Genomic DNA, 828,459 nt, shown 5'->3' on the forward strand with positions numbered 1-828,459 from the left:
TATTTACAGCGTAAACGTGGGAAAGGAACCTTTGTTGCTTTTAAGAAGTTCGAACAAAATTTGGACTACTTAACAAGTTTCTCAGAGGATATGCGTTTACGAGGAATGATGCCAGGAACAAAGGTATTAGAATTTAACATTATAAAAGCAAGTGGATGGTTAGCCAAGAAGTTAGGACTGGAGGAAGGCTCATCAGTCTATGAGATAAAAAGGTTGCGTTTAGGGGATCAGCGGCCAATCGCATTTCAAATCTTTTATACGTCAGTAGATCGTATTCCAGGCCTTACAAAGAAAATTGCAGAACAATCCATTTATCAGCATATTGAAAATGAGACTGAACTTCGGATTTTGTCCGTTGAACAGGAAGTGGAAGCAACAATCGCTCGTAAGCACATGGCTGACGCGCTTGATATTAAAATTGGTGATCCGATTCTCTATATTTCCCGAGTTAGTCTCACTGAAAATGATATACCTTTAGAGTATGTACAATCATACTATCGTGCTGACCGCTATAAATACAAAGTTAAAATTAATCGATAACATAGAAGTATGAAGAAAGGGGAAATTTTTAGTGAAAAGATTATTAGATTGTACGGCTTCTGATTTTCAAAAAATGAATGGCCAAGACTTAAAGCAGTCCATTCAAGCCTGTGAAGGAAGAGTAATGCTATCAGAGACAATGACTTCTGTAGCGCCATTATACCCGAGCGTCACCAATGCTGAACTTGCATCTGCGTTCGGTGCTGATTTACTCTTATTAAATTTATTTGATGTGTTTAACCCTGCTGTTGAAGGGGTTGAATGTGATCAGAATGAATCAGTCATACAAAAAGTGAAGGAACTAACGGGACGTCCTGTTGGCCTGAATTTAGAACCAGTCGACCTTCATGCCGAACAAATAGAAAAATTAGATACAGTTTCAAAAGGAAGATTGGCTACCGAAGAATCCTTAAGGGAAGCGAGAAAATTAGGTTTTGATTTCATATGTTTAACAGGTAATCCTAAAACAGGTGTGACAAATAATGAAACGGTTGTTGCTATTCAGAAGGCTCGTGATGTTTTTGGTGAAGAAGGATTAATTATTGCTGGAAAAATGCATGGTGCTGGAGTTACAAATGAAACAGGCAGCAGTATTATTTCAGAAGATGCACTATCCAGTTTTATTGAAGCGGGAGCGGATGTTATTTTAATGCCTGCTCCTGGAACAGTCCCTGGGATTACATTGGATACTGTCCAAAACTATGTTCAATTTGTTCATTCAAAAGGTGCGCTGGTAATGCTTACAATTGGGACGAGCCAAGAGGGAGCGGATGAGGCAACGATCCGCCAAATCGCGTTAAATAGTAAAATGGCTGGTGCAGATATTTATCATATAGGGGATACAGGCTTTTACGGAATTGCTGTCCCGGAAAACATTATGACCTATTCCATCGCTATCAGAGGAAGACGCCATACGTATGTAAGAATGGCTGCATCTGTAAAGCGTTAGAAGTTTGCAAAAAGGTTGGTGAAAGATATGAATTTGGAACTGATTGTACAAAATAAGCAAGAAGCTATTCAGGCAGAAAAACTAGGGTCTCACCGTCTAGAACTCGTATCCGCAATGAAAGAGGGAGGGCTAACCCCAAGCTATGGAGCGATCAAACAGGTCCTGCAAAGCGTAAAGATTCCTGTTCAGATCATGGTTCGCCCCCATAGCTATCATTTTTACTATACAGAAGATGATTTTCAGGTGATTTGTGAAGATATCGAAATGATTACAAAGCTTGGGGGCAATCGAATTGTCTTCGGTGCACTAAATCAGAATGGTACCATAAATGAAGAAATGCTTCGTGAGATTATTCGGCGGTTCCCAGATATAGATATAACCTTTCACCGCGCGTTTGATGAGGTTCATTCACAAGAAGCCGCCTACCGTACTTTACTCCAATTCAAACAGAATGTAAGGCGGATTTTGACATCCGGCGGAGAAGTAAATTGTGAGAAAGGCAAAGACCAGTTAGCAAAATTGGTAAAACTATCTTTCGGGCTAAACGGACCGAGTATCATGCCTGGTTCAGGACTATCACCAGAAAACATTGCGGGTATTCATCAAATGGTAAGTGCAGAAGATTATCATTTTGGTAGTGCTGTAAGGGTGGATGGCTCATTCGCAAACGAACTTTCACAATCCGCAATTCAACGAATACAAAAGGAATTGATGTAAGGTTTATTTGTGCTTAAGTACTATTTGGTGGCTCAACAACTTAAAAATCCAGTATTAGTGTCCAATAACCTAATGCTGGATTTTTTATGTATCGATTACTTTCTACCAAAGATTCCGTGATACATTAGAATAGGATCTTTGCGATCTGCATAAAACCATGCATAACATGTATGCAACCATCCGTTGACAAAGTGCATTTGCTCCGTGATAGAAAGAAAAGCATTGTTATCCTAAACTAGAACTAACAAAATGAAAGGGGTTTCGTGCATGACCTTTGGTGAAAAACTTTTTAAACTAAGGAAACTAAATACAACAAGACAGGCGATTAGTAAATGGGAAAAATAATAAATTATTGATTCAGAAACTCGATGAACAACAGAATTTTATACATAAAAATTTAGAAAAACGTTTTTTTTTCGATTTTCGTTTTTAAGTGAAAAAATTAAATTTATAGTTTCAAAAAAAAATTGAGATATTTATATTCTTTTAGCCACGTACTCAACTGAATTTTTGAATTTAAGGTCGTGCATAATTTTATATATATATTTAAATACCGCACGGTTTTTAATTTGCAGGAAATTTTATGTATATATTGGGAGGTTTTTAGGAGGTTAGCGTCGAATATTGATTTATATTGTATTTTTGAAAAAATTAAATTGGAGGTACTTGTTTAATGAAAAAGTTTATGACAGTTAGTATTTTATCCCTCATTTTTATGTTGGTTTTAGGTACTAATGTAGGAGCAACAAGCGCAGGAACAAACGTTGGAGTTTCTGAAAATCCACCAGCTGATGCAGAAACTGAAAATACTGAGGGTATGTCAACTCTAGGTTTGGGTAAACCGACTAAATCACATAATTTAAAAAGTAGTGGAGAGATGAAATTTTCAGGAAGTGCAGCAAACTCTAACCTATATACAAATAAATACTTTACTGGAGCCAGCAGTGTTTCAATAGAAGTGCGCAATTTTAGAGATGGAAAACTAAAATATAAACTTTATAAAAAAGGAACAATTGGTGCGGTAGGGACATTTACTCTGAACGCAAAACAGAGCCAAATATCTGTTCGTAATTTGGATTCAAAAGGACAATATTATATAAAATTTTATGGACCAAGTAATTTTAGTGGATCAGTAAAAGCTAATTGAATTAATAATTTTACAAGTGAAACGTCGTGATCTTTTTTCTCATGGTGTTTCACTCTGTTATATTTGAGTTTATTTTAGGAGAATGTTGATGACGACCACTAAACTTAAGATAATTGCATTGATATCGATGTTTATTGACCATGTTGGTCAATTTATATCTAATACTCCAGAATGGTTTCATTGGGTAGGTAGAATTGCAGCCCCAGTGTTTATTTATGCTCTAATTATAGGTTATCAATATACTTTAGATAGAAAAAAGTACATCATTCGTTTGTACCTATGTACTTTGGGTATGGCTATATTAAACCTTATTATTAATATTGTTTTTAATGAAACCCAAATGTATATAACGAATAATTTTTTTGCTCCTCTTTTTTTGATAATAATATTCATTTATTTTTTTGAGAAAAAGCAAATAAAATATGTTTTGTTTCTTGTTGTATGGCAAATGCTAGTTTTTTTGATTAGTATGCTGTTTTCAGAGATAGATTGGCGCTTTATTAGTGATGCTAGTGTTGTTTATCAATTTTTCGGTTCTATATTTGGTAGTGTTTTTTTTGTAGAAGGTGGACCGTTTTTTGTACTTTTAGGCTTGCTTCTTTATGTAACTAGAAAGACTAAGATTGGTATTAGCGTTGTTTATATCTTATTTTCTATATTTTGTTATGTTGTATACTCTAAATGGGGGTATAGACCAGATTTCTTTGCGGAATACCTAATTCAATATGCTGGGTATCAATGGATCATGATAATAGCATTACCGTTAATATTACTTTACAACGGTAAAAAAGGGATTGGTTTGAAGTACTTTTTTTATGTTTTTTATCCTGTACACATTTTAATTTTATATTTAATTGGTGTTTATTTATCTCAATTAGGTTAAGTATTAAAATAAAGAATGGCTTGAATTATGGAAGGAATCTACGAATAATCCAGACATCACGCAAGTGGATGTTCGTAAGGGCAACTTGGGGAATTTGGTTTCCCCCAATCCCCTTGATTAAAAATGTTTATTGATTTATGCTATTCAGAAAGTGATGTCGCCAGTCCTGGAGCGACGAATAAAACAGGGATCGTTCTTCTCAATGACGATTTATAAAAGGGAGTCGCAAACCCATTATGCGACTCATTAAAATGTGGGTAGGAAAGTAATAAGACAGTGAAAGGTCATAGGAAACTATGGCCTTTTTTGTTTTGCTTTAAATTCCTTGATAAGAAATGTACCGGATTTTGTGAGATGAGCGCTTATATTTATGAAGAGGGTCTGTTTATGAAATAGATATTGTTTAAGGCTCAAACATAGTAAGACAGATCAAAAGTTTTTAAAAAAGAAAGGTATTTAATAAAACAAAGTAAGTAATAAAAAATAAAGGAGTGATAAGAATGGGAATGATCGAAATTAAAATAAAGATACCAGTAGAATTGATTGCATTGTTGTTTTTGCTTTCGTACAGGCAAGGATTTCCAGAGACAGAAAAGCTCTTGATGATCGGAAATATTTTTGAGGTTTCCATATTTGCTTAAAGAGACTGCGCAATCAAAAGAGGAAAATGATGATGGATATTATGTTAGCAAAGAAATGGCAGAAGGGTTCTTGCTGAACCAGAGATATCATTCAATAAGACTCTATTCAATTGAGTATTAAGGTACTTTGAAAAAAATAAGTTAATAACACACTTTAAATAGATTGTATTTTACAAACTTTATAAAATTTTATATGATCAATATAGATTTTGGGATAAGCTGTAATGGTTGCTTCTCCTATGCCTAAAGTAATTGGAGGTATCAGCAATCTGAAACAGTAACATTCAATAAAAAATACGAGAGCGGTAATAACGTGGAGAATATCTTGCCGATAAAAAATCAAATGAATGGTGTGTTTGTACATGTGTCGGATTTGAAAGCTTCTGCAAAATGGTATTGTGACCTATTAGGAATGGATGTTGATTTAGAACAAGTTGTGTCACCGGTTTTAACGTCCCGGTAGTAGGGACATCATCGCTCACTTTAGATGATCACACCTTTGATCCGTTTTTCAAACATCATGTGAGCCCTAGTCCGATTTTCAATTTTTATGCACCCAATATTGATGTTGCTTATAAATACGTGAAAGAAAAAGGGATCGTAATTGTGAGAGAAATGGAGTGGGTGGAAGACACAGCCTAGTTTAATATAAAGGATCCAGATGGAAATGTCGTCATGATTTGTAATTGCTAAGGACTCCATGATCGGTTAGTTAGTGGGCACCTTTTTACTTTGATTTATACAACAGCATATATAAGAAGGATAGTGTTCATCTACCTCAAAATTTGAATTGAATCTATAATAAGGGGTGATTTTAATTACCTTTGAAAAGGAGTACCTGACAACTATAATTGAACAGTTTAAACATTTTAAAGAACGTGCAGAAAAGGGAATCGAACAATTATCTGAAATGGATTTACACTGGAAGTCAAATGAAGAGTCGAATAGCATTGCAATTATTATCAAACATTTGAGTGGGAATATGCACTCTCGATGGGTAGATTTTTTAACGGCGGATGGAGAAAAAGCTTATAGAAATAGAGACTTAGAATTTGTTGATCGTAATGAGTCAAAGAAACATCTGATGCAGATTTGGGAAGATGGATGGAAGCTGCTTTTTCATACAATCGGGAACCTTAACGGAGAAGATCTAAATCGGAAGGTTACACTAAGGGGGAAATCGATTAGTGTGCTTCAAGCAATTCAAACAGAAGTCGTTCACATTAGCTATCACGTAGGGCAAATTCTTTATATCGGGAAACAAATCAAGGGAAAAGAATGGATCATTTTAAGCATTCCGAAGAACAAATAATTAGGATAGCTATAATCTGCAGTGATGTTAGAAGAAATTGTATAACAATAACTAAACCAGTCGAAAATCAAAAAGGGCTTCCCTATCCCTATATGATTCATTGTTTGGCTGAGCTTAAAGAGGAGATTGATTAGATGACTGATAAGATACGAACAACTGAGAAAGTTGATCAAATGATTGATCAATTGTCACCTGACATTCAAGAGATTACAAATGCATTGCGGAAAGTTATTTTTGATGCTTCGCCCAAACTTATTGAAGAGTTCAAATGGTCAATGCCTAGCTATTCATATAAGGGGCTCGTATGCTATCTGCAACCTGCTAAGAAACATGTTAATTTAGGGTTTTATAAAGGAAATGAAATTGAAAGTGACTTATTGAAGGGTACAGGAAAAGCGATGCGCCATATAAGAATTACAAAGCTTGAGGATATTCAAGAGGACATCTTCACTTCGCTTGTTGAAAAAGCAATCACATTGAATGAATCTAAAGAGTGAAGACTATAAATACTAGAACGCTACAATTATCAATTTTACTTGTGATACTTTCTGTAAAAATGATAAGTAGCTTTTATACGGTTATGTTTAGGTGTGATGAGCCAAATGAAATGATTAACCGGATCAATTGGATGAGAGAGCAGAGCCTAATTGAAATCGGTTAGGTTGGGGGCGATTAAATGGAGAAGTTTGTGGAGCTTGAGCATATTAGTAAAGCGTACAATAATCAACAGGTTTTACGTGATGTTTCGCTTACCATTGATCAAAAACAAGTTATTGCAATACTGGGCGGGAATGGTACTGGAAAAAGCACCATTTTACGATTGATAGCGGGACTTGAGAAGCCAACTTCTGGTAAGATTATTTATCCTAATAAAAAGATTAGAATAGGATATGTACCAGAGAGGTTTCCAAAAGATATACGTTTCACTCCAAGTGAGTATTTGTGTTACATAGGTACAATTACTGGAATTTCAAAAGCGCGTCTTGGGAAAAATATTCCAGCATTTTTACGTCGATTTCAGTTAGAAAAGCTGGATAATCACCGGATAAACGAACTTTCAAAAGGAAACATCCAGAAAGTTGGGATCATCCAAGCTATCATGCAAAGGCCAGAGCTTTTAATCCTGGACGAACCTATATCCGGACTTGACGCTCAAGCCCAACAGGAATTACTACTTGTAATCAAAGAATTGAAAGAACGAGGGTCGACAATACTATTAACCTATCATGAATCAAACATCTTTGAGGATATAGTGGAAACGACTTACTATATATATAATGGCCTTCTTTCAAAGACAAAGATGAAAAACGAAAAGGATTCATTGAAGTTAATAGAAGTAAAGCGGTTGGATGATTCTCAGGTGAAACAATGGGAGGAAGTATTGCACATGAAGGAAATGGATAATGGGTTGTTACTATATGTTCATGCGAATTATAGTGATAAAGTTTTATCGAGAATCCTAGCATTACAAGGAAGCATTAATCAAGTAACAACTGTAGATAACGATGGAGAGTGGGAAAGGGAATAAGATGTCCCGCTATTTCCAATTATAAGGAGGGATCTATTTGAAAGAACTGATTAAATTTAGTTTGCACGATTATTTGCGGTCCCATAAATACTTTCCTCCCATCTCTACTTTCTTCGTCTTAGTATTTGTCCAATATACATATACTCCAAATCCAATCATTGATAGTTATGCTGTGACTGCGTTGATTATATATGTTATCTCGTCCTGGTTGTGTATCAGTGTTTTATCACTGGATCCACCAGTACAAAGACAAATTATGATACTTCATGCTAAAGGGAGAAATCGTTACTATATTTCAAAATTATTATCTGTATGGCTAATAGCCGTGCTGCTAACTGTATATTCTTTTGTATATCCGATTATTTTTGGTATGTTCGCTGAACCTGTGACATTAACAATTGGTTTTGTTTCTTTTGCAAACCATATTTTATTAGCAACTCTTGGTATTACGGTTGCTAGTTTATTTAGTGAAGCACTGATGGAAAGCCCTGTAAATTCCTATGGTGGGCTAGCACTTACTATTGTTCTTTCCATCGCAGCTCTTGGAATCCATGGTGCCCTGCCTACTGCTTTGAAAAATATAACCTGGGTTATTCCCCCTGCAGTAAACACACAGCAATCACTAATGAATTGGAGCGGGGAAAATCTTGGAGACCTATCCATATTTCCTTTTATCTGGATAATCATTTACTCGATTCTTCTTTTAATTTTGTTTTTGAAATTGGCTAAAAGCTAGACTGAATAAAAATTAAGGAGTTGTTATTATATTGGAGCGACAGGACTCCGTAGAAAGTATAAAGGATGGAAAGAACATTTCCTTTCTCCCATCCAATATAAAAGGCTATTTTCTGTCCCAAAACCGCTGCTGCGCTATGGCAGAAACAAAATCCTCACCAAAATCTGGATTATTTGCAGCAAAAACTACACCAGCCAAATTATTGTTTTCTGATGCATGAATAAAAGACTCTCCAGTTGAGGAAACACCAATTGGTTTATAGTGCTTATAAGCTACATGTACAAATTCCGTGATGTCTGAGTTGAATTTTGCCTGGTTTCTAGAACTTCCGCCAACAACGTAAAGTGAGTCTACAAGATAAGGGCTCGATGTAAGGAACGTTTTATCAACTTGGAGTGTTGTTCCATCATTTCCGGTAACCGTACCAAGCCTTTCACTTATGATGTCAACAAAAACACCATATTGCTGTAAGGTGTTAAGTGCATTGGTTACCTCATTACCGTTATAACCATCGCCAATAAGTACGCCTGCTTTTTGTGTATATGCATATTTAGGTGTACTGGCCTGACTAAGAGAAGAATAGCTTGTAGAAACAGGAACATTGGATCCGCTTGGTCGATCCACCCCGATGTTATCCGCAACAATACTTGCCATATCTTTATCAACATTGACAAGTATATTAACAACCTGCTGACGAACCGACTCACTTTTTACACTGCCTACTTGATAGCTTAGCGCCTCAATCGTATGCTGCTTTTCTATTGGAGTTAAACTATTCCAGAATATCCTCGGTTGTGAAAAATAATCCTTGAACGATTCGCTTCTAGCTCTGATTTTGTAGCCATCTACTTTTCCGGGATAATCCTTATAGCCGCCTTCTTCTGGAGGTACTGTGTATGGTGTATTATCTGCAAGTGAGTTTTGGTGATAGTTTATTTTATCAACATCGATTCGTTGTCTCATAGCACCTCGTCGCTGATTATTATGAAACGGGCATATTGGCTTATTTATTGGTAATTCAACGTAATTGGCACTGCCAAGTCGATGTTGTTGGGTATCCCGATAAGCCATTAATCTTCCTTGCAAAACGGGATCATTGGAAAAATCAATTCCCGGAACGACATTTGCAGGGTTAAATGCGACTTGTTCAGACTCCGTAAAGTAGTTATCAATATTTCTATTTAATGTCAGCTTACCAATCATTTGAACAGGGACAAGCTCTTCTGGCCAAAACTTTGAAGGGTCGAGGACATCGAAGTCATATTTGAATTCATCCTCCATCGAAATCAATTGGACACCTAGCTCGTATTCTGGATAAGCGCCATTATCAATGGCTTCCCTCAGATCCCTTCTGTGAAAGTCAGGGTCGAGTCCGCCGATTTTCAGTGACTCATCCTGAAGCAGGGAATGGACTCCGAGGACAGGTTTCCAGACATACCTCACAAAGGTTGCCACATCTTGATCGTTAACAAATAGGTACGTATTAATGGACCATGATTCCATCATTCGATAGCTTCTTAAAATACCCCGGTCAGACATAATCCAAAGTACCATGTGAAGTGCTTCATCGTTATTGGCCACATAATCCCAAAAACGGTCGTGCGCTCCGCTTGCGGTTGGTATGTCATCTGCTTGTTTAGCTTGGTATGCGTGCATTGCGTCCGGAAACTTCATTGCGTCTTGATTAATTAATACAGGCATTGCAATCGTGGTAAGATCGACATTTCCTTCTTCCGTATAAAGTTTAACTCCCTTACAACGTAAGTCCCTTGCTGTATCATAGGATCCTTTGGCTCCTTGAACAGTAGAAAAACGGACAGTTATTGGCGTTTTTTTGCCAGCTTCCTGTAGGAATCCAGCCTTCGTCACATGTTTCATCGACTGATAACATTCAAATTCGCCATAAGCGCTGTAACCTCTTGCATGAACCACTCTTTCAGGTATTTCTTCATGAACAAAGTGTGACATCTTCTCTAAGAATTCATAATCCTGACGTAAGGAAGGTCCACGGATACCTGCTTTTAATTGATCCTGATCCTGTGATCTTTTTTTTCCTTCCTGTGTTGTCATTGGCTGGCCGTAGTCGCTCATTCGGTATTGTTCTAGTTGTTCTTGTTTAAAGTCTTGATTTACCCGTTTTTGGTTTTTTGATGATTTCTCATCATCCATTTAATCACCCTTTCAAACGGTTGAGATATAAGTACCATTTCTATACTTACGTTTTTTTTCTAATATTAGAACACAGATTTATTAGCGTAAGGGGTTCTGAGCATGACCCGCCTCTTACCTCTTGCAATGCCCTCATTATAGTTAGTGAAGTATCGATTGCTGTGCCTAAACCTTTATATTAATTGATACAAAGTATGGTGCTTTAATAGGACTTTTAAAAATGTACATACTTTTTGCCGTTAGCCCAAATAATATAGATGTTTTTAACAAGACTTTAATTAATATATAAAAACTTAAATGAACAACAAATCAATGTGAACAAAACTAAAACAAAGAAAAGTGGAGAATTTTTATGGAAAAAGACATACAAAATGGAATGCATGATTCAATGGAGGATCAGTTTCTGCCGATGTATTCGATGACGAGTGGAGTTGGGAAGGAGGTTCTTCCCGATCTTTACTGCTATACAAATCAAATTGTGAATTTGTGCTGTGTGGGTAATCCGGATAATTCAGGTGAGTGGGTTTTAGTGGACACTGGTATGCCTGAATCATCCAATCGGATTGTGGAAATGGTAGAGGAACGGTTTGGAGAAGACAGTAAACCACAAGCAATTATACTAACACATGGACACTTTGATCATGTTGGCGCAGTTGTAGATTTAGTGGAGAAGTGGGGAATTAAAGTATATGCCCATGAGGCTGAGTTGCCTTTTTTAACTGGAAAACAAGACTATCCAGAACCGGATGGATCCGTTGAAGGGGGACTTGTGGCAAAAATGTCACCAATGTTCCCAAATGAAGCTGTTAACTTAGGAAGCAATATAGAAGCACTGCCTGATGATGGAAGTGTTCCACATATGCCTGGTTGGAAATGGATTCATACACCAGGACATGCTCCTGGTCATGTATCTTTATTTAGGGAAAAAGATCGTGCTCTTATTGCTGGCGATGCTTTTGTTACTGTGAAACAAGAATCACTTTACAAGGTAATGACTCAAAAAGTGGAAATAAACGGCCCGCCAAGGTACTTAACGACTGATTGGACTGCTGCTTGGGAATCTGTTAAAAAGCTGGAAGACTTAAACCCTGCTATTGTGGTAACTGGTCATGGAATGCCAGTGTCTGGGCAAGAACTTTCAGAAGGATTAGCAAGACTAGTTAAAGAATTTGACCGACTAGCAATACCAGATTATGGTCGGTTTGTAGACCCCAAACACTGATGCGAGAAATCGTAAGAACGAAGAAGGTGACTCAAAAGAATGAGATTTTGAGTCACTATTTTTAATCAATATGAAATTGTCCCTTTCGCTTACTATCCACTTCTCTTATTAGTGTATACACGCAACTGTTACATCATTTCAGGAGCTACTTCAATTTGCGGTTTCACAATTTGGACACAGCTATTTCTTTTTTACTATGATAGCATACAATATATAGTGCTAATTCGTTTTGTTAACACCAAATGTAGTATTGAGGCTTGGGGGAATAAAACAAAATAAGAGAACTAGAAACATTAAAAAAGGGAGAGCGGAAAAATGAGTACAAGTATGTCAACGGAAGTGAAAGACTACTTCCCGCTAAACAAATTGGATGAGATTGTTTATACAAGTAATCATGATCTGATTCAAGAAAATGCCAATGTTGATGGGAACTCACCAATGGGACAAATGTCAAAGGTTTCTGCGGAAGTAACGAAGTCGTATGCGAAAGAATTGATACTTAGCGAAGATGTCAGACAAGCAATCGATGAAAATTATATCCACCCCCATGATCTTGATTTTCTAATTACGGGTACAACCACTTGTTGTCAGATTCCACTAGGAAAAGTTCTGAAAGATGGTTTTAATACTGGACATGGACATATGCGTGAACCGAAAGATATTGTAAGTGCGATGGCTTTAGCATCCATTATTTTTCAATCGAATCAAAACATGCAGCATGGTGGGCAAAGCTATCCCATGTTTGAATATGATCTTGCACCTTATGTTAATAAAACTTTCGAGAAAAATAAGAAACGTTTACAAAGCTATGCTACTTCATATACAGCGGAAGAAATAGATGAGATAGCATGGCAGGAAACGAATCGAGATGTATACCAGGCCTGCGAAGCTTTTATACATAATTGTAATTCGATGCATTCGCGCGGAGGTGGACAAGTTCCGTTTGTTTCCATCAATTACGGTACAGATACATCTAAGGCAGGTCGTCTACTTATCAAGAACCTTTTGTTGGCCACGAAAGCAGGCCTGGGTAATGGTGAGACACCAATCTTCCCTATTCAGATTTTTAAAATGAAAAAGGGAATTAATTTTGAACCTGGAGAACTGAATTATGACTTATACCAATTAGCACTTGGAACAACAGCGAAGCGATTATTTCCAAACTTTAGCTTTATCGATTCGACGTTTAATAAAGTGCATTATGATGGTACTCCAGAATCGGAAGTGGCCTATATGGGTTGCAGGACTCGTGTGATGGCAAATCGTCATGGTGAGGAAAATGGAGTGCAGCGGGGAAATCTGTCTTTTACTTCTATCAATCTCGTAAAGCTTGCACTTGCCGCAAAGAATGAGTTCGATTACTTTAAACTATTAGATTACTATACTGGACTTACAATAAAACAATTAATGGAGCGATTTGATTTTCAAACTAAAAAGAAGGCAGGAAACTTTCCATTTTTATATGGGCAGCATATTTGGCGAGGGAGCGAAAACCTTCAACAAGAAGATAAACTTGGTGATGTGTTAAAACAAGGCACATTAAGTATTGGCTTTATTGGATTGGCGGAGGCTTTAGTCGCTTTAACTGGTAAGCATCATGGTGAATCAGAGGAATCTTATCAATTAGGATATCGAATCATTCAGTATTTACGAGACAGAGTTAATCAAGCGAGTGAAGATTACGATTTGAATTTCTCGTTGATTGCAACACCCGCAGAAGGATTATCTGGAAAGTTTACTCGAAAAGACCAAGCGGTTTTCGGAAAAATACCTGGTATAACAGATAGAGATTACTATACGAATTCCTTCCATGTCCCGGTTTACTATTCTATCAAGAGTATTGATAAAGCTAAAATTGAAGGCTCTTTCCATCGTTTATGTAATGGTGGTCATATTACATATATCGAATGTGACGGAGATGTTTCTAAAAATATAAAGGCATTAGATGTTTTAGTAAGAGCAATGGCCGCCGCTGATATTGGTTATGGTGCAATCAATCATCCTGTTGATCAATGTGGTGTATGTGGATATTCCGGAATTATAGAGAATGCGTGCCCAAACTGTCAGAATGCAGATGAGAGTAGAATTGGAAGAATCAGAAGAATTACTGGATATTTGGTTGGAGATATGAAACGATGGAATTCCGCCAAATGTGCGGAAGAAAAGGAACGGGTTAAACATCAATGAAAGTGATGAATATTATTCATGATTCTGTTGTTGATGGAGAAGGATTGCGAACGGTTATTTTCTTCGCGGGGTGTCCACATTTCTGCAAGGGATGTCATAATCCAAAAAGCTGGAATATCCGTAATGGTACAGAAATGACAGTTGAAGAGGTGGTTGAAGAGGTAGCGAGTAATCCGTTAACAGATGTTACTTTATCTGGCGGTGACCCGTTTTTCCAAGCAAGAGACGTATCTCAAGTAGCAAAACGACTAAAAGAGCTAAAGAAAAACATTTGGGCCTATACCGGTTACACATTGGAACAATTGCTTGAATCGCCTGATCCATATCAACAGAAATTACTCCATTATTGTGATGTGCTCGTTGATGGCCCGTTTATTTTGGAGGAGCGAGATTTAACCTTAAATTTCTATGGAAGTCGAAATCAACGTATTATCGATTTATCACAGGTATAAGGGCTATATCGTGGTTTTGTTATTGAACATGGATATGCTTTAAAAAAATAGAAAGAGTGATGAAGGGCGAGAACCATGAATTATTTATTATGGGTTCTGTCCTTTATTTATGGGAACTTTTATCACGCATTAACTGGCTGTAAGACCCCCACTTCAAGAATTCGAGGAGTACCAGGAATTGTAAGTGGGGGATCAACAGCCAGTAAATTCCTGATTCTGTTCAACTAACATTCAGTGGGGGAGGAAGGGAAACCCCCACTGAATGAAGTTTCACTTTATCGGTATTGTCCTCCTTTGTCATAAAGTAACCAAAAATGACTTATACATGTATTATTGTTAGAATAATAGATATAGATACTAATACATAAGTACCGGTTCTTTCTTTTTAATCTGAATAGATAAGAAAATAGCTAGGGATTTATTCGTAAGGAACCGAAAAAGGAGGATGTATGGACTTTAACGTTAATATAAACCAGAAACAAATGAAAAAGATCCAAAAGTTCGGTGGTTGGACTGGAGCGATTATTGGAATTCTGTTTCTTCTTTTCATTTTGGGTACGATCGCTTTCCAATGGATTACAGAATATATTTGGATGGATTCCATTGATTTTGGTAACGTGTTTACGACAATTTTAGGTAGTAAACTTACACTTGCAGCAGCTGGTTTTGTCATTTTTGGCTTTGTAACTTGGTTAACCGTATTTTGGATACGCAGAACCTATTTAAGCCATTTTGACCACCATCAGCTTCCTGCATTTTTCTCACAAAAGAAAGTAATTGTGAATGGAATAATTATCGCAATTGCCGTATTTGCAGGACTTATTGGTAGTATTATTGTACAGGGTGTGGGCTGGGAGCCGCTTTTAAAAGTCTTAAACTATGAAACGTTTGGAGAAAGTGATCCAATCTTCAACCGAGATATTTCCTTCTACATGTTTGTACTGCCATTTTTAGAAATTATCATCAATATTTTACTAGGATTAAGTTTCTTCATGCTTGTCGTTGTGATTGCAGCATACTCCGTTTTTCATATGTACCGCATGAATCGTTCTGCGCAAATTCATCTTGGTCTAACCATTGCTATTATTGGCGTATTGTTAGCGGTCACACACTTACTATCACCTTTTCAAACTTTACTGACGAATCAAGTGAATGTGTTTCAAACTAGTGTGGTACATGGCCTAAGCTATACCGATCGCATTATTAATATTCCTGTATCCTATATTCTAGCTGCGGTTGCAGTCATTGGGGCAATTTGGGTTATTCTTACACTGCGAAAAGGTAATATTAATTCAATATTAATTCCAATTGTTTTATATATTGCTGTCATTATTCTTGGACAAGGGGTTTCCGCAATTGTTCAGAACTATATGGTAGAACCAAATGAGTTTCAGCGCGAACAGCCTTATTTAGAACATAACCTAAATTATACAAGGCAAGCTTATGATCTTGAGAATATTAATATCTCAGAACATCCGGGTAACCAAGATTCATTAGATGAAGAGATGATTGAGAATAATGAGCTAACCATTAATAACGTGCGAATTAATGATTCGCGTCCGTTGCTTGATATTTACAATCAATTGCAGACATTCCGTACGTACTACCAATTTAATGATATTGATGTTGATCGTTATGAAATTGACGGCGATTACCAGCAAGTATTTATAGGTGCAAGAGAATTGAGTACGGATGACTTGCCAGAGCAAGCCCAAACATGGGTAAACCAGACATTGCGCTACACACATGGCTATGGGATTGCGATGAGCCAAGTCAATGAGGTTACTTCTCAAGGACAACCACAATATATTGTAAGGAATCTCCCGCCTGAAGGAGAGGTTGATGTTGAGCGTCCGCAAATTTATTTTGGAGAGTTGGATTATCCAAACGTGATCGTCAATTCAGCAGTCGATGAATTTGACTATCCATCTGGTGATGAGAATATGACCAACCGTTATGAAGCAGATAAGGGGATTCAGCTTAGTGGCTGGAACCGATTACTATTTGCTATGAACGAAGGTTCTTTCCGTATGCTCGTGTCGGATCAGCTCTCGAATGAAAGTCAGTTGCTTGATACACGAAATATTGTGGACCGTGTGAACCGGATTGCGCCGTTTTTTGAATATGATGAAGATCCATATATCATTGTTCGAGATGATGGGTCACTAGCTTGGATTATTGATGCTTATCTTGTCGGACAAGGCTATCCATATGCAGAAAACTATCAAGACAACAAAAATTACATTAAAAACGCAGCGAAAGTGATGGTCGATGCCTATACTGGAGAAGTTAATTTCTTTGTAACCGAACCAGATGATCCATTACTCAAAACGTATCAAAATATATTCCCGGACTTGTTTACAACGGAAATTCCAGAAGATGTACAAAGTCATTTTCGTTATCCAGAAAGATTGTTTACCATCCAAGCAAACAAATATGGCACGTATCATATGACAAATCTGGAGATTTTTTATAACCGTGAAGATCGTTGGGAATTTCCGACGGAGCATTATTTTAATGAGGATATTGAGATGGAACCTTATTATGTAACGATGAAGCTTCCGGAATATGAGGAAGAGGAATTCATTCTAATGATGCCCTATACACCTAGAAACCGGCAGAACATGATTGGCTGGATTGGTGTACGAAACGACGGCGAGCATTATGGTGAAAAGTTTGTCTATCGTTTTCCAAAACAGGAGAATGTCTATGGTCCTCAGCAAATTGAAAACCGAATTAACCAGGACAGTGTTATTTCTCAAGAGTTAAACCTGTGGTCGCAGGGTGGTTCTCAAGTTATCCGTGGAAACTTGTTATCCATTCCGCTTGAAGATACGATGCTCTATGTGGAACCAATCTACATTGAGTCTTCTAATGAAACATCATTGCCAGAAGTAAAACAAGTTGTCGTCGCATATCAGGATCATATCGTGATGGAGGCAACTTTTGATGAAGCATTAGAGCGTATCCTTGAACTTGCCAGTGGTGATATTGACGCAAGTGATCTACAGCCTGAAGGGCCATCCCAAGAGGATATTGAAGGGGAACCTGAACAATCAACGGAAACGGAAGAGGAGGAGCCGTCAGCTCCGGAAACGTCAGTCGATTCAGATCAATTATTACAGGAATTCTCCGAGCTGTTTAGTAATTATCAAGATGCCCTTTCTAATGGGAATTGGGAAGAAGCAGGCGAAATTATGGCAGAAATTGAGTCGCGGTTAGAACAAGCAAATCAATAATAAGTTTATAAGAGATGAGCACTTTTATCTTTGGTGCTCATCTTTTTTCATGAAGAAATTACCATAAGACCTTAGTGGTTCATTCTGAGAAATGCGGTAGAATGTATAACCATTTATACGACGAACTAAAAGTGAAACATTTATTTAAAGTTGATTGTATGTTACTAAAACAAATAAAGGAGGAAGGTAAGTGAACGTTACGATGAATCAAGGAGATCTGGTGAACGTCGTATTTGTTTTTCAAAAAAATGAAGAAACAGAAGAAGTGACACTTAATACTGCTCAATTAATGGCATTATTGAATGCAAAGCAGGTTTGGATTGAAAGATTTAGTACTAACCTAAAAGTAGAAAACACAGTTTGGTCCTATGCCAATAAGAAGGTTTCATTGCAAATTTATTTGAAGTAATCATCGTTTAAAGGAAAAGGCTGATCAATGACATTCTTGTTGAATCAGCCTTTTCTTTATTAATCATTTAGTCGAGAATACTCGCGATTTCAGTTGTGTAGAATCGCCTTCGGTTAGGCTGCCTTTTAAATCAACCGGCATCTATTAAAATTAAATAATGGTTAATTCCTTTTGTATCTATATTTTTATCAACACATGTGTGCTAAACCTTAACAAGTGGGGTAACTTTAGATTACTTTTGGCGGTTTTGGAAGAAATAAGACTTTTTTAAGTCTGATAAAAGACGTTATAAATGTGGAATAAAAATGGGGTTTTGTAGACAAGCTAATCGCAAAAACAAAGGAGAATAGAAAATATGTCAAATGTTAAATTAGCAGTTATTTTTTATAGTATGGGTGGTACAAACTATCAGTTAGCGAAATGGGCAGAGGAAGGAGCACAAACAGCAGGTGCTGAAGTAAGGGTATTAAAAGTAGAAGAATTAGCCCCTGAATCAGTGATTGAAGGAAATGAAGGATGGAAAGCAACGGTTGAAGCAACAAAAGATGTTCCAGTAGCAACCTCAGAGGATATTGAATGGGCAGATGCTATCATTTTCAGTGTTCCGACGCGATTTGGGAATATGCCATCTCAAATGAAGCAATTCCTGGATATTCAAGGCGGAATATGGGCAAAGGGAAAAACAATGAATAAAGTAGTAAGTGCAATGACTTCTGCGCAAAATCCGCATGGTGGGCAAGAAGCGACTATTTTATCATTGTATACTTCTATGATGCACTGGGGTGCTATTATTGCAACTCCTGGATACACGGATCCTATTATTTATGGAGCGGGTGGAAATCCTTATGGGACAAGTGTAACAGTCGATCAAGAAGGTAAAATGATTGAAGACGTTCAAGGTGCTGTGAAACATCAAGCAAAACGTACGGCGACAGTTGCGGAGTGGGTTAAAAGGGGAATTCAATAAAGTTATTTTAAAGAGGCATGAGCTCGATATATACATTGGGCTCGTGCCTTTTAATTTCCCCTGCATTGTAAGTTTCAGCAGGTCGGTGTTTAAGAATATTTTTACTTAGAAGGGGAAAAAGGTATATTAGAACTCATTATAGAGAGGTGTGTACGAGTGGAAAACTTTATAGAGAATAATAATAGAAATTATATTGATGGAAAGTGGGTAGAAGGAGCTGCAGGGATTACAGAAAATATTGTTAATCCTTATGATAATTCCGTAATAACCTCTGTTAATTTGGCATCGTTAAAACAATTAAAGCATTCGTTTGAGGTTGCTGAGGTTAGGCAAATAGAATGGGCACATTCTTCTGTGAGCGACAAAAAGGAAGTATTTCGAAAAGCTGCGGAGTTTCTGCAAAATAATTCAGAGCAGATTATAACTATAATCAGTAAAGAAACAGGTGGTACACTGCTCAAAGCAGAATTAGAATTAAATCTTACAATCGAGGTGTTAAAAGAAACATATAATTATATGGACACCATAGATAACGTAATAGAAATTCCTTCGACAATTGAAGGGAAAATAAATAAAGTTTATCGTCAGCCACTCGGAGTGATTTCATCTATTTCGCCGTTTAACTTTCCTATGAATTTATCAATTCGATCAATTGCACCTGCAATTGCACTGGGAAATACGGTTGTTCATAAAGCCGATTTACAGGTTGGATTGACAGGTGGATCTATTATTGCAAGAGCTTTTGATTATGCAGGATTGCCTAATGGAGTATTCCAATCAATCCTTACAACTCCAGATGAGATCGGCGATGAAATGCTGGAAAACCCAGTTATACAACTAGTAGCTTTCACTGGTTCGACTGGATTTGGAAAGCATATAGGCAGGGTTGCTGGGGGAAATCTCAAGCGTGTCGCATTAGAACTGGGTGGAAATAACCCATTTATTGTTCTGCAGGATGCGGACGTTGATAAGGCAGTGGAGGCAGCTATCTTCGGAAAGTTTATGCACCAGGGGCAAATTTGCATGTCCATTAACAGGATTATTGTTCACGATGATTTATATGAAGCATTTACAAATAAATTCATAGAGCAAGCTGCGAAATTATCGTACGGGGATCAAACAAATCCAGACACGGTTATTGGTCCGCTAATTAATGAAAATCAAATAAAAAAAGTGCTTGAAACTGTTGAAAAAGCAAAAAAGGATGGTGTCAAGCTTGGTTTAGAAGGAAAGCGTGAAGGAAACGTACTAACACCATATGTATTTGTTGATGTCGATAATTCGGACGAAATTGCTCAAACTGAATTGTTCTCACCAGTAGTTTCAATCATTAAAGCTAAAACGGACGATCATGCGATCGATATAGCAAATGATACAATTTACGGTCTGACTTCTTCCATATTTACATCGGATATCAAAAAAGGTGAGGCATATGGATTGAAGATTGACAGTGGGATGACACATGTTAATGACCAAACTGTTAATGATGCATCCAATATTCCATTCGGCGGAAATAAACAAAGTGGTTTAGGAAGATTTGGAAATCCATGGGTAGTTGATGAATTTACAAAACTAAAATGGATTTCTGTACAAAATGAATATCGAAAGTTTCCATTTTAATTTAAGAAAGAATCTGGGACATAACAAACGTGTTTAATGTTAAAGACGAACGATGCATAAGCTTAGCGTAGGAAATATACGTAGACTCCAGCGGAAGGTAAGGCAAAGGTGAGACACCTTAGTGCGATAGTACAAGGGGGCTCACCAGCCGCCACTGGATGCGCGAAGTATATTTGCGGAGCGAGTTATTTGCACCAATCGTGTTCGGTTTTTATTTTTATAAAAATATTTTTGTCTCGGCCTCGCAATTATTTTGCAGTAGTTTTTATAATGCACTAACCAGAACCATCCATTTTTCTACCGACCCATCAAATAGAGTTGATTAGTATTTTGATTGACTCTGTCAGACCAAAGCTGATGACCATGGTCACTTTTGTAAATTTCCACACTATATTTACTATCCCAATCGCCACTTTGATTTTCGTGAAAAACAAATATAAAAAACCTATTATATTTAATTAAAAACAAATCGTTGACATAGTGGGATCATCATGCGATAATATATTTAATTAAAGATAAATCAATTAAAATTAAATTAATTAAAGCAATAAAATTAAGAGTTAAAATGAAACGTGAATTTTAAACAATAATATATAGTTTAAAGACCAAAGAAATATTAAAGTGAAGGAGAGGATTTAATGAAGAAGACAGCAGGTATTCACCATATTACAGCAATTGTAGGACACCCGCAGGAAAACACCGACTTTTATGCAGGTGTTTTAGGATTAAGACTAGTTAAAAAAACAATTAACTTCGATGATCCGGGCACATATCATCTTTATTTTGGTGATGACGGAGGGAAACCAGGTACGATCATTACCTTCTTCCCTTGGGCTAACGCCTATCAAGGAAAGATTGGCAGTGGACAAGTTGGCGTAACCACGTATATTATTCCGATCGGTTCTATGAACTTCTGGGAAAATAGATTAGCGAAATTCAATATCGAGTACCAAATAACGCAACGATTCGGGGAAACATATTTAGAATTAGCCGATCCACATGGTTTGCAGCTAGAACTCGTAGAACGAGAAGGCGGCGTATCTAATAATTGGACACATGGTGATGTTACATCAGATGTAGCTATTAAAGGGTTTGGCGGGGCAATCCTGTTATCTACTAATCCAGAAAAGACTGGGGAAACATTGCAAAATGTGATGGGCCTTGAAAAAGTCGGTGAGGAAGAGGATTTAGTCCGCTTCAAATCTTACGGTGATATCGGCAATGTAATTGATGTAAAACAAACTCTAATTGGAAGAGGAAAAATTGGGGTTGGAACAGTTCACCATATAGCATGGCGGGCAAAAGACGATGAAGATCATTTGGACTGGCAGCAGCATGTAGCTAACAATGGTTATGGCGTTACAGCTGTAAGAGATAGGAACTATTTTAATGCCATTTACTTTAAAGAACATGGCGAAATTCTGTTTGAAATTGCAACAGACACGCCAGGATTTGCTCATGATGAGTCATACGAAACAATGGGAACAGAGCTGAAGCTACCTGCCCAATATGAACAGTACCGTGATCAATTAAATAAAGCTTTAATACCGATTGAGGTAAGAAGCTTGGATAAATAGGGATAATGGATCCGTTCTTCGACTGGTCTCAAATATCAATTGCATAGAGTGCTGTAACTATTATTAGAAAAGTAATTTAGACGTCCATGTGTAATGCGTGGACGTCTTTTTGTAATGTTTGTGATTTTGAGTGTAGCCATTCAATGGATCTGTTTTTTAATCTCCCAACCACCGTAAATTATATTTATTTTACCGATATCCATTAAAATTGACGAAATCTCCTACTGGTCTACGATAGCCCCGTGGACGCACCTTATCAACACTTTTACCAATCGTGATCATCATCATTGGTTGGAGATAATTTGGAATATTGAACGCTTCTCTTAATTGGTCTACATGATGGACATGCATTGGACAAGTATCAAATCCATAATGCTTGGCATTTAGCATGAATAACATTGCATTAATACCAACATTTCGCGCCAATTCTATATCTAGAGCATTTGAATTTCCCTTTAATCCATCACTATATTTCTTTATTGCGTCCATTGTCATATCATAATCAATTTCATTCATCATCTTTAGCATTTTCATCGGCTTATAGATCTCTTCAACCTCGGACATTTCAATGCTCTTTTTATTTCCCATTACAATAATAACGGCACTAGCTGTATGTATTTTATATTGGTTATAACTTAACTCTTTTACTCTTTCCTTTTTGTTTTCATCCGTTATTACTAAGTAATCCGTAAACTGTAAATTATAAGCACTTGGTGCGAGTTTTGTTAATTCAAATATTTTATGAAAATCATCTTCAGTCATTTTTTCATTTTCCATAAAATTAACTGCTGAATGTCGAGTGGTTACTAACTCTTCGTAATTCATTCTGATTCCCTCCTGAAATATAAAAATAGTTCTTTTTACCTAACTATAACTTGGATGATAAATATTTCAACTTAAATGCTTGGAAAACGAAATAGATAATCTCCAGATTTTCGTGAGGTTAGAGGAACAAATTTGAAACAGATGAGGAATTAAGACGTTTTAGAAAAAAATTAACTTTTTAATTGATGGAAAATCTAATTCAGTAATTAAACAAACATTTGATCAACTGAAAATATATTGTCGGCTCTAATCCAATAAGAATGTTTTTGAATAGGTTAAGAATTTAACGATTTCTTAACCATTTTTCATCCCTATATTTTTTAGGTGTTCGGTGAAATGACTTCTTGAACTTATCAATAAAGTAACTAACACTAGAAAACCCACATTCTATCGCAATTTCAGTAATAGTGCTCCTGGTCCCGATTAGAAGATCAATGCTGCGCTCTAATCGGTAATCAAGGATATACGTAAAGGGAGTTCGCCCAACATGTTTCTTAAATAATCTGTTCGTTTCAGACTTACTTAAATAGGCTATTTCAGCAAGTGTTTCTAATTTAATTTGTGTTCGGTAATGGGTATGAATGTATTCTAGAATATTTTTTACCCGTTGGTCGTAAATCGGATAACGATTGGATGAATCAAGTACAATCTCATGAAGTAATTCCTTGATGCATGTTAGATATTGAATGGTTATGATTAATTCAAATGATTTTTCTTTTTTAACGTAACAATCATAGCTAGTTAAAATGGCCTGTATGATAAGGTTATGTCTGTCTTTTAAAGGGTTTAGTATTACATATGGTGTGCTCCCTTCCTGAATTATAGGAAGGATGTATTTCGTCTGAATGTGTTTATCGAATAATGTAATCCCGATATTCCAGCAAATAAATGCAGTATTCCATGTTTTTGCATGGATTTCATGAATAACCCCAGAATTGATAAAAAATCCGGATCCTTCTGGTAAGTTTATTTTTCTTCCTAAAATATGAAGTTCTATCGTACCTTTTACCACGGCCACAAATTGTAACTCTTCATGCCAATGTAAGGGGATATATCCTAAGAGTCTCTCTGAAATAGTTGTGTATTCTAGGGAGTGTTGCCAACCTGGTTCTGTATAAGGAATGAGTTCTTCGTTCAGTGAATTTAAGATAATCTCTCTCTTCATTGCATCACCTCAATATTTATATATTTTTTGACTCTATTTATATATAATTATACGGTTTACTTAGATATAGTAATCATATCTTAATATTATAGGTGATGTAATGAAAAATACAAACAAACGTATAGTGGGCATTATTTTTGTTCTCATGGGTGCAAGTTTTTGGGGAATTGGTGGAACGGCAGCAAACTATTTATTTGAAACTGCCGATATCAGTGTAAATTGGTTTGTTTCAACAAGACTCGTTATTAGTGGGATATTATTATTAGGAATACAATTACTTCTAACAGGTAGAAAAACAGTTTTTACAATATGGAAAAATCCCCAAAAAAGATTGTCTCTAATTATCTTTAGCTTGTTGGGGATGTTATTAGTTCAGTATTCTTACATGGCCTCCATTGCAGAAGGTAACGCTGCAGTAGCTACTTTATTACAGTATCTAGCTCCCATTTATATTATTATCTGGGTTATTTTTAGAGGGCATCAAAGGTTACATGTTTCAGATGTGATTGCGATTCTGTTAACGATTATCGGAACACTGCTTTTATTAACGAATGGTTCCTTTAAAGGATTATCAGTCCCAGGTATTGCTATCGTTTGGGGTATTATTTCTGGTTTATCATTAGCATTTTATACACTTTATGCCCGTAATCTGCTACGTTTTTATTCATCTGTAACGGTTGTTGGGTGGGCTATGATTATTGCTGGGGTGTGTATGAATATCATTCATCCAATTTGGAGAGTTGAAACACAGGATTGGTCTGCAGCAACTCTCGGAGTATTAGGCTTCTCTATTATATTTGGTACAACACTTGCCTTCTGGATGTTTATCAAAAGTCTAGAGTATCTAGAAGCGAAAGAAACAACATTACTGGGCACTGTTGAGCCGTTAACAGCAGTTGTTAGCAGCATCATTTGGTTAAGTATTCCGTTCGGACTTTGGCAAGTAATCGGAATGGCCTTGATATTAATTTTAGTTGTTTATCTATCGTTAGTGAAAAAGTAATAAAAGTGTCACAACAGATAAAAAAGGCTATCCCAATACTTACCTGGAATAGCCTTTCCACGATCTCAAGAAATTTTAAAGGTACGATAAGAACAATCCACCGATTGCACCAGATAGCACAACTACCCATGGTGGAAGCTTCCAATAAACAAGCATACTGAATAATATTGCAGCCAGAGCAAAGTCAATTGGAGCATGAATAGCACTTGTCCAAATTGGGTTGTAAAGTGCAGCAATTAAAATACCTACAACAGAAGCATTTACCCCGATTAATGCAGCTTTAATTTTCGGGTTGCGACGTAGTGCATCCCAAAATGGCAATGTACCTAATATAAGAAGGAATGCTGGTAAAAATATTGCAAATGTAGCAAACAAACCACCTTGCCATCCATTTATTACTGCCCCAATGTATGCGGCGAACGTAAATAATGGACCGGGAACTGCCTGTGCTGCTCCATAACCTGCAAGGAACTCCTGTTCATTTAGCCATCCAGCAGGAACAAATTCCTGTTCTAATAACGGTAATACAACATGTCCTCCACCAAAAACGAGAGAGCCCGAGCGGTAAAAACTATCAAACAAAGCAATCCATTGTATCGATGTAAGGTTGCGTAATATCGGAAGCAGGATGAGCAAGCCAAAAAATAGAGATAAACAAATATATCCGAATCGACGGGAAATATGGAAATTACTAACCGCTTTTTCTTCCATGTTGGTTTGCTGCTTAAAAAGGAGAAAACCAACAACTGCTGCTAGAAGAATTGCGCCAATCTGTGTGTAAGCTGTTTGCCATAGTAGTGTAACAACAAGCGTAAATAAAGCAATTGTTTTCCTTTTTAAGTCTGGTGTTAAGTTTTTAGCCATTCCTAAGACTGCATGAGCGACAACGACAACAGCAACAATCTTAAGTCCATTGATCCATCCAGCATCTTCAATTCCAAATGTATGAAGAAGGGAAGCAAAAATAATAAGTGCAATCACAGATGGTAATGTGAAGCCAAGAAACGATATAATGCCACCTATTACTCCTCCGCGCATGACTCCAATCCCAATTCCAACCTGACTGCTAGCAGGTCCAGGAAGAAATTGGCAAAGCGCAACTAAATCTCCATAACTTTTCTCGTCCATCCATTTTCGCCTTCGAATATATTCTTCGTGAAAGTAACCTAAATGTGCAATAGGTCCACCGAATGAAGTTAAGCCAAGTCTAGTAGAGACGATTAAAATCTCAAACCATGTTTTAAGTTTATAATTCATATTTGAACTAGCCTCCTATTATTTAATCTCTTTAAACAGCTCATAAGCCTTAGCCCGGGCTTGATCAAGAATTTCTTCTCCCTTGCTAGTAGCTGTATAATATTTTCTTATTTTTCCTTCTACATTTCGATTTTCTTTCGTCAAAAGCCCATCTGATTCCATACTGTGAAGAATTGGATATAATGTACCCGCACTAATCTCATAGCCATGTGACTGTAGCTCTTCGTGCATCCAAGCTCCATAAATCGGATGTTCCTTTGCGTGATGCAAGATATGTATTTGAATAAATCCTAAAAAGAGCTTTCGCAGTATCTTATCTTCCAATTTTACTTACTCCTTCCTAATATTCTTTCAATATCGATTTCCGATATTGATTTTCGATATGTAAAAGATAACATGTGTCAATATCCAATTCAATGTACATCATTGAAACTTAACAAACTTTACATTATCTATAAAATGGAGTTCATTAAACTTGATTTAAATTAGAAAATAAAATAGAGCTTATAGAAGAAATTTTGTTATAGTAAATATATAAATATGAAAGAAAGCGCATTCCAGAATGCATAACAAATTTACGTACATAGGAAGTAGTAGACAATATTCATCGTCACTTAGGAAAAGCTAACATTATCAGTGTTCATGCATTTTCATAAAATAAAAGTAGAGTGAGAATTGTATTTCTGATTTTGGGTTTGAAATGGATGGCTTATATTGATTTAATTTGCATTTCAAAGATATTTTTCCTTTATAAGGAGGGAATCAGATGGATAACATTAATAATATATTAAGAACACACTATAATCTTGAAGTTCTTAATGTATCAAATCAACAAGGTGGTTGGGCATCCCTTGCTTATAAGGTGGATGATGGAAAGAGTAGTTACTTTTTAAAAGTATACGAAAAGAAAAGAGCGTCTACACCAAAATTAACAGCACTTATTGACCAATATATACCTATACTGATGTGGTTAAAGGAATATAGTAATTTAAAACATCATATCATTGTACCGATTTTAACAAAGCAGAGTGCGTATACATGCGAAGATGAAAACAACATTTATATGCTGTACGACTATATCGAAGGGGATACAATTGGTAATCAAGATTTAACAGATACCCAGATAAAGCAATTTTCACAGATTGTCTCAGAGCTTCACTTATATGCAGAGGATATTCCTATTAAAACAGATGCAATCAAAGAGGATTTTGATGTAACGTTTTTAGAACAGTTACAAGGTACGGTGAACAATGGCAATAATTTTCCTATCGACATATGGCAATTAATTCGTTCCTACATGAAGCCATTACAAGAGATGATTATACGTGTTGAAGGACTTGCAAGGAAACTAAAATCAGCTAATCTGAAAATGAGTCTGTGCCATACCGATTTACATTATTGGAATTTAATGCAATCTGATCATTTAATATTAATCGATTGGGAGGGGCTAAAATTAGCCCCGGTCGAAGCGGATTTAATGTTTGTTGTGAATAAGGACTATTTCAATAAATTTATTACGATTTATCGAAAAAATCATCCAAACTTCTCAATTGACTCGAACGTATTACAATTTTATCAAGAAAAAAGAAAGCTAGAGGATATTTGGGAGTTTATCGAACAACTTTTATACGATAAGCAAGAAGAGCAAGAACGAGTTACGACAATAAATTACTTAGTAGATGAGTTGAAACGTATTAGTGAATGATTAAGCCAGAACTTATTTTTCCTGTCACGAAAGTGTCATCACAGTCGTTGTAAAAGGATAATAACTATTATTATAAAAAGGAATTACGATGATTGAAGAGAACTAATATAAAGATGAGGTAATAATTCATCTTTATAATGTGAGGATGAGAAAAAGTGAGGTTAGATAATCCATTTGCTACCGGTAATACAGCAAAAATTTATATCAGTAATAATCGAGTAGTGAAATTGTTTAACGATGACTTGCCACAAAATGAAGCTATTTATGAAGCGAAAAAGCAAAAATATGCTTATTCGTGTGGAATTTTTGTCCCTAAAATTTTAGATGTTACGAAAATTGATGGGAAACAAGCAATTATAATGGAGTATATAAAGGGAAAGACGTTAGGTGACCTTTTAATGGCAAACCTAGAACGAGCAGAGCACTACATTAAGATCTCTGTTGAGGTACAACAGAAAATACATGCCCATGCTGCAAATACACGACTTGAACAAATGTCTGATAAACTATATCGTCAAATTAACGCAACGAGCTACCTAGATGGAAAGCAAAAGACGAGGTTAATACAGAAGTTAGATGCCATGACATTTGAAAAACGATTATGTCATGGAGACTTTCATCCATTTAATTTGATTCTGAGCAATGAAGATGTGGCAATAATTGATTGGGTTGATTCTAGCGCAGGTGATGTTCGAGCGGATGTCTACCGTACGTATCTCTTGTTTTCACAGATTGCAACGGAATTAGCTGATCGATATATCCATTTATATTGTGAGAAAAGCGGTTTTTCAAGAGGAGAAATACTTCAATGGGCTCCTATCATTGCGGGGGCACGTTTGTCTGAAAATGTATCTTCAGAAAGTGTTGAACGTCTAATAAAGATTGTAGACGAGTCAACTCTTATGTAATTACTACCTTAGAATCAAGGTGTTTTTCTGTAAACAGTTTATCATGTGTTGAATTGCTAAGCAGGCTTTGTTTTGTTATGTTTTTCCTAACGTATAATTTCTGAAGAGACAGTCTAGTTTAAAGATAATTTTATAGGAAAATGATGATAAAAGGATGATAAAAATGAAAAGAATACGTTTAAAAATGGAAAGAAAAAATCTATTAAATATTCCGGAATTTCCCCTTCCAGATGGGTATCAAATTCGGATGTTTAAAAAAGGTGATGAGCATAACTGGGCTAGAATTGAAGCGAGTGTGGATGAATTTAAAGATGAAAAGGCTGCCCTTGAACACTTTGCGAAAGAATTTGGTCCATACATAGATGAAATGGAAGAACGCTGTCTATTCGTTGAGAATAGTAATGGAGAAGCAATTGCAACAACAACAGCATGGTATGGAGATTTAAAAGGTGGTGGTGAGATTTTGGGCAGAATCCATTGGGTTGGTGTTGTTCCTGAATATCAAGGGAAGAAACTTTCGAAGCCTTTGCTTAGTGAAGCTTTGAAAGTTTTAGCGCAGCATCATGAAAGAGCATATCTTACATCGCAAACAACGAGTTATCAGGCTGTTAATATGTATTTAAACTTCGGATTTGAGCCTTTCCTTACAGAACCTAGCTGCCACGAGGCTTGGGATTTGATGGAAAGCGTATTAGCACGGCAGATCGTAACTAAATAAACGGTTTTATAAAAGACAATGATTTAAAAAAGTACCTAATGGAGGCGGAATATGATTAAAGCAGTAATCTTTGATTTCGACGGATTAATATTAGATACAGAGACAGCTTGGTTTCATTCATATAAGGAAGTTTTGCATGACCAATTTAAATTTGATTTACCGCTTGAAGTCTTTGTGAAATGTGTTGGTTCAAATGATACAGCATTATTTACATATTTGGAAAAAGAGATTGGTGATCAACTGGATCCAAATGCTATTCGTGAACACGCAGGGGTGTTACATGCACAACTGGTTAAGGAAGCAAAGGCACGAGAAGGCGTGGAAGCCTATCTTGCGGATGCACACGAGGCAGGCCTGACAATTGCTTTAGCAACGAGTTCAACTAAGAAGTGGGTGACTACCCATTTGACCAAGTTAGATTTGATTTCCTATTTTGATTATCTCATTACACAGGATATGGTGGAACATGTTAAGCCTGCGCCGGATTTGTTTTTGAAAACGTTAGAAGTACTTGATATTGAGCCGGATGAGGCAATCATTTTTGAAGATTCCTTAAACGGTTTAATAGCTGCATTGGAAGCGAAAGTACCAACGGTTATTATTCCGAATCCAGTTACAGAATCGTTACCATTTGAAAACTTTCATTTAAAGTTGAACTCAATGGCGGATATGACCTTACAGGAAATTATAGGGTCTTTAAATAAATAGGTGCGGTAATTCGAGATAACAACCCTCCTTTGAAGCATGTGAAGGAATAGTGAGCGCTTCACAAAAAACCTATCTGTAAGTAATTTATGTTAAAGTTTGGGTTATTGAACGTGATAAAAGGATCTGAAAAAGTGGGAGAGGAAGGTCTGTATTTAAGATGAACAAAAAAATTCTTGTGGCTATTGGATTTGCATTGGTAGTATTAGTAGGATATTTGTTTACAGTAAACGACAGTAACATGACACAGAAAGATAATGGATCGAAAGACATTAAGGATTTGGTGCATGATTACAGCATTGGCAGTGTAGAAGATCAGTCTGCTTCCATTACATCACATGAACTGATTGTGACGGATCAAGATGGAAGTCAGCAAAGCTATGCTTTACCGGAAGATGAGTTTTTTGTTTCCATCGCTCCTTATATGGAGCAAACCCATCCTTGTGCTATTCATAGCTTAACAGGCTGCCAAGGAGAACTAGTAAATGAAGAATTTGATGTATACATTGAAGATCTAGAAGGTAATGTGATAGTAGATGAAAAAATCAAGTCCCATTCCAATGGATTTATTGACTTATGGCTTCCTCGAGATAAAACGTATCGTATTACAATTGCAAATGATGGGAAAGAAGTGAAGTCAGAGATTTCTTCATTTGAAAATGATAATACGTGCATTACAACGTTACAATTGGTTTGAAGTATGTGTGATTTGTCGATTAAATAAATGAACCTTTTCCTACAATTCGACGTCCCTGATTTCTCATGAATGCAATGAAAGCTTGAAAAAAGATTAAAGGCAGAAGTTCGGTCATTTATAAAGGAACTAAGTCTTACTAGACAAAGATAGAGGGAATTCATATCCAGGTGATTAGTATTTTCCAACCACTGTCACGAGTATGACTCTGTATTGGATTACTAGAAATTACTCAGTAAAAAAATAACAGCTTACCTATAAGGAAGCTGTTATTTTATGTGCTTATTTCAGCAACTTTAAAACATTTTTAAAATCCTTGCTCTCAGCTGTCTCCATTAATTCATATAATGCCATTTCCACACTTGATGTCAGGACTCCGGATGCTTGCATTTTGTGAAGCCCAATTTCTTTATTTAACTTCGTTCGTGATGATACTGCGTCTGCTACAACCTGCACCTCATATCCTAGGGATTTTATTCCTAATGCTGTTTGATACACACAGATATGCGTTTCAATGCCAGCTATTAGAACCTGTTTTCGTTTCGTAGCAGTTAGTGCCTCCACAAATGCTTGGTTTTTGCATGCATCAAAAGTAATTTTATGAATCGGTTTAACGTGTGTTAAGTATTTTGCTAATGCTTCATTTGTTTGTCCAAGACCTTGCGGATATTGCTCTAGCCATACGATTGGAATTTGAAGAATGTTGAGCCCTTGAATGAGGACTTTTAAATTATCGATTAAGCTTTTGCTATCCTGTACAATGTTAGCCAGCTTCCCCTGTACATCCACTAATACAAAAACAGTACTTTCTTTATTGAGCATCCTATCCCTCTTCTCAAAACGAGCATTTAATTTTCTGCTTACTAATTAAGTTCGTTATTTCTTCATTTAAACCTTCTTTTCACTCTATTATTGTGAAAAGATTAGGCGAACCATTAAAGCGCAAGTCTTCATCCTCCTGTCAAAAAACAGACATAAATAATTTGGAAAAAGGTGTTGTCAAAATGATAAAAGCATTGTATTATTAAATTGTGAAATGATTCACAAACAATAGGGCCCAAAAGAAGCTAGTATGTAATGAAGAAATGGCTTCACTGTATACTAGATTATTAATTTAAATCCAATTTACCAGTTTAAGTGAAACAAGTTAACAGCATTTATTTTTTTGGTATTTAATGTGAAATTATTCACAAACTTTGAGATATCTTAATAGATTTTAGGGAGGAAACGACTATGAATTTTGCAGAGGTTTTTGCTAGTACAATTACAAATCCAAAGGTAATTAGTGCGGTAAGTTCTGCAGTGTTGATTATATTACTCGGTTTTTATTTACGGAAAAAGGATATCATCAGCAAACAGACATCTAAGATGCTGAGCGTGCTTCTATTGAGTGTTTCGATTCCAGCGCTTGCATATACAGCTTTTATGCAGGACATCGATACGGAAAGTTTAACACAAGGTATTAACTTATTAATTTGGGGATTTATTATCTATATTGTGCTCATTATTATGGGTAAATTCTTCTTTATGAATTTTACAGGAGATAAAAACAAAGTATTACATGTACTAACGATTTTCGGTTCTACAACGTTTTTCGGTATTCCGATTGTTGGTGTGATGTATGGTGCAGAAGGTGTTATGTACGCATCTATTTTTAACATTTCATATCGCGTGTTCTTGTACTCATACGGATATATTAAAATGTCAGGTCTGAAGTTTACGAAAGATAATATTAAAACCATGTTAATGAACCCAATTATCATTGCAACCTTTCTAGGCCTTGCTGTATGGATGTTCCAAGGCTATCTTCCTCAGGTACAAGCAACAAATGCTGAAGGTCTCGCTGTCTCTGCTGCATTCTTGCGTATTGATGTTACAGCGCCATGGTTATTTGAAACATTGAACTATCTTGCTAAGCTTTGCTCTCCGCTTGCATGGATTGCGATCGGAGCACAGCTTGCAGAAATTCCATTAAAAGATGCATTCCGTGATAAACCGTCCTTGCAATATAGTGCTGTAAAAGTAATCTTCGTTCCAGCTTTCATCTTAGCGTTAATTACAGCTGGAAGTATGTTGGGTATTTTCCCAGTTAATCATGTTGCAATGGCAACCGCAGTAATTATGATGGCGACTCCTACTGCAACAGTTGCTGCAGCATTTGCGATTAGCTTTGATAAAGAAGCTTTATTAACGTCAAATTGTTCCTTGCTATCAACGATTTTGGGAGTTGTAGCAATGCCGCTATGGGTAGTAGTTGTTGAATTGATGAAGGGATTTAGTATCTTTTCTTAATAGAGGTTGTTCAAAAAGATTTGGATGAACAATAATATAACTAAAAAGGCAGGTAATGAAAATGACAATTCAATTAGTATGTTTCGGTGTAAGAGACGTAGAGGTAGAATTTTTCAATTCCTTAAATAAATATAACTTTGATTTAACACTTATTGAAGAGCTAATGAATGATGAGAATGTGGAGCAATGTAAGGGCGCGGATGCAGTAATGATTCGGGGAAACTGTAAAGCGGATCGGTCAAACCTGACGAAATTAGCGGGTTATGGTATTCGCTATATTCTAACAAGAACAGTTGGATATAATCATATTGATCTTGAAGCAGCGGCTGAATTGGAATTAAAAGTAGCGCGTGTTCCAGCGTATTCACCAAATGCAATTTCAGAGCTTGCGTTAAACCTTGGAATTAACCTTTTACGAAATATCCCATATACAACTGCTAAAACGCATCAAAAAGATTTTACCGTGGACGCCATGATGTTTAGTAAAGAAATTAGAAAGTCAACGATTGGAATTTTAGGAACAGGAAAAATCGGTTTGACAACTGCCAAGCTATTTAAAGGGTTAGGAGCCCGTGTTGTAGCTTATGACATCTATGAGTCAGAAGCAGCAAGGGGAATTGTAGAGTACCTTCCATTGGAAGAAGTGTTAGCTATATCGGATGTTGTGTCTGCCCATGTTCCACACTTTAAAGGTGTTAATGATCACTTTATTAACGAAGCTTTCATCAATAAAATGAAGGATGGTGCAGTATTAATTAATACGTCTAGGGGAGAAATTCAAGACCATTCAGCTATTCTGCATGCACTTAAAGAAAATAAGCTTAGTGGATATGGTACAGATGTATTTGAAGGGGAGAAGGATTTCTTCTTCCGCAAATTAACAGGTGAGAAGCTGGATGATCCTGTGATTGAAGAATTAATTAGTCTTTATCCAAGGGTACTTGTTACACCACATATCGGTTCTTATACAGATGAGGCATTAACAAATATGGTTGAAATTTCTTATGATAACCTTCATGCGTATTTAATGTATGGCCGCTGTGAGAATGAGGTTCCACTACCTGAAATAGCGCTTGTTTAATCAACCAAGCCGACCAGTTCGATTGGTCGGCTTTCCTATTGCATAAGTAAAACGAAGGCATTCGTCTTGCTTAATAGTGAATACCTGGTTTTCTACTATCCACCTTATATTCCATCTATACAATTGATACACTTTTTGGTAAGGTGAAGGTGTAGAAAATGAAAAATGAGGTGTATGAGATGCTGTCTTTAATTAACAAACTACCGAATTACTTTCGCTGGATGTTGTTTATACCTCTTTTCTTTGTATCGTACCTTTTATTTAATAAATTCCTTTCCTTTAGTTTGACGCCAGTCTTTGGGTTATATGATGAAAATGATCCGTTTACGTTTATTGCTTATAACCTTTATCTTAATACGATTAGCACAGCTTTAGCTATTATTTGCAGCGCCTTTTTTGCACCAAAGCTCCGAAGAATTGTTGCTCTTTCTCTTGTTCTATTCATCGCTCTCTACTTTTTAGCACATATCCCTTTTATCTTGAGTGGTTTACTGCACATGGCTATATGGAAACTATTATTTAGCATGCTCACCATGCTCCTTGGCGGGTTTTGGGGTGTGCGTGTTGTTTATCGAAAAACTGTTCAACTTCAATGTTAGTTGTTAACGTCTACAATAGTTATAACCACACAACGATCTTCCGCCATTGGGATCGTTGTGTGGTTATGCTTGCTTCTGGATAGAAGGCAAAAGTCGCTTACTGCCAGCTATAAAAAATAACGCGCTAGCAATCCAGCCGCTATTCCAATTATAAGGGAAGGTAGAAACGTATGGATAACTTTTAAGGTAATTGCTGTAGCAAGACAGCCAATTAGTACTGGTAACGAAAGAGCGATTCCCCCGTCTGTTGGTACTAACATTTGATTTGCAATTAGTGCGGCTATAATTGCAATCGGTACATAATTAAAATATAAACGTAAGGTTGCGTTCATTTCTCTTCCAGCCATGATCTCGACGCCAATGACTCGTGATAGGTACGTAGAAATAGTTAATAATGCAATGAGCATCCAGTTATTCATTATCTCTTGTCCTCCTGCTTACATATAACCCTATGAGTGGTGATAAACCACCTGCTAAAATAATCGTAAATTCATTCCCTGGTGTTACATATTGAAGGATAACCGTTATCGTGACAGCAACCAGTGCTGTTGCAATGACTGGCTTTCCTCTTAAAGAAGGAATAAGGATAGCTGTAAAAGTAACTGGGAAGGCCAAGTCCAAACCCCATTTAAGCGGATCAACCTGGCTGCCGATAACCGCTCCTATATAGGAAGAAGTAATCCAAGCAAGATAAAAGGTAGCTGCAACAATACCAAAATAGAGTGGGTCTGGACCGTGCTTTTGAAATCTTGCGCTGCCTAGAACAAATGCTTCGTCGGACACGCCGAAGGATAATAAACCTCTCCACTTTCTTGGAGCGGGAGAAAGTCCTTCAGCAAGTGCGGCTCCATATAATAAATTACGCAGGTTTAACAAAGCAGTAGCAATTAGAACACTTGTAGCTGTTGCTCCTGCTGCTAACATTGCGACAGCTACCATTTGAACGGAACCGGAGAACACAAATAATGACATTGCTAGTGCACTTGCTAGGCTTAAGCTTGTTTGAGTTGTGAGCACACCATAAGATAAACCATATGCTGCAATAGCTATTGCTAGTGGTAAAGCTTCAGTGACCCCCTTTTTAATTGTTTGTTTTTTGTTATTCATCTACTTAACAGCTCCTTCCCTGTGTAAAAGATTGTCTATTTTGGTATAATTAAAATATAAGTTATAGTTAACTATACTATACTATATTATAATTAAACAAAAAGTTTATTAAAGTATACTGTTTTAGGGGGAGCTACATGACTATTGAAAAGCCTTGGAGTGAAGAAGATGTAGGAAAGCGCATAGGGGCTAATCTACGTAAATATCGCACGAGTAAAGGACTAAGTATGGAGGCATTTGCTAAACAGATTGGTGTTAGTAAATTAACATTAATCAAGGTCGAGCATGGGGAAGCTAACCCAACATTATCTGTAATTTGGAAAATTGCAGATGGACTAAAAATATCGATTACGGAACTACTGGAAATGGAATCTGATGTGTCTATTATTCGTAAAGGAAATGGGGTGAAGCTATCAAGCTCAGATAAGTTGTTTGTTGCTGAGCCATTATTTCGTTCCCGTAGCTTCGAATTATATCGAGGATATCTTCAGGGGAGAAGCGAATATGTTTCAGAAGCACATCAACCAGGGGTAATAGAATTTGTTACCGTTATGTCAGGAGAACTAACCATGGAGCTTGATGGTGAAGTGCATCATTTGAATGCATTCGATTCTATTCGCTTTAAAGGGGATCGGCTCCATAAATACGTTAACCCATCTTCATCTGTATCAATTTTACATTTTGCTATTACCTATAATAATCACTAAAAACGCTGTATTTATTTAATGACATAAAAAAAGATTCCTTTTAATCAGATTTTGATTAAAAGGAATCTACTAGTTTATATTATCTTTGGTAGAAGAAAGTATAAAATTTTCTATCTGTATAAGTACAACCAGAGATTTATCTAAAGATTTGACGGAAACCAAGTTTTTTAAGATCACATATTACTCTTTAAGCGTTTTAAAATACGGTGGTAGTCATCACGATCAATCCCTGGTGCAAATTGCTCCGGAAGCTCTGGTAAATCGGGGACTGCTGCACCCTCAGGCATTCCATCGATTACGTGCAGTGGATCACCAGTTTCAGGGTTTGCCCCTTTCCATATTTGGTTGATGTCCCGATACTCTGGTTCTCCCCATGTATACAACACATTAAACAATCCTCGATCCATGAACTTCCTTGCGTAGTCAAACTGATTATTATCCAAACTTGGAACAGGCAGCATCTTACCTACTTCTACGCCTGTAGCTACTTCGATTGCTTTTGCATAAGCAATGACGTGCGTCCCTCCGCGAACGAGTAGGTAGCCAATCATTTCTAAAGCGGTTGGATGAGTTGTCATTTCGTAAACACGCATTTTATGATTTCTTGCTCCGATTTCCAATAAATAATTGGCGAGAAGATCTTCAACGAGAGTACCACTGTTATTTACATAAGATCCATTCCACGGCCTGCCCATCCCATCACCTGGATAAGCTGTTTGAGCTGTGGTGGTAAAGTGCGTTGAATAACGTGCATCCTTTCCATTTTGCAGTGGAGCGGTGTCAGGGTCACCAGGTACAGTATTGCCAATAGAAAGTAGATTAATAGCATTAGCTACTAGTTCAACATGACCAAATTCTTCCGCTGTAATACTTGCGATTAAATCATAAAAGGGCTTTAGCTTTTTTTTACCACGGAAATTAAAGGATTGGAACATGTAATTGTTTAAGGTGGACATTTCACCGAATTTGCCTCCCATTAATTCCTGAACAGCTGCTGCAGCATTCATATCGCCATGTTCTGGAATAGGTAGTTCAATGGCGATTTTATTCACACGTTTCATCATGAGTTTTTGCGCCTCCATCCATAGATAATAACCATTGTCATCATATGATGGAGGGTGCTTGGCTTATTCTCCCTTTAATTGCTGAAACCAAATTATTTGAGCTGTACGGACATAAAAAGGTGATCCTCCCATATGGATTACAATATGATCTGGCATCACCTTTTTCAATATACCTCGTACAGAGCCGTGTGTCGTTTGAACGGCAAGTGATTTATTTTGAAACCCTGTTAAAGCTTGATAAACATACGGATCACTAAGATTCCATTTTTCATTCATTGTTCAACACTCCTTTTTTCTCGAAGCCCATAGCAGTATATGCAGGGCAGCGAAAATGTGTATCGGTCTAGTTGATATTTTGGTTTTCTAACGTATTATTCACTCACGCTCATCCGTTTTTAAACCGAATGGAGAGCAAGTTTAAAAAGCTTAGCTGATAAATGCGAAAGGTCTTTAGTAGGTATGGATAAAAATGTATATGATTAAAGTATGGTTTTTTTATCCCTTTTCTTTAAAAAATGGATATATAGACCGATATAAAAGATAGGCACTGTTATTCCTCTTGGTTAATGTATATCTATAGGTTCGAAGTATAACGATGAAGCAATAGCATTGGATATATAAATGGATTGAAAAAAATGGGTATTCCTGTATAGTGAATAGCCATTTTTAATTGTTGTGTTATCAACGAACGTAGGCTCTTGCTGAAGAATAGAGTCATAAAGGAGATTGTTTGAAGGAGGGTACTATTCTAATAAAAATTCAATCTTCAGCATGAGAAGTATTGTAATTTTAGTCTGAAGGGCTTTTAGGTTGTGTGACTTTCTGAATCTAATCAAGTTAAAGGCCCCTTTGCATAAACAATATAGGTATTAATAGCGGTGGTACAGATTGAGGAAAGTAGCTATGTTATCAATTTATTAAATGGTAAAGGAGAAAAAGATGAAAAAGTTATTAAACTTCAAGAGTATTAAACATAAAATCATATTTGCATTTTCGTTTGTTATTTTATTTGTCATTGTATTGGGTGTATATAATTACATAGCAGTTAAGGAGATAAATAAAAATACGACAAATATTATTGAAAATGAGCTTCAAGGATTAATTGCAAATTTGGGAATGGAAACAACAATGGCTAATCGGATTTCTACTGCTCGTGGCTTTGTGCTAAGCGGTGAGAGTGATTTTAAAGATCGCTTTGCGGCATATACGGAGCAGGGCATCGAGTTTGAGAGTCAAGCTAGAAGTGTGGGAGTTACGGAAGAATTTGATGATTTAATTGATAAAACTGTTGCGTGGCGGACAGCAATTGATGAGGACGTATTTGATGTATATGATAGCGGAGATGTGGAGCTAGCTACAGAGAATCTAAATGAGTTAACCCCTGTCGTACGTGAAATCATGGCTGGATATGAGGAGATAGCACAAAGTTCCGAAGATGACATTAACCGACTTGGTGAAGAAATCATATCCAGCGGTGAACAAACGCAAAGAATTGTCGTTATTGTATCACTTTTAATTGTTATGCTTAGTATAGGAGCGGCGCTTATTACTGCCGGAATGATTTCGAGACCAATCAGAACGGTAATGGAGAGAATGAAGCTTATTGCAAATGGAGATTTAAGCCAAGAAGTACTGCGAACAAATGCTAGAGATGAAGTTGGGCAGTTAGTTAAAGCTACCAATGAGATGGCTATCAATACACGCGATCTCCTCACGCAAATAAATGTTGTATCTGAGACGGTTACAAGTCAAAGTGAAGAATTAACACAGGCAGCGAACGAAGTAAAGTCCGGTTCTGAGCAGATAGCAGTCACGATGCAAGAGCTGGCGACAGGATCAGAGACACAGGCAAACAGCGCTAGTGATTTAGCATCGATTATGGGTACATTTGCGGTTAAGGTAGATGAAGCACATGATAATGGTGGGCGTGTGCAGCGGTATTCAAATGAAGTGCTTGGAATGACATCTAAAGGAAGCGAATTAATGACCTCTTCCACCGAGCAAATGGCTAAAATTGATCACATTGTACAAGGTGCGGTTACGAAGGTAGAGGGATTAGATGAACAATCTCAAGAAATATCACAGCTTGTTTCAGTAATCCGAGATATCGCGGACCAAACAAATCTACTTGCATTAAATGCAGCGATTGAAGCAGCGAGAGCGGGCGAACATGGTAAAGGATTTGCTGTTGTAGCCGATGAAGTAAGGAAGCTTGCAGAACAAGTTTCTGTTTCTGTTACGGATATTACTGGCATTGTTTCCAACATTCAAAATGAAACAAGTTTTGTCGTAGAATCATTAAAGGATGGATATACGGAAGTTGAACAGGGGACAAGTCAAATCAAAGTTACCGGGCAAACATTCCATGAGATTAGTGATTCCGTATCTAAGATGGTGGACAGTATTAACTTAGTGTCCGATAACCTAGCTGATATTGCAGTCAATAGCCAGAAGATGAACGGATCGGTTGAAGAAATAGCTTCAATTTCCGAAGAAGCAGCAGCTGGTGTTGAGCAAACTTCTGCTTCAACACAACAAACCAGCAGCTCTATGGAAGAGGTGGCAGGAAGCTCTGAGCAATTAGCGCAGCTTGCTGAAGAGTTAAATGGGTTAGTAAGGAGATTTAAGCTTTAAGTGCAACTGTGACGCTTAAGACTGTAATTTTCATTGAGTTTAGAACTTATAAGGTTTGATAATAGGAATTGTGGCATTTTGATTGATGCCCACAATTCCTTTTTATCTAAGGGAAATTTTTAGTCTGTAAAGAAACACTGGTTAGATTATTAGATATGATCTTATCATATCCGTAATAGGTTAGCTTTGAATAATTTGGTGCGTTGGTCGGAAAAATTTGTGTTAAAATTTATTGTTAAGAGCGATAATAAGTCTGATTCGGGGGTGCCAAAAGTGAAAATCAATATTATAACTTTAGCTGTTCATCATCTTGAAAAAACAGCGGCTTTTTATAGGGAGGTCCTTCAGTTGCCAGAGGATCAGGTATCTAAAGGAGAGGACCATATAGCTTTCTTTTTTGATGAAAATTTTTCGCTAGTTCTCTATCCACGTGAGGAGGTTGCGTCTACAACTGGTCAACTTAATCTAAACCCCAGTTCTAATGAGTTAATACTAAGTTCTTTTGTAGAAAGTCGTCAAGATGTAGACGATATTTTAAGGCGAGCAACGTTAGCTAATGGTAACGTTATAAAGCAAGGAATAGCAAATGAATGGGGTTATTCAGGATACTTTGCTGATCCCGACGGTCACGTCTGGGAAATTAGTACAACCTAGAATAAATCCATTGGATCTATAATTATATCTCTATAATAAATTTTGAATTTGGAGGAGAAAGCTATGCATTCATATGGAACTCTATATAAAGTAGATGAACGATATAAAATAAGATTTGAACGTGATTATGCTTATTCGGTTGAGAAAGTTTGGGATATGGTAACGCAGCCCCAATATTTTACACAGTGGTACCCATTTGCAACAGGGGAGATGGACTTGCGAACAGATGGAAAGATTTACTTCGATGATGGTGAAGGAACGACTTACGAAGCAATAATAACCAAATTTAATCCACCTCATTTCTTTGCTTTCCGTGAGATCGATGACTTACTTTCTATCGAATTAAATACTGAAGGTGATGGTTGTCGCTTGCTGTTTGAACACACATTTGACGATGCTTCTATGAGCGCTTCTGTTGCTGCTGGATGGCATCGTTGTCTGGATGTTTTAGGAATGATTATAGAAGGAAAGCCGGTTGAATGGCTGGATAATGCCGCATCGTTGCGGGAGACTTACAGGGAAACATTCAGTTTATAAGTATCGAAAAAGGGGTGGGGAATAGGCTATGAAGCAAAATAAATATGATGATCCTCACTTTTTTTCAGCATATGAAAAGATGCCGCGCTCCCTAAAAGGACTGGAAGGCGCAGGAGAATGGCCATTATTAAAAAAACTGCTACCAGAATTGAAGGATAAACGTGTACTTGATTTAGGGTGTGGCTTTGGCTGGCATTGTCGCTACGCAATAATGAAACAGGCTCATTTTGTAGTTGGTATTGATATATCCGAAAAAATGCTGCAAAGAGCTCGTGAATTAACGGATGACCCACATATCGCTTACCGACAAATTCCAATGGAAGATATTCACTTTGCTGCAGACTCATTTGATGTTGTGTTTAGTTCTCTTGCGTTTCATTATGTGAGAGCATTTAAAGCAATTTGTATAAAGGTTCATGATTGTTTAACATCGGGCGGAAAGTTTGTTTTTTCAGTAGAACATCCTGTTTTTACTGCTAGAGCGGAACAAGATTGGTGGTATGATGAGCAGGGAAATCGTCTGCATTGGCCGATTGATCATTATCAACACGAGGGAATTCGCCATACACCTTTTCTGACTGAAGATGTTATAAAGTATCATCGTACACTAGCAACCTATATAAATACACTAGTTGATTCGGGATTTACGATTAAAACAGTGAAAGAGACTTTCGCAACAGAGGAAATGATACAAAATAATCCAGCGATGTTTGATGAAAATCGCAGGCCGATGTTTTTGCTAATTCGTGCTGGAAAAATGATGTGAAGCTTTTAGTCGAATCTTCGGATTACTTGAATGTTATAAAATAGAGAGCTTTGAATATGTTATCATGATGGGAGGAGGGATCCTGATGATATACATAGGTGTGACAGGGTGGGGAGATCATCACTCCCTGTACCCGCCTCAAATGAAGTCAAAGGATAAATTAGCTGAATATAGTAGTCATTTTCTGACAGTTGAAGTGGATGCGTCCTTTTATGCCGTGCAGCCTGTAAGTAATGCTTCCAAATGGGTAAGTGAAACACCGGAAAACTTTCGCTTTGTGGTGAAGGCATATCAGGGAATGACTGGTCATCAAAGAACGGATATTCCGTTTGAAACGAGAGCGGAAATGTTTCAAGCGTTTATCGATTCATTAAAACCTTATCGGAAAGCCAATAAGCTAGCAATGGTCTTATTTCAATTTCCCCCTTGGTTTGATTGCAAGAAAGAGAATGTGAATTACTTACGATATTGCAAAAAAATGATGGGAGACATCCCTGTTGCGCTTGAATTTAGAAATCAGTCTTGGTTTCGAGAAACATTTCGTTCCGGTACGCTTGCCTTTATGAAAGAGAATGGCTGGATTCACACTATTGCGGATGAACCGCAAGCTGGAGATGGATCCATTCCAATTGTTCCAGCAGCTACTGATCCAAATATGACATTGATCCGAATGCACGGCAGGAACATTCATGGCTGGACAAAGCCGAAAAATGCGGATACAAACTGGCGCGATGTTCGTTATTTATATAAATACAACGAGAAAGAGTTGTTAGAGTGGAAAGAAAGAGTATCAGAGCTTGCCAAAGGCTCAACAGATATCATTTTCTTATTTAATAATAATTCGGGTGGGGATGCAGCAGGCAATGCAAAAGAGTTTCAAGCCATGCTAGGTATTGAATACGAAGGACTTGCACCAAGGCAGCTCGGTTTGTTTTAATCAGGTATAGAAAAAGAAAGCAATCCTTTTTAAAAGGATTGCTTTCTTTGGTTTCACTGCCCTAGTCGTTTTTTAATACTTGCTAATTTCACGCAGAGACAAAATACGTCCATTGCAGCTTCTAATTCTGTTAGGCCTGGGAAGGTAGGTGCGATTCGAATATTTCGATCCCTTGGGTCTTTTCCATATGGATAGGTTGCCCCAGCACCTGTTAGTGTAACCCCGACAGCAGATGCGAGTTTAACTACCTCTGCAGCACAGCCATCAAGCGTATTTAAGCTAATAAAATAGCCGCCTTCAGGCTTGCTCCATGAAGCAATTCCTTCTTTACCCAGCTCTGATTCCAGCTTATTTAACACCAGGTCGAATTTTGGCTTTACAATTTCAGCGTGTTTTTTCATATGATGCTTTACGTGCGCTGCATCTTTTAAGAAACGTACATGGCGTAATTGATTTATTTTATCCGCACCAATCGTCTGTACACCAAGCAGTTTTTTGGTAAAGCCAATATTTTCTTCACTTGCTGCAATTACAGCAACACCTGATCCAGGAAAAGTTACTTTAGATGTCGAAGCAAAGATAAAGACACGGTTTGGATTTCCGGCGTCTTTACAGGCTTTCAAGATGTTTTTTAATGCAGGTGGGTTATCTGTCAGATGATGAACAGTGTATGCATCGTCCCAGAAAATCCGGAAATCTTTGGCTTTCGTCTCCATATTAGCAAGACGATCAACAACCTCATCACTGTATGTTGTTCCTTCAGGATTACTGTATTTTGGTACACACCAAATACCTTTTATCGTATCATCATTGCGAACAAGCTCTTCCACCTGATTCATATCTGGACCATCATCTAACATATCAATTGTAATCATTTCAATGTCATACATTTCACAGATGGCAAAATGTCTATCATACCCAGGACTTGGACATAAAAACTTAACTTTAGGTGCTTTGACCCAAGGAGCATCACTGTCGACAACGCCTTTAAGCAATGCTCTGGAAATTGTATCATGCATTAAGCTAAGACTGGAGTTGCCACCCACAATCACTTCATTCGTGTCAACCTGAAGGAGCTGAGCGAATAACTCTTTCATTTCTGTTAATCCATCGAGCCCACCGTAATTTCGGATATCAATAGAATCTTTAACATTAAGTGATTCGATTTTGTTAAGAAGGTCCATGGATAAATCCAACTGTTCTGGACTTGGTTTACCCCTTGCCATATTTAAGGATAAATTTTTCGCTTTAAAAGCATCATACTCTTCCATGAGGCTGGAATACATTGTACGTAATGCTTCTTGATCTAATGCGTTTATAGTAGTCAATGAAATATGCCCCTTTATCTTCGTGTTATTAGAAACATTATAACAGATGGGTTTTAAACTCGGGAGTGAAATTGTAAAGTTTATCAAAAAAATGCAGAAAATAATAGCTTATAAATAGTAGGGGAACCGAGCTGGTTTTTATATAATAAAAGTAATATTTCAGATGAATATGGAGGGTATGTCACATGCGGTCTAAACAAGAAATGATGGAGCTTATATTAAATGTTGCAAAAGAAGATAGCAGAATTAGAGCGGCAGCAATGAATGGTTCAAGAGTAAATCGTAATGTTCCTAGCGATCCTTTTCAGGATTACGATATTGTTTATCTTGTTTCAGATATTGGTTCTTTTATAAACGATCCGAATTGGATTGATGTATTTGGGGACCGCATTATGATGCAGACACCGGAAAATATGACCATGTTTCCACCAACGCTTGGGGGCAGGTTTTCTTATTTGATGCTATTTAAAGATGGTAATCGGATTGATCTAATACTTGCCCCGATAGAAGAGAAAGAAGCGTATTGTCGTGAGGACGGATTAACGGTTGTTTTATTAGATAAGGATGATAGCTTGCCGATACTGTCTCCTCCGAGTGATAAAGGGTATTGGGTGAAAAAGCCATCTGCTTTCTTTTTTGCTGATTGCTGTAAGGAATTTTGGTGGGTATCTACGTACATTGTAAAAGGATTGTGGCGCGAGGAAATTTTGTATGCGTTTGATCATATGACTATCTGTCGGTCGATGCTTATGAAAATGCTTGAATGGAAGGCAGGTATGGAGACTGATTTTTCTTTAAGCATTGGAAAAAATGGGAAGTATTTAAAGCGTTATGTTGATGACGAGACATGGACGCGCCTTTTAAAAACTTTTCCCAGCGGTTCGTATGAACATGCATGGCGCACTTTATTCACAATGACAGCGTTATTTGAGGAAGTTGCCATTGAGGTTGCAAAGCATTTTGGTTTTACGTACTCCTTTGAGGAAGCAGAAAACGTGAAAGCATACTTGAAGCATGTTCAACAGTTAGGACCAGATGCTTAGGATATTTATTGGTCGCAGTTTTAAAATAAATGATCTTTAACAAGGGGGATAATGTACAATGCATGATCGGCGTATTTATTATCATACTTTCAGAGGTACGAAAACGAGTAGATGGTGGTATCAACGGCAGATCGATTGGGATTACAATACTCCTAATGGTGATTACTGGAGGACTTTCAAGCCTGATTCGCTTGTAATTGTATGGAACATATTTATTTTTAAACTAACCCTTGACCTTTACGTAGCGTAAAGGTTTAAGATGGTAACTGTCAGGAGGGTTACAGATGGAATATACCGTAAAAAAATTAGCTCTGATTTCTGGTGTGAGCGGCCGCACACTCAGATATTATGATCAAATCGGACTGTTAAAACCAGCACGAATTAATTCATCCGGCTACCGAATTTACGGACAGAAGGAAGTTGATTTGCTTCAACAAATTTTGTTTTACCGTGAATTGGAAGTAAGTCTGGAAGACATCAAGAAAATAGTAAGCGATCCAACATTTGATCAGACAGAAGCATTAAAATCGCATTATCAGTTGCTAGCACAAAAGCGTGCCCGTCTTGACAAACTAATGGCAACCGTTAAAGGAACGATTGCAAGTATTGAAGGAGGTATTCCGATGCAGGATAAAGATAAATTCGCAGCGTTCAAGGAAAAATTAATTGAAGAAAATGAGAAAAAGTACGGGGAAGAAATCCGTAGTAAATATGGTGATAAAACGATTGATTCAAGTAATGCTAAGCTAAGAGGGATGTCTGAGGAAGACTTCAAAGCAATGAATGATTTAGGAGAAGAAATCATGGTGCTCCTTAAGAAAGCTTATGAAAAAGGAGACCCTGCTTCTGTGTCAGCACAGGAAATAGCTGCAAAGCATAAGCAATGGTTAATGTACTCCTGGGGCAGTTATTCAAAAGAAGCACATGCAGGTCTTGCAGAAATGTACGTTGCCGATGAGCGATTCACAGCCTTTTATGATAAGGCTGCAGAGGGGGCAACTGAATTTTTAAGAGATGCTATTCTCATTTACCTTGGTATGGAAAAATAGGATATATATGAAGAGAAGTCCCATGTTTGATTTCAAAATGGGACTTCTTTATTTGATGAAATGCCTATCGAACTTTATGCATTTACTACAATAAGATAAGCTGTCAGTTCCTTGATTTTCCCATCTTTAAATTTATTTAACTTATATATGTCGCAAAAAGCATAGGTTTTATCAATTCCCTCTTCATCGGGTATTGTCATGGATCCTTCAATTACTGCAGAATCTCCATGGGTAATAATTTGCTTTGTTACATAGTTTTGTGGTGTATACCCACGCATTTTTTCCATCTCTGCAGCAAATGCAGCTTTACCTTCGAACACTGCTTGTCCAACGTGATTCCACACGACGTCCTCGGCTGTGTGTTCAAGAATAAAGTCAACATCTCCAGTAGCAAATGCCTCGTTAATCTTTTGAAAAAACTCCTGATTCTTTGTCATTTTTCAATCAACTCCTTTTTGATTTGTATTACATAAATAATTCGTTTCATATTAGAAATATCCTGCATTTTTTGTGTAATACTTGAAATAGAAGCAACAATCAAATAAAATAAAAGAAACAAACGAACGGAGGTGGAAAGGGATGTTTAATCAAGCTGTGTTTGTGTACGGTTACTGGACGAATTATTTATATTTTAGCCGTGCAAAATTTGCTGTTTTAGTTGATAACGGGATACGTATGCCCTTTTTTAGCAACTTTATAGCAAATGTAAAACGGTGAAAACATCTCTAAATCCACATAATTGTAGGGGTTTTAAAGGGAGGGCTTTTCATGCTCTCCCTTTTGTGTGCCCTTATTTAGTTGAAAGCCATGGGATTATTATGTTTCCTATGGCTTTTTTGTGTTGTATCACGTGCCCATCATTAAAGAAGTGCACTTAGGAACTGTATTAAAGGAGGAACTTTACTATGATTGTATGCAGTGTGAATCAAATAACGAAAATGTATGGGGGAAGCTCCATCTTTGAAAATATATCATTTGAAATTATGGGTAATGATCGGATTGGTCTTGTGGGTCGAAATGGAAGCGGGAAAAGTACGCTATTTCGATTATTGTCTGGTGAAGAAGCACCTGATTCAGGAAAAATCCATTGGAGAAAAGGAACAAAAATAGGTTATCTCGCCCAAATTCCAGAAGCATATTCTAAGTTGACAACAAAGGAGGTATTAAAGACTGCCTTTTCAGAGCTAGTCCAAATGGAAGAAAGGATGATGCAGCTCGGGGAGGCGATGAGCAAGGAAACCAATGTGGAGCGGTTAGATAAATTAATGCGGGATTACGGCAATTTTCAAGACCATTTTGCGCGAAAAGGTGGCTATGAGATCGAAGCGAATATCGAAAGAATCGTTAATGGATTAAATATCGATGACTTGCTTGAACAGCAATTTTCTAGCTTGAGCGGTGGAGAGAAAACAAAGGTAGGTCTGGGTCTCTTGCTTTTAAAAAAGCCTGATTTATTATTACTAGATGAACCGACGAATCATTTAGACTTAATGTCAGTCGAATGGCTAGCTGATTTTTTACAGAGTTATCAAGGAACTGTCGTCATTGTTTCGCATGATCGGTATTTTCTTGATGAGGTTGTAGGTAAGGTGTTGGATTTAGAAGATGGAGAAATCACGAGCTATCCCACGAATTTTTCTGGTTATATAAAGGAAAAAGAGGCACGTTTATTAAGAGAATTCCAGGCGTATGAAGAACAGCAAAAGAAAATAAGGAAAATGAAAGAAGCTATTAAGCGATTGCGCGACTGGGCAAATCGGGCTAACCCACCAAATGAAGGGTTGCACAAACGTGCACGAAACATGGAGCGAGCGTTAGAAAGGATGGAAAAAATAAATCGTCCTGTATTGAATCGCAAAAAAATGAACCTTGAAATGGAGACAACGGACCGAAGCGGAAAGGATGTCATTATTTTAAAGGATGTTGCAAAGTGGTTCGGTGACAGGGAGCTTTTTTCCAAAGTAAATATGCATATTAGATACAAGCAACGTGTTGCCATTGTTGGAGGAAATGGAACAGGTAAATCTACATTAATTAAATTAATTTTAAATCAACTGCCTGCAGACGAAGGAGAAGTAAGAATCGGAAGTAATGTCAAAGTAGGATATCTATCTCAACAAGTCTTTACGCAATTCCAAGATGAAACTGTTCTTGAAGCATTTCGAGATGAGGTACATGTTACGGAAGGTGAAGCGAGACGTATTTTAGCTAGGTTTTTATTTTATGGGCATATGGTATTTCAACAAGTTTCACAGCTTAGTGGAGGAGAAAGGATGCGTCTTCGCTTAGCGCAAATGATGTATCAAGATATAAATGTTCTCATTCTAGATGAACCAACAAACCATTTGGATATCGAGGCACGTGAAGTATTGGAAGAAGCACTGGAGGATTATAAAGGAACCATTGTAGCAGTTTCTCATGATCGTTATTTTTTAAATAAGCTGTTTGAAGAGATCTATTGGATTGAAGCCAAAGCTGTTTATCATTTTGAGGGGGATTATACTTGGGCACGGGAAAAGCTGACTGCACTGAAGCTTGATGGGAAAGAAAAATTAAAAACAGTAGTGCGAGAGAAAAAACAAGAACCGAAAAAGAGGAAAAGTCAGGATTTAGATGGTGAGAGACTGAAAAAGGATTTAGAGGAAGTAGAACGTAAAATTACCTTATTAGAGGAAAAGTTAGTAGAAATCCAAGACTTGGAACAAATGCAAGAAGTGTATATGGAAAAAGAAGGGCTGGAGAAGGTTTGGGAAGAGTTGTATATGCGTTTGAATGTTTAGGAGGGTACAGTTTAGATTAGATTAGATGAAAGATGGGGACAAATAAGAAGGAGCTCTTTGATATGTCATGTGCATGTTAGAAAAGAGCTTCTTTTTATATAGATGAACAGGCTTTAGCAAAATGGAGGATGCTGAGCTTATTAGACGAAATTAGTGGGGTTAAAACTTTTTTTTCGTTTTTTTTACAAAAGTTTAATTTAGGCATTGACTTTATTACAATTATGTAATAAGATAAATCTCGCTGTTATATTATTCCACAGTAGCTCAGTGGTAGAGCAATCGGCTGTTAACCGATCGGTCGTAGGTTCGAATCCTACCTGTGGAGCCATTTAATTTTTATGAAGTAAATGTCGATTAATACATTTGTTGTCGAATTTGTTCATAAATAATATTGGCCCGTTGGTCAAGCGGTTAAGACACCGCCCTTTCACGGCGGTAACACGGGTTCGAATCCCGTACGGGTCACCAATACGGAGGATTAGCTCAGCTGGGAGAGCACCTGCCTTACAAGCAGGGGGTCGCAGGTTCGAGCCCTGCATCCTCCACCATCTTTTCTTTTAGATGAAATATATTTGTTATATCGCGGGGTGGAGCAGTCCGGTAGCTCGTTGGGCTCATAACCCAAAGGTCGTAGGTTCAAATCCTGCCCCCGCAACCAAATCTTTTGGTTTAATTAGATATGTTATTTGCAATATGGTCCGGTAGTTCAGTTGGTTAGAATGCCTGCCTGTCACGCAGGAGGTCGCGGGTTCGAGTCCCGTCCGGACCGCCATTTAAATATTCGGAGGTATACCCAAGTCTGGCTGAAGGGATCGGTCTTGAAAACCGACAGGCGGGTCAAACCGCGCGGGGGTTCGAATCCCTCTACCTCCTCCATTTATAATTTGAGTTTTGTAGTTAAATAACACTTGGCTCGGTAGCTCAGTCGGTAGAGCAACGGACTGAAAATCCGTGTGTCGGCGGTTCGATTCCGTCCCGAGCCACCATTTATCTTTCGGAAGTTGATTCTTTCTATATAAATCTAATAGTTTACAGGAAGCCAACAAGCCGGCCTAGCTCAACTGCTAGAGCAAGCCGTTTACTTCATCGAGTAACTACCATGTGCAGGCTTGCGAGGAGTGGAACTTCTCCGAGTGTTCTTGCAACACGACGAGCCTACTTGATGGACTTGCTGTTAATCATTTGGTAACTAGATAATCATTTGCCGGCCTAGCTCAACTGGTAGAGCAACTGACTTGTAATCAGTAGGTTGGGGGTTCAAGTCCTCTGGCCGGCACCACTTTTTACAAGTAAATAATAATTATCATTAATACCTAATATATATTTTTGAGCCATTAGCTCAGTCGGTAGAGCATTTGACTTTTAATCAAAGGGTCGAAGGTTCGAATCCTTCATGGCTCACCATTCGCGGGTGTGGCGGAATTGGCAGACGCGCTAGACTTAGGATCTAGTGTCTTCGGACGTGGGGGTTCAAGTCCCTTCACCCGCATTACTTTTTACTTAAGAGGAATTTTTGTTGCAAATTCAGTATCCTTTTCTTTGCCCTTGCCGGGGTGGCGGAACTGGCAGACGCACAGGACTTAAAATCCTGCGGTAGGTGACTACCGTACCGGTTCGATTCCGGTCCTCGGCACCATATGCGCCCGTAGCTCAATTGGATAGAGCGTTTGACTACGGATCAAGAGGTTAGGGGTTCGACTCCTCTCGGGCGCGCCATAACGGGAAGTAGCTCAGCTTGGTAGAGCACTTGGTTTGGGACCAAGGGGTCGCAGGTTCGAATCCTGTCTTCCCGACCATTTTATTTATATCATACGGGGCCTTAGCTCAGCTGGGAGAGCGCCTGCCTTGCACGCAGGAGGTCAGCGGTTCGATCCCGCTAGGCTCCACTTCTTAAAAAAACGATATAATTTATGCGGGTGTAGTTTAGTGGTAAAACCTCAGCCTTCCAAGCTGATGATGAGGGTTCGATTCCCTTCACCCGCTCCAACTTACCAATATGGGCCTGTAGCTCAGCTGGTTAGAGCGCACGCCTGATAAGCGTGAGGTCGGTGGTTCGAGTCCACTCAGGCCCATTCATCTTTTTTGAAAAAAGATGTTGACATCTTTTTGCGAAGATGATATGATATAAAAGTTGTCGAAAGCGAAGAAATATTTCGAAAGTAAAATATTTTAAAAAGTTATTGACAACAAATTGGAAGACATGATATATTAATAAAGTCGCTTCAAAAGAACGACAAACAAATTTGCTCTTTGAAAACTGAACAAAACAACCAGTATGTCAAGAAAAAGGAAACTCGTTTTTCTTTTTAAAACAAGTAGAAGTCAGCTTCTACAAAAGCTAAGTATTACAAACTTTTATGGAGAGTTTGATCTTGGCTCAGGACGAACGCTGGCGGCGTGCCTAATACATGCAAGTCGAGCGCAGGAAATAAACAGAACCCTTCGGGGTGATGTTTATGGAATGAGCGGCGGACGGGTGAGTAACACGTGGGCAACCTGCCTGTAAGATCGGGATAACTCGCGGAAACGTGAGCTAATACCGGATAACACTTTTCATCTCATGGTGAGAAGATAAAAGACGGTTTCGGCTGTCACTTACAGATGGGCCCGCGGCGCATTAGCTAGTTGGTGAGGTAACGGCTCACCAAGGCGACGATGCGTAGCCGACCTGAGAGGGTGATCGGCCACACTGGGACTGAGACACGGCCCAGACTCCTACGGGAGGCAGCAGTAGGGAATCTTCCGCAATGGACGAAAGTCTGACGGAGCAACGCCGCGTGAGTGATGAAGGTTTTCGGATCGTAAAACTCTGTTGTTAGGGAAGAACAAGTTGGGTAGTAACTGACCCAACCTTGACGGTACCTAACCAGAAAGCCACGGCTAACTACGTGCCAGCAGCCGCGGTAATACGTAGGTGGCAAGCGTTGTCCGGAATTATTGGGCGTAAAGCGCTCGCAGGCGGTCTTTTAAGTCTGATGTGAAAGCCCACGGCTTAACCGTGGAGGGTCATTGGAAACTGGAGGACTTGAGTACAGAAGAGGAGAGTGGAATTCCACGTGTAGCGGTGAAATGCGTAGAGATGTGGAGGAACACCAGTGGCGAAGGCGACTCTCTGGTCTGTAACTGACGCTGAGGAGCGAAAGCGTGGGTAGCGAACAGGATTAGATACCCTGGTAGTCCACGCCGTAAACGATGAGTGCTAGGTGTTAGGGGGTTTCCGCCCCTTAGTGCTGAAGTTAACGCATTAAGCACTCCGCCTGGGGAGTACGGCCGCAAGGCTGAAACTCAAAAGAATTGACGGGGGCCCGCACAAGCGGTGGAGCATGTGGTTTAATTCGAAGCAACGCGAAGAACCTTACCAGGTCTTGACATCCTCTGATACCTCTAGAGATAGAGTTTTCCCTTCGGGGACAGAGTGACAGGTGGTGCATGGTTGTCGTCAGCTCGTGTCGTGAGATGTTGGGTTAAGTCCCGCAACGAGCGCAACCCTTGATCTTAGTTGCCAGCATTCAGTTGGGCACTCTAAGGTGACTGCCGGTGACAAACCGGAGGAAGGTGGGGATGACGTCAAATCATCATGCCCCTTATGACCTGGGCTACACACGTGCTACAATGGATGGAACAAAGGGAAGCGAACCCGTGAGGTCAAGCCAATCCCATAAAACCATTCTCAGTTCGGATTGTAGGCTGCAACTCGCCTACATGAAGCCGGAATCGCTAGTAATCGCGGATCAGCATGCCGCGGTGAATACGTTCCCGGGCCTTGTACACACCGCCCGTCACACCACGAGAGTTGGTAACACCCGAAGTCGGTGAGGTAACCTTTTGGAGCCAGCCGCCGAAGGTGGGACTAATGATTGGGGTGAAGTCGTAACAAGGTAGCCGTATCGGAAGGTGCGGCTGGATCACCTCCTTTCTAAGGATTATTACGGAACCCTACCTTCGGGTAGGAAGGACATACTGTGTTGTTTGGTTCAGTTTTGAGAGAGTAAAAAAAGATCTCTCAAAGGATTGAAGGATCTTCTGTTAAAAACCGTCACGTCCTGTGACGAACACAGAAGTCACCACATCCTGTGGAAGCTTGTACCTTGAAAACTAAATAAGAGTAACAACGACATCAATATTTTTAAATAAAAGCAAGGCTAATAAATTAGTACGCTTATTTACTGTAACTTAGTTAAGTGAATAAGGGCGCACGGTGGATGCCTTGGCACTAGAAGCCGATGAAGGACGGGACTAACACCGATATGCCTCGGGGAGTTGTAAGTAAACTTTGATCCGGGGATTTCCGAATGGGGGAACCCACTGTTCGTAATGGAACAGTACATGCATCTGAATACATAGGGTGCATGAGGTAGACCCGGGGAACTGAAACATCTCAGTACCCGGAGGAAGAGAAAGAAAAATCGATTTCCTGAGTAGCGGCGAGCGAAACGGAAAGAGCCCAAACCAGAAAGCTTGCTTTCTGGGGTTGTAGGACACTCCACTCGGAGTTACCAAGGAATTCTTTAAATGAATCGACCTGGAAAGGTCAGCCACAGAAGGTAACAGCCCTGTAGTTGAAAAAGAATTCCCTCCGGAGTGTATCCTGAGTACGGCGGAACACGTGGAATTCCGTCGGAATCCGGGAGGACCATCTCCCAAGGCTAAATACTCTCTAGTGACCGATAGTGAACCAGTACCGTGAGGGAAAGGTGAAAAGCACCCCGGAAGGGGAGTGAAATAGAACCTGAAACCGTGTGCCTACAAGTAGTCGAAGCCCGTTAATGGGTAACGGCGTACCTTTTGTAGAATGGACCGGCGAGTTACGATCGTATGCAAGGTTAAGTGGAAGACACGGAGCCGCAGCGAAAGCGAGTCTGAATAGGGCGAATGAGTATGCGGTCGTAGACCCGAAACCGTGTGATCTACCCATGTCCAGGGTGAAGGTCAGGTAACACTGACTGGAGGCCCGAACCCACGTATGTTGAAAAATGCGGGGATGAGGTGTGGGTAGGGGTGAAATGCCAATCGAACACGGAGATAGCTGGTTCTCTCCGAAATAGCTTTAGGGCTAGCCTCAAGAAATAGAGTACTGGAGGTAGAGCACTGATTGGACTAGGGGCCCTCACCGGGTTACCGAATTCAGTCAAACTCCGAATGCCAGTTACTTTTACTTGGGAGTCAGACTATGGGTGATAAGGTTCATAGTCGAAAGGGAAACAGCCCAGACCGCCAGCTAAGGTCCCAAAGTATACGTTAAGTGGAAAAGGATGTGGAGTTGCCCAGACAACCAGGATGTTGGCTTAGAAGCAGCCATCATTTAAAGAGTGCGTAATAGCTCACTGGTCGAGTGACTCTGCGCCGAAAATGTACCGGGGCTAAACGTATCACCGAAGCTGCGGATTGTTCTTACGAACAATGGTAGGAGAGCGTTCTAAGTGCTGTGAAGTCAGACCGTGAGGACTGGTGGAGCGCTTAGAAGTGAGAATGCCGGTATGAGTAGCGAAAAAAGAGTGAGAATCTCTTTCACCGAATGCCTAAGGTTTCCTGAGGAAGGCTCGTCCTCTCAGGGTTAGTCGGGACCTAAGCCGAGGCCGAAAGGCGTAGGCGATGGACAACAGGTAGATATTCCTGTACCACCTCATGATTGTTTGAGCGATGGGGGGACGCAGTAGGATAAGGAATGCGCACTGATGGATATGTGCGCCCAAGCAGTGAGAAAGTCAGATAGGCAAATCCGTCTGGCAATTTCAAGCTGTGATGGGGAGGGAAATTTAGTACCGAAGTTCCGGATTTCACACTGCCAAGAAAAGCCTCTAGTTAGATCATAGGTGCCCGTACCGCAAACCGACACAGGTAGGCGAGGAGAGAATCCTAAGGTGAGCGGGAGAACTCTCGTTAAGGAACTCGGCAAAATGACCCCGTAACTTCGGGAGAAGGGGTGCTTCATTTACATGGAGCCGCAGTGAATAGGCCCAAGCGACTGTTTAGCAAAAACACAGGTCTCTGCGAAGCCGAAAGGCGAAGTATAGGGGCTGACACCTGCCCGGTGCTGGAAGGTTAAGGGGAAATGTTAGCCGCAAGGCGAAGCTTTGAACCGAAGCCCCAGTAAACGGCGGCCGTAACTATAACGGTCCTAAGGTAGCGAAATTCCTTGTCGGGTAAGTTCCGACCCGCACGAAAGGTGCAACGACTTGGGCACTGTCTCAACGAGAGACCCGGTGAAATTATACTATGCGTGAAGATGCGCATTACCCGCGACAGGACGGAAAGACCCCGTGGAGCTTTACTGTAGCCTGATATTGAATGTCTGTGCAGCTTGTACAGGATAGGTGGGAGCCTTGGAAACCGGAGCGCTAGCTTCGGTGGAGGCATCCGTGGGATACCACCCTGGCTGTATGGACATTCTAACCCAGGACCGTGATCCGGTTCGGAGACAGTGTCAGGCGGGCAGTTTGACTGGGGCGGTCGCCTCCCAAAAGGTAACGGAGGCGCCCAAAGGTTCCCTCAGAATGGTTGGAAATCATTCGTAGAGTGTAAAGGCACAAGGGAGCTTGACTGCGAGACCTACAAGTCGAGCAGGGACGAAAGTCGGGCTTAGTGATCCGGTGGTTCCGCATGGAAGGGCCATCGCTCAACGGATAAAAGCTACCCCGGGGATAACAGGCTTATCTCCCCCAAGAGTTCACATCGACGGGGAGGTTTGGCACCTCGATGTCGGCTCATCGCATCCTGGGGCTGTAGTCGGTCCCAAGGGTTGGGCTGTTCGCCCATTAAAGCGGTACGCGAGCTGGGTTCAGAACGTCGTGAGACAGTTCGGTCCCTATCCGTCGTGGGCGTTGGAAGTTTGAGAGGAGCTGTCCTTAGTACGAGAGGACCGGGATGGACACACCGCTGGTGTACCAGTTGTTCCGCCAGGAGCATCGCTGGGTAGCTACGTGTGGAAAGGATAAGTGCTGAAAGCATCTAAGCATGAAGCCCCCCTCAAGATGAGACTTCCCATCACTTCGAGTGAGTAAGATCCCTCAGAGACGATGAGGTTGATAGGTTCGGTGTGGAAGCGTGGTGACACGTGGAGCTTACGGATACTAATCGATCGAGGACTTAACTAAATTCTTTATTTGATGTCTTGTTTACTCTTATTTAGTTTTTAAGGTATAAATCAATATTTTACCTTATAAAGTTGTCTGGTAGCAATAGCGAAGAGGCTACACCTGTTCCCATGCCGAACACAGAAGTTAAGCTCTTCAGCGCCGATGGTAGTTGGGGCTTTGCCCCTGCAAGAGTAGGACGCCGCCAGGCCAATGAAAACCCCAGTATATAATTGCATATACTGGGGTTTTTGCGTATTGGTGTATAAAAGCTGTGGATGACTTAGTTACCTCGATCATGACCACAAAGTGCTAAATCCGTAGCGAGACTCCTCCGTAGTAAATCAAGGGGGCATCGCTATTGTTCTTTATTCTACTTTCTTCCATCATTTAGTCTTCTAGCTTCTTCAGGACTAGACATTTTTGTTGCTCCTTTATAGCGAAGTCCCACATCTCGATCAGATTCTACGCGTCCGCTTTCTCTCAATTTCTTTTCTTGGCGGTCTCTTCCCATAATTAGCACCTCCCAACATTAACATTAGCGATTTTGAGACTTTTATTCATGACTTCATTATCTACCGACATACTTAAATATCATTCAAATTGGATAAGTATGAAAATATTTTCTTTGTTAGGAGATTTTGTACGAAAATAGAATGGGTGATACAATTAATTTGGTAAATAAATTTTTCAAATGTGTTTACATAACCATAATGATATGAAAATAAATATCGACTAAAGAACATTTTGGAGGGAATATATGGTGAAGAAAAAGTTAGGTTTATTATTTGGGGGAAAGTCTGCGGAGCATGAAGTTTCTTTACAATCAGCTAAAAACGTGATGGAAGCAATTGATCCTTCGAAATACGATGTTGTGTTAATTGGAATTGATAAATCAGGGAAATGGCATTTAAATGATGCTTCCCATTTTCTTTTGAATGCTGAGGATCCAAAATTAATAGCATTAAATAAAACAAATAAAGGAATTGCTGTGGTACCCGGTGAAACTGAAAATCAACTTGTAAATAGAGAGGGAATGGAAGCATTAGGTCAATTAGATGTAATTTTTCCTATTCTCCATGGAACTTTAGGAGAGGATGGAAGTATTCAAGGGATGCTGCGAATGGCCAATATTCCTTTTGTTGGTTCAAATGTGTTAGGCTCAGCAATAAGTATGGATAAAGATATTGCCAAACGATTACTTCGAGAAGCGGGTCTAACGGTTGCCAATTCATATACGTATACATGGGCGTCAAAAAATAGTATTTCATTTGATGAAATTACACAGCAATTAAATCTCCCTTTGTTCATTAAACCAGCTAATCAGGGGTCATCTGTTGGTGTGAGTAAAGTACAGACACAGGAAGAATTTGAAAAAGGCGTCGCAAGTGCCTTTAACTATGACCACAAAATATTGATTGAGGAAGCAATTCAAGGTAGGGAAATTGAGTGTTCTATTTTGGGAAATGAAAATCCAATTGCATCAATACCTGGAGAGATTGTCGCAACAGCTGACTTTTATTCTTATGAAGCTAAATACATTGATGAAAGCGGAGCAGCACTTGAGATTCCGGCCCAGCTAAGTGAAGATGTAACAAAGCAAATACAAGAAGTGGCGATAAAAGCATTTAAAGCATTAAATTGTGATGGAATGGCAAGGGTCGATGTTTTCTTAACAAAAGACAATGAAATTGTAATTAATGAGATTAATACAATACCTGGATTCACCAAAATAAGTATGTATCCAAAACTATGGGAGCTAAGTGGTATACCATATAGTCAGCTAATTGATAAACTAATTAATTTGGCTTTAGAGCGACACCAACGTGATTCGTTTTTAAATAGCTCTTTTGAGGATAAATAAACCCATTAGCAAATTAAAAAACCCCTTTAAGAGTTTCCGCTCTTTAAGGGGTTTTTTAATTCTATTTCTTCTGTAAGGCCTTCTTCTTGGTCATTAACCTGACTTCTGCATTAAGCGCTTTGTATAACGCAATTCCCATTAGAATCATGACAAAGGAAAATGGTAATGCAGCAATAATGATTGTGTTTTGTAATGCTGTTAGACCACCAACATAGAGCAAAATTAATGCTACTGTTGACTGGGATACGCCCCAAATAATTTTTACATTGTTTGGTGGAGTTAAGGAACCGCGAGTTGATTGCATTCCTAAAACAAAGGTTGCTGAATCGGCTGATGTAATAAAGAATGATGCAATTAATAATATTGCAAGGATCGATAAAAGGAATGAGAGTGGTAACTGATCAAACATGTTAAACAATACCAACTCTGTATCAAATTGTGCAATGTTTGTTCCATTATCTTGAACGTTACCAGCTGTTGTTCCAAATGCTGCAAACCAAACAGAAACAACTAACGTAGGGATGACCATAACGCCCATAAGAAATTGACGGATAGTACGTCCCCGGGATACTCGTGCGATAAACATTCCTACAAACGGCGCCCATGAGATCCACCATGCCCAGTAGAAGATGGTCCACGAATCTAACCATCCACGATTATCACCTTCAAGTGGGGCTGTTTTAAAGCTCATTTGCACAATTTTTTGTATATAAAGGCCGAATGTTTCTGTAAACATATTTAGAATGAGTAATGTCGGCCCGAGAATAACCACAACAATAAAGACTAGTATAGCAAGAATCATATTTAAGTTGGATAAATATTTGATTCCTTTACTTAAACCAGACCAAGCTGACATCATGAATAATACGGTTACGATTAAAATAATAACTAGCTGTGGAATAAATCCAATTTCAACTCCGAATAAATGTGATAATCCAGCGTTAATTTGAACTGCACCAAATCCAAGTGAGGTCGCTACACCGAATACGGTAGCAAAAACAGCTAGTACATCGATTAATGTACCTAATGGACCATTCATACGGTCTCCAAATAAAGGCCTTAGTGTAGAAGAAATTAATCCAGGCATACCTTTTCGAAATTGAAAGAAGGCAAGTGCAAGCGCGACAATACCATACATTGCCCATACATGAAGACCCCAATGAAAGTAAGAATACGCTAAACCTTCTTTAAAGGCCTCTGCAGTGCCAAGCTCTGCTTCTGGAGCATTTGAAACATAGTGGAAAAGAGGTTCTGCAGATCCGTAAAAGACAAGACCAATTCCCATACCAGCTGAGAATAGCATGGCAATCCAAGAGCCTGTAGAAAAATCCGGTTTTTCATGATCTTTTCCAAGACGAATTCTCCCATAAGGGCTAAATGCAATAATGATTGCAAAGATAACTAATGCTGACATGAGCAGCATATAATACCAACCAAAAGTTGTAGAAACAAAATTTTTAACATTATTTGTTATTTGTTCAAACTGGGTAGGAAATGATGCTCCCAGAATAACAGAAATAATAACTAACGCTACAGCTATGTAAAAAACCTTTGAAATACGCTTCATGATTCCCCCCTAAGAATAAATTTGACATATGTGTAATAAGCATACGGATTATTATACCCGTTTTGAAAAATAATGAAACCCTAAATAAGGAAAGTTCACAATTTAAGATTTCGTTATCTACTGATAGGATTGGCAATGATTAACGGTTATATGTATGATAGAAGGGGAAGTTTGAGTTTTTTAAAATTTAATTTTTTCATTTAATTGCAAAGCAAGATTACTGCTGCTAATTAAATTCGGATAATAACCTAATTTTTAGAAAAGAGAAGGGCTTATGATAGATTATAAATTTGATAAATTATTTCATGTACGGACGGGTCCAGAGAAGAAATTGTCTTTCCCGGACTCGATTCAGTATAATCCGTATGAACCAACACCGTACCATGCACTTGAAATACTGTTTCAGCAATATGAGGTGAGTGAACAAGATTATTTTGTGGATTATGGGTGTGGGAAAGGGAGGTTGAACTTCTATATCCATCATTTTTATCGTGCATCTGTGAAGGGGATTGAAATGGATGAAAATTTCTATCAGGAATCGATTGTCAATCTAAGAAAGTATTTGCAGCATACGAATAATAGGAAGGATACAATTGAGTTTATTTGCTGCTTGGCAGAAGAATATATTATCGATCCCATGGATAATCGATTTTACTTTTTTAATCCATTTTCCGTTCAAATATTTCAGAAGGTGATTAATCGGATTTTACGTTCAATTGAAGAATCGAATCGAGAGGTAGAGTTAATTCTATACTATGCGCATGAAGATTATGTGTATTTTCTAGAGGATAAGACAATATTTGAATTGAAACAAGAAATCCAGTTGCCTGGACTATATGAAGCGAATCCATATGAACGTTTTCTCATTTATCGAGCTGGCAATTAAGTTGGAAAAAGAGCTAAGAATCTTCTTAGCTCTTTTTGGTGAGCAGCGTTTTCGAATAGTTAACGTTAAAGCTCGGTTAATTTCAGCTGCTGATCCTCTAGGACATAGACTGTATCAGCAACGCGCTCTGTAAACGTACGGTCATGTGAGACGAGGATAACCGTTCCTTCATATGCCTTTAAAAATCGCTCTAGTGCTTCGATACAAAAAATATCAAGAAAATTAGTTGGCTCATCTAAAATGAGTATATTGTATCTTCCTAAGAAAAGCTGGCATAATACCAGTCGAATGGCTTCACCACCACTTAACGCAGAAGTTTTCTTTTTCAGATCATTGCCTGTAAAATTCATGGCATGAAGCACTGCACGAATCTTGCTTTCATTGTAGTCACTTTTATCCTTCATATAGGCGAGGACTGTTTCAGCCTTTTCGAATTGGTAGCTCATTTGGTGATAAGCCCCAATCACAGCTTTAGGAGAAAGGCTTATTCCTTCGCCATGCTGTATAATATGTTGGAGTAAAGTTGTTTTTCCTGAGCCGTTCTTTCCAGTAATTGCGATTGTACTGCCTAATGGGAATTGAAAGCTCGCCTCTTTAAGAATCCTGTTATTTCCAACTTCCAATGTTAATCGATCTGCCATAATCGGAAACTTGTTATGAAGCTTGAGTGCGGCTGTTTGATGGAAATGTAGGGAGCGTTCCTTTTCTGGAGCGTCCACCGCTTCAAGCTGTTCCACACGTTGTTCGATACCTTTCGCTGCCCGTTGAACCGCTTTTTGACTGGTTCCTTTTGATTTTGTTTCGAACATTCGATTTGCCATTGCCTTTGTATCCTTTTTTGCCATCCGCTTATTAGCATCTGTTATTTTTTCTGCCTTCTTCATCTTTTCTTCAGCAGCTTTTAAGAGACGATTTTTCTCTTTCACATATTTTTCGTGCTGTTCTTGCTGCTGTTTATGCTGGAGCTCCTTTTGCGCTACATAATCTGAAAAATTTCCTGTATACTCGGTTACTTTTCCGTCTTCAATTTCCCAGATTTTTGTTACAAGCTTATCTAATACAAAGCGGTCATGGCTTACAAGTACAAGTGCTCCGTAATAATACGTTAACTCATCGATAAAGAAAGTTGTTCCAGTTGTGTCAAGATGCGTAGTCGGCTCGTCAATTAATAGTCCTTCATGATACGTGGAGAACAGCTGGGCAAGTTTCATACGAGTCTGTTCTCCACCGCTTAGATAACGAATATCAGTTGAAGGGACGGCTAGTTTCCCTAATAGTTCATAGTCCGTCTCCTTTTCAACTGGTTCCGCCAACTGGTCGAAATAGCCAAAATCGGAAAAGCGATGCACATCTCCTCTGTCCGGTTGAATTTGTCCGTGAAGGAGCTTTAATAATGTACTTTTTCCAGCTCCGTTTTTACCAACGATGCCAATTCGATCAAATTGGTGTACTGCTAGTCTTGGTATATCCAAGATGACTTTATCAAAAAAGGTGAGTTCTATATTTTCTAGTTCCAAACATACTTTTTCCATTATGCTTTACCCCCTATATAATTTCTGGTTGATGCATTTGTGCCGATTAATATTTCTAAGTCAATTGTGATTGCAGCTGCATCCTGCCTATAAAATTGCTTGATTTGTGCTTGATTGGAAGTCCAAGTTAGTGGCGTCATACGGACCAAATCTTCAAGCGCTGTTTGATGAAGCTCTCCTGTATCCTGTACACGGATGACTTCTAATAAGTCAAAATGCCTTTTAAATAAATCTACTGTTTCTGTATTGTGATGCTTTGTTTTTTGGGAAAGCATCTCTCGTAATTCACGGAGATAGTTAGGTCCGGGAACTACTTTGATAACGAGTCCGCCAGGCGTTAAAATCCGTTTGAATTCCCGATAATTAGCTGGCGACAGGATATTTAAAATAAAGGAACATGCTTTGTCGGCAAGTGGCGATTTGGCCAAATCCGCGACAAGCCATGTAGGTGTATCATGATTTTTTGCTGCCATAATAATTCCTTCTTTTGATATATCAATACCAACACCAGTAATTTTAGGCTGCATACACTTATCTAAAATTGCTTGTAAATGAGATCCTTCTCCACAACCTAGATCTGCTACCATCAGAGAAGCAGCTGATGTGCGTGGTTGTTGATTAATTACATGTGCGATAGTGTCATGCAGCATAGTGTATAAGCTGCTATTTGTAATAATTCTTTGTCTTGCTTCAAACAATTCCTTGCTATACGGACTAGTAACTTGATGTGTCAGCATATTGATATAACCTTGTTTGGCAAAATCAAATGTGTGGTTTTGGGAACATACGAAGCTCTTCGGGTCGATAACTTCCATAGCGCTTTGACAAATTGGACACTGGAATGCAGTGTTATATTGATGGAAGCGTTTTGCGGTTTTCATTTTTTTAGTCATGTTTTACCTCATCCTTCCCAATAAAAAAATCACAGGCAGTCTGCCTGTGATTTAGAGTAAAGGGAAGAAGCCCCGTCCTTATTCAGTTAGGAGTTAAGCTAAGATAGCTGTCCACGAAATGACTCTTTCTATTATGGAAAGAAATTACCAGAAGGAAACTTGCTTGCCACATAGGTGCCAAATAGGCATTAACAAATGTGAATGACAAATTTACAGATGCGTATCTGATACCAAATTTTCCATTGAAAGAGTACAAAAATAAAGAAAGGCAGAATAAACCCACCTTTCTACATCCTATCTATATATTATACAAAATGAAGATGATTAAAAAAGGACAGACTAATCCCTTTACCCTGTCTATACAAACAGAGTCTTTGAACGTATTAAATTACTTAGTTCAAAGTTAGGGAACGTAATCTGATTGAATGCATTTTTTAACCATCCTCCTTAAATTAGTTGTTATCGTATCATATTAATTATAGAACTTCTAGGAGTAAATGTCAAAAAGAGGGGGAGCGACTTTTCCTTAGAAGTGCGAGTTCAAAAAGCAAGTCAACGAGCTTCATAGGATGTGGTGACTTCAACGTGTGCAACAGGACGTGTTGGAAGAGTTAGTCAATGGTCCTCTGTTCTCGATGTGTCATTTTCACCGACTTTTTGAACATCCTCTATAAGGTGATTTCCCAGAATTCCCGATCCTCTATAATAAGGTCATCGGGCTTCTTGATATCTTTCCAGTGTTTCTTACGCTTTACAGAAATCGGCAGATGCTCTTCTCCATTTATACAGGTGAAATATTCAACGACATATGCAGTTCCAACAGCTTTCTCCAAATACGAGTAGAGCAATGCTAAGCATTTCCTTTCAAACTCTTTTCTATTCCATTGTTTGGTCGAGATCCACTCGTGCTTTAATGGTAGCGAGTTATTCGTAGTTGTTACTTGGTGTTTGAAAGAAAAGTGAGGGCTGTAGGAAAAACGTTCCTTGCTTTCACTGTCATAATTATTTTCAAAATGTAAATGTGTAAAATCCAACTCACTTGCGAATACGTTTGGTTGTTCTGGTGAGATTGGGTTTAAACCGAACGTACCAACAGGTAATCTCATGGGTGAAGCAATATAAATATACTGTGTCATGCTTGGATGCTCCTTTTCCAAATCGAATGGGTAAAAAGGCAGTAGCAACTAATCAAACGTTTGATTAGTTGCTATTACTACAATTATCAGTAGTTATTTTATGCTTGCCATATCCTCAATGATTGGGATCAACTGATAAAGCTGGTCGTTAATTGGCGTTGGAATGCCATACTTTCTACCAAGCTCACACACTTTTCCAGCGAAATACTCCACTTCGGTTTTACGTTCTTCTACAATATCCTGAAGCATAGAGGTTTGCCCATCTGGTGATAGCTTCATTAAAATTGGTCGATAGCTATGGACATCTGCTTCTGTCAGATTCACACCAACCTTTTGTGAGATGGCAACAACCTCGTACATCGCCTGTTCCATCCACTCGTGGAGTGAAGGTACCTCCTGAAAATATTTATAAGGTGCACGTAATACGGCAGAAACTTGGTTAATACCAACGTTAAACATGAATTTTGCCCAAATTGTATGCCAGATGTCTTCTGGTATCTCATAAGGAATACCGGCGCGTTCAAACAAATCTTTTGCGGCAAGAACATCCTTCGAGAGGCCTCGATCCTTATCTCCGAAGCAGATTTTTCCGATACTAGAAAAGCGAATACGATTATCTCTTCTTACTGCATCGATACCAACACACATGCTGTATAAGATATGGTTATTTTGTTTACGATTATAGATTTCCTCTTCACTAGATATTCCGTTTAAGAGTGATAGAATAATTGTATCTGGGCCAATATAGTATTTCATATCAGTAAGAGCCTGTTCGAGCTGATCATTTTTCACAGCAAAAATAACGAGGTCTACAGGATCAGCATTTGTCTCGGGCGTTTTATAATTAAAATGAAACATCGTGTTATTTACATCTAGTCCGTTAGCTGTGTAGCGGTTAATTCTATCCTTGCTTGCGACAACTGTAAAATCGCTGCCTAATAATGTATGTAATTTGCTACCGTAAGCAGCGCCGATTGCACCTAAACCTATTAAAGCAACAGACTGGATTTTTTTCATCTTATTCCCCGCTTTTCAATGTTTTCAATTATAATTAGTATAGCATAAATATTCATAATTCAAAAAAAGAGGGTGAAACCGTGATTTTTGAAAAAGGGAATATAATGGTTCGTCCATTACAAACAAATGATAATCATTTGTTGGTTAGATGGCTTTCAAACGTTACTGTTCTTGAATTTTATGAAGGAAGGGACAATCCTTTTGATCTAAAGAAAGTCAATAATGATTTTTATAATCTGGATGACGGTGTTGTTAAATGCATTGTTGTATATAAAGCAAAAGCTATCGGCTACATACAATTTTATCAAGTAAATAATAAAACAAGTACAATACATGATTATAGTCAGGAAGAAATTACTTATGGAATGGATCAGTTCATTGGTGAACCCGAATATTGGAATAAAGGAATTGGAACATTACTTGTTCGTTCAATGGTAGACTATTTACTTGAGAAAAAGCGAGCTGATAGAGTTATAATGGACCCTCAACGAACAAATTCACGAGCTATAAGATGTTATGAAAAATGCGGATTTAAAAAAGTTAGAATCTTACCTAAGCATGAATTTCATGAAGGTGAGCTACGAGATTGCTGGTTAATAGAATTTAACCGGTCCATTTAGCTTATTATACGGTCGAGAATTAGTAATAACTTTAAGGTAGCTTTGTCTTCAAGCTACCTAAGAAAATATTTAAAACTATTTTAGCTTAAGGACTCATCTAAAAATGCTAGTATTTTAGGCCAAGAGTCTTTAGCAGCTTGAGCATTAGCATTTGCACTCCCGCCAAATGTTAGGGTAAACGGTCCATTTGAAAGCAAAACCTCTGGTGGCATAGAAGGAAAAGTAAACGGAAAGCATAGAAAATGGCCTGCGTCTTTATAGTGCAGATGGACATTTGGGTACGGGTGATTTTTCTCTGTGAGGCGTTCCATAATCATGTTGGAAAATAGAGAGGAAGGCCATAATTGATCATCTCCCCCCGATATTAGCATGATAGGTGCTTGGATTCTTTCAACTGGAATGCGTGCTGCATCAATCTGTCCTTTATTTTTTAAGGTGTTATGAAATACAGAGAGGTTGGATATTGGTTTACGAGTCAACAACTTGGAAAAATAGCTAAAAAAAGAAGAAACACTATTCTTCGGCTGTAAATAGATTAATGGCTTATTTTCATAGGTCCAAGCAGGGTCAGGTACTCCCATAAAGTTTCGTAAACCAGCATAGCGAACTCCGCTTGGTGAACCAGCAACAACTGCTTTAATTTCAGGAAACATTGTCCCCAATTGTAGTGCAAGCTCTCCACCTCGTGAGAAGCCGACCACAGCAATTTGATTTGCATGGACATGAGGCTGCTGTTGTAACCAGTGTATAGCTGTTTCGAAGTATTCAAGCGGAATGTTAACCAAGTCTTCCGGAACATCCTCTATACCAAAATACGCTAATGAAAAAGCAGCATAACCATGGGAAGCAAGTAGGGCCGCAGCGCTTTCCCGCATACCGCCATCCGACCCACCTAGTATAAGTACTCCCGGATGAGAATCAGGACCAGTTGGTTGATAAAGTGATCCAATCATTCCTTGCTCGTCAACCTGGGTTTTCGATACGTGAGGTGCTGCAAACGCCCGAATAACATCCACACTTGCAATGATATCCCCATTTAATTCAGCGGTGATTGTCACCGTGAAAGGGGTAGATTTAGACTTTGTGAATAATGCATGTTTTTTTGGATCATCCAATTTCATGGACCACAATAGTCCCATGGAATCGATTGCCTCGTATGTACCGCTTATAGGCTTTTGTTTACTTAGGTCAATAACACCTTGTTCATCTGTTTGAAAAAATCCATAGGATTCAAATGGATTACGATTCCCGTCTGTACTTCTTGCCTGTATCTTGACAGTTTGTTTTGGGTTACAGCCTGATAATCGGATTTGTAAGGGTTCATCTACAAGAGCAATCTGTGGAGTGATAATAAATTGAGGTGCTTTGGTGGCTAATTTAGTCATTTATATTTTCCTTTCACATCTAAATTTTAAATTATCATTCAATTCAGTAATTATTCTATCCTAAACGCTTTCTTATCTCAAGCATATTCAAGAAGAGATTATTAAAGTTCATTGCTTTATAAACATATGTAAAAAGTATTTGACATATGTTTGAAAAGTTTTATAATTATAAATGTCAAATACTTTTTACATTCAATGAATCAAGGTGGGGATTATAATGGATTGGTTTATTTTAATTATCTTCTTTGGCTTTTTGTTATTGATGGTTTTGCTTATTGGTATGCTACTCTATTCGTTAGCGAAGCAAGGGGACGAACGGAAAAATTTTATCAAAGCAAAAGCTATGTCGTATACATTCGCGATTATAGTAGGAGTTTTACTAATAGAAATTGGTATGTCTATATACATGGTTAGTGTAAAAGGGCAGACCGTAGAAGGAATGAGTCCTTTTATATTTCTTGTAATCATTTCTATCGTATACCTTGTAACACTACTATATAACAAAAGGAAATATGGGAATTAATATGGAAAATAACATTCGGCAACTAAGAAAAGCAAAAAAGCTATCTCAAGAGGAAATAGCTAAACTATGTAAGGTTTCTAGACAAACGATTAATGCGATTGAAAACAATAAATATGATCCCAGTTTACAATTAGCATTTGATATTGCAAAACAGTTAGAGGTTACCGTAGATGAATTATTTATACCTATTAAATGAGGTGAAGGGATATGGATAGAACAAAGAAGTTTATGCTTATTGTTAGTATCTCCGTTTTTTGTATATTCGCAGGATTTATTGTATATAACTGGGTGCGTTTTGAAGCCCTTGATGCAGGCCAGATATTTTTTACGTTCATTGCATTATCATTCATTTTTAACATTCTAACGTGGGGAAATCATGAAGGAGCCGGAGAAAAAGATGAAATGGATTTTCATATAATGGCACAAAGTGCAAGAATAGGATATTTTGTATTAATGGTTCTTGCAAGTCTCATTTTATTCATTTCAGAGGGGACTGGCAATTTCAATCAGATTACGAATTATCCACTTCTCATTTTAGTCGGTCTCACATTTGTTATATTGCCAATAACTGAATTTATCTATGCGAAAAAATTCAAGTGATGTATTTAAAGGAGGAAATAATATGTTATCACCAAAAGTACGAGAAACTTATGAGAAATTAGTGGCAGATGAAAGAGTAAACCGAATATATAAATTCATAGAGTCGGATCATGAAAATACGGTTTCTGAGCAAATTCAGCTTACAGAAATCCCAGCACCGCCATTTCAAGAAGAGATTCGGGCTCAAGATTTCAAGAAACGCCTACAAAGGCTTGGTCTGAAAAATGTCAAAATGGATAAAGAAGGGAATGTATTTGGGGTCCGGCCTGGAATTGGAAATGGACCGAAGTTGTTTGTTTCGGCCCATTTAGATACTGTCTTTCCAGAAGGTACAGATACAACGGTAACAGATAAAGGTGGGAAATTATATGCACCAGGAATTGGAGACGATACGAGGGGATTGGCAGAGGTATTGGCAATCATTCGTGCACTTAATGCGTCATCGATTTCTACAATTGGAGATATTATCATAGGTGGAACGGTTGGAGAGGAAGGCGCTGGCGATCTCCGCGGTGTAAAAGCATTTTTTCAAGAAAACATGGTAGACGGATATATATCCATTGATGGACCGAATATGAATGTTATTACGTATTTGGGTACTGGAAGCTACCGTTATCAAATTACATACAAAGGTTCTGGCGGTCATAGTTTTGCAGATTTTGGCTCTCCCAGTGCAACACATGGATTGGGCAGAGCTATTGCAGCGATAGCTCAATTGGAAACGAAAGCAAACCCCAAAACAACCTTTACAGTTGGCGAGGTTCGTGGAGGGACATCGGTGAATGCAATTGCTCAGGAAGCTAGTATGCTTGTTGATTTGCGCTCAAATGATCAGCAGGAACTCGACAAATTAGATAAAGCGTTTTTAGAGATTGTAAGAAATGCTTGTGACGAAGAGAATAAGCGATGGAAAAGTGAAGATCTTACAGTAGAAATGGAGCGGTTCGGTAACCGGCCGCCTGCAAGTCAACCATCTGATGCTGTTATTGTGCAAGCGGCTTGGGCTGCAATCGAATCAGTAGATGGTGACCCACGACTTGGACAGCCAAGTAGTACGGATGCGAATTATCCGATGAGCCTGGAGATCCCCGCTATTACCACTGGGACTGGTGGAAATGCTGGAGGAGCACATACACTGGAAGAGTGGTATGATCCAACAGATGGTCACCGCGCAATTCAAAAAAGCTTTACATTGATTTTAGGTTTGGTAGGCGTAAAGGATGTTTGTGAGCCTTTACTTCCTGTTATAGCGAAAAACGATTAAGAGTCTTTGTTATAGAGTGAAAATAGCTTTTAGGGATATGAATCACTATGGATTTCATATCCCTATTTTATATGTATTCCCTCATTTGTTTTCTAATTCGCAATTTGATACGATAACCTCAGAAATAGGAAAGGAACACGTATATGAAAGTATATTGGATATGGCTATTGTTTAATATTAGTCCATGGATATTTGCTTTAGCATTCTTCTCTGTAAGTATGGTTGAATTACTATGGCGCTTACTCGGTGTTGCAATCTATTTTGTCATTTTTTTTGTTATGCCATTGGTAACAAACAAACCGGTACTTACAATGATTCTGCTCAGTCTGAATACATGTATTGCGGTAATTACTTTATTCCCGTCACAGGGGGACGGATTTAATCCTTTTCTTATCCTGATTCTTTCTCTGCTTATTGGTGAAGCCTGTTACTACTTGAATTTCCGACAAGTTAGCGTTGTTGTAATGGTCGGTATGGCAGGGATTATTGCTTTGCTTTTATCTGCAGAACTCTCTATCTTTACAACAGGTTTTATCGTGATATACTTTATATTTTTATTAATTGCAAGCTTTAAGTATAAGCAAACAAAGTATCAAAATGATGACCTACGTGCTCGATATGACGCTTTGCTCAGTGAATATCGAAGTGTAAAGAGACGTCTTTCATCGGATGAAGAATTAGCAAGGCAGGAAGAGCGTGTTCTAATTGGTCATGAAATCCATGATTCTGTCGGTCACAAGCTTACAGCCCTTCTTATGCAGCTTGAAGTATTTCGATTACAAGCAGCAGAAGATGATAAATCGCAAATTGAATCGTTGAAGGAGCTTGCGAATCAAAGTCTGGAAGAAACACGAAATGCAGTAAAAATGTTAAAAAGTAAAGATGTTGGTGGGCTTGCCGGAGTTTTACGTTTGATTCGTAAATTGGAAACAGAAAGCTTTATTCGCATTCATTTTTCAGTTAAGCATGGTGCATTTGCGGCACGACTTACGGGAGAACAGTCATTTGTCATCTACCGTTCGGTACAGGAAGCATTGACGAATATCATGAAGCATAGTAATGCAAGAGAGGCAGAAGTTATGTTTGAAGCCCCTGGCGGGAGTATTTTCCGTTTTGAAATTAACAACCCTGTAAAAAATGATAATCGATTTCAGGAAGGGTTTGGTCTAGCTTCCATGCGGGAGCGGATTGAAAAAACTGGTGGCGAGCTACATGTGCAGAAAACAGATGGACAATTTATTGTCCGTGGTTTATTAAAAATAGCTGACCTGGGGGAAGTGTATGATTCGAATACTACTGGCTGAAGACCAAGTGATGGTAAGGCAAGGATTAAAAATGATGATAGAGACAGATGAGGAAATAAGAGTAACAGGGGAAGCAAGCAATGGAAAGGAAGCGATTCAGCTTTGTGAGCAGCAGTCATTTGATGTGGTTATTTTAGACATTCGTATGCCTGTTATGGATGGTATCGAAGCTGCAAGGATAATCCAGAGCCGCTGGCCAAAGTCCAGGATTTTAATATTAACGACATTTGATAATAATCAGTATGTCATGGACGCACTAAAGATTGGGGTTAGTGGTTATATTCTGAAAAATGCCGATACAAATTCGTTGATTCGATCAATTCGCAGTGCCCTGCAAGGTGGATTAGCTGTAGAGGACCAGGTTGCAGCGAAAGTTATGCCGCTATTACTTAACAAGCAAGTGGAGAAAACGGTCGATCCCTCCTTAACACCCCGAGAACGTGCCATTTTAACGTGCATTGGTGAGGGGCTTAATAATAGTGAAATTGCGGAACGATTGGGATTATCGGTAGGAACAGTGAAAAATAATACAAGCCAAATTTTGAATAAATTAGAGTTAAGGGATCGTACGCAGTTAGCTATTTATGCCATACGACATAACCTTGTATGAATAACAACGTGTCATTAGCAAAATAAAATGACTAAAGTAATTCCTGATTAACTTGGTAATGACTAAAGACAGTAGTGATGCTGTCTTTATTTTTGTATGCTTTAAATACAACCAATTGAGGGAGTGTGTCCATATGATCGAAACGATAAAGTTAAGTAAAACATATAAGGGCAAGAAAGCCGTAGATGAAATTAACATTTATTTAGATGAAGGAGAATCAGTCGGGTTGCTTGGTCCAAATGGAGCTGGAAAGTCAACTACAATTTCTATGATATCCTCCTTGCTGAAACCAACATCAGGTGATGTGAAGCTAGATGGTAAAAGTACAATAAAAAATCCAGCTGAAATTAGAAAGGTGCTTGGTGTGGTACCGCAGGAAATTGCATTATATGAGGAACTTTCGGCTTATGAGAACTTGAAGTTTTTCGGAGAAATTTACAAGGTTAAAAAGAATGTACTTGAACAGCGGATTCAGGATGTACTGGATATGGTTGGATTAAAGGAGCGGCAAAAAGAGCTTGTGAAAACATTCTCTGGCGGGATGAAAAGGAGAGTGAATATTGCAGCTGCATTGTTACACAATCCGAAAATCCTTGTATTGGATGAGCCAACTGTTGGGATTGATCCACAATCGAGAAACCATATTCTTGAAACGGTTCGCAAATTGAATGAAGAAAATGGTACAACGGTACTTTATACGAGTCATTACATGGAAGAGGTAGAGCAGCTATGTAAACGGGTCTATATTATGGACCATGGCAAAGTCGTGGCGTCTGGAAGTAAAGCAGAATTATTAAGTATTTTATCGAGTGAAGACACAATCCGCGTCAATTTAAGTGAAACAAGTGATGAGCTAATTAAGAAGATCAAGTCTTTAGAATATATTCGTCTTGTTGATGAAACAAGTGAGGGAATCCGAATTATTTGCAAAAAAGGTGCTAATATTCTTGGTGACCTGGTGCGTGCAGCGGAAAGTGAAAGGATTCAATTAACGAATTATCAAATGGAGACACCGAGCCTTGAAGATGTCTTCTTGCATTTAACCGGTAGAACATTAAGAGATTAGGAGGAGGTAACGGAGGATGCGTTCATTTTTAAGAAAAGATTTACTTGTCTTTTGGAGAGATCGTAAAGAAGTGCTCATTTCTTTGCTAGCACCAATTTTATTGATTGTTGTTTTGAATTTTGCCTTCTCTGATTTGTTTGGTGAGGATGCAGAAGGGTTGGATATTGACTTAGGAATCGTTTTAGAGGACGATGAGTCTCTTGGATTTGAGCAGTTTACGGAAACAGTTTTAGGAATGGATTTATCGGAAGAAGAAAAGGAATCGATGATAGCACAGGCATCATCGATTTCACCCGGCGGTTTAATGACTTCCTTTTTTAGTGATCCAGAATTAAGTGGATGGATTACGACAAGGGAATTAAGTGAGGTAGATGCAAAGGAAAAAGTAGCGAATGGGGACTTAGATGCGTTCGTTAAGATTCCAGATGGTTTTACGTATGATGTTCTTAGCCAGCTTATGCTTGATCAGCCTGCAGAAAACGCTCTAACCATCCAAATCGAAGAGCAATCTACCGAGTCGGATACAATTCACAACATCATCTCGAATTATCTCGATACGCTTAACTTTCAATTTGCCCTTCAAGGTGTAACGGATGGGGAATTACAGGATCCGATATTACCCCAAGGAGGAAGGGAAGTTATTGAAGGAGTCGAGTCGTTTGGTATTTCGCAGTATTTTACAGTTGCAATGAGTTTTTTGTTTGCGCTATTTATAGCCTCAACCGTTGCAATGAAGACTACCACGGAAAAAAGAGAACGTGTATTTAATCGGATTATTTTAACGAACAGTAACCCGATTTCCTTTTTAATGGGAAAGACAATTTCTACCTATTGCTTCGTGTGGCTACAGTTAATGATTGTGTTTACAGTTAGTCATTTGCTGCTTGATGTGTTTGAAGGAAAAGCAATGGCATTTTGGTTTGGGGCAATCATCATTATTACGTGCTTCTCTTTAGCAGTAGCTGGACTATCCGCAGTGTTTACAACAATTACATTAATTATAAACAATACAGATGCGGCCAATGGAGCATTTAATTTAGTCATCATGCTGTTTGCAGCAGTTGGAGGGAACTTTTTTCCAACTCAAGGGTTACCAGAATGGCTGCAAAAAATAGGTGAATGGACACCGAATGGGCTAAGCTTGTCTGTCTTTATGCAGTGGACACAGTTTGGCGATTTTCAGACTTTAATTATTCCAATGGTTAAGTTATTTGTATTTTTTGTTGGCTGTCTTCTCATTGGAATAGTTCTATTTCCTAGAAGGGGGAGAGCATAATGTTCCCAGTATTTAAGTCGCAATGGAGGAAGGATAAACGCAAGCCATTGATGGTTATTCTTTTTCTGGTAGGAAGCATTGCATTAACACTTATTTTTACGAGTAGTAATATGGTGCCGCAAACGACCGTAGCGATATTTAGTAGTGAAACGAATTCTAGTGAAATCATGGATAAATGGGAGCCGTTACTAAATCGTAATGAGTCATTTAACTTTGTGATAGCAGATGAAGAAACTGCACGTACAGATGTAGCAGAAGGAAGAAGGGACATAGCAATTAACTTAAAGGAACATGATTATCGATTCATTACAGCCTATGATATCCCGACCTTACCACTGATTGATCAATACGTTCAAAAGGTGTTTGTAGAGGAAGCACAAATTGAAGCAGCAGCAGGTTCACAGGGTATAGACCAGATTCGAAATGATGTGGAGAGTTATTTGGAAAATCCGCCATTCCAAATTCAAACCGAATCACTGAATGGTGGAGAAGTATCCAATTATGATATGGGAATTCAGTTACTATTTGGATTTACGCTTTTTATGGCTATGTTCACAATTGGGTTTAAAGTGAACGGTGTCTTGTCAGATAAGGTGAGTGGAGTTTGGAATCGAATGATTTTATCACCTGTGAGCAAGACAGGAATGTATACGGGACACCTGCTCTATAGTTTCGTAATCGGTTTTGTTCAAATCGCTGTTGTGCTTGTTATTTTTCAGTATGTGATGAATTATGATTTAGGTAATAATTTCTTTATACTCCTTGTAATAGCTGCGATTTATGCACTGAGTATTGTTAGTATGGCGATGTTAATAACTGGGTTTGTGAAGACACCAGAGCAGTTCTATATGATCTATCCTTCTGTTGTACCGATTATTCCAGTTATCAGTGGGGTTTATATGCCACCAGGAACAATAAGTAATGCGGTTCTTTTGTTTATCGCTGATTTATTCCCGTTAACACATGCGATGGAAGCGATGATAAATGTTGCATTTTATCATGAAGGCTGGAATGAGATTGCTTTACCATTAGTTCTAATGCTTTTAATTGGAGTCATTTGTATGGGGGTAGGGATTAATTTAGTTGAACGAAGAAAAGGTTAAAAACTTAGTGCTAGGAAGCCATAGGGAAAGCTCATGATTGTCGATCTTTTACTATGGCTACTTTTTTACGCTCCTATGTAAATCCTTACTTATTCTACAAAATTAACACATTTTTAATATTTACATGCTTCATCATTAAGATATAATTATAGTTACTGCAGATTTGGAGTTAAGCAAAAAATGCTGGATTCGCGTTAAGTACGCAGTCTTATAGCAAGTATATTTGCAGATTATCAAATTACAATTACGCTCAGCTAATCTATTAACTAGCTGGCAAGGAGCATATTGATGTATAGGAGAATAAAGTAATGGAAAACTGGATTACAAGTATAATGGAGCAATTTGGCTACATTGGAATTTTTTTATTAATTATGATAGAGAATCTTTTTCCTCCAATTCCATCTGAGGTAATTTTAACATTTGGCGGATTTATGACGACCCATTCGAATTTAACTATTCTAGGAGTAGTAATTGCAGCTACTATTGGTTCCGTTGTAGGAGCGATTGTTCTTTATGGAGTAGGATTTGTCATTAACGTGGATCGAATTGAAAAAATAGTGGACAGGTGGGGACATATTCTCAGACTTACCCGAGAGGATATTCATAAAGCAAACGCTTGGTTTGAGAAGTATGGTGTATGGACGGTATTCTTCTGCCGCTTTATCCCTTTAATTAGAAGTTTAATTTCTCTGCCTGCAGGGATGGCGCGCATGAACTTTTGGGTATTTCTAGCATTAACAACGGTAGGAACATTTATTTGGAATGTTGTTCTCGTTAATATTGGTGCTGCAGTTGGCGATTCATGGGAAACAATTGTTGGTTATATGGATATCTATTCTAATATTGTTTATGCAGTACTCGCAGTTCTATTCATTGTATTGATGTGGTTTTTTATTAAGAAGCGATTTAAAAAATAATTGATTAAAATGTATTTGAAGGTGGGCGATTAGGGGAGAAATCGCCCACCTTCTGTTTGCAAGCAGCTAATTAAAGCCCAAATGCCTTTGCTAATAATTGAATTGCCTTCTTTCGATTTGCAGCTCCTGGAAGGTTTGGAACAATTGTGACCTCGTCTGCTTGATAAAATTCCGCTAATTTCAAAATTTCTTCTTTGACATGATGGGCATTTCCGACAATCGCTCCTTTCCGTATCTGAGTGATCTTTTGTTTTTCAAAAGAGCTATAACGTCGCTTTTGTGCTGTTTGAACCGAGGGGAAGTAGGGTGGGTTCTTTGCAGTTTCAAGCGATGCCATCCAAAGTTCAAAAGCTCCTGCAAAGCTTTGAGCTTCCTCTTTTGTTTCACCAATAATGGTAAAAACAGCAATAGAAACAGTTGGCTTTTCATGAAAGGGAGAAGGTTTAAAGTTCTTACGATAGGTAGAAATAATCTCCTTACCGACCTCTGAGGGCTTGAAAAAATGGGCATAGGTATAAGCTGTACCTTGTTCTGTGGCGATTTTCGTACTTTTGCCGCCAGATCCGAGCATCCAAATTTCAGGTAAGGTATCGGTAACTGGAGTTGCAACTAATTGGTGAAAACGATGTTCAGGATCAGAATCATCGGTTAAGTATTTTTGTATATCTATTACTTGTTGCTCATAGGTTAGACGTTCATCTTTCTCCTCATTCAAGGCATGGTTTACAAGTCTGCCACCAGAGCTATTGCCAATCCCTAGATCAATTCTCCCTGGATGAACTGCTTCGAGTGTTCGAAATGTTTCTGCGATTTTGTACGGACTATAATGTGGAAGCATCACTCCAGCTGCACCAATTCGAATGTTAGTAGTAGAGGTTGCTAAGTGCATCATAAGCATTTCTGGTACACTGCTAGCGATGGAGAGTGCCTGATGCTGCTCTGGCACTAAGTAACGCTTATAGCCGAGGTTATCTGCAAGTTGTGCGAGCTCTGTTGTATGTTTTAATGCTTCATTTGCATTTGTACCTTCATCAATAAGTGCATAATCGAGTATGTTTAACGGAATCATAGATTGGCCTTCCTTTCTAATTCAAATTTAGAAAGAAGCTGGGACATAACAAAAGTGTTTAATGTTAAAGACGAACGATGCATAAGCTTGGTGTAGGAAATATACGTAGACTCCAGCCGCCTCTGGATGCGCGAAGTATATTTCCAGAGCGAGTTATTTCCACCAAACATGTTCGGTTTTTATTTCATAAAAACACTTTTGTCTCAGCCTCAATGTCTTGGAAAAATAAGCTTGAAAACATTAATTGCCAGGTAATACAACTGCTACTTCATTTGTTGCTCTATTTCGTGTCTTTTGAAAAACAATAATTTCATAAGCATGGATACCTGTAAATTCGCCAATGATGTCTTCCTTTTCAGAAACGCTATTGGATACCGCTCTTTTCCATTTTCCAGAAGAGGGAAGATGGAGGTCGAATTCTTCCTTCGTTGGATTAATATAAATAGAGAAGTCATCCGTATCTCCTAATAAGGTGAAGCCAAAAACAGGGTATGGCGTTTCAAGCACATGGAATCGTTGCTGAATTTCTTTTTGTGAAGTCATTCGAAAAACAGTATATTTTTTTCTTAAAGCTATCAAAGCCTTCACAAATGCAATGTTTTCCTTTTCCTGCTCTCTTTTCTTCCAATCCAGCATATTAATCGAATCACCAGAAAGGTAACTATTTTCGTCCCCTTGTTTACTGCGAAACCATTCTTGACCTGCATGTAGAAATGGAACGCCTTGACTTAATAGTGTAATGCCTGTAGCCAATTGATGTATTTTTTTACGATCATGATCATGAAGGTCTGGATGTGTTAAACATAAGCGGTCCCATAGTGTATGGTTATCATGGCATTCTACATAGTTAATAGTTTGGTTAACATTTATAGAAGCATGATTGTTTGGATCTAATGCAGCACCGGAGAGCAAATGAGGCATTCTTTCTAAGAAACGCCCAGCACCATTGATATAGCCAGTATCTTGCTGTTCGAATAAGTTTCCTTTCATTGAATCTCGGAAATAATCATTGAAAAAACGAATCTCGCTTAATTGGCTTGCATTATAACTTGTTGCTTTTAAGCTGCTATCAAGTGCGGTTGGCAAATCCCATCCTTCACCGAGTAGCATAATTGGAGCTTCTTCTTTCTGACATCGTTTTTCAATTTGTTGCATTGTCTCTATATCCATTGCTCCCATTAGATCAAAGCGAAAGCCGTCCACGTGATATTCTGAAAGCATGAAATCAATTGTATCCAAGATAAACTTACGTACCATTCTTCTTTCCGAGGCGATATCATTTCCCACTCCAGTTCCATTACTTAAGGTTCCGTCTGGATGATAGCGGAAGTAGTAGCCAGGAACAAGCTGTTCAAATGGCGACTCTTCCATGACAAAAACATGGTTAAATACGACATCTAGAATAACAGCGATTCCTTCGTTGTGGAATGCTTGAATCATTGCTTTTAGTTCATTAATTCGTGCGATTGGTCTGTCAGGCAATACGGAATAACTTCCCTCAGGCGTTTGGAAAAACAGGGGGTCATATCCCCAATTATATGCATCATTTGGATGAAACTCATCAACACGTGCGAAATCATTAATGGGTAATAGCTGTACATGCGTACAACCTAACTCTTTTAGATAGGATAGCCCCGTAGAAAATCCATTTTTCGTAGTTGTTCCTGTTTCGGCTAAGCCTAAAAATTTTCCTCGATTTTGAACACCACTTTCTTGATCGATGGTTGCATCTCTAACATGTAGCTCATAAATAATCGCATCTTGTAACTGTTGGATAAATGGGCGCTTTTGATTTATACTGAATTGTTCTGTTCTTGTAAAGTCGACGACAACTGCTTTTTGACTATTGGCAAGCAATGCTTTGGCATATGGATCATTGACTCGCTTATTACTCCCATTTACAGTTACTTCATATTCGTATGATTGACCATGCCAGTTACCTTTTAGTTCCAGCTTCCAAACCCCTTTTTCAAGCTTGTTTAATAGATAGCTGTTTTCATTTAAAATGACTTTGACGGAAGTAGCGGTAGGAGCCCAGACAGAAAATATAGTGGCGTTTGGACTGCAAATTGCTCCTAATGATTGATCAATGGCAGCATAACGCTTGTCAAACCAGTCTGTTCGTACAATCCCTCGGGGATAGACAGGTATCTCTGTGTCACCACAATGAAGAAATAGGTCCTCACCAAGGGGAATTTCCTCAGCAACCTCTAATTCTACAGTAGTATCATTAATATTTTTGATTTGCTTTATTGGTAAAACTTTATTTTCCGCCTTCCAAAACAAGTAAGGCAACTTGTTGTCGGTATTAATTAATGATTGTATATGATGATCGCTGTAAGTCAGCGTTCGAATGTTATCAATCCAAGCAACTTGTTTTTCCACAAAAAGCATCTCCTCTTCCAATGCATTTCACTTCTTTTAGTATATGTTATATCCACTTTTTCGGGAATTTCTCGCTTGTCAATAAAATAATATAAATATTTAATATGAATAAACCGATTGCTCCAGCTTTTGCACTGTAATTCTAAAGAATTCTTTACTAACTTTACCACAATTATACATAAACATACGTAGGCAGACATATTCAAGATACTTCGACAGGATGTGACATTTTTATTAGGAAAGTGTCGAAGGAATTTTCTGATAACTATCTTGAAATATCATAGGATTGTATCTATAATGATGATTATTGTTAGAAAAAACTGGTTTATCATGAGACATGTGAATACCAAGTTGCCTAAGAAGGAGGCCCTTTTTTGAACTACAATATTTCAGAACAGGATATCTATTTATTCCACCAAGGAACCAACTATGAAAGTTACAAAATGATGGGCTGCCATTTCATCGAATGGGAAGGAGTAAAGGGATACCGTTTTGCCGTATGGGCACCAAATGCGAAACAAATTAATATCGTTGGTGACTTTAATCAATGGGATGGAAAAAGCCATCCATTGGAGCGACTGACGGAGCAAGGGGTTTGGGCGGGCTTTTTTACGGACGTTACAGGCAGCTTACCTTATAAATATGAAATTATTACTCCAGAAAATCAAATCTTGTTAAAATCAGATCCTTATGCATTTCAATCAGAGCTTCGACCAAATACAGCTTCATTAACTCCAAAAAAAGATTCTACGTATACATGGAATGATCATGCTTGGAAGCAAAGTAAGAAATCCTTTGATGCTTATTCATCACCTATTTCGATATATGAAGTTCATCTTGGTTCGTGGAAAAAGCAAGATTCTGGTGAGTTTTATACGTACATAGAGCTAGCGGAGGAATTGATTCCCTACGTGAAGTCGATGGGCTATACCCATATTGAATTATTACCACTTGCAGAGCATCCATTCGATTTGTCTTGGGGCTATCAAATTACAGGCTATTATGCGGTTACTTCACGTTATGGACCCCGTCATGAATTTAAACACTTCGTGGATCAATGTCATCAAAATCAGATTGGCGTAATTATGGATTGGGTTCCGGGGCATTTCTGTAAGGATGATTTTGCTTTACGGCGGTTTGATGGAGAACCGTTATACGAGTACGCGGATCCATTGAAGGCTGATAAAAGAACCTGGGGAACATTAGCATTCGACTTTGGAAGGCCGGAGGTTCAAAGTTTTCTCGTTTCCAATGCATTATTTTGGTTACAGGAATATCATATTGATGGTATTCGTGTTGATGCTGTTGCAAGTATGCTGTATTTAAATTTTGACCGACAGGATGGAGAGGAAAGAATAAAAAATTCGTATGGAGGAGAAGAGAACTTAGAAGCTTATGCCTTTATTCGTAAACTGAATGAAGTTATTTTTTCCTATGAGCCACAAACACTCATGATGGCTGAAGACAGTTCGGACTTGCCACTCGTTACATCCCCAACCTATTCAGGTGGGCTCGGTTTTAACTTTAAGTGGAATATGGGTTGGATGAATGACATGCTGACTTTTATGAAAAAGGTTCCGATTCATCGGAAATGGCATCATAACTTGCTTACCTTTTCTTTTATGTACACACATTCGGAGAACTTCCTATTACCTCTTTCACACGATGAGGTTGTGCATGGGAAGAAATCATTATTGGATAAAATGCCAGGAGATATGTGGCAGCAATTTGCAAACTTGAGGCTGTTATATGGTTATATGATGACCCATCCAGGAAAGAAACTTCTCTTTATGGGAGGAGAGTTAGCCCAATATGCGGAATGGAAGGACAAAGAAGAACTAGACTGGCATTTATTAGATTATCCATTCCATCAAGGGATTTTCCAATATGTAAAAGCATTAAACCTGTTTTATACAAGCAACCCTGAGCTTTATGATCTGGATCATGATCCAGCTGGATTTGAATGGATTGATCCACATAACATAGATCAAAGCATTATTGCTTTTAGACGCAGGGGGAAGAAACAAGATCAAGAACTAATTATCGTTTGCAATTTTACGCCTGAAATTCGCTATGACTATAAAATTGGTGTTCCAATTCCAGGAACCTATCAGGAAGTGTTTAATTCTGATCAAGAGAAGTTTGGCGGTTCTAATCAGCTAAATAGTAATAATCATTTTAGTTTCCAAGAAAAGTGGCATGGATTACCACAGCATATTAAGATAAAAATTCCGCCATTAGCTATCGCAATATTCAAATATAAAAAAGATGTCGAGGAGGCGTTGTAATGAAGGAATGTGTTGGTATGTTATTAGCTGGAGGGGAAGGAAAACGTTTAGGGGAATTAACGCATCATCTTGCTAAACCTGCTGTCCCTTTTGGTGGGAAATATCGAATCATTGATTTCACCTTAAGTAATTGTACCAATTCAGGCATTTCAACCTTAGGCGTGCTAACACAGTATTCGCCACTCGAGCTGAATAAGCATATTGGGAATGGGAAACCGTGGGATATGGATAAACAAAGTGGCGTAACCGTACTTTCTCCATATACAGCAAAAACAGGTGGTGACTGGTATTCAGGAACTGCGGATGCAATCTATCAAAATATGCATTTTATTAATCAATTTAATCCGGAGTATGTACTTGTTATATCCGGTGATCATATTTATCAAATGGATTACCAGAAAATGCTTGAACAGCATAAGGAAACAAATGCAGATGCGACCATTTCTGTTATTGAGGTTCCATGGGACGATGCATCACGTTTTGGGATTTTAAATGCATCCGATAATCTAAGGATTTTTGAATTTGAAGAAAAGCCAAAGAATCCACAGAGTAATCTAGCGTCGATGGGGATTTATATATTTACTTGGAATAAATTGAAGGCCTACTTACTTGAGGATGCACAAAATAAAGCATCCAGCCATGACTTTGGCAAGGATATTATTCCTGCTATGCTTGATGATACGCAGCGCCTATTTGCATATCGATTCCATGGCTACTGGAAGGATGTAGGAACAATACAAAGCTATTGGGAAGCAAATATGGACCTGCTTGATGAAAATCTTGGCCTTATTTCCAATCATAAATCGTGGAGAATTTACACACATGATTCGAATCTGCCTCCACAATATATAAGCCAAACGGCAACTGTAAACAATTCGCTAATTAATTCTGGTTGCTTTATACATGGGACTATTGAAAACTCCATTTTGTTTGAAAATGTACGAGTGGAGCAAGCGAGCACTGTCCGTCAATCGATTATCCATCCGGGAGTGAGAATTGGTGAAAATTGCAGGTTGAATCGTGTCATTATTATGGAAAATACGGTAATTCCAGCAGGAACAACAATTGAAATAGATGAATTTCAAGAACCATTTGTTATTAACCAGGAAACTTTAGGTGGCATGCTGACACCAGCCGGGGGAGAAAGTAAATGAAAAAAATGATGGGACTAATCAATTTAGATCATGAATACCATGTGTTTAATGAGCTGACATATTTTCGCAATAGTGCATCGATTCCTTTCGGTGGGCGCTATCGAATGATTGATTTTACATTATCCAATATGGTGAATTCGAATATTAATGAGGTTGCAATTTTTGCTCGCAACAAATACCGCTCTTTATTAGACCATTTAGGAACTGGGGAAAATTGGGATTTAGATCGAAGGAACGGAGGATTGTTTATTCTTCCGCCAGATTGGAATGATCCTTCCGACAGATCACAAGGCGATTTGCGTTTTTTTCATAATAACCGTGATTATTTCCATCGAAGCCAATCTGAATATGTATTAATCAGCGGCAGTCAATTTGTATCAAATTCCGACTATAAAGATGCATTTACGTATCATTTGGAACAAGAGGCAGATATAACATTAATTTCGACAAATGTCAAAGAACTATTTCCTGAGCACTACCCTTATTTCCGCATTGAAGCAGATGAAAATGGGTGGGTAACCGAGATTACAAACGATCAAACAAATGCAGAGTTATTTACAGGCGTCTATATTATAAACAAGAATCTATTAATGAGATTAGTAGATGAATGTATTGCTTATCATAAAGATAACTTTTTTATATGCGGTGTTAAGGATAAGCTTGCTGACTTAAAGGTACAACGATTTGAACACACAGGGTACAGTGCATTTATTAATTCAATTGAAAGTTATTTCAGGCAAAATATGAACTTACTAGATGCGGATAGTTATCATGATTTATTTTTAAGCAACCATTTCATTCGAACAAAAATATCCAGCAATCCACCAGTAAAATATCGTAAAGGCTCGGAGGTAAAACATTCCTTGTTAGCCAACGGATGTGTAGTTGATGGAAGAGTGGAGGAGAGTATTCTATTTCGTGACGTTTCCATTCAGACAGGAGCTACTGTGAAAAACTCCATTATTATGCAACGCTGCACCATTGAAGAAGGTGTCCATCTGGAGAATGTCATTCTTGATAAGGATGTCCATGTAACCAAAGGCCAGAAAATAATCGGCTCAAAAGAAAAGCCATATGTAGTTGCCAAAAGACAGGTTATTTAATAGACAAAAGCGGAAGATCCGCTAGTGACGATATCTGCTGGGCATATGAATTGTCTTGTAGCTATCGGATTTATTGTTGTAGGAGAGAGAGCAATTTTTTCGTAATGAATTTTTTAAAAATAAAAGGAAGGTGAGAAGACATGAGCAATATATTATTTGTTGCATCTGAATGCACCCCATTTATTAAAACAGGTGGGTTAGCGGATGTAGTAGGATCACTTCCACAAGCACTGCAGAAAGAGGAAAAGCTGGAAGTCCGCGTAATATTACCATTGTACGATGAAATCGATGATGTATGGAAAAATCAAATGGAATATCTCACGTCCTTTGACGTGCAATTAGGCTGGCGGAAACAAGAAGCACAATTATTTATGCTCGTACATGATCAAATTACGTACTATTTTATTGCTAATGACTATTATTTTACGAGGAAAGGGATTTACGGCTATTACGATGATGGGGAACGTTTTGTGTTCTTCAGTCATGCTGTTATGGAATCATTAAGGCATCTTGATTATCGTCCCCAAGTGCTTCATGCGCATGATTGGCAAGCTGGAATAACGGTGGCACTTGCGAACATTATGAAGCCGATTGAAGAGATGAAGACAATCTTTACGATTCACAATCTCAAATATCAAGGTGTTATGCCACTACATATATTTGATGATTTCTTCAATCTTGGGAAAGAACATATTGCTGGGATGGAATGGGATGGAATGTTCAATTGTCTTAAAAGTGCCCTATTCCATGCGGATAAAATTACGACTGTGAGTCCAACCTATGCAGAGGAAATTAAGAACCCTTATTATGGTGAAGGGATACACGGTATGCTGCGAGAGAGGTCAGATGACCTTCTTGGTGTGCTCAATGGAATTGATACAAAGGAATACAATCCATCATCCGATCCAAATCTATTTGTAAATTATCGAACAGCACGATTGAAGAAAAGACAAAATCGAATCAAACTCCATGAAGAAATCAACCTTCCTTATAAAGAAGGAACCCCATTGTATATTATTATAACGAGACTAGTAGAACAGAAGGGTCTTTATCTTGTCCAGCATATTTTAGATGAATTTCTTGAGGGAGATGTTCAGTTTATCATACTAGGAACTGGAGACCCTGAATTTGAAAACTACTTTGCGGATCTAGCGAGTCGTTACCCGGATAAAGCACAAGCGATTCTATCGTTTGATGAAGGGCTTGCTCGAAGGCTTTATGCAAGCGCGGATTTCTTTTTGATGCCATCCAAATTTGAACCGTGTGGGTTATCTCAGTTGATTGCTTTGCAGTATAAGACGGTTCCGGTTGTTCGAGAGACTGGCGGATTAAAAGACACAGTCATATCTTATAATGAGTTGACAGGCGAGGGAAACGGTTTTAGCTTTGCGAATTATAATGCACACGACCTATTAAATGTTTTACGTTACACAATAAAAATATATGCAAATACAACTGAATGGCAGAACCTATTGAAAAACGTAAATAAAAGTCAATTCAGCTGGAAGGATTCAGCACAGCAATATGCTGAAATTTACACAAAACTTATACCGGAATCAATTATCGGATAGGGGGAACTTTTCCTTGGCACACGTAACGGTAGATACATTGAAACAGGAAATTTTAAGAAGGCTTATTTCCGATAAAGGAAGAGAAGTGAAGGAAGCGACATCCAAGGACATCTATTATGTGCTTGCATCGATTGCCAATGAAGAGATAAAACAGCAGTGGTTTCAAACTCGCAAAAGCTATCGGGATGGCAAGCATAAAGAAGTCTATTATTTATCGATGGAATTTTTAATCGGCAGAATGCTTGCAAGTAATCTCTTAAATTGTGGCATGCTCGATACAGCGAAGAAAGCTTTGCAAGAGCTTGGTCTTGATCCAGAAGATGTTTTTGCTGAAGAGCATGATGCTGCGTTAGGAAATGGTGGTTTAGGACGTCTTGCAGCATGCTTCTTAGATTCATTGGCATCGTTAAAATTTCCTGGTCATGGATACGGGATTCGCTATCGTTATGGGTTATTTGAGCAGCGTATTATCCACGGCAACCAGGTTGAATTGCCGGATTACTGGCTGAAAAATCCATATCCGTGGGAAACGAGGAATGAGGAAGAAGCAGTCGTTATTCAATTCCATGGTGACGTACATATGTTTAAGAAAAATGATGGCTCACTTGAATTTGAATACCGGAATACAGATAAGGTAATGGCAGTTCCGTATGATATTCCGATTGTCGGTTATAAGAACGATACAGTAAATACGTTACGTTTGTGGAGTGCTGAAGTAATTCATCAAAATAATGGGGATGGCTTGCTGGAAGAAAATAAGGAATATTATCATGACCTTGATCATCAGCATTCCATTGAACAAATATCAGGATTTTTATATCCTGATGATTCTAGTTATGAGGGAAAAGAGCTGCGTTTAAAGCAACAATATTTTTTAGTGTCTTCAAGTATTCAGAATATCTTAAAGCATTTTAAACGAAATCATCACTTACCACTTAGTCGTTTGGCAGAAAAAGTAGTTATTCAAATTAATGATACACATCCAAGTTTGGCCATTCCAGAATTGATGCGGATTCTAATGGATGATGAAGGCTTTAGTTGGGATAATGCTTGGGCAGTAACGACGAAAGTAATTGCTTATACGAATCATACTACATTGAGTGAGGCTTTAGAGACGTGGACGGAGGAGATGATACAAAATCTTTTACCGAGAATTTATATGATTATTGATGAAATCAACGAAAGGTTTTGTAAAGGCATCTGGTTTGATCATGAGGAGTTAAGGGATTCCATACCCGATTTAGCGATAATTGCACATGGTCGCGTCCATATGGCAAGACTGGCAATTGTTGGAAGCTTTAGTGTCAATGGAGTAGCACGAATTCATACAGAAATCCTGAAGAAAAAAGAAATGAAAAACTTTTACACCTTGTATCCAGAGAAATTTAATAATAAGACAAATGGAATTACCCATCGTCGTTGGTTATTGCAGGCGAACCCAAAGCTTGCTAGTTTGATAACAGACATAATTGGACCGCAGTGGGTGAAGCGGCCAAAGCAGCTGATTAGTTTGTTAAAGTACTCGAATGATAATGCTTTGTTGGAGAAATTCGACCATGTAAAGCACGAGAATAAAAAAGTGTTAGCGAATTATATTCATCAGCATTTAGGAATCACGGTGGATGAGCGATCGATCTTCGATGTGCAAATCAAACGGCTGCATGAATATAAGCGTCAGCTGTTAAATATTTTTCATGTGATTTATTTATATAACGAGCTGAAGGATAATCCGAACCAGAATATTACACCACGAACATTTATTTTTGGGGCTAAAGCAGCTCCAAGCTATCATTTAGCGAAGGAAGTTATTAAATTAATTAATACGGTAGCTTCTATTGTAAATTATGATCCGGATGTAAGGGATCGATTAAAGGTCATTTTCCTGGAGAACTATAATGTGAGCCTTGCAGAAAAGATTATTCCGGCTGCTGACATTAGTGAACAGATTTCAACCGCGAGTAAAGAAGCATCTGGAACGGGCAACATGAAGATGATGATGAATGGGGCTCTGACATTAGGTACAATGGACGGAGCGAACATTGAAATTCATGATTTAGTCGGTGATCAGAATATGTTTATTTTTGGACTGACAGCGGATGAAGTGTTGGATTATTATCAGCACGGTGGCTATCATGCTCGAGATCTATATAATACAGATGATCGAATCAAGCGAATTTTAGATCAGTTGAATCAAGGGGAGTTCGGTGTGCATAATATCGAATTTAAGGATATTTATTACAATATTCTATACCACAATGATCCGTATTTTGTACTTAAGGATTTTGAACCGTACTTGGAGGCACATGAGCTTATTGAACGGGCTTACCGGAATCGAAATACGTGGTTGAATATGAGTGTTACAAATATAGCTTACTCGGGAAAATTCTCAAGTGATCAGACGATTCAGGAGTATGCAACGGAGATATGGAAAATTAAAAAGGTATAGTAAAACCGGGCTGAGTTGCCCGGTTTCTCTATTGACGTGACTTTACATTGCTCACTTACGAACTTGTATCCGATTTAAGTTGAAATCTGGAAGTCCAATCTAGAGAGAATACGATCCGATTTGGGAAAAATACGGTCCAATTCAGGAAGAATACAAGCTAAAATACGATCTAATTATTGAAATTTACGATCTAAGCCTCTACTTTGCTTGGTCTGTTATTCAGAACAGCATCATCAGTCAATTGCTCAACAGCTTCAGGTGTATATCCAAGCTCTGTTAAAACTTCTTTATTATGCTGTCCAAGGAGTGGGGCAGGCTTCACAAGTTGTCCAGGTGTTTCGGAAAATTTAGCTGGGAATCCAAGCGTTTTCATGGAACCGACAATCGGATGTTCATAATCCAAAATCATGTCACGTGACTTAATCTGTTCGTTATTTAATGTTTGATCATAGGATAAGATTGGGCCAGATGGAATTCCATGCGTATCTAATAGATCGAGCCAGTAGTCACTGGATTCAGTTGTTAGAACTTGTTCCATTACCGCTTCAAGTTCTGCTGCATTTTCTGCCCGTATACTGTTTGTTAAAAAACGTTGTTCTTCTATCCATTCCGGTTTTTTCAAAACATGACGACATAAATTTTCCCATAACTTTTGGTTTCCTGCTCCGATTAGAATAAAGCCATCTTTCGTCTTAAAGCCTTGATAAGGTGCAGATACACGGTGTGCAGTGCCGTTCCGGCGTGCAACCTCACCTTTACCAAAGTAAGCAGCAGCTTCCCAAACCGTCCAGGCTAGTCCAGAGTCGACGAGTGAAATGTCGATATACTGGCCTTTTCCCCCTTTTAGTCGGTGGATATAGGCAGTAAGTATCGATTGAATAGCTGTTTCTGCTGCAGCAATATCATGAATGGCGATCCCAACTTTAGCAGGGTTTCCTGACCTTTCGCCGGTCATATCGATTAAACCAGAAAGGCCTTGCGCCATAATATCAAATCCGCCCTTATTGCTGTATGGTCCGGTTTGTCCATAACCAGAGATGGAGCAATAGATAAGATTTGGGTTAATTTCTTTTAACGTGTCATAATCAATGCCTAGCTTCTTTGTTACACCTGGACGATAGTTTTCTACAAAGACATCCGCGTCTTTGATAAGATCATATAAAACTTGTAAACCTGCTTCATTTTTCAAGTTGACACACATGCCTCTTTTATTCCGGTTGACCATCATATACATATAGCTTTCTTCATTGATATATGGTCCCATTGTGCGTGTATCATCGCCAATTGGATATTTCTCTACTTTAATGACATCGGCACCCATGTCACCTAATACCATCGTACAGTAGGGTCCTGCTAAAACCTGAGATAGATCAACCACTTTCATGCCTTTTAATGCTTGTTCCATTGGATGCCCACTCCTTAAGATTGTTATGCTATCGTTGCTAGTTTTTTACAACATGTATATGACGAGCTTGCTTCACATTAGCTGCTCCAGAAAGTGCGAGTGAAACTTTTGTCTCTTGAATGAAGTTTTCGAGTACTTTTTCGACACCGGTTTGTCCAGCGATTGCTAGCCCATATACGTAAGGTCTTCCATATAATACCGCATCAGCACCTAGTGCGAGAGCTTTGACAACATCTGCTCCGCGACGAATTCCACTATCAAGTAAAACAGGGAGTTCTCCACTTACTTCTTTTGCAACCGCTGGAAGTGCATCAATACTAGAAATAACTCCATCCAGCTGACGGCCACCATGATTGGAAACAATAATGCCGTCGACACCACTTTCGATTGCAAGTCTTGCATCAGATGGGTGTAAGATACCCTTCAATAAAATTGGTAGGGATGTACGCTTTTTCAGCTCAGCTACATGTTTCCAATTGAGTGTAGGATGATAAATATTTTGCAATATCTCTTGAATCACAGAGTCGTGATCATCATGTGCCAGAGTAGATAAGAAGACATTATCCGTAATGTAATTTGCCTTTCCATAACCTTCTCTTAGAGGAGAGAAGCGATTTCGCATATCTTCTTCCCGCCAGCCAAACATAAATGTATCAATCGTCAAAACAATTGCTTCATAACCAGCTTCTTCCGCTCGTTTTACCATACTGTACGAAATATTTTCGTTATTGGACCAATAGAGCTGGAACCATTTTGGACTTTTGGCAGATGCAGCAGCTATTTCCTCAATGGAGTAGCTGGACACCGTACTTTGAATATATGGCACATGGTATTTTGCAGCTGCCTTTGCTACTGCGATCTCTGCATCCTCATGTGTTATTTTTAACATTCCGACAGGTGCAAGCAGAAATGGATGTGCGTAAGTACGGCCAAATAGTTCAATGCTCGTATCAGCGACAGACACATCGTTTAAATATTTAGGAACAATTGAATACTTTTCAAAGCTAGCGATGTTTTTTCTTAATGTTTCTTCACCACCAGCACCAGATCGGGTGTAACCAAATGCAGCTGTATCGATTTTACCTTTAGCCGCTGCTTCTAATTCCTCTGCGCTAAAAGGGAATACTTCGGATGAAACGATGCTTTCGATAAATGAGTCATTTTTCTGTACAGTTGTCATTCGTGTCACACCTTTATAAGAAGTTTGGTTTTCGTTTCTCTAAGAAAGCTTGTATGCCTTCCACATAATCATCCGAGCTGTAGGATTCCAGAATGAGATTTGAAATAGCATCGGTTTCTGTATTATCTCCATCTATAATAGCTTGAATGACTTGTTTAATACCTGCGTTTGCTACTGGGGATTTCTTAAGGATTTGTTTAGCGAAATTAGAAACGTCTTCCTCAATTTCCTCAGGAGCACATACATAGTCAATTAAGCCAATGTCCTTACCTTCTTCTGCGGTAATCAGCTTTGCTGTATAAAGCAATTCTTTTGTTTTAGAAGGACCAATTAAATTAAATAGTCGTTTTGTACTTGTCAGATTATACACAATACCGATGTTTGCAGAAGTAATTCCGAGCTTACTCCCTGACGTTGCAAATCGGAAATCACATGCATTAGCAAGCTCCAGACCTCCGCCGATAGCCAGCGTTTGAATCATGGCAATTGTTGGTCTTGGAAATCGATATAGCTTTTCAATTGCCCCTAGTGCAAAGTCATTATACGCTTTTGCCTTTTCTGCATGTAAACGAACTTCTAGAAATTCTGTAATATCTGCGCCTGCGGAGAAAGCTGTTTCATCAACACCACGGACAATGAGGAGCTTTATGGCGTTATCTTGTTTGAGTTCATCTAGTAATACTTCTAATTTTTGGAACATAGCGAGTGAAAAACAGTTCTTCTTTTCAGGGCGATTAATAGTAATCGTTGCAATCGTACCATGTTTTTCAATATAAAGATCATTTGACATGCAAAAAACCTCCAAGTAGTGTGTGTTCAAAAAGAAGGATGAGAAGGTCCGAAATCGGCTAAGGTCGCAATGTACTGGGGCTGTGATTACTAGCCCATCGAAAAGCTTTGCTGCGACACCGACATTAGGACGTCCTGTGCGTCGAAGTTCCTTGTTCTCGATGCATCAATCTCACCGGACTTTTGAACCTGCTATACTAATCTTTTTTCAAACGTGCTGCGAGTCTATTACCAAGCGATTGAATTCCTTGAACGAGAATAATAAGAATAAAGACAGTCGCATACATAACATCAACTTCATATCGTAAATGGCCGAATCGATATGCCAGATCCCCAAGTCCACCTGCACCAACAAGACCAGCCATTGCAGTAGCCCCGATTAGGCTGACGGTTGCAATTGTTAATCCTAAAATAATGGAAGGGCGTGCTTCACGGAGCATCACATTCCAAATAATTTGCCTTGTTTTAATACCCATCGCTTTGTATGCTTCGATTATACCGTTATCTACTTCCAACAAGGATGTTTCTAATAACCTTGCTATATATGGTGCTGTGTAGATAACAAGCGGAACAATTACCCCTTGTACACCAATCGTTGTTCCTACTAGGAATTTTGTGAATGGTAAAATAAAGAACAATAGAATAATAAATGGGATCGAACGAACAACATTTATGAATAAGTTGAGCAGCTGATAGATAAATCTATTTGCTAATGCTTGACCAGGGCGTGTAAGGACTACGAGAATTCCTAATGGAACTCCAATTAATATTGCAAAAAACAATGAAATAATGACCATCTGGAAAGTCTCAATGACAGACTGCCCGATAATTGGCAGCCATTCTTGGATGAATGCTTCCATGTTATTCTCCCTCCACTTCTTCTGTTGCGACACCTTGTTCGTTTAGGAATTGCAAGGATGCATTGATTTGTTCTGGTTCACCAACAAGGTGAATGACTAAGTTTCCAACGATGCCATTCTTTAGTTCCATAATGTTTGCCGTTAGAATATTTGGTTCCACATTAAATTTTTGACTTACCTGTGAAAGTAGAGGCTGTCCTGTGTTTTCACCGATAAATGTAAGTCTTGTAACAGTGCCATTCAGCTTCAATTGAGAAATAAGTGATGCTGATAATTTACGTTGGGAAATGGTATCTAAGAATTTCTTCGTCGTATGCTTACGTGGGTTGGTGAACAGTTCTATGCTTGAGCTCTGTTCGATGACTTCACCTTTTTCAAGCACGTACACATAATCGCATATTTTTTGGATTACATTCATTTCATGGGTAATAAGTAAAATCGTTATTCCGAGATCTTCATTAATTTTTAGAAGCAAGTCGAGAATCGAGTTTGTTGTTTCTGGGTCAAGAGCGCTTGTTGCTTCATCACTGAGAAGTATTTCTGGTTCTTGTGATAATGCTCTAGCAATAGCGACCCGTTGCTTTTGCCCACCAGATAGTTGAGAAGGATAGCTGTTTTGCTTTTCTGCTAAATCAACAATCTTCAAGTATTTTTCAACACGCTTCTTCACTTCCTGTTTATCATAGCCAAGAAGTTTTAATGGAGTTGCGATATTGTCATAAACTGTTGCAGTTTTTAATAGATTGAAGTGCTGAAAAATCATTCCAACCTTCTGCCGCGTCTTTCGCAGTTTTTCTGGTGGCAGGGAGGTCAATTCGGTTCCGTTGATTGAGACACTTCCGTTCGTAGGCTTTTCAAGTAAATTGACAAGCCTAATTAATGTACTTTTCCCCGCACCACTATAACCAATTACGCCGTGGATTTCTCCTTTTTTAACATGAAGGTTAACATTATTTACAGCTGTTACGTCCCCATTTTTAGATGGGAAAACTTTCGTGATGTTTTCTAATTTGATCATCTAACCTACATTCCTTTCGAAAAAGAATGCTGCTCCAGTAGTCGCAACATTCTTTTGTTAAAATACTGAAGTATAAAATTTGGCTGAATTATTTCTACGCCTAACATCGGCATACGCCTAAAGGGGCATGTTTCCTTTTAGATGAACTTGACTTCCGCCCATAGAAGAGAAAGTCATAGATCATCTTATACTTTGGAGTGAATCTCCTCCGTAAGAATGTTCGACAGGCAGAACCATCCCAAAGTTCGGGGCACAGTCGGTATGTCGATAACCGGGCGCTTCCGCTTTTATTTACTTATTCATCCCAGCTTGGAATTACAGAGCCTTGAAATTCTTCTTCAATAAATGCTTTCACTTCATCAGATTGATATGCTTCAACGAATTTTTTAACGACTGGGTCATTTTCATTTTCAGCACGTACAACGATATAGTTTATATATGGAGAATTGGTGGATTCTAATAGAATTGAATCTTCTTTTGGACTAATACCTGCTCCTAAAGCGAAATTCGTATTAATTGCAGCTGCATCGACTTCGCTAAGTTGATTTGGAATTTGTGCTGCATCTAATTCAATGAATTCCAGGTTTTTCGGATTATCTACAACATCATGAATGGAAGCTGTCTCTTTCTTGTCTTCTTCCAACGTAATAATCCCGGCTTCTTCCAAAATAAATAGTGCGCGACCACCGTTTGTTGGGTCATTTGGAAGGCCAAATGTTGCACCATTCGGAATATCATCGATGCTCTCATATGTTTCAGAGTAAACACCCATTGGGTTTAAAATAGTTTTACCAACCGGCACTAAACTTGTCCCATGATCCTCATTAAATTGATCTAAGAATGGCTCATGCTGATAACTGTTCACATCTAAGTCGCCTTCAGATAATGCGGTATTCGGTAGGACATAGTCAGAGAATACTTTTAGTTCCACCTCAAGTCCGTTTTCAGCAGCAACATCAGCAGCAGCTTCTACAATTTGTTCATGCGGACCAGCAGTAACACCAACCACTATTTTATCCTCATTTAGTGCGTCGGTGCTGCCAGAGGCGTCATTACCACAAGCAGCTAGTACTCCAGCTAATAAAATAATTGATAACACAATTCCAAATTTTTTCATTTTGTTACCCCCTGTAATATAGTAAACTTGCTGATAATTAAATAGCCTCTCTTTAAAAGAAAGAGAGGCTTGTATATATACAGAGGTCCTCTCTCATCTTTCAAAACGTTATGTTTTGCAGGATTTAGCACCTTTCTATGCTGTAACATAAAAGGTTGCCGAGCTTCATCGGGCCAGTCCCTCAGCTACTCTTGATAAGAGATGTAGTCTATTCAATTCTATTTATTTAAATTAACGTATAATTCTAATTCAGTCAATACTTATTTTATTTATTCTTGCATTTCTTTTGGGACTCCCCTTATTATTGAGATAATTAGAATTTTCAGTTTCGTGAGTGGGAGAGATGAATTGTGTCATTGTGTCGTGCACATTTTGCAAAAGGGAAAGCAGGAACAGTTCTTGCGGCTAGGTTATTAGCAGAAACGGATCTTCTAACCGGAATTGAGCGGCTATGTCAAGAAAATGATATTGAATCGGCTGTAATCAGCAGCTGTTTTGGCAGCTTTAAGAAAGCCGGTTATTTATATTTAATAGCAAATAGTGAATCAAAAGTTGGTGCTGGCTATGGAGATTTGCAGGTAAGACAAGGACCAATTGAGTTTTTACAAGGGACTGGGGTTGTATGTCAGCGTGATGGTGACTATGATATTCACTTTCACGGTACGATGTGTGATCAAGAAGGAAATGTTTTCGGCGGTCATCTTGTAAAAGGGGAAAACCCCGTTATTACAGTAGACCTTGTACTTACGGCTATTGAAGGGATGAGCTTCAATCGAAAGTACGATGAAGAGACAGGCGGGAATCAGTTTTATCCTGTAGAGCATGGAAAGAACGTGACGTATAACCTATCGAAAAATTGAAGCTGGGACATACAAAAGTGTTTAATGTTAAAGACGAACGATGCATAAGCTTAGCGCAGGAATTATACGTAGACTCCAGCGGGAGGTAAGGCATAGGTGAGACACCGTAGTGCGATAGCGCAAGGGGGGATCACCAGCCACCACTGGATGCGCGAATTATATTTCCAGAGCGAGTTATTTGCACCAATCATGTTCGGTTTTTATTTCATAAAAATACTTTTGTCCCAGCCTCAGTGGCCGAACAAGAATGAACCATAAAAGGGGATCTTAATCGAGCTATAACTTTACGATCACCTTTTATGAGTTGGTTATTTAGGGAAAATATTAAGTTTTTCAATACGCTGAATAGCTTCCTTGATACGCTGCTCTTCAACGAGCAAGCCAATTCGGATATACCCCTCACCAAATGATCCGAAACCATTTCCGGCAGCTACTGCCACATCTGCTTTTTCTAGCAGAAAATCAGCGAATGTTTCACTTGTAAAACCATCCGGAACTGGCAGCCAGGCAAAGAAGGATCCTTTTGGAGCCTCGACTTCCCAGCCGATTCGTTGACATTCAGCTATTAATGTATTTCTGCGACCTTCGTAAAGTGCAACTAACGCTTCAACACATGCTTGGTCATCTGATAACGCGACAGCTGCAGCATGCTGGACAGCTGGGAAAATACTAACAAATAAATGATCCTGTAATAGATTAATTGCCTCTATCATTTCCTTGTTGCCTACTGCAAATCCGACACGCCAGCCGGCCATATTATACGTTTTCGAAAGCGTATAAAGTTCAATTCCAACATCCTTTGCACCTTCTGCCTCCAAAAAGCTAATTGGTTTATTCCCGTCAAAACCAATTGCTCCATAAGCAAAATCATGTACGACTCCAATGGAGTGCTCTTCGCCCAGCTTCACCGTTTTTTCAAAAAAGGCTTTCGAAGCAGTTGCACCTGTAGGGTTATTTGGATAATTTAAATAAAGAAGTTTTGCTTTATCTAAATGGCTAGAACTAAGACTATCATAATCTGGTAAAAAATTATTCTCTCGTAGTAATGGCATTGTTTCATGACGCACATTTGCCAATCCGACGCCTGATAGATAATCTGGATAGCCAGGGTCAGGCAGCAAAAGCAATTCACCGTCATTCATTAAAGCAAGCGGTAATTCTACTAATCCAATTTTTGTTCCAAATAAAATAGCAACCTCTGTTTCCGGATCCAAGTCAACGTTGTATTCTTTTTTATAGAAATCAGCTGCTGCCTGTTTTAATTCGGTTGTTCCGCGGAATGGGGAATATTTATGTGTAATCGGCTCTTGGGCAGATTGTTGCAATGCTTTAACGATGTGAGCAGGGGTTGGTTGATCGGGATTTCCCTGCCCTAGATTAATAACATCGCGACCTTCTGCATATGCTGCTGTAACTTTTTGAACGAGTGTTGCAAAAAATTGCGCAGGCAACCCTTTTAAACGATTCGAAAATTCCATTTGATATGACCTTCTTTACTAATAAGATGAATTGTTGAGTAAATTCTATAATCTTTTAATGGTTCTGTCTAGCAATGAAAAATTGTCGTATAAAAAACTATAGTGGCTAATCTGTTTGGATATTTTGAAAAATATCAAAAAATATTCTGTAATATATTGCATTTTTGTTAGGAAAATAGTATGATTATCAACATCAATCAATAGAACATGGCTCGAGTAAAATGTCGGAAAATTTTAATTAAATAGACGAGCTTAATTAGCGACGAGGGGGAACATTCGATGAATAATAAAATAACCTTTTCATCATATCTAGCAATCGGTTTTATGCTGTTTGCATTATTTTTTGGGGCTGGTAATTTAATTTTCCCAGCACAGTTAGGACAATATGCAGGGTCAAACATTTGGCCAGCAATTATTGGATTCTTAGTAACAGGTGTTGGATTGCCGTTACTTGGGATTCTGGCAATGGGCTTTTCAGGTAGTAGGAACCTTCAAGAATTATCTAGCAGAGTTCACCCTGTGTATGGTATTTTCTTCACGGCATTGCTCTATTTAACGATTGGCCCATTCTTTGCAGCTCCAAGAACAGGGACGGTGGCATATGAGGTTGGAATCGCGCCATTTATTAGCGAAGGTGCACAACAGACAGGTTTACTTGTTTTCACGATTCTATTCTTCGCGGTAGCACTTTTATTCTCATTATATCCAGGGAAAATAGTCAACAATGTAGGGAAAATATTGGCTCCAGCATTAGTTGTATTGCTTGTTATTCTGTTGTTGGTTGCTATATTCAATCCAATGGGTGCGATGCAGAACCCGCAAGAAGCCTATCAAGGTGGTGCATTTGTGACAGGTTTCCTGGAAGGCTATAATACAATGGATGCTTTAGCGTCACTTGTGTTCGGGATAATCGTAATTAACGCAATTCGTGCATTGGGTATTACCTCAAAAAGTGGAATTCTTTCTGCGACAGCAAGAACAGGGGTTATTGCAATTACGCTACTTGGGATTATTTATGTAGGAATTGCAATACTAGGAGCTACGAGTACAGAAACACTAGGTTTATTTGATACTGGTGGTCCAGTATTGAGTGGTGCTGCATCACATTATTTTGGAACGTTTGGATCTATTATGCTTGCAATCATGATCATCCTTGCTTGTTTAACAACAGCAATCGGGTTGATAACAGCCAATGCAGAGTATTTTAATACATTATTTCCAAAGCTTAGCTATAAGGTATTGGTTGTTTTCTTTAGTGTGTTAACATTTGTTGTTGCAAACTTTGGGCTCGCGAATATTATTACCTTCTCGATTCCGGTTTTAATGTTCCTATATCCATTGGCAATTGTATTAATGCTTTTGACATTTGTATCTCCACTATTTAACCATGCTCGTATGGTTTATGTAGCAGCGATTGCAGTTACATTCTTAATTAGTATATTTGATGGTTTAGTGGCACTTTGTGATTCGCTAGGAATAGATAATTTCAGCTGGATGAACCCGGTATTAAACTTTTATGAATCAGTTCTGCCATTCTATAATCAAGGGCTGGGCTGGTTGCTCCCCGCAGCGATTGTTATTATTATTACAGGTATTATTGCTAAAGTAGTTAATGTAGGATCAACACAGGAAGTCTAATAATGAAATGAAAACCCGAATCCCCTAAAATGGGATTCGGGTTTTTGTATGTAGAGCTGGTTTTGGACAGATGGCCAGAGCAGGCAGTAGAAAGAAGTGCACACCTGAAGTAAATGAATGCTCCGAATCAAGTGCGAATTTGTATTACAATTGAGTCTGATTATTAAACCAAAAGCGAATCACCATAGCTGTGAGTATCGATGAAGCCAGATTGAAATCGTTTGGTATAATTAAAAAGCATCCAGTGTACGAAGCCAATTTTCATTCATGACAGCAGAGAGAGTTTCGGTATCCCTCTTTTCCATTAACTCAATAATTTTCCAGTGGTCATCAATCGAATTGTTAGTCAGTACAATGGAATTGTGGAAAAAGAGCCTTCGTACATGAGCTTGTAAGGAATCAAGTATTGCTTGTATATATGTATTGCCTGCTGTATCAACAATAATTTTGTGAAATTGCTCGTCAACCTTCAAGGCAGAATAGTAATTTTCTGACTGAATCGCGTCGGAAAATTGCTGATTTGTCTTTTTAAGTAATTCCAACGTTTCCTGAGTCAAATTTGTAACAGCTAACTCTGCAGATAATGCCTGTAATGCAGCTAGAGGTGGAAGAATGTCATTAATGGACTCCTTTTCTATCTCTGTAACCTGTGTTGCCTTACCAGGATACATTTTTACAAAGCCTTGGAATTCCAGCAATTGCAAGGATTCGCGAATTGGCGTCCTGCTGACACCTAACGCTTTAGCAAGCTCCGTGTCATTTAATTTTTCACCTGGAAGTAAGGTTCCGTCAATAATCCACTGTTGAAGCTGGTTGAATGCGTTTTTCTTTGCAGATAAGCGAACAGGTTTTAAGTGATTCGTTGGTATTGGCAATGCAGTTCACACCCTCCAGAAGAAATTTAAAAGCTTTAATCAATAGTATACATGAAAATTCCTCATTTTGGAATATGCAATATATCGCAGGTGAAAAAAATCTGAATCTACCGCCATAACTATAAATAAGTGAGCAGACAATTTAATGCAGCCTGCTCACTTATTTTTATTCAGTATGCTCTTTATGAAAGTTGTCCAAGCAACTACCCTTGGAATATCTTGCAAGTGGCGGTTATAGCTTTGGTCTTTTACATAGACCTTGGTAGTGCTGTTTCGCAATGTTTCAAGTACGACTGGTTTATCATCTATATAATAATCTAGTTCAAGCTGGTTGATGATATCCAGCTTTTCTTCATCTTGCATACCATAGAAAAATCGACTATCATCAACAGGGAAGCCTTGCTGTTGCATCCAGGCTTTCGTTCGTTCGCCATGTTCCTTTGGTCTAGCGGTAATATAGTAAACCTCGTGACCAGCCCGGGTAAGTGTATGTAATGCTTCTACAGCACCCGGGAAAATCGGGCATGATGTATAATAGATTTCTTCCAAGGAGCTGTTCCACATTTTTTTTCCTTCGTCGTCCGATAGTCCAAATGCTTCATGGATTTCTACACTTGAAATGTTTTGAAAGACATCGATGCCGACCGTTTGCTTCAATTTTTTATTATAGAGATGGAAGGCATGCTCCCGTAAATTAATGAGTGTATCATCAATATCAAAACCAAATTTCACCTTATCATTCCTTAGTTATTCATTATCGTAGTTCGGGTAACCGATAAATTTAAAATCCTGACCAATCCGCTGAATGTCGGTATTAATTAAATTCACGGCATCGGTCATTTGATCGATACCCGTTCCTTCTAAAAAGGTTGGTGCATTTTTGCCACCAATTAGCTTCGGTGCAAAATAGAGGATAACTTTGTCGACAAGCTTATTCTCCAGAAACGTGGCATTTATATTGCCGCCACCCTCAATAAATAGAGAAGAGATCCCTTGTTCACCAAGCGTCGTTACAACTTCAAGTGGATTTACATGTTCGATGCCACTTGTTTCTGCAACAATTACATTTAAATCCTCTAACATTTTCCGTTTCTCTTTGTCATAGCGCTGACTAGTAAAAATAACTGTTTTTGCTTGTTTGTCCGTAATAACCTGAGCTTCCAGGGGAATTTTTAGGCTGGAATCCATAATGACACGAATGGGGTTTCTGCCATTTTGAATTCGTGCAGTTAGTGCAGGATCATCCTTGAGCACGGTATTAATGCCAACAAGGATAGCCATATTTTCGCTTCGCAGCTGATGAACATCCTGCCTTGATTCCTCAGCAGTTATCCATTTGCTGCTAAACGTATGGGAAGCTACTTTTCCGTCTAAGGTGATTCCGGCCTTTAAAGTGACAAATGGTTTGCTCGTCACAATGTATTTATTGAAAACCTCATTCATCTTACGTGCTTCGTCTTCCATCACACCGGTAATTACTTCGATCCCTGCATCTTCTAAAATTTTTACACCATTCCCGGCAACAATCGGATTTGGGTCGAGTGTTGCAATGACAACCTTTTTAATTCCAGCTTCAGCGATTGCGACTGCACATGGACCAGTTCTCCCATGATGGGAACAAGGTTCAAGTGTTACATAAATAGTACCGCCCTTTGCCTTATCGCCAGCCATTCGCAAAGCGTTTATTTCAGCATGGGCTTCGCCTGCCTTAAGATGTGCTCCAACACCAACGATACGATTATCATTAACGATGACAGAACCAACAAGGGGATTGGGGTCTGTTTGTCCTTTCATGGCTTGGGCATTTTTTAAAGCGAGATCCATATAAAATGCATCGTTAGTCATTCAAGCAAGTCCTTTCTTCTTTGAGATGACCGGATTTTGTAATCTTCGTTTGCAAGTATTTTTCGTTGTACTCCGAAACATCTCCCCAAAGCGGTGTGCGCCCAGATACATGCATGCCAGCATTCTCCAATGCTTCCAGCTTTAATGGATTATTTGTAATTAACGTTACTGGTTTTGTGCGTAAAGTTTTTAGAACACGAATAGCATCATCATAGTTTCTTGAGTCATTCACGAATCCAAGCTGTTCATTAGCTTCTACTGTATCATAGCCGTTTTCCTGCAGCACATAAGCCATTGCTTTGCTAAATAGACCAATACCTCTTCCTTCATGATTCGCTAAATAGAATAATGCACCAGTCCCGTGCTCTTTAATTTTTTTCAAGGATTCCTTTAATTGGAAGCCGCAGTCGCAACGCTTACTGCCAAAAATATCCCCAGTGTGGCAAATGGAGTGCATACGGATTAGCGCATCGTCTGCATTCTTAAAGTCTCCATAAACGAGGACGCTGGATTGCTGAAATTCTGCCAGGTTTGCGGTAGATAGTTTATCTATTATCTTTTGGTAATCCTCCGTAATTTCCTCGCAATTCAACCAACAGTACCACTGAAAGACAACAGTCTCTCCATATAAATTCACCGGAAGCTGGATTGGTCCTACTAAATATATAGCTCGATCCTCAGATCGTATTAATTCAATTTTATCTTTTAAAATAGAAAAAGCTTTTGATTCTAGGTTTATTTGTCCCATTGTAAAATCTCCCTTCACTCTCATTTAGTATAATTAAAAAAGGCTCTAGCTTCAATTTTATTTCCTTGGATTATATTTATTTAATACTTTTCACTTCCTTGTGAAATTGGATTGTATCGATTAGTATATGCAAACTCTGTAATAGATGTCATTTACTTTGCCTTTTTTCTTTAACTGAATTCATACGATGCTTATACAGTATTTTTAAATAAATGGACAAGTATAAAGTTTTCGTAAGTAGTTGGTCATGATGTTTCATATGTCGAAAAATGGGGATATTATAGGAATAGTAAGACAAATATTTAGGAGGAGATAAAATGGTAGAATTACGAGATTCTAAGTATGGAAAAGAAGTATTTATTGAAGAAAATCCATTATCTAGGTGGTTATTTTCCAATACAAAGTCCGCTTGGATTTGGCTAATATTACGTGTTTATATTGGCTATACATGGGTTACTTCTGGATTTGGTAAAGTAACGGACGATGCTTGGACTGGATCTAATGCCGGAGTTGCCCTTGAAGGCTACATGACGGGTGTAATGTCACTTGCTGAAGAAGGTGGAGTAGCGGGGTGGTATGCTTGGTTCTTGGATTCGGTTATCATTCCGAATGCAAGCATATTTTCTTACATCGTTGCTTGGGGAGAATTGTTAGTTGGAATTGGATTAATTGTCGGTTTCTTAACTGGAATTGCTGCTTTTTTTGGTGCACTTATGAATATTTCATTTTTACTTGCAGGTACAGTTAGCTCAAATCCAGTAATGCTCCTAATTGCAATGCTATTGGTGTTAGCATGGAAGGTTGCTGGCTGGTATGGTGTTGATCGCTGGGCATTGCCAAAGCTTGGAACTCCATGGAGTATAAGGCGCAAATAACGAATAGCTTTTTAAACAATCAAACGGTTAGGTCAAATTGGCTTAGCCGTTTTTTTTCTATCAATAGAGTTATTTGGATTTAGAAAAGTGTTTTTCAGCTTAATAAGAATGATTATGATAAATGGAACTATTTCCTTCTGCATAACGTATAACTACATATAATAATGCAAGAGGATGATTTAATAATGAAAGATTATGAAATGAAAGCATATGAAGAGGTCCAGGCTTGGCGATTAAAGATTATGAAGCGGTCTGGGATGTTCAATAAGTTATCTAAACAGGCACAAAATAAAATAAATAGTTGGATTCCAGAGAAAGTACATGGGATTGTTACAGATAGTATTAAACATATGGTTAAGGCAACGTTGGTCGGCTCAAATTGGACGACGAAAAAACAGCTCGCAATAACTGGCGGTCTTGCTGAACGGGACGAGCTGCTAAGAGAAAAACATACCTCGTATCGCAAAACAGCAGTAATAGAAGGTGCGGGAACCGGAGCTGGCGGCATTTTGCTTGGAGCTGCGGATTTTCCATTGCTGTTGACCATTAAAATGAAATTCCTTTTTGAAGCAGCAGCAGTTTATGGGTTTGACACGAGCAAGTATGAAGAACGTTTATTTCTTCTTCATATTTTTCAGCTTGCGTTCTCTAGTGAAGACAAGCGAAGAGAGACATTGTTTATTGTGGAGAACTGGGAGAATCAAAAGGATAAGCTTGTCGACATGGACTGGCGCGTATTCCAACAAGAATACCGGGATCATATTGACTTAATCAAGATGTTCCAATTAATTCCCGGCTTTGGGGCAATTGTCGGTGCCTATGCCAACTATAATTTAATGGATCAGCTTGCAGAAACGGCGATGAATGCGTATCGAATGCGGGTTTTAGAGTCGGGTGGCCCGTTGGATTATTAGATAAGTGGAGTTCATGTTATATAAAATAGTAATAATGGAAGATGGGGGAAGGGTTATGGAGCAGACACAGTATCCGATTTATACACCACCAAAGCATATTGTTTCAGCAGCAACAATAGTAATAAACGATCAACGTGAAATTTTATTAATTAAAGGACCTAGAAGAGGCTGGGAAATGCCTGGTGGACAAGTTGAGGAAGGGGAGCCTGTAAGAGAGGCTGCAATTCGAGAAACAAAGGAAGAATCCGGAATTGAAATAGAAATAATAAAGTTCTGTGGGATTTTTCAAAATGTAACAAAGTCAATTTGCAATACACTTTTTTTAGCTAAGCCAATCGGAGGCAAGTTAACGACCTCTCCAGAAAGCCTGGAAGTAGGATTCTTCCCAATAGAACAAGCTCTAGATAAGGTGACTTGGGATAACTTCAGACAACGGATTGAATATTGTTTGGATGAAAACATCCAACCATTTCTTATTGAATTTTAAAAGCTCAAGGTGCATGCCTTGAGCTTTTGTTCTTGCATAGGAAACTATAAAATTTGAATGCTATGGATAACTTAGTTACCTAAACGGCTACGTCCAGCTCCAGCGCCCAGCGACTAGCGAGACTTCCCTCACCTCCGTACGATAAGTCAACATCGACTCCCTGCGGTCGCCGTGTTTCCTTTATCTCCTACGGCTCAGTCCAGTCCGTACGTCGCTAACCGGGCGCTTGAGCTTTTGTTCTGTGTCTTTTACGATTGTTTTTCCTTCTTGCCAACAATCCCATAAAAGAATAGCTTTGTAAGATCCTCTGATAAAGGAAGTAATGTATGAACAACATCATCACGCTGCATATATTCCTGAAACATTTGTAAATAAAATAATATGGCTTCATTTGATAACGATGGATCAATAAATCCTTGATTCTTTCCATCGTTTACAAACTCAATGAGTAATGGCAAGCCTTCCTTTAGATAAACCTCCTCCACATAGCTTTGCCCTGTTGCATAATCCTTTAGGAGATCTTGAAAAAATTTATTATTCATCGAATGGTTGGCCATGTTTTTTTCAAAGGAAATCATCTGTTTTATTTTATCTTCATAGGGAAGATTACTTGCAAGCAATACTTTCATTTCATCCCAGATCTGATCAACATAAAATTTAAAAACGAGATGGATTAAATTATTTTTGCTGTCAAAATAATTATATATTGTAACCTGTGACACGTTTGCCTCTTTCGCAATCTCTGCTATCGAAACCTTCTGAACACCATATTTCATAAATAATTCAAGTGCGGCTTCTAAAATGTCCTTTTTCTTTAATTCCCTGCGACGTTCAAATCCGTCCATATTGTTCACCTCATATGTAGTTTAATAAAAAATATGTAATAAAACAATAAACATCTTTCATAAATTGGTTGCATAAAGCATTTGTTTTGTATATTATGAACTATATAAGTTAAAATATTTCATAACTAAAAGAGGAGAATGAAATATGCCAATTTTAAAAGCGACAGGCTTAACGAAGCGATTTGGGAAATTTACTGCTTTGGATGGAGTAGATTTGGAATTAAATAAAGGTGAGGTATATGGGTTTATAGGACCAAATGGTGCAGGGAAATCAACGACAATCCGGATTTTACTCGGAATGTTAAAGGCAACTGCAGGGGAAGCACATATTTTTGGAAAAGACGTATGGAAAGATGCTGTTGAACTGCATAAAAAAATTGCATACGTTCCTGGAGATGTGAATCTATGGCCCAATTTAACAGGTGGTGAAGTAATTGATCTGTTTATGAAAATGCGAGGTGCTAAAAATCAAGGTAAAAAAGAGGCATTGATGGAACGGTTTAAATTTGATCCAACGAAAAAAAGTCGAACTTATTCGAAAGGGAACAGGCAGAAAGTTGCATTAATTGCTGCTTTTGCATCGAATGCGGATTTGTATATTTTAGATGAGCCAACATCAGGGCTCGATCCATTAATGGAGCGGATATTTCAAGAATGTGTGCAGGAAGCGAAAGATGCGGGGAAAAGTGTGCTGCTTTCAAGTCATATTTTATCAGAGGTAGAAAGGTTATGTGATCGAGTTGGGATTATTCGAGAAGGCAAAATTATAGAACGAGGGACATTAGATGAATTGCGACATCTCACTCGGACAAATTTAACAATTCAAACGAAAGAACTGATTACAAATCTGGAGGAATTCACAGGTATTCATAACTTGGAAAAAGAGGGGCACAATCTATCCTTCCAAGTTGATACAGAAGAGATGGATGCCATAATCCGCCATATTAGTCAATTTGGAATCGTTAAATTGGAAAGTGCACCTCCAACGTTAGAGGATTTATTTATGCGTCATTATCAAGGAGGGGAACGTGTTTCTTCTGAAATGGGAGGGCTCAGGTAATGTCGCAAAAGCTTTTTACCGGAACAGGTTATTTGACGAAATTAATGGTGCGGCAAAATCGCTTCAAGCTACTCCTATGGCTAGTTGGATTAATTGCAGTAACACTCGCAACAGCTGTGGCGTATCCCGATATCTACCCAGACGAACAATCGCGTGCTGCTTTTGTTTTAACGATGGAAAATCCGGCGATGATCGCAATGCTTGGAGTTGGTTATGAAGATTATGCAACCATTGGATCTTTATTTGCGCATGAAATGTTGCTTTTTACGACGATTGCAGTTGCAATAATGAATATTTTACTCGTCGGACGGAGTACACGAGCAGACGAAGAAGATGGTCGTGTAGAACTGATTCGTTCCTTGCCAGTTGGTCGTTTAGCGTACTTGAACGGAGCGGCGATTGTTGCAGTAGTAACGAATGTGCTAGTAGCCGTTTTGATTGGAACGGGCATCCTTTTGTTGGATATCGACGGCATGGCTGTACAAGGGGCCTACTTGTATGGAGCGACTCTAGGAGCGACAGGACTTGTTTTTGCAGGCTTTACCGCATTATTCGCCCAGCTTGCGGAAACATCAAGAGGTTCCACGATGCTTTCATTTGGAACTTTAATAGCGGCATATCTCGTCCGGGCAAGTGGAGATGTCAGCAGTGAGGCACTTTCACTCGTATCACCACTCGGCTGGACAGTAAGGACGGAAGTATTTGTAGAAAACCATTGGTGGCCAGTTTATGTCATGCTAGCTGTTGCGGTAGTGTTAGGGCTTGTAGCCTTTTATTTGAATGCGATTCGTGATTTGGAATCAGGATTTATTCCAGAACGAGCAGGTAAGAGGAGTGCATCCGTCTTTTTACAAACAACAATGGGGCTTGCTTTTAGACTGCAGCGAACAAACCTGATTGCTTGGGCAATTGGTATATTTTTGCTTAGTGCCTCATTCGGAGCAATTTTAGGGGATTTAGAAGTATATTTTTCCGATAATGAGTTTGTTCAAGCCTTTTTAGCTGAGGGAGATAATTCCATGATGGAACAGTTTATTGTCCTGCTTATGGCAATTATGGCATTGATTAGTACGGTTCCAGTTGTGATGACGGTGTTGAAGTTGAAAAGTGAGGAAAATAAGCATCTGACAGAAAATTATTATAGTCGTGCTGTTTCACGTTCGCGTGTACTGGGAAGCTATGTATGCCTTAGTATGATTGCAAGCTTTGTCATGCAGGCGCTTGTTGCGACAGGGCTCTGGTCTGTTGGCGTGATGGTTGTTGATGATGCGTTAGCATTTGATACAACGTTTGCTTCAGCACTTGTCTATTTGCCAGCAATGTGGATTTTAATAGGTCTGGCAGTCTTCTTTATCGGTATTGCACCAAAGGCAGCGAGTTTCACATGGCTTTATGTTATTTTTGGTTTTGTGGTGATTTATCTTGGCGATATTCTCGATTTTCCAGAATGGCTAAATAATCTTTCAGCCTTTCATCATACACCACAAATCCCAACAGAAGATATGGATTTTATGCGGGTTTTGATTTTAGTTGGTATTGCGATAGTGTTAACTGTGATTGGGTTTGTTGGTTATAATCGCAGGGATATTCAAGGGTAGTCTAAATTTAGTGATCGATTTAGAGCATTGCTGCAGTTAAGACAGGAAATGTTGAAGTTCTAAGTTAAATTCCTGAAGTTCACAATAAAATTGCTGAACGTTCAAAGTAGATCGGAAGCAAGACGCTGAATTTGGCATAAGTTTGTTCTTAGAACTTTAGGTATAGTAATTTATTCATGAAAATATCATCAGGTACTTTCCCGAAATGGAGAACACTTTTAAAGGGTTAAAAGTAAAGTACCAACAGTGAAGAGACCAGAGATACTTTTAATTTTGAATGCATAATAAGATAAGGCTTCTAGTTTAAGAGCTGGAAGTCTTTTTTCTGTAATGTAAATTTATAAAACAGTACCTTGCAATGTACAGTACCGTGTGGTATATTTTTCTGTAGAGGTACTTGTTATAAGTCAGTACTATATAATGAATAGTACTAGTTAGAGAGATGAGGTGTCATGTAATCAATGAACGTCCAATTTAAAAAAGGTGTATTAGAGCTGTGTGTTTTAGTTTTGCTTGATAAAAAAGATCGTTATGGGTATGAGCTTGTGCAAAAAATTTCGGATCAGATTGATATCTCTGAAGGGACTGTGTATCCCCTTCTAAGAAGATTAACGAAGGAAGGCTATTTTACAACATATCTAAAGGAATCAACAGAGGGGCCACCGCGTAAATATTATAAGCTAACGGATAATGGAAGAATATATTACCAAGAGTTACTCCAGGAATGGAGAGAGTTTACGAACGGAGTAAATCAATTAATTAAAGAAGGTGATTTGGATGAATAAAGAACAATTTTTTGCGAAATTAAATGCCCCTTTAAAAAAGCTTCCTGCTCAAGAGAGAGAGGATATTTTGCAAGACTTTGAGGAACATTTTGCAATGGGATTTGAGGAAGGAAAAACGGAAGAACAAATTGCAGATTCGCTAGGTTCGCCACAGCAAATTGCGAAAGATTTAGTAGCGACCTACCATGTGGAAAAGGTAGAAGAAACTGCGACGACAGCGAATATATTTCGTGCAGTTTGGGCTTTGATCGGGTTAGGATTTTTCAATTTGGTCATTGTGCTGGGGCCATTTATTGCATTGGCAGCACTGATAGTCTCCGGTTGGGCGGTCACCGTTGCTTTTATTGGTTCTCCATTACTTGTCATGATAAATACGGTAATGTATCCAGAGGCATTCCAGTTTTTTGATTTATTTTTCTCCGTTGGATTGACAGGTCTTGGATTGTTCATTGGTGTTGGAATGTATTTTGCAACTCGTGCAGTGACAAACGGATTTGTTCGGTACTTGAAATTTAATATGCGCATTGTTAAAGGAGGAATGAAAGATGCTTAATGTTAAAAAAATAGCTGTAACTGCACTAGTCTTGCTGTTAGTTGGTATCATCGGAACAATCTTCACAGTTGGATCCATTGCTGAAACGACTGTCCCAGAAACAACTGAATTACATGAAGAGAATTATGATGACATTGTTATTCAGACAAATAATGCTGTAGTAGAAGTTTTACCGACAAGTGACGAATTTACAACGGTTGAATTTATTGGAAACAGTGAAAACAATCAGAAGTATGAAGTTAAAGCAGATGTAAAAGAGGATACGCTTGCTGTTAATGTGAAAGAAAGATGGTATAAATTTTTTAACTTTGATTTTTCAATTCAATCTCCGAAATTGACAGTTTATGTTCCGGAAAAAACATATAATTCTATTCAAGTCGAAACAGATAATGGACGTGTCGATGCTAATGGTTTGGAAGCCAATGACATCCGTATATCATCGAACAATGGGCGCGCGAATGCGAGTGAATTAGATGTAAAGGAATTGCACGTAACAACGAACAATGGTCGGATTGAACTGCAAGATATTCAAAGTACACATGTTACGAGTGAAGCAGATAACGGACAAATACATTTAGAAAATGTAGATGGAGAGCTTACAGGAAGAACAAGCAACGGGAAAATTACTCTAATTACGGAACACTTAGATCGTCCGATTGATTTTAGCACCAATAATGGGCAAATAAATATCCAAGCAGAAAATGAACCGACAAATGCCATTTTTGATGTGAAGGTAGATAATGGAAGTGTAAAAATCTTTGGTAATTCTAATTGGGATACAGTTGTAGGGAATGGAGATAATCTTATTAAGCTAACAACCGATAACGGTAGTATTACAGTAGAAAAATAGAGATTGTGTAATCGCGTTTAAATTAGATTTTCAGCTAATTTAAACGCGATTTTTTGACAGGTAAGAAAGTATAAAACTTTTTCTATCTGCATAAGTGCCTAAGGCTTGCATTTAAGAGTATAAGAGGTTATGAGAAAGCAAAGTGCATTTTCTAAGAATCACTTTCACGAATGCCAGGTTTACTAAAAAGGTGTTTCAAGAGCGTTTGATATTAATGCGTAATCTTTACGTAATCATTCTGTAAAAATACATCCAATTTTTTTATAATGATTTTTTCTATGAAACTATATATCCTATTAACATAGAAATAAGGAGGATATAAATATGTTCAAAAAGATTAGCACATTCATTTTTGCGTTAGTTATTTCAATATCATTACTAGTACCAACTGCTGCGTTTGCAGCTAGTTCTTATACCGTAGTTCCTGGTGATACAATGTGGAAAATCGCTCTGAAAACTCAAACAGGAGTGAGTGAGATTATCAAAGCGAATGCACAATTAAAAAATCCAAATCTTATATATCCAGGACAAAGCTTGCGGATCCCAACAAATAGTGACGATCTAGTGGAACAAGAAGTGATCAAGCTCGTAAATGCGGAAAGAGCAAAGGCTGGACTACCTGCATTGAAATATGATTGGGAGCTTGCTAGAGTTGCAAAGCATAAGTCGCAAGATATGAAAGACAAAGGATATTTCAGTCATACAAGCCCTACATACGGATCACCGTTTACGATGATGAAAAACTATGGAATCAACTACAAATCAGCTGGTGAAAACATTGCAAAAGGTCAAAGCACTGCACAGCAAGTTGTTAATGCTTGGATGAACAGTTCAGGTCACAGAGCGAACATCTTAAGTAAAGATTATACGCATATTGGTGTCGGTTATGTGAAGTCCGGTCACTACTGGACACAAATGTTTATGAAAAAATAAATAGATGTTGATTTTTAGTTGGAAATCATATATACTAACGAAAATTATATTGAATTCGATGATGAAGAGAGTAGTTATGATGGTAACGCAAGCGAGTTGGGGGATGGTGTGAGCCCAATCGTTCTATCCTAATGAAGCGGACTTCTGAGAAACAGCCCGAAATGCAACAGAGTAGGGTGTAGTCGGGTAATGGCCGTTATCCATTTATGAGTTGGTTTTGATGAACAATAAGAGTGGTACCGCGGGTAATCTCGTCTCTATATAGAGGCGGGATTTTTTTGTGTTTACTGATGAAAAGGAGGCTGAAAATAATGGATGCCGTAAAAGCATATGCAGTGGAAATGACCGTACATTTAAACGGTCTGCTAAAGCTGGGAGAAGTTATGAATCTAATCGAAAAGCCGAAGTTTGAGGAGCAAGGTGATTTAGCATTTCCGTGTTTTACACTTGCTAAGGAATTGAGAAAGGCTCCAAACATAATTGCGCAAGAGTTAGCAGAAAAAATAGACCATCCAATCTTGGAGAAGGTTGTCGCGGATGGTCCGTATGTCAATGCCTTTTTAAATAAAAGAATGGTTAGTAAACATGCCTTAACATCCATCCTTAAGGATGGTTCGGCATATGGTTCGATAAATTATGCTGAAAAGAAAAATATTACAATTGATTTTTCATCTCCAAACATTGCAAAGCCCTTTTCAATGGGGCACTTACGTTCAACCGTAATTGGTAATTCACTTGCAAATATTGTTGAGAAATGTGGCTATCAAGCGATTCGAATTAATCATCTTGGTGATTGGGGCACACAATTCGGAAAGCTCATCGTGGCATATAAATTATGGGGCAATGAGGCGCGTGTAAAAGAGGAGCCAATTCAAGAACTGCTAAAGCTGTACGTACAGTTTCATGCTGAAGCGGAAAACGACTCAAGGTTAGAAGACGATGCAAGAGCTTGGTTCAAAAAGTTGGAGGATGGTAATGAAGAGGCTCTTTCCCTTTGGACGTGGTTCCGAGATGAATCTCTTCAAGAGTTCGGGAAAATTTATAATTTATTAGGAGTTCATTTCGATTCCTACCATGGGGAAGCGTTTTATAATGATAAAATGGAGCGAATCGTCAGCCGTCTGGAGGAAAGTGACCTGCTGCAATTATCCGATGGAGCGGAAGTGGTAGACTTAGCTGAACATGACTTAGCGCCTTGTTTAATCAAGAAGTCAGATGGTGCAACCCTCTATGCGACGAGAGATTTAACCGCTGCTGTTTATAGACAGGAAACCTATAAATTTGAAAGATCATATTATGTTGTTGGTCACGAGCAAAGCTTGCATTTTGAGCAAATTTTCTTAGTGCTCCAAAAGCTTGGATACGATTGGGCAAAGCAATTAACACATATTCCATTTGGTTTTATACTGAAAGATGGAAAAAAGATGTCTACGCGAAAAGGGAAGGTCGTTTTATTAGAAGAAGTTATTCAAGAGGCGATTCGACTCGCAGAACAGATTATTGCTGAGAAAAACCCAAGCTTACAAAATAAAGCAGATATAGCAGAAGTGGTGGGAGTTGGGGCGATTATTTTCCATGATTTAAAGAATGACAGACAAAATAATATTGAGTTCTCATTGGAAGATATGCTGAAATTTGAAGGAGCAACTGGACCTTATGTACAATACACACATGCAAGAGCCTGTTCCATCTTGAGAAAAGCCGAATATGAGGATACAGCAACGAAAGGCTTAAATGATAGCTATAGCTGGTCTGTTGTGAAATTGTTAATGGAGTTTCCGGCAGCCATTGAGCGAAGCTTTAATTACCAGGCGCCTTCCCAAATTGCCAAATACCTTATTGATCTATCGCAGGAATTTAATAAATACTATGGGAATATTAAAATTTTATCTGAGGATGAGGAACTAGAAAGTCGACTTGGATTGGTAAAAGCGACAACCATTGTTTTAAAAGAAGGATTGCGATTGCTTGGAGTGAAAGCTCCGGATGAGATGTAATTTGCTTGGGTTAACTTCCCCTCGAAGTCAACAGAGGGGAGAATAATCCTTACCCAATCGGCGTACCATTTTCCACGACTTCATCTGGCGCAAGCAGGATAACGTCATTTTCACCTGCAACACCTCCAAGTACCAATACTTCTGATTTATACCCAGCAATACGCATTGGTGGAAAGTTCACGACTGCAACGACTTGTCGGCCGATTAATTGTTCGGGAGTATACCGTTCTGTGATTTGAGCGGATGAATTTTTTTTGCCGACTTCTGCTCCAAAATCAATTTCTAGCTTTATTGCAGGTTTCCGGGCTTCTTTAAAAAGCTCAGCATGGATGATGGTACCAATTCGAATATTTAATTTTTGAAAGTCCTCAATTGTTGCCATGTGAAATACGCTCCAATCCTTGAATATTTTTCTATTACTATACTACAAGTGTTTCATAATTGAAAAAATATAATACTTAGTTATTTTATATAGCTAGTCAAAAACAGTACCGTAGTGATAAAAATGAAGGCAATATTAAAAAGCCAACTATCACTCAAGAAAAAATACAATAATTATTCTGTAAAGAAGTGTGACATTTTCCAAGTGTTACACTTCTTTTACTTTTTCCTGGTATAACTGTCCGTATGATTCTATCTTATTCAATAAGTCTTAAGTCCACACAACAGGAGCTCCTAACCGATATGATTCTTATCTTTGTTATCTCTATTTTCCTCGTATACCTAGTAATGGCCGTGCAATTTAACCATTTAGCACATCCAATTATTGTAATGTCGGTTATTCCAATGGCCTTTGTGGGTGTTGTTTTAGGTTTATTCGCCACGCAACGAGAGCTAAGTATCATGTCAGGTATGGGAATTATTATGCTTATTGGGATTGTATTAAATAATGCGATTCTACTTATTGATCGAACAAACCAATTGCGAAGAGAAGGTATTCCTGTGAATGATGCAGTGGTCAAGGCGGGTAAAGATCGTATTCGACCAATTTTTATGACGACTTTTACAACGGTTGGTGGTATGCTGCCACTTGCATTAGCAACCGGAACAACTGGGAATTATCAAGCAACAATGGCGACAGCAGTTATTTCTGGACTGATGTTTGCAACATTGATTACATTGTTTTTAGTTCCAGCAGTTTACCGTACATTCAATGCAATAGGAAATGGTTTCGGTCGATTGTTTAAACCAAGGAGTAAAGAACAAAAGACAGTAGAGGATCAAGCGGTATAAAAGATAAGAGTTCCTTCCAAAATAGAATTGGGAGGAATTTTTTATGGATTGCTATTTTCAAGCTATAATGTAAAATAACAATCAGCATTCACATAAAAATTAGTACCAGTTACTAATACTATATGCTAAAATAGATATATACTATTATTATAGAAAAGAGGAATAAGCCATGTATTATTTTGCAGCTTATTTATTAAAGTTCATTTTAAGTTTATTTGGCAGAATCAAGGTATATCAAAAAGAAAACTTACCTCAATCCGGAGGATATATTATAGCATGCACCCATACAGGATGGGTTGATATATTGTGGTTAGGCGTATCGGTATTACCCACCAAGATATATTATATGGCAAAGAAGGAGTTATTCCAAACAGGTTTTACAAAATGGCTAATGGAAAACTTACACGCCTTTCCGGTTGATCGTGAAAACCCTGGCCCAAGTTCGATAAAAACACCGCGAAAATTACTAAAGGATAACAAAGTAGTTGGGATTTTCCCTAGTGGAACCAGAACAAGTGAAGAAGCGCCGTTAAAAAGAGGGGCAGTAACGATAGCGACACATTCGAAAGCTCCGATTGTTCCTGTTGCTTATACAGGACCAAATAATTTCACGGAACTATTTAAAAGAAAAAAAGCAAAAATTATTTACGGCGAACCCATTTACTTGTCTGAAGATCACCCGAAAAAAGAAGCGATGGAAATGATGATGGATGAATTGAACGCGGAATTAAATCGCCTGCAGAAAGAAATCGAATTATAATATAAAGTACCTGTTCACAGCTTAAAAGTGATAGGTACTCTACCTATTAGGATATTCTTGTAAAGCAGGCGACTTCCAAGTGAAAGGTACTTATAGTAACTTGTACTCCTTGAATTTAAGATTGCGTGATGTTTATTGATGGTTCGGAACAAGAGTTCTATAATGAAATTAGGTATCAAACATGGAGGCGATATTGTTGAGGCCTAATTTAACAACAGACATGAGTATCCAAAGTTTTAAAGATTTCTATTGGTTAAAAGAAGAACTCCAAATATTTTGCAGAGGAAACGGAATAAGTGCTTCAGGTTCCAAAATAGAGATTTCTAACAGAATTGAGACTTTCCTTCGTACAGGAGAGATAAAAAAACCAATTCGAAAAGCAAAAGGGAACAGAGCAGCGCTACAGATTGAATTGAGTCTTGATACAGTTATTTCAGAAAATCATCGTTGCAGTCAACAAGTAAGAGCTTTTTTCAAAACCGTTATCTCTGACTTTCATTTTTCTACTTATATCCAAAACTATTTCAAAAACAATATCGGAAAAACGTATCGAGATGCTGTAGAAGCTTGGTATAAAGAGGAAGAACGAAAGAAAGATCCATCGTACAAGAAACAAATTGCACCTCAATTTGAATACAATCAATTTATTCACGACTTTTTTGGCGACCCTAGTAATCAAGGGAAAAGTCGCAAGGAAGCAATTGAAGCTTGGAATACGATTAAAAAACTCCCGGGAAGCAATAAATACATCTCTAAGCATTCATCTTTGTAGCAAGCCTTATAACAAGTGTAGAAAAACCAGCATACTGCCCGTTCGTATGCTGGTTTTTTCTACTTCCCCCTAAGACACTGAATAAAGCTCAATTCGCCAAATAGATGAATCAGTTTCAAAGGTTTGCTCATGCTGGAGTCCAAGTTCTTCCGCATTCTCAATAGGAACAGCTGAAAGAATATAGTCTCCACCTAGGTTTTTCAATGCTTCTGTATCGATATCCAGCTGCTCGATAGCTCCATCCCTATTTTTTGTAAACATATAATCTTTACCATGCTCAGCGACATACATATATAATCTACCACCCCATGTATCAAAGTAGTTTTCTAATGTTGCGCTTTTATCTAGTTCTCCAGCAATAACTTCTCTGAATGCATGCTTATACTCGAGTGGAAAGGAGTTGTTGTACGTATCAAGTGTATAGAATCCGTTATATTGTGCGATGGTTGGGTGCATGCCAATGCTCACAACCCGGTAATCCGATTGATCCCTTGCAATATATTCCTCAATTTCATCAAAGAGTTCCTCAGCATAAAATTCTTTAAACGTTGGTGTGTTAATGGCACCGTATCTTAGTTCCTCTGTAGATCCGAATGCTAGGAAACACTGGAGTAAAATTAGAATGCAGGCAATAGCTTTCCCAAATTTTAAATGCTTCCACAAAATTACAAGTGCTAGTGCGAAGCAAATATACCAAATTGGCGGATCGAGAAAATGCACACGAGCAAAGTTGAAGGTATTTGCTAGTGAGAAATTGTCTTTCACCATTCGCCAGCCTTCCCAATACCAAAATGCATACCAAACAGAAACAGCGAAGTTAAATACGAAAAAGCTCATCAACAGCCTCGGCTTTACATTGCTAAATGCTGCAATGAGTAAGGCTAATAAAATCGTTGGGATGATCAGATACGTTTGTAATGCCATGTCATGGGTATGACCGTAGAGAAAGTTTTCCCACGATAGTTCTACACTGCGTTCGAACGTATTATAACCAAGGTCTAATTCATCACGATGGGAAGTAAAGCCCTCATCAAAAAACATGGATACGATAAGCAAATAATCTTTGATTAAATAGATGCCTGTCATGGCAATAATTGCAGTGAAAAATGGCCAATTTATTTGTTTTGACCTTATCCAGTCAATCAACCAAAGAATGCCTAGTAATCCAAGGAAAAAGACAAAGCTAAGTACAAAATTCGAAAAGAATGGGATGATGAATAAAAGAATCCAAAGATATTTCGGTACATCCCAACCATTTTTTCGAATTGTTAAAAACAAATACAACGCTAGTGGGATACCAGCAATTGATAAAACCCCTGATGGCCAATAGGGAAGCATTGCAAACCCTAGAGAAGCTCCAACTGTAATGATGTGTATGTATGTATTAGAGCCTGCTCGGAAAATATGCTTCGACAGTAGAAAATACATGCCAAAAAGCGCAGCAAACCGCATAATCGTTTGACTGATACTATAAGCTGTCATTGGTTCAAAAAGCACATAAAGCCATACGACAGCATCGAATCCGGAAGGAAGGGCGCTTCTTGGTAAACCATTGATTACGTTTGGCAATGTGGTATCTGTCAATGTGAAAATCTGTCCACTCTCGGCAAGAATTTTATACCATACGATATTTGAATCTAAATTATCATGCAAACGAATATGCGTGTCCTCACCTAAAAGGTAATAGGGGAGGAGATATCCTATGAGGATAATACACGCAATCAACATGTATTTATTTTTGATAAAAAAGTTTAATCGTTTCGATAACATGGCTGACATCCTTCGTATTTATTCCATAATAAAGTGGCAGTCGAACGATTCTTTCACTACCCGACGTTGTGTACTGGTCCTTCCCGATAAATTTCCCGAACTCTTGTCCAGCTTTTGCTGAATGTAATGGGACATAATGGGAGACAGCCATCATATTATTTTCCTTTAAATAAGAAATGAGCTCGGAGCGCTCTTGTTCATCTTTCGTTTTAATATAAAACATATGGGCGTTATGCTCACAGTCCGCAGGTATATGCGGTCCCTCTATAATCCTTTCTTCGATTAAGGTTCCAAGTCCGGTCGCATACTGTTCCCACGTACGTAAACGGTTGTTATTTATCGTTTCTGCATGTTCAAGCTGAACAGCCAAATAAGCTGCATTCAACTCACTTAATAGATAAGAGGAACCAATATCTCGCCAGGTATACTTATCGACCATTCCTTTCATGAACTTGGAACGGTCTGTTCCTTTTTCTTGTAATATTTCTGCCCGTTCAATAAGGGATGAGTCATTAATTATAAGAGCTCCACCTTCTCCAGATGTATAGTTTTTTGTTTCATGAAAGCTATACGTTCCAAGGTGTCCAATCGTTCCGAGTGCCTTCCCTTTATAGGTACTCATGACACCTTGTGCAGCATCTTCAATTACCCAAAGCCTGTGCTCGTTCGCAATTTCCATAATGGCGTCCATATCACAGGCAACTCCTGCATAGTGCACAACGACGATTGCCTTAGTTTTGTCTGTCACTGCAGCAGCAATCCGATCTGGCGCAATGTTCATCGTGGATGGATCTACATCGACAAAACGCAGTGAGGCTCCTCGAAGTGCAAAAGCATTTGCTGTAGAAACGAACGTATAGGAAGGGAGGATTACTTCATCGCCTTCCCCGACCGCTGTTAGTAATGCAGTCATCTCCAAGGCCGCAGTACAGGAAGGCGTTAGAATTGCACGTTTACATGGAAGCTCGCGTTCAAACCAGTCTGTACACTTTTTCCCGAAAGGACCATTTCCGGAAAACTTGTTCTCTGCTAAAACATGTTGGATAGCTTCTATTTCTGTTCCGATTTTGCATGGTTGGTTAAAAGGAATCAATTTTTATCACCTCATTACGATAATTCCAAGTACAACAAATGCCATACCTATTGCTTTTTGCATGGTGATTGGTTCTTGAAAAAGGAAAGCTGACAAGATAAACACCAATACAAATGATATGCTCATAAACGGGTAAGCGTAGCTAATATCAAATTTTGTCATTGCCGCCATCCAGCATAGGGCAGCACAGAACGCTGCAAGAAACCCGGAAATAATCCATGGATTTAAGAGTAGCTGCAGCAAAAAGATAATCTTATCCATGAATGGCTCTGGCAAGTTTCCTTGTTGGTCAATCTTCCATTTTAAAATGAGCTGTCCATAGACGGTAAATGCGATGGTTCCAAAAATATACAAATAACCCATTTGTCAGCCTCCATACGGAATGGAACCATTTAATTTATGGTACACATCGGTTGATTTGCGTAGCCGGAATCCTAAACTAATAAATACGTTTAAAGATGCGACGTTAGACGGTGAGATGGATGTTTTTAATTCTGAGTGGCCCATGGCGAATTGCTCTTGAACACAATAGCTTGTAAAGGCCTTGGCAAGCCCTTTTCCGCGATAGTTTTTAGACATAGCCAGAAGCAGTATTTTATCATTTTCATAAGCATAAAACCCGGCAGTTTTCCCTTCATAGATAAGTGCTATAATAAGGTCCTTTTCGATCAGATCATGCACCCAATTCATGTAGCGTTTATCTGCCATATGGTTCGGAATGTTAAAGTCACGATGGAAACGTCCGCCTTTAAACGCTTCTTCCGCGATTTCTAAAATTTCATCTCGTTCATACTGACGTGACATTTCAATTCCTTGCTGTTCATACGGTTCAAAGTTCTCTGCCTTGCACATTGGTTCTGTAAGTGTATCCGCATAATAAAATCCATATTTCTTTAGATTTTCCGTGTTCTCCAACGGATCGACTTTTAATGTGAAATGACCTTCTATGTTATTCGTTTGTTTTAATGCCTCCTCTGAACTGGAGGTTACTTCGTACGTATCAATAATAAAACTCCGTTTGTCCCAGGGAGTAGATTGTAAGTAATTTTCCATTGTTCTAATCAGCTCCGATTTCCCATGTTCTAGCAAATAATAAAATTGAATGTTGTATATAATTCAGTTGCCGAAATAGCCACGTCCAGCTCCAGCGCCCAGCGACTAGCGAGACTTCCCTCACCTCCGTACGATAAGTCAACATCGATTCGCTTTCGCTCATCGTGTTTCCTTTATCTCCTGCGGCTCAGTCCAGTCCGTACGTCGCAACCCGGGCGCTTGCGCTTTTGTGCTGTTATCATCAGTCGTTTCTCGAATTAAGTATAATGGCCGTCCTTTTACTTCATTAAAAATTTTCCCGATATAAAGTCCAAGGATGCCAAAGTTGAAGAAGATTAGTCCCCCAATAAAGAATAGGGATACCATAACACTTGTCCATCCTGGAACAGGTACATCAAGAAAGAAGTAGCGTATAAATAAGTACAAACCATAAAGAAAAGATGCAACAGCAAGTATAAACCCAAATTGAATCGACAAGCGCAGCGGCTTATTTGACTGCGATATGATCGCATCGGTTGCTAAGTTGATAAGCTTCTTCAAATTATAAGACGACTTTCCTTCTTTTCTTGCATCATGTTCGATGGGAATATGAATGGTTTTATATCCCATCCATTGAATAAATAAGGGGAAGAAGCGATTTTGCTCACGCATCTGCCGGAATCCCATAACAACTTTTTTCGCATTAATGCTGAAATTAGCCGCCATATAGTCGGAATTGCTATTTGTGAAATAGTCATAGACCCGGTAAAAGGCTTGTGATGACTTTTTCTTCCACCAGTTGTCTTGGCGTTCCATTCGCTTGCCGAAAACAACTTCATAGCCATCCAGTGCTTTCGCATATAATTTAGCAATTTCTTCTGGTCGATCCTGAAGATCACAATCCATCACGACAACCCAGTCGCCATTCGCGTAATCAAGACCAGCAGTAATGGCATGATGTTGTCCAAAGTTTCGTGCAAAATCAATTCCTTTAATCTGTTTATCCTGTTCACTTAACTGTTTAATTCTCTCCCAAGCATTGTCGGGGCTTGCATCGTTTACAAGAATAATTTCGTATTGGGCTGGAATAGCTGTAACGGTATTTTTTATTCGATTGCAAAGCTCAATTAAACAGGTCTCACAACCATAAACAGGAATGACAACAGAAATTAATGGATCAGGCTTGTTTGCTTCCATTTTTGTACATAGCCTTCCACTGTTTTCCGAAGTCCTTCTGTAAAGTCCTCGGTTGGTTTCCAGCCCAGTTCATTTGTAAGTTTAGAAGCATCGACAGCATATCGTCGGTCATGGCCTCTACGGTCTTCAGTAAACGTAATTAAGTCTTTAAAGCTATCGATAGAAAGTGCTGATCTTTTATTGTATGCTAGTTCATCAAGTATTTCGCACACCTGTGCTGCTATCTCGATATTCGTTTTTTCATTGCTTCCACCAACATTATATGTGGCTTGAGTTTGTCCATAGTGGAAGATTAAATCTATAGCTTTGCAGTGATCCATTACATAGAGCCAATCGCGAATATTTTTTCCATCACCATAGATTGGAATTGACTTTCCCGCTAAAGCGTTTGAAATAATCGTTGGGATTAGCTTTTCCTCATGCTGTTTTGGTCCATAGTTATTGGAACTAGAGGAGATAACAACATTCATGCCATACGTATACCCGAAGCTTCTTGCAAGTAAGTTTGCACTTGCTTTGGAAGCACTATAAGGATTACGTGGATCATAAGGAGTCTCCTCTGAAAAGACACCTTCACTATCTAAGGAGCCATATACTTCATCCGTAGAAATTTGATGGAAGCGTCGATTGCTTAGTTCTCCTTTTTTCTCCCAGTCTAATTGTGCTGCTTGCAGAAGTGTCAGTGTTCCAAGAATATTAGAATGGCCAAATGCTTTGGCATCATTAATTGATCGGTCAACATGCGACTCTGATGCGAAATTGATAATTCCGGTAATATCATGTTCCTGAAATAACTGGTTAACAAGATTATCATCCGTAATGTCGCCATGAATAAAATGATAGTTTTCAAGGTTTTCCACTTCAGTTAAATTGTCTGTCTTGCCTGCATAGGTAAGTTTGTCTATATTTAGAATCTTTCTGTTAGGATACTTTTTCATAAAATAAGTTATGAAATTAGAGCCAATAAACCCAGCTCCGCCTGTAATGAGTATCGTTTGCTTTAGCTTATTCATTTTGCACCAGTCCTAACATTGGATGATGTTCAATCGAATCCCAATATTGCTGTGTATATTTGCGGTCAGCAATTTCGAGTAAATACTGGCCATAATCGTTTTTTTCCATGGCTTTACCTTTTTCATAGAGTGCTTGTTTTGAAATATAGCCAAGGTAATAGGCAATCTCCTCAATACAAGCTAGTTTGAATCCTTGACGCTTTTGGGTGATTCGGATAAATTCAGTAGCTTCAAATAGAGATTCGTGGGTTCCAGCGTCCATCCATGTAAAACCTCTTCCAAGTAATTCTACATCTAACTGGTTTCGCATTAAATACTGTTTGTTTAAGTCTGTGATTTCTAACTCGCCACGTTTGGAGGGTTTCAGCTTTTTTGCTAATTTAATAGCCTGCTGATCGTAAATATATAGTCCGGTAACAGCGAAATCCGATTTTGGATGCTCCGGCTTTTCTTCTATTGAAATGACTCTTTGATGATGGTCAAAGTCAACGACACCAAAACGCTCAGGGTCCTTTACACGATACCCGAAAACAGTTGCGTGTCGGTGATTTTTAATTGCTTTTCGGAACAATGTCGTAAACCCATGCCCAAAGAAAATATTATCGGCAAGAATGAGTGTTACCTTATCGTCTGCAATAAACTCCTCTGCGATTGTCAATGCTTGTGGAATACCCTTTGGCTCGCGTTGTACTTCATATTCAATCTGAATACCAAACGCAGATCCATCACCAAGCATCTCTTCGAACCTACCAATATCTTCTGGTGTACTGATAATCATAATTTCTCTAATACCGCCGAGCATAAGAACCGATAATGGATAATAAATCATCGGCTTATCGTAAATAGCTAATAGATGCTTGTTTACTGAATTCGTACTCGGGTATAGCCTAGTACCACTACCTCCAGCTAAAATAATCCCTTTCATTCCAAATCACTCCCTTAAAAGCAGTGCATCCTATGAAACGAACTAATAAGAGTTCCCTGTTCATTAAAATAGTTGCTTCTAATCTATGCCCTCCCCACAAAAAAATAATCTTACACTGTGATTACAATTTGATGTCATGCTTTGACATATAGCACTATCTACAGAAATAAGACACTATCTCTATAAAATAAAGCACTAACCACAGAAATAAGACACCATCTTTATAAAATAAAGCACCATTCGCAAAAATAAGACACCATCTCTATAAAATAAAGCACCATTCGCAAAAATAAGGCACTATCTCTAAGAAATAAAGCACCATCCCTATGTCGTAAAGCACTACCCAGACATACAGCCCATTGATTACATCCTAACCAAACAGACAACCCTACCACTCCTCAAAAGCATAAAAAAAAGAGATCACCTTCAACAGGGTGAGTCTCTTTTAATTGGAGAGGGCTTTACTTTCTCATATAATTTATACAGATAATATCCACCACGAAGCCGTTCCATAATTAAATAATCCATATAAACAAGAGAGTCCTTTGCTAGTTTTCTAGCATGTGCAAGATTATCATGATCGATTTCATTCACAACATCGCGAACAATATCTAAATAAAAAACAGCCGAACGTATCGTGCGAATAATTAATAGCTTTCGTATGTCAGAGCGGCTATAGATTCGATAACCATTCTCAGGATCTCGTTTAGGAGTAATTAATTTTTCCTTTTCCCAATGCCTGAGTGTAGAGGTAGGCACATCAATTTTATCTGCAACCTCACGTATAGAATAAAATTCCTTCGTTAGCCGAGTAGAGAAATGCTCAAGCTCTTCCAACTCTAAAGCTTGCAGTGCCTGCTCTGCTTTGAGCTTTTCCTGATGTTGCTTTGCTTGAGCTTCATTTACAATCCATAGCGCTTCCGTTAGTTTATTTTCTTGAATAAGTGGCATAATTTGACGTATTAGATGCATACCAAAACCTGAATTCATCGCCCGTATACATTCAAAGTAAGCGACGTGTTCCTCTGTATATATGCGATAGCCATTAGCTGAACGTTCTGGAGGTGGGACAATACCCCACGATTCGTAATGACGCAATGCACTTGTACTAATACCTAATTTCTTTGCAATCTCAATTGGTTTAATCATAAAAAAATCACCCTTATCCCATCCTAATTTAAAGACCAATTCCGACGTTCCAGAAAAGTATAAATCCATGTAAAAGAACCTTCAAGTACCATGACGGATTAATTTAAAAATAACGTGATGTATCAGTTGTTATTTACTATAACCTTATCAATTGCATTAATGTTATACAATAGTACTGTAAGAGGTTGTTCAAAAAGTCCGGTAAAAATGACACATCAAGAACAGTAGACCTTCGATTAAATACCGACACGTCCTGTGTCGAACATCGAAGTCACCACATCCTGCGGAAGCTCGTTGGCTTGCTTTTCCGTTCCTTGGAAAAGAAAAAACGCTTTTCCTGCGTGCAAGAACGTCTGCTCACGTATTAAACCCATACGTTCCGCTACTCAAAGCTACGCCGCCTCGAACTTCTTGGTCCTTTTTATCCTCCTTTTGAACACATACTGTAACGCAAATGAATAGGAGGAATGAATTTGAACGAATCGATACGTATAAAAGGTGCGCGTGAGCACAACCTGAAAAATATTTCATTGGATATTCCAAAGCACAAGTTTGTTGTTTTAACTGGTCCTTCCGGGTCAGGAAAATCTACACTGGCATTGGACACGCTCCAACGGGAATGCCAACGACAATACATGGAATCAATGGGAATGGTTACAGACGGAATAAGTAAACCGAAAGTCGACTCTATGATTGGGCTTTCCCCATCAATCAGTGTTGGACAGCATGTCACGAATCGAAACCCTCGCTCAACCGTTGGAACCGTAACAGATATGTATACCTACCTGCGCCTGATTTACGAAAAGTTAGGAGAGCGCCCTTGCCAGAATTGCCAATATATGATTTTACCAACTATCGATAAAGAAGAATATAACGAAGAAACAGGGTTTAAGCAATTTATTCATTGTCCGCATTGTGATCATCGCTTGGAGAAATTAACACGGTCTCATTTCTCTTATAATAAGCCGGAGGGTGCTTGTGAGACATGTGATGGTCTTGGTAAAGTTTCTGAAATTCATCTCGACTCGGTATTTGATCAGGAGCTTAGCTTAAAAGAGGGTGGAGTTAAAATTTGGACAGGGGCATATGGAGATTATCTAAGAGATATCGTAAAAAATGCTGCTGCTTATTATGGAATCACTTTAGATGAAAACTCAGCCTTAAAAGAATTGGATGATGTCGCTCGTGATTTACTCTATTACGGAGTAGAAGATGAGAAGTTCACTACTCACTTTCCGGATGTAAAGCCACCAAAAACCGTTGCTAAAGGGAAATTCGAGGGTGTTCTAACTGGAATGTGGAGAAGGTACATTGAAAAGGGTGGAAATTCAGGAGAAGCCGAGTTGTTCTTTTCGAATCAATGTCCAGACTGTAAGGGGAAAAGGCTAAAGAAAGAGATGAGAGAAGTGCTTGTAGCAAATACATCGATCACGAATGTATCAAGTTTTCCTTTAGAAGATATGCAAACATGGTTAACGGATCTTCATGCATCGCTATCCCACGAAGCAGAAGAGGTTGTAGAAACATTTTTACTAGACTTGATCGAGAAGGTTACCCGAATTATTAATGTTGGTTTAGGCTATTTATCATTAGATCGCCAAACGATATCGCTATCAGGTGGGGAAGCGCAGCGACTTCGATTGGCCTCGATTATTGGTTCTGGATTAACTGGTGTACTTTACATTCTAGATGAACCGACAGCTGGGCTGCATCCAAAGGATACAAAAGGTCTCGTACGTGTAATGAAACAGTTACGTGATTTAGGAAATACCGTTCTTGTAATCGAGCATGATGCAGATGTGATGCGTGAAGCTGACCATATTATTGATATGGGACCTGGTGCTGGCAACCGTGGTGGAACCGTAGTTGGTGAAGGCAGCTTAGAGGAGCTAATGAGTCAAGAGAAGTCAATTACTGGGGCTTACCTAAAAGAAGGTCGTCAAGAAGCAAGGCAACGTCGTGAAGGAACAGGACAGTATTTAACAGTTCATCATGCGACAAAACATAATTTAAAAGATATTACTGTATCCTTTCCCTTAGGTAAATTTGTCTCTGTAACAGGTGTATCGGGATCTGGGAAATCAACGTTAGTCTTTGACTTGCTTGCTTCATTTGAAACGGGTGTATATAACGGCTGTCAGAAAGTTTCTGGTCATGAGAATATTGAACGAGTCATCACGGTGAATCAATCACCGCTTAGTCGAATGCAGCGTTCCAATATTGCTACGTATACAGACGTCTTTACACCATTACGCAACCTTTTTGCAAGCTTACCGGAAGCCAAGGAAAGAAAGCTTAAGCCAAAAGATTTTTCATTCAATACAGTTGGAGGAAGATGTGAACATTGCCAAGGACTTGGATTTGTAACAACCAATATGCATTTCCTTCCAGACCTTGAGGTGCAATGTCCAGTATGCCGTGGCAACAGATTTAAAGAAACCATATTAGAAGTAACATATAAAGGCTATTCAATTACGCAGCTGCTTGATATGTCGATTGAAGAGAGTTTGCCACTTTTTGAAGGGCAAAAGAAGATATTCCAAGTAACACAGCTTTTATGTGAAATTGGACTCGGCTATTTAAATTGGGGCCAATCCGTTAAAACACTATCTGGTGGGGAAGGACAACGACTCAAACTGGCAAAGGAATTAAATAAACCGTCGAATAAATCGACACTCTACCTATTGGACGAGCCATCGACAGGCTTGCACCCCAGTGATGTTAAAAGACTGCTGCTTTTATTAAACCGGCTTGTAGACGCCGGGAACACGGTCATTATTGTGGAGCATAATAGTGATGTTATTCGTGAATCAGACTGGGTGATTGATCTTGGTCCGGAAGGTGGTAATGCTGGTGGACTACTTGTAGCTGAGGGAACACCTGAATCGATTTCAAAAGTAGAAAAATCTCATACAGCAGCATTTTTGTAAAGATGCTAACGACAAAATTGAAAGTAGTTTCTCCATTGTAAACTTATATAGATTTTTTCCGATTCGCTCTTGAACCTCCAGTTACGTGAGGTCTTATAATAAGAATATGTTTATATGAGGGAGGAATTGTTATGGGGGAAATTAACAGGTATTCCATTGGAGAGTTTTCAGAAAAGACAGGGGTATCGATTCGTACGTTACATTACTATGATGAAATCGGTCTTTTACAACCTGAAAAACATCCATCATCGGGTCACCGTATATACAAACATCAAGATATTCTTACCCTGCAAAAAATTGTCAGTCTAAAGTTTCTAGGTTACAGCTTAGAAAAAATCACGAATTTATTACATCAATCGATTATTACTGTTGACTTAAATGAGACATTAGCCCTTCAGTTAGAAGTATTAAAAAAAGATAAAGAGCGAATCGAGCAGTCCATGACAACTATTCAGAGGGTCATTAAGGTACTTGAAGAAGAAGGAGGAGTGGATAGTGCCATTTTATTCAGCCTTATTCATAGTATGCAAACGGAAAGTATACAGAATGAATGGCTGGAAAGGCACAATCTTACGGTAGTGGTTGAGAAGTTGTCCAAGAAAACGGAAAAGGAGAAAATCACCTTAGATAAAACCTTTATACAGATGGCTAAAGAGGTTAAAAAATTATATGGAAAACCTATACAGGATCAAGAAGTGCAAAAAATGATTAAAGCCTTTATAGAAGCTTCATTTGAATTTCTTGGTGATGATTTAGTGCAGCAGCTAGCCGATGCTGAAGTAGAAGAACTGGATATTCAAGAGTTAGAAAATCTAGCCCCTTCTCCTTTCACAGAAGATGAACAGAAATGGCTTAATCAAGCGATGGAATATTATATGAAAGAAGCAGGGATGGAATAGAAATGCTGTTTCGATTTGTCGCGCATTAACGGTCTGTAATACCCCCATCCCTAAACCGAAGGCAACCAAAACGTGTGAAGATGGGGGAAAACAGTCCGTAAATTCCTGATTCTGCCCAGCTAACACTCCGTGGGGGCAAAAGGGCCCCACTGAATGGAGTTTCACTTTATTAAAAGGGATAAAAAACAGTATAAAATCAGATTGCTATATTTCTATTTTAGAAAAAAAAGAAAGTAATTCGTTATAAAAGCAGGATTGCAGAGTCTGTGCTATAGTATTGAATGGTACAATAGTAGGAGGACTAAGGGGGCTTTTCCCCGTTTATAATTAAAATGCAATGACAGGAGTTTTCAAATGGAAAAATCACAAAAAAATGGAATTAAACCGTTTATATCTTTAATTGTTTCTGCAAAAATCCCAAAAGCAGCATTAACATTCGGTCTAATTGGGAGTCTGATTACAACACTTGTCGGATTGACTATTCCGATATTAACGAGAGAGCTAGTAGATGGCTTCTCTGTCGCTTCGCTAAGCGCAACACTCGTTATTGCTATTCTTGCGGTGTTTATTATTCAAGCAGTAATCGATGGGCTATCCACCTATTTACTCGCTGCAGTTGGACAAAAAATCGTTGCAAGACTGCGTCAGATGATGTGGCTCAAGCTGATCCGTTTGCCAGTTAGCTATTTTGATAAACAAGCAAGTGGGGAATCTGTTAGTCGCGTCATTAATGATACAGGGATTGTGAAACATTTAATATCACAGCATTTCCCGCAATTTATTACTGGTCTTATTTCGATTATTGGTGCAGTAGTAATTTTATTTATTATGGACTGGAAAATGACATTAATGATGCTTATCGCTGTTCCAGTTACCGTAGCAATCATGATTCCTTTAGGTACTAGGATGGCAAAGATCTCAAAGAACTTGCAGGATGAGACTGCAACCTTTAATGGTAAAATTCAACAAACAATCAGTGAAATCCGTTTAATGAAGGCATCTACAGCGGAACAAGCTGAAGCAACAAAAGGAATTACTGGAATTGGAAAACTATTAAGCTATGGACTGAAAGAGGCTCGTATCTTTGCTTTAATCGGACCATTCATGTATACCATTGTCATGTTCGTTATTGTTGTCATTATTGGTTATGGTGGAATCCGTGTTGCAGAAGGAACGATGTCCACAGGTTCACTTGTTGCGTTTTTACTGTATTTATTCCAAATCATTTTTCCAATTACGACTTTTGCAATGTTTTTCACAGAATTGCAAAAGGCAAAAGGTGCTACGGAGCGGATTATTGAGATTTTGGAAATTCCAGAGGAAGCCGGTCAAGAAGGTAAAGATAAAGATATTGCGAACCAACCGATCGCTGTTTCGAACGTGTCATTTGCATATAGTGATGACGAACCGGTTATTAAAAATGTTACTTTCGAGGCACTTCCTGGTGAAATGATCGCTTTTGCAGGACCGAGTGGTGGTGGAAAGACAACCTTATTCGGATTGATTGAACGATATTATGAGCCAACAACAGGAGAGGTACGAATTGGCGATACGCCAATCCAAGAATTGTCACTTGCATCATGGCGCAGCCAAATTGGTTATGTTTCACAGGAAAGTGCCATGATGGCTGGAACAATCCGGGAGAATTTAACTTATGGACTAAGTGATGCAACGGATATTTCCGAGGAGCGTTTATGGGAAGTTGCCAAAATGGCTTATGCCGATCAATTTATTGAAACATTTGCAAAAGGCTTGGACACAGAAGTAGGGGAGCGCGGTGTGAAATTATCTGGTGGACAGCGGCAGCGAATTAATATCGCCAGAGCTTTCTTGCGTGATCCTAAGATTTTAATGCTAGATGAAGCAACGGCGAGCTTAGATAGCCAATCAGAGCATGCTGTCCAAGAAGCGTTAACACGATTAATGGAAGGCCGTACAACATTCGTCATTGCCCACAGGTTATCAACAATTGTTGATGCAGATAAGATTATTTTTATTGAAAAAGGGCAAGTAACAGGAATGGGTACACATCAGGAATTAACAGCATCGCATTCGCTTTATCGTGAATTTGCGGAGCAGCAGCTGACGTAGAAAGTAAGAAAACCACTGGTTCAAGTAGGACCAGTGGTTTTTTGATTACATTTATTTACGTGTTATAAGTTGAAACTTAATCAAAAACATTAGATGGTGAGTAATTCCGTACAATATTAATAATTTGTTTTCCATCACTGGCGTGCTTTTCAGAGTATTGCACAGGGAAAAGTGAAAAGAACATATAGTATATAGTAAAGTAACCAAACTGATAGAAAAATTGTGCCTCAGGCAACCAGCCTATTATAATAAACAGATTGACTAAGAGAATAGAAATTAGGTTTAATAATACTCCTCCAGCATGAACGAGAATATGTGTTAAACGCGTATTTTTTTTTAAGGATTCATAATGACAATAAGAATCTAAAAAATAATATCGATTCACTTGAATGGTGCCTAGTTTGAATAACAATTTTCCTCTACCTAGAATTATTTCGGATCTCCCTCCAAATAAAAGTGCCATTAAATAATGACCTAATTGGTGAATCAATGATACTAAAGGAAGCAATACAAAGAAAGCCCAAAATGCAGTTATTAAATCATTCCATTCGAACATCATCTCAGCTCCATTTCTACACTAGACTAATATCCGATTTTTTCGTTTTTAAACCGTGCTTTTATTTTAAATTAGTTTATATTAAGATTAGGTGATTTATATAGACTTGTACGGTAATGGGGGGATGTATAAAATGAACCATGAAGAATTAAAGGCCTTCATGACATTAAGTGCTTTGTCAGCTACTTGTGGCATTGTCATCATTTTATTTAGTGGATCAATTGGGACGGTTATAGCGGATAGTTGGCTAGCAGCTCAAGGTAGTGCTGACACCTTTATTTACGAATTTAAGATGAAATCTAATACGACGAACTTTTTGGTTATCGGAAGCATCTTTCTAGGAGTTGGTCTTGCTTCAGTCTTCTTTACGTATTATCAGGTGCTTCGGATGAAAGGTTGATCATTTAACAGAATGAGAGGTGAGTAGTCAAGCTCCCATTCTGTTCCAACAAACTATTCTTTTTTCCTTCGTTTAAAAATAGCTACAGAAAGGATGAAGCTTATTATCAATAGAGATCCAAACCAAAGAATTGTGAACCAAGCATTGTTACCAATTGGTGTTCCGATAAGAAGTCCTCGTAGCGTTTCAATCAGTGGAGTCATCGGCTGGTTGTCTGCGAAAGTGTGGAGCCAAGTAGGCATTGTCTCTGTTGGTACAAAAGCACTACTAACATATGGCAGGAATAGCATCGGAAATGTAGCTGCATTTGCTGTTTCTACGCTTTTTGTGATTAAACCAATGGCTACAAATAGCCAGTTGAGAGAGAACATAAATAGAGACAACAGGCCAATAATACCAAGCCATTCTGTAAATCCAGCATTCGGTCGAAATCCTATGAGCATTGCAACAAGAAAGATGACAGTTGTAGCAATCGCATTACGAACGAACCCTCCAGTAACGTGACCGACCATCAAGGAAGAAGGGAGAAGAGCCATGCTGCGAAGACGCTCAAATAAACCACCGACCATGTCCTGTGTAACACTTATTGCTATAAGCGAACTTCCAAATCCTGCACATGTGATAATTACTCCTGGAACAACATAATTAACATATTCTGTTCCAGTCTCAATAGCTCCCCCAAAAATGTAGACAAACATGACCATGATCGCGACTGGTAGCCCGATAGCCATTAATAGGGACTCTGGTTCACGGAAAATATGCTTTAAGCTTCGCTGTGACATTGTCCAGCCATCTGATAGTGCCCAATAAAGTTTTGATTTACGCATGGACGGATCGCCCCCTTCTTTTTCGACTTGTTATATCTATAAAAACATCATCAAGTGTTGGTTTGCGGAAGTTGATGGAGCTAGGTTCGATTCCATGCTCATGTAATGTGTTGAGTAGATTGCGCAAATTTTCTGGTGAACCGTTTTGAATGGAAATACTACGCTCTTTTTCATTTGCTTGCGCTTGTAAAAGTTTTGAAGCGAGTTGAAATACCTCCAAATCATCAAAGGTTAATTCTAGCTTTTCATCACCAATCATTCGCTTTAGTTCTTCAGCAGTTCCTTCTTCTACGATCTTTCCATTATCAATAACAGCAATTTTATCCGCAAGCTGATCAGCTTCCTCCAAGTATTGGGTTGTTAAAAAGATAGTTACGCCGTCCTCGGAAAGCTGTTGAATCAGGTTCCACATATTCCTCCGGCTGCGTGGGTCTAGTCCTGTTGTAGGCTCATCTAGGAAAATAACTTGTGGAGAGACAAGCAGGCTAATTGCAATATCAAGCCTTCTACGCATCCCGCCGGAATAGGTTTTTACACTTTTTTTTGCGGCATTTACTAACTCGAATTGTTTTAGCAGTTCGGATGTACGCTTCTTCACCGCATCACGATTCAAGTGATTTAAACGCCCCATCATCATTAGGTTTTCTTCACCTGTCAGCAATTCATCTACTGAAGCATACTGACCTGTCAAACTAATCTGCTGTCTCACAGATTCAGGTTCACGATGGGTATTGTATCCAGCGATTGTAGCAATACCACTATCGGCTTGGATTAATGTTGCTAAAATACGTACAGTTGTGGTCTTACCAGCGCCATTTTCCCCAAGCAATGCAAATATTGATCCCCGCTCTACTTTAAAATTTAGGCCATCTAAAACAATGTGTTTTCCATAGGATTTCTTTAAGTTTTGAACAGAAATAATGTCACCCTTCATTTTATCACCCCTTATTGATTGACTTAATCAGTCAATTTAAAGTCAAAAATATTGACTGGTTCTTTGATTGATTAAACCAGTCAATATAAAGGTATAATGAATCCCCTCGTTTGTCAACAATAAATTTTGATGTCAAATGGAGGGGAGATGAATAAGGGGTTAACGTGTCGTAATCATCCGCAAGAAAATAGCGATTTTACGGTCCATATTTTCCTGCCAATAATCGGGGTCATCTGCTATTACCCCAGAAATAATGGTTAGAAATAATCCAACCAGCTCTTCCGGATCTTCTTGAATGATTTCGCCAGCTGCTTGTCCTTCAATAAAAATGGGAATGAAAAATTCAATATACATCATCCCAACTTTTTTTGTGAAATCTAGTATATGAGTAGGAACACCTTCTGTATGCTCTAGGTGTTGAATAATACGAAATATATCACTGCTTTCATACTTGCTTGATGAGAGGGCGAATTTTGTAAAGTCACGTATTTTTTCTGTCGGAGTAATCGCCATCTCAGATAGCTTGTTAAGATATTTCTTCGTTTCATTTAACTCCATTGCCCATTCCAGACTTTCGTATAACACTTCTTCCTTGGATTTAAAATAGTGATAAACTAAGCCATGACTAATTCCAGCTTCCTTTGCAATTAAACTGATTTTTGTTAGTTTAAAGCCATTTGCTGCAAAGACTCTAAGCGCAGCTCGCATAATTTGTATTTTACGTTCATTTCGGATATTTTCTAATTGGTCTTCGTTTAAAGGCGCCATACCTATCAGCTCCCTAAAGTATTGGTATCATGATTTTACCACATCGCAGTAAAAAGACTAAGCAGAACTGTTTTTGCTTAGCCTACCTCAGCGATTTGTTTTGCGATCCTTGACGGCTTGCTGACCAACAAGACCGATAATTAAAATGATAACCGAAATAATGCTATAGTCTTGAAAGAAGCTCGTAAACGGAATATCTAAAAAGAGGAAGATTGCTGTTAGAATTCGACCAAGTAACAGTATTAATCCGATAACGGTCATCCAATCAAATAATCGCTTTAACATATATGAACTAGCCCCCCTTACTATCTGTTAATGGAAAAGAAGGTTCAACGAATGAACATCTTCAGATATACTTTCAATATGCTATACTACGTCTAAGTGCATAAAGATTTTTCATGGTTAACCATACTTTTTAAGAACGGATTCTATGCTTAATATAACATGAATCAGCTGATGGGGTTGCCTCAATTCGTCAAATTCGGAATAGTAAAGTTAGGATGAAGGAGTGAAATTATGGAGACGTGGGATGTTTACGACAAGGACAGAAAGCTGACAGATAAGCAAATGAATCGTGGGGATACATTCGGACAAGATGCGTACCATTTAGTGATTCATGTCTGTCTATTTAATCAACTTGGAGAAATGCTGATTCAACAGCGACACCCCAATAAGGAAGATTGGAAGAACATGTGGGATATTACCGTAGGAGGCAGTGCGAAAACAGGTGAAACGAGTCAACAAGCTGCGGAAAGAGAAGTAAAAGAAGAAATTGGTTATACCCTTGACCTTCAAAATATGCGTCCTTCTCTAACTGTAAACTTTGAATATGGATTTGATGATTATTACCTTATTGAAACCGATTTAAACATCAAAAACCTTACACTGCCGACTGAAGAAGTGAAACAGGTAAGGTGGGCGTCGAAAAATGAGATCATCAATATGATTTCAGAAGGCTTATTTATTCCTTATCATGAACCGCTAATTGCATTATTGTTTGATATGAGATTCAACTTGGGAGCGCACAATCAAAGATTAGGCTCCTAGTAGAAAGAGTAAAAATGCGTAATGCATGTACTAAAGCTGAAAAGGGGTTGGTATTCATGTCTCATACATTATCCATAAAGCATCTAACAATCGGAGAAGGTGCTCCGAAAATTTGTGTTCCATTAGTTGGTAAAACGCATGCAGAATTAATTGAAGAGACAAAGCTCTTAATGTCTTTGGATGTGGATTTAGTGGAATGGCGTGTTGATTTTTTGGAGATGGTAGAAGACATTGAGCAAGTTAAATCGGTACTAATCGATATTCGAGAAAGATTAAAAGATATTCCTTTAATCTTTACGTTTCGTAGTGCAAAAGAGGGCGGAGAAAAGGAACTATCATCTGGCGCTTACATAGCATTAAATAAAACAATAATTGAAACGGGACTAATCGATATTGTTGATGTTGAGTTGTATAATGATGAACAAACTGTGAAAACGCTTATACATAGTGCACATGAAAATCAAGTTTATGTTATTCTTTCCAACCATGATTTTGAAAAAACGCCACCAAAAGAAGAAATTGTAAATCGCCTAAAAAGAGCGCAGGAGCTCGGAGGAGATCTTCCTAAAATTGCAGTAATGCCGAAAAACGCTAGAGATGTCTTAATTTTATTAGAAGCGACTAACGAAATGAAGGAATGTTACGCGAATCGGCCAATTATTACGATGTCGATGGCAGGAAATGGAGTAATTAGCCGCTTGGCAGGAGAATTATTCGGTTCTGCAATCACATTTGGAGCAGCAGAAAAGGCATCTGCACCCGGGCAGATTGCAATTCATGAATTACGATTGATATTAAATGTCATTCATAAAAATTTATAGTTTGTAATAAAAACTCTTTTCGATTTAAGGAAAGAGTTTTTTTATGAACAAAATTACTATCGCACCGTGGCAGATCTTCGTTCCAGGTTCCCTAAGGCGACAGCGAAGTCACCAATTGGGCGATTGGATCATATAAACATATTACCTATAAAAGTTTCCTTAAGGAAAAATAATATACTATCACAAAAACACTTGACAATAGCTAATAATAAGATTAAATTTATAAATAACAAATAAAGTTTACCTAGGTAAAAATAAAGGGGAGGATACAAAATGGGAGGATTTACTCAAAAGATATGGGGTCTTGCACTATTTGCGATGATTATTCTGCTTGCTGCATGTAATTCGGATGGTGGAGCGTCAGGTGAAACAAATGGATCAGGAGAGGAAAAGATAAAGGTTCTAACAACGATTGCTCAGATAGGAGAACCATTATCCGAAATAGGGGGGGATCGTGTAGAAGTTGAAAGTCTAATGGGACCATCAGTGGATCCGCATCTATATAACCCAACACAAAGCGATATTGCAAAGGTGGATGAAGCAGAGGTTATTTTTTATAATGGCTTGAATTTAGAAGTGAACATGGTAAAAGTATTTGACTCGATCGGTGATTCTAAACCAGTTCTGGCAATTGGAGATAGTCTTTCAGAAGATGCTTTATTACATGATGAGGACGGTGCGATTGATCCACATATCTGGTTTGATCTAGATTTATGGGAAGCGGCGCTGGATGCTGCGGTAGAAGAGCTGAAGGCATACTCACCAGAGGATGCGGATTACTTTGAGGAAAATAAAACGCAATATTTTGCTGAATTGGAAGAATTAAAGCAAGAAGCGGAGAAGCTAGCGGATATTCCGGAAAGTGGACGCGTTCTTGTGACAGCACATGATGCATTCGGGTATTTTGGTAGAATGCATGACATGGAGGTAATAGGTCTTCAAGGTTTGAGTACGGAAGATGAAATTGGGATTTCTGATATTAACGATACAATTGCAACTATTAAAGAATATCAGGTTCCTGCTATATTCGTAGAGAGCAGTATTAATTCAAGTTCTATTGAGGCTGTAATCGAAGGTGCTAAAAGTGAAGGGGTAGACGTTGAGTTAGGTGGAGAACTATTCTCTGATGCAATGGGTTCACCTGGAAGTGAAGAGGGCACATATATTGGAATGTACCGTCATAATATGAATACAATTTATGATGCATTAACTGGAGGAGCTGAGTAACGTGGCAACACCAATTTTACAGGTAGAAAATTTATCCGCTTCATACCGGAAAAACACGGTCCTTCACGATATTAATTTTGAAGTGAACGGCGGTTCCTTAACAGGAATTGTTGGACCGAATGGAGCGGGGAAATCAACACTATTAAAAACGATATTAAATCTTCATCCCTCATTGACAGGATCTGTAAAATTTTTCGGTCTTCCATTTATAAAAGCCAAAAAACGGATTGGGTATGTGCCGCAACGAGGTTCTGTCGACTGGGATTTTCCAACGGATGCACTTGATGTCGTGACAATGGGACTGTATGGTAAAATTGGATGGTTGAGGAGACCATCCCGTTTGCATAAAGAAAGAGCATATGAGGCATTGGACAAAATGGGGATGGCAGATTATGCGAATCGGCAAATTAGCCAGCTTTCTGGTGGTCAGCAACAACGCGTCTTTTTAGCCCGAGCTTTAGTACAGGATGCTGACTTTTATTTCATGGACGAACCGCTTGCTGGTGTAGATGCTGCTACAGAGCGAGCAATCATGACAATTTTAAAAGAGCTGAAAGCAATTGGTAAGACCGTTATGGTTGTACATCATGATTTGCAAACGGTAGAAGATTACTTTGATCATGTTTTATTACTAAATCGTACCGTCATTAAACATGGAAAAACAGAGCAGATTTTTACAAGAGAAAATATCGCCAATACCTATGGAGGAAATATGCGCTGGATGGGAGAGGAACAACGTCATGCTGTCCATTCTATTGAATAGTAATACAGGGTGGGTTCTATTGAGTACGATGACCCTAGGTATTGCTGCTGGGACAATTGGTTGTATGGCTTATTGGAAAAGACAAAATCTGATGAGTGATGCATTATCACATGCTGCATTGCCAGGAGTCGTTATTGCCTTTCTCCTTATTGGTGAGAAAAATCTGCTTATACTTATTATTGGAGCTGCAATCAGCGCTTTAATTGGTGCATTTTTAATCCAATGGATTACGACAGCGAGTCGGATTTCGGAGGATTCCGCAATGGGAATGGTTTTAGCTATCTTCTACGGCTTTGGTATCATGCTTTTAACAATAGCTAACCGGTCTGCTGGGGGAAACCAGAGTGGGCTAGACGGCTTTATTTATGGGCAGGCTGCAGCGATGGTTCGAACAGATGTTATAACGATGCTGGTATTAGCGCTCATTGTTGTTTTTATTGTATTTATTGGATTTAAAGAATGGAAGCTTTATCTCTTTGACGGGCAGTTCGCTAAAGGAATTGGACTATCACTTAAAGGCATGAATACATTGTATACGGCAGTGCTGGTTACAACCATTGTAATTGGGATTCAAGCTGTTGGTGTTATTTTAATGGCGGCGATGTTAATTATTCCAGCAGTAAGTGCTCGCTATTGGACACAGTCCTTTAAGATAATGATTCTGTTGTCTGCTATATTTGGTGGACTAGCGGGAGCAGCAGGTACATTAATCAGTGCTTTAGGAAGCGGACTGCCTACTGGTCCGTTTATTGTAGTGGTAGGTGCTGGATTTTTTGTTGTATCGCTCATCTTTGGGAAAGAAAAAGGTATACTAATCCATTATTTGCAATTTAAGTTGCACCAAAGGAATCAGCAATCAAATACTCAAACACTGAAGCAGGAGGGGTGAGGAAATGACATATACAGCATGGATTATTTTAACTGCTGCTCTGGTAGGACTTTCCTGTGGTGTGATTGGTGTTTTTCTTATATTAAGGAAGACAGCGATGATGGCAGATGCAATTAGTCACACAGTTTTATTAGGGATTGTAATTGCCTATATTGTTACACGTGAAGTTAGTGGGACAGCGATGCTAATTGGAGGGATATTGGCAGGGGTTTTTACAGCTTTTCTAGTACAATGGCTGCATTCATTGCGGGTACAGCATGATGCAGCAATGGGAATTGTTTTTACAACTTTATTTGCAATTGGTGTAATATTAATTGCTACTTCAGTTGGAAATGCACACCTAGATGTACAGCATGCGTTAATGGGTGAAATTACATTTATTCCGTTTCATATGATTACATTACCATTTATTGGCGCAATTCCCGAAGCGACAGCGTTGTTATTGCTAGTGCTATCAGTTATTCTCTTTTTTATCATCGCTTTTTATAAAGAATGGAAAATCACATCCTTTGATCCAGCCTTAGCGGCAAGCCTTGGGATACCAGTAATACTCATGCATTATCTTTTTATGGGCCTTGTATCCGTCACAACGGTTGCTTCATTTGATGCTGTGGGGGCGATTATGGTTGTTGCGATGCTCATTACACCTGCTGCCTCTGCATATTTATGGACAGATAAGCTTTCGTTCATGCTTGTGCTCAGTGGCTCATTTGGGGTAGTTTCCGCAGTGACCGGTTACTATATTGCAGCCTGGATTGATACATCGATTTCAGGCTCTATGGCATTCGCAACTGGGTTGGTATTTATGATAAGCTTTATTTTTTCACCGAAACACGGCTTGATCGCAAAACGCGTGCGGCCAGCTGAAACAATGTAAAAGAGGTGCACCTTTTAGGGCACCTCTTTTCGTTTGAAAAGCTAATCGTTCGTTACTGTCAAAAGGACGACAATATGATCTGCCTGTATTGGTTAGTACTCGAAAAAACGATATTGCTGCTCAGTATTAGACAGTTTATGTGCAGGATTTAACCAATTGTTGCTAACCTATTTAGCCCGCTCCGGCCGGCTATCCGAATTGGTTTAGCTCCCCGTCTCTAATAAGGCTCTGCGTCATGTCCCTTATCAATTGCTTCTTTTACTGCTTTTCCAGCATCTTTCGCACCAAGTGGATGTATTTCTTCAGCAGATTCCATCATCGTTGAACTTGTTTGTTTACTGGCTTCAGCTATTCCTTCACGTAACCGGCGCCCATATTCTTCATCTGCTTGCTCCGCTAATGCAATCATCCTGTCTTGAATTTCCTTTTGACAGGTTGAAAGATCACCAACAAGATTGGAAATTAATTCGTCTTTTTCCCATTGTTCAAATCTGCGATAGGTTTCGCCTGCTTGTTTTGTATTATCGTTTCGGTCAATTGATTCGCGAACGAGGTTACCCTCAATCTTTGGAGTATATTCTTTTCCTGCTTGCTTTGCTTCTTTCAAACCGCCTAGGCTGGATGGCTCATAATTCACATGTGGATTCTGGCCAGGCGCTTTATCATTGTGATAGCGAAGTTGTCCACCCTCTTGGTTCGTCGCAACTCGTTTTTGGGGAGCATTAATTGGAAGCTGTAAATGGTTTGCTCCTACGCGATAGCGCTGTGTATCAGAGTAAGAAAATGTACGCCCTTGCAACATTTTATCGTCCGAAAAGTCAAGTCCATCAACGAGGACCCCAGTTCCGAAAGAGACTTGTTCAACTTCATTAAAGTAGTTTTCTGGGTTTTTATTTAGCACCATTTTTCCAACCGGCAGCCATGGGAACTGATCCTCAGGCCACAGTTTCGTATCATCAAGCGGGTCAAAGTCTAATTCAGGATGTGGTCCATCTTCCATAATCTGTACAAACATTTCCCACTCTGGGTAATCGCCCTTTTCAATGGATTCATATAAATCCTGTGTGGCGTGGTTGAAGTTCTTGCCTTGTATTTCTTGCGCTTCTTTTGCCGTTAAATTTTTGATTCCTTGCTTTGGCTCCCAATGGTATTTTACAAGAACGGCTTTACCTTCTGCATTTACCCATTTATAGGTGTTTACACCAGAGCCTTGCATCATTCGATAGTTTGCTGGAATTCCCCATGGAGAATATATAAAGGTCACCATATGAAAGGATTCTGGTGAATTGGAGCAAAAATCAAAGAAACGCTCACTATCCTGGATATTTGTTACAGGGTCTGGTCGAAAGGCATGGATCATGTCTGGGAATTTCATGGCATCGCGGATAAAGAAAATCTTGATATTGTTCCCAACTAAATCCCAGTTCCCGTCTTCTGTGTAAAACTTCACTGCAAACCCACGGGGGTCGCGAACTGTTTCTGGAGAGTGCAGACCATGTACTACTGTTGAAAAACGAACGAAGACAGGAGTTTGCTTTCCTTTTTCTTGGAAAACTTTCGCACGTGTATAGTTGGAAACAGGGTCATCTCCAACATTTCCATACGTTTCAAAGTAGCCATGTGCACCAGCTCCGCGAGCATGAACAATTCGTTCAGGAACCTTTTCACGGTCAAAGTGACTGATTTTTTCAATAAAGTCATAGTTTTCAAGTGTGGCTGGTCCACGATTACCAACAGTTCGGATGTTTTGGTTATTTGTGACAGGATGGCCTTGGCGAGTTGTTAACGTATCATCATGTTCAATATTTGTCTGTAAATTTTCATTTGATGGATCTTTATCCATTGATTATCTCCCTTTCTTTATGTTTTTCCAAATAAAGCTTAACCATCTATAGCGTGCCCGGTTATTCTAAAAATAATCGGACATTTATAGGATTTAAGATGTTAAAGAAACAACACACTTCTGAGTAGACCTAGTTGCCCCATAAGTCAAATAGTAATGAATATCCGTATTAAAAGTGAATGCTAGAGCGATAACGTTAAATTTATAGTCATATGGTTTTATTCCCATGCATATACCATGAAAAGTGGTAGAATAAAGTATGGATTGCTTCATATAGAAAGGAAGATTCATACATGACAACAAAGGTGACGCAACCTTTAATAACACCTTTAAATGATCCGTGGGAAGCTTATATGGATGTAGAAGAATATGGTGAAATGACTTTATCGAATATCGAATTTACAACAACTAACATGTGTAATATGCGCTGTGCTCACTGTGCGGTAGGATATACATTGCAAAGCAGTGATCCAGATGCGTTGCCAATTGAGTTGATTCTGAAGCGTTTGGATGAGATTCCGAAGCTCCGCACACTAAGTATTACGGGTGGAGAACCGATGATGAATAAAAAGTTGGTTCGTAACTATGTTATTCCTTTACTTGAATATGCGCATCGTCGTGGTGTTAAAACACAGATGAACTCTAATTTAACACTGCCATTCGAGCGCTATGAGGAAATTATTCCGTTTCTTGATGTGCTACATATTTCGCATAACTGGGGAACTGCTGAGGAGTTTGCTCAAACTGGATTTGCGATGATGGAACGTAAACCCTCGCTGGAAAATCGAATAAAATATTTTGACCGTTTAGTAGAAAATTCGCAACGCCTCTCAGCTAATGGTGTCATGGTTTCAGCAGAAACAATGCTGAACAAGCGGACATATCCTTATTTGGAACAAATTCATGATCATATTAATGAAATGGGTTGTGCAAGACATGAAGTGCATCCAATGTATCCGGTCGACTTTGCGAGCACAATGGAAACGTTAAGTCTAGACGAAATGCGGACAGCAATTGAGCGTCTATTAGAGCACCGAAATCCCGATATGTGGATGCTATTTGGAACATTGCCGTTCTATGCTTGTAGTGCAAATGAAGCGGACTTAGCATTGTTGAATCGCCTCTACAAAGAAAAAAATGTGACAGTTAGAAATGATCCAGACGGAAGGTCACGCTTAAATGTAAATATTTTTACAGGTGAAGTCATTGTAACAGATTTCGGTGACGAGCCATCTTTAGGGAACATACAAACGACTTCTTTGCTGGAATCATATAAGCGTTGGATGGATACGAGAACTGCTAAAAGCTTAAACTGTCATTGTCCTGCAGTAAAATGTCTTGGCCCGAATGTTTTAGTGAAAAATGCTTATTATTCAGATGTTGATTTTCAAAAACGAAAAGCAACAATTAGTCTTTAATTTTTGTTTTGAGAAGAAGCTGGGACATAACAAAAGTGTTTAATGTTAAAGACGAACGATGCATAAGCTTAGCGTAGGAAATATAGCCGCCTCTGGATGTGCGAAGTATATTTCCGGAGCGAGTTATTTGCACCGGTCATGTTCGGTTTTTATTTCATAAAGATACTTTTGTCTCAGCTTCATTCCAAATCGGGCCATCAATCCACGGTGAAATGCGATATCCCCTTACAAGCGCGCTCCACTCAATAAGGGAAAAGCTTTTTCCTCACCTAGTAAACGAAATTATCGAAATATAGCTAAACTTTTAACTTGAATTTTTTATTATAGGCTTTACAATGAATAATAACTTAACAGTATTTTTCCTGAGGGGGATAGAATAAAAATGCCAATTAGAATACCGGCACAATTGCCGGCGAAGGAGATTCTTGAGCAGGAGAATATATTTGTAATGGAAGAAGAGCGCGCGGTTACGCAGGATATTCGGCCACTTAATATATTAATTGTCAATTTGATGCCTGAAAAGCAAAAAACAGAAGCACATCTCCTTCGTTATCTTGGGAATACGCCAATCCAGGTAAACGTCTCATTTTTGAAGATGACGACACATGATTCAAAAAATACGAGTAAATATCATTTGGACACCTTTTATAAACCGTTTTCTGACATTAAAGAGAAGCGGTTCGATGGAATGATTATTACAGGATCGCCTGTTGAGCATCTTTCATTTGAAGAAGTGGATTACTGGGAAGAATTACAAGAGATTATGAATTGGTCAAAAGAAAATGTTACATCGACATTGCATATTTGCTGGGGTGCGCAGGCGGCTTTGTATCACCATTATGGGATTAATAAGCATGAATTACCGGAAAAATGCTTTGGTATTTTTGAACATGAGGTATTACACCGAAATGAGAATCTCGTGCGTGGATTTGATGATTATTTCCTTGCGCCACACTCTAGATATACCGATATTTCGTATGAGGAGATCGCAAACCATTCAAAACTGCAAATCCTGGCCCATTCCGATAAGGCAGGTATTTTCTTAATGTCCTCTAAAGACGGTAAGAATATAATGGCAACAGGTCATCTTGAATATAGTGCAAGTACATTGGCAGAAGAATATCATCGGGACCATCAGAGAGGTATTCTAACACAATTGCCAGAGAACTACTTCCCGAACGATGATCCAAATGAAAAGCCATTACATCGATGGAAAAGTCATTGTAGTTTATTGTTCTCGAATTGGCTGAATTATTATGTCTACCAAACAACACCATATGAATGGGATTAACCAAAGAAATTCGAGCTGAACATCCTCTGGAAGAGGCTAGCTGTTCAGCTCTTTTTGTTGGTTACAAAGTGGTGATCGTTACGTTCCATTCTTCAAAGGTTGCTTCCTCGTAGCTAGCGATTAATCCTTTAGCTGAAAGATCGGCTTTTGGTATTGCTTTTTGTTTAATAACGACGTCAAACGGCTGTTCAAATGGGAAGTCATCTAATACGACTGTGTTCTCATTTTTCCAGTGTAACTGTAAGTGTTCGTCGCAAAATTCGTGCAATGCTTGATTCATGGGAATCCCATCTTTAAAAAAGGAATGTCCGGCATTCATTGCATTACCCGGTTCATTCAAACAAAGATACAAAGAAAGGTTATCACTAAACTGAATAAGCCCATAATGAAAATTAAACAAACGTTTGTTGAATTCGTTTAAAGTGGCAATAATTGATTGCTGCCGTGTGTTTTCTGCTGTAACAAATTCCTGGGCTTCTAGAGAAGTATGATTTAAAAGGAAGCGTTTATAGTGTTCACTGCATAGAAGTGCAGCGTATGAATCTACTTGTTGGACCACATCAATCCCATGCTTATAAAGAACGATTTTCGGTAAGATCGGAAAATCGAAAAAAGAGTAGGGTATTGCTTCTTTGTCGTTCAGAAATGGCTGTTTGTCAAACTCCTTCCAGCCACAGTCATGCTGATATGCTGCGAATTCAACCGAGCTTCGTAAACCGTCTCCTAAAAAGTAATCTTTCTTCCATTGTTTCACAATATCACCGGAAATAGCTGCATGGTGATCCTGCTGAATCAATATTAATTCTTGATTGCGTTCTCGAACAATCATGCTATCCATCCTTTCCGATTTTACGTAACCTAAGTATAAGCAAAATCTGTGGATGATGGAAATAAAATAACCTCCTCATTCGTGAACGAACGAGGAGGTTATTTACATTAGACGATTAAATTTTAATCGCTTATTCAGGGCATATATAATTGGGATACCGATAGCTAATACAACGAACTCACCGACGGCTGTTGTATACCAGGTCAACAGGAACGGAAATTGTAAAGCAAGCTTCAATTCAAATGCAATAATGAACATATTGAATGTAAAGACAATGGTATTCGCAGCAAGCAGCACCCATATATTTTTTATATATTTTGCTAGTAGAATGATAATAGCTAATGAAATTGCAGAGTGTGCTACACCAAAGACTAAATCAAACCAACCTAAAGGTGAAAATAATAGGTTATATAAAAATACCCCTATTACAATTCCAAAGAAGTAGCGCTTATCAAATACAATAAGATGGTTAAATACTTCAGAAATGCGGAATTGGATATTTGTAAATCCGAATGGAACAATGAGTGCGGATACAGCAATATATAAAGCAGCTATTAACGCATTCACCACAAGAGTTCTTACTTTCATGTTAATCTCTCTCCTTAGTTTTTTATCGTGGGATGGTTTCGAACCACGTGAAACATATGCTATCATACCAGTGTTTATAAGCCTTTGTAAATACTAATGTATAAAAATTATTTATGGGAAATAATTAAATAACTTTAAAACGGATGTTTTTATTCATATAGGCACGTTACTTAAACATGCCTCATACAATAAATTTGGAATAGAATGAAGGGAATGAGTAAAGTGTACTATTTTTATCCGTATCCTCTGCCTTACTTTACGAACATACCGCATTATCCTTACGAAAGGCCGTTTTATTATGGAAGTCTAATGAATGAACAATTACAAAAAAAAGAAGATTTCCGAGTGAAGGATTATGGACCACAACCGTTTGTTATAAATATTAATAAGGCTACACGAAATAATAATACGTATCGTACTGCTATATGGACAGGAGAGCACATGCAAGTCACATTAATGAGTATTCATGTTGGTGATGATATTGGTTTAGAAATACATCCGGATACCGATCAATTCCTGCGAATAGAGCAAGGACAGGGGATTGTAAGAATGGGGAAAAGCAGTAATAACTTGAATTTTGAAAGAAGAGTATACGACGATACAGCAATTATGGTGCCTGCTGGAACATGGCATAATGTAATCAATACAGGCAATATTCCATTAAAGCTTTATACAATATATGCCCCCCCACATCATCCACATGGCACTGTTGAGACAACTAAAGCGGAGGCAATGCTGGAAGAATAGCACGCTGTTATGCCGCAGTATATTTCGTATTATTTTATTTGCCACTAGATGTTGGTTGTTGTTTAGAACGAAGTTTATTTAGCGGGATGGATAGTTTCAATCTTTAAAGAACTGTTTACGCCTATGGGGACTTAGACTTTCTCTTTCTATATTTAAAAGCTAATCAAGTAGTTTTCAATGAAGAATAGGTACCTACTGCCGCAGCACCATAAAAAGCCCCCATAAATATACCAGCCCATAAATCTCCTCTATGACTAATAAAGATGGAAATAATAAACCCAATAATGCTTGCTATGGTAGGAAAGTATTGACGTGGAACAGGAAATACTTTAAAACATTGGGTTAATAACACGACAGCTGGTACAGCAATAACTCCGTCCCAGAAATTTGTGTGAATGGTTGGGTAGTCCATGAGAATCGATTCCTTTCATGTTAAATACTAGAATCATTAATTGAACGATTTATTTTCTAAAACAACAATTTTACTATTTCTAGAAATACTTGCTTTCTTGGTCTGTTCAACTAATCGATTAATCTGATTACAGCACTGTTTAGCACCTGCTATAAGTAATGGAACGCCGATAAAGTCAATGTGTAGACCTCTAGAGAAAAATCCTCCAATTGATATAGCTATAGGTACGGTCGGTGAAGTGTTGGATATTACTATTTTTTCATTAAAATTATATTTTTCCTGTAATAGCTCAATAAGATTTTGTATTGCTGGCACAACATATTTATTATCTTTTCTGCCTATGGTATAAACAGCATTTCCATCTTCATCTAATCCATGAAATATTAATTTTCCAAGATCGTGTTTTGTTAATTTGTTAAAATAATCTACACTCATAATCTCCTCTTTTGTAAGAACTTTGTCAGTCGGGATTTTTTTTAGATGATATGCTGCTGCAAGAGAAGTTGTATGTGTTCCACCATAGTCATTGTATATAAATATCACGATAATCATCCTCCACTACTATTGTGACCAAGTTCGTCTTTTTTAGCAGATAAGAATGTAAACTTTCATATGCTGCATAAGTGCAACTAGGCATTCGTCTAAAGCCTTGTTTTACTTCAAAGCATAAGAGAATGCATCATACACTTTCTAAGAATCCCATTAACGAATGCCAAGTTTTGTAATAAAAGAGTAGAGATGTAGGTTTTTAACAAATTTACATTAATTGCATAAAGTTAATAAAATGATTGATTATTATCACATGTCACCTCCTTTAATCTACTTAAAGGAGGGTTATTTATATTTAGAGAATAGACCAAATGGAAGGCAACTGATTAAAAAGAAAAGCTAAGCCTAATCGAAAAAAATGAGTGGCATAGTAACACTTTTTTATGTAAACATAACACCATTAAAATGGAAAATACATTACGTAATCATAATGTATTTATTGACTACATCATTCCAAAATGATAAATTAGAATAGCTATTAAGTCGCGTGAAAAGTGCGATTTTTTTCGTTGTATCAGTGTTACGAATTTTCAAATTCGTGTTACTGACATGTAGGAATACAATTAGAGTAAAAGTAATTTTTTAATTGATGTAATCAAGGTGAGCAGTTAAGGAGGAAATCATGGACGACTCTTCATTAAAAAGGTTTAGTGTGTCAATGGAAGGGCATTTGCTTGGGAAATTTGATGATTTAGTGAAACAAAGAGGGTATGAAAACCGATCGGAAGCAGTTCGTGACCTGGTTCGGGATGCATTAACACAGCACTCATGGGAGCAGGATGAACAAATTGTTGCTGGGAGTGTTCTTTTATTTTATAATCACCATCAGCGAAATTTAGTAGATGAGCTTACAAAGATTCAGCACCGTATGCATGATAATATCTTAGCAACGACACATTTTCATCTGAATCAAGCGAGCTGTTTAGAGTTGATTATCGTAAAAGGAAAAGCGAAAGACATCCAACAGCTAAGCAATCAGCTGACAAGTATAAAGGGTGTCGACTACGGTAAGTTTACATTAGCTCCTGTGGAGCGAATCTAATTTTGGATATTAAATGAAAATCGGAGTGAAATAAATGAATAAAAAAATAATCGGAATTAGCTTGTTGACTATGTTTATTTTTACTATCTTATTGGCGGGCTGTACACAGTCGGAATCTGATCAAGCAGATGATGCAACAAATGAGAAGGAAGAAAATAAAGATGAGCTTGTATTAGCATTTGGTTCGGAGCCGGAAACTGGATTTGATCCAACAACAGGGTGGGGGCGCTACGGCTCTCCGTTATTTCAAAGCACGCTCTTAAAAAGAGATGATGATCTTGAAATTGTAAATGATTTAGCTACAGGTTATGAAGTTGATGGAGAAGTTTGGACGGTGTCATTACGTGATAATGTGAAATTTTCTGATGGAGAACCTTTAACCGCTGAAGATGTTGTGTTTACATTTGAAACGGCAATGGATAACGCATCTGTTGTGGATCTTAATGTAATCGATAAAGTGGAAGCGATAGATGAATATACGGTGGAATTTACGCTAAAACAACCTCAGTCCACATTTGTTAATTCGCTCGTAGCAACAGGGATTGTACCAAAGCATGCCTATACAGAGGATTATGCTGAGAATCCGATTGGATCGGGACCGTTTCAGCTTGTGCAGTGGGATAAAGGACAGCAATTAATTGTTGAGGCTAATCCTGAATATTATGATACAGAACCTTATTTTAAACAGATTACCTTTTTATTCTTAAGTGAGGACGCTTCCTTTGCTGCTGCTCAAGCAGGTGAGGTAGATATGGCATATATACCAGCTGCATTTAGTAACCAAGAGGTTCCTGGCATGAAATTAGAAGCAGTAGAAACAGTGGATAACCGTGGTATTGTCTTTCCTTTTGTAGAGTCAGGAGAAGTTACAGAGGACGGTTTACCAATTGGTAATGACGTAACAGCAGATGTAGCAATTCGTCAGGCGATAAACATAGCTGTTGATCGTCAAGCGTTAGTAGATGGTGTGCTAGAAGGATATGGCACCCCTGCTTATACATCTGTAGATGGGCTGCCGTGGTGGAATCCAGAAACGGTTATTGAGGATGCTGATATGGACCGCGCGCGTACACTATTAGAAGAAGCTGGATGGGAAGATACTGATGGCGACGGAATTTTAGAAAAGGACGGCTTAAAGGCTGAGTTCTCCCTTTATTACTTAGCAAGCGATGCGATACGACAATCACTTGCAATAGCTGTTGCAGATATGATGGAACCACTTGGAATTAAAATTAATGTCGAGGGCGGAAGCTGGGATGTTATCGGTCAGCATATGTATTCCAGTGCTGTATTGATGGGTTGGGGGAGTCACGACCCACATGAGATGTATAACATTTACGGCAGCGATAATGCTGGAATCGACTATTATAATACTGGCTATTATGAGAACGAAACTGTGGATGCATATTTTGAACAGGCACTTGCAGCTTCTAGTGAAGAAGAGGCAATCGATTTTTGGAAAAAGGCTCAATGGGATGGTGAAACTGGTGTAAGTGTACAAGGTGATGCTGCGTGGGCTTGGCTAGTAAATATTGATCACCTGTACCTTGTTAAAGATAATTTGGATATTGGTGATCAACGCATCCACGTACATGGTCATGGATGGCCGGCAACGGATAATATTGCTGATTGGAAATGGAGTAATTAAAGTGTGTACAACCTCTAAAAGGTGTGTTCGAAATGGTTAAAAAGCTGAGCTTTTTTCTTTTTATGAAAGGGATACGAATGGCTACATTACTAGTAGCCATTTGTTTTATTTCCTTTTTATTAGTTAAAAATTCTCCAATTGATCCGGTTCAAGCTTATATTGGAGCGGACATGTTAAATGTAGGTCCTGAACAACGTGCTAAAATAGCTGCATATTGGGGACTGGATCAACCAGTTGGTGTTCAATTTATGAATTGGGGGTCTGCAATTCTTTCTGGGGATTTAGGTACGTCGATGATATATCGCCGCCCTGTTGCTGATATTATTGGGGAGCGTTTTATCAACTCCTTGGTGCTTATGCTGACTGCGTGGGTATTATCAGGAGTTATTGGATTTATCCTTGGTGTTGTTGCCGCAATGAAAAAAGGTACTTGGCTTGATCGATTGATAAAAGGGTACTGTTATACACTGGCTTCCACACCGACATTCTGGATGGGTTTACTTGTATTGATTGTTTTTGCGGTGTGGTTGAAATGGTTTCCGGTTGGGATGGGAGTTCCTGCCGGTGTGCTTGCAGAGGATGTTACGTTACTTGACAGAATTAAACACCTTATATTACCTGCGATAACATTAAGTATACTTGGTGTGGCTAATGTAGCGCTTCATACACGTCAAAAGATGATTGATGTGCTTCAAAGTGACTATATACTATTTGCCCGCGCGCGAGGTGAGCGTGGCATTGTGCTTTTTTGGAGACACGGGCTGCGTAATGTAGCTTTACCAGCAATTACTTTACAATTCGCTGCGTTTAGTGAACTGTTCGGTGGCGCTGTATTAGCTGAACAGGTTTTTTCTTATCCAGGTTTAGGTCAGGCAACGGTTGAAGCTGGCGTAAGAGGGGATGTCCCACTATTATTAGGACTTGTTATTTTTAGTACGTTATTTGTTTTTATTGGCAATCTAATAGCTGATCTGATTTATTTGGTGCTCGATCCTAGGATGAGAGGGGGAGATCGTTATGCTTTCTACTCCAGAAGAAAAAAATAAACAGCCTCTCCTAAATCAGAGAAGGCGGATGCTTCTTACAATTGTTATCGCAGCTTTATTTTTATTAAGTATCATATTAGGTGGGTTATTGTTGGATGAAGGAAGGATAACGACCAATCTAACTGAACGAAACGCTCCTCCATCGTTCGACCATTTATTTGGTACGGATTGGCTGGGCAGAGACATGTTTGCGAGAACAATTATGGGTCTTTCACTCAGTATCGGGGTTGGTTTACTTGGGGCGACAGGAAGTGCGCTGATTGCTCTTGTTCTGGGAATGGCTGCTGCGTCGATGGGGAAAATAGCGGATCGCTTGATTTCCTGGATTATTGATCTTTTCTTGAGTGTACCACATTTGGTGACACTTATTTTAATTGCTTTTACATTAGGTGGAGGGTTTAAAGGAATTGTAGTTGGGTTGATGCTCACGCATTGGCCAAGCCTTGCTCGGGTTGTTCGAGCGGAGGTGCTGCAAGTTCGTTCCGCTGAGTATGTTCAGATGTCGAAACAAATGGGAAAACCGCGTTGGTGGATTGCACTGCATCACATCTTACCACATATAAGTCCGCAAATCTTAATTGGATTTATGCTACTATTTCCACACGTTATATTACATGAAGCGGCTGTTACATTTTTGGGGTTAGGTCTTTCACCGCACGAGCCGGCAATCGGAATTATTTTGTCCGAGTCAATGAAGTATTTATCTTCTGGAATGTGGTGGCTTGCCTTTTTCCCGGGGCTTTGTTTGTTAATTGTTGTAAGGACATTTGATCAAATTGGAGAATATCTGCGGGTGATGCTTGACCCAACAAGAGCACATGAGTAAAAAGTTTTCCAAAGGAAGAGGAGTTAATGAATGTCTATTCTTGAAGTGAAAAATCTATCTGTCTCGTTTAAACAATATACGACTGGTATGAAACAAAAGGAACTCCAGGTTATTTCCGATTTGAACGTTAATCTGGAAGCGGGAAAAATCCTTGCCGTTGTCGGTGCCAGTGGCTCTGGGAAAAGCTTGCTCGCACATGCAATATTAGGTGTGCTTCCAAGCAATGCAAAGATCAGCGGGTCAATGACATATGCGGGAGAAGAGCTAACATATTCTAGGAAAATCGCGTTAAGGGGAAAAGAAATTGCCCTCGTTCCACAATCGGTTAACTATTTGGATCCTTTAATGAAGGTTGGCAAACAGGTACGTACATCGGTAAGGTCTGGTGATCCAGCGAGGAAGCAAAAGGAAGCTTTCGAACGTTATCACCTAACGCAAAAGGTGGAGGAGTTGTATCCATTCCAGCTCTCAGGAGGGATGGCAAGGCGAACGCTATTATCAACTGCTGTTGTCAGTGGAGCAAAGGTAATTATAGCGGATGAACCAACCCCAGGCCTTGATCCTGCTGTGATGAAAGAAGCACTTCGTCATTTCCGGGAATTGGCAGACAGTGGGTGTGCAGTCATGCTGATAACGCATGATATTGATTCTGCTTTATCTATTGCAGATGAGATTGCAGTTTTTTATGCTGGGACGACAGTGGAGATTGCACCAGTTGCAGACTTTACTGGAAAAGGAGAAGCATTACGGCATCCGTATAGCAAAGCTTTATGGCGAGCTTTACCTCAAAATGAATTCATTCCGCTTCCAGGAACACAACCACATGCAAGCTCCCTCCCACCTGGCTGTTTATTCGAACCGCGATGTCCATGGGCAACAGCTGCATGTCGAAAGGGAAGCCCCGATATGAGAGAATTGAGAGACGGTACGGTGAGGTGTATCCATGCAACTTGATGCAAAAGATGTTGGGTTTCGATATGGAAATGGCGAGTGGTTATTTCGCGGAGTGAATTTCACGATAAATCCCGGCGAAATCGTAGGTATTGTCGGGCCAAGTGGGCAGGGGAAAACCACCTTTGCTCGCATATTAGCAGGATTTGAGGATCCGGTTGAGGGAACCGTTACCCTTGGTGGCTTGCCAGTAGAGAAAAAGGGTTACCAGCCGATACAGCTCGTGTTCCAGCATCCAGAAAAAGCAATTAACCCACGCTGGAAAATGCAAAAAAGCTTACGCGAAGGCTGGGAACCGGATCGGACGTTACTAGAAGCGTTTGGTATTGAACAGGAATGGTTAACCCGCTGGCCAAATGAGTTGTCTGGCGGTGAGCTGCAGCGCTTTTGTGTGGTACGAGCATTAGGGCCGGAAACGCGTTTCCTAATAGCAGATGAAATGACAACCATGCTTGATGCAATTACCCAAGCACAAATCTGGCATGCAGTTTTGGAGATAGCAAAAAAACGTGAAATGGGTGTCATTGTGATTAGTCATGAAGCAAATTTGATTGAAAGGCTTTGTAGTCGGGTAGTTACCTTGAATAAAAACGAATAATCAGAGGAAAATAAATGGGATCGAGTATACGCTCGGTCCTTTTGTATTTGCTGGAAGTGAATGTTTAGGATGGACTGCATTATTAAAATTTGATTTTATCATCCTGCTACTAGATTAAAAGGACTCAACTAGGATGTTATATTCCCTGTTCCAGCTTGACAGAGTAACTGATAAAACGTATAATACTTACATAAAGTAACAAAGTAATAATAAGTTATATTTATAAACCGAATTCTACAGAAGGTGGTTAATCGAATGGAGAAGAAATTTTTTGAAGCGCCGACGATTCATGTTGAAGAAGTTAATATAAATGTACGTGATTTATCAAATTCACTTTTATTTTATGAAGGTATTATGGGGTTCCAAGTGTTAGAACAAAGTGAACAGAAAGCAGTATTAACGGCTGATGGTAAGCGTCCGATACTTACATTAGAACAGCCGAAAGATGTAACTCCGAAACAGCAACGAACAACTGGCTTATACCATTTTGCAATTCTGCTGCCAAGCCGTGCTGATTTGGCTGCATTTCTCAAGCATTTTATCCAAACTGGTTTAGCGGACAGACTAGGGTTTGGTGCTTCTGATCATGTTGTTAGTGAGGCTTTATATTTCTCTGATCCTGATGGGAATGGTATTGAAATTGCGCATGATCGGCCCTCTTCAGCATGGGATTGGACAAATAGTCAGGTTACAATGCGGACAGATCCACTGGATGCAGAAGGAATTTTAGCTGAGCAAAAAGAGGAATGGCAGGGAATGCCTGCAAATACGCTTATGGGGCATATTCATTTACATGTTGCCGATTTAGATGCGGCAGAGAAATTCTATATTGATGGATTAGGATTTGATATTGTTACGAAATATCCTGGTGCGTTATTCACATCGCATAACGGCTATCATCATCACGTTGCTGTCAATGTGTGGAGTGGAATTGGCGCCCCTAGACCAGTAGCGAACAGTATCGGACTAAATTGGTATTCACTTGTTTTTCCGGATGAAGCGACGCGTAAGAAAACAATCGACCAATTAGAGCAAATCGGCGCTGATGTGACAAATGAAAGCGACGCTTATATGACGGAAGATCCAGCCGGTAACAAAATAAAATTAATTGTACGTTCCTAATCGGATTGCATAAATCATAAAAACACCGTTCACGGGCTAGGCTTAAATCAGCATCGAACGGTGTTTTTATTTTTAATTATTATACCAGGCAGCTGCCGCTTTCACTTCGGTCATTGTTAACTGATGTCCGTGACCTTCCCAATGTAATGTTACATTGGCACCCGCAGATTCCAGTAGAGAATGGAGGTCTTCTGATTCTTGTGCAGGGCAAATTGGGTCATTTGTTCCTGCGGCGATAAATACCTGTTTACCAGAAAGATCCGGTAAGTCGATGCCTCTTCTTGGAACCATTGGATGATGTAAAATCGCTGCTTTTAACGCAGCTTGATAATGGAACATTAAGCTTGCTGCAATGTTTGCCCCATTTGAATAGCCGATCGCGACAATGTTATGACGATCAAATTCATATTTTTCTGCTGCTTCATCCAGAAAGTCATTTAGTTCGGCTGTGCGGAAAATAAGATCTTCTTCATCAAAAACCCCTTCAGCAAGTCTTCTGAAAAAACGTGGCATCCCATTTTCGAGAACATTCCCACGTACGCTTAATACATTTGCATCTATGTCAATAATTTCTGCAAGTGGAAGGAGATCTTGTTCGGTGCCTCCAGTTCCATGCAGTAACAACAATGTTGGTTTGGAAGGATTGCTTCCTTTTTTGAAAATATGTTTCATTTGTTACACTCCTCCTAGTTTGGCCGTTCTAGTGAAAATAACGCTCCAGTTTTTGCGTAATTACTTCCTGCTAAACGACTTACAGCTTTTAATTTATCTTGGTTAATTCTTCCCGACTCTTCATAAATGTGTTCATCAACATGAAAGCGAACGACCTTTCCAATTAAGAGATCAGTATTAATTGATTCGCCATCACCTAATTCAATCGCTCGTTCTAATTTACATTCAAATCGAACCTTAGCTTCCTTAATTCCCGGTACGGAAATCGCTTCACTTTCTGCAAATGTGAAATTTGTCAGGTTTAGTTCGCTTTCTGTAGCAGGAAGCGATGCAGCGGTTTTATTGACCTCCTCGACATTATACTCATCAACTATATGCACGACAAAGTCTTTGCTTTCTAGTATATTTCGGGCCGTATCCTTTAATTGTCCAGCTTTGCGTTGAATCGAAATGGAAAGCATTGGTGGATTAGAAGAAACAACGTTAAAATAACTAAATGGAGCTCCATTGATTGTTCCGTCATTTGCTTTACTGTTAACAAATGCAATTGGTCTAGGAATAATGCTTCCAGTTAATAATTTGTAATTCTCGCGTTCTGTATTGTTTTCAGGATCAAAGGAAAGCAATGTCATCCCTCCTTAGAATGGAATAGATCGTTACTACTTTTCATGTTCTCACTGTTCTTCACTTTTTTTGCCGACCGTTTTAAGCACGTGAATGATTGTCTTTTTCTCTTCATCAGAAATACCATCAAATAAGTCCTCGATTACTTTTTGATGCTTTGGAAAAATGCCGTCCATCAGTTGGCGTCCCTGGTCTGTCAGTTGTATATAAACAACACGACGATCATCCTTGCAATTACTTCGTTCGAGCAGCTCTTTGTTTTCGAGTTTATCGATTACATAAGTAATGGACCCCGTATTAATAAGAACAGCCTCGGAAATTTGGCGTATCGTTTGTCTGCCTTTGTGGTATAATGCTTCTAAAATAGCAAAATCGGAAGTGCGCATGCCATGACTGCTAATATCTTTTTTAATTCTCTCTTCAATTGACTTGTAAGCCTTCATTAATACGACATAAGCTTTTAATGACAGATTTTCACTCATTCTTTTCCCTCCTAAAGCGTATCTAATATATGTTATTCAGATATAATTAATTAAAATATCTTTAATTAATTATAATTATATAAAACTAAATGATTAAAGTCAACCATTATCATAACGTGTTTCAATCATCTACTATAACTTGATTCTCTTTTCCCGGTACATGTAAACTAAAAGATATTGCAGTAGTCATTGTTATTGAATGGAGGAAGGGGAAATGGATAATCAGCTAACGGACTTCAGTATTAACTTACAGCAGATTGAATTTTTAGCTCCAAAAATGAATCAAGGAATTGGAGTTATTTTTGTGATTCAAGGAGATTTAACCGTTGAAACAAATAGTCGATTTTATCAATTGAAAGAAAAAGATGTGCTTGTTATAAATCGGAATCAAGTATACCAAGCGAAAGGAAATAAGGGAAATCACATTCTGTTGTTACAAATTTCCGATCGATTTATGAAGCAGTCCTATGAAGCGTATCCGAATAGTCGATTTGAGTGTTTCTCAGGCGACGTAGATATGGAAAAAGATGCGGTCATTAATCGAATCCGTAAACTTTTAGCCGAACTAATGATTGCCTATTTTCGAAGATCAGAGAGTTATCGGATTGAAATCCAATCTTATGTTAGCGAAATCCTGCTTATTCTTATTCGGCGTTTTAAGCAAATGGGAAGAATCCAGGAGCGCATTGATACAGGAGATCAACGAATCAGAGAAATCATTTATTATATGGAAGAAAATTATCATCAAAAAATTACATTAGATGATGTTTCGGAGAAGTTTTACTTATCGTCTAGTTATTTATCACGTTATTTTAAAGAGAAGGTTGGAACTGGGTTTAATCATTATTTGATGAATATTCGTCTTGAGCATGCAGTAAAGGAATTGCTGTATACTTCTGATTCAATCTCTCATATTGCAATGAATAATGGCTTTCCCAATGTAAAGTCATTTGTACATTATTTCAAAGAAGCATATAAAAAGACCCCGAAATTATACCGAGAAGAAAATCAGGAAACCGGTATGGACACGATGAAAACGTATGACATAAAGGATGCAGTTGAAATTATTCAATCATCATCTATTATTGGAGAATTAGGAATGTTACTGACGGATAGTGATGTTGTATTCACTAGTATCGAAACGGAAGCTGAAGAATTAAAGCTTGATATACGACAGGTTAGTCCATCTAAAATTAATCGGCCAATACATAATCTTGCTATCGGCGAGTTAAGTGAGCTATTAAAGGAAGGAGTCAGACTGCAAGTTCTAATGGCAAAGGAGGAAATAGGCTTAGAAAATATTGCAGTACGTAGATTAATTGGTGGTACTACATTTATTCCACCGGTAGAGACGGACGAAATTATCGCGACTACTTCGCCATATTACAATGCGGATTTCGTGTTGAATTTTTTAAGGAAGCATGATTTAGGACTGTTCATTCGGATTGATTACGTTGAAATTTCCCGTGATGAAGAGAATTATATAAGTGAAATGCAAGATTTCATAAAGCATTGCTTGAATGTGTATGGGACTTCCTATATTGAAAAATGGTACTTTATGTTTTATGAACCGTCTGCAACAGCTGTCCTTGTTAGTGAGCTTGAGCGTGTTTATTTGAAATTATATCGTTCGGTTAAGGCGCTTATTCCAAAAGTCAAAGTAGGAGCTTTTCTGCCATTTTCCTATAAAGATGAAAAAACGTCCAAGAATCATACTTGGTTAGTGGAGAAAAAAGTACCAATTGATTTCTATGGCTATGAAGCAAACCAAAATGAAATTATCGATTTTGAAGAGTTGGGAGATGATAGATTTTCGCTGGCGAAAGGGTACATAAAGGAAAAAACAGTTAAGCTAAAGACATATTTAAGAAAGCATGGGAAGAATCAGCCGATTAGTTTAATTAGCTGGAACACGCTATCTGGGAATACACGATTTACGAATGGAACGTTTTTCCGTGGAGCATTAGTATTGCAAAATGCTCTGGACTTGGCTGATGAGGTCGAATCAATAGGTTTTTGGATTAATACAGAACAGCATGAGAAGTCAGGGCGTGATAGGAAAATTCGGATGGAGGGACTTGAGCTTTTTCACTTTTTTAGTGGCAAACGCCCTGCTTATTTTGCGATGCAGTTTTTAGACAGATTAAATGGGGATATTATTGCACGTGGTTCAGAATATATCATGACTAAAAACGACCGTGGCTATCAGCTCGTATTAATGAATATTAATAATGTGAATCCTCATTTTACGATTGAAGAGACATTCTTAAAGAAATTAAATAAAGAAGTTCGCGTAACGATTTCTGGTTTGGAGCCAGGAGAGTATCAAATACGCAAACGGGTTTTTGATAAAGATTTTGGCGCACTTTATACAAAGTGGTGGGACTTAAATAGTAAATACGGAATGGATGAAGAGGTTATTAATTATATTAACGAAACGAGTAAACCATCACTTGAATTATTCGATCAGGTGATTGATGGTGATTGGAGCATGTATGCTTATATGTCATTAAATGCGATTCACTTCTTTGATATACGTAGAGCTTTTTATTAAAAACCGATTAGTATAATCCAAATTATATCTAAAACCAGAAAATAACGATAAAAAAATAACGGTTAATTTTTTACCGTTATTTTTATATGTGAATTTATGAACATGATTTAACGCTTATTATAATGAAAAATGACTTATTTAAAATGGTGGATTTTTTTATACTAAGGATGTGGTAAAAATGAGCTCAAGAAAGACCGCAGGCATTATTATCCAGTTATGACTTGTTGGAGATAGGTAAGAATAAGATTTACTACATTATTGGGCTGTATAATGCCCATGCCCAAAAATCGTGAAGTTCTCAAAACGTGAAGCTTTGGGGTGAACAGACATGATTCTGTTGGACTGACATTCAATGAGAGGGAAGAATACCTCGCAGAATGGGTTTCACTTTATTAATTTTAAAAGGAGAGGTTGTACAATGGATACAGCTTACAAAGGCACCAATAAGATGATTACAGGAATTGTATTTGGAGTTATTACATTTTGGTTATTTGCTCAATCAATGGTTAATATTGTACCAGCAATTCAATCCGATTTAGGTGTTTCATTAAGTACGATTAACGTAGCAATTAGCTTGACTGCTTTATTTTCCGGAATGTTTATTGTAGTGGCTGGAGGTTTAGCAGACCGGATTGGTCGTAAAAAAATTACCTATGTTGGTTTGATTCTAAGTATAATTGGATCCTTATTACTTGTTTTAGCAAACGGATCTATACTTTTAATTGTAGGTCGTATTTTACAAGGTTTATCGGCAGCGGCAATTATGCCTGCTACGATAGCGTTAGTGAAGGAATACTTTGATGGTGAAGATCGTCAGCGAGCACTTAGCTATTGGTCAATTGGCTCTTGGGGTGGTTCAGGATTTTGTTCCTTCTTCGGTGGTGCAATCGCCACATCAATGGGATGGAAATGGATCTTCGTCTTTTCTATTGTTTTTTCACTTTTAGCAATGTGGTTAATTAAAGACACACCTGAAAGCAAAGCAGAAACAACAGGGACATTTAAATTTGATTTCGGTGGTCTAGGAATCTTTATTGTTACAATGCTTGCTTTAAATGTCTTTATTACACAAGGCGCGAGCTTAGGCTGGACTAGCCCATTAACAATAGGACTTGCAGTAATAACGATTGTTGGAGTAATTGGCTTTATTAAGTATGAAGCAAAACGAGATAATGCACTTATCGATTTTAAAATGTTTAAAAGCAAAGCCTATACAGGTGCAACTATTTCTAATTTCTTATTAAATGCAGTAGCTGGTACATTAGTTGTTGCGAACACCTATGTACAGGTGGGGAGAGGCTTCTCGGCGTTTCAATCAGGAATGCTTTCAATTGGTTATCTTGTAGCGGTGCTCGGGATGATTCGCGTAGGTGAAAAGATTATGCAAAAAACTGGCGCAAGAAAACCAATGGTATGGGGAACGGTTTTAACGTTAATCGGTGTAGGTGTGATGGGACTTACTTTCTTGCCAGACCTAATGTATACAATTGTTGTATTCGTTGGATTTATACTCTTTGGTTTAGGTTTAGGAATGTATGCAACACCTTCAACTGATACGGCTGTAACCTTTGCTCCAGCAAATAAAGTTGGAGAAGCTTCCGGAGTGTATAAAATGGCAAGTTCACTTGGAAATGCGTTTGGAGTTGCGATTTCAGCGACAGTATACAGCGCAATCACAGCAATAAGTAGTGTAGAGGTAGCGGCATCCTCAGGAATTATCGTTAATGTAATCTTTGCGATATTATCCTTGATTTCAATTATCGTGTTAGTTCCTAGGGAATCAGGGGAAAATGAAGATGACCCTATCAACGCATCCAATGTACGTCCTGTTGGGGCAAAACATTAAGAATTGAGTCAAAATAGAGGAGGCAGTTGGAATGAGAAGTAAATTGATGGAGATGTTAGAAGCACGCAAAGATGAAATGATTGAAATTCGTCGTTATTTGCATGAAAATCCAGAGCTTTCTTTTAAAGAAGAAAAAACTGCTCAATATATTGCCGACTTTTACAATGGTAAAGATGTAAAAGTAGAGACAAATGTTGGTAATGGTTATGGAATCATTGTAACGATTGTAGGAGGAAAACCGGGAAAAACAATCGGATTAAGAGCGGATTTTGATGCCCTTCCAATTACGGAAGAGGCAGATGTCCCATTTAAATCAAAAAATGAAGGGGTCATGCACGCATGTGGCCATGACGCTCATACAGCATACTTGCTTGTTCTTGCTGATTGCTTGATTCAACTTAAAGAAGAGTTAAATGGTACAATAAAAATTATCCATCAGCATGCAGAAGAGGTTCCGCCAGGTGGTGCAAAAAGCATCCTTGATTCGGGTAAGCTAGATGATTTAGATGCAATTTTTGGTATCCATGTACTTCCGATGGATCCTGCTGGAGTGGTTGGTTATCGCAGTGGCTATGCATTTAATGGCAGATCTTACTTTAAATTGAAAATTCAAGGAACTGGTGGACACGGTTCATCTCCACACACTGCAAATGACTCTATCGTCGCAGGTGCTCATTTTGTAACGGTTGTGCAAACCATTATTAGTCGTCGTTTAAATCCGATGGATCCAGGTGTTGTAACGATTGGATCGTTTGATGGGAAAGGGACATTTAATGTCATCAAAGACAGTGTGGAGCTTGAAGGTGATATTCGCTATATGAGCGCTGAAAGTCAGAAGATTATTGAGGAAGAATTTAAGCGAATTGTTAAAGGGATTGAAGCAGAATTCGGAGTAGAATGTATCCTGGAATATAAATCCGATTATCCACCATTGTACAATACTCCAGAGTATACAGAATTGGTAGCTGAAAGTCTGAAAAACGCTAATGATAAGGATATTAAAGAGGTAAAACAATATCCACCTTTAGCGCCGTCTGAGGACTTCGCTTACTATTTGGAAAAAATACCTGGCAGTTACTTCTTTATCGGATGTACACCAAAAGGAGTAGAAAAGCCTTACTTTAATCACCATCCGAAATTCGATATTGACGAGGACGCCATCCTTGTAGCTGCTAAAGCGGTTGGACATGTTGTTTGCAGTTACTTTGAAAAAAATGAATGATGAGGTTCTATTAAAATTGAAAATACCGCATGAAAATCAAATGAAAATTTTGATTTCATGCGGTTTTGTTTTTCTGATTGAGATTTTATTACATCTTATCGCAGAGGATTTTTGACAGAATATATATGTGGGTGTATAATATACGCTTGTATCGAACAATCTAATTAAATTTTGAGGTGAATATTGTGAAGAAGTTAATATCTACAAAGATGGGATTCTTCGCTATCGCTGTATTCCTATTTTGGATAAAAACGTATTTGATATATAAAATTGAATTTAGTCTTGGTGTAAGTGGGCCGATGCAAGAGTTTTTACTATTCTTAAATCCGTTAAGTACAGGATTAATATTCTTAGGATTAGCACTCTTTGCTTCTGGTAGAAAAGCTGGCCGATGGATTATTATTCTATCGTTTATTCTAAGCTTTATCCTGTATGCTAATGTTGTATTCTATCGTTTTAATAGTGATTTTATCACGATAGCGACCATGATGCAGACAAGTAACTTTGGTAGTTTAGGTGGAAGTATTGCAAGTTTAGTAGAGTGGCGTGATCTTCTCTATGCATTTGATTTAGTTTTATTAATCGTATTGTATTGGAAGAATCGTACGAACTGGTCAATGGAACGACTAAAGATTCGGAAACCATTCATTGTGCTGGCCGCTGGTGTAATGGCCTTTGTTATCAATCTAGGCTTAGCTGAGGCAGATCGCCCACAGTTGTTAGAGCGTACATTTGACCGTAATTATTTAGTGAAATACTTGGGTGCATATAATTTTATGATTTATGATGCAATCCAAAGCTTTGAGTCATCGACACAACGCGTGCTTGCAGATAGTAGTGATATTACAGAAGTTGAAAACTATACGAAGAGTAAATATGCAGAACCAAATGAAGCTTACTTTGGAAAAGGTGAAGGAAAGAACATTATTAAAATTCATCTAGAATCATTCCAATCCTTTTTGATAGATTTTGAGTTACACGGGGAAGAGGTTACACCGTTCTTAAATTCCTTAGTGAACGATCAAAGTCAAGGATTCACGTATTTTGATAACTTTTTCCACCAAACAGAGCAGGGAAAAACAGCTGATGCTGAGCTGATCATGGATACTTCACTCTATGGCTTGCCACAGGGATCTGCTTTTGTAACACGAGGAAAAAATACGTATCAAGCATTACCTGCAATTCTTGATCAGGAACAAGACTATACAAGTGGAGTATTCCACGGAGATGGTAAATCGTTCTGGAACCGTGATGAAGTGTATAAGCATCTTGGGGTAACAGATTTCTATTATGATATCTTTTATGATATGAGCCCAGATCAGGTTATTAATTATGGATTAAAGGATAAACCATTCTTTGAAGAGTCCATGCCATTATTAGAAGAAATGGAACAGCCATTTTATGCCCATATGATGACATTAACGCACCATCATCCATATTTGATTGATGAAGATGAAGCGACGATTGCCCCTGCTGAAACGGGTGATGGTTCGGTGGACCGTTACTTCCAAACAGCACGTTATCTTGATGAATCATTGGAACAATTCTTTAATGATTTGAAGGAATCTGGACTTTACGAGGATTCAATAATTATGATTTATGGAGACCACTATGGTATCTCAGATAATCATAACCGTGCAATGTCCGAAATTCTTGGTGAAGAAATTACACCATTGAAAAATGCGGAGCTTCAGCGTGTGCCATTTATGATCAAAGTTCCTGGTGTTGAGGGACAAGGTACGAATCATACGTATTCAGGTCAAATTGATGTTATGCCAACGCTTCTGCATATTTTAGGAATTGATGCACGCGATTATATTCTTTTCGGTACAGACATGTTTTCTGAGAACCATAAAGACTATGTGCCATTCAGAAATGGTGGATATATGACGGAAGAATACAGCTTGGTAAATGGCGTTTATTATGACAATGAAACGAAAGAAATTATTGAAGAACCAACAGAAGAGATGAAGGAATTAAGTGAAACAGTTCTTCATGAGCTGGAACTTTCAGACCGGGTATTGAACGGGGACCTACTTCGTTATTACACACCAAATGATGAGTGGGAACCAATTGATCCTGCTGATTATGACTATAATTATGATTTGGAAGATAGCGAAGAAGCCAGTGAAGAAGAATAAGAGGAACAGCACTGACGGAGATGTCAGTGCTGTTTTTGTGTAAAGTGAATCTACATGAAGTAAACAAAACCTATTCCTCGCAATTTTGCCATGTTCAAGATTAGAGATATTACATAATGCGGTAAAATCTAAAACAATGGATTGAAAATATGAAAAAGAAGGTGAACTTCATTTGAAACAAATGATTCGGAGGTTCTTAGTTTGGTTCTCGGCATTGTTTCTATTAAATATCATCGTTAATGTAATCTTCAAATCATCTTTACACCTTACAACTGCTTTTTCTACAGCTTTAGGTGTATCAGCAGGCATCGTAATTGTAGGGAAATGGGTAGAAAGTAGATTGAGCTGATAAGAGCATGCAGGTTTGCGGGACAAGCATGCTCTTATCAATTTATTCTGCTTTTTCCAGCTCTCGTTTCCTTTTTAAAAGTGCTTGAAATTCTAGTTCCAATGCTTCTGACGGTTCTAGACTGAGCTTGCTCAGTACTTCCGTTAATTTTGTTTCAATTACAAGTAATTCTTGCTCTATTGAATCAGCGGCCTGCTTTGGAACGTAATTTTTATACGCCTCAAAGCTTCCATCAAAAAACGTAATTTTTTGTTTTTCGATTGCTAAAATGTGATCAGTGATATTCTCGACAAAACGTCGATCATGAGACACAAGAAGTATTGTACCTTCGTAATCAGTTAGAAGATCTTCTAATGCTTCGACTGCTTCAATATCAAGGTAATTCGTTGGTTCATCTAAGACGAGTGTATTTATATTGCTGACAAATAGTTTTGCAAAAGCTACTTTAACACGTTCTCCACCGCTTAATACTCCTACCTTTTTATATACATCTTCCCGATAAAAATGTAACCTTGCAAGCACAGTGCGAATAAAGGTTTCATCTTGGACAGCTGTTGAGCGAACGTTTTCCAGTATGGAGTCTGTTGTATCAAGGACGTCAAGATTCTGGCTGAAATAACCAATTTTGGCAGCGGGTGATACCGTGATGCCATCCGCTTCGTTCATTATTTTCTTTAACAGCGTTGTTTTACCAGCACCGTTTTTGCCAATAACCGCTACTTTTTGTCCACCACGAATATAGAAACCTGCTGGGTTCCAAAGGATGCGATTGGCTACTTTTCCAGTTAGCTCCTCTGCTCGGATAATAATCTGTCCTGTAAAAGCTTCCTGATTCGGTAAATTCATTTTAATGGCAGGTATTTCTTTTACCTTTTCTACTTTTTGAAGCTTTTCTAATCGCGTTTCTATTGATTTTGCTGTTTTTTGAAGCTTCTTTTGTTTTTTAGCGAAGTATGGCTTCGCTCCAGTAATTTTTGCTTCAGAAGCGCTGACTTGATTCGGTTTTTTCGTTGCGCGTTGTGCTTTTTGGTCCTTCAACTCGCGTGCATGTTCCAATTGTCTTTTCTTTCGTTGGTATTGTTCATATGCGCTTTCTTGTTGTCTGATTGCAAGTTCCTTTTGAGCAATATAATCCGAATAGTTCCCTTTATACACATTGATTTTTTTTTCGTCGATTTCCCAAATCTTCGTACATAGAGCGTCTAAAAAGCTTCGATCATGGGACACAATAACAATAGCTCCTTGCCATCTTTGTAATTGCTTTTCTAAGCTTTCGATATGCTCCGTATCCAAGTTGGTTGTGGGTTCATCCGCAAATAAAAGGCCAGCTTGTGTTGCTAAAGACTGGTTAATATATTCCTGTGTAACTTCACCACCACTTTTTGTTGTATCCGTGTTTTTTAATTGGGGGAGCAATTCACAGGTTGCTCGGAGGTTAATCGTACCTTCTTCTGGCTGCCGCTTTCCTGCAAGTATTTCGAGCAGACTTGTCTTACCACTGCCATTTCTTCCAACAAGTCCAATTCGATCTTTATTCTGGATAGCTAAATGATCCGCAGCAAAAAGTAAACGATCCTTGACTTCATACTTGAGTCCGCTTATTTCCATAATAACCATATCTATCATCTCCGTTCTTATTTGAGAGACCAAAAAAAGCCTCCAATTCTTTTCAGAATAGGAGGCAGAGGTGTACAGAAAAAAGAGAGACTACTCCCTTTGGCTGGAACACAAAAATCTACAATCCTATTCTGAAAAATTCCATGATTGTATGACAAAAACAGCAGAAAAATCCGCTAATGTTGACATACTGTTCACCTGAATGTTTTCGAAAAAATAGGATTAGTACTTCATGTCCCCTTTGTTCACCCTTCCGTCTTGTAGTTGATATTATTATAAACGAATGGAATGCTCTGATGCAACCCCTTGTTTTTGGCTATTTGTAGAAACTCCGTCACAAAAAACAACTGTTATATTTGATAAAATAAACATATTGAGGACAGGAGGAGCCTATAATGGAAAGAGTAATCCGAAAGCAAGAGGCAGATACATTCATTGAAAATTTATATAGAGAGCTTGGCAAAACATCAAAAGAAATTGCTGAGAGACTGAGTCAAATTCACGAAGAGCTGGATGAAAAAGGGTACTATGAGCATACATATGAAGAGCTGTCTTATGGTGCCAAGCTTGCTTGGCGTAACTCGAATCGTTGTATTGGTAGACTGTTTTGGGAAAGGCTGGAGGTAATAGATGCAAGACATGCTGCACGTAGTGAGGAAGTATTTACTTATTTGCTTCACCATATAAGGAATGCAACCAATCATGGGAAAATCAAACCGATGATAACGATATTCCAGGCCGAAATCCATGGGGATAGACAGGTGAAGATTTGGAACCACCAATTACTTCGCTATGCTGGATATGAAACGGAAAATGGGATAGTAGGAGATCCAGCTTCTGTAGCTTTTACGAAGGAATGCTTGAAGCTTGGCTGGGTTGGTGAAGGAACTTCATTTGATTTGCTTCCACTCGTTGTTCAAATCGGTGGTCATGACCCGGAGTTTATGGAAATACCAAAGGAGTACGTAATGGAGATACCAATTGAGCATCCTGACTTTTCACTGTTTGGGGATTTAGCGGTGAAGTGGTATACAGTACCAATTATTTCGGATATGCGCCTCGAAATCGGGGGGATTGACTATGTAACAGCTCCGTTTAATGGCTGGTATATGGGTACGGAAATAGGAGCGAGAAACTTAGCTGATGAAGGGCGATATAATTTGCTTCCTTTAGTAGCGAAACAGATGGGATTAGAAACAAAACATGAAAGCACTTTATGGAAGGATCGTGCACTTGTAGAGCTAAATGCCGCTGTATTAGATTCCTTTAAAAAATATGGGGTATCCATTGTCGATCATCATACAGCTGCAAAGCAATTTAAGGTTTTTGAAAATCGGGAACAGAAAACAGGGCGTAAGGTTACTGGGAATTGGACATGGTTGATTCCACCATTGTCTCCAGCGGTGACTCATATTTTTCACAAGCCTTATGATAACCATGTGCAAAAGCCAAATTATTTCTATCAAAAGAATTATTATGTATAATCAAAAAGAAAGGCAGTTCCAAACGGAACATGCCTTTCTTTTCCCCTAAAAGGGGTGCACGCGGAAAATTAAATTCATCTTCTCCAAACTGTTCTTTCTGACGATATTTTACAACTCGTCATTACAGGATGGTCTTACTGACTGTATTTGTTGCTTTAGAGATCGTTGAAAGAGCCTTTCAATCTGCTTCTCCAGAATTCAGTCAGATTACCAGTTGCACTTTCACAAAAAACCACTTACTGTTTTGAAAAACTAACCGTGAAATGGAACTTAAATCTTAAAGCTCCTGACGAGTCTAGCATTCGCCAGTAAAGTAAATTTTCCGCCAAGGCTGTGCATTTCCTCATTGGAATTCATTTGTAAACAAGTTGGAAAATGAAGTGGTTACATTTTCGCAAGTTGTCTGCAACAATCCTTCCAATGCAGTTCGCCTTGTACTATTTGTATTCCCGTATGAATATGAACTAAACCTCCTTTTTAAAAATTATTTTTGTAGTTTACGCTGGGGAAGACCTGTTGTGTTTCATAACATACCAGGCGTAACACAAAGTTATGAAGTTATTTTTTGTGAAAAAGCTGAATGAAGCTCTTTACAAAGAGGATAAATTTTTATATAGTAAAGATACCTAATAATTCTAGGTAGGTGAGAAAATGTTTAATCGCGAACTTGTAAAAGGCAGTACCTCCTTGCTGGTGTTACAGCTTTTAAATGAACGTGATATGTATGGCTACGAGCTCGTAAAGGAAATGGATCGACGTAGTGAAAACCATTTGCAAATGAAGGAAGGTACGCTCTACCCAGCACTTCATAAGATGGAAAAACAAGCGTACATTGAATGTTATTGGCAAAACCAAGAAAAGGGACCAGCTCGTAAATATTATCGTATTACAGAGCAAGGGAAAGAAATCCTTGCAGAAAGAACGTCGGAATGGCATCGATATGTTCAAGTGATGAACAACCTGATTGGGAGAAACGAGTCATGACCGAAGGGGAACAACATTTTTTAAATGAATTAGAGCAAGAGATTGGGCGTCATCCTGATAAGGAAGAGATTATAGCAGAATATCGCCTGCACGTATTTGACCTGCTCCAGGAGCAAGCGACCGATGAAGCAAAAGTATATGATGAATTGGTACATAGACTCGGTTCGCCAAAGGAGATTGCAGCACTATGGAAGCAGGAATCAGCCGTAACGCCTAAGAAAACGCAGCAATTATTTGTGTTTTGCAATATTGCCATTTTCACTTTTGGGGTGCTGCTTACAATTGGCTATAACGCATTTGATTGGTACTGGCTGGAAAGCTTATGGGCAGGCCTAACAAATGCTGCATCTATTATTATACTTATTTATGGTTTCTTTTGGGCGTTGCTCGGCTATGAAATTGGCAGAGAGTTTGGGTCCCGTGGTCATAAATTGTTGAAGAAGACATTTTTGTTTTCTATCATACCTAATTTGATCTTAATGTATTTAATTGTATTTAAGCTTATTCCACTTCAGTGGTTTCAACCGTTATTGAGTACGCCGTTTATTATTGTTTGCATTCTTTGTACGGCCGTATTGTACCCAATAAGCTGGCTGGGGTATCGGTGGGGAAAGAAAGCTTCAATATGAAATGGGCTGAAGCCGAGTAATGCATTCAGTCCTGATTCGTTATTATTTTTTTGTCTATATACATAGTAATTCTATGTATATAGACTTACAATGTATTGGAGGGATATAGATGGATGTTCAAGTGACGAAAAGAGATTGGCCATTTTTGCTTGTATGTGTAGGACTTGGAATACTTGCAGAACTTAGTTTTTTCCATGAAGAAATTGGCTTGTCATACCTCGTTTTCATCGCGGTGTTTTATGCAGTGTTTTTCTTAAGGATTAGCATACCGTTTCAGCGTCGCAGAATTGGTTTACTGCTTATGGCTGCTGTTTGGCTGCTGGCAGGGAGTTATCTTTTTTACAATAGTACCTTATTTTATCCTTTGAATTTAGTTGTGATACCTGCTCTCGTTTTCTTTCATCTGATTATGATCACGAGTCAGAACAAGATTGTCTGGAGTAAACCTGCGTTTTTAATCCTATTAATAATGAAATTAAAAGAAGCAATTCAATATAGCACGAGATTTTGTATAGGAACAGTTAAACCAATGGACGAAGGAGCAGGTAAAACAATAAAACGTATTGTAATTGGTTTGATAACAGGTATTCCATTATTGTTAGTTATGATTGGGTTGTTAATGTCAGCGGATAAAGTATTTCAGGATATGATTCTAAAATTGCCGTCGTTTATTATACGATTTAATTTTACGGAAGAGCTGCTCCGTCTGATCGTTGTTATTGTTCTTTCTCTTTTATTCTTCGGTATTTTTCAGGTACTGCCTAGAAGAACTGAAATAGAAACGAATAATGTTATGAATCCAGAAAAAAAGCATATATATTGGGATAGTGTTATTGTTGTAACAATCTTAGCGATGCTAAATCTGGTCTACGCCATATTTGTAGCTATACAGTTTGCGTATTTTTTCGGTGGAGGATTACAGGCCGAACTTACTTATGCAGAGTATGCGAGAAAAGGATTCTTTGAATTGCTGCTCGTAACGCTAATTAATTGGACATTGCTGATTTTCGTTTTGAAGCGCGTAAATACTCCGAATAAAGCTATGAAGCTCACATTAAAGATACTCAATACCTTGCTTATTATAGTGAGTGGTGTAATGCTGGTTTCTGCATTTGGACGTTTAAGTATGTATGAAGCTGCTTATGGGTTTACTGTGGACCGAATTTTAGCGCATGCATTTATGATCTTTCTTATGGTAATTTTTGCATATACCTTTATTCGGGTATGGGTCGAGCGGTTAGCGATATTACATTTCTATCTCATCACGAGTTTATTATTTTATGTCGTGTTAAATGTTATCCATATCGAACAACTTATTGTTACAAATAATTTAGAGCGCTATGAACAAACGGAAAAAATTGATATTTATTATCTGAGCACCTTATCATATACCGGAATAGAGGGACTAATCGAACTGTATAAAATAGAGCCTGATTATCCAGAACTGCAACGTTTGCTGAGAATAGAGCAACGAAAACTAGAAATGAAACAGCCGGATTCCTGGCAAACATTTAATTTTAAGAAGCAAGAAGTAATTGAAAAAATCCAACGTTTGGATTTGGAAGTATAGGGAGGTCTAGCACAGTGCAAAACGTAATACCGAAGCATGTTGCTATTATCATGGATGGAAACGGAAGGTGGGGGAAGAAGAGAGGTCTGACAAGGAGTCAAGGCCATTATGCAGGGGCTCAGGCAATGGAGCGAATGATCGATGCCAGTATTGAGTTAGGCATCCAGATACTGACGCTGTATGCATTTTCATCAGAGAACTGGAGACGGCCAAAAGACGAAGTTAATTACCTCATGCGCTTACCAGTGAAATTTCTCAAACAAAAGCTGCCAGAGTTTATGAAGAGAGATATTAAAATACTAGTATCAGGTAACATAGAAGCTCTTCCGAAAGCTACAAGAAGAGCGCTGGATGATTCTGTTGAAGCAACAAAAAATAATGCTGGCTTGATTGTGAACTTCGCTTTCAATTATGGAGGGAGAGATGATATCCTCCAAGCTGTTCATAAAGTAATTTATGAGGTTCAGCATAATCATGTGGAATTAGAAAAGTTAGACGAATCGCTGTTCCGGCGGTTTTTATATACGAAGGAACTGCCAGATCCAGAATTAGTCATACGTACAGGCGGAGAGAAGCGGATGAGTAATTTCCTGTTATGGCAATGCTCGGCATCAGAGCTATACTTTAGTGACATGTTATTCCCAGATGTAAATAAGCAGTTATTAGAAGATGCGATTGGTATGTTGCAGAAAAGGTATTCTTTCGTATGAAAAACACCCAAAACAGTGTGAGATAAGCTGTTTTGGGTGTTTTTTTGTGTTAGATTGTAAGGCCGCCAATCAACTTTGTAAAGTGAAGGGAAGCTTAAATTATATTTTTAGTGGGACCATATTAAACGAAGGTTCCATGATATCTATATGATTTCCATCTGCATAAAAATCTGCAAGCTTTCCTTTGTATACGAGCTGAAAATTGCCTACTTCCTGAATATCGTGAGGAGTTATTAAAGATACTGGCTTCGAGAAATCCAGAATATCACATTCCTTTAAAACAGATGCAACAAATTGCGAACAAAAAAATGCCTTTTCTCTGTTAATAGGCTTGTTTAAAATAACCCCAAATAAACCTAAGAAATTATAGCGATATTGCTCTTTTTCAGCTTCTATCTTTTGTAGATATGCATTAATTTTTTGAAGCTGATCTTCATTAACTGTACAGCTATAAATAGCTGCACTTGCATGCTTGAATAGACCTGATCGCATATTTTCCTGAACAAATCCGCCAATGAGAGGGTTTCGAGGTTTTTTCCTGCCGAAACTATATGCATTTACTAACTGGGGATCAAAGGAAATGGATGCGTGGTTATATGGTTTTTTGGTATATGATTTTATTAATCTAGTAAAAACAGTTCCTGTATCGGTTAAAAGTATATATAAATTCTTTTCGTTCATTATTAATCGCCCCTAAATTCATCATGAAACATTCAACTGCTGCCACCTTATAGACGAAATAAGATATACATAAGTTTCACTTTTTATTGTTAATCTTTCTTAATAGTAATGCAGAATACATAATCCCATAAGCAGCTTGAGTAATATTTCACCCTAGGTCTGGAGGCGTAGTCTAAGTTTTGCTGACAGCACACTTACGAAAACGGGACAAAAGTATGTATTTATAAGGAATAATCCTTGTTCAATTGACATATGTATGTTAGAGTTGGAGATACTATAAACAGAAACGGAGGTTTTCCTTGTGGCAACTATCAGACTTCGAATCCAAGGATTGAACAATTAATTGAATATGTTCAGCTCTGCCTGTGCGCAGAGTAAATGGGATTGGTCTGTCTTTTCATAAGGAAAACTTTTATATGAGGTTGTTCAAAAGGTCTGGTAAAAATGACGCTTCGAGAGCAAATGATTTCGACTAACTACCGACACGTCCTGTGTCGAATGTCGAAGTCACCACTTCCTGTGGAAGCCCGGTACGGGGAGCTATGCCGCCTCGAACTTCTTGGTCCTTTTTATCCTCCTTTTGACCACATATTATATACGGTTTTTTATGCAGAAAAGAAGGGGAGTAGTCTACCTTCTTTTTTGCTGTCTGAAAGTGTAGCTGCTTTCGCGATGAAGGCAATTAAATATCCCTTTACAAAGCGCAGGCAGAAGTCTGTGCTTTATTAAAATTGGAGGAAATTAAATGAATAAAAAAGCGATATTAGTTGGTGTTAATATTTCTAAGCAGGAAGAAGAGTTTGCTTATTCCATGGAAGAATTGGGGAATTTGGCGGAAGCTTGTCATATTGATACAGTCGGGGAACTGAGGCAGAATTTGAATCGAATCAACCAAGGCTACTATCTTGGTACAGGTAAAATGGATGAATTGAAAGAAATGGCTGAAGCAGAAGATGCCGATATGCTTATCTTTGATGATGAATTATCCCCTTCGCAAATCCGAAATATTGAGGAAGCAACGGAATGTCAGGTTGTTGACCGCACGATGCTGATTTTGGAAATTTTTGCGAACCGAGCTAAAACGAGGGAATCAAAGCTTCAAGTAGAAGTAGCTCGCCTCAAATATATGCTGCCGCGATTAATTGGCAGCCGTGAATCACTTGGTCGTCAAGGCGGTGGATCTGGTTTGATTAACCGAGGGTCTGGTGAAACAAAGCTTGAGACGGACCGTCGTAAAATTGAAGAACAGATTGCTAAATTAAATCGCGAGCTGGAAAACCTCGTCAATCAACGGAAAACACAGCGGAAACAGCGTGAAAAAAATGATGTACCTGTCGTCTCGCTTGTTGGCTATACAAATGCAGGAAAATCAACAACAATGAATGCTGTATTAGATATTCATCAGACGGGAATAGATAAACAAGTATTTGAAAAGGATATGCTTTTTGCAACGTTAGAAACCTCGGTGCGAAAGGTTGAGCTGGAAACAAATCAAACCTTCCTGCTAACGGATACGGTAGGATTTATTAATAAACTTCCACATCATCTTGTAAAAGCATTTCGCTCTACATTGGAAGAAGTCATCGAAGCAGACCTTCTGATTCATGTATTGGATGTATCGAATCCGAATTATGAAGAGCATTGCAGGCTAACACATGAAATTTTAGCTGCGATTGGAGTTACAGATATACCGATGATCTATGCCTATAATAAAGCAGATCAAACGGAAATGAATTATCCAGTAGTTGAGAACAATCGCATTTATTTGTCTGCCAAAAAGCGTACCGGTATTCGTGAATTACTCGATTTGATTAAAGTGAATATTTTTAAAGACAATGTGATTTGTGAGTTGTTAATACCTTATTCTGAAGGACAGATTGTATCCTATCTAAATGACCAAGCAAATATTCTTGAGGAAGCGTTTGAAGAAAAGGGAACTAGGTTAAGAGTAGAATGTAAGCCTTCAGATGCAGAAAGATTTAAGCAGTATCTAATCGATGCGGATAGATAAGTAGGAATTAAAACATGAGAAAGTGGTGAATCACATGACATTATCAAACACACAAGTAGTTGATAAAGCAAGAGAGCATGGACTCTATATCACACCAGGATCTTTGAAGTACAATGAATCGGGCCTTGACTTTCAAGTGGTATTCGCAACAGATGAAAAGGGGGACCATTGGGTATTGCGCTTTCCGAGACGTAGTGATGTCATCCCATCTGCCAAACAAGAAAAGAGAATACTTGATTTAGTCGTACCTGAAATTGCCTTTCAAGCGCCGAAATGGGAGATTTTTTCCGATGAATTAATTGCTTATAAACTTTTAATTGGAATACCAGCAGGAACGATTGATCCAGAAAAGAAAGCATATGTATGGGAGATTGATGAAAAAAATCTGCCCGAGGCTTACGTAGAAACATTAGGGAAGGCTATGGCTGAATTGCATCAAATAAATCACGAAAAGGTTAAAGAAGCAGGTTTAACGGTACAAACGGCGGAAGAAATTAGAGATGTAATGCGTCAGAGGATGGGAAAAGTAAAGGCAACATTTGGAGTAAGTCAACCGCTTTGGGACCGTTGGCAAAAATGGCTTTCGAATGACTCGATCTGGCCGCAGCAAACTACCTTCATCCATGGTGATTTGCACCCTGGGCATATTTTAATTGATGAAAACGCTCGTGTAACTGGGTTTATTGACTGGACCGAGGCAAAAGTGGATGATCCAGCAACCGATTTTGTATCCCACTTAATGGCGTTTGGTGAGGATTCGCTTAAACAATTAATTGATGCATATGAACGCGCTGGAGGAAATGTTTGGCCAAATTTGTTTGACCATGTGGTCGAGCTTCAAGCAGCATATCCAGTTGGAATTGCTGAGTTTGCAGAGAAATCAGGTCTAGACGATATGATGGAAATGGCGAAGCAGTCGCTCGGTGTAGGCAATGAATAAAGGAAACAAGGAAATATGTCCCCCGCTAGTTTATACTGGCGGGGACTTTTTCGCATTCAGACAGAAGCTAATGTAATTATCTGTCATGAAATTCCGCCAGCTTCTGTTTGAAAATCTCCCTAAACTTTTCTCTATCCTCATGGGTAAAAGCTTTCGGCCCTTTTGTGCGTTGCCCACTTTTTCTAGCCATGGCACTCAAGTATCTTGTTTGCAGGAGCTGATCAATATTGTCATTCGTATAGATAAATCCTTTATGGTGCAACACATTACATCCTTTTGCAAGGCCAAGTGATGCTAAACCGTAATCCTGTGTGACGATGAAATCGTCTTTTTCTGCAAGCTTCATAATGCGGTAGTCAGCTGCATCTGCACCGGAATCAACATAAATGGTTTCAACACCAGCGGGGTTTTCAGTACGGGAAAAATGCGACAGGCTTGTGACTAAAATAACTGGAATTTTAACAATACCAGCCTCTTTCATAATGACATCCTTTACTGGGCATGCATCTGCATCAACATATATTTTCATTTTTTTCGCTCCTTAATTGATTGTGATAATAAGCGGATATCCTGTATTTGTCAACTAAAATATAATTTACTATTTATATTAATATGCACTTTACAATAGTGTGCGACATACACTATAATGAATTTAGGAGTTGATAACATGAGCGATGAAAAAGAACACTTAGATAAATTAATGCAGGAATTGCGCCGGGGAACGATTGCGATTGGGGTATTAAGTCAGCTTTCAAATCCTCAATATGGATACTCTCTCGTCACAATGCTCGCAGAGAAGGGAATTCAAGTTGAACCAGGGACATTATATCCATTGCTAAGAAGGCTGGAAAAACAAGGGTTGCTTGATAGTAAATGGGATACGAATGAAGCTAGACCACGTAAGTATTATCTGTTAAGTGAAACTGGGAAAAATGTGTATGATTTGCTTGTCGTTGAATGGAAAGGCATTGTTGAAAGCCTTAATCATGTAATTGAAAATAAAGGAGATGATGAAAATGGAGATGGTTGATCGGTATATCTATGCGGTTACGCAAAAGTTACGACAGGATCAAAGGGAAGATATTGCGAAAGAACTGCGTAGTTTAATTGAAGATATGCTGGAGGAACGTGTTGGAAGTAGAGACATTAGCGATAAAGATGTTGAAGAGGTTCTACTGGAATTAGGAACCCCAAGAAAATTGGCAGATAAATACCGTGGCGCAAAAAAGTATCTAATTGGACCAGAGCTTTTTGATTCGTATTTGATTGTCTTGAAAGTTGTACTTGTAACAGTTGCCTCCATATTAGGCGTGATATTTGTTGTGCAAACCATACTCGATCCTGTTTCGATACTCGATCATTTTGTTGATTTAATTGTATCGAGCGTAACTGGAATTCCGATGGCTTTTGCCTGGACGACATTTGGATTTGCACTTCCGGAGTATCTCGGTGCCTATCAAGCGAAGGATATCCAAATTGATATGGAATGGAAACCATCTGACTTGCCGCCTATACCAGATGAAAAACGACAAATTAAACGTGGAGAATCAATTGCTGGGATTATATTTTATGCTATATTTATCGTCATTTTAGCATTTTCAAGTGATTATTTCGGTGTATGGGTATTTCATGATGGCTTTTCAGGAGTTGTTCCATTTCTAAATGAAAGAACATATGGTATGTATTTATTGTTTATCCTGCTTATATTTGGCTTTGGCATTATCAAAGAGTGTCTGAAGCTTGTCTCTGGAAAATGGACATATAAGCTAGCTGGGTATACGTTGATATTGAATGCAATCTCTATGGCAGTCATTTTGCTTATGGTTAATGGACCAACCTTCTGGAACCCTGATTTTATGAATGAGTTAGCTCAGGCTGGTGTTGTCACAGCTGGCAGTGAGGAATATGAAGTCGGACAGAAAATCTGGGACCAATCTACATTTTGGATTTTCGTATTGCTTGTCATTGGATTAATCTGGGATGCGATAGATGGATTTATTCGAGCCCGGAAAAAATAAAGAAAATGTATATTTTAAGACACAGAATGGTTTATAGCCATTCTGTGTCTTTTACAATTTCCCTTTTATAGACGTAGCAAAGTCTTGTCCCAACAAGGAATACATATACATATCATCAAATTTACCACAGGTATATTCATAATTTCTCAGTAATCCTTCTCTCACAAATCCCTGTTTCTCTGCTAGCTTTATTGAAGCTATATTAGGTGGTTCTATTAAGGCTTGGATCCGCTGGAGTTTCAATTGTTCAAATCCATATGCTATGACAGCCCCAAGCGCTTCACTTGCAATACCCTTTCCCCAATAATTTCTATGTAATTCGTAACCAATTTCACTTCGATAATGCTGTGAAGCAATATTAAGAAAGCCGCAGCTGCCAATAACCACATCTTCTTCTTCTTTTAATGTAATCCCCCATCTGATCCCTGTTTTTTCTATTAAGGTCGATTGATACCATGAGATTTCATCAAAAGCTTCTTCTATTGTTTGAAAAGGTTCAAGCCCGTAGTGTTTCATTACTTCTTTATCAGAAAGGTATTCCAACATGCTCGCTGCATCTGTTTCTTTAATTTCTCGTAATCTTAATCGGGTTGTTTCAAGTATTGGGAAGGAATTCATAGCAATATTCATGAAAATTACTCCTATTTTTATTTAGATTTAATAACTCTAATTTTACCATAATACTGAAAAATGTTACTGACTATATTGCAATTATCTAATTTAAGTAATATACTAAGTTACACAAGTAATGCACTAGTTTAGAGAGGGGGTTGCAGGATTGATTCTTAATGCGAATGGCTCCAAGCCAATCTATATTCAAATTTCTGAATGGATTGAAACGGAAATACTGAATGGCAACCTTACAAAAGATGATAAAGTTTATTCGCAATATAAGCTTGCGGAGTTATTTACCATTAATCCAGCAACAGCAGCCAAAGGATTAAACCTTCTGGCTGATGAAGGAATTCTGTATACGAAGCGAGGTTTGGGGAAGTTTGTGACAGCTGATGCACGCACAATCATTATGAATAAACGAAAAAACCAGACATTAAAAGGATTGCTTCAGGAGGTTGCTTTGGAAGCAGAGCGATTACATGTTACGGAAAATGAATTAGTGGAAATGCTTGGGCAAATTATGAAAGAGCGCAAGGGGGATTCGCGGTGAATGTAGTGGAGTGTAAAGATTTAACCAAAAAACAGGGACAGCTAAACGCTTTAAATGACCTATCAATTACAATTAAAGAGAATACGATAACTGGATTGATTGGACGTAACGGGGCAGGGAAGACAACGCTTTTAAAAATTCTTGCAGGGTATTGGTATGAAACAGCAGGAGAAGTCCGCGTATTTAATGAACAGCCTTTTCAAAGTCTCTTCGTATCTGCGAATGTGATTTATGTGGATGATCAAATGAGTTTCTCAGGAAGATTAACCTTAGCAGATATTTTAAAGGAAGCTAATAGGTTTTATCCGAAATGGGATGCTAAACTTGCGGAGCGCCTATTTGACTATTTTTCTTTTCAACCAAATCAAATACACATTCATTTGTCAAAAGGAAAGAAAAGTACCTTTAATATGATTATTGGCTTGGCATCGAGATGCGCGTTGACCATGTTTGATGAGCCAACAACTGGAATGGATGCCTCCGTTAGAAAGGATTTCTATCGTGCGCTGTTAAAAGACTATTTAGCTCATCCGAGAACAATTATTATTTCCAGTCATCATTTAGAGGAAATTGAGGATTTACTAGAGGATGTTTTATTGATTGAACAAGGGAAAAAATATTTCCATCTTTCCATGGATGAACTGAAGGAATACGCTGTTGGCCTAACGGGAAGAACTGAGATTATTGAACAGTGGACTGCAAATAAGGAAGTCATTTATAGCAGGCAGATAGGAAAGGATACAACGTATTGTGTTGCAAAGCGGGATTACATTCCGTTAGAGCAGGCGAAACAGCTTGGGATAGAGGTATCCTCTATAGCTGCTAGTGATCTATGTGTCTACTTAACTCGTAAACAGAAGGGCGGTATTGATGATGTCTTTAAATAAAATGAGTTTAGGAGTGATTGTGAAAAAGCAATTTCAATATAAACTGAAGGCATATGCTAGTGTGTTTAGCTCATTGGTTGTCCTGCAAATCATTGCGATTCTTTTTTCACTTGGAGGCAATGGATCAAGTGGTTCGTATAATAATAACTTATCTATTAATACGACACTCTATACCAATACAAGCGTACTTATATTAACAATGCTCTGGATTGTCATTCATGCGATTATGATAACAACTAAAGCTGAACGGGAGAATGGATTTACGTTTGTGTCCAATCAATTAAGTAATAATCTGTCTAATGCTTTGTTTTTATTGTTGGCAAGTGTTCTGGGTGGAATCACTACTATTTTAGCAAGTTTTTTACTGCGTGTTATTGTTTATTTTTTCATTGATACGAATCCAATTATAGGAACTGGATTTACGTATCAGTTAAGTGATGTGCTTATCGGAATCGTTGCTATGATATTCTATTTAATACTTTTAGGCTCATTTGGTTATCTATTAGGAATGATTACACAGCTGCACCGGATGCTTCCGGTAATTGTACCAGTTTTAGTAATAGGGATGATCATTACCATTGCACAAACCGAGTCAGATGTAATTATTAGGCTAAGTGAATTTTATTATCAAGAAACGAATGCGTTATTTTTTATCTTAAAAATTCTCGTAACGTCAATACTCTGTTTTATTGGTGCAATCCTAGTTTCGCATCGATTGGAGGCGAGACGATGAGTATCATTTCAATGCTTCTTCCATTAATTATTTTTGTTTTCATTATCTTGGTAATTGCCGTAGCGGCTGGGAAGTTAAGTAAATTGTTTACTGCTAAAAGGGGCTATTGGATGCTTTTCGGGTACTCCCTGCTGTTAATTATTTCTGTTGGAGTTTATTATTTTTCAGCGGTTTCAGAGGAAGAGGGTGTCCAATCTAAGGATTTCGATATGAATCGTGATGATCTATACAATGTGCTCTATGATGGAGCACCTATAGAATCCTACCAAAAGTATCTAGAAAAAGAATGGGAATTTCCATATGAGGGAGATACGCTTTATTTTGATTATTTAGGTGACGATATGAATACGATAAATGTTGCTGTTGAAAGATACGATGGAAATTCAATCGAAGCCTCTTTTTATCAAACACCCATTTATGTTAATGGTGAAAATGTACGAGAATACATGAACCCGATTGATCTTCAGCTGTACTCAGATCAGTTGGTCATTGAATTGGCGGAATCAAGGGAATTAAGATTTTCCTCCTTTGCAAAGGAATTTCCGATGCAGCAATTTAGGGAGGTAAATGATGATATGTGGAGTGGCTATGAAATAGAATGGGGAACCCAACTGCTTTATTTACGTATTCCTAATGGGATTAAGACTAGTAGTAACTATGATATTTATATTGAATATCACTAGCGTTGCATTAATTAAAAGTAAATATTATGAATACCCAAAATGTTCACTAATTTACTGTTGTGCAAAGAAAAAGTCCTTTATAATGGATATAGTCAGGTGGTAACCCGTCCAAATCCAAAAATAAAGGACCAACTCATGGACAAGATTACACCAAAAACATCATTTGGACAATGGTTTTCATCCATAAATCTCAAAAAATTTGAAGATAATGTGAAAACCATGAAATTAGATTACTATACGAAAAAGTTAATGACAGAATCATTCTTAAAGTTATTACTTTACGCACAGCTGGAAGAAGTGGAGAGCCTACATGAATTAAATGCTCGCCTTTTCAATAACGACCTTCAAAAGAAAGTCGGTCTTGACTCGATTAGCGTCTCCCAGTTATCTCGTCGACTAAGCGGGTTGAATCCGGATATATTCCAGGGATTATTCCTTGATTTAGTATCTCAAATTCATGCAAAAACACACTATTCACAGCTGCACATGCCTTTAAAAATAATTGACTCGACCACCTTACCCTTGAATTTAACCAATCATCGTTGGGCTGAATTTCGGAAAACAAAAGCTGGTGTAAAAGTACATCTCAAGCTTGTGTTTATGGAAAAAGGGACATCCTATCCAGAGCAAACTGTGTTGACCAACGCGAAAGAACATGATCGTAGTCAGCTTGAGGTCTTGGTAGACGATAAAGAGTGCATGTACGTGTTTGACCGTGGATACCTGGATTATGAACGTTTAGACCGCATGACAGATGATGGCTACTTTTTCCTGACAAGACTTCGAAAAAATGCGTTTGTACGAGTAGTTTACAACTTTAAACTTCCTGAAGACTCAACTGTTTTATCAGATCAAATGGTTTTGATCGGGACATCGCAAAACCGTGCAGAAAACTATTTTCGGTTACTCAAAGTAGAAGATACAAAAGGAAATATCCTTCAACTTATTACCAATCGCTTTGATTTAAGCCCCGAAGAGGTTTCAGAAATGTACAAATCACGCTGGGCGATTGAATTGTTTTTCAAATGGATGAAACAGCATGTGAACATTAAAAAGTTCTATGGCCATAGCGAATCAGCCGTTTACAATCAGGTGTTTATTGCACTTATCGTATTTTGTTTGAATGTACTCATTCAACTCAAGACGAACAGCAAGCGAAGTTTATTACAAATCAGTCGTTATTTAAGAGCAGCCTTATGGAAGCCAGGTTATCTTTGGCTTCGTAAAATAGAAGGAAAAGGTGCATCTTAATAATAGAATGTCGCTGTCGCTATCGTTTAATTGTAAATATATTCCAAATGGATGGAGCCACCTTAAGTTGGGTATTTACTTTTTTGGCTTTCTTGGGAAAAATATTAAAACTGAAAATTCAGTTACTATTTATGCAACGCTAGTGATTGAATATGTAAGTGAATGAAGATAGAAACGTGATACGTATTTTAGTATCGCGTTTTTATCTTGCTGGATAACTATAAGTCTTGGATGATATAGATAACTTTGGAAGCAATGCAAAGTAACCGTTTATCCTTAAATCAAAAATGAAAGATGCCTCTGCATTTTTGATTGCAACTCTATACTCAAATGAATTTTTATCTTTTGTTCAATCAAAAGTGATAGAAACGAAAGTAATGAAATTAGGTTTACGTTGATGAACATGATAGAGAATGTATTTACAAATACTTTATATTAATACCCACTCTGCTCATTATAGGAACGGAGGCTTCTTTTGTTACTTTGGATTAATTGGATATACAACGCACTACACTATATTGAGCTAATTGTTGAGGAACTAGTAACTAGTAGTTAAGATAAATCATTTGGGCAATTTACTTTACCTTAAAAGTAAATAATATATTTATAGTGAAAACAATCAACAACACACTCTGTTTTGATTGTTTTCTTAAACATTATTTTTAATATTTTAAGTTATTTATATGTTTTCGGTTGCTTAAATACCTTGATATGACTCATTTTTTTGAGTTTAACTATAACAATTTCTAAGTAAAGGATAACGAAAACTATGTAAAGGATAACAAAAACTATGTAAAGGATAACAAAAACTAAGTATCTATCTATAACAATTTCTGAGCGAACTATAACAAAAACTGAGTAAAAGGGTTAACTATAACAATTTCTAAGTGAAGTATAACAAAAGCTAAGTGGAAGCGTTAACTATAACAAAAACTGAGTAAAAGAGAAGAAAAGCCGAGCAAACTATAACTACTTATGAGTGAATTAACTATAACGAAAAGTAAAAGTAATCTAATCTAATTTTATAAAATTAAAACAATTTATTTTGGTTATCTGTCTCATAACTTTTTAATGGATGATAGCTTAATGGTTTTGTTATTTATCTATATTTAATAAAAGGAGAATATATATGGCTTCAAGGGGAATTAGTGAAACAAATATCATAACTAAATCCAATAAATTAGTTGAGGCTTCATATAATTTAACGGAAGTCGAACAAAAAATTATCTTGACTTTAATTAGTTTGGTACAACCAACAGATAAAGAATTTCAACCGTATATGTTCTCTATTAAAGACTTTATAAAGATGATCGGTGGAAATAGTAATACGAGATATAAAGAATTGGAGGAAATTACTAGAAATCTATTATCAAAAACATATGAAGTCCGATTTGAGGACACACTGTCCCAGGTGCAATGGCTATCACAAGCTGATTATAATTATAAAAAGGGGACTATTCAACTTACACTACATCGTTTTTTTAGACCTTACTTATTACAATTGAAAAGGGAATTTACATCCTATCAATTTAAAAATGTTAGTAAAATGAAAGGACGGTATTCGATAAGGATATATGAACTATTAAAACAATACGAAAGGTTAAAAGAAAGAACATTTGATTTAAATGAATTACAACATAGAGTTGGTGCATCAGATGTATATCCGGCTTATGGTAATTTTAAGCAGAGAGTATTAGTTCCTGCTCAAAAACAGATTAATATGAAGTCTGATATATCGATTGATATTAAAGAAATTAAACATGGTCGAGCAGTTAAAAAAATTAAATTTTTCATTGAATCGAAAGAGGCTTATATTGGTATCCTACCAAAAGTAGTATCTGGTAATACAGAGGATTACAAAAAACAAAAAATGAAAGTAATACAAACTAATCCCGTCGAGGAACTAGACCTGTTTAATGTTTTAGAAGAGGATAATATCTTAGAAGTACATAATTTAGCAATTGAAATAGGATTTAGTGTAAAAAGAACGGTTATCAAAGAATGGTTGAAATTTGGGAAGAAAAAAGTAATAAATGTCATGGAGTCCATTCGGTACAACAAAAAAATTCAAAATCCAATTGGTTTTATCTTCAGTCAGTTGAAAAAAGAAGAGGAAGAAATCGAGGATGTAATAGAGATTAACCTATCGCAACGGGTAATACGAGAACTAATAGCAGAGTTTACACCTAATTCAAAAGCAGTAAAAATGGATTTATTACCAGATTGGATGATTGAAAGGAAGGCCATTCCCTTATTTACTAAAGTGATGTCGGAAGAAGAAGCAAAACAATTATGGAATGATAAAAAAGATGAAATATATAAAGTGATAAATAAAAAAAGGGAAATGATGGTTTATTAACCCGCCAGCAGAAAACCCCCAAGGGAATAAGGAATAATTGGTGGTTTCCTTCGGATAGCTTTTTATATCATGAAGCAAAGATACCTATGCAATTTAACAAATTTAAGTTACAGTCATACCTCCTCTGTATTAACCAATTAAAGCGAATAATAAGGAGGATCCCTATAAGAAAAGTACAGGGGTGATCATAGTGTTTATTCTCCAATGCTATTACAGAAAACGATTAAACCATTTGTTTATATATCCCCTCGCAATGAACTTATTACCAAATTTCCTAACCACTATATACTCCGGCTAATGAGTTGAGAAGAATAGGAAAATGTCCTTATAACCCAATGGTAGAAACTGTTTTACATTTATAGTAAACGCTTTGAGCCTCTTGTCATAGCTTTTGTTAATCTGTATGGAGAATCTGCATTTAAAAACGAAACTGAATTTAAATAAAGGCCGAGTAAAAAATCATCTTTGTAAAATTATTACTATTTCATTTTTAACTACTACCCCCCTGCCCAATAAAAATGTCCAATCTTTATTGGGCATTTTTATTGGGAAAGAAAAGCAGAGTCTCTTTCTTGTTTTATTCCTATACTACAAATAGATATACATAAATTAGAAATTATATCCCTTTGTAGTAATTGAATATAAAAATATTAAAATGGAGCGAAATAGTAAGTAAGGGCACTAAAGGACTTTTAAATGAAAGGGGAAGATTGGATGGACCTCTCAAATACGAAATTAGTTTTATCGCTCATTAACGAAAGGCTTCAGAACAAATATCAACAATATATATACTCTTTATGGCTAATGCTTACCACGAATGATCAAAGATGGGTTGAACAGTTAGAACAAGATGAAAAGTCTTATAATGATGAAATATCTTCACCTAATCTGATTCATTTAATTCGATTATTACAAAAAGACCGTAACATGGACCTATTATCTAAAAGGCAAATATCATGTCTATACAATGAAATGCTTGAGTTATCGTTAAATCCATCTCTTCAACATCGGTACACCAAACTCTGGAACGAAGCTCACTATGTAATTGCAACGAATAAAACTGAATTTAAGGGGAAAAAATTAACAGAACAACAAGTTTTAAGAATTCTAGAAACGGAACAAAATAATAGTCAGAGAGAAGAGTTATGGTACCAATATATGAAGGTTGGAGATGAGTTGAAAAGTAGTCTAATAGAATTAGTAAATATCAGAAATAAGATCGCAAAAGAAAAAGGGTTTGAAAACTTTTATGATTTAAAATTAAGCAGCCAAGGTTTAGACAAAATAGAACTAAACTCCATTATTACTGGGATTAGAACCAATCTAGATGGAGAATATAGTTACATTAAAAAGAATATAGATAAACAATTACAGGACAAATTTAATATAAAACAATTGTATCCTTGGCACTATCCACATCCATTTTTTCAGGAAGTAAATCTTAGCTATCTAGAAGACCCAGCTATAACAGTAAAAACTGTAACGAGTAAATTAACTAATTGGTTTCAAGAAATTGGGTTAGATATAAAAGACATTTTAAAGAATAGCGATATTTCAGCCAATGAAGATAAAAGCGCTGCTAATTTTTGTCTGAATATTGATCGAGATAAAGATGTTCGAATATCCGCTCATTATCACCAAAACCAAAAATCACTTTCACTTCTTTTGCATGAACTTGGCCATGCTGTTTATGAGTATAACGTTAACATGGATTTACCATTCATCTTAAAAAAATCCTCTGAGATTTTCATGAGTGAAGCAAGCGCTATATATTTTGAAAGGTTAGTTTTTAAAAAGAGTTGGTATCGGAATGTTATTTCAAATGAAGGAACACAATCAGATAAATTTATTGGTCAACAAGATTTTGTCAGTCATCTTCTTGTTAAAGTTTATTGGACAATGACAATGACAATATTTGAACAGGAGTTATATCGTAATCCGAATCAAGATCTTAATCGTTTATGGTGGGATATTGTTGGTGATGTACAAAGAATAGAAAAGCCAATTAAATGGGATATACCAGTATGGGCTGTTAAGCCACATCTTACAACTTTACCCGCCTATTATCATAACTATTTACTAGGTGAGATCATTGCTTCCCAAATTGGCAATAACATGGCAAGAAAGTATAGATCATCTCATTCAAAAGAAGGAATACAATACTTGAAGGAAAACATCTTTTGGTTTGGCCACTCAAAAAGTTGGAGAAATATATTAAAGTCCTCCTTCCAGGATCAGTTAAATCCGGGTTACTTAATCTATGATATTAAACAGTTACTGGAGAATGAGATGTAATGAAATTAAACTCAAGATACTTTAATGATGTTCGGTATAATTCAAAGCAAAACACTATAAAAAAAACAAGTATAGATTCTACTAAACTAATCAATGAAATTTACTGGTATTTAAAACTGCCCAAATCACTACAAAGATATCTCCCTAAGATTGTCAACTATTCTGACAGGTTGGAAAATGCCTTTATAGAGATGGAGTATATACATTGGCCAACTGTATCTGAATTGTTTTTGAATGAAGAACTACCAATTCAGGATTGGAAAAGTACTATTCTTCCTAAAATAGATCATATTTTAGAAGTATTTTCTCAATACCAAGCGACTGTTAAGTATGAGGATTTATCCTCCATGTACATTACTAAATCAATTTCCCGATTAAAGCGTTTCATTGAACAGAATAGCACAGCTTATGGTATATACAAAAGGGGTTATCTAAATGTCAACGGAAAATTGATGCAATGCCCGATGCGTTATCTTGAAGAAAATAGTGAATTATTATCCTTTATTATAAATCAGGCCCAGCCAAGTATCATACATGGAGATTTATGTTTCTCAAATATTTTCTTTAATACTTCAACAAAGGAAGTAAAATTGATAGATCCAAGAGGGAGTTTTGGAAGGGCTGGTATACACGGGGATCAAAATTACGATATAGCTAAAATTAAACATAGTTTATCAGGATATGATCACATTATATCGGATAAGTTTCAGTTAATAATTAGAGGGATAGGGCTTGATTTTCAGATTAACCAGTCACCTTATCACCAAAAAATAAATGAAATATGGACAAGTTATTATCATAATCACCAAAGTATTAATGTAATAGAGGCATTATTATTCTTATCTATGATTCCTTTACATAAGGGAAATTACAAAAAGCAACTTACGATGTATGCACTTGGAGTATCATTGCTCGACAAATCAGATGCTGAAAGGAGAAGTATATGAGGATTGTAATAGACTTGGATGGAACAATTTGTGAATTGAAAAAACCAAATCAACGATATGAGGATGTATTACCAAAAGATGGAGCGATACAAATAATTAATCAGTTAAAAAAGGAAGGCCATGAGATTATTATTTATACTGCTCGTAATATGAAAACCTTTAAGGGAAACTTAGGAAAGGTAAATGCCAATATTGGCAAAATAACAATTGATTGGTTAAACCATTACGATATTAAGTATGATGAAATATTATTTGGAAAACCATATGGCGATATATACATTGATGATTTAGCAATGAAATTCACTTCTTGGAATGACGTTGAAACAAACTTGATGAAAGGTAATTATATATGAATATAGTCATCCCTTTAGCGGGTAAAGGGACTCGCTTTAAACAGGCAGGGTATACTGAACCAAAAGTATTAATTGATGTTTTAGGTAAGCCAATGTTTTATTGGGCGCTTGAAGGAATTAAGGATTTATTAGATGAATATCGAGTTACATTTATTTGTCTTGATCATCATCTCAATAGCACTGAGTTAAAGAAGAAAATTTACGATATTTGCCCCGATGCAATTATAGTATCGTTACACGAGTATACACATGGTCAAACTGAAACAGTCTTAAAAGCGGAAGCCTTTTTTAAAAAAGATGAACCACTCTTAATATTTAATGGAGATACGTATCAACAATGTTCGAATATCCGTACTAAGCTTTATAACTCGATCAAAGGTATGGTTTTTGTATTTGAATCTAAAGATGATTCTTTTAGCTATGTCGACGTAGATAATAACAATAATATTTTGACTATAAAGGAAAAAAAGGTTATTTCAAAGTATGCAACAACAGGTCTATACTACTTTCCAAACACAGAGCAATTTTTAACTATAGCTAAGGAAAACAGTGATCTTTTTAAGGGTATAAAGCAAGAATACTATATATCTATGGTAATTGAAAAAATGCTAAATCTGGGTACCCAATTTGAGTCAGTAAAAGTGGAAAAATGTTATACGTTCGGAAATCCATCAGAAATTGAAAAGTTCATAAAAAAATATGAATGAAGGTGAAAATGTGATTAATTATAAAATATTTATAGGACTAAGCGGAGGCCTTGGCCCTTTATCAAGGACTTTTCCCATAGCTGAGGAGTGTTCTAAATCAGGTATGGAAGTATGTTTTAGTATATATGACGAAAGTGCTATTAAGATTATTGAAAGCGCTGGTTATAAAGTATTGATGGATGATGATCCAACAATGCCAAGAAAGGAATTTTTATTAAATCCTACCAGTACATTTTATAATCTCGATCAATACTATGCACAAATGGGGTTGTTAGATCCTAAATTCACAGATAGTTGGATAGCACATCGAATAAATATGTTAAACCGATATAAACCAGACCTTGTAATTACAGATTTAAGCCCAAACACAATGATAGCAGCTAAATTTTTAGGTATTCCTACATTATCTATTGTTCAGAGTTGTCTTCACCCTGATGGAATGCCGTTTCATGATGAGGTCCCACGTAATTTACCCAAAGTGACTACGATTATTAATAATATTTTAAAAAAGCTAGATATGAATCCCATAAATAGAATAGAAGAATTATCCATTGGTACAAAAACAATTGTTCCAAGCTTTCCTGAAATCGATCCTATCTTTTCTAAAGATATTGAATATGTTGGACCTATAAGTATGAACTTTATTCATTATGGGAATACCGTCCCTGATAAAGAGCGATACGTCTTAGTATACCCAGGGAGACTTCAGGATACTACGGGTGAAACAGGACTAAAAATAGTAGAACAAGTAACACAAGTGAGCAAAAAATTACCAGAGTTGCACTTTGTTATAGCTTCAACTGAAAAAGACCATCAAATGTTTACATGGGAATTGCCGAAGAATGTATCTTTGATTCCGTATTTTAATGAATATTTGTTAAGAAAAGCAAGTTTGTTTATTCACCATGGTGGTCATGGCAGTTGTTTATCTTCCATTGTAACTTCCACGCCATCACTTGTCCTTCCAACCCACAGCGAGCGTTTTTTTAATGCGAAACAAATTGCAAATTATAAATTTGGTGATTATATCATTCCTGACACAACCACAATCAACCAATTATCAAATATGATCGAATTTATGGTTAATGATCCTTCCTATCAAAATAACATAAGACTCTTTCAAAAAGAGATTAAAAGTAGAGATTATAAGGGGGAAATAAAGGTATTTGATATTGTATGTTCATTATTAAAAAGCGAGCAGAGTAAATTATGATTTATGGAATTGGAATAGATATCCAGGATATATCAAAATTTGAGGAAACGTTAAACAGAAGCAATCCACATTTTATTCAAAGAGTTTTCACAAAGAGAGAGAGAGAGTATGCAAAAGAATTAGATATAAATCAAACTTTAGCAGGGAAATGGGCTGTGAAGGAAGCTTTTTTAAAAGCAATTGGAAAAGGCATAACCAATCTAAGATCATTAAAAAATATAGAGGTAGATAATCTTCCAAATGGCAAACCACATATTAATTTATACAGTGACCTAAGGGACAAATTGAGTGACTTAGAATACAAGATTGACGTAAGTATTTCACATTCTGGTAACTATGCAGTTGGACTTGTTGTTATTAGTCGAAAACTATAAGCCAATGTTTTACTCCTAATGGGAAAAAACGGAGCATAGAAAAAATTATTATATTGTTCGGGACCACCTATTACAGATATTGATGGATAGGGTTAATATATATTAACAGATAGGAGGATGAATATATTTTTGAAAATACTTGTAGTTTTTGATTCCAGCTCCCCTCCCAGTGATTTTAAAAGTAATAGTAATGTAATAGAAGTAGCTTATATTAAAACGGCCAATCAGTACAACAATTTAGTTAAAAAGAAAGAAATTAAAGGTAAATATAAGTTAATTGTATTTCTAACCTCAAAACATAGTCTGCCTTTTGATTGGAGGTTAAGCAAACTAGGAGATAGGGCTTTTGTAACGTTTATTGGGATAAAACAATGTGACATCCCTCTAATCTGTGATTACCTCGAAACTATTGGAATACTTTCAATTAAAAATTCCACAAATAAAAATAAATCAACTTTAATTAATAATATAATCCAACATATCAATAATAATACCCATGATAATACTCTAAGTTTATTAAAAGTCTCCAAAGAATTTAATATTAGCACTTCATATCTTTCAAAGATATTTAAAATGTATTGCGGTATTGGATTTAAAGAGTATCTTATTAGACTTCGGATAAATAAAGCAAAGGCTTTACTTAGAAGAGGAGCATCAGTAACTGAAACTTGTTTAAATGTTGGTTACGGTAATTTAACCCACTTTTCTAAAATCTTTAGAAGATATGTTGGTTTAAATCCTTCCGCTTTTCGAAATCAAACAAGTTCATTAGTAGTCTATAAGGAGGATAATAATTACGAAGTTTAGATGTAATCAACTTTCATGTCACATTTTCCCTTGGGGTAACAATTATGTCAAGGCATTTCAAGAATTAAATAAAATGCAAATTAAAAAATGTGAAATTGGTAGTAATATTCTATTGTCTAACGACCCAGGTTGGATTAGGGATAAGGTATATGAAAATCAATTAGTAATATCAGGAGTATATGAATTTGGACATTTTGGGGTTTGGAGTCAGAGGAGAAGTATTTACTTACATCATGATAAACTTAGCAAACTACTTCGATATCTAGATATTAATTTCGTTATTCTGTGCTCTGGATTTCTTTTTAAAAACCATACTGATTCAAAAGAAAAAATGCTAGAGATGATGAGAGAAATTGTTAAAAGGTATACCAACATTGGAATCCATGTGGGAATCCATCCTCATAAGGCAACCTCTATATTTACTAGTGAGGATATCGATTTAGTGTTGGAATATGAAAAAGAAAATATTTCTTTAGTTCCAGACCTTAGTCATTTAAAAGCCGCAAATTTAAACCTGTATAAATTTTATGAAAAATACTATGATGTTATAACTGAATTTCATATTAAAGGAATGAAGAAAATCCATGATCAGCACTATCAAATTAACCAAGAGGAGGTAGATTTTTTGTCTTTTTTAATAAAGAGTAATTATCGCAAATTATTAACGTTGGAGATAGATCGAATTGAACCTAAAGCCATAGAAGTAGTCGAGGGCTCTTTAAAGATGTTCTATCAATAGCATAAAAAAAGAAGATTATTAAACATTTAAAAACAGAGCACTTGGAAGTTAAAAATGAGATTATATTATTGTCTCTAGAGACGCTAAAATAGAGGAGGGATAATTTGAATAAACTTAACACTGCTTTAAAGAAATCATTAAAATTAGAAACATCAACAAGTAGAACAATTCTAGAACTTGTTGACGGGCGTCGTGAAGAATTAGAATTTAAGCAAGAACGTCCAACTGAATTTACTGTAAGTGATTCAGAATTTAGCATCAAATCCGGAATTGATGTTGAAGTAGAAATTCAAAATGTAGATTTAGTGGCAACTTCTAAAGTGCTGTGGCCAGGAAAAGAGATTCGTGTTCGTGGTGGTATTGATGGACAAGGGGAGACAATTAAAGCGAGAGCGAAAATTCCAGTAAATAGTACCATTAATAATGGTGTTGATGCAGAATCATTCTTATACTGGGTTATTGAAACTCCGGAGGGTGCGCTCCATAATAAAAAGCCTATTTACATGAAGGGTTTAATTAAAGGACTTCCACCAAAAGATGCAGTTTTCCATTCACAAGATGTTGTTCCGATTTACGATAATAATGGAAATGAGGCAGGATCCTTATATAACTGCCTACAATCTAATTAATTATAATTGCAAAAGGGTCTTAATTGACCCTTTTGTTTATAGGAGGAAGTACTATTTTTGACGTTATAATAGTCGGTGCAAGATGTGCCGGAGCTTCTCTAGCTATATTTTTAGGAAGATTAGGTTATAAAGTTTTATTGCTAGACAAATCCTCAAAATTGGGACCAACACTCTCCACACATATTATTGGTGAAGTAGATATTTACAAGTCATTAAACATCAATTACAAAATAGAAAATTGTGGTTCCCCGATTTTAGAGAGGTTTAGAGTTGATGTGGAGGGACACATTTTTGAATCAGATACAGTAGTTTCTAATCGTGTAATAAGTATTAGAAGAGAGTTACTTGATTCATATTTATTGCAGGAAGTAAGTAAATTACCTAATATCAAAGTGAATTTGGGGTTTAATGTTAATGACATTATAGAAAATAGTAAAGGTGAAATTATAGGAGTTACAGGTAAGAAAAAAGGTTGTACTTCTAATCAGTCCTTTTATGGAAACATCATAGTTGGAGCTGATGGAAGAAATTCACTGATTTCCCGTAAGGTTAGCGCCAAAACTACTTTAGTAAATAAGAATGAAGAACTTGGAGTGGTTTATGCATATATTAAGGGAATTAATCCAATGCCAGTAGGTACAGTAGAATGGTATTGGACCCCTAATGGAGTCGTTATTGGAAATCCAATCGATCAAAACATGCATTGCTTTGCAATTATGGTTCCTCCTTCCAAGTTTAAGGAAATATGTAACCCGAATGGCTTTATCCAACAATTATATCAGCTAAGAATGCTTGTACCGAGAATAGATAATTTAAAAATAGCAGGAAAAATAAAAGGCATTAAGAAAGTTAATAGTAACTTCAAGAAACCTTATGGTAAAAGATGGGTTCTTGTGGGTGACTCGAGCGCTTTTCTGCATCCGATAGCAGGGGTGGGTATTGATAATGCAGTTTGTACTGCAGAACAATTAGCGCTTCAACTTGATTTATATCTCAAAGAGAAGCAAAGTTGGGAGGAATCCATGTCTATTTATCAAAATTTGCGTGATAATAGAATACTTCCTCAATTTTATTCATCCGTAAGTACACAAAATTTCCAAAAAACGAATATTAACAGTGTTCAGCATGAACTGACTAGTATGTTATGCACGTTTCCGAGCCTAGCTAAAAAAATAGCACTTCATTCAAACCAAATTATGACAATGTTGCAGGAGGGTGGTTAATGTGTACTTCCTATTTGTTAAGATTAAGAGTGCTCATTCAATGGTTTGCACAAAGAAAATTCTATTGACGCTTTTTCAGTCTATGTTTAAAATCAACAAAGCAAACCAAGCCAGTCAAAAAACTGCCTATGTAAAAGGAAAAAAGAAATTGCAGGAGGTTTATGATGATGAAGAACGCTTCTGAATCTTTTCATATTGAAACCTATTTTGAAGCCCCAATTGACAAAGTATGGTATTCCATCGCAACCGCAGAGGGGATGAATACGTACTTAACATATAAAGCAGAATTAAGGGGGAAAAATGAGCAGCCGAAGCCAGGAGATCATTTTTTATTAAATTATGGGGACATCGAAAATGATCAGTATATATTACAGTTTGATAAAAATGATACATTTCGTGTAAAGGATACGTATGAATCAATTTCCCCTGATGGATCCGTTCAAACCTTTCAGGTTCAAACTTCAACAATGCTTATAAAGGAGAGGGATAATTTAACCAAACTTACGCTAATGGTTGAAGGATTCGAATCAGATACTTATGGACAATGGTTCCGAGAATGCATGAGGCTAGGTTGGACAAGATCGTTGCTCAATCTAAAATCAGTATTGGAATTAGGGATGGACTTGAGGACTCCGCTATTTAGTTATCCTAGACTCGGGGTATTAAATTGCACGGTCAATGAAGAACAGAAGTTAGAACATAATTATGCAGATACAGGTAATTATTTATTAGAAGTATTCCCTAACAGTCCTGCTAGTAAAGCAGGATTAGAAAAGGGTGATATTATCATCGCTTTGAACAACAAAGAAACAGCAAACTACGATGAATTTGTACGTGTAATATCATCGTTTAATATAGAGAAAGATGCAATTAATATTAAATATCTAAGAAATGGTTCCAGTCATTACACACAAGCATATTTATCATTAGAGGGAAATTTTACTGGACTAGTAGATACGGATGAAGATACATTTGATGATATTCGACAGAAAAGAGAGAACCTCGCAAAACAACGTTCGTCCTCTGGATCGCTTTGGAAAAAAGATAAAGGTGGAAAAAGATGAAGATAAAAGACAGAGTCATTGAACTATTAAGTGATAAATATTGTGGTTTATTACCGATAAAGTCTATTCATGAAGAAGATACAATAATAGATATTGGATTCGATTCTCTACGATTTATGGAATTTGTGGTGCTGATCGAAGAAGAGTATCATATTGAATTCCCGGATGATTTATTGGATATACAGAGTACAACAACAGTTAGAGAGGTAATTGAAAGGTTAGAAAAGGAGGTTTAATGTAATTGGACCTTCTAAAACTTATGAAAAAGAAGGCTGAACGTATTTGTATAAGAAACAATAATAGAAGTATTTGTTATCAAGAAATATATGAAACTACTAAAAATAATCAAGAACTTATTCGAGCATATACAGAATCTAATAAGAAACAAGGTCAACCAGTAATGTTTACAGACATAACTTTAGGTTGGAAGCTAATCCCTTTGTACCTGGCGTGTTTGGCAGAGAAAGTTACTATTATTCCAATAGACTTAATAAATAGTCCAAATCAAACCAAAAAAATACTTAACTCAACATTTGGGATAATAGTGAAGAATGCTCACGTTGATGATGATGGAAAATTAACTAAGATTGATATTAATCACAAGGTAACGGGATACAAAGAGTTAAGAGGTGTGGCATTTGTGCTTTATACATCAGGAACGACTGGGAGTCCAAAAGGCATCATGCTAACGTATGATAATATCATAAACAATGCTTTACAAATAAAACAGCAATTACAAATAGAACAAGAAGACAGACTTTTAATTATCCGTCCACTCCTCTATGCTTCTTCTATAACCGGAGAGTTAATGGCTGGGTTAATCGCAGGTGCCTCGTTTGTAGTGAAGAAACATACTGAATCCCCATTCCATAGTATAAAGCTTATAAAAATGCATCAGGTTACGATGATGTTTTTGACCCCCTCCCTAATGTTTAAAATCCTTCAACTAAAAAATTACAAACTATATCGATCACTTACAAAGGTAGTTCTTAGTGGTGAGAGGCTGTACAAGTACCAGTATTTAGATATCTCTAACAAGCTCCTGGAAACTATCCAAGTTTTTAATGGATATGGACTTACAGAGGCTTCACCAAGAATCAGTATGGAGAAGATGCAAGGAACCTTTCAAGAAGCGTCCGTCGGAAATCCACTAAGCAACCTCAAAATTAAAATTACCGATAAGAGTGGGAAACAAGTTAGTAAAGGGGTTAAGGGTTATTTAAACGTGAAGGGACCAAGTGTGATGAAAGGGTATTTTAGACAAAAGAAGTTAACTGAACAAGCATTGGTAGATGGTTGGCTAAATACGCATGATATAGCGAAAATGATTGGAGAGAATCTGTATATTTATGGTAGGGCAGATAATTTATTTATACGGAATGGTATCAATATACAACTGGAGGACGTAGAGGAGTTATTAAGGGCTACGCCATATGTTGAGGACACGATAGTAGAGATAGTTAAAAGAGAAAATCATGCATTTGAACTGGTAGCACATATTGTCCCTACCAAAAGCTACGATCCTGTTTTATTAAGAAAAGAGATTAGAAAATGGGATACTAAGTTTTGGCCCGACAAGATTAAAATACAACAAGAAATACCGAACGGAAGTACAGGAAAGCTGAGTCGTATTCTATTAAAACAAACAAAATAAAAGGAAAGAAGATGAAGTTTTTTATGGAAAAATGGCAGAGTTTCTTTTCGAGTGATTACTTAAAATTCTCGGAAGAGATATTAACCAAAGATCGAACGAACGATGAACTTCAATTTCTGATTAACAATCTCGAACTAACTGGTGATGCTAAGATTCTTGATTTAGGATGTGGTCAAGGAAGGATTTCAATACCTTTAGCTAAATACGGATATAATGTTACGGGATTAGATGCTTCGCGTGATTTGTTAGAAGAAGCTAAAAATAGAGCAAAAAGGGAATCAGTGTCTATTAATTTCATCTATTCTGATATGAGAAATATGAATTATCTTAATGAATATGATGCTGTAATAAATATGGGAACAGCATTTGGCTATGTTGAAAGGCAACAGGATGATGAGATTACATTAAAAAATGTTTATCGAGCCTTAAGACCAAATGGAGTATTTATACAAGATTTGGATAATCGGGAAGCAAAGGTAAATAATTACAATAAGCAGTCTTGGTACTACATGAATAATAAATTCGTATGGAATCAAAGAGAGTTCAACTATCTAACTGGTCGATGGAATGAAATAATTAAATGGGAAGAACATGGTGAAGAGAAAGAGTTTTTACTAAATTTAAGACTCTACACGGCTTCTGAGATTATCCATATGAATCAAATAAGTGGTCTACAATTAAGGGATTCTTTTGGGTATTTCAATAACCAGCCATATTCCGCGACTTCCCCTAGAATGATTATGAAGTATCAAAAGAGTAAAGGTGTTTGACATGAACTATATGGATCTTTTACCACATCAATTACCCTTTCGCCTTGTAGAGAAGGTTGATACCTATCAACCTTCTAAACTTCTAAGGACAACACTAAATACCCAAAAGTTATATTGGCTGGACAATAAAGAAGATGTTCCTTATTCAATCATGCTTGAAGGAGTTGCACAAACAGCTGTCATTTTTATTCAGCTTGAAACCAAACCACTTCAAAAAAATGAGTTTCCAGTTCTTGGATCTGTAAAAAGTGATTATATTCAAAAGGCACCTTTATATGGTGGCATGCTTTCGTTTGAAGTTAAACCGCTTCGTATTCATGACAAACAAGCTATTCTTGAAGGAAAAGTTACATCTAATAATAAAATAATAATGGGTTGTATTTTAACAGTAGGAGTACAAAAATGATGTTAGAATTTCAAAAGCCATGGTGCTTAATTGACCAAATAGAAGTAAGTCAAGATGAAATTAAGAGTCAAAAATATGTTAGCTATAGCGACTTTTTTCTACAAGGGCATTTTAAAGAATATAGTATCTTTCCAGGAATGCTAGTAGTGGAAGGTATGCTTCAATCAATCAAAGCAGCAAACAAGTTTAAGGAACTATCTATCTATAATTTATCTCCTAGTAAAATACAGTCTAGGTTTCTTCACAGCATATATCCAGGTGACATCATAAGTTATTCCATCACAGTAGAATATATTGATTATGAGCAAGTCATTTTTAAATCATTCGGTAAAGTAAATCAAATTACGGTTGCGAAGGCTAAATTTATTTTTCGAAGAGGGGTCTGTCATGACAATTGAGAGATTGATAGAACTTGAAGATCAGGGACGTCTAGCAGGAGTATTACATATACCAGAGAACTTAAAAGGGACCTGTCCCGCTGTCATTTACTGTCCGGGTAAGAACGGGGAAAGATACGAAGTGCATCGACTAGCGGTAAAATATGCCCGTGTGTTAGCTGAAAGAGGGATTGCTACTCTTAGATTTGATTATTATGGGATGGGTCTTAGTGATGGGTTTTATTATGATATGACAACTTCCACAAAAGTATCAAACATACAAGCTGCTTATCGTTACACAACAAATCTTGATTTTGTAGATAATAGCAAGATTGCTTATTTAGGATTTAGTGACGGTGCGAGAATTGCAATAATGGCAGCAAATCGAACAAAAGTTGATAAAGTGGTTATTTGGAGTCCTCTTTTCAATGAATACGGGGGAAATTATCCAAATAATAAAAGACCTAGATTCTCTCGTCATGAGGTGCAGAAAGATAAAATAGTAATGCCATGGGCAGGATTATGGATTAGTATGGATTTTTACCGTGATCTACAAAGGGTAAATATTATGAATGAGATTAAATCCTATAATGATAAATCCCTACTTATATTTGGAGGAGATGACCCTTTGGTACAAGAGGAAATGGTACACATGGAAATAAATGAATTACCAATATATAATGAGAGCGCTCAAAATCAAACCCTTACTATACCGAAAGCAGGCCACTTATTTACTTCGGAGAAATTTGAAAACTTATTAATGACAAAGACGTTGAATTGGCTTTTATCACAATTCGGGTAGAATGGAGGATATTACATGTGGAAACAGCGCTGGTTGGGTAAAAATAAAGAGATATGTGGACTAATAGAATATGGTTCCAACGAGTGTGATAGCTTAGTTGTTACATTTCCTGGCTTAGGTCAAGCAATGAGTGAAAAGAATTATCTTTTTTCTAATTTAAGAAAACATCTTGAAAAAAGAGGGCAAAAGTTCATTCAATTTGACTATAAGGGATGTGGAGATAGCAAAGGATCAATGGAAGAGGTTAATCTTCAGACAATGTACGAGGATAGTCTTAGAGTAGTGAAAATTGGTATTAAGTTGTTTAAACCTCCGGTATTATATCTTGTTGGAAACGCGCTAGGTGGGATAATTGCTTGTAGAGTTTGCCAGCAAATAGAAAAACTTTATAACATTGATTGCAAAGTAATAGCTATTTCTCCCATAATTGCGCCTATTCCGAAGTCAAGAGATATATTTGCCAAAGAAGTTCTTCAAAAACTAAACAGGATAGGATCGCTAGACTCCCAAGAATTAGTAACCGGATATGATTATTATACGTTAAGTGATTTTGATATTCATCAATATAATTATTTTACTAAGTTTGGATCGCATTTGTTATATCTTCATGGACAAAGAATTTCCTCTTCCCTTATCGAGCAGATAGACAAGCTAATCCCAATGAAAGAATTAATGTTAGTACAAAATCTAACGCTGATTATAGGTGAAAAAGATTGGAAATTCGAATTGATAGACCAGTTTAATAAGGTATATAAATTAGAGCAAGTAGAATATTATCATCAACATCCTTCTGCAATGGATAAGTTGATTGAAATAATAGAATTGTTAGTAAAAGGAAGGGAATGTACAGATTTCTGTCCCTTATTAAGGTAATACCAAAAAGGAGACAAAAAGTATGGGAATCGATTTAGAAGGAAAATACCTGTTTGATCTAAATTATTTGGATTGCAGTAAAAGTCAGTATGTTAGTTATTTAAAACAAATGGGATATCGAGTAGAAGCACTGTATTATAATTGCTTAGATTCAACAAATGAGATAATGATTCAGATTATTAAACAAAAAAAATCCAGATACCACTTTGATGAGCTGGGTTTTCAACATTCTGATTGGCAATTGATTGGACTGGAAAAGAGAGATATACATTCAGAATCTTTATATAATATACAAGAGGGAATTAAAGAGATTATAGATAGTGGGAATATTGTGTTTGTGTCAGTAGACACATTTTATCTCCCACACCGAAAGCAGAGTTACCAAAAAGAAAAATCACCTCATTCCATAATGATTAAGGGATTCCATGATAATTTAATAGATATTATCGACGAAACTGCACCAATCTTTTCAAAATTTCAGTATCCGATAAGTGAATTAGAGATTGCCTACAAAAATGGCTGTGGATTTAGATATATTAGTTATTTTGAGCCTATAACTTTCAACAATATGGATGATTTAAAAGAAAAAACTAAGAAATTATTTCAAGACTTCATAGACAACCGGAATGAAACATATGAATTATTTGATTCTGTGGATGACCTCTTGAAACTAAAATCTCCCTATTTCAATAACTTAGTTGAAACCCTACAGCATCTTAGTGCGTCGTTTACACTATTAGCTGGTTCAAGAGAAATGTTTGTTCATTTTGCTAATTTTGTTGATTTTGATGATGAGGTGCTAAACTTGGCTAAGAAATCATCCCGAATAGCAGATTCGCTACGGAATATGTTGAACAAAGGTATTTTACGTAACCGTGTGAAAGAAAACTTAGTTCTAGAAAAAGTCAATACTTTATGGGAAATAGAAATAAAATTAAATCAATTATTATTAAGATAGGGTGATGGTATGCTTTCAACCGTTCAACAAAAAGAAATAATACAACGATTAATAACCTCAAATCACATTCAAAAAGGAAATAAGGTAATGATAGATGTTCAAGGAGAAGTTAATAATTTTGTTAACGAAATTATTAAGGAAATATACAATCGAGGGGCACTCCCTTACTTACGAACGTACAAGACGAAACACATAAAAGAATTAATAATGGGTTCTTCGGAAGAAAGTTTAAAATTATGGCTTGATCAGGAATTGTATCGTTTAAAGAATATGGATGTTTATATTGGTATTAAGTCCCATGAGAACCTTTATGAGTTTGAAGATATCCCTAAAGATAAGCTGTCTCTATACAACAGACGATTCTTAAATCCTTATCAGCATGCATATTTGATGAAAGAAAATTGGACATTGCTTCAATACCCAACCTATGGAATGGCACAATTGGCCAAAATTGGTTCAACAGAGTTAGCAGATACGTATTATAAAGCGTCTACTTTTAATTATGAGAAACTTAAGAGAAATGTCATACCTCTACAACGTTTAATGAACAAAACCAACACGGTTGAAATTAAATCCCCGAATACAAATCTGACTTTTTCAATGAAACGAATTGGGAACTATCTATGTGATTGTAAATACAACATTCCGGATGGAGAAATATTTTCTGCACCGATAAAAGAAACAGTGGAAGGGTATATCCATTTTAATTGTATTACTTCACTAAACGGAGAACTATTGGAAGATGTGTTTCTTGAATTTAAAAATGGTAAGGTTATTAGCTTTAAATCAAGGAATCAAGATACTTTACACCGAATTATATCTACAGATGAAGGATCTCAATACATTGGAGAGTTTGGGATTGGGTTGAATCCATATATTAAAAAGCCTCTAAATAATCTCCTGTTTGATGAAAAAATGTTTGGAAGTTTACATCTTGCATTAGGACAAGCATTCCCAATGGCATATAACGGGAATGAATCATCTATTCATGTAGATTTTATTTTAAATCAACAAAAAGAATACGGAGGCGGTGAGCTGTTCTTTGATGGAGAGCTCATTAGAAAAGATGGGTTATTTATTCCAGAAGAGTTGCAGCAACTAAACTATTTAATGGAGGGAGAAAATTGAAAATAACGCATAATATCACAACACCATTAATTAGTGCTAGTAGTAATCATGCATTTCCCCTGTCCATATTGAGTGACCGTGAAGCAATATGGTACTTTGCACAAAGTATTCAATTGTACGGACATAAAGAAAAACAAACCTTAGATATTTTTGAATACCATAACGTAGCAAAAGAACCTACTCCATTTGTATCCATTAGTTCCCTTTCCTTAAAAGATAGATTAGTAGATGAATTTTTAATAGAATCACTACGTGCGGGATTCTACATTCGTTTATATCTTGATCAGTATTACCTCCAATATCAAACCTCTTTTTCCAGATCATCTAAAACCAACGATATATTGATATATGGGTATGACAGTAGTAAAGAAACTTTCATGTTTGTAGCTGTTAACAAAAATGGGATGCTCGAAAGAAAAGTACTTCATAAAAAACATATTTGCAATGCTTACGTTTACGCAAATCCTCAAGAATCTTCAAAAAGAAACGTATATCTTTATAAAGCTATCCATCATTCTCAACCGGAAATAAAAAATATGTTAAATGAAATATCGTCCCAGTTAAAAGATTATTTAAATTCGAAGGACTGCATCGAAATACATTCTAATATAAAAAAGCTATATCCTAGCAATGATTATGCATACGGTCTTGATAATTACAAGTTATTAATCCAACATTTGAAAGCAATAGGTAGTCAAGAAAGGGAGTTGAATATTAAAAATTTTCAAATTCTCGTTGAGCATAAATATATTATACAGTTTATAGTACGTGAAATACACAAACTAGGTTTAATAGATAAAAGTTATATTTATGAAATAAATAATATTGTAATAATGGTAGAAAATCTAAAGAAATCTGTTTTGCGTTATATGTTAAGGAAAAATGAACGTGTAATATTAGGACTCGTAGAAAAAATAAAGGATATACAGGAAAAAGAAATACAGTTATTACAGCGTGTTTTAAAGCGAATAGGTGACTCTACATGTATCTAGTTGATATATTTAAAAGATACTTAAGCAAACGCACTATACTTTATCTCATTGCTTTTACTTTTTTAATCTTTTCTGAAATATTACAAGTAATCCCCCCAAAATTAATTGGGGATATAATCGATTCATTGACGTCCGGGAATCTAACTCAGTCTAAGTTAATATCAGAAGTCATATTACTGGTCGCAATTGCTTTATTTCACTTTGTTGTGATTTATATCTGGTCATCCTCTCTATTTGGAGGAGAATTTTTTATTCAAAAGGAACTAAGGAAAGACATGTTTTATCGGACCTTGTACAACAAAAAAGCACCTAATGATCAGGGGAATGCTTTGACTATAATGAATAACGATATCAATACTATTGGATCTAGCTTCGGATTTGGAATCCTAAGTTTTATGAGTACTGTAATTGGACTTCTGGTTATTTTTACAATGAGTATAATGATCAGCTGGAAACTAACAATCTTTTCCCTGCCGCCCATGCTATTAATTATTTTTGTAGTAAAAAGGTTAGGAAAGCAAGTGCACCAAAATAGTATGGATGTACAAGATAAAAAAGGCTACCTTAACAATCACAGTCTAGAATTTTTTAATGGATTACGCTTGATTCGGATATTTATGTTAGAAAAAAAGTACGTGGAGAGTTTTTTTCGGTTGAATCAAGGTGTTACAAATTCTGAGATTGTTTTAGCGCGAACAGTTAGTATGTTTCATCCTATCATTGTTACGTTGATTCGTATTAATTACGTTATTACATTGGGGTATGGTTCATATTTAATTGCTGTGGGTGACATAACAATTGGCGCATTGATCACTTTTTTGTTTTATATAAACTTACTGCATTGGCCTATAAGAGCGTTAGGAGATTTTGTAAATTTTTTCCAACAGGGAAATGCATCAGCAAGTCGGTTTATAGATTATGTGGATAACACGAAAAACAATTCAAGTTTTACTCGTAATATTAAATCACTAACAGATATACGTTTTGAGCATTTTAGTCTTAGAAGAGGAAATTCAAATGCCCTGAGTGATGTGAATCTGATAGTTAGAAGGGGAGAAAATATTGCAATAGTTGGGAAGACAGGTAGCGGGAAAAGTTCTTTAATTTCATTCTTTGCAGGAGAGTATGATACCTATGAGGGCAGCGCTAGTATTTCAAATGTTCCTTACAGAGAGCTTTCCCAAAAGAACCTATCAAACCTTGTTGCATATGTGCCTCAAGAACCATCAAATTTATCGAAAACCATTTACGAAAATTTAATCTTGGGTAGTTCATCTGCAAAGGAGAAGATAGAGGAAGTTTTGCAAATTACCAGCCTTCATAAAGAAGTGAAAAATTCAAATTTAACTTTAAATTCGAGTATCGGGGGAAGTGGAAAGAATCTATCGGGGGGGCAACTTCAAAAATTAGCACTATCTAGAGCACTTTTAAAAAATTCCGAATTACTATTATTAGATGATATTTTTTCCTTCATAGATTCAAAGAATGCGGTTGCGATTTTTGAGAAACTACTGAGGTTTCGACGAGAAAAAACAAATATAATTGTTACAAATAACTTTGAACTTACACAGAGGGTAGACAAAATTATCGTATTAATAGATGGAAAGGTAGTTGAAATGGGTAGCCATGAAACTCTCATTCAATCCAATAATTGGTATTCTAATCAATATCGTAAATTTAAAGAGTTAAGTGAATTGGAGGAAGAAGAGAGGAGGTTACAGTGTGAATAGAAAGACGATTAAAAGGTTGTTTGATTACTTATTGAATTATAAGTATCAATTTGTCGTCACCACTTTTATATTATTAATTGCGATTACAATCGATTTATACATTCCATATTTAATCAAGATTATATTGGACAACTATATAGAGCACAGCATAACGAATATACTCTCCAGTGCACTAATTGGATTAGTTATTTTGATTATATTGTCTGGTTTACTTAACTTTGGACATGAGTATATTTTCTCAAAATATACTCTTAGACTGGTACAGATAATTAGAAATGACTTAGTACAGTATCTAAATCAGCAACCAAAAATTTTTTTTGATAAGATACCACCTGGTGATATTATCAATAAACTAACAAATGAGTCGATGCAAATAAAAGATGTATTTGATAATTTTTTAGGGGGATTTATTGTTAGTCTACTTCAATTAATTGGCTTATATATAGCACTCTTTTTGATTAATCCCCTTTTTGGATTACTTTCACTCGGGATTCCAATTGTATTTATGACAGTGAATTACATCATAAATAAACCTGTTCATAAGTATATAACTAATATTCAAGAGTATTTAAACAAGATAAACATTTTATTTGTTGATATAATTAAAAATTTCTCTTTAGTAAAATTAAATAATGCAGAATCTCAGATTAATAGTGAATACGTAGAAACGAATCATAAGATATACCGAAATATGTTGAAAAGGATGCACACGCTTCATTTGACGGATGTAAACTTAAATGGTCTATTGCAAGGATTAGTAATCGCAGGTATGATTTGGTATTTTGGAGGTTCGATTATAGAAGGTTCTTATAGTATAGGTTTGTTATATTTATTGATTGATTACATTAGAAGAATCTTCGCATTATTTAAAGGTATAAATGGGCAATGGGTAGTATCGTTAACTGCCCTTGAAGCAGCAAATCGAGTATTTAGTGTTTATGATAACAATCAAGTCGAATCAAAGAATACTATTGTGAAAAAGATAGATAAAGGTAATATTGTTTTCTCGGATGTTTATTTTAATTATCAAGAAAACCAAGATATTCTAAAGAAGATAAGTTTTTCGGTAAGTCACGGAGAAAAGGTTGCTATTGTTGGTCCGTCGGGTTCTGGAAAAAGTTCTATCTTAAGTTTACTATTGAAATTTTATGCTCCCGGTAAAGGAAAAATACTAATCGATAATAATGATATAACTCTGCTCAATACAAAAACAGTTAGGAATCAAATTTCCTATGTTGATCAGCATAGTTATGAGTTCGAACTATCCTATTTGAAAGAGCTTAGTGAAAATCAATGGAATAAATGTATTACGATTTTGGAAAAGCTTGGTTCGGCAAAATTAACTGAAAAAATAAGAAAGCAAGGTTTTGCCTCATCTAACAATAATAGTATATCAACCGGGGAAAAACAGATTCTTGCGATTGCAGTAGCCCTGCTTAAGGATACAAAAATAATTATTCTGGATGAAGCAACATCCAGTCAAGACTATGAAACTGAACGAAAAATCTTTAAAAAACTTGTAGAAGAAACAAGGGATAAAACGCTTATTATGGTAACGCACCGTTTAACTACAGTAAAAGATGCTGATAAAATATTTGTCCTAAACAAAGGAATAATTGAAGAAGGTGGAACCTATAGAGAACTAATAAAGAAAAAAGGCTTTTTTTATAAATTAACCGCACTACAAACAAAGCGACATAAAGTATTGGTTGAATAAAAAAGAGGGGTGATCGTTTGAACGTTTTAGGTATAGGGGGATCTATTCATGACTTTTCTTCATGCTTGTCTCAACACGGAAAAATATTAACGTATATTGAAGAAGAACGATTGTTGAGGATGAAACATTCGTTAAATATCCATAAGAAGATTGTATTAAATAAAGCGGCCGAATATTGTTTGTCGGTGAATAACATGAATGAAGAAGATTTAGATTGCATCGTGACATCGGATATTGTTGAGCCAGCATACTATTCTAGATTTAATCATCATCACGTACATCAAATTAACCACCACTTATCACATGCTGCTACGACATTTTATCCTTCACCATTCAACGAATCAGCAATCCTAATTGTAGATGGTAGAGGGAGCTTTTTATCAAATGGAGAAAGAGAGACTATCTCTTATTACTACGGTAAGGGGAGAGATATTATTGAATTAAAAAAAGTTAGCGGACTTGAAGAAAACGATTTGATAGAAAATTCAGTAGGGAAATTTTATGAGGAAATGACGGATTTAATTGGATTTGGATTTTTACAGGATGGTAAAACAATGGGATTAGCACCATTCGGAACAGAAAAGTATATTAAAGATTTTACTGAATTCTTTTGGTTCGATCATAAAGGTCAATTTAAACAATCTCTTTTACAGATTCAGAAAATGCGTGAGTTTGTAAGGCATCAGATGAAAAACAGTCAAGATAAACAACAAACAAAAGCAGATATGGCATATGCAGTACAGCACCATCTAGAAGAGGTTCTAATTGCTGCCTGTATAAATTTATACAGTATTACTAAATCAGAAAACCTATGCCTATCAGGAGGGGTTGCTTTAAATGGTGTGGCGAACGAAAAAATTCTAAGAAGAACGCCATTTAAGAACCTATATATTTTCCCAGCTGCTGGTGATGCTGGAACCGCCGTAGGTTGTTCATTATATGGGTATTATCAAATCGGAGGGTATGAAAGAATACCAAATACTGGGGACTGTAGCCCGTATCTGGGTAAAGAATATAGTGATTCTGACATAAAATCTGCATTTCATAAACATGCTTCTAACCTTACTATTGTTCAACATACAGAAGATGACCTATATGATGAAGTTTCAACGTTATTATCGGAAGGAAAAATTATTGGTTGGTTTCAAGGGAAATCAGAAGCAGGGCCTCGTGCACTCGGAAATAGAAGTATCCTCGCAGACCCAAGAAATCCTAATATGAAGGATATAATTAATAAACGAATCAAGCATAGAGAACCTTTTAGGCCATTTGCTCCAGCAGTATTGGAAGAATATGCCTGTGATTTTTTTGATTTTTCAAAGTCCTCTCCTTATATGCTATTTGTTCCAAAGATAAAAGTGAATGCTCAAGATAAAATTTCGGCAGTGACTCACGTAGATGGAACCGGCAGATTGCAAACTGTTTCAATAGCCCTGAATCCGCAATTTTATGAGCTTATTCGTTATTTTTATAATAAAACTAACATACCCATACTGCTTAATACATCGTTTAATGATAATGGACAACCAATTGTTGAATCCCCTCAAGATGCTTTAGATTCCTTTCTTCGTATGGATTTAGACTACCTTGTGATTGGAAATTATTTATTACAGAAAATAGAAAGTGTGGGTAATGGCTATGAATGATGGATATTATTTAGCAACGTACCTACACATTGATCCCATTGATCATTTGTTAGACACAATCGTTAGACATGATCAAAATATGGCATTATTTTATAAGATTGGAAACTCAATTGAACTCATTCATTATTGGGAGTTAGAAAGGTTCTCTGGTAAAAAGGAACACCATAAATCCTTTCATAGTGTGGAACAAGCCAAAAAAACAATCAATAAATTGTTGCGTCCGCTTAATCTTACATTAGATAATATGCAGGCAGTATGGGGGACTCCGGGTTTGAATACAACAGATGATTATCATTCACTTAGGCAATATGACGATTTATCATATCATAGTATTTGTCATTTGTTTTCTTCAATTCTTTTGGACCCAGATAAGTTTTATAACGATAAAATAATTGGTTTTGCAGTGGATGGTGGACCTGATGGGGTTGTCGATGAAACAGAACGAATCCATAAACCTTATTATGCGGGTTGTTATGTTAACAAAGGTAAAATCGAACTGTTTCCCGTTGAATCACCGGGACTGCTTTGGGGATGGGCTATGTTTTATTTTGGAATCAAAGAGGGGACGTTAATGGCATTGGCCAGTGCGAGCAAAAGTAAGGCTTATTATCAATACAGCCATGAAATTCCCCTGCTTGATGGTTCCGGTTATTTTGGTAAGGAAAATCCATTTGAAAAACTATATGATAAAATAAATTCACTTACGAAAGCGGATGAAGGAAAATTATTTAACTATTTTGATCCTCTTTTTACAGAAAAAGAGAATAAAATAAGTATGTTAATGAAAATTATACAAGAAGCATCATTTAAGGTAATGGATATTAATATTGAGAAAGTACTTGCTCATTATAATGTTAACCCAGAGGAAACACATTTATCGATGTCAGGTGGATTTACATTAAATTGTCCAACGAATAGTTATCTTATGAATAAGTATCACTTTAAAAGTTTTATTGCTCCTCCTTGTGTTGGAGATAGCGGTTTATCCTTAGGAACTGGTCTTTATGCATTCTATAAAGAGATCGGACGTATTTCATTTACCTTTAGAAATGCATATTATGGAGAAGGCAACGAATTCTGTGAGATATCGACTCGAGAAAAATACGGTAAATTCATTAAATCTATTAGTATTCCAGATAAAGAAATAGTAGTAGATGATATAATAAACTATCCAGTTGTTTGGTTTAATGGAAGAACAGAGATTGGCCCAAGAGCTTTAGGAAATCGCTCTATTATAAGTGACCCAAGATCAGTCAAAATGAAGGATGAATTAAATAGAATTAAACAAAGAGAATGGTGGAGACCGGTTGCCCCAATTGTATTAGAGGAGTATTTAGAACAGTGGTTTGAAGGTGCCTATCCTTCCGAATATATGCTTCATACATTTAAAATTAAAGAGTCCATGGTTAACTATATTCCAGCCGTTTCTCATTTGGATGAGTCTGCAAGGGTGCAAACGGTTAACCGGGAAATGAATTCTCTAATCTATGATGTAATACGGCGATTTTATCAAAAAACAGGAATTCCAATTATTTGTAACACATCTTTAAATGATAAAGGAGAGCCAATAATAAATCGTATAGATGAAGCAATTAACTTTTGTTTACGTAAAGGAATCAAGGTGGGTTATTTTAATGGAAATCGAATTGAATTCCAGAACCATCATAAATTCCTCCATAGTGAACCTAGTCAACGCCCACTCACTATCGATGATTTAAATAGCGATCAAAAGATAGCGCTATGGAAAAAAGCAAATCCCTTCAATGTACCAAAAGAACTTTTAACCTTCTATAAGGACCCTTTAGAAAAAGTTCGATTTCTTTATAAATACGATCTCAAAGACCCAGATGATGCTTCAAGATTAGTAAATGAAATTGGTCCGTTAAAGAAATATCGTATGTTTGTTAGGAAGGACGAATAATCATGAAAATATTAGGGTTAGGTGGATCCATTCATGACTTTTCAGCTTGTATAGTTGTTGATGGGGAAGTTGCTGTTGCTATAGAGGAAGAACGATTGAGTAAAGTAAAAGGCTCCTATCATGATAGATCAACTTTTCGATGTAAAGCTGTTGACTACTGCTTAAAATACTTAGGTATTAACATAGATGATATCGATATTGTAATAGGAAATGACATTATTGAGTCAGATTATTATGTCAAGTTTGCTGATAAAATTAAGTTGATGAATCATCATTTATCACATGCATCTGCCAGTTATTATTTATCGAATTTTGAGAGGAGTGCAATTTTAGTTGTGGACGGAAGAGGTAGTTATACAGATGAGAAAAATCGCATCCGTGAAACGATAAGTTTCTATACGTCTAAAAACTGCCAAATAACTCTAAATAAAAAGGTAGAGGGAATCGAAAGTGATGATTTTGAAATAGTAACTAATTCATTGGGAATGTTTCTTCAATATGTCACCATAGGTATTGGATTTCATGAGATGGATGATAAAAAAACCATGAAGCTAGCTGCCAAAGGAAATGATCGATTTGTTCAGGATTTTTATCAATTTTATTCAATTAGCGAGGGCGAATTTATCCAAGCAAATGAGCAACTGGAAAGCTTAAAAAGGTATATCAAACAGAAGTTAGAAGATGCACATGCAACTAAAATAAGAGATCAAATTAAGGCTGATTTATCGTATGCGATTCAATACCATTTGGAGATCATTGTGCTTGAAATGTGCAATTATCTCTATGAGCGAACAGGGGAAGAAAATCTCTGTCTATCTGGTTCAATATTTGAGAATGCTACTCTTCTATCAAAAATAAAAGAGTTATCTCCGTTTAAACGATATTTCGTATCAACATTTATGGGGGATGCTGGAACTTGTTTGGGTAGTGCATTATATATGTATTATCAAGATAATTCAAAAAAACTATTAACTAACAGGAGTTACTCGCCGTTTCTAGGCCGAAAATATACGCAACAAGACATTAATACTGCACTAGGCGTGTATGATGCAAAGTATGAACATCTCGATAGTTACCCTGAGAAACGCTTAGCTGAATTGCTTGAACAAGGAAATCTAATTGGAATCTTTAATGGGCGAAGTGAATTTGGACGAGCTTCCTTAGGTAGTAGATGTATTTTGGGTAATCCAAGTTTTTTATTAAATAAAGTCAGATTAAATAAAATAAAGAATAGAAAACTGGAAAGTTCGTTTATGGCTTTCATTCTAGATAAAAATTGGTTAGGGATAGATAATAATAATCTATCCTCCCCTTATTTTGTTAACACTTGTTATTTAAACAGCTCAGAAATACCACCACCGTTAAATAACGGTAATTGGTCAACTTATTTTATTACAACAGATCAAAAGGTCAATTCCCTAATTCATAATTTAGTTAATGAATTTTATAACCTCACTGCGTTACCGATGGTTATCAATACTCCATTAAAAATTTCTGGAGCAACTTTAATTGAAACCCCGTTAGATGCTTTAGAATTTTTTTATCAATCTTACTTGGATTATCTTTATATTGATAATTATTTAATTACGAAAAATATGTAAGGATGTTGATATTCAATTTAAATAAAGAAAAACGAGCTCTTTAGCTCGTTTTTCTTTATTTATCGTTTAAAAACTATGGGGTTCAAATACGTATTTGCATAATCTCCTGAATTACGATTCGGGAAGTACGTTTTTATGTGATTAATCCTTTCATCGGTATCAGGATATGCGATTTTAGCTGGGTCTGCAAAGAAAGTGATAGTCATTACTTCCCTATCAAAGCTTTCGTTATTTTGACTGGCTGCGTGAAGAATCCATCCATCATGGAAAGTGGCATCTCCGGCTTTCATTTCACCGTAACTGACGGTTTCCAGATTCTCTCTTACAACTTGTTTAGTAGTCATACTTTTGTATCGGTGAGATTTAGATACAAAGCATAAAGAACCAATAGAACTTGGAATATCAATAAGGGGCATCCACATGGTTATTTTCTTTTCTGGGATTAGTTCGGCCATATAGTTATTATCCTGATGCCACGGGGTAGGTCCACCTCCCGTTTCTTTAATAAAAGATTGGTCTAAATAGAGTCGAACACAATCTACCCCCAATAAATCTGCAGCTATTTTTCCAAACCTACGAGCAGTTACAAACTTTTTGATTCGTTCATCCTTCCTCCACAGGTTAATAGTTTGTAAGAAAGCTTTACCAAAAGTATCACGATCTTCTAGTAATCTAGTTTCCTCATTGTAGTTTATAGCTACTTCATGAATTATTGGTCGATAGAAGGATAGTTCTTCTTTAGTAGCAACACCTTTTAGTAAAGAATGACCAAGAGTAGTGAAATTCAGTATTTGCTGTTTTGTTAATTCGTATTTGCTGTCTAATGAAGGTAATTTGTTGGTATTCAAATTATTACACCTTTCTTTTTACCATTCCCGCGAATATAGAATAGGAGTATAATGACTTGAAGCTTTGTCTCCAGGTTTTTTCGAGGGGAATAGTCTTTTTAAATGATAATTTCTAGCATCTTTAACCTTATTATCTTCTGGATCTATGATAGTTAAATCATCAGCTATATAGATGATGGTTAGTACTTCTCTATAATAGGGAGTTGGGTTTCCCGCAGCATAATGTAGAGTCAAGCCAGAATGAAATGTTGCATCTCCAGGATTCATTGCTCCATATTCAACTAAAGGATATCCTTTTCTGGCAGCTAATAAAACATTTTCAGTAGCTAATTCATGTGAACGCGACACAAATCCCATTGATCCAATTTCTTCTGGAAGGTAATTGAGCGCCATCCACATGGTAATCGTTTTATCTGGATAAGTAGGTAGCATGTAACTACTATCAGTATGCCAGGGAATGGCTTTACCACCTGGTGGTAAAAAAATGGAGGAATCGTGATACAGACGTATACGATCTTCGCCAAGGAGATCAGCAGCAATTTTTGCGAACCTTCTAGCAAAGGTAATTCTTTTTATCACTGGATTTGTTTCCCACATATTCATAACAGATGGAAACGCCTTCTCCACACCATAATGATGGCGATCTTCTTTGGGAACATGATAGAGGTTATTCGATTTAACATGTTGGGCTACGAAGGTTCTATAGACGTTCACTTCTTCCTTTTTCATTACGGAAGGTAAGAAAATGTGTCCATCTCTCTGATAATTTTCAATTTGTTCTTCAGTTAAATTATATAAAGAGTCTAAATTTGGTAGTATCATATGCTTCACCTCAATATTTTAAAGTGTTTTTAAGTTCAGTTGAAGAAAACCGTTTTCTCTTACCTAAACATAAAACCTTCGTTCCAACTATGTGGGCTGTACGATGTTCAGGAATTAGTTTCCCTTTATAATCAATTCCTTTAACAAAATAATTAGGTTTTATCTTTTCAATCATATCTGCTAAATTAAATTCATCAATTTTTACAACGTAATCGACATATTCTAATGCGGAAAGAATGCTTACACGGTCCATAAAGGTAAAAAGGGGAGGCTTTCCTTTAACTTTTGTAAATGATTGATCAGAATTCACTCCAACAATAACAACTCCATTTAATAGTTTTGCTTCTCTTAAATAATCAAGATGGCCAGGGTGGAAGAAATCAAAACATCCCCCAGCTAGGATAATGTTGTGTTGCTTTTTTTTTTGTTCTTTTACGATGTCAACCAATGAATTAACGGTTACAAGTTTACTATTCATTTTAATACCTCAGCTTTTATATTAAATTTACTTGCTAAATAAAGGGATAAATCATGTATAGTATTTCGATGGGGATTATAAATAAAACAAAGAGGTGAAAATTGAAGATTGGTAAATCGGTATGAAAAATTTTTAAACTGCTCTGGAATAATAATTGCGCTAATGTTAAAAGGAGTATTGAAATAGTTATTTGCAGATTGATAGGATAAATTATCGGCTAGAATCTGATGAGAAGATATAACTAACATGGTAGTATCCTTCGGGTCTGTTTCTTCAATATTTGTAACCACACGGATAGTATTAACACCGAGCGCTTTAAGCTCCTTGGTGATAAGATTCTTATAATATCCTTCTAAATTAGCTGTCTCAGACAAGTTTTTTATCCAAATAGTTGACATTAGTATCACAGCCTTAAATTTCTTCTATGTTATATCCAGAGATAGTTTGATCAATAGTAATTCTTTCGGGACTTGAAAATTCAGATTCTAGTAACCTTATTAAATGTTTGAAAACCAATTCACTTGGTATATCGTTTATTTCGTTAGAGGTCGGACAAAGACTATAGTTTTGGCTGAGTACCCTAAAACTAACAAAGGGATTCTGTGGACTTGCAAGGGGTTTGTCCTTCCCCCATATTGTTATAGAAGGAGTTCCGACAACGCCTGCAATATGTCCACAGACACTATCAATACTTACTACAGCATCTAATTTACTTATTACAGTGAATAACTTAGAAATAGGAAGTAAACTTACATCTAAATCGACAAACTCATTTGATATGTGGGGGGATGGAGTTAGGTTGATTAAGGTTATGTGATTCTCTTTACAAAACCTCACCAATTTATTTATATGTTCCTCGTCCCAAGAACGTTGTCCGTCTCCGTTGTCTAATTGAATACCAACTATACTACTTCCTTTACATTTTAGGTACATTAATTGCTCTTCTATTTCAGTAGGTAGTAATGGATATAGTTCTTTAGAAATAAACGGAGAGACGGGCTCTGAAAAACCTAAAGATTTTGTTGCAACATCTAATAGGTGTAAATGGGGAGGATGATCTAGCCTTGTGTTAATAAAGTGCACATCACTATAGAAGTTGGATTTAGTAAGAAATTCATAGATGTAATAGCTATCAAAGTGGGTGTATATTCGACATTCAGGAAATAGGTCTTGTAGTAACTTCAAAGGCTTTCCTCTAGTTATAATATCAACCCTACAGTTTTTTTCTTCTAATTGAATAAACTTTTTTAATTGTTTATAGATGATTGCTACATCTCCATTCCCAAAAAACCAATCTAATAATACTGCCTTTATTTTTACTGGTTGCTTTTCTTTTGTATACTGATAATCGTTTCTAGTGGGGAGAAATACGGGATAAATCGTATGTTTTGATGGGAAAATGGTGTAAGAATAGAAAAAGTCACTATTATATAATGTGTTTATCAATCGGTCATTTAATAGGAAAGAGTCCACCTTTGGATTGATTTCAATTAAAATAGAACATGGATTCTCCAGAAGGTTTTTGTTGCATCCTGAATCGGTATTGTTTTCTCTAAGAAGGTGTTCTATTTTAGTAGGCATGTCAGATTTATCTAGCAAAATGATTTCTAAGTCGTGAAAAATTTTGGACAGTTGAATCGTACAATTCCCCTCAAATATTATGATACTTTTACTGTATATTTCTAACATAGAAATAGCATCAGATATATATTCTTTCTCGATTAAAAAAACATATTTATTACCTCTGCTTTTTAATAAGCTTCTGTTTTGTTTTACCTTTTCTCTAAAAAGATCCATATTATTATCTATCCACCTTTATTGAACGATAAGCGGTTTCTAATTCTTCTTTTTCAACAACAGCAGTAAAATCTTTTGAAATAGATATTGCTGCACTTAAATTGGCAAAGATGAATGATTTTAATACAAATCGGTGAGTGATTAATGAATAAACAAACCCTGCTATATAAGAATCACCAGCCCCCACTTGACAAATAACATTTTTAGCACTTGCTGGAATATGAAGAATGTTATTATGATTGACAAAGAAACTTCCGAATTTGTCTGCCTTTAAGAGAATGTAATTAATTTGATAAGACCTGTTTATGTCCCGTGCAATAGTAATTGCCTCGTTTACATGATTAAACTTCTGATTTTGGAGTTTCTCTAGTTCATCAATGTTAGGAAATAAGAAATCAGCATTAGAATAACAAGAATTAGGACGACTACCGGAAGGATCAATAAGAACAAGGATATTTGCTTTCCTTGCTTTATTAATTAATTTTTCTATTATAGCATCGCTGAATGTTCCTTTATTAAGATCAGATATAATAAGATACCCAATTCTGTCTTGTAATTTATCAAATAAAGATATGAGAAATTGATACTCAGATGTTGTTAAATCAGCATATTCCTCGTCGTCGACTCGTAACAGTGCTTGTTTTCGCTCGTCTAGATAACGCATTTTAAGCGGTGTCCTGTTATTGCTTTTGGAAATATAACTTTTGATGCTCGGATCTAATAACGTTTCTAGTTTATTTCCTAACACGTCATTTCCTGCCAAACCATACAAATGGACAGTTATATCTAATCTCGCCAAATTATTAGCAACATTTGCAGCATTTCCTGCTATATATGTTTTTTTTCTAACCATTAACTTATTTATTTTCTCATTTGATGCATAAGACCGTTTGCTTTCAATATAACAATCTAAAACAATATCACCTATAATCAATACTTCTTTTTTTTCGTTGTGTAGTTTATATCCTGGCAAGCGGATTCACCTTCTAAAATGGAATTACATCTATCTTAATATATTTTGTTGAATATATATCTGCTTAAATTGTTTAAATTTCTTTTAGGAGAAGCCGAGTCATATACTTTTTTAGAATGCAAAATTACAAGTACGCAAGCACACCTTTTAATATTTAACATATTTCTTTAGAGACTAACATTGGGACATATAGGAGGAAGTGCGTTGTTTGGTTATCCAATCTAACTAGAGTATTCTATGGGGGGAAGTAACTATGAAAGAATATGACGGCATTAATAAATTAATAGAACGATTGCCAGAAGTAAAGCAATGTAAATCTCAAATAAATCAGGCATATGAATATCTGAAAAATGCATTTATTTCTAAAAATAAGTATTTGATATGTGGCAACGGAGGAAGTAGTGCTGATGCAGACCATATGGTTGCTGAATTAGTCAAATCCTTTTATAGAAAAAGAATTTTATCACAAGAATTGAAACAAAAATTAGAACAACTTGGGGAAAGAGGTATTTACCTGGCTAATCACCTCGAGTCTTCAATACCTGCTTACTCTCTCTCTTCTCAAAGTGCAGCGATGACAGCTATTGCAAATGACCAAGGATACGATTTATCTTTTTCCCAACAAATAATCGGCTATGGAGAGAAGGATGATATCTTAGTTGCATTTACAACTTCCGGAAGGTCTGAAAATGTTATCAATGCAATCCATACAGCTCATGCTCTTGATATGCATATTATTTGTTTTACAGGTAACCATGAGAGTTTTATTGGGGCTAATTTATGTGATGTTATTATAAAAGCCCCGTCAAACGACACATACCGCATACAAGAATATCATCTATCGATATACCATACTTTATGTTTAATTCTGGAAAAAGAACTATTCCAGCAAAAATAAGCCGAGAATTTTGATACAAGCAATATTAAACTCAAAGCTAGATACTATTACAAAGGGCGTGTGATCGATTGGACATTGGCAAACATAAGAAAGAGTTCCATTATAATGGTTATACCATTATAAAGGAAGCTTACTCTAACCAGGAAGTGGAAGAGTTAAAGCGAGAATATGAAAAAGTTTGGCTGGAAAAGGTGGCTAGTGGTGAGATTAAACAAGACCCAACTAAACCCTTGAATAGTCTTTATCCTCGACAAAGGGATACTCATCTAGAGAATAAGGAAATATTAAAATTTGCCTTTAAAGAAAGTGTATTAAATGTTTTAGAGATGTTTATTGATGAGGAAGTTGAACTAATTTCTACTAACTTTTATTACAAGCCGCCGACTATGGAGGGCATCCCATTTCACCAAGATAATTATGGAATTGGCGTTTCACCAGGTACTTGTCATGCAATATGGACCTGCCTGGAAAAAACAGATGAAAATAATGGCGGAATGAGGTTTGTTCCGGAATCTCATAAGCTGGAACTATTAACACCTAAGAAAGTTTACAATGATGAAGCTGACACTTTTGGAGGGTATATTCAAACATTAGAAGTACCTGATGGTTACGACATAATCAGTGTAAATACAGAACCAGGTGACGTTGTAATCTACCATGGACACGCTATTCATGATTCCACAAAGAACAAATCTGCCTCGGATTTTAGAAATTCCATCATTTGTCATTACTGTGGTACAAGTAGCAAAAAATTAACACTCAACTATAACAAAATAATAAATAAAAAAGGAGAAAGAATTCGAAAACGAGTAAATATGTCAAGTTTTAAATAAAAGGAGGAACAGATGAAAAATCTAATATCAAAAGAACAGATTGAGGAGTTTCATAAAAAAGGTTTTATTAATGTTAAAGGAGTTTATAGTGACCAAGAGGTGAATTCGATAAATAAGCAGTTCCGAAACCATTGGATACAGCTAGTCCAAAACGGTGAAATACATGCCAAAGAAGATAGACCACTTGAGAGTCTTTTTCCAAGAATGAGAGATTATCACCGGAAGAATCCTGTCATTATGAAGCACACGCTCAAATCAGAAGTCTTTGATTTGATGAAAGCTGTTATTGGAGAAGAGCCTCTAGTTATATCAACTAGTTATTACTTTAAGAGCCCAACAACGCGGGAACTCCCATTACATCAAGATAATTACGCTTTCGGAGTATTCCCCGGAACAACATATGCTGCTTGGGTATCGCTCGATTACACTGATGAACAAAATGGGGGGTTACAATTTGTGCGAGGAACTCAGGAAAAAGAATTGGAAGATCCTGAAAAAGACCCAACAAATGTAAGGGAGTATTTTTCGGATAAGGGACAGGAAATTAATGTACCCAAAGGTTCATATGTAGAAAATATCACAACAAATCCAGGAGACGTCGTGATATTCAACGGAAATATCATCCATGGGTCTACTGCAAATGTGACAAAGGATCGATATAGAAGATGCTTATTAACGCATTTTACAGGCGTCAGTGTTGAAAGGTTGGCATTAAACTTTAACAAGCTAGTTAATAGGGAGGGCGAGAAAGTTAGAAGGAGATTCAATAATAATACAAAAATCGCAGAGAAACAGGGCACCATTTTTTCCATTAAAGATGCAGGTTATTTTGATTCTTGGAGATAGGAGATGGTACTTGAGTGTTTTCAACAAAAGGAAGCCTTAGCCATGAATTTAATGAGAATGGTCATATCTTTATCAAAGGTCTAGTTGACAAACAAGAAATTAAACATCTGGAAAAGGAAATAGAACTGGTTCTCCAAGACCTATCCCAAAAAGAATTGTCTGATTCTGAACGCGATGATTTTAGTAAAGGATTTTTGGAGGTAACCAATCTATGGACAAGATCAGAAACCATCCGTAATTTTGTGCACTCACCTTTATTGGCTGAAGTTGCAGCTAAACTATTGGGTGTAGATGGAGTTCGGCTACACTATGATTGTATTCTGTTTAAAAAACCAAAAAGTAATTCTACACCATGGCATCAAGATCAAGTTGCATGGCCTTTGGATACGGATAATACAATCACTTTATGGTTGCCGTTAAATAAAATATCGGAGAAACTTGGTTCCCTAAAATTTATTAATGGCTCCCAAAAATTTGGTGAAATAAGCTTAAGAAAAGCCATTAGAGAGGGACTAAAAGAAATTAATTATGGCTGTCTTGAGATTGGTGATGTTACATTCCACAAGGGATGGACGCTTCATAGTGCTGATTCAAATACCTTTCATGAAACTAGAAAGGCTTTTGCTATAGTCTACTATGCAGATGGGGCGAGGCTTACAAAGCCTAAGCAAAATATTAAGCAGGATTTTTATAAATTTTTCCCTGGGATTGAAATCGGAGGCTATGCAAATAGTAATCTAAACCCACTTCTATACAAAGAGTAATCTCCAATTTATCCATAATATTAGCTATTTGTTAGTGGTATCTTTTTAGGATTTAATAATAAACAATCCCCCATATAAAGGAGCTTGAAAATTAAAGAAGCTTAGTTAGAGATTGTTAACTAGTTACTTTCTTAAATTAATTCAAGTTTTAGAAAATCCAAACCATTAATAGTTAATATTGCACTCTGCTTGGGATTATAAAGAACTAGCTTGTGATTTGAATTTTTAGTGTACCTCCGAATGGCCCTTTCTATATCTTCTACTCTTATAATTTGATAGTTAAATTGTTCTAACTGCAACATACGATAACCTCCAATATCTTTTTATTCATTATGGAGGACTAATAAATCCATCGGCTCGGCTTTAATCGTTCTTTTTTACAGGATTCCAATAATCTCAGTATTTTTTAGGCGAGTTTTTTATAACCATTTCATTTAAAATGGTAAAAACTAGAGAAAGGGTGATAGAAATGGAATATTGTTATTCTACTTCGAGTATCAAAACAAAAGACATCCCAGAGCTAATTAATCGCATTTATCTTTTATCAATAGATGTAACAAATGTGACGCAAACGGATAGACAATTAATCGTGACATATGAAGGCGACCAAGAAAAGAGTTTTCATGAGAACTTAAATAGATTAATTATGGAAAAAGACCGGCAGATCCGTAAAAAAGTGATTGATGAAAATAACAAAAACTTAAAGGTTTATGGGGACTTTATCCACCCTGTAAAAGAAGAGGAAGGTATTAGTTATAAAGGAGATATAGCGCTTCTATTTGAGGGAATAAGAAAACAGTTCGACCTATTGGCTCAAAAATATAATGCGACGTATACCAAATACCCAAGTATTATGTCTGAAAAACTCATGAAAAAAACCAATTATGCATTCCATTTTCCGCAAAACACATATAGAGTATTTGAGATAAAGCATCAAAAGGAAAATTTAGAGAAATACCGCCTTTACTCAGAATATAATCTAGATACTGGTGATCTATTTCAATCATCTGACTATTATCTAAGACCCTGCCTATGTTACTTCGCTTATAACGATAGAGAGGACCAATCACTTTCAGATGAACTTGAAGTAGTTTCCAGTTTTGGTCAATGTTTTCGGCATGAGAACAACCATCAAATATCTCCTTATCGATCAAGAGATTTTAATATGTATGAAATTATTTACTTAGGCTGTAAAGAGAAAGTGACTGAAACTAGAGACCATTTGCTAGAGGAAGTAATAAAACTATTTGATCAATTGGGCCTTAAAGGAAAAGTTGAAACAGCGAATGATCCCTTTTTTATGAAAGAAGATAGAAATAAAATAGCTTACCAAAGAGCCGGCGAGAGAAAATATGAGTTGATTTTTTCTCCAAACAAAGAAATAAGTTATTCGGTGGCTTCATTTAATTTATGCGACCATGTAATAACGGAATCTTTTAACATTAGTACTAACAAAGGAGATCTGGCTTACTCAGGATGTACTGCGTTTGGTGTTGAACGATGGGTACAGGCAATTGTGTATACGTATGGAACAAATCGGCAGCAGTGGCCAGAGTGTCTGCAAGAGTTGATCAAAAATGGTTAAAAAGCTTCCAATTATTAATAATCCAGGTTTATCAACTGAATGTTATCACAATTGTAGATTAAGTATCTTATTTGCACATACGCAATTTCATTCATGGATACGTAGCCATTTTATTAATTTAAAGGTTCAAAACGAGAATCCTGATCAATTCCCTATGGTACGGATGGAAGAACATCTAGACATTTATTCCGAAATATTATCTGAGGAGTTAATACAAAAGAAAAAATCTTGGATAGAATCTTTTATATCTAACTTAGAGGAAGAGAAATATATATTAGTTTTTTTAAACTGGAGATTAGTTCCTAGCTCTAAATATTTTATGAAAGAAGATATCATTCATGAAGCAATTATTTATGGCTACGATGATAAGAAAAAAATCTTCAGTGGAATGGGATTTGATGTAAATGGCAAAACATTTGGAGAGTTTGAAATCCCATTCTCGGAATTAGATACTTTAGTAGAGAATACGATTGAACATCATTTATATAAAGAGAAATGGTTCACTTTTTATGGATTTCCTGCTGTTTCCCTCCATATCAATTATTACCCAGACAAAGTAGTAGATAGAACTAAGCTATTCTTTGCTTTAGACCGTTCTACACAATTTGATGACAACGTTTTAAAAAAGGGTTCTTTTGCAAATGGGCATTACGTTTATCTTTACCTTTTCAATTATTTTAGAGAAATAATGACGTCTCAGTATCGTTTATCTCCGAAAGAGTATGGATTATGGAATATTATTCAATACAAACTCTTACAACACAAAAAGCTTAATATAGCGACTGCTCAACAGCTATTACACGAAAACAGAAGCGATTGTGGAGATATTATAAAAATATTAAATTTATATGATGATTCAAAAAGAGAATTAACTAACCTCCGGAGGTTATCACTTAAGTATCAACAACAAAGTCAAAAACAAATTATTGATGCACTTTGCCAAGGGTATTACAAAGTATATGAAATAGAAAAAAGAATTCATGCGTTATTTAAAAATTGGCTGGTACAAAGCAAGATAAATGAGGTTCTATTAGCGAAAAAATAGATTTTATTTATTTAATAAACCAATTCTTTATGGAAGGATAGATATTATAATGACTCACAATGAAGAGATAGTTATGAAGTGTTTAAAAAACGTTCTTCACAATGTTGCCTTTACAAAAGAAGATAATTTACATGAATTAGGGATAGACTCCATGACTTTTATTCGACTTGTAGTTGAAATAGAAGATGAATTTGATATAGAGATTGATGATGAAGAGATCATTTTAGATAACTTTAAATCGTTCTCAACGATTGTCGAGCTAGTGGAGAGAAATCTAAATGATAAATAATAAAAAAAGTTTTTACGATTTTATTTCAGTACCTAGAGTTGTAGATTGGAGGTTTCCCGATAAAGACGGTTTTTGTAATCGCACCTTAGATTGTAAACAGCTATGTATAAAAGAGGTTTTAAACTGGAAAGGGGAAACAGAACTAATAAAGGTTTTTTTAAATCCTTTCGACTGTTCTCACCATGATCTTCAATTACGGCGGTCTGATCCTACATTAAACATGGGATATGTTATTCAAACAATTAATGCTATTTCACCTGAACAAGTAAAAAAGTTGGTAATACAGCATATTAATTACCATGGATATTGTCTGCTATTCTATAAATCATATAACACAGAATATTCAGGTTACTACCAAAGGTATGATATTGTACACTGGTCTCTAATCGTTGATGCGGATGAAAAGGGGATAACTATTATAGATGAGGCAGGTGATCCTAAGTATTTCGAAGGGCAACGAGGTAGAATTCCCTGGACAGACTTTTTAAATAATTGGAAGAAAGACCAATACCATGGTCTAGGTGAGATTCATTTAAGTCAGAACGAGAACCTGGAATGGGAGGATGAATTTTTTTACATTGTAAAAGAATCAGTCACTAATATGATCAATTTAAATGGATTGAATCAGTTAAAAGATTATATTTGTAGAATTAAAGACACACCATCTTCTCAGTTGGTTTCTATATTAGAAACCTTAGAGTTTGATGTACATTATTATAGGCGATTAAGAGAATTATGGTTACTTGCAGTAAATAAAAAAGTGATCCCCCAAAGGTTTTTGGATCCATCATGGGTAGAGGAGCTATTCTATTTGTGTAAATGTTGGTCGCTAATTATGGGTGTTCTTATGAAATGGAAAAGACAACCAGATAAAGATTACAAGCAAAAATTAGTAGATTTCTTAGAGCAGACTTTGGAAAATGAAAGAAAATTTTTCACAGCTCTTAAAGACGTAGTTGGAGCATAAAGATGGATGATGTTGCACAAGTCGTTCTATACAATTCCTTAAATATAAATAAAAGAGAAAAAATATATATATTATCCACTGGGGAGTCTCCATTAGTAGATAGTTTGATAAAGCGGTTAACTATAATTGGGGCCTATGCTTATGTGAAGCAAATAAAAATTAGTGAGTTAAAATCACTCATCAACTATGGAAACTCCTCATTCTTTAGAAATCTACTTAAACATGAATTGAAAATGCTTCATGAAATGGATGCTTTTATTGGTGTTACCCATGATATAAATACTTTTGAGATGAATGAAATCGATAATAAAAACCATCAATCGTATTATAAGTATTTTTACGAACCGATTATGAAATATGCACAACAAACAAATAGATGGATACTTATACATGCGCCATCTATTGCTTTATCACAACTAAGTAAACAGTCAAGCAAAGAGATAAATCGTGTATTTGAAGATTCGATTATCAAGTTTGATTATAAAAGATTTTATAAAAGAGCGGTTGACATAATGAAACTTTTAGAAAACACGAACGAAGTAAAAATTATTGCACCAAACACCAACTTGAAATTTTCAATACAGGGTATTGATTCTGATTATTGTGATGGCAAACATAATTTGCCTGGTGGCGAGGTCTTTACAGCTCCCAATTTATCGACCGTACATGGCTATATTAATTTTAATGTTCCTTTTAACTCCTTTGGAGTAAATTTTGACTTTGTAACATTAGAGTATACAAATGGTGAACTGACTTACTTTAATACTAGTAATAATAAACGATTCAAGGAAATATTAGATTCTGATCATGGAGCAAACTACTTCGGTGAATTTGGCATAGGGTTAAATCCTTATATCATAAAGCCTTTTACTACTTCTGCATACGATGAAAAGATGTTAGGAAGTATCCACCTTGCATTAGGGCAGTCTTATAAAAGTGCTTATAACTACAATGATTCTACAGTTCATATGGATTTAGTACTTTCATTATTAGAGAGGGATGGAGGTGGAGAAATCTATTTTGATAATTCGTTAATTATGAAAGATGGAGTATTTATAAAGTAACGAGATGAAAATGTAAAATTAGGTGGGACTTTAAATGGTTAAGGTGTTAATAAGTAGTCAACGGTTATTAGGTCACTTTTTACCAGCATTAAATATAGGGCTTGCCTTACAAGAGCAAGGATATAATGTTACTCTTTTGGGTCACGAACAAAATGAGAATTATGTAAGAGGAACAGGGATAAAATTTGTGAAAGTCGGTTGGGATAAAATTCCTAATCTATTTTTAGACGAATTTTATAATGAGATATTAGCAAAAATTAATCCGCATTATTATGATTTATTCTTTTGCGATTCCACTCAGCCACCACCAGCATACATTGCTGAAAGGTACAAAATACCATGGATAAGTTTTCAAACTACCGTTCCTTTTCCGTTTGATTTGATTCCAGGTAATCCTATAGTGAATAAACGATTTCAAGTTAACTACGAAAAAAATTTAAATCATCTGCGTTCAATTATTCATCTTCCGAATCTGTCAAAAGGGTCTGTTCGTTCAAGAGGAGATCTAGCAGGGATTTCCCCTTATAAACATCTAGTGTTTGTATACCCAGAACTACTAAATAATAAAATACAGTTACCTAAAAACACGTTACTCGTTGGAAATCTGAACAATCAAGTGGAGCAAAATAATAAAGGTAAGTATCAATTTGGTTTGAGTCCTTCCAAAACTAAAATACTAGTTTGTACATCTTCGATCCCAAGAATTGAATATCGAGAAGTAATGAACCGTTATATAGAATTAGTTATTGATGCATATGGAAATGACAATTCATATGAGGTTATCATTTCCGACAAAAGAAGTTGGTGGGGGAAAGAACTACCTTCAAACATTTATTGGATAAAAGATGTACCAATACATGATTACTTGTTGCCACAAGTTAATTATGTTGTAACCCATGGTGGATGTGGTACGCTGCAAAATGTAATCAAATACGGGAAACCTATGATTATTATACCACTAGGTGATGATCATGAAATTTGGGCAGATTTATGTAATCAACTTGGAATATCGGAAACGATCTTACCAAGTCAACTAAATAAAAAAAATTTGCTCAATAAAATGTATTGTATAGCTAAATCTATGAACAAATCTAGAAATCTACAAAAAACAGTACTTTCTTACAATCCTACAAAGCATACCGTAGAAATCATTCGAAATTTTTTAGGAGGAGACACATGAATAAAGAGGAATTTATAGAAGTTGCGAAAGAAATAGTAGAAAGTGATAAGTTAGAACTTGAAAGCTCGTTTAAAGAACTTGGAATGGATTCAACGCATGTAATTGAGCTTCTGATTGAATATGAAATAGAGTACAACATCGATATACTTGATGATAATTTAAATCTGGACGATATAAAAACGCTTGGTGATGCTTATGATTATATTTCAAAATTAGTATCAACCAAATAAGGAGGGAGTCCCTTGGTTGCATTCTTATCAAAAGAAGATTTGGATTTTTTTAAAAACGAAGGTTACTTCATTATTAGAAATGTATACAAATCTGAGGAAATGACCAAAATCAAACAGGTATTTAAGAAATTATGGTTAGAAAAATTCTTAAATGATGAAATCATAGTTGATGCAAAGCTGCCAATGGAGAGCTTATTTCCAACCATGCATGAAGTGCAGAATCAAAATGACATGATGAAAAAGTTCATGATAGATAATAGAAACTTCGAAATAGCAAAAGAGCTGTTAGGAGAAGAACCCTTAGTTATCGGAACTACATGTTTTTTTAAAGGGCCACAAACCAAGGCATTGCCATTCCATCAAGATAACATAGATAACGGGTGTATACCTTCGAACAATGTGGCTTTATGGATCAGTCTTGAGGAAACAAATAAAGATAACGGTAGTCTATGTTTTATTCCAAAATCGCATAAATTTGGGCTTTTTTCTATTAATCTATCTTCCGCACACCCTTATGGTGTTTTAACAACTGCCATCAATGAGGATAATCCTAATCTACCTGAAGATATGCAAATTGTCCATATAGAAACACAGCCAGGTGATGTGGTCGTATTTGATGGCAATACAATTCATGGTTCTAATGGGAATAATACTTTAAACAAATTTCGAAGGTCGTTTGCTATTCATTTCACAACCAGTGATGTAGAGAAAGTATTTTCGAACTTTAATAATTTATATGATAGAAAGGGAAACATCGTTAAGAAAAAAGTTAATAAAGATCACGGACTTATCCGAGATTTACTATTACCCGCTGGTGAAGTCAATAAAGGAGAAAAGATATATTAAATGGGGTCCTTAAATGGAATTTTTTCATGATATTGAACAGCAATTAAACAAATATAGTAAAAATGATATAAAGGGAAAGTTAGATTATTTAATCAATGAAAATTATCATCTATTAACTTTGAAAAATGATCTAACTCCAAAAGATTACTTTTTTTTCATTAGTAAGCTTTCAACTATATGCCACAATACAGCATTGTGCTTTGCAATGCACTTATACACGTTATGGGGTTTAAATTTAATTAAGAATAAATACAAGCTAGCAGTAAAGTATATTAATGCTGTAAAAGAAGAGGGCTACTTATTAGCCTCCTTAAATGAACCAGGGATTTATTTTGTATCACCTTATACCTTTAAGGAGAATGATTTTAATATTATAGCCAAGGCAGTGGATGGAGGATATATCTTAACAGGCGTAAAACCCTTTGTATCGATGGAGCCCTCTGTCAATTATCTGCCTGTTTATTGTAGAATTGAAAAATACAATGGGAAAGACCTTGGGATATTTGTTGCTATTGTGTCCAAAAATGACTTAGGAATCCAAGTTATCAATAATTGGGATTCTATTGCAATGGAGTATACACAAAGCAATAGTATCGTACTTGATAATGTTTTTGTTTCAAACAACGATATAGTTATACTGCCTAAAAATTCGGCTGAGGAAACAGATCTGTTTGGTTATTTATTTCGATTAAGTATTTGCGGAGTGTATTATGGAATGGCTGAGGGGGCTTTAGCGTATGTAAGGGAGCAAGCAACGAACCAAAAAATTCCCCACATGAATAAGCCACTGTCTTTCTTACCTGGAGCGCAATATAGTGTCGCTCAAATGATTATCTTCCTAGAAACTAGCTACTCCCAAATAATTCATTACTGTGATGTCCTTAAGAAATTTTTTGAATCCCCAACTGACTATAATACAAAAAAGGAAATAAAGAAAATCAGTTTAGTCACTAAGGAGTATACGACCAAGTCAGCGAAAGAGATTGTCGACATTGGTTTAAAAGTAGTAGGGATAAAATCTCTTTCAAAGAGCAATTATTTATCCGAACTCTATAAGGATGTTGTGGCTGGACTTTATCATCCTCCACAACACGATGTTCTGTATGAACTTGTTGCAAAAGACTTTTTTGGTATCATAACATTGAAAAACCGTTGGTAGGTGAATTAAGTGAAAATTTTAGGACTAGGAGGTTCAGGGCATAGCTTTTCTGCATGTATCATTGAGAATGGAAAAGTTATTTCAGCTATTGAAGAGGAGCGGCTGAATAGAATAAAACACTCATTATTTACACGGGATACATCAAATATTAAACGTGCCAGGAACAAAGCAGCTAACTATTGTCTTCAATCGTCTGGTTATCACATAAATGAGATTGATATTATTACGTCAAACGATATTATAGACCCGCGTTATACTGCAAAATTTCACGACAAAACAATATTCTTCAATCATCATCTAACGCACGCAAGTAGCGCTTATTTTACTTCTCCCTTTAAGGATGCCGCTATACTTGTCGTAGATGGGAATGGAAGTTACTTTGGAGAAAATAATAATAAATATGAAACGATAACATTATACACTGGAAAAGAAAATAAAATTCATAAATTATCTTCAACTTACGGAACAACAGACACCAATGAGAGTTTTGAATTCCATCCTCATAACTCGATAGGTGGTTTTTACCGAGCTGTTACGGAAGGGATTGGTTTTCATTTCCTTCAAGATGGAAAAACAATGGGGCTATCATCCTATGGCTGTGAAAAATACGTAAAATTATTTTACAAATTCTATCATCTTGATAAAGGATATTTTTTGCAGTCCAGAAGTGATTTAAATCGATTAAAGAACTTTATTAAAGAGGAATTGGCCACTACTGATCAACCTTTACAGACGAAAGCCGACTTTGCTTTTGCTGTACAGTATCATACAGAAGAAATATTAATTAAGCTAGCTTGTCGGTTATATGAGCAAACTAGATCTCCAAATCTATGCTTTTCAGGCGGTGTAGCATTAAATAGTGTGGCGAACACAAGACTTTTGAATGAAACCCCATTTGAGAATATATATATTTTCCCTGTTTCAAGCGATTCAGGTTGTTCAATTGGCAGTGCACTTTACTTATATTATTCAAAGTTAGGGAATATATGGGAACCTGCTAAAACCCCTTTTTCTCCCTTTCTTGGAAAAGAGTATTCGAAAGATGACATTCAACATGCCATAAAATTATTTCAGGATCAAATCAGTGTTAATTATACGGAAGATATCGATCAAATAACTTCAAGGAAACTATCAGAAGGAAATATCGTAGGCTGGTTTCAAGGGAGATCAGAAATTGGACCACGAGCTCTTGGTAATCGAAGCATTTTGGCCGACCCGAGGCAAATAAAGAATAGATACAAACTTAATCTGCTGATTAAAAAAAGAGAGGTATTTAGACCCTTTGCCCCCGCTGTAATGGCTGAATATCAAGATCAATACTTTGATAGCAACGTGCATTCTCCTTATATGTTAAATGTATTTCCAATTAAAAAAGAAAAGGTAAATCAATTACCTGCGGTCTCCCATGTTGATAAGACCGCACGAGTACAAACAGTAATAAAGTCAATACATCCAAAGTTTTACAATCTTTTAAATAGCTTCTACTCCATTACCCAAATACCAGTCTTACTAAATACATCTTTTAACACTAACGGTCAGCCTATTATTGAAACTCCAGCAGAGGCGATTAAAAGTTTTTTAGAGCTAAATTTAGATTACTTAGTAATTGACAAATTTGTTATTAAAAAAAGAGAGAGAAGGGACTGAGCATATGGGATTATTATTTGAAAATAACATATGTTGTACATTTATACATTTCGATAATCTTGAAAAGGCAAGTAATTGGTACGAAAAAACTTTGGGATTCTCTGTTAGAAAGAAAGATTTACCAAAAGGATTTGTGGAACTCCATATGGAGGGTGTAAACCTTACACTCTTAACTTGGAGATCAACTGAAAAAGTGCGCCCAAAACACCCGGTATTTACCTTTTATAGTTTAGATATTGAAGCGTCTCATCGGAAATTAAAAGATAAGGGAGTAAAGGTATACGATTTTAGCAATGCTGGTTCTGTTTCTGGGTTCTTGTTTGAAGATTTAGAAGGAAATATACTGATGGTTTGCAGCTAAAAATGTTTAAAGTTGGCAAACTTTAAAATTTAATAGGGGAGCATTTTATTGTGTATAAAATAATAAACCTGAACTATTGGTTTAACAACAAAGGTTTTACAAACGAAGATGAGTTGGAGAAGGGAGAGCTTAGTTTAAGCTTTTCATCTTTGCCTCAAAAATTAATTAATTTTGATAAAAATATTATCTATAAAGGTATTCCATTTAAATTCTCTCAGAATAATTCAGGTGACAATATGGAAATGACTGGCCAGAGGATATATTTCGGGGAAACATGGAACATCCAAAATATCCATGTTTTGGGTACTTCAAACAATGGTTCGTTTTGTGAAGAGGTACATATTTATAACGATTTCAAACCTCTTGCCAGTAAGTCTATTTGTTTCTCTGATTTTATTCAACCATTTCCACAATTTGATGAAGAAATTGTGATTAAGTTTCCTTATACCCATACACAAAATGGAATAAATGATAATTTTTCTCCAATTATTTGGTATACATCTATCGATTTTGATAAGCCAATACAGGCAAATAATTTGTTATTTGAGGATAACCCTTCTATGCATATTTTTTGTATGACAATTGAGGTGAAGATAAATGAGTAGTAGTTTGATAAAAGATCATTCATTGAATTGTTTTCAAACAGTTATAACATCATTAGCAATACAACAAGGAATCCCTAAGGAAGAAATATGGTATCAATGCGGGCTATACTTTGATATTAAGGATGGTATTAATTTTTTGCTGGATCCCAAATATAAAACAATACACTCTCAGTTTAAAAATGATATTAATTTTTATTCCCAAGACTATGCTTTATTAGACAAATGCATAGAAAGCGTAGATAAACTTCTTGTATCGCATGGTCCAGTTGCACTAACAGTAGATGCGTTTGAATTAGACTATACTGTTTCCTATAAAAATCTTAACTTAGATCATTTTATAGAAGTGTATGAAAAAGAAGGAGAAGCATATAAGATTTTTGACCATTATTATCATTTTGAAGGGAAGATAACAAGAGAAAACTTAGTTAAAGCGATGGAATCTTATCAAGCTAATTTTAATAATGCCATTCTTCAACTATATTTTATTAAAGCTAAAGCGAATTTTAAAGGGTTGACACAAAAAGAAATTCTTTTAATCGTTGCTGAAAATTATAACGCGATGCTTGGGATTCGGACAATAAAAAATAAAGATTTAAAAGGATACTTTGGAATACAGGGCTTACCGCCGTTAAAAGATAGACTACTATTAACAATTAGAGATGGTGATAATAAAGAGTACGAGCAATTTGAAGATGAAATAGGTCACTGGTTTAACAGTCTTAAAGACTTTTCTAATTCACGCCTAAATTTTTATAGATTACTTGAGAAACACATTCCAAGTCATGACACCTCTTTTTTGATAACTGCCTCTCATAGTTGGTCTTCATTAAGCAATATGTTATTAAAAGGTCTGCACACAAACAAATTAACCCAAATGTATGAAAGAATTGAAAAGAAATTTAATAAAATAATTCAATGTGAACATGATAATCTAGTTAGATTAAGCACCTTAATAGTAGATTTAGAACGGAATTTAAATGAATAATAGGGATTTAAAAGTGCATGAAATGGAAGGTTTTTATACGAACCCCTATTATGTGCAATTTTCCAAGAGTAAATTGGTGAATATCCTTTTATAATGATGACAATCGTAAGGGAGGTGTCATTATGCCAGCAGCTAAAATGAGAGTATAAGCGTTTGATGCATGGAAGCACCCGAGTACCTAATTTAGGTATTTGGTTGCTTCTTTATATCCTGACTTATTCAAGATACGAGAAAATGCAATCATGGACAAAATGTTTTTCTCTTATGATAAAGGAAATAACTTTAGAAGTGTATATGAGATATATTTCTTTTATCTTGTTTATAAATAAATGCTCATTATGAGCAATCTACCACGCGTAAAATGGTGAATATCCTTCTATAATGATGATAATTGTAAGGGAGGTGTCATTATGCCAGCAGCTAAAACGCCTGTTTAAGTGTAACAGAAGCATTGGAATACCTAATTTAGGTATTTCGATGCTTCGCTTCCTATTATCCAGACTTAATAAACTAAGAAATGTCTGCGTGCTTTATATGATGAAGAAAGCAAGTATAGACGAGTATATGAATTCTATTTATTTTATTATTAATACATAATTATTAGATTATACAAAGCTGTAAAGGACTTTTTCTTGAAATATTAAATTGTGAGAGAAGAGTAATTTCGCTTCATTACAGTTTAGAGAAGAATGTAAAGGAGTTGAATCAAATGAAAGAAATTGATAAGGTTAAGGTTTTTAAAGAGGTAATGAGGAATTATCCTACAGGAGTAACAATTGTTACTGCTTTAGATAAGGATGATCAACCGATCGGTCTCACAGCTAATTCCTTTGCCTCGGTATCATTAGATCCATTGTTGGTATTATGGTCAATTGACCATAAAGTGTCTACTTTTAATGAATTTGCAAAGGCAGATAAGTTTGCAATTCATATACTAACTGGCGAGCAGACGGATTTATGTAAATTATTCTCCAGTAAAAACAAGGATCGATTTGCTAATTGTAATTGGTCTTTATCTGAAAATTCATTGCCAATAATCGCTAATACATGCAGCGTATTACAATGCAGAACGTTTAATAAAATAGAGGCAGGAGATCATCTTATTTTAATTGGTGAAGTATTTGCGGTTGATCATTCAAATCAAGAACCAATGTTGTACATTAAAAGAAATTTCGGACAAATACCAAACGAATTTTATTTATAAAACATTACTTAAAAACCTAATATTCATTTATCTATTGATAACGAGGTGGGGAATTTATGAAGGAACTGTTTAAATATTTAGCCTGGACCTGTTATATTAACAATTTAAAGTTTGAATATACTCCCTCATCAGGTGGACTTGAAATTTACTCCACCGATAGAACGTATGAATTGATTACTATTGGATACCTTAAAAATTGGCATAAAGATCCGTACGATGTGTTAGTCCAAATGGAGTATGAAGTAGATAACTTTATTAGATTAAATGGTATTGAGGATGAAACGCGTTATGTTAAGCGTCAGAGAGGGATTACATGGGAAGAGCAAGCAATGAAGGAAGCTGGACATAAATTAAGTGATTTTGAATAGAAATAATATGACTAAATAAGGCCTTTCTGCAACCACTATGGTTAATGCAGAAAGGCCTTATTTAGTATGCCCTTTGTCTGACTTAAGTTAGATAACGAATTATTAAAAGGTGGTGATAAGACAAATAATTTTCAAAAAAATTAATTCTTTTGAAAGGTTTCTGAAAGAAATATCGTTATAGTAAGAGAGGGGAATTATTAAAAACTGAAGGAGTGGTTTTGGAATGAACACAATTAATCGTTTAGGAGATGTATTGATTCATGTAAAGGATTTAAATAAGTCTGCGAAATGGTATGCAAAAATCTTAGAACTACCTCTTGCTGAAGAGGATATTCAAGGACCTGTACATTGGTTTAATATAGATGGAGGACGAGGAGTTCTTTTAGATGATAATCGCAATAACTCCTCACATGTCCGTCCTTCTTTCATGCTGCATACCGACGATATCGATAAAGCATATCAATTAGTTGTTAAAAATGGTGGGGAAATTATTCGAGAAATTGAAAGAGATGAGATGGTATCGTTTTTTAACTTTAAAGATATGGATGAAAATATGGTTATGATATGCCAACAGCATTATAAACATGAGTAATATTCACAGGGGGTACTAATTATATGTACTCCCTATAAGTTTACTTTTTAATTTGGCTTTTTTCTATACGGATTTTTTCAACTAATTCTAATGGGGTCTCTTTTGGGTTAATCATTCCAGTAAACTGATCATCGTATGTTAATTGAATTTCTGTATTAATAACCTGTCCTGATCTAACAAATGTAAGAGTGACATTATTACTCTGATTAAAGTAACTCGACAATGTTTTAACAAATGTGTAATAAGTTTCAACAGGTTCATCGTTGATATGTGTGACAATATCTCCCTTAAGTAAACCGGCTTCATCGGCTGGACTATTAGGATATACCTTTAAAAGGTAATTCCCATTAAATTTAGAACATGATTTTTCTAATTGTTCTTTTGTTGCAGTGTAATTTATTACTCCTATTCTCGGATAATTAAATATATCATTTCGTAGATCTAATCCAAGTTCGATAATGCACTTTAAATTAAATAGAGTTTGTCTCCAACCCATTTCTCCGCATTCTCTAATCCATTGCATGATCTCACTACTATCATAACCATCAACCGTTACGATTATTTTCACTAGCCTGTCATTTACTTGGGTTAAGGAGAAGGCAGTGTGGAGTTCATATATTTTTGTTGTTCCATCTGGGAGAAGTCCCTTATATCTATCCCAAAATACTATTTCATCGAGCTCTCTTCGAACAATACATATCGTTTTGTTGCTTAACTCTCCTATAATAAAGTCAAGTTCATCCCCAAGTTCAATAACTGGCTTATTTTCACTGTGTGTTGCAACATCGGTCAAGAAACTATTCCAACCTTCGAGAGTAGAAAAGTACCACCAGATATCCTCTATTTCCCCCTCAATATAAATTGTATTTACTGTGGAAAATTTATCTTTGTCCATGGTAAAACCTCCTTTATCCCATTTAATCGTTTACAAGGATAAAATACTCGGTATTTATTGATTTATTTAGCAAAAAAGTACGAGTCAATTCTCCCGGAAGTTTCTATAATGAAGACTATTAGATTCCTTTTAAAACATGATCCAATTTAAAATGGTTTAAGATGAAAATGAGGAGCTGAATATGAAAAATATTGGTGTAGTAATACCTGTCTATAATCAAGCATTACCATTACTGTGTACCTTACACGGCTTTATGAACCAGAATATTTCTTTAGAGCACTTTAAGATAGTTGTGGTCGATGATGGATCAACTGAAGATATAGAGACCATATGCAACTTGTTTCGTACTAAGCTTGATATAACATATATTCGAATTATAAAAAGCGGAAGGTCTATTTCTAGGAATGAAGGGGTAAGAAAACTTAAAGATAGTGACATTATTACATTTTGTGATGCCGATAGGATACCTGTTCCGGGATTTTTACAGAATCACTTATTTTCTCATGAGAAGAGCGAGGAAGATTCCATAGTTATAGGTAATATAAAAGATCTTTATCTTTCTGATCCTTGGAATAATATGACAAAAATTTTTAATAGCTATTTCACATTAAAGGGTTTGCGAACCCCTCAGTATAGCAAACTAGTATATAAGCTATTTGACGAAAAAGGGGAATCTATTTCAAATGTCCCTTGGCTAGCTACGTTTAGTGGAAATATGTCAATTCGATTAGATTTATTTAAAAAATTAAAAGGATTTGACCCGGACTTTCGTCATTGGGGATTTGAACATTTTGAATTAGGTTACCGTGCATATAAACTTAGAACACCTTTTGCTTATAATGCTAAGGCTACTAACATTCATATTTCACATTCTCGATACAGTTATAAGAATGATATGGGTGAAAGCCATAGGATTTTTTATAAAAAACATCCATTCTCTGAAATAAAAAATATAAAAAAGTTTATGAATGGAGAAATGAGTTTAAACGAGTTTAACCAGTTATCTGAAGGTAATGAGAATAAACGAAATTTACCTGACGAGTATGTAAAGATTACTAATTTTTGAGGAGTGTAATAAGTGAGTGAATCGTATAGTGTGCTTCATCCTTTTAGTTTTATGCCAAATCTGAAGCATAAAACGGAAGAAGATATTAGTAAAGAGTTTACCTATATAAAAGAAGGTATGGGAAGTTGGGTTTTTGATAAGGAAGGAAAAAACTATTTCTATGCAACAACTGCTGTACCGTCAGTGGGGCTGGGTAATCCTCGAATTATTAATGCGATGACCAATCAGTTTCATAAATTGAGTTTTAGTTCCACTTGTGGTCAGATGCACGAGTTGCTTCAACCATTGACAAAAAAGTTAATTGAATTAACAGATAATCAATTTTCTCTTGCTTTTTATACGAATGACGGAAGTGGAGCCGTAGAGACTGCCATAAAGCTTACAAGGCAATATTTCAATGAATTGAACCAAAAGGAAAAGAGCTGTTTTATTAGCTTAGATGGAAACTACCATGGAACAACAATTGCATCAGGTTCTGTTACGAACATGGGCATTAAAGAAGCGTTTGGTGTGCAGATTCCAGGTTGTTTTAGTGCACCGTTTCCTAATATGCTTAGACCACCAATTGACGGTACGGAAGATGAAATTGTGGACTTTTGTTTACAGCAATTAATAAATACAATTGAAAAATTTGGACCGGAAAAGACTGCAGCAATCTTAGTGGAACCTGTTCAAGGTGTGAATGGTATCATTCCAGCAAATAAACGATATTTAAAAGAAGTAGAGAAAATAGCCAAGGCTAATAATATTTTACTTATTGCTGACGAGGTAACAACTGGACTTGGCAGGACCGGATATTGGACAGCTTCACAGTATTATGGTATAGAACCAGATTTACTGACTATATCAAAAGGACTTACTGGTGGTTATTTCCCAATGGGTGTGACATTTATGACAGAGAAGATAGAGAATGTCCTTTTAAAAGAAGGAGGAATATTTCTCCACGGTGCAACTCAATGTGGCCATCCAGTCGGTTGTGCAGCAGCACTTGAGCTAATTTCAATAATTGAGGAAGATAACCTTTTAAAAAATGCAAGAGATATAGGGCAGTATATTAAAACAAGGTTAAAAATAAGTCTGCAGGATATACCTAATGTAGCTGAAATAAGAGGATTAGGGATGATGATTTCTATTGAATTAGCAGATAAACAGACCAGAGAACCTATTAATTTTAAAGATGGTGAAATCTTATCTAAGAAGTTAAAGACTCAAGGTATTTTAGGTAACTATTTTAACAGCATTTTGCTCTTGTATCCACCATTAAACACAAGTTTATTAGATGCTGATTTTGTTATCGATAACGTTACAAAAGCATTTAAAAATGTTTTTAAATAAAGGGAGGATGACAGTGATGAATTTATTAAACCATACAATTATTCATAAAGAAGATATGGTCTGGGAAGAAGGTATGTATGAAAATACTGAGATGGCCTATCTTTGGGAAGATGAAGAAACAGGAAGGTATGCTTTTCTTGTGCGACTTTATCCGGGGGCAAGTATTCCATTTCATGACCATCCAAGAAGAGAAGTAGCATTTCTTGTGGAGGGTGAAGTTCAATTAAATGATGACATTATGAGAAAAGGTGACTTTCTAACTGCTATTGGTGATGAAGCACACGATGTATACAGTGATAAGGGCTGTGTATTCTTTATTTACATTGACTATAACATGAGCAAATTTAAAGTGACCAAAATAGCTGAAAAATAAAAAAGTGGAGTATCTCCAATTAGCTTGTAGAGAATGTACCCTAATTTCTCTACAAGCTTTTTTATATTTTATTGAAAACAGGCTCCTGCATACTTAGTTGATCCTTGCTAAGTGTGTCGCAGTCCTTTTTTATGTTTTGACAGGCGGCTTGACATGAACCCGCTTTCCGGATCAGTTGTACTGACTCAAATCTTTTTTGTTTCTTTCACTGCACCAATTTCTTTTATAGGCTTTTTCCACATTTCTCATAATCATCGGCAATAGCTTGATCCAGTTCTTCAATATAATCCCACATTTCTATTTCTACGCTTTCGAGTGAATTTATGCTTACTTGATTCGCTTTTAAATGGGTGGAATCCGTAAAAAGCACCCTGCCGCCAACCATTCGATGGTTGACAGATTGAAGAACCATTTCATCAAAGATTTCCTGGAATATCTCCGATTCTTAAAACGATTCCACCGGTTCCAGTTGATGGTGGAATGGTGTGGAACAGGATTAGAAATCCTTAATCCACGAAATCAGCGATAAGCCAAGTTTATCTGGATTTCCCGTTCCAGTGCAGTTTGGAACGAATAGAATTAACCGATGAACATTCAGTTTGAATAAGATGAGGGGATCAAGCAGACCGTTGTTTTATGGTTTAAGCATAAATTCACACAGCTTAAGTGGCTTATCTCCACTTTTTTATTTCTCTATTCTATTCCAAAACACCTCACTTTTATTAATAATCTGTTTAATAGTTTCCTCATTTCGATCTACATAAAAATAGTGAAAGTGAACGCCGCCTACTAATAATCCTACCCACCATCTATTAGCGCCTGTAACCGCCATATAATGCTGGCACCTTAGCTTAAGAGGTTCGAGTAGTTTCTTATTGGATATGAAGTCTTTATTTGAAGTAGCTTTACAAAGTAATCCAGCATCATAATCCACAATTAAACGATCAACATTCGCAATTAGAAAAGGATATTCTTTATGTTGTAGTATGGCATTTTTTCGCCGAACCTCCATGCCAGTTTTTATTTTAAATTCCTCAGCAATAAAGTCTTTTACTCTCATATGAAATCGAAATATTCCATTTGACTTTCTTATCTTTTCCCCACTTTTCTCTTTATGAAGTGTTTGAATACTTTTATCTGTTCCAAAAAGAGCGTTAATGTCTGATCCACCAATACCTTTATTTCTCCATTTAAAAACTTCATCTTCACTTAAATTATGCTTCCAAACTAATATTTTATAGTCCATCTTATCCTCCTTAAACTCTACTATCTTTAAGATAGATAACAATTAGAGTAGGAACTAAGGTTTTATTTCTAGATTTTCAGCTTTTTTCGATTAGACGACATTATTCTGCGTTAATTGTATTTTTATAATACATACTAATAGAAAAAATTATAATTTTGTCAATATAAGCAGAAATGGTAGCAATTAATCAAGAACAAACACACAAACATGTTGATAACATTATATTAAATTAGCCTAGGGGGAAGATTACGTATGAAACCAGCTATCTTGTTTTACTCAGATACCACTCAAAATGCAAAGATTGAATATTTTATTGAGGGACTGTCAAAAGAGGTTACTTTAATTATAGTAAGTAGCTTTAATGAGGTGAAACGATTAATCAGGAAGGAGGATTATTCTGTCTACATACTTCTAACCAACCTTGATTCATTTCCTTCCCATTGGCAGATGTCTGAATTGAAGGCAGAAAGAACAATAATGATACTAAACGGTTTAAGTCAATTAAATACCATGTTACTTAATTCGTTTTTAGAATCTCTTCGAACGTGTGTAAAACGATCGAGTGAAAATCCTCACTTTCTACAATCGTTGCATTACTTAGATGAAAATTACTGTGATAATGAATTGTCCCTTGAAAAAGTGGCATCAAAGGCATATGTGAGTAAATGCTATTATTCCAGAATATTTCAAAAATACGTCGGGAAAGGATTTAAAGAATATGTAATAGACAAAAGAATCCAAAAAGCTAAGTTATTACTTCAAAAAGGAAATAGTGTTACGGACGTTTGTTTTTCTATTGGATATAGCGATTTAACTCATTTTGCACGTATTTTTAAGAGAATAGTTGGAGTAAATCCTTCAATCTATAAATCAGAATATATGAATTCGGAGGCTCGATTACATGGATAAGAAGATTTTGTTTGGTTTTTTATTTTTAGTTTTTTTCATTGCATTTGGAGCTGGAATGAAATTATACGATTTTTATAAGAGTTATGATATTCCGAAGTTAGATCAGAACGTTTCTCTAAATAATCTGAATTTAAATTTTGAAAAAGAAACAGGACTGGTACAGAATTTAACAGAACCTCAACAAATTATATCATTAGAAAATATAAATATAGATAACCTTGAAGAAGCTTATTCGTTATCTCGAAATTTAGCAAAGGAAGGAAATAAACAGGACGCTATTTCATACCTGAAAGAGATTGTGAAGCTTGATCCGACAAATTTAGTTTATATAAATGAATTAAGAATACTCTATCTGGAAATGAAAAAAACTGATTTATTTCTAGAATTCACACAGACTCTTACAGAAACATATGAAGTGAAACTTAATAATGCACTAGCTTATGTGGATTATTTACAATCTCCCGATTTGGGAACAGCCAATCTGGGACAGAAGTCTGTTCAATCAATCACTATATTAGATGAAATGCTAGAGGAAAATCCCTATGATTTACTCGCTAGGTATGCAAGAGGTTTAAATAATTTATATTGGCCGTCTGGATTGCAGAGGACCTCAAAAGCGATAGATGACCTAACTTTTTGTGTGTCCGCAGAGGAGAAATTTGGAGATCAATATTTTGAGTTTTGGCCAGATTGTTTTATTACCTTGGGAGATGCCTATGTAAAAGATGGGGATATTGAAAAAGGAAAACAAGTTTGGGAAAAAGGAGAACACAAGTATCCTAATAATGAAGGATTAAAAGATCGGTCAAATCTATCAGATAAGGAAGCTGTTAAATTGGTTACAGAGGTAAGAGGTATTGATATATTCCAAAGACCTGATGCCTCCATTACAAATTTAAATGTAATTTGGGAATAGAAAGGAGGGGGCATTATGAGTCCTATTGTAGTATCCGGTATAGCTGTAATGACATCCATAGGGGCAAATATTAATGATACCTGGAATGGATTATTAAATCAAAAAAATGGTGCGAAGCCGGTGTCTAGTTTTCCAATAAATGAGCATAAGCATCGAAATGCATGTGAAGTAACGGATATATCACTATTTTGTGATAGAAATGTTGTAAAGCTAGGAAGGGCCTCAAGTATGTTAATTACAACTATTGACGATGCCTTATCTGATGCAAAGGTCGAAATCAATCAAATAGAAAAATGCGGAGTATGTATCGGTACGACGATGGGAGAATTAAGTGGCATAACTAATAATAGTGGCGCAATAAATAAATATGGACCGCATATTTTATCCGAAAATATAAAAAAGCATTATAACATATCAGGTCCCTCGTGGACATTGACGAATGCATGTGCAGCGGGAAATTTTTCTATAGCAAGAGCTGTAGATGAGCTTGAGAAAGGTAATGCAGATGTAATGATTGCTGCTGGCGTAGATGCAATGTCGTGGGTAGCATTTACGGGATTTAGTAGTTTAAGAGCAATGTCACCTGATATTTGTAGACCATTTGATAAAAATAGAAAAGGTCTAATCCTGGGAGAGGGGGCCGGTGTGCTTATACTAGAGAAACTTGAGCATCTATTGAAAAGGAAAGGTTTGGCAAAAGGAACAATCCTAGGATATGGATTTAACTGTGATGCGCACCATATAACTCAACCGGACCCAAATGCGATAGGAGCAATATTAGCAATGGAAAGTGCTTTAAAAAATGCAAATCTAACTATATCTGACATAGGATATGTAAATGCACACGGTACAGGTACACCTGCTAACGACTTAATGGAAGGAAAAGCACTATATGATTTCTTTGGTGAGTATATTAAGACAAGTTCAATTAAAGGGAACATTGGGCATACGCTTGGAGCGGCAAGTGTCATAGAAGCTGCTATCTGTATTAAAGTGTTGGAGGAGAAGCTAGTACCTCCAACAGCTAACATCGAAAACCTTGATCCCAATATTAAAGTTGAAGTAATAAAGGACATTCCCCAACACTTCGATTATAAATTTATTATGTCCAATGCATATGCATTTGGCGGCATAAATTCATCTATTATTATTGGAAGACTCAATTAAGGAGGAAATTATGTTTAATTTAAATGACCACAAATTTAAAGTGATAACCGGATGGCAGGACTATAAAATAGATCCCCGTTATTTTGTATTACTTTTTTTAGCTTCTTTTGTAATGGCAGGGCAATTTTATTTAGGCTTTTATCAAAAATGGGATGCAGTATTTGTTTCATTATTAACTGCTATAACTACGGAAGTACTTTTAACCAGACTGTTATATAAAAAGTGGAAATTCTCTATTAGTCCAATTATTACAGGCATGGGTGTATCGTTACTGGTTAGCTCTTACCTTCTGTGGGTTTATGTTTTGACATCTTTTCTATCAATATTGCTAAAGTTTATAGTTAAATTTGAAAAAGGACATATTTTCAATCCAAACAATATCGCCGTAGTTCTAGTATTATTTTTTCTGTATGAATATGCCGTAAGTACACCAAAACAATGGTCAAATGGCTATCTAGTTATGGCCATAATAATATTATTAGGTTTCTTTGCAACGTACATGGCAAATAGACTTGACGTAGTTTTAGCCTTTTTAGGTGGTTTTACTGTTTTTGCTTTTGTCCGACATTATCTATTTGGTGCACCTCTTTATGCAGCACTAGGTCCACTTCTAGGTGCAGGTCTACAACTTTTTGCTTTCTTTATGATAACTGATCCGAAGTCAACTCCAACTACAAGGAAGTCTAGAATTTACTTTGCATTGATCGTAGCCTTAATAGATGCGATTTTACGTATCAGTCGTATTCCTCACGCCCAATTCTATGCCTTATTTATTACAAGCCTTTTATTCACTGTTCCGTATCGTATATGGGCAAAACGTAAAATTAGCTCAGTAGTTTTCAAGGAAAAAAATAAAGTGGAGGGATAGAGTTTGATCCAAATAAAAGGTATCTCATCGATTACCCCACTGGGATTAGGGGTTGAAGAACTAAGTGCAAGATCTCTATTAAATGATAAGGCTAATCTATTAGCACCACCAGAGTTCTACAATTACAAGTATTTATCAGGATTAAATCTACTACCTAAGATAAGTCAATATGGTTGTATTTCTGTATATGAAGCTATTAGATTTGCGGGATATGCTGTAAATAGTGAAAAAGATAGTAAAACAGCGGTTATCGTCTCAAATAATTATGGGAGTATCCATGCAATAAAGGATATGTTTATTGATGCAGATAAGTATGGTGCCAAAGGGGTTAATCCACGCTTTTTTCCAGGTACAGTTTTGAATGTTGTAGCGGGTCATATATCAATCAAATTTAGATTTAGTGGGCCGAATATAACCATTTCAGAGGGTGTTGAATCAGGTTGTAAAAGTTTACTGTATGCGTATGAACTATTAAACAGGGAAGATTTAAAAAGAGTTTTAGTATGTGATTTGAACATTTTCCCGCCAACTGGATATAAAAAACCAGTAGAAAATTATCTAACAGAGTTTGAACATGTGAGCACGATTTTAATGGAGAAAGTAGATGAAGGTGTAGATAGAAAAGAAGGTGTTTCAATTGCTATTAATAATATATCTGAATCAAAGAATGAGTATTTCAACAATAAAATAATGGCATCTGAATTTACTCCAAAATTATTAACTAATGTATATAAAATATTAAAGTATGAGTATAATTCTCAAACTGAAATTCAAGTATCTACTGATGATAGTCTATTTAATATAATACTTAATTAGGAGAGAATCTGATGGAGGATGTTTTTATTACTGGAACAAGTATTATATCGAGCTTTGGAAATGAGAAGCAGACATGGGAAGGAATACTCAGTGGTGATAACTACCCGCAACAAAGGGAGTACACTTTGAGCAACCAAGAAAAACTTCAATATCCTGTTTATCAAATAGAAGACGATTTGATAGAAAGAATTAATAAACAATATAGTCATATAACGATTAGGGAAGAATTTCTTAGAGATGATAAAGATTTTAAATTACTATTTTTAGCGACACTGGAAGCTTTAAGAAATGCTAATCTTCATTTGCCTAATGAGAAACGAATTGGTTTAATAATCGCTCATGAGAATTTGGGGGTAAACCCTCTGATTGATAGTCTTTTACAAGAAGACAACAAAATGGATATAAAGAATCCAATTAATTCATTCAATCATTATAAGGATAAATTTTTTAGGTTACAAACATACACATATCTATATTATCTAGCAAAATTAATTAATATTAATGGCCCAACTTATGCTATTAACAATGCTTGTGCATCTGGCCAATATGCACTTGAATTGGCAAATAGCTTATTAAAGATGAATCATGCTGACATAGTCATTGTTGTAGCTGGTGACTATGCTCACTTCACAGAACATTTATGGCTAAGTGAAAAAGGCTTTAGCTCTAATAACGGTAAATTAGCACCGTTTACTGACACCTCTTCTGGTTCTGTTTTGGGTGATGGTGCAGGAGCTATCATACTTGAATCCGAGACAAACATAAGTAGAAGGAATGCAATATCCAAGGCAAAGTATATCAACTCTTCATTCTCACAGGATACATGGAGAATTAATTTACCGGATGTAACAACAAACTCCTACGAGAAAGTGATTAAAACTTCGTTAAGTAAATATAAAGGTACACCTGAATTAGTAATACCTCATGGAACAGGTATTCCTCTTTGGGATAAATACGAGTCAAATGGAATAAAGAAAGCCTTTGAATCTTTCCAGTACTCGGTTCCAGATGTAACAGCATTTAAGGGTTATATTGGACATACGCTGGGAGCGAATAGCTTAATAGAATTAATATTAGGAATCAATATTTTGAAAAATAGTGTTATTCCTCCCATTGCTCATCGTACAATTAATAATTCAAGTGAATATGACTTACCGTTTGTAAGCACAATTATAGAAAAAGAAGTTAAGAGTTTTATAAAGACTGTAGCGGCCTATGGAGGATTTAATGCGGCTACAATAATAGAAAAAATCTAAAAAAAGGAGAACATAAGTGAAAGTAAATACAGATGAATATCAGAAAAAAACTGCACTCGTAACTGGAGGATCCAAAGGTATCGGTAGGGAAGTAGTAAAGCTATTAGCAAAGAATAATATAAATGTGATTTTTACTTATAACAAAAATTATAAAGCTGCCTATGCATTAATGGAGGAGCTAAAGGATTGCAATGTATTTATAACGGGTATCCCTTGTGATTTAAATAATCAATCTGAAATTGATCATCTCGTGACAACGATCTTATACACTTACCCCAACTTACACTTTTTAGTAAATAATGCTGGCACAAATATAGACAAACCCTTTTCACAAATAAAAGATGATGATTGGCATAATGTCATTCAAGTAAATTTAAATGCCACTGCATACTTAACACAAAAATTATTAAGAAGAATATTGATTCAACAAGGTAGTGTGGTTAATGTTACTTCTATTTCTGGAATAACAGGAGCTATTGGCCAAACTAACTATTCTGCAGCCAAAGCTGGAATTATTGGTTTTACTAGATCTTTGGCAAAGGAAGTAGGAACGTTTAATGTAAGGGTAAACTGTGTCGCTCCAGGTTATATCGAGACAGAGATGTTAGATAGTGTTCCATCTACAAATATAAAAAGAATAAAGAAGCAAACTGCACTTAAAAGACTAGGAAATAAGAAGGAAATAGCTGAAACAATATTATTTCTACTTTCAGATAAAGCATCTTATATTACAGGTCAAACGCTTATCGTAGATGGTGGATTAATTTAGAAAGGTGGATATTATGATTAACCAAGAGAAGAAGGACCATATTTTATCACTTATTGCTGAAATAGCTGATATTCAAAAGGATGATATTAAAGATGAGAGCACCTTTGAGGAAATCGGTATGGATTCACTTATGGCTTTAGAATTAGCTGTTCGGATTGAGAGAGAATTTGAGGTATTTATACAAGAAGAAGAACTGATGAATTTAAGAAAGGTGGAGGACGTTTTTTTATTTGTTGAACAAGGAGGTTTCATCGATTGAAATATAACCTTCTCCCCAAGAGGATGTTGTTTTTTTACTCCCATTATTTTAAACAACACAATGACTCCTTCTTTATAAATAGATTTAAAAATATTCTAAGGAGTTTTTTCATAGGAGCCTTTGCACCATTAGTAATACCTTCGCCAATACTCCTAAATAAACTCCTAGAAAAAACAAACTCACAGTTTTATAGAGGTTTTTCTTATGAAGGTACCGGAATTGGATTTGCTATCAAGTCTTTTTTTAGAAAGAATAAAGCATCGTCTTTTGAATCAAAAGTAAATCAACTCTCTCCTAATTCTATATATCAATATTATGTAGGGTTAGGTTGGTTATTACACTTTATTTATCGTTATAAATCTAAAAAGTATGCTGATTTTGGACAAAGTTTAAATCATAAATATTCCCTTATTATGTTCGATGGTGTTGGTTTTAAGATCGGACTATTCCAATACTTCTATTCCAAAGAAAGTATTAATTTAATAGAAAAATTTACCGAGAATCAAAAAAGAGTTTGTTATCAAGGTTTTGGCAGGTCTTTATGGTTTATAAGTAGATTTAATTGGGACACTACGCTAAAAAAACTAGAAGAATTAGGAGAAACATTCCCATACCGGAATGATATCTTGAGTGGAGTTGGATTAGCAGTAGCGTACAGTAAATTTGATGATTTATTACTAGGTTTTAAGATAATTGATTATCTAAAACATAAAAATCAAGAGGATTTTATTTCATTCTTACAAGGCTTTGCTTATGGTCTAGAAGCTAGAAGGCTCCAAGACCCATACTTATGGAGGTCTAATATAGACAATATTCCTGAGAGTTTAAAACATAAAGTTAACCAGTTAATTGACTATGTTTATAGTGTGAAAAATAATTTGGATAAAACTTGTAACAACCATAATTTTTACATGCATTGGGTAGATGGGGTAAGACAAAAAATAAAGGAGAATGTATATGTTTAAAAGGAAAGAAACCTTATTAATTATCCTTATTAGTATAGTCTTAGTTATTCTAACAGCTTGTAACGAGGAAGTTACAGAAGAAGTAAAAGACTATGGTTTTGAATATAAGGACGTTACGGAAAAAACAGGTATTGAATTTACGCATAAAAAGCCACAGTTTGATAATAAAGTTGATAATGTAATGCCCTGGTTATCATCCACTGGGGCGGGTGTGTTTTTAAATGATTATAATAATGATGGCTATGTTGATGTCTATTTAGTCAACTCCAAAAAAGGAACAAGTAATTATCTTTATAAAAATAATGGGGACGGTACTTTTACTGATGTAACTAAAGATTCAGGTATTGGGCTTGTGAATGAAGAGGGTATCTCGGAAACAGCATTATGGTTTGACTACAACAATGATGGATATCAAGATTTATTTGTTGGGGCATGGGGAAAAAGCCAGTTATTTAAAAATAACGGGGACGGTACTTTCGAAAATGTATCAGCAGAAGCTGGTGTAAATCCCGAAGGATACGCGGTAAAGGCAATTGCACTGGATTATAATCGAGACGGGTTTCTTGATTTATATATAGGAAATTATTTTCGAGATGAAACAAACCTATGGGACCTTAAATCAACCAAAATATTTCATAATGATTTTGAAAAAGCAAGAAATGGTGGAGAAAATATCTTATATAAAAATAATGGTGACGGTACATTCTCCGATGTTACAAAGGAAATGGGGGTAGAAGATCCAGGTTGGACATTAGCAGCAGGATCAGCTGATTTAAACAAGGATGGTTGGCCAGATATCTATAACGCAAATGATTTCGGCCCCGATTCCCTATATTTAAACCAAGAAGGGAAAGGGTTTCAAAAAATAGTTCAAAAGAGAGGGATTGGAGACGATACCTTTAAAGGGATGAATGTCGATTTTGGAGATGTATTCCACGATGGGAATCTAGCAAATTATGTAAGTAATATAAGTAAGGAGAAGTACCTACTAGAAGGAAACCAACTCTGGCATATGGATGAAAGTGGTAAATTTGTTGAAAAGGCAGAAGATCTAGGCGTTAAACAAGCAGGATGGTCTTGGGGAGCAAGGTTCTTTGATGTTAATAATTCAGGAAACATGAGCTTAGTTGTTACAAATGGATTTATATCTGGTAAGAAAGATGAGGATTATTGGTTTGAGATGGGGACATTAGCTACTACTCCTGGTGATGTCGTTCAAGATGCGAAAAATTGGCCTGCAATTGGAGAGAAGAGCATGTCCGGTTATGAACCAAAGGCTTTATTTTTATATCAGAATGGAAAGTTTACCAATGTAGCACAAGATGTCGGTATTGACTTTGTTTATGATGGTCGTGGGGTAGCGGTAGCTGATTTAGATAACAATGGTACTCTTGATCTGATATTTGCCAATCAAGGTGCTCCTTTAAAAGTTTATAGCAATAAACAAACTAATCAAAATAACTGGATTAAAATTGATCTAAATGGTGTCTTTCCCAGTAATAGGGAAGCTGTTGGTACCAGACTTACGTTTACTAATAATGGTGTGGAGACCGTAATCGAAAAAGACGGGGGAAATAGTTTTGGTGCACAAAGTGACCCTCGAGTCCATTTAGGTTTAGAAAAAAGTACGGTACTAGATAAATTAGAAATACAATGGCCGAGTGGAGAGGAACAAGTCTTTGAAGATATTAATGCAAATCAAATTATTTCTATTACCGAAGGAAATAACAACTATGAAATATTGCAAAAGGGAACTGCTTTTAAAGGTAGCGAAGTAGATAATGAATAAATTAAAAGCAGGAATTATTGGCTCAGGAAAGATTGCACAAGTAAGACATATTCCTGAATACCTTCAAAGAAATGATGTAGAACTAGTTGCAATTTGTGACGTTAATCTCCAAAGGGTAAAGAAAATTGCTCAAACCCATAACATTTCGTTTGCTACCAATAAACAAAGTGAGATATTGCAGTCGTCCGATATAGAGTTAATATCGATTTGTACTCCTAATGCACTTCATTCAAAGTATGCATTAGAAGCACTTAACCATAACAAACATGTACTTGTAGAAAAGCCTATGGCAACCAATCTCAAAGATCTTAAGAAACTATATAAGACTGCAAGAAAGCATAACCTTGTTTTGATGCCTGGTCATAACCAACGATTCGATCCGGTACACAGACAGGTAAAAGAATTAATAGATAACAAAGCTATAGGAAACATTATTCAATTCACTTCAAACTATCAACATCCAGGTCCACAATTTTGGAGTGTCGATAAAGAGAATAGTTGGTTTTTTAATAAAAAACTTTCCTCATTTGGAGCACTTGGGGATTTAGCAATCCATAAGCTAGACCTAATACAGTGGTTAATAAATCAAACTTTTAGTGAATGGTTTGTGGCAAAAAACAAGGCACATGATAGCCGAGCATCTATTTCTTTACGTACAAGGTCAGGAATTGTTGGATCAATTAATGTTAGCTGGAATAATCCACTTCAAGATCATAGAACCGTCTTGTATGGTACAAAAGGAACTATTGTTTTTGGAGAGGAACTTCATGAGGTTAGTATTCATAGGTTTAATGGCGAAACTAAGATTGAACGAATTCAACCAATTCTAAGGAAAGACGGAAAGCCAAATTCAGGGATTATTGACCATTTTGTCGAATGTGTAAAGGGTACAGAGAGTTTATCCATTGATTCTAAACATGTAAAAAATTCGTTAAAAGTTATTTTAAGTTAATCGATAGTATTTACCTCGCTAATTAATATACTTATTAAACAATAAAGATAATGTTACAAAAAAGGATGCCGCTTTGGCATCCTTTTTAAATGTGTGCCAGGCATGGGACTAGGATCTGAAGGTTATTTAATTTTCCCTTCTACTCGATTTCATACCAGTCCAAAGGAGGTTTATCTAATTGTATAGGAATATTTAACACCTTGCTTGCTTCTGTTAGCAATTCTCTGCAAAAGAAATAACTCTTGTGCACTACAATTTTATCCTCATATATTTCCTGGTAGTTAATATCATGGAGCTCGTATCCTTTATCTTTACGTGCCAAAACAATATTAACTTCTTTTCCCCATAACCAAATTCTCTTTCCGTAGTGACCTGGGAGACCAAAACGCAATGACCCATTCTTCACTTCGTCTTTATTATATTCTTGGAAACCAGGGGAAGCATCATTGAAAATTTGACTACTCATTAGATTTAATATACCTTCCACATTCCCATCATTAAATGCATTTAAGTATTTATCTATGATGGGATCTATGTTTTCAACATTGCGTGGCTGAGACTCCCCCTTGTCTTCTAACTTTTTTATTTCTTTTAATTTTTTCCTTGATCTATGGATGGATGAATAGATGCCATTCTCAGAAATATTTATCATGCCTGCTACTTCAGTAGCTTTAAAGTTAAATACGTCCATCAATAGAAAAATAGCTACTTGATTTGGTGGGAGGTGTTGTATTAATATTTCCAAAGCTTCTCTAATAAGGAATTTGGATTCTTCTTTTTCATCAGAAACTATTCCTTGGTAATCAAAAAGGTCTTCAAGGAATACTTTGCTTTTTCTGGTATTATCAATCCAGGTGTTGGTTGCAATTCTAAATAAAAAGGCTTTTGGATTGATAGTACTCCAACGTTGACTTAATGAGGCAAATGCTTTTATCAATGTATCTTGAAAGAGATCTTCACCGTCCCAAGCAGACCTGGTAAGATATTTGCAGTACCTCCATAAATCTATTCGATAAGGTTTAAGTATCTCATTAAAATCATTATGTAAAGTTCTTGTATGTTCTACTATAGTTTGCACTTTATCTTGTTCCTTCATATAGATCCCTCCTAATTTTAATTATATTAAGTATAAAAGGAACAGGGTGCAAAATACTAGTAATTTTCAAAATAAAATTATTCTTCGCTGTATAATTAAATCGAATACCAAAAGTATCTAATAATAATCCTTAGAGAAAGAGATATGAAAAATAAAAGCTATTATTTTATCTGTACGTATGCTGAATCCTCTAGTATATGTGAACAAATAATTATTCCTATAATCTACTTAGAATTAACCTTATACGTAATTGTTATTTCAAATCTAATCCAGAGGTTGGCTAGTCCAAAATCATTATTTTCGGCTCATTTATTTAAGCATTGCAGAAACCTATCCTTCTTAGCGTTCCGCCAAAAAGATGTTTTACTTTCCTGGTTTTGTTAGAGAATAGGTTTAACTTGGTTAATAACTCTATAATAATTTTTTCTGTTTCTTTTTAGAAGCCTCGTACAATTCCAGTAGTATTTTCTCCGAATTCTTATTTTAACTTCTCGAAAGTATATTTTGGCTAAAAATGCATCAAAAAGTTGCTTTATTTTTGAATTATTTCCTTGCTTCCTTTATATTCCATGGCTCAGTACATACGTCGCTAACAAGAAGCTTTCACTTTGCGTTGCATAACAATTCATTTTGTTGTGTAAAAATACATTTAGCGCTATAATAATTCCATTCAAATATTAAATGAAGAATGGAGCAGCGTATGATTACAGCATTTCTAACTTATTTTCTATTAGGACTAGCACTTTCTTTAACACCTGGAGCGATGACAGTTCAAATGGTTCAACAAGCATTGAGGAATGGATTTTTAAGCGGTTGGTTTGTAGGTTTAGGTGGGATGACCATCGATTTAACATTAATCACTCTTATTTATTTTGGTTTTTCCCAATTTTTAACGTATCCAATCGTGGAGTCTGTAATGTGGTTTATGGGCTTTGTGTTTTTATTAGCCATCGGGATTGAGAGTTTAAAAGACTCAAAAAAACCAGTAGATTTCAGTGGGGCAGCTCCGAAAAAATCCATTGCAAAGGCATATACATCTGGATTTTTCATGGCGATTTCACCAGCTAATATTGTTTTTTGGATTGGAATATTTGGACCGTTGCTTGTATCTTCTTTAAGTGATGGAGCAGGAACGCATTTTGTAGTTGTCGCAGCAGGAATCCTGCTTGGTATACTCGTCCATGATATTGGATTAATGAGTATTATTCATTATTCGAGAAGATTTCTGAATCAAACGATTCTAAAGGGTGTTTCCATTATTGCTGCATGTATACTATTTGGCTTCAGTTTATATTTTGGTTACGAATTTATTCATCAATTTTTATAGGGAATTTAAAAAATCTTGCTTCAAAAATAAATGAGGCAAGATTTTTTTATTGCGACTTTAAAACCCTAACCGCCCTGCATATTCTTCGGTTTCCCAGTCTTGTCTTATCGTTCTTCGCTGATTCTCTTGTAAGTCTTTGACAATTTTCTCGATATCTACCTGATGTTCATAATGCCATTGGAGAGCAACTGACATATAGAGCTCATTAAGCTGGGCAATGGACAGTCCTTTTGTTTGCTTCGCTAATTGAGCAAGTGCAGCTGCATCTAAAAATTGTATTAGCCCTTTTTTATGCAGATACTCATTTCGTAATGCTTCATCAGGCTGTTTGATCTCATAAGCACGATCAAAGCGGCCAGCTCGATTAATCAAGGCAGGGTCAATTTTTTCAGGGTAATTAGTTGTCCCGATTAAGAAGATACCTTCCTTAGATGTTGCACCGTCTAATGTGTTCAAGAATACAGAACGAACTTCTTCAGGCATGGAATCGATATCTTCAATGATAAGAATCATGGGTGCCATTTTTGTAACAGTAGAGAAAACTTCCTTAATCGAGTAGCTGGATGTATATTCTGTGATTTGCCAATAAACAACTGGAGCGGCAACACTGCCTGCAATGGATTTGACGAGCGTTGTTTTTCCATTTCCAGGAGAACCATATAATAGAATTCCACGTTTGTAAGGAATATTATATGCTTTAAAAAATGCTCCACTCTTCAAGAAAAATTCATCGATGGAACGGTAAATATCTGTTTTTACATCTTCCTCTAAAAGTATATCTTCTCGTTTAATTTGATAAGTAATTTGTTCTCGTGATCGTTCTAAGCCATCCTCTGTATCGGTGAGTACATTAATACCGTCTAGCATAAATTCCCTTTGTTTTTCAGTAATGAAGTTAAGGAAGCTTAGTAAAGCTTCGTCGTTCCTTGCAAAGGTAAATTCCCTTTCATATTCCATATGACTTTGATAGATTGGTATCTTTACGATAGCAACCTCATAGTTTGGAAAGTAAAAAATATTATTTGTTAGAGAGGCTTTAATCACATATTTTTCCGTATCGTTATATGTAATGGCTGATGTACCAACAGCATCGTAGACACTTGCTAAAATTTCAATATCAGCTTCATTTCGAGAAAGAATTTGCTCCATTGTGTCGTCGATTTCAAGTCCTTCTTCGGATTCATAAAGCTTTAAGTCAAATCCAAGTTTTTCAATAAATAGCTCTTTTACTTTATCGATTGCTACTGCATAGTCATAGTAATGGGGAATTGTCACACTATCTGTATCACTGAATTTAATTAATGATGGATTCTTTTTCAATATAGATTTCCACTCGCCTTCTGCCTAAGTTTATATATATTTCAATGAAAATAATTCCGAGAGTTATCACAATTATCATACCATATAGCCGTGATGCTGTAATGAAATTATTGCCATCTAGTTAGAAATAAATGTGAATTTAAAATAAAGTCATGCAGATTATGAATTAGGAATCGACTGCTTTTCTGCTGCGAAATCAATCTGTTTAATTGAGAATAGTTATCAATTGTTGTATAGTAGATAGTAATGAACCATATAATCTAAGTAAGGAGAATAGATAATGCAAATATACTGGACTAAAATAAATAAGATTATTGAAGAAACGCCTGAGGTTAAAACGTACCTGCTCGACTGTCCGGAAGACTTTACATGGGAAGAAGGTTCCCATACCCACTTTGCACTGGAAGGATTTAATGCGGGAGATAAACCAAACCGCAGTCTGATTCGTCACATGTCAATCTCCACTTTACCGCACGAAGATTCAATCGGTATTACAACACGCATCAGAGAGAAATGTTCTGAGTTTAAAACGATTTTAAGCAATCTTGAGGTCGGAAATGAAGTTGCAATATTTAAAACACATTCCAATGTACCACTTAAAAGAGAAGACAAAAATGTTTATCTACTGTCATCGGGTGTTGGTCTGGCAACTTTCAGACCGCTTGTGCTTGATTATTTCGAACGTGCTGACAACGTCAATCAAATTCATTCGCTGAACATCGATTCTTCAAAAAAATTCTTATTCACTATTATTTTTGAAACCGCTCCTGATAAGAAGTTCACATCACAGTTTGTCGATAATCGTAAAGACTACTATGAAGAAGTGAAAAATCTTGCTGCAGACAAAGATGGACTTTTCTATGTTGTCGGAAGCGACGAGTTCCTCATACAGAACATTGAAGTATTGCGTGAGCAGGGTATCAATCCAGAGCAGATTATGCTCGACAAGCATGAACGACAGCTGCCTGATTTTTTATCATTTGATTTGTAATTTAATCGAGACAAACTATCTTCTAGGCAAATACTGAATAAATGTTCCATTAAAGGGGCACGACTGTGGAACAGCAGAGATAGAAAATGAGCAAATTTTTTATGGAATTGTGGATCCGTTTTGGTCAATCCTTTCAAAACGGATTCTTTAAATTTAACAATGTGGTTTGCAAGATGTTTTTAATTTTAGTGCTACAATAAAAAATCGTATATTTTGCTAGAAATCTTTGCTGCCTTTTCAAAAACTCCTTCCCATATCTTTATTTTTTGCAAAATAAAAAGGGCTCTAAAAGCCCTCCTATTTACAATTAATCAAAACTCGAAAATAGGTTATTCAATGCCTCACTCATGGATGGATGTGTGAAAATATTATCTTTTAATCGTGTATATGGTAATTTAGCTTCCATTGCAATTCGCACGGTATTGATTAATTCATGTGAACCTGCGCAAAATAACGTACATCCTAAAATATCATCTGTGTCCGGGTCAATAAGAGCTTTCAAAAGTCCGTCTGTTTGCTTGATAATACGAGCATAAGGAACCCCTGCTGCTGGAATCGATGCTACTTTATAGTCAATACCTTCTTCTTTAGCTGTCTTTTCATTGAGACCAACATGGGATAGGACAGGTTCGATAAAAACGGAATATGGTATATTTTTTCGTTCCTTTTTCGAGTAATTGCCATCACCAAATAATTGATCACGAACGATACGGAAATCATCTAATGAAATATAAGTAAACTGTGGGCCACCATTGACATCCCCTAATGCCCAAATGTGATCGGCATCTGTCTTCAAGTAATCATCTACAACAATTGCTCCCTTATCATCTTGCTGAATGGAAGTGTTTGCCAGTCCTAAACCTTCCGTGTTTGGCTTTCTGCCTGTTGCAACTAATAGGGCAGAGCTAGTCAATTTCTCAGTCTTATCCTCTTTCTGGTAGGTAACCGCAACACCACCATCTATATTCTTAACGGATTGTACCCTGCTTGCTAATTGTAGCTTAATTCCTTTTCCTTCAAATATCTTTTGTACTTCACTTGCAATGTCACGATCATCGTTTGGCAAGAATTCCTCAGAGCTGTCAATTACTGTAACCTCTGAGCCAAAGTTTGCATACATCGAAGCGAATTCCAAACCAATATACCCACCGCCAATGATAGTTAGCTTTTCGGGCAGCTCATCGCGATCTTGGAGCGTTGTAGAAGTATAAACATACTCCGTTTCATCGATTCCATCAATCGGCGGAATGATTGGAGATGAACCGGTATTTATGAAGAACTTATCTGCACTTAGCTCAAGGGATTCAGTTTCCGAGCTAAGTTGGATCTTTTTATCGTCAATAAACGTAGCTTTTGCAGTATAAACCGTAACGGTTTCCTGATCATTAAGCATCTTAAAATTATTCTCTCTTAAAGCAGTAGTTAACTGATCTTTTTCTTGAATCGATTCCTTGTAATAGGCTTCCTTGGACTCGCTGGAATTAGCTTGCTGTTCGGATTGGAAAGCAAGCGATTTTGTTGGGATACAGGCAATGTTAATACATGTGCCACCATATTGTTTAGCTGATTGCTCTATCATAGCAACTCGCTTTCCGACCTTAGCAAGTGAACCTGCCAACGTTTTACCACCTTTTCCAAAGCCGATAATAATTGCATCAAAATGTTCCATTTAAATCATCCTTTCATTAAACTATTACCTTAAAGGTCAGAAATTAAACGAATAAGTTACTTTAGTAAACAATCGGAGATAAAATTGGTAAACTTTTTATAAAAGGGAGTGATGTGATTGAAACGAAAAGTGATTATAAATGGATATGAAATTGATGGATTGGAATTTCAAATGGAAACATTACCAAAAGGAAATCGAAAAGTGAGCTTTGCTTTTAAAGTGTCGAGTGAGGAATATCATGATATAACAACATTGCTTTATAAGAATGACTTTACCTTGCAGATTCCTGAGGAAAATCTTGAATTACAAGCTACTATCCATAATTACGCTACTTCCATTACAAATTTGTATGAAGCGAATGCCGTTGGAGACTTTCATCTTGAATTAGTGGAGAAACAATAACTTTTATTACGACAGCTTGCGCTAATCACAGGTCACATGCGATAATGAGCAAAAATGGAATAGGATGAAAATATGGCTACTATTGTTGAATTAAGAGTGAAACCGGATTTTACTAAATACTATAAAAATAAATTTCCTTTAATTTCGAAAGAAGCAATTATAAATCCAGGAGCTTTGTCTGAGGAAGGTACAATAGTTCATTTAGTGGACCAGCATGGACAATTTCTTGCAAAGGGTTACTATGGCAAGCAAAATAAAGGACTGGGATGGGTGCTATCTTTTAATGAAAATGAAAAGGTGGACACTGTCTTCTTTAAGAATAAAATGCTAGCTGCAATCAATAAAAGACAGTCATACTATAACGACGAAAATACAAACGCATTTCGTGTTTTCAATGGTGAAGGTGACGGTATTGGTGGATTAACGATTGACTATTTTGATGGGTATTATGTAATCAGCTGGTATAGTAAAGGAATTTACACCTTTAAAGACAAAGTTATTCGCGTGCTTGATGAACTTGGAGGATATAAAGCGATATATGAAAAAAAGCGCTTTGACAGAAAAGGACAATATCTTGATGACGATGACTTTGTAAAGGGAGAACAGGGAGAGTTTCCAATTATCGTTAAAGAGAATGGCATAAGTTATGCGGTTCATTTGAATGATGGTGCAATGGTAGGGATTTTTCTTGACCAACGTGATGTTCGAAAAGCAATTCGTGATCATTATGCGAAAGGAAAAAATGTTTTAAATACATTTTCTTATACAGGCGCTTTTTCCGTAGCAGCTGCACTTGGAGGTGCTGCAAAGACGACCAGTGTAGACCTTGCAGGGCGTAGTAAAAGTAAAACAATTGAGCAATTTGCTGTAAATGGGATTGATTATGAACAGCAGGATATTATCGTGATGGATGTGTTCGATTATTTCAAATACGCGAAACGAAAAGAATTGAAATTTGATTTCGTTGTCCTTGATCCGCCGAGCTTTGCCCGGTCAAAAAAGCATACGTTTAGCACAGCGAAGGATTATCCGGGCTTGATTCAGGATACATTAGCGATTACCGAAAAGAATGGCATTATTGTAGCATCTACAAATAATGCATCATTTGGAATGAAGAAGTTCAAAGCGTTTATTGATAAAGGATTCAATGGAATGAAATATAAAATTCTTGAAGAATTCTCCTTGCCGGCTGATTTTCAAGTAAACCGTAATTTTAATCAGGGGGATTACTTGAAGGTTATCATCGTACAGAAGTTAGGTTAGCAAAACACCCGCTTTGATTTGATGCAAAGCGGGTGTTTGATGTTTCGGATGGGTGTTGCTTGGTAAAGGGTGGGCAATGCTCGAAATTAGTTGGTTCCTGCTCGTCCTGACGATAGTAAGCTGGAATAATAATCTGTAAGTAAAAATATAAAAAGTTATCAAAACACTTGTATATTTATTCTAAATAATGCATAATAATTCATATACAAATTACAAGAGGATGTGAGTTTTATCATGACAATGGTTAAAGAAGCGGATTTGATAAAACAGGAGCTAAAGGGACGGGATTTTTTAACACTTGCTCATTATACAACGGATGAGATTAATTATTTATTAGAACTAGCGGATTATATTAAAAAGCAGAAGCAGGAAGGCATTTCATTTGAACCACTAAAAGGAAAAACATTAGGGATGATTTTTGAAAAGTCGTCTACAAGAACGCGTGTATCCTTCGAAGCGGGTATTTACCAATTAGGTGGTATGGGAATTTTCTTAAATTCAAAAGATATACAAATTGGCAGAGGTGAGACAATTGCTGACACGGCACAAGTACTGTCTGGCTATTTGGATGGAATTATGATTCGGACATTCTCTCAAGCGGTGGTAGAGGAGCTTGCCGCATTTGCTAGTATCCCTGTTATTAATGGATTGACAGATTTGTATCATCCTTGCCAAGTGCTTGCAGACTTGCAAACGATTAAAGAAGTAAAGGGAACGCTGGAGGGGAAAAAGGTAGTTTATATTGGAGACGGAAATAATATGGCGCATTCCCTTATGCATGGAGCTGCCAAAATGGGGATGGAGCTAGTGATTGCTGCTCCTGCTGATTATTTGCCTGATCCAGATGTAACCGCAAAAGCACAGGAAATAGCAGCTGAACACAATGCAAAAATTAGCATTGAGGTGGACCCTGCTTTAGCTGTTCAACATGCAGATGTTATTTATACAGACGTATGGGCAAGTATGGGGCAGGAGGCAGAACAAGCGAAAAGAGAAAAGGATTTTGACGCATACCGTGTAGATGCTGCTTTGTTAGCCAAGGCAAAAGCAGATGTTACATTTATGCATTGTTTGCCTGCACACCGAGGTGAAGAGGTAACTGCAGAAGTAATTGATGGAGCACATTCTGTTGTTTTTCAACAGGCCGAAAATCGACTTCATGCACAAAAAGCATTGATGACAGCATTGATGAGCTAATTATTAAAGAGGGCTATCGCCAAGAAGGCGATGGTCCTTTTTGGTTTTGGATTTTGGACCGTATTTACCTTAAATTCGATAGTGAGCAAAGAACAACCATAATTAAGGAAAAGATTGAAAACCATCGTTTCCGCACATTAAACCCTCATGAAACACGATAAATATACAATTTTCTCCATTGATTTCTGAAAATAAATACTATATACTCTTTTGTTATAATCAGTATTTGTAAGAAATGTCCGAAAAATAAAAGAGGAGGAATTTGAAAATGGAGGCAACATCTGAGAAAACATTACTTTCTTATTTAAAGTCATACCGGGCTTATGAGCCATCTGTCATTCCAGGTCAGCAAGCAATTACATTTCTAACTAATAAAACTGGATTACCACAGGTTTGGAAATGGGACGATCAAGCATCCGAGGTTCAACAATTTATCGAGCTGCCAGACAGAGCGCTTAGTGTAAATCATTCTCCATCTGGGATGAAAACGATAATCGGTTCAGATATAAATGGGAATGAGAAACAGCAACTTTACTTAATCTGCGAAGGAACAACAGTTGAAGACCTTGTCGTTTCAAAGGAACATTTTCATCACTTTGGTGGCTGGTCGCCTGACGAAACAAAAATTGCCTTCTCTAGTAATCGCAGACATCCAGGTTATTTTGATGTGTATATTTTGGACATTGCAACAAAGAAGGAAGAAGTAGTGTATCTATATAATGGAAACTGCAATCCGATTTGTTGGACGAATGATGGGAAAGGATTAATTTTAAACATAGCGGATACCAACATAGATAACTCCCTATATATATTTGATTTAGAAAAAAAAGAACTGACGAAGATTGGTAAGGAAAATATAAGTGCAAGATATCATTCGATACAGCTAACAAAGGATGGAAAAAAAGGCTATCTTGTAACAGATGCAGGTCGTGATACATTAGCTATTCATTCCTTTACATTCGATAATCCTACTGAATTAGAACAACTGTCACAAATTGAAAAATGGGATATTGAAGAAATAAAACTATCTCCTGATGAAAAATTACTTGCTTATACGGTAAATGAAGGAGGAACATCAAGACTTCGATTTTATCATATTAAACATAAATCGATGTTTGAAGCGTCAGGACTGCCGTCTGGCGTTTATAGCTCTTTATCATGGCTGGACACTGAAGAGCTTGTCATCGAAATAAAGAGTGCGATTCTTCCGGGTGATTTATGGTCCGCAGACTTGAAGGAGCAAAAAACGAAGAGGCTTACTTTTGTTGGAGAAAATAAAGATATTCATCACCTATGGACAGAGCCGGAGCTATGTCATTATTCCTCTTTTGATGGACTTGAAGTGCCTTATTTTCTTTATGGTAAGAAAGACTACGCACAGCCTGTCATGATATATGTACATGGGGGTCCAGAGAGCCAGATTAGAAACGAATATAATCCTGTTATACAATTTTTAGCAGCACAAGGCTATGCAGTAGTTGCACCGAATGTACGTGGCAGCATGGGCTATGGACGGAAATACGTACAATTGGACGATGTCCGTAAACGCATGGATGCTGTAGCTGATTTAAAGTGGCTTGTAGAAGACCTCGTCAGGCGTGGTGCTGATCCTAAAAAAATTGGCATTATGGGACGTAGCTATGGAGGTTTTATGGTACTAGCTGCAATTACACACTACCCTGAATTGTGGGCAGCGGCCGTAGATATTGTTGGTATCTCACATTTTAAGACGTTTCTTGAAAATACAGGACCATGGCGCAGGCGATTAAGGGAGAAAGAGTATGGTTCATTAAAAGAAGATGTGGATTTTTTTGAAGAGATTGCTCCATTAAATCATACAGATAAAATTATAGCTCCATTACTTATCTTCCATGGCAGAAATGACACGAGAGTACCTGTTAGTGAAGCAGAGCAATTGAATCGGGATTTAGAGAACCAAGGAAAAGAAGTGGAACTTATTGTTTTTGAAGATGAAGGACATCAAACAGAAAATATAAAAAACCAAATTGAAATGAATACGAAAATCGTTGCGTTTATGAAAAAGCATTTGCAATAGACGTCAATTATACTGGGGGAACAATTATGAAAAGAATATCGAGAAATTGGCTGTACACATTCATTGCTATAGCATTTATTAGTATCGTTCTTGCTGGTTGTGCTAGTGAACCAGATGAAGCAGGGGGGACAGAAAATGATGGGAAACAACATGGTGGAGAGTTAGTAATTGCCACTGTTTCGGATGCAATCTCGTTAGATCCAGCTGGAGCAAATGATGTTCCATCGTTCGATATCCAATTTAATATTTTTGAGAAGTTAATTAAGCACGATGAGAATATGGGACTACAGCCAAGCCTTGCAACAAGCTGGGAAGCAGTGGATGATACAACTTGGGAATTTAAGCTTCAAGAGGGAGTAACATTTCATGATGGAACCACGTTTAATGCAGAGGTAGTAAAGGCAAATGTTGAGCGTATTATTGATGAAGATGTGGCAGCTCCTACAGCCTATTTGCTCGATATGATCGATGAGGTAGTTGTTATTGATGATTATACGATACAAATAAAGACAGCATATCCGTTTTCAGGTCTGCCAGCACATTTAGCACATTCAGCTGGAGCGATGATCTCTTTGGAACAAATTGAGGCAGATTATGCTGCAATGGAAGAAGGAGCAGATCCAGGAAGTGTTATTAATGAAAAACCAATTGGTACAGGCTATTTTAAATTTGATGAGTGGAGTCCTGGTCAATATATCCGCTTAGTTAAAAATGAAGATTATTGGGATGGAGCAGCATTGCTAGACTCGGTCACATTTAAGGTTGTTCCAGAAGACCTTACTCGTATTGCAGAACTAAATACAGGAGATTCACATGTCACTAATCAATTAAGTTCTTCTGATGTAGCACAAATTGAATCAACAGAAGGGTTAGCGATGCTGCAACAAGGAAGTGTTTCCTTAGATTATCTTGGTTTTAATACACAAAAAGAGCCATTTGATGATGAGCGTGTTCGACAAGCAATTACGATGGCTATAAATAAAGAACAGATAGTAGATGGTATTGCGAATGGCTATGCAATACCTGCTGCAGGGCCACTTGCGCCAAATGTATTTGGTTATGATGAAAATTTAGAAGGAATTGCTTATAATCAAGAAGAAGCAAAGAAGCTATTGGCTGAAGCTGGTTACGAGGATGGTTTCTCCACTTCCATCTGGACCAATGAGACACGAGAGCGTCTGGATATTGCAACCAACATCCAGTCTCAGCTTTCGGAAATTGGGATTGAGGTAGAGATTGAAATCTTCGAATGGGGTGCATATTTAGAGAAAATTGGTGAAGGTGAGCATGATATGTTCATTTTAGGATGGTCAAATGGAACAGCCGATGCGGATAACGGATTATATCCATTATTCCATTCTGAGAATATGGGACCACCAGGAAATAGAACCTTCCTTGATCATGGAGAGTTAGATTCTATTTTAGAAGAAGCACGCCAAACGGCGGATGAAGCTGAGCGTATAGAATTATATAAACAAGCACAAGAGTTGCTCGTGGAGTTGGCTCCCATGAATTATTTGATGCATAAGGATTATTTATCAGGGTTGCGTGAAGAAGTGAAAGGATTATCGATGCTACCTACAAAATTCCTGCTTCTTAAAGATGTATATATTGAAGAATAGAATTTTAGGGGCTGATGGAGAATTCCATCAGCTCTCTTTTTTTATTGTTTCAATTTAGAATTTATAAGTTGAAGCCTGTTTTGCCGCCACAATTAATAGGTTATAATGAACAATACAACTAGCTAGAAGGAGTACGAATACATGCAAACATTACAGAAGCTTTCCAATCGTCTTTTTTATCTTCCATCATATCAGAAGACAGACCGGCCAATTTTAGCAGCTGTCGTGGGGGATAATCGGACGTTGTTGATTGATGCTGGGAATTCATCCAGTCACGCACAGCTATTTAAGGAGCAATTGGCTTCCCATAATATCACTGGAGATATTGTAGCCCTGACACATTGGCATTGGGATCATGTTTTTGGCTTAAATGAAATGAACCTGCCTTCCATTGCCAATTTTATGACCTTTGAAAAAGTAAAAGAATTACAGGAGTTTTCATGGAGAGATAAGGAGCTGGATGAGCGTGTCGAAGCAGGGATCGAAATCGCGTTTTGTGCGGATGCAATTAAGTTAGAGCTTGGAGATGCGCGTGACGTTATCATCCCGGATCCTACGCTTATTTTTGAAACTCGAATGCAAGTGAATCTTGGTGGGGTCATCTGTACCATCGAATACATCGGTGGGGATCATTCACCAGACTCCAATCTTATTTATATACAGGAGGAAAAGGCACTATTTCTTGGAGATTGTCTTTATGCAAATATGTATGCAGAAAAATGGCATTACACAATTGAAAAAATGGGCGCACTTTTAGAGAAGATAGAAAGCTATGATGCAGAATTATTTTTCCTGTCCCATCATCCGGCACCATTGTCAAAAGACGAATTCGCAAGCTTTTCTGCATTATTGAAAACAAGTGCAGCATTAACCAAAAAGCATGAAGGGAAGCAGGAGGCGATTGTAGAAGCGATGACCTCACATTTTCAACGTGAATTAACAGAAACGGACTTGGAAATTATCGGTTATTTTGTAAATGGATATGCTAAATAAGAAAAAGGAGAACCTAGGGTAGTGACCCCTAAAAGTTAGAGTTTTCATTATGCAGCTGTTTGGCTGGTTTGAGTTCGGTATTGCACTGGACTTAAACCAGCCAATTTCGTTTTAATTCGTTCGTTATTGTAGTAATAAATATATTTCTCTATCTTTCGTTTCAGTTCATGATAAGACATTAATGCTTCACCGTGATACATTTCTTGTTTCATAATCCCAAAGAAATTCTCCATCGCAGCGTTATCTGCACATGTGGCTTTTCTAGACATGCTTTGAAAGATTCTGCTTTTATTCAACGTTTTGACCCACTTTATATGTTGGTAATGCCAGCCTTGATCAGAATGAATGGTTGTACGATATTTGGCCTTACTCTTGATTATTTCTATTGCTTGGTTAAGTGGCTTGACCGCAAAATCTAATGTTGGTTTATTTGAGATACCATAAGAGATTACCTCACCATTATATAAATCTAGTATTGGACTTAAATAAAGTTTCTCATTTCCAGTACACTTGAATTCCGTGATGTCGGTGACTAACTTTTGTAGACGAATAGGCGTATTAAACCGTCGGTTTAAACGATTTTCCGCTACCTTCCCAACCGTTCCTTTATAAGACTTGTATCGAGACTTTCGTGTAAACTTAATACATTTCAAGCCCAATTCTCTCATAATCCGTTGTACTTTTTTATGATTGATTTTATAGCCCTTGCCTCTTAATTCTAAATGGATCCGACGGTATCCATATTTACCTTCATGCTTCTTAAACAATTCATGAATGAGTTCTTTCCACTCTTTATTCGTATCTTCTTTCTTCAATTGTTTAACTTGATAATGATAAGTTGCCTCTGGTATACCTACAACTCGGAGTACATCTTTTAATCTGAATCCTTCTTTCTTGAGTTCGAGTGCCAACGCTGCTTGTGCTTTTCGAGGTAGGCCTCTGGATTTTCCTGAAAAGCTTTTAACTTTTTTAAATAGGTATTTTCCAACCGAAGAAGTTCAATCTCACGCTCTAATTGTTCCTCGCGATTCATTGCTTTCTCTTGTTTTACTGACTTTGCTTTTCTTTTCCCAGACATAGGGGGCCGTCCTTTCGGTTTTTCTTTGAGGCCTTCTATCCCTTCAGTAAGGAAAATCTTGTTCCAGTTCGCAATAAGAGTAGAATTATTCATCTGAAATTCTATTGCGGTATCTTGGTAAGAAGCGCCCGTTTGTTTCATAAAGTTTAGTACATTTAACTTAAATTGAACAGAATAAACCTTTTTACAACGCTTTTTACGTAATCCCTCTTCACCCAATGCTTTATATGACTTTACCCATCTTTCAATAGGAGCCTTACTTGGAATATCATATTTCCTAGCTAATAAAGTGTAACCAAGAGGACCTTCCATATATTCCTTAACAATCATTAATTTAAATTGCTTACTATATTTTGCCATGCAAAAACACCCCAAAACTTAGATTTCTTACTCTAACTTTTGGGGTGCAGCACCTAGGCTTCTCCTTTTTAATGCGTAAATAATACAAGTATTCTCCTAAAGCAGTATTGGCGAACACCTTAGTTCTCTAATTAATTATTCAACTGTTAATCCTTGCATATCAATTTTCATTACGCTCACATGATAATCCGGAAGTATTGCTTGCAGTGGTTCAGTTATAGATTGTCCTTCACCTTTTGGTGCAAAAGAAATCATCGTTGGACCAGCACCGCTAATAACAGTTCCATAGGCACCATGAAACTTTGCCTCTTTACGAATTTGATCATAGTTGGGGATTAGAGCTGAACGATAGGATTCATGGAACATATCCTTTTCCATCATTTTTCCGGCAAGTTCGTAATCACCTGCTAAAAGTGAGGCAACAACGAGGTTACTAATTCCGCTGGCTGCTGCTGCATGGTCTCTTGTGTATGAATCTGGAAGAACCTGTCTTGCAGCTTCTGTTTTCAATTCAGTATTGGGAATATAGATAACCAGATCAACATCTAATGCAGGTGCTTGAAGCCAATTGATTTCATTGCCAGTTAAGGTTGAAATAATAAGCCCGCCAAAGAGTGCCGGTGCGATATTATCTGGATGACCTTCAATTTCTGTTCCATACTGGAGTTTATCTTCACTGCTTAAATGAAGATCGCAAGCTTGGTTTGCGAGTTCAATACCAGCTAGAATTGCAGATGCACTACTGCCTAATCCACGAGCGAGTGGAATCTCACTTGTTTCGACAACTTTACATACTGGTAATGTTGTTTGATGCCGTTCTGCAATTTTTGCAGCAATTTGAAAAATGAAATGATCCTGAAAATTATCATTAGAAGAAAGAGAAGGGGAGGTGAACTCCCACTTCTCCGATTCTGTTACTTCCAATGTTAGATACAGATTTACTGCTAGACCCATGGAGTCGAATCCCGGTCCGATATTTGCTGAGCTTGCCGGTACTGAAATACGAAACGGCCTCATTGATTAACCAGCTCTTCAATATATTTCATAACGGCAGCTTCATCATTTTCTAAGGAAACAGGATTAATTTCCAACTGGTCAATAGCTGTTTGTGGATCCTTCAATCCATTTCCTGTTAACACAGCGACAACCTTGCTTCCTTTTGGAATTGTTCCTTCCTTACACTGTTGAATAACACCTGCGATCGATGCACAAGAACCAGGCTCCGCAAAAATCCCTTCTTTACTTGGTAGTAATTTAAACGCCTGTAAGATTTCTTCATCGGTTACAGATTGGATTGTTCCACCAGATTCCTCTTTTGCATTTACTGCAAGCTCCCAGCTAGCAGGATTACCAATCCGAATCGCTGTGGCTACAGTTTCTGGATTTGGAATGACTTTATTTTGCACGATTGCTGCAGCGCCTTCTGCTTCAAATCCAAACATTTGTGGTAGACCAGTTTGTTTTTTCTCGTGATATTCTTTAAATCCTTTCCAATATGCACTGATGTTACCAGCGTTACCGACAGGAATTGCCAGAATGTCAGGAGCAGTTCCAAGCTGATCACATACTTCAAATGCTGCCGTTTTTTGTCCTTCCAGACGATATGGATTGACCGAATTCACTAATGTAACAGGTGCTTTTTCGCTAACTTTACGCACCATTTGCAATGCTTCATCAAAGTTTCCATCAATTTCTACAATTTCTGCACCGTACATGACAGCTTGGGCTAGCTTGCCTAGTGCAACTTTTCCCTTTGGAATAACGATGATCGCGCGAATTCCTGCTCGTGCGGCATAGGCTGCAGCAGCGGCAGAAGTGTTCCCGGTAGATGCGCAAATAATGGATTTGCTTCCTTCTTCAATTGCTTTTGCTACTGCTACAACCATTCCTCTATCTTTAAATGATCCAGTCGGATTAGCACCTTCGACCTTTCCGTACAATTCAATTCCTAATTCCTCAGAAAGTGTCGGGAAATGAATTAATGGTGTATTTCCTTCCTGCAGTGTGAGCGCAGGTGTTTGATCAGTAACTGGTAAATATGCTTTGTAATGACTTAGAAGTCCTTGCCAGCTCATGAAATAGCATCTCCTTCAACTTTGTAATAGCTTTTTACTTCCAAAACAGCATCAAGACCTTTAAGCTTTTCTAAGGCATGCTGGAAGTTTTGGAGTGATGTTTGGTGTGTAATGAAAATAATTTCAGCTACTTCATCCTTGTTAACAGGTGTTTGTAAAATACGTTTAAAACTAATATCCTGATCATGGAATAAAGCAGAAATGTTTGAAAAAACTCCAGCTTCATCTTTCGCATAAAGTCGTACATAATACTGTGCATAGCGTTTATCAGGTGCCTTCAATTCTTTTTTGAAATGTGGTTCAACAAACTGATTTCCAGATACACCTAGACGCATATTCTTAATGACAGAGACAACATCAGAAACTATAGCGGTTGCTGTCGGTAAGCTACCTGCTCCAGGACCATAGAACATGGTCTCGCCAACTGCTTCTCCATAAACATAAACAGCATTAAATTCATTTTTTACCGATGCAAGGGGGTGCGTTTTTGCAAGTAATGTAGGCTGTACATTGATCTCAAGCTCATGATTATCAAAGTTTGCATAGCCAATCAATTTCATTGTATAGCCTAGCTTGTCACCATATTGTAAATCCTCTAATTCGATTCCTTTGATACCAGATACTTCGACATCATCCAGATCTACCGGTGTTGAAAATGCAAGTCTGCCAAGAATCGCCATTTTCCTTGCTGCATCAAGACCTTCTACATCTGAAGTAGGATCTGCTTCAGCAAAGCCAAGCTTCTGCGCTTCATTTAATGCATTTTCATAGCTGACACCTTCACTATCCATTTGCGTTAATATGTAATTGGTTGTACCATTAACAATCCCCATTACTTGTCCGATACGATCGGATGCAAGTCCATCGACGATTCCGCGTAAAATTGGAATTCCGCCAGCAACACTGGCTTCATAGAAGAAGTCACATTTATTGCGTGTAGCAGCATCCTGAAGTTCTGGGCCATGCAATGCTACAAGATCTTTATTAGCGGAAACGACATGTTTATTCGAAGCAAATGCTTTTAAAATATAATCCTTTGCTTCGTCAATGCCACCCATTACTTCCACAACAACATCAATCTCTGGATCATTTAATACATCATCCGGATTCGTTGTCAGAAGGTCTTCCTCTATGTCAACATCACGCGATTTCTCCAAATTACGAACTAATACGCGCTTCACTCGTACATTACAATTTAATTGATGTGCAAGCTTTTGTTGGTGATTTTCAATTAGCTTAATTACACCTGAACCAACAACTCCTAAACCTAAAAGACCAACAGTAACTTTCTCACTCACATAATCACCTCGTATTTAGTCCTTCACTAAAGAACTAATTTGTATATTTAATTCATTTAAACACGAATGCTAAAGTATAGCAATAGTGAATTTTGAAACAATTCAATAAAGCGTTTTCAAGTGATGATCAATGAACAGAGCCAGATGTTCATGATAAAAAATTCGTATAACTATTATAACATTCTTGAAGGTATGAACAAAAATGGGGACTGAACAATAAACTAATACAAATAAGCCGATGATGAGGAGGGGTAACATGAGTGAAGCGATTGCAGGGGCAATTTTTCTCATTTGTTTAGTAATTGGAATTACTGTCGGGTATTTCATAGGGTATGTCGAAGTTGGCAGCTCCATCGGACTTGGACTTGGTTTAATCAGTTTACTTTTTTGGCGGAAGAAAAATCGATATAGATGAAACTATTTATGCCTCTATCCGTATTGAAAATATATGAGATAGAAGGAGACATAAAGCATGGAAACATTGAAATATACGTGTAAGGATGTTCTTTTCTTTTCCAAAAATCATAAAATGATTGTTTACGACAAAGATGGACAGGAAATCGGTGCAGTTATTCGAACACATCGCAATGAAGCAAGAAATGAAACGGTTCGAAAAGGGTCCTTCTATGCATTTGAGGATGAAAATGGCACGTTGCTGACTTCTATTAGTGTGAAAAAGCAAGGCTGGAAAAGTCTTGAAGGATATAGCTACCATTTATCCGATTATCAGGAGGATAAAATATATGATATTCATGATGTGAAATGGGCATCCTTCATTTATTTTCATATAAAAGGATTTATTCAAACGAATAAGTTTGAAGCTTATCAAGATTGGGATGGATCCCTCATATTGAAAGGAGATAAGAAGAAATACGCTTCTATCAGTTTTAATGAGATTACGTTCAACGTAACATTTAAGATTATAGAACATCCTAGTGATTTTTTAATTTCGCCAGCTTTCTTGACGCAGATTTATTGTATGTATCGGTTGTATGATATGGAGAGTAAGGTGATTGAGGAGTTGTTGTTTTAAGAAAAAATGGCTTTGTTGAAAATTGTTTCAGATGGTAAATGAAAATTATTACGAATCAATTTTCTATAAAGATGTTTGGCCCCCTTTTCTTTATCGATCTAAAGGAATGGGGGCGTTTTAGTTCAAACAAGCGCCTAGCGAATCTCGTGACAAGCAAAATGATAGAACTGTAAAGCTTCCTCACTCGAATCAAACCCCGCTTGAGCAGATTGGGCGCTTCCGCCACCCTTTCCATTAAAAGCTTTAAGATGTTCTTTGAGAAAATCTCCACATGAAAATGCAGCAGTACCGTTATGAGCTAGAATAACTTTGTTATCTGTGGTCGTAGCAAATACAACGGACAACTGGTGCTTTGTTGCTATTTGGGCTGCTAGTTTCTGGATTTCCTTGAATGGTTTATTCGAGAAAACATGGGTGATAACAGCTCCATCAATATTAGAAAGAAGCTCTTTTGTCAGATACATATCATTCTGTTCCTTTAACTTTGTAAGCTGTGATTGCAGCTGTTTATGCTCTTGATCCCATTTCTCAAAGCGATCAAGGATATCCTTCCTACCAGTATTAAATTTTTTCGATAGAACATCCGTAATATGAAGTGTTGCTTCGAAGTCCGCTAATGCGCGGTAGCCGCAATTGAAATGGATTCTTGTTGCTCCTTTTATATTTTCAGCATGAAATAATTTGATCATACCAATTTCACCAGTTCGAGACACATGTGTACCGCCACATGCATTGTATTCAATTCCTTCAATCTCAACGATGCGGATATTTTCCGTTACTTTTGGCAATTTCACTAAAGAAATTTCCTTTAATTGTTCATTGGTAACAAAGTAGGTCTGTATTGGACGGTTTTGATAGATCTGCTTATTTACTTTGGTTTCAACTGCTTGCAGTTGTTCTTTAGTTAATGCTGTCTGATCAATATCAATTGTGACATCTTCTGCTCCAAGATGAAAGCTTATCGTATTAGCCTGAAGAAGCACTCTGAATATTGCTGATAATAAATGCTGTCCGCTATGCTGCTGCATATGATCAAATCTTCGTTGCCAGTCGATAGTGCAAGTTATTTCCTGTGTTCTATCTGGCAGCTGTGCTACTTTATGCAGGACTACATTTTCTTCTGTAAAAACGTCAAGAACTGGAATTCCATTGATATTCCCTAAATCACATGGCTGACCGCCGCCATGAGGGTAAAAAGCCGTTTCTTCTAAAATGATAAATAAATCTTCATCACGCTCAATTGTTTTAGCTATGTTTGTATTCCATGTTGTTATATAGGGTGAGTTGTAATAAAGTTTTGCTGTCATAATTTATTCCTCTCATTTACTATGTTTTATATGGATGATATGTAATTGATCTTATGATACCATTAATCATCCCATATCCTGTAACACTTTCCTTGAAAAATCGACTAAGGAAAGAAGGGAGATGATCAACATGTTACGTATATTTGTGATTTTATCTTTGTTATTAACTGGAGTTGCAGGGTGTGCAACAAGTTATTCAAAAGAACAGGCAGAAAATGGAGAAGGAGCAAATCATTTTACTTCCCCGCCACAGTTAACCTTAATAGTTGATGGTGATTCATATGCTGTTGCCCAGGGAGGTTATAGCTGGTCATATGAGAACACAGACGGTACAACTGTCAATGTGGCGGCAGATTCTATGTCTCCAAGTGAAATGGTAAATGGTAGAAATTCAATTGAAGTGGATGAAGATACAGAAATAACGCTGCAATTTGAAATGGACCCTGCAGATTATAAAGTTAAAATCTGGGATAAAGATAATACTGTGAAGGCAGTGTATGATAAAATAGATCTATCAGAATACAGAGGGAATATCATTTATGAAGTTTATGCAAACTGGGAGCAAGGATCATCTAGCTATGCGTTCTTGCTTTATATAAGATAATGAATCGTAAAACTTCGTAGAGGCAGATACTTAATAGAGTGGTGATAATATGCAAAGGCTACAATATGAAGCTTCATGGGATAAGGCTTTGCCAGCTAAAGATCGTGAAATAATTGAGGATGTATTTCAGGAAACGAAATTATCTGGTAATCAAGCAGTAGCGTTTACGCCATTATGGCAGGCTATGAATTATAAAGGTGAATTATTGGTAACGGTAATCGTTCATAATTTTACGGATAATCCGTTTTCTTTTCAAATGGAACCAATTCGCTATGTCGAAAATAGTGAGCTTGTTGCTGCGAACGAGTTTACAATTCCAGCACTGACAATAGAGGCAGAAACAAGTATGCCGTGGGCGTTCATTTTTCCAGTAGAAAGCTTGAAAACTCAGCCTGCATTAGAGGATGGAAGATTAGAATGGATTAATGCTTATTAATCCATTAGCCAGGAATCTAATCTTGCATTTCTATAAAAAGCCCAGAAAACAGCTTGCTGCGTGTTTCTGGGCTTACTTTTTTTATTGGGAAGTGGCCGTGCCACGTCTTGTTGCGAGCAATGCAGTAACAAGACCAAATACAATGATAATACCGCCGACAATCGCATTATACTCAATACTGACTCGGTCGACGACAATACTACCGGCAAAAGAACCGACAGCTATACCAAGATGCAGGGATGAATTATTTAAGCTGATTAGAATATCCGAATTTTTTGGTGACAGCTCCATTAAATAGCTCTGCATTGGCGGGGTAATAGCCCAGCTCATGCTTCCCCATACAACCATAACAAAAAAGAAAAATGGTACGAAGAACGTCGAGAATGGTACTGCGAAGATCGCAATGATAAAGATAATAATGACAGAAAGAATTGTTCGCTTCGTCCCAAAGTAATCGGCAAAAGAACCCCCGATTGCTCCACCGCTAACGGCTGCAACACCGAACACTAAGTAAACAATACTTATCCATAGACCTTCGAGTCCCATTGTTACTTGTGCAAAAGGTGTAAGGTAAGTATATAGTGTTGTATGTCCTGCCAACACAAGAAATGTAGTGGCGTTAGCAAGTAGTATCTTGCTGTTTTTTAATGTGCGTAGCTGTTGCCCAATGGAAACAGCACCTTGTCCAGGAGTTATTTGTTTCATAAAAAAGTAAACACCTGCCATGGAACATAATGTTAGGATTGCAATCATAATAAATGGGGCACGCCATCCAAAAGTATTTCCAAGCATTAATCCAAATGGGATTCCAAGAACAAGTGACCCACTAACGCCCATGTTCACTATCCCAATTGCGCGTCCACGGTATTGTGGCTCGACAATTGTAGAAGCCATTGTTACACATAGTACAATCAGTAAAGATGCACTGGCTGCTGAAATAATTCTACTGATAAACAGAACACTATAAACGGGACTTAAAACGGCAAGAACATTACTTAAGAAGAAAATAAACAGTGTAATCAACGTTAGTTTCTTTCGTTCAATTCTTGCTGTTAGAAATAATAGTATTGGTGAAGCTATTGCAAAAACAAGTGAAAATACCGTTATTAATAGTCCAGCCTGTCCAACGCTAACTTCTAAGCTAGCTGCAACTAAATCCAATATGCCACCTATAATTAATTCGACCATTCCGACGACAAAGGAAACGATCGTTAACAAATATACTCGTTTATCCATACGTTTACGCCTCTCTTATAAAGTGAAACTGATTCCGTGGTGACTCCACTGCACCTTGCAAAATGTTAGCAACCACAAGGGTAAGACACCAGCCCTCCCCACGTTTCATGTTTTCGTTTTTTCTCACGCTTTAAGGTGTGCGAATTACAGCGGTTAATGCGAGGAAAACACAATATTACAATAGTAGCTTCTATTCGACATCACTGCAAGCGGAAATAATAGTATCTCTATTTTTGTTCAGAAAACTTCCTTTATATTAACGAAAAGTGACAGTCCCAATCGGGTTTGTTATACTTATGGTACCTCGTATTGGTTAAAGGAGGAGAAGTTTTGTTGAGTGGTCAAGCAAGGTTGGACAAAGAGGCAATGCGCGTACTGAAACTTACTAGCAGAACGTTTTATATACCGATTAAATTATTAAATCCAACTCTAAGAAAAACAGTTGGATCTGCTTACCTATGTATGCGTGCAATTGATGAAATAGAAGATCATGAGCAATTGGATGCTGAAGTAAAGCAACGATTACTGTTAGAAACAAGCAGTTTGCTACAAAAAGAGTTCGATTTACAGGCATATGAAACATTAGTAGAGCCTTATAAATCGGAATTACCAGAAGTGACCTTAAGACTTGGTGACTGGCTCGAATTTTGTCCTGATAAGATTGTTGATAAAGTAAAAGAATCAACGAGTGAAATGGCCGAAGGAATGGCAAAATGGGTTGTGAAGGACTGGGAAGTAAGAACGAAAGAAGATTTAGATGATTATACATATTATGTAGCTGGTTTGGTAGGCGTTATGCTCTCTGATATTTGGAAATGGTATGATGGTACTGAAACAGATCGTGAATTGGCAATTGGATATGGGCGTGGTCTTCAGGCTGTCAATATATTGCGTAATAAAGATGAAGATGCTGAACGTGGTGTCCGATTTTTCCCGGATGGATGGAGTCGTGATGATATGTTTCGTTATGCAGAGGGTAACCTCGCAAAAGCGGATGATTATATGAAACAGATCGAAACGAAAAATATTACATTATTTTGTAAGATTCCATTATCCTTAGCAAAGCGAACGCTTAAAGCACTGAAAAGCGGTAAGGAGAAAATGACTCGTGCGGAAGTCGAGTCAACAGTAGACGAGATTATAAATGAATAATGATGTTTGGAAAGAATGACAGCAAGCAGCAATATGCATGCAGGAGTCATTCTTTTTTTGTGATAGAAAGAATACAATTTGCTAATTAGTCAACGGTGAAGATGAATTCGTTTTAAAGTGATGAAAATAAATTAGATTGATATTATTTGCGTAATTAATGAATGAAACCTATAATAGTAAACTGTGTTAAAAATTTGAGCAAGTTGGTGGAATATTAGTCATTGGTTGTTCTTCTGTAGATAGATATTAGGTGTTGTAATCAAATTCCATCCAACGGTCTTTAATGACAAAATGGATTACTATATTATAGACGCTTGTTCCTAACAACATTAGGAGGAAAACGTGGATACAAAAAAGAAGAACCTAGATTGGCCAGTTTTTATTGTGAGTGGAGGATTCCTGATTCTATTTATTTTATTATCGTTATTTGATAATGAAATGGTTGATGGTGCGGTGAATACATTATTTGCTTATTCTTCAGACCTTTTCGGTGCGTACTGGCAGGTATTATTGCTTGGAAACTTTTTCATTGGACTCGGGTTAGCAATTTCAAGGTATGGGAAAGTTAAATTAGGTAAACAGGATAAACCAAAATATAGCTATTTTGGCTGGGTTTCTATGATTTTAGTTACTTTATTGGCAAGTGGGGGCGTATTCTGGGCTGCTGCTGAACCAATGTATCATTACATGACTACTCCCCCATTAGCCGGCGGTGGAGAATTTAATAATATGGATGCTGCATTTGCTCAATCCTTTCTGCACTGGGGGTTTACCGCATGGGCAATTCTAGGTACACTCTCGGTTATTGTGATGATGTATGTACACTATAATAGAGGGCTGCCACTGAAGCCTAGAGGATTGCTCTATCCGATTTTTGGTGAAAAAATATATCATAAAAGCGTGCTAGGTACATCGGCAGATATCTTTTCCATAATTGCAACGGTTGCTGGTACGTTGGGACCGCTTGGATTCTTAGGTTTGCAAATATCTTACGGACTTAATCATTTATTCGATGTACCAAACACGTTAACTGTTAGTATTATTGTTGTGCTGGTACTAGTACTGATTGCTGCGATTTCAGCAGCTACAGGCGTAGATCGAGGGATTTACCATCTAAGTAATTGGAATGTGAAATTTACAATATTCTTAGCAGCTGTAGTACTCGTTATTGGTCCTACAATGTTTATTATTGATGCATTTGTAGGTGGCACTGGATTTCATCTGCAAAACTTCTTCACGATGAGCATGTATCGTGGGGATGAGGGCTGGCTTTCAATATGGACGATATTCTTCTGGGGTTGGTTTATCGGATATGCTCCTATGCTGATTGTATTTATTAGCAGAATATCTCGTGGAAGAACAATTAGAGAATTAATCATAGCTGTATCAATTGTTGCTCCAGTAGTGAATAACTTCTGGTTCTCAATTGTAGGTGGGACAGGAGTATTCTTTGAAAACGAAAATGCTGGCTCTGTCTCGACTGCGTTAAACGAGGGTGGAATGCCTGCTGCAGTAATGGCCATTACCGATCAGCTCCCAATGGCAACTCTAATGGGGTTAGGCTTTTTGCTTGTATCGATTATATTTGTTGCAACAACAACCGATACAATGGCTTATACCGTAGCAGCTACGCTAGAGGGAAATGATAATCCAACACGCTGGTTACGTGTATTCTGGGCATTAATCTTCGGTGCTACTACCGTAGTAATTCTATCGATTGGTGAGGATAGTATTGCATCGATTCAGAATTCAATTGTTATAACTGCGGTTCCGGTTTCGCTTCTATTACTGCCACCATTGTGGAACGCTCCAAGAATAGCGAAGAAAATGGCATTAGAGCAAGGATTGATCTGGCAGCGTGAAATGAGAAAAAAAGTAGATAAAAAAGACGAATAATGAAATGGGCCATCTAGCTTTCCAATAAGGGAGCTGGAGGGCCCTTATTCTTAATCTTGATTTTACATATACGTTAAGGAAACCTTTAGATTCGCATTCTTCTCTCGAATCCTGTCAAGCAAGTCTTTGTCATTCACTTCATTTTTACTACGGATGGCATAGGTGTACATAATCATCGTTCCAAGATTAGTTGTCTCAACCTGGCGTAAAGCATGATTAATCGTAAATTGTCTAAAAACATCATCAAGCAGATTTTCATGGTTTAGATTTTCTGGCACCGTTATTTTTAAAATCTGTGTATCTTTTCCTTTTCCGTATTCGAATTTATAAAGAAAGTAAAATAAGATACTAGCAAAAAACGTTAAAATAATCGCCAAATCAAATTGGTAGAGACCGCTGGTCATACCGACTGATAATCCGAAAAAGATATAGGCAATATCCTTCGCATCTGTAACCGCACTTCTAAAACGAATTAAAGAAAATACTGCGAATAAACCAAAAGCAACTCCAGCATTTCCGCTCACAACATTCATAACAACTGATACAACAACACTCATCATAATTATCGTATGGACAAAGTTCTGTGAGTAGCGATCCCCCGTAAATGTTAGTTGATATACCTTTGTAATAACAATACTAAGGATTGTTGTGATTGCCATCGCTAATAGACTCATAAAAATTGCCGATTCATTACCGTTTATTTGAAATAATGTTTCCATTTTATACTCCTCCTACTGTTACATTTTCTTTTCCATTTGGAAGTGGTGGATTCTTTAACAATTCAAGACTGGTACAAAATTTTGATGCACTTCTTTGTTCGCAATTTAGTTGTTGTAAAATGCGAGTAAGCCAGAGGGGAACACTGTCATTCACTTTTACTTCGAGTACAACAAGATTAGAATCAACAAAATTTTTTCCGTACGCACCGTTTTCTAATAAAAGATCTTCATTTCTGCATCGCAGATTAGAATCAAAGGTAATCCGCAACTCTGGGTCTGTTATACAATGAAGTGCATGGCGGTCATAACTTACAATCATTTCGGGCTCTAAGCGGTATAAGTTGCGAAAATAATCAATCTCACGCAGTACTTGTATATTCGAACCCTCGTAATTATTAATACAGGACTCCAGGCGGTTAATATAGCGGTAGGCCTCGGATAATGAGATAAGCATGCGTCTTTTATTGACGACTTTTTTATGCTTTTGTTTCACTTCAAAAAAAGCAGTTCCGTGGATGTCGGTATCATCGTAGATCCGTAAACGAAGCTTTTGCCGATACTTCAGTTTGTTTTTAGTTTCAAAGTAAATTTTGTGATCATCACTTTCGAAGTATAGGCTGGTTACGGTGTACTTCCCATCCTCACCGAACTTGTCAGGTCGCATAAACGGTGAGATTTGCTGAATTAATTGTTCATATTGCACAGTGGTGATTAAATACTTCTGTTCTTTCCTTCTAAAAATTTCAATAGCCATATGATATCCTCCTTACCTTGAAAACTATTCTATAATTCTCGTATAAGATACCTATGTGAAAGGGATTAGAATTGGATGAGAATGTGATGTGAATCTAAATTTTGGGTGAAATCCTGTAATTTATCATTGGTTATTAAATGTTAGGAAGGGGATTTATGATAGTCTTTAAAATTCATTTATCTGGAGTATAACGTTTTTAAGTATAAAGCTAAAAAGGCCGCTCCATTCTTTGGAGCGGCCTTTAAAGTTATAGTGATGTATTTTCTTCAATTGCGTTTTTGTCATTAAATGTTTTTACGTTTAAATTCTTTAAAATTCGTGATGTTAAGGTACCGGAAACCATACTTCCGTTAACATTTAAAGCTGTGCGTCCCATATCGATAAACGCCTCGATTGAAATTAATAGTCCAGCTAATGCTACTGGCATTCCCATTGATGAGAGAACAATGATTGCGGCAAATGTTGCTCCGCCACCAACACCGGCTACACCAAATGAGCTAATACCGATAATGAGAACCAATTGGATAATAAACCCTGGTGAAAGAGGATTAATCCCGATAGTTGGTGCTATCATGACAGCTAGCATGGCAGGGTAGATTCCTGCACAGCCATTTTGGCCCATTGTTGCTCCAAATGAAGCAGACATATTGGCAACACCTTGCTCAACACCAAGTGAATTTTTTTGTGCCTGAATATTCAATGGAATTGTTCCTGCACTAGAGCGCGATGTAAATGCAAAGCCTAATACCGGAAAAGCTTTTCTTAAATACGTAAACGGATTTAAACCAAATATGCCGACTAAAACTAAGTGAAGAATGAACATAACCAGCAATGCAACGTAGGAAGCAATAACAAACTTACCGAGTTCCAGGATACCTGCAAAATTTGTGCTGGCCACTGTATTCGCCATTAATGCTAAAACCCCAAATGGAGTTAAGCGTAATACTAATGTTACGATACGCATGACAACGGCATAGACAGCGTTAACCATCTTCGTGAACATCTCTGCTTGTTCCGGATTTTTTCTGCGCACACCCAGTACCGCAATCCCAACAATAATAGAGAAAATAACGATAGCAATAACGGATGTTGGTCTTTCTCCAGTCATATCCAAGAAAATATTAGACGGAATGAAGTTAAGGATTCGTTGTGGGGTCGATTGCTCTTCCACTTCCCCCAAACTTGTTTCTAACGATGTAGCACGCTCTGACTCTGCTTGCCCCATTTCAATTTGCTCCGCATTTAGATCAAACACAATTGCAGTTCCAATTCCGATTAGGGCGGCAACCATTGTAGTAGAGATCAGGATTCCAATAATCCACGCAGACATCTTACCGAGTTCTGCGGTCCTTTCCAAGTTAATAATGGATTGGATAATGGAAACCATCACAATTGGTACAACAATCATCATAAGGAAGCTAATGTAGCCTCGCCCAACAATGTTGTACCATTCAGTGGTCTCAGTTAAAACTTCAGAGCCAGTTCCGTAAATTAATTGTAATAAGGCTCCAAGGACAATCCCTGCTCCTAAACCAGTGAATACACGCTTTGTAAAAGAAAAATGCTTTTTCTGCATCCATATTAGTAAACCGATAAGTGCTAGTAGCACTACTATATTTAATAGAATATAAATAGAGTCCATCTTGATAAACCTCCTTGTTAATGTTTTCTTGCAGTTGGAGAATACTATGCAGCAATACTAATATTATACTAGTTTATTATTCCGATAATATTAGTATGACTTAAATTAAGATACACTGGTTTAAAAGAAGTGTCAAGAAATTAATTTTAGTGAGGTTCACGCATTAACGGCTGTGATATCTGCACATCTAATGTGAAGGAACCAAAACGAATGGTTGTGAGGTAAAAAAACAAGAAGGAAGGAATCCGTTCACTAAAAAAAGTATCACGACATGAATCTGGAATCGTTGGTGAAGATTATTGTGTTTAGCACAGAAAGCATATCGTTTAACGACGTAGTGGGGAAGCTATCAAGCTTCCCCACTATGCTGTGCTACATCCAATTTTTTTGGAATAAAGCTTTAATAGCAATATAGAGAACTGAAAAGGCAAATACGATGACAGCAATTGTTCCTACAGCAATTAAGAAATTGACGATTGTTGTAGACGTAATAAATGAAGATGCTAACGACGTTACAACAATTAATCCAAAACCAGCCAGGATTGCTGTAAGAAAGAGTAAAGCAAGTTGATTCATCATCATCCCCCCTTTATTTAGGATATGAATAAAGGGGGGATATCGTTTATGTAGATTTAAAAAATGGAGAGAAGTAAAAAGACCGCATAATGGAAGGCGGTCTTTTTGTGTAACTAATAGCATTGAAACGATTGAATTTGGTTTAAGTCGATACCGAAATACACCCATCTGAATCCGGTCCATCTGAATCCTGCAATTGAATTTCTGCCAACAAACGTTGGGAAAAACCAAAAAGCGTCTCTTCTTAACCAAATATAGGTGAATCGGAATAAACAGCCTCGAATTCCACCTGGATCAACCGCGAATGTTTGGAACTGTGATTGTTCGGGTGTGAAATTCGGTGGTGGAGAGGTAGGTGGTCCAGCTTGTTGTCCACCGCCACCGCCGCCAGGGAAACCTCCAGGACCTCCGGGGCCACCTGGACCACCAGGGAAGCCGCCGGGTCCGCCGCCAGGGAAACCTCCAGGACCTCCGGGGCCGCTTGGACCGCCAGGGAAACCTCCAGGACCGCCTGGACCACCGCCAGATCCAGGGCCGAAAATCTGACCAAGTATGTTCCCTGGAAGATTAAACTGCCTTTCATCATCATGTTGCGGTGGATGATATGGATTATTATGATAATTCATCTATTCTTTCCTCCCTTTTCTGCTCATAAAAAATCGCTCCCTTTACTATATGGGGAATTCGTCTAATGTGGGATTGAATTTAAAAGATTGGGCGGCTGGTATGTGTATAAGGAAGAACAAATAATTGCCAATATAAAGATTCTATTTGTTTTTTCCTTTTTATCCTTTAAGTTATACTTAAAAAAACGCTTGTCATGATGAATCAATTATGGTAATGTTAAAAGGTTGTCAAGAGATAATGAGTAGAGCAAATAACAGACCAGGCTCGTTGGGAATTTGCATGTGAATATTCTAGCTGGATTCTGTGAATATAAACAGGTATGAGCAAAAAAATAGTAAGGGGGTTTTTCTATGACAGATCACAACAATCAGCAAGAAAAATATGAATATCTTGCTGATAATCCTAATGTGAAAGTAATGCCAATTATGCTTTCTTTAATTATTGGTGCTTTCTTTGCAATATTAAATGAAACTTTATTAAATATAGCATTAACGACACTTATGGCTGAGTTTGGTGTAACACTAACAACTGTGCAGTGGATGGCAACAGGATTTATGTTAATTATGGGAATTATTATCCCTGCATCAGCTGTATTAATGCAGTGGTTTACAACACGTCAGCTATTTATAAGTACAATGATCGTCTTTACAATCGGTACAACAATAAGTGCGCTTGCGCCGAACTTTCCAATATTGCTTGTCGGCCGACTTATTCAAGCGGTTGGTACAGGTTTGTTGATGCCGATTATATTTAATGTGTTCTTGTTAATTTTCCCGCCGCATCGAAGAGGGAAGGTTATGGGGCTAGTTGGGTTAGTAATTATGTTTGCTCCGGCAATCGGGCCAACCTTATCTGGCGTAATTGTTGAATATTTAGGATGGCGCTATTTATTTATTTCCGTTATTCCGTTTGCATTATTTTCGATTGCATTCGCATCTAAATATTTAGTGAATGTATCAGAAGTGACGAAGCCGAAAATAGATATCATTTCCCTTGTTTTTTCAACAATCGGATTCGGTGCGATCGTTTATGGCTTTAGTTCGGCTGGGGAAACTGGGTTTTTAGAGCCTAAAGTATATACTATAATTATCATAGGCTTCATTGCAGTGGCATTGTTTACATGGAGACAATTAAGACTGGAAGAGCCTCTGATTGATTTACGTGTTTTTCGTTATCCGATGTACACGCATGGGGTACTTATGTTCTTAATCATCATTATGGCGATGTTTGCTTCAGAAATTATTTTACCAATTTACATGCAAGGTCCCCTAGCTTTAACAGCTGCTACAGCAGGGCTAGTTCTACTGCCTGGTAGCATTCTAAATGGTGCAATGTCACCGGTAATGGGTGGACTCTTTGATAAGTTTGGTCCGCGAGTCTTGATGATTCCAGCAACGCTTGTTTTATGTGGAACCATGTTTATGATGAGTAGATTGGATTTAGATACACCAGTCTGGGTAATTGTTGTTGGATACATTTTACTCATGTTATCCGTTTCTGCGATTATGATGCCAGCCGAAACAAATGGGTTGAATCAGCTTCCAAAGCATTTGTATCCACATGGAACTGCTGTAATGACAACATTACAGCCTGTTGCAGGAGCAATTGGGGTATCTGTATTTATTAGTATTATGAATGCGAGACAAAATGGTTTGTTGCAAAATGCAAACAATCCTACAGATCCTACTGCTATCAAAGAAGCAATGGTGGCGGGTGTGGAACTTGTATATTTTATTGCTTTTGCTATATCCATTGTTGCTGTCATTATGGCATTTTTTGTTTATCGCGCTGTACCGAAAGAAACAGAAGAGCAGCCGGTTGAGGAAAATTAATAGATTAAAGAAAAATAAGTTTTCATTCTGTGGAATGCAGAGTGGAAGCTTATTTTTTTTAAAAAGTTAATTCTCACGTGCTTTACATGAATGGAATATTGCTGTATGTTATAAGTGAGTAATCACTCACTTATAACATGGCGAGGTGAAACGGATGCGAAATCAAAACTCATGTATCTCGATTCAACATGTGTTTAAGCAGTTTGGCAAGCACGAAGTACTAAAGGATATCAATCTCGAAATTGAGGAAGGGGAGATATTCGGACTTCTCGGTCCGTCTGGTGCTGGGAAATCCACCTTAATAAAAGAATTAGCAGGGCTAGATGTTCCTACATCAGGCGAAAATTATATGTTTGGAGAAAGAATGCCAACGTTCAAATTGATGGAGCGAATAGGTTATATGGCCCAAGCAGATGCACTTTACGAAGAATTATCAGCAAACGAAAATTTACAGTTCTTTGCAAGCTTATATGGATTGAAAGGCAAAAAGAAAAAGGAAAGAATTAACGAAGTGATGCAGCTTGTTGACTTATCCGATCATTTAAATAAACCTGTATCCAATTATTCTGGTGGTATGAAAAGAAGATTATCACTAGCGATTGCACTACTTCATGAACCTGAAATGCTAATTCTGGATGAGCCAACTGTTGGGATTGATCCCGTTTTAAGGAAAAGTATTTGGGATGCATTTTATGATTTAAATCGGAAAGGGACAACGATAATTGTTACAACTCATGTAATGGATGAGGCTGAAAAATGTGATCGGCTGGGACTTATGCGAGACGGAGAATTGATTGCTGTCGGAACGGCGGAAGCGTTACGTAATGAGACAAATTCAGATACGATTGAACAAGCGTTTCTTGTTTATGGAGGTGCGACATCGTGAGAGTTATTGCATTAACAAAAAGGATTTTGCAACAGCTTATACGGGATAAACGGACATTAGGTTTGCTTATCTTTGCGCCGATTTTAGTCCTAACTATGCTTCACTTGGTTTTTAATGGAGATGATTATGTACCGAAAGTGGGATTAGTAGAGATTCCTGAAGCTATTGTTGACCAAATTGATACGACAGATGCTGAAGTAACCATATACACGAATGAAAATGATGCACAGCAAGCTGTCCACTCTGAGGAGATTGATGGTTATATTTTACTTGATGATGCCACCACTTCAGCTGTCTTTCTTGAAGGTAGTGACCCAAGTGTGAATAGCGCTACATTGAGATGGATCCAATCAGCTTTTGGCTCACTGCAGCAGGGTGAAAGTGCTGCACAGTTTGAAATTGATTATTTATACGGCTCAAGTGATATGGGATCATTTGATTACTTTGGGCCAGTATTGCTCGGGTTCTTTGTCTTTTTCTTTGTCTTTATTATTGCTGGCGTTTCCTTTATTCGTGAGCGGACAACAGGAACATTGGAACGGCTGCTCTCTACACCATTGCGTAAATGGGAGATTGTGACGGGATATGTTCTTGGATTTGGAATCTTCACGATCATTCAATCAACGATTATTGCATGGTATGCTATTTATGTACTGAATATGATGATGGTAGGAGCATTTATTTATGTGCTTTTAATTACATTGTCACTTGCGCTCACAGCACTAACATTAGGCATACTCATTTCTTCATTTGCGAACAATGAATTGCAAATGATTCAATTCATACCGATTGTTGTTATTCCGCAAATATTCTTTTCGGGATTATTTAATTTAGAAACGATTTCCGACTGGTTAAGCTGGGTTGGTCCGTTTACTCCGCTTTATTATGCTGCAGATGCACTACGAGATGTTATGGTAAGGGGACATGGCTTTGGCGAAATTTTTGTTAATCTTATTATTCTATTTGGCTTTTCATTACTATTTATGCTTTTAAATGGTTTGGCACTTCGTAAGTATCGGAAAATATAACGTAGGCTTTTCGTTGCGCCATGTGACACTTATTCGATATGATGTTAGATAAGGAATGTTTAACTTGATAAGAGGCGAAATTTGATGACAAATAGTGAGTCGAAATTAACTAAAAAACAAATAGCGATATTAGAGGCAGCGACAGAGCTATTCGCAGAAAAAGGCTATGCAGGTACTTCTACAAGTGAGATCGCGAATAAAGCGGAAGTTGCAGAAGGAACGATTTTCAAGCATTTTAAATCCAAAAAGGGGCTGTTGTTATCGATTGTCTCACCGATGATGGTGAAGTTAATCGCTCCAATGGTGAAAAATGATATGAACAAGGTGCTTGATCAGGATTTTGAACATTTTCAAGATTTTATTCGAGCTATGATTGAGAATAGAAAAGCATTTATTAAAAAAAACCTTCCCCTTTTACGAATATTAATTCAGGAAATTCCTTTTCATCCAGAGTTAAAGGAGCAGTTTATTGAGCATATCGGGAAAGATATTTTTGCTAGACTTAGAAACATTGTTGAACATTATCAAGCTAAGGGCCAGCTCATTCAAACCCATTCGGATACAATCATTCGAATTGTTGCCTCGTCTATTTTTTCTTATATTATTGCACGATATGTTATTGTTCCTGATGGTGATTGGAACGATGAGGAAGAGGTTGAACGGATTATTCAAGTTCTGGAAAATGGGATTGTGCCAAGGGAATAGGTGTTTTTAGCTTTTGATCCTTTTCTATGGGAAACGTAGAAAAGGTTTTTTTATGTTCGGACGTAAGCGGTTTAGATTAATTTTAGATTTCCTTAGCTACCCACTAATTATTAACTAAAAATAAACTTTTGCGTTGTCGTTACTAAAGTGACTTATACTTGAGTTAGAGAAGAGGGGGACCTATGGTAGAACAAAGTAAAATTCTTATCGTAGAAGATGATTATGAAATTGCCCGGATTATGAGGGATCACTTAAATAGAGAAGGTTTTCAAGTGACCTGGGCATCGACAGGATTGGAGGGCTTGGAAGATTTTAGAGCCGATGACTATTCTTTAGTGCTCGTGGATCTCATGATGCCAGAGATGGATGGTTTTACATTATGTGAAACCATTCGGTTAGAAAGTGACGTACCGTTATTAATTGTTAGTGCTAAAAATGAGGATGAAAGCAAAATACGTGGATTGGGTCTTGGTGCAGATGATTATTTAACCAAGCCATTTAGCCTGAAAGAATTGACTGCTCGAGTACATTCTCACCTAAGAAGATACGAGCGCTATACAAAGAAGCATTATAATGAGCAGATTTTTCATTATAAACATGGGTTAGCCATTGACTTTTTGAATGAAGCTGTATTTTTAGATGGGAAAATTCTCTTTCTAACCACTAAAGAGCGGGAGATTTTGTTTTTACTTGCTAAAAATCCATTTATTACGTTTGAAAAAGTGAAAATATATGAGCATGTATGGCAATTGATGAATGTAGATGGCAATAATACCGTAACCGTTCATATTAAAAGTCTTCGCACGAAGCTAAAAGATACAGGAAAGCAAGCGAGATTTGTCCAGACCGTTTGGGGTGTTGGGTATCGTTTTATAGGAGAACAAGTTGGATGAAGATTAAAAACTGGCTTATGATAAGTTATTTGCTCGTTATGGTTTTACCGATTGCCGCTATTTATTTACTCTATATTAATTTAAGCGCTTATGATCAAGATCAGGATTTAATGGAATATCTAACTTTTCAAAATGTCGTTACAAATCTGGAAAGCGAATTAAAGGAAGAAGCCTTATATAAAATTCAGTCTGACGAAAACTACCAGCATTTGCGTAGTCTGGCAGATGATAATCTCAAAATCGATTTATTTCGTTATGATGGCGTTCAGTTGTTTTCTACGATGAATACACCAGGAAACCCGCAGCTTTTTCAAGTGAATCAAGAAAAATTATTTCAGAATTTAAATGAATATCAGAAAAAAACGCGAACCTATTCGGTGAAAAAGCCAGTATTTGATGATGCGAATCGGGTAGTTGGTTTATATGAAATTACATTAGGTAGAAAAGCGTGGGTAGAGACCTCCAATCAACGTACGACGATGATGTTTATATTATTGGGTATCTTTTTCATTGCACTCTATTCAGTGGTTATGCTCTCTATCAACCGTAAGCTGAATCGACCTTTGTATCAGTTACAAGAACATATGAAAGCATTTGCGGCAGGTAAGAAATTGAATCAGGAGCTGGTTCAATCGAAGGATGAAATTGGAGTAGTTATTACACATTTCGAGCAAATGAAAGCTCAAATAGCAGAAACGAGAGATGCTCTTGCCAAACAGCAGCATGAAAAAGAATATATGGTTGCCTCCTTATCTCATGACTTAAAAACACCATTAACCGTTATTCGAACATACACCGAAGCTTTGGAAAATCACCATTTATCAAAAGAAGAAAAAGAAGACTATCAAATGATACTCTATGAAAAATTAGAACATATGAAGCAAATGATCGATGATTTATCAATATTCACCTCGCTTCAATCAACTGATAATATGCTCCATATCGTACAAGTAAATGGGGAAGAGTTTTTTGAAATGCTGTTTTCTGGTTATGAAGAGCCATGCTTCAAAAAAGATATAGAACTAAACACCGAACTGCATGTTAGGAATTCCTACATGCTTGATCCGAAACAAATGATTCGCCTTGTTGATAATTTAATGGATAATAGCATTCGCTATACTCCGAAACATCGTCGTATTTGGTTAGCTGCCATTTCATCGAGGAAGCCACTACCAAATTGGGTATTCCCAGAGTTTAAAGATGATGTGAATTTATTCAGGCAGGGTGGGACTGTGATGCTTATTCAGAACGAAGGAAAAGGCATAAAGCATAGTCAACTAGAAAAGATCTTCCAACCCTTTTATCAAGATGATGCTTCACGAGGAAAAGGGGCAACTTCAGGTCTCGGATTAAGTATTGCAAAAATAATTATGGAAAAGCATGATGGGGAGATAAAAATTTGGTCAACTGAAAATAAGGGCACATTAATTGCCTGCTGGTTAAAGGAGAAGGGTTAATCATGAAGTTTACGTGGAGAAAAGGTTTGATTTTACTAAGTCTTATTACATTAATATTAGGAGGCTGTTCACAAAATATGGAAGTTTCTGCAGAGGAAATTATCCAAAATGCTATTGAATCGGAGAAGGATGTAAATGCCTATCAAGGTGTAGCGGAAATGAAAATGTTTGAAGGAGAAGAAATGACACAGCATATCATCCTGGAGGAGTATGTTGAAGGCGAGAAAAGAAAGGTTGTTACGAACGATCAAGTACTAAAACAAGAAGTAGAAGTATTAAATGATGGCACTACAATGCTTATCTATGATAAAGCAAATAACCAGGCGCAAGAAATGGATACGACAGAGTTTGTAGACTTTGCAGGTATAAGTCCTAAAGAGCAATTCAAAACGATGATGGGGATGATGGGGGAATCTCATACCTATGAAATGGTTGGGGAGGAACAAATGCTTGATGCTGATACATTCCACATTCGGGTAAAAGCGAATGAAGCGGATAATTTACTAGGAGACATGGAATTATGGGTGGATCAAAAAACGTGGTTTGTTGTGAAGCTTGTTTCAGAAACAGGAGATATTCGAACAGAATTCGAGTATACAGAGTTGGATTTCTCACCAGACTTTGCAGATGACACGTTTACGCTTGATATTCCGGAAGATATTGAAATTACAAACTTGGAAGAGGATCTAGAGGAATTGGGGCCAGAAACAGTTACAGTAGAAGAAGCGGAGGAAGCGCTGGGCCAAGCGTTCCTTGTATTTCAAGAGGAAGCATATCATCTTGCAAGCATGCAAATGTATGATTTCTCTGCTGGATTGAATCGGCATGAGCTGGAGTTAATGTATAGTTCCAAGGAGAATATCCCATTGTTTTCGTTGTCTGTGTTTCCAACTCCCGATGACATGCCAGTTGAAGAAGCGGATTTAGAGATTCGAGGAAATGCTGCAGAGTATGAAGAGGTAATTAAGAGCATTGTTTGGGATGAAGATGGTTTACGTTATTCGATCGTAATAACGCATCCAGATATAGATGAAGAAGAAATTGTGAAATCGACAGAAAGAATGATTTTGAGTTCGGAAAAGTAATCAAAAGATGAGCGAGAAAGTTTACGAAAAGATTTGCTGCAGCTAAGCAAGTATTACAAGCTTTTCTAGCTGCATAAGTGGAAAAAGGGCTAATACAGGAAGCATAGTACGGAGGTTAAAGGATGAGGGAGATAGGGAGACGAGTTATTAAACAGGTGAAAAAAGGAGATCATTGTGCATTTAAGAAGCTTGTTCAGCATTACCATCAATCAGTCTATAAAATTTGCTACATGATTATCGGTGACAATAAAGCTGCTGAGAATATGGCTGAAGATATTTTCTTGCATGTTTATAATCATATTGGCGATTATCAGGAAACTACTAAAAAATTTTCGCTGTGGCTGTTTCAAAAAACGGTGAACCTAGCTCGTACCCAATTCAATGAAAAAAATCAGACCGGCGTGCATGCTAGTCCCGTATTAAATAAAGATAATAATATAAAACTTATATTGATGAACATTTCTTTAAAAGAGAGATTAGCTTTAACCCTAAAATCTAGCAATCATTTATCCATTCAGGAGATTAGTGAAGTTTTAGAAATCCCCAATTCCACTACCCTAACCTATATTTGGCGAGGGAGAGAATCGCTGCGCACGATGATTAGTCAGTAATTTGTTCTATTGCGTTTAATAAATGTACCAGTTCCATTATTTAAGGGGACTGGTACATTTTTTCTCGTGGATTCTGCTGACGGGTACATTTTCGTTTGCTTTTTATTGCTTTTACCCTTGTGATACGAGGTGCATCGTAACACACTGGTATTAACAGGAAAAAAGGGTTGAATATGCGTAATGGATAGGGAAATGATGAAGGGAAGCATTGATTTATTGATATTGTCTTTAATTTCCCAGCGCGATTTGTATGGTTACGAAATTACCAAAATTTTAAAACGGTTAAGCGGCGATGCGTATGATATGAGTGAGGGAACGCTGTATTCGGCTTTGAAAAGATTAGAAAGAAAACAGTGGATTAAGTCTTATTGGAGTGATACAGAAAACGGAAGGCGGAAATATTATCATCTAACCGAAACAGGAAGAAAACAACTGCAACAAAAACAGAGAAATTGGAAAATGATTGAATTCCTTGTAAATAAGAGTTCGGAGGGATTAACATGACGCAAGATCTCAGAAGATTTGTTGAAAAGACAGTTCAACAAATTGAGGGGAATCAACAAGAGAAAGATGACTTATACGAAGAATTGCTGATTCATTTGGAGTTGTCCAAGTAAGAATTTATCAATGCGGGGTTATCCGATAAAGAAGCGGAAAAGAAGGCAATGGAGCACTTCGGCAATGAAACAAAGGTCGGTGGACAGATCCAACAAGCAATGTTTCCTTTTCGAAAAGAAATGATGCGGGCACTTGCCATTGGATCCTTACTTTTTCATAGTTAAGGATATCTCGAAAGTTAGACTTTTGAGATATCCTATCTTGCTAGATTCAAAAGCGGTTCCTACAAGCTAAATCGCTTTAACGGCTTTAGCAATATCTTCTGCCTGTGTAATCACGGAGATAAACGAGACACCATCAGCCCCAGCTTCAAGCACAGATTTAGCATTCTTTGTATCAATCCCGCCAATTCCGACAATAGGAAGCATTGGGAATTGTGCGCGTAATGTCTGAATCCACTCCAACCCAACAGCCGCTTTCGCATCCGTTTTTGTTGTTGTGGAAAAAATTGGACCCGCACCAATGTAATCAACAAGATCTATCGGGCTTCTATCAACTTCATCCGTAGTTGATACAGAGAGTCCAATAATTTTATTTGGAAAAGCTTGACGTAATTCTTCTGCTGATCGGTCATCCTGACCAACATGTATACCGTCTGCATCAAGTAATTCCGCAAGCTCGACATCATCATTCACAATAAATGGAATGTGATAGCTTCGGCAAATTGCTCGTAACTCTTTACCTAATTCCAATTTCGCATTACCGTTAAGTGATGAAGGACCTTTTTCTCGAAACTGAAATGCTGTTATTCCAGCCTTAGCTGCAGCTTCCAGTATATCTCCAGGATTACGGTCGCAATTTTGACTGCCCATAATAAAATACTTTCGTAAGGATGGCTTCATTGGAAATGACATGTTTTATTTTCCCTCCAGTTGTTCTGGTTCTAATGAAAGTGCGTCGATAAATGGAGCTATAAATGTTCCTGACCCGTTCACTGACGGACTTGCGGCTGCATGGGAGGCGGCTAATCCGTAAAAATGAACAGCTGTGAGTACCTGTTCTTCAATTGGGTCATCCGTTGTTAAGCAGGCGGTTAGTATGGAACCTAGCAAGCAACCAGCACCTGTTACTTTAGATAGAATTGGATGCCCAGTATGATTCTCCATGCAGGATTTTCCGGTGCAAATAATGTCTATTTTACCTGTAACAACAGCGGTCGTTTTGTATTCCAGTGCGACGCTGCGAGCGATATCTTCAACATTACCCTCACCAAGCGATTCCACGCCCTTTGTTTGCCAAGGGATATCGACCAGATGTGCTAATTCACCAGCATTTCCTTTAATAGCAGTAGGCTTTACCTCTTTTAAAATTTGTTTAACAGCAGTTGTACGAAATGTCGTTGCAGCAACACCTACTGGGTCAAGTACAACGGGAATTCCTTTTTCATTTGCCTTTTTACCAGCAAGAATCATTGCATCTAGATCCTTTGCTGTTAAGGTACCGATATTTATTAAAAGACCATCCGCAATAGAAGCCATATCCTTTGCTTCCTCTTCGGCTTTTGCCATTACAGGGGCGCCACCAAAGGCTAACAGTCCATTTGCAGTAAAATTCATGACAACCTGGTTCGTTAAATGATGAATGAGCGGTGTTTTTTCCCGTACACTTTTAATAATTGTTGGATTCATGTTTAGCACTTATCCTTTCGTATTGCCCAATGGTTTGTTGGACCACTCCCAGCTCCAAGGTCGAATGAATACTTAATTGCCGCCGTGACAAAATCCTTTCCATTCTTAACAGCGTCATACAAAGACAAACCTTTACTTAAATAGGCAGTAATTGCTGCTGCATACGTACAGCCAGTCCCATGTGTGTTCTTAGTATCAATTCGCTCTGCTGAGAAGCTGTGTATATTTGAACCATCATGAAGGAAATCAATTGCTTCCCCTTCTCTGTGTCCGCCTTTGATTAAAGCAGCACCAACACCGAATTCCTTCACAAGCAGTTCTGCAGCTTGTTTCATATCATCTGTTGTTTTAATCGTTTCTCCAATAAGAAATTCAGCTTCTGGAATATTCGGTGTTACAAGTGTTGTCAGGGGTAAAAGCTGTTTGCGTAAATAATCACGTGCCTCTTCTTCGATTAAAGCATCTCCGCTCGTTGCAACCATAACAGGGTCCATGACATATGGAACTTGAAGTGCTGCTATTTTTTTCTGGATAACTTTCATCATCTCCTGATTGGCGATCATTCCAGTTTTCAGTGCGTGAATAGGCATATCGGAAATCACGGAGTCTAATTGCTGTTCAATTATTTCAATTGGTACATGGTGAACGGCTTGAACACCTGTTGTATTTTGAGCCACAACCGAAGTAATTACGGACATCCCATAGCTTTGCAGCTCTTGAAATGTTTTTAAATCAGCGTGGATACCTGCACCGCCACTTGGATCTGTACCGGCAATTGTAAGTGCACATGCTACTTGTTTCATTGGTTATACACCATCCTTTCAGAAGATACCTCACATATAAGTGTTGTTCTTTCAAATCCTTTTATAAATCATGCAATTTAATTACGAATTAAACGTTTACTTGAAACCCTGGATACGATAAATAAGCCGATAATAGAACCAGTAATACTACTAACGAGAAATGGTGGGATAAAGGCGAATGCTCCGGCAGAACTTCCCATAAAAATGTAAGCAAATGGGACAGCGAAAAGTGCACCGAAAATCCCGCTTCCAACGCCTTCACCGATAGCGGCTAATGATTTCTTGCTGGATTTTTTATAAAGATAACCTGCTAAAAAGGCGCCAACCATCGCACCGGGAAATGCTAATAATGTCCCTAGTCCGAGCATATTGCGAAGTAAGCTAATCATAAAAGCGATAACGACAGCTGGACCTGGTCCAAGCGTAACAGCTGCCATGACATTAATTGCATGCTGGACAGGATAGGCTCTAGCAATTCCAGCGGGAAACCATATTAGTTGAGCGGTGATTGTCCCAATTGCAATAAATACTGCCATCGTAGTTAATAAACGTGTTCGATTCATCAAGTCCTCCATTTCTGGGGTATCACAAAAAGCAGTGATGTAAACCAGTACGCTTCTTTATAGCAATTGCTGCTTCCTGAATTTTGGAGTTCAGCTACGGACACGGAGCTAGAACTGGACGTAAAAAAAGCTAGATCCATTAGGACCTAGCTTGATACGTGTGAAAAATAGTTTAGACATATGTCAGACTACTTCCCTCCGCTGGTATTAACCAGATCAGGTCCATAAGAGTCGGGAAATGATACACGCTTCCCTCTCAGCCCACGCTTTTTGGGCACCCCTAGTAGTTTAAATGCGATAGAATTGTAAATTCATCTCTAAGCTTAACAAATTTTTTAACTTTTGTCATTATTAACATGGAAAACATGGTATAACTAATGTAGTCTGCTAATTATATAGTAGAAGCGTTACGAAAAAAATGGTACATACTCTTGATTTAGCGGAACGTGATTGCACTTTTTATTGTGTAATGGGAGATAACAATGAATAAAAGGATACATATAAAAAAGTATTAAAGAAAGGCTGATAGAATGACAATTTTAACTATGAAAAACATAGAAAAACATGAAAAGGATACACAGCTATTTCCTGCTTTTAATTTAGAAATTGCTGAAGGGGAGATTACTGCCATTTATTCAACGCTAAATGTTCGAAGCACGCTTTTAAATATGATTCTCGGAAAAATCCCCATTGTAAATGGGGAAATCCGTGTAAAGGAAGTAACTATTGCAGAAAACAAGCGAGGATTTTTACATCAAGTTGGTATTTGCTTTTTTGAAGATGGGATGTATGAGAGATTAACGGTTTCTGAGTATTTTCGATTTTTTTATGACTTATATGAAGTTAAACAAACGTTTGAACGAGTTATCCATCTAACACAGCTGGAAGGAAAGAAAAACAAGAGAATTAGAGATTTAACATTTTCGGAAATGAAACGTGTACAATATGGACGTTTATTGATTCAGGATCCTTCTTTATTTGTTTTTGAGGAGCCTGATTTGAATGTAGACATGGAGACAAAACGTGTATTTATTAATATTACAAGAAAGATACAAGAAGAAGATAAAAGTATACTTGTTCTAACTGGGAATATGGAAAGTGCCGTCACGGTTGCTGATCGTGTTTATCGATTGGATGAAGATGGTTTACGAATTATTGAGACGGAAACAGAGGAAGATACAGAGGAAAGAGATACAGAATTAATTCCAGCAGAAGAAACAGATAATGAAAAAGACACAAAGCCAATTCAATTGAATAAAATTCCAACGAAAGTTAACGATAAAATTGTTTTATTTGACCCCCCTGAGATTGATTATATTGAAAGCAATGATGGTCAAGCAAATATTTACATAAAAGGGGAAGCATTTCCAAGCTCACTCACCTTAACGAATTTAGAAGAGCGCCTGCAGCATTTTGGATTTTTCAGATGTCACCGCTCGTATATTGTAAATTTACAAAAGGTTCGTGAAGTGATCACATGGACTCGAAATAGTTATAGTTTGATTTTGGATGACAAGGAAAAGTCGCAGGTTCCGCTGTCTAAAACAAAAATGGCGGAATTAAAAGATCTACTCGGCCTTAAATAAGCTCCGTTCATCGAAAAAGTAGAAATATCAAGACTTGCAACTCGGATAATTGAGCGTTAAAAATGCGCCATTCACCTTGAAAAATACTCTTTTCATAGGAAATATGCTGATTTCCCTTCGCTTTCCATTTATTCTAGAGTCACAAACAAACGAGATCTACGGGGAGGAAGAATTTTGGAAAACATTATTGAAGTGAAATCATTAGCAAAGATTTTTGGTAATAAAGCTGCATTGGAAGATGTAAGCTTTCAAGTAAAAAAAGGAGAGACATTTGGATTTTTAGGACCGAGTGGTTCTGGAAAAACGACAACTATAAAAATATTAACTGGACAATTGATGCAAACATCTGGAGATGCGACCGTATTTAATTTGCCTGTTGCTTCATTAAATAAGCCATCCTATCGAAAACGAATTGGTGTTATTACAGATAATAGTGGATTGTATCAGCGGTTATCAATTTATGACAATCTGAAATTGTATTGTGAGCTTTATAATGTGCCATCGAAACGAATTAGTGAAGTGTTAGAGATGGTTAATTTGACGGAGGATACGAAAAAGGTAGTTTCAAAGCTTTCAAAAGGAATGCTGCAGCGTGTCACGTTAGCAAGGGCCTTCCTGCATGAGCCGGAATTGTTGTTTTTAGATGAACCAACATCTGCTTTAGATCCAGTGAACTCAAAGCATATTCATGATGGACTCCGCAAATTGAATGAAAAAGGAACAACCATTTTCTTGACCACACATGATATGAGTGAAGCGGAAACACTGTGTAAACGCGTTGCATTTTTGCATAAAGGAAAAATACAGTTGCTCGATGAGCCGAAAGTTCTTCGCAGACAATTTTCGGATTCCTCTGTAACAGTTGAATTAAAAGATGGACGCGAATTAAGTTTACCAGGTGGTTCGAAAGGCGCGGATGAAATATATAAGTACCTATCAACCGATCAGATCGTTTCCATCCATTCAAATGAACCAACATTAGGAGATATTTTTGTAGAAGTAACAGGGAGGGAATTAGTATGACTTTTTCAATGAAACGTGTCATGGCAATTTTTCAAAAGGATATGAAGGATTTATATAAAAATATGTATGTATCGACAACAATTTTAATGCCGCTCATTTTTGCATTTTTTTATGGTCGAATGGATAATCTTACAGTAGAAGTTCACTATGTAGTAATTAACTTGACCTTAGCCATCGTTACAGCATTCCTGCAATGTTCCATTATAGCAGAAGAAAAAGAGAAAAACACATTACGCGGTTTGATGCTTTCGCCAGCAACTATACCAGAAATTCTTGGCGGTAAAAGTTTAGTAACCTTTATATTAACTGTTATAACGATTATTCTATGTGCGATGCTGACAGGCTATGAGCCAGCAAATATGGGGATTGTAGCAATCGCAATTGTTGTATCTAGCTTGTTTTATATTGCTTTAGGAACATTGATGGGATTGATCTCTAGAACCTTAATGGAAGCTTCTGTACTCATTTTACCAGTTATGTTTATTTTTGGATTTGGATCTATGTTTCGTCCTTTCGCTGAAGAGTATCCTATCCTGTCTGTCATCGACTATTTACCAAATATCCAATTGATCGAGCTAGCAACAGCTGTTGAGGCCGGTTCAGGATTTGGAGATGTCCTAGGTAATTTAGGTATCATTGCAGCTTGGGTAGTTGTGGGAATGATTGCCACTGTCATCGTATTTAAAAAGCGAGAGTTGGATGAGTAAGGTTAAATAGAACTGGGGAATTCATTTCCCCAGTTCTATTTTTATGAAAAGCAACGGATTATATTGCTTGTATAGAGATCGATATTAACCACTGATTCCTGCGTTTTCCCAATTAGTATATTTAAATTTACTTTAACTACTAAAAATTTACTATTTACAAAAGTAACGTTTTAGTAGTATGATAGTAAAGCATTTTATATGCTTCGCTTAATCTTATTGTAAGAGCGGGGGACCCAATCATTACGGCGGAATTTCCGCGTGGGGTGAATCCTATTACGGAGGGGCTTACTTTACTGTTTCCTTAGTCCTAACCCGAAAGCTAACCTCGTCAGCGTTTAACGGAAACAAAAGAGTATAGGATAACGTGCGAATTGACACAACCCGTGTCTTTTTTTTGTTCGTCAATTCACGTTTCTAGTCAAATCATCTTTGTTTCCCTTGCCTAGGCAGACACATTTAACTAACAAGAAGGTAGGGTAATCAATGAAGAAATTTAGATTAAGTTTGGCCAATCAAATTTTTATTGGTCTAATTTTAGGTGTTATTGTTGGTGGTATTTTCTACGGAAGTGAAACAGCGCAAAGTATCTTACAGCCATTTGGCGATCTGTTCCTTCGTTTAATTAAAATGATTGTTGTTCCAATTGTACTATCTAGTATTATCGTTGCAATTGCTGGTGTTGGAGATTTGAAATCTGTTGGGAAGCTAGGCGGTAAATCATTAACTTACTTTATTGGTATGACATTAGTTGCAATTGCGGTTGGTCTAATCTCAGCTAACATATTCCAGCCTGGTACTGGATTAAACATGGAAAGCCTGCAGCAAAGTGATATTTCAGGTTATGTCGAAACTTCAGAAGATCAAGAAGGCAAGTCGATTGCGGATACGCTTTTGCATATAGTACCTACAAATCCAGTACAAGCGATGGTTGAAGGGGACATGCTGGCGATCATCTTCTTTGCAGTTGTATTTGGTCTTGGAATTGCAGCAATTGGAGATAAAGGTAAGCCGGTACTTCGATTCTTCGAAGGTACAGCGAATGCTATGTTCTATGTTACAAACCTATTTATGAAGTATGCACCAATTGGTGTATTTGCTTTAATTGGTGTAACGATCTCTAAATATGGTTTTACCTCATTGATTCCATTAGGCAAGTTAGCCCTTACTGTTTACGGAACCATGATATTCTTTGTCATTGTTGTGTTAGGTTTAATGGCTAAAATTGTTGGAATAAATATCTTTAAATTATTAAAGCTGATTAAAGAAGAATTAATTTTAGCATTTTCAACGTCAAGTTCAGAAACCGTGCTGCCGAGAATTATGGACAAGATGGAGCAAGCCGGAAGTCCAAAACACATTGCCACGTTTGTTATCCCAACGGGTTACTCTTTTAACTTAGATGGGTCTGTTTTATATCAAGCGATCGCGTCGCTATTTATTGCACAGATGTTTGGTATAGAATTAAGTATTTGGCAGCAAATTACATTGATGTTAGTCTTGATGGTTACTTCTAAAGGAATGGCTGGTGTACCAGGCGTATCCTTTGTCGTGTTACTCGCTACATTCAGCACGATTGGATTACCTGCTGAAGGGTTAGCATTTATTGCTGGAATCGACCGTATTCTTGATATGGGGCGTACTGCAGTTAATGTGGTAGGGAACTCATTAGCAGCACTCGTTATTGCTAAATGGGAAGGTCAATTTAACCCACCAGTTGAAGAACAGAAAGAAGTAGTGGATCAAGCGATATAATATAGTTGAAAAAACACTCACAATGCTAGTTATGCTGTGAGTGTTTTTTTTGAATTAAATTAGTAACAGGATATAAAAAAACACTTGATAGCAAGCATATGCATCAAGTGTTTTATATATATGGAGCATAGGGGGCTCGAACCCCTGACCTCTTGCATGCCATGCAAGCACTCTCCCAGCTGAGCTAATGCCCCGCGAATATTTATTATATATGCTTTCATTTGTTAAATCAACTCTATGTAATAGTAGATGGTGCTAAATTACTGTTTTAATAGTTTAATAGTCCTTATGTACTGAATTCACAATATATTTACATTTTTTTAATAGTATCACTGCGCCTCTTATGTCATATTTAAAGGGAAGCTGGAGAGGATTTTGTCATATGTCCTCGTATCTAGCAAAAAATATCCTAAGAGATGGAGGATCGTGATGAAAAGTGTTGCTTTCAGAAAAGTTTTCAGTATGTTTCTTATTTTAGTAATGCTGTCAGTAAACATTACACCTAGCTTTGTAACAACTGTTTCGGCACAAAGCGATGAAGCGACAGCAGAGGACTTATTTATCTCGGAGTATATTGAAGGTAGTTCCTTTAATAAGGCAATTGAAATTTACAATGGTACAGGAAGTGCGGTAGATTTATCGAGTTATCAAGTGGAGTTGTACAGTAATGGTGCTTCTTCAGCAAGCCAGACATTATCACTTTCTGGGACACTTGAAAACGATGATGTACTTGTTCTTGCACATACTAGTGCAGAACAGGCAATTCTGGATCATGCAGATGTGGTAAATGGATCGATTATCAATTTCAATGGAGACGACGCATTTGCATTGAAAAAAGATGAAGCGATCATCGATATGCTTGGTGAAATTGGCGTTCGTGATAATTTTGCTGCTGACGTTACGTTAGTGAGAGATGCATCGATTACTGCGCCTGCTGAAACATATGAACAAAGTCAGTGGAATGATTATGCAAGCAATACATTTGCATATCTTGGCAGCCATACGATGGATGGAGCTGGGGAAATTGATCCTCCGGAAGAAGAGCCGGAAGAACCTGCTGATCCTGACGAAGTATCTTCAATCGGTGATGCACGTGAATTAAGTGATGGTACGAATGTAATGGTAGAAGGAATTGTAACAGTGGATAATGCTGCAATCAGTAACGGAGCACAGTTTACGACATACATACAAGATGAGACTGGCGGCATTAATTTATTTTCTTATGAACAAGGCGATTTACCCGATCTTGTAAAAGGTGATCGAGTACAAATTGTTGGAGAATTGGCTAGCTATAACGGTTTAAAAGAGATTGTGCCAGCTTCAATCGAAATATTAGAGTCAGATCAGGCTTTGCCGGAAGCGCAAACAATAACCTTGGAAGATCTTCAAGATCCTACGATTGCGGAATCGTATGAAGGACAGTTAGTACAAGTAAATGGTTATATTAATACTATTCCAGATAGCCCCGCTGGTGGAGGGTACAATGTTGCACTGGTTGATGCTGAATTCAATGGAACAACATTGCGTGTGATGGAAAACGCGCTTGATATTTCTCAAGTGGAGTCTGGTTTATGGTATGACATTACGGCGATTGTAAGTCAGTATAATACGTATCAGCTGATTCCTACTGGACAGGAAGACTTGCAGGTAGCTCCTGATCAGCCAGAAGCCCCGACTTCTGCAGGCTACTATGAAACTACTGTAGAAAGCGTAACAGATGGGGATACAATTCGTGTTGCAAACCCTGTATTTGGAGAAACGAGAGTACGCTTTTTGAATATGGACACTGCGGAGACGTATGCAGCGAAAAATAAAGATCCAGAACGAGCGGAAATCAATGAAAATCAAAAATATTATGGGGATCGAGCGACAGATTATATTCGTGAATTGATTCAGCCTGGTGATGAAATTTATTTAAAGGTTGGAGATGAACCAACAGATGACTACGGAAGAATTTTGGCAGAAGTAATTCGCAAGGAAGATCAATTAAACATTAATTTAGAAATGGTCGAGGCGGGTTATGCATCTACTTATTTCCTTGCACCAGTTGATGAAGAAGCATACCCAATGTATCAGCAAGCCGTAAAAGAAGCGAAGGATGCAGGGTTAGGAATTTGGAATCCAGAAGATCCTTTATTGGAGCTTCCATTTGCATTCCGTGCGAACGATGATCAGAAAGGTTTTTTAAGGTATGTTGGAAACTCAGAAACAATGGAGTATGTAGAACCGAATAGTTGGGAAGACGTCCCAGTTGATAAGCGTATTTTCTTTACAAGTGCAGAGGAAGCAGAATCCTATGGCTATACACCGATTACTGAGGAAGAAGTTCCGAATGAGGATGAGGACCTACTAGAACTTCAACTGCTAAGCTTAAATGATTTACACGGAAAAATTGATCAGGAATATTCGCTCGATCCAGATGGGGATAGCGTATATGATATGTATGGGCGTATGGATTATACGGCAACAGCAATGAAAGAACGCGAGCAAGAAAATGAACATACATTAATCGTTCATGCTGGAGATATGATTGGTGGAAGCTCTCCGGTTTCTGGATTACTCCAGGATGAACCAACTGTCGAAATTATGGAAGCAATCGGCTTTGATGTTGGAACCGTTGGGAACCATGAATTTGATGAAGGATTAGATGAATTGCTTCGAATGGTAAATGGTGGAGACCATTCGGAAGGAAAAGGTACAGAAGGGTATGCTGGAATGAGCTTTCCGGTACTTTGTGCAAACTGTGTTTATGATGATACAGGTGAACCCTTTTTAGACGCATACCATATTGAGGAAGTAGATGGTGTGAAAGTTGGATTTATTGGTGTTAACACAGTTGAAACGGTAAACATGGTTATGCCTGCGTCATTGGAAAATGTAGCATTTACAGATGAAACAGAAGCGGTGAATGCCGCAGCTGCTGAACTCACAGATCAAGGTGTGGAAGCAATTGTAGTCCTTGCCCATCTACCGGCCTATCAAACTGGTGATGTTGTGACAGGGGCGGCGGCAGACCTGGCGAATAATATTGATGATGCAGTTGATGTTATTTTTTCAGGACATAACCACGTTGTTAATAACGCGGTTGTCGATGATAAATTAATTGTCCAAGCATCTGAGTATGGAAAAGCCTTTGCAGATGTTGATCTCGTTATTGATCGTGAGACAGGGGACATTGTAGAAAAGGAAGCAGAAGTTGTCTTTGTAAAGCAAAGCGACTATACAGCCGATGAAAAAGTAGCTGGCATTCTAGATACGTATGCAGAGCGGATTGCGCCGATTATTAATGAAGTGATTGGCTATAATGCGCAAGATTTAACTGGCAGTTATACGAATGACGGTGATCATGGACTGGGAAATCTCCTTGCAGATGCGATGAACTGGTCGATGGAAAGTGATTTTGCCATGATGAATGGTGGTGGAATTAGGGACAGCCTGCTTGCAGGTGAAATAACGTGGGGCAACCTGTACAATATTCAACCGTTTGGAAACACATTGATGACGTTGGAGGTAACAGGAGCAGACCTCTATCCGATTATTAATGAACAGTTATCTCCAATTTATGGACCGGATTATAGTATTGCCGGATTGCATTATACATGGAATAAGGAATTGAATGAAGTTGTAGCTATCACTTTTCCAGATGGAACGCCGATTGATGAGGATGCAGTGTATACATTGACGGTAAATAATTATATGGGAACCTCAGACGGTCCGATAAATGATTTAGGGCAAAATCCAATCATGGGACCTGAAGACATTGAGGCAACAGTTGATTATGTTAAGCATTTAAACAGCTCAGAGTCGAATCCGATTGTATATGGAGCAGAGGGCAGGATTGCAGAAACGGACGAAATCCCGGGAGAACCAAACCCAGAAGTACCGGAGGATCCTGACCCAGAAGAGCCTGAAAAGCCAGATACAGAGGTTCCTGATGATGGTGATAAGGACGGAGAAAAGGAACAACCAGGAGATTCTGATAAAACGAATAAAACAATAACAGTTCAACCAATTGTTCAAGACAATCAAGCGATTCTTGAAGAAGATGCGTTAGAGACAATTACAGAAAATGGAACGGTCATAATTGATTTAAATGAATCAGCAGACCTAACCTTAATTGAGATTGTATTGAGCAGCGAGCAAGTAAAAGAATTGAAAGCTAAAAATGCGGTTCTACGTATTGAAAAAGGTGATGTCTCTTTAGAAATTCCAGCCTCAGTATTTACAAATGGCGATGAAGCAGTAACGATCGTAATTGATAGACTTGATGCGGTTCCAAATGCACTAAGTAATGTATATGATTTCTCCATTACACAGGGAAATCAACGGATAAGTGAATTCGAAGACGCGATCACATTAATCTTCGAGGCAGATGCAACAAAGATAGAAAGCGAAGAAAATGTGAAGCTGTTTTACCTGAATGAAACCGATAATCTCTGGGAGGCTGTTGGTGGTAATTATGAAAATGGTAAAATAAGTGCAAAAACAAATCATTTCAGTACATTCGCGGTTTTTGAATTAGAAACTTCTGCAGAAGATGAGAATGAGAAGGGTGTTCTTGATAATCAAAATACGATTGATGGAGCAAATGGCTCGAACGGCTCAGCTAATACTGGAACTGGAAATATATTACCGAATACGGCAACAAACACGTTTAACTATTTGATTGCAGGGGTTCTTTTTATCCTAATCGGTGGTGCCATCTACCTTAGTAAGCGAAAAAAGATTGTACAGTAGAATAATAGATAAAGGATAATATTGAGAACTTCATAATCAGAAGGGGTTTAATCATGTTGGCATGGTTAAACCCCTTCTATTTTTCAAAAAAATTCTATGTGAATAACGTGTTCAGCATATAATAGCCCCACAATGTTTACAGATCCCTTCTAGTTAATATAATATGGTTAGTATGAAAAAGGGGGACCTTCAATATGAAAAAAATGAACATGAATCAGGATGATTATCGATATAAAATTGCGAATAGAGAAGCATTAATAGGGATTGGAATTGTCATTATTAACTTTATTTGGTGGTATGGATTTGCATATGGATTAGGAAGTAAAAATCCGGCAGAATATACTTATATTCTAGGGTTGCCTGCCTGGTTTTTTTATAGCTGTGTCCTTGGCTTTGTTGTCATGGTGCTACTGATTTGGCTTGTGATAAAGTTGTTTTTTATAGATATTCCATTAGATGAATTAGATGATAAGGAGAATAAGCAGCTATGAATTGGCAAGCAATATTACCATTAGTATTATTTTTAATTATTGTATTCGCAGTTGGTATGTGGGCAGGAAAATATGTAAAACGATCGGATTCCTTCCTGCAGGAATATTTTCTTGGGGGAAGAAGCTTAGGTGGCTTTGTGCTAGCAATGACATTGGTTACAACGTATGGAAGTGCTAGTAGCTTCTTAAGCGGGCCAGGAGCAGCATATAACCAGGGGCTTGGTTGGGTATTGCTGTCTACTTCCCAGATTGCTACAGGTTATTTTGTGTTAATGATACTAGGGAAAAAATTTGCCATTGTAACACGCAAATATAAAGCAGTGACAATTGTAGACTTTTTAAAAAGTCGTTACGAATCCAAATGGGTCGTGTTATTGTCTTCATTAAGTATTTTAATTTTCCTGTTTTCTGCGATGTCTGCTCAATGGATTGGTGGCGGTCGTTTGATTCAATCATTAACAGGCCTATCCTATATTGCATCATTATTTATATTCTCGGTATCTGTTCTCGTTTATGTTATTATTGGTGGGTTTCGTGCTATTGCAATAACAGATGCAATTCAAGGAATTGTGATGTTCGCAGGAACGTTAATCCTGCTCATTGCAGTTATCATCGCGGGTGGAGGAGTCCCTGCAATCATTGCTGATCTTGCAGCAGAAAATCCAAATCTAATTACACCATTTGGTGCAAATGCTGATTTAACACCTGCATATGTTTCCTCGTTCTGGGTCCTTGTTGGTGTTGGTGTTGTCGCGCTGCCGCAAATTGCTGTGCGTGCGATGTCCTATAAAAATTCAAGGTCGATGCATCGTGGAATTATTATAAGTACGATTGTTGTTGGTTTTATTATGCTTAACATGCATTTGATTGGTGTGTTTGCAAGACCTGTTATACCCGGTATAGAAGTTGGTGATACGGTAATGCCGCTTCTCGCGCAAACTGTATTGCCAAACTGGCTGTCCGGAATTGTCCTTGCGGCTCCAATGGCAGCGATTATGACAACTGTGAATTCATTATTATTACTAGTTAGTTCTACGATTGTGAAAGATGTCTATTTAAATTACATAGAACCTACTGCAAAGGAAAGAAAAGTAAAGTATTTAAGTATGTGGGTAACTGCATTGCTTGGAATCGTTGTGATTGTGATGTCTTTAAACCCACCTGACTTAATTATTTGGCTCAATCTATTCTCGATGGGTGGTCTCGAAGCTGCGTTTATTTGGCCAATTGTCATGGGTCTCTATTGGAAGAAGGGGAATAAATATGGTGCGATTGCATCGATGATCTTTGGTGTTGGAAGCTACATCCTATTTGAATCCTTTTATCCGCAGCCATTTGGAATGCATTCTGTTGTAACATCTATTGTAATTGCGTTTATTGCATATGTTACTGCAAGCCTAATGATGCAGAAAAAACACTTAGTTATAGAAGAATGAATATAGTTTTGTATTTAAAAATATCAGCCTTGAGGGGCTGGTATTTTTTCAAATCTTGTATTTTCTAATTCTCTAAGCATAGAAATACATCTCTCGACTATTAAAGCACCATTCTTGTAAATAAAACACATCAGTCGGCCATTAAAGCACCATTCTAGAATATAAAGCACCTCACCCGGCCATTAAAGCACCATCTAGAATATAAAGCACCTCACCCGGCAATTAAAGCACCATTCTAGAATATAAAGCACCTTTCCCAGCAATTAAGCCCCATACCAAAATATATAACCCACCTCACATCCCGGCTTCTACCTCTCCGGCCATAGAAAAAATAACGCACCCAAACAAATTCTCCTGCTAAAATAAGCAGGAGAGACTTTCTTAAACCTTCATTTCGTCTTTTGCAAACTGGACAAAATAATCAAGTGCTCTTCTATTACTCAGTGATCCTATGTTGACGACTTGTTCAACCGGTTTGCCCATGAGTATTTTTTTAATCGGTACTTCAAGTTTTTTACCGTTAAGTGTTTTCGGTATGTCGGTAACTTGATAGATTCCAGTCGGTACATGACGTGGCGAGCATTGGGTACGAATTTGTGTTTTAATGCGCCCGGAGATTTCATCAGTTAATTCAGCGCCATCCTTCATTACGACGAAAAGTGGTGTGGCTGAACCCCCGTCCTGGTTTGGAATATCAACTATTAAGCTATCAGAAACCTCTTTGACTTGATCGACTGCTCGATAAATTTCGCTCGTACCGATGCGGATTCCGCCACGGTTAATTGTTGCATCTGAGCGACCGTAAATAATCCCAGTATGACGATTTGTAATTTTTAAGTAGTCACCATGACACCAAATTCCTGGAAATACATCAAAGTAGCTTTCGTGTAATCGAGTACCATCAGGGTCATTCCAGAAATAAATTGGCATAGAAGGGAAGGGCGCTGTTAGTACGAGCTCTCCAATTGCATCTATTTCCGGTTTTCCTTGGTCATTAAAGCTCTCTATTTTAGCGCCGAGTCCCATACATTGTAGTTCACCAGCATACACTGGAAGAATCGGTGCACCTAAAATAAATGCTGTACACACATCCGTTCCACCACTGACAGAAGCAATCCACAGGTCACTTTTTACGTGGTCATAGCACCACCCAAACGCTTCAGGTGGCAAAGGAGAACCGGTCGAGCTGATATTGGATAGATGGCTTAAATCAAATTCCTTCCCTGGCTCAAGACTATCTTTCATACTTGCTGTTAGGAAGCTTGCACTTGTACCGAAAGCTGTCATTTTTGTCTGTTCAGCAAACCTCCAAAGCCACTTATTGTCCGGATAGGCTGGGCTTCCATCATAGAGGATAATTGTACTTCCACTAAGCAAACCGCCGATAAGAAAATTCCACATCATCCAACCTGTCGTAGTAAACCAGAAGAAACGTGTGTCCTCACCTAGGTCCATATGGAAAGTTGCAGCTTTTAAATGTTCTAGTAAAATACCGCCTTGACTTTGTACAATAGGTTTCGGCTTTCCTGTCGTTCCAGATGAATAAAGCACCCATAGAGGGTCATTAAATGGAACATGTTCGTATGTTAAGCTTTTGTCACCGTTATTTGTAGTTGCATCCGACCATTGAATTGGATTTTTTAGCTTATTAAAATTTGTTTGTTCATTCAAATAAGGGATCGTGATAGTAGCTTCAATTGTTGGTAATGCTGCTTGAATGTTCGCTACAACCTCCGTGCGGTCGAAATTTTTTCCATTGTAGCTATATCCATCAACTGTTATCATCACTTTTGGTTCGATTTGCTTAAAACGATCAATCACACTTTGTGTACCAAAGTCTGGAGAAGCACTTGACCAAACCGCTCCGAGACTCGCTGTTGCTAGAAAAGCAACAACTGTCTCATAAATGTTTGGTACGTAGGCAACAACACGATCCCCCTTTTGGACGCCTAATTTTTTTAGTGTCTGTTGGAAAGCAACTGTATCTATATATAATTGCCCCCATGTCACCTCTTGTGTAGCTCGATGTTCTGATGCATGTATAATAGCTGGCTTGTTCAAATCTCTATCTCTGAAAATATGCTCCGTGTAGTTAATCATAGCCCCAGGAAACCATGTCGTTCCTGGCATCTCACGAGAGGTAAGGATCGCATCATAGGATTGTTTCGACCTGATGTTAAAATATTCCCATTGGGACTCCCAAAATGCTTCTAAATTATGGACAGACCATTCCCATAAGGCGTGATAGTCATCAAAATAAAGTCCTTTTTCTTTCTTTAGCCAATCGATATATTTATATAAGTTTGATTGCTTCTTTCTTTGTTTATCTGGTTTCCATAATAGCGTACCTTCCTTAACGCTCTCCACTTAATCGCCTCCTGAAAATTAAGATGATTACTACTATTATATGAAATCGCTTTCCAAGTGTAAAGGAGCCTGAAACTTTATGCTTACGTACGCTTTAGCGTGAATTTGATATGCATGAGTAAAGCTGATTGGCGCATATGGCTCAATCAGCTTTTTGTGTAGCTTGTGTCATTTGATGCCAAACAGATCCTTTGGCTTCTGCGCCACCTTGAATGCGCTCCAATGCTAGTTTGATTTGCATTCGAACTTCAAATTCAGGATCATCTGCAGCTGTTTCCAGAGCTGGAATGGCAGTTTCATCACCTAATTCATATAAGAACATTGCCGCTCGCCAGCGTACAATTCGACTAGGGTCCGAAAGCGTCGTAATCATTTCTGACGTTGCTTCTTTAAACCCAAGATCAGATATACAATCACCAGCAGTTCGTCTAACTGTGACAGACTTATCTTTTAAGGCTTTATACAAATAAGGTAGCACCTCTGGTTCCTCAATCATTCCGAGATATGCTGTTGCTAGCCTTCGAATGGATGACTTTTCATCATTTAACGCTTTATCAAGTAATGGCAAGTCGCTTGGTGTTGGATCAAAACGATCAAGTGCCGCATAACGTACCTTCCAGTTTGGATCATCAAGGACTTCAAGTGTCAATTGCTTTTTGGGTCTTGACTCTTGAGAATGAGAACTTGACGACGCTTGATTCTCGAATGCTAGTTTGACTAGCTCATCTAATCGGTCCTTATCGTAGCTTGCTGCAAGCTCTTCAACAATCTCTTCTCCTACTTCTTCCATCGTTCCATATCTTGGATGCTGTTCAACCCATTTACGATCCATAATTACATTGGGAGAGGAGGGAGAGGCTTCCATAATTGCTTGACTAAAACGTTCAGGAAGACCAAAACGTTTTTCCTCCGAACCATCCTCTAATTTTACTTGCATCGGTATGCTGCGGAACATTTGAATAAAGACTTTAATCTCTCCAAAAGCTTCTTCATTGTTCTGCTGCATATTTGGAGTTAAATCATCATTCGTTTCTTCTGTCCCTAATACTGCACGAACTTTCGGTAACAGCTCTTCCCAAGCGGTTTTAGGGTTGCGTGCAAGCGCAATAAAATCAACCACACGATAAATATTTTGGACTCCTTCAATAGCAAAGAGTTGTTTAACATAGCTTGGTGCATCCTCGAGATTATCTTTTTCGTTATAATTATAATTTTCACCTGCAGGCAAGGATTCATTGACATTTATTTTCATCGAGTGTGGACTTGGTGTTGGTTCAATCGATAAAATTTTCATTCAAAACACCTCAATCAGAGCGGTTTGCTTCTGCCAGGTTATCAGCAAAAGCTTTCATGTAGGCTGGTAAATCTGGTGGACGGCGACTGGAAATGATATGGCCATCAACGACAACCGCTTCATCACTCCAAGTAGCGCCTGCGTTTGTCATATCGTCTTTTATCCCTGGAGTACTTGTAACATGCTTGCCTTGTAAAATATTTGCAGAAATAAGCACCCAGCCAGCATGGCAAATTTGCCCGATTGGTTTCTTGGCTTTATCCATGACACGGATAAAATCCAGCACTTCTGGATAGCGTCTCAATTTATCCGGTGCCCAGCCGCCAGGTACAAGAATAGCATCGTAATCTTCTGCTTCAATATCGGTAAATGCATAAGCGGATTCTGCGGGAACACCATATTTACCAATATATTTATGGTTGGCTTCCTTACCAACTAAATCAACTTGTGCACCTTCTTCTTGAAGGCGTAAAATTGGGTACCAAAGTTCAAGATCCTCGAAATCTTCTTCAACAAGTGCAATTACTTTTTTGTCCTTTAATCGCATGTAATCCCTCCGTTTCTTATTATCATTAGTGTAACAGAGGTTGGGTATCATTTCGATTATCAAGCATTTAGATAAAGGTTATGTATGGGGGGAGCGAGTCTAAAATAAACTCGCTTCGATTTGGTGAGTATTTAATCCTCAAGGCTCACGTGAATTCTCATTTCTTTTTTTTAACTGCTCATTTAAAGAAACTTCAAGCTTTTTATAGTATAGATAATATCCCGTTCCAAAAAGGGAATAGGTAACAATGAATGCTAGCAAACTTCCTATAATGGGCCAAAATCCAAATGGTACCCAGCCAACGGAAAAGGCGATAACATAGTAAAATAAGATGGAGACGCTAAAATGCACGATAGTCCTTTTCATGTAACTCCATTCATTTCCCATATATATAAATGAAGACAGTCCAAAATAAACACCGATCGTCATACTTGCCAGCATATGCATCCAAATCTCTGAAGCGGAGGTGGGATGATCGTTAATAACAACAATAGTTATTGCGATAAATGTAAAAACACATGCAAACCCTAGTCCAATCATCGTTCTTTTTAGTATTTCAACCACCATTCGATTCCCCTCCATTCATCAGATTTTCTTTAATAGGTGCTACATATTTTCTCGTGATATATGCTTTATTTCCCGAACGAAAATAGACACAAAGATTCCCATTGAAGGATAATTCAAAGCGTTCTATTTGATTCAGGTTACCAATAACAGATTTTGAAAACCGCATATAATCGTATGGAGCTAAGATTTCTTCTGCTTCATACAATTTCATTTTTAGTTCCAATTGTCGATTTGCCAGGCTTGCGAAGACCTTTCTTTGCTCGGCATAAATAAAATCAATCTCTTTCGGATCAAGCAGGATTGTTTGCTCAGAGTCACTGGCAAATAACCGGGGTGTTCTACGCTTCTTAATTATTTTTACAATTTCTTCTAGCTCTTCCGTCCATTCCTTTGCTTGAATCGTTATTTGTGTTTCCGCGTGTTTATCATCAATATCGATATTAAATTTCAATTGCCATTCCCCCTTTGGCATATAGCAAGCAGATAGTTTTATTATATCGCAAAAGCGAGAATGGCGAATCACAAATCCTGCTAATTGGCTTCCTCATTCCTTCGTACAAGAGCTGAAATTACCATAAATCCAATCAAATAGCCGCCTAAGATAAGAACACTTTTTATACTTGGAGCATTCCCACGAATAATCTCCCATGCACCATTACCAAAGTGATAGGATGGTAGCCATTCTGCCATGTCTTGCAGGAAAGTAGGGAAAATGTATATTGGAAACCACATCCCGCCAAGAATTGCTAATGCTAAATAGAGGATATTGCTAACCCCACTAGCAGTTTCCACTTTCTTCATGGAACCTACGAGTGTTCCGATGGCAAGAAATGGCAGGGAGGCAACCAGAATCCATAAACCTGAGAAGAACCACTGCGTGAATGTTAACGAAACACCGTTGATCAAATATCCTGCAATAAAGATAAGGATCACGGAAAATAAATGCATGACCGTTTGTCCGAACATCTTAGCGGTAAAATAAGCCCAAGCAGGTAATGGTGTTATCTTCATAAAGGAGGACCAGCCCTGTGTCCGTTCTTGTACCATGCGAATGCCAAACGTCATGATAGCCGATCCCATCACACTAAAGGCAGTCATTGACATTAAATAATACGCTTGCCATAGTTCTACATCGGGAACATCTGCATTTACGATATTGGTAAAAATAAAATAAAACACAATTGGCATAAGCAGGCTCCAAAATACAAAATATGGATTACGGAAAATGCGAAGTACCTCTATCTTACATTGCATCGTTATGCTGTTCATTTATCTCTGCCTCCCCATTCGGTTTTGTTAAATGTTCAAACACTTCTTCTAATCGTCCTTGTTCAATTGCGATATCTTTAGCGTGTAAATCGAACTTGAATAATGATGCAAGAACTGTATCTGTCTCTTCCGTTACTGCGTAAATGCGATCGTCTTTTTGATAGCATTTGCTAACTATCGGAAGGGTTTGTAATTGCTGTATTGCTCTTTTGGCATCATTTGTTTGGAAGGACACATTTCGTATGGCGAGCTGCTGTTTAATAGCATTTGGGTGTCCGTCCGCGATAATTTCACCACGGTTAAATAAAATAATCCGTTCAGCCACATCATCTGCTTCTTGTAAATAATGTGTGGTAAAAATGATTGTTTTTCCCTTTTCCTTTAATGCATTTACTTTTTCCCAGAATAATCTCCTTGCCGTAATATCGAGTCCGACTGTTGGTTCATCAAAGAAAACAAGATCTGGATTTCCTGTCAGAGCAAGGGCGAAGCCAACCCGACGTTTTTGTCCACCAGATAATTTGTCAGCCCATTTGTTCAAGTCGTTCTTCTCTAATCCAGTTAAAGCAATTAATTCTTCCATGGAGAGCGGGGAAGGGTAGTAGCTACGAAAGAGGGCAATAACTTCATGAACTTTTAATTTGTCAACAACACTTACATCTTGAAGCATAGCTCCTATTTTTTCACGAACAGAAATGTGCTTTGGATGATGACGAAATAATTGAATATGCCCGGCACTAGGCTCGATTAACCCAAGCATCATAGAAACCATCGTCGTTTTCCCTGCACCATTTGGCCCGAGGATTGCTACAGTAGATCCCTTTTCAATGGAAAAGGAAACATTGTTTACTGCGGTTGTTTTACCGAAATTTCTTGTTACGTGTTGCACTTCAACAACAGGATTAGTCATGATATCTCCTCCAAATTTTCGATTTATTATCAGAAGTATAACAAGAATATTCTTTTATGAATTCTGAATTGAACTAACATGATCTGTATAATGTATGAGTGAACAGATTATATGTATGAAAGTTTGTTGAGTGTGGGGGTAGAGGGTTGTTTAATAAAATGGATATATGTTCGGAGTTTTGCGCGTGAAAAAAGACCTAGCGGGCGGCTAGGTCTTGGTAATTCAGTCTGTGAAAAGCGGTAGTTTCTCTATAAATAAAATATCATCACGATTTGCCGCTTCACCTTCAGCTAGAATGGCTGCCTTCGCGACAACATTTCCACCAGCTTTTTCCACCAATTCTTCTAAAGCTTTTAAGGATTCACCGGTGCTTATCACATCATCAATTAGAGCTACGCGCTGTCCTTTTATTCGCTCTACATCCTCTGTGTCCAAGCATAAGGTCTGTGTCTTTTGTGTTGTAATCGATTCAACTTCATGGACGATGGGACTGCTCATATAGGCTTTTATGCTTTTTCTAGCGACAACATATTTTTCCATGTTTAATTGTTTCGCAATTTCATAAACAAAAGGAATTCCCTTTGCCTCTGCTGTAACGAGAAGATCAACCTCAGGCAATTTTTCTGCTATTAGTGGTGCAGTCGTAGCAACCATTTCAGTATCACCTAGAATAACAAAGCTTGCGATTTTTAGATTTTCGTTTAATTGGATAATTGGCAAGTTACGTTTCAAACCTGCAATTTTGAGCTCATATGTGTTCATTCGAATACACTCTCCCACAATAATATTATATTCCAAAAATACCTAACAGCCATTCCATAATTACACCTGCTAGCAGGCCGAAAAATGGGTCGGAAATAGCAGTTACAATCATCGTAATACCACCGACAATATTAGAGCCAGCAGCATCCGCTGAAAGTGCTGCCTCGGCGTTGCCAGGTAGTGTAACGATTGCTCCAAGCACAAATAGAAATCCTGCAATTGAAGAACTCGGTACATACTTTCCGATTTTGGGAAGTAGTTTAAAAATAAGGATGAAAGCCATTAGTGCCATCATCAAAACACCAGCCCATACTGCATGTGGTGCACTGGCTGTTGCGGAGATAATTACTTCAACGGGTCCGCCCCCGAATAAAGCAGAAGCCATATCCGCTAAGCTGCTAATAATGGTTAATGTATCTATATTTACATCTTGTGAAGCAATTTCTCCATTTATTTTTCCGAAGGCAATGTTAGCGCCGATATTTAAGCAAACTAAAGCTAAAGCACCACGGATTACCATTGGATTTAACGTTAATTTTTGCAATTTAAAACGATCATCAATTTTCTGCTTTAAATGATCGGGTGTATCTTTTTTTATAAAATAATAAACCACACTCGAGAGAATAACGGAAATTGTAATTGTGTATACAAGATCCTTCGTTACAATATACACGAATAGTGCACTAACAAAGGAGAAGCTACCAATTAAACGGTCTTTTCTTGCCATATCCCATGCCACTTTTGCAAGCATAAAGCCGACTCCAGCCATCATCCCATTTGTAATAACTGGACCAATCCATGTAACAATTTGTTCCATAAGACCAAATAAGCTAATAATTATTAAAATGAATGCACCGTAGAAGATCATTGATAACCGTTCACGCATATTATTACCCATTGTTCCAGCAACGGTTATTGTCTCTGCTTGGAATGATACAACAGCAACATTGCTTGTCATGGCATTTCCGAATGCGCCAATAATAAATGCTAACGCAGTAGGTACAGATGCAAATCCGAATGTTAATGCCAGTAATCCTTGTGGGAGTCCATTAAGCACACCACTAATTGCTGCTAGAATATCTTTAAGTATAAGTTCCATCTTGCTGCTCCTTTTCTTGCCTCAAGTTCATGAATGGTGGCTGTTTCCATAAAAAAAGCCGTTTAAATAAACGGTCATTTCATAGAAGCACCGTTCATAGTAGAGTAATTTACGGTTACTCCGTAGAGACTCTCAGACCATATTACTGAGATTATATGAGGTATTGTTTGTATTTGCGTATGATAGATTAATTATATTACAAAACATATGATTTTTGAATGAAAAAGCAAAAAAAAACAAATATAAATGTTTTTAAGTTAGTAAATTACAAACTAAAAAAAGGGTGGTAAAAATAAAATAGGCCGCAGCACAACTTATTGTGCGGCGACCTATTTTATTTTTTTTAGGAACCAAACCATTTCTTTATTTTACCGATAAAGCTCTTTGGCTGTTCTTTTGGTTCAGTCACTTCTTCATCGGGTTGCGCATCTTCAATAAAGATATTTTCTTTATCAATGGCGTAGTCATAAGTTAATACTGCACCGATATCTGTATCACTTTCGTTGTTTGTAATGGTTGTATAAGGAATATTATATTTATTAGCAAGTTCTTTTTCTTCTTTTAAAAAGCGAAAGGGAACATGCCCATTAATTAGTAATGTTGCTTTAGGGTTCTCTTTGATAGCTGCTTCCAATTTATGAAGGCCAGAATCAGACATAACCTGTCCGATTGTTAGAGCCAAAACAATTCGTTCTCTAAGTGTGCCTAGAAACTGAATTCGTTCGTGCTCTTTTGGTCGCCGTGTTCCGTACATTCCTTCTGTTAAATAATCATCGACGCTTTTGTTAGTCATTAGTTGTTCATCCTTTTTAAAAAATAATCTTACTTATAATTTATAATATTTTCACCGGAACTTCCAATGATAATCGATAAAACAACTAAGTTGTAACATATATAAGGCATAATTGTTAACGTAACGAAGCGACTCAATGATTAAATTGAATCGCTTCGTTGTTCTAATTATTTCTCATGTGCACGTTTGTCGGCAGCACGACTTCTTGCTTGTGCTTCCCTATCTTCCGCATCAGCAAACTCATTTGAAAATTCGACATCAATACCATCAGTCTTCTGATTTTTGGGAGTTTGTGATAAAAAATTATTTTTTCTCTTCTTATGCTCATCTCTGCCCATTTTGTTCACCCTTTATAATCGTATTCTGTAGCTAAGTGTATAGTTGGTTAATTCACCGTTATTAAAATTTAATGCTGCATTGGATTTTGAACAGGAGCAAAGCTGCTCATGTAAATTTGCATCTCTTCTGGCTTTAATTGTGGTACTTGATAATATTGGCGTTTATTTTGGTAAAGAAATATTTCGTAAGCCATTTCAATTAGGTTTGGAACACTATCTGCAAACACTCTTCTTAATACTGGATTGGTTGTTTCAAGAGCTGTCATTGTAAATCCAGAAGCAGTAGCCTTTAAATTCCCCATCATAAAACTGGATATACATTGGTCATTTAATTCGGTCACCGCCTGTGCGGGTGTTTTAGGTTGAGTAGGCTTCATCCCATAAAGCACATTATTGCTATCTGACATCATATACGTCTGGGTTTTTTGAGAAGGCTCTTGTCCTGTGTTTAGAGTTTCTACAATTGTATTATACATTTGAGTAAGGAATGTCTTATGCTTTTGCAGCATTGTTTTTAGTTCAGGATCCTGAATATGCTGCTCATAAAGTAACCCTTGCTCTAAGCCACCGATAAGACTAGATATTGCTTCATGTGCATCGAACATTTCATGGCCACCATGACTTTGGTGATCAGGCATTTGTGATGAACCTTGGAAATTTTGATTCTGTTGTTGATTAAACAATTTAAAAAACCTCCTTTTATTTAGGTGCAAATGTGCCATGCAGTGTTTATCTATATTGAAGAAAGAATAGTGCACATTATACATCTGTATTTTTAACAGGATTACTATACTTATTCGCTTTCCTGTCGTTCTTTTTATATATAATCGAGGATTACTCGGATATATTGCTTGTGAGGTGCTGCTCTAGTAAAAAATGATGTGAAAGAGGGAATTTTGTGATAATATGAACGTAAAAGTATGTGCTTGCATTCTCGGGAGGGGAAAGTTTTATGAAGGAAAAGAATCCAATTAAGCTTGATGATCGTATTTATTTAATTGATGGATTTGACTTAGATGTAGCTAATCGGACTGGAACTTATGTTATCCAAGAAGAAGCATTAACACTCATTGAAACTGGACCAAGTCCATCGGTGAAGTATATAAAGGCAGGATTAGCAGCGCTTGGACATGCATTAGATGAGATAAAGTATATTATTGTTACTCATATTCACCTGGATCATGCAGGAGGAGCGGGTTTATTGCTAAGGGAATGCCCGAATGCCACCATCATTGTCCACCCGCGGGGGGAAAGACATTTAATTAATCCTAAAAAGCTTGCTGCAGGAGCAAGAGCGGTTTATGGTGACAGCTTCTCTGAATTGTTTGATCCAATAGTTCCTGTACCAGAAGATCGATTGCTTGTAAAAGGTGAGGGGGACATATTGGAAATTGGCCCAAATTGTACACTTGAATTCTGGGATACACCTGGACATGCAAAGCATCACATTAGTATTTATGATCCTATAAGCAATGGAATGTTTACAGGAGATACAGTAGGTGTGCGTTACGAACAGCTCGTTCCAAATGGAGTTGATCTGTTTTTACCTTCTACATCTCCCAATCATTTTAATCCAAACGACATGGAAGCTTCCATTAAACGAATTCGCGACAAGAACCTTGACCGTATCTACTTTGGTCATTTTGGGATGACGCAAAACATAGAAGAGGCATTAAATCAGGTTCAAAGTTGGCTTGAGGTATTTATGGAGGTTGGTGAGCAGACAGTAATTGAAGGAAAAGGCTATGATGTAATTTCGCAGCGATTGCTTACTAAAATCCAGGAACACTTAAGAGAAAAAGGAATTCCTGATGAGCATGAGGTTTATATTTTAATAAACCTCGACTTACAGGTAGGATCTCTTGGAATCATTGATTATTTTAAAAAAATAATACAATAATGTGAATAAACGGCATGGCATCAATCTGAATTTCTGATGTCATGCCGTTATAATTTTTGGATGGAAGTGACATGCTTATGTTTCAGGCGGCTGCCTTATCATCGTTTAGCAGCGCTATTATTCACTTCCTCTGTTTTCATAAATGTTAAAATAAAAAAGAATACAAAGCTAATTAATAATACCGTTCCTCCGACAATAAAAAAAGCGGTTGTGAATGTATCTCCGATATTAAAAGGACGAACAAAGTAAAGCCACATACCAATTGTTAAGCCAAAGGTACCGATGATTGTAGTCCAAACATGGATTGCTGCCACCGTTCGATTTGCTGGTGTAAATAGTTTATAAAAAACTGCAAAAGCAAACAAAGACAACCAGCCGACAACGAGGATATGCGCATGAACCGTTTTAAACTCATATCCTCCTGCGCCTGCCATATGAGAGCCGATAGCTGCTCCAAGCAGTGCAAAAAAAGCCGAGAAACGTAATAATATTGTACTGTAATGCTTCACACTAATCTCTCCTTTACGTTGTATATAGTGTACAACGTAAATATGAACAGCGTATGAACAAACGATTACAGTAGTTAATTGGCAGGAAGGAGATTGTTATCCTTTCCTAAGTCACTTTCTTTTTCAGGAGACTTGACGAATACCAGATTTTTTACAGACTGTCTACTTCGAGTATGATTGGACAGTGGTCACTTCCCATGATTGACATATCAGCTTTTGAATCCTTAAGAGCTGGGACAAGTCTCTTTGAGACGATAAAGTAATCTATCCGCCAGCCAATATTTCTTTCGCGAATCGTTTTCATGTAAGACCACCAAGTATAAATATCTTCTGTTTCAGGGTGAAAGTATCGTAGCGTATCGACAAAACCTGAGTCAAGTAAGCGTGTCATTTTGCCACGTTCTTCAGTGGTAAAACCGGAATTTCCGTGATTGGTTTTATAATTTTTTAGATCGATCTCTTGATGGGCAACATTGAGGTCACCACAATAGATAACTGGTTTAATGGCATCTAATTGCTCTAAATAGCTATATAATTCATCTTCCCACTCTAGACGATAATCCAGTCTGCTCAAGTCTCTTTTAGAGTTTGGAGTATAGACGTTTACTAAAAAGAACGTTTCAAATTCCAATGTGATAATTCTTCCCTCTTCTTGGACCTCTTCACTATTTAATCCATATGTAACCCGAATCGGCTTTTTCTTTGTGAATACTGCTGTTCCTGAATAGCCTTTTCTAACAGCGTAATTCCAATATTGTTCATATCCTTCCAAGTCAAGTTCGATTTGTCCTTCCTGCAATTTTGATTCTTGAATACAGAAAATATCGGCATCTACTTCGCGGAAATAATCTAGAAACCCTTTCCTTACACATGCACGAATACCATTAACATTCCAAGAGACAACTTTCATCGTTACCAATCATCCTTCTGTTTATTAATCTAATTTTATCTATTTTATCTTATCATGCATTAACCGTATGGTAATAGCCCCAATTTTTAAATGTGAAAGAATCAAAAAACGTGAAGGTAAGGACTAAACTTCTTGGGAATTCCTGATTCTGTTCAAGGGCCTTTAGGTCATACCTTGTGGTACTAACATGAGACTGGGACATAATGAAAGTGTTTAATGTTAAAGACGAACGACCACAAACTTAGCGTAGGAAATATACGTAGCCCCCGTGGAAAGCGAAGTATATTTCTGAAGCGGTTATTTGCACATAAAAATACTTTTGTCTCAGTCTCAATGTATTTTCGCTTTATCATAGAGCAGAGGGTTTTCGACAAAAAACAAATAGAAAATCATACATTGTTGAAATATATTTCCCAGGAAATAATCTAAGAAAGATTGTCGAAAAAAACTTATTGACAGTTCGTGTGTATGAAGCATATAATACACGATAGAATGTATTAATCGTTTAATACGCTTTTTTTGTAAGGGGTGTATTAAATGATTGATACAGGTTAATACGCATTTTTTTGTAAATGGTGTATTAATCATGCAATACAGGTTGTGAACTTAGGAGAAGTATAGGAGCGTGTGCTGATGAGTGTAAGCTTTAATAAACGGGATCCAGTTTATATACAGGTTGTCCGTCAATTTAAAGAAAAAATAGCAACAGGAACATTTGAACCCGGGCAGGAGATTCCATCAAGGCGTGAGTTAGCCAATCAGTTAAAAATAAATCCAAATACTGCACAACGAGCATATAAGGAAATGGAGGAAGAAGGATTGATATATACGGAAGGCAACAACCCAAGTAGGATTACGAAGGATGAACATGTACTTGCTGCGGTTAGAGGAGAGTTGCTTGAGGAAGCGGTCGATTCTTTTATTACATCGATAAGACGCATCCAAGTTCCTTTTGATGAGCTTGTAGAAGTAATGAAAGAAAAATATCAAAGACAGAGTGAGGAAGAAGGGGGGAAATAAGGTGATTGAAGTTAAAGATATTACGAAAAAGTTTGGACGAAAACAAGTGCTGAGGGGTGTAACATTTACTGCCGCCAAGGGAGAAATTACATGTCTAATTGGCATTAATGGCGTTGGGAAAACAACGATTTTAAACGCAATTATGGCATTAACACCGATTAACAGTGGTCAAATCCTTATTGACGGGGCAAAAATCAATAAGAAAAGCTATGAAAAAATTACGTTTATCCCAGATGCAATTACGATGCTTCCGCAAATGACAATTGGACAATCAATGCAATTCATGCAGGATTTTTACGAAAGCTGGAACCAGGAGCGAGCAACGGAACTGCTTGGATTTTTTAAATTAAAACCAGAAGAAAAAATTTCGAGTCTTTCAAAAGGGAACACTGCCAAAGTAAATCTCCTTTTAGGTTTAGCATTAGATGTTGATTACCTTCTAATGGATGAGCCTTTCTCTGGAATTGATATTTTCAGCCGTGAGCAAATCGCTGAGGTATTTACAAGTCATTTAGTAGAAGATCGCGGGGTTATCATTACAACACATGAGATTAATGATATTGAGCATTTAATTGATCAGGTAATCTTAATGGATGATGGTATTGTGGTAAAAGCATTTAATTCCGAAGAGATTCGCGAAAATGAAGGGAAATCGGTTGTTGATGTGATGAGAGAGGTGTACCAGCAATGAATAGATATGTAAAGCTTGTAAATTTTGAGCTTGGACGCTTTATGAAAGTATATATTGCTTTAATTGGCATAACGATTATTTCACAGCTTGCTGCAGTAATTGTTGTCTCTAAAAGCTATTTAAATAATGCCAATCAAGCGATGAATGTAGACCATATGGCAATCGAGACGTTTATTGAGCAGTATGGGAGAATGTCTTTCAATGATGTCACCAATTCAATCTTGTTTGTCGGCCCAATCGCACTTTGTATTGTAACGCTATTGATTTATTCACTTTTTATTTGGTATCGTGATTGGTTTGGCAAGAATACGTTTATTTATCGGCTGCTTATGCTGCCAACTGCACGTTTAAATGTATATATGGCTAAGGCTTCAGCAATATTTCTTTTCGTTCTAGGATTGGTTGGATTACAGATTCTGTTATTGCCGTTGGAACGCATGATTTTACAATGGATGGTACCAATTGATTTGCGCTGGGATTTATCGATTAATGAGATGATTCGTAACTTTGATCGACTGGGAATTATGCTTCCGTACTCAATTGCAGAATTTGCTATCCATTATGGTATCGGTTTTATGGCCGTGATTGTACTTTTCACGATCATTATGTTTGAGCGCTGCTATCGTTTAAAAGGAATTTTATTAGGTATTGGATATGGAGCACTAGCTCTGATTGTATTTTTCTTACCGGTATTCGTGCAGGAATTTATGCTTTATAACTATTTCTATCCAGAAGAGCTATTTATGCTTATGTTAGTGACTGGATTACTTGTTACGGCTGGATCCATATGGATGAGTAATCATTTATTAACAAGAAAGATACGTGTTTAAGGAGGGAGGATTAGGATGAAACGTTATTGGAAGTTAATTTTACTTGTTAGTTTCACTGTGCTTGTGATTGGAGCGTTTTATATACAAACAAGTACAGCTACAAGCAGATTGCCTGAATTTGCTTTTGAAACAGTAAACGGGGACGAAAAGGAGATAGAGAAGCTTACTCTAGAGGCTAGTTTTATCCAAGAGGGCATAGGTGATTCATTTCAGCTGAATGTTGATGGTACAACATATTGGGGTGAATATTCGTATTTTGAACGTATTTTAGGAGTAAATCAAAGCCCTAAAATGGAGCGACTCCAGAAAGACTATAGGAATTTCATGCGTGGAAAAAGTATGACTCCGTATCATTTCTATGAGGATGAAAACTTTCTCGTATATGTCAATTTAACATGGGATACAATGAATGGCTATCAACCAAATGATTTTGAACTCGATATAGGCATATTAGACAAAGTGTCGAAAGAGGAGACTTCTTTTCAGGCACCTATTCCAGTGAATAAAAATAGCATGATTTATTCAATGGACGTAGAGGGAATTCATATCATTGATGGACAATTAAAAATTATATCGCGTAACTATAGCTATGATAAGCAATCGGAGAAAGATATTACAGCTTACCAAGTTTATTTAGTCGATATTGCAGCAGAAACAATTCAAAACGAAGCTATCATTACAACGAAAGAAGATGAGGATTCATCCAACCAATACAGGGAAGTTCGAATAGTCAACAATAAATGGGAGGATATCCAGCAGCCAATGGAACAGGTTGTATTTGAAGAAGGACTTATAGAGGAAAGTGTTATTGATGAGTGGGAATCAACCTATGAAACCATCGATCGTGAACTCTTTCAATACGACTTGGCGACAGGGGAAAAAGAAGAAATAAAATTACCAAAAGAGATTTCAAATAATGCATTTCCATATGCAGTGAATGATGAAATAATTTATTTTACAGAGGATGTCGAAGGAAAACTTGAGTTAACTTCTTATAATATTGAAAGTGGAGAATTAGAAGCGAAGCAAACAATTGCTATCCCGGATGTTACCGATGAACAAGGTTACATGTATAAAATACATGGTGATAAGGTGTATGTTGTTCCTGCAACTAAAAATGCAGAACAGGATCTCACGCTTCACATTGTTCACTTAAAAACAGGAGATACATTATATGAAGGTAATATAACAATGAATAATCCAAGAAAACAGGATATCGATTATAATCTGGATATCCATTCAATCGAATTGGATGAATAATGGGGGATTTATTTTGATTACAGTAAATCAATTAAGCCATCACTTTATACTGGGCAAGAAAAAGCAGGAAACAACGTTATCAGTCCTTCAGGATATTTCCTTTCAAGTAAATAAAGGCGAGATTGTAACAATTGTTGGAAAAAGTGGTTCAGGAAAGTCTACTTTACTTAATTTGATTAGTGGTTTTATTCGTCCAACTGAGGGCGAAATCTGGATAAATAATCAGCAAGTAAGTGATTTAACGGAGGCTGAGTTTGCAGATTTTCGTTTAGAGCATATGGGATTTATTTTTCAAAGCTTCCAGCTGATTCCGAGTATGACAGCCTTTCAAAATATTGAATTGCCATTAATTTTAAAGGGTGAAGGCGAATCATCACGCAAGAAAATAACGCTTGCTATTTTGGAGAAGGTCGGCTTAACAGAATTTGCCGACCATTATCCAAGTGAATTATCTGGTGGTCAGCAGCAACGTGTCAGTATTGCAAGAGCATTAGTATTAAACCCGCCTTTAATCCTCGCTGATGAACCAACGGGGAGTTTAGATAGTGAAACAGAGACAGAGCTGCTGCAATTTATTAAACAGCTGAATCAGGAAATGGAAATCACGTTTCTTATCATTACCCATGATGACGAAGTAGCGGCAATTGGTGATCGTACGATTACGATAAGTGACGGACGAATTGTAGAGGGGGCAAGATCCCAATGAAAATAAAAGATCAATTTCGCTTCGTTCTGCAAAATATTAAAAAGAATAAAGTAAGAACAGGGATGACTATTCTAGCAACGGCAATGGGATGTGCCTTTCTTATTGTTTTAGCATCTGTCGGATATGGGTTACAAGAGAGTATTGTTAAGGATACATTGGAACAACAAATTGTTACAGAAATTGATATTTATGGGCACATAGAAGAAGATGATAATTATCGCTCCTTAACGATGGAAGATATTGATTACTTAGAGTCTATTGATAATGTTAATGCCGTAACGCGGAGAAATCAGCTACGTCAATTTCCAACCTTTTCATTGGATGACTATCAATCGGAAACAACTGCTGTAGCAGCACATTTTCCGTCTGAGGTAGATGCTGGGTTGGAACTTGATGAAGGAAGGCTGCCGGAAAAGCCGAATGAAGTTGTTGTAGGATATCATTTTCTGGATTATTTTGTACAGGATGTGGAAGATGAGGATATTTATGATGAAGCATCTGGAGAAATTAAAGAGGAATATCTGTACCAAGCCGATTTAATTGGACAAACGTTAAATATGACAGTGAAGAAGGATTTAGACGTCGATGGGGAGGAACAGACAACTCCGCTTACTGTTGTTGGAATTTTAAAAAAGCCAACGAAAGAGTGGGTACAAGATCAGAATGTATATATTTCGGGTGAGGTTTTTGCTGGCGTGGAAGCTTATACTGGTACACCTGGAGGAGAATTAGGTGTTGATGGAGACGAGCTTGATTCAACAACTGTCAATGCATTTGATGAAGTAAAAGTATATGCAACGAACCTAGAAGCAGTGCAGACTATAGTGGATGAACTCGACGATTCAAATTATGCTTCATATTCCGTTGTTAGTGAGATGAAGCAGATCAACATGTTATTTACGATTATGAAAGCAGGCTTAATTCTAGTCGGTACGATTGCGATTCTTATTGCTTCAATTGGTATTTATAATACAATGACAATGGCGGTAACTGAACGTGCGCCAGATATTGGAATTATGAAGGCGATTGGTGCAAACCCGAAAACAATTAAACAAATTTTTCTGCTGGAAAGCAGTTATATCGGGATTGTTGGGGCATTAATTGGTACCATAGTAGCTTATCTAGTCAGCTTTTTAGTTAATCTCGGTTTGCCATTAATTATTGAATTTGCGTTTCAGGAAGAGCTGCCAGAGCAGCTGCAGTTTTCAATGATACCTGTCAGTCTTGTTTTAATATCCGTCGGGATTTGTTTGCTTGTGACCATTTTATCTGGTTTACGTCCAGCAAAACGAGCTACACAAATTGATGTTTTAAAAGCAATGCGAAGAGAAATATAATAAGTGAAAATGTGCTTGAATCATTAGGATTCAAGCACATTTTCATAAATTCTCCGTATCTTTTCTTCTAATAAATCCAAATGTACAATCCGTGCTTCCCGTATATATTCTTTTCCATCTACGAAAAGCAATAGAACCGGGATGGTGAAGATTGAAAAACGTCCAGCTACCTCTTGCACTTCCTCTACATTAATGTGAGCTATGTTTATTTGTGGGTAGGAATTCATCAATTGTTGAACCTGTGGTAATAATCCGTGACAGACGCTGCAATTCGGTCGGGAAAAATAAAGGAATGCGAGTCGGTTTTCTGTTATAAATGTTTCTATATGTTCGATTGACTTGATACTTTCAAATTCTTTCATCGTAACGTAACCTCCGTCCTTTTTCAATCCATAAAGTATACCAAGAAAAATTAGTTTTTACATGATAGAGGTTTATAAATATGGAAAGTAAGGAAGAGGAAAGAAAAAGAAGCGTAGAGGTGAGATGAAAATGAGCAGTGAAAATAAGCATTCTTCTACAAATGAAAGACCAAAGTGGAATGAGGAGAGAAGAACGAAGCTGGATGAACAGAAAGAGCAGAAGTTTGTCGATGATATTCCGATGGAAGATTTAAAAATAGAAAGTCAGGACGAGAAGAAAAAGAAAAAAACGAAGGACGACTCACAAAGTGAGCGAAAGTATCAACGAAAAAACAATTCGGAAGAACAGAAGTGAAAGACCCTAAATAAAGTGCTTTAGGGTCTTTCTATTTGTTTTGGTAAAATAACTAGGAAATTATAAAATTTGAATGCAGTGGGCAACTTAGTTACTCCAACTCCCCACAGTTCGGAGCGCAGTCCGTACGTCGCTAACCAGGCGCTTGCGCTTCTGTTCCTAACAGTTTGAAGAATGAGAGCGCCGCGGCAAGAGTTTGATTGGCGATAAGCAAGTGATCGCACAAAAACATTCTAAATCTAGCGTGATACATATACCGGTTTTTTTGAAGTTTACTGTTTGTCGATGACATTTATCTTTAAAGAAATCAACTAGATTTTTACCTCCATGCGTCAGTGGAATACCGTGTTCATTTACCGGCTGTAATAATTCAACTTCGACACAGCATGTATGTGGAATAAATCGTATTGCCCGTAAGACTGGTGTTTCGAGAGCAGCGAAAAACGCATCCTCGCAACATCCCTTTTTTTTCTTCTTGTACACACCGCTTGCAATAAATGGTTTAAGACTGCCTTTGTTAAATAGAATAAAGGGGATAGTTGTATTCCTATTTATACTATGATTTTGGGAATATAATTCTCTTATAGAGTCGTTGCAGCTACTGCTACAGTGCTTATTCCTATCAGCTACTTGATTCTGTGCGGCAACTATTTTCCTTACTACTTCACAAACACAGTCATTGTGACCGCATGAACAGTTAGGATAGCTCATAAACTACTGCTCCTTTCTTTGGTGATGTATTTACTATTAAGATATGCAGATATATTCACAATGCTTGTATAATAGTCTAATAAATTTATTTAAATGAAAATGCTGCACATGAAGTAGGTGTAGCTATAGTAAGAAAAGATAGTTTTAAAGTGGAGATAAAAGTTGCGATAGTATTTATTATTTCACTTTCCAAGAGAGGGGAGAGGATATTTGTTGGATGGAAGATCATGCTGTCGATAAATCCCCCTTAACCATTTTATAAGTGACCAGGGGGATTTATAAGTAGTCTGTTATTTAAAATTGAAAATCAACTTTTTTATTCTCTTGTGTTTCATAGCCTTTCATATACTTAATTCGTTTTTGTGCGGAAGATTGGCTTACTTGTTCATCCGCATGGTAAGAAGAGCGTACCAATGGTCCAGATTCACAATGCGAGAAGCCTTTTTCAAGTGCGATTTTTTTTAATTCTTCAAATTCATCTGGATGATAATATTTTTCAACATTTAAATGTTTTTTAGTTGGTTGTAAATACTGCCCAATTGTAACAATGTCCACATCATGTGCACGCAAGTCGTCCATTGCTTCAATGAGTTCTTCCTTTGTTTCTCCTAAACCAACCATAATACTGGATTTCGTAGGAATAGTTGGCGCAATTTCTTTCACACGTTGAAGCAGCTGTAGGGATCGGTCGTATCTTGCGATGGCTCGAACGCGTTTAGTTAATCGTCTAACGGTTTCAATATTATGATTGAATATATCTGGTTCACTATCCATAAGTGTATGTAAGCTTTCATAATCCCCTTTCATATCGGATGGCAGGACTTCAATTGTGCAGCCTGGATTCTGATGGCGGATTGCCCGTACAGTATTGGCAAAAACTGCTGCTCCTCCATCTTCTAGGTCATCACGCGCGACCGCTGTCACAACAACGTGTTTTAACCCCATAATGGAAACGGAATCAGCAACTCGCTTTGGTTCGCCTAAATCAAGCCCACTTGGAAGACCTGTTTTAACCGCGCAAAATCGGCATCCTCGTGTACACGTATCACCTAGAATCATAAATGTTGCTGTCTTACGCTCACTCCAGCATTCATAAATATTTGGGCATTTTGCTTCTTCACATACTGTGTTTAATCGCTTATCGCGCATTAAATGCTTCAATTTTTTATAGGATTCATTTGTATTGATTTTTGTTTTTAGCCATTCTGGTTTACGAATATATTCTGCCTGTTTAGCCAATGCTAGCACGCTCCTTATTTGAGTTAATATTCCATGCTCTCGTTTCATATTTTGAATGTGCTAATTGCTGCACTTCTTCCCATTGGGTTTCTGTTAATTGCAAAGGGTGGAGTTCTAGATCTAATCCTTTTTTGAATCCTTCTTTGAATGCCTGTGTTAACATGTCATAATGATGTTCTCGATTCGTTAATTGATTAATTGTAACCGCTTTTTTGGAAAATGCGGCTCGACTTCGTTCCCGTATCCGTCCGGAAGAAAACAGGAATAAATCAAAAAGCATCTCCGTATCCATACTCATTGGAATCGAACCGTGTTGCATGAGGACACCCTTTTTCCTTGTTTGCGCATTTCCGGAAAGCTTTTTGCCGTCTACAACCATTTCGTAGAAGGCTGGTTTCTCAAAACATATTGCTGTTCTCCCTCTGGCGCTATCTCTGTCTAAAATGGCATATTCAGCTGGAATACCTAAGTTAAGATACCCTTCAAACACCCCTTTAGATAGTACGTGGTATGCTTCTTGAACGGATACAGGAATATCTGGATCATTCTCAGAAATAACAAGGCTATACGTTAGCTCATCGTCATGAAGGACTGCACTGCCACCAGTTAAACGACGAACAAATTGGCACCTGTGTCGTTCTATTGCATCGAAATCAATTTTGTTGTCAACCTTTTGAAAGTAGCCGACAGATAAACTTGGTGCTTTCCAGCCATAAAATCGTAATGTCGGCGGGATTTTACCTTCATGATGCCAGTTGATTAAGCACTCATCAAACGCCATATTCCACGAAGCATCTTGGAAGCCGGTATCGATAAAAGCCCAATGTTTCTTCAATGTAGACACCTCCGATGAAAAATTACTTTTTTGAGAGCTGCTAGCTACTGCGCCGATGATGTTAAAGACCTAGTGGTATTTCCCTGACCTCATGACGCAAACACCGTATTTCCTTTTACTAAGTTCATGCAGCGCTAACAGGACTACGCTTTTGCTAAAAAAAGACTGCATCAAATAGAATGCAGTCTTTGATAAATTTATCCAGCGATAACATATCCGATCCATTGTCGACTGCACATTCCCCACGCTAGTATTATCTAATTCGGGTTCAAAGGGTCAGGCGCGAAACGTCTTTCTCAGCAAAGCAGCTCCCCTAGTGCGTATTTATTTATTTGTTTATTCGAATTACATGCTAAGCTTACTGCTAATTGTGATAATTGTAAAGATAAATGCAACAATTAGCGTTAAGAATTTTTAAATTAGTACGCGTTCACATAGAAGCTATCTGGACATGTGTGTTTTACCGAACTTTTTGCCCGTTTGATTGAATACTTCCATTTATTAATTGCTGGATGTCCTTTAATTTTCCTTCGTGTAAAAGCTGGACAATTTTACTCCCAACAATGACACCATCACATGCTTTGGAAAGCTGTTGTGCCTGCTCAGCATTTGATACACCGAACCCTGCTAGGACAGGGATAGAGCTGTTTTTCTTGAGCAATTTCAAATAATCATGCACTTTCGTATCGTGTGTTTCACGTTCCCCAGTTGTTCCTTTCACAGCAACAGCATACAGAAATCCTTCTGAACGTTTTGCTAATTCTATTAAGCGTTCCTCTGAACTTGTCATTGCTGCAAGGCGAATAAAAGCAATGTTTTGTTCTTGCAGAGAACTAGCAATGATTCCTTCCTCTTCCATCGGGATGTCAGGTATAATGACGCCATCAACTCCCGCTTGTAAGCAATCTTTGGCGAATCGATCAATTCCGTAGGCTAGAATTGGGTTTAAATAAGTCATGATAACTATTGGAATTGAACGTCTATCTTTAAAGGTTGCTAGTTTATCGATAACCGTTGCTAAGGTTGTGCCATGTTTTAATGCACGTATACCGGCCTCTTGAATTATTGGTCCATCTGCTACTGGGTCGGAGAATGGGATACCAACTTCAATTGCTGCAGCCCCACAATTTTGTAAGAAATAAATCGTTTCTTCTAAGCGATCGAGCCCGCCGTCGCCTGCCAGCATATAAGGAACGAAGAGTTTCTCATTCACCCTCGCCTTATCTTGAATTGCTTTTTCTAATTTTGCTTTACCCATTATATGTTCCCTCCAATCCGATCTTTCACCTGTTCGACATCTTTATCCCCACGCCCTGATAAGCAAACGACGATGGTCTCGTCTTGCGGCATTTCTTTTGCAAGCTTCATTGCATATGCAATTGCATGTGCGCTTTCCAATGCAGGAATAATTCCTTCAGTTTTGGATAGAAATTGGAAAGCTTCAAGTGCTTCATCATCTGTAATGGATGTGTACTTTACCCGATTTATTTCATGCAAATGGCTATGCTCAGGACCTACTCCAGGATAGTCAAGACCAGCAGAGATGGAGAATGCTTCCTCGATTAACCCTTCCTTATCTTGTAGTAAGTAAGTTAATGTTCCATGTAATACACCGACATCGCCACCGGTTAAAGTTGCAGCATGCTGATTTGTATCAAGACCAGCACCACCAGCTTCTACACCGAATAGCTTTACATCTTTATCCTCGATAAATGGGTGGAACATTCCCATTGCATTACTACCACCACCGACGCAAGCAATGATTGCATCTGCTAGTTTACCAGTTTGATCGAGGATTTGTTTTTTTGTCTCTTTCCCGATAATAGATTGAAGATCACGTACGATTTTAGGAAATGGATGCGGACCAACAACGGAGCCGATAATATAGTGGGTATCATCAACATGATTAACCCAATAACGCAATGCTTCATTAACCGCATCCTTCAGCGTTCCGCTACCTTGTGAGACTCCACGTACTTCAGCTCCTAACAGCTCCATTCGAAATACATTCAGCTTTTGTCGACGAATATCTTCTTCACCCATAAAGACAACACATTCTAATCCGAGTAATGCACAAACAGTTGCCGTTGCGACACCATGCTGGCCTGCACCTGTTTCAGCAACTACTTTTTTCTTTCCCATTCTTAATGTTAGTAATGCTTGCCCAATCGTATTATTAATTTTATGTGCACCTGTGTGATTTAAGTCTTCTCGTTTTAGATAGATGTTAGCACCACCAAGTGATTTGGTAAGTTGCTCGGCGTAATATAATGGTGTTTCCCGCCCAACATATTGCTTCAAATAGTAGTTTAACTCCTGGATAAATTCTGGATCATTCATTGCTTTCTCATAGGCTTCTTCTAATTCAATGACGGCTGGCATTAATAACTCGGGGACAAATTTCCCTCCAAATTGTCCATACTTACCTGCTTCGTTTGGCATTGTATAAATTGACATATATTACACCTCGTTTATCATTTATAAAAGTTTAGTTAACTATAAATCACTGTACAAAAACCGCTCTCTAATATTATGACATCATCTCAACGCGCTAAAGCACCATCCTCAAGTATTAAGACCCATACCGCGCGCTAAAGCACCATCCTCAAGTATTAAGACACCATACCGCGCGCTAAAGCACCATCCTCAAGTATTAAGACACCATGCCGCGTGCTAAAGCACCATCCTCAAGTATTAAGACACCATGCCGCGTGCTAAAGCACCATCCTCAAGTATTAAGACACCATACCGCGCGCTAAAGCACCATCCTCAAGTATTAAGACACCATGCCGCGTGCTAAAGCACCATCCTTAAGTATTAAGACACCACCTCCGCCCGGAAAGAACCAACCTCTTATTTTATAGCACCATACCGGCTTGCAAAGGAACTAACGCTCCACCCACTCATTCAATTTAGCATTTCTTATAAATTGCTCTATTTTATTAAGGTCTTTTTCTTTATTTGTTTCCACACCACTGGATACATCAACGGCAGCTGGCCTGACAGTGTTTATTGCTCTTGTAACATTCTCCGGAGTAAGTCCGCCAGCTAGCATGATTTTTGCCCGGTTGATGGATAGCTGATCAGCTAAACTCCAATCGAAGGCAATGCCGCTTCCGCCTCTCCATGAATCTAGTAAATAATAGTCGCATGGATAAGAGCGAATGGCAGGTAGTGTTTCTTTATTAACCGGAAATGCTTTAATAATTTCATACGGCAGCTGCTCCGCTACCTCTGGAGGTTCGTCTCCATGTAATTGAATGGTATCTAAGCCAACTGTTTGAGCGGTCTCCTTCATTGTCTCCACCGTTTCATTGACAAAAACACCAACCTTTTTAACAGAAGCAGGGAGGGAGCTTGCAATCATCGCAGCTTCCTCAGGGGAGATTTTTCTCGAACTCTCGGCAAATACAAATCCGATATAATCTGCCCCGGCCTTTACTGCCGCATCGGCTGCATCGATTGTTTTAATGCCGCAAATTTTGACGACCATTTAATTCGCCCCTTTCACTGGTAGTGGAATTTTCAGCTGTTTGAAGGTTTCATCTACGTTGTCTGATCGCATCAGTGTTTCACCGACGAGAACAACATTAGCCCCTGCATCAGCAGCTCGTATTACATCCTCCTTTGTTTTCATTCCACTCTCACTAATTAGAATTGCATTTTGCTTTGTTAGCAGAGAAGCGAGCTTCTCTGTTGTCCCAAGGTCGACTTCAAATGTTTTTAAATTACGATTATTGATTCCGATAATCTCCGGATCTACTTCTAATGCGGATTTCAATTCTTCTTCATTATGAACTTCACAGAGTACCTCTAGGTCAAGACTTGTTGCATAGTTGTATAATTCAGTAAATTGTTCCTTGGATAAGGCGGCAACGATGAGCAAAATAATGTTTGCCCCAGCGGCTTTTGCATGATCAATTTGAACCGGATCAATGATAAAGTCCTTACATAAAATCGGAACGTCTACAGCTTCTCGAACAGCTCGTAAATCGTCCATCGATCCATTGAAAAAAGGTTCATCTGTCAGTACAGAAATAGCAGCGGCCCCAGCTTGTTCATATTGTGTTGCTTGTTTAACGGGGTCTACATTCATATGAATGGCTCCTTTTGATGGGGAGGAACGTTTGATTTCAGCAATAATATTCATATGTGCTGCACCCTTGACTCTGCTTTTGAAAGTAGGTATTGGAGAGTGGTTTTTCTGCTCAATCGTTTTCGTTTTTAATTTGGCAACTTCTTTTGCCTTTTCGGTTAAAATTTTCTCTAAGAAAGTCATTTAATACACCCCACTTGGAATTTTTTTGCTGTATGCTACTAAATGCTGTAATCGTTCTAAAGCTGCGCCTGATTGGATGCTTTCGCGTGCTAATTCAATCCCCTCCTGAGGACTCTTTGCTTTACCATTTGTAAATAGTCCAAGTCCTGCATTTAATAAAACCGTATCCAAGTATGGTCCAGGGATCCCGTTTAAAACAGATTTGAGAATTTCCGCATTTTCCTTTGCGTCCCCACCGCGGATACTTTCATTTGGATAAATGGATAAGCCAACCGTTTCTGGATGGATTGTTGTTTCAGTGAGTTTCCCATCCTCGAGGATAATCAAGTGATTGTCTCCAGCTAGAGAAGCTTCATCCATTGACCCAGCTCCGTTTACAATAACTGCTCGGCGTCTGCCCAATTTCTTTGCTGCTTCTGCGATAATTGGCAGTAAATCTTTACGATATACACCAATCAGTTGGGTATCAAGCTCAATCGGATTTGTCAGTGGGCCAATCGCATTGAAAATTGTTGGCAGTCCCAAATGTTTTCGAACGACTGAAAAAGGGCGAAGTGCTTCGTGAACATGTGGAGCAAATAAGAATGCAATTTTATTTTCTGCAAGCATTTCACTAACATGCTCGTTGGAGAATGAGAGGGAGACGCCTAAATGTTCCAGTACGTCAGCACTTCCAGTTTTGCTGGAGATGCTCCGATTTCCATGCTTTGCTACTGTAACGCCAGCCCCGGCGATAACAAATGCCGAGGTGGTACTAATATTAAAACTATTGGACCCGTCACCACCGGTACCACAGTTGTCCATTGCATCTTGGATTGGACTCGTTTGATAGGAGGACTTGGCACGGATTACTTCAACAAGTCCAGTGATTTCGTCAGCAGTTTCTCCTTTAATCTGTAACGCCGTTAGAAATCCAGCTATTTCGGTTTCAGTCACATCCGTTGTAAAGCAGTAATTTGCAGCTTCCTTCATTTCTGTTACTGTTAAATGCTCACGATTCATCAATTTTTTAAGATACGGTTTCATTGGTTAAGAACTCCTTTCTAATTTCGTCCATAAAGTTTTGAATCATTGTTTTGCCGGATAATGTGCCAATTGATTCTGGGTGGAACTGAAGTCCGTACAGTGGAAAGTCTCGGTGCTTGATCCCCATGATTTCTCCATCTTCTATCGCATATGCAACAACCTCTAACTCCTCGGGTAATGTGTCCCGATCAACCACATAAGAATGATAGCGCATAACCTCAATCGGGTTTTGCAATTCCTTAAAAGCCCCAGTATTCTGATGGGCAACAAGTGAGGTTTTGCCATGCATAATTTGCTTTGCAGGAACAACCTTGCCTCCCAGCGCTTCTCCAATTACTTGATGACCTAGACATACGCCCAATATAGGGATGGTTGTGTGAAAGTGTTTCACCAATTCGATACAAATGCCTGCTTTGTCTGGTAAACCTGGTCCAGGAGAAATGATAATCGCTTTTGGTTCGAGCTCTTCAATTTCAGCGATTGAAATTTTATCGTTTCGGATAACTTGAATTTCAAGGTCTAACTCTGAAAAAAATTGATATAGGTTATACGTGAATGAATCATAGTTATCAATTAAAAGAATCAATTTTCTGCACCTCCATTAGTGATCTTGCTTTATTTAATGTTTCTTGATATTCATTTTCTGGTATCGAATCGTACACTATTCCTGCGCCTGCCTGTAAATATGCTTTCTTATTCTTAAGAATGAGAGACCGAATCGTAAGGGCTATATTCAAATCATGGTTAAAGTTAATGTAACCAATCCCACCACCATATGCCCCGCGTTTTTTATCTTCGAGTTCGTTAATAATTTGCATCGCCCTTATTTTAGGAGCTCCAGAGACTGTGCCGGCAGGGAGGCAGGAGATAAGAGCATCAATTCCAGTTAAATGCTTCTTTAATTTTCCTTTTACTTCAGAGACGATATGCATTACGTGCTGATATTTCTCGATTTTCATGTAGGTCGGAATGGTGATGCTGCCAGTTTCACAAACACGGCCAAGATCATTTCTGCTAAGGTCGACAAGCATTCGATGCTCAGCAATTTCCTTTTTATCGGCAAGCAGTTCCCCCATCAATGCTTCATCCTCTTCCGGTGTGGTTCCGCGTGCTCTGGTACCGGCAATTGGGTTTGTAATTATTTCATTACCAGTGGTTTGAATTAAACTTTCAGGAGAAGCTCCTAAAATTACATAGTCTTCAAAGTCGATATAAAACATATATGGTGAAGGATTTGCTGTTCTAAGCTTTTCGTAAAAATAAAATGGAAATTCTGGATGCTCATCAATCGTCGCTGTCATACGTTGTGATAAAACTACTTGAAAAATATCACCTTGTTTAATATGCCTTTTTGCTACTTTTACTTTTTCCTGAAAGCTTTCGGAAGTCATTTCGGCTTCGAATTCAATTGGACTAAAATTTCGTTCGCTGTGACTTTCAGTTTTAGTTAATGCTTTTTCTAATACCTCGATACGTTCATCTAGTACTCTTTCCGGCTGATTATCCAGGTTCAAAGCAATTAAGTATATCTGGTTTTCAGTATGGTCAAAAACAATAACATTTTGATAAAGCATGAAATGAATGTCAGGCATATTCAAGTCATCCGGCAGGGGACTGCCAATGTCTTCAAAGTGCCGAATTGAATCGTAGCCGATATAACCAATTGCGCCTCCAAAAAAGGGCAATAGCAAGTCTGTTTCAAATTTTGGCATGTGCTTTTTGATATGGTTTAGCGCATGTTCTGGATGAAATTCAATCGTGTTTTTTTCACGGTGACGGATTGTTGTTTTATTTTCCGTTCCAATAATCTCTTGATATGGATCTACTCCAAGAAAGGAATACTTTCCTTTTTGTTCATGTTGGAACGTGCTTTCTAGCAGGAATCTTTTTTTTCCTGATAATTGTTTGAATATGTGTATTGGTGTTAAGTAGGCAGCATCCATTTTCTTGAACATATAAGTTTTATTGGTTACCTGCATCCTGTTCATTCCCTTCTGTTTTTTAAAATAAAAAAGTCCTCTATAAACACAATATGGATGTGTTTATAGAGGACGATGTGACCGCGGTGCCACCTCATTTGAAAGAAAAACCTTTCATCTTTTTTCAGATACGGGATGCCAATTGTCTAGCTCCAACGCCCAGGACGTGCAAGTACAGGCGTTTTCGCTTTTCGATATCCGATATCCTATCCGTATAACGGCGGAATTCCGTGTTTCCATACTCAAATGTTCAGGAAACCTCTCGTAAGTCCATTCAACAACAATCCACGTACTGGAATCCCACCTGCACCAGCTCTCTGCAACGCTTTAATTGTTGTCTACTCCTCTTACTCGAAGATTTAGGTATGTAGTTTATTAGAAACGCAAAAAGGTCCCTTATCCAAAAAAAGGACGAGGGACCGTGGTACCACCTTTATTAGCTGAAAACAGCTCACTTTAGCAATATCAAGCAACCATGCTTGATATTTGTCTCTTGTAACGATGAGACCATTTCGCCAAAGCCTACTGAAATTAGTTCGGTTTGGAAGCTCGGAAGCCCATTCATCTAAACGATCACACTGGTTTACACCAACCACCAGCTCTCTAGAGTGTCAAAATAGATTACTATTCTTCGTCATTGCTTAAGTTCATTTAAGTTATTGGAATTAATACTAGAATAGTTTGAAATAAAAGTCAAGGGGTTTTATGTAATTTTTTTTAGTAGTGATCTTACTCTGCTTTTCGGTCATTATTTAAAGTAATAAGTGCCCGAATGTCTGTGCTCAAGCTTTGTTTGGTAACCCATCGGCATAATGAGTTATCGACTGGCCATGCTCCCGCTTCATTCGGGAACCGATCACCACAATGACGATAATCAATAAATTTTTATAATTTTAGGTCATTTTCTAGTATAATAACATGTATACATATTTATTTTAAAGGAGTCTATTATGAAAAAAGCAATCATACTTTTATTGGGCTGTATATTTGTTTTTTCTGCTTGTAGCAAATCTGAAGAAACTGCTGAACCGGATGATACGAGTCATGTGGAAGAATCAGAGGCAGAAGAAAAAGCGAAAACTGAATGGTGGCAAACAGAATTGGAATCTTATTCATTAGATGGTTTGCCACGTGATTTAGACGAGCTGGAGCAGGAGCTGATTGTGGAAGCTGGATTATACAGTGGGGATAAATATGATCTAGCTTCTGCAAAGGATATGCTCGATCAACTGCCAGAAAATCTGTCAGAGGAAGAGCTGGAAGCAGCAATTTTACGATTAATTCGGGAAGATTATCATGCGGAAGTGGAGACATTTGTAACGTTCGATCCAACGGTTGAGGTTAATGTAGATAAACCGGATGAAGAACTGGAGGAACCATCTGAGGAAATGGCTACCTCTACTTCTCACTTTGCAATTTTATTAGATGCAAGTGGTAGTATGAATAATCAAAGTGACGGCACAAGTCGCATGGAATTAGCAAAAGAAGCAATTGGAAATTTTATTGATATTCTACCAGCAAACAGTACCGTTTCATTACGCGTATATGGTCATGAAGGAACAGGATCAGATGATGATAAAAAGCTATCGTGTCGTGCGACGGAGTCGTTATACAATGGAGAAATGAACGAAAAGGAATTTATGAGCGCACTTAAAGGAGTAGAACCAGCTGGATGGACACCAATTGCAAATGCATTAGAGGCAGCAGAAAAGGATATTCCAGATCATGCATCCACTGCTATTGTTTATGTTGTAAGTGATGGAATTGAAACCTGTGATGGAGATCCTATTAAGGTTGCTGAACAATTGAATCAGAAAGATGTCCAGCCAATTATTAATATTATAGGGTTCCAGGTTGATGATGAGGCTCAAGAATTATTAGAGCAAGTTGCAGAAGCTGGAAAAGGTGAATTCACATATGCTGGTAATAAGCAGGACTTAGAAGATTATTGGGAAGAAGAATATAATCGTCTGCAAGAGGCATGGGAAACATGGCAGCAAGAAGGTATGAAGCGAGCTGATGAGCTTTCACAGCAATTGATGGAACAAGCGGATGAAACAGGCTACGCTATTATGGGAAAATCCGAACTGGAATTTGACCGGGCAGAAGATCTGATAAACTATTTAACAACTGAACGCCAAATGGAGAATGCTAATAATCTGTGGAGTATATTCTACGAACGTTCGACGACAATTTGGAGCTATGGCTACGATAATCAAACAGAAAATTGGGGAGCGGCCTATGAAAATGGAAATGCCGCATGGCGCTATTTTTATGAGACAGGAACAGAGAAATGGACAGAATACTATAATAAAGTGAATTAGCGCTATAAAAGGGCTATGCCCCTCACTAGTTTAGATTAAAGAATTTAGAAAAAGGGAATGCTGCATAGTGAGGTGAGGATAATGCCTATGGAATTAATTGTGAGATTCGTTTTAACCATTATTATTTTCATCATTATTATCGTTATTTTGAGTAAATTTAGAGCGGAAAAGTCTCAGCCAGAAACAGATGATTCATTAGAAATAATGAAGAAAAGGTTGGAAAGTGGAGAAATTACCCAGGAGGATCTTAAAGAAGCTAAAAGAAGACGTGGTAAATAAGAAGAGCGGCAAAGTTCATACCTGATCTTAGCCGCTCATTATTATTATAATTAACCTTCAAACAGACTGAATTTAGCTTTTGCTGAAATTCTTTCATTTGTTTCAGGTAGTTCATCAAAATACCCCATATGGAGAAAACCAACAATTTTTTCGTTGCCATTTACAGCAAGAATTTCTTTTACTTTTGGATCGTAAATATGTGGGTTTGTTTTCCAGACGACTCCAAGCTTTTGCTCCCATGCAAGTAGCCAAAAGTTCTGAATCATGGCAGATATTGCACCATAGTTTTCATCCCATTGTTTCGGGATATCCGGTTCATCCATAATGACAACTAAAATAGCGCTTGGCTCATTCAAATAATCTTCTCTGTTTTGCTGTCTTTCCTCAGGATAGGTAGAAGCAATTTTCTTCGCAAAGCTGGCTTTTTGATCGGCATTAACAAAAATAAATCTCCAAGGTTGTCTCATCCCGTGATTTGGTGCCCAAATGGCATCGTCTAACAATTCCAACACGACTTCTTCCGTAACTATTTTATCATTATATCCTTTTTTAACTGCCCGTCTTCCTCTAATGATTTTTGTTAATTCTGATTTTTGCATAAAAACGACCCCTATATTGTTTTTAATTGATAATTGTTATCATTTAAATTGTATCTGATAAACTTTTAAAAAGCAACGTGTTGATTCAAGCTGCTTTTCAGGAGTTATAAAAAGCCAAGTACATCGTTCTTGTACAAAATCGTTATTATCGTAGTGCCAGGGAAGTACGAAATTTCACAACGTATTCATACTGTGCTTTTTTTGTGACAGATATCACAGCCTTCACTGAATAAATGGGTGTATGATAACGAGTGAGGAGGTTGAGTTGATGTCATTCTATGGATTATTAGTATTTATTCATATATTTTCTGCCATATTGGGAATGGGTCCAGGCCTTGTGATGACTGTAATCGTGAAAAAGGCGAGTAATATGACGGAGCTTCGTCATGCTTTTGTAATCCGTAATCAATTACATATTTATACGATGATTGGTGGCACGTTGTTACTTGTTACTGGTGTTTGGATGGGTTTCCTTAATACCTATTTATTTACGCAGGGCTGGTATTGGCTAAGTCTCAGTCTGTTTTTAACTGCATTAGCATTTGGACCATTTGTATTATCTCCAAAATCAAAGCCGATAAAGGACATTTTAAAAACCCATAAGGGAGAAACAATACCAGAGAGCTATTATAGATTAGCTGGTAAGCTATTCTTTTTCGAGCATATAACCAATATCATTTTCTTAATCATTATTGCATTGATGATTTTGAAGCCATTTTAAAGAAAAACGCTGTTCACCTTAGGTGGACAGTGTTTTTTGGCAGATAATAAAGTATAAAACTTATAAGTGCAATTAGGAGTTCGCTATAAGACTTTGCGCATGCCGGGTTTTCTAACCTGTACGCATGTACTTGTTTTACTAGAACAGCCATCCGCGAAGTAATCATCTTCGTAGAGAACTTCCGCTTTTAGACGATGTTTTAAATTAATATAATCGGTTATTATTGCAAGTAAGTAGAATTTATGATATAGTCGTTGAAATTTTACCTAGCAATAATTACATCGAAAGGAGAGAATTCGAATGAGAAACGTTACGCTGGAGCAGATTTTTGTTCATCCAATCACACAGAAATATTTGAGTCGATCTGGGATTGCCCATGCGATTGCTGTTGCTGAATATGCATATATGTTTTCAAAAGAGTTTGATGTGAATCCAGATCTAGCAGCAAAGGCAGCATTGTTACATGACATTGGACATTACACATGGTATCGAGATGGTGAATGGGATTATGATCTCTATAAAGAAAATGATATCCATGCGATTAAAGGTGCCAGTCGTGCACATAAGCTGCTTATCCGGATAGGGGAAGATCGACAATCAGCAAAAGAGATTGCTGTTGCTGTCCTCCTTCACACCGATTCGTATTTGCCAAAGGGAGAACTAGAACTAAAGCCACTTCAACAAGTAGTAGCGATGGCAGATGAAGCAGATGAAGAGAACGGTGGCAAGCATCATTATAAAACCATTGAAGGATCTGATGCATTGAAACGAATTCGCGCATTAGATGCACAAATTGACTTGGATTTGCACAAAGAAATGTCATGGATTAGGGAGGTGAGATAATGTTTCCCTTATAATAAGGGGTTGAAAAAAGAAGAAATCCTGTTCCAAGGAAACAGGATTGCAAGATGTGTTCTATTTATCTGCTTCTAAATATTCTTCTAATGTAATAGCTTGTGACATAATTTCTTTTGCTGCTTTTACACCTACATAACGGAGATGCCATGGTTCAAATTGGTAGATTGTTATGTCTTCTTTTCCTTCTGGATACCGGATAATGAATCCGTAATCTGCAGCATTTTCTTTAATCCACTTACCTTCTTCTGTTTCACCAAATTCAATTACTAAATCAAAATCTACTGCTGGACTTGTAACATCCATTGTTAGACCTGATTGATGTTCACTTTCTCCAGGACGAGCACTAAAGTTATTTGCGGCTTCTTCACCATGTGCTTGTACATTTGCTGCAAATATCGAGTCTTGCCTTTCGTAAGAACGATAGCCGGATTGAGCAAAGAGTTCAAGCTCTGCCTCTTCTGCGGCTTGAAATAGCTCTTCCAAGGCTGCAGCTGCAGCTTGACGCATTTGTTTTTTAGGTAGATCCTCTGCAAATGGGAATGGTACATCCGGAATCACAAGATCTTCTGGTATATAATCTTCTGGTAAAGCATGTTCTTTGTTAATCAACCCGAGTTGATCATATGGATTCGCAATAATTTCTGTTCCTGAATTGGTGAAAGCTGGCTCTGCTTTTAGAGGCAACCCTTCACCAGATTTAATGACATCTTTATTTTCAATAAGCTGTTCTAATTGTTGTTTTGTTGGTTCATCATAGATGCCTGATGCGAGTAAGGTATCATGTTGTAACTGAAAATCCGTTATTGCCCATGTTGTCGTTTCGTCATAGTCACCACTTGGATTAAGCTCGTACCCAACTTCATTTAAAGCAAGTTGGAGTTGCTTTACTTTCTCACCTGTATCCTTTTTTTGGAGTGATTCATTAGGGATTTCGGTGAATTCCTCTCTATCTGTTGGATCAGATTCTGAATGTGCAGGTGTTTCTTCAGGATTTTTCGAATCATTACTTGGTTGTTCGGGAGCATTACAAGCTGCCGTAAAGGTTGGTAGCATTAAAATTAGACACATATTTATGATAGGTTTTTTAAACATTAGCATTCTCTCCTTGTGTTTCTGCTGCTAGAGGTTGTTCAAAAAGGCTTTTTGAACACACTACTATTAATCTATGTTTCTACGATGACGAGCAGAAGTAAAAAGCTTCATTCATTTTCTCATACATAATACTTCAAGAGCAATATACGAGAAAAATGCAAATCATTCAGAAAAATCATAGACAGAGAGAGATTTAAAGTTACGTTTCTCTATAAACTTGTGCTTTTAGAGAAAAAAATCAGACCCATCAAGTGGGCCTGACTCTTGCGGACCTAGCCGAGCCTCCGCTTTTGTACTTACTTAGCAGCAAACAATTTACTAATTTCGATAATTACATGCGAAGCCTTTTCCATGTTATCTACGGAAATATATTCAAATTTCCCATGGAAGTTCTCCCCGCCTGTAAAGATGTTTGGTGTAGGGAGTCCCATATAAGAGAGCTGTGAACCGTCCGTTCCACCTCGAACTGGCTCGATGATTGGTTCAATGTTTAAATTTTTCATCGCTTGCTCTGCGATTTCAACAATTTCCTTCACAGGCTCAATTTTTTCTCGCATATTATAATATTGGTCTTTCATTTCTAATCGGATAGCTGTTTCTCTATACTGTGACTTCATCTCATTTACAAATTGCTCTACGGTTGCTTTTCTTGCTTCAAACTTTTCACGATCATGATCACGAATAATGTAGTAAACCTTTGTCTGTTCTACATCGCCATTAACAGAAATAAGATGGTAGAAGCCCTCATAGCCTTCTGTATGTTCTGGTGATTCTTGATCTGGAAATTTGTTAATGAACGCTGCAGCTAATTTACCGGAGTTAACCATTTTATTTTTAGCTGTACCAGGATGAACACTATTACCACGGAAAGTTACTTTAGCTGCCGCTGCATTAAAGCTTTCGTATTGTAATTCACCTAGTGGACCGCCATCTACCGTATAGGCATATGATGCATCAAAACGGGATACATCGAATTTATGAGGTCCTCGACCAATTTCTTCATCTGGTGTGAATGCAATACGGATTCGTCCATGCTCAATTTCAGGATGCTGAATTAAATAGTTCATCGCAGTCATAATCTCTGCAATTCCTGCTTTATTATCTGCTCCAAGTAAGGTTGTACCATCCGTAGTGATTAACGTATGTCCTTTATAGCTTGGTAACTCCGGGAATTCATTTGCAGATAGTACAACATTTAATTCCTGATTTAATACGATATCGTTTCCATCAAATTTCTCTACAATTTGTGGATTGACATTTTTACCAGTGAAGTCTGTAGCAGTATCCACATGTGCCAAAAAGCCGATTGTTGGGACATCTTTATCAGTATTGGATGGAAGGGTAGCCATTAGATAACCGTTTTCATCAACTTCCACATCTTCCATTCCTATTTCCCTTAGTTCATCTGCTAACAGGTTAACAAGCTCAAGCTGGCCTTCTGTAGTCGGTGTTGTTGTAGAATCTTCATTTGATTGTGTATCTATTTTTACATATGTAGTAAAGCGTTTAATAATTTCTTTTTTCATTTTTGTTTGCTCCTTTAGTTTCAATTATGTATATTTTAACATATTAAATAACGGAACTCGAAATAAATAGAAAGAGGAATAAGTGAATTTTTGTCGAAATAAATTTAAAATAGGGTAATAATCATACAAGTGGCTAAATCCTTATTCTCAATATTTTTCATATTACAGTGTATAGTGGATAGGAATATTTGGTAGTAGGGAATCTGTGAGGAGGATAATAATGAAAAATATAATCAGTGTCAGTCGTTTAAAAAAACGGCTAGAAAATGGACAAGATAATACAGTGATTGTTGACGTGCGCTTCCAATTGGAAGATCCAGATGCAGGGAGAAAAATGTATTTAAAAGATCATCTGCCTGGAGCGGTGTATATGGATTTAAATAAGGATTTATCGGATCGTGCAGAAAAGCATGGTGGAAATCATCCGCTTCCCAATTTAGAAATGTTTGCTGCAAAAGTGGGGAACATTGGTATTGATAATGATACGACAGTAGTTATTTATGATCAGGGAAATGAGATGTTTGCTGCAAGACTATGGTGGTTATTGGAAGTGATTGGCCATGATAAGGTATATATTTTAGAGGGTGGTTATCATCGTTGGATAGAGGAAGGCAATAAAGCAACAGACGAAATACCATCCTTAAATGAAAAAGAATTTCATACTGTAATTCGCAATGAAAACACAGTAGATATGGAAGAAGTGAGGAAGAAAACAGAAGACAATGCAGCTGTACTTATTGATTCCAGAGCACCCGAACGCTATCAAGGGAAAACAGAGCCATTGTACCGTAGGGCAGGACATATTCCTGGAGCTGTAAATTATTTTTGGAAGGATTTAGTAGCTGCTGATGGCACATGGAAAAAGGGGGAGGATCTCGAGCGGCATTTCTCTGACCTTTCCAAGGAGGATGAAATTATTGTATCCTGTGGTTCTGGTGTATCAGCATGTCCGAATATTTTGGCGTTGAAATCTGCTGGTTTTAAAAATGTAAAGCTGTATCCAGGGAGTTTCAGTGATTGGATTTCCTATGATGAAAATGAAGTTGAAGTAGATGGATAAAAAGCGGTGTGCATGGGTGACAACAGACCAACTTTATATAGACTATCATGATCATGAATGGGGAAGACCTGTTCATGATGACAGGAAATTATTTGAAATGCTCACGCTGGAAGGTGCGCAAGCAGGATTGAGCTGGATTACAATATTAAAGCGCAGGGAGCATTACCGAGAAGCGTTTGATTATTTTGATGTAAAAAAAATCAGCGTGTACAACGATGCTAAGATTGCGGAGCTTGAGCAAAACGAAGGGATCATTCGTAACAAGCGAAAAATAAGATCCGTAATTACAAATGCACATGCGTTTATCAAGGTTCAAGAAGAATTTGGTTCGTTTGATAACTATATTTGGCGATTTGTTGGAGAAACTCCCATCTTAAATGAATGGTTATCGATTGAGGAGGTGCCGGCAATAACGCCTGAATCTGAGGAAATGAGTAAGGATTTGAAAAAGCGTGGTTTTACATTTGTTGGACCAACGATTTGCTATGCATTTATGCAAGCAACTGGTATGGTAAATGATCATACGAAGGATTGCTTTTTGGCAGATGCCAAAGCATAAAAGCATTCTTATTGGCATAAGCGCAACTAAGGCATTCATCTGAAGACTTGGTAAATGTCAAGTTTTCTAGTATAAAGGCAACTAATATTGAAGCAATACCAATATTTTATATTATGGGAAATAGCTTTTCGTTATAGATAGCAGATTCCTAAAGTAGCAAAGGCAGACTCAATATTAAGTTGCAGTCTGCCTTTATTACACGTATTAAGGGGCTGTAATCCCCCACTAATAAAACGAGTGAAGGTGGAGGATGAACAGTGTTCAAGAGTCTGCAGTTCTCCCTTGCGCTGCTAACATTCAGCGGGAGAGGATAGGTACCCTCCATTGAATGTAGTATCACTTTATATAATACTAGAGTTTAAAGCTAGTTAGCTGTTCATTTAATTGTTCTGCAAGACCGGCAAGCTCATCAGCACTATGGGAAACCTCTTCCATGGAACTAGCTGTCTGTTGTGCAGAAGCTGCTGCTTGCTCAACTCCTGCAGCAGATTCTTCTGATACAGAGGCAATTTCTTCAATAAGATTGTTCATTGCATTACTATTCCCAGCTATGTCTTTTAAATTAGCTGAAATAGAAGTGATTTTTGTTGTCATCGCAGTAACGGCCTCTTTAATGGTGTCGAAGCTTTGTCTCGTTTCTTCTATATGGTCAGATCCTGTCTGAACCTCGTTATATCCTGAAGACAGGGACTCGACAACGTGCTTCGTATCGGACTGGATGGCATTCACGATAGAAGTAATCTCTACTACGGATGTAGCTACTTGTTCCGATAACTTCCTAACCTCATCTGCAACAACAGCGAATCCTTTACCATGCTCGCCAGCTCTAGCAGCTTCAATAGCTGCATTCAATGAAAGCAGGTTGGTCTGGTCTGCAATTTCCTTAATAACAGAAACAAGATTCGAAATTTCCTTTGATTGCTTATCGAGATTTTTCACTCGATCAACAGATTCGGAAACAATTGTGTCAATCCGTTGCATTTGTTGGACAGATTCATTCATTAGTGTTGTTCCATCTGTTGTAAGTGCAAGCACACCCTGTGATGCAGTAGCAATCTCCTGCCCGCTTTTCTCAGATTGAATAACGGTTTTCACAAATTCATTCATGTTTTCCGCGAGGTCAGAGGCACCATTTGCCTGTGTTTCTGCACCAGAAGAAAGTTCCTCCATTGTTAGCGCAATTTGTGTGTTTCCTTCTTTTACTTCGTTAGCTGCTTGTGTCAGTTCTTCACTTCGGCTAGAAACAGCACTACTAGCTGCTGTTACATTTTGTAGTACATGCTGCATATTTTCTTTCATCTGGTTAATGGATGAAGCTAACTGCCCTATTTCATCTTTTCCGCTGTAATTCAGTTTAGCTACGGTTAAGTTGCCGTTAGCTACTTCTGATGTGATTTTAACAATATGCTTTAAGTTGGACGTTACATTTCTGCTTATGAATGTAAAAATAATAATTCCAGCGATGATAGTAGTTATATTTGCAATTAGCAAAATTGTAGTTACACTTTCCATGCTTCCGATTGCATTTTCCGTCGCTTCGATTTGCTCCGCTTTCATCGTCTCGATAAGACCATCTACAATTTCTACATTACTCGTTCGAAATCTGTACGTTGTCTCGCGTAATGTATTAGCAAGTGTGGCCTGGTCGTTCTCTATATATGTAACAATTTTATCTGTGAACGTAGAATTAATCGCAGCATCAGATAGAATGAGTTCTTGATACATGGCTCGTTGTTCATCCGTTACCATAAGTGGTTCCATTTGCTCGACAATTGCATTGAACTGGCTTTGATAATTGTCAAAGCCATCAATGTAAACTGCATTTCTCGTTAGTAAATAATCAGCAATTTGAACATCTTTCGCCTGGATGACAGATGATAGCTCTGTTAGTGTATTAACACGGTCAATATATTCATTAGCTGCCTCTACATCTTGCTGACCCTGTTCCAATTGGAAATAAACCAATAGACTTGAACATGCAACTAATAGGATTGTTGCTATAAATGCATATAAATATTTCTTGCCGATTTTGATATTATGCAAAAGAAATCTTCGCTTTCTTCCAATTTTTTGAGCTGATTTCTGTTTCTTTGTTTGTTTAGTTTTTTTCATTTGCATCTCCATCTCCCCCCTAAGTTCCATTTAGTATATCGGTATATAGGTCAAAAGTATGAAGGTAATTATTAAAAAATTTTTACAAGGAAAAAAATTCTAATACACGTAAGGCTTTGGTTCGGAATAATGGTTAATTTAGCATTGGTTAGGTAAAATAGTGATTGTAGACTGATGGAAGGGAAGATGAGAGATGCAGCATATAACGTTGAATAATGGTATACACATGCCACAGTTAGGTTATGGTGTTTGGAAAGTTCCAAACGAAGAAGTGACAACCCCGGTTGAACAGGCGCTGCAAGCTGGGTACCGTTCGATTGATACAGCTAAAATATATGGGAACGAATCCGGTGTTGGGGAAGCAATTGCAAAGAGTGGTATTGCACGTGAAGAGCTTTTTATCACGACAAAAGTATGGAATAGTGATCACGGTTATGAGAACACGTTAAAGGCATTTGATGCAAGCTTAGGAAGGTTAGGAATTGAATACGTTGATCTGTATCTCATACATTGGCCAGCTCCGAAATTTGACCAATATGTTGAAACATATCAAGCACTAGAAAAGCTCTACAAAGAAGGTCGTGTAAGAGCTATTGGTGTTTGTAATTTCGATATCGAGCATTTGGAACGAATTTTAGAAGTGTGTGAGGTTGTACCAGCAATCAATCAAGTGGAGTGTCATCCATACTTACAGCAAAAGGAATTGCGAGCATTTTGTGAAAAGCATGGGATTAAAGTCGAAGCATACAGTCCACTGATGAATGGTAAAGATGTTTTGGAAAACGATGTTATTAAGGAAATAGCGAAACATCAGGGGAAAACACCTGCACAGACAATTCTTCGCTGGCATCTGCAATCGGATATGGTTGTGATTCCTAAAACAGTAACACCGTCTAGAATGAAGGAGAATCTGGATGTATTTGATTTTGAATTAAATAAAGAAGAAATGGATAAAATTGATCAGCTAGATAAAGGCATTCGTAGTAATGCTGTTCCAAATGAGATGAATAGACGATAATAGAGCAAATCGGCGCATTCGTTATAGCGTCGATTTTTCTTTATAAAAAGTAATGTTCCGATACGCCAGACATGAGAGAGCTCCAATTATGGGATGGCGAAACAAGATCAAAAGGCTAAGCAAGATGAGAAAAGCAGATGGAAGCATATCTCAATACTGTAAGCATCATAAAAAGCGATAAAAGTAGCACCTTTCTTATTTCTAAGGAGGGTGCTTATGTATTGGGATTATTGCAAAGCTGCCTGCAATTCCAAACTATTAGCTATCCAAATACCCGATCTACAGCTTTCTCAAATTCTTGAAAATAATCAGGAGCATTTTCTTTGTTTAATCCAACATACATTTTGGAAGCAATCGATTTGTTATACCATCTTTGCTTTTCTCTGCCAGCGTTAAACTTTTCCCAGACAGCTTCTCCTTGTTCTCTCAAATCCTTTTCTAAACCAAGCAGGTTATCGAGTTTATCTGCGACAACTAAATATTTCACCTCTGGATCAGCATTTTTTATCATATCAATTGTGTGCTGTTTACGCTCTTGCCATGATTTCGATTTATCTTCCGTGTGTGCTGCGACGAGGCGAGATACCTCCGGTCCAAATTCGAGTTCAATATCCTCTAGCTCTACCAGTGTATCCTCCACAACATCATGCAGGTATCCGGCACAAACTAGCTCCTCCCGAAATCCAGCCGCCTCTAGACGTTCAGCTACACGAACAGGATGGGTTATATAGGGGGCATCGGAATTCTTTCGCTTTTGTCCTTCATGTGCTTTTGCTGCGAATTGTTTGGCCTTCTTCTTCAATGTGACTGCCTCCCTGTCAGGATACGGTTTGTTTCTTTTAATATAACATATAATAAAAATAGAATGCGGATATCTAAAAACATGTTGCGTTCTGTCAATTATACCTATTGAAATGATAAGCGTCACTTCGCTTTCTTTTCACCAAGGAAACAAGTAAACTAGAAGGTAACGTCAATTTAAATTTTGCGGGGGTACTTCACATGGAACAAGGAATCAATCAACGTAAGACCGAACATATTCGTCTTTGTCTAACTGGAAATGTTGAAGGAGTTAATAAGTCAACTGGTTTGGAAGGAATCAGTTTTATACATAATGCGTTGCCAGAAATAAACTTTGCTGATATTGCACTGGATACGAGCTTTCTTGGAAAGGATCTAAAAGCACCATTCTTAGTTAGCTCCATGACGGGTGGCTCAGAGCTTGCAACAACGATTAATCAAAACCTGGCATTAGCTGCAGAAGAGAAACGTTGGGTATTTGCAATCGGTTCAACACGAGCCTTCCTAGAGAGTGATACACATAAGGAATCCTTTTTAATTCGCGAACAGGCCCCAACAATACCAATTATTGCTAATATTGGTGCCGTGCAATTTAATTATGGTTATGGTGCTGAGGAATGCCAACGAATTATTGATAAAACAGGTGCAGATTCAATTGTGCTTCATTTAAACAGCCTACAGGAAGCAGTGCAAGATGGTGGAGATTTAAACTTTGAATCACTTCTACCTAAAATTGAACAGGTTTGCAAAACATTAGATAGGCCTGTTGGTGTAAAAGAAGTTGGGTTTGGCATTGATGGTACAGTTGCTGAACAATTATATAATGTTGGAATTTCGTATATTGATGTTGCTGGTGCGGGAGGGACATCCTGGAGTCAGGTGGAAAAATTACGCTCGCGTGATCCACTTCGTAAAGCGGCTGCTGAGGCATTTAATAATTGGGGAATTCCAACAAAGGATTGTATAGTCTCAGTTCGCGGCAAGCTCCCTGAAGTCCCGTTAGTTGCTAGTGGCGGAATGAAAACAGGGGTCGATGCAGCAAAAGCAATTACGATTGGAGCAGATGTGATTGGCTTTGCACGTCATTTGCTGCAGGCCGCAACAGAATCTCCAGAAGCAGTGATTGAAACAATGGAGCAAATTGAACTCGAATTAAAAATGACGATGTTTGGCATTGGCGTGAAAAACTTGACAGAATTAAAAAATACAAAACGCGTCAGTATTATGGGTCAATCTTTATTAGAGGAAAACAGCTGAGACAAAGCTGTTTTCTTTTTTCGATGTCTAGGAAATTAAAAATTTGAATGCTGTGAATAACATAGTTACCTGGACAGCCATGTCCACGAAGCGCTAAAGCCTCAGCAAGACTCCCTCACCTCATAACACGATAAAGAAGACTTGTCGATTGTCAAGACATGAGGCGTAGTCGCGCTTATCCCCTTGTGGTGAAAGCGGGCACCTGACTCCAAGTATAAGGATGGCCGATTAAAACCAGGCTATGCCTAACATCGGCATACCCCTAAAGGGGCATGTTTCCTTTTAGATGAACTTGACTTTCGCCCGTAGAGGAGAAAGTCATCGATCATCTTATACTTTGGAGTGGATCTCCTACGTAAGAATGTTCGACTAGCCGCAGTCTTGAGCGCAGTCCGTACGTCGCTAACCGGATGCTTGTGCTTTTCTTCTTTGTTTAAGAGGAAGAGAACTTGAAGGATTTGTTTTTCATGTTTCATTGCTCGCCACAGGGGAATAGTGATGAAAAATGAGGGAGTGATGAATAGTGCCTTGGACATTAAATGATTACCCTTCTTCCATGAAAAACTTGAATGAGCTTACGAGAAAAAAAGCAATTGATATTGCCAATTCTATGGTGGATGAAGGCTATGAAGATGATCGAGCAATCCCAATAGCTATTACGCAAGCAAAGGAATGGCGTGAGAATGCTGAGAAGGATGAGATTGAAGATTATAAGAAGCATGGTAAGCCAACAGAGAGGTCAAAGGAAGGTAAAAAATATGACAGTAATCCAGAGCGTTTGGAAGAAGGCGAGCAAGTGATTGCGCATGAGGATGGCTGGGCAGTGCAATCAAGCGGTGCAAAACGTGCTAGTGAGGTTTTCGATAAGAAGGACGAAGCAGTTAAGCGAGCAAAGGAAATTGCCAAAAATAAAGGCACGTCTTTAACGATTTATAAACAGGATGGTACTGTTCAAGATAAACAAACGTTTCATGAATAAGACATTTAAGTAGATAGGCTAATAATAAAAGGGCTGCCAGAACGGGCAAGCCCTTTATTATAATGTTTGGAAACGTCCTTACCACAGTGCACGAATAACTTCATTCCATGCTTCAATCCCAACCAGAATGAAGCACATTGTTTTTAGATCGTGTGCCGGTATGGTACACTATTTTACAGAAAAGTGAGGTGCTTATAATGAAAATCGAAGTATGGTCCGATTTCGTTTGCCCGTTTTGCTATATCGGAAAACGCAGGCTGGAAAACGCAATGGAAAAATTCCCTCATAAAGAGCAGGTTACACTAGAGTATAAAAGCTATCAGCTTGACCCAACAGCTGAGCATATACCGGGAAAAAACTTCTATGAAACATTTTCTGAATTAAAAGGAATTCCACTTGAGCAAGTTAAAACAATGAATCAACAGGTTGGCCAACAAGCTGCCACTGTAGGATTAAATTATAATTTTGATGATATGAAATATGCAAACACGTTTGACGCCCATCGAGTAGCTAAGTATGCTGAGGAAAAAGGTAAAGGGAAAGAAGTTACCGAACGCTTTCTTCACGCGTATTTTACCGAATCTGAGTTGCTAAGTGATTATGACACACTGATTAAACTTGCAGCTGAGGTAGATTTGGATAAAGAAGAAGTGGAACATGTATTGCAATCGGATAAATATCGAAATAAAGTAAACGAAGATATTGATGTTGCGCGTCAAATTGGTGTCCAGGGAGTACCATTCTTTGTATTCAATGAGAAGTATGCTGTCTCTGGAGCTCAGCCAGCTGAAGTATTTGAAGAAGTGCTAAACAAGGTTTGGGAAGAGGAGAAAGAGAAGCCAATTCTCCAATCGTTAAATCCAAAGAAATCTAAGACATCCTTTTGTACAGATGAGGGATGTAATTAATAAGGTTCAAAAAGTCCGGTAATAATGAAACATCGAGAGCAGTAGACCTTCGGCTAAGTTCCGACATGTCCTGTGTCGAACGTCGAAGTCAGCATATCGAGTTTAAGCCCGGTACGGGGAACTTACGCGGCCTCGAACTCCGACGCACAGGACGTGCTAGTGTCGGCTTTGTAAAAGGACGTTGCAAATTTAGCTGATCTCGGTTCTTTTTATCCCCCTTTTTGAACGCGCACTAATTAGAGCCTAAATAATTAAAAACATGCTGTGATGAACTGCACTTCATTGTTAGAGTGTCTCTAACAATGAAGTGCAGTCTTTTTATTTTGTATTTGTAATGCCGATGAATTCAAAAACCTTTAAGTTCGTATGATTTTATTACTATTCGAGGATGGACTAGTGAAGAAACATTGATTTTAAAATGCGTGTCATCTATAATATAATTAATAATGATAATCATTATTAGTTATACAATGAGCGTAACACGAACGTTGTTCAATAATGAAATATCTTTACAAAAACATGTGAAGGCTACAGATAACGTCTTTCCAAAAAGAAGGAGCAGAGGTTAGATGAAACTTCACAGATGAACAGAATCACCTTCCATTGGAAGCGGATTTATAGAAAGATACGAAAACAATGTTGGTGAGAGAGTTCTTGTGTTGCATGTCTAAATTTTAAATATAACATACCATACCATCAGTATATTATTATTGCTGATAATTATTTCACTTATTTAATACTTAAAGAAAGCAGGGCTACGACATGATCGAAATAAAAGGATTGACAAAGAAGTACGGAAATAAATCTATCGTAAAAGATGTATCGGTTCAAATTAAGCCTAACAAAATTACGTCGTTTATAGGGCCAAACGGTGCAGGAAAATCAACGCTACTTTCCATGGTAAGCCGACTGCTAGATTCAGACACTGGAGATGTATTACTAGATAAAAATAATATAAAAAACATGAAATCAAATGAATTCGCTAAGCGTATTGCCATTTTAAGACAAGCAAATTTTTTAAATGTGAAACTAACAATTCGACAATTGGTATCGTTTGGTCGGTATCCATACTCGAAAGGTCGTTTAAATGCTGAGGATAATCGAATCGTCGACCAGGCAATTGAGTATCTGAACTTAACAGATATTCAACATAAATTCTTAGATGAACTGTCTGGCGGTCAAAAGCAACGTGCATTTATTTCCATGGTTATTGCCCAGGACACAGAATATATTTTACTGGATGAGCCATTGAATAATTTGGATATGAAGCATTCTGTACAAATCATGAAAATATTACGCAAGCTTGTCGATGAGCTAGGTAAAACAGTTGTGATTGTATTGCATGATATTAATTTTGCTTCTGTTTATTCAGACCACATCGTAGCTTTAAGAGATGGACGTCTCGTAAAAGATGGGCCAACACACGAAATTATTAATTCAGAGGCATTAAATGAAGTCTATGATATGCATATTCCAGTTCATATGCAAAACGGTTGTCGTTTTTGCGTATACTTTGACTCCCATTAAGATAATTTTAAAAGTAGTTAACAGTTCCGTGCTTCCAGCTGCTAAGTTTAGTCCATAATTGTTTTCTTGTAAATGTCTAAACCGCATACCTTTTAAATGTATAATCTAGGAAAAACATCTTCTCTACGGCAATTTAGCTTGAGGCTGGTGCAGCTAACTGAGAACGATTAACCTAACCATGCGTGCTTCCTTCATAGGTAGCACGCATGTCTATGGTGCGGAACTTAGTTTTTAATCAATTGGGTTGTATCTTTTCAGAAAGCTTGTGTTTAAGCGGTTTCTTCCATTGTTTAAGTGACTATTCTCACACGAATCCTTCTATCATCGCATCTGCAATTGAGAATGTGATGGGAATAATGGAATTTTTGAGTTGAGGATTCATACACAAGGTATAAGTTTAAAGAATTTAAGCTTTCAAAATACAGTTGACAACGCTTATTGATTTGATATACTTTAAATAGATTTATTGAGATTGATTATCAATATCAATGTGACGTGTTGCAGCTATGCACTATAGTAAAATGAAATAATTATTATTTAACTCACGCACTAAAATATGACATAGATATTAATTTCATCAATTCAATAGTCTACTCGTCTATAAAACTTACATAAGGGAAGAGGTAGAAGAAATGAGAAAGTCTAATTTTAAATCAGCATTTATTATAGCTATTTTTGCAATTTTTGCTTTGGTGTTGGCAGCTTGCTCAGATTCAGGTAATGATGAAACGGATGAGGGAGCGAATGATTCTGCTGAAACAGAAGAGCAAGCAGATGATTCTGCTGAAGCTGCAACGGTCGAAATCACGGATGCTCATGGAACTGTTACAGTCCCAGTAAATCCAAAGAATGTCGTTGCTTTAGATAATAGAACTTTTGAAACATTATCTGATTGGGGTATTGAATTATCTGCTGCACCAAAGGATGTAATGCCTGCAGATTTACCATATGTAGCTGATGAATCAGTTCAAAACATTGGAAATCACCGTGAACCAAACCTTGAAGTTATAGCAGCTGTAGACCCTGAAGTTGTAATTGTCGGTCAAAGATTTGCTAGCTATTATGAAGATATAAAAGAATTAGTGCCAAATGCAGCTGTTATTGATCTTAATATTGATGTTTCCGAGGAAGCTGCTACCCCTGGAGAAAACTTAGTAAATGGATTCAAGGATTCTACGTTCGCTTTGGGGCAAATTTTTGATAAAAATGAAGAGGCTGAACAATTGGTAGCTGATTTTGATCAAGCTATCGAAGAAGCTCAGTCTGCATATAACGGGACAGATACAGTCATGAGTGTTATAGTATCTGGTGGAGACATTGCTTTTTCAGCTCCACATTCTGGACGTGTTTGGGGACCGTTGTATGATATTTTTGAATGGACTCCGGCTTTAGAAATTGACCAAGCTTCTGCAGACCACGAAGGTGATGATATTTCTGTTGAAGCTATTGCACAAACCGATCCTGATTGGATTTTCGTACTAGACCGTGATGCTGCGGTATCATCTTCAACTGATGCAGTTCCTGCTCAGGATGTTATCGATAATTCACCTGCTCTTCAAAACACAACTGCCGTTTCTGAAGAACAGTTAGTTTATGCACCAGCAGACACGTATACAAATGAATCAATACAAACTTTTATAAAGTTATTTGAAGATCTTGCAAATACTTTAGCTGAGTAGTATAGAGGAGTATAACTATAGTGCCTAAAAATATAATAAGAATGTTTGGGGCTGAGAACTCTCAGCCCCAACGTTCTAATCATCATAAAGTATGGACGAAACCTTTTATATTAGCAATCATAGTTGTTATTATTCTCGGTATTATTTCAATGTTTACTGGGGTTTATGATATACGGGGACAAGAGGATGGAATGGAAATGTTTTTCATCACTCGTATTCCAAGAACAGCTGCATTAATGCTAACTGGAGCTGCAATGGCAATGGCAGGACTCGTAATGCAACTTATTACACAGAACCGCTTAGTTGAACCAACTACAACTGGAACAATTGAATGGGCAGGCTTGGGATTGATTTTTGCTTATTTATTATTCCCGGCGCCAACTTTAGTCCAAAGAATGACTGCGGCAATCATTTTTTCCTTTATTGGAACGATGGTTTTCTTTTTGTTTTTAAGAAGAGTTAAACTTCGTTCGTCTTTAATTGTCCCGATTATTGGGATAATGCTAGGAGCGGTCATTTCTGCAATTTCCACTTTTGTTGGGCTCGCTTTTCAAATGTCACAAAATGTTGAAACCTGGTTTGTAGGTTCTTTTGCATCGATTCAAGTTGGAAGATATGAATATTTATGGCTAATTGTTGTCATTACTATTTTTATTTTTATCTATGCTGATAGATTGACTTTAGCTGGATTAGGAGAAGATGTTACAACAAGTCTAGGAGTAAGCTATAATAAGATTGTTCTTATTGGTACGGGTCTTATTGCTGTGGCAGTTGGAATTGTCGCAGCTGTTATTGGAAATTTACCTTTTTTAGGTTTAATAGTACCAAATATTGTTTCCATGTTTAGAGGCGATGATCTTAGGAGTAATTTGCCTTGGGTATGTGTGTCCGGGATGGGTGCTCTAACCATTTCTGATATAATATCCAGGACAATTATAATGCCATTTGAAGTACCTGTCTCTTTGATACTTGGAACAGTGGGCGCAGTCGTATTTATTGTAATTTTATTAAGAAGAAGGAGGCTAGGATAACAAATTGGAATATACGAATAAAAAAAATGTCAAAATTGTTTCTAGCCTTCCTAATAAGAATAGAGCAGCTAAAGCTTTTCGTTCTAAGAAGGAGGAAAAGCGTTATTGGATATTGTTGATAACGTTGATTGGATTAGGTGTTCTTTCTTCATACGGACTTTTAGTTTATAACAATCCAGTTCCAGTAGATTCCCCTTCCTTTATCCCAGTCGTTGAAAGAAGAATGGTAGCTATTGTTGCAATGATTATTGCTGCGATTTGTCAAAGCCTGGCGACGGTTGCTTTCCAATCGGTAACAAATAATCGGGTAATCACTCCTTCACTTTTAGGATTTGAAGCACTTTACTCCACCATACATACGGGTACAATGTTTTTCTTTGGTGCCAGCGTATTTATAGGTTATAGTGGCACTGGACCATTTTTATTGCAAGTGGTTGTTATGGTCTTAATGTGTTTGATACTTTATGGATGGTTGCTATCCGGAAAGTATGGAAATTTACAGCTTATGCTATTGGTTGGAATCATTATTGGTACTGGTTTAAGGTCTTTGTCAACTTTCATGAGAAAACTGCTTGCACCGGCTGAATTTGATATTTTGCAGGCAAAATTGTTTGGTTCTGTCAATAATGCGGACCCAGAGTATTTTTCTATTGCGATTCCAATCGTAATAATTGTTGCATTACTTCTTCTTGCTTATTCAAAAAATTTAAATGTATTATCACTTGGAAAGAATATTTCTACATCTTTGGGAGTAAATCATCAATTTAGTATCATTTATGTTCTTGTATTAGTTTCCATTTTGATGTCAGTCTCAACGGCTTTGGTTGGACCACTTACTTTCTTTGGGTTTTTGGTTGCAACGTTGAGTTATCAGCTGGCGCCAACTTATGATCATAGATATATTTTCCCAATGGCTCTTGCAACCGGATTTTTGATACTAACTGGTTCATATTTTATCATGAATCATGTATTTAACGCGCAAGGTGTAGTTTCAATTATTATCGAAATCGTTGGTGGATTAACATTCTTAATTATAATTTTAAAGAGAAAGACTTTATAATAATTTGAGTTTACGATGTACTTTTATATCCTCATCTGTTAAAGGCCGTGTGTGATTGCCTTCAACAGATCGGAGGGTATTTTTTTGCTATCTGTCTTAGGAAAAGAGATCGTCGAGAGCCTTTCTCTACCTTTCAAAGCAAAAGTAAGTAATTTTTGTTATGGAAATGTAAATAAACGCTTTAAACCCTGCTACAATAGCAATTACTGAATTAACAGCTATTTTGTTTCCACTTGAAATCATATATAGATGTGTGGTTGAATGGAAGAAGACTTAATAGAAGCGAGGGAGTCCATTATGAAAAAGTTAAGTGTGCTATCACTGGCGTTCTTAGTAATCATCATGCTAGCTGCATGTGGGAATGATGAGACGAAAGAAAATGAAAATACAGAAGGCGACACTTCAGAACAACCTGCTGCACAACAGGAATTAGAATTTACGGATGAAGAAAAACTGGATGAAAAAACTCCGGTTGCTGTTGTTAATGGAGAAGAAATTTCAGGATCGGATTATAACCCGATATATACACAAGTAAAATCAACAATGTATCAATATGGACAAGATGTAAGTAATCTTGATATGATCAAAGATCAGACTGTATCCATCCTTGTTGAACAGACTCTTATTAAACAGGATGCCGAAAATGAAGGTATCAAAGTGACAGATGAAGAAGTACAAGAAGAACTAGTTAGTATTAAGGAAACAAGTGGTGAAGACCAATTTACCACTCTCTTGGAACAGTTACAATTGTCAGAGGATGAGTTCAAAGAGCAGCTCACGGGTGAGTTAGTAACAAGAAAGTATATGGATTCGGAATTTGAAGTAGAAGTGACAGACAAGGAAGTACAAGAGTACTATGATCAGCTAAAAGAGCAAAATGGAGAAATTGGTAAGCTAGAAGAAGTTGAAGGACAAATTAAAGATGTGCTTACAAATGAAAAGCAAAGTGAGCAACTGCGGACAAGAATTGATGAATTGAAAGAAAACGCAGAAGTTGAGAATGTATTGTAAAAGAAAAGCATCGCATCTTTTAGTAAATGGTTTCGTTTTGAGGTGCATATTAGTTAAATGACAAGCTAAATGGCATACGAATTGACGTATGCCATTTTATTGTTATATCAAGGTATAGATTATATATTATGTTGTTTTGACACTCAAATATTCAATGTTTTTCAACCAGAGATATTGTACGGAAAATACGAATATTGGAATGGCAACACTTCTCAATCTGTGCATAAAATAGAAAATAAAAGTGTTACAATTGAGTAAGACGAATTGAAAGAGCATACGGATTTAAATTATAGTATCGTATCGAGCATTTTGAAAAATTGTGCCATCTGTTCATCTGTGCCAATCGTAACCCGAACATGGTTATCAATCATAGGTACCTTAAAGTATCGAATAAGTATATCTTTTTCTTTTAAAGCTGTATATAACTCCCCTGCGTCTTTGTTAGGATGTGTTGCAAAAATAAAATTTGTTTGGGAGGGCAGGACAGTAAATCCGCGTTTTTCCATTTCAACAATGGTCCATTCCCTTGTTCGAATTATTTTCTCTGTCGTCTCGTTAAAATAAGACACATCAGCCATAGCAGCTTCTGCTCCAGCAATAGCCAATCGATCGACTGTATAGGAATTCACTGAGTCTTTAATGCGGGTCAATCCTTCAATTAGATTCGGGTGACCTAACGCAAATCCGACCCGCAGTCCGGCCAAGGATCTCGATTTGGACATGGTTTGAATAACAAGCAGATTTTCATAGGAATTGATTAAGGAAACAGCAGATTCTGCTGCAAAGTCGATATATGCTTCATCCACAATGACAACTTGTTCAGGGTTGTTATCCAAGATTTTCTTTACCGTATCAATTTCCATATAAATACTGGTTGGCGCATTTGGATTTGGAAAAATAACGCCTCCATCTGATTGGTAGAAATCCTCTATCGGTATCGTAAAATCATCCTGAAGGGCAATTTCCTCGGCTGGAATACCGAATAGCTTCGCATATACGGGATAAAAGCTATATGAAATAGCTGGATAGCGAATGGCTTTGTTACTATCAAAAAAAGCCATAAACGAAAAGGCAAGAACTTCATCTGATCCATTTCCAACGAAAACATTTTCCTTGGATAAGGAATTGAGTGCTGCGATAACCTCCCTTAATTTGTCTGTTGTTGGTGAAGGATAGAGATTTAATGTTTGTTCACTTTCTTTTTGGATTGCCTGTATAACTTTTGGTGATGGACCATACGGATTCTCATTCGTATTTAATTTAATTACATTAGCACGATTGATTTGCTCCCCAGGGATATAGGGGGTACATCGCTTTGCCATGTCGCTCCAAAATTTACTCACGATTTTGACCTTCCTTTTGAATATGTCTTTTCATTAATTCGTTTTTTATATCGGAAAGGGATACATCCATAAGTTCCATCAATACGAGTGTATGATACGTAAGATCAGCTATTTCGCTAGTAAGCTCTTGTTTATCGTTATTCTTTGCCCCGATAATGACTTCTGACGTTTCTTCTCCGACCTTTTTAAGCACTTTATCGATCCCTTTTTCAAAAAGATATGATGTGTACGTACCGTCAACAGGATTATCGCGGCGATCCTTAATTTTCGCAATTACGCTATGGACGATATCGTGTGCCGGGATATTATTTGTATAAAGTTCATTGTAGAAACAGGATTCATTACCGGTATGGCATGCTGGTCCGAGCGGATTAACCTGAACCAATAATGCATCCGCGTCACAATCATAAGAAATTCTTATGATTTGCTGTTTATTTCCGGATGTTTCTCCTTTATTCCATAGCTTCTGTCGCTTTCTTGAGAAAAACCATGTTTCATTGGTTTGGATTGTTTTGTTTAATGCATCCTGGTTCATATATGCTAATGTTAAGACGTTTCCTGTCCCTGCGTCTTGTACAATGGCAGGGATTAAGCCATTATCATCAAAGACAAGCTGTTCGATATTTACTCTCATTTTCTTTCCCTCCTGACGATAATATTATTTTCCTGAAGATAGATCTTGAGGTCAGGTATTTGAATCTCATCATAGTGAAATACAGATGCAGCAAGTGCCGCATCCGCACCTTGCTCTAATACAGCAAGAAAATGCTCTTTTATACCAGCTCCACCGCTTGCAACAATTGGAATATTAACGGTATCGGCAATAGTTTTGGTTAATGAAATATTATAGCCATCTTTCTCCCCGTCTGAATCCATTGCATTAATGACAAGTTCTCCAGCACCAAGCTCTTCTCCTTGCTTGGCCCATTGAATGGCATCTATTCCCGTATCGTAACGACCACCTTTTGTAAAAACGTTCCACTGATTTGGTGCTACTTCCTTTGCATCAATCGATAAGACAATGCACTGGCTGCCAAATTTCAAAGCGGCATCCTTGATAAGTTGCGGATTTGTTACAGCTGCACTATTGATAGATACTTTATCTGCTCCGGAGCGGAGAACTTGATGGATATCCTCAACCGTTCGTATGCCACCACCAACTGTAAATGGAATTGCGATCTCTTTAGCAACTTGCTCAACGACATCGAGAAATATATCGCGTTCTTCATTGGATGCTGTAATATCATAAAAAACAAGTTCATCAGCGCCGGCTTCGTTATATCTTTTGGCTAATGCCACTGGGTCATCAACATCCTGGATATTTTGAAATTTTTTTCCCTTTACCACCCGTCCTTTATCAACATCGAGACAAGGGATAATTCGTTTAGCGAGCATAGAAATCTTCCTCCGTTAACGATTCAAAATTCAATGTGCCGTCGTATAATGCTTTGCCTATAATCGCACCATACATGTTCAGTGATTTTAGCTTGCGTATATCTTCCTCTGTTGAAACACCACCAGATGCAATGACATCCATGCTTGTTGCTTCATTCACAGCTTGCAGCTCTTCAAAATTCGGTCCTTGCATCATGCCATCCTTCATGATGTCCGTGTAGACAATTGTTTTAACGCCAATCTGTTCAAGTTCAGCGATAAGATCGATGGCTTTGACGGTACTTGTTTCTGTCCAACCATCTGTAGCGACATAGCCATTCCGCGCATCAATGGAAACGGCGATTCGAGATCCGAACTTTTCCACGGCCTCTTTTAAAAAGGCTTTGTCGTTAATAGCTGCTGTACCAATAATCACGCGAGCGATGCCTGCAGCAAGGTAACCTTCTATCGTATCAAGTGAACGAATGCCTCCACCGACCTGAACAGGGATTTCCGTTTGTTTGGCGATTGCTTTAATGGCGTCTTGATTTAAGGAGTCACCAGTTTTAGCACCGTCTAGGTCAACCGTATGCAGGTATGCTGCTCGCTTTTTCTCCCATTGTAAAGCCATATCCGTTGGGGAATTGCCATAGATTTTTTCTTTGTTATAATCCCCTTGGATAAGGCGGACACAATTTCCGCCGCGAATATCAATTGCAGGGAATAAAATCATGAAATCATCTCCTCGTAGTTTGCAAGTAATTGAATGCCGATATCACCGCTTTTTTCCGGATGGAATTGCATACCTGTAATATTCCCTTGCTGGACAATAGCAGGAATGCGGCCACCATATTCGGTGCTGCCAACAAGTGTAGCTTCCTCCAATTCCTCGACGGCATAGGAATGAACAAAATAAACGTAAAAATCATCTGGTAGATGTAGAGTTAACAAACTTTTATTATGCTTTGTAATGGTATTCCACCCCATATGCGGGACTTTGACCGTTTCCTTAATCCGACTGACATTCCCTTTTAGTAGCCCGAGACCATCCCAATCGCCATCCTCATAGCTTTTGTCATAAAATAACTGCATGCCGAGACAGATGCCGAGTATTGGTTTTCCAGCTTGAACCTCTTGTTTAATTACATCTGATAATCCTATTTTCTTGATTGCATCCATTGCATCCTTAAAGGCACCTACACCAGGAAGAATGATTGAAGAAGCATTCCTGATTACTTGTGGATCGGTTGTTAATACTGATTCCTTATTTAGTTTTGCAAGCGCAAATTGTAGGCTTTTAATATTTCCAGCACCATAGTCAATGATTGCGATCATCTTGTTTCTTCCTTTCCGTTAAAAATCTCCTGTCTGTTAGTCTCTCTTTATTTATAAGCTGCCCTTTGTGGAAGGGATTCCTTTTACTCGTGGATTTAATATCGTCGCTTGATCTAATGCACGACCGAAGCCTTTGAAAATGGACTCAATCATATGGTGAGTGTTATTTCCATAAGCCAGGTTAATATGAAGTGTTACCTTGGCATTGCTAACAAATGCTTGGAAAAATTCCTCGACAAGCTCGGTATCGAAATCACCGACTTTATCTTTTAGTCCTTCTACGTTGTATACGAAGTAGGGGCGTCCGCTAATGTCTAAGGAAATAGTTGACAGAGCCTCATCCATAGGCGTTGTTACCGTTGCATATCTTGTAATTCCTTCTTTATTCCCTAAAGCCTGCTGAAATGCTTGACCCAATGCAATACCAATATCCTCAACAGAGTGATGCTGATCGACTTCTAAATCCCCATTACATGTGACTGCTAAATCAAATAAACCGTGCTTTGTCAGTAACAAAAGCATATGGTCTAAAAAACCGACACCTGATCGGATAGTGGCATTCCCAGTTCCATCAATGGTTAAGTCTAACTCGATGGATGTTTCGGCTGTTGATCTTTCAATTTTTGCTTTACGCATTCGGGTCATCCTTTCTAATCTGAATGGAATTGGCATGGGCAGTGAGCCCCTCCACTGTAGCGATTTTGATAATTGAATCAGTAGCTTGCAGCAGTGCCTCTTCGGAATAACTAATAATGCTCGATTTTTTCATGAAATCATATACACCAAGTGGGGAGGCGAATTTTGCCGTCCCATTCGTTGGCAGGGTATGATTTGGACCTGCAAAATAATCTCCTAATGGTTCTGGTGAATAATTTCCGAGAAAGATCGCGCCAGCGTTTTTAATATTAGAAAGACTATCATATGGTTTTTCAATCATTAGCTGTAAATGCTCTGGTGCAATTTCATTTACAACAGAAAAAGCTTCTTTTAGATTCGCTGTGACGATTATTTTTCCATTTTGCTTTAGTGATTGTGTAATTATTTCGCTTCGTTCAAGTACGTTTGTTTGCTTTTTAACCTCTGCTAGAATTTGTTCGGCCAATGCTTCACTCGTTGTAATGCAAATGGAGCTTGCCAATTCATCGTGCTCTGCTTGTGAAAGTAAATCGGCTGCAACAAAGCTCGGTGGGGCAGTCTGATCTGCAACAATGCAGATTTCACTAGGTCCTGCAATCATATCAATCGCTACATCCCCATAAACCCATTTTTTTGCTCTTGCCACAAAGGCATTTCCGGGACCAACAATTTTGGCGACCTTTTCAATTGTTTCTGTCCCATAGGCCAATGCAGCAATAGCTTGTGCCCCACCAACCTTATAAATCGTGTCAACCCCCACAAGCTGTGCAGCAACAAGTACGTGAGGATTAATCTTTCCATTCGCTTGTGGAGGTGTTGTAAGTACGATTTTCTCTACACCAGCAATTTTGGCGGGGATGACATCCATTAACACCGTGGAAGGATAGGCTGCTTTTCCCCCTGGAACATACACACCAACTTTTTCAATCGGGGTTACCTTTTGGCCGAGTAAGATACCAGGTGCTTTATTCACAAACCAGGATTGTTCCTTTTGTTCTTTATGAAATGCTTCAATATTTTCCTTGGCTTGCTTTAAAGCATCAAGAAATCCAGCATCTACTTGTTTTTTTGCCTCCAGTAATTCCTCCTCAGATACGATGAGGGAATCTAATACTACATGGTCAAATTTATTCGTGTATCGATATAATGCTTCATCTCCATCTTTTCGAACCCCGCTAATAATTTCTAGCACATCTTGGTCAAGCTCTTGTTCCTTCAGCTGATCTGAAGTACTAGCTTTATAAACCTGTAAAAATTCCTCTTTTGTTTGTATGTTCATTGCTACCCCTCCAATGCTGACTTTAACTGGGAGATAAATTGCTGTACTTCGGTTGATTTTGTTGCAAAGCTCGCTTTATTAACAATTAATCTCGTACTAATAGGTTCAATATTCTCAAGAACGGTTAGTCCGTTTTCTTTTAATGTGTTTCCAGTTTCTACAATATCAACAATCAAATCGGCAAGCCCGATTAGTGGAGCCAATTCAACAGATCCGTTTAGCTTAACAATTTCAATTGCTTCGCCCTTTTTATCGAAATGTTTCTGTGCAATGGCTGGATATTTTGTTGCAATTGTCAGCAGTTGTCCTTTTTCAGGGGTATAATTCTTTTTTCCTGCGACTGCAAATTTACATTTCCCAATTTTTAAATCCAGTAGTTCATAAACATCTGCTTTGGATTCAAGGATATTATCTTTGCCGACAATTCCAATATCAGCAGCCCCTTTTTCGACGTAGGTCGGGACGTCAATTGCTTTAACGAAAAGAAGTTTAATCGATCTGTCATTGTTATAAAAAACAAGCTTTCTACTATCCTCGTGAAAATCATTAAATTGTACGTCCGTCTTTTCCAATAGGGCAATCGTGCTTTTAGCTGGACGTCCTTTAGCAAGTGCCAATGTTATAGGTTGCAATTAGAAGCCCTCCTTGTGAGCCTGAAGCAGCGTAACGAGTTCATCTGCTTTTGAAAATGTCTGTTTGATTTGTTCGTTGGAAAAAAGGTTTTGTTCTTTTTCGAAGCGGATTATCGAATTAGAAGAAATGGGATTTCTATTACTTGGATCATTCCGAAAACTTAAAACCTGATATCCCTTATTTCTTAGTTCAAATGCAGCTGTTAAAGCTTCTCGCTGTTTTTCTTTTGTATAATAAATGACTGTATCTACTAGAGCTTTAGGAGCTTTTGCTAATCTTTGCTCTAAAATTGCTTGAATAAGTAAATCTACTTCAAATGCGAAACCGATCGCAGGCATTACGCTGTCTAGTTGTTTTCCTAAATGATCATATCTCCCACCCATTAATACAGGCTGACCAATTCGGTCGACAAATCCTTGAAAGATGATGCCGGTATAGTAATTCATATTATTAATTAATCCGAGATTAATAGCGACATAATCCTCAACACCGTAGTCCTTAATTAATGCAAATACGTCAATTAAATTTTGCAAAACATGCTGCATATGGGCGCTGCGAATAATCTTTTCTGCTTGCTGAATAACTTGAAGCGGATCCCCGTATAGAAGAGGAATCGATTGGATTGCTTTCTTTAATTCTTCTTCAATCGCCATTCCTTCAAGGAATAATTCCATATCCGCTATATTTTTTGATTGAATTAGGGCCTGTAGTTGCCCTAAGTCTTGTTCGGAGAGTTCGGCTTGTTGGATAAGCTCCTTAAAGAATCCCGCATGCCCAATTTCAATTTTGAAATTTTTAAAGCCTAAATCTTTTAATGTATGGATGGCTAGCATGATAATTTCTGCGTCTTCCTCAGGTGTATTCTCCCCGAAAAATTCAACGCCTGCTTGTGTGCTTTCTTTTTGATTTGGCATCTCCTGTGATTGACGAAATACATCCATTACATAGAAAAGCCGTTGCCAGAAGGTATTATTTGCTTGGTTTACTGCTGCCATCATCCGGGTAATTGGAATGGTAACATCTGGACGTAAGACGAGGATTTTCCCTGTCGTATCAATGACTTTAATCATGTCATCTTTTTTTACCGTACCAGTAATGTTCGAATACATCTCATAGTTTTCAAAGGCTTTCGTCCGTACTTGTTTATAGCCATAGGTAGTAAAGCGATTTTTCAATGTTGCAATAAGATTATCTCTTACTTGAAAATCTTCTACATGCTTATTTCGGCCGTTCAGCGTGTATCGTTGCATCTATAAAACTCCTTTTTAACTTTAATACTTTATCGCTTTAACTAAGTAAAGTTATATAGTATTATAATTAGTATATTCATAAAAGTCAACACCAAATAAAAGCAGAAGCATCTGGTTAGCAAATGGGGAGTCCGCTAAAGCTTCAGCACTGGAACTGACGAAAAAACAGGAGATGATAAAATGTTTGATTACCACATTCATAGTGATTTTTCAGCAGATTGTAAGACGCCGATGGAAACTACGATTGAAAAAGCGATCAGTATCGGCCTTGAAGAAATTTGTTTTACCGAACATATTGATTATGATTATCCAGATAAGGATTGGATATTTGAGTTTGACTTGAAACAGTACGATAAGAGAATAAAACATTTGCAGCAAAAATACAGCAAGCAGATTCGCATTAAAAAAGGTGTAGAAATTGGTGTGCAACCGCACTTGTTAGCGCGATATGAAAGATTAATGCAAGATGAAGTGTTTGATTTTGTTATTTGCTCCATGCATGCAACTGCTGGCATGGACCTTCATTCCGGAGAATTCTTTAAGAGAAAAACAGTTGATGAAGCATTTCAAATGTATTATGAAGAATTACTTGCATGCATTAGCAAATTTAAAAGCTTTAGTATTCTTGGTCATATTGATCTTGTTAAACGATATACGGAAGAAAAGAGTACGAATCATTTCCACGAGATTTTAGAAGTCATTTTTAAAGAAATTATTCCAGCTGGGAAAGGAATTGAATTAAATACGTCAGGCTATCGCTATGGTTTAGAAAGTGGGATGCCAAGCACTGATATTTTAAAATTATATAAGGAATGTGGGGGAGAAATCATTACGGTTGGATCGGACTCTCATGTGGAAACAACATTAGCATATCAATTTAAGGACGCGTTTGAGTTGCTAGACACTATCGGCTTTAAACACATTGCGACATTTGAAGATGGAAAGCCAGTATTTCATCCGGTTGCAAGCCTCATTAAATAGATAAGAAATTTCTATGAATTTTTACGTGTTGAGGCGATTGTAGGGGTGTGAGATGGTATAATAATGGTGTTCAATTAACATATGTAGCTGGTGGTTGTTTATGAAATCTATTAAAAAAATGTTTTTAATAATTGCAGGCACTATTTCATTAGTGCTTGGTGTGTTGGGGATAATGCTGCCATTATTGCCGACAACACCATTTCTTTTGCTTTCAGCTGCTTGTTATGTTCGGAGCTCTGATAAATTATATCAATGGTTAATCACGAATAAATATGTCGGCTCTTATATATTGAATTATCGTGAGGGAAAAGGGATACCATTAAAAGCTAAGATTGTTAGCGTTAGTCTATTATGGGTTTCGATGCTGTATACGATTGCGTTTGTGATTCCTTTAGTAATGGTAAAAATTCTGTTATTCCTAATTGGTTCTTATTTTACATGGTTTATTCTGAAACAGAAAACACTAAGGAAAAGTATGCAGGTGAGGTAATGTATTTTATTAAAAAACATAAGGTAAAAATAACAATGGTATTGGTATTAATTGTCGGGTATATCACGTATATTTCGATGCCTAATAAGGCGAAGTCTGAGCATTATACTGGTGATCCAACCGTGTTTATTCATGGTTATAAAGGGACGAAGAATTCCTTCGGCTATATGCTTGATCGTTTCGAGCATGAATACGGGTGGGGGAATAAAGGGTTTATCTATTACGTTACTAAAGAAGGACGAATCCGTGATTACAATTTAAACAAAGGAAGGTATGCTCCTACGTTTATTCAAATTATTTTAGAAGATAATCGGGCAAGTTTCGCTGATAGTGCTGAGTGGATATCAGCAGTTCTATTGCAAATGAAGGAAAAATACAAAGTTGATTCTGTAAATATTGTAGGACACTCAATGGGTGGAATACTTGCGCTTAAATATACAATGGAATATGCAGGTAATGGTTATCCAGAAGTGAATAAGCTTGTTTCCATTGGGAGTCCGTTTGACGGCATTTATAGTGAAGCATATTTCCAAATTCATAAAGATGCTGCAGCTGAGGATCTAAAGCCGGATTCGCTGGCATTTCAACTGCTACGAGAAAGTTCATTTCCTGAAAGTGTTCAGGCACTGAATATTGGGAGTACTGGTGATGCTGTTGCACTCCCAGAAAGTGTGCAGGCTTTACGAATGACTGTACCAAGTGACCAATTACAGGAAATTATAATTGAAGATCATACACTAGGCCATAGTGCATTACACGAGAGTATAGAAGTAGATAAAATGATTTATTCATTTTTGTGGCAAGATGAAGGACAATAACTTACAATGGATAAAGATTGTTTGTGAAAAGTCACCATGTATTTAATTGGTGATTTTTTAAGCAGATAGTGAACAATAATAACTTTCTATCTGCGTCCACGTAATAGCATTCACTATGGGAGGCTTGGTGAATGTAATTTTTTCTAAATAGCCTTCCCGAAAAAATGATAACTTGTTAAAGGAATGATAGGAGTGGCAATGAATCATCATCTGTACGAAAAACTAATAGCATTAACATCTGAGCGTAATGTGATGGTGAACGAACACTTGAAAAATCATACGTATACCCGTTTAGGTGGGCAGGCAGATTTTTATGTAACGCCGGAAACATATGAACAAGTACAGCAGATTATTAAGTTAGCAAATCAAGAAAATATAGCTTTTACGATGCTTGGAAATGGCTCCAATCTAATTGTGAAAGATGGTGGGATTCGTGGCATCGTCATGAATCTGCAAAAACTTTCTGCGATAAAAACAGATAGCAATAGGATGATCGCTCAAAGCGGTGCGCGAATTATTGATGTTTCACGAGAGGCATTAAAAGAAGAGCTAACTGGCTTGGAATTTGCGTGTGGTATACCTGGATCTGTTGGTGGTGCATTATATATGAATGCCGGAGCGTATGGCGGTGAAATCAAGGATGTACTAACAAGTACGTTGGTCGTTAACCGAGAAGGAGAGCTTCTCACATTAACTGCAGAACAATTGGATTTAGATTACCGTACAAGTAATATACCGGAACATGGGTACATCGTTTTGGAAGCAACCTTTACTTTAAAAGCCGGTGATCCAAAAGCGATTAAGGAAGTAATGGATGATTTAACATACAAACGTGAGTCAAAGCAACCATTAGAATACCCATCCTGTGGAAGTGTATTTAAACGTCCGCCAGGCCATTTTGCAGGAAAATTAATCCAAGACAGTGACCTTCAAGGAAAGCAAATTGGCGGTGCGCAAGTCTCGCTCAAGCATGCGGGCTTCATTGTTAATAAAGAGAATGCAACAGCAAAAGAATATATTGAACTGATCCATTATGTACAGAAAACCGTAAAAGAGAAATTTAAAGTCAATCTAGAACGGGAAGTAAGAATAATTGGTGAGGATCCAGTAGAATAAAGCTAAGCTGTAATCATCGGGTGGTTGCAGCTTCTCTTATGTCTTGAACAATCTCTCTGCCCGAACAGCTATGACACCAAAACCCGAAATAAAACACCTACCTGCACAGCTATGACACTAAAACCCAAATTAAAGCACCTACCTGCACAGCTATGACACCAAAACCCAAATTAAAACACCTACCCGTACTGCTATGACACCAACCTCAAAAAAACAGCCTCTCCACGCACTCACAATATCCAAATCAAATTTAAAAGGTATTACCCCAACCGAACGGAGTAATACCTTTAATCTATCCTCTAAACCGGCGCAAGAATCCTTGCAATCTTTCATTCTCAGAATGCTCGATAACCTCGCTTGCCGTTCCTTGCTCTGCAATAACACCTTCATCAAGAAACAGCACTTTATCTGCGATATCAAGAGCAAAGTCCATTTCGTGTGTAACAAGCACCATTGCCATATCCTCATGTTTCGCAAGATCACGTATAACCTCAAGCACTTCGCCGACCAGCTCTGGGTCAAGTGCTGATGTTACTTCATCAAATAACATAATCTTCGGCCGCATGACAAGTGCACGGGCCATAGCGACACGCTGTTTTTGCCCGCCGGAAAGCTGATTTGGATAGCTATCCAATTTGTCCCCAAGCCCCACACGTTCAAGCATTTTAACAGAGCGATCGCGAACCTCTTCTTTATTTTCCTTTTTCACATGAATCGGAGCTGTCATGCAGTTCTCTAAGATTGTCATATGCGGGAAAAGGTTGAAATGCTGGAATACCATTCCGATATCTCCACGAACTTCTCTTAAATGCTTTTCATTCGCTTTTACCATCTTCTCTTTCTTTTCCATCTTCCACAGATTTTTACCATCCACAATAATATCACCAGAGGATGGCTCCTCCAATGTCATCAGCATGCGTATGATTGTTGTTTTTCCAGACCCACTTGGCCCGATAACAGCTACTTTTTCAGCTGGTTTTATATCTAAATTAATCCCTTTTAAAACGTCAAAATCACCAAAGGATTTATGCACATCTTGGAATCTCACGATAGGTTCAGTCATAAAGTCATTACTCCTCTTCTGTACATACTATTTAATCGCTGCATTTTTATCAAAACGTGCATTCATTTTAACTTCTAATTTCTTAATCAGTACCGCAGATGGATAGCTCAGTACTAAAAATATAATTCCAACAATAGTTAGTGGTTCTAGATACGACCAGTTTTGAGCGCCATAACTATTTGCCATTAACATTATACCAGCAACTGTTATTGTGGAAGCAAGTGGAACCTCTTTAAACATAATAATGAAATAGTTACCGAGCATTGGAATTGTTGGTGGTATCGCTTGCGGTAAAATGATTTTCCTCCACTTATCAATGGTAGAAAAGTTCAACGCTTTGGATGCCTCCCATTGCCCCTTATCGATACTTTCAATACCGGAACGATAGATTTCTCCGATGTATGTACTGAAATGTATGCCAAGACCAAGTACAGCACTTGTAAAAGGACTTAATGTGACGCCAATCCCTGGAATCATCGGCCATGCATAGAAAAGGAAGAATAGCTGAACAAGTGGGGGAGTAGAACGAATAAATTCCATGACCCAAGTAACCACCCAATTGAAAAATTTATTCGGCACTTTTCTGAGAAATGTCCATACAAAACCGAGTAGGAGTGCGAATAAATAACACGTAATCGTTAAGCTGACTGTAATCCATAGCCCTTGCAATACAAAGGGGAGGGCGTCCATAAATGTTTCCCAGCTCCAGTTATTATTCATCCGTTAGCAACTCCTTTCTTAGAGATATGTTCACCTTTTCTTGTCAGCCAAATAAGTGGAAGCGCAAGAATAAAGTAGAATACAAGAACTAATAAGTAAACAATTGGTGCTTGCGACAAGTTCGAGCTTCGGAGAATGTCGCCGTAATATAAAATGTCCGTCATCCCAATTAAGGAAACTAATGAAGTTCCTTTTAGCATTTGAATGGTATAGTTACCGAATTCAGGAAGCATCATCCGGACTGCTTGCGGGAAAATAACAAGCCGCATGCGTTGAAAGCGTGACATGTTTAGAGCTGTTGCTGCTTCAGATTGACCTTGTGCAACAGAAAGAATCGATCCACGAACAACCTCCGAAAGATACGCACCGTAATTTAATCCAATTGCAATTACACCCGTCCACCAGTTGGAACCTAGCTGAATGCCAAATAGCATTGGGATGGCGTAGTAAAGCCAGAATAACTGAACAATTAAGGAAGTACCTCGAAAAACTTCCACATAAAATCCTGTGAATTTGCGGATGATGATGTTCCCGGAAAGACGGCATAACCCAGCAATAAAAGCCATTAAATATGCTAGAATAGCTGAAGCAAGAAGGACGGTGATTGTTACATGAAGTCCTCTTGCAAGCTGTGGGAAAATCTCTATGATCGCATTCATTATAATCACTCCTTCAAGTTTCGGTTTTGGTTCCGAATAGAATTCTAGATTAAACATTTTTTGCAACCTGCTTAGGAAATACAAAGGGCCTGCTTCCCCGGGACCAGGGAATCAGACCCTATGGAGTCATCCTTTATCACGCATGAACGGCTGTAAGACTCGATCATTAAATTAAACATGAGAAAGGCAAAAGCATAAAGCTGAGGGATAAAACATCCCATAAATTCCTGATTCTGTTCCATTAGCACCTAGTGGGGAAGAAAGGAACTTTCCACTGAATGAAATATCACATTATAATATAATATATGTTTATACTTCCCCGTTACAAACTTCCTCTGTTGTCACTTCATCTACTGGCACAAAATTACTTTCGCTGCTAAAGCCATTTTCATCTAACAGATCCGCAATTGTACCATCTTCCTTTAATTCTGCTAATTTTTCATTGTATGCATCACGTAAATCCGCATCATTTAGGTTAAATGCTTCTGCACCATAGCTTGGTACGCCCTTAATATCTGGCTGCTCAAAGGATTCAACAAATTCAAGTGCATCTGTATTTGCCGATTCAAGCGCCATTTTAACTGTCATCTCAGTTCCGGTTGTAGCATCTGCCCGGCCAGACTGTACGGCTGAGAAGGTTGCAGGAATATCAGGTGCGGTAACAATTTGACTAGGATCTACACCTTCTTCTTGTAAAAATCCAATTTCTGTAGCACCTTCCATTACAACAACGGTTGCATCTGGATTATCAGCAATATCTTTATAGCTTTCTAAGCCCAGTGGATTACCAGCTTCTACAATTAACCCTTCTCCATATTGCATTGTCGGTTCACTAAAAGCTGCATTTTCACATCGATCTGGCTGAATCGCCATTCCTGCTGTAATAACGTCAAATTGTCCGGCTTGAAGTCCTGGAATTAATTGACTCCAATCAGATAGCTGGGATTCAACTGTATCAATTCCAAGCTCTGCAAAAACAGTTTCTGCAATAGCAACAGCTGCGCCTTTTAGTTCTCCGTTTTCTTCATACGCATATGGAGCTTCGTTGGCAAAGCCAATCGTAACTGTTCCTGATTCTTGTAATTGTTCTAGCTTGCTTCCATTTCCGTTAGCTGTATCATCTGATCCACATGCAGCTAAGAGTATAAGCATGAAAGCAAAAAATAATATAAAGCCTGTTTTTTTCAAAATGAAAAGACCTCCCTGTTTAATATAAAACCCAATTATTGTTTTTTTGCTTGGTGATATAGGACTAGATGTATATCACCGTATACATGAAAAAGGGGTTTTTTTCCGCATTCATATTTATAATGTTATAGATTTATTAATTTTCATTCAAATGCTGTATATTTAGATTATTTATAATTAACCGTTATATTTCGTGCTTATATTATGTAGGCTCTCTAATACAGAAAGATGCTTGGAAATAAGCCCAAATACTCTTCAATGCCCAAGATTTCATAAATGTAGTAAAGCGGAAAGGATTATTAAAAAAACCTATACTATGGCTTTATACCCTATTTGCACGAAACTATTGAACTAGTTAGGTTAGTGGGTTAATCTAGAAGTAATTTAAAGGAATATTAAAGCATAATGAATAGAAATAAGGAATAAAGAGAGGTTTTATAAGGTGGGAACGTACGTAGTTGTTGGTGTAGTGTCTGTAGTAGTTGTTGTGCTTGTCTTATGGCTTTCACTTGTAACGCTGTCTAAAGGCTATGGATATAAGCATTCGGTGGATCCAAAACCTGAAGATACAGAAAATGATCAGATAAAACAGGATGAATAGTCAACGAAAAAGGGTCACACAAATGTGCGACCTTTTTTCGTTACTGGAAACTAAACGACTATATGAAGCCTTTAGGCTATAAATTTCGGCAGGGAGTTTTCACTTAACTCTTTTCTCACTCTCGTAATATGCTCTTCCATCAGTGATTTGGCTAATATATCATCACCTGATGCAATTGCAAGATAGATTTCTTTATGTTCATTAAATGTTTCTTCGTATCGATCAGCATCTTTAAAGCGATTTTGTCTTGTCGTACGAATGGTTTCTTCCATTTGTTTAATTAGAGTTTGTGCGAGGTGGATTAAAATAGAATTATGCGATGCAGCCACGATATACATATGAAAATGCAAATCTGCCTGCACCCCAATTTCTGTTTCATCAATGGTAACAGCCATCTGTTCCAAAGCCTTACGGATGTTGTTAAGATCCTCTCCCGTGGCTCGCTTTGCTGCGAGTGAGACTGCCTCAATTTCTAATGCCCGGCGAACTTCCAGCATCTCAAATATCAAGTGATTTTCAGCTGTCACTACTTTCTCGAAAAGCTCATCAAGGATTAATTGTGCGTCTGATTGCTTAACATAACTTCCGCCGCCTCGCTTGATTTCAATAATATCTTTTAACGCTAAAATTTGTAATGCTTCTCGAACTGAGTTTCTGCTGACACCAAAAAGTCTTGCTAATTCACGTTCAGATGGTAGCTTATCACCTGTTTCCAAATGATTCTTTAGAAAATTTCCTACTATTTTCTCTAAAACAATCTCTGCTGTTTTTCGCTTATCCGAGACCACAATCCTCCCGCCTTCCAATAATCACTTAAAGTTTAAAAAATATAAAGTTATTTTCTGAAATATCATTGAATTAATGTTGGAAATCATTATAATAGACTTAATAAACTGGTTGTTCCAATATTAACACAAATTAGATAAAAAATAAATTGGTACTACCAATTAAAAGCTGGAAGGAGCAGGGGAATGGAAAAAGTTATCCAGGCATTAAAAGCAAAATTAGCAGAAGAACAAATTTCAACGAATGAAACTGTTAGAGAGTTGCACAGCAAGGACGAAACATATCATCAAACAAGTCTTCCTGATGTTGTGGTTTTTCCAAAAACAACAGAGGATGTGAGTTATATTATGAAGGTGTCGCAGGAATTTAAGACACCAATAACCCCCTTTGGAGTTGGGTCAAGCTTAGAAGGACATGTGATTCCTTATCAGAAAGGCATCGTTGTTGATTTTTCCTTCATGAATAAGATTATCGAAATCAAACAAGAGGACTTGCTTGTAACGGTTCAGCCTGGTGTCACAAGAGAACAGTTGAATAAAGAACTTAAAAAATATGGTTTATTTTTCACTGTGGACCCTGGTGCAAATGCAACACTAGGTGGTATGGCAGCAACTAATGCCAGTGGAACAACTACTGTGAAATATGGAGTTATGCGTGACCAGGTGCGGAACTTAGAAGTTGTTCTCGCTGATGGGAGTGTCATACAAACTGGCAGCTTAGCAGCAAAATCTGCATCTGGTTATCATTTAAACGGGCTGTTTGTTGGTTCAGAGGGAACACTTGGATGTTTTACAGAATTAACATTGCAAGTATATGGTATTCCAGAGCATGTTGTTGCAGCTCGCGCAACCTTCCCTAGCCTTACACAAGCAATTCAAGCCGTTACATCAATTTTGCAAGCAGGTATTCCAATTGCAAGGGTCGAATTTGTGGATGAAGCTTCGATTATACAAATCAATACGTTCAGTGAAACAGATTATCCAGTAAAACCAACCCTCTTTTTAGAATTCCATGGTAATGAAGCTGGGCTAAATGCAGATGTTGCATTTACAAAAGAAATTATGCAGGACCACGCTTGTGATAATTTTACTTCTGAAACCGATAATGCAGCGCGTAATCATCTATGGGATGCACGACATAACTTAGCGTATGCCTATATTCATGGTCATGCTGGCAAAAAAATGATGCTTACCGATGTAGCAGTGCCGATTTCTGAATTAGCAAATTCCGTCATCTACGCTCGAAAAGAGCTGGATAAGCTAGGAGTTCCAGGTGGTATCCTAGGACATGTAGGTGATGGTAACTTTCATTGTCTCATCATGATTGATATGGCAAATGCTGAAGAAATTAAAAGAGCAAATGAATTTAATAAAAACGTGGTTCTGTATGCCTTAGAGCGTGGGGGAACTTGTACGGGTGAACATGGTGTAGGAGTTGGGAAGATGCCATATCAGCGTCAAGAGCATGGAGCTGCCCTCGATATAATGAAGCAAATCAAAAAGGCATTAGATCCAAATAACCTATTAAATCCCAATAAAATCGTAGAAATAGAAGAGGAGACCTTGAATGAAATTTATTGAAAAAATAAGTGCGTTAGCAGGAAAATACTTTGCTGTTTTAGTTATTCTTGCTGCTGTCGTTGCATTCTTATATCCTCCAGCTTTTCTTATCTTCGGCGGTTATATAACGATTTTGCTTGGGGTTGTTATGTTCGGGATGGGATTAACATTAAAGCCTGTAGATTTTAAATTAGTATTTACAAAACCGATACCAGTAATCATTGGGATATGTGCGCAGTATACGATCATGCCGCTTGTTGCTTTTGCACTTGCTTATTTACTAAGGCTTCCTCCAGAGCTTGCAGCTGGGCTAGTGTTATTGGGCTCTGTTCCAGGTGGGACGGCATCCAATGTAATGGTGTATTTAGCAAGAGGAAATGTTGCGTTATCAGTTGCAATGACTTCTCTTTCAACAATGATGGCACCTATCATGACGCCATTGCTTATCTATTTATTAGCTGGACAATGGTTACCAGTTGATCCAGTTGCAATGTTTATGTCGATCATTCAGGTTATCATTATTCCTATCATTCTAGGATTCTTGATACAGAAATTTTTCCCTGTTGCTGTTGAAAAAGGTGTAACGGTTGTTCCTCTTATTTCAGTAGCTGCAATTTTGATTATTGTGGCAGCGGTTACAGCAGCTAATGCTGGAAATGTTGTGGCAGCAGGGTTCCTAGTGTTTATCGCTGTTTTCCTCCATAATGGCTTTGGTTTATTGCTAGGCTATTTAGTTGCTTTAATGATGGGATTGGGAGAAAACGAACGAAGAGCTATTTCCATTGAAATAGGTATGCAGAACTCAGGCTTGGGTGTTGCCCTTGCAACAGCACACTTCAGTCCTCTTGCGGCACTTCCGAGTGTATGGGGCGCAATCTGGCATAATATTTCTGGACCAATCCTAGCAACTTACTGGGCAAATAAATCGATTCCAGAAAATGATGAGAAGATTAAAAAGGTGATGTAATAAGCTTTTAATCTTCTGTTACTATATTCTTCTATGAACAAATGATAGGATTAGGGTAACTAGCAGGGTATCATAAATGGAAAAATGGACGCCTTTGTCCATTTTTCTTAATTCACCGTTTTCCCGTGTGGCTAAGCCAAAAAATTATCACAACCATATCAAATAATAATAGTAATTCAGACGGGTTACGGGTTACTCATCAGATAAATTGTCTTCTGGAGGTCGGTAGCCTCTCTGTAATTCGCTAAGACTTAACCCGAACGTCATTTGCAGGTGTGGGTAATCTTTAAAATTACTCCAATCACCACCCCAATCAAACCCCAGCTCTTTTGCAATATCAGCAACCTCAAACCAATCGGAATGACCATTGTTATTCCCATCATAGTGAATGTCCCAGATAATTTCACCATTTTGATTCCGTAGTGCATAATCAATTGCAAGCCCATAATTGTGATAGGATTGCCCGCCTTGTGCATTTGTTATAATATCGCCAGGCTTTGTTCTGCCTTGTTCATAAAGAGAATCCTGTTGCTCAAATGAACGGAATCCTTGGGTAATGATGACATCAATTCCAACGGATGCAGCGATTTCAATAAGTTCATTCTGATTTTCCTCAACGATTGGATGTAATCCGTCTGGAAGGGGCGCATCTTCATCAATATATAAACGATGCTCACCACTCCACTCGTTATAAACATAAAATAGAAGAACTAGAAAAAGTATGATTATAATCCATGATACAATTGTTGCGTTCCATCGTTTCATTTTTATAAAACTTCCTTTCGAGTATCGGCATTTTTAACACAATGCCAGTACTCACTGTAAGGCAGAATGAATAGTTTATTTTAACACGTATTAACGGGACTGTAATACTTCCACTTTTATATGTGAGGGAATCAAAAAGCCTAAACAATCCATAAATTCCTGATTCTGTTCAAGGTTCTGCAGGTCTCCCTTGTGATGCTGGCATTCCGTGAAGAGGGGGAAGAAAACATCTACTGCATGAAACTTCACTTTATCATAACTCAACCCTCAAACCAATAACATGAATTCTAATAACAAAAGGATTTAAACAAAACTGCGATTATAAAGATTATTTTGATATAATAAAAGTGCTTTTATAACATTTTTAGTGAAATTAAGTGACATCCTTCAGCTAGAATGAAAGGGGAATGCATATGTATTTTTTGATTGCCGGAATTATTGGCTACTTGTTTGGGTGCCTTCACGGGTCTCAGTTAGTTGGGAAAATTAAAAACGTTGATATCAAAAACAGTGGTGTAAAAAATGCTGGTGCTTCAAATACGACCATAATATTAGGGTGGAAATATGGTATTCTGGTAGCACTTATTGACATATTTAAAGCTACATTAGCTATTTTACTCGTACTATTTATCATAACGGAGAATGGAATTACAGGGGATTGGAAATATCTATTAATCTATACGACCGTATTTTTTGTGATTATTGGGCATAATTATCCAATTACGATGAAATTCAGTGGTGGGAAAGGGACTGCTTCACTGGTAGGTGCACTTATCGCAATTGATTGGAAAATAGCACTTATCGGGATAGCAATATTACTTATCTTTACATTTACAACCGACTACCTCGTAATTGGTGTTCTTTGTATGTATCTATCATTTCTGATCACGACCTTTCTGTTTTTTGGAATCGAACCAACATGGATTGTTATCTTACTTTCTGTCTTGAGTATTATGAAACATATGGAGAATTATAAACGTATTATGAGAAAAGAAGAGACAAAGCTATCGAGTATGATTCGTAAAAAAGTCTCTTAAATGAGTTAATAAATGGAGGAAATCATGTTAGACATTCTAATTTGGATTGTTATTGCAGGTTTATTTATCCTAAGCTTTGCAGGAATTATTTTTCCGATTGTACCATCTGTACTTGTACTATGGGGTGGTTTTTTACTGTATCACTTTGTGTTGAATAGTGAAGAGCTGAATTTGATTTTTTGGATTGTTATGATTGTCTTTACCGTGCTGCTAATTGCAGCGGATATCATTGCAAATAGTTATTTTGTAAAAAAATTCGGTGGCAGTAAATCTGGAGAACGCGGTGCCGCAATCGCAGTAATTGTTGGGTCATTTATTACACCGCCATTCGGGATTATTTACGTTCCTTTTATTACAGTATTTCTTATTGAAATGGTGCAAAGGCGAACAGTAAAAGAAGCGTTCCGCGCATCCATTGGTTCACTTCTCGGATTTTTAGGGGGATCAGTTGCGAAAGTTGTCATTCAAATCGTTATGATTATTTGGTTTTTTATTTTAGTGTTGTTTTAAGCAGAAAATATAGTAAAACTTTTTGTGCCGGATTTTTTATTACCGTAGTTAGGAGCAATGAAGAATTATGAACTATCCAGTAAGAGTAATAACAATTGCCGGTTCTGCAGCTGGAGGTAGTGCTGGGATTCAGGCCGATTTAAAAACATTTGAAGAATTAGACGTATATGGAATGAGTATTATAACAGCGATAGTTGGGCGTCACCCGGAAACGAATAAAAATGTCCATCTCCAATCCGTTGAAGCGATTGAAGCGCAGTTTTCGACAGCGATAAACCAGGTTGGTGCAGATGGCGTTAAAACTGGAATGTTATTTTCCAAAGAGGTAATCGAGGTTGTTGCACGGCTCATTCGAAAAAAAGAAATTCAGACAGTCGTTGTGGACCCGGTTATGATTGGGAAAATGAACTCCAAATTATTAAAAGACGACGCGATTGAGGAATTGGTTCATCAATTAATACCGATGGCAACGATTATCACACCGAATGTTCCCGAGGCTTCCATTCTTTTAGGTGGAAGAGAATTAAATACAGTTGATGATTTAAAGCAAGCTGCAATTGACTTACACAAGCTTGGGGCAAAAAGTGTCCTCGTAAAGGGTGGAAGGCTGGAAGGACCAGCAGTTGATGTGCTGTTTGATGGAACTGCATTAACGACCTTTACAGCACCACGAATTGATACGATAAATACAAGCGGAGCAGGGTGCACGTATTCCGCAGCGATTACAGCGAATTTAACAAAAGGACAAGCCGTAGCAGAAGCAGTTGGTTTGGCAAAAAGCTTTGTTACAACAGCGATAGAGCATGGTTTTTCCTATACAGATATTGTAGGGCCAACTTTTCATGCTGCATCGCGTAAATTTGGAGAAGCACACCCAATTAAAATCGAAACATTAACATGAAAAGGGGAATAAAACATGGTAAAACGTGCATTGATTAATGTCGATTATACAAATGATTTTGTTGCAGCAGATGGCGCACTTACAGCAGGTGAACCCGGACAAGCTATTGAAGAGAAGATAGTGGCATTGACAGAGGAGTTTATCCAAGCAGATGATTATGTTGTTTTTGCAATTGATATCCATCATGAAGGGGACAGGTTGCATCCGGAAACTACTCTTTTCCCAGCCCATAATATTGCTGATACTCCAGGACGCAATCTATACGGAAGGCTTGCAGATGTATATGAAAAAAGCAAAAATAACGTAAATGTTTATTATATGGATAAGACGCGTTATAGTGCATTTGCTGGAACTGATCTGGAAATAAAGCTTCGTGAGCGCGGCATTGGAGAAATCCATATTGTTGGTGTATGCACGGATATTTGTGTCTTGCATACAGCGGTTGATGCATATAACAAAGGGTTTAACATTGTTATTCATCAGGATGCGGTGGCAAGCTTTAATCAGGAAGGACATGATTGGGCTTTAGGGCATTTTATCAATACATTAGGTGCAAAAGTGGTATAGTTCGTTGGATAGGAGAGGGAAGCAGATGCAGGAGCTATTTCGAGAAAACACATTTGGAGAGTATAAAGTAAGGAAAGCAACGAATGAAGATGCAGAGGCGGTTATTCAACTATTGCAAGATGCCGCTCGTTGGTTAGAAGGGAAAGGTATATCCCAATGGGAATATTTGCGGAATGGCGGAGAAACGAGTGAGATTAAACAAGGAATTTTAGTTGGTACAACCTATGTCGTTGAGCATAATGAGGAATTGGTTGCAACCCTAAATTTATCCGATGTACAAAATGAATGGGATATGGAGCTGTGGGGAAAATGTCAGGAGCATAGTTTTTACATTCATCGACTAGCAGTGGCACAAGCATATCGCAAGCAGCAAATTGGCAGGAAGTTACTCGATTGGATCGATCAAAATATCCGATTGGAAAAAGGTGGGATTCGTTTAGACTGTGTGGCTGATAATCCAGCTTTGAACAAATTTTATCAACAAGCAGGCTATACGTTAATGGACGTTGTAGCAAATGGAGAGGACATGTTTTCTCTCTATGAGAAGTCGATTACCAGTAAACCTTGACTTTATAATTTCATACCTATATATTAAATATGAAATACATGAAACGTTGATGAGGATTAGTACAATTGGCTTGTCTTTCCAAGAGAGGAAATGGATGGTGTGAATTTCCGTAAGACGCAATTGGAACCTGCCTCAGAGTTCGCCATCAGAAAGGCAAAGACTAGAAGATGTGCGCGGTTTATAACCGTTATCAAGTGAAGTGTGCAAAGGGGGAGTCCCCGTGCAAACAAGGGTGGTACCACCAAGCCTCGGTCCCTTTTTCGGATGGAGGATTTTTTGTATTTAAAAGGCTGTTCAAAAAGTCTGCTGAAAATGACGCATCGAGAATAGAAGACCTTCGACTAAAAACTGACATGTCCTGTGTCGAACGTCGAAGTCACCACTTCCAGCCTGTGGAAGCACAATACGGGGAACTATGCCGCCGCGATTTTCGACGCACAGGACGTGCTAGTGTCGGCGTTGCAAAAGGACGTTGCGATCTTAGCCGACCTCAGTCTTTTTCATCCACCTTTTTGAAGCCTATTTAGTAAAGTAAATATTTATCATAATGAGGTGTTACGTATGGGTAAAAAAAATAAGCAGTTTGTTGAGAAAGTAACTGCAATGGAAGACGACTTCGCGCAATGGTATACCGATGTCGTAAAACAAGCAGAATTAGTTGATTATGGGCAAGTACGTGGAACGATGATTATTAAGCCATATGGCTATGCAATCTGGGAAAATATTAAGGATGAATTGGATCGTATGTTTAAGGAAACAGGACATTCGAATGTTGCTTTTCCCTTATTCATTCCTGAAAGCCTATTGCAAAAGGAAAAAGATCATGTCGAAGGATTTGCACCAGAAGTTGCTTGGGTAACACATGGTGGAGACGATGAATTAGCAGAACGAATTGCTGTCCGTCCGACATCAGAAGTGCTTTTCTGTGACTATTATTCAAAAAATATTCATTCCTATCGCGACCTGCCAAAGCTTTATAATCAATGGGGAAATGTTGTGCGCTGGGAAAAGACAACTCGTCCGTTCTTGCGTTCTTCTGAATTCCATTGGCAGGAAGGTCATACTGCACATGCGACAGATGAAGAGGCATCTCAAGAGACAAACCAAATGCTTGAGGTTTATGCATCTCTTGTTGAAGAATATTTAGCAATTCCGGTTCTTAAAGGACGTAAAACAGATAAAGAAAAATTTGCAGGTGCAAAATATACATTGACGATTGAAAGTTTAATGCATGATGGTAAGGCGCTACAATCTGGAACTTCTCATCATTTCGGTTCTGGGTTTGCAGAAGCATTTGATATTACGTACCTGGACGAAAATGGAGAAAGCCAATTTGTTCACCAAACATCTTGGGGACTTTCAACACGAATCATGGGTGCTTTAATTATGGTGCATGGGGATAATCGTGGTTTAGTAGTACCACCACGTATTGCACCAACACAAGCAATGATTGTTCCAATCGCACAGCATAAGGAAGGTGTATTGGATAAAGCATATGCATTACGTGATCAGTTAAAAGACATTGTTCGTGTCGATATTGATGGTAGCGATAAAATGCCAGGATGGAAGTTCAATGAATACGAAATGAAAGGTATCCCAGTTCGTATTGAAATGGGACCAAAAGATATTGAAAAAGATCAAGTTGTTCTTGCGCGCCGTGATACTGGGGAGAAAGAATTTGTTCCATTAAGTGACTTGGAAGAACGTTTGCCAGCATTATTGGAAGAAGTGCAACAAAATCTGTATAACAAAGCATTAGCGCATCGTAATGAAATGACTACCATTGCAACAGATATGAATAGCTTCAAGCAAACATTAGATGAAAAAGGCGGATTCATCAAAGCAATGTGGTGTGGCGACATGAAGTGTGAAGAAAAAATCAAAGAAGATACAACAGCAACATCGCGCTGTATCCCATTCGAACAGGAAAAGGTTGCAGATACATGTGTGTGCTGTGGCAGAGAAGCGAAAGAATTAGTCATTTGGGCAAAAGCATATTAATAAATAATTTGAAGCGAGCATTGCGTAAAGCGATGCTCGTTTTTATTTTATCTGCTGCAGACCAGAGAGGTGAAAGCGATCTGCTTAGGAGCGTAGAATTTAATAGTAAAAGATTTAAAGCCGCGGTATTTAAATTAATGGATTAATCCGAAAACATTGACTGTATTATTTTTTGCGATTACCTATTGGCAATCTAGTAGATTTGTGCTATAAATATACATACAAACTAATAAATATACATCTTATGGAGGAAATAATGAAGCAGCAGTTGATAGAAGAAATAGGAAAAATTAAACAACAACTATTGAATATTAGTGATTCTTTATATGAAAATCCAGAGCTTGGAGATCAGGAATATCAGTCGATGCAAAAGCTAGTTGCATTTTTGAAAGAACATCAATTTGAAATTGAAACAAATATCGTAGGAAGAGCGACAGCATTTAAAGCAGAATTTAATAGTGGCAAACCAGGTCCTAAAATTGCATATTTAGCAGAATATGATGCATTACCAGGCGTCGGTCACGGCTGTGGTCATAATTTAATAGGAACAATGAGTACCGGTGCAGCAGTAGCACTTAGTAAACTTTTACATGTGGTTGGTGGTAGTGTTATTGTACTAGGCACTCCAGCAGAAGAAACAAACGGGGCTAAAGTACCGATGAGTGAACAAGGAATATTTGATGACATCGATGTAGCAATGATTGTTCATCCTGGTGGGACATCTCATGAGAGTGGAGAATCGCTGGCGATGGATGCCATTCAATTTAGTTATTTTGGAAAACCGTCCCATGCAGCAGCTTCTCCTGAGCAAGGGATTAATGCACTAGATAGTGTGATTCAGTTATTTAATGGTATTAATGCACTTCGACAGCATGTCACTTCAGATGTTCGCATCCATGGAATTATCTCTGATGGTGGCCAGGCGGCAAATGTTGTTCCGGATAAAGCAACAGCACAGTTTTATGTCCGAGCAAAAAGTCGTGACTATTTGAATGAAGTTGTTGAAAAGGTAAAACATATTGCAGAGGGCGCAGCGAGTATGACTGGTGCATTACTCGAAATAACGAACTATGAATTAAGCTATGATAACATGATTACGAATCAAGTTTTATCCGATGTATATACGAAAAATCTGAAGGAAACGAGTAATCAAGCTGTTCTTCCGCCGAAGGCAACGTACGGTTCAATTGATATGGGGAATGTAAGCCAAGTTGTACCAGCGATCCACCCTTATATCGGTATGAATGAAGCAACGCTCGTTCCGCATACAAAGGAATTTGCTGATACTACCATTACAGAAGAGGGACATCAAGCACTTCATGATGGCGCGTTATCATTAGCAAAGACTGGCTATGATGTATTAACAGATAGTAAATTATTTAAAGCAATACAAGATGAATTTAAAAAAACGAAATAATAAAAAACATAATTGGACAAAGGGGCTAATCACATGAAATTTTCATTGGTTAAATTATTGATGGCAGCTGCAATCATTGCATTGCTTGCGGCATGTGGAACAAGTGAAACTGGGACTGGTAATGAAAATAATGCGGAGTCAGATGAAGCAGGAAATAAGGAAGTACTTACCATGGCAACATCAGCTGACTTCCCACCGTTTGAGTCCTATGATACAGAAGGTAATTTTATTGGATTCGATATTGAATTGGCACAATTAATTGCGGATGAATTAGGGTATGAACTAAAGATTGAAGATATGAATTTTGATGGCTTGGTTGGAGCGCTGCAAGCTGGACGTGTGGATATGGTTATGGCAGGAATGAGTGCGACAGAGGATCGCAGGAAAAATGTGGATTTTTCAATCGAATATAATCGCTCAGGAGAAATGTTTGTTACGAAAGAAGATGCACCAGTAGAAAGCTTAGAAGATTTAGAAGGGAAAATCGTTGGAGTTCAGCTTGGAACCATTCAAGAAGAAGGTGCTGACGAGTTAAGTAAAGAGTATGGATTTGAAGTGAAAAAAGTAGATAATGCAGGTATTTTAGTACAAGAAATGAATTCCAATCGTCTTGATGTAATGTATATGGATAAAGAAGTAGCTACAGGTTACATTGAATCTCAAGGTTTTGTTGGTTTTGATGATCCAACAACCGTCTCTCCAGGAATGGCAATTGCATTCCCGAAAGAAAGCGAATTGGTGGAAGATGTCAACGGTGTGTTGGAAGAGCTTCAGTCCAACGGTAAAATTGAAGCATTACAAGAAAAATGGTTAACAGAATCAGAATAGTAGGGAATTGAGGTGATAGGCATGAATTTGGACTTCAACCAAATCGTGCCTTATATTCCTTTTATATTGGAAGGAATAGTGGCAACATTAAAGTTTGTAAGTATATCGATTATTGTAGGATTCATTCTAGGTACATTATTAGCAATATGTAAAATTACAAAGGTACCATTATTAAAATGGATAGCAGATGCATATACGTCTATTTTTAGAGGGACGCCGCTTATTTTGCAATTAATGATTATTTATTTCGCGGTACCGCAGCTAACTGGATTAGATATTACGGCATTTGTGTCAGCAGTGCTTGCATTTGGATTGAATTCGGCGGCATATGTATCTGAAATTATTCGTGCCGGAATTATGGCAGTTGATAAAGGACAAACTGAAGCAGCAGAAGCACTTGGAGTACCTTATAAATCCATGATGCTGAATATCATCCTACCGCAGGCTTTTAAAAATATCCTTCCTGCATTAATGAATGAGTTTATTACATTAACAAAGGAATCAGCTATCGTATCTACTATTGGTTATTTAGATTTAATGCGCCGGGCACAAATTGTCGGTGCAGATATTTATCGTAATTTTGAGCCGCTTTTATTTGCTGGGCTAATTTATTGGGTAATGGTATTCATTCTCACGAAAATTGGTGGACTTGTAGAACGGAGGATGAGACAGAGTGATTAATACATCGAATTTATCTAAAACATTTGGAAAGAATGAAGTGCTTAAAGGTATTTCAACAACGATTAAGCATGGCGAAGTTGTTGCGGTTATTGGACCATCTGGTTCGGGTAAATCTACGTTTCTGCGATGTCTGAATCTTTTAGAACAACCGACATCAGGTGAGATTCATATAAACGACATAAATATTACAGCAGGAAAAGTGGATAAATTAAAAATCCGTAAAAATATCGGAATGGTATTTCAGCATTTTCATTTGTTTCCGCATATGACGGTTTTGGAAAATGTGACGTATGCACCGCAAAAGGTAAAAAAACTCTCAAAGCAAGAAGCAAATAGATTAGGCAAAGAGTTACTTGCAAAAGTTGGTTTAACGGATAAGGAAGATGCTTATCCAAATCGTTTGTCAGGTGGGCAAAAGCAGCGTGTTGCAATTGCTAGAGCACTTGCGATGGAACCAGAAATTATGCTGTTTGATGAACCGACATCTGCACTAGACCCGGAAATGGTAAAAGAAGTGCTTGATGTTATGAAGGATTTGGCTACAACTGGGATGACAATGGTTATTGTTACACATGAGATGAATTTTGCAAAAGAAGTAGCAGATAAAGTTTTGTTTCTGGATGGCGGTGTTTTGATGGAAGAAGGGGACCCGAAGGAATTCTTCACAGAACCGAAGACGAGCCGTGCGAAAGACTTTTTAGATAAAGTACTATAGAAGATGAAAAACTCCTTCCAACATAATTGTGGGGGGAGTTTTCCTATCGCTATAGGGTTTTTGAAGTACTCAAATTCTCAAATTCTCAAAGCAATGCTTCAATCTGTTTTTCAAGCGTTGCTGGTTTTTTCTGTGGAGCAAACCGTTCAACGACCTGTCCGTTTTTATCGATGAGGAATTTGGTGAAGTTCCATTTGATTTGTTCCGTTAAGAGCCCTTTCTTTTCTGAAGTAAGATAAGAGAATAGCGGATGAGCGTTTTCCCCTTTTACATCGACCTTGCTAAACATCGGGAATGTAACACCATAGTTCTTCTTACAAAATTGGGCAATTTGTGTATCTGCTCCCGGATCCTGTTCACCAAATTGATTGCAAGGGAAGCCAAGAATTTCCAACCCTTTTGTATTGTATTTTTTATATAGCTCTTGTAGCTCTTGGAATTGAGGTGTGAAGCCACATTCGCTTGCGGTGTTCACGATTAGTAATACCTTACCATTATAATCAGCAAGCGATTTCTCATCACCTTGGATTGTTTTTGCTTTATAATTGTAAACAGACATATGAAACCCCTCCCTTTATTAAGAAGGATAGCAAGTGGATGATGACTAGTCAATTAACTCATAAAATGGAAAGGAAGTATACAATGAAAATCACGGAAATTGAAATATTTGCAATTCAGCTTCCGCTTATTCAGCCATTTATTATTAGCTATGAAAGATATGATTCCATGCCCTCTATTATTGTGAAGCTGACAACAGATACTGGAATCATTGGCTACGGAGAAAGCGTGTTTGATGAGCATATCACTGGAGAAACATGGGATAGCACATATGCGCTTCTGCGGACGAAATTAGCTCCAGCCATGATTGGAGAGAATCCATTACATATAGAACGACTCCACGATAAGATGGACAGACTGGTTAAGGGGGTACCGACAGCAAAGGCTGCGATTGATATTGCTTGTTACGATGCTGCTGGCAAATCACTCGGTGTCCCTGTTTATACGCTGCTAGGCGGAAGATATCATAAGAAATTCCCAATCACACATGTTCTTAGTATCGGCGCGCCAGAGGAGATGGCAGAAGAAGCTGCTGAACGAGTTGAACAAGGATACCGTTCCTTTAAAATCAAAGTTGGAACAAATATTGTAGACGATGTTAAGCGGATTCGCAGCATTCGTGAACGTGTAGGAGAAGATATCGCACTTCGGGTTGATGTGAATCAAGGATGGCAAACAAGTGCTCAAACATTACAAGCATTGGAAAAACTAAAGGATTTGTCCATCGATTGGCTGGAGCAGCCAGTGCTTGGTGATGATCTTGATGCAATGGTTGAAGCAAAAGCGAAATCAACCATTCCAATGATGATTGATGAAGGCTTGCAAGGTATGAAAGATATGCGAGATATTATCACAAAGCGTGCCGCAGATAAAGTGAACATTAAACTCATGAAATGTGGCGGTATCTACCCGGCAAATAAGCTGGCACATATAGCTGAAATGGCAGGAATAACATGTCAGGTTGGTTCAATGGTCGAGTCCTCCGTTGGATCAGCAGCTGGATTTCATGTAGCTTTCTCGAAAAAAATAATAACAAGTGTTGAATTAACAGGTCCTTTAAAATTTGCAAAAGATGTCGGTAATTTGAAGTACGATGTACCGTTTATCCAATTAAATGAAAAACCAGGACTTGGAATTGATATAGACGAAGCAATATTAAACGATTTAACCATACATTCAGAAAGGGTTAGTCGATGAGTGAACGAATAGAAACAGGAGCACTTCGTAATGGACAAATTTTTTATGCCAGATATTTACGGATTGGAGATTTGGCGAGAATCCTGGAATTACAAAAGAAAGTCGTAAACGGTCTCCCGCACCCCGATGTGCTAGAACCACTTACCACGGAGGAATTTACGAATATTCTAGAGGATAAGCAAATGATGATCGGTATTTTTGTAGAGAATAACCTAATAGCATTTCGTGCGATGCTTGCCCCTGAAAATGATGATGAGGGATTAGGTGCGGATATCGGGTTAAAACAAACAGAATTCCATCGCATTTTATATTCCGAAATCTCAAACGTCGATCCTAGGTTTCGAGGAAATGGGCTGCAGACATATATGGGCAAGCTGTTACTGCGTAATGTTGACCGAAATCGCTATCGCTATCTATTATCAACGGTTGCTCCTTTTAATTTTCCCAGTTTAAAGGATAAATTTTCTTTAGGTATGAAAATTGCTGTTCTTAAAGACAAATACAATGGCAAGCTTCGCTATGTATTTAGGAAGGATTTAGCATCAAGTGAGACCGAACTGCAATTGGAAGAGTGGATTGAGGTCCGTATGGATGATATTGCAAAACAGCAGGATGTGTTAGCGTTAGGCTATTATGGTGTATCGATGAGGATGGACGGAGAAGAAGTCTATGTAAGGTTTGAAAAATAGTCCATGTTTGAAATGGAAGCGGACTTTAAAAAAGGCTGCTGCACGAATGTGTTTCGTGCAGCAGCCTTTTATATTATATTGATTACGCTTCTTGCTTAAAGCTTTCACCAAGAAGTGCTAAGCGTTCTTCCACTTCTTCTTGAGATAGGTTATGCTCTTTCACGTACAAGTTACGTGGTGTTACACGGCAAGTATGTGTGCATCCGCGTAAATATTTATGCTCATTTTCTTCAGAACTAAGGATTTGTTTGTTACATTCAGGGTTCGCACAGTTTACATAGCGTTCACACGGCTCACCATCGAAATAATCAACGCCGACTACAACGTGTTCTTTTCGATTTACAGGTACAGCGATACGTTCGTCGAATACGTACAATTGTCCATCCCATAGATCTCCTTGTACCTCTGGATCTTTCCCGTAGGTAACAATTCCGCCGTGTAATTGACCAACATCTTCAAAGCCTTCTTCTACAAGCCACCCGGAGAATTTCTCACAGCGAATACCACCTGTGCAGTACGTTAAAACTTTTTTGCCATCTAATAGCTCTTTATTTTCACGTACCCATTCTGGAAGATCGCGGAATGTTTTGATGTCTGGACGGATCGCGCCACGAAAATGGCCAAGATCGAATTCATAGTCATTACGCGCATCCAACACAACAGTATCTTCATCCAATAAAGCTTCTTTAAACTCTTTTGGACTTAAATATTTTCCTGTTGTTTCAAGTGGATTAATATCATCTTCTAAACGAAGTGTAACTAATTCTTTACGTGGACGTACATGCATCTTTTTAAACGCATGTCCATCGTGTGCATCAACTTTAAATACCATGTTTGCAAAACGTGAATCATGATGCATTGCTTCCATGTATTTATTCGTTTGTTCAACTGTTCCAGAAACGGTACCATTGATGCCTTCCTCTGCTACTAAGATACGGCCTTTTAACTCAAGGTCTTTACAAAACTTGAGGTGTTCAGCAGCGAAGCTTTCTGGATCTTCAATGTGAACATAGTTATAGTACAATAAAACCTGATAATTTTGATTGCTTTCCATTTCATTACCACCTGTTCATTCATATTTGCAAGATATAAATGGTTGGTAGTCGGTATTCTCTTTTTATCTTGCAAGAAGTTATTTTATCACTTTTTTTGTCTCTTTGCCACCCTCTTCTAAAATCCAAAGATAAAACGTATTTGTAGTTTCCACAGATACATCTAATAGTCTACAATCACTAAGGTTATTACTTAGTAACAATGACTTGTCAGAAGGTGAAATAGAGGTATTATTATCAATGCAGTCGGTATTTCGCTATACTGAGGACTTCTTATTTCGTTCATTTCATCTCCTGAATAGTAAGGAAGGGAAATCGTTTAGAAAAAACTCTTGTCCAGGAAAGAGATTAATCCAATCAGGGGATGATGTAATAAATGAATTAAATAGATTGAAAGTGCTTATTGATTCAGTAGAAGAGAGACCTGAGAGTATGACACCTAGTGTTTTCAACAGAATAATGGACGAATGGGATTTGGAATTAGCAGACGAATTAAATTGTGAACTATTGTAAGTTATTTTATTTGATAAGAGGGTTAAAACTCATTTAATATACTTCAAACTTTAACCCTCACTTTTATCAATCTTAAGTGTCAAGTTAAAGAAATGGAAGAGGTTTTAAATTACTAACATAGTGTTTTATTTTCGGGAATTAGAGAGCTCAATACCTAAGGTTTTTTGTCTATTAAATCTCTCGTTTGCTATTTTCTCTTGGCTTCTTCCGGTATTTACAGGTCATTGTAAATATTTATGTAATTTTAATATCAGTTTGAATGTAAACGGGTTCGTATCTTTTTTTTTCAGGTTTATATTCCAGAACATTTAGCTTATGATATCGTTTATCCAAGTGATTTCATCTGGTTCAGAGCTTTTCTCCCATTTTCCTCAATACATGAAATACCTTCATCACAATTTTGATGCAGCCTTGAAGAAAAAAAGATATTTTCACTTATATTGCTTACATTGATAAAATATGCCTTTACATGCGTAAAAACTGTTGGCAAGTATGCAGTAGAATGCTTAATAAATATATCTTTTAGTCTCACCACAAATCGGTAAATAGCTTTCCGTTCACAATTTCATACTGCCTAAATATAACTTTCCTGATGTAGTACGCTCACTCATCATAGACAACAGCATAGTCAATTTCTAGTTAACTTCCATAGTATAAAATATATTAAATGGAAGAGGGTGAAGTGAATGAGTGATGCACCGAAGCAGCAAATACCGGAAAAAGTAGTTGATCTTATGGTCGATAGTATATTCAGAAAAAATGGCATTAAGCCAGATGAATTAAAGAAGAATTTGACTGATGAGCAGAAGCATATGCTAAAAGAAATGGTAGAAGATTTAAAAGACCAAGTTGATCAATTCAAAAAGAGAAATGCAAATCAAAATGAAGAATAAATAGTATGAAAACACCTACACGTAGGTGTTTTCTTTATTTATAAGATTACTAGTACAACTATACAATCTTCTAGTTTTAAAAACCATAAATTATCTTATAACCAGAAGAAAGGAGTGTCAAGATGGGAGTTTACAGACGGTCAAGAGATTATAGTGATAACAGCAAGCAACAGTTTTATGTAGATTCCAAAGAACGTCGCAGAAGCAGTGGTAATAATTGTGGCGAGTGGTGTAGGAATGGGTCAAGAAACGAATCAAGATTTGAAAACAACTTTTTTTATAACAATGATGCAACAGATTCACAAAACGGTGATGAATTTGCATTTATGGAACAAGAGTCAGCGGAGCTAATTTGGGTAAAAGAGTCCTGTAATATCGAGATTAATACTACGGATACGCAAGCAGGAATTTCTCTGCAAGCAGGATTACAACTTGCGATTGCACTAGTATTACGAATTACAATCGGAGATTCTGATCAAAGTGAAGCAGTATCACAAGAGTTAATACAGCAATTTGATTTGACTCAATCAAACCGACAAAAAATCTATATTTACAATACAAAAGATGCAAGGGTCACTACAACAGATTTAGACTTAGCAGTCAATATTCAGGCTTTGCTGCAGTTATTATTAGCACTGGTCATAATCGTCGACATTTTATAAAATGAAAAATTTTACTGAAAAGAGGTGTATAGAATATGTCGAAGTATAAAGAATGGAGAGCTTTAGATCACTGTGATGATCATAGGGAGGACAATAATGCTGACGTGGAACAAGAAGCTGTACAGCGTGATTCTGTTAAGCAGGTATCAGATGAATGGATAATCATTAAGAACTCTGAAGATGTTCATGTATCTACAACAGATGCGCAAGCTGCAGTCTCCTTGCAACTTGGTATTCAAGCAGCAATCGCAGTAGTTCTTAGTATATCAATTGGTGATTCTGAACGGGCAAAGGCTGTCTTGCAAGACTTTAAACAGATTTCTAGAACAAGACAGAGCAATCGTCAAAAAACAATTGTTGATTGTTCAAAACATGTCAGAATCATTACACTGGACGCAGATGTAGCGATTAATATTCAATTGTTGATACAAATTCTTATAGCTATCGTAGCAACTTTGGATGTATTCTAGAAGAATATCTTAAGACACAAAAAAATAGATGTTAAGAAGAAATAGATTTTATATGGATCGAATTTTCCCCCGCTTTCTATGCAGATTATTCGGAAAGATTTAATACCTTATACTCCGGTTTTGTACCGGAGTATATTTGCTGAGACTTGATTTAGGCTTTATTATCTTTGTATATATCCAATTTAAAAGAAATAATTCTTCATTTTAACCTTTTTTGTTATTATTAAAAAAATCAATTAGTTTTAACCGTAAATTAATTTATAAACGCTTGCATTTTTACTAAAAAGAGGTTAAAGTTAAGATAGCAAAAGGAAATTGGAGTTTGAATAATACTTTACGATCTCTTTTTCAAGATGGTGTAAAAGTATTTATGATTCAATTACTTTGCACGATATTGTATAGGGAGGTCAATCAAATGACTGGTAAAGTAAAATGGTTTAATGCAGAAAAAGGTTTTGGTTTTATCGAGCGTGAAGATGGAGACGATGTATTCGTACATTTCTCAGCAATCCAAGCTGAAGGCTTTAAAACGCTTGAAGAAGGTCAAGAAGTTGAATTTGAAATCGTAGAAGGTAACCGCGGGCCTCAGGCTGCTAACGTTACGCGCTTATAATCAATATAATTATAATAAAGACTTGTCCCTTTTTACGGGATAAGTCTTTTTTTGATTATGGATGACATTCATACGAGGGGGATTGAGATGGCTTCATTTAACTGGAAATATGAGGCAGAAACCGAGTGGGATAAGCGTGCAGTATTTTGGAACAAACGAAGTAGAGATATGTGGGACAATGGAAGCAGAAAAGATGTTCTTCCATTTATGAATAATTTTGTTAGTCAGGGCAGTAAGCTACTTGATATCGGCTGCGGAGATGGATATGGAACACACAAACTGTACAAGAGTGGTTATAATGTAACGGGTGTTGATTTGTCACCGGAAATGATTCAGATAGCGAAGTCTAGTGAAATGGATAATATTCATTTTTTTCAAGGTGATGTAAATAAGCTACCATTTGCAGCGCGAGAATTTGACGGGATCATGGCAATCAATATACTCGAATGGGTAGAAGATCCACTCTTTGCTTTGCAGGAAATGAAGCGGGTTGTAAACATAAATGGAATACTCTGTGTTGGTGTTCTTGGACCGACAGCTGGACCAAGAACAAATAGCTATCCACGTTTACATGGACAAAAGGCGATTTGCAATACTATGATGCCGTGGGAATTCAGTCAACTTGCTTCAGAGCTTTCATTAGAATGTATTGACAGCTACGGTGTTTATAAAGCAGGGGTGGAAAAAAGACATTATCATGATCTTCCGTTAAAATTAAAGCAATCACTCTCTTTTATGTGGGTATTTATGTTGAGGAATGTAGGTGAATACAGTGAACGAAAAAGACAAACAAGTTATTGAGAGCTATCAAAACGATGAAAAAATGATGATATTGATTTATTCGCAGTGGTGTATTAATAACGAGCTGGATCCAGTTGAACTTTATGAAAAGGCATATCCAGGTCAGCTGAAAAACAATGCTCTAATAGAGATCATAGAGGAGACGGTACCCGCCAAAGAATCAGCTGAGATTACTGATCAAACCGTATTAAATGTACTGCAATTATTTGGTAATGATGATTTAGCCTTTATCGTTCAAGAACATATAGAAAAGCGGGATAACTGATCTGGTGTATTCCCGCTTTCTTTATCTCCTGCGTATGAATGTTCGATCAGCTGAACCACCCCAATGTACGGGGGGCAGTCCATACTTCCGCTAAACGGGCGTATGCGCTTTGCTGCTATTCAAACCATTTCATTAGTGCCTGCGTTCCGCTGTCTTCCTCACCATTCTCAGCAAGTTCCTTATATAGCTTTAATGACAGGGATAGCCCAGGAGTCTCAAGTCCCAATTCTTCTGCAGATTCCAGTGCAATCGTCATATCTTTAATGAAATGCTTAATGTAAAAACCAGGAGCAAAATCGCCTGCAAGCATACGGGGACCGAGCACTGAAAGTGAAAAGCTTCCAGCTGCACCAGATGAAATGTTTTCGAGAACACGCTCCGGGTCAAGGCCAGCCTTTTTTGCATAAACAATGGCTTCGCAAACACCAATCATTGTAGTAGCAATCGTTATTTGATTTACCATTTTCGTATACTGGCCGGAACCTGCTTCACCTTGTAGCATAATATTCTCACCAATTACTTCAAATAGTGGAAGAAGTGTTGAAAAGGCTTCTTTGTTACCACCAACCATTATCGATAGCTTTCCGTTTTTTGCGCCAACATCTCCGCCGGAAACAGGTGCGTCTAAAGCATGTATATCTCTTTCTTTTGCTTTTTGATAAATTGTTTTCGCCAACGATGGCTTAGAGGTGGTCATATCGATAACAAAGCTATCCGCTTTTGCATTTTCCAAAATACCGTTTTCGCCGAAATATACCTCTTCTACATCAACTGGATACCCAACCATCGTAATAATGACGTCCGAAGATGAAGCAAGCTCAGCTACAGAGCTTTTCCAGGCAGCTCCAAGCTCCAATAATTCTTTCGCTTTTTCTTTTGTGCGCGTATAGATGTTTATCGTATATCCAGCCTGGTGCAGATTTCTTGCCATACTTTTCCCCATAACTCCAGTTCCGACAAAACCTATTGATGTATCTTTAGTAAGCATAACTAGTCTCTCCTTATAATCCATTCTATATGAGGTTGTTCAAAAAGTCCGGTGAAAATGACACATCGTAGGGGACCTTCTGCTAAAACCGCCCACGTCCTGTGGGCAACGCAAAAGTCACCACATCCTGTGGAAGCTCGTTGGCTTGCTTTTGCGTTCCTCACGTATTAATTGCATACGTTCCGGTACTCAAAGCTATGCCGCCTCGAACTTCTCGGTCCTTTTCATCCTCCTTTTGAAATGCACTATATATAAGTATTCGACAATTCTTGCTTGAATCCTTTTTCACAGGCTGGAAAATATAAAACAGATAGAATAAGTTGTAGTTTATAACAATAGAGAAGGGGAAGATTCCCCGCATTGACATGATTTGGGAGCGGTATTATAGAATCAATACGCTCCATCTACACATAGTATAGTTAGCAGTAATCATATTGATGGAAGGGGATAGCAATGATCCGTAAAGAGCAACTATCCAAATGCAAAGAAGCTTTAACTACCCGGCAATCGGAATTAATTAAACACGTTCAGGATCACTTTGGAATGAAATATGAATTTGCTCAGGAAACGTCTGGTGAATTGTCAAATTATGACAATCACCCTGGCGACACAGGGAGCGAACTTTTTGAAAGAGAAAAGGATTTAGCACTTAATGAACATGCTGAAAAGGAATTGGAAGAAATCAATAAAGCCCTTCATGCGCTAGAAGAAGGAACGTATGGTATATGCAAAATATGCGGTGCAGACATTCCTTACGAGCGTTTAGTTGCAGTTCCGACAACAGATACATGTATAGAGCATGCAAAGTCCGAAGCGTTTAACCGAGGGCGTCCAATTGAAGAAGAAGTATTCAGTCCAAACATAAATCCAGACGAAGTCACAGATGAGGAGCAAGTTGGGTATGATGCAGAAGATGCATGGCAGGAAGTTAGTCGCTATGGAACTTCAGAGACCCCATCTGATTTCTATGGTGATAAAGAGCATTATAATGATATGTTTCCAAACAGTGACGAAAATGTAGGATCTGTTGAAGATTTAGAAAATATACTTGCTGCAGATATTCATGGAAAATTTACTGGTGTCGCACCAAATCATGATAAACATGAGGAATAAAGAAAAGGCTCCTGTAACCAGCCAGGAGCCTTCTCATAAAGAGGTTTTTTTGCACTTAATGAATCGTTATTTAAAATAAGTCCGTTATACCACCTAAAAATGCGAAAATCATTTGTTGGATAAGATAACCAGCGATAAGCATACTGACAATATAAATTCCAATCAATACATAAATAGAATCAAATCCGTTAACTGGTTGTTCAAGCATAATAAATGTTGGAATAAGCAAAATTGGAGCAACTAGGCTAATTAAAATCAACGTTCCAGCAAATGGGAGCCCTACAAATGCAAGTAGTACACCTAAAATTGCAATGGTAAGGAAAGGAACAAGATAAGCTCCTACTTTAGCGGTAGTACCCGTAATCGTTGCTTTGTGAGCAGCTACCTTTAAACCACCAAAAATCAAGGTGATAACAACTGCGAATAAAATTAACAATCGTAAAAATGGCGCTAGGAAGCCTTCAACAAACGTCGTACCGAAATAACTGCTATTCAATGTGATAAAAGTACTAAGGGAGAATAATAAAATAAAAATGGCGATCGTTATAGTTCCGGAGATCCATTCCTTACCATCAATTTTCTTTGCATGGCTTGGATTCTTTATCAATGTTAAGAAGAAGTTTCCAAAGTTACCAGCTACTTGTTTTCCTTTTTCCAATGCTTCGTTGGTCGATTGATTTTCCGCAGTAGCAGGTTGTTTCGGTTCAGCAGCTATTACTTCTGATGTAAGATTTGGATTAGGATCTGAAGTTGCTGCCGCCTCCTCGTGTGTCAGTGATGCTCCACAATTCGTACAAAATTTTCCTGATTCTGTTTCTTCTTTACAAGATGGACAGATCATTTTTACACTTCCTTTCTAATTTGATGAGCAGATGACTTATACCATCTACTTTCGACAAAGTTCTACTAAATACCTTGTTCAAAATGAGTTTACGGAAGAATGTAGCCAAAAGCAACTATATCATTCTTATTCAAGGGCTTATGCTATATGTACGAAAAGTGGACGATTTTGGTTTCGTCATCATTCATTTAAAAAACGGGCCTGCCTTAAAAAATGTATTTTAAGGCAGACCCGTGCTCATACTTATTCATTCTCTTCAGTTTGCTCAGTTTGTTCAACAAGCTTTATATTCGTTGTTTGACGTTCACCGTCACGAATATATTCTATTTCAATTTCATCGCCGATATTTGTTTCGGAATATAAGTACTTCCGCAATTCAAGGATGGATGTTACTTCCTGACCATTAATTTTTGTAATGACATCAAATTGCTGTAAACCTGCCGCATCTGCAGGAGAGCCTGATTGTACATCTGCGACAACCATACCACCTTTAATATCTTCTGGGAGATTGATTTCATATCGGTATTGCGGTGGCACTTGATTTAGTGATGCGGTGCTTATCCCGATTAATGGACGTGATATTTCACCATTTGTTTCGAGCTGTTCCATAATCGGAAGTGCAGCATCTGCTGGAATGGCAAAACCAATCCCTTCTACAGCACCTTGAGCGATTTTCATGGAGTTGATACCAATAACTTCTCCATTCGAGTTCACTAATGCTCCACCACTATTACCAGGGTTAATTGCTGCATCTGTTTGCAGCACTTCCGTTATCCAATCCGCTTGGCCATCTTTGTTTGTATCAACCTCTACAGTTCGATTTAGCCCGCTAATTATTCCTTTTGTAACAGTGTTTGCAAAGTCTAGACCTAATGGATTTCCGATTGCAAGTACTGTTTCACCAACTGCTAATTCATCGGCAGTTCCAAAGTTTGCAACCGTGTCAATTGATGCACCGTCAACTTCTAGCACTGCTAAATCGGTAAGCGTATCCCCGCCAAGTACAGTTGCTGGTATACGTTCATCATCATTTAATACAATTTCAACCTCTTTGGCATTGGCAACAACGTGCTGATTCGTTACGATGTATGCTTTTCCATTTTCTTTTTTATAAATAATTCCAGATCCAGTACCAGCCTCCTGACTACCTTCCCAAACATTTCCCTGCTGCATGTTAACGACACCTACTACTGCTTCAGAGACCTCACTTATATTGGTCGAAACATCCGCCTCCTCTGTGGCTAGTGTTTCGACAATGTTTGGTGTTGAAGTCTCTTCTGTTGTTTCATTGTTATTCGTTTCAACTGTGTCTCCTGGAATCAAATTATTTGTGAACAAAAGCGCAACAATAACAGCCGAAATTATACCACCAACGAGTCCGCTGCCGAGTCCGCTAAAAGTCCGCTTCTTATTGGAGGTCGGTTCATTCTTTTCTGACTTGTATGTGTGTTTATCTGTATTATATTCTTCCGATTTACTTGCTTCTGCTTGTTCCTCTTGTACGTCTGGATGATCAAGGAAATTGGAATCACGATCGTCTTTATTATGAAATTCATTGTTATTATCCATTAAAGTGTCCTCCCTTGTTTGTTATAGAAACTATTGTATAGTTTTATTATAGAGAACCATGTTGGGAACTATTTGGGATAAATGTGGAAAAAATGTGTAATGGTACATATTGGTGTGAAGAATGGTCGGTTTATGTAAAAATAGAACTAGAATAAGTTTCTGAACCTATTTACCGGATTTTTTAAACAACCTCTATTATTATTTGAAAAAGGTGACATAACATGAATTATCATATTGGACTTGTTGAAGATGACGCGAACATCCAAAATATTGTTTCTGCTTATTTAAAGAAAGAAGGCTATGACGTAACGATTATGGATTCTGCAGAAAAAGGCTGGGAGCTCTGGGAAAATGACCCGCCTGATATGTGGATTCTTGATATCATGCTGCCAGGAATGGATGGTTATGAATTTTGTAAAAAAATACGTACGAGAAGTGATGTACCGATTATCATTATCTCTGCGAAAGATGAAGAAATCGATAAAATTCTAGGACTTGAATTAGGCGGTGATGACTATTTAACAAAGCCTTTTAGTCCTAGAGAGCTTATTGCAAGAGTGAAGCGACTTTTCCGGCGAACGCAGCCAAAACAAAATCACGCTGAGGAAGAGACAGACAGGCTGAAGGTGGACCATCTTTTAATCTACAGGGATGACCGTCGAATTTTCTTCCAAGGAAAGGAATATGAAATAACATCTAAAGAATACGAGATGTTGTTGCTATTTGCCGAAAATCCGAACCGGGCTTTTTCGAGGGAAGAGCTATTACTAAAAATCTGGGGGAATGATTATTTCGGAAGTGATCGAGCTGTAGATGATTTAGTAAAAAGGATTCGTAAAAAAATGGACCATATCCCGCTGGAAACGGTGTGGGGCTATGGATATAGACTGCGTAAAGAAGAGGAGTAATGATGAAACTTCAATCACAGCTAAATGCGGCCTTTACAACGCTGCTACTAGTCATTATGGCAGCAGCTAGCTATGTTATTTACTCGTTGATTCTTGATTTGCTAATCCAAGACGAACAGCGGCAATTGAAGGAAACGGGAGAGCTTTTAGTTAGTTTTCTTAACGAACAGTTTGAAACGGTTGGTGATTACAGACAGTTTTATGAATTTCTGGAGGATCAGGACTTGCAGCTTTTTCTATATGATCGAAATCGTGACGCTGTATTAATGTCTACAATGTCCGCTCCAGTTGCCAGTGATTTCTTTGAATCGAATAATTTCTCGGCAACTGATCAAACACTTTGGGAGTATGGAAATGAGCGATTTGTCACGTCCAGAATTTTGTTCTATCCGGAGATATCTGGATTAGAATTGATCTTGCTTACACCGATGCATGATTTAACAGTTGTACAGCAAAGCTTTTTTGTCCGCTTACTTCTCGTTTTCTTAATAGGAGCTGCTGCCGCTGTTTTACTAAGTTATTTTATGACAAATAAGCTCGTTACACCACTTTCCCAATTAAAGGGAGAGCTAAAGAAAATTGAAAAGCGACAGTTTAACGAGATGAATCGAGTAAAGGCAACTGGAGAAATTAAAGAAGTAGAGCAAAGTGTGTATGAAATGGCCAAGGAACTGGAAAGATATATGAATTCACAGCAAACCTTCTTCCAAAATGCCAGCCATGAATTGAAGACACCATTGATGACTATCCAAGGCTATGCGGAAGGGATTAAAGATGGAATATTTGAGGATAAAGAGCAGGAAAAAGGGTTAGAAGTCATGGTCTCCGAGGTGAAGCGCTTAAAAGAAATCATAAATGAAATGATCCTACTGGCGAAACTCGACAGTGAACCATCCTCCTATACCCCAACAGCGATAGAAGGAGAGTTATTGATTGCCCAAGTTGTTGATCGTGTTATTCCATTAATCAATGAAAGAGGAATTCATTTGCATCATCATGTGGATGAAAACATTGAATTTGTTGCCGACGAGGAAAAATTTTTAAGAGCTCTATTAAATATTGTTTTTAATGGTATTCGTCATGCGAAATCAGAGGTTTCTATTCGAGTCATTCAAGAAAAGCGATATGTAGCGATTATCATTGAAGATGATGGAGAAGGTATTGAAGAGGAGCAAGCAGAACAAATCTTTCATCGGTTTGTTAAAGGAAAAGACGGGGAAACTGGTTTAGGACTAGCAATTGCACGCGCAATTGTGGAACAGTCAAACGGGAAAATAGTAGTTGGAAAATCGGAGCTTGGTGGTGCAAAGTTTGAGGTTCATTTATTTCAAGAAAGAAAAGGCATGGATAAAGGCTAATGCTTGCAATAATTGTCACCAATGGAGAACAGTTTTTTTAAGAAATTGTAAAAAAAGCTGTTCAAATGAAAATAATATGATATAATTTTCTAGTTGAACATCCTGTGAATAATAGAGGGGCGTACTTTTTATGCAATTAAGAGAAGATATTCGTAATATCGCAATTATTGCCCACGTTGACCATGGTAAAACGACATTAGTAGATCAGCTTTTAAAATATTCCGGAACCTTCCGTGAAAATGAACAAGTTGACGAACGTGCGATGGACTCAGGTGATATTGAGCGTGAACGTGGAATTACGATTTTGGCAAAGAACACTGCAGTAAAGTATCAAGAGAATACGACGATAAACATTTTAGATACACCAGGACACGCTGATTTCGGTGGCGAAGTAGAGCGTATCATGAAAATGGTTGATGGTGTAGCACTAGTTGTAGATGCTTACGAGGGTACGATGCCACAAACACGTTTTGTATTGAAGAAAGCACTAGAACAGAAATTAACACCAATTGTTGTTTTAAATAAAATAGATCGACCAAATGCAAGACCAAATGACGTTATTGATGAAGTGCTTGATCTTTTCATCGAGCTTGGAGCAGATGATGAACAGCTTGAATTCCCTGTCGTTTATGCTTCAGCATTAAACGGTACTTCTGGTCTTGAACCAGAAGATCAGCAGGAAACAATGGACCCGATTTTCACTACCATTATGGAGCATATTCCGGCACCCGCTGATAATAGTGAAGACCCATTACAGTTCCAAGTAACATTGCTTGATTATAATGATTATGTTGGACGAATTGGTGTTGGGCGTATTGTTCGCGGAACAATCAAAGTTGGCCAGCAAGTTGTTGTATTGAAAGAGGATGGAACGAATAAATCCTTCCGTGTTACGAAACTATTTGGCTTTATTGGATTAAAACGAATTGAAATTGAGGAAGCAAAAGCAGGGGATATTGTCGCTGTTTCTGGTATGGAGGATCTGAATGTAGGAGATACAATTTGTCCAGCAGACCATCCAGACGAGCTTCCGCGCTTACGCATTGATGAACCAACATTACAAATGACTTTCCTTGTTAATAACAGTCCATTTGCTGGTCGCGAAGGAAAATATATTACTTCTCGTAAAATCGAAGAACGGTTACTGAAGCAATTAGAAACAGATGTGAGTCTGCGGGTTGACCCGACAGAATCACCGGATGCATGGATTGTTTCTGGGCGTGGTGAGCTTCATTTGTCCATTCTAATTGAAAACATGCGTCGTGAAGGCTACGAGCTGCAGCTTTCTAAGCCGCAGGTAATCATTAAGGAAATTGATGGTGTGAAATCCGAGCCTGTAGAACGTGTACAAGTCGATGTGCCAGAAGAATATACTGGAGCAGTTATGGAGTCACTTGGGGCACGTAAGGGCGAAATGCTTGATATGGTAAACCATGGAAATGGTCAAGTTCGTCTTGAATTTAAAGTTCCATCTCGTGGATTGCTTGGCTATTCTACAGAATTTATGTCACAAACTCGTGGTTATGGTATTTTAAACCATACGTTTGATGCATACGAGCCAGTAATCAAAGGGCAAGTTGGCGGCAGACGTGAAGGTGTACTTGTTGCATTGGAAAATGGAAAAGCTTCAACTTATGGAATTATGGGATTAGAAGACCGCGGAGTCATCTTCGTTAACCCAGGTACAGAAGTTTACGCCGGTATGATTGTAGGCGAGCATAACCGTGAAAATGATCTAACCGTTAATATTACGAAAGAAAAACATTTAACGAATGTTCGCTCTGCTACAAAAGATCAAACATCCACAATCCGCAAAACGCGTGATATGTCTCTAGAAGAGGCGTTAGAGTATCTAAACGATGATGAGTATTGTGAAGTAACACCAGAATCAATTCGCTTGCGTAAAAAGATTTTAAATAAAAACGAACGTGAAAAAGCAGCGAAGAAAAGTAAATAAGTCACAGAAACAGCAATGGTGAGTAAATTACCATTGCTGTTTCTGTTTTTGCCGATCAATACACACATTTCTATTCATTGTTGTCCGATATTTCATAATAATCACTTCTAAATGGTTTTATAACGGCGATTAATTCGTTAAAATGAAAGTAGCTACAATATTAGATAGGGAGTTGGCTTAATGGATAGGGATAAAAAAGATCCTAGAGATACATTTGACAGAACGTTTATTGGAAGTCCTGGTTTTATGATAATAGTTGTTTTAGTCATCATAATAGGTAGCTTGTTTATTAATTATTTCAAGTAAAAGTAAGACGTAGGTGCAGGGGGGGAAATCTAGTTCCTCGTTTATATAAAAACAAGGGATAGACTTATACTGACTGATTTATCGAAAGGAGATGATTCCATATCCGTTACAGAGTATTTGTTATGGTCTTTATCTGTTTAAGTCTTGCAGGTTGCACAATAGAAAATGGTACACCAGGTGAAAAAAAAACCGAGGAGGAACAAAACGATACGGAACAAGCTGTACCCGAAGGAGAAAGAGAAGTGCTTGCTGAGAATTTAGAGTCCCCATGGTCAATCGCAAAGCTTGGTGATACTTTTTATATTAGTGAGCGAACTGGCTCAATTGTCACAATTGATGGGGAAGAGCAGACAAGAAAAGACGTTCAATTGGAAATGGAACTATCTGATGAAGCAGAAGCTGGACTCTTAGGTACTGTAATTCCAGAAGATTTTCCTGATACGAATGAAGCATATGCCTATTATTCCTATCAGGAAAAAGGGGAAACCTATCAACGTGTTGTAACGATTGAAGAACAAAATGATAATTGGGTAGAGACAGACGTTCTGTTAGATGAAATTCCTGGCGGAGCCTTTCATCATGGTGGAAGAATGGAGATTGGCCCAGATGATAAATTATATGTGACGACTGGGGATGCATCAATTCCGGAATTAGCACAGGAAAGAGATAGTTTAGCAGGAAAAATACTGCGGCTTAATTTGGATGGCTCAATCCCGGAGGACAACCCAATTGCTAATTCATATGTGTTTTCCTATGGCCATCGTAATCCTCAAGGGCTTGCATGGAGCCCAGAAGGTGTATTGTTTGCTACGGAGCACGGAAATCAGGCACATGATGAAATCAATCAAATTAACCCAGGTGCTAACTATGGTTGGCCAATAATTGAGGGAGATGAAATGGAGGATGGGATGGAAACCCCAGTTATTCATTCAGGAGATGAAACATGGGCACCATCTGGTTTAGATTACTATGAAGGTAATGTTTACTTTGCTTCGTTACGCGGGGAAGGACTCAGGAAAATGGATCCGGTGAATGAAACGGAAGAATTGATTGTATCCGATGTGGGAAGAGTGCGAGATGTGTTAGCAGCAGAGAATGGTCTATACATTATTACAAATAATACCGATGGTAGAGGTAACCCAGCAGAAAACGATGATCGCCTGTTGTATATACCTATTCCGGAAAATCAATTACATTAGTTTGAAAGCCTTTTGTTCGGTTAACGGACGAAAGGCTTTTTACTTGCAGGAAACTATAAAAATTGAATGCTGTGGGTAACTTTCTACCCGGGTGCTTGCGCTTTTGTTCTTGCATAGGAAAATGATTGGTTTTAGGTGTCTGTTATATAGGGAAAGGTAAACGTGACACACCTTTTCTAAAACAACTCCTATGTAAGCACTTGCAAATCTTGTATATACAAGTTATACTAAGTAACGTAACATGTATATACAAGTTTAGGAGTATAATATAAACAAGCATTATAGGAGGTTTAGGATGGTGAACGAGGAGAAAACGCGAGCAGTAGAGTCAATATATGCACCACTTACTGGTAAGCGCATACCATTAATAGATGTTCCAGACCCAACCTTTTCAGAAAAGATGATGGGTGATGGACTTGCAATTGATCCGACGGAGGGAAAAGTAGTTGCGCCAATTGATGGTGAAGTAACACTTACGTTTCCGACAAAGCATGCTATTGGATTAAAAAGTAAATCAGGAATTGAGATCCTTATCCATATTGGATTAGAAACAGTTAATCTTGATGGAGAGGGCTTTGAGGTTCATGTGAATGAAGGCGATCAAGTAAGTATAGGAGATCCGCTTGTAACCTTTGATTTTGAATTAATTAAGCGTAAAGCCGCTAGTGTCATTACACCAATTATAATTACAAACGGAGATATAATTGAGAACCTGGAGAAAACGGGTGAAGAAAATGTTATAGCCGGAGAGAGTCAGTTTCTAAAGGCTAACATAAAAGTAGAAAAGAAAGAAGAACGTTCAACAATCACAAAAAAGGGAACACAGTATAGTGAGGAAGCCGAAGCCATTGTTACAGCTGTAGGTGGATTAGGAAACGTGGAAGCAGCAACACATTGTGTTACCAGACTTCGATTTGCTTTAACAGATGAGGATCAGGTTGATAAAGCAGCATTAGAACAGATGGATATTGTAAAAGGAACTTTCTCTACTAACGGTCAGTTTCAGATTATTATTGGACAAGGGACCGTAGATAAAGTTTACCGAGCGATGGTCAATGAAACCGGCATCCAAGAGGCATCGAAAGAGGATGTGAAAGCTGCTGGCGTCAAGAAGCAAAATGCATTACAGCGAGGAATTAAAGTACTGGCAGATATCTTCATTCCAATTCTTCCTGCAATTATTACAGCAGGACTATTAATGGGGATTAATAATATCTTAGCTAACCCTGGAATCTTTGGCAGAGAAGCACCGTCAGTGATTGAAATGTATCCACAGTGGGCTGGCCTGGCAAGTATGATTAATATAATCGCGAATACTGCCTTTACCTTCTTACCTGCTTTAATTGGTTGGTCTGCAGTGAAACGATTTGGTGGAAGTGAACTGTTAGGTGTTGTACTTGGTTTAATCATGGTTCATCCAGACTTATTAAACGCTTGGGCTTATGGGGCAGCACTAGAGGCTGGAGAAGTACCAACATGGAATTTATTCGGGTTCGAAATTGAGGCGATTGGTTATCAAGGCCAAGTATTGCCAGTATTATTTGCATCTTGGGTATTAGCAAAGATTGAACTATTTATGAGAAAACGTGTTATTGATTCGTTGCAATTATTAATCGTTGCTCCGGTTGCATTACTCGTTACAGGCTTTTTAACCTTCATTATTATTGGACCAGTCACGTTTACAGTGGGAAACTGGATTACAGACGGTTTGATCGCTATCTTTGAAGCAGCACCAATCATTGGTGGTCTCGTATATGGAGCAATCTATGGACCATTAGTTATCACGGGAATGCATCACACCTTCTTAGCAGTAGACTTACAGCTGATTGGCAGTACAGAAACGACATTCTTATGGCCAATTCTTGCACTATCTAACATTGCGCAAGGTGCTGCAGCATTTGCGATAATGGCAGTTGCAAAAGAGGAGAAATTAAAGGGACTTGCAGGTACGTCTGGGATTTCGGCTTGGTTAGGAATTACAGAGCCAGCCATGTTTGGAGTTAACTTGCAATATAAGTATCCATTCTATGCAGCAATTACAGGGGCTGCTATTGCTGGTGCCTTTATTACGATGCAAAATGTACTTGCAACCTCCATTGGTGTTGGCGGAGTACCCGGAATTCTTTCCATTGTTCCATCTGGATGGGTTTCGTTTGGTATCGGAATGGCAATTGTAATCATTTTACCTTTTGTCATTACGTACGTTATTGCAAAACGAAAATTAAATACACATTAATTCAACTAGATTAGGAGTGAAAATATGAGCGAAGCATGGTGGAAAAAGTCAGTCGTTTATCAAATTTATCCAAAAAGTTTTCACGACACAACAGGGAATGGAACGGGAGATATTCAAGGTATTATCTCGAAATTAGACTATCTGAAAAAACTGGGTGTCGATGTTATTTGGTTAACACCGGTTTATAAATCACCGCAAAATGACAATGGATATGATATCAGTGATTACTATTCTATTGAACCAGGATATGGAACCATGGAAGATTTTGAGGAGCTATTAGAAGAAACACATCGACTTGATATGAAGCTGATTATGGATCTTGTTATTAATCACACATCAACAGAGCATGAATGGTTTCAAGAGGCAAAGAAATCCAAGGATAATCCATATCGTGACTTCTATATTTGGAAAGATCCGGTTGATGGGGAAGAGCCAAACAATTGGCAATCCAAATTCGGTGGCTCTGCTTGGCAATATGATGAGCAAACGGAACAATATTTCTTGCATTTATTTGATCGAACACAAGCTGATTTGAATTGGGAAAACGAAAAGCTGCGTGAAAAGCTTTTTGATATGATGCGTTTTTGGGCGGAAAAAGGAATTGATGGATTCCGGCTTGATGTTATTAATTTAATTTCAAAAGATCAAACTTTTCCAAATGACGTCATTGGGGATGGTCGCAGATTTTATACAGACGGACCCCGCATCCATGAATATTTAAATGAAATGAATCAGGAAGTATTCTCAAAATACGATATGCTGACGGTCGGTGAAATGTCGTCAACCTCACTTGAAGCTTGTGTGCTTTATACACAACCTGAGCGACAAGAGCTTTCGATGACATTTCAATTTCATCATTTGAAAGTGGATTATCCACATGGAGAAAAGTGGACAAAAGCTCCATTTGATTTCTTGAAGCTGAAGAAAATTCTTTCGGATTGGCAGGTTGGGATGCACGAAGAAAACGGATGGAATGCTTTATTCTGGTGTAACCATGATCAGCCGCGTGCTGTATCGCGATTTGGTGATGATACGAAGCTGCACCGTGAATCAGCAAAAATGCTTGCCACCACACTTCATATGATGAAAGGTACGCCATATATTTATCAAGGTGAAGAGATTGGGATGACAAATCCTAATTTCACTTCTATTGATGAGTACCGTGATGTAGAGTCGTTAAATGCGTACAAATCATTACGAGACAGTGGAAAATCAGAACAGGAAACAATAGCGATTTTACAGCAAAAATCACGTGACAATGGGCGCACACCAATGCAATGGTCTAATGAAAAGCATGCAGGATTTACATCTGGAACGCCATGGATCAATGTTGCAGCTAATTATCCTGAGATCAATGTTAATCGAGCTTTAGAGGATAAAAATTCTATCTTTTATCACCATCAGCAGTTGATTCAATTACGGAAGAAATATGATATTATTACGTATGGGGACTACCAGCTACTATTTGAGGATGATCCTAAAATATTTGCATATACAAGAAACTGGAATGGCGAAAAGCTGATTGTTATAAGTAATTTTTCTGGAGATAATGCAACGGTAGATTTACAGCTGGACAAGAAAATAGCAAACCCAGAAATTTTGTTATCCAATTACGCTGATTCACCACAGTCGCTGGAGCAGTTAAGTTTAAGACCTTATGAATCGATTGTTTACCACGCATCACCGAGGATGTAATATCCCTTCTCCAAGCGTGATAAAATCGCTGGGATTTTATTTTAGGTCATATTCTTGTTGAAACAGAGCCCTTGCTGAGTGAAGCAAGTTCCTCTTGATTATGCAACGTAATGAGGTTTAAGACATGCAAAAGAAATATCTAGCAATTTACGATGATTTAGTAAACAAAATACAAGCAAATACATGGCCGGTATCTACGCTGTTACCTTCTGAAAATGAATTATCGATTCAGTATGACACCTCACGAGAAACAATACGAAAGGCGTTAAATCTGTTATCGCACAATGGCTATATTCAAAAGGTGAGGGGAAAAGGATCGGTGGTGATTGATATTCATAAGTTTTCTTTTCCTGTTTCCGGTATTGAAAGCTATGCAGAGCTGGCAGAGAAGCTTCAATTGGAGAGTAGCACAGCAGTGCATCAGTTGGGGTACCTGGACGCTAATCATGAGATAACTAAAATGTTAGCAATGACGCAAGGTGAGCGCATTTGGAATGTTGTGCGAGTGCGAGAGATTTCAGGAGAGAAAATTATTTTGGATAAAGATTACTTCACGGAGCGTTATGTTCCCTTGCTTTCCCTGGATATATGTGAGAAATCAATCTATCATCATATCGAGAATAATCTAGGACTGGAGATTGGTTTTGCACAAAAAGAAATTGTCGTGGAAGATCCAACAGAAGAGGACCGGAAATTATTGGACTTAGAAGGTTTCTCAAATATTGTCGTTATCCGAAGTCAGGTTTATTTACAGGATGCTAATTTATTTCAGTGCACAGAGTCCAGGCATCGACCGGACAAATTTCGATTTGTTGACTTTGCGAGAAGAGTAAAGAATTAAGTAGCAGGTCTTATTCAAATGAAACTATAATACTAAAATACCAGCCATCACTAGAAGGCTGGTATTTGTTTTAGCATACATTAGCGAGCTGTAATATCCCCAATGAATGAAATTTCACTTTATCAGGACGTTCGAATTAATGGTAACGTACAGCAGCGAAAGGATCCCCCAGACTTAATAATTTCAGAAAACGGTACTTCGGTGATTCGAAAGCCCATTTCGGTTAATTTTTGGTTCATGCGTTTATTTTCAGGCAGGCTAATAACGTGTTTATTTCCAAGTGAAAGTACATTGGGACCTAAGTGGAATTGTTCTTCCTCTGTTACTTCAATGAGTGTATATTCTTCTTTTAACATAAGATAAGCATCAGAATCCATAGCTGGTGGATAGATTAATGCAGTTTGAGCATCGATAATATTGAAAATACAGTCTAAATGAAGAATATCTTTTCGTAATTTAATGGGAGATACTTCATGATTCGGAAGCTGGCTTTGTAGAACAGCTACTGCCTCTTTAGAAGTACGGTCACTGATTCCGACCCAAACCTTTGAATGATCAATAATGACATCTCCACCTTCAATTGATGCCGTCTCGAATGGAAAATAAGCAACTTTGTTTCGCTGTAGCCAATCTAATAATATGTTCTGCTCTTTTTTACGAATGTCTTCTTTCATTGCAGATACAAAAAACGTATTTCCAATCGTAAAACCGATATCACGCGTGAACACCTGCTCATTCAAGTGCTCTAATTCGTTCAGTTTGATAACCTCAATCCCAATGGATTCCATGTGATGGATAAGGTTGGCATGTTGCTCTACTGCTTTTGTTTGATTAATATTATCGTTTACATAATACGCTTGGGTTTGATTGATCACTTCATTAATTTGCATATAGCGTGGAGAAACCGTAATTACCTTTTTCAATGGATCATATTCATTATGACAGTAAGCTATATCTCTGTTTTTTTCTGTGTTCACTTCATCTCCCCCAATCACTAGTCGATCGTTTACCTCATAATATGTATGCTTCGGATAATTGGATTGCTGTAGTAACCGGTTAGTAAGTACTATTGCTTAAATATTATTATTTGGATTTCTTACGTTTTTTTTCATTGGGGATATATTTGGTATAATACGCTGCGGTTAGTAAGCAAATAATAGCTAACCCCCAAGCTGCAACACCACCCCAGTATATGTCAGACATAACCCCAATGAGAATAATAATCCCACTTAAAGCAATGAAAATGGATGTAAGATATCGTTTCACACGCAACACCTCAGTAATTATATGTATGAATTGGGATTGGTAATATAGGAATTTTTTCTTATTACTAATATTATAGCAAAAGCTGAAATGAATTACACACGACTTACTTTCTGCTAACAAAAGAAATTTATGCTTATGTCCGACATCCCTTCCATAAAACTATTTTAAAAAGAGCCCCATATTGCTATCTGCAATGTTATATGAAAGAAAAATGAATTATAAAAAATCCTATTATCGAATTTTAGATTTTCTAATCACAATTTGTCATAACGATGGTAGAATGGAGACAAATACAGGTTAGGAGATTATTATATGAAAAAGCGGATAACTATTTTGCTTGCATTATTATGTGTAGCTGCTTTTATTTTAGTTGGATGTGCAGATAAAATAGTTGTAACGAATGGTAAAGGCAATGCAGTTAGAGGTTCAGTCGTTGCTTCTAAAGAATTCCCGAGCTTTAGTAAAGAAATTACAATCTCAGCGATTGGTGATATTCTTATCCATAGTCCAGTCTATATGGATGCAAAGACAGAGGGAGGATATGATTTTCTTCCTATGCTTGAAAGGGTCAAAGATACATTAGAGGCTTCAACGATAACAGTAGCAAACCAAGAGACGATGATTGGTGGAGAAGAGCTTGGATTATCCTCATATCCTTCCTTTAATAGTCCTTTTGAAGTTGGTGATGCATTGAAAGCGGTAGGTGTCAATGTTGTTACATTGGCTAATAACCATACGTTAGATCGTGGTGAGGCTGCGATTCAAAATGCAATTAGTCAATGGGAAACAATTGATATGATGTATACAGGTGCATATAAAGATCAGCTGGATCGTGAAAATCTACGAATCTATGAAACAGAAGAAGATATATCTATTGCGTTTCTCTCTTATACGTATGGAACAAATGGAATTCCTGTGCCAGAGGGCAAAGACTATTTAGTGAATATGATTGATAAAGATCGTATTGCCGAGGAAGTAGCGCTAGCAAAGGAAAAAGCGGATGTTGTTACATTAAGCCTCCATTTTGGGAATGAAAATGAGCGAATGCCAAATGAAGAACAAAAGGAGCTTGTACAGTTTGCAGCTGATCAAGGAGTCGATATTTTAATTGGCCATCACCCACATGTCCTGCAGCCAATGGAGTGGGTGACAGGTAAAGATGGACATGAAACCTTTGTAATGTATTCATTAGGAAATTTCCTTTCGAATCAACAGGATCTGTACCAGCGAATTGGTGGAATATTAACACTTTCCATTAAAAAAACAGTCAAAGGTGATGCAGAAGAATTGGAAGTTCATTCACCGAAGTTCATGCCAACCTATGTGACATTTAGTGAGGATTTTACAAATTATGAAGTGACACCAATGTACACTCTAACAAAGGATGAGCTTAAAGGAGCGCATCAACACTATAAGGAAATAAAAGCGCATCTGTCACAATGGATGCCAGAGCTTGAGTTTATGGAATAATAATGGCCCCCCATCTTTTCTCCAGAAGATGGGGATTTCGTATACAGGTTTTTCTATAATTTGTTGGTGTTTTTTGGTATGATAAACATTGCAGTTATTATAGTTCGTGTACATAAAGGAGATCGTTAATAGATGGAATGGAGAAATATATATCGTGGCCTATTAATGGGAGCTACAGATTTAGTTCCTGGTATAAGTGGTGGAACGATAGCTGTTTTACTAGGAATATATGATAGGTTGATTGCTGCGATCAGCGGCATCTTTAGTAAGGAATGGAAAAAACATATCGGATTTTTAATTCCCTTAGGACTTGGGATGGTAATAGCCATCTTTTTACTTGCGAGTTTGATTGAATGGCTGTTTGAGCATTATCCGGGACCAACGCAGTTCTTTTTTCTCGGATTAATCCTTGGGGTCCTGCCATATTTATTTTATAAAGCAGAAGCTAAACAGAAATTTAAATCGAAGCATTATGTGATGTTGGGGATTGGGGCAATTGTTGTTGCAATGTTGGCTTTTCTAAATCCAAATGAAGGAACAGTAATTGAAAATGTTACAACTTCTACTTACATCTTGCTTTTCTTTTCAGGGTTTATTGGAAGCAGTGCAATGATTATTCCGGGTATTAGTGGGTCGTTTATGCTATTGCTTATTGGTGTATACTCCACAATCATCTCAGCTATAAGTAATCTTTATTTCGATATTATTATTGTTACTGGGTTAGGAATTGCGATAGGATTTATTGTGATGAGCAAGGTTGTCGCATTTTTCCTGAATCATTATTATACCGGTACATTTGCTGTAATCATTGGATTGGTTATAGGCTCGAGCTTTGCTGTCTTCCCTGGATGGCCAGAGAGCGTGCCGATGCTGCTCGTTAGTGTGGCAACCTTTATCGCTGGTCTTCTTGCTGCCATTACGCTTGGAAGAATTGAATACAAGTAACGTGAAAAAGAAATGAAAGAAGCGTATAATCATTGTTAAAAGGAAAAAGGAGTGAACAGTTATGGAAGCTATTCAAACGGCAGAGCAGTTTAATGAAATCATTCAAAGTGACGAACCAGTAATTGTTAAATTTTACGCAGACTGGTGTCCAGATTGTAAAGTGCTGGACATGTTTATTGGTGATGTTATAAAAGAATTTAATAATTATAAATGGTATGAAGTGAACAGCGATGAAGTGGCAGGTGTTGCAGAAAACCATCAGGTAATGGGAATTCCAAGTATTTTGATTTTCCAAAATGGTGAGAAGCTTGCCCATCAGCATAGCGCATATACGAAGTCACCTGAGTCTGTATCAGAATTTTTACAGCAGCAATTAGGTTAATGAAACGCCCGATCATGTTTGGAAATGATCGGGTGTTGTTTTTTTATATCGTTATTGTTAATGAACCATTTAAGCAAACGTAAACGTTAAATTTTTACCTTGCTTTATAAATAAAGAAGCATTTTCTAAATTCACAGCACCGTTTTCTACACGTAACGAATATGCCTGAACATCATGAGGAGTCATAACAGTATGAAGCTTTTGTTCATTGATTAAATCGTTATCTTCGGGGACATTTTTCTCAGTACCCCATTCAATTAAAAAGGGAAGTGCGGTGCTTTCTGAGAGTGGGAACAGCATGCGCCAATTTAATGTCGAACCATTAGTTCTTTTCCTGCTGCCAGGAATTGGGCCATTATAGCTTATATCCTCTGCATTAAAATGCGCTATATATGCATCGATTTGATTGGTGCGAAGGGCATATTGAATCGGCGCTTCCACATGATTATCTAAAGCTTTGACAAGCTGGTGAATCAATGGGTTACCAGATTTTCTTGCGAGGGCTTCATCGAAAATACCAAGCCATTCGAGATAACAATCATTTTTAAAATAAGAAAGATAATTATACGTTCCCCAATTATGGTGCTCTCCTCCTTGGATGACTTTAACCCCATATTTTTGTGCGAATTGCTGTGCTGCCTTTTCAGGATCGTTTGCAGCGATAATTAGGTGGTCTAATGCTAACATAGTGAACACCCTTCCTTTAAAATGTGTAATAGGGACTATCGTTCCAGCGATGGTTTCTATAGTATAATAATAGCAAATAAAATTATAAAATTAAAAAAGTAATAATACCTAGAATGAAAGTTGGTGGGGATTTTGAGTGAAATTAAAATATTGATTGTGGAGGACGAGCAGAAGATTAGCCGTGTTCTGCAACTTGAACTAGAATATGAAAACTATCAAACTGAAATTGCTGCAAATGGGAAAGAGGCACTTCGATTAATGGAAGAAAAATCCTGGGATCTTGTATTATTAGATATCATGATTCCGGAATTAAGTGGATTAGAAGTACTGCGAAGAGTGAGAAGAAACGACGAAACAACGCCGGTTATCTTATTGACAGCAAGGGATGAGATCCACGATAAGGTGAGTGGACTAGATCTTGGTGCAAATGATTATATTACGAAGCCATTCCAAATTGAGGAATTGCTTGCACGCATCCGGGTGCATTTAAGAAAGCCAGTTCAAAAAGACGCTACCGGTGAGCTGTTATCGGTTGGAGATCTAGCTGTAAACTTAAACGGTCACGAAGTTAAACGAGCAGGTAAATTAATTGAACTAACACCTCGTGAATTCGATTTACTTGTCTGCTTATTAAAAAATAAAAATATCGTATTAACGAGAGAGCAATTAATCGAGCAAGTATGGGGATTTGACTATTATGGCGATACGAATGTAGTAGATGTATACGTTCGTTATTTGAGACAGAAGATTGATAAAGACTATGACATAGCATATATTCTAACTGTTCGAGGTGTCGGATATACGATAAAGGATAATGAGACATGAAATTACGGACGAAAATACAGCTTTTTACTAGTTTATTTATGCTTGTACTCGTCTTATTAGTTAATACATCGATTTACTTTTTGTTTTATAAAATAGCTGCAGATAGTGATCTTGAACAAATGGCCGTTCAAATGGATGCACTTACCGAAACGCTAGCAGATAATCCAGATATATCGAATGATGAAGCCAAAATGTTGATCAAAGCTTACCTCCCTACAAACGGGATGATTCGTGTAATTGATGAAAATGACAGACCGTTCATTCTACAAACGAAATCTGGAGCATATGAAACCTTGCCATGGGAGTATGTGACAACAGAGAGTAAAACAATTGAAACTCAGGCAAATGGACCGGATGTAGCTATTATTACAAGACCAGTTATATGGAATAACGGTGAGATTGTGACCGTGCAGCTTTCCAACCATCTCAATCATTTAGAAGAAACGATGAAGACGCTATTCTATGTACTCATCGTAGCAGGTGCGATTATGCTGATACCTTCTATCATTGCCGGTACACTATTAGGGCGATTTTTATTAAATCCGATTCAGAAATTAATCCAAACGATGAAGGATAATACGAAGCATGCCAAGTGGCAAAAAATCAATCTAGAAAACCGCTCTAAGGATGAGCTATACGAAATGGAAATGACGTTCAATGAGATGATCGATTACTTGAGAGATAACTTTGAAAAACAAGAAATTTTTGTTTCGAATGCTTCACATGAACTGAAAACACCAATACAGATTGTCAAAAGCTATGCACAGCTGTTAGAACGTCGAGGAATGGAAAATCCCGAGCTGCTGCAAGAGTCAATTGAAGCGATTGATTCAGAGGCAGATCGAATGAAAAAGCTCGTGGAACAGCTTTTATCGCTCGCGAAAAATCGCCAAGCACAAGAAATGAATCGTGTTGATCTCGGAGAGCTTACCGAGGAGACGGTAGAAACATTTGAGAAGGCTTATGCACGTAAGATTAATTTCCAGCAAAATGCAGACGACTTAATGGTTTATGGTAATCGTGATCAACTTGAACAAGTTATTTATATACTCATCGAAAATGCAATAAAATACAGTAATGATAAAATAAATGTCAGTGCTTCAAAATTGAATGATGATGTGATTATTCAAGTAAAGGATCATGGACAAGGAATACATGAAGATGAGCAAAAGCGGATATTCGACCGTTTCTACCGCGTGGATAAAGCGAGAAGTAGAGAAACTGGTGGAACAGGACTCGGTTTAGCAATTGCAAAGGTAATTACAGAGGAGCATCATGGAGAAGTTTCTGTATCCAGTAAAGTTGGAGAAGGCTCGACCTTTACGCTTTGTTTGCCGTATAGGGAGTAGCACAGGTTTTATTTTTATAATAGTAAAATGGATTCTATAACGAGAGGAGTGAATCTATGAGAAAAAAGCTAATTATTGCTGGAGTCTGTCTCGTTGGAGTCCTTGCTTTAGGGTTTGGTATCTATCAATCGGGTGCTTCATCCTCCGAGCCAGAGTTGTCGCAGGAAGAAGTTGAAAATCTTGTTCAAGAGCAATATCCAGGAACAATTACAACAACGGATCTAGAAAAGAATGAAGATGGGGCAATTTATAAAGTTAGAATTGAAAGCAAAGGAAATAACTATGCTGTTACATTAGATGGAAATACTGGTGAAGTGACTGACTTAGAAATATTAGGTGAAGCAACAACTGAAAGCAGCGAACAAAATGATAATAATCAAGCAGAAGAGAACGATTCTAATAAAGAACCAAGCACAAATGAACCTGGACAAACGGAAGAGAAAAAGGAAAACGGTGCATCCAATGCAATGCTAAGTCAAGATGCAGCTAAAGAAATTGCGCTTAAAGAATTTGCTGGAACTGTCGTAGATTTAGAGCTAGATGAGGATGACGGAAGAAAAATTTATGAAATAGAAATCGAGAACGGAGAAGATGAGGCAACGGTCGAAATCGATGCCTACACAGGGGAGATTTTGGTCTTAGACATTGATATCGATGATTAAGATGCAGACTGGCAGCGATTGAACGCTGTCAGTTTTTTTAGTGGAAAAGTCTTCTGATAAAAACTTTATTTTTTTCTCATCAAATTCTAATCTTATTCACAGTGCACTTTCATTCCACCTGTTTAAGATAAAGGTAACAAGAAAACAAGGAGGAATTACAAATGAAAAAGAAACTAGGTATTGCAATTGGTACTGTAACAGCGGCAGCAGTTATTGGGATGGGGGTCTATCATTCAGATGCAGCACAAGCAAACCCAACTTTATCTTCGGAAGAAATTAGTGATCTGATTCAAAATCAATATCCAGGAACGGTTACAGAGTTGGAAGTTGATAAGAAAGGTAATAAAACTGTATATGAGGTAGAAATTCAAGGTGATGGTGTAGAATATGAATTGAAATTAGATGGCGATACAGGTGAAGTTCTAAATGAAAAGCACAAAGAAACAAATTTCAACAAAAAGAATGAAAGTGAAACTACAGCTGCACAGAATAAATCCGTTGAGAATTTAATCGGAGATCAAAAAGCAAGAGAAATTGCATTGAAGGAATTCGATGGAACAATCAAAGAGTTTGAGCTGGATGAGGATGACGGACGTTACGTGTATGAGATGGAAGTAAGAAATGGCGATAAAGAGGCTGAATTTGAAATTGATGCATTAACCGGAGAAATTTTAGAAATGGAAATTGATACAGAAGACGACGACTGATAAAGTCGTTCTGAAAAAGGGGGGGGCCGAAATGAGAAAGAAGCTTATTATATTGCTAGGTGCGATCATCACGGTTACAATCCTGGGGCTTGGCATTTCACACTCGCTTATTGTAAAAGCCGAGCCTAACCTTACCAGAAAAGATGTTATGACACAGGTTAAAGATCAATATCCAGGGAAAATTACGGAAGTAGGGTTGGATGATGAGTCAAAAAATCCCGTTTATAAAGTCAATCTAGAAATTGATAGTCAAAAATATAATCTGTTAATTGATGGAAATACTGGTGAGGTATTGGATTTAACGGAAAAGTCGAAAGCAAATAAACAAGAGACTGATCAAGAAGTTAAACCAACCGCAAATAAGCAGGAAAAACAAGATGAAAATGAAATCACTATAAAAGAAAAACAATCTTTAAACCAACTGAACAGTGGCAAGAGTGAAGATTCAAAATCTGAAGCTGAAAAAGCAGCTGTAAAGTCAACTAATGATGAAACGAATAATTCTGAGCCTAAATCGAAGCAACAGCAGGCAAAAAAAGCAGTAATTGGAACGAATAAAGCGCGAAGTATTGCATTAGCTGAATTTTCAGGAACGATAGAAGGAATTGAACTCGACGATGATGATGATCGGCTTATCTATGAAGTAGAAATAGCAGATGGAGACAATGAGGCAGAGATAGAGATCGATGCATATACAGGAGAAATTCTGTTCATGGATTTAGAAATTGATGATTGATGCAAGGAGCGCCTGCCTTTAGGTCAGGCGCTCCTTGCATTTTATTCAATTCGATTTTAGATCCTGAAATAAAGCACCAAAAGCAGAAATAAAGCACCATCCCACCTCGCTAAAGCACCAAATGCAGAAATATAAGCAACAATCCTCTCGAGGGAGTTATACAATCACTCGAAAGTTATCTTTTACGGTTGCTTGCACGGTTTTATGCTTTTCAAAGTATGCTCGTATCAACTCAACGGTATCCTTTTGAATTTCTTGAATAACGGGCTTATTTTTAAACATGTCGTAATTTCCTCCACCAGAAGCACGATAATTATTTAATACAACCTGATACGTCTTACTGTGATCAAGCGGTTTATCATGATAGGTGACAGCAGTTACACGTGAACCGACTGGATTAGAGGCATGAATGGTGTAATTTATTCCCTCCCACATATCATAATTGTAATGCTGCGGCTTCGGGTCAATATAACTTGGATTAACGGCTAGTTTATTGTCTAAAACAGTGAAGTATTCGGCGCTTTTTTCCAAGGCAGCTTTAATTGCTTCACCAGTCAATTCAAGAACGACAAGTGTGTTTGGATACATGTAGTTTGATACGATATCTCGCATGGTGACAACAGGTTTAAAGCCAGTTGATGCATTATTAAGAAGTGACGTAACTGAAATATCAACACCACTTTCCGCCATTTGTACATCCTGAATAAATTGGATAAATGGATGTTTTTTAACTCGTGCGTCAAATGGAGAGGTGATTGTCATATCCCCTTCAATGGATCCGATCGGCTGATCCAGCCACTGCTGTGTCGATGCCTCCATTTCCTGCATATAATCGATTATATCTGTGTTTGATTCCGTGTTTTCGAATGTATGAAGAGTGCCTCTCTTTTCGATAATCTTCCATTTTCCATTCTTTTTTTCTAGATCGATGTGAACTTCTCCATATACTTGTCCATTATTACCAGGCTGTAGAATTAGTATGTCATGAAGCATATCGTTTAATTGACGATGCTGATGCCCTGTTAAAAGAACATCAATCCCTTTAATTTGTTCGCACATTTGATATGCTTGGTTCTCCCCTGTGAAAGGCTCCGTTGGTTCACCAGTTTCTAAATCTCGCTCAAATCCGCCATGGTAAGAAGCAATGAGCACATCTGGATCTTCAACATCTCGAATCTTCTTAACCCAACCTTCTAAAGTGGTAAATGCATCTTGGAATTGAATCCCTCTAATATGTGCCGGTGCTTCCCAATTAGGGATAAAATGGGTTGTGACACCAACAATGGCAACTTTAATCCCGTTTTTCATCGTTTTTATAATATACGGAGGACCAAACTTCGGTTCCTTTGTTTCTTTATCCAAAATGTTTGCCGATACCCATGGAAAGCTAGATTGGTTGACTGCATCTGTTAGTATTTTTTCTCCAAAATTAAATTCATGGTTACCAACCACAGCAGCATCAATACCAATTCGATTCATAATTCCAATCATCGGATTCTCATGATGTTGATGTTTCTTTACATAATGTGTCATTAACGGTGTGCCTTGAATAAGATCTCCATTATCAACTACGATTAAGTTTTCTTCTTGTTGCCGAATTTGTTTCACAATGGTGGCATATTTGGCTAAACCAATTGGAGCTTCCTCATTTGTTCCATACAAAATAGGCATTGCGTTGCCGTGAATATCACTTGTGTAGAGCAGTGTGATTGATGATTGCGTATGCAAAATAAAACATCCTTCCTACAGTAAAGATGTCCCAAAGGAAACCTTAGGGACATCGTAATTGTTATAACGTCTTAAACAATTTTACGTCTGATTCTTGCCGAAGCAAAGTCGATGATTGTGACGACAATGATAATCGCAAGTAAAATCGTACCCATTTCATTCCAGTTTCGGTTGCTGGATGCAAAGATAATCATGGTACCTATACCGCCCGCTCCTACGATGCCGAGAATGGAAGAGGCTCGAATATCTACCTCAAATCGATAGATAGCATAGGACAAGAATTCCGGTGTAATCTGCGGAAGCACTCCGTAAAATAGAATTTGCAGTTTGTTCGCACCACTTGCTTCCATTGCTTCAACAACATTCATATCTATGGATTCAATAATCTCCGAGAACATCTTTCCTAGCATCCCAGTCGAGCCAATTGCAATGGCTAGAACCCCAGCGAATGCATTTGGTCCTACAGCTACAACGAATAGGATCGCTAAAATGATGTCTGGAAATGCACGAACAGCAGAGAGTATCCATTTCCCGATTGTTGAAGCAATGACGCCGCCCATCATATTACGGGCAGCAAGGAATGCCAATGGAACAGCAATAACGGCTGCCATTAAAGACCCTGCAAATGCAATAAATACGGTTTCGAGCATGCTCATTGCTACATCACTAGTCGCCGCCCAATCCGGGCTGAACAATCTTGGTATCACGCGAGAGAAGTTATTTGCTGCACGTTCGATGGCACGTCCCCAATCAATATTAATACTGAGAAATGTCCATACATACATCGCGACGACTAGTATTGTGATACCGATATTTCTAATCTTTTTAAAAGCTGAATTTTTTGGTTTTGGAGGTAAAGAATAATGTTTCATTACAGCAATGCCTCCCTTATTTTCGTACTAATATATTCAATAACAATGACAACTACAAAGATAAGAATAATAATCATCATGGCATTTGGGTAATTATAAAAGCCCAGTTGCTGGTTTAATATTAAACCAATCCCACCTGCACCAACTAATCCCAGTACAACAGAAGCACGAATATTAATTTCAAAAACGTAAAGCACTAATGAAGTAAACTGTGGCAGCACTTGCGGAATTAATGCATACCAAATAACCTGTAATACGTTCCCGCCAGATGCTCGCATTGCTTCCAATGGATTCATGTCCACCGATTCAATTGTCTCACTTATTAACTTTGCTAATATCCCTAATGAGAAAATGATAAGGGCTAAAATTCCAGGAAATAACCCAATTCCAAATAGACCAACAAAGATAACAGCCAATACTAAATCAGGTATCGTCCGCAATAAATTTAAAAATGTTCGAGTAATGTAATATAATGGCTTAAATGTCGTAACATTTTGTGCCGCTAAAAGAGCGAGTGGAACCGTAAGAATTGCGGCAACGGTTGTAGCAATAATTGCCATTTGAATGGTTTCTACCATTGGTCCCCAAATAGCTGATATGACGGCTGTATTTGGCGGGAAAAACTTTTCAATAACTTGAAATACATTTTGAAATGCACCGCTAAAACCACCGACCATTTGCTGCTGGGTCCAAGTCATGCTAAATAAATAGATACCAAGCACAACAAAAAATATAACGGTTACTTGTATTTTTGTTTTAGCTGGATAGATGGATGGTACTTTTTTGGTAGTCACAGAATTGTTTTCGTTTGTCACGATTCGTCTGCCCCCCCACGCAAGTCATCCTCACGTATCGAACGTCCATAAATTTCCTCGAATGTGCTTTCTGAAACTTCAGAAACAGGCCCGTCAAATACAACCTCTCCTGCCCGCATTCCAATAATTCGATCAGCATATTCCATTGCCATATCAATAAAGTGCAGGTTAACAATTGTTGTAATATTATCTTCTTTATTGATTTTCTTTAAATAGGTCATGACTTGATGGGATGTTGGTGGATCGAGTGATGCAACAGGCTCATCTGCTAAAATGTACTTTGGTTGTTGAGTAAGTACTCTGGCAATGCTGACACGCTGTTGCTGACCACCACTTAACTCATCGGCTCGATTGTAAATTTTCTCTGCAATATTTACACGCTGAAGGCTTTCGTATGCTAAGCCAACATCTTCTTTTTTATGCAAATTGAAAATAGATCGTAATGTACTTGTATGACCAAGGCGGCCAGCTAGCACATTTTTAAGTACATTCGAACGCTTAACTAAATTGTAGTTTTGGAAAATCATCCCTGTTTTTGTACGGAGTTTTCTCATATCAGAACCGCGGTACTTCAGGATGTCCTCGTTATCAACGAGAAGGGAACCAGATGTTGGTGTAACCAAACGGTTAATGCTGCGGATAAACGTGGACTTACCGGCTCCAGATAAACCTACAATAACAACAAACTCACCATCGTTAATTGTAACGTTAATCTTTTTTAATCCCTCTGTACCGTTTGGGTACACAAGGCCAACGTCTTTAAATTCGATCATCGTATGTATTTCCTCCAATATAAATAAAGTGAAGCTTGTACAAGCTTATTGCTAGTATACTAGATTTTAAAATAAAAGTATTATGAAAATGTGAAAAAAGGAGGAGCTGCAACTCCCCCCTTCCTCTAGCTTAAAGTTCAATATTATCTTTGAATTTTTGGTACGTATCTTTTACAACCTGATATTCTTCGTCCGTTGCTTCGTCAATTTCATCCCAGTTGTATACTTCGTTCATAATTTCAATCATTTCTGGATCATCGTTAAATGATAAGAATGTGTCTTTAATTTTTTGCACAAATTCTGCGTCCAAATCTTTTGTCACGGAAATTGTGTCATTTGGTATTTCATCTGTATAATCAATAATAGTTAAATCTTCCATTACAGTTGGATATTCTTCCTCAAGCTCAGTACGTACATCGTCAAATGTAGTTGCAACGTCTGCATCACCTTCTAACACTGCAATTGCAGCATTATCATGGCCACCACTTTGGACTGTAGCACTGAAGAAATCACTTTCTAATTCAGTTGCAGTATCATAACCGAATTCTTCCATTAATTGATTGGCAGGGAATAGGTATCCAGATGTAGACCCTTGATCAGCGTATGCCCAAATTTTTCCTTCTAAATCTTCAAGACTCTCAATTCCAGAATCTGTATGAACTACATATTGTGCTTTATACGTACCTGATCCGTAGCGAATGGATTTTAGAATAACTTCAACATCATATTGCTCGTTAGCTAGAACATAACCGAACGCAGGAATAAAGCCAATGTGTACTTGGTTCGCTCCCATTGCTTCAACTAAAGCGTTATAGTTCGTCATAACTTCGCCTTGAACTTCAATCCCTAATTCTTCACCTAAACGCTCTGCTAATGGTTCAACTGTATTAGCAATGGTATCTGAGTCCTGTGATGGTACAAATCCCATAACCAATGTATCTGGAATCATACCTTCACTGCTTGCTGAATCATCACCGTTGCTGTTCGAAGATTCTTCACCTGAATCTGAATCGTCTGACCCGCCGCAGGCTGCTAATACTAGTGCTAATGCGAGAACAAGCAACAAGCTATAAAGTTTTTTCATGTAGACCCTCCTATGTATTGTAAAAATTGTGTTACATTTCTATTAAATAGTATTCTTATATAAAAAGCTAGTCATATTTTGGAATTTTACACATTATTTACAAAGCTTTAGTCCTATATTTTCGAAATATTTATTCATTAAAATGTAAGCAATTAAGTGTGGTGAAAGTTCAGACTTTTAATTATTGTTTTGAAACATTAATGGGCTAAAGTTCGTATAGATAGAGCCGATAAGAAATAGAGGACATCAACTGAATGAAAAAGTTGTATGTAATATAGATACTGTGTGAGTAGATAATTAAGATAACGAGAGAAGGGGACTGTCTTGACAGAGGAAACATTAATAGTGAAGAAACAAGATTCTTCACTGAAGCTTTTTGTTGTATTAGCAAAGGCATATCGAGCTATTATAGAACAAGCTGAAATGGATATTAAATCAAAAGGTTTGAACTTAACGGATTTTGCTGTATTAGAGCTGCTTTTTCATCGAGGAAAACAACCAATGCAAAAAATTGGGGATAAGATTCTAATGACGAGTGGCAGTATAACATATATCGTTAATAAGCTTGAGAAAAAGGGGTATCTCGTTCGAGAGGCCAGTCCTAATGATAGACGTGTAACATATGCAAGTATAAGTGATCAAGGCAGAGAATTATTAAACAGTATTTTTCCGGCACATTGGGAGAAACTTAAAACGATTATGAATGGTTTAAATGATGAGGAAAAAGACACTGCAATAGAGTTGTTAAAGAAGCTGGGAACCACAGTTAAGAAAATTTGATACTGTACTTGAACAATGAATCTCAATTAGTCATCTGATTAAGAGATTCTTTTTATATTTGAAATAACCTTTTTCCTTACTAAAATGCAATTACAAGCATGTTGTGAAGCAACGTTTTCTAGTAATATGATTGTTAAATTTCGCAAATGTTTTGGTTTATTGGAAGCCGTCACTGGGTATAAAAGTAGTATGGTAAATACTTGTTTTAGGCAAATTTTCAGGAGGAATCATTAATGCGTTATTCACATGTTACGGTATATATTAGTGACAATAATTTGAAGTGCGATAAGGTGCTATCATTGCTGGATAAATATAATATCTCCTATGAAAAGAAAAGTATAACAGCTGATCACGCGAATATGGAGGAACTTCAGGGGATGGGGGTCTATGGAACTCCAGCTACATTTATTGATGAGAACGACCCTATCCTTGGATATCAAGAAAGTAAAATCAAAAATGAATTAGGTATAAGTGATGATAATTCCGAATTTGGATCAAAAATCAAACGGTTTTAGAGAATAGCTGGCCATGTCATCTACACACTTTTTCACAATCGAGCATAAATTATTGTAAATAGGAAAACGAAAAAGAGGTGTGTACGAATGCACTATCGACCTTACAATCAACCACATTATTCCCCTCCAGTTAATCATAATCTGTACCCATATCACACATCCTATTCGAATCAGAACTGGAGCGGAGCGGAACAGCATCAAACTCCATATGACTTTTTTGCAAAGCCTGAGCTACCAAGTCAGTGGACTAATCAGGTCCAAACGAATGCGGAATTTGCGGATTCTGGAAGTAATCCTAATATGAATCCAAATGCCAATCATGATCCTAATTTTATGCAAAACATAAATGGTAATCCAGGACAGTCTGCAGCAAATCCGATGTCCTATTTCCAAAATGGAAATGGGCAGCTTGATTTTGACAAAATTATATCCACTGTAGGACAGATTGCAAGCACGTACCATCAAGTTTCTCCAATTGTACAGCAATTCAGTTCTCTAATTAAGAATATAAGGTAAGAGGTTGCGCGATAAGTGGATAATTATGGAGTAAAAGGGAATGAAAATGTGAGCAAAAAGGAAGCAAAAACAAATAGAATATGAAAAAATTGAATAAGATATAGATAAGGGTGGGAGAGTGACCAAAGGAGAGCAGCATATGATTGGATGTTTAATAATACATGGATATACTGGCGGTCCTTACGAGGTTAATCCATTGGCTGATTTTCTAAAGGAAAATACAGACTGGCATATTGAGGTTCCAACATTACCAGGACATGGAAAAGAACTAAACTTAGAAGATGTTTCTTATAAAAAATGGATAATGGCTGCAGAAACAGAGCTGGAAAAACTGCAAAGTAAGTATGAAGAAATTTATGTAATTGGTTTTTCCATGGGTGGAATGATTGCTGCTTATTTGGCGGCTAAATATAAAATTGATAAGCTCGTCCTATTAGCGACATCTGGGAAATATTTAAATTTTAGACAGATCGGATTAGACATAGCGGAAGTTATTGTTGATGGGGTAAGAGGAAGTTTAGGGGAAAATAAACTTTACCAGCATTATAAAGAAAAAATAGGAACTGTTCCTTTTAAAGCCAATCTTGAATTCATGAAGCTTGTTCGGTTTACGCGCCGTTATCTAGATAAGGTTGATTCACCGGTACTTATTGCACATGGACAACAGGATGGAATGGTGCCTTATAAAACAGGCTATTATTTAGATAAAGAAATCCACTCGGAAGAAAAGGAAGTTGTTTTTTTTGAACGATCCAGACATTTGATATGCCTTGGAGATGATAAGGACACGTTAAATGGTATGGTTTATGACTTTCTAGTAGAGAAAACAGAACAAAAAGAGGAAGCGCCCGGTTAGCGACGTACGGAGATGAGGGCAGTCTCGCTAGTCGTTGGGCGCTGGAGCTAGACGTGGCTGATTGGCAACTAAGTTATCCACTGCAATCAAATTTTATAGTTTTCTATGCGAGAACAAAAGCCTACTCCCTAAAGACGTTAGGGGTAGGCTTTTATTAATCTCTAAAAAAGGCAATTACAAGTGCTCCTTCTCCACCATATGTGGAAATAAGAGGTCCAGTTTCTGTTAAATAAGCATCCTTGAAATTATACTTATTACGTATATTTGCTAACACATCCGTAGCTCGTTCGATGTCATTACAATGTGTCATAGAAATAAGTTTGTCTTCTACATGCTTTGTATATTCTCCGATTTGATCAACAAATCGCCGGATCGATTTTTTATCACCACGGATTTTCTCTGTCACTTCAATTGAGCCCTCACTGCTTGCACGCATTAACAATTTAATGTTTAATGTTTTAGCAATTTTACCTTTCACTTTATCGAGTCGTCCCCCTAGTACGAGGTTTTCTAACGTTTTTAAAATAAATAGAGTTGTCGTTTGCTCGACACGTTTCTGAAGGTGCTTCGCTAGTTGTTCATAGGAGTATCCTTCGCTTAGTTTAACCTTTGCTTCATGAAGCAATAGTGCGATACCACAAGAAGCAGTTTTTGTATTGATTACTTCAATTTTTCTTTCCGGTTCTTCTTCAAGAAGCATTTCTTTTCCAAGCAGTGCATGATCATACGTACTGCTAAGCTCCTTGGAAAGACTCAACATAATAATTGGCTTCGCCGGATCCACTGCTTTATATGCTTCATAAAAGTCATTTGGACTTGGAGCGGCAGAGCGGGGAAGTTCCTTTAAATCTTTAACCTTTTGATAATAACCTGCTATATCTAATGTTATCCCGCTTTTATAGTGACCATCACTAAAGTGTAAGTACAATGGTACAATTTTAATATTTAAAGAATCATGTAAGCGCCCAGGAATATCAGCGCCACCGTCTGTCATTAGTTGAATCGTCATAAATTCACCCGCTTTATTATTAATAAGTTTTAGTATATCAGCATTTTGCGGAATAGGTATGGTTGAATTCCGAACGATATCCGACAATGCAATACTTTCCTAGTTACTGGTTGTTTTTCGTTGCTATCGTAACCTTTGTTTTTCTGGACGTGCTTACGATGAATAAAAACAGTCCAACTATAACAATGGTACCACCGAGAAATTGTGACCATGTAATTGTCTCGTTTAAGACAAGATATGCAAGAATAGTCGCCCCGATAGGCTCAAGCACAATCCCCATCGAAATGGTAGAGGTACTTACCCACTTTAATGCCCAATTGAATAAGCTATGCCCAAAGAATGTAGGGATAATCGCCAAAGCAATGAATGCCCACCAATGGTCCTGTGGATACCCAAAAAAGGAATTCCCTAGCACGATATTATAAAGAATTAACACGATGGAGCTAATGGCATAAACAATAAAGGTATAGGTGATAAGGGATAGGTGTTGTCTTGCGCTTTGACCAAATAGGAAATAAACAGTTACTGCGATTGCACCTAAGAGTGCAAGTATATCTCCGAACAATGCCATTCCGCCTAGTTGAAAATCTCCCCATCCAATAATGAAACTTCCAAAGAGAGCGATTATCAAACTTATAACCGCACCGTAGGAAAATCTTTCTTGAAAAAGTAAATATGTCCCGAGAAATGCGAAAATCGGCTGCATCGTTACAAGAACGACTGAGCTTGCTACTGAGGTATAATTCAACGATTCAAACCAAAGAATAAAGTGAAGTGCTAAAAAGATTCCCGCCAAAATAGAAAATAACCAATTTTTCTTAGAGATAAGCCGAAATTCATATCTATATTTCGATAAAACAATTGGTAACATGATAAGTACAGCAAACAGCAATCTATAATTTGCGATAATACCAGCAGGGGCGCTATTTGCAAGCTTTACTAGTACAGCTGAGGTAGAAACAGCCAGGACACCAATAGCAACTGCTGCATATGGGTTGAATGGAGGAAGTCGCATAAAAAAACATCCTTTGCAAGTTCATTTGGCCAATCAATTTAAAGTTAGCCATGTATTTAAAAAAAAGGAGGAAATGTGGTTTATAGGGTAAGCAAGGGTAAAACAGAATATTACACTGTTCCATTCTAATTCCCAAATTATCCATTTTTATAAACTATAGTTTTTTATTAGAATACGAAGTGAAGCCGTACTTTCAATTTTAACATGGGAAATGAAAAAAATCATTTGGTGTGAAGTAGATATAAATGCATCATATGTGGTATGATAGTTGAAGCATTAGTTTCGAGGCCTCTTACCACGTTAGGTGAAGCCTTTTTTGTACTTTAATATGAATAAAATATAATGATACGAGTTTAGGTCTTATATTCCCTATAAATAGCTGGTATTGTTTTTTACTTACGATTCAGCATATTATCCACGTTTCATTCTGCAGGCGGAGTGGTGGAATGAAAATGTGAGATTGTTACGTCAAAGACGGTTTATCTGCATGTCAGGCGGGAAGATTATTTAAAGAATAAAGTATGAGAAAAAATTCAGGGCCTCTTTTGCGAATAAATTTTCACAAAAAAAGGAGTCGACTATTAGGTGACAAAATTTAATGAACTAGGTGTATCAGCCTCAATTATGAAAGCTTTAGAAAAAATGGGGTTTGAGGAAGCTACACCAATTCAAGCAGAGACAATTCCATTTGCATTGGAAGGTAACGATGTAATCGGACAAGCACAAACAGGTACAGGTAAAACAGCTGCATTCGGTATTCCAATGATTGATAAAATTGATTCGAAATTAAGAAAGGTTCAAGGTTTGGTCGTTGCGCCAACACGTGAGCTTGCAATTCAAGTTGCAGAAGAATTAAACCGTTTAGCGAAGTTCACAGGTATTCGTGCACTTGCAATTTTCGGTGGGCAGCATATGGATCGACAAATCCGCGCTTTAAAAGATGGTCCACAGATTGTTGTAGCAACTCCAGGAAGATTAATGGATCATATGCGCAGAAGAACAATTCGTACGGATGCTGTACAAACGGCTGTATTGGATGAAGCAGATGAAATGCTGAACATGGGATTCATTGATGATATTCGTGAAATTCTAAAAAGTATTCCTGAAGATCGTCAAACATTGTTATTCTCAGCAACAATGCCAAAAGAGATTCGCAATATCGCTACAACGTTAATGAAATCACCAAAAGAAGTTAAAGTAAAAGCGAAAGAAATGACTGTTGAAAACATTGAGCAGTATTTCATTGAAATTCCTGAGAAATTTAAATTTGATACACTGAATAACCATTTGGATATCCACTCTCCAGAACTTGCGATTGTATTCGGCAGAACGAAAAAACGTGTGGATGAAATTACAGAAGGATTACAAGCAAGAGGCTACCGTGCTGAGGGAATCCATGGTGATTTAACCCAAGGTAAACGTATGTCTGTATTAAATAAATTTAAAGGCGGCCGTGTTGATGTACTTGTTGCTACAGATGTAGCGGCGCGCGGACTTGATATTTCTGGAGTTACACATGTATACAACTTTGATATTCCACAGGACCCAGAAAGCTATGTACACCGAATTGGACGTACTGGTAGAGCTGGACGTACTGGAGAAGCAATATCCTTCATTACACCACGGGAAATGGCGCATTTACAATTAATTGAAAAAACGACGAAAAGTAAAATGAAACGTCTTGTGCCGCCAACAAACCAAGATGCATTGCGAGGACAACAGCAAGTAACAATCGATAAGATCGTGAAAACAATTGAGAAAAAAGATCTAAAATCTTATCATGCAGCAGCGAATGATTTACTAGAAGATAATGATTCAGTATCTGTTATTGCAGCAGCACTAAGCTTATTAACAAAAGAGCGCAGAGATGCTCCTGTTAAAATCTCGTCTGTTGCACCAATCAGCGTGAAAAAAGCACAACGTTCTAAAGACAACAACCGTCGTTCCAACAATAAACGTTTCTATGGTCAACGTAGAGATGGCGGCGGAGGACGTGGCCAAGGTGGGGGAAGAGGTCGTAAAGGCAATTTCCAGCGCAGAAACCGCGATAAATAGTTAAACGAAAAAGCCCCTATTGGGGCTTTTTTTGTTGTGCTCAATCTGTTGAATATAATATATTTGAGTACGAATGCAGCAATATTGAAACTTTAATTTGCCTAAAACGTAAGTACCATAAGAAAGAAAAGAGAGGAGAATGAGGTTGTATGAGAGAGCCACCAATGAATACAATTGCCCCCGATGCGATAAAAGCTTGGAAATTAACAGGCGTTTTCTATGAAGGCTTGTTATGGTTAATTACGATTGCAGTTGCTATTATAATCTATCTATTTGACTGGCCATATTGGATTGGAATTGTACTTGTGATGATTAGTATTTTATCCACTATTTTTACTGTTTTTATCCTTCCTAAATTACGATTTAGAAAGTGGCGCTATGAATTATTTGAGCAAGAAATATACATACAGCATGGTATTTTAATAATGTCACGTACGTTAGTGCCGATGATTCGTGTACAGCATGTTGATACAAAGCAAGGACCATTTCTAAAAAAATATCAGCTTGCTAGTGTAACAATATCAACAGCAGCTACAACACATGAAATTCCTGCTTTGCGTGAAGAAGATGCGTCAGCACTTCGTGATCGTATCTCAGCATTAGCAAGGGTGGACGAAGATGATGTCTAATGGCCCGTCATATCGGCTGCATCCAGTATCCATCCTATTTAATTGTATCAAGACGGCTCGGGAAGGGATATTTTTAATTGTATTTGGTTTTATTACGTTTGATCGGTTCTACTTTATCCTTTTACTAGCTATTTTTTCATTGTTAGGAATACTTTTAAGTGTTTTATCCTGGTATCGATTTACGTATCGACTGGAAGCTGGGGAGTTAAGAATTGAATATGGCGTTCTAATACGAAAAAAGCGCTATATCTCAATAAACCGAATCCAGTCCATTGACTTAACAGCAGGTATTATTCACCGTATGTTTAAACTGGTTAAGCTGCAAATAGAAACAGCTGGAAGCGGAAAGAGTGCAGAAGCATCGCTGAATGCTATAAAGCTCTCTGATGGTGAAAAGCTTCGAAATGCACTTAAGGGTAGAAAGGAATCGCATCCAGATATTGAAATAGAAGGGCAAGAGGAGTCGGTCAATCCTTTACGTGAAATCACTCCGAAGCGCCTTTTGCTAGCTGGCGTAACATCAGGTAGTGTTGGTATCATTATGGCATTTGCAGCCATTGCTTTTTCTGAGCTAGAGCAATTTATTCCAGAGCATTTCTATGATCGGACATTTGATTGGATAAGTGAGTTAGCAATTGCATTCATAATTGGACTAGCGATCGTCGTATTATTGGTATTTTGGCTGTTAGGCATTGCTGGGACAATGATAAAATATGGGAAATTTGCAATTACCAAGGTAGGTGATGAGTTATTCATAACAAGAGGTCTGTTAGAGAAAAAGCAAATAACAATTCCGCTTAAACGAATTCAAGCAGTTGGGATAGCTGAAAGTGTTATCAGGCAGCCTTTTGGATTTGTCACTGTATTTGTCGAAGTTGCAGGGGGGGCGTTAGATAGCGGTGAAGACTTTTCTACGGTTTTATTTCCAATTATGAAAAAGACGGAGATTGAGTCGTTTTTACAGGAATTTTTGCCGGGTTACTCGATGGAATCAGTGCATTTTACTCCCTTGCCTAAGCGAGCAATGAAATTCTATTTGATTCGTGCATGTGTACCTATATTAGTACTTGGGATAGTGGCAACCTACTTTTATCCGCAATTTAGTTGGCTTGCAGTAATTGTCTTGTTAGTAACTTTCCTGCTTGGGTTTATGCGTTATCAGGATGGAGGATTCTCTGTAGAACCAGAACGGGTTATTATTCGATTTCGTGGATTTAGCAGGAAAACAATGTTGCTTTATCACAAGCGTATTCAAGCATTTGAGAAAAAACAGCATCCGTTCCAAAAAAGAGAAGGACTGGCAACGATGAAACTATCGATTCTTGGAAAAAACGGAACAGGCAAGCATTATAGACTCAAGGAGCTGGAAGAGGAGCATGTTGATAAGTTAGGAGACTGGTACTCGTATCGAGAATAGCAAATACAAGTCAGTACGTTATCTAAGAAGTCGGCCTTAAAGGTAAGTTTTCCTTAAGGCCGACTTCTTAACTTTTTCTTTTAGAATCTGCTTAATAATCCTAGTAACACCAGAATTCCTAAAACAATCCAAATGATATTTTTCTTTAATTGCGACGGAATCCTTCTTTTCTTATTCCAACGATTTGGATCAAACTGGATAGAATCATCGTCATCATAGCGGTATCTCCTTCGCCTCCACGGTGAATAGCTTTGGACATTTATTAAGACAAGAGGAGCGATTGCGAAGCCGCCAATAAATCCAAAGATATGTGCATAAATGTTAATATTGCTTCGTAGGAAGGTCATCGCCAACCCGATAATTAAAATCGTCATTACGATTTGAGAACTTCCTTGATCAATAAGATGTTTTCGAAATGAAACCATAAAGGCGTATATCCCGAATAAACCAAATACAGCTCCAGAAGCACCAAGATGAAAATAATTTAGGTCTTCGAACATATAAGTAGCAATGTTACCGATAATACCTGCTCCGAGGTATGCAAGAAGAAATTTAACTTTACCGAGCATTTGCTCTAAGGCAGGGCCAAATAATGCAAGTGAAAATGAATTGAATAAAGCATGCATTAAATCCCCATGCAAAAATATTGGTGTAACAAATCTCCAATAATCACCAAGGTAGATCATGAAATTACTTCCGACGCCCCATTGATAAATCTCTCTGCCGATTGGCAGCTGAAGTAAATTAATTATGATCCATAGGATGAGATGAATAGTAATTAGTGTAGAAACAACTGGATAAGATTGAAAAAACTCTTTTAAACTTCTTTCGTTACGGATAAACAATGTAGGTCCCCCTGCATATTGGATTATTTTTTTGCATATTAACATCGCTTTTGAAGTAAAATCAATGTCACGTAAATTATTTTCTGTTAGAAAAGTTTGAGTAGCGCCGACCGTCCGGGCTCGCTTCGGGCGGATGCTTTCCGCGGGCACGGCTTCAGCCTCTCCGGAAGAAAACCACTCCCTACGAGTCTTCAGACACGTGCTGTTCCCGCAGGAGTCATCGCCCTACGCTCACCCGGACTGGTGACAGCAACGACATTTTTCTCGTGGATTCCACTATTAGAAGTTCGTGAAGCAATACTAGCGGAGGAAATACACGTAGACTCCTGCGGGATACGTGACCAGAGTGAGACTCTGAAGAACGGAGTTCAAGGAGGCTCACGGGTCACCCGCGGAAAGCGAAGTGTAATTCCGTAGCGGGTATACGTACAATCCATCATTGTAAATCACGCCGCCGCATTTTATACCTTTTGTGTAAATAACAATCTTTATCTTTACCAAGTCTGTTAAGAAAGAAACATTCTAAGTGTAAATCAATGAACTTTATTTTTTAGTCGTGCGAAAGTGGAGTAGATAAGTTACTATTACTATAATAATACGTAATTTCATTTAATATGACCAATCTAACATGCGTTGAAATACTATTGAATTTATAGAAGAAAGGGTAAGGATTAATAATGATTAAAGGAATCGGAATGGATTTAATTGAATTAGATAGGATCCAAGCTAGTATGGAACGAAATAATAGGTTTGTCGATCGGATCTTAACTGAAAGTGAAAAAAAAATATATCAACAACTTACATCACCAAAACGTCGCGTGGAGTATATTGCGGGCAGGTTTGCGGCAAAGGAGGCTTTTGCTAAAGCGGTTGGTACTGGAATTGGGCGTTTGAGCTTTCAGGACATGGTTGTAATGAACGATGAATTTGGTGCTCCATCTATTGCTGTGAAGGGGTACGAGGAGGATATAACTATATTCCTTTCTATCACGCATAGTAGGGATTACGCAGCGGCTCAAGTAGTAATAGAAGAGAAATGAACTTCGGATACATTGCATAATTAGCAGGTTTGTCTCATATATTTTACTGCGGGTAGGAGGGAACGAATTGTATATTGTCACCGCAAAGGAAATGTACGATATTGACGATTACACGATAAGTAAAATTGGACTTGAAGGAAAATTACTGATGGAGAATGCAGGACGAGCAGTAAGTGAAAGGGTCATAAAGCTGATAAGAGAAACAGAGCCTGTCTGCATTTTTATTGGCGCGGGTAATAATGGCGGAGATGGTTTTGTTATTGCAAGGGTATTGCTTGATAAAGGTTATTTAGTCCAAGTTGTACAGGTCGTTCCGGATGAGAAAATTACAGGTGATGCTCTCTTTCATAAACGTGTATTTATTCAATGCGGAGGAGAGGTTAGCTACCTCACGGATCTTGATTTAATACGTGAAAAGGTGGAACGTGTAGACGTTGTAATTGATGCAATAATTGGTATTGGCGTAAAAGGAGTATTGAGGGAGCCTATCCAAGAGATGGTTCGCATGATTAATCATTCAAAAGCTTGTGTTATATCCGTTGATATTCCATCTGGCTTACCAGCTGATGAAGGAATAGGAGAATTTACTTCTATCCAGGCGGATTATACGTTTGTCATCGCTGCAGCAAAAGAAAGTTCCTTCATGGTTGATACAGCAGATTTTTATGGGCAGTGGGAAATCGTACCAATTGGTATACCGAATTTCGTATTCCAGAACAATACTGCAAAGAGACAATGGGCAGAGGAGGATTTCGGAAAAACAATCCCTTCCCGTAATGTACATGCCCATAAAGGAAGTCATGGTAAAGGGCTTATTATTGGAGGTTGTTCAGAAATGCCAGGTTCGCTTGCGATGGCTACGAAGGCCGCTTTAAAAGCAGGTGCTGGCTTGGTAGCGTCTGGAACAACCGAAAAAGTCATTTCTATGATTGCTGCGATGTGTCCGGAAGCAACGTATATGATATTGCCTGAAAAAGATGGCTATATTACAGGTTGTACTGCATCACCTATAAGTAATTATGATGCAATTGCAGTTGGGATTGGATTAGGGAGAAGAGAGGAAACCAGGCATGTAGTTGCAGAACTCCTTAACAATGCACCCTGCCCACTACTTATTGATGCAGATGGACTTTATCACCTAAAATACCAGCTTGAAATGTTGAAACAACGAAGCGAGCCAACGATTATAACACCACATCCAGGTGAAATGGCTATGCTTTTGGGTATTTCAATTTCTGATCTTTTATCAGCACCTTTTCATTACACGCGTGATTTTGCAAAAGCTAATAGAGTTTATATTATTTTGAAAGGAAAGCATACCATCATTACATCGCCAGAAGGTAGACAGGCTGTGGAATCTAGTGGAAATCCAGGTCTTGCAAAAGGAGGAACCGGTGATGTGTTAACCGGAATTTCACTTGCCATGATGATGCAGCAGCAAGAATTATTTGATGCATTGTGCAATGCCTGTTTTATTCATGGAAAGTCTGCAGACATACAGATCGAAGAGAAGCAAACGTATTATGATTTGATGGCCACAGATGTTATCGATGGTATTTCGAAAGTATATCGTGCATTTCCTTGTAAACGTGTGTGACGTTGTTCCCTTTGTTAATTGAGACAAGGGAGATATGTCGATGAAAAAGTTATTTTCGTATCGGATGGCTTGTATTTTAGCCTTATTAATAATTGTATTAGCTGCTTGTGGGGAGAAATCGCAAGAAGATGTTGTTGCACAATTACAAAAAAATGTAGAAGATATGTCGGGATATAAAGCAGTTGCAGAAATGTCAATGAACACCGGACAAGAAGAGCAGAAGTTTAATATAGATGTATGGTATAAAGAGGGAGATTATTATCGAGTAGCTTTGGAAAATGGCTCAGAACAAAATGAGAGTCAAATTATTCTTAAAAACGATGATGGCGTATTTGTTTTAACACCGGCACTTGATAAAAGCTTTAAATTCCAAACAGAGTGGCCCGATAATAGTAGCCAACCGTATCTTTATCAGTCTCTTATAAATGATGTGATGAAAGATTCCGAAGCACAATTTGAGACAACTGACACGCATTATATTTTCCGGACAAAAACAAATTATCAAAGCAATAGTAATTTGCCTTTCCAAGAAATCCATTTTGATAAAAAATCCTATGTCCCAACGATGGTGAGAGTTTTAGACAAAGATAACAACGCATTGGTTGAGGTGAGCTTTTCTAACTTTGATATGGACCCTGCGTTTGAAGATGATGATTTTTCAATGGAAAAAAACATGGGTAGCAGGGATGCGGATACTACTACCTCCGCTGAAGCAGAAGCAGACGATGCTGAAACGGAAGAATTAGCAGTGTACTATCCTTTATATACTGCAGGTTCAGAAGTTTTGGAGAAAAGGGAAGTTACCATGGATAATGGTAAAAGGGTTATTTTGACTTATGATGGAGAAAAGAATTTTACCTTAGTGGAGGAGCGAAATCAAACGGCTCCGGTTTCAGTAACTCCACAGGAAGTGCAAGGAGAAATTGTGAATTTAGGTCATGCGATAGCAGCGCTTTCTTCAAATGCAATAGAGTGGAGCTATAATGGTGTTGACTTTAAACTGGCAAGCGATGAATTAACACAGGAAGAAATGATTCAAGTAGCTCAATCCGTTCAAGGGCAAGCAGCAAAATAACAACAAGACAGTCATTTGGCAGGCTCATAAAAGAGGAGGGTCTGCTTTTTTGTTTTTTTACTCGTGGTTCAAAGCAAAAAGTCAAAATTTAAAAAGCGGGCATGTTATACGTTCAGTCGCATATATATTACAGGAGTGCTATTGAGAAATTAAGTCAAACCACTTTTATATTCCCGACTAAACAGATATTAAACGACAAATATACGGATTTTTTTTATAAAAACTCCAGAACCCTTTGCAATCGGCCGAATTCAATGCTATTATTAAATAGAATTTTATCGATCGTTTAACAGTTGTCGGAGGTGTATGGTTTTGTCGGAAAGCTTGCAGGAGATATTAGTTAAGTTACCAAAGAACCTATTGAATGAGGTGGATGGATTAATGAAATATGAAAATAGCGATTTAAGCGATTTTATATGTAAAGCAACACAAAATTATCTAAACCACAAGAAAGAGGAGCATATTCAGCGATTTCACGAAAACATGCAACGTGGATATGAAGAAATGGGTCGAATTAATTTAACGATAGCTTCAGAAGCCTTTCAAGCCGAAGAGGAGGCTGAAAACACCCTTGAGCGCTCTGTGATCGGGGTGTAATAATTTGATCGTTCAAAGAGGCGAGGTATATTTCGCTGACTTATCCCCTGTAGTAGGATCAGAGCAGGGAGGCGTACGCCCTGTATTGATCCTTCAAAATGATATTGGAAACCGTTTTAGTCCCACGGTGATTGTTGCAGCAATTACTGCACAAATTCAAAAGGCGAAGTTGCCTACGCATGTAGAAATCGATGCAAAGCGGTACGGATTTGACCGCAACTCGGTAATACTACTAGAACAGATCAGAACGTTGGATAAGCAGCGCTTAACGGATAAAATAACAAAATTAGATAATGAAATGATGACAAAAATAAACCAAGCTTTAGAAATTAGTCTTGGACTGAAAGACATTTATAGCAATAACTAATGATGCCCTTATCGAACTGAGAAAGGGTATTTTTTGTGTCGTTAGCCAATTATAACCAGGGATTTATTACCAAGAAAATATAGGTATTTCGAATCAAATGCTAAGAAAGCGTGTCAGACGAAGGGAAATGGCGTTATGTAAAACTTTTTGAAGGATTATTTGTATGTTAAAATAGATGATAGTTTATAGATGTATCCGTACTATTTTGATTTGCACTTTTAATATGAACGTGTAACAATATTCGTGACATTACCAGTTGATTACGGAGGGAAGATGATGGAATTCAAAAGGTTACTGATTGAGAATAGTGATTCAATTGTACAAAAATGGATGGAGGAAATCGAATCACTTAAGGATAGCAACTATACTGCGACAATATCAGACGAACTATATGAAAGCACAAACCGTGAGTTTGTTAATGTTATTTTTACCAGCATTCGAAATGAAGGCTCCACGAAAGCAGTGGAGGATTTCTCTGAAAAAATTATTAACCTCGGATGGCCATTAAGTTATATTACAGACGGTTTGCAAATATTTAGGAGAGTATCTACTGAATATTTAATAACGCAATCGGAAGTAGTAGATTCTAACTTTTTCACTGAACTATCATCGAGTGTTAATGAGTGGGTAGAACCATTGATACGTGAATTAGTGAATGAATACTCTGGAAGCTGGGAACACATTGTTTCCTTGCAACGAGTAGCGTTACAAGAGTTATCTGCACCACTAATTCCAGTTATGGAAGGTATTACAATTATGCCGTTAATTGGAACGATTGATACTGAGCGTGCAAAATTAATAATGGAAAACCTGCTAGAAGGAGCTATAAAGCATAATTCAGAGGTTGTTTTAATTGATATTACTGGTGTTCCAGTTGTTGATACAATGGTAGCTCATCATATCATACAAGCTGCTGAAGCTGTAAGGTTGATTGGCTCAACATGCATCCTTGTGGGGATTCGTCCAGAAATAGCGCAAACTATTGTGAACTTAGGAATCGATTTAAGTAATTTCCCGACGAAAAGCTCCTTAAAGAAGGGATTCTCAACGGCCCTAGCGATTACTGGTAGACATGTAACAGACCTGAATGTAAAAGAAAATAACATTGAGAAAATGATGGATTCTTTACGAGGAGAGTGAGATGAATGCGAATTCCGATTCTGAAACTACACAATTATTTATTGATTTCGATTCAGACGGAAATAGATGATCAGACAGCAATACAATTTCAAGAGGATTTATTAGATAAAATTCATAAAAGTGGTGCGTCAGGTGTTGTTATTGATTTAACATCTGTTGAAATCATTGATTCATTTATTGCAAAAGTATTAGGTGACGTAGTTTCAATGTCAGATTTAATGGGGGCAAAAGTAGTTTTAACTGGAATTCAACCTGCTGTAGCGATGACACTAATTGACTTAGGTATTCATTTAAAAAATGTACCTACAGCATTGGATCTTGAACAGGGGCTCATTAAGCTGCAACAGGAACTGGGGGTATAATAATGGAACCACAGTCCTGTGTTAACATTCATAAAGAGTGGGATATCGTTGGTGCGAGACAGCTTGGTCGTGAAATGGCTAAAAACCTTGGATTTGGTACAGTCGATCAGGCAAGAATTGCAACTGCGGTATCAGAATTAGCTCGAAATATATACTTATATGCCGAACAAGGGCAAGTTTGCTTTGAAATAATCGACTCAATCGAGCGACGAGGGTTATGCATGATGGCAATTGATTCAGGACCTGGAATCGCCGATATTGGTCAGGTTATGCAAGATGGCTTTACAACTTCCGGTGGGCTTGGCGCAGGACTTCCAGGTGTTAAGCGGCTAATGGATGAATTCGATATTCGTTCAGAAGTAGGAGAGGGAACAAAAATAATAGCGACAAAATGGATTCGTTAATTAAGGGGGCGGTGTTTGTTAGCTAGGCTAATAAACACCTTTCTTATAAGTGCGTGTTTAAAAAGGAGGATGAAAAGGACCGAGAAGTTCGAGGCGGTGACACTTTGAGTACCGGAACGTATGCAATTAATACGTGAGGAACGGGCTTGCACAGGATGTGCTGACTTCTACGTTGCCCACAGGACGTGGGCGGTTTTAGCAGAAGGTCCCCTACGATGTGTCATTTTCACCGGACTTTTTGGACAACCTCTGTAAATAAAAAAATACTTCCTGTTATTTGGCTTTTAGGGGGAATCGAGATGGAAGAGCTTATTAAACTACACGCTGCAACGTACAAAGAGTTATTAAAGAACTATGTAGATACACAAGATGAGCGAGCTTTGTATGGTGTTGAGAAGGTCACGAAAGCTTTTATTAAAGAGAATATATTACCAGAAGAAATTGTCAACCTTCATATTGATGCGATGGAGGAAGTGTCGACAAAGCTTAATAAGGATTACAAACATTCAATGAATTTTTTACTAGAAGCGATGATTTCTTATGGACTTGCAATGCAAGAAATTCAAATGCTTCGGGAAGAAAAGCATGTACTTGAATCCGAAATTTCTGTTGCAGCAAGCATGCAAGAAACACTTTTAGGAACAACGAAGCCGTCTATTGAGGGATTAGATATTGGGATAGTCAGTGTTCCCGCTCATCAAATGAATGGAGATTATCACCATTTTATAAAAGGTAAAGACGGTTCATTAGGAATCGCAATTGCAGATGTCATCGGAAAAGGTATCCCGGCAGCCTTATGTATGTCGATGATAAAATACGCGATGGATAGTTATCCAGAGGAATCAATGAGTCCAAAATCGATATTAAAAAATTTGAACCGGGTTGTAGAAAGAAATGTTGACCCCAGCATGTTTATTACGATGTGCTATGCTCAATACTTGCCTTCAGAACAAAAGCTTCGTTATTCCTCAGCCGGGCATGAACCGGGCTATTATTATAATGCAAAAAATGATACGTTTAAAGAAATAGATGCAAAAGGGCTTGTTTTAGGCGTATCCCCGGATTCGGAATACAGTGAGTACGAATTAGTGATTGAAAAAAATGATATGATTATTCTATTGACTGATGGTGTAACAGAGTGCCGAGATGGAGAAAGGTTTATTGAAAGTCAGGAGGTACTCAGCATCATTAGAAAATATGCCTATTTACCAGCTCAAGAAATGGTAGATAATGTGTACAAGCATTTTGAGCGGTTACAGGATTTCCAGTTGAGGGATGACTTTACATTACTTATTCTGCGAAAAAAGGTTTAGCTTTTTAAAATAACGGGTAATACAAGAGTTATGAAGAAAAAATGGCAGTTCTATCAACTGATCAATGTCGAATAGAGACATGAATGTACTACATAGTGATAGACGTATGGGAGGTAAATCATGAATTTAACAGTTAATGTAGTTGAGGAAAATGAAAAGTCTGTTTTGAATGTATCGGGTGAAATAGATGCTTATACCGCTCCAAAATTAAAGGAATCTTTACTTCCCTTAACGAAAAAGGAAAAGAATAAAGTAGAAGTTAATTTGGAGAATGTTACGTATATGGATAGTACGGGACTAGGAGTTTTTGTTAGTGCCTTAAAGTCTACGAAAGAAAATAATAGCACGTTAACATTATTAAATTTACAAGACCGTGTACTTCGTATTTTTAAGATTACAGGATTGGATGAAGTGATTACGATTAGAGCGGCGATTCGAGGTGGAAATGAGTGATGGAAAGATTTGATTTTGTCGAGTTAAAGATCCCTGCGGAAGCGGAGTATGTGGGTGTTGTTCGTTTGACAATGTCTGGGATTGCAAATAGAATGGGTTTTTCTTATGAGGATATTGAAGATTTAAAAGTTGCGGTTTCAGAAGCGATAACGAATGCAGTTACACATGCTTATGACGATACAGGTCAAGGTGAGATAACGATTGGTTTTGGAATCTATGATGACCATTTGGAAATTATGATTGCGGATCGTGGCAATAGCTTCAATATGCAGAAGGTAAGAGACGAAATAGGACCATATGAACGGGACGAACCCATTGAGAACCTTAGAGAAGGTGGGTTTGGATTATTTTTAATTGAGGCTTTAATGGATGAAGTGCAGATCAATAATAATTACGGTGTCATTGTACTAATGAAAAAGTACCTTAGCGAAAAAGAGGTGGATTTTGATGGCGACCAAGTCTCAACCACACAATAGAGGAAGAGACGAGGTATACCAATGGATTGAACATCTCCAAAAAGAGCCAAAAGATGAGGAAATTCAAGAGAAAATTGTGCTAACTTATAAGGATTTGGTAAGCTCCATTGCTAGGAAATATTCCAAGAATAGTGCAATTCATGAAGATTTGGTGCAAGTAGGGATGATTGGGTTGTTGGCTGCTGTCAGAAGATATGATCCAACGTTTGGCAAGTCATTTGAATCCTTTGCAATCCCAACAATCATTGGTGAAATCAAACGATTTATTCGTGATAAGACATGGAGCGTTCATGTACCTCGTCGTATAAAAGAATTGGGACCGAAAATAAAAAAAGCAGTAGATGAATTAACAACAATGAATCAGAAGTCTCCAACTGTACATGAAATCGCGGAATATTTGGATGCGTCTGAAGAGGAAATACTGGAAACGATGGAAATGAGTAAAAGTTATAAAGCATTATCTGTTGACCGTAAGATTGAAGCAGATTCAGATGGTAGCTCTGTAGCTATATTAGATTTAGTAGGAAATGACGAAGCAGGATACAACAATATTGATCAAAAAATGTTGATTGAGAAAATTTTCCCTATCTTGTCAGAACGCGAACAACAGATACTAGAATGTACGTATTTTAAAAATATGAGCCAGAAAGAAACAGGTGAATTATTGGGAATTTCCCAAATGCATGTTTCCAGACTTCAAAGGCGTTCTTTGAGAAAGCTTCGCGAAGCAATACAGTCCGATAAAACGGAGGTTTTCGATTGAACGGGAACAGTAAAGTAGAAGTATCTGTTTTTCAGAAAGCTAAAAAAGGTAATTATCTTTGTGGCGATAGTTATTTTTATACAGAAACGGAAAATGAATTTGTTTGTGCGTTAGCAGATGGTTTAGGTAGTGGTGAATTTGCAAAGGAATCTTCACAAATTGTTATCAATATTATCCGAGACAATATTGGAGCGACAGTGGAGGAATTAGTTAAAATATGTAATGCTAGGTTAATGGGAAAACGTGGGGTTGTACTTGGAATTTTAAGGATGGACTATCGTACGAAGATATCTGCGTTTTCCTCCATAGGTAATATAGGTATTATGTCGATTACAACGGATAGAAAAAAAAAGCGAAATATCCCAAATGCGGGTTATTTGGCTGGGTACCATCGGCCGTTTAAAGTCATGACACAAAAGCTTGAACCTGGGATGACTTTTGTCATTTTTTCTGATGGCGTATTGGATAAAGAATTATCGCAGCACTTTTTTATGAATAAAGATGTTCGATGTATTACAAAAGCATACGAACAGACAAGTGATAAAATTAGAATGGACGATACCACGCTAATTGCAGTGAGATATATAGCAGAGAAACAACTTTTGGCTGACTAAAACATAAAGTCAGCTTTTTTTGTTACTTAGAGAATAAATTTGAATACTGTGGATAATTTAGTTATCTAAACGGCCACGTGGACGAAGCATCAAACGACTAGCGATACTTCCCTCAACTCAATGACGCGATAAAAGAAGTCAATTAGGAATTCGCCTATTTTTTTGATAAAATAATATTGGTATATAAAGGAGGAACAACTTTGACAGATCAGTTAGATAGCAATCTTATAAAATGGGTTTCCAAGGAAACAGAAGTGAATACAACGACAATAAAAAAAGTAATTGAACTATTAGATGAAGGTAACACCGTTCCTTTTATTGCGAGATATCGTAAAGAAGTTACTGGTGGTCTTGATGAGGTACAAATTAAAGCTGTGCAGGATAAATGGCATTATGCTGTTAATCTCTCAGATAGAAAACAAGAAGTGCTTCGCATTATTGAGGAACAGGGCAAATTAACAGAAGAACTAGAAAAAGAAATTAAGCAAGCTACACAATTACAGCGTGTCGAAGATTTATATCGACCATATAAACAAAAGCGTAGAACGAAAGCTACCATTGCTAAGGAGAAAGGATTAGAGCCTTTAGCAGAGTTGATTTGGAATCAAGAGCCTTTCAACATCGAGCAAGAGGCTGCGAAATATCTTTCAGAGGAGTATGAATTACATACACAAGAAGATGTGATAGCTGGAGTGAATGATATTATAGCGGAATGGATTTCAGATGATGCTGCATACCGCGACTACATTCGCGAGGAAACATTTAAACGCGGTACTATCCAGGCAGAAGTAAAAAATGCCGAGAAGGATGAAAAAGGCGTTTATGAAATGTATTATGCTTACAGTGAAGCAGTTCGTTCGCTTGTATCACACCGTATTCTGGCATTAAATCGTGGCGAAAAAGAGGACGTTCTAAGAGTGGCAATTGAGGCACCGGCAGAGCGGATCGTCCAGTTTCTGCAAAATAAAGTAATTAAACGAAGTGCGGACACTGCATTAGCAGCGATTTTAGAAGTTGCTATTGAGGATAGTTATAAGCGATTAATTCAGCCATCGGTGGAGCGAGAAATTCGGAACAGCTTAACAGAAAAGGCCGAAGATCAAGCAATTGAGGTTTTTTCCGTAAACTTGAAAAATCTATTGCTTCAGCCACCATTAAAAGGCAGAACGGTGCTTGGTGTTGACCCGGCTTTTCGAACGGGCTGTAAGTTAGCTGTTGTTGACGAGACTGGAAAGGTTCATGAAGTAGGTGTTATGTACCCAACTGCACCAAGGAATGATGTTGTTGGGGCAGAAAAAATAGTGATGAGCATTATTCGTAAATATGGAGTGGAGCTTATCGCTATTGGTAATGGAACCGCATCACGTGAAACAGAGCAATTTATTTCTGATGTAATCACAAACAATAGCTTGAGCATTCCTTATATTATTGTGAATGAAGCGGGGGCTAGTGTTTACTCTGCATCTGCATTAGCCCGTGAGGAGTTTCCTGATTTTCAAGTAGAAGAAAGAAGTGCTGTATCCATTGCGCGCCGTGTTCAGGATCCTCTAGCAGAGTTAGTAAAAATAGATCCGAAATCAATTGGTGTGGGGCAATACCAGCACGATGTTACGCAGAAGTCTCTTAATGAATCACTGAGCTTTGTTGTAGAAACAGCAGTTAACCAAGTTGGAGTTAACGTAAATACAGCATCTGCATCTTTACTGCAATATGTTGCGGGATTGAGTAAAACAGTAGCTCTTAATATCGTGAAGCAGCGAAATGAAGAAGGTAAATTTACGGATCGAAAACAATTGAAGAAAATTCCTCGACTAGGTGCAAAAACGTATGAGCAGGGAATTGGTTTCTTACGAATTATTGATGGAGATAATCCATTAGATCGAACGCCTATTCATCCAGAAGTATATGCACACACAAAGAAACTTTTAAAGATGATTGGCTGTGAGCTAACGGATATTGGCACAGAAAAACTCCGGACAAAAATGAATGAATTAGATAAAAAAGAAACTGCGGAGAACTTAGAAATCGGAGTGCCAACATTGATTGACATGATGGACGCCTTGAGTAGACCTGAACGTGATCCGCGTGACGATTTTCCACAACCGTTACTGAAGCAAAATGTCGTTGCCCTTGAAGATCTTCAAGCAGGTATGGAAATGCAAGGAACGGTTAGGAATGTAGTCGATTTTGGAGTATTTGTAGATATCGGTGTGAAACAAGATGGTCTTGTTCATATTTCAAAAATGGCAAACAAGTTTGTGAAGCACCCAATGGATATTGCTTCTGTTGGAGATGTCGTAACAGTATGGGTAGAGCAAGTTGATGTCAATAAAGGAAGAATCGCTTTAACGATGGTAAAAAGTGATAAATAATAAAAAAACGTTCCTAAAGTTGTTTTAGGAACGTTTTTATTTTATTCTAGTTCACTTGCTGCTTCTACTTCACTTAAGGAGATGCCAAGTGCATTTGCTACACCTTCACCATACGCTGGGTCAGCTTTGTAGCAGTTGTTGATATGACGTAACTGAACTTCTTTACTAGTACCTTGCATGTTTCTTGCGGTATTTTCAAAAAGTCTTTGTTGTGCTTCAGGTGATTGAAGACGGAATAACTTACCTGGTTGTTCATAGTATAGGCTATCATCTTCATCGAAATCCCAGTAGTTTGCATCTCCACCTAATTCTAGTGCAGGCTCTTGGTGTTCTTTGCTATCTTCCCACTGACCATAGCTATTAGGGCTGTATGATACATGTCCACCTTGGTATGGATGGATGCGCATTGCTCCATCGCGGTGATATGGATGGAAGTTCTCCGCATTTTTCGGGAAGTTAACAGGGATTTGCCAGTGGTTTACACCTAAGCGATACCGCTGTGCATCACCATAAGAGAATAATCTTCCTTGCAGCATTTTATCTGGTGAGAAGCCAATACCAGGTACAATATTTGTTGGAGCAAATGCTGCTTGTTCTACTTCTTCAAAGTAGTTTTGCGGGTTACGGTTAAGCTCTAACTCACCAACTTCAATAAGTGGGAAGTCACCTTTATACCAAACTTTTGTTAAGTCAAATGGGTTGTAAGGCATGTTTTTAGCTTGCTCGTCTGTCATAACTTGAATGTACATTTTCCATTTTGGATTTTCGCCACGCTCGATTGCTTCGCGTAAATCTCTAGTATGACTGTCAAGGTCACCACTATGGATTTCTCCAGCTTCCTGGTCAGTCAAGTTTTCAATACCTTGCTCTGTATAGAAATGGAATTTAACCCAATGACGTTCGTTGTCAGCGTTAAACATACTGTACGTATGGCTTCCAAACAGGTTCATATGTCTAAATGTTTTTGGAATTCCACGATCAGACATGATAATTGAAACTTGGTGCAAAGCTTCTGGGAGACTAGTCCAGAAATCCCAGTTAGCTTGTGGATTATGCATATTTGTAACCGGATCTTTTTTAACTACGTGGTTCAAGTCAGGGAAACGCTTAGGATCTCTAAAGAAGAATACTGGTGTGTTGTTGCCTACAAGATCCCAGTTACCTTCTTCTGTATAGAATTTCATAGCTGTACCACGAATATCACGATCAGCATCCCCTGCGCCACGCTCGCCAGCTACTGTTGAGAAGCGTAAGAACATATCCGTCTTTTTACCAACTTCAGAGAAAACCTTAGCTTTCGTGTACTTCGTAATATCATTTGTAATAGTTAACGTTCCATAAGCACCTGCTCCTTTAGCGTGCATACGACGTTCAGGAATTACTTCTCTATCAAAGTGTGCTAGTTTTTCAAGAAACCAAAAGTCTTCCATTAATAGTGGACCTCTAGGACCAGCTGTTTTTGAATCATCATCATTAGGTACTGGAGCACCAAAAGCCGTAGTCATTTTCTTTTTAATTTCTTCACTCATGTTATCCCTCCTGAATAGTTAAATACAATAATTATAATATCACAATCATTACCAGATTACTATAAATATAGTTTGTTAGATAAACACGGTTTATACATGTTAAATAAGGATTAATTCTCTTTCAAATTAGGATTTTATAAAATCAATAAATACTTAGTTACGGGTTATCATATGCTGTTTTTAATAAGGCTAATCAAGATTCTTTATTCGTAAATATTATCATTTATAATCATTAATTGAGAAAAATAGAAGCGATGGTAGATAGGGGAAGGTATTTTAAACAAAACATAGTAATATAGTAGAAGGAGAGTTACAAAGAGAACATTCATACGTAAAAAGCATAAGTAATATTTTTATGCTAAAATTAGAAGAAGGTTAAAGTGACTTATTCATATAGAGAAGGTAGTTATGCAAATGGAATTATTAAATGAAAAGGAATTATATGAAATCGTTAATAAACTCTCGATTACTTATTTTCATAAACCTTTCATAGATGAAGTAAGGTTCAATCATCGACTAAGAACAACAGGTGGCAGATATATCCCTGCGAAAAGGGTGATTGAATTAAATCCGAAGTATGCGGTAGAGATGGATAAAGCTGAATTTATAGGCATCATTAAACATGAACTTTGTCATTACCATCTTCATATAGAAGGGAAGGGTTATCGTCACAGGGATGAAGATTTCAGGAAATTACTAAAACAAACAGGATCTCCAAGGTTCTGTAGTCCACTACCTTCACAAGAACAAAGGTACAAATATGAGTATAGATGTAAAAAATGTAATCAAGTATACGAAAGAAAAAGACGTATCAATATAAAAAAATATAGGTGTGGTAAGTGCCGAGGAGTCTTAACATATACTTCTATAAAATAAAAATGTGACGTTTAGTATCCTTCTTGCAAATGTCATTATTCTACGTATTAAGTTGTAAGTTTAATACGTTTATATACTAAATAAAGATTTTGTTTGCTTTTGTAAAATATTAAAATAAACCATTGACGAAATATGTCATCCATGTTAAATTAAATAAGCTAATAAGTCAGTTTTCGATTGTGAAAAACTTTCCAGAAAGTCCTTGACAACTAAAAGAAGTTGTTGTATGATATTCAACGTCGCTGTAATTATTCCTTGGTTTTGCTTTGAGAGAAAATGAGCCTTATCAAAGGTGAAGGATACTTAATTCAGTGAAGTACATAAGTGCATCAATATTATTCCACAGTAGCTCAGTGGTAGAGCAATCGGCTGTTAACCGATCGGTCGTAGGTTCGAATCCTACCTGTGGAGCCATCCGGAGAAGTACTCAAGTGGCTGAAGAGGCGCCCCTGCTAAGGGTGTAGGTCGTGTAAGCGGCGCGAGGGTTCAAATCCCTCCTTCTCCGCCATTTCAAAATGGCCCGTTGGTCAAGCGGTTAAGACACCGCCCTTTCACGGCGGTAACACGGGTTCGAATCCCGTACGGGTCATCATTTCTTTAAAAAATAAAATCATTTGGTCCGGTAGTTCAGTTGGTTAGAATGCCTGCCTGTCACGCAGGAGGTCGCGGGTTCGAGTCCCGTCCGGACCGCCACAAGTTGGGCCATAGCCAAGCGGTAAGGCATCGGGTTTTGATCCCGTGTACCCTAGGTTCGAATCCTAGTGGCCCAGCCAATTTTATTTATAAAAGAAGAAGTTAATACTATTTCATTAAATAGTATTTTTTTATTCCTTTCTATAAAATAAGTATATTGCTACTTCAAAACAGGATAGTGATATTTCAATCATGAGCCATTAGCTCAGTCGGTAGAGCATTTGACTTTTAATCAAAGGGTCGAAGGTTCGAATCCTTCATGGCTCACCATTTCATTAATCTATTGTTTTTGCGGTCGTGGCGGAATGGCAGACGCGCTAGGTTGAGGGCCTAGTGGGTGAATAACCCGTGGAGGTTCAAGTCCTCTCGACCGCATCATTTATCTGATAGATTTTTTCTGCGCCCGTAGCTCAATTGGATAGAGCGTTTGACTACGGATCAAGAGGTTAGGGGTTCGACTCCTCTCGGGCGCGCCATAACGGGAAGTAGCTCAGCTTGGTAGAGCACTTGGTTTGGGACCAAGGGGTCGCAGGTTCGAATCCTGTCTTCCCGACCAGTAATGTATGTATGAAAAATTATTTTATTATGCGGGTGTAGTTTAGTGGTAAAACCTCAGCCTTCCAAGCTGATGATGAGGGTTCGATTCCCTTCACCCGCTCCAACTTACCAATATGGGCCTGTAGCTCAGCTGGTTAGAGCGCACGCCTGATAAGCGTGAGGTCGGTGGTTCGAGTCCACTCAGGCCCATTCAACTTTTTTAAAAAAAGATGTTGACATCTTTTCACAAAGATGATAAGATATAAAAGTTGTCGAAAACGAAGGAATATTTCGAAAGTAAAATATTTTAAAAAAAGTTATTGACAACAAATTGGAAGACATGATATATTAATAAAGTCGCTTCAAAAGAACGACAAACAAATTTGCTCTTTGAAAACTGAACAAAACAACCAGTATGTCAAGAAAAAGGAAACTCGTTTTTCTTTTTAAAACAAGTAGAAGTCAGCTTCTACAAAAGCTAAGTATTACAAACTTTTATGGAGAGTTTGATCTTGGCTCAGGACGAACGCTGGCGGCGTGCCTAATACATGCAAGTCGAGCGCAGGAAATAAACAGAACCCTTCGGGGTGATGTTTATGGAATGAGCGGCGGACGGGTGAGTAACACGTGGGCAACCTGCCTGTAAGATCGGGATAACTCGCGGAAACGTGAGCTAATACCGGATAACACTTTTCATCTCATGGTGAGAAGATAAAAGACGGTTTCGGCTGTCACTTACAGATGGGCCCGCGGCGCATTAGCTAGTTGGTGAGGTAACGGCTCACCAAGGCGACGATGCGTAGCCGACCTGAGAGGGTGATCGGCCACACTGGGACTGAGACACGGCCCAGACTCCTACGGGAGGCAGCAGTAGGGAATCTTCCGCAATGGACGAAAGTCTGACGGAGCAACGCCGCGTGAGTGATGAAGGTTTTCGGATCGTAAAACTCTGTTGTTAGGGAAGAACAAGTTGGGTAGTAACTGACCCAACCTTGACGGTACCTAACCAGAAAGCCACGGCTAACTACGTGCCAGCAGCCGCGGTAATACGTAGGTGGCAAGCGTTGTCCGGAATTATTGGGCGTAAAGCGCTCGCAGGCGGTCTTTTAAGTCTGATGTGAAAGCCCACGGCTTAACCGTGGAGGGTCATTGGAAACTGGAGGACTTGAGTACAGAAGAGGAGAGTGGAATTCCACGTGTAGCGGTGAAATGCGTAGAGATGTGGAGGAACACCAGTGGCGAAGGCGACTCTCTGGTCTGTAACTGACGCTGAGGAGCGAAAGCGTGGGTAGCGAACAGGATTAGATACCCTGGTAGTCCACGCCGTAAACGATGAGTGCTAGGTGTTAGGGGGTTTCCGCCCCTTAGTGCTGAAGTTAACGCATTAAGCACTCCGCCTGGGGAGTACGGCCGCAAGGCTGAAACTCAAAAGAATTGACGGGGGCCCGCACAAGCGGTGGAGCATGTGGTTTAATTCGAAGCAACGCGAAGAACCTTACCAGGTCTTGACATCCTCTGATACCTCTAGAGATAGAGTTTTCCCTTCGGGGACAGAGTGACAGGTGGTGCATGGTTGTCGTCAGCTCGTGTCGTGAGATGTTGGGTTAAGTCCCGCAACGAGCGCAACCCTTGATCTTAGTTGCCAGCATTCAGTTGGGCACTCTAAGGTGACTGCCGGTGACAAACCGGAGGAAGGTGGGGATGACGTCAAATCATCATGCCCCTTATGACCTGGGCTACACACGTGCTACAATGGATGGAACAAAGGGAAGCGAACCCGTGAGGTCAAGCCAATCCCATAAAACCATTCTCAGTTCGGATTGTAGGCTGCAACTCGCCTACATGAAGCCGGAATCGCTAGTAATCGCGGATCAGCATGCCGCGGTGAATACGTTCCCGGGCCTTGTACACACCGCCCGTCACACCACGAGAGTTGGTAACACCCGAAGTCGGTGAGGTAACCTTTTGGAGCCAGCCGCCGAAGGTGGGACTAATGATTGGGGTGAAGTCGTAACAAGGTAGCCGTATCGGAAGGTGCGGCTGGATCACCTCCTTTCTAAGGATTATTACGGAACCCTACGGAATAAGGAAGGCCGATTAAGATCGCCACGTCCTGTGGCAACATCGGCATGACCTACATCCTGTAGGCCCGACATACTTGGTTGTTTGGTTCAGTTTTGAGAGAGTAAAAAAGATCTCTCAAAGGATTGAAGGATCTTCTGTTAAAACCCGTCACGTCCTGTGACGAACACAGAAGTCACCACATCCTGTGGAAGCTTGTACCTTGAAAACTAAATAAGAGTAACAACGACATCAATATTTTTAAATAAAAGCAAGGCTAATAAATTAGTACGCTTATTTACTGTAACTTAGTTAAGTGAATAAGGGCGCACGGTGGATGCCTTGGCACTAGAAGCCGATGAAGGACGGGACTAACACCGATATGCCTCGGGGAGTTGTAAGTAAACTTTGATCCGGGGATTTCCGAATGGGGGAACCCACTGTTCGTAATGGAACAGTACATGCATCTGAATACATAGGGTGCATGAGGTAGACCCGGGGAACTGAAACATCTCAGTACCCGGAGGAAGAGAAAGAAAAATCGATTTCCTGAGTAGCGGCGAGCGAAACGGAAAGAGCCCAAACCAGAAAGCTTGCTTTCTGGGGTTGTAGGACACTCCACTCGGAGTTACCAAGGAATTCTTTAAATGAATCGACCTGGAAAGGTCAGCCACAGAAGGTAACAGCCCTGTAGTTGAAAAAGAATTCCCTCCGGAGTGTATCCTGAGTACGGCGGAACACGTGGAATTCCGTCGGAATCCGGGAGGACCATCTCCCAAGGCTAAATACTCTCTAGTGACCGATAGTGAACCAGTACCGTGAGGGAAAGGTGAAAAGCACCCCGGAAGGGGAGTGAAATAGAACCTGAAACCGTGTGCCTACAAGTAGTCGAAGCCCGTTAATGGGTAACGGCGTACCTTTTGTAGAATGGACCGGCGAGTTACGATCGTATGCAAGGTTAAGTGGAAGACACGGAGCCGCAGCGAAAGCGAGTCTGAATAGGGCGAATGAGTATGCGGTCGTAGACCCGAAACCGTGTGATCTACCCATGTCCAGGGTGAAGGTCAGGTAACACTGACTGGAGGCCCGAACCCACGTATGTTGAAAAATGCGGGGATGAGGTGTGGGTAGGGGTGAAATGCCAATCGAACACGGAGATAGCTGGTTCTCTCCGAAATAGCTTTAGGGCTAGCCTCAAGAAATAGAGTACTGGAGGTAGAGCACTGATTGGACTAGGGGCCCTCACCGGGTTACCGAATTCAGTCAAACTCCGAATGCCAGTTACTTTTACTTGGGAGTCAGACTATGGGTGATAAGGTTCATAGTCGAAAGGGAAACAGCCCAGACCGCCAGCTAAGGTCCCAAAGTATACGTTAAGTGGAAAAGGATGTGGAGTTGCCCAGACAACCAGGATGTTGGCTTAGAAGCAGCCATCATTTAAAGAGTGCGTAATAGCTCACTGGTCGAGTGACTCTGCGCCGAAAATGTACCGGGGCTAAACGTATCACCGAAGCTGCGGATTGTTCTTACGAACAATGGTAGGAGAGCGTTCTAAGTGCTGTGAAGTCAGACCGTGAGGACTGGTGGAGCGCTTAGAAGTGAGAATGCCGGTATGAGTAGCGAAAAAAGAGTGAGAATCTCTTTCACCGAATGCCTAAGGTTTCCTGAGGAAGGCTCGTCCTCTCAGGGTTAGTCGGGACCTAAGCCGAGGCCGAAAGGCGTAGGCGATGGACAACAGGTAGATATTCCTGTACCACCTCATGATTGTTTGAGCGATGGGGGGACGCAGTAGGATAAGGAATGCGCACTGATGGATATGTGCGCCCAAGCAGTGAGAAAGTCAGATAGGCAAATCCGTCTGGCAATTTCAAGCTGTGATGGGGAGGGAAATTTAGTACCGAAGTTCCGGATTTCACACTGCCAAGAAAAGCCTCTAGTTAGATCATAGGTGCCCGTACCGCAAACCGACACAGGTAGGCGAGGAGAGAATCCTAAGGTGAGCGGGAGAACTCTCGTTAAGGAACTCGGCAAAATGACCCCGTAACTTCGGGAGAAGGGGTGCTTCATTTACATGGAGCCGCAGTGAATAGGCCCAAGCGACTGTTTAGCAAAAACACAGGTCTCTGCGAAGCCGAAAGGCGAAGTATAGGGGCTGACACCTGCCCGGTGCTGGAAGGTTAAGGGGAAATGTTAGCCGCAAGGCGAAGCTTTGAACCGAAGCCCCAGTAAACGGCGGCCGTAACTATAACGGTCCTAAGGTAGCGAAATTCCTTGTCGGGTAAGTTCCGACCCGCACGAAAGGTGCAACGACTTGGGCACTGTCTCAACGAGAGACCCGGTGAAATTATACTATGCGTGAAGATGCGCATTACCCGCGACAGGACGGAAAGACCCCGTGGAGCTTTACTGTAGCCTGATATTGAATGTCTGTGCAGCTTGTACAGGATAGGTGGGAGCCTTGGAAACCGGAGCGCTAGCTTCGGTGGAGGCATCCGTGGGATACCACCCTGGCTGTATGGACATTCTAACCCAGGACCGTGATCCGGTTCGGAGACAGTGTCAGGCGGGCAGTTTGACTGGGGCGGTCGCCTCCCAAAAGGTAACGGAGGCGCCCAAAGGTTCCCTCAGAATGGTTGGAAATCATTCGTAGAGTGTAAAGGCACAAGGGAGCTTGACTGCGAGACCTACAAGTCGAGCAGGGACGAAAGTCGGGCTTAGTGATCCGGTGGTTCCGCATGGAAGGGCCATCGCTCAACGGATAAAAGCTACCCCGGGGATAACAGGCTTATCTCCCCCAAGAGTTCACATCGACGGGGAGGTTTGGCACCTCGATGTCGGCTCATCGCATCCTGGGGCTGTAGTCGGTCCCAAGGGTTGGGCTGTTCGCCCATTAAAGCGGTACGCGAGCTGGGTTCAGAACGTCGTGAGACAGTTCGGTCCCTATCCGTCGTGGGCGTTGGAAGTTTGAGAGGAGCTGTCCTTAGTACGAGAGGACCGGGATGGACACACCGCTGGTGTACCAGTTGTTCCGCCAGGAGCATCGCTGGGTAGCTACGTGTGGAAAGGATAAGTGCTGAAAGCATCTAAGCATGAAGCCCCCCTCAAGATGAGACTTCCCATCACTTCGAGTGAGTAAGATCCCTCAGAGACGATGAGGTTGATAGGTTCGGTGTGGAAGCGTGGTGACACGTGGAGCTTACGGATACTAATCGATCGAGGACTTAACTAAATTCTTTATTTGATGTCTTGTTTACTCTTATTTAGTTTTTAAGGTATAAATTCAAAAAAACCTTGCATTTTTATTCGGAAATGCATATAATAAAACTTGTCCTTGTTTTTGAGGATTGTCTGGTAGCAATAGCGAAGAGGCCACACCTGTTCCCATGCCGAACACAGAAGTTAAGCTCTTCAGCGCCGATGGTAGTTGGGGCTTTGCCCCTGCAAGAGTAGGACGCCGCCAGGCAAGTTTTTATATGATTTTCCAATTGAATTAGGAAGATCAACATATCGCGGGGTGGAGCAGTCTGGTAGCTCGTTGGGCTCATAACCCAAAGGTCGTAGGTTCAAATCCTGCCCCCGCAACCAAAAAAAATAACTTGAAATAAGTTGAAGCTAGAAGTACTGGATTAATGTACCTGTTAGGTTTTCAACATATATTATTATTGGTCCGGTAGTTCAGTTGGTTAGAATGCCTGCCTGTCACGCAGGAGGTCGCGGGTTCGAGTCCCGTCCGGACCGCCATTTACATATTATATTAGCTATTAGACACATGATTCCAGAAAATGAATCATGTTTTTTTGATTTATAGCATTCATTTAGCAATACTATAAATTATCTTTCAGAAAGCTTATTACATAGATAAACCTTCGCTACTGCCCTCAAAAAAGTTTTCCCATTTTGACTTAATTAGGAGAGAAGATTCCTCCTCAGGCGAAATAGGGTTATGGTGGAGATGAATCGTACTCAATAAGGGAAGTAGCTTTAGCGTTCATACTCATCTTACAAAATAGTATTTTCACCTTCAGTATAATCTCCAATATAGTATCACAGGAACGAATTAGTGTTAGGAAAGTTAAATAAATGTGCGTGAGAAAAGCATATATGTTATAGAAATCATTAGGTTGCTTTACTCAAGAATCTCCATCAAAAATTTTTGTAAGGAATTAAGGTGGAGTAGTTCAAATCTTTTTGCTATCATAGTTGTAGTCGATAAAAAGAATGGTGATTAATGTGGACGAATTCTCTTTTATAGAATCAATAAAGCAACATACGTACAACCAATCATCTTTGATCAAAGGAATTGGGGATGATGCAGCTGTTTTTAGTTCGTTATCACAAAATATTGTTTCTGCAGTAGATACATTTGTCGAAGGAGTGCATTTTTCAAAGGAGACGATGTCACTTTTTCATGTAGGCTACCGGGCGCTTGCTGCAAACATCAGTGACTTAGCGGCAATGGGAGCAACCCCTGCATTTTACCTTGTTTCGATTGTAATTCCAAAAGGTTGGTCACAGGAAGAACTGTTACAAATATTCAATGGAATGCGTCACTTAGCCCGAGCATATAAAATGGATTTAATCGGTGGAGATACAGTATCGGGAAAGGAAATGTGCATTTCAGTTACTGTAATAGGCTTTACGATGAAAGATAAGGCTCGCTATCGAAGTACAGCCGAGTCAGGCGATATAGTCTTTGTAACTGGAACATTAGGTGACTCAGGGGCAGGGTTACATATTTTAACCCATTCAAATAACTATAAGGAAGCTTCTTATTATATAAATAGACATAGAATGCCAAGTCCTCGAATTTCTTTTGCAATCGGTTTAGGTCACTTAGCTCGCGTAACATTAAACGATATTAGTGATGGAATAGCGAGTGAGGCGAATGAAATAGCCGAAGCTTCGAACGTTACTCTTCTATTAAATGAATCTGAAATTCCAACAAACAGCTCTTATAATCAATTTCCTGTGGAATTACAAGAAAAATGGAAGTTGTTTGGTGGAGAGGACTTTGAATTGTTAGGTACAATCCCTCCAAAGGATTGGGATAAGGTTCAGCAAATTGGAGAGTTAACGAATACAAATGTTACGAAAATAGGTGAGGTTGTGGAAGCAGGCAAAAATGGCAAAGTCATTTTAAAGCAAAAACATAAATCTATCCTATTAGAAAAAAAAGGTTATACACATTTAAAGTAGGTGAGTATATGGTACAAATACAGACAAATACAGTAGCAGAGACACAGGTAATTGCAGAAAAGCTTGCAACTTTGCTCAAGCCTGGAGATGTTATAACATTGGAAGGTGAGTTGGGTGCTGGAAAAACAACTTTCACAAAAGGCTTGGCGAAAGGACTTGGTGTCAAACGTAATATCAGCAGCCCCACATTTACGATTATAAAAGAATATGAAGGAACTCTCCCTTTATATCATATGGATGTATACCGACTTGAACACTCTGATGAAGATATTGGATTTGAAGAATATTTTCATGGAAATGGAATTACAGTTGTTGAGTGGGCACAATTCATTGAAGAGTTTTTGCCAAACGAGCGTTTAGCGATTAGAATTGGCTATATAGATGAGGATAAAAGAATACTTGAATTTACAGCTTCAAGTTCTCATTTTGAAGAGGTTATGAATGAATTGATTAGTTAGGAGTTACGAGAATGAATATACTTGCAATAGATACCTCCAATCAAGTCCTAGGTGTGTCAGTACTAAAAGGCGATCAGATTATTGGAGAAGTGATGACGAATCTTACAAAAAATCATTCGGTTCGTTTAATGCCAGCTATTGAGAAGTTAATGAAGGAAGTATCGATGAGGCCGGAGGAACTGGATAAAATTATAGTTGCCAAAGGTCCCGGTTCCTATACTGGTGTCCGAATTGGAGTCTCAACAGCAAAAACAATGGCTTGGGCTTTAGATATACCTGTGGTAGGTGTTTCTAGCTTAGAAGTTTTGTCCTATCAAGGAAGGTTCTTTAATGGCGTAATTTGTCCGTTTTTTGATGCTAGACGGGGATTAGTGTTTACAGGGTTATATCAATGGAGGAATAATCATTTAGAAGCCGTTTTTGAAGAAAAAAATCTATTAATGGAAGATGTGCTTCAGACATTAAAGGAGCAAGAGACAAACGTTCTTTTTTTAAGTCCTGATATTGCAATCTATAAAGAAGCGATTGAAAAGGGGTTAGGTGAAAGAGCGATTATTCCGGAAGGACCATACCATATTCCACAGGCAGGGCATTTGGGTCTTGCTGGACTAACAAAGCAACCAGATACTACACATGCATTAACACCAAATTACTTACGTTTAGCAGAAGCAGAGGCGAATTGGTTAAAAGCGCAAAAGGAAAATGAAAACCATGGCTAAATGTGTAATACGGAAAATGGAAGTTTCTGATGTAGATCATGTAATGGAAGTTGAGCGTGCGTCTTTTACAACGCCGTGGACAACAGATATTTTCTACCAGGAGCTTCTTGATAATAAACACGCGCATTATTTTGTCTTACAATTAGATGAGCAGATTATAGGTTATATTGGAACATGGATTGTTATTGATGATGCACAAATAACGAATATTGCTATTATGCCTGGGTTTAGAGGTCATAAACTTGGAGAGAAACTTTTTGGATATACCGTTCAATATGCATTGCAATTAGGTGTAAAACGATTATCATTAGAAGTAAGACAATCCAATATTCCAGCCCAACGTCTATATCAGAAGTTCGGACTTGTGCCAGGTGGGATTCGCAAAAATTACTATACAGATAATCAAGAAGATGCTATCGTTATGTGGGTGAATTTAAAATGAAAAAAGATACAATTATACTTGGAATTGAAACGAGCTGTGATGAAACAGCAGTATCGATTGTAAGAAATGGTACAGAGATAATAACAAATGTCGTCGCTTCCCAAATTGAGAGTCATAAGCGATTTGGTGGTGTCGTGCCTGAAATAGCTTCCAGGCATCATGTAGAACAAATGACGGTCGTTCTGGAAGAAGCATTTGAAAATACAGATATAACGTGGGACGAAGTGGATGCGATTGCTGTTACAGAAGGACCAGGGCTTGTAGGAGCATTGCTAGTTGGAGTGAATTCAGCGAAAGCATTGTCCTTTGCAAAACAAAAGCCGTTAGTTGGTGTGCATCATATCGCTGGTCACATCTATGCAAATCGATTAGAAAAGGATTTTGAGTTTCCATTACTAGCATTAATCGTTTCTGGTGGTCATACAGAGCTTGTCTTAATGAGAGAGCATGGCTCCTATGAACTAATCGGGGAGACCCGAGATGATGCAGCAGGTGAAGCCTATGATAAAGTAGCGCGAATGCTTAACCTGCCATACCCAGGTGGACCACATATCGACCAGTTAGCTGCAATTGGTAAAGAAACGATTGATTTTCCAAGAGCATGGTTAGAAGAAGGAAGCTACGATTTTAGCTTTAGTGGATTGAAATCTGCAGTTATTAATAAAATTCATAATGCCAAGCAACGTGGCGAGATATTAAAAAATGAAGATATTGCTGCTAGCTTTCAGGCTAGTGTTGTTGAGGTGCTGACAACAAAAACATTAGAGGCTGCTAAAGAATATAATGTTAGCCAAATAATTGTTGCTGGTGGAGTCGCTGCAAATAAAGGATTGAGAAAAGAACTGGAAGCTGTTTTTTCCGAAACGGATATTCCTTTACTCATTCCAAATATCAAGCTATGTACAGACAATGCTGCCATGATAGCTGCAGCAGGAACGATTGCATTTGAGCAAGGGAGACGGTCTGGGCTTGATTTAAATGCAAATGCATCGTTAATGTTAAAATAGAAGTAGATTATTCACAGGGGTGTGGATAATTTAGTGAAATAGCTTAAAAACACTTATCTTGATTGTGGATGAAAACTGTTGATAAGAGATAGGTGTCTATGTGGATAATGTGTATAACTTTGTTAATAACCTTGTATTCAGCTTTTTTTCTTTTGTTTTTATGTGGATAACTAAAATCTATCTATTATGATTACTGGGATGAAGTATTGAAATGAGCAGGGAAGAAATTTGGTGAGGCTATTATGAATAAAAAGCAATCGTACTATATGCAAACGGATTTGATTTTTTTATTTACTTTGTTCGTTTGTGTAAGTTTACTTTCGATATATAATGCCCAACAGTTAGAGCAATATGAAGGTGAAAATTTTGTTTTGAAGCAGATTGTTTGGTTTACGATTGGTGCATGTATCGTTGCCGCAATTCAATTTCTTGATTTAGAACAGTTGCAAAAGGCGAGTATCTATATATATGGAATAAGCATATTCGTACTAATTGTATTGTTGATAAGCCCTGATTCAATTGCTCGTACAATAAACGGGGCAAAGAGCTGGTTTACATTACCAGGATTATCGCTTCAACCGGCAGAATTTACGAAAGTAACGACCATCCTCTTTTTGTCTGCTGTAATTAGTAAGCATAAAACAAAATACGAAGTGAGCAGCATAAAAAGTGATACCTTCTTGTTAGCGAAAATCTTACTGTTTACAGGGATTCCGGTAGGTCTAATTATGTTACAGCCAGACTTTGGAACCGCGATGGTATACTTATTTATATCAGGTATGTTAATTATACTGTCAGGTATCAATTGGAGAATTATACTGAGTTTAATTGTCATTATTTCTTCTGCAGGTGCAGCTATTATTGGGTTTATTATTAAATTTCCAGTGCTTGCTCAAGAGTTAATCGGGATTAAACAATATCAAGTGAACCGTATTCTAACTTGGTTTGATCCAACTCAGCAGTCGAGTGATGCGACCTTTCATTTTGATCGTGCATATATGGCTTTAGGATCTGGCCAATTATTTGGAAAAGGCATGGGAAGCCTTGAGGTGAATTATCCAGAAGCCCATACCGATTTTATCTTTTCGGTAATCGGGGAAAGCTTCGGTTTTATTGGAAGCGCAATTGTTATATTTTTGTACTTTATGCTACTATATAAACTAGTTACACTAGGATTGAGTATTTATAAGCATTCTCCTTTTGGTACGTTTTTCTGTTATGGCTTTTTAAGCTTGTTGCTAGTTCACGTTTTCCAAAATATCGGAATGACACTTGGGATTATGCCGATAACTGGTATTCCGCTCTTGCTTGTTAGTTATGGAGGGAGCTCGGTTATGTCGACGATGCTTGGTTTAGGTGTCATCTATCGCGTTGCGGTGGAATACAGTATACAAAATGATTATTTATTTAAATAACTTGTACAATCGGTCAGATTAAAAAATAAAAAAATGCAGTATCGCTACGGCGATACTGCATTTTTTATTGTGTGTCCTGATCTTCTATTATTTTTTCTATATCTTCTTCATGAATTGTTGCAATTACTTTTTTAATACGATTATCAGCAACCTCTGTAACTTCAAAGATGATATTTTTATATGGAATAATCGGTCTTTCTTCTATCGATGGAATAAAGCCAATCTCTCCAATTAAAAAACCGTTTAGTGTATCGAATTCCTCGGTAGGCAGATCTAGTTGAAGGAATTTCTCTAATAAATATAAATGGGTGATTCCATCGATAATGAACTTATTTGGTTCAATTTGTTTAATTTCCTGCTCAGGTGCGGTTGCATCACTTTCACTAAGAATCTCTCCAACAAGTTCTTCAATAATATCTTCTATTGTAATTAGTCCTTCTGTTCCGCCGTATTCATCCAATACGATAGCAATATGGGAGTTACTTTTTTGCATCTCTGCAAATAGCGTGTCTACCCGTTGCGTTTCTAGGACGAAATGTGGTTTTCGAATAATCTCGCTTAAATGAAAGGTCTTATCCACTTCCATATAATGAAGCAAATCTTTAACATGGAGGATACCAACAATTCGGTCAATATCTTCTTCATAAACCGGAAATCGAGTGTATCTTTTTTCATTTACGAGTTCAATGGTTTCTTTCAAGCTTGCATCTATTGGAAGTGCAGACATATCTGTTCGGTGCGTAATAATGTCTGAAACCTGGCGATCATTAAACTCAAAGACATTATGGATCATAACTTTCTCTGCCTTTTGAATTGTCCCGGTATCGCCGCCAATATCAACCATCATTCGAATTTCTTCTTCTGTTGCTTCATCACTCGTTGCATTTGGATCAACTCCAAAAATACGTATGACAGTATTCGTTGAGAATGTGAGCAATTTTACGACAGGATAGCTAAGCCTTAACAGCCATGTGATTGGTGTCGCTGCGAAATTTGAAATAGCTTCAGCCTTTTGCAGTGCAAGCTGTTTTGGAACTAATTCACCGAATACCAGCGTAAAATAGGAGAGGATAATGGTTATGACAATCACAGATATTGTTTGCAGAACAGGAAGAGCTATTGGAAATCCCAATTCATATAAAGTTTGAGCTAATGGACCAGCAAAGAAGTCCGCAGCGAATGCACTGGCTAAAAACCCTGCAAGTGTAATGCCAATTTGAATCGTACTTAAAAAACGACTAGGCTCTTCAATTAGCTTATAGAGCATACCAGCTTTTTTGTCACCTTCATCCGCTTTCCGTTTTACTTTATTACTATTTAATCCAATTAATGCGATCTCAGTCGCAGCAAAAAATGCATTTAGAAAAATAAGCACAATGAGTGTAACGATAGCAATCGTCAATTTGTGTAACCTCCAACTGATTTTAAATTTAATAAGAAGCCATCATTAAATATTTGATTCCCAACAATGTTTGATTTTACACTCGAAACACTCCATTATTATAAAATGATACAAAATAGGCAGCTGTTTAGCTGCCTACTGTTTATTATAATGGACTATATGAAATCGTTCAACTATTCTCCTCTTGAAGGGCAGTCCATTCTTCTATAAGTTGTTCAATTTCGTATTTCAACTTATTCACTGTTTCTGTAAGCTCCAATGACTTTTCATGATCTTGATAAACTTCCGGTTTTGTCATTTCTTCTTCAATCTGTGCAATATCTAGTTCCTGATGTTCAATCATTTCTTCAAGTTCTGAGATACGACGCTGGACTTTCCTTTTTTCACTTTGCAGCTGCTTGCCTTCCTTATAGCTTAGCTTTTTTGTTTCAGAGTTGGATGTTGTTTCCTTTTCCTGTTTTAGCCTTTCGATTTCTGCCTCTTCTTCTTTCTTCTCCAAATAATAATCATAGTCCCCAAGATAGATTGTAATTCCATCTCGTTCCATTTCAGCAACCTGATCAGCTATTTTATTAATAAAATAGCGGTCATGTGATACGAAAAGGATGGTTCCAGGAAAATCAATCAAAGCCGCTTCCAGCACTTCTTTACTATCAATGTCCAAATGGTTTGTAGGCTCATCCATAATAAGGAAATTTGCTTGCTGCATTTTAAGCTTAGCAAGGGCTAGTCTTGCTTTTTCTCCACCACTTAATGTATGGACCTGCTTTAATACATCATCTCCAGAAAAAAGAAAGTTTCCTAAAACCGTGCGGATATCTTTTTCATTTATGGTGGGGTAATCATCCCATAATTCTTGAAGAATCGTCTTAGTAGAATTAAGATCAGCCTGTTCTTGATCATAGTAGCCAATTTGTACATTTGTACCAAGCTGGATGTTTCCTTTTTCTGTCTGCAGTCTACCTAAGATGGCCTTAAGTAATGTAGTTTTCCCTACACCATTCGGACCAACAAGTGCGATACGGTCACCGCGATTTATATCCAGTCGTATGTTGGAAAAAATAGGGTCCACTTCTTTTTCATAACATAAGCTAAGCTCTTCAACTTTTAATACATCATTTCCACTTCTGCGATTAATTTGAAAGGAGAAGGAAGCGGATGACTCATCACCTAGTGGCCGATCAAGACGCTCCATTTTTTCAAGCTGCTTCCGCCTGCTTTGTGCTCGTTTTGTAGTCGAAGCACGTACAATATTCCGCTGGATAAAGTCTTCCATTTTTTTAATTTCAGTTTGCTGCTTTTCAAATTCCTTTAATTCCTGTTCATAATTTAGTGCTTTTTGCTCCAAATACTTGCTGTACGAACCATGGTATTTTCGCGTTTTATGCCGTGAAATTTCATATACAATGGAAACTGTTTTATCAAGAAAGTACCGATCGTGTGAAACGATGACAATGGCGCCTGGATAACTAACGAGATAGTTTTCCAACCATGACAATGTATCAATATCAAGATGGTTGGTCGGTTCATCAAGAATAAGCAACTGTGGTTTTTGAAGCAGCAATTTACCCAGGGCAAGTCGTGTTTTTTGTCCACCACTAAGTTCTGCGATTGGAGTATCATAATCAAAGGACTCAAAATTTAACCCACTAAGTACAGCTCTAATATCAGATTCATACGTATAGCCCCCATCAGTCTGATATGCTAGTTGAAGTTTGTCATATTCTTTAAGGACTTTGTCATATTCTTCTCCAGATAATTCGCTGGCTTTCTCCATCTCTTTCTCTAATGCTCGAAGTTGCTTTTCCAATGATTTTAAATGGGAAAATACCTCTAGCATTTCATCCCAAATGGTTTTCCCTGATTCTAACGTCATATGCTGGGATAAATAACCGAATGTAAGATCCTTCGGTTGAAAAAATTCCCCTTCATCATACGATAATTCTTGTGCCATAATTTTAAGTAATGTTGACTTACCTGCACCGTTTCTGCCGACAATAGCTATACGGTCTTTATCTTTAATTTCAATTTTAATATTTGATAAAATCTCTTCAGCACCGAAGGATTTGGAAATTCCGTTTAGTTGCATTAATATCATCTTTTTCACCCCATCATGTACAGTGTATCTTATAGTTATTTAACGAGGCAACTGAATTGTGAAAAATATCACGACTTATTTGACGTTTTCTGTTAAAATAGAAGGAAAGAACTTATCATATACAACTATTGGATTGAAAAGAGGAAGATTGATGGAACAGAATAAAATTCCACAAGCTACTGCCAAGCGGCTGCCTTTATATTATCGTTTTCTTAACAATTTAAATCAGCAAGGGAAGAAGCGAGTTTCCTCAAAGGAGCTGAGTGATGCAGTAAAAGTGGATTCTGCAACAATTCGAAGAGACTTTTCTTATTTTGGCGCATTGGGAAAAAAGGGATACGGCTATAATGTAGAGTATTTATTAGGATTTTTCCGAAGTACGTTGGATCAGCATGAGGTTACAGAGGTTGCATTAATCGGAGTTGGGAACTTAGGTACAGCCTTCCTTCATTATAACTTTATGAAGAACAATAATATCCGGATTACTACGGCATTTGATGCAGATACAGAAAAGGTTGGCACGGATATTGGCGGGGTACCCGTTTATGATATTCGTGATTTAGAGGAAAAGTTAGAAGACATTAAAGTCGCTATCCTAACTGTTCCAGCTGTTGAAGCACAAGTGATCGCCGATAAGCTTGTAGAAAAAGGGATTTCAGGGATTCTTAACTTTACTCCTGCAAGGATTAGTGTACCGAAGCATATTCGGGTCCACCATATTGATCTTGCTGTTGAATTGCAGGCCCTTGTCTATTTCCTAAAGCATTATTCGTTAGATAATCCAGAGTAGATATTACTCATTGTAAATTTTTGTTTATTTACAAGGCTATTGATATTAGGTCAAAAGCCTTGTTTTTTTATGGTTGGATTTGGATGTCCTTATATTGGTAAATACCATAATTTATTTGCATCAATTCCATAAAATCTCCGTTTTAAACAACCACTGGAAACAAGCTGATAAATATTAACTAGATAAATGGAACTAATATTTTTCTGAAAATTATTGGTTCTTAAGACATCTATCCATTTACTGATTATTACGTTAATCTGTATTGGGAATATATTGAGAAAGAGGAGGAATTTATTCGTGAACGTGAAAAAGGTTTTAGGTATTATGTTTGTTTTATTTATTAGTTTGTTCATTGTTGCATGTTCAAATGAAAGTGACAATGAGAGTGAAGGGACTAACGATGCTGAAGCAACTGAAGAAACAAATGATGCGGAAGCAAACGAGAAAAACGGGTCTGAAGAAGCAGAAGAAAATGTAGTTCCAGAAGATGAGGCATTATTTGCAGTACTTGAAGCAAACTTAGAAGCATTAACAGAAAATGACTTGGATGCTTACATGGAAACCATACATAGTGAATCTCCTTTATATGACTCAACACGTACGACAATCGATCAATTATCTGTGTATACATTAGATATGGAATTATTTGATTTAGTTGTAGAAGAAAAATCAGAAGAAGAAGCAACAATCTCTTATAAACAGACGACAATGAAAGTCGATGGTCCTGATTTTATGAATAATGAAACACACGGGGTTCATGTCTTGCGACCAGATGATGGTGCATGGAAAATTTATAGTTCCGAAGAACCAAGCGAAATAATTCCTCTTGATGAGAATGGGGAAGTTATCGAAGAGACTGCTGCTGATGCAGCGGCAGAAGGTGTTTACATTGACACAATTACGAGCTTAGAAATTCCGTTTGATGAAGGAAAGTGGGAGCTTGAGAACTATGAGGAAGGAGACGGTGAAGCAACCGCTGAATTTCTTTTAGTTGATGAGGATCAAACGAATTTCACAGAGCTGTTTACGATTCATTATTATCCAGATGGTGATGAATTGTTAGGTGCTGAAGGCTTTATCGAAATGATGGAAATGAATTTAACAGAAATGACTACAGGTGAGCTTGAATTTAATTCTGCGGAAGAAGGATTTTTTGATTTTTCATTAACAGAAGATGATATTCAGCTCGATCAGGAAGAAGTAGCAAGGGTATTTGCGAAAGACAATGATTTGTATGTTGTTCGCTACACAACGTTTGAAAAATCAATCGAAGATAAAGATGAATGGATAGATAAGTTGAAGTCTATCCAATAAAAATAAAAGAAGGCTGTTTCAGTATTAATCTAGAAACAGCCTTCTTTTTTATTAAGAAGATCTATATAGTATCTATTTAATGCTTCTTCTTTTTCAATCGAAAATACTTATTAAGCAATCGAACTGCAACTCCAAAGGCAAGCGTTGCTACAGCAGCAAAAATGAGCGTGGTGGGATTCCAGATTGTTTGCCCTTTGCTTTGGACGGCAACGTAAATAAAAATCATTGCCATTATGAAGTAAATGAACGCTTTAACTAACAAAGAATGAATCATTCATTAACCTCCAATAAGGATCATTTGCAATTGCTCAACCTGACGTTGCATTTGCTCAAGTTGTCGCTGCATTTCTTCTGGATCCATCGATAATTGCCCGACAACAACTAATGTGTTCATTGCTGCATGAACGATAATCGGAACGAGAATTCGTTTTGTCTTTACATAAAGAAACGCAAATACAAACCCCATCGAAGCATAAATTAGGATATGTTCCATCCCTTCATGAATAAAACCGAAGATAAGGGCGGAGACCAAACCTGCGAAGAAGAAATTCATGCGCTTATAGAGACTGCCGAAGATAATTTTTCGGAAAATGATTTCTTCCAATATTGGGGCAATCACTGCAGGAATAATAATAAATAATGGGGCTGCACGAGCTATATCCATGATACCTTGAGTGTTTTCTGATCCAGGTGAAATCCCTAGTATATTCATTTCAATTGCTACTGCAATTCCTTGTGCAAAGAAAGCCATGAATACACCGAGGATTGACCAGAGTATCATTGAGCTCATCGGTGCTGCATTGCGTGTATCTCTCATCTGCATATCGGGCTTCATAATCCACAAAATAATAAGAAGTCCGAGAATAAAGCTAAAAATGGACCAGTAAATCACACCTTGTACTGGGATATAATGATGCTTTGCAAGCAGAGCAACGGGAAATGCAGAAAGCTGCATCAGTATATAAGTTAAAATGACATACCAATATCTACGTGCCAAATAAAACGACTCCTTTTGCTTTGTATAGTTTAGTATATGTATTACATATTCCATCTATTGATCATCAATCATCATAAAAGATATTTTATCATATTATACAGGCTGTTAATATTATGAGCCCCTTTACATAAAATTTTACTAGAAATTAAATAAAATTATAGACACATTACTTGCATTTTTTTATGGGATTAATTATTATGAATATAGAAATTAGCACTCAATCATTGAGAGTGCTAATAAATCTAATACGTTAAAGAATTGAGGAGGCATTCTACATGATTAAACCACTAGGAGATCGTGTTGTTATCGAACTTGTTGAGCAAGAAGAAACAACTGCAAGCGGTATCGTACTACCAGACTCTGCAAAGGAAAAACCACAGGAAGGTCGCGTAGTAGCAGTAGGATCTGGCCGTGTAACTGAAAATGGGGAAAAAGTGGCACTTGAAGTTGCAGAAGGGGACCGCATTATATTCTCTAAATTTGCTGGTACTGAAGTGAAATATGAAGGTACAGAATACTTAATTCTTCGTGAAAATGACATTTTAGCTGTAGTAAGCTAATCGTAACACAAAACCAACACATACATGAACGACGACAAATAAATTTTTCGAATGATTATTTTAAAGGAGGAATTTTAAGTGGCTAAAGATATTAAGTTCAATGAAGAAGCACGTGGAGCAATGCTGCGCGGTGTAGATGTATTAGCAAACGCTGTAAAAGTAACGTTGGGACCAAAAGGACGTAACGTTGTTTTAGATAAAAAATTCGGCTCACCTCTAATTACAAATGATGGGGTAACCATTGCGAAAGAAATCGAATTGGAAGATGCTTTTGAAAACATGGGAGCACAGCTTGTATCTGAAGTTGCATCGAAAACAAATGATGTAGCTGGTGACGGTACAACTACTGCAACAGTTCTTGCACAAGCAATGATTCACGAAGGTTTGAAAAACGTTACAGCTGGTGCAAACCCTGTAGGTATCCGCCGCGGTATTGAGAAAGCTGTAGCAACTGCTGTTGAAGAATTAAAAGCAATTTCTCAACCGGTTGAAAGCAAAGACTCTATCGCACAAATCGCAGCTATCTCAGCATCTGATGATGAAGTTGGTAACTTAATTGCTGAAGCGATGGAACGCGTTGGCAATGATGGCGTTATTACAATTGAAGAATCAAAAGGCTTCAACACAGAATTAGAGGTTGTTGAAGGGATGCAATTTGATCGTGGATATTCTTCACCATACATGGTTACTGACCAAGATAAAATGGAAGCAGTATTAGAAGATCCATACATTCTTATTACAGATAAGAAAATTGGTAATATCCAAGAAGTATTACCAGTATTAGAGCAAGTTGTTCAACAAGGAAAGCCATTATTATTAATCGCTGAAGATGTTGAAGGGGAAGCTCTTGCAACATTAGTTGTAAACAAACTTCGCGGAACGTTCAACGCTGTAGCTGTTAAAGCTCCAGGATTCGGTGACCGTCGTAAAGCAATGCTAGAAGATATCGCTATCCTAACTGGTGGAGAAGTGATTACTGAAGATCTTGGATTGGATCTTAAGTCTGCTACTATCGAACAATTAGGACGTGCTTCGAAAGTTGTTGTAACAAAAGAAAACACTACAGTTGTTGAGGGTGCTGGCAACCCAGAAGCAATCTCTGGCCGTGTTGCACAAATCCGTGCACAAGCAGAAGAAACAACTTCTGAATTTGATAAAGAAAAATTACAAGAGCGTCTTGCTAAATTATCTGGTGGTGTGGCAGTAGTTAAAGTTGGTGCTGCAACAGAAACAGAATTAAAAGAGCGCAAACTGCGTATCGAGGATGCATTGAACTCTACACGTGCTGCAGTTGAAGAAGGCTTCGTATCCGGTGGTGGTACTGCCCTAATCAACGTTTACAACAAAGTAAGTGAACTAAACCTAGAAGGCGATGAAGCAACTGGTGTGAAAATCGTACTTCGCGCAATCGAAGAGCCAGTTCGTCAAATTGCACAAAACGCTGGTTTAGAAGGTTCTATCATCGTAGAACGCTTGAAAAACGAAAAAGTTGGCGTAGGATATAACGCAGCAACAAACGAATGGGTAAACATGGTTGAAGCTGGAATCGTTGACCCAACAAAAGTAACACGTTCTGCACTGCAAAACGCAGCATCTGTAGCAGCAATGCTATTAACTACAGAAGCTGTTGTAGCTGATAAGCCTGAAGAAGGCGGTGCACCTGCAATGCCTGATATGGCCGGCATGGGTGGAATGGGCGGTATGATGTAACAAACCACCCTTAAATGTTGATTTATAAACGTTTGGGATGCTGTTGCGAACCCCGTCAAACTAAAAAGTAACATAAAGGTAACATTTATTATAAATTTAAGTTTAAAAGGGCGTTTTCGTATAAAGTTCTCACTTATGCGGAAGCGTCCTTTTTCATTTTTTCCATTTTTATGTGAAGATCGTTCTTCTTTTTAATCCATTCAATATTGATGTTTCGCTACCCATATTATATTTTTGGTCAATGATTTATATCCTAGGTTGCCTTATAAATACTCTGTAACAAGCTTTATCTTAAATTCCTCACCATATTTAGCCAAAAAAATCCCCCCGAAAATTAGAGGTGAAAATCTAATTTTCGGGGGGAGGCACCATTTCTTACTGCACCGTTTTATATTACACGCTCTTAGTCTTCTCATTTTTTCTGATCGGTCTTTGTTTCATTTGCTTCATTCTTTGCATCACCAAAGGTGTCCTGAACCTCACCTTTCACTTTATCCTTTTTGCCGCTTGCCTGGACTTTCTTATTATCTGTTAGGTTACCAACTTGATCTTTCATTTCACCTTTAGCTTTATTTGCTTTACCTTTTATTTTGTCAGCATTTCCGTTACTCATTTTGTTTTCACCTCTCTTTTATCATTTATTTCCTGTTATAAACCCACATTAAACATTCTTGTTCTGTTTAGTACTATTTTTTCTGTTTCCGTGGCTTGTTTTTCCTTACATTATTGACCCATGCTCGATCCTCATCCATCATTTTCTTAGCGGCATATATGGTCAGAAACTGGACGAAAATAATCGGTATCCCCATTATTCCTGAAACTACCTCCAGCGGAGCAAGACCGCCTATGCGCATTAATAATAAGGAGAATACGGTAATGATTGCCGCGACAATCAGACGCAAATTCTTAGAAGGTTCTGATTTACTCATGTTCCTTGTTCCTGCATAGGAAGCAATCGTATATGTTGTTGAATCCAGTGTCGTAATCATAAAAAGCATGGCGATGACGACAAAGGCTGCAATTGCAAAGATAGCGAAAGGCAATGAACTTATAATTGCTGGTATGGCAGCCATCGCGTCTTCCTGGATAATATCTAATACAGGTAATTCTCCACTTAGATACCTTTCGACACCAAGACCTCCAAGGACGGCTGTTGCACCCCAGGATATGAGCATTGGAGCCAATAGATAAGTCAAAATCATTTCCCTGATCGTTCTGCCTTTTGATATTGTTGCAGCGAAAACACTATGCAGCATGGCCCATGTTGCATTATAGGCAAACCAGAACACAGTATTGCTTTGTATATGTGTACTTTCTCCCGGGTATACGGCGTTTGTATTTAAAGACATATCAATATAATGTGTAAATAGAAACCCGATGGAGTCCGTAAAATAATTAAGAATGAATACACCAGGTCCAGCTACCATGATAAACACAGCAAATATTCCAGCAAGATACATATTAAGGGTGCTTAATTTCTTAATACCCCTTTCGATCCCTAAATAGGCACTAATGGAGAAAAACAATACCCACACGATGGTCACGATCAATGTTAAACCAAATGTGATTTCGATATTAAATATTTCTGCTAAACTATAGGTAACAATCGGTGTACCCAGTCCTAAAGTAACAGCAGCACCTGAAAGGATACTAACTAGAAAAATAACATCCAATATTTTTCCACCAATCCCATCTGTAAACGTATCGCCAAAAATACTGCGGCATGCTTCGGAAATCCGCATATGGGGTTTCTTGCGGACATGCACAAGATATCCCAGGGCAGGTGCAGCCATAACAAAAATAGCAAAGGTTTGGAAACTCCACAGGAACATACTATAGGCGTTACCCCACATCAACGCTTCCGCTGATTGTGCTTCCACACCAAAAGGGGGATCAACTGCGACATTTCCCCATTCAGTCATACCGGTTCGCATAATAGTGGACCCAAGCCCCATGGCAATTAGAATGGAGGAATATTCAAACAGATTGAATCTCGGCTTTTCCATCGGATCTCCTAACACGACATTCCCGTATTTGGAAAATGAAAAATAAAGACCTGCGGCAACCATTAAAATGGCATACCATAAATAGCCCCAATTTAAAATATCGACAATCTGATTAAATATGCTATTTAATAGTTTCAATGATTCATTTTCATATAACGCAAATGGAACACAAATTGCAATCATAATTAATATGGATGGTGCAAAAATGCGATGATCAATTAATCTTCTCTTCTCTTTGGATCTGTTTTCTTTATCCATGAAGTTACCTCCTATACTTCTACAAACGATTCAACTATTAAATTTTGTTTTTCTAGGTACGCTCTCCACTTCAATTTTACTGAATGGGAGCCTGTTTAAAAGTCTATTCAAGCTTTAATTTCTGCTCCATAATCCGAGGTGAAATGAACTTAATTTCAGAATGCGCTGAATAATGTCTACCACACCTACTACTATTAACAATGTGACCAACGAGTGAATAATCCAGGCTAAGAGCAGATAGGCAATATAAACGAGGACATCAAAAATTAACCATGAAAGCAACGAAAGATATGTTCCCCACTTCTGGAAAACTTAAACGATTGATGGATAGTTTTTTTATTAATTCTATAGTGAATATAGGAACCGCCTGTTATCAAACGTAGAAAATGGTTAACCTTGTATTTAAGGAAACACATTGCTATACTATTTCTCAGGGTGGGAAAAATAATGTTTCTGCCTATAAAAAGGAATGACTATTAATGGAAAAAAACTCTGTACAAGCTGAAATAGCAAGTTATATAGGGAAGCTTTTAAGGGATAACTTTGGGAAAGGACCATCTTCCGTTTATGTTTCCTTAAAAAAACCATTTATCACCATACACCTGAGAGATTTTCTAGCTCCGATGGAACGGGTGTTATTGTCTCAGGGAGAAAAAATGAAAGTGGAAGAAACAAGAGATCTCCTCATGCAGGAGCTTATCCCTGGGATCAAGGTTACCTTAAAGGTTATTGCAAGTTTAGAAGTAAAGGAATTGTACTATGATTGGTCTCTTCATAATCGTTCGGGCATTTTAGTCGGGGTTTTGGAGAATGAAGAGGATGAAGACAATGCGTTAGAGAATTACACTGAAAAAGAAGCAGTCCATAAAGATATAATGCGTATAAGTAGACAGGCAGAGAAATTACCGGAATTCGTAGATTCTTGTTTTCTTAATGAAAGAACGCTTTTAGTGATAAGAACAGGTATCTTGGTCAGAATTGAAAAAGAATTAATTAAAACCGGGTTTGAAGAACATCTTAAGCTTACGAAAAGGCAATTAGAAAAAGGACTATTACACGCCGGCGATTTTGAAAATATTCTTCAAAAAAGCGTGGTTGATATCTTTGTTGATTGGGATTTCAAGCTGGATAAAAGCTATATTATATTTATTTTACAGCCAAATAACAATTAAGGTAGAAGTGAGCCGGACAATAGAGCTGGACATAAGCCGAAAGGGATCGTTATAAGATCCTTTTCGGCTTTTTTATATTAATAAGAAGCTTTTTCTATGAAGCAGATTTCTTAAATTGCAGCAAAAAATACAATCTTGGAGTTATGCATTGTTTATTATCATGCAACTTATATCGCCTTTTCTATTGTCGGGAAACCGTAATTTTCACAAGAACCACCGACAAACAGAACGGGTAACTATTTCCGCAATAAAAAGGATGTAAGTTAATTAGTTAAGGAGAAGAGGTTTGTCATGTTTGGTTTATTTGATTTATTACGATTGTTAATGTCGGTACTAATTATCCTGCCACTCTCGTCCGTGCTTCGTGAATCAGGGTATTATTTGGCAGCCACTATTTTAGGTGCGAAGGAAAAAAAGCTTATTATTGGGAGTGGGCCAGTTCTCTTTCGACTGCCCACAATCGAGGTTCGAAAATATTTCTTTATGTACAGCTGGATGGAGTATGAATAATTAAATCCCAGTAATCGTTTCTGGCATGGGGTGATTTATGCGGCCCCTATTATTAACCCTTTAATTGCTGGTTTGCTTATTAATTCACTCTTAGCGGAGGGTGTACTCTCGAGCGGAGTGTTTTGGGATACGTTTTTATTTTACATCTTTTATTATATCCTCTTTGATCTTCTTCCGGTCTATTTACCTGATGGACAGCCTACAAATGGCCGAGCAATTTTTGATTTGATTTGGCATGGTGAACGGTCTGACTACATGAAAAAAGCAGAAGAAAACACAGATATAGAGGAAAAGACTCATGAAAATCATGAGGAGGGCCAAGGTTACACGCAGGCCCAAGAAGAGACGATGGAAAACCGGGACAGAGACCAACGTGAGCGTGGCGACCATACAAATCCGGATGATTCGGACGAGACTGAAGGAAATCGGAACAGCGAACAAGGTAGGACGAAGCCGCAAGAAAAGACGGCAGAAAATCAAAAAAGAGATTAACAAAATCGTGGTGATCTCAGTGAACCTGCTAAGTTATGAAAGGAGATAGTAAATGGAAATCTACAATCAAGGGTGTAAAAAATATACAAGCTCAAACATGATGAAGTCGAATGACTCTAATATGTGGAAAAAAGTGCAGGGTTCCAATCAAATCATATACCCATATAGAGTTCACAATAAACTGAAAGTACAATCCTATATGGAAAAGGAGGTGAATTTATCCCATGCAGTATAAGCTAATATCAGAAGGGACAAAGCCTCCCAAAGTACTTTGTCATTCCGGCACAAATACCGTGAAACTATTTGATACGCTTGAAGATGCTAATAAGATGAAAAATAAGTTAAATGACATTAGTTTCGATGAGGTATATTGGGAGGTTATTCCTGCCTCTCATGAATAAAAGCTAGAAAGGATACGCTAGCTTTTATATCCATAAGCACATTACTTACTATTGCAATATTTGGTACAACCATATTTTTTTCGCTTGTTACATGTAAATATGCTTGCCTCAACTTACGAAAAACAGCTACCTAAAGGTTTTAACAGTTATTTTTACACATCATATACACAATTCATGTCAAACATCATATTCTACGAAAAAGGATGTTTGACATGAATAAATTTAATAAATATTGCTTTGCACTTTTCCTCTCCAGCTCATTCTTATTACCACTCAGCTTTTTAACTACTGTAAGTGCAGCAGGATATTATGATTCCTATGAAGATTTAATGGAGCATGAAGTACTGAATGAAGATTACGAAATTAACTATAAACAACGTGGCAGTGATATTACCGTCATCGCTATCCACGGCGGAGGAATTGAACCAGGGACCTCGGAGGTAGCAAAAGGTCTGGCAAATCAGATGAACATTTCGTATTACCTTTTTGCAGGTATAAAGTCAACGAACAACGAGATTTTACATCTAACCTCTAAGCGTTTTGACGAACCGACTGGACGAAGGATGGTGCAAAATTCTGTAAGCGCTTTATCTATTCATGGGTATCAAGGAGAGGAACCTATTATATACCTAGGTGGAAGAAACGAAGAATATAAGGAATTGGTACGCGATTATCTTCAGAATCGAGGATTTCAAGTTGAAGATGCTCCTGACCATATATCAGGAATGAGTGAAGAAAATATTGTCAATGATAATCAGCTTCGAGCGGGTGTACAGTTAGAACTAACAGCAGAATTGCGTAAATCTTTCTTTAAAAACCACGATTGGTCACGAGAAAATCGGCATAATACAACGAATATATACGATAAGTTGATTGATGGCCTAAAGGAAGCAAGTGATATTTACAAAGAACAGCTTTAAATCTGATCAGTAGTAACCCGGTTTAAGCTGGCTGCGGATAAGAGGGGAAAATAATGTGAACACCTATGAATTACTTAGTTAATTAGGGGTATTCATTATCTAAAAATATTTTAAAAAGGGCGTCATAAACCCTGTTTTTCTGTCAAAATATGTTAGATGCTTTTCAACGTATCCTTTAAAAGGTTAAACGATTGAAGGAAGAAAGCAAAATGTAGTAGTAAATACAAAGAAAAACTGCTATAATAGCAATCTTAGTAACCACTCGAGGGGTTACTAATTCAAGTTTAGCAGCAAAAAACAGACATTAAAGCCTAACTAGATTGCAAGTTAAACCAAAACGGACTTACTCAAAAAGGCAGTTTGTGTCTAGTGAGGTTTTTTAAAAAAAATGTGCGAAAATTTACATTGGTTGAGTCAAAGCATATGTGCATTTTTGTACTAGCGCAATTCTCACTGTGAATCCGTTTTCGCCTTTGCAATCACGGAACCATGGTTTAGACTGTTTCTTCGGCGAAGCTTGATTTAATAAATAGATCTATTAATAATATTATCTAAAAGGAGAATACATCATGAGCAACTATAACACAGTACTAGCAAGAAATACGGAAAATGCTCCAAACGGTAACGGTCTATATTCACAAACTGTAGCTTTCTCTCATTACAATAATCTATCAGCTCAATTACCGATCGAACCCCAAACTGGGAAATTGGTAGCTGGTGGAATAAAAGAGCAGGCTGAACAGTGCTTTAAAAATATCAAGTCAATTGTTGAAAGCATCGATCATGTTATGAGCGATGTTGTTAGAATCACTGTATTCGTTAAGGACATCAAAGATGTTGACGCTGTAGACGAAGTTTATAAAACATTCTTCCCAACCTATGTACCTTCACGGACAACGGTTGCAGTTGCAGCTTTGCCTATGGATGCCTTGGTTCAAATTGAAGCACTTGTTTCACACGGTGAAGGTACAATTCCAAACGCACCACAAGCAGGTGACCTCATCAAACTTACAAATAACACGGCAAATGCACCAACAAGTTCTCTATCTGCACAAACTGTAGCTTTCTCTCATTACAATAATCTTTCAGCTCAATTACCTATCGATCCAAAAACTGGAAGATTGGTAACTGGCGGAGTAAAAGAGCAGACAGGACAGGCCTTAAAAAATATCAAGGCAATTTTAGAAAGTATCGACGTTCCTTTTGACGATATTGTTAAAATTAATATCTTCCTTAAAGACCTATCGGATATTGATGCAGTAAATGAAGTTTATACAACATTTTTCCCAGACTCAGCTATCGCTAGGACTGTAGGCTATTTCCCTGCACGCACAACAGTTGCAGTTGCAGCTTTACCGATGGATGCTTTGGTACAAATTGAAGCAGTGGTATCACACGGAGATGGTACACCTCCACAGGCTATTGAAGACAGACATGGAATCGTTATCTGGGCAAACGACACTGAAAATGCACCAAAGAGTTCTCTATCTACACAAACTGTAGCGTTTTCTCATTACAATCACCTTTCAGCTCAATTACCTATCGATCCAAAAACTGGTGAATTGGTAGCTGGTGGTGTAAAAGAGCAGGCTGAACAATGCTTGACAAATATCAAGGCAATTGTAGAAAGTATCGACCACGTTATGGATGATGTAGTTAAAGTAAATATCTTCGTTAAAAATATTGCAGATATGGATGCTGTGGACGAAGCTTACAAAACATTCTTCCAAGAAGGTGTTCCTGCGCGAAGAACAGTTGGAGTATCAGCTTTACCTAAAGATGCTTTAGTCCAAATCGATGTCATTGTATCAAATGCTGAAGGAACACCTCGAAAAGCATAACAGGCATTTGTTTGTAAATACAGGAACTATTATAGTTACTTGTTAATACCAACGGTGAATGCGAAACCGCATAATCTATTCATAAAAAGGAGCTGTCTCAAATGTAAATTGAGACAGCTCCTTTTTTTAACAGCGTAGATGAAAAAGCATCGAGATTATTAGCCGATTTGTAGCTTTGGAATAAAGTCGATCAAAAACACCAAGCAAACCCATATTTTACGTTAAGTGAAAAACGTTTTGATAATAGATTGATTGAAACGGGTTAATTCCTTGTGAAATCCTTTGCGATTTTTATAATAAAGTTTGTCATTTTCTACTTTTAATCTGCAACAAACGCGCTCCTTTTGCGGAAGATAATTTCACGATTTAATTTGTTAAATTAAAGCTTTGCTCAATTAAGTTATAAACTTCTTCTTCTGAATCTATACGTTCTAAAACAAGTGATATCCAATTTTCCTTATCCATATGATATCCAGGTAAAATACTCTTTCCATTCCTTAAACTGTCACTTATTTCAGGGGGGCATTTTAAATTCAGAATATCTATTTCGTCATCTCCATCTAAACCTAATTTTTCGGGTAGAACATTCATTACAAGACCATACCATTTTTCGTTAGATTCATGTCTTAAAGCGGCATAGTTTGGGAATTTTTGAAATGGGTAATCAGGGGATGTACCGAAGTTTTCTTTGACGTGCTTAAAAATATCTTCTCTTGTTAACATACTGAATAATTCCTCCAATAATATTTAAATAGATTTTCGGCATTTGCCGATCCAGATGGAACAATGGAGAATTTTTTGAAGTCATCTTCATAATCGATGTGAAGGTGGACACGTTTTAGTAACTGTCAATATTAAGGCTTTTATTTTGAAATTTGTTGTTATTTCCATTGGATAAAATTTACTTCTTTTTTCTTTACCACAATTTCTTTTATATTAAACAATCTGGCCCGTTTCGGAATACTGACTTTTATAAAAACCCATTAGTGCGAGTATAATCGGTTGCAAGAAGTGGAGTTAGTCCCATAATACCATGCTGTATTCCAATACAAAATAGTAATGTTGTTCCACCCACCTGACTCTGGCATATAAGTCCAGAAGTTATCTTCATATACAGAGGTGGTTGTAAAATTCATAATAATGGCAGCGATTAGAAACAGAAAAAATATCGGTAATGACCATTTCTGAAGTTTATCTAATTGCTTAATTCCAAACCGATTAAGTGGAATGACGATCAATCCAAAGAAAACAATTAGCACCCATTGTAGAATACTAGGTAAAAAATGATGTACAGATGCTACGAGAATCATTCCTTCTAGTGCACAATACATAATAAAATTAGTGGCATAAGCCTTATCATGTTATTTCATTAGCCATCAAAAAAGCTAATATTTTATTTAACACAATCCACCGGATATACTGCAATAAATGCCGATATTAGAATGTACATTTTTTATTTTATTAAAAATGGGGTTTATGACCTTGACATACTCTTAAAACACCCTGGGGTAACAAAAAGGTAACATTTTCTTAGATTAGAGGTTTTCCATGAGTTCTTTGAACTTTTGAGAGGCCTCCTTTTTTTCATCTCTTTGGTCACAAATAAATATACATTTCTTTGTTGTATCTCCATCCTTTTGTCCTAATTATCTAACAAGAAAGGTTAAAGTTTAAAATGACGGGTAAATACTAGTATCTTGAATCCAACAACTGAATTAAACACCAAGGAGTGGAATAAGTTGAACATCTTATTGACATCAACAGCAAGAAGAATAGACTTTGTGAAATTTTTCCAGTTCGCTTTAAAAAATGCTAGTATCGACGGGAAAGTAATTACTGCTGACCCTGAATACAATGCTCCATCGCTCCAAGCAGGGGACGAAAACTATGAAATTCCACAACAAATAGATACAAATTATATGGAAGCAATAATTGAGATTTGTAAGAAACAACATGTGAATTGTCTTGTCCCATTAAATGATTGGGAAGTGCCCGCAATATCAGCACATAAAAAAGAACTGGATAAATTAGGTGTATCCGTATTTGCACCGGATTCCAATATTGTCGAAAAGGTACGAGACAAAGGAAAATACCGTGAACTGCTGGATCTGTTAGATGTTAAAACTCCGCTTTCTTACTTCAATGTTGAGTCTGCGAAGAAGGCGTTGGAAAGAAGAGAGGTATCTTTTCCGTTAATCGTGAAACCACGTAACGGTTCCGCCTCAATAGGTATTGAAATTATCGATAATGTAGAGGATATGGAATTTGCCTATCAGCATGCTGTTCGACAGATTAAAGAAAGTCCATTGGATGGTGCTACATCCAAAGCACCTGAGGATAATATTATTATTCAGGAAGTGATTGAGGGTGGGAAATTTAGTGTGGATATGTTTAACGATTTAAATGGCCGCTTTCTAACTTCATTCGCTCGGAAGCAATTAGATATGAGAGGCGGAGATATCGATCGGTGCATTACGGTAAATGTTCCGGAATTAACAGACATCGCAAAGCAATTAGGTAAAAGCTTTGGCCATGCAGGTTATATGAACACGGATATCTATTTCAATGGTACCGATTATTATGTTATTGATATCAATCCCCGCTTTGGTGGCGGGTATGCATTTACCCATTTAGCGGGAGCAGATATTCCAGCTGCAATCATTGCACTAACCGCTGGTAAAGAGGTGCAAGAGGATTGGCTGTGTCAAAAACCTGATATCGAATTAGCGCGCCATGACACTGTTGTTTCGATAAATAAACAAAAGGTGATGCAAGCACTTGATGCATAACATTGAAAAGTTGATCAAATTTCAAAAAATGCAGGAGGGATTAGATGGGGGATCCAACCCACTTATTAGAAGAACTGATAAAAATAGACAGTTCTACAAAATCAGGGGCGAACGAAGCGATTGCTTATTGTGAACAATGGTTAATAGACCAAGGTCTCCCTGTAGAAAAATTAGAGAATAATGGGTTTCATATGCTTGTTTGTGAAATAGGTCAGGGTGATCATACGATTGTATTAAACGGACATATCGATGTCATTGAAGCAGAGGAAAGACAGTTTCAGCCCTCCATCAGAGATGGAAAAATGTATGGTCGCGGCGCAGTCGATATGAAAGCGGGAGTGGCTGCTTCTATGGTGACAGCAGCACAATTGAAAGACAGGGAATTAACATCCAGGGTCATGCTTCAAATCGTTCCAGACGAGGAGACTGGCGGCATCAACGGAACCAAATATTTAACAGAAAAAGGCTATTTGGGAGATTTCATTATTTGTGGTGAACCAACCAATATGGGAATCGCTATCCAATCCAAAGGTGTGCTTCAGCTCGATTTTACCGTCCGGGGGAAATCAGCCCATGGAAGTCGTCCGTGGGAAGGTACGAACGCAATAACCAAAGCAATTAGTCTCTACGAAGAAATTTTAGAGCTTCCTTTTGCTCAAGAAAGCTCTCCTATGTTTACTCAGCCTTCTATCAATCTCGCGAAAATACAAGGAGGAACCGTCTATAATAAAGTACCCGATTTATGTCAACTGTCGCTCGATATCAGATATCTGCCAGACCAATCTCCCAAGGATATCGTTTATCAGATTCAGACAATAATAGAAGGTCCCATAACAATCCATAATAGCAATAATCCGGTCAAAACAAGAGCAGACAATCCTTATGTAGAAGCATTGGGAGAATCCATTAAACGAATCACTGAGCTTGAAAAAGTATCCATATTCGGTCAGCATGGTTCCAACGATGGGCAGTTTTTTACCAAGTACGGAGGTTCAGCCATAGAATTTGGCCCGGTGGGAAGGGACTGGCACGGAGAGAACGAAATGGTTTATATCGATTCGGTGAGAGAATATCAAAATGTGCTGGTAGATTTTATTTTGTCTTTGGATGATACTCAGCTAAAAATTAACTGATGATATTCTTGAAGGGGAATGAAAAAGGAACCGGTTCTATAACAATGATTACATGAACTATTTGCGGTTCTATTAAAATTATTTACATTCTATTTCGTTTGCCCCCCTTGTTTCCACATCAATACGAATACTGTCTTTGATAGAATACCTATAGATAGGACACTTGGAAAAGAGTGTTTCATCTATAGGTGCCTTTGGTAGGTAGTCATTGAATAACCTTTCAAAATTAAGGATGGAGGAGATACGTATGCAGCGTTCTGTTTTGCTAGTTTTCTTTAATTTTTTGTTGTTTTTTGTATTGGTTCCTGGCTTTGCTGCAGCTGAAGAAAGGAATGACCCGGCTGCAGAACTTGCATTGGATATGGTTGGCAGTAATGATCAAGGTTTTTTAACGTCTGAATTTGTACAGCATGTATATCAGGAATCAAAGTCAATTTCCTTGCCGAGTTATGCTAAGGATCAGCAACAGATAGGTGAGGAAATAGAGCGAAATGAGCTGCAACCAGGTGATGTTGTTTTTTTTCAGGGAAGCAGCTTGATGTCGGGGATCTATATTGACGATGGCCGTTTCGTCATCGTGACGAGTGATGGAATTTCTGAACGCAATATGGAAACAAGTGAATATTGGTCGAATGCCTACGCAGGAGCTGCCCAATTTACAGAAGAGAATATTGATGATTCAGCAGCTGCAATGGCCCTGGAGGAATTAGGAGAAAATCAAGAAGGGTGGACAACTGCAGAATTTGTGCAATATGTCTACGAGGAGGCTAAAGGAATTTCCTTATCCCCATCAGCCGCCGATCAATGGATCCAGGGAGAGGATGCCAGTGAGCTTCAGTCAGGAGATGTTGTCTTTTTCCAGGGAACTCATTTGATGTCAGGGATTTATATAAATAACGGGCGCTTTATTATTGTTACGAGCGAAGGAATCACCGAGCGGAATATGGAGACCAGTGACTATTGGTCAGGTATTTATCAGGGTGCTAAACGTTACAGCAAAGAAAATTCACCACCTCCTTCAGAGAATGAAATTGTCGCACAAGCTCAAGACTTAATTGGGTCTCCGTATAACCAATCGGGAAGCAGCCCGGAAGAAGGATTTAACACAGGCTCTTTCGTTTACTATGTATATAAAGAGGTGACAGGCAGCTGGCTCTCCAAACAGGCATCCCCACAGCTGGAAGTTGGTAAGAGCATCGAAAGAGATGAATTGCAGCCTGGGGATCTTGTCTTTTTTGAAAATGACGAACAGGAATTGATTTCAGGTATTTATTCTGGAGATGACCAATTTGTGATTGCTACTTCCTCTGGGGTACAAGAAAGGCATTTAGATTATCATACCTACTATGCAGAACGCTTTGTAGGAGGAGCCCGTTATACAGAGGAAATATTGGAAAAATCAAATCCGGAAACATATAGGAACCATAATAGCCCTATTGTAAGGGAGGCAATGAATTATATTGGAACGCCTTATTTAATGACTGGCAGTACGTTGGACGCTTTTGATTGTTCATTTTTCGTTCAAACCGTCTTTCGTGAGGCGGAGGATGTATATTTGCCCCGAATTAGTTACCGACAGTGGGAAGTTGGTGAGACGCTGCTTCCAGAGGGAACAGATATAAATGCAATTGATCTGGATGAAGAACTTCAGCCAGGAGATGTCCTGTACTTCTCAGGAACCTGGCAGGAAGGTATTTCCCACACTGCGATTTATTTAGGGGATGATTATATTGTTCATGCAACAGGAGAAGAAGGGCAGACGACGATTTCGTATATGAGTGAATATTGGCGGGATCATTTTACTGGTGCGAAGCGTTTTGATGATCTTACTATTCAATATGATAATGATGCAGTTTTTGAAGCTCATCAACTAGTGGGAACCGAGTATACGCTTGGGGGAACGACACCTGATGAGGGATTTGATACAGGCGGTTTTGTCCAATACGTTTACAATCAAGCATGGCAGTATGACCTGCCGCGATATGGAAAACAGCAATGGAAAGAGGGAACAGAAATCCCAATGGAAGAGGCTGAGCCAGGAGATATTTTATTTTTCCAAGGTTCAAGTATCATTCCAGCCATTTATATTGGAAATAAACAAATGATTGTAACGACAGCTTCAAAAGGTGTTACAGTCATTAACTTAACAACAAGTGATTATTGGCCTTCTCGTTATATGGGCGCAAGAACGTATGACACCGAAGTTGAGGAAAGTGAAGTAGCACAGCTGGCTGAGCAATATGTCGGCGAATCGTTTGATGAGACCTCAACGATGTTTATGAAGCAGATCTATGCAGAAGCAGCTGGCATTGATCTCCCATCCAATCTGGAAGAATTGCGCGAATATGGGGATAAACGTCATATTGAGGAGCTTCAGTCTGGAGATCTCATGTTTTTCTCTGACACAGAACATGGAACAGATCCAGTCATGACCGGTATTTTCGTAGGAGAGGGTACATTTATTACAGTGATTGATGGTGAAATCGTGTCCCGAAAAATCAATAATGAAGTGTATTGGATAAACCGATTGATTGAAGGACGAACCATTTCAACTGCTGAGACTGGAAATGATCGATGAAAGAACGGCAAGGTGCTTAATCTGATCTATTAAATCTATCTATTTAACGCAGCTATGTATTCAGAGGGTGTACCGATAAAATATAAAAATGTATATCAATTTCTACCTTGATTATCGACACTTCCAGTATATCCATCTAAATAATGTATACTAAATCCCCACCTGAAAACAGGTGGGGATTACTTATCTGATACAAAGGTTTTAAAAATAGTACAGAAATAACCCAAATTCACCAAATTTTTACAAGATTGTTATTTGATTGATATACGACTGATATAGTTTTTGATTATTACGTATTATATGATGTAGACAATGGAGTTATGCTTTTCATCGCTTATAAAAATGATAGAAATAAGGCATTCTCATAAGCGTAGATCAGTCGATAACTTCTATATGGGATTTACTAGTTAAAGGAGGTGACTGCTCTTGAGAAGCTTGGGGCCTGAACCCCGCTGCTAGAAATCTACATTAGTACTAGGATAGCAAAAAAGTGCTGTGTGGGTTGAACAACTGCCATTAAAATGATTTTCTTGATTAAGAATGGCAGAAAAATGAAGCGTTCTATTGAACTTAACTGGACATGCTCTGCTTCGATAGGCAGATGACAAAAAGGTAGAAGAACAAAAGAGATGAAGAAATTGAGTTAGTAAAATGGTAAGTCCCAGGTAACTCCTGCATTCCATAGTGGTGTACCGGGGTTATTCCAATTTAGTGTGAAATGGAGATAAGATTTTGAAAGTCGTATTAGCAAAAAATTAATGATGTATTAATTTGAGGAGGAGTAACCATGAAAAAATCTTACAAGATATTGCCTGTCTCTGCATTATCAGCACTCATTGCGGTAACGGCATTTGTAACACCTACGTTCGCACAAGAAGCAACATCTCAAGAAGTTAATTCTGAAGAGGAAAGCAGTGAAATCGAAATTGATGCTCCGAATAAAGCACCAGAGGAGTTAGAGATTGTAAAGAAAATTGACGAACCAACAGATGAAGACCCAGGAGCAATAACAGTAGCAAATGGTGCAACAGTAAAGGAAATGCTAAGAGCGATTGCAGCGCCTGATGGTTCCGACCAAACCTATAAAGTAACGGATGAAGACGGTAAAGTGAAAAAAGGCAAAAGAGAATTAGCAACAGGTGATCAGCTAAGGGTAACAGCAGAAGATGGAACAACAGCAACTTATGAAATTTATGAAAAAGAAAGCAGTGAAATCGAGATTGATGCACCCAATAAAGCACCGGAAGAATTAGAGATAGTAAAGAAAATTGACGAACCAACGGATGAAGAAGCAGGAGCAATAACAGTAGCAAATGGTGCAACAGTAAAGGAAATGCTAAGAGCGATTGCAGCACCTGATGGTTCCGATCAGACCTATAAAGTAACGGATGAAGACGGTAAAGTGAAAAAAGGCAAAAGAGAATTAGCAACAGGTGATCAGCTTATTGTAACAGCAGAAGATGAAACAACAGCAACTTATGAAATTTATGAAAAAGAAAGCAGTGAAATCGAAATTGATGCACCGAATAAAGCACCAGAAGAATTAGAGATTATAAAGAAAATTGACGAACCAACAGATGAAGAAACAGGAGAAATAACAGTAGCAAATGATGCAACAGTAAAGGAAATGCTAAGAGCAATTGCAGCGCCTGATGGTTCCAATCAGACCTATAAAGTAACAAATGAAGACGGTGAAGTGAAAAAAGGCAAAAGAGAATTAGCAACAGGTGATCAGCTAACGGTAACAGCAGAAGATGGAACCACTGCAACTTATGACATTATAGTTAAGGAATAATACGGTCATTACTTCATGGACTCGTAATCTAGTGAGAGAAGTAGAATAGGCCACCCATGGCGATATCTTTAAGATATCGCCATGGTTATTCTAATTGTTACGTTGAATGTTTAGAATAACTATTTATTAATTCGACTTTTATAAGGAGTGAGGAACTAACACCATAATACTTGTTTCAACTTTTTCATTATCATTTTGTACGTGGTACCTAGTTTACAAAAAATTATGATTGTTAATAAATAGAGATTTGTTCAGAAACACCCATTGGTTATCAAATAGTAAACGAACCTTTGCACTGTCGGACATGGAAACCGATGCGCCGTGTGACTAGCGTATATTACAGCAGATTATTACTTGGGCTGGAATGCTGATCCGCGTGGTTAATAATATCTACATATTTCCATTTGAGGGCTACTAATTATTCAACCCTGATTCCTGTGTAGGACAGAATGCGCAACATCAAGTAGACTAGTTCTGGTTATGTCGCAATATTTTTAAAAAATGAGTTCTCCCTTCTCCAGATCCAATGGAACCACTTCTTACTCTAGCTGGCCAGAATTGGTTTAATTCACTGTATAGCAGTAAGGGCAACATGTCAAAATTGAGCATGACAGTGATGAATAAAGATTGTAGGAGCATTTCTTGACGTTGAATTACAAATAAATCTAATTAAATAGGCTGAATACAAAGGAGTCAAATAGTTACAAATTGTTTATTTAATGTCACTTAATGACCATGTTTATATGGGAGGAATAAATAGAAAATACTATTTTGAACAGCAGAAAAAATGCGTCGCAAATACTATTTTACTATCGGAAAATGTCGGTTATAGTGAAGCTGTAAAGTTAAATCGTCTGTTTATTTAAGTTTAACGGACCCATTGTTTCAGGCGGAAAATAGACATACAAGATGTTTATCTAGGTCCTAATTTAAGTAAACACAATCTATATATCCAAACCAGATGGAAGGGCTGATGATTTGACGTTAAATCGTGTTTGAAGTATTGACATTACGTATATTCGTTACAATTCAATTGGATGATAGAACGCTTTTAGCGACTTTTATATGAAAAGGTTCTATTTAAAAGAATAGAATATGAAACACTAACGGAAACAAGAAAGGGGCTGAAATAAAAGATGCTTTTACAAATTCTAATTCCCGCTTATTTTTATCCAGATTGAATTATATAAGTAAGTCCGTCTTTCTTTTACATCGATACGGGCTTATTTTTTGGGTCTATTATGTAATAGCGTAAATTAACAGAATTGATATACTCTTGTTATATTAGCTTAATATAGTTCTAGTATAGTAGGTTACGAGATAGATAATACAATTATTTACAATTGAGGGTTATTATGGGAAATATCGATTCATGAATCGGCAGCCCGATGATTGAAGCCTTGATGATTTAGTTGGGTTTCTTTTGTAGTTATGTAAAATACTGAAAAAGGAGGATAGCCACGAAATAACTGAATTTAAAACATGTGATGTCGAGGTGAAAAAATGTTAGACGAATTTTTGCTCATTCTGTTATTAGCTTCATTAGCTTTGTTCTTCGGGGTTAAGGACAAAATGATTAATGACAAAAACATTACAAGTATCCCAGTCCGTGTAAATGTAAATGGAATTAGGGGTAAATCAACAGTCACTAGATTAATAACAGGTGTTTTACAAGAGGCGGGATACCATACAGTTGGAAAAACGACTGGAACCGATGCAAGAATGCTCTACTGGTTTGATTCCCAAGAAGCTCCGATTAAGAGAAGGATGGAAGGTCCGAATATAGGGGAACAAAGAAGGGTCTTAACGAAGGCTTCTGAGTTAAAAGCTGACGCTCTTGTGAGTGAGTGTATGGCAGTTAAACCAGATTATCAAGTAGTTTTCCAAGAAGAACTATTAAAAGCAAATATTGGTCTAATTGTTAATGTATTAGAGGATCATATGGATGTTTTAGGACCTACATTAGAAGAGGTGGCAGACTCATTTTCAGAAGCAATTCCCTATAACGGTGATCTGATTATTAACGACAGTCCCTATGTTTCTTACTTTAAGCAAATGGCTAAGCAGCGGAATACGAAGGTACACGTATGTGATACATCCGCAATTTCCGAGGAATTTCTTAAAAAATTCGAGTACATGGTATTCCCGGAAAATGCAGCACTAGCTCTTTCTGTTGCCGATGTTCTAGGTATTGATCATGAAACGGCAAAGCGAGGGATGTTAAAGGCTTGGCCGGATCCAGGTGCCATGCAGATCCTTCCAATTGGTGATGCGAATAATCCTAGCTTTTTAGTTAATGGATTTGCTGCTAATGACCCTATGTCAACAATCAATATTTGGGAACGCGTGAAGCAACTGAGTTATCCTACAGAGCAGCCAGTTGTTATTATGAATACTCGTTCGGATCGAGTGGATCGTACGGAACAATTTATCCAGCAGGTTCTGCCAAAAATACAAGCAGAAACACTAGTGGTGATGGGGGATAATACAAGCCTCATCGTAAAGGCATATAAAAGAGGAGAATTCCCGGTCCGAAACCTTTTAGACCTGGAAAGTGCCAGCACTGATGAAATTGTGCGTGTCCTTCAGCCATTCTTATCCGGTAAAACCATTTACGGAGTTGGAAATATTCATGGAGGCGCGGATGAACTGGTAACTCGACTTGAACAAATGAAAATAACAAAAGAAACTGCTTAGAGAGAAGGGAATTGAAAAATGTTTGTATTTGACACAGGAGATATTTATTTGGCAATAACTGCGGGAGTTATTCTCAGCTTATTTTATACAGAATTTACAGGAGTTATTCCAGCTGGATTAGTTGTACCGGGATATATTGCTATGATGTTTACCACGCCAGCAAGTATTGTTGTTACGTTTTTGGTTAGTTTTTTGACATATCTAATTGTCATGAAGGTCATTTCAAAATTTACGATCCTATACGGAAGAAGAAAGTTTACAGCGATGATAACGACCGGAATCATTATGAAAGCAATTTTTGACTTTGCATTTGCTGAATATTCCATTCCTGAAGCCGTTGGTGGATTAGTGGCTATCGGAATTATCGTTCCTGGATTGATTGCAAATACCATTCAAAAGCAAGGTGTTTTACCTACAGTTGCTAGTACATTATTACTTAGTGGATTAACTTTTGGCACAGTTTTTGTATCTAACTATATTTGAGGAGGAATTTAAATGGAAGCTATATTAGACTATCAAAAAAAGCAAAAGGTAAAAAAAGCACAATCAAAACTGACTTTTAAGCAATGGGTTTTAAAATCAGTCAAAACACAAAAGAAACGGACAAGTATGGATTCTATGATGGGGCTAATCATTACCGCTATCGTCTTTTTGATAACTTTGGTGTAACCTAAAACATGCTTAACAACAATAATCGTTTTTACATTATTATAGGTTTGATTGTAGTATTATTCGTAATAATACTTGTTAGAGATAGTGGAATTTTTGATGAACCCCAATCAACAGATCAGAATGCTGACTTCACCCTGAATGATACAACAAGAGAGGATGAGGGTTCGTATGGTGTGTCAACGGATAGTTCAATTGCCACTGAAGTAGGTATGAAAATATTAGAACAAGGCGGAAATGCTGTCGATGCTGCCATAGCAGTAAGTTTTGTATTAGGGGTTGCGGAGCCGCATGGATCGGGAATTGGCGGAGGAGGAACCATGCTGATTCATCCCGGTAAAGGCGAAGCACCAGTCGTCTATGATTATCGTGAAACCGCACCGGATGATACATTACCTTCAAGTGACATAGGTGTGCCAGGTTTTATTAAAGGGATGTACAAGGTCCATGAAGATTTTGGCACAATGAATATGGATGACTTAATTGACCCTTCGATCAATTTTGCTGCAAATGGTGTGACGGTTTCTGAAACCATGCACGATGCATTGGAAAACGAGGCTGATCACCTGCCTGAATTAGATCATTTCTTTCCAGAAGGTGAGCCTATAGAAGTAGGGGAATTATTGGTACAAGCCCAACTGGCAGAAACCTTAGAAGATATCCAGGCTGAAGGACCAGATGCTTTCTATAAAGGAAACATTGCAAATGACATTAGCGATGAGGAAGAGAAAATAGATGAGAAAGATTTGGAATCCTATGAGGTTGAAACCAAGGAACCCATACAAGGTGAATTCGGTGACTATGATGTCTTAGCTCCACCACCGCCTTCAGGGGGAATTATGTTAATTCAAGCTTTAGAAATGGCCGAGTCACTGCAAATTGAAGATACCAAAGATAAGCCGTTAGCTTTTTCGTTATTAATGGGGATCATCAATAGAATAAGTTATAGTGATCGTTTAGAAAATGTGGGGGATCCTAACTATTCAGATGTTCCAATAAATGAAATGATTTCTCAAGATCATATTAATGATCTCGTATCCGAAGTCGATGGACTTGAATTGTCTGAAGAATATCGCAGGAACTTGGAATCAGATGCTGATAAAGAAGATCATGGAAACACGACACACTTTGTGGTGGTGGACAAGAATGGTATGATGGTTTCCGTAACGAATACGCTAAGCAATTTTTTTGGATCAGGAGAATATGTGAATGGCTTTTTCTTAAATGATCAATTAAAAAACTTTAGTACTCGTGAAGATTCACCAAATAGTCCTGAGGCTGGCAAACGTCCATTTAGTTATACAACACCGACAATATTAACGAAGAACGGATCTCCTGTCATAGGTATTGGAAGTTCAGGAGGAAGAAGAATTACGTCAATGGTTGCGCAACAATTAGTAAAAACGATTAAGTTTAATGAACCAATTCAGGAATCTGTAAGCGATCCTAGAACCTTTCTGGAATTTAATGAGGATGTTTTACAGGCAGAGCAAGATTATCTATTTCTAAAGGACCCTGAAGAGCTTGGTATTGATGTTCAATATACGGATGATACTTCCTATTTCGGGAGCATCCAAGGGTTAGTCATTGATGAAAACAATAAAATTCATGGGTTCAGTGATCCGAATAGAGATGGTTCTTGGATGGCAAAATAATTCATTTATCTAAAGTCTTCAAGCCGGAAAAATAAAACTAAAGTAAAAAGAAAGTCTCTCCTCATTCGTTCTGAATGAGGAGAGACTTTCTTTAACGTAATAACCTTGTCTGTCATGATTTGTTGATTTTCTACATTACTTGAAAATCATCTTCCAAAATATTGCCGTAAGTACGATAAGAACTACCAAATAACCATAAATTGCGAAAGGTAAAAAGGTAACGATTAAATGTAAAATCGTAAATACCCCAACAATAAGCATTAATACAAAAATTTTCCCGGCAGGTCCTCCGCCTTGTTGTGCGGTTTCAATTGGCTCGGTAAACGGATATTTTCCGTTATTAAACATCTTATAAGATATAAGCAACTGTAATAGGGCCGAAACTACAACAACCGCTAAATCGGGTAAGATACGGAAGGAAAATACCCAGATGTATAATACGGCCAGTACCAAAACAATCGGTAAGTATAGTTTTACAAAGACTGCCTTTAACGTTGCACTGTACACAATGGCATGTTCTTGAATTGGTGTTGTTTGAAAGATCCATGCTCCTTTATATTTCGCAGAAAACTGCAGCATGTAAACAACGGTACCAACAATAATGTTAGAAAAATAGATTGTTAAAAATGATCTGCCTTGCCCCAATTCTTCTAGTGTCTGAGAGCTCAAATTGTTAAAAAGGAAGATTATCGGAAAAACGAGTGACATTCCGACTGAAGGATATACTTTTAATTTAAAATCTCTCTCCCGACTAATCATAATAGAAGAAAAGCGGTAAAATATCCTTTCCTCTCTGCTGGAGCAAATAAATTTTTCTATCAGATCATTTAGGGTCCATTTTTTTTTGCTTTTTGTGCTCGATTCTTCCATTAGCTTTTGTAAATTCCGTTCGAACGAAGGCATTAATACGTAATATAGGAAAATCGAGACGATTGGTCCTAACAATGCGAATAGGGAAAAGAGAATAATCTCACTGGAATAATTTTGGTTTAACACCAGTTCAAATGGTGCACCAAACCATACTGGTGGAAGCAATACATGCCACCAGCTAAAGTCATAAACATATTCGAAATCTACAAAATCAAATAATCGTATAATGATTTGATAGCCGATTACAACTGCTACAGCTAGTAATATCTGCACATAATTAATAATATCCTTCAGCTTTTCCCCGTCGAAAAATCGTAATACAACCATATAGATTAGTGCAGTAAAAGCTAGTATTAATAGGTCTATTAAAATTATTTCAATAAGGAATAAGAGAAAGTAGATAAATCCTTTAGTAAATAGAAATACAATTGCTGGTATGGCAATAAACGCACCAGTAAGCAGAGTTAAGTAAATCGCTATATGGAGAAATTTGGCTGCATTAATGGTTCGATTGTTTACTGGTTTTGTATTCAAAATAACTTTGTCTCGAACATCTAGAAGTACCGAAGAAAAATCTGAAATCATCGACGTGCTAAGGATGAACATGGCAATCCCAGCTATAATACTGATCTGGAATAAATAATTATCCCCAAGAAATACAAATGGGACGAGCGTAAGACCGTATAAAACATAAATCCATAATGATTTAAGAAATTGATTCCCTTCCTTTTTCTTCGTATTTTGACTAAGAATGGTTGGAACACGACGCTGGTCCATCGTAAGTTTTAATTCAAGAATTTTCCGCATCACAGTATAATCAATATTTAATTTGCGGAAAACCGATTGAAAGGTATCAAGCACTTTTAAAATACGGATGTCACGCATCTCATGTCTCCCCCGTTACAATGGAGACAATCTTTTTCGCTGTTTCTTGATGCTCATCAAATCCAGTTAATTGATTAAAAATAGCTTCAAGTGAACCTGCCTTACCTTTTTCTTTTAGCTCTTCAAAGGAACCATCCGCCGCAATTTCCCCATTCACTAATAGTACAATTCGATTACTTATCCTTTCAACAACATCCATAATGTGAGACGAATAAAAGATAGTCTTTCCCTGATTAGCTAAAGCCTCTAGCATATCTTTAATAACCATAACACTATTCGCATCAAGTCCACTTAATGGCTCATCAAGAAAAATCAAATCTGGATTATGAAGAAGGCTGGATGTGATTAGAACTTTTTGTCTCATTCCTTTAGAAAAAGAGGAGATTCTTGAATGGAAAACGTCCCCCATATCAAACTCTTCTAAAAGACTTAATGCCTTCGTCTCGGCGGCGCCGCGTTCCAAACCATATAATTCACCAATAAATGTGAGATATTCAGCTGCTGTCAGGTTATCATAAATCTCTGCATTTTCCGGAACATAACCGATTTTTTGTTTATATGTATAATCGTTGGAGGAAATATTTTGGCCGAAAATTTCTACAACCCCGCCATAACCATCCACTAATCCGAGCATGATTTTTAATGTCGTGCTTTTCCCCGCACCATTTGGTCCAATATATCCTATGATTTGTCCCCGGTAGACATCTAGATTAATCCCATTTAAAACGTCCTTCCCAGGATAACTCATATACAGATTTTGAAGTGATAATACTTTCTCTTCCATCCTTTGTGCCTCCCTTTTTATTAATCTGTTTTTCTTCTTTTAACATAACAATGTGCAATTTGGAATGCAATGGAAATTGGAGAGTATAAAAATTTTCCCCATTCATAATGAATAGGGAAATTCTAACTTGTTAATCAAGATTGTTCCTCAAATTGGAGCATCTCCAGCCTTGAAATCTTTAATTTTTGTCCATTCTTCAGTTGAATCTGAACGTTAATTGCCGATTCAGGTGAACTATTCAAAAATTCAAAGACCCTTGGAAGTTCTCCTTCCTCAAAAATTTGTAAATATCCAAAGGAAAAATCAGCAGGAATAACAGCGTAACTACCAGCTTCAATATCTTTTCCAACCTCCCAAATCCCCGCAGTTAATTCATTCGAAATCTCTGTAGCTGCTGGAGTTAAAAAGGCTTGGTCCAGCCCATCCACATGAACCGTATGGGAACCATTCAGATCAACCGTAACACTACTAACTCCGTAAGAAAAATCTAATAATTCATCAATTAAAAGTACTTCATTTTCATCATATACAAGAAGTCTGCCTGATTGTGGAGGATCTTCAAAAACACCAGCGCTAATTGTGTATCTACCTTCTGATGGAATAATAGACTCTCCTTTTCTATCGGGAGGACTAATCATAAGTTCTTCCGCGTCAGAATTACTACGGTCAACCGAATGGTAAATAGTGTCACTAATTTCCCCAATAAGATCCTCTCTTTCTTCTCCGATGATTTCATTATTTTCTTGGTAACGTGACACCTTTTCGGAAGGTTCTGGGCTACAACCAATTAAAACGAATAAATAAGAAATGAAAAGGAAGAGAAACATTCGTTTCATTTAATCCACACTCCTAATAGCCTAAATCTCTGAATCGTCATGATAGAATCTTTCATAGTATTCAGCTGTTCCAAGTGGCCCAATTGTTAGTTCTCTTTCCTCATAAGCAGTCAATCGTTGGATCCATTCGTTCTGTTCATACTGATCCATATTTGTGAGTGGAATGCAGCATAGATGGCCTGCGATATAGAGATGACTTTCAGGCAATGGAAAAGTTGAATTGAACTTTTCGTATTCTTCAGGTAGTAAATCTATTTTCAAATATTTATCTGCACTATTATTTGTATCTTGTTGATGGATAATGTCGCCATCTTTTAGATACAGCACACGGTCAGCATATAAATCGAGATTTGAAAGTAAATGGGATGCTACGAATATCAGTTTTCCTTCTTGTTTCATTTGCATTAAACGCCTAGATATGAGGGACACATTTGCTACATCAAGTCCGTTCATTACTTCATCCATTAGCATGATAGGCGTATCAGCTGCAGCAATCATTCCAAAGCATAACCTTTGTCGCATACCAAGGGAATACGTTTTTACTTTCTTTTTTACATAGCTTTCCATCTGTAGTTGGGTATAAATTTTCTTCACATCCCTGGCTGTACCTTTCCACATATTAGCGTATAGCTTCATATGATCAACGCCAGTCAATTCTTCAAATAAATCAGCCTGATCTGGGAAAGTGGCAAGTTGTTGATGGATAGATATTTCTTTCCTTTCCGTTTTGTACTGGAGCTTACCATTAAAGGTGACGGTACCTTGATTTGGTTTTAGGAAATTTGAAATAACGTTAAACAATGTTGTTTTACCAGTTCCGTTCGGTGCAACTAAACCGATAATTTCGCCACTATCCGCAGTAAAGGAAAGATTATCCAGGACGGTTTTTTCTTTATATTTCACGGAGATGTTTTCTAGCTTAAGCATGATAGACCTCATTTCTATTATTTTTAAGGCTAATAAGGGATGATTCAGAATGCTTTTTCCAATGGAGAATTTTTAGGAACCCTTTGATAAGCGTATTTGTTTAAAACATAAATAATAGCGATTAAGAGAATCGTGCTTATGCCTAAGGTCGCCATCGCATTCCAATAATCAATGGAGCTATTACCCAATTCTATTGCAAGCTCTCCGGAAAGAACTTTATGTATATCAATAAATTTGATAGGGTGTATGAAGGTCGCTTTAAACCCTGCAGCCACGGCTATATCAGGTAGCAGGAAAATACCTAGACCAATCAGAATATTGGCGAACGCATTTTTAAATAACATATTTAGTAAAATTGATAATAATAGCAATAAAATTGTAACGAGCGCGAGTCCTAAAAACATATACAGGAGATATTGACTAGCAGATATAGCAAGATAGCCTTCATTCCTATAAATAAGTATCGGAAAAGAAAACTCACCTGCTTCCATTGTTCTTGCTAAATAGATACTCCCAATAAAAAATCCGAGGAGAAGGAAAATGAAAATATGGATACTATGAATCATTATTTTGCTCACTATTTTTTGTATGAAAGCTAAAGGGAATCCGCGCATAACGGATTGGTGTCTTTGCTCATAGATTAGCATTTCGTTGCCGTTAATTAAGACAATTACAAGGAATAACAGACCCGACATCATCGCGAGTGCATTCGTAAAATAGTGATTTGTTGCAAAAGAGTCTGACTCAATCGGTAAATTGTTATCTTTAATAAAATGCAACAACGCATTCTCTTTCAATATCTCTTCTGTAGGAACGATTAAATGATCAGGTATTCCTTCATTGCCTAATTCATGCACTTTCAGTCGCAGTTGATTGAGTTTCAGCCCATCTTCAACATACTGTTCACTATCATTTCCACCGCTAATATGCCAAACTTGCATCCCTAATAGGGATTGGATTTGTGTATGATAATCATAAACTTCCGCAACTTCAGGCAGATCATGGCGCTGCTGATCTAAGTAATCAAAAACCGCGTAAGATATTCCTGTTTCCATTTTTTTCCTGTCTGCTAAGGATTGAGGAGTATCCTGACTATAATATAAGAAAAATAAAATAAAAAAGAGCAGAAGAAATACAGCAATAAACCAACTTTTACGATTTTTTAATAAGAGTTTCAGTTCAAAAAGCGTAAACTTCCAAAACATATCGATTATCCTTTCTGGCTAATGCATACTTTCAGCCCAGTGAATAAGTTAAGCTGCTTTACGATAGAAACGGCGCTTACTAATGATTCGAGAAACGATAAAGAGCATAATTTCAACTGCAAAAAGGGTACAGAGTAATACGATAATTCCTTTTTCATACGTAATAGATTCTAGGTGGACTAAATAATATTTTTCCCCTGAAATAATTCGGCCAAAATCAAAATAAGTCTGTGGAAAATAACTTATATCTACCCCAAATAGCTCGTTTAATGTTCTAGAATAATAGATTCTCTCAGAAAACAATAGAACTGTACTGATCATTAGAACAAGCCAGGAATTTTTAAATAATAAGCTTAAGATAGCATTTATGCGAATGAACAGGTAAACAAGAATCGGTATGATCCCAAGTGCTAAAAGTAAAAACCTAGCGATGGTGATGCTGTCATATTCACTAAATCTGTAGCCGAAATAATCATCTGGCTGTGTACTTGGCACCGTAATCGGTACAGAAAGCTTAAACGAGCCGAACCCATTTTGAATGGACAAGATAATAACTCCCAATAGCAATAATCCAATAAGTATCATGTGCATGTAGAAAAATGCAACCATAGATTTGACGTTGATTAAGCGATACCAGCCAATCGGCATGCCTTGTAAGACTGTTCGATGTTGTCTGTCCTTGGAAAAGATGTCACTACTAAAATAAATTGCACAAAATATCACGCTGGCAGCAGTTGTGCCGAGAAGGAAATTAACAAGGCTCTGTAAAGCTGTTTTTTGCTCAATCATGTTATATGTAATGGGGATATTTGCATCTAAATAACCTTGATAACGGAGATTTCTTAAACTAACGTTGCGTTCCTGATCATAAGCAGGAAAACGAGCATCAGCAATTAACATCCAATCGCGGCTTGCATTTACTGCACCAAAATCGAAGTTTTTCATTCGTAATTGAACAAAGCGGTTGAAATTTTTATCTTCAAAGGCGTACAGCATTCTACTTTTCACTCTGGAATCATGGACACTATTGGCATAAGGGGAACCAGTCATTTCACCATATCCTGTGCCACCTCTAGCAATCATTCCCTCTTGTACAGCTTCAAGGTTTTTGATGTCTGCTTGGATTTTTTCCGGATTAAACGAATCAGCTGTTTCTGTTGCTGGAAGAACTAGAAAGCAATAAGTTAACAGTAAACTAACAAGAGCAATAATAAATAAGTAATTCTTTTTGCTTCTCATTATCATTTTGAACTCATGTATTATGAGTGAACGATTCATCTCCATACCTCTCTAATATCACTTTATTTTAATTCATTCTCTATTAAAACTGGATTTGAATTTATAGAAAATTCCCGCTTGTATCTACATTGTAATGGAATGGAAATAAATTGTAAATAAAATTTAAATATTTTGTGTTGTGTAAAAATTAGGTCTCCGAATAAAGAGAGGATAGTTATTTAAATTTTTGTGGAGATAAAGAACTTATCACTTGGTCGTGTAGTAATTTAAAATACTAACTCTATTATTTACAGACATCTTAAGATCAAAGCTGACTATAACTTAGGTTATATAATCACAAATGTCATCTACTTCACAGCAATGATCTCTGTTATTCGCCGATTACCATTCCACAGAGGCACCCGAAATACGTTTGACTCCCCGAATTGCAGCTATTTCTTCAATAAGTCTATGCATAGCCAGGTTCTTTTGCTTTGCTTCTATCATAATGTCAACGTCCTGATTAAGCTCTTTTGCCATCTTTAAGAAGGGGAGAATAAAGTCTGAAGATACAAAATCTGCGTGGGAACGATAGGCCTGATCAGATTTTGGTGAAGAGATGTGGACTTTCGGTATTAAATGAAAGTTATTCCAAGTCGCGAAAATATGGGGTAAATAAAGTGCGAGGTCGTTCTCTTCTTTATTCGCCATATAATGGTGGTAATCGAGTACCATTGGTATATTTTCCTTTTCACACGTAATTAGCGTTTCTCGAACATCATATGTTTTATCATCATTTTCTAGTGTCATAAGTTTTTTAATTTCGTTTGGTAATTGTTTTAGGTTTTTATGAAAACGATTCAATGACTCATTTTTATCGCCATAGGCTCCACCAATATGAATATTAATTAATGCGCTATCAAGTGCATCCATTGCTTGGAGCATCTTAAAATGATATTCCATATTCTTTACAGCATTCATGGTTAATTCTTCTCGTTTGCTTGTGAAAAGGGTAAATTGGTTAGGATGAAAGCTTATACGAAGCTTAAACTGTTTAATCAGGTTTCCAATTTCCGCCCAGTCGTTTTTAAATGGAGTTAAGAAATCCCACATCACTTCTGGGTGGGTAGCTAGAGGAACAAGCGAGCTCGAAAGCCGATATAATTCTATTTCGTGCGCGATATTGTAATACAAAATTCTTTTGGTGTGATGTAGATTTTGTGCTGTAATAGATTTCAGCTTTTCCATTCTCTCGTTTTTAGAAAGCTTCGAATACCGTGCAAACGTCAATGTTTTTGATGGACTTGCATCCCATAAACCTAGTGCATTTGCTACATAGCCGAATCGAATCTTCATTTACTTTCTCCACCTCTTGTTAATACTGGAATGTAACTTATTCTAGTAGGTTTATTTAAAACTTAAATTATTTTTTGCAGCATTCCATTAATGTATACAGAAAAGTGTCGGCGGGTAAAATTACCTTAAAGGCTGCAAGTTGATCGTTGAACTATATTACGTTAACTGGCACATTAGCCATAAGTGTCTTCTGATAATTTAACGCAACACAAATCTTTACATTTTCTTTAAAGTTTTTATAAAACCTGTTGGTTATAATTAGAATATAAGAGGAGATAAATGCATTTATTTAGTAATGGAGATCGTAAAATTATGACTTGTCTTGCAAAGGAAACGCTTCAATCCTAAAGGAGGAATCGTTCATCTAATGGCAGAATTACATGTATATAATTTTTCATTTCAAAATTTAAGCCAGAAAAATATGTCTTTCACTCAAGTGTTTCAGCATATTAAGCGATTTATGGAAAAGGATCGGAATGGAAGCTATAAATTAATGTTCGGAACGGATTCGCAAGTGCATTCCAGCTATACACGATTTATTACTGGAATTGTGATTCACTGTGAAACAAAAGGTGCTTGGGCATGTATCCGCAAGGTCATTATTCCAAGGAAAATGATGAATTTGCATGAGCGAATATCCTATGAAACAACCTTAACAGAAGAAGTCGTATCGATGTTCAGTGAAGAAAAGAAAGAGGAGTTAATTAATATCATTTTGTCAAACATTTATAAGGGTGCTTCTTTTTCTATTGAAGGACATATTGATATCGGTTCTGAGCGGAAAAATAAAACAAAAATATTTGTTAATGAAATGGTTTCAAGAATGGAATCATTAGGAATTGAGCCGAAAATTAAGCCGGAATCCTTTGTTGCAAGCTCCTATGCGAATCGTTATACAAAATAGAATGTATACATACGTTTAAATTAGGATAACTCCTCACCTCCAATACATGTTTCTGTTACATTTTTCAAATACTAACGTAGAGACTATATACAGTTGGTGAGGAAAATTTGAAAACTTCTACGTACACTAAAGAAATGATTCGCTTATTAAATATGGATATTTATTGTGAATACATACTCCATAATAAGCCGCCAATTATTTTTATTCACGGGTTTGTATCGTCGGTTTATACATTTCGCAGAATCATTCCACTTCTTTCTAAACATTTTTCAATTATAGCAATTGATCTACCAGGATTCGGCAGGAGTGTTAAGTCCATTTCATTTATTTATACCTATGAAAATTACGGGAAATTGATTGCTGCTTGCATTGAACATTTTCAGTTGGAAAAGGCCTTTTTGGTCGGTCATTCGATGGGTGGCCAAATTGCATTAAATACAACCAAGATAGTACCAGAAAGGATCGATAAACTTGTGCTATTATCAAGTTCAGGCTATCTAGAGAAAGCAAAAAGATGGCAGCGCTATTGTTCTTATCTGCCTTTTTGTGAGATAGCAGTCAACTATGTGCTGAACAAAAAATCTGTTCCAGATAATTTGAAAAATGTATTTTATGATCATTCATTGATTTCTGAGGATCTCATTGAAGAATTTGGCCGCCCATTAAAAGAAAAGAATTTCAATAAATCCATGATGCGTCTACTGCGTTACCGAGAAGGCGACTTAACGAGTGAACAGCTTAAAAGTATAGATAAGTCAATCTTATTAATATGGGGAAGGGAAGATAATGTAGTACCGTTTCATATTGGGATGAAATTAAAGGAGGACCTACCAAATTCCGAATTAATTGCTTATGATAAGACTGGCCATTTAATTACAGAAGAAAGGGCCGAAGCTGTTTCTGAACAGATATTTACATTTTTTAGAGAATCATAATATCGTTATATTGATTACTCTCTGAAACATATACCATAAGAATAAATTCAATGCTAAAATCAATACTTTGATAATTGACAAGGGGAAGAAGCATCTATTGCTAGTCTTATACAATGTGATAACCCATATAATTTGGTTAACGTAAGATGTTGTACACATTGGAATAAAAGTAGCATAAATAAAGACAAGTCTTTTTTCTTCAATTAATGCTTGTTTTTCCGCCGATAAGAAGGTATAAGCTTTCTTAAGCCTGTATAAGTGCAGCTAAGCGTTTGCCTAAAGGCTTGTACTCCAAAGTATATGGGCTTCTAAGAAAGCATAGAAGTAATTGTCTCAATATGTTCATAAATTTCCTTAGAATTAAAAAATTTCCATGCTATACTAACGGTAGATATAGTTACATCCATTTGAGAAATTTAACAAACCTAACGTGATGTAATTATATATTTTTACTCATATTTGTGAAATCATTCACAAATATAATTGTGAATGATTTCACAATAAAGTGGAGGGATATATGATGAAGCGTAAGTTAGTGATGATTGGAAATGGGATGGCTGGAGTTAGATGTATGGAAGAAATATTAAAAAGGAATCGTGAAGCATTTGATATAACAATTGTTGGTGATGAACCTTATCCTAATTACAATAGAATTATGCTATCACATGTTTTACAAGGGAAAACAGAGATTAAAGATATCAACATTAATGACTGGAAATGGTATGAGGATAACGATATTACGTTATTTACGGGTGAAAAAGTAACCGAGATTGATCCTGAAGAAAAAGAAATTAAAACAGATAAAGGTAGTGTAATTTCTTATGATGAATTAATTATAGCAACAGGTTCCAGTGCCTTTATTCTACCTGTTAATGGGAGCGAGCTTGAAGGAGTAATAGGCTTTAGAACGATTCAGGATACGGAAGTCATGATTGAGACAGCAGATCGTTATCAAAAGGCCGTCGTTATTGGTGGTGGACTTCTCGGCTTAGAAGCAGCGAGGGGATTAATGGATCGTGGGATGGAAGTGGAAGTCGTACACTTAATGCCAAATCTAATGGAACAACAGCTGGATGCACCAGCAGCAAAAATGTTGAAAAAAGACTTAGAAGCCCAGGGCATGAAATTTTTAATGGAAAAGCAAACAACTGAAATATATGGAAATGAGCGAGTGGAAGGGATTAAATTTTCAGATGGTACTTCCGTTGAATGTGATCTTGTCGTGATGGCGGTAGGAATACGTCCGAATACACAATTAGCAAAGCATGCAGGTTTAGATGTAAATAGAGGTATCATTGTGGATGACCATATGCAAACGTCAATTCCTTCTATTTATGCAGTCGGAGAGTGTGCGGAACATAATGGCATTACCTATGGCTTGGTTGCACCGCTTTATGAGCAAGGAACAGCGCTTGCTGAATATCTAACAGGAGCAAAAACAACTGGCTATCAAGGGAGTATCTTATCAACACAATTAAAAGTTGCTGGCTGTGATTTATTCTCAGGTGGGAAAATTGCTGAAGATGATGAAACAGACGCTATTATCGTGCATGATCAGTTTGCCGGCGTTTATAAAAAAGTGCTAGTAGCAAATAACAAGGTTGTTGGTGTTGTCCTTTATGGAGATGCATCAGATGGAACAAGATTATTTACAATGCTGAAGAAAGAAACAGATATAAGTGAGTTTACAAGTGCTGCTGTTCTCCAAAAGGCGGGAGAAGATGCTGTCGATGAAATGATTGCAGATATGAGCGCAGACGAAACAGTCTGTGGCTGTAACGGTGTAACGAAAGGCACAATTGTCCAAGCAATTTTAGAGCAGGATTTGAAGTCATTTGAAGAAGTGAAAACTTGTACAAAGGCTGGTGCGTCTTGTGGAAAATGTCGAGGAGTTGTTGAAGGGATTCTCTCTCATACACTAGGGGACAACTTTGATCCGACAGCAGAGAAAACAGGCATGTGTGCATGTACGCCACTGACACGTGATGAAGTAGTTGCAGAAATTAAAGAAAAAGGATTGCAATCACCGAAAGAAGTCCGCAATGTGCTCAAGTTTACGAATGAAGAAGGCTGTCCCGCTTGCCGACCAGCACTCAATTACTATATGAGAATGGTTTGGCCAGAGGAATATGAGGATGATAAAGCTTCCCGGTTTGTAAATGAACGGATGGATGGAAATATCCAAAATAACGGTACTTTTTCTGTCGTTCCTCGGATGTATGGCGGAACAACAACAGGTGACGAATTAATTCGACTTGGAGAGGTTGCCAATAAATATGACGTGCCATTAGTAAAAATTACAGGTGCAAGTCGAGTCGGGCTATACGGAGTGAAAAAAGAAGATGTTCCACATGTATGGGAAGATCTAGGCATGCGTTCAGGATATGCCTATTCTAAATCATTACGAAATGTAAAATCCTGTGTCGGATCGAGATTCTGTCGCTTTGGCACACAAGATTCTCTAGGGTTAGGAATAAGGCTGGAGAAAGAGATAGAAATGGTAGATACGCCACACAAGATGAAAATGGGTGTGTCAGGATGTCCTCGTAACTGTGCAGAGGTTTTAACGAAAGACTTTGGAGTTGTCTGTGTTGAAAATGGCTACCAGCTCTACTTCGGTGGTAATGGTGGAACAGAAGTACGTGAATGTGATTCCTTTATAACAGTAAAAACGGAAGATGAAGTTATTACGATGGCAAAGGCTTATACGCAATATTATCGTGAAACAGGTATTTATAATGAAAGAACAGCTCCGTGGGTAGAGAGAATTGGCTCGGAAAATATTAAGCTTGTTTTATTGAACGAAAAACGGAATGCTGAATTGGTTGAACGATTCAACAAGGCAAAAAATACGTACGAAGAAGCTTGGTCAAGCACACTTCTTAACATGAAGAAAAAAGAGATGTTTGAAATTGTGAAAATATGAGCAACTGAAAATAGTTCATGGCTGAAAAATAGGAGGTCATCTACTGATGAAAACAAAAGAAATAGTTAAAATCATGGAACTTGAAAATCTGCCGAAACAAATAGGAAAAGAAGTTCATGTAGGCGGGGAATCCATTGCTCTGTTTCATTTGAGCAATGGGGATGTCCGGGCAATAGGGAGCAGATGCCCACATACAAATGGACCTTTAGCAGAAGGAATCGTTTCCGGAGAGTTTGTATTTTGCCCCCTGCAAAACTGGAAAGTCTCACTCGTCACAGGTGAGGTTCAAAAACCGGATGATGGTGCTGTACCAACGTATGAAACAAAAGTCATTGATGGCTATGTATATATAGCGGTGTAGACGATGGAAAATAAAAAAGGTTTTGTTTCATTTGTCGGTGCAGGTCCTGGAGATATCGGATTAATTACAACAAAAGGCTTGGAATGCTTAAAACAGGCAGATATCATTTTATACGATCGTCTTGCTAATCCAAGGTTATTACGTTTTGCAAAGCAATCTTGTGCATTTATCTATTGCGGGAAGCTGCCGAATCGACATATCATGCGACAAGAGAATATCAATCAATCACTTGTTCAGTTTGCAAAACAAGGAAAATACGTTGTTCGTTTAAAAGGTGGAGACCCTTCCGTATTCGGAAGGGTCGGTGAAGAAGCAGAGGAACTTGCAGCATCTGATATACCTTATGAAATTGTCCCGGGAATCACCTCTAGTATTGCAGCGGCTGCTTATGCAGGAATACCTGTTACACATCGAAATTACAGCAACAGTTTTACACTTAGAACCGGTCATGCTTGTATAAATAATGAACAAATGAATGAAGACAAAAACCATACAGGGGATACAATCGCTTACTATATGGGAATGAAAAAGCTGGTTGAGAACTGTGATGAACTGATTAATCAAGGAAAATCGCTTGATACTAAAGTAGCTATTATCCAGTGGGGAACTTTAGGGAAACAAAAAGTGGTAAAGGGAACATTGGAAACAATTAAAGACATTATCAAGAAAGAGAATATTGGTAATCCCGCTATGATGATTGTTGGTGACGTCGTAGCACTGGGCGACTCGCTTGCTTGGTTTGACAATAAAAGATTTCAAGGGAAACGGGTGGTGATTGCTAAAGCATCAGGAAGTCCATTTGATTTAGAACGTTATTTTACAGAGCTAGGAGCTGAAGCATATTCATTTCCAGTTTTTAAGAAGAAAAGCAAGCAATTTAGCGAAAATGAATTAGAAACAATAATGAATGCGAAAAAACTAATTTTCGCCGCTCCAGAAAGCGTGGAACCGCTGTTTAATCAATTAGCAAAGGCGAATTTTGATATTCGCGACTTGCCTCGTAACATTGAGTATCAAACGGTGAAGGTAAAGCAAGCATTAGCTGCGAAGGGAATTATTGCGGCAAAAGCACAGGGAAGTAATGCGGGTGCAATCGTAATTGGTCCCGAAGGTTATGAAAATAAGGAAGCGAAGCTGTACTATTCTCATGAGTGGCTTGTCGATTCACGTTTTGATGCAATCAATAAGCGACTGCTGATGGAAGACAAATGGGAGACCGTTATTTTTCCAAATAAAGCTGCTGTGAAGTGCTATGTAGAAGAATTAGAGAAACTCGGAGTTCACCACCTTGATGCTATTCCATTTGCCTATATCGGAGAAACTGTAAAGGAATATGCTTTTGGATTAGGATTTAATGCAATTGATGAGTCAATCCAGTCTGAATTGGAGCGGATGGAATGGAGGCGTGGAGAATGATTGATGCCGTTGTGTATATTGGGCATGGCAGCCGGCGCGATGAGGGGAACGAGCAATTTAAAACATTTATTGAATCGGTTAAAGAGGATGTTCCATTACCGAATCAAGAAATAGCATTTTTGGAATTGACGCATCCAACCATTGCTGAAACACTTGGAAAGCTAATCGAAAGGGGAGCCGAACGATTTCTTATCGTGCCTGTTCTTTTATTTTCAGCAGTCCATCACAAACAAGATATTCCAGAAGCATTACAAGCGATTCGCTCTAAACACGAGCACATATCTTTTCGAATAACAGATCCATTTGGTGTTCATCCGAATATGATAAAGCTTGTAGTGAAACGGATTAAAGCTGAAATGTGTGAAAAGAACGCAGCAATTTTGCTTGTAGGTAGAGGAAGTAGCCAACCTGGCCCGATTATGGGATTACAGCAAATCGGTCGAGTCGTTGAACAAAGCCTGGATAAACCAGTATACGAAGCTTTTCTGACAGCTGCTGTTCCAAGCTTCGATACAGCGATCGCAAAGCTGAAAAATCAATATGAGAAAGTCTATGTCATGCCTTACTTATTATTTACTGGATTATTGCTGAAGCGGATAGATCAAACCATCAAAGATAACAATAACTTTATTTTATGCAAGAATCTAGAGTTTGATGAGTTAATGAAGCAAACATTAATCGAGCGAATGGAGGAGGTGTGTTATGGAGCAGCTATATCCAATGATAATGAAACTGCATGGCAAGAAAGTTGTCATAGTTGGCGGAGGTCAAATAGCTCTGCGTAAGGCAAAAGGACTTGCAGGAACAGGTGCAGCGATTACAGTGATTAGTCCACGTATCCTCAAGGAACTGGAGCAATTACATGATGTTGCATGGAAGCAGAAGGAATTTGAAGAGAAAGATATCGAGGGAGCACATCTGATTTTTGCAGCTACGAGTAACAAATCAATTAATAAAAATGTTTGTGCGTGCGCCGATGATTTTCAATGGGTCAATGATATAAGTGATAGTGAAAACTCTAGCTTTATCACGCCGGCAATCGTTCGGAGAGAGAAGTTCATTTTGACGATATCAACATCAGGAGCAAGTCCAATATTAGCGAAAAAGCTGAAACAAGAGCTAGAGGAACGCTACGATGATCAGATGGGGGAATTAGTAAATGCGTACGAGAAAAGGAGAAATAAAAAATGATGGAGACGATAACTGCATTTAGTAATACAGCCGCATTAAAAGTGAACCAACTAAAGAATAGTAAAAGCAAATATTTTCTGATGGCGATGCTAGCTGGACTTTTCGTTGGACTTGGAATCATTCTGATTTTTACAATCGGTGGGCAGCTTGAAGCCTCCAATGCTCCAGGCACTAAAATTATCATGGGTATTTCCTTTGGCATTGCTTTGAGTTTAGTCATCATGGCTGGAGCAGACCTGTTCACAGGGAATAATATGATCATGACAATTGGACTTTTGATGAGAAAAACAACTGGCTTAGATGCAGGTCGAATTTGGTTCTATAGTTATTTTGGAAATTTTGCCGGGTCCATTCTTGTTGCAGCACTTTTCTTTTATTCGGGACTAGCATCGGGTGATACAGCCAGTTATATTACTTCCGCAGCAAGTGTTAAGATGAATGCACCATTTATGGAATTGTTTGTTCGTGGAATACTCTGTAATATACTCGTTTGCTTGGCAGTTTGGTGCTCGGTCAAGCTGAAGGATGAAACAGCGAAATTAATTATGATATTCTGGTGTTTATTTGCTTTTATTACATCAGGATTTGAACATAGTGTTGCGAATATGACATTATTATCACTTTCCTTAATGGTCCCGCATCCGGAAACTGTTTCATTTGCAGGTCTTGTCGCGAATTTAATTCCAGTATCAATTGGTAATATAATTGGAGGTGCTCTGTTCATCGGAGCTGCTTATTGGTACGGAATAACCGATAGACGTTCAAAGGTTCAGCCTGCAGTCAAACAAGGACTTAGAAAGGAAGCTTAAAAATATGGTGAACCTTCCTAAATATTCTATGTGAGCAGAGAATAATGCAATTGGCTATTTCTATTGATTATTTGTATGAAATTCTGCTAACTAAGGTACTGTAATCTGCCTGCAAACATTTAAGTTCATTATTAAATTTATTTTTAAATTATGGTAGACTAAAAAAGTAAAACAAGCCCAAAAATGAAAAGGGGTAAACCATGTTTAAAAAAATAATGAAGCAAATGAAGCAACTTTCCCAAGGCAGCAGTGAACGAAGACATAAACGTTATCGGCGAGGCAGCAGCGATCGAAAAAATCGTTATTATCACCGGGGCAGCAGTAGCAGCAATCGGCGGTATAAACGATCGCCAATGAGTGGAAGCAGCTACTACAAACGGAGAGGAAGAAGCAGCAGCTAATTTTTACTCAAAGGCTCTTGTGCTTTAAGTGCGCTATGAAGATCAGCTAAAATTTCATTCATATTTGAGTATGGTTCATTAATTTGTACTAACCTTTTCAATAAATAAACGGTTTCCTTTTTTAAAGAAAGTTCTTCTGTCCAAGGAAGAGCTTTTTTATTTTTTGAAGAGTATGTTGTATAAAGCAAAAATAAAAGTATTTCTCCTAAATCGTAATAATCTTGTTGCTTCAATTTTAGAATACCTTCATGTGAGTGATGAGGATCGACTGTAGCGCTATACTTTGCCAAACCAAAATCGATCAAAAATAAATCCTTCTTGTTTAGTAAAATGTTTGGGATACGTAAATCTTGATGGTAAATGCCCTTGCTGTGAATGTAATCAACTAATTCAAGCAGATAAGAGAGAATTAGTAATGAATCTTTCTCATTAAAAGCTTTTTTACTTGAGAAAATTTGGTCTTCCAGATTATCACCTTCCATTAAACTCATGACATAAAATAAGTTTCTGTTCGATGAAAAGGATTCAATTAACATCGGAATATGTTTGTGGCTCAGTGTACGCAAAACAACGATTTCATTTTCAAACAACTCCATTTCATTTTTAATGCGGTGCTTACTTGGTCGAAGCTGTTTGACTACTCTTTTCTCGTTAGCTTTTAAATCTTTACACAGATAAACTATTCCAAAGCTTCCAACTCCTATAACACTTAAAACTTCGTAGCGATCGTTCAACATTACTCCATTTTTAATCGGTCTATCTACAATAAGCTGAAATATTTTTCGAATTATACGCAAAGTTAGATTCAAACCTTTCCAAATTAAATCCATATAGATAACAATTTAAATATATTGGTAGTACATTCAGTAAGTATACATCCATATTTTTCTTATGACGATACTTAATCGGAAGTTCCTCTTTTGTGATTTATGGTAACGCATGATGAAACAAGGTGATGATTACTTATCTTTCTATATATTTTACACAAAATCCTCGTGAATTTAGATATAGATTATTTTGTTGTACGTGTATAAATATAGAAAAATAAACCAACCTAAACCGAATGAACAATAGGGAGGAATTTTGTATGCCACAATTTGTAAGAGACATCATGACATCTAATGTTATGACAATCAATGAGACTCAATCTGTACAAGAAGCCGCGGCTATTATGAGTCAGTATAATGTTGGGGCTATACCAGTTGTGAACAACAGTGGGCAAATGGTTGGGATTATAACAGACCGTGACATCACGTTGCGTACAACTGCACAAGGTCAAAATGCTCAAACACCAGTTTCTCAAGTAATGACAGCCCAGCAAATGGTGCAAGGTACCCCGGATATGGATGTGCATGCGGCTGCACAATTAATGGCCGAGCAGCAAATCCGTCGGTTGCCAGTTGTAGAAAATGGCAAATTGGTTGGGATGATGGCATTGGGAGATTTAGCTGTACAAAATCAATATGCTAATGAGGCTGAACAGGCACTTGCCAGCATTTCCACACCATCTTCTCCACAGTCTTAGAATAGAACAGAGTTTTTTTGCAGTAACTGACAGATCTCGAAAAAGTGTTTCTTAAAATGCTTTTTACACCAGGTCAGGCTTCAGGCTAATCCTAGTGAACAAGTATTTCTGCTTCTATTAATTGTTGAAAAATCTAATTTTGGTTAATGACAAAATAAAGAAATTATGTGTTAAAATGAATAAAGAAAATGGAGAGTAAATCAAGATTTAGGATTTACTCTCCACTTTTATTTTGACAGAATTTCTAAAAAGATAGCGATCATTAACTTAGGAGTGGAACGAGATTGAATAAAAAAGATATAGCAAATATTCGCAAGCAATTCAAAGTGAATAATGATTTATTAAAACTTAATGAAATCTTTAATGTATATATCATGAAAGAATCGAGTGATATTTACCATCATCAAAGTACACCATTTGAGATGCTCGAAGTTGAACAGCAGGAATTATTTATGGCTAATTTTAAAAAAGTACTATCTGGCCAATTGGATGAGAAAGTATTTGAACTAAAATTCCAGCGAGATGTGGAGAATAGCAGTCAGCTTATTCTGCATCAAGGTCTGCTTAGTCCAGATACAGAGGACTGGAAGGAACAAATGCTCAAGCTTGTTGAGAAAATGCTAAAGGATAAGCAATATGAAATGGATATTGTCGTTACGTTTATTCGTGGAGAATATAGAAAGCCGATGAAGCGCCAAAGTGAAGAAGGCGAAGAAAGTGAGAAAAACACCGTTTACTCCCATCCCTTTATCCTATGCAGTATGAATAAGACACTAGATCCGAAAAAGGAATTACTGTTTGATTATGTGGAAAAGGAATTTAAATATAACTTTGTTGTGGACCCAATTATTAATTTAAACGCACCGATATCCGGATTTTTATTCCCTTGTTTTACGGACAATGCGGCAGATGTAAATTATATTCTCTATTCAGCTGGGAAAGCGAACGAATTAAACTATCATTTTATTGAAGAAGTATTAAATGCGGAAGAGGCTATGACTGCCGGGGAGGATAAAATTGTCTTTGAGGAAATTGTGAAAAAGGTTGTAGGCGATCAAATCGATACAGCAACGCTTTCAAATGTATATGAGGAAATCCATAGAGTCGTAGAGGAAAACGAAGAAGAGGACGTGCCAAAACTAGATTATAAGGATGTAGAGAAGGTTCTGAAAAACAGTGGGATAGAAGATATTGATACAGAGAAGGTCGAAACAGCTTTTAAACGAGTGATTGATGATGAATCCTATGAATTAAAAGCGAGCAGTATCATGCCGAAGTATAATTCAAAGTCAATTAAAATTAAGACGAAAATAGCGGATATTTCGATTAGTCCACAAGATTTAAGGTATGTCCGTCAAATCCAATTCGACGGCAAGCTCAGCTTAATGATTGAAGTAGAAGAAAACACGGTCATTGAAGGATTTGAAGTGATTCCAGAGGTTTTATTTGAAAAAAAACAAGAAAATGAAGAATAATGGAGACCCAATTTTAGTTAGAGCCAGCTAGAAAAGTATCATACTTTTCTAGCTGGTATTTTTTAGTCTGCTATTAATTATTCTCCGCCATTCTGCCAAGCGGACCATCTTCAACAATAATATCCTGAATGTCATAAACAGAGATTGGGAACATTGGGAAACCAAATACATATGGGGTAATATCATATAGCTGAAAATATATGACAAGGGTTTTGTCTGCAATGTAGTAGTCTTGGTTCGGAGCGATTTCCTTAAATTCATTAATTAATTGGATATCACGTTGTTTAATCTGTTCTTGAATTAATTGGGAGAGGCGTTCGACATAATTGCTGCCAGGTTTAAATAAATCTTTCAGTTCACAAGGCTTTTGCTTTTTAAGGTCGTAGGTTAAGGAATTAATAAAGGTCATACCATGGGCAGCGTGATAACAATAAGCATAATTCGTAAAGGTAAAGCTTAGAACATCACGTTGATTATTTTTAATTTCAAAATAACCTAGCATTTCTTCAAGTGTTGTTGGTGAATCTCCAACTTGCTGGTCAATTAGCTGTTGTGTTTTTAGAACAATGCTTCGGTTGATTGCTTGCTCAAGCTCTTGATTATGCGTAAGGAAAACTCGTGGATAATAAATAGTCTTATTCACTTCATCGCTTATCTGAAGTGTTTGTATCTCTGTTGGGAGAGAGATAGGCATTTTTCTCATCCTTTTTTAACACATCTTATTCCTAAAAGATGTAAGATGTGAAAACGGTATCGGCAGCACCGTCCTTATTGCAAATTTATATTGTTAATAACAACGAGGTTATCCATGAAATTTGCTTAGATAACCTTTTTTAAGTCAAGGATGAGTATAAAACACGTAATATTTTGTTTATTTAGTGCTGAATTCAAAGGTTTACTTGTTCTTATGTCGAATTATTTTATAAAGATTATTAATAATAGGAGCTGAGCCGATTGAAAAGTACTGAGATGGAAAAGCATTTTAATAAATTAATCAAGCAGCGAGAGGCTTTTTATCATAATAGGACATTGAACTTTGAGCGGGGTTGGAATAGACCTTTTCCTGACAAGTGGTCAATAGGTGAAACGTTATATCATTTGTTCTTAATGGTAAAGTTGTTTAGGCGATTTTCGAATTTCTATATTCCCGTCATGCTGCCACTTGCTTATGTTCGAAAGCAACAATCCTATAAAACAGAAATACATAATATTTATGAAGAATATAAGGACAAAAAGAAAAGATCAATGCGTGCCCCTTCACTGATTATGCCGCCTTCTGGTCTGGAGAATAAATGGAATGTTACTGAAATTGAATGGTTTTTGGAATATGAGACAGAACAGCTAAAAAATATACTGAAACATATTCCGCAGGATGTGGCGGGACAAATTTATTATCCAGATCCTATTGCCCATTATCCGAACTTAATTCAAAGCATTCATCTTATCGCTGTACATGAAAAGCATCATTTTGATTTAACCTTAAAATACTTTTCAGAAAGTGATAAAATGTAAATCGCTTACGACCCACAAATGTAGAAGAAATCGTTAAACCTGCTAAAAAAGGCTGACTTGACTAAATGCTCCGTCAGCTTTTTTTCATTAAAACGTAAAGCGCATAACTTGTTCGCCTTCATTAATTAGTCCTTCTACATCTTGGAAACCTAATTTTTCGTAAACATATTTTGCATGTTGATTAACTGGCTCATAAGACAGGGTGATCGTTTGATGGTGCTCTTCTTTCATCGTCTTAATATCATCGATGATAAGTTGAATCGCTTTTACTCCATAACCTTTTCCTTGATGCTTTTGATCAATCATCATTCGATAAATCCAGTACTCATTATCCTCTTCGTCCATTCCATAGAGTGCAAATCCAATCATTTCCTCATCAAGATAAATTCCTTTTGCATGGAAATTTTCAAGAAAATTTAATTGAGCCAGTGAAACCGCATTTGATGCCACAAACCCCACTTGATCTTCCCGAACACGCAGTGAAATAGCCTTCAGCCAATTGTCCTTCGTAATCGTTTCTAAATACACCATATTTATTCCCCCTCTTTTGAATTATACACAATATTTACAACATTTATAGAAATATTTGAAGCGTCTCCTGCACTATGTTTATTTCTATTTTATAGTACCTAGTTGGTTTTCATAAGCTTGGTTGCTTTCTGACTCTGTATGAAACCAATTTACACAGCTCAAATAATGCCACTTCCCTGCATCGTTCAAAAAGCTGTCACGAAGACATCCTTCTGTGCTCTAAATCACTTCTTAAGTGTGATGTGCTTCACTTAATTCATTGCTTATCCATTTTAAAATGGACTTAAGAAGGATAAGGGAGGCGTCATGAATGGAAATAAACAAAGATATGAAAGAAAAAGTAAATGTTACGGATGAGGAACATTCTTTTAAAGGAGCATTATTTTCTTCTGTTGTTTTTGTTGGAGGATCTATCGTCGCTTTTACATTATTACTCATTGTATTTTATATGATCAGAATTTAACAAGGGAGGTATAAGGATGAAATTACATCGTGCTGAAGAGATTTGGTTAATTGTCGGTGTTGGAATTATTATTTTAGCTATGGTTTTTACTGGTTACCAGGCTTTTGCGCATGGAATGGCACCCCCAAGTGGGATGGAAACACTTGATCCTCAGAAGGTGGATGAAACGGCACCATTTGATAATCCTGGCATTTTTGAGGTTGGAGCGGATGAGTACGAGGTTGTTATGACACTGGAAGCATTTCGGTTTAATCCAAATGAGATTGAAATTCCTGCTGGTTCAGAAGTACATTTTACGATGACATCAAAGGACGTAGTGCACGGTATTCAAGTAATTGGTACAAACATCAATGCGATGGTAACACCTGGACATGTACAACGCATTTCGCAAAAGTTTGATACTCCTGGTGAATATCTAGTCATTTGTAATGAGTACTGTGGTGTTGGGCATCAAATGATGGCAATGACAATTGTTGTGAAATAAAGGAGGGAAGCAAAATGGATTTAGCTGAAAAAAATGTGTTTCATCATAAAATCACGGAAGCATTAGGAGTGAATGCAAAAGATGCAACGTTATCATTAACTTTTTTAGTCGTTTCTTTTACAGCACTATTAATTGGTGGAGTTTTAGGATTGCTGCAAGGTCTAAATCGAGCTGGGTTATTCGAATTGCCAGCATGGTTTGATTATTATCAGACGCTGACAGCACACGGTATTTTATTGCTGCTCGTATTTACGACAACATTTGCTGTTGGTTATTTTTACGCAGCATTATCCCATACACTCGGAGGACTTCTTCCTAAAGTTAGAAACATGGGCTGGATTGCTTTTGGATGCATGGTAATCGGTGTTGTCTTTGTTGCAGCAACTATTATTACGGGTGAAGCTTCGGTTATGTTTACCTTTTATCCCCCAATGCAAGCATCTCCATGGTTTTATATCGGATTAGTATTTCTAGTAGTAGGAATCTGGATTGCTGCATTTGGAGCATTTATCAATGTGGCGCATTGGAGAAAAAACCATAAAGGACAGCATATCCCATTGCTGGCATTCTTTGCAACCGGTGTGTTCGTCATGCTTGTATTTGGAAGTATTGGGGTTGCTGTTGAGGTATTAACGTTGATTCCATGGGCTTTCGGCTGGAAAGAGACCATTAATGTCATGCTTAGCCGGACATTGTTCTGGAGCTTTGGTCACACGCTGGTAAACATTTGGTATTTAACAGCAATTTCTGCATGGTATGTAGCCGTGCCGAAAATTATTGGCGGAAAGGGATTTAGTGATGCATTAACACGTTTAGTCGTTATTCTATTAGTTATACTGAATATTCCAGGAGGCTTCCACCATCAAATTGTTGACCCAGGAATTACAGAAAGCTGGAAATTTATCCACGTATTTATGAGTTTATCCATTGGTTTTCCATCACTCATGACAGCATTTGCAATGTTTGCTGTATTCGAACGTACTGGCAGAAGAAAAGGCGGAAAAGGTCTATTAGGTTGGTTTAAAAAATTACCATGGGGAGACGTTCGTTTCTTAGCTCCATTTATTGCGATGGCTGCCTTTATCCCTGGTGGAGCTGGTGGGATTGCGCAAACAAATAATCAGTTAAACCAAGTCGTCCATAATTCATTATGGGTTGTGGGACATTTCCATTTAACAGTTGGCGTTACCGTTGCATTAACATTTTTCGGGATTTCGTATTGGTTAATTCCATATTTATCAAAACGTAAATTCACATCACAGATTAATCGATTAGGTATTATCCAAACGATTTTATGGACAGTTGGTATGTTGTTTATGGCTGGATCTATGCATGCAGTTGGACTCTTAGGCTCACCACGGAGAACCTCCTATACAACTTACGGGGACCATCAGGCAGCATTAAGCTGGGATCCATATCTGATTTTCCTTGCGATTGGAGGAACACTTCTAATTGTCGCAGTGTTGCTCATGGTTTATATCGCTGTTCATCTGATGTTCTTTGCGCCAAAAGGAAAAACGGAATTTCCAATTGCAGAGCAAGAAGCGGATGCTTACCCTGCACCAAAATGGACGGAAAGATGGGGGCTCACAATTGTATTACTAATTGCAATTGTCGCCATGGGATATGTCGTTCCAATCATTGAAATACTCGATGTACCAGGATCTCCGCCATTTAGAACGTGGTGATTCATTTAAAATCGAAAAGGTAGGGACGTAACTAAAGTGTTAGGCGTGAAAAACGAACGATGCACAAAAATAGCGTAGGAAATATACGTAGACTCCCGCGTGAGGGAGGGCATAGGTGAGACACCGAAGTGCGATAGCACAAGGGGGCTCACCAGCCGCCCTAAGGTGCGCAGAGCATATCTCTGGAGCGGGGCGTTCGGATTTTTCCTATATTAAAACAAGCCCCAGCCTCATGATTAAAAAATCATTGTAGGACGTGATTGTATGATCAAAAAGCGGAGTACATTCGCACTCATCATTGTTATCGTGTTTGGTTTTGGGCTGTTTTTAATTGGTACAGACGGATTTACAGCTTATACAGCTGAACAGGCAAGAACAATGAAGCTGGTTGAAGAAAAGCCAGAGTTTCCTAAGGTAACATTAGAGGATAGCAAGGAAAGGGTATACTCACTTTCTGAATTTCAAGGGAAATACGTCATGTTAACCTTTATTTATACAGCATGCACGGATGTTTGTTTGTTGCTTGAAATGAATCTTGCACAAGTTTATAACCAAATTCCAGAACAATATATCGGTGAGGATATTGTATTTATGAGTATTAGTTTTGATCCTGAAAATGATGATCCAGCAACATTAGAACATTATCGCAACTATTTTAATAGTGATGGGGAAACATGGCGGATGGCAAGAATACCTGACCAGCAAGAACTAGATGGACTATTGGATCGTTTTGGTGTAATCGTCATTCCAGATAATAATGGTCACTTCGCTCATAATGCTGCATTTTATTTAGTCAACCCAGAAGGAAAGCTTGTAGATGTGATGGATTACGAAAATATTGATCAAGCAGCAAGTAAAGTTAATGCTATCCTGCGAACTGAAGTGGGGGATAAGTCATGAAACAACCAATCTATGGATTAGGTATCTATCTATTCTTAATGCTTCCACCTGTAGTTACACTATTGGAATCGATAATGGTTGTTCATATGCATATGCAAATGCCATTACTCGTGATGGTGGGGATGCTGTTCACCCCATTCCTCCAACAAACCTTCCCAGCGTTTTTTGAAAAATGGAATGAAAACGGTGTGCCTGGAATTGTGTTATTTATGATTATCATAAGCTACTGGATGATCCCGCGTACGATGGATGAAGCATTAACCGTTTCTGCCGCAGAAATTTTCAAGTTTATTAGTCTGCCATTCTTAGCTGGAGTCCCACTGCGTGATAGTTGGAGTAAATTAACAATAAAAGGTAAAAACAGCATCTTTATTCTTCTAAGTATCCTTTTTGGAATCATGGCTTGGATTTATATCTTATCCCCGAATCAAATTTGTAATAGCTACTTAATAAAAGAACAAAAGGCACTAGGTTGGACATTTTTATTAACCGGACTATGTATCGTGATTTATTTTATTCAAACGCTATTTATTGATAAAGAAGAATATGGTGAAACATGAGGCAATGAAAAGGAACGCATTCTTAAAATAGAAATGCGTTCTTTTTTCGTGTTATTGCCTGTCATTTCGATTAAACTAAAGGTAGATCATTACCTGAGGGGATTGAAACAGCACATGTCAAAGCAAATAATTCAACAGGAAGAAAAAACGGCTAAAGTAAAAAATCGCAAAAAGCGAAAAAGATTAGCGCTCATTATTGGGGCTTTATGTATCCTGTTATTCTCAACAAAAGCATTTATGGATACCAACATATTTAAAGTGAATCGCGTCCATTTTCAGACGAATAAAATACCAGCTGGCTCTGGCTTCACCATTGTTCAAATTAGTGATGTACATAATAAAGTTTTTGGTGATAACAATGAAAAGTTGTTAGAAACCGTAGAAGGAATAGATGCTGATATTATCGTATTGACGGGTGATCTTGTAGACAGACGGACAACTAGTTTCGATTATGTCTTTTCATTGGTTGAGAGACTGACAGCACTGAATCAGCATGTCTACTTTGTCTCCGGTAACCATGAATGGGACAATCCGAATCGAAAATCTCTCTTGGATGGCCTTGAAAAAAGGAATGTAAAGCTATTAAACAATCAACATACTGAGCTTGCAATAGGCAATACAACACTTAATCTAGCAGGGGTTGATGATGCATCAACTAATCATGAAAATCTTGATAGTGCGTTTGGAAATTTGGATCAAGAAAACTATACGGTTTTACTATCCCATACACCCAGTATGTTGGATAAGCATAATGATATTCCAGCAGATTTAATTTTAAGCGGACATACCCATGGAGGACAAGTGAGAATCCCGTTTATCGGCGCTTTAGTTGCCCCAGACCAAGGGTTTTTCCCTAAGCTTGAGAAGGGGATATATGAATTTGGTACGAACCAGTTTCTTTATATTGATAGTGGTCTTGGCACAAGTGTTGCACCCATCCGTTTCCTTAATCAAAGTCAGCTTAGTGTAATTAAGATTACTGGAGAATAATCAAACAGTGCCTTTCTAGTATCTTTTGGATAGAGTTGAAAGGCACTGTAAGGTTTAAAATAATTCTTCTTTTAATTGTTTTGTATTTAACACCGTATTTCCACTGCTATCTGTTGATATGAGTTGTTTTTTCTTTAGTTGGGTGAGAGTTCTGCTAACGGTTTCTCTGCTTGAACCAATCATGTTTGCTAAATCCTTATTGGTAAAATGCGTCGTTAGTGTAAGCCTTCCTGCCGCAGTTTCTAATCCGTGTTTTTTCCCAAGTCGAAGTAATAATAGAATAATTTGTTCATAGGTGTTACGCAGTATTTTTTCCTCAAGACGGTTTTGCAAATCAACAATTTTATCTCCTAGAACCCGGAAAATTTTAATGCTTACCTCAGGGTTGTTAATTAAAAAGTCTTCAAATAATGGAATCGGAATGAAAGTAAGCACCGCTTCTTCCATTACTTCGGCATGTGCTGGGTAATTATCGTTGCGAAAAAACCCTTGATGCGGAAACATATCTCCACCATTCAAAACATTGATGATTTGTTCTTTGCCGTGGATATCCGTTCGATATATTTTCATTTTTCCTTGATGGATAAAGTATACATTGGTCAGTGGTTCATCTTGCATAAAGACATGAGTACCCTGTCTATATGTTCGATTTTGAGCAATATTTAAAATCGGAGCAATTTCATAATCCGTTAAACTTTTGAAAAGTGGAAAACGCTGTAATAGATTTTTCACTGAATCTGGGTACATTAGGATACCTCCTCCAATTACCTTCTATAAAGCATATCATACCATTCTTTTTCAATATGCATGTGAAAAATGTCACTGTATATCCGTTGATTGTGATTAAAATCACAGAAAACAAGTGCTGTACCTCACAGTCTAGTAAATACAGTGAGCGTATACTTAAAATGTAATAAAAATTAAGGAGGCGTCATCATGAAAAAAGGATTATTATCTATCCTATTTATCGGATTACTATTTTCGCTCGTTGCTTGCGGAGGGGATGAAAATGGTTCAGCAAGTGAAGAAGCTGACAATACGAAAACGACAGCAGAGCAGTCTAACGAAACCAGTGCTTCTGATGAATCGGTGGAAGTAACAAATGAAGTCAATATCGTTGCAACGGACTTTGAGTTTAACCAGGATAAATTTGTCGTTCAATCTGGAGAGGAAGTAACGATTACATTAACAAATGAAGAAGGACACCATGGAATTGCAATTAATGAACTTGGCGTTAAAATTGAGGGGGATGGGGAAGCAGTTATCATTCCGGAGGATCCAGGTGAATATGAAATATACTGTAATATTTTCTGTGGGGAAGGTCACGCAGAGATGGTTGCAACATTAGTTGTTCTATAAGAGGAAGTTCGATTATAAGGTTATCGGGGGTCATTAAATGAACGAAAAGCAATATGCTGCAACCATACATGCACCAGATATTAGACCAAAGATCCGTCATGTAAGGATTCTAGAAACATTTGATCGTTTAAAGTCTGGAGAAATGATGCACCTTTCGAATACGCATGATCCTAAACTGTTATACTATCAATTTTTAATTGAACGAGAAGGTACTTTTCATTGGGAATATGTTGAAGAAGGCCCGGAGGTTTGGAGAGTAGAGATAGAAAAGAGATAATAATTAAAGTAGCCCCTGTCTTTGATGGTCAGGGGTTTCTTATTTATGAAGATAAGTGATAAACCTCACATAAATAGTTATCGAATTAGTCTACACTGAAGCTAAACTACCTGAAAGGGACGAAAGCGATGTTTAATCGAGATTATAATGAAAACCCGTTTATTGTTATATGGGAACTAACCCGTGCTTGTCAGCTGCATTGTCTGCATTGTCGTGCAGAAGCTCAGTATCATAGACACCCATTAGAATTAACGTTTGATGAAGGAAAGAAATTAATCGATGACATATACGATATGGACAATCCCATGCTTGTTTTTACAGGGGGGGATCCGCTAGAACGTCCAGATGTGTTTAATATTGCTGAATACGCAATCCAAAAAGGTGTCCGTGTGTCTATGACACCATCAGCCACACCAAATGTAACCAAAGAGGCGATGCAAAAGGCTAAAGATATTGGACTTGCCAGATGGGCATTTAGTATTGATGGACATTGTAAGGAAGTGCATGACCATTTTCGAGGAACAGAAGGCTCCTTTGACTTAACGATGAATGCGATTAAGTATTTACATGAATTGGATATGCCGCTGCAAATTAATACCGTAATATCCCGATATAATTATGAATACTTAGATGAAATGGCAGAGATGGTTGAAAACCTGAACTGTGTATTATGGAGTGTGTTTTTCCTTGTGCCGACAGGACGAGGGAAAGAATCAGACATGATTACACCTGCTGAACATGAAAAGGTATTCCGATGGTTGTACAAATTATCCAAACGAGTTCCATTTGATATTAAGACAACCGCTGGCCAGCATTATCGACGTGTCGTTATTCAGCAAAAAATGCGAGAACATACAGGTATGAGTGACAAAGACCAAATTTTCTATGAAGATGCGATGAACCAAGGAAAAACAGGACAGATTGATGGACTTGGACGTGCACCAAAGGGTGTTAATGATGGAAATGGCTTTGTGTTCATTTCCCATACAGGAGATGTGTATCCAAGCGGATTACTGCCAATTCGTGCTGGAAATATCAGACGCACGCCACTTGCAGAAATCTACAGAGAATCAGAGGTCTTTCAAAATTTGCGTAATCCGGATAAATACAAAGGAAAATGCGGGGTATGTGAATTTCGCCATGTTTGCGGAGGATCAAGGTCACGCGCATACAATGTAACGGGAGATTATATGGAAAGTGAACCGTATTGTGTTTATATTCCAAGAGCAATGCGTAAAAAAAGAAAAGTATAAAGAACAAAAGTGCAAACGTCCGTTATCGTGAGAAAAATTCGCTAGTCTTTGGGCGATGGATCTGGCCATGGTGTTAAAGTAACGAAGTTGTCCGCAGCATTAGTGCGCTAGCCAATAAAAATCCTGAGTAATATCAACTCAGGATTTTTTCAGCTTGTGTTATATCATTAAATACACCAACATAGTACTTAATCTCGCCAACATTATTCTTCACTGGACTAATGGTAAGTAACTCCGGATACATCTCTCCATTTTTTCGTTTGTTCCATATTTCACCTTCCCAAAAGCCATTTTCATTAATCGAATTCCACATTCCATCATAAAAGCCTGCGTCCTGTTTACCGGATTTTAGAATTGCAGGTGTCTTTCCGAGTACTTCCTCTTTTGTATAACCAGTGATTCGCTCAAAGGCTGGATTAACATTTTGAATGATGCGTTTTTTATTCGTTACCATAATTCCTTCCGCAGCACTTTCGATAATTTTACCTTCAACACTCACTCGTTCCTGATAATACATAAAAATAACAATAACAAAACTTACGAAGGCAAATTCTGACATTAACATGAAAGCAATCGCATGATGACCAGTAATATTTGCAACAGCAGTCAAAAGCAGTGGCGGGAAGAAACCGCCTAGGCCTCCCATTGCGGATACAATACCATTTACAATGCCAGCTTGTTTGGAAAAATACAACGGTACTAATTTAAAGACAGTACCATTTCCAATACCAACCGTAACTCCTACAGCCAGTGCACCAACGGTATACCAAATAATATCAGGTGAGAAGGATAATAGGATGCCCGAAAAGGCAACACCGATAAAAACAAACATTAAAATAATAAATGGATTAAACTTATCTGCAAGCAATCCTCCAACTGGACGAAGCAGGGTGGCAATAATAATAAATACTGCTGTTCGAATCCCAGCATCCACTGGGTCTAATCCAAAATTATCAACCAGAAAACTTGGTAAAAACATAGTGAAGGCTACAAAGGCCCCGAATGTAATGAAATAAAATAAGCTTAGGAACCACAATGTCGTATTTTTATAAACACCTCGAATTTGTTCAACCATGGATTTTTTTACTTTTGCTTCTTTACGATCACCAAAAATAAAAACCAATGCTGAAAATACGACCAAAATAACTAGGAATATCCGTATCGTTCCCTGCCAGCCAATGGAACCAGCTAAAATTGGAGCTCCAAACGTTGTAATGGCGGTACCAATATTACCAACACCGTACACCCCATTAATAAAGCCGTGTTTTTCTTTTGGGTAATATTTCGGCAGTGATGTAACTCCGATGGAAAAGGTTGCTCCACCAATACCTAGTATGAGTCCTCCAATTACAAGATCGGTAAAGGAACTCGCTGCACTTAGGTAAAAAACAGGAAATAAAAGAATGAGAAAGCTAATTAAGAAAATAATTCTTGCGCCAAATCGATCAGCATAAAAACCAATTGGTATGCGCATGAGGGAGCCCAAAATAACTGGAATAGCCGTTATAATTGACGCTTGCCCAGAAGTCAGCGGAATATCTGCTGTGATATATGGCATTAGCGACGAAATGAGTACCCACACCATAAACCCAACAACTAAACTGGATGTTTGTAATGAAAGCTGTAAACCCGGTTTCTTCAAAATAAATCATACCTTTCTCTGGATAATCTTTAATTTACTTCTGTAATTGGTTATAAGTTTAACGAGGCTTGCCGGAATTAGTAGTGAAAAACATCACATAATCTGTGACCGATTTTTGAATAAATTCACACACAACCATTTAAATATTATTTATGTCTAAAATTTGACATCTCATAAAGGTGTGATGTATTTCACAACATGTATGGGATGGGATGTTTAACATTGGAGTTAGAAGAAAGCAATTTACATGGAGGGACAATGATGAAGAAGAAACCATCTCCACTTTGGCAACGATTGAACTATTTAAAACCAAAAGAAACATATTCCAATAATCATAGTCAATTACAAGAAGGTAACCGTGACTGGGAAAATGTATATCGGAGAAGATGGCAGCATGATAAGGTTATTCGATCAACACATGGGGTCAACTGTACCGGATCATGCAGCTGGAATATTTATGTGAAAGACGGGATTGTCACATGGGAAGGCCAACAATTGGACTATCCAACAACAGGTCCAGATATGCCGGAATTTGAACCCCGCGGCTGTCCAAGGGGAGCGAGCTTCTCTTGGTATATTTACAGTCCATTACGTGTGAAATATCCATATGTACGGAAAAGATTATTGACATTATGGAGAGAAGCATTAGCAACTTATGATAATCCTTTGGAAGCTTGGAAGAGCATTGTCGAGGACAAAGAAAAAGCGAATTCCTATAAACAAGCAAGAGGGAAGGGCGGACTAGCCCGAGCAGACTGGGAAGAGGTAACAAAGCTTGTAGCTGCATCTTCCTTATATACGATCGTGAAATATGGACCAGATCGAAATGTTGGTTTTTCTCCAATTCCTGCGATGTCCATGATCAGCCATGCAGCTGGAAGTCGCTTTATGCAATTAATGGGCGGTCCAATGCTTAGCTTCTATGATTGGTATGCCGACTTGCCACCAGCCTCTCCGCAAATTTGGGGAGATCAAACAGATGTACCAGAGAGCTCAGACTGGTTTAACTCAAGCTATATTATCACATGGGGTTCGAATGTGCCGATGACACGTACACCAGACGCTCACTTTTTAGTGGAAGCTCGTTATAAAGGAACGAAAGTTGTATCCGTTAGTCCGGACTATGCTGAATCAACGACCTTCTCTGATGACTGGTTATCAGTAAGGCAGGGAACTGATGGTGCAGTTGCAATGGCAATGGGGCATGTAATCTTAAATGAATTTTATGATAAAAATATGACACCATACTTTGAGGATTATGCAAAGCAATATACCGATTTTCCATTCTCTGTTCGTTTAAAAGAAGATAATGGAATGTTTGTGGCAGACAGATTCCTAAATGAAGCTGATCTTGGCACTGCTTCAGAGAATAATGAATGGAAGCCTGCTATGTATAATCAAGCAACAGGTAAATTCTCTATTCCGCATGGAACGATGGGTTCTCGTTGGGATGATAAAGGAAACTGGAACTTAAAGCTTATTGATGAAAACACAAATGAAAAAATTGAACCTGTATTGAGTTTTCTAGGAATAGAAGACGAGGTGGTACATGTCAATATGCCATATTTTGATGCGGAAACTAGAAAAGTTTTGCCACGTGCGGTTCCAGTGAAAAAAGTAGAGTTAAATGGAAAAACCGAATACATTGCGACCGTCTATGACTTGATGCTTGCCAACTATGGTATTGACCGTGGTCTTGGTGGAGAAGTGGCAAGCTCTTATGATGAGATTGCACCATTCTCACCAGCATGGCAAGAAGAGATAACGGGTGTTGACCGCAACCTCGTCATTAAAATTGCACGTGAATTTGCACAAAATGCGGTGGATACAAAAGGTCGTTCCATGATTATCGTTGGTGCCGGAATTAACCATTGGTTTAACTCAGATACGATTTACCGTGCAGTTGTCAACCTTGTTCTAATGGTAGGCGCACAAGGTGTAAATGGCGGAGGCTGGGCCCACTATGTTGGACAAGAAAAATTACGGCCTGCAGAAGGCTGGAATACGATTGCAACTGCTAAAGATTGGGGCGGCCCAGCTAAACTGCAAAACGGTACATCCTTTTTCTACTTTGCAACCGACCAATGGCGCTTTGAGGAAACACCAGTTAGTGACCTTACCGCTGCAAATGAAAAGGCAAGATACGAACATCACGGGGACTACAATGTGTTAGCTGCTCGCCTTGGCTGGCTGCCATCTTATCCAACATTCAATAAAAACGGAATCGATCTCTATAAGGAAGCAGTAGCAAGTGGCTATGAAACAACGGAAGATATTGGGAAATATGTGGCTAAGCAATTAAAAGAAAAAGAGCTGCAATTTGCAATTGAAGATCCAGATAACCCGGTCAATTTCCCAAGAAACTTATTTGTGTGGCGTGCCAACTTAATCTCCAGTTCAGGAAAAGGGCATGAGTACTTCCTTAAACATCTACTGGGAACATCCCATGGTCTTTTAAACGATGATGAAGAGAGCATTCGTCCTGAGGAAATTAAATGGCGGGAAGAAGCACCGGAAGGGAAACTTGATTTATTGATTAATCTTGACTTCCGGATGGCTGGAACGGCACTTTACTCAGATGTCATCCTACCTGCATCAACTTGGTATGAAAAACACGACTTATCCAGTACGGATATGCATCCATTTGTACATCCATTTAATCCAGCAATAGCATCACCATGGGAAGCGAAATCGGACTGGGATATCTTTAAAGCTTTAGCCAAGGGTGTTTCTGATTTAGCTGAGGAAATTGATATGGAGACAATCAAGGAAATCGTAGCAACACCATTGCTGCACGATACAAAAGCAGAAATGGCCCAGCCATTAGGTCGAATTAAAGACTGGTCCAAAGGTGAATGTGAACCTATTCCGGGTAAAACAATGCCACAAATTCATGTGGTGGAACGTGATTACAAACAAATTTATAACAAGATGACAGCACTTGGACCAAATGTTGCAACACAGCCTTATGGTGGAAAAGGTATCAACTGGAATATGGAAAAAGAGTACGAACAAGTGAAACATACACTTGGAACGGTGGATAATGGAACGATTGCCGATGGCTGTCCAGATATTACACATGCTAAAGATGCATGTGAAGCAATCTTAATGCTTTCCTCTACAACGAATGGAAAAGTAGCTGTAAAAGCATGGGAAGCATTAGAAGAAGTAACAGAACTTGAGTTAAAAGATTTAGCAGAGGAAAGAGAAGAAGAGTTATTTACATTTGAAAAAATAACGGCACAACCAATGACGGTTATTACGTCACCAGCTTTTAGCGGCTCCGAAAAAGGTGGCAGAAGGTATTCCCCTTTTACAACAAATATTGAACGATTGATTCCATTTCGAACCATTACAGGAAGGCAATCCTACTTCCTGGATCATGAAATGATGAAGGAATTTGGGGAATCATTTGCCGTATTCAAGCCAATTTTGAACCATAAGCCATTCCGTTCAAAAAGACCAGAAGTGGAAGGAAAAGAAATTACGCTGAATTATCTTACCCCGCATAATAAATGGTCGATTCATAGCATGTACTTTGATGCACAGCCAATGTTAACTCTATTCCGAGGTGGTCCAACGGTTTGGCTAAATAAAGATGATGCAGCGGAAATTGATGTAGAGGATAATGATTGGATTGAATGCTTCAACCGTAATGGAGTCGTAGTAGCAAGAGCGGTTGTTTCCCATCGTATCCCAAGAACAATGGCATTTATGCATCATGCTCAAGATCGTCATATTCATACACCTGGAACAAGCCTTACGAAAAATCGTGGTGGTACGCATAATAGTCCAACGAGAATCCATGTAAAACCAACCCATATGATTGGTGGATATGCCCAATTAAGCTATGGATTTAATTACTATGGGCCAACAGGAAACCAACGTGACTTGAATGTTGTGATTCGGAAAATGAAGGAGGTAGATTGGCTTGAAAATTAAAGCACAGGTCGGGATGGTAATGAACCTCGATAAGTGTATTGGCTGTCATACATGTAGTGTGACATGCAAGAACACATGGACAAACCGCCCAGGTGCCGAATACATGTATTTTAATAATGTAGAAACAAAGCCTGGAATTGGCTACCCAAAGCAGTGGGAAGATCAAGAAAAATATAAAGGTGGCTGGGAGCTTCACAACCATGAGTTAAGGTTAAAATCAGGCTCAAAAACGAATCGGCTACTAAACTTGTTTTACAACCCAAACCAGCCAGAAATGGACGATTATTTTGAACCGTGGAACTATGATTATGAAACATTAACAAATAGTAAGGAACGCAAGCATCAGCCTGTTGCTAGAGCCAAATCTGCGGTGACAGGAGAATTCATGGATTTGGAATGGGGACCAAACTGGGAGGATGACTTAGCTGGTGGCCATATTACAGGACTGCGTGATCCAAACGTCGTGCAGATGGAAGAATCCATTAAAACGGAATTCGAAGATGTATTCATGATGTATCTGCCACGTATTTGTGAGCATTGCATTAACGCACCATGTGTATCCTCCTGTCCATCTGGAGCAATGTATAAACGGGATGAAGATGGAATCGTACTAGTGGACCAAAATGCATGTCGTGCATGGAGACATTGTGTGACTTCTTGTCCGTATAAAAAAGTGTATTTTAACTGGAAAACAAACAAAGCTGAAAAATGTACGATGTGTTTCCCGAGAATCGAAAATGGCCAGCCAACGATTTGTGCAGAAACATGTGTTGGACGGATTCGTTATATCGGAATCATGTTATATGATGCAGACCGTGTGTTGGAAGCAGCATCTGTAGAGGATGAAAAGGAATTATATCATGCACAGCTTGGTATTTTCCTTGATCCAAATGACCCGGAAGTTATCAAGCAAGCCAAAAAAGATGGAATTCCAATGGACTGGATTGAAGCAGCTCAAAAATCTCCACTTTATAAAATGATAATAGACTGGAAGATTGCTCTGCCATTACATCCAGAATACAGAACAATGCCAATGGTATGGTACATTCCGCCACTAAGCCCGGTTATGAACATGATTGAAGGAAAAGGAAGTACTGCAGATACAGAAGACATTTTCCCTGCAATTGATAACATGCGGATTCCAATTGAATACCTTGCAAATCTATTAACTGCTGGAGATACCGGGCATATTCGTACGGTTCTAAAGAAAATGGCAGTCATGCGTAACTTTATGCGAGCTGAACAAACTGGAAAAGAATTTGATTCTGATGTCCTTTCCGATCTCGGTTTAACTGAAAAAGCAATCAAAGAAATGTATCGCCTCTTAGCGATTGCTAAATATGAAGACAGATTTGTGATTCCGCATAGCCACAAAGAAGAAGTTGCTAATTTGTATGAAGAACAAGGAGCTTGCGGCTTAGACTTTGCCGGAGGACCAGGAAGCTGCGGCGTGCTGCAATAATAAGATATACGGTCACTCATGAAGATGATGAGTGACCGAACAGAGGAAAATAAAAGAGAAGCGGTCACTGATAGAGGCGATGAGTGCCCGAACAGAGGAAAATAAAAGAGAAGCGGTCACTGATAGAGGCGATGAGTGACCGAACAGAGGAAAATAAAAGAGAAGCGGTCACTGATAGAGGCGATGAGTGCCCGAACAGAGGAAAATAAAAGAGAAGCGGTCACTGATAGAGGCGATGAGTGACCGAACAGAGGAAAATAAAAGAGAAGCGGTCACTGATAGAGGCGATGAGTGCCCGAACAGAGGAAAATAAAAGAGAAGCGGTCACTGATAGAGGCAATGAGTGCCCGAACAGAGGAAAATAAAAGAGAAGCGGTCACTGATAGAGGCAATGAGTGCCCTAACAGAGGAAATCGAAGAGAAGCGGTCACTGATAGAGGCGATGAGTGTCCGAACAGAGGAAAATCAAATAGAAGCGGTCACTGATAAAGGCGATGAACACCCCAATGGAGGATTGGTAAAGCCGTTTTACCAATCCTGATTTCTAACAATGAAGGAGGTCGTGGTTTATGAATCAACATATCTATCAGCTAATATCCTTTCTCCTTAACTATCCAACGGAAGAAATGATAGACATCTTACCGGAAATAGAAAGGGAAATAGAAGAACAGACAAACAGTCAAATCACAGGAAATATCAAGCAGTTTATTCAACAATCAAAAGAGATGTCCTTGGACGATTGGATTACACACTATATTGAGCATTTTGATTTTGGAAGATTAACGAATCTCTATGTAACCTATTTGAAACTAGGTGAGCAACGTGAACGAGGTTTGGAATTACTTAAACTTAAAAAGTATTATGAGGCGCATGGGTTTGAAGTAACTGACAAAGAATTACCAGACTATCTTCCTGTTATTCTAGAATTCTGTGCGAATGTTTCCGTAGAGGCAAGTAATGAGCTGCTCTCCATGCATCAACAGGCTATTGGCGAAATTCATGGGAAATTACAAGAGAACAATAGTTATTACAGTTTATTATTTGATGCACTCTTTCTTTATATGGAAGAAAACGGAGTAACAGCTGTGGCTCTAGAAGAAGCCTAGGAGGGAGCTAAAATGGATTTATTACTGTGGGGGATCTTCCCTTATATCGTGTTAACTGTATTTATTGGCGGTCTTATTTATCGTTATCAAAAGGACCAATTCGGCTGGACGACAAAATCGAGTGAATTTCTTGAAAAAAAACAGTTAAGAATTGGTTCGCTTTTATTCCATGTGGGGATCATATTTGTATTCGGTGGTCATGTATTAGGTTTGATTATACCTGTTGAGTTTTATAATTCTCTGGGAATAAGCGAGCACACATACCATATTGTGGCCATTGCTTTTGGACTGCCAGCAGGTATTGCTGCATTTATTGGGATTATCTTGTTAACCTATCGTCGAATTAGTGTCAAACGGGTTCTGGCTACAACGTCTGCGAGTGACTGGGTTTCCTTAATTTTTATCATCCTTGCCATTGGTTCAGGATTACTTGCAACTTCTTTTAATGTGGATGCACAAGGTTTTGATTACCGGACAACTATCGCACCATGGCTGCGGGGATTATTTATTTTTAATGTCCAGCCAGAGTTAATGGCAAGCGTTCCAATCTGGTTTAAAATCCATATTTATTGCACATTCTCTTTATATGCCGTTTGGCCATTTACAAGATTGGTCCATGCGTTTAGTTTCCCGATTAGATACCTAAGCAGGAGCTATGTGATTTACAAACGCAGGGCTGCAAGGTAAACCAACAGAAGAGAGTAGCTTTTAAACACTGGCTCTCTTCATTTATATGAGGAGAGTCATAATGAGTAAATGGTTTTATTTCAATATCATCCTATTAATACTTTCAGTTTGGCAAGTTGTAAATCACTTTTCTTTTCCAGCTTTAAGCACCCCTATTTTGTTTGGGCTTATTGGCTTTTTATTATTTTTGTTTAATTGGACAAGGAACGCTGTATTTTCTACTATTCGCAACACTCCTGATCGAAAAATGAAAATTAAATTCGTGAACATATCGAAAAGAGTAATGCCCTTCCATCGCTGGACAGGAACTTTAGCATTGGTTTTTATTGTATTGCATGCTATTTCGATTCTTCATTTGTATGGGTTTTCCTTTCACAACAGCAAGATGGTAGCAGGCCTGCTTGCCCTCCTTAATTTAATCCTCATGGTGATAACAGGGTGGTGGAGATTGATAAAACCAACAGGAAAATTGAGAAGAACACATTTGCGATTGGGAATAGCATTGTTTTTCCTGATTGCAATCCATTTACTTTTATAGTTCGTGCCCAACAGAAAGGATGTGGAAGATTTGATAACGAATCTGGATTTGATTAGACAACAAACAGATGGAATACTTTCGCTTTGTATGAAAGTGAGGGAACAAATAATAAAAGATTCAACGAGTGGAATAAAAGAGAAAATTAAGGAAATGGAAGGACTTTTGGCTTCTAAAGGCGAATATAGCACCAAAGAGCGTTTTTTTATGTTAAGTACCGTGGCAAAGTATTACAGAAAAGCAAGTAACTATGATAAAGGCGGTAATTATAGTCGGCAAGCTATTCGTTTAACGAAGGATCTCGGTGACAATTATATTGAAATGGTGATTGACACGTACCTTGATTATGCTGCATTAGAGAGTGATTACGGACAGCTATCCAATGCAAGGATAGAGTTAGCTAAATTATTGGCATTGTTAGATTCTAAGAATTATCAGGATACCTATGCATATGGAGTTATTTTTAGCCATTTAGGAAAAGTTGCTCTTGCTGAAGAAAATATGGAAAGTGGCTTAACTCAGCTTGAGAAAGCATTAAGCTATTTTCAGAAGGCAGTTCCATTTACGCATCCCATTATTGCTCAAACTATTGATACATTGTCCGATGCATATATCAAGGTGGAAAATTACACGAAAGCACTGGAATATTATCGGCAATTGTTAAAAGCATACCAAGAGGAAAAAGATAAAGAAACAACAGCACGAACATTACTAAAAATTGGTGAAATCCAATTTTATATTGATTTAAAGGACGCTCGAAAAACGCTTACACAGGCAATCAAGCATATGGATGATTTGTATCAGGGGAATCATTTAGATATTGCTAAAGCTGTTCTGATGCTTGCGGAAATAGATGAAAACATGAGTAACTTCCCTCGTGCTATCAATTATTATAAACAAGCGCTGGCACAGCTAACGACTTTTTATGATGACACTCATTTTATGATTGTTTATGTCTACTCTAAAATAGGCACGATTTCGATGAAGATATTTAAATTAAACGAGGCGAAGAAATATTTAGAGAAGGGATTGGAATTAGCCACTCAATTTCCAAAGATCCGGCAGCAATATCTGTATGCACTTGGGAAGATTTATTCCGATGAAAAAAACTATGACAAAGCATTCATGATGTTCAAGGAGTTTCTGGCACGACTGGAACAAGAGGGGCGGAAAAAATCCATTGCTTATGGGAATACATTACAGGCTATTGCTTTTAATTATGTGCAGCAGGAAAAAATAGAAGATGCTTTTTCTTATTATAAGGAAGCACTAGCAATCTATGAAACGCTGCCTAGCTGCAAGGAAGAAAAAGGGCTAACCCTGATTCGCTTAGCATATTGTTATGAAAATAAAAAAGAGGAAGATGTAAAAAAAGCAGAAATCTGTTATGAGAAAGGGTTTAAAATCATTGAAAAAGTCCAGCAGCCGGAGTTAGTTGAAGAAGCATTGGCAGGTATCATAGAATTCTTTACAAGGAATCATAATCCGCAAAAGCGAAGGATTTATGAAGATAAATTTGTGAAGCTGCAAACGAAGAAAGCAACGGTTTAAAGCTGTAAGTTCTTCAAAGAAAGTGATATTTGTTACAGACCCGAACTATAAATAGTAGATATAATGTTCTTAGAAGGAGAGATGATCCGAATGACAGTACTAACAGATAAATTTGGTCGGCCAATGAAGGATCTTCGTATCTCTGTCATCGATCGTTGTAATTTTAGGTGTACGTATTGTATGCCAAAAGAAATCTTTGGCAGAGACTTTGCGTTCATGCCTAGAGAGCAACTATTAAGCTTTGAAGAAATAGAACGTATTGCAAAGCTATTTGTAGCATTAGGCGTAAAAAAAATCCGATTAACTGGTGGGGAACCTTTACTGAGGAGAGACTTGCCTGTATTAATTGAAAAGCTGGCGCGCATCGAAGGGTTAGAGGATATTGGGCTGACAACAAATGGGTCCTTGCTTTCTCACATGGCACAAAAACTGAAAGATGCAGGTCTAAAACGTGTCAATGTAAGTTTAGATGCACTGGATGAGACGTTATTTAAATCGATTAACGATAGTGGCGTGGGTCCAGACCGTGTATTGAAAGGCATCCAAAAAGCGAAAGAAGCAGGCTTGGAAGTAAAAGTAAACATGGTCGTAAAAAAAGGAATGAATGATGGAGAAATTGTTCCAATGGCAGCCTATTTTAAGGAACAAGGAATTCAGTTAAGATATATTGAATTTATGGATGTTGGACAGTCAAATGGCTGGAACTTCAGCAAAGTGATAACGAAAAAGGAAATTTTCAAGGAGCTTTCGAAACATTTCGAAATGGAAGCTGTTGATCCTGCATACGTAGGAGAGGTAGCAAAACGTTATCGCTATAGTGGCACAAACACGGAAGTTGGGTTTATCACATCGGTATCCGAATCATTCTGTTCCAGTTGCACAAGGGCAAGGATTGCTGCAGATGGAAAAATGTACACCTGTCTGTTTGCTGGGAATGGTTTTGATTTCCGTGAACTGCTACGTTCTGAGAAAACAGATGAAGAAATAAAAGAAGAAATTAGGAACATATGGAGTAGCCGGACCGATCGATATTCAGATGAGCGGACAGCAGAATCAGCTAAACATAAGAAGAAAATTGAGATGTCTTATATAGGTGGGTAGGAGAAAAAATGATGGGAAATCGATATTCACGGCAAATACTTTTTAAACCGATTGGTGAAGCTGGGCAAGAAAAGATACAAAATAAGCATGTACTCATTTTAGGCTGTGGTGCATTGGGGTCTGCTAATGCTGAAAACCTAGTTCGTGCTGGAATAGGGAAGCTGACGATTATTGATCGAGATTATGTCGAATTAAGTAATTTACAAAGGCAGCAATTGTATACCGAAAAAGAGGTCACGGAGCAACTTCCAAAAGCAATGGCGGCTAAACAGCGCCTGCAGCAAATTAATTCTTCGGTTGTTATCGATGCTTATGTTATGGATGCCACACCAGTGACACTACTTCCTTTATTAAAAAATGTGGATATCCTAATCGATGCAACGGATAATTTTGAAACGCGATTTATCCTGAACGATTTAGCGCATAAAGAACAAATACCGTGGATTTATGGATCTTGTGTTGGAAGTACAGGCATGAGTTTTACGGTTTTGCCAGATGAGACCCCTTGCCTCGGTTGCTTAATGGATACGATGCCAGTCTCAGGAGCGACTTGTGACTCTGTTGGAATTATTTCACCAGCAGTCCAAATGGTTGTTGCCCATCAAACGGCAGAAGCCTTAAAGCTGCTTGTCGGTCACAACAATGCCTGCCGAACAAAGCTTGTGACATTTGATTTATGGAATAATCATTATCATATGATGAAAGTAGATCGTGCTAAAAAAGCAGATTGTCCGACATGTGGTGAAAATCCAAGCTATCCGCATTTAAACTATGAATCACGCACAAAATCGGAAGTGCTTTGTGGAAGAAATACGGTACAAATACGAACACCTCAGAAATTAAATCTAGATGAATTAGCACATCGATTGCAAAAAATCGCCCCAGTCAGACATAACCATTTTTTATTGTCATTGGAATACGAATCCTATCGTCTCGTTTTCTTCCAGGATGGCAGAACATTAATACACGGTACTGATTCGATCGAAAAAGCGAAAACAATTTACAATCAATTAGCAGGATGAAGGTGATGACACATGGTAGAAAGACGGAAACCGATTAAAGTAAATGAAGCAATTGAAAAGGTAATGGATTTTGCCCAGCATGGCAAGGGCGAATTCGTATCGATAGAGGAAAGTTATGGTCGTTTTCTTGCTGAAGATGTTATTGCAGATCACCATGTACCTCCATTTGACAGGTCTCCATATGATGGGTTTGCTGTAAAATCAGCGGACACAAAAATGGCTTCCAGTAAAAATGCTATATCATTTGAAGTCATTGGTGAAATTGGGGCAGGGAGTGTGTTTAACGAGCATGTTGGTGACAATGAAGCGGTTCGAATCATGACAGGTGCCCAAATTCCAAACGATTGTGATGCAGTAATCATGTTTGAGTCCGTGAAGGAATATATACAAGATGGAAAGGATTATTTCCAGTTAAAACGAAAATTAAATGCTGGTGACAATATTTCCTTTGCTGGTGAGGATACAACAAAAGGAACGGTGCTTGTCTCCAAAGGCACCTTTATAACCCCGGGAATTGTTGCCGTCTTAGCAACATTTGGCTATAAGAAAGTTCCGGTTAGTGTAAAACCTAAAATCGGTATCATTGCTACAGGCAGTGAATTATTAGGTGTCGATGAACCGTTAAGGCCTGGGAAAATCAGAAATAGTAATGCTTATATGGTATACGCTCAGGTTATTAGAGCGGGTGGCGAGCCAATTTATTTCGGCCAATTTAATGATGATTTTGAAACCTGCTATCATAAAGTGAAGGAAAGCCTGGAAAAGGTAGATGTTTTAATTACAACAGGCGGGGTATCCGTTGGTGACTTTGATTTCTTGCCAGCAATTTATGACCAATTAGGAGCTGCTGTTTTATTTAATAAAATTGGTATGAGGCCAGGAAGTGTGACAACAGTTGCGGAGAACGACGGGAAATTATTGTTTGGTTTATCCGGAAATCCTTCTGCCTGCTATGTTGGATTTGAGCTTTACACAAGACCAATCATTCGTACATTTTTACAGACAAAAGCAGCTTTTTTAAAGAAAGAAGTAGCCATCCTTGGCGCAGATTTTCCAAAGCCGAATCCGTTTGACCGCTTTGTTCGTGGACATTTATCCTATGAAACTGGAAGGTTAGTAGCAACCCCGGTTGGCTTAGATAAATCAAATGTTGTTACTTCCTTGGCTGAAGCAAATATTCTTATTGTACTGTCTGGAGGCACAAGAGGGTATGAAACGGGCATGGAGGTTTCTATTATTCTCTTGGAAGATCAAGAAGGTACAACGTTTGAAAATTTTACGACAGCAGATGTGAATTCAAGAAGGAGCCAGCGCACCTATGAATGAATTATTTGAGATTGTTGAAGAACCTATTGAAGTGGAAGCTGTAATAAAAAAAGTAGAGCGCAGAGAAGCAGGTGCTATCACCACATTTATTGGAACTGTCAGAGAATGGACAAGAGGAAGAAGAACGGTTTATTTGAAGTATCAAGCCTACGTTCCGATGGCGGTAAAAATGCTTGCTAAAATTGGAGAGGAAATAAATGAGAAGTGGCCAAATACAGAAGTAGCTATTTCACACCGAATTGGGCATTTAGATATTTCGGATATCGCGGTTGTTATCGCTGTTTCCTCACCACATCGCAAAGCTGCTTATGAAGCGAATGAATATGCAATTGAAAGAATTAAACAGATCGTTCCGATTTGGAAAAAAGAACATTGGGAAGATGGCGAGACCTGGATTGGTGATCAATTGGAAAAGGTTCCTTATCCCAATGGAAAACCAGATGTAAAGGATGAGAAGCATGATTAAGATTCTATTATTTGCCCATTTACAAGAAAAGGCAGGAAGCGATCAATTAACGATAGACAAAGAGCAAACGACGATTCGTGATTTAAAAAATATCCTTAAAGAGACGTATCAGCTTATTGAATTAGATCAAGTCATGACAGCAGTGAATGAAGAATATGTAATGGATGATGAAATTGCTAAAGCTGGTGATACGGTTGCTTTTATTCCACCAGTAAGTGGTGGGTAATAGAAAATACAGCATAAATGGTGAAGGAGAAACATGAATGGAAATCATTCAAATCGTTGGCTTTAAAAATAGTGGGAAAACGACACTCGCTTCCAAAATGATAGCGATGTTAAGTGAATCGGGGCATACTGTGGCATCTCTTAAACACCATGGTCATGGTGGTGCTCCGATCGGATTAGAAAATACGGACAGCGCAAAACATAAGCAAGCAGGCGCTGTCATCTCAGGGGTTGAAGGGGAAGGAATCTTACAGCTTTCAGCTGCATCTTGGGATGTTGAACAATTAATCGCTATTTATCAACTGATGGGTGTCGATGTGCTTGTTATGGAAGGTTTTAAAAAAGAACCTTTTCCAAAAGTAGTTCTTATTAATCGAGAAGAAGATTTTTCGTTGCTGGAACAAGTAAAAAATATCCAAGCAGTAATCACCTCCTTATCATTCGACACCCCGGTGATGTATCCTGTTTTTAAAACGTCAAAGATAGATGAATTTTATGAATGGATGAAACGAAATTTTTTAAAAAGATAGGATAAGGATATCTAAATTCTTGTGTTCTAGATCGTTTTCAAGGGCTAGAGTATGACAGAGGGTTAGAAATCACCCGAGAAACAAGCAGTCAGGGTAGATAAGAGTGAAAAGTATAAGCGATCAACCGAGAGAGCATACCACGATTGGGAAGAAAAAGGCTGCGAAAGATAATCATCATTTTAGAGAAAAAATCCCTCATCTACAAGATGAAGGACTAAGAGCATCATAGCTTAATTAGAGCAAGGTTTACTTGCCATATTCAAGCTGCAAAGCTGAGATATTAAAATATTTCCTAATTAATATTGCATATATCAACCGGACAATTTTCACATCCAATTTGTTCGCGTAAATAGTCAATATCCTTAATGAGTATTTTGCCAGACTTATCAATGGAAATGACGTTGAGCTTTCTAAGTTCGACAAGCATACGATTGACACTTTCTCTCGTGGCTGCAATAAACTTAGCCAATTCTTGATTTGTTAAGGTTAAATTAATTAAAATGCCATCAACCCGCTTCGTTCCGTAGCTATTGGATAAACGGATGAGTGTCGAATACAGTGCACCTTTTTTTCCATTTAACAATAAATCTCTTATTTTAGACTGGAATTTACGCATGTGGTTACTCGTCCATTTCATAAATTCAAAGGTTAGTTGGCTATTCGTCATTAAAGCTTTTTCCAGTTGATTTTTATTAATAACAAATACTTCTCCAGCTTGTAAAACCTTTGCGCTAAGTAAATATTTGGGATGATCACTAAACAGAGTTAACTCACCAATGATATCGTTATCCTTACAAATTCTTAAAATCATTTCTTTTCCATCTGCTGTTAATTTAGAAACTTGTACAAGTCCTGATTTAATAATATAAATATCATGTGCATCTGCACCTTCGTGAAATAGGAAGGTGTCTTGATTCATTTCTTTAAGCGTACTGATTGAATCCATCAATGTTCTCAGTTCAGGAGAAATCGTATCTTCGTTCTGACGTGCACTTAATAATAAACTTGTTCGCATATCAGTAGCCTCCTTGTTGAATGCAAACCATATCATATCTATTTTACCATTAGAGATGATGTAAGCGTGGTTACAACATTGTGAAATTTGTACAAACTTCTATTACAAAGGAGTTTTTAATGTGAATGAAAAAATAGCAGGCATTATATTAGCAGGTGGAAAGTCGATGAGGTTTGGGCAACCAAAGGCCTTTGCGACGAAGGATGGAAAAGCATTTTATCAACATTCAATGGATGCTTTAACCCCAATAGTGGAAAAAATGGTTATGGTGACAAGTCCTGAACTGAAGCATCGTTTCCAGTCCAGTGAAACAAAAATGACGATTATTCAGGATAGGGAGGAATATCAGGGACATGGACCATTAGCAGGTATTTTGACTGCTATGGAACAAATGAAAGCCGAATGGTATCTTGTTATTCCGATTGATGTTCCGTTTATGAATCAATCTATATTTAGAACACTAATGAAGCATATGGATCAAGACGTTGACGCTATTATCCCAATCGCTAAAGGAAAACTCCAGCCCCTGATTGCTATTTATCGTAATTCAGTCAAGGGATTAATTAAGTACCAATTAGACCACGAGCATCGCTCATTAAGAAAGCTTTTGGATAAATGCAATGTAAAGTATGTAGATATGGAAGAAGAACAGTCTTTTATAAATATTAATCATCAGGCAGATTATCAAAAATGGGTAAAAAAGCAAGAGGATAAATAAATAGGGAAGTGAGCGGAATGTTAGTGAATCATAAAAAAGATGCTGCACACAATATTTCGATTGCAGTTATTACAGTCAGTGATACACGAACAAAGGATACAGATAAAAGCGGCAAAAAGATTATGGAACTATTAAAGGAAGCAAACCATCAAGTTTCTTTGTATAAAATCATCCCGGATGAGCGGGAGCAAATTCGTATGACAGTTGAAAAGGCTATTTATAGTAATAGAATTGATGCTGTAATTGTAAATGGCGGAACTGGTATATCCTATCGTGATGTCACGATTGAGTCAATTGAACCTTTATTTGACAAGCATCTCCCAGGATTTGGAGAGCTTTTTCGCTATTTGAGCTATCAATATGATATTGGTACTGCCAGTATTTTATCCCGAGCAACCTGTGGGGTTGCCAATCATCGCTTGATTTTTTCCATTCCTGGTTCAACAGGTGCTGTAACATTAGCAATGGAGCGCTTGATTTTGCCTGAAATCGGACATATGGTGAAGGAAATTAAGAAGGATTTAGGATGATGACAGATGAAAAAAATGACGATTAAATTGACTTTATTATTCCTGTTAGTTTTAGCTGGTTGTGCCAATGATTCAGAATCTGAAAAGACTGCAGAATTAACGGTTTCTGCTGCAGCTAGCATGACCGATAGTTTATTGGAAGTTAAGGAAGCCTTTGAAAAAGAGCATCCTGCAATTAAGATTTCTTATAATTTTGGAGGATCCGGAGCACTAAGAAAGCAAATCGAACAGGGGGCACCAATTGATTTATTTTTTTCTGCTTCGAAAACAGATTATGATAAACTAGTGAAGCAGGATATGGTACAAGATGGAACTGCTATCTTTCAAAATGAGCTTGTACTTATCAAATCGAATCAAACGGATTTAAATTCTAGAGATGATTTAATGCAGCAAGGTGGAAGTATAGCAGTCGGTACACCTGATGCAGTTCCAGCGGGTACATACGCAAAAGAGGTATTGGAAAATATAGGTGTTTGGGAAGAACTGCAAGACAGACAAATGCTTGTATTTACAAAAGATGTTAGTCAAGTTGTTACATTAGTGAGCCAAGGAGCGGTTGACGTTGGTATTGTCTATGCTAGTGATGTAATTGCTCGGGATGATGTGACAGTAATTGATCGATTTGACCCGAGTCTTCACGCTACGATTGAATATTATGCAGCAATTATTGAAAGTGAAGAACAACAATCTGAGGTTATGCAAGCACGCGAAGCCTTTTATCAGTGTGTGTTAGAGAATGAGGCAAAAGATATTTTCCGTAAATACGGCTTTCTAATTATGGAGTAGGTGAATTCAAATGGAATGGTCATGGCATCCAGTTCAATTATCTTTTTATGTTTCCACCATTGCAACGGTCTTTACCTTTTTATTGGCAGTTGTTTTAGCGTATTGGATGGTTCGAAAAGAGCGAAAAATAAATGCAGTCCTGGAAACAATCTTTTTTTTGCCGCTAGTTCTTCCTCCAACTGTCATTGGATTTCTGCTTATTATTATATTTGGAAAAAACAGCTGGATTGGACAAGCGGTAGAAAGTGTAACTGGAAATAGTATTTTATTTACATCAACTGCTGCAATAATCGCAGCAATGACAGTTGCGTTTCCTTTAATGTATCAATCCATTAAAACAGGTTTTCTATCTGTTGACACGAATATTATTGGCGCGGCACAAGTTGATGGCGCAACAGAGTGGATGGCCCTGGTGAAGGTAGTCATTCCCCTAAGTATCCGTTCGATATTAACAGGAGTTGTTCTTGGGTTCACCCGTGGATTGGGTGAATTTGGTGCGACGCTAATGTTTGCTGGAAACATCCCAGGGAAAACACAGACGATTCCAACGGCAATTTATTTGGCAATTGAAACAGATGCAACAACAATTGCTTGGTATTATGTATTAATAAGTATTGGTTTTTCCTTTGTCTTATTATTCGTAATTAACCGTATGCGTACGGATGTATAAAACGAAGCCTTAATGGAGGAGAATCGGTAGTAATACCGATTCTAAGACTCAGCCCTTTTAAAATCACCGCTTTTCCCGCCACTTTTCTCCAACAAATAAGTTTGACCGATAATCATGCCTTTATCAACTGCTTTACACATATCGTAAACTGTAAGCGCAGTTACGGATGCCGCAGTCAGTGCTTCCATTTCAACTCCAGTGGCACCCACCGTTTTTACTTCCGCATCAATAATAAGTTCATACATCTTGTCTTCAAGTGCATTCCATTCGAAGGATAAATCCACTCCACTGATTGGAATAGGATGGCACATTGGTATGAGGCTTGAGGTTTGTTTGGCAGCCATGATACCAGCTACTTGTGCAACCGATAGGACATCCCCTTTTTTATTCTTTTGCTCGGTAATATTCTCATAAACTTCTTGTTTCATTTGCACACTGGATCGTGCGATTGCTTTACGAGCAGATTCCTCTTTGGCAGAGATATCCACCATTTTTGCTCGTCCATGTTCATTAAAGTGTGTAAAGTTTGTCATTTTAGTCACCTGACTTTAGGATATTTTTAACGCTGTTCACAAGAAATTAGTTGTTATATGATAGATAGTGATATCAATCTTATAAGTCTTCTACTGTAATCAGTTTAAAGCAAGTATCCAGTAAATTCAATGGACGGCAAAATCTAAAAAGCAGCAGTATGGTAAGAGGTGATTGGATGAAGGAAAAAGTAAATTCGCATGCTGTTAAAAATTCTCTTTTAGAGGATCTTAAATTATTGGTTAAATTTAGTGTGTTGGTTGCTAATTTTTTACCTGTTCTTGCAGGATATATTTTAGCATTACATTTTACGGGCCAGGATTTCCAGTGGCTGGATTTTGTGCTTGTAAGCTTCGGTTCCACACTTGTTATGGCAGGAGCATTAATATTAAATAATTGGTATGACACGGATATTGATTCTGTTATGGATCGCACGAAAAAACGCCCGACAGTTACGGGAAGCTTTACATTAAAACAAGTGCTGACGATTGGGATTGTAACGACCGTATTCGGATTTATAATGCTCGTTTTTATCAATCTGGAAACAACGTTGTATGCCTTTATTGGTTGGTTTACGTATGTATTTTTATATACGATGTGGTCCAAACGCAGATACACCTTAAATACGGTCATCGGCAGTGTTTCAGGGGCGGTAACACCATTGATTGGCTGGGCAGCAGTCGATCATGCAATACATATCGTTCCACTAACGTTGTTTCTTTTACTATTCATTTGGCAAATACCGCACACGTTTGCAATAGCCATGAAAAAATGTGAAGAATATCGGGCAGCTGGAGTTCCTATGCTACCAGTTGTTTATGGTTTTACGATGACAAAAAGACAGATGTTCATTTATATTGCTGCATTATTACCGCTTCCGCTTTTTTTAACAACTTTAGGAACGGTGTTTGTTGTGATTGCAATGCTTCTTAATATTGGTTGGATTGTGCTTGCCATCGCTGGATTTTTTGTGAAAGATGATTTGAAATGGGCACATTGGAATTTTCTCTATTCGGTTAACTATCTAATGATTATTTTCTTATTAGGCATGGTAACTACACTTCCTATGTTTCGGTAATAAGCTTTAATAAACTTTCTCTTTTACATTGTATATTGAGCTAGTCAAGATTCGTAACTAGCTCAATTTTTTTACTTCAGAATCACCTCCATCAAAATCTCCTTAATCATTCTTCTCGGCAAATAAGAAAGTATAAAACTTACCAATTTGCATAAATGCAACTAAGGCATTCGCCTAAAAGCTTGCACTCCAAAGTATAAGGGCTTCTAAGAAAGCAAAGAACGCTTTCGTAAGAATCCCTTTAACGAATGCCAAGTTTTCTAAAAATTTTCTCTGAATATGAAACTTTTCTCCAAGATACTCGTATATTAATAAAGCGTTTATTTTTAAGATATCGCTTTATTAGTCTGAAAGATTGTTAGATAATAAAATTAACATAAAAATGGAGGAGAATGTGGAATGGAGATTTTAAGAAGGTTCAGGGACATTATGTCAAGTAACATCAATGCATTGTTGGATAAGGCCGAAAATCCGGAGAAGATGATTGATCAGTACTTACGAGATTTGAATCGAGATTTAGGAAAAGTAAAATCTGAGACTGCATCCATTATGGCAGCTGAAAAGCGGGCACAACGTGAACTTGAGGAGTGTCAGTCAGATATCGTAAATATGCAGAAATACGCTGTTAAAGCATTAGAAGCAGGAAATGAAGATGATGCAAGAAAGTTCCTTGGGAAGAAAGCAGAGCTTACAGCGAAAGAAGCAGATTTGAGAACCTCCCATGAGTTAGCTTCTGCAAACGCTCTACAGATGAGACAAATGCATGATAAGCTTGTTTCAGATATTGGCGAGCTTGAAGCAAGAAAGAATATTTTAAAAGGAAAAGCAGCTGTTGCAAGATCACAGAAGAAAGTAAATGAATTTGCTACTTCAATGGGTGGAGCAAATCGCTCGATGTCAGCCTTTGATCGAATGGAGGCAAAAATCAATCAGTCACTTGATGAAGCAAATGCGATGGCAGAGCTGAACAAAGGAACTGGTGAAGACATCAATGATCTAACTGCTAAATATGATTCGAATGCTCAAGTTGAGAATGAACTTTCTGCATTAAAGGCACAGCTGAATGTTGATGATGAACTGGAAGAGTTGAAAGCACAATTACATGGTCAAGAACCAGTACAAAGTGAAGAACAGCTTCAAAACAAAAAAGAACAAGTAAAAACTGAAGAACAATAAATTGCAGGCTACAGTATAAACTGTAGCCTGCCTATACATCGGAAGGAGGGGATAACATTGGTTATTCATTATAAATGTCCGAACTGCGGATCTGATATGGAGTTTGATGCTGTATCGGGAATGTTATCCTGTGGTAGCTGTGGAAGAAAAGATAATATTGAAGACTTCTCTGAGGAATTTATCACCACAACATTTTCTGAAGATGAAGCGAAGCAGTATAATTGTAATAACTGTGGAGCAGTTATCATTACAGAAGCAGACACTACAGCAACCAATTGCAGTTTCTGTGGAGCGGGTGTCGTTCTTGGAGATCGACTTTCAGGTGATTTGGCCCCAGCAAAGGTTATTCCCTTTACAATCAGTAAGGAAGAAGCAATGGCTGCATTCCGTAAATGGTGTCGCAACGGTCGTTTGACGCCTAAAGGATTTATGACGGCGGATCGAGTTAAGGGAATTACCGGACTATATGTCCCATTTTGGTTGTATGATTTAGATAGTAAAGCAGATGTAAAAGCTGTCGGAACAAGGGTGAGGACGTATACGCGGGGAAATTACATCTACACGGAGAAGAAATTTTATGATGTGTACCGTGATATTGATTTAAGCTATGTAAAAGTACCTGTAGATGCGTCTGAAAAGCTGGATGATACGTTAATGGATAAATTAGAACCATATGATTATCAAAAGTTTAAAGATTTCAAGACCCCATACCTTGCTGGGTACATTGCAGAAAAATATAATTTTAGTGATGAAGAATTGTTCTCTCGGGTAAAAACAAAAGTGCAGCCCTACATAGACTCCTATATTCGTTCAACCATCAGTGGATATTCTTCGGTAAATTATAAAAGTAAAAATATCCGTACGAAAAAAACAAAAGCACATTATGTTCTTTTACCTGTTTGGATGGTTTATTATGATTTTGATAAGCAAGAGCATACCTTTGCGATGAACGGTCAGACAGGAAAGATAGTTGGGAAACCACCAATTAGTCTAGGGAAGGTAGCTAGCTGGTTTGGTGGAATTGCTGCAGCTGCATTCGTCACCTTGAAAATTATCTCCTATGCTGTTGGAGGTGTTCTTTGGTGAGCAGACGCTTTCTTACATTATCAATTTTATTTACGAGTTTATTTACGAGTTTATTTATTTTCACATCATTTTCATTACAAGTAGTGGAAGCAAGTTCGAAACAATATATTTATGATTCAGCTGAACTTTTATCAGAAGAACAAGTCATGGAATTGGAAGGTAGCATAAAAGAATTTGGTGAAAAACAAGAAACCGATTTTATTATTCATACTACGAATGATACAAGTGGAAAAAGTATCAAAACGTATATGGGTGATTTTTATGATGAACATGCTTTCGGCTATGACCAACCTAAAGGGAATACGATTTTGTTAACTGTAAGCGTGGATCCAACCAAGAGAGAGGTTTTTCTGGCAGGATTCAAGAGGGGGGAGGAGTACTTAGATGATGAAAGAATCGAGCTAGTACTTGATAAGATTACTCCCCATCTCTCGGATAAGAATTTTTATCAGGCATTCCAACAAGCAATAAGTACGTCTAATGATTATATGGAGTATAGACCTGGAGTAAATCCAGAAAGTGTACTGTTAAAAACGTGGTTTCAACTCGTGGTTGCTCTAGCTGTTGGTGGTATTATAGTTGGTACCATGGTTTATAATTCTGGAGGGCGCGTCACAGTTACCTCCCGCACGTATTTTAACGAGAACAATTCAAGAGTAAACAGCAAAAGGGATATGTTTGTTAATAAAACCGTTACGAAACGTCGAAAGCCTTCCAATAATAATAAAAGTAGAGGTGGAAGAGGTGGTGGCGGAGGAATTACCGGAGGAGGTAGTTCATTTAGTGGCGGTGGCCGCAGTTTTTAATTAAGTTTTATAGAGTAAGTTTAGAGAAAGGAATGATCAAATGTCTTTTTTTAGAAGTCAGCTCTCAGATGTAGTGGAATGGGAAGAATTTAGAGATGATATGATTTTTTGGAAATGGAGCAATCGTGAAATAAAAAAGGGCAGTAAGCTTATTATTCGCCCTGGTCAGGATGCTATCTTTTTAAATAGTGGTCGAATTGAAGGAATTTTTGAAGATGATGGAGATTATGATATTGAATCCCAAATTATTCCTTTTCTATCAACGTTAAAAGGGTTTAAATTTGGTTTTAATAGTGGCATGCGTGTGGAAGTACTATTCGTCAATACGAAGGAGTTCACCGTTAAATGGGGAACGAAAAATGCAATTAATATCCCTACCCCCACACTTCCAGGAGGCATCCCGATTCGAGCAAATGGGACGTTCAACTTTAAAGTAAATGATTATATGGCTTTGATCGATAAGATTGCTGGTGTGAAGCAAAGCTATCTGGTTGAAGATATAAAAATAAGAATTACGGCAATCCTTGATCAGCTTCTGATGAAATGGATAACGCGAGAAGGAAAGGATATCTTCAACCTGCAGGCGAATGCATTTGAGATTTCACAAGGAATCAAAGAAGACCTTGACATGCAGATTATGGATAATGGCATGAGAATTACCGGATTCAATATTATGAGCTTTAATTATCCGAAAGAAGTGCAGGACATGGTTACGAAAAGCGCCTCTCACGGAATGGTTGGCGATGTAGCGAAGTATCAGCAAATAAAAATGACAGATGGAATGGCTTCTGGTAAGGTTTCTGGATCTGGTACAGCCTCTGATATGGCTGGGATGATGATGGGAATGAATATGGCAAATCAAATGATGCAAAACATGAATCAGAATACAGGGCAGCAGTCCGGGCAACAGCAACAGCCAAATCAAAGCAACAATTTCAATCAGAATAACCAATCAAATTCATCTAATCAACAAGACTCCAGCAATAAGCAAATACCTAATTTCTGTCCGAATTGCGGACAAAAAACAACTGGAACAAACTTCTGTCCGAACTGTGGGCATAAGTTTATCTAAAATTAGAAGCAAGGGACATTCTCTTGCTTCTTTTGAATTTCGTTAGTATCAAACTTTTCAATCATATACGCCCTTACTTTCTACATGAACTGTAACCGAAATCTCGTTAAGACTATCCATTGAAAGTTGATAATTGTTGACTTCTTCAAGAGTCATCCCGTTACGAAATAACCAATGCTTTAAATTATATACATCAATATCCTTATCTACACTAGCTTGAAATGTCTGCATAATATCATCTTTAACTTGTTGCGAGATTATTTTTTCTATTTGTTCTGAAGACATCTTTTCCTCGAGATCTGCAACATGTCCTCTCATTTTTAACTGGAATTGAAACATTGCCTCTTCCCCATCATTTACTTGTTTTATGGTTGCCTTTGGACTTGTAATTTGCACTACTCCTATGTGCTCACCATCCACGATAATATCAACCGGTGTATTTTTGACTTTAGCATCCATCCATCTTAGACCTATTAGTTCTTCATAGGACATCCATTCCGTAAGTTTACCTTGGTCTATAGGGAAGCTCCCATTTATTCTTAATGTTTCTTTTTGATCCTCTTTTGCAGCTATCTCCTGCCAAGCATGTGTATCAATCGATATAGAAGGGAGCAGAGCGGTGCCACCGGGCTCATTATATGTTGAAATAAACCGATGCATCCGCAAAGGCTTAATATAGGAATATACGTTATAAATTTGCTCGGGCTGAAATAAAATTGTGTAGATTGGTGGTAAATGGAAGAATCCAGAAACGCCAAATATTTTCTCAATGGATTCCTTTGTTCCGTATACCCAAGGTGTGTATCGAAACTCTCCATTTCTTCGGATTGCTTGATCAACCTTTTTGATGCCTTGTTCTAAGACTGATTCTGAATAAATAATAGATCCAACCTGCCCCCAATTAATAGGTGCTTGAGCAGTTTTATATAAATTATTCATTGCTTCATTAAAGGTTTTTCCTGAACTTTGTCCGACAAACAATGGTGCATCTGCAGATTGTTTCGCTCCCTCTTGTTTGGCTACATTGGAAAAGTCCATCATTTGCACATAAAGTACATAGTTTTCATCAACAAAATCGATTCCAATAGCGGTAGCGAAATTAACTTCCCCAATTTCCTTTTCATCCCAGCACCCGCTTAATAGGAGTAATAGTATAATCCCTAACGATAAAGCATGACATACCTTCAATTTATTTGTCCTCCTGCCTATCATCGTCCTCTGTTTTGAGAATTTTAGCACGTTCATCTTGCTGTACAACAGGAATCTTTAAAAGTGATTTAGCAAAATCTCCTTTAACAAATGGAGAGACAGGACTTAAATATGGAATTCCAAATGACTCAAGCTTTGCTAAATAGCCTACGATTAAAAATAGACTAAGGAAAAATCCATACATCCCCAGCACGCTCGCACAAAGGATGGAAAAGATTCGTAAAATCGTTACCGTTCCAAATAATGATTGATTACCTAAGGTAAACGTTGCAACGGCGGTAATGGAAGAAATCACTAGCATCGTAGGAGATGTCAAACCAGCTCGAATAGCAGCATCACCCACGATTAATCCACCTACTACAGCAACAGTCTGTCCGACAGCTTTAGGCAATCGGACACCAGCTTCACGAAAGAGCTCAAAAAGACCAATCATTAATAATAATTCAACAGTAGTGTTAAACGGGATTCCTAAGCGTGAAGCTCCGATTGTTGCAAGTAGTGAAAAAGGGATTTGATCTACATTATATGCAGATAAGGCAACCCAAAATGCTGGGAGGAAAATAGATATTCCCAATCCGATCACCCGAAGAAGAATTTCAAATGAAGCATAATAAAATGGCATATGTGTATCCTCTGACGACTTTAATAGATACCCTAAATTAGCAGGTCCCACAATGACGTTAGGGACATTATCGATAAATATTGCAAATCGTCCACGTACTAAGCCACTGACAACGCCATCAGGACGAGAAACACTTTTTAGTAATGGAAATATGGAGTAACGGGAATCTGTTAATAGCTCTGCTAATTGATTGTCACTGTTTAAAGCGTCTAAATCAATGTTATTTAATCGTGCAGTTACCTCATTAATTATCTCTTTACTTTGGATATCCGTCATATAAACGAGACTAACCTTTGTATTACTGCGTTTTCCAATTGTAAATGACTTTGTAACGAAGGAATCTGTTTTCAGCCGTTTACGAACTAATGCGATATTGGAGCTAATATCCTCGATAAAAGCATCGCGAGGTCCCTTCACGGAGACTTCCGTAGTCGATTCCTCAGGAGACCTTTTTGGAGGACTAGATGTATTAAAAAAGTATACTGTTTTTGCTATTACAATGGCTGTGTACCCATTAAAAATCATATCTTTTATAGAGTTCTTAAAAGAAGGGTTGTCCGGATTCCAAGGGATTGAAATTGAATCACTTAATTCATTAAGGTCATTAGTATGGTGGCATTTTCGAATTTCCGGAAGGATGCTTTCTACTAATAAATCACTATTAATTAGGCCTTCGCAATAGGTAATGACAATTTCTTTATCTTTTTTTTCACGTGTTAACGGATATCTTTGAACTTTTATATCAGAAGAGTGTTGAAATAGATGTTTAAAATATGTTTCTTTTAATGCTGCATTATTATTTTTCATCTGTTTCCATTCCATTCTTTGAAGTTTTGATAAGCAGTGTTAAAAATAGAATCATGACTACGGCAAAAGCGCCAGTTCCTGGATAAAAATAGTCTTTTAAAAATAAGGAAAAATGTTCATCTGATATAGGAGCTAAAACTAGCATTAAATAAAGGATACAAATGATAGCTTGAGCGATAATTCGCTGTTTCTTTTTTTTGAATGGGAAAGCTCGTGTGATTAAATACAAAATAAGAGCTAAACGAATAAATGATCCAGACAGCCATTGATAAATAGATAAAAAGTCGACATGATTAAAGTACTGACCAATATTAAGGATTCGCCATTGCAGAAATGCTGGATAGCGAAGTCTTCCAGCCTCATCCGCTCCAAAAACAGCAATACTTCCTATTAGTGGTCCTAATGTTAAAATGAACAGAAAAAAGGAAAGCAGTAAAATGTGCTTGAATGTTACTCTTCTTGCGATTTCATGCTGGATCATAATTAGCAGAAATATTTCTAGTAATGAACCAAAAACAAATATAGCGCCGTTTATGATATCGACCCAGCCATTTTCAACAAGTACAGGTGTAATGAGTGAGTAATTTTTATTTGGTATCGTACCAATCGTGACAAGCAAACCAAATAAAACGACAAACGGAAGTAGGACACCAGCACATATGGCAATAACATTTAATTTTCCATAAGAAATATATAGTGAGGTTGCAAGAATGGAAATCCCCACGACAAGCATAGGAGTATCTTGCAAATAGGTCTCATGCGTCCAGGTAACGGTTTCTTTTAATGTAATAAACCCAGTGATAAATAGGAAAATACTAATGAGAACGGCAATTATACGACGAAATGCTTTATTATAATTTGTTTCAAGCCATTCAAAAATGGATATGCTTTTGAAGTGTTTTGTAACATATACCATTAAAAGAAGGATTGGGATACTAATAAAATATCCAACGAAAACACTGATCCAAGCATCACGTCCAGCAGCATCGATTAGTAAAGGGATGACTAGTACATGATTGCTCAGACCAGTACTGATTAGGAAAATAAAAAAGAACTGGGAAACGCTAATAGGATTTTTCATGATACCTCCGCGGAATGGTGTACTTATCATATATTGTGTAAAGAAAATCTTTCGTTATGCATGCGTTATATGAAGAAGTTCTGTTAATTGAAGATAGATGGAGGGAGAGGTATAAATTAGTGTAAATAAGCGGCTGCAATATATAGTTCGTTTCCAAATCCATGGACTTAGCTGAAGGAGTTTGAGGGTGGGGAGGTACGATGCTCTTCAAATTTTAACCAGCTGAAAAATAGCGATATCGTAAATAGGGTGATGTCTGGGGGACAGAAAAGCTATTCAACCCTCCGAATTGGCCAAATCAAAACACGCTTGCATGAAGCGTAATGAAATAGTTGTATTTCACCATTATCATCAAAAGGGAAGGGTAACATAGTATTCTTTTCAATTATGACTTCTGCGTCATGAACTTCCAATGGTGTATGATGAATATCACCTCTGAAAAGCACCCCGTATTTGTATGTCCATAAGGCATAGCGTTCGAGCAGCCAGTTACTAAGACTGTGTTTTTCCGGATAATAGGGCTTGGAAATAGGCTGGTAACTTCCATTAAAATTATATTCAGAATGACTTTTTCGATTGGATACAAAATAAAAAAGATCTTTCTGTTTTTTCATTTTCATATTTGCGTGAAAATACGGTAACGTAATCATTCTGGCACCAAGAACCGGAAGCAGTTTATCAGCATCCAAGCTAAAAAAGTAAACACCTGATGTTCCTTCTCGCTTTACATATGTTCGAACATTTAATTCTAAATAAGCGCTTAAATAAGGAATGGCTGGCATATTGCGCAGACGCATTCCAGTTACCTTGAATGGAATAATACTAATCCATGCCATTCCGTCGTACGTATCTAATTCCAATCCTTCTGGAAGGTGGTCTTTGATTGCGTCTTTAGGGAATGGCAGGTGAATGAAAAGCAAATGATGCCACCGCTGTGTCAAAATCCAAGATCGATTAGGGAGCGGGAACTCCCGATGCTTTGTGCTTTTTAAAATAGCTTGATACAAATTTGTCACTTCCCCCAACATAATCTTAAGTTTAGTATGCGAAGGTGAGTATTCTTCATACAGGTTTAATAAGAAGAAGTAATTTGTTAAGATGGTACTATTACATGGCTGAAGTTTTTCATAATCGATAACCCAACTTGTTTAAGCAATAGAACTTGAAAAATTTACCTTAAGCTTGGTTTAATAAAAAATTTAATTCTATTCTATGAATCTGAAAAGGAATACACATGTAGGAGGAGAGTGGCATGTATTTCCTTGTGAATTATAAGTCTATTAATAAATTAGGAATGGTAAATCTACCAAAAAAATGGCGTGCTGCATTAGGATTTCAGGATGGGGAGCGCGTAGAAATACGAATGTTAAGAAACGAAATATGGATATTTCATGGAACGAATGAAAATTACGAGAACCAGCGCTTTATATCTTCAAGAGGGATGGTTAATATACCAGCCGAATTTAGAAGAATATTGGAAATTGATACAGACACAGAGCTTTGTATGTATGCAGAAGTGACACAAAATGCATTTATTATTAAGCCGTATTCTTAACATGAAATTGTTGCCCTATCTGCTTTGGTAGGGCTTTGTTTATCTTAATGTTATAGGAAACGTAGAACATATACCTCATCATAAAAAAATGGCTATCCTGCCGTTACTGGGAGGACAAGGCATTCATAAGCTATGGTGAGGAGGTGTTACCAATGTTTGAAGTCTATGATGTTGCTTTGATCGCTCTTATTGTAGGTCTAGTAGAGATTTTAAAAACTGCTGGTCTGCCTAAGAGGTGGCTTCCTATTGCGTCTGTCCTATTCGGTTTAGCTGGAGGTATCTTTTATGTGAGCCCTGGCGATTTGAAAAGCGGTATAATAATCGGACTGATATTGGGGCTTTCTGCAAGCGGACTATATTCTGGGAGTAAAAATATAGTTGTAAGGAAAAAATAACCTCCAATGAATATGAAGGCATTCGCCAATTCTTCTGGCGAATGCCTTTGTTCATGAATTTATTGCCTTCCTTTATTCACTGACATTGCCCTCTGCAGGAATCGGATTATCCGCTAGAATCCTTGCTAGGTGTACAAGGTTATGGCTGGCAATTTGTGCATTTTTTTGGGTGAATTCATTGTTTTGTCCCTCTGCCTCAATATAGGAAGCTCCTGGACCTGCCTCACCGACCCAATAAGATAGAGGGTTAGGTGGTAAGGAGAAACCAAAGTGCCCTAAGCTAAAGAGAATATCTCTAGCTGCATGTTTGGCACCATCCTCATTTCCGGTTACCACGGCTCCGGCTACTTTATTGTAGTAGATCGGTTGGCCTTTATCGTTTGTTTCTGAACCCGATCCACTAATTCGCTCCATGACCATTTTAGCCACACTGCTCTTTTCACCAATCCATAAAGGTGTACCAACGAGCAGAATATCTGCCTCTTTTATCTTATCTGCTATTACTGGCCACTCATCACCATTCCCCATATCTCCTTCAACACCGAACGCTATGTTGTAATCAGCCACCCGAATGGTCTCTGTATCAACTTTTTTTTGATTGAAGACATCGATGAATTCTTGTAACAGCGCATCAGTATTTGATGTTTCATCAGATGTTTTTAATGAACAATTCAATAGTAATGCTTTTAAATTACCCATGACAAACACTCCTCTTTCCTTATTCTATAAGGCTTTACCCTAAAAACTGCTTTATTATGCATCGTTTTCGGTAAAGTTCGAATAGCCCAACTGTATGGTTAGAATAAAATAGCCTGATGATGGGAAAGACAAGAGGGAATCTATTTTACTTGATTGAGGCGATAACATGGCTAGAAGCACCCTGATTAATCGGATTAAAAATAGAAAGCAACAAAATAACGATAAAGCTAGAGATAAAGCGCCACAGCAGGTAAACCTTCAAGTTGAAATTGTAAAGGATCTTGATCGCAATGTAAAGAATTCTAAGGAGATATTTGGGAATCCGGATGATTTAGTTATCCGTGAATTAATGATTGGCAGTATAGAAAAGAGATCAGCAATTGTTTATATTAGTGGATTAACCGATGAAGATTTGATTAATAATAATATATTAAAAACGATTCAATTAAATATGAAGAACTTTAAGATGAACATACTTGAAGACATATATGAAGAAGTAGTTGCGATTACAGCTATTAAAAAAACGCAATCAATGGATGAGGTTTCTCTCGCAATTTTAAATGGAAGTACTGCGTTTTATATAGATGGTTCAGATACCGTTCTAATCATGGAAACAGCTGGTGGAGAAAGACGTTCGATAGAAGAGCCTGATTCTGAAACATTAGTGCGTGGTCCAAGAGATGGATTTGTGGAAAGCATTGATACAAATTTGGCATTAATTCGCCGAGATATTAAAGATACCAACCTGCGCTTTAAAGGATATGAAATTGGGAAGCGCACGAAGCAAAAGCTAGTGATGGTATATATGGAAGGGATTGTTAATCCAGAGATTGTGCAGGAAGTTGATCGAAGGCTGAAATCAATTGATACGGATTATGTTTCCGATTCCTCTCATGTCGAGCAATGGATAGAAGATAGCTTTTTATCTCCATTTCCACAACTATTAGATACAGAGAGGCCCGATCGGGTTTCATCTAATGTTGTAAAAGGGAAAGTTGTGATTTTACTGAATGGTTCGCCATTTGCATTAATCGCGCCAATTACGATAGGTGATGCACTGCATTCAATGGAAGATTATTCACAGCGCTGGGTATCTGCTACTTTATTACGTGCCCTTCGTTACCTTACTGCTTTTTTTGCAATGTTTTTACCAGCGCTTTATATTGCCTTGGTCTCTTATCATCCAGGCATGATTCCGAGTACGTTAACGTATTCTATCGCAGGTTCGAGGGAAGGTGTACCATTTCCAAGTGCAATTGAGGCATTTTTAATGGCATTAACATTTGAGATTCTGCACGAAGCTGGGGTAAGGCTGCCAAAGGTTATCGGACAAACAATTGGTATTGTCGGTGGATTAGTTATTGGAGAGGCAGCAGTAAGTGCAGGAATAGTTAGCCCAATCATGGTAGTTGTGACTGCACTGACAGCCATTGCATCCTTTAGTATTCCGGCTTATAGTGTAGCGGTCACATTTCGAGTATTGCGTTTTGCTTGTATGATTGCAGCTTCCTTCCTGGGATTGTATGGCGTTATTCTTGTATATATTATGGTGAATATTCATATCGTCAATTTGAAGAGTATTGGGATACCATACTCGACTCCTTTTGCACCGACATTTGTTAGTGATTGGAGGGATTTGGTCTTGCGTGCTCCGTTCACAATTTTAAAGAAGAACCCTAAATATTTGAAAACGGTAAATAACGAATCGACTGAAAATGATGGGAAACAAGGAAAGGAATAATCCATGCTTAATTTTAAATATGGTGATGATAAAATACAAAATCGAGACATTATGATTGCACTGCCTTCCATGTTAATTGGGGTAGGGATTCTTCCATTTCCAAGAATACTTGCTGAGGATACAAGATTTTCAGATGGCTGGATCGTTATATTATTTTCGGGGGCTATTGTAACAGCTATTGCATGGTGTGTTGCAAAGCTGGCTGCCAATTTTCCGAATCAATCCTTTCTCGATTATTCTTCTTCGCTGGTAACCAAACCTGTTGCTGTCTTTTTTACTTTTTTATTTACTGTTCAAGGTGTTGCGTTAACTGCCTTTGAAGTCCGTTCCATAGCGGAAATCTCGCATCAGTATTTATTTAACCGTACACCAATGGAGGTTGTTGCCCTGACGTTTTTGCTTGTTGTTGTATACGCAGTAGCGAATACTCGCGGGGGGATCTTCCGGCTGAATGCAATGTTTTTGCCAATTATCTTTATCACGACAGGGCTATTAGTGCTTTTTTCCATTCCATTTATGGGATGGCATAATGTGCTGCCTATGTTTAAAACCGATCTGCAAGGCTACTTGCAAGGCTCTTTAAAAACAACTTTGTCCTATACCGGAGTTGGTATTTTGTTTTTTTATATATCATTGGTAAAAGAACCAAAACATGTGGCAAAGTATACTGTTATCGGAATGTCATGGGTGATTATATTGTATGTTTTTATCTTTGTCACATGCATAGCGGTGTTTGGTGAATTAACAACCGCTAATATTCGTTTTCCATTGATTGAGCTCGCAAAGTCGATCGAAATTCCCGGTGGTTTCTTTGAACGAATCGAGTCAATATTTTTTGTGATATGGATTATGGCGATTTTTACAACAACCGCAATGGCCTTTGATGTAGGGGTTCTAGCATTGAGTTCTATTTTACCTAAGGTAAAAAAAATACATCTGCTCTTTGTTCTAACCCCGCTTATTTTCGCGGTTGCAATGATACCAAGGGATTTTATTGAAATGGAAAACTTCGGAAACTATATGAGTTACTCAAGTTGGATTTTAATTGTAATCATTACGACGATATTAGGGGTAATGTATAAAGTAAAAGGGGAGAAGCAAAATGAGAAATAAAAAAATGCTTCTTGTAATTCTATTTAGTTTCGTTTCCATTACGTTATCTGCTTGCTGGGACGACGCAGAATTAGAAGACCGTGAATTCATTGTAGGGGTTGCGATTGATTTAGTGGAAGATGCTGGTGATGGTGATAAAATGTTTGAAATGACACAGCAATCAGCAGTTCCTGCCGGTTTAGCGACAGCGACAGATAGTGGCTCAGGAAAGGCATATTTAAATTTAAGTCAAACAGGAAAAACGTTAAACCAGATCAATGCCAAAATCTCAAAGCAAACAAATAATATGATTAACACGGAGCACTTGAAGCTTATACTTGTATCAAGGGAACTAGCTGAAGAACCAGGTTTATTCACAAATGTTATCGATGTTTTTATCCGTGTGCAAGGATTCAGAAGGGGAATTAAGGTAGCGATAGTAGATGGCGAATCACCGGCGAAGGAAATTTTGAATATTGATCCAGGGCATGCTTATATTCCAGCACAATATATCAATGAATTATTGGAAAATGAAGTAACTCCCGAAACAATGGACCCACTCCGAATTGGAGAACTGCAAGAACTCTTGCTGAATAAAAGCAGCTTTACGGTTCCGCTACTCACTAAGCATTCAGCTAGCACGGCAAACTATGAGAGCGTATCTGTATTTGATGGAAATTCCAGTCGTTTAGTGGATACAATTTCAGGTGAAGATGCGATGGGGTTAAATTTTATCCTTGGAAGGAATCAAGTAGGAAGTGTCAGTACGGAAGTGGAAGGAGAACAGATTGCATTTTCGATCAAACATGGGAACAGTAAAATAAAGCTTATAAATAGCAATAAAGATGCATTAGCTTTTCATATAGACATGAATGTGGAAGCCCAGGTTGAAGAGTACCATGGTTATAAAGATTATTATACGAAAGAAGGAGTCAAACAATTTGAGAAAGTGTTAGATCAAAAAATTAAGTTGATGACAGAGCGTACGATCAGAAAACTAAAGGATGATTTACAAGTGGATGTAATGAAATTGGATGATCATCTCCGAATGTTCCATTACGATGTATGGAAACAAGTCAAGGATAATTGGGATCATGGAGAAAATTATTTTGCTAATAGCGGTGTAACCGTTGATGTCAATTCGGTTCTAGTGGAACCTGGAAGCATTATTCAAATTAAGCGAAAAGGAAATGAGGAATAGGGATGTGGGAAACATTAGTAGATAGGCTTCCAACAGGGATGGAAATACTTTGTACCTTTTTAGCCTTTTTCGTGCCTTTTCTCGTTTATACCATCAATCAAAAGTTGCACCAGGAAATGGACCCATCATGGAAAAACAGCGATTCAGAAGACAAGTAAGCAATCGAAACCAAAGCACGCAAATGCTTGGAAAATAACGTAAGGTAGTGATTGGAAATGATGATCATTTCAGTAGTTAATCTTATATTACTTGTTTTACTGCTTAGTATCTTATTAATATTCTTGCTAGGTTGGAGAGGTCTGCTAAAGCGGATGACGAAGAAAATGGGGAAGATTCTCTTTACAGATAGCTATCAGGAGAATTTAATCGAATTGATTCCAGGTATTAAACATATGGGATTACAAAATGTTCTTGAAAACAATTTACGTGCAGAAACAGGGGATGTCTTACACCGGCCATTAGGGTCGTCTAAAAGCTGGCCACATATGGATACGTTAACATTTATACCAGCACAGGTGGCTTCATTTCCCATAGATGGTGATGAAGATGTTGATATAAAAGTTACCATCGGTCCAAACGCTAAAAAGCCACTCGAAATTGAAATCCCGTTACTTATTAGCGGTATGGCTTATGGTATTGCTTTAAGTGAAGAAGTTCGACTTGCATTAGCGGATGCAGCAAAGCAGACAGGTACGGCGATTAATTCTGGTGAAGGAGGGGTTTTACCAGAGGAACTAGATGCAGCTGATAAGTATATTTTACAGTTCTCCAAAACGGAGTGGTCAAAGGATGAGAGCCTATTAAAGCGTGCTAATATGATTGAAATCAAGTTCGGCCAAGGAGCGCTTGTCGGAGTAGGCGGGAGAATTTCGCCGGAAAATTTAACAGGGCGCGCACGGAGCGTAATGGGGTTAAAGGAAGATGAAGTGGCAGTAATTTATGAGCATTTTTTTGATAATCAAACGTTAAAGGATTTAAAAGAATTAGTTGAGGAATTAAGAAACTTAACGGGTGGAGTTCCAATTGGAGCCAAGCTAGGTGCTGGCGGAAAAATAGAGCAGGACATCGATCAATTAATAGAAATGGGAGTTGATTATATTGCAGTAGATGGCGGGCAAGCTGCAACCCACGGAGCGCCTCCAGTATTATCAGATGATTTTGGAATACCGACCCTGCATGCAGTTGTACGTGCGAACAATCACTTGAAAAAACGTAACAAAAGAAAGGAGGTCAGCCTCATCGTATCTGGTGGTCTATTTACACCATCTGAATTTTTAAAAACGATCGCACTTGGGGCAGATGCCGTTTATCTAGGATCAGCGATGCTTTTTGCAGTAGCACATAGCCAAACGCTTGACGCTATACCGTTTGAACCACCTACACAGGTTGTATGGAATGAAGGCAAATTTAAAAATAAATTTAATAGAGAAGATGGCGCACAATCAGCAACAAAATTTTTAACGGCAAGCATAGAAGAGATGAAAGTAGGTCTAAGAGCAATGGGGAAACGTTCGTTAAAGGAAATGACGTTAAAAGACCTAGTATCTTATGACAAATTAACAAGTGAGATGCTAGGTATTCCTTTTTCATTTGAACCATGGCAAGAGAAGAATCAAGCAAAGGAATCGAATAAACAAAAAAATGCTTCCGAATCATAGTACTGGAACCAATCAACAGGTATGGTAGACTAGGGTAAAATGCTTCTGTGAGGAGTGTACATATGGATTTGGAAACATACTTAAAATTAGATGCCATGGAAATGGCGCAGTTGATTCAAATGAAAGAGGTTACCGCAAAAGAATTGATGACGGTTGCCTTCGAACGATTAAACGAGGTTCATCCTATCTTGAATATTGTCGCACACTCAAGAATGGAAAAGGCCTTAGAAGAAGCAGAGCGCATATCGATAGAAGATGCTCCGTTTAACGGTGTCCCTATTTTGCTGAAAAATATCTCTCAAAGTCTAGAAGGAGAGCTGATGACAGCAGGTAATAAACTGCTCAAAGGGAATCGTTCGAAACATGATTCCTATTTTGTGAAAAAGCTTCGCGATGCTGGTTTTCATTTCATGGGTCATACAAATGCACCGGAGTTTGGCCTGAAAAACATTACAGAGCCTGAAATTTACGGTTCCACAAGAAATCCATGGAATACCAGTTATTCGCCAGGCGGTTCTAGTGGTGGGGCTGCAGCAGCAATCGCCTCAGGCGTTGTACCACTTGCGGGTGCGAGTGATGGTGGTGGCTCCATACGGATTCCAGCTTCGTTTTCTGGTCTATTTGGTCTAAAGCCTACACGAGGAAGGACGCCAGTTGGTCCAGGAGTTGGCAGGCAATGGCATGGTGCATCGATTGATTTTGTTTTAAGCAGAAGTGTCCGAGATAGTGCAAGCATGTTGGATTTACTTCAAGTTGTGCAGCCAGAGGCGGCATTTCAGACACCATTATTCCCAGGAAGCTATCATCAAACGATGCTGGAAGATTTGAGTAGGCCGCTGCGGATTGCTTATACGACGAAATCTCCTGTGGGCACCCCAGTAAGTGTGGATGCAAAGCTTGCAGTGGAAAACACGGTAAAGTGGCTTGAAACACAGGGACATGATGTAGAAGAAAAGGATAACGGTGTTGATGGTATCCAGTTAATGAGGGATTACTTTATGATGAACAGTGGCGAAATGAGCCTTACTGTTCAAGAACTGGAAAAAGCAATTGGTCGCGCAATTACTGCTGATGATGTAGAGATTGAAACATGGGTGCTTCGTGAAGCAGGGAAGTCCCTTTCAGCGGCAGATTTTTCTGCAAGTCTTGCATCATGGGATGTAGCCGCTGCTCAGATGGCATCGTTCCATCAAATATACGATTTTTATATTACGCCAGCTACAGCGAGCACTGCACCAGAGGTTGGCGAGCTAACCCACTCAAAAGCAAGCCAAGAAAACCTGCGATTACAAGTAAGGGAAGCAAACAAAGAAAAACAACAAGATCTTATCTATGAGATGTTTTTACCTAGCCTCACCTATACCCCGTTTACCCAGCTAGCTAATTTAACTGGTCAGCCAGCGATGTCTGTGCCTGTATACCTTTCAAGCGAGGGGCTGCCATTAGGGGTACAAGTTATGGCACCAAAAGGCGAAGAACACCGCCTATTACAGCTAGCAGTTCAACTTGAGAAATCTGACTTATGGGTGGGGATGAAGGGAAATCCATATTTTGAAGAGAGTCTGAGTAATCGGAAGTAGAGGTAAAAATTTAATCGTGTAAAACAGTCCATTCACCTACAAAAGCACCACTTAATTCTAAAGCGAAGTGGTGCTTGATATGTTTTGCATAAGTCTAGTATATAATTATCATTTTCTGGTAATGTTAGTTATATAGATGAGGTTTATAAAGATGATTAACTTCTACTTTTACTTCAACTTCTTTTCTTGATATAGTTGAAGTAGACGAATTATTTAAATAGTTTTATTAAAGGAGGGAATACAGCTTGATACATGGGACAAGTATATATAATGATAGAATTGAACGTGTAATCAATAATATAAATAAAGTAATGATTGGTAAAGAGGATGTTGCAACACTAAGTTTAGTTGCTTTATTAGCACAGGGTCATGTGTTATTGGAGGACGTTCCTGGTGTTGGGAAAACAATGCTTGTACGTACACTTGCCAAGTCACTAGACTGTGATTTCAAAAGAATTCAGTTTACTCCGGATTTATTACCATCAGATGTAACTGGCGTTTCGATTTATAATCCGAAAGAACTAGCATTTGAATTTCGCGATGGACCAATCTTTGGGAATATTATTCTCGCAGATGAAATTAATCGTACTTCACCAAAGACACAATCATCACTTCTCGAAGCAATGGAAGAACAAAACGTGACCATTGATGGAATAACGAAACCTCTTAAGCAACCTTTCTTTGTTATGGCAACTCAAAATCCAATTGAATATGAAGGCACCTATCCATTACCAGAAGCACAGCTAGACCGATTTATTCTGAAATTGAAAATGGGCTACCCTACCTTTAGTGAAGAACTTGAAATGCTAGACCGAACCTCTAGTAATCACCCAATTGAATCAATAGAGGCAGTAATTGATAGAGATCAGTTAGTAGAAATTCAAGAAGAGGTAAAGGACGTCTATATCGATCGCAATGTACAGCAGTACATTATTAATCTTGTAACACGTACAAGAGAAAATGATGCTATCTACCTCGGAGTAAGCCCAAGAGGGTCAATTGCCTTAATGAAAGCAGCGAAGGCCTATGCTTACATATATGGAAGAGACTATGTATTGCCTGATGATGTAAAATACCTTGCACCATTTGTTTTATCGCATCGGATTATTTTAAATTCAGAGGCGAGGTATGAAGGGGTTACGAATGAGGAGACGATTGCAGCTATTGTAAAAACCACGCATATCCCGATTCGAAAGGAATTTCATTAATGAGAGGCCGGTTCAGGGTATTTGGCAATGCTGCAATAATTGCTACACTTTTTGTCGTATTATTCTCCTATGCAATGTTTCAAGGGGGATTTGTCAGTTGGTTTCTCTTTTTTAGTTTTCTTCCAATTTTCTTCTATCTTCTTGTGTTCTTATTTTATCCGATGAAGAAGTGGAATGTAACGAGAGAGGTAACGCGACCTATTATCCAAGCTGGTGACAAGATAGATGTCATGCTAAGGATAAAGCGGAATATCCCATTTCCGATTTATTATTGTATTGTTGAGGAAGTTTTTCCAGTGAGCTTAATGAAAGCTGACAGTAGTACGGAAAAATATCGCCATATGGATCACCCTGAGAAACGATTTGTAGAACGAAAAATTAAAAAGGTAGTTTTCCCCGGATTTAAACGAAGCTTAGCTTTACCCTATACAATTGAACAAGTTCCACGAGGGGAGCATCAGCTAAAAGGAATTCGTGTGAAGCTTAGTGATATATTTGGTTTTGTAAAACGAGAGCATTTATTCCATGTATCAAATGAACTGATTGCTTACCCGACCATTCGTCCTATCACGATGCAAGAGCAATATCAAAATTTTGAACAGGGCTCTGTTTCTTCTAGCTCACATCAATTAATGAATACCAACGTCGCAATTGGTGTTCGTGAATATGTGCCAGGTGATCGTTTTTCTCGAATTGATTGGAAACAAACTGCTAGACGAAATAATGTGATGACAAAGGAATTTGAACAAGAAAAAAGTACGGATATTCTACTGATTTTAGATAGTTGTCATTATGAAGGTATGAATGCATTAGCTTTTGAAGCTTCTGTAGAGCTTAGCCTTTCTTTAATGAATGTTTTTCGGAAACAGGGGAATCAAGCAGGATTGCTTTCGATTGGGGCAGAAGCGGTCTATTTCCAATCTGAACAAAATGCAGGGGCTCAAGCGCGTATCAATCATTTTTTGGCACGAATTCAGCCAAATGGAGAGCGGTCGTTTTCGATAAGTGTAAAGGAAGAAATGAAGCAAATTAAGGCGGGACAAATGGCAATTGTAATTACAACAAAGATCGATGACTTTTTTAAACAATCGATGCTACAAGTGAAGCGGCGAACGAAGCGTATTGCTGTAATATTCATTCAAGCAACTGATTTGATTTCAGAAGCGGAAAATCATGCTGTTCTGCAGCTTCGCTATGCAGGTATTGGTGTGCAAATCATGACAGAACAACAATTGGTTCATAATCCGATTGAGGTGAATATAAGATGAACAAACAGCAAAATAAAGCAGCAATCTTATATGCCACGATTCTTTACTTTTGTGGATTCTTTTTGTTCCTTGAATGGCTCTATCCATTAAAAGATATATCGGATACAAATAATATTTTTATTTTTATTATTTATACGATGTTTTGCTTTATTATTTCAGCATTGCAACTGAAATGGTGGATTGGTTTTTTATTAAAAGGATTCGGCTTGCTTTTCATTCTAAATGGTCTCTATTTTAACGTACCAATTGTAAGTGCTATGTGGATAGAGCAAGTACAAGTCGAATTTGTCTTCAACATACAGGCGTTGTTCTCACAGCAATGGTATTATTTAACACCGTTGTTCCGCAGCTTTCTATTCTTATTATTAATTTGGCTAATGAGTTATTTATTGCATTATTGGTTCGTGCAGATGAAACGGATTTTTCTGTTTGTCTTGCTGACATTCATCTATATCACGATTCTTGATACATTTACCGTATACGATGGTGCTATGTCAATTGTAAGAACTTTTATAGTTTCATTTATTGCACTTGGTATAGCTAACCTAATGAAAGAATTGAGTCAAGAGTCTATTCATTTTGCATGGGTAAAGAAATCACCAGTATGGCTCATGCCGCTAGTTGTTGTTGTGTTTATCTCCAGCCTGATTGGTTTTGCCGCACCGAAGGCAGAACCAATTTGGCCGGATCCTGTTCCATTTATTCAAAGCGCTGCTGAAAACGTTGGCAGTAATGGTAGCGGACCGGTGCAGAAAGTGGGCTATGGAGAGGATGACTCTAGACTAGGTGGATCATTTATTCAAGATGATACACCAGTGTTTTATGCCAGGACTCCAGAAAGACATTATTGGCGAATTGAAACAAAAGATGAATATACAGGGAAAGGTTGGGTGTCTTCTTCTGACTCAGAGTATGAATTACAGCCAAATGGTTCCATCGATTTAGAGACATTTTCTTCGAATGTTGAGACAGAGAGACGGGATGCTTTGGTTGAATTTCAAGAAAATGAATCGATTAATAAGCTCGTTTATCCTTATGGGATCAGTCAAGTAGAGGGGTTAGAGGGGGAAGAGGCAGTCTTTCTCGACCAACAATCAGATGCAATAGAGGCTAGAAGAAGTGGAGAGGTTACTAATTTAACAACGTATCAATTAACGTATGACCATCCGTCCTTTGAGTTGAATGAGCTGCGTGAAAGCAGTGAGCCGTACAGAGATGAACTGTTAGAACACTATACGCAATTGCCGGATACATTACCTGAGCGGGTAGTTGATTTAGCCGAGGAAATAACCAATCCACATGAAACAAGGTATGAAAAGGTAAAAGCGGTCGAACGGTATTTCGCAAGCAATGATTTTGAATACCGTACAACAGATGTCCCTGTTCCAAGGGGAGATCAAGATTATGTGGACCAATTTTTATTTGATTCCAGGATAGGCTATTGTGATAACTTCTCAACTTCGATGGTTGTTCTGCTTCGTGCTATCGATATTCCAGCAAGATGGGTGAAGGGATTTACTAGCGGCCAACTAATTGGAGGAGAGAATGCAACAGAACTGTATGAAGTGACGAATGGAAATGCCCATTCGTGGGTAGAAGTGTACTTCCCGGAAACGGGCTGGGTGCCATTTGAGCCGACACAAGGGTTCTCTAATTTATCTGATTTTCATGTGGATATTGATAATGCTAGTAATACAGACTTACCGCAAACAGAGGATGATGCATTAGAAGCTCCAGAGAGGAATGATCTCCCGGAACAGCCGGAGTCAGATGTACCAACGGATGAAGCTGCTGAGCAAGAATCTGATCAAACCGATGGAACGAATTTTACATTTAAGTGGTGGTACGCAGCAATTTTGGTGGCTTTAATCGTTATTATCGGAATCGGTATCTATAAAACAAGATTCCGTTGGCAAACAAAGGCACTAGCGGTGAAAATGAAAAACGGGCAGGATGCTAAATCTTTCCAAGAAGCCTATCATCATTTAATTAAATTGTTGCGGCATTATGGATATACAAAAGACCCTGATCAGACATTGCGTGAATTCGCAAACCGTATTGATATCCATTATTCTACAGATGAGATGGGGCAGCTAACTAGCTACTATGAGCGGCTGTTATATAAAAATGAGCTAAATGAATCACAACTAAATGAACTAACTCAATTATGGAAAAATTTAATTAAACGCATAATGGGTTGACCTGGTGTGGGTTGATTAGTAGAATAAATACATGCAAAAGTGAGGGCTTAGAAGGACAACCTCTATAAGCGTGTGTTCAATAGGAGGATAAAAAGGACCAAGAAGTTCGAGGCGGCGCAGCTTCCCGTACCGGAACGTATGCAGTTGATACGTGAGGAACGGAAAAGCAAGCCAACGAAGAAATTCGAAGTGTCATTTTTACCGGACTATTTTGGACAACCTCTAAAAATTAAAATATAATGCGTTCGTATATCCTTGACAATATGGGTCAAAAGTTTCTACCGGGGCACCGTAAATGCTCTGACTATGAAGGCAGAATCTAGATGATGTAGTTTATATCATGAACCTGGATTTCTGTCTTTTTGTAGCTATATGAGTATTTATATAGCTTGCGGAAAGTAGAAATGCAGGTTTTTTCAGCAGGAAAAATGTAAGTGTTGCAGTGTGCATGTCTGGGTTTATCGCGACTCAGCATGGTTTTATTAAACCACTTACTTAAAACCTAATGGTTACCTTATTCAATGGAGACACCTTACAGCAGATAGGAGCGGAATCAATGGAAAACAACGAAATGATACTTGTACTTGATTTTGGAAGTCAATACAATCAGCTGATTACACGTCGAATCAGAGAGTTCGGGGTGTATAGTGAACTACATTCACATAAGCTGACAGCAGAAGAAATTAAAGCAATTAACCCAAAGGGAATCATTTTATCTGGTGGACCACACAGTGTTTATGATGAAAACAGCTTCCGTTGTGATGAAGCAATATTCGACTTAGACATTCCAGTATTAGGAATTTGCTATGGCATGCAGCTTATGGCACTGCATTATAAAGGAAAAGTGGAGAAATCCAAAAACCGTGAGTATGGAAAAGCACTTATCGATCTTAACCATGATCCAATTCTTTTCAAAGATACACCAACAAAGCAAACGGTGTGGATGAGTCATGGAGACAAGGTAACAGAGGTTCCTCCTACATTCCAAATTGATGCAACAAGCCCATCAACGCCAATTGCAGCAATGAGTGATCCCGAAAACAAATTATACGGCGTACAGTTCCATCCAGAGGTTCGTCATTCAGAGTATGGAAACGATTTGTTAAATCAATTTGTATTTGATGTGTGCAAATGTAAGGGTGATTGGACAATCGAAAACTTTATTGACATGGAAGTGGAGGCAATCCAGAAAAAAGTTGGCGACCGCAATGTGCTATGTGCATTAAGTGGTGGGGTTGATTCATCTGTAGTTGCAGCGTTAATTCATAAAGCAATTGGAGATCAACTGACTTGTATTTTCGTTGATCACGGTCTACTAAGGAAAAATGAGGCAGACGATGTGATGAAAGTCTTTGCTGACGATTTCCATATGAACATTATAAAAGTAGATGCAAAAGATCGCTTCCTATCTAAATTAGCTGGTGTCGATGATCCAGAGAAAAAACGTAAAATCATCGGAAATGAATTCATCTATGTATTCGACGATGAAGCGGCAAAATTAAAGGATATGGACTTCCTTGCACAAGGTACTCTATATACGGACGTGATTGAAAGTGGTACCGAAACAGCACAAACCATTAAGTCACACCATAATGTTGGCGGACTGCCTGAGGACATGCAATTTGAATTAATTGAACCACTAAACACATTATTCAAAGATGAAGTACGTGAATTAGGTACACAGCTTGGTATTCCTGATCATATCGTATGGCGTCAACCATTCCCAGGTCCAGGCTTAGCAATCCGTGTATTAGGTGAAGTAACGGAAGAAAAGCTGGAAATCGTGCGTGAGTCCGATGCGATTTTACGTGAAGAAATAGCAAACGCAGGATTAGACCGCGATATTTGGCAGTATTTCACCGTACTACCGAATATTAAGAGTGTTGGAGTGATGGGCGATGCCCGGACATATGATCATACAATCGGTATTCGTGCCGTTACATCCATTGATGGAATGACATCTGACTGGGCACGTATCCCATGGGATGTTTTAGAAAAAATTTCAACTCGTATTGTGAATGATGTGCAGCATATTAACCGTGTTGTGTATGATGTAACGAGCAAGCCGCCCGCTACGATTGAGTGGGAGTAAAACTACAACTTAACTTGAAGAGAGAACGCCTATATATCGGTATTTATCCTAGTCTAATATGGAGAAAATAAGTTAAAAATGATATGGTTCCCTACCAAAAACCCTACCAAAAATAAAAATTGGTAGGGATTTTGGTTTTAGTATTAAATTTTGGTAGGGATATTTTTGTATGTTAAAATGACATTGAAAGAGTCGAAATATTATTTACTACACAAACGGGCCAGATTGTTTAACATCTCCTTACCACTTATTTCATTAAGTATGTACTATTGAACAAATGATCAGAAGAGGAGGCGTTGGTAATTATTAATTTTGTAATAGATATTTATAAACAAGTTTGGGATGATATGGGTTTAGAGCCAAAGGAAGATGTACATCTAAAAACACTATCCTATCGACTAGATAAAACTATGGATGAGTTTTCAAAAGAAATTCACAAAACCCTAGGCTATGGTTTAGGTGATGGCTACACTGTTGTTCTTAATGAATTTGAGGATATTATATTTGTGAGAATAGAGATTTTTGGTCGGGATACATACACTTTTATCACAAATTATCTGGAAAGTAACGGCAATGAAGTTGATTATCCAAGTATTCCCGTTAAGCAGAGTAGTGCTTTAATTCAAGTTCATAGGTTTGACGAGAGACTGTCTCAAGAACTAATTAACGAATTGTATATTAAGTTTGGGCAGCAAATAAAAATCACACATTCTGAAAGGATTTTTGAAAAAGGTGCTTCAGATTGGAGTTTAGATTTGCTTTTATGGCTAGGCAATATACCTGCTTCAATAATAGCAACTTATATATATGACTTTTTTAAAAGGAAAAAATCATATAGTTCTAATGAGGTAAACATTATTGATGATTGTGATATAGAGAATGTTTTGGGTATAGCCTCCAATATAAGTGGAGTAAACAAAAATGACTTAAGAATAATTAATTTTGATTATAATGAATACGATAAAACGATTTTTTATTTCATTACTAGTAGATATGTAGATATTAAGTTAACCCTTAATGATTCGAGTAAGGTTATCAATTGCGATGTAGATAAAAAAACTCAATTACATATTTAAATCTTGGAACAAATAATACTACTAAACAAACGAGCGCGTTTGTCTAATAAAAGTGTTCAAGAATTGGGCTATATTTAGGAGATTAAAATAAAAAATCGTAATGTAGTGTACGAAGAAAATATTTAAAAAATACTCTTCTCATTCCGAATTAGAAAAAGAAAAGTGTTTTGATTTAATATTAAATGGAGCTGAAGGGGCTCGAACCCTTGACCTTTTGTCTGCCAGACAAATATTCTCCCTGCTGAACTACAGCCCCGTTATTAAATTTATGATAGTATAATTCATAAAGCAATTACATTATATAAATTTGATTGAATTACATCAAGCTTTTATTTTAATATTAATTTTGTGATTGGATTGAATTAATTAATTCCTAAAATGATCTAACTTTCTTTCTGCAATCTCTTTTCTTACTCTAAATATAACCTTTTTCAAATATCTACCATATCTAATTGAGTGGGAGTAAAGTAAAGACATAACTTGATTTGAAGAGAGAACGCCTATTTAACAGTGTTTATATTAATCTGAAATTGACAATTTGGTATAAAATAAGATAGTTCCCTGCCAAAATCCCTGCCAAAAATAAGTTGTTAGGGATACTTTTTTAGATAAAGCGATGATAATTTCGTTGAAATTTTTGAAGTAATAGATATAGGACTATATTGAGTTGTGAAATATTGTACTTAAACGAAAGGGGCAGAATAGTTTAGGTCAAACTCTTCACGAAGTCTTAGTAAACGAGTGTTAGAATCCTCTATTAAATAATACGGTAAAACATAGCTCATTATTTATAGAGGAGCATAAGTAAGGCATCTTAGTTATCACAGTAAGATGCCTTACTAGTTAGGAAAATATCGCTGAATAGGCTAAACCGTTTTATTCTCCTCCTTTAAAGCTATAACTTCCCTTGCTACTTCTATGAAAGATAATATGATTGGTGAAAGCCACTTATCTTTATGCCATGCCATATGTGTATATACATGCAAGTCCGGAATTTGCCATGGAAGAGGAACAAGGTCACCCCGTTCAACTTCTGCTTCCACTGTGATTTCCGGAAGAAAGGCAATACCGATTCCAGAAATTGCACATTGTTTAATGGCTTCCGCATTTTGAAACTCTAAATAAGTAATATCATCAATGCCCTTTTTCTCAAATGACCGGTCAAACATGGTTCGATAGGGACAGCCCTTTTCATTAACCAGTAATACTTCTCCGTGAAAATCTTCCTGCTGCAGTACTGGTTGTTTCGCAAGTGGATGATCAGGAGCGACGAACAAGCGGAAAGTTTCTTCCAGTAACGGTTCCACTGTAAGCGCCGTTGAGAGAATGGTTTCGTCCAGCATAAAGACGATATCTGCGGTTCCCTCAAAGAGCGTTTGCTTAAGTTCCTGATTTGGAACAGAGCGGAAGATTAGACGAACTCCTGGATAGCGCGAACGAAATAGCTGGAAGACAACTGGAAGCCGATAGGCGCAAAGAACCTCATTCGCACTAATCGTTATGGTGCCGCTTGGATTTTCATTATCATGAATGGCACTACGAGCTTCGTCCAATTTGTCTAGAACGCTTTGGACATGATTTAAAAAGCGTTTACCCGCAGTTGTGAGAACGAGCTGCTTGCCCAAACGGTCAAAGAGACGAACACCAAGCTCTTCCTCCAGTGCTTTTATTTGCATTGTGACGTTGGAAGGGACGTAGTTTAGCACTTCCGCAGCACGACTGAAATTTAAAGTTGATGCAACCGTTCGGAACGTAATAAGTTGACGCAATTCCATCATGTTTCACCCTTCGATTTCAATATTATTGAATACTGCTTTGAATTTTATTCACTTTTCTTGAGACTACCACAGGTTTATACTAACAACAAGAAATACATTTTGGATTTCAATTTGAAAGGAGCAACAATACAATGGATTACGAAATTTTTGATTTGGGTGACGTTACCTTACAATCAGGAGCGACACTACCGAACGCTTTTCTTGCTTATAAGACTCATGGGAAATTGAATGAAAAGAAAGATAATGTCATTATCTACCCAACTGCTTTTGGAGACCAACATGTTCAGAATGAATGGCTGATTGGAAACGGAATGGCACTAGATCCACAGAAATATTTCATTATTGTTCCAAATCTGCTGGGAAACGGATTATCTTCGTCTCCTAGTAACACGCCTTCTCCATTCGACAAGGCTAATTTTCCGCAGGTAACCATCTATGACAATGTTAAATTCCAATATCGGCTGGTGACCGAAAAATTCGGCATTCAAAAGATTGCCCTCGTAGTTGGATGGTCAATGGGAGGCATTCAATCATTCCAATGGGGGGCAAGTTACCCCGACATGGTGGAACGAATTGCACCTTTCTGTGGAGGTGCAAAGACTTGGCCGCAAGCGTATGTGGTCCTGGACGGGATGAAAGCTGCGCTCATGGCTGCAGTTGGTTTCGATTCAAGTAAATTAAACCAGTTGACTTCTGCGGACATGCGAACCGTTGGTCGTGTCTATGCGGGATGGGGTTTATCGCAGGCGTATTACAGAGCGGAACTTTATCGTGATATGGGATTTGACTCATTAGAACATTTTGTGGCTGGCGTCTGGGAAGACAGCTTTATGAAGATGGATCCTCACAATGTCCTCGCCATGTTATGGACAGGCCAAAATGCAGATATTAGTGCAAATCCTATCTATAATGGAGATTTCGATGAGGCGCTTAAAAACATTAAAGCGCTAGCCTGCGTCATGCCAGGGAGTACGGATCTCTTCTGCACTGCAGACGAAAACGAATACGAGGCTAAGCTTATACCTAATGCTGTTTTTAATCCTATCGAATCTATCTGGGGCCATTTTGCCGGTCGCGGAATTAACAGTGTTGATAATAAATTTATTGATGACAACCTGAAAAGATTGTTGGCACTTAGTGCAAACAGATAGAGGAAAATGTCATTCCTGAAATATAGCAAAGCAGCTAGAAAGTTTTTTGCCATTTTTTCTATAACTATTCGGGCTGTTGTTGCATAAAAAAACAAGGTAAAGGACTAGTAACTAATCCTTTAAACCCTGCTTCTTTCAAATATCTGATTACAGATGGACACTAATATCAACCTGTTATCTTCTTTATTCGCATTTATATGACCAATAAAAAGAAAAATACAATAATTAAAATAATCCCTAAAGCGATTAGTAAATTGCTTAAAGGGTTTTTCCTGTAAGTTAACCCAACTAAGGAAACTAATAAACTAGCAATAGCCAAAGCGATAAAATTATTCAACGGAACTGGTAATAGTAGAATAATTCCTGCAGTGAGTATGAGAATTGTGCAATAATTTTAAGTTTTTTTCTGTAATATAAAATCCTACTCTTCAGAAATATTAAATATGATAGGATTTGGGGAAGGGAGAGGTTATACGAATATTTTACCAAAGAGATCCATTTTTGATAGGATTAGTTTCTATCATCACAATCGGGAGTATAAACTAAACCGTGTAAGTAAGAGAGCGTACGGCTCTTACATTTACTAAAACCTTTAGTAAATCGCGAAGGTTTTTATGCATGGTTATCGCGATTTACTTTTTGATTTTGATACGTCAATTGACAACTAAATTTCATCGTACAATATCTATTGTACAGGTTGAAAAACATTGAATATTGGAGTGTCAAAACAACATAATATATAGTCTATATATTGATATAACAATAAAATGGCATACGTCGATTCGTATGCCATTTAGCGTGTCATTTAACTAATTTGCACCTCAAAACGGAACCCTTTATTACTTTAGATGCTGATTTTTTAAATGCCATAAGTTATCCGTCTTGCTAAACTGGTTCCATCAAGTGATCCTTTTTGTGTCTATCTTGGTTTTGATTCTACAACATCTCCATTTTGATACACATCATAGAATCCTATCGTTCCAGTACCTCCATTATCAATATAATCCTGACTTCGTGCTTTTAATGAATAAAATAATCTTCCATCTGAGTCCTCATAAAGTACACCATTGCTGCTAAACACTAAATCATCATTATCAAGGGCAGCCTCTGCATAAGCAACCGCCGATTCTACTGTAAATAACTCTGCTTGATATTCTTCAAGTAATACAGTCCATGTATTAACACCGACAATCCCGTCTTGGGCTAACCCATTCTCAGCTTGCAACCCGCGAACCTGTTGGTCTGTGTGAGAATCAAAAATCCCATCAACTTCTGTTTCAAATCCAAAGTGATTTAACATCACTTGAATAAATTCAACTTCAAAACTTCCTTGGCTCCCCTGTTTGACGATGGGCTGTTGTTCAGGTGGCCAATTTAATATTGTTTCATATCCTGCTGGTATTTCTGATTCTGCTTGTTGAACCGATTCATTTTCCGGAGCTGCATCTACTGTTTGATTAAAATCAGGTGAACCTACAAGCGCAACCGCAACTGCGGGAACTGCCAATAACCATTTCTTCTTCAACATCATTCACTCCTTAAATAATTTGGTTGTTATTCAGATACTCCTTTTAGGGATGCATAAAACGCCTTCTTATAAACCTCTCTGTTTTTTTACATTGAGATCACCTCCTAATCTGATTCATTACCTTTCCTGGAGTAACTTTGAATGATTAGCATTCGTTTTATAACGTTCGGGCAGCTTACCGTACGTTGCTATTTTCCATATAAATTCCATGGGACCGATCTTGAAATATTGAAACCAAATGGTGCTGTATATCATTTGGATTATTAAAATTATGAAGGCAATGTTCATTAATGTTGTTTGATGCACATGACCTTTTAAATCGAATAGACTACTAGCTGTTAAAATCAGAGCGGTTTGAACGAGATAGTTCGTTAACGCCATTCTTCCAATATACTTAAGAGGTGTTAATAACTTTTGAATCATATCGTGCCGGAGCAATAGTGTTAAAGTAGTCACATAGAACGCACTTACAACGGGCGCAGAAATTGCACCAGCTAGATCGATTTGTCCATTTTCCTCCATTAATAAATATTGAATAAAAAGTACTGCAGGCAAGAGACAAAGAGATGAAATTTGCACGATACGAAATGCTTTTTGATGTGCTGTAATATTTTCAAAAACGCCCCATTGCCCCATGCATAAACCAAGTAGAAACATAGGTAAGATCATAAAATAACTTCCGCCAAGAAGTACGGCAAGGATTAATAGTATGACAGTGATAATAAAGTTAATCTTCGGTTTAATCCTGTAAAAAGGAATAAGGATGAATCCGAAAATCGCATAGGGGAGCAAAGCTTCTCCTAATTGGAAGAATTGATGGATCAATCCAAAAATGGATAATACGATCAATCTTTTTATAAACAAGGCTGTACTTTTATCACCGCGATTTACTGCTCGTGTCATGAAAATATAGAAACCAATTCCAAATAAAAAAGAAAAGATAATAAAAAATCGCTCGTGTACCGCATAATTTAAGATTTGGCACCAAAAATAGTTTGATTGAACGGAGGAAGGTAATATTATTAGTGTGATATTGGCGAATATTATGCCTAATAGAGCAAAACCTCGCAAGAAATCTAAAGTATCAATACGTTGTTTCATCATAAACTCATCCTTTACTTATTGATAAAGCTAAATCATTGTGCTCGGGTCAGAAGCTAGAGTAAATCCAAAGGCGCGGCAACGGTATGACCTTTCCTATTGATAAAGCTATGATGACGGAAAACACGGAAACCAACATCGATTTTCCTTACAACAATTTACCGAATAATAGTATGGAAATATTAATTGTTTCGTTTTCCCCAGTTGTATAAAAGCACATTGACATATTCTGTTGAATCTCTTTCTTTATATTTATCTAGTTTCCCATTTTTCCATAGATTCATAGATTCTTTAAAAAGTCCTGTCTGTACAATTAACCGTTTACCTTTCAATGCTTGATAAAAAACCTCAAACACTTGTTCATTAACAAGGTGATCGTCTTTTACCGAAGATATGGTGAGCTCAGACATCTTTTTATCGCTATCCTCTCTCACTTTGAGAACATCAACTTGTTTGTTATGAGAGCTGTCCGCCCCTTGTTTCCATAATTCAAACCAACGATCATATGTTATATAATAATTCTTATCTGTAAAATAACTTTTATTGACGACAATTAGTACATGGATACGTGGTTGATAATCATCACGGTCTTTATTGTAGATGACTTCCAATTTACTCATATAACCCTTTATCTTCTTTTTAACCTCTTTCTGTTCCATTAGTTTTTCACAAGCTTTACTATGCAATTCAACTTCATTTTCCAATTCATCAGCTAACACGTGATTAGCTATCAACGTAAGAAAAATGAACTTCTTTTGATACTTCTGTTTGATATATTCCATTTGAATTGCCAGTGCTAAAGCATCCCTTCTTGCTTTAAACCAGGAACAAATCGTCTGACAAGAATTGAGCTTATGCTGTTTCCTTTTTTTCGGCTTTTCATCACTCGCAAACATGATAATTCTATTCTTATCCATGCATATTCCTTTCTGGTTTATCGTTAAGTTAATGTGTTCGTTTGTTAATTTCTTCATCTGCACGGTTCTTGAAATATAAATCCGAGATGGACGCTGCGAAAGTCAGCAAGCTGATTCCCTTTCATTTTTGCAATATTATCATTTTCTATATAAATATCACCTTTAGAAGGGGTATCAATTGTCGCTAGTACATGAAGTAATGTTGACTTTCCAGCACCGGATGGTCCCATGATTCCTACAAATTCACCATGATCTATCGCAAAGTAAATGTCCTCCAGTGCTTTAAACGTATTCGTTCCTTTTCCAAAGACTTTCTCAACACTTTTCACCTGTAATAAGGATTCCATTATTCCTTCACCTCTTTCGTATGTTGTCTTTACTGTATCCCTCCATCCTTAAACTACAATCACATGAACCTTACAAAATCCTTAAATACGTTTTTTTATAATTCCTGTTAAGATAGAATAAATCAGATGATAATAACAAGTATGAAAAGGTGATAAACATGGAAAAACCACGCATACTATCGTTGACGATAAACAAGACTTATGCTAATTAATGAAAACAAGCTTAACAAAGTAAGGGTTTTTTGAAATCGAAATGGCAGGTACCATAGAAGCAGGATGGAAAAGATTTCAAGGTTTCGAATTCGTACCCTGGAGCTCTGAGTTGAACATATTTTTAACATCTTACCTCTTGTTAGAGATGGTTTAACTACTTGGTCTGGAAATGAACGTATGATTCGTGTAGGGGAAAAACTAGTTGAAAATGGAAGCTTGTATTAGGAAAGTTCGCTACTACGAAGGTAATTATTATGATTCAATTCGTATGGGGATTTTACGGGAAGTAGGAACAAGGGTTGAAATGCAACTTTTGTTTTTTAGATATGATATTGTGAAGTATTGTACTTCAACTATAGGGTCTTTTTTTACCTGAAATGTCCCATAAAAAACCTTGCTTTTCTACAAAGTTAATTTGCTCACTGTTAGGTAGGTATGGATCTCTAATATATAATTCTTTTGATAGCAATAAATCCTTTGATATCTCGTATAATTCCATTGTCTCTGATAGACATTCTTTATAGAAGGCAGTGAAGTCTGACCTTACAGCTTATGACAATGAAAAGCCGCATTCTTCCGTTAGAAAATGCGGCAGTTTCAAAAGAATAGTTGTTTACTTAAAATCAGACGTTCAGGGCTGAACCCAAAATAAGTTACAAAAATGGACCAGCTGTTAAGAATATGGAAGTTCCTTTCCTTCAACAAACGCTTTTAAATTTTCCAGAGAATGATCAAAGCCCTCCATGTTTAAAGTTACTTGGGTTTTCCCTGACTGAATGCTTAATTTATAGGAAAAAAAGATGTCATCTTCCTTTGAGGAAAATGAGAATACCTGATTCGGAATCACTTCTTTAATTTCAAAGCTCATTGGAATGCTTTCGCCATCTTTAAGATTGTTGTGTTTACTTGGCATCAGAGTGAACGCCGCTTTTTCTCCCACTTCCAGTTTCGGAATTGACCATTTAGAACCCGGAGCGTACCACACTGAAAATTTCTCGTCATTTGTAATAGCATCCCAAACTTTTTCTCGATCTGCATCAATTAATATGGAGCTAGTATCACTATTCATCTAATAAGCCTCCTTTGCCATTAATATTAACACATACTGGATTGTACTCTTAATTTCTTTCCAGACTATTTTTCGATAACCCTTTTAAAAAAATCCAAAATAGAAATTATACATTAAGTAGTTGTAATTTTGATACTTGTAGCTGATTTCTAAAATGAATTAATCTTTTTTGTGCGATTAGGATCAACCCCCGCTTATTGTTATTTATATAAAGAGAATGTAATAACTGTCGTATGGGATAGGCACTGGATAAAATTTATGCATAAGTTTTACCTGGCAAGATTTTCAGGGAACGATTATAATAAAATTTTTGGAAAGCATGTTTAAATTTAGATGTGCAAGTAATTCCTTTTTACTTTGGTATTAAAAGATATGATTAGTTCGTTTAAAAATCATCAATATAGGAATAAGAAAAAAACGCCTTCCATTTGAAAGGCGTTTAAAATAGAAATTAAGGGATTAATATTACCATTGATTACTAAGAAACTTCTCCGTATAGAATGGTTGATTTTCTTCATTAAAGTCTACACCAATTCCTAATTCGGTAAAGCCATTGTGTACGATATTCTCACGATGCCCTAGTGAATTCATTAAGCCTTGGTGAGCGAAAACACTGCTAAATTGCCCGTAAGCTAGATTTTCTCCAGCACTTGTAAAAGCAATCTCATCTTCTCTCATTCGGTCAAAAGGAGACTGACCTTGTAAATTCGTATGACTGAAATATTGATTATCAGCCATATCGGTACTGTGTTTTCTTGCGGTCTCTCTTACAGCTTCGTTCCACTCTAGTACAGGTAGGCCGTGATTTACACGAGTAGCATTGGTTAAGTCGAATAATTGATATTCAAATCCTTCTTTTAATGCGTCACTACCAGGAGTGTAAAGGGTATCTTTCGCAGCTTCTAAGTCCTGATCAATTATTTGAATAGCTGTAACCTCATCACCTTCATGAATATCGTAAAATATCGTTACATAGTTTCTATCTATTTGGTAAACATCGTATTCCCCATCACTGTTTACTTGATAATTAAACCAGCCATTGCGAATCAATTCTTCTGGTTCACCTAACGTTTCGTTCACAGTAGCTTTTGTATCACCTAAGACAATATTAAACTGTGAAGAAAGTAAGTCTTGATTTGTAAATAATCCACGAACAACTTCTTGTTCATCATACGCTACCATCATAAAATTTTGGTAGTTTTCATGGTAGGTGGACCAATCTACACCATACTCATTCTCACTCTCACGCATAGGTTCTCCATACATCTCTTCAACCGATTTTTTTGTATCACCCAGCTCCACATTTCCGACAGAAAAGGATTGCTCATCTGGCGTTGTCAGTTCAGGTTTATCAACTTGTTCGTGTTCTGGTTCATGTACTTGTACAGAACCGACAATAGAAGAGTAAAAAGATGTTGCTTCATCTTTTATTTTGTCAAAATCGAAGCCAAATTCAATGTCATTATCTATCGCTTGGGTGGTAAATTCCTTTACAGATTGAAAAGCATCACTAACGGATTTAGGAACATATCCACGAATGGAATCCTCCCAAAACGGTTTTGTCCAAAAAGCTAATAATATGATTAACAGCATAAAAAACAATCGCTTTAAAATATTTATCCCAACCTTTTTCTTTGGCATTGTTTCGTTATATCAAGAAGCAATCCTGTTCAGGAAACAATTATAAATACTATCTTATTTTTATTATTATAGTCAATTCCTCCTTAGTATTTAATATCTTTAATTTTACAACATAAAGTTAACTCTAGGGCAACCTCATATAAAAAACTTATCGAATTTTGCGTTATGCTGAGGAAATAAGATTTCAAACTTAACTGAATGAATGATGAAATAAATATAGAATCCAGTATATCCAAATTTAGATATACTAGATTCTATTATGTTGAAAATATAATTTTCAATTTATTCCCTTGGTTATATTTTATAGCAAAATTAGTCTGAAATTTGTTTGCTGCAATGGATAATACGTGATGTTCTTGTAGGTAATTTTTAATTCTGCATGTAATTTAAGCTGCAAAGGTTTAAAACAAAGATTGCGTTCTCCTATGTGGTAAATTTTCAATACAAGAGTCGCCATAAATAAAAAGTTGCGTAGGATTCCCACCCTTTCCAAGGTGCAGCTAGTTTCATTATTTCTTCTTTCGTTGGTTTCTCTTTTGCACCTGTTACATGTTTAATTGCATTATGCAGCCCTACATCTGCAATCGGGAATGCGTTCGGAAATCGGAGACAACGCATTAACACATAGTTTGCAGTCCATGGACCGATACCACGAATATTGACGAGCATTTTTTCTGCTTCTTTAAAGTCACCAGTACCCATTATAAGTGATTTAGACAGACTTCCTACTGCGATAAGCTTAGCTACCCCGATAAGGTATTCACATTTTTTTACCGTCATTTTTAATGGTGCTAGATCTTCAACTGTAAGCTTAGCAATGTCTTTCGCTTTAGGAAAAATCCAATATTGATGACCCTTCCATTCAACCTGGCTTCCAAATGTTTCTACAAGTCGCCTTTTTAACGTATACGCGTATGTCAAATTAATTTGCTGTCCAAGAATCCCCCAAGCTATTGCTTCAAATAAATCTGGGATTCCTATGTTGCGTAATCCATAAAATTCAACAATAGACTTTTGAAGCAGCAAATCATTTTTAGCCATTTCATAAAAAGGCTTTAAGTCAGTATCCAAATCAAACCAATCTCTTATATACAATTGCACTTCTTCACGTATTTTTTTACTTATCGGATAAGTTTTTTCTAAAAAGCGAACCAGAAGATTTCCATCCGAGTTTTCACTGATTTCGACCAAAAGAGTTTCATCTAAGGCAGGAATCAACCTTATAATCTTATTATCTTGGATTTCAAACATACACTCATTTGGAGACCGCCCGATATAACGCATATTTTCATTAAAGCTGAATTCTGTTGGAGCCTTTATAACAAAATTATCACTTTGATTAACGATCATTCAGAATGCTCCTTCCTATTTCCCATATAACTAGTTGTATCATATTTTTACAAATAAAAATTTTGTTTTCTTGCTCATACATTGTGATATCCTTTTATAACAAAAAGCAGCCGAGTATAATGTGAAGTAGAAAGAGGTGATTCCATGATAGATAATCAAGCGATGCAACTGACTAATGAACGATGGCAAGCGATTATGAATAATGACAAATCCTATGATAATATTTTTATTTACGCAGTTAAGTCAACAGGGATTTGTTGCCGACCTTCTTGTAATTCGAGAGATCCCAAAAAAGAAAACGTCCTTATTTTCAATAATGCGGATGAAGCAATGTCAGCGGGATTTCGGCCTTGTAAACGGTGCAAACCAGGTGGCATACGCTTGCCGGATGAAGAATGGGTAATCCAAATGAAAGAGTATATCGAAGGAAATTATCATGAAGCCATAACATTAGAGATATTAGCAGACGTGTGTCATGGAAGCCCTTATCATTTACAACGTACGTTTAAGAGGATTACAGGTTTGACACCTGCCGAATATATTCAGCAAGTACGAATGTCACATGCAATGAGAGAGCTCGAAACGACCGATAAATCAGTTGCAGAGGTTGGTTTTGCTGCAGGATTTCCAAATACGCCCTATTTCATAACGTTATTTAAAAAGAAAACAGGTCAAACCCCTAAACAGTATCAGAAAACAAGGATGGAGGTGTAAGAAATGGAGAAGACCAATGGTAATATCGTATATTGGATGCTACTCAATCACGGACATTGGGAGATGTATATTGCAGCAACTTCAGAGGGGCTTTGCTATGTTGGTTCACAGCATACACCATTTGAAGAACTTGCGGCATGGGTGAAAAAACAACTGCCCTCTTCTGTACTTTTGGAAGATGAGCATAAATTGAAACCATATGCAACAGAACTAATTGATTATTTGGAAGGACGACGTAACGTATTCACGTTACCCGTGAATCTTCATGGGACAGTATTTCAGCAAGCTGTCTGGGAGATATTGCAAGAGGTTCCATATGGACAGACGGTTTCATATACGGATATTGCGGAAAAACTGCAAAAGCCAAACGCGGTTCGCGCTGTGGGAACTGCAATTGGCGCGAACCCTGTCCTAATTATGGTTCCTTGTCACCGTGTCATCGCTAAAAGCGGAAAGTTGGCTGGTTACAGGGATGGATTAGATATGAAGCAACAATTACTGGAAATAGAAAAACATAAATACGGTTGTGAAACAAATGATTAAACGTATTCATGACCGCATTGTTTCCTGAACGGGTAGGGTACATACAATTGAAGCAGGAGAGGGACTTATTTTTACGACAAATTATCGCCCGGTAAAAGGGACAAATGGGTACTATCGGTCAAAAATGCAGTATGGGTATGTACATTCACTTCTGAAACAAGATATGGACTAGGCGTTATTTTTCACGATGCAAAGTAAAGAAAAGGGGCAGATTTTGTTTGAAGAGACAAATAATTTATAAATATCCAAAGACGATACTTAATAAAGGAACGGGCTATCTCTCGGGATATAGCCACTCATTGAATCCATATACTGGCTGTGCATTTGGCTGTTCCTATTGTTATGTAAGGCAAATGCCAGTATCATTGTTTCGCAAAGAAGAATGGGGAACATGGGTAGATGTTAAAATGGAAACTGCTAATCTGTTATATAAAGAGCTTCAAAAGGCAAAAACTAAAGGAAAAGTGACGATTTTTATGTCTTCAAGCACAGATCCTTATCAGCCCGTCGAATATAAAGAAAAGGTGACACGTTCATTGCTTGAAACCTTGGTCGACTTCCACCCAGATTTTTTACTCGTCCAAACACGCAGCCCACTTGTCAGTAGGGACATTGATTTATTAACACGCATGGGCGATAAGGTCCGGGTGAGTATGACTATTGAAACAGATCTTGAGTCTATACGAAAACATTTTACACCAGGTGCACCACCGATTGCAGCCCGCCTAAAGGCGCTTCGATTATTGAAAGATGCCGGCATACCGACACAGGCCGCGATTGCACCTGTACTTCCGAGCAGTGAAGCATTTCCGCATCAATTAGCAGAACTGGTTGATCGTGTTTGTGTGGATGATTATTTTATGGGAGACGGTAGTGGTGGAAAAAGGACAAAGAGAATGGGGATTTATAATTTATATGAGTCTTTAGGTTTGGCGGAATGGTATCATCCATCTGCATATCAGATTGTTTACGACAGGCTTAAAAATGCTTTCTCTGAAAACCAGATTTATTTAAGTCAACAAGGTTTCGAACCTTGATTATAGGTTGAGTAAGAAGTAAAGTGGTACGTTAAAAGAACAATTATAGTTACTCAATCGAAAAGTGGGTCATTCAGGACAAGACAAATCCTGATGACCCAATCTCTCTGAAATCAAGTATTTCGATACCTTATTACAGAAGCGAGTATACAGGTAGCAATCGCTTCATCACTTTAATTGAGTTGTAAATTATCCAATCGTGTAAAAAGCTAACTTCCTACCTTATCATAAAGGAAAAAAGATTAAATATAAGATTTTTCAATAATTTTTCCGGTATGATGTTCTATATCCGATCTTATTCATGTATTTGCTTTAATTTGCAGTTTGAAAATGTTATGAAAGAACTGTAACATGTTTAATTGTACTTAAATTTATCTCTCCTTAATGCTTGAAAAGTTTTTGCCCATTTTTAGGAAACTAAATATATAAACGTATGAAAAGCTAAAGATTAATAGCTTTTTGATAAGGAGATTTGAAGAATAGTCTACAGGAGGAGTAAACATTGAAAAAAGTAAAGCATCTAGGAATAATTTTTGGAATTTTGGCTATATTTATGCTTGCAGCTTGTGGCAATTCAGATGGAAATGCAGCTGACAGTAATGGTGAAGCTGACTATAGTGAAGAAGTGGATTATACCATTACAGGGATTGAACCAGGAGCAGGGATCTCTGTTACAACGGAGAAGGCGATCGAAGAATACGATAGTTTGCAGGGCTGGAACGTAGAATTATCTTCTACTGGAGCGATGATGACTGAACTTAGAGGTGCAATTGAGAATGAGGAACCGATCGTAATTACTGGATGGAATCCGCACTGGATGTTTGCAGAGTATCCAGATATGAAGTATTTGGAGGATCCTCAAGGTATTTATGGTGGGGAAGAAACCCTTAATTCATTGGCAAGAATTGGGCTGGAAGAGGAAAAACCAGAGGCTTACAAGCTAATTGATCAATTCGAGTGGAATGTAGAGGATATGGAAGAAATCATGTATGAGTCTGAACAAACTGGCAAAGCAGTAGAAGAAGTAGCAGTTCAGTGGGTTGAGGATAATGAAGATAGAGTAGCCGAATGGGTAGAGGGCGTAGAAGATGTTGATGGAGTAGAAATCGAACTTGCCTCAACACCATGGGATTCAGAACGTGCATCTTCAGGTGTATTAAAAGAAGTAATGGAGCAAAAAGGATTTAGCGTAACTGTAACCGAGTTAGATGTAGCTATTATGTTTGAATCGATTGCAACAGGAGATGCGGATGCCACTTTAGGAGCTTGGTTACCGATAACACATAAAGATTTTTATGAGGCAAATCAAGATAACATTGTTGATTTGGGTCCTAACTTAACTGGTGCTAAAATTGGCCTTGTTGTTCCAGAGTATATGGATATTGATTCGATTGAAGATCTTAATTCTAAATAAAAGCCTTAATAATAATTATAGGAGAAACGACTTTTTAGTTGTCGTTTCTCTTTTTAGTTGTTTATGGTGACAGTTAACAATGATACACCTTTTGTTCCATCGGATTTCAGCCCTTAGTCTGAAGAATTTGAGTTTAAATAACAATATAATCTATATTGACGACATATTATAAAAGGTGTGCATTATTATGAAAGAGAAAAAAGCATTAAAAAGCCCATTGATAAGTTTTGTTATCACAAGTTATGTCATATTTTTTGTGTTTTTTACGGTAATCGGTATAAGTATTGTATTAGGTGCACCTGAGAGCATAACAAACATATTGCAAATCATCTCTGCGTGGTCATCAACATTTGCATTCGTTGTTTTATTTAAAAAGATTTATCCGGGGTTTAAGTTAAAGGAATTTGTAAAAGAGCAATTTGCTTCAAAACTTAAGCTTTCAGTTCTTAGCACTATAGTGATTATTCAAGTTATAGTCCTTGCGGTAACTATATTTCTTCCCTCCATTATAAACAATAATCAAAACGTAGCATTATCATTTACAGGAATTGGACTATTGTTTCTTGCATTTATAGATACTTTAATAAGGGGTCCTTTAGGCGAAGAATTAGGTTGGAGAGGATATGCATTAAATGAACTTCAAAAGAAATACTCTCCCTTGAAATCAGCACTCATTGTAGGTGTTTTATGGGGATTTTGGCATACTCCACTATGGTTCGCTTCAGGGTATACCGGAGTAGATTTATTCAAGTACATTGTACTTTTTATGATTGGTATTATTTCTTTTTCTATTATTGTGACGCTGTTCTACAATCTAAATAAGAACCTTGTGATACCAATTATTACGCACCAAATATTTAATTTTTCTCTGGTGCTGACTAAAGGAGACTTATTAGACATTTTGGTGTATGTGATGATTTCCTATTTTGTTGTCGCAGTTATATTAATTGTTGTAAACCCAAAGGGAATTCTATACAAAAAATATATGTAAATTCAACTTGTTATGAATGAACCGTGTACAGATTGGAAAATGGATAAAACTTTACGGCAGGAGATAATTTAAACAAATCCACTTTTAAAAAGAAAAAGCAGTGGTTATTGTGCTATATTGAATAAGTAAGTTATCGAAATATTAGTTTTATTTTACAAATGATGTTAAGTTAAATTACAAGTCTAGGTAAATTCAGGAGATTACAGCAACTTTTAATTGCTTGATAAAGATAGGGGAGAAATGTAAATGACCATTGAACTAAGACCTGTTACAAAGGATAACTTAATAGAGGTATCTAAATTAACAACAAATCCAGATAATAAACCTACTGTGTTCGAGGATTTTGTTGCTTCAAACGCCTTTTCGATTGCCCAAGCTAGTTTCTACCCTTCCTATATAACAGAAGCTATCTATCATGACGATGAGGTAGTTGGTTTTGTGATGTATGGTATAGATGAGGATGATGGTCTTTTGTGGATTCCTAGATTTATGATTGATGTAAAACATCAAGGAAAAGGACTTGGAAAAAAGAGCTTTCATATAGTCTTAAAGAAACTTAATCAACAATATCCTGAGTCTGACATTTATATTAGCTTTGAACCTGAAAATATCATTGCCAAACAGCTATATACTTCATTTGGATTCAAAGAAACAGGAGAGATAAATGAAGGAGAAGTGGTTTTTGCTCTGAAAAATTAAAAGACACCTTTTCGTAGAACAAACGGCATGATTTGATTTATAGAATTTCATAACCAATATAGATGAGAAGAAACGAAAAGTAAACTATAATTACATTGCCGGAGTAGTGAAAGAGAACAAAGCTGTCTCATTTTCAAGAGACAGCTTTGTTGTACACTTCTATTGAGTTACACAAACTACTTCACTAGTATCTCGTGAGCCATATTATCAATAAACATGCTCCACCTCATACCCCTCTTCTTCCAAAATCGAAACTACATGAGGCTCCATAATTAAGTGCAAGCTACCGACAATAACAAAGTATGTATCGCCATTATCTTCCTCAAGAAACTCCGTAATTGTATCGGCCATTCCATAGTTACGTTCATCATTCAATGCTTCCATAAATGCTTGTTCTTCAGCTGTTGGCTCTGCCTCTTCCTCGGTTAAAGCAGTTAATAGTTCATCGACATCCCCTTCTTTATAGAGGTTGAATAGCTCTAGCATATCTTCCTCATAATCATCGATATCAACTAATGATTCCTCTAGCATTTGAATTTGATAGTCATCCGATGTATCAGCAAAAATGCTCAGCTGTTCCTCAACTGTTTCGAGGGCAATAATTTCTTTGTCATCTTGAGCGGCTCTGTCTAAAAAGTATTGATCGACCCCATTCATAAAACCAAGTTGTTCCGTCATGAGCTGTTGAATGGTGGAGGATAGGAACCATGGCTTAAAGCCTTCAACCATCTGTAATGGCAATCCAAGTTCATCTAGTGTCGCAGATAAATCAGAATACACATCTTCTGGAATATGATCTTCTATTGTGGTCCCGTCTTGATAGGCGCCAATATCCATTGTTAATTGCTGTACCTCCATTACATTTAAATCGGTTATATCAATTTCAGGCACAACGACATCAGCTTCTCGATATGCATCTTCAATTTTTTCGTTTAATGGATAGAAGTCTTCTGTTCCAGCATGAATGGTTCCTTGCAGATAAACGGTTGTATCACCATTTTCTACTTTCCACAAAAAGCCACCCGGACCATCCGGACTTCCGACGACCTCTGTTTCTTCCGTGAAGTGAACGACAACGTCTTGTTCGGTTAATTCATCTAATAGTGCTTGTTGCTCCTCATCAATTGGATTACTCCTTACATTAACTTCTTCGAGACTTTCTAAATCCTTTAAAAGAGAGAAATCATTAATTTCATTATCTTCTAATGATAATACTTTCAAATCATCTAATAACTCTATTCCAGTAAGGTCCTGAATACCTAAACCAGAAAGGTCAAGCTCAACTAATTCATCGAAATCTGACTCGTATAACTCTCCGTCTGTTTTTTCAACTTCCGCACGTAATCCTTCCTCTAATTGTTCATCGGAAAAAGAAACAGCTTCTTCTGATTGACATGCCGTGATAACAAGTGCAAGCGTCACAATCAGTAAGTTGGCAAATAGGCGTTTCATAAGAACAGCTCCTCTTGTATGTTGTGTTTTTATCATTGGGATGAAAATAAGTGATGGTGAAGTTTTGTACTAATATTATCCCTGTCTCGATTATAAATGATAATTGGTATGATTAGGAAAATAATATGAAAAAACTCTGGTTATGATTAGTTTTATAAATCAGATTAAAATTTAACGAACGTTAATATATTTTTACATAAATAATGTACGCATTTTGTTGACAAATCGTTACTGAGTTAGTAATCTATTGATGTGAATTAAAAGAAAAGCGTATAATTTCGGGGATAGGGCCCAGAGTTTCTACCAGACTACCGTAAATGGTCTGACTACGCAAAGATGAAAGTAATCAAGGGATTGATGTAATCTCTTGTATTACCCCTTCTTGCATAGTTAATGGGTAGTGCTCTTGGTCAAATGATCAAGGGCATTTTGGCAAGCATAAAAGTATAAAACTTTTAAATTTGCATGAGTGCTACTAAGGCATCCGCTTAAAAGCATAGCGAATGCCAAGTTTGCTAATTTCCGAAAAAGCTGAGGAGGACAATGAATGAAAAAGTATTTTCAGTTTGATGAACTGCGGACGAATTACAGAACGGAGTTTATGGCTGGTTTAACCACGTTTTTAGCGATGGCATATATTCTTTTTGTTAACCCATCAATACTTGCTGAAGCGGGAATGGATGAACAGGCTGTCTTTGCAGCAACTGCCATAGCTGCAGCTGTTGGTTCGTTATTTATGGGAGTGATTGCGAAGTATCCAATTGCATTGGCGCCTGGAATGGGATTAAACGCCTTTTTTGCATACACGGTTGTATTAGGCTATGGTATTCCTTGGCAAACGGCATTAGCAGGAGTTCTAGCATCAGGAATTATCTTTATTATTTTTACATTAACAGGTTTACGTGAACTGATTATAAATGCTATTCCTGCAAATATGAAATTAGCAGTTGGAGCAGGGATTGGGTTATTCATTGCTTTAGTTGGGCTTATTAACTCAGGAATTATTGTTAGTGATGAAGCCACTTTAGTTGCACTTGGTGACTTAACTTCACCAACTGTTTTATTAGCTATCTTTGGGGTTGTCGTATCTGTCATACTTCTAACGCTCGGTCTAAAGGCTGGGATTTTCTACGGGATGATTCTAACGGCAATTGTGGGAATGATCTTCGGGTTAATCGCTGCACCTTCCGGAATTGGCAGTATTGTAAGTTCTGTTCCAAGTCTAGAGCCAACATTTGGTCAAGCGTTTTTGCATTTTGGTGAAATTTTTACATTAGAAATGCTCGTTGTTATTCTAACGTTCTTATTTGTTGATTTCTTTGATACTGCAGGGACACTGTTAGCAGTCGCAAGGCAAGCTGGTTTAGTGAAAGATAATAAACTGCCTCGTGCAGGAAGAGCATTGTTTGCAGATTCGACTGCAACTGTAGTTGGAGCAGTTGTTGGTACATCTACAACAACTTCTTATGTCGAATCAACGTCTGGTGTTGCTGTTGGTGGACGCTCTGGATTCACCTCGGTTGTTACAGCTGGATTCTTCTTATTGGCTTTGTTCTTCTCACCATTATTAAGTGTTGTAACAGCAGAAGTGACAGCTCCTGCATTAATTATCGTCGGTGTGATGATGGCGAGTGCGCTGAAACATATTGAATGGGAACAATTTGAGATCGCAGTACCTGCTTTTTTAACAGTACTCATGATGCCGTTAACCTATAGTATTGCAACAGGAATTGCAATTGGATTTATTTTCTATCCAATCACAATGATTGTAAAAGGGCGGGCGAAAGAAATACATCCAATCATGTACGGATTATTTGTTGTCTTTGTTCTATATTTTGTTTTCTTAAGTTAGCCAAGAGAATGTTTCTTTTCTCTTGGCTTTTTTTATGTATCTATCCAATTACTGATGGTCACAATGAAATGGCTGATGTTTTAAATGAAAAAGCTGATGTTCACAAATAGTTTTTCACGAATACTTACTCACATCAAAAAGTTGAATCAATATGTAATACGTTGGATTATTACCACGAAATAAACATAAAAAAGGACTACTGTTGCAGATTTGAAATAAAGTTAAATCGTTTGTAAGAAGTTCGACCATTTATTCAAAAGGTTGCACCGTTTTCCCCCTTTGGATAAGATGAATCCAAAGGGTTTTTTACGGAAAACCATATTCCGCAATCAGGCCATTATGCGGAATAACGTTATGAAGGATTTTTATTTTTGGAGGGAGGGTATCTAATGAAAAACTTTCATTACGAAATTAAAAAGCTTCCTGCCTATCGTGCTATGGGAATTAAATGCGACGTTGCATTTACTGAAATGAAAAAGATTAAAGATGTGATTCAAAGTGGAATTAACAGAGTGGATGAGCTTGAATATGCTGTAAATAAAGATACAAGATTGGGCTTTTCTTATCATATTCGATCAGATGGTTTCGTTTATTATTCTGCCTATGAAGTACGGGAGGAACAACAACTTCCAGAAGATATGGTTGAAATTCATGTGCCAGAAATGACCTACTTGGCCACAAAACATGATGGTGGAAGTATTGAAGAAACTTATGGAAAAATCATGGAATGGCTAAATGAAAATGAATACATAGTTTTTAAAGAGCAAGGTGTTGATTACTATGATGACTTGCCGATAAAGCATGAAAAATACCCAATTGATGTAGATACAAGGGATCCACATTTTGAAATCTTAATACCTATAGAAAAGCTATAGACAATCTAAATGAGGTGCTTTTGCGGAACAAGCGCTTTGCAGGCCATTTAATGGATTAATAAGGTAGCTTAGTAACAAATCATTTGACATTCAAAGGAGGAGTTTCTTTGAAGTTTAACACTGAAAGATTAACAATTCGACCGTTTAAAAGTAATGACTTACATAATGTATTTAACATTTACAAAAACGATGATACATGTAAATATCTCCTGCATGATAAATGGACACATGAAAATATGGAAGAAGAGTTTAATAAAAAGCTAGAAAATAGTGCACTTACTAAAGAATCAATGTTAAGTGTGGCGGTAGTAAATCGTTCTAAAGTAATTGGAGATTTATCTGTATGGTATACAGATATGAAAGATACTGTTGAAATTGGTTATAGTTTTTCTAATGAATCTTCAGGAATGGGTTATGCAACAGAAGCCGTGGGCAGTTTAGTCAAGAAGCTATTTGATGAATTTGATGTGCATCGTATACAAGCTAACCTTGATGCAAGAAATGAAGCATCACAAAAATTATGCGAGCGTATTGGTATGAGGAAAGAAGCTCATTTCATTCAGGATTTTTGGAATAAAGGGGAATGGACAGATAGCATTGTATATGGAATGTTGCTTTCAGATTTAAATTAAAGCTAAAATCAAGAATACCTGCTAATATCAGTTTAACCGAACTTAGGTAAATAGAGTGGGGTTGTCGAAAATCACATAAGAAAGTGGTCAAGCTTTTTTATAAAAATTGAACAATCCCTCACAAAGAAAAGAATCCATTTTGATCAGTCTTTTTTCAAAATGGATTCGTAATACTAGTATTTTGATCGACCTTTATTTTAAACCTACTACTAACAAAATAGAAGCTCCTAATACATTATTCCACTTCCCGAACCGCACCCTCTTTTCCGAATGGCAGCAAGTGATAAAGAATAAGCGAGACCGTTCCGATTGCTGCGAGAGACCCCATAACTAGATACATCATGCTTCCACCAAATAATTCGATAATTGGACCACCTGCTAATGAGCCGATAATCCCGGAAAGACCAAAGTACACAGAGAAGAAAATGAGATGACCAGTTGATTGTAGTAAACTTGGAATTAATCGTGTCACATATTCAAAGGCAGCTGTGTAAAATACACCAAACGTTAATCCATGCATGAATTGAAGTGCGATAACATGCATCGGGTCATCAACATATGCGTATAAGAACCAACGAATCGTATAAAGGATTGCTGCAGCTATGATAAAGATTAATGTTCGGTACTTTTTGAACCAAAAGCCTGCAAGTGCAAATACTGCAGCTTCTGAAATAACTCCCATGAACCAAGCAAGTCCAACTAACGATTCGCTTCCGCCAAGTTCTGCAATATAGAGTGCTATATAATAATCATTCATGCGGTGGGTTATGGTAATAAAGACAATGACAACCAGAAAGAGAAGGAAAGGTTTATTTGTAAAAATTTTGCGAACATCTTTCAACTTTACAGGCTCTGATTCCACTTTCACATCTTTCATTGGAATGAGGACAAATAAAATAACGAGTCCGAAAAATAAATACGGCCAAATCATATATTGAACACCGAATTGGTCAAGAATTCTACCAACAATTAATGCTGAAATTGCAAAGCCAACAGAACCCCACATCCGAATTGAACCAAAGGAAATATTTAATTCATCTGCTCGTCTTTGGGCAAGGCTGTCACTTAGCGCTCCAATTGGTGTCGCGAAGAAGTAAAACGCTGCGCCTGTAATTAAGATAGTCGATAATGTATCCATCTGAAAGAAGATAGAGCTTCCAATTAGGAGACCAATCACACAAATGAACAATATTTTTCGTACTGTTTTGAATTTATCGCTTAAATATCCCCAAATTGGCTGTGCAAGAAGGGATGCACAAGATTCAACTGCGAGCACCCAGCCAATTTCAGTTCCGTTTAACCCACGATAATGTAAATAAAGTGGCAAAAAACTAATCAGAATGGTGTTGGAGGCATGAAAGCTTACAAATAATGTTTTTAAAGGTATAAGTGATTTTTGTATGGACAAACGTCTTGGGCCCTCCTTATATAAAGTCTACGATTAAATAGTAAGCATATAAATGAATGTGTTAGACTACTATACCATGATTTTTTAGTGTTAAATAGAATTGTTAAGAAAAAAACAAATAACAGATTAATCAGAATGTATTGGTTGCACAGACCAATTAGGAGGAGTTGTAATGAAACCAATTATTGGAGTAACAGCGTCCATGGAAACGGACCGGGCTTACTACAGTACAGCTAAACGAAATGTGAAAGCAATTATCGATGCAGGAGGTATCCCTGTCATTCTACCATACATCATAGAAGGGGAGGATGTTGCAGAAATTGTTAACCGGTTGGATGGTCTTTATGCCACAGGTGGGGGAGATATCGACCCGATTCTATTTGGAGAAGAACCGCACCCTAAGCTTGGTTTGATTATACCGGAACGCGATCAATCGGAACTTATTCTTATTCAAAAAATGCTAGAAATGAAAAAACCAATTCTTGGTGTTTGTAGGGGAAGTCAGATTTTAAACATAGCTGCTGGTGGAGATATGTATCAAGATATTTATTCGCAAATCGATAAGCAATTGCTCCAGCATTCGCAAAAAGCGCCTTTTGATTATGGTTCCCATTTTGTTTATGTCAAGAAAGACTCGCTATTACACAAGCTGACAGGTGAAGATAAATTACGTGTGAATAGCTATCACCACCAGGCTAATCGTAAGGTTCCGAAAGAGTTTCAGATTAGTGGGGCTGCAAGTGATGGTGTGATTGAGGCAATTGAGAGTAAAACCCATCCTTTTGTACTTGGCTTGCAATGGCATCCGGAGGGGATGACGGAAGTAAATGATGAAGCATCGCTTAAAATTTACGCTGGCTTTATGAAGGCAAGTATTTCTAAATAGAAGGAGAGCTGTCTTTTAAAGACAGCTCCCTCCTCGCAATTATTTCCAAACGCTATCAATAAACTCATCTCTTCCAGATTTCGCACGGTCTTCTTCATATTCCGCTTTATGCGTTTTGTAAAAATCCTGATGGTAATCTTCTGCATGATAAAAGGTGGTAGCTGGAAGAGTCTCTGTAACAATCGGTTTTGAGAATTTGCCACTTGCAGCTAATTCCTGCTTAGCAGTCTCCGCTAATTCTTTCTGGTTTTCATCGTGATAAAAGATTGCAGTACGATATTGGTCTCCACGATCATCAAACTGTCCCCCAGCATCTGTAGGATCAATTTGTTTCCAAAATAAATCAATGATTGTCTCGTAGGAAATTATATCTGGATCATAGGTGATTTCAACTGCTTCATAATGTCCCGTTGTACCAGTTTTTACTTGTTCATATGTCGGGTTTTTCACATGTCCACCAATATATCCGGAAATAACACTATGTACGCCATCCCATTGATCAAATGGCTTTACCATACACCAAAAGCAGCCCCCTGCAAATGTCGCCTTTTTAATTGTCATTCATGATTCCTCCCTGTATGAATTGGAACGATAATCTAGTAAAATATACTATATCACAAATAAGCAGGTGACATAATGGAAGAACCTCACGTACATAAAATATTTACAAATCATAAGGAGTTAATGGAATCCTTTTTATTACAGAAAACGGGATTTTTGAGTGATGCAGAGAGTCAAGATGCTAATAAAAGCAAAATGGATAAAGCAATCTTTGCTTACCCAATTAAACATTATACGGAGTTGCAAGACATGGGGTCGAACGGTGAAAATTTTGCTGTGCTTGAAATGGATGAATTTACTGTGTTTATTGGAGATACGTTTAAAATTGGTGATGCCATTATTCAAGTTTCGCAGCCCGGCCCTGTATCAAGGCAACATCTTCAAGGTGGATTACAAACAGGCTGGTACTTTCGGATAATACAGGAGGGGATGATTCAAGGCGCGACAGATTTTGAATTACTTGAGCGCCCATATCCAGAATGGTCAATTGCGGCATGTACAGAAGTAGTATATTTGCATCAAGATGATTTTCGCGCTGCAGATGATTTGTATGCCTGTGAAGCACTTGGTGATATTTGGAGACGTACATTGCGAAAGAGATTACGGGGATTTTAATTGACCTTAAGTGCGTGTTCACCAGATTTTTTGAACAACCTTCTATAATCAAATATCGATGCACAAAGGAATGGTTATCTTGCTAGCCATTCCTTTTATGATATTAGAATATACAGTGCTTGTAATTCGTAATTCCAATAACTTCCACGTAAGTGTTACTTCGCGCATTTCTACAAGTTCTCGGGCGGCACCTCTACAAGAATTTAGTTTTATTCCTATTTAGGAAGGGTAGTAGAAAAAGGATGTATCAATTACATTTGTTGACGAATTGTTATACATATACATGCAATTCGAAACATAGGGATTAAAAAAATGAAAAATTAGAGGTGAGTCAATGGGGTTAACCCAGCAAGAAAACGATGATTCAGACGGTAGGAAGGATACAATTATTGACAAGATAAAGAGCGTTGGTCCAGGGGCCATTATTGCCGCGTCATTTGTTGGTCCGGGGACTGTGACAACAGCAACGCAGGCTGGTGCATCATTTGGCTACGCGCTTGTCTGGGCGGTTGTGTTTTCGATTATTGCTACCATGGTTTTGCAGGAAATGTCAGCTCGCCTAGGAATTATCGCACAAAAAGGTTTGGCAGAGGCGATAAGAGATCAATTTGCAAATCCTATTATTAAATATAGTGTGATTTGGTTTGTGATCATAGCCATTTCGGTAGGCTGTGCAGCGTATATGAGTGGTGATTTGAATGGAACATCATTGGGTATATCTGCTTTAACAGGTGGATCGGTTAAAATGATTGGTCCGATCGTTGGTGTTATTATCCTAATACTTGGATTAACGGGAAGTTATAAATTAATTGAGAAATTAATGATTGTATTTGTCGTTCTCATGAGTGTTATCTTCATTACAACCATGTTTATAGCAAAGCCAGATATTGGAGGGATTCTTACTGGAATGTTTGTGCCGACAATTCCGGTTGGTTCCATTATTACGGTTATTGCTTTAATCGGAACAACAGTTGTACCGTATAATTTGTTTATTCACTCTACATCTGTGCAGGAAAGATGGAATAAGCCTGAGCATTTGAAAAAGTCACGTTGGGACATTTATTTATCGATTGGCGTCGGAGGATTGATCACAGCAGCTATCTTAATTACATCCGGTACATTAATGAGAGGAATTGAAGTTCAAAGTGTTGTCGATTTAGCGGTACAATTAGAGCCGCTTTTAGGAACCTATGCAGAAGCTTTTCTTGCAATTGGTATCTTTTCAGCAGGGTTTTCTTCTGCTACTGCATCAGCACTAGGGGCAGCAATCACAGTCAGCAGTATGCTAAAGTGGGAGAATGGGATGAAAAATTGGCGTTTTAAAGCGGTCTTTGCTTCCGTTATCCTCATTGGAATCATTACCTTTATCTTCAATTTCCAGCCGATGGATGTTCTACTTTTTGCTCAAGCACTAAATGGCATCCTTTTACCTGGTATTGCGATCTTGTTAATGATTATTATGAACAACAAAAAAACACTTGGCAGCTATCGCAACTCCATAAAAATAAATGTGATCGGTTCTGTTGTTGTGTTAATCTGTCTTGGTCTCGGTATGTATAGTTTTGTTACCGCTATTCAATCATTCTTAGCATTATAATAGGTGAGTTAGCATGATAATCAAGAAAAGTTCCATTATTGGTGTCTCTGTGCTTTTTTTGCTGGACACCAATTTGGTATGCTCGGATGAAAAAGGAAATTACCCACAGGTGGAAAGATAGCTCATAAAAAAATTAATGCGATGGTACAAATTATATTTAAAATGAGGTATTCTAAAAGTGTGTATTTAAAATGAAATTTTACAACCTCTAAAATGGAAATAAATCTAAGGAGGAATTCTATTGCTAAGTAATGCATTAATCATGCTTGCAATTATTTTTGCTGTTAATGTTGTCTACGTATCATTAATGACTATCCGAATGATTTTGACACTTAAAGGACGCAAATATATTGCTGCTTTTGTCAGTGTGTTTGAGATAACTGTATATATTGTTGGTTTGGGACTTGTACTAGATAATTTAAATGAAATTCAAAACTTAATTGCTTATGCACTTGGGTTTGGAACGGGATTAATTATTGGCTCCATAATTGAAGAAAAGCTGGCACTCGGTTACATAACAGTTAATGTTGTTTCCACTAATCCTGATCTTAAATTTACAAAGAGAATTAGAGAAAAAGGATATGGAGTCACAAGCTGGTCATCGTATGGGATGGATGGAGATCGGTTATCGATATCAATTCTCACCCCGAGAAAATATGAGTTAAGGCTATACGAACTGATCCAGGAAATAGATCCGAAAGCATTTATCATTTCCTATGAACCAAAACGGATTCATGGCGGGTTTTGGGTTAAGCAAGTACGAAAAGGAAAGCTAATGAATCCAAAGAAAAAAGCTGCTGCAGAATCGGCGAAAAAGCAGATAGAGCGGGAAGAGCTAATGAAAGAAGATTCCAGTTCAGTAAATCAAGAAAAGAAATGAGTAGACGTTCATAAGTCTATTCATTTTTTTATGCATTGTTATAAGATATGGATTCTTGAAATATAAATCAATTTATAGGTAAACAATGGTATGATAAAATAATAGAATATAAAAATAATTTGGAAAGGAGGATGAAAATGAGACATATACCAATTGTCCATAGCCAGCTTTCTCCACCGCCAATACGTGACCGATTTGTACAGCGCAGTCATTTGAATAAAAAGCTCATGCAGATACCGAACTACCCGTTAACATTATTGTATGCTGGAGCTGGATATGGCAAAAGCACGGCATTATCTCTCTTTACCAAAAATAGAAATGCAGCTGTCTGTTGGTATTCCATTTCCAAAAATGATGATGATCTCTTTCCATTTCTAACAAAACTCATTAGCTCTATTCGGCAATGCCATCCGCGGTTTGGCAACTCCATCGAAAAGGAATTAATGCGGCTGGATAATTATATGAATACAGAAGAAATTTATTCACTCGCAACGTTCTTTATCAATGAAGTAATTCAGCTTAATGAAGAAATCCTGATAATCTTAGATGATTTTCACCTTGTGATGAATTCGAGTGAAATTGAAAATATGCTCTTGTATGTAGTCGAATATATACCATCAAATTTGCATATGATTGTCTCGAGCCGGAAAAAACCACGTTGGAATATTCTGCCCAAATTAAGGGGACAAGGGGAATTACTAGAGCTAACGCATTTTGACTTTGTTTTGTCGCCTGCTGAAATGTCCTATATTTTAGAGGAAATATACAAGACTGATGTTTTGGAGGAAGAGGTAGCGCAAATTTATCGCGCTACAGAAGGGTGGGCAATCGCATTCAATATGTTAGCCCAACAAATTGCTGAAAATACGTCCATAACTGCGATTTTACAAAATAAAAAGAAATCATTAAAGGACTTGTTTGCTTATTTGGCCTCGGAAGTATTGTCCAAACAGTCGTTAATTACACAGCAGTTTCTCATGCAGTCCAGTATATTTCATGTTTTATCACCTGAGATTTGTGATCACGTCCTTGAAATTAAAGGATCAGAAGAAATTCTAGTTGGACTCGTAGAACAGAATTTGTTTATTGAAGAAGGGGAAGGAAATGTCTATCGTTATCATGCATTGTTTCAAGCTTTTTTAGAAAACTTATTTATGCGTAAATATGAAAACGAATTCAACCTTTTGCATAAACGGGCAGCTAGCTACTATAAGCAAGTAGAGGACTTGGAATCTGCACTATATCACTATAAAAAGATAAATGAATCACAAGCAATTGCTGTCTTATTAAATGAGCATGGCCGTACAATGCTCCAATCTGGTAGATTGCAAGCTTTATATGATTTACTAGTTGAACTTCCTGACAATTATAAAGGGCAGTATCCACTGCTTTATTTTTATCAAGGGGAAATTGAGCGGTACAGATCATTATATGATCAAGCAGAGCACAGCTATAATGCGATAAGTGATGCAATCACAAAAGGTGATAAAGCAAAAGACTATATTATGAGTCTTGCTTTAGAGGGAAAGGCACGTATCTATTTGGACACGATTCAGTCGGACCGGGCAGAGCATTTTGTAAATCAGGCCATTCAATTGCGTGAAAAAGCCTCCGCATCAAAGGAAGAGATGGCACGGCTATATGTATTAATGGCTGAGAATTTATTGAATGCCGGTCAAGCAGTAAAGGCAGAGGTTTGGTATGATCGTGCAAAGCGTCTAAACCTGCCGTTGGAAGAGAGTGAAAGTAATTTACAAGCGAGAATATATTTGAGGACAGGAAGGCTTGCACAAGCGAAGGAGATTTTAATTGCACGTAAACAGCAAAATGCAGGAAGTGAGAAAGAGCATTTGCCACAATCGCATCGAGAAACGGATTTAATTTTATCGATTATTGAAGCTTTTATGGGCAATGAAAAAGCAAGTAAACAATTAGCATCAGATAGCATTCAATTAGGGTTGGCGATTAAATCACCTTTTGTAGAAGCATGTGGCTGGATGCGATTAGGACATGCAGTTCAATTAATCAATCAATATAATCACAAATTAGCAATTCAATGCTACCAAACTTCCCTTGATATAATGGAGAAGATTAATGTATCTCGGGGCAAGGCAGAGCCATATATGGGGCTTTCTATTCTTTATGGGAAGCAGCAAGCATACAGCCTCGCGATGGATAATGCAAAACGAGGATTGCTGGAAACAGAGAAGGTAAATGACCGCTGGCTAAGTGCATTAATTAAGCTAGGAATTGCGATTACAGAAGTGTATCGGATGAATTACGATCAAGCAGTAAAAGCGATTGAAAAAGTAAGAACAGATATGATTGCTTGTGGTGATCGATATGTTATGATGGTTACCTCCTTTTGGTCAGCGTACATCGCATTTGAAAAGGGAGAGGCGGATGGATTTAAAGAAGAAATGATTGCGTTTCTTACAGCGGTTCAAGCTGAAGCATACGACTTTTTTCTGAAAAGAAGAACGACCTTTGGTCCGCTTGATATGCAAAACATGGCACCGATGCTGCTCAAAGCAAAGCAATTAGATATCGAATCTACCATTGTTACACGCATGCTGTCTGATCTTGGACTTGATAAAAATGTTAAAAATCATCCTGGCTATACGTTAGTAATTCAAACGTTAGGTCAATTCAAGCTATGGCTAGGTACAAAGCAAATTGAGTCAAACGATTGGCAACGTGGGAAGTCGAAGGAGTTATTTGAGCTTTTTATAACTAATCGAAATATAAAATTACAAAGAGAAGAGATTTTCCAAAGTCTCTGGCCAGACCAAGATGAAAAAACAGCAACTAAAAACTTTAAAGTAACCCTTAATGCTCTCTTAAAAGTACTAGAGCCACATCGAAAAGCAAGAGAGGATTCCTTCTTTATTATACGAGAAGGAAGCTCCTACGGGATTAATCCTGATGCGGTCTATGAATTAGATACGATCACGTTTGAAGCGCTTATCTTAAAGGGATTAGAAGAAAGTAATCCAAAGCACGCAGCAGAGTTATTAGAAAAAGGGTTAATGGTATATCAAGGTGATTACTTAAAAGACCTTCGATTTATTAGCTGGTGTACCACTGAAAGAGAACGCTTGCGTCAGTTGTTTTTACGTGGTGCAGAAAGGCTAGCGCAGCATTCGGTTCGATTACTAGACTTCCATCGGTGTATAGAATGGTGTGAGAAAATCCTAAGCTTGGACTCCACGTGGGAGGAAGCATATCGCCTAATGATGTATTGCTATTATCAAAATAATAACCGTCCTCAAGCGATTCGATGGTATGAGAAATGCTGTAATGTGCTGCAAGTGGAATTAGGTATCGAGCCAATGCAACAAACAGAAGAAATATATGATTTGATTATGGAATCAGAGGAATTAGACAAATATTGAGGAAGTTCTAAAGTATGTTATATCGAATGAACATCAAGCATCCGATTTCTTGGATGCTTGATTTTTTAAATGAATTTAGTAACTTTTAATATTTAAAATAAAATACACTTGCTAATTTTTAGATAATTATTTATAATCAAAAACTGAGGGGTGATTCATATGTCAGAAATTAAAGCGACACAATTAACTAAAAAGGGAATAAAAACAAGGCAAAAAATATTAGCAACGGCAGAGCAAATCTTTGGTGAAAAAGGATACTTTGAAACATCGATTGCTGAGATCACTGTACGAACAGGGGTAGCACAAGGGACGTTCTACAATTATTTTCCAACGAAAAAGGCGATATTTGATGAGCTGATTTATCAATTAAGTTCGGATTTCCGTTATGCGATTAAAAAGAATATGGATGAGGCTGACACATTTGAAGAAAAACAACGTGCGGGGTATTTTGCCTTTTTTAAATGGGTAATGAACCATCGTAATTTATATAGCATTATACAGCAATCCGTATTAGTTGATAACGAGCTTTATCGATGGTATTACGAAAAAATAGCCGATGGATTTATCAGAGCCATTGAGACAGCGGTTGATAGTGGAGATTGTAAACCGTTAAATCCAGAAACCGTGGCATATTGTTTAATGGGGATTGGACAATTTATTGGAATGCGCTGGGTGCTTTGGGAGGATAAGCTCGTACCAGAGGATGTATTTGATGAAGCAATGGAAATAATCTTTCATGGAATACGTGGCAGGGGGTAGACGAAATGGAGTCAATTGCTAATTGGATTCATAAGCGAGGATTAATCACGCCGAATCGCACCGCATTAATAAGTGAACATAATCAATATACCTACAAATCCCTTTCTACTAAAGTCAAATCGATGGCTGGTTTATTGCAAAACAAGTATCAGCTGGAAAAAGGAGATCGGGTCGCAATTCTTTCGCACAACCGGGAAGAATATATTATTTCTTATTTCGCAATAGCGCAGCTTGGTCTAATTGCAGTTCCTTTAAATATCCGTTTACGAGCTACTGAAATAGCTTTTCAATTAACGGATAGTGGCACAAAAATGATTCTCTTTGAAACAGAGACAGAAGCATTACTTGAGGAAATAAAAGACTTGTTCGTTTTTGAAAACGCTTACTCGTTTGATGAGAGAATAGCAGATACCGAAGAAACAGTAGTGACAGTGGAAGTAGACGCGAGTGTGGATCCGTTTATTATTTGTTACACATCGGGAACAACTGGAAGGCCAAAGGGAGCTGTATTAACACAGGGAAACATGTTTTGGAATGCGGTAAATAATCAATATGCAATAGATATTACTTCAACAGATATTGTTCATGTGCTGCTTCCATTGTTCCATATCGGAGGAATTGGTTTATTTGCTTTTCCAACATTACTTGCAGGTGGATCCATCGTTATTCCCGGTAAATTCAATGCAGAGCTGGCGATTCGTTCCATTGAAACCCATCGTGTAACGATCGTTATGGGAGTCCCTACAATTCATGATGCAATTAGAAAGCATGCCTTATTTGATACAGCCGACTTTTCATCCGTGAGATGGTTTTATAGTGGAGGAGCCCCTTGTTCAGAAGAGATTATCCGCTCATTTATTGATCGTGGTCTTCCGTTTGGCCAAGGAATGGGGATGACAGAAACTGCTCCAACCATCTTTATGTTGTCTAAGGAGGATTACAAGCGAAAGATAGGATCCATTGGAAGGCCAGTCATGTTTTGTGAGATTGCTCTCGTAGATGAAATGGGTCAACCAGTTGATACTGACGAAGTTGGCGAACTGATTATTAAAGGACCAAATGTGATGAAAGAGTATTGGGGGTTGCCTGATAAAACAAAAGAAGCAATACGTGATGGGTGGTTCTATTCAGGTGATTTAATGCGTCAGGATGCGGAAGGCTTTATTTATGTGGCTGGAAGAAAAAAAGATATGATCATTTCTGGCGGGGAAAATATTTATCCATTGCAAGTGGAACAAACCATTTATGAGCTTCAAGCAATCCATGAATGTGCTGTAATTGGGATGGCTGATGATAAATGGGGAGAGGTACCGATTGCATTTATCTCATTAAACGATGGGAAAACCATAAGTAAGACAGAAATTATGGCACACTGCAGAGCGAACTTAGCAACTTATAAAGTACCGAAAGACATTCGGATTATCGAAGAATTACCGAAAAATGCGACTGGAAAAATAGATAAGGGAAAACTTACTCCTTTATTCAATTTCCCAATTTAAATTTATCAAACTAGCCTAAAGGGGGAATTACATTGGATTTTGCAGTTGGTGATGCAGCAGCTTTTTCAAGGACAATAACAGAAACAGATTTTACTATTTTTGCAGGTTTAAGTGGAGACTATAATCCGATACATGTGGATAAGGAGTATGCAAGGGAGACATTTTTTGGAGAACGAATTAGTCATGGGCTACTAACTGCAAGCTTCCTATCGAGATTATTAGGAATGCATTTGCCAGGTCCTGGATCTGTGTATGTATCACAAACCTTAACCTTTAAAAAGCCTGTCTATATTGGCGATACGATTACAGCTAGAGCAGAGGTCATCAAGGTAGAAGATGAAAAAAGGCTGCTAACGTTGGCCACGACCTGTTTAAATCAACATGGAGAAATCGTATTGGATGGCGAAGGGGTTATGAAACTACCAAAAAAGGAGCGTAATCGATGATTGGCATACAAGCAACCAGTATTTATGAACCAGAATTGAAAGAAACTGCAGTAGATTTAGCAGTTAAAACTGGGATACCAGAGCAGGTTATTGTGGAGAAGTTTGGTCTTTATGAAAAACGAATTGCTCCGGATCATTTGCATGCATCCGATTTGGCAATTGCAGCAGGTAAGAAAATTTTAAGGCATATCGATCCGAAAGCAATTGATGTTGTGATTTATTTTGGTAGCCCCTACAAGGACTATCCAATTTGGACAGCGTCCTCTAAAGCACAATATGAGCTTGGAACAACTAGTGCATATGCCTTTGAAATGATGAATGTAAGCTCTTGTTTTCCAATCGCAGTCAAAGTGGCGAAAGACATGATTCGTTCCGATGAAAGTGTTAACCATATTTTACTCGTTGGCGGATCAAAAGAGTCCATGACAATCAATTACGAGAACCCTCGTTCACGGTTTATGTTTAATTTTGCGGATGGTGGGACCGCTGCCTTAGTATCGAGAAATGCGACAAAAAGTGAGATTCTTGCTTCATCGATTATCACGGATGGTTCGTTTAGCGGTGATGTACTTGTTCCAGGAGGAGGGTCTGTCCAGCCTGTTAGTACGGAAGTGGTAGAGAAGAAACTACACTTTCTTGATGTACCCGACCCACTAGGAATGAAAGAGAGGCTTGATCCGGTCTCCATACCGAACTTTACGCGTGTGATCAAACAAGCGGTAGAAAGGAGTGGAGTAAGACTAGATGATTTGAAAATGCTCTTTCCATTGCATACAAAGAAATCCATGTTCCGTGAGATGCTTGAAGGAGTTGGCTTAAAGGAGGATCAAGCTGTTTACTTAACACATCACGGACATATGTCTGCACTTGATCCATGCTATGGGCTTCATCTGGCAGAACGAAACGGATTATTGAAGAACGGGGATATCGCTGTTATTGTTTCCGCCGGAACTGGCTATACGTGGGCTGCTACTGCGATTCGTTGGTTTGGGATGGCTGTGTAAAAGACGTAGGTTTACGCAATGCACTGTAACTTCCTTGTAACTTGAAAATTTTATGATGATTGTAGGTAAAACGATTCTATTCAAAGGGGGCAAAAAGTAATGATAGCTAGGAGATTTGGAGTTGTTTTGATTGCAGTGTTGATCATTGGTGTACTAGCAGCTTGTGGAGATAGTGAAGGGGCATCCAGTGAAACAAAGGATACAGTCAAGGTTGGTGTACTTATTTCAGCAACTGGGGCATTAGAAACATACGGTGGCATGACAGAAAGAGGATTTAAATTAGGAATGGAATATGCTACAGACGGAACGATGGAAGTTGCAGGCAAGAAAATCGAATATATTTTTGAAGATACAGAGACAGACCCGACGATTGCACGGCAAAAGGCATTGAAGCTACTGGAAGATGATGAGGTAGATTTTCTTGTTGGATCATCAAGCTCAGGCGATACGCTAGCTGTAACACCATTAGCAGAAGAATACGAAAAAATCATGATTGTTGAACCAGCTGCAGCTGATAGTATTACAGGCTCTGAGTACAATGATTACGTATTCCGTACGGCAAGAAATTCCTCACAGGATGCCATTGCAGCCGCTGCAGCAGTAGCGGGTGAAGGAGTTAAAATAGCAACGCTTGCACCAGATTACTCCTTTGGTCATGATGGGGCAAAAGCATTTATCGAAGCTGCAGAGGAATTAGGGGCAGAGCTTGTTCATGAGGAATATGCCGATCAAGCAGCAACCGATTTTACAGCGAATATCCAAAAAATAATTGAAAAGAAACCAGATTATCTTTTCGTTGTGTGGTCGGGAGCAAATACACCATGGAATCAAATTGTAGATATGCGTGTGGAAGAGCAAGGAATTAAAGTAACGACAGGTGTTGCCGATAATGCAACATTGCCATCTATGAAGCCTTTAGTAGGGATGGAAGGTTTTACGCTTTATTATCATACATTACCGGATAATGAAGTGAATGACTGGTTAGTTGAAGAGCATAAAAAACAATATGATGGTGAAGCACCAGATCTATTTACAGCTGGAGGTATGAGTTCAGCTCTCGCAATTGTGGAAGCGCTTAAGCAAACGGATGGTGATACAGACGGTGCAACATTAATTGAAGCGATGGAAGGAATGAGCTTTGAAACACCAAAAGGAACAATGACATTCCGTCCAGAAGACCATCAAGCATTGCAGGAAATGTATTCGGTAACATTAGAAGAAAGTGATGAATTTGATTATCCAGTTCCAGTATTAAAACGTGTTCTAACACCGGAAGAAACAGCACCACCAATTATGAATGAGTAGTTGTAAAACGCGTTACAGGCAAGATAAATTGCTAGAGTATTATACAGAAAATAGGACAAATCTTTCATATCCTTACCTAAAGGGATTTGTCTAAGGATAAGAATGTATAAAATTAGGCGCAATCATGCTGATTTATCATAATTTACCACGTCTGGCTCCAGCGCCCTAAATGGGCGCTCCTTGAGCCTTTGTAATACATCATGCTGTAGGGGAGGAAGGAAATTGGCAGCAATTTTGGAAACAAAGGATTTATCGATAGCATTCGGTGGGCATGTAGCAGTAGATCGTGTTTCTGTACAAATTACCGAGAAAAAGTTCACCTCGATTATCGGGCCTAATGGTGCAGGAAAAACCACCTTTTTTAACCTGCTTAGCGGACAGCTCTCACCCACAAATGGTTCCATCTATTTTAAAAATCATGACATAACAAAGCTTTCTACAACCGAACGTACACGTATGGGAATTGGAAGGTCGTTTCAGATTACGAATGTTTTTCCAAAACTAACCGTCTTAGAAAATGTCCGTTTAGCGGTTCAATCACAAGCGAAGGTTCGATATCATATGCTTTCTCATTATTTACATTATAAGAAATTTGAAGAACGGGCCTATGAGCTACTGGAAGTTGTCTTTTTGAAGGATAAGGCAAAATCGATTGCAGTTAATTTGGCACATGGAGAAAAACGAAAGCTTGAGATTGCTATGTTACTAGCCTTAGATACAGAGATTATGCTGCTGGATGAGCCAACGGCAGGTATGTCTTTAGAGGAAGTCCCGGCAATCATCGATGTAATTAATAAAATTAAACAACAAGGAGAACAGACAATCGTCCTCATCGAGCACAAAATGGATATGATTATGGGATTATCAGATGAAGTGCTCGTTCTATACCACGGAGAATTAATTGCACAAGGTTCACCACATGAAATTGTGGAGAATGAAACGGTTCAATCCGCCTATTTAGGAGGTGGTGTCTAATGGAGAGCTTACTCGAACTAAAACAAGTCGAAGCATTTATTCAGCATTATCATATTTTACATGATATCTCTTTTGAAGTTCCAAAGAGTGAGGTTACTGTTCTATTAGGAAGAAATGGTGCTGGGAAAACAACCACATTGCGTACGATTATGGGATTAAATCAAGTATCTAAAGGGACGGTGCGATTTAAAGGAGAGGAAATTTCAAATCGATCCACACATCAAATTGCAAATAGAGGTATTGGTTACGTACCGGAGGATCAAGGGATTTTTAATGGCCTGACCGTAGGAGAGAATATGCGCGTAGCGATGAAAAAAGAAGACGAAGAAACAACAAAACGGATGGAATGGGTGCTTGAACTGTTTCCGGATTTGAAGAAGTTTTGGAAGAAAGAAGGCGGCCAATTAAGTGGCGGGCAAAAACAAATGCTTGCTATCTCCAGGGCATATGTCAATAGAAATGATCTATTACTGATTGATGAGCCGAGTAAGGGACTCGCACCAATCATCGTTGATAAGGTGACTGAGTCGATTCAGCAAATGAAGGAGCAAACGACAATTGTTTTAGTGGAACAAAACTTTATGATGGCAAGTAATATCGGCGATCATTTTTATATTATTGATGATGGCGCTACGGTCCACCACGGGAAAATGGAAGAATTGAAGGAAGACAAGATAACAATGAAAAAATACCTTGGTATTGCATAGGAGGGATTGGAATGGATTTATTAATAAGCTTAGTAATCAATGGGCTTGCGACGGGCATGCTAATATTCCTCCTTGCAGCCGGATTAACACTTATATTTGGTTTAATGAGCGTGCTGAATTTTGCTCATGGTGGCTTATTTATCTGGGGTGCTTATACAGGTGTTTGGGTTTTTCAAATGAGTAACAGCTTTATCTTAGGAATTATTGCTGCAATCAGTATAGGATTGCTTCTGGGACTCGTAACGGAGAGACTGATTGTTAGGCCAGTATACGGAAATCATATTCAGCAGATATTGATTACGCTCGGATTTATGCTTGTCTTGCAAGAGTTAATTAAAGTGGTATTTGGACCAGATCAAAAAGCAGTTTTTCCACCGGATATTCTTGCAGGAAGCTTTATTGTTGGTGACATTGTCTTAATTAAGTATCGACTGTTTATTATTGCAATCGGCATACTGATCTTTGTTATTTCAACCATTATCTTAAAAAAATCACGAATTGGATTAATTGTACGAGCAGGTGTTATGGATAAGGAAATGATTCAGTCGCTTGGGATCAATATTAAGCTCGTATTTATGCTTGTCTTTATGGTTGGAGCTGGGCTTGCAGGATTAAGTGGCGTGCTTCATTCCGTGTATTCTGGTGTTATTTATGCAGAAATGGGATTGGAATTCTCCATTCTCGCATTTATCGTTGTTGTTATCGGTGGGATGGGCAGCTTCTCTGGCTCTTTATTTGCGGCTATATTAGTTGGCTTAGCACAGGCTTTTATGGCTTATTATGTACCAGCACTTTCCTTGGCGGTGAACATGTTATTAATGACGATTGTACTCATTTTCAGACCACAAGGCTTGTTTCAGGTGAAGGGGTGAGGACGAAGTGAATTTACGTAATGTAGATAAAAGTACCTGGATTTATTTAATTGCTAGTTTGTTATTGTTTATGGTGCCATTTATTCTTACGGGCAGAAGCATGCAATTTATTTTTATCCAAATATTTATTTTTGCGATCTTTGCCATGAGTTATGATATTTTGCTAGGATTTACTGGGATTATTTCATTTGGGCATGTGATGTTTTTCGGAATAGGAGCGTATTCAACGGCAATTACAATGAGTAAGTTTGATTCAACGGTTGGCTCTTTTCTTTTAGGGGTCGTTATAGCCGTGATTCTCGCAGCCATTGTAAGTTTTATCGTCGGTGTTTTAACATTAAGGCTGAAGAGCCACTTTTATGCGATGCTCACATTGGCTCTTGCCGGGCTATTCCTAGTTGCCGCTGAGAAATGGCGCTCCTTAACAGGAGGAAATGATGGATTTACGTTCAGACTTCCAGAGATACTCCGTGATTCACAAAGTATGTATATGTTCTGCTTGCTATCTCTGATTCTAATATTCTTTGGGCTTAGACGATTTACAAAATCTCCATTTGGCAGAGTATTAATGGCCATCCGTGAAAATGAAAATCGTACAGAATCTTTAGGCTATAAAATTGTTCATTATAAGGTGATTGCAAGTATTGTAGCAGGGGTGGTAGCTAGCTTCGCAGGTGTTTTATATGCACTTTCGCTTCGTTTTGTAAATACGGGTGTATTTGCGACCGACCTTACGATTGATGTCCTTTTGATGACAATTATTGGTGGTGTTGGGACATTAGTTGGGCCGATATTGGGTGCCGGTTTAGTTGAATTTGCACATCATTGGTTATCTGGTTTAGCGGATGTACACTGGATATTTGAGCGTTGGATTATCCTGTATGGAACTGTCTATATTCTAGTTGTTATTTTCTTTCCGCTTGGCATTGTTGGGACCATTCAATCGAAGTTTTCAAATCGTCCATTAAAAGGGTTGCGCGATAATCGAAAAGCTAATGAAAATAAGGGGAGGAGGGCTTCGTGACATGCAAATAGGAATGTTAAGTACGGGTGTCTATATTCCAGAAAAAAGAATGACATCAGCTGAAATCGCAACACGAGCAGGACTTCCACTAGAGGTTGTCGAACATAAAATGGGGATAAAAGAAAAGCCGATCCCAGGTGAAGCTGATCATACGGTGGAAATGGGGGTTCGTGCAGCGAGAATTGCAATCCAAAAAGCTGGAATTGATCCGAAGACCGTTGACCTTGTCATCTATATTGGGGAAGAATATAAAGAATACCCCGTTTGGACAGCCGGAATTAAGCTGCAATATGAGATTGGTGCGAGTAATGCATGGGCTTTTGATACAGCATTGCGATGCGGAACGACGGTAATGGCATTAAAAGTTGCTAAAGATATGATGATTGCTGATGATAGTATTCAAACCGTACTGCTCGCAGGAGGCTACCGAAACGGAGATCTGATAAACTATGAGAATCCCAACACAAGGTTTATGTTTAATTTAGGTGCGGGTGGTGGAGCAATCATCCTGCAAAAAGGCTGTGTGAAAAACGAGTTGCTTGGCACGCACATGATTACAGATGGGGCATTTTCCGAAGACGTGATTGTTCCAGCCGGTGGAACAAAAACCCCAATAACAAAAGAATCATTAGAGGAAGGTCTCCATCAATTTGATGTGCCAGATCCACTTGGAATGAAGCAGCGATTAGAAGAAAAATCAATGGTTAATTTTATCGCATGTATCGAGAAAGCATTGCATAAAAGCGGCTATCGTAAAGAAGACATTGACTATGTTGCGATGCTTCATATGAAGCGTTCTGCACATACATATGTCTTAGATCAACTTGAAGTTTCACTGGACAAATCGATTTATTTGGAAAACTACGGTCATATTGGCCAGATGGATCAGATCATTTCATTAGAGCTTGCTGAACAACAGGGAAAGCTAAAAGATGGATCAATCGTTGTCTTCGTGTCTGCAGGAATTGGCTACGCATGGGGTGCGACGGTTTTAAAATGGGGAAGGTAGAGGTGAGTAAAATGATTGATGTGAAAAAGGTTTTACTAGCAAACGGTGAGGAGATTGCTTACCAGGAAAGAGCCGGTGGTGAGGATGTTGTTATACTTGTTCATGGGAATATGACATCTTCGGTCCATTGGGATGTCGTGATTGAAAATTTATCACCTCATTATAAGGTTTATGCCATTGATCAGCGAGGATTTGGAAATTCCAGCTATCATCAACCAATAACACAGATTAAAGATTTTGCGGATGATCTGAAGCTGTTTATAGATGAATTAGGGTTGAAAGATTTTGCACTAGTAGGCTGGTCACTTGGTGGAACGGTTTGTCAGCAATTCTGTGCCGATTATCCAGGTTACTGCAATCGTTTGTTTTTGCTAGCTTCAGGTTCATCCAGGGGTTATGCTTACTATCCAATTGGAGAAGACGGGCTTCCAGATACAATCAACCGCCTTCGTACGATAGAAGAAGTGCGGGAGAGTGATAAGGCGAAAATTGTACAAACAGCGTATGATACGTTAAATTACGATTTTCTAAGGCAAATGTGGGATATGGTTATCTACATTGACAACAAGCCTGATCCGGAACGCTATCAGAAATATTTAGAGGATATGACAACGCAACGCAATTTAGCAGAATGCTATCAAGCATTAAACCTATTTAATATTAGCGATGTTCATAACGGTCTTGTTGCAGGTACGAATCAAGTCAAGGATATTGATATCCCTGTCATGATTGCATGGGGTGAAACAGATATGGTTGTAACAAAGGATATGACAGATGAATTAATTGCGGATTTTGGTGACAAAGCAGTGCATAGGGAGTTAAAGAAATGTGGACATTCTCCTTTAATTGATGATCTTGATCAATTATTAGACGCAATGGAAACGTTCTTCGTTGGATCGACTACGAATAAAGGGGTTTTATAGATGGGGAGACTTGAGGGGAAGGTTGCAATTATAACCGGGTCCGCAAATGGAATCGGACTGGAGGCTGTCAGGGTGTTCGCAAGTGAAGGGGCAAAGGTTGTACTTGCAGATTTTGACCATGAAGTTGGTGAAAAACGTGAGCAGGAGTTAGCTGTTGAAGGGATAGAATGTAAGTTTTTTCCAGTGAACGTATCAGATGCGGATAGTGTGAATTCAATGACTGAACGTGCCAAAAGTGAATTTGGAAAAATTGATATTTTGGTTAATAATGCCGGAATAACAAGAGATGCGATGCTTTCAAAAATGTCAGTAGAACAGTTCCAGCAAGTAATTGAGGTGAATTTAACTGGTGTTTTTAACTGTACGAAGGCAGTTCTTCCAGCGATGATAGAGCAGGGTAAAGGAAAAATTATTAGTACGTCCTCGGTATCTGGCGCATATGGCAATGTTGGACAAACAAATTATGCCGCAGCAAAGGCTGGAGTTATTGGGATGACAAAGACGTGGGCAAAAGAGCTTGGTCGCAAAGGGATTAACGTGAATGCTGTCGTTCCAGGCTTTACAGAAACAAGCATGGTGGAGGCAGTTCCAGACAAAGTCATTGAGCAAATGAAAGCCCAAATTCCACAACAGCGCCTAGGAAGACCAAGAGATATTGCGAATGCATATCTGTTTCTTGCATCAGACGAATCAGATTATGTAAACGGGCATGCATTACATGTTGATGGAGGAATTATGATGTAATTGAAAACAGGTGATTTACAGTCTGATGGGCTGGTAAATCACCTGTTTTTACTTGGGTTTGTAATTCTTGCTCCCTTTATACTAAACGTACTTCATCTTGATCAGTTACTGAATGATCTAGCTTATGCCCCCAATGAGTTACCAACTGGCCAAGAAATCCGTGGTTTTGGGCGCTTATGCCCTTAATGAGTTACCAAATGACCAAGAAATCCGTGGTTTTGGGCGCTTATGCCCCCAATGAGTTACCAACTGGCCAAGAAATCCGTGGTTTTGGGCGCTTATGCCCTTAATGAGTTACCAAATGACCAAGAAATCCGTGGTTTTGGGCGCTTATGCCCTTAATGAGTTACCAACTGGCCAAGAAATCCGTGGTTTTGGGCGCTTATGCCCCCAATGAGTTACCAACTGGCCAAGAAATCCGTGATTTCGGGCGCTTATGCCCTCAATGAGTTACCAACTGGCCAAGAAATCCGTGATTTCGGGCGCTTATGCCCTTAATGAGTTACCAAATGATCTAAATATCCCTCCGTTCGGTAACTCAACGCCCTAAGAGTTATCAAACACGCTAGTGAAGTACCGAGACCCTGGTGTAACTCCCCTGTAACTAGATCGATTTATACTGAACGTAATTACTTAGTTGGGCAAGGGGTGGCGAGGATGCTATATGATATTAATTGGTTTGAGAGCCGTGTGCAGTTAACACCGAAGGATATTGCGATTATTGATTCAGAAACAAAAGAATCATGGACATATGAAGAGTTATATGAGCGTGTAATAAAAGTTTCAAATATTTTTCATACAAAAGGAGTGCGGAAAGGTGACCGAGTTGCTATCTTAGCTCCTAATCATATTAGTTATTTTGATTTTTTCTTTGCTTCCATGAAAATTGGCGCAATCTTCGTCCCGTTAAACTGGAGAGTTGCAAAAGCTGAATTGCATTATTGTATAAATGATTGTGACCCAAAGGTTATAGGGGTGAATCCAGATTTCAAGGCGAATCTAGATGCTGCTGAAACAAATGGAACGTATATTACTATTGATACGAGTAATTATATCGACGATCTATATTATGAACAAGCTACTTTTGATGGAAATCTGCATGAGGAAGATCCACTAGCAATGATCTATACTGGTGGAACTACCGGATGTCCAAAAGGGGTTGTGTTATCCCATAAATCGATTTTATGGAATGCTTTAAATACAATCGTTAGCTGGGGACTAAGTAAAGAGGATACGACGCTTACTTGTTTACCGATGTTTCACACTGGTGGTCTTAATGTATTGTCCTTACCATTATTATTAAGCGGCGGTAAAGTAGTTCTCCTAGCAAATTTTGATGCAAGTCAAGTAATAGAGGAGTTACTCCAGTATAAATGTACAATTGCTATGTTTGTGCCCACAATGTACCACATGATGATTGAAACAAAAACCTTTAAAACAGCAACATTTCCTGATATGAAGGTGTTTGTGTCTGGCGGAGCGCCATGTCCTTATAAAGTTTATGAGGCATTTTCGAAAAAGGGGATTGCTTTTAAAGAAGGGTATGGGTTGACAGAGGCTGGTCCGAATAATTTCTACATCGATCCCAAGGATGCCATGCATAAATTGGGCTCCGTTGGCAAACCAATGCTTTTTAATGATATTAAAATTATGAAAGATGAAGAAGTTATCACAACTGTTGATGAAGTGGGGGAATTATATATTCGTGGAAGTCATGCCTTTACATACTATTGGAATAGACCTGAAGAAACAAAAACAACGTTGATTGATGGGTGGATCCGAACTGGGGACATTGCAAGACAGGATGCAGATGGCTATTTTTATATCGTCGGGAGAAAGAAAGACATGATTATAACAGGAGGAGAAAACGTTTATCCATTAGAAATAGAGCATTGGCTGGAGGCACATCCTGCTATCGATGAAGCAGCAGTAATTGGATTGCCGGATGAAAAGTGGGGAGAGGCTGTTGTGGCATGTATCGTCACGGAGAAGGTATTGACTGTAGAGGAATTGGAAGACTACTGTAAACAGCAGTTAACACGGTATAAGGTTCCGAAACAGTTTTTCTTCTTAACTGAGTTGCCGAAAACCGATGTTGGTAAAGTAAATAAAAAAACGCTAAAGCTCAAGTATAGCAATCATACCGACAGCACAATTTCATAATTAAAATTGTATGTTATAAAACTAGCTATCCCCGTAAATGGAGTCAATGAACCCTATTTTACGGGGATATATTAAAAGCACTGCGAAACTATTCAATAAGCCTTTTTATGTCATGAATATCTTTTATACTTATTTGAGTTTGTAAACTGTTATTTAACAGTATTAACATCTCTTCAACCTGTAGTTGCCCTTTTTTTAATAAAAGAACATAGACTGATCGTTTATCATTTTCATCTGTTTGACGCTGCACTAAAGATTCTCCACGATGCTTTTCCAATCTTGTTACCAACCGAGATAAAGCACTATGACTAAGCCCCACTTTTGGCACCAAATCCAAAAGCTTCATTTTTTTGTTTTCGGATTGGGCAAGAAAATACAAAAGATAAAACTCATTAATCCCTAATTGAAAGTGATCTTGAAGTGTATAATCTATCGCTTTTAAGAGACGATTATGATATTTAGTTAACTTGAGCCACGTATCAAATAATTCATTATCATACATGTTGATATTCCTCTCCGATTTAAATTATTGACTTCATTATATCATATGCTATATTATATGCATGCGCAAACAAATAATAAAGTGTAGATAGGTGGTTAAAGAATCTTTTTATGTTATTTATATGTATGCGCAAGCAAATTAAAGGAGTGGTGCATACATAGAGATATTTCAACCTTATATATTTAAATTTTGGATTCATTAATTACTCTCCATACCTTAGCTAAATAGAACAACTGATGAACACTTTTATTACATTGTAATGAAAAAATAGTTCTAAAAATAATCTTAATCAATAAGGAGTTTTCATAATGAGTAACATGTTTAGTCCCTATTCTATCAAAAACTTAACTATAAAAAATCGTATTGTTATGCCACCGATGTGCCAGTATTCGGTTGATAAAGAAGATGGTGTTCCAAATGATTGGCATTCTGTCCATTACGTTTCAAGAGCTGTTGGGGGAGCCGGATTAATTATCTTGGAAATGACAAGTGTAACCCCCGAGGGACGTATTACAAATCGCGACTTAGGTCTATGGTCAGACGAACAAATTCCACATTATCAACGGCTTGTTAGCCAGATAAAGAAATATGACGCTAAAGTTGGAATTCAAATTGCACATGCGGGTAGAAAAGCAGAAGATGCAAATCAGCCTGTCGGAGCTTCCGATATTCCAGTTGAGGTTCTGCCGGAGGAGACTATAAACGGTGAACTAAAACAACCGAGAGCTTTAACAACCCAAGAAGTTAAGGAAACCATTCAACAGTTTAAAAATGCTGCTGAAAGAGCAGTGAAAGCAGGTTTTGATACCATTGAGTTGCATGGAGCACACGGATATCTTTTACATCAATTTATGTCACCGAGCATTAATAACCGTACGGATGAATATGGAGAAGACTTAGCCTTATTTGGGGAAGAAGTTGTAAAAGCAGTGAAGAGCGTAATACCTTCTGAAATGCCTTTAATTATGCGTTTATCTGCTATTGAGTATATAGATGGAGGTTATAACTTACCGCATGCTATTAATATGGCGAAACGATTTAAAGCAGCAGGTGTCGATGTATTCCATGTTTCAAGTGGTGGTGAGGGACTTCCTGGGAAGTTAAAACCTAAAAACACACCAGGTTATCAAGTACCATTTGCACGTGAATTTAAAAATCAATTAGGTCTCCCAGTTATCGCTGTTGGGAAATTAAGTGATCCTGATCTTGCAGAAGCAACGATTTCTAATGGAGATGCTGAACTGATAGCTATTGCAAGAGGCATGCTCAATGATCCTTACTGGGCATTACACGCAGAAAAAACATTGACCCGTAAAGTTAATCCACCTTTTCAATATTCAAGAGGAATACGATAAAAAGTTTTCCCTAATTAGTGTTGTCCCCAAAGTTAGATTTGGAATCTACTTTGGGGGCTACTATTGTAAAACTAACCAAAAATATTTATGAACCAGCTTCATGACGAACAAAAAATAGGCAGTTAGAGCTTGCGCACTTTATTTTACAAGATTCTAAAGAGTTTCGTATCTACTACTCATAAACCTCTGTCATCCAATCAACAATGCCCATTTGCTTCTGTTCACGCAGTTCTTCCACATTATGATGTCCAATAATGGAACCGGCTTTAATCGCTACGACTTCATCAAGAATATTTTCAACTTCTCTAATTTCATGTGTCGTGATAAGAACAAGCTGCTTTTCAAGATCAATGAAGGAAATCAGCCCTTTCACAATTGAATTGCGGACCATTGGATCAAGTCCGGAGAATGGTTCATCCATCAAGATGACTGGTACATTCCGTGCTAGAGAGAGTACGATTTTTAGTCGACCGCGGTTTCCCTTTGATAAATGTTTTAATTTATCATTTGGATCCAGCTTCATAAATTTCAAAATTTCATAAGCCTTTTCCTTATCGAAATCCTTAAATTGACTAGATTGGAATTCGATTGATCTTTTCACCGTGAAAAATCGATAATACTCATCGAGCTCTGATAAATAGGATACGGAATCCGCAATTTTGCGGGTAACTTTTTCTCCATTCACCCTTACTTCTCCATTTGTTGGGTGATTGAGCCCCGCGATTAGCTTTAGGGTTGTTGATTTGCCACTTCCGTTCTCACCGACTAGACCGATTAATTTCCCCGGTGTCAGCTCTAAATTCACATGGTCTAATGCTTTTTTAGTGCCATATCTTTTTGAGACATTTGTTAATGTAATCATCCCTTTTGCTCTCCCTTCTCATTCAAAAAATCAATTAATCCACGCTCGATTTCCTCGTTCGTATAGCCCATTTCATGCATTCCTTGAAAAAAGGTCGTCATCAATTCTGTTTTCATTTCTTCACGGATGGATTCAAGCACTCCTTCATCTTCTGTTACAAAGGTCCCCTGACCGCGCCTGGACTCTACGATATGCATCGATTCCAGCTCCCGATAAGTGCGTTGTACTGTATTTGGATTAACACTCACTTCAATTCCTGTCTCCCTAACAGAAGGGAGCTTATCACCTGGGGCCAGTTCCCCTCTTATTATTTGTTTTTTCATTCGTTCCGCAAGCTGCTGGTAAATTGGCTGGGATGAATGGAATATGTCTGCCATAACTTACACCTCAACTTTTTTCTCAATAATCCAGCAAGCAGCAATAAACATAATGACTGCAACAACAATATCACGAACAAAATGCCCGATATAGAAGATAGATGATTCGCTCATTGCTTGTGCTTCAAATGCATTCTCTACATAACCAAACTCAAATCCAACGATAATATCATTGACTTGAATACTTCCCCAATTTGTTAATGTTTGCATAAAGGATAGATCCATCAAAGAACCATAGATCCAGGATATGAATAAGAAGAGAATAAACGTTAGGATGAAGCTGATAAAATCATTCATCAGCTGACTAAAGGTCAGGAAAATGGACCAGAAAAATAGGAAGAGAGCTGCGATGAAGAATCCTAATGTAAACACAAAGACAGTAATTGATCCTAACAAATTAAATATTGTTTCCTGATTAAAAAAATCGAAAGTATGAAGGAAAAATTGCGTTGAACCGATAATGAATACGGCAAAGGTAGATACCATAAAAGTGATTCCTGTAACTACTTTTGAAGAAAGCAATCCTGCAATCGACATCGGCGTGTGCAGCCATAAGTGTAATCTCTTTCTTTCAGCGCTCAAGCTGTAATATAAATAAAACGGTAGAAAAAAGATATGAAGTGTTACCACAAACCCTAATGCCACTGATAGCAAGCCTTCTCTGTAACCAGCATAATTACCAGTAAAATATCCACCACTCAAAATACCTAAATATAATATCAAAGCAATGAGAAAAGCTGGAAAACCAAGCTGGAATTCTTTCTTTGTTAACGACAACCATGCATTCATTTTTCATCCTCCTATAACAATGTATTAGTGTACTATTTAAATAGTACACTAATACATTGTTATAGGTCAATAATATTCAGAAACAAATTTAAAATAGGACTGCATTTAGAAGTATGGGTTATTTTGCCGAAATGCTCATTATAAATCAATCTAATTATTACACTGTATAAATTTAAGCGAATTACAACATCTATATCAGTAAAATCCGTACGTTAATTAAATATGACAAAACATCGTATGAAATTCAGTTGATTTTTTAGTTTTGTTTTGTTATGCTTAATCCGACAAATAAATAGAGTTCCTCATATATTTACTGAGAATATGGCTCAGAAGTTTCTACCCAGCACCGTAAATGCTGGACTATGAGGGAAGGTGAATCGTTGTGTAAGAACAATGAAAAGTTTTCACTTGATCGAAGGATTGAAAAGTCTATTCATCTTCTCTCATTTTGAGGGAGACGAATAGACTTTTTTAATTGATTATTTTTTGATGTTTCAACATGACTCCATGATAGAAAGAGGGATTTGATGACTCAGGTAGGCGTAATTATGGGGAGTATCTCAGATTGGGACACGATGGAACATGCGTGTAACATTCTTGAATTATTAAATGTCCCATATGAAAAGGATGTTATTTCTGCGCATCGTACACCGGATGAAATGTTTACGTATGCTAAAACAGCACGTGAACGTGGTTTGAAGGTGATTATTGCAGGGGCTGGGGGAGCTGCTCATCTTCCAGGGATGGTTGCGTCCCAAACGACATTGCCAGTCATTGGTGTTCCCGTTCAAAGCAAGGCATTGAATGGACTTGATTCTTTATTGTCGATTGTACAAATGCCTGGTGGTGTGCCGACTGCTACTGTTGCAATAGGGAAGGCCGGGGCAACAAATGCAGGTATTCTTGCTGCGCAAATTATAAGTACATTCGATGAAGAGATTGTTGGAAATCTAGAAAACTATCGTGAAACAATGAGAAAGAATGTATCGGAAATGAGGGAAGGTCTTGGAGAAAAATAAAACCATACTTCCACCACATACAATTGGAATCATCGGTGGTGGACAACTAGGAAGAATGATGGCAATCGCTGCTAGATATATGGGATATAAGGTTGCAGTGCTTGATCCTACGCCTGACTGTCCAACTGCCCAAGTGGCTGATATTCAGATCACTGCCGCTTATGATGATATGAACGCAATTAAAGAATTAACGGAAATTAGTGATGTTATCACGTATGAATTCGAAAATGTTGATTTGACAGCGGCTGCTTATATTGAAAAGCAAGGAAAGCTACCACAAGGTACCTATGCACTTGAAGTTACACAGAACCGTGAAAAAGAAAAAGACTTAATGCAGGAAATGAACTTACCAATTCCCGACTTCGCAATTGTAAAAAATGCAGAAGAATGTAGAAATGCATTACACACATTTACGATTCCAGCAGTGATTAAAACATGTCGTGGCGGTTATGACGGCAAAGGACAAATTAAAATAAATTCGATTGAAGACACAGACCGAGCAGCACAATTTGCAGAGGAACATGGCTATTGCATTATTGAACAATGGATAACGTTTGATAAAGAAATTTCAGTTGTGTTCTCAAGGTCTCACGAAGGAAAAATTACAATTTTCCCAATTGCAGAGAATAAGCATCGTGACCATATTTTGTATCAAACAACTGTTCCAGCAAAAATTAGTTCTACTGTTAAAAATAAAGCGTATGAAGCAACGAAAATCCTTGCAGAGAAAATGAATATTGTTGGCACATTTGCAATTGAAATGTTTGTACAAGGTGATGACATTTTCTTAAATGAAATGGCGCCAAGACCACATAATTCTGGACATTATACGATAGAAGCTTGTAATGTATCTCAATTTACCCAGCATATTCGAGCTATTTGTGGTCTTCCATTAGTAGAGGTTCAATTACTGAACGAAGCAGTAATGATCAATATTTTAGGCGAGGATATGGACGGCGTATTCAAGGCATTGCCACAGGCAGAGAACGGTTTTGTTCATTTATATGGCAAATCCGAGCCAAAAGAAAAGCGAAAAATGGGACATATCACATTTATTGCAGCTAACGAAGAAACGTTACAGAAACAGATCGAACATTTCAAGGGGGCAATGGCATGATTGAACGCTATACAAGAGAAGAAATGGGAAACATTTGGACGGAAGAGAATAAATTTAAAGCTTGGCTTGAAGTGGAGATTCTTGCATGTGAAGCATGGAGTGAGTTGGGTGTTATTCCAGCTGATGATGTAAAAAAAATACGAGCGCACGCTTCTTTTGATATCAATCGAATCTACGAAATAGAACAGGAGACACGTCATGACGTTGTTGCCTTTACACGGGGAGTATCGGAGACACTTGGAGAAGAACGGAAATGGGTCCATTATGGATTAACATCAACAGATGTTGTCGATACGGCATTAAGTTACTTAATTAAGCAAGCGAATGAAATTATTCGCAAAGATTTACATCGTTTTATTGAAATTTTGAAAAACAAAGCGATTGAACATAAGCATACGGTGATGATGGGACGAACGCATGGTGTCCATGCAGAACCGACTACTTTCGGGTTAAAGCTTGCCCTCTGGTATGAAGAAATGAAACGTAATCTGGAGCGATTTGAGTTGGCTGCGAAAAATATCGAATTTGGTAAATTGTCTGGAGCGGTAGGGACATATGCCAATATTGATCCGTTTGTTGAAACCTATGTATGTGAAAAGCTTGGGATCACGCCTGCACCAGTGTCTACCCAGACCTTACAGCGTGACCGCCATGCTGGATATATTTCTGCATTAGCGTTAATTGCTACATCAATTGAAAAGTTTGCTACGGAAATTCGCAGTTTGCAAAAAACAGAAACCCGTGAAGTAGAAGAACGGTTTGCTAAAGGGCAGAAGGGTTCCTCTGCTATGCCGCATAAGCGTAATCCAATCGGGTCAGAAAATATGACCGGAATGGCGCGTGTGATCCGTGGTTATATGATGACTGCATATGAGAATGTAGCCCTATGGCATGAACGTGATATTTCCCATTCTTCCGCAGAACGTGTCATTCTGCCAGATGCCACAATCGCACTGAATTATATGTTAAATCGCTTTGCGACCATCGTGAAAAATTTAACCGTATTTCCGGAGAATATGAAACGAAATATCGATAAAACACATGGTGTTATTTTTTCACAGCGTGTCTTGTTGAAATTAATTGATAAAGGGATGGCACGTGAAGCAGCCTATGATATCGTTCAGCCAAAGGCAATGCAAGCTTGGGAAACAGAAACACCTTTCAAGCAGCTTGTGGAAGCAGACGAAGAAATCACAGCTAAATTAACGCAGGAAGAAATAGATGATTGCTTTAATTACACCTATCATTTGAAAAATGTTGATGTCATTTTTGAGCGAATTGGATTATCAAGAGGTGTACAGGATGAAGGCTGATCTTGTGTATGAAGGAAAAGCGAAAAAGGTATATCAGGCAGAAGGAAGACCTGGAGAACTTGTTCTTTCCTATAAAAATGATGCAACAGCATTTAATGGAAATAAGAAGGAATCCTTTGAAGGAAAAGGAGAATTGAATAATTCTATCTCAACCTTAATCTTTCAGAAGCTTCATAAAAGTGGAATTGAAACTCATTTTATAGAGAAGTTGAATGATACCGAGCAGCTTGTGGTTCAAACGGAAATCATTCCATTAGAGGTCGTTGTTCGCAACATAGCCTCAGGTAGTATTGCGAAGCGTTTAGGGATTGAAGAGAAGACAATTTTTGAAAAACCAATCATCGAATTTTACTATAAAGACGATGCACTAGGGGATCCGCTGATTAATGATGAGCATGCATTATACGTAACAACGATTACAGAAGCAGAGATTAGTGAAGTGAAACAAAAAGCATTACAGATTAATCACCAATTATTGGAGCTTTTTCAATCGATCGGGATTACATTAGTTGATTTCAAATTAGAATTTGGAAGAAAAGCGTGTGGCGATATTGTTTTAGCGGATGAAATCTCGCCAGATACATGCCGCTTATGGGATAGAGCGACTGGAGAGAAGTTGGATAAGGATGTTTTTCGTCAAGGAAACGGAGATTTAATTGAAGTTTACAATGAAATATTACAACGGCTGGAGGCTAAAGCATGAAGAAGGTAACTGTCTATATTACATTAAAACAAGGTGTTCTGGATCCACAAGGAAAAGCAATTCAGGAATCATTAAATTCTTTAGGTTATAAGGAAGTAGAAGAAGCTCGTGTTGGGAAATTTATTGAATTACAAGTAGAAGAAGGACCCGATTTAACGGAACGTGTTACGGCAATGTGTGACAAGTTACTAGCTAATCCAGTAATCGAGGAATATCGTTTCGATGTGGAGGAGGCTGAAGCACTGTGAAATTTGCAGTAATTGTTTTTCCTGGATCTAACTGTGATCGTGATATGTATCATGCTGTTAAAGACGTTTTAAAGACAGAAGCTGACCTTGTATGGTATGAAGGCAGCAATTTAGAGAACTATGATGGAATATTGCTGCCAGGCGGTTTTTCTTATGGTGATTATTTACGCTGTGGAGCAGTTGCTTCCACTTCCGATATCATGAAGCAAATTAAAGTACATGCTGCGAAAGGAAAGCCAGTGCTCGGTGTATGTAATGGATTCCAGATTCTAACGGAAGCTGGTCTGTTGCCTGGTGCATTGCTGCGTAATGAGAAACTTTCGTTTATGTGCCATCAGGAACCACTTGTTGTGGAAAATAACGAAACTATCTTTACTGCTGCATATGACAAAGGAGAAGTTGTACATTTTCCAATTGCTCATGGAGAAGGTAACTATTTCTGTGATGAGGAGACGTTAAAAGAGCTTAAAGCGAATAACCAAATTGTTTTTACCTATCAAAACAATCCGAATGGATCGGTTGAAGATATTGCTGGGATTATGAATAAACAAGGAAATGTACTTGGAATGATGCCACATCCAGAGCGTGCTGTGGAACAGTTACTCGGCAGTGATGACGGGTTACGACTATTCCAGTCTATGATTCAGAATTGGAGGGACATGTATGCTGCAAACGCATGATATAAGTCCAGAGCAAATTGAACGTGATAAATTGTATCGTGAAATGGGTTTAAGTGATCAGGAATTTGAAATGATAAAGGATATTCTGAAGAGACTTCCTAACTTTACAGAGACTGGAATCTTCTCCGTCATGTGGTCAGAGCATTGTAGTTATAAAACATCCAAACCACTTCTTCGTAAATTTCCAACAAAGGCATCACATGTGCTGCAAGGGCCTGGAGAAGGAGCTGGAATTATTGATATCGGTGATAACCAGGCAGTTGTGTTTAAAATTGAAAGTCATAACCACCCATCTGCAGTAGAACCGTATCAAGGAGCCGCAACTGGTGTTGGGGGAATTATTCGTGATGTGTTTTCTATGGGTGCACGTCCAATTGCATCGATGAATTCATTGCGCTTTGGAAACTTAAATACCGATCGAACGAAATATCTCTTCTCAGAAGTTGTGAACGGGATTGCTGGCTATGGGAACTGTGTTGGTGTTCCTACCGTCGGAGGAGAAGTTCAATTTGATGACAGCTATGAGGATAACCCACTTGTAAATGCGATGTGTATTGGGTTAATCAACCATGATGAAATTCAAAAAGGGATTGCAGCTGGAGTTGGGAATACCATTCTTTATGCAGGTCCTCCAACTGGACGCGATGGAATTCATGGGGCAACCTTTGCATCTGATGATTTAGGGGAAGATGCAGCCAAGGATCGTCCTGCCGTTCAGGTTGGTGATCCATTTATGGAGAAGCTTCTGATTGAAGCGTGTTTAGAAGTCATTCATTCCGATGCATTAGTAGGAATGCAGGACATGGGTGCTGCTGGTCTTACGTCGTCTGCAAGTGAAATGGCTAGTAAAGCAGGAACAGGACTTGAAATGAACTTGGATCTTGTACCACAACGAGAACAACATATGACAGCTTATGAAATGATGCTCTCGGAATCCCAAGAGCGAATGCTTCTATGTGTGAAAAAAGGGCGCGAACAGGAAATCATTGATATTTTTGAGAAATACGGATTAAAAGCAGTTCCTGTTGGTGAAGTAATCGAAGAAAAAGTATTCCGTATTAAGCATCACGGGGAAGTTGTGGCAGATATTCCTGTAGACTCACTAGCGGATGATGCACCAGTGTTTCATATGCCATCAAAAGAAGCAGCTTATTATAAAGAATTTCAGAAAATAGAAAATACGGCCCCGTTTGTAAATGATCATGCGGAAATACTAAAGCAATTATTACAGCAACCTACAATCGCTAGTAAGGAATGGGTCTATGATCAATACGACTCAATGGTACAGACAAATACAGTCGTAACACCAGGTTCTGATTCGGCAGTTGTTCGGATTAAAGGAACAGATAAAGCATTGGCGATTACAACGGATTGTAATTCTCGTTATATTTATTTGGATCCTGAAACAGGTGGGAAAATTGCTGTAGCAGAAGCGACGCGTAATATTGTTTGTTCTGGTGCAAAACCACTTGGCTTAACCGACGGATTGAACTTTGGAAATCCAACAAATCCAGAAGTGTTTTGGCAAATGGAAAAAGCAGTAGAAGGAATGAGTGAGGCTTGTGAAGTCTTAGAAACTCCTGTAATCAGTGGAAATGTGTCCTTATACAATCAGTCAAAAGGTAAATCTATTTATCCAACACCAATTGTTGGAATGGTTGGACTTCATGAGTCATTGGAGCATATTACACCAAGCTTCTTCCAAAAAGCAGGGGACGCTATCTATTTAATTGGTCATACAGAAATTGAATTTGGTGGAAGTGAGCTGCAAAATCTACTTGACGGAGAATATAAAGGGAAAGCACCTGCTATCGATTTAGAAGTGGAAGCAACAAGGCAGAAGCATTTGTTAGAAGCAATTCAAAGCGGATTAATTGTATCTGCGCATGACCTTGCTGAAGGTGGGCTTGGCGTTGCTTTGGCGGAAAGTGTATTTGCTGGAAAAGGACTAGGTGCAGACGTACACCTGAGCGGAGAAGCTACCGTTGAGCTATTTAGTGAAACCCAGTCAAGATTCATAGTTACAGTAAAGGCTGAGGATCAAGCGCGCTTTGAGAAAGAAGTAAAAGACGCTAAGCAAATCGGTGTTGTAACCGATGATCAAACATTAAGCATAACTGTCAATGAAGCAGCAGTTATCCAGGAAAATGTTAACCAACTAGAGAAACTATGGAGGGAAGCGATCCCATGCTTGCTGAAATCAAAGGCATAAACGAAGAATGCGGTGTGTTTGGAATTTGGGGACATGACAAGGCGGCTGAACTTACCTATTACGGGCTGCATTCTATGCAGCATCGTGGGCAGGAAGGAGCAGGAATTGTTGTTAGTGATGGCAAGGAATTAACAGCACATAAAGGGCTCGGTTTGGTTAATGATGTTTTTAAAAAGGCAAAATTTGAAGAGCTTGCTGGCAGGAATGCAGTTGGGCATGTACGATACACTACCCAAGGCGGGAAAGTAATCGAAAATGTCCAGCCCCTTCTTTTCCGTACACAAACAGGCAGTATGGCCCTTGCGCATAATGGGAATATCATGAATGCTCACCAACTGCGCGGGGAGCTTGAAGATGAAGGGAGTATTCTACAGACATCATCTGACACGGAAGTACTTGCACACTTGATTCGAAGAGGAGGACAGCGAACAAATGAAACCTCCATATCAACTGCTCTCAACCAAGTTGTTGGAGCATATGCATATTTAATCTTAAAAGAGGATCGTATGTATGCAGCCCTTGATCCCGCTGGAATTCGTCCACTTTCCATTGGCAAGCTTGGTGATGCATATGTTGTTGCATCAGAGACATGTGCATTTGATCAAATCGGTGCAACCTTTGAACGGGAAGTTTTACCAGGAGAACTTGTAACGATTAGTGATGATGGCATAGAGATTAGGCGATTCGCTCCTCGCGGTGGCCGTAAATTGTGTGCAATGGAGTATGTCTATTTATCAAGACCGGACAGTGATCTGAATCATGTAAATGTCCATGCATCACGAAAACAAATGGGTGTGGAACTTGCAAAAGAAGCGCCAGTAGATGCAGATATGGTTATTGGAGTTCCTGATTCCAGTATTTCTGCTGCAATCGGCTACGCAGAAGAAAGTGGCCTTCCATACGAAATGGGAATTTTAAAAAATCGCTATGTTGGAAGAACATTTATCCAGCCTTCACAAGAGTTACGGGAGCAAGGTGTTAAAATGAAACTCTCTCCTGTTCGTGGCATCGTGGAAGGCAAACGGATTGTGATGATTGATGATTCCATTGTGCGCGGTACAACGAGCAAGCGAATTGTGAAAATGTTAAAGCAAGCCGGTGCAAAAGAGGTCCATGTTCGGATTGCATCACCATCCATTCAGCATCCCTGCTATTATGGAATTGATATGTCGACGAGAAAAGAACTTATAGCTGCTAATAATAGCCCAGAGGAGATCTGTGAAATAATTGGAGCTGACAGTATTGCTTATTTATCAGAGAGAGGTCTCGAACAAGCAATTGTAAAGGACAAAACGATTAACCAAGGAGTTTGTATGGCATGCATGACAGGGCGATATCCTGTGATGGAAAATGGAGAAACGGAAATAAATTATACAAAGTGCTAACAGCACGTTTTGACCAAAAAGCTATAACCGAGGCGAAGACACGTGGACACCGTAGCTGGAAAATTGATCGTTGCTAATGATTGAGCATTCCGATTTAAATGTGGTGACTGTGTTTGAAAAAACATATACGTGGCTGGTCAAAATTGCCAAAATCTAATCCAACATTAAAGGAGATATTCATTCATGTCAGAAGTATATAAACAAGCTGGAGTAGACGTGGAAAAAGGCTATGAAGCTGTGGAAAGAATGAAAAAGCATATTGCAAAAACGACACGCCCAGAAGTAATGGGGGGGATCGGCTCATTTGCAGGACTATTCGACCTTTCCAGTTTTACTTATAAAGAACCAGTGATGGTATCAGGTACCGATGGTGTTGGTACAAAATTGAAACTTGCCTTCGAATTAAATAAGCACGATTCAGTTGGAATTGACCTTGTTGCGATGTGTGCCAATGATATTGTTGCGCAAGGTGCACAACCTTTGTTTTTCCTGGATTATATTGCTTGTGGAAAAAATGACCCTGCAATGATTGAACAAATTGTTGCCGGAATCTCTAATGGTTGTGTTACTGCAGGAGCTGCACTAGTTGGCGGAGAAACAGCAGAAATGCCTGGGATGTACGAAGAAAATGAGTATGACCTCGCAGGCTTTGTTGTAGGAATCGCCGAAAAAACAAAATTGATTACAGGTGAGGCAATTAAAGCTGGGGATATTGTTATTGGCTTAGCCTCCAATGGTATTCACTCCAATGGCTACTCACTTGTACGGAAAATCATTGAGCAGCTTGATTTAAACTCAACATACCACGGGCTGTCAGCAAGTCTTGGAGAAACGGTAATGACACCTACGAAGATTTATGCGAAACCTGTAGCCGCAGTATTAAAGGAAGTGACGGTAAAGGGTATTTCACATATTACTGGTGGTGGATTCTATGAAAACTTCCCACGAATGATGCCAAAAGGGCTGGGTGTGGAACTAGATAAGAAAAGCTGGAACGTACCGGAGATTTTCACCTTCTTACAAGAAAAAGGAAGCATCTCAGAAAAAGAAATGTATGCTGTCTTTAACATGGGGATTGGTATGGCACTTGTCGTTGATGAAGCAAATGTTAACCGCACACTTACGATTTTAAAAGAAGCTGGTGAGGAAGCCACTGTTATTGGAAGTGTAACCACTACTGAGGGAGTGCAATTTCAATCATGAGCAAGATAAAAGCAGCAATTTTTGCCTCTGGTACAGGAAGTAACTTCGAGGCAATCATGGAAACAGAGCAGCTCGCATGTGATATTGCATTGCTCGTTTGTGACAAAGCTAATGCGGGTGTCATCGTCAAGGCAGAAAAATATGGTCTTCCTACATTCGTATTTGATGCAAAACAATTTCCTGACAAGGCAGCCTATGAAAAAGCTATCATTGACAGATTGGAAGAATCCGAGATCTCTTGGGTTTTTCTTGCGGGCTACATGCGGATTGCAGGAGCAACATTACTAGATCACTATGAAGGTAGGATCGTAAATATTCACCCATCGTTATTACCATCGTTTCCTGGGATTGATGCCATAGGGCAGGCATTTCGTGCTGGAGTGAAAACAACTGGAGTTACGGTTCATTTTATTGATGAAGGAATCGATACGGGTCCAATCATTGCACAAGAAAAGGTAGCGATTCTTCAAGATGATACAGAGGAAACATTAAAGAAACGAATCCAAAACGTGGAGCATCAATTATATCCAAAAGTAATTAATCAACTTTTACAAACAAAGTGAGGTATTCGTAATGAGCAAGAGAGCGCTAATCAGTGTTTCAGATAAAAGTAATCTTACAGCATTTGCAAAAGGCCTTATTGAAGCGGGATATGAAATTATTTCAACAGGTGGTACACTAAGCACCCTTGTAAATGCTGGGATTGAGGCGAAGCCAGTTGATGATGTAACAGGTTTCCCGGAAATTATGGATGGTCGTGTGAAAACATTGCACCCACTCGTTCATGGTGGCTTACTAGCAAAACGTTCCAATCCAGATCACATGAAGCAAATGGAAGAAAACAATATTTCACCAATTGACATGGTTGTTGTTAATTTATATCCATTTAAACAAACCATAGAAAAACAAGGTGTTTCCAATGAGGAAATTATCGAAAATATCGATATAGGTGGACCAACCATGCTTCGTTCTGCTGCAAAGAACTTTGAAGACGTTGCAGTAGTTGTTGATCCTGCTGATTATGATAAAGTACTGCAAGCACTCCAGTCTGACCAGCTAGATGCAGAAATTCGTAAACAATTAGCTGCAAAGGTATTCCGTCATACAGCGAACTATGACGCTATGATTGCAAACTATTTTATGACAGAAACAAATGAAGAATTTCCAGAAACCTATACCATTACATATGAAAAAGTCCAAGATTTACGTTACGGAGAAAACCCGCATCAGCAGGCAGCTTTTTACCGAAACCCAATAAATAAAAGCACGAGCCTTGCGACAGCTAAACAGTTACATGGCAAGGAATTATCCTACAATAATATCCAAGACGCTAATGCTGCACTTGAAATATTAGCGGAATATAATGAACCAGCCGCAGTGGCAGTGAAGCATATGAATCCTTGTGGAATTGGTGTTGCTGAAACAATCGAAGGAGCATTCAGCCGTGCTTATGATGCAGATCCGATTTCTATTTTTGGTGGTATTGTTGCTTGTAATCGGGAAATCGACTATGCTACCGCAGTGAAGCTCAGTGAAATATTCCTTGAAATTGTTATTGCACCTGGGTTTAATGCAGATGCAATGGAAATTTTGACAAGGAAGAAAAATATCCGCTTGCTAGAATTAGAACTAACAAACGAGTCAACTGCAATGAAAAAACTAACAACAGTTAGTGGTGGTGTCTTGATTCAAAATAGCGATAACGGAAACATCTCCTCTATCGATGATTTAAAGGTTGTAACGAAACGTCAGCCCTCAGATGAAGAACTGGATAACCTATTGTTTGCATGGAAAGCTGTAAAGCATGTGAAATCTAATGCAATCTTACTTGCTAAGGATAACCAGACAATTGGTGTTGGTGCAGGGCAGATGAATCGGATTGGTGCAGCAAACATTGCGATCGAACAAGCTGGTACTAAAGCGGAAGGATCTGTGATGGCATCTGATGCATTTTTCCCAATGCCTGATACAGTCCAAGCGGCAGTAAAAGCTGGAATTACAGCAATCATCCAGCCAGGCGGTTCAAAACGTGACCAGGATTCCATTGATGTTTGTGATGAACATGGCATCACAATGGTCTATACAGGGATGCGTCACTTTAAACATTAAACACTAAAGTCACCAGATCAAGGAAGGCTGTTCCAACGGTTCTGGTGACTTCTCTACTCGATTTAAGGAGGGTTCCAATTGAAAGTGTTAGTAGTCGGACGTGGTGGTCGTGAACATAGTATCGTTATGAAGCTTGCTGAAAGTAAAGCAATCACAACCCTTTATACAGCGCCAGGTAATGGTGGAATTCGGGAGCGGGCAACTTGTATTGCGATTGATGAAATGGATATTGAAGGGCTTTTGTCCTTTGCAAAGGAAGAAGCAGTTGATTTAACCATTGTTGGTCCAGAAAATCCATTAAATGAAGGAATTGCCAACCGTTTCCAGGAAGAAGGATTGCGAATATTTGCCCCAACAAAAGAAGCTGCACTGCTTGAAGGAAGCAAAAGCTTTGCTAAAGAATTTATGAAAAAATATGATATCCCAACAGCGGATTATGCTGTATTTACAGAAGCTCGTGAAGCAAAAGCGTATATTGAGGAAAAAGGTGCGCCAATCGTTATCAAAGCAGATGGACTGGCAGCGGGAAAAGGAGTTATCGTTGCTTTAACAAAAGAAGAAGCCCTAAATGCAGTAGACGATATGCTCATATCTAAAGCTTTTTCGAATGCTGGAGCTACTGTGGTTATCGAGGAATTTTTAGATGGAAAAGAATTCTCACTTATGGCATTTGTTCATGAAAATCAAGTCTATCCAATGGTAACAGCGCGTGACCATAAACGTGCATATGACCATGATGAAGGGCCGAATACGGGTGGAATGGGAGCATTTGCACCTGTGCCAGATGTTACAAAAGAGCATTTAGATTTTTCAATCGAGCATATCTTGCAAAAAACAGCTGACGGCATGATGGAGGAAGGCAGAACCTTCACAGGTATTTTATATGCTGGATTAATCATGACTGTAAAGGGTCCAAAGGTGATTGAGTTCAATACACGCTTCGGAGATCCAGAAACACAGGTTGTTTTGCCATTGTTAAAGAATGACCTTGTTCAAGTTTTCAACGATGTCTTGGATGGGAAAAATCCAGAACTAGACTGGGAGGATGCCGCATGCACAGGTGTTGTTGTAGCATCTAAAGGCTATCCAGGTACATATGAAAAAGAAGCGCCAATTCCATCATTTAATGTCACGGACAATACGTTTGTTGTTCATGCAGGAACTAAGCTGAAAGGTGACACAATCGTTTCGGATGGTGGCCGTGTCCTCTTGGTGGGTGCTAAATCTACCTCTCTAAAAGCGGCAACGGAGGATGTCTACCAGTTGCTTCATCCGCACGTGGAGCACTCAGCATTTTTCTTTAGAAATGATATAGGTAAATAGTTAACCCTCTCCCAGGTTTTATTCTAACAAGGGAGAGGTTTTTTTCTGTCCGTCACTTTTGCAGATAAATCTACTCTCGCAGTTCTTCAGATTCTTGAATAATCCACACCCTACTAGAACTACGTCCATTCGACGGAATCAGTTATGTTTGCAGATGATTAGACTTAATTTTCAATTTTATTAAGTTAATTTAAATTTATAATTAATTAACCCTTTTAAAGTGAAAATATGGTAAAATAAAGCAAATGGTTGATGAGAGAGTTGGGATATGAAATGATCAATGGATTGAATTGGCGTAACCGTGAACTAAGACAGCATGTAAAAGTGATTGATGGCTTAGTAGCACCAACACTTGTACTGAAAAACAGCACGTATTTAAATGTATATACAAAACAATGGTTAGAAGCTAATATATGGATTTTTAATGACCGCATTATTTATGTTGGTGAACAATTACCAAAGCAGCTTGATGGTGTAGAGGTAGTTGATTGTACTGGGAAATACTTGGTTCCAGGATATATTGAACCCCATGCACACCCATTTCAATTAGCGAACCCGGAAGCATTAGCATTTCATGCTGCAAGATTCGGTACAACAACATTGGTTAATGACAGCTTAACGTGGAATTTGACATTAGACAAAAAGAAAGCGTTTTCTATAATAGAGGAGTTCAATAAATTACCGACTTCGATGTATTGGTGGGCGCGATTTGATTCACAAACAGCCTTGAACGATGAAGAAGAATTTTACAACACTCCAGATGTTCTATCATGGTTATCACATCCAAATGTCGTGCAGGGTGGCGAATTAACAGCATGGCCTAGTCTTCTTGCTGGAAATGACCGGCTGCTCTATTGGATTCAGGAAGCAAAGCGGCTTGGGAAACCAGTGGAAGGGCATTTGCCAGGAGCATCGGAGAAAACATTAACAAAAATGAAGCTGCTAGGTGTGAGTGCAGACCATGAGGCGATGACAGGTGAAGAAGTCATTCGCCGCTTGCGACTCGGATATAGTGCTGCATTGCGTTATTCTGTTATACGTCCAGATTTACCGGTTCTTATAGAAGAAATTCTTGAATCGGGTCTCAAGCATTTTGATAATTTGATGTTCACGATGGATGGACCAACACCGGCATTTATGCAAAAAGGAATCATTAATGTTTGTCTTGAAATTGCGTTAGACAAAGGAATTCCGTTGGAAGAAGCATATCGTATGGCAAGCTATAATGCAGCAAAACACTTCCATCTTGATGAACAGATTGGTAGTATCGCACCAGGGCGCGTTGCTCACATTAATATATTAACAGACAAAGCCAACCCGCATCCGGAGAGTGTTTTGGCAAAAGGACAATGGATAATGCGTGAGCAACAAGTGCAAGTTTCCGAGTCGATGATTAATTGGGAAAAGTATGGAATTGAGCCAGCAGCCTTTGACTGGGATTTAGATGAAGGGGATTTGCAATTTTCCGTTCCGATTGGATTAGAAATGGTTAACAATGTAATCGTAAAGCCGTACAGTATCGAGGTAGATATTAATGTCGAAGATTTATCAGAAGCGAATGGTGATCAATTTCTACTATTAATGGATCTAAAAGGTACATGGCGAGTCAATACGACAATTCGTGGCTTTGCACCAGGCTTAGGTGGTATAGCAAGCAGTTTTTCTGCTTCTGGTGATATTGTGTTTATCGGGAAAAACAAAAAGGATATTCTACTTTCATGGCAACGCTTGAAAGAAATTGGCGGTGGTATTGTCCTTGTACATGATGGAGAAATATTAGCGGAGATACCTCTTGAGCTTGATGGATTTATATCAAAAAAATCAATTCAAAACCTTATCGAAGAAGAAGAAAAATTAAAGGGATGCTTAAAAAAGGCTGGTTATGCTTTTAGTGATCCATTTTATAGTCTTCTATTTCTATCATCAACCCATTTACCGTTCTTACGCATTACGCAACAAGGGCTGGTGGACATAAAGAATCGGACAATTCTCTTCCCAGCAACGATGCGATAGCATATAATAGAACATAGACTAAATTAGAGAGTGTGGACATAAATGAAAAAAATACTTTTGTTAACACTAACGGTCTTTGTTCTAGCACTTGCAGCTTGTTCGTCGGATAATCAAGCGTCAGATGATAATAAAGAGAAGGACAATGTTCCCGAACAGCAACCAGAGGGGAATGATCGTTATGCAGCTACATTTCCATTATCAGGAATCGAAACTGACGAGTCTGTAGACAATCGAACGATTGGTGTTATGATAAATAATCATGCTGCAGCAAGACCACAATCTGGGTTATCAGAAGCAGATATCGTTTTTGAAATTTTAGCTGAAGGAACAATTACTCGATTTCTCGCTTTATATCAAAGTGAATTGCCAGAAGTCGTCGGACCAGTTAGAAGTGCGAGAGAATATTATTTCGAGCTTGCTGAGGGATATGACGCAATTTATGTGTATCATGGTGCAGCAGATTTTGTAAATGATATGATTGTGAATCGGGGCATTAATTTCTTAAATGGTTCTACCTATGATAATGATGGGATTCTATTTAAAAGAGAATCCTTCCGAAAAGCACCACATAATTCATATCTACAGCTGGGTGCTGTTTATGATGTAGCATCAACGAAAGGATATGAAACAACAAGTACGCAAGAGTCGCTGAACTTTCTAACAGAAGAGAAAATCGAAACGCTTGATGGCGAAAAAGCTGCACAAGTTAAGGTTGAGTATGGCGATAATACATCAGAAAGCGTTGAATACACATATGATGAAGCTAGTGGAAAGTATGCACGCTCCAGTAATGGAGAGCCGTCAGTTGATTTAAATACAGAAACTGCAATCCAAGTGGATAATGTTTTTATAGTAGAAGCCTTCCATGAAGTAATCGATGATTCAGGACGCAGAGCGATTGACTTGAAAACAGGCGGAGATGGATACCTGATTCAAAAAGGCCAATTACAGGAGATTCAATGGGAAAACAAAGATGGAAGAATCATTCCTGTAAAAGATAGCCAGCCGATTGGTCTTGTCCCTGGAAAGACATGGGTCAATGTTGTACCAACAGATCCTGGAATCAAGCAGTCTGTCACAATATCAAATGAGTAGAATAGTCAGGAGGGTTTTGTCTTGCAAATCGATAAACTACGTGGAGAACAGTTAGATCAATTATTCGAAGCAATCCTATCACTGGAAAATATAGAAGAGTGCTATCGCTTTTTTGATGATATTGCAACAATGTCTGAAATACAGTCTATTTCACAGCGCTTGCAGGTTGCTAAGATGCTGACAGAAGGAAAGACATATAGTGCAATTGAAAATGAGACAAAAGCATCAACAGCAACGATATCCCGTGTACGAAGATGTCTCAATTACGGCAGCGATGGTTATATGATGGTTTTAGATAGAATTAAGGAAAAAGAATAGAAACCGTGTCCCAGCTTGGGCTACGGTTTCTATTCTTTTGTTCCTGCATAGGGAACTATAAAATTTGAATGCTGTGGATAACTTAGTTACCTAAACGGCTACGTCCAGCTCCAGCGCCCAGCGACTAGCGAGACTTCCTTCACCTCCGTACGATAAGTCAACATCGGCTCCCTGCGGTCGCCGTGTTTCCTTTATCTCCTACGTGGGAATGTTCGATTCGTCGAACCACCCCAAAGTTCGGGGCGCAGTCCGTACGTCGCTAACCGGGCGCTTGCGCTTTTGTTCCACAGTTATCTATCCTATTACTTTATTTCGATTTCATAAACATTCCTCAAATTGCTAAATTCCAACCTTGATTTTTGGTATAATAGACTAATGTAAAATGATGATGGAGGAATCAACCTTTGAAGACAATTAATGAATGGAAACATATATTTAAGCTTGATCCAGCAAAAGAGATTTCGGATGAGGATTTAGATCTAATTTGTGAATCAGGTACGGATGCAATAATCGTTGGCGGAACGGATGATGTAACATTGGACGGTGTACTTGATTTATTATCACGGATTCGCCGCAGCCATACGGTTCCATGTGTTTTGGAGATATCGAATGAAGAAGCACTTACTCCCGGATTTGATTACTACTTTATTCCAATGGTGCTCAATTCCAAGGAGAAAAAGTTTATGATGGATATCCAGCATAAAGCGATTAAAGAGTATATTGATATGATGGAGTACAGCGAGATATTTTTCGAAGGATACTGTATATTAAATGAGGACGCGAAAGCATTTACGCATACGAATAGCTATTTACCAGATAAAGATGATGTGAAGGCATATGCATATATGGCAGAGCATGTCTTTCACTTGCCCATCTTTTATGTAGAGTATAGTGGTACATATGGAGAACCTGAACTTGTGAAAGAAGTAAAGAACGAGCTTGATAAAACACTGCTTTTTTACGGTGGGGGAATCGAAAATCCCGAGCAAGCGAAGGAAATGAAAGAGTATGCAGATGTAATTATAGTTGGGAATAGTATCTATACCGACATCAAAAAAGCACTCAAGACAGTAGAAGCGGTAAAAGATAAATGATTCAAGGAGTGATGTAATCATGAGTCAGGCATTTGACGAAATGATAAATAGATTAAATAAAGAGCAGCAGGAAGCTGTTAGACATACAGAAGGACCATTATTAATTATGGCAGGAGCGGGAAGTGGAAAAACGAGAGTACTCACACACCGAATCGCTTACTTAATGGATGAGAAAGAGGTTTCACCGCGAAATATTCTGGCGATTACGTTTACGAATAAGGCTGCAAGAGAGATGAAGGATCGTGTGAGCAGACTTGTAGGAGCTCAAGGGGAGCAAATGTGGGTTTCAACTTTCCACTCGATGTGCGTGCGAATTTTACGTCGTGATATTGATCGGATTGGATATAGCAGCAGCTTTACAATCCTGGATAGCAGTGACCAGTTATCGGTGATTAAACAGGTGTTAAAGAATTTAAATATGGATCCGAAAAAGTTTGACCCCCGTGCTATGTTGGGACAAATAAGTACAGCAAAAAACGAATTAATTACCGATGAAGAATTTAGTAAACATGCGGGTAATTTTTACGATAGACAAGTAGCACAGGTCTATGAAGGGTACCAGAAAATGCTTCGAAAAAATCAATCTCTTGATTTTGATGACTTAATTATGCAGACAATCCATCTATTTCAACGTATCCCTGAAGTGTTAGAATACTATCAACGTCGTTTTCAATATATTCATGTGGATGAGTATCAGGATACCAACCATGCACAATACTATTTAGTAAAACAGCTGGCAAGTCGTTATCAAAACCTTTGTGTTGTTGGGGATTCAGACCAGTCGATTTATCGCTGGCGAGGAGCAGATATTAAGAATATCCTTTCTTTTGAAAATGATTATCCAAGTGCGAAGACAGTGTTTTTAGAACAAAATTATCGTTCGACAAAATCAATTCTTGCAGCTGCGAATAAAGTCATTGGAAATAATGCTGGACGTAAACCGAAGAATTTATGGACAGAAAATGATGAAGGTCAGAAAATAAGCTATTTCCAAGGTGCAACAGAACAGGAAGAAGCTCTTTATATAACAGATAAGATTCAGGAGCTAACTCGGAATAAAGAGTATTCACCAAGTGAAGTTGCGGTTTTATACCGAACCAATGCGCAGTCCCGTGCAATTGAGGACACACTATTAAAGTCTGGTATTTCTTATCAAATGGTTGGAGGTATGCGATTCTACGACAGGAAAGAAATTAAAGATATGGTGGCCTATTTACGATTAATTACCAACCCGGATGATGACTTAAGCTTTGAACGTGTGGTGAATGAGCCCAAAAGAGGAATTGGGAAAACATCTGTTGAACGACTTCGTGCATATGCAGCAGAGCACGGCATTTCCTTCTATGAGGCAGTGAAGGAAGTAGACTTTACAGGTGTTTCAGGCAAAGCAGCAAATGCACTTGCAGCCTTTGGTAATTTAATCAAAACGTTAAATCAACAACAGGATTTCCTGACTGCAACAGATATGGTTCAAGCAGTTTTAGAACGAACTGGCTATGAAGAAATGCTTTTAAATGAGAAATCAATCGAAGCACAAAGTCGTTTAGAGAACTTAGAAGAGTTTATGACGGTGACAAAGGATTTTGAAGAGACAAGTGAAGATAAAACACTAATTTCATTTCTAACGGATCTAGCCTTAATCGCAGATATTGATCGTGTGGATGAAGAAGATCCGGACAATGAGGAAAAAATTACATTAATGACGCTCCATGCTGCAAAAGGGCTGGAATTCCCGGTCGTCTTTTTAATCGGTATGGAGGAGAATGTTTTTCCACATAGTCGTTCATTAATGGATGAAGAGGAAATGCAAGAGGAACGACGCCTCGCGTATGTAGGAATAACCCGAGCAGAAAAAGAGCTTTATTTAACACATGCAAAAATGCGCACTCTATATGGCAGAACGAATATGAACCCCATCAGTCGATTTATCAATGAAATCCCGAGAGAATTGATTGAGGGAATGGAAGAAACTAGAAACACGATGTTTGGCAGCATATTCAGTAAACCTAAGGATGTCCAAAGCCCAGCACCTGTGAAGCGAAAAGCAGAGCGGATGCAAACAACAACTGGAGCAGAAGATAAGGATTGGTTCCCAGGAGATAAAGCGAATCATAAAAAATGGGGCATTGGCACAGTTGTGAAAGTTCAGGGAGATGGAGACAAAATGGAATTGGATGTTGCCTTCCCAGCACCCGTAGGTATCAAACGATTGCTTGCAAAATTCGCACCAATCACGAAAGAATAGGAGTCAGCTAATGGATAAACAAAAAGCGCAGGATCAAATACAAGCACTGATCGAATTACTGAATCAATATGGTTATGAATATTATGTGCTCGATAAGCCAAGCGTACCGGATGCAGAGTATGATGAAAAGCTAAGAGAATTACAGGAACTCGAAAAGCAATTCCCAGAGTTCCTTTCTGAGAACTCTCCAACACAGCGTATTGGTGGAGAACCATTGGATGCATTTAAAAAAGTGCAGCACAATGTGCCAATGCTAAGCCTTGGTAATGCATTTAATGAGCAGGATCTTAGAGATTTTGCTAGGAGAGCAAGTAATGGAACGGACGAACCCCTTACGTTTGTGTGTGAGCTTAAAATTGATGGACTTGCTATTTCTCTAACCTATGAAAATGGTAAGTTTGTTCGTGGTGCAACTCGTGGTGATGGAACAACGGGTGAGGACATTACTGCAAATTTAAGAACGATTCGCAGTATCCCGCTCTCCATTAAAGATGAAGCAACACTAGAAGTTCGCGGAGAAGCTTTTATGCCGCATAAGTCATTCCTTGCATTGAATGAAAAGCGAGAGAAAAATGAAGAAGAGCCATTTGCTAACCCGCGGAATGCTGCGGCTGGGTCTTTAAGACAGCTTGACCCTAAAATAGCTGCCCAGCGTAATCTTGACATCTATTTATATGGTGTTGGTGAGTGGAATGATAGCTCCATTACGTCACACAGTGAACGACTTGAGAAATTGAAAGAGCTTGGATTTAAGACAAATCCAGAATGGAAAAAATGTGAAACAATTGATGAAGTCATCGAATTTGTTAACTATTGGACGAAAGAACGCCCGAATTTATCCTATGAGATTGACGGGATTGTGATAAAAGTCGATGATTTAAATCAGCAAGATGAGCTCGGCTATACTGCAAAAAGCCCTCGCTGGGCAATCGCTTATAAGTTTCCAGCGGAAGAAGCCATCACAAAGCTTCGAGATATCGAGCTAAGTATCGGCAGAACTGGTGTGATTACACCAACTGCAATTCTCGATCCTGTAAAGGTTGCTGGATCTACAGTACAACGTGCTTCACTGCATAATGAAGATTTAATTCGTGAGCAAGATATCCGAATTGGTGATACAGTCGTTATTAAAAAGGCAGGCGATATCATTCCAAAAGTCGTCCGTGTCGTGGAAGAAAAGCGGAACGGGGAAGAGCAAGAATTCCATATGCCAACAGAGTGTCCTGCTTGTGGCAGTGAAGTTGTTCGATTGGAGGAAGAGGTGGCGCTTCGCTGTATTAACCCGAATTGCCCAGCACAGCTCATGGAAGGACTCATTCACTTTGTATCTAGAAATGCAATGAATATTGACGGGCTTGGAGAAAAAGTAATTATACAGCTTTTCCAAAACGAGCTCATTCACACAATGGCAGATTTATATCGATTGGAACGAGAAGAATTACTCAACCTGGAGCGAATGGGTGAAAAATCTGTATCTAATTTGCTGGAAGCGATCGAAGCATCGAAAGAGAATTCATTGGAGAGACTGTTATTTGGCCTGGGCATTCGTTTCATAGGAGAAAAGGCAGCTAAAACGCTTGCGATGGAATTTGAAACAATGGATAATCTACAGCAGGCTACATTTGAAGATCTTGTAGCTATTGATGAAATTGGCGATAAGATGGCTGATTCCATTGCACAATATTTTACCGAGGAAAAAGTGGTTGAACTCTTAGATGACCTACGTGGATTACAGATTAATATGGAATATAAGGGTCCAAAAAAGTCAGCCCAACAGGACGAGGGTGACACTGTTTTTGCCGGTAAGACAATTGTATTAACAGGGAAGTTGGAAGAGTTTTCTCGAAATGAAGCAAAAGCCTTCATTGAATCGCTCGGTGGGACAGTTACCGGAAGTGTAAGTAAAAAGACAGACATTCTCATAGCTGGGGAGGATGCTGGATCGAAATATGAAAAAGCCGTGAAACTCGGTGTTGAAATATGGAATGAACAGCAGCTAAAAGCAGTTGTGGAAGAATAAGGAGTGTTAAACTTTGAAAAAAATAAGTGCTGTTTTGTTATGTACACTCCTAATTATAACGGGATGTGTACAAACACCAACCGAAGAAGAAGTGCTGCAAAATGATGATACTGAACAAGAAACTTCTATTGTCCCTAGCTATCAATTATCGGATGAAAATTATAAAATGATTCTTCCTTACAAAACGAGTCAGGCGAGAGGTGTTATTGTCAATCAATTGGCAAACCGAGTAGACATTGATGAGATGGAGCAAGGCCTGCAGCGGTTATCAAAGGATGTTTTCGACCCAAATGATTTCTATTTTCAAGAAGGACAATATTTAACATCAGGACGAATCTATGAATGGATCGATGGTTTGAATCCACAGGTGGAAACAGGATCGGATGAGGATACGTATCGCGACAATCCGCGCTATCTATCGCATATATTGGAGCAAAATTATTTGAAACAAAATGATGATGGCACCGTTCAAATCGCAGGAATGTCTATCGGAATTGCGCTTAAATCCGTTTATCGCTTCCAAACCGAAATCGGTGGACCATATTATTATGAAAATATTTCAGAGGAAGATATGCTCGAGCAAGGTAATCGAATTGCTGAAGCTGTTGTGGAGGAGATTCGCCAAGAGGAGGGGCTAGGTGAGATTCCAATTATGGTTGCATTGTATCGAGAAGCAGAACAAGCATCACCTGTGCCAGGGAGCTTTGTCGCTAAAGCAAATGTATCAGGTGGAAGCAATTCGATAGGTGATTGGGAAGACGTTGATGAAGAAAATATTTTATTCCCTTCAGCTGAAGGAAGAGAAAAGTATTACGATGACCATGAGATTGTAACTAGTTTTGGCAATGAAATCGCTGAGTTTTTCCCTAACTATGTTGGTTTAATTGGAGAAGGATTTTATGTTGATGGTGAATTGCAAAAATTAACGATTGAGGTTCCGATAGAGTTTTATGGAAAAGCAGAGGTAATAGGTTTCACACAATATGCATATGGACTTGTTCAAGACATGTTCTCAAACTATTATGACCTTGAAATAAACATTACATCCAGTAATCAAGCAGAAAGTTTGATTTATCGAAATGCTGGTGATGAGTCGCCAACAGTTCATATTTTTCATTAAATAAGCATGTAAATGTACAAATAAGAGTGACACGTTATATGTTATAAAATATGAAAAGCTCGTTTAAATAATTGTATTTAAACGAGCTTTTTTATTGGATTTAATGCCTGGTTTTCTAAACGAATGGATTATTTAAAACTTTAGTCGTAATACAAGACTAATTATTCATATTTATTCGAATAAAATAATGGTATAATTATTTTTTAGGTGAGAAAAATCTTGTTAAATTTTTACTCCGAAAAGTTAGGGTTACTGTACCTCATTTAGTTTGTTTTTTTATTGCAGCCCTACATCCACTTCATATGATTGACATTTAGGATTCAAGGCCAGAAAAAGAAAAAACCGCGTAAATTTTCCTCTCTCAGGAAAATCAAGAAAACTAAAGTGCTGTTATACGTGCTTTTGACCTATGATTTTCCCAATATGCATTTCCGTTAAATATGATATAATACTAGTAAATAGAAATATTTCTGAATATGAGGGTGGGTATTTTGATAGAGATAGGATCATTTATAAAATTACAGCGTACAAAACAGGAAATGACCTTAAACGAACTTTCTGAAGGAATCGTATCTGTCTCCTATTTATCAAAAATTGAGAATCAGAAAACCCAGGCTAGTCCCGATATTATTCAATTATTATGCAATCGCCTTGGGATTGAGAATGATAACAGTCAAGAGGAACAGATTAAAGAAAAATGTAACAGATGGTATAGCATGCTGTTTGAGGTTAACAACAAGGAAGAAATTATAACTACATATAAAGAAATCCAGGAAATGCTGGACAAAAACCTTTCGAATAGCTTGCTAATGTTTGAGATTCATAAGATTAGATACTATCTCATAATGGAAAATTTTGATGAAGCATTGAAAAAGATTAATGAACTGAGTGAGATTGCCAGTACATTCGATAGTTTACAGCAGTTTTATTGGTTTAAATTCAAAGGGAATTATTATTCAACTGCAAGTGATTTTCAACAGGCTTTGCAAATGTATAAACTTGCAGAGGAAAAAATAAATAGAATAGATATTACTGAAGAAGAAACAGCAGATCTTCAATATACAATGTCCGTTACGCATAGCAAACTAAGACATACATTGGAGTCGATTGATTATGCAAATCGGTCTTTAGAAATTTTTATGAAACAATATAATTTCCAACGATGTGCACAGTGCCATATTATTTTAGGTATATCTTACAGACGAATCAAAATGCATGACCGTGCAATAAAAAACTATAATTTGGCAAAGCACTTGGGAGAATTGAATAAAGATAAACAAATTATTCAATTAACGAATTTAAACCTAGGTTACTTATATTCTGTAATCGCTGAGACAAACGAAGCAATTAGCTTTTATGAGAAAGTAGCAAATGACGAAGAAGTAAATTTAGAACAACGTTTAATCGCAATAACATCGATTATTAAAGAGTTTTATAATATAGATAAAATAAATGAAGTGAGAGTAGCTATTGTCAAAGCCCAGAATATACTGGACTTGGCTAAGGATAAAGGTTATTCCAAGCTATACTCCTATATTATTCATACGTTTGAATATGCAACCAATGGTGAGAATGACAGATTTGTATCATTTGTTAAGGATAAGTTTATACCTTTTTTAAAGAATCATAGTGATCATGCTAACTTGGTATTCTACTCAACAATGTTGGCTAGACACTTTGAAGAACAATATAAGTATAAAGATGCTGTAAAATATTATAAGCTTGCTAATTCAACTTATGATAATTTAATAAGCCTGTAAAGGAGGGGAGAAAATGAAAAAGCTGTTTTCAGGTGTTGCATTAGCTGCGGTACTGGCTACTGGATTCTTTTTTGCCCAGGGAGTACAGCAAGATAATGTTGAAATTGCTGGTGAACATGAGCCAAGTATCTTTAGTGTCAGCAGTTCAAGTGTATTTTTCTAAGTTTTTACTTTTACATTAATTATTTCAATTTTTTACCCTATTACTATATGATGGATTTGCCTGAAACGGAGTGGAACCTGTTTCAGGCCTTTTTTTGCGTAGATATATATAAGTAGTTTTCCAATATCCTACATAATATGCTAAGGAACTTTCATATACAACATAATTTGCCTATCTAGACCTATCTTTGCTATTATCAATAGTGTTATAATGGTACAATGAGAAAAAAATAAAGCATCACCTATATAAATTATTGATTTGGAGGTAATCACATGGCGGATATTTCAAAAGAGCAAGTGAAGCATGTAGCACACTTAGCAAGGCTCGCTGTAACGGACGAAGAGGTAGAGCAGCTTGTAGATGAACTGAGCGCAATTATCGATTATGCTGAACAATTGAATGAATTGGATACAGACGGCATTGAGCCAACAACGCATGTGCTTGATTTGAAAAATATAATGCGTAAAGATGAACCGAAGGAATGGATTACGCAAGAAGAAGCATTTAAGAATGCTCCTGATCACGAAGACGGTCATTTCCGCGTACCATCAATTTTGGGAGATAGTTAAGTTTCGAACTTTTCTATCCGTAAACAAAGACATTTGCCGCAGAAGGTCAGGCAAATTCTTTAGTTTTCTAAAACAAGGAGGGAAACCCTAGATGTCATTATTTGACCATACAATTAAAGAATTAGAAGCAAAGCTACATAATAAAGAGATTACGGTTCAAGATCTAGTCGATGAATCTTACCGTAGAATTAAAGAAGTAGACGGACAAGTAAATGCCTTTTTAACCTTGGATGAAGAAAATGCTAGGGCGAAAGCAAAAGAACTTGATGAAGCAGCAGATGCTACAGCGAGTCTATTTGGGGTTCCAGGTGGAATTAAGGATAATATCGTAACAAAAGGCGTTCGTACTACATGTGCAAGTCAGTTTTTAGATAACTTCAATGATCCGTTATATGACGCAACAGTTGTACAAAAATTAAAGAACGAACAAGCAATTTCTGTTGGAAAACTAAACATGGATGAATTTGCAATGGGATCAACCAATGAAAACTCCAGCTATACACCAACAAGAAATCCATGGAATACAGATTATGTCCCAGGAGGTTCTAGTGGTGGTTCTGCAGCAGCGGTTGCAGCAGGTGAAGTATTGTTCTCACTAGGCTCTGACACAGGTGGTTCGATTCGCCAACCAGCATCTTTCTGTGGAGTTGTAGGAATGAAACCTACTTACGGACGTGTGTCTCGTTTTGGATTAGTTGCATTTGCATCTTCGCTTGATCAAATTGGACCAATTACAAGAACAGTTGAAGATAATGCACGAGTATTAGAGGTCATTGCAGGACATGACGAAATGGATACGACAAGTGCTAATATTGACGTGCCGAAATATACCGAAGCATTGACGAAGGACATTAGCGGGTTGAAGATTGCTGTACCAAAAGAATACTTAGCTGAAGGTGTGGCACCAGAGGTTAGAGAGTCTATTCTTGAGGCATTGAAAGTATATGAATCACTTGGTGCTACATGGGAAGAGGTTTCTTTGCCGCACTCTAAATATGCTGTATCTGCTTATTACTTATTATCTTCATCTGAAGCATCTGCTAACTTAGCTCGTTTTGACGGGGTACGCTATGGTGTGCGCAGTGAAAACGCAGATAATCTGATTGATGTATTTAAGAAATCTCGAAGCGAAGGCTTTGGACCTGAAGTGAAAAAACGAATTATGCTCGGAACATTTGCATTAAGTTCTGGATATTACGATGCATATTATAAAAAAGCGCAAAAAGTACGTACTTTAATTAAACAGGATTTTGACAAAATCTTTGAGGACTTTGATGTTATTGTTGGACCAACTTCTCCTACAACAGCATATAAAGTAGGCGAACTTATTGATGACCCATTAACAATGTATGCAAATGATATTTTAACCATTCCAGTTAACCTTGCTGGCGTTCCAGGAATCTCCCTTCCGTGTGGATTCTCTGAAAATGGACTACCTATCGGCTTGCAAATTATTGGTAAGTACTTTGATGAAAGTACGGTATATCGTGCAGCACATGCATTTGAACAGGCAACAGAGCATCATAAAAAACGACCTCAGCTTGGAGGTGCCAACTAATGAATTTTGAAACAATAATTGGACTTGAGGTACACGTTGAATTAAAAACAAATTCGAAAATATTTAGCCCGAGTATTAATGCATTCGGATCTGATCCAAATACGAATATAAACCCAATTGATCTTGGCTATCCAGGAACACTTCCAGTTTTAAATGAAGAAGCCGTTAACTTTGCAATGAAAGCAGCTATGGCATTAAATTGTGAAATTGCGACACACACAAAGTTTGACCGTAAGAATTACTTTTACCCAGATAATCCGAAAGCATATCAAATATCTCAGTTTGATCAGCCAATCGGTGAAAATGGCTGGATTGAAATTGAAGTAAATGGGAAAAAGAAACGTATCGGCATAACGCGTGTTCATATGGAAGAGGATGCTGGTAAATTGACTCACGGTGATGATGGTTATTCGTATATTGACTTTAACCGTCAAGGGACACCATTGATTGAAATCGTATCTGAACCAGATATGCGCTCTCCAGAGGAAGCATATGCATATTTGGAAAAACTAAAAAATATTATCCAGTATACAGGCGTTTCCGATGTGAAAATGCAAGAAGGTTCACTAAGATGTGATGCGAATATTTCATTACGTCCAATTGGACAAGAGAAGTTCGGTACGAAAGCAGAGCTTAAGAACTTGAATTCATTCTCCTTTGTACAAAAAGGTCTTGAATTTGAAGAGAAGCGTCAAGAAAAAGTACTCCTTTCAGGTGGCGAAATTCTTCAGGAAACACGTCGTTACGATGAGAAAACAAAAGAAACAATTCTCATGCGTGTAAAGGAAGGTTCGGATGACTATCGTTATTTCCCAGAACCAGATTTAGTACCACTATACATTGATGATGTATGGAAAGAACGTGTGCACAGTGAAATTCCTGAACTGCCAGATGCTCGCAGAAAACGTTATGTTTCAGAACTTGGCTTATCCGAATACGATGCAAATGTATTAACGAACTCGAAGCAAGTGTCCGATTTCTTTGAGGAAGCTGTCTCGCATGGCGGTGACATCAAGCAAGTATCGAACTGGCTGATGGGTGAAGTTTCTGCATACATGAATAAACACTATAAAGAAATCCAAGAATTAGCGATTACACCAGAAGCATTGGCTAAAATGATTCAGTTGATTGAAGACGGAACGATTTCCTCTAAAATTGCGAAGAAAGTATTTGCTGAGCTCGTAGAAAATGGCGGAGATCCAGAACAGATCGTAAAAGACAAAGGTCTCGTACAAATCTCTGATCCAGAGCAGCTGAAAGAAATTGTTAATAATGTGCTGGATGAGAATGAGCAATCCATTATTGACTTTAAAAGTGGAAAAGGCAAGGCGCATGGTTTCCTTGTTGGTCAAATTATGAAAGCTACAAAAGGACAAGCGAACCCGCCACTTGTTAACAAGATTCTTTCTGAAGAACTTAGCAAACGTTAAATATATATGGAAGGCTGTCATTTGCTTGCAAATGGCAGTCTCGATATGTTTTAATCCTTTTCAATTGATATGAAAAAGGCTATGATATTTATTAGATGCAAAAGTACGAGTTCTAAATGGATAAAGCCTTCAGAGTGAACATATTGGGGGAGGAAATAGAATGAAAAAGGCCCGAATAATATATAATCCGACTTCGGGGCGTGAAGCAATCAAAAGAGCATTGCCAACGATATTGGAAAAGTTTGAGGTTGCAGGTTTCGAGACATCCACACATGCTACTACTGGCGAAAATGATGCGATTGCAGCAGCGAAATCAGCGGTAGAGCGTGGCTATGATCTAATTGTAGCTGCAGGTGGTGACGGCACTATTAATGAAGTAATTAATGGAATAGCTGGTTTCGATAACCGGCCAAAGCTTGGAATTATCCCTGCTGGAACCACAAATGATTTTGCCCGAGCATTGCGAATCCCACGAGATATCTATAAAGCAGTGGATATTATTTTATCGAATAAATCGATGCTACTGGATATTGGAAAAGTCAACGAGCATTACTTTATGAATATTGCCGGTGGCGGGAAGCTAACGGAATTAACCTATGATGTACCAAGCAAGCTAAAGACAATGCTTGGACAGCTGGCATATTATATCAAAGGGATTGAAATGCTTCCATCACTAAAACCAATTAAAGTAAAGATTGAATATGATGATGAAGTATTAGAAGATGATATTATGTTATTTCTCGTATCAAATACCAATTCGGTTGGGGGATTTGAAAAGCTCGCCCCAAGTGCGAAAATGAATGATGGATATTTTGATTTGCTAATTTTGCGCAAAACAAACCTAGCTGAATTCATTCATATTGCCTCCCTCGCTCTACGAGGCGCACATTTGGATAGTAAGAATATTATTTATAAACAAGCGAGGTACGTAAAAGTATCTGCTGATGAAAAAATGCAATTAAATATTGATGGTGAATATGGTGGGTTATTGCCTGGTGAATTTGTAAACCTACAGGAGCACATCGAATTTTGTGTGCCAGAAGAATTTATTGATATGCAGGAAGACTTGGATTAGAGTCTTCCTTTTTGGTGTTATTGACCGTTCAACAATGCTATAATAAATAATAAAATTTGCTAACTTGGGGTGATTACATGTCATTACCAAAGGAAGATCGCATTTATACGTATAACGACTATTTATCATGGCCCGAGGACGTAAGAGTAGAGATTATTGATGGTCGTCTTTATATGCAGGCAGCCCCTTCAAGAATCCATCAAGAAATTCTATCGGAGTTACATCGCCAACTTGCTAATTATCTAGTTGGAAAAGCGTGTAAGGTATATCCTGCACCATTTGAAGTGGTGTTATATCTTGATGAAGAAGATAAAGACGAAAGCAGAAATGTATTCGAGCCAGATATTACGGTTGTTTGCGATACCTCTAAATTAGATGATGCAGGTTGTAAAGGGGCTCCAAATATGGTCATTGAAATTTTATCACCATCGACAGGAAGAAAAGATAAACTTGAAAAGTTCAATAAATATGAGCAGGCTGGTGTTCAGGAATATTGGATTGTTGAACCCCAAGAAAAGATGGTTAGTGTTTTTACCCTCGAAGAAAGTCAAAACTACGGTAGGCCAAGTTTGTATTCAGATGAGGAAGAAATTCAAGTATCTATTTTTGATGATTTACAGATTGATTTGAAAACCGTGTTTGCTTAATAATAAAATAAGTATCTGTCCGCTTTGCCGGTGGGTACTTATTTTACTGCTTGCTGAAGAGGAAATAGGATAAAATAATTATAAATAATGTAATTGAAGGAAGATATAAATGGTAAAACAAACCACACCGGTGAAAAAAAACGAGACAATCACACTACGCTTTGAAGACCTGACCCATGAAGGGAATGGTGTTGGGAAAATTAATGGTTATCCATTATTTGTTCCAAACGCACTACCAGGGGAAGAAGCGATAGTAAAGGTTGTTAAAGTAAATAAAAATTTTGGTTTCGGAAAATTAATGGAGCTTACCAAGTCAAGTCCTGAACGAGTGGAGCCAACCTGCCATGTACATTGCGGTGGTTGTCAGCTACAGCATATGAGCTATAAGCTTCAGCTTGATATGAAACAAAACCAAGTGAAGAATGTGATGAAGAAAGTTGCCCATCTTCCGCATGTACCAATTCATCCAATCATGGGGATGGAGCATCCATATCATTATCGCAACAAAGTACAAGTCCCTGTTGGAGAGAAGAACGGTGAGCTTATAGTTGGCTATTACCAAAAACGAAGTCATCGAATCGTTGAAAATATGGACACATGCAGTATTCAAGCTGAGGCAATCAATGAAATTCTGCCAGTAGTTAGACAGCTTGCTAACCAGCTTGGGATCGAACCTTATCAGGAAGAAAACCATCGTGGGGACCTCAGACATATTATGATCCGGACTGGTCATGCAACCAATGATGTCATGATTGTGCTCGTTACCCGCACCAATAGATTGCCAAATAAAGATGTCCTAATTGACGAGTTAACGAGACGATTCCCTCAGGTTAAATCGATTATTCAAAATGTAAATGAGAAGCGAACAAATGTCATACTTGGTGAGAAAACAAAAGTGCTTTGGGGCGAAACATATATTTACGATAAAATCGGCGATATTACTTTTGCGATTTCAGCGAAATCTTTTTATCAAGTAAATCCAATACAGACGAAGGTGCTTTATGACAAAGCATTAGAGTTTGCAAACATTGGAAGCGATGATGTTGTCGTTGATGCATACTGTGGTATCGGCACAATTTCTTTATTTTTAGCGCAAAAGGCGAAAAAGGTTTACGGAATTGAAGTTGTTCCAGATGCTATTGCGGATGCTAAAAAGAATGCTGCACTTAATGAAATTACGAATGTTGAATTTACAGTAGGACAAGCTGAAAAAGTAATGCTAAAATGGAAAGAACAGGGCCTTACTCCAGACGTTATTGTAGTTGATCCACCACGTAAAGGCTGTGAAGCTGATTTCTTACAAGCAATGATCGATATGGAACCACAGCGGATTGTATATGTATCCTGCAATCCATCAACATTGGCAAGAGATCTTCGTATTTTAGAGGATGGTGGCTACGTGACGAAGGAAGTGCAGCCTGTAGACATGTTTCCTAGTACGAATCATGTGGAGGCTGTTACTTGGTTGGAGAAACGCTTTGTCTAACTAAAATAAACATCTGCTCGTCAAAATAAACATTTGCTATTCCGACCCTGATTTCGTAATAATAAACATTTGCGAATTCGGGGTCTTTTCATGCCGAACCCCTTGTCCTGTCTATCTTTTCTCGATTTATTCTTCTGTCCATTACTCCCAAAACTTTATTCCAACTGTCCGAAAAAGGTGAAAAAAACAGGTGGAAAAGAGCGGGAAAACGGTCATTATTGAACCAAAAACCCTTCAAAACGGGGGTTCGGTAGCAAAACTTTATTTTAACTCGAACAGTGGAATGCGGGTTTGAGGTGGGGGATTTCGGAGGAGATTAAATTAACGTCACATAGTAGAGAAAAGAAGTGAAGTTTGGTTTGTAATATTTCCAACCTAGTCTTAGAGATAGAAGAAAAGAGTAAAGTATTTCTGTTGTTTTACAATGCAACTTTGCTAAGAGTGTAACTGTAGAATAAAATATCAAATCTAAGTGGAAGCTGTTGCCTCCCTGTAACTCCCTTGTTCCCAATGTAACTTTGTTCTTCCCTTATGGAACTTAGTTGGTATCCGAATTGGAAGAGGACGAAGAGAACAGCAGGGAAAACAATATTTAATTTGATGGCTTTTTAATCATCATCCAATAGGGGTTTTCAATCCCAAATCAATAAAAATTCGGACTGAATCCAATAGTGATTCAGTCCGATTCTTTTTGCTTAATACTTCTTCAATCCCTTATCAATATAGGCTTTCAGACAGTTTCCAATCGCTTTTCAGTAGTTTTCCTAACCCTAAATCCAACGGATTTTCAATCTATATTCAGTGTATTTCCTAACTGTAACTACATCCTGAAATTGTTGCATATCCAATCTTTTATCCAGTTTCCCCTGATACTTTTACCCAATTCTGGGGAATAACTTAGTTACAATGGCAGAATATTCTACACAACCCAGAAGGCTTAATTCGGGTCATTTTCGGTGTTTTGGGGAAGAACTTAGTTCCATTGCTTTGTGGCGTAAAAGAGGGGGTGAAGACTTGGGGGATAAGGGATTGAGGGGAGTTTGGTTGGGGAAGGACTAAGTTACAGGTACATATAGTAGATGAGTAGAAATGGGCATTAGAGGAATGAGGAAAGAGTTAGGATATAAATATTTTGAATATATGGTAAAATAAGAGCGGACTATAGAGTTTGTAAAAAATGTAATTACACTAACGGGGCAGCATTAGTTGAAGATCGTTGTTAAACTTGTGTTCAACAATCAGACCATATAGTTGAGTAACTTAGTTTCAATATAAATGGATAATTATGTTAAATTATAGTGAATACCCTCTCCGATAAGAGCAGATTATCAAACGCAGCTTCTATCATTTCTTTGTTTCTAGACAACTCAAGGATAATTGATAAAGGAGTCTACGTGCATTTTTGCTTCATTTTGGGATTTTATTGTAGAACCCAAAAACAGAAGAGACTTATCTCTTCTGTTCTTCATGATTTTAAAGCTTTATAATCTTGAACGAAAGAAGAATAGGAACTTTCCTCCGAAAAAGAAAATTGATTATTGACGATAAATTCTCCAAATGCTAAGAATCCCTCTATTATTGCTTTCGAATACTCATCTTTAGGAATTGTATTTGAAATTTGATTGTCTTTACTTGATGTATTATTAATACAAAAAGTAAATCCTGAGTTATTGGTTAATATCTTAACTTCATATAAGGAATCTAAAATTGATATTTCATACTCTTTATTTCCTGGTGTTAATATAGGTTCAACTAATGTTTGCCATGTAAATAACAAATCTGTTGTTTCCATGTTTTCGGTTAGGATAACTTCAGAGTTGCATTCTAATCTGATTGCTCCTTCTAGATAATCATGGTCATTTTCATCTAAGGTTTGATTCACTAAATCACCAGATAATGGATTATTAATTGATAAAAAAGTAGACTTGTGACCTATGTTGATATTTGTATCCTTAATCAAAGTTTCAATCTTTAGCATATTATCACCTCATTAAACTGGATATGCTGATTTTACATACCCATCTTTCCCTATATTTACTTTATATTTTATTCCATTTATAGTCTTATAAGCATTAACAGAGTTTCCTTTTTTAAGAGCATTTCCAATGGTAGTTTTATTACTGTTAATAACATTAGTAACAATGTTTTTTACACCATTGACACTTAAACTAGGGTCAAACATTGATTTCCCACCTTTTCCTGTCCAATAATTTGGGTGGTGGTTTTGTAGAATATGTTGCATTTTAGCATTAGTAAAATAAACATTTTTTCCTCCAGCTTTAATGGTTACATTAGAAAAATTGACTGTTGCTTTCTTGGCAGCATCTTTAGATTTCGCTTGGAATGTTTTTTTACCAATTTTTAAAATGGCTTTTTTACCAATATGTTGAACTGTTATTCTGGCAACTTGTGAACCAATAAAATAAACAATTACAGGTAAAGCAGATGCTTCAATTTGCGTGGAGTCAACAATATATTCTTCTCCTGTGTTAAGATCAATAAAATTAAAAACATATGAATCTTCGTTTATTTCTAGGATTTCTATTTCATATTTCCCTTCAACTACTTGTCCTTCTTCGAGATATTCACTTGTCATAATGATTTCTTCTGTTTCAAATGAAAATTCCAACTCAAATTTTGCTGCAATAATTAAACCCAAAATTGGGGGGAATGGTGGTTCGGTAGCAAAACTTTATTTTAACTGAAACGGTGGGATGCGGGTTTGAGGTGGGGGATTGCGGAGGAGATTAAATTAACGCGTGTCTAATTAAAAAAGTCATTTGGCTGTAAAAATAAACATTTGCTAGTCCGATCCTGATTTCGTAATAATAAACATTTACTTTTTTCAGTCCGAATCCAATAATTTCTCGGGTTTTCCTCATCAGGAGCCCGAGTTTTTTATGCCGATTCCAATTTCAAGTTCAATACTCTTTAATCCCCAAACTGTTGTCATTACTGGATTTATCCAATATCCCACGCAATATTAAAGCAATAATAATTCAATACTTATTCAATAAAATTCATCTTTTCTCAAAGCTGTGTTTTACAGGTGAAATAATAGAAACAAAATTATTGTTGGAATATAGCTTAATAGCTCAAGATTTTAATTCTCATCTTGATACATAGCTAAAATTTCTTCAGCTTGTTTACGTAATCCAACTATTAATTCCTTCGGTTCCAAAATTCGTGCATGACTTCCAAGCCTCAAAAATAGTGATGTTATAAAATTAAGTTCACCTCTATCAATGATTGTATCAATGTATCCAGTTCCATCTTCTTGTGTGCCTACAAAACCATCGAAATAATGAACACTTTTACATTGACGGACACCTTCCACTGTTAAGATCACATGCAGTCGAACAGGGTTTTTTACCTCATGAAAGTTGAACCATTCTTTTAAATTCATGAAATCATCTTCATTTTTCTCAGCTGATAAGATTGATAGAATGCGATCTACGCGATACAGTAATATTTTTTTCTTATCATAATCGTAAGCAGGTAAGTACCATAATCCATCATGAGCATATACACCGATAGGATGGATGTGTTTTTTTCTCATTCCTGATTTAGATTCATATTGAATATGTAAATTTTTATTTTCAATAGAATGCTCTAGAATATCTTTTAAAAATGGGGTATCAATCGTTCTTTTAGGATTCCAAAAAGCAATATAAGAACGAATTTTATCCACTTTTGTTTTAGCTTCACTCTGAAGTGAACTATATAATTTATGTTCAACCGAAGTAATTTCAGAATCAAAAGGCAAGTTGCGATAGTAATTTAGAGATTGAAAAGCAAAGAAGATAGAAACAACTTCTTCTTCTGTAAATAAAATAGGGGGAAGAAGTCTACTTGTTAATACTGTATACCCTCCATTTCGTCCTTGTTCAGAGTAAATTGGCATTCCCATATCAGATAAATCTAGTATGTATCTATGTACAGTACGAATGGATATATTAAATTCATCTGCTATTTCTTGTGCTGTAAAATTTTTCTTAGCGGTGACAAACATAAGAATATCTAATAGACGCTTTGCTTTTGACATTTTGTTCACCTTTTTTCAATTAATCATGTCATTACTTGTCATGTTTTACGTTTAGTATAGTTTATACGTTATGATTTTATCAACAAGGAAAATCTATAAGATAAAAGGAGATAAAAATATGGCCATTAACGAAAGTGCAAGAAGAGTAATTCTGGATTTAGCAGTTACTTTAGATGGATTTATTGAAGGACCGAATGGCGAAGTTGACTGGTGCATCATGGAATCGGATATGGGTTTCATAAATTTCTTGAATCAAATTGATACTATTTTATATGGAAGAAAAAGCTACGATTTATGGGGACAATATATCCCCAAAAATGATGATTCAGATAACGAAAAAGAAATTTGGAAATTGGTTCATAGTAAAAAGAAATATGTATTTTCCAGAACACAAAAAGAGTCTGATAATCAAGCGATATTAATAAATGATAACATTGTTGAAGAAGTAAATAAATTAAAGAAAAAACCTGGTAGAGATATCTGGCTATATGGTGGAGCGAGTCTTATTACAACTTTTATAAAATTAGGGTTGGTTGATGAATTTAGGTTATCTGTTCACCCTGTTATTTTAGGGGAAGGAAAACCTTTGTTTATTGACATAAAGAAGAGAGTGAATCTAAGACTGATTGACACAAAAAGATTTTACTCTGGTGTTGTTCAACTTTGCTATCACCTTAATGACAGTAATTGATAAGTTTATGCTAAGGCTGAGGTGAAAGTAAATTTTCTTCTCAACTAATGAAAGAGTAAATAATTATTAACATCCTTCCATTCTTAATGATGGGAGGATTTTTCTTACTAAATAGTCACTAGAGCTTCGGTTAAATACATAGTGCCGAACTTTATAAGCAGAGTTATCTTCGTCATTTGTAGATCTTTTTGTTCAGACTGATTTAACGCTTCAAAGTGGATGAGAATGAAGCAAGATTATTCATTAATTTTAATTTGTCTCGTTATATCAAGTCATGTCTGCCTAGTTCGATCTGCGAAAGTTGAGTTATCAAAGCGGAGGTAAAGATACCTTTTTTAAAATTAATATGTATTTTTTAAGACAATAGAAATATGATTTTATATGTGAATGAGATATATTTGTATTAGAGGATAGTTTTTTTATGAAAAAAATTTTACTATAGAAGATGATTCAAAACCTGTTTTTTGCTTTGAAAGAGTAAAAAAAATGATTTCAAGGGTGCAAATCTTTCAAGGTAATGAAATAACAATATAAAAGGAGTTTAAAGAATGGATTTCGTTGAGTTAATAAAAGCAATAATATTAGGGTTAGTGGAGGGATTAACAGAATTCGCACCAGTATCCTCTACAGGACATATGATCCTAGTTGATGATATGTGGCTAAAGTCTACCGAATTTTTGGGACAATATGCGGCAAATACGTTTAAGATAGTTATTCAGCTCGGATCTATTTTAGCCGTTGTGATTGTATTTAAGGATAGATTTATTGATTTGCTTGGATTAAATCGTATTTTTAATAAAAAGGGTGAAGTATATAATAGGGAACATCTAAAATTAACCCACATTATTGTTGGTTTGATTCCAGCAGGGGTTTTAGGATTACTATTTGAGGACTATATTGATGAGAACCTCTTTACAACCAAAACCGTTCTAATTGGTTTATTAATTGGTGCCTTCTTTATGATTGCAGCGGATTTACTTCGTTCTAAAAATCCAAAAGTTGTATCTGTGGATCAAATAACTTATAAACAAGCATTTTCAGTTGGATTAATTCAATGCTTATCATTGTGGCCGGGGTTTTCTAGGTCAGGTGCAACCATTTCAGGTGGTGTATTAGTGGGGATGAATCACCGCACAGCCTCAGACTTTACATTTATCATGGCTGTCCCAATTATGGCTGGTGCAAGTTTCTTGTCATTAATAAAAAACTGGGAGTACTTTACCTTAGATGCTTTACCATTTTTCATTGTTGGGTTTATTAGTGCATTTGTATTCGCATTAATATCTATTCGTTTTTTCCTGAAATTAATTAATAAAGTTAAATTAATCCCATTTGCAATTTATCGTATTATATTAGTAATTGTAATCTACTTTTTATATTTCTAAATCTGAAATAGGACAATACACATGATCTTATTTGTATATTAATGGAGTCTATTTCATTAAAAATTGATTTTTCTTGTGCTGCTGAAACACTTCCTTTTCCTATGTAATACAATAATACTTTGCTAAGCAAATAAACATCCTCTATTCTAATCCTGTCTTCGTAAAAATAAACATTTGCGAATTCGGGATCTTTTTTTATTCGATCTCCTATCCTTCCTGGCTTACCTTTGGATTTTTGTTCCTAAATCGAATCTGATCGAATCCCATTTTTAATCTAAAATCGTAATTATGGAACAATATATAAATTGTTTCGCACTACAAATAAATTCTTCTGCCCTCTGCTAAATATTTGGTAGAGTCATACAATTCTAGTTGAAGATATGTGGTTAAGGTCTACCGAATTTTTGAGGAACGGGTGATACAGATTTGTCTCTGGTTTGTTTCCACCACCAGTTTAATCGTCTTTACCAATCAAATCAAAAATCAATATCGTAAGCTGGATTCATTAAGAGGTCTAGCTTTATTTCTTCATCGAATAGTGTTTCGAACATATTTTGTCAGTTGAAACTTTTACCTTTTTATTTCGTATGAAAAGTATAACTCATTATTTTAGGGAGGTGCTTCTAATGGAATCAATTGTAAATTTTGTACACTCAATAATTACAATAACTTCCTTCCCATATGAGGAACGTGGTATTGCAGGTCAATAAAACAGAAAGGAGGGAGAGATAATGAAAAGAACAGTCGAAATTGTATTAGCTATAATTGGAATTTTAGGTTACGGACTTCTTGGAGCTTTTGGAGTTGTTATGTTAGTTCTGCAAAATAATGAAGCTATCCTCCAAGATATCGTAGAGCAAACTCCAGAAATGGGTCTTGGTGATCTGGACACTCTAATTGAAGGATTGAGTACAGGCGGATGGCTTATTCTCATTGTAGCTGTGCTGGCTATTATATTGAGTATTGTCGCTATTTTCTTAATTAAAGGTAATAAGCACCCTAAAAGTGCTGGTATTATTTTCGTTGTGACTTCTATCTTGGGTGCTGTTATTACTGTTGGATTTGGTATTTTTCCAGGCATCTTCATACTTATTGCTGGTATTATGTGCTTTGTTCGGAAACCGGCTCAACTTATTCAGTAACATAATCTTACTGGGACACTTAGTCTCTTCTTACTACAAATGCGTGGTCTAACGCCACCGCCTTTAAAAGGTATCAGCTTTTTGGTCTTTTTTAGGGTTAAGGCATGTTATGTACACATAGTTAAAAATCCCATCAAAATGCAAAGTAAAAAAAACAAGTGGTTTTCATTATTCCACTTGTTTTTTACTTCTAAATAAAGGATTGACAAAAGATAGTGGTTATGACTATAATTCAACTATTCAATAAAACACTTGAATAGTTGGTGATTTAAAATGCTAAACGAAAGAAATTTAAAAGATTTATTATATCAAGAGTTTGCAAGACTAGGTAAAAGCTTTTCCAGCCCAAAGCGTATAGAGATTCTTGATATCTTATCTCAAGGCCCAAAATCGGTGGAAGCATTGGCGAAAGCAACTACCATGTCTGTGGCAAATGTATCTCAACATTTACAAACTCTCTCTAGTTCCAGATTGGTAAAGTTTCAGAAGAAAGGTAACTATGTGATCTACGAATTAGCAGATACAGCGATTTCCGGCTTTCTAAAGTGTCTGCATACTTTGTCAGAAAAACAGTTTGTACAGGTTCAACAAATAAAACAAGAATTCTTAAATGCCAATCTTGGCATGAATGGTATTTCACTTGTGGAACTTAAAGACCGGATGGAAAAAGATGAAGTTTTATTGTTAGATGTCAGGCCGAAAGAAGAGTATGAAAAAGCTCATATTCCGGGTGCTATTTCGATGCCAATTGAGGAATTAAGGGAAAAAATATCTTCTTTACCAACCAACTGTGATGTAGTTGCCTACTGCAGAGGACCATACTGTTTGATGTCAGTAGAAGCAGTAGAGCTTTTAAAGACGAGAGGAATACATGCCTTTCGTTTTGAAAGCAACGTTCAAGATTGGTATCAATTTGAAGATAGCTTAAATTAATGGGGGAAGGAGGAGTAATATGTCTCGTGAAACGAATGATTTGATCCAAAGTTATATAGATAATCCAGCGAAACAAAGACAATTATATAAACGTACATTAATCATCGTGGTTATTTCTCAAATGTTTGGCGGGGCAGGATTAGCTGCTGGAATAACAGTAGGGGCACTACTTGCTGAACAAATGCTTGGAACAAACGCATTTGCAGGGCTTCCTGCTGCTTTATTTACGTTAGGATCTGCAGGAGCTGCTTTAACAGTAGGGAGACTTTCTAACCGTTTTGGAAGACGTATGGGTCTAGCAACAGGATTTATAACAGGTGGACTTGGAGCAATAGGTGTTGTGTTTGCTGCTGTCTTAAATAGTGTATTTTTATTATTCGCTTCTCTACTTGTTTATGGTGCAGGTACTGCAACCAATTTACAAGCCCGTTATGCTGGTACAGACCTGGCTTCGAACAAACAGCGAGCAACTGCAGTGAGTATAGCGATGGTTTCAACTACATTCGGTGCAGTTGCAGGTCCCAACTTAGTAGAGGTGATGGGGAATGTCGCCCTTTCAATTGGTGTCCCAGAATTAGCGGGTCCTTTTATTTTATCCGCGACAGCATTTATAGTAGCAGGTATTGTATTATTTGCCTTTTTACGTCCTGATCCATTCATTATAGCGTTAAAAATAAATGAAAATAAGCAAAAAACAGAACCTAAAAAAATACCTGAGAAGAATCACCTAAACAAAAAACGAATTACAGTTGGTGCTCTCACAATGGTACTTACGCAAATTGTGATGATTGCTATTATGACAATGACACCAATTCATATGGGGCATCATGGTCATAGTTTAGGTGCAATTGGGCTTGTTATTGGCTTTCATATAGGTTCCATGTATCTTCCATCACTTTTCACTGGAATTCTTGTTGATAAGATAGGTCGAACCGCCATGGTAATTGCTTCTGGCGTTACATTACTCGCCTCAGGTATTGTAGCAGCGATTGCTCCGGGCGATTCTATATTTCTTCTGGTTGTTGCACTTTCATTACTTGGAATCGGATGGAATTTTGGTTTGATAAGTGGAACAGCTTTAATTGTTGATGCAACAGAACCTTTAACACGGGCCAAAACTCAAGGAACAGTTGATGTCTTTATAGCATTAGCAGGAGCGTCTGGTAGTGCCATGTCAGGAATGGTTGTCGCTGGTTCAAGTTACGAAATGCTATCACTTGCTGGAGGGGTTTTATCTTTAATCCTTATTCCGGTTGTGATTTGGTCTCATAAAAGTAAAGCTGTATTAACCTCGGACAAAAAAGTAAAAGAGTTATAAAAGGTATCTGTTGCAGTTGATATAACACTACGTATTCAATCTTTCTTTAAATGATTTTTTTACTTAAATATCATTTTATATTAGGGCTGGATCCAATATGGGTTCAGTCTTTTTTTAAATGTCGTGAATAACCAAATCCCAATACCTCATGTAATGTTTCATTTCTCTTTTTTCATTCCATTTCTTCTAATATTGCTTTTGACAACCATTGATTTGAATCTGGAAAACTCTATTTTATTTAAAGCAAGATGTTCTTCCTTCGAAAAAACAAAGCATAAAGTAAGTAAATGACTGCAGTTATGCCAAATATAGCTGCACTCACTTTTATCGTCGTTATGGTTTGGTTTTGGTTGGCTAAAACGCTGCCGATGGTTGGTCCAATCATGACACCAAAGCCTTGTAAGGCGGAGAAGATACCCCAGCCAGCTTCCTTTAAATTTTCAGGTATAAATCCAGCAATAAATGCATTCCAAGCTGGTAAGAATAAGGCGTAAAACAATCCGAGCGAAATGACGATTGCAAATGTAGCCACAATGTTAGGGCTCATAATTAGGATTAATAGCGACAGAGCAAACAAACAAAAACCAATAATAAAAAGGACGACTTTATTTGAAATTTTATCAACCAATTTTCCAATTGGAACAAGGAATAATAACGCACTTCCACCACCTAGCAACATTAATAAGGAATATTGATCCGTTGAAACGTGCAATACATTAATTGCGAATGCCGGGAGAATTGGGATAATCATTCCCATTGCAACACCCTGCAATAATAATCCAGGTACGACGGCTTTACTCTTTTTTATTAATGTAATGGTATTGTCTTTTTGTTCCTTAAGGTTAGAGAGCCGATATGATACGTCACCCTTATTCACAAGCGTATAAATTAGCCAGCCAAGTAGAATGAGTCCAGGAAGAAACCATAAAATATATTTAAAGTTGAATTGTAAATAATGGTTCATCGTTATTAACCCAGCGCCAATTCCAGCAAGCCAACCGAAATAGACAATACTAATATTTTGCCCACGCTGTTGTTTACCTGCTTTGGATAATAAAATGATCCATAGGGGGCAAATGCCAATTCCTAAAAATAAAGCACTGACAATCAGCGTGATACCATTCGTCCATATTGCCACCATCACTAGACCTATTATAGAAAAGGTAAAGCTTAGATGAATGACAACATTACTTCCAAATAGCTTCATGAAATAGCCAACAATTAAATTTGTCACGGAATCACCTATAAAGTGAATGGATATAGCTAGTCCAATGATTGTTAAAGCAATCCCCCCAGGGTGGATAGATAAACCTGGAAGGTAGCTAAAAACAAATGCCCCCCTAACAAATTCAATGAGAAAAAGAGGGATAATGAGTAATAAAAATTCTTGTCTTGCTGTGACATTAGCTGTGACATTTTTTAAGATATTCATTTGTTATACAAATTCCTTTATACGTTTTTCCTTTTGTTCTTCCAACATAGTGCTAACATCGTCACAAATAACCTTTGCAGCATGGGGATGATATAGGGATCTCATATTTTCTTTCATTGTCGTTTGCATCTGTTCCTGAGAAATGAGATTTGTGATCGTTTCGATTAATGAATCTGGATTGTCAACATTGATACAAGCACCTTTTTGTTCGAAAAATAGAGCATTTTCTCTTTCTTGACCAGGTACAGAACGGTAAAGAATTAATGGAACCTGCACTGCCAGCGCTTCACTTAATGTAATGCCGCCAGGCTTCGTAATCATCACATTTGATAGCTTCATTAAGTCGTCCATGTTATTCGTATAACCTAAAATTTTCACATGATTATTTTCTCCAAATTTACTAGTTAAGCTCATCTTTAATTTCTTGTTATGGCCACAAACGATGATAACTTGGTTGTCCTTTATTGCTAACAAGCGCTGGACGATATCGACCATATTTTTCATTACACCATGAGCACCAGCGGCAAGAAGCGTGACAGGCATATTTTTCTTTAATCCATAGGATTCGAGCAATCGATTTTTATCATCTTCACTTTCAAAACTAGACTGGATCGGTATGCCTGTAACTTTTATTTTTTCAGAAGAAATTCCTTTTCCAATCATTTCAGCTTTTAAATCATCGGAAGCGACATAATATCTACCAATCTCCTCATGTATCCAATTATTATGCAGGCCGAAGTCTGTTAACACATTAACCATTGGAATTGGTGAACCTGCTTTCTTTAAGAATTCCGGAACAACAGTCATTGGAAATGTATTGATAATGATATCGGGATTAAATTCTTTCACTAAATTTGCTAATGTCCTTCTGCCATAGTAATTGATGAAATCTAATGGAGAGACACTTTTTTCTTTCTTTCCCGCATAATAAAAACTGCCATATAGCTTCTGTCCATAGGTAAAACTCTTAATATATAAAAATTTAGTTGCTTTTGTTAATATTGGGTGTGCTTCTAAATATAAATCGGATTCTATTACTTCATTGCAGCCATACGCAATCAAAGTTTCCTTTAATGTATTAGAAACTTTCAAATGGCCATTACCGTAGCTTCCAGTTAAAATTAAGATTTTTGAGTTTTGTATCATCAAATCACCTTTCAGAAAACTAGTATGAGTGTGTTTGCCTAATAATATCAAAATTCAGTCAATACATTGTGATTATATCATATGAATATTAAGTTAGATTAAACAAATCGTAAATTTATTATAAGAAAGGACGGAGCTCTTGAGTTTTGTGATCTACAAGCTTGTAGCGAAAGCTGAGATCGTGTTTGAAAACAAATAACTCCGCATTATATCCTGGTTTTGTCGGAAATAATAAAGAGGTTGATAAGTTAATGTTGTACGTTATGAACAATGAGAATACGGAACAGGGTTTTATCAACTCACTCCGACGTGTTATTACATCTTTGCTACTAAGATGTGTTTACCCAACTAATTCCATTTTTTAAACGCAACATCGATTCTGAATTCATTTTTATGAATATCTGCAACTACTTTCCCGCCCTGTTTGTTGATAAGCTGTCTGACAATATGCAGGCCTAATCCAAGGTGCCCAGCTGTTCGGCTGTTATCCAATCTAAATGTTCGATCAAAAATTTGATTGATTTCAGTACGATTAAACTCGGTAACATCATTTATTGCTCTTAACCAGACATATTTCTCATCTTCAATTAAGGTAATGGTTAAATAGCTTTTTGCATATCGTAACGCATTTTGAATAATATTTGTCACAATTCGGTTTGTTGCCTTCTTGTCTGCAATAATGGGTGGTAAAACAACTTCATCCACATGTATGCTTAACTGGCTTTTTTCAAAATCGTCGTAAAACAGTAGCATAGCTTCTACGACAAGTTGATCTAAAAACTGCTGTTCCATTATCAATTGCTTGTCTTCAGAGTCGATCTGGGAAAGTTCATAGAATAGATCGACCATCATTGTGAGAGTGTCAATTTTCTTTTGAATAATAGCTAGAAACTCTTTCTTTTCTACTTCAGATAAAGATCGATCAGTTAGCAATTCCGAAAATCCTTTAATTGATGTTAAGGGCGTTCTCAAATCATGAGAGATATTAGTTATTTCTTGCTTTAGTTCTTTTTCTCTTCTGTGGGTGTACTGTTGATCTTCCTTAAATAATTGAATGAGCTGATTGATTTTGGCGGCAAATCGAATTAGGCTTTTACTATGTGTATTTGTGCGAACCAATTCATTTGTACCGAAATTTTCAATGATTTCTTCTAATTGGTTTGTCATCTTTTTGATATCCCAATGAAAAAGCAGAAGCATGCCGATATTAACAATTAGTAGTAACATCAAAGTAATGATTATCAACAAGCTACTCACTTCCATTCATCCCATCTCCATCAATCGATATTTTGTTTAGTGAACTTTCTCGCTCCTACTAGTAAAGAAACCACCGAAATAACGATGCCAACAACCCAGTAATGATAATCGAATTGAACTGCTTTGTTCAAGAAGTTCAATAGGTTTTCGTTTAATAGTGTACTGGGTGCATATTTGTATAGCTCATTTAATCCTGAAATCGGGCGAAGTAGCATCCGTAATAGATCACCAGAAAATATAAAGATGAATAGCAACGTGATAATGATATAGACTTCACCGAACTTCAACATTTTCAGCACATGAATTATAAAAAATCCACTGATCACAATCGGGAACATGTTTATACTAGCTGTCAAGAAATACCTGACTGATTGTTCCTCGCTAGCCAAAAGATTCTCTCCCAATCCAATCATTAAGAGAAGACCAACGGCACATATTGCCAGAAAGTAACTCAATGTTAGAATTAGCTTTGACCAAAAGATCGTGTTTCGAGATACACCAAAGGATACAGATTGTTTGATTAGAGACGTATCCTTGCCAGTAAGAGCCAAATTAAAGAGAAAGGCAACGATTATAATTAGTACCCCACTACCAATTACGTTCGAATAAAAAAACAAACTAGTAGCGTAGGGGAAATTCTGATCTTGTTTCCCGGAATAGTACAAGACAGCCGCTGCTGCAGCAATTAACACTAAACAGATAACACTCGTAATATGAAGTCCTTTTTTGTGTAATAAACGATAATTTTCGCTTTTTAAATAATTAATCATTTTTCATTCCCCTCCACTAATCCTAAGAAGTACTCTTCCAAATTCAGTGCCTCCATACGAAACTCCATTACTAACACACCATTGTCGACTAAGAGGCGATTGATTTCGCCGCCCTCCTCTACATGATTTTGGATGGTTATGATATGATTAGGAAGGACTTTATACTGAATATCAGCATAGGTTTGTTCCAACAATCGTGATGTCTTTGCTGCATCATCGACTTTAAGTTGAATTTGCTTCTTGCTTTTATCGTTTAAATTCTCCTTGCTTAAATCATCGACAATTACACCATTTTTGATAAATACAAAACGTGTAGCTAGTAATTGTAGTTCAGTTAAAATATGGCTGGAAACTAAAATCGTTATTTGTTTTTCTTGATTTAACCTCAATAATAAATTACGAATCTCTATAATCCCTTCAGCGTCTAAACCATTAATTGGTTCATCTAGCACTAGACAATCTGGACTGCTTAGCAGGCAAAGGGCGATCCCTAAACGTTGCTTCATTCCCATCGAGTAATCTTTAAATCGTTTCTTCTTTTGATTTGCTAAACCAACGATTTGCAAAACCTCATAAATGCGTTTCTTTTCAATAACGCCGCGTTGAATTCGAAAATACTCTAGATTTTGAGTTGCAGTAAAATCTGGGAAGAATTCAGGTGTTTCTATCATAAAACCCATTCTTTTTTTTGAGTGAATCATCTCTTTGCCTGATTTTCCAAATAAGTGAATGTCTCCTCCAGTTGGCATTAGTTGTCCCGCAAGCACTTTAAAAAACGTCGATTTTCCAGCGCCATTCTTACCAATTAATGCACAAATTTCTCCTTTTCTTAATGAGAAATCAAGGGGTTTGATGATTTCTTCTTCTTTAAAGGTCTTTTTTAATTGATATGTTTGAATAATGGTATCCATTTTGTTGACTCCTTCACTAAATTTCTTGATATATTTAGTTTAGCTTAGGTGCCTTTAATTTCCCTTAAACAAAACATAAAGAAATCATAAAGAAATTACACCAGCATGAAGCCTACTCCCCATATTGTCTTTATATACTCATCAGAAGTGATTTCGGCCATTTTTTTGCGAAGATTTGAGACATGAACACTAATCGTATTATCATCACCTAAATAGGTACCTTTCCAGATGCTTTCATAAATCTCCCTTTTGGAAAAGGCATGCTCTGGATGACTTACAAATAAGGACAAAATATCAAATTCTGCATTCGTCAATTGCAGCTCTGTGTTATCTAAAGAGACAGATAGTTTTTCAGGTTGAATCTTAAGTCCGCGCCATACATTCTCCGCTGTTCGTGATGTAATGGTTGATTTTCGTAATTGAACTTCAACTCTGGCAAGAACCTCTTCTTGATTAAAGGGTTTGGTTATATAATCGTCTGCCCCCATTTTCAATACGTGCACTTTATTTTCTATATCAACCTTGGCTGAAATCACAATTATGGGGATGGAATTCTCTTCTCTGATCTTTTTTATTAATTCCTCTCCACTCTTACCTGGTAACATTAAGTCTAATAAGATTAAATCGAACTTATTATTTTGTAGTTGCAGGAGACCTTCAGTGCCAGAATAAGCCGCAATCGAATCCAATTCTTTTTTTGTTAAAATAACGCTTAGTAGTTTACTTATTTCTTGATCGTCTTCAATTATTAAAATCCTTTTCCCTTCATTCATAATCATCACCCGTCTTTTTCCTATTGATTATAACTAATTATAGCTTATTTTGTTTGACTAAATTAGGGAATGTTGGTGCAGGTTGGAGAGTCGAAATTCGGAATAGCTTATTTTAAACGTACATCAGGTGTCTAATTAAAATAAAATAACTCCTACTCGGATTGATAAAAAGTACTTAAACATGGTATAAATATAAAAGGAGCAGGAGCCATTTTCTGCTTTTTAATTTTGTGGTAAGGGTTTGTCCTGGTTTCCCGGAATGAGAGGATTTGAATTTGAAATGGTAGATAATTTTTGGCGTGATTTACCACGACCGTTTTTTATATTGGCACCAATGGAAGATGTGACGGATGTTGTTTTTCGTCATGTTGTAAGTGAGGCAGGTAGACCCGATGTGTTCTTTACAGAGTTTACAAACTCGGAGAGCTATTGTCACCCAGATGGGAAACAAAGTGTCCGTGGGCGTTTGACTTTTACAGAGGATGAACAACCGATTGTAGCCCATATATGGGGCGATAAGCCTGAATACTTTAGGCAAATGAGTATTGGTATGGCGGAAGAAGGATTTAAAGGGATCGATCTCAATATGGGCTGTCCTGTACCAAATGTGGCAGGGAAAGGGAAAGGTTGTGGCCTTATCCGCCGTCCGGAAGTTGCAGCAGAGCTAATACAAGCCGCAAAAGCAGGTGGATTGCCTGTAAGTGTGAAGACAAGGCTTGGTTACACGAATGTAGACGAATGGCGCGACTGGTTGACACACGTCTTGGAACAAGACATTGTTAATCTTTCCATCCATCTTCGTACGAAAAAGGAAATGAGTAAAGTAGATGCTCATTGGGAATTGATTCCGGAGATTAAGAAACTTCGTGACGAGATAGCGCCAGATACGCTTTTGACGATCAACGGGGATATTCCTGACCGTCAAACTGGCTTGGAGCTTGCCGAGAAATATGGTGTTGATGGGGTTATGATTGGGCGTGGAATTTTTCAAAATCCGTTTGCCTTTGAAATGGAGCAGAAAGATCATAGCAGTCAGGAACTGCTTGAACTTTTAAGACTGCATCTGGATCTCTTTGATAAATATTCAGCAGTAGAACCACGTGCGTTTAAGCCTCTACGTCGTTTCTTTAAAATATATGTCCGCGGGATTCGCGGTGCAGGCGAGTTAAGAAATCAATTGATGAGCACAGAGTCAACAGATGAAGTGCGTGCATTGCTCGATAAGTTTGAGGGAAAGCGTACTGAGGGTACAGGGGAAATTTAGATTTTTACCAATTTATGGTAAAAATTAAAGTGGGGCGTTTAAAGAATGTGCTTCTACAGTTAGCGTCTATATAAGCTGTTAATTGGCATGTGTGAATACGGTAATCATCCGTGTTCACGCATGCCAATTTGTATTTTAAACGTTTGTTGTAGGAAGTTATTTTATTATTCTGGGGCTATAGCCTGCTTCCTGAATAAAATTACATAAATAAATCATTAATCCATAAAATAAGCCTGAAAATTAGGAGGGATTTTGTGGATTATATAGAATATCGGGATAAATTTATGTGAAGACAGAAGAATTTAATGGGCTTATATCGAACTACTGGAACGATTATTCCAATTTTGGTACATGGCAGTTCTGGGTAACGTTGCTGGTTTTTATTCTTCCACTGGTTCTGCTTTTCTTTGCAGTGGATCGAAGTAGAATTTTTGAAGTATTTTTCTTTGGCTTTATGGTACATATTTTATGGACTTATGCCAGTATAATTCTTGAAAGATATAATTTCATGTTTCATACATTCTTTCTCGCACCGGCACTGCCATACTCTTTGAATATAACAGTGTCCATTCTTCCTGTTGTTTTTTTACTTCTATATCAATATACAACAAAGCATAGGAAGAATTTTTACGTATATGCTATTCTGTTAAGTGCAGTGTTTGCATTTGGTTTTGCAACACTGGAAGAATGGATGGGCTTATTGGAGCTTCATAAGGGAACTAATAATTTCCACATTTTTCTTGTCGATCTTGCAGTAGTCTTTATATCCTACTGGGTTACATTGTTTATAAAAAGTTTAAAAGATAACAATGTCAAATGAAAACGCAACCTTACCTACTCAAATGCCATTATAAATAAAAAAAGCCGTCTAAATTTAGATGAATTTTTATTTATAATGGCAAGTTTACCTTGAAATTTTAAGATGTTTCTAATATATGGCAAGATAACTATGTGATATTATGTACTTAAAGGAAAAGCATAGTGAAACTTCAATTTTTTCTAATTCGTATATAAGGTATAAAGGTATATATATCTAATTATTTATCAGAACATTAAAATTAATAGGACTTCCACTATGCTACAGATTTTATTCCCATGCTATCTATAGTTTCTTTAGTTATATGGATTGTGGTGACCCGAAAACTTGCAAAATCTTTTTAAAAGAAGAACGGACAAAAAATAGTAACTTTAATGTCTGCGAGTGCCTTATGTACTTCGTGAAAGATTCAGATTATATTGCTGAATTTAAAGGCGATATTATCAGTATTATCATTCTAATTATAAATTTAGCAAGGCTATAAAGAAACCAGATGATAAAACTATTGAAAAATTGAATTTATAATTATGAAATCATTTATCAGGAATCTAAAGGAGGGAATTAAATGAGTAATACTACAAGAGACATTTATAATAAACTAGCTCATACCTATCAGAACGATATTGATGAAGGGAGTCCTTATAACGCTTATTATGAACGTCCAGCTATGTTAGCGGCTTTACCCACCGAGTTAAATGGAAAAAAAGTTCTTGATGCTGGTTGTTCGGCTGGATGGTATGCTTCGCAATTATTGCAGCAAGGAGCGGAAGTTACTGGTATAGATGTAAGTCCTGAAATGGTAAAGGCAGCAAAGCATCGTTTAGGGGAAGAGGCTACATTCCTTTGTCAAGATCTTCAAGAACCCCTTCCGTTTAAAAATGGTTCCTTTGATGTGATTATAAGCTCACTTACACTTCATTATCTAAAGGATTGGACTTACACATTTCACGAATTCAACCGCATTCTAAAAGCAGAAGGAACTTTTTTATTTTCGCTTCATCATCCTTTTATGGATTATACAAGATTCGATTGTGAGGATTACTTTAAAACACAATACTTATCAGAAACTTGGCACAAACCTAATATTACAATTGATGTTAGCTTCTACAGAAGACCCATGCAAAGCATCGTAAATGAAACAACTGCTTTTTTCAACCTCGATAAACTGATTGAACCTAAACCGCAAAAAAAGATGAAAGAAGTAAAAGAAAAATCGTACTACTATCTAATGACCAGCCCTCATTTCCTAATAATAAAAGCTACGTCCAAAAAATAAATCTAACTATAAGATTGGGTATCTGATATTCTGCAAATGGGTGTTTTAGTGAAAGAAGGAAATGTAGTTTTTCATAAAAAGTTGTAGGTTATTGAGTTGTTCTTCAAAATTTAATAACAGGGATGAAAATGTGAGCAAAAATAGATTGAGGATGAAACATGGACATAGGTAATACGGATGCAAGCATTAAACAAGTTGTTCATCAAAACGAATGGAGAACATTTTCATCCTAAAGTGAAGAGTGCACTTTAGGATGGTGCTTTTCATTAAAGGTTGCCGTTGAATACCTGTCCATGATCGTTCACATCAATGATTTTCAGAAGGTTGTCATGTTTTACGAAAATGGTTTTAAAGTGCTTTTTTCCCTCTTCGTCAACAAGGAACATGATGCGATTTCCTGGATTGTCAGTAACCAGATGAAAAGACAAATCTTCTGCGTTTACCTGATCAATAATGGTGTCGTACTCTTCAAGTGAAGTAACATTAGCTGATTCAATCGAATAGTTACTATCATCAAAAGAGCGTTTCTGTCCAGCTACTTCCTGTTTTTCTTCTTCTACAGTATTTTCAATTTCCTGCCCTACAATTTTCCCTGTTGTTGCATCAATGTTAAATTCATACTCGTTTACGCTGCTTTCGATTTGAACTGCATAATAATTTTCATCCTCTTCGAAAGAAAGGTCCACTTCCTGCACGAATCCTTCCACTTTTTCGAATACTGTCTGGATGGCTTGTTCTGCGGTAAATGCTTGATTATCCTTGATGTTATTGTCATCCGATGCCCCCACAACAGCGGCACCACCCAAAATGACTGTTGCTGCTGCTGTTCCAATCAAAAGATTTCTTTTCAAAATACTTCCTCCTTTATTTGTTTTACGCATTAATATTAACTTTTAAAAGTAAGAGAAGAATGATAAGAATATTAGAATTTGATTAGAATTGGAAAGAATACCAAGAATGTATTTTAAATAAAGAGTGCATGAAGATCGTGAGAAGTATTCCTAAGATGAATGACAGATGATAATTCATCTGTCATTCACGAATACCTTTAATCAATTTTTTTAAAGATAGAGCGTGATTATGAAAAATGAAACCTATCAAGTTTCTGAACGGAACGTTTTTCCTACTTCTCTTCCTAATTCAAAGTAATGCCTAAAATTATAAATTAGCGGACTCCATTTTGATGGATTGATATAATTTTCATTTTGTATAATACTTTCATTAGCATGGAAATGTAATACTTGTGTTTCAACAATAGCAAACAATGAATTATATTCAGGGATGCGAATATTTTTAACTGCTGCTTCAATTTGAATTTGGCATTCTTCAATACGAGTAGGTAAAACAGTTTTTGATTTTAAAGGTGTTAACTCTGCTGATACATATTTATCCTTTTTATAAGTGAATCCAATCTCTTTCTTATAAGATGGTACATTCTTTTTACCAGTGTAAGAAGAGATTTTTTCAATGTTTTCCCAAAGGTTTGGGCTGGGTAAATTGATGACACACTCTTTATGTCTATCTAAGTTTTCTATAGCTTTTCCTTCAAGCCCTATTCCGAGAACAATGCAGTCACCTAATGCCCAAGAAGAAGACATTGGGCTAATGTTCGTTGTTCCATCTTCATTTAACGTGTTAAGAAGCAGTGTTGGTGTCCCATAATACATAATGTTAGGTTTTATTTCTTTAAAACTATCTGTATCCTTTTCTTTAATAATCAAGTGTTTTCTTCCTCCTTTAAATTTAGCTCACAATTGGATTATAATAGAATAACATTTCCACTATCATCGAAATATGAATGCGAGGAGAATAAAAGTGAATCCGAATATCTCAAAAATAGCTTCGCTAATATCTGATCCAACTCGCTCTTCTATTCTGCTTAGTCTTATGGATGGAAGAATACATCCTGCTAGTGAACTGGCTTATACTGCAAAAGTAAAACCTCAAACGGCTAGTTTTCACCTGCAAAAAATGCTTGAAGCAAATCTTGTTAGTGTGGAAAGGCATGGAAGACATCGTTATTATAAGTTGACTAGCAGTGACGCAGCAAAAGTGATTGAGCAGATGTTAATTATCTCACCGAACTCTCCTGTAACCTCATTAAGGGATTCAAGAGAAAAAAGTGCTATACATTTCGCTAGAACTTGTTACGATCATTTAGCTGGTTATATTGGTGTGCAAATTACAAATTCTTTAATAGAACAAGGTTTTATAAAAAAGGTAGATATGAATTATGAGGTAACATCAGAAGGCTTCCAATTTTTTCAGGAGTTTGGAATTGATTTAGAAGAACAAAAGAAAAAGCGTAGAGCATATGCCCGGTGTTGTCTAGATTGGAGTGAGCGTGAGCATCATATTGCGGGAGCTCTGGGTAATGCGTTGCTACTAAAGATGCTCGAATTAAAATGGATAACACGTATGCCTAAAATACGTGCTATTAAAGTAACGCCAAGCGGAAAAGTTGAATTACAGAAACATTTTAAAATGCAATTATGAAGATGATCTTTAACCTTTTGAAGAAATAGGAATGGATGTAATTTATAATAGGTTCTAAGTTATGTCTTCAAACTAAAAAAGGGAAAAAGGAGTGAAATGCTATCGAACTACGACATTTAGAATATTTTTTAATGATTTGTAAAGAACTGCATTTTACAAGAGCAGCTGAAAAATTAGGAATTTCCCAACCAACTTTAAGCCATCAAATTAAGATGCTAGAACAAGAGGTAGGATATCCACTATTTAACCGTGTTGGCAAGAAAATTGAGCTTACAAAGGTTGGGGAGATTGTACAACAAGAAGCATTGAATATTAAAGGTTCGCTGCAAAGCATGTCGTCTCAAATTGAAGCATTTACGAAAGTGGAAATCGGAGAATTGAAAATTGCTGTGTTACCAGGAGAAATAACCGATTTGGTATCAACTTTGTGCATTCAATTTAACCAGCTATATCCGAACATTAATGTGTCCATCCTAACTACTGATCAGGTGGAAAAGGCCGTTCTAGAAAATCGAGCTGATTTTGGTATTAGTTTTCAACTTAATCAATGTGATAGGTTGCAAGTGACGAAGCTGTATGATGAAGAATTTTACCTGATTAGTAATCAGCGCAATGAAGAGGATCGGGTTTCATTTTCCACAGTTTCAGAATTGCCTCTGATTTTATTTCCAAATATGCATCAATGCAGAAAAATACTTGATATAGCGAGTAAGGAGGTTGGCAAACAATTACATCCTATTGTGGAAACATCTAGTATTCAATCTATCTTGAATCTAGTCCGAAGTGGTGTTGGCCGTAGTGTTGTTTCACGTACATTATATGAGTTTTATGACACAGGGGATTTATTTTTTCAGCATATTGAGAAACCGGTTTTGGCAAAGGAAGTTTATCTAGTGATGAAAAAGAATTGTTTTATTAATTATGCAGCACGTAAATATATTACGTTATTAGTACGTGAAATCGAAAAACTGCATTTTCCCACAGAGAAAGATGCGGTTACTTCTATACAGAGCTCTGTATTATAGTTTTTATCTATCATTATGATAGATATGATGTAATAGACAAATGATGAAGTCCTCTTTACAATGAAGACAACTCATGGAATGAGAAATTATATTGTAAAGGGGTTTTAATCATGCAACAAACAATAGCAGGTATCAAAATTCCAGATTCCAGGTTGGCAAAAGATGCAGCCGATATATTACGTGAGTATGGGAATGACCTATTGTGGAATCATTCCAATCGTGTATTCTTATTTGGTGCAGTAAACGGGGAAAAAGCGAAGCAGAATTATGATTTAGAGTTATTATACATTAGTGCTTTATTCCATGATTTAGGCTTGACTAAAAAATACAGTAGTGCAGATTTACGGTTTGAAGTAGATGGTGCAAATGCAGCAAGAAGTTTCCTCCAGCAGTATAAAATTCCAAATGATTCGATTCAGCTTGTATGGGATGCGATTGCTTTGCATACAACACCCGGAGTTGCTGAGCATAAAGAATCTGAAGTTGCATTGCTCTTTCATGGCGTTGGTTTAGATGTTATGGGTGATGGCTTTGAACAGTTCCCGGAAGACTTGCGTGAAGATATTATAAAAGCGTTCCCTCGTAACAATTTCAAAAAGGAAATTATTCCAGCGTTTTATGATGGATTTAAACATAAACCCGAAACAACTTTCGGCAATATGAAAGAAGATGTTGTTCAATATTTTAGACCTGAATATAAAAATAAGAATTTCTGTCAATGCATTTTACATTCCCCGTGGTCAGAATAAGCAATTGAATTGACAGAAGGTTAACGATAATCTACTTAAAAGTCGGTTTCCACTATCAATTCGATTATACTATTAATAAAAAATAGTCAAAAGTAAGGGCAGATTCGATAAGAATTTGCCCCACTCCTTTAATGTAATCCTTCAATCCATTGTGCAATAAGTGTCTCAAGCTTCCTTTTTCCAACCTCTTTTCCTACTGCTCTCTATTAAGAAACACGCTTTACATTTCAGTAGAGTGATGAAACAAAATCTATTGATAACTCTCTGCAACATGCCAGTCCCAACTGTTAAATAATCAGCTAGAGGGAGTTCCATATAGGAACTCTCTGAATGAATTTACTAGGTAGTACATTGAAAAATGATATACTGAAAATAGTTAACAAAAACTTTGTGATCAAATTCACTTAAACTATAAGGGCGGTTTATTGGGAGAAAATAGATTAGATGACTAATTTCCCTTATTAAAGAGAATAGAGATGTATATGAGAAGGGAATGTTTTAATGAAGATAATCTATTTTATCCTCTTGGCTGCAGCTGCTATCATGATTGTTTTTGTCTTTAGCAATATATTTGATAAGCAAGATCAAGCTATTTACGTTGCTAAAAATGGGGATGATCAAAATGCTGGTACAAAATCAAAACCATTTCGCACACTAAAAAAAGCAGCGTCAGAAGCAATTGCGGGGACTACCGTCCACATACGAGAAGGAAAGTATAATGAAAAGCTTGTTGTTAAACATAGTGGCACCAAATCAGAACCAATTACTTTTAAATCCTACAACAATGAGAAGGTTGTTCTAAGTGGGATAGATCTAAAGGATGCTGAAGGGGATACATCCTTAGTTACGATAAATAGTAAAAACTACGTGACGATTAGTGGACTAATTATCCAGGATTTATCTACTGATTTGGCAGATGAAACAGTGATGGGGATTTATGTAACAGGATCTAGCAACCATATTAAATTAGAAAATAACAATGTGCAGCGGATTGAAACCAATGCAGATGATGGGAATGGCCATGGGATCGCTATATACGGAACAGATCCAATGAAGGATATAAATATTTTGAATAACACGATAGAAGATTTAAAACTCGGTTCAAGTGAATCTCTTGTTCTAAATGGAAATATTGACGGTTTTAAAGTGGAAAATAACATAGTTCGCAGGAGTGATAATATTGGGATTGACCTGATTGGTTATGAAGGCGTCTCTAATGATAGAAAGATGGACTACGTGCGCAATGGAGTAGTAAAAAATAATCAAGTTTATGAAATATCCTCTTACGGCAATCCGTCTTATGGGGAAGATTACTCTGCTGGCGGAATTTATGTAGATGGTGGAAAGAATATAATCATTGAAAAGAATACGATTTATAAAAGTGATATTGGAATTGAAGCAACCTCTGAGCATGCTAAAAAATACGCTGATAACATTAAGATAATGAACAATATTATTTACGACAACTTTTACACTGGGATATCGATTGGTGGGTATGATGAAAATCGGGGTGGTACAATAAATTCTACTATCTCAAAAAATATTCTTTATCGAAATGACACGAAGGGGCTGGGTGGGGGACAGCTTTTATTACAACATGATACAAAAAACAATGTAATAGAAAGAAATATATTAACCGCTGGGCCATCACGGATTTTTATTGCCAACGATTTTATAACAAATCAAGAGAATAAACTGCAAAAGAATGTATTTCATAAAGAGAAAGAAGAAAAGGGTATTTGGATATGGAAAGAGGAAGAATATACATCTTTTCCTAAATTCAAAAAGGCTTCAAAAAGTGATGAGCAATCCATTTATTTAGATCCAAGGTATCAAAATGCAAATAAATATGATTTTAGGCTGAAAAAGGATTCACCCGCAAGAAAAATTGTAGACTAATTTTGTATTCTAATAATCTAGCTCTTTTAGATTTTAAAACGGCGATTACTACATATAGGCTTTGTTATTATTTTTCATTGTTTTTCCTAGATGTATATAAATGTTAAATCATCCTCTTTATTTTGTTTTAAATTTAAGATAACGGGTAGAGGGCTATGTAAAACAAAAATTAAAGGAGGAGATCGAATGAGAAAAGCGAAACGAGTTGTTGTAACTTCTGCATTAGGGATAGCCGTGTTAGCGACGCCATTAGCTCTGCCGACTTTAGGGGGTTCTACAGGTTCCGCAGAGGCAGCAGAGGTCAGTGGAGAAATAACTGTTGATCCTGTGGCTATTGGACAAGCTATTGAAGATGCTAAGAAATCAGCTGACAATAGAAGTGGCTTTGTAAAGGGAGCGATGGAAAAAGCATTCTTTGAAGCAGGCCAGCAATATAATGTAATGGTGATGAATTTGAGTCAAGGTTATAATTCCAATCAATTGCAAGGTGTACACTTCTTTGATACGGTAAATTACGATGGCATTACATTCGGAGTCTGGGTGTTTGAAGAAGGAACATTCATTAACGAAGGTGATGGAGGTTACGATAATTGGGCCTTCAGAGGTTGGTTTGAACGAACTGGACACGACGAGAAAACGGTCAATTTTCATAGACCTTAAATACAAATAGAATTGAAGATGAAGATGGAGTAGTGTCGGGAAAATGCAGGTTTACAAAGTTAAGGAAATCCAAATAACAAAAGCCAGATTTCTCGCACTGAGAAATTTGGCTTTTGTTACTTTAAAGTACTACCCTTCACCAAATGAAACACATTTTTGAAATATAAAGTAGGATTCCAATTAATGATAATTTAAAAATCAATATTATGTTATTATGGAACTGGACTGATTAAAAAAGGAAGGCAATGCAGAATGGAATTCAATTTTGGTGATTTTGCTATCGTTCTCCCCCCTTTACACATTACGATTATCGCAATAATTATTATTTTCTTTTTAGTAAGGTGGAGCAGGCAATTAGAAACAAGACGTTTTACGGTCTTCTTATATTTTTTGATTAGCACTTACATTGCTCCGGTTTTCTATCGCAGTACAGAAGAAGGTGTTTTTGAGCTGTGGATTCCCCTGGGGTTTATAGTCGTTTTCTTTTACTTGTTTCGCAACAAAAGAAGCCATCCATCTAAAGTGAAGGCAAGTCTTTTAGGGTTTTTCATAGCATTATATCAGTTAATTCTTCAATATATCGGGTAGTTTTTAATTCTACTAACAGGTAACTATTACATAGAGCTATTTTAAGAATTTGGAGTGATATGATGGCACGATATTATATTGCAGTGACATATGATGTTTGCGAACATGATAATCTATATCAAGATATGAACGAATATCCTTTAGATTTGTCCATTGATATAGATAAGCAAATAAAGGAATTTGCAAAAATGGATGTAGCTCCCTTAATAAAGATTTATGAATCAGATACAAGTGATCTTAAAGAGTTAAGATTGTACAGAGAGTATAAATTTAAGGAATATGAATGTAGTTGTAAACAGTAGCTTTTTATTAGGATAAGAATGGATAGAACGGGATCATCAATCGATGGTCTCTTCTTTCTGGCAAATTTCAGAAATTTGCAATTAAAATGTTGTTTATTATGATATTATTTTTTTATAGATATGAACGGAGTGGGACTGTTTAAGAAGAATTTTAAAATGGAAAGAAGGTTTTGAGATTGGCAATTATCTCTGAAAGACTGGTATTTCGTCCCTATAATGATGGTGATTTTGAATTTCTTATGTCCTTGCTGTCGGATCCTGAAGTAGTCAGATACATTGGAAACGGAAAAACAAGGGATAGAAACGGTGGTAAGGACTTTTTAAATTGGATTTCTAATACATATGAATTTTGTGAATATATGGGTTTAATGGTTTTAGTTAATAAAGAAGATAATACTTTAATTGGACATGCGGGTTTAGTTCCACAAACAATTGATGGTAATAAGGAAATCGAAATTGGTTATTGGATATCTCGTAAATATTGGGGAAAAGGATACGCAACAGAATCAGCTAAGGCATTATTAAAATATGGAAATAAACAATTTGACAGACAACGATTTATCGCATTGATTCAACCTAATAATTTTTCTTCTCAAAAAGTAGCAATAAAACTAGGAATGGAAATAGATAAAAAAATTATATTAGGTGGGAAAGATGTAAATGTATATGCTACTAAGTAGGCAATGTTTGTTTACTATTAGTGTAATAACAGGGGTGCAGCTTGTTAAACACTATAATGAGAAATAAGGATTAAGGAGGTGTAAGAACTTCTTAACCCTTTTCAAGGCGTTGTAAAATAAATTCCTATTAGTGTTAGGGATTGGGTTACTGAATATAAAGTATAATATTCATCCATAAGAAGAAATCTACTCTCTATAATAATTATATATTGAATAGCAAATACCCATGACTAAATTTAGAGGAATTATTGCTCTTTTTATAGAAATGAAATCATTAGGTATTAAACTATCTTGTAGATATAAAGAATAAAGGAGATAAAATAATGCTATCAGAAAAAGTCCATATTGCTGTGCCAACAGCTTTTTTTGAAGATGAATCTGTAAATATTCAAGGGACAATCAGCCATATAAGAGACCTGTTTAAAAAAGGAGTAAAATCTGTTCTTGTCTCTGGTAGTACTGGAGAACAGCATAGTCTTAGCCTCCAAGAGAAAATTGAAATAATAAATGCTTTAGAACTGGAAGTAGAACTTATTGGTAATATGGAAATTATATTTGGAGTGGCTTCAATTAGACAGAAAGAGGCAGAGGAATTAGCTGAGAAGATTCGTCATACAAAAATATCTGGTATCATGCTTGGGTATCCGCCGTATGTTTTACCTACACAAGAAGAAGCATGCGTTTATGCAAAGAGGATTATACACCTTAGTAATAAACCTACAATTTTATATAACAATCCAAAAAGGACTGGATTTGATTTATCAGAAAAAAGTATTATTCAATTAAGTAAGGTAGACTTAGTGATTGGCATAAAAGATGCTGGCAATAAAGAAAAAGTTGAACGAATAAAAAATGGTATCCATAGAAATGATTTTTATTTTTATGCTGGTGGAGAAGTGGGTGTAGAAGAAAAAGTATTACATGGATATGATCGTCTTTCTTCTATTGCTGGGAATGTTTCCCCGGCAGAAATTAGTCAATGGTTTCAAAAACTGCTCATGAAGCAAAAAGTAAGCAAACAAGAAAGCGATACAATAGAAAATATAATGGAACAAGTTTTTCAAGGAAATGCTATTGTAAATCTGAAGAAAATAATAAATCATAAAGGTATTCCAATAGGGATTTGCAGGAGCCCAATAGGAAATATTTATTAGATGGGAATAAGGAGCTGCAGCAGCTGTTTCGGAAATTCTTAAGAGTACGGTAAATAATCCAAAAGAGATGTTTGCTCTATGCTTGCATCTCTATTTAGGTACTCATATATTTCTAAATTTTCTTTCCCCAACTCCTCTATTAATTTAGTCATTTTTTTTATCTATTATTCTACCTATCAACATAAATAGACGAATAAAAACTACAGTTAAGATACATTTAAAAAGTCTTTCTCCCCAATTAATCGGCTGATCTCTTAAATAGTCTATAAAACCTGCTACTCCCAATATAAATAAAACACCAAAAATAAAGAGTAAAATTTCTTTTAAAATGACATTTGCCTTTAACATGAAGTTCAACTCCAATTGTAATAAAAATTCTTCTTAGTCTGTTTAGTTTAAACTATCTTTTTCTAGAATTATAGGGTTGGATTACAATTTTTAAGATGCTATAATAGATATAATTTTGTTGTAAATACAACAATTATAAGATAAAATCAGTACATACAATTTATTGCATTTGCAACAAAATGAGAAGGAGCGTATTATGAAAGAAATTCTTAGAGAAATTGGAATGATAGCAAGAGCGTTAGATTCTATAAGCAATATTGAATTTAAAGAATATGAGCTAACAAAAGGACAATATTTGTATCTTGTACGAATATGTGAAAATCCAGGAATCATTCAAGAAAAGTTAGCCGAAATGATAAAAGTAGATCGAACATCGGCAGCTCGTGCTATAAAAAAACTTGAACTAAATGGCTTTATTCAAAAGGAAAAAGATAATCATAACAAAAAAATTAAAAGGCTTTTCCCAACCGAGAAAGGGATTAACATTTATCCTTTTATTAAAAGAGAAAATGAATATTCAAATAGCATTGCATTAGAGGGACTATCCGAAAGTGAAACAGATACCATGTTCAATTTACTTCAAAGAGTTAGAAAGAATATAGAAAAAGACTGGGAACTTGTAAAAAAGGGAAACAAGCGGAACTATTGATTTATGAAGGGAGACATAAAAAGTGACTATAAGTTTTACAAAATGCACCCCTGAAGAGTTACATACACTTCAAGAGATTAGTTATGAAACATTTAATGACACATTTAAACATCAAAATTCACCTGAAAATATGAAATCCTATTTGGATAGTGCATTTAGCATAAAACAATTAGAGAAAGAATTATCCAATACTGATTCAGAATTCTTTTTCGTTTATTATAATAATAAAATCGCTGGTTATTTAAAGGTCAATACCGATGAGGGACAATCTGAAGAGATGGGTGATGCATCTTTTGAAATTGAGCGAATTTATATAAAGAAAGAATTCCAAAAGCATGGTCTTGGTAAATATCTATTAAATAAAGCTACCGAGATTGCTATGGAACGCAATAAAAATAAAATCTGGCTAGGTGTATGGGAAAAAAATGAAAATGCCCTTGCTTTTTATAAGAGAATGGGGTTCGTTCAAACTGGAGCACACTCTTTTTATATGGGTGATGAGGAACAGGTAGACTTTATAATGGCAAAAAAGCTTCAATAAAGTTAATGACCATACTATAGAAATAATGAAAACCAAAAAAGGAGAGTGAGCCCCCTTATCTCCTTTTTTTATTAGTTTGATAATGCATTTCATAATTTATTCAACGTGATAATGATCCCCCTTAAATTCCTTAATCCCTATTTTCCTTAATGAGTTGTGAAAGTTTTATTAGCCCTTTTTCAAGTTGCTTAGGTGTCGCATACGAATAGGAGATTCGAATATGAGAAGAATCATTCCGATCATAGATATTGCCTGGATTTAGTAATATACCTTCCTTCAAAGCCTTCTTAAACAATTTATCCATAGGTCCTTTCACATTTAATTTGAGCCAAATATAAAAACCACCTTCTGGATTATTCCAGGTTGCAACCTCTGAAAAATATTTATCGAGAATATGAAGTGTTAAATCTCTGCGGACTTTCAACTCTTTTCTTATATGAATAATATGTTTATCATACAAGCCGCTTGCAAGCCATTCGGCAACAGCAAATTGCGATAATGAACTAGATCCATAATCGGTTTGCATTTTAATATCAGACAAGCGGTCTATTACTGGTTCTGGTCCGACAAGCCAGCCAATTCGTAAACCAGGACTCAATGTTTTGGACATGCTCCCCATGTATAAAACAAGTCCTTGTTTATCCTGCGCTTTTAGTGGCTTTGGTATAGGTTGCTCAAACCAAAGATCGCCATAAACATCATCTTCCAGAATCGGTAGCCTTTCTTTACTACAAACATCCAAAAGTTGTTTTCTTCTATTATTAGACATTAAAATGCCTGTAGGGTTGTGAAAAGAGGGAATGGTATAAAACAACGTACCATTATGTTGTCGTTTTAATCTTCCTAATAAATCTGTTTTAACACCCTCATTATCCATTGGAATTTCGAATAAATTCATTCCAGCAGATTGAAATACATTGACAGATGTTAAATAAGATGGTGTTTCATGAAAAATGGTAGAACCTTTATGTAATAGACCTAGAGAGACTAACTGTAACGCTTGTAGTCCACCAGAAACAATTAAAACAGATGGTGGAGTTACTTCAATACCTTTTGTTTTCAAATGGTTGCAAATCGTTTCTCGTAAATACAGAGTTCCTTTTGGTTCGGTATAGCCAAGCGAAAGAGCCTGTTCGGTATTATTTTGAAAGACGCTTTTCATCTTCTTAGATGGCAAAAGTTCGGGTGATAGTTCACCTGTTCCGAGACGGATAATATCAGATCTAATTTCTGTTTGATTAATATCTTGTATAATTGATTGATTTGGTTGATGTGTACCTGATTTCACATAAATTCTCCAATCAGGTGGTGAAGTAGAGGAAATGATACTCCACGTATTATTAATCACTACGGTGCCTCTACCCACTTTCGATTCAATTAACCCATCAGCAGTCAATTCGTCAAGGGCGGTAACAATGGTACTTCGGTTCACTTTAAACTCATGAGCTAATCTTCTTTGTGGGGGGATTTTTGTACCTAATGTCCACTCCCCATTCATAATTTTCTTTTTCATAAATTCGTATATTTGTTGATATAAAGGAATTTTTGAAGATTCGTTTGGTTTCCATTCAAGGTTATACATATCCATATGGCTCCTGTTTTTCTTTTATTATAACTGATTGGTTGGTGTTACTTCCAACCAATTGGTTGGAGACTTCACTTTATTCTTTCTTTAGAATGTTTTCATAGACAGAAGGAGGATAAGTAATGATTGAAGCGTTTATTCATGGAGCAGCATTAGCTTTAGGTTTAATTTTACCTCTTGGGGTACAAAATGTATTTATTTTTAATCAAGGAACTACACATGAAAGATTTCTAAGAACAATACCAGCCATTTTAACAGCGGCTATTTGTGATACGATTTTAATACTTTTAGCGGTGACGGGTGTATCGATAATTGTGTTTCGTTTTGAGTGGCTAACGAATCTGATATTTATAATTGGGTTTTTCTTTCTAGTTTATATGGGGTGGTCTATATTAAAAAGCGATATTGAAAAAGGAGAAAAACAAAACAAGCATGTATATTTTACTTCTAAGCGCCAGATTACATTTGCAGCCTCCGTTTCATTACTTAATCCTCACGCTATTATTGATATCATAGGAGTGATTGGACCCAGTTCATTGTCTTATAATGGATATGATTTGATGATTTTTACAATATCTTGTATTGGTGTTTCTTGGATTTGGTTCTTCGGATTGGCAACTGCAGGGAGACTTTTTGGAAAGGTTGATTCAACTGGCAAATTGGTGAAGCGATTCAATCAAGTATCAGCATTTATTATATGGGGGATGGCTGTTTATATTGGGATTAAAGTTATAGGTGGGTAGTAGCGATTACCATAATTAAAATCATCGATTCCGTATATTTATTAATCAAATTGGAAATTACTTATATCTAAATTGATTAATAAAGGATCGATGGTATACAATGTCTAGTCATAATTATAAAAAGGCGATATTGTACTCTCAAAGAATTATGGAAGAAAATTGTGATGTTGCTGAAATAGAGGATGATATTATAAAGCACTTGCATGAAAAAAATTTTGAAGTAGTTAAGAAATTTTCAGACCTTGGCTATCAAAACCGCATGCGTACTGGCTTAAATGAATTAATTAAATATCTTATGAATACGGATCAAACTATTGATTTAGTTGCATTTTATTCATTCGATTATCTAGGAAGAGATAAAGCGAGACTTAACTATGTAATGCCAAGAATAAAAAAGTATGTAACACGGGTAATGTTAATCGAAAACCAACCTAGTTTGTATCGTAATAGCAAACTGAAACTTCAGTTCAATCAAGATATATGGAAAAAGATTATATAGCCGATTGCCTTGCCAGATTAGGTGGTAAGGCGATTTTTGTGGTTTCAGGACAACAAAATGGATGTATTTGAAGTCTTAATTTGAGATTAATTTCCAAATAATTATGATAAAATAAGCGTAAGGTTTTTACAGGATTATTTTAAACAAAAACGACAGTAAATATAGAAGTGAGATTTTTAGAGTCATAGTATGTGTAATTAAATAGTCGGAGGAGTGAATAGATTTGTTTGAAACGGAGAGATGTAGTATGAATGTCTTTAAGAAAACAGATCATGCCGATGTGAAAAAACTATTTTTGAATGAGGATGTAAGAAAATACCTCGGTGGAATACGGGATGAAGTATCAATTTCAGGGGCGTTAAATAGTATGCTGAATCCTCCTGACAATGCTTTTTACTGGGTGGTTAGAGAAAAACAAAAAGATAAATTTATTGGCTTAGTTTCTTTAGGTTTGCATCATGATGGTATACTTCATGAAATTTCATATCAACTATTGCCAAATTGGTGGGGGAAGGGATATGGGAAAGAAGCAGTACAATTGATTATTCGTTTCGCACTAAATGATTTAAAACTAAAAAAGATAGTTGCTGAAACACAATCAGCTAATAAAAGTTCTTGCAAGCTCTTAGAAAAATTAGGAATGCAATTAGAATACAAGGTTATCAGGTTTGGTGCTGAACAAGCAGTTTACTCGATAAAATCATCTTAGAAATTTGTCTCTAAACAACAATATAGAATTATCATGAATCCTTAGGAGGTCATCATGAAGTTTTATATTTTTAATAAAGATAGTGGTAAAAAGGTTCCAAAATCTAATTTAGATTTTATTATGTCTCGTATTATTCAAACAGATAAGATAACTAACATTGGATGTATGCACTTAGATAGAAAAGGTATTTATTGTGGGCTATCATCAAGCGGTAGTGCTTCAACTACTTTTAAATGGAGAGGGTTATGTCCTTAATGAAGTAGATGAGTATTTTAAGTCTTTAAAGAAATAGAATATCTTTATAGTTTATAGGCTTAGCTTCATTAGATTCACATCATGAAGGTGTTTTTTTGCAGAGGAGGTGTTCTAATATTGCTTAAACAAAACCTAATAAAAGCATTTCTATACCTGACTACAAAGCTAGCAGGTGCTGGATTTTTATATCTCGTAATGTCTGGTTATCTATTAATTTCAACTGGTTTTGATTTGTATGAGTTTGTTGAAGAAATATCTCATGGATTTCTATGGTTCGTTGTTTACGTGTACGGCATTTTGTGTTCCATAATTATTGATTTACTTACATATAAGATTTCCAAGAAACACTTTTCTGTAAAAATCTTGCTCTATGTCGTTGCAGGTTATGCTTTTTTCATCGTACGTGAGATAAATGTCATAATGCTCATTGCTGGAACAGTCGGAGCGTTGTGCTCAATCATATTTTATGTTGGGGCTTATAATTCTTTCCGTTTTCAATCGTTTAAATATGCAGTGATCATAGCGCCTTTATTTGTTACCATGCTAATGAATTTTGACTTTACGGAAAAGGAACAGTGGGTTGAGGTAAGAAGTGATCATACATATATAGCAACATTTGAATATTTTAATGGAAAACATGAAATACCATTTCATGTAAAGGAAGGTCAAGCCATTACCGTTTTTCATGATTTTAAAAATACAAATGGGGGTGGACATGGATTTCATTTCCTGAGTGGGAAAAATAATGTAATCGGAATGACAGAAGTTAGTGAGAAGAAGGTGAAATTAGAGGTTCAGGATTCTGGTGTTTACAGTATGGTTGTAACGGGGGATGATGTCAAAGGAAGCTTTCTCGTAACTTGGGAAATAGATGAAGATGGTTAATAATAAATAGACGTAGCGATAGTAGTGGATGAAATAAACCAGAAAAAGGGCTGCTATAATGAAAATAACATTTCGTTTGAGGTCCATTACTTTTTAGTGAGAATTGTTGGCGGGAAAAGAAAAATCCAAGATCCAGATAATTTAATTTATGATATTGCTTGGAAAAACATAGACGATTTAAAGAAAATCGATTTATCTTTTCCTGAGGATAGAGGTTTCCTGATAAGCTATATGAAAAACGACCCATATTAAGCCAGAAAAGTTACTAACAGAGCAACTATTGTACCTAGTTAGGAAAGAGGTTAAAGGCAAGATGATATCATTAAGAAATGTGCGAACGACAGATTTAGAGCAGCTGTTACAGATTGAGAATGAAGGCTTTTCAAAAGAAGAGGCTGCTACAAAAAAAGCATTTATCGAGAGGATTCAACTGATACCCGATACGTTTATTGTGGCGGAAAAAGAAGGAGAGCTACTTGGTTATATTAATGGTCCGATTATTCACCAACCGTATATAACCGATGACCTTTTTGAGCAAATTAAGGAAAATCAGACAAAAGGCGGATATCAGAGTATCTTAGGATTAGCGGTGTCCAAACATGCAAGGAATCAAGGAATAGCAAAGATATTAATGGAGAAAATGGAAGAGGTTGTAAAAGAAAATGATAGGGAGGGAATCACATTAACCTGTAAACAGGAATTAGTTTCTTTTTATGAAAAACTTGGATTTGCTAACCATGGTGTTTCGGAATCAAAGCATGGTGGAGTGCGTTGGTATAACTTGGTCAAATTAAAAGAAAATATGAATTAAATCTTTTCTGAGTGTATTAAGAGACTTAGGAGGGCTTAAATTGAAAGATACAACAGATACGTTAAATGCGGTGGAGAATCTAACAGAGGAAGATGCCAAAGCATTTTTGAAATTAATATATGCTAATATAGATATTTTCAAAAATGGAAATGGAAACTATACAATTGAAAAACTAATAGAAGAAATCTCGTCTTTTTACAGTCAAAAGATAATAAGGACAGTTGAATTAAGAAATGCTATAAAAGAGGAATCCAGATAGGACAAGTTAGGGTTTCTAATGAAAATAATTAGAGGTCCTAATTTATAAAAAGTTTGATACAATGATGCTAAATGATGAATTACATTAATTAATGTACAAGAATAGATTTGTAAACTGAATCTATCTATTAGGAGGAAACATATGACACAGAAAAATACAAACAGCGTTAACAAGGACATAGCTTCAGAAGAGCGTGAAGAACTACTCAACGTATTGAAAGCTCGTTTTGAGAAAAACATGCATCGCCATCAAGGGATTGAATGGGAGGATGTCCAAGCAAAGCTGGATGCCAATCCCCAAAAGCTTTGGTCTCTAAATGAAATGGAAAAAAGCAGTGGTGAACCAGATGTTGTTGGTTATGTTAAAGAGACGGATGAGTATATTTTTTATGATTGTTCAGCGGAAAGTCCAAAAGGTCGCAGGAGTGTTTGCTATGACCGTGAGGCACTGGAGGCTAGGAAAAAGCACAAACCAGAAAATAGTGCTATGGATATGGCAACAGTCATGGGAATTGAACTTTTAACAGAAGAACAATATCGCGAGCTGCAGAAACTTGAAGATGTCGATAAGAAAACATCGAGTTGGGTGCAAACCCCTGCTAACATTAGAAAACTTGGCGGAGCTCTATTTTGTGATCGCCGTTACGACACTGTCTTTGTTTATCATAATGGTGCAGATTCTTACTATGGTGCAAGGGGATTCCGTGGCTCACTGAGGGTCTAGGTTTTACAGGTAGCAAAAGTCAATTTTGTATGTCGAAAATGGATTTTCGATAATGAAAAACGAACTTGCAGAGCAGAATGCCAGAAAGGAGAAACATGTTCTTATTTAAAAGGAACGTGTTTCTCCTTTCTTTATCAGAAAATCCTCGTCTACATTTTAATGCAAGTGTATCAGAAGAGTTTCCACTTTGTAACATAGTCCTGCAATAATATACTATATCCAATAAAACCTTTAGATGTATATTTATATGAAAACTACACACTTGAAAAGGAGTTTTCATCATGGATATTACATCTTTTATTATATACTGCTTTATTGTGACGGTGACCCCAGGGCCTACGAATATCGTCATCTTATCCACCGTACATAATTACGGATCCAAAAAAGCAATGGAGTATACGTATGGAGCAACGATTGCTTTTGGATTGTTACTAGGAATTTCAGCTATGTTGAATACGGTATTGATAACGGTCATACCAAAAATTTTAATTGGTATGCAGATTATCGGAACTGTTTATATGTTATATCTTTCTTACCAAATTTATAAAATGGATACATCCGAAACAAAGGACAATAAAACAGGAACCTTTACTACTGGTTTTCTGATGCAATTTTTAAATCCAAAAGTAGTACTATTTACAATGACTGTCATTCCCAGCTTTATTTTGCCATATTATAACGACATGCCAGCGGTAACGATAAGTGTTATAGTTATAACGATCATAGGTTTATTAGCATTTATTATATGGGTTCTTTTCGGTGCAATCTTCAAGAAGTTTCTACAAAAGCATAATAAGGTTGTTCATGTAATCATGGCATTAAGTCTAGTTTATGCTACAGTCATGATCTGGATATAGGACAGCGTACAAGAGGTGAGTCAAGTGGATAAATTTATATATAAAAAAGCAGCAGGAATCATGGCGTTGTCAGCTAGTTTCACAGAGTTTAAGTATAAAAAGCACGCTCATCAAGAATATGCAATCGGTGTTACATTGCGTGGCATCCAACAATATCATTTAGATGGCAGCTTACAGTTATCATATCCGAATGGTGTTATGCTTTTTAATCCCGAACAAGTACATGACGGAATGGCACATGATGAGAATGGTCTTGATTATGTCATGTTATATATTAATCCACAATTGCTCTTAGAGGTAACTGGAAAAAAAGAGATCGTATTGTTCCGGACTCCCATTGTGTATGATTTTAAACTTGAACAAAGCGTCTTAAATCTAGCCAATGCAATATCCAGCGGAAAAGATGAGGCGTTGTGCAGTGAATTATTCTACTCCCTCACAGATAGTCTAATACAAACAGATCTCTCGGCAGATTTTAAGAAAGATCATAAATTAATAAAAAAGGCGAAAGAGATACTTCATTCGGACTTGGGAAAAGTCCTTAAATTGGAAGCGATTAGTAGTGAGTTAAATCTATCAAAATTTCAGTTTATCAGGTTGTTCAAATCTCATACTGGAATTACGCCATACCAATACTTTCTGAATTACAAGATTGAACGTGCTAAGCAGTTAATAGATGAAAAACGAGATATTTATGCGGCAGTAGCTGAATGTGGTTTTGTAGATCTAACGCATTTAAACAAGCACTTTAAAAGTGTATATGGAATAACAGCATTTGAGTATATGTCTTATTTAAAATGAGGAGAATCTTTATACATCACCTAAATTTCAGGAGGATGAATTTATGAAACATCCTAAAATTATTTTCTATGAGCGAAAATTCCCAAGTGCAAATATGATTCTTATCAAGGATCAATTTCCAATCCTTGTTGATACAGGATTTGGAAGTGAGGCAAAAGAAACAGAGCAAATCATTAAAGATGCAGGCATTTCCCCAGAAGGATTACATTTGATTGTGAACACGCATTATCATAGTGATCATGTAGGAGGAAATTCTCACCTCCAAAGAAAATTTGGAGTGAAAATTGCTGCCCATAAATGGGAAGCAATTTTAATTAATACTCGTGATACAGAGGCTTGCAGTGCTGGATGGTTAGAGCAGCCTGTAGAACCTTACGAAGTTGATTTGCAGCTTTCTGATAACGATGAAATTCGTACAGGAAACAGAAGTTTTAAAGTCTTGCATACACCAGGACACACGCTGGGACATATTTCTTTATATGAACCTGAAGAATAGGTATTCATTTGTGGGGATCTTTTTCACAGTAATGATGTCGGCTGGTTGAACATCTTTAGGGAGGGTGTTTCATCCATTCAGCGCTCTTTAGAAAGTGTAGAGCGGGTGGCCAAGCTTAATATTAGGCAGGCATATTCCGGGCATGGGCCACAAATAAAGGACCCTATTCATTCGATTAATACAGCAAGGAGACGACTTGAAAAGTGGCTCAAAGATCCAGAGAAAGTTTCTTGGCATGCTTGTAAAAGGATCTTTGCATTTACATTAATGATGGAAAATGGATTGCAAAAAGGTGAGGTTGATAATTACTTATTAAATTGTGGTTGGTTTCAAGATTTTGCTCGCTACAGTTTCAAGCTTCAAGCAGAAGAATTTATCCCAGTTCTGATAGATGAAATGATTCGATCCGGAGCAGCAAGCTGGCATAACAATTATTTAATTGCTACAGCTCCCTATACGGCTCCGCAAAAGAAATGGATCGATAAGAATAGCAAGCCGAAAGATTGGTGAGCTAAGGTTTTTATTTAAAATATTTTTCAGATTTTTCTGTTAAATAATCACTTAGGAGGAATTTTATTGAATTTAAAAATTGGAGATATTATTCAATTTGAACGGACATTTACAAAGGAAGAGGTTGAACTATTTACAAAAATATCGATGGACGAAGGGAAACACCATACGAATCCCGATGAGTTAGGAAGACTTGTCGTTCAAGGACTGCTAACTGCTACATTACCAACAAAAATTGGTGGAGATTACAACGTACTGGCTCGCACCATGAATTTTGAATTTTTCAGACCTGTTTTTACAGGAGATACAATAAGTTGTGCGGTAACGATTGAAAAGCTAGAAAAGAAAGATACGAAGAGAATGTCGATTATGGCAACTTTCAAATGTATGAATCAAAATGAGAAACAAGTATTAGGTGGGAATTTTGCAGGAGTTATTTTAACGAGGGATTAGTTCAAACATCAACCAAAATATTATATTAGTTCAATTACACTTCCTATTTCGTGTTCATATCCAATAAAATCCCGGGCTTTTGTTAAGAGCCCGGGAATTTTTATGATAATAAATATTTTGAAAATATGATAAACTGGATTTGGTTTATAAAGATTTGCAATTACGTCCTTAATAGAAAATTTAATAAGACAAGGTGAGATCAAAGAAATAAAATTTAAGCTGTTTCAATTCTATTGTATGAAGTAGTAAATCTTTGTAAATAATCAGATCTAAGATTATAGGAAGCAACTTTCTTCTTCCGTTGTTTAACTACTAAAATATGGTCATCGTTACCGTCACAATAAACAAAGAAATTCATTTCTTTGTTTCTGCCTTTTATGTTGATGACAAATGGAATAACATCTGTTTCTGGATTTAGAAACAGTTTCTCATTTCCTTGGAATATCGGATTACGATTTAAGAACAGAGCTTCATTAAAATAGTCAGTAAATCTATCTTTTTCTTCAATATGTAAGTCTTTTCCGTTAATTGATACAGTAATATCTTTTGAATCAAGTTTTGGGTGAAGTTCGAATTTACTTAAAAACCATCCAACAAGTGCACTTGGGGGACATGTTAAAAATTTTAAAATTGCACCAATCACGATAACGAGAATAGTCGTCCATATCAATTCATATCAACTCCTTGAAATAATATATGGTTAATTGATCGGCCTATAGGATCACTTTAGATAATAGATTAAGATTATCACAAAAAATGTATTTTAAGTTTGACAAACTTTCAACATTTAAGTTGAAAGTAAATAGTAAAGTCTAAAAATGCTAAAAGTAAAGGAGAAAAGTATATGCTGGGTTACTATAATAAAATTTCTTCAGAAGTTTACGATATAGACAAATATATAGGTCTTTCATTTGGAGATGTAGAATTTTATAGCGATAGATTAGCTGCTTGTAAGGGCAGCATACTTGAACCAGGTGTAGGGACTGGTAGAATTCTTATTCCACTTTTAGAAAAGGGGTTGTATGTTGATGGCTTTGATGTTTCTGAAGAAATGCTAAAAATATGTCGTACTAACTGTGAAAAAAGAGGGGTAATCCCTAAAAAACTATTTAAAGGGGAAATGGAGTCAGTTTCATTAGATGCACAGTATGAAGCCATTATTGTGCCAACTGGAACATTTCTGCTATTGCATAGAAGAGAAGATTCAATACAAGCATTAAAAAATTTTTATAATCATCTTTCTAATGGAGGCAGGCTAATCTTAGATATCTTTTTGCAAACTGATTTGGAGATTGACAAAGTCTCAACAAGAACTTGGGAATCTAAAAATGGTTATATTATCACATTAGAACATAAAGTAGTTGAAGTTGATTATATAAACCAATATTCAATATCGCATCATCGGTACGAAAAATGGAGTAATGGTGAACTTCTACAAACAGAACTAGAACGATTTCCAGTTCGTTGGTATGGAATTGAAGAATTTAAACTACTTCTGGAACAAATTGGGTTCGAAGATATAATAATATCAGCTGATTATAAGTATGGGCAACATCCAACTAAATCAAGTCAAATAATTACATTTGAAGCTGTTGCTAATAAGGCGTAACAATTTTTATTAATTAGTGTTCTTACGAAAGAGTTGTCGTTTCTAAAACTTCATTACTATTGTGCCAAAAGGTGAGCTGAATCAAATAAGCCTAAAGAATGGAGGGAATTAAACAGATGAGACAAGTGATCGCTCTTGGTGGCGGTGGGTTCTCAATGGAGCCAGAAAATCCATTGTTAGATTTATATGTGCTTCAGCAATCAGGCAAGATAAATCCAAAGATTTGCTTCATTCCTACTGCAAGTGGAGACTCGGATAACTATATATCAAGGTATTATAACTTCTTTAATAAACAAATATGTATACCATCACACCTTTCATTGTTTAAACCGCAAACAAGAGACCTGGAAAGCTTTATATTAGAGAACGATATAATTTATGTTGGTGGCGGTAACACCAAAAATTTACTGATTTTATGGAAAGAGTGGGGATTAGATACGATATTAAGAAGGGCTTGGGAACAAGGTGTTGTATTAGCTGGAATTAGTGCTGGTTCAATTTGTTGGTTTGAAGAAGGGGTTACGGATTCATTTGGGGATGGTCTTGAGCCATTAACTTGTCTAGGTTTCCTAAAGGGCAGCAATTGCCCGCATTATGATGGAGAATTAAATAGAAGACCTGCTTATCAAAATCTTGTAGCTAAAAGTAAAATAAAACCTGGTATTGCTACTGATGATGGGGTTGCACTTCATTATATTGACCAAAAATTAAGTGAAATCGTTAGTTCAAGACCCAATGCCAAAGCTTATAAGGTTTACTTTGATGAAGAAATAAAAGAAGTAGAATTGAAGACAAAATTTCTAGGTGTTCATTGATGAATAGGCTGGAGAAGGAGAAGATGCAAAAGTACATAAACAGAACGAATATAATTATATTTTTATTGGGAATTATAACGTATTTTTATAATTTCTATGATCGTAAAACTAATATGGTAATATCTTTGAAACGTAAAAGTTAATATGTTGGTTTCAGAGAAAACATTTCAAGGTTTATTCTGCAGAAGCGGGAAGGCAAAATGTATTTTCGTAGCGAAGCTAAAAAAATGGAGGAAGATATGAAAATAATTATCTATTTATATAATGGAATAACAATGCTTGATGCCATTGGCCCGTATGAAGTTTTAAGGAACATGCCGGATGCAGAAGTATACTTTGTTGCTGAAAAAACAGGTGAAATAAAGGCTGATTCTGGGTTTATCGATCTGAATGTGAAATATAGCATCGATGATATGAAAAGTGCAGATGTTTTAATAATACCGGGTTCAACGATAGCGTTTGTTAAGGAAATGAAAAACGAGAAAGTATTGAGATGGATCAAGGAAGTAGATAAAACGACAAAATGGACGACATCTGTATGTACGGGTTCTATGATACTGGCTTCAGCAGGTTTACAAATTTTTTAACCGACCACTCCTTTAGGTATGGTCGGTTAAAAAATTGATTAAGCATCTATATCTCTTGTTTTTATAATCTAAAAATTATATAATAGAAGAAACATATGTTCGTTAATGGGGTATTCATGTATGGCTAAAACCACTTCGCCAAGCTTTGTCTTTTCGCTCGAATTAGAAAAAAATCCGATAGTGTTTTCGGTGATCGAGAAAGAATTAGAGATTGCTAGAGTAATCTACAATACTGTGTTAGGAAAATATTTAAAATTAGAAGAACAAATGAAACGCGAAAAACGCTATAAAAAACTCGTTCTGCAAAACAGAGGCGTATCTAAAAAATTAGCAAAAGATCCTAGCAATAAAATTTTAATAGCGGAGAAGAAATGTATTCAAGCTGCTTTCGAAGAATTAAGATTGAAATACGCCTTAACAGAATATGCTTCGCATGAGTGGATTAAGCCCATACGTGAACACTTCGGTAATAAAGTAAATTCCGCAATTACGCAAAAAACAGCAGCAAGAGCTTGGAACACATTTAAGAAAAAACTATTTGGCGAATCCAAAAAGGTAAAGTTTATCTCTAAAGGTGATATGGACAGTTTTGAAGGTAAGTCAAATGATACCGGTTGGAGATTCGTTGATGGTTTTATTGTATATAAAGACTTAAACACATCTTTGGTATTCAAAGAGAAAGATGCCTATGCTTCAGAAATAATGACTAAGCTATACGATAAAACGCCATTTTCTTATAAAACGAAAGATAGTGTTAAGAGTGACTACTATCGCGTAAAATATGTACGTATTGTAAGAAAAGAGATTCGAGGCAAGGTTAGATATTTTGCAGACCTTGTCATTGCTGGTTACCCTCCTTCTAAGGATAGAAATATCGGCAAAGGAAACGTCGGGATCGATATCGGAACGTCTACTGTTGCTGTTTCTTCAGAAACGAAAGTATTATTGAGTAACTTAGCAGAACAAGTAAAAGAAATCGCTCGCGAAATTAGACTCATTCAACGAAAGATAGACCGTTCTAGAAGAATGATGAATTCCAGCAACTTCAATGATAATGGCACCATAAAAAAGGGAAAGAAAACCTGGGTATTCTCAAATCGATACCGGAAACTTCGTTCTCGTTTAAGAGAACTGCATCGTAAACAAGCAGATATTCGAAAAACATCACATCGAACATTGGCTAATAGCCTACTTTCTCTTGGCGATACATTCTATACTGAAACGATGAATTTCAAAGGGTTGCAGAAACGAAAAAGAGAAACAGAAGTTTCCGATAAGACTGGTAAATACAAACGTAAGAAGCGCTTCGGAAAAACCTTAGGTAATCGAGCACCTGCATTGTTTCTAAAGATTTTAGAAGAAAAAGTAAATCGGTTTGGAGGCATATTTAAGAGAATAAATACCCGCACTTTTAAAGCAAGTCAGTATTGCCACGTAAGGAAGGATTATTTTAGAAAGCACTTGTCTGAACGCTGGCACCGGATCGACGAAAAAACTAAAATACAGCGAGATATCTATTCAGCGTTTTTATTGATGAACGCAAATAAATCTGGGAAGAAAACCAATCAAAATAGTTGCGAAGAAACGTTTCCAACCTTTCAAAAACTACACGACCAAGAAATAGCATATATCTTGAAGCAAAAAAAGATGATCCTTAATTCAGGAATCACCTTAAAGAATTAATGCAAATCTCATAAGCGGTTTGACACAACCGGGCTTGCGAAAGTCAAAAGATGCGGTCGCTAATGGAAGCAAAGGCTTTTTTGGCCGTAAATGTTCTAAACAAAGTTGTCTCAGTGTTAGTAACCCTAGATGCCGAGCGTACCTAATAGTTCGAACTGTGGATGCCGGTTCTAACGAAAGCAGCGGATTTAGAACCCCACTGCTTTAGCTGTGGGAGTGTCAGTTACTGGATTAAAAGCAACATCACATTGGAAGCCAATCAATCTTCTAAAGGATTTTGGAGTTACACCAGTTAGAGAGAGAGTCGTTGAACAAGGAAAGTATATAACAGCTGCAGGAGTCTCCGCAGGTATAGACATGGCGTTATATCTAGTGAATAAAATTGTGGGAGAAGATGAAACGAAAGCTATTCAACTTGCGATAGAATATGACCCACAGCCGATAGTTGACTCTGGAAATTACTCGAATGCAGATGAAAGAATTAGAAAAATAGCAGAAAAGAAATTAACAAAAGATGCAACAAAAGGACTTGGATTACTGGGTATGATAAAAAACTCAAAAGATATTCTTAAAATGATTAAATAGATTAAACGGATAGATTTTTTGGGGGTGATAAAGGTGTCGATAAAAGGTCTAAATCATTTTTTATTTTCCGTTTCTAATTTAGAAAATTCTATTGCATTTTATCAAAATGTATTCGATGCGAAGCTGTTAGTAAAGGGGAGAAGCACTGCCTACTTTGACTTAAATGGAATGTGGCTTGCTCTCAATCAAGAGAAAGATATCCCCCGTAATGAAATAAGCCACTCTTACACACATATTGCTTTTTCAATTGAAGTACAGGAATTCGATAAGATGTACGACAAGCTAAACAGATTAAATGTAAATATATTGTCAGGTCGACCGAGAGATGAGCGAGATAAAAAGTCTATTTATTTTACGGATCCGGATGGGCATAAATTTGAATTTCATACAGGGACATTACAAGATAGATTGGATTACTATAAGCAAGAGAAAACACATATGGAATTTTTGATTGAATAGGTTGGTATTTAGATTAAATAGCTTTAACTAGGGGGGAGAAATATAAGAAAGTTTTTGAAAGTAAATAATAACAAAATAGAAATTCTTCAAAAAGGGGATAAAGGTACCCCCATAATTATTCTTATTGGAATGGGTTGTTCTTTTTATGAATGGTATGAGGTAACAGAATCAATAAGTAGATCAAACAGAATCATAATGTTTCATAGACCTGGTCTTGGTCAAAGTGAAATTGGTAATGAAATTCGTAATACACAGGCCGTAGTGAATGATCTAACTGAAATCATATCTCAGCTCAAAATCTATGAACCTGTCATTTTGGTTGGTCACTCATATGGTGGGCTATGCGCTCAGCATTTTGCAATTGAGTATCCTGATAAAGTTAAAGGATTAGTATTAGTAGATTCAACTTCTGTTGATTTGAAAGAATTAGACGAGTTAAATTTGCCTGTTTTAGATGAAGAGGAAACAGATGAAAAGTGGATGGAAAAATGTTCTTCCTATTCTATTATGGAACAGAAAGAATTAAGAAAAGTAATAAACCCTTCTCTTACTGAAAAGCAGAAGCATCTCCCTATCTATATTCAACAATTGCTAATTGACTTTCAAATAAATCCTTATCTTTATAAAGCAATGTATTCTGAAATTAAAAATTGGAAAAATGACGCTAAGATAATTAAGAGCTTAGGGAAGTTTCCTGATATCCCGTTAATCGTTATTGGTCGAGATAAAGAGTATAACATTAAGCTGGGGACTATGGATGGTTTGCCTGAAAGGGAGATAATATTATTGGAAGAGAAGTGGCAGGAACTTATTGTCAGCCAAGCTAAACTTAGCCAAAATAGTGAATTGATATTTGCTAAAGAATCAAGTCATTCAATTCATCTGGATAGACCAGAAGTAATCGTTCATTCTCTCAATAGTATTATTAACAAACTTTAAATGTTAGATCATTCTTTTGAACATAGACTAGGAGGATAAGTCTGTGAGAAAAATAACGTTATCAAATGGAAAAACGGTTGAGGTTGCTTGTTTAAGTTGTGCAATAACAAGTAATTTGATTGAACCAGATGGTGGTATTGTATTTGAAACGGAGTATTTTCACGCGCATCAAGATGTTGCTTATCCTATTAAGGGACTTATAATTTTAGCTTCAAAACGGCATATCAAATGTTTTGATGAACTAACAGAGAAAGAAAAAATAGATTACATCCAGCTTCTGTCAAAGATAAGAAAAGCTCAGAGAGATGTTTTAGGAATTGAGTACGTTTATTATTTCTACAATGAAGATACAACACATCATTTTCATACGTGGATGGTTCCGAGATATGATTGGATGTACGAATTTGGTCGCTCAGTTGAATCAGTTAGACCCGTACTTCTATACGCTCGTAACAAAATGAATACGAAAGAAAATATTCAAGAAGTATTGGATGCTATTGATTCTTTAGCTAAGGAATTAAATAAGTGATATTTTAGTTTACCCTTTCTAAATTAGAAACAGATTGTTGTAGTAGGTGGATAGTTTTCCATTAAAATCAGTATGTTTTTTTAGCTGAACTTAATGAGTTTAATGTTAAAATTGAAAGTATTGTAAAGTTAATAGAGAAATCAAATACGAAGATATCGGGATTTTTCTTTCAAACAAATAAAATGAAGTAGGTAATGTCTTGGAATATTTTACAACACAATTAATAATGATAGCACTGTTTACCCTAATCATTCATTCAATCGAAACTTTAGCATATTCAGTGCGCTTGTCGGGAGCAAGAGTAAGACTATTAGCATCGGCCCTTTCCTTGTTTAATGTAATGGTGATGGTTTCGAGGTTGGCTAATATGATGCAGCAGCCTTTCACAGGGAGCTTGATAGATAATGCTCCAAAAGAAAATGCTTTAGAATTCGTTGCTAGTCAATATCGGATTTTAATTGGTTCTGCCACAGTAGGAACCATTATCGGTGTACTTTTACTGCCGACATTTATTGCTATTTTTTCGCGGGCAATCATTCATTTAGCAGAGGAACGCGGTTCTATCCCGACGTTAATGAGAAAGGGATTTACATTACCTTACTTAAAACGTGCAAAAAAGCATATTCATTTACCTAGGTATACATATTTGAAAGATATGAACTGGGGAGATATACCGATTAAGTTATTCTGTATTAATATGTTGATTACCGCAATCTATACAATCGGTGTATTATCTGCATTATATGCTGCATTGCTTGCACCTGAGCGGGAAACTACGGCTGTAATGGCTTCAGGTTTAATTAATGGGGTGGCAACTATCTTACTAATTGTTTTTATTGACCCTAAGATTTCAATCCTTGCAGATGATGTGATCAACAAAAAAGGAAGCTATATTAATTTAAAAAACGCATCTATAATGATGGTGACATCACGTTTATTGGGTACACTTTTAGCACAGTTATTGTTCATACCAGGTGCGAAGTATGTAGCATGGTTTACTCAGTTTATTGTATAGTTAGGAAAGTACATATGTGAGAATATCAAATCTGATAAGTGGACCTATGTGAAAAGTATAAGAAATAATGGTTGAAATAAACTCAATATCACGATATAATAAATGAAATTTTTGAGGTGAGTAAAAATGCTTCTGTTCAAGCTTTCGTTCACACAATTACATCATCATATCAATTAGCCTTGCTATTGGATTTTAAAAAATCGCAAATAGGAAGGCTATTTATCATTAACCGTATTTGATTAAGTTCAACACTTCAATCAAGTGCGGTTTTTTATTTTATAAAAATTTGGAGGTTAGCGTCATGAAAAAAATGGATTATCAAAATGTAAAAGGTACACAGGATTATTTGTCGAATGCGGAGGTTGTACGTCGGAATATTAGAAGAACATTAGAAGACGTCTTTATTCAATATGGATGTAAACCGCTGGAAACCCCAATATTAAATTACACGGAATTATTAGCTTCTAAATATGGTGGGGGAGCAGAGATATTAGAGGAAATGTATACATTAACGGATAGAGGGGAGAGGGATTTAGCATTGCGGTATGATCTCACTATTCCGTTTGCAAAGGTTGTTGCAATGAACCCCACATTGAGGATGCCTTTTAAACGCTATGAAATTGGGAAAGTATTTCGAGATGGGCCAATCAAAACAGGGAGGCTTCGGGAATTCACGCAATGTGATGTTGATATTGTAGGTGTTGAGTCACAAATAGCTGAGGCAGAATTAATGGTGATGGCTCTTGATGCATTCAGTAAGATTGATTTAAAGGTAACTATACAATATAACAATCGAAAATTGCTCACAGGAATGCTTGAAGTATTTGGTGTAGAAAGTGAAAAACGCAATAAAGCAGTGTTAATACTTGATAAGTTAGAAAAGATCGGATTAGAAGCTGTTATCACTGAGCTAAGTGAACAAGGATTAGCAAATTCAACGATAGCATCCATTCGGAAATTCTTGAGGGATGAGAATAATATTACCTTTAACTATTTTGAAACTTACGCTAACCAAAATGAACAGGTACGGGAAGGGTTAAATGAATTAAAAGAGCTAGATTCCTATCTTGACTATCTAAGTGTTGATAACCAATGTGTATTTAATCCTTTTTTAGCAAGAGGCTTGGAAATCTACACAGGTACCATTTATGAAATGTTTTTATCAGATCAAACTATTAAATCAAGCATTGGCAGTGGTGGAAGGTACGATAATGCAATTGGTGGTTTGCTAGGGACAAATGAAAACTACTCAACGGTAGGAATATCATTTGGCTTAGATGTAATTTACACGGCCATACGTAATTCCGAGAAGCGTTTAGAAGTCAGTCAGGATGTAGATTATTATATCGTTCCATTGGGCACTCCAAAAGAATCATTAATGGTAGCAAAGTATTTAAGAAAGAAGGGATTTTCAGTCGAATATGAAATGAGTAACAAGAAACTAGGAAAGGCACTTAATAAAGCAAACAAAGAAAAGATTCGTAACGTCGTTATTATTGGGGAAGATGAAGTGAAAAACAATCAGATTAAAATTAAAGATATGATTACTGGAGATGAAAATATTGATACCTATTTGTTTAGGTGAATTAAAGGATAATTGTTTTGAAAGAAAGGGGATATTTTCTAGACGAATGGTTTATTTGTTTTTTTCATACTCCAATCATTTCTTGCGTTCATTTAAATTGAAAAGGTAGATAGTTTAAAGTTTAAATCAGAGTCAGGTTCACTAGAATCTTTTCATTTAGGCAACAACTTCGCGTTTATAAAGATAGAGATATATAATATTTTATGAAGAAGGTTGTACCCTTGTAAGGTTGAGATGCAGAAAGGAATGATCGAATGAAAAGGGGAACAAAGATTTTTTATTACAATGTAGCTCTACTAATGCTGGTACTATTACTTGTTGGGTGTTCTGACAGTGCGCGCGAAGAAGCAGACGCAGGTACTAATGAGGATGCTTTGGCTTCAGAACCAGTAAAAGAAACTGAGGAGCCAAAAGAAAATAATCAAGTAGAAGAAAATTCAAAGAATGGAGAGCCGTCTGCAGAATCAGAAGAGACCATAAGGAATGATTCAATTGAAACACCTTCAGAAGAAACTAGCAATGGAGAATCAACTATTGCAACAGGCAATGAAGAAGAAAATTCATTGTCGACATATTCTTCAGAGGAAATCGAATATGCTCGAGTTTGGTTACAGCTTGGTCCAAATCAAGAAATAGATGAATTGAATGTTTTACATATTCCAGCTGGCGAACCACTGAATCCTGATGATAATACCGACGTTAAATATCCAGAGGATGTTATCCAGCTTAGCGGCTCTCGCTTAGTTGATGGATCAGTAACATATAGTGGTAATGGAGACGGCACGATTAATATATATAACGTCCCATTACGTTGGTACGGTGGATTCTCGCCACCTGATGATTTAGATAAGAATGATGTTATAGCAGAAATGGAGAATATTATTGAGAATACGGAGCTAGTGTATATTGAACCAGGTATGGATGAGGAAGTCATAGATTTAATTGAATTATTAAATATTCATTGATTAATGTAAAGCATAATTGTTTAAAAGTATGGATTTATTTGTATTTGCTATTATGATCACCTTAAAAAAATTAATCAGTAATTGTAATTGGAGAGGGAAAATATGCAGAAAGCACTAATCTTTGATATGGACGGCACACTCTTTCAAACAGATAGAATATTAGAGTTATCTCTTGACGACACGTTTAACTATTTGCGAACGCAAGGTAAATGGGAAGGGGAAACCCCCATTGAAAAATATCGGGAAATTATGGGCGTCCCATTACCTAAAGTATGGGAAACACTGCTGCCTGATCATTCTATAGATGTAAGAGAACAAACGGATGTTTATTTCTTGGAAAGTTTAATCGAAAATATAAATAATAGTAAAGGTGCTTTATATCCTAATGTTAAAGAAGTCTTCAGTTATTTAACGAAGAATAATTGGTCCGTTTTTATAGCGAGCAATGGTTTAAAGGAATATTTAAATGCGATTGTAAGGTATTATCATTTGGATAATTGGGTTACCGAAACATTTAGTATACAACAAATAAAATCATTGAATAAGTCCGACTTAGTGCAAGATATTGTAAAAAAATATGGTATTACCAATGCACCAGTAGTAGGAGATCGTCTATCAGATATAAAAGCAGCGAAAGACAATGGTTTAGTTGCAATTGGTTGTAATTTTGATTTTGCACAAGAAGATGAATTGGCCAAGGCTGACTTTGTTATCGATGACTTAATTGAACTAAAAGAGGTTTTAGCTAAATTATTCTAAGATTCCGGCTGTTATTCTATATAATAGAAGAACACGTATAGATAAGCTACTTGTTCCTCTTTCCTTATATGTTAATAGGGCTAAACCTAAGTAAAGGATTTGTTCGAGATGAAAGTGTTAAAAGAGACAGAATATCATCGCGTTCTACCTGTGTTAATAGAGAATTCGAGAAGGTGTCCAACATTTGCTTATTCTGTTGCGGAAAACATAATCCCTGGAATTGTGTATGCAGATGATCAAATTCAACCGAGAACAGTTTTAATTGGCACTAGAAATGGTGTATATTTTATTGCTGGTAATGAATGCAACCCTACATTTAATGATGCATTTTTCGCTTTGTACAAACAGCATACTAGGGAAAGTGCTAGATTCACGTTGTTTTCAGCCACAGGAAATTGGGACAGGGTCATATATAACCTTCTCAAAGAAGAAATAATTCAAATGAAAAGAAGTTCATTTGAATATAATCCAAGAAATTACCCGGTTAAAAAAAGCAGTTACCTAGTGGATTTACGATCAGAGAAATTAGCCAAAAGACCATTGAAATGAGTTCTAGTTTTAATGAAAGTTATTATGATCAGTATTGGAATGGCATACCAAACTTCCTGAAATATGGATTCGGTTTTTGTGTAATAAATAATGATCGGGAAGTAGTAAGTGAGTGTACTTCTATCTTTACCAGTCAATCTTTTGTAGAAATTGATATCGTGACACAGAGTCAATATACTGGTAAAAGTTTCGCTTTTATTTTAGGAATGTCATTTATCGATAAATGTTTGGAAAAAAGGCTAACACCTAGATGGGACTGTGATGTGGAAAATATTAGCTCTATAAAATTGGCTGCTAAGTTAGGGTTTGTTAATCCAGTTGAGTATTCAATATTTGTTCGAAAATAATATAAATATATCGGTGAGACAAAATCATAGATTAATCTGAGAGAAATGGACGATTTCCAGATAACTCTCCATTTCTCTTAAAGGGATTCTTCATTTAAAAACGTTTCATCAATCTCCGGCTTTTGATATAAATTAATTCGCTCTTGAACATTATCACTTTCATTAGGATCCCACCACTCAATTATCATATAAACACCACTTAATTCATCGAAATCAATGGGGGCGCCACCTTCTAATGTTCCGGTCGTTTGCTCTTTAATATCTGCGCGTCCAGAGACTGAGCCAGCATGAATTTTATGATCTACGCCATTAATAACCGCATATGTATCAAAGCTAAAGGAATCTGTAATATATTTATTTTCTTCCTTCATTATCAGCTTTCCATTTCCGACCTTTATTTCATCTGGGGTTAATATTATTTCATAACCAGACAATCTCCAAGTCTCACTATCGCCCAACAGGGATAAATAATAATTCGTTTCCAATTGCTGATCCTGACATGCAAATAAAATGAAAAGCAACGGAACTAAACTAAATAAAACCTTTTTCACTATCGGAATCCCCCTTTCATTACAACCGTTCCTTTATCTTAAAGATATAGTTGAAATCATTCCAAAAATTCTATTTTTAATATAACATAGATTTAAGGGGGAATTTGGTAAAGGCGATGAAGGATACTGAGAAATGAAAAAGAAATTATGGATACTAATTCTAATTTAATTAATTACAATTGGTGGAGGTTACACCACTCAGACTTCAACGTTTAATTCATTTTCTAAGAATGTAATTAACCTTAATAGAAAGTATAACGACAGGGTGATTTTATGGACATTAAGTTATCATTTATTTTAAACACTGTTAAACCAAATGAAACTGAATCACAATATTCTTCTTACGACATTGGATTTATTGAGGGCGAGTTAAAGATTTCGCTAAATGAAAGAGTATTTTTCTACGACCCATACATCAATCTTGCGGAGCTGGGAATTCAATTGGGAGAGTGGATCCAACAAGTACAAAAAGGATATAGAGTAAATATGAATTATGAGACAATTGATCACGATGAGGTAATTCTTAACTTTCTTCATGTAGCTAAGGACAATTGGCATATTTTTTCAATCTGGCAGGATTTTGAGTCTAAAGAATTCATAACTACTGCGAAATTAGTGGAAGCTGTTAAGGAATATTTATATAGTTTAAACAATGAACTCAAAGCAATAGACTATGTTGTAAAACTTGATAAATACCTAAAATAAAATGGGATTTTAGTAGGGTAAACCTTGCTCTCAAAGGCTTTCCTTAAAGTTTAACAAAGCCTTAATTAAAAAAGGGTTAAAGCCAGAAGCAATTTGATTGAGGGGAATGTATGATTTTAAAATCAGTTTATGTTGAAGATCCAAGTGGATTTCGGATCGAAGCTTTGTCAAAGTGAAGTTATTGAACAACAGACACAAAAGGGCTAATTCCGAGCCCTTTTATGCCAACTCAATCTTATAAACTCCACGATTCGTTGTAAGAACAAATGTCTCCCCATTAAATTCATAGAGGGAGTCATCCTGCAGGGGGATTTCATAATTCGATGATGGGAGTGATACATTACTCATAGTAGTCAGTGTTTCTATTTGGCCATCTCCATGTAAAAGTAAGCTATGTTTCGGTACGTAGTCATCGATTCTGCGCAAGTTTTGATCATAGGAAATATTTTGCAGATTCAATACTGTTTGATCGACATCATCTAATTCGTGCTTGGTAATTTTAATTGTTCTTCCGCTCCACTGTTGAAGCAATACATTAAACTCTTCAACAGATAAAAATTCATGATCCATAGAATCCCTCCTGACTTTAAATTCTCCTACATTCAAAGTAAATATGCAGATTAAAATTTTATTCCAAGTGAATAAAGATAGTAGAATAATTAGCATCCGCCTTTCAAGCTTGTTACAATAAGAATCCATCTATATTTTCTGTATAATGTGAAACTTAATGAATTATCAATTCGTAAACAAATACAGGTGGTGATCATTATAAATAATAATATTCTATTAGAGGGTGCAAAAGAATTTGGTGCTGATTATTCAGACTTAAAATTAATTGGAGGATTTTCAAACAATACAGACCAATAGAATTTATGAAATCTAGAAGTGCCTAACAGTCACAAACGAGTTTACGTATCTAAAAGCTATAATAGATTGAAGGAGAGGAAAAGATGCATCATCACATAGGACTTTCTGGAAGTACAATTATGTCAGATCCTGAGAAAATCCCTTTATTATTTGATAAGGATAATGTGAGTCATATTGAAATTGGCGAATTTCCAAGTGAGGATTCCTTTAATTATTTCATAGAGTTAACGAATAAAGAAAATAAAACGTTTGGACTGCATTCTCCATTGTACAGAAATCAAAGTAAATACGATTTGCTGGAAAAGGTAAATTACGAACCGGAGCAGGCTTGGAGACAGTTTGAATCGGAAGTTAACTATATGTCCAAGTTAGGCGCGGCTTATATTTTAGTACACTTTCCTTACTTCAAAGAAGAAAAAGACATTGATTCTGCTGAAATTATTGAAAGCGGATTAAAAAGATTGCATCAGCTGCAAGAAAGATATTCTATACCAATTGTGTGCGAACCAAAATTAGGTCTTAACAGATCCGCGTTTGGTATAAAAGCACTGGATGCATTTCCAATTGAAATCTGGGATAGGTATGGAATAAAACTTTGCATTGATATCGGGGATTATGTATTGGCGGTTGGCGATGAAGCAATAGATTATATCGAAAAGTGGAAAAAGCATGTAAAGGTAGTACATTTACACAACGTAGAGTTTCACAATGATAAATATATTTGGGTGCCTGTTCATCCATCTCACGAAAATAGCAATTCGCATTTTAAAGTAAAGAATTTAATTTATCAGCTATCGACAAATTCGGATGTGTTTTTCATTTTTGAACATACGCCACATACAAATCCGACAGAAGCCTTTGTTAATGAAGGGATTGATTGGGTGAAAGATATAATAGGCATAATAGGCGACTAACCAAATTCAAGACCCAGCAATGATTATTTAGAGGAGGAATTTATCATGGAATTTACGCACACTCGATTGCTTGTAGACAATTATAAAGAATGTTTTTTATTTTATAGAGATGTATTAGGGTTTGACGTGTCTTGGGGCGATGAGAATTCTAATTATGCCGATTTTAAATTTAATGGAGCTACTTTAGGTGTTTTTGATCGTAAACAGATGATTAAAGCAATTGGTGGAGATTATTCTACTGATATTGAAAAAGTAGATAGGACAGCTTTAATTTTTAGTGTAGAAAGCGTGGAAGAATCATATCAAGCATTAAAAAATAAAGTGAATTTTATTACGAAACCAACCGAACAAAAGAATTGGGGTATTAAGGTAGCGCATTTTAGGGATCCTGCTGGGTCACTGATAGAAATTTATGAAAGCATCGAAATGAGCACAGAATTTTAATTGTGTTAAAGGACAGATTTTCAAAAATAATATAATCATTTAGTAAGTAAAAATAGAGAGGGAGCGTTTAAATGGTTGGTATTACAGACGCTTGGTTCACAGTGACGCAAATAGACGATACTACGTTTGCTATTAGTGAGTTCGGACATTGGGAAAAAGTCCACTCCTACTTGTTAATAGGTGAAGAGAAGGCAGCATTAATTGATACAGGACTGGGGATTGACAATATAAAACGAATTACTGACCAACTAACAAGCCTGCCAATTATTGTTCTAACCACCCATGTTCACTGGGATCATATCGGAAGTCATTCTGAATTTAAGGACATCTATGTCCATAAGGATGAAGAAGACTGGCTTATCAATGGAATTAAGCAACTTTCCATAGAGCAAATAAGAAAAGATGTAAGTCGTGATATTACCTTACCTACTCCAGTGACATTTAATCCTGCTACATACAGACCATATCAAGGAAAGCCTACTGGTCTATTAAATGATGGGGATGAAATAGAGATAGGAAATAGAAACTTGACGATTTACCATACGCCAGGCCATTCCCCAGGTCATATATCTATCTTAGATAATCATACTGGTTATTTGTTTACAGGAGATTTACTCTATGATGAGACTCCAATCTATGCTTTCTTTCCTACAACTAATCCGATGGAGTTAGTACAATCATTAGAAAGAATCTCAACGATTCCCCACGTAACGAAGATTTTTGGTGGACATAATACGATAGGGCTGAATCCCGATCTTTTACAAGAAGTGAAAAATACAGCAAAAGAGCTAAGAGATGAAGGACTTATAAAATTTGGAACTGGTATTCATCAATTCAAAGGGTTTCGTGTTCAATTTTAAAGAAATTCTTATAGCTAATAGGGCATCTTAAGAGAAGTATTAGAGGTATCAAAATCATCTAAACTTCAGTTTTTGAGATGGTTTTTAAATGCCAAATATTAAAGGGAATTATGTTTTAGTTGCTACATTCACAAGCTCGAGTGGTACTGCTCAATATGTGGGAAACATGTTGATTCAATAAATGTAATTTACTTGTTAGAGTAAAAGGAGAATTATCTATCATGATTAAAGGATTATACGAAGCGCATTTACCAGTCAGTAACTTAAAACGGTCAATTGAATTTTATGAAAATCTAGGTCTCGTGCTTGATCATATTGTTGAAGAGAGGCTGGCATTTTTATGGATTGAAAGAGACAAAAGTTGGCTTGGATTATGGGAATCAGAAAATGTACAGCTAGAATACCATCCTTCGATAAGACATATCGCATTTCAAGTAACATTAGAAGACCTTAAGAAATCAGTTGGTTGGTTACAAAGTATAGGATATGAACCAAGGGAGGCATTTGGTTTTAAACCCGTAGAACCGTTCGTAATGCCACATGAAAGCTACGCTCATGCTAAAATCCATTTCAATGATCCAGATGGCAATAGTTTAGAACTAATTTGCAAACTAGAAAATCCTAAAAAGATAGCCAAACGGATGTATTTAAGCGAATGGGAACAATTGAATTCACATACATAAAATTAATTAAATGATGAGAGTTTGAATTTTGTAATACATTCCATATATATATTAACGTACTCGCTATATTTTTAGCGGGTCTTTTTTCTTTGTTGAAGCGGTTATAAAAAAACTAAAGTGAAAGCTATCATTCACTTTAATTAATTCTATCACACCTTCCTGAAACCAATTGACGACTATTCTTCACTTGATTCTTCGTGTAAAAGCAACATGCCCTCACTCACCTTGTTTACAAACTCCAGTTATATTTTAAATTTTTTAGTAAATACTTTCATATAAAGGAAAATAAGGTGGTGAGGGATTTTTATGGAAAGTCGTAGTTTCCAAATAACCGTAAATGACATTACAATCGAAGCAAAAGATGGGCAATTTATTTTAGAGGCAGCTTTAGAAAGCAATATTTATATTCCCGGTATTTGTTCGTCACAACCAGATCTAGGTATAGGAACTATTCAAACTTGTGACACATGCTTTGTAGAAGTCGATGGGCAATTAAGACGAGCATGTGCGACAAAAGCGGAACCCGATATGGTTGTAAACTCTGTGTCAGAAACAGCAAAAGAAGCACAGTTAGAGGGTATGTCACGTATTCTGAAGGACCATGAGCTTTATTGTACTGTTTGTGACAATAACAATGGAAATTGTGTGGTACATAATACTGCAGAATACTTAGAACTAGAGCACCAAAAATACGAATTTACACCCAAACCGTATCCTCCAGATAATTCACATCCATTTTATCGATATGAGCCTGATCAATGTATCAAATGTGGGTTGTGCGTGGAGGGATGTCAGGACTTGCAAGTAAGTGAAGTGCTTAGCATTGATTGGGATCGGGAACACCCAAGGGTCATTTGGGATAATGATGTGCCAATTAATGAATCTTCTTGTGTATCATGTGGACATTGTGTTTCCGTATGTCCTTGTAACGCTCTAATGGAAAAATCCATGCTCGGTGAAGCTGGGTACATGACGGGAATACCAAATAATATCCTTGAACCAATGATTGATCTAACAAAAGAAGTGGAACCAGGATATAAGGAAATCTTCACCATCTCCAATGTTGAAGCGGCGATGCGTGAAGATCGGATTAAGAAGACAAAAACGGTTTGTACCTATTGTGGGGTAGGTTGTAGTTTTGAAGTATGGACAAAAGGTAGAGATATTCTTAAAGTTCAACCTCAGAGTGATGCACCGGTTAACGGTATTTCTACTTGTGTCAAAGGGAAATTCGGTTGGAATTTTGTGAATAGTGAGGAGCGCCTTACCAAACCATTGATTCGTAAAGGAGATAAATTTCACGAGGCAACCTGGGAAGAAGCGCTGAGCTTAATGGCCGAGAAGTTTATGGAAATTAAAGAAAAAGAAGGTGGCGACAAGCTTGGTTTTATTGCATCTTCTAAATGTACAAACGAGGAAAATTTCCTATTCCAAAAACTAGCTCGTTCCATTTTTCAATCTAATAATGTTGATAATTGCTCGAGATACTGTCAAACTCCTGCATCAGCTGGACTTATGCGCACAGTTGGTATTGGTGGGGATTCTGGAACAATCAAGGACATCGCGGCAGCTGATTTAGTAATGGTTGTTGGTGCAAATCCTTCCGAATCCCATCCCGTATTGGCAACAAGGGTGAAAAGGGCACATAAATTACATGGTCAGAAACTGATTGTATCAGATTTGCGAAAGAATGAACTGGCTGATAGAGCTGATTTATATATTCATCCAAAACCAGGAACAGACTTAGTATGGCTGTCCGCTGTTACGAAGTATATTCTTGATCAAGGATGGGAAGATGAAGCGTTTTTACAAAAACGTGTTAATCAAGTAGAGGAGTATAAACAATCATTAGAAAAATTTACGCTTGATTATGCGGAAAAAGTAACAGGTATCTCGAAAGATACATTAATACAAGTAGCGGAAATGATACACGAATCAAACGGTACATGTATCCTTTGGGCTATGGGTGTTACACAACACCTTGGTGGTACAGACACAAGTACCGCAATTGCTAACCTTTTATTGGTCACAGGAAATTTTGGTAAACCTGCAGCAGGTGCTTATCCGCTTCGTGGTCACAATAATGTACAAGGAGCAAGTGATTTTGGAACGATGCCAAACTGGCTGCCAGGATATGAACCGATTGAAAATGATTTAGTACGTGGACGCTATGAAAAAGCATGGGGAACAAAGCTGCCTAAAGATCCTGGTCTGGATAATCACCAAATCGTGGATGGTATTATGGATGGCAACATAAAAGGCATGTACTTATTCGGTGAAGAAATGGCATTGGTTGATTCCAATATTAATTTCGTACATGAAGCATTTGAAAAACTGGAATTCTTTGTGGTGCAAGATATTTTCTTCTCTAAAACGGCCCAATTCGCAGATATTGTTTTACCAGCTGCTCCTAGTTTGGAAAAGGAAGGTACTTTTGTAAACACAGAAAGAAGAATCCAACGCTTTTACCAAGTATTAGAACCATTAGGTGATTGTAAACCAGACTGGCAAATCTTCCAGGAATTTGCAAATAAATGTGGAGCTGACTGGAAGTATGAACACCCATCTGAAATTATGGCGGAAGTAGCTAAATTAGCTCCTATTTTCGCAGGTGTAAGCTATGATCTTCTTGAAGGGTGGGATAGCCAAATTTGGCCTGTTAAACCAAACGGAGAAAGCACTCCATTGCTATATGAAGAAGAATTTAAATCTAAAGATGGTAAAGCAAAATTATTCCCAGTTGATTGGACTCCACCAATGGAGTTTGGGAAAGAATTTGATCTTCACCTAAACAATGGGCGACTTTTGGAACAATTTCATGAAGGTAATATGACTAATAAATCAGCCGGAATTAATCAGATGGTTTCCGAGCCATGGCTTGAGGTTTCAAAAGAACTAGCAGAAGAAAGAAATGTCGAGACCGGTTCACTCGTCCGTCTCATTTCCCCTTATGGAAAGGTGAAAGTGCGTGTGTTGGTATCTGAAAGAGTAACGGGGAATGAACTGTACCTGCCTATGAATACCGTGGAATACGAAAAAGCAGTAAATGCGTTAACAAGCAGTTACTATGACAAAGACACACATACACCAAATTATAAAGAGGCACAAGTAAGAATGGAAGTGCTCGAGAAAACAGGCGAATCTCCATTGCCAAAAAATAATCACCGTTTCGGTAATCCACAACCACATATCGGTGTAGAAGTAGAGAAAAAATGGAGAAGAGATGATTTTACGCCGATACCTGAAGTGATAAGAAGAGAGGGTGGTTTACGTGGCAAGGGCAATAAGGCAAATTGAGAAAAAACAACTTAGTGAAGAGGAAGAACGTGCACAAGACCTGCAAGCTATAATTAAACAAATTGCGGAAAACCGTGAAGCTATTGAAGATACCCTTATTATATTAAAAGAACTCCATGATTTTGGAGTTCTTGATATGCTCAAAGGTTTGCTGCGCACACGTGAAAAAGTAGGCGCAATTGCCGTTGAACAACTGAACCAAACTGGGATGCATAATATTATCAAAAATGGAATGAGCACCATTCAATTGCTTTCCGATATGGATCCCGATCAAATAAAGGCAATCTTTAATGGGGTAAATAAAGGATTAGAAAGAATGACAGAAGCCTCCAATTACAATGAAAATATTGGAATGTGGAACCTCTATAAGTCAACAAAAGATATTGAAGTAAGAAATTCCCTTAATGCGATGATTCAATTTTTAAGTGGTATGGGTGAAGGATTATCTCAAAAACATACTTCTTAAGTGAAGGTGATGAAAATGATAACACATAAACTTTCTATTCCAGATCTAAAAAAGGAAGATGAAAGGAAAGTAAGCGATGCCTTGCATGACGTGTGGGGAGTTCGCAATATTAAAATTAATACGCAAACCAATGAAGCGATTATTTCTTATGACGAGGATGCAGGATCACTAATGGATTTCGAACAAGCAGTAAAAGACCTAGGTTATGAAGTAAATAAACTGGAGGATGACATGTAAAAGGGAGGTTTTTCATTTGCCTAGAATTTGTGAAGTATGTGGCAGGGAAGAGGAAACCGAAAAAGAACAGCGCCCATATAGAATATTAGACGTTTGTTCGGATTGCGCGGATAACCTTATCCACCCTACTTCGCTGCAAACTGATGAAAACCCAGGTATAGAATAAACCTGGGTTTTTTGATGTTTTAAACAAGCGTTCTCAGATCCCTTTAGTAGTTCTCCTATGTGTTTAAACCTTTTCACGAATATATGCTAAATAATATAATCCACCTACGAAAAAAGCTCCTCCAACAGCATTTCCAAGAAAAACAGCTACGAAATTTATCAAATACTCTCCCCAGGTAAAATACCCGGCAAAGATAGCGGCTGGGATAACAAACATATTTGCAACAACGTGCTGAAACCCGATTGCTACAAAGGCCATAATTGGAAACCAAATACCAAGGATTTTGCCTGTAACATCATCGGCTGCGTAGCAAAGCCATACTGCTAAACAAACCAGCCAATTAGCACCAATACCGGATAGAAACGCAAGCATAAATGGATCCGCTATTTTTGCCTCAGCAATGGCAACGGTCGCTTCTAGATAAGGGCCAGTTTCTGTTAAGCCTAGAAGATGACCAAAGAAATATGCAACAAATATAGAACCAATAAAATTAGTAATAGCCACAATGGTCCAGTTCTTAATTAAGTATGTTGTTTTAATTTTACCTGCAAATCTTGCTGTTGTTACAGCCATCATGTTTCCTGTTAATAGCTCTCCACCGGCCAATAGTACAAAAATAAGACCCACAGGGAAGACAGATGCTCCAATAAATGATCCCATTGATCCCCAAATTTCCACTGGAAGATTACCTGTAACCCGAATATCTAACAAAAAACCAAAAGCGACAAATGCTCCTGCTAAAAATCCCAATATGGATTGAGTTAAAATCGGCAAATTTGCCTTTTTTGCACCGTGTTCAACAGCAAGTCTAGCCGTTTTCTTTGGGGGATTAAATGCCATTTATATCACCTATCCTCTTCTTTTAATAGCAGAGATAATCTTATTATTTTCAAGGCTAGGCTAATCATACATAAGTTAAAACCCCAGAAATTATGATTATTGAACTGAAAGGGAATTTTACAAGCCATAGGCTATATAGTTAAAGCTGAATGGACAAATTGAGCAGTTTAATATAAGAAGTATTTTCAATACGAATCAATAATTGTACAATTGATATTGTTGTGATGGTTTTGTTTCTTCGCTCAGAAATTAACTATTGACCTTGGAGTTTTCTCCAATGTTATTATTTTTATGGGAGGATTGCTGCTATGCAAATTAAAGACTTTGCTGCAAAATACCATATTCAACCGGATACTGTTCGTTACTATGAGAAGGAAAATATTTTAGTTCCGAAAAGGCGGGAAAATGGTTACCGGGAATATGATGTAGCCTGCGAGAAACAGTTACAATTTATTATTGTATTAAAGCAATTAGGTTTTACCATTAAAGAGATTCAACAAGTACTTCTGTTAAGAGATCAACCAATTTCAATCGAATGCAACGTTTCTACCGTCTCGTTATTAGATGAAAAAATGATTAACCTTGAAGAAAAGATTCGGTTCTATCAGCAAGCATTAAAAGTAGTGCATCGAATTAAGGAATTAATCAACGAAGGAAAATACGAAAGAAACAAAGAAGTTATTGAAGAATTATTGTTTGGATTTTTCAATAATATTCAATCGGGGGGATTTAATGACTAATCAGCGAATGGTTCGAATAGAAAATGGAATTGCTTTTGTATTCTCATTTTACATGTATGTTTTGCTGGATTTTCCAATATGGTTATTTTTTGTGCTGTTATTTGTTCCCGATATTACAATGATTGGATATGCATGGAACAATAAAGTAGGTGCAACCGTTTATAACATTGGTCATAGTTTTATATTGCCTTTATTATTTATTTTTTGCTCGGTCATTTTCGCAAAAGATTTCTTGCTTTTATTATCTATCATTTGGTTTGCACATATCTTTATGGATCGATTATTCAGCTATGGATTAAAGTATTCCGATGAATTTAAGCATACACATATACAAGAGATTTAAGGATATTTATGTATATAAAAGACGGAGCTTGGTGAAAAGTATATAATCAAAAGATAAATCTAAATGAAGTCGTTTATGCAAATTGCTCCAGAAAGTTTAGGTCTTTTCTTTCCTTTCTCACAAAGTCATATCACGAAAGAGCTGACAGTTGCAGTTATGCAGATAGGAAAGTTCTATACTTTCCTATCTGCCAAGCAAGGTAAGGAATGTGGGTTATATGCCATGGAACTTCCACTCGAGCACTGCCTGAAAACGTTCATTTTATAAGTTATTTTCATGTTTTCTTATGTCGGCTATACAACATGAAAAATCAATTCAAGCTTTCCTCTGTTTCTTTAACTGGAAACCAACCTTGAACCTCTAAAATTAATTTCCACAATGGTGTTGGGATGACTGCGTTTTGTTGATCATTTTCTGTTAGGTGATGAATAATCGTGTCTTCTTGATCAGCATTTGCTTTCTCAACCCAATGTGGGTCAACGACAATAGCTCGTCCAAGTGCGACAAATTCTGTCTTTCCTTTTTCTAACACACGTGCAGCATCATCCGGTGTATGCACATTGCCGACACCGATTACTGGCACACGCCCGTCAACATATTCAGCAATTAACTCGGTACGGGATTTATCGCTAACAATGCCTCGGCGGGATTTTGCCCATGCATTCGTCGTTGCAATATGCAAATAATCAATGTCTGCCTGAATTAAGTCATCCATTAAAGCAAATGTTTCCTTCATCGTGATTCCTGGTGTTTCTGGCTCTTCCGGTGAAAAACGATAACCGATTAGGAATGGTTTTGTTGCATGTTTTTGGACGACTTGTTTTACTTCTTCGATTAATTTTAATGCGAATAGGTGACGATCCTCAAATTCATCTGTTCTTAAGTTAGAGTGCGGTGAAACGAATTGTTGGAGTAAGTAACCTGTTGCCCCATGCAGCTCAACACCATCAAATCCAGCCTCAATTGCACGGCGTGTTGCCTCACCAAAATCTGTGATAATTTCATAAACTTCTTCTGTTGTTAATGCTCGAGGTGCTTGATCGATACTATAAAATCCGCGATCTCCAAGAGGCGGAACTGCACTAGCACTAACGGTTTCACCATTTGGAGTAAGTCGAGGTACTGCTAAACGGCCTCCATGATAAAGTTGAACAATCCCTTTTGCTCCACCGGCATGGATAACTTCAGCAAGCTTCGTAAGACCATCAATTGTCCCATCGTGATCGATACTCATTTGGCCATCAAAGCCCTTACCATTTTTGGAAATATAGGCACAAGCAGTAATGATTGTACCTATCCCATTTGCGCGTTCTTTATAATAATCAAGCTCTTCTTGTGAAACATAGTCATTGCTATCTGCAGAAAAAGTCGTCATTGGTGCCATCGTCAACCGATTCCGTACATGGACACCATTTTTAAATGTAAAGTCTTGAAATAAGTGCTGAACATTGCTTTTCATGTTATTCCTCCGTTATATAAATTAATGTATATTATCTAAAGCCTCTAATTCTTGTGTGATTGCTTTACTACCGACATTTAGTTTTAAAGCAATTTGTTTGACACTGCTACGTGATAGTTGATCTGTTGGTGCCGCAATAGCTAATGCAGCAATGACTTTCTTATTGCGAAAAACTGGTACAGCAACGCAACGGAGACCAACAGCCCGTTCTTCGTCATCAAAAGCGTATCCATCTTCATGTATCGCCTTTAAATGATAACGAAATAATTGGGAGTCTTGAAACGTATTGACTGTGGCAGGATCCAGTGCCATTTTATCGAGTAGTGGAGTTAATTTAGCATCATCTAAATGTGCTAAAATGACTTTGCCTAAAGCAGATAGATGTAATTTAGAGCGGTTACCCATTTCTTCGTCTGCTGATTGCTGGAAAGGAGCGTGTAATACCTGGGTCATAACTAAGTCGGTACCATCTACTTTTCCTAAATAGGTGCTCATTTGCAGGTTTTCTGCTGCTTGGTAGATGGAACGTAAAGATGTCCAGCCCTTTGAGGAGCGTTTTTCAGATTCATCAAGGAAAACCTTTGGATTAAAGAAATACGATGTTTGAATTTTATAGATATACTTCATTTCTTCTAAGGTCGTTAATAATCGGAATGCTGTAGACTTACTTAAATGAAGCTCCTTCATCACCTCTGCTAAAGTAATTCCCTCATTTTGTTTAACCAGTTCTAATACGAGAAGTCCTTTTCTTAGTGTAGAAACTTGATTTTGTGCCATTTTTATCACCCCGTCTTCTGTAGTATAGGTGTTTGAATAGTTTACTACAAAATAATCATAGTGAGTTTCATTATTTGAAACTTTACCAAGAATATTTGTAGTTTTTACATGTAGAAATTATGCTATAGCTACTCAAATACAAGGAGGGAAAAACATGAATTATACAAAGCTAAAGAAATCAAATTTGGAAATATCGGCGATTGGACTTGGTACAAATGCTGTTGGTGGTCATAATCTATTCCAAAATTTAAATGAACAAGATGGAAAAGATTTAGTAAGGGAAGCACTTAACCTTGGGGTAACATTTATTGATACTGCTGACATTTACGGTCTTGGCCGTTCGGAAGAATTAGTTGGTGAAGCATTAAAAGAATTTAAACGTGATGATTTTGTTATTGCAACAAAGGGAGCACAAAACTTTACGAATTTAGATGATGTGAAAACAGATAATCGTCCTGAATATTTAAGGGAAGCAGTTGAGAAAAGTTTACAAAGGCTGCAATTAGACTATGTAGACTTATATTATTTGCACTTCCCAGATAATAAAACGCCTTTTACCGAATCAATTGGTGAGTTAGCGCGTCTAAAGGAAGAAGGAAAAATTCGGTCGATTGGGGTTTCAAATCTATCTATTGAGCAGTTAAAAGAAGCGAATGCACATGGTGACATTTCTGTCTTGCAATCACCATACAATATGCTGGATCGATCTGCTGAGGAAGCATTATTGCCATACACAAGAGAAAATAATATTTCATTTATTCCATATGGTCCATTAGCATTTGGATTACTAGGCGGAGGATTTACAAAGGAGACTAAATTAGATGCGGGTGATTGGCGCCAGTCTGTTCCATTGTTCCAAGGAGAGCAGTATATTCAAACGCTTGATAAAGTAGATGAATTAAACAAGTTTGCTGTACGTAAGGATACGAACTTGCCTAATTTAGCACTAGCATGGCTGCTTGCTCAGGAAGGCGTAGATGCAGTAATTCCAGGTGGAAAACGCAAAGAGAGAATTCGCGAAAATGTTAAAGCAAGTGACATTCGATTATCGAAAGAAGAGCTACAAGCAATCGATGAAATTTTAAATAAAAACGAGTAAAGATAGGGTTTGTCAAATAAAGTGTGTAAGTTCTAAACTTACTCAAGATATTTTAAAGCCCTCTCTTTTAGATTTCCATGGAGAAGTAGTTGGTTCATAACCATTGCCCAGTTTTGGATATGGCCACCTTCCCATTTGGTTTCGAGTTCTTTGACTCGTAAAAATAATACTTTTAGTAGAGCGTTCTCGTTAGGGAATGCTCCTTTTTTGGTTACTTTTCTGAAGCTGGAATGGATGCTTTCAACTGCGTTGGTGGTGTACATAACTTTACGAATGGCACTTCCATAATCATAAAGCTGCTCGACATGGTGGAAGTTTCTTGTCCAAACATCAATTGCCCCTGGATAAGCAGCCCATTGCTGTTGAAAGGATTCAAAGGCACTTAGGCAAGCCTTGTGGCTTGGCGCACCATAAACTTTCTTTAAGGCTTTGGTGAATGTTTTATAATCCTTGCTGGGAACATATTTGACGGAGTTACGAATCAAATGAACCATGCATCGTTGAACGATTACGTCAGGGAAAATCGCACGTGCTCCTTCTTCCAAACCACTCACACCATCCATGGATATAAAGAAAATGTCTTCGACACCTCTCGCCTTGATTTCATCGAAAATCTGCATCCATTTGTGTTTGCTTTCCGTTTCATTTAACCATAAGCCAAGGATTTCTTTATTCCCTTCCATTGTGTAACCCAGAATCGTATAGACAGCATATTTCTTCGCCTCATATTGATTGCGGATGGTTGTATACATGCAATCTACGAAAACAAATGCATAACAGTCACTTAACGGTCTGGTTTGCCAATCCTCCAGTTCAGGAAGCACTTGATCCGTAATATCGGATATCATTTCATGAGATACTGAAAAACCATAAATATCTTCAATCGTTGATGAAATATCACGCTGCGACATCCCACGTGCATACATGGAGATCACTTTACCCTCAATGGCAGAAACATCCTTCTTACGCTTCGGTATCAGTTCAGAATTAAAGGAACCGTCACGATCACGGGGCATATTAATATCTACTTCTCCTGAAGCTGTTTTGATCGTTTTCTTTCCATACCCATTGCGTCTGTTTTCGGTTTCTTTTTCTCCTTTATCATTCGAATCGTATCCTAAGTGGTTATTCATCTCGCCCTTTAACATTGTTTCAAACATAGGACCAAATATATCTTTGAGTGCATTTTGCATATCTTCAACTGACTCTGGTTGATAGTCTTCAATAATTTTATTTGCCAACTTAACTGATTTCGGGTCTCGCTTTGACTTCGTCATTACATAACCTCCTATCAATTTAATTCCATTCTATCAAAATTAAAAAAATGTGTAAGCAAGAACCGTACGCATTCTTACTTACACAGTTAATATTACACTCCCTAAAGATAAAAAGGGTTGTCCTCCAAAATCAGCCAACATGATTTTGGAGGACAACCCTTCCTCATTATTAAGTGGATTTCCAATCTGTCATATCTCAGATTCGGATTGAAACCAATCTTGTGACCAGCTCTCGATCGTTCGCAATATTGGCTCCATTGAACGCCCTTTTTCTGTTAAAGAGTATTCAATAATCACTGGTGTATCTGGTATAACTTCACGTTTCACGATATCTTGCTTTTCTAAATCCTTTAAACGGTCGGATAATACTTTTCCACTTATGCCGATAGCTGATTGGATTTCACTAAAACGTTGTGTTCCTAGTAATAATTGATAAACTACTAATGCCGTCCACCTTTGACTTAACAGTGAGATGGCTTTTTCAAACTTTGGACAGATTGTTGGTTGTGCCAATTATATTCACCTCGCTTACTTTAAGTATAACATAAAAATTCACCTTGTTATAAAAATAAAATTTATTACTTGACAATATGTAGTTCTAATTATAAACTTGGTTACATAAAGTAATCTAATGAAAAACATTGTAAAAATGAATAAAATACAATGTCTAATTCTAAAAAACTGCTGAAGAATTAGGCTTATTTTAGCAAACAAACTATTTAATTGAATAAAAAAAACGAGGAGGATGATTATGGGGTTCCATACTAAACCAACGACATTCGTTGGCCATGTCAACATAAAGGTAGAAAATTTAGAAAGGTCTTTACAGTACTATCAAGAAATAATTGGTTTCGATATATTAGAACAAACAGCTAATACAGCAAGATTAACAACAGACGGGAAGACGAGCATCTTATCATTAACGCAACCAAAAGATGTTATTCCAAAACAAGGAAGAACGACTGGGTTGTATCATTTTGCCCTGCTATTGCCTGAGAAAAAAGATTTGGCTAATATTGTTGTGCATTTTTCAGAAAAAGGTATTCGTTTTGGTTCCTCAGACCACCTTGTAAGCGAAGCACTTTATTTACATGACCCTGATGGAAACGAAATTGAAATCTATATTGATCGTAATCCATCAGAGTGGAGTTGGACTGATGAAGAAGTTGCAATGGCAGTTGACCCATTGGATTTTGAAAGGTTACTAAAGAATCGTGTACCAGGTGAAACATGGGAAGGACTGCCTGAAGACACACTAATGGGGCATATCCATTTACATGTTTCTGAATTAGAAAAAACAGAGGAATTTTATGTGAAAGGTCTTGGATTTGATGTTGTAAATCGTTATGGAAGACAGGCGCTATTCCTATCAAAAGACAACTATCATCATCATATTGGAGTCAATACATGGAATGGAGTTGGAGCACCGAAGCCAGCTGAAAACAGTGTAGGTATGGAATCCTATACACTTGTTTTACCGAATGAAGAAGCGATTAAGGAAACAGTCGCTAACTTGACAAAAATCGGCGTTTCGGTAACTGAAGAAGCAGGAAGAAGAATGACGTATGATCCGTCCGGAAATCGGATTGAGTTAACGATCTAAGAGGTGGAAGAAGCATTGTCAACATTAAAAGAAAATGGGATTGAAATAGGGATTTACACACTTGCGGATATAGGACCAGATCCCATAACTGGAAAAACAATCAGCATGAAACAGCGAATAGATGAAATTATTAAAGCGGCAAAGCTGGCAGATGAAGCCGGTCTGGATGTATTTGGGATAGGGGAGCATCATCGCTTAGATTATGCGGTTTCCTCACCAGCTGTGGTATTAGCTGCTATTGCTAATGCGACAAATCAGATTCGATTAACGAGCGCTACCAGTGTTATCAGCACACTTGACCCTGTTCGCTTATTTGAAGACTTTGCTACATTGGATTTAATTTCAAATGGACGTGCAGAAATTTTAGCTGGACGAGGAGCTTTTATCGAATCTTTCCCATTGTTTGGTTATGATACAAATGATTATAATGAACTGTTTAGCGAGCATATGGATTTACTTTTAAAGCTCAATGAAAATGAAATCGTTTCGTGGAATGGAAAGTTTCGTTCAGCATTAAAAAATGCGGAAATTTCACCACGTCCTGTACAAAGGAAATTGCCAATCTGGATTGGAGTTGGCGGGACACCGGAAAGTGCTGCTCGTGCAGGGAGACTCGGTGTAGGTATGGCGATCGCGATATTGGGTGGCGATCCAATGCGTTTTAAGCCGTTGGTTGATATCTATCGCAAGGCAGGATTGGAGGCGGGACATTCTCCAGATACATTAACAGTTGGTGTGACAGGGCATACTTACCTTGCTGAAACAACAGAAGAAGCCAGGGATGAGTTTTATCCGTATTACGCCAACTACTGGAATTATGTTAATCGTCAGCGTGGCATGGGAACACGAATGTCTAGAAGTGACTTTGAACAGGTTGCCAGTCCCGAAACAGCATTATTTGTTGGAAGTCCAGAACTGGTTGTTGAGAAAATCCTCAGGCAGCATGAGTTATACGGACACACACGTTTTCTGGCGCAAATCGATATTGGTGGACTGCCGTTTGAAAAAGTACAGAAAAATATAGAGTTACTTGCAACGGAGGTTGTTCCAAGGTTAACGAAAGCGATGAGTCAAGGTAAATAAATTATGTATAGCGTGGTTACGATAAAATTCATTCAACTGAAATTGGAGGAATAAAAAATGAATATTGCAGTTATCGGTGCTAGTGGAAAAGCCGGGAAATTAATTTTAAATGAGGTGATGGATCGTGGACATCAAGTTACGGCTATCGTAAGAGATGCTTCAAAGCTAGCCGTTAAAAATATTACCATCATCGAAAAAAATATTTTTGATCTGAACACAGAAGACCTTCATAAATTTGATGTAATTGTAAATGCATTCGGTGCCCCACTTGGTGAAGAGCAAGCACATGTTGATGCTGGACATCACCTAATCAAGCTACTGCATGAAACAAACGCTAGATTAATCGTTGTCGGAGGAGCTGGGAGTCTTTATGCTGATGAAAACAAAACAATCCGCATAATCGATACGCCAGATTTTCCAGATGTATTTAAACCAACTGCAAATGGGCAGGCACGAAATTTAAAAGAATTACAGGAGACAGATAAATTAGCATGGACGTTTGTCAGCCCTTCCGCTATATTTGATGCAGAAGGAGAGCGAACAGGTTCCTACAAAACAGGAAAAGATGTCTTGCTTCTTAATGAAGCAGGTCAAAGCTATATTAGCTATGCAGATTTTGCTATTGCAATTGTCGATGAAATGGAAGATGCAAAACACGTAAATGAAAGATTTACGGTTGTAAGTGAATAATTGATAAATGATTAAAAAGCTGGAGCCATATGGTTCCAGCTTTTTAATTGCTTAATCAAATAAGTAGTAATTAACTCTTTGTACAGCGGAACGAGCTTTATGCCGTCACCTAAAATTTGAGTAAATTTGTATTGATTTTTACTCGTTTTGTTCAGTGAAAAGGAATACAATATAAATAAGAGTTTCTTTTTCTGATAGAATAATATTGTTACTTGCCCTAAAATATATAAACGATTTTGAATAGATATAACAGAAATACACGAATACGGGGACGGGAAGAAGATCCGGAAACTATAAAGATAAAAATAAAATTCAGGTGGGAGTAAAGTGAGAGAGATTAGCTTAATAAATTGGTTGTTAGAAGTTGATGTAAATCAGACAAAAGAATTATATAGGGAAAATGTAGAGGTTTGCGAATGTTTATACTGCGAAAACTATATGGTTATGTACAAACATTTAGATTCTACTATCATTGACATTTTTAACCTACTGGGAATTCAACCATCCATGCCAAACAATTTATCGGAATTCGGAAAAATGGAAGATGGGCTGCACTTATATATGGGGAATTATCCTATAGTTGGCAGACTAGTAGAGGGCGAATATTGTACAGATTCTTCATGGGATGATACAACTACCACTACAATTAAAAACTTCACATTTGGATTTGGTAAGGGTTCATTTTTATTACAAGATAGTTCGACTCATCCGTTCATACAATTAGAATTTGAAGCTAGAATTCCTTGGGGGTTACACGAAGAACCGGAGGATTGATTTTACGAGGGTATTATTTGCGATAGTAATAATTGAGGGTTCAGAAAACCTTTTTAGTTAAAATAGGAGAATTATTCAATGGACAATTACTGATTTTACTATCGTATATCCTAAAAGACTTTAAAAAAGAGACCTACTATAAAAGGAGTGAACACGTGAAAAATCATCTTTTACTAGGAGCGGGTGTGATGGTGATTGCTCTGGTGATAATGGCAGTAATCTATCATCAGAGTTCAAATCGAGTCTCGCTCTCACAATCAGCTCTGGTAAATAATTCGCAGGAAAACAGCTTAGATGAAATAGAACAAGCGCAACCAGAGCAATTACAACCTGTTACCGTTGACAATGCTGTTACGTATTCTTTACAAAATGATCAGCTTAACCTTCGTTTTAATAATGGCGAGGATTGGGTTGAGGTTCCGGTTGAGAAGGACCAGCTATTTACTGGTGAGTATAATGGGAGCGAGCAGGAGCTAATTGATAATAGCTATGTTCTGACGGAAGAGCGAGTTGGTTTTCTCTATTCGGAAGGAACCGATTGGGAAGCACAACAAATCGTTTTTCTTTTTTCTGTCGATCAGGGTGAAATGTGGGAGAAATCTGTTGTAACTGAACCATTTTCGGTAATGCGTTTTAGAAAAGTAGATTTTTTAAACGATCGTTTTGGGTATGCGATTATCTCTGGTGGTCGAACCATGTCTCAAGAATATTCCGCAGCCTTTCTAACACATGACGGAGGAAAGAGCTGGGAAGAAACAACCTATACAGAAGTGACAAGACTTATTTCGGATGGTGGCTTTGTGGATGAAACTACAGGTTTCCTGTCCTATGGAACGATTAATCCGGTAGAACCGATGCTTTATGTTACTGAGGATGGGGGAAATACGTGGAATCAGGCATCCATTATTATGCCAGAGGAATATCATGAGGTCTTTGTAATCGCAGAAATTCCAGTAAAAGAGGGAGAGCGGCTGAAGATGTTGATAAATCAAGGGCCAACCGGAGATTATGCAGGCGGACTTGTCAAAGGGGAATTTATCTCAACGGATAACGGTCAAACATGGGATTTTTCAAAGGAGGTTCCGCCAGATGAAGCAGAACACGAGTAAATGGAAAAAAGTTATGGGATGGATGTTATTTCTCGTAGCAATTGGCTTTTTCTGTATGCAAATAGGATACCTTGTCCTTCACGAAAGATTCCAAGTAGAGTATGTGGATAATCGGTTATTCTATATCATAAATATCGTTTGTTTGGTTTGTCTAACGTTAGCGATCTTACTGCTTCTTCAATCAACTAGAAAATTTATAATGAGTATCTCCAGCATTTCGGCACTTCTTATTATCGGGCATGTTTTTCTGCTGATTAGCAGCAACAATGAGATTAAAAATATCACAAGCATATCGCCTGATTGGAAGCATGTTCTCTCCATTAAAGAGAATATGGAAAGTGGTGAAGCTATTTATTATCGATCCTATTATGGTATTCTTGCTCGTCCAAAGGAAGTATTGCCAGAACAGACAATAGGTGAATATCAAGTTGAATGGTTAGCGGAAGATGTTGGAGCAGTTACGTATAAAGCAGCAAATAATACAACACAGCAGTTCATTGCTACTTATGGAGATCGTGGAAGTGGCATTTCCTATTATTATGTTGGAGCACAAACACATGGCAACTGGCAAGGCGATAACGTTGAGCTGGTTAGCGGTCCCGAGGGAATTACTGTGACCGAGAATGGAGAAGCAGAAATATTCCAATGGGATGATATACATCAGTTTGGGACACTTGCCATTGTTTTAAAAAAGAATGGTGAAGCAGCATGGACGATCGCATTACATGAAAATTTTCAAGTAGATACAGGAACAATAGAAGCGAACGATGGCAATATTCTTTTATACAAAGCAACTATGGAGAATGCTGAGCCAATCGTATTATCAAGATCCTAATTAGATAGTTATTCTCCTAATGAAATATGAATTACAACAATTGATTAAGCGAGGGGATGACGTAAATATCGTACAAATAATATTGCTTATGTTGTTGCAAAACATGGTGTGGTAGGTATGACAAATGTATCTGCACTAGAAAATGGGGATTAAAATATCAGCGTTAACTCTGTAGCGCCAGAAGCAATTAATACACCTGTTAAGAGGTGCTATAGAGGAAACCGGTCAAACAGAAGAGGAATTTGCGCTTTAGCTTAGTCTTTTAGGGCAATTCGGTCAACCAGTGGAAATTGCACAAGCAAGTCTATAGTTAGCTTCTGATCAGTCTTCTTATGTAACTGGAACCGTTATTCATGCAGATACTGGTTACACATGCCGTTAAATCAATAAAGAGATCCCCGTACCTAGGAAAGGTACGGGGATCACGTTTACTTATAGCTGCAAAAAGTCATTTAAGAATATAACATTTCTTTATCTCGAACAGGCTGATTAGAAATTTTGTTTAAAATGTAATGATAATAATCAGCTTTAATGCTTGCGATTTCACCTGTGCCAAATTCTACACCTGGTGCAGAGTTTACTTCAAATAAGAAAAGCTCTCCCTGCTTATCAATTCCAATGTCAATACCCATGGAAGTAGCTTGCTTCGATAATTTCTCAATTTTATATGGCAGCGTCTTTCCTATCCGTTTAATTGAATCTCGGATTGCTTTCCAGTTCTCCCCGTAGTTTGCTTTTAAGAAGGGTGTTAACGTACTGACACTACCACCCTGCGCTACATTCGAAACGACCTTTTGGTTCGTTCCGATCCTAACGAGGTAAATAGGGACACTCCACTCGCCGTTTCCATTCTTTTCAAGTCGAATTCTGCAATCAAAAGGATCACCAGCTTCTGATTTGGACTCTATATATTTTTGAAACAAATAGATTTTTGGGTTAATCTGGTTCTCAAAAAAATCTTTTAGTTCCGTTAAAGAAATATTTCTTTCCTGATTTTCATAGCTCAGTATATAGCTGTCATCTTTCATAGAAATCAGAAATATACCCTCGCCCTTTTGTCCATTTCGAGGTTTTGCTATAATTTCTTTATGTTCATTTAAGAAGCTATAAAACGCTTCGAAATGTTGAACAGTTTGGGAAGGAATGAGTAAGTGTTTAAATTCTCCATCATCTCCCAACATTTTATATACCTTTTCTTTCGAGCCAAATTTACCATAGCTAGATAGAATGCTTCTTTCCTTTAAAAATTTCATTTCTTCTTTATATTTATAGCAATAGCTGCTTAAATCAATAAATGGAGGGATAGAAATATCTTTATTTACCCACTTGTTATGCTTTAGTATTTTTCCGTGAATAATTTCCTCTTCCATATTAATCTCGGTTGGATGACAATAAATTAAGTCAATACCATAATATTTAGCAGCTTTTGATAGTAGTCTTGCGAATTTTGCTGGTTTTCTACGATTACGCATAAAGCAAATTTCCAACGTCACACACTTCCTCTCTCTTAAGGAAATTCCAGTTTGAAATGAATGATACACTATATACTACCCTAAATTGCAACCATGACAAACAGGTATAAGTTAACAATGTGATGAAAATTATTGCAAGTTAATGATGGATGTTTCAATGGTATAACAGAATAGGAAGAGTTAGGAATGGGAGGAAATATATGGTCAGTAACAAATGGAATTTAGAATTTAAAGCGTTTTTAATAAAAAAATAAATTTAGTAACTTGACAGATGGGATATAACATGATAAACGTGTAGAGGATAATCTTTAATGGCAAGATTATATGGTTGTCGCAATATCGAAACCTAATTATATTAAATAAAGTAGGTTTCAATTAAAATTAAGTGAAGTTACTGTAAATATATTGTAAGATTAGCTTGAGTGTTAAAATAAGGTAAATACAATGCACTGCCGATTAATTTAGTTGGTTTAGAGGAGGAATTGGACATGTCAGAAGAGAATAAAACAGCAAATGTTGATAAGAAGGTAAGCGAAGGGGATAAAATCCAAATCGTAAAAGGTGAACAAAAGGGAAAAACCGGAGAGGTCCTCATGATTCGTGAAAACTCTGTAATCGTTAAAATTGGTGATCATAAAGGAACTGGAGAACCAATTAAAACAGTTGTAAACCATAAAAATTATAAACGGATGAAATAAGTATTGGTTGAAAAATATTCTAATAACTAAAGATTAACTGAAAGTGGATCGTAATAAATACAACGATCCACTTTCAGTTAATGCGCCCGCTTAGAGGGAAAGAGCCCTATTTCCAATTGAATCCCCTTGGATAATTTTTACAAACCTTGTCGAAGCAGGAGAAAGTGGAACACTCTTTAAGAAACAGATTCCAATACTTCTTTTCGGTATCTCTTCTTCTAATTTCACTTCATATAATAAACCGCTATTCAAATAACTAAAGGAAAATTCTCTTGTTACACATGCGATCCCTAAATTTATTTTGGCGAATTCCAATAACAAATTATACGAGCCTAATTCCATTTCAGGAGCGATTGTTATTCCTTTTGATTTCAACTGATTTTCTACATATCTTCTTGAATTAGACTTTGGTTCGAGAAATATTAAAGGGAGCTTTACTAATTCTTTGAAGCTCAAGGGCTTGGATAAAATATATTTAAACTTTTCCCCGCAAACAAAGATGTCATGGGTATCCATACAAGGGATTTGCTCAAATGTTGGATCGTTCAGCGGGAAATTACAAAGAATAATGTCGACTTCTCCTGACTTTAAAGCTGAAGAAAGCTCTAAAGTCGTTCCGTTAACAATATGAAATTTAATTTTAGGATACTTATGACGAAAATCTTCTAAATATGGAAGTAAGAAATGCTGGGAAATTGTATCCCCCACTCCGATCTTTAACTCTCCTGTTGTTAAATTTTTAAATTCTAATATTTTTTCCTCTCCAGCATCAATTAAATTAATTGCGGAATTTGCGTATTCGAATAAAAGCTCGCCTTCAAGTGTCAATGTTACGCCTTTGGGTGTTCTCTTGAAAAGTCGGGTATCCAAATCTCTTTCTAACTGCATAATTGCCTGACTTACAGCTGGCTGTGTCATATAAAGACTTTCAGCTGCCTTCGAGAAACTATTCGTTTTTCCTACTTTGCAAAATATCTTATATAAATCTAATTTGCTAGCCATATAAGTGCTCCTTATATCTGATATTAGTTATATTCATTTTACTTATATCATTAATACCATGTATATTACAAGTAAAGAGATACATAATGACATTAACATTGAAGGAGCGATTCGATTGGAAAGAGTAGTTGGAACTGTAGTTAGAGGTCTTCGCTGTCCGATTATCAATCAAGGTGATCAAATAGAGGAAATCGTTGTTGATAGTGTGTTACATGCTGCAGAAACAGAAAAAATTCAAATTAATGATAAAGATATAGTTGCTTTGACAGAATCAATTGTTGCTCGTGCACAAGGAAACTACGCTACAATTGAAGCCATAGCGAACGATGTCCACGCGAAATTTGGAGATGATACTGTGGGTGTTATCTTCCCAATCCTAAGTAGAAATCGCTTTGCAAATATTCTTCGCGGAATTGCAAAAGGTGCAAAAAAGATTGTGTTAATGCTCAGCTATCCGTCAGATGAGGTTGGGAATCACTTAGTGAGTATTGATATGCTTGATGAAAAAGGAGTTAATCCTTGGACAGATGTTTTAACAGAAAAACAATTCCGTGATTACTTTGGATATTTGAAGCATACATTTACTGGTGTAGATTATATTGAGTATTATAAATCACTTATTGAGGAATTTGGGGTTGAATGTGAGGTTATCTTTTCGAACAATCCGAAGTCAATTCTAGATTATACAAAGAGTGTGCTTGCTTGTGATATTCATACGAGATTCAGAACGAAAAGAATTTTGGAAGCAAATGGTGGGGAGAAGGTTTATAGCCTTAATAATATCCTGGCAGAGCCAATTGATGGCAGTGGATATAATGAGGAATATGGACTGTTGGGTTCAAACAAATCAACAGAAGATAAGGTAAAGCTTTTCCCGCGTAATTGCCAGCCGACAGTGGACAGAATTCAAAGTATGCTGCAAGAGAAAACAGGAAAAAATGTGGAAGTAATGATTTATGGAGACGGAGCATTTAAAGATCCTGTAGGTAAAATTTGGGAACTCGCAGATCCAGTAGTATCTCCTGCTTTTACAGCTGGACTTGAGGGAACACCGAATGAAGTAAAATTAAAATATCTTGCAGATAATAATTTTTCCGATTTGAAAGGCGAGGAACTGCAGCAAGCAATCTCAAAATTTATTAATGAAAAAGATGAGGATCTTGTTGGAGCGATGGAAGCACAAGGGACAACTCCGAGAAAGCTTACGGACTTAATTGGTTCTCTTGCTGACTTGACTTCAGGAAGTGGCGACAAAGGTACGCCGATTGTCTTTATCCAAGGATATTTTGATAATTATACGAAATAGGGATTTTAGTAAGCAATGCTGGTTATTTTCTGGCATTGCTTGTTTTAGTTTGAACATCATTTAAAGTAGATTCGCGGAACTTTTATAATACAATTCGGGGAAGGTTGTTAATGCAAGACGTATATGGCATGATAAGAGCATATATAATGGATGGAGGAAGCATGTGATGAATGAAGTACCAAACTGTCCGAAGTGTAATTCGGAGTATACATATGAAGATGGAAATCTATTTATATGTCCAGAGTGTGTGCATGAATGGACTATAGAATCAGGTAAGGAAAACAATGAAGATGAGCATGTGATTCGAGATGTAAACGGAAATGTCCTAAAAGACGGGGATACAATCACTGTAATTAAAGATTTGAAAATAAAGGGAAGTTCATCTGTTGTAAAGGTAGGGACGAAAGTGAAGAATATTCGATTAGTTGATGGCGATCATGATATTGACTGTAAAATCGATGGCTTTGGAGCAATGAAGCTGAAATCTGAATTTGTTAAAAAAGTTTAGATGTTTAGGCTTTGAAAAAGGCATGATGTTTAAAATAAATTGCTTATATGAAGATAAAAAGGACTTAGCTTTTACTGCTAGATTCAAGCATTGAGTCAAGTCCTTTTACCAGGTTTTTCATGATCGATGCTAGCATCGTTGATATAGATGTCGTTGCACAGATAAGGGTGCTTTTCTTTTATAACACCTATTGACAGAAAAGTCTATGTAAATGGAAAATTTTACTTAAAACTACCTCTTATGCTGTTTTGTGTAAATTGACATATATATAATTCATCTATATAATAAACTCGTAAATATGCGAAAGAGGTTCTTAGCTTTAACCCTCTATAAAAAACTAAGGAAAGTGATGCGATTAAAGTCGTGTGCCTTAGGGGTACACGGCTTTTTTTGGTAGGTCTGCAAGGTAGATTTTTATCTGAAAACAAATAAGTGGAGGGAATTACATGAAGGAACAAGATTTGTCAGGATTGACTTTACTAGGAAACCAAGGAACATCCTATGTATATGAATATAATCCAGAAGTGCTGGAGGCATTTGAAAATAACCATCAAGATCGGGATTATTTTGTAAAATTAAATTTTCCAGAGTTTACGACGTTATGTCCGATGACAGGGCAACCTGATTTTGCAACGATTTATATTAGTTACATACCTGATGTAAAAATGGTAGAGAGTAAATCGCTCAAACTGTATTTATTCAGCTATCGCAACCATGGCGGATTTCATGAGGATAGTGTAAATGTTATAATGAACGATTTAATTAAGCTAATGGATCCGCGATATATTGAAGTATGGGGGAAGTTCACGCCGCGTGGTGGTATTTCCATTGACCCGTATTGCAACTATGGTAAACCTGGAACGAAATATGAACAAATGGCAGAGCACCGGATGATGAACCATGATATGTATCCTGAAAAGGTTGATAATCGTTAAAATTAGGTAGGATCTAGGATTGTCATTAAATATATTCAATGCTTTGTTAAGATAGTATGGGGGATTCGTCAAATCGAAGAGTGATGACGAATCCCTTATTTGTTTGCGTTTATTTAACTTAATCTTAGGATAAGGGTTTTCATTAAAAGTTTCTATTTTCTTGACGATCTACCTTTTGAAGCTGCTGCCTTAAATTATGCAGCAATTCCTGTGTTTGTTGAAATTGAGGGTTCTGCAGGGCTTGCTCTCCGTATTGGTTCTGTGCTTGCTGCAATACATCTTCAGCCCGCTGCAGCTGCTCAGTAGCTTGTTCGTATTGCTGATGGTCTACGCTTGCATGATCTTTTGCTGATTGGATCGATTCCATGGACTGGTGGACAAGTTGAGTAGCTTGTTGAATCTGGTCGTGTGGGTTATGTTGAACCATAAAAAAGCCTCCATTCTTTTGTTTAAAAGTACCATAAACTTGGTTAAACCATTGTTGTTATATTTCCAAAGAAAGTTTGTATTATGTATGGAAGACAGTTAAAAAGGTGGACGTTAGGGATAAATAATTGAAATGAGAAGAGCAATCATTATCTGTATTTCGATTATCCAATTAAAAAATAATGAACATCCCCATCTGCCCTAGACTTTTATGTTAAAATGGTATATAGTTACTTAGGTAACTTTTTAGGAGGGGTTTGAATTGTCCCAACGATTTTTTCAATTAAACATGCAATTTACAAGAACGTTTAGGAAAAAATTGAATGAGCATCTAGTTGAAGTAGGTTTATATTATTCCCAATGGAGCATTGTTTATTATTTAAAGCAGTGCGGATCGGCTACTCTTGTAGAGATAACGAATTATTTGGATGTTGAGAAGCCGACGATATCTCGTACTGTCAAACGGCTGGAGGAACAACAATTAATTGAACGTCTTCCAAGTGAGGATAAGCGAGAGCGGAAGATGCAATTGACAAAAAAAGGCTTGGAAATGTATGAAAAAGCTTATGATGTTGTCAATAAATTTGAACAATCATTACTAGCAGAAATTCCTGAAACAGAAATGGAAGCTTCGTTTCGAACAATTCAGCAACTAAGAGATAAACTTAAGTAAGGAGAGTAAGTATCAGTATGAGTCAAAAACCTAAATTATGGACGAAGGACTTTATTATGGTCGCGACATCCAATTTTTTGTTATTTATTTCGTTTTATATGTTAATTGTAACGTTAGCTATTTATGCTGTAGATCAATTCGATGCCTCCCAAAGTCAGGCAGGGCTTGCATCGAGTATTTTTGTGCTTGGAGCAGTGCTTGTCCGTCCAATTGCCGGAAGAATTATAGATAAGGTAGGCAAAAAGAAATTGCTGCTCTTTGGGCTCGCTTTATTTTTGGTCTTTATGCTATTTTATTTCCCAGTCAATAATTTGGCTGCATTATTAGTCATTCGTTTTATTCATGGTTTTGCTTTTGGAATTAGTACGACAGCTACGAGTACAATTGCGGCAGATATTATCCCAATTGTAAGGCGTGGTGAAGGAATGGGGTACTTTGCAACAAGTACAAATTTAGCCATGGCAATCGGTCCATTCCTAGGATTGTATATTAGTCAACACTTTAACAATCCGATGATTTTTATCGCTACTACTGTCTTCGCAGCTGTTGCATTGATTGCAACAGTTTTCTTACGTGTACCAAAGGTAGATATTGTGAATGAACCGACCCCAACGCGAAAAGGATTTCATATTAATGATTTCTTTGAAAAAACCACTATTCCAATCGCAATTCTTGTAGCTACTGTAGGTTTTGTTTATTCTAGTATTTTATCCTTTTTCTCTGCATATGCAGCGGAAATCAACTTGGTAGATGCGGCTAGCTTTTTCTTTATCATGTATGCAATTTTTCTGGTAGCTTCTAGACCTTTTACTGGCCGATTATTTGATGCAAAAGGCGAGAACAGCGTAGTATATCCATCGCTTTTACTATTTGCTGTGGGATTAGTTATTTTAAGTCAAGCAAGTGTTGGAATCAGTTTACTTTTAGCTGGAGCGGTAATCGGAGTCGGTTTCGGAACTTTCCAATCAAGTGCTCAAACGATTGCTGTCAATCAGGCTCCAAGGCAACGAATTGGACTTGCAACATCTACATTCTTTGTGTTCTTTGATTTCGGTATCGGTGTCGGACCTTTCTTGTTAGGGTTTGTTTTACCTCTTATCGGATTTAGAGGATTATATATTGCAATGGCGGTTATTGTTCTATTAAGTGTAGGAATTTACTATATCGTTCATGGAAAAAAAGCAGCAGAGCAAAGACGAATCAATATGGACAGTACGGAAATGAAAATATCTTAACGGGCGGGGAGGAAACTCTTCGCTTTTTTCTTTATTTTTACGGTAGAGTTGTAGTATTCTATCAACCTCTTTTAAAACGTGGAGTTGATAACATTTTTATATAGAGTACAGGGTCTTTTCTAACGAAACTTAAATACACAACGTTATCTGAATTTTCATGTTTTAGCACCATTTAAAACAAGCAAAATTTTTCATTAATTTATTATTTTGAAATTTCCCTTTAGTGTGTTATCCTTCCATTAAGTCGCGACTTACTATAAAATTTGGAGGTTGTTAATATCTTAAAAAAATACTTATTATGGGAGTAGTAGCATCGTTTTTAGTCTCTGCGTTCGCTTTTAATGTCTCAGCAGCAGTTAGTCGGGTAATTGGAGTGACACCTTACGAAGCTCAAGAAATTGGTCTAAGCTTTGAAACTAGTGAAAGCATAACGAGAAGTGAGCTAGTTAATTTCCTTCACGAAATAGAATATGCAGAATCCTCTGAAGATGCATTAGACAATGTACGCTTTGGCATTGCTGCTGGAATAGTGACATATCCACTTTCCAATTTTGGAATTAGCATAGGAGCAAGTGGAGCTTCAGGGTTGCTATCTATTTTTATAATTAGCAATGACCTAGGCTCAAGAGGTATTCAAACTGTATTAAATAGTTCTACGGCAGATAACTTTTTAATAAGTATTGAATATGAAAGAGGTAATAGGGGACAAGATTATTGGTATGAGGCATCAGATATAAGTGTAGTTCCCAACTGAGGATAACCCTAGAACAAGTTAATTTAATAGAAAATATACTCAAAAGACCGTTGAGAAAATCCCAACGGTCTTTATTATTCAGATAAAAGTTTACTAGCTCTTTTTATTATTAAATATAAATAACTCATATACAAAAATGTTAAAGACAACAAGTACACCTAGCGTTATAAAGCTACTAGTTTTGGGTAAATCAAAAATAAATACTATAATGATTAAAAAAAGTAGAACTGGAATTGCTTGCAAATAATTTTTCTTGCGCTTACTCATCTGGGTCAACCCCTTTGCCTTTCATAGATACTATCGGTAAATAGCGTTCTATTTGATATTAATAAATTCAAAGTTCCTATGAATAAATATTATATTACAGCAAGTCTATAAAATCAAAAAATTGAACATCAATCGAAGGTGGAGTCCCTTTCTAAATCTTTGATTTAGTTGGGGGTTAACCTTCGCGTAGTACGGAAGTAATTTAATGACTAAACATTAAATCACAGAATGGAAAAGATCTATGACTCTGATTCGCAGATAAGATGTAATGATAACAACCAATTTAATTTGGGAAAATTATTTGAAGGTCCATCAAGGAATGGCGAGTAATACTATACTCCTCACTGACTCCAAAAGATGCAAAATGCCTGGAAGGCATTGTAACATACTGATAAGCCAGATGCCTTAATATTAATAGGGCACGTTCGGTTTGATAAAGGGGAAGCCATGGGAGTGGTTTCCCTACTTTATTTTTTGTTTTCCAGTAGAGTTGTAGTATTCTATCTACGAAGATATTTTACAAATAATTCAGTTTTTATGCAGGGGGGCTAGGGCTTAGCAATGTTTCATACAATTTGCTATTTAAAACAGGGAAACCCGAGGCAACAGCAAGCGTATAAGGCTATAAAACAATTGAACATGATGCAAGATCTAATTGATTATACACCAATACTTTGTGGAACGATTCCAATTGGAATAGATGTGAAAGATTCTGACTTGGATATTATTTTGGAAGTGAATGATTTTAGTGATTTTAAAACACGTATCATAAGATTGTATGGGGAGCATGAAGAATTTACAATAAAGCAAATACGGATACGAGATACTCCAGTAATCAAGACTAACTTTCATTATGGCGGGTTTGAATTTGAATTATTCGGTCAATCAAAAGCCGTTTATGAACAGTACGCCTACCTACATATGATCGTCGAACATCATCTATTGAAAGAAGTATCGAAGCTCCGGGAAAAGGTGATTCACCTTAAACAACAAGGGATTAAAACAGAACCAGCCTTTTGCGAAGTTCTAGGGATTAAAGGTGACCCTTATGAACGTCTGATTGAAATGGGAAGAGAAAAGGGGATAATCTAATGAGCGTTGTGATAAAAGAACTGCAAACACAGGAAGACATATTAGAAGCATATCCAGTTATGCGGGAGCTTCGTACACACCTCAGTGAACAATCTTATCTTGATTTGGTCAAGGAAGCACGAGAAAAGGATAGCTATAAAATTATCGCTTTGTATGATCAAGACGAGATTGTAGCGGTTGTTGGATTCAAGCCGATGATAACACTCTATTATGGTCGATTTGTTTGGGTTTGTGATTTAGTTACAAGTCAGACGAGGCGTTCCAAAGGGTATGGTGAAACGTTGCTTTCTTATGTGCATGAATGGGCTAAATCAAATAAATATGAATGTGTTGCGCTGTCATCAGGTCTCCAAAGAGAAGGTGCACATCGTTTTTATGAAAGTAAGATGAATTATAATAAGGTGAGCTATGTGTTTAAAATGGATTTAGAATAAGTGTTTTAAGGGATATGCGCTTACTAAAATCAAAGAAAGTAGAAAGGAAAGTATTCTTTTGAAAACAAAAGAAGAATTAATTGACACACTAGAACGGTTTATACCATGGGTAAAAACGTTGCTAGCATACGATTCTGATGTACTATTTCATCCTACAACAGAAGGGAAGTGGTCTGTTGCTGAAATTATTGCACATCTAGCATTCTGGGACAAATACATTGCTGAGGAAACGATTCCAAAAATGAAACCCAATGCAAGGATTGAAAGCGTTGAATTTCAAGTATTGAATGATCAGGCTTCCGAATATGCATTATCTGGTGTTTCTTTCAATACACTCATTGAAGAGCTAATCGAAAACAGGATAGCATTGGTTTCTAGTTTGAAGGAAAAGACCGATGAAGTATTCTTTGCGAAATTTGTATTAAATCGGGAAGAAATTGATCCGTACTCGGGTTACCCCCATACGTTATATAACTATGTGTGTGGTTTTATCTGGCATGATCAGCATCATAAACGACAGATCGAATCGTTTCTTCGCAAACGTTAAAGTAGTTTTCAAAACTTAGCTTTCTGCATATCTCTCAAACCCGAGAATTTGCGAACGAAAGCAATCTTTCATTCCATGGATTAGTAATGATAATTGGTCACTGTATATTCTCAAAAGCTAAATTGACAAAGCAAGTTAGGTTGCTTTTTTACAAACCTAACTTGCTTCTTTATTAAGAGATGATTAATTCCTTTTTGTATTCTGTAACCATACTAACAAATAGCTCAAGGAAACGTGTATCCCCAGTTAGTTCGGGATGAAAGGAGCTGACAAGTAAGTGCTCTTGTTTTGCAGCAACAATATGCTCGTTATATGTAGCTAAAATTTCCACATGAGTTACTGCGCTCTCCACATAAGGAGCTCGAATAAAGACTGCTGTAAATGGGTCAGCAATACCTTTAACATCGAGCTTCGCTTCAAAGCTGTCGCGCTGCCTGCCGAAAGCATTCCGTTTCACGCAAATATCCATTAATCCAAGATGTGAATCCTCTGAACCTGAAAGCTCTTTGGCGAGCAGTACCATTCCAGCACAAGTACCGAAAATCGGTTTTTTGCTCTTTGCAAATTTCTTTATTGGATCAGTGAATCCATAACGATGAATAAGTCTGCTTATTGTTGTGCTTTCTCCGCCTGGTAAGATTAAACCATCAATTTCCTGAAGTTGTTCGGGTTGCTTAATTGTTATTCCTTCTAATCCTAAAGCAGTAATTTGCTTGATATGCTCTTCAACCGCACCCTGTAATCCTAAGACGCCGATTTTCATGACTTTCATCCTTTCTTAAGAAGCTTACCTTTCTTGCATTCTCTCTTCAGCAGCAAGTGTAGCAATATCGATTCCTTTCATTGCACTTCCAAGCTCTTGGGAAAGCTTACCAATTAGGTCATAATCATTGTAATAGGTCGTTGCTTGTACAATGGCATTTGCGAACTTCTCTGGGTTTTCTGATTTGAAGACCCCGGATCCTACGAATACGCCATCTGCACCTAATTCCATCATTAATGCAGCATCAGCTGGTGTAGCAACCCCACCGGCAGCAAAATTAACAACTGGTAACTTTCCTGCTTCCTTAATTTGTTTTAATATTTCATAAGGGGCACCAAGGATTTTTGCCTCTGTCATAAGCTCATCATCGTTCATTAAGGTTACTTTGCGGACCTGTGCATTTACTTGACGCATATGACGAACTGCTTCAACGATATTCCCTGTTCCAGGTTCACCTTTTGTACGAAGCATGGCAGCACCTTCCCCAATTCTGCGTGCAGCTTCCCCTAAATCACGGCAGCCACAGACAAATGGTACTGTATATGCGTTTTTCAGCAGGTGGAATTCTTCATCCGCAGGCGTTAATACTTCACTTTCATCAATATAATCTACTCCCATTGCTTCTAAAACACGAGCTTCTACAATATGCCCGATACGTGCTTTCGCCATGACAGGAATCGATACAGCATTCATTACTTCTTCAACGATGCGAGGATCAGCCATTCGAGCAACTCCACCAGCAGCACGAATATCGGATGGTACTCTTTCTAATGCCATAACAGCAACCGCACCTGAAGCCTCTGCAATTTTCGCTTGTTCCGCATTAACAACATCCATAATGACGCCGCCCTTTTGCATTTGCGCCATCCCTCGTTTTACCGTTTCAGTGCCTAATAATTTTTCCATTTTTACCACTCACTTTCTGTGTTGTTTTTTTCAGAATTTAGTTTATTATAAAAAGTATGTGGCTGTATTAAAAGTGTCAGTTTTTATAAAAATGATAGGGTCAGAAAAGAGGAGTGCTAAAAATTATGGATATGCTGTCCTGCCATTTAAACCGAACGAGTGATGTCCCTTTATATGAACAATTATATATATTTATCAAAACAGAAATTATAGATGGGCGTCTGGAATATGGAAGCAAGCTGCCTTCAAAACGGAAGCTTGCTGAGTTTCTAAAGGTTAGTCAAAATACAGTTGAAACCGCCTATGAGCAATTAGTGGCTGAAGGGTATGTGGATGGTATACCGAGGAAGGGATATTTTGTATTGGCGTATGCCGACTTAGAATATGTGCATCAGGCAGAAGCTTCAGCAGAGGATGAAAAAGAAGAGGAAACTGTGATTTATAATTTTCACCCAAGCTGGGTGGATACGGAAAATTTTCCATTTTCCAAGTGGAGGAAGTATGCAAAAAACTCCATGGATATGCAAAACCATTCCTTGCTTCTGTTAGGTGATTCCCAGGGGGAATTTGAGCTCCGCCGGGAAATTGCGCACTATTTATATCATGCCCGAGGTGTAAAATGTGCTCCCGAAGAGATTTTTATCGGTGCAGGGAGCGAATTTTTATTGCAACAGCTTGTTCTATTATTTAAGCACCAGACAGTCTATGGTGTGGAAGACCCTGGTTATCATGTGATTTCTCGAATATTAAGCAACTATCCAAATGAAGTACATCCACTTGAAGTTGATGATGAAGGAGTGGATGTGAGCACAATCGAAAATAAACAAATGAATGTTGTCTATGTAACGCCATCGCATCATTTTCCATATGGATCTGTATTGTCTGTGAATCGCAGAGTTAAGCTTTTAAATTGGGCAGCAGCTGCAGTAGATCGTTATATTATTGAGGACGACTATGATAGTGAATTTCGTTACAGCGGGAAATCAATTCCTTCGTTACAGGGGATGGACCAGGCGGGAAGAGTAATCTATTTAGGGAGCTTTTCCAAATCGCTCATCCCCTCACTTCGTATTAGCTATATGGTGCTCCCTAAGCTGTTGCTGCAAAAATACAAAAACAAGCTATCATTTTATCATTGTTCCGTTTCAAGGATTGATCAGCATATCTTAACACAATTTATGAAAAACGGAGATTTTGAAAAGCATTTAAATCGCATGCGAAAAATTTATCGCAGGAAATTAGAGAAGACATTAGAGATGTTAAAGCCTTACCAAGAGAAGCTGCAAGTAATTGGAGAACATTCAGGACTTCATATCGTTCTTGCTGTGAAAAATGGGATGGATGAAAAAGAGCTTATCCATCGAGCAACAGAAGCAGATTTGAAAGTGTATGGCTTATCCTCTTATTCGATGGAAAAACGTTATCGTGGTGATCCAAAAATAATTCTTGGCTTTGCAGGAATACCTGAAGAGGAGTTGCCAAAAGCTATCGAGTTGCTGTTAGTTAGCTGGGGTTTTTTCTCAAACTCTATAGATCTAGGTTAATACCAAGCATTGCACTAACTCCATTATATAGGTACAAAAGGATGGTTAATTAGGACTTCATAAGTCTGTTAAAAGGTGACAATAGACCTTCATTTTGCTATACTAATTCTTGTCGTCTTTGGCAGGTAGTAAAATTTTCCTCAACTGTCAAATGTTCGATTAAGCTTATAATGTCAGGAGTTTTGGAGTTGGAAGAAAAATATTATGTAAAATTAAATCGAGCAAAAAAAATAATAGATTGTATGGTTAGTGGGACATTTGTACCAGAAGATGCGCAAAGCTTTGTAGATGATTATCATAAAGCTGTAAACTCGATTAACCCAGCAGAATACACGCTTGAATTCGATTGTACGTCGATGCAAGTTGTTTCGGCAGATATGGTTCCCCATTTAGAAGCATGCTTCGGTTTATACAAAGAATCTGGATTTAACAAGGTAATTTTCAAGGTGCAGGATAATGTAGTTTTAAAAATGCAATTTAATAGACTTGCTAGAAACACAGGGTTAACAAACGTAGAAGTTACGTCAGACTAAAACTGAATGAAACGAGAAGAAGAACAAGGTTTCGTTAAAAATCTTGTTCTTTTAGATTGAGCAATTATCATGAATCAGATATAGAAGAAGGGGTTTTACATCTTATGAATATCAGAATAAAGGAAGTAGGAATTTATCATCCACAAACATCAGTGAATAATGAATTTTACCTCGATCATTTCCAAAAGCAAGGCAAAGATATCAGACGATTTGTCCAACATATGGGAAGGAAAGATCGCTATATCATTAAAAACAATGATGAGAATGCACTTACGATGGCGATTGAGGCAAGTAAAACGGTACTGGAAAAAGCGGGAATGTCAGGAAAAGATATTGATATGCTTGTCTTCTCTACACAAACACCAGAATATACATTTCCAACGAATGCATTATTTCTGCACAATGCCATTGAAGGAGATGAGCACACGATTGTACTGGACTCGAATGCAAACTGTGCAGGAATGACAGCAGCGGTTGAACAGGCATCACGTTATATGAAAGCAAATCCAAACGTAAAAACTGCCCTCATTGTAGGTTCAGATTATAACTCACTTCTCTGTGATCCAGAAGATGAAATTACATATTCTAACTATGGTGATGCTGCTGCGGCGGTAATTTTAGAGACGACAGAAGAAGATACAGGCTTCATCGACTCAGTTTATGCAGTAGATTCGAAAAGCAGAAATAATATTGTTTATCCTGAACAGGGATTGTCGAATACACTACGAGGGGCGGCTCAAGGCAAATATATTAAATGGATTCCTTTTGATGGAAGTGAAAGTATGAAACATGTTGAGGAATCCTTCGAAACAATCTTTGAAAGAAATAACCTAACGAAAGCGGATATCGGAATATATTGCCTCTCGCAATTTTCGCTTGCAACAATTCTAGAGATTCAAGAAAAATTCAATATTCATGATGATCAGATTGTTTACGTAGGAGATCAATTTGGTTACACAGGCACTAGTAGTCCATTTATTGTTCTGCATGAAGGCGTTAAATCCGGCAAAATTAAACGCGGAGATTATTTATTATTCTGGACCATTGGTGCAGGATACCAGATTGTAACGATGGTATTTAAATATTAAATCGCAAAAAAAACCGGCATCCTTATAAGTGGATGCCGGCTTTTTATTAAAGTTTATTTTCCTTGACCAACAGCTGGCTTTTTCCATAAGCCAAGCAATACAGCTGATACAACAGTACCAATGGCAAGGGAAAGCAGGAAGAATAAAGGATTCTCTGCTAAAGGAATTACGAAAATTCCTCCATGTGGTGCTGGGATAGCACTATTCCAGAATTGCGTTAAACCACCAGCGATTGCTGCTCCTAGAACCGAGGATCCGATTACGCGTAATGGATCTGCAGCAGCGAATGGAATCGCACCTTCCGTAATAAAGGAAATTCCCATCACATAGTTCGTGACACCTGATTTGCGTTCATTTTCATTAAACTTGTTTTTAAAAAATGTTGAAGCAAGCGCAATGGCAAGTGGTGGCACCATTCCTCCAGCCATAACTGCTGCCATCAGGCTGCCATCTCCAGTGTCCGTGAAAATACCAATCGAAAATGCATACGCAGCTTTGTTAAATGGGCCACCCATATCGATAGCCATCATGCCACCAAGTAATGCTCCAAGAATAACTGCATTTCCTGTTCCAAGGTTTTGTAAAAATTCAACCATCACATGGTTAAGACCGGCAAAAATTGGGCCAAACACAAAATACATAAGAAGGCCAGTGAAAAATAGACCTAAAACAGGGTAAAGCAAGATTGGCTTTAAACCATCCAATGCTCGTGGTAAGCCGCGTAAACCTCTTTTTAAAAGTACAACGATATATCCAGCTAAGAAACCAGCAACTAAGCCACCAATAAACCCAGCTTCACTTTGAACAGCAATTAATCCACCAACCATACCTGGCATTAATCCAGGGCGATCTGCGATACTCATTGCGATAAATCCAGCGAATATTGGGATTAAGAAGTTGAATGCATTGCCACCAACTTCATTCAGGAAAAGAAAAATTTCACTGTCACTGCCTAAAATACTTTCAAATAGGAAGGAAATCGCTAATAGAATACCACCACCAATAACAAATGGCAGCATATGTGATATCCCATTCATTAAATCTTTATACACAGTGTTTAGTACAGATGATTTTTGCTTTTCTTCGTTATCAGAACTGACAGCAGACTCTTGTGCATGATAAACAGCTGCATCATGATTCACTGCTTTGGTAATCAGTTCTTCTGTTTTCTTAATACCGTCTGCTACCGGTCTTTCCAATACACGCTTGCCATTGAACCGAGCCATTTCTACTTTCTTGCTTGCTGCTACAATAACGGCATCTGCACGTGCGATCTCTTCATCGGTTAAACGGTTTTTTGCTCCATCCGAGCCATTTGTTTCTACACGAATGTCGACATTCATTTCAGCTGCTTTTTTCTTTAAAGCATCTTCAGCCATATACGTATGAGCGATTCCAGTCGGGCAGGCGGTAACAGCAACAATAAATGGTTTAGTTGAATCGGTATCAACCATTGTATCCGCTGGGGATTCAGTATCATCTTCTTCAGACTGATTGAACAGCTGATGAACTTCATCAGGTGAGTTTGCTTGTTTGAGCTGCCCGACAAAATCTGGGTCAATTAATAATTTGGAAAGTGATGCAAGTGTTTGCAGGTGAGTATCATTGGCACCTTCTGGAACAGCAATCATAAAAAATAAATATGCAGGCTGACCATCTAGCGACTCATATTCAACACCTTTTGTACTCTTGGCAAAAAGCACTGCAGGTTCATTTACTGCTTTTGTTTTAGCATGTGGCATTGCAATGCCATCACCAAGACCTGTAGAGGATTGTGCTTCACGGTTTAATATAGCCTCTTTAAATTCCTCTGCATCCTGGACAACGCCATTTTTATGGAGGCTACGAATCATTTCGTCAATTGCTGCCTCCTTGGTTGTTGCCTGCAAGTCCATAATCATAATATCTTTTCTTAATAATTCGGTTGTTTTCAAGGTTATCATCCTTTATTAATATTTTTACACAGGGGAAATTTTTACTTGATCAACTAAAGCGAGAATATCGTTTCGCTTCGCTAGATCATCAGAAAAGGCTGTTGCGCTGCCAGAAGCTATCCCCATCTTAAATGCTCGCTCTGCATCCTTTGTTTTGATATATTCACCAACAAATCCGGCAATCATGGAGTCACCTGCTCCTACAGAGTTCTTAACAACTCCTTTTGGACTTGTTCCTTTATAGATGACTTCTTTTGTGAAAAGAAATGCGCCATCACCAGCCATGGAGACGATTGCGTGCTGTGCTCCAAGCTCGAGTAATTTCTTGCCATATTGCAGGATAGTTTCTTTCGTGTTTATCTTAGTTCCGAATAGCTCTTCCAATTCCTCGAGGTTCGGTTTAACGAGTAAAGGATTATAAGGCAATGCAGCCTTTAAGTCTTCACCAGTAGTATCGATAATAAATGCAGCATTGGATTTCGTAATCACATCAATTAATGTATGGTAGTAATTATCTGGGAGAGAAGGTGGCTTGCTTCCCGATAAAATAACACTATCTTCACTGGAAATATTACCGATTTGTTTTAAGAGAGCATCGGCTTCTTCAGTGGAGATGGCAGGTCCTTGCCCATTAATTTCAGTTTCAAGCTCTGATTTTAGCTTAATATTAATTCTCGTATCATTTTGAATTTGGATGAAATCTGCAGAAATATTGTCCTTTTGTAACCAATTGGAAATAAAATCTCCGGTAAATCCCCCTAAGAAACCAAGTGCGGTTGAATGTACATCAAGTTCTTGTAAAATTCGAGATACATTAATACCTTTGCCTCCAGGGAGTTTTAGATCGTTTGTCATTTTATTCAATTTTCCAAGGTCCATATTCTTCACTTGTACGATATAGTCAATGGATGGATTTAAGGTAATTGTGTAAATCATTGATTCGCCTCCCAAATTGTTGTTTTCGCTTTATAGGGTCTAAGGTCCTCATGACAGGAATCCGTAATCAACGTAACTTCTTCGATCCCGCATACGTTTACGAAGTGAACTTTATCCCATTTTGTATAATCTGCTAAGACATAAGCTGTCGCAGAATGCTGATGGGCAATTGTTTTTAATGCCGCTTCTTCTGGGTCGGGGGTTGTACAGCCGAATGTTGCATCGATTCCATTCATTCCTAGAAAGGATTTATTGAATTGGTATTTTTGCAGTTCATTTTGACTTGGAGTACCAACAATAGCTTTTGTTGATGGCTTTACTTTACCACCTATTAAAATGGTGTTGATTTCTTTATCTGTAAGTAAGGATGCATGTACGATTCCGTTTGTTACTACAGTAATATTCCACTTATTTATGAATTCAATCATTGCTAATGTTGTTGTTCCGGCATCTAAATAAATCACGTCATTATCTTCAATAAAAGAAGCTGCTAATTTTGCAATGGCTATTTTTTCTTGATTGTTTTTGATGGATTTTTCCTGAATTGACTGTTCGCTATCCAATTGATAGATACGCTTTGCTCCTCCATGGATACGTGTTAATTCTCCAGCTTCCTCCAAATGTTGCAGATCTCTTCTTATTGTAGACTCTGAACTGTTAAGTGCATTCATTAAATCTTGCGTTTTAACAATGTTCGCCTGTTTTAATTCATTTAATATGAATGTATGTCGTTCCTCAGTTAACATATACACCCTCCTAATCAGTATAATAACATCAAAAACAGTCAAAAACAATCAAGTTGATAGCGTTGTCACAAAAACGACTTATTGTTTAAATGTTCATAATAAAATTACTTTTGACTCTAAGTAAAAATCGTAATATGATAGTAACAATTTATTACGAGTGAAAAGAGATTATTATGGGAAACAAAAGCCAGCAAATTTATTTGACTAACTTATAGACTGGCATTCGTTAAAAAGAATTTGTTTGGTAGGGTTTGGACACTTCGTGAAGACATTCTATCTGCAATGAAGACAATGCATTCACTGAAATGTCGGAATTGTCCATCATTTTACATTGAATAAAATATAAGGGGATATACATCATGAAACAATCAACGAAGAAATATATCATTGATCGAATGTACAAGGCTTCTATCGGGCTTGCAAACGCCGTGTTGGTAACACTCGGAATTGGTTTGTTGGTTGAAGCTTTTGGAACCATTACTGGTTGGGCAGGATTTACAACAATTGGTACAGCTGCTCAGCTAATGCTTGCCCCAGCTATCGGAGCTGGAATTGCATATCAGTTAGGTGGAAATACATTAGTTATCTTTAGTGCAATGGCAAGTAGTACGGTTGGCGCGAATGCTCTGCAGCTTGCCGCTGACGGTGGATGGGTCCTGACAACTGGACAGCCTGTAAGTGCCGTTTTGGCAGCAGTTATCGCAACATGGGCTGGTAGAAGAGTAACTGGAAAGACGAAGTTGGATATGCTCGCTATTCCATTTACTGCAATCATGATTGGGGGCGTGTCAGGTGTATTCCTAGCATGGGTCACAACTCCTGTCCTTGTATGGTTAAGTGAAAAGATTGCTACTTCTGTGGGAGGATCACCATTGGTTGGTTCGATCGTTATTGCCCTTATATGGAGTGTATTTCTTATGTCGCCGGCTTCTTCAGCAGCTATCGCGATTGCACTCCAGCTTGATCCTGTTTCTAGTGCTGCTGCATTAATCGGCTGTACGGCACAATTTGCTGGTTTTACTGCAATGTCGTTTAGACAAAATGAACTTGGAGCAAATATTGCACAGTCATTCCTTACACCTAAGGTACAGGTACCCAATATCGTGAAGAATCCACGATTAGTAATTGGCCCATTTCTTTCATCAATTATTTGTGCACCAATCGCTATTATTCTATTTGATTTCCAAGTTCCATATCAGCTTGCTGGACTCGGGTTAAATTCCTTTATCGCTCCGCTAAATATTATAGCGAATCAAGGACTAGGAACATTAATAATGTATCTTGTAGTAGGTGTCTTCCTACCGATTATTATCTCTATTTCGGTCTATCATGCATTGAAAGTAATTGGTTGGGCAAAAACTGGTGATTTGCGAATGGAAGTACAATAAGATAGAAGAAAGCCACATATTGTATACAAAAAAAGCGTGATCAGTTTCGCTACGTGCGAATCGATCACGCTTTTTATAATTGGCAGGAAACTATAAAGTTTGCATGCATTTGATAACTTAGATACCGGAGCAGCCACGTCCAAGAAGCGCTACAGCTGTAGTCAGACTTCACTCCACCGTAATTCGCTTGCCGGACGCTTGCGACTATGTTTTATTATGGATTGGATGATTCTATTTCAAACTGTGTTGTCACACGCTCTAAAGATTTAGACAATCCAGATATTGTTAACCCCACCTCATGTGTACGTTGCATTTGTTCGTATTGCTGTTCACTTTTTACGCGCATTTCTTCAGCGCTAGCTAACGTTTCTTGAGAAACAGAAGCAAATTCATCTGCCGCATATTCTAAAGCAGGAATTTCATTTTTTAAGCTTTCTAGCTCTGCGTTCATATCCTGAAGTTTTGTCCCAACCTTTGCGATTTCCTTCATAAGATTATCCAATGATAACTTTGCATCGTTTGCTGTCGTAATATTTAAACCTATCTTATTTAACATTTGTTCAAATTCTTCAGTAGCATTGGAGGTAATATTCCCCATATTGCTAATAGATTGAGTGATTTTAGCAGCAGTTGCGGAAGATTGCTCTGCAAGTTTACCAACTTCATTGGCGACAACGGAAAAACCTTTACCAGATTCTCCAGCACGAGCAGCTTCAATCGTTGCATTAAGTGCTAATAGTTTTGTTTGTTCTGCAATTCCTTGAATTAATCCTACTGAATTTGAAATGGACATCGAGTATTCATTTACTTGCTGAATTGTTTTGGTTAAATGCTCAAAGTCATTTTCGAAAGCTTGTGTTGTATTGATTAATCGTGATATATGTTTTTCGCCAGTAATTGCTGTATTCCCCATACGTTTGGAATTGCTAAATACAATAGCCATATTCGTGATGATATCCTCTGTTTTGTTTTTCATCGTAATAAAGCTTGCTACACTGCTTTCTGAGCTGTTCGCAGTTTGTTCTGCACCTAATTTCACAACATTAATAGACTCGGTTAAATCATGGCTGTATTGTAGTGCGTCATCAGAGGAATGCTCTAGTGTCTTTCCTGTACGCGACAATTCAACTGCAGTTTTCTTTAACTCATTAAACATGGTCGTCATCTGGTTAATCATGGAATCATAGCTTCTATGTAATGATACAAATTCTGGTATTGTTGTTTTCATTGCTACCGAATTCTGAAGGTTTCCATTACGAACTTCCCGCATTGTGTCTCGCAGAACAGAAAGCGGCTTGGTTAAGGTACGAACAAAAAGGATAATCAATATAGTAGAAAGAATAATACTTGTAGCGGTAATTAAAATAGATACAAATCCCATACTATTAACAGGTGCCATAAATGATTGTGTCGGCACAAGTAATACATAGGTGCCGTTAATTTCGTCCATTTGTTGGAAAGTTATTGTGTACGTTTCGCCATCAATTACGCGCTGAAGCTGCCCATCCTGCGATTCTGTAATGGTTTGAACCAAAGAATCAGGAATATTTGGCAGTGAATCCGCACTGACTGGAAAAGGTGTTACACTATTATCAGCAATATAAAAGAAATCCGATTCCATCCCATCGGTTTCTAATTGGCTCTGCTGCGTACGAATGTTAGAATTCAATTGCTGCATAAAATAATCTTCATCACTCACGTAGAGAAAGTGGAGATTTTCTGCTATGTAACCAATTAATTGAGCTTCGCGAACTAATCGATCTTCAATCGTAGTTATTGTCATTTGCTTCGCTTGTATGTATGAAGTAACTCCAACCGCAGTGACGGATAAAAAGATTAAAGATAAAAACAATATACTCAATCTAGCATGTAAATTTGTTTTAGTAAGTAAGAGATGGTAAAACCGTTTCACAAAATTGATGCCTCCTTAATTTCCGTAAAGATAAACAGGTCTTTCGGACTGCTACTATTTCAGTATAACAATCTATTGTTAAGTTACTGTAAAGTGAATGTAAAGGATTATTTTCCTTTCTCCATCAAGGGATTGAATAGGATTGATATTATTTCCACCACAATTGTTTGACAAGTGAGGTATAATAGAGGGTGGTAGACGTAAATTTGAGGAGGATAAAAATGACTACTATTAATAAAGGCGAAAATAAATTTTATGTAGGAGACAATATAAAAGAACCACTTGCAGAAATTACGTTTGTGCAAATTGGAGATTCGAAAATTGTAATTGATCATACATATGTTTCAGATGAATTACGTGGTCAAGGTATTGCTGGAAAATTAGTAGAGCAGGTCGTTTTGTTTGCCCGTGAAAAAAACAGAAAGATAACACCGTTATGTCCTTATGCGAAAAATAAAATCGAAAATACTCCAGAATTTCGAGATGTATTAGGCGCGTAATTTCATGTACCTAACAATCGAGGAAACCGCGGAATATATAGCAATGAACCCCTCAAGTGTTACAGCGCTGGTTATGCAAGGACGTATACGTGCAATTCATGATGGGGAGCAGTATTTAATTAATAAAGAACAGTTTACAACACATTTTGAACAAGTAGAAAAGTATAAAAAAATGATTCAAGAATATCTAAATGAACCAATACCAGAAGATATAGATGTGAAAGATGAAGATTAAAAAAATGGCAAATTTCAATTAGTGTTAAGTATATGCTAGACTTTATTGAAGGAAAGTGTAGCATATACTTAACACTTTTTTGGCAGTCTGCATATTTCTTTCTGCATAAGTGCAACTTAGGCATTCGCTAAAGGCTCTGAGAATGCTAAGTTCTCTAATATAACTGCTATTCAACTATAGAGGAGTTTATCATATGGCTAGTAAATATCATTCAAAAAATAAACAGCAACCAAAGTCACTTCAATTTAAAGTAGAAGAGGCAAGTGAATTATTACCTTTTTTAATAAAGGTCATGTCAAATCGTAGTCGCAATTCCGTTAAATCAATACTTGCCCGTGGTCAGGTAACGGTTGATGATCATATTGAAACGAAGTACAATTATGCCTTGCATCCTGGACAAAAAGTTACGATTTTAAAAAATAAAGCTGCGATTAAGCAGAATGTATTAATAGGCATGTCTATCTTGTATGAGGATGATGCCGTTATTGTTATCAATAAGGAAGCAGGACTGCTTGCGATTGCAACAGAAAAGGAAAAAAAGCAAACAGCTTACCACCAGCTGATGGAATATGTAAGACAGGAAGACCCAGATAATCGAATATTTGTTGTGCACCGTTTAGACAAAGGTACATCCGGCGTAATGCTGTTTGCCAAGCAAAAAGAAGTAAAACAAACCTTACAAAATAATTGGAAACGGGTGGTTAAGGAACGTACGTATGTTGCGTTAGTTGAAGGAGAAGTAACGAAGCAGGACGGCTATATTTCATCCTGGCTTAAGGAAAGTAAGGCGCATAGAGTCTATTCTAGTCCTATTAAAAATGATGGGCAGCTTGCAATAACGCGTTATAAAGTAATGCAATCCAATGAGGATTTTTCATTGCTTGAAGTAAAATTAGAGACTGGCCGTAAAAATCAAATACGTGTCCATATGGAGGATCTTGGACATCCGATTGTTGGCGATAAAAAATACGGGTCTAAACATAATGTGATTGGAAGATTAGGTCTCCATGCGAAAGTATTATCATTTCAACATCCAACTACTGGACAATTACTGCTGTTCCAAGCAGATGTGCCAAAATCATTTTTGAAGAAGTCGAAGTAAAAGAACAAAAGTGGAAGCGTCCGGTAAGCGACGTACGGACTGCGCCCCGTACTTTGGGGTGGTTCGACTTGTCGGACATTCTTACGCAGGAGATTCACTCCAAAGTATAAGATGAACTATGACTTTCGCCGTTATGGGCGAAAAGTCAAGTTCATCTAAAAGGAAACATGCCCCTGTAAGGGGTATGCCGATGTTAGGCTTTAGCCTGATTTTAGTCGGCCATCCTTTTACTTGGAGTCGATGTTGACTTTCACCACAAGGGTATAAGTGCGACTAACCCTCTGGCGCAGCCAATCGGCAAGTCTTCTTTTCGTACGGAGGTGAGGGAAGTCTCGCTACAGCTTTAGCGTTGGAGCTGGACGTGGCTGTTTTCGGTAACTAGTTACCCAAAGTATTCAAATTTTATAGTTACGCTAAGCAATGGGAAAGGGAGTAGAGCAAAATGCTCTCCTCCCTTTCTACAATGGCGCTTTTTTGAGCATTCTACCTCTTCTTCCCACAGTAGTTTCCGCGTGTTTTAGAGAATTCATAATTGCTTCTTCTGTTGCTTCAATAACGCCTTGGAACAGCTGACCCATTGCTGGATGGTCATCTCGAATAAAGGAGATTGATCCAAGAGTATGATCTGAGTTGTGTTCAAATGTTGCTGCGGTAGAAAAAGCAATGGCGATGTCGCCGCTCCCGTGGTCTATGGTACTTCCTGTTCGACCTAGTCCAACTGCAGAACGACTGGCTAGTCGTTTTAACTGTCGATCATAAAGTGGTGCATCTGTGGCAATTATAATCATAATCGAACCATCAGGAGTGTCCAGACTGGCTTTATTCCAATTGGCAAATAGTGCTTGCTCCCGTTTGCCAAAATTACTTAATACCAGACATCCGACGGTATAATTTTCCTTGCCTGCTGAAATGATACGAGAAGCGGTGCCGATTCCGCCTTTATATTCAAAGCATGCCATACCTTTTCCAGCGCCAACAGCACCTTCTTGGACAGGTTCTGTGCTCGCCTTTTTAATTGCCTGAATCGCGTGTTCTGGTTTTACTGCTTGAAGCCGAATGGAATTCAAGTAGCCATCATTACATTCGCCGACAACAAGGTTAATTGTCCCTGTACTTACACCAATGTCCTCATTCTTTTCAAGCATGTATTGTAAAGTTCCTTGCATAACAGAACCAACACTAAGGGTATTTGTTAGCATGATGGGTGACTCTAATAATCCAAGCTCATCAAGCTGTACGAGACCAGTTGTTTTTCCAAAACCATTTATTACTGCGTTTGCAGCATGTGTTTTTTTCTTGAATAAATTGCCTGAATGAGGAAGAATAGCGGTTACCCCAGTACATATCGTATCGTGATCATCGATTTTCTCATAGAGTGTGACATGTCCGACCTTCACATCGCCTACATCTGTAATACAATTGTATTTTCCCTTTTGCAGTACCATAAATTCTCTCCTTCTGTAGAACACGTTTCTTATTACACTACATGTATTATATATCAAATGGGTGAAAATTATCGATAAGCATGCATGGATATTGGCTAACGAGGGAAACTAAGATGATTACTTATGGGTGGTGATAACAGGATGAAACGAATCGTTTCAGCACTACTGTTTATCGTAGTTTTCTTTTCAACTATAGGATTGGTTGCAGCAGAGGATATTGGTACTGAAGTTGGTCAGAAGGCGCCTGACTTTAAATTGATTACAAGTGATGGTGAGACTGTTCAGCTATCTGACTTTAAGGGAAAGCGCGTATTACTTAATTTCTGGGCGTCTTGGTGTCCGCCATGTCGAGAAGAGATGCCTGATTTGGAACGATTCTACCAAGACAAAGATGCTGTGGTGCTTGCGGTTAATTTAACAAACATGGAAATGAATAAAAAGACGGTAAATGAGTTTATTGAAACATATGGTCTAACCTTTCCGGTATTAATGGATGAGGAAGGGCAAGTATCCAGGTTATACAGAATAAGCCCAATCCCTACAACCTATATGATTGATACAAAAGGAATTATTGGGCAACGCGTGTATGGGCCTTTGAATTATGAACAAATGATAACTGAATACGAAAAAATGAATTGAGGAAATCGGCACTAAGCCCGATTTCCTTTCCTGTTTTATAACATAAATAATGAGGAGCTTGGTAAGGAATAGAGCAGTCTGTTTTTATAAATGGAAAATTAAGCGCCAGTACGCTAAACTATTACATAGACTAGTAAAGAAAGTCGGGGGAGATTATCATAAAACTATTACTTGGACAGCTCGTCATGATTGGAGCGATATGGATCGGAATGGCCACCTTTTTTTCAGAAATGAATGAAGGAGCTAAACTTATTTTTTATTTAGTGACATCATGGCTTTTATTTTTAATCGTTATAATTGTAAAAGCTTGGATAAAGCAGTTGATACGGAAAAGAAAATGACGATAACATGAAAACGCGAACTATAATTGAAAAGCGTGAGGAAGGTTAAACAATGCTTATTATTGAAAATTTACATAAATCTTATGGTGATAAAGTTCTTTTTAATGACATCAGCTGTACAATTACTGACAAAGAGCGAATTGGACTGATTGGTGTAAATGGAACAGGGAAATCAAGCTTTTTGAAAGTGATTGCTGGAATAGAATCACCCGAAAAAGGAAATTTGAAACATGCAAAAGATTACCGAATTGAGTATTTGGCACAGGATCCAATTCTTGATCCTAACCTAACTGTTATTGACCAGATTTATTACGGCGGGTCGACGATTATGAAGTTGATGCGGGCATATGAAGCTGCATTACTCAAGCTGCAGGAGGATGCTGAGAATAGCACCTATCAACAGGAGTTGCTAAAACTCCAGCAGAAGATGGATGAAGCGGAAGCATGGGAAGCGAACACTGCAGCTAAAACAATATTAACGAAGCTTGGGATAACAGATTTTGGCAAAAAAGTCACCGAGCTTTCGGGTGGACAACAAAAGCGTGTTGCTATCGCAAAGGCGCTTATTCAGCCAGCTGACTTACTGATACTAGATGAGCCAACCAACCATTTGGATAATGAAACGGTAGAATGGCTCGAAAAATACTTACAGTCCTATAAAGGATCTCTTCTCCTTGTGACACATGACCGTTATTTCCTAAATCGGGTAACGAATCGAATCTACGAGTTAGATAAAGGAAATTTGTATATATACGAAGGAAATTATGAAATATTTCTGGAAAAGAAAGCAGAGCGAGAAGCGCTTGAAGTTAGTAATGAGCAGAAACACCAGAATACATTACGTCGTGAATTAGAATGGCTAAAACGTGGAGCAAAAGCAAGATCAACAAAACAAAAAGCACGAATTGAACGCGCAGAAGAAATGAAAAAGGAAACATTTGATACGAAAAAAGACCATCTAGCGTTTCAAGTAGGTTCTACACGATTAGGTAAAAAGGTAATTGAGCTGAAATCCATTGGGAAGACCTATGATGGTAAAACGCTCTTGCGTGATTTCAGTTATCTCGTAATTCCAGGGGAGCGCCTCGGTATTATTGGTGCCAACGGCTCTGGAAAATCTACTTTGCTTAATATAATGGCGGATCGAGTCGAACCAGATGAAGGTGAAATTGAAATCGGTGAGACGGTAAAAATCGGCTACTATACGCAGGGTGATGAGGAACTAGATGGAAGTATGCGGATGATTGATTATATTAAAGAGGTTGCAGAAGTCATCCATACAAAGGACGGTCAAGTCATAACTGCTGAGCAAATGCTGGAACGCTTTTTATTTTCCCGTTCAGAACAATATAACTATATTCGGAAATTATCTGGCGGGGAAAAACGCAGGCTTTATTTATTGAAAGTGCTTATGACAGAGCCGAATGTACTCTTTTTGGATGAGCCGACAAATGATTTAGATACACAGACACTTAGTGTTCTGGAAGAATATTTGGATCATTTTCCTGGTGTCGTCATTACCGTATCCCATGATCGCTACTTTTTAGATCGTGTTACTGACCGTTTGCTTGTCTTTAAGGGACATGGAAGGACAGAACGCTTCCAAGGGAATTACAGTGCGTATTTAGAACAACGTCATTTCGATATAAGCACAGCGCAGAATACTGAAAAAGCAATTGAAAAGCCGAAGAAGCAAAAGAAAAAACTTTCCTACAATGACCAGCGAGAATGGGAAAAAATTGAAGATCAAATAATGGAGTTAGAGGAAAAGGTTGAAGCATTGCAGCAGGCCATTATCGATGCCGGAAGTGACTCGGAAAAAATACAGAAATTATATGAGGACCAGCAAGAAACTGAGGCAGCACTGGAAAAGAAAATGGAACGCTGGGAGGAACTCTCCGTATTAATTGAGGAAATGGAGAATCAATAAAGTGCAACGTCATTCAGTGGGGTATTACTATCTGTTCATGCATGATAATTTCAAGTGACGTTATAAAAGTAAACAAAACAGGGTGTACCCGAAAAAATCGGGGCACCCTGTTTTCTATTGTAAGCCATCGATTTCAATAGCTTCGACAATGGCAGTACCGTTATCCAATTTATTTGCTTCTAGCTGAACATGATCCCCTTGTTGTAAAAAGACCGCTAAAGGAGCCTTAGTTGAGCTCAATGTGTAAATGGTTGTGTCATTTGTTAATAAAAATTGAATCAGTTGTCCAGTTGTTTGGGTTGTAATAACAACACGTTCAATCTCACCACTGACGCTTTCATGTCCTGCTGCTTCACCGGTAGATTCCACATTACTAGGATCCTGTGCAAGTGCAATTCGATAGGCACCTAGTGTCTGTTTTGCAGTATCACCGAAAACAACAAAATCGGAATCAGCGGCCTTAATGTAGGCATATTGTTTAAATAATCCATTCGGATCTAGTACATTGACTACCCAGGTTGGATTTCCGTCAATATTATACAAAATCGGCATGGAGCCTTTCCAGTTTTTCTCTGGGAATTCTTTATCAACGATTTCTCTTGCACCTTTACTATCCATGATTCCATTATTTTTTTCTCCATTGTAATACACTAATTCACCTGTACGAGCATTGATTAGTGTGTAGCCTAAAGCAGAATCAATATTCTCTTTAGGAGAGGACATATCTGTAAAATAATGCATGTTTCCTTGTTCATCAAAAATAGGTGTTACATTACTTTCCGTTCCAGATTCGTTTGGTATTTTTACATCCCGTTTTCCAAAAATAGAGTTCAGCCAGCCATGCACGTATTTTCCGAAATACTCATTTTGATCAGAAGCCATTTCAGAACTAATCGAACCATCGATAAAATCAGGTGCATCTTCTGTTGTATAAAGGGATACATCACTTGTTACCGGGTCAACAACTGCGACATGCAGCTTTGACATGTTTGGTTTATTTGTAAGGCCAATTGGTTTATACAACGTCTGTACATACCATGGTTTCCCTTCCTCATCTACCTCGATTTGTGCGCTGCCACTTTGAATATAAGCTGGATATTCCCCATAAATCGTTCGTTGGATATTATGTTGAAAGTAGCTGGAATTCGTATACTTCATTTTACTTTCAATAAATTTCGGTTGGGCATTGATATCTGTAGCAGATATGGTAAAATATCCTTCTGTTTCTTTACCGCGGAAATAACGCCAGAAACCACTAAATTCAACTGGAGCAATGAATACGATATCGTCATTTACCATTTGTACCTGTAATTTACCTAGATCATAAAACTGGGTATTTGGAACAACACTCATTGCTTTTTGAACCTTGTTACGTGCAGATTCTGGTGATACAACAATTGGTGTAGCATCTTTATCGAGTGGCTTTGCTTCTTCCATTTCTTCTTTTTTAATGGACTCATAGCTATTATCTAAAGCAGAAATGCCAAGGATAAAAAATGTCGGAACTGCGATGACTGCTAATACAATAATTCCAGATGAAACCACATCGATTGGACGACTTGCTTTTGTAAGTGGTTTGCTCATCGTCAATCCATATAAACCAAGTGTTCCAATGAAAGCGACAATTAAGTTTGCAATCGACATATTTGGAATGGTGATGGTAGGCATGAAAATATAGACGATGATTGCTGTAATAATGAAAAGACTAATAAACGTAAATCCAGCAGTTTTGATTGTCGTTTTCCGCTGGTGCTGATTTTTAAAAATAAAGTAAACAGCAATTATGATATAGAGAATAAAAGTAAGAATCGTAGTTGTTAATATTCCTGTCATGTTCACATCTCCTATGATCGTTTCTAATTGGTTATACGAAATGGAAAGACGATTAGTTTCATAAAATAAAAATAAAAGTGAAACTGACAAAATAAAGGTTTAAAAATGGACTGCATATGGGAAAATAATCACAGAGCTATATTATCGGGTACTGTTTAAAATAAGGTCCGTAGATGACATCATGTGAAATAAGGTGGAATGAAGATTCACTTTATGATAGAAACTAGTTATAATGGAAATAATGCTTTAATTAGGAGGGAACGGAATGAAGCTTTATCAAGTGAGGAAAGGCCAGTTTGTGTTTTATCAAAACGAGCTCCATAAAGTGTATTCAGTAAAGCCGATGTTTAAACAATCTGTACACTTGTATCGTTTGAAGGATATGAAACAAATTTTAACGAAGGCAAGTGAGATTGACTATTATAGACCGAAGCATAATGATACATTTATCTTTTATGGCAAACGGTACACGATTGATCAATATGCGAAGCCAGAGCCAGGCGACTATATTTTAATCGTTAAACCTGCACCAGACTTTTTAGATCATTATTCATTGAATGAAATCGAAAAAGTGGAAAGTGTTGAGAACGGAAATGTGAATACAACACGTGATAATGGTGTGAAACATAATGAATATGTTGTCATGGTTCCAGGTCGTCAGGATGCAAGTCAAGAAATCGCTTATTATGATAAAAATCTTGTGCCTGAAGAACAACAGCTAAAAGATGAATCGATTAGCTACCTTGCTGAAAATGATGATACATTAAAGCCTGCTGTTGGAGATATATATGTTGATACTCGTAGTAATACGAAAGCTATGATTGTTGCGATGACAGAGGATGAGGTTATATTCGGACATGGTTTACGCGTCCATGTTGCAGAGTTATTGGATGAAACGAGCTTCGAACTTATTTACCAATTTGAAGATAATATTTAAAAAAATAAATCCCGGCCTTTAGCCGGGATTTACTTTTTTAGCATATCGATTGCTTTATAGCCAAGAATATTGATGGGATCCTTTGAACTGGAATAAGGTGGTGCATATCCGAGTTCCAGCTCTGGTAGGTCATTTACAGTTAAATTTCCTTTGATAGCAGTAGCCAATACAGCCATCCGCTTATCAACACCATCATACCCGACAATATTTCCTCCAAAAATCAGCCCTGTTTCTGGATGGAAAAAAAGTTTTAACCAGAGTTTCTTGGAACCTGGATAATAGTTAGCGTGGGAAGTTGAGGCAAGGACTACATTCTCGAATTGTTTGCCTTCCTGCTGCAAGCTCTGTCGGTTATGTCCGGTTGCAGCCACTGTTAAATCAAATACCTTCAAAATAGAAGAGCCTGTATTGCCGCGATAAGGAATCTGTTCTCCATCTAAGTGTGCAGCAATAATAGCTGCTTGACGATGTGCAAGCCAAGCTAGTGCGATATGTCTTGGTGAGCCAGTTAACAAGTCTCTTGTTTCTACGACATCTCCTAACGCATAAATATCAGGATCTGTTGTTTGCATATATTCATTCACAGAAATAGCACCAGTACTACCTAACTCCAGTGCCGTATTGATAGCTAAATCGGTATTAGGCTTTATTCCAATAGCGAGAATTGTCATGTCTGCTTCCAGTTGTATCCCGCTATTTAAAAGTAATGTCTTGCCATCATTTTTAAACCCCTTCAAGCCATCATTCAAAATGACCTCAATTCCTTTATCCTTCAAATGTTCTTCAACTATTGCCGCCATATCATCATCAATGATTTTGCTTACTTGTGAAGAGCGATCGATGATGGTGCAATTCAACCCAAGGGCATGCAAGTTTTCGATCATCTCTAATCCGATAAACCCAGCACCAACTACAGCAACTGACCTCGGTGTATTTTGTTGGATGAATGCATGAACAGCATCCATATCCTCAATCGTTTTCGCTGTAAAGGTTCGATTATTATTGATACCCTCTATGTCTGGAACAATTGCAGATGCACCAGGAGAAAGGATCAGTTTGTCGAAGGTTTCCTCCTGCACTTGTTTACCTTTCCGATAGTGCACGGTTTTATCTGAGCGTGAAATCGAAATAACTTCTGTATTCGTATGCACGGATACATTGTATTTTTTCGTGAATTTCTCAGGAGGATACAGGAGATCCTTTCTATTTTGAACCACATCGCCAAGATAATAGGGGATACCGCAATTTGCGTAAGAAATATAACCCCCTTTATCAAAGATGATGATTTCGGAACTTTTATCGTTTCTGCGGATTTGGGCGGCAACCGTAGCGCCGCCACCAACACCGCCAACAATTACAATTTTACGTGGCATGTATGTCACTCCTCCAGCGGAATCTTTCCTTTTCTCCTTGTGTAAAAATCTTCGTACTATAAAATTCCGACAGAACTTAAGAAAACGATGATGATTGTAGCGGGAACTAACCAACGCATGATCTGGAACCATACGTGGAACAATCCATCAGGTAACTGGTTTCCATAAGAAAATTCCTGCTTTAATAATGATTTATCCAGTTTAAATCCGATAAACAATGAAATAAATAGGCAGCCACCAGGAAGCATGATATTACTCACAAGGAAATCACTTGCATCGAATACAGTTAAACCGAATATAGTGAAATCCGTAAGCATGTTGGTAGAGAGTGCAGATGGAATGCCTGCGAGAAATACGAGTAAACCGGCAATGAATGCAACTTTCTTTCTTGAACGCTGTTTATTTTCTGTGAAAGCTGCTGTAATAATTTCCAGCATACTGAAGGATGATGTCAACACCGCGAATAAAAACAGCAATAAAAATAAGCTTAAAAACAATTCACCGAACGGCATTTGTGCAAATACCTCAGGCAGCACGATAAACAATAATCCAGGTCCTTCTGCAGGCTCCAAACCAAAGGCAAATACAACAGGAAAGATAGCTAAACCTGCAAGCAAGGAAACAAATATATTCATAATACTTACCGATCCAGCTGATGACGGTAAACTGACATCTTTTTTCAAGTAAGAGCTGTATGTCACCATCACCGAGATTCCTACTGCTAATGAAAAGAATGCTTGACCGAGTGCATATAAGACATTTTCAGCACTTAGTTTGGAAAAGTCTGGCTGCAGGAAGAAGCGGATACCTTCCATTGCTCCTTCGAATGTAACGGAACGGATGACAAGTATAATAAAGAAAATAAAAAGTAATGGCATTAACACCTTATTTGTTTTCTCGATTCCATTTGTAATTCCGAGAGATACAACAATAATATTTATTAATACAAATAATCCAAGACCGACAATTGTCAAGGTTGGACTGCCAGTTATATTTGCAAATAGTTCGGGATAATTTGCGTTTTCTTTTATAATTTGTCCAGGCAGTGACATGAAACTATATAGAAGGACCCAGCCGCCTACAACACTGTAAAATGCCATCAGAATGAATGCACCAACAACGCCCCATTGTCCAATGAATGACCAAGGAGTTTTTGGTGCTAATGTTTTGTAAGCTGTGACTGCTTCCTTTTGTGAACTTCTTCCAATAATAAATTCCCCAACTAAGAGAGGAAGACCTAGAATGATGGTAAAGCCAATAAATAATAGGAAAAAGGCACCTCCACCATTCATTCCTGTCATATATGGGAATTTCCAAATTGCTCCAAGGCCGACTGCCGCTCCAGCAGATGATAGGATAAAGCCGAGCTTTGTCGACCATTGTTCTTTGTTTTTGTTCATGCTGTAATTCCTTTCATGTTTGAAAAAGTTATCTTATTAGTATAGCATAATCAATTCATTTTTGAAGGAAGTTCTATCGTTGTTAAAGCTTTGTTCGAATTTCCCAAAGTTCAGGAAAAAAGTAATGCTCCAGTACTTTTTTTAGATAGCTGACACCAGATGATCCTCCAGTACCTGTCTTGTGACCAATAATGCGTTCAACTGTTTTCATATGTCTGAAACGCCATTGCTGGAACCAATCTTCAATATCGACGAGCTTTTCAGCCAATTGATAAAGGTCCCAATAGCGATCGACGTTTTGATAGACCTGGAGCCATGCCTGCTCAACACTAGCATTTTGTTGATATGTTTTCGAAATATCTCTATCTAAAACTCCTTTATCAATTGGCAGACCTGCCTTGTCTAAAGATTGAATGGCAACATCATATAGACCAGGTGCATGATACGCATCCATTAGAATTTGATGAAGTTCTTTGTCTTTTTGATATATTTTTAAAATAAATGGTGTTTTATAGCCTAGGACAAATTCGACAAGCCGATATTGATAGGATTGAAACCCGGAAGCATTTCCTAGTTTATCCCTAAATTGCATGTACTCTGCAGGTGTTAATGTTGAAAGCACATCCCATGCTTGAATGATTTGGGATTGGATTTTGCTGACACGTGCAAGCATTTTATAGGACGCTTGCAGTTCGTTTGCTTGAATCTTTTTGATTGCTGCCTGCATTTCATGAATAATTAGCTTTAGCCATAACTCGCTTACCTGGTGGATAATTATAAATAGCATTTCATCATGGCGACTGGATAATCGTTTTTGGCTTGATAATAAAGGATCGAGCTGAAGGTAATCTCCATATGTCATTTTCTCCATAAAATCCGTATGAATTCCTTTTTCCGACTGAAATGTTTTGTTGGAAGAATCCGTCATGATTCATTCTCCTCAAGTGGACGTAATACGGCGCGGACTGGACTGCCATCCGCACCATGGATAGCTAACGGCAAAGCGATTAAATCATAGGATCCTGGAATGACATGTTTTAGCATTATATTTTCCAGAATGTGAATTCCATGCCGATGGAGGGCGTGATGTGTGGTGAGTTCTTTGCTGTCCGGTGCATCGACAGAGGGGATATCAACGCCAAGTAATTGTATACCCTTTTCACTTAAAAACTGGGCAATCTCTGGATCCAGATAAGGAAATTCTCTTGGGAACCGTTTTGGATTGTTCGGTAGTGATGTTCTCAGCAGCAGTCTTGTTGCATAATCAAATTGGTAATTTTCTAGTACTGCCGCTGTAATATTATCGGTATGACTGACATCGATAACGATTGCTTTTCCAATGTAAAGATCAAGATCGAGCTGATCTACCGTTTTACCATTAGAATTAAAATGAAAGGGTGCATCAATATGTGTCCCAATGTGCAGACTTGTTGTGATTTCTCCAATATTGGCAGAGCCGGTCTGCTCCTTCGTGGCTGACAGTTTGTAGTTGAATGGTGTATCTCCTGGCCAATGTGCGATATCATTCGTTAAGGCTTGAGAAATATCAATCCATTTACTCATGCGATTACACCTCGTTTATTTTCGTAGTTTTTATAGCTTTCTTTCTCCATAATGGTTTTCAGAATATGAACCATTTGCCATACCTCTTCAAATGTATTGTATAAGGCGACAGGGGCTATCCGTATTCCATTTGGGTTGCGAAAGTCAGGAATGATGCCGTTTGCTTTTAAAGCTCTGCAAATCCGTGCAGCTTCGGGATGCAACAGTAAAACGTGTCCACCTCGTTCATCATCTTGCTTCGGATTGGCAATGGAAAAGGAATATGCAGCTAATTCGCTTTCAATCAAGTCCATCAAGTACGCTGTTAATTGTAATGATTTTTTGCGGATATTTTCAATGCCGGCATCCTCAAACATTTGCAGTGCCCCGAGTAATGGCGCCATACTTAATACATGTGGTGTTCCAATTTGGTAGGCACCTGCATGATTTGCTGGGGTCAGGTTATGCCCCATATCAAATTGCTTTTCTTTGGAAGAACTAAACCATCCAGCAAGTCCAGGTGTTTTGCCGAAATGCTTTTGATTAACATACAGTCCCCCAACACTCCCAGGACCTCCATTTAAATGCTTATACGTACACCAGAAAGCAAAGTCCACATCCCACTCTGATAGACTGTGAGGGATGGCACCAATCGAATGGCATAAATCAAAGCCAATAAGGATTCCTCGCTTATGAGCTTCTTTTGTTAACCTTTGCATGTCTAGAATTTGTCCGCTGCGATATAGGACACCTGGCAGGACAATTAATGCGATTTCCTCTGTCATGTAGTCGATGATGTCTTCTGATTTCAACGTATTCTCATCAGCACTCGGTACTTGAATAAGATGTGTGTGGGCATCATATCCTTTTTGTGCTAATTGGCTTTTTAATGCATAAATATCAGAAGGGAAATTCAATACATCAGCAAGAATCTTCGTTTTTGCGCCTTTTGGGTGATAGAAACTCGCTGTCAGTTGATGGAGGTTGGTTGTTGTTGAACCAGTAATAATTACTTCCTCTGGTTTTGCACCAACAAGATTGGTGGACATTTTCCCAAGCTTTTCAGCTAAATAAAACCAAGGATGATGACCAAGTGTCCAACCATCGATTGCATGGTTTTTCCAATCATTCATAACTTCAGTTACAAATTGTTCCGCGCGTTTGGATAATAATCCGAGTGAGTTACCATCAAAATAAATCGTATTGTTAGGTGTGTAGAACTCGGTTCGAAAATGTTGTAAAGTATCCTCTTGATCCAGTTGCTGTGCATATTGACGTGTACGCATCATAAATATAGCACCTCTTTTGTATTAAATTGATATATGTTCAATCTAACATAAGGAATAAAAAAATATCCAATAAATTTAGTATATTAATAACAATTGTACAATTAACATATACTCATTTATACTAAAGATAGAAAATAAATATATATAGAAATAGGGTAAAAGCACGTCATTTACTGCACTATTTTATTCGGGAGGGATAATTTTGACAACGTTATCATTGGAAGTTGAAAAACTTAATAATTTTATTAATGGAGAATGGGTGAATGTAAGTAAAACCCAAGCAGTAATAAATCCGGCAACTGGGGAAGAAATTGTGCAAGTGCCTTTATCTACGGAAGAAGCGGTAAACGAAGCGGTAGCTGCTGCAAAAGCCGCACAAAAGGAATGGGCGCTTGTTCCTGCACCACAGCGTGCAGAAGTGCTATACCGTGTTGGCTACATTATGAAAGAACGTAAAGAAAGACTGTCTCAGCTGCTGACTATGGAAAACGGGAAAGTAATTGAAGAAGCTCGCGGTGAGGTGCAAGAGGGTATTGATATGGCGTTTTACATGGCAGGGGAAGGTCGTCGTTTATTTGGTCAGACAACACCTGCTGAGTTGAAGGATAAATTTGCAATGAGTCAACGTGCTCCCGTTGGAGTTGTAGGTATTATCACACCGTGGAATTTTCCGATTGCAATTGCAACATGGAAGTCTTTTCCTGCAATTGTCGCCGGAAATGCAGTTGTTTGGAAACCGGCTACGGAAACACCAATCATGGCATATGAGCTTGCCAAAATTTTTGAGGAAGCTGGCCTGCCTAAAGGGGTTGTCAATGTTGTATTTGGTGCAGGATCTGTCGTTGGAGATGCGATGGTCCATCATGAGGCTATTCGTGTTATTTCCTTTACGGGTTCCAATGATACAGGTCGAAATATTGCAAGTGAATGTGGAAAGCAATTAAAAAAGGTTTCCTTAGAAATGGGTGGGAAGAATGCTGTAATCGTAATGGATGATGCTGATTTAGATCTTGCAGTCGAAGGAATTCTTTGGAGTGCCTTCGGAACGAGTGGTCAGCGATGTACAGCATGCAGTCGGGTTATTGTACATGAAAAAGTAAAACGTACATTGGAAGAGAGACTGCTTGCTGCTATGGATAAGCTGACTATAGGCAATGGACTTGATGAATCAATTAAAGTAGGACCGATCATTAACCAGTCAGGCGTTGTTAAAATTAAGCAATATATTGAAATCGGCAGGGAAGAGGGGGCCAAACTGCTTGCGGGAGGCTACGAGCTGACGGAAGATGCACATGAAAATGGCTATTACTTTGCGCCGACCCTGTTCACCAATGCTACGGCAGATATGCGAATTGCTCAAGAAGAAATTTTCGGCCCGGTTGTTTCGATTATCCCCGTTTCCAGCTTTGAAGAAGCAATTGAGGTAAATAATGGTGTGACGTACGGACTGTCCAGCTCGATTTTTACAAACGATGTGAATCGGGTTTTTAAAGCGCAGCGAGATCTCGATACAGGAATTGTCTATGTGAATGCTGGAACCACAGGAGCAGAAATTCACTTGCCGTTTGGAGGAACAAAAGGAACAGGGAATGGTCACCGAGATTCAGGCATTCAAGCATTGGATGTTTTTACAGAATGGAAGGCAATTTACGTGGATTACAGTGGGAAATTACAACGTGCACAAATTGATGTAGAATCATAAGCTATTTATGATGAAGGCTTTTTGAATAGTTATATAGATAGAGATTGCTTTTACCAGTCTAAGCAGGGAGTGAATCGAATGAAAATAGGTGTATTAGGTTCAGGCTTGATGGGAAAAGAAGCAGTACGTGATTTGGTATCGAGTCCAGGTGTAACACATGTCGGGCTTGCAGATATTGATATCGAGCGGGCGCGGCTCGTAAGTAAGCAGCTGGATACTAAGAAATTAAAAGCATATCAAGTAAATGCGGGTAATAGAGAGGAGCTTGCAGCGTTTATTCGGAAGTTTGATGTGGTTATAAACGCACTATTTTATTCGTTTAATGAAATCGTTGCTAAAACTGCAATTGAGGTAGGGGTCAGCGCAGTAGATTTAGGCGGACATATTGGGCATATGACAGATAAAGTGCTGGGGCTTTCAGATGACGCGAAAACTGCTCAAGTTACACTCATTCCAGATCTTGGTGTAGCTCCTGGGATGATCAATATTTTATCAGGCTATGGTGCAAGCAAGCTTGATCAAGTAAAGTCGATTAAATTATATGTTGGTGGAATTCCTGTAAAGCCAGATCCTCCAATTGAATATAATCATGTATTCTCAATGGAAGGGGTTTTCGATCATTATACAGATCCTTCCCTCATTATTCGTAATGGTATCAAGCAGGAAATCCCTTCATTAACAGAAGTAGAGCAAATTTATTTTGAGCGGTTTGGCCCGTTGGAAGCTTTTCATACATCTGGCGGCACATCAACACTTTCGCTATCTTTTCCGGATATTGAGACACTTGAATACAAAACAATTCGTTATCCCGGTCATGCGGAGAAATTTAAACTGCTTGTTGATTTAAATTTAACGAAGCTAGATTATGAGGTCGAAGTAAATGGTCAGATGATTCGACCGCGCGATGTTTTTCTGAAAGTACTTGATCCCATCGTTGAATTAGGTGAGAAGGAAGATGCAGTCTTATTAAGGGTAATTGTTTCTGGTGAAAAGAATGGGACGGAAGCAACCTATGCATATGAGATGACGACGTATAAGGATCGAAAAACACATGTAACAGCGATGGCTCGAGCGACTGCGAATACAATATCAGTTGTTGCACAGATGATTGGTGATGGAACTATTGCGAAAAAAGGCGTATATCCGCCAGAACAGATTGTCCCTGGCCATACCTATATCGAAGCGATGAAGAAACGCGGTGTAAATATTACAGAAACAGAGTCAATCTTAGAAGCGAATTCAGTAAAGGTAAAGTGAATGTAATAAGATGAAGGGATTGGACCAATCGTGAATACCATATTTATTGCAGGTCACGCAAGGCTGCCCGCAGGAATGGCAGCTAAAAGTATTTATGACACATTAACTATTACAGCAGAAATTGATAAAAAATATGGTGTTATCGTAGCTGCAAATTGTACTTTAGCCACGGAGCATGGGAGAGAATTTGTTCAACAATTGCTAAGAGGCTACAGCTTGCAGGATGGGATGGAAAAGCCAATTGAAATGGTAAAACAGCATTACTTAGGGAAAGCAGGCAATGCCCTTTCGTCCGCCTTAAATGATTTGTATAAACAATATGTGAATTATATAGAGACAAAATAAGAAGAGGAGATGGTACTGACTGTGTACCATCTTCTTTTATTTAGAATTTATTGAAACTTGATTTTCCGCTTCTATACAAGTTGCTTATTTATTGGACTGTAATTAGGTGGCTTTTTTTGAACGCTTCTTTTAGTTGAAACATAGGATGTAGAAATAATAATTCTGTTTCTGTTCTACTAACATTCAGTGGGCGGAAGGGAACTCTAACTGAATGAAGTTTTACTTTATAAAAAGAGGTAGGTGGCCAAAATAAAACATAATAAAAAGCATATTGTCTCTACTCGTCGTGTATATGATATGGTCAATACAACTTCCGAATTTCGTATTAAAATTCCTATAAAACCTGCTAGGAAAATCAATAAAGTTGATACTTACCAGTATAATGCATTGTCTGATGGGAAAAGTCTTCTATATACGAATAAAGATGAATTAAAACAATACGGTAATCGCGGGATATTAGATCCAATGAAGGTCTCCTATGTAAATCTCTTTATTAATGGTGTATTACAACCTCCAGTTACCTATGAGATTAAGGAAGGTATATTGCAATTAAAAACAAGTGATGTACCTCCAGAAGGAGCTCCAATTAATTTGCAATTCATTACTATTCACCAATCGTAATCGATTAATTAAGGGGTGGCATAGACCACCCTATTTCAAATGAAGTTATGTTGTAATATCTGTAGTAGAAGTCGTATCGAAGTTGGCTATTTCTAATACGATTGGTGTTTCTGCTACTATGGAGTCTGTACCAGTGGGTACCACAATACTAAGTGATCCTACACCAGTTGCACCAGGCGTATAAGTTGAAATATCCTGCATTTGTAATACACCATTTATATATAGGTTATAGTAACTGTTATTCGCTATTAACTCGGGGAGTTCAACGACTTCAGCACCTAAATCATCAAAGAAATCAGCTGCATCAATTGTTAAAGTGCCTTCTGGTGCAGTATCAGCTACCGTTACATAGAAAAACTTATCAACCGTTGGCGTAACCTCCGTTTCCGTTGTTGCAGAAACAAATAATTTCATAAGCTGTAATGCCATTAGTGTCTCTCCTTCCTATCAATAAATTGTTTCATCATAGTATATGAATAAGAAATCATTCTGCATAGATACGTTCATCATTTCTATGTTGAATGATGTATTTGTACACGTTTTAGAAATAGATAAAAACCCTAGCATTTAATATGCTAGGGGAAATAGATTATTGTTTTTTAAACGCGCTCCTTCTCTCCATCCCAGGCAGGAAGCATTTTATTCAACTGCTTATCTTCCCGATACCCTAATACATATTCTGCCTGCATAATCGTGTGAATTTCTCGAGTTCCCTCATAAATAACCGGTGCTTTCGAATTCCGTAAATAGCGTTCTACTGGATATTCATCGGAATAGCCATAAGCACCGTGGATTTGCACGGCATCATCTGCTGCTTGATTAGCGAAGTCACAGGCCTGCCATTTGGCAAGAGAAGTTTCTCTGGTATTGCGTTTTCCTCGGTTTTTAAGCTCACCTGCACGATAAACAAGCAAACGACTCATTTGATAGCCTGCTTCCATCTTCGCAATCATTTGCTGCACGAGCTGATGTTTTCCAATCTCTTTGCCGAATGTTTCTCGTTCATGGCAGTATTTAACGGAAGCTTCCAGACAAGCCATAATTTGTCCAACAGCACCTGCAGCAACTGTGAAGCGCCCATTATCTAATGCTGACATGGCAATTTTAAATCCTTCTCCTTCTTCGCCCAGCAGATTTTCTTTCGGTACTTTAATATTTTCAAAAAATATTTCACCTGTGTTACCGGATCGGATGCCGTGCTTGCCTTTGATTGCCTTCGATGAGAAACCTTCCCAAGAACGTTCAACAATGAAAGCAGAAATAGCTTTATGCTTTTCGGAACGATCTGCAGTATAAGCAAAAACAATAAAATGATCGGCAATATCACATAGTGAGATCCATGTTTTCTGACCGTTTAAAATATAGTGGTCACCATCTTGTACAGCTGTCGTTTGTAAAGCTGCAACATCCGAACCAGCGCCAGGTTCGGTGAGACCAAATGCACCAATTTTTTCACCTTTTGCCTGTGGTGTAAGGTATTTTTGCTTTTGCTCTTCTGTTCCCCATTGAAGTAATGTCATGCTATTTAACCCCGTATGCACGGAAACAGCTGTACGAAAGGCGGTATCGCCTCGCTCCAGTTCCTCACAAACAATAGCTAATGCGTTATAATCCATTCCACTGCCACCATATGCTTCAGGGATACAGACGCCCATTAGTCCAAGCTCTGCAAGTCTCGTTAGTATGCTTAAGTCAAACTTTCCTTCCCGGTCCCACCCGTCAATGTATGGCATAATTTCTTTGTCTGTAAAGCTTCTTACCGTTTCACGCAGCATCTTCTGTTCATCATTAAATTCAAAATTCATTAGCTCATCTCCTTGTTTACTTATTTTTTACTTCTTTATCGTCTATACGAAATTCCTGATTATGTTCACCAGCATCAGGAGGATGCAGATTGTAAGCGACAGGTGTTCGTGAAAGTTTTAATGGACTTCCAATCATTGTGATAGGACCTGCTGTAGGGTGTTCGTAATCAACGAACATTTCTCGCTCATGCAGTTGTGGGTCATTGCTTACATCTTGTAAATCTTGAATTGGTCCACATGGAATGTTATTTGTATGACATTGTTCTAACCAATATGCCGTCGGCTTTGTTGCAAAAATTTTTTGTAAACGTGAAACAAGCAAATCTCTATGTTTTACCCGGTCTGCATTCTTCTCAAATCTCCGATCGTTACTGAGATGAGGGACATTTAATAGGCTACAGAGCTTTTTAAATTGATTGTCGTTACCAACGGCAACTACCATTTCTCCATCCGCTGTGATGAAGGTCTGGTATGGCACGATATTGGCATGATGATTACCGAGAGCCGAGGGTATTTTCCCAGACATCAAGTAATTACTTCCGATATTGACCAAGGCGCTGACAGCTGAATCATATAATGAAAGGTCGATTTTCTGACCTTTACCTGAATTGGTTCGCTCAAGCAATGCAGCTTGAATTCCAATACAGGCGTATAGTCCGGTTAAGATATCGGTAATAGCAACTCCCATTTTCTGTGGACCGGATGCTTTTGTGCCCGTAATGCTCATTAATCCACTCATTGCTTGGATAATGAAGTCATAACCTGGTAAATGTTTGTATGGGCCGGTCTCCCCAAAACCGGTAATAGAGCAGTAAACGATGGAAGGATTCAATTGTGCGACGGTTTCATAATCGAGTCCGAAGCGCTCCATCGTCCCGGCTTTAAAATTGTTCATGATTACATCTGATTCGGCTATTATTTTTTTTATCTGATCAATTCCTTCTTTTGTTTTCAAATCCACGGTAATGCTCTTTTTATTACGATTAGCACATAGGTAGTAAGCGCTGACGCTGTTTTGAAAAGGGGGGCCCCATCCGCGTGTTTCGTCACTTCCACCGGGTGCCTCGACTTTGATTACTTCTGCACCAAGATCGCCGAGAATCATTGAGCAATAAGGACCTGCAAGCACCCTTGATAGATCGAGAATTTTAATGTTGTTTAATGCACCAGTCATGTAGTTCCTCCTTTCTCATGTTATAAAAAAAGCCAGCCCAAACAAATGCAGGATTGCTGCAATTTTGTTCGAACTGGCTTTTGTTTGTTGGAACATACCTGATTATAGGAATGTGAACAAATTAGGCAGTTATGGAAATTCAATTTAATGTACTGTGTAGAATAACGTGGCATACGTTTTTCACAGTATTATTAATAAGTATACTTTATTCTGAAAAATATGTAAATAGATATTGGCTGTTGACTAAAAAATAGTATAAAAAGCTAACCTCAAAGATATTCTCTTTGAAGCCAGCTTTTATTCATGAAGCGCTATAAACATAGCAAGTCTGCTTTTGTTTCTTATTTCGCTGCTTTTTGTAGTTTTGTAATCATCTTTATAGCACGTCCAGTACCGATGGCTACCGATTCAAGCGGGTTTGGAGCCATATGAACTGGTACACTAATTTCATTAGCAAGCCATTCCTGCATTCCATTTAAAAGGGAGCCTCCACCTGTTAAGACAATGCCATGGTCAACAATATCTCCACTTAACTCTGGAGGGCAATCCTCTAATGTAGCGCGAATTGCTTCTAGTATTTGCTCTAGAGATTCTTTAATCGCATTATAAATTTCAGTAGACGTTATTTCAATCGTTTTAGGCAAACCAGTTACCATATCACGACCGCGAATATCCATCGTGACTTCCTTATGATTCGGGTGTGCATAACCGATTTCCATTTTAATATTTTCTGCAGTGCGTTCACCAATTAAAATATTATACGTTTTGCGGATATGCTGTACGATTTCATCATCCATTTTGTCTCCGGCAGTGCGTACTGAATTACAAGAGACAACTCCTCCGAAGGAAATAATACCTACCTCAGAAGTTCCTCCACCAATATCAACGACTACATTGGCAATTGGTTCATCAACGGGTAAATCTGCACCAATTGCAGCTGCAACAGGCTCTTCAATTAAATGCACATGCTTTGCACCATAGCTTGTTACCGCATTATGAATTGCACGTCTTTCAACTGTCGTACTACCTGAAGGAGTACAAACGACAACAGTTGGCTTGCGCATAGACATCCCAAGCGTTTTACTTACTTTTTTCAATAGTTCCCTTAGCATTTGGGCAGTAACATCATAGTCCGCAATCACACCATCCCGTAAAGGGCGGATAGGTACAATGTTTTTCGGTGTTTTACCGACCATTTCTTTTGCTTCCGCACCAACTGCTACAACTTTTTTTGTTTCAATATCGATTGCCACAACAGATGGCTCGTTTAAAACGATTCCTTTTGTTTTTGAATAGACAAGTATATTTGCTGTTCCAAGATCAATTCCGATTTCCGCGTTTGAAAACATAATAGGTTCCTCCAATGATGACAATTTATTGTATCGTAGATTAAGGGGCAGTATTCCCGTTGTTTATAAGTTCAAATTTATATGATAGGGGTTCTGCCCCTAAAAGCTGTTTCGTTCTATCAGAATAATTCTGATAGAAGTATCGCATTTGTTTTTAATTGAGAAGTTTTAATAGTTATGTACATATAACAGCATAAACTTCCGATGCTAGTGTAAAGTGCTTATTGAAGTATATATAAATAGGAAATGACTATTTCAAATTATATACCCGAATTTAGTTTAAATATTGCATCCATAATTTAATCGTAAAATGCATTTGTTAAATTAAATAGAGATAAAGTTTTCACTATCCTATCTACTATAATAAAGAACGTTACTCTTAAAATTAAAACATTTAGTGGGGGAAATGCAAGTGACAGTTTGTTTACAAATCATTGCAACCTGTAATATAAACCCTTTATTTAAAAGGTGTCAACCGTAAAATTGTACTAATTTTTTCCTGTATGTTGAACTTTTACCTGTTTAGTCGAATTTAGGGATTTAGAACTTTTCTATGGAATACAAGGTTTCGAGTTTAATAGGTAAATTTATCGATAACTATTTTTCTAGTTTGGAAAAGCTTTCCTTAAATATTACAAAAATCCCGTGCTATGATGATTTTGCAAGAAACAACAAAACCAAAGGAGAGTGTAACAAAGATGTTTAAAAAAGTAGGAATCGCTACTGCATTATCAACTGCGCTATTACTTGGCGGAGCATTTACATCTACTGCTGATGCGTCAGCAAATCAAGATCAATCAACTAACCCTTCATATAAAGTCTATTATTCAGTAAATGGACAAACGGGAAATGTATCAGAGGGAGATATCCAAGGCCTTATTAATAAGGTATTGAATGGCGAGCTTGATTGGAAAAATATAGACTGGAAATCCATTCCTGCAAAAGAACAAAATCAAAAGCAAGCTGATGCTCCAGCAAAACAAGAAGAATCAGAACAAGCTGAAACGCCAGCAAAACAAGAAGCGCCAGCAAAAGAGAAAGCTCCAGCTAAAGAACAAGTGCAGGAAGCTGCAACACCTGTACAGCAACCAGCTCAAAAAGAAGAGCAATCTAACCAAAATCAAGAAACTTCACAGCAATTAAGTCAGTTTGAACAAGAAGTAGTAGAGTTAACAAACCAAGAAAGAGCAAAACAAGGTTTAAGTCCATTGGAAGTTGACACAGAATTAAGTAAAGTAGCTCGCGAAAAATCCCGCGATATGGCAACAAGCAACTACTTTGATCACAACAGCCCGAACCATGGTTCACCGTTTGACATGATGAAGAGCTACGGTATCTCTTACCGTACAGCTGGAGAGAACATTGCTAAAGGGCAACAGACTCCAGAAGAAGTTGTGAATGCGTGGATGAATAGTGAAGGTCACCGTGCAAACATCCTAAATGGTGAGTATACTCACATTGGGGTAGGTTATGTAGAGCAAGGTAACCACTGGACACAGCAATTCATCGGAAAATAATATAGTATTAGGGACTAGCTTTTAGCTGGTCTCTTTTTTTTAGGCTTAAAAACGGATGTGCACAATTTATCACGCTTAAAACAATAGGATGGATGCTTCATATTCAATCGTGTAACTAATTCTTTCTTGCAGTATAGTAGAAACTATATGAAAAGCTGTTATTATAAAAGCTATATAGTAGTACGTTTTAGGGTATACATAGATACAAACTTGTTTGGATGCACATACTGTTAATGAGGTGGGTAATGATGGTACAAGGATCTGTTAACTTAAACACAGAATTGTCGAAGGAATGGCTTCAGGATTATGTTGACAGTTGGATTAATTTTTATAAAAAGCAAACAGTTGATGGTGAAGTTGCTACGTATATACCGATTTTGGCAGAGGCTGATCAACACGCACTAGGCATATCGATTATTGGAAAAAATGGTGTTACGATTAAATCAGGTGATACAGAAGAAAAATTTACAATCCAAAGTATTTCCAAAGTATTGACCTTTATTGCTGCCTGTATGGACAGGGGACTTTCCTATGTATTAAATAGAGTGGATGTGGAGCCTACTGGTGAAGCGTTTAATTCTATTATGCATCTCGAAATGAAGCAGCCGAAGAAGCCGTTTAATCCATTAGTTAATTCTGGAGCAATTACCGTATCTTCGCTATTAAGTGGTAAAACATCGGATCAGAAACTAGATTCACTTTTTGTTCTAATGGAAAAAATGATTGGCTATCGACCGCAAGTAAATGTAGATGCATATGAATCAGAACGTGATACATCGATGAGAAATCGATCAATCGGTTACTATTTATTAGAGGGCGGCTATTTGGAATCTGATCTTGGAATTACGTTGGAGACATATTTTAAACAATGTTCGATAGAGATAACAACAGGTGATTTAGCAAAAATCGGATTAGTCCTCTCCAATGATGGACGTGATCCAAATACAGAAGAAGAAATTATACCACGATCAGTTGCGCGTTTAGTAAAGGCATTGATGCTTACGTGTGGAATGTATGATGCTTCAGGGAAATTCGCTGCATATGTTGGTATTCCTGCCAAAAGTGGTGTATCCGGTGGAATTGTAGCAGTCGTTCCACCACGAGTAAGGGATGAGGAACTTCCGTTTTTAGATGGTTGTGGCATCGGCGTTTTTGGACCTGCTCTTGATCTGCAGGGGAATAGTATTGGTGGTATTAAATTGTTGAGGCACATCGCTAATCAGTGGGATTTAAGTTTGTTTTAAGAACAAAGGTGCAAGTGCCGAGTCAGAGACACGGAGACGAGGGAAGTCTTACTGTAGTTTTAACGCTTTGTGGACATGTGAGAACCGGGGATATTCGAATGAACGAATATCCCCGGTTCACGTACAGATCCAGCTTCAGACCACAGCGACTTGGCGCTTCCGCTTTTGTACTTTAAGCAGATTTCGATTTCGCAGCTCTTTCTTGCTCTTTTTCTTCTTTCGCTATTTTCAGGAATCGTTTTGTTTCATAAGCTACGACGCCAGATAGCCCGAGGAGTCCGATTAAGTTAGGTATCGCCATTAATGCATTAAAAATGTCTGAAAATAGCCACACGATATCAATAACTGTAGTTGCACCAAAGAAAACAGCAACAACCCATACAAACCGATAGATTGTAATTGCCTTTGGACTCTTGAATAAATAGTTAAGGCACTTTTCCCCGTAATAGGACCAGGCAATAACTGTAGAATAAGCAAATAGGATTGTCGTGATACTTACAATTAAGACTCCAGGCGTTCCTAAGAAAACACCAAAGGACTCACCAGTTAAGGCACCACCTGCTACACCAGTTTGGTGCAGATCTGCCATAACAATCGTAATTCCAGTGATACTGCAAACAATGATTGTATCGATAAATACCTGTGTCATTGAAACGAGGCCTTGTCTTCCTGGGTAGTCTGTTTTTGCTGCAGCAGCTGCAATGGGAGCAGAACCAAGACCTGCTTCGTTTGAGAAAATCCCACGTGCAACTCCGTATCGGATAACCGTACCTAGGATACCACCACCGACAGCACTTGCAGTAAATGCATCTGTTAGGATGAGGTTAATAGCGGCTGGAACAATATCAAAGTTAAGCGTCATGATAATTAAGCCACCGATAATATAAAATACAGCCATGATTGGTACAAAGAAAGCAGTTACACGTCCAATACTTTTAATTCCACCGAGAATAACCAATGCAGTAACAATAGCAAGAATAATTCCAGTAACCCATGTTGGAATGTTAAATGAATTTTCAGCAGCAGCGGACACGGCGTTTGTTTGTACCATGTTACCAATTCCGAATGCTGCAATTGATCCGAAAATCGCAAATGCAACAGCTAGCCATTTTAATTTTAAGCCTCTTTCAAGGTAGTACATCGGTCCCCCGGACATTTGTCCGTCCTCACCTTTGACCCTGTACTTTACAGCCAGCACGGCTTCCGCGTATTTTGTTGCCATACCAAAAATCGCCATGACCCACATCCAAAATACAGCTCCTGGCCCCCCGGCAATAACAGCTGTAGCTACCCCTACAATGTTACCAGTCCCAATTGTTGCCGCCATTTGCGTGGTTAAAGCTTGATAATGGGAAATATCTCCATCTGACAACTTATCTTGCTTTTTGCGACTGAATGCGTTTAATAACGCTGTTGGTAACGCAAGAATTTGCACAAAGCCAAGTCTGAAAGTTAAATAGATCCCTGTTCCAACTATAAGAATTAATAATGGCGGTCCCCAAACAAACGCACTTACTTGTTCTAAAAAACCTATCATTGAATCATCCCCCTTAATTACTTATACTTACTAATATTTCGAAAATTGGATGAGTTGTCAAGAGGAAATAAAAGTTATTTTAGTCTGCAAAAACTTCTGAACTACTTAAACGCTATAAAATCGATTGACAAAATCCCTAGCTAATAATGATTTATCGAAAGGGTTCGACATAATAAAACAAAAAATCATCCATTCCTATTTATAATTTTTTGCTTATGAACCACTATATTGCTTATAATAGAAAATGGAGAAGGGAGTTATCATCATGGACATTCGTGTACTATTTGTTTGTTTAGGTAATATTTGCAGGTCGCCAATGGCAGAAGCTATTTTTCGTGATTTAGTGGAAAAAGAAGGACTTTCTGATAGAATTAAGGTGGATTCAGGGGGGACTGGTGATTGGCATGTTGGAAATGTACCACATGAAGGAACAAGAAAATTATTAGACCGTGAAGCAGTTTCGTATGAGGGCATGTTCGCACGACAAGTGAAGGAACAGGATTGGGATGACTTTGATTACATTATTGCAATGGATGATCAGAACATAGCTAATCTGAACAAGATCCGAAAGGTGCTGGATGACTCGGTAACAGTCGCGAAATTAATGGATTTTGTCGAAAACCCAGAGGATGTAAACGTTCCGGATCCATATTATACGGGGAATTTTGAATACACCTATCAGTTAGTTTTAACAGGTTGTGTTCATTTACTAAAATCTATAAAGCATACATACCATATTGTTTAAAGGAGAGAATGAAAATGGGAAAACGTAGAATCATTTTAAGTATGACTATTGGGGCTGTAGTAGGTGGGGCTGTCGCTTTATTCGACAAAAATACGAGAAGCTATGCGAAAGGAAGATTTGACGCAGCGAAATCATGCTCATCTCACTTTATTAGTAACCCTTCTGAAGCAATTCATAGCTTGCGTAATACCTTTGATGAATTAAATCAAACGATTGCAAGTGGTGCAGAGAATGCAATCAATGCTTTAGAGCAAGTAGAATCAACGCTAGAAAAGGTTACGAATAAAAAAGGGTTAAACTAAATATAGTAAAGTAGAAGAACGTATTGAAAATGATTTACTATATTTAATTTATGGGAGCGAGTGAACGTGAAAAAAATACTAATTCTTGGGAAGCAGTTCTATCAGCGCGTCGAAAATGTGGATGTGTTTGGTCTTGCTGCACAGTTAGCATATTTTTTTCTGTTGTCACTGTTCCCATTTTTATTATTTCTATTAAATTTAATTGGATATTTACCGCTTGATGCTCAAGTAATTTTAGATACGATTGCAACCTATGCGCCCCCGCAAGTAATGGAATTGATCAATAATAATATTGGTCAAATGCTCAACCAGCAAAATGGTGGTCTGCTTTCTATTGGGATTATCGGTACACTTTGGGCTGCTTCGAATGGGGTTAACGCCATAACCAAAGCATTTAATCGAGCGTATGAAATCGAGAATAACCGTTCTTTCTTTTTTGGGAGACTAATCGCGATATTACTAACCATTGCCATCGTAATTGTCATTATCATCGCATTAATTTTACCGGTTTTTGGAAGAATGATTGGCTTGTATTTGTTTTCCATATTTGGTTTATCAGAAGACTTTTTGCAAACCTGGGAAACATTTCGCTGGGGCATTTCTTCTGCGATCTTCTTTATTGTGCTTCTCTTTCTCTATAAATTAGCACCTCATAAACGGATATACTTTAAAACTGTTATTATAGGTACTGCATTCGCTACGATAAGCTGGCAGTTCGTATCATGGGTATTTTCCTTCTATGTCATTACGATTGGTGATTACTCTGCTACATACGGAAGTCTAGGGGTAGTCATTATACTGATGTTCTGGTTTTATCTATTTGGCATCATTATTATTCTTGGTGGTGTATTAAACGCATTTATAGAAAAAGTATATAGACGCCCATAATCGGTGAAAGAAAATAGCTACCCCCTAAAAGGCAGCTATTTAAGTAAACGCAAACTATTTAAAATAACGAGGATAGTGCTACCTTCATGACCAATAACACCGAGTGGTAAATCAATAATTTGAAAGTAATTTGTAAGAACAAGCAACAAAATGATGGTTAAAGAAAAGATGATATTCTGTTTAATAACACGATTCATTCGTTTGGATACTTGAATTGCGTTTGTGATTTTTGTTAGGTCATTTTTCATCAATACCATATCTGCTGTATCGAGTGCGATGTCTGTTCCTTCTCCCATTGCAATACTTACATTGGCATTCGCTAAAGCAGGAGCGTCATTAATGCCATCTCCGACCATTGCCACCGTTTTGTATTGCTTCCTAAACGATTTGACGTATTCGACTTTATCCTGTGGAAGACAATTGGCCTTGTATTGGTTTATGCCAACTTCCTCGGCAACAGCTTTAGCCGTCAATTCATTGTCACCAGTAAGCATAATCGTTTCAATGCCATTTGACTTTAAGTTATGAATCGCTTCTTTTGCTGATTCTCTTGTCGTGTCTTTTAGGATAAACATACCGATAATTCGCTCATTTATTTGAATGAAGGTAGATGTTTTTTCAGCAGTGGATTGTTTGTCTGCGTATTGTTGTTGAAAGGCCACTGTTAACTCTTTCCCTACAAAGTCTGCTTTACCAATTCTCCACTCATTATTTCCTACTGTAGCGATAATTCCTTTTCCACTAATATTTTTTAGATGCTTAATCTCAAAAGTAGGAGCTAGGACTCCAGCTTTATCCAAACAATACGCAGTTATCGATTTGGCAATAGGGTGTGTCGATTCTTTTTCAATAGCCCCGATAATAGACAAGATTTCCTTTTCATTAACAGCTTCGTCCATATATACATTTGTTACGGCTGGCTTCCCTTTGGTAAGTGTCCCTGTTTTATCCAATGCAATAGCTTGGATGTTGCTTAAATTTTCAAGGTGTACGCCACCTTTAAAAAGAATCCCTTTCCTTGCAGCATTCGATATAGCGGATAAGGTTGCAGGTGAGATGGAAGCTACGAGTGCACAAGGAGAAGCTACAACTAGTAACACCATTGCCCGGTAAATACTGTCAGAAAGTGTCCAGTTAAATAAAAGATATGGAAGAAACATCATAATAGCTACAATTGCTAGCACTCCATATACGTATGTGCTCTCGAACTTTTCAATAAACAGCTGTGAGGTTGATTTCTCCTCTTGTGCAGATTGGACAAGCTGGATAATTTTTTGGAATAAGGTTTCATTTGGTTTTGTTGTAATCTTTATTGTTAATGTACCATCTAGGGCTACAGTGCCTGCGTACACATCATGCTGATTTTGTCTGTAGATAGGCAGTGATTCACCAGTAATCGTGCTTTCATCAATCGTAGAAGCACCCTTAACGATAACTCCATCAGCTGGAATGCGTTCACCAGCCCTTACGAGAATAGTATCGCCAATTTTCAGCTGGGAAACAGGTATTGTCGTTTCTCGTTTGTCTTGCAAGAGTAAAGCCTCTTCAGGTTGTAATTCCATTAATGATGAGATTGCTCGATTGCTTTTATTCATCGAATAGGTTTCAAGAGCACCAGACAATGCAAAAATAAAAATTAAAATAGCGGCTTCTGTCCAATAACCGATTGTGATTGCTCCAATTGCGGCAAGAATCATTAAGATTTCTACATTTAATTTCTTTGTTTGAATCGTTTCTGTGATGCCTTCCTTCGCTTTCGCATATCCACCAATTGCAAATGCAAATCCATGAAGCGTAAACCAAAGAACAGAGGTTAATTGATCTTTAAAAATCCATGCTAGGAGTAGTAGGAGCCCGCTAATTAGCGCAGCAATTAATTCGTGATGCTCATAAATAGCTACTGTTTTTAACTTGGAAATTGGAGTCTTCCAAGTTGTACGTTTCATTTCTAAAGTATCAGTAGACATGACAGTTACCTCCTTTTAATAATATTTACCTTTTTATAATAATTCTAATTAGATATTTATTATTATATCAACAAAGAGGCAAGAGTCAATATAAATTTTGCAAATAATAAACTTTCCTTTTTTGCATATGTACAACTAAGCCATTCACAAAGTTTTAGGTGCATGTCTAGTTTTCTAAAAATAAATTTATAGAAACAGATTAATTGTTACAATTTTTTAGTAAAATCATTTAAAACAGAATTCATTACGTTGTTTTATCAACTTAGTTCTGTTACAATTGCATTTGAAAATTATATATAACAAAGGGGTGCTTTTGGTGAAAAAGCTTAAGTTATCTTTAATGCTTTTAGCTTTAGTTATGATTGCTGTGCTAAGTGCATGTGGCAATTCTGGAGATACAGCAGGGGAAGATTCATCAGATGAAAGATGGGAAGCAATTCAAGATGCAGGTGAGCTTATAGTCGGAACTTCCGGTACATTAATTGCTGCATCCTATTACGATGAGAACGATGAATTAACAGGTTATGATGTGGAAGTAATGCGTGAAATCGCAGAACGTTTAGATCTTGAAGTAAGCTTTGAGATAATGGGAATTGACAGTATGCTTCCAGCAATTCAAAGTGGAAGAATTGATGTGGCAGCGAATGATATCGAGCCTACTGATTCAAGAAAAGAAGAATTTAATTTCAGCGAACCATATAAATATTCCTATTCGACAATGGCGGTTCGTGAATCCGATAACTCTGGAATCGAGTCATTAGAAGATTTAGAAGGCAAAAAAGCAGGTGGTGGAGCAACGACAATTTACAGTCAAATTGCCGAGCATTTTGGTGCTGAGGTTGTGACATATGGAAACGCTCCAAATGAGGCTTATTTAAGCGATGTTAGCAATGCGCGTACTGATGTTGTTATTAATGACTATTATTTAACGAAATTTGGTGTCGCAGCATTTCCTGATTTCGATTTGCATTTGCATCCAACATTAAAATTCCATCCAACTGAACAGGCGGTTGTTATACCAAAAGGTGCGGATAAATTAACGGAAGAGATTAACCGTGTATTAAGTGAGATGCGTGAAGATGGAACATTATCAAAGTTAGCAATCCAATTTTATGAAGAAGATGCTTCTGAAAAACCAGAAGGCGATATTGAAGAAATAGAAGGTCTTGATCTGTAAGGGGAATTGATAAATGAACTTCAATGGATTTGATTTCGGAGGATTATTTGACATTGAATTAGCCATTAATAGTTTACCCTTTGTCCTAGAGGGATTGCCAATGACATTGATTGTATCGATAGCTGGAATGGGAATAGGTCTTGTATTAGGCCTGTTCCTAGCTTTAGCTAGAGGATCAAAGCATGTTCTATTACGCATTCCAGCACGTGTTTATATTTCTTTTATGCGTGGTACACCAATGCTCGTATTTCTTTTTATACTTTATTTTGGTCTGCCCGTAGTTGGTATTCAATTCACAGCAACAGCAGCAGCTATTATTGGTTTTGGGCTGAATAGTGCGGCATATATTGCTGAAGTGGACAGGGCCTCGCTTAACAGTATTGATACAGGACAATGGGAATCGGCAAAGGCATTGAATATGCCATACTGGACAACACTGCGAAAGATTATCTTGCCTCAAGCAACGAGGATAGCAATCCCGCCACTCACAAATGTGTTCATGGACGTTGTAAAAGCTACATCATTAGCAGCTGTTATTACCGTTCCAGAGCTATTTCAGAAGACACAGATTGTAGCAGGAAGAGAATTTGATGCGATGACAATGTATGTCCTTGTAGCACTTATTTATTGGCCAATATGTATATTAATTGGCGTTTTACAAGAACGATTAGAAAAACGATATAGTCGATTTGTTTAGGTAGGGTTGCTCAATCTTGGGCAGCCTTTTTTAGTGCAGCTGGAACATGAATAGGTTGAAAAGAAAAAAAGCAGAAAGTAATTTAGTCAATTTCATGAAGTAATGTATAAATTCCTCCTCAATCGAAAAAAATAGGGAAAAAGAAAGGAATGGGAAACATGAAATTAAATAAAATGACCAAGTTTGTCATAATTGCTTTCTTATTAAGTATGCTTTTCCCATCGGTTGGATCGGCTGCGAAAAAATCAGAGGACGCTGTTGAAATTCCAAACCATGTGTTGAATATAGCGAAAGAAAATACGTTTCCAAATTCAACAGAAGACCAGGAAGTCATTGAGCCAAGCGAACTAACCCAGGAATTGCTTGACGCATTATCCATACCTGTTGAAAACCCTGATCTGATTAAAATGCTAAATGAAACATCATTAAAGCCTTCACCGGTTGCTATCGGTTACCGGGGAATGGTCTATCTTGGACGCTGGCCGTTAAATTATCAATCAGATGAATCAAATATCAATTGGGAATACCAGCCAATCAACACAAATGAATTGAGTAATTATGGTGAGGAAGCGCCACAAAATATGAATTATATTCAACAGGAAGAAAAGGAAATTAAAGGTGCCTTAACCAATAAAATTACAAATCCGGAAGATGTTAAAAAAATGATGCTGCTTAAATCAAAGGAAAAAACAAAACTTCCACTTTCTTATCAGACGATAATCGGCAAAAATACGAAGAAAGATAATTCCTATGCAATACCAGCTAAGAAAAATGGAACTTTGCAAGCATTTGCTCCTGCAGTGAATGAAAAAGGGCAGGTTACTTTTGGAGAAGTTTATCTTCAGTTAAAAGGCTCGAAGAAATCCCTAGTAGTTAAAAATGTTACGAAGCAAGGGATTGGTGCTTGGATTCCTGTTCAGGATCATGTATCCTTTTCATTCCAATTAAAATAGTTACAAGCCCTGTGAATTTATTTACAGGGTATTTTATTTTCATAAAAGGGTTGAAAAATCCGTTTTAATGCTTTATCATATTAAAGTATTAAAGTTAAATTCAATTACACAACATAGATAAGAACATAGGGGGAAGCTTGAGATGGAATGGATTGTAATTGTTTCCGTGCTTGTAATGACAATTTTATGTTTACTGCGCGTGAACGTAATTATAGCCATTATTGCTGCGTCGATTGTAGCAGGATTAATGGCGGGATTAAGTCTGGTAGATTCAATTGAAATGATGGTAAGTGGAATGGGGGCAGCATCGAATACTGCATTGAGTTATATTCTTCTAGGTGCGTTTGCTGTTGCAATTAGTTATACCGGCATTACAACGATTTTAGTGAATTTTTTAATTCGCAAATTGACAGGTAAGAAAACAATGCTGGTACTTGCAATAGCCGGAGTTGCTTGTTTATCACAAAACGCAGTGCCAGTGCATATTGCTTTTATTCCAATTTTAATACCGCCTTTATTAAAATTGTTCGATGAAATGCGTTTAGACCGCCGTGCTGTGGCATCAGCCCTAACATTTGGTTTAAAAGCTCCATACATTATGATACCAGCAGGATTTGGGCTTCTCTTTCAAGGAATTATAGAAGAAGGCATGATACAAAATGGCACTTTTATTACTGAGAACGAAGTATCACTAGCGATGCTTATCCCAGGAAGCGGGATGATTGTTGGCTTATTTATCGCTATTTTTATTACTTATCGAAAAGATAGAGATGCAATACCTGGAGCTGGTGGAACAGAATCTACAATTACAACATCAACGACAGAGAGCGTCCCATTTAATAAGCAGCATTTGTTTACAATAATAGCTATTTTGGGCGCATTAGCTGTACAGCTGGTTACCCAAAACCTTATCGCAGGTGCCTTAACTGGACTTGTGCTTATGTTTTTATTCTTCGTTATCCCCTTTAAAAAAGGTGACAAGGTGATGACAGAAGGAATTGGCATGATGGGAACAATCGCATTTGTTATGCTTGTCGCATCAGGATATGGAGAGGTTCTAAATGAAACAAGAGCGGTAGAAGCGCTTGTTGAATTGAGTTCTGGCTATTTAAACAACAATAAAGTACTTATTGCCTTTATTTTATTATTAGTTGGCTTATTAATCACAATGGGGATTGGTTCTTCATTTGGAACGATTCCAATTATTGCAGCTTTGTATGTACCAATTTGTATTGCTGCTGGATTTTCGCCAATGGCAACTGCGGCATTAATTGGAACAGCGGGAGCACTTGGGGACGCAGGTTCTCCTGCATCGGACAGCACACTTGGACCTACATCTGGTCTGAATGCAGACGGAAAGCATCACCATATATGGGATACTTGTGTGCCGACCTTCCTCCATTATAATATTCCGTTATTTATATTTGGATGGATAGCAGCACTTATTTTGTAATGTGAATAATTAAATAGCATGTAGGAAAAGGTAAGAAAAAAACTAGGTGGGTTGTTATGCGGAAATTTACGTTAAAATCAATCATCGTTTTTCTTGCCTTTTTCATTTGCTTTATGGAGCCGGGCACTACCAGCGCATTTGGCTGGGGGTATAAAAAGAATTCCGATCACCAAATTCCAGAAATAGGTCATTATAAGGAATTGCTTGATCAATATGGCGCCTATTATGTAGATGATTCCGGTGCGAAAAATATATACCTTACATTTGATAATGGATATGAGCAGGGATATACAGCGGATATTTTAAAAGTGTTGAAACAGGAAAAGGTACCGGCAACATTTTTCATAACCGGGCATTATGTAGAAAGTGAACCCGACCTTGTGAAGCGGATGGTTGATGAAGGACATATTATTGGAAATCATTCTTACCATCATCCTGACTTTACGATTATGAATAAAGAATCGATTAAAAAGGAATTGGAAACCTTAGAGGAATCAGTAGCAGAATTAACGGATCAAAAGGAAATAAAATTTCTTCGACCACCCCGTGGTGTTTTTAATGAAAACACATTACGATGGTCAAATGAACTAGGGTTAATTCATGTGTTTTGGTCACTAGCCTTTGCTGATTGGAAAATTGCAGATCAAAAAGGCTGGGAGTATGCTTATGAGCAAATAATGAAGCAAATGCATCCAGGGGCAATTATATTGCTTCATGCTGTGTCATCAGACAATGCCCAAGCACTCGAGCAAGTCATCAAGGAATTAAAAAAACAAGGATATACGTTCAAAAGCCTTGATGATTTACTATTAAATGATATGCTGCCAAATGGAATGTTTGGACTGTAGCGGAAACACTCGTAGTTGGAGAGGAATGTTTATTGTGGAATGAAGGACAACTGCTTTTCCTAAAAACTTTATCACGGTTGATCTTTCTCAGTTTATGTTATTAATCGACCGTGACAGTTCATCTCTCGGTCGATACTTTTTGCTGTATCAAACCAATCAGCCGTGATAGCCTATTTCTTCGGCTGATTGAGTAATTATATAACAGCAGTTACTTGAGATTTAAAATGATATCAATTTACAGGATCAAATCGAATTATCGATTTGGTCTTTTTTAATTAGTAGGAAACCCCCACTTCAAAAACGGACGTTTTAAGTGGAGGAAGGTTCATTCAGAGCTCTTTTCAGCACCACCAAATCAAATAAGTTGAGAGGAATTTTCCAAAGACTTTTATGTTAAAGTTAATGGAGAGAATGGATTATTAAGGGAGGTATGCTTTATGTATAAGGCAATCATTAATGAGGACACTTATATCTCCATCTTTGAACCAAGGCATGCGGAAGCATTATATCATCTTATTGATGGAAGCCGTGACAGTATAGGGGAGTGGCTCTCATTCCCCGCAAAAACAAACAATATTAAAGACACAAGATTATTCATAGAAAAGTCACTGAAAAGACTATCCGAAAACAATGGGTATTGGGCAGGTATTTGGTACAATGAAATACTCGTCGGTTCGATAGGGTATTTATATATTGACTGGACTGCGAGAAAAACTGAAATCGGGTATTGGCTGGGAGATGACTATGCAGGAAAAGGACTGGTTACTTGCGCTTGTCAAAAGCTTATTAATCATGCATTTATGGATTTAGAACTAAGAAAGATTGAAATCAATGTAGCATCAAAAAACACGAAAAGCAAAGCAATACCAGAGCGCTTAGGTTTCAAAAAAGAGGGAGTTATTCGCAACTTTGAGTATTTAAACAGTGAATACCTAGACAGGACTGTTTATGGATTACTCAAAGAAGAATGGACTATAAACAGAAATCCTTAGTTTTTATTTATATAAATATTCTTAATTATTTGTTACAATGAAAATAATTATTGTGGGAGGGGATACATGGTGAATCGGAGAGACCTAATCGCGCCAACAGATTATAATATTGTAATGGAGATGGAAAAGCATGCTACAAATACAGAACGAACAGCACTAATATGGGAAAATGAAACAGGTCATACAAAAGAAGTGACCTATGAACAATTAATGAAAAACGTTAATAAAATAGGTAATGCCCTTCTTGAAAAAGGACTAAGGCAAGGAGATAAAGTACTTATAATGGTACCTCGACTAATCGAGGCTTATGAAGTATATTTGGCAGCAATCAAAGTCGGGGTTATTGTTATTCCAAGCTCTGAAATGCTAAAAACAAAAGACTTGCAATACCGTGTAAGCCATGGTGAAGTGCGTGGAATAATTAGCTATTACCCTTACGTAGAACAATATAAGGATATTGAGGAGTATGATGAGCTAATCAAATTTGTGGTTGGTGAGACCCGGGATGATTTTTATTTTTTAGATGAACTACGAGAACAACAATCTGATGTACTAGAGATTGCATCGACAACAAAGGATGATATTGCTTTTATCTCCTATACTTCTGGTACAACAGGAAGTCCAAAAGGTGTTGTTCATACACATGGTTGGGGCTATGCGCATTTAAGGACGGCTCCAGAGCACTGGCTTTCTATTAAAGAGGGAGATAGAGTATGGGCAACGGCTGGGCCTGGTTGGCAGAAATGGATATGGACTCCGTTTTTATCTGTGCTTGGTACAGGGGCAACTGGATTTATTTATCACGGAAAATTTGATGCACAAAAATATTTAAGCATTTTAGAGAAGCAAGCAATCAATGTCCTGTGCTGTACGCCAACAGAATATCGAATGATGGCAAAAGTAGATACGATTAGCAAATATAATCTTTCGGATTTAACAAGTGCTGTATCTGCTGGTGAACCATTGAATGTGGAGGTTATTGATGTATTCCGCAAGTATTTCAATATCACAGTTCGCGATGGCTATGGTCAAACTGAAAACACATTACTATTGGGAGTAATGAAAGGAATGAAAGTGAAACCTGGTTCCATGGGCAAACCAACTCCAGGTAACGATGTGGAAATTGTTGATGACAAAGGTCAACCAGTCTCAACGAATGAAGTTGGTGATATTGCTGTGAAATTAGATAGTCCAGCTCTTTTCAGAGAGTACTATAAAGATATAGAGCGGACAAAGCATTCTCGCCGTGGAGATTACTACATCACTGGAGACAGGGCACGCAAAGATGAGGATGGCTATTTTTGGTTTGAGGGAAGAAGCGATGATATTATAATTAGCTCTGGCTATACGATTGGTCCATTTGAGGTGGAAGATGCTTTGGTCAAACATCCATATGTTCAGGAATGTGCTGTTGTCGCAAGTCCGGATGAGATTCGAGGAAGTATTGTCAAAGCATTTGTCGTATTAAAAAATAATATAGATCATGACGAAACAGCATTGGTCAAAGAATTACAAGAGCATGTTAAAGCATTAACAGCACCATATAAATATCCAAGGGAAATTGAGTTTCTGGACGAGCTTCCAAAAACAACCTCCGGAAAAATCAGACGTGTTGAATTACGCCAAAGGGAAGCTGTTAAATAAAGTATACCCAACGATCTCGACTAATAACTAGTCGGGATTTTTCACTTTTTATAAAAAAATTTATCAAAACACTTGAAAGTCAAAAAAGGTCAGAGTATAATGTAGTTAAGGTCAAAGATAGTCAAAGTCAAACCTGAGAACGATATGGAATATTTCCAAGGAGGAATGGAAAATGAAATGTCAACAATGTGGAACAAATGAAGCAAATATAAATGCGCAAATGCAGATAAATAATCAGCGAGTGGAAATGCACTTATGTGCTACATGTTTCCAAGAGCTTCAAGGAAAGATGATGAATTCAAATGACTTCTTTTCAAATTCTCCGTTCGGGGATTTCAATGAAGCATTTTCAAATAACTTCTTCCAAGGTAATGGAGCAAGCAAAACGGGAACACAAACAAAACAAAAAGCAAACAAAGGGAATGGCTTGATTGACCAATTAGCAAAAAATCTAAATGATGCAGCACGTGCTGGTAGCATTGATTCTGTAATCGGCCGTGATAAAGAAATTAAACGAGTTATTGAGACTTTAAATAGAAGAACAAAAAATAATCCGGTTCTTATCGGGGAACCAGGTGTTGGTAAAACAGCAATCGCAGAGGGACTAGCAGTTAAAATTGTAGAAGGCAATGTACCTGCGAAGCTGCTCAATAAAGAAATTTACTTGCTTGACGTTGCTTCACTTGTAGCGAATACAGGAATACGCGGTCAATTTGAAGAACGTATGAAAAAACTGATTGAAGAATTGCAAGCACGTGAAAATGTTATCTTGTTTGTCGATGAAATTCATCTAATCGTCGGTGCTGGGACTGCAGAAAGTTCCCAAATGGATGCAGGAAATATCCTAAAGCCGGCACTAGCTCGTGGTGAACTGCAATTAATCGGTGCTACGACATTGAAAGAGTACCGTCAAATTGAAAAGGATGCGGCACTAGAACGCCGTTTGCAGCCAATCATGGTCAATGAACCTTCGCAAGAAGATGCTATTCAAATCTTAAATGGAATCAAAGATCGTTATGAAGCATTCCATGAAGTTCGATATTCAGATGAGGTTGTTCGTGCATTTGTGACACTATCAAGTCGCTATATTCAAGATCGTTTCCTGCCAGATAAAGCAATTGACTTGATGGATGAGGTTGGATCACGTCTAAACCTGGCAAATGCCCAAAAAGATTCCGATTCCTTGCAGAAACGTTTAGATGAGGTAGTCAAAGAGAAGCAAGAAGCGGCAGAAAAAGAAGAATATGAACGTGCTGCGAATCTAAGATATCAGGAAATTCAATTACAAAAGCAAGTTGAAAAAGCCGTAGACGGTGAAAAAGTACTGGATGTCGACATCTCAGATATTCAATTAATAGTAGAAGAGAAAACAGGCATCCCAGTAACGAAAATGCAAGCAGATGAACAAGCAAAAATGAAAAATATTGCTGAAAACCTGCGTAAGAAAGTAATTGGTCAGGATGAAGCAGTTGATAAAGTTGCTAAAGCAATCCGCCGTAGTCGTGCAGGACTAAAAGCGAAAGATCGCCCGATTGGATCCTTCTTATTTGTCGGACCAACTGGTGTAGGGAAAACCGAACTGACAAAAGTATTATCAGAAGAATTATTTGGTACGCGTGACTCGATGATTCGTCTTGATATGAGTGAGTACATGGAAAAACACGCTGTGTCTAAGATTATTGGATCACCTCCAGGCTATGTTGGTCATGAAGAGGCAGGACAACTAACTGAGCGTGTTCGCCGTAATCCATATTCTATCCTGCTTTTGGATGAGATTGAAAAAGCACATCCAGACGTACAGAATATGTTCCTGCAAATTATGGAAGATGGTCATTTGACCGATTCACATGGCAGAAAGGTCAGCTTCAAAGAAACTGTGATTATTATGACAAGTAACGCAGGAACTGGAGTAAAATCAGTCAATGTTGGCTTTAACAGTGATCGTCATGAATCTGTATCAACATTGGAAAACCTAAGTGACTACTTTAAACCAGAATTCTTGAACCGTTTCGATGCAATTGTTAACTTTAATGAGTTAGCAGAAAAAGATCTATTAAAAATTGTAGATTTAATGCTAAAAGATCTTGAAGAAACGATTGAAGAAAATAATATTCACATTACAATTTCAGATGAAGCGAAGCAAGAGCTCGTTAAACAAGGTTATGATGTACGATTCGGTGCAAGACCATTACGTCGTGTCATCCAAGATAAAATTGAAGATAAATTAACAGATTTAATTCTAGAAGAAGAAACAGTCGATAATGTGCATGTCGATGCTGTTGATCAGGAGATTGTCGTTCAGAAAAAGTAATAGCTTAAGTGAAACCCGCTGCGTGTTTGCAGCGGGTTTTTTTCGTTTATGTAAGTTAGGGAATTAAATTTAACTGCTTTATACTATTTGAAAGTGCGGACCAGTTACCCGTGGTATAAGATCTTGTGACCCCAGATGGAGAGACCTGTGACCAGATAAAGAGAAAACGCGGACATTCGGTAACACATAAAGATGATGAGTGCCCTATTAAAGGAGAATTGAGGTAATTTGGTAATTCATAAAGATGATGAGTGCCCGAATAAAAAGAAATCGAGACCATTCGGTAACTCATAAAGGAGATGAATGAGTGCCCGAATAAAGAAAAATCGAGGTAATTTTGGTAACACATAAGGATGATGAGTGCCCGAATAAAGGAAAATCGAGGTGATTTGGTAACTCATAAAGGAGATGAGTGCCCGAATAAAAAGAAATCGAGGCCATTCGGTAACTCATAAAGGAGATGAGTGCCCGAATAAAGAGAAAACGATGCCATTTGGTAACTTATAAAGGAGATGAGTGCCCGTTTAAAGAAAAATCGAGGTAATTCGGTAACACATAAAGGAGATGAGTGCCCGAATAAAAAGAAACCGCGGCCATTCGGTAACTCAGAACCACGATTCTACATTAGGCTGTGTCTAGGAATCCATCCTTTCCTAATAATCTTTCCAGAATAAAGTTATTTTACCGTAATTCGAAAATGCTCAGACCGCGTTATTTTTGCTGTAACAAGTGATAAAAACACTGTTGTCGCAGCCTTCAATACTAATATTCAACCCAAAATATCCCTACAATAAAAAGCTAATAACATATGAACATTCGTAAAAGCTATAACAAACAGCGAAAAAAGGATGTTTTTTATGAAAAGATGGCTATCAGTAATTATCATTATTCATATTTGCCTAATTGCTTATCCTAATAATAGTTATAGTGAAGATACCCCAGATATGCAGGTGCATTTTATTGATGTTGGTCAAGGAGATAGTATTCTAATTGAAACGCCTTTAGATAAAACAATTCTAATTGATGGCGGGCCACCCGGGTCTGGGAAAAAGATCATCTCGTACTTAAAAAGCCAAGGTATTGATGAATTAGATTTATTAGTTGCAACACATCCAGATATGGATCACATTGGGGGTCTTCCGGAAGTGATGAAAGCTGTCACTGTCAATGAAATTCTCGATACGGGAAAGCTTCATCCAACAAGAACTTTTGCTAAATATATATCGGAAATAAGAAAACAGAATATCCCAGTTCAAATCGCAGAAAAAAATGACACGATTGAAATTGATCCACTGATTAATATTGAAATCTGGAATGCCTATGAAAAATTTAAAAACAATAATAAGTCATCGATTGTATTAAAGGTTTCCTATAAGGAGATGGATTTTTTATTAATGAGTGATGTAGAGAAACAACAGGAGAAAAAAATAATGGAAGATTATGATGTTGAATCCGAAATAATAAAAGTTGGACATCATGGGTCAAAGACAAGCTCATCATTAGAATTTTTACAAGAAGTCAATCCTGAGATAGCTATTCTTACCTATAGTAAAGATAATAATTATGGACATCCAGTAGACCAGGTGATTGACAATTTATATAGTGTAAATGCTCTAATTTATTCGACTGCGGCGCTCGGCGATCTGGTCATTTATACAGACGGTGGAGGTTATTTTGTAATACCTAAAAAGGATCCGATTTCAAATATAATTAATGCTGCTAGTTAATTATTCTGACATTTTAATTTACAATTTAATACAAAAATGATATCATATTAATATAAAAATAAAATCATTTTGGAAGGTGTGTTAATATGATTCATGAGAAAAAGGCTTGGATGATAAATGGCTTCATCGGTATTCTTCTCGTTGCATTGCTTTTGGCAGGTACAGTATTCAGTTTTGTTCAAGAACAGTTTGTACTAGGTGGAATTTGCTTAATCTTAGCTGTTACCTTAGGCAGTGGAATAACGCTTGTGCAGCCTAATCAGTCGGTTGTCGTTATATTTCTCGGTAAGTACATGGGGACAATACGACGAGAAGGTATTGTAGTAACGATTCCATTTTCAGTGAGGAGAACCATTTCACTACGTGTGCGAAACTTTAATAGCAATCGTTTGAAAGTAAATGATGTGAACGGGAATCCGATTGAGATAGCTGCAGTTATTGTGTTCAAAGTAGTGGATGCAGCAAAAGCGGTTTTTGATGTTGATAAATATGAACAGTTTGTCGAAATTCAAAGTGAAACAGCTATTCGAGCGGTTGCTACAAAGTACCCGTATGATACGTTTGAAAATGTTGAGCTTACACTACGTGGGAATGCAGAAGAAGTATCGAATGAATTAACAGTAGAACTCCAGGATCGTTTGAAAGTCGCTGGCGTTGAAGTGATTGAAGCACGATTGACACATCTTGCCTACTCAACAGAAATTGCTCAGGCAATGCTGCAGCGCCAGCAAGCAAGTGCAATTATCTCTGCACGTAAGCAAATCGTTGATGGTGCGGTCGGAATGGTGCAGGATGCGATTGAGCGAATTGAAAAAGAGGGGATTGTTGACTTAGACGAGGAGCGCAGAGTTGCGATGATTAATAATTTACTCGTTGCGATTGTGTCAGATCATGGGACGCAGCCAGTGATCAATACTGGTTCATTATATCAATAAAAGAGGGGGTATTTATGGCTAAAAAAAAGAACTTTCCATTGCGGATAGACCCCAAATTATATGATATCCTCCAGTCATGGGCAAAGGATGAGTTTCGAAGCGTCAACAGTCATGTAGAATTTTTGCTTCGGGAATCCGTAAAAAAAGCAGGACGACTCCCAAAGAGTGAAGACAAGAAGATTGGTGAGGATTAAGGTCCAGTTGGATACAATATAAGACTTAAAACAGTTTAGCACTTGCTAGGCTGTTTTTTTATTTTTTCAAAAAACTATTGACAAAAATGTTCATTAGTTATAGGGTTAGTTACATAAGTAATTAACCAAATAGGAAGGAACTGAATATGAAAAATTCATTAGATGATAGTAAGCCAATATTCCTTCAAATTAAAGAACAGCTAGAGGATTCCATCATAAATGAAACGATAAAAGCAGAAGAACGTGTTCCATCTACAAATGAATTTGCAGCTTATTACAAGATTAACCCAGCTACTGCAGCAAAAGGAATCAATGAGCTTGTCGCAGAGGGCATTCTATTTAAACGGAGGGGTGTTGGGATGTTTGTTACCGAAGATGCACAGCAAATCTTAATTGAAAAGCGAAAGAAGTCATTTTATGAAAATTACATGCTTCCCCTAAAAAGTGAGGCGGAGAAGCTACGTATTAGTGCAATGGAACTTATCGAAATGGTGGAAAGGGAGGATACTTCAAATGAAGATTGAAGTGAAAAATCTATCTAAAAAGTATAAAGAAAAAGCTGCTCTGAACAATGTTTCTTTCACATTAGATGAGCCAAAAATATATGGATTACTCGGGAGAAATGGTGCTGGTAAAACGACATTTATGGATATTCTATCTGGACAGATATTACCAAGCGGTGGTGAGATTTTGATCGATGGAGAGAATCCGTTCGATAACCAGCGACTAACCGAATCGATTTGTTTAATTAAAGAGGGAAACAACTTTAAAAAGGATTTAAAGATTAAAAATGTCCTTAAAATATATTCGTATTTCTACCCAAATTGGGATCAAGAACTAGCAGAGGACTTGATTCAGGAATATAACTTAAGCTTAAATGCAAAAGTAAAAACGCTCTCCAAAGGAATGGAATCGGCTTTAGGTATTACAGTTGGCCTTGCAAGTAAAGCTCCAATTACAATCTTTGATGAACCGTATATCGGACTTGATGCACCATCAAGAAAAAGATTTTACGAAATTATGTTAGAAGAATATCAGACAGAAAAGCGAACGATTATTTTCTCCACCCATTTAATTGATGAAGTGAGCTTGCTGTTTGAAGAAGTACTTATTTTAAGAGAAGGGTCACTGGTTTTACAAGAAGAGGCGGAGACACTTCGTGATAACGCAATCTCCGTTTCAGGAAGCATTGAGAAAGTTGAAGGATTCCTAGCAGGTAAGGAAGTAATTGAGCGAAAGCGACTTGCAGGAGTAATGACTGCATACGTTTATGGAACGGCATCAGATGCAAAAGTGCATGGACTAGAAGTGGAAGGTATTCCAATCCAAGAGTTAATGATTTATTTAACAGAAAGAAAGAAGGGTGCTTAAAATGGGCAGGCAGATAAATGGATTACTTTATTTCTTTATAACGGATATACGCTACTCACTGATGATTTTCTGGACAATTTTACTCGGTATACTAGGCGTTTCATTAACGATTTCTTACTTTTTACTTGGGGTGGAAGATGGTAGTCTCTACTTCATGTTTCAATTCATCTACGTATATTGTGGTATTTTAGGGTTTATTACAGTAAGAGAAAGTATTCCTTTTGCTCTAAAGATGGGCGCAACGAGAAAGAACTTATTTATAAGTCTTGGTCTGTTTTTTGCTGCAATAGCTTTAATGAAAGCAGTAATTGCAAATACGCTACACACGATTATTTTATATTTTACTGATGTAACAAATCTCCATACATTTGGTTTTATGCACGTGGCACAGCTCATGGAAGATACATGGGTTAATAGAGTAATTATTGATATGTCCGTAATGTTTCTTTTTCTAACTGTAATGTTCTTAACTGGTCTGATATTTTATAGATATGGACTGTTAGGGGGAGGAATTGTTGTCGGGATTGAAGTGATTATCTTATTTGTTGGGATTGCACAAGGTTGGTTAATTGACTTTTTTACCGATTTATTTTCAGATTTAAAGCTAACCTTGTTCCTGCAAATTTTCGGCATAGGCATTGTAATTTATCTCATTTCATTCTTATTGATACGAAGAGTAACAACTGTAAGTACAAAATAAAAAAAATAAAGGACTGGCTCGCCAGTCCTTTCTGCCCTGAATAAATTGCTACTGTCAAACCAATAGTACCATCGTGCATATCAATCAAATAAAGCACTACTCCGCTCAATTAAAGCACCATAACGTAGAATAAAGCGCTACTCCGCTCAATTAAAGCACCATAACGTAGAATAAAGCACTACTCCGCTCAAATAAAGCACCATAACGTAGAATAAAGCACCACTCCGCTCAAATAAAGCACCATAACGTAGAATAAAGCACTACTCCGCTCAATTAAGACACCATTCCACAGAATAAACCACTATCCCGAATGAAACTAGCACCATCCTCAAAATTAAAAGCACCATCCGTTGAAAACCCACCCATCGATCAATCCAATGGCACTTCCGTACACCTCTGCAGCAATTAACCAGCCAATTCCTTCGCCTTAAACGTAAATATCGAAGCAATTAGCAAGATGAGGGAGAACGCAATCGTAATCGCCGAGGTAGCTGCAAGATCAGATGAAACTTCACCAGCGATTACCATTTCATAGATATAGCTTGATAAATTATTTGGGCTCCATTCAAGAATGTGCCCGAATATTTGTGTCACAATGCTCATTCCCATTATCGTCAAAATAGATAGAAATGCGACAAGGCCAGGAGTTTTTACTAATGTATTGTAAAAAATGACGATTGAAATAACAAAAGTAAGCCACAGTCCATAGAAAATAAAAATAAGCAAAAAACTTTTAAAAGAAAGATCACCATATAAAATATTCGTATAATACCAGCTTGCAAGTAAGCCAACGAACAGTGCAGCCCAAACAAGAGCAAGCAATGCTGCCCATTTAGCGGTAATATAGTTTCGATAGGAGACAGGCTTCACAAGTATTAATTCAGAAACACCGCTTTTTCGCTCACTCGCAATTGTTCCCATTGCCATCAGTACAATCACTAACACACCTAGGCTGCTTAACTGACTTAAACTCATCATCACAACGTCAGCTGGTGCAAATTCAGGGAGATTAATAATCGCTCCATCTGGTAAACCACCAACCACTTCAATAATTTGCGGTAAATAATAATTAGAAATCGGATCTAAAATGGCAAGTAAAATCAATACTAATGGTACCCAAATCCATTTTTTATTACGCCAGTTTTCCATCATTTCCTTGTTAAAAAGTGTCATCCATTGCATCAGCTATTCACCACTTTCATAAACATATCCTCAAGTGAAGCGCGGTTAAGTTTAAAGTTTACGAGCTCCCAGTTTTCTTTTGCAGCAGTAGCAAGAATCTCCTGTCGTGCGATCGCAATATCTGTTGCATTAACTTGGAGAACGTTTCGTTCCACGTGACTACCTGAAACACTTTCTAGAGCATTTACTTTGGCTTGATAACTAGGCAAATCACTCTCGAATTCTAACGCAATCGTTGAGGTCTGGTATTTTTGCCGTAACATTGCCATCGACCCAGATTCTACAATATTTCCCTGATGTAAAAGTAATAACGCATCACTTACTTCATCTGCATCAGTTAAAATATGGGTAGAGAAAAGAATAGACATCTCTTTCTTTAATTCTTCCATTAATGTAAGAACCTCTCGACGACCAATTGGATCAAGTGATGAAACGGGTTCATCCAGTATTAGTAGCTTTGGTTTATGAATAATTGCTTGAGCAATTCCAAGGCGCTGCTTCATTCCACCAGAATATTTCCCAATTCGCATGTTCCTTGCATCGGCAATACCTACTTTCTCAAGTAGTACCTCTGCACGACTTTTTGCCTCCTTTTTTGAAAGAAAAGCGAGTTGTCCGCTATAAACTAAAAATTCCATACCTGTCATCCATGGATGGAATACAGGATATTGGGGCAGATAGCCAATATATTTTCGAACATCATCGTTACTTGCCACATCAGAAATGCGAATGGTCCCTTCTGAAGGCTTTAGAAGCCCCGCAAGTGTGCGGAGAATTGTTGTTTTACCTGCGCCATTTGGTCCGATGAGTGCAATACACTTTTCATACTCAAATTCAAAGCTTATATTGTTAACTGCAGTCTTTCCATCGTAAGTTTTTGCTAGATTGTTAACGGTTAGCAAGGTCATCGATCACCGTCTCCTTCCGAAAATAAAGTAAATAATTGGGCCAATTGTGTTTAAAATAACGATAATAAAAAACCAAAGCCATCTCGCACCGCGAAAATCATCCGCTTTTGCCCAGTCAAGAATAGCAACAATCATTAAAATACCTTGAATGACGATAAAAGGAGCAACGATACTCCAATTAATAGATTCAATAATTGCTTGCATTAATTCACCTCCGATAGTTACATTAAGCTCCAAGCAAATAAGGGATAATAACTGCCAGCCCAATAATGCCTAAGAAAATAATCCAAGCGAGCGGCCGTGCCAAATTGATTGTCCAGCCGACACCAAATCGTTTTTCAAGAAAAAGTGAAGGGTCTTCCCGATTAAAATAAAATATCCCAAGCTTCCAATGTGCATCATCATCCCGATTCATTATTGCGCCATCGGTTGAAGCATTTGAATTATTTTTTATGCGGCTGCCACCTTGCCCAGTTGTAACCGAAAGTATGATAGCTCCTAATGTCAACGCGATACTGAAAGCAAGCGGAATAATAATTAACAACTGCTGATTTATTGGATAGATGAGAGACAATTGAATAAGCGAGAATAACAGTGTTAATGCAATCCCAGTAATAATAATGTAAGCAGACCATCTCCTCCTAAAAATAACATTCTTCCGCATTGATTCCTCAGGTGTGTCCGCATTAATTTGTTGTTTTGCTTTTGCAATCATGGTATTGATAAAGACAAAAAGCAGGGTTAAATATAATTGCATAATCGGTAAGATAAGAACAGAACTATATGATTTTTCTGCCCAGTTCGTAACCTCTCCGGCAAAATTATATTGTAGTGGGATTCTATCTGGAATTTGGTGATACGATTGTAATGTCAGGACGATCAACCCGATTATTGCTATAAAAGAAAGAAGAAACCATAAATTGGAATGATTAAGCTTTTGGGAGCGGAATTGGATGCTAACAAAAACCTGCTGTGATTTTTCTATACCCCATTGTTTCCTTTTCTTCAGCGATTTCATTTCACGATGAAAGGTTAAATAAATGATAAAAGAGCTAATAAGATATCCAAAGATTAGGACGCTGAATAATAAACTAAACATATTTTCGTCCAATTTAATGGAAGCACCTATGGATAAAAATATTGCCGTTACAATGAATCCACTTATCCCAGTAATTCGCATATATCGTTTTCGCATTTGCTTTAATTCTACGCTTTGGTAAATTTCTTCTGGAATTGTTACCCCAAAGCTTTCTGTTTTACGCGTCCAGAAAGGGATAAACATAGTAGAAATAAATACCGGAATTAGAATAAGCAGAAATATAATAATAAGAAAACCATTCAATTCTTTTCACCTTCCTCTTCATTGAATAATTGAAACAGTTCTTTACTTAAATGACTAAACTCAACCTCGCTTAACCCTCGACATATGGAATCGGCTATAAGGGGACGGAGCTTAGCTTTTAGCTCTTGTCTATATTCCTCATCTGCCTGTGGAACCCCATCCGGATGAATAACGACACCTTTTTGTCGGTGAATCAAAATAAACCCGTCTTGTTTCAATTGCTGGTAAGCCTTATTAACTGTATGCAGGTTGATGCCAATATCTGCTGCTAATGATCGAACAGAAGGTAACGCATCTCCAGGTTGAAGCTGTTTTTTAGCTATTCCTTCAATAATTTGCTGCTGTAGCTGAATGTAAATCGGTTCACTGGATTCTAAATTTAAGTTTATAAACACATTCAATTAGCACCCTTTCTCTAATAGTTATATCTGTTATATAAGTAGTATAACAGATATAACTAAAAAAGTGCAATAAAAAAGAGACTGAATTCAAATTCTAGTCTCTTTTAAAGCTTTTCATACTGATCGATTAAATTACTGAATAGCTGTTGCACAGATAGTTGCTTTTTAATTGGTAACTTCTTTAGCTTATATATTTGTTCTTTAAACATGGGGTGTATCATGATGTATTCCATTAGTTCAACAATCTCATCATCAAAGGGTTTGTCTTTTGAACTATATATTCGTTTAAAGTCTTTTAATAAGTCATTACGAAACGAATAATTCCCTGTTAAATGATCAAGTGATACATCGAATACATTACTGAGCTTTATTAATGAAGCTATATCGGGAGTAGCTGTCGAGTTTTCCCATTTTGTAACGACAGAACGAGATATCATTAATTTATCTGCTAGCTCTTGTTGTGTCCAGTTATGCTGATCACGAAAAAATTTAATATTATATGCAATTTGTTCAAGACTCATTTTTATCACACTCTGCATTATAGATTAGGATTCCGTTCTTTACTTTTAAGCTAACTTTAATCCTATCACGGTTACGTGAGATAAGAGATGGATTCCTTGTTCGGTAATGTAACATATAGTAAAATGTTCCAAAGGAGAACAAAGGGGGGGATAATCATGAATTTAGGCTGCATGATTTTGTATCATCCAATGATAACGAGTAAAACGAAAATAAAGCTAATACAAGCAATATTCCCGGTAGATACTATAGAAATACTGGAAGAAGAAAACAATACAGTCATTCTATATGCTTGGAATATAAAGCAAGAACAAATTTGGCAGGCGGTAGCTGAATTAGTTTCAACAGATATTATCTGCGGTTATGGCTTTGGCAGAAGAAAAAAGGAAGCAAAAAAAGAGGCGGTTAATAAGTTAAAAAAATGGATTGCGATGGATACAGAAGCAATAAAATATTAAATTGCACTAAGCTTCGTAACCCTTTTGAACAAAAAGGAAACCAAAGCAGTCAGCTTCGGTTTCCTCTTTGTGACAACTGTTTGTAAATACGGTCTGCATGCTTGAATTCCTTTTGGTAAAGAACTTCTTGTGTTTTATTGAGAAACTTCTCACTTTGACCTGGTCTTAACCTTGGCATGGACATCCCTCACTTTACTACTAGGATGCCCAAAATGAATCAAAATATGCTTCCTTAGGAAACTTCTTCATCTGTAGATTCTGTTTCCATCGATCTGAATTGTTGATAAGACACATAATGATCTTTTGTAATGACGAATAAATCATATATGTCTTCTTCCGGATTAATTTGATTGTAAACATCAGAATAAATTTCATTAGCTAAAGCAACGTAGGGTAATTTTAAAACTGCCTTCATGGAACGTATATTTGTCTTTCTTACCTTCATAAAAATACCTTCAATATTATAGGTGAAGAATAATAAATCAAAGAATTGCTCTTTTGCTTGTTTATTATAACCTTTTCCGAAGTAGGGCTGGCCAATCCATGTTGCTAAAAACCCGTGATTATCCTGAATATCAAATAAATTGATTGTGCCGATTGGCTGTAAATATTCGTCGACAATGGTACGAGAAATGAGCTCGCCGTTTTCTTCGGCTTCGATTGTCATCTTCGTAAGGAAATAAAATTCATCGCTTGTTTCTGCTTTATGTCTAACATAGGGAAATACATCTGGATGTGACATCAGTTCAAAAAGTACTGGCACCTCATGCAAATCACGTATTTTCAACATAAAAAATACCCTCCTCATTCCAGGTGGGTATACTTGCTGACTTTCCAAAAGGAAATCCAGTAAGTAGCCCACCCTCGAATTTTTATTTTCGCGTTCAACAAAAATTCGGGGTGGGAATCGAACCCACTAGAACCAGTCAATGCTGGTGGCGCACCATTTGCCTTCCCTATTTAATTCAGTGTTGTATTACGATTTTATTCATCTCTTTCGTATTTTAATAGAGGCAGTAAGGTATTGTAGCATAACCAATCCAGGACCTTTTTGACCTCTTTTTAAACTCAATTTGATAAGGTTATTTTACAACCTTTTTCTTAAAAAGCAAATACTTTTTTTGTAAAAATTTTGTTCAGAAAAATTAACTATGATTTCTTCAGTTCTTTCAAGGCTTTTACTAACTCTGGATACTTAAACTCAAACCCATGATCCAATGCTTTTTGTGGTAACACATATTGACCCTTCGTAATTAGTTGCCCCATTTCTCCAATCGCAGCATGTATTAGTGTGGAAGGAGTTGTGGTCCAGTGTGGTCGCTTTAATACTTTTGCTAACGTACGCATGAAATCCTTGTTTCGCAATGGATGAGGCGCTGTTGTATTGACTGCCCCTTCCATTGACTTATTAAAGAGACAATAATCAATCAATCGAACAACATCTTCTATGTGAATCCATGACATCCATTGTTCACCATTTCCAATTTTCCCTCCAGCAAATAATTTTACTGGAAGACTTATTAATGGCAGCGATCCTTCTTTACCAAGAATCACGCCAAATCTCGTGTAAACTGTACGAATTCCAAGAGTTTCTGCTTGTTTGGCAATCTGCTCCCATTCTACAACCACTTCAGCTAAGAAATCTTTTCCAGATTTTGCAGTAGCTTCCGTAAAAATAAGATCTTCAGAAATGCCATAATAGCCAACTGCCGATCCACTAATGAATACATTCGGCTTTATTTTCATCTGTTTCATTAATTGTATTAATACATTTGTCGTTTCTAACCTACTGTTCTTAATTTGATCTTTCTTCTTTTGTGACCAGTAACCAAAGAGAGATTCTCCTGCTAGGTTGATAACACCTTCAATAGGTGGTAAATTATCCACCGGATAATTATAATCTATGTAAGTAGTGGCCTTCGTGTTCATATGATCGAGAGGGGACCTTGTAAGTATATACGTATGATGTCCTTTCTTTTGCAGTGCTTGGCAAAGGTGTTTTCCGACAAATCCGGTTCCACCGCTAATTAAAAAATTCATATCCATCCTCCTAATCAAATTTTGTGTTATATGTTTAGTATATACGCTTCCGATAAAAATCTAAGTGTTTTGTTAAACAAATTTTAGAGGTTGTTCAAAACGAACTCTCAAGTCTTTTCCTTCCCCCTTATTATTCTGTTATGATAAGAGGAAGAGGTGGAATACGTGCGAAAAATAACGAAGATAACAACTCAAAAGAAACATAAAAATCGGTTCAATATCTTTTTAAATACGAAGCAAGGTGAAGAATATGGGTTTAGTGTAGATGAAGCGATATTAATTGAATATCGACTTCGTAAGGGTATGGAACTTGATGGCGAAATGATAGCTACGCTTGTTGAAAACGATACAGTTCATAAGTCATATACCCAGGTTATTCACTTTTTAAGCTATCGAATGCGTACAAAAAAAGAAATTAGGGATTACTTAGTAAAAAAAGAAGTAGATCCAGAGCATATCGAACAAATTATGAAGCGATTAATTAACGAGAAGTTAATTGATGATCAGCAATTTGCTCACTTTTTTGTCCAATCACGAATCAATACGACAACAAAAGGTCCTGTTTTAATCAAAAAGGAATTGATTGATAAAGGAGTTTTGGCGCAGCAGGCCGAGCTTGCATTAGAAAATTATCCGCTGGACATCCAGCTTGAGAAAATAAAAAAGCATATCCAGAAAAAGCTAAATACTGGAAAAAAAGAAGCGTTTCGTAAAAAAATTCAGCAATTGCAAGTAAATCTCATTCAAAAAGGTTTTACACAGGATGCGATCACAAAAGCACTAGCAAGTATGGAAGAAGGGAAAGATCAGTCAGAGGAATGGGATGCACTCGTGTTTCAGGGGGAAAAGCTTTTACGTAAATATCAATCGAAGCATGAGGGATTTGCATTAAGGCAAAAAATGACAGAATCCTTGTACCGGAAAGGTTTTTCCTTCGAATTAATCAACCAATTTTTGGATGGAAAGAAGCAGGATTACCAGTAGTCATAGCTGCAATTCTGTAAATTAAATCAATCATGGGTGTTTAGCTATCTGAATGTGTTCCCATTCGTCCACACAATTGGTAAGATAGAATGGGAAGGGGAGAGAAGGATGAATTATCGATATAGCGATTATTCGATCGAACAGCTACATAGGGAAATTGGTGTTTTAAAAGAAAAAGCACAGAAAGCAGAACAATTAGGAAATATTTCAGAGGTGCAGATTAATGAGCGTAAAATGCAAGTTGCGCTTGCATATACGATGAATCCGGAAGATTTTCAGGCGAATGAAGTATATCAATTAAAAATGGAGCCTGGATTTACATTTAAAATTAGTTATATAAATGGTGTATTTGCATGGGGATACCGAATAAATTTACTTGAAGAAATGTACGAGCAGATAGAAGCTTTGCCTATTTCGTTGTTAGGTAAAAAGGTAACAAAATAGAAAAAAACAGCAGGTAAGTGCCTGCTGTTTTTTCTGCGATTCTGTTCAAGGGTCCGTGGGGCACCCTTGTGCTGTTAGTTAACATTCAGCGGGAAAAAGAAATCAACCCCAGCGAAGTTTTCCTTTACGTAGTTGGATCGCCGACATATAGTTTACTTTGCAGTTTGTGTTCTGAGAAGATCCATCCTGTATAGGAACTGATTATTTCCATATTCTCGTCAATTTTTACGACCGCTACAAAGGGGTAATACGTTTTAGAGCGGTAACGTAAATCGATGAAGCGAACTTCTGTAAAAGAATCGAAGTAATTAATTTCCCACCGGTAAACAGGAGAGAAGTTTAGAAAGGCTTCGATATTCTTATCTGTTTTCGCTACTTCGATTATTGGAGTTTCAGGTAAGGGAACCTTCCAGAATTCATCCACAATTTCAATATGCCGATTTTCAACAGTACCTACATAAAATTTATCTTTCGTCGTAATTGCTACACGCCAATAATTTTGCTTCATCGTAGGAGATGTGGCAACTTCTACCGTATCTGGATAATATTCATGGATTTTTTTTACAATCTCTCTTTTGTCCATATACCGTTTAATGTAATATAATACAATCACAGTATAAATGGTAATCCATGTATAACCAGGATTAGCTCCTAGCGCCCAAGCACAGATACCAGCAACATTTAAGAAGAAAATATATGGATCAAAGGTATTAATAAAGCCCTTCGCAATCCATTTACTTGAAAAAGGCCTAAAAGCCTGTGTTCCATATGCATTAAATAGATCAACAAACACATGGATAATCACTGCCAAAAATGTCCATAGCCATAGATGCAAATAGCTAACCTGTGGTACGAACATATAGATAACACTGGACACCAATAGTCCCCAAAGAATGATTGCAGGTAAAGAATGTGATGCACCACGATGATGGCGTATATAGGTTGCATTATTTTTTAGTTTAAAAACTGTGTCAAAATCAGGGGCATGTGAACCAACCACTGTCCCGACTAATACTGCATGAAATAGTGTAGGATCACTTTGCACTACAGGGTCAAGTGTAGCTAAACCGCCCAGTGCAATCCCCATAACTATATGTGTGCCAGTATCCATATAATAAGGTCCTCCTTAGGATAGCCTTGAATACAAATTTGAAGATAATACTACCTAACATATTGTAACATAAAAGGAAGTGCCTTGATGACTAATAATATATTACAACATTTTAACATTGATCAATTTCAAGCAGATTTGCTGCACTGGTACAACGTAAGTAAACGGGATCTTCCATGGCGCAGAGAACGTGATCCATATAAAATTTGGGTTTCTGAAATTATGCTGCAACAAACAAAGGTCGATACCGTTATTCCATATTTTAATCGTTTTATGGAGAAATATCCAACGGTTTACGAGCTTGCGAAAGCAGACCAGCAGGAAGTATTGAAAGCATGGGAGGGCTTAGGTTACTATTCCCGTGCGCGCAACCTTCAAAACGCAGTTCGTGAAGTCGTTTCTGAGTACGGAGGAGTAGTTCCCTCGAATCGTAAGGAACTTGGAGGATTAAAAGGGGTTGGTCCATATACGACAGGAGCTATCCTTTCTATCGCGTATAATCAACCTGAACCAGCGGTTGATGGAAATGTCATGCGAGTATTTTCACGTCTATTGAAAATTGAAGCGGATATCGCGATGCCACGAACAAAGAAACTGTTTGAGGATTATGTTCGGCAAGTAATTTCAACAGAGGATCCCTCATCCTTTAATCAGGCAATTATGGATCTAGGTGCCACAATTTGTACACCGAAATCCCCAACTTGCTTATTTTGTCCGGTACAAGATCATTGTCTTGCTTTTTCAGAAGGCATTCAAGAAGAGTTACCGATAAAAACAAAAGCAAAGAAACAAAAACCGATTGCGTATGTTGCATTGTTAATAAAAAATGGCAAAGACGAATACGTTATTGAAAAACGCGGAGAAAATGGATTATTAGCAAATCTCTGGCAGTTCCCAATGGTACCGATTGAAGAGATCGGAATGGAGCATCTTGAAACCTGGGTTTATAGTGAGTATGGAATACGTATTCAGCTTGGTGAACGAAAAGGAAAATTGAAGCATGTATTCTCCCATATTATCTGGCAACTCGAGATATTTGAAGCATATACACTGCAAGCAGAAACAGATGATGAGCGAGTAATATTTATTGATAAAGAGGCTATTGAGAAGTACCCATTCCCTGTTTCGCATCAAAAAATGATGAAATATTTATAAATCCTTAAGACTTCCTTATGTATATTGGAAGTCCTGTTATGCAGAGAGTGAAGGTAAAACTTTCCTCTCTGCATAAGTGCAACTAAGATATTCGTCTATGTGCGTACCAACGAATGTCAAGTTTTCTAATCTGCCCGGTTGTAAATTTCTTTATTAATTTCATGCAGGATTGTTAAGCCCTCTGCATTAATGTAAGGTAAAATTTGTGAAAGTGCATGCTGAAAAAATTGTAATTCTTCATCCTGCCACCTTGTTTTGCTTATCATAGATAGTTCAGTGAAATCTCTAGGTGTTTGCATTGCGGCTACCTCCAATAATGAAGTGAAATGCATTCATAAATTGCGCCAAATCCAGATTATTATCCGCTGGTAGTTTTTTCATGAAAAATTTACAAATTTAATGGATAACAATTTGTTATGTGGTTAAATTAATCATTGTTGGAGGTGATACTGATGGCTAAAAAACCTAACAAAACTGCTGCTGGAACAAATGTTCAGCATGTAAAACAGCAGAATCAACAGGCTGCTCAAGGTCAAGGTCAATTCGGTACTGAATTTGCTTCTGAGACAGATGCTCAGCAAGTAAAGCAACAAAATCAACAGTCACAAGCAAAAAAGAAGTAAATATTTGTGTATGACAGTGAAGAAGAGTTTCCTATTAATTAGGAAGCTCTTTTTCATTGAATTCATCTTATCCCTAACTAATAACACATAAAATTTGCCCGAGCTTTCCATTTAGGATTCATAATACTTTATATTTAATTTGGTTAGCATTATAATGAATGATAATTGATGGCGGAAGAGCGGGGAAAGGAAGATAGGATGGTTACTCCGGGAGCAGGTTCAAAAATGCAGATACAGAGCTATAAACATAATGGACAGCTTCATCGGATCTGGGAGAACAGTACGGTATTAAAAGCTACAGAAACTATTGTAATTGGGGCGAATGACCGAACACAAGTTACGGAAAGTGATGGTCGCACCTGGGTCACAAGAGAACCAGCAATATGTTATTTTCATGCGAAGCATTGGTTTAATATCATCGGTATGCTGAGAGACGATGGTATTCACTACTATTGTAATATCAGTTCTCCATTTGTATACGATGATGAGGCATTGAAATATATCGATTATGATTTGGATGTGAAAGTATATCCAGATATGACATATGATCTTTTGGATGAGGATGAATATGAAGACCATCGCCAAAAGATGAATTATCCAGTTGTTCTAGATCGAATTCTTCATAATAATATAGAATATTTATTGCGGTGGGTACGTCAACGAAAAGGTCCCTTTGCACCAGATTTTATTGATGGTTGGTATGAACGATACTTAACCTATCGGTGAGTAAGAAATATACATGAAATACAAAGGGACTTGTCCTTGTTACCTTATTTGTAACAAGGATTTTCTATTGGACTATAAGTGCAACTAAGTCATTCGCTGAAGGTTTGCACTTCAAAGTATAAGGTAAGGGATTCTAAGCAAGTAAAGAAGGCATTCTAAGAATCCCATTAACGAGTGCAAATTTTTTCTAAGCAAAAGATGAATTAAAAAGATTGGGAATGATAATATGAGCAGTGTAAAGCAATACATGAAATTTGTTGCCCCGTATAAGTGGAAAATACTTTGGACAATAGTCATCGGTATTATTAAATTTGGTATCCCATTATTAATGCCATTAATTTTAAAGTATGTAATTGATGATATCATCGTTGCAGAAAACATGAGTGATGCTGACAAAATAAGTAAATTGCTATGGGTAATGGGAATTGCCTTTGTAGTATTTTTATTATTACGGCCACCAGTTGAATACATTCGTCAATACCTTGGACAGTGGGTAGGCAATAAAGTCTTATATGATATTCGGGATAGACTTTTTGATCATATCCAGAAGCTAAGTTTGAAATTCTATTCTCAGACAAAAACTGGCGAAATTATTTCCCGGGTAATAAATGATGTCGAACAGACGAAGAATTTTGTCATTACAGGTCTAATGAACGTTTGGTTAGATTTAATAACGATACTCATTGCAATAGGTATTATGCTATCAATGGATATTGGATTAACCATTGTTTCGATTATATTGTTCCCATTCTTTGGGTTTGCGATTAAATACTTTTATGGGAGACTCAGGAAATTGACAAGGGACAGATCCCAGGCGTTAGCGGAAGTTCAAGGACATTTACATGAGCGTGTTCAAGGTGTACCTGTTACGAGAAGCTTTGCGTTAGAAGACTATGAACAAACACAATTTGTAGAGCGCAATGGGAATTTTCTTGATAAAGCGCTTGTTCATACAAACTGGAATGCCAAAACATTCGCTGTAACAAATACGATTACTGATCTTGCTCCGCTTCTAGTCATTGCTTTTGCGGGCTATCAAGTCATTATAGGTAATGTAACGATGGGAACAATGGTCGCTTTTGTTGGCTATTTGGAACGCGTATACAGTCCACTTCGGAGGTTAATTAATTCATCAACGACATTGGTTCAAGCAGTCGCTTCGATTGATCGTGTTTTTGAATTTATGAATGAGAAATATGACATTGTCGATAAGGAAAATGCGATTGATCCTGGAAGAGTTAATGGCGCTGTCGATTTTGAAAATGTTTCCTTCCAATATGACGAAGCGGAGCTAAAGGTGTTGAAAAACATCAATTTGCATGTCGAGGAAGGTGAAACGATTGCTTTTGTCGGGATGAGTGGTGGCGGGAAGTCTACCTTAATTAGTTTGATCCCAAGATTTTATGATGTTACGGATGGTTCGATTAAAGTCGATGGGATGGACATTCGTGATATGAAAGCAAGAGCACTTCGGAATAACATTGGAATGGTTTTACAAGACAATATTCTTTTTAGTGAATCCATCGCTATGAATATTCGAATGGGAAATCCGGACGCAACGGACGAAGAAGTAATTGCTGCTGCAAAGGCTGCAAATGCGCATGACTTTATTACGAACCTGCCAAATGGATATGACACGTTAGTAGGAGAACGCGGTGTAAAATTATCAGGTGGACAAAAGCAGCGGGTTGCCATTGCGCGCGTATTTCTCAAAAATCCACCGATTTTAATTTTTGATGAAGCAACCTCCGCGTTAGACTTGGAGAGCGAACATTTAATCCAGGAAACAATGGAAAAATTAGCAGCAGATCGTACAACCTTTATTGTTGCACATCGCCTTGCAACGATCACGCATGCCGATAGAATTGTTGTGATTGAAAACGGCGAAATTACAGAAGTCGGGTCTCACCAAGAATTGATGGAAAAACAAGGGGACTACCATCAGTTGTATCAAATTCAGAATTTGGATGAAGGAAGCAAGTCCAAATAAAGAAACAGATAGGAAAGCTTAACTTTCCTATCTGTTTTGTTATCTTAAAAAGAATTTGGGACAAACTACAGTGTTTTTACTTACCTGTCATGACACTAAAGGCGTGACTAACAGCGTCTATTGTTTGAGCAATATCAGATTCCTTATGCTCTGTTGTTAAGAACCATGCTTCATATTTTGATGGTGCTAGGTTAATTCCCTGGTTCAGCATTAGTTTAAAGAAGGTTGCAAACGCATCTCCATCTGTAGCTTCAGCTTGTTCATAATTCGTAATCTTTTCTTCACCAAAGTATACTGTCAGTGCTCCACGCAAACGATTGACTGTAATAGGCACACCATATTTTTCAGCTTGTTCTAAAATACCATTTTCCAGCATTTCTCCAAGCTGATCTAATTTTTCGTATACGCCATCCTGTTTCAAAACTTCTAAGCACGCAATACCAGAAGCCATTGATGCAGGATTACCAGCCATCGTTCCAGCTTGATATGCAGGTCCAAGTGGTGCAACTTGTTCCATAATATCTTTACGACCACCGTAGGCCCCAATAGGAAGTCCTCCACCAATGATTTTACCCATTGCTGTCATATCAGGTTCTACTCCATATAGCTGCTGTGCACTTCCATAGGTGAAACGAAAGGCAGTAATCACTTCATCATAAATAACAAGTGCTCCTGCTTCGTGTGTTAAATCATTAACAGCTTGTAAAAAGCCTTCATGTGGTTCGACAATTCCGAAGTTCCCTACAATTGGCTCAACTAATACAGCAGCAATTTGATCTCCCCATTTATCTAGTGCTTCCTTATAAGCATCTAAATCATTAAAGGGAACGGTAATGACGTCGGCAGCAGTTGATTTAGGAACTCCTGCTGAATCTGGAGTGCCAAGTGTAGATGGTCCTGAGCCAGCTTGTACGAGTACCGCATCAAAGTGTCCATGATAACAGCCCGCAAATTTAATAATTTTTGTTCTACCTGTATAAGCGCGAGCTACACGGATTGTAGTCATAACTGCTTCGGTTCCTGAATTGTTGAAACGAACCTTTTCCAGAGAAGGAATTGCTTCCTTTAACATTTTAGCAAATTGATTTTCTAATTTTGTCGGTGTACCATACAAGACACCAGTAGTCGCAGCGTGTGCAATAGCTTTAGCAATATGTGGGTGTGCATGACCAGTAATAATTGGGCCATAAGCTGCTAAATAATCTATGTACTTATTTCCGTCAACATCCCAAAAATAAGGACCTTGCCCACGTTCCATATATACAGGCGAGCCACCGCCTACCGCTTTAAATGCACGAGAAGGTGAATTAACTCCTCCAACAATATGTTCCAAAGCTTCTGTGTGAAGCTCTTCTGATTTTGTGAAATTCATTTCTGAAATCCTCCCTTGATTTCTCCGTACTGACATTAACTAATATAACATAAAATGGAATACAGAATGATTACGAAGTAGCGAACGTCAAATTTCACATTTTCGTTTTTTCTAAGACAAGCTTTTTCAGTATGAAGCATACATATATCATATAACAATTATAAATGAGGGGTCCTGAATGGTTATACCTTGGCTAGTTATGATTGGGATATGCCTTATCGTGATAAAAAGCTTCTTTGACTTTTTCCATGGGAAAAGCTTTGCTCAAGTTCTGGAAATGAAGGAGAGTCGGTTTTCGATAGAGATATTTATGGCATTACTCATTATTTATATCATTCTTATGTTTGGCTATGGCATGATTTATTTCATTTTATCTATTGAAGGAATTGTTCTCGTAGAAAACGGGGAGCTGCGGCAGGTAAGTATTATAGGATCTATTATCCATTCCGTTTATTTCAGTGGCGTTACATTACTTTCGGTTGGATATGGAGATATTACTCCAGTTGGAATTGGGAGATTCATTGCTTTAACACAAGCATTGATCGGATATATTTTACCGGCTGCATTTGTGGTTAGAGTGCTTCAATCTCGAGATAGAAGCAGGGATATATGAATCTATCAGCTTGATATGATATAGTTGCAATAGAATGTTTTAAGTTGGAGGGAAATTTTCATGACAATAGAGATTGGAAAAAAAGTAGAGGATTTCACGTTGCCAAGTCAATCTGGCGAGCAGGTGCATCTATCTGATTTCAAGGGTAAGCATGTGGTTTTATACTTTTATCCTAAGGATATGACACCAGGATGCACGACAGAGGCTTGTGATTTTCGCGATCAGCATGAGAGCTTTGCGGAATTAGACGCCGTAATTATTGGTATTAGTCCAGACCCGGCTGAAAGCCATCAGAAGTTCATTAATAAACATGAGCTGCCATTTTTATTGTTAGCTGATGAAGACCATAAAATTGCAGAGATGTTTGATGTGTGGAAATTGAAGAAGAACTTCGGAAAAGAATATTACGGAATCGAACGCTCTACGTTCATCATTGATAAAGAAGGAAAACTCCAAAAGGAATTTCGAAAAGTAAGAGTCAAAGGGCATGTAGAAGAAGCGTTAGAATTTATAAAAGAAAATCTATCATAAAGCGTACGAAGGAAGCAGTCCAATTTTGGGCTGTTTTGCTTTATTGTTTTCAGTTTTTGAAAAAACAATTAGTATAGAAGAAAGGGGTTTTAGGGGGAGGGCTTTCGTAATGATTTTATTTTCAGCAAAAATATCAGGCAAGCATCAAGAAAAGTTAAAACAGGACTATTCCAATCAACATTTTTTATTCTCCGAAAGTGATGAGATGACGAAGAAATATTTAGCTGAGGCTGAGGTTCTTGTCACGTATGGTAGTGATGTTAATGTGCAGGTTATTCAACGTGCAGCCAGCCTTAAATGGATTATGGTTCTATCGGCTGGAGTAGATGAATTACCTGTTGAACTCATTAAGGAAAAAGAAATTATCGTAACGAATGCAAGAGGTATTCATAAGATACAAATGGCTGAATATGCTATATCAATGTTATTACAAGTTTATCGCCAGGAAAAAATATTGATGCAAAATGAAAAGGCCCATCGATGGGACAAATCTGTAAAAGTAAAAGAAATAACTGGAAGTACAATTGTTATTGCTGGAACTGGCGCAATCGGTCAAGAGGTTGCTCGTCTTGCAAAAGCTTTTCAAATGAAAACGATTGGTGTATCCAGAAGTGGAAAAAATGTAGCGTATTTTGATGAAAATGTTACAAATGATAAGCTTAAGCATGTGTTAGCTGAAGCAGATTTCCTTGTATCAGTACTACCGAGAACAAAAGAGACAAGCGGATTTTTTACGGATAATCATTTTAATGCAATGCCAAATCATGGCGTGTTTTTAAATATGGGACGAGGTGACGCAGTTAGCAGTGAAGTGATTCTTAAAGCTGTACAAGAAAATGAAATTGCTCACGCGATTTTGGATGTAACGGAGCAAGAGCCATTACCGAAAGACCATCCATTTTGGTCAGAGGATAACATTACAATCACCCCTCATATATCAGGTCTTTCACCAGATTATGTAACACGGGCATTAGAGATTTTTACAAAAAATCTTGACCAGTATATAACTGGTGCGGGCGATTATACGAATAAAATCGATTTATCTAGGGGGTATTAGCAATGCGAATTTATACGCGTTCTGGTGATAAAGGACAAACGTCATTAGTTTATGGCGAACGTGTACCAAAAAATCATTTACGTGTAGAGGCGTATGGAACATGTGATGAAGCAAATTCTATAATTGGTCTTGCGCTAAGTTTTCTCAATCAGGAAGACTGGAATGAGAAAGAGCAGTTCTTAGAGCAGATGTATCGTGTACAGACGATTCTATTTCATGTAGGGGCTGAGCTTTCTACGCCAGCTGATAAAGAGGTAAACTGGAAATTAAAGCAGGAACATATTCAAGAGATGGAGGACCAAATTGACAATTGGGATGGTCAATTAGATCCACTGAGAAACTTTATCCTTCCGTCTGGTCATAGTGCTTCAAGCGCCTTGCATACTGCGAGAACGGTTGTTAGAAGAGCAGAACGTATCGTGGTTGGTCTAGGTGATGAATTGAAAAATGATCTTGTATTATCCTATTTAAATCGATTATCCGATTTTCTATTTGTTGCAGCTAGATATGTTAATAAGAAGCTAGGTGGCGATGAATTACCGTTAAAGGTAGATATTTAATTCAATTTGTATAATATACTTATGGTATGTGTTCGAAAAGGAGGATAAGAAGGACCAAGGTCGTCTAAGATCGCAACGTCCTTTTGCGACGCCGACACTAGCACGTCCTTTGCGTCGAAGTTCGAGGCGGCGTAAGCTCCCCGTACCGGGCTTCCACAGGATGTGGTGAATTCGACGTTCGACACAGGACGTGTCGGTACTTAGTCGAAGGTCTACTGCTCTCGATGTGTCATTTTTACCGGACTTTTTTGAACAACCTCTAATATTGACAGAACACTAGGTAAGCAGTTACACTAATTATAAAGATTACAATCTAATAACGTTGTTAATTGAATATATTATTAATTTGAAAGTGAGGTGTTTGGCGGTGTCTGAAAAGCGGCTACGGAAAGCAATTGATACATTAAAAGAATCAGGCGTCCGTATCACACCACAGCGGCACGCAGTTCTAGAGTACTTGCTTAACACGATGGTTCATCCAACAGCAGATGATATATATAAAGCGTTGGAAGGGAAATTCCCTAACATGAGTGTGGCAACTGTTTATAATAACCTCCGTGTGCTTAGAGAAGTAGGGTTAGTTCGTGAATTAACCTACGGAGATTCATCAAGCAGGTTTGACTGCAATACTTCTGATCATTATCATATTATTTGCGAAGCGTGTGGAAAAATTGTTGATTTTCATTATCCATCATTAGATGAAGTAGAATCCCTAGCTGAACAGGTAACTGGATTTGAAGTAAGTCATCATCGACTTGAAGTTTACGGGAAGTGCCCTGGTTGTCAAGGAATGCTAACACAAAAACACTAATTGCTAAAAGCCAATTGTAAGATTAACTTACAATTGGCTTTTATTATGGCTCTAATATTATTTATCATTATAATAGATGAACAAGCATCCATTTTCTTACACTATTAATGAGCCACATTTTAGATATACTACTGAGTTCCCCAACTAGTAACTTTCTTTCTAAAATAATTCTCTCATTAAGTAATACTTCTCTGTACGTGCCAGCAAGTAAGCCTGAACTTAATGGTGGTGTATATAATTTGCCATCTATCTCTACTACAATATTACCTGTCGTAAATTCTGTAATTTCATCCTCCTGATTCCACATTAGAACGTCGAATACTTCAGGGTGTCGTTGTTTCACTTTTTCATAAATGTTTCTGTTCGTTGTTTTATAATGCAGAAAAGGGTTTTCCTTATCTACTGCATGATGAGCTAGCTTGACTGGAACAGAATCGGTAAGTTCAGTTATTTCCTTTCCTTCTATTGTAATTTGCCCATCACGATCGGAAAGTAGTCGGACCTTCCATTTTCCGTGTTGGTGGGCAATTGCAAAATCCTGAAGTTTCTCTTTTGCGCTTGCTATGTCTACATGATAGTTAAAATAAGAAGCACTCTTATTCAATCGGTTTAAGTGATTTTGTGAAATGAAATAGACTCCGTCTTCAAGCCCAATTGTTTCTAATAATTGAAATTGCATCGGCGAGACGGCTAATACTTTTGCTTTTGTTAGTGCTTCCTTGTATTCATCCTGATCATTTGAATCCCAAGTAATCCCGCCGCCAATTCCGTACGTTGCATCACCACTATGATTATCGATCATTACTGTTCGTATTGGTACGTTAAAAATAGCCTCCTTGTCAGGAGTTATGTAACCAATCGTTCCACAATACACTTCTCGTGGAGTAGGTTCAAGCCGATTAATTATATTCATTGTACTTATTTTAGGTGCTCCTGTAATGGAGCCACAAGGAAATAACGCGGTGAATATATCGGCAATTGTTTTTTCTTTTGAAATCTCTGCAGTTACTGTGGAAGTCATCTGATAGACTGTTGGGTATTCCTCGATGGAATATAGCTTCGGTACCTTTACACTGTTTGGCTTTGCTATCATTCCTAAATCATTTCGCAGCAGATCGACAATCATCACATTTTCAGCGCGGTTTTTCTTCGAATGATAAAGCCAATTTGCATTTGACTGGTCCTCTTCTGAAGTAGTTCCTCTCTCAATCGTTCCTTTCATCGGCTTAGTAGTAAGCTTACCTTCTTTTAAGTGAAAGAATAATTCGGGTGAAGCAGAAACGATTGTAAAATCACCAATGTTTAAATAGGCACTGTAATCTGCTGCTTGAGCATTGGCTAGTTGATTGTAGTATGCAACAGAATCGCCGGAAAACTGGGCCAGCATACGAATGGTATAGTTAACTTGATAGGTAATGCCCTTTTTAATGTAATTTTTAATTTGCCCGATACAATTGTTATAATCGAATAAAGTAGTTTGAGCTTTCCATTCGGAAGTATGAAATTCTTGAACGGATTGAAGTCGCTTCTTCTCCGGCTTCTCATAAATTCCGAACCAAAGAAGTGGCATGACTGGGTTAGAATGAACTTTTAAAGCTTTTTCAAATGCAGGAGCAGCTTCATAGGAAAGATATCCTGCTGCATAGTAGCCTTTGCTCGTTTCTGCTTCAATTTCATTTAATAAAGGAATCACTTCGTCTATTTTAGTAGTGGAAAAAATTTTGATCGGATCTTTAAAAAGAAAGGGACTATTTTTTCTCGTTTCACTTATAAAATCAAAATGCAATAGGGGTTCCATTGAAATATCTTTCCCTTCGTTAGATCGTTGATATGCAATGTTGTCTGTCGGTAAAAAAATCCGTCGATTTCGACGGATTTAGTGCGTGCAGTAATTTAACGTTTCTTTTGTGATTTTGCATAGCTACGTTTATTATATTTTTCATCGAATGCTTCACCTTCTAGGTTCTTATCCATGGTCAATGGTTGTTTGCAATGCATACAAGCATCAACACGACCTAACATCTTGGTTGGCTTGTCACAGCTTGGACATACAACAGGTACCGCCTTAAGGGATAGAGTTCCTATCCAGACATAGACAACACAACTGAAAACAACCATCAGTAATCCTAATATAAAAAATATAACCATTAACCACTCAATATTTTTAGTGAGAATACCTGCGTACATTAACAGAATACCTGCAAAAACTAGAATCAGCGCGAACGTACGAATCTTATTTATTTTACTTGAATATACCAATTGTTGTGCCATGTTTTTCCCCCTTATTTTACAACTGTAGTATAGCATAAAAACTAAAAAAATTAATTATGAAAAAGGTTTTTCAATCAAATGTAACGAATTACTCTAAATAGAAATCGAAAATGGAGGAAACCGTAGAATGGAAAATTCGCTGAGACCTATATATCAAGAACATGCAAGTAATCCCAATACATTGGGGATATTATTAATAGAGAAGATTCAACATGACAGTCCAGTTACCGACGGATTCGATGTTATTCTACTTATTATCGTGGATGAATATGAGCAAAACTGGTATGTGAAGCATTATGAAATAGAAGGAAAAACAGCGGCGCTGCATATTGTCCGTATGGATGTTTTGGTGGAATGGATTGATACAAGTGGCTATCGAAGAGCAGTTGAATGGATTATTCTGGGGAAACCCGTATTTGATAGAAATGAATACATTGCTCGGTTAAAGGAACAACTACGAGATTTCCCTAAAGAGAAACGAGATTTAAGGAAAATGATTGATTTCGGCAAATTAGTTAAAAGCTATAGTGAAGCTAAGGCTCTTTATGAAACAGGGGAATTTAATGATGCACATAGTAAAATACTTAATTCCCTTCACTATTTAGCAAGATTGGCTGTAATAGAAAAAGGCTATTATCCCGAAGTAACTGTTTGGAGCCAAGTAAAGAAAATTGATTCCGAGGTATATAAATTATATGAAGTTTTCATTGAGAGTAATGAAGCAGTATATAAACGAATTGAATTAATGATAATAGGTATGGACTTCGTGATACATAATCGTGCCATGATATCAGCTAAGCATTTGTTAGATATTATGAAAACAAAGGAGAGTGCTTGGTCATATGCTGAGATAAAAAGTCATGTTATGATCCAACCATATAGATTAGACTTAAGTGCGATCCTTTCTTACCTTGTTGAGAAAAATATAATTAACGTTGTTCTCGAGCAGACAAAAGGACATGCTGTATATCAAAGAAAATATATTTTAACCGATGAAGTAACACATAATAATTAATTTGCATATGTAATAAGAGTGGGCGGTAAATAGCGTAGAACCTAATAATCCGTCCCTTTCTTGAAACAATTGTTAAGTAACAGATATTTTTTTGTAAAATAACCGTTGACTTTAATATAGAGCCGTGATAAAGTTAAATCCGTCGCAAAAATCCACTAAAGATTAGCGACAAAAATTTAAAATTAATTGTTGACACAACGTTAATAGTTATGGTATATTAGAAAAGTCGCTGCTAAACAACGCGACAAACAAATTTGCTCTTTGAAAACTGAACAAAACAACCAGTATGTCAAGAAAAAGGAAACTCGTTTTTCTTTTTGAAACAAGTAGAAGTCAGCTTCTACAAAAGCTAAGTATTACAAACTTTTATGGAGAGTTTGATCTTGGCTCAGGACGAACGCTGGCGGCGTGCCTAATACATGCAAGTCGAGCGCAGGAAATAAACAGAACCCTTCGGGGTGATGTTTATGGAATGAGCGGCGGACGGGTGAGTAACACGTGGGCAACCTGCCTGTAAGATCGGGATAACTCGCGGAAACGTGAGCTAATACCGGATAACACTTTTCATCTCATGGTGAGAAGATAAAAGACGGTTTCGGCTGTCACTTACAGATGGGCCCGCGGCGCATTAGCTAGTTGGTGAGGTAACGGCTCACCAAGGCGACGATGCGTAGCCGACCTGAGAGGGTGATCGGCCACACTGGGACTGAGACACGGCCCAGACTCCTACGGGAGGCAGCAGTAGGGAATCTTCCGCAATGGACGAAAGTCTGACGGAGCAACGCCGCGTGAGTGATGAAGGTTTTCGGATCGTAAAACTCTGTTGTTAGGGAAGAACAAGTTGGGTAGTAACTGACCCAACCTTGACGGTACCTAACCAGAAAGCCACGGCTAACTACGTGCCAGCAGCCGCGGTAATACGTAGGTGGCAAGCGTTGTCCGGAATTATTGGGCGTAAAGCGCTCGCAGGCGGTCTTTTAAGTCTGATGTGAAAGCCCACGGCTTAACCGTGGAGGGTCATTGGAAACTGGAGGACTTGAGTACAGAAGAGGAGAGTGGAATTCCACGTGTAGCGGTGAAATGCGTAGAGATGTGGAGGAACACCAGTGGCGAAGGCGACTCTCTGGTCTGTAACTGACGCTGAGGAGCGAAAGCGTGGGTAGCGAACAGGATTAGATACCCTGGTAGTCCACGCCGTAAACGATGAGTGCTAGGTGTTAGGGGGTTTCCGCCCCTTAGTGCTGAAGTTAACGCATTAAGCACTCCGCCTGGGGAGTACGGCCGCAAGGCTGAAACTCAAAAGAATTGACGGGGGCCCGCACAAGCGGTGGAGCATGTGGTTTAATTCGAAGCAACGCGAAGAACCTTACCAGGTCTTGACATCCTCTGATACCTCTAGAGATAGAGTTTTCCCTTCGGGGACAGAGTGACAGGTGGTGCATGGTTGTCGTCAGCTCGTGTCGTGAGATGTTGGGTTAAGTCCCGCAACGAGCGCAACCCTTGATCTTAGTTGCCAGCATTCAGTTGGGCACTCTAAGGTGACTGCCGGTGACAAACCGGAGGAAGGTGGGGATGACGTCAAATCATCATGCCCCTTATGACCTGGGCTACACACGTGCTACAATGGATGGAACAAAGGGAAGCGAACCCGTGAGGTCAAGCCAATCCCATAAAACCATTCTCAGTTCGGATTGTAGGCTGCAACTCGCCTACATGAAGCCGGAATCGCTAGTAATCGCGGATCAGCATGCCGCGGTGAATACGTTCCCGGGCCTTGTACACACCGCCCGTCACACCACGAGAGTTGGTAACACCCGAAGTCGGTGAGGTAACCTTTTGGAGCCAGCCGCCGAAGGTGGGACTAATGATTGGGGTGAAGTCGTAACAAGGTAGCCGTATCGGAAGGTGCGGCTGGATCACCTCCTTTCTAAGGATTATTACGGAACCCTACCTTCGGGTAGGAAGGGCATACTGTGTTGTTTGGTTCAGTTTTGAGAGAGTAAAAAAGATCTCTCAAAGGATTGAAGGATCTTCTGTTAAAACCCGTCACGTCCTGTGACGAACACAGAAGTCACCACATCCTGTGGAAGCTTGTACCTTGAAAACTAAATAAGAGTAACAACGACATCAATATTTTTAAATAAAAGCAAGGCTAATAAATTAGTACGCTTATTTACTGTAACTTAGTTAAGTGAATAAGGGCGCACGGTGGATGCCTTGGCACTAGAAGCCGATGAAGGACGGGACTAACACCGATATGCCTCGGGGAGTTGTAAGTAAACTTTGATCCGGGGATTTCCGAATGGGGGAACCCACTGTTCGTAATGGAACAGTACATGCATCTGAATACATAGGGTGCATGAGGTAGACCCGGGGAACTGAAACATCTCAGTACCCGGAGGAAGAGAAAGAAAAATCGATTTCCTGAGTAGCGGCGAGCGAAACGGAAAGAGCCCAAACCAGAAAGCTTGCTTTCTGGGGTTGTAGGACACTCCACTCGGAGTTACCAAGGAATTCTTTAAATGAATCGACCTGGAAAGGTCAGCCACAGAAGGTAACAGCCCTGTAGTTGAAAAAGAATTCCCTCCGGAGTGTATCCTGAGTACGGCGGAACACGTGGAATTCCGTCGGAATCCGGGAGGACCATCTCCCAAGGCTAAATACTCTCTAGTGACCGATAGTGAACCAGTACCGTGAGGGAAAGGTGAAAAGCACCCCGGAAGGGGAGTGAAATAGAACCTGAAACCGTGTGCCTACAAGTAGTCGAAGCCCGTTAATGGGTAACGGCGTACCTTTTGTAGAATGGACCGGCGAGTTACGATCGTATGCAAGGTTAAGTGGAAGACACGGAGCCGCAGCGAAAGCGAGTCTGAATAGGGCGAATGAGTATGCGGTCGTAGACCCGAAACCGTGTGATCTACCCATGTCCAGGGTGAAGGTCAGGTAACACTGACTGGAGGCCCGAACCCACGTATGTTGAAAAATGCGGGGATGAGGTGTGGGTAGGGGTGAAATGCCAATCGAACACGGAGATAGCTGGTTCTCTCCGAAATAGCTTTAGGGCTAGCCTCAAGAAATAGAGTACTGGAGGTAGAGCACTGATTGGACTAGGGGCCCTCACCGGGTTACCGAATTCAGTCAAACTCCGAATGCCAGTTACTTTTACTTGGGAGTCAGACTATGGGTGATAAGGTTCATAGTCGAAAGGGAAACAGCCCAGACCGCCAGCTAAGGTCCCAAAGTATACGTTAAGTGGAAAAGGATGTGGAGTTGCCCAGACAACCAGGATGTTGGCTTAGAAGCAGCCATCATTTAAAGAGTGCGTAATAGCTCACTGGTCGAGTGACTCTGCGCCGAAAATGTACCGGGGCTAAACGTATCACCGAAGCTGCGGATTGTTCTTACGAACAATGGTAGGAGAGCGTTCTAAGTGCTGTGAAGTCAGACCGTGAGGACTGGTGGAGCGCTTAGAAGTGAGAATGCCGGTATGAGTAGCGAAAAAAGAGTGAGAATCTCTTTCACCGAATGCCTAAGGTTTCCTGAGGAAGGCTCGTCCTCTCAGGGTTAGTCGGGACCTAAGCCGAGGCCGAAAGGCGTAGGCGATGGACAACAGGTAGATATTCCTGTACCACCTCATGATTGTTTGAGCGATGGGGGGACGCAGTAGGATAAGGAATGCGCACTGATGGATATGTGCGCCCAAGCAGTGAGAAAGTCAGATAGGCAAATCCGTCTGGCAATTTCAAGCTGTGATGGGGAGGGAAATTTAGTACCGAAGTTCCGGATTTCACACTGCCAAGAAAAGCCTCTAGTTAGATCATAGGTGCCCGTACCGCAAACCGACACAGGTAGGCGAGGAGAGAATCCTAAGGTGAGCGGGAGAACTCTCGTTAAGGAACTCGGCAAAATGACCCCGTAACTTCGGGAGAAGGGGTGCTTCATTTACATGGAGCCGCAGTGAATAGGCCCAAGCGACTGTTTAGCAAAAACACAGGTCTCTGCGAAGCCGAAAGGCGAAGTATAGGGGCTGACACCTGCCCGGTGCTGGAAGGTTAAGGGGAAATGTTAGCCGCAAGGCGAAGCTTTGAACCGAAGCCCCAGTAAACGGCGGCCGTAACTATAACGGTCCTAAGGTAGCGAAATTCCTTGTCGGGTAAGTTCCGACCCGCACGAAAGGTGCAACGACTTGGGCACTGTCTCAACGAGAGACCCGGTGAAATTATACTATGCGTGAAGATGCGCATTACCCGCGACAGGACGGAAAGACCCCGTGGAGCTTTACTGTAGCCTGATATTGAATGTCTGTGCAGCTTGTACAGGATAGGTGGGAGCCTTGGAAACCGGAGCGCTAGCTTCGGTGGAGGCATCCGTGGGATACCACCCTGGCTGTATGGACATTCTAACCCAGGACCGTGATCCGGTTCGGAGACAGTGTCAGGCGGGCAGTTTGACTGGGGCGGTCGCCTCCCAAAAGGTAACGGAGGCGCCCAAAGGTTCCCTCAGAATGGTTGGAAATCATTCGTAGAGTGTAAAGGCACAAGGGAGCTTGACTGCGAGACCTACAAGTCGAGCAGGGACGAAAGTCGGGCTTAGTGATCCGGTGGTTCCGCATGGAAGGGCCATCGCTCAACGGATAAAAGCTACCCCGGGGATAACAGGCTTATCTCCCCCAAGAGTTCACATCGACGGGGAGGTTTGGCACCTCGATGTCGGCTCATCGCATCCTGGGGCTGTAGTCGGTCCCAAGGGTTGGGCTGTTCGCCCATTAAAGCGGTACGCGAGCTGGGTTCAGAACGTCGTGAGACAGTTCGGTCCCTATCCGTCGTGGGCGTTGGAAGTTTGAGAGGAGCTGTCCTTAGTACGAGAGGACCGGGATGGACACACCGCTGGTGTACCAGTTGTTCCGCCAGGAGCATCGCTGGGTAGCTACGTGTGGAAAGGATAAGTGCTGAAAGCATCTAAGCATGAAGCCCCCCTCAAGATGAGACTTCCCATCACTTCGAGTGAGTAAGATCCCTCAGAGACGATGAGGTTGATAGGTTCGGTGTGGAAGCGTGGTGACACGTGGAGCTTACGGATACTAATCGATCGAGGACTTAACTAAATTCTTTATTTGATGTCTTGTTTACTCTTATTTAGTTTTTAAGGTATAAACCTTATAAAAACCTAACTTTATACTTGATTTTTTTTCAAAAACGATTATAATATTGGTTGTCACTGATTTTCTTGAGGTTCACTTGGGTGATAATTATATTGTCTGGTAGCAATAGCGAAGAGGTCACACCTGTTCCCATGCCGAACACAGAAGTTAAGCTCTTCAGCGCCGATGGTAGTTGGGGCTTTGCCCCTGCAAGAGTAGGACGCCGCCAGGCAAGTAAATTCCTTACCATACAAGAGCTGTATGACAGGAATGAAGCTACTCTAAAATATCTCATTTGGTGGGACGAGCAATTTATGTTTGAAAAACCAAATAGATTTCATTTTGGATTATTCCACAGTAGCTCAGTGGTAGAGCAATCGGCTGTTAACCGATCGGTCGTAGGTTCGAATCCTACCTGTGGAGCCATACGGAGAGCTGTCCGAGTGGCCGAAGGAGCACGATTGGAAATCGTGTAGGCCGTTTACGCGGCCTCGAGGGTTCGAATCCCTCGCTCTCCGCCACTATTACATAAAATAAGGCCCGTTGGTCAAGCGGTTAAGACACCGCCCTTTCACGGCGGTAACACGGGTTCGAATCCCGTACGGGTCACCAATATGGAGGATTAGCTCAGCTGGGAGAGCACCTGCCTTACAAGCAGGGGGTCGCAGGTTCGAGCCCTGCATCCTCCACCATATTTCATCTTAATACTTTATTTCATACCGCGGGGTGGAGCAGTCTGGTAGCTCGTTGGGCTCATAACCCAAAGGTCGTAGGTTCAAATCCTGCCCCCGCAACCAAAAATGGTCCGGTAGTTCAGTTGGTTAGAATGCCTGCCTGTCACGCAGGAGGTCGCGGGTTCGAGTCCCGTCCGGACCGCCATTTAAAATATTTTAATTATGGCTCGGTAGCTCAGTCGGTAGAGCAACGGACTGAAAATCCGTGTGTCGGCGGTTCGATTCCGTCCCGAGCCACCATTTACTTCAATTTAGTTGGAGGGGTAGCGAAGTGGCTAAACGCGGCGGACTGTAAATCCGCTCCCTCAGGGTTCGGCAGTTCGAATCTGCCCCCCTCCACCATTTTAATAAATAATAGGGGTATAGTTTAACGGTAGAACTACGGTCTCCAAAACCGTCAATGTGGGTTCGATTCCTACTACCCCTGCCATTTACAATTATATGGCGGTCGTGGCGAAGTGGTTAACGCACCGGATTGTGGCTCCGGCACACGTGGGTTCGATCCCCATCGATCGCCCTCATATAATTAACAAATTTATTGATTGGGCCATAGCCAAGCGGTAAGGCATCGGGTTTTGATCCCGTGTACCCTAGGTTCGAATCCTAGTGGCCCAGCCATATGCGGAAGTAGTTCAGTGGTAGAACATCACCTTGCCAAGGTGGGGGTCGCGGGTTCGAATCCCGTCTTCCGCTCCATTTTATTTTTGGCGGTATAGCCAAGTGGTAAGGCAGAGGTCTGCAAAACCTTTATCACCGGTTCAAATCCGGTTACCGCCTCCATACCTATGCCGGTGTGGCGGAATTGGCAGACGCGCGGGACTCAAAATCCCGTGTCTTCACGGACGTGTCGGTTCGACCCCGACCACCGGTATCTTTAGTACTTTTTTAGAGTTTTTAGATGAATAATAAGAAGCCTGTAAATGTTGGTATATCAACTTTTGCAGGCTTTTTCATTTATATGAGAATTCGCTTGAAAAAGGTTGGTTTTAAAATTTTTCTACACATTTTCTACACACTATTTACACAATAATTAACCAGATAACATTTGCTCAAAAGTATCTGTCATAACTTTTTCATCTTCTTCTCTTAATTCTTTAATAACATGTGTATAATCCTTTAATGTTGTTTCAATATCAGCATGACCCAGTCTTTCACTAACATAATGAATTGAATTACGCTTGTATAACAATACACTAGCATGTGTGTGGCGTAATCCATGGACAGTAATTGGTTTTATATTCAACTTATTTAAAATAGCTCGTAATAGCTTATTTGTGTTTGTATTACTTATTACTTTGTATTTAGAAGTAGGGCTGTAAAAAACTAATTCATTTTCGTTATCGGCTAACATATTGAAAAGGTCTTCAAATATAGTCATTGTGACTTTATCAACTTTAATAATTCTTTCAGATTGAGGGTTTTTGGTTGGACCAAATCCTTCATGCATTTTTTTGTTGTAACCCCATGTTTTGTTAATACTTAAAGTGTTATTTTTAAAATCAAAATCTTTGTGAGTTAATCCTACTAATTCTCCATATCTCAAGCCTGTTGTTAATGCAAGAAGTAGTAGATAGTATCCCAGTCCTTTTGACAGATTGCTTTTTAACTCTTTTAATAATAATTCACTGTCAACATAATTTAAATATTTCTCTGATTTCTTTTTAGCAGGAACCTTACCGATAACTTTTGCGTTTCGAGTAAAGTCTATTCTAATGATTCCTTCATCAATAGCTTCCCTAACTGCACCTCGAATATGACCGTTAATCTTATCTGCTGTTTCTTTTGCGTGTGTTTCTCCAAACATATTTAAAAACTTTTGATATTCTTCTTTAGATATCTGTTGAATAGGAATATGACCAAAATACTTTTCAATAGTATTTAGAGTATATACATAATGTGTTTTTGTACTGTTAACAACATCAAATTTAAAAACTTTATACCAGTTATCAAAGTATTCATATAAAGAAATTGGTTTTAATTTGGGTGCTACTCCTTTTTGTAATTCCAATTCGACTTCTGAAGCAGCAACTTGGGCTTCTTTCTTTGTTTTGAAACCACCTTTTCTGATTGGCTTATATTTCCCATTAATCATCCTACTAACTGTAAATTGCCATGTTTTTCCTCTTTTATCAAAGCTCGCCATTTTGACATACTTCCCTTCTAAAGACTGTTAATTAATCCTGTGTATTTTCATTAAACAGCTCTTCAGCAACTTGGTATGCATGGCTAATATCAATATCTATAATATTTAACTCTATTTCTAAAGCATTTAATACAAAATCGTCAAAAGAAGTGATTTGGTTTTTATTTAAAAATGCTAATTTCAATATATTGTAAACCTTTAATAGATCATCTAGACTTTTCTTTCCGACTAGGCTGATAAGCTTGTTATATGATTCAACAGGAATTCTATATGTGGATTCTAAGAAAAGTTCAATAATTGAATTTAACCTTTTTAATTCTGAACTACTTAAAGGAACACCGTTAAAAAACTTTTTATTTAAATGATCACTCATTAAATGAAAAAAAAGGTCATTTATTGGGTAGCTAAAATTATCTTTTTTTAAAGTAGGTTCATTAGAATCACTACTTATAAATTCATACTCACTATTTCCTTGAACCTCAACTTCGTATTTATAATTATGTTCTGTAAGATTCATGAAATCAATAATAATTCCTGCTTTTTGAAATGCTCCATCATTAAGTTCATAAAGAGTGTCAGCAACTTTTGTTAGAATATCCATACTTGGATTCACAGCTTTTCCACTAGCGCGTCCATAGCCTCTTTCCAAATCAGACCAGTAACTAGGACTAATACCTGCCATTTTAGCAGCCCTTCTAATTGAATGGCCTCCCCTTAATTCTTTTATGTAGTTTCCTAATTCATTGTCGTTCGTCATAAAGTAACCCCCTAAAATAATTAGATGTTTTTATTGTACACGAATAAACACTGTCTCTCAATATAAAACGCAAAATATGGGTTTTTGATCACGATAGAACTTGACTTTATATATAGTGGATTTTATAATTGTGATGTAAAACGCAAAATATGAATTTTAAGTTTTGGAAGGGGAGATAAAATGATTTAATAAAAGCTTTTCCGATAGCTAGTTAAAATAAAATTTTATATGGAGGTTATGATAATGCAACGCTTGAATGTAGAGTTAAATATTCCAATTCCAAATGATCAGGTTTTAATTTCTAAAGTAGAATTAGAGGAATTAAAGAAAAAAGATCTTGAAGGTGTTTACTGGACAATGAAGGATCTTGAGAATCGAATTAACAAGAAAAGCGAATGGATTAAAGAAAATATCCTGTATCCAACTCATTTTCGAAAAGTATTGGATGTAGATAATGGCGGATTTGTTTATTATCCGAAGAAAAAAGGACAAACTTGGTCCTTTCAAGCAACAAAAACTGCTGAGTTTCTAGACAAAAACTTTTATAGAATATTTGGAGAGCTACAAGTGTCTTAATTGACCTAATTAGCTTAAAATCCATATTTAACAATGTATCTATTTAAGTAGTTTGATAACTTAATAATCTTAATTAATGAGGTGTATTTTATATGAATGGTCATTCTCAGTGGGAAAAGCCAGAAAGATTAGTAGTAAACAGAATGCCGTCATTCCCAATTAATGTTTTTCCAGATTGGATTAAAGATTTTGTAGAAGGGATATCTAAGGAATTAAATACACAGGTTGATTTAGCGGCAACTGCAGTTCTATCAATCCTTTCTACATCATTGGTAAGAAAGTATAAGTTCAAATACGAAAATTTAAATTGGACACAAGAATTAAATTTATATTTATTACTTGCTAGTGACCCTGGTTCAAAAAAAGATACTGTGCTTAATAGAATTTATCAGAAGCTAGTAGAATTACAAAGATTACAACTGAGAAAAGTTAGGGAAAAAGAGCCAGTGATTTTAAGTGAGTTGGATATTAAGAAAAGCTCATATGATAAATTGATTAATAAAGGAAAAGAAGATGATGAAGAAAAAATTAAGCAATTGAAAAAAGAAATTATAGATTTAGAGAAATCACTTTTCAGAAAGATGTTTATAATCAGTGGCGATGTCACCCAGGAACGAGTTGCAGAATTACTTAAATTAAATGAGGAAACACTTACAATAGCAACTGCAGAAGCCTCTGAAATGTTTGATCATCTTGATGGAAAATACAAAGTGGATAGTATCGATATTTATCTTAAAGGATGGGAAGGAACAAGCTATGACAAATTACGTTCATCTACTGAAGATATCAGTCTTGAACATCCGTTACTAACACTTTGTTTATTTACTCAACCTCAAGAAGTTTTAAAGTTAAAAAAACATGAAGGCAGAGGACTGTTACAAAGATTTTTGGTTTCAGTTCCCGAACGTTTTCCAAAGGAGAAGATTTCTCTCAACAATAAAATGTTTAATTCATTAATTACTACATTTGAAGAAAACATTCAGATATTATTTGAATTAGATAACAGGAACGCAAAGACTATTACTGTAGATCCAAATGCATGGGATGAATTTGATAAGTTTTATTTGGATATAATTTATGAATCATATGAAGATGTTACCTATACTACTCAACAATGGCTAATGAAGGCTTGTGGAAATATTATTAAGGTAATTTGTTTAATAAAATTAGCAGGAGCTATTATCGATAAGAACGAGAAAGATTATATATCCTTAGAAAAAGAAGATATTGAAAAAGCAAGGTTGTTATTTGACTATTACTATACTCATTTTAAGAAGATCGCAGAGGAGAAATATAAGACATTTAAAGAAAGTGAATTAGAGTTTTTCTTTAAACGGTTGATTCAAATTAATAATCATTTTGGTTTAGATGGAAAAATAAGTGCAACTACTATCAATAATAATATAAAGAGATTTAATAATGAGCAGCGAGAAATTATGTATGAAAAACTTCAGGAACACAAGTTATTAAAAGTGAGTCAACAGGGGCGTAAAATAACCGTAGAGTTAAATCCAGAAATAAAAAAAATGTCCTACAAAGATGCGATACGCTTCGTAAGGACAAGTATTAACTAAAGTATAGTTTTATTTTAACAAATATTTGGTTATCAATCCATATAAATGTGTACAAATAGACAGATTTAGAATCAGTATTTTTCAAGGGTTTAACAAGAAAATGATTTCAAAGTGTATACATTGGTTGGAAATAATGTATACACTTTATATCTTTTTATACCTAAGGTTCAAATGAATTTTAGTTATTTACTGTAAACAATTTAGTATTCTTAATAATCATATGTTTACATTTAAATTTCCTCGATGCTAAAAACATTTATAGATAAAGGGCTGGACAGTGTTTATGAAAGGAGAATAACTATAGATTATTAAATAGATTAAAGATTTAGGGGCATACGCATAACCCCACCATTAAGGGAGGGCAGGGTGTAGGAATATGATAAAAGTCATTCGCTGAAACTGTTTTATCTAGGTCTATTATATCATGTGTAATTAAGTTGTGAAATCGGAATTTCAAGCAAAACTGCGCATAGAATGGAATCGTATTAAAACGTACTTACCACTATTTTTATATAAGAACCTTCACGTTTTAATGTTAGGGGGGAATGAAAGAGGAATTGTTGAAGTCAGTATTATTAAAAACTAGGAGAATTTTCACCCTAATTTTTACCTTTTATTCAGATGGAATAAGGGTAAAAATTACTCATCTGCAAAACAGATAAATTTTACCATAAATTTTACCCTGAAAAAGTGCGCTAAACCCTTAAAGATCAACTGTTTAATAATGTTAAAGGAATTAAAATATAGAGTGCAGTATATTGTTAGCTATCCGAAAACTTGCAGAATAGCGTAACGATATACAGGATTTGCACTCTCTAGGAAGGGAAAGCTAAACTTGGAAGTAATAAACTATAAGTTAACACTTAATCCAGAGAAAAATCGCAACTATCTATAAAATTGTATTGTCGATATATGTCTATGATGATATGATATAATGTTATTTCAGGTAAGCTTTTAGGAGGAAAATAAAATTGTTTCTAAATGAGCGTAGAAAGTTAAAAAGATTGTGTAAAGAAATTGCTTTTAATAAAAGTATTAATATAGATTCAACCGCAAATAAATATAATATGACGATCATCTCTATCTTTGCTGTGTGCATACTAGGTCGTTTACAACATAAAAGGGTTGTAACGCTAAAAAACCAGAGTGATTTTAATGAAGTATATAATGAGGAGATAAGTTACTTAACTAACAGGTTTCCCTTTTTAACTAAAAGAATAACAAATAGTCTAGAGATTATCCCAAACAAATCTTTTATTAAGATATCAAATTATATTAATGAAATAGAGCACTCCTTAGATAACGTCTTAGCATGGGCATATCAATATTTAAAGCACGACAAAGAAAAAGAGGTTTATGCTAAATCATTAAATGAAGGTAAAAAAATTGAAGGCGAAGGAATTGCACCAGCAACTCAGTTTTTTACTGAAGACTATATGGTTAGATATCTAGTCAACAATGCTTTAAGCCAATTTGATTTAACCAAAGTCAAACTAAGTGAATTAAAAATATTGGATCCTGCATGTGGTGGGGGGAATTTCTTAGTTCATGCATTAGAAATACTCTATAATCATTTTGCACCAAAAGCAGAATCAAAATTAAAACTAATTAATGAACTTGTAGAAAAAGTACTTACTGGCTATGACATTGATCAAGACCTAGCCGAAGTTGCTACATTGAATATTTATTTGAAGGCCGCTTCTTTTATTAACCCTAACCAATTAGATATTTGCCCTTCTATTTATACTAGTCAAAAACAATCCGAGGAGATTGGCTCTTTATTAAGATGCTATTCATTAGACATAGATGTATTGAATGTTAGTAACGGGGAGACTGAGTCTTATAAAGAGATTTTTAAAGAGGGGATCTATCAAGCGGTATTAACAAATCCTCCGTTTATGGGGAAACGTAACATGGGTAAAAATTTGTTGAATTACCTTAAAGAAAATTATCCTTATTCAAAAGGGGACCTATGTATTGCATTTATCCTTCGCTGTACTGAATTGGTAACTGATAAAGGGATTGTTGGAATTGTTAACCAAACAAGCTGGATGTTCCTTTCTAGTTATTCAGAAATTAGAAAGAAATACTTGGAAGAGAACAATCTAATTGAAGTAGTTGATTTGGGGTCAAATTCATTCTTTGATATTAATGGTGAAAAAACAAATGTTGCTTTAACACTATTAACTAAAGAGCCACCTAAATCGGATACGAAATTCCTTAAATTAAGTTCTCTCTCGCTTGAACTTAAAGAAGAATATCTTTTAGAAGAAACTATACCAGATAAATTTATATATTATCGTTCCCAAAATGAATTACTAAAGAATGAAGGACATGTTCTTCAATACGAATCAAGTAGTAATATAAATCATTATTTTAAAAATCTAACACCTTATAAAGAATATGCGACGCCGATGCAAGGAACTTCTACTGGTGATAACAAGAAGTTTATAGATTATTCTTGGAACCGCCAAGATGACCCCGATTGGAAACTTGTAAGTAAAGGTGGAGGTTACTCAAAATGGAGCGGACTTAATATATATAAAGTTAAATGGGGGGAAGAAGCAGAATATATAAAACAACATCCCGGTTCTGCCCTTCGTAATTTACAATATATGAATGATACTGAATTGGTATACAGTGATACTGGTACACGTGGTCTTAGTGTAAGGATCTTAAAAGAAGGTCAAAAGTTTATTGCCTCTGGCCCTGGAATTCGAATTCATAAGGGTAATAAATTTGCACACCTTGCGTACTTAAACACACGTACTGTCTCCTATTTTATAAAACTGCTAACACCTAAATATACAATCGCTGCAGGATATATAGGAAAATTGCCTGTTACTGAAAGCATTATAAGTTCTGAACAGTTAGCAGAAATGGGAGAAAGATGCTATAACCTAAAAGAGTCTTATTTAAGTAGAAAGTTAACCAATGAGGAATTTGTTCAGCCTGACTTTTCTAAGATACATTCCGTTAATGATTATTTTTATAATAATATAGAGAAGGATTTATATGAAGAGTTAGAAAGACTGAAAGTCGAGAACGATATTGACCTATACGTTCAAAATGAACTGAAGATGACTTTAGAAGATGTACAAAAAGTGACTGAAAAAGTTGGCAAACCGGTTTTTAAAAACACACAAAAAGAAATTAATCTTACATCCCAAGAACTTGATAAACTAATAACAAATATACTTAGTAAGTCATGCCAGTATGGATCAAATAAAAAGACTATCTTTGGTATGGAAGGTATACTTGAGGACCTATCTTTCACTTTACATGTAAACCCTAAATTTCTCTTTGAGTTTATTATTAAAGATTTACATTCAATGCAAAAAGTTAAAAAAATGTATTATGATGATTTACTGCATAAAGCTCTACTTTCTTTATTTGGGTTTCAAAAAAATACGTTTAACAATCGAGAATTATATTTAGAAGATATAACATTAGAAATAACTAAGATACTTCCTTTCCTTGAAAGAAAGGATATCGAAGGCTGGATTGATAAAAACTTTTGGCCTATTCATTCAAGAGTATTTTATAATAATCCAATATTAGAGAGGCTAGATTCACCCTCTGGTATAAAATTTCGTACTAGGAGAAGTTTAGTTACATCCTAAACTTCTTCTTATATTTGTGGAGGAAATCGAGATATGAATAAAAGACTTATTTCAGATATAGTAAACATCGTTCAAATAAGTATTAATAAAAATTCAAAATTTAATACGCAACAGAATGCTTTTGTAAAAATAGACCCAGAAGTACTATTTACAATACGGAGTGAAAGAATTGCACTTTCCATGGGTATTCTCGCTTCATTGAACTTCCGTGATAATAAAAGGATTGCCCTTGATGGGACCGATTTACTTAACCATATTAAAGTTTTTAAAGAAAAGACCCCATGGGTTTCAGTTTTACTTAATTACTATTTTAAGTTAGATACTTCTGAACAAGAGTTATTTAATAAATGGTATATTGAAATTTACCCACTTTGTTACAATGAAATAAGTTTAAGTATGATTTATGAGAGCTTATTGTCTTATGAATGGATTCTAGATGAAACGGGATTCCATGTAAAATCTGATAAGTCTAGTAGAAATCGTTCTGGCTCGTATTATACGCCTGAATATTTAGCCGAAATATCAATAAGAAAAGTATTAGACCAGAAGCTCGAAGAAAAATTAGGTATTTCTCAATTCTCTTTTAATCCGTTACAATACAAACTACAATTTAATGATATTGTTACTCTTTTAACATCTTCTAAAATCATTGACTTTTCATGTGGTACGGGTCATTTCCTAAAGGCTGTAATAGATTATATTAATAAATATATATTACCTCTACAGCCAGACCCCGAAAATATTTCAGATACACAAGAAGATTTAATATCTCTTTTCATAAGTAACATTTGGGGTGTTGATATTGATTTTATCGCACTGGAAATTGCCAAAAATGAAATCCTTTCTTTAACGGATGACCGGGACGTTCAACAAAAGATTAATGGACAATTTATTCATGGTAACCCTTTAATTCCCACTCCGTTTAATATAATTGCAGATGAAGAAAAAAGAAAACTAACAGCTGCTGGTTTTCTATATCATACTGATTTGGGATTAATTTGGGGAGAACGCGAAGATGAAATAAAAGATGGTTTTGAACTAGTGGTTGGTAATCCCCCCTGGGAAAAACTTAGATTTGAAGAAAAGTCCTTCTTCCGCCCATGGGCACCACATATTTCTAAACTTAACAAAAAAGATGATCGAGCAAAGGAGATTGAAAAACTTAAGCAGTCCCAACCTCGAATTTATGGATATTATGAAAAATATGTTTCCCAGTTAGAGGCTTCAAAAGAGTTAATTAAAGGAAGCACTTTGTTTAGAAATTCGGCAGTCGGAGAATTAAATACGTATGCTTTATTTACAGAACTTGCTTCCTCATTCATTAGTCTAGAAGGTAGAGTTTGTTATATTGTAAAAAGTGCTATTATAGTCAGTCCAGTAAATGAAGGTATATTTAAATTTCTACTGACTCAAAACCTTATAATTGGGTGTTTTGATTTCGTTAATAGAAAAAACATATTTGCTATTGATAATAGGGAGCGTTTTTGTGTACTTATCTTAGGTGAAAATCACAATAATTATTTTCATTATAAATCTGGATTAACGTCGCCAGATGAATTGCTAGTAAATGGTGAGGATCTGCATATAACATCTGATATTTTAAATCTTCTTAACCCTTTAACAGGAATGCTTCCTAGTGTAACAGACCCAATGGAACTTACATTCTTGACTAGAATGCATACCCTACACCCTGTTTTAGAAGGGGAATTTCCAGACTGTAAGTATGGCAGATTAGTTCACTTTACAAACCATGCTGATTTTATAGATAGAGAACCTCAAGAAGATAATATTCCAATATACGAGGGTAAATTCATTGAACTCTATGATGGAAGGTATTCAACTTATGAGGGTGTTGAGTTTAGTGAGCGTTATGGTAACAAAGCTAGTTCAATTGTAATTCCTGAAAATAAAAAAGAGGATTCTTCAATACTTCCTACTTCTAGATATTTCATTAAAAAAATCAAATGGAAATCTTTAAATAAGAATTATATAGAATATTATTCTCTAATGTGGAGGAGCTTAACATCAGCTTCTAATAGAAGAACCACAATTTCGACTATATTACCACATTGCCCTGCATCTCAATCAGTTCAGTTTTTACAATTGGAGAGCAAAAAATCTTTAACAATATTATTATCATTATTTAATTCTGTTATTTTCGACTACATGGTGAGGTTAAAATTAAACGGAATTGATTTGACACAAAAGATATTAAAACAAATCGCAGTTCCATCTATCAAACGTTTTGAAAAACCGATTAATTTTGATGGTGTTAATGCTACAATATATGACCATATAGCATCTAGGGTGGCACTACTATTAGGTAATGATGAAAGAATGATTACGTTCTCTAATGAAATAATGCCAATTAAATATCCAGTAAAACAGTTACAATGTGCAAATCGCAAACAAATTATTGCTGAAATTGATCAATTAATTGCCTTAACATATGATATAGATGAAGCAACGTTCAAAATAATACTATCAAGCTTTCCTAGCTTTTATTCTGAACACGAAGTTAATCAGTATTTTGACAAAGAAAAACAGGCCCGCCCCCTATCTTAATATTTGGGGGCACCTGTTTTTTCTTTGCATACCATAAGTTAATTGTATTAATGATGTTGGCCATAAAAAATTAATGTGGCTGCAAGATTTTGTGCTTGTTGTATCTCGAACGAAATAGTTAATCTACCATATGCCTTTCTAACTGGATTGCTTTCTCCTATAATCCTAAGCTCCGTTTCTGGGACATTATATTCTCTTGTTTGCGCCAAATCTATAGTACCATTTACTTTTGATAAAGGTATCCCTAGATGAATTTCTGGTCCAACCATTTCAATGTGACCCTCATTTGGCCTCTCTCTATCCATATAAACTGGTCCTGAATTACCATTTATTGTACAGCCAGCAATGTTCATCATAGTTTGGTGTTGTCTGACTCTTCTCGCCTCATCAATTAATGGTAATGTTTGAGGTCCATTACGGAAATCCTCAGGATTAACAGTTGTTAGTTCCGCAATATTACCCGCTCCAACTAAAGCTAGAATATCATTTCCTAACTCTAACCCCGCATAGCCTGGCATATATATATCAACTCTGGTTCTAGGATTTTGTTGAACATTTGGTTTCAATTTAAAAAGATCCTCACAAGTTAAAATAACATGATTATTTTCAATATGGGCTGAAATTAATGGGTTATGCCCTTCATCACTATAATGACTGTATGGAAAAACGGTTCTATTATTTGTTGGAGCTTTAATAACATGTATCCTACGTGGTGTCATCTTTTTAATGCCCCCTTATCTAATTATAATTTACCGTAGTATCTACCTTTTGCCCCTTTATTCTGTTCGACAAGTGAGCTTATACTTTGATAATGTGACAATCGAGTTAATGGCTCGACCGTTAACTCATAATGGTTTGGTCCTATCTCTTCAAAAACAAGAATAGAATTTGCTAATTGACCTGGGCCTTTAGGAACAAGCGGTCGCGCAAAGTCTGTCAATTTTTGTCCCGATGTGCTCTTTCCCCTTAATGATAGTCTCCAACTATTGTTAGGTTTTTTAGTCTTCTTACTTGGAAACATAATAACATTCCCGTAATAATCTACACCATGATAACGAATAGTAAAATTTAAGGGATCTATATGGGTTGGATTAAGTAAATCAATGCCTCCGATTCCTCCATGTTTACTACTAACTGAAAGGTCTAATATATTCCTTGATCCTGATGTCATACTTCCAGACTCGAACCATACAGTTACTCCTCCTGATGGTGGTGATGCTGTTCCAGGTGGCGATGATACCGGACCTCCCGATGGTGATACAGGTCCAGGTGGCGATGATACCGGACCTCCCGATGGTGATACAGGTCCAGGTGGCGATGATACCGGACCTCCCGATGGTGATACAGGTCCAGACGGCGATGATA

805 protein-coding genes, 45 tRNA genes, 9 rRNA genes, 7 pseudogenes, 10 riboswitches and 4 other annotated features (1 of these 880 running past the window's edge) are annotated in these 828,459 nt (G+C 37.5%); of the genes and pseudogenes, 610 read left to right on the plus strand and 256 right to left on the minus strand.

The features are described 5' to 3' along the window. From NST46_RS08375 to NST46_RS08425, 12 genes and pseudogenes are all read left to right on the plus strand, one after another. A protein-coding gene (locus NST46_RS08375) for a GntR family transcriptional regulator (RefSeq protein WP_341137043.1) crosses the window boundary here: on the plus strand, positions 1–540 show its 3' portion. Its footprint begins 183 nt before the window's first position; the window shows 540 of its 723 coding nt (coding positions 184–723); the start codon falls outside the window, past its left edge; its stop codon occupies positions 538–540. Positions 541–571: 31 nt separating this feature from the next. Continuing rightward, positions 572–1,489 carry a DUF7916 family protein gene (locus NST46_RS08380; RefSeq protein ID WP_341137044.1) on the plus strand — a complete coding sequence of 306 codons (918 nt, stop codon included), beginning with the start codon at positions 572–574 and terminating at the stop codon, positions 1,487–1,489. A 27-nt stretch (positions 1,490–1,516) separates the two neighbouring features. Beyond that, entirely contained in the window at positions 1,517–2,206 is a 690-nt protein-coding gene (locus NST46_RS08385; RefSeq protein WP_341137045.1) for a copper homeostasis protein CutC, read from the plus strand. Positions 2,207–2,473: 267 nt separating this feature from the next. Continuing rightward, positions 2,474–2,545 (plus strand): annotated as a pseudogene (locus tag NST46_RS21865) (helix-turn-helix domain-containing protein); the annotation flags it as partial. 334 nt (positions 2,546–2,879) lie between these two features. Beyond that, positions 2,880–3,353: a hypothetical protein gene (locus tag NST46_RS08390; RefSeq protein ID WP_095313072.1), complete on the plus strand. Its 474-nt coding sequence runs from the start codon at positions 2,880–2,882 to the stop codon at positions 3,351–3,353. 88 nt (positions 3,354–3,441) lie between these two features. Beyond that, complete coding sequence (locus NST46_RS08395; protein ID WP_095313073.1) at positions 3,442–4,236, plus strand: TraX family protein; 795 nt, start codon at positions 3,442–3,444, stop codon at positions 4,234–4,236. A gap of 572 nt (positions 4,237–4,808) precedes the next feature. Further along, positions 4,809–4,953 (plus strand): annotated as a pseudogene (locus tag NST46_RS08400) (helix-turn-helix domain-containing protein); the annotation flags it as partial. A gap of 237 nt (positions 4,954–5,190) precedes the next feature. After that, a complete protein-coding gene (locus NST46_RS08405; protein WP_339315584.1) occupies positions 5,191–5,340 on the plus strand; it encodes a VOC family protein in 150 nt (49 codons plus the stop codon). A gap of 345 nt (positions 5,341–5,685) precedes the next feature. Continuing rightward, positions 5,686–6,189: a DUF1572 family protein gene (locus tag NST46_RS08410; protein ID WP_341137046.1), complete on the plus strand. Its 504-nt coding sequence runs from the start codon at positions 5,686–5,688 to the stop codon at positions 6,187–6,189. Between the two features lie 134 nt (positions 6,190–6,323). Beyond that, complete coding sequence (locus NST46_RS08415; RefSeq protein WP_095313074.1) at positions 6,324–6,686, plus strand: DUF1801 domain-containing protein; 363 nt, start codon at positions 6,324–6,326, stop codon at positions 6,684–6,686. A gap of 179 nt (positions 6,687–6,865) precedes the next feature. Next, positions 6,866–7,717, plus strand: a complete 852-nt coding sequence (locus NST46_RS08420; RefSeq protein ID WP_341137047.1) for an ABC transporter ATP-binding protein — start codon at positions 6,866–6,868, stop codon at positions 7,715–7,717. Positions 7,718–7,754: 37 nt separating this feature from the next. Further along, entirely contained in the window at positions 7,755–8,453 is a 699-nt protein-coding gene (locus NST46_RS08425) for a hypothetical protein (protein WP_095313076.1), read from the plus strand. A 105-nt stretch (positions 8,454–8,558) separates the two neighbouring features. Here NST46_RS08425 and NST46_RS08430 read toward each other — a convergent pair whose 3' ends face one another. Further along, positions 8,559–10,622, minus strand: coding sequence for a catalase (locus NST46_RS08430; RefSeq protein ID WP_341137048.1), 2,064 nt, complete (start codon positions 10,620–10,622; stop codon positions 8,559–8,561). Positions 10,623–10,998: 376 nt separating this feature from the next. On the opposite strand from NST46_RS08430, the gene NST46_RS08435 reads away from it, so the two are divergent. From NST46_RS08435 to NST46_RS08470, 8 genes are all read left to right on the plus strand, one after another. Then, positions 10,999–11,844, plus strand: a complete 846-nt coding sequence (locus NST46_RS08435) for an MBL fold metallo-hydrolase (RefSeq protein WP_095313129.1) — start codon at positions 10,999–11,001, stop codon at positions 11,842–11,844. A 327-nt stretch (positions 11,845–12,171) separates the two neighbouring features. Then, positions 12,172–14,031, plus strand: coding sequence for an anaerobic ribonucleoside triphosphate reductase (locus NST46_RS08440; protein WP_340003255.1), 1,860 nt, complete (start codon positions 12,172–12,174; stop codon positions 14,029–14,031). Beyond that, entirely contained in the window at positions 14,028–14,483 is a 456-nt protein-coding gene (gene nrdG, locus NST46_RS08445; RefSeq protein WP_095313079.1) for an anaerobic ribonucleoside-triphosphate reductase activating protein, read from the plus strand. The genes NST46_RS08440 and nrdG overlap by 4 nt, the downstream gene beginning before the upstream one ends. Positions 14,484–14,932: 449 nt before the next feature. Further along, a complete protein-coding gene (locus NST46_RS08450; protein WP_341137049.1) occupies positions 14,933–17,722 on the plus strand; it encodes a UPF0182 family membrane protein in 2,790 nt (929 codons plus the stop codon). Between the two features lie 190 nt (positions 17,723–17,912). Further along, positions 17,913–18,131 carry a hypothetical protein gene (locus NST46_RS08455; RefSeq protein ID WP_240033846.1) on the plus strand — a complete coding sequence of 73 codons (219 nt, stop codon included), beginning with the start codon at positions 17,913–17,915 and terminating at the stop codon, positions 18,129–18,131. 355 nt (positions 18,132–18,486) lie between these two features. Next, complete coding sequence (gene wrbA / locus NST46_RS08460; protein WP_095313081.1) at positions 18,487–19,098, plus strand: NAD(P)H:quinone oxidoreductase; 612 nt, start codon at positions 18,487–18,489, stop codon at positions 19,096–19,098. Positions 19,099–19,254: 156 nt separating this feature from the next. Next, positions 19,255–20,718, plus strand: a complete 1,464-nt coding sequence (locus NST46_RS08465) for an aldehyde dehydrogenase family protein (RefSeq protein ID WP_341137050.1) — start codon at positions 19,255–19,257, stop codon at positions 20,716–20,718. A gap of 638 nt (positions 20,719–21,356) precedes the next feature. Beyond that, positions 21,357–22,295, plus strand: a complete 939-nt coding sequence (locus NST46_RS08470) for a ring-cleaving dioxygenase (protein WP_095313083.1) — start codon at positions 21,357–21,359, stop codon at positions 22,293–22,295. A 189-nt stretch (positions 22,296–22,484) separates the two neighbouring features. Here the strand turns inward: NST46_RS08470 and NST46_RS08475 are convergent, their stop codons facing one another. Continuing rightward, on the minus strand, positions 22,485–23,120 hold the full coding sequence (locus NST46_RS08475) for a nitroreductase family protein (protein ID WP_095313084.1): 636 nt from the start codon (positions 23,118–23,120) through the stop codon (positions 22,485–22,487). Between the two features lie 283 nt (positions 23,121–23,403). After that, positions 23,404–24,285, minus strand: coding sequence for an AraC family transcriptional regulator (locus NST46_RS08480; protein ID WP_303449428.1), 882 nt, complete (start codon positions 24,283–24,285; stop codon positions 23,404–23,406). Between the two features lie 100 nt (positions 24,286–24,385). On the opposite strand from NST46_RS08480, the gene NST46_RS08485 reads away from it, so the two are divergent. After that, positions 24,386–25,288, plus strand: coding sequence for a DMT family transporter (locus tag NST46_RS08485; RefSeq protein WP_341137051.1), 903 nt, complete (start codon positions 24,386–24,388; stop codon positions 25,286–25,288). A gap of 75 nt (positions 25,289–25,363) precedes the next feature. On the opposite strand, the gene NST46_RS08490 is transcribed toward NST46_RS08485, so the two are convergent. Continuing rightward, positions 25,364–26,545 carry a chromate transporter gene (locus NST46_RS08490; protein ID WP_341137052.1) on the minus strand — a complete coding sequence of 394 codons (1,182 nt, stop codon included), beginning with the start codon at positions 26,543–26,545 and terminating at the stop codon, positions 25,364–25,366. 18 nt (positions 26,546–26,563) lie between these two features. Next, positions 26,564–26,869 carry a PadR family transcriptional regulator gene (locus NST46_RS08495; RefSeq protein WP_095313088.1) on the minus strand — a complete coding sequence of 102 codons (306 nt, stop codon included), beginning with the start codon at positions 26,867–26,869 and terminating at the stop codon, positions 26,564–26,566. A gap of 442 nt (positions 26,870–27,311) precedes the next feature. On the opposite strand from NST46_RS08495, the gene NST46_RS08500 reads away from it, so the two are divergent. From NST46_RS08500 to NST46_RS08520, 5 genes are all read left to right on the plus strand, one after another. Further along, positions 27,312–28,250, plus strand: coding sequence for an aminoglycoside phosphotransferase family protein (locus tag NST46_RS08500; RefSeq protein WP_341137053.1), 939 nt, complete (start codon positions 27,312–27,314; stop codon positions 28,248–28,250). Positions 28,251–28,405: 155 nt separating this feature from the next. Then, the gene (locus NST46_RS08505; RefSeq protein ID WP_095313090.1) at positions 28,406–29,158 is read left to right on the plus strand and encodes an aminoglycoside phosphotransferase family protein; all 753 of its coding nucleotides are present in this window, start codon (positions 28,406–28,408) and stop codon (positions 29,156–29,158) included. A gap of 163 nt (positions 29,159–29,321) precedes the next feature. After that, the gene (locus tag NST46_RS08510) at positions 29,322–29,876 is read left to right on the plus strand and encodes a GNAT family N-acetyltransferase (RefSeq protein ID WP_095313091.1); all 555 of its coding nucleotides are present in this window, start codon (positions 29,322–29,324) and stop codon (positions 29,874–29,876) included. Positions 29,877–29,927: 51 nt separating this feature from the next. Next, entirely contained in the window at positions 29,928–30,584 is a 657-nt protein-coding gene (locus NST46_RS08515) for an HAD family hydrolase (protein ID WP_095313092.1), read from the plus strand. A gap of 157 nt (positions 30,585–30,741) precedes the next feature. Then, complete coding sequence (locus NST46_RS08520; protein WP_095313093.1) at positions 30,742–31,278, plus strand: CueP family metal-binding protein; 537 nt, start codon at positions 30,742–30,744, stop codon at positions 31,276–31,278. A gap of 279 nt (positions 31,279–31,557) precedes the next feature. On the opposite strand, the gene NST46_RS08525 is transcribed toward NST46_RS08520, so the two are convergent. Then, positions 31,558–32,097 carry an isochorismatase family protein gene (locus NST46_RS08525; RefSeq protein ID WP_341137054.1) on the minus strand — a complete coding sequence of 180 codons (540 nt, stop codon included), beginning with the start codon at positions 32,095–32,097 and terminating at the stop codon, positions 31,558–31,560. A 411-nt stretch (positions 32,098–32,508) separates the two neighbouring features. On the opposite strand from NST46_RS08525, the gene NST46_RS08530 reads away from it, so the two are divergent. The 3 genes from NST46_RS08530 to NST46_RS08540 all read left to right on the plus strand — a co-directional run bounded on the left by NST46_RS08530 (position 32,509) and on the right by NST46_RS08540 (position 35,247). After that, the gene (locus NST46_RS08530) at positions 32,509–33,567 is read left to right on the plus strand and encodes an AEC family transporter (RefSeq protein WP_118890200.1); all 1,059 of its coding nucleotides are present in this window, start codon (positions 32,509–32,511) and stop codon (positions 33,565–33,567) included. 61 nt (positions 33,568–33,628) lie between these two features. Then, the gene (locus NST46_RS08535; protein WP_379600129.1) at positions 33,629–34,648 is read left to right on the plus strand and encodes a 2-hydroxyacid dehydrogenase; all 1,020 of its coding nucleotides are present in this window, start codon (positions 33,629–33,631) and stop codon (positions 34,646–34,648) included. A gap of 158 nt (positions 34,649–34,806) precedes the next feature. After that, positions 34,807–35,247, plus strand: coding sequence for a hypothetical protein (locus NST46_RS08540; RefSeq protein ID WP_095313114.1), 441 nt, complete (start codon positions 34,807–34,809; stop codon positions 35,245–35,247). A gap of 107 nt (positions 35,248–35,354) precedes the next feature. Here the strand turns inward: NST46_RS08540 and NST46_RS08545 are convergent, their stop codons facing one another. After that, positions 35,355–35,666, minus strand: a complete 312-nt coding sequence (locus tag NST46_RS08545; RefSeq protein WP_240033848.1) for an AzlD domain-containing protein — start codon at positions 35,664–35,666, stop codon at positions 35,355–35,357. Next, positions 35,659–36,354 (minus strand): AzlC family ABC transporter permease, encoded by a 696-nt coding sequence (locus tag NST46_RS08550; RefSeq protein ID WP_095313119.1) that lies wholly within the window; start codon positions 36,352–36,354, stop codon positions 35,659–35,661. The genes NST46_RS08545 and NST46_RS08550 overlap by 8 nt, the downstream gene beginning before the upstream one ends. A 137-nt stretch (positions 36,355–36,491) precedes the next feature. On the opposite strand from NST46_RS08550, the gene NST46_RS08555 reads away from it, so the two are divergent. Next, on the plus strand, positions 36,492–37,061 hold the full coding sequence (locus NST46_RS08555; protein ID WP_095313121.1) for a helix-turn-helix domain-containing protein: 570 nt from the start codon (positions 36,492–36,494) through the stop codon (positions 37,059–37,061). Between the two features lie 173 nt (positions 37,062–37,234). Here NST46_RS08555 and NST46_RS08560 read toward each other — a convergent pair whose 3' ends face one another. Together NST46_RS08560 and NST46_RS08565 are read right to left on the minus strand one after the other, a co-directional pair. Further along, positions 37,235–38,125, minus strand: coding sequence for a manganese catalase family protein (locus tag NST46_RS08560; protein ID WP_148617402.1), 891 nt, complete (start codon positions 38,123–38,125; stop codon positions 37,235–37,237). A gap of 63 nt (positions 38,126–38,188) precedes the next feature. Then, positions 38,189–38,401 carry a YuzF family protein gene (locus tag NST46_RS08565; RefSeq protein ID WP_251661565.1) on the minus strand — a complete coding sequence of 71 codons (213 nt, stop codon included), beginning with the start codon at positions 38,399–38,401 and terminating at the stop codon, positions 38,189–38,191. A 663-nt stretch (positions 38,402–39,064) separates the two neighbouring features. Between NST46_RS08565 and NST46_RS08570 the strand changes: the two genes are divergently transcribed. The 5 genes from NST46_RS08570 to NST46_RS08590 all read left to right on the plus strand — a co-directional run bounded on the left by NST46_RS08570 (position 39,065) and on the right by NST46_RS08590 (position 43,653). Beyond that, entirely contained in the window at positions 39,065–40,759 is a 1,695-nt protein-coding gene (locus tag NST46_RS08570) for a methyl-accepting chemotaxis protein (protein ID WP_341137055.1), read from the plus strand. Between the two features lie 273 nt (positions 40,760–41,032). Continuing rightward, positions 41,033–41,413 (plus strand): VOC family protein, encoded by a 381-nt coding sequence (locus tag NST46_RS08575; RefSeq protein ID WP_158586324.1) that lies wholly within the window; start codon positions 41,033–41,035, stop codon positions 41,411–41,413. 63 nt (positions 41,414–41,476) lie between these two features. Further along, the gene (locus NST46_RS08580; protein WP_341137056.1) at positions 41,477–41,950 is read left to right on the plus strand and encodes an SRPBCC family protein; all 474 of its coding nucleotides are present in this window, start codon (positions 41,477–41,479) and stop codon (positions 41,948–41,950) included. Between the two features lie 28 nt (positions 41,951–41,978). Continuing rightward, positions 41,979–42,716, plus strand: coding sequence for a class I SAM-dependent methyltransferase (locus tag NST46_RS08585; RefSeq protein WP_341137057.1), 738 nt, complete (start codon positions 41,979–41,981; stop codon positions 42,714–42,716). A gap of 85 nt (positions 42,717–42,801) precedes the next feature. After that, the gene (locus NST46_RS08590) at positions 42,802–43,653 is read left to right on the plus strand and encodes a DUF72 domain-containing protein (protein ID WP_341137058.1); all 852 of its coding nucleotides are present in this window, start codon (positions 42,802–42,804) and stop codon (positions 43,651–43,653) included. Positions 43,654–43,706: 53 nt separating this feature from the next. Here the strand turns inward: NST46_RS08590 and NST46_RS08595 are convergent, their stop codons facing one another. Beyond that, the gene (locus NST46_RS08595) at positions 43,707–44,981 is read right to left on the minus strand and encodes an aminotransferase class I/II-fold pyridoxal phosphate-dependent enzyme (RefSeq protein WP_341137059.1); all 1,275 of its coding nucleotides are present in this window, start codon (positions 44,979–44,981) and stop codon (positions 43,707–43,709) included. Positions 44,982–45,166: 185 nt separating this feature from the next. On the opposite strand from NST46_RS08595, the gene NST46_RS08600 reads away from it, so the two are divergent. From NST46_RS08600 to NST46_RS08610, 3 genes are all read left to right on the plus strand, one after another. Next, complete coding sequence (locus tag NST46_RS08600) at positions 45,167–46,024, plus strand: aminoglycoside 6-adenylyltransferase (RefSeq protein WP_341137060.1); 858 nt, start codon at positions 45,167–45,169, stop codon at positions 46,022–46,024. A 62-nt stretch (positions 46,025–46,086) separates the two neighbouring features. Further along, the gene (locus tag NST46_RS08605) at positions 46,087–46,221 is read left to right on the plus strand and encodes a hypothetical protein (RefSeq protein ID WP_285845193.1); all 135 of its coding nucleotides are present in this window, start codon (positions 46,087–46,089) and stop codon (positions 46,219–46,221) included. Positions 46,222–46,308: 87 nt separating this feature from the next. Continuing rightward, the gene (locus NST46_RS08610) at positions 46,309–47,073 is read left to right on the plus strand and encodes a MerR family transcriptional regulator (RefSeq protein WP_095313150.1); all 765 of its coding nucleotides are present in this window, start codon (positions 46,309–46,311) and stop codon (positions 47,071–47,073) included. 74 nt (positions 47,074–47,147) lie between these two features. Here NST46_RS08610 and NST46_RS08615 read toward each other — a convergent pair whose 3' ends face one another. Beyond that, entirely contained in the window at positions 47,148–47,510 is a 363-nt protein-coding gene (locus tag NST46_RS08615; RefSeq protein WP_095313152.1) for a nuclear transport factor 2 family protein, read from the minus strand. 142 nt (positions 47,511–47,652) lie between these two features. Here NST46_RS08615 and NST46_RS08620 point away from each other — a divergent pair, with 142 nt between their 5' ends. From NST46_RS08620 to rrf (NST46_RS08720), 21 genes are all read left to right on the plus strand, one after another. Next, positions 47,653–47,790, plus strand: coding sequence for an RAxF-45 family protein (locus tag NST46_RS08620; protein WP_285845194.1), 138 nt, complete (start codon positions 47,653–47,655; stop codon positions 47,788–47,790). 188 nt (positions 47,791–47,978) lie between these two features. After that, positions 47,979–49,853, plus strand: a complete 1,875-nt coding sequence (gene abc-f / locus NST46_RS08625) for a ribosomal protection-like ABC-F family protein (RefSeq protein ID WP_095313154.1) — start codon at positions 47,979–47,981, stop codon at positions 49,851–49,853. Positions 49,854–50,106: 253 nt separating this feature from the next. Then, positions 50,107–50,181: transfer RNA gene (locus NST46_RS08630), tRNA-Asn, on the plus strand. Positions 50,182–50,246: 65 nt separating this feature from the next. Further along, positions 50,247–50,321, plus strand: a tRNA-Glu gene (locus NST46_RS08635). Positions 50,322–50,325: 4 nt separating this feature from the next. Further along, positions 50,326–50,401: transfer RNA gene (locus NST46_RS08640), tRNA-Val, on the plus strand. A gap of 33 nt (positions 50,402–50,434) precedes the next feature. After that, positions 50,435–50,511: transfer RNA gene (locus tag NST46_RS08645), tRNA-Met, on the plus strand. Between the two features lie 37 nt (positions 50,512–50,548). Continuing rightward, positions 50,549–50,625, plus strand: a tRNA-Asp gene (locus NST46_RS08650). A gap of 11 nt (positions 50,626–50,636) precedes the next feature. After that, positions 50,637–50,729 (plus strand) — tRNA-Ser (locus tag NST46_RS08655). A 34-nt stretch (positions 50,730–50,763) separates the two neighbouring features. Next, a tRNA-Phe gene (locus tag NST46_RS08660) sits at positions 50,764–50,839 on the plus strand. A gap of 217 nt (positions 50,840–51,056) precedes the next feature. Beyond that, positions 51,057–51,132: transfer RNA gene (locus tag NST46_RS08665), tRNA-Thr, on the plus strand. Between the two features lie 49 nt (positions 51,133–51,181). Next, positions 51,182–51,257, plus strand: a tRNA-Lys gene (locus NST46_RS08670). Positions 51,258–51,260: 3 nt separating this feature from the next. After that, positions 51,261–51,342 (plus strand) — tRNA-Leu (locus tag NST46_RS08675). Between the two features lie 58 nt (positions 51,343–51,400). Further along, positions 51,401–51,489, plus strand: a tRNA-Leu gene (locus NST46_RS08680). Between the two features lie 3 nt (positions 51,490–51,492). Continuing rightward, positions 51,493–51,569, plus strand: a tRNA-Arg gene (locus tag NST46_RS08685). Positions 51,570–51,572: 3 nt separating this feature from the next. Continuing rightward, positions 51,573–51,649, plus strand: a tRNA-Pro gene (locus tag NST46_RS08690). A gap of 17 nt (positions 51,650–51,666) precedes the next feature. Then, positions 51,667–51,739, plus strand: a tRNA-Ala gene (locus NST46_RS08695). Between the two features lie 26 nt (positions 51,740–51,765). Further along, positions 51,766–51,839: transfer RNA gene (locus NST46_RS08700), tRNA-Gly, on the plus strand. Between the two features lie 12 nt (positions 51,840–51,851). Further along, positions 51,852–51,925, plus strand: a tRNA-Ile gene (locus NST46_RS08705). A gap of 282 nt (positions 51,926–52,207) precedes the next feature. Then, positions 52,208–53,769, plus strand: a 16S ribosomal RNA gene (locus NST46_RS08710). Positions 53,770–54,028: 259 nt separating this feature from the next. Continuing rightward, positions 54,029–56,947, plus strand: a 23S ribosomal RNA gene (locus tag NST46_RS08715). A gap of 74 nt (positions 56,948–57,021) precedes the next feature. Further along, positions 57,022–57,137, plus strand: a 5S ribosomal RNA gene (gene rrf / locus NST46_RS08720). The 16S, 23S and 5S rRNA genes sit together here with 16 tRNA genes alongside, the layout of an rRNA operon. 162 nt (positions 57,138–57,299) lie before the next feature. Here the strand turns inward: rrf (NST46_RS08720) and NST46_RS08725 are convergent. Continuing rightward, positions 57,300–57,440: a YpzI family protein gene (locus tag NST46_RS08725; protein ID WP_095311915.1), complete on the minus strand. Its 141-nt coding sequence runs from the start codon at positions 57,438–57,440 to the stop codon at positions 57,300–57,302. Positions 57,441–57,686: 246 nt separating this feature from the next. Here NST46_RS08725 and ddlA point away from each other — a divergent pair, with 246 nt between their 5' ends. Then, positions 57,687–58,790, plus strand: a complete 1,104-nt coding sequence (gene ddlA / locus NST46_RS08730; RefSeq protein WP_095311917.1) for a D-alanine--D-alanine ligase — start codon at positions 57,687–57,689, stop codon at positions 58,788–58,790. Positions 58,791–58,851: 61 nt separating this feature from the next. Here ddlA and NST46_RS08735 read toward each other — a convergent pair whose 3' ends face one another. After that, positions 58,852–60,357 carry a glycine betaine uptake BCCT transporter gene (locus NST46_RS08735; RefSeq protein ID WP_095311919.1) on the minus strand — a complete coding sequence of 502 codons (1,506 nt, stop codon included), beginning with the start codon at positions 60,355–60,357 and terminating at the stop codon, positions 58,852–58,854. Between the two features lie 274 nt (positions 60,358–60,631). On the opposite strand from NST46_RS08735, the gene NST46_RS08740 reads away from it, so the two are divergent. Beyond that, positions 60,632–61,243 carry an SAM-dependent methyltransferase gene (locus NST46_RS08740; protein ID WP_341137061.1) on the plus strand — a complete coding sequence of 204 codons (612 nt, stop codon included), beginning with the start codon at positions 60,632–60,634 and terminating at the stop codon, positions 61,241–61,243. A gap of 65 nt (positions 61,244–61,308) precedes the next feature. Here the strand turns inward: NST46_RS08740 and NST46_RS08745 are convergent, their stop codons facing one another. The 4 genes from NST46_RS08745 to NST46_RS08760 all read right to left on the minus strand — a co-directional run bounded on the left by NST46_RS08745 (position 61,309) and on the right by NST46_RS08760 (position 65,821). Beyond that, positions 61,309–62,775 (minus strand): Msr family ABC-F type ribosomal protection protein, encoded by a 1,467-nt coding sequence (locus NST46_RS08745; protein ID WP_095311923.1) that lies wholly within the window; start codon positions 62,773–62,775, stop codon positions 61,309–61,311. Then, positions 62,775–63,668 carry a putative RNA methyltransferase gene (locus tag NST46_RS08750; protein WP_340002749.1) on the minus strand — a complete coding sequence of 298 codons (894 nt, stop codon included), beginning with the start codon at positions 63,666–63,668 and terminating at the stop codon, positions 62,775–62,777. Before NST46_RS08750 ends, NST46_RS08745 begins: the two co-directional genes overlap by 1 nt. A 668-nt stretch (positions 63,669–64,336) precedes the next feature. Further along, positions 64,337–64,804, minus strand: coding sequence for a hypothetical protein (locus tag NST46_RS08755; RefSeq protein WP_340002750.1), 468 nt, complete (start codon positions 64,802–64,804; stop codon positions 64,337–64,339). A 93-nt stretch (positions 64,805–64,897) separates the two neighbouring features. Further along, positions 64,898–65,821 (minus strand): ketopantoate reductase family protein, encoded by a 924-nt coding sequence (locus NST46_RS08760; protein WP_340002751.1) that lies wholly within the window; start codon positions 65,819–65,821, stop codon positions 64,898–64,900. Between the two features lie 80 nt (positions 65,822–65,901). Between NST46_RS08760 and NST46_RS08765 the strand changes: the two genes are divergently transcribed. Further along, on the plus strand, positions 65,902–66,441 hold the full coding sequence (locus NST46_RS08765) for a GNAT family N-acetyltransferase (RefSeq protein ID WP_240033769.1): 540 nt from the start codon (positions 65,902–65,904) through the stop codon (positions 66,439–66,441). A gap of 80 nt (positions 66,442–66,521) precedes the next feature. Here NST46_RS08765 and NST46_RS08770 read toward each other — a convergent pair whose 3' ends face one another. After that, positions 66,522–67,826 carry an acyl-CoA thioester hydrolase/BAAT C-terminal domain-containing protein gene (locus tag NST46_RS08770; RefSeq protein WP_303448253.1) on the minus strand — a complete coding sequence of 435 codons (1,305 nt, stop codon included), beginning with the start codon at positions 67,824–67,826 and terminating at the stop codon, positions 66,522–66,524. 217 nt (positions 67,827–68,043) lie between these two features. Here NST46_RS08770 and NST46_RS08775 point away from each other — a divergent pair, with 217 nt between their 5' ends. The 10 genes from NST46_RS08775 (at position 68,044) to NST46_RS08820 (ending at position 76,489) form a co-directional block, all read left to right on the plus strand. Then, the gene (locus NST46_RS08775) at positions 68,044–68,349 is read left to right on the plus strand and encodes a hypothetical protein (RefSeq protein WP_095311933.1); all 306 of its coding nucleotides are present in this window, start codon (positions 68,044–68,046) and stop codon (positions 68,347–68,349) included. Between the two features lies 1 nt (position 68,350). Continuing rightward, entirely contained in the window at positions 68,351–68,545 is a 195-nt protein-coding gene (locus NST46_RS08780; protein ID WP_340002752.1) for a helix-turn-helix transcriptional regulator, read from the plus strand. Between the two features lie 11 nt (positions 68,546–68,556). Beyond that, complete coding sequence (locus tag NST46_RS08785) at positions 68,557–68,949, plus strand: hypothetical protein (protein WP_340002753.1); 393 nt, start codon at positions 68,557–68,559, stop codon at positions 68,947–68,949. Positions 68,950–68,971: 22 nt separating this feature from the next. Next, a complete protein-coding gene (locus NST46_RS08790; protein WP_340002755.1) occupies positions 68,972–70,213 on the plus strand; it encodes a M20/M25/M40 family metallo-hydrolase in 1,242 nt (413 codons plus the stop codon). A 143-nt stretch (positions 70,214–70,356) separates the two neighbouring features. Further along, on the plus strand, positions 70,357–71,517 hold the full coding sequence (locus NST46_RS08795; RefSeq protein WP_341137062.1) for a sensor histidine kinase: 1,161 nt from the start codon (positions 70,357–70,359) through the stop codon (positions 71,515–71,517). Further along, on the plus strand, positions 71,495–72,127 hold the full coding sequence (locus NST46_RS08800; protein ID WP_341137063.1) for a response regulator transcription factor: 633 nt from the start codon (positions 71,495–71,497) through the stop codon (positions 72,125–72,127). Before NST46_RS08795 ends, NST46_RS08800 begins: the two co-directional genes overlap by 23 nt. A gap of 133 nt (positions 72,128–72,260) precedes the next feature. Beyond that, positions 72,261–73,193 carry an ABC transporter ATP-binding protein gene (locus tag NST46_RS08805; protein WP_095311944.1) on the plus strand — a complete coding sequence of 311 codons (933 nt, stop codon included), beginning with the start codon at positions 72,261–72,263 and terminating at the stop codon, positions 73,191–73,193. A gap of 16 nt (positions 73,194–73,209) precedes the next feature. Further along, positions 73,210–74,469: an ABC transporter permease gene (locus NST46_RS08810; RefSeq protein ID WP_341137064.1), complete on the plus strand. Its 1,260-nt coding sequence runs from the start codon at positions 73,210–73,212 to the stop codon at positions 74,467–74,469. After that, the gene (locus tag NST46_RS08815; protein WP_118889268.1) at positions 74,469–75,572 is read left to right on the plus strand and encodes an ABC transporter permease; all 1,104 of its coding nucleotides are present in this window, start codon (positions 74,469–74,471) and stop codon (positions 75,570–75,572) included. Before NST46_RS08810 ends, NST46_RS08815 begins: the two co-directional genes overlap by 1 nt. Before the next feature lie 308 nt (positions 75,573–75,880). Further along, positions 75,881–76,489, plus strand: a complete 609-nt coding sequence (locus tag NST46_RS08820; protein ID WP_341137065.1) for a DedA family protein — start codon at positions 75,881–75,883, stop codon at positions 76,487–76,489. A 70-nt stretch (positions 76,490–76,559) separates the two neighbouring features. Here the strand turns inward: NST46_RS08820 and NST46_RS08825 are convergent, their stop codons facing one another. Together NST46_RS08825 and pulA are read right to left on the minus strand one after the other, a co-directional pair. Further along, complete coding sequence (locus NST46_RS08825) at positions 76,560–77,558, minus strand: LLM class flavin-dependent oxidoreductase (protein WP_118889266.1); 999 nt, start codon at positions 77,556–77,558, stop codon at positions 76,560–76,562. Between the two features lie 240 nt (positions 77,559–77,798). Then, positions 77,799–79,943, minus strand: a complete 2,145-nt coding sequence (gene pulA / locus NST46_RS08830) for a type I pullulanase (protein WP_341137066.1) — start codon at positions 79,941–79,943, stop codon at positions 77,799–77,801. A 374-nt stretch (positions 79,944–80,317) separates the two neighbouring features. Here pulA and glgB point away from each other — a divergent pair, with 374 nt between their 5' ends. The 5 genes from glgB (at position 80,318) to NST46_RS08855 (ending at position 88,505) form a co-directional block, all read left to right on the plus strand. Then, positions 80,318–82,231, plus strand: a complete 1,914-nt coding sequence (glgB, locus tag NST46_RS08835; RefSeq protein WP_340002759.1) for a 1,4-alpha-glucan branching protein GlgB — start codon at positions 80,318–80,320, stop codon at positions 82,229–82,231. Continuing rightward, positions 82,231–83,385, plus strand: coding sequence for a glucose-1-phosphate adenylyltransferase (locus tag NST46_RS08840; RefSeq protein WP_341137067.1), 1,155 nt, complete (start codon positions 82,231–82,233; stop codon positions 83,383–83,385). The genes glgB and NST46_RS08840 overlap by 1 nt, the downstream gene beginning before the upstream one ends. Next, on the plus strand, positions 83,382–84,488 hold the full coding sequence (gene glgD / locus NST46_RS08845) for a glucose-1-phosphate adenylyltransferase subunit GlgD (protein ID WP_095311961.1): 1,107 nt from the start codon (positions 83,382–83,384) through the stop codon (positions 84,486–84,488). The genes NST46_RS08840 and glgD overlap by 4 nt, the downstream gene beginning before the upstream one ends. A gap of 140 nt (positions 84,489–84,628) precedes the next feature. Further along, positions 84,629–86,059: a glycogen synthase GlgA gene (glgA, locus tag NST46_RS08850; protein ID WP_341137068.1), complete on the plus strand. Its 1,431-nt coding sequence runs from the start codon at positions 84,629–84,631 to the stop codon at positions 86,057–86,059. Between the two features lie 13 nt (positions 86,060–86,072). Beyond that, positions 86,073–88,505, plus strand: coding sequence for a glycogen/starch/alpha-glucan phosphorylase (locus NST46_RS08855; protein WP_303448263.1), 2,433 nt, complete (start codon positions 86,073–86,075; stop codon positions 88,503–88,505). Between the two features lie 190 nt (positions 88,506–88,695). On the opposite strand, the gene NST46_RS08860 is transcribed toward NST46_RS08855, so the two are convergent. The 6 genes from NST46_RS08860 to NST46_RS08885 form a co-directional block, all read right to left on the minus strand. Further along, the gene (locus NST46_RS08860; RefSeq protein WP_341137069.1) at positions 88,696–89,910 is read right to left on the minus strand and encodes a CaiB/BaiF CoA transferase family protein; all 1,215 of its coding nucleotides are present in this window, start codon (positions 89,908–89,910) and stop codon (positions 88,696–88,698) included. A 37-nt stretch (positions 89,911–89,947) separates the two neighbouring features. Further along, the gene (locus NST46_RS08865) at positions 89,948–91,090 is read right to left on the minus strand and encodes an alpha-hydroxy-acid oxidizing protein (RefSeq protein WP_341137070.1); all 1,143 of its coding nucleotides are present in this window, start codon (positions 91,088–91,090) and stop codon (positions 89,948–89,950) included. Between the two features lie 13 nt (positions 91,091–91,103). Further along, positions 91,104–91,880 (minus strand): enoyl-CoA hydratase/isomerase family protein, encoded by a 777-nt coding sequence (locus NST46_RS08870; protein WP_341137071.1) that lies wholly within the window; start codon positions 91,878–91,880, stop codon positions 91,104–91,106. Between the two features lie 196 nt (positions 91,881–92,076). After that, on the minus strand, positions 92,077–92,739 hold the full coding sequence (locus NST46_RS08875) for a methionine ABC transporter permease (RefSeq protein WP_095311974.1): 663 nt from the start codon (positions 92,737–92,739) through the stop codon (positions 92,077–92,079). Between the two features lies 1 nt (position 92,740). Then, positions 92,741–93,757 carry a methionine ABC transporter ATP-binding protein gene (locus NST46_RS08880; RefSeq protein WP_095311976.1) on the minus strand — a complete coding sequence of 339 codons (1,017 nt, stop codon included), beginning with the start codon at positions 93,755–93,757 and terminating at the stop codon, positions 92,741–92,743. 295 nt (positions 93,758–94,052) lie between these two features. Continuing rightward, a complete protein-coding gene (locus NST46_RS08885) occupies positions 94,053–94,874 on the minus strand; it encodes a MetQ/NlpA family ABC transporter substrate-binding protein (RefSeq protein WP_095311978.1) in 822 nt (273 codons plus the stop codon). A gap of 90 nt (positions 94,875–94,964) precedes the next feature. Then, a riboswitch (SAM riboswitch) is annotated at positions 94,965–95,075 on the minus strand. A gap of 149 nt (positions 95,076–95,224) precedes the next feature. Here NST46_RS08885 and NST46_RS08890 point away from each other — a divergent pair. Beyond that, complete coding sequence (locus tag NST46_RS08890) at positions 95,225–95,734, plus strand: PPC domain-containing DNA-binding protein (RefSeq protein ID WP_240033767.1); 510 nt, start codon at positions 95,225–95,227, stop codon at positions 95,732–95,734. A 308-nt stretch (positions 95,735–96,042) separates the two neighbouring features. Here NST46_RS08890 and NST46_RS08895 read toward each other — a convergent pair whose 3' ends face one another. Next, the gene (locus NST46_RS08895; RefSeq protein WP_340002762.1) at positions 96,043–97,212 is read right to left on the minus strand and encodes a pyridoxal phosphate-dependent aminotransferase; all 1,170 of its coding nucleotides are present in this window, start codon (positions 97,210–97,212) and stop codon (positions 96,043–96,045) included. Between the two features lie 279 nt (positions 97,213–97,491). Between NST46_RS08895 and brnQ the strand changes: the two genes are divergently transcribed. Continuing rightward, a complete protein-coding gene (gene brnQ, locus NST46_RS08900) occupies positions 97,492–98,850 on the plus strand; it encodes a branched-chain amino acid transport system II carrier protein (protein ID WP_095311982.1) in 1,359 nt (452 codons plus the stop codon). Between the two features lie 230 nt (positions 98,851–99,080). On the opposite strand, the gene NST46_RS08905 is transcribed toward brnQ, so the two are convergent. The 4 genes from NST46_RS08905 to NST46_RS08920 all read right to left on the minus strand — a co-directional run bounded on the left by NST46_RS08905 (position 99,081) and on the right by NST46_RS08920 (position 102,318). Beyond that, positions 99,081–99,725, minus strand: coding sequence for a GntR family transcriptional regulator (locus tag NST46_RS08905; RefSeq protein ID WP_095311984.1), 645 nt, complete (start codon positions 99,723–99,725; stop codon positions 99,081–99,083). Positions 99,726–99,881: 156 nt separating this feature from the next. Continuing rightward, a complete protein-coding gene (locus NST46_RS08910) occupies positions 99,882–100,457 on the minus strand; it encodes a 5' nucleotidase, NT5C type (protein ID WP_341137072.1) in 576 nt (191 codons plus the stop codon). 15 nt (positions 100,458–100,472) lie between these two features. After that, positions 100,473–101,570, minus strand: a complete 1,098-nt coding sequence (gene ribD / locus NST46_RS08915; protein ID WP_341137073.1) for a bifunctional diaminohydroxyphosphoribosylaminopyrimidine deaminase/5-amino-6-(5-phosphoribosylamino)uracil reductase RibD — start codon at positions 101,568–101,570, stop codon at positions 100,473–100,475. Next, on the minus strand, positions 101,563–102,318 hold the full coding sequence (locus tag NST46_RS08920; protein ID WP_095311990.1) for a GTP cyclohydrolase II: 756 nt from the start codon (positions 102,316–102,318) through the stop codon (positions 101,563–101,565). The genes ribD and NST46_RS08920 overlap by 8 nt, the downstream gene beginning before the upstream one ends. 317 nt (positions 102,319–102,635) lie before the next feature. On the opposite strand from NST46_RS08920, the gene NST46_RS08925 reads away from it, so the two are divergent. The 3 genes from NST46_RS08925 (at position 102,636) to NST46_RS08935 (ending at position 104,594) form a co-directional block, all read left to right on the plus strand. Then, positions 102,636–103,193: a DoxX family protein gene (locus tag NST46_RS08925; RefSeq protein ID WP_095311992.1), complete on the plus strand. Its 558-nt coding sequence runs from the start codon at positions 102,636–102,638 to the stop codon at positions 103,191–103,193. 185 nt (positions 103,194–103,378) lie between these two features. After that, entirely contained in the window at positions 103,379–104,107 is a 729-nt protein-coding gene (locus NST46_RS08930) for an EcsC family protein (protein ID WP_095311994.1), read from the plus strand. 55 nt (positions 104,108–104,162) lie between these two features. Next, positions 104,163–104,594, plus strand: a complete 432-nt coding sequence (locus NST46_RS08935) for an NUDIX hydrolase (protein ID WP_118889261.1) — start codon at positions 104,163–104,165, stop codon at positions 104,592–104,594. A 248-nt stretch (positions 104,595–104,842) separates the two neighbouring features. Here NST46_RS08935 and NST46_RS08940 read toward each other — a convergent pair whose 3' ends face one another. Further along, complete coding sequence (locus NST46_RS08940; protein ID WP_303448268.1) at positions 104,843–105,439, minus strand: TetR/AcrR family transcriptional regulator; 597 nt, start codon at positions 105,437–105,439, stop codon at positions 104,843–104,845. 145 nt (positions 105,440–105,584) lie between these two features. On the opposite strand from NST46_RS08940, the gene NST46_RS08945 reads away from it, so the two are divergent. The 7 genes from NST46_RS08945 to argS all read left to right on the plus strand — a co-directional run bounded on the left by NST46_RS08945 (position 105,585) and on the right by argS (position 113,215). Then, positions 105,585–106,499, plus strand: a complete 915-nt coding sequence (locus NST46_RS08945) for an ABC transporter ATP-binding protein (protein WP_340002767.1) — start codon at positions 105,585–105,587, stop codon at positions 106,497–106,499. After that, entirely contained in the window at positions 106,499–108,097 is a 1,599-nt protein-coding gene (locus tag NST46_RS08950; protein WP_340002768.1) for an ABC transporter permease, read from the plus strand. Before NST46_RS08945 ends, NST46_RS08950 begins: the two co-directional genes overlap by 1 nt. Positions 108,098–108,558: 461 nt before the next feature. Then, positions 108,559–108,882 (plus strand): PadR family transcriptional regulator, encoded by a 324-nt coding sequence (locus NST46_RS08955; protein WP_095312004.1) that lies wholly within the window; start codon positions 108,559–108,561, stop codon positions 108,880–108,882. Then, complete coding sequence (locus NST46_RS08960) at positions 108,875–109,435, plus strand: HAAS signaling domain-containing protein (protein ID WP_118889258.1); 561 nt, start codon at positions 108,875–108,877, stop codon at positions 109,433–109,435. The genes NST46_RS08955 and NST46_RS08960 overlap by 8 nt, the downstream gene beginning before the upstream one ends. Continuing rightward, a complete protein-coding gene (locus tag NST46_RS08965) occupies positions 109,428–110,285 on the plus strand; it encodes a DUF4097 family beta strand repeat-containing protein (RefSeq protein WP_118889257.1) in 858 nt (285 codons plus the stop codon). Before NST46_RS08960 ends, NST46_RS08965 begins: the two co-directional genes overlap by 8 nt. 324 nt (positions 110,286–110,609) lie before the next feature. After that, a complete protein-coding gene (gene safA / locus NST46_RS08970; protein ID WP_095312009.1) occupies positions 110,610–111,218 on the plus strand; it encodes a SafA/ExsA family spore coat assembly protein in 609 nt (202 codons plus the stop codon). Between the two features lie 49 nt (positions 111,219–111,267). Beyond that, positions 111,268–111,480: a binding site (T-box leader), on the plus strand. Positions 111,481–111,529: 49 nt separating this feature from the next. Next, complete coding sequence (argS, locus tag NST46_RS08975) at positions 111,530–113,215, plus strand: arginine--tRNA ligase (protein ID WP_445321725.1); 1,686 nt, start codon at positions 111,530–111,532, stop codon at positions 113,213–113,215. A 49-nt stretch (positions 113,216–113,264) separates the two neighbouring features. Here the strand turns inward: argS and csaA are convergent, their stop codons facing one another. Beyond that, positions 113,265–113,597 carry a chaperone CsaA gene (gene csaA, locus NST46_RS08980; protein ID WP_118889255.1) on the minus strand — a complete coding sequence of 111 codons (333 nt, stop codon included), beginning with the start codon at positions 113,595–113,597 and terminating at the stop codon, positions 113,265–113,267. A gap of 302 nt (positions 113,598–113,899) precedes the next feature. Here csaA and NST46_RS08985 point away from each other — a divergent pair, with 302 nt between their 5' ends. The 3 genes from NST46_RS08985 (at position 113,900) to NST46_RS08995 (ending at position 115,980) form a co-directional block, all read left to right on the plus strand. Beyond that, on the plus strand, positions 113,900–114,448 hold the full coding sequence (locus NST46_RS08985) for an efflux RND transporter permease subunit (protein WP_445321726.1): 549 nt from the start codon (positions 113,900–113,902) through the stop codon (positions 114,446–114,448). A gap of 169 nt (positions 114,449–114,617) precedes the next feature. Further along, a complete protein-coding gene (locus tag NST46_RS08990; RefSeq protein WP_095312017.1) occupies positions 114,618–115,208 on the plus strand; it encodes a lysophospholipid acyltransferase family protein in 591 nt (196 codons plus the stop codon). Positions 115,209–115,404: 196 nt separating this feature from the next. Continuing rightward, a complete protein-coding gene (locus tag NST46_RS08995; RefSeq protein ID WP_095312019.1) occupies positions 115,405–115,980 on the plus strand; it encodes a DUF6434 domain-containing protein in 576 nt (191 codons plus the stop codon). Between the two features lie 69 nt (positions 115,981–116,049). Here the strand turns inward: NST46_RS08995 and NST46_RS09000 are convergent, their stop codons facing one another. From NST46_RS09000 to NST46_RS09035, 8 genes are all read right to left on the minus strand, one after another. Then, positions 116,050–117,750 carry a DUF6044 family protein gene (locus tag NST46_RS09000; RefSeq protein WP_341137075.1) on the minus strand — a complete coding sequence of 567 codons (1,701 nt, stop codon included), beginning with the start codon at positions 117,748–117,750 and terminating at the stop codon, positions 116,050–116,052. Next, positions 117,713–118,843 (minus strand): dTDP-4-amino-4,6-dideoxygalactose transaminase, encoded by a 1,131-nt coding sequence (gene rffA, locus NST46_RS09005; RefSeq protein ID WP_340002772.1) that lies wholly within the window; start codon positions 118,841–118,843, stop codon positions 117,713–117,715. Before rffA ends, NST46_RS09000 begins: the two co-directional genes overlap by 38 nt. Before the next feature lie 6 nt (positions 118,844–118,849). Continuing rightward, the gene (locus NST46_RS09010; protein WP_095312025.1) at positions 118,850–119,206 is read right to left on the minus strand and encodes an EamA family transporter; all 357 of its coding nucleotides are present in this window, start codon (positions 119,204–119,206) and stop codon (positions 118,850–118,852) included. 3 nt (positions 119,207–119,209) lie between these two features. Then, on the minus strand, positions 119,210–119,896 hold the full coding sequence (locus NST46_RS09015; protein WP_340002773.1) for a GNAT family N-acetyltransferase: 687 nt from the start codon (positions 119,894–119,896) through the stop codon (positions 119,210–119,212). A gap of 159 nt (positions 119,897–120,055) precedes the next feature. Further along, complete coding sequence (locus NST46_RS09020; RefSeq protein WP_303448278.1) at positions 120,056–121,072, minus strand: glycosyltransferase family 2 protein; 1,017 nt, start codon at positions 121,070–121,072, stop codon at positions 120,056–120,058. Continuing rightward, a complete protein-coding gene (rfbB, locus tag NST46_RS09025) occupies positions 121,045–122,085 on the minus strand; it encodes a dTDP-glucose 4,6-dehydratase (RefSeq protein ID WP_341137076.1) in 1,041 nt (346 codons plus the stop codon). The genes NST46_RS09020 and rfbB overlap by 28 nt, the downstream gene beginning before the upstream one ends. Further along, positions 122,078–123,010 (minus strand): glucose-1-phosphate thymidylyltransferase RfbA, encoded by a 933-nt coding sequence (gene rfbA / locus NST46_RS09030; protein WP_303448280.1) that lies wholly within the window; start codon positions 123,008–123,010, stop codon positions 122,078–122,080. Before rfbA ends, rfbB begins: the two co-directional genes overlap by 8 nt. A 426-nt stretch (positions 123,011–123,436) precedes the next feature. Next, positions 123,437–124,159: a MerR family transcriptional regulator gene (locus NST46_RS09035; RefSeq protein ID WP_339315516.1), complete on the minus strand. Its 723-nt coding sequence runs from the start codon at positions 124,157–124,159 to the stop codon at positions 123,437–123,439. A gap of 473 nt (positions 124,160–124,632) precedes the next feature. On the opposite strand from NST46_RS09035, the gene uvrA reads away from it, so the two are divergent. The 3 genes from uvrA to NST46_RS09050 all read left to right on the plus strand — a co-directional run bounded on the left by uvrA (position 124,633) and on the right by NST46_RS09050 (position 130,079). Further along, positions 124,633–127,089 carry an excinuclease ABC subunit UvrA gene (uvrA, locus tag NST46_RS09040; protein ID WP_095312041.1) on the plus strand — a complete coding sequence of 819 codons (2,457 nt, stop codon included), beginning with the start codon at positions 124,633–124,635 and terminating at the stop codon, positions 127,087–127,089. A 131-nt stretch (positions 127,090–127,220) separates the two neighbouring features. Next, positions 127,221–127,988 (plus strand): MerR family transcriptional regulator, encoded by a 768-nt coding sequence (locus NST46_RS09045; protein ID WP_095312043.1) that lies wholly within the window; start codon positions 127,221–127,223, stop codon positions 127,986–127,988. 354 nt (positions 127,989–128,342) lie between these two features. Next, positions 128,343–130,079 (plus strand): ABC transporter ATP-binding protein, encoded by a 1,737-nt coding sequence (locus NST46_RS09050; protein WP_341137077.1) that lies wholly within the window; start codon positions 128,343–128,345, stop codon positions 130,077–130,079. A gap of 76 nt (positions 130,080–130,155) precedes the next feature. Here NST46_RS09050 and NST46_RS09055 read toward each other — a convergent pair whose 3' ends face one another. Further along, on the minus strand, positions 130,156–130,635 hold the full coding sequence (locus NST46_RS09055) for a hypothetical protein (RefSeq protein WP_095312047.1): 480 nt from the start codon (positions 130,633–130,635) through the stop codon (positions 130,156–130,158). Positions 130,636–130,768: 133 nt separating this feature from the next. Here NST46_RS09055 and NST46_RS09060 point away from each other — a divergent pair, with 133 nt between their 5' ends. Further along, a complete protein-coding gene (locus tag NST46_RS09060) occupies positions 130,769–131,035 on the plus strand; it encodes a hypothetical protein (protein WP_341137078.1) in 267 nt (88 codons plus the stop codon). Positions 131,036–131,088: 53 nt separating this feature from the next. Here NST46_RS09060 and NST46_RS09065 read toward each other — a convergent pair whose 3' ends face one another. The 4 genes from NST46_RS09065 to NST46_RS09080 all read right to left on the minus strand — a co-directional run bounded on the left by NST46_RS09065 (position 131,089) and on the right by NST46_RS09080 (position 133,849). After that, positions 131,089–131,862 carry an ABC transporter permease gene (locus NST46_RS09065; protein ID WP_095312051.1) on the minus strand — a complete coding sequence of 258 codons (774 nt, stop codon included), beginning with the start codon at positions 131,860–131,862 and terminating at the stop codon, positions 131,089–131,091. Beyond that, positions 131,855–132,796 carry an ATP-binding cassette domain-containing protein gene (locus tag NST46_RS09070; protein WP_118889249.1) on the minus strand — a complete coding sequence of 314 codons (942 nt, stop codon included), beginning with the start codon at positions 132,794–132,796 and terminating at the stop codon, positions 131,855–131,857. Before NST46_RS09070 ends, NST46_RS09065 begins: the two co-directional genes overlap by 8 nt. A gap of 159 nt (positions 132,797–132,955) precedes the next feature. Beyond that, on the minus strand, positions 132,956–133,564 hold the full coding sequence (locus NST46_RS09075; protein ID WP_118889248.1) for a TetR/AcrR family transcriptional regulator: 609 nt from the start codon (positions 133,562–133,564) through the stop codon (positions 132,956–132,958). 87 nt (positions 133,565–133,651) lie between these two features. Then, positions 133,652–133,849: a hypothetical protein gene (locus NST46_RS09080; protein ID WP_118889247.1), complete on the minus strand. Its 198-nt coding sequence runs from the start codon at positions 133,847–133,849 to the stop codon at positions 133,652–133,654. A gap of 231 nt (positions 133,850–134,080) precedes the next feature. Here NST46_RS09080 and NST46_RS09085 point away from each other — a divergent pair, with 231 nt between their 5' ends. The 6 genes from NST46_RS09085 (at position 134,081) to NST46_RS09110 (ending at position 139,188) form a co-directional block, all read left to right on the plus strand. Beyond that, positions 134,081–134,611 carry an NUDIX hydrolase gene (locus tag NST46_RS09085; protein WP_118889246.1) on the plus strand — a complete coding sequence of 177 codons (531 nt, stop codon included), beginning with the start codon at positions 134,081–134,083 and terminating at the stop codon, positions 134,609–134,611. A 56-nt stretch (positions 134,612–134,667) separates the two neighbouring features. Continuing rightward, entirely contained in the window at positions 134,668–135,432 is a 765-nt protein-coding gene (gene aroD / locus NST46_RS09090; protein WP_095312061.1) for a type I 3-dehydroquinate dehydratase, read from the plus strand. Between the two features lie 273 nt (positions 135,433–135,705). Then, a complete protein-coding gene (locus NST46_RS09095; RefSeq protein WP_095312063.1) occupies positions 135,706–136,659 on the plus strand; it encodes a metal ABC transporter solute-binding protein, Zn/Mn family in 954 nt (317 codons plus the stop codon). A 1-nt stretch (position 136,660) separates the two neighbouring features. Next, positions 136,661–137,422, plus strand: coding sequence for a metal ABC transporter ATP-binding protein (locus NST46_RS09100; RefSeq protein ID WP_341137079.1), 762 nt, complete (start codon positions 136,661–136,663; stop codon positions 137,420–137,422). Beyond that, entirely contained in the window at positions 137,400–138,311 is a 912-nt protein-coding gene (locus tag NST46_RS09105; RefSeq protein WP_095312068.1) for a metal ABC transporter permease, read from the plus strand. The genes NST46_RS09100 and NST46_RS09105 overlap by 23 nt, the downstream gene beginning before the upstream one ends. 4 nt (positions 138,312–138,315) lie before the next feature. Continuing rightward, positions 138,316–139,188 carry a metal ABC transporter permease gene (locus tag NST46_RS09110; RefSeq protein ID WP_341137080.1) on the plus strand — a complete coding sequence of 291 codons (873 nt, stop codon included), beginning with the start codon at positions 138,316–138,318 and terminating at the stop codon, positions 139,186–139,188. Positions 139,189–139,405: 217 nt separating this feature from the next. Here the strand turns inward: NST46_RS09110 and NST46_RS09115 are convergent, their stop codons facing one another. Next, positions 139,406–141,031, minus strand: coding sequence for a catalase (locus tag NST46_RS09115; protein ID WP_118889242.1), 1,626 nt, complete (start codon positions 141,029–141,031; stop codon positions 139,406–139,408). A 293-nt stretch (positions 141,032–141,324) separates the two neighbouring features. On the opposite strand from NST46_RS09115, the gene yfkAB reads away from it, so the two are divergent. Together yfkAB and metA are read left to right on the plus strand one after the other, a co-directional pair. Beyond that, entirely contained in the window at positions 141,325–142,449 is a 1,125-nt protein-coding gene (yfkAB, locus tag NST46_RS09120) for a radical SAM/CxCxxxxC motif protein YfkAB (protein WP_095312074.1), read from the plus strand. A 382-nt stretch (positions 142,450–142,831) separates the two neighbouring features. Then, a complete protein-coding gene (gene metA, locus NST46_RS09125; protein WP_095312076.1) occupies positions 142,832–143,740 on the plus strand; it encodes a homoserine O-acetyltransferase MetA in 909 nt (302 codons plus the stop codon). 61 nt (positions 143,741–143,801) lie between these two features. Here the strand turns inward: metA and NST46_RS09130 are convergent, their stop codons facing one another. Together NST46_RS09130 and NST46_RS09135 are read right to left on the minus strand one after the other, a co-directional pair. Continuing rightward, on the minus strand, positions 143,802–144,569 hold the full coding sequence (locus NST46_RS09130; protein ID WP_303448292.1) for a DUF3891 family protein: 768 nt from the start codon (positions 144,567–144,569) through the stop codon (positions 143,802–143,804). Between the two features lie 102 nt (positions 144,570–144,671). After that, positions 144,672–145,157 (minus strand): QueT transporter family protein, encoded by a 486-nt coding sequence (locus tag NST46_RS09135; protein WP_118889238.1) that lies wholly within the window; start codon positions 145,155–145,157, stop codon positions 144,672–144,674. A gap of 8 nt (positions 145,158–145,165) precedes the next feature. Beyond that, positions 145,166–145,210: riboswitch (PreQ1 riboswitch) on the minus strand. A 169-nt stretch (positions 145,211–145,379) separates the two neighbouring features. On the opposite strand from NST46_RS09135, the gene NST46_RS09140 reads away from it, so the two are divergent. Next, on the plus strand, positions 145,380–145,904 hold the full coding sequence (locus NST46_RS09140) for a cupin domain-containing protein (protein WP_379601570.1): 525 nt from the start codon (positions 145,380–145,382) through the stop codon (positions 145,902–145,904). 163 nt (positions 145,905–146,067) lie between these two features. On the opposite strand, the gene NST46_RS09145 is transcribed toward NST46_RS09140, so the two are convergent. After that, positions 146,068–146,316, minus strand: a complete 249-nt coding sequence (locus tag NST46_RS09145) for a hypothetical protein (protein WP_341137081.1) — start codon at positions 146,314–146,316, stop codon at positions 146,068–146,070. A gap of 36 nt (positions 146,317–146,352) precedes the next feature. Further along, on the minus strand, positions 146,353–146,859 hold the full coding sequence (locus NST46_RS09150) for a DUF3189 family protein (RefSeq protein WP_340002781.1): 507 nt from the start codon (positions 146,857–146,859) through the stop codon (positions 146,353–146,355). 628 nt (positions 146,860–147,487) lie between these two features. Between NST46_RS09150 and nikR the strand changes: the two genes are divergently transcribed. From nikR to NST46_RS09185, 7 genes are all read left to right on the plus strand, one after another. After that, positions 147,488–147,907: a nickel-responsive transcriptional regulator NikR gene (nikR, locus tag NST46_RS09155; protein ID WP_095312083.1), complete on the plus strand. Its 420-nt coding sequence runs from the start codon at positions 147,488–147,490 to the stop codon at positions 147,905–147,907. 34 nt (positions 147,908–147,941) lie between these two features. Continuing rightward, on the plus strand, positions 147,942–149,555 hold the full coding sequence (locus NST46_RS09160) for an ABC transporter substrate-binding protein (RefSeq protein WP_303448293.1): 1,614 nt from the start codon (positions 147,942–147,944) through the stop codon (positions 149,553–149,555). 32 nt (positions 149,556–149,587) lie between these two features. Continuing rightward, positions 149,588–150,601 carry an ABC transporter permease gene (locus NST46_RS09165; RefSeq protein WP_251661059.1) on the plus strand — a complete coding sequence of 338 codons (1,014 nt, stop codon included), beginning with the start codon at positions 149,588–149,590 and terminating at the stop codon, positions 150,599–150,601. Continuing rightward, positions 150,573–151,427 carry an ABC transporter permease gene (locus tag NST46_RS09170; RefSeq protein ID WP_095312087.1) on the plus strand — a complete coding sequence of 285 codons (855 nt, stop codon included), beginning with the start codon at positions 150,573–150,575 and terminating at the stop codon, positions 151,425–151,427. The genes NST46_RS09165 and NST46_RS09170 overlap by 29 nt, the downstream gene beginning before the upstream one ends. A gap of 30 nt (positions 151,428–151,457) precedes the next feature. Continuing rightward, positions 151,458–152,381, plus strand: a complete 924-nt coding sequence (locus NST46_RS09175; RefSeq protein WP_340002783.1) for an ABC transporter ATP-binding protein — start codon at positions 151,458–151,460, stop codon at positions 152,379–152,381. Next, on the plus strand, positions 152,371–152,976 hold the full coding sequence (locus NST46_RS09180; RefSeq protein WP_340002784.1) for an ABC transporter ATP-binding protein: 606 nt from the start codon (positions 152,371–152,373) through the stop codon (positions 152,974–152,976). Before NST46_RS09175 ends, NST46_RS09180 begins: the two co-directional genes overlap by 11 nt. Before the next feature lie 255 nt (positions 152,977–153,231). Beyond that, positions 153,232–154,098 (plus strand): VOC family protein, encoded by an 867-nt coding sequence (locus NST46_RS09185; protein ID WP_341137082.1) that lies wholly within the window; start codon positions 153,232–153,234, stop codon positions 154,096–154,098. A gap of 72 nt (positions 154,099–154,170) precedes the next feature. Here NST46_RS09185 and NST46_RS09190 read toward each other — a convergent pair whose 3' ends face one another. From NST46_RS09190 to NST46_RS09200, 3 genes are read right to left on the minus strand one after another with little or no spacing between them, the layout of a single operon-like run. After that, positions 154,171–154,770 (minus strand): alpha/beta hydrolase, encoded by a 600-nt coding sequence (locus tag NST46_RS09190; protein ID WP_095312096.1) that lies wholly within the window; start codon positions 154,768–154,770, stop codon positions 154,171–154,173. Between the two features lie 14 nt (positions 154,771–154,784). Beyond that, positions 154,785–155,396: a flavin reductase family protein gene (locus tag NST46_RS09195; protein ID WP_303448297.1), complete on the minus strand. Its 612-nt coding sequence runs from the start codon at positions 155,394–155,396 to the stop codon at positions 154,785–154,787. A 48-nt stretch (positions 155,397–155,444) separates the two neighbouring features. Continuing rightward, positions 155,445–155,876 carry a MarR family winged helix-turn-helix transcriptional regulator gene (locus NST46_RS09200; protein WP_095312100.1) on the minus strand — a complete coding sequence of 144 codons (432 nt, stop codon included), beginning with the start codon at positions 155,874–155,876 and terminating at the stop codon, positions 155,445–155,447. A 214-nt stretch (positions 155,877–156,090) separates the two neighbouring features. On the opposite strand from NST46_RS09200, the gene NST46_RS09205 reads away from it, so the two are divergent. The 5 genes from NST46_RS09205 (at position 156,091) to NST46_RS09225 (ending at position 163,988) form a co-directional block, all read left to right on the plus strand. Beyond that, the gene (locus NST46_RS09205; RefSeq protein ID WP_341137083.1) at positions 156,091–158,430 is read left to right on the plus strand and encodes a helix-turn-helix domain-containing protein; all 2,340 of its coding nucleotides are present in this window, start codon (positions 156,091–156,093) and stop codon (positions 158,428–158,430) included. 418 nt (positions 158,431–158,848) lie between these two features. Then, the gene (locus NST46_RS09210) at positions 158,849–160,276 is read left to right on the plus strand and encodes an MFS transporter (RefSeq protein WP_095312105.1); all 1,428 of its coding nucleotides are present in this window, start codon (positions 158,849–158,851) and stop codon (positions 160,274–160,276) included. Positions 160,277–160,307: 31 nt separating this feature from the next. Beyond that, positions 160,308–161,498, plus strand: coding sequence for an amidohydrolase (locus NST46_RS09215; RefSeq protein WP_303448299.1), 1,191 nt, complete (start codon positions 160,308–160,310; stop codon positions 161,496–161,498). A 185-nt stretch (positions 161,499–161,683) separates the two neighbouring features. After that, entirely contained in the window at positions 161,684–163,639 is a 1,956-nt protein-coding gene (locus NST46_RS09220; RefSeq protein ID WP_251661049.1) for an LTA synthase family protein, read from the plus strand. Between the two features lie 172 nt (positions 163,640–163,811). Next, positions 163,812–163,988 (plus strand): hypothetical protein, encoded by a 177-nt coding sequence (locus NST46_RS09225; protein ID WP_251661048.1) that lies wholly within the window; start codon positions 163,812–163,814, stop codon positions 163,986–163,988. Between the two features lie 42 nt (positions 163,989–164,030). Here the strand turns inward: NST46_RS09225 and NST46_RS09230 are convergent, their stop codons facing one another. Further along, positions 164,031–165,605, minus strand: a complete 1,575-nt coding sequence (locus NST46_RS09230; protein ID WP_341137328.1) for a Vga family ABC-F type ribosomal protection protein — start codon at positions 165,603–165,605, stop codon at positions 164,031–164,033. Between the two features lie 395 nt (positions 165,606–166,000). On the opposite strand from NST46_RS09230, the gene NST46_RS09235 reads away from it, so the two are divergent. From NST46_RS09235 to NST46_RS09255, 5 genes are all read left to right on the plus strand, one after another. Next, positions 166,001–167,089, plus strand: coding sequence for a nitric oxide synthase oxygenase (locus NST46_RS09235; RefSeq protein WP_341137084.1), 1,089 nt, complete (start codon positions 166,001–166,003; stop codon positions 167,087–167,089). 651 nt (positions 167,090–167,740) lie between these two features. Then, entirely contained in the window at positions 167,741–168,073 is a 333-nt protein-coding gene (locus NST46_RS09240) for a PadR family transcriptional regulator (RefSeq protein ID WP_095312113.1), read from the plus strand. Continuing rightward, positions 168,070–168,702, plus strand: a complete 633-nt coding sequence (locus NST46_RS09245) for an HAAS signaling domain-containing protein (protein ID WP_095312115.1) — start codon at positions 168,070–168,072, stop codon at positions 168,700–168,702. The genes NST46_RS09240 and NST46_RS09245 overlap by 4 nt, the downstream gene beginning before the upstream one ends. A gap of 109 nt (positions 168,703–168,811) precedes the next feature. Continuing rightward, complete coding sequence (locus tag NST46_RS09250; RefSeq protein WP_341137085.1) at positions 168,812–170,272, plus strand: DUF4153 domain-containing protein; 1,461 nt, start codon at positions 168,812–168,814, stop codon at positions 170,270–170,272. Positions 170,273–170,286: 14 nt separating this feature from the next. After that, positions 170,287–170,982 carry an isoprenyl transferase gene (locus NST46_RS09255; protein ID WP_341137086.1) on the plus strand — a complete coding sequence of 232 codons (696 nt, stop codon included), beginning with the start codon at positions 170,287–170,289 and terminating at the stop codon, positions 170,980–170,982. A gap of 99 nt (positions 170,983–171,081) precedes the next feature. On the opposite strand, the gene NST46_RS09260 is transcribed toward NST46_RS09255, so the two are convergent. Further along, positions 171,082–171,663 carry a hypothetical protein gene (locus tag NST46_RS09260; protein ID WP_095312120.1) on the minus strand — a complete coding sequence of 194 codons (582 nt, stop codon included), beginning with the start codon at positions 171,661–171,663 and terminating at the stop codon, positions 171,082–171,084. Between the two features lie 745 nt (positions 171,664–172,408). Between NST46_RS09260 and hflX the strand changes: the two genes are divergently transcribed. Both hflX and NST46_RS09270 read left to right on the plus strand, forming a co-directional pair. After that, positions 172,409–173,674, plus strand: coding sequence for a GTPase HflX (hflX, locus tag NST46_RS09265; protein WP_095312124.1), 1,266 nt, complete (start codon positions 172,409–172,411; stop codon positions 173,672–173,674). 34 nt (positions 173,675–173,708) lie between these two features. Beyond that, positions 173,709–174,614, plus strand: coding sequence for a macrolide 2'-phosphotransferase (locus tag NST46_RS09270; RefSeq protein ID WP_341137087.1), 906 nt, complete (start codon positions 173,709–173,711; stop codon positions 174,612–174,614). Positions 174,615–174,690: 76 nt separating this feature from the next. On the opposite strand, the gene NST46_RS09275 is transcribed toward NST46_RS09270, so the two are convergent. Continuing rightward, positions 174,691–175,143 (minus strand): YaiI/YqxD family protein, encoded by a 453-nt coding sequence (locus tag NST46_RS09275; RefSeq protein ID WP_341137088.1) that lies wholly within the window; start codon positions 175,141–175,143, stop codon positions 174,691–174,693. Between the two features lie 138 nt (positions 175,144–175,281). On the opposite strand from NST46_RS09275, the gene NST46_RS09280 reads away from it, so the two are divergent. Together NST46_RS09280 and NST46_RS09285 are read left to right on the plus strand one after the other, a co-directional pair. After that, the gene (locus tag NST46_RS09280) at positions 175,282–175,644 is read left to right on the plus strand and encodes a PadR family transcriptional regulator (protein ID WP_341137089.1); all 363 of its coding nucleotides are present in this window, start codon (positions 175,282–175,284) and stop codon (positions 175,642–175,644) included. Then, positions 175,631–176,632: an HAAS signaling domain-containing protein gene (locus tag NST46_RS09285; protein ID WP_340002796.1), complete on the plus strand. Its 1,002-nt coding sequence runs from the start codon at positions 175,631–175,633 to the stop codon at positions 176,630–176,632. The genes NST46_RS09280 and NST46_RS09285 overlap by 14 nt, the downstream gene beginning before the upstream one ends. A 51-nt stretch (positions 176,633–176,683) precedes the next feature. On the opposite strand, the gene NST46_RS09290 is transcribed toward NST46_RS09285, so the two are convergent. Continuing rightward, positions 176,684–177,262 (minus strand): GNAT family N-acetyltransferase, encoded by a 579-nt coding sequence (locus NST46_RS09290; protein WP_340002797.1) that lies wholly within the window; start codon positions 177,260–177,262, stop codon positions 176,684–176,686. A 148-nt stretch (positions 177,263–177,410) separates the two neighbouring features. Here NST46_RS09290 and NST46_RS09295 point away from each other — a divergent pair, with 148 nt between their 5' ends. The 32 genes from NST46_RS09295 to NST46_RS09450 all read left to right on the plus strand — a co-directional run bounded on the left by NST46_RS09295 (position 177,411) and on the right by NST46_RS09450 (position 210,636). Then, on the plus strand, positions 177,411–177,797 hold the full coding sequence (locus NST46_RS09295) for a GntR family transcriptional regulator (protein ID WP_341137090.1): 387 nt from the start codon (positions 177,411–177,413) through the stop codon (positions 177,795–177,797). Continuing rightward, positions 177,794–178,684 carry an ATP-binding cassette domain-containing protein gene (locus tag NST46_RS09300; protein ID WP_095312140.1) on the plus strand — a complete coding sequence of 297 codons (891 nt, stop codon included), beginning with the start codon at positions 177,794–177,796 and terminating at the stop codon, positions 178,682–178,684. Before NST46_RS09295 ends, NST46_RS09300 begins: the two co-directional genes overlap by 4 nt. After that, complete coding sequence (locus tag NST46_RS09305) at positions 178,668–179,417, plus strand: hypothetical protein (protein WP_118889222.1); 750 nt, start codon at positions 178,668–178,670, stop codon at positions 179,415–179,417. The genes NST46_RS09300 and NST46_RS09305 overlap by 17 nt, the downstream gene beginning before the upstream one ends. Then, positions 179,414–180,100: a hypothetical protein gene (locus NST46_RS09310; protein WP_341137091.1), complete on the plus strand. Its 687-nt coding sequence runs from the start codon at positions 179,414–179,416 to the stop codon at positions 180,098–180,100. Before NST46_RS09305 ends, NST46_RS09310 begins: the two co-directional genes overlap by 4 nt. 135 nt (positions 180,101–180,235) lie before the next feature. Then, positions 180,236–181,351, plus strand: a complete 1,116-nt coding sequence (locus NST46_RS09315; protein ID WP_341136906.1) for an IS4 family transposase — start codon at positions 180,236–180,238, stop codon at positions 181,349–181,351. Between the two features lie 1,129 nt (positions 181,352–182,480). Next, complete coding sequence (locus NST46_RS09320; protein ID WP_341137092.1) at positions 182,481–183,710, plus strand: replication initiation protein; 1,230 nt, start codon at positions 182,481–182,483, stop codon at positions 183,708–183,710. A gap of 696 nt (positions 183,711–184,406) precedes the next feature. Continuing rightward, entirely contained in the window at positions 184,407–186,005 is a 1,599-nt protein-coding gene (locus tag NST46_RS09325) for a M3 family metallopeptidase (protein ID WP_341137093.1), read from the plus strand. Beyond that, on the plus strand, positions 186,005–186,952 hold the full coding sequence (locus NST46_RS09330; protein WP_341137094.1) for a hypothetical protein: 948 nt from the start codon (positions 186,005–186,007) through the stop codon (positions 186,950–186,952). The genes NST46_RS09325 and NST46_RS09330 overlap by 1 nt, the downstream gene beginning before the upstream one ends. Next, complete coding sequence (locus NST46_RS09335) at positions 186,949–187,305, plus strand: HAD hydrolase family protein (RefSeq protein ID WP_118889219.1); 357 nt, start codon at positions 186,949–186,951, stop codon at positions 187,303–187,305. The genes NST46_RS09330 and NST46_RS09335 overlap by 4 nt, the downstream gene beginning before the upstream one ends. Next, entirely contained in the window at positions 187,302–188,012 is a 711-nt protein-coding gene (locus NST46_RS09340; protein ID WP_251661042.1) for a sugar phosphate nucleotidyltransferase, read from the plus strand. The genes NST46_RS09335 and NST46_RS09340 overlap by 4 nt, the downstream gene beginning before the upstream one ends. After that, positions 188,005–189,225, plus strand: a complete 1,221-nt coding sequence (locus tag NST46_RS09345) for a glycosyltransferase (protein WP_118889217.1) — start codon at positions 188,005–188,007, stop codon at positions 189,223–189,225. Before NST46_RS09340 ends, NST46_RS09345 begins: the two co-directional genes overlap by 8 nt. Next, positions 189,222–189,599 carry a holo-ACP synthase gene (gene acpS, locus NST46_RS09350; protein ID WP_118889216.1) on the plus strand — a complete coding sequence of 126 codons (378 nt, stop codon included), beginning with the start codon at positions 189,222–189,224 and terminating at the stop codon, positions 189,597–189,599. The genes NST46_RS09345 and acpS (NST46_RS09350) overlap by 4 nt, the downstream gene beginning before the upstream one ends. Positions 189,600–189,728: 129 nt before the next feature. After that, on the plus strand, positions 189,729–190,406 hold the full coding sequence (locus tag NST46_RS09355) for a helix-turn-helix domain-containing protein (protein WP_341137095.1): 678 nt from the start codon (positions 189,729–189,731) through the stop codon (positions 190,404–190,406). A 73-nt stretch (positions 190,407–190,479) separates the two neighbouring features. Beyond that, complete coding sequence (locus tag NST46_RS09360) at positions 190,480–191,145, plus strand: sugar phosphate isomerase/epimerase family protein (protein ID WP_340002803.1); 666 nt, start codon at positions 190,480–190,482, stop codon at positions 191,143–191,145. Positions 191,146–191,249: 104 nt separating this feature from the next. Beyond that, positions 191,250–191,774: a hypothetical protein gene (locus tag NST46_RS09365; RefSeq protein ID WP_095312175.1), complete on the plus strand. Its 525-nt coding sequence runs from the start codon at positions 191,250–191,252 to the stop codon at positions 191,772–191,774. Between the two features lie 32 nt (positions 191,775–191,806). Beyond that, complete coding sequence (locus tag NST46_RS09370; protein WP_341137096.1) at positions 191,807–192,997, plus strand: NAD(P)/FAD-dependent oxidoreductase; 1,191 nt, start codon at positions 191,807–191,809, stop codon at positions 192,995–192,997. Positions 192,998–193,164: 167 nt separating this feature from the next. Beyond that, on the plus strand, positions 193,165–194,061 hold the full coding sequence (locus tag NST46_RS09375; RefSeq protein ID WP_341137097.1) for a PDZ domain-containing protein: 897 nt from the start codon (positions 193,165–193,167) through the stop codon (positions 194,059–194,061). After that, positions 194,058–194,297 (plus strand): acyl carrier protein, encoded by a 240-nt coding sequence (locus NST46_RS09380; protein WP_095312188.1) that lies wholly within the window; start codon positions 194,058–194,060, stop codon positions 194,295–194,297. The genes NST46_RS09375 and NST46_RS09380 overlap by 4 nt, the downstream gene beginning before the upstream one ends. A 23-nt stretch (positions 194,298–194,320) precedes the next feature. Continuing rightward, positions 194,321–195,715, plus strand: a complete 1,395-nt coding sequence (locus tag NST46_RS09385) for a class I adenylate-forming enzyme family protein (RefSeq protein ID WP_341137098.1) — start codon at positions 194,321–194,323, stop codon at positions 195,713–195,715. A gap of 23 nt (positions 195,716–195,738) precedes the next feature. Next, positions 195,739–196,485, plus strand: a complete 747-nt coding sequence (locus NST46_RS09390; RefSeq protein WP_158586235.1) for a class I SAM-dependent methyltransferase — start codon at positions 195,739–195,741, stop codon at positions 196,483–196,485. Between the two features lies 1 nt (position 196,486). Further along, positions 196,487–196,891 carry a hypothetical protein gene (locus NST46_RS09395; protein WP_341137099.1) on the plus strand — a complete coding sequence of 135 codons (405 nt, stop codon included), beginning with the start codon at positions 196,487–196,489 and terminating at the stop codon, positions 196,889–196,891. Continuing rightward, on the plus strand, positions 196,888–197,289 hold the full coding sequence (locus NST46_RS09400; protein ID WP_095312199.1) for a 3-hydroxyacyl-ACP dehydratase FabZ family protein: 402 nt from the start codon (positions 196,888–196,890) through the stop codon (positions 197,287–197,289). Before NST46_RS09395 ends, NST46_RS09400 begins: the two co-directional genes overlap by 4 nt. Beyond that, entirely contained in the window at positions 197,279–198,070 is a 792-nt protein-coding gene (locus NST46_RS09405) for an alpha/beta hydrolase (RefSeq protein ID WP_341137100.1), read from the plus strand. The genes NST46_RS09400 and NST46_RS09405 overlap by 11 nt, the downstream gene beginning before the upstream one ends. A gap of 15 nt (positions 198,071–198,085) precedes the next feature. Continuing rightward, entirely contained in the window at positions 198,086–198,943 is an 858-nt protein-coding gene (locus tag NST46_RS09410) for an alpha/beta fold hydrolase (RefSeq protein ID WP_095312206.1), read from the plus strand. Positions 198,944–198,965: 22 nt separating this feature from the next. After that, the gene (locus NST46_RS09415; RefSeq protein ID WP_341137101.1) at positions 198,966–199,901 is read left to right on the plus strand and encodes a hypothetical protein; all 936 of its coding nucleotides are present in this window, start codon (positions 198,966–198,968) and stop codon (positions 199,899–199,901) included. 9 nt (positions 199,902–199,910) lie between these two features. Further along, the gene (locus NST46_RS09420; RefSeq protein WP_339315470.1) at positions 199,911–201,029 is read left to right on the plus strand and encodes an aminopeptidase; all 1,119 of its coding nucleotides are present in this window, start codon (positions 199,911–199,913) and stop codon (positions 201,027–201,029) included. Further along, positions 201,026–202,021, plus strand: coding sequence for a hypothetical protein (locus NST46_RS09425; RefSeq protein WP_251661024.1), 996 nt, complete (start codon positions 201,026–201,028; stop codon positions 202,019–202,021). The genes NST46_RS09420 and NST46_RS09425 overlap by 4 nt, the downstream gene beginning before the upstream one ends. Beyond that, a complete protein-coding gene (locus NST46_RS09430; protein WP_341137102.1) occupies positions 202,012–203,751 on the plus strand; it encodes an ABC transporter ATP-binding protein in 1,740 nt (579 codons plus the stop codon). The genes NST46_RS09425 and NST46_RS09430 overlap by 10 nt, the downstream gene beginning before the upstream one ends. Further along, positions 203,744–205,468, plus strand: coding sequence for an ABC transporter ATP-binding protein (locus tag NST46_RS09435; RefSeq protein ID WP_251661022.1), 1,725 nt, complete (start codon positions 203,744–203,746; stop codon positions 205,466–205,468). Before NST46_RS09430 ends, NST46_RS09435 begins: the two co-directional genes overlap by 8 nt. Before the next feature lie 17 nt (positions 205,469–205,485). Then, on the plus strand, positions 205,486–207,114 hold the full coding sequence (locus tag NST46_RS09440; protein WP_341137103.1) for a carbamoyltransferase family protein: 1,629 nt from the start codon (positions 205,486–205,488) through the stop codon (positions 207,112–207,114). Then, positions 207,101–209,035 carry a carbamoyltransferase C-terminal domain-containing protein gene (locus tag NST46_RS09445; RefSeq protein WP_341137104.1) on the plus strand — a complete coding sequence of 645 codons (1,935 nt, stop codon included), beginning with the start codon at positions 207,101–207,103 and terminating at the stop codon, positions 209,033–209,035. Before NST46_RS09440 ends, NST46_RS09445 begins: the two co-directional genes overlap by 14 nt. Positions 209,036–209,037: 2 nt before the next feature. Next, complete coding sequence (locus NST46_RS09450) at positions 209,038–210,636, plus strand: carbamoyltransferase N-terminal domain-containing protein (protein WP_095312227.1); 1,599 nt, start codon at positions 209,038–209,040, stop codon at positions 210,634–210,636. 59 nt (positions 210,637–210,695) lie between these two features. On the opposite strand, the gene NST46_RS09455 is transcribed toward NST46_RS09450, so the two are convergent. Genes NST46_RS09455 through NST46_RS09480 form a run of 6 tightly spaced genes read right to left on the minus strand, consistent with a single transcriptional unit; the run spans position 210,696 to position 215,554 of the window. Further along, entirely contained in the window at positions 210,696–211,484 is a 789-nt protein-coding gene (locus tag NST46_RS09455) for a phytanoyl-CoA dioxygenase family protein (protein WP_095312231.1), read from the minus strand. 18 nt (positions 211,485–211,502) lie between these two features. Continuing rightward, positions 211,503–212,306, minus strand: coding sequence for a phytanoyl-CoA dioxygenase family protein (locus tag NST46_RS09460; RefSeq protein WP_095312235.1), 804 nt, complete (start codon positions 212,304–212,306; stop codon positions 211,503–211,505). Between the two features lie 10 nt (positions 212,307–212,316). Further along, the gene (locus tag NST46_RS09465; RefSeq protein ID WP_095312238.1) at positions 212,317–212,784 is read right to left on the minus strand and encodes an adenylyltransferase/cytidyltransferase family protein; all 468 of its coding nucleotides are present in this window, start codon (positions 212,782–212,784) and stop codon (positions 212,317–212,319) included. Then, positions 212,781–213,182, minus strand: coding sequence for a hypothetical protein (locus tag NST46_RS09470; RefSeq protein WP_095312241.1), 402 nt, complete (start codon positions 213,180–213,182; stop codon positions 212,781–212,783). Before NST46_RS09470 ends, NST46_RS09465 begins: the two co-directional genes overlap by 4 nt. 13 nt (positions 213,183–213,195) lie before the next feature. Continuing rightward, positions 213,196–214,581 carry a glycosyltransferase family 9 protein gene (locus NST46_RS09475; RefSeq protein WP_095312244.1) on the minus strand — a complete coding sequence of 462 codons (1,386 nt, stop codon included), beginning with the start codon at positions 214,579–214,581 and terminating at the stop codon, positions 213,196–213,198. A gap of 4 nt (positions 214,582–214,585) precedes the next feature. After that, on the minus strand, positions 214,586–215,554 hold the full coding sequence (locus tag NST46_RS09480; protein WP_340002808.1) for a PfkB family carbohydrate kinase: 969 nt from the start codon (positions 215,552–215,554) through the stop codon (positions 214,586–214,588). Between the two features lie 253 nt (positions 215,555–215,807). Between NST46_RS09480 and NST46_RS09485 the strand changes: the two genes are divergently transcribed. From NST46_RS09485 to NST46_RS09500, 4 genes are all read left to right on the plus strand, one after another. Further along, positions 215,808–216,452 carry a D-sedoheptulose-7-phosphate isomerase gene (locus NST46_RS09485; RefSeq protein ID WP_095312251.1) on the plus strand — a complete coding sequence of 215 codons (645 nt, stop codon included), beginning with the start codon at positions 215,808–215,810 and terminating at the stop codon, positions 216,450–216,452. Positions 216,453–216,520: 68 nt separating this feature from the next. Continuing rightward, on the plus strand, positions 216,521–217,285 hold the full coding sequence (locus NST46_RS09490) for a phytanoyl-CoA dioxygenase family protein (protein ID WP_341137105.1): 765 nt from the start codon (positions 216,521–216,523) through the stop codon (positions 217,283–217,285). A gap of 12 nt (positions 217,286–217,297) precedes the next feature. After that, complete coding sequence (locus NST46_RS09495) at positions 217,298–218,131, plus strand: phytanoyl-CoA dioxygenase family protein (RefSeq protein WP_341137106.1); 834 nt, start codon at positions 217,298–217,300, stop codon at positions 218,129–218,131. A 14-nt stretch (positions 218,132–218,145) separates the two neighbouring features. Then, positions 218,146–218,895 (plus strand): phytanoyl-CoA dioxygenase family protein, encoded by a 750-nt coding sequence (locus NST46_RS09500; RefSeq protein ID WP_095312260.1) that lies wholly within the window; start codon positions 218,146–218,148, stop codon positions 218,893–218,895. Positions 218,896–219,026: 131 nt separating this feature from the next. Here the strand turns inward: NST46_RS09500 and NST46_RS09505 are convergent, their stop codons facing one another. After that, complete coding sequence (locus NST46_RS09505) at positions 219,027–219,197, minus strand: hypothetical protein (protein ID WP_158586231.1); 171 nt, start codon at positions 219,195–219,197, stop codon at positions 219,027–219,029. 137 nt (positions 219,198–219,334) lie between these two features. On the opposite strand from NST46_RS09505, the gene NST46_RS09510 reads away from it, so the two are divergent. The 16 genes from NST46_RS09510 to NST46_RS09585 all read left to right on the plus strand — a co-directional run bounded on the left by NST46_RS09510 (position 219,335) and on the right by NST46_RS09585 (position 233,022). Beyond that, the gene (locus NST46_RS09510; RefSeq protein ID WP_095312263.1) at positions 219,335–220,480 is read left to right on the plus strand and encodes an aminoacyl--tRNA ligase-related protein; all 1,146 of its coding nucleotides are present in this window, start codon (positions 219,335–219,337) and stop codon (positions 220,478–220,480) included. Then, the gene (locus tag NST46_RS09515; protein WP_095312267.1) at positions 220,473–221,525 is read left to right on the plus strand and encodes a hypothetical protein; all 1,053 of its coding nucleotides are present in this window, start codon (positions 220,473–220,475) and stop codon (positions 221,523–221,525) included. The genes NST46_RS09510 and NST46_RS09515 overlap by 8 nt, the downstream gene beginning before the upstream one ends. Positions 221,526–221,598: 73 nt before the next feature. Beyond that, positions 221,599–221,814, plus strand: a complete 216-nt coding sequence (locus tag NST46_RS09520) for a phosphopantetheine-binding protein (protein ID WP_158586230.1) — start codon at positions 221,599–221,601, stop codon at positions 221,812–221,814. Further along, entirely contained in the window at positions 221,804–222,781 is a 978-nt protein-coding gene (locus NST46_RS09525; protein ID WP_341137107.1) for a hypothetical protein, read from the plus strand. Before NST46_RS09520 ends, NST46_RS09525 begins: the two co-directional genes overlap by 11 nt. 2 nt (positions 222,782–222,783) lie before the next feature. Then, positions 222,784–223,845, plus strand: a complete 1,062-nt coding sequence (locus NST46_RS09530) for an aminopeptidase (protein ID WP_341137108.1) — start codon at positions 222,784–222,786, stop codon at positions 223,843–223,845. Between the two features lie 34 nt (positions 223,846–223,879). After that, positions 223,880–225,025, plus strand: a complete 1,146-nt coding sequence (locus tag NST46_RS09535) for a glycosyltransferase (protein ID WP_341137109.1) — start codon at positions 223,880–223,882, stop codon at positions 225,023–225,025. Continuing rightward, positions 225,022–225,255: a phosphopantetheine-binding protein gene (locus tag NST46_RS09540; RefSeq protein ID WP_095312281.1), complete on the plus strand. Its 234-nt coding sequence runs from the start codon at positions 225,022–225,024 to the stop codon at positions 225,253–225,255. The genes NST46_RS09535 and NST46_RS09540 overlap by 4 nt, the downstream gene beginning before the upstream one ends. 12 nt (positions 225,256–225,267) lie before the next feature. Next, positions 225,268–226,101: a phytanoyl-CoA dioxygenase family protein gene (locus tag NST46_RS09545; RefSeq protein WP_095312284.1), complete on the plus strand. Its 834-nt coding sequence runs from the start codon at positions 225,268–225,270 to the stop codon at positions 226,099–226,101. Between the two features lie 13 nt (positions 226,102–226,114). After that, positions 226,115–227,260, plus strand: a complete 1,146-nt coding sequence (locus NST46_RS09550) for an acyl-CoA dehydrogenase family protein (protein WP_341137110.1) — start codon at positions 226,115–226,117, stop codon at positions 227,258–227,260. Positions 227,261–227,269: 9 nt separating this feature from the next. Next, positions 227,270–228,907 carry a carbamoyltransferase family protein gene (locus NST46_RS09555; protein WP_341137111.1) on the plus strand — a complete coding sequence of 546 codons (1,638 nt, stop codon included), beginning with the start codon at positions 227,270–227,272 and terminating at the stop codon, positions 228,905–228,907. Positions 228,908–228,911: 4 nt separating this feature from the next. Further along, positions 228,912–229,268, plus strand: coding sequence for a VOC family protein (locus NST46_RS09560; protein ID WP_095312293.1), 357 nt, complete (start codon positions 228,912–228,914; stop codon positions 229,266–229,268). A 50-nt stretch (positions 229,269–229,318) separates the two neighbouring features. Next, positions 229,319–229,873, plus strand: coding sequence for a hypothetical protein (locus tag NST46_RS09565; RefSeq protein WP_341137112.1), 555 nt, complete (start codon positions 229,319–229,321; stop codon positions 229,871–229,873). Further along, positions 229,866–230,858: a hypothetical protein gene (locus NST46_RS09570; RefSeq protein ID WP_118889183.1), complete on the plus strand. Its 993-nt coding sequence runs from the start codon at positions 229,866–229,868 to the stop codon at positions 230,856–230,858. The genes NST46_RS09565 and NST46_RS09570 overlap by 8 nt, the downstream gene beginning before the upstream one ends. Positions 230,859–231,567: 709 nt before the next feature. Next, positions 231,568–232,062, plus strand: coding sequence for a flavin reductase family protein (locus NST46_RS09575; RefSeq protein WP_095312301.1), 495 nt, complete (start codon positions 231,568–231,570; stop codon positions 232,060–232,062). A 56-nt stretch (positions 232,063–232,118) separates the two neighbouring features. Next, entirely contained in the window at positions 232,119–232,430 is a 312-nt protein-coding gene (locus NST46_RS09580; RefSeq protein WP_095312304.1) for a hypothetical protein, read from the plus strand. 223 nt (positions 232,431–232,653) lie between these two features. After that, positions 232,654–233,022 (plus strand): VOC family protein, encoded by a 369-nt coding sequence (locus NST46_RS09585; protein WP_118889182.1) that lies wholly within the window; start codon positions 232,654–232,656, stop codon positions 233,020–233,022. Positions 233,023–233,062: 40 nt separating this feature from the next. Here NST46_RS09585 and NST46_RS09590 read toward each other — a convergent pair whose 3' ends face one another. After that, a complete protein-coding gene (locus tag NST46_RS09590; RefSeq protein WP_118889181.1) occupies positions 233,063–233,917 on the minus strand; it encodes a PDZ domain-containing protein in 855 nt (284 codons plus the stop codon). Between the two features lie 181 nt (positions 233,918–234,098). Between NST46_RS09590 and NST46_RS09595 the strand changes: the two genes are divergently transcribed. The 3 genes from NST46_RS09595 to NST46_RS09605 are packed head-to-tail and all read left to right on the plus strand — an operon-like array spanning position 234,099 to position 236,691. Further along, positions 234,099–234,983 (plus strand): glycosyltransferase family A protein, encoded by an 885-nt coding sequence (locus tag NST46_RS09595; protein WP_095312313.1) that lies wholly within the window; start codon positions 234,099–234,101, stop codon positions 234,981–234,983. A gap of 12 nt (positions 234,984–234,995) precedes the next feature. Continuing rightward, positions 234,996–236,318 (plus strand): aminotransferase family protein, encoded by a 1,323-nt coding sequence (locus NST46_RS09600; protein ID WP_341137113.1) that lies wholly within the window; start codon positions 234,996–234,998, stop codon positions 236,316–236,318. A gap of 16 nt (positions 236,319–236,334) precedes the next feature. Then, positions 236,335–236,691 carry a cupin domain-containing protein gene (locus NST46_RS09605; protein ID WP_095312319.1) on the plus strand — a complete coding sequence of 119 codons (357 nt, stop codon included), beginning with the start codon at positions 236,335–236,337 and terminating at the stop codon, positions 236,689–236,691. A 188-nt stretch (positions 236,692–236,879) separates the two neighbouring features. Here NST46_RS09605 and NST46_RS09610 read toward each other — a convergent pair. Further along, a pseudogene (locus NST46_RS09610) lies at positions 236,880–237,313 on the minus strand (transposase); the annotation flags it as partial. 63 nt (positions 237,314–237,376) lie between these two features. Beyond that, positions 237,377–237,937 (minus strand): YqaJ viral recombinase family protein, encoded by a 561-nt coding sequence (locus tag NST46_RS09615; RefSeq protein ID WP_095312324.1) that lies wholly within the window; start codon positions 237,935–237,937, stop codon positions 237,377–237,379. Between the two features lie 252 nt (positions 237,938–238,189). On the opposite strand from NST46_RS09615, the gene NST46_RS09620 reads away from it, so the two are divergent. Genes NST46_RS09620 through NST46_RS09670 form a run of 11 tightly spaced genes read left to right on the plus strand, consistent with a single transcriptional unit; the run spans position 238,190 to position 248,603 of the window. Next, positions 238,190–238,846: a helix-turn-helix transcriptional regulator gene (locus tag NST46_RS09620; protein WP_095312327.1), complete on the plus strand. Its 657-nt coding sequence runs from the start codon at positions 238,190–238,192 to the stop codon at positions 238,844–238,846. Next, positions 238,839–239,762 carry a tetratricopeptide repeat protein gene (locus NST46_RS09625; protein ID WP_095312330.1) on the plus strand — a complete coding sequence of 308 codons (924 nt, stop codon included), beginning with the start codon at positions 238,839–238,841 and terminating at the stop codon, positions 239,760–239,762. The genes NST46_RS09620 and NST46_RS09625 overlap by 8 nt, the downstream gene beginning before the upstream one ends. 15 nt (positions 239,763–239,777) lie before the next feature. Further along, the gene (locus NST46_RS09630) at positions 239,778–240,929 is read left to right on the plus strand and encodes a beta-ketoacyl-[acyl-carrier-protein] synthase family protein (RefSeq protein ID WP_341137114.1); all 1,152 of its coding nucleotides are present in this window, start codon (positions 239,778–239,780) and stop codon (positions 240,927–240,929) included. 10 nt (positions 240,930–240,939) lie between these two features. Beyond that, positions 240,940–241,797, plus strand: a complete 858-nt coding sequence (locus tag NST46_RS09635; RefSeq protein WP_095312336.1) for an RnfABCDGE type electron transport complex subunit D — start codon at positions 240,940–240,942, stop codon at positions 241,795–241,797. Between the two features lie 3 nt (positions 241,798–241,800). Then, positions 241,801–242,613 (plus strand): beta-ketoacyl synthase N-terminal-like domain-containing protein, encoded by an 813-nt coding sequence (locus tag NST46_RS09640; RefSeq protein ID WP_341137115.1) that lies wholly within the window; start codon positions 241,801–241,803, stop codon positions 242,611–242,613. Between the two features lie 11 nt (positions 242,614–242,624). Further along, positions 242,625–243,869, plus strand: coding sequence for a beta-ketoacyl synthase N-terminal-like domain-containing protein (locus NST46_RS09645; protein WP_341137116.1), 1,245 nt, complete (start codon positions 242,625–242,627; stop codon positions 243,867–243,869). Between the two features lie 16 nt (positions 243,870–243,885). Next, positions 243,886–244,638 carry an SDR family NAD(P)-dependent oxidoreductase gene (locus NST46_RS09650; RefSeq protein WP_095312344.1) on the plus strand — a complete coding sequence of 251 codons (753 nt, stop codon included), beginning with the start codon at positions 243,886–243,888 and terminating at the stop codon, positions 244,636–244,638. A gap of 13 nt (positions 244,639–244,651) precedes the next feature. Continuing rightward, positions 244,652–244,897: an acyl carrier protein gene (locus tag NST46_RS09655; RefSeq protein WP_095312347.1), complete on the plus strand. Its 246-nt coding sequence runs from the start codon at positions 244,652–244,654 to the stop codon at positions 244,895–244,897. Continuing rightward, positions 244,894–245,862, plus strand: a complete 969-nt coding sequence (locus tag NST46_RS09660) for a DUF1702 family protein (RefSeq protein ID WP_095312353.1) — start codon at positions 244,894–244,896, stop codon at positions 245,860–245,862. Before NST46_RS09655 ends, NST46_RS09660 begins: the two co-directional genes overlap by 4 nt. Then, the gene (locus NST46_RS09665) at positions 245,855–247,651 is read left to right on the plus strand and encodes a CRTAC1 family protein (RefSeq protein WP_341137117.1); all 1,797 of its coding nucleotides are present in this window, start codon (positions 245,855–245,857) and stop codon (positions 247,649–247,651) included. The genes NST46_RS09660 and NST46_RS09665 overlap by 8 nt, the downstream gene beginning before the upstream one ends. Then, entirely contained in the window at positions 247,644–248,603 is a 960-nt protein-coding gene (locus NST46_RS09670; protein WP_341137118.1) for a Gfo/Idh/MocA family protein, read from the plus strand. Before NST46_RS09665 ends, NST46_RS09670 begins: the two co-directional genes overlap by 8 nt. 139 nt (positions 248,604–248,742) lie before the next feature. Here NST46_RS09670 and NST46_RS09675 read toward each other — a convergent pair whose 3' ends face one another. Next, entirely contained in the window at positions 248,743–249,699 is a 957-nt protein-coding gene (locus NST46_RS09675) for a sigma-70 family RNA polymerase sigma factor (RefSeq protein ID WP_095312361.1), read from the minus strand. A 700-nt stretch (positions 249,700–250,399) separates the two neighbouring features. Between NST46_RS09675 and NST46_RS09680 the strand changes: the two genes are divergently transcribed. After that, positions 250,400–251,026 (plus strand): LysE family translocator, encoded by a 627-nt coding sequence (locus NST46_RS09680; RefSeq protein WP_095312363.1) that lies wholly within the window; start codon positions 250,400–250,402, stop codon positions 251,024–251,026. Between the two features lie 57 nt (positions 251,027–251,083). Here the strand turns inward: NST46_RS09680 and NST46_RS09685 are convergent, their stop codons facing one another. Next, on the minus strand, positions 251,084–252,346 hold the full coding sequence (locus NST46_RS09685) for an ATP-binding protein (RefSeq protein ID WP_341137120.1): 1,263 nt from the start codon (positions 252,344–252,346) through the stop codon (positions 251,084–251,086). Between the two features lie 280 nt (positions 252,347–252,626). Here NST46_RS09685 and NST46_RS09690 point away from each other — a divergent pair, with 280 nt between their 5' ends. Then, entirely contained in the window at positions 252,627–253,337 is a 711-nt protein-coding gene (locus NST46_RS09690) for a dihydropteridine reductase (RefSeq protein WP_341137121.1), read from the plus strand. Between the two features lie 307 nt (positions 253,338–253,644). On the opposite strand, the gene NST46_RS09695 is transcribed toward NST46_RS09690, so the two are convergent. Next, complete coding sequence (locus NST46_RS09695; protein WP_341137122.1) at positions 253,645–255,006, minus strand: FAD-dependent oxidoreductase; 1,362 nt, start codon at positions 255,004–255,006, stop codon at positions 253,645–253,647. Positions 255,007–255,135: 129 nt separating this feature from the next. On the opposite strand from NST46_RS09695, the gene NST46_RS09700 reads away from it, so the two are divergent. From NST46_RS09700 to NST46_RS09725, 6 genes are all read left to right on the plus strand, one after another. Further along, positions 255,136–255,408 carry a DUF3219 family protein gene (locus NST46_RS09700; RefSeq protein WP_379601565.1) on the plus strand — a complete coding sequence of 91 codons (273 nt, stop codon included), beginning with the start codon at positions 255,136–255,138 and terminating at the stop codon, positions 255,406–255,408. 72 nt (positions 255,409–255,480) lie between these two features. Further along, entirely contained in the window at positions 255,481–256,671 is a 1,191-nt protein-coding gene (locus NST46_RS09705) for a class I SAM-dependent rRNA methyltransferase (protein ID WP_303448337.1), read from the plus strand. A gap of 234 nt (positions 256,672–256,905) precedes the next feature. Further along, positions 256,906–257,868, plus strand: a complete 963-nt coding sequence (gene argF, locus NST46_RS09710; protein ID WP_303448338.1) for an ornithine carbamoyltransferase — start codon at positions 256,906–256,908, stop codon at positions 257,866–257,868. Between the two features lie 268 nt (positions 257,869–258,136). Next, complete coding sequence (locus NST46_RS09715) at positions 258,137–259,924, plus strand: S9 family peptidase (protein WP_341137123.1); 1,788 nt, start codon at positions 258,137–258,139, stop codon at positions 259,922–259,924. A 26-nt stretch (positions 259,925–259,950) separates the two neighbouring features. Continuing rightward, complete coding sequence (locus NST46_RS09720; RefSeq protein WP_303448340.1) at positions 259,951–261,546, plus strand: glutathione ABC transporter substrate-binding protein; 1,596 nt, start codon at positions 259,951–259,953, stop codon at positions 261,544–261,546. Positions 261,547–261,687: 141 nt separating this feature from the next. Continuing rightward, positions 261,688–262,539 (plus strand): MBL fold metallo-hydrolase, encoded by an 852-nt coding sequence (locus NST46_RS09725; protein ID WP_341137124.1) that lies wholly within the window; start codon positions 261,688–261,690, stop codon positions 262,537–262,539. Between the two features lie 47 nt (positions 262,540–262,586). Here the strand turns inward: NST46_RS09725 and NST46_RS09730 are convergent. The 5 genes and pseudogenes from NST46_RS09730 to NST46_RS09750 all read right to left on the minus strand — a co-directional run. Next, positions 262,587–263,453, minus strand: a pseudogene (locus NST46_RS09730) (IS3 family transposase); the annotation flags it as partial. Further along, positions 263,414–263,977 carry a helix-turn-helix domain-containing protein gene (locus NST46_RS09735; protein ID WP_095314507.1) on the minus strand — a complete coding sequence of 188 codons (564 nt, stop codon included), beginning with the start codon at positions 263,975–263,977 and terminating at the stop codon, positions 263,414–263,416. The pseudogene NST46_RS09730 and the gene NST46_RS09735, both read right to left, overlap by 40 nt. Before the next feature lie 135 nt (positions 263,978–264,112). After that, the gene (gene thrB / locus NST46_RS09740; RefSeq protein ID WP_341137125.1) at positions 264,113–264,994 is read right to left on the minus strand and encodes a homoserine kinase; all 882 of its coding nucleotides are present in this window, start codon (positions 264,992–264,994) and stop codon (positions 264,113–264,115) included. Beyond that, a complete protein-coding gene (gene thrC, locus NST46_RS09745; protein ID WP_251660280.1) occupies positions 264,991–266,052 on the minus strand; it encodes a threonine synthase in 1,062 nt (353 codons plus the stop codon). Before thrC ends, thrB begins: the two co-directional genes overlap by 4 nt. After that, positions 266,049–267,350: a homoserine dehydrogenase gene (locus NST46_RS09750; RefSeq protein ID WP_095311507.1), complete on the minus strand. Its 1,302-nt coding sequence runs from the start codon at positions 267,348–267,350 to the stop codon at positions 266,049–266,051. The genes thrC and NST46_RS09750 overlap by 4 nt, the downstream gene beginning before the upstream one ends. 256 nt (positions 267,351–267,606) lie before the next feature. Between NST46_RS09750 and NST46_RS09755 the strand changes: the two genes are divergently transcribed. Then, complete coding sequence (locus tag NST46_RS09755) at positions 267,607–267,765, plus strand: hypothetical protein (RefSeq protein WP_168927291.1); 159 nt, start codon at positions 267,607–267,609, stop codon at positions 267,763–267,765. 57 nt (positions 267,766–267,822) lie between these two features. Next, positions 267,823–268,383, plus strand: coding sequence for a hypothetical protein (locus tag NST46_RS09760; RefSeq protein ID WP_341137126.1), 561 nt, complete (start codon positions 267,823–267,825; stop codon positions 268,381–268,383). A 134-nt stretch (positions 268,384–268,517) separates the two neighbouring features. On the opposite strand, the gene NST46_RS09765 is transcribed toward NST46_RS09760, so the two are convergent. Beyond that, positions 268,518–269,690: an alanyl-tRNA editing protein gene (locus NST46_RS09765; RefSeq protein WP_341137127.1), complete on the minus strand. Its 1,173-nt coding sequence runs from the start codon at positions 269,688–269,690 to the stop codon at positions 268,518–268,520. A gap of 130 nt (positions 269,691–269,820) precedes the next feature. Between NST46_RS09765 and NST46_RS09770 the strand changes: the two genes are divergently transcribed. Both NST46_RS09770 and NST46_RS09775 read left to right on the plus strand, forming a co-directional pair. Continuing rightward, positions 269,821–270,294, plus strand: a complete 474-nt coding sequence (locus NST46_RS09770; protein WP_341137128.1) for a hypothetical protein — start codon at positions 269,821–269,823, stop codon at positions 270,292–270,294. Between the two features lie 49 nt (positions 270,295–270,343). Further along, positions 270,344–270,730 carry an SLAP domain-containing protein gene (locus tag NST46_RS09775; protein WP_341137129.1) on the plus strand — a complete coding sequence of 129 codons (387 nt, stop codon included), beginning with the start codon at positions 270,344–270,346 and terminating at the stop codon, positions 270,728–270,730. A gap of 81 nt (positions 270,731–270,811) precedes the next feature. On the opposite strand, the gene NST46_RS09780 is transcribed toward NST46_RS09775, so the two are convergent. Beyond that, positions 270,812–271,966 carry an MFS transporter gene (locus NST46_RS09780; RefSeq protein WP_095311572.1) on the minus strand — a complete coding sequence of 385 codons (1,155 nt, stop codon included), beginning with the start codon at positions 271,964–271,966 and terminating at the stop codon, positions 270,812–270,814. 333 nt (positions 271,967–272,299) lie between these two features. Between NST46_RS09780 and NST46_RS09785 the strand changes: the two genes are divergently transcribed. After that, complete coding sequence (locus NST46_RS09785; protein ID WP_095311788.1) at positions 272,300–273,118, plus strand: squalene/phytoene synthase family protein; 819 nt, start codon at positions 272,300–272,302, stop codon at positions 273,116–273,118. Positions 273,119–273,460: 342 nt separating this feature from the next. Next, positions 273,461–275,014, plus strand: coding sequence for a BCCT family transporter (locus NST46_RS09790; protein WP_095311574.1), 1,554 nt, complete (start codon positions 273,461–273,463; stop codon positions 275,012–275,014). Positions 275,015–275,076: 62 nt separating this feature from the next. Here NST46_RS09790 and NST46_RS09795 read toward each other — a convergent pair whose 3' ends face one another. The 5 genes from NST46_RS09795 to NST46_RS09815 form a co-directional block, all read right to left on the minus strand. Beyond that, positions 275,077–275,733 carry a DUF4956 domain-containing protein gene (locus tag NST46_RS09795; RefSeq protein WP_095311576.1) on the minus strand — a complete coding sequence of 219 codons (657 nt, stop codon included), beginning with the start codon at positions 275,731–275,733 and terminating at the stop codon, positions 275,077–275,079. Position 275,734: 1 nt separating this feature from the next. Continuing rightward, the gene (locus NST46_RS09800; protein WP_303450804.1) at positions 275,735–276,487 is read right to left on the minus strand and encodes a polyphosphate polymerase domain-containing protein; all 753 of its coding nucleotides are present in this window, start codon (positions 276,485–276,487) and stop codon (positions 275,735–275,737) included. A 247-nt stretch (positions 276,488–276,734) separates the two neighbouring features. Next, positions 276,735–278,129 carry an L-cystine transporter gene (locus tag NST46_RS09805; protein ID WP_118889158.1) on the minus strand — a complete coding sequence of 465 codons (1,395 nt, stop codon included), beginning with the start codon at positions 278,127–278,129 and terminating at the stop codon, positions 276,735–276,737. A 372-nt stretch (positions 278,130–278,501) separates the two neighbouring features. Next, positions 278,502–278,705, minus strand: coding sequence for a hypothetical protein (locus NST46_RS09810; RefSeq protein ID WP_095311580.1), 204 nt, complete (start codon positions 278,703–278,705; stop codon positions 278,502–278,504). A 113-nt stretch (positions 278,706–278,818) separates the two neighbouring features. Further along, complete coding sequence (locus NST46_RS09815; RefSeq protein WP_341137130.1) at positions 278,819–279,331, minus strand: hypothetical protein; 513 nt, start codon at positions 279,329–279,331, stop codon at positions 278,819–278,821. Between the two features lie 351 nt (positions 279,332–279,682). Here NST46_RS09815 and NST46_RS09820 point away from each other — a divergent pair, with 351 nt between their 5' ends. The 9 genes from NST46_RS09820 (at position 279,683) to NST46_RS09860 (ending at position 288,333) form a co-directional block, all read left to right on the plus strand. Then, a complete protein-coding gene (locus NST46_RS09820; RefSeq protein ID WP_095311582.1) occupies positions 279,683–281,164 on the plus strand; it encodes an MDR family MFS transporter in 1,482 nt (493 codons plus the stop codon). A 154-nt stretch (positions 281,165–281,318) separates the two neighbouring features. Beyond that, the gene (locus tag NST46_RS09825; RefSeq protein WP_251660285.1) at positions 281,319–282,050 is read left to right on the plus strand and encodes an ABC transporter ATP-binding protein; all 732 of its coding nucleotides are present in this window, start codon (positions 281,319–281,321) and stop codon (positions 282,048–282,050) included. Beyond that, complete coding sequence (locus tag NST46_RS09830; RefSeq protein WP_251660287.1) at positions 282,047–283,078, plus strand: ABC transporter permease; 1,032 nt, start codon at positions 282,047–282,049, stop codon at positions 283,076–283,078. The genes NST46_RS09825 and NST46_RS09830 overlap by 4 nt, the downstream gene beginning before the upstream one ends. 84 nt (positions 283,079–283,162) lie before the next feature. Next, a complete protein-coding gene (locus NST46_RS09835) occupies positions 283,163–283,783 on the plus strand; it encodes a TetR/AcrR family transcriptional regulator (RefSeq protein WP_251660289.1) in 621 nt (206 codons plus the stop codon). A 182-nt stretch (positions 283,784–283,965) separates the two neighbouring features. Next, a complete protein-coding gene (locus NST46_RS09840; protein ID WP_095311591.1) occupies positions 283,966–284,676 on the plus strand; it encodes a response regulator transcription factor in 711 nt (236 codons plus the stop codon). After that, on the plus strand, positions 284,673–286,133 hold the full coding sequence (locus NST46_RS09845; RefSeq protein WP_251660291.1) for a sensor histidine kinase: 1,461 nt from the start codon (positions 284,673–284,675) through the stop codon (positions 286,131–286,133). Before NST46_RS09840 ends, NST46_RS09845 begins: the two co-directional genes overlap by 4 nt. A 2-nt stretch (positions 286,134–286,135) precedes the next feature. Next, positions 286,136–287,218, plus strand: coding sequence for a LolA family protein (locus tag NST46_RS09850; protein ID WP_095311595.1), 1,083 nt, complete (start codon positions 286,136–286,138; stop codon positions 287,216–287,218). 122 nt (positions 287,219–287,340) lie between these two features. Next, positions 287,341–287,829, plus strand: coding sequence for a sigma factor (locus NST46_RS09855; RefSeq protein ID WP_095311598.1), 489 nt, complete (start codon positions 287,341–287,343; stop codon positions 287,827–287,829). 180 nt (positions 287,830–288,009) lie between these two features. Further along, positions 288,010–288,333, plus strand: a complete 324-nt coding sequence (locus NST46_RS09860) for a PadR family transcriptional regulator (protein ID WP_095311600.1) — start codon at positions 288,010–288,012, stop codon at positions 288,331–288,333. Positions 288,334–288,677: 344 nt separating this feature from the next. Here the strand turns inward: NST46_RS09860 and thiE are convergent, their stop codons facing one another. The 4 genes from thiE to thiW all read right to left on the minus strand — a co-directional run bounded on the left by thiE (position 288,678) and on the right by thiW (position 291,441). Then, positions 288,678–289,301, minus strand: coding sequence for a thiamine phosphate synthase (gene thiE / locus NST46_RS09865; protein WP_341137131.1), 624 nt, complete (start codon positions 289,299–289,301; stop codon positions 288,678–288,680). 3 nt (positions 289,302–289,304) lie between these two features. Beyond that, complete coding sequence (gene thiM / locus NST46_RS09870; RefSeq protein WP_251660299.1) at positions 289,305–290,075, minus strand: hydroxyethylthiazole kinase; 771 nt, start codon at positions 290,073–290,075, stop codon at positions 289,305–289,307. Positions 290,076–290,077: 2 nt separating this feature from the next. Continuing rightward, on the minus strand, positions 290,078–290,878 hold the full coding sequence (gene thiD / locus NST46_RS09875; protein ID WP_251660301.1) for a bifunctional hydroxymethylpyrimidine kinase/phosphomethylpyrimidine kinase: 801 nt from the start codon (positions 290,876–290,878) through the stop codon (positions 290,078–290,080). Between the two features lie 77 nt (positions 290,879–290,955). Then, positions 290,956–291,441, minus strand: coding sequence for an energy coupling factor transporter S component ThiW (gene thiW, locus NST46_RS09880; RefSeq protein ID WP_251660302.1), 486 nt, complete (start codon positions 291,439–291,441; stop codon positions 290,956–290,958). 176 nt (positions 291,442–291,617) lie between these two features. Beyond that, a riboswitch (TPP riboswitch) is annotated at positions 291,618–291,733 on the minus strand. Between the two features lie 238 nt (positions 291,734–291,971). Here thiW and NST46_RS09885 point away from each other — a divergent pair. The 4 genes from NST46_RS09885 to NST46_RS09900 all read left to right on the plus strand — a co-directional run bounded on the left by NST46_RS09885 (position 291,972) and on the right by NST46_RS09900 (position 296,509). Then, on the plus strand, positions 291,972–293,027 hold the full coding sequence (locus NST46_RS09885) for a LytTR family transcriptional regulator DNA-binding domain-containing protein (RefSeq protein ID WP_095311610.1): 1,056 nt from the start codon (positions 291,972–291,974) through the stop codon (positions 293,025–293,027). 174 nt (positions 293,028–293,201) lie between these two features. Then, the gene (locus tag NST46_RS09890; protein WP_095311611.1) at positions 293,202–294,050 is read left to right on the plus strand and encodes an ABC transporter ATP-binding protein; all 849 of its coding nucleotides are present in this window, start codon (positions 293,202–293,204) and stop codon (positions 294,048–294,050) included. Then, positions 294,047–294,757: an ABC transporter permease gene (locus NST46_RS09895; RefSeq protein ID WP_251660306.1), complete on the plus strand. Its 711-nt coding sequence runs from the start codon at positions 294,047–294,049 to the stop codon at positions 294,755–294,757. Before NST46_RS09890 ends, NST46_RS09895 begins: the two co-directional genes overlap by 4 nt. 194 nt (positions 294,758–294,951) lie before the next feature. Continuing rightward, a riboswitch (cyclic di-AMP (ydaO/yuaA leader) is annotated at positions 294,952–295,106 on the plus strand. Between the two features lie 134 nt (positions 295,107–295,240). After that, positions 295,241–296,509, plus strand: a complete 1,269-nt coding sequence (locus tag NST46_RS09900) for a cation:dicarboxylate symporter family transporter (RefSeq protein ID WP_251660308.1) — start codon at positions 295,241–295,243, stop codon at positions 296,507–296,509. Positions 296,510–296,630: 121 nt separating this feature from the next. On the opposite strand, the gene NST46_RS09905 is transcribed toward NST46_RS09900, so the two are convergent. Next, positions 296,631–296,703 (minus strand) — tRNA-Ala (locus NST46_RS09905). A gap of 268 nt (positions 296,704–296,971) precedes the next feature. Here NST46_RS09905 and NST46_RS09910 point away from each other — a divergent pair. From NST46_RS09910 to panF, 3 genes are all read left to right on the plus strand, one after another. Next, positions 296,972–301,246 carry a 5'-nucleotidase C-terminal domain-containing protein gene (locus NST46_RS09910; RefSeq protein ID WP_341137132.1) on the plus strand — a complete coding sequence of 1,425 codons (4,275 nt, stop codon included), beginning with the start codon at positions 296,972–296,974 and terminating at the stop codon, positions 301,244–301,246. Between the two features lie 203 nt (positions 301,247–301,449). After that, positions 301,450–301,737 (plus strand): YhdT family protein, encoded by a 288-nt coding sequence (locus tag NST46_RS09915; RefSeq protein ID WP_240033805.1) that lies wholly within the window; start codon positions 301,450–301,452, stop codon positions 301,735–301,737. After that, positions 301,734–303,173, plus strand: a complete 1,440-nt coding sequence (gene panF / locus NST46_RS09920; RefSeq protein WP_095311620.1) for a sodium/pantothenate symporter — start codon at positions 301,734–301,736, stop codon at positions 303,171–303,173. Before NST46_RS09915 ends, panF begins: the two co-directional genes overlap by 4 nt. Positions 303,174–303,554: 381 nt before the next feature. Here panF and NST46_RS09925 read toward each other — a convergent pair whose 3' ends face one another. From NST46_RS09925 to NST46_RS09980, 12 genes are all read right to left on the minus strand, one after another. Further along, entirely contained in the window at positions 303,555–305,540 is a 1,986-nt protein-coding gene (locus NST46_RS09925; protein WP_341137133.1) for an acetoacetate--CoA ligase, read from the minus strand. 142 nt (positions 305,541–305,682) lie between these two features. Then, positions 305,683–306,834 carry a conserved virulence factor C family protein gene (locus tag NST46_RS09930; RefSeq protein ID WP_340002846.1) on the minus strand — a complete coding sequence of 384 codons (1,152 nt, stop codon included), beginning with the start codon at positions 306,832–306,834 and terminating at the stop codon, positions 305,683–305,685. Between the two features lie 10 nt (positions 306,835–306,844). Next, positions 306,845–307,381: a type 1 glutamine amidotransferase domain-containing protein gene (locus tag NST46_RS09935; protein WP_341137134.1), complete on the minus strand. Its 537-nt coding sequence runs from the start codon at positions 307,379–307,381 to the stop codon at positions 306,845–306,847. Between the two features lie 138 nt (positions 307,382–307,519). Further along, on the minus strand, positions 307,520–307,948 hold the full coding sequence (locus NST46_RS09940; RefSeq protein ID WP_095311628.1) for a DUF3021 domain-containing protein: 429 nt from the start codon (positions 307,946–307,948) through the stop codon (positions 307,520–307,522). Further along, a complete protein-coding gene (locus NST46_RS09945; RefSeq protein ID WP_251660317.1) occupies positions 307,938–308,399 on the minus strand; it encodes a LytTR family DNA-binding domain-containing protein in 462 nt (153 codons plus the stop codon). Before NST46_RS09945 ends, NST46_RS09940 begins: the two co-directional genes overlap by 11 nt. Positions 308,400–308,479: 80 nt before the next feature. Further along, complete coding sequence (locus tag NST46_RS09950) at positions 308,480–309,217, minus strand: ABC transporter permease (protein WP_341137135.1); 738 nt, start codon at positions 309,215–309,217, stop codon at positions 308,480–308,482. Further along, positions 309,192–310,127 (minus strand): ABC transporter ATP-binding protein, encoded by a 936-nt coding sequence (locus NST46_RS09955; protein WP_095311634.1) that lies wholly within the window; start codon positions 310,125–310,127, stop codon positions 309,192–309,194. Before NST46_RS09955 ends, NST46_RS09950 begins: the two co-directional genes overlap by 26 nt. Before the next feature lie 222 nt (positions 310,128–310,349). After that, positions 310,350–310,889 (minus strand): phosphoribosyltransferase family protein, encoded by a 540-nt coding sequence (locus tag NST46_RS09960; protein WP_251660319.1) that lies wholly within the window; start codon positions 310,887–310,889, stop codon positions 310,350–310,352. Between the two features lie 25 nt (positions 310,890–310,914). Next, positions 310,915–311,988 carry an NCS2 family permease gene (locus NST46_RS09965; protein ID WP_251660320.1) on the minus strand — a complete coding sequence of 358 codons (1,074 nt, stop codon included), beginning with the start codon at positions 311,986–311,988 and terminating at the stop codon, positions 310,915–310,917. A gap of 77 nt (positions 311,989–312,065) precedes the next feature. Beyond that, positions 312,066–312,167: riboswitch (purine riboswitch) on the minus strand. 164 nt (positions 312,168–312,331) lie between these two features. Continuing rightward, positions 312,332–312,781 carry a YueI family protein gene (locus NST46_RS09970; protein WP_095311640.1) on the minus strand — a complete coding sequence of 150 codons (450 nt, stop codon included), beginning with the start codon at positions 312,779–312,781 and terminating at the stop codon, positions 312,332–312,334. A 167-nt stretch (positions 312,782–312,948) separates the two neighbouring features. Beyond that, positions 312,949–313,119, minus strand: coding sequence for a YfhD family protein (locus tag NST46_RS09975; protein WP_095311641.1), 171 nt, complete (start codon positions 313,117–313,119; stop codon positions 312,949–312,951). Positions 313,120–313,187: 68 nt separating this feature from the next. Further along, positions 313,188–313,802 carry a spore coat protein gene (locus NST46_RS09980; RefSeq protein WP_095311643.1) on the minus strand — a complete coding sequence of 205 codons (615 nt, stop codon included), beginning with the start codon at positions 313,800–313,802 and terminating at the stop codon, positions 313,188–313,190. 269 nt (positions 313,803–314,071) lie between these two features. Between NST46_RS09980 and NST46_RS09985 the strand changes: the two genes are divergently transcribed. Continuing rightward, positions 314,072–315,019, plus strand: coding sequence for an MBL fold metallo-hydrolase (locus NST46_RS09985; RefSeq protein WP_095311644.1), 948 nt, complete (start codon positions 314,072–314,074; stop codon positions 315,017–315,019). A 98-nt stretch (positions 315,020–315,117) separates the two neighbouring features. Here NST46_RS09985 and NST46_RS09990 read toward each other — a convergent pair whose 3' ends face one another. Continuing rightward, positions 315,118–315,528: a hypothetical protein gene (locus NST46_RS09990; RefSeq protein WP_341137136.1), complete on the minus strand. Its 411-nt coding sequence runs from the start codon at positions 315,526–315,528 to the stop codon at positions 315,118–315,120. Positions 315,529–315,679: 151 nt separating this feature from the next. Continuing rightward, positions 315,680–316,438, minus strand: coding sequence for an exodeoxyribonuclease III (locus NST46_RS09995; RefSeq protein WP_095311648.1), 759 nt, complete (start codon positions 316,436–316,438; stop codon positions 315,680–315,682). A 633-nt stretch (positions 316,439–317,071) separates the two neighbouring features. Between NST46_RS09995 and NST46_RS10000 the strand changes: the two genes are divergently transcribed. The 6 genes from NST46_RS10000 to NST46_RS10025 are packed head-to-tail and all read left to right on the plus strand — an operon-like array spanning position 317,072 to position 322,282. Then, positions 317,072–317,458 carry a GntR family transcriptional regulator gene (locus NST46_RS10000; RefSeq protein ID WP_095311650.1) on the plus strand — a complete coding sequence of 129 codons (387 nt, stop codon included), beginning with the start codon at positions 317,072–317,074 and terminating at the stop codon, positions 317,456–317,458. Between the two features lies 1 nt (position 317,459). Then, positions 317,460–318,149, plus strand: a complete 690-nt coding sequence (locus NST46_RS10005; RefSeq protein WP_303450709.1) for an ABC transporter ATP-binding protein — start codon at positions 317,460–317,462, stop codon at positions 318,147–318,149. Further along, positions 318,146–318,979 carry a hypothetical protein gene (locus NST46_RS10010; RefSeq protein WP_341137137.1) on the plus strand — a complete coding sequence of 278 codons (834 nt, stop codon included), beginning with the start codon at positions 318,146–318,148 and terminating at the stop codon, positions 318,977–318,979. Before NST46_RS10005 ends, NST46_RS10010 begins: the two co-directional genes overlap by 4 nt. Before the next feature lie 15 nt (positions 318,980–318,994). Next, positions 318,995–320,239: a hypothetical protein gene (locus tag NST46_RS10015; RefSeq protein WP_341137138.1), complete on the plus strand. Its 1,245-nt coding sequence runs from the start codon at positions 318,995–318,997 to the stop codon at positions 320,237–320,239. Positions 320,240–320,252: 13 nt separating this feature from the next. Continuing rightward, positions 320,253–320,945 carry an ABC transporter ATP-binding protein gene (locus NST46_RS10020; RefSeq protein WP_341137139.1) on the plus strand — a complete coding sequence of 231 codons (693 nt, stop codon included), beginning with the start codon at positions 320,253–320,255 and terminating at the stop codon, positions 320,943–320,945. Next, complete coding sequence (locus NST46_RS10025) at positions 320,942–322,282, plus strand: ABC transporter permease (RefSeq protein WP_303450696.1); 1,341 nt, start codon at positions 320,942–320,944, stop codon at positions 322,280–322,282. The genes NST46_RS10020 and NST46_RS10025 overlap by 4 nt, the downstream gene beginning before the upstream one ends. A 23-nt stretch (positions 322,283–322,305) precedes the next feature. On the opposite strand, the gene NST46_RS10030 is transcribed toward NST46_RS10025, so the two are convergent. Further along, positions 322,306–322,644 carry a thioredoxin family protein gene (locus tag NST46_RS10030; protein WP_341137140.1) on the minus strand — a complete coding sequence of 113 codons (339 nt, stop codon included), beginning with the start codon at positions 322,642–322,644 and terminating at the stop codon, positions 322,306–322,308. A gap of 130 nt (positions 322,645–322,774) precedes the next feature. On the opposite strand from NST46_RS10030, the gene NST46_RS10035 reads away from it, so the two are divergent. After that, a complete protein-coding gene (locus NST46_RS10035) occupies positions 322,775–322,999 on the plus strand; it encodes a hypothetical protein (RefSeq protein ID WP_303450689.1) in 225 nt (74 codons plus the stop codon). A gap of 159 nt (positions 323,000–323,158) precedes the next feature. Here the strand turns inward: NST46_RS10035 and NST46_RS21870 are convergent, their stop codons facing one another. From NST46_RS21870 to trpE, 10 genes are all read right to left on the minus strand, one after another. Next, the gene (locus NST46_RS21870) at positions 323,159–323,710 is read right to left on the minus strand and encodes a CotY/CotZ family spore coat protein (RefSeq protein WP_095311663.1); all 552 of its coding nucleotides are present in this window, start codon (positions 323,708–323,710) and stop codon (positions 323,159–323,161) included. A gap of 294 nt (positions 323,711–324,004) precedes the next feature. Continuing rightward, on the minus strand, positions 324,005–324,949 hold the full coding sequence (lipA, locus tag NST46_RS10040; protein ID WP_303450686.1) for a lipoyl synthase: 945 nt from the start codon (positions 324,947–324,949) through the stop codon (positions 324,005–324,007). Beyond that, positions 324,942–325,784, minus strand: coding sequence for a lipoate--protein ligase family protein (locus NST46_RS10045; protein WP_419776339.1), 843 nt, complete (start codon positions 325,782–325,784; stop codon positions 324,942–324,944). Before NST46_RS10045 ends, lipA begins: the two co-directional genes overlap by 8 nt. 221 nt (positions 325,785–326,005) lie before the next feature. Then, positions 326,006–326,109, minus strand: a riboswitch (TPP riboswitch). Positions 326,110–326,244: 135 nt separating this feature from the next. Further along, positions 326,245–327,042 carry a tryptophan synthase subunit alpha gene (trpA, locus tag NST46_RS10050; protein ID WP_341137141.1) on the minus strand — a complete coding sequence of 266 codons (798 nt, stop codon included), beginning with the start codon at positions 327,040–327,042 and terminating at the stop codon, positions 326,245–326,247. Continuing rightward, positions 327,042–328,241: a tryptophan synthase subunit beta gene (trpB, locus tag NST46_RS10055; protein ID WP_340002858.1), complete on the minus strand. Its 1,200-nt coding sequence runs from the start codon at positions 328,239–328,241 to the stop codon at positions 327,042–327,044. The genes trpA and trpB overlap by 1 nt, the downstream gene beginning before the upstream one ends. 430 nt (positions 328,242–328,671) lie before the next feature. Further along, the gene (locus NST46_RS10060; protein WP_341137142.1) at positions 328,672–329,277 is read right to left on the minus strand and encodes a phosphoribosylanthranilate isomerase; all 606 of its coding nucleotides are present in this window, start codon (positions 329,275–329,277) and stop codon (positions 328,672–328,674) included. Further along, positions 329,278–330,063: an indole-3-glycerol phosphate synthase TrpC gene (trpC, locus tag NST46_RS10065; RefSeq protein ID WP_095311670.1), complete on the minus strand. Its 786-nt coding sequence runs from the start codon at positions 330,061–330,063 to the stop codon at positions 329,278–329,280. Beyond that, positions 330,064–331,089 (minus strand): anthranilate phosphoribosyltransferase, encoded by a 1,026-nt coding sequence (gene trpD, locus NST46_RS10070; RefSeq protein ID WP_095311671.1) that lies wholly within the window; start codon positions 331,087–331,089, stop codon positions 330,064–330,066. Then, on the minus strand, positions 331,073–331,675 hold the full coding sequence (locus NST46_RS10075) for an anthranilate synthase component II (RefSeq protein ID WP_341137143.1): 603 nt from the start codon (positions 331,673–331,675) through the stop codon (positions 331,073–331,075). The genes trpD and NST46_RS10075 overlap by 17 nt, the downstream gene beginning before the upstream one ends. Next, complete coding sequence (trpE, locus tag NST46_RS10080) at positions 331,659–333,077, minus strand: anthranilate synthase component I (RefSeq protein WP_095311676.1); 1,419 nt, start codon at positions 333,075–333,077, stop codon at positions 331,659–331,661. The genes NST46_RS10075 and trpE overlap by 17 nt, the downstream gene beginning before the upstream one ends. A gap of 56 nt (positions 333,078–333,133) precedes the next feature. Next, positions 333,134–333,432 (minus strand) — a binding site (T-box leader). 40 nt (positions 333,433–333,472) lie between these two features. Beyond that, positions 333,473–333,715, minus strand: a binding site (T-box leader). Positions 333,716–334,018: 303 nt separating this feature from the next. On the opposite strand from trpE, the gene NST46_RS10085 reads away from it, so the two are divergent. After that, entirely contained in the window at positions 334,019–335,392 is a 1,374-nt protein-coding gene (locus NST46_RS10085) for a VWA domain-containing protein (RefSeq protein WP_341137144.1), read from the plus strand. 87 nt (positions 335,393–335,479) lie between these two features. Next, entirely contained in the window at positions 335,480–335,671 is a 192-nt protein-coding gene (locus NST46_RS10090) for an SHOCT domain-containing protein (RefSeq protein WP_144029207.1), read from the plus strand. Between the two features lie 50 nt (positions 335,672–335,721). On the opposite strand, the gene NST46_RS10095 is transcribed toward NST46_RS10090, so the two are convergent. Beyond that, positions 335,722–336,270, minus strand: coding sequence for a nitroreductase family protein (locus NST46_RS10095; RefSeq protein WP_341137145.1), 549 nt, complete (start codon positions 336,268–336,270; stop codon positions 335,722–335,724). A 268-nt stretch (positions 336,271–336,538) separates the two neighbouring features. Here NST46_RS10095 and NST46_RS10100 point away from each other — a divergent pair, with 268 nt between their 5' ends. Further along, positions 336,539–336,991 (plus strand): DUF2269 domain-containing protein, encoded by a 453-nt coding sequence (locus tag NST46_RS10100; RefSeq protein ID WP_095311684.1) that lies wholly within the window; start codon positions 336,539–336,541, stop codon positions 336,989–336,991. Between the two features lie 300 nt (positions 336,992–337,291). After that, the gene (locus tag NST46_RS10105; protein ID WP_095311686.1) at positions 337,292–337,834 is read left to right on the plus strand and encodes an HD domain-containing protein; all 543 of its coding nucleotides are present in this window, start codon (positions 337,292–337,294) and stop codon (positions 337,832–337,834) included. Between the two features lie 72 nt (positions 337,835–337,906). Here the strand turns inward: NST46_RS10105 and NST46_RS10110 are convergent, their stop codons facing one another. Then, the gene (locus NST46_RS10110; RefSeq protein WP_341137146.1) at positions 337,907–338,941 is read right to left on the minus strand and encodes a D-alanyl-D-alanine carboxypeptidase family protein; all 1,035 of its coding nucleotides are present in this window, start codon (positions 338,939–338,941) and stop codon (positions 337,907–337,909) included. Between the two features lie 296 nt (positions 338,942–339,237). Beyond that, complete coding sequence (gene pepT, locus NST46_RS10115) at positions 339,238–340,467, minus strand: peptidase T (RefSeq protein WP_095311689.1); 1,230 nt, start codon at positions 340,465–340,467, stop codon at positions 339,238–339,240. A 220-nt stretch (positions 340,468–340,687) separates the two neighbouring features. Here pepT and NST46_RS10120 point away from each other — a divergent pair, with 220 nt between their 5' ends. After that, complete coding sequence (locus NST46_RS10120; protein WP_251660338.1) at positions 340,688–341,527, plus strand: sulfurtransferase; 840 nt, start codon at positions 340,688–340,690, stop codon at positions 341,525–341,527. Beyond that, the gene (locus tag NST46_RS10125) at positions 341,520–342,086 is read left to right on the plus strand and encodes a DNA-3-methyladenine glycosylase I (protein WP_095311693.1); all 567 of its coding nucleotides are present in this window, start codon (positions 341,520–341,522) and stop codon (positions 342,084–342,086) included. Before NST46_RS10120 ends, NST46_RS10125 begins: the two co-directional genes overlap by 8 nt. A gap of 351 nt (positions 342,087–342,437) precedes the next feature. Here the strand turns inward: NST46_RS10125 and NST46_RS10130 are convergent, their stop codons facing one another. Beyond that, positions 342,438–344,204, minus strand: coding sequence for a methyl-accepting chemotaxis protein (locus NST46_RS10130; protein WP_240033803.1), 1,767 nt, complete (start codon positions 344,202–344,204; stop codon positions 342,438–342,440). A 187-nt stretch (positions 344,205–344,391) separates the two neighbouring features. Here NST46_RS10130 and NST46_RS10135 point away from each other — a divergent pair, with 187 nt between their 5' ends. After that, a complete protein-coding gene (locus NST46_RS10135) occupies positions 344,392–345,216 on the plus strand; it encodes an aldo/keto reductase (protein ID WP_251660342.1) in 825 nt (274 codons plus the stop codon). 262 nt (positions 345,217–345,478) lie between these two features. Here the strand turns inward: NST46_RS10135 and NST46_RS10140 are convergent, their stop codons facing one another. After that, positions 345,479–346,018 (minus strand): HD domain-containing protein, encoded by a 540-nt coding sequence (locus tag NST46_RS10140; protein WP_251660344.1) that lies wholly within the window; start codon positions 346,016–346,018, stop codon positions 345,479–345,481. Between the two features lie 200 nt (positions 346,019–346,218). Here NST46_RS10140 and fni point away from each other — a divergent pair, with 200 nt between their 5' ends. From fni to NST46_RS10180, 8 genes are all read left to right on the plus strand, one after another. Further along, positions 346,219–347,274 carry a type 2 isopentenyl-diphosphate Delta-isomerase gene (fni, locus tag NST46_RS10145; RefSeq protein ID WP_095311700.1) on the plus strand — a complete coding sequence of 352 codons (1,056 nt, stop codon included), beginning with the start codon at positions 346,219–346,221 and terminating at the stop codon, positions 347,272–347,274. Between the two features lie 523 nt (positions 347,275–347,797). After that, entirely contained in the window at positions 347,798–348,253 is a 456-nt protein-coding gene (locus tag NST46_RS10150; protein WP_095311704.1) for a DUF2188 domain-containing protein, read from the plus strand. A 197-nt stretch (positions 348,254–348,450) separates the two neighbouring features. Next, entirely contained in the window at positions 348,451–349,161 is a 711-nt protein-coding gene (locus NST46_RS10155) for a DsbA family oxidoreductase (RefSeq protein WP_095311706.1), read from the plus strand. A gap of 762 nt (positions 349,162–349,923) precedes the next feature. Next, a complete protein-coding gene (locus NST46_RS10160) occupies positions 349,924–350,688 on the plus strand; it encodes an iron ABC transporter ATP-binding protein (RefSeq protein ID WP_095311708.1) in 765 nt (254 codons plus the stop codon). Between the two features lie 632 nt (positions 350,689–351,320). Beyond that, positions 351,321–352,367, plus strand: coding sequence for a siderophore ABC transporter substrate-binding protein (locus NST46_RS10165; RefSeq protein ID WP_118889759.1), 1,047 nt, complete (start codon positions 351,321–351,323; stop codon positions 352,365–352,367). Between the two features lie 20 nt (positions 352,368–352,387). Then, positions 352,388–353,398 carry an ABC transporter permease gene (locus NST46_RS10170; protein ID WP_392391111.1) on the plus strand — a complete coding sequence of 337 codons (1,011 nt, stop codon included), beginning with the start codon at positions 352,388–352,390 and terminating at the stop codon, positions 353,396–353,398. A 4-nt stretch (positions 353,399–353,402) separates the two neighbouring features. Beyond that, positions 353,403–354,458, plus strand: a complete 1,056-nt coding sequence (locus tag NST46_RS10175; protein ID WP_095311712.1) for an iron chelate uptake ABC transporter family permease subunit — start codon at positions 353,403–353,405, stop codon at positions 354,456–354,458. A 261-nt stretch (positions 354,459–354,719) separates the two neighbouring features. After that, a complete protein-coding gene (locus NST46_RS10180) occupies positions 354,720–355,469 on the plus strand; it encodes a SurA N-terminal domain-containing protein (protein ID WP_251660351.1) in 750 nt (249 codons plus the stop codon). A gap of 287 nt (positions 355,470–355,756) precedes the next feature. Here NST46_RS10180 and hisC read toward each other — a convergent pair whose 3' ends face one another. Genes hisC through hisZ form a run of 9 tightly spaced genes read right to left on the minus strand, consistent with a single transcriptional unit; the run spans position 355,757 to position 363,319 of the window. Further along, the gene (hisC, locus tag NST46_RS10185) at positions 355,757–356,812 is read right to left on the minus strand and encodes a histidinol-phosphate transaminase (RefSeq protein ID WP_118889757.1); all 1,056 of its coding nucleotides are present in this window, start codon (positions 356,810–356,812) and stop codon (positions 355,757–355,759) included. Continuing rightward, positions 356,805–357,446, minus strand: a complete 642-nt coding sequence (gene hisIE / locus NST46_RS10190) for a bifunctional phosphoribosyl-AMP cyclohydrolase/phosphoribosyl-ATP diphosphatase HisIE (RefSeq protein ID WP_340002864.1) — start codon at positions 357,444–357,446, stop codon at positions 356,805–356,807. The genes hisC and hisIE overlap by 8 nt, the downstream gene beginning before the upstream one ends. Next, positions 357,443–358,207: an imidazole glycerol phosphate synthase subunit HisF gene (gene hisF, locus NST46_RS10195; RefSeq protein ID WP_303449116.1), complete on the minus strand. Its 765-nt coding sequence runs from the start codon at positions 358,205–358,207 to the stop codon at positions 357,443–357,445. The genes hisIE and hisF overlap by 4 nt, the downstream gene beginning before the upstream one ends. After that, positions 358,197–358,919: a 1-(5-phosphoribosyl)-5-[(5-phosphoribosylamino)methylideneamino]imidazole-4-carboxamide isomerase gene (hisA, locus tag NST46_RS10200; RefSeq protein ID WP_251660356.1), complete on the minus strand. Its 723-nt coding sequence runs from the start codon at positions 358,917–358,919 to the stop codon at positions 358,197–358,199. The genes hisF and hisA overlap by 11 nt, the downstream gene beginning before the upstream one ends. Then, on the minus strand, positions 358,916–359,521 hold the full coding sequence (hisH, locus tag NST46_RS10205; protein ID WP_251660358.1) for an imidazole glycerol phosphate synthase subunit HisH: 606 nt from the start codon (positions 359,519–359,521) through the stop codon (positions 358,916–358,918). Before hisH ends, hisA begins: the two co-directional genes overlap by 4 nt. A 51-nt stretch (positions 359,522–359,572) precedes the next feature. Then, positions 359,573–360,157 (minus strand): imidazoleglycerol-phosphate dehydratase HisB, encoded by a 585-nt coding sequence (hisB, locus tag NST46_RS10210; RefSeq protein ID WP_095311725.1) that lies wholly within the window; start codon positions 360,155–360,157, stop codon positions 359,573–359,575. Next, positions 360,150–361,436 (minus strand): histidinol dehydrogenase, encoded by a 1,287-nt coding sequence (hisD, locus tag NST46_RS10215; RefSeq protein WP_251660360.1) that lies wholly within the window; start codon positions 361,434–361,436, stop codon positions 360,150–360,152. The genes hisB and hisD overlap by 8 nt, the downstream gene beginning before the upstream one ends. Before the next feature lie 2 nt (positions 361,437–361,438). Beyond that, positions 361,439–362,068 carry an ATP phosphoribosyltransferase gene (gene hisG / locus NST46_RS10220; RefSeq protein ID WP_251660361.1) on the minus strand — a complete coding sequence of 210 codons (630 nt, stop codon included), beginning with the start codon at positions 362,066–362,068 and terminating at the stop codon, positions 361,439–361,441. Further along, positions 362,069–363,319: an ATP phosphoribosyltransferase regulatory subunit gene (gene hisZ / locus NST46_RS10225; RefSeq protein ID WP_095311730.1), complete on the minus strand. Its 1,251-nt coding sequence runs from the start codon at positions 363,317–363,319 to the stop codon at positions 362,069–362,071. It lies immediately after the preceding gene. Positions 363,320–363,499: 180 nt separating this feature from the next. Here hisZ and NST46_RS10230 point away from each other — a divergent pair, with 180 nt between their 5' ends. From NST46_RS10230 to murB, 4 genes are all read left to right on the plus strand, one after another. Further along, on the plus strand, positions 363,500–364,300 hold the full coding sequence (locus NST46_RS10230; RefSeq protein ID WP_251660363.1) for a histidinol-phosphatase HisJ family protein: 801 nt from the start codon (positions 363,500–363,502) through the stop codon (positions 364,298–364,300). A 100-nt stretch (positions 364,301–364,400) separates the two neighbouring features. After that, positions 364,401–364,790 (plus strand): YbaN family protein, encoded by a 390-nt coding sequence (locus NST46_RS10235; RefSeq protein WP_095311734.1) that lies wholly within the window; start codon positions 364,401–364,403, stop codon positions 364,788–364,790. After that, a complete protein-coding gene (locus NST46_RS10240; RefSeq protein WP_303449110.1) occupies positions 364,790–365,608 on the plus strand; it encodes an alpha/beta fold hydrolase in 819 nt (272 codons plus the stop codon). The genes NST46_RS10235 and NST46_RS10240 overlap by 1 nt, the downstream gene beginning before the upstream one ends. Before the next feature lie 192 nt (positions 365,609–365,800). Continuing rightward, positions 365,801–366,724 (plus strand): UDP-N-acetylmuramate dehydrogenase, encoded by a 924-nt coding sequence (gene murB / locus NST46_RS10245; protein ID WP_118889756.1) that lies wholly within the window; start codon positions 365,801–365,803, stop codon positions 366,722–366,724. A gap of 292 nt (positions 366,725–367,016) precedes the next feature. Here murB and ehuA read toward each other — a convergent pair whose 3' ends face one another. The 4 genes from ehuA to ehuB all read right to left on the minus strand — a co-directional run bounded on the left by ehuA (position 367,017) and on the right by ehuB (position 370,354). Beyond that, complete coding sequence (gene ehuA, locus NST46_RS10250; RefSeq protein ID WP_251660366.1) at positions 367,017–367,787, minus strand: ectoine/hydroxyectoine ABC transporter ATP-binding protein EhuA; 771 nt, start codon at positions 367,785–367,787, stop codon at positions 367,017–367,019. A gap of 27 nt (positions 367,788–367,814) precedes the next feature. Continuing rightward, positions 367,815–368,507, minus strand: a complete 693-nt coding sequence (gene ehuD / locus NST46_RS10255; protein ID WP_095311742.1) for an ectoine/hydroxyectoine ABC transporter permease subunit EhuD — start codon at positions 368,505–368,507, stop codon at positions 367,815–367,817. After that, on the minus strand, positions 368,504–369,166 hold the full coding sequence (gene ehuC / locus NST46_RS10260; protein ID WP_095311796.1) for an ectoine/hydroxyectoine ABC transporter permease subunit EhuC: 663 nt from the start codon (positions 369,164–369,166) through the stop codon (positions 368,504–368,506). Before ehuC ends, ehuD begins: the two co-directional genes overlap by 4 nt. A 309-nt stretch (positions 369,167–369,475) precedes the next feature. Further along, complete coding sequence (gene ehuB / locus NST46_RS10265) at positions 369,476–370,354, minus strand: ectoine/hydroxyectoine ABC transporter substrate-binding protein EhuB (protein WP_251660368.1); 879 nt, start codon at positions 370,352–370,354, stop codon at positions 369,476–369,478. A gap of 442 nt (positions 370,355–370,796) precedes the next feature. Here ehuB and ytzI point away from each other — a divergent pair, with 442 nt between their 5' ends. Then, positions 370,797–370,955, plus strand: a complete 159-nt coding sequence (gene ytzI, locus NST46_RS10270; RefSeq protein WP_341137147.1) for a YtzI protein — start codon at positions 370,797–370,799, stop codon at positions 370,953–370,955. A 71-nt stretch (positions 370,956–371,026) separates the two neighbouring features. Here ytzI and NST46_RS10275 read toward each other — a convergent pair whose 3' ends face one another. Further along, entirely contained in the window at positions 371,027–371,743 is a 717-nt protein-coding gene (locus NST46_RS10275; RefSeq protein WP_095311745.1) for a FadR/GntR family transcriptional regulator, read from the minus strand. Between the two features lie 183 nt (positions 371,744–371,926). Here NST46_RS10275 and NST46_RS10280 point away from each other — a divergent pair, with 183 nt between their 5' ends. Continuing rightward, the gene (locus NST46_RS10280; protein WP_095311747.1) at positions 371,927–373,321 is read left to right on the plus strand and encodes an FAD-binding oxidoreductase; all 1,395 of its coding nucleotides are present in this window, start codon (positions 371,927–371,929) and stop codon (positions 373,319–373,321) included. Continuing rightward, positions 373,308–374,267: a bile acid:sodium symporter family protein gene (locus NST46_RS10285; RefSeq protein ID WP_251660372.1), complete on the plus strand. Its 960-nt coding sequence runs from the start codon at positions 373,308–373,310 to the stop codon at positions 374,265–374,267. The genes NST46_RS10280 and NST46_RS10285 overlap by 14 nt, the downstream gene beginning before the upstream one ends. A 192-nt stretch (positions 374,268–374,459) precedes the next feature. On the opposite strand, the gene NST46_RS10290 is transcribed toward NST46_RS10285, so the two are convergent. Beyond that, a complete protein-coding gene (locus NST46_RS10290; RefSeq protein ID WP_341137148.1) occupies positions 374,460–375,032 on the minus strand; it encodes a M15 family metallopeptidase in 573 nt (190 codons plus the stop codon). A 413-nt stretch (positions 375,033–375,445) separates the two neighbouring features. Between NST46_RS10290 and NST46_RS10295 the strand changes: the two genes are divergently transcribed. The 10 genes from NST46_RS10295 (at position 375,446) to NST46_RS10340 (ending at position 384,257) form a co-directional block, all read left to right on the plus strand. Further along, entirely contained in the window at positions 375,446–376,069 is a 624-nt protein-coding gene (locus tag NST46_RS10295) for a glycerol-3-phosphate acyltransferase (RefSeq protein ID WP_341137149.1), read from the plus strand. A gap of 24 nt (positions 376,070–376,093) precedes the next feature. Continuing rightward, on the plus strand, positions 376,094–376,579 hold the full coding sequence (locus tag NST46_RS10300) for a DUF456 domain-containing protein (RefSeq protein WP_251660376.1): 486 nt from the start codon (positions 376,094–376,096) through the stop codon (positions 376,577–376,579). A 67-nt stretch (positions 376,580–376,646) separates the two neighbouring features. Beyond that, a complete protein-coding gene (gene thiD / locus NST46_RS10305; protein ID WP_341137150.1) occupies positions 376,647–377,480 on the plus strand; it encodes a bifunctional hydroxymethylpyrimidine kinase/phosphomethylpyrimidine kinase in 834 nt (277 codons plus the stop codon). A gap of 15 nt (positions 377,481–377,495) precedes the next feature. Next, positions 377,496–378,047, plus strand: a complete 552-nt coding sequence (locus tag NST46_RS10310) for a cysteine hydrolase family protein (RefSeq protein ID WP_341137151.1) — start codon at positions 377,496–377,498, stop codon at positions 378,045–378,047. Positions 378,048–378,072: 25 nt separating this feature from the next. Further along, positions 378,073–378,615 carry a GNAT family N-acetyltransferase gene (locus NST46_RS10315; protein ID WP_341137152.1) on the plus strand — a complete coding sequence of 181 codons (543 nt, stop codon included), beginning with the start codon at positions 378,073–378,075 and terminating at the stop codon, positions 378,613–378,615. A 37-nt stretch (positions 378,616–378,652) separates the two neighbouring features. Further along, positions 378,653–378,875, plus strand: a binding site (T-box leader). Positions 378,876–379,176: 301 nt separating this feature from the next. Then, positions 379,177–380,616, plus strand: coding sequence for a proline--tRNA ligase (gene proS / locus NST46_RS10320; protein WP_251660383.1), 1,440 nt, complete (start codon positions 379,177–379,179; stop codon positions 380,614–380,616). Positions 380,617–380,872: 256 nt separating this feature from the next. After that, complete coding sequence (locus tag NST46_RS10325) at positions 380,873–382,033, plus strand: M20 family metallopeptidase (RefSeq protein WP_341137153.1); 1,161 nt, start codon at positions 380,873–380,875, stop codon at positions 382,031–382,033. A 33-nt stretch (positions 382,034–382,066) separates the two neighbouring features. Then, a complete protein-coding gene (locus NST46_RS10330; RefSeq protein WP_118889752.1) occupies positions 382,067–382,861 on the plus strand; it encodes an ABC transporter substrate-binding protein in 795 nt (264 codons plus the stop codon). 21 nt (positions 382,862–382,882) lie between these two features. Next, positions 382,883–383,542, plus strand: a complete 660-nt coding sequence (locus NST46_RS10335; RefSeq protein WP_095311766.1) for an amino acid ABC transporter permease — start codon at positions 382,883–382,885, stop codon at positions 383,540–383,542. Beyond that, positions 383,535–384,257, plus strand: coding sequence for an amino acid ABC transporter ATP-binding protein (locus NST46_RS10340; RefSeq protein WP_340002873.1), 723 nt, complete (start codon positions 383,535–383,537; stop codon positions 384,255–384,257). The genes NST46_RS10335 and NST46_RS10340 overlap by 8 nt, the downstream gene beginning before the upstream one ends. Positions 384,258–384,342: 85 nt before the next feature. Here NST46_RS10340 and NST46_RS10345 read toward each other — a convergent pair whose 3' ends face one another. Next, entirely contained in the window at positions 384,343–384,816 is a 474-nt protein-coding gene (locus tag NST46_RS10345; protein ID WP_303449093.1) for a glutathione peroxidase, read from the minus strand. An 83-nt stretch (positions 384,817–384,899) separates the two neighbouring features. Here NST46_RS10345 and NST46_RS10350 point away from each other — a divergent pair, with 83 nt between their 5' ends. Both NST46_RS10350 and NST46_RS10355 read left to right on the plus strand, forming a co-directional pair. Then, positions 384,900–386,012: a mandelate racemase/muconate lactonizing enzyme family protein gene (locus NST46_RS10350; protein ID WP_340002874.1), complete on the plus strand. Its 1,113-nt coding sequence runs from the start codon at positions 384,900–384,902 to the stop codon at positions 386,010–386,012. Continuing rightward, positions 386,009–386,701: a hypothetical protein gene (locus NST46_RS10355; RefSeq protein WP_340002875.1), complete on the plus strand. Its 693-nt coding sequence runs from the start codon at positions 386,009–386,011 to the stop codon at positions 386,699–386,701. Before NST46_RS10350 ends, NST46_RS10355 begins: the two co-directional genes overlap by 4 nt. Positions 386,702–386,783: 82 nt before the next feature. Here NST46_RS10355 and trhO read toward each other — a convergent pair whose 3' ends face one another. Then, positions 386,784–387,755, minus strand: coding sequence for an oxygen-dependent tRNA uridine(34) hydroxylase TrhO (gene trhO, locus NST46_RS10360; RefSeq protein WP_340002876.1), 972 nt, complete (start codon positions 387,753–387,755; stop codon positions 386,784–386,786). 238 nt (positions 387,756–387,993) lie between these two features. On the opposite strand from trhO, the gene NST46_RS10365 reads away from it, so the two are divergent. Beyond that, positions 387,994–388,266: a hypothetical protein gene (locus NST46_RS10365; RefSeq protein WP_340002877.1), complete on the plus strand. Its 273-nt coding sequence runs from the start codon at positions 387,994–387,996 to the stop codon at positions 388,264–388,266. A 325-nt stretch (positions 388,267–388,591) separates the two neighbouring features. Here NST46_RS10365 and NST46_RS10370 read toward each other — a convergent pair whose 3' ends face one another. Beyond that, complete coding sequence (locus tag NST46_RS10370) at positions 388,592–388,801, minus strand: hypothetical protein (protein ID WP_341137154.1); 210 nt, start codon at positions 388,799–388,801, stop codon at positions 388,592–388,594. Between the two features lie 151 nt (positions 388,802–388,952). On the opposite strand from NST46_RS10370, the gene NST46_RS10375 reads away from it, so the two are divergent. From NST46_RS10375 to NST46_RS10400, 6 genes are all read left to right on the plus strand, one after another. Beyond that, positions 388,953–389,159, plus strand: a complete 207-nt coding sequence (locus tag NST46_RS10375) for a spore coat protein (protein ID WP_095311780.1) — start codon at positions 388,953–388,955, stop codon at positions 389,157–389,159. Between the two features lie 122 nt (positions 389,160–389,281). Further along, complete coding sequence (locus tag NST46_RS10380; protein ID WP_095311782.1) at positions 389,282–389,821, plus strand: spore coat protein; 540 nt, start codon at positions 389,282–389,284, stop codon at positions 389,819–389,821. Between the two features lie 35 nt (positions 389,822–389,856). Next, complete coding sequence (locus NST46_RS10385) at positions 389,857–390,291, plus strand: spore coat protein (RefSeq protein ID WP_095311784.1); 435 nt, start codon at positions 389,857–389,859, stop codon at positions 390,289–390,291. A 415-nt stretch (positions 390,292–390,706) separates the two neighbouring features. Further along, positions 390,707–390,904, plus strand: a complete 198-nt coding sequence (locus NST46_RS10390; protein ID WP_067726342.1) for a cold shock domain-containing protein — start codon at positions 390,707–390,709, stop codon at positions 390,902–390,904. An 87-nt stretch (positions 390,905–390,991) separates the two neighbouring features. Further along, positions 390,992–391,705, plus strand: a complete 714-nt coding sequence (locus tag NST46_RS10395) for a class I SAM-dependent methyltransferase (protein ID WP_340002878.1) — start codon at positions 390,992–390,994, stop codon at positions 391,703–391,705. A gap of 22 nt (positions 391,706–391,727) precedes the next feature. Next, complete coding sequence (locus tag NST46_RS10400; protein WP_187393167.1) at positions 391,728–391,970, plus strand: hypothetical protein; 243 nt, start codon at positions 391,728–391,730, stop codon at positions 391,968–391,970. Between the two features lie 115 nt (positions 391,971–392,085). On the opposite strand, the gene NST46_RS10405 is transcribed toward NST46_RS10400, so the two are convergent. Continuing rightward, positions 392,086–392,958, minus strand: coding sequence for an NAD(P)-dependent oxidoreductase (locus tag NST46_RS10405; RefSeq protein WP_095311805.1), 873 nt, complete (start codon positions 392,956–392,958; stop codon positions 392,086–392,088). A gap of 453 nt (positions 392,959–393,411) precedes the next feature. Here NST46_RS10405 and NST46_RS10410 point away from each other — a divergent pair, with 453 nt between their 5' ends. Then, complete coding sequence (locus NST46_RS10410; protein ID WP_095311807.1) at positions 393,412–394,071, plus strand: TraR/DksA C4-type zinc finger protein; 660 nt, start codon at positions 393,412–393,414, stop codon at positions 394,069–394,071. A gap of 70 nt (positions 394,072–394,141) precedes the next feature. Here NST46_RS10410 and NST46_RS10415 read toward each other — a convergent pair whose 3' ends face one another. Further along, on the minus strand, positions 394,142–394,912 hold the full coding sequence (locus tag NST46_RS10415) for a zinc ribbon domain-containing protein (RefSeq protein WP_340002879.1): 771 nt from the start codon (positions 394,910–394,912) through the stop codon (positions 394,142–394,144). Positions 394,913–394,995: 83 nt separating this feature from the next. Between NST46_RS10415 and NST46_RS10420 the strand changes: the two genes are divergently transcribed. Beyond that, complete coding sequence (locus NST46_RS10420) at positions 394,996–395,136, plus strand: hypothetical protein (protein WP_341137155.1); 141 nt, start codon at positions 394,996–394,998, stop codon at positions 395,134–395,136. A gap of 19 nt (positions 395,137–395,155) precedes the next feature. On the opposite strand, the gene NST46_RS10425 is transcribed toward NST46_RS10420, so the two are convergent. Continuing rightward, a complete protein-coding gene (locus NST46_RS10425) occupies positions 395,156–396,481 on the minus strand; it encodes a S1C family serine protease (RefSeq protein ID WP_340002880.1) in 1,326 nt (441 codons plus the stop codon). A 221-nt stretch (positions 396,482–396,702) separates the two neighbouring features. On the opposite strand from NST46_RS10425, the gene NST46_RS10430 reads away from it, so the two are divergent. From NST46_RS10430 to treR, 7 genes are all read left to right on the plus strand, one after another. Continuing rightward, complete coding sequence (locus tag NST46_RS10430; RefSeq protein WP_340002881.1) at positions 396,703–397,389, plus strand: response regulator transcription factor; 687 nt, start codon at positions 396,703–396,705, stop codon at positions 397,387–397,389. A 2-nt stretch (positions 397,390–397,391) separates the two neighbouring features. Further along, entirely contained in the window at positions 397,392–398,747 is a 1,356-nt protein-coding gene (locus NST46_RS10435; RefSeq protein WP_340002882.1) for a sensor histidine kinase, read from the plus strand. Positions 398,748–398,877: 130 nt separating this feature from the next. Continuing rightward, positions 398,878–400,704 carry a translational GTPase TypA gene (gene typA, locus NST46_RS10440; RefSeq protein WP_340002883.1) on the plus strand — a complete coding sequence of 609 codons (1,827 nt, stop codon included), beginning with the start codon at positions 398,878–398,880 and terminating at the stop codon, positions 400,702–400,704. A 428-nt stretch (positions 400,705–401,132) separates the two neighbouring features. Continuing rightward, the gene (locus NST46_RS10445; protein ID WP_340002884.1) at positions 401,133–402,209 is read left to right on the plus strand and encodes a PQQ-dependent sugar dehydrogenase; all 1,077 of its coding nucleotides are present in this window, start codon (positions 401,133–401,135) and stop codon (positions 402,207–402,209) included. 295 nt (positions 402,210–402,504) lie between these two features. Then, positions 402,505–404,445: a PTS system trehalose-specific EIIBC component gene (gene treP / locus NST46_RS10450; protein ID WP_340002885.1), complete on the plus strand. Its 1,941-nt coding sequence runs from the start codon at positions 402,505–402,507 to the stop codon at positions 404,443–404,445. 24 nt (positions 404,446–404,469) lie between these two features. Beyond that, a complete protein-coding gene (gene treC / locus NST46_RS10455) occupies positions 404,470–406,140 on the plus strand; it encodes an alpha,alpha-phosphotrehalase (protein WP_340002886.1) in 1,671 nt (556 codons plus the stop codon). A 124-nt stretch (positions 406,141–406,264) separates the two neighbouring features. Next, on the plus strand, positions 406,265–406,981 hold the full coding sequence (gene treR, locus NST46_RS10460) for a trehalose operon repressor (protein WP_095311824.1): 717 nt from the start codon (positions 406,265–406,267) through the stop codon (positions 406,979–406,981). A gap of 122 nt (positions 406,982–407,103) precedes the next feature. Here the strand turns inward: treR and NST46_RS10465 are convergent, their stop codons facing one another. Beyond that, positions 407,104–407,958: a dimethylarginine dimethylaminohydrolase family protein gene (locus tag NST46_RS10465; RefSeq protein ID WP_340002887.1), complete on the minus strand. Its 855-nt coding sequence runs from the start codon at positions 407,956–407,958 to the stop codon at positions 407,104–407,106. A 106-nt stretch (positions 407,959–408,064) separates the two neighbouring features. Further along, a complete protein-coding gene (locus NST46_RS10470) occupies positions 408,065–408,247 on the minus strand; it encodes a hypothetical protein (RefSeq protein WP_095311826.1) in 183 nt (60 codons plus the stop codon). A gap of 312 nt (positions 408,248–408,559) precedes the next feature. On the opposite strand from NST46_RS10470, the gene NST46_RS10475 reads away from it, so the two are divergent. The 3 genes from NST46_RS10475 to NST46_RS10485 all read left to right on the plus strand — a co-directional run bounded on the left by NST46_RS10475 (position 408,560) and on the right by NST46_RS10485 (position 411,044). Beyond that, complete coding sequence (locus NST46_RS10475) at positions 408,560–409,717, plus strand: CapA family protein (RefSeq protein ID WP_341137156.1); 1,158 nt, start codon at positions 408,560–408,562, stop codon at positions 409,715–409,717. A 132-nt stretch (positions 409,718–409,849) separates the two neighbouring features. Further along, positions 409,850–410,662: a DUF368 domain-containing protein gene (locus NST46_RS10480; protein ID WP_340002889.1), complete on the plus strand. Its 813-nt coding sequence runs from the start codon at positions 409,850–409,852 to the stop codon at positions 410,660–410,662. A gap of 61 nt (positions 410,663–410,723) precedes the next feature. Further along, on the plus strand, positions 410,724–411,044 hold the full coding sequence (locus NST46_RS10485) for a thioredoxin family protein (protein ID WP_095311832.1): 321 nt from the start codon (positions 410,724–410,726) through the stop codon (positions 411,042–411,044). A 69-nt stretch (positions 411,045–411,113) separates the two neighbouring features. Here the strand turns inward: NST46_RS10485 and NST46_RS10490 are convergent, their stop codons facing one another. Continuing rightward, positions 411,114–411,731 carry a VOC family protein gene (locus tag NST46_RS10490; protein WP_341137157.1) on the minus strand — a complete coding sequence of 206 codons (618 nt, stop codon included), beginning with the start codon at positions 411,729–411,731 and terminating at the stop codon, positions 411,114–411,116. A 132-nt stretch (positions 411,732–411,863) separates the two neighbouring features. Here NST46_RS10490 and NST46_RS10495 point away from each other — a divergent pair, with 132 nt between their 5' ends. The 5 genes from NST46_RS10495 (at position 411,864) to NST46_RS10515 (ending at position 416,010) form a co-directional block, all read left to right on the plus strand. Beyond that, positions 411,864–412,556 (plus strand): response regulator transcription factor, encoded by a 693-nt coding sequence (locus tag NST46_RS10495; protein WP_340002891.1) that lies wholly within the window; start codon positions 411,864–411,866, stop codon positions 412,554–412,556. After that, a complete protein-coding gene (locus NST46_RS10500) occupies positions 412,553–413,905 on the plus strand; it encodes a HAMP domain-containing sensor histidine kinase (protein ID WP_341137158.1) in 1,353 nt (450 codons plus the stop codon). Before NST46_RS10495 ends, NST46_RS10500 begins: the two co-directional genes overlap by 4 nt. A gap of 56 nt (positions 413,906–413,961) precedes the next feature. Next, a complete protein-coding gene (locus NST46_RS10505) occupies positions 413,962–414,567 on the plus strand; it encodes a PepSY domain-containing protein (RefSeq protein WP_341137159.1) in 606 nt (201 codons plus the stop codon). Positions 414,568–414,728: 161 nt separating this feature from the next. Further along, the gene (locus NST46_RS10510; protein ID WP_251660411.1) at positions 414,729–415,274 is read left to right on the plus strand and encodes a PepSY domain-containing protein; all 546 of its coding nucleotides are present in this window, start codon (positions 414,729–414,731) and stop codon (positions 415,272–415,274) included. Positions 415,275–415,305: 31 nt separating this feature from the next. Continuing rightward, complete coding sequence (locus tag NST46_RS10515) at positions 415,306–416,010, plus strand: PepSY domain-containing protein (protein WP_340002893.1); 705 nt, start codon at positions 415,306–415,308, stop codon at positions 416,008–416,010. Between the two features lie 156 nt (positions 416,011–416,166). Here the strand turns inward: NST46_RS10515 and NST46_RS10520 are convergent, their stop codons facing one another. From NST46_RS10520 to NST46_RS10540, 5 genes are all read right to left on the minus strand, one after another. Continuing rightward, complete coding sequence (locus tag NST46_RS10520) at positions 416,167–417,738, minus strand: bifunctional metallophosphatase/5'-nucleotidase (RefSeq protein ID WP_341137160.1); 1,572 nt, start codon at positions 417,736–417,738, stop codon at positions 416,167–416,169. Between the two features lie 71 nt (positions 417,739–417,809). Further along, positions 417,810–418,610 (minus strand): phosphonate ABC transporter, permease protein PhnE, encoded by an 801-nt coding sequence (gene phnE, locus NST46_RS10525; RefSeq protein WP_095311852.1) that lies wholly within the window; start codon positions 418,608–418,610, stop codon positions 417,810–417,812. After that, complete coding sequence (phnE, locus tag NST46_RS10530; RefSeq protein WP_118889736.1) at positions 418,610–419,425, minus strand: phosphonate ABC transporter, permease protein PhnE; 816 nt, start codon at positions 419,423–419,425, stop codon at positions 418,610–418,612. The genes phnE (NST46_RS10525) and phnE (NST46_RS10530) overlap by 1 nt, the downstream gene beginning before the upstream one ends. Continuing rightward, positions 419,422–420,198 carry a phosphonate ABC transporter ATP-binding protein gene (gene phnC, locus NST46_RS10535; protein ID WP_118889735.1) on the minus strand — a complete coding sequence of 259 codons (777 nt, stop codon included), beginning with the start codon at positions 420,196–420,198 and terminating at the stop codon, positions 419,422–419,424. Before phnC ends, phnE (NST46_RS10530) begins: the two co-directional genes overlap by 4 nt. A gap of 130 nt (positions 420,199–420,328) precedes the next feature. Beyond that, entirely contained in the window at positions 420,329–421,282 is a 954-nt protein-coding gene (locus tag NST46_RS10540; protein WP_095311858.1) for a phosphate/phosphite/phosphonate ABC transporter substrate-binding protein, read from the minus strand. A 324-nt stretch (positions 421,283–421,606) separates the two neighbouring features. Here NST46_RS10540 and NST46_RS10545 point away from each other — a divergent pair, with 324 nt between their 5' ends. The 4 genes from NST46_RS10545 to NST46_RS10560 all read left to right on the plus strand — a co-directional run bounded on the left by NST46_RS10545 (position 421,607) and on the right by NST46_RS10560 (position 423,949). Beyond that, entirely contained in the window at positions 421,607–422,062 is a 456-nt protein-coding gene (locus NST46_RS10545; RefSeq protein ID WP_251660418.1) for a MarR family winged helix-turn-helix transcriptional regulator, read from the plus strand. A 233-nt stretch (positions 422,063–422,295) separates the two neighbouring features. After that, positions 422,296–422,577, plus strand: coding sequence for a glutaredoxin family protein (locus NST46_RS10550; protein WP_095311860.1), 282 nt, complete (start codon positions 422,296–422,298; stop codon positions 422,575–422,577). An 87-nt stretch (positions 422,578–422,664) separates the two neighbouring features. After that, the gene (locus NST46_RS10555; RefSeq protein ID WP_095311862.1) at positions 422,665–423,093 is read left to right on the plus strand and encodes a YppG family protein; all 429 of its coding nucleotides are present in this window, start codon (positions 422,665–422,667) and stop codon (positions 423,091–423,093) included. 139 nt (positions 423,094–423,232) lie between these two features. After that, positions 423,233–423,949, plus strand: a complete 717-nt coding sequence (locus NST46_RS10560) for an alpha/beta hydrolase (RefSeq protein WP_251660419.1) — start codon at positions 423,233–423,235, stop codon at positions 423,947–423,949. Positions 423,950–424,103: 154 nt separating this feature from the next. On the opposite strand, the gene NST46_RS10565 is transcribed toward NST46_RS10560, so the two are convergent. Then, positions 424,104–424,958: a DegV family protein gene (locus NST46_RS10565; protein ID WP_095311910.1), complete on the minus strand. Its 855-nt coding sequence runs from the start codon at positions 424,956–424,958 to the stop codon at positions 424,104–424,106. A 103-nt stretch (positions 424,959–425,061) separates the two neighbouring features. Next, positions 425,062–425,973, minus strand: coding sequence for a DMT family transporter (locus tag NST46_RS10570; RefSeq protein ID WP_095311866.1), 912 nt, complete (start codon positions 425,971–425,973; stop codon positions 425,062–425,064). 585 nt (positions 425,974–426,558) lie between these two features. On the opposite strand from NST46_RS10570, the gene NST46_RS10575 reads away from it, so the two are divergent. The 3 genes from NST46_RS10575 to NST46_RS10585 all read left to right on the plus strand — a co-directional run bounded on the left by NST46_RS10575 (position 426,559) and on the right by NST46_RS10585 (position 430,074). After that, positions 426,559–428,028 carry a DEAD/DEAH box helicase gene (locus NST46_RS10575; RefSeq protein WP_095311868.1) on the plus strand — a complete coding sequence of 490 codons (1,470 nt, stop codon included), beginning with the start codon at positions 426,559–426,561 and terminating at the stop codon, positions 428,026–428,028. A 149-nt stretch (positions 428,029–428,177) separates the two neighbouring features. Then, positions 428,178–428,657, plus strand: coding sequence for a PH domain-containing protein (locus tag NST46_RS10580; RefSeq protein WP_095311871.1), 480 nt, complete (start codon positions 428,178–428,180; stop codon positions 428,655–428,657). Continuing rightward, the gene (locus tag NST46_RS10585) at positions 428,650–430,074 is read left to right on the plus strand and encodes a PH domain-containing protein (RefSeq protein ID WP_341137161.1); all 1,425 of its coding nucleotides are present in this window, start codon (positions 428,650–428,652) and stop codon (positions 430,072–430,074) included. The genes NST46_RS10580 and NST46_RS10585 overlap by 8 nt, the downstream gene beginning before the upstream one ends. A gap of 80 nt (positions 430,075–430,154) precedes the next feature. Here NST46_RS10585 and NST46_RS10590 read toward each other — a convergent pair whose 3' ends face one another. Then, positions 430,155–430,919 carry a rhomboid family intramembrane serine protease gene (locus NST46_RS10590; RefSeq protein WP_303449022.1) on the minus strand — a complete coding sequence of 255 codons (765 nt, stop codon included), beginning with the start codon at positions 430,917–430,919 and terminating at the stop codon, positions 430,155–430,157. A gap of 677 nt (positions 430,920–431,596) precedes the next feature. On the opposite strand from NST46_RS10590, the gene acpS (NST46_RS10595) reads away from it, so the two are divergent. From acpS (NST46_RS10595) to NST46_RS10660, 14 genes are all read left to right on the plus strand, one after another. Beyond that, entirely contained in the window at positions 431,597–431,959 is a 363-nt protein-coding gene (acpS, locus tag NST46_RS10595; protein ID WP_095311878.1) for a holo-ACP synthase, read from the plus strand. A 67-nt stretch (positions 431,960–432,026) separates the two neighbouring features. Then, positions 432,027–433,556, plus strand: a complete 1,530-nt coding sequence (locus tag NST46_RS10600; RefSeq protein ID WP_341137162.1) for an NAD(P)H-hydrate dehydratase — start codon at positions 432,027–432,029, stop codon at positions 433,554–433,556. A 40-nt stretch (positions 433,557–433,596) separates the two neighbouring features. Then, positions 433,597–434,631, plus strand: a complete 1,035-nt coding sequence (locus tag NST46_RS10605) for a LolA family protein (protein WP_341137163.1) — start codon at positions 433,597–433,599, stop codon at positions 434,629–434,631. Positions 434,632–434,943: 312 nt separating this feature from the next. Next, entirely contained in the window at positions 434,944–435,228 is a 285-nt protein-coding gene (locus NST46_RS10610) for a CopG family ribbon-helix-helix protein (protein ID WP_095311884.1), read from the plus strand. A gap of 4 nt (positions 435,229–435,232) precedes the next feature. Beyond that, on the plus strand, positions 435,233–435,595 hold the full coding sequence (locus tag NST46_RS10615; protein ID WP_095311886.1) for a type II toxin-antitoxin system PemK/MazF family toxin: 363 nt from the start codon (positions 435,233–435,235) through the stop codon (positions 435,593–435,595). A gap of 276 nt (positions 435,596–435,871) precedes the next feature. Continuing rightward, positions 435,872–436,735 carry an RsbT co-antagonist protein RsbRA gene (locus NST46_RS10620; protein WP_240033796.1) on the plus strand — a complete coding sequence of 288 codons (864 nt, stop codon included), beginning with the start codon at positions 435,872–435,874 and terminating at the stop codon, positions 436,733–436,735. 5 nt (positions 436,736–436,740) lie between these two features. Beyond that, a complete protein-coding gene (locus NST46_RS10625; protein ID WP_095311891.1) occupies positions 436,741–437,097 on the plus strand; it encodes an STAS domain-containing protein in 357 nt (118 codons plus the stop codon). Between the two features lie 2 nt (positions 437,098–437,099). After that, positions 437,100–437,501 carry an anti-sigma regulatory factor gene (locus tag NST46_RS10630; protein WP_095311893.1) on the plus strand — a complete coding sequence of 134 codons (402 nt, stop codon included), beginning with the start codon at positions 437,100–437,102 and terminating at the stop codon, positions 437,499–437,501. Between the two features lie 299 nt (positions 437,502–437,800). Beyond that, positions 437,801–438,814 carry a PP2C family protein-serine/threonine phosphatase gene (locus tag NST46_RS10635; RefSeq protein WP_095311895.1) on the plus strand — a complete coding sequence of 338 codons (1,014 nt, stop codon included), beginning with the start codon at positions 437,801–437,803 and terminating at the stop codon, positions 438,812–438,814. A 120-nt stretch (positions 438,815–438,934) separates the two neighbouring features. After that, the gene (locus tag NST46_RS10640; RefSeq protein ID WP_095311897.1) at positions 438,935–439,267 is read left to right on the plus strand and encodes an STAS domain-containing protein; all 333 of its coding nucleotides are present in this window, start codon (positions 438,935–438,937) and stop codon (positions 439,265–439,267) included. Beyond that, complete coding sequence (gene rsbW, locus NST46_RS10645) at positions 439,267–439,743, plus strand: anti-sigma B factor RsbW (protein WP_095311899.1); 477 nt, start codon at positions 439,267–439,269, stop codon at positions 439,741–439,743. The genes NST46_RS10640 and rsbW overlap by 1 nt, the downstream gene beginning before the upstream one ends. Continuing rightward, positions 439,715–440,506, plus strand: coding sequence for an RNA polymerase sigma factor SigB (gene sigB, locus NST46_RS10650; protein ID WP_095311901.1), 792 nt, complete (start codon positions 439,715–439,717; stop codon positions 440,504–440,506). The genes rsbW and sigB overlap by 29 nt, the downstream gene beginning before the upstream one ends. Next, on the plus strand, positions 440,503–441,120 hold the full coding sequence (locus NST46_RS10655; RefSeq protein WP_095311902.1) for a protein phosphatase 2C domain-containing protein: 618 nt from the start codon (positions 440,503–440,505) through the stop codon (positions 441,118–441,120). Before sigB ends, NST46_RS10655 begins: the two co-directional genes overlap by 4 nt. A gap of 200 nt (positions 441,121–441,320) precedes the next feature. Then, entirely contained in the window at positions 441,321–443,492 is a 2,172-nt protein-coding gene (locus NST46_RS10660) for a Tex family protein (RefSeq protein ID WP_341137164.1), read from the plus strand. 41 nt (positions 443,493–443,533) lie between these two features. Here the strand turns inward: NST46_RS10660 and NST46_RS10665 are convergent, their stop codons facing one another. After that, positions 443,534–445,021 carry a catalase gene (locus tag NST46_RS10665; protein WP_118889729.1) on the minus strand — a complete coding sequence of 496 codons (1,488 nt, stop codon included), beginning with the start codon at positions 445,019–445,021 and terminating at the stop codon, positions 443,534–443,536. A 414-nt stretch (positions 445,022–445,435) separates the two neighbouring features. Here NST46_RS10665 and NST46_RS10670 point away from each other — a divergent pair, with 414 nt between their 5' ends. The 23 genes from NST46_RS10670 (at position 445,436) to NST46_RS10780 (ending at position 458,425) form a co-directional block, all read left to right on the plus strand. Beyond that, positions 445,436–445,897, plus strand: a complete 462-nt coding sequence (locus NST46_RS10670; protein ID WP_340002900.1) for a SprT family protein — start codon at positions 445,436–445,438, stop codon at positions 445,895–445,897. Positions 445,898–446,236: 339 nt separating this feature from the next. Beyond that, positions 446,237–446,311 (plus strand) — tRNA-Asn (locus NST46_RS10675). 3 nt (positions 446,312–446,314) lie between these two features. Beyond that, a tRNA-Ser gene (locus NST46_RS10680) sits at positions 446,315–446,405 on the plus strand. Positions 446,406–446,414: 9 nt separating this feature from the next. Beyond that, a tRNA-Glu gene (locus NST46_RS10685) sits at positions 446,415–446,486 on the plus strand. Between the two features lie 27 nt (positions 446,487–446,513). Next, positions 446,514–446,590 (plus strand) — tRNA-Asp (locus tag NST46_RS10690). Between the two features lie 5 nt (positions 446,591–446,595). Then, a tRNA-Gln gene (locus NST46_RS10695) sits at positions 446,596–446,670 on the plus strand. A gap of 114 nt (positions 446,671–446,784) precedes the next feature. After that, positions 446,785–446,860, plus strand: a tRNA-Lys gene (locus NST46_RS10700). A 21-nt stretch (positions 446,861–446,881) separates the two neighbouring features. After that, a tRNA-Leu gene (locus NST46_RS10705) sits at positions 446,882–446,965 on the plus strand. 24 nt (positions 446,966–446,989) lie between these two features. After that, positions 446,990–447,066: transfer RNA gene (locus NST46_RS10710), tRNA-Arg, on the plus strand. Positions 447,067–447,069: 3 nt separating this feature from the next. Continuing rightward, positions 447,070–447,146 (plus strand) — tRNA-Pro (locus NST46_RS10715). A 31-nt stretch (positions 447,147–447,177) separates the two neighbouring features. Then, positions 447,178–447,251 (plus strand) — tRNA-Gly (locus NST46_RS10720). 12 nt (positions 447,252–447,263) lie between these two features. Next, positions 447,264–447,337: transfer RNA gene (locus NST46_RS10725), tRNA-Ile, on the plus strand. Positions 447,338–447,621: 284 nt separating this feature from the next. After that, a 16S ribosomal RNA gene (locus NST46_RS10730) occupies positions 447,622–449,183 on the plus strand. Between the two features lie 315 nt (positions 449,184–449,498). Continuing rightward, positions 449,499–452,417 (plus strand): 23S ribosomal RNA (locus NST46_RS10735). 118 nt (positions 452,418–452,535) lie between these two features. Continuing rightward, positions 452,536–452,651: ribosomal RNA gene (gene rrf / locus NST46_RS10740) — 5S ribosomal RNA — on the plus strand. A gap of 45 nt (positions 452,652–452,696) precedes the next feature. Further along, positions 452,697–452,773, plus strand: a tRNA-Met gene (locus NST46_RS10745). Positions 452,774–452,852: 79 nt separating this feature from the next. Next, positions 452,853–452,929 (plus strand) — tRNA-Asp (locus NST46_RS10750). Between the two features lie 477 nt (positions 452,930–453,406). Beyond that, positions 453,407–454,384, plus strand: a complete 978-nt coding sequence (gene thiL / locus NST46_RS10755; RefSeq protein WP_445254265.1) for a thiamine-phosphate kinase — start codon at positions 453,407–453,409, stop codon at positions 454,382–454,384. Positions 454,385–454,392: 8 nt separating this feature from the next. Further along, positions 454,393–454,842, plus strand: coding sequence for a tRNA (adenosine(37)-N6)-threonylcarbamoyltransferase complex ATPase subunit type 1 TsaE (gene tsaE / locus NST46_RS10760; protein ID WP_095314472.1), 450 nt, complete (start codon positions 454,393–454,395; stop codon positions 454,840–454,842). Between the two features lie 11 nt (positions 454,843–454,853). Then, complete coding sequence (gene tsaB, locus NST46_RS10765) at positions 454,854–455,561, plus strand: tRNA (adenosine(37)-N6)-threonylcarbamoyltransferase complex dimerization subunit type 1 TsaB (RefSeq protein ID WP_095314474.1); 708 nt, start codon at positions 454,854–454,856, stop codon at positions 455,559–455,561. Continuing rightward, positions 455,545–456,003, plus strand: a complete 459-nt coding sequence (rimI, locus tag NST46_RS10770; RefSeq protein WP_240033884.1) for a ribosomal protein S18-alanine N-acetyltransferase — start codon at positions 455,545–455,547, stop codon at positions 456,001–456,003. The genes tsaB and rimI overlap by 17 nt, the downstream gene beginning before the upstream one ends. After that, the gene (gene tsaD / locus NST46_RS10775; RefSeq protein ID WP_095314478.1) at positions 456,000–457,010 is read left to right on the plus strand and encodes a tRNA (adenosine(37)-N6)-threonylcarbamoyltransferase complex transferase subunit TsaD; all 1,011 of its coding nucleotides are present in this window, start codon (positions 456,000–456,002) and stop codon (positions 457,008–457,010) included. The genes rimI and tsaD overlap by 4 nt, the downstream gene beginning before the upstream one ends. 242 nt (positions 457,011–457,252) lie before the next feature. After that, the gene (locus tag NST46_RS10780) at positions 457,253–458,425 is read left to right on the plus strand and encodes an FtsW/RodA/SpoVE family cell cycle protein (RefSeq protein ID WP_095314480.1); all 1,173 of its coding nucleotides are present in this window, start codon (positions 457,253–457,255) and stop codon (positions 458,423–458,425) included. Between the two features lie 64 nt (positions 458,426–458,489). Here the strand turns inward: NST46_RS10780 and NST46_RS10785 are convergent, their stop codons facing one another. Both NST46_RS10785 and NST46_RS10790 read right to left on the minus strand, forming a co-directional pair. Further along, a complete protein-coding gene (locus NST46_RS10785; RefSeq protein WP_095314482.1) occupies positions 458,490–459,827 on the minus strand; it encodes a hemolysin family protein in 1,338 nt (445 codons plus the stop codon). A gap of 169 nt (positions 459,828–459,996) precedes the next feature. Beyond that, entirely contained in the window at positions 459,997–461,925 is a 1,929-nt protein-coding gene (locus tag NST46_RS10790) for an ABC-F family ATP-binding cassette domain-containing protein (RefSeq protein ID WP_341137165.1), read from the minus strand. Positions 461,926–462,076: 151 nt separating this feature from the next. Between NST46_RS10790 and NST46_RS10795 the strand changes: the two genes are divergently transcribed. Together NST46_RS10795 and NST46_RS10800 are read left to right on the plus strand one after the other, a co-directional pair. Continuing rightward, the gene (locus tag NST46_RS10795) at positions 462,077–462,715 is read left to right on the plus strand and encodes a redox-sensing transcriptional repressor Rex (protein WP_095314486.1); all 639 of its coding nucleotides are present in this window, start codon (positions 462,077–462,079) and stop codon (positions 462,713–462,715) included. A gap of 297 nt (positions 462,716–463,012) precedes the next feature. Then, complete coding sequence (locus NST46_RS10800; protein ID WP_118889966.1) at positions 463,013–464,029, plus strand: hypothetical protein; 1,017 nt, start codon at positions 463,013–463,015, stop codon at positions 464,027–464,029. 76 nt (positions 464,030–464,105) lie between these two features. Here the strand turns inward: NST46_RS10800 and NST46_RS10805 are convergent, their stop codons facing one another. Both NST46_RS10805 and NST46_RS10810 read right to left on the minus strand, forming a co-directional pair. After that, on the minus strand, positions 464,106–464,303 hold the full coding sequence (locus tag NST46_RS10805) for a YdiK family protein (RefSeq protein ID WP_095314489.1): 198 nt from the start codon (positions 464,301–464,303) through the stop codon (positions 464,106–464,108). A 3-nt stretch (positions 464,304–464,306) separates the two neighbouring features. Beyond that, complete coding sequence (locus tag NST46_RS10810; RefSeq protein WP_095314491.1) at positions 464,307–465,026, minus strand: CPBP family intramembrane glutamic endopeptidase; 720 nt, start codon at positions 465,024–465,026, stop codon at positions 464,307–464,309. 275 nt (positions 465,027–465,301) lie between these two features. Between NST46_RS10810 and groES the strand changes: the two genes are divergently transcribed. Together groES and groL are read left to right on the plus strand one after the other, a co-directional pair. Further along, entirely contained in the window at positions 465,302–465,586 is a 285-nt protein-coding gene (groES, locus tag NST46_RS10815) for a co-chaperone GroES (RefSeq protein ID WP_095314493.1), read from the plus strand. A 78-nt stretch (positions 465,587–465,664) separates the two neighbouring features. Further along, a complete protein-coding gene (gene groL, locus NST46_RS10820; RefSeq protein ID WP_341137166.1) occupies positions 465,665–467,296 on the plus strand; it encodes a chaperonin GroEL in 1,632 nt (543 codons plus the stop codon). Between the two features lie 412 nt (positions 467,297–467,708). Here groL and NST46_RS10825 read toward each other — a convergent pair whose 3' ends face one another. Both NST46_RS10825 and NST46_RS10830 read right to left on the minus strand, forming a co-directional pair. Further along, positions 467,709–467,909, minus strand: a complete 201-nt coding sequence (locus NST46_RS10825; RefSeq protein ID WP_095314383.1) for a CsbD family protein — start codon at positions 467,907–467,909, stop codon at positions 467,709–467,711. Between the two features lie 73 nt (positions 467,910–467,982). Further along, positions 467,983–469,560 (minus strand): BCCT family transporter, encoded by a 1,578-nt coding sequence (locus NST46_RS10830; protein WP_341137167.1) that lies wholly within the window; start codon positions 469,558–469,560, stop codon positions 467,983–467,985. A 479-nt stretch (positions 469,561–470,039) separates the two neighbouring features. Here NST46_RS10830 and NST46_RS10835 point away from each other — a divergent pair, with 479 nt between their 5' ends. The 6 genes from NST46_RS10835 (at position 470,040) to NST46_RS10860 (ending at position 474,896) form a co-directional block, all read left to right on the plus strand. After that, positions 470,040–470,732 carry a Na-translocating system protein MpsC family protein gene (locus NST46_RS10835; RefSeq protein WP_341137168.1) on the plus strand — a complete coding sequence of 231 codons (693 nt, stop codon included), beginning with the start codon at positions 470,040–470,042 and terminating at the stop codon, positions 470,730–470,732. Positions 470,733–471,023: 291 nt separating this feature from the next. Then, positions 471,024–471,242, plus strand: a complete 219-nt coding sequence (locus NST46_RS10840) for a hypothetical protein (protein WP_341137169.1) — start codon at positions 471,024–471,026, stop codon at positions 471,240–471,242. Between the two features lie 30 nt (positions 471,243–471,272). Then, positions 471,273–471,734, plus strand: coding sequence for a hypothetical protein (locus NST46_RS10845; RefSeq protein ID WP_341137170.1), 462 nt, complete (start codon positions 471,273–471,275; stop codon positions 471,732–471,734). A gap of 224 nt (positions 471,735–471,958) precedes the next feature. Beyond that, positions 471,959–472,135: a hypothetical protein gene (locus NST46_RS10850; RefSeq protein ID WP_158586284.1), complete on the plus strand. Its 177-nt coding sequence runs from the start codon at positions 471,959–471,961 to the stop codon at positions 472,133–472,135. Positions 472,136–472,347: 212 nt separating this feature from the next. After that, positions 472,348–473,055, plus strand: coding sequence for a poly-gamma-glutamate hydrolase family protein (locus tag NST46_RS10855; RefSeq protein WP_341137171.1), 708 nt, complete (start codon positions 472,348–472,350; stop codon positions 473,053–473,055). A gap of 569 nt (positions 473,056–473,624) precedes the next feature. Then, the gene (locus NST46_RS10860; protein ID WP_303450356.1) at positions 473,625–474,896 is read left to right on the plus strand and encodes a RidA family protein; all 1,272 of its coding nucleotides are present in this window, start codon (positions 473,625–473,627) and stop codon (positions 474,894–474,896) included. Positions 474,897–475,262: 366 nt separating this feature from the next. Here the strand turns inward: NST46_RS10860 and NST46_RS10865 are convergent, their stop codons facing one another. Then, complete coding sequence (locus NST46_RS10865; protein WP_251659452.1) at positions 475,263–475,619, minus strand: MmcQ/YjbR family DNA-binding protein; 357 nt, start codon at positions 475,617–475,619, stop codon at positions 475,263–475,265. 265 nt (positions 475,620–475,884) lie between these two features. Beyond that, positions 475,885–476,245, minus strand: a pseudogene (locus NST46_RS10870) (purine-cytosine permease family protein); the annotation flags it as partial. 390 nt (positions 476,246–476,635) lie between these two features. Between NST46_RS10870 and NST46_RS10875 the strand changes: the two are divergent. The 8 genes from NST46_RS10875 to ggt all read left to right on the plus strand — a co-directional run bounded on the left by NST46_RS10875 (position 476,636) and on the right by ggt (position 488,212). Continuing rightward, a complete protein-coding gene (locus NST46_RS10875; RefSeq protein ID WP_341137172.1) occupies positions 476,636–477,685 on the plus strand; it encodes an ATP-grasp domain-containing protein in 1,050 nt (349 codons plus the stop codon). A gap of 44 nt (positions 477,686–477,729) precedes the next feature. Next, positions 477,730–478,818, plus strand: a complete 1,089-nt coding sequence (locus tag NST46_RS10880; protein ID WP_341137173.1) for a M20 family metallopeptidase — start codon at positions 477,730–477,732, stop codon at positions 478,816–478,818. A 247-nt stretch (positions 478,819–479,065) separates the two neighbouring features. After that, positions 479,066–481,396: an NlpC/P60 family protein gene (locus NST46_RS10885; protein ID WP_341137174.1), complete on the plus strand. Its 2,331-nt coding sequence runs from the start codon at positions 479,066–479,068 to the stop codon at positions 481,394–481,396. 787 nt (positions 481,397–482,183) lie between these two features. Next, complete coding sequence (locus NST46_RS10890; protein ID WP_118889963.1) at positions 482,184–483,191, plus strand: hypothetical protein; 1,008 nt, start codon at positions 482,184–482,186, stop codon at positions 483,189–483,191. A gap of 1,503 nt (positions 483,192–484,694) precedes the next feature. Then, the gene (pgsB, locus tag NST46_RS10895; RefSeq protein WP_095314360.1) at positions 484,695–485,888 is read left to right on the plus strand and encodes a poly-gamma-glutamate synthase PgsB; all 1,194 of its coding nucleotides are present in this window, start codon (positions 484,695–484,697) and stop codon (positions 485,886–485,888) included. A gap of 18 nt (positions 485,889–485,906) precedes the next feature. Then, positions 485,907–486,371 carry a poly-gamma-glutamate biosynthesis protein PgsC gene (pgsC, locus tag NST46_RS10900; protein WP_095314358.1) on the plus strand — a complete coding sequence of 155 codons (465 nt, stop codon included), beginning with the start codon at positions 485,907–485,909 and terminating at the stop codon, positions 486,369–486,371. Positions 486,372–486,383: 12 nt separating this feature from the next. Further along, on the plus strand, positions 486,384–486,557 hold the full coding sequence (locus NST46_RS10905) for a hypothetical protein (protein ID WP_158586282.1): 174 nt from the start codon (positions 486,384–486,386) through the stop codon (positions 486,555–486,557). Positions 486,558–486,565: 8 nt separating this feature from the next. Beyond that, on the plus strand, positions 486,566–488,212 hold the full coding sequence (ggt, locus tag NST46_RS10910) for a gamma-glutamyltransferase (protein WP_341137175.1): 1,647 nt from the start codon (positions 486,566–486,568) through the stop codon (positions 488,210–488,212). A 135-nt stretch (positions 488,213–488,347) separates the two neighbouring features. Here the strand turns inward: ggt and NST46_RS10915 are convergent, their stop codons facing one another. The 7 genes from NST46_RS10915 to uvsE all read right to left on the minus strand — a co-directional run bounded on the left by NST46_RS10915 (position 488,348) and on the right by uvsE (position 496,293). Then, positions 488,348–489,967, minus strand: a complete 1,620-nt coding sequence (locus tag NST46_RS10915) for a hypothetical protein (RefSeq protein WP_341137176.1) — start codon at positions 489,965–489,967, stop codon at positions 488,348–488,350. 1 nt (position 489,968) lies between these two features. Beyond that, positions 489,969–490,751: an ABC transporter ATP-binding protein gene (locus NST46_RS10920; protein ID WP_095314354.1), complete on the minus strand. Its 783-nt coding sequence runs from the start codon at positions 490,749–490,751 to the stop codon at positions 489,969–489,971. Positions 490,752–490,885: 134 nt separating this feature from the next. Then, positions 490,886–491,587, minus strand: coding sequence for a hypothetical protein (locus tag NST46_RS10925; protein WP_341137177.1), 702 nt, complete (start codon positions 491,585–491,587; stop codon positions 490,886–490,888). Positions 491,588–491,608: 21 nt separating this feature from the next. Then, positions 491,609–492,514 (minus strand): ABC transporter ATP-binding protein, encoded by a 906-nt coding sequence (locus NST46_RS10930; protein ID WP_340002914.1) that lies wholly within the window; start codon positions 492,512–492,514, stop codon positions 491,609–491,611. Between the two features lie 44 nt (positions 492,515–492,558). Next, positions 492,559–493,719 carry a hypothetical protein gene (locus NST46_RS10935; protein ID WP_303450320.1) on the minus strand — a complete coding sequence of 387 codons (1,161 nt, stop codon included), beginning with the start codon at positions 493,717–493,719 and terminating at the stop codon, positions 492,559–492,561. A gap of 48 nt (positions 493,720–493,767) precedes the next feature. Continuing rightward, positions 493,768–494,964: a hypothetical protein gene (locus NST46_RS10940; RefSeq protein WP_341137178.1), complete on the minus strand. Its 1,197-nt coding sequence runs from the start codon at positions 494,962–494,964 to the stop codon at positions 493,768–493,770. A gap of 375 nt (positions 494,965–495,339) precedes the next feature. Further along, on the minus strand, positions 495,340–496,293 hold the full coding sequence (gene uvsE / locus NST46_RS10945) for a UV DNA damage repair endonuclease UvsE (RefSeq protein ID WP_341137179.1): 954 nt from the start codon (positions 496,291–496,293) through the stop codon (positions 495,340–495,342). 367 nt (positions 496,294–496,660) lie between these two features. On the opposite strand from uvsE, the gene NST46_RS10950 reads away from it, so the two are divergent. The 8 genes from NST46_RS10950 (at position 496,661) to NST46_RS10985 (ending at position 504,835) form a co-directional block, all read left to right on the plus strand. Next, on the plus strand, positions 496,661–497,197 hold the full coding sequence (locus NST46_RS10950) for a ribonuclease H-like YkuK family protein (protein WP_341137180.1): 537 nt from the start codon (positions 496,661–496,663) through the stop codon (positions 497,195–497,197). Between the two features lie 152 nt (positions 497,198–497,349). Further along, on the plus strand, positions 497,350–498,132 hold the full coding sequence (locus NST46_RS10955; protein WP_341137181.1) for an alpha/beta fold hydrolase: 783 nt from the start codon (positions 497,350–497,352) through the stop codon (positions 498,130–498,132). A 520-nt stretch (positions 498,133–498,652) separates the two neighbouring features. Further along, positions 498,653–501,058 (plus strand): nitrite reductase large subunit NirB, encoded by a 2,406-nt coding sequence (nirB, locus tag NST46_RS10960; RefSeq protein WP_341137182.1) that lies wholly within the window; start codon positions 498,653–498,655, stop codon positions 501,056–501,058. A gap of 46 nt (positions 501,059–501,104) precedes the next feature. Next, positions 501,105–501,419 carry a nitrite reductase small subunit NirD gene (nirD, locus tag NST46_RS10965; RefSeq protein WP_432806639.1) on the plus strand — a complete coding sequence of 105 codons (315 nt, stop codon included), beginning with the start codon at positions 501,105–501,107 and terminating at the stop codon, positions 501,417–501,419. 3 nt (positions 501,420–501,422) lie between these two features. Then, positions 501,423–502,835 (plus strand): uroporphyrinogen-III C-methyltransferase, encoded by a 1,413-nt coding sequence (gene cobA / locus NST46_RS10970; RefSeq protein WP_095314336.1) that lies wholly within the window; start codon positions 501,423–501,425, stop codon positions 502,833–502,835. Next, positions 502,817–503,620: a sirohydrochlorin chelatase gene (locus tag NST46_RS10975; RefSeq protein WP_445254484.1), complete on the plus strand. Its 804-nt coding sequence runs from the start codon at positions 502,817–502,819 to the stop codon at positions 503,618–503,620. Before cobA ends, NST46_RS10975 begins: the two co-directional genes overlap by 19 nt. Then, positions 503,538–504,026: a precorrin-2 dehydrogenase/sirohydrochlorin ferrochelatase family protein gene (locus tag NST46_RS10980; protein WP_118889956.1), complete on the plus strand. Its 489-nt coding sequence runs from the start codon at positions 503,538–503,540 to the stop codon at positions 504,024–504,026. Before NST46_RS10975 ends, NST46_RS10980 begins: the two co-directional genes overlap by 83 nt. Beyond that, positions 504,023–504,835 (plus strand): formate/nitrite transporter family protein, encoded by an 813-nt coding sequence (locus NST46_RS10985; protein ID WP_095314334.1) that lies wholly within the window; start codon positions 504,023–504,025, stop codon positions 504,833–504,835. The genes NST46_RS10980 and NST46_RS10985 overlap by 4 nt, the downstream gene beginning before the upstream one ends. A gap of 397 nt (positions 504,836–505,232) precedes the next feature. Here the strand turns inward: NST46_RS10985 and NST46_RS10990 are convergent, their stop codons facing one another. Continuing rightward, positions 505,233–506,066 carry a protein kinase domain-containing protein gene (locus NST46_RS10990; protein ID WP_341137183.1) on the minus strand — a complete coding sequence of 278 codons (834 nt, stop codon included), beginning with the start codon at positions 506,064–506,066 and terminating at the stop codon, positions 505,233–505,235. Between the two features lie 257 nt (positions 506,067–506,323). Between NST46_RS10990 and NST46_RS10995 the strand changes: the two genes are divergently transcribed. Then, the gene (locus tag NST46_RS10995) at positions 506,324–506,761 is read left to right on the plus strand and encodes a CBS domain-containing protein (RefSeq protein WP_095314331.1); all 438 of its coding nucleotides are present in this window, start codon (positions 506,324–506,326) and stop codon (positions 506,759–506,761) included. Between the two features lie 284 nt (positions 506,762–507,045). Beyond that, positions 507,046–508,236 (plus strand): DUF4317 domain-containing protein, encoded by a 1,191-nt coding sequence (locus NST46_RS11000; RefSeq protein ID WP_095314329.1) that lies wholly within the window; start codon positions 507,046–507,048, stop codon positions 508,234–508,236. A gap of 73 nt (positions 508,237–508,309) precedes the next feature. Here NST46_RS11000 and NST46_RS11005 read toward each other — a convergent pair whose 3' ends face one another. After that, positions 508,310–508,930, minus strand: coding sequence for a DUF3298 and DUF4163 domain-containing protein (locus tag NST46_RS11005; RefSeq protein ID WP_340002922.1), 621 nt, complete (start codon positions 508,928–508,930; stop codon positions 508,310–508,312). Positions 508,931–509,190: 260 nt separating this feature from the next. Here NST46_RS11005 and NST46_RS11010 point away from each other — a divergent pair, with 260 nt between their 5' ends. Beyond that, on the plus strand, positions 509,191–509,748 hold the full coding sequence (locus NST46_RS11010; protein ID WP_340002923.1) for a DinB family protein: 558 nt from the start codon (positions 509,191–509,193) through the stop codon (positions 509,746–509,748). Between the two features lie 87 nt (positions 509,749–509,835). Here NST46_RS11010 and NST46_RS11015 read toward each other — a convergent pair whose 3' ends face one another. Beyond that, positions 509,836–510,279: a GNAT family N-acetyltransferase gene (locus tag NST46_RS11015; protein ID WP_149473127.1), complete on the minus strand. Its 444-nt coding sequence runs from the start codon at positions 510,277–510,279 to the stop codon at positions 509,836–509,838. Positions 510,280–510,589: 310 nt separating this feature from the next. On the opposite strand from NST46_RS11015, the gene NST46_RS11020 reads away from it, so the two are divergent. The 6 genes from NST46_RS11020 (at position 510,590) to NST46_RS11045 (ending at position 515,364) form a co-directional block, all read left to right on the plus strand. Beyond that, positions 510,590–510,742, plus strand: a complete 153-nt coding sequence (locus tag NST46_RS11020) for a hypothetical protein (protein WP_158586280.1) — start codon at positions 510,590–510,592, stop codon at positions 510,740–510,742. 16 nt (positions 510,743–510,758) lie between these two features. Next, complete coding sequence (locus tag NST46_RS11025; RefSeq protein ID WP_095314322.1) at positions 510,759–511,226, plus strand: cytochrome c oxidase subunit II; 468 nt, start codon at positions 510,759–510,761, stop codon at positions 511,224–511,226. A 14-nt stretch (positions 511,227–511,240) separates the two neighbouring features. Then, positions 511,241–512,914, plus strand: coding sequence for a cbb3-type cytochrome c oxidase subunit I (locus NST46_RS11030; protein ID WP_303450274.1), 1,674 nt, complete (start codon positions 511,241–511,243; stop codon positions 512,912–512,914). A gap of 264 nt (positions 512,915–513,178) precedes the next feature. After that, positions 513,179–513,814 (plus strand): SCO family protein, encoded by a 636-nt coding sequence (locus NST46_RS11035; protein WP_149473124.1) that lies wholly within the window; start codon positions 513,179–513,181, stop codon positions 513,812–513,814. After that, a complete protein-coding gene (locus tag NST46_RS11040) occupies positions 513,811–514,374 on the plus strand; it encodes a hypothetical protein (RefSeq protein ID WP_095314316.1) in 564 nt (187 codons plus the stop codon). Before NST46_RS11035 ends, NST46_RS11040 begins: the two co-directional genes overlap by 4 nt. 114 nt (positions 514,375–514,488) lie before the next feature. After that, entirely contained in the window at positions 514,489–515,364 is an 876-nt protein-coding gene (locus NST46_RS11045) for a metallophosphoesterase (protein WP_303450259.1), read from the plus strand. 54 nt (positions 515,365–515,418) lie between these two features. Here the strand turns inward: NST46_RS11045 and NST46_RS11050 are convergent, their stop codons facing one another. Continuing rightward, a complete protein-coding gene (locus tag NST46_RS11050) occupies positions 515,419–516,111 on the minus strand; it encodes a Crp/Fnr family transcriptional regulator (protein WP_118889953.1) in 693 nt (230 codons plus the stop codon). A gap of 189 nt (positions 516,112–516,300) precedes the next feature. On the opposite strand from NST46_RS11050, the gene NST46_RS11055 reads away from it, so the two are divergent. From NST46_RS11055 to NST46_RS11065, 3 genes are all read left to right on the plus strand, one after another. Next, positions 516,301–516,723 carry a cupredoxin domain-containing protein gene (locus NST46_RS11055; protein ID WP_303450254.1) on the plus strand — a complete coding sequence of 141 codons (423 nt, stop codon included), beginning with the start codon at positions 516,301–516,303 and terminating at the stop codon, positions 516,721–516,723. A gap of 37 nt (positions 516,724–516,760) precedes the next feature. Continuing rightward, a complete protein-coding gene (locus tag NST46_RS11060; RefSeq protein ID WP_095314309.1) occupies positions 516,761–517,000 on the plus strand; it encodes a DUF2249 domain-containing protein in 240 nt (79 codons plus the stop codon). 128 nt (positions 517,001–517,128) lie between these two features. Continuing rightward, complete coding sequence (locus NST46_RS11065; RefSeq protein WP_095314307.1) at positions 517,129–518,253, plus strand: TIGR04053 family radical SAM/SPASM domain-containing protein; 1,125 nt, start codon at positions 517,129–517,131, stop codon at positions 518,251–518,253. 133 nt (positions 518,254–518,386) lie between these two features. On the opposite strand, the gene NST46_RS11070 is transcribed toward NST46_RS11065, so the two are convergent. Beyond that, positions 518,387–519,898 (minus strand): nitrate/nitrite transporter, encoded by a 1,512-nt coding sequence (locus NST46_RS11070; protein ID WP_341137329.1) that lies wholly within the window; start codon positions 519,896–519,898, stop codon positions 518,387–518,389. Between the two features lie 255 nt (positions 519,899–520,153). On the opposite strand from NST46_RS11070, the gene NST46_RS11075 reads away from it, so the two are divergent. From NST46_RS11075 to NST46_RS11140, 14 genes are all read left to right on the plus strand, one after another. After that, positions 520,154–523,837, plus strand: coding sequence for a nitrate reductase subunit alpha (locus NST46_RS11075; RefSeq protein WP_147379910.1), 3,684 nt, complete (start codon positions 520,154–520,156; stop codon positions 523,835–523,837). Continuing rightward, positions 523,827–525,299 carry a nitrate reductase subunit beta gene (narH, locus tag NST46_RS11080; RefSeq protein WP_341137184.1) on the plus strand — a complete coding sequence of 491 codons (1,473 nt, stop codon included), beginning with the start codon at positions 523,827–523,829 and terminating at the stop codon, positions 525,297–525,299. The genes NST46_RS11075 and narH overlap by 11 nt, the downstream gene beginning before the upstream one ends. Before the next feature lie 343 nt (positions 525,300–525,642). Then, the gene (locus NST46_RS11085; protein WP_341137185.1) at positions 525,643–525,840 is read left to right on the plus strand and encodes a hypothetical protein; all 198 of its coding nucleotides are present in this window, start codon (positions 525,643–525,645) and stop codon (positions 525,838–525,840) included. 28 nt (positions 525,841–525,868) lie between these two features. Continuing rightward, positions 525,869–526,405 carry a nitrate reductase molybdenum cofactor assembly chaperone gene (gene narJ, locus NST46_RS11090; protein WP_341137186.1) on the plus strand — a complete coding sequence of 179 codons (537 nt, stop codon included), beginning with the start codon at positions 525,869–525,871 and terminating at the stop codon, positions 526,403–526,405. A gap of 12 nt (positions 526,406–526,417) precedes the next feature. Beyond that, positions 526,418–527,092: a respiratory nitrate reductase subunit gamma gene (gene narI / locus NST46_RS11095; protein ID WP_341137187.1), complete on the plus strand. Its 675-nt coding sequence runs from the start codon at positions 526,418–526,420 to the stop codon at positions 527,090–527,092. Positions 527,093–527,153: 61 nt separating this feature from the next. Next, positions 527,154–527,630: a hypothetical protein gene (locus NST46_RS11100; RefSeq protein WP_095314296.1), complete on the plus strand. Its 477-nt coding sequence runs from the start codon at positions 527,154–527,156 to the stop codon at positions 527,628–527,630. Between the two features lie 30 nt (positions 527,631–527,660). Further along, positions 527,661–529,178, plus strand: coding sequence for a tetratricopeptide repeat protein (locus NST46_RS11105; protein ID WP_303447862.1), 1,518 nt, complete (start codon positions 527,661–527,663; stop codon positions 529,176–529,178). A 90-nt stretch (positions 529,179–529,268) separates the two neighbouring features. Then, a complete protein-coding gene (gene moaA, locus NST46_RS11110) occupies positions 529,269–530,279 on the plus strand; it encodes a GTP 3',8-cyclase MoaA (RefSeq protein WP_341137188.1) in 1,011 nt (336 codons plus the stop codon). An 11-nt stretch (positions 530,280–530,290) separates the two neighbouring features. Next, on the plus strand, positions 530,291–531,301 hold the full coding sequence (locus NST46_RS11115; protein WP_341137189.1) for a MoeB/ThiF family adenylyltransferase: 1,011 nt from the start codon (positions 530,291–530,293) through the stop codon (positions 531,299–531,301). 12 nt (positions 531,302–531,313) lie between these two features. After that, positions 531,314–532,627 carry a molybdopterin molybdotransferase MoeA gene (locus NST46_RS11120; protein WP_341137190.1) on the plus strand — a complete coding sequence of 438 codons (1,314 nt, stop codon included), beginning with the start codon at positions 531,314–531,316 and terminating at the stop codon, positions 532,625–532,627. Continuing rightward, a complete protein-coding gene (locus NST46_RS11125; protein WP_095314286.1) occupies positions 532,620–533,093 on the plus strand; it encodes a molybdenum cofactor biosynthesis protein MoaE in 474 nt (157 codons plus the stop codon). Before NST46_RS11120 ends, NST46_RS11125 begins: the two co-directional genes overlap by 8 nt. After that, positions 533,086–533,319, plus strand: coding sequence for a molybdopterin converting factor subunit 1 (moaD, locus tag NST46_RS11130; RefSeq protein WP_095314284.1), 234 nt, complete (start codon positions 533,086–533,088; stop codon positions 533,317–533,319). The genes NST46_RS11125 and moaD overlap by 8 nt, the downstream gene beginning before the upstream one ends. Positions 533,320–533,356: 37 nt before the next feature. Then, positions 533,357–533,848, plus strand: a complete 492-nt coding sequence (gene mobB / locus NST46_RS11135) for a molybdopterin-guanine dinucleotide biosynthesis protein B (RefSeq protein WP_118889947.1) — start codon at positions 533,357–533,359, stop codon at positions 533,846–533,848. Between the two features lie 103 nt (positions 533,849–533,951). Further along, the gene (locus NST46_RS11140) at positions 533,952–534,077 is read left to right on the plus strand and encodes a hypothetical protein (protein WP_341137191.1); all 126 of its coding nucleotides are present in this window, start codon (positions 533,952–533,954) and stop codon (positions 534,075–534,077) included. 63 nt (positions 534,078–534,140) lie between these two features. Here NST46_RS11140 and NST46_RS11145 read toward each other — a convergent pair whose 3' ends face one another. Beyond that, positions 534,141–534,863: a Crp/Fnr family transcriptional regulator gene (locus NST46_RS11145; protein WP_341137192.1), complete on the minus strand. Its 723-nt coding sequence runs from the start codon at positions 534,861–534,863 to the stop codon at positions 534,141–534,143. Positions 534,864–534,984: 121 nt separating this feature from the next. Here NST46_RS11145 and mobA point away from each other — a divergent pair, with 121 nt between their 5' ends. Genes mobA through modB form a run of 4 tightly spaced genes read left to right on the plus strand, consistent with a single transcriptional unit; the run spans position 534,985 to position 537,567 of the window. Next, positions 534,985–535,581 (plus strand): molybdenum cofactor guanylyltransferase, encoded by a 597-nt coding sequence (mobA, locus tag NST46_RS11150; protein WP_095314279.1) that lies wholly within the window; start codon positions 534,985–534,987, stop codon positions 535,579–535,581. A gap of 17 nt (positions 535,582–535,598) precedes the next feature. Further along, entirely contained in the window at positions 535,599–536,111 is a 513-nt protein-coding gene (locus NST46_RS11155) for a MogA/MoaB family molybdenum cofactor biosynthesis protein (protein ID WP_095314278.1), read from the plus strand. Positions 536,112–536,117: 6 nt separating this feature from the next. After that, positions 536,118–536,897, plus strand: coding sequence for a molybdate ABC transporter substrate-binding protein (modA, locus tag NST46_RS11160; RefSeq protein ID WP_341137193.1), 780 nt, complete (start codon positions 536,118–536,120; stop codon positions 536,895–536,897). Positions 536,898–536,907: 10 nt separating this feature from the next. Then, positions 536,908–537,567, plus strand: coding sequence for a molybdate ABC transporter permease subunit (modB, locus tag NST46_RS11165; RefSeq protein ID WP_095314274.1), 660 nt, complete (start codon positions 536,908–536,910; stop codon positions 537,565–537,567). A 41-nt stretch (positions 537,568–537,608) separates the two neighbouring features. On the opposite strand, the gene moaC is transcribed toward modB, so the two are convergent. Continuing rightward, positions 537,609–538,100: a cyclic pyranopterin monophosphate synthase MoaC gene (gene moaC, locus NST46_RS11170; protein ID WP_118889945.1), complete on the minus strand. Its 492-nt coding sequence runs from the start codon at positions 538,098–538,100 to the stop codon at positions 537,609–537,611. A 176-nt stretch (positions 538,101–538,276) separates the two neighbouring features. On the opposite strand from moaC, the gene cyoE reads away from it, so the two are divergent. From cyoE to NST46_RS11195, 5 genes are all read left to right on the plus strand, one after another. Beyond that, a complete protein-coding gene (gene cyoE, locus NST46_RS11175; RefSeq protein ID WP_341137194.1) occupies positions 538,277–539,176 on the plus strand; it encodes a heme o synthase in 900 nt (299 codons plus the stop codon). Between the two features lie 399 nt (positions 539,177–539,575). Further along, on the plus strand, positions 539,576–540,352 hold the full coding sequence (locus NST46_RS11180) for a PspA/IM30 family protein (RefSeq protein ID WP_095314271.1): 777 nt from the start codon (positions 539,576–539,578) through the stop codon (positions 540,350–540,352). 57 nt (positions 540,353–540,409) lie between these two features. Then, entirely contained in the window at positions 540,410–541,438 is a 1,029-nt protein-coding gene (locus tag NST46_RS11185; RefSeq protein WP_095314269.1) for a TFIIB-type zinc ribbon-containing protein, read from the plus strand. Beyond that, entirely contained in the window at positions 541,435–542,244 is an 810-nt protein-coding gene (locus NST46_RS11190) for a TPM domain-containing protein (RefSeq protein ID WP_341137195.1), read from the plus strand. Before NST46_RS11185 ends, NST46_RS11190 begins: the two co-directional genes overlap by 4 nt. 40 nt (positions 542,245–542,284) lie before the next feature. Further along, positions 542,285–543,316: an SPFH domain-containing protein gene (locus NST46_RS11195; RefSeq protein WP_095314266.1), complete on the plus strand. Its 1,032-nt coding sequence runs from the start codon at positions 542,285–542,287 to the stop codon at positions 543,314–543,316. Between the two features lie 57 nt (positions 543,317–543,373). Here NST46_RS11195 and NST46_RS11200 read toward each other — a convergent pair whose 3' ends face one another. The 4 genes from NST46_RS11200 to NST46_RS11215 form a co-directional block, all read right to left on the minus strand. Next, positions 543,374–544,504: a Ger(x)C family spore germination protein gene (locus tag NST46_RS11200; protein WP_158586279.1), complete on the minus strand. Its 1,131-nt coding sequence runs from the start codon at positions 544,502–544,504 to the stop codon at positions 543,374–543,376. 1 nt (position 544,505) lies between these two features. Further along, positions 544,506–545,954, minus strand: a complete 1,449-nt coding sequence (locus NST46_RS11205) for a spore germination protein (RefSeq protein WP_251659542.1) — start codon at positions 545,952–545,954, stop codon at positions 544,506–544,508. Next, a complete protein-coding gene (locus tag NST46_RS11210) occupies positions 545,944–547,035 on the minus strand; it encodes a GerAB/ArcD/ProY family transporter (RefSeq protein WP_341137196.1) in 1,092 nt (363 codons plus the stop codon). Before NST46_RS11210 ends, NST46_RS11205 begins: the two co-directional genes overlap by 11 nt. 272 nt (positions 547,036–547,307) lie before the next feature. Further along, positions 547,308–547,976: a YqjF family protein gene (locus tag NST46_RS11215; RefSeq protein ID WP_341137197.1), complete on the minus strand. Its 669-nt coding sequence runs from the start codon at positions 547,974–547,976 to the stop codon at positions 547,308–547,310. 311 nt (positions 547,977–548,287) lie between these two features. Between NST46_RS11215 and NST46_RS11220 the strand changes: the two genes are divergently transcribed. Further along, positions 548,288–548,590, plus strand: a complete 303-nt coding sequence (locus NST46_RS11220) for a hypothetical protein (RefSeq protein WP_095314260.1) — start codon at positions 548,288–548,290, stop codon at positions 548,588–548,590. Positions 548,591–548,742: 152 nt separating this feature from the next. Further along, positions 548,743–548,985 (plus strand): hypothetical protein, encoded by a 243-nt coding sequence (locus tag NST46_RS11225; RefSeq protein ID WP_095314259.1) that lies wholly within the window; start codon positions 548,743–548,745, stop codon positions 548,983–548,985. A 72-nt stretch (positions 548,986–549,057) separates the two neighbouring features. Here the strand turns inward: NST46_RS11225 and NST46_RS11230 are convergent, their stop codons facing one another. Then, the gene (locus NST46_RS11230; protein WP_341137198.1) at positions 549,058–549,684 is read right to left on the minus strand and encodes a flavodoxin family protein; all 627 of its coding nucleotides are present in this window, start codon (positions 549,682–549,684) and stop codon (positions 549,058–549,060) included. A 166-nt stretch (positions 549,685–549,850) separates the two neighbouring features. On the opposite strand from NST46_RS11230, the gene NST46_RS11235 reads away from it, so the two are divergent. The 11 genes from NST46_RS11235 to NST46_RS11285 all read left to right on the plus strand — a co-directional run bounded on the left by NST46_RS11235 (position 549,851) and on the right by NST46_RS11285 (position 564,801). Next, positions 549,851–551,425: a spore germination protein gene (locus tag NST46_RS11235; RefSeq protein ID WP_341137199.1), complete on the plus strand. Its 1,575-nt coding sequence runs from the start codon at positions 549,851–549,853 to the stop codon at positions 551,423–551,425. Between the two features lie 3 nt (positions 551,426–551,428). Then, complete coding sequence (locus tag NST46_RS11240; protein ID WP_341137200.1) at positions 551,429–552,538, plus strand: GerAB/ArcD/ProY family transporter; 1,110 nt, start codon at positions 551,429–551,431, stop codon at positions 552,536–552,538. After that, positions 552,528–553,718 carry a Ger(x)C family spore germination protein gene (locus NST46_RS11245; RefSeq protein WP_341137201.1) on the plus strand — a complete coding sequence of 397 codons (1,191 nt, stop codon included), beginning with the start codon at positions 552,528–552,530 and terminating at the stop codon, positions 553,716–553,718. The genes NST46_RS11240 and NST46_RS11245 overlap by 11 nt, the downstream gene beginning before the upstream one ends. A 2-nt stretch (positions 553,719–553,720) precedes the next feature. Beyond that, positions 553,721–553,876, plus strand: a complete 156-nt coding sequence (locus tag NST46_RS11250; RefSeq protein ID WP_341137202.1) for a hypothetical protein — start codon at positions 553,721–553,723, stop codon at positions 553,874–553,876. A 60-nt stretch (positions 553,877–553,936) separates the two neighbouring features. Beyond that, positions 553,937–555,376 (plus strand): FMN-binding glutamate synthase family protein, encoded by a 1,440-nt coding sequence (locus tag NST46_RS11255; protein ID WP_379600060.1) that lies wholly within the window; start codon positions 553,937–553,939, stop codon positions 555,374–555,376. A 62-nt stretch (positions 555,377–555,438) separates the two neighbouring features. Beyond that, positions 555,439–556,956, plus strand: a complete 1,518-nt coding sequence (locus tag NST46_RS11260; protein WP_341137203.1) for an amidase — start codon at positions 555,439–555,441, stop codon at positions 556,954–556,956. Positions 556,957–557,201: 245 nt separating this feature from the next. Continuing rightward, on the plus strand, positions 557,202–558,164 hold the full coding sequence (locus NST46_RS11265; RefSeq protein ID WP_095312422.1) for an AAA family ATPase: 963 nt from the start codon (positions 557,202–557,204) through the stop codon (positions 558,162–558,164). Then, a complete protein-coding gene (locus NST46_RS11270; RefSeq protein ID WP_341137204.1) occupies positions 558,164–559,432 on the plus strand; it encodes a DUF58 domain-containing protein in 1,269 nt (422 codons plus the stop codon). Before NST46_RS11265 ends, NST46_RS11270 begins: the two co-directional genes overlap by 1 nt. Further along, positions 559,429–561,633, plus strand: coding sequence for a transglutaminase TgpA family protein (locus NST46_RS11275; protein ID WP_341137205.1), 2,205 nt, complete (start codon positions 559,429–559,431; stop codon positions 561,631–561,633). The genes NST46_RS11270 and NST46_RS11275 overlap by 4 nt, the downstream gene beginning before the upstream one ends. Before the next feature lie 225 nt (positions 561,634–561,858). Then, a riboswitch (purine riboswitch) is annotated at positions 561,859–561,960 on the plus strand. 229 nt (positions 561,961–562,189) lie between these two features. Beyond that, positions 562,190–563,725, plus strand: coding sequence for a glutamine-hydrolyzing GMP synthase (gene guaA, locus NST46_RS11280; RefSeq protein ID WP_118889936.1), 1,536 nt, complete (start codon positions 562,190–562,192; stop codon positions 563,723–563,725). 296 nt (positions 563,726–564,021) lie between these two features. Beyond that, positions 564,022–564,801, plus strand: coding sequence for a hypothetical protein (locus NST46_RS11285; protein ID WP_341137206.1), 780 nt, complete (start codon positions 564,022–564,024; stop codon positions 564,799–564,801). 183 nt (positions 564,802–564,984) lie between these two features. Here NST46_RS11285 and NST46_RS11290 read toward each other — a convergent pair. After that, positions 564,985–565,057 (minus strand) — tRNA-Ala (locus tag NST46_RS11290). Positions 565,058–565,667: 610 nt separating this feature from the next. Next, positions 565,668–566,576 carry a LysR family transcriptional regulator gene (locus NST46_RS11295; RefSeq protein WP_341137207.1) on the minus strand — a complete coding sequence of 303 codons (909 nt, stop codon included), beginning with the start codon at positions 566,574–566,576 and terminating at the stop codon, positions 565,668–565,670. 134 nt (positions 566,577–566,710) lie between these two features. Here NST46_RS11295 and NST46_RS11300 point away from each other — a divergent pair, with 134 nt between their 5' ends. Then, positions 566,711–567,730 (plus strand): alpha/beta fold hydrolase, encoded by a 1,020-nt coding sequence (locus NST46_RS11300; protein ID WP_341137208.1) that lies wholly within the window; start codon positions 566,711–566,713, stop codon positions 567,728–567,730. Between the two features lie 919 nt (positions 567,731–568,649). On the opposite strand, the gene NST46_RS11305 is transcribed toward NST46_RS11300, so the two are convergent. The 4 genes and pseudogenes from NST46_RS11305 to NST46_RS11320 form a co-directional block, all read right to left on the minus strand. Next, positions 568,650–569,255, minus strand: coding sequence for a peptidoglycan-binding domain-containing protein (locus NST46_RS11305; protein ID WP_303447794.1), 606 nt, complete (start codon positions 569,253–569,255; stop codon positions 568,650–568,652). A gap of 120 nt (positions 569,256–569,375) precedes the next feature. Further along, entirely contained in the window at positions 569,376–570,359 is a 984-nt protein-coding gene (locus NST46_RS11310) for a DUF418 domain-containing protein (protein WP_341137209.1), read from the minus strand. Positions 570,360–570,541: 182 nt separating this feature from the next. Next, positions 570,542–571,333: a protein rep gene (locus NST46_RS11315; protein ID WP_341137210.1), complete on the minus strand. Its 792-nt coding sequence runs from the start codon at positions 571,331–571,333 to the stop codon at positions 570,542–570,544. An 8-nt stretch (positions 571,334–571,341) separates the two neighbouring features. Continuing rightward, positions 571,342–571,623: pseudogene (locus NST46_RS11320) on the minus strand (ATP-binding cassette domain-containing protein); the annotation flags it as partial. 333 nt (positions 571,624–571,956) lie between these two features. Here NST46_RS11320 and NST46_RS11325 point away from each other — a divergent pair. Next, positions 571,957–572,212: pseudogene (locus NST46_RS11325) on the plus strand (GNAT family N-acetyltransferase); the annotation flags it as partial. A gap of 297 nt (positions 572,213–572,509) precedes the next feature. Here NST46_RS11325 and NST46_RS11330 read toward each other — a convergent pair. From NST46_RS11330 to NST46_RS11340, 3 genes are all read right to left on the minus strand, one after another. After that, a complete protein-coding gene (locus tag NST46_RS11330) occupies positions 572,510–572,905 on the minus strand; it encodes an SRPBCC family protein (protein ID WP_251659560.1) in 396 nt (131 codons plus the stop codon). A gap of 465 nt (positions 572,906–573,370) precedes the next feature. Continuing rightward, positions 573,371–574,546, minus strand: a complete 1,176-nt coding sequence (locus tag NST46_RS11335) for a CAP domain-containing protein (protein ID WP_341137211.1) — start codon at positions 574,544–574,546, stop codon at positions 573,371–573,373. Positions 574,547–574,984: 438 nt separating this feature from the next. Continuing rightward, a complete protein-coding gene (locus NST46_RS11340) occupies positions 574,985–575,896 on the minus strand; it encodes a DNA-3-methyladenine glycosylase family protein (protein ID WP_341137212.1) in 912 nt (303 codons plus the stop codon). Between the two features lie 147 nt (positions 575,897–576,043). Here NST46_RS11340 and NST46_RS11345 point away from each other — a divergent pair, with 147 nt between their 5' ends. From NST46_RS11345 to NST46_RS11375, 7 genes are all read left to right on the plus strand, one after another. Beyond that, positions 576,044–576,610 (plus strand): bifunctional transcriptional activator/DNA repair enzyme AdaA, encoded by a 567-nt coding sequence (locus NST46_RS11345; RefSeq protein ID WP_445321736.1) that lies wholly within the window; start codon positions 576,044–576,046, stop codon positions 576,608–576,610. Positions 576,611–576,613: 3 nt separating this feature from the next. After that, a complete protein-coding gene (locus NST46_RS11350; RefSeq protein ID WP_341137214.1) occupies positions 576,614–577,153 on the plus strand; it encodes a methylated-DNA--[protein]-cysteine S-methyltransferase in 540 nt (179 codons plus the stop codon). Between the two features lie 67 nt (positions 577,154–577,220). Beyond that, positions 577,221–577,325 carry a hypothetical protein gene (locus tag NST46_RS11355; RefSeq protein WP_341137330.1) on the plus strand — a complete coding sequence of 35 codons (105 nt, stop codon included), beginning with the start codon at positions 577,221–577,223 and terminating at the stop codon, positions 577,323–577,325. Between the two features lie 46 nt (positions 577,326–577,371). After that, positions 577,372–578,190 carry an SPL family radical SAM protein gene (locus NST46_RS11360; protein ID WP_095312528.1) on the plus strand — a complete coding sequence of 273 codons (819 nt, stop codon included), beginning with the start codon at positions 577,372–577,374 and terminating at the stop codon, positions 578,188–578,190. Between the two features lie 502 nt (positions 578,191–578,692). After that, the gene (locus NST46_RS11365) at positions 578,693–579,604 is read left to right on the plus strand and encodes a glycine betaine ABC transporter substrate-binding protein (protein WP_303447785.1); all 912 of its coding nucleotides are present in this window, start codon (positions 578,693–578,695) and stop codon (positions 579,602–579,604) included. A 187-nt stretch (positions 579,605–579,791) separates the two neighbouring features. Beyond that, a complete protein-coding gene (locus NST46_RS11370) occupies positions 579,792–580,595 on the plus strand; it encodes a CPBP family intramembrane glutamic endopeptidase (RefSeq protein WP_341137215.1) in 804 nt (267 codons plus the stop codon). A gap of 246 nt (positions 580,596–580,841) precedes the next feature. Beyond that, positions 580,842–581,294, plus strand: a complete 453-nt coding sequence (locus NST46_RS11375) for a GNAT family N-acetyltransferase (protein ID WP_341137216.1) — start codon at positions 580,842–580,844, stop codon at positions 581,292–581,294. Positions 581,295–581,501: 207 nt separating this feature from the next. Here the strand turns inward: NST46_RS11375 and NST46_RS11380 are convergent, their stop codons facing one another. Continuing rightward, on the minus strand, positions 581,502–582,746 hold the full coding sequence (locus NST46_RS11380) for a TraB/GumN family protein (RefSeq protein ID WP_303447782.1): 1,245 nt from the start codon (positions 582,744–582,746) through the stop codon (positions 581,502–581,504). A gap of 248 nt (positions 582,747–582,994) precedes the next feature. Next, positions 582,995–583,095: riboswitch (purine riboswitch) on the plus strand. Positions 583,096–583,293: 198 nt separating this feature from the next. Here NST46_RS11380 and NST46_RS11385 point away from each other — a divergent pair. The 3 genes from NST46_RS11385 (at position 583,294) to NST46_RS11395 (ending at position 586,105) form a co-directional block, all read left to right on the plus strand. Further along, positions 583,294–584,598, plus strand: a complete 1,305-nt coding sequence (locus tag NST46_RS11385) for an NCS2 family permease (protein ID WP_095312539.1) — start codon at positions 583,294–583,296, stop codon at positions 584,596–584,598. 389 nt (positions 584,599–584,987) lie between these two features. Further along, positions 584,988–585,473 carry a GyrI-like domain-containing protein gene (locus NST46_RS11390; RefSeq protein WP_118890102.1) on the plus strand — a complete coding sequence of 162 codons (486 nt, stop codon included), beginning with the start codon at positions 584,988–584,990 and terminating at the stop codon, positions 585,471–585,473. A 107-nt stretch (positions 585,474–585,580) separates the two neighbouring features. Next, a complete protein-coding gene (locus tag NST46_RS11395) occupies positions 585,581–586,105 on the plus strand; it encodes a GNAT family N-acetyltransferase (RefSeq protein WP_095312545.1) in 525 nt (174 codons plus the stop codon). Between the two features lie 235 nt (positions 586,106–586,340). On the opposite strand, the gene NST46_RS11400 is transcribed toward NST46_RS11395, so the two are convergent. Continuing rightward, complete coding sequence (locus tag NST46_RS11400; RefSeq protein ID WP_118890103.1) at positions 586,341–587,513, minus strand: MFS transporter; 1,173 nt, start codon at positions 587,511–587,513, stop codon at positions 586,341–586,343. A gap of 172 nt (positions 587,514–587,685) precedes the next feature. Here NST46_RS11400 and NST46_RS11405 point away from each other — a divergent pair, with 172 nt between their 5' ends. After that, on the plus strand, positions 587,686–588,399 hold the full coding sequence (locus tag NST46_RS11405; protein ID WP_341137217.1) for a gamma-glutamyl-gamma-aminobutyrate hydrolase family protein: 714 nt from the start codon (positions 587,686–587,688) through the stop codon (positions 588,397–588,399). A gap of 39 nt (positions 588,400–588,438) precedes the next feature. Here NST46_RS11405 and msrA read toward each other — a convergent pair whose 3' ends face one another. Further along, positions 588,439–588,960 (minus strand): peptide-methionine (S)-S-oxide reductase MsrA, encoded by a 522-nt coding sequence (msrA, locus tag NST46_RS11410; protein ID WP_118890105.1) that lies wholly within the window; start codon positions 588,958–588,960, stop codon positions 588,439–588,441. Positions 588,961–589,035: 75 nt separating this feature from the next. Here msrA and NST46_RS11415 point away from each other — a divergent pair, with 75 nt between their 5' ends. The 18 genes from NST46_RS11415 to NST46_RS11500 all read left to right on the plus strand — a co-directional run bounded on the left by NST46_RS11415 (position 589,036) and on the right by NST46_RS11500 (position 608,877). Continuing rightward, positions 589,036–589,575, plus strand: coding sequence for an MOSC domain-containing protein (locus NST46_RS11415; RefSeq protein WP_118890106.1), 540 nt, complete (start codon positions 589,036–589,038; stop codon positions 589,573–589,575). Between the two features lie 334 nt (positions 589,576–589,909). Further along, a complete protein-coding gene (locus NST46_RS11420; RefSeq protein WP_095312557.1) occupies positions 589,910–591,172 on the plus strand; it encodes an Nramp family divalent metal transporter in 1,263 nt (420 codons plus the stop codon). Between the two features lie 262 nt (positions 591,173–591,434). Then, positions 591,435–592,052, plus strand: a complete 618-nt coding sequence (locus NST46_RS11425) for a DUF2179 domain-containing protein (RefSeq protein ID WP_379600067.1) — start codon at positions 591,435–591,437, stop codon at positions 592,050–592,052. Positions 592,053–592,189: 137 nt separating this feature from the next. Continuing rightward, positions 592,190–595,447: a BTAD domain-containing putative transcriptional regulator gene (locus NST46_RS11430; RefSeq protein ID WP_341137218.1), complete on the plus strand. Its 3,258-nt coding sequence runs from the start codon at positions 592,190–592,192 to the stop codon at positions 595,445–595,447. 159 nt (positions 595,448–595,606) lie between these two features. Next, positions 595,607–596,206: a TetR/AcrR family transcriptional regulator gene (locus NST46_RS11435; RefSeq protein ID WP_095312566.1), complete on the plus strand. Its 600-nt coding sequence runs from the start codon at positions 595,607–595,609 to the stop codon at positions 596,204–596,206. A gap of 5 nt (positions 596,207–596,211) precedes the next feature. After that, positions 596,212–597,705: an AMP-binding protein gene (locus tag NST46_RS11440; protein ID WP_118890107.1), complete on the plus strand. Its 1,494-nt coding sequence runs from the start codon at positions 596,212–596,214 to the stop codon at positions 597,703–597,705. Positions 597,706–597,737: 32 nt separating this feature from the next. Further along, positions 597,738–598,151, plus strand: a complete 414-nt coding sequence (locus NST46_RS11445) for a MaoC family dehydratase (protein WP_095312572.1) — start codon at positions 597,738–597,740, stop codon at positions 598,149–598,151. Continuing rightward, positions 598,148–599,155: a 3-oxoacyl-ACP synthase gene (locus tag NST46_RS11450; protein ID WP_095312575.1), complete on the plus strand. Its 1,008-nt coding sequence runs from the start codon at positions 598,148–598,150 to the stop codon at positions 599,153–599,155. The genes NST46_RS11445 and NST46_RS11450 overlap by 4 nt, the downstream gene beginning before the upstream one ends. A 99-nt stretch (positions 599,156–599,254) precedes the next feature. Continuing rightward, positions 599,255–600,460: a substrate-binding domain-containing protein gene (locus NST46_RS11455; protein ID WP_187393178.1), complete on the plus strand. Its 1,206-nt coding sequence runs from the start codon at positions 599,255–599,257 to the stop codon at positions 600,458–600,460. Positions 600,461–600,682: 222 nt separating this feature from the next. Beyond that, a complete protein-coding gene (locus NST46_RS11460) occupies positions 600,683–601,435 on the plus strand; it encodes an ABC transporter ATP-binding protein (protein WP_095312578.1) in 753 nt (250 codons plus the stop codon). Then, positions 601,435–602,142: an ABC transporter ATP-binding protein gene (locus tag NST46_RS11465; RefSeq protein WP_303447771.1), complete on the plus strand. Its 708-nt coding sequence runs from the start codon at positions 601,435–601,437 to the stop codon at positions 602,140–602,142. Before NST46_RS11460 ends, NST46_RS11465 begins: the two co-directional genes overlap by 1 nt. Positions 602,143–602,153: 11 nt before the next feature. Continuing rightward, the gene (locus NST46_RS11470; RefSeq protein ID WP_095312585.1) at positions 602,154–603,014 is read left to right on the plus strand and encodes a branched-chain amino acid ABC transporter permease; all 861 of its coding nucleotides are present in this window, start codon (positions 602,154–602,156) and stop codon (positions 603,012–603,014) included. A gap of 7 nt (positions 603,015–603,021) precedes the next feature. After that, complete coding sequence (locus tag NST46_RS11475) at positions 603,022–604,038, plus strand: branched-chain amino acid ABC transporter permease (RefSeq protein WP_341137219.1); 1,017 nt, start codon at positions 603,022–603,024, stop codon at positions 604,036–604,038. A 1-nt stretch (position 604,039) separates the two neighbouring features. Then, on the plus strand, positions 604,040–605,047 hold the full coding sequence (locus tag NST46_RS11480; protein WP_341137220.1) for a 3-oxoacyl-ACP synthase: 1,008 nt from the start codon (positions 604,040–604,042) through the stop codon (positions 605,045–605,047). After that, positions 605,035–605,970, plus strand: coding sequence for an intracellular short-chain-length polyhydroxyalkanoate depolymerase (phaZ, locus tag NST46_RS11485; protein ID WP_341137221.1), 936 nt, complete (start codon positions 605,035–605,037; stop codon positions 605,968–605,970). Before NST46_RS11480 ends, phaZ begins: the two co-directional genes overlap by 13 nt. Continuing rightward, positions 605,971–606,714 (plus strand): 3-oxoacyl-ACP reductase FabG, encoded by a 744-nt coding sequence (fabG, locus tag NST46_RS11490; RefSeq protein ID WP_341137222.1) that lies wholly within the window; start codon positions 605,971–605,973, stop codon positions 606,712–606,714. Continuing rightward, on the plus strand, positions 606,715–606,900 hold the full coding sequence (locus tag NST46_RS11495) for a hypothetical protein (protein WP_341137223.1): 186 nt from the start codon (positions 606,715–606,717) through the stop codon (positions 606,898–606,900). A 471-nt stretch (positions 606,901–607,371) separates the two neighbouring features. After that, the gene (locus tag NST46_RS11500) at positions 607,372–608,877 is read left to right on the plus strand and encodes a class I adenylate-forming enzyme family protein (RefSeq protein WP_341137224.1); all 1,506 of its coding nucleotides are present in this window, start codon (positions 607,372–607,374) and stop codon (positions 608,875–608,877) included. Between the two features lie 88 nt (positions 608,878–608,965). Here the strand turns inward: NST46_RS11500 and NST46_RS11505 are convergent, their stop codons facing one another. After that, positions 608,966–609,379, minus strand: a complete 414-nt coding sequence (locus tag NST46_RS11505) for a MarR family transcriptional regulator (protein WP_095312602.1) — start codon at positions 609,377–609,379, stop codon at positions 608,966–608,968. A gap of 308 nt (positions 609,380–609,687) precedes the next feature. Here NST46_RS11505 and NST46_RS11510 point away from each other — a divergent pair, with 308 nt between their 5' ends. Continuing rightward, the gene (locus NST46_RS11510; RefSeq protein WP_339317327.1) at positions 609,688–610,734 is read left to right on the plus strand and encodes an NADH:flavin oxidoreductase/NADH oxidase; all 1,047 of its coding nucleotides are present in this window, start codon (positions 609,688–609,690) and stop codon (positions 610,732–610,734) included. A gap of 172 nt (positions 610,735–610,906) precedes the next feature. Here NST46_RS11510 and NST46_RS11515 read toward each other — a convergent pair whose 3' ends face one another. The 3 genes from NST46_RS11515 to NST46_RS11525 are packed head-to-tail and all read right to left on the minus strand — an operon-like array spanning position 610,907 to position 612,762. Next, positions 610,907–611,596, minus strand: coding sequence for an ABC transporter ATP-binding protein (locus tag NST46_RS11515; protein WP_095312608.1), 690 nt, complete (start codon positions 611,594–611,596; stop codon positions 610,907–610,909). Next, entirely contained in the window at positions 611,593–611,973 is a 381-nt protein-coding gene (locus tag NST46_RS11520; protein ID WP_095312611.1) for a GntR family transcriptional regulator, read from the minus strand. Before NST46_RS11520 ends, NST46_RS11515 begins: the two co-directional genes overlap by 4 nt. Positions 611,974–611,976: 3 nt before the next feature. Next, a complete protein-coding gene (locus NST46_RS11525; protein ID WP_095312613.1) occupies positions 611,977–612,762 on the minus strand; it encodes a hypothetical protein in 786 nt (261 codons plus the stop codon). A 282-nt stretch (positions 612,763–613,044) separates the two neighbouring features. Beyond that, positions 613,045–613,145, plus strand: a riboswitch (purine riboswitch). Positions 613,146–613,289: 144 nt separating this feature from the next. Between NST46_RS11525 and purE the strand changes: the two genes are divergently transcribed. The 27 genes from purE (at position 613,290) to rlmD (ending at position 644,667) form a co-directional block, all read left to right on the plus strand. Then, complete coding sequence (gene purE, locus NST46_RS11530) at positions 613,290–613,781, plus strand: 5-(carboxyamino)imidazole ribonucleotide mutase (RefSeq protein WP_432806644.1); 492 nt, start codon at positions 613,290–613,292, stop codon at positions 613,779–613,781. Continuing rightward, a complete protein-coding gene (gene purK, locus NST46_RS11535) occupies positions 613,768–614,898 on the plus strand; it encodes a 5-(carboxyamino)imidazole ribonucleotide synthase (RefSeq protein ID WP_095312617.1) in 1,131 nt (376 codons plus the stop codon). Before purE ends, purK begins: the two co-directional genes overlap by 14 nt. Further along, positions 614,895–616,211, plus strand: a complete 1,317-nt coding sequence (gene purB / locus NST46_RS11540) for an adenylosuccinate lyase (RefSeq protein WP_095312618.1) — start codon at positions 614,895–614,897, stop codon at positions 616,209–616,211. Before purK ends, purB begins: the two co-directional genes overlap by 4 nt. Next, on the plus strand, positions 616,201–616,914 hold the full coding sequence (purC, locus tag NST46_RS11545) for a phosphoribosylaminoimidazolesuccinocarboxamide synthase (protein ID WP_341137225.1): 714 nt from the start codon (positions 616,201–616,203) through the stop codon (positions 616,912–616,914). The genes purB and purC overlap by 11 nt, the downstream gene beginning before the upstream one ends. Continuing rightward, a complete protein-coding gene (gene purS, locus NST46_RS11550) occupies positions 616,911–617,162 on the plus strand; it encodes a phosphoribosylformylglycinamidine synthase subunit PurS (RefSeq protein WP_095312622.1) in 252 nt (83 codons plus the stop codon). Before purC ends, purS begins: the two co-directional genes overlap by 4 nt. Beyond that, positions 617,159–617,842: a phosphoribosylformylglycinamidine synthase subunit PurQ gene (gene purQ / locus NST46_RS11555; protein ID WP_118890119.1), complete on the plus strand. Its 684-nt coding sequence runs from the start codon at positions 617,159–617,161 to the stop codon at positions 617,840–617,842. Before purS ends, purQ begins: the two co-directional genes overlap by 4 nt. After that, the gene (gene purL, locus NST46_RS11560; RefSeq protein WP_340002986.1) at positions 617,826–620,054 is read left to right on the plus strand and encodes a phosphoribosylformylglycinamidine synthase subunit PurL; all 2,229 of its coding nucleotides are present in this window, start codon (positions 617,826–617,828) and stop codon (positions 620,052–620,054) included. The genes purQ and purL overlap by 17 nt, the downstream gene beginning before the upstream one ends. Continuing rightward, positions 620,030–621,439 carry an amidophosphoribosyltransferase gene (gene purF / locus NST46_RS11565; protein WP_095312628.1) on the plus strand — a complete coding sequence of 470 codons (1,410 nt, stop codon included), beginning with the start codon at positions 620,030–620,032 and terminating at the stop codon, positions 621,437–621,439. Before purL ends, purF begins: the two co-directional genes overlap by 25 nt. 183 nt (positions 621,440–621,622) lie before the next feature. Beyond that, on the plus strand, positions 621,623–622,642 hold the full coding sequence (purM, locus tag NST46_RS11570; protein ID WP_341137226.1) for a phosphoribosylformylglycinamidine cyclo-ligase: 1,020 nt from the start codon (positions 621,623–621,625) through the stop codon (positions 622,640–622,642). Then, positions 622,639–623,205: a phosphoribosylglycinamide formyltransferase gene (gene purN / locus NST46_RS11575; RefSeq protein WP_303447758.1), complete on the plus strand. Its 567-nt coding sequence runs from the start codon at positions 622,639–622,641 to the stop codon at positions 623,203–623,205. Before purM ends, purN begins: the two co-directional genes overlap by 4 nt. Before the next feature lie 10 nt (positions 623,206–623,215). Continuing rightward, positions 623,216–624,751: a bifunctional phosphoribosylaminoimidazolecarboxamide formyltransferase/IMP cyclohydrolase gene (gene purH / locus NST46_RS11580; RefSeq protein ID WP_341137227.1), complete on the plus strand. Its 1,536-nt coding sequence runs from the start codon at positions 623,216–623,218 to the stop codon at positions 624,749–624,751. Between the two features lie 78 nt (positions 624,752–624,829). Beyond that, entirely contained in the window at positions 624,830–626,074 is a 1,245-nt protein-coding gene (gene purD / locus NST46_RS11585) for a phosphoribosylamine--glycine ligase (protein WP_118890124.1), read from the plus strand. A gap of 273 nt (positions 626,075–626,347) precedes the next feature. Further along, complete coding sequence (locus tag NST46_RS11590) at positions 626,348–628,087, plus strand: adenine deaminase C-terminal domain-containing protein (protein WP_445321737.1); 1,740 nt, start codon at positions 626,348–626,350, stop codon at positions 628,085–628,087. A gap of 42 nt (positions 628,088–628,129) precedes the next feature. Continuing rightward, the gene (locus NST46_RS11595) at positions 628,130–629,182 is read left to right on the plus strand and encodes a DUF3048 domain-containing protein (protein WP_341137229.1); all 1,053 of its coding nucleotides are present in this window, start codon (positions 628,130–628,132) and stop codon (positions 629,180–629,182) included. A gap of 21 nt (positions 629,183–629,203) precedes the next feature. Further along, a complete protein-coding gene (locus tag NST46_RS11600; protein WP_095312636.1) occupies positions 629,204–629,500 on the plus strand; it encodes a YerC/YecD family TrpR-related protein in 297 nt (98 codons plus the stop codon). Between the two features lie 404 nt (positions 629,501–629,904). After that, entirely contained in the window at positions 629,905–630,594 is a 690-nt protein-coding gene (locus tag NST46_RS11605; protein WP_118890127.1) for a heptaprenylglyceryl phosphate synthase, read from the plus strand. A 19-nt stretch (positions 630,595–630,613) separates the two neighbouring features. Continuing rightward, positions 630,614–632,839 carry a DNA helicase PcrA gene (gene pcrA, locus NST46_RS11610; protein WP_095312645.1) on the plus strand — a complete coding sequence of 742 codons (2,226 nt, stop codon included), beginning with the start codon at positions 630,614–630,616 and terminating at the stop codon, positions 632,837–632,839. Between the two features lie 10 nt (positions 632,840–632,849). Then, the gene (gene ligA, locus NST46_RS11615) at positions 632,850–634,859 is read left to right on the plus strand and encodes an NAD-dependent DNA ligase LigA (RefSeq protein WP_341137230.1); all 2,010 of its coding nucleotides are present in this window, start codon (positions 632,850–632,852) and stop codon (positions 634,857–634,859) included. Positions 634,860–634,872: 13 nt separating this feature from the next. Further along, positions 634,873–635,979 carry a CamS family sex pheromone protein gene (locus tag NST46_RS11620; RefSeq protein ID WP_095312647.1) on the plus strand — a complete coding sequence of 369 codons (1,107 nt, stop codon included), beginning with the start codon at positions 634,873–634,875 and terminating at the stop codon, positions 635,977–635,979. Between the two features lie 482 nt (positions 635,980–636,461). Next, entirely contained in the window at positions 636,462–637,739 is a 1,278-nt protein-coding gene (locus tag NST46_RS11625; protein ID WP_316246666.1) for a helix-turn-helix transcriptional regulator, read from the plus strand. A 13-nt stretch (positions 637,740–637,752) separates the two neighbouring features. After that, positions 637,753–637,902, plus strand: coding sequence for a hypothetical protein (locus NST46_RS11630; RefSeq protein ID WP_158586294.1), 150 nt, complete (start codon positions 637,753–637,755; stop codon positions 637,900–637,902). 272 nt (positions 637,903–638,174) lie between these two features. Beyond that, the gene (gatC, locus tag NST46_RS11635) at positions 638,175–638,471 is read left to right on the plus strand and encodes an Asp-tRNA(Asn)/Glu-tRNA(Gln) amidotransferase subunit GatC (RefSeq protein WP_118890130.1); all 297 of its coding nucleotides are present in this window, start codon (positions 638,175–638,177) and stop codon (positions 638,469–638,471) included. 91 nt (positions 638,472–638,562) lie between these two features. Further along, complete coding sequence (gatA, locus tag NST46_RS11640) at positions 638,563–640,029, plus strand: Asp-tRNA(Asn)/Glu-tRNA(Gln) amidotransferase subunit GatA (RefSeq protein ID WP_340002995.1); 1,467 nt, start codon at positions 638,563–638,565, stop codon at positions 640,027–640,029. Then, complete coding sequence (gene gatB, locus NST46_RS11645) at positions 640,029–641,459, plus strand: Asp-tRNA(Asn)/Glu-tRNA(Gln) amidotransferase subunit GatB (RefSeq protein ID WP_341137231.1); 1,431 nt, start codon at positions 640,029–640,031, stop codon at positions 641,457–641,459. Before gatA ends, gatB begins: the two co-directional genes overlap by 1 nt. 160 nt (positions 641,460–641,619) lie before the next feature. After that, positions 641,620–642,534, plus strand: coding sequence for a diacylglycerol kinase (locus tag NST46_RS11650; RefSeq protein WP_095312656.1), 915 nt, complete (start codon positions 641,620–641,622; stop codon positions 642,532–642,534). A gap of 77 nt (positions 642,535–642,611) precedes the next feature. After that, entirely contained in the window at positions 642,612–643,181 is a 570-nt protein-coding gene (locus NST46_RS11655; RefSeq protein WP_341137232.1) for a Uma2 family endonuclease, read from the plus strand. A 109-nt stretch (positions 643,182–643,290) separates the two neighbouring features. Further along, the gene (rlmD, locus tag NST46_RS11660; RefSeq protein ID WP_341137233.1) at positions 643,291–644,667 is read left to right on the plus strand and encodes a 23S rRNA (uracil(1939)-C(5))-methyltransferase RlmD; all 1,377 of its coding nucleotides are present in this window, start codon (positions 643,291–643,293) and stop codon (positions 644,665–644,667) included. Between the two features lie 1,465 nt (positions 644,668–646,132). Here rlmD and NST46_RS11665 read toward each other — a convergent pair. The 3 genes from NST46_RS11665 to NST46_RS11675 all read right to left on the minus strand — a co-directional run bounded on the left by NST46_RS11665 (position 646,133) and on the right by NST46_RS11675 (position 648,712). After that, positions 646,133–646,645, minus strand: coding sequence for a hypothetical protein (locus NST46_RS11665; RefSeq protein ID WP_303447742.1), 513 nt, complete (start codon positions 646,643–646,645; stop codon positions 646,133–646,135). 12 nt (positions 646,646–646,657) lie between these two features. Beyond that, on the minus strand, positions 646,658–647,326 hold the full coding sequence (locus NST46_RS11670) for an SAR2788 family putative toxin (RefSeq protein WP_341137234.1): 669 nt from the start codon (positions 647,324–647,326) through the stop codon (positions 646,658–646,660). A 444-nt stretch (positions 647,327–647,770) separates the two neighbouring features. Beyond that, a complete protein-coding gene (locus NST46_RS11675) occupies positions 647,771–648,712 on the minus strand; it encodes a helix-turn-helix transcriptional regulator (RefSeq protein WP_095312694.1) in 942 nt (313 codons plus the stop codon). A 118-nt stretch (positions 648,713–648,830) separates the two neighbouring features. Here NST46_RS11675 and NST46_RS11680 point away from each other — a divergent pair, with 118 nt between their 5' ends. The 5 genes from NST46_RS11680 to NST46_RS11700 all read left to right on the plus strand — a co-directional run bounded on the left by NST46_RS11680 (position 648,831) and on the right by NST46_RS11700 (position 654,181). Further along, on the plus strand, positions 648,831–649,403 hold the full coding sequence (locus NST46_RS11680; protein WP_341137235.1) for a dihydrofolate reductase family protein: 573 nt from the start codon (positions 648,831–648,833) through the stop codon (positions 649,401–649,403). A gap of 548 nt (positions 649,404–649,951) precedes the next feature. Beyond that, positions 649,952–650,788, plus strand: a complete 837-nt coding sequence (locus NST46_RS11685) for an undecaprenyl-diphosphate phosphatase (protein ID WP_095312698.1) — start codon at positions 649,952–649,954, stop codon at positions 650,786–650,788. A 731-nt stretch (positions 650,789–651,519) separates the two neighbouring features. Continuing rightward, entirely contained in the window at positions 651,520–651,930 is a 411-nt protein-coding gene (locus tag NST46_RS11690) for a DUF4064 domain-containing protein (RefSeq protein WP_095312700.1), read from the plus strand. 273 nt (positions 651,931–652,203) lie between these two features. Beyond that, positions 652,204–652,863 carry an ArsR/SmtB family transcription factor gene (locus tag NST46_RS11695; protein WP_341137236.1) on the plus strand — a complete coding sequence of 220 codons (660 nt, stop codon included), beginning with the start codon at positions 652,204–652,206 and terminating at the stop codon, positions 652,861–652,863. 19 nt (positions 652,864–652,882) lie between these two features. Beyond that, positions 652,883–654,181: an MFS transporter gene (locus NST46_RS11700; protein WP_341137237.1), complete on the plus strand. Its 1,299-nt coding sequence runs from the start codon at positions 652,883–652,885 to the stop codon at positions 654,179–654,181. A 238-nt stretch (positions 654,182–654,419) separates the two neighbouring features. Here the strand turns inward: NST46_RS11700 and NST46_RS11705 are convergent, their stop codons facing one another. The 6 genes from NST46_RS11705 to NST46_RS11730 form a co-directional block, all read right to left on the minus strand. Next, positions 654,420–655,613: an MFS transporter gene (locus NST46_RS11705; protein ID WP_341137238.1), complete on the minus strand. Its 1,194-nt coding sequence runs from the start codon at positions 655,611–655,613 to the stop codon at positions 654,420–654,422. A 3-nt stretch (positions 655,614–655,616) separates the two neighbouring features. Then, positions 655,617–656,759, minus strand: a complete 1,143-nt coding sequence (locus NST46_RS11710; protein WP_341137239.1) for an MGDG synthase family glycosyltransferase — start codon at positions 656,757–656,759, stop codon at positions 655,617–655,619. Between the two features lie 348 nt (positions 656,760–657,107). Then, positions 657,108–657,986 (minus strand): sensor histidine kinase, encoded by an 879-nt coding sequence (locus tag NST46_RS11715; protein WP_341137240.1) that lies wholly within the window; start codon positions 657,984–657,986, stop codon positions 657,108–657,110. Between the two features lie 50 nt (positions 657,987–658,036). After that, positions 658,037–658,786 (minus strand): ABC transporter permease, encoded by a 750-nt coding sequence (locus NST46_RS11720; protein WP_303447721.1) that lies wholly within the window; start codon positions 658,784–658,786, stop codon positions 658,037–658,039. Continuing rightward, the gene (locus NST46_RS11725) at positions 658,783–659,697 is read right to left on the minus strand and encodes an ATP-binding cassette domain-containing protein (protein ID WP_303447719.1); all 915 of its coding nucleotides are present in this window, start codon (positions 659,695–659,697) and stop codon (positions 658,783–658,785) included. Before NST46_RS11725 ends, NST46_RS11720 begins: the two co-directional genes overlap by 4 nt. A gap of 95 nt (positions 659,698–659,792) precedes the next feature. After that, positions 659,793–660,470 (minus strand): response regulator transcription factor, encoded by a 678-nt coding sequence (locus tag NST46_RS11730; RefSeq protein WP_303447717.1) that lies wholly within the window; start codon positions 660,468–660,470, stop codon positions 659,793–659,795. A 280-nt stretch (positions 660,471–660,750) separates the two neighbouring features. Here NST46_RS11730 and NST46_RS11735 point away from each other — a divergent pair, with 280 nt between their 5' ends. The 3 genes from NST46_RS11735 (at position 660,751) to NST46_RS11745 (ending at position 663,827) form a co-directional block, all read left to right on the plus strand. Beyond that, complete coding sequence (locus tag NST46_RS11735; RefSeq protein ID WP_340003008.1) at positions 660,751–661,734, plus strand: tRNA dihydrouridine synthase; 984 nt, start codon at positions 660,751–660,753, stop codon at positions 661,732–661,734. A 286-nt stretch (positions 661,735–662,020) separates the two neighbouring features. Continuing rightward, on the plus strand, positions 662,021–662,554 hold the full coding sequence (locus NST46_RS11740) for a hypothetical protein (protein WP_341137241.1): 534 nt from the start codon (positions 662,021–662,023) through the stop codon (positions 662,552–662,554). A 562-nt stretch (positions 662,555–663,116) separates the two neighbouring features. Further along, complete coding sequence (locus NST46_RS11745; protein WP_341137242.1) at positions 663,117–663,827, plus strand: class I SAM-dependent methyltransferase; 711 nt, start codon at positions 663,117–663,119, stop codon at positions 663,825–663,827. Positions 663,828–664,093: 266 nt separating this feature from the next. Here the strand turns inward: NST46_RS11745 and NST46_RS11750 are convergent, their stop codons facing one another. Continuing rightward, on the minus strand, positions 664,094–664,678 hold the full coding sequence (locus NST46_RS11750; RefSeq protein WP_341137243.1) for a PepSY domain-containing protein: 585 nt from the start codon (positions 664,676–664,678) through the stop codon (positions 664,094–664,096). 246 nt (positions 664,679–664,924) lie between these two features. Continuing rightward, positions 664,925–665,548: a flavin reductase family protein gene (locus NST46_RS11755; RefSeq protein WP_341137244.1), complete on the minus strand. Its 624-nt coding sequence runs from the start codon at positions 665,546–665,548 to the stop codon at positions 664,925–664,927. A 94-nt stretch (positions 665,549–665,642) separates the two neighbouring features. On the opposite strand from NST46_RS11755, the gene NST46_RS11760 reads away from it, so the two are divergent. The 9 genes from NST46_RS11760 to NST46_RS11800 all read left to right on the plus strand — a co-directional run bounded on the left by NST46_RS11760 (position 665,643) and on the right by NST46_RS11800 (position 673,380). Beyond that, positions 665,643–666,323 carry an ArsR/SmtB family transcription factor gene (locus NST46_RS11760; RefSeq protein ID WP_341137245.1) on the plus strand — a complete coding sequence of 227 codons (681 nt, stop codon included), beginning with the start codon at positions 665,643–665,645 and terminating at the stop codon, positions 666,321–666,323. 101 nt (positions 666,324–666,424) lie between these two features. Continuing rightward, positions 666,425–667,348, plus strand: a complete 924-nt coding sequence (locus NST46_RS11765) for a LysR family transcriptional regulator (RefSeq protein ID WP_341137331.1) — start codon at positions 666,425–666,427, stop codon at positions 667,346–667,348. Between the two features lie 110 nt (positions 667,349–667,458). Continuing rightward, the gene (locus tag NST46_RS11770) at positions 667,459–668,097 is read left to right on the plus strand and encodes an HD domain-containing protein (protein WP_095312730.1); all 639 of its coding nucleotides are present in this window, start codon (positions 667,459–667,461) and stop codon (positions 668,095–668,097) included. 501 nt (positions 668,098–668,598) lie between these two features. Beyond that, on the plus strand, positions 668,599–669,996 hold the full coding sequence (locus NST46_RS11775; RefSeq protein ID WP_445321727.1) for a right-handed parallel beta-helix repeat-containing protein: 1,398 nt from the start codon (positions 668,599–668,601) through the stop codon (positions 669,994–669,996). 186 nt (positions 669,997–670,182) lie between these two features. Beyond that, on the plus strand, positions 670,183–670,656 hold the full coding sequence (locus NST46_RS11780; protein ID WP_341137246.1) for a stress protein: 474 nt from the start codon (positions 670,183–670,185) through the stop codon (positions 670,654–670,656). 252 nt (positions 670,657–670,908) lie between these two features. Next, the gene (locus NST46_RS11785; protein ID WP_341137247.1) at positions 670,909–671,244 is read left to right on the plus strand and encodes a hypothetical protein; all 336 of its coding nucleotides are present in this window, start codon (positions 670,909–670,911) and stop codon (positions 671,242–671,244) included. A gap of 62 nt (positions 671,245–671,306) precedes the next feature. Next, positions 671,307–671,546, plus strand: coding sequence for a hypothetical protein (locus NST46_RS11790; protein WP_341137248.1), 240 nt, complete (start codon positions 671,307–671,309; stop codon positions 671,544–671,546). A gap of 176 nt (positions 671,547–671,722) precedes the next feature. After that, positions 671,723–672,226 carry a GNAT family N-acetyltransferase gene (locus NST46_RS11795; RefSeq protein WP_341137249.1) on the plus strand — a complete coding sequence of 168 codons (504 nt, stop codon included), beginning with the start codon at positions 671,723–671,725 and terminating at the stop codon, positions 672,224–672,226. A gap of 323 nt (positions 672,227–672,549) precedes the next feature. Beyond that, positions 672,550–673,380 carry a dihydrodipicolinate synthase family protein gene (locus NST46_RS11800; RefSeq protein WP_341137250.1) on the plus strand — a complete coding sequence of 277 codons (831 nt, stop codon included), beginning with the start codon at positions 672,550–672,552 and terminating at the stop codon, positions 673,378–673,380. A 144-nt stretch (positions 673,381–673,524) separates the two neighbouring features. Here NST46_RS11800 and NST46_RS11805 read toward each other — a convergent pair whose 3' ends face one another. Further along, positions 673,525–673,728: a hypothetical protein gene (locus NST46_RS11805; RefSeq protein WP_341137251.1), complete on the minus strand. Its 204-nt coding sequence runs from the start codon at positions 673,726–673,728 to the stop codon at positions 673,525–673,527. A gap of 196 nt (positions 673,729–673,924) precedes the next feature. Here NST46_RS11805 and NST46_RS11810 point away from each other — a divergent pair, with 196 nt between their 5' ends. Further along, positions 673,925–674,377, plus strand: a complete 453-nt coding sequence (locus NST46_RS11810) for a MarR family winged helix-turn-helix transcriptional regulator (protein ID WP_095312744.1) — start codon at positions 673,925–673,927, stop codon at positions 674,375–674,377. A 22-nt stretch (positions 674,378–674,399) separates the two neighbouring features. Continuing rightward, positions 674,400–674,918, plus strand: a complete 519-nt coding sequence (locus NST46_RS11815) for a GNAT family N-acetyltransferase (RefSeq protein ID WP_303447699.1) — start codon at positions 674,400–674,402, stop codon at positions 674,916–674,918. A 130-nt stretch (positions 674,919–675,048) separates the two neighbouring features. Here NST46_RS11815 and pdxR (NST46_RS11820) read toward each other — a convergent pair whose 3' ends face one another. Further along, positions 675,049–676,500, minus strand: a complete 1,452-nt coding sequence (gene pdxR / locus NST46_RS11820) for a MocR-like pyridoxine biosynthesis transcription factor PdxR (RefSeq protein ID WP_341137252.1) — start codon at positions 676,498–676,500, stop codon at positions 675,049–675,051. A gap of 128 nt (positions 676,501–676,628) precedes the next feature. On the opposite strand from pdxR (NST46_RS11820), the gene NST46_RS11825 reads away from it, so the two are divergent. From NST46_RS11825 to NST46_RS11890, 14 genes are all read left to right on the plus strand, one after another. Further along, a complete protein-coding gene (locus tag NST46_RS11825) occupies positions 676,629–677,246 on the plus strand; it encodes a LysE/ArgO family amino acid transporter (RefSeq protein WP_341137333.1) in 618 nt (205 codons plus the stop codon). 148 nt (positions 677,247–677,394) lie between these two features. Continuing rightward, on the plus strand, positions 677,395–677,745 hold the full coding sequence (locus tag NST46_RS11830) for a recombinase family protein (protein WP_341137253.1): 351 nt from the start codon (positions 677,395–677,397) through the stop codon (positions 677,743–677,745). A gap of 223 nt (positions 677,746–677,968) precedes the next feature. Then, the gene (locus NST46_RS11835) at positions 677,969–678,454 is read left to right on the plus strand and encodes a GNAT family N-acetyltransferase (RefSeq protein ID WP_341137254.1); all 486 of its coding nucleotides are present in this window, start codon (positions 677,969–677,971) and stop codon (positions 678,452–678,454) included. A gap of 54 nt (positions 678,455–678,508) precedes the next feature. Further along, complete coding sequence (locus NST46_RS11840; RefSeq protein WP_341137255.1) at positions 678,509–678,709, plus strand: hypothetical protein; 201 nt, start codon at positions 678,509–678,511, stop codon at positions 678,707–678,709. Positions 678,710–678,826: 117 nt separating this feature from the next. Then, positions 678,827–679,594 carry a hypothetical protein gene (locus tag NST46_RS11845; protein WP_251659624.1) on the plus strand — a complete coding sequence of 256 codons (768 nt, stop codon included), beginning with the start codon at positions 678,827–678,829 and terminating at the stop codon, positions 679,592–679,594. 24 nt (positions 679,595–679,618) lie between these two features. Continuing rightward, entirely contained in the window at positions 679,619–679,846 is a 228-nt protein-coding gene (locus NST46_RS11850) for a hypothetical protein (protein ID WP_095312754.1), read from the plus strand. 61 nt (positions 679,847–679,907) lie between these two features. Next, positions 679,908–680,405 carry a GNAT family N-acetyltransferase gene (locus tag NST46_RS11855; RefSeq protein ID WP_251659626.1) on the plus strand — a complete coding sequence of 166 codons (498 nt, stop codon included), beginning with the start codon at positions 679,908–679,910 and terminating at the stop codon, positions 680,403–680,405. A 40-nt stretch (positions 680,406–680,445) separates the two neighbouring features. After that, complete coding sequence (locus tag NST46_RS11860) at positions 680,446–680,664, plus strand: hypothetical protein (RefSeq protein ID WP_251659627.1); 219 nt, start codon at positions 680,446–680,448, stop codon at positions 680,662–680,664. Positions 680,665–680,805: 141 nt separating this feature from the next. Continuing rightward, the gene (locus NST46_RS11865) at positions 680,806–681,387 is read left to right on the plus strand and encodes a DUF4256 domain-containing protein (RefSeq protein WP_251659628.1); all 582 of its coding nucleotides are present in this window, start codon (positions 680,806–680,808) and stop codon (positions 681,385–681,387) included. A gap of 281 nt (positions 681,388–681,668) precedes the next feature. Further along, positions 681,669–682,244 carry a LysE family translocator gene (locus NST46_RS11870; RefSeq protein WP_303447691.1) on the plus strand — a complete coding sequence of 192 codons (576 nt, stop codon included), beginning with the start codon at positions 681,669–681,671 and terminating at the stop codon, positions 682,242–682,244. A 24-nt stretch (positions 682,245–682,268) separates the two neighbouring features. Further along, complete coding sequence (locus NST46_RS11875; protein WP_251659630.1) at positions 682,269–683,045, plus strand: AraC family transcriptional regulator; 777 nt, start codon at positions 682,269–682,271, stop codon at positions 683,043–683,045. 43 nt (positions 683,046–683,088) lie between these two features. Next, entirely contained in the window at positions 683,089–683,541 is a 453-nt protein-coding gene (locus NST46_RS11880) for an MBL fold metallo-hydrolase (protein WP_251659631.1), read from the plus strand. Positions 683,542–683,586: 45 nt separating this feature from the next. After that, positions 683,587–684,051, plus strand: coding sequence for a hypothetical protein (locus tag NST46_RS11885; protein ID WP_251659632.1), 465 nt, complete (start codon positions 683,587–683,589; stop codon positions 684,049–684,051). Positions 684,052–684,117: 66 nt separating this feature from the next. Further along, positions 684,118–684,504 carry an FAS1-like dehydratase domain-containing protein gene (locus NST46_RS11890; protein WP_095312772.1) on the plus strand — a complete coding sequence of 129 codons (387 nt, stop codon included), beginning with the start codon at positions 684,118–684,120 and terminating at the stop codon, positions 684,502–684,504. Positions 684,505–684,718: 214 nt separating this feature from the next. Here the strand turns inward: NST46_RS11890 and NST46_RS11895 are convergent, their stop codons facing one another. Then, positions 684,719–685,174 (minus strand): YfmQ family protein, encoded by a 456-nt coding sequence (locus NST46_RS11895; protein WP_095312774.1) that lies wholly within the window; start codon positions 685,172–685,174, stop codon positions 684,719–684,721. A gap of 174 nt (positions 685,175–685,348) precedes the next feature. Between NST46_RS11895 and NST46_RS11900 the strand changes: the two genes are divergently transcribed. From NST46_RS11900 to NST46_RS11965, 14 genes are all read left to right on the plus strand, one after another. Then, positions 685,349–686,113 carry a class I SAM-dependent methyltransferase gene (locus tag NST46_RS11900; protein WP_340003028.1) on the plus strand — a complete coding sequence of 255 codons (765 nt, stop codon included), beginning with the start codon at positions 685,349–685,351 and terminating at the stop codon, positions 686,111–686,113. Between the two features lie 116 nt (positions 686,114–686,229). Continuing rightward, positions 686,230–686,928: a Type 1 glutamine amidotransferase-like domain-containing protein gene (locus tag NST46_RS11905; protein ID WP_303447688.1), complete on the plus strand. Its 699-nt coding sequence runs from the start codon at positions 686,230–686,232 to the stop codon at positions 686,926–686,928. A gap of 239 nt (positions 686,929–687,167) precedes the next feature. After that, a complete protein-coding gene (locus NST46_RS11910; protein ID WP_341137256.1) occupies positions 687,168–687,515 on the plus strand; it encodes a DJ-1/PfpI family protein in 348 nt (115 codons plus the stop codon). A gap of 120 nt (positions 687,516–687,635) precedes the next feature. Then, complete coding sequence (locus tag NST46_RS11915) at positions 687,636–689,198, plus strand: transposase (protein ID WP_341137257.1); 1,563 nt, start codon at positions 687,636–687,638, stop codon at positions 689,196–689,198. Positions 689,199–689,408: 210 nt separating this feature from the next. Next, positions 689,409–689,783 (plus strand): hypothetical protein, encoded by a 375-nt coding sequence (locus NST46_RS11920; protein WP_193552333.1) that lies wholly within the window; start codon positions 689,409–689,411, stop codon positions 689,781–689,783. A 33-nt stretch (positions 689,784–689,816) separates the two neighbouring features. Then, complete coding sequence (fosM, locus tag NST46_RS11925; RefSeq protein ID WP_341137258.1) at positions 689,817–690,242, plus strand: FosM family fosfomycin resistance protein; 426 nt, start codon at positions 689,817–689,819, stop codon at positions 690,240–690,242. 54 nt (positions 690,243–690,296) lie between these two features. After that, a complete protein-coding gene (locus tag NST46_RS11930) occupies positions 690,297–691,181 on the plus strand; it encodes an alpha/beta hydrolase (RefSeq protein WP_341137259.1) in 885 nt (294 codons plus the stop codon). A gap of 43 nt (positions 691,182–691,224) precedes the next feature. Beyond that, positions 691,225–691,710, plus strand: a complete 486-nt coding sequence (locus tag NST46_RS11935) for an HIT family protein (RefSeq protein ID WP_341137260.1) — start codon at positions 691,225–691,227, stop codon at positions 691,708–691,710. A gap of 226 nt (positions 691,711–691,936) precedes the next feature. Beyond that, on the plus strand, positions 691,937–692,725 hold the full coding sequence (locus tag NST46_RS11940) for a lipid II flippase Amj family protein (RefSeq protein WP_341137334.1): 789 nt from the start codon (positions 691,937–691,939) through the stop codon (positions 692,723–692,725). Between the two features lie 301 nt (positions 692,726–693,026). Then, the gene (locus NST46_RS11945; RefSeq protein WP_341137261.1) at positions 693,027–694,310 is read left to right on the plus strand and encodes a histidine--tRNA ligase; all 1,284 of its coding nucleotides are present in this window, start codon (positions 693,027–693,029) and stop codon (positions 694,308–694,310) included. Positions 694,311–694,564: 254 nt separating this feature from the next. After that, positions 694,565–695,275: a hypothetical protein gene (locus NST46_RS11950; RefSeq protein WP_340003034.1), complete on the plus strand. Its 711-nt coding sequence runs from the start codon at positions 694,565–694,567 to the stop codon at positions 695,273–695,275. A gap of 102 nt (positions 695,276–695,377) precedes the next feature. Further along, positions 695,378–696,034: an HAD family hydrolase gene (locus NST46_RS11955; protein WP_340003035.1), complete on the plus strand. Its 657-nt coding sequence runs from the start codon at positions 695,378–695,380 to the stop codon at positions 696,032–696,034. Positions 696,035–696,142: 108 nt separating this feature from the next. Continuing rightward, entirely contained in the window at positions 696,143–696,583 is a 441-nt protein-coding gene (locus NST46_RS11960) for a GNAT family N-acetyltransferase (RefSeq protein ID WP_341137262.1), read from the plus strand. Continuing rightward, the gene (locus tag NST46_RS11965; RefSeq protein ID WP_341137263.1) at positions 696,580–696,930 is read left to right on the plus strand and encodes a GNAT family N-acetyltransferase; all 351 of its coding nucleotides are present in this window, start codon (positions 696,580–696,582) and stop codon (positions 696,928–696,930) included. Before NST46_RS11960 ends, NST46_RS11965 begins: the two co-directional genes overlap by 4 nt. A 77-nt stretch (positions 696,931–697,007) precedes the next feature. Here the strand turns inward: NST46_RS11965 and NST46_RS11970 are convergent, their stop codons facing one another. Then, positions 697,008–697,481 carry a hypothetical protein gene (locus tag NST46_RS11970; RefSeq protein WP_303447679.1) on the minus strand — a complete coding sequence of 158 codons (474 nt, stop codon included), beginning with the start codon at positions 697,479–697,481 and terminating at the stop codon, positions 697,008–697,010. A gap of 273 nt (positions 697,482–697,754) precedes the next feature. On the opposite strand from NST46_RS11970, the gene NST46_RS11975 reads away from it, so the two are divergent. Further along, on the plus strand, positions 697,755–698,186 hold the full coding sequence (locus NST46_RS11975) for a DUF7878 domain-containing protein (RefSeq protein ID WP_341137264.1): 432 nt from the start codon (positions 697,755–697,757) through the stop codon (positions 698,184–698,186). A gap of 219 nt (positions 698,187–698,405) precedes the next feature. Here the strand turns inward: NST46_RS11975 and NST46_RS11980 are convergent, their stop codons facing one another. Then, a complete protein-coding gene (locus tag NST46_RS11980) occupies positions 698,406–698,756 on the minus strand; it encodes a hypothetical protein (RefSeq protein ID WP_341137265.1) in 351 nt (116 codons plus the stop codon). Between the two features lie 147 nt (positions 698,757–698,903). Here NST46_RS11980 and NST46_RS11985 point away from each other — a divergent pair, with 147 nt between their 5' ends. From NST46_RS11985 to NST46_RS12025, 9 genes are all read left to right on the plus strand, one after another. Beyond that, positions 698,904–699,053 (plus strand): hypothetical protein, encoded by a 150-nt coding sequence (locus NST46_RS11985; protein ID WP_341137266.1) that lies wholly within the window; start codon positions 698,904–698,906, stop codon positions 699,051–699,053. Between the two features lie 83 nt (positions 699,054–699,136). Next, positions 699,137–699,967, plus strand: a complete 831-nt coding sequence (locus NST46_RS11990; protein ID WP_341137267.1) for a TIM barrel protein — start codon at positions 699,137–699,139, stop codon at positions 699,965–699,967. Positions 699,968–700,012: 45 nt separating this feature from the next. Further along, positions 700,013–700,411, plus strand: coding sequence for a VOC family protein (locus NST46_RS11995; protein WP_303447674.1), 399 nt, complete (start codon positions 700,013–700,015; stop codon positions 700,409–700,411). Between the two features lie 71 nt (positions 700,412–700,482). Next, positions 700,483–701,271, plus strand: a complete 789-nt coding sequence (locus tag NST46_RS12000) for an MBL fold metallo-hydrolase (protein WP_303447673.1) — start codon at positions 700,483–700,485, stop codon at positions 701,269–701,271. Positions 701,272–701,492: 221 nt separating this feature from the next. After that, positions 701,493–701,954, plus strand: coding sequence for a VOC family protein (locus tag NST46_RS12005; protein ID WP_303447672.1), 462 nt, complete (start codon positions 701,493–701,495; stop codon positions 701,952–701,954). 306 nt (positions 701,955–702,260) lie between these two features. After that, positions 702,261–705,251: a formate dehydrogenase subunit alpha gene (gene fdhF, locus NST46_RS12010; RefSeq protein ID WP_341137268.1), complete on the plus strand. Its 2,991-nt coding sequence runs from the start codon at positions 702,261–702,263 to the stop codon at positions 705,249–705,251. Then, positions 705,226–705,717 (plus strand): DUF1641 domain-containing protein, encoded by a 492-nt coding sequence (locus NST46_RS12015; RefSeq protein WP_251659635.1) that lies wholly within the window; start codon positions 705,226–705,228, stop codon positions 705,715–705,717. Before fdhF ends, NST46_RS12015 begins: the two co-directional genes overlap by 26 nt. Positions 705,718–705,732: 15 nt before the next feature. After that, the gene (locus NST46_RS12020) at positions 705,733–705,954 is read left to right on the plus strand and encodes a heavy-metal-associated domain-containing protein (RefSeq protein WP_339229273.1); all 222 of its coding nucleotides are present in this window, start codon (positions 705,733–705,735) and stop codon (positions 705,952–705,954) included. A 16-nt stretch (positions 705,955–705,970) separates the two neighbouring features. Beyond that, positions 705,971–706,120 (plus strand): hypothetical protein, encoded by a 150-nt coding sequence (locus NST46_RS12025; RefSeq protein ID WP_158586313.1) that lies wholly within the window; start codon positions 705,971–705,973, stop codon positions 706,118–706,120. A 63-nt stretch (positions 706,121–706,183) separates the two neighbouring features. On the opposite strand, the gene NST46_RS12030 is transcribed toward NST46_RS12025, so the two are convergent. Continuing rightward, positions 706,184–706,960 (minus strand): formate/nitrite transporter family protein, encoded by a 777-nt coding sequence (locus tag NST46_RS12030; protein ID WP_095313783.1) that lies wholly within the window; start codon positions 706,958–706,960, stop codon positions 706,184–706,186. Positions 706,961–707,268: 308 nt separating this feature from the next. Between NST46_RS12030 and NST46_RS12035 the strand changes: the two genes are divergently transcribed. From NST46_RS12035 to NST46_RS12045, 3 genes are all read left to right on the plus strand, one after another. Next, complete coding sequence (locus tag NST46_RS12035) at positions 707,269–707,700, plus strand: MerR family transcriptional regulator (RefSeq protein WP_095313781.1); 432 nt, start codon at positions 707,269–707,271, stop codon at positions 707,698–707,700. Continuing rightward, positions 707,693–708,043: a DUF4260 domain-containing protein gene (locus NST46_RS12040; RefSeq protein ID WP_095313780.1), complete on the plus strand. Its 351-nt coding sequence runs from the start codon at positions 707,693–707,695 to the stop codon at positions 708,041–708,043. Before NST46_RS12035 ends, NST46_RS12040 begins: the two co-directional genes overlap by 8 nt. 63 nt (positions 708,044–708,106) lie before the next feature. Next, entirely contained in the window at positions 708,107–708,310 is a 204-nt protein-coding gene (locus NST46_RS12045) for a hypothetical protein (protein ID WP_341137269.1), read from the plus strand. Positions 708,311–708,353: 43 nt separating this feature from the next. Here NST46_RS12045 and NST46_RS12050 read toward each other — a convergent pair whose 3' ends face one another. Together NST46_RS12050 and NST46_RS12055 are read right to left on the minus strand one after the other, a co-directional pair. Further along, a complete protein-coding gene (locus NST46_RS12050) occupies positions 708,354–709,502 on the minus strand; it encodes an NADH-dependent flavin oxidoreductase (protein ID WP_251659644.1) in 1,149 nt (382 codons plus the stop codon). 21 nt (positions 709,503–709,523) lie between these two features. Continuing rightward, positions 709,524–710,279, minus strand: coding sequence for an IclR family transcriptional regulator (locus NST46_RS12055; protein ID WP_303447669.1), 756 nt, complete (start codon positions 710,277–710,279; stop codon positions 709,524–709,526). 154 nt (positions 710,280–710,433) lie between these two features. Between NST46_RS12055 and NST46_RS12060 the strand changes: the two genes are divergently transcribed. Beyond that, positions 710,434–711,378 (plus strand): aldo/keto reductase, encoded by a 945-nt coding sequence (locus NST46_RS12060; protein ID WP_095313776.1) that lies wholly within the window; start codon positions 710,434–710,436, stop codon positions 711,376–711,378. A 38-nt stretch (positions 711,379–711,416) separates the two neighbouring features. On the opposite strand, the gene NST46_RS12065 is transcribed toward NST46_RS12060, so the two are convergent. Together NST46_RS12065 and NST46_RS12070 are read right to left on the minus strand one after the other, a co-directional pair. Next, on the minus strand, positions 711,417–712,655 hold the full coding sequence (locus NST46_RS12065) for an IS256 family transposase (protein ID WP_251661683.1): 1,239 nt from the start codon (positions 712,653–712,655) through the stop codon (positions 711,417–711,419). Between the two features lie 189 nt (positions 712,656–712,844). Next, a complete protein-coding gene (locus NST46_RS12070) occupies positions 712,845–713,168 on the minus strand; it encodes a winged helix-turn-helix transcriptional regulator (protein ID WP_095313774.1) in 324 nt (107 codons plus the stop codon). Positions 713,169–713,406: 238 nt separating this feature from the next. Between NST46_RS12070 and NST46_RS12075 the strand changes: the two genes are divergently transcribed. From NST46_RS12075 to NST46_RS12100, 6 genes are all read left to right on the plus strand, one after another. After that, positions 713,407–714,258 (plus strand): VOC family protein, encoded by an 852-nt coding sequence (locus NST46_RS12075; protein WP_341137270.1) that lies wholly within the window; start codon positions 713,407–713,409, stop codon positions 714,256–714,258. A 15-nt stretch (positions 714,259–714,273) separates the two neighbouring features. Then, positions 714,274–715,341, plus strand: coding sequence for an LLM class flavin-dependent oxidoreductase (locus NST46_RS12080; RefSeq protein WP_341137271.1), 1,068 nt, complete (start codon positions 714,274–714,276; stop codon positions 715,339–715,341). Between the two features lie 57 nt (positions 715,342–715,398). Continuing rightward, a complete protein-coding gene (locus NST46_RS12085) occupies positions 715,399–716,031 on the plus strand; it encodes an NAD(P)-dependent oxidoreductase (protein WP_341137272.1) in 633 nt (210 codons plus the stop codon). 327 nt (positions 716,032–716,358) lie between these two features. Beyond that, positions 716,359–716,805 (plus strand): hypothetical protein, encoded by a 447-nt coding sequence (locus tag NST46_RS12090; RefSeq protein WP_341137273.1) that lies wholly within the window; start codon positions 716,359–716,361, stop codon positions 716,803–716,805. Between the two features lie 155 nt (positions 716,806–716,960). Further along, positions 716,961–717,914: a WD40/YVTN/BNR-like repeat-containing protein gene (locus NST46_RS12095; RefSeq protein WP_341137274.1), complete on the plus strand. Its 954-nt coding sequence runs from the start codon at positions 716,961–716,963 to the stop codon at positions 717,912–717,914. Continuing rightward, complete coding sequence (locus NST46_RS12100) at positions 717,895–718,749, plus strand: hypothetical protein (RefSeq protein ID WP_340003044.1); 855 nt, start codon at positions 717,895–717,897, stop codon at positions 718,747–718,749. The genes NST46_RS12095 and NST46_RS12100 overlap by 20 nt, the downstream gene beginning before the upstream one ends. Before the next feature lie 452 nt (positions 718,750–719,201). Here the strand turns inward: NST46_RS12100 and NST46_RS12105 are convergent, their stop codons facing one another. Next, positions 719,202–720,221, minus strand: a complete 1,020-nt coding sequence (locus NST46_RS12105) for a YheC/YheD family protein (RefSeq protein WP_240033872.1) — start codon at positions 720,219–720,221, stop codon at positions 719,202–719,204. 488 nt (positions 720,222–720,709) lie between these two features. Here NST46_RS12105 and NST46_RS12110 point away from each other — a divergent pair, with 488 nt between their 5' ends. Beyond that, complete coding sequence (locus NST46_RS12110) at positions 720,710–720,919, plus strand: DUF2187 family protein (RefSeq protein WP_095313761.1); 210 nt, start codon at positions 720,710–720,712, stop codon at positions 720,917–720,919. Between the two features lie 90 nt (positions 720,920–721,009). Here the strand turns inward: NST46_RS12110 and NST46_RS12115 are convergent, their stop codons facing one another. Continuing rightward, entirely contained in the window at positions 721,010–721,921 is a 912-nt protein-coding gene (locus NST46_RS12115) for a LysR family transcriptional regulator (RefSeq protein WP_095313759.1), read from the minus strand. Between the two features lie 115 nt (positions 721,922–722,036). Between NST46_RS12115 and NST46_RS12120 the strand changes: the two genes are divergently transcribed. The 3 genes from NST46_RS12120 (at position 722,037) to queF (ending at position 724,670) form a co-directional block, all read left to right on the plus strand. Next, a complete protein-coding gene (locus NST46_RS12120; RefSeq protein WP_341137275.1) occupies positions 722,037–723,227 on the plus strand; it encodes a coenzyme F420-0:L-glutamate ligase in 1,191 nt (396 codons plus the stop codon). Between the two features lie 166 nt (positions 723,228–723,393). Next, positions 723,394–723,735 (plus strand): zinc ribbon domain-containing protein YjdM, encoded by a 342-nt coding sequence (locus NST46_RS12125; RefSeq protein WP_095313755.1) that lies wholly within the window; start codon positions 723,394–723,396, stop codon positions 723,733–723,735. Positions 723,736–724,035: 300 nt separating this feature from the next. Continuing rightward, positions 724,036–724,082: riboswitch (PreQ1 riboswitch) on the plus strand. 99 nt (positions 724,083–724,181) lie between these two features. Next, entirely contained in the window at positions 724,182–724,670 is a 489-nt protein-coding gene (gene queF, locus NST46_RS12130; RefSeq protein WP_095313753.1) for a preQ(1) synthase, read from the plus strand. Positions 724,671–724,812: 142 nt separating this feature from the next. Here queF and NST46_RS12135 read toward each other — a convergent pair whose 3' ends face one another. Further along, entirely contained in the window at positions 724,813–725,097 is a 285-nt protein-coding gene (locus tag NST46_RS12135; RefSeq protein WP_095313751.1) for a hypothetical protein, read from the minus strand. 261 nt (positions 725,098–725,358) lie between these two features. Between NST46_RS12135 and NST46_RS12140 the strand changes: the two genes are divergently transcribed. The 6 genes from NST46_RS12140 (at position 725,359) to NST46_RS12165 (ending at position 730,098) form a co-directional block, all read left to right on the plus strand. After that, positions 725,359–725,769: a MarR family winged helix-turn-helix transcriptional regulator gene (locus NST46_RS12140; protein WP_095313749.1), complete on the plus strand. Its 411-nt coding sequence runs from the start codon at positions 725,359–725,361 to the stop codon at positions 725,767–725,769. Positions 725,770–725,786: 17 nt separating this feature from the next. Then, positions 725,787–727,004, plus strand: coding sequence for an MFS transporter (locus NST46_RS12145; RefSeq protein ID WP_095313747.1), 1,218 nt, complete (start codon positions 725,787–725,789; stop codon positions 727,002–727,004). A 298-nt stretch (positions 727,005–727,302) separates the two neighbouring features. After that, complete coding sequence (locus NST46_RS12150) at positions 727,303–727,758, plus strand: hypothetical protein (RefSeq protein ID WP_341137276.1); 456 nt, start codon at positions 727,303–727,305, stop codon at positions 727,756–727,758. A gap of 828 nt (positions 727,759–728,586) precedes the next feature. Then, the gene (locus tag NST46_RS12155; protein ID WP_341137277.1) at positions 728,587–729,117 is read left to right on the plus strand and encodes a DUF4269 domain-containing protein; all 531 of its coding nucleotides are present in this window, start codon (positions 728,587–728,589) and stop codon (positions 729,115–729,117) included. Then, a complete protein-coding gene (locus tag NST46_RS12160) occupies positions 729,117–729,551 on the plus strand; it encodes a GNAT family N-acetyltransferase (RefSeq protein ID WP_095313743.1) in 435 nt (144 codons plus the stop codon). The genes NST46_RS12155 and NST46_RS12160 overlap by 1 nt, the downstream gene beginning before the upstream one ends. A gap of 58 nt (positions 729,552–729,609) precedes the next feature. Continuing rightward, positions 729,610–730,098 carry a DinB family protein gene (locus NST46_RS12165; protein WP_095313740.1) on the plus strand — a complete coding sequence of 163 codons (489 nt, stop codon included), beginning with the start codon at positions 729,610–729,612 and terminating at the stop codon, positions 730,096–730,098. Positions 730,099–730,270: 172 nt separating this feature from the next. Here the strand turns inward: NST46_RS12165 and pdxT are convergent, their stop codons facing one another. Both pdxT and pdxS read right to left on the minus strand, forming a co-directional pair. After that, positions 730,271–730,861 (minus strand): pyridoxal 5'-phosphate synthase glutaminase subunit PdxT, encoded by a 591-nt coding sequence (gene pdxT / locus NST46_RS12170; protein WP_340003051.1) that lies wholly within the window; start codon positions 730,859–730,861, stop codon positions 730,271–730,273. Positions 730,862–730,885: 24 nt separating this feature from the next. Next, complete coding sequence (gene pdxS / locus NST46_RS12175) at positions 730,886–731,767, minus strand: pyridoxal 5'-phosphate synthase lyase subunit PdxS (RefSeq protein WP_340003052.1); 882 nt, start codon at positions 731,765–731,767, stop codon at positions 730,886–730,888. A gap of 125 nt (positions 731,768–731,892) precedes the next feature. Between pdxS and pdxR (NST46_RS12180) the strand changes: the two genes are divergently transcribed. From pdxR (NST46_RS12180) to NST46_RS12190, 3 genes are all read left to right on the plus strand, one after another. Then, entirely contained in the window at positions 731,893–733,311 is a 1,419-nt protein-coding gene (gene pdxR, locus NST46_RS12180) for a MocR-like pyridoxine biosynthesis transcription factor PdxR (RefSeq protein ID WP_341137278.1), read from the plus strand. 188 nt (positions 733,312–733,499) lie between these two features. After that, on the plus strand, positions 733,500–733,844 hold the full coding sequence (locus tag NST46_RS12185; RefSeq protein WP_205127000.1) for a hypothetical protein: 345 nt from the start codon (positions 733,500–733,502) through the stop codon (positions 733,842–733,844). A gap of 104 nt (positions 733,845–733,948) precedes the next feature. Next, on the plus strand, positions 733,949–734,932 hold the full coding sequence (locus NST46_RS12190) for a ketoacyl-ACP synthase III (protein WP_341137279.1): 984 nt from the start codon (positions 733,949–733,951) through the stop codon (positions 734,930–734,932). A 53-nt stretch (positions 734,933–734,985) separates the two neighbouring features. Here the strand turns inward: NST46_RS12190 and NST46_RS12195 are convergent, their stop codons facing one another. Genes NST46_RS12195 through NST46_RS12205 form a run of 3 tightly spaced genes read right to left on the minus strand, consistent with a single transcriptional unit; the run spans position 734,986 to position 738,548 of the window. Further along, the gene (locus NST46_RS12195) at positions 734,986–736,866 is read right to left on the minus strand and encodes a PTS fructose transporter subunit IIABC (RefSeq protein ID WP_251661420.1); all 1,881 of its coding nucleotides are present in this window, start codon (positions 736,864–736,866) and stop codon (positions 734,986–734,988) included. Between the two features lie 24 nt (positions 736,867–736,890). After that, positions 736,891–737,802 carry a 1-phosphofructokinase gene (gene pfkB / locus NST46_RS12200; protein ID WP_095313730.1) on the minus strand — a complete coding sequence of 304 codons (912 nt, stop codon included), beginning with the start codon at positions 737,800–737,802 and terminating at the stop codon, positions 736,891–736,893. Continuing rightward, on the minus strand, positions 737,799–738,548 hold the full coding sequence (locus NST46_RS12205; RefSeq protein ID WP_205126999.1) for a DeoR/GlpR family DNA-binding transcription regulator: 750 nt from the start codon (positions 738,546–738,548) through the stop codon (positions 737,799–737,801). Before NST46_RS12205 ends, pfkB begins: the two co-directional genes overlap by 4 nt. Before the next feature lie 359 nt (positions 738,549–738,907). On the opposite strand from NST46_RS12205, the gene NST46_RS12210 reads away from it, so the two are divergent. Beyond that, positions 738,908–739,936, plus strand: a complete 1,029-nt coding sequence (locus NST46_RS12210) for a PTS transporter subunit IIC (protein ID WP_095313726.1) — start codon at positions 738,908–738,910, stop codon at positions 739,934–739,936. Between the two features lie 214 nt (positions 739,937–740,150). Here NST46_RS12210 and NST46_RS12215 read toward each other — a convergent pair whose 3' ends face one another. Then, the gene (locus NST46_RS12215) at positions 740,151–741,848 is read right to left on the minus strand and encodes a methyl-accepting chemotaxis protein (protein WP_095313725.1); all 1,698 of its coding nucleotides are present in this window, start codon (positions 741,846–741,848) and stop codon (positions 740,151–740,153) included. Between the two features lie 221 nt (positions 741,849–742,069). Here NST46_RS12215 and NST46_RS12220 point away from each other — a divergent pair, with 221 nt between their 5' ends. The 3 genes from NST46_RS12220 to NST46_RS12230 all read left to right on the plus strand — a co-directional run bounded on the left by NST46_RS12220 (position 742,070) and on the right by NST46_RS12230 (position 743,685). Further along, the gene (locus NST46_RS12220; protein ID WP_095313722.1) at positions 742,070–742,348 is read left to right on the plus strand and encodes a GNAT family N-acetyltransferase; all 279 of its coding nucleotides are present in this window, start codon (positions 742,070–742,072) and stop codon (positions 742,346–742,348) included. 4 nt (positions 742,349–742,352) lie between these two features. Then, positions 742,353–742,583 (plus strand): excisionase family DNA-binding protein, encoded by a 231-nt coding sequence (locus NST46_RS12225; protein ID WP_095313720.1) that lies wholly within the window; start codon positions 742,353–742,355, stop codon positions 742,581–742,583. Between the two features lie 193 nt (positions 742,584–742,776). Further along, positions 742,777–743,685, plus strand: a complete 909-nt coding sequence (locus NST46_RS12230) for an RluA family pseudouridine synthase (protein WP_095313718.1) — start codon at positions 742,777–742,779, stop codon at positions 743,683–743,685. A 458-nt stretch (positions 743,686–744,143) separates the two neighbouring features. Here the strand turns inward: NST46_RS12230 and NST46_RS12235 are convergent, their stop codons facing one another. Next, on the minus strand, positions 744,144–745,130 hold the full coding sequence (locus tag NST46_RS12235) for a DmpA family aminopeptidase (RefSeq protein ID WP_341137280.1): 987 nt from the start codon (positions 745,128–745,130) through the stop codon (positions 744,144–744,146). A 141-nt stretch (positions 745,131–745,271) separates the two neighbouring features. Here NST46_RS12235 and NST46_RS12240 point away from each other — a divergent pair, with 141 nt between their 5' ends. Both NST46_RS12240 and NST46_RS12245 read left to right on the plus strand, forming a co-directional pair. After that, positions 745,272–745,769, plus strand: a complete 498-nt coding sequence (locus NST46_RS12240) for a peroxiredoxin family protein (protein ID WP_341137281.1) — start codon at positions 745,272–745,274, stop codon at positions 745,767–745,769. A 393-nt stretch (positions 745,770–746,162) separates the two neighbouring features. Continuing rightward, positions 746,163–748,040 (plus strand): ABC-F family ATP-binding cassette domain-containing protein, encoded by a 1,878-nt coding sequence (locus NST46_RS12245; RefSeq protein ID WP_341137282.1) that lies wholly within the window; start codon positions 746,163–746,165, stop codon positions 748,038–748,040. A 114-nt stretch (positions 748,041–748,154) separates the two neighbouring features. Here NST46_RS12245 and NST46_RS12250 read toward each other — a convergent pair whose 3' ends face one another. Next, entirely contained in the window at positions 748,155–749,873 is a 1,719-nt protein-coding gene (locus tag NST46_RS12250) for a DNA-binding protein (protein ID WP_341137283.1), read from the minus strand. A gap of 265 nt (positions 749,874–750,138) precedes the next feature. Between NST46_RS12250 and NST46_RS12255 the strand changes: the two genes are divergently transcribed. Continuing rightward, positions 750,139–750,810: a hypothetical protein gene (locus NST46_RS12255; RefSeq protein WP_095313698.1), complete on the plus strand. Its 672-nt coding sequence runs from the start codon at positions 750,139–750,141 to the stop codon at positions 750,808–750,810. 29 nt (positions 750,811–750,839) lie between these two features. Here the strand turns inward: NST46_RS12255 and NST46_RS12260 are convergent, their stop codons facing one another. The 5 genes from NST46_RS12260 to kynU all read right to left on the minus strand — a co-directional run bounded on the left by NST46_RS12260 (position 750,840) and on the right by kynU (position 756,414). Further along, on the minus strand, positions 750,840–752,183 hold the full coding sequence (locus tag NST46_RS12260; RefSeq protein WP_341137284.1) for a CoA-disulfide reductase: 1,344 nt from the start codon (positions 752,181–752,183) through the stop codon (positions 750,840–750,842). A 56-nt stretch (positions 752,184–752,239) separates the two neighbouring features. Continuing rightward, on the minus strand, positions 752,240–753,583 hold the full coding sequence (locus NST46_RS12265) for a sodium-dependent transporter (protein WP_341137285.1): 1,344 nt from the start codon (positions 753,581–753,583) through the stop codon (positions 752,240–752,242). An 82-nt stretch (positions 753,584–753,665) separates the two neighbouring features. Continuing rightward, the gene (gene kynA, locus NST46_RS12270; protein WP_341137286.1) at positions 753,666–754,511 is read right to left on the minus strand and encodes a tryptophan 2,3-dioxygenase; all 846 of its coding nucleotides are present in this window, start codon (positions 754,509–754,511) and stop codon (positions 753,666–753,668) included. Then, complete coding sequence (gene kynB, locus NST46_RS12275; RefSeq protein WP_303447640.1) at positions 754,508–755,146, minus strand: arylformamidase; 639 nt, start codon at positions 755,144–755,146, stop codon at positions 754,508–754,510. Before kynB ends, kynA begins: the two co-directional genes overlap by 4 nt. Next, on the minus strand, positions 755,143–756,414 hold the full coding sequence (gene kynU, locus NST46_RS12280; protein ID WP_341137287.1) for a kynureninase: 1,272 nt from the start codon (positions 756,412–756,414) through the stop codon (positions 755,143–755,145). Before kynU ends, kynB begins: the two co-directional genes overlap by 4 nt. A 202-nt stretch (positions 756,415–756,616) precedes the next feature. On the opposite strand from kynU, the gene NST46_RS12285 reads away from it, so the two are divergent. From NST46_RS12285 to NST46_RS12300, 4 genes are all read left to right on the plus strand, one after another. Beyond that, positions 756,617–758,116: an aldehyde dehydrogenase family protein gene (locus tag NST46_RS12285; protein WP_340003064.1), complete on the plus strand. Its 1,500-nt coding sequence runs from the start codon at positions 756,617–756,619 to the stop codon at positions 758,114–758,116. Between the two features lie 78 nt (positions 758,117–758,194). Next, a complete protein-coding gene (locus tag NST46_RS12290; protein WP_095313689.1) occupies positions 758,195–759,373 on the plus strand; it encodes a saccharopine dehydrogenase family protein in 1,179 nt (392 codons plus the stop codon). A gap of 30 nt (positions 759,374–759,403) precedes the next feature. After that, positions 759,404–759,718 carry a DUF3870 domain-containing protein gene (locus NST46_RS12295; protein WP_095313687.1) on the plus strand — a complete coding sequence of 105 codons (315 nt, stop codon included), beginning with the start codon at positions 759,404–759,406 and terminating at the stop codon, positions 759,716–759,718. 240 nt (positions 759,719–759,958) lie between these two features. After that, on the plus strand, positions 759,959–760,339 hold the full coding sequence (locus NST46_RS12300; RefSeq protein ID WP_316246672.1) for a DUF4183 domain-containing protein: 381 nt from the start codon (positions 759,959–759,961) through the stop codon (positions 760,337–760,339). Between the two features lie 45 nt (positions 760,340–760,384). Here the strand turns inward: NST46_RS12300 and NST46_RS12305 are convergent, their stop codons facing one another. The 4 genes from NST46_RS12305 to mreBH form a co-directional block, all read right to left on the minus strand. Continuing rightward, positions 760,385–760,768 carry a DUF4183 domain-containing protein gene (locus tag NST46_RS12305; RefSeq protein ID WP_095313685.1) on the minus strand — a complete coding sequence of 128 codons (384 nt, stop codon included), beginning with the start codon at positions 760,766–760,768 and terminating at the stop codon, positions 760,385–760,387. Between the two features lie 170 nt (positions 760,769–760,938). After that, complete coding sequence (locus NST46_RS12310) at positions 760,939–762,144, minus strand: acyl-CoA dehydrogenase family protein (RefSeq protein WP_303447635.1); 1,206 nt, start codon at positions 762,142–762,144, stop codon at positions 760,939–760,941. Positions 762,145–762,160: 16 nt separating this feature from the next. Then, positions 762,161–763,318 (minus strand): CaiB/BaiF CoA transferase family protein, encoded by a 1,158-nt coding sequence (locus NST46_RS12315; protein ID WP_341137288.1) that lies wholly within the window; start codon positions 763,316–763,318, stop codon positions 762,161–762,163. A gap of 341 nt (positions 763,319–763,659) precedes the next feature. After that, positions 763,660–764,667 carry a rod-share determining protein MreBH gene (mreBH, locus tag NST46_RS12320; protein ID WP_303447633.1) on the minus strand — a complete coding sequence of 336 codons (1,008 nt, stop codon included), beginning with the start codon at positions 764,665–764,667 and terminating at the stop codon, positions 763,660–763,662. 698 nt (positions 764,668–765,365) lie between these two features. On the opposite strand from mreBH, the gene NST46_RS12325 reads away from it, so the two are divergent. Both NST46_RS12325 and NST46_RS12330 read left to right on the plus strand, forming a co-directional pair. Beyond that, complete coding sequence (locus tag NST46_RS12325) at positions 765,366–766,184, plus strand: CAP domain-containing protein (protein WP_445321738.1); 819 nt, start codon at positions 765,366–765,368, stop codon at positions 766,182–766,184. Positions 766,185–766,432: 248 nt separating this feature from the next. Then, entirely contained in the window at positions 766,433–767,428 is a 996-nt protein-coding gene (locus NST46_RS12330; RefSeq protein ID WP_341137290.1) for a glutaminase, read from the plus strand. Positions 767,429–767,600: 172 nt separating this feature from the next. Here the strand turns inward: NST46_RS12330 and NST46_RS12335 are convergent, their stop codons facing one another. After that, a complete protein-coding gene (locus tag NST46_RS12335) occupies positions 767,601–768,965 on the minus strand; it encodes an alanine/glycine:cation symporter family protein (RefSeq protein WP_095313677.1) in 1,365 nt (454 codons plus the stop codon). Between the two features lie 265 nt (positions 768,966–769,230). Between NST46_RS12335 and NST46_RS12340 the strand changes: the two genes are divergently transcribed. The 3 genes from NST46_RS12340 to NST46_RS12350 all read left to right on the plus strand — a co-directional run bounded on the left by NST46_RS12340 (position 769,231) and on the right by NST46_RS12350 (position 770,900). Then, a complete protein-coding gene (locus NST46_RS12340; RefSeq protein WP_095313676.1) occupies positions 769,231–769,710 on the plus strand; it encodes a low molecular weight protein-tyrosine-phosphatase in 480 nt (159 codons plus the stop codon). A 14-nt stretch (positions 769,711–769,724) separates the two neighbouring features. Continuing rightward, on the plus strand, positions 769,725–770,012 hold the full coding sequence (locus NST46_RS12345; protein ID WP_095313674.1) for a YtxH domain-containing protein: 288 nt from the start codon (positions 769,725–769,727) through the stop codon (positions 770,010–770,012). Positions 770,013–770,078: 66 nt separating this feature from the next. After that, positions 770,079–770,900 (plus strand): YihY/virulence factor BrkB family protein, encoded by an 822-nt coding sequence (locus NST46_RS12350; RefSeq protein ID WP_095313673.1) that lies wholly within the window; start codon positions 770,079–770,081, stop codon positions 770,898–770,900. A gap of 35 nt (positions 770,901–770,935) precedes the next feature. On the opposite strand, the gene NST46_RS12355 is transcribed toward NST46_RS12350, so the two are convergent. After that, positions 770,936–772,867: a heavy metal translocating P-type ATPase gene (locus tag NST46_RS12355; RefSeq protein WP_095313672.1), complete on the minus strand. Its 1,932-nt coding sequence runs from the start codon at positions 772,865–772,867 to the stop codon at positions 770,936–770,938. Positions 772,868–773,225: 358 nt separating this feature from the next. Here NST46_RS12355 and NST46_RS12360 point away from each other — a divergent pair, with 358 nt between their 5' ends. The 14 genes from NST46_RS12360 to NST46_RS12425 all read left to right on the plus strand — a co-directional run bounded on the left by NST46_RS12360 (position 773,226) and on the right by NST46_RS12425 (position 787,869). Further along, positions 773,226–774,044: a transporter substrate-binding domain-containing protein gene (locus NST46_RS12360; RefSeq protein ID WP_392391133.1), complete on the plus strand. Its 819-nt coding sequence runs from the start codon at positions 773,226–773,228 to the stop codon at positions 774,042–774,044. A 13-nt stretch (positions 774,045–774,057) separates the two neighbouring features. Beyond that, positions 774,058–774,741, plus strand: coding sequence for an amino acid ABC transporter permease (locus tag NST46_RS12365; protein ID WP_095313670.1), 684 nt, complete (start codon positions 774,058–774,060; stop codon positions 774,739–774,741). Positions 774,742–774,899: 158 nt separating this feature from the next. Next, the gene (locus NST46_RS12370; protein ID WP_240033870.1) at positions 774,900–775,694 is read left to right on the plus strand and encodes a YfkD famly protein; all 795 of its coding nucleotides are present in this window, start codon (positions 774,900–774,902) and stop codon (positions 775,692–775,694) included. 142 nt (positions 775,695–775,836) lie between these two features. Then, the gene (locus tag NST46_RS12375; RefSeq protein ID WP_341137291.1) at positions 775,837–777,147 is read left to right on the plus strand and encodes a Na+/H+ antiporter family protein; all 1,311 of its coding nucleotides are present in this window, start codon (positions 775,837–775,839) and stop codon (positions 777,145–777,147) included. A gap of 56 nt (positions 777,148–777,203) precedes the next feature. Beyond that, a complete protein-coding gene (gene pdaA, locus NST46_RS12380; RefSeq protein WP_341137292.1) occupies positions 777,204–777,995 on the plus strand; it encodes a delta-lactam-biosynthetic de-N-acetylase in 792 nt (263 codons plus the stop codon). A gap of 437 nt (positions 777,996–778,432) precedes the next feature. Continuing rightward, on the plus strand, positions 778,433–778,987 hold the full coding sequence (locus NST46_RS12385; protein ID WP_341137293.1) for a GNAT family N-acetyltransferase: 555 nt from the start codon (positions 778,433–778,435) through the stop codon (positions 778,985–778,987). Positions 778,988–779,056: 69 nt separating this feature from the next. Then, the gene (gene mbcS / locus NST46_RS12390; protein ID WP_341137335.1) at positions 779,057–780,631 is read left to right on the plus strand and encodes an acyl-CoA synthetase MbcS; all 1,575 of its coding nucleotides are present in this window, start codon (positions 779,057–779,059) and stop codon (positions 780,629–780,631) included. Positions 780,632–780,803: 172 nt separating this feature from the next. Beyond that, positions 780,804–782,942, plus strand: a complete 2,139-nt coding sequence (locus tag NST46_RS12395) for an ATP-dependent Clp protease ATP-binding subunit (RefSeq protein WP_341137294.1) — start codon at positions 780,804–780,806, stop codon at positions 782,940–782,942. An 857-nt stretch (positions 782,943–783,799) separates the two neighbouring features. Next, positions 783,800–784,669 carry a ComEC/Rec2 family competence protein gene (locus NST46_RS12400; protein ID WP_341137295.1) on the plus strand — a complete coding sequence of 290 codons (870 nt, stop codon included), beginning with the start codon at positions 783,800–783,802 and terminating at the stop codon, positions 784,667–784,669. Positions 784,670–784,758: 89 nt separating this feature from the next. Next, positions 784,759–785,604, plus strand: a complete 846-nt coding sequence (locus tag NST46_RS12405) for an SPFH domain-containing protein (RefSeq protein WP_205126998.1) — start codon at positions 784,759–784,761, stop codon at positions 785,602–785,604. 14 nt (positions 785,605–785,618) lie between these two features. Next, on the plus strand, positions 785,619–785,798 hold the full coding sequence (locus NST46_RS12410; RefSeq protein ID WP_095313660.1) for an Arc family DNA-binding protein: 180 nt from the start codon (positions 785,619–785,621) through the stop codon (positions 785,796–785,798). A 146-nt stretch (positions 785,799–785,944) separates the two neighbouring features. Further along, the gene (locus NST46_RS12415; protein ID WP_095313658.1) at positions 785,945–786,322 is read left to right on the plus strand and encodes a GntR family transcriptional regulator; all 378 of its coding nucleotides are present in this window, start codon (positions 785,945–785,947) and stop codon (positions 786,320–786,322) included. Beyond that, positions 786,312–787,169, plus strand: coding sequence for an ABC transporter ATP-binding protein (locus tag NST46_RS12420; protein WP_341137296.1), 858 nt, complete (start codon positions 786,312–786,314; stop codon positions 787,167–787,169). Before NST46_RS12415 ends, NST46_RS12420 begins: the two co-directional genes overlap by 11 nt. A 1-nt stretch (position 787,170) precedes the next feature. Then, entirely contained in the window at positions 787,171–787,869 is a 699-nt protein-coding gene (locus NST46_RS12425; protein ID WP_095313654.1) for a hypothetical protein, read from the plus strand. 405 nt (positions 787,870–788,274) lie between these two features. On the opposite strand, the gene NST46_RS12430 is transcribed toward NST46_RS12425, so the two are convergent. From NST46_RS12430 to NST46_RS12455, 6 genes are all read right to left on the minus strand, one after another. Then, complete coding sequence (locus tag NST46_RS12430; RefSeq protein WP_095313652.1) at positions 788,275–789,051, minus strand: ABC transporter permease; 777 nt, start codon at positions 789,049–789,051, stop codon at positions 788,275–788,277. Further along, positions 789,051–789,959 (minus strand): ABC transporter ATP-binding protein, encoded by a 909-nt coding sequence (locus NST46_RS12435; protein WP_251661631.1) that lies wholly within the window; start codon positions 789,957–789,959, stop codon positions 789,051–789,053. The genes NST46_RS12430 and NST46_RS12435 overlap by 1 nt, the downstream gene beginning before the upstream one ends. Before the next feature lie 3 nt (positions 789,960–789,962). Continuing rightward, complete coding sequence (locus tag NST46_RS12440) at positions 789,963–790,163, minus strand: PLD nuclease N-terminal domain-containing protein (RefSeq protein ID WP_095313649.1); 201 nt, start codon at positions 790,161–790,163, stop codon at positions 789,963–789,965. A gap of 22 nt (positions 790,164–790,185) precedes the next feature. Continuing rightward, positions 790,186–791,301, minus strand: a complete 1,116-nt coding sequence (locus NST46_RS12445; RefSeq protein ID WP_340003070.1) for a DUF1648 domain-containing protein — start codon at positions 791,299–791,301, stop codon at positions 790,186–790,188. Further along, the gene (locus NST46_RS12450) at positions 791,298–791,696 is read right to left on the minus strand and encodes a GntR family transcriptional regulator (RefSeq protein ID WP_340003071.1); all 399 of its coding nucleotides are present in this window, start codon (positions 791,694–791,696) and stop codon (positions 791,298–791,300) included. Before NST46_RS12450 ends, NST46_RS12445 begins: the two co-directional genes overlap by 4 nt. A gap of 110 nt (positions 791,697–791,806) precedes the next feature. Then, positions 791,807–792,223, minus strand: coding sequence for a helix-turn-helix domain-containing protein (locus tag NST46_RS12455; protein WP_158586312.1), 417 nt, complete (start codon positions 792,221–792,223; stop codon positions 791,807–791,809). A gap of 156 nt (positions 792,224–792,379) precedes the next feature. Between NST46_RS12455 and NST46_RS12460 the strand changes: the two genes are divergently transcribed. Then, on the plus strand, positions 792,380–792,679 hold the full coding sequence (locus NST46_RS12460; RefSeq protein ID WP_118890396.1) for a hypothetical protein: 300 nt from the start codon (positions 792,380–792,382) through the stop codon (positions 792,677–792,679). A 49-nt stretch (positions 792,680–792,728) separates the two neighbouring features. Here NST46_RS12460 and NST46_RS12465 read toward each other — a convergent pair whose 3' ends face one another. From NST46_RS12465 to NST46_RS12475, 3 genes are all read right to left on the minus strand, one after another. Then, positions 792,729–792,863, minus strand: coding sequence for a YfhE family protein (locus NST46_RS12465; protein ID WP_338045041.1), 135 nt, complete (start codon positions 792,861–792,863; stop codon positions 792,729–792,731). A 48-nt stretch (positions 792,864–792,911) separates the two neighbouring features. Beyond that, the gene (locus NST46_RS12470) at positions 792,912–793,469 is read right to left on the minus strand and encodes a GNAT family N-acetyltransferase (RefSeq protein ID WP_095313640.1); all 558 of its coding nucleotides are present in this window, start codon (positions 793,467–793,469) and stop codon (positions 792,912–792,914) included. Between the two features lie 359 nt (positions 793,470–793,828). Beyond that, positions 793,829–794,719, minus strand: coding sequence for a TIGR01777 family oxidoreductase (locus NST46_RS12475; protein ID WP_095313638.1), 891 nt, complete (start codon positions 794,717–794,719; stop codon positions 793,829–793,831). A gap of 165 nt (positions 794,720–794,884) precedes the next feature. Between NST46_RS12475 and recX the strand changes: the two genes are divergently transcribed. Next, the gene (gene recX / locus NST46_RS12480; protein ID WP_095313636.1) at positions 794,885–795,703 is read left to right on the plus strand and encodes a recombination regulator RecX; all 819 of its coding nucleotides are present in this window, start codon (positions 794,885–794,887) and stop codon (positions 795,701–795,703) included. A 108-nt stretch (positions 795,704–795,811) separates the two neighbouring features. Continuing rightward, on the plus strand, positions 795,812–796,147 hold the full coding sequence (locus tag NST46_RS12485) for a YfhH family protein (RefSeq protein WP_095313634.1): 336 nt from the start codon (positions 795,812–795,814) through the stop codon (positions 796,145–796,147). A 124-nt stretch (positions 796,148–796,271) separates the two neighbouring features. On the opposite strand, the gene NST46_RS12490 is transcribed toward NST46_RS12485, so the two are convergent. Next, a complete protein-coding gene (locus NST46_RS12490; RefSeq protein ID WP_095313633.1) occupies positions 796,272–797,258 on the minus strand; it encodes a metal-dependent hydrolase in 987 nt (328 codons plus the stop codon). 87 nt (positions 797,259–797,345) lie between these two features. Between NST46_RS12490 and mutY the strand changes: the two genes are divergently transcribed. Next, positions 797,346–798,413 (plus strand): A/G-specific adenine glycosylase, encoded by a 1,068-nt coding sequence (gene mutY, locus NST46_RS12495; protein WP_341137297.1) that lies wholly within the window; start codon positions 797,346–797,348, stop codon positions 798,411–798,413. Positions 798,414–798,538: 125 nt separating this feature from the next. On the opposite strand, the gene NST46_RS12500 is transcribed toward mutY, so the two are convergent. After that, complete coding sequence (locus tag NST46_RS12500; RefSeq protein ID WP_168927301.1) at positions 798,539–798,712, minus strand: hypothetical protein; 174 nt, start codon at positions 798,710–798,712, stop codon at positions 798,539–798,541. Positions 798,713–798,865: 153 nt separating this feature from the next. Between NST46_RS12500 and NST46_RS12505 the strand changes: the two genes are divergently transcribed. The 3 genes from NST46_RS12505 to NST46_RS12515 all read left to right on the plus strand — a co-directional run bounded on the left by NST46_RS12505 (position 798,866) and on the right by NST46_RS12515 (position 801,752). Next, complete coding sequence (locus NST46_RS12505; protein ID WP_095313629.1) at positions 798,866–799,036, plus strand: gamma-type small acid-soluble spore protein; 171 nt, start codon at positions 798,866–798,868, stop codon at positions 799,034–799,036. Positions 799,037–799,234: 198 nt separating this feature from the next. Further along, positions 799,235–799,762: a nucleoside tri-diphosphate phosphatase gene (gene ntdP / locus NST46_RS12510; protein WP_095313627.1), complete on the plus strand. Its 528-nt coding sequence runs from the start codon at positions 799,235–799,237 to the stop codon at positions 799,760–799,762. Positions 799,763–799,988: 226 nt separating this feature from the next. After that, positions 799,989–801,752 carry an ABC transporter ATP-binding protein gene (locus NST46_RS12515; protein WP_095313625.1) on the plus strand — a complete coding sequence of 588 codons (1,764 nt, stop codon included), beginning with the start codon at positions 799,989–799,991 and terminating at the stop codon, positions 801,750–801,752. A gap of 76 nt (positions 801,753–801,828) precedes the next feature. On the opposite strand, the gene NST46_RS12520 is transcribed toward NST46_RS12515, so the two are convergent. Then, on the minus strand, positions 801,829–803,124 hold the full coding sequence (locus tag NST46_RS12520) for a glutamate-1-semialdehyde 2,1-aminomutase (protein WP_095313623.1): 1,296 nt from the start codon (positions 803,122–803,124) through the stop codon (positions 801,829–801,831). A 178-nt stretch (positions 803,125–803,302) separates the two neighbouring features. Here NST46_RS12520 and NST46_RS12525 point away from each other — a divergent pair, with 178 nt between their 5' ends. From NST46_RS12525 to perR, 5 genes are all read left to right on the plus strand, one after another. After that, positions 803,303–803,737 (plus strand): ion channel, encoded by a 435-nt coding sequence (locus NST46_RS12525; RefSeq protein WP_095313621.1) that lies wholly within the window; start codon positions 803,303–803,305, stop codon positions 803,735–803,737. Between the two features lie 60 nt (positions 803,738–803,797). Further along, positions 803,798–804,268 carry a thioredoxin-dependent thiol peroxidase gene (bcp, locus tag NST46_RS12530; protein ID WP_251661643.1) on the plus strand — a complete coding sequence of 157 codons (471 nt, stop codon included), beginning with the start codon at positions 803,798–803,800 and terminating at the stop codon, positions 804,266–804,268. Between the two features lie 109 nt (positions 804,269–804,377). After that, a complete protein-coding gene (locus NST46_RS12535) occupies positions 804,378–805,325 on the plus strand; it encodes a D-2-hydroxyacid dehydrogenase (protein ID WP_303447612.1) in 948 nt (315 codons plus the stop codon). A 2-nt stretch (positions 805,326–805,327) separates the two neighbouring features. Then, positions 805,328–805,885: a cob(I)yrinic acid a,c-diamide adenosyltransferase gene (locus tag NST46_RS12540; protein ID WP_340003073.1), complete on the plus strand. Its 558-nt coding sequence runs from the start codon at positions 805,328–805,330 to the stop codon at positions 805,883–805,885. A gap of 367 nt (positions 805,886–806,252) precedes the next feature. Beyond that, positions 806,253–806,696 (plus strand): peroxide-responsive transcriptional repressor PerR, encoded by a 444-nt coding sequence (perR, locus tag NST46_RS12545; protein WP_095313614.1) that lies wholly within the window; start codon positions 806,253–806,255, stop codon positions 806,694–806,696. A gap of 67 nt (positions 806,697–806,763) precedes the next feature. Here the strand turns inward: perR and pabB are convergent, their stop codons facing one another. Next, the gene (gene pabB, locus NST46_RS12550; protein WP_341137298.1) at positions 806,764–808,482 is read right to left on the minus strand and encodes an aminodeoxychorismate synthase component I; all 1,719 of its coding nucleotides are present in this window, start codon (positions 808,480–808,482) and stop codon (positions 806,764–806,766) included. A 107-nt stretch (positions 808,483–808,589) separates the two neighbouring features. Continuing rightward, positions 808,590–808,967, minus strand: a complete 378-nt coding sequence (locus tag NST46_RS12555) for a YgzB family protein (protein ID WP_303447609.1) — start codon at positions 808,965–808,967, stop codon at positions 808,590–808,592. Between the two features lie 127 nt (positions 808,968–809,094). On the opposite strand from NST46_RS12555, the gene NST46_RS12560 reads away from it, so the two are divergent. From NST46_RS12560 to NST46_RS12645, 18 genes are all read left to right on the plus strand, one after another. Further along, positions 809,095–809,982 carry a nucleotidyltransferase-like protein gene (locus NST46_RS12560; RefSeq protein WP_340003075.1) on the plus strand — a complete coding sequence of 296 codons (888 nt, stop codon included), beginning with the start codon at positions 809,095–809,097 and terminating at the stop codon, positions 809,980–809,982. Positions 809,983–810,347: 365 nt separating this feature from the next. Continuing rightward, a 16S ribosomal RNA gene (locus NST46_RS12565) occupies positions 810,348–811,909 on the plus strand. A 258-nt stretch (positions 811,910–812,167) separates the two neighbouring features. Next, positions 812,168–815,086 (plus strand): 23S ribosomal RNA (locus NST46_RS12570). 152 nt (positions 815,087–815,238) lie between these two features. Next, positions 815,239–815,354, plus strand: a 5S ribosomal RNA gene (gene rrf, locus NST46_RS12575). A 119-nt stretch (positions 815,355–815,473) separates the two neighbouring features. Next, a tRNA-Asn gene (locus tag NST46_RS12580) sits at positions 815,474–815,548 on the plus strand. A gap of 3 nt (positions 815,549–815,551) precedes the next feature. Next, positions 815,552–815,643: transfer RNA gene (locus NST46_RS12585), tRNA-Ser, on the plus strand. A 16-nt stretch (positions 815,644–815,659) separates the two neighbouring features. Continuing rightward, positions 815,660–815,734 (plus strand) — tRNA-Glu (locus NST46_RS12590). Positions 815,735–815,738: 4 nt separating this feature from the next. After that, positions 815,739–815,814: transfer RNA gene (locus NST46_RS12595), tRNA-Val, on the plus strand. A 28-nt stretch (positions 815,815–815,842) separates the two neighbouring features. Next, positions 815,843–815,919 (plus strand) — tRNA-Met (locus NST46_RS12600). 5 nt (positions 815,920–815,924) lie between these two features. Beyond that, positions 815,925–816,001: transfer RNA gene (locus tag NST46_RS12605), tRNA-Asp, on the plus strand. A 19-nt stretch (positions 816,002–816,020) separates the two neighbouring features. Next, positions 816,021–816,096 (plus strand) — tRNA-Phe (locus NST46_RS12610). Between the two features lie 17 nt (positions 816,097–816,113). Continuing rightward, a tRNA-Tyr gene (locus tag NST46_RS12615) sits at positions 816,114–816,198 on the plus strand. A gap of 14 nt (positions 816,199–816,212) precedes the next feature. Beyond that, positions 816,213–816,286, plus strand: a tRNA-Trp gene (locus tag NST46_RS12620). A 14-nt stretch (positions 816,287–816,300) separates the two neighbouring features. After that, positions 816,301–816,373 (plus strand) — tRNA-His (locus NST46_RS12625). Between the two features lie 26 nt (positions 816,374–816,399). Next, positions 816,400–816,474: transfer RNA gene (locus tag NST46_RS12630), tRNA-Gln, on the plus strand. Positions 816,475–816,477: 3 nt separating this feature from the next. Beyond that, positions 816,478–816,552, plus strand: a tRNA-Gly gene (locus NST46_RS12635). Positions 816,553–816,562: 10 nt separating this feature from the next. Further along, positions 816,563–816,636 (plus strand) — tRNA-Cys (locus tag NST46_RS12640). Positions 816,637–816,643: 7 nt separating this feature from the next. Beyond that, positions 816,644–816,727: transfer RNA gene (locus NST46_RS12645), tRNA-Leu, on the plus strand. Between the two features lie 159 nt (positions 816,728–816,886). Here NST46_RS12645 and NST46_RS12650 read toward each other — a convergent pair. Beyond that, positions 816,887–817,999 (minus strand): tyrosine-type recombinase/integrase, encoded by a 1,113-nt coding sequence (locus NST46_RS12650; RefSeq protein ID WP_341137299.1) that lies wholly within the window; start codon positions 817,997–817,999, stop codon positions 816,887–816,889. A gap of 31 nt (positions 818,000–818,030) precedes the next feature. Beyond that, a complete protein-coding gene (locus tag NST46_RS12655) occupies positions 818,031–818,756 on the minus strand; it encodes a helix-turn-helix domain-containing protein (RefSeq protein ID WP_341137300.1) in 726 nt (241 codons plus the stop codon). 243 nt (positions 818,757–818,999) lie between these two features. Here NST46_RS12655 and NST46_RS12660 point away from each other — a divergent pair, with 243 nt between their 5' ends. From NST46_RS12660 to NST46_RS12675, 4 genes are all read left to right on the plus strand, one after another. After that, the gene (locus NST46_RS12660) at positions 819,000–819,332 is read left to right on the plus strand and encodes a DUF771 domain-containing protein (RefSeq protein WP_341137301.1); all 333 of its coding nucleotides are present in this window, start codon (positions 819,000–819,002) and stop codon (positions 819,330–819,332) included. A gap of 92 nt (positions 819,333–819,424) precedes the next feature. Next, positions 819,425–820,906, plus strand: a complete 1,482-nt coding sequence (locus NST46_RS12665; protein WP_341137302.1) for a DUF3987 domain-containing protein — start codon at positions 819,425–819,427, stop codon at positions 820,904–820,906. Between the two features lie 971 nt (positions 820,907–821,877). Beyond that, on the plus strand, positions 821,878–824,529 hold the full coding sequence (locus NST46_RS12670; RefSeq protein WP_341137303.1) for an Eco57I restriction-modification methylase domain-containing protein: 2,652 nt from the start codon (positions 821,878–821,880) through the stop codon (positions 824,527–824,529). A gap of 33 nt (positions 824,530–824,562) precedes the next feature. After that, positions 824,563–827,094, plus strand: a complete 2,532-nt coding sequence (locus NST46_RS12675) for an Eco57I restriction-modification methylase domain-containing protein (protein WP_341137304.1) — start codon at positions 824,563–824,565, stop codon at positions 827,092–827,094. Between the two features lie 47 nt (positions 827,095–827,141). On the opposite strand, the gene NST46_RS12680 is transcribed toward NST46_RS12675, so the two are convergent. Then, complete coding sequence (locus NST46_RS12680) at positions 827,142–827,813, minus strand: hypothetical protein (protein ID WP_341137305.1); 672 nt, start codon at positions 827,811–827,813, stop codon at positions 827,142–827,144. 23 nt (positions 827,814–827,836) lie between these two features. Further along, positions 827,837–828,034 carry a hypothetical protein gene (locus tag NST46_RS12685; RefSeq protein ID WP_341137306.1) on the minus strand — a complete coding sequence of 66 codons (198 nt, stop codon included), beginning with the start codon at positions 828,032–828,034 and terminating at the stop codon, positions 827,837–827,839. A 163-nt stretch (positions 828,035–828,197) separates the two neighbouring features. Here NST46_RS12685 and NST46_RS12690 point away from each other — a divergent pair. Further along, positions 828,198–828,459, plus strand: a 262-nt coding sequence (locus NST46_RS12690) for a hypothetical protein (RefSeq protein ID WP_341137307.1), incomplete at its 3' end; no start/stop codon positions are given.

It is taken from the genome of Oceanobacillus sp. FSL W7-1309, from assembly GCF_038002145.1.
GTDB lineage: Bacteria > Bacillota > Bacilli > Bacillales > Amphibacillaceae > Oceanobacillus > Oceanobacillus profundus.

What these genes read in the sequence shown, in the direction of transcription:
- NST46_RS08940 (WP_303448268.1), bottom strand. Translation starts at nt 105,439, where the DNA reads ATGGACGGATTTGAACGTCGCAGGGAATTAAAGAAAAAGGACATTTTA.
- rsbW (WP_095311899.1), top strand. Translation starts at nt 439,267, where the DNA reads ATGGAAAGATTTGATTTTGTCGAGTTAAAGATCCCTGCGGAAGCGGAG.
- NST46_RS08535 (WP_379600129.1), top strand. Translation starts at nt 33,629, where the DNA reads ATGACAATTCAATTAGTATGTTTCGGTGTAAGAGACGTAGAGGTAGAA.
- NST46_RS09590 (WP_118889181.1), bottom strand. Translation starts at nt 233,917, where the DNA reads ATGGACAAAGATAAATTTTCCACAGTAAATACAATTTATATTGAGGGG.
- NST46_RS08530 (WP_118890200.1), top strand. Translation starts at nt 32,509, where the DNA reads ATGAATTTTGCAGAGGTTTTTGCTAGTACAATTACAAATCCAAAGGTA.
- NST46_RS11065 (WP_095314307.1), top strand. Translation starts at nt 517,129, where the DNA reads ATGTTTAATCGAGATTATAATGAAAACCCGTTTATTGTTATATGGGAA.
- NST46_RS08435 (WP_095313129.1), top strand. Translation starts at nt 10,999, where the DNA reads ATGCATGATTCAATGGAGGATCAGTTTCTGCCGATGTATTCGATGACG.
- NST46_RS08725 (WP_095311915.1), bottom strand. Translation starts at nt 57,440, where the DNA reads ATGGGAAGAGACCGCCAAGAAAAGAAATTGAGAGAAAGCGGACGCGTA.
- NST46_RS09810 (WP_095311580.1), bottom strand. Translation starts at nt 278,705, where the DNA reads ATGAATCAACTTGCTTTACTCTTTCTTACAGCAATCCTGGCTGGTTTT.
- rlmD (WP_341137233.1), top strand. Translation starts at nt 643,291, where the DNA reads ATGGTAAAACAAACCACACCGGTGAAAAAAAACGAGACAATCACACTA.
- NST46_RS08930 (WP_095311994.1), top strand. Translation starts at nt 103,379, where the DNA reads ATGAAAGATTATGAAATGAAAGCATATGAAGAGGTCCAGGCTTGGCGA.
- NST46_RS09035 (WP_339315516.1), bottom strand. Translation starts at nt 124,159, where the DNA reads ATGATTAAACCAATTGAGATTGCAAAGAAATTAGGTATTAGTACAAGT.
- NST46_RS11945 (WP_341137261.1), top strand. Translation starts at nt 693,027, where the DNA reads ATGAAAAAAATGGATTATCAAAATGTAAAAGGTACACAGGATTATTTG.
- purB (WP_095312618.1), top strand. Translation starts at nt 614,895, where the DNA reads ATGATTGAACGCTATACAAGAGAAGAAATGGGAAACATTTGGACGGAA.
- NST46_RS09585 (WP_118889182.1), top strand. Translation starts at nt 232,654, where the DNA reads ATGAACACAATTAATCGTTTAGGAGATGTATTGATTCATGTAAAGGAT.
- NST46_RS11915 (WP_341137257.1), top strand. Translation starts at nt 687,636, where the DNA reads ATGGCTAAAACCACTTCGCCAAGCTTTGTCTTTTCGCTCGAATTAGAA.
- NST46_RS10060 (WP_341137142.1), bottom strand. Translation starts at nt 329,277, where the DNA reads ATGGTCGTCAAAATTTGCGGCATTAAAACAATCGATGCAGCCGATGCG.
- NST46_RS11240 (WP_341137200.1), top strand. Translation starts at nt 551,429, where the DNA reads ATGCTTAATTTTAAATATGGTGATGATAAAATACAAAATCGAGACATT.
- NST46_RS09850 (WP_095311595.1), top strand. Translation starts at nt 286,136, where the DNA reads ATGAAGTTTACGTGGAGAAAAGGTTTGATTTTACTAAGTCTTATTACA.
- abc-f (WP_095313154.1), top strand. Translation starts at nt 47,979, where the DNA reads ATGATTGTATGCAGTGTGAATCAAATAACGAAAATGTATGGGGGAAGC.
- NST46_RS12220 (WP_095313722.1), top strand. Translation starts at nt 742,070, where the DNA reads ATGACTACTATTAATAAAGGCGAAAATAAATTTTATGTAGGAGACAAT.
- NST46_RS11770 (WP_095312730.1), top strand. Translation starts at nt 667,459, where the DNA reads ATGCAACAAACAATAGCAGGTATCAAAATTCCAGATTCCAGGTTGGCA.
- NST46_RS11880 (WP_251659631.1), top strand. Translation starts at nt 683,089, where the DNA reads ATGAAACATCCTAAAATTATTTTCTATGAGCGAAAATTCCCAAGTGCA.
- NST46_RS11045 (WP_303450259.1), top strand. Translation starts at nt 514,489, where the DNA reads ATGTCAAAGCAAATAATTCAACAGGAAGAAAAAACGGCTAAAGTAAAA.
- NST46_RS12375 (WP_341137291.1), top strand. Translation starts at nt 775,837, where the DNA reads ATGGAATGGATTGTAATTGTTTCCGTGCTTGTAATGACAATTTTATGT.
- NST46_RS11440 (WP_118890107.1), top strand. Translation starts at nt 596,212, where the DNA reads ATGGAGTCAATTGCTAATTGGATTCATAAGCGAGGATTAATCACGCCG.
- NST46_RS09935 (WP_341137134.1), bottom strand. Translation starts at nt 307,381, where the DNA reads ATGCGATTAAAGGACAAAAAAGTAATTGCACTTGTTGAAGAAGATTTC.
- NST46_RS10605 (WP_341137163.1), top strand. Translation starts at nt 433,597, where the DNA reads ATGAAAAAGTTATTTTCGTATCGGATGGCTTGTATTTTAGCCTTATTA.
- NST46_RS08985 (WP_445321726.1), top strand. Translation starts at nt 113,900, where the DNA reads ATGATTCTTATCTTTGTTATCTCTATTTTCCTCGTATACCTAGTAATG.
- argS (WP_445321725.1), top strand. Translation starts at nt 111,530, where the DNA reads ATGGATGCCGTAAAAGCATATGCAGTGGAAATGACCGTACATTTAAAC.
- thiL (WP_445254265.1), top strand. Translation starts at nt 453,407, where the DNA reads ATGGTGATTAATGTGGACGAATTCTCTTTTATAGAATCAATAAAGCAA.
- NST46_RS08475 (WP_095313084.1), bottom strand. Translation starts at nt 23,120, where the DNA reads ATGAATTACGAAGAGTTAGTAACCACTCGACATTCAGCAGTTAATTTT.
- gatA (WP_340002995.1), top strand. Translation starts at nt 638,563, where the DNA reads ATGTCATTATTTGACCATACAATTAAAGAATTAGAAGCAAAGCTACAT.
- NST46_RS11995 (WP_303447674.1), top strand. Translation starts at nt 700,013, where the DNA reads ATGGAATTTACGCACACTCGATTGCTTGTAGACAATTATAAAGAATGT.
- hisF (WP_303449116.1), bottom strand. Translation starts at nt 358,207, where the DNA reads ATGCTCGCTAAACGAATTATCCCTTGTCTCGATGTTGATAAAGGACGG.
- purF (WP_095312628.1), top strand. Translation starts at nt 620,030, where the DNA reads ATGCTTGCTGAAATCAAAGGCATAAACGAAGAATGCGGTGTGTTTGGA.
- NST46_RS10670 (WP_340002900.1), top strand. Translation starts at nt 445,436, where the DNA reads ATGGAATTATTAAATGAAAAGGAATTATATGAAATCGTTAATAAACTC.
- csaA (WP_118889255.1), bottom strand. Translation starts at nt 113,597, where the DNA reads ATGGCAACAATTGAGGACTTTCAAAAATTAAATATTCGAATTGGTACC.
- NST46_RS12065 (WP_251661683.1), bottom strand. Translation starts at nt 712,655, where the DNA reads ATGACGAAGTCAAAGCGAGACCCGAAATCAGTTAAGTTGGCAAATAAA.
- NST46_RS12395 (WP_341137294.1), top strand. Translation starts at nt 780,804, where the DNA reads ATGAAATGTCAACAATGTGGAACAAATGAAGCAAATATAAATGCGCAA.
- NST46_RS12345 (WP_095313674.1), top strand. Translation starts at nt 769,725, where the DNA reads ATGGGAAAACGTAGAATCATTTTAAGTATGACTATTGGGGCTGTAGTA.
- NST46_RS08820 (WP_341137065.1), top strand. Translation starts at nt 75,881, where the DNA reads ATGGAAAACTGGATTACAAGTATAATGGAGCAATTTGGCTACATTGGA.
- NST46_RS11590 (WP_445321737.1), top strand. Translation starts at nt 626,348, where the DNA reads ATGATCAATGGATTGAATTGGCGTAACCGTGAACTAAGACAGCATGTA.
- NST46_RS09135 (WP_118889238.1), bottom strand. Translation starts at nt 145,157, where the DNA reads ATGAAAGTAAGAACTCTTGTGGTGAATGCGTTAATAGCTGCTTTATAT.
- NST46_RS09820 (WP_095311582.1), top strand. Translation starts at nt 279,683, where the DNA reads ATGACAGATCACAACAATCAGCAAGAAAAATATGAATATCTTGCTGAT.
- NST46_RS09915 (WP_240033805.1), top strand. Translation starts at nt 301,450, where the DNA reads ATGAACATGAATCAGGATGATTATCGATATAAAATTGCGAATAGAGAA.
- NST46_RS12420 (WP_341137296.1), top strand. Translation starts at nt 786,312, where the DNA reads ATGAAGATTGAAGTGAAAAATCTATCTAAAAAGTATAAAGAAAAAGCT.
- NST46_RS12115 (WP_095313759.1), bottom strand. Translation starts at nt 721,921, where the DNA reads ATGGCTAGCAAATTAGATTTATATAAGATATTTTGCAAAGTAGGAAAA.
- guaA (WP_118889936.1), top strand. Translation starts at nt 562,190, where the DNA reads ATGGAAAACAACGAAATGATACTTGTACTTGATTTTGGAAGTCAATAC.
- treC (WP_340002886.1), top strand. Translation starts at nt 404,470, where the DNA reads ATGAGCGAAGCATGGTGGAAAAAGTCAGTCGTTTATCAAATTTATCCA.
- NST46_RS10580 (WP_095311871.1), top strand. Translation starts at nt 428,178, where the DNA reads ATGAGAGAGCCACCAATGAATACAATTGCCCCCGATGCGATAAAAGCT.
- NST46_RS08590 (WP_341137058.1), top strand. Translation starts at nt 42,802, where the DNA reads ATGATATACATAGGTGTGACAGGGTGGGGAGATCATCACTCCCTGTAC.
- NST46_RS10015 (WP_341137138.1), top strand. Translation starts at nt 318,995, where the DNA reads ATGAAACGTTATTGGAAGTTAATTTTACTTGTTAGTTTCACTGTGCTT.
- NST46_RS09320 (WP_341137092.1), top strand. Translation starts at nt 182,481, where the DNA reads ATGGCTTCAAGGGGAATTAGTGAAACAAATATCATAACTAAATCCAAT.
- NST46_RS12135 (WP_095313751.1), bottom strand. Translation starts at nt 725,097, where the DNA reads ATGGTTCAACATAACCCACACGACCAGATTCAACAAGCTACTCAACTT.
- hisZ (WP_095311730.1), bottom strand. Translation starts at nt 363,319, where the DNA reads ATGCAACGATACACGCTGAACGGCCGAAATAAGCATGTAGAAGATTTT.
- NST46_RS09325 (WP_341137093.1), top strand. Translation starts at nt 184,407, where the DNA reads ATGAAAGGGGAAGATTGGATGGACCTCTCAAATACGAAATTAGTTTTA.
- NST46_RS08990 (WP_095312017.1), top strand. Translation starts at nt 114,618, where the DNA reads ATGTATTATTTTGCAGCTTATTTATTAAAGTTCATTTTAAGTTTATTT.
- NST46_RS10375 (WP_095311780.1), top strand. Translation starts at nt 388,953, where the DNA reads ATGAGTGATGCACCGAAGCAGCAAATACCGGAAAAAGTAGTTGATCTT.
- NST46_RS09465 (WP_095312238.1), bottom strand. Translation starts at nt 212,784, where the DNA reads ATGAATAGTAAACTTGTAACCGTTAATTCATTGGTTGACATCGTAAAA.
- kynB (WP_303447640.1), bottom strand. Translation starts at nt 755,146, where the DNA reads ATGAGTAAATGGATTGATATTTCTCAAGCCTTAACGAATGATATCGCA.
- NST46_RS08610 (WP_095313150.1), top strand. Translation starts at nt 46,309, where the DNA reads ATGGAATATACCGTAAAAAAATTAGCTCTGATTTCTGGTGTGAGCGGC.
- NST46_RS10515 (WP_340002893.1), top strand. Translation starts at nt 415,306, where the DNA reads ATGAGAAAGAAGCTTATTATATTGCTAGGTGCGATCATCACGGTTACA.
- NST46_RS11255 (WP_379600060.1), top strand. Translation starts at nt 553,937, where the DNA reads ATGATCATTTCAGTAGTTAATCTTATATTACTTGTTTTACTGCTTAGT.
- glgD (WP_095311961.1), top strand. Translation starts at nt 83,382, where the DNA reads ATGAAAAAAATGATGGGACTAATCAATTTAGATCATGAATACCATGTG.
- NST46_RS10485 (WP_095311832.1), top strand. Translation starts at nt 410,724, where the DNA reads ATGGAAGCTATTCAAACGGCAGAGCAGTTTAATGAAATCATTCAAAGT.
- NST46_RS10355 (WP_340002875.1), top strand. Translation starts at nt 386,009, where the DNA reads ATGAGTGAACGAATAGAAACAGGAGCACTTCGTAATGGACAAATTTTT.
- NST46_RS11965 (WP_341137263.1), top strand. Translation starts at nt 696,580, where the DNA reads ATGAGTTCTAGTTTTAATGAAAGTTATTATGATCAGTATTGGAATGGC.
- NST46_RS09410 (WP_095312206.1), top strand. Translation starts at nt 198,086, where the DNA reads ATGTGGAAACAGCGCTGGTTGGGTAAAAATAAAGAGATATGTGGACTA.
- NST46_RS11030 (WP_303450274.1), top strand. Translation starts at nt 511,241, where the DNA reads ATGGATTTAGCTGAAAAAAATGTGTTTCATCATAAAATCACGGAAGCA.
- NST46_RS12505 (WP_095313629.1), top strand. Translation starts at nt 798,866, where the DNA reads ATGGCTAAAAAACCTAACAAAACTGCTGCTGGAACAAATGTTCAGCAT.
- NST46_RS10110 (WP_341137146.1), bottom strand. Translation starts at nt 338,941, where the DNA reads ATGTTTAAAAAACCTATCATAAATATGTGTCTAATTTTAATGCTACCA.
- NST46_RS09965 (WP_251660320.1), bottom strand. Translation starts at nt 311,988, where the DNA reads ATGGAACTTATACTTAAAGATATTCTAGCAGCAATTAGTGGTGTGCTT.
- NST46_RS08955 (WP_095312004.1), top strand. Translation starts at nt 108,559, where the DNA reads ATGAACGTCCAATTTAAAAAAGGTGTATTAGAGCTGTGTGTTTTAGTT.
- NST46_RS11695 (WP_341137236.1), top strand. Translation starts at nt 652,204, where the DNA reads ATGCTAAACGAAAGAAATTTAAAAGATTTATTATATCAAGAGTTTGCA.
- NST46_RS12360 (WP_392391133.1), top strand. Translation starts at nt 773,226, where the DNA reads ATGATTGCTGTGCTAAGTGCATGTGGCAATTCTGGAGATACAGCAGGG.
- NST46_RS08440 (WP_340003255.1), top strand. Translation starts at nt 12,172, where the DNA reads ATGTCAACGGAAGTGAAAGACTACTTCCCGCTAAACAAATTGGATGAG.
- NST46_RS12075 (WP_341137270.1), top strand. Translation starts at nt 713,407, where the DNA reads ATGGGGTTCCATACTAAACCAACGACATTCGTTGGCCATGTCAACATA.
- NST46_RS09470 (WP_095312241.1), bottom strand. Translation starts at nt 213,182, where the DNA reads ATGTCAACTATTTGGATAAAAAACTTGTCTGAGACAGCTAATTTAGAA.
- NST46_RS11950 (WP_340003034.1), top strand. Translation starts at nt 694,565, where the DNA reads ATGAAAAGGGGAACAAAGATTTTTTATTACAATGTAGCTCTACTAATG.
- NST46_RS11805 (WP_341137251.1), bottom strand. Translation starts at nt 673,728, where the DNA reads ATGTTAAAGGCAAATGTCATTTTAAAAGAAATTTTACTCTTTATTTTT.
- NST46_RS12665 (WP_341137302.1), top strand. Translation starts at nt 819,425, where the DNA reads ATGAATGGTCATTCTCAGTGGGAAAAGCCAGAAAGATTAGTAGTAAAC.
- tsaD (WP_095314478.1), top strand. Translation starts at nt 456,000, where the DNA reads ATGAAAAAAGATACAATTATACTTGGAATTGAAACGAGCTGTGATGAA.
- NST46_RS09450 (WP_095312227.1), top strand. Translation starts at nt 209,038, where the DNA reads ATGAAAATATTAGGGTTAGGTGGATCCATTCATGACTTTTCAGCTTGT.
- NST46_RS12160 (WP_095313743.1), top strand. Translation starts at nt 729,117, where the DNA reads ATGAGCGTTGTGATAAAAGAACTGCAAACACAGGAAGACATATTAGAA.
- purN (WP_303447758.1), top strand. Translation starts at nt 622,639, where the DNA reads ATGAGCAAGATAAAAGCAGCAATTTTTGCCTCTGGTACAGGAAGTAAC.
- NST46_RS08415 (WP_095313074.1), top strand. Translation starts at nt 6,324, where the DNA reads ATGACTGATAAGATACGAACAACTGAGAAAGTTGATCAAATGATTGAT.
- NST46_RS09145 (WP_341137081.1), bottom strand. Translation starts at nt 146,316, where the DNA reads ATGGACTACCCAACCATTCACACAAATTTCTGGGACGGAGTTATTGCT.
- NST46_RS10280 (WP_095311747.1), top strand. Translation starts at nt 371,927, where the DNA reads ATGGAAAAAGTTATCCAGGCATTAAAAGCAAAATTAGCAGAAGAACAA.
- NST46_RS10105 (WP_095311686.1), top strand. Translation starts at nt 337,292, where the DNA reads ATGAGAAACGTTACGCTGGAGCAGATTTTTGTTCATCCAATCACACAG.
- sigB (WP_095311901.1), top strand. Translation starts at nt 439,715, where the DNA reads ATGGCGACCAAGTCTCAACCACACAATAGAGGAAGAGACGAGGTATAC.
- NST46_RS09665 (WP_341137117.1), top strand. Translation starts at nt 245,855, where the DNA reads ATGTTTAAAAGGAAAGAAACCTTATTAATTATCCTTATTAGTATAGTC.
- NST46_RS12145 (WP_095313747.1), top strand. Translation starts at nt 725,787, where the DNA reads ATGAGTCAAAAACCTAAATTATGGACGAAGGACTTTATTATGGTCGCG.
- NST46_RS08805 (WP_095311944.1), top strand. Translation starts at nt 72,261, where the DNA reads ATGATCGAAACGATAAAGTTAAGTAAAACATATAAGGGCAAGAAAGCC.
- pfkB (WP_095313730.1), bottom strand. Translation starts at nt 737,802, where the DNA reads ATGATTTACACAATTACCTTAAATCCATCCATTGACTATATCGTACAA.
- NST46_RS11710 (WP_341137239.1), bottom strand. Translation starts at nt 656,759, where the DNA reads ATGATACAAAACTCAAAAATCTTAATTTTAACTGGAAGCTACGGTAAT.
- NST46_RS09065 (WP_095312051.1), bottom strand. Translation starts at nt 131,862, where the DNA reads ATGCGTAAATCAAAACTTTATTGGGCACTATCAGATGGCTGGACAATG.
- NST46_RS12260 (WP_341137284.1), bottom strand. Translation starts at nt 752,183, where the DNA reads ATGCCACGTAAAATTGTAATTGTTGGCGGTGTTGGTGGCGGCGCTACG.
- NST46_RS11430 (WP_341137218.1), top strand. Translation starts at nt 592,190, where the DNA reads ATGAGACATATACCAATTGTCCATAGCCAGCTTTCTCCACCGCCAATA.
- NST46_RS12655 (WP_341137300.1), bottom strand. Translation starts at nt 818,756, where the DNA reads ATGACGAACGACAATGAATTAGGAAACTACATAAAAGAATTAAGGGGA.
- NST46_RS09460 (WP_095312235.1), bottom strand. Translation starts at nt 212,306, where the DNA reads ATGATACTACCAAATTTAGACTCTTTATATAATTTAACTGAAGAACAA.
- NST46_RS10035 (WP_303450689.1), top strand. Translation starts at nt 322,775, where the DNA reads ATGAGCAGTGAAAATAAGCATTCTTCTACAAATGAAAGACCAAAGTGG.
- NST46_RS10010 (WP_341137137.1), top strand. Translation starts at nt 318,146, where the DNA reads ATGAATAGATATGTAAAGCTTGTAAATTTTGAGCTTGGACGCTTTATG.
- NST46_RS11385 (WP_095312539.1), top strand. Translation starts at nt 583,294, where the DNA reads ATGAAAAAGTATTTTCAGTTTGATGAACTGCGGACGAATTACAGAACG.
- NST46_RS09540 (WP_095312281.1), top strand. Translation starts at nt 225,022, where the DNA reads ATGAATAAAGAGGAATTTATAGAAGTTGCGAAAGAAATAGTAGAAAGT.
- NST46_RS12190 (WP_341137279.1), top strand. Translation starts at nt 733,949, where the DNA reads ATGAATATCAGAATAAAGGAAGTAGGAATTTATCATCCACAAACATCA.
- NST46_RS10925 (WP_341137177.1), bottom strand. Translation starts at nt 491,587, where the DNA reads ATGAAACGAATGTTTCTCTTCCTTTTCATTTCTTATTTATTCGTTTTA.
- NST46_RS09515 (WP_095312267.1), top strand. Translation starts at nt 220,473, where the DNA reads ATGGTTAAAAAGCTTCCAATTATTAATAATCCAGGTTTATCAACTGAA.
- NST46_RS10795 (WP_095314486.1), top strand. Translation starts at nt 462,077, where the DNA reads ATGGAACAGAATAAAATTCCACAAGCTACTGCCAAGCGGCTGCCTTTA.
- safA (WP_095312009.1), top strand. Translation starts at nt 110,610, where the DNA reads ATGTTCAAAAAGATTAGCACATTCATTTTTGCGTTAGTTATTTCAATA.
- NST46_RS10780 (WP_095314480.1), top strand. Translation starts at nt 457,253, where the DNA reads ATGAATAAAAAGCAATCGTACTATATGCAAACGGATTTGATTTTTTTA.
- NST46_RS12365 (WP_095313670.1), top strand. Translation starts at nt 774,058, where the DNA reads ATGAACTTCAATGGATTTGATTTCGGAGGATTATTTGACATTGAATTA.
- pgsC (WP_095314358.1), top strand. Translation starts at nt 485,907, where the DNA reads ATGTTTGTATTTGACACAGGAGATATTTATTTGGCAATAACTGCGGGA.
- NST46_RS10405 (WP_095311805.1), bottom strand. Translation starts at nt 392,958, where the DNA reads ATGCTTACTAAAGATACATCAATAGGTTTTGTCGGAACTGGAGTTATG.
- NST46_RS09950 (WP_341137135.1), bottom strand. Translation starts at nt 309,217, where the DNA reads ATGAACAGCATAACGATGCAATGTAAGATAGAGGTACTTCGCATTTTC.
- NST46_RS12680 (WP_341137305.1), bottom strand. Translation starts at nt 827,813, where the DNA reads ATGACACCACGTAGGATACATGTTATTAAAGCTCCAACAAATAATAGA.
- NST46_RS09550 (WP_341137110.1), top strand. Translation starts at nt 226,115, where the DNA reads ATGGAATTTTTTCATGATATTGAACAGCAATTAAACAAATATAGTAAA.
- NST46_RS09250 (WP_341137085.1), top strand. Translation starts at nt 168,812, where the DNA reads ATGGATGTTCAAGTGACGAAAAGAGATTGGCCATTTTTGCTTGTATGT.
- NST46_RS10285 (WP_251660372.1), top strand. Translation starts at nt 373,308, where the DNA reads ATGAAATTTATTGAAAAAATAAGTGCGTTAGCAGGAAAATACTTTGCT.
- NST46_RS10935 (WP_303450320.1), bottom strand. Translation starts at nt 493,719, where the DNA reads ATGTTTTGGAAGTTTACGCTTTTTGAACTGAAACTCTTATTAAAAAAT.
- mreBH (WP_303447633.1), bottom strand. Translation starts at nt 764,667, where the DNA reads ATGTTTTCAAACGCGGAAATCGGAATTGATCTTGGAACAGCAAATATA.
- NST46_RS10325 (WP_341137153.1), top strand. Translation starts at nt 380,873, where the DNA reads ATGAAGCAGCAGTTGATAGAAGAAATAGGAAAAATTAAACAACAACTA.
- purE (WP_432806644.1), top strand. Translation starts at nt 613,290, where the DNA reads ATGACTCAGGTAGGCGTAATTATGGGGAGTATCTCAGATTGGGACACG.
- NST46_RS08840 (WP_341137067.1), top strand. Translation starts at nt 82,231, where the DNA reads ATGAAGGAATGTGTTGGTATGTTATTAGCTGGAGGGGAAGGAAAACGT.
- modA (WP_341137193.1), top strand. Translation starts at nt 536,118, where the DNA reads ATGAAAAAAATGACGATTAAATTGACTTTATTATTCCTGTTAGTTTTA.
- NST46_RS09310 (WP_341137091.1), top strand. Translation starts at nt 179,414, where the DNA reads ATGAGTATCATTTCAATGCTTCTTCCATTAATTATTTTTGTTTTCATT.
- ribD (WP_341137073.1), bottom strand. Translation starts at nt 101,570, where the DNA reads ATGACTAACGATGCATTTTATATGGATCTCGCTTTAAAAAATGCCCAA.
- ntdP (WP_095313627.1), top strand. Translation starts at nt 799,235, where the DNA reads ATGGTTACTCCGGGAGCAGGTTCAAAAATGCAGATACAGAGCTATAAA.
- NST46_RS09175 (WP_340002783.1), top strand. Translation starts at nt 151,458, where the DNA reads ATGTCTATTCTTGAAGTGAAAAATCTATCTGTCTCGTTTAAACAATAT.
- NST46_RS11050 (WP_118889953.1), bottom strand. Translation starts at nt 516,111, where the DNA reads ATGTACCCAGATTCAGTGAAAAATCTATTACAGCGTTTTCCACTTTTC.
- NST46_RS09670 (WP_341137118.1), top strand. Translation starts at nt 247,644, where the DNA reads ATGAATAAATTAAAAGCAGGAATTATTGGCTCAGGAAAGATTGCACAA.
- NST46_RS09720 (WP_303448340.1), top strand. Translation starts at nt 259,951, where the DNA reads ATGAAAAGAATATCGAGAAATTGGCTGTACACATTCATTGCTATAGCA.
- NST46_RS10665 (WP_118889729.1), bottom strand. Translation starts at nt 445,021, where the DNA reads ATGAGTGAAGAAATTAAAAAGAAAATGACTACGGCTTTTGGTGCTCCA.
- purC (WP_341137225.1), top strand. Translation starts at nt 616,201, where the DNA reads ATGAAGGCTGATCTTGTGTATGAAGGAAAAGCGAAAAAGGTATATCAG.
- bcp (WP_251661643.1), top strand. Translation starts at nt 803,798, where the DNA reads ATGACAATAGAGATTGGAAAAAAAGTAGAGGATTTCACGTTGCCAAGT.
- NST46_RS10295 (WP_341137149.1), top strand. Translation starts at nt 375,446, where the DNA reads ATGTATTTTTTGATTGCCGGAATTATTGGCTACTTGTTTGGGTGCCTT.
- NST46_RS12250 (WP_341137283.1), bottom strand. Translation starts at nt 749,873, where the DNA reads ATGACAGGAATATTAACAACTACGATTCTTACTTTTATTCTCTATATC.
- NST46_RS10410 (WP_095311807.1), top strand. Translation starts at nt 393,412, where the DNA reads ATGATCCGTAAAGAGCAACTATCCAAATGCAAAGAAGCTTTAACTACC.
- NST46_RS08875 (WP_095311974.1), bottom strand. Translation starts at nt 92,739, where the DNA reads ATGGAAGCATTCATCCAAGAATGGCTGCCAATTATCGGGCAGTCTGTC.
- ehuD (WP_095311742.1), bottom strand. Translation starts at nt 368,507, where the DNA reads ATGAATAATAACTGGAGCTGGGAAACATTTATGGACGCCCTCCCCTTT.
- phaZ (WP_341137221.1), top strand. Translation starts at nt 605,035, where the DNA reads ATGGGGAAGGTAGAGGTGAGTAAAATGATTGATGTGAAAAAGGTTTTA.
- NST46_RS08860 (WP_341137069.1), bottom strand. Translation starts at nt 89,910, where the DNA reads ATGGAACAAGCATTAAAAGGCATGAAAGTGGTTGATCTATCTCAGGTT.
- NST46_RS08480 (WP_303449428.1), bottom strand. Translation starts at nt 24,285, where the DNA reads ATGAAGAGAGAGATTATCTTAAATTCACTGAACGAAGAACTCATTCCT.
- NST46_RS10230 (WP_251660363.1), top strand. Translation starts at nt 363,500, where the DNA reads ATGTTTGATTACCACATTCATAGTGATTTTTCAGCAGATTGTAAGACG.
- NST46_RS10135 (WP_251660342.1), top strand. Translation starts at nt 344,392, where the DNA reads ATGCAGCATATAACGTTGAATAATGGTATACACATGCCACAGTTAGGT.
- NST46_RS11700 (WP_341137237.1), top strand. Translation starts at nt 652,883, where the DNA reads ATGTCTCGTGAAACGAATGATTTGATCCAAAGTTATATAGATAATCCA.
- NST46_RS12485 (WP_095313634.1), top strand. Translation starts at nt 795,812, where the DNA reads ATGAATTATCGATATAGCGATTATTCGATCGAACAGCTACATAGGGAA.
- NST46_RS10510 (WP_251660411.1), top strand. Translation starts at nt 414,729, where the DNA reads ATGAAAAAGAAACTAGGTATTGCAATTGGTACTGTAACAGCGGCAGCA.
- NST46_RS08580 (WP_341137056.1), top strand. Translation starts at nt 41,477, where the DNA reads ATGCATTCATATGGAACTCTATATAAAGTAGATGAACGATATAAAATA.
- NST46_RS09240 (WP_095312113.1), top strand. Translation starts at nt 167,741, where the DNA reads ATGTTTAATCGCGAACTTGTAAAAGGCAGTACCTCCTTGCTGGTGTTA.
- NST46_RS12155 (WP_341137277.1), top strand. Translation starts at nt 728,587, where the DNA reads ATGTTTCATACAATTTGCTATTTAAAACAGGGAAACCCGAGGCAACAG.
- hisH (WP_251660358.1), bottom strand. Translation starts at nt 359,521, where the DNA reads ATGATCGCAATCATTGACTATGGTGCTGGAAATATTAAAAGCCTACAA.
- NST46_RS09200 (WP_095312100.1), bottom strand. Translation starts at nt 155,876, where the DNA reads ATGAGTGAAAATCTGTCATTAAAAGCTTATGTCGTATTAATGAAGGCT.
- NST46_RS08950 (WP_340002768.1), top strand. Translation starts at nt 106,499, where the DNA reads ATGTCGCAAAAGCTTTTTACCGGAACAGGTTATTTGACGAAATTAATG.
- NST46_RS11330 (WP_251659560.1), bottom strand. Translation starts at nt 572,905, where the DNA reads ATGAATAGTGATACTAGCTCCATATTAATTGATGCAGATCGAGAAAAA.
- NST46_RS12235 (WP_341137280.1), bottom strand. Translation starts at nt 745,130, where the DNA reads ATGGTACTGCAAAAGGGAAAATACAATTGTATTACAGATGTAGGCGAT.
- NST46_RS08945 (WP_340002767.1), top strand. Translation starts at nt 105,585, where the DNA reads ATGCCAATTTTAAAAGCGACAGGCTTAACGAAGCGATTTGGGAAATTT.
- NST46_RS11005 (WP_340002922.1), bottom strand. Translation starts at nt 508,930, where the DNA reads ATGCCTATCTCTCTCCCAACAGAGATACAAACACTTCAGATAAGCGAT.
- NST46_RS08865 (WP_341137070.1), bottom strand. Translation starts at nt 91,090, where the DNA reads ATGACAACTGTACAGAAAAATGACTCATTTATCGAAAGCATCGTTTCA.
- NST46_RS10635 (WP_095311895.1), top strand. Translation starts at nt 437,801, where the DNA reads ATGGAAGAGCTTATTAAACTACACGCTGCAACGTACAAAGAGTTATTA.
- NST46_RS10855 (WP_341137171.1), top strand. Translation starts at nt 472,348, where the DNA reads ATGAATAAATTTAATAAATATTGCTTTGCACTTTTCCTCTCCAGCTCA.
- NST46_RS09995 (WP_095311648.1), bottom strand. Translation starts at nt 316,438, where the DNA reads ATGAAAGTTGTCTCTTGGAATGTTAATGGTATTCGTGCATGTGTAAGG.
- NST46_RS09075 (WP_118889248.1), bottom strand. Translation starts at nt 133,564, where the DNA reads ATGGCGCCTTTAAACGAAGACCAATTAGAAAATATCCGAAATGAACGT.
- NST46_RS11810 (WP_095312744.1), top strand. Translation starts at nt 673,925, where the DNA reads ATGAAAGAAATTCTTAGAGAAATTGGAATGATAGCAAGAGCGTTAGAT.
- NST46_RS10950 (WP_341137180.1), top strand. Translation starts at nt 496,661, where the DNA reads ATGGCAGAATTACATGTATATAATTTTTCATTTCAAAATTTAAGCCAG.
- NST46_RS10505 (WP_341137159.1), top strand. Translation starts at nt 413,962, where the DNA reads ATGAGAAAAAAGCTAATTATTGCTGGAGTCTGTCTCGTTGGAGTCCTT.
- gatC (WP_118890130.1), top strand. Translation starts at nt 638,175, where the DNA reads ATGGCGGATATTTCAAAAGAGCAAGTGAAGCATGTAGCACACTTAGCA.
- NST46_RS08880 (WP_095311976.1), bottom strand. Translation starts at nt 93,757, where the DNA reads ATGATCAAATTAGAAAACATCACGAAAGTTTTCCCATCTAAAAATGGG.
- narI (WP_341137187.1), top strand. Translation starts at nt 526,418, where the DNA reads ATGGATTTATTACTGTGGGGGATCTTCCCTTATATCGTGTTAACTGTA.
- NST46_RS09270 (WP_341137087.1), top strand. Translation starts at nt 173,709, where the DNA reads ATGACATTATCAAACACACAAGTAGTTGATAAAGCAAGAGAGCATGGA.
- NST46_RS11720 (WP_303447721.1), bottom strand. Translation starts at nt 658,786, where the DNA reads ATGATTAATTATTTAAAAAGCGAAAATTATCGTTTATTACACAAAAAA.
- NST46_RS10090 (WP_144029207.1), top strand. Translation starts at nt 335,480, where the DNA reads ATGGAATTAATTGTGAGATTCGTTTTAACCATTATTATTTTCATCATT.
- NST46_RS11145 (WP_341137192.1), bottom strand. Translation starts at nt 534,863, where the DNA reads ATGCGAACAAGTTTATTATTAAGTGCACGTCAGAACGAAGATACGATT.
- NST46_RS09070 (WP_118889249.1), bottom strand. Translation starts at nt 132,796, where the DNA reads ATGAAGGGTGACATTATTTCTGTTCAAAACTTAAAGAAATCCTATGGA.
- NST46_RS08740 (WP_341137061.1), top strand. Translation starts at nt 60,632, where the DNA reads ATGATAGATTATAAATTTGATAAATTATTTCATGTACGGACGGGTCCA.
- NST46_RS10890 (WP_118889963.1), top strand. Translation starts at nt 482,184, where the DNA reads ATGAAAAAATCTTACAAGATATTGCCTGTCTCTGCATTATCAGCACTC.
- NST46_RS08745 (WP_095311923.1), bottom strand. Translation starts at nt 62,775, where the DNA reads ATGGAAAAAGTATGTTTGGAACTAGAAAATATAGAACTCACCTTTTTT.
- ggt (WP_341137175.1), top strand. Translation starts at nt 486,566, where the DNA reads ATGCTTAACAACAATAATCGTTTTTACATTATTATAGGTTTGATTGTA.
- NST46_RS09290 (WP_340002797.1), bottom strand. Translation starts at nt 177,262, where the DNA reads ATGAATATTGCTATGAATTCCTTCCCAATACTTGAAACAACCCGATTA.
- NST46_RS09165 (WP_251661059.1), top strand. Translation starts at nt 149,588, where the DNA reads ATGGTTAAAAAGCTGAGCTTTTTTCTTTTTATGAAAGGGATACGAATG.
- NST46_RS09575 (WP_095312301.1), top strand. Translation starts at nt 231,568, where the DNA reads ATGAAAGAAATTGATAAGGTTAAGGTTTTTAAAGAGGTAATGAGGAAT.
- NST46_RS11230 (WP_341137198.1), bottom strand. Translation starts at nt 549,684, where the DNA reads ATGGGTAATTTAAAAGCATTACTATTGAATTGTTCATTAAAAACATCT.
- NST46_RS10240 (WP_303449110.1), top strand. Translation starts at nt 364,790, where the DNA reads ATGTATTTTATTAAAAAACATAAGGTAAAAATAACAATGGTATTGGTA.
- NST46_RS11120 (WP_341137190.1), top strand. Translation starts at nt 531,314, where the DNA reads ATGGTAGAAAGACGGAAACCGATTAAAGTAAATGAAGCAATTGAAAAG.
- NST46_RS09130 (WP_303448292.1), bottom strand. Translation starts at nt 144,569, where the DNA reads ATGATTGTTCGAGAACGCAATCAAGAATTAATATTGATTCAGCAGGAT.
- purS (WP_095312622.1), top strand. Translation starts at nt 616,911, where the DNA reads ATGAAGAAGGTAACTGTCTATATTACATTAAAACAAGGTGTTCTGGAT.
- NST46_RS08390 (WP_095313072.1), top strand. Translation starts at nt 2,880, where the DNA reads ATGAAAAAGTTTATGACAGTTAGTATTTTATCCCTCATTTTTATGTTG.
- NST46_RS11375 (WP_341137216.1), top strand. Translation starts at nt 580,842, where the DNA reads ATGACCATTGAACTAAGACCTGTTACAAAGGATAACTTAATAGAGGTA.
- NST46_RS08490 (WP_341137052.1), bottom strand. Translation starts at nt 26,545, where the DNA reads ATGAATTATAAACTTAAAACATGGTTTGAGATTTTAATCGTCTCTACT.
- NST46_RS12290 (WP_095313689.1), top strand. Translation starts at nt 758,195, where the DNA reads ATGAAAATAGGTGTATTAGGTTCAGGCTTGATGGGAAAAGAAGCAGTA.
- pcrA (WP_095312645.1), top strand. Translation starts at nt 630,614, where the DNA reads ATGAGTCAGGCATTTGACGAAATGATAAATAGATTAAATAAAGAGCAG.
- NST46_RS09430 (WP_341137102.1), top strand. Translation starts at nt 202,012, where the DNA reads ATGTATCTAGTTGATATATTTAAAAGATACTTAAGCAAACGCACTATA.
- NST46_RS09840 (WP_095311591.1), top strand. Translation starts at nt 283,966, where the DNA reads ATGGTAGAACAAAGTAAAATTCTTATCGTAGAAGATGATTATGAAATT.
- NST46_RS11025 (WP_095314322.1), top strand. Translation starts at nt 510,759, where the DNA reads ATGAAATTACATCGTGCTGAAGAGATTTGGTTAATTGTCGGTGTTGGA.
- NST46_RS11515 (WP_095312608.1), bottom strand. Translation starts at nt 611,596, where the DNA reads ATGATTACATTAACAAATGTCTCAAAAAGATATGGCACTAAAAAAGCA.
- NST46_RS11470 (WP_095312585.1), top strand. Translation starts at nt 602,154, where the DNA reads ATGGATTTATTAATAAGCTTAGTAATCAATGGGCTTGCGACGGGCATG.
- NST46_RS09010 (WP_095312025.1), bottom strand. Translation starts at nt 119,206, where the DNA reads ATGGGTTATTTGTATATTTTTGGAACCATCGCATTTACCGTCTATGGA.
- NST46_RS09080 (WP_118889247.1), bottom strand. Translation starts at nt 133,849, where the DNA reads ATGTTAAAGCGATTATTTGATTGGATGACCGTTATCGGATTAATACTG.
- NST46_RS09760 (WP_341137126.1), top strand. Translation starts at nt 267,823, where the DNA reads ATGGAAACATTGAAATATACGTGTAAGGATGTTCTTTTCTTTTCCAAA.
- NST46_RS10025 (WP_303450696.1), top strand. Translation starts at nt 320,942, where the DNA reads ATGAAAATAAAAGATCAATTTCGCTTCGTTCTGCAAAATATTAAAAAG.
- NST46_RS11350 (WP_341137214.1), top strand. Translation starts at nt 576,614, where the DNA reads ATGGAGAAGACCAATGGTAATATCGTATATTGGATGCTACTCAATCAC.
- NST46_RS10415 (WP_340002879.1), bottom strand. Translation starts at nt 394,912, where the DNA reads ATGATCTGTCCATCTTGTAAAGAAGAAACAGAATCAGGAAAATTTTGT.
- hisB (WP_095311725.1), bottom strand. Translation starts at nt 360,157, where the DNA reads ATGCGTAAAGCAAAAATTGAAAGATCAACAGCCGAAACATCCATCGAG.
- NST46_RS08735 (WP_095311919.1), bottom strand. Translation starts at nt 60,357, where the DNA reads ATGAAGCGTATTTCAAAGGTTTTTTACATAGCTGTAGCGTTAGTTATT.
- NST46_RS10540 (WP_095311858.1), bottom strand. Translation starts at nt 421,282, where the DNA reads ATGAAAAAACTTTATAGCTTGTTGCTTGTTCTCGCATTAGCACTAGTA.
- NST46_RS12085 (WP_341137272.1), top strand. Translation starts at nt 715,399, where the DNA reads ATGAATATTGCAGTTATCGGTGCTAGTGGAAAAGCCGGGAAATTAATT.
- NST46_RS11195 (WP_095314266.1), top strand. Translation starts at nt 542,285, where the DNA reads ATGTCTTTTTTTAGAAGTCAGCTCTCAGATGTAGTGGAATGGGAAGAA.
- NST46_RS10880 (WP_341137173.1), top strand. Translation starts at nt 477,730, where the DNA reads ATGGGGGATCCAACCCACTTATTAGAAGAACTGATAAAAATAGACAGT.
- NST46_RS12265 (WP_341137285.1), bottom strand. Translation starts at nt 753,583, where the DNA reads ATGAACAAAAACAAAGAACAATGGTCGACAAAGCTCGGCTTTATCCTA.
- typA (WP_340002883.1), top strand. Translation starts at nt 398,878, where the DNA reads ATGCAATTAAGAGAAGATATTCGTAATATCGCAATTATTGCCCACGTT.
- gatB (WP_341137231.1), top strand. Translation starts at nt 640,029, where the DNA reads ATGAATTTTGAAACAATAATTGGACTTGAGGTACACGTTGAATTAAAA.
- NST46_RS10095 (WP_341137145.1), bottom strand. Translation starts at nt 336,270, where the DNA reads ATGCAAAAATCAGAATTAACAAAAATCATTAGAGGAAGACGGGCAGTT.
- NST46_RS10130 (WP_240033803.1), bottom strand. Translation starts at nt 344,204, where the DNA reads ATGCAAATGAAAAAAACTAAACAAACAAAGAAACAGAAATCAGCTCAA.
- NST46_RS09635 (WP_095312336.1), top strand. Translation starts at nt 240,940, where the DNA reads ATGTTTAATTTAAATGACCACAAATTTAAAGTGATAACCGGATGGCAG.
- NST46_RS11785 (WP_341137247.1), top strand. Translation starts at nt 670,909, where the DNA reads ATGGAATTCAATTTTGGTGATTTTGCTATCGTTCTCCCCCCTTTACAC.
- NST46_RS12110 (WP_095313761.1), top strand. Translation starts at nt 720,710, where the DNA reads ATGTCAGAAGAGAATAAAACAGCAAATGTTGATAAGAAGGTAAGCGAA.
- NST46_RS09230 (WP_341137328.1), bottom strand. Translation starts at nt 165,605, where the DNA reads ATGGTTATTATGGAAATAAGCGGACTCAAGTATGAAGTCAAGGATCGT.
- NST46_RS08395 (WP_095313073.1), top strand. Translation starts at nt 3,442, where the DNA reads ATGACGACCACTAAACTTAAGATAATTGCATTGATATCGATGTTTATT.
- NST46_RS08925 (WP_095311992.1), top strand. Translation starts at nt 102,636, where the DNA reads ATGGTAGAATTACGAGATTCTAAGTATGGAAAAGAAGTATTTATTGAA.
- hisD (WP_251660360.1), bottom strand. Translation starts at nt 361,436, where the DNA reads ATGAACATACAAACAAAAGAGGAATTTTTACAGGTTTATAAAGCTAGT.
- NST46_RS10555 (WP_095311862.1), top strand. Translation starts at nt 422,665, where the DNA reads ATGCACTATCGACCTTACAATCAACCACATTATTCCCCTCCAGTTAAT.
- NST46_RS12040 (WP_095313780.1), top strand. Translation starts at nt 707,693, where the DNA reads ATGACTAATCAGCGAATGGTTCGAATAGAAAATGGAATTGCTTTTGTA.
- NST46_RS10840 (WP_341137169.1), top strand. Translation starts at nt 471,024, where the DNA reads ATGTTTGGTTTATTTGATTTATTACGATTGTTAATGTCGGTACTAATT.
- NST46_RS12045 (WP_341137269.1), top strand. Translation starts at nt 708,107, where the DNA reads ATGAAGTCGTTTATGCAAATTGCTCCAGAAAGTTTAGGTCTTTTCTTT.
- thiE (WP_341137131.1), bottom strand. Translation starts at nt 289,301, where the DNA reads ATGTCATTTCCAATGAAGCCATCCTTACGAAAGTATTTTATTATGGGC.
- modB (WP_095314274.1), top strand. Translation starts at nt 536,908, where the DNA reads ATGGAATGGTCATGGCATCCAGTTCAATTATCTTTTTATGTTTCCACC.
- NST46_RS10825 (WP_095314383.1), bottom strand. Translation starts at nt 467,909, where the DNA reads ATGAGTAACGGAAATGCTGACAAAATAAAAGGTAAAGCAAATAAAGCT.
- NST46_RS09970 (WP_095311640.1), bottom strand. Translation starts at nt 312,781, where the DNA reads ATGACTAACAAAAGCGTCGATGATTATTTAACAGAAGGAATGTACGGA.
- NST46_RS12020 (WP_339229273.1), top strand. Translation starts at nt 705,733, where the DNA reads ATGATAACACATAAACTTTCTATTCCAGATCTAAAAAAGGAAGATGAA.
- NST46_RS09620 (WP_095312327.1), top strand. Translation starts at nt 238,190, where the DNA reads ATGAAACCAGCTATCTTGTTTTACTCAGATACCACTCAAAATGCAAAG.
- NST46_RS08600 (WP_341137060.1), top strand. Translation starts at nt 45,167, where the DNA reads ATGCGGTCTAAACAAGAAATGATGGAGCTTATATTAAATGTTGCAAAA.
- NST46_RS12245 (WP_341137282.1), top strand. Translation starts at nt 746,163, where the DNA reads ATGCTTATTATTGAAAATTTACATAAATCTTATGGTGATAAAGTTCTT.
- NST46_RS09335 (WP_118889219.1), top strand. Translation starts at nt 186,949, where the DNA reads ATGAGGATTGTAATAGACTTGGATGGAACAATTTGTGAATTGAAAAAA.
- NST46_RS11060 (WP_095314309.1), top strand. Translation starts at nt 516,761, where the DNA reads ATGAACGAAAAGCAATATGCTGCAACCATACATGCACCAGATATTAGA.
- NST46_RS12100 (WP_340003044.1), top strand. Translation starts at nt 717,895, where the DNA reads ATGAAGCAGAACACGAGTAAATGGAAAAAAGTTATGGGATGGATGTTA.
- NST46_RS10100 (WP_095311684.1), top strand. Translation starts at nt 336,539, where the DNA reads ATGTCATTCTATGGATTATTAGTATTTATTCATATATTTTCTGCCATA.
- NST46_RS10480 (WP_340002889.1), top strand. Translation starts at nt 409,850, where the DNA reads ATGGAATGGAGAAATATATATCGTGGCCTATTAATGGGAGCTACAGAT.
- NST46_RS09485 (WP_095312251.1), top strand. Translation starts at nt 215,808, where the DNA reads ATGAAAGAATATGACGGCATTAATAAATTAATAGAACGATTGCCAGAA.
- NST46_RS11270 (WP_341137204.1), top strand. Translation starts at nt 558,164, where the DNA reads ATGAGAGGCCGGTTCAGGGTATTTGGCAATGCTGCAATAATTGCTACA.
- pdxR (WP_341137278.1), top strand. Translation starts at nt 731,893, where the DNA reads ATGGATATGCTGTCCTGCCATTTAAACCGAACGAGTGATGTCCCTTTA.
- NST46_RS08520 (WP_095313093.1), top strand. Translation starts at nt 30,742, where the DNA reads ATGAACAAAAAAATTCTTGTGGCTATTGGATTTGCATTGGTAGTATTA.
- NST46_RS08770 (WP_303448253.1), bottom strand. Translation starts at nt 67,826, where the DNA reads ATGACTAAATTAGCCACCAAAGCACCTCAATTTATTATCACTCCACAG.
- hisIE (WP_340002864.1), bottom strand. Translation starts at nt 357,446, where the DNA reads ATGAGAGTAAATATCGAACAGCTTGTCTTTGATGATAATGGCTTAATC.
- NST46_RS09340 (WP_251661042.1), top strand. Translation starts at nt 187,302, where the DNA reads ATGAATATAGTCATCCCTTTAGCGGGTAAAGGGACTCGCTTTAAACAG.
- NST46_RS10920 (WP_095314354.1), bottom strand. Translation starts at nt 490,751, where the DNA reads ATGGAAGAGAAAGTATTATCACTTCAAAATCTGTATATGAGTTATCCT.
- NST46_RS10915 (WP_341137176.1), bottom strand. Translation starts at nt 489,967, where the DNA reads ATGCGTGACATCCGTATTTTAAAAGTGCTTGATACCTTTCAATCGGTT.
- NST46_RS08540 (WP_095313114.1), top strand. Translation starts at nt 34,807, where the DNA reads ATGAAAAATGAGGTGTATGAGATGCTGTCTTTAATTAACAAACTACCG.
- NST46_RS10790 (WP_341137165.1), bottom strand. Translation starts at nt 461,925, where the DNA reads ATGATATTAATGCAACTAAACGGAATTTCCAAATCCTTCGGTGCTGAA.
- NST46_RS12500 (WP_168927301.1), bottom strand. Translation starts at nt 798,712, where the DNA reads ATGCAAACACCTAGAGATTTCACTGAACTATCTATGATAAGCAAAACA.
- NST46_RS09715 (WP_341137123.1), top strand. Translation starts at nt 258,137, where the DNA reads ATGGAGGCAACATCTGAGAAAACATTACTTTCTTATTTAAAGTCATAC.
- NST46_RS11225 (WP_095314259.1), top strand. Translation starts at nt 548,743, where the DNA reads ATGTTTGAAGTCTATGATGTTGCTTTGATCGCTCTTATTGTAGGTCTA.
- rfbB (WP_341137076.1), bottom strand. Translation starts at nt 122,085, where the DNA reads ATGAATAAGCTAAAGCAAACGATACTCATTACAGGCGGAGCTGGGTTT.
- NST46_RS10955 (WP_341137181.1), top strand. Translation starts at nt 497,350, where the DNA reads ATGGATATTTATTGTGAATACATACTCCATAATAAGCCGCCAATTATT.
- NST46_RS09910 (WP_341137132.1), top strand. Translation starts at nt 296,972, where the DNA reads ATGTTTCTTATTTTAGTAATGCTGTCAGTAAACATTACACCTAGCTTT.
- NST46_RS09315 (WP_341136906.1), top strand. Translation starts at nt 180,236, where the DNA reads ATGGACAAGATTACACCAAAAACATCATTTGGACAATGGTTTTCATCC.
- NST46_RS09605 (WP_095312319.1), top strand. Translation starts at nt 236,335, where the DNA reads ATGAATTTATTAAACCATACAATTATTCATAAAGAAGATATGGTCTGG.
- NST46_RS09655 (WP_095312347.1), top strand. Translation starts at nt 244,652, where the DNA reads ATGATTAACCAAGAGAAGAAGGACCATATTTTATCACTTATTGCTGAA.
- NST46_RS11510 (WP_339317327.1), top strand. Translation starts at nt 609,688, where the DNA reads ATGAGTAACATGTTTAGTCCCTATTCTATCAAAAACTTAACTATAAAA.
- NST46_RS12435 (WP_251661631.1), bottom strand. Translation starts at nt 789,959, where the DNA reads ATGACCTTGCTAACCGTTAACAATCTAGCAAAAACTTACGATGGAAAG.
- NST46_RS09110 (WP_341137080.1), top strand. Translation starts at nt 138,316, where the DNA reads ATGACATATACAGCATGGATTATTTTAACTGCTGCTCTGGTAGGACTT.
- NST46_RS11735 (WP_340003008.1), top strand. Translation starts at nt 660,751, where the DNA reads ATGGTAGATAATTTTTGGCGTGATTTACCACGACCGTTTTTTATATTG.
- NST46_RS09645 (WP_341137116.1), top strand. Translation starts at nt 242,625, where the DNA reads ATGGAGGATGTTTTTATTACTGGAACAAGTATTATATCGAGCTTTGGA.
- NST46_RS09050 (WP_341137077.1), top strand. Translation starts at nt 128,343, where the DNA reads ATGGAAAAATCACAAAAAAATGGAATTAAACCGTTTATATCTTTAATT.
- NST46_RS11315 (WP_341137210.1), bottom strand. Translation starts at nt 571,333, where the DNA reads ATGAAGAAATTAACAAACGAACACATTAACTTAACGATAAACCAGAAA.
- NST46_RS10085 (WP_341137144.1), top strand. Translation starts at nt 334,019, where the DNA reads ATGAAAAAAGCAATCATACTTTTATTGGGCTGTATATTTGTTTTTTCT.
- NST46_RS12410 (WP_095313660.1), top strand. Translation starts at nt 785,619, where the DNA reads ATGGCTAAAAAAAAGAACTTTCCATTGCGGATAGACCCCAAATTATAT.
- moaC (WP_118889945.1), bottom strand. Translation starts at nt 538,100, where the DNA reads ATGACAAACTTTACACACTTTAATGAACATGGACGAGCAAAAATGGTG.
- NST46_RS11630 (WP_158586294.1), top strand. Translation starts at nt 637,753, where the DNA reads ATGAAAAAGCTGTTTTCAGGTGTTGCATTAGCTGCGGTACTGGCTACT.
- NST46_RS08935 (WP_118889261.1), top strand. Translation starts at nt 104,163, where the DNA reads ATGGAGCAGACACAGTATCCGATTTATACACCACCAAAGCATATTGTT.
- NST46_RS11480 (WP_341137220.1), top strand. Translation starts at nt 604,040, where the DNA reads ATGCAAATAGGAATGTTAAGTACGGGTGTCTATATTCCAGAAAAAAGA.
- trhO (WP_340002876.1), bottom strand. Translation starts at nt 387,755, where the DNA reads ATGGAAAGCAATCAAAATTATCAGGTTTTATTGTACTATAACTATGTT.
- NST46_RS11075 (WP_147379910.1), top strand. Translation starts at nt 520,154, where the DNA reads ATGATGAAGAAGAAACCATCTCCACTTTGGCAACGATTGAACTATTTA.
- groES (WP_095314493.1), top strand. Translation starts at nt 465,302, where the DNA reads ATGATTAAACCACTAGGAGATCGTGTTGTTATCGAACTTGTTGAGCAA.
- NST46_RS10565 (WP_095311910.1), bottom strand. Translation starts at nt 424,958, where the DNA reads ATGACGATTCAACTAATGACAGACGGTGGCGCTGATATTCCTGGGCGC.
- NST46_RS09835 (WP_251660289.1), top strand. Translation starts at nt 283,163, where the DNA reads ATGACAAATAGTGAGTCGAAATTAACTAAAAAACAAATAGCGATATTA.
- NST46_RS09800 (WP_303450804.1), bottom strand. Translation starts at nt 276,487, where the DNA reads ATGGCTATTGAAATTTTTAGAAGGAAAGAACAGAAGTATTTAATCACC.
- NST46_RS11040 (WP_095314316.1), top strand. Translation starts at nt 513,811, where the DNA reads ATGAAACAACCAATCTATGGATTAGGTATCTATCTATTCTTAATGCTT.
- NST46_RS11335 (WP_341137211.1), bottom strand. Translation starts at nt 574,546, where the DNA reads ATGCCAAAGAAAAAGGTTGGGATAAATATTTTAAAGCGATTGTTTTTT.
- glgA (WP_341137068.1), top strand. Translation starts at nt 84,629, where the DNA reads ATGAGCAATATATTATTTGTTGCATCTGAATGCACCCCATTTATTAAA.
- pdxS (WP_340003052.1), bottom strand. Translation starts at nt 731,767, where the DNA reads ATGGAAAAATTATTAGGCACTGAAACGGTAAAACGAGGGATGGCGCAA.
- NST46_RS08795 (WP_341137062.1), top strand. Translation starts at nt 70,357, where the DNA reads ATGAAAGTATATTGGATATGGCTATTGTTTAATATTAGTCCATGGATA.
- NST46_RS11865 (WP_251659628.1), top strand. Translation starts at nt 680,806, where the DNA reads ATGACACAGAAAAATACAAACAGCGTTAACAAGGACATAGCTTCAGAA.
- NST46_RS12105 (WP_240033872.1), bottom strand. Translation starts at nt 720,221, where the DNA reads ATGCGTAATCGTAGAAAACCAGCAAAATTCGCAAGACTACTATCAAAA.
- NST46_RS10365 (WP_340002877.1), top strand. Translation starts at nt 387,994, where the DNA reads ATGCAGTCGGTATTTCGCTATACTGAGGACTTCTTATTTCGTTCATTT.
- NST46_RS08750 (WP_340002749.1), bottom strand. Translation starts at nt 63,668, where the DNA reads ATGACTAAAAAAATGAAAACCGCAAAACGCTTCCATCAATATAACACT.
- NST46_RS09205 (WP_341137083.1), top strand. Translation starts at nt 156,091, where the DNA reads ATGGATAATCAGCTAACGGACTTCAGTATTAACTTACAGCAGATTGAA.
- NST46_RS09045 (WP_095312043.1), top strand. Translation starts at nt 127,221, where the DNA reads ATGGGGGAAATTAACAGGTATTCCATTGGAGAGTTTTCAGAAAAGACA.
- NST46_RS10030 (WP_341137140.1), bottom strand. Translation starts at nt 322,644, where the DNA reads ATGAAAGAATTTGAAAGTATCAAGTCAATCGAACATATAGAAACATTT.
- NST46_RS11800 (WP_341137250.1), top strand. Translation starts at nt 672,550, where the DNA reads ATGCTATCAGAAAAAGTCCATATTGCTGTGCCAACAGCTTTTTTTGAA.
- NST46_RS12515 (WP_095313625.1), top strand. Translation starts at nt 799,989, where the DNA reads ATGAGCAGTGTAAAGCAATACATGAAATTTGTTGCCCCGTATAAGTGG.
- NST46_RS09170 (WP_095312087.1), top strand. Translation starts at nt 150,573, where the DNA reads ATGCTTTCTACTCCAGAAGAAAAAAATAAACAGCCTCTCCTAAATCAG.
- NST46_RS09095 (WP_095312063.1), top strand. Translation starts at nt 135,706, where the DNA reads ATGGGAGGATTTACTCAAAAGATATGGGGTCTTGCACTATTTGCGATG.
- NST46_RS10585 (WP_341137161.1), top strand. Translation starts at nt 428,650, where the DNA reads ATGTCTAATGGCCCGTCATATCGGCTGCATCCAGTATCCATCCTATTT.
- NST46_RS09390 (WP_158586235.1), top strand. Translation starts at nt 195,739, where the DNA reads ATGGAAAAATGGCAGAGTTTCTTTTCGAGTGATTACTTAAAATTCTCG.
- NST46_RS11260 (WP_341137203.1), top strand. Translation starts at nt 555,439, where the DNA reads ATGGATTTGGAAACATACTTAAAATTAGATGCCATGGAAATGGCGCAG.
- NST46_RS09580 (WP_095312304.1), top strand. Translation starts at nt 232,119, where the DNA reads ATGAAGGAACTGTTTAAATATTTAGCCTGGACCTGTTATATTAACAAT.
- NST46_RS09860 (WP_095311600.1), top strand. Translation starts at nt 288,010, where the DNA reads ATGGATAGGGAAATGATGAAGGGAAGCATTGATTTATTGATATTGTCT.
- purL (WP_340002986.1), top strand. Translation starts at nt 617,826, where the DNA reads ATGCTGCAAACGCATGATATAAGTCCAGAGCAAATTGAACGTGATAAA.
- NST46_RS11340 (WP_341137212.1), bottom strand. Translation starts at nt 575,896, where the DNA reads ATGATCGTTAATCAAAGTGATAATTTTGTTATAAAGGCTCCAACAGAA.
- thiD (WP_341137150.1), top strand. Translation starts at nt 376,647, where the DNA reads ATGAACTATCCAGTAAGAGTAATAACAATTGCCGGTTCTGCAGCTGGA.
- NST46_RS11855 (WP_251659626.1), top strand. Translation starts at nt 679,908, where the DNA reads ATGATATCATTAAGAAATGTGCGAACGACAGATTTAGAGCAGCTGTTA.
- kynA (WP_341137286.1), bottom strand. Translation starts at nt 754,511, where the DNA reads ATGACGGATTCTTCCAACAAAACATTTCAGTCGGAAAAAGGAATTCAT.
- NST46_RS09680 (WP_095312363.1), top strand. Translation starts at nt 250,400, where the DNA reads ATGATTACAGCATTTCTAACTTATTTTCTATTAGGACTAGCACTTTCT.
- NST46_RS11235 (WP_341137199.1), top strand. Translation starts at nt 549,851, where the DNA reads ATGGCTAGAAGCACCCTGATTAATCGGATTAAAAATAGAAAGCAACAA.
- NST46_RS11275 (WP_341137205.1), top strand. Translation starts at nt 559,429, where the DNA reads ATGAACAAACAGCAAAATAAAGCAGCAATCTTATATGCCACGATTCTT.
- NST46_RS12310 (WP_303447635.1), bottom strand. Translation starts at nt 762,144, where the DNA reads ATGAATTTTGAATTTAATGATGAACAGAAGATGCTGCGTGAAACGGTA.
- trpE (WP_095311676.1), bottom strand. Translation starts at nt 333,077, where the DNA reads ATGAACAGGATGCAGGTAACCAATAAAACTTATATGTTCAAGAAAATG.
- NST46_RS08570 (WP_341137055.1), top strand. Translation starts at nt 39,065, where the DNA reads ATGAAAAAGTTATTAAACTTCAAGAGTATTAAACATAAAATCATATTT.
- wrbA (WP_095313081.1), top strand. Translation starts at nt 18,487, where the DNA reads ATGTCAAATGTTAAATTAGCAGTTATTTTTTATAGTATGGGTGGTACA.
- NST46_RS09395 (WP_341137099.1), top strand. Translation starts at nt 196,487, where the DNA reads ATGAACTATATGGATCTTTTACCACATCAATTACCCTTTCGCCTTGTA.
- metA (WP_095312076.1), top strand. Translation starts at nt 142,832, where the DNA reads ATGCCAATTAGAATACCGGCACAATTGCCGGCGAAGGAGATTCTTGAG.
- NST46_RS08780 (WP_340002752.1), top strand. Translation starts at nt 68,351, where the DNA reads ATGGAAAATAACATTCGGCAACTAAGAAAAGCAAAAAAGCTATCTCAA.
- NST46_RS11415 (WP_118890106.1), top strand. Translation starts at nt 589,036, where the DNA reads ATGGAAGAACCTCACGTACATAAAATATTTACAAATCATAAGGAGTTA.
- NST46_RS10390 (WP_067726342.1), top strand. Translation starts at nt 390,707, where the DNA reads ATGACTGGTAAAGTAAAATGGTTTAATGCAGAAAAAGGTTTTGGTTTT.
- trpA (WP_341137141.1), bottom strand. Translation starts at nt 327,042, where the DNA reads ATGGGTAAAGCAAAATTAGAAAAAGCAATTCAAGATAAGGCGAGGGTG.
- NST46_RS09530 (WP_341137108.1), top strand. Translation starts at nt 222,784, where the DNA reads ATGGATGATGTTGCACAAGTCGTTCTATACAATTCCTTAAATATAAAT.
- NST46_RS09520 (WP_158586230.1), top strand. Translation starts at nt 221,599, where the DNA reads ATGAAGTGTTTAAAAAACGTTCTTCACAATGTTGCCTTTACAAAAGAA.
- NST46_RS10235 (WP_095311734.1), top strand. Translation starts at nt 364,401, where the DNA reads ATGAAATCTATTAAAAAAATGTTTTTAATAATTGCAGGCACTATTTCA.
- fni (WP_095311700.1), top strand. Translation starts at nt 346,219, where the DNA reads ATGGAACAAGGAATCAATCAACGTAAGACCGAACATATTCGTCTTTGT.
- NST46_RS12475 (WP_095313638.1), bottom strand. Translation starts at nt 794,719, where the DNA reads ATGAATTTTTTAATTAGCGGTGGAACCGGATTTGTCGGAAAACACCTT.
- NST46_RS10620 (WP_240033796.1), top strand. Translation starts at nt 435,872, where the DNA reads ATGGAATTCAAAAGGTTACTGATTGAGAATAGTGATTCAATTGTACAA.
- NST46_RS11840 (WP_341137255.1), top strand. Translation starts at nt 678,509, where the DNA reads ATGAAGTTTTATATTTTTAATAAAGATAGTGGTAAAAAGGTTCCAAAA.
- NST46_RS08620 (WP_285845194.1), top strand. Translation starts at nt 47,653, where the DNA reads ATGTTTAATCAAGCTGTGTTTGTGTACGGTTACTGGACGAATTATTTA.
- NST46_RS09055 (WP_095312047.1), bottom strand. Translation starts at nt 130,635, where the DNA reads ATGTTCGAATGGAATGATTTAATAACTGCATTTTGGGCTTTCTTTGTA.
- NST46_RS10290 (WP_341137148.1), bottom strand. Translation starts at nt 375,032, where the DNA reads ATGAAACGATGGAACGCAACAATTGTATCATGGATTATAATCATACTT.
- ehuC (WP_095311796.1), bottom strand. Translation starts at nt 369,166, where the DNA reads ATGAATGCGATCATAGAGATTTTCCCACAGCTTGCAAGAGGACTTCAT.
- NST46_RS08785 (WP_340002753.1), top strand. Translation starts at nt 68,557, where the DNA reads ATGGATAGAACAAAGAAGTTTATGCTTATTGTTAGTATCTCCGTTTTT.
- NST46_RS11220 (WP_095314260.1), top strand. Translation starts at nt 548,288, where the DNA reads ATGTATTTCCTTGTGAATTATAAGTCTATTAATAAATTAGGAATGGTA.
- NST46_RS10475 (WP_341137156.1), top strand. Translation starts at nt 408,560, where the DNA reads ATGAAAAAGCGGATAACTATTTTGCTTGCATTATTATGTGTAGCTGCT.
- NST46_RS12385 (WP_341137293.1), top strand. Translation starts at nt 778,433, where the DNA reads ATGTATAAGGCAATCATTAATGAGGACACTTATATCTCCATCTTTGAA.
- NST46_RS11500 (WP_341137224.1), top strand. Translation starts at nt 607,372, where the DNA reads ATGCTATATGATATTAATTGGTTTGAGAGCCGTGTGCAGTTAACACCG.
- NST46_RS09560 (WP_095312293.1), top strand. Translation starts at nt 228,912, where the DNA reads ATGGGATTATTATTTGAAAATAACATATGTTGTACATTTATACATTTC.
- NST46_RS12340 (WP_095313676.1), top strand. Translation starts at nt 769,231, where the DNA reads ATGGACATTCGTGTACTATTTGTTTGTTTAGGTAATATTTGCAGGTCG.
- NST46_RS09855 (WP_095311598.1), top strand. Translation starts at nt 287,341, where the DNA reads ATGAGGGAGATAGGGAGACGAGTTATTAAACAGGTGAAAAAAGGAGAT.
- NST46_RS10430 (WP_340002881.1), top strand. Translation starts at nt 396,703, where the DNA reads ATGAATTATCATATTGGACTTGTTGAAGATGACGCGAACATCCAAAAT.
- NST46_RS08605 (WP_285845193.1), top strand. Translation starts at nt 46,087, where the DNA reads ATGATCGGCGTATTTATTATCATACTTTCAGAGGTACGAAAACGAGTA.
- NST46_RS11715 (WP_341137240.1), bottom strand. Translation starts at nt 657,986, where the DNA reads ATGTTACTACTAATTGTTAATATCGGCATGCTTCTGCTTTTTCATTGG.
- NST46_RS08385 (WP_341137045.1), top strand. Translation starts at nt 1,517, where the DNA reads ATGAATTTGGAACTGATTGTACAAAATAAGCAAGAAGCTATTCAGGCA.
- nikR (WP_095312083.1), top strand. Translation starts at nt 147,488, where the DNA reads ATGGACGACTCTTCATTAAAAAGGTTTAGTGTGTCAATGGAAGGGCAT.
- NST46_RS12335 (WP_095313677.1), bottom strand. Translation starts at nt 768,965, where the DNA reads ATGATAGGTTTTTTAGAACAAGTAAGTGCGTTTGTTTGGGGACCGCCA.
- NST46_RS12660 (WP_341137301.1), top strand. Translation starts at nt 819,000, where the DNA reads ATGCAACGCTTGAATGTAGAGTTAAATATTCCAATTCCAAATGATCAG.
- NST46_RS10865 (WP_251659452.1), bottom strand. Translation starts at nt 475,619, where the DNA reads ATGTTAACAAGAGAAGATATTTTTAAGCACGTCAAAGAAAACTTCGGT.
- NST46_RS10300 (WP_251660376.1), top strand. Translation starts at nt 376,094, where the DNA reads ATGTTAGACATTCTAATTTGGATTGTTATTGCAGGTTTATTTATCCTA.
- NST46_RS09385 (WP_341137098.1), top strand. Translation starts at nt 194,321, where the DNA reads ATGAAAAAGAAGGCTGAACGTATTTGTATAAGAAACAATAATAGAAGT.
- NST46_RS09115 (WP_118889242.1), bottom strand. Translation starts at nt 141,031, where the DNA reads ATGGATAAAGATCCATCAAATGAAAATTTACAGACAAATATTGAACAT.
- NST46_RS11940 (WP_341137334.1), top strand. Translation starts at nt 691,937, where the DNA reads ATGATAGCACTGTTTACCCTAATCATTCATTCAATCGAAACTTTAGCA.
- NST46_RS09900 (WP_251660308.1), top strand. Translation starts at nt 295,241, where the DNA reads ATGAAGAAATTTAGATTAAGTTTGGCCAATCAAATTTTTATTGGTCTA.
- NST46_RS09495 (WP_341137106.1), top strand. Translation starts at nt 217,298, where the DNA reads ATGAAAAATCTAATATCAAAAGAACAGATTGAGGAGTTTCATAAAAAA.
- NST46_RS12540 (WP_340003073.1), top strand. Translation starts at nt 805,328, where the DNA reads ATGCGAATTTATACGCGTTCTGGTGATAAAGGACAAACGTCATTAGTT.
- cobA (WP_095314336.1), top strand. Translation starts at nt 501,423, where the DNA reads ATGGAAAATAAAAAAGGTTTTGTTTCATTTGTCGGTGCAGGTCCTGGA.
- NST46_RS11975 (WP_341137264.1), top strand. Translation starts at nt 697,755, where the DNA reads ATGGACATTAAGTTATCATTTATTTTAAACACTGTTAAACCAAATGAA.
- NST46_RS12230 (WP_095313718.1), top strand. Translation starts at nt 742,777, where the DNA reads ATGGCTAGTAAATATCATTCAAAAAATAAACAGCAACCAAAGTCACTT.
- tsaE (WP_095314472.1), top strand. Translation starts at nt 454,393, where the DNA reads ATGGTACAAATACAGACAAATACAGTAGCAGAGACACAGGTAATTGCA.
- pepT (WP_095311689.1), bottom strand. Translation starts at nt 340,467, where the DNA reads ATGAAAAAAGAAATTATTAAACGCTTTACTACATATGTAAAAATAGAT.
- NST46_RS09245 (WP_095312115.1), top strand. Translation starts at nt 168,070, where the DNA reads ATGACCGAAGGGGAACAACATTTTTTAAATGAATTAGAGCAAGAGATT.
- NST46_RS11505 (WP_095312602.1), bottom strand. Translation starts at nt 609,379, where the DNA reads ATGTATGATAATGAATTATTTGATACGTGGCTCAAGTTAACTAAATAT.
- NST46_RS11595 (WP_341137229.1), top strand. Translation starts at nt 628,130, where the DNA reads ATGAAAAAAATACTTTTGTTAACACTAACGGTCTTTGTTCTAGCACTT.
- NST46_RS09725 (WP_341137124.1), top strand. Translation starts at nt 261,688, where the DNA reads ATGCAAACATTACAGAAGCTTTCCAATCGTCTTTTTTATCTTCCATCA.
- thiM (WP_251660299.1), bottom strand. Translation starts at nt 290,075, where the DNA reads ATGAATCCAACAATTATTAAAAGTGTACGGGAAAAAACACCGCTCATT.
- NST46_RS12470 (WP_095313640.1), bottom strand. Translation starts at nt 793,469, where the DNA reads ATGTTGAAAATACGTGATTTGCATGAGGTGCCAGTACTTTTTGAACTG.
- NST46_RS11905 (WP_303447688.1), top strand. Translation starts at nt 686,230, where the DNA reads ATGAGACAAGTGATCGCTCTTGGTGGCGGTGGGTTCTCAATGGAGCCA.
- NST46_RS09755 (WP_168927291.1), top strand. Translation starts at nt 267,607, where the DNA reads ATGAGTGAAGCGATTGCAGGGGCAATTTTTCTCATTTGTTTAGTAATT.
- NST46_RS11665 (WP_303447742.1), bottom strand. Translation starts at nt 646,645, where the DNA reads ATGCTAAAGATTGAAACTTTGATTAAGGATACAAATATCAACATAGGT.
- NST46_RS10330 (WP_118889752.1), top strand. Translation starts at nt 382,067, where the DNA reads ATGAAATTTTCATTGGTTAAATTATTGATGGCAGCTGCAATCATTGCA.
- NST46_RS09060 (WP_341137078.1), top strand. Translation starts at nt 130,769, where the DNA reads ATGAACCATGAAGAATTAAAGGCCTTCATGACATTAAGTGCTTTGTCA.
- NST46_RS11870 (WP_303447691.1), top strand. Translation starts at nt 681,669, where the DNA reads ATGGATATTACATCTTTTATTATATACTGCTTTATTGTGACGGTGACC.
- NST46_RS08960 (WP_118889258.1), top strand. Translation starts at nt 108,875, where the DNA reads ATGAATAAAGAACAATTTTTTGCGAAATTAAATGCCCCTTTAAAAAAG.
- NST46_RS11830 (WP_341137253.1), top strand. Translation starts at nt 677,395, where the DNA reads ATGGAAGAAAATTGTGATGTTGCTGAAATAGAGGATGATATTATAAAG.
- NST46_RS11310 (WP_341137209.1), bottom strand. Translation starts at nt 570,359, where the DNA reads ATGAAACAACGTATTGATACTTTAGATTTCTTGCGAGGTTTTGCTCTA.
- NST46_RS09765 (WP_341137127.1), bottom strand. Translation starts at nt 269,690, where the DNA reads ATGACAGCAAAACTTTATTACAACTCACCCTATATAACAACATGGAAT.
- NST46_RS09020 (WP_303448278.1), bottom strand. Translation starts at nt 121,072, where the DNA reads ATGGAAGCAAACAAGCCTGATCCATTAATTTCTGTTGTCATTCCTGTT.
- NST46_RS10425 (WP_340002880.1), bottom strand. Translation starts at nt 396,481, where the DNA reads ATGGATAATAACAATGAATTTCATAATAAAGACGATCGTGATTCCAAT.
- NST46_RS12210 (WP_095313726.1), top strand. Translation starts at nt 738,908, where the DNA reads ATGAAACAATCAACGAAGAAATATATCATTGATCGAATGTACAAGGCT.
- NST46_RS10980 (WP_118889956.1), top strand. Translation starts at nt 503,538, where the DNA reads ATGGAGCAGCTATATCCAATGATAATGAAACTGCATGGCAAGAAAGTT.
- NST46_RS11725 (WP_303447719.1), bottom strand. Translation starts at nt 659,697, where the DNA reads ATGGATACCATTATTCAAACATATCAATTAAAAAAGACCTTTAAAGAA.
- NST46_RS09770 (WP_341137128.1), top strand. Translation starts at nt 269,821, where the DNA reads ATGTTACGTATATTTGTGATTTTATCTTTGTTATTAACTGGAGTTGCA.
- NST46_RS08555 (WP_095313121.1), top strand. Translation starts at nt 36,492, where the DNA reads ATGACTATTGAAAAGCCTTGGAGTGAAGAAGATGTAGGAAAGCGCATA.
- NST46_RS10335 (WP_095311766.1), top strand. Translation starts at nt 382,883, where the DNA reads ATGAATTTGGACTTCAACCAAATCGTGCCTTATATTCCTTTTATATTG.
- NST46_RS11180 (WP_095314271.1), top strand. Translation starts at nt 539,576, where the DNA reads ATGGAGATTTTAAGAAGGTTCAGGGACATTATGTCAAGTAACATCAAT.
- NST46_RS11405 (WP_341137217.1), top strand. Translation starts at nt 587,686, where the DNA reads ATGAAACCAATTATTGGAGTAACAGCGTCCATGGAAACGGACCGGGCT.
- NST46_RS10990 (WP_341137183.1), bottom strand. Translation starts at nt 506,066, where the DNA reads ATGGATTTAATTTGGAAAGGTTTGAATCTAACTTTGCGTATAATTCGA.
- ligA (WP_341137230.1), top strand. Translation starts at nt 632,850, where the DNA reads ATGGATAAACAAAAAGCGCAGGATCAAATACAAGCACTGATCGAATTA.
- NST46_RS12400 (WP_341137295.1), top strand. Translation starts at nt 783,800, where the DNA reads ATGAAAAGATGGCTATCAGTAATTATCATTATTCATATTTGCCTAATT.
- NST46_RS08760 (WP_340002751.1), bottom strand. Translation starts at nt 65,821, where the DNA reads ATGAAAAAAATCCAGTCTGTTGCTTTAATAGGTTTAGGTGCAATCGGC.
- NST46_RS12330 (WP_341137290.1), top strand. Translation starts at nt 766,433, where the DNA reads ATGGTACAAGGATCTGTTAACTTAAACACAGAATTGTCGAAGGAATGG.
- hflX (WP_095312124.1), top strand. Translation starts at nt 172,409, where the DNA reads ATGAATAAAAAAGCGATATTAGTTGGTGTTAATATTTCTAAGCAGGAA.
- NST46_RS12225 (WP_095313720.1), top strand. Translation starts at nt 742,353, where the DNA reads ATGTACCTAACAATCGAGGAAACCGCGGAATATATAGCAATGAACCCC.
- NST46_RS10310 (WP_341137151.1), top strand. Translation starts at nt 377,496, where the DNA reads ATGGTAAAACGTGCATTGATTAATGTCGATTATACAAATGATTTTGTT.
- NST46_RS10625 (WP_095311891.1), top strand. Translation starts at nt 436,741, where the DNA reads ATGCGAATTCCGATTCTGAAACTACACAATTATTTATTGATTTCGATT.
- trpB (WP_340002858.1), bottom strand. Translation starts at nt 328,241, where the DNA reads ATGTCAATTTATACAATGCCAAACGAAGCAGGTAAGTATGGACAATTT.
- mutY (WP_341137297.1), top strand. Translation starts at nt 797,346, where the DNA reads ATGACTAATAATATATTACAACATTTTAACATTGATCAATTTCAAGCA.
- NST46_RS10905 (WP_158586282.1), top strand. Translation starts at nt 486,384, where the DNA reads ATGGAAGCTATATTAGACTATCAAAAAAAGCAAAAGGTAAAAAAAGCA.
- ehuA (WP_251660366.1), bottom strand. Translation starts at nt 367,787, where the DNA reads ATGACTGAACCTATCGTGAGATTCCAAGATGTGCATAAATCCTTTGGT.
- NST46_RS11520 (WP_095312611.1), bottom strand. Translation starts at nt 611,973, where the DNA reads ATGGCAGACATATTCCATTCATCCCAGCCAATTTACCAGCAGCTTGCG.
- NST46_RS11055 (WP_303450254.1), top strand. Translation starts at nt 516,301, where the DNA reads ATGAAAAAAGGATTATTATCTATCCTATTTATCGGATTACTATTTTCG.
- NST46_RS09085 (WP_118889246.1), top strand. Translation starts at nt 134,081, where the DNA reads ATGGAGACGTGGGATGTTTACGACAAGGACAGAAAGCTGACAGATAAG.
- NST46_RS11435 (WP_095312566.1), top strand. Translation starts at nt 595,607, where the DNA reads ATGTCAGAAATTAAAGCGACACAATTAACTAAAAAGGGAATAAAAACA.
- NST46_RS09280 (WP_341137089.1), top strand. Translation starts at nt 175,282, where the DNA reads ATGAGCGATGAAAAAGAACACTTAGATAAATTAATGCAGGAATTGCGC.
- NST46_RS12675 (WP_341137304.1), top strand. Translation starts at nt 824,563, where the DNA reads ATGAATAAAAGACTTATTTCAGATATAGTAAACATCGTTCAAATAAGT.
- NST46_RS12370 (WP_240033870.1), top strand. Translation starts at nt 774,900, where the DNA reads ATGAAATTAAATAAAATGACCAAGTTTGTCATAATTGCTTTCTTATTA.
- NST46_RS09940 (WP_095311628.1), bottom strand. Translation starts at nt 307,948, where the DNA reads ATGGTGGTTGAAATACTAAAAAGAACGATGATTGGACTAGGGTTTGCA.
- tsaB (WP_095314474.1), top strand. Translation starts at nt 454,854, where the DNA reads ATGAATATACTTGCAATAGATACCTCCAATCAAGTCCTAGGTGTGTCA.
- nirD (WP_432806639.1), top strand. Translation starts at nt 501,105, where the DNA reads ATGAAAACAAAAGAAATAGTTAAAATCATGGAACTTGAAAATCTGCCG.
- NST46_RS10000 (WP_095311650.1), top strand. Translation starts at nt 317,072, where the DNA reads ATGAGTGTAAGCTTTAATAAACGGGATCCAGTTTATATACAGGTTGTC.
- NST46_RS09510 (WP_095312263.1), top strand. Translation starts at nt 219,335, where the DNA reads ATGGTAAAAACTAGAGAAAGGGTGATAGAAATGGAATATTGTTATTCT.
- NST46_RS09285 (WP_340002796.1), top strand. Translation starts at nt 175,631, where the DNA reads ATGGAGATGGTTGATCGGTATATCTATGCGGTTACGCAAAAGTTACGA.
- NST46_RS08515 (WP_095313092.1), top strand. Translation starts at nt 29,928, where the DNA reads ATGATTAAAGCAGTAATCTTTGATTTCGACGGATTAATATTAGATACA.
- ddlA (WP_095311917.1), top strand. Translation starts at nt 57,687, where the DNA reads ATGGTGAAGAAAAAGTTAGGTTTATTATTTGGGGGAAAGTCTGCGGAG.
- NST46_RS08500 (WP_341137053.1), top strand. Translation starts at nt 27,312, where the DNA reads ATGGATAACATTAATAATATATTAAGAACACACTATAATCTTGAAGTT.
- NST46_RS09780 (WP_095311572.1), bottom strand. Translation starts at nt 271,966, where the DNA reads ATGGATAAACGAGTATATTTGTTAACGATCGTTTCCTTTGTCGTCGGA.
- NST46_RS08545 (WP_240033848.1), bottom strand. Translation starts at nt 35,666, where the DNA reads ATGAATAACTGGATGCTCATTGCATTATTAACTATTTCTACGTACCTA.
- NST46_RS09405 (WP_341137100.1), top strand. Translation starts at nt 197,279, where the DNA reads ATGACAATTGAGAGATTGATAGAACTTGAAGATCAGGGACGTCTAGCA.
- NST46_RS10500 (WP_341137158.1), top strand. Translation starts at nt 412,553, where the DNA reads ATGAAATTACGGACGAAAATACAGCTTTTTACTAGTTTATTTATGCTT.
- NST46_RS11650 (WP_095312656.1), top strand. Translation starts at nt 641,620, where the DNA reads ATGAAAAAGGCCCGAATAATATATAATCCGACTTCGGGGCGTGAAGCA.
- NST46_RS11745 (WP_341137242.1), top strand. Translation starts at nt 663,117, where the DNA reads ATGAGTAATACTACAAGAGACATTTATAATAAACTAGCTCATACCTAT.
- NST46_RS08800 (WP_341137063.1), top strand. Translation starts at nt 71,495, where the DNA reads ATGATTCGAATACTACTGGCTGAAGACCAAGTGATGGTAAGGCAAGGA.
- acpS (WP_095311878.1), top strand. Translation starts at nt 431,597, where the DNA reads ATGATTAAAGGAATCGGAATGGATTTAATTGAATTAGATAGGATCCAA.
- NST46_RS08510 (WP_095313091.1), top strand. Translation starts at nt 29,322, where the DNA reads ATGAAAAGAATACGTTTAAAAATGGAAAGAAAAAATCTATTAAATATT.
- NST46_RS12240 (WP_341137281.1), top strand. Translation starts at nt 745,272, where the DNA reads ATGAAACGAATCGTTTCAGCACTACTGTTTATCGTAGTTTTCTTTTCA.
- NST46_RS09185 (WP_341137082.1), top strand. Translation starts at nt 153,232, where the DNA reads ATGGAGAAGAAATTTTTTGAAGCGCCGACGATTCATGTTGAAGAAGTT.
- NST46_RS11295 (WP_341137207.1), bottom strand. Translation starts at nt 566,576, where the DNA reads ATGGAATTGCGTCAACTTATTACGTTCCGAACGGTTGCATCAACTTTA.
- NST46_RS11690 (WP_095312700.1), top strand. Translation starts at nt 651,520, where the DNA reads ATGAAAAGAACAGTCGAAATTGTATTAGCTATAATTGGAATTTTAGGT.
- NST46_RS09420 (WP_339315470.1), top strand. Translation starts at nt 199,911, where the DNA reads ATGCTTTCAACCGTTCAACAAAAAGAAATAATACAACGATTAATAACC.
- NST46_RS12030 (WP_095313783.1), bottom strand. Translation starts at nt 706,960, where the DNA reads ATGGCATTTAATCCCCCAAAGAAAACGGCTAGACTTGCTGTTGAACAC.
- NST46_RS08775 (WP_095311933.1), top strand. Translation starts at nt 68,044, where the DNA reads ATGGATTGGTTTATTTTAATTATCTTCTTTGGCTTTTTGTTATTGATG.
- NST46_RS09815 (WP_341137130.1), bottom strand. Translation starts at nt 279,331, where the DNA reads ATGAATTATCATAATAATCCATATCATCCACCGCAACATGATGATGAA.
- NST46_RS08870 (WP_341137071.1), bottom strand. Translation starts at nt 91,880, where the DNA reads ATGTCAAATGATCTTTATATTGAAAAACATGGTACGATTGCAACGATT.
- NST46_RS12520 (WP_095313623.1), bottom strand. Translation starts at nt 803,124, where the DNA reads ATGAATTTCACAAAATCAGAAGAGCTTCACACAGAAGCTTTGGAACAT.
- NST46_RS08895 (WP_340002762.1), bottom strand. Translation starts at nt 97,212, where the DNA reads ATGGAATTTTCGAATCGTTTAAAAGGGTTGCCTGCGCAATTTTTTGCA.
- purH (WP_341137227.1), top strand. Translation starts at nt 623,216, where the DNA reads ATGAGCAAGAGAGCGCTAATCAGTGTTTCAGATAAAAGTAATCTTACA.
- NST46_RS10395 (WP_340002878.1), top strand. Translation starts at nt 390,992, where the DNA reads ATGGCTTCATTTAACTGGAAATATGAGGCAGAAACCGAGTGGGATAAG.
- NST46_RS12325 (WP_445321738.1), top strand. Translation starts at nt 765,366, where the DNA reads ATGTTTAAAAAAGTAGGAATCGCTACTGCATTATCAACTGCGCTATTA.
- NST46_RS10490 (WP_341137157.1), bottom strand. Translation starts at nt 411,731, where the DNA reads ATGTTAGCATTAGACCACCTAATTATCGCTGCAAACGATCCTGAAAAG.
- NST46_RS12465 (WP_338045041.1), bottom strand. Translation starts at nt 792,863, where the DNA reads ATGTCCATGCCAAGGTTAAGACCAGGTCAAAGTGAGAAGTTTCTCAAT.
- NST46_RS09570 (WP_118889183.1), top strand. Translation starts at nt 229,866, where the DNA reads ATGAGTAGTAGTTTGATAAAAGATCATTCATTGAATTGTTTTCAAACA.
- NST46_RS08810 (WP_341137064.1), top strand. Translation starts at nt 73,210, where the DNA reads ATGCGTTCATTTTTAAGAAAAGATTTACTTGTCTTTTGGAGAGATCGT.
- NST46_RS12150 (WP_341137276.1), top strand. Translation starts at nt 727,303, where the DNA reads ATGGGAGTAGTAGCATCGTTTTTAGTCTCTGCGTTCGCTTTTAATGTC.
- NST46_RS11155 (WP_095314278.1), top strand. Translation starts at nt 535,599, where the DNA reads ATGTTAGTGAATCATAAAAAAGATGCTGCACACAATATTTCGATTGCA.
- NST46_RS09795 (WP_095311576.1), bottom strand. Translation starts at nt 275,733, where the DNA reads ATGGAAACATTATTTCAAATAAACGGTAATGAATCGGCAATTTTTATG.
- treR (WP_095311824.1), top strand. Translation starts at nt 406,265, where the DNA reads ATGCAAAAGAAATATCTAGCAATTTACGATGATTTAGTAAACAAAATA.
- thrB (WP_341137125.1), bottom strand. Translation starts at nt 264,994, where the DNA reads ATGAGGCCGTTTCGTATTTCAGTACCGGCAAGCTCAGCAAATATCGGA.
- NST46_RS08965 (WP_118889257.1), top strand. Translation starts at nt 109,428, where the DNA reads ATGCTTAATGTTAAAAAAATAGCTGTAACTGCACTAGTCTTGCTGTTA.
- NST46_RS09105 (WP_095312068.1), top strand. Translation starts at nt 137,400, where the DNA reads ATGCTGTCCATTCTATTGAATAGTAATACAGGGTGGGTTCTATTGAGT.
- NST46_RS10350 (WP_340002874.1), top strand. Translation starts at nt 384,900, where the DNA reads ATGAAAATCACGGAAATTGAAATATTTGCAATTCAGCTTCCGCTTATT.
- NST46_RS09630 (WP_341137114.1), top strand. Translation starts at nt 239,778, where the DNA reads ATGAGTCCTATTGTAGTATCCGGTATAGCTGTAATGACATCCATAGGG.
- NST46_RS09015 (WP_340002773.1), bottom strand. Translation starts at nt 119,896, where the DNA reads ATGGAAAATTACTTACAATCTACTCCCTGGGACAAACGGAGTTTTATT.
- moaD (WP_095314284.1), top strand. Translation starts at nt 533,086, where the DNA reads ATGATTAAGATTCTATTATTTGCCCATTTACAAGAAAAGGCAGGAAGC.
- mobB (WP_118889947.1), top strand. Translation starts at nt 533,357, where the DNA reads ATGGAAATCATTCAAATCGTTGGCTTTAAAAATAGTGGGAAAACGACA.
- NST46_RS09690 (WP_341137121.1), top strand. Translation starts at nt 252,627, where the DNA reads ATGCAAATATACTGGACTAAAATAAATAAGATTATTGAAGAAACGCCT.
- NST46_RS11465 (WP_303447771.1), top strand. Translation starts at nt 601,435, where the DNA reads ATGGAGAGCTTACTCGAACTAAAACAAGTCGAAGCATTTATTCAGCAT.
- NST46_RS11675 (WP_095312694.1), bottom strand. Translation starts at nt 648,712, where the DNA reads ATGTCAAAAGCAAAGCGTCTATTAGATATTCTTATGTTTGTCACCGCT.
- NST46_RS10165 (WP_118889759.1), top strand. Translation starts at nt 351,321, where the DNA reads ATGAGAAAGTCTAATTTTAAATCAGCATTTATTATAGCTATTTTTGCA.
- NST46_RS12440 (WP_095313649.1), bottom strand. Translation starts at nt 790,163, where the DNA reads ATGCAAGCAATTATTGAATCTATTAATTGGAGTATCGTTGCTCCTTTT.
- NST46_RS10835 (WP_341137168.1), top strand. Translation starts at nt 470,040, where the DNA reads ATGGAAAAAAACTCTGTACAAGCTGAAATAGCAAGTTATATAGGGAAG.
- NST46_RS08550 (WP_095313119.1), bottom strand. Translation starts at nt 36,354, where the DNA reads ATGAATAACAAAAAACAAACAATTAAAAAGGGGGTCACTGAAGCTTTA.
- NST46_RS09415 (WP_341137101.1), top strand. Translation starts at nt 198,966, where the DNA reads ATGGGAATCGATTTAGAAGGAAAATACCTGTTTGATCTAAATTATTTG.
- fdhF (WP_341137268.1), top strand. Translation starts at nt 702,261, where the DNA reads ATGGAAAGTCGTAGTTTCCAAATAACCGTAAATGACATTACAATCGAA.
- acpS (WP_118889216.1), top strand. Translation starts at nt 189,222, where the DNA reads ATGATTTATGGAATTGGAATAGATATCCAGGATATATCAAAATTTGAG.
- NST46_RS09930 (WP_340002846.1), bottom strand. Translation starts at nt 306,834, where the DNA reads ATGAAAATTTTATCGATTGAACCAACACCAAGTCCACACTCGATGAAA.
- rimI (WP_240033884.1), top strand. Translation starts at nt 455,545, where the DNA reads ATGAAAACCATGGCTAAATGTGTAATACGGAAAATGGAAGTTTCTGAT.
- NST46_RS10885 (WP_341137174.1), top strand. Translation starts at nt 479,066, where the DNA reads ATGCAGCGTTCTGTTTTGCTAGTTTTCTTTAATTTTTTGTTGTTTTTT.
- nirB (WP_341137182.1), top strand. Translation starts at nt 498,653, where the DNA reads ATGAAGCGTAAGTTAGTGATGATTGGAAATGGGATGGCTGGAGTTAGA.
- NST46_RS11125 (WP_095314286.1), top strand. Translation starts at nt 532,620, where the DNA reads ATGAATGAATTATTTGAGATTGTTGAAGAACCTATTGAAGTGGAAGCT.
- NST46_RS11420 (WP_095312557.1), top strand. Translation starts at nt 589,910, where the DNA reads ATGGGGTTAACCCAGCAAGAAAACGATGATTCAGACGGTAGGAAGGAT.
- cyoE (WP_341137194.1), top strand. Translation starts at nt 538,277, where the DNA reads ATGAAGGAAAAAGTAAATTCGCATGCTGTTAAAAATTCTCTTTTAGAG.
- NST46_RS09975 (WP_095311641.1), bottom strand. Translation starts at nt 313,119, where the DNA reads ATGGGCAGAGATGAGCATAAGAAGAGAAAAAATAATTTTTTATCACAA.
- NST46_RS12525 (WP_095313621.1), top strand. Translation starts at nt 803,303, where the DNA reads ATGGTTATACCTTGGCTAGTTATGATTGGGATATGCCTTATCGTGATA.
- NST46_RS11380 (WP_303447782.1), bottom strand. Translation starts at nt 582,746, where the DNA reads ATGAAACGCCTATTTGCCAACTTACTGATTGTGACGCTTGCACTTGTT.
- narJ (WP_341137186.1), top strand. Translation starts at nt 525,869, where the DNA reads ATGAATCAACATATCTATCAGCTAATATCCTTTCTCCTTAACTATCCA.
- NST46_RS09475 (WP_095312244.1), bottom strand. Translation starts at nt 214,581, where the DNA reads ATGGATCTTTTTAGAGAAAAGGTAAAACAAAACAGAAGCTTATTAAAA.
- NST46_RS09375 (WP_341137097.1), top strand. Translation starts at nt 193,165, where the DNA reads ATGAAGAACGCTTCTGAATCTTTTCATATTGAAACCTATTTTGAAGCC.
- NST46_RS10850 (WP_158586284.1), top strand. Translation starts at nt 471,959, where the DNA reads ATGCAGTATAAGCTAATATCAGAAGGGACAAAGCCTCCCAAAGTACTT.
- NST46_RS09260 (WP_095312120.1), bottom strand. Translation starts at nt 171,663, where the DNA reads ATGAACGAAAAGAATTTATATATACTTTTAACCGATACAGGAACTGTT.
- NST46_RS10125 (WP_095311693.1), top strand. Translation starts at nt 341,520, where the DNA reads ATGGATAAAAAGCGGTGTGCATGGGTGACAACAGACCAACTTTATATA.
- NST46_RS09695 (WP_341137122.1), bottom strand. Translation starts at nt 255,006, where the DNA reads ATGGAACATTTTGATGCAATTATTATCGGCTTTGGAAAAGGTGGTAAA.
- NST46_RS12650 (WP_341137299.1), bottom strand. Translation starts at nt 817,999, where the DNA reads ATGGCGAGCTTTGATAAAAGAGGAAAAACATGGCAATTTACAGTTAGT.
- yfkAB (WP_095312074.1), top strand. Translation starts at nt 141,325, where the DNA reads ATGACAACAAAGGTGACGCAACCTTTAATAACACCTTTAAATGATCCG.
- proS (WP_251660383.1), top strand. Translation starts at nt 379,177, where the DNA reads ATGGGTAAAAAAAATAAGCAGTTTGTTGAGAAAGTAACTGCAATGGAA.
- NST46_RS08420 (WP_341137047.1), top strand. Translation starts at nt 6,866, where the DNA reads ATGGAGAAGTTTGTGGAGCTTGAGCATATTAGTAAAGCGTACAATAAT.
- NST46_RS11115 (WP_341137189.1), top strand. Translation starts at nt 530,291, where the DNA reads ATGGGAAATCGATATTCACGGCAAATACTTTTTAAACCGATTGGTGAA.
- NST46_RS11730 (WP_303447717.1), bottom strand. Translation starts at nt 660,470, where the DNA reads ATGAATGAAGGGAAAAGGATTTTAATAATTGAAGACGATCAAGAAATA.
- NST46_RS09885 (WP_095311610.1), top strand. Translation starts at nt 291,972, where the DNA reads ATGACAATTTTAACTATGAAAAACATAGAAAAACATGAAAAGGATACA.
- thiD (WP_251660301.1), bottom strand. Translation starts at nt 290,878, where the DNA reads ATGAAACAAGTAGCATGTGCACTTACAATTGCCGGTACAGATCCAAGT.
- NST46_RS08615 (WP_095313152.1), bottom strand. Translation starts at nt 47,510, where the DNA reads ATGACAAAGAATCAGGAGTTTTTTCAAAAGATTAACGAGGCATTTGCT.
- NST46_RS08565 (WP_251661565.1), bottom strand. Translation starts at nt 38,401, where the DNA reads ATGAATGAAAAATGGAATCTTAGTGATCCGTATGTTTATCAAGCTTTA.
- NST46_RS10805 (WP_095314489.1), bottom strand. Translation starts at nt 464,303, where the DNA reads ATGATTCATTCTTTGTTAGTTAAAGCGTTCATTTACTTCATAATGGCA.
- NST46_RS10400 (WP_187393167.1), top strand. Translation starts at nt 391,728, where the DNA reads ATGATGATATTGATTTATTCGCAGTGGTGTATTAATAACGAGCTGGAT.
- NST46_RS09305 (WP_118889222.1), top strand. Translation starts at nt 178,668, where the DNA reads ATGATGTCTTTAAATAAAATGAGTTTAGGAGTGATTGTGAAAAAGCAA.
- NST46_RS12000 (WP_303447673.1), top strand. Translation starts at nt 700,483, where the DNA reads ATGGTTGGTATTACAGACGCTTGGTTCACAGTGACGCAAATAGACGAT.
- NST46_RS09955 (WP_095311634.1), bottom strand. Translation starts at nt 310,127, where the DNA reads ATGACTAATCCTGTTGTTGAAGTGCAACACGTAACAAGAAATTTCGGT.
- NST46_RS10930 (WP_340002914.1), bottom strand. Translation starts at nt 492,514, where the DNA reads ATGCTTAAGCTAGAAAACATCTCCGTGAAATATAAAGAAAAAACCGTC.
- NST46_RS11425 (WP_379600067.1), top strand. Translation starts at nt 591,435, where the DNA reads ATGCTTGCAATTATTTTTGCTGTTAATGTTGTCTACGTATCATTAATG.
- NST46_RS09160 (WP_303448293.1), top strand. Translation starts at nt 147,942, where the DNA reads ATGAATAAAAAAATAATCGGAATTAGCTTGTTGACTATGTTTATTTTT.
- NST46_RS11210 (WP_341137196.1), bottom strand. Translation starts at nt 547,035, where the DNA reads ATGAAAAATCCTATTAGCGTTTCCCAGTTCTTTTTTATTTTCCTAATC.
- NST46_RS12050 (WP_251659644.1), bottom strand. Translation starts at nt 709,502, where the DNA reads ATGAAAAGCAATGTTCAGCACTTATTTCAAGACTTTACATTTAAAAAT.
- NST46_RS09845 (WP_251660291.1), top strand. Translation starts at nt 284,673, where the DNA reads ATGAAGATTAAAAACTGGCTTATGATAAGTTATTTGCTCGTTATGGTT.
- NST46_RS11705 (WP_341137238.1), bottom strand. Translation starts at nt 655,613, where the DNA reads ATGAATATCTTAAAAAATGTCACAGCTAATGTCACAGCAAGACAAGAA.
- NST46_RS10995 (WP_095314331.1), top strand. Translation starts at nt 506,324, where the DNA reads ATGCCACAATTTGTAAGAGACATCATGACATCTAATGTTATGACAATC.
- NST46_RS10560 (WP_251660419.1), top strand. Translation starts at nt 423,233, where the DNA reads ATGATTGGATGTTTAATAATACATGGATATACTGGCGGTCCTTACGAG.
- moaA (WP_341137188.1), top strand. Translation starts at nt 529,269, where the DNA reads ATGACAGTACTAACAGATAAATTTGGTCGGCCAATGAAGGATCTTCGT.
- NST46_RS11020 (WP_158586280.1), top strand. Translation starts at nt 510,590, where the DNA reads ATGGAAATAAACAAAGATATGAAAGAAAAAGTAAATGTTACGGATGAG.
- NST46_RS09595 (WP_095312313.1), top strand. Translation starts at nt 234,099, where the DNA reads ATGAAAAATATTGGTGTAGTAATACCTGTCTATAATCAAGCATTACCA.
- NST46_RS09275 (WP_341137088.1), bottom strand. Translation starts at nt 175,143, where the DNA reads ATGAAAATATATGTTGATGCAGATGCATGCCCAGTAAAGGATGTCATT.
- NST46_RS09525 (WP_341137107.1), top strand. Translation starts at nt 221,804, where the DNA reads ATGATAAATAATAAAAAAAGTTTTTACGATTTTATTTCAGTACCTAGA.
- rfbA (WP_303448280.1), bottom strand. Translation starts at nt 123,010, where the DNA reads ATGAAAGGGATTATTTTAGCTGGAGGTAGTGGTACTAGGCTATACCCG.
- NST46_RS09775 (WP_341137129.1), top strand. Translation starts at nt 270,344, where the DNA reads ATGCAAAGGCTACAATATGAAGCTTCATGGGATAAGGCTTTGCCAGCT.
- purM (WP_341137226.1), top strand. Translation starts at nt 621,623, where the DNA reads ATGTCAGAAGTATATAAACAAGCTGGAGTAGACGTGGAAAAAGGCTAT.
- NST46_RS10830 (WP_341137167.1), bottom strand. Translation starts at nt 469,560, where the DNA reads ATGGATAAAGAAAACAGATCCAAAGAGAAGAGAAGATTAATTGATCAT.
- NST46_RS09360 (WP_340002803.1), top strand. Translation starts at nt 190,480, where the DNA reads ATGCAAATTAAAAAATGTGAAATTGGTAGTAATATTCTATTGTCTAAC.
- NST46_RS10180 (WP_251660351.1), top strand. Translation starts at nt 354,720, where the DNA reads ATGGAAGAAGACTTAATAGAAGCGAGGGAGTCCATTATGAAAAAGTTA.
- NST46_RS08920 (WP_095311990.1), bottom strand. Translation starts at nt 102,318, where the DNA reads ATGGGACAAATAAACCTAGAATCAAAAGCTTTTTCTATTTTAAAAGAT.
- NST46_RS08525 (WP_341137054.1), bottom strand. Translation starts at nt 32,097, where the DNA reads ATGCTCAATAAAGAAAGTACTGTTTTTGTATTAGTGGATGTACAGGGG.
- NST46_RS11455 (WP_187393178.1), top strand. Translation starts at nt 599,255, where the DNA reads ATGATAGCTAGGAGATTTGGAGTTGTTTTGATTGCAGTGTTGATCATT.
- NST46_RS11685 (WP_095312698.1), top strand. Translation starts at nt 649,952, where the DNA reads ATGGATTTCGTTGAGTTAATAAAAGCAATAATATTAGGGTTAGTGGAG.
- NST46_RS10940 (WP_341137178.1), bottom strand. Translation starts at nt 494,964, where the DNA reads ATGATAATGAGAAGCAAAAAGAATTACTTATTTATTATTGCTCTTGTT.
- NST46_RS09445 (WP_341137104.1), top strand. Translation starts at nt 207,101, where the DNA reads ATGGCTATGAATGATGGATATTATTTAGCAACGTACCTACACATTGAT.
- NST46_RS12035 (WP_095313781.1), top strand. Translation starts at nt 707,269, where the DNA reads ATGCAAATTAAAGACTTTGCTGCAAAATACCATATTCAACCGGATACT.
- kynU (WP_341137287.1), bottom strand. Translation starts at nt 756,414, where the DNA reads ATGATGCGTACACGTCAATATGCACAGCAACTGGATCAAGAGGATACT.
- NST46_RS09180 (WP_340002784.1), top strand. Translation starts at nt 152,371, where the DNA reads ATGCAACTTGATGCAAAAGATGTTGGGTTTCGATATGGAAATGGCGAG.
- NST46_RS10630 (WP_095311893.1), top strand. Translation starts at nt 437,100, where the DNA reads ATGGAACCACAGTCCTGTGTTAACATTCATAAAGAGTGGGATATCGTT.
- pdxT (WP_340003051.1), bottom strand. Translation starts at nt 730,861, where the DNA reads ATGAAAATCGGCGTCTTAGGATTACAGGGTGCGGTTGAAGAGCATATC.
- NST46_RS09535 (WP_341137109.1), top strand. Translation starts at nt 223,880, where the DNA reads ATGGTTAAGGTGTTAATAAGTAGTCAACGGTTATTAGGTCACTTTTTA.
- NST46_RS10385 (WP_095311784.1), top strand. Translation starts at nt 389,857, where the DNA reads ATGTCGAAGTATAAAGAATGGAGAGCTTTAGATCACTGTGATGATCAT.
- NST46_RS10345 (WP_303449093.1), bottom strand. Translation starts at nt 384,816, where the DNA reads ATGTCTGTTTACAATTATAAAGCAAAAACAATCCAAGGTGATGAGAAA.
- NST46_RS09805 (WP_118889158.1), bottom strand. Translation starts at nt 278,129, where the DNA reads ATGGACTCTATTTATATTCTATTAAATATAGTAGTGCTACTAGCACTT.
- NST46_RS09625 (WP_095312330.1), top strand. Translation starts at nt 238,839, where the DNA reads ATGGATAAGAAGATTTTGTTTGGTTTTTTATTTTTAGTTTTTTTCATT.
- NST46_RS08885 (WP_095311978.1), bottom strand. Translation starts at nt 94,874, where the DNA reads ATGAAAAAATTTGGAATTGTGTTATCAATTATTTTATTAGCTGGAGTA.
- NST46_RS08470 (WP_095313083.1), top strand. Translation starts at nt 21,357, where the DNA reads ATGAAGAAGACAGCAGGTATTCACCATATTACAGCAATTGTAGGACAC.
- phnC (WP_118889735.1), bottom strand. Translation starts at nt 420,198, where the DNA reads ATGATCGAATTTAAAGACGTTGGCCTTGTGTACCCAAACGGTACAGAG.
- NST46_RS11900 (WP_340003028.1), top strand. Translation starts at nt 685,349, where the DNA reads ATGCTGGGTTACTATAATAAAATTTCTTCAGAAGTTTACGATATAGAC.
- NST46_RS11655 (WP_341137232.1), top strand. Translation starts at nt 642,612, where the DNA reads ATGTCATTACCAAAGGAAGATCGCATTTATACGTATAACGACTATTTA.
- NST46_RS11370 (WP_341137215.1), top strand. Translation starts at nt 579,792, where the DNA reads ATGAAAGAGAAAAAAGCATTAAAAAGCCCATTGATAAGTTTTGTTATC.
- NST46_RS10380 (WP_095311782.1), top strand. Translation starts at nt 389,282, where the DNA reads ATGGGAGTTTACAGACGGTCAAGAGATTATAGTGATAACAGCAAGCAA.
- NST46_RS09380 (WP_095312188.1), top strand. Translation starts at nt 194,058, where the DNA reads ATGAAGATAAAAGACAGAGTCATTGAACTATTAAGTGATAAATATTGT.
- NST46_RS12415 (WP_095313658.1), top strand. Translation starts at nt 785,945, where the DNA reads ATGAAAAATTCATTAGATGATAGTAAGCCAATATTCCTTCAAATTAAA.
- NST46_RS12005 (WP_303447672.1), top strand. Translation starts at nt 701,493, where the DNA reads ATGATTAAAGGATTATACGAAGCGCATTTACCAGTCAGTAACTTAAAA.
- NST46_RS10975 (WP_445254484.1), top strand. Translation starts at nt 502,817, where the DNA reads ATGGAGGCGTGGAGAATGATTGATGCCGTTGTGTATATTGGGCATGGC.
- NST46_RS11300 (WP_341137208.1), top strand. Translation starts at nt 566,711, where the DNA reads ATGGATTACGAAATTTTTGATTTGGGTGACGTTACCTTACAATCAGGA.
- pdaA (WP_341137292.1), top strand. Translation starts at nt 777,204, where the DNA reads ATGCGGAAATTTACGTTAAAATCAATCATCGTTTTTCTTGCCTTTTTC.
- NST46_RS10445 (WP_340002884.1), top strand. Translation starts at nt 401,133, where the DNA reads ATGGTCTTTATCTGTTTAAGTCTTGCAGGTTGCACAATAGAAAATGGT.
- NST46_RS11450 (WP_095312575.1), top strand. Translation starts at nt 598,148, where the DNA reads ATGATTGGCATACAAGCAACCAGTATTTATGAACCAGAATTGAAAGAA.
- NST46_RS09675 (WP_095312361.1), bottom strand. Translation starts at nt 249,699, where the DNA reads ATGAAGGAACAAGATAAAGTGCAAACTATAGTAGAACATACAAGAACT.
- NST46_RS09705 (WP_303448337.1), top strand. Translation starts at nt 255,481, where the DNA reads ATGGCTACTATTGTTGAATTAAGAGTGAAACCGGATTTTACTAAATAC.
- NST46_RS11250 (WP_341137202.1), top strand. Translation starts at nt 553,721, where the DNA reads ATGTGGGAAACATTAGTAGATAGGCTTCCAACAGGGATGGAAATACTT.
- thiW (WP_251660302.1), bottom strand. Translation starts at nt 291,441, where the DNA reads ATGAATCGAACACGTTTATTAACTACGATGGCAGTATTTATTGCAATT.
- argF (WP_303448338.1), top strand. Translation starts at nt 256,906, where the DNA reads ATGACAATGGTTAAAGAAGCGGATTTGATAAAACAGGAGCTAAAGGGA.
- NST46_RS10160 (WP_095311708.1), top strand. Translation starts at nt 349,924, where the DNA reads ATGATCGAAATAAAAGGATTGACAAAGAAGTACGGAAATAAATCTATC.
- NST46_RS12460 (WP_118890396.1), top strand. Translation starts at nt 792,380, where the DNA reads ATGAATTTAGGCTGCATGATTTTGTATCATCCAATGATAACGAGTAAA.
- NST46_RS10155 (WP_095311706.1), top strand. Translation starts at nt 348,451, where the DNA reads ATGAAAATCGAAGTATGGTCCGATTTCGTTTGCCCGTTTTGCTATATC.
- NST46_RS10860 (WP_303450356.1), top strand. Translation starts at nt 473,625, where the DNA reads ATGAGCAACTATAACACAGTACTAGCAAGAAATACGGAAAATGCTCCA.
- NST46_RS08450 (WP_341137049.1), top strand. Translation starts at nt 14,933, where the DNA reads ATGGACTTTAACGTTAATATAAACCAGAAACAAATGAAAAAGATCCAA.
- NST46_RS12315 (WP_341137288.1), bottom strand. Translation starts at nt 763,318, where the DNA reads ATGACTGGTGCATTAAACAACATTAAAATTCTCGATCTATCAAGGGTG.
- NST46_RS12555 (WP_303447609.1), bottom strand. Translation starts at nt 808,967, where the DNA reads ATGGCACAACAATTGGTATATTCAAGTAAAATAAATAAGATTCGTACG.
- brnQ (WP_095311982.1), top strand. Translation starts at nt 97,492, where the DNA reads ATGAATAATAAAATAACCTTTTCATCATATCTAGCAATCGGTTTTATG.
- NST46_RS12430 (WP_095313652.1), bottom strand. Translation starts at nt 789,051, where the DNA reads ATGCAATGGATGACACTTTTTAACAAGGAAATGATGGAAAACTGGCGT.
- NST46_RS12055 (WP_303447669.1), bottom strand. Translation starts at nt 710,279, where the DNA reads ATGGCACAAAATCAAGTTTCTACACTAAGAAAAGGACTTCTCGTATTA.
- NST46_RS09735 (WP_095314507.1), bottom strand. Translation starts at nt 263,977, where the DNA reads ATGGCAAAATATAGTAAGCAATTTAAATTAATGATTGTTAAGGAATAT.
- NST46_RS12455 (WP_158586312.1), bottom strand. Translation starts at nt 792,223, where the DNA reads ATGAGTCTTGAACAAATTGCATATAATATTAAATTTTTTCGTGATCAG.
- NST46_RS09825 (WP_251660285.1), top strand. Translation starts at nt 281,319, where the DNA reads ATGCGAAATCAAAACTCATGTATCTCGATTCAACATGTGTTTAAGCAG.
- NST46_RS10435 (WP_340002882.1), top strand. Translation starts at nt 397,392, where the DNA reads ATGAAACTTCAATCACAGCTAAATGCGGCCTTTACAACGCTGCTACTA.
- NST46_RS11780 (WP_341137246.1), top strand. Translation starts at nt 670,183, where the DNA reads ATGAGAAAAGCGAAACGAGTTGTTGTAACTTCTGCATTAGGGATAGCC.
- NST46_RS11015 (WP_149473127.1), bottom strand. Translation starts at nt 510,279, where the DNA reads ATGGTGTATTTAGAAACGATTACGAAGGACAATTGGCTGAAGGCTATT.
- NST46_RS09210 (WP_095312105.1), top strand. Translation starts at nt 158,849, where the DNA reads ATGGATACAGCTTACAAAGGCACCAATAAGATGATTACAGGAATTGTA.
- NST46_RS09190 (WP_095312096.1), bottom strand. Translation starts at nt 154,770, where the DNA reads ATGAAACATATTTTCAAAAAAGGAAGCAATCCTTCCAAACCAACATTG.
- NST46_RS09505 (WP_158586231.1), bottom strand. Translation starts at nt 219,197, where the DNA reads ATGTTGCAGTTAGAACAATTTAACTATCAAATTATAAGAGTAGAAGAT.
- NST46_RS08815 (WP_118889268.1), top strand. Translation starts at nt 74,469, where the DNA reads ATGTTCCCAGTATTTAAGTCGCAATGGAGGAAGGATAAACGCAAGCCA.
- NST46_RS08825 (WP_118889266.1), bottom strand. Translation starts at nt 77,558, where the DNA reads ATGATTCCGTTAAACATACTCGATTATGCACTTATTGATGAAGGTACA.
- NST46_RS10985 (WP_095314334.1), top strand. Translation starts at nt 504,023, where the DNA reads ATGATGGAGACGATAACTGCATTTAGTAATACAGCCGCATTAAAAGTG.
- NST46_RS08560 (WP_148617402.1), bottom strand. Translation starts at nt 38,125, where the DNA reads ATGATGAAACGTGTGAATAAAATCGCCATTGAACTACCTATTCCAGAA.
- panF (WP_095311620.1), top strand. Translation starts at nt 301,734, where the DNA reads ATGAATTGGCAAGCAATATTACCATTAGTATTATTTTTAATTATTGTA.
- NST46_RS08755 (WP_340002750.1), bottom strand. Translation starts at nt 64,804, where the DNA reads ATGACACAGTATATTTATATTGCTTCACCCATGAGATTACCTGTTGGT.
- NST46_RS12255 (WP_095313698.1), top strand. Translation starts at nt 750,139, where the DNA reads ATGAAGCTTTATCAAGTGAGGAAAGGCCAGTTTGTGTTTTATCAAAAC.
- NST46_RS08430 (WP_341137048.1), bottom strand. Translation starts at nt 10,622, where the DNA reads ATGGATGATGAGAAATCATCAAAAAACCAAAAACGGGTAAATCAAGAC.
- NST46_RS09895 (WP_251660306.1), top strand. Translation starts at nt 294,047, where the DNA reads ATGACTTTTTCAATGAAACGTGTCATGGCAATTTTTCAAAAGGATATG.
- NST46_RS11775 (WP_445321727.1), top strand. Translation starts at nt 668,599, where the DNA reads ATGAAGATAATCTATTTTATCCTCTTGGCTGCAGCTGCTATCATGATT.
- NST46_RS11205 (WP_251659542.1), bottom strand. Translation starts at nt 545,954, where the DNA reads ATGAAAAATAATAATGCAGCATTAAAAGAAACATATTTTAAACATCTA.
- NST46_RS12490 (WP_095313633.1), bottom strand. Translation starts at nt 797,258, where the DNA reads ATGGATACTGGCACACATATAGTTATGGGGATTGCACTGGGCGGTTTA.
- NST46_RS10570 (WP_095311866.1), bottom strand. Translation starts at nt 425,973, where the DNA reads ATGCGACTTCCTCCATTCAACCCATATGCAGCAGTTGCTATTGGTGTC.
- NST46_RS08585 (WP_341137057.1), top strand. Translation starts at nt 41,979, where the DNA reads ATGAAGCAAAATAAATATGATGATCCTCACTTTTTTTCAGCATATGAA.
- trpD (WP_095311671.1), bottom strand. Translation starts at nt 331,089, where the DNA reads ATGAAACCGTATCTTAAAAAATTGATGAATCGTGAGCATTTAACAGTA.
- NST46_RS11960 (WP_341137262.1), top strand. Translation starts at nt 696,143, where the DNA reads ATGAAAGTGTTAAAAGAGACAGAATATCATCGCGTTCTACCTGTGTTA.
- NST46_RS12305 (WP_095313685.1), bottom strand. Translation starts at nt 760,768, where the DNA reads ATGGCATTACAGCTTATGAAATTATTTGTTTCTGCAACAACGGAAACG.
- NST46_RS11035 (WP_149473124.1), top strand. Translation starts at nt 513,179, where the DNA reads ATGATCAAAAAGCGGAGTACATTCGCACTCATCATTGTTATCGTGTTT.
- NST46_RS09400 (WP_095312199.1), top strand. Translation starts at nt 196,888, where the DNA reads ATGATGTTAGAATTTCAAAAGCCATGGTGCTTAATTGACCAAATAGAA.
- NST46_RS11980 (WP_341137265.1), bottom strand. Translation starts at nt 698,756, where the DNA reads ATGGATCATGAATTTTTATCTGTTGAAGAGTTTAATGTATTGCTTCAA.
- treP (WP_340002885.1), top strand. Translation starts at nt 402,505, where the DNA reads ATGGTGAACGAGGAGAAAACGCGAGCAGTAGAGTCAATATATGCACCA.
- NST46_RS11680 (WP_341137235.1), top strand. Translation starts at nt 648,831, where the DNA reads ATGGCCATTAACGAAAGTGCAAGAAGAGTAATTCTGGATTTAGCAGTT.
- pgsB (WP_095314360.1), top strand. Translation starts at nt 484,695, where the DNA reads ATGTTAGACGAATTTTTGCTCATTCTGTTATTAGCTTCATTAGCTTTG.
- NST46_RS11245 (WP_341137201.1), top strand. Translation starts at nt 552,528, where the DNA reads ATGAGAAATAAAAAAATGCTTCTTGTAATTCTATTTAGTTTCGTTTCC.
- NST46_RS09960 (WP_251660319.1), bottom strand. Translation starts at nt 310,889, where the DNA reads ATGAACACATATGAGCTCAAAATTGCAGGTTTGAAACGTAACTTGCCA.
- NST46_RS09000 (WP_341137075.1), bottom strand. Translation starts at nt 117,750, where the DNA reads ATGTTATCGAAACGATTAAACTTTTTTATCAAAAATAAATACATGTTG.
- NST46_RS11790 (WP_341137248.1), top strand. Translation starts at nt 671,307, where the DNA reads ATGGCACGATATTATATTGCAGTGACATATGATGTTTGCGAACATGAT.
- NST46_RS08790 (WP_340002755.1), top strand. Translation starts at nt 68,972, where the DNA reads ATGTTATCACCAAAAGTACGAGAAACTTATGAGAAATTAGTGGCAGAT.
- NST46_RS10550 (WP_095311860.1), top strand. Translation starts at nt 422,296, where the DNA reads ATGCGTTATTCACATGTTACGGTATATATTAGTGACAATAATTTGAAG.
- pdxR (WP_341137252.1), bottom strand. Translation starts at nt 676,500, where the DNA reads ATGTATAACCTTGAATGGAAACCAAACGAATCTTCAAAAATTCCTTTA.
- NST46_RS08485 (WP_341137051.1), top strand. Translation starts at nt 24,386, where the DNA reads ATGAAAAATACAAACAAACGTATAGTGGGCATTATTTTTGTTCTCATG.
- NST46_RS12560 (WP_340003075.1), top strand. Translation starts at nt 809,095, where the DNA reads ATGGAAAATTCGCTGAGACCTATATATCAAGAACATGCAAGTAATCCC.
- NST46_RS10120 (WP_251660338.1), top strand. Translation starts at nt 340,688, where the DNA reads ATGAAAAATATAATCAGTGTCAGTCGTTTAAAAAAACGGCTAGAAAAT.
- NST46_RS12535 (WP_303447612.1), top strand. Translation starts at nt 804,378, where the DNA reads ATGATTTTATTTTCAGCAAAAATATCAGGCAAGCATCAAGAAAAGTTA.
- NST46_RS11955 (WP_340003035.1), top strand. Translation starts at nt 695,378, where the DNA reads ATGCAGAAAGCACTAATCTTTGATATGGACGGCACACTCTTTCAAACA.
- NST46_RS11100 (WP_095314296.1), top strand. Translation starts at nt 527,154, where the DNA reads ATGAGTAAATGGTTTTATTTCAATATCATCCTATTAATACTTTCAGTT.
- msrA (WP_118890105.1), bottom strand. Translation starts at nt 588,960, where the DNA reads ATGACAATTAAAAAGGCGACATTTGCAGGGGGCTGCTTTTGGTGTATG.
- NST46_RS10420 (WP_341137155.1), top strand. Translation starts at nt 394,996, where the DNA reads ATGAGTTTACGGAAGAATGTAGCCAAAAGCAACTATATCATTCTTATT.
- NST46_RS10315 (WP_341137152.1), top strand. Translation starts at nt 378,073, where the DNA reads ATGCAGGAGCTATTTCGAGAAAACACATTTGGAGAGTATAAAGTAAGG.
- NST46_RS12060 (WP_095313776.1), top strand. Translation starts at nt 710,434, where the DNA reads ATGAATTATACAAAGCTAAAGAAATCAAATTTGGAAATATCGGCGATT.
- uvsE (WP_341137179.1), bottom strand. Translation starts at nt 496,293, where the DNA reads ATGAAGATTCGATTCGGCTATGTAGCAAATGCACTAGGTTTATGGGAT.
- NST46_RS11910 (WP_341137256.1), top strand. Translation starts at nt 687,168, where the DNA reads ATGAAAATAATTATCTATTTATATAATGGAATAACAATGCTTGATGCC.
- NST46_RS09985 (WP_095311644.1), top strand. Translation starts at nt 314,072, where the DNA reads ATGAAGGAAAAGAATCCAATTAAGCTTGATGATCGTATTTATTTAATT.
- NST46_RS12125 (WP_095313755.1), top strand. Translation starts at nt 723,394, where the DNA reads ATGAATGAAGTACCAAACTGTCCGAAGTGTAATTCGGAGTATACATAT.
- NST46_RS09345 (WP_118889217.1), top strand. Translation starts at nt 188,005, where the DNA reads ATGAATGAAGGTGAAAATGTGATTAATTATAAAATATTTATAGGACTA.
- NST46_RS11525 (WP_095312613.1), bottom strand. Translation starts at nt 612,762, where the DNA reads ATGAATGCATGGTTGTCGTTAACAAAGAAAGAATTCCAGCTTGGTTTT.
- NST46_RS11390 (WP_118890102.1), top strand. Translation starts at nt 584,988, where the DNA reads ATGAAAAACTTTCATTACGAAATTAAAAAGCTTCCTGCCTATCGTGCT.
- NST46_RS12425 (WP_095313654.1), top strand. Translation starts at nt 787,171, where the DNA reads ATGGGCAGGCAGATAAATGGATTACTTTATTTCTTTATAACGGATATA.
- nrdG (WP_095313079.1), top strand. Translation starts at nt 14,028, where the DNA reads ATGAAAGTGATGAATATTATTCATGATTCTGTTGTTGATGGAGAAGGA.
- NST46_RS09215 (WP_303448299.1), top strand. Translation starts at nt 160,308, where the DNA reads ATGAGAAGTAAATTGATGGAGATGTTAGAAGCACGCAAAGATGAAATG.
- aroD (WP_095312061.1), top strand. Translation starts at nt 134,668, where the DNA reads ATGTCTCATACATTATCCATAAAGCATCTAACAATCGGAGAAGGTGCT.
- NST46_RS12355 (WP_095313672.1), bottom strand. Translation starts at nt 772,867, where the DNA reads ATGTCTACTGATACTTTAGAAATGAAACGTACAACTTGGAAGACTCCA.
- NST46_RS10640 (WP_095311897.1), top strand. Translation starts at nt 438,935, where the DNA reads ATGAATTTAACAGTTAATGTAGTTGAGGAAAATGAAAAGTCTGTTTTG.
- thrC (WP_251660280.1), bottom strand. Translation starts at nt 266,052, where the DNA reads ATGAGCTGGCAAGGACTTCTAAGTCATTACAAAGCATATTTACCAGTT.
- NST46_RS12205 (WP_205126999.1), bottom strand. Translation starts at nt 738,548, where the DNA reads ATGTTAACTGAGGAACGACATACATTCATATTAAATGAATTAAAACAG.
- fabG (WP_341137222.1), top strand. Translation starts at nt 605,971, where the DNA reads ATGGGGAGACTTGAGGGGAAGGTTGCAATTATAACCGGGTCCGCAAAT.
- hisA (WP_251660356.1), bottom strand. Translation starts at nt 358,919, where the DNA reads ATGATTTTATTCCCTGCAATTGATATTCGCGGCGGAAATTGTGTCCGC.
- trpC (WP_095311670.1), bottom strand. Translation starts at nt 330,063, where the DNA reads ATGACTTTCTTAGAGAAAATTTTAACCGAAAAGGCAAAAGAAGTTGCC.
- NST46_RS09615 (WP_095312324.1), bottom strand. Translation starts at nt 237,937, where the DNA reads ATGGACTATAAAATATTAGTTTGGAAGCATAATTTAAGTGAAGATGAA.
- NST46_RS11990 (WP_341137267.1), top strand. Translation starts at nt 699,137, where the DNA reads ATGCATCATCACATAGGACTTTCTGGAAGTACAATTATGTCAGATCCT.
- NST46_RS09330 (WP_341137094.1), top strand. Translation starts at nt 186,005, where the DNA reads ATGAAATTAAACTCAAGATACTTTAATGATGTTCGGTATAATTCAAAG.
- queF (WP_095313753.1), top strand. Translation starts at nt 724,182, where the DNA reads ATGAAGGAACAAGATTTGTCAGGATTGACTTTACTAGGAAACCAAGGA.
- NST46_RS21870 (WP_095311663.1), bottom strand. Translation starts at nt 323,710, where the DNA reads ATGAGCTATCCTAACTGTTCATGCGGTCACAATGACTGTGTTTGTGAA.
- phnE (WP_095311852.1), bottom strand. Translation starts at nt 418,610, where the DNA reads ATGAAACATTATTCTTTACCTCCAAAACCAAAAAATTCAGCTTTTAAA.
- NST46_RS09235 (WP_341137084.1), top strand. Translation starts at nt 166,001, where the DNA reads ATGGAAAGAGTAATCCGAAAGCAAGAGGCAGATACATTCATTGAAAAT.